Here is a 922,746-nt window from a genome sequence, read left to right on the forward strand (position 1 = left end):
TATAACGATGCGTTTGGCGCTACGCCCAAAACACCGATTGAGTTATTAAGTGCGGCAACCGTACCGGCTACATGTGTGCCGTGAGAACTGCCATCTTGGTATGGGTTTGTTTCAGAAGGTACGAAGCTTGCTCCGCCTCTGACGTTTAAGTCAGGATGAGAAGAGTCAATTCCGCTGTCAATTACGGCTACTTTTACGTTAGAACCTGTGTAGCCTTGAGAGTGAAGAGCCGGCGCTTTAATTTGAGAAATGCCGTAAGGGACAGATTGCGCATATTGATGTGCAATATGGTCTTCTTCCACATATGCAACGCTCGGATCTTGTTTCAATTCTTTTACTGCTTTTGCATCCAATGTTGCTGCTGCTGCGTTAACATACTTAAACTGCTTTTGGACTTTTCCGCCTTTCTCAGAAATAACATCCTTTTTCTTGGCGGAACTCATGACACTCATTGTCTGTTTAAATCCGACAATATACTTCTTTTCTGTACTGCTTTTTCCGGCAGCCTGCGCAGACATGTTGCTGAATGCCATCGTGAAGATTAACGTGAACGCAAACAACAAGCTGATCCACAATTTTTTGTTTCTCACTCTTTACCCTCTCCTTTTGTAAAATTCAGACTAGACTTATTTAAAAGACTATTCTGTAAATTTATTGTAATAGATGCAATCATATTTTAGTAGACCTATTTTTTTGCGATGATTTTATCTCTATTTAGGTATATCATCTCTCTCCATTTCTATAGAGTCTCGAAATAACTAATTTCTTACAGAAAAGAACGAAAATAGACATGAGTAAATGTTCATTATGCTGAAATGCTATGCTTTTTCAGTTAAATGCTCCTGAGTCTTTGCAAATTCCTGTCGGAAAAATTCGTTCGTATGACCTGCATATGTTTTTGGAAGATCAATGGATATTATTGTGATATTTTTTCTGGGTATGCTGATAAAAGTATTCTGAAAAATGAACTTTGAATAACATTCTACTAAAGATAGAATGAAACGATTATAGAGAGGAAGAAAGAAATGAGTTGAACATTCGCCAAGCAAAGACATCAGATGCAGCAGCCATTTCGCCGCTGTTTAACAAGTACCGGGAATTTTATAAACAGGCGTCCGATCTGAAAGGGGCAGAGGCTTTTTTGAAAGCGTGTCTGGAAAATGATGAGCCTATTATTTTGATAGCGGAAGAAAATGGAGAATTCAATTCATAGGATTTACCCAGCTCTAGCCAACGTTTTCTTCTGTGGCTATGAAAAGCATGTACATAGTAAATGACTTATTTGTCGCTCTCCATGCGCGGACAAAGGGAGCCGGCGGGCAGCTGCTGTCTTCCGCAAAGGATTTTGCTGCGGAAAACGGGGCAAACCGTTTATCGCTTCAGACGGAACACCACAACCGGACGGCAAGGAGCTTATATGAGCAAAACGGCTATGAAGAGGAAATGGCATTTGCCCATTATCGCCTCAATGTGCCGGCGAAATGAAAATGGAAGCCTGATGATTTGGTTTTTTGAATGTTCTTCGGTTACCATATAAACGAAAAGGAGTGTGCCGAATGTCAACGTTATTTCAAGCATTGATGGCAGAGAAACATGACAATGATGTTTCAGTCCATGTGAAAACCATGTCAACAGAGGATTTGCCGAAAGACGGTGTCCTGATTAAAATTGCTTATTCCGGCATCAATTATAAAGATGGCCTGGCCGGAAAAGCAGGCGGCAATATCGTCAGAGAGTATCCGCTTATCTTGGGCATTGACGCAGCGGGTACAGTTGTCTCTTCCAATGATCCGCGTTTTGCCGAGGGGGATGAGGTAATTGCGACAAGCTATGAGCTCGGTGTCTCCCGCGATGGCGGGTTAAGTGAATATGCTTCAGTTCCTGGTGACTGGCTTGTGCCTTTACCCCGGAATCTGTCATTGAAAGAAGCGATGGTGTACGGAACGGCGGGATTTACTGCGGCATTATCGGTGCATCGGCTTGAACAGAACGGCCTGTCTCCGGAAAAAGGGAGTGTGCTAGTCACAGGGGCAACCGGCGGTGTCGGCGGAATTGCCATATCGATGCTGAACAAGCGGGGCTATGATGTGGCGGCAAGCACCGGAAACCGGGAGGCGGCTGATTATTTGAAGAAGCTCGGGGCAAGCGAAGTGATCAGCAGGGAAGATGTCTATGACGGAACGCTTAAGGCTCTGTCCAAGCAGCAATGGCAGGGAGCGGTTGATCCTGTCGGCGGGAAACAGCTTGCCTCGCTTTTAAGCAAAATCCAATATGGCGGATCTGTTGCAGTCAGCGGCTTAACGGGCGGGGGAGAAGTTCCTGCAACGGTGTATCCATTTATTCTTCGCGGGGTCAGCCTGCTCGGAATCGATTCAGTGTACTGCCCGATGGATGTCAGAGCCGCTGTGTGGGAGCGTATGTCTTCTGATCTAAAACCTGATCAGCTGCTGACCATTGTGGATAGGGAAGTATCGTTGGAAGAAGCGCCGGCTGCGCTGCATGATATTTTGCAAAACCGCATTCAAGGAAGAATCATTGTGAAGCTTTAACTGAATCAGCTTGCAGAGAAAGCTAGACTATTCTGCAAGCTTTTTTGTGTACATGATGTTCATCTGGTGTACTGCAGTTGATTTTCATCCATACCTTTTTCTCCTCTTTCAATTATTGTACTGCTACATGACAGTGAACATGGAAGCTGAACGTTCTCTCCTCAATGTAAAAAAGTTAGTGATAATGATTCTCATTGCGTGCTATACTATTACTTGGATATCTTATTCTTAGAAACTACATACAGGAGAGACTTGACTATATGAAAAGAGCACTGATTATGCTTACAGTTTTGCTTCTATTTGTTTTAACGGCGGCCTGCTCGTCAAGCGGCAATCAATACAGCAAAGGACATAACGTGGCGGTAACACACGATTTAGGAAAGACAAATGTGCCAGAGCATCCGAAGCGGGTTGTTGTTCTTGAGCTTGGTTTTATCGACACGCTTCTTGATCTTGGCATAACACCTGTCGGGGTGGCGGATGACAATAAAGCGAAGCAGTTGATTAACGAGGAAGTCCTGAAGAATATAGAAGGCTACACATCTGTCGGCACTCGCTCACAGCCAAGTATGGAAAAAATCGCTTCATTAAAACCCGATCTCATTATTGCCGACACGACCCGTCATAAGAAGATATACGACCAGCTGAAAAAAATAGCGCCGACGATCGCGCTTGACAATTTAAACGCTGATTACCAAGATACCATTGACGTTTCACTTACGATTGCAAAAGCGGTCGGCAAGGAAAAGGAAATGGAGAAAAAGCTGACGGTGCATGAGGAGAAACTGAATGAGACAAAACGGGAAATCAGTGCTAAAGGCGAGACCGTGCTTTTAATTGGAAATACGAACGATACGATAATGGCCAGAGATGAAAATTTCTTTACATCCAGACTTTTAACACAGGTCGGCTATCAATATGCGATCAGCACGTCAGATAACAATGAATCTAGCAATGGCGGCGATTCAGTGAATATGAAAATGACACTTGAGCAGCTGCTGAAGACAGATCCGGATGTCATCATTTTGATGACAGGAAAAACAGATGACATTGACGCAGACGGCAAACGCCCGATCGAAAAGAATGTGCTTTGGAAGAAGCTGAAGGCAGTGAAAAACGGCCATGTGTACCACGTGGACCGCGCCGTGTGGTCTTTGCGCCGCAGTGTGGACGGAGCGGATGCCATTTTGGATGAGCTTCAGCATGAGATGCGATAAAAGGAAAAGACAGGCGCCGGCCTGTCTTTTTCTTATTTGATAAAGCCGGATAAGTGGCTGTTGATGTTATAGTCTTTAATCCGCCATTTCTCTTCTGCAAATTCAATGTTGCTGAGGCAGGCGTTGACGAGGCGCGTGCTCCGCAGCTCGGGATCACCGCCGGATATTTCCGTCAGAAGTGCGTGAATCGCTGCGCCGTGCGCGACGATTAACACCTTTTGGTTTGGATACGCGTGATTTACTTTGACCAAACCGCCCATCAGCCTGTCAGTGAGTTCTTCTAATGTTTCCATATTCGGATAGATGTTGTCCGGATAGCGCCTTTTCCGTTCTTCCAGCAGCATGCCCTCCGCGTCGCCGTAATCGCGCTCTTTAAAATCATCCATTTCGACAATCGGAAGATGCAGATATTCATTAATGATTTCCGCAGTTCTTTTCGCTCTTTTCAGTGGGCTCGTCACGATGACATCCCACGAAAAATTTTTGACATATTCTCCGGTTTCTTTTGCTTGGCGTTCACCTGTCGCATTCAACGGGATATCGGTTTTGCCTTGGCATTTTTGCTGCAGGTTCCAATCGGTTTCTCCATGTCTTACTAAGCAAACGGCTGTCATAAAATCCCCTTCCTGACTTTGGTCATATCGCTATTATACTAAATCAAAAGCGCTCATCCTAGAAAAAGCCTATGCCATCATGATACACCATAAAGCAAGACCGATTCCGTCGCGGTGGCCGCAACAGCAGACAAAGATGTGGTTTATAGAAAAAAACCGGCTGCGCGGCAGACCGGTTTTGATGTTTATTCTTCTGTCAGGATAACAAGAGAATCAACAGAGGCGGCCACGTGAGAAACGGCGCGGCTGACTTCCTGAAGCCCTCCGAGAAAGGCCTGCAAATCGACGTCGATTTTGCCTGATTGCTCTTTGCTGACTTTCATGCTGTGGACGATTTCATCGAATAAGCGGTTAATTTGCGTCATTTTTTCTTTGCTCTCGCTGACCAGCCCATTCACGTCTTTGATATGTTTTGAGACGATGTTGATCTGTGTATTCGTATTGTTCACGAGCTCAGACACGGTCGAGACGGTTTTTTTCGTGTCCTCAGAAAGTTTCCGCACTTCATTAGCCACTACGGCGAAGCCTTTGCCGTGTTCACCGGCGCGGGCGGATTCAATCGAAGCATTGAGCGAGAGAAGGTTTGTTTGTTCAGCAATGCCTGTGACGATGCCGAAGATTTTTTCAATTTGCTGTGCGATTTCATCGAGCTTCACCATTTCTTTTTCGATTTGGACAAGGCTCGTGTCAATTTTGTTCATCTGTTTTTGCTGGGTTTCAAGCTCTTTTTTTCCGCCGATCGACTTTTCTTCAACGGTGCTGGATGTCACTGTACCTGCTTTGGATGCTTCAGAAATGCCTTCAGATTTATCCACAAGCTCTTGAACAGATCTGCTCGTTTCTGAAAACAGATTTGCAATCGATCCAGAGGTTTCTTGAATTTTTTGATGCAGAAGGTTTGTCTTTTCTTCTTGTTCATCTCGGGTTTGGTTATACTCGCTTTGAAACGCTTCAAGAACAAGCTGCTGTTCCAAGTTCAAGATTTTGGTTGTCGCTTTAATCGCTTTCAGCAGTTCTTGGTGGTTTGTAATAGACGCTTCATAAATGTTAATCATTGACAGAAGTAGTTCTTGAAAGGCACCCATATACCATTTCGGCTGAAGGCCGATTCTTAAATGAATGGAGGCGATTCGGTTTCGCTTTTCAATGAATTCATCATCGATTACGCCTGCAAACATTTCCTGAATATGCCGTTTTAGCGTTTGTTTTAAGCGGTCAACTGAGCTGTGGTCTTGAATGATGTCCATTAAAGAGCTTTCGTGGTCAAGGTTTTTATAAAACGCATCGACGATGTATGCGATGTTTTCTTGGATTAATGGCTGAAGCTGCTCTAAAACATGAAGCTCGGCATCTCCTAATCTGACCATGTTGAGCTGTTTTTTGACATCCGCATGTTTGTTTGTGAGCTGAACGCGGTTTTTTTGCTGTCCGTTTGACTCAGAAAAATAAGCTGTTTCTTGTTTTCTCTCTTTTTTAAATAACAATACAATGATCCCCCTTGGGAAAATATAATTTTCATTTTTTGGCTTTTTAAGCCTTTTTCTTTTTTATCGGCCAAGAGAAACATGAATGAAGATGCAAATGAAAAATATTTAAAAAACCGTTCACTAAAATGAACGGTTTAATCAAGGTCTATTTGTTTTAATGGTTTGATGGCTGGACCTTCAACAATTTCTCCTGTTGGCTTAAAGCGCGATCCATGGCACGGACAATCCCATGTATGCTCGCCGTCGTTCCACTCGACCTCACAGCCTAAATGGGTGCACGTCGTATCGACGAGATGGAGGCAGCCTGTTTCATCTCTGAATGCCCCTGCGCGTCTGCCGTTGATGGTGACGGCTTTTCCTTCACCCGGCGCGATCTCTTCAAACTGGACGTCAGGCTTTTCGAGCTTTCCTTTAATAAAATGCTTGGCGACATCGGCATTATAAGAGATCACTTTCTGCAGTCCGGGGTTTAGGTGGAAACGGGACGGCGTGAAAATGCTTTCGTATGGATTGTCTTTTTTCTCCACAAGGTCTGACAATAGAGTGGCCGCAACACCTGATGACGTCATGCCCCATTTTTTGAACCCGGTCGCTACAAGAATATTGTCCTCATGTTCCGACATCGGCCCGATAAACGGTATTTTGTCGATTGTCACAAGATCCTGGGTGGACCAATAATAAGGGATGCTTTCGATGCCGATCGTGCTTTCTGCCGCTTTTCTCAGTGATTCGTAATGTGCCGACATGTCTTTTCCCTGGCCGGTTTTATGGCCTTCTCCGCTGAAGAGAATCAGTTTTTCTCCGTTTACAAGGGTATAGCGGAGCGCCACTGACGGCTGATCGATACTCAAATACATGCCCTCGGGATAGTCGATCTTCGGCTTGATGGCGAGGACATAGGATCTGTCAGCGTACATTCTCGCAGAATATAATCCGCCTCCGTCATAAAATGGGAAGTGGGAACAGCATATGACAAAGCGGCTCTTAATGGCGTGCCTGCTTTTGGTTACCACTTCAGGCCTTTCGCCTTTTTTGACATCAAGCGCAACGGTTTCTTCATAAATCCGTCCGCCTTTTTGAACGATCTGCTCCAGAAGCGCTTTTAAGTATTGCAGCGGATGAAATTGGGCTTGATTCTTCATGACAAGCGCCAGCTTAGAACCTAAAGGAATCGGAAGGTCCTTGATAAGGTCTCTTTCAATGCCAAGCTTTGTGTACGCCTCATGTTCAGTGCGGATTTTTTTCACAGCGTTTTCTTTTGCTGTGTAAAGGTATGCATCTTGTTCAGTCCATTCGCAATCAATTTGATGTTCATCCACAATGCCTTTTATGTAATCTATTGCGTTTTGATTGGCTTCATAATAAAGCCTTGCATGATTCAATCCGAAATTGCGGATAAACTCATCATATATCATGTCATGCTGGGCGGTAATTTTAGCGGTTGTATGGGCAGTGGTGCCGTTGAGAACCTGATTGGCTTCAATCAATACGACACGGAAGCCTCTCTTCGTGAGTTCATACGCCGTTGTGATTCCCGTAATCCCGCCTCCGATAATAGTGACGTCACATTCCGTATCCTCTTGAAGCGCCGGAAAAGAAGGCAGGTCAGTTGATGTTTTCCAGTATGTTTCAGGTGCTTCTTTTGCAAAATATGGATTAGACAAGCCATGATACCTCCAATCTGATTTATTCTTAATTTTTCCATATTCTATCTTTTCATACATAGGAAGCAGGCATTGTTCATAACATAATAGGGTTGAAAAGGAGTGATTTCATTGGCGAATCAAAAAAAGAAAACATTGCCGCCTCAGCACCAGAACCAGCAGCCGGGCTTAGAATATCTTATGGATCCGCGTCCGGTTTTTGATAAGCCGAAGAAAGCGAGAAAATTAGAGGGCAAAACCGCTATCATAACCGGAGGAGACAGCGGAATCGGACGCGCTGTATCGGTGCTATTCGCAAAAGAAGGGGCTAATGTGGTCATTGTATATTTGAATGAGCACCAGGACGCCGAGGAAACAAAGCAGTATGTTGAAAAGGAAGGGGTAAAATGCCTGCTGATTGCGGGAGATATCGGGGATGAAGCGTTTTGCAATGATGTGGTCATGCAGGCAAGCCAAGCGTTTCCATCGATTGATATATTGGTCAACAATGCAGCTGAGCAGCATGTCCAGCCCGGCATTGAAAAAATCACTAGCCACCAGCTGGTCAGAACCTTCCAAACGAACATTTTCTCTATGTTTTACTTAACAAAGGCGGTGCTGCCTCATTTGAAAAAGGGAAGTTCTATCATTAATACCGCTTCAATTACCGCTTATAAAGGCAATAAAAAGCTGATCGATTATTCAGCGACTAAAGGCGCGATCGTTACCTTTACAAGGTCCCTTTCCCAGTCGCTTGTTCAGCAGGGCATACGAGTCAATGCAGTAGCGCCGGGCCCTATTTGGACACCGCTTATCCCCGCCAGCTTTTCCGCAAAGGAAGTGGAAGTGTTTGGTTCAGACGTGCCGATGGAACGCCCGGGACAGCCGGTGGAAGTGGCGCCAAGCTATTTATACCTTGCCAGTGACGATTCCACCTATGTGACGGGACAGACGATTCACGTCAATGGCGGAACAATTGTGAATGGGTAATAAAAAGCCAATCCCGTGAGGATTGGCTTATTCGCTCTGCTTGAGCGCTGCATATTCTTTAGAGAGCGTAAGGAACGCATCTTTATCTTTTTCGTCCAAGGCTTTGTTGATTTGGTCCGTCAGCATAGCCAGCCGACGCTTATATAAGGATTCATCAAGCACCATTTGAATATAGACATCCGCCATTGTGACATCAAATTCTTTTGTTTTTTGCGTGTTGCGGGACTTCATGAGCTCAGTGTACGATTTTTTCTCTTTCATAAAGAATCCCCCCAATGCCTTTTTTATAGTATATGGATAACGGTCGAAAAAATCAATAAATTTTTATAATTTTTAGACAACTAATGCTTGGCAATCTATCGACATATCCTGCAAAATGCCGTCAATCGGTAGATCTTACACATGTAAAATCGGTTTATTACTAGTCGTTTAGTACTAATAAATATCATTAAAAGATGATTTTAGCTTATTTGGTAAAAAAAACTGTCGTTTTATAAAAACAGATGATAGATTATTAGTATAAATTTTGCAGAAAAAGGATGGAGGCCATAATATGAGTCAGAAAACAGACGCACCTTTAGAATCGTATGAAGTGAACGGCGCAACAATTGCTGTGCTGCCAGAAGAAGTCGACGGCAAAATCTGTTCCAAAATTATTGAAAAAGACTGCGTGTTTTACGTCAGCATGAAACCGCTGCAAATTGTCGACAGAAGCTGCCGGTTTTTTGGATCAAGCTATGCGGGAAGAAAAGCTGGAACTTATGAAGTAACAAAAATTTCACACAAACCGCCGATCATGGTCGACCCTTCGAACCAAATCTTTTTATTCCCTACACTTTCTTCGACAAGACCCCAATGCGGCTGGATTTCCCATGTGCATGTGAAAGAATTCAAACCGACTGAATTCGACGATACGGAAGTGACGTTTTCGAACGGGAAAACGATGGAGCTGCCGATCTCCTGTAATTCGTTCGAGAACCAGGTGTACCGGACAGCATGGCTCAGAACCAAATTCCAAGACAGAGTCGAACACCGCGTGCCGAAACGGCAGGAATTTATGCTGTACCCGAAGGAAGAGCGGACGAAGATGATTTATGATTTTATTTTGCGGGAGTTGGGGGAGCGGTATTAGAAAATAGAAAGGAGCTGGCCGATAAGGGCAGCTCCTTCTCTACCTGCTTTAGGCTGTCGGAATTCCTCCGGTGATGCCATATACCTGAGATGTCACATAACTTGCATTCTCTGAAGCTAAGAATACATAAACATTGGCCAATTCCACTGGCTGCCCAGCGCGATTTAATGGGGTTGGGGGCGTCCCTTGGCCAAATTTCGGAATGTTTTCCGTCGGCTGTCCGCCGGAAATTTGCAGCGGCGTCCAAATTGGGCCAGGCGCTACTGAATTCACTCTGATGCCCCTTGAAGCCAGCTGTTTTCCCAGGCCGACTGTAAAGCCGATAATGGCGTTTTTCGTTGCAGCGTAATCCAACAGCATCGGGCTCGGGTTGTAGCCCTCAACTGAGGTGGTCGTAATAATGGATGCGCCCTCCGGCAACAACGGAAGCGCCGCTTTTACAACCCAGTAAAGGGAAAAGACGTTCACTTCAAATGTTTTATACATTTGTTCAGTAGGCAGATCTTCGATGTTTTCGACGGCTTGCTGTTTGCCGGCAACCAGCGCTAACACATCCAGACCGCCGAGTTCCTGATGCGCCTGTTTGACTAAATCCTGGCAGAAGGATTCGTCGCTCAAGTCTCCGGGAATCAGCACTGCTTTTCGGCCTTCTGCTTCTATTAGTTCTTTCACTTCTTCAGCATCAGGCTGTTCCACGGGTAAATAGTTAATGGCCACATCGGCGCCTTCCCGGGCATATGCAATCGCGGCAGCCCGGCCGATACCGGAATCGCCTCCGGTGACAAGCGCTTTTCGTCCGGTTAGTTTACCCGATCCTTTGTAGCTTTTTTCTCCGCAATCAGGCACGGGCTTCATGTTCTGCTGCAGGCCGGGCGGCTCTTGATATTGTTCAGGGAATTCATCATGAAAAAATGCTGTTGAAGGATTGCTAAGATTTGAATCAGACATCATCAACACTCCTTTTTTTGTTTGGTGTACATTCGTATGTGTACCCCTGAGCATTTTCAGAAAAACATGTTTTGGCAGTTTGACGTGAAAGGCTTGAAAAAACAAGCCCTTCTTCCATATTGATCTTGTCAAATAAAACCGTATGAATTATGATGAAATCCAGCTATAAAAAACTAAATATTGGATATAAGGGGAGTGTATCGTCATGAAAAAAATGGCGGCGGTTATGCTGTCACTCGGTCTCGTTTTCGGTTTTTCATGCGGAGCCGGCCATGTGGCGGAAGCCAAAACAAAGGTGAAGGTCTATAAGAATTGCAAGGAGTTAAACAAAGTATACAAAGGCGGGGTGGCCCGCTCGTCGAAGGTGAAAAATAAAGGCGGAAAAACGAAGTACAAGCCTTACGTCTCTAAGGCGCTTTATGATGCCAATAAAACGAAAGACCGCGACAAAGATTATATCGCCTGCGAACGTTAAACAAGCAAAAGCAATCTGACAGCCAGATTGCTTTTGCTTTTATTGATTATGCCGCCTGATCAGCCGCGGTGCTTTTCTCTTTTCTTGTCACAAAGCTTACTCCTGCCATGACCGCAATGTTCAGCAACAAGGCGATTATGCCGACATTTACATCTTTTGCGGCCTGCGGCAGCGCCGGAAATAAAGTGCCGATCGTCGTTTCTGTCAATGTAATATAAGAAACCGCTCCGACACCTGCAATGATGCCGGCGAAGGCTCCTTGCTTCGTCACCATATGATGCTTGAACAGGCTGAACAGCAGTGCGGGAAACAGTTGTGTGACAAGGCTGTAGCCCATCAATAGCAGTGTAACGATGGTATTTCCGCCTTTGAACGTAAAATAAACTGAAATCAGCGCGATTACCGGCACTAAAAACTTAGCAAGCGCTGATATTTGCTGTTCTGTTGTGCGGGGCGCGAACACTTTGTACACATTTTTTGCAAACAGCGTGGAGGCGGACATTAAGATCATAGACCCTGGGACAAGCGCGGTCAGCAGTCCGGCAGCGCCGATGATCCCGACAAACCAAGGGTCAAAGGTTTGCAAAGACAGTCTCAAGAGCGATAGATCTCCGTCTGCGCCTTTCAGATCAGGAACTTGCAGGATAGCCGCAAAGCCGACGAAAAGGACGAAGAGCAAGATCAGCTGGTATAGAGGCATGATGATGGCATTTTTGCGAAAGACTTTCGGGTTTTCGGCTGAATACGAAGCGGAAAACGTATGAGGCCACATATAAAACCCGAGTGCTGTCAAGAGTACGGTTGAACTGAACCACGCCGTGCTTTGCCCTGTTTCGGGAAGCGTAAGAAAGCCCGGCTTCGCTGTTTCAATCTGCTGAAACATGTCTTGAAAACCGCCGTAGTAATGAATTGGCAGATAGACACCTAAAAACAAAACGACAACCAAAATCATGATGTCTTTGACAACCGATATCCAAGCAGACCCGTGAATGCCGGATACCATAACATAAACCGTGATCGAAATGGCGCCAATCCAAATGGCGGCGGCCGGAGAGATTTTGCCGTACGATGTTTCCGATACAATCAGCCCGAGGCCTTTCAGCTGCAGCACAAGATACGGAATGAGGGCGGCGATGCCAACCAATGAAACGAGCACGCCAAGCAGCGGACTATTATATTTTTTGGTGAAAAAATCAGACTGTGACATCAGCTTATGTTGTTTCGCGTACGTCCAAACCGCCGGCAGGAGCCAATAAGAAAGGATGTAAGCCAGACAGCCGTAGGCGATGATGTAAAAGGCCGGTCCGCCTTTCCCGTAGGCCCAGCCGCTTCCGCCGAGAAATGTAAATGTGGTATAAATTTCTCCTGCCATCAATAAAAAGACGAACACGGTTCCGAAGCCGCGGCCCCCTACCGTCCACTGCTCAAGGTTCATGTCTTTCCCTTTTTGGGCGCGTATGCCGAGAAAAATGCTCAAGAGCAGGACGCCGAAAATGATGATGAGAGCTGGATTCATTCCGCTTCCCCCTTTTTATTTTCGTTGTCGAGGACATATACAAGCGCCATCAACGCAGAGGTTAAAAGAGCCCACATCACGATATAGGCAAGAATAAACGGCATGCCGAACACATAGGGAGTCACTTTATTAACAAAAGGGATGCCGAGCAAAATTCCGATAAAGGGCAAAGCGGCGAGAACGTGAATCAGTTTCATAGAATCCTCCTTCTGTTTTAGGGTGGGGTGTGCAAGCCCGAGCGTACTGAAAATGATGTCGCAAATATGGGGCGCATGTCATTTTTTGGGGTGAAAGGCTGTGGTTCGAATTATAAATAAAATCATTTTGTTTGTATAGTGTGAATTGTCTGAATTTTATTGTTGGAATTGCCCGAAAAGGGAAGGGACAGACTCGGAGGAGTGCAGAATGATTCAAAAGACTCATGGCCTGTCCGGCGCAAATAGATAAAACGTTAATAATTCGCTAACCTGTTCACGGATTCTAGGATTAAAATAACGGTGCTTTTCTTCATAACCATCAATCACAAATACATAAAGCGTAAAGGCCTCATCACGTTCCGCCTCGTGGATTGTAATGTTTCTTTTCCTCAGTTCTTTTCTAACCTCAATCAAATCCTTTTGTGCTATTTTTAATGATTCGCTGATAAGCTGTTTATAAGGAAGCTTCAATTTTAACGTGCTTTGCTCAATTCCGGCGAGATCACGATTTAAGATCGTTATAGCCATGGGCAAAAAGAGAGCCCGTTCAATGAAATCGTATATTTCCTCTTGCAGATTCGGCATGCTGACTCCTTCTTTCTGACGGGAACGTTCGTTCTTGTTTTATTCTATATCGGCTGATGAAATGTTTCAATACAGAAAAATCGCCAAAACTTTTTAGTTTTTTGCTGATAATGTGTAGAATAAGGATAGACAAACCCGGTAAGGAGTATAAATGTTGGATCATTTTTTATCCTATTTTACACAAGAAAACCTAACTGAATTATTTCAAAGCTATAGGGCTTTCGGTCCGCTCATTGCTGTGCTGCTTCCTTTAGTTGAAGCATTTCTCCCGTTTTTGCCGCTGATCGTGTTTGTGGTGGCGAATACGAACTCGTTTGGCCTATGGGAAGGATTTATCTTGTCCTGGGCCGGATCAACGGCTGGATCTATACTTGTATTTTTGATTGTCCGTCAATACGGGCAAAGAAGGTTGCTTGGATTTATCCGCAGCCATCCGTCGGTTAGAAAGCTAATGTTATGGGTGGAGAGGCACGGATTCGGCCCTATGTTTCTTCTGCTTTGTTTTCCATTTACACCGTCAGCCGCGGTGAATGTTGTTGCCGGTTTGTCAAGGATCGGAACGTGGCCGTTTATTTTAGCGGCAGCCTCGGGGAAGCTTGTCATGATTTTTATGATCAGCTTTATCGGATATGATCTGCACGCGCTGATCACACAGCCGATTCGAACGGTCATTGCCGTATTGGTGATCGCTGTTTTATGGTATGTCGGCAAAAAGGTAGAGCGGTATCTGCATGTGAGAGCCAGTCAGCGTGAGCATGATGGAGGGAGACAGTAACGTGAAAAAACGGTTTTGGTTTCTTGCCGGTGTAGTGTCCGTCGTTCTCGCGATTCAGGTGAAAAATGCAGTCTTTATTGATTACAAGGTGGAAGGCGTCAGTATGAACCCGACCTTTCAGGAAGGGAACGAGCTGTTGGTCAATAAATTCTCGCACCGATTTAAAACCATCCATCGTTTTGATATCGTCCTTTTTAAAGGCCCTGATCAAAAAGTGCTGATTAAACGGGTGATCGGCCTGCCCGGTGAATCGATTAAATATAAAGATGATCAGCTGTATGTGGACGGAAAACAGGTTGCTGAGCCATTTTTGAAGCATTTGAAATCTGTTTCTGCCGGAAGCCATGTAACGGGTGATTTTACGTTGAAAGATGTGACAGGAACAAGCAAGGTGCCGAAAGGACAATATTTTGTCGTTGGAGATAATCGCATATACAGCTTCGACAGCCGGCACTTTGGGCCGATTAGAGAAAAAAAGATTGTCGGTGTGATTTCCGATGATGAATAACGAAGACGCCAATTGAAGAGGCGTCTTTTTTTGTTTCTGGTTTGGATAAAAGTGTTGAGAAAAAATCTAGAATGAACAACAAAAGCAACAGTATCGCGCATCAGCACAAAATTACTCGGCGCAGGCTTCCTTCACAGGACACAGCTCAGCGATAATAAAAAGGAGGTCTACTTCCGTTTGACGCCGGCCGGGAAAAAACTGCATGGGCTGCACAAATATTATCATCAGAAGGTCGAACAGCGTTTTCTGTCATTTTTTGAGCGGTACACAGAGGAGGAAATTTTGTTTGCGGAACGGCTGTTGAGGGATTTGGTGACAAAGTGGTATCCGTCTTCGGAAGAAATAGAGGGGGGTATACACGGCGTTTTTGAATAAAAAAACACGCACAGGGCGCGTGTTTTTTTCACGTTTCTTCTTTCTTTTTCAAGATTGTCAGGTAAATCAAATTTCCTCCGGCTAAAATGATAAGCGGCAGTCCAGGGGAGCCGGATGTCACCACATTATAAATCAGCCAGATTGCTAAACATATTCCATAATATAAGTGCATTGCCTTCTCGGGATTGTTGCGCAGCAAAAAAGTCACTCCTTCCCCATTAAAGTGTAGCATGGGAGGATAGTTTTTCCAATTAGGCATTACTGCCGCTGATCGAGCCTTCTTTGCCTTTTTTTTCACCATGGAGATGGTGAAGCAGACGATAAAACGGCGGCAAGAGGGCAATGACAAGGATGACGCGTATGACCTGAACCGCAACGACAAAGGTGGAATCGGCATGCAAGGTAACAGATGTCGTCGCCATTTCTGCAATGCCGCCGGGGGCAAATGCCAGAACAGAAGTGATGAGCGAGATGCCTGTCAGCTTGGAAACGATCACGGCGCTCAAAAACATAGCTGCAATTAAACCGACGGACGAGACAAACCCAACGATAATGATGCGGGTGACGCCGGCAAACATGCTTTTATACATCTTAGAGCCAATCGTTGCCCCGAGAAATACTTGCGACACATGATTGGCTTGTGACGGCCACCACGCCGTCAAATCGTGCCCTGTCACCGCAGCGCCGCCAACATGTACAAGTGCCACACCGAGCATGCTGCCGAGCAGCCATGGCGCCGGAAATTTTAAATATTTCGCAGCTTTGCAGGCGCCCCAGGCAGCGAGAATCAGAACGGCGGTCCACAAAACGGGAGCTAGCCTAAAATCCGTCGTTGCCGAGGAAAGCGTTTCTGCTGCGGCACTTGCGGAATGATCTTGTTTTGTATAGATGAGGATGACCAAAAACGGGATGGATAGCACAACGAGCAGCACACGCATCATTTGAACGAGGCTGACAATGGCGGTATTGGCGCCGACCTCCTGTGCGATGCTGGGCATGGCGGACAGCCCGCCGGGAGCCGTGCCGACAAAGCTTGTCATCATATCCGTTTTGCTGAAACGCCAAAGCACATATCCCGACAGCATGGCCATAAGGATAGACAATATCAGCATAACGCCGACTGAAAACCAGTGGTCTTTGAGGACAGAGAGAACGGATACATTCAGCTTTTGGCCCAATTCGATGCCGAGAATCACCTGTCCGAGGGCGAGCCAGCGGCGGTTAATACCTTTTTGGTCCGGAGCCATCATCAGCCATGCCGGCCGTATCATGGCAAGGCAGCAGGCGACAATTAGCGTTCCGATCATCCATCCGATCGATATTCCGGTTAATGAAAGCATAAACCCCCCGGCTGCACTGATTGCGATAAACCATAGATCTTTGAGGAGATTTTCGTCTTTCTTCAATGTAAAACCCTTCTTCCTTTTCGCGTAACACTCCGATTGTTCATGTAGTGAATGTATGATTACTATAGTATATTTTTGTTGATAAAGAAATGATGAATTATTTTCTATTATCCATTCGCTTTTCTTATGGCCTTCTGCTCGAGCCTCTCTATTGTGTAAGTCAGGCATAAACCTGTTGCCAGCAAACACACGGCCAGAGTGTAAAAAATCACTTCTCCGCCAAACGAAGTCAGGATCAGCCCTCCTGCCAGGGGGCCGATTGAGCGGGAGATATCCCAATGCAGGCCGTATACCGCATAAAATCGGCCGAGCAGATGAGGCGGTGCCAATTTCGAAATAAACGTCTGGATGTGGGTTAATCCGATGCTTTCGCCAACCGTCATCACAGCTGCCGTCACCAAAAGCATTGTCACGGAGGTTGAGCTTGCGAAGCCGGCGGCTGCAAGGGAATAACAAATATAAGTAATCAAAAGGATCGTTTTCATTGAAAGCTTTTCGGTTCCTTTGACAAGGGGAACTTGGAGAACAAAGCTGAATAGAGCTTTGGCTGCCGAATAAATGGTCAGCATGGATAGATAGTCGGAAAACATGTTTTTGCTGAACAGCCTGTAAGTTGTTTCTGTTTGCGCATATAACATGCTGATGGGGAGAGAAAGCAGCAAAAGAAGCAGTACAGGCCTGTATATCGTAAAGCTCGCGGAAAACGCCGATGCACCAGCTGTTATGGTCGGCTTTGTTTCCGGCAGTTTCAATGCGGCGATCAGAAAATAGATGAACAATGCCGCGGCATCTAAAGCGAATATCCACACGGGGTTATGATTGTACAGCAGCACTCCCAGCACAGGCCCTGCCGTCAGGCCGGCTGAATAGATCACATTGATGACCGCAAACACTTCTGAACGTCTGCTTTCCGGCGTGCTTTCGGCAATTTGGGCGCGGGAGGCGGGAATGTACAATGATCTCCCGATACCATTCATGACATAGAGGATGGCGAAAACATACGCATGCTCAGCAAACACAAACCCCGTCATGGCGGCTGATTGCAGAAGCAATGCGATCAGGATCGCGGTGCGCCGCCCAAGCCGGTCCGTCACCCGTCCTGCAACGAGCGTCAGGCAAATATCGGCAAATGGCTGAAGGCTGATGATCAACATGGGAATCATGACACTCCCGTTTAATTGTTCATGCAAATACAGCACCATAAAAGGGCCCATCATTGCACCTGTCAGGCTTGTCAGCATCTCACCGAAAAAGCGGAGCCAAACGGGAGCGGTGTATCTCGATTTAATAGATTGAAAGCTGGATAACATGTGTTCGCCGCCTTTCGCGTTTTGATATAGTAGTAGTGTATAGAAGGGAAGGCGCCCCAAAAAGTGAAGAAAAGAAGAGAAAAAGTTTCCCCTTTTGTCGGGAGGTGTGCGGGGAGTGAAGCTGATCGACCACTACGTGGCACTTGTAAAAACTGGACACGCTGCATATGGGCAAATGAATGAAATGACGCTCACTGAGATGGCTGACAGTCTATGCTGTACAGAAAGAAATGCAAAGCTTATATTACACAAGCTGGAGAAGAAGAATTGGATTGAACGAGAAAGCGGAGCGGGACGCGGCCGCAAATCCCAAATCGCGTTTCTGCGACGGCCTGAGGAACTGCTTTTTCAAACCGCAAAGGAATATACAATGGCTGGCAAGCTAAAAAAGGCGAAGGAACTGATTCAGCAGTATCAGTCCTCCTTTCCCGGGCTTCAAAACGAATATGACAGGTGGTTTTCCGAGGTGTTCGGCTTTGTGACAGAGACCGGCGGGGATGGAGAAAAAGATGTGCTCCGGCTGTTCATCGCTCCTGAAGCTGTCAGCAGCCTGGACCCGTGCCGCATCTTTTTGCGGTCAGAGGGGCATTTTGTCAAACAAATATTTGATACACTGCTCACTTTTGATCCGGCTGTACAGGAGCCAAAGCCCCATTTGGTTCATGGATGGGAAAAGGCAGGGGAAAAACGGTGGAGATTATTTCTTCGAAAGGGCGTGTTTTTTCATAACGGACAGCCGTTGACAGCGCGGGATGTTGCGTTTACATTTCAGCGCTTTTTGACACAGGCTGACAACCCGTATAAGTGGCTGTTACACGGCGTGAAACAAGTCTCAGAAAAAGGCCCTTATTGTGTGGAGCTCATGCTTGATAAGCCGAACGCGCTTTTGCCGTATGTTCTTTGTGATGAACGGCTGTCCATTCTGCCGGCGGAACAGGGCGGCGGGATCAATGGAACAGGGCCTTTTCGGGTGATGCAGCATCAAGACAGGATGCTGGTGCTTGAAGCCAATGAGCGCTACTTCAAGGGACGGCCCTTTTTGGATCGAGTGGAGTTTGTGTTTTCTGAACAAGCCGGAGAGATGAACGGTTTTACCATTCAAGAAACACAAGCTTGGCCTGAGAAGCAAACTGTTTTTGACGAGAGGCATGTCCAATACTTGTCGCTCAATCTGAAAAAGAAGGGGCCTCTTTCGCATCATAGTTTTAGAAAAGCGCTCCGCCTGCTGATTTCCTCTGAGCGGCTCGTCTGTGAAGCGGGAGGTCACCGCAAGATTCCGGTTTCGTCTTTTTTGCATTCGAGTCCCTTTGACTGGGAAGGCCTCTCACCTTCTGAATTGCTGAAGCAGAGCGGATACGAGGGGGAACCGCTTGTGCTGTATACCTTTTCGGAAGCGGATCATCGTGAGGACGCCGAATGGATTCAAAATATTTGCGCCCTACACGGCATCAGGCTTACACTTCAATTCTGTGATTCTGCTGATCTGCGCCGGCCCGACATCGTGCAGCAGGCGGATATCATCCATGACAGCGCGACGTTTTATCAAGACAGTGAATTTGGTTTTCTGCATTTGCTGCTGTCTGAGAACAGTTTTTTGTGCCAGCATCTCTCTGAAAAAATGAAACAGATATGCAAAGAAATGATAGAACGCTTTTTTTCGGTGCCTGACCGTTGTTCGAGAATCCATATGCTGCAGGACATTGACCGCCAGCTTATACAGGAATTTCATGCGATTCCGCTGTATCAAAATGTGCTGCGGGTGACATCAAGCGAGAATGTGAAAGGCCTGATGCTTGATGAAGAGGGATGGATTGATTTGTACGCCGTGTGGCTGTCTAAGTGAAAAGAGGGCTCTTTGTTGAACCCTCTTTGTCTTTTAGGACGCCTTGCATGCTGCGGCCTTGACGACGCCTGGTATCTTCAATCTGTTTTCTGATTGCGCCGCGGCGGGTAAGTTTGACCGGGGAAACAATCAGCTTTTTCTATGCGAAAAGGCCGTTTTTACCAATAAATCAGATTGGTCATTTTCGTCAACATTCGATAAAATATAGAGAGATAAAAAGAGAGGGGTCTTCTAATTTGGGAGCAGAGTTTTTAGTAGGCAGGTCCGGGAGTGGAAAAACGAAGCTGATCATCGACAGCATACAGGATGAACTGCGCCGGGCTCCATTCGGGAAACCGATCATTTTTCTAGTCCCGGATCAAATGACGTTTTTAATGGAATACGAGCTTGCTAAAACGCCTGATATGGGCGGAATGATACGTGCTCAAGTATTCAGCTTTTCACGTTTGGCCTGGCGCGTCCTCCAGCATACAGGGGGAATGAGCAGGCCGTTTCTTACGAGCACAGGCGTACAGATGCTCCTGCGGAAGCTCATTGAGGAGCATAAACAGGAGTTCAAAGTCTATCAAAAAGCGAGTGACAAAAGCGGATTTACCGCACAGGTTGAACGGATGTTGACCGAGTTTAAGCGTTACTGTCTGGAGCCGGAGGATATCCGCCGGATGGCGGAAAGCGGAACGGTTTCCGAGTATCGCGGAGAACGTGTTTTATCTGAAAAGCTTCATGACCTATCAATTTTGTACCAGCAGATGGAAAAAAGCCTTTCAGAGCAATATCTTCACTCCGAGGATTATTTGACATTGCTGGCAGAGCATATCCCACTGTCTGAAGATGTAAAAGGCGCGCATATCTACGTGGACGGCTTTTATCAGTTTACACCGCAGGAATTCAGGGTGTTGGAGCAGCTGATGGTTCATGCAGAGCACATCACGTTTTCGCTCACAGCGGACAAGCCGTCATACGAGCGGGAGCCGCATGAACTGGAATTGTTCAGAATGACGGGAAAAACCTATTACCGCCTGCATCAGAAGGCGAAGGAACTGAATCTGGACATTGCGTATAAAGAGCTAAGCGGGACTCAGCGGCATGAGCGCACACCGGAACTGGCGCATCTGGAGGCGCAGTATGAAGCGCGCCCGGCCATTCCGTACGCCGAAAAACAAGAGGCTTTTACGGTCATGCAGGCCGCAAACAGACGAGCTGAGCTGGAAGGCATTGCCCGGGAAATTCACGCGCTTATCAGAGAGAAGGGGTATCGCTATAAGGATATAGCAATTCTTGCGCGCCAGCCGGAAGACTACAAGGATATGGTAAAGGAAGTTTTCGCGGATTACGAGATTCCTTATTTCATTGACGGAAAAGCATCCATGCTGAACCATCCGTTAATCGAATTTATCCGGTCGAGCATTGATGTTCTGAAAGGGAATTGGCGGTATGAAGCGGTGTTTCGCTGCGTGAAAACCGAACTGCTATTCCCGCTTAACGAGCCGAAAACGAAGGTGAGGGAACAGGTTGATCAGCTTGAAAATTACTGTATCGCCTACGGGATTAAAGGCGATCGCTGGACAAAGGGCGACCGTTTCCATTACAGACGTTTTGTGTCATTGGATGATGATTTTGCGCAAACCGATCAGGAAATCGAAATGGAAAACATGCTGAATGACACACGCGACTGGATTGTTCCGCCGCTTTTTCAGCTTCAAAAACGAATGAAAAAAGCAAAGACGGTTCGGGAGAAGGCGGAGGCACTCTACCGCTATTTAGAAGAGACGGATGTGCCGCTGAAGCTGGATCAGGAAAGACAGCGTGCTGAAGAAGACGGCAGAATCATTGAAGCGCAGCAGCATCAGCAGGCGTGGGATGCCGTCATTCAGCTGCTTGAAGAGTTTGTTGAAATGATGGGGGATGATGAGATTTCCCTTGATTTGTTTCAGCAAATGATGGAAGCAGGCGCAGAGTCGCTTACATTTTCTCTTATTCCGCCTGCGCTTGACCAGGTGTTTGTCGGCAATATGGATTTGTCCAGAATGTACGGCACCTCCTGCACCTTTGTGCTGGGGGCAAACGATGGCGTTCTGCCGGCACGCCCTGATGAAAACGGGGTGCTGTCGGATGATGACCGGGAATGGCTGAAAAACATAGGGATTGAGCTTTCCTCGGGTGGCCGGGAACGTCTCCTTGATGAGCATTTCCTCATTTATATGGCGTTTTCCAGTCCGTCTGACCGGCTTTACGTATCGTATCCGATTGCCGATGCGGAAGGAAAAACGCTTTTGCCGTCGATTGTCATTAAGCGGCTGGAAGAACTGTTTCCTCAGCACATGGAGCGCCTGTTGACAAATGAACCTGAACAGGTTAGCGATGAGGAACAGCTTAAGTACGTCGTCAATAAAAGTGTGGCACAGTCTTTTACCGCGAGCCAGCTCAGATTATGGACGCGGGAATACGACATCAGCGACGTCTGGTGGAGCACGTATAATGTGCTGATGAGTCAGCCGGACAGGCTGCAATCGAAAAAGCTGTTCTCAAGCCTGTTTTTCCGAAATGAAGTAAAGCAGCTTGAACGCAGCGTGTCGAGACAGCTCTATGGCGAACGCATTCAGGGCAGTGTGTCGAGAATGGAAACCTTTAACGCGTGCCCATTCTCCCATTTTGCTTCACACGGGCTGCATCTCAAGGAACGGCAATTTTTCAAGCTCGAAGCACCGGATATCGGCCAGCTGTTTCATTCCAGCTTAAAGCTGATTTCAGACAGGCTGCGCGAGCAAAAAATGGATTGGCGCGATTTAACAAAAGAGCAATGCGAGCTGTTTTCCTATGATGCGGTAGAGCGGCTGGCCCCAAAACTGCAAAAGGAAATTCTGCTCAGCTCAAACCGGCATTATTATGTGAAGGAAAAACTGCAAAAAATTGTGACACGCGTGTCCGGCATTTTAAGCGAGCATGCGAAAGCGAGCGGATTTGTGCCGATCGGGCTAGAACTGGGCTTTGGAGGAAAAGGGCCACTTCCGCCGCTGACCTTTACACTGAAAAACGGCTGCACGATGGAACTCGTCGGGCGAATTGACCGTGTTGATAAAGCAGAAAGCTCAAAAGGTTTGCTTCTAAGGATTGTCGATTATAAATCTAGCGACAAAGGCCTTGACTTAGCGGAAGTATATTACGGACTGGCGCTGCAAATGCTGACGTATCTTGATTTATCAATTACACATTCAGCCGACTGGCTCGGCATGAGAGCGACGCCGGCCGGAGTGCTGTATTTTCATATCCATGACCCGATGATACAATCTAATCTCCCGCTCGGGCTTGACGAGATTGAACAGGAGATTTTTAAGAAATTTAAGATGAAGGGCCTGCTCCTCGGCGATCAGGAAGCGGTTCGCCTCATGGATACAACCCTTCAAGAGGGACGGTCAAATATCATCAACGCCGGCTTGAAGAAAGACGGCTCTCTCAGATCGGATTCAGCGGCAGTCGGCGAAAAGGAGTTTGACCTGTTGACGAAGCATGTGCGCCGCACCTTCCAAGAGGCAGGCGAACAAATCACCGACGGGCGCGTATCCATTGAGCCGTATAAAATGAAGAACAAGACGCCGTGCACATACTGTTCGTTCAAATCAGTATGCCAATTCGATGAATCATTAGAAGAAAACGAGTATCGCCCGTTAAAGGCTGAAAAGGACAAGACGATACTTGAGTGGATAAAAAAGGAGGCGGATGGCAATGAACATTCCTAAACCGGCAGACAGCACTTGGACAGATGACCAATGGAATGCCATTGTTTCAACCGGCCAGGATATTCTCGTGGCAGCGGCGGCGGGCTCCGGAAAAACCGCTGTGCTCGTCGAACGAATGATCCGGAAGATCACCGCGGAGGAAAACCCGATTGATGTGGACCGGCTTCTCGTTGTGACGTTTACAAATGCCTCAGCGGCAGAGATGAAACACCGGATTGCGGATGCCTTGGAAAAAGAGCTTGTCAACCGGCCAGGCTCGCTGCATATCAGACGCCAGCTGTCTCTTTTAAACAGGGCCAGCATTTCGACACTGCATTCCTTTTGCCTGCAAGTGCTGAAGAAATATTACTACTTGATCGATCTTGATCCGGGCTTTCGGATTGCTGATCAAACAGAAGGCGAACTTTTGGGGGATGAAGTGCTGGACGAGCTGTTTGAAGACGAATACGCAAAGGGCGAAAAAGCGTTTTTTGAGCTTGTTGACCGCTACACGACAGACCGGCATGATCTGGACCTGCAATTTCTCGTCAAACAGGTGTACGAGTATTCCCGTTCCCACCCAAATCCGGAGGCATGGCTGGAAAGCTTTGTTCATTTGTATGATGTATCGGAAAAGAGCGCCATCGAGGAGCTTCCGTTTTATCAATATATCAAAGAGGATATTGCGATGGTGCTTAACGGAGCGAAGGAGAAGCTCCAGCGCGCGCTTGAGCTGACGAAAGCGCCGGGCGGTCCCGCGCCGCGCGCTGACAATTTTCTTGATGATCTCGCGCAGATTGATGAATTGATTCAGCACCAGGATGATTTCAATGAGCTTTATAAGCGGGTGCCGGCAGTCTCCTTTAAGCGCGCGAAAGCGGTAAAAGGGGACGAGTTTGATCCTGCGCTCCTTGAAGAAGCGACAGATTTGAGAAACGGTGCAAAAAAACTGCTTGAAAAGCTTAAAACCGACTACTTCACGAGAAGTCCTGAACAGCATTTGAAAAGCTTAGCCGAGATGAAGCCTGTCATTGAAACGCTCATACGGCTTGTCACCGACTTTGGAAAACGGTTCGAAGCCGCGAAACAGGAAAAATCAATCATTGATTTTTCTGATTTAGAGCATTACTGTTTATCCATTTTGACAGCTGAGGATGATAAAGGTGAACAGAAGCCGAGCGAGGCAGCAAGATTTTATCAGGAGCAGTTTCATGAGGTGCTCGTTGACGAATATCAAGATACCAACTTAGTGCAGGAATCGATCCTGCAGCTCGTCACAAGCGGACCCGAGGAAACAGGCAACCTATTTATGGTAGGAGATGTCAAACAGTCGATTTATCGATTCAGGTTGGCGGAGCCGCTTCTTTTCCTCTCCAAATACAAACGGTTTACAGAAAGCGGAGAAGGCACGGGCCGGAAAATCGACTTGAATAAAAATTTCCGAAGCCGGACTGATATTTTAGACAGCACAAACTTTTTATTTAAACAGCTGATGGGCGGCAAAATCGGTGAGGTTGATTATGATGAGCAGGCTGAGCTGAAGCTTGGCGCGGCGTATCCGGACAATGATGAGACGGAAACGGAGCTGCTGCTGATCGACAACGCCGAAGAGACGGATGCAAACGAGGAAGCGGAAGAGCTGGAAACGGTACAGTTTGAAGCGAAAGCGATCGCCAAGGAAATTCGCAAGCTGATTTCATCGCCATTTAAGGTGTATGACGGAAAAACGAAAACACACCGCAATATTCAGTACCGCGATATCGTGATTTTGCTTCGTTCCATGCCGTGGGCGCCGCAAATCATGGACGAGCTGAGGGCGCAGGGCATACCGGTTTACGCCAATTTAACGTCAGGTTATTTTGATGCGGTCGAAGTCGCCGTCGCGCTTTCTGTGCTGAAGGTGATCGATAATCCGTATCAGGATATACCGCTGGCCTCTGTGTTGCGCTCACCTATTGTCGGGGCGGATGAAAACGAGCTGTCTTTGATCAGGCTTGAAAATAAAAAAGCGCCGTACTATGAAGCGATGAAAGATTACTTGGCGGCCGGCGACCGGAACGACGAGCTTTATCAAAAGCTGCAAACATTCTACACTCACCTGCAAAAATGGCGCGCCTTTTCAAAAAACCACTCCGTATCCGAACTGATTTGGGAAGTGTACCGCGACACGAAATACATGGATTATGTCGGCGGGATGCCGGGCGGAAAACAGCGCCAGGCCAATTTGCGCGTTCTCTATGACCGGGCGCGCCAATATGAATCGACGGCATTTCGCGGCCTGTTTCGTTTCCTGCGGTTTATCGAACGCATGCAGGAGCGGGGCGATGATCTTGGTACGGCCCGCGCGCTCAGCGAGCAGGAGGATGTTGTCCGCTTAATGACGATTCACAGCAGCAAAGGGCTCGAATTTCCCGTCGTGTTTGCAGCAGGTCTCGGCCGGAATTTCAACATGATGGACTTGAACAAATCGTACCTGCTGGACAAGGAGCTCGGGTTTGGCACGAAGTATATTCATCCGCAATTGCGCATTAGCTATCCGACGCTGCCACTCATTGCGATGAAGAAAAAAATGCGCAGGGAGCTATTGTCAGAGGAATTGCGTGTTCTCTATGTTGCCTTAACGAGAGCGAAAGAAAAACTGTTTCTGATTGGCTCATGCAAGGATCATCAGAAACAGGTCGCAAAATGGCAGGCATCTGCCTCCCAAACGGACTGGCTTCTTCCGGAATTTGACCGTTATCAGGCAAAAACGTATTTAGATTTCATCGGTCCGGCTCTTGCCAGACACAAAGATGTAGAGGATTTGGCTGAAAACGTTATGGCAGCGCCTGCCGACATATCAAGCCACCCGGCTCGTTTTGCCGTTCGTATGATCCATTCCTATGATTTGCTGGATGATGATCTGGAAGAAAGAATGGAAGAAAAAAGCGAGCGTTTAGAAGCGATACGCCGTGGTGAACCAGTTCCTGGCTCGTTTACGTTTGATGAAAAAGCCCGTGAGCAGCTGAGCTGGACATATCCTCATCACGAGGTGACGCACATTCGGACAAAGCAGTCAGTTTCTGAGATCAAGAGAAAAAGAGAGTACGAGGATGAATACAGCGGCAGGGCCCCCGTTAAACCGGCTGACGGAAGCATGCTGTACAGGCGGCCCGCTTTCATGATGAAAAAAGGCCTGACAGCAGCCGAAAAAGGGACGGCCATGCATACAGTGATGCAGCATATCCCGCTGACACATGTGCCGACAGTAGAGGAAGCGGAGCAAACGGTTCATAAGCTCTTTGAAAAGGAGCTGCTCACTGAAGAACAAAAAGCCGCTATTGATATAGAAGAAATCGTGCAATTTTTCCATACAGAAATCGGCGGACAGCTGATCGGCGCTAAATGGAAGGACCGGGAAGTGCCGTTTAGTTTGGCGCTTCCGGCCAAGGAAATCTACCCTGATGCACAGGAGGCGGATGAGCCGCTTTTGGTGCAGGGAATTATCGACTGTCTCTATGAAACTGAAAACGGCTTATATCTCTTGGACTATAAATCAGACCGGATTGAGGGCAAATTCCAGCACGGCTTTGAAGGGGCGGCCCCGATCTTGAAGAAACGATATGAAACGCAAATTCAGCTGTACACGAAGGCAGTTGAGCAAATTGCAAACACAAACGTAAAGGGATGTGCGCTTTATTTCTTTGACGGAGGTCACATTCTGACATTATAACGAGATCCGTAAGCTCCGGGAATTCAGGCGGAGCGGGTCTCGTTTTCTATACAAAAAAGAGAGGTGAAAGCATTTGCGGATTTTACATACGGCGGACTGGCATCTTGGAAAAACGCTAGAGGGAAGAAGCAGGCTGAGTGAACAGGCCGATGTGCTTGATGAATTGAATACGATTGTAAAGGAAGAGCAGGTTGATGCCATTGTCATGGCGGGGGACGCGTTCGATACCGTCAACCCGCCTGCTTTAGCCGAGCAGCTGTTTTATGAAAGCCTGTCCGCGCTCAGCGACAGGGGAAAGCGCCCGATCGTTGTCATTGCCGGAAACCACGATAATCCCGACCGTTTGTCCGCCGCTTCACCGCTGACACATGAAAACGGCATTTATTTAATCGGCTATCCGACGACAGAACCGCTTCATATTGAAGTTCCTTCAGCAGGGGAGCTTTTGGCGGTCGGAGCGCTGGCGTACCCATCTGAAGCGCGGTTAAATGAAGTGCTTTCCGATACATTTGATGAAAAGCTGCTCCGTGATCATTATGACGTGAAAATTAGGCAGGCGTTTGAGCATATGACAAGCCGGTTCCGCAACGACGCAGTGAAGGTTGCCGCCAGCCATATTTATGTCGCAGGCGGAAACCAAACGGATTCAGAGCGGCCGATTGAAGTCGGCGGCGCTTATACGGTGGCTGCTGAAAGCCTGCCGGCGGATGCCGCTTATGTGGCGCTCGGCCATTTGCATCGGCCGCAAACGATCAAGCGGGCGCGGACGCTTGCGCGTTATTCAGGCTCTCCGCTCGCTTACAGCTTTTCAGAAGCGGGCTACGCCAAATCAGTGACGATCGTGGACGCGAAGCCGGGGGAAGAGGCCTCTTGGCACGAGGTGTTATTATCGAGCGGCAAGCCGCTTGTGAAGTGGAAAGCGGCAAATGGCTTAAGCGAGGTGTACAGCTGGCTGGATGAAGGCAGGGACCAGAATGCCTGGATTGACCTTGAAATCCGTGTGGCGGACCAGCTGTCACTTGAAGAAATCCATAGGCTGAGGAAGGCGCACCCGGGTTTTATCCATATCAGGCCGGTTTTTGAAGAACAGAACAAAGACCGGGAGCGGGTCGAGGTCAAGCATGTATCAATCGAAGACCGCTTTAAGACATTTTATGAAAAACAAACTGGCGGCGCGGTGCCGGATGAAGAAATGGTGAAGCTGTTTTTAGAGCTGGCATCAGGTGTTGAAGAGGAGGATGCGACATGAAGCCGATCGCCTTAAGCATTAAAGGGCTCCACAGCTTTAGAGAGGAGCAGACGATAGATTTTGAAGGTCTTTCCGGTGCCGGGGTTTTCGGCATTTTCGGCCCGACGGGAAGCGGCAAATCCTCTATCCTCGACGCAATGACGCTTGCTTTATACGGAAAGGTGGAGCGGGCGGCAAATAATACACACGGCATCTTAAACCATGCGGAAGATACGCTTTCTGTTTCCTTTACCTTTGCGCTTCAAACGAACCATCAAATCTCTTACAAAGTCGAGCGTGTGTTTAAGAGAACCGATGAGATGAAGGTGAAAACAGCACTTTGCCGCTTCATTGAAATCAAAGACGAGCATACGGTGCTGGCTGATAAGGCCGGCGAAGTGAATAAAAGAGTGGAGGAGCTTTTGGGGCTGACGATCGACGACTTTACAAGAGCGGTGGTGCTGCCTCAAGGGAAATTTGCCGAATTTCTGTCTTTAAAGGGAGCGGAGCGCAGGCATATGCTTCAGCGTTTATTTCATTTGGAGCAGTATGGAGACCGGCTGGTGAAAAAGCTGAGACGGCAGGCACAGGAAGCCAACGCGAGAAAAAATGAAATGCTTGCTGAACAGTCCGGTCTCGGCGAGGCGAGTTCAGAAGCGGTTGAGCAGGCGGAAAAGGCTCTCGAACAAGCCGAAGCCCAGCTGGAAACGATGAAGAAAAATCGTGATCAGGCAAAAGAGCGGTTTACAGAACATCAGGAAATTTGGAATGTCCAAAAGGAACAATCAGCTTATGAAGAAGAGAAAAGACGTCTCGAAGAAGAACAGCCGCACGTAGACAGCATGCAAAAACGCCTGCTGAAAGCAGAAACAGCCGCAGCACTGAAGCCCTATGCGGACCGGTACGCAGAAGCGATCCAGCAAGAGGAGAAGGCTGCAAAGGAACAAACGCTTGCCGAAAAGGATTTAGCAGACCGGACAGTGTTCTGTCATCAAAAACATGAAGAGTATGAAGCGTGGCGCAGGCATAAAAGCGAGAAAGAGCCTGAGCTTTTAACCGAGCAGGAGCAGCTTTCCCGTTTGCAGGAGATCGAAATCAAACTGAGTGAGGCCAAGCAAGAGGAAGAACGCAAAAAGGCTGAACTCCAGCAGAAAGAAGAGTCCCTTCAATCTGTCGTGAATGAATTGGAGACTGTAACAGACCGTCTGTCACGAGGGCAAAACAGACAGACGGAATTGAAGCAGCAGCTCAAATCCCTGCAGGTGACTTCCGATGAGCGAAAAAGCTGCCAGCAGGCCGCAGAAATGGCATTGCGCATCAGGCAGACTGAAGAGCAAATCAGAAAAGAGAAAAAACGAAGTGACGCATTAAACCTCGTGCTGCAGAAGATGAATGAGGAGAAGAGTACACTCGTTCATAAGACGGAAGCGGAAAAAAACAACATCATTCAGGCATATGAGGCTGTACAAACTGTGTACCATATGGTGTGCGAGGCGGAACGTTCGTTAACGCGTATGACAGAGCAGGGGAAAAAGAGACAGCAAACGCTTCACGCGCAGCGTGAAAAAGCGAGAATGGCGCTGCTTACAAAAGAATTGTCTGAAAAACTGACCGCTGGAAAGCCCTGTCCAGTCTGCGGTTCAACCTATCATGATCCATCTGCCTCAGCGCATGAAACATATGAGCTTGACGGCAATCTTGAAGAGGACATCAAACAGACGGATGTGATTTTGACGGAAGCTGCATCTCTAAGCCAGGAGATTCTTTCAGCCAAAATCACGCTTGAAGAACAATCCGCGCGGTTTATTGAACAGTGTCCGTTTTTGCAAACGATTCAAGCACCGAACCTTGAAGCGGCAGCTTCTTACGAGAATCAGCCGGTGTATGAAGCTTTTGAAACTGCCCAATTAGAATGGAAGCGAGTCAAGCAGGATATTCTATCTGTTAAAACACGAATGGCTCAAATGATCAGCGCCTATCAGGAGTCTTTAAAAAAGGCCGAGCAGCTTAATGAAAAAATCGGTTTTGAAAAAAGAGAGGCTGACCGCATTGAAAGCATCATCGCCGAACTTCGGTCCTCAATGGACAGCCGTATGAAACAATTTAACGAAGCGTTTGGGGATCAATCGGTGGATGAAGCGGAAAAATGGCAGCAAGCCATCGAAGAAAAAGACCGGGCTGCAGAAGAATGCGAGAAGCGAATTGAGAAGAGCATTGCGTTTCTTTCTGAGCATGAAGCACAAAAGGAAAAGCTGCGGGAGTCGGGACACCAGCTTGAACGGGAAAAGCTGGAGCTTCATTATGCGGCTGAACGCATCAAAAGTGTGATCGCGGATTATGAGCACGAACTCGGAGATTACGCAAAAGGAGACTCAATCGAGATCAAACTTCGCTCTGTCCAGCAGGATCTAAAGCTGTTAAAGGAGAAAGAGCAATCTCTATATGAAGAACTCCAAAGCGCCCAAACGATGCTGAATCAGGCGAACAGCCGCGCTTCAGCAAGCGCGCTCACCTTGAAAGAGGCGAAGGACAGCTTGGAAAAAGCGGAAGCCGCTTGGCTTGAGCATGCGAAAAGCACCTGCTTTACCCGGACTGAAGAGGTGGAGCGAAGCCTTATCCCAGCCGATGAGCTTGACAAGATAAAAACCAGAATCGACCAGTTTATGGATAAAAGGAAGCAGAATGCCGCAAACTTAAAACGTGTAGCAGAGATACTTGCCGACCGTGCCTTGTCAGAGGGCGAATGGAGCGAAACCGTTACAGCATTACAAGAAGCCGAGGACGCATTTGGCGCTGCGATAGAAGAAAAAGGCGCGGCTGCGAAAGCGCTGGCCGTCATTCGCGACCATCATAAACGGTTTAACGAAATTGAAGCTGAATTGAAGAAATGGCAGACGCATATCGACAGGCTGGACAAGCTGCAAGCAGTGTTTAAAGGCAATACCTTTGTCGAATTTTTAGCTGAAGAGCAGCTTGAAAGCGTTGCGAGGGACGCATCAGCAAGACTTGGCATGCTGACGAGACAGCGCTATGCCATCGAAGTGGATTCAGAAGGCGGATTTGTGATGCGAGATGACGCGAATGGAGGCGTCAAACGACCAGTATCCAGCTTGTCTGGAGGAGAGACGTTCCTCACCTCGCTTTCTCTCGCTCTTGCGCTGTCTGCGCAGATCCAGCTTCGCGGGGAATACCCGCTGCAGTTCTTTTTCTTAGATGAAGGGTTCGGCACTCTGGATCAAGATCTGCTGGATACGGTTGTGACAGCCTTGGAAAAACTGCAGTCAGACAATCTGTCTGTCGGTGTGATCAGCCATGTGCAGGAACTGCGGGCACGGCTTCCGAAAAAGCTGATCGTTCATCCGGCTGAACCGACCGGCCGCGGTACACGGGTATCACTTGAGTTGATGTAAGGGGGAAGCGGATATGGCAAAGCAGACTGTCGGGATATGTGAGCTGTGCGGCCGGAGTGATGTCCAGCTGACAGAGCACCACCTCACACCGAAAGAGGAAGGTGGAACGTTCCTGCCGACAGCGATGCTCTGTATTCCTTGCCATAAGCAAATTCATGCTTTATATAGCAATCAAGAGCTTGCCGTTCGCTTAAACGGAATAGATGAACTGAGAAACGATACGCAGCTTGCCCGATTTGTCAAATGGATCAGAAAACAGCCGCCTGAGAAGCTGATCAAAACAAAGAAATCGAATGAACGAAAAAAGAAAAAATGACGAAAAAGCAGCCCTCTGTTTGCAGAGCGGCTGCTTTTATCCATTTCCAACCATATCTTGATCGCTGACATCGGGGTCTATATAATTTGTCGCATTGACGGCATTATTTAATAGAAGGAAGTCTCCCGTGTTCCCTGCTCCTGAACCGAGCGCAGATTTTGAAGAGCTTTTCGGAGAAAGGTAAAAGGAATCACCAAAGTTAACGACTCCGCCCGATATGGAATTGATAGCTATAGGCCCGACAATTGCTGGCATAAACGACACCCTTTATCGAAGTCTCTGTTTATTATATGCTCTTGTCTGGCGATTGTGAGCGAGGTGACTGAATCTGCCTGATATGTTTGATTCTCGCATCGCCGCGGACAAGGGAAACGGCCCCCGCATGAAAGACTGAGGAAGATGAGACCCCTTGAATTTTGATGTTGCGGACCTGAATGATCGGCACCTCGTGGCAAAATGCGCTTTGCACCCTTGTTTCCGGAATCGGCAACACGGCCTGCTGCTGAAAGAGCGGATAATCCTTTCTGCTGAATGAGCCTTCATTATTGTAAAACATAGGCAGTGAGCGTTGTACAGCGAATACTTTTATACTCATATCGATTTCGTTTGTGTCGCCAACTTGAAACACACTTGCGATCCCAAGAGAGTTAAATTTAATCGTTCTGATGCGGGATATGCGCTTAAGCATTATGCCGGCGACAGCGGGGCAAGCGGCCCGATAATAAGAGATTCAGGCGGAGTGTCGAAAATAGAAGAAAGATAGATCGCTTCAGTGTCTCCGATGTGAAATATAGAGGAGCTGGACACACCGTTCATTCGGATATCCCCGACCTCCAGATTACGGTTGACGACTGTGAAAATCATGCTTGCTCATCTCCTTTTATTTCGGATGGGATATGCTCCAGAAAATGTTCTACAGCACGGATGACATCCCGCTTCACATGTTCAGCGATATGTTCCGCATATTGTTTAGGCGGCGTGTGTTCTTCTTTTTTGATATGGGACATATAATACTGAATTCGGCTGTCCATTTGTTTTCTGATGTCTTCAATGACATGATGCCTGTTGGTATCGTCAAGCCTGCTGTCATATTGGTTTTCAAGCTGTTCCAGAACATCTGGGATTTCTTCAGTTAAAAACATATCGACATTTTGTCGGATCTGCTGCATGAGCTGGGCGCTCTCTTCCTGCTGCATCATCCCGATTTCAGGTGTGGTTTGGCTGACTTCAAAATTTTGGACGCTGTTCGGGTCGGCCGGATTTAAGCCGATATTTAGGGTGCCGTCGAGGCGCTCAATTTTCAGCTGGTCAAATTTATACTCCACACGCTCAATGGTTGTAGCCGGCCGTTGTTTCATCGTATCCATTTCAGTTTGAAACTCTTTCAGCTGGCGTTCGAGCTGCTGAATATGAAGTGCCTGCTGCTGAACGAAGGAGTTCAAGTTTTGCAAGTAAGAGGAAACAGATTGATCATACATGGTCTTTCACCTCTTTCACATGATTAACGGCCAGGAGGCTGGAGCGGAACCAAGGCACCTGTATCAGGCTCCTGCAATTCGACTGGCTGCCCCAAGGCGGTTACCTCTGGAGCAGGTTCTACATAACTGCCCGTATTATACAAGTTTGACAAAGATTTGATTGATCCGGCGCTTCCGATTTGCAGAATAGAGGAGTTGCTGATTGATTCGAGCCGAAGATAGTTAATTTGAATCGTTTGATTCACATAGAAATTCATGGGCCACACTCCTTTATGCATTCCCTGCGATCGGCTGATCAACTGCATCGCTGTCATACACGTTCGTCGCGTTTTTATAATTTGTCACCTTGAGGCTGTCACCGGTATTAAAACTGCCCGCACCGGCAAACGTTCTGACCTGTGCCTGCGGAGAAATCGTAATGCAGTCCCCGATGTGAACGACTCCGCTCGTACCAATCGCATTAATTTTAAACGCTCCGACAATGGCCGGCATACGAGCACATCCTTTGTTGTAAAATTGAAAAAATGAAGGTAGAGTTAAAATAAAAATTGATTTTCATTGGGCGATTCACGATAGTTTATGACAGACACATATTTGTGTGAGGAAAATGTAAAGGGGACATATCAGCTTTTTACATTTTTTCAGCCGTTATGTTTCATTTTTAAAAAAAGCGGGTAATGGACAAACTGAGCGGAAATGCGGCGATGGGTGCCGCGATCCGCCTGCGTGTATTTGTTTTAGTTTCTTTGGTGTTTTGCTTGTAGAAAAGCTTTTTTTGGAGTATGTCGTGCTGCGGTAATTCATTTTTGGGCGGACTATTCTCGCCCTGAGGTATGATCCCAGAAGTGCTGAGCAAAAAGCGGAATGGCATGCGGCGAATTCAAGCGTTATAGAAAATGATTCACATACGGGGATTGTCAGGATATCCCCCAAAAATCATTTCTTCTTTAATTCGGGTATTCAGAAGACTGTCCAGCTCTTGGCTGCATTGAATCGTTTCCTTTGAATTCATGCCGTATTTTTGTGCTGTTTCAATTAGTGTGATTCTCATTTCTTCAATTTTACTATTCATTGCCCTATCTCCAATTCTAGAATTTATTTTCATAAACAGAGGATATCGTTAGTATAACCTATTTTTGCTGAAAAGGTTGCCTTTCGTCAATTTGACTAAAAAAGCGACAATTTTTGCTGCGGCCTTTTTTCATATAAGGAAGGACTATAGTCTGGCTAAGTGTGCTTGCAAAAAGTCCTGCCGCTCCTCAATTTCTCTAAGGATATTTGCCTGCTCCTTTTCGAAGTGAAAGGGGCTTTTTTTTATAAAAGGATCCTCAACAGACCTTTGACAAATGTCAAGGTGCCATTTGCTGATGATAGGAGACAGCCGTTCAATGGTAAACGACCGGTTCAGCACATTTTTCATTAATGTGTGATATTGCGACCGGAAGGCGGGGATGGAAAGCAGCTTTGACGCAAGCGACCGTCCTTTCGTCAGCAGAGGATCTTCGTCAAATGTGACGGGTATCGCCAGTGCTCTTGTCTCCAGCGGGGTAACATAGAGCCGGCCGGAGTCGTTTACACAAAATGTGTAATAAAAGCCTTGATTGGTGCAAGCGTTGCCGATCAGCCACAAAAAAAACGATTTGACATCGAGATACATTTTAATGCGTTCAGCTATTTCGGCATCTTCAGCTGTGTGAATCAGCGTAAAAAAATCATGTGAAAAGGGGGAAGATTCATGTTTAAAAACGGACAGCGGAACCCTTGGATCGGCTGCCTTTACTCGGTAACCTGTCTTGCCGGCTAGCTGACGGTTCTTGATGTTCAAATAAATGCCTTCTGGCTCGCCATTGATGGTCAGGAAGATGTACGAGACGGCGGGAGCGGGAATGCCGATCTCGTCAAAAAAACAATAAGCGAGCCTGCGCCGCATCAGGGACGGATCATCTGGTTCCGCATTCAAAAAAAGTGTGCTTTCACCTAGCAGAGCCTTTTCCCAGCTGATTTCATAGGATGTCTTTTCCGCTTTGTCACGCTGTGTGAGAAGAATGGGAGAAACTGATCGGTCTGTCACCAGAAGCCCCTTGGCAGTACCTTTACCCTTAAGCTGTTGCCGATGAAAAAATAAATGGACGCTCTCCATACCTTTTTCCTCCTCCTCAAAACGACATTCCCATGATATGTACTGAAAGCCCGTCCTGAAACGAAATGAAACGGTCGTGAGAAAAAGGGATTTCAGCATTCGACAGAGAATACATGAAGGAGCATTCTGATTTAAAAGACGATGGAGGAATAACATGAAATTTGCGACAGGGGAACTTTACAACCGAATGTTTGTCGGCCTGATCATTGATGATGAGAAAATCATGGATTTGCAAAAGGCTGAAAAAAAACTGTTTGAATTAGAGACGATTCCGGGCTCGCTGATTGAATGTATCGCAGAAGGGGATAAATTCGTTTCACATGCAAGGCAGCTGGCCGAGTGGGCAAAAAAACCGAATGATGAGCTGGGATCATTTATCTATTCTTTATCTGAGGTGAAGCTCCATGCACCAATTCCTAAGCCATCAAAAAATATCATCTGCATCGGCAAAAACTACAGGGATCACGCGATTGAAATGGGAAGCGAGGCTGACATTCCGGAACATCCGATGGTGTTTACAAAATCGCCGGTAACGGTTACAGGGCATGGTGATACCGTAAACAGCCATGAAGAGGTCACCTCTCAGCTCGATTATGAAGGAGAACTTGCTGTTGTCATCGGAAAAAGCGGCACCCGCATTTCAAAAGAAAATGCCTATGACCATATTTTCGGATATACGATTGTGAATGATATCACGGCGCGTGATCTGCAAAAAAGGCATAAGCAGTTTTTTATCGGCAAAAGCCTGGATACCACATGTCCGATGGGACCTGTCCTTGTCCATCAATCATCGATTCAGGAGCCTGAGCGTCTCAAGGTTGAAACAAGAGTCAACGGCGAGCTGCGCCAATCCGGTTCTACGAGCGATATGATCTTTTCCATTCCGGAATTAATTGAAACCCTCTCCAAGGGGATGACGCTTGAAGCGGGAGATATCATTGCCACTGGTACGCCGTCTGGCGTCGGAAAGGGATTTACGCCGCCAAAATTCTTGCGGCCAGGTGACAAAATCGACATTACGATTGATCCGATCGGAACGCTGTCAAATCATATCGGCTGAATCAACAGAAGGGCGGACGCGGACCCGCCCGTTTTTTCTGAGATTCATCTTTGTGGCAGAGGATAAGTTCATGGTACGATAGGTGGGGTAAATTATCTGATAGGGGGAACCTGTATGACACACTTACATATTACAACATGGGTGGTAGCGCTGATTCTGCTTTTCGTCAGCTACTCACTGTATTCGTCAAGAAGTGCGAAGGGCGCCAAAATCACCCATATGATTCTGCGGCTATTCTATATCCTAATTATTTGGACAGGAGCTTGGCTGTTTATACAATTCGCCAACTGGAACGGAGAATACGCTGGGAAAATGATTCTTGGCATTATTACCATCGGCCTGATGGAAATGCTCCTCATCCGCAAGAAAAAAGGCAAATCAACCGGAGGCCTCTGGATCGGTTTCGTCATTGTCCTTGTGCTGACAGTGCTGCTCGGCCTGCATTTGCCAATCGGCTTTCACTTATTTTAATAGAAACAGTGCGAACGTGAACCCGGCTCTATGAATGGAGCTGGGTTTTTGTTACTATTTTCCTAATATCCCAAAAACATTTAAAATAACCTTAAAATTACCTGTGGGCGGTATCTCGTTCTATGAAATTGTGATACCTTCAAGAAGATTCATCATTTTACAGGAGGGATATCATGAAACGCAGAAAATGGAGCTCGTTTGTAGCCGCAGTGCTCATTTTTGCACTGATCTTCAGTCTTTTTTCTCCGGGAACCAAAGCGGCAGCCGGTGCGATCGATCAGGCGGCTGCTCTGGAAAACGGCAAAGAACAAACAGGCACTATGAAGGAACCGGAACAGGTGAAATGGTACAAAGTGACCCCGGGAAAAACGGATATTCAGAAAAACTCACATATGGCACTGTCCGTAAAGAGTGATTCAGTATTGAATGTATCTGTATATCCTAGCAAGGAGAAAGCGCTTAAAGATGAAACGTTTGAGATGTACCGTTCTTACTCGGAAGATGATGGAAAAAACGACATTGTTTTTCCATACGCGTGGAGCGGCCCTTACTATGTAAAAGTTGAATACCTTGGAGAAGAAGAGCCAGAGGACGGCGGGACGGTAGAAGCCCCTGCGGAAGCCAAGTATACGATTGGGTATAAAGGCACCAATAAGCAGCCGTCAGATGTAGAACAGGAAGAAGCATGTCCGGTGGAAATGAGTGTCGATCAGAAAAAATCGGGCAAAAGCATCTTGGACAAGCTGAGAGCGATTCGTGATGAGCAGCTGAGCCAAACAGCAGAAGGCAAAGAGCTGACTAGCCTTTACTACAAAGCGGCGCCGTTTATCGTGGCGAAGCTCGCACTCAATAAAACAGCGAGAAATGAAATCTATCAGGATCTTATGACATTAAAGCCATTGTTTGATGATGTGTCTGAAAACGGAGCGTCTTCTTCATATCAGATAACTGAAAAGGATCAAAAAGCGATCAATCGGCTATACGAGAAAGCTTTACAATCAGTCCCGTCTTTTCTTAAAGAAAAGATGAAGAAGCAGGCGGAACGATTCAATATGAAGCAGCTGCAAGGCAAAACAGCTGGAAACATTCTAATAGAAAACAAAATGGCGGCAAAAAGTGAAGTTGAAACAACAAAGGTCATTTTCAAGGTGAAGAACAATAAAAGCCTCTCATCCGTACATAATGAAATGAAGGGGTTTTCTGCGAGCGCGCAATCGAAAAAAGACATTTCCAATGTGAAAAAGGCGAAGAAACTGTTTGACAATCTGTATTCATTTGAGCTTCCGAAAGACGAGAAACGATACGGCACATATACGGCAAGCGCAAAACGGGTCAAAAGCGCTGCTGCGACATTATCCAAAATGTCTAACGTAGAGTTTGCGGAGCCTGTGCAGGAATACAAAAGCCTGGCAAATGATATTCAATATCCTTATCAATGGCCGCTCAAAAACAATGGTGAAAACGGCGGTGTCAAAAACGCGGATGTGAAATACGAGCCTGCCAGCACCCTGCTGTCCAAACGCAAGCTGAACGATACCTTGATTGCGGTGGTAGACACAGGTGTGGACAGCTCGCTTGCCGATTTAAAAGGAAAAGTAAGAACCGATCTGGGACGCAATTTTGTCGGACGGAATAACGACGCAATGGATGATCAAGGGCATGGGACACACGTCGCAGGAATTATCGCCGCCCAAAGCGATAATGGCTTTTCGATGACTGGATTGAACGCCAAAGCGAAAATCATCCCCGTAAAAGTGCTTGATTCCACAGGTTACGGAGATACTGAACAAATTGCCCTCGGCATCAAATATGCTGCTGACAAAGGAGCCAAGGTGATTAATTTAAGTTTAGGCGGAGGCTATAGCCGTGTGCTTGAATTTGCTTTGAAATACGCGGCTGACAAAAATGTCTTGATTGCCGCAGCCAGCGGGAATGACGGAGCCAATTCCTTATCTTATCCCGCTTCTTCTAAATATGTGATGTCAGTCGGAGCGACGAACCGCATGGATATGACCGCGGATTTTTCTAACTATGGAAAGGGTCTTGATATCTCCGCACCAGGGTCTGATATCCCGAGCTTAGTGCCGAACGGAAATGTCACGTACATGAGCGGGACATCCATGGCGACGCCATATGCTGCTGCAGCTGCGGGCTTGTTGTTTGCTCAAAATCCAAAGCTGAAAAGAACAGAAGCAGAGGATATTTTGAAAAAGACGGCGGACGATATTTCCTTTGAAAGCGTTGATGGCGAGGAAGAAGAAATGTATGACGATAATGGCGATCCGATTGACATTCCGAAGACGCCTGGAGTAGACTGGCACTCAGGTTACGGGCGGCTGAATGTCATGAAGGCTGTCAGCGCGGTTGATATACAGCTCAAGGTCAACAAGCTTGAAAACACACAAACAGCTGTCAGAGGAAGCGCGAAGGAAGGCACGCTTATCGAGGTTATGAACGGCAAGAAAAAACTCGGCAGCGCCAAAGCCGGAAAAGACGGTGCGTTCAAGGTCAATATTCCGACTCAAAAACAAGATCAAGTGCTGTATGTGAAAGCGGCAAAAGGCGATGCAAAAACCTCGTATAAAGTTGTCGTTGTCAAAGGGAAACCTTCCGGCACACCGAAAGTAAACGCGATGAAAGCGAAGGATACGGCTGTGAAAGGAAAGGCGAACAGCAAAGCGATGATCAGAGTGAAAAACAAATCAAAGAAAGTCATTGCTTCTGCCACAGCTGACGCGAAAGGAATATTTTCAGTGAAAATCAAAAAACAAAAAGCCGGAACGGTGCTGTACGTCACGGCTGCTGACCCAGACAAAAAAGAAAGCAAGGATGTAAAAGTTGTTGTTGAAAAGTAATCTAAAAGCGGTGCTCTCTGCACCGCTTTTTTATTTGCGCCCCCGCTGGACGGCAGAATACATAATGGAACGCTTTCCATTTGAAGCCGTCCATTCGAACCGGTCCCCTGTCCCGTCATGGCTGTAGTGATGCTGCATCGCGCATTGGGCGGTGTCGTTTGAAAAATGATAAAAAGAAACACCCTGCTCCTCCGAAGTATTCGAAAAGACGCCTTTATTATAAGAGAACACACAATCGAATACCGATAAGCCAAAACTGTGCAAGTGCTGTAAAAATGCGAGAAAGGTTTCGTCATCAAGCGAATCCAAAAGCGCGATGAGCGGCCGCTTGACTGATTTTTCATAACGAATGCGCTCTCCGCCAGAAAGGGAGATGTTTTCTTCACCGCATGCCAGAACCAATTGATTCTGAAAGCTGGCCTGCTCCCACTTTCCTTTATGATGAATCCAGATGGGGCTGTGATGGAGACTGTCCGCGAGAAGGATCTCGCCTTCTCCGTTTTCGATTAAACAGATGCCGTCTTCAATAAAAATGGTGCCGTATTCCCATTTTCGTTCTTCTTTATATAATAATTGTTTCCGTTTCATCAATGTTGTCTCCTTTTTCTTCTTTCCTCTCTTTTCTTTCCAATTCAAGTCTGTCCCATACAACTCTTTTATGGACAAATCAACTATCTGCCTATAGATGCATAAACTTACTAAGGTGCTGAAAGAAACGAATTTGTTATGAAAGAAACGGGATTGGAGCTGATATCACATGTGTGGAATTACGGGTTGGGTCGATTTTAAAAAGCAGCTCGTCCAGGAAAAACAAACGATGAATAGAATGACAGACACTCTTTCCAAACGGGGGCCTGATGATTCTAACGTTTGGGGAGAGCACCATGTTTTATTCGGACATAAAAGGCTGGCGGTCGTGGATATTGAAGGCGGGCGCCAGCCGATGGCATGCGCCTTTCAAGGGAATACGTACACCATTATTTACAATGGCGAGCTGTATAACACGGAGGATCTGCGCAAAGAATTGCGGGCGCGGGGCCATCAGTTCGAGCGGACATCAGATACCGAGGTGCTGTTGCACAGCTACATTGAATGGCAGGAAGACTGTGTAGACCATCTCAATGGCATATTCGCTTTTGCTGTGTGGGATGAAAAGCGCGATCAAATGTTTGCCGCGAGAGACCGTCTCGGCGTGAAGCCGTTTTTTTATACGGAGCAAGGATCTTCTTTTCTCTTTGGGTCAGAGATCAAAGCGATCCTCGCGCACCCTGAGATCAAAGCGCGAGTGGACAGAACAGGGCTTTCTGAAATTTTCGGGCTCGGACCGTCCAGAACACCGGGCACTGGTGTATTTAAAGGCATAAAAGAAGTCCGTCCGGCTCACGCGCTGACGTTTTCCAAAGACGGACTGAATATTTGGCGTTATTGGAATGTTGAAAGCCAACACCATACGGATCGTTTTGATGACACGGTTGCCAATGTCAGATCGTTGTTTCAGGACGCGGTGACGCGGCAGCTTGTATCGGATGTGCCGGTTTGTACGTTCCTATCAGGCGGACTGGACTCAAGCGCCATTACGGCGGTTGCGGCAGGCCATTTTGAAAAGGAAGGAAATGCGCCGCTTCATACTTATTCGATTGATTACGAAGAGAACGATAAATTTTTTCAAGCAAGCGCTTTTCAGCCGAATGATGATGGGCCTTGGATCGAAAAAATGACAGAGGCCTTTGGCACAACGCACCACAAATGCGTTATCAGCCAAAAGAATCTCGTCGATCATTTGGAGGAAGCCGTGCTGGTCAAAGACTTGCCGGGAATGGCTGATGTCGACTCATCCCTATTGTGGTTTTGCCGGGAAATCAAAAAGGACTTTGTCGTCAGCCTGTCGGGAGAGTGCGCGGATGAGATTTTCGGAGGTTATCCGTGGTTCCATACGGCAGACGTGGAGTCGGGCTTTCCATGGATGAGATCGACAGAGGAACGGAATAAGCTGCTTTCTGAATCATGGCAGAAAAAATTGAATCTCAAAGAATACGTAAATGCCAAATACGAAGAAACCTTGGCGGAAACACCACTATTAGACGGAGAAACGGGTGTGGACAAAGCAAGAAGACAGCTTTTCTATTTAAATATGCTTTGGTTTATGACGAACCTTTTGGATCGGAAGGACCGAATGAGCATGGGAGCGAGCCTTGAAGTGCGGGTGCCGTTCGCTGATCACCGGCTCGTAGAATATGTGTGGAATATCCCATGGGAAATGAAAATGCATGACAACCGGGAAAAAGGCATTTTGCGCAAAGCGCTCGAGGGCATTTTGCCAGATGACATTCTGTATCGCAAAAAAAGCCCGTATCCGAAAACACACCACCCGGAATATACAAAAGGCGTCAGTGAATGGCTGAAAACGATCAGAAACCAAAAAGACTCCGTGCTCCATACGCTGCTGAACAGAAAACAATTGGATCAGCTTTTAGAAACGGAAGGCTCCTCTTTCAAGGTTCCGTGGTTCGGGCAGCTTATGAAGGGGCCTCAGCTGATCGCCCATCTAGCTCAAATCCATACATGGTTTGAAGCGTATCGCATTGATATTGATGAGGGATAAAGATATTTAACAAGGTTCCCAATGGAATGTCAGACTTATAAACTAAAAAAAGGATAGGTGGGCAGAAAATAGGCTCTACTTATCCTTTTTTATATTGAAGCATGGCTTGTTGCACGAAAGCCCTCCGTTACTTCAATAGTTCAATTTTCTCCCGATGAAATGAGCTGATATGGGGCTTAATTTTAATTCCCGGGCCCATACAGAAAGTTGGCCGATATGGTGAATTTCGTGAGCTATGATATGGTGCAATATATCATCTCTCGTATATAATTCCTCTTTATCCCAAGGAACGCTTACAAGTTCATGTTTTATTTCATCTGCTTTTGTATCTAAAAAGTCAATAATGTCAGTCCGGAAACGATTTGAAAGGGATTTAACCTGATCTAGTGTATGATAATCAGCGAACTGAACAACGATATCTTCTTTCCCTTGGATAGCACGAATCCAACTATATTCCACGTCAATAATATGAAAAAGGGTATATAAAATACTTCCTACTCCACCAAGACGATTTTTCAGCAACTCTTCAGTGGTTAGTTGATGACACCAAGTAAACCATTGATCCCTTACCTGCCAGTTATACTCAAAAAATTTTATCATTCACATCACTCCACTAATAGAATACATCAAATAACAATTATCCTTTTCCCCTTACATTCCTCTTTTTATTGAAGTAACCTGCCTGTGACATGAAAGACAAGTGTAGCTGTCATCATAAAAACATACTCACTTACCTTTTACAAAGAGTTTGAATCGGCTTTTTCTTCATATACAATTGGGAAAAAACATAATAGACTGGAAGAAGCAGTGATACATAGGAGTGAAAAGAAATGAAAGAGATAAAAGAAGCCTATCAGCAGTGCGGGCAGATCGTCAGCGATTGCGCGCCAGCCTGTTTCAAAGCATTCTCATTTCTCCCGCTGAAGCAAAGACAAGCTGCTTGGGCGGTACTGTCGTTTTGCCATACGGCGGCCAATGCGGATGAGAACGCGTTATCTGCCATTGAAGCTGAGGCGGAACAGGTTTTTTCCGGGACATATAACGGGAAACATTTTTTGTGGAAGGCTTTTAGCCATGCGTACCAGACCTTTACATTGGACAGCGAGCCATTTCGTGAGTTCTTTGCCGCACAGAAAGCGGAAGATAAACCGTTCGAAAGCCTTGATGAACTGCTCATGCACGCATATCAGACGGGCGGTGCGGCTGGATTGATGCTGCTGCCGATACTGACACGCCGAAACCAAGATCAGCTCAAACAAGCAGCCGTCTCTCTCGGCTTGGCTATACAGCTGATTCGAACCTTACGTGATCTCGGCACGAGCCAACAGCAAAAAAACCGCATCCCCCGGCAGGTGATGCAGCAATTCGGCTATACAGAGGATGATCTACAGAAGGGAACCGTCAATAAGCCGTTCACAATGACATGGGAGTATATCGCTTTTGAAGCGGAAGCCTACCTTGAGGAGTGTCAGGATGCCTTGCCGCTATGTCCGCAGTATTCTCAAAAAACGGTGAAAGCCGCTCTTCATTTGCACCGTGTTGTTTTAGAAAAAATCCGGTCGGCGCAGCACGATGTCTTTCGCCAGCAATACGAGGTCACGGAGAACGAAGCGAAGGGGATTCTGTCTGACATATAAAAAAACACCCGGCCTTGTTTGTGCCGGGTGTTATGCCATACCTTTTTGAATCCAGATGCGTGAGCGCCATCTTCTATACATTAAGATTCCCCGGACCCATTCGTCCGCGATAAAGGAAATCCAAATGCCGGCAAGACCGAAACCGAGGTGGATGCCGAATAGATAAGCAAGAGGGAGCCCGATGCCCCACATCGAAATCATTGCCATGTAGACAGGGAATTTCGCATCGCCAGCCGCCCGCAAGGAGTTGATTATGACGACGTTAAATGAACGGCCCGGTTCAAGAATAATCGTCATCGCAATCAAAAGGCTCGCAGTCGCGATAATATCAGGGCTTTGTGTAAAGATGCCGATCAGGTTTTTTGAAAAGATCGTCATTAAAACTGATGTTGCCGCGGCAATTCCGAGCGCCCAATATAAGCTCTTCATGCAGCGCTCATAAGCGGCGTCAAACTGTTTGCCGCCGATATAGCGGCCGATTAAAATTTGCGTGCCCTGGCTGATTGCGGTGCCGAACAGCAAAATAAACATCGTAATATTTTGCGTGTACACTTTTGTTGTTAAAGCCTGCGCGCCCATGATGGCGATAAAATAAGTGACAATCATTTGCGACAGGTTGTATGAAAGCTGTTCTCCCGCAGAAGGGATGCCGATTTTCAGCAGCTTGCGCAAATGCTCTTTATGCATATGAAAGACTTTTTTCAATGACATCTTAAGCTGAATGCGTTTGTTGACAATGACAATCATCGCGATTAATCCGATGACGCGGGCGATAGATGTGGATATGGCCACACCGGTAACGCCGAGAACAGGAAAGCCAAACAGGCCGAAAATCACAATAAAGTTTCCGGCAATATTGAAAAGGTTCATGCCGATTGTGACAAACATCGTATCTTTTGTATAACCATAGCTTTTTAAGATCGCGCTGAATGTCATGATTAAAGCTTGAATAAAGGACAGACCTCCGACAACTTGCAAGAAGACTTTCGCATCAGGCATCAGTTCGTTTGATAATCCCATCATATGAAGGAGAGGGACCGCCGCGAAAAAGACGAGGGCGCTGATGGCAAGGCTGATGAAGAAGTTGGCGCCGATTGACACATAAGCGACTTCCATGGCTTCTTTCTTTTGCCGTGACCCTAAAAATTGTGAAATGATCACAGTCGTTCCTGTTGCGATAAAGCTGAACATCACGATAATTAAATTCAAAATCTGGTTGCTGACGCCGACTGCTGCTACGCTGTTGTCTGAGTATTGGCTGAGCATCAGTGTATCGGCATTACCCATAAACATATATAATGAGACCTCAATAAAGATCGGCCAAGTAAGCGTAAATAAGGAAAACGATTTGTCAGCGGGTTTTTTCAAAGCAGTTGATTTGAAGACAGCTTGTTTCATTGTGTCTAACCCCTTTCGTAAATAAAATCAACGTTTTAAAGTGTACCTCCATTTCCTTATAATAAAAAGGGAGAGAAACGATACTTCTTGCAAAAATCCGACTTAAAAAGGAGGATGATCAAAATGCCCCGCATCCAGTTTACAGTTCCCCCATTCCCGGTATTTATCGCAGCCGGAGAAGGGGTTTTTAAAAGGGGAGAAACCCATGTAAAACGCGTATTCTCTGTGTTTGACCTGATATACGTCAAGCAGGGAACGTTATATATAACGGAAAATGAACAATCGTTCTCTGTAGAGGGAGGCGAGTACATCTTGCTTTCTCCCGGTCTTGAACACTATGGAACGAAGGGCAGTGATGAAGCGACCTCCTATTATTGGCTTCACTTTGATGAAAACCGATATGAATTGACGGCAAAGGGAGGCAGCAATTGGTCTGAGCTGCAACAGGAGAAAGGGAGCTTCGTGGAGCCGGCCCGCTACGGACTGGCTTTGCCGAGAAAAGGCAAGGTGCAGCGCCCGCAGTTTATGGCGCAGCAGTTTGAAAGGCTGATCGATTACTCCGCGGAAAACTCCGATTTGCCGCTTAGAAAACAAATCTTATTTGAGGAGCTGATGCTGCATCTTCAAAAAGAGGCGTTTCAAATTCCGTCTGCGAAAGAGCGGGTTGCCTGGGAGGCGGCCCGGTACTTACAGGAGCATTATAAGGAAAAAACGACAATCAAAGATCTATCACTCGCCCTTCACTATCATCAGGATTATGTGAGCCGCTGCATGCAACAGGTGCTCGGCGTTACCCCGGCACAATACACGAACCGGGTGAGAATGACGGAAGCGAAGCGTCTTCTATCCTCTACAAACGATAAAATGGGCGTCATTGCGGAAACGGTCGGAATGGAAGACCCGACATACTTTTCCAAACTCTTTAAGCAGATAGAAGGCATTTCACCAATTGAATACCGGAAAATTGTCAGCCGGAAAGTTCAATAAACAGACGAGGGATGAATATGAAAACGACCATTTACGATGTGGCAAGGGCGGCGGGGGTCTCGATTACGACGGTGTCGCGTGTCATTAACAATACCGGCAGAATCAGCGGCAAAACGCGGCAGAAGGTGATGAATGTCATGAAGGAAATGGCGTATACGCCCAATGTCCATGCCGCGGCGTTGACGGGAAAACGAACGAATATGATTGCGCTTGTGACGCCAGATATTTCAAATCCGTTTTACGGCGAACTGGCCAAAAGCATTGAGGAAAAGGTGGATGAGCTCGGTTTTCAAATGATGATTTGCAGCACTGATTACGATCCGAAAAAAGAAACAAAGTATTTTTCAGTGCTGAAGCAAAAAAAAGTGGACGGCATTATTTTTGCGACTGGGATTGAGAATCATGACAGCATGTCTGCTTTGGAGGAAATCGCCAGCGAACAAATTCCGCTTGCGATGATTTCGCAGGATAAGCCGCTGCTTCCGATGGATATCGTTGTCATGGATGACGTTCGCGGCGGTTATGAGGCAGCCAAGCACCTGCTGTCACTCGGGCATACGAACATCGCCTGCATTGTTGGGGACGGATCAACAACGGGAGAAAAAAACAGGATCAAAGGCTTCCGCCAGGCGATGGAGGAGGCGAACGTGCCTGTCGATGAATCGCTTATCGTTCCGACGCGGTTTTCTTTGGAAAGCGGCAAAGAAGAAGCGGGAAAATTGCTGGACAGGAACGCCCCGACGGCTATTTTTGCCTTCAACGACGTACTGGCCTGCGCCGCCATACAAGCTGCGAGGATAAGAGGCATAAAAGTGCCGGATGACCTTTCCATCATCGGTTTTGATAACACAATACTTGCAGAAATGGCGGCCCCGCCCCTGACGACCGTGGCCCAGCCGATTAAAGATATGGGGCAGTGCGTCATCGAGCTGCTGGCCGAAGCCATCGAAGGAAAACGAAAGATGAAACAAAAAATCGTGCTGCCGCCTGAGCTTGTGGTCAGGCATTCCACATCAACGCTCAAAACACGAGCCCGCTAATGAGCGGGTTTTTTCATGTTGACAGTTGAAGCCAAAAAACATATTGCGTGCAGGCATAAGACATTGTAAAATGAAACCACCTTTTGAGAAAGCGCTTGCGCAAGGTGTGAAAGCGGTTTGGAGCGCTGTTTTTTTAGCTATTGGAAGAAAGCGCTTTCCTAAAGCGGTTCAAAAATGCGGTAAAGGAGAGGATGGGACGTGGAACATCAAGTAAGATGCGCGGTATTAGGATTAGGACGGCTCGGCTATGATCATGCGAAAAATCTCGTCACCCGTGTTTCGGGAGCAAAGCTGGTCAGTGTCGCTGATCCGATGAAAGGGAGAGCGGAGCAGGTTGCCAAAGAATTCGGTATCGATAAATGGTCTGAAGACCCGAATGAGCTGTTAGAAGATCCCGGCATTGACGCTGTCATTATCGTAACGCCGACAAGCACACATGGCGATATGATCATCAAAGCAGCGGAGAACGGAAAGCACATCTTCGTTGAAAAACCGTTAACATTAAGCCTTGAGGAATCAAAAGCGGTTTCTGAAAAAGTGAAAGAGACCGGCGTCATTTGCCAAGTCGGCTTTATGAGGCGATTCGATCCCGCGTACGCAGATGCCAAACGGCGGATCGACGCTGGAGAAATCGGCAAACCCATCTATTATAAAGGCTTTACGCGTGACCAGGGAGCGCCTCCGGCAGCGTTTATCAAACACAGCGGCGGGATCTTTATAGACTGCTCCATCCATGACTATGATATCGCCCGTTATTTGTTGAAAGCGGAAATCACTTCTGTTTCCGGACACGGCAGGATCCTGAACAACCCGTTTATGGAGCAGTATGGTGATGTCGATCAGGCGCTGACGTATATCGAATTTGACTCCGGCGCAGCGGGGGACGTCGAGGCAAGCAGAACCTCTCCATACGGACATGACATCCGGGCGGAAGTTATCGGGACAGAGGGCAGTATTTTCATAGGAACATTGAGAAATCAACATGTGACCATCCTGACGTCTAAAGGGAGCAGCTATGATATTATCCCAGACTTTCAAACTCGTTTTCATGAAGCCTACTGCTTAGAACTGCAGCATTTTGCTGAGTGTGTGCGGGATGGAAAAACACCGATTGTGACAGATGTCGATGCAACGATCAATTTAGAAGTCGGCATTGCCGCGACCCATTCGTATCGATCCGGCAGGCCTGTACAGCTGGATGTGAATCGTGCTCATATTCGTTTATAGGCGTCAGCACTCCCGCACGTACCTCTTTGCGATCAAAAAAGCAAGGACAGTTTAGCCCTTGCTTTCTTTCTTTTCATATAAATAGTACACATAATCAGTAGGTACGCCTGAATGGCCAAGCTGTCTCAGCATAGCGGTCACGTTCCCTCTATGATACGTGCCGTGATTGACGACATGCAGGATGACCCCTGTATAAGTTGTTGCCAGTGTCCCGTGTGTCGGATGCTGAAATAAGACCTGCTGTTCAAAGTCCGTCTGGCGGCTGAAGAAATTGTGATACTGTGCCTCCAGTTCAGAAACATGCTCTTTTATCACTGCCAAATTACGATGCGCGGCCTCGAATTTTCCGACGCTGTCTAAGACCTCTTGGTAGGTTGCTCCTGAAAGAGTCTTCAGCCAAATGTAGTCAGCCCTGCACATATGAAGCAGCACATCGCTGATAGAAGGGAATACGCTTTGTACTTCTTGATAAGCTGTTTCCTCTGGCAGGTTTTCGATATGATTGAATATTCGCTTGTTTGCCCACGCGTGGTAGTCATAAAACTGTTTAGCATCAGTCATCAGCATTGCCTCCTTTTCTATGACATTCGCTGTCTCTTTTGTTTTCCCTTTAATTTCTGAATAATGATACCCCGAAATATCCTGCTGCTATCCACATTACAACTGCCGAGCATTTGTTTACGATCAGCATAAGCCTGCCGCTTGTATCCATTGTCTGAAACAGCCGTCCCGCTATCGCAAGACTGATAAACCAAATCCAAGACACAGCGATGCATGCGGTCATAAAGAGCCATTTCTCATTCCCAGAGTATTGGAGCGAGCTCGTGCCAATGACGCCGATCGTGTCCAGAATAGCGTGCGGATTTAAAAGAGAAACGGCGGCCGCAAACGCAGCTTGTTTTTTAGCTGTGAACGTATTTTCCTCATTTTGGTTTGCTTCCGGACGGCTGTTCCAAGTCACCCAGCCCATATAGAGGAGAAACAAAAATCCGCCGGCCATCATCACTGTTTCAAACACAGGCAGCTGCTGGACGATGACAGATACGCCAGCAACAGCTAAAACAATTAACAGAGTATCGCAGACAGAAGCGCTGATGATGGCAGGAAGTGCCCGCCAAATATGCCTTTGCCACGCCCCTTGCTGAAAAATAAATACATTCTGCGCTCCCAGCGGCAAAATGAGGCCAAAGGCAAGCACAACTCCGTGAATGATTGCATTCATGCGGAAAAAACTCCTTTCACATCTGTTTTTTCAATCATAAGGGAGATTTTTTCCCGAGTCACCGGCCATTTGGTTGGGATGAGAACCAGCCAAATGTATAATGTGAAGAAAAGAGGGGGGATGACCTTGACGCAATGGCAGCCAAGCCGATATTCGGATGTTCCGCTGCATCGGCAGATCGAACAATACATGAAAGATAAAATTCTTCACGGAGAGTGGGCTGTGGGGACGAAAATTCCTTCGCAGAGAACGCTGGCCGATATGTTTCAAGTGAACCGCAGCACAGTGACAGCAGCCATTGATGAACTCACTTCTCAAGGCCTGTTAGAGGGGAGAAGGGGCGGGGGCACGAAGGTTGTAAACAGTACGTGGAGCGTGCTGGCGGCTGAGCCTCCGCTCGATTGGAACGATTACGTCCGTTCGGGCATTCATCACCCAAATTCTTCTATCATTCAGGGGATTCATCAAAACGAACCAAGAGCGGATATCATCAGATTAGGCACAGGGGAGCTTTCACCGGATCTGCTGCCTGTTGACACAATGCGCCGGATGTTTCAGCAGATCAATCCGCACGCCCTGTCTTTAGGATACGAGCAGCCGAAAGGAAATCCTAAGTTGAGGGAGGCAGTGGCGGATCATTTGAAAAGCAAGCAGATCCATGTATCACCGTCAGCGATTTTCATTGTGTCCGGCGCACTTCAGGCGCTTCAGCTCATCTCGATCGGGCTTTTAAAACGAGGTTCTGTCATTTTGACCGAAAAGCCGTCCTACCTTCAATCATTGCATGTGTTTCAATCAGCGGGGATGCGGCTTCGCGGCTTGCCGATGGATGAATCGGGAATCAAAACGGGGCTGGTTTCTTCTTATCGAAAACAATACGGGGGACAGCTGCTTTACACCATACCGTCGTTTCATAATCCGACGGGCACTGTCATGTCAGAGCAGCGAAGGAAAGAGATCATCGGCCTGTCAAAAAAAGAGCAGCTACCGATTATTGAGGATGATGCGTACGGTGATTTATGGTTTGAAGAAAAACCGGCACAGCCGTTAAAAGCAATGGATCATGAAGGCAATGTTTTATATGTGGGCACGTTTTCAAAAACAGTGAGCCCTGGCCTTCGAATCGGTTGGCTGGCCGGATCGGAGCCGGTCATTGAACGGCTGGCCGACATTAAAATGCAGACAGACTACGGCTCGAGCGGATTGTCCCAGTGGGCGGCCGCCGAATGGCTGTCGCAGGGGCATTATGAAAAGCATCTGACTTGGATACGCGGGGTCTTAAAACAAAAGAGAGACGCGGCAGTTCAGTTTCTCAAGCGGTATGCCGGAGACATCGCCACGTGGCGGATTCCCGCCGGCGGCTTTTATATATGGGTGACATTTCACAAACCCTTGCCTGTCAGCCATTTCTTTCATGAACTGCTGAAACAGCAGGTGCTGGTGAATCCCGGTTCTATTTATAACGGCGAAGAGCGAAGCAGCATCAGGCTGTCATATTCCTATGCATCTCTTGCGGATTTGGAAACGGGCATTCAAGCGGCAGCTGATACAGCCCGCCGCCTGATGATGTCTTAAGCATTTGTTATACTACGACAGCTCCAAGCGCCCTGGCGAAAGCCATCGCGTGCTCCGGCGCGATTTTACAGCCTTTCAATTTGTCGAGGGAGACGTGAAGCTGGTCAAAACGGCACGTGCTGATGTCCATGTTCTGAAGGGATGTGCCGGTAAAGTTGGCGCTTTCCAGTTCGCATCCGTCAAAGTGTGTCTGCTGGAGCGTCAAATTGCTGCACTCGCTTTGCATAAGGGTACAGTGCGCAAAACGAACCTGTTTCATATTTGAGTACGAAAAAGAACTGAAATGTCCGTGGCACTCCTCGAACGAAACATTCCGCAGCGTTGAGTCCGCTGCATTCATTCCAACCATTTTGGATTGCTTAATGGAAGTTCTGTGAATGACAGCCCCGCTGAAATCGGCGTTTGACAGATCACATTTTTCAAAGACCACATCGGTCAGTTCAATATGCCGGAAAGACACATCAATAAATACGACATTTCTAAATATCGATTTTTCGATACAAAGTCTTTCAATATCTGCACCGCAGATTGTACAATTTTCAAACAAATGCATGCTGACCACATCATCCTGTGTCACGGTTTCATGAAAATCTGCGGTTTGCAGGCTTTCCGGTATGTGCGGTTTTTGAATCACTATTTTATTCATGCGATGACATCCTTTGCTGCCCGAAAACCAGAAGTCTCCGGGATCAATTTAATAGATCGTTACGGGGATTGCTACATATAGTGAATCGTGAAGAGCCTTTTCTTGGTACAGCAGCCCGCTTGTTTTGTAAGCATAAATGGAAAGCTTCCTGTGCGTCAAGGCGTTTACAGGCCGGGAAAGAAAAGGGAACAGGAGGAATGCGGAATGGGGCATTACGTCAAAACCGAGGAGCATGTCACATTGTTTGTAGAGGATATCGGGCATGGAAGGCCGATCATCTTTTTGCACGGGTGGCCGTTGAATCATAAGATGTTTGAATATCAAATGAATGAGCTTCCGAAAAGAGGATTTCGTTTTATTGGCATTGATTTCCGGGGATATGGGCAATCTGACCGCCCTTGGGAAGGCTACGATTATGATACGATGGCCGACGATGTGAAGGCAGTCATTTATACGCTGCAGCTTGAGGACGCGGTGCTTGCCGGTTTTTCGATGGGCGGCGCCATTGCCATCCGTTATATGGCAAGGCATGATGGAGCGGATATTGATAAGCTGATTTTATTGTCAGCAGCGGCGCCCGCATTTACAAAACGCCCGGGTTATCCGTACGGGATGAGGAAGCAGGATATTGACGATATGATTGAACAATTCAAAATGGATCGGCCAAAAACGCTGGATGATTTAGGGAAACGATTTTTTGAGAAAGAGGTATCACCAGAGCTCAGGGGGTGGTTTCTCAATTTGATGCTGGAGGCTTCCTCCTACGGGACGATCCGCTCAGGCCATGCATTAAGAGACGAGGATCTCAGAAAGGATCTTGTGTCAATCAAAGTTCCAGCACTGATCCTGCACGGGAGCAAGGATCAAATTGCGCCGTTTGATTTCGCGAAAGAATTGAAGCGTGGCATCAAGCAGTCGGAATTGGTTCCGTTTGCAAACAGCGGGCACGGCGCTTTTTATGAGGAAAAAGAGAAGATGAACCGTTTGATTGCGCAATTCGCCAAATCATAAGAAAAAACCCGATATCATTCGGGTTTTTTTATGATGCCTTTGGTTTGCAGTTCCGTAATGATGATGTCAGCTCCATCGGAAATAGAGATCTGGTCTGATTCAATGATGAAGTCCGGTGAAAGCGGCGCTTCATACGGAGAATCGATCCCGGTAAAATGTTTGATCTCTCCGTTTCGCGCTTTTTGATAAAGCCCCTTCGGATCGCGCTGTTCACAGACATGCAGCGGGCATTTTACGTAAATTTCAAAGAATTCTCCTTGAGGAAAGAGCGCTCTGACCATGTCACGGTCTTCTCTGAATGGAGAAATAAAAGCCGTTAAAATCATTTGCCCGCTATCGACAAACAGCTTCGACACTTCTCCGATCCGGCGGATGTTTTCAATTCTGTCTTCAGTCTGAAAACCAAGGTCTTTGTTTAAGCCGTGGCGGATATTATCGCCGTCAAGCACATAGCTCTGAATGCCCATCCGGTACAGCTTTTCATCAACGGCATTGGCCAGCACCGATTTTCCTGAGCCTGACAGCCCGGTAAACCAGAGGACGCAGCTTTTGTGTCCGTTTAAGGATTGTCTGTCAGACTTTGAAATGGCAGCGGGGTGCCAAATGATGTTCGGTTTGTGAGTCATTGCAATCCCCCGTTGTTTTGCTGGATCGCAACAGGCTGTTGATGAAGTCCCTTGATCAGCACGTTGGCGACCTCAGGCCGGCTGAATTCTTTAGGCGGCTTTTTGCCTTGGCGAAGAAGCTCTCTCACTTTTGTGCCCGATAAGTGGATGTGGTCTCTTGGGCTGTGCGGACACGTTTTTGAGGTGCCCATGTTTCCACATTTCCGGCAGTAAAAGCTGTGTTCAAAAAACAGCGGCTTGATGCCCAGCTCCTCTTCTGTGAATGATTGAAAAATATGTTGCGCGTCGTACGTTCCGTAATAGCTGCCGACACCCGCATGATCTCGGCCTACAATAAAATGGGTGCAGCCGTAATTTTTGCGGACGAGCGCATGGAAAATCGCTTCACGCGGACCTGCATACCGCATGGCGGCAGGGAAAACCGATAACATGACACGATCCTTTGGATAATAGTGATCAAGCAAAACCTGGTAGCTCTCCATTCTGATATCACTCGGGATATCGTCTGACTTCGTTTCTCCGACAAGCGGGTGAAGCAGCAGACCGTCGACCGTTTCCAACGCTGTTTTTTGAATATATTCATGCGCTCTGTGAACAGGGTTTCTGGTTTGAAAACCAACAATCGTTTTCCAGCCGAGTTTTGTAAAGGCCGCTCTTGTTTCGGCAGGCGCCGCATAGAACTGTTCGAAGGATTTGTCGGGAAGGCGGCTGACCGTGACAGGCCCTCCGATATAGTAATCCTGACGCTCCAGCAATTTTTTTACGCCTGGGTGGGCAGGATCGGTTGTTTTATAAACAGACAGCGCTTCTTGTGTTTTATCAGGCCGGTAAATATCAGTGACTGTGATCATGCCGTAGGCAACGCCGTCTCTCACAAGCTTGACACGATCTCCGGCAGACAGCTTGTTTGCTGTTTCTTCCTTGACCGTTAGCGTAATCGGCAGGCTCCACGGCAATCCGTTTGCCAGCCTCATTTCTTTCACAACAGAATGATAATCTTTTTCTCCCAAAAAACCAGTTAACGGGCTGTAGCCGCCGATCGCGATAAGCTCCAGGTCGCTCAGTGCAAGTTGGTCCAGCTCCGCTTCGCACGTGCACCCTTCAAAATGGCATGCGGGATCGCAGCGGTTGATTAACACCCCTCCATGGGGTTCGTTTTCATTCAACGTGTTCAACCTCCATTTTTACGTTTGCTTTGTTTTCTTATCTGCGCTTGCTGAAAGCTTTAGCAGCGCTCAACATGTTTTCAATCCCTTAACAAAGACATGCCGGCCATTAATCTTGATGCAGGCCGCATTCTGTTTTCTCCCGTCCGGCCCATCTTCCGGCCCTCTCATCGTCCGGGTCCGAGGAAGGCAACGTACACATTTCACAGCCTATGCTCGGGTAATGTTGATCGTGCAGTTTGTTATAAGGCAAATGGTGCAGGCGGATGTACGTCCAAACGTCATCCCATGTCCAGTGGATGAGCGGGCAAATTTTGATCAGTTTGAACTTCAGGTCAAGATTCACGTATTGAATATGCTTTCTCGTGGGTGATTGCTCACGGCGCAGTCCCGAAATCCAAGCTGTCATGCCGGACAGGTGCTTTTGCAGCGGTTCAATTTTTCTTAATTGGCAGCAGAAATTCGGGTTATGCTTCCACAGTTCTCCACCGTATTTTGTTTCCTGCTCTTTTAAGCTGAGCTCGGGTTTGAGCAGCTGGATTGTAAATGCCGGATATCGCTCTTTGACGGTCTCGATCAGCTCATACGTTTCGTGAAAATGCAGCCCTGTATCCAAAAAGATGATGTGCGCGTTTTTGTTGATTTTTGATATGAGATCGAGTAGCACCATTCCTTCTGCGCCAAAGCTGCACGCGTACACAATCTTATCCCCGTATGTTCGGAAAGCCCATTTCAACACATCGAGCTCATCGATCAATTGATCTGTTATCTGTTTGGACAGCGTGTCGTTCCACGTGTCATAAGTGATGATTTGCTCCCTCAACGTTTTCCCCCCGTTTGCATCTCTGTTTTTTTATCTATTGATCGAGTTATAGGCAGACTATTCATGTTTTGCATAAAGGTTCAGGTTTTTCAGGTGCGGCCCGCGCCTAAAATGAGGAGCGGAACCATTAAGAGACCGCCTGAATATGCTTTTAAGCAAAATGGTTTTATGCCCAAGGAGAGGTATTATGCCGATTACCATTTATCAGGGGCATCATCATACGCTTGCCCCGGGGGATATTCATATCGTCATTGATGTCATCAGAGCCTTTACGGTCGCCCATTATGCGTTTATCGGCGGGGCGAAAGAGATTTACTTGGTCCGGACAGCTGACGAAGCCTTTGCACTGAAAAACACCTATCCGGATTACGTATTGACGGGAGAAGAAAAGGGGGTCGGTATCAGCGGATTTGATTTGGATAATTCGCCAAAACGCATGGCGGAGCAGGACATGGCGGATAAGCGCCTGATCCAGAAAACAACAAACGGCGTCACAGCGGCGTTAGGGGCGCTGAACGCCAAGCACCTGTTCGTGACTGGATTTTCCAACGCCAGAACAACGGCAGAGCACGTGAAAACGCTTGGCGAAAAGAATTGCGTGATCAACATTGTCGCTTCCCATCCGTCAGGTGATGACGACATGGCGTGTGCGCAGTATATAAAGGGCATCATTGAAGGGACAAATGAGGTAACGGCTGCGGAGGCGATTGAAAGAATCAATCGCTCTACTGTTGCGGAGAAATTTTTTGACCGCCGCCAGCCATTGTTTGATCCAGAAGACATCGCCTATTGCACAAAAGAATTGGCAGGCGAGTTTGTCATGAAAGTGAGACAAGAAAGAGAAGTTCCTACGATAGAGAGGGTCATAATATGAATGATTTTTCACTAGAATTGCCAGTGAGAACAAGCAAGCCGAGAGAAACCGGGCAGACCATTTTAATTGATAACGGCTATCCTTTGCAATATTTCAAAGATGTCATCACCGCGGCGTCTGACTATATTGATTTTGTGAAATTCGGTTGGGGCACATCATTACTTACGAAAGACCTTGAAGAAAAAATCAGCACGCTGAAAGAGCACGACATTCAATTTTTCTTTGGCGGCACACTGTTTGAGAAGTATGTAAGCCAGAAAAAAGTGAATGAATTTCATCGGTACTGCACCTATTTCGGCTGTGAATATATCGAAATTTCAAATGGCACGCTTCCAATGACAAATAAAGAGAAAGCGGCTTATATTGCAGATTTTTCTGATGAATTTCTTGTGCTGAGCGAGGTGGGCAGCAAGGACGCGGAATTATCAAGCCGGCAAAGCTCCGAGGAATGGCTTGAGTATATCGTTGAGGATATGGAAGCGGGTGCGGAAAAAGTGATGACGGAGGCAAGGGAAAGCGGGACAGGCGGAATCTGTTCCAGCAGCGGGGATGTCCGGTTTCAAATTGTTGATGACATCATTTCCTCGGATATTGATATCACAAGGCTGATTTTTGAAGCGCCGAACAAAACGCTCCAGCAGGGGTTTATCCAAAGGGTCGGGTCGAATGTGAATCTGGCCAACATCCCGTTTCAAGATGCGATCGCGTTGGAGACGCTGCGTTTAGGGTTAAGATCCGATACCTTTTATTTGTAAAACGGTGGCTGCGGGGCTCTCGCCTACTGAGAGCCTCTGCCTATTATTTTTTATGGCGGTACATAGGCGTGAGATAGGGAAGGGAAGTCAGGCGGATGTTATAGATAAAATCAATGACTCTTGTTGATATCACTTGGCATATCAGGGCTTGAAACACGATGCCCCAGTCAATAATTGAAGCGGTCACCATAAAAATGATGCAATTCATGATGAGCAGGATCGTTCCGGGATTGCCTCCCCGATAAATGGAAATCATCAGAGCAAGGGCTCCGAATCCTCCGTTTGAAATTTTATATTTGTATAAAAGTCCGATACCGAGTCCCAATAACACAGCGCCGCTTGCCAGATCAATCCATAAGTTTGATGTGATATCCGGAACAATCGCATCAAAGATCAATACCGAGACAGAGGTGACGGTAATCGAGGCGAGGGTGCCGGTGAATGTTCTCATCTCCAGCCATTTTAAAGCGGTAAAAAGCATCGACACATTCACGGCCCATACTGAAAAGCCATGGGGAATCTGAAACAGATAATGCAATAGCACCGCAATACCTGCTGCCCCGCCTGTCGGAATATCATGCGGAAATAAAAACAAGGACATGCCGAGTCCCTGTAGTACGCCGCCTACGACAATCATAAACGTGAGTTTTGCTTTCATCAGCAGTTCAGCCATTACGTCAATTGCTCCTTTATGAAAAGACTTGTCCGCTGTTTCCATTTTATGAGGCTGTCCAAGATTTATGTCTGCAAAAAAGGAAATGGCCCAGCTTAATAGGCTGAGCCATCCCACTTATAGCGGCTGATGATGTCCATATTGATGTCTAAGCCAATGCCTTTGCCTTTCGGAATGTGGACCATTCCTTTTGAAGGCTGAAGGCTGATGAGATCTGTAAAAGGATTCTCCATGACGTCCCACTCAATCGGTTCAATTTGGTCACTTTTCATTTTAGACCATGGGGTCAGGCAGGCCTGCGCAAATAAAGCATATAGGCGTGAAAGCGATCCATCATAGGCATGTGCAGATGCTCTGACGCCGAAATAACGCGCGAGCTGGAGGCAGTCCCGGAACTCATCGATCCCATTGACATGCATGACATCAGGCTGAATCATATCCAAGCACCGCTGTGAAAGAAGGGAGGCAAATTGAGCCGCTCCTTTCATGTTTTCTCCCCCGGCAACTGGAACAGATAAACGGCTGCGGAGCAGCGCGTAATCCTGCGGCTGATCAAAGGGCAAAGGCTCCTCAAACCAGCCAATGTTCATCCACTCTGAAATATAAGGTTCCCATTTGAAAGCGGCCGCGGCGTCGTAGCTTTGGTTTGCGTCCAGAATCATCGTCATGGAGCTGCTGGCCGTATGCTGCAGGGCGTTAATGTGCCGAAGATCTTCCTCAAATGCAGTCCCGCCAATTTTGACTTTGATTTGCTTAAAGCCTTTTTTTAACTGCTGCTCTACATGGGAAACAGAACGGCTGATCCATTGCGGGTGATCTGAATACGATTGAAAAGAGGCGTACACAGGGATCTCTTCTCTGTACCGCCCGCCCCATAGTTCGCAAACCGAACAATCCGCAGCTTTGGCCGCAATCTCTGTCAGCGCCATGCTCACGGCGGAGGCCGCGCGCTGATGCCATTTCTGAATCGTGCGCACTAATGGCAGGCGGCTGCCGGCCTGTTTTCCTAAAAGATAAGGAATGATCCGTTTGGTAAAACCGACATGGAGAGTCGGGAGCCAATCAACGCACTCTCCCCAGCCGTCAATCCCGCTTTCTGTGACAATTCTGATGAGATAGCAAGTTCGATACTGTTTGAATCCGTTTGCGTCTCCGTACGGCTCTTTCAATCGATGCAAAAGCGGAAAGGTCTCAACCCGTTCGATTTTCAAACTGATACTACCTTTCCTCAGCAGGCTGAAGTCGATTGCCAGCCTTTTTAGAATCTTCTTTTTCCTTTGTGTCTTCTTTGTTTTGATTCACATGGATGAGCAACATCACGAGAATGCCGACAACAAGCGTCAATCCCGCAATGCTTAAAAACATGCCGGGTCTGGACCATTGCATGAGGCGGCCGAAAATGGGAGGCCCGATGGCAACCCCCAAGAAGCGAACCGATCCGTACAGCGAGGTCACAAATCCCCGTCTTTCTTTACCGACAGCCCCGGTAATAAAGCTGTTCACACAAGGAAGGACAAGGCCGGACCCTATACTGCTTAACACGAGAACGCTGATAAAGAACACAAGATTTTCAATGAAAGACAATGACGCGTAAGAAACCGTCATAAAAGCCAATCCAAGGACGATCAGCTTTTTCATCAGCGATTGCTTTTTCCCGATTTTGCTTCCGGTTATATAGGACGTCACACACATGACCAAAAGCGGAATCGCCAAAATCAAGCCTTTTTTGACGCCGTCGGTATCGTACGTTTTTTCAAGGACATCAGATAGGTAAAAAAGGATCCCGAACAAGGTAAACAAACAAGTCGCACCGGCTAAATAAGCGGTAAATAGCCATCTGCCTTCATGTTTAAAAACACTTAACAGGCCTTTCGCGTATTTTCCGATCGGGGGCGGTTCTTTTTCCTTTTTCTTTTCTTTAATAAAAACCCAAGTCAGCACGATCGAAATGATGCAAAACACAGGGAAGGCAAAAAACGCGCCATACCAGACAAGCAGGGCGATAAGGGAGCCGATGATTGGCGAAAGCACTTTCCCCATGCCGTTTGAAGCTTCAACGAGGCCGAGCACCTTGCTTTCCTGGGCGCCTTTAAACAGATCCCCCGTCAGCGCCATGGCAATCGGGCCGGTTCCGGCTGCCCCGATTCCTTGAAGCGCCCGTCCTGCCATGACCCAAGGGTAGGCATTGTCAAAAAAACCTGCGGCAAATCCGGCTAACAAGCCGCCGGCACCATACAGAAATAAGCAGGGAATAATGATGATTTTCCTTGAGAACCGGTCTGCGAGATAACCGACAATCGGAATGGCGAACGCCGCAATCAAGGAAAATACTGTGATCACGAGACTGACTTGAAATTGTGATAAATGAAGTTCAGATTTCATTTTTGGCAAAATCGGAATTAGCATTGAGTTTCCAAGTGTTAATATTAAAGGAATTGAACCAATTGCAACAATCGTCATTCCGTTATTTTGTTTTGATGATTCCATCTCAGAGCACACTCCTTTTCTTCTGCTTAGAATGTCCCTGATAGCTTCGTTTATTCAACGTTTAGACAGCAAAAAACCGAACAGAAACTGCCTGTTCGGGAAAAAAGAGGGTTAACCGAGCGCCTGTGAAATCAACGCATATAAATGTCCATTCTGGTCAGGTAGCATCTTTTCCTGGTAAAGCATAAGCGGTGCCTCTGCGTCTCCTTGAAATCCCATTTTTATCAGCCTGTCATGAAACGATGTGTGTTCTGCTGGTATATCGATGCGCATCGGACCTTGTTTGCCGGCGGCCAGCCTGTTGAGTAGTCGTTCAGCAATGTCCGATGATGGCGCAATGACGGGTCCGAATTTCAAGTTGGCAGGTGTCTGTACAGATAGGCCGTAGCCAATCAGATGCCCCTCGTTGTTTCTGGCGATGATACATTCCTCTGAAGCGGAAATAAGCTGTTGCAGAAGGTTTGACCGATCTCCCCCAAAAGCCGCCAGGTCGGCAGCGGCTAATGCTTGAAAGTCTTGTTCTCGAAAGGAGGTCAGTTCAGCTTCAAGGAAATCTCGCTTTTCAATCGGTTGAAACCTGTGACAGCTGTACTTTCGGACTGACCCCGCCGTATGAAAACCTGCTTTTTCATAAAGAGGCAAACCTTCTGTTGTGGCGCAAAGCCTGATGGATGTGCTTTCATCCGTTTGGCTGATGCACGCGTTTACCATCCGCCGCCCGAGACCGAGCCGTTTGTATTCCTTATCCACGATGACGAGTCCGATTGAAGCAAGACGGCCAAACAAAAACAAGCCGATGCAGGAAATGAGGTCTCCGCGGTCATTTTGATAACCGAAAAAGCGTCCTTGTTGGACAAGCATTTTCAGTTCTTGTTCGCCATAATCCGGCCACCCGGCTTGCCTGCAAAGCCGCAATAGACCGGGGGTATGTTTTTCGTGAAGCTCAATCAGCTCATCTGCTATCTTCATACAGGTCACCTGCTTCTTCCGAGTGTTTTGTACATCACAACATGTGTGCCAATGCCGGGAAGGAAGCTCAAACGGTTCCCAGCCAAGCTTTGCGTAGCAGCCTTAGACAAGTTGTCTTGCATTGTGCCATACTGCCTGCACGCCTTTGTCTACCGGTTTTTGCAGGGTGTCGTATGTATCTTCCGCGAAAATGGTTTTGACTACGAGCATGATGTTTCTCCTCAAAAATGGCTTTTTTATATCGTAACACGAATGCGGTAAAAATAGACCGCCTGATTGGTTCAGGCGGTCTCTAGTATTAATGCAAATAGATATTTTGGCGCTGCTCATCCTTTTGCTGGATATACGATGTGAGCTCAGCGGTCAAGTCAGATCTGAGAAAAGGCGTGATCAAATAGATGCCGTTAAACAGCTCGCATGCCGTATCCAACAGGGAGCGTGCAATCGCAAGGCCTTCCGCTTTTTGTTTCTCTTTATCCTCGCCGGCGAGAGCCATTTTTTCGCGAATAGAGTCAGACAGCTTAATGCCTGGGATTTCATTGTGGATGAATTCAGCGTTCCGGCTGCTTGTGAGCGGCATAATGCCGATATAGATCGGCGTCTTCAGATGCTTTGTTTCGTTATGGATGTCGACGAGCTGCTGCTCGGAATAGACAGGCTGTGAAACAAAATAATCGGCGCCGCAATCTATTTTTTTCTCAAGCCGTTTTACCGCTTTATCCAGATGGCGCACGTTAGGATTAAATGCGGCGGCGACTGAGAAATTCGTTTTCTTGCCAAGCGGTTTTCCAGACAGGGACAGCCCTTCGTTGAATTGTTTGATCAGCCTGATTAAATCAAAGGATGTTAAATCATACACAGACGTCGCTCCCGGAAAATCCCCGATTTTAGAAGGGTCGCCTGTAATGGCCAGCACGTCATTCAGCCCTAACGTATCAAGGCCCATTAAATGTGACTGCAAGCCGATAATGTTTCGGTCACGGCATGTAATATGGACAAGGGAGCGCATATCGAGCTGCTGCTTCACAAGAGCGCCGCAGGCAACATTGCTGATTCGCGGAGTAGCCAGAGAATTGTCGGCGAGCGTCAGGGCGTTGATTCCTGCTTCTTTCAATTCGGCAGCGGCGGACAAAAACGTATCAAAGCTCAATTTTTTCGGCGGGTCCAGCTCTACGATGATGGAGCGTTTTTCAACTGCGATCTCATTTAAACCGGGCTCTGTCCGCTCATGCTGAACAGAAATACATTCTTTAGCAGGGACTTTGACTTCTTTTTCAGTAATGGGGGCAAGCCCGCCAACCGCTTCCGCCATTGCCTGAATGTGATTTGGCGTGGTGCCGCAGCAACCGCCGATAATCCGCGCGCCTTGCTTGCGGAATTCTAAGGCGCTGTTTTGAAAATATGTGTCGTCTGTTTCATAGACGAGCCGTCCCTCTTCCAGCGAAGGAAGACTGCTGTTCGGATAAACGGATAAAAACACATCATCAAAAATCGGCACTTCGCTTAGCGCTTCAATCATGTGATAAGGGCCGAGCCGGCAGTTAATGCCGACGATATCAGCCCCGAGATCCGCGATTGACCGCAATGCTTCAGAAAGCGGTGTCCCGTCCTGCAGTACACCTTGCTCGTGCATGGAGACGTTAAGCATAATCGGAAGGGCGGTCTCTTTGCGCGCAATTTTCAGCACTTCACGGGCTTCTTCTAAATCATAATACGTCTCCAACAGCAAGCCGTCCGGTTGTTCATGCAGGAGCAGGTACAGCTGCTCGCGAAAGCTGCGTTTGATTTCGTCAAGGCTGTACGCGTTTTTATTAAATGTGCGGATGCCGCCCATTGTCCCCAAAATGTACGCATCGCCTGCTGAAGCCCGCGCAATCTTCACTGCCTCCTGATTCATTTTTTTAATGTCACCCTCAAGCCCGTGCCTGGATAATTTAATATAATTGGCTCCGTACGTATTTGTTTGAATGATATTGGCTCCAGCCTCAACGTACGCTTTATGTATGCGCTGAATTTCCTCCGGCTTTGAAATGTTGAGTTCCTCAAAGCACCTGTCAATGCCGTAGGAGTAGAGGAGCGTCCCCATGGCGCCGTCACCGATTAACACCTGTTTTTGCAAATCTTCTAAAAGTCCCATTGTCTGCCTCCTTTATTCACATTCAGCAAGGAAAAAAGAGAAATAAAAAAAGTCCTCTTAAGAAGAAGACTTTGTCAGTGATTTTGTCTCTTCTTATCTTCCAAGCTGTTCGAGCTTGCTGGATTTAGCACCTTGGTCATGGCTGAACGCCATTACACCGGTTGCTGAAGCTTCGTCGGGCCAGTCCCTCTGCTTCTCTTGATAAGAACGGATATGAAGTTTTCGTATAAGGAAATGCCAAAAGCTGCGGGGCTTTTTCCCTTTCTCCAAATTTACCGAAAATAAAGACAATAATCAATAGGATTCAGAAAATTTATCTGAAATTTATAAATTGAACGTCAATTGGCAAATCTGCGCCTCTCACTGCTGTGATAATCTGCTGCAGATCATCCTTGTTTTTACCGGTTACACGAACTTGATCATCCTGCACTTGTGACTTTACTTTCAATCCGGAGTTTTTGATGATCGCATTAACTTTTTTGGCATTATCCTTGTCAATGCCTTGAACAAGTTTGGCGCGCTGGCGCACCGTTCCGCCTGACGCGCTTTCAATCTTGCCGTAATCAATGTTTTTTGTCGGCACGTTTCGCTTAATCAATTTACTGACCAGCACGTCTTTCAGCTGGCTTAATTTAAATTCGTCATCAGAAACGAGGACAAGCTCCTCTTTATCTAAAGTAATATCGCTTTTGCTGCCTTTAAAGTCATAGCGTGTGCTGATTTCCTTGAGTGCGATTTGGATCGCGTTTTGCACTTCAGGCAACTCGACCTTGGATACAATATCAAATGAACTTTCTTTTGCCATATGAAAACCTCCATAACATTTAACTTATGAGTTGATTATAGTAGAATAAAGAGAAACTTCCAACAGAACAAAGAATCAATTTGTGATGATTGGAAAAAATGTTAACAGAATCCGCGGAAAACAAGCGGAACAGGAAGGACGATAGCATGAGACCAGGGCAGCAACTAACCTTGAGTATAGATCACCAAACCGACTTCGGTTACTTTTTGACCGATGGAGAAGACACGATTCTCTTACATAACAGTGAAATAACTGAGGATATCGAGGACAGAGACGAAGTAGAGGTCTTTATATACGTCGACCAGCAGGAAAGACTTGCGGCCACGATGAAAATTCCGTCCATCAGCGCGGACGAGTACGGCTGGGTCGAAGTGGTGGATAAAGTGGAAGATATGGGCGTTTTCGTTGATGTCGGCTTATCCAAGGATGCGCTTGTCGCAACTGAGCATTTGCCGCCATACGAGGATGTCTGGCCGCAAAAAGGCGACAAGCTCTACTGTATGCTGAAGGTGACGAACCGGGGGCGCATGTTTGCGAAACCAGCGCCGGAAGATATCATCAGCGAACTCTTTACTGACGCCTCAGAAGACCTGATGAATAAAGAGCTGACAGGTACGGTGTACAGATTGATCGCAACGGGTTCATTCATCATTACGGACGACGGCATCCGCGGTTTTATCCATCCGTCAGAAAGAAAAGAGGAGCCAAGACTCGGCTCAAGAATCACGGGACGGGTGATTCAAGTAAAAGAAGACGGTTCAGTCAACATGTCGCTGCTTCCGAGAAAACAGGATGCGTTGTCTATAGATGCCGAGTACATTCTGACGTATATGAGAACAAGAAACGGCGCTATGCCGTATAGCGACAAAAGCGAGCCTGACGATATCAGAGAACGTTTTAACATGAGCAAAGCCGCTTTTAAACGCGCGCTCGGCCATTTAATGAAAAACGGAAAAGTGTATCAGGAAAATGGATGGACATACGAGAAAAAATAGAAGGCCTCGCGCCTTCTATTTTTTATATAAGGACTTCACAAATAAAATGTTGTTACGTATCATTACGGGAGACAGAGTGTTTTGTCAGTGAAAAGACAGGGGGGAGAGTTCATGGAAGTTCGGATCGATTTTTTATTGATCTTGATTGCGGGGCTTTTCTTTTGGATTGCTTATATGGCAGGAATAAAAAAGCAAACATGGATACTGTCCGGTTTCGGCGAGTCCCGGATACGTGACAAAGACCGTCTGGCTAGAATTGCGGGATACTTTTTTCTGAATTCAGGGATATTTATTCTGTTAAACGGGTTTATTTCGTTTCAAGGACAAGACCAGCTGATTCCGCCTATGATTTTGGCATATGGAGCGGGAGTCATCATGTATGTAAAGAAAACATTGATATAAAACCTCCAGACTGCACCAAATACTGGAGGTTTTTGTTTGTTCATTTTCTTGAAAAGAATATCGCCAATGTGCCGGGGCCGGCGTGTGACCCGATCGCAGAGCCGATTGAATGGATGATGATCTCTTTCGGCTTGAACTCATCCTCAATTAAGTGTTTCATGCTAATGGCTTTATCTTCATCCGCGGCGTAGCTGATTCCGACGGTTTGATTGCCCCAATCATCACCGCGCTCTTTCATTATTTCGATGATCCGTTTGAAAAGTTTTTTCTGTCCGCGGATTTTTTCCAGAGGCACAAGCTTGCTGTCCTCCATCTGAAGCAGCGGTTTAATATTGAGCAGGCCGCCGACAAAAGCAGATGTTTTGGAGATGCGGCCTCCTCGTGCAAGATAGGTCAGATCATCAACGGTAAATATGTGCTCAATCTGTTCACAAAAGTTCTTTACAGACGTTTCGATTTCTTGTATTGTATTCCCGTTGATACAGAGATCGGCGGCATGCCGGACGGCCAGACCGTATCCTAATGAAGCGCATTTGGAATCGATGACCCGCAAATCGAAATCGGGGAATTCCTCCTTCACTTCATTGGCCATCATCACAGCTGTCTGATACGTGCCGGAAAGGCCTGAGGAAAAGGCAATGTAAAGAGCGGGCTCACCTGTTTTGGCATATTGCAAAAATACATTTTTAATCGTTTGCGGTGAAGCTTGGGACGTCTTAGGCGTTTCTCCATTTTGCATCGCTTCAAATATTTGATCCGCATCAATCGTGACTGCATCCTCGAATTCTTTATCGCCGAGAGAAACCCTGAGCGGAATAAAGCCAATGCCGTTTTCTTCAAAGTAAGAACGGGGCAGATCGGCGGCGCTGTCAGCGATGAGATGAACTGTCATATTGCTTCCCTTCTTTCTGTTATCGCTCGTTATCATAAGAGTTAAGCCAACTATATCATATTAATTTGCCAAAATCGTGTTCAAATATTTGTTTTAAGGGAAAACATATTAAAGAAGATAGAGCGGAGGAACATGCCATGGTACTAGATCAAACAAAAAAATTACTCGTCGTCATCATCGGCGCTTTACTTAATGCGGCCGGGCTGAACTTATTTTTAATTCCCGCAGATGTATATGCCAGCGGATTTACGGGAGTCGCCCAGCTTTTATCAAGCGTCATTGTTCAATACGCCCCCTTTTACATATCGACGGGAACGCTCTTGTTCCTCTTAAACATTCCGGTCGGTATTCTAGGATGGATGAAGGTCGGCAAATCGTTTACGGTGTACAGTATTTTAAGTGTCGGGCTGACTACATTGTTTATGGGAATCCTGCCCGAAACAAGCCTGTCACATGACATTTTGCTGAACGCGGTGTTTGGCGGTGTCATTTCTGCGGTCGGTATCGGCTTAACATTAAAATACGGCGCTTCGACAGGCGGGCTCGATATCGTCGCCATGGTGCTTGCAAAGTGGAAGGATAAACCCATCGGCACGTATTTCTTCATTCTAAACGGGATTATCATCTTGACGGCAGGATTATTGCAAGGTTGGGAGAAAGCATTATATACCCTGGTTACGCTGTATGTGACAACAAGGGTGATCGATGCCATTCACACGCGCCACATGAAGCTCACGGCGATGATCGTGACGAAAAAAGCGGACGAAATCAAGGAAGCCATTTACGGAAAAATGGTGCGCGGCATTACCACTGTTCCGGCCAAAGGAGCCTTTACGAATGAACAGAAAGAGATGATGATTATCGTCATCACAAGGTATGAACTGTACGATTTAGAGAAGATCGTCAAAGAAGTCGATCCGAAAGCATTTACAAACATTGTGCAAACAACTGGGATTTTTGGCTTCTTTAGAAAAGACTGACGAAAGCAGGTGGAAGTCGTGAAACGGCTGCTTGTGATGCTCCTGCCCGTGCTGCTTTTGATAGGCTGCGGGAAGGATGAGCAGACAGAACCCGATAAGGAGGTATCAGGCGGAATGGAGAATCAAGAGGTTGTTTTATCTGTTGACGTAATTCAGGAGCCTGAACAAATCAAGTTTAACATGTCGCTGAAGAACCAAAGTGAACGTGCGATCGAGTTTCAATTTAGCACAGGGCAAAAATTTGAACTTGTCGTGTATAATTCTGAGCGCAAAGAAAGATACCGTTATTCGAAAGACAAAATGTTTACGCAGGCTTTTCAAAACTTGACACTTGAACCTGGAGAAACGTACGATTTCTCTGATGTATGGAAGGAAGTCCCTGAGCCTGGAACCTATGAGGTGAAGGTGACATTTAAGGGCAGAGCGGAAAATCTCAAGCAGATTCAGGCTGTTCAGCAGTTTGAAGTGAAATAAAAGGGCTATGGCGAATCAATCGCCATAGCCTTTTTTTATTGGAGTTTGTCCAGCTGATCCTGAAACTGATGGAGCTGGCGACGTTCTGCATCTGTCGAGTTGGCGTACGCAGAAGACACAGCATTTTTGGCTCTCAGAATCGCTTGATCCTGATCGCCTTCCTCAAAGCCGTTTGTCACCATGACAGCCTGTTGAACAAATGATTTTGCCTGCTGAAACAGTTCATTTCTCATTAATATTCATACTGCCTTTCAGCCGAGTCTCGTGCCGCGGCATGCTGGTGAGCTTCTTCTAAAGTAGACCGATATGGAAATCTTGCGGCGTGTTGCCCGATGGAGTCTTTACCCTGGTGAATAAACCTTCTGGATTTGCTTCGTTTACCCATTTTGAGACTGCCCCCTTCCATACTTTGACGAGATGAGTCGTCTTCAATAGTATGGTGGGGCAAAGTCAGGTTTATAAGTGGCAAAAATTAATACGGGCATGCCTTTACAGTGAGAAATATTCTTTCAAGAATTTTGCCACGCCGTCCTCTTCATTTGCAGCCGTAGTTCGGTTGGCCACCTGCTTGACAGCGTCAATTCCATTTCCCATCGCAACGCCGCAGCCGGCGAATTCAAGCATTTCCAAATCGTTATCCTCATCCCCGAAAGCAATGATCCGCTCCCTTGGCACGTTGTAATAATCGCTTATTTTCTGAAGGCCGACCGCTTTATTCATTCCGCTTTTAATAATTTCTATCACATGCCACGGCGCGGCCCATCTTCTGTGATCGATCACCTCGGCGTGTACATCCGATAAATAGGAGCGTATGGCCGGCACATCTTCTTCTTTTGCATGAATGAGCACAGATGTAACATCCTCACCGAGATTTTCCCGCAAGTCTCCGACTGTCACATTTGTTGTATTCATGTTAAAAGCATCAATCAAGTGCTCGTCATGGTAATGAAAATACACGTCGTCAATGACTTCAGCAAGCACATTATGTACGTTGTATCTCTCGCTGATATCCACCAGCTGCATGACAACATCAAGCGGCAGCGAGGTATGGTACCGTCCCCAGCTGTCGTCCTGCGGATGGTGGACAAATGCTCCGTTAAAATTGACAATCGGCGTTGTCAGCTCCATCTGCTGGTAGTACATGGAACTTGAACGGTATGGCCGGCCTGTCGAGATGCAGACATGATGCCCGTCATCTTTTAGGCGCTGTATCGTCCGAAGGGTGTTTTCGGATATGGTTTTATCATCCTTTAATAACGTTCCATCTAAGTCTAATGCGATTAAATAGGGTTTTGTCTCCATGAAAAGCTCCTTTAATCTTAGAATTTGCTTGTTTTGCCTTACTTACAGTGTAGCTTTTTACCATCTTTATTGTCTACATGTTACACTTATGATTATGGTTATCCTAAGGAGGGACACATTTTGATCCAAATTGAAAATCAAACCGTTTCCGGTATTCCGTTTTTACATATTGTAAAGGAAGAGAACAGGCACCGCGCTGTTCCTCTCGTGATCTTTATCCACGGTTTTACGAGCGCGAAAGAACACAATCTTCATATTGCTTATCTGCTGGCGGAGAAGGGCTTCAGAGCCATTCTGCCAGAGGCTCTGCACCATGGCGAACGAGGTGGGCAAATGGCTGTTGAAGAGCTGGCCGGCCATTTTTGGGACATCGTCCTCAACGAGATTGAAGAGATCGGCGCACTCAAAACCCACTTTGAAAGTGAGGGCCTGATAGACAGCGGCCGCATTGGGCTAGCCGGCACGTCAATGGGCGGCATCACAACGCTTGGCGCACTGACTGCTTACGATTGGATAAAAGCCGGCGTCAGCCTGATGGGGAGCCCGAATTACGTGGAACTGTTTCAGCAGCAGATTGACCATATTCAAACTCAGAGCATTGATATCGAGGTGCCGGAAGAAAAGGTAGAAGAGCTGACGAAGCGTCTCGAAATGCGGGATCTCAGCCTTCAGCCGGAGAAATTGCGCCAGCGCCCGCTACTATTTTGGCACGGCGCAAAAGATAAAGTCGTGCCTTACGCGCCGACCCGAAAATTTTATGAGACGATTAAATCGCATTACAGCGAACAGCCGGAACGCCTCCAATTTATCGGAGATGAACACGCCGACCATAAAGTCCCGCGAACAGCTGTGTTACAAACGATTGAATGGTTTGATACGCACTTATAAAGCACAATGGTGTGAAGAAGGGCTGGATTTACGTTATACTGTAGAAAAAGGAGTGAGGAACGTGGAAGAAGCATTAAAAGAAAACATCATGGGCGCCCTGGAACAGGTTGTTGATCCTGAACTTGGCGTTGATATCGTGAACCTTGGTTTGGTATATGATGTTGATATGGATGACGACGGATTAACGCACGTGACGATGACACTGACATCAATGGGGTGCCCTTTAGCGCCGATTATCGTGGATGAAGTGAAAAAAGCGTTAGCGGACATTCCAGAAGTAAAAGAGACGGAGGTTCACATTGTGTGGAATCCGCCTTGGACAAGAGATAAAATGTCCAGATACGCGAAAATCGCGCTTGGCATTCAATAAAACAAACAAAAAAGGACAGCCTTACTGTGAGGCTGTCCTTTTTTACAGCTGAAAGGAGTGAAAGAAAATGATGTATCTGCTGGCTGTCCTGTGCCCGCCGCTCGCCGTTTTGTTTACGGGAAAACCGTTTCAGGCATTGCTGAACCTCATATTGACCTGTATCTTTTGGCTGCCGGGCGCGATTCACGCCTGCTTTGTCGTGGCTGACCGCCGCGCTGAAAAACGGGCAAGGAGATAATATGGAAAAATGAGGGCGTGAGATATGGTATAATGGCCATAAAAACAGCAGGGAGAGCGCTATGAAAAAGAAATTGCTTGCATTCGCGCTTTGTACAGGCGCGTATGCGGCCCTGTTTGCCTACTCTGTGCACTCAGAGCAAAAAACAGACACAAGCGAGATGACGGATGTCAGCCGGCTGATGCCTGTGAAAATTAAACAGACAGTGAAAGGGCAGGAAGAGGAAACGCTCATTGACACGATCAAAGAGGCCAATCGAAAAAACATAAAGATTTCAATCGCCGGGACCCAGCACTCCATGGGGGGCCATACATATTATGAGGACGGCATCGTTCTCGACATGACAGGCTACAACAAAATCCTATCACTTGATCAAGAGAAAAAAACCATCAGAGTTCAAAGCGGCGCGACGTGGAATGACATCCAGAAATATGTGAATCCATACGGACTTGCGGTAAAGGTCATGCAGTCACAAAATATTTTCACCATTGGAGGATCTCTCAGCGCCAATGCCCACGGACGTGATATCCGCTACGGCTCGCTGATTGATACTGTCAAATCATTTCGGCTTTTAAAAGCGGACGGAACGATCGTCACCGTCACCCCAAAAGATGATTTGTTTACAGCAGTCATCGGAGGGTACGGTCTTTTTGGCGTGATTCTTGATGTAACGCTTGAGCTGACGGATGATGAGCTGTATGTCATGAAGACGGAAAAAATGAATGACAGCGAATACGCAGACTATTTTACAAAGCACGTAAAAGGAAATCCGGATGTCCGAATGCATCTGGCGCGAATTTCAACAGCGAAAAAAGGTTTTCTGGAAGACATGTATGTTACGAATTATGAAGTGGCAGATGATCAGGATCAGCTGTCATCATACAGCGATCTTAAAGAAGACGAGTATACCGGGGTCACAAAGTTTGCACTCGGCTTGTCAAGACGGTATGAATGGGGCAGAAATTGGCTGTGGAACACGCAGAAATCCTATTTTCTGAGCCAAAATGGCACAAAGATCACACGCAATAACGTCATGCGGTCCGAATCAACCTTTCTCGAATATGAAAACAATGACAACACAGATGTTTTGCAGGAATACTTTGTGCCGGTGAAGGAGTATGCGTCCTATATTGACGACCTGAGACAAACGCTGTGTGACGAGGATTTAAACCTTGTGAACATTACGATCCGCTACGTGCAGAAAAATGAAAAAGCCGACCTTTCCTATGGAAAGGATGATATGTTTTCGCTCGTGCTTTTAATCAACGAGGGGTTTTCAAAAGAAGCCCAGGCAGACACCGCCCGGATCATCAGACGCATGACAGACGTTGCCATCATGCACGGCGGCAGCTATTATTTGCCGTATATGACCTACCAGACAAAAGCGCAAATGAGGCAGGCATATCCGAAAAGCGAAGCGTTTTTTCAGAAAAAACGAACGTATGACCCGGATGAACGCTTTATGAATTATTTTTATCAGAGGTATAAATAATGGGGAAAAACAAATTAAAATGGCTCACATTATCACAGAGCAGCGTCTTTTTCGCGAGCAGCTTGATCTTTCCGTTTTATATTCTGTTTGTGAAAAACATCGGCTCAAGCTACACGCAGTTCGGTTTTTCCTACGGATTGTTCGGGCTAAGCGGGGCGCTCATTTATCCGCTCCTCGGACGGCTGTCTGGAAGGCTCGACAGCCGTTATTTTTTGCTGGCGAACTCTTGGGGCATGGCCGTCCTGCTTTTGTATGTCCCGCATATTGGGAGCGTTGTTCAAGTGTACATCGTCCAAGTGCTGTTAGGGGTCTTTGGAGCGATGCAAAAGCACGGAGAAAAAGTGCTGATCGCCGATTTTACAGACAGCGGAGAGCGGGGAAGAAAGATTGGGAATTACCACTTTTGGACGGCGATCTTTTCAGCGGCGGCCATTATGCTCGGCGGATTTCTCGCCGACTTTTTTACGGTGCAAATGATTTTTTATGCAAGCTCTATTGTCTATTTTTTGAGCGGATTGATGATGATGAAAACAGGCTGACGCGGTCAGCCTGTTTTTTATGCGCTTGAAAAAAGCGGCAGGTCAGTGTTTTTTGATGCAACAACGTTATTTGCTTTGAGCGGATTTTTCAGTGAACAGAAAATGTATAAGTGAATAAAAATATTAAATATACGATTGAATTAATTTTTATTCATGCTATAATGTTAAATAATTTCACAAAGACCAAGAAGGTGAACTTGTTTTGAAAATAGGAATTGTAGGCGCTACAGGTTATGGAGGCACTGAACTTGTCAGGATCCTTTCACATCACCCTCATGCAGAGGAATGTATACTTTATTCATCCAGCGGTGAAGGAAATGTCTATAGCGAGGTGTATCCTCATCTTGCCGGCTTAGCCGATCAGAAGCTGAATCCAATTGATATGAAGACGATCAAAGACGAAATAGATCTCATGTTTCTTGCTGCGCCGCCCGGGGTATCAAGTGAATTGACTCCGCAGCTGGCAGACGCGGGAATTCCGGTGATTGATCTGTCAGGTGATCTGAGGATACAAGAGCCCGCTGAATATGAAAAGTGGTATAAACGGAATTCAGCACCAAAGGAAGTGATTCATGAGTCCGTATACGGTCTTGCAGAACTGAATCAAAAGCAAATTCAACAGGCGAAACTCATTGCCAATCCGGGTTGTTTTCCAACTGCGGTGTTGCTTGGCCTCGCGCCATTGGCCCAACAGAAACTGCTTCATGAATCGTTCGTTATCATTGACGCGAAGACCGGTGTTTCCGGAGCGGGACGAAAAGCATCCATGGGAACTCATTTTTCTGAGCTGAACGACAATTTTAAAATTTATAAAGTCAATGAACATCAGCACACGCCGGAAATTGAACAGGCGCTGCAAGAATGGCAGCCGGGGCTCGGACCTATTACTTTTTCGGCTCACTTGGTGCCGATGACAAGGGGCATCATGGCGACGATGTACACACAATTAACCTCTGATCGATCAGCAGATGACTTACATCAATTATATTCGGAATTTTACCAAGATTCGTATTTTGTGAGAGTAAGGCCAAAAGGGCATTATCCGCAAACGAAGGAAGTGTACGGCAGCAATTTCTGTGATATCGCCGTTGCGCTTGACGAGAGAACGAACAGAGTCACGATCGTCTCAGTAATCGATAATTTAATGAAAGGTGCCGCCGGTCAGGCTGTGCAAAACTTTAATGTGATGAATGGCTGGAATGAAGAGACTGGGCTCACCATGACGCCAATTTATCCATAGAACGGGAGAGAGTCGAACCATGATTCAGTTAAGTGAAAATCAAATTATAAAAGTAACAGGTGATGTATCCTCGCCAAAAGGTTTTCAGGCAAAGGGCGTGCATTGCGGGCTGCGCTACTCAAAAAAAGACCTCGGCGTCATTGTCAGCGAGACACCGGCCGTAAGTGCGGCGGTTTATACCCAAAGCCACTTTCAGGCCGCTCCGATCAAAGTCACACAAGACAGCTTAAAGCATGGATCAGCATTGAAAGCTGTCATCGTCAACAGCGCCATTGCCAATGCCTGCACGGGAGAACAGGGCATAAAGGACGCATACACAATGCGGGAGAGCCTTGCTGCACAGCTTGATATTGAGCCGGAACTTGTCGCCGTTTCATCAACAGGCGTCATCGGCGAGTATTTAGACATGGAAAAAATTCAGGCAGGCATCAAACGGCTGACACAAACACCTGCGGGATCGGGAGATTTTGAAGAAGCGATCTTAACAACCGATACGGTGATTAAGCAGACGTGCTATGAGCTGACAATCGGCGGTCAAACAGTCACGATCGGCGGAGCGGCGAAAGGCTCGGGAATGATTCACCCGAACATGGCCACGATGCTGGGGTTTGTCACAACAGATGCAGCCATCGAAGAAAAAGCGCTGCAAAAAGCGCTTCGCGATATCACTGATGTTTCATTTAACCAAATCACAGTTGATGGTGAAACATCCACGAACGACATGGTATTGGTCATGGCAAACGGCTGCGCGAAAAATAAATGCCTGACAGAAGATCATCCAGATTGGCCGGTCTTTAAAAAAGCGCTCTTGCTCACTTGCGAGGATTTGGCGAAAGAGATTGCCAGAGACGGAGAAGGCGCGACAAAGCTAATCGAAGCCCAAGTGCAGGGAGCGAAAAATAATCTTGACGCAAACGTGATTGCCAAAAAAATTGTCGGCTCAAGTCTCGTGAAAACTGCGGTCTATGGAACAGATGCCAACTGGGGGCGCATCATCGGAGCCATCGGGCACAGCGCAGCTCAGGTAACGGCAGAAGAAGTAGAAGTTTATCTCGGAGGCCAATGCCTGTTTAAGCACAATAAACCTCAGCCATTCTCTGAATCTCTCGCTAAGGAGTACCTTGAAGGAGATGAAATTGCCATTATCATCAAGATGCATGAAGGTGACGGGAAAGGAAGAGCGTGGGGCTGTGACCTAACCTATGACTATATCAAAATTAACGCGAGTTATCGCACGTAATAAAGGGGAGCATGATGAACAAAACAATCGTTTTTAAATGTGGGGGAAGTGTCATCCGAGAGCTGTCGGAGGAATTTTTTCATAACCTGAAAGAACTGATGGCGTCAGGATGGAAATTAGCGATCGTTCACGGCGGCGGCCCGGAAATCACAAATATGCTGAAACGCTTAAACATCAAAACAGAGTTTTCCGGAGGACAGCGGAAAACGACGAAGCCGGTGCTCGAAGTGGCGGAAATGGTTTTATCCGGCTCGGTGAATAAATTTTTTGTTGCGGAGCTTGCCAAACACGGACTGCGTGCAGCGGGCATCTCTGGTAAGGACGGCGGCCTTTTGGAGGCGGATTATCTCGATCCGGAAGCATATGGGGAAGTCGGAGAAATCAAAAAGGTCGATGCATCCATGGTGACCGCGCTGATGGAAAAGAGCATTATTCCTGTTATCGCGCCGTTGTCTATGACGAGTGACTGCAAGACGCTGAATGTGAATGCCGATCTGGCTGCTTCAGCAGTCGCCGGAGCGCTCGAAGCTGATAAGCTGATGTTCGTCACAGATGTCGATGGGATCATGAAAGAAAAACAGCGTCTCGACGTTCTGACCCCTGAAGAAGTTCATACGCTGATCAAACAGGAAGTGATCACTGGGGGGATGATTCCGAAGGTCAATTCAGCTTTGTCGGCTTTGTCAGATCAGGTTTCTGAAGTCATGATCGTAAACGGAAAAGGATCATTTTTCACAGAACAAACCTTTCAAGGAACAAAAATCGTTAAAGCAAAGGAGGCTGTTTCATGAGCAGCTTGTTTCAAACCTACGGCCGCTGGGATATTGACATAAAAAAAGCAAAGGGAACGTACGTTGAGGATCAAAACGGCAAAACCTACCTCGATTTCATTCAGGGAATTGCGGTATCTAATCTAGGCCACTGCCATGAAACGGTTACAGAAGCAGTTAAAAAACAGCTTGACAGCGTATGGCACGTATCTAACCTGTTTCAAAACAGTCTCCAAGAGCAAGCGGCCCAAAAGCTGGCGGCGCACAGTGCGGGAGATCTCGTCTTTTTCTGCAATAGCGGCGCGGAAGCCAATGAAGGCGCGATCAAGCTCGCCCGAAAAGCAACTGGAAAAACGAAAATCATCACGTTCCTTCAGTCGTTCCACGGCCGCACGTATGCGGGGATGGCCGCGACCGGACAGGATAAAATCAAAACAGGCTTCGGCCCGATGCTGGAAGGTTTTCATTATCTGCCATACAACGATCCTTCCGCGTTTGAAGCTCTTAGGGAAGAAGACGGCATTGCCGCGGTGATGCTTGAGACAGTGCAGGGAGAAGGCGGAGTCAATCCGGCAAGCGCTGAATTTTTAACAGCCGTTCAATCGTTTTGCAAAGAAAAGCAAGCTCTTCTGATCGTTGATGAAATCCAGACCGGGATCGGACGGACGGGAAAGGGCTTCGCATACGAGCACTTCGGACTCTCACCGGATATCATCACAGTCGCAAAAGGATTGGGAAACGGCTTTCCGGTTGGCGCTGTCATCGGCAAGAAACAACTGGGAGAAGCATTTACCCCTGGTTCTCACGGAACAACTTTCGGAGGAAATATGCTGGCGATGGCTGCTGTGAATGCCACATTGCAAATTGTATTCCATCCTGACTTTCTGCAAGAGGCTGCTGACAAAGGGACGTTTTTAAAAGAACAGCTCGAGGCTGGGCTAAAGAGCCCGTTTGTCAAACAAATTCGCGGTAAAGGGTTAATGCTTGGAATTGAGTATGATGGGCCGGTTGCCGACATCATTACTGAATTGCAGACATTAGGTTTGCTTGTATTGCCGGCCGGACCGAACGTCATTCGGCTGCTGCCGCCGCTGACCGTGACAAAGGATGAAATGACAGAAGCCGTCAGTAAGCTGAAACAGGCGATCGCTCATTATTCCGCTGTAAACCAGTGATTTTTTTTCGGTAAAATAGCATAAAAATTCATTTTTATAATTAATTATTCATCAAGAGGTGGGCTGTGAGATGGAAGGTTATTTAGTGTTAGAAGATGGAACAGCGTTCAGCGGCGAGCTGGACAGTCATGAAAGCTGCACGGGAGAAGCGGTCTTTTTTACAGGGATGACGGGCTACCAAGAAGTGTTGACAGATCCATCGTACAAAGGGCAGATTATCGTATTTACCTACCCGCTGATTGGCAACTACGGCATTAATGAAAAGGACTTTGAAAGCAAAAAACCGCAAGTGAAAGCCGCGGTGGTCTACGAGGCGTGCAATCACTTTTCTCATCATGAAGCCGTATACAGCCTCAAGGAGTATTTGCAAAAATGGAACATTCCGCTGTTGACCCATGTTGACACGAGGGCTGTCGTGAAAAAAATCCGGACAAACGGAACAATGGGGGCAACTGTCACAGCCTCTAAAGAAGCAGCTGAGATTGCCCTTCAGCCTGAAAACGTGGCGGAACAGGCATCCGCACAGGAAATCAGCACACTTGGCGACGGACATAAACATATCGCCCTCATTGATTTCGGCTATAAAAAGTCCATCGCGTCATCACTCGTCAAACGAGGCTGCAAGGTCACCGTGGTGCCGTATCAGCAAATGGAAGCTGTACACGACATCAAGCCGGACGGCATTGTGTTATCGAACGGACCTGGAGACCCGAAAGCCATTCAGCCGTATTTAGGAAAGATCAAAAGCATCGTTTGCCATTATCCGACTCTCGGCATTTGTCTCGGCCATCAGCTGATCGCGCTCGCGTTCGGAGGGAATACATTCAAGCTGCCGTTCGGACACAGGGGGGCGAATCATCCGGTCATCGACCGTGAAACGAAGCGCGTCTTCATGACAAGCCAAAATCACAGCTATGTGGTTGATGAACAGTCCATTAATCAAGAAGAGCTCACGATCAGGTTTCATCATGTCAATGATACGTCAGTTGAAGGGCTTGTCCACAAAAAACTGCCTGTCATGAGTGTTCAATTCCATCCGGAAGCCCATCCTGGACCGGCGGAAAGCGAATGGATTTTTGATGATTATGTAAAGAATGTGATACCAGCAAGGAGAGAAATCGCCCATGCCTAAAGACACCAGTATTTCAAGCATATTAGTAATCGGCTCAGGCCCGATCATCATCGGCCAGGCGGCAGAATTTGATTATTCAGGCACTCAAGGATGCATCGCGCTGAAGGAGGAAGGCTATCGGGTAATCCTTGTCAACAACAATCCGGCGACCATTATGACCGATGAAGCCTTCGCTGATGATATTTATTTTGAGCCGCTGACAGCAGAAAGCCTGACTGCCATCATTCAGAAAGAACAGCCTGATGGGCTTCTAGCTAATTTAGGCGGGCAGACCGCTTTGAATTTAGCGGTGGAGCTTGAAGAAACGGGTGTTTTAAAAGAGCACGGCGTCAAGCTTCTAGGCACATCTGTTGAGACGATACAAAAAGGAGAGGATCGGGAAAAATTCCGATCGTTAATGAACGAATTGAACCAGCCTGTGCCGGAGAGTGAAATTGTCGATAACGAGGCCGACGCCCTCCGTTTTGCGGAATCGATCGGGTTTCCCGTCATTATCCGACCTGCTTACACATTAGGCGGCAAGGGCGGAGGCATCGCTCCTGATAAAGAAGCTTTTACTGGCATGATTAAGCAGGCGCTATTAGCTAGCCCGATCAACCAATGCCTTGTGGAAAAAAGCATTGCCGGCTTTAAAGAAATCGAATATGAAGTGATGCGTGACAGCCATAACACATGCATCACCGTCTGCAATATGGAGAACATCGATCCGGTCGGTGTGCATACAGGTGACTCTATCGTTGTGGCGCCGTCACAAACATTGACGGATGAAGACTATCAAATGCTGCGGACGGCAAGTCTGACGATCATTTCAGCACTTGATGTCGTAGGCGGATGCAACATTCAATTCGCGCTTGATCCATTCAGCAAGCAATATTACGTCATTGAAGTCAATCCGCGGGTAAGCCGGTCATCGGCTCTCGCCTCTAAAGCAACCGGTTATCCAATTGCGAAGATGGCTGCGAAACTGGCCGTAGGATACACCCTTGATGAGCTGAAAAATCCGCTCACAGGCTCGACTTATGCTAGCTTTGAACCGGCGCTGGACTATGTGATCGTCAAATTTCCGCGCTGGCCGTTTGATAAATTCAAAAACGCAGACCGCAAGCTTGGCACAAAAATGAAAGCCACCGGTGAAGTGATGGCGATTGAACGGAATTTAGAAGCGGCGATACAAAAGGCAGCCGCGTCCCTTGAACTGAAAAATGCCGGCACACACCTTCCAGAGCTCAGCGGCTTATCGATTGAAGCGCTATGGGAGTTGGCAGTCACTCCGGACGACCGCAGATTTTTCGTTGTCATGGAGCTATTGAGCCGCAGGGTGCCGATGGATGACATTCATGCGAAAACAAAAATTGATCCGTTTTTCCTTCATACTTTTGACAATATCATCAAACTGGAAAACCGCATGACGGAAGCGGGCAGCGATCTTTCTTTTGAATTATTGAAAAAAGCAAAGGAAAAGGGATTTTCAGACGAAACGATTGCCTCTCTAATTGGCCAAACAGAAGAAGAAGTGCGCGCGCTTCGCAAGGATATGGGCATTACACCGTCCTTCAAAATCGTCGATACATGCGCGGCAGAGTTTGATGCGAAAACAAACTACTTTTACTCCACATATTTCGGAGAGACCGATGGGGACATCAGCCGCAAAGAGAAAAAACGCGCGCTGATTATTGGCTCAGGCCCAATTCGGATCGGCCAAGGCGTTGAATTTGATTACAGTGCCGTCCATGGCGTGCTGACACTGCAAGAGCTTGGGTTTGAAACAATCATGATGAACAATAACCCGGAAACGGTCAGCACCGATTATGAAATTGCGGACCGCCTGTATTTTGAACCAATGACAACGGAGCATATCTTAAACGTGGCAGAGCGGGAAAACATTGATTTTGCAATCGTGCAATTTGGCGGCCAAACCGCGATCAATGCTGCTGAAGCGCTCGAAAAAGCAGGCATTACCCTTCTCGGCACCTCATTTAAAACGCTTGACGTGTTAGAGGATCGGGATCAATTCTATCAGCTTCTAGATGAGCTTGGCTTGAACCACGCGAAGGGAGAAATCGCTTATACAAAAGAAGAAGCCGTTGAAAAGGCAAATGAAATCGGCTATCCGGTGCTGATCCGCCCATCTTACGTCATCGGCGGAATGGGCATGATTATTGTTCACTCGCAAGCTCAGCTTTCTCAGCTGCTGAACGGTGAGGATAGCATGCCGTACCCGATTTTAATTGATCAGTATGTGTCAGGAAAAGAAGTCGAAATTGATTTGATTTCCGACGGTGAAGATGTCTTTATCCCGACATATACCGAGCATATTGAACGGGCAGGTGTCCATTCGGGAGACAGCTTTGCCATCCTTCCCGGACCGTCCATCACAAGCGGGCTAAAGCAGGGCATAAAAGATGCCGCGCAAAAAATTGTCCGTAAGCTTTCTTTTAAAGGCATCATGAACATTCAATTTGTGATCGACAATGGAAACATTCTCGTTCTTGAAGTGAACCCGAGAGCGAGCCGCACGGTTCCCGTTGTCAGCAAAGTAATTGGCGTTCCGATGATCCCGCTTGCCACACGCCTGCTGGCGGGAGCGTCTTTAAAAGATGTAAACCCGGCAGTTCAGAATCATCATGGGGTTGCCGTGAAGTTCCCGGTCTTTTCATCCCATGCGATTCAGGATGTGGATGTCAAGCTTGGGCCGGAAATGAAATCAACAGGAGAAGGCATGTGTGTTGCATACAATGCCGACAGCGCCTTGAAAAAAATCTATACACATGTATGGAAGCAAAAAGGAAGCATTTATTTGCAAAACGGGCCGGAAGATATCAAAAAGTTAGCTGAAAAAGCCGGATTTACGGTTCATGAAGGGACATTTGCCTCATGGATGGAGCAGGAAAGAAAAGCGCTCCACATTAATCTGAGCGGCTCTGAAGAAGCGCGTAAAGAACGTTTAGAAGCCATGACGCATGGCATTACGATCTTTACAGAAGAAGAAACTGTGCGGGCGTTTTTACAAAGCGGTTCAGGCCATGCGCAGCCTGTATCTCTCAAAGATCTCTATAAAAAGGAAGTGGCATCATGCACACAGTGACGGAAACCAGTTTATACGGAAAAGATTTATTAACGTTACAGGATCTTAGTGAACAGGGTATAAACGCCCTGCTCACAGAAGCCGGTGAACTGAAGCAAAACAAAATCCAGCCTATTTTCCAAGGCAAAACCTTGGCGATGATTTTTGAAAAATCATCAACACGGACTCGCGTTTCATTCGAAGCCGGCATGGCGCAGCTGGGCGGGAGCGCTCTTTTCTTAAGCCAGAAAGATCTGCAGCTGGGGCGCGGTGAAACTGTCGCTGATACGGCAAAAGTGCTGTCAGGCTATGTGGATGCCATCATGATCCGGACTTTTGAGCATGAAAAGGTGGAGGAGCTTGCCAAAGAAGCCGACATTCCGGTCATCAACGGACTTACGGATAAATACCATCCATGCCAAGCGCTGGCGGATCTGTTGACGATAAAGGAAATAAAAGGGGAGCTTAAAGGCGTGAAAGTCGCGTACATCGGGGACGGAAATAACGTGGCGCATTCATTAATGATCGGCTGCGCGAAAATGGGCTGTGATATCTCGATCGCTTCGCCAAAAGGATACGAAGTGTTAGATGAAGCGGTGGAAGCGGCGAAAGCATCTGCGCGTCAGTCGGGCGCTTCTATCACGCTTACGGCGGACCCGGTTGAAGCTGTAAAAGGCGCGGACGTGATTTATTCTGATGTGTTTACAAGCATGGGGCAGGAAGCGGAAGAACAAGAGCGTCTCACTGTATTTGCCCCTTATCAGGTGAATGCGGCGCTTGTCAGCCATGCCAAGCCTGATTATACATTTTTACACTGCCTCCCTGCGCACCGTGAAGAGGAAGTGACAGCGGAGATTATTGACGGGCCGAATTCGGCGGTATTCCAACAGGCGGAAAACCGTCTCCATGTGCAAAAAGCATTGCTGAAGGCCGTTTTATACAAAGAGGAATCATCAAAAAACTGCTGAGCCAGACTCAGCAGTTTTTTGATGGCAACATATTCACAGCCGCTTAGGCGCATACTACAGCAAAAAGGAAAAGGAGGAAAAATAGTGGGACAGCAGCATCAATTCCGGCCGGGACAGAAAGCGCCCAACAATGGCATCTACGTTGAAATCGGCGAGACAGGAAGTATGGTAAAAAACCCGCAAAAAATCCATCTGTCAGCAGGGGAAATGTTCCCCGAAACATCAAATCACAACCGGCTGTGGACATACAAAAGAAAGCCGTGATCAAGAAAAAAACCCAAAACAATGACATGTTTTGGGTTTTTCGCATTTTTAATGCTGGTCGGCATTTTTGTTCATAGGCATGATTTCCGCTAAAACCATGATCAAGACATACAGGATAACAGCAATGACAGATGATGTTTTGAATTCATTGAATTGATATGCAACACTGTTCATGCTGGCAATCAAGTAGCATGCCATATGTGATAAAAGGAACGTCCAAATAAAGGCAATAATATATCGCACGTTTCCACCTCGTCCTTCTCAGTCTATTCTAAAAGCTATCATACCATACAAAAAGCGAAGGGGGAATCCAATTTTAAAAGAAAATGAGAAGACAAAATACCTGATTCGATACGGTTTAAATCCAATAAAAAGATCATCAAATGGTATAATAGCCAAAACTGATAAAGGCTAGGACTTTACCTTATTCGTTTCGTTTCTTTTTACATAAGATAGCGTGAGATGAAGTGTGAAAGGAGGCGGGCAAGCGATGGGAATAACGGAAAGATACTTTCAATTGGGAACGGAGCAGAATGTGATTCATTTGCCCTATCGCCCAAACGGCTTCGGCATTTTTATCTTGGGGGACAGAACCCACTTTGTCGGGAATGATTCTAGCTTTTGGCTGCAGCATTACGGCAGAAACCAGCTTCTGAACATGCTGAGGGATGAAGGATATACTCTTTTTAACAGCAATCTGTACGGAAGGCATTGGGGCGCGGAAAAAGCGGTCGCCTATGCCAAACAGCTGATACATTCCGTTCTGAAGCAGGAAATCCTCAATCCGAAGATTCATATTTTAGCAGAGGGCATGGGTGCTCTCACGGCCAATGAATTGCTTCGTTTTTCCCCGGATCATATCCGCTCAGCCGCAATGTTGAATCCTTGTCTCGATCTTCAGGCACATTATGAATCAGAAAAAGAAAATAAATTTTTCTATAAGCAATTTTTGAAAGAGGTATCGGAAAGCTACGGAATTTCTGAAAAAGAAGCGGAAGCGTTCCGTTACAAAACAATTGAAAGCTATTCGAGCGTCGTGCCGGTTCATATATGGCAGCGGATGACCGGAGCTCCCTATCCGTACAGTGTACATGCGGAGGCATTCAAGGAAAAACAGCAGAAGCAAGGCGCGCCGGTCGACATGACATTTCATTTGTTTGAGCATCCAAGCAGACTGTATGCATCAATCTGCAAATTCTTTCACAGGCATGAAAAAGAGTTATAGAGAATACAATAACAACAGCCTTCACTTTTGCGGAGGCTGTTTTGCTTTGGAAATGAAAAACCGGAAGGGCGGCAGATGCAATGGAATCAACACTGATTGTAGGTGCGGACGAATTTTTCGGCCTTTCATTATGCGAGCGAATGATGGATGAAGGCATACATGTTGACGTTATACTGGCGGAAACAGAAGATGAAATGAGACAAATGTACTTAGAAGAAAGACTCATGTGGCTTGGGAGAAATGAACTCTTTTGCCGGCTTGAACGTATTGGTAAGCGAAAATATGATACAATTTGTATCCAATACGGCAGTTTTTTACCTTTAGACCAATTTGATTCTCCTTATCTATTAATCTATGAACAAGATCGAAAAGAATGGGAAAAACGTGAAAAGACAGGTTCAGAAAAAGCGGTGATCCTGCCGAAAATGTATGGGCCATGGAAAGAAGAAACCGAGGAAGACGGCTGCTACACAGACGATGTCGCTGAGGAGCTGCTGAGGTTCCTGCTTGAACCAAGCCGCGATCATCAGATTTTCGATCTGCAAGTCACAGAAAAAACCTCAAAAGAAGAAGCAAAAGCAAAAATTGTCGAGTGGAAAAGACAATATTCATCAATTTTCGACAAATATTAAGAAACACCTTCCATGTTTCACGTTTTCTAGATACAATAAACGTATAAAAATAATACATGTTATAGCTTGTCAAAAGGAGTTGAACATGACTTGATCACAAGGCTTGTCATGATCTTTTCTGTCCTCCTTTTATTAAGCGGATGTGGACAAACTCCGTTTAAAGGAAAAATTGAGAAGGTCGGCATGCTCTTTCCTGATACGATTAACGACCTCGTATGGGGCACAAAAGGGTATAAAGGATTACTGAATATACAATCAAAATACAATGTGGACGTCTACTATAAAGAAGGCGTTAAAACAGATGAAGATATCATAAATGCGATTGAGGATTTTCATAAGCGGGGCGTCAATCTTCTCTATGGCCACGGGAGTGAATACGCAGAGGTGTTTAACTTGGTCAGCGAAGATTATCCGGATATGGAATTTGTCATTTCTAATGCGAAAGCGAAAGGGGATAATGTGACAAGTGTCCATTTCAGCGGCGAGGCAATGGGCTTTTTTGGAGGAATGACGGCTGCCCATTTGTCGAAAACAAATCAGGTCGGCGTGATCGCTTCCTTTACATGGCAGCCAGAGGTTGACGGTTTTATCAAAGGGGCCAAATATGAAAATCCGAATATAGAAGTAAACACGAAATATACGGCTCATTGGGATGATGATACGACGGCAGTAAAGCTTTATCAGAAAATGAAGAACGAAGGCGCGGATGTTGTGTATCCCGCCGGAGACGGGTATAATGTTCCTGTCATTCAGCAGATTAAAAAAGACGGCCTTTATGCCATCGGCTACGTCACAGATCAATCAGAACTGGGCGAAAATACCGTGTTAACCAGCACGGTGCAAAATGTGGACAAGGCCTATGAAATCATCGCTGAGCAATTCGACAAAGGCTCCCTTGAAGGCGGCGACCATTACTACGACCTGAAAACCGGCGTTGTTGAAATGGGAACATTCAGCCCGCTTGTCGATAAAGACTTTCAGCAAAGAATCGACAAGCTGATCAAAACGTACAACAAAACAGGCGAACTGCCAAAAAACGAATAATGGAGTGACGTCATATGCAACATGAAAAATCCATGGAGTTCTTGCAAATTGCCATGAAATACTTGCCTGAAGCGAAAGAACAGCTTGAAAAATCAGGCATTGAGCTGTCAATGGAGGCCATACAGCCATTTATGAATCTATTTACCACGGTAATGGCTGAAGCTTATGAGCTTGGCAAGTCTGACGCGAAATCTGAAACCGAATAAGAAGGAGCCACTTTTTCGAAAGTGGCTTTTCACATGATTTTCTTTTTAATAGCGGAAATCATAGGCGCAAGCTCCTTTAAAGCGGGCTTGATTTGATCAATAGAGTTCATAATTGAACCGATTTGGTCCATAATATGCATGTAATGAAACGTCTCTTCTTCGTTCGTCTGGGATACCTCCTCTTGCTGCTCTTCCTTCTCTTCTGTTTGTTTTGCGGAATCGCCGAACATCATCTTTGAAAACACATCCAACTGCGTACGCCTCCTTTCTATATACAATACTCTATGAATAAGATGAACTGATAGTTTAGACGAATATATTGCCATGTGAAAAAAAATAGGATAGAATTAGTACCTGATACTAATAATTGATCATAACCTGATTGATCTTCTAAATTTACAATATAAAGGAGTCTTCCCTTATGAAAGCTGGAATACTTGGTGTTGGACGTTATATTCCCGAGAAAGTTTTAACAAATCATGACCTTGAAAAAATGGTTGAAACTTCTGACGAGTGGATTCGTACCAGAACAGGAATAGAAGAAAGAAGAATTGCCGCAGATGATGTGTATTCATCACATATGGCTGTTGCAGCGGCGAAAAAAGCGCTGGAACAAGCCGAAGTGGCAGCAGAGGATCTGGATATGATTCTGGTTGCGACTGTTACACCTGATCAGTCATTCCCTACGGTTTCTTGTATGATTCAAGAAGAGCTCGGCGCGAAAAAAGCGTGTGCTATGGATATCAGCGCTGCTTGTGCGGGCTTCATGTACGGGGTTGTAACCGGTAAACAATTTATTGAATCCGGAACCTACAAGCATGTTCTTGTTGTTGGTGTAGAAAAGCTCTCAAGCATTACAGACTGGGAAGACCGCAATACAGCCGTTCTGTTTGGAGATGGAGCAGGCGCTGCGGTAGTCGGCCCGGTCAGCGATGACAGAGGGATCCTTTCATTTGAGCTAGGAGCAGACGGCACAGGCGGTCAGCACTTGTATCTTAATGAAAAAGGACATACAATCATGAATGGACGAGAAGTTTTCAAATTTGCAGTCCGCCAAATGGGAGAATCATGTGTAAATGTGATTGAAAAAGCCGGACTCTCAAAAGAGGATGTCGACTTTTTGATTCCGCATCAGGCGAATATCCGCATCATGGAAGCCGCTCGCGAGCGTTTAGAGCTTCCTGTCGAAAAGATGTCCAAAACAGTTCATAAATATGGAAATACTTCTGCCGCATCCATTCCGATCTCTCTTGTAGAGGAATTGGAAGCCGGTAAAATCAAAGACGGCGATGTGGTCGTCATGGTAGGGTTCGGCGGAGGATTAACATGGGGCGCCATTGCAATCCGCTGGGGCCGCTAAAAAAAGGTGAGGTGCACACAAGATGAGTAAAAAAAGAGTAGTTGTTACAGGACTTGGAGCATTATCTCCGCTTGGCAACGACGTTGATACAAGTTGGAATAACGCAATCAACGGTGTGTCCGGAATCGGTCCGATCACTCGTGTTGATGCTGAAGAATATCCGGCGAAAGTAGCCGCAGAATTAAAAGACTTCAATGTTGAAGATTATATGGATAAAAAAGAAGCCAGAAAAATGGACCGCTTCACACAATATGCGGTCGTAGCTGCGAAAATGGCGGTTGAAGACGCGGATCTTAACATTACCGATGAGATCGCGCCGAGAGTCGGTGTTTGGGTAGGTTCCGGTATCGGAGGGCTTGAAACACTAGAGTCACAATTTGAAATCTTCTTAACGAAAGGCCCAAGACGGGTCAGCCCGTTTTTTGTGCCAATGATGATTCCTGATATGGCGACAGGCCAGATTTCTATTGCATTAGGAGCAAAAGGGGTCAACTCTTGTACGGTTACAGCATGCGCTACAGGAACAAACTCTATCGGTGACGCGTTTAAAGTCATTCAGCGCGGCGATGCTGACGTAATGGTCACAGGCGGAACAGAAGCGCCGCTGACAAGAATGTCATTCGCGGGATTCAGCGCAAACAAAGCGCTGTCTACTAATCCAGATCCGAAAACAGCAAGCCGTCCGTTTGACAAAAACCGTGATGGCTTTGTCATGGGTGAAGGCGCAGGGATTGTTGTTCTTGAAGAGCTTGAGCACGCTCTGGCCCGCGGCGCTAAGATTTACGGAGAAATTGTAGGCTATGGCTCAACGGGAGACGCTTATCATATCACAGCTCCGGCCCAAGACGGTGAAGGCGGAGCGAGAGCGATGCAAGAAGCCATTAAAGATGCGGACATTTCTCCTGAAGACATTGATTATATCAATGCTCACGGAACAAGCACGTATTACAATGACAAATACGAAACAATGGCAATCAAAACCGTTTTCGGCGAGCATGCGCATAAACTTGCGGTAAGCTCTACAAAATCGATGACAGGCCACCTCTTAGGAGCAGCTGGCGGTATTGAAGCGATTTTCTCTGTGCTTGCCATTAAAGAAGGTACGATCCCGCCGACAATCAATATTGAAACACCTGACGAAGAATGCGATTTAGATTATGTGCCTGATGAAGCCCGCAGACAGGATCTCAATTATGTTCTCAGCAACTCATTGGGATTCGGCGGACATAATGCCACATTGATCTTTAAGAAATACCAATCATAACTACGCCAAACCGGCTGCCCTTAAAGGGTAGCCGGTTTTTTTTGCGCGCATAGGATAAAAAGAGGAGGCGATCACATGAGTGTGGAACAAACATATAGCTGGCTTAGCCAGGCTGCTTCAATAAATGATTTGGCGCATTACATTGTCCCGCTTTTTTCAGGGATTGAAAAAAAGGACTGGAAAGGCATTTTGGGGCACCTTCAGCATCATGGAATGTTTAAAAACATAAAAGAAGGCAGCGATACAGCTTCCAAGCTGAAAGAAAAAGGGTTTTACGAGCATATTCAAAAGGAAGAACAGTATCTGAAAAACAAATGGAAAGGTCCTGATGTACCAATTGTCCCGCTTCCGGTTGACGTGCGAAACAGAACAATCCGTTTAGAATTCGGCTCAAAATCAGGACTCGCCTTTCAAGATAAGATGTTCCTCTTTCTCTCGTCAGAGTTGGATTTTGCGTCAGTCTCTGCCCTAATGACACATGAATATCATCACGTTTGCCGGTTAGATCATCTGACAAAAGAGGAAAAGGATGTCACATTGCTTGATACAATCATCATGGAGGGGCTGGCAGAATATGCTGTTTATGAGAGGTTCGGCCGAAGTCAAACGGCTGAATGGACATCTTGGTATACCGAAAAGCAGCTGCAGGCTTTATACGAGAAAAAAATCGCACCCAACTTGGATATCAAACGGGAAAACCGTTTATTTTCACAGCTGTTATTCGGAAAAGGATATCATCCTAAAATGCTTGGATACGCAGTCGGATTCAATATTGTAAAAAAATATTTAACCGCAAACAAAGCAAACACGGCAGACGGGCTGTCCATTCCCGCCGAAACCTTTTTGAATGCAACGCTTTAAAAGAATAAAATAATGGAATTTCGTTAATAATATTACATTTATCCTAAAAAATTCTTGATTTTGCAAAATGATTGTAATAATATACAACTATAAAATTTTTCGATAATTCAATATTATTTATTATTTCTGAATAAAGGGATTGCTTTCTCTTGAAAATGTTTGACAACAAGAGGGGGAAAGGGGAGCTAGCATGAGCACACTTTTAGAAGTGAATAATTTAAAGACTTATTTTTTTAGGAAAAAGGAGCCGATCCCTGCGGTTGACGGAGTCGATTTTCACATCAACAAAGGCGAAACCGTCGCGCTTGTAGGTGAATCGGGCTCCGGAAAAAGCATTACTTCTTTATCCATTATGGGCCTCGTCCAAAGCGCCGGCGGAAAAATCATGGACGGCTCTATTAAACTCGAAGACAAAGACCTCACCTCATTCACTGAAAATGACTTTTGCAAAATCCGCGGAAACGAAGTATCCATGATTTTTCAGGAGCCAATGACCTCCCTTAATCCGGTGTTAACAATCGGAGAACAAATTACCGAAGTGCTGGTTTACCATAAAAACATGAAGAAAAAAGAAGCGCGCCAAAAAGCTGTTGAGCTCTTGCAGATGGTCGGTTTCTCCCGGGCCGAGCAAATGATGAAGGAGTATCCGCATCGGCTGTCCGGCGGAATGAGGCAGAGGGTGATGATTGCCATCGCACTCAGCTGCAATCCTAAACTGCTCATTGCCGATGAGCCGACAACAGCGCTGGATGTGACAATACAAGCCCAAGTTCTCGAGCTCATGAAAGATCTCTGTCAGAAGTTCAACACGTCGATCCTTCTCATCACACACGACTTAGGTGTCGTGTCGGAAGCAGCCGACAGAGTCATTGTCATGTACTGCGGACAAGTCGTAGAAAATGCCGCTGTCGACGACTTATTTTTAGAACCGCTTCATCCTTACACAGAAGGCCTGCTTACGTCGATTCCCGTCATAGATGGAGAGATTGATAAATTAAACGCGATTAAAGGCAGCGTGCCGACACCAGATAACCTTCCGCCGGGGTGCCGATTTGCCCCAAGGTGTCCGAAAGCCATGGATAAATGCTGGTCAAATCAGCCTTCGCTTTTGACGCACAAAAGCGGAAGAACGGTGAGATGTTTTTTATATGAGGAAGAGGGTGCCGAACAATCATGACAGCAGCTAATCAAGAAACAATCTTAGAACTTCGTGACGTGAAAAAATACTTCCCGATCCGCTCAGGCTTTTTTCAAAGAAAAGTCGGCGATGTAAAAGCGGTGGACGGTGTTTCCTTTTCGCTGAAAAAAGGAGAAACCCTCGGAATCGTTGGAGAATCAGGCTGCGGGAAATCGACTGCCGGCAGGACGATGATCAGGCTGTACAAACCGACAGAAGGCCAAATTCTTTTTAAGGGGCAGGATATTTCCAACCTGTCAGAAGAAAAGCTGCGAAAAAGTGTCCGCAAAAATATTCAAATGGTTTTCCAAGATCCGTTTGCTTCTTTGAATCCAAGAAAAACGCTGCGTTCTATCATTAAGGAGCCGTTACATACGCACCACATGTATACGATGCGGGAACGAAACGAGAAAGTCGAAGAACTGCTTGCGAGAGTAGGCCTTCACCCGTCGTTTGCCAACCGTTACCCCCATGAATTTTCCGGCGGCCAGCGTCAGCGGATCGGGATCGCCAGAGCGCTTACATTGAATCCGGAGCTGATCATCGCAGATGAGCCGGTTTCCGCACTTGATGTATCCATTCAGGCCCAAGTGATTAACTTAATGGAGGAATTACAGGAAGAATTTAATCTAACGTATCTATTTATCTCTCATGACCTAAGTGTTGTCCGCCATATCAGCGACAGAGTCGGAGTCATGTATCTCGGCAAAATGATGGAACTGACCGGAAAGCACGAGTTATATGACAATCCGCTTCATCCTTACACGCAAGCTCTTCTATCGTCCGTTCCGGTTACAAGAAGAATAGGATCTGTCAAACGCGAACGCATCGTCCTGAAGGGAGAACTGCCGAGTCCGGCCAATCCGCCAAAAGGCTGCGTTTTCCATACGAGATGCCCTGTTGCAAAGCCAATATGCAAGGAACAAATACCAGAATTCAAAGAAGCTGCTCCCAGCCACTTTGTGGCTTGTCACCTTTATAGCTAATGTTGCCCGCACAGCTTTGAGAGGGGGTATGCACACTACATAAACAACAGCTTAGAAGAACGAACATTTCAAGAGGGGGAATATTGAATGAAAAGACGGAAAACCGCACTGATGATGCTAAGTGTATTGATGGTTCTGGCCATCTTTTTATCAGCCTGCTCCGGATCAAAATCGAGCAGCAGCAGCGAGAAAAAATCAAACGGAAAACCGCAGCAAGGCGGGGATTTGGTTGTGGGTTCAATCGGGGCGCCAACCCTTTTCAACTCATTATATTCAACTGATGAATCGAGTACAGATATTGAACAAATGATTTACAGCTTTTTAACAAAGACAGATGAAAAATTAAATGTCAAAATGTCACTAGCCGAAAGTGTAAAAGAGCTGGATGGCGGTCTAAAATATGACGTGAAAATAAAAAAAGGCGTTAAGTTCCACGACGGAGAAGAGCTTACTGCCGATGATGTTGTCTTTACGTACAACATTCCATTGAACAAGGATTACAAAGGAGAGCGCGGCTCGAACTTTGAAATGTTGAAATCGGTAGAGAAAAAGGGAGATTATGAGGTTTTATTTACGCTGAAATACAAAGATCCTAACTTCTATAACAATACGTTAGATAGCTACGGGATTCTGCCGGAGCACATTTTAAAAGATGTCCCGGTTGCTGAGCTTGAGGATAATAGCTTTAATAGAAAAAATCCAATTGGCTCGGGTCCTTTCAAATTTAAAGAATGGAAAGACGGGCAATACGTCAAACTCGTTGCCAATGATGACTACTATGACGGGCGCCCGTATTTAGACAGTGTGACGTATAAAATCATACCTGACGCTAATGCAGCGGTTGCTCAGCTTCAAGCGGGAGATATTGATTTCTTTAACGTGCCGTCAACTGACTACAAGACCGCGGAATCGTTTAATAATGTCAAGGTTGTAACAGACTTGGCGCTAAGTTACTCATATATCGGCTGGAATGAGAAAAATGAGCTCTTCAAAGACAAAAAAGTGCGCCAGGCGCTCACCACCGCTTTAGATCGTGAAACAATGGTGCAAACTGTATTGGATGGGGACGCGGAAGTCGCGTATATTCCGGAAAGTCCTGCTTCATGGAATTACCCGAAAGATGTAGAGGTTCCTAAATTCAAGTATAACGTCAAAAAAGCGAAGAAGATGCTGAAAGAAGCAGGCTGGGAAGATACTGACGGTGACGGGATTCTTGATAAGGACGGCAAAAAATTCGAGTTTACATTGAAAACGAACCAAGGAAACAAAGTTCGTGAAGATATTGCAGTTGTTGTCCAAGAACAGCTGAAGAAAGTCGGTATTAAAGTAACGCCGCAAATTGTTGAATGGAGCGCGTTAGTTGAGCAGACAAGTGCCCCTAACTGGGATTATGACGCAATGGTTTTAGGATGGAGTCTATCCACGTTCCCGGATCATTACGATATCTTCCATTCAAGCCAGTCTGAAAACGGTTTAAATAATATGTGGTACAAAAACCCTGAAGTTGATAAGCTTCTCAAAGATGCAAAATCAATCAGCGATCGTGATGAGTACTCAAAAGCTTACGAAAAGATTTACCAGAAGCTTGCTGAAGATCAGCCATATACCTTCCTTTATTATCCGAACAACCATATGGCGATGCCGACTAACTTAGAGGGTTATGTATATCATCCGAAACGTACACTATATCAGATTGAAAAATGGTGGCTTGCCCAATAATTTTCCCTTGCAGGGGAGGGAGCGTGTTTCCTTCCCCTGCTATATTGAAAAAGAACCACAAAGGGGACAAGAATATGGTTACATATATCATTCGAAGAACGCTATCTTCGATTCCTATTCTTTTGGGAATTACAATTTTGTCTTTCGTTATTATGAAAGCCGCGCCGGGAGATCCGATGACGCTTATGATGGACCCCACGATCAGTCAGGCAGACAGGGCGCAGTTTATTGAAAAATACGGCCTCAACGACCCTGAGTATGTTCAATATTTAAAATGGCTCGGCAATATGGTTCAAGGTGATTTCGGTACGTCCATCATCAGAAAAGGAACGCCTGTTTCAGAGCTGATTTTAGCACGGCTGCCCAACACTCTCCTCTTGATGCTGGTGTCGACGATATTGGCGCTGATCATTTCCATCCCATTCGGGGTGATTTCTGCAAAAAAACCTTATTCCAAGCTGGACTATGGCATTACATTTACTTCATTTATCGGTTTGGCGATCCCGAATTTTTGGTTCGGACTGATTTTAATCATGGTGTTTGCTGTGAATCTCGGCTGGTTTCCGACCGGGGGAGTGGCAACGCTTAACGCAGATTTTAGTTATATCGACCGGATTCATCATTTGCTATTACCCGCTTTTGTGCTGGCGACAGCTGATATGGCAGGCTTAACGAGGTATACAAGATCCAATATGCTCGATGTGTTAAACCAAGATTATATTCGGACTGCCAGATCTAAAGGCTTCAAAGAGAATAGGGTATTGTTTAAGCACGGATTGCGGAATGCATTATTGCCTGTTATTACGATCTTTGGTTTAATGATTCCCTCCTTTATCGGCGGAGCGGTTGTCGTAGAGCAGATTTTCACTTGGCCGGGATTAGGAAAGCTGTTTGTCGATTCAGCATTCCAGCGCGATTATCCGGTTATTATGGCAATGACTGTAATCTCGGCAGTTCTTGTTGTTGTCGGAAACCTCATTGCAGACATCCTTTACGCGATTGTTGATCCGCGGATCGAATATTAAAAGGGGGGAAACAGAGATGTCAGAGCTGCAACCAACTCCCTCGCCGGAGATCAGGCTGAAAGAAAATATTTCGAAAAAACCAGAGACGATGACCAAGATTTTCTGGGAGAAATTCTCGAAAAACAAACTGGCCATTCTAGGTGCCGTCATTCTGTTTATCATTATTATGTCGGCTGTTTTCGCTCCTTTCATTGCGCCTTATCCCCAAGAGCAGCAGAGCCTGCTTGATAAATATAAGGCGCCGGGCCTTGAACACTTGATGGGAACAGATAAATTCGGCCGGGATATTTTCAGCCGGATCTTATATGGGGCGCGTGTTTCTTTATTGGTCGGTTTTGCGTCAGTAGTCGGTTCGATATTAATCGGAACGGTTTTAGGGGCGTTAGCGGGATATTTCAGAGGAATAGTCGATGCTGTCATTATGCGTCTGGTCGATATTGTATTATCTATTCCTGATATCTTCTTGCTGATCACACTGGTTACCATCTTCAAGCCCGGTGTGGACAAACTGATTTTAATTTTCTGTCTCACAGGCTGGACCACGACAGCACGGTTAGTAAGGGGAGAATTTTTGTCGCTTCGTTCAAGAGAATATGTTCTCGCTGCCAAAACAATTGGAACAAAGACGCACAAAATTATCTTTTCTCATATCCTGCCAAATGCGTTAGGGCCGATTATTGTCTCGGCAACACTCAAAGTAGGATCTGTCATTCTCGCTGAATCAGCGTTAAGTTACTTAGGCTTCGGAATCCAGCCTCCGATTGCTAGCTGGGGAAACATGCTTCAAGACGCACAGAATTTCACAGTAATGATTCAAGCATGGTGGTACCCATTATTTCCCGGGCTATTAATTTTATTGACTGTTTTATGCTTCAACTTTGTCGGTGATGGCCTGCGGGATGCATTGGACCCAAAAAATATGAAATAAAAATGAAAACAATATTTGTTATGAAATATAACGAAATCAGAAGAAAAGCAGATCTCTTTTTGTTAGAAAATCTACAAAGAGATCTGCTTTTTGTGATTCTGATATAAACCCAGCGATTCCAGATTTCCTCAATCTCTTTGGAATAATTTCTCTGTGCCTTGCCTATACTGTGGACAACAGTTTTTATAAAAGTGAGGGGTTAGAGATGTTATTTCTTCATGATGTGTGGGTCAATTGGTTTGAAGGGGAAGAAAATGGCTACAATGTATGCCACTTTCATGAATGGCGCAAAGAAGATACGGTTGAGCTTTTGGATCAGGTGCCGCTGTTAAGGGTGCCGTCAGTTCTGTTTCATTACATAGAGAACGATTTGTCTGAGCTTCCGAAAGGGTTGCTTGACGACGTACATCAAAAATCGTACATTCGGAAAAATCATGAGCGGACAAAGCTTGAGTATTGTTTTGTCGTAACAGACGGAATTGGCATTTTGGCTGTCGACACAATCGGCTACACAATCCCTGTCAGAAAAAGCCGCCTGATCCCAAGACAGGAGCAGCTCGTTTATGAAATGGTAAAAGATGTAGAGCCTGAAACATATGAATTTGAAGTAAAGAAGCTCGAATCCTCCAAAGAATATCACATTTTATCATTAGCACCAGAGCACGTCAGAGGGCTGACAAGAAAAGAACGGCAAATCAAGCAGCTGATGTTTATGGCGCTGGATCAATTAAAAGGGCTGAATAACCGCGCTGAAATCGGCTACTGGTATACAGAATGGAACCCGCATATGTATGAACAAATCAAACGGATGAGCTTTGAAGAGATTTGGGACATGCTGTATAACGAAACAATTGAAGGCTGGTCGGACAAGCATTTGGCTTTTTGCGAAAACCTGATAAAAGGACAGCCTTTTTTCGAAAAGCTATGGGAAATGGAAAACGAATCAAAGGTAAACTGAAAAAAACCGCTCTTTGCCAAGAGCGGTTTTTTGATCAGCGTCTTTTTCGGCCAAGACCCATGGCGTTCTCCATTTTTTTCAGCATTTTGTTTGCTGTCCGGTTCGCACGTTCCGCGCCTTCATCAAGAATCCGGTCTAATTCATCAGATTCAATGAGTTCATGATAGCGGTCCTGAATCGGTTTTAATGCGTTAACCACGACTTCTGCCAAATCACCTTTAAACTCGCCGTAGCCTTTCCCTTCGTACTTTGCTTCAAGCTCTTCAATGGTCGTATTGCCGAGGATTGAATAAATCGTAAGAAGGTTGGAAACGCCTGGTTTGTTTTCCTTATCAAATGTCACGATCCCCTCAGAATCTGTCACAGCGCTTTTGATTTTCTTTTCAAGAAGCTTTGGCTCATCCAGCAAGGTAATATAAGATTTCTGGTTCGGATCAGATTTGCTCATTTTCTTTAGCGGATCATTAAGAGACATAATGCGTGCGCCGACTTTTGGAATTTTCACTTCCGGGACCGTAAAGATGTCGTTATATTTTTTGTTGAAGCGTTCTGCGAGATTTCGTGTCAGCTCGAGATGCTGCTTTTGATCCTCACCGACAGGCACAAGATCCGTTCCATACAGCAAAATATCAGCGGCCATCAGCGGCGGGTACGTTAACAAGCCGGAGACAACAGCTTCATTGCCTTTGGACTTGTCTTTAAATTGAGTCATCCGTTCAAGCTCGCCGATATATGCAACACACTGCATCATCCATCCGGCCTGCGCATGCGCGGGAACCTCTGATTGAATAAACAATGTGGCTTTTTCTGGATCAAGTCCGACAGCTAAGTAAAGCGCAGCCAGACTGCGGATATTCTTTCTGAGCTCAAGCCGGTCTTGAGGCACGGTGATCGCATGCTGATCCACGATGCAAAAATAGCTGTTATAATCATTTTGCAGTTCGACAAATTGCTTCATTGCACCGATATAGTTGCCAAGCGTAACGGAGCCGCTTGGCTGAATGCCTGAAAAAATCGTTTGTTTCATGAAAATCAACCTCATTTCTTAAAACATAATAAAAAAGGCTCACTCTTCCCCTGTGAAAAAGGGACGAATGAACCGTGGTACCACCCTGATTATTCCATTAAAATGGAATCACTCTGACGTTTTTAACGGAGACTGCTCCGGCTGAGCCTACTTTTCGGATTCGGTCAGCTGCTCCAAAGTCCATTCCACATTGCCCGTTATCTGCTCCCAGCACCGCAGACTCTCTTCAAACAGGTGAAATGTGTACTACTCTTTTTCATAGCACGCTTTTCTTTTGATTGCTTCATTATAAATCAATTATAACCAATTGTCATCATGAAAAAACATTCTTTTTCCGAGTAACATTGTAATGATATCAATACCCACGGGTACTGTAAAACCGCCTAAATGATAACTTCTATCAGCATGAAAATAGCTAGATATTATATGTAAAAAGCAATATGGGAAGAAAACTGGCAAAATAGATTTTAATCAATTTATGCTTTAATCGGTAGAAGGATATTATGTTCGTGGAAGAAAAACTAACGAAGTTCTAATATTTTAAATTGATAAAATAATATTGCAATAAATTATTTGTTTCATTATAATGAACTTGTTCACTCTATTGTTACAGCTTTTTTACAAAAATAATCAGAAAAGACGGAACAGAATAAAAGTTATGGAAACACAGGTTCATTTGTCTGATATTTCTGAGGATTTAGCCGTAAGGAGCTGAAAAATTATTATTTAGGGGGTTTGCGAATATGAAAAAACGTTGGTCGATTGTCACGTTGATGCTTATTTTCACTCTCGTATTGAGCGCGTGCGGCTTTGGCGGCGGCGGATCAAACGGTGAGGGGAAAAAGGACAGCAAAGGAAAGACGACGCTTAACATTAATATTAAAACTGAGCCGTTCTCCTTACATCCGGGATTGGCAAATGATTCAGTATCAGGCGGGGTCATCCGTCAGACTTTTGAAGGATTGACACGCATGAACGCTGATGGTGAGCCAGAAGAAGGCATGGCATCTAAAATTGAAACAAGCAAGGACGGCAAAACTTATACATTCACTATTCGAGATGGTGTGAAATGGTCTAATGGAGACCCGGTAACAGCGGAAGACTTTGAATATGCCTGGAAATGGGCGCTTGACCCTAATAATGAATCGCAATACGCTTATCAGCTTTATTACATAAAAGGTGCTGAAGCGGCGAACAAAGGAAAAGGCAGCCTTGATGATGTGGCTGTAAAAGCTGTAAATGACAAAACGCTAAAGGTTGAGTTAAATAACCCGACTCCATATTTTACAGAATTAACTGCATTCTATACGTATATGCCAATTAACAAGAAAATAGCTGAGAAAAATAAAAAATGGAACACAAATGCCGGAGACGATTATGTTTCAAACGGCCCGTTCAAAATGACGGCATGGAAACACAGTGGATCTATTACTCTTGAGAAAAATGACCAGTATTGGGAAGAAGACAAAGTCAAACTGAAGAAAATTAAAATGGTGATGATCAACAATAACAATACAGAACTGAAAAAATACCAAGCTGGTGAACTTGATTGGGCCGGTTTGCCGCTCGGACAGCTTCCGACTGAATCGCTCCCTACCCTGAAAAAAGACGGTTCTTTACATGTTGAGCCGATGGCAGGTGTGTATTGGTACAAATTCAATACTGAAGCGAAGCCGTTAGACAACGTCAATATCCGTAAAGCATTATCCTATGCGATTAACCGCCAATCGATTGTTAAAAATATTACACAAGGAGAACAAATCCCGGCAATGGCTGCGGTGCCGCCGACAATGAAGGGATTTGAAGATAACAAAGAAGGCTATTTCAAAGACAATGATATCAAAACGGCAAAAGAATACCTTGAAAAAGGCCTGAAAGAAATGGGCTTAAGCAAGGCGTCTGACCTGCCGAAAATCAAATTGTCTTATAACACTGATGACGCACATGCCAAAATCGCTCAAGCTGTCCAAGAAATGTGGAAGAAAGATTTAGGCGTGAATGTTGAACTTGATAACTCAGAATGGAATGTTTATATTGATAAGCTTCACAGCCAAGATTATCAAATCGGCCGTATGGGCTGGCTTGGCGACTTCAACGACCCTATTAACTTCCTTGAATTGTTCCGTGACAAAGACGGAGGTAATAACGATACTGGCTGGGAAAATCCAGAATTCAAAAAGCTTCTGAATCAGTCGCAAACTGAAACAGATCCAACAAAACGTGCGGAGCTGCTGAAAAAAGCAGAAGGTATTTTCATTGATGAAATGCCGGTAGCGCCAATTTATTTTTATACGATTCCTTGGGTGCAGGACGAAAATCTGAAAGGAACCATCCTTACTGGGACCGGAGAAATTTATTTCAGAAACGCGTACTTTCAATAAGTCAGATTTGTGAAAACAAAAACCTCAAGGTATATGGGGACTTATTTCCCATATACCTTTCTTGCTGAAAAGTACAAAAATGTAAAAATCATGGAGGTGTTCCCCCTTGCTAAAATATATCGGAAGACGCTTAGTCTATATGATTATCACATTATTTGTGATTGTAACCGTGACATTCTTCTTAATGCAGGCAGCACCGGGCGGGCCATTTTCAGGTGAGAAAAAGCTTCCGCCTGAAATTGAAGCAAACTTAAATACGCATTATGGCTTGGACAAGCCGCTGTTTGTACAATACGCCAGTTATTTAAAATCAGTTGCAATGTGGGATTTCGGACCGTCATTTAAATATAAAGGTCAGAGTGTTAACGACCTGATCAGTTCAGGTTTCCCCGTTTCATTCACTCTTGGAGCAGAAGCTATTCTCCTCGCTTTAGCGTTTGGTGTATTGTTTGGGGTTATAGCAGCCCTTTACCATAACAAGTGGCAGGATTATACCGTCGCGATTTTAACGATATTTGGTATTTCAGTTCCGAGCTTTATCATGGCGGCTGTTTTGCAATATGTGTTCTCCATGAAGCTTGATCTGTTTCCCGTCGCGGGTTGGGAGTCCTGGGCATACACCTTTTTGCCTTCAATCGCACTTGCTTCCATGCCGATGGCGTTTATTGCCAGACTTTCCCGTTCAAGCATGATCGAAGTGTTAAACAGTGATTATATTCGCACAGCGAAAGCAAAAGGGCTGTCCCGTCCAGCAGTTACAGTGCGGCACGCCATCCGAAACGCATTATTGCCAGTCGTTACATATATGGGGCCAATGGCCGCGCAGGTTTTAACGGGAAGCTTCATTATTGAAACGATTTTTGGGATCCCGGGGCTTGGTTCGCACTTCGTAAACAGTATTACAAACCGTGATTATACAGTCATTATGGGTGTAACAGTGTTCTTCAGTGTCATCCTGCTATTGTGTGTATTAATCGTAGACGTGCTATACGGCATTATTGATCCAAGAATCAAGCTTTCCAAAGCAAAGAAAGGAGCCTAGGCCATGCAAAACATTCCAAAAAACCTGTTTGAACCAGCCGCAGCGAATGCCGGCGATGCCGAAAAAATCAGTAAAAAGAGCCTTTCCCTCTGGAAAGATGCGATGCTTCGTTTCCGCAGCAATAAGCTTGCGATGGTCGGGCTTGTCATCATTGTGCTTATTATCCTTATGGCGATCTTTGCGCCGCTGTTCTCAAAGTATGATTATTCGACTACTAATCTTTTAAATGCGGATAAGCCGCCTTCAAAAGATCATTGGTTCGGAACAGATGACCTTGGAAGGGACATTTTCGTCCGCACATGGGTAGGTGCGCGAATCTCAATCTTTATCGGTGTAGCGGCCGCGGTTCTTGATTTGCTGATCGGCGTGATTTGGGGAAGCATTTCAGGCTTCCGCGGAGGCAGAACGGATGAAGTTATGATGCGTATCGCCGATATCCTTTGGGCTGTTCCTTCATTATTAATGGTCATCCTATTGATGGTTGTGCTGCCGAAAGGACTGTTAACGATCATTATCGCCATGACCATTACAGGCTGGATTAATATGGCCAGAATCGTCCGCGGGCAAGTGCTGCAGCTGAAAAATCAGGAGTATGTGCTTGCTTCACAGACACTTGGTGCAAAAACATCCCGTCTGCTGTTTAAACATATCGTGCCAAACGCAATGGGTTCCATCTTGGTTACGATGACATTGACAGTTCCGACTGCGATTTTTACAGAAGCCTTTTTAAGCTATTTGGGACTTGGTGTTCCGGCTCCGCTGGCAAGCTGGGGAACGATGGCTTCTGACGGATTGCCTGCTTTGACCTATTATCCGTGGCGTTTATTCTTCCCTGCCGGTTTCATCTGCATTACGATGTTTGGCTTTAACGTGATCGGCGACGGATTAAGAGACGCATTGGATCCTAAGTTACGTAAATAAGGGAGTGATACGGGTGACACGCCTATTAGAAGTAAAAGATTTAGCGATTTCATTTAAAACATATGGCGGAGAGGTTCAGGCGATCCGCGGGGTGAATTTCCATCTGGATAAGGGGGAGACACTGGCTATCGTCGGAGAATCAGGTTCCGGAAAAAGTGTGACCTCTCAAGCGATCATGAAGCTGATTCCAATGCCTCCGGGTTATTTTAAGCGCGGTGAGATCTTGTTTGACGGCAAGGATCTGGTGCCGCTTTCCGAAAAAGAGATGCAAAATGTCCGTGGAAAAGATATCGGGATGATATTCCAGGATCCGATGACCTCTTTAAATCCGACGATGAAAGTTGGCAAACAAATTACCGAAGTGCTGTTTAAACACGATAAAATTTCCAAGGAAGCGGCGAAAAAACGCGCAATCGAACTGCTGGAGTTAGTCGGTATCCCGATGCCGGAAAAACGGGTCAATCAATTTCCGCACGAATTTTCAGGCGGAATGAGACAGCGGGTTGTCATTGCCATGGCCCTTGCGGCGAATCCGAAGCTTTTGATCGCCGATGAGCCGACAACTGCTCTTGATGTAACGATACAAGCGCAAATTCTTGAATTGATGAAGGACTTGCAAAAGAAAATTGACACATCCATCATCTTTATCACACACGATCTTGGTGTTGTGGCCAACGTTGCTGACCGGGTCGCTGTCATGTACGCGGGACAGATTGTAGAAACCGGTACGGTCGACGAGATTTTCTACGATCCGAGACATCCGTATACGTGGGGGCTTCTTGCATCTATGCCGACACTGGATAGTTCAGGAGAAGAACAGCTGACTGCAATCCCGGGCACGCCGCCTGATTTGACAAACCCGCCAAAAGGAGATGCTTTTGCGCTGCGGAGCTCTTACGCGATGAAAATCGATTTTGAACAGGAGCCGCCAATGTTTAAGGTGTCCGATACTCATTATGTCAAATCGTGGCTGCTTCATCCCGACGCGCCAAAGGTAGAGCCGCCTGAAGCGGTAAAAGCGAAAATGCGTAAGCTGGCAAATACGTATGAAAAACCTGTCTTAGTGAGAGAAGGTGAATAAATTGACTGAGAAACTATTAGAAATCAAACATTTAAAACAGCACTTTGTCACGCCAAAAGGAACGGTTAAGGCTGTAGACGATTTGTCATTTGATATCTATAAAGGTGAAACGTTAGGGCTGGTTGGTGAATCTGGCTGTGGTAAATCGACAACAGGCCGAAGCATCATTCGATTGTATGAAGCAACCGATGGTGAGGTGCTCTTCAACGGCGAAAATGTGCACGGGAAAAAATCACGGAAAAAGCTGCTGGAATTCAACCGCAAAATGCAGATGATTTTCCAAGACCCATATGCATCCCTGAATCCGAGAATGACAGTTGCTGATATTATTGCTGAAGGCCTCGATATTCATAAGCTGGCGAAAACGAAAAAAGAGCGAATGGCGCGGGTTCACGAGCTCTTGGAAACAGTCGGTTTAAACAAGGAGCACGCGAATCGCTACCCGCATGAATTTTCCGGCGGCCAGCGCCAAAGAATCGGGATTGCCAGAGCTCTTGCTGTTGATCCGGAGTTCATTATCGCGGATGAGCCGATTTCTGCTTTGGATGTATCTATTCAAGCGCAGGTCGTGAATTTAATGAAAGACCTGCAAAAAGAAAAAGGGCTCACATATCTGTTTATCGCCCATGATTTATCGATGGTCAAATACATCAGCGACCGCATCGGAGTGATGTATTTCGGTAAACTTGTTGAGCTTGCGCCAGCAGATGAGCTTTATGAAAATCCGCTTCACCCATATACAAAGTCATTGCTTTCGGCGATTCCGCTTCCTGATCCGGATTACGAGAGAAATCGCGTCCGCCAGAAATACGATCCATCTGTCCATCAATTAAAAGATGGGGAAACGATGGAATTCCGTGAAGTTACACCGGGACATTTTGTGATGTGCACGGAAGCGGAATTTAAAGCTTACTCATGATTCTTCAATCCTTCAAGAGAAACGTCTTGAAGGATTTTTTTGCGCAATCATAGAAAGTGAGAATGATAATATTTGCAATTAGAGGAAAAAACGGAGGCGAAATACGATACAATTTCTGCATAACAAACATGTTTTTGCACTGCTGCTGTCTCAATCCCTTCAATCTTTAGCAGGAGTCCTTGTCACAATCGTTTTAATGGTCCGGGTCTATCAAATGACCGATTCTGTCTTTTTGGCGGGTCTTGTTTTATCGTTCATGTCGTTTGCGAGTATAGCGGCGAGCTTTTGCATTTCTGCTGTGCTTCGCAATTTCGGTTTTAAAAAGGTGCTTGCGGGCGCAAATCTGCTGAGAGCGGTCTTTACAATCCTGATGGCTTTTAGCGTCAGTCATAACGCACAGGTTTTCTTTTGGATAACGCTGCTGTTTGTGTTCTGTTTTTCTTTCACAGGCGCCTATTTTCAGCCGGCAAGATTCGCGCTTCTGCCGATGATCGTTTCAAAAGAACAATATGTGAAAGCGAATGGCGTCATCTCCCTCTCGAATCAATTGTTTCTGACTGCAGGCTGGGGACTAGGAGGCCTTTTGACGTATGCCGTACCTTTTGAGATCGTTGTCGGTGCAGCCTTTCTGCTGTTTGTCCTTTCTGGGGCTTCGATTTGTTTGCTTCAGGTAAATGAAGAAGTGGCTGATGGCACAGCTGAATCAGCATCTGCTGGGAGTATATGGAAGGATGTCGTGATCATCCCTATTGTAAGAGACATTACGCTAATGGACATGATAGAAGCTTTGGCAGGTTCTGTTTGGTCGTCTGCGATTCTTCTCGCATTTACGGTGGCTGTTTTGCATGAAACAGAGGTGTGGTGGGGGATGTTTAACGCTTCTTATTTTGTAGGTGCCATTGTCGGCAGTGTGATTGCCATTCGTTTTTCTGCTTTTTTTGAGCGGAAAATGGGATTTGCCATTATGTTTAGCTCGCTAGTCATGTCGATGCTGACTCTTTTGTTCTCATTTTCTCCAATTCCGTTTTTATGTGCTCTTGCTTGTGCTGCAATGGGGCCTTTTTATCAGGTGCGTGATATTTGCCAGGAAACCGTGCTTCAGGAGGTTATTCCGAAACAGAAGCGTATCGGGATCATGGCTGCCAAAAATGCAATTTTGACTCCTTGGTCCGGCGTCACCTACTCCATCATGGGGCTCGTAGCTGATACGGCTGGTGCGAAAACGGTTTTTGTCGCGGCTGCCGCATTATATGGCATAACCTTTTTTATCGCACTGGCACAGCCGCGGCTGCTTCATTATAGAAGAGAAAGCAGCACTTAATGAGGCCTTTTTGCATACCCTTCACAATGAACCGAGCGCCTGGCTGAAAAAAAATGAAACCATGGTGGAAGTTCGTACGTCTTTATAGATGTAAAGCTGTTTAAACAAGAAGAAATGGGGTATATCTAAAAGTATGAAGACAATGAACTCATAAGGAGCAAATCAATGAACTGGTATGAAAAGCTTAGCGAGTACTTTCCAATTGAAGAAATGAAATCAAAAGCGCATATGGAAGCTCTATTAAAAGAGCGGAGCGATATTTATCATAAAGATGAAGGCGAACATCATATTTTAATGTTTGCGGAATTTGAGTCTTTTATCTTCGTGGATTATCTGTATGTGTCTAAGGATGCAAGAGGGCAGGGGCTTGGCGGCAAATTGATCGCGAAGCTGAAAAAGAAAAATAAGCCGATATTGCTCGAGGTGGAGCCTGTGGATGAAGATGATGCTGATACAGAAAAGCGCCTGAGATTTTATCAAAGAGAGCATTTCAAGCATGCTCAGTCAATTGGGTACCGGCGCCGGTCATTGGCTACGAATGAAGTAAACAAGATGGAGATTCTGTACTGGTCACCGAAAACAGAATCAGAAGAAGAAATTCTTGAAGCCATGAAACAGACATATGAAAACATTCATACTTATAAAGATGAGAAATGGTATGGGGAATCATACGAAAAGACGGATGAGGTCCTGAAATTCATTGATGATGAAAAACAAAAAAATATTTTCGATCAGTTAGACTAATTGAGAATCAGAACATATCATTAAAATTAAAAATTTGCTGGATTGACACATTTTTTTCTTAGGATACTGTTCACACTTACTTTTTTATAGTATAATACCTATAAAGATTCCTTTTTTAGAGTAATTTCAATTTAAGAATAAAATAGATGTTCATCCTACTAATTAGAGGAGTGAAGATGAATGGTTACACTATACACATCACCAAGCTGTACTTCATGCAGAAAAGCGAGAGCGTGGCTGGAGGAGCACGAGATTCCATTTGAAGAAAGAAATATCTTCTCTGAACCTTTATCAATTGATGAAATCAAACAAATTCTTCGAATGACTGAGGACGGAACAGATGAGATCATCTCAACCCGTTCAAAAGTATTCCAAAAACTGAACGTGAACGTTGAATCTATGCCGCTGCAAGATTTATACAGCTTGATCAACGAGCACCCAGGCTTGCTTCGCCGTCCGATCATTATCGACGAAAAACGTTTGCAAGTTGGATATAACGAAGACGAAATCAGACGTTTCCTGCCAAGAAAAGTCCGCTCTTTCCAATTAAGAGAAGCACAGCGTTTGGCAAACTAATAGATCGTATCATCAAAAGAAGGCTGAGTCATCAGCCTTCTTTTATTTTTCTACCTGCTGATAATAAATACTCGCCAGGATAACAAACGCGACCGTTAAAATGGGGAGGAGCGTTTCAATTGCGCCGTGCTGCGCCATAAAAAAAGACAGCTTTTTGTCCCTGACAATCATTTCCCCGCCAGTATAAGCAAGCAGCCCGCTTCCCGCGTAAATCAGGAGCGGGATTTTCTCAAGTGCAATGTGGATGAGTTTGCTGCCCCAAATAATAACTGGCACCGATACACACAAACCGATGATAACGAGAGAAAATTCACCGTGTGACGCTCCGGCGACTGCTATGACGTTGTCCAGCGACATAAAGAGATCTGCAAGCACAATCGTTCGTATCGCTCTCCACAGAGAGGTGCTGCTTTTGATGTGCTGGGTGTCTTTTTTTTCAATCAGCAGCTGATATCCTAAATACAGCAGGAAAATGCCGCCGGCGCACTGCAAGAAAGGAATGTTCAAAAGATATACCGCTGCGCTTGTTAACCCGATTCTCATGGCAACGGCGATAAATGTTCCGAGAAGAATGGCTTGCTGTCTTTGCTTGTCCGGCAAATTTCTGCTGGCCATGGCAATGACGACCGCATTATCTCCGCCGAGGATCAGGTCGATCCCCACAATCATAAGCAGAGAAATTAGATAGTCATGCTCCATGAATCGGCACCTCGCTTTCGTTCCATCGCTTGTACTACTACTATATGAGACGGGTCGTATTTTATGATATCAGCCGCACAACTGCCGTTTTTTGGGCAAAGGTGCATTTTTATTTCTTTTGTGACTGTTTTATCATAAAATAGAAATACAAAGGAATTCACACTGGCCGTTCTTCAAGGTTAAGATGTGGACGGAATGGGTAAAGTGTAGTAAAGTACTATTAATCGGGAGCTTAGATGTCCCTTCAACATCTTATATAGAAGGGAAGGTTGGCAAATGGAAATTGAAAGAATTAACGAGCATACAGTAAAATTTTATATGTCTTACGGAGATATTGAAGATCGCGGTTTTGACAGAGAAGAAATCTGGTATAACCGTGAGCGCAGTGAAGAACTTTTCTGGGAAGTCATGGATGAAGTTCATGAGGAAGAGGAATTCGCTGTGGAAGGCCCTCTTTGGATTCAAGTTCAGGCACTGGACAAAGGTTTGGAAATTATCGTCACAAAAGCCCAGCTTTCCAAAGACGGACAAAAGCTCGAACTGCCGATTCCTGAGGATAAAAAGCAAGAACCAGCATCTGAAGATCTTGACGCCTTGCTGGATGACTTCCAAAAAGAAGAGCAAGACGTCAATCAGGAAGAGAAGGAGCAAAAGCTTCAATTTGTCTTGCGGTTTGACGATTTTGAGGATGTTATTTCTCTATCTAAATTAAACGTTAACGGAAGCAAAACGACTTTATATTCGTTTGAGAACCGATATTATTTATATGTGGATTTTGGCAATATGACTGATGAAGAGGTTGAAAATCAGCTAAGCATCCTGTTGGAGTATGCAAATGAATCCTCAATCAGCATACACCGTCTCGAAGAATACGGCAAGCTGATTATTTCTGAGCAAGCTCTGGAAACGATAAAAAAACACTTTGCGTCATAACAAACCGATTTCTTTCCGGAAATCGGTTTTTTTTATGCAATGAAATGCCACTTTTGAGAACTAAAATCAAAAATATACATATACACCGAACATACAGCGAACAGGAGTTCATCCATTTTTCCAGAAAGTATACCTCATCTGGAAAGGAGAGATGACAATGTTTAGTGCTGTGACTGAAGACGGCCAAATGTTTCACCTTCTAGGCGCTCAGCAAAGCCGAAAATTAAAGCGGGGAAGATTCTTCTGCCCTGTGTGCGGGGGAGAGCTTGATGTGAAGCTCGGACTTCAAAAAGCGCCTCATTTCGCCCATAAACAGAACAAGTCCTGTTCGATAGAAGTAGAACCGGAAAGCGCCTACCACTTAGAAGGAAAAAGACAGCTGTATGTATGGCTGAAAACGCAACATGCCTCTCCTGTATTAGAACCATATATCAAGAAAATCAAACAAAGACCTGACATCATGGCAAAGATTAAGGGGCGCATGCTTGCGGTTGAATATCAATGTGCCACTCTCGCTCCAGATGTCTTTCAAAAGCGGACAGAGGGCTTCACACGAGAAGAAATCTTCGTGCAATGGATTATGGGACAAAGCCGCTTAAAACGAACTGCTCCATCCTTTTATCAGTTTTCAGCTTTTCATTGGCAATTTATCAATGCCAGTCCTTATAAATCCCTGATATGTTATTGCCCGGAAACGCGTTCGTTTAGCCGGCTCAGCTGCATCATTCCGTTTTACGCGAACCATTCTTATTCCTCTGTTCAAACCATCCCTATCCATCGTGCAACTGCAAACGATCTTTTTTTCAGTGAACTGATGCCCCCATTTCAATATTCCGCCTGGATAAAAGCCATTCACCGTTTTCGCCATAAACCCCATCGCTTCATCTCCAAGGAGACCAATCGCCTCAGGCAGCTGTTTTATGAGAAGCGGCAGACGCCCCTTTCTTTTCTCCCGACTGAAGTGTTTGTCCCTGTGAAAAAAGGGGCTGTTTTTAAGAGCCCTGTTTTTGTGTGGCAGGGGTTTCTTTATCTGTTTATAACACGTCTTGGGCGTAAACGCGCGCCAATTCGCTTTTCAGCCGTTTTACAGCAGGTCAAACTGCACATTCATGAAAAGAACATTTCACTCAGATACGAATGCAGCGAAGACTGTCTATCTGAAGTTGTTAAACAGTACATTGATTTCTTGTGCAAGAAGGGATTTTTAAGGGAGACTCAGAAAGAAGTATATGTGCTGAACCAGCCTGCAGAGGGTGTACGCTCATTACAGGAACTCATAGAAAGTGACCGCAGCTGTTTTATAGAATGAGTTTGTCCTATTTGGCTCACCCTAAGACAAAAGGTGGTGGGCTGGCTTTGAGAGGCACAAAAGGAAAGGTTTTTCGAGTTTTTACTGCTTTTTTGGCATTCGTTCTCTTCATTACTGCATATGATTTGACAAAAGGCAGTGAAAAACCGGAAGATATTCACAACACAAGTTTATTGGGAAACAGCGGTTTTTTCAATTGGCTTGAATCAAAGAAAACGAGGGGGATCACCATGGCTGAGGAAAAAAAAGCAAACCAACTGCCTGACAGAAGTGAGGTAAAGGCAGAAGACACATGGAGACTAGAGGATATTTTTCCTAATGATGAGGCCTGGAATAAAGAATTTCAAGCTGTAAAAGAATTAATTCCGGATTTATCTAAGTATAAAGGAAAGCTGGCAGATTCAGCCGATCATTTATACGAAGCTCTTACGTTTCAAGATAAAGTGATGGAGCGGCTGGGCAGGCTGTACACATATGCGCATATGCGTTCTGACCAAGATACTGGGAATTCCTTTTACCAGGGGCTGAACGACAAGGCCGGAAACTTGTATACACAGGCCGCAAGCGCAACCGCTTATTTGGTTCCGGAAATTTTATCCATAGAAGAAGACAAACTGCAGCAGTTTATTCTTGAAAAAGAAGAACTGAAATTGTACTCCCATGCGATTGAGGAGATTACAAAGGAACGCCCGCACGTGCTGAGCGAGAAGGAAGAAGCGCTGCTTGCTGAAGCCTCCGATGTGCTGGGGTCATCTTCCAACACGTTCAGCGTGTTAAATAATGCCGAGATTACATTCCCGTCGATTAAAGATGAAGAGGGAAATGAAAAACAGATTACTCACGGCAATTTTATTAATTTCTTAGAAAGTGAAAACCGTGAAGTCCGCAAAAATGCATTTGACGCAGTATATCAAACATATGGACAATATAAAAACACAATGGCCACGACTCTAAGCGGCACTGTGAAAAAGGACAACTTCTACGCGAGAGTGAAAAAGTACAAGTCAGCGCGTGAAGCCGCGCTTTCTAACAACAGTATTCCTGAGGAAGTATACGACAACCTCGTCAAAACGATAAATAAGCATTTGCCGCTCCTGCACCGCTATATCGCCCTGAGAAAAAAAGTGCTTGAGCTTGATGAAGTGCATATCTATGATCTGTATACACCGCTTGTGAAGGATGCGGGGATGAAGGTCACGTATGAGGAAGCCAAAGATTACATGCTGAAAGGCCTGGCGCCTTTAGGAGAAGAATACGCCTCTATTTTAAAAGAAGGGCTGGAAAACCGCTGGGTCGATGTGTATGAAAATAAAGGCAAACGCAATGGCGCTTATTCATCAGGATCTTACGGCACGAATCCGTATATTTTGATGAACTGGCATGATAACGTCAATAATCTCTTTACGCTCGTGCACGAGTTTGGCCATTCCGTACACAGCTACTATACGAGAAAGCATCAGCCATATCCATACGGCAATTACAGCATCTTTGTCGCGGAAGTTGCATCTACGACAAACGAAGCGCTACTTGGCGAATACCTGCTGAACAATTTAGATGATGAAAAACAGCGCTTATATATTCTCAACCATATGCTTGAAGGCTTTAGAGGAACGGTCTTCAGACAAACGATGTTTGCTGAATTTGAACATCTGATCCATACAAAGGCGCAAGAAGGGGAGCCGCTCACACCTGAGCTTCTGACGAATGTCTATTACGACCTGAATAAAAAGTATTTCGGAGACGGCATGGTGATTGATAAGGAAATCGGCCTTGAATGGTCGCGGATTCCTCACTTCTATTACAATTACTATGTGTATCAGTATGCGACAGGGTACAGCGCTGCCCAAGCGTTAAGCAGCCAGATACTGAAGGAAGGAAAGCCGGCGGTTGACCGTTATATTAACTTCCTGAAAGCGGGAAGCTCACAATACCCGATTGATGTCCTGAAAAAAGCGGGCGTTGATATGACGTCTCCAGAGCCGATCGAAGCTGCGTGCAAAATGTTTGAAGAAAAACTTGATGAAATGGAAGAGCTGCTGATGAAAGTCAAGCAGTCTTAAAAAAAGAAAGCCTGTGCAGAAATCTGCACAGGCTTTTTAAAACCCCTTGAAGGTTTTGCGGTGGTTCAGGCGGTAGAGGGTAAACAAAATAGACAGAAACAGCAGAGGAGAGGTAATATAAAGCGGCAGCATCTGCATCATGCCAAGTATATTCAAACAGAAAAAAACGGCAATGCATACAATTGAGATGACAATACGCACCATAGCGTTCCTCCTCGTCCTTTTTCCATATAGGATATGAGTGAATAGGCTCCGTTATGTTTTGTGACAAAAATATGAACATTAAGCATAGAGGTTGTCAAAAGTCGACATCTTTTGTTATCATAAGGATGTGAAATTGATCACAAACAAACATTACCCCTTTGTTTGACCGTGAAAAATTTCTCCCATCCCCTTTGTTGTCGTTAAGACATATGAAACCGCGCTTATCCCGGCGCGGTTTCTTTAGTGTTTTGAACAGAACGTAAGTTTGGTAAAGGGCGCAAAAAAAACAGCCTCAAGCATATATACGCCTGCGGCTATTTTTCACATGATTGATATTCATCTGAATAAGTGCTGAGAGACTTCCAAAACATGCCGTGTTTGGCTTCCACTTTGGCAACCTTTTTAGCGAATGCCAATTTTTTCATTTCCTTTTCTACCTCTTCAAGGCTCAGGTCATATACGAGAGCGATTTCCTTCGAGGCAACGAAGCGGAAATATTCAATAAAACATTCCAGAGGCGGTGTTTCCGATGGCTTCGGCTCGTCGCCAAGCATCTCAAATAGGATTTCTTCATATACATCATATGAATAGCTGCCGGGTACTTTAAGTCCTTCGTCCTCATGCTGTGTATTGAAAAATGTCAGCGTCGGATTCGCGGACACATCCATCTCAGCGGCAATTTTCATGTCACATTGAAGCGCCTTGACCGCGCTTTGAGAATGCAAATCTTTTTTGAATTCTTCAAGATCGAGACTCGTTTTTTCCGCAATTTCCAAAAGCACATTTTCGTCCGTAATATTTTTCTTTGAAACAAACAGGCTTTCTTGCATATTTCTGAGAAATTGCATGCCGGCTTTTCTTCCTTGCAGTTCGGCTGCTTTAAAAGCGAGAGCAGCCATATAAGGCGATGAAAGCGGGGGATCTTGCTCAAGCCAGACATTGCCGTCACACGACATGCCGGAGCGGCTTGCGATCTTTTCCCATGCCTCTGCAAGAAGATGCTTTTTTCGTTTTTTATTTAACGCGGTAAGGCTCGCTGAAGCGATAATGCGCAAAGTGAAAAAGCGTCCGTATCTGATTTTCAGTTTTTTCATGACGGGCTCTAAGGACCAGCATTCAGGACATAAAGGGTCTACAAACATATAAATTTCAAGCGGTTTTTTTGGATGGCCGTGACAATGGGCGAAGTATTGCTCATGCTGATAGTTTGTCAAGATGATCGATCCCCCGCTTCCGTTTGATTCACCATATGTCTTGCTGTCAATTCCAGCCGGCCAAACAAAAACTCACGAATATCGCCCTCAAGCCCTACATGGTCCATTGCGTCGTTCATACAGCTGAGCCACGCATCAGCTCTCTCGTTTGTAATTGGAAAGGGAAGATGTCTTGCTCTGAGCATAGGATGGCCGTGTTCCTCAGTATAAAGCGGAGGCCCGCCTAAATACTGAGTCAAAAATTGCTTCTGTTTCCTGGCGGTTTCTGTTAAATCGCTTGGAAAAATCGGCTTCAGCAAAGGATGACACGCGACACGCTCATAAAAAGTATCAACAAGTTGCGATAGAAGTTCCTCTCCAATCGCTTCATAAGGTGCGTTAAACGATTGTCCCATGTTGACTACTCCTTTAAATATGGCTAATAGGAATCATAAATCCTATTGCAAAAAGTAATTTTATATAGTACTGCATTTCATCTATGATTTATTTTAGCAACAAGGCATCATTTCTACAAACAAACTGCCTTTTATGCGTTTGATGGCTAGTTTCGGCTGAGAGCCGAGGTTTGTATTTCATATCATATCACATAAAAATCAGGAATGCGTAGGATTTCACTTCGCAAAAAAACCAGAGGGCAAAAGCCGCTCTGGTTACGCGTAATAGGCTGAAGTTATTTTTTTTACATAGTTTTGCGTTTCTTTGAAAGGAGGAATGCCGCCGTATCTGTCAACATTTCCCGGTCCGGCGTTGTAAGCCGCTAATGCCATAGACACATTGCCGCCATATTTATTCAGCATTTGTTTTAAATATTTCGTTCCGCCTTCCACATTTTGCCGCGGGTCCAGTGGATTGGAAACGCCAAGTGAGCGTGCTGTTGACGGCATCAGCTGCATTAAGCCAAGCGCGCCTGCTCCGCTGACAGCTTTTGCATTAAAGCCTGATTCCTGCTTAATGACGGCGCGGATTAGTTTTTCATCGACGCCATATTTATCAGCGGCTTTTTTAATCGCGCTGTCTATGGAGAAGTCTCCCGAACTGATCCGTTTTGTTTCTTGTTTGTTTGTAGATACATCATCAGCAGCTGTTTTGGTGCTTTCTGCCGCTTTTGTGATATAGCCTGAATGGCTGCTTGTATATGATTGAAGCCCGTATGCTGAAAGCAGTGACGGCGCTGTTGAACTAGCGTTGTTCTGCAGGTTGAGCGGGATTGACTGTGCAGAAGGTGCTGTTGCTTGCTGCTGTATCGTCAAGCCGTTTGTGTATTGGCTGAGTAAAGAGCTGAAGCTTGAGAGCGGGCTTTCCGCATCATTTTGAGTGCCTGTGCTGCGTGCATTAGATATGGACTGTAATGCCTGAAGCTGAAGTAAAGATGCCCAATTCGTTACGTTCACGATGTCATTCCACCTTATATAGACTTTCGTTTTTCTTCATAAAAACGCAAAATTTTATTTTTGGTTTCTCGCTGAGGAATGCTGTATTGCTGAAGCAGCTTCTCAAAGGCTTGTTGGCCTTCATGCCAGTCTGCCGCCTCAAATTCGATTTCAAAGTCCTCTTTATTTAAATATCGGCTGTGGTCTAAAACTATTAAGCCTTTTTCTGTTTCTTTTTCAGCACGGTTTGTTGTTAAAGATCCAAAGTATTGAATGGTATCTGTATCAATCTCAAGCTGATGCAGCTGGTCTTTCACAGGGCCTTCGGGAATTGAAAAACCAGCAAGATCTGATACCCCTGATAGCCGCTGGTGCGTTTCCAGAAGCCCCACGTCTGCAGGTTCTTTTAATGTCAGGACATACTCGCCGTTTTTCCTGCGGATCCGAAGCGCAGCGTGTTTTTGTTTCAGTGAAAAGCTGTCTGTGTCAAAATAGTGATTGTTTTGGTCTGTAAAATCTTTTTCTGTCAGCTGGAGTGCCGCTGTTATGTTGTCAAATTCCTGTTTGGTTAGCATGTTTTTGAATTCTATCTCAATTTCTTGGCTCATGTTTTTCTTCCTTTCCGCCCCGTAAATCTTATTTTTACTATTATCTCTTTAGATGTTACGTTTATCAATATCAAGCTTGATATGATAAAATGAAACTGTACTTTTGTTGGAAAAGGAGAGCATTATGCAAAACAGAATCGAAATCTTGAACGCAACATTATCGGATGATCAGCTTCGCCTTGTCTGTGAGACAGAAGGCAATGAAGCGGAACGCAAGCCGTCAGGTCAAATGCTTGTTGATTCTGACAACTTTGCTTTTGTATACATACTTGAATTAGCTGATTCTTTTGAATATGCCATTATAAAGGAACATATGTGGCCGGAACTCAAGCAGGCGCATGCACAAAGAATTCCGGTTGTTTTAGAGGCGGGAGACAAATCAATAGAACTGGCCGGCCTGCATGAGGAATTAGAGTATCTTTTAGAAAATATTAAAGATAATGTAAACTATGGAGAAGAAATGGAAGACAAAGTGAAGAGCGTATTTTTATAGAAACCGGTTCGGAATTGGGGGATGTATGATGGATGACAAACAATGGGAGCGTTTTTTAGTGCCGTACCGCCAGGCTGTCGAAGAGTTGAAAGTGAAGCTCAAGGGGATTCGCACACTATATGAATACGAGGACGAACATTCGCCGATCGAATTTGTGACCGGACGCGTCAAGCCTGTGGCGAGCATACTTGAAAAAGCGAGAAAGAAAAGCATACCGCTGCATGAAATTGAAACTATGCAGGATATCGCGGGCCTTAGAATCATGTGCCAATTTGTCGATGACATCCAAATCGTAAAAGAGATGCTTTTCGCCAGAAAAGATTTCACCGTTGTGGATCAGAGGGATTATATTGCGGAACATAAAGAGAGCGGATACCGGTCATATCATCTTGTCGTGCTTTATCCTTTACAGACGGTGTCCGGAGAAAAGCATGTTCTCGTGGAAATACAGATCCGTACGCTGGCGATGAATTTTTGGGCGACCATTGAGCATTCATTGAATTATAAATACAGCGGAAACATTCCTGAAAAAGTGAAACTAAGGCTTCAGCGCGCATCTGAAGCTGCTTCCCGGCTAGATGAAGAGATGTCGGAGATCAGGGGTGAAATACAGGAGGCTCAAGCTGCCTTTTCAAGAAAGAAAAAAGGAAGCGAGCAACAATAGTAAAGGGGAAGAAAAGCATGAAATTTGCCGTATCATCAAAAGGAGATCAAGTTTCTGATACGCTGAAGAGCAAAATACAGGCGTATTTATTGGATTTTGATATGGAACTGGATGAAAATGAACCGGAAATCGTCATTTCAGTCGGAGGCGACGGAACGCTTTTGTATGCTTTTCACAGATACAGCGACCGCTTGGACAAAACGGCATTTGTCGGCGTTCACACGGGTCATCTGGGGTTTTATGCCGACTGGGTTCCTCATGAAATTGAAAAGCTTGTTCTCGCGATTGCGAAAACGCCTTATCATACAGTCGAATATCCGCTTCTCGAAGTGATTGTGACCTATCACGAAAACGATCGGGAAGAGAGATATTTAGCATTGAATGAATGTACGATTAAAAGCATAGAAGGAAGCCTTGTGGCTGATGTGGAAATCAAGGGACAGCTCTTTGAAACCTTCCGGGGCGACGGCCTTTGCTTGTCAACGCCATCCGGCAGCACAGCCTACAATAAGGCGCTGGGCGGAGCAATTATCCATCCGTCTATTAGAGCGATCCAACTCGCGGAAATGGCTTCTATTAATAACCGTGTATTCCGGACGGTCGGATCGCCGCTGCTTCTGCCTTCCCATCATGATTGCATGATTAAACCGAGAAACGAAGTCGACTTTCAAGTGACGATTGACCATTTAACCCTTCTTCATAAGGACGTGAAGTCGATCCGCTGCCAGGTTGCATCCGAAAATGTGAGGTTTGCGAGATTTCGTCCGTTTCCATTTTGGAAAAGAGTCCAGGATTCGTTTATCGGAAAAGGTGAATAGAGAGGACGTATCGTGGAACCATTTATTATCAAAAAGAACATTACTTCTGTTGAAGACGGAATGACTGTAAAAGAATACGCCGGCAAACTGGGAATTTCGAAACGTCTGTTAACCGATATCAAGTTTGCCGGGGGTGACCTGCTGATCAATGGTGAACATGTAACGGTCAAATACGTTTTGCGAAAGGGAGATTTTCTTGTCGTGAAGTTTCCCGAGGAACAGGTGAGCGACACGTTATTGGCAGAACCTGTTCCGCTCGATATCCTGTATGAGGATGAGCACGTGCTTGTGATGAACAAGCAGCCGTATGTATCATCAATTCCCTCGAGAGAGCACCCATCCGGCAGCATTGCAAATGGAATCATCCATCATTATCAAATAAACGGAGTGCGGGCGACAGTTCATCTTGTCACCCGGCTAGACCGGGATACATCAGGTCTCATGCTTGTTGCCAAGCATCGCTTTGCCCACTCGATTTTATCGTCAGCGCAAAAAAGCGGGCTTGTGAAACGCCGGTACATGGCAGTGGTTCACGGGCGGATGACACAGGTGGAAGGAACTGTCGATGCTCCGATTGGCAGACATCCTGACAGTATTATTGAACGGGTGGTGACACCGGCAGGCCAGAAGGCTGTTACCCATTTTCATGTCACACATGCCACTGATGAGATCACAATGGTGACATTGCAGCTTGAGACAGGCCGAACCCATCAAATTCGTGTACATATGAACTACCTCGGGCATCCGCTGTGCGGCGATACACTGTACGGCGGAACGAGACGGGAAATTGGCCGGCAGGCCCTTCACAGCGAGCGGCTTTCATTTATCCATCCGCTGACGCAGGAGAGCATGACGTTTCATGCTACATTGCCTCAAGATATGAAAGACCTGATAAAAGGAGAGAATCATTGATTCTCTCCTTTTTTATATGGGACGAAATCTCGATTCGTCATAAGGCAGGGAGCTTGGAACAGAGATGGTTTCTATTTCTGGGAATCGAAAGCCTGTCAATTTATTTCCGAACACGCAGCCTGTATCAATGTTGATGGTGCGATTGACTATTCGAGGCTCTTTAACAGGTGTATGTCCGTATACCACCCAAGCGCTTCCGCTATAGGATGCAGCCCAATCACGTCTGACAGGTCTGCCGTCCGGGTACGTTTCACCCGTTACATCGCCGTAAAGCACAAAGTCCTTCACTCTGCGGGTATATTTGCCGATATCGTCAGCCTTTATGCCAGCATGGGCGACAACTAATTCTCCGTTATGTAAGATGTCGTAAAGCGGCGCCTTTTCATACAGCTTCATAAACTGATCGCTGATTGTTTTTCTTTCTTCTTTAGATCGTTCCTCAAGCTCTGCGGCTGTAGTTTCTAGGCCATGCATGACTTTCACGGGATTTCCTTTTAAGTAGCGGTACAGCTTATTGCAATGATTTCCAGGAACATAACGCACAGCGCCTTTTTCGTAAGCGCCGGCTACAAAGCGGATGACCTCTATCGATTTCGGTCCTCTGTCAGTTAAATCTCCGGCAAAAATGAGCATCCTTCCTTCTTCGTGGACAGGTACTCCATTTTTTATTGAATAGCCAAGCTCTTGGATTAATGCCATCATTTCATCATAGCAGCCATGAATATCGCTGATGATATCGTAAGCCATGCGTGATCCTCCTTGCCGATTGTTTTATTTATTATGGAGCAAAGTGCTGTGAGTCATCACAGGCTTTTATGTGCAAAATATAGAAGAATTATTTTCTAAACAAGAAATAAGACCTTTTTACTTTATTTTTTATCACCATCCTTGTTAAAATCGCGTTATGTTTTTTTAAAATGAGGTTTTGTTCTTTGATTGAGAACTGAAATAACCCTGACTTAAAAAGGAGGTTCTGATTATGGCGCATTCATCTGTCGCATCTTTAGTTGTTGTACTTATCGTTGCATTTTTGACACCCATCCTTTTGCATCGCTTTAAACTGACCATCCCGGTTGTTGTTGCAGAAATCATTATGGGGCTGATTATCGGAAAAAGCGGTCTTAATTTAGTTGTCGAGGGCGATACATGGCTTGAGACGCTTTCTCTGCTCGGGTTTATCTTTTTAATGTTTTTAAGCGGGCTTGAAATTGATTTTTCATCGTTTGAGAAAGGAAAGAAAAAGCAGCTCCTGCCGAACGGCAAAGCGGTGCCCAATACGTTTGCTGCGGCGTCCGTTATTTTTGCCGGTATATTTATTTTATCATTGCTGCTGTCCTATGGGTTCGTCTTGGCAGGATTTATCGAAAATGCGTTTTTAATGACGCTCATTATCTCAACGATTTCGTTAGGCGTTGTCGTTCCAACGTTAAAAGAAGAACGGATCATGAATTCAAATATCGGGCAGATTATTTTGCTTGTTGCCGTTATTGCTGATTTGGTCACGATGATTCTTCTTGCTGTGTTTTCTTCTCTATACGGAGAAGACAGCGGAAACATGTGGCTCTTGATGATCCTGTTTGCAGCCGGAGTGGTGCTTTACTTTTTCGGCCGGATCTTTAAACATCGTTCATTTGTTGAGTCTATGTCAAAAGGGACGATTCAGATTGGGACGCGTGCCATTTTTACGTTAATTATCGTACTCGTTGCCCTGTCTGAATCACTTGGGGCGGAAAATATTCTCGGCGCTTTCTTAGCGGGGGTTCTCGTTTCCCTTCTTTCGCCAAATAAAGAACTTGTTCAGCAGCTGGATTCATTCGGCTATGGGTTCTTGATTCCGATTTTCTTTGTGATGGTCGGAGTGAAGCTGGATATTTGGACCCTTTTCCAAGATCCGAAAATTTTGATCATGATTCCGCTTCTGCTTTTGGCGCTGTTAGTCAGCAAAATTATTCCCGTCCTGTACTTGAAGAAGTGGTATGATAACCGCACCATTTTGGCGTCTGGTTTTCTGCTGACGTCAACGCTTTCTCTCGTGATTGCCGCTGCGACAATCGGCCAGCAGCTTCACGTGATCAGCGCAAATATGTCAGGAGCGCTGACGTTAGTAGCCGTCATTGCCAGTATTTTTTCACCGGTCTTCTTTAAAAAATTATACAAACGGGAGGAGCAGCCGGAGGAGAAAAAGACCATTACGTTTATCGGCGCAAACCAAATGACATTGCCTGTTACTCTTGAACTGCCGGAAGAGGAGTATGACGTGCGTGTTGTGCATGTCTATCAAGAGAACGCGGAGGAAAAGCTGTCGGAATCAGTTTTTTCTGTTGAAGCGATTTCTGATTATGAACACGGGACGCTTGAATCACTCGGCATTTTTGATACGGATATCCTGGTTGTTGCGACCGGGAATGAAGACATGAATGCGGAGATTGCACTACTTGCAAAAGAAAAAGGAACAGAAAGAGTGATTGCCAGCGTCGGATCACCCGAAAATGAAGCAACTTTGAAGGAGCAGGGAATCAACATCTTTTCTATGCTGCTGTCGACAAAAACATTGCTTCGCGCGCTAATAGAAGCGCCTGGTGTTATGAAGCTGCTCACGAACGAAGAGTCTTCGCTGTATCAAATTAATATGGAAAACAGCACATACGACGGTGTGATTCTGCGGGAATTCCCTTTTACAGGCGATGTCATCTTTGTCAGGATTTTCAGAGGTGTGGACAGCATCGTTCCTCATGGGGATACAAGGCTGAAATTGGGTGACCGCTTAATTGTCACCGGATCTCGGGGGTATGTAACGGAACTTAAGAAATCGTTGGAAGGATAAACCTTGACCAAATAGGGATTCGTGTTAATATAGAGATGCAGAACAATTCAATATGTATTTGTATAACCACTAGGGGTGTCCTTCATAAGGGCTGAGATAAAAGTGTGACTTTTAGACCCTCATAACTTGAACAGGTTCAGACCTGCGTAGGGAAGTGGAGCGGTATTTGTGTTCGTTTACTATGCCAATTCCAAACCACTTTTCCTTGCGGGAAAGTGGTTTTTTTATTTATCAGACAGGGGGAATGACGTGTGAAATTTTCAGAAGAATGCCGCAGTGCAGCCGCAGAATGGTGGGAAGGGAGCTTTGTCCATCCGTTCGTTAAGGGAATCGGTGATGGAACGCTTCCGATTGACCGTTTTAAATACTACGTGCTCCAGGATTCTTATTATTTAACGCATTTTGCGAAGGTGCAATCGTTTGGCGCGGCTTATGCGAAGGACCTTTATACAACGGGACGGATGGCAAGCCACGCCCAAGGTACATATGAAGCGGAAATGGCGCTTCACCGCGAGTTTGCGGAGCTGTTGGACATCAGTGAGGAAGAGCGTAAGGCCTTTAAGCCATCTCCAACGGCGTACTCCTATACATCCCATATGTACCGTTCGGTTTTGAGCGGGAATTTTGCTGAGATCTTAGCAGCCCTATTGCCATGCTACTGGCTGTATTACGAGGTTGGCGAGAAATTGCTGACATGTGATCCGGGGCATCCGATTTATCAGAAGTGGATCAACACATACGGCGGTGACTGGTTCAGACAGCAGGTCGAAGAACAAATCAACCGCTTTGATGAGCTGGCGGAAAACAGCACGGAGGAAGTGCGTGCCAAGATGAAAGAGAATTTTGTTATTTCAAGCTTTTATGAGTATCAATTTTGGGGGATGGCCAATCGAAAAGAAGGCTGGTCCGACCGCGGCGTAAAAGAGGTGGAGGAACTTGGAGCTTCACGCCATAACTGATGACTGCAAGCCGGTTGAAGCGTTAGCGGAAGTCATCATAGCCATTCAGAATGAAGTGGATTGCATCCACATTCGGGAGCGGTCTAAATCTGCGGCTGACATTTTGAAATTGATTGAGCTTTTATCTGAAGGCGGTGTTGATAAGCGGAAATTGGTCATGAACGGACGAGTGGATATTGCGCTTTTTTCAACGATTCATCGTGTGCAGCTGCCGAGCAGCAGCTTTTCACCGAAGCAGGTCAGAGCCAGATTTCCGCACCTTCATATCGGGCGGTCGGTGCATTCACTGGAGGAAGCGATTCAAGCAGAAAAAGAAGATGCGGACTGTGTGTTGTTCGGCCATGTGTTTGAAACGGATTGTAAAAAGGGCCTTAAAGGCAGAGGCTTGTCTTTGCTGTCAACTATCAAGCAGCGGGTGTCCATCCCGGTTATTGCGATTGGCGGGATGGCACCGGGCAGATTAAGAGGCGTAAAACAAGCGGGGGCAGACGGGATTGCTGTCATGTCGGGAATTTTTTCTACCGCTGATCCTTTGGAAGCTGCCAGACAATATTCCCGTACGCTAAAGGAGATGCGCTATGAAAAGGCATTATGATGCAATTGTCATTGGAGGCGGGATTATCGGTTCCGCGATTGCTTATCATTTAGCAAAGGAAAACAAAACAATCGCCTTGTTTGAAAGCGGGACAATGGGCGGCAGAACAACAAGCGCTGCTGCCGGAATGCTGGGCGCCCATGCCGAGTGCGAGGAACGTGACGCGTTTTTTGATTTCGCCATGCACAGCCAGCGTCTGTACAAAGGTCTTGGGGAAGAGCTTTACACCATATCGGGTATTGATATCATGCAGCATAACGGCGGGATGTTTAAGCTTGCGTTTTCTGAAGAAGACGTGCTGCGGCTGAGGAAGATGGATGGCTTGGATTCTGTCAGCTGGCATACAAAAGAAGAAGTTTTAGAAAAAGAGCCTTATACGTCTGGTGACATTTTCGGGGCAGCCTTTATTCAAGATGATGTGCATGTTGAGCCTTATTTTGTTTGCAAGGCATATGCGAAAGCGGCAAAAGCGCTTGGGGCTGAGATTTTTGAGCATACGCCCGTCCTCAATGTGGAACGTGGCGGTGAAGCGCTGTCCATCGAAACGCCGAATGGCTATGTATGGGCGGATCATGTCGCGGTTGCCAGCGGGGTGTGGAGCGGAATGTTTTTTAAACAGCTTGGGCTGAATCACTCATTTTTCCCTGTAAAAGGGGAGTGCCTGTCTGTTTGGAATGATGAGATACCGCTGACAAAAACACTTTACCATGACCATTGCTATATCGTACCGAGAAAAAGCGGCAGACTGGTTGTCGGCGCAACGATGAAGCCGGGTGATTGGAGTGAAACACCGGATCTTGGCGGGCTGGAATCGGTTATGAAAAAAGCAAAAACGATGCTGCCGGCCATTCAGAATATGAAGGTGGACCGTTTTTGGGCTGGATTGCGTCCGGGAACAAAGGACGGAAAACCGTACATCGGCAGACACCCTGAGGACAGCCGTATTGTATTTGCGGCGGGCCATTTCAGAAATGGGATTCTGCTTGCTCCGGCAACCGGCGCTTTGGTCAGTGATCTCATCATGAATAAAGAGGTCAATCCAGACTGGCTGCACGCATTCCGAATTGATCGCAAGGAGGCGGTTCAGATATGATGCTACAGCTGAACGGTAAAGACGTGAAGTGGGAAAAAGACAAAGGTACAATTCAAGACCTGCTGGCGTTCTATCAGCTTGAAAATAAAATCGTTATCGTTGAAAGAAATAAAGAAATTATCGGCAAAGAACATTATCACGAAGTTGAGCTTTGTGATCGCGATGTCATTGAAATTGTCCATTTTGTAGGAGGCGGATGAGCATGTTAACCATTGGCGGGAAATCATTTCAATCAAGATTGTTGCTGGGGACGGGGAAATACCCATCGTTTGACATCCAAAAGGAAGCGGTGGCCGTTTCCGAGTCTGATATTTTAACATTTGCTGTGCGGAGAATGAACATTTTTGAAGCGTCCCAGCCTAATTTTCTTGAACAGCTTGATTTATCCAAATATACGCTTCTGCCGAATACAGCGGGCGCCAGCACCGCTGAAGAAGCGGTACGGATCGCGAGGCTGGCGAAAGCGTCAGGACTTTGTGACATGATTAAAGTGGAAGTCATCGGGTGCGGACGTTCCTTGCTTCCTGATCCTGTTGAGACATTAAAAGCGTCCGAACAGCTTCTTGAAGAAGGGTTTATCGTGCTCCCGTACACATCAGATGATGTTGTGCTCGCAAGAAAGCTGGAAGAGCTTGGCGTTCATGCCATCATGCCTGGTGCATCTCCGATTGGCTCTGGACAAGGAATCTTAAATCCTTTGAATCTGTCATTTATTATTGAACAGGCGAAAGTCCCGGTCATTGTGGACGCCGGCATCGGATCGCCTAAAGACGCGGCATACGCAATGGAGCTTGGAGCGGACGGCGTACTCCTCAATACGGCTGTATCTGGCGCGAATGATCCTGTTAAAATGGCGCGTGCGATGAAGCTCGCGGTGGAAGCGGGACGCCTTTCTTATGAGGCGGGACGCATTCCGCTTAAGCAATACGGAACGGCAAGCAGTCCGGGAGAAGGTCTTCCTGTATGACGGACAGGTACTCCAGACAGGAGCTGTTTGCTCCGATCGGCCCAGCCGGCCAGAAGAAATTGAAAGAATCGCGCGCCGTGATTATCGGCGCCGGCGCGCTTGGAACAGCGAGTGCTGAAATGCTGGTCAGAGCGGGTGTCGGCTCTGTGAAGATTGTCGACAGAGATTATGTGGAATGGAGCAACCTGCAGCGCCAGCAGCTGTATACAGAAGATGATGTCAAAAAAGAAATGCCGAAAGCGGCCGCTGCTGAGCACCGCCTCCGTTCGATTAACAGCGATGTCGATGTGACGGGCTTTGTCATGGATGTGACAGCTGAAAATATCTTCGAGCTGATTAAGGATGCTTCCATCATAGTGGATGCGGCCGATAATTTTGAAACCCGCCTGATCGTAAATGACGCTGCGGTAAAAGAAGGCATTCCTTTTCTTTACGGTGCCTGTGTAGGGAGCTACGGTCTTACCTTTACCGTAGTGCCGGGATCGACCCCCTGCCTGCATTGCTTGCTTGATACACTTCCGATTGGCGGAGCGACATGTGACACAGCCGGCATCATCAGCCCGGCTGTTATGCAGGTAGCGGTCTTTCAGGTGACAGACGCCCTGAAGCTGCTGACAGGAGAGGAGTTCGAGCCACTGCTGCGCTCTTTTGACTTGTGGAAAAACGAACGGTCAGAGGTGAGAGTGGCAGGCCTCAAACATGACGCATGCCCAAGCTGTTGCACAAAGGAATTTCCGTTTTTGTCATATGAGAACCAAACAAAAGCGGCTGTATTGTGCGGCAGGAACACGGTGCAAATCAGATCATCCTTCACAAAAGAAGCGGATCTTGAAGTGCTGGCCGGCCAGCTGAAGCAAGCCGGGCTTCATGTAGCCGCGAACCCGTATTTAATTTCCTGCCGCTCGGATGATATGAAAATGGTGCTGTTTCGGGACGGCAGAGCATTGATCCATGGAACGAATGATATTGCCCGGGCAAAATCCATTTATCATAAATGGATCGGGTAAGTAAGGAGTGTAGTGTAATGACGATTTATAAAGCAATGACAATCGCCGGCTCTGATTCAGGCGGCGGCGCAGGGATACAGGCCGATATTAAAACCTTTCAGGAACTTGATGTTTTCGGCATGTCTGCCATTACGGCGGTAACCGCTCAAAATACGCTTGGCGTGCATGGAGTGTATCCGCTGACTGTGGAGGCGCTGAGCCAGCAAATTGACGCTGTTGCCGAAGATTTGAGACCAGACGCCGTAAAAACGGGAATGCTCTGGAATGCGGAAATGATTGAAGAAGTGGCGAGAAAAATTGACGAGTACGGGTTTAACCGTGTGATTGTTGATCCAGTTATGATTGCAAAGGGCGGGGCATCCTTGCTGCATGATGAATCAGTTGCCACCTTAAAAGAGCTGCTCATTCCGAGAAGCTACACGATTACGCCGAATGTGCCGGAAGCAGAAACGCTGACTGGAATGACAATCCGCTCACTGGATGACCGGAAAAAAGCAGCGGAGCAGCTCGTCGAGATGGGGGCGCAGAACGTGATTATCAAAGGCGGGCACCAGCCTGAGGACAATCACATTACTGACCTTCTTTTCGATGGGAGCATGTTTATGCAAATCAGCCATCCTTATATCGATACGAAACATACACATGGCACAGGCTGCACCTTTGCTGCGGCATTAACAGCTCAAACCGCTAAAGGAGACAGCATCCATCAGGCTTTCGAGGTTGCGGCCAACTTTGTCCGCGAAGCGGTGGAACATACGCTTGGCATCGGATCGGGCCACGGACCAACAAACCATTTCGCCTTTAAACGAAACAGCTTAAAACAAGCCAATGAGATCACCAGCTGATGGTGGTCTCTTTCATGTTTGTCGTTGTATGCGCTTTTCATCTGGACAAGGTTATGATATGATAAGAATTAAGATCAGGTACTAATACTATGTCTTTATAAAATATAGGAGGCTTTATACATATGAATGTTTCACTTGAAGGCCGCAACATTGTCGTGATGGGAGTTGCCAACAAACGCAGTATCGCATGGGGAATTGCGCGCTCTCTGCATGAAGCGGGAGCACGCTTGATTTTCACATACGCAGGAGAACGCCTGGAGAAATCAGTTCAAGAGCTTGCCGGAACATTAGAACGCAATGACTCCATTATTCTTCCTTGCGACGTCACAAACGACGCGGAAATCGAAACTTGCTTCGCAAGCATTAAAGAGCAGGTCGGTGTGGTCCACGGTATCGCGCATTGTATCGCGTTTGCCAACAAAGAAGAACTTGTCGGCGAATACTTAAACACAAATCGTGACGGTTTCCTTTTGGCTCATAACATCAGCTCATACTCTCTGACAGCTGTTGTCAAAGCGGCTCGTCCGATGATGACTGAAGGCGGAAGCATTGTCACTTTGACTTACCTTGGCGGAGAGCTTGTGATGCCAAACTACAACGTCATGGGTGTAGCGAAAGCTTCTCTTGATGCAAGTGTGAAATATTTAGCTGCCGACTTAGGAAAAGAAAATATCCGCGTCAACAGCATTTCCGCAGGCCCGATCAGAACATTGTCTGCTAAAGGCATCAGCGATTTCAACTCGATCTTAAAAGACATCGAAGAGCGTGCGCCGCTTCGCCGCACGACAACACCTGAAGAAGTAGGCGATACAGCTGCGTTCTTATTCAGCGATATGTCCCGAGGCATTACAGGTGAAAATCTTCACGTTGATTCAGGTTTCCATATCACTGCCCGCTAAGGCAGGATCATGGCAAGCAATCCCAAACAGGGATTGCTTTTTTATTTCTTCTGATTTTCAGCTTTCTGTCATATAGATAGAATATGACACAATCGGAGGGATGAAGATGTCTAATAAGAAACGAAACGCGGATAAAAAACCGCTCATGTATATTGTTCAGCCGGATTACGCAGAAACAACAAGGTCATCCATGCAGGAGATCGTCATTAAAAAAAAGACCGACAAACCCGCTCCGCCAAAAGCAGAGGAAAAGCCTGCCTACCATGAGAAACAGCAGGAGGAAGCCGTGCCAACGGACATCAAACAAGCAGAGGAAAAGCCTGCTGCTGAGCCAGTGAGCCAGCAAATACAAGAGATGAGAGCGACAGAGAATAAAAAGAACCAGCAGGAACAGAAAGCAGAGCCGCAAGCCGTTGAAAAAACCGTTGAACACGAGCCTCCTAAAGCTGAAAAAAAGGAAGAGCCTGCACTTGAACTTGAGGACCGGAAGCCTGAAAAAGAACCGGAGGCTGTCCATAATGCTGCCAAAGCGGAGGAAAAAGCACCGCCGGCAAGAAAAGTGAAAAAACCGATGAGCAAGATGACGATCCACGAAAAAATTGATTTTTTAACAAAGCTGCCCCATAACATGCCGAGAGCGCTTTGTTTGATTGAAGCCAACGGAAGAACGTACAGAGGCGTGATTGTCGGTAGAAGAAATGATTCCGTCCTGCTCCGCACGACTGGAAACGGCGCGCCGACTGAACTGGCGATTGATGAAATCACCTCCTTGCACCCGCTCGGTTTTTAATGGAAACGAAAAAAGCTGCCCGGCAGATGTTCCCGGCAGCTTATTTTCATAGAGAAAAGCCTGCAGAGCTGCAAGCTTTTCAGTCTTTTATTAATGGTGCGTGCGATTAATTAGTCGAGGATTTAAGCAATTGATTGCGCAGAAGCAGTCTAAGTCCACCTCAATGCAGTAGTTCGTTTTTTCAAGTCGGAACACTTCACAAACCGTATCTTTATCGGTGAAGTCCAAAATGTGTTTGTGTTCGTCAAATGCGATTAATAATGACAGTGTCGCACAGCTGCCATGAACTTTTTCCACTCTGAAAAATACAGTATTAAAGCAAGGTCCGTTTTCCAGTTCGCCAACATTTCCGAAAGCGACCAGAGGATTTGATTTTGATGTAAACAGCACGAAAGGCACTGTATCGCCCAGCGAATGGGTTGGTGATAAAAGCTTTGAATGGCAGCTTGTCGGGCAGTCCTCTTCAACAGCGTTTTGCAGATCTTCAATATTTTCTACAGCTTCACGCACGCAGCTTGATGTTTTCTGGCTCATATTATCCCTCCTGCCTTATAAATTTCTTGAGACTGGCGAAATGATGGAGAGTCAGCTGCCTCACGCCGGAAGCAGCTGAATGATTTGCACCTGTAATAGAGTTTGGAAGGGGATTCCTCTTTACAAGTGTTTATCCATTGTGATGATGCTTTTTGTCTCTGTTAGGGGATGTTCTGTCAACTAGCTCCGGTGACAGGCACTGAATGGCACAGAAGCATCCGAGATCCACTTCGATGCAAAAATCTGTTTTTTCAAGCCCAAAGAAATCCGGGTCGCAAGGATGGCAAACACTTAAGGTATCGCCTTTGACATCGACCGGGCGTAAAATAGACAGTGTTGCACAGCAATCGCATAATTTTTCAACGCGGAAGAAAATGGACTCAAAGCATTGCATATCATCCACAAATCCCCCCACGTTTCCGAAAGTGGAGAACAATCCGCCTTTTTTATCAAACAAGAGAAACGGAATTGTGTCTTTACCTGCAATTGTCGGATTCAAAAGGTTTGTATAGCAGCCAGTAGGACACTGTTCCTCAACTGCCTCCTGCTCTGCTAAAATCTTTTCCACTGCATCGCATACACAGTTCTCATGCCGGCCATGGGTTTTTCCGCAGCTCATTGATTTCAGCTCCTTCTTTATAGGGTATTTGACTTTAGTCCTTAACAACATATGTACCCGTGCCCCACTTGGTGTGGGTGAACGTCTATATATTCATCATATGCTTGGAAAATAAGAAAAAGCAGAGCGTTTTTAGCTCTGCTTTTAGGTTCTAGAGAACAAGAGTAATAACTAGGATCGCTACAAGGGTGTTTGTTGCTGTAGAGATAAGAGTTGCGATATCGGCATCTACTGTTGAGACATTTACGCCGCGGGAGCATTCGATGAGAAGTTTTTGGCGGTTAACTTGTTTGTTAGCTGTAAGTTGCAATAAATCTTGTGCGACTAATTCGGCAATTACTCCATCTGCAATGGATGTCAGAGTAGCTGTTACGACAGCTGCATTAAGTGCTGTTACGACTGAAGTTACGGCTTGAACGTCTGTAGATGTAACATTGATGTCACAAGAATCTCTGATGATAATCGTTTCATCGGAGACTTGTTTGTTGAGATTTGCCTGAGCTAGATCTTGGTCGATAAAGGCGTTGTCGTTGCCAAACCCATTGCCATTACAGCAAACATCGCAATTGCATTTTCTGTCTTCTTTTTTTTCTTTTTCGTCTAACGGGTGGTCACAGTCAGGATCAAGTGCAACCCAAGAATATGGTCTGCTTTCCATATCTATTCCTCCTTTTCTTTTACTGTTATTAAATGAGCGAGCCTCTTACTTTGACTGAGGCATATATCATGATGAAGTGCCCTATTTTTTATGATTAATTTGAATTGTTATTGTTTTGCCGTCTTTGTCTGAGCTGTTCGATGAGTTGCTCTCGGCGGCTTAGCGGTTTTTCGTTCTTTTGCTCATGTGCGGCTGTTTCTTCTTTTTTCTTCTTTTGGTTTTCTATTAACGCTTCGGATTTAGCCTGCAAGTCTTTTACTAGATTTAAGAGCATTTCTTTTTCTTCGTCTGATACTTTTTTCATTTTGTCTTTTGTGACACCATGTTTAAGAAAAATATTGTGGACCAGCATTTTCGTCATCGGATCAACTTCCGGAAGCTTTGCAAGCTCTTCTTTGATTTTATCGTTATCTGACATTTGTTCTCACCTCGGCTTTTAAGTTTGTGAAAAGAAAGGGTTAAAGGACGTCAAGTTCATTGAGAATGCTGTTTAACACCTGAAGCAAGATTTGTACAAAGGTTATTATTTCGTCGGCAGACAAAGTGATTTTGATGTTTCGGCTGTTGATAATTTTAATGATGGTTCTTTTTTTGATTTGGGAGCTATCGAGAATAAGAATTTCGCTTGCCACTGCGTCAGCCAAATCCTCATCGGCGATGACGAGCTGGGTCGCCAGGATAATCATGGTTGTCACAAAGGCTTGTATAGAAAGGGCAGATGTTATATGTGATGTATCTATTGTGATATTTTCGCAATCAATCACTTCGATCTGCTGCTCGAATTCGCTTGATAATTGCTCAAATATTGCAGGATGCAGGGATTCAACTTTTTCTTCAATCGACATAACCTTCACTCCTTTCTTATCCATACTCTATATAATGCAAATGGGGTGCAGAGCGGAATAAGAAAAACAACCAATTTTGCGCCGGACAAGATACAATTCATGAAGAATAGGGTTTTTGCATATATGTGAAGGGATCATGATTGGCAAAGGAGTGAACAAGTGGTTATCAATGGGCTGACAATTGCTCTTCTTTCGCTTGCGGTCTTCCGGCTCGCACGCTTGCTGGTGTTTGACACGATTATGGCGCCGCTTCGCAGCCTGTTTCAAGAAGAGAAGGAAGAAAAGGATGCGGACGGGAACGTGGAAACGTATATTGTCATCAAGGGGACTGGCATCAGGGCCTTTGTTGGTGAATTGCTGAGCTGCTATTGGTGTACAGGCGTGTGGTGCGCCGGATTTTTGATTTTGTGCCAGGCTTTGATTCCGCAAATGGCGCAGTGGCTGATTTTACTGCTGGCGATCGCCGGTCTTGCCGGCATTATAGAAACACTCGTATCAAAATGGCTACAAGAATGAGGCATTGCCACCAGCAACTTTCTTCAAGAATACGCATAAAGTAGCATATATGACATAAGGAAAGGAAGGGAACGACATGAATCAATTCAATAAACCTTCCCAAAAAACTCCATATACAGATTCATCATATCAATCAAAAAAGATCAAAAAGAAAGGCTGCGGGTGCGGAAAGAAAAAGAAAAAGCCTCAATAGCCTGACAACGAAAACCGGGGGGGCTCCGGTTTTTTGTTTTTTAACGGAGTGGTCTCGTCCAGCATATATCATAAGTGGGGGGATATTAGTGAATGAGTTCGAAAAATGGATTGAAGGCAAATATGAACCTCACGAACAAAAGCAAAAAGAGCATGAAGACATCATGAGCCGCATCAGAAAAGACTTGGATGCATTTGACGAAGCTGGTCTGGCGTTTGAAGAGGAAATTGAAGAGCTGGCAGAAAAAACCGAAGCCTTCCTTAAAAAACGCCAGGACCAGTACGGACAATTATAAATCCGCAATCGCCCTATGCGTATATCCAAACCGATTGAAGCGGCTCACATAGTGTATAGAGAGTAAAGGAGGTGCTTAACTATGGGCTTTGGATACGGATTTGGCGGCGGCTACGGCGGCAGCTGCGGTGGCGGCTGTTATGGCGGTTATGCTGGCGGTTACGGCGGCGGCTATGGTTCAACATTTGTTCTTCTAGTCGTATTGTTCATTCTCCTTATCATCGTAGGTGCATCTTATTTCTGCTAAAACGTTAGAGGAAGTGCGGAAAATCCGCGCTTCCTTGAGTCTGTAAACTGATTCGAGGAAAAAATGGAATGAGAAAGGCACATCACTTATTGGTGTTCATATAATATCGTATTACTCCGCCTAAAGGAGGCGCATTATGGATAATCAATTTTTTAAGAACATTGAAAAGAAAACAGGCGTCAATATGAAGGATGTCATGAATCTTGCCGGCTCTCTTCAAAACGCCAATTTTAAAGATGAAAACACAGTGCGCAGCGTAATTAGCCGTGTCGCACAGCTGGCAAACAGACGCGTGCCAAAGGAATTAGAAGATAAAATTGTTCAATCGATTACAAGCGGTAAAGAAAAGCTTGATTTTGGCACAATTTCTAAAATGCTGGATAACAAATAAGCGGATGGCCTGGCTGACTTTTTCAGCGGGCTTTTTTTACAGAAAAGACCCGGCAGATCACTGCCGGGCTGTTAGTTATGCAAGGGCTGTCTTACTTGCTGTAAAAGGGGATACAAAAATCTTGAGCGGTGGGCCGTTTTGCCGCGTCTGTTGGCGGGACAAGACAAATATAAATGCTGTTCGGCCCGGGTCATGGCTACATATAATAGTCGTCTTTCTTCCTCAAGAGCCGCTTCATCGCCTTTTCTCGCTGTTTCTAATGAGAAATCGTGCGGTATCGAGCCGTCAACCGCGCCTAACACATAAACCGTTTTGAATTCAAGGCCTTTTGAGCGATGAATGGTCATCAGCTGAACGCCGTTATCATCCGTTTTGTTTTTCTCGGCGGCCCTCATATGGTCTACGTGGGCGAGAAAGTCAGGAATGGTTTTGAATTTTTTGGCGACGACTTTAATGTCACGCAGGTCATCGGAGCCTTTTTCTAGCTTGTTGCCTTCGTTCCCCCGTTTTTTTAAATACTCGGAGAAGCCCATTTTTCCTTCGGCGAAGGTGATTGCCTCAACCGGCTTCATCGTGCGGAGGCTTGCAAAAAATGGCACGATTTTCTTGATTTTATTGAGCTGGAACGGCTTCAGATCAGGGAGCTTGGCCAGCGCTTTAATCATCGAGCAGTCCTCGGTAATCGAGAGCGCCTTCAGTGTGTTCAAAGCGGATTGCTTTAAGAACAAGGCAGGCAGCAAGTGCTTAACCGCCTCAGTGTCATCCTCATTTTGGCTGGCGTACAAGTATGCGAGAATCTGGCGGACAATGCGTCTGCTGTAAAACGATTGGACACCGCGGTCAGCTGTATAAGGAATTGACGAATGATGAAGCCTTTCATATATGGCGCGGCCTCCGCTGTTTGTGCGGTAGAGAACCGCAAAGTCTTCAGGGGTTGCCCCGTTTTGAATTTTTTCTTTGATATCGGATACGACCATTGTGGCCTCTTCTTCTTCGTCATAAGGATAAAACAGCATAGGGACCTGGACGTCATCGCGTGCGGCTTCAAGCATTTTGGCATATCTGTTTTTGTTCTTTTTCACAACGATATCAGCACTGGAAACGATTGGGTGTGTTGACCGGTAGTTTGCGGTTAAATAAATCGTTTTCGCTCCGGGATAATCCTTCTGAAAATCAAGAATAAAAGATGGATTGCTTCCGCGAAACGCGTAGATAGACTGATCGTCGTCCCCGACGCAGCACAGGTTTTGCTCAGGGCTGGCGAGCATCTGCATGATTTTATATTGAACCGGGTTAATGTCCTGAAACTCATCAATCAATATATAAGTAAACCGAGATTGATATTGTTCCAGAAGATCCGGCTGATTGATAAACAATTCGTAGCAGGCAGAAGCCATGTCATCAAAGTCAAATTGGTTGTTTTCTTTTTTCTGGCGTTCATAATGTTCATATAATCGATAGACTTGTTTTTCCCACTCATCTTGTAAAGGGATGCGTTCATTCGGCACATAAGTGTTTTTCCAAAAGCCGATCTGCTGCAGCGCCTGATCAACGGGGAACTCTTTTTCATCTATGCCTTCTTCATAGAGTGCTTTTTTGATATATTGTTCCCGCTGCCACTCCATTTTCAGCAAATGCTCGCCGTTCCATTTGGCAGAATCATAGTGATACAAGATTTTATAAAAGAAGCTGTGGAATGTTCCGGTGACAAGTCTTCTGACTTTTGCCGGCTGTAATCCATACTGCTTCGCCATGCGCTCTTTCATTTCGGCGACGGCTTTTGTCGTAAAGGTGACAAGCAGCATATTTTCCGGCGCTATGCCTAAATGTTCAATCATGTGGGCGGCACGAGCCGTCAGCACGCGTGTTTTTCCGCTTCCCGCACCTGCAAGCACAAGCAGAGGGCCTTCTGTTTCCGTGACAGCTTTCAGCTGATCCGTGTTCAAGCCGACAGACGGAAAAAGGCTTGTATCAGGTTCTATTGTTTTTTGGACGAATGGTGTTCCGGGTTTAATGCTTCTCGGCCGCTGCCATTCCGCGACAGCTGGAGACGAGTCAGCCGCAATCGCTTTTCCTTTGGGCAAACGAAAGACACCGGATTCCTGATACTCTTCTTTCTTCTCCTCTTGAGCGGGTTTCGTTCCGCAGGCCTCTTCACATGCCGGAAAGTGGCCTGGCTGGCGGTGGATAAACTCCGGAGGATCAGCGATGTTTAGCCTTAACAAAACGGGTTTTCCGCAATGAGAACAAACTAAATGTCCTTTTATTCCTTCTTCAAAGAGGAATTGATAGTGTTCTCTCGAATATGTATGTAAATGTATCGTTCGATCATTCAGTCGGGCGCATTTCAAAAAGGGGTCCTCCCAATCAAAAAAAGGTGTTCAATACAGACAAAGACTATCATAACAAAAGAAACGTGTTTCAAAAAGTATGTTTAAGGGAAAAGAGATAGCAGAAGGGTGGGTATCGTATGATATATGCAGGTCACATTCAAAACCAGCAATACGCTCAATATGCAAATCGAACGATCGGTCATAAGCAGGATTACGCCGGAACCGAAAAAATCAACTATGTTCCATTTCAGCGGGTATACAAGGAACTGGAGAAACAGCAGGAGAATCAAACGGCCGCTGAAAGAAAAGTGAACGAGATGAAACGTAAGCGCTCTCTTTATAAGATGTTGCGAGAAAAAGGGATAGGCACATATATTAATCGATATGTATAAAAAACCGTTCGCATCCAGAGAACGGTTTTTTATGTGCTTGAAAAAATCCGGATCTCAATAGACCCGGATGCTGTTTAGTCTTTCATCATTTGTACGTGGGGAATGCCGGCATCGAGGAATTCTTTTTCAGAAATCACACGATACCCGTGTTTTTTGTAAAACGGAACAGCATGCGTTTGCGCGTTTAACATGAAGCCCGAAGCACCGCCGTCCGCGGCCGCTTTTTCGAGCGCTTTCATAATGATGCCGCCGACACCGGAGGAGCGGTGGCTTTTCAATACGCAAATCCGCTCTAACTTGCCGCAGCCGTCCTTCATACGCCATCTTCCGGCACCGACAGGCTTTTCGCCGTCATATACGACGATATGCTCCGACTCATTTTCAAGTTCGTCAATTTCTTCTTCAGCAGGCACGTTTTGTTCTTTGACAAAGACTTCTTCTCTTACATAAAATGCGTCTTTCATTTGTTGTTCATTTTTTGCGATAACTGCTTCCAAATATTATTCTCCTTTGCCTAGCAAAAAGGTTTCATATACGGTCCATGATCCGTTTTCAAGCTGATATAGTAAGTGAAAACGATCAATGATTTCTTCATGCGACACTTCCTGCATTTTTAATTGTCCCAGAACATCCGAATGCTCATCGTCGGAAAGATTTTGGCCGACCGTCACATGCGGGACAAAAGCGTATTCCTGTTCACCAGCCAGCACACCGGTGTATAGTTTTTCATTGAGTGTTTTTAATTCTTCCGTCGGTTCTGCTTTGATGTAAATGACATTATTGACAGGCGCAAATGAGCTGTATTTTGTCAATTTCAGAACGACCGGATGGGACTCCCTTGCGATGGCTCTCAGATGTGATACTAGCTGATCGGCTTTCTCCTCCGCTAATTCAAACGATGATCTCAGCGTCATATGAGGCGGGATCAAGGAATAGCTCGGATCATAGCGCTTTCTGTATGAGTTCGCAAGGTCTTGGAGTTTTTTTGATGGAAATAAAACGATTCCGTATTTCATATTATGTCCCTCCTGGAAATAAAGTATGATTGAGTATTAAAGCATTTTTTTCAGAGCCGGCGTGATAAGCGGCTGCCAGTATGTCCATTTGTGGTCTCCTTCAAATGGCTCATACTCATAATCTGAAAGCTTCTTCTCCAGCAGCTGTTTCAGCTCACGGTTCGGTTCTGTAAAGTCCAGAATGTTCCCGTCAGTCGTGTGGACGTCAGTTTCTTTCGTGCCGATTTGGTGATAAATAGTGAGGTGTTCGATATTGTCCGACTGCTTCACGGCCTCCAATACATGCTTGTCAACATAGGGAGACTGCATAATGATGTTTCCGAACATATTCGGATAATCGAGTGCTGTCATGAGCGATATGGTCGCTCCGAGCGAATCGCCGATCAGCGTGCGTCCGTAGCCGACATGATAAGTAGGATACTCATCATCCGCAAACGGTACGAGCTCATGGGCGATGAACCGTTTATACGCTGAAAACTTGGAGCCCTCCGGATGATAGGTTTTTCTGCGTTTATCAACATCCTTATAAGGAACACCGATAATAATACTCCGGTCAATTTCACGTTTGGACAGCAATTCCTCGACCTGTCTGCCAATTCTCCCCAGCCTGAAATAATCGTGGCCGTCCTGCGCGATAATAACATGGTATTTATAAAGAGGGGAGTAGTTGGACGGCAGATAAACGAGCAATGTCATTTCCTCGTTAAGCTCTTTCGAAAAGAATTTCTTTTCTTGCACTGTGCCGTTTTTCGGTGCCATAATACATTCCTCCAGGACAACTAGACTTTCTTGCGTTTTCCATTATTGTACCATGAATTATTAGAAATTTCTCTCTTTAAACCGTTCGGAACTCGAAGAAAAAAGTATTGAAATAAACTGCGAATTAAGTTAATATAAAACAATCAGAAAATTGAAATCGATATTTCTTATCGTGAGAGGTGGAGGGACTGGCCCTTAGAAACCTCAGCAACCGGCCTGTTTTGCATATGTGCAAAGCGCCAAGGTGCTAAATCCAGCAAGCGTTTTATGCTTGGAAGATAAGAGGAAGCGTTTAAACCCCTTCTTCTTATGAAGAAGGGGTTTTTTATTTTGAAAAGGGAAGGTGTCAGCTATATGTCACAGCATGTTGAAACGAAATTAGCCCAAATCGGGAACCGAAGCGACGAAGTAACGGGGACAGTGAGTCCTCCTATTTATTTATCAACAGCATACCGCCACAGAGGGATCGGTGAATCAACCGGATTTGATTATGTCCGCACAAAAAATCCGACACGCCAGCTTGTGGAGGACGCGATCGCCAGCTTAGAGAACGGAGCGAGAGGGCTTGCCTTCAGTTCGGGAATGGCGGCCATCCAAACAATTATGGCGCTATTTAAAAGCGGAGACGAACTGATCGTTTCATCCGACCTATATGGCGGCACGTACCGCTTGTTTGAAAATGAATGGAAAAAATATGGCTTGACCTTTCATTATGATGATTTCAGCGACGAAGACTGTTTACGCTCCAAGATAACGCCGAATACAAAAGCGGTATTTGTGGAAACACCGACAAATCCGCTCATGCAGGAGGCGGACATTGAAAAGATCGCCCAGATCACAAAAGAGCACGGTCTTCTGCTGATCGTTGATAATACATTTTACACACCGGTCTTGCAGCAGCCGCTTGAGCTGGGAGCCGACATTGTGATACACAGTGCAACCAAGTATTTAGGCGGGCATAACGACCTGCTTGCGGGGCTTGTCGTTGTGAAAGATGAACAGCTTGGAGAAGAAATGTTTCAACACCAAAATGCCATCGGCGCTGTCCTGCCTCCATTTGATTCATGGCTTCTCATGAGAGGAATGAAGACGCTGAGCCTCAGAATGCGCCAGCATCAGGCAAACGCGCAGGAGCTTGCGGCGTTTTTAGAAGAGCAGGAAGAAATTGCGGATGTGCTGTATCCCGGAAAAGGCGGCATGCTGTCCTTCCGTCTGCAAAAAGAAGAGTGGGTGAACCCGTTTTTAAAAGCGCTGAAGACCATTTGTTTTGCGGAAAGCCTCGGCGGGGTGGAGAGCTTTATTACATATCCAGCCACACAGACGCACATGGATATTCCTGAAGACATCCGCATCGCAAACGGGGTCTGCAATCGTCTGCTGCGCTTTTCGGTCGGAATTGAACATGCGGAAGATTTAAAAGAAGACCTAAAACAGGCGTTATGTCAGGTCAAAGAGGGAGCTGTTTCATTTGAGTAATCACAATTGGACGCTGGAAACCCAGCTCGTGCACAATCCATTTAAAACAGACGGTTCAACAGGGGCCGTCAGTGTGCCGATCCAGCATGCATCAACATTTCATCAATCTTCATTTGAAGAGTTTGGCGCATATGACTACAGCCGCTCAGGCACGCCGACAAGAACAGCTCTCGAAGAAACCATTGCCGCACTGGAAGGCGGAACGAGAGGATTGGCTTTTAGCTCAGGCATGGCTGCGATCTCGACAGCATTTTTACTTCTGTCACAGGGCGATCACGTTCTTGTGACAGAAGATGTATACGGCGGAACCTTCCGCATGGTGACAGAGGTGCTGACCCGGTTTGGCATTGAGCATACGTTTGTCGACATGACGGACATTAATGAAGTGGCGCGGAATATCAAACCAAACACGAAGGTCATTTATATGGAAACACCGTCAAATCCGACACTTGGGATTACTGATATAAAAGCGGTGGTTCAGCTCGCAAAAGAAAACGGCTGTTTGACCTTTCTGGACAATACCTTCATGACACCGGCACTGCAGCGGCCGCTTGATCTCGGCGTGGATATTGTGCTTCACAGCGCAACAAAGTTCTTGAGCGGACACAGCGATGTGCTCTCAGGCCTGGCTGCTGTCAAGGATGAAGAGCTTGGAAAGCAGCTGTATAAGCTGCAAAACGCATTCGGCGCCGTCCTTGGCGTGCAAGATTGCTGGCTTGTGCTGCGCGGATTAAAAACATTGCAGGTCCGCTTAGAAAAAGCAAGCCAAACAGCGCAGCGGCTTGCGGAATTTTTCCAGGAGCATCCGGCGGTGAAACGCGTGTATTATCCGGGTCTGGCTGATCATCCGGGCGCTGACATTCATCAAGGCCAGTCGGCGGGAGCGGGCGCCGTGCTATCATTTGAGCTTGAAAGCAAAGATGCCGTTAAGAAATTAGTAGAGAATGTATCACTTCCGGTCTTTGCTGTAAGCCTCGGCGCCGTGGAATCGATTTTGTCTTATCCGGCAACGATGTCTCACGCGGCAATGCCTAAGGAAGAGCGTGAAAAACGCGGCATCACAGACGGCCTGCTCCGTCTTAGCGTGGGAGTCGAACATGCAGACGATTTAGAACGTGATTTCGCACAAGCGCTGAAAGAAATTGCGCCAGTGGCGGTTCGATAAAAAGAAGCCGGGGATGGCCCCGGCTTCTTTTGTTATTCATCATCAGGATTAAGAATCGCGAGGACTTGATGATCCTCCCAAACGCCGTTGATTTTCACATTTTTTCGGGCGATGCCCTCTTTATGAAATCCTGCTTTTTCCAATACACGCATGGACCCGAGGTTGCGGGGCATCACACCGGCTTCAATACGGTGCAGTTTCAATTCGTGAAACGCAAAATCAACAATCAATTTGACGGCCTCTGTCATCAGGCCCTTTCCATTATGGGCTTTGTCTAAAAAATACCCGATGAACGCCGTTTGCAGCGCCCCGCGGATGATTTGAAAGAGCGAAACCGTGCCGATTAATGTATTGTCTGACGCAGTGAAAATGCCAAAATGATACTCTTCATCTTTCTCCAGTCTTTGCTGATACTCAGTTATTCGTTTTCTTTGCCCCTCAACCGTATAGTAATCGTCTGCGCGTATCATGGAGAACTGTTCAAAGAAATCCTGATTTTCGCTTTGCAGCCGCAGATTTTCTTCCGCATCCTTTACTTCTAAAGGTCTTACATAGATGTTTTTTCCTTTTAGCATACAGTAATCTCCCCAATCTTCTTACATTATTCTAAGGAAACTGCAATTATCCTTTTTATAAAAAAGAAGAAAACCAATTTCCCAAAAAGGTGCCGACATAGTTCCCGATTAAGTAACCGAGCGTACCGACAAGCATGATCGGGGCGACAAGCTCCCGCCATCCCTTGGCAATTGCCATCGCAGCAGCGGTCGTTGGCCCCCCGACAGCAGCATTGACAGCGAGCAGAATTTCCTCAAGCCGCACGCGGAATAATTTTCCGACGGCTAAGGAAACAGTTAAATTGCTGATCGCAACAACTAAGACAAATAATAGAATAAGAGGCGCATTGGTGACGATTAAGCGCAAATCTGCAGGAATGCCAATCACCACAAAAAACAAATAAATCAAAAAGGTTCCAAGCTCCTGAGATCCATTCAGCCTTTCAAAAAAACGCGGGAAAAGAAAAATGATAAGAACCGTTAAAGACGTAAGCATTAGATATTGATCGCCAAGCGTTCCGGTTAACAGGGGATGAGAAAAAAGGCTTTTAAAATAGCCGGAAATTTTCACACTAGCCGCAACAAGCGCAAAAGCAGCACCGGTATTAAAAGCGATATCCTTTAAAGAAATGTCCTTCCGTTTCCAATAGCTTTCTGCACTGTTTCCGCTCTTTCCATCGGCTTTCACTTTTTCTTCAAACGGCATAGCATAATGCCGCTGAAACCATTTCACTGCAGGAATGCTGATTAAGATCAAAAACAAAAGCGCCATCATAATATTATCAGCCACAACGGCAGCCGACACATATTCCCCCGGCGTCTCAAATTTCGCCGCCATCGCCGCAAAATTGATCCCGCCGCCGATATAAGAAGCACTGATCATTCCGCCGATTTTATCGAGGTAAGGAATATGCTGATTGAACAGAAAAAAAGCAAGGACGCTCCCAAGCACAGTTCCGACGGAGCTAATCAGAAAAATAAACAGCAAACGCCTGCTTTCCTTAAAAATCTGCCGCACATTGATCTGAAACAGCAAAAGGGGAATCGCCAGCGGTACCACATAAGACCAAACAGTATCATACACAGGCGATTCAACAGGAAGAACTCCTATATTTGTAAACACCATAGCACCTAAAAGCGCAATGATAGCGCCAGACACAGCGGACGCCCACTTAAAGCGCTGCTCCAGCCCGATACTCACTGCTGCCCACACCGCAATAAATCCCCACAAAACCCAAACATCATCAGAAGAAATCAAAGAATGCAATCCTCTATCACCTCTATTATTAGAAAATTAAGACATATTATAATAGCCGATGAACAGAACAGCAAGTCCGAAAAAAAGTTTTTCTAAAAAAGCTGTTGACGAATAGGGGAGGAGGTTATATAATAGAACTTGTCAGAAAGACAACAACATACCCAGCAACACATACATATCATGATTCCGTAGCTCAGCTGGGAGAGCGCTACCTTGACAGGGTAGAGGTCGCTGGTTCGAGCCCAGTCGGAATCATAGCTTAAACCCTTGCGCAGCAAGGGTTTTTTACTTTGCTTATTTATTGATTTTGTCATCATTCATCGAGTAGGGGACGAAATTATTTTTTAGCTGATTTTGAAGGGAGATTCAAAATCAGCTATGTTTTTGTTTAGGTTTAATGGATTGAAAAGTTTCAATATTTTTTTCGATTTTTTGAATAACTTGTTCGAGCCATATTAATGGAGATACGCCGTAACTATGAATGTCCACTCCGTCAGCAGCTTCATCGATAAAATCATTCTTTTCTTCATCCGAATAATTGCTGTTAATAAATGCTCTTAATGCGACTATATCCGTTTCTTGCTCTCTTAGAGGTATCTCATTTAAGTATTCATCAAGTGCTGATTCTGGAGAATCAATATCCTGATGAAAATAACCGCCAAGGAATCCAAATACAGAATCAGAAACTTCGATTTCAATCATTACTTATCACCACCAAGAAATGTTAACTTCAAATCTGAGAAATGGTGCGTATCTTATTCTATATAACTCGTTGCCATATCAATATCGTTTGTCATTTCTAAGTCAGGGTACTTTTCATCTAATTTTCTTAAGCAATTAATAAGTTCTTTACTTTGCAAATTTTCAGCTAAATCTTCAAATACCTCACTGATCCAATATAAATCTTCTTTATTACAATTTTCTAGATAGTTAATTGTATTTTCTTCATTTTCTGAGAGCACTTCAATTATTTCATCCCAACTTTTTTGAATTCCATAGTCATCATTAAGATTAAGTTTTTTTCTTTTAATTAATATAGCTTCCATTTTTTTCTCTAAATTCATATTGATCCTCTTGACTAACAATGGATATTATTTTTCAGCTTGCCTTTCCTATTGTTACATCTCCATCATGGAAAAATTCAATAACATAACCAGATTCGCTGAACATGAAAGTATCTGAACCTACAGCAGTTACATCATCAATTACGTTTAAAGCGTTGTCTAAGCTGGTTTTTACAGCTGGATAATCACCGTAAGCCCAGAGGAGAATAACATTTTTATCATCTATTTTATTCTCAATGAACCATTCGTCGATATCTTCAGCATAATCAATAGATCTGTGAGTAGTTACTTCATCCCATTTAATTCTTCCCCATGATGTAAAGGGAAAACTTTCGCCAAGTTGTTCATGATATTTGCGTGTCTCAGAAATAGTGAGGACTTCTTTGTTATTTCCAAGAGCCTCTAGACATTCTTCGTATAAAGTCATATTAACACTCCTATTTATTTAAATGTTTTAAAAGGGATTTATAAGTATCTTCGTTTCCGTTAAAAGGTATATATCTCCTTTTTCATCGCCGACACCAGCAGACGGTTCAAGTTGATGAATGGACTAAATCCTGACGGCATTTGGACCGAAAACGAAAGCGAAACTTGAATCTCTTCTAAAATAAGAGAATCCCTTCTCGTTATGAGAAGGGATTTATCCGTTTATTCCTCGTATAGTTTATTAATCAACTCGGTAAATGAATCACATATATGACTCAAAGCTCGATCAGGATTTTCATATGCAATTTCATGATCCCAAAAAACAATAGAAGGACTACTGATTCCTTTTCGAAAATCGTAGCAGATTTCATTGCCAAACACATCATCCGCAATCGGTATTACTTTGGCGGGCATTCTACCATCTCGATAACGATTAGAAACGTTAACTATGTATGACTCGCTTTCTTTATGGAAGCTATGTAAGTATCCGAATGCAATTCCTTCCCTATCTTCAAGATCAAAAGTTTCGGGAGAGGGGGTAGCACCGGAATAGATTTTGACAAATTCTAAATAATCTTTTGGAAACTTGACTTGTAACATGTTTTCTACTTCAGTAATTTCCTCGTTACTAACAGGATGCTCTCCGAAATCCCATTCAACCATTTTAATAAACTCCTTTTATCTGTATTTGGAACCTCCGCCCCATATGTTTCTTCCTCCAGTATGTCCTGTCTTGCCATGAATATCTGCATCTACTAGCTGCATTATACCTTCATTTTGATGGTGGTGCCATGTAAAACCTTTTGGTTTTTTGCCTTTTGAAATCTGCTTTAACTGCATTTCTGTAAAATGTTTTTTTAACTCTGGATTTTTATTAATTTCTTGCTGTAATAGTTCAGTGGCTTTTTTAAATTGTGCAGTATCATTCTGTAGATATAATGATCTATCAATCTTTACTTCGGTAACTGGTTCGAAAATCGGGAAGCCATCTTTATCAAAAGGTACTCCCGTTACAGGATGAACATCATTTTTTAAATGTCCATTTTTTAAGTTGGTTGTGACGGTGTTACCGAATGCGTCTTTATGTGTATATGGTGCAGCTTGGACGAATTGATCTTGTTTTGATTGAATCTCTTTTTTTAATATAGATGTATTTTTCACATTGTAGGTATTCTCTATATCTTGAGCTATCCCTACAAGTGCAGGTTCATATTTATTTTTTAATAAGGGATTTAAAAATTTGTTTCCTTTTACAAGCCCTTTATTCACATGAGCAGAGGCTGTTCCGCCTTCAACCACTTTACCTACTTTAGAAAGTTTGGTCGTGGTTTGCACTGCGGAACCCGCACCTTTTGTACCAACGATATTTCCTGCCACATAACTGATATAATGCCCTTTTTCGTATGCATTACCATTTATCATTTTATCATTCCATGAGTCGGCAAGGTTTGTCCAGATGATTTTTGAATAAGAAGGTACGCTTAAAACTGTTGTAATTGTTTGTGTGAGTTTTAGTTCGATAGGGAGCTGCGAATAGTCCCATGCGCCCACAACCAAGTCTTTGACGCCATATATCGTATCGTCAATCGCATCGTTAATTCCATCATTAACCCCATCGACGAAATCAATTACTGCTTTACCGGCATTGATTACATTTTCACCGACAGCCTTCAGCTGTTTTGCTTGTTCCAGCTGCACTGCGTACTGGAGCTGTTCTGGTGTCAGGTTTTCATAGCCGACCTTCTTCGCAATGTCTAAGTATTCATCCGGATCTATCACTCCGTCAGCTAGCTTCTTTTTCAGCTCTTTGATTTCTCGTTCTTTCGCTTCATCTTTCTTGATCTTCAAATAGGCTTCAGCCTGTTTCGAGATATCGCCTTTTTTCTTATGTATGTCACTTTCTCGATAGGCTTTGGCATTGTAGTGGATAGGGGAAGCATTCTTGCCTTTGCCTGTGGTTTCCTCAAGCTTTTGGAAGTCCTTCTTGATGAATTGCTCGTTAAGCTCTGATTGGGCATATTCAGAAACAAGCGCTTCGTCCACGCTGCCTAATTTATCGACGATTTTTTTGCGTTTATTCTCAGCATCGGCGAGTTCGTCTTTGAAGGTTTCTGTTGAGAACAAATCAAGCGGAAGAATATCATCGATATCATGTAAGATATCTTTCATGGCTTTCTTTTGTTCAGACATAATGGATTTTGATTTTGTGTAGGCGTTAGCCAGCTCGTGTTCTAAGAAGGATTCTTCTATATATGCATCAGATAAGCTTGCGTCTTCTAAAGTGCCTGAAATGCTTGTCAAGAAAGCAATTTTCATATCAAGTAAGTCAATCCAATTGTCAGCTACCCCTGCGTGGTCTTGATAAAATGCTTTAATGTTGTAGGCGCCTTTGCCGGAAAACTCGCCGTCATCTAAATTAGCTACAGCTTTAAATGCCTTCTTAAGATTGACCATCTGATTTCTTAATTCCTTGTATTCTTTTGTACGTTTATCCGCCTCGGAAAGCAGTGATTTGGCTTCAAATACTTTCATGTTCATATCCTTTCACTTAAAAGTTCCAACTAGATTTTACCATGGATAAATGAGAGAAAGATTGTGATGTGATTCAAAAGTGCGAAATAATTAATTTGGAGTGAGTTATTTTTCCTGTTTTTAAACTCTTACTTGGGGAAGCATCGATCGTCAGCTTGTTCCATCTGATAAATGGACTGAATCTTGACAATATTTGCGAAACAAAATAAAAAACTTAGTGAAATGAGCTTAGATCCTTTCTAACCACATGGGAAAATCTTTTTATATTATTTGAAAGATATGAGAATTAACATGTAAATATTTGAAATGTTTGGTATTATATAAAAATAAAAAAGTGGTTTCTTCCATTAAAGAAACCACTTAAAAATAGAGTCAATCCGCCTATTAGAATTCTTATTCATATTATCAAATTTTTTTGAATATATCTAGTGTGGATCTGCTCTTTAACTTAAAGAGAGGTCGGTGTTTAAATGAAATATGGAAGTGTTCCAGTAACATCAATAAGAAAATTGGCAATGAAAAATAATATTAAACACAGAGGAAGAGATATTAAAGATGTAATTAATGAACTAATTGAAAATGGGCATGAAAAAAAATTAGATTACTTACAGGAGCAATACACCTTTGCTGGCACTAATCTAACTCTTATTAAGACAGAGGATGATTTCCCGGTTTCTTGTAGAACATCAGATGATTTCTTGAATAAACTTATAAAAGAAGGACATATAAGAAAAGAACAGATAGATCATCAGTGGGAACCAAGACTTAGTCCTGAAATACAGATTTGTGCAATCAAAAAAAGAGATAACGATGTTTATTTGAAACTGGTCATTGAGAAAACAACGACGAGAAAAAAAGGGTATACATCTATTGAGGAAGGTTACGCTTCATACACTACAGTTGTCATACATTTTAATGATCAAGTTATTGAGTTAAGATGTGCTTTTACGGATCGAAATAAGTTTGCTGAACACCTTATAAAATTAATGGGATTTGGTGAACCTTATGATAAATGGTTCTCACTTACAAAGACTACGAAAGTTGAAGCTGTGAAAATTTCTAATATGCTTTCAGCAGGCCTAGTGTCGACGCAGATTAACATCCCTTCTTCTGTTGGTGCTTTACGCATAATAGGAAAAAAACAGATTGATTTACGTGTTGATAAGACTTATAGTAAATTAAAGGAAGTAATCGCAGAGCATGCAAATTTGCCAGTTGATGATATCTTCGATGAAGTCTGCGAGTTCACCATTACAGATCCAGTAGCTGAAATAGAAATTCCAGCTTCTTTTGAAATTAAATTAAAAAAAGAAGGGTTTAAGTTTAAAAATACTGTACCTGATATAGTTTATGAACAAGTGATTGAAGCTTTTATTCGGGTCAATTATCTCGATAAAGAAAAAACTTTAGAGAATAAAAAAGCAAGAGTCTAAAAAATAAAGGAGGTTTATTATGCCAATTTTTTACAATGAAATTAACGATCTCCTGACTCAATGGGCAGCAAATGAACCTCCTATAGAAGACTTTACTGTCGAAAACGTATTATGCAAAATTGGATTAACAGAGGAAAGTTATGAAAATGTTTTAAGGTATCTTATGAGTAAATCCGGTTTTGAATTAATTCCTCTACAAATGTTGATTTGCCCTAACGGAGATAAAGGACAAACTTTTCCACTTGATGAACCAATAGATGAAGAGGAAGTATATAATTGTTGGTGTGGAGAGGAGGATATTTACGATCCTGAGAATTTAATCCTCGTTTTTCAATTTACAGACGATTTTAAGCAAAATGCGCTACAATCTATAAAAAAAAAGAAGACTGTAACGAAGAGAAGAGACCTAGTACTGGTATAGATCTATCTTGGAAAGTTAATATTCCTGATCTTATAGAAAACGGAATACTAGGTATTTCAGACGATGGGAGGGTGTTTTACGTGGATAATAGGAGTATTAATATTAGCAATAGCTCGATTACAAACTCTCCTTTTAATACTGGGGATAACGCGTCACAAACTGTTAATGTCGAAGGGGACGATCAAAATCAATTGTTGTTTAAACAGTTAGTTGATTCTCTCAATGCTATAGCAGATGAAGACGAAAGAAAAGATGCAGAAGATAATATAATGAAATTACAAAGTGCTGTAAATAAAGGCGATAGAACAAGGGCTAAAAAAATATTTGGTTGGTTACCTACTGCTGTTACAGGCACAAGTGTGGCTTTGCAAATTTATAAAATAATTGAAAGTCTATCATAATTACGAAAATCTTTGTACTAATTTAAACATTATTAATAACAAGATTAGTTAACAAATAATTGAAAGTCTATTTAATATTTTCTTTTGGAGAATTGTATAACAATAGTAATTAAGGGGCCTGAGTATAAGGCTCTTTTTAATTTGACTTTATAAAATTATTTATTATGTTCATCTCCAAACTTCATATGTCCTAACGGATAGAAGAGCATCAAATGCAATAAACCTTGTATCTCCTTTTAAATCCTTCACATGTAGCTTCTGTTTGACTTCGTTTATGTAATGCACATGCCCTGTTACATCTTCAATAAAGCCGTCTCTGTATATACTGATGACCAGAGCGGAATTAAACTCCATGGCTTCGCAAATAGTGCGTGCCATTTCCTCCAGCTGGTATTGATCAAGAATGGGTTTTTCGATCTTCTGAACTTCTCTCTTCCTGTTTAAAAGGGCAGCCCTTTGCTCGGGAAAAATGAATTTTTGTTCCCATCTCTTGTCGTTAATTCCTTGACTCATTCCGATCATCTCCTTGAATAAATATATACGAACTAATGTTCACTTATCAACGGAGAAAATACTGGTAAGCCTGTGAATTTGCTCATTGGTTTTTAATGGGAAATTGTTGGCGAGTTGTTGCCCAAACCTGCCAACAATTAATATTTTTATTCAGAAGGGATCAGACATCTATTTCGAAATCCCTTGATGGATAAGTATTTGTCAGAAATAAAAATAACAGTTCAGAAGGTAATCACTACCTTGACAGGGTAGAGGTCGCTGGTTCGAGCCCAGTCGGAATCATCAAGGGTTTCAGCGAGTAGAACGGAATTTTCCGTTTTCTGAACCTGTTAGGGACACTTGACACAGTAGGCTTGTTTGGGGAATAACCAACGGCAAATAGGGTGAACACACGGATACCACAAGTGGATATACAATCAAGTTTCAGTCGCCTGCCTGAGTTTGTTTATTTTTTTACAAGCAAATTCAGGCAGACAACTTGTCCAGCCGTTGTCCACAGTCTCAACCAATCAAGCAAAAGATCAAAAGAAAAGTCAAGACAAATAACAAAGAAATTTGTGAGGTTCGTTGTGAACCTGGAAAGGTATAACATACTACTGTAAACATGTCAAACAGTACTCAAAGATAAAACATTACTTAGGCTATTATCAATTGTGAGAGTGGCGCAGAAGTAAGACCTATTAATATGTAGAATGTCTCAATCTTAAAATAGAAAATAAGTAACGAAGTTGTATAGAATTTGATTCGTAATATTCATTTTTTTGGAAAAAGAGTTTGTGTTAACCTAATTATTAAAGAGGTGATGAAAATGGCAAAAAGAAAATTAACTATCGAACAAATGAAAAAGAATTTTACAACATGGGTTAGAAGTTTACCTCTAATTACGACAGGAATGTCAGTGGTGTTTGTTCTTGGACAACTGTTAATAGGTTATTTAAAAGGCAAGCCTGTATTTACCGTTGAATTTCTTATTTTCTCAATTGGATTTGTGATCTTTGGAATTGCTTTAGGTTTTACTTTAAAATATTTCTATTCAAAGATTGGAGATGTTTGGATAGATGATAGTAAGGATTAAAATACGTTTTTGCGTATTTTAAATATATTTTGGAAAGGAAGGAAAGTGTATGAAAAGGTTTGTGCTGATGTTTTTAATTGCTATAGTATCTATCATGCCAATAAATGCTTTAGCGATTGGAAATGGAAGTAATGCCAAAACAGAATGTACAACTTGTTCGAAAGAGAGAGACAGAGAACAAATCATCGAGGAAATTAAAAATGTTTACAATGTCGAAACTGAAGTACTTAGTGAGCAAGAGGTAAAAAATGTAGAGCAAATAGCTCTAGATAAGAAAGAAACGTTTAAAAAGTACATTGAAGAATACAAAAATGCCGGATACAAAAAGGTAGATTTAAAGGATAAGAGTCTTTTATTCAAAGGCGCTCAAGTTGATAAAGAAGGTGCAAAATCTGATTTAGAATTTGTTTATGGGGCTTATAAAAATGAAGAAGGCGATTCCATAATTTATACTTTGGGTTATAGCAAAGATACTAAAGAATTTTTTAATTTTAGCTTATTAGGAATGCCAAAAGATTTTAATGGCGATTCTGATGAACTCGATGTATTGATCCAAGATAATGATAACTCTTTTAAAATTTATGGGAAAAATTCAGATGGTCTTCAGGAGGGGGACTTCCACACAAATGGTTTTAGTGTTTGGGGAAAGAATTTTGCCTGTGGAGCGCTAGGTTTATTGGCTTGCGTCAACTATTGTGGGGTTGTCGGTTTGATTAATGCTCCAGCTGGTTTCACTTGTGGAGTTGTTTGTGATGTAGCAATGATTGCTGCATGTGCATAGGTTATAAGCTTTGAGGGATGGACAAATTGTCTATCCTTTTTTTAGTTTAGTTTGCAACAGGCGTATTTACATAGTGTATACACCCTTAACTAAATACGATTCTTAGGCACTCTATATATTGTATATAAAGGGAGTAAGTAACGTTTACACCCTAAGAGTAAATCCTCAATTTGAGGATTAACCTAACATATTGACATGTTACAGTATGTTAAAATATGGATTGGTATTCTTGTTATCGCAAGGGGGAGAGAAGGAGGGCACCAATGGATTCGAAAGATTACTTCAAAGCAGCTATTAAGTCATACTGTAAGCGACATAATATGTCACCGCAAAAAGCAAGATTTACAATAAGCGATGGTTTTATAACTGTAAGTGTCAAAAACCATAGGGAAAATGGGATAGATATAGACTGTTTTAAAGTCCTGGACTGTATATTTAACATAATTGGGCCTAGAGAAGTTAAATTTCGCCAAACAACCTTTATGTTCGCAGACTCTGAAAAAGTAGATAGTGTAACTGTTTCTTTTGAAGAAAAAGATTATAAAGCCTTAAACTCATTATTTTCATTAAGATGTAGGCAGTCTATATGTTTTGGTGTCACCATCGAGTCACAAAAACTTTAAAAACCACAACAAATATCAGTCAGGAAACTAAATCTCATGAACCCTTATATGGCAAGGGTTTAGGCAATTATTTAGGATTGTTAATGATTAATCAGAATACGTGTCTCGTCCTTGACAGGGTAGAGGTCGCTGGTTCGAGCCCAGTCGGAATCATACACGGCGGTTAGAAGCGTTGTTATAACGTTTCTAGCCGTTTTTTATTGTGTTGACTTAGTCGATGATTTAGGCGTATTAAGACGAAGGATAGCACCATGTCTGAGCGTTTCTTATTCTATTAAATTGAAATGGGAAGCGGGTTACGAACTGGATCATAGAACACTCCAAAACATAAAAATCGCTTTTTCCGGAACCTTCGGTAAAAAACAAAACTTTTGACTCTATGATGTTACGTTATAATGTAAACGGTTACATTTATAGTATACTTTTACTATCATTTGTTCAAGCGGATACTGACAGGAAGGATAGAAAACAGATGAAATACATGAATACAAGACAAAAAGAGATTTTGTATCTGTTGTTATCTGAACCTGATGACTATTTAGTTGTGCAAGATTTCGCAGACAGGGTACAGTGTTCTGAGAAAACGATCAGGAATGACTTGAAAGCGATCGAGGATTATCTCAATGAACATTCTCATGCCCAGCTCATTCGGAAACCAGGGTTAGGCGTCTTTTTACATATAGAGGAACAGGAAAGGGCTTGGTTAAGCCAACAATTACATACAGTACATGTCCATTCTAGGCGGCGGACAGATGAAGAAAGAATGCTGCAAATGGCTTATGACTTATTAATGAATGTAAAGCCTGTTTCCGCAAAAGAAATGGCCGCTCAGCATTTTGTCAATCGATCTTCTATTAAAAAGGATCTATGTGCGATAGAGGAGTGGCTGAAGCGATTTGATCTCACACTGGTTTCGAGGCAGCGGCTTGGATTAAAAGTTGAAGGGAACGAAAAAAATAAAAGAAAAGCACTGGCAAGAATATCTGATTTGATTGAAAGCACCGAGTTTGCAAGCCGATTTATGAAAAGCCAGTTTTTAAGTTATGAAGTCGACTTTGTGACGAAAGAAATCAAAGCATTACAAAAAAAGCATTCTCTCTATTTTGCAGATGAAACATTTGAGAATTTGCTGCTGCATACTTTGTTCATGGTTCGCCGGATCAAAATGAAACAGCCGATCTCGTTGTCCCCAAAAGAAATGGCGGCCGTAAAAAGGAAGAAAGAATATCAATGGACTCTTGCTTGTTTACAACGGCTTGAGCCGGTTTTTGCCATCCGTTTTCCTGAAGAAGAAGCCGTGTATTTAACATTACATATATTGGGCGGGAAAGTTCGTTATCACTTACAGCAGCAAGAAGAGACCCTTGAAAACGCTGTGCTTCCTAAGGTGGTAAGGCATTTAATCCATCGTGTTTCAGAGCTGAAAATGCTGGATTTTCACAAAGACCAGGATTTGATTAACGGATTGAGCATTCATTTGAATACTGTGTTACAACGGCTGAGCTACGATCTTTCTGTATCAAATCCTATGCTTTATGACATCAAAAAGATGTATCCTTATTTGTTTCACCTGATCATTGACGTTTTGGAAGACATCAATCAAACGTTTGATCTTCCTATTCCCGAGGAAGAGGCGGCATATTTGACACTGCATTTTCAGGCGGCGATCGAACGAATGCATCACAGCAGCGAGACGCGTAAAAAGGCGATCATCGTCTGCCACATGGGCATTGGGATGTCACAATTGCTGCGGACGAAAATTGAACGGAAATGTCATCAAATCGCTGTCATGGCTTGTATCGCAAAATCGGATTTAGCGGACTTTATAAAAAAACATGAGGATATTGATCTTGTCATCTCCACCGTTGCTTTGGAATATATAACGATTCCTCACATTGTTGTATCACCGCTTTTAGAGCCTGGCGATGAGAAAGAATTGAACGTATTTGTCGATCAGCTTGAAAAATCGCAACGCGAAAACAAAACATTTCAAATGCTGAACAATACGACGCCTTTTTTGGTATTTTTGCAGCAAGAAGCAGAGCACCGCTACAAGTTAATTGAACAGCTGTCGATTGCTTTGTTTGAGAAAGGCTATGTTGAAAAAGAGTATGCGGTTCATGCGGTAATGAGGGAGAAAATGGCGGCGACAAATATCGGGGCAGGCATAGCCATTCCTCATGCAAACGTTAAATATATCAAACAATCAGCCATCGCGATTGCCACATTAAAAGAACCGCTTGATTGGGGAAATGAGAAAGTATCGCTTGTTTTTATGCTCGCTGTCAAACACGAGGATCAAAATATGACAAAGCAGCTGTTTCGTGAGCTTTCATATCTCAGTGAGCAGCCGGCTTTCGTCCAGAAGCTGACGAAAGAAACAGACATCATGACATTTTTATCTTATTTGGATTATTAAAGCAGGGATTGATTCCTTGCTTTTTTTGTTTATAAGGAAAAATGCCTTTATTTCCGAAATTAACGGTAAAATAAAGCCATTTTTACAGCCTGATTTCAGTATACAGTTGAGACAAGATCTTATGATTCATAGTGTAAAGGAGGATGTATATGAAACTGTTGGCGATAACCTCTTGTCCGAACGGAATTGCCCATACGTATATGGCAGCGGAAAATCTGCAAAAAGCTGCCGACAGATTAGGCGTTTCCATCAAAGTCGAGACCCAGGGCGGAATCGGAGTGGAAAATGAGCTAACCGCGGAGGACATTCGGGAAGCGGACGCGATCATTATTGCGGCAGACCGCTCGGTAAACAAAGACCGGTTTATAGGCAAAAAATTGCTGTCTGTCGGGGTTCAGGACGGCATTCGCAAACCGGAAGAATTGATTCAAAAAGCACTTAGCGGGAATATCTCGGTCTACCATCCCGCTTCAAACCCGGTATCAACCAATCAACAGGAGAAGAAACAAAATCCGATTTACCGACATTTGATGAACGGTGTTTCGTTTATGGTTCCTTTCATTGTAGTCGGCGGTTTATTGATAGCGGTTGCATTAACGCTTGGGGGTGAAAAAACGCCAAAAGGCTTAGTCGTTCCGGATGATTCTTTCTGGAAAACGATTGAACAGATCGGCAGTGCTTCATTTTTGTTCATGATTCCGATATTAGCCGGGTATATCGCCTATAGTATCGCTGATAAACCGGGGCTTGTGCCTGGGATGATCGGCGGATATATTGCAGCGACTGGAAGTTTTTATGACAGCGCAAGCGGCGCCGGTTTCCTCGGCGGTATCATTGCCGGATTTTTGGCCGGGTATGCTGCCCTCAGGATCAAAAAATTAAAAGTTCCAAAAGCAATCCAGCCGATTATGCCGATTATTATTATCCCGGTGTTTGCATCACTGATTGTAGGTTTGGCGTTTGTGTGTTTGATCGGCGCACCTGTAGCCCAAATTTTCGAATCTTTAACGGTATGGCTGGCAGGTATGAAAGGGTCGAGCTCCATCCTGCTGGCATTGATTTTAGGTGCGATGATCTCATTTGATATGGGCGGTCCCGTAAACAAAGTGGCATTTCTGTTTGGATCGGCCATGATCGGAGAAGGAAACTATGAAATTATGGGACCGATTGCCGTCGCCATTTGTATACCGCCGATCGGCCTCGGCATTGCAACGTTCTTAGGAAAAAGAAAGTTCGAGGCATCTCAAAGAGAAATGGGGAAAGCGGCATTTACGATGGGACTCTTCGGTATCACTGAGGGAGCCATTCCATTTGCGGCGCAGGATCCTCTTCGGGTCATTCCCAGTATTATGGCGGGTTCTATGACGGGTTCTGTGATTGCGATGATTGGAAATGTCGGAGACAGAGTGGCGCATGGCGGACCTATCGTCGCAGTGCTTGGCGCAGTTGATCATGTTTTGATGTTTTTTATTGCTGTGATTGCGGGATCTCTTGTCACTGCTCTGTTCATCAATGTATTAAAAAAGGATATTACGGTGGCGCCCCCTGTGCTCAGCGAAACTACACCGCCAAGTGAAGCTGCTGCGGCGAAAGAAATACCGCAGCCGACTCAAGCCGAAAGCCAAAAAGCCGGGATGACGGAAATCAAAAAACTGACAGACATCATCAGCCCAGAGCTGATTGACCCACATTTATCCGGGGAGACCAGGGACGACATTATTGATGAAATGATTCAACAGCTGTCACAGAGAGGTATGCTGCTGTCCGAGAGCGGGTTTAAACAAGCCATTTTGAAGCGTGAACAACAAGGGACAACGGCGATTGGCATGAATATCGCAATTCCGCACGGAAAATCTGAGTCGGTCAGGGAGCCGAGTGTTGCCTTTGGGATCAAACGATCAGGCGTTGGCTGGAACAGCCTCGATGGATCAGATGCGAAATTAATCTTTATGATAGCTGTCCCGGAAGATAGCAGAGGGAACCAGCATTTGAAAATATTGCAGATGTTATCCCGGAAACTAATGGATGACAGTTATAGGAAGCGGCTGCTCTCCGTGCAAACAAAAGAAGAGGCATACAAGCTGCTCGATGAAATCGTGTAATGCGGGGGGATTTTCATGACGACTGAACCGTTATTTTTCAAGCCTGTTTTCAAAGAGAGGATTTGGGGCGGCGCCGCTTTAGCTGATTTCGGTTATCACATTCCGTCAGAACGAACAGGGGAATGCTGGGCTTTTGCTGCTCATAAAAATGGGCAAAGTGTTGTTCAAAACGGGATGTATAAAGGGTTCACACTCTGCGAATTATGGGAGCACCACAGATATTTATTCGGACAGCTTGAAGGGGACTGTTTCCCTCTGCTTACAAAAATATTAGATGCGGACCAAGATTTATCCGTTCAGGTGCATCCGAACGATGAGTTCGCCAAAATACATGAAAACGGAGAGCTCGGAAAAACCGAATGCTGGTACATCATTGATTGCGAAAAAGACGCAGAGATCATTTACGGCCACAATGCAAAAACAAAGGAAGAACTGATCTCGATGATTGAACTTGGAGAATGGGACGAGCTTTTGCGCCGCGTAAAGGTAAAGCCGGGGGATTTCTTCTATGTGCCAAGCGGTACCGTTCATGCGATTGGAAAAGGCATTCTCGTTTTAGAAACACAGCAGAATTCTGATACAACCTACAGATTATATGATTACGAGCGGAAAAATGCAGAAGGCAATATGCGCGAGCTTCATCTGGAGAAGAGCTTAGAAGTGATAGAGGTTCCATCCATTCCAGATCGTCACACTATTCAATATGAACAAACAGATGATTTGCTTACAACCACGTTTGTTGAATGTGCTTACTTTACAGTGGAAAAATGGCGTTTAACAGGAGCTGCGACATTAAAACAGCAAAAACCGTTCCTTCTGGTCAGTGTGATTGAAGGAGAAGGCCGTATGATCTCCGGTGTGAATATCAATACCTTCAAAAAAGGAGATCATATGCTGCTGCCGTACGGTTTTGGAGTATTTAAACTGGAGGGGCGGGCAGAGTGTATCGTCTCTCATCTATGAAACGATCTAGATAACAAGTGCATCAATTCACGCTTGGCTTGACGGTCGCAGAATGGAAAACCCTTCTTAAATGGAAGGGTTTTTTTGATGGTATGAAAGGATGTGATCAGCTTCCTTCATTTAAACCACACTCAAGCAATGCAAAATCACCAAATAAAAGAGCTGTTATTTATCGTATTGCTTCATCTTCGAGCCATTTCTTTTCAGTTATCAAGTTAGAACAGATAAGAATGCAACGAATGAAAGAAAGCATGCTGGACAAACTGATAGGGATGAAAATGAAGAAAGGAGGATGAAAATGAAAAAATGGCTGCAAATGATAGGAGCGTTGTTCCTATCCAGTTTTGTATTAATGGGCTGTAATAATAATCAAGATGAAAATAATGACAACAATGCCCCAGATGTTGAAGAGAACGATCAAGATCATAACGGAAACAACCAAGATACGGACAATAACAACGTGCCAGGTGTCGATGAGGATGATACCATCAATCAAGATGATGAAAACGATAATGAAGCTGATCCAGAAGATCCAGTTGAGGATGCTGAAGATACCGATAAAGATAAGAAAGATGAATAAGGAAACGGAATTAATCATTGTTGAACCCGCTCTCAGTATAGAGGGAGGGTTTTCCCTCTATTTATGGGAGCCTGCTTTTGTTTTAATTGCTCACCAATTGGCATGCAAAGGTTCCCAGCCTATATTGATGCAGCGCTTGATTTTATCATTGGTCAGTGCAGGGAAAATCGGTATGGACCTAAAAATAGTGCAGCAAGAATAAGCCAAAGCATGTGAGCAATCATTTGCTGAACTTGTATACATGGTACGCAACGAGATTGGGATATAAAGGGCAAATGAAAAAGCTTAGACCCATAGACTAAGCTTTTTACGCATCTCTTTCAAATATCATTTCAAAATAAGCAGCCGCTCCATACCCGTTGATACTGGGCGCAAAAATCTGAATGAATTTCCAGCCTTCTTTGGCATAGTCATGGATGATTTGCTGGTAGTCTTCTTTAGGCCTTCTTCTCATGGTACTCAATTCAACTCTTACGAATTCATACTCCTTCATCGTTTGAAACCTCCTTGTGAAGATATACGTTAGATTGGCAAAGAAGTTTCGAAGTCTTTAAGAAAGTGTTTATTCAAATGGAAATATAAATCCATTCAAGAGGGAGAAGCCTCACAAGTTTTTCATCTAGATAGGTTTCCTTTTTACTTCTCTTTATGTTCATGTACTAAATATAGCAACATGTCTATTCTTTTGTTTGTTTTTGGCTTATAATACCTGATGATGGAAAAAAGAGTTCGAGTTTATGAGTGGAGAGTGATATGTATTTGTTAGCAATTTTATTTTTGTGGTTTAGCGCACACCCGATACTAGGCTGGGGGACGTACTGTCTTTTCGTTTATGGATTTATTTTTTCTTGTATTGGTTTTAAGAAAAAGGTACACGTCCCGATCCACGTATTAAGGATGCTATATATTTTTTTCATGCCGTTACTACATTTTCTAATGTTCTTATTTTCATTAGGAGAGAGTACAGCATCAGCCGGTTCGAGCTTTCCGCCGCTTAGTTTATCGCAAAAGATTTATTTTTTTTCAGAAGCGTTTTTCATTTGTTTGCCTGAACTTAGCAAATGGCTGGCTGAAAAAACAAGGACTTCATACAATCAAAACATGCAGTGATGCAGGCATGTTTTTTCTCCGAATGGAGTTTGCATGATCAATGTAAGAAAGCGATGGTATTTCATGAACAAAGAAACCTTAAAATATATACTCATGATTTTTTCAATATGTGCAACTCTTCATGAAACCGATGGTATGCGTATTGCTGATAGCTGGATTTTGAGTGAGATCGTCCGGTTCTTGATTTGCATGGCTGTGTTTTTTTGCGTGGCATTTCTATTAGAGGCTGTGTTTCCAAACAAAAAAGAGTCACATTAACGTGTGGCTCTTTTGCATGATGATCACCTAATCAATAACATGACTAATGAATCTGCCATCATGATGAAAAACAGCAAGCAAAAATAAACGAGCGAGTAGACAAACATATCCTTTGCCCACTTCACGTCATCGTCCGTTTTGAATCCCTGGATGCTTTTTTTGATCCATATGCATCCGAGAATCAGGGCTGCTAAGAAATAAAATGAGCTGATATGGCCGGCGGGAAGAGAGAAAGGAAATAATAGTGTGACCGGCACCAAAACTGCAATATATTGAAGCATTTTTATTTTTGTTACATGATTTCCTTTTACAACAGGCAAGAGCGGAACGCCCGCTGCCCGATATTCTTCTTTGCGTCTGATTCCAATCGCCCAAAAATGCGGCGGCTGCCACAGAAACATGATTGCGTACAACAGCACTGCAGTCATACTGATGTCACCGGTTACCGCACAATACCCCATCAATGGCGGCGCAGCTCCGGGAAAGCTCCCGACAAATGTACTCCACACAGAAGTTCGTTTCACCCATACGGTATAGATAATTGCATAAAAAATAAAAGCGGCCAGTCCGAGAAGGGCGGTTAATGGATTGAGGGAGTAGAGCATCGCAAGACCGGTGATTCCTAAAACAGAACCATACGTGACGATCATGGCTGGCGGCATTTTCCCTGTGACCGACGCTCTGCTGCGGGTGCGCGCCATTTTTGCGTCCATATGCCGGTCAAAATAATTGTTATAGACAGTGCCGGAAGCCATAACAAATGCAGTTCCGAGCATTGCTGTCACCATTGTCATCAAAAAAGCCATTCCTGTAAATGGTTTTTCTGCGCTTGCAAACGCGATCCAGAATCCGCCGAAGGCAGCGATCGAGTTTGATATGATAATCCCGGGTTTTGCAAGTTTGATAAAATCGTAAACTGTTACCCGATTTGAAGGTTTTATGTATTTGGCTTCAGAAATGGCTGCAGAATCACTTGTATTCTCCAAAAAGACACCTCCCCAAAACTGCATGCTTTTGTAATCGTAACAAGACGGCTATAGAATCACAATTATTTCCTAGATTTGTCATAATATTGTCGTTTTTAAAACAAAAAAATGGGGAGCTGGACTGCCCCCATTTTGATTAATGGCGCTTAGTATCCGTATCCTCCGCCATATCCTCCGCCATATCCGCCGCCGAAGCCGCCTCCGAAGCCGCCGCCGAAACCGCCGCCATAACCGGACCATGGATAGTAAGGCGGTCGTGGGCGCGGGTAATAGTAAGGCGGCCGCGGATAGAACGGTCTTGGGTAATAATAAGGCGGATAAAAAGGCGGTCGTGGGCGCGGATAATAATAAGGCTGTCTTTCATCATAAGGTGTCATTTGTTCAAATGGCTGTTCATTCAAAGGGTATTCCAAGAGGAAAACCTCCCTAGCTTTTTTTATTCCTTTTACCATATTCTCGATGTTTGAGTTGGGTGTATGTACATTCTTAAAATCGTTTTTTTTATGATGAATTCTCTGAAGAAAAGGATTGACAAGAACTTCTAAATCTCATAACATTACAAATATGAAATAAATATTACTTTAATGTTACAAAAATATTTCTAAATAGATACAGTTTTAACTAATGAAACATAAATCGAAATGGTCATGAAGGAAGGAATTTGGGGTGTTGGCAAAAAGAATCAAATGGTTTCATATCTTATTAACAGTTGTATGTGTGGCAGGCCTCATTGGCTTTTTCCATAATTCACTGAAAAAAGAAACAGTCATGACGAAAGTAAAGGCTGATTCTCAATATGGGAATGTGGAGATCGCTACGCTTGTGAATGACGGTAAAACGTTCAATTACGCGGTCAATTATCCTGTTTTTAAAAATGCAAAAATAGATGGGGTATTAAAGAGTTTCGCAGAGAAAGAGGTTCGCCAATTTCAAAAGGAAACGAAAGACGTCGATCAGGAACATACAAAAAAACGCAACGAATTAAACGTTGATTATAAAATTGCCCATTATGCCAAGCAGACAGTAGCGATTGTATTTCATGAATATCAATATATCGCCGGTGCACATGGACAAACCATTACAAAAACGTTTAACTATGATTTTAGTAAGCAAGCTTTTCTTTCAATTGATGATATTTTCAAAGAGGACGCCGACTATTTACATGAGCTTTCGTTCATTGCGTATCATGAGTTGAAAAAAGATAAGGACATTCGTGCGGATGATGCCCTATTAAAGGAAGGAACGGCACCGAAAAAAGAAAATTTCAGCCGCTTTGCCATCAAGCAAGATTATATCGAATTTTATTTCGATACGTATCAGGTCGCGGCAGGCTATCTTGGAGAGCGATCGATTGCGATTAAGAAAAGCCTTTTAAAAGACATTGTGAAAGAGCAATATATTGATAAAGAAAAAAACAAAAATAAAATAAAAGAGCAAAAGCCGAAGCATGAAGTGATTTCATTGCCAAAAGAGGAAGCGATTGATCCCCATCAAAAAGTCATCGCTCTTACTTTCGATGACGGCCCGAATCCTGCGACAACAAATCAGATTTTGGACTCCTTGAAGAAACATAAGGGGCATGCCACGTTTTTTGTTCTTGGGAGCAGGGTGCAATATTATCCGGAAACACTGAAAAGGATGCTGAAAGAAGGGAATGAGGTGGGGAACCATTCATGGAGCCATCCGCTTCTCACAAGGCTTTCAGTGAAAGAAGCGTTAAAGCAGATTAACGACACGCAGGATGTGATTGAAAAAGTAAGCGGATACCGCCCAACGCTTGTAAGGCCTCCATACGGCGGCATTAATGATGAGCTGCGGAGCCAATTGAAAATGGATGTCGCATTATGGGATGTTGATCCGGAAGACTGGAAAGAACGCAATAAAAAAACGATCGTTGACCGGGTCATGAGTCAGGCGGGAGATGGAAGAACCATCTTGATTCACGACATTTACCGCACCTCTGCTGATGCGGCCGATGAAATCATCAAAAAACTCACCGATCAAGGCTATCAATTGGTGACAGTCTCCCAGCTTGAAGAAGTTAAAAAACAAAGAGAAGCGAATTAATACGAAAAGGCTGCGCGGATGTTTTCCGTTTGGGCAGCCTTTTTTCTTTTTAGTAAGAGCCTGTGGTGGCCCAAACATTCAGATTCGGCCCTGAATACTTGCCGAAAGCGTAAGAAGTCCTTGGGTCTAAATCATAAACCATCGGTGTATAACAAGATTTTTGGCCGGCCACCGCTTTTCCGTTGCCGCCTGCAGAATCACAGTTGTATCTCTTTTTGTCCGTGTTCCGTGTAATCTCAGCATTTGCTTCAAAGCCTGTTGCCAATGTGTTGTTCATCGTGATTTTTGCCCAAGCCGTTTTACATGTACTGCTGAATTTAAGCTCGACCACTCCGATGACTTGATTGTTGGCATTCACTAAGTTTGAAGATTTTTTTGTAGTGCCGCTGGACGCGCAATCATTGTAATAAGGGCTTTTTCCATCGTAGGCATGGGTTTCCGCATTGGCGGGCGTTTCTTTAAAGGCAAACATAAATACAACTGCGAATAACACCAATGAAGCCTTTGTAAACCGTTTTTTCATGTCCTTTATGACCTCCCTATATGGCAAACAATACATCATACGGGGGAAAAGTCAAAATATGCATGCTTTTTTGTGAACAATAAAGGCGGCCGGGAGGATGGAGCTCCCGGCCGCCTTTGGTATGAGGTTAAGCTTTTACATCAATGGTTTGTCCGAGCGTCGGATGCTGAATCATCTTTAAGGTTTGATCGGCATTTTGCTGGGCGGTATCCAGCATTTTTTTCGTTAAGGCAACCTCAACATTTTGGGCAAGTGATGCTTGATGCATCGCAACTGATAAAGCGGGAATATCCATCGTTCCACCTCCTATGCCTTACCTATCGGCGGCTTTGGATGATTTTACAGTGCAAAAGGGCTTAATTTTGCATGTTGACCCTTACGCTGCGGCATACCGTATGTTTTTAACAAGGGGGAAATCCGGATGAAATTTGTAATGGAAAAAACCTTTGAGCAATATGAAAAGTTGTTTTCAATGGAAGAACAGAAAAGAGTTGATGAGTTTCGGTATACGATGATGAAGCCATTTGAAAAGATGTGGAGCGCCATCCATGTTCCGCTAAGAGCGAAGGAGCAGAACGGCTATGATGTCCTCATGGCTGTGAAAATGCTTGGTTATTTGGATGTCCGTGATGCTGAAGCCAGGCAGAAAGCACTGCAAATACTGAAAGAATCATGTGCTGAAGAGACAGCTGAATCTGCGCTGCGGCAATGTATCCATTTTGCTGAGCGTGAACAGCTGCGGGTGAATGCAGACAAGATCAAATTCGGCCTTTATATCGCTGATCCCACTAAACTTCAGCTGCAAAAAGGCTATTGCGGATTTGGCGGGATACCGGGCTTTATTCATGTATGGCTGAATCCGGACAGCTATAACCTGCCGAGGATTCCTTCCATTATTGCTCATGAGTTTCATCATAATCTGCGGTTTTCGTATGTTGATTTTCATCATGGCTCTGTGAGTGTCGGGGATTATCTTGTGATTGAGGGGTTGGCTGAGTCATTTGCCAGAGAACTGTTTGGCGATGAGCAGTTGGGTCCTTGGGTAACACGTTTTGATCAAGAAGATCTGCGGCATTCCATTGATGTCATCAATGAGGTGCTAGATGTGAAAGGCTTTTCGGAGGTGAGCCGTTATATGTTTGGTGATCCAATCGCGAAAGTCCAAGGCTATGAGCCCGCGGGATTATCAGCCTTTGCCGGTTATGCGGTTGGGTATCATGCCGTTCAGTCATTTATGGCTCAACATCAAGTTACGATAAGCGAGGCAACGCTCTTGGATGCGGAGACCATTCTTTCCCATTGCGGCCTGTTTGGCAACTGAAAAAGCGTCACATGTTGCGGCGCTTTTTGAGTCCCAAAACGATCAATTCTATGGCGGTACAGAGTGCAATTCCGATCGTATACGCCTCGATATCGCTCCATAAAAAACCGTATCCCAGTACAAGGCCGCCAAGAGAAGTGTCTCTGATCTGGTCGATCCAATCTGCGTGATACAGCTGGCTGATTTCAATGAAAAAACAGAAAGAAAGGCTGATAATGCCCGTCATTATTGTATTCATTTTCTGAAATAAAAACCCGCATCCCGTAAAGATCATGGCGGCCCACAGCGAGTCCCCCAGATAAGGATTGACAGCATCCGGCAGAACACTGGAGAATGTTCTGGATCCCAGCCCTATCGTCATGATGATGATGGTAAGAGCTGCATATACCCATCGTTTTCGCTTCATTGAAAATTGATACCCCGTCTCTGCTCAACTCCCATGATTGTAAGGAATATTCCTCTGCTTGTCCAATCAAAAAGCGGCTGACGAGCCGCATCAAGTATTTATTTTGCTTTAAGGTTTACATGGTCAGCGGCCTGGTCCGTGCCCATTACAAAATGGAGTTCATATTGGCCTGTATCATATACATAATCGATCTCGTCGGTGAATGGGACGGTTAATACTCGATTTGCGCGGCCTAATTCATTTCGCAGCACTTCCGGGGTAACCCCGCCTACATTCTGCTGCCGCTCCACGCCGGTTCCAAAGTAGCGGATTTCTGAAATGGTCATGTCTTGATGGTAGGAAAACCCGTAGCCCGGCTGCCCCATATTCCAGCGATATAATTCAAATCGATTGTCTCCGGCAATCGGCCTTTCCGGTTCCCCTAATGCGGCATGGACGTCGCCTTTCGTGCTTTTGTTAATGACAAGGCCTTGCGCCTGCTTAGGCATTTCCCCTTTATAGGCGGTGTTATAGAGATCTTTGACAAGCTCGTCGGCAGATTGATTCGTGTCTTCGGAGAGCGTGGCTGCTTGAGTTTGATTTGGAAAGGGTGCTGCGCCAAGGCCGGATAGAGTGCCTGACAGTGCGGCTGCCGCTGTTAGAACAGACATTGTTTTTTTCATGTGATCCCTCCTTTTTTATCTATCATCCCGTTTCCCGGTGTGATTGGGATAAAACCTTTTAGTGCGCTTTGGATGTTTTATTGATCACTTGTAAGGGAACAGAAATGGGTAATTCGGTATATACACAAGCAAGAAAGGGGAATGGAGATGGCTGAACAGAAAAAAATCACAATAAACGGCGTTGAAATGGAAGCGTCCGAAGGCCAGACAGTGCTTCAGCTTTTGAACAACAGTTCAATTGAAGTGCCGCAAGTTTGCTATCATCCCAGCTTAGGGCCGATTGAAACATGTGATACGTGCATCGTCAGCATCAATGGTGAGCTAAAGAGGTCGTGCTCCGCTGAAGTAAAGGATGGAGACGTCATTGATACGCTTTCGCCTGATGTGAAAAAAGCGCAGGTCATTGGGATGGACAAGATTTTATATAATCATGAGCTTTATTGTACAGTTTGCGATTACAACAACGGGGGATGTGAAATACATAATACGGTGAAAGAAATGAAAGTCAATCACCAAAGCATCCCGTTCGATCAGAAGCCTTACCCTAAGGATGAATCAAATCCGTTTTACCGGTACGATCCGGATCAGTGTATTTTGTGCGGCCGCTGTGTTGAAGCGTGCCAGGACGTTCAGGTGACTGAAACACTGACCATTGACTGGGAGCGGAAACGCCCGCGCGTCATTTGGGATAATGATGTGCCGATCAATGAGTCGTCGTGCGTGTCATGCGGCCACTGTTCAACGGTTTGTCCATGTAATGCGATGATGGAAAAAGGAATGGAAGGGGAAGCTGGATATTTAACAGGAATCAATGACGAAACACTGCGTCCGATGATCGAGATCACAAAAGGCGTAGAAACAGGTTACGGCTCGATTCTTGCCATTTCTGATATGGAATCCGCCATGCGTGATGAACGAATCAAGAAAACGAAAACCGTCTGCACATACTGCGGGGTCGGCTGCAGCTTTGATGTTTGGACAAAGGGCAGAGACATTCTAAAAGTCGAGCCGCAGGAGGAAGCGCCGGCGAACGGCATTTCTACCTGTGTGAAAGGAAAGTTTGGCTGGGATTTCGTAAACAGCGAGGAGCGCCTGACAAAGCCGCTGATCCGCGAAGGCGACCATTTCCGTGAAGCGGAATGGGAGGAAGCGTTAACCCTGATCGCCAGCAAGTTCTCCGATTTGAAAGACTCGTTTGGCCCTGATTCACTGGCCTTTATTACATCCTCTAAATGCACAAACGAGGAATCCTACCTTATGCAAAAGCTGGCCAGAGGAATCATCGGCACAAATAATGTGGACAACTGCTCGCGCTATTGCCAATCTCCCGCAACGGCCGGTCTGTTCCGGACAGTTGGCTATGGCGGTGACTCAGGGTCGATTACAGATATCGAGCAAGCGGATCTTGTATTGATTATCGGCTCAAACACGTCAGAGTCCCATCCGGTCTTGTCCACGCGCATTAAACGGGCTCATAAGCTGAAAGGGCAAAAAGTGATCGTAGCGGATATCAGAAAGCACGAAATGGCAGAGCGCTCTGATTTATTTGTTCAGCCGCGTGCAGGTTCAGATATCGTCTGGCTGAATGCCATTGCCAAATATTTAATTGAAAACGGCAAGGCTGATGAACGATTTTTAAGAGAAAAAGTGAACGGACGGGATGAATATGTGAAAAGCCTCACGCCGTACACACTTGAATATGCCGAGGAGAAAACCGGAATAGATCGAGAAACGCTCATCCAAATGGCCGAGATGATTGGCCAAGCAGATAGTGTATGCGCATTGTGGGCAATGGGCGTGACACAGCATATTGGCGGAAGCGACACGAGCACGGCGATCTCAAATCTGCTGCTTGTGACAGGAAACTACGGAAAACCGGGCACAGGCTCTTATCCGTTGCGCGGCCATAACAACGTGCAGGGGGCGAGTGACTTCGGAAGTATGCCTAACAAACTGCCTGGCTATGAAAATGTAACGGATGAACAAGTCCGCCAAAAATACGAGCGGGCATGGGGTGTGCCGATGCCGAAGGAGCCGGGCATGACCAATCACGAAATGATTGAAAAAATCCATTCAGGCCAGCTGAAAGCGATGTATGTAAAAGGGGAAGAAATGGGTCTTGTCGATTCCAACATCAATCATGTGCACGCCGCATATGAAAAGCTTGATTTTTTTGTGGTGCAGGACATTTTCCTATCACGAACAGCCGAGTTTGCCGATGTTGTTCTTCCTGCGAGCCCAAGCCTCGAAAAAGAGGGAACCTTTACCAATACAGAACGCCGTATTCAGCGGCTGTATCAGGTGTTTGAACCGTTGGGCGAATCAAAGCCTGATTGGCAAATTATTATGGAAGTAGCCAATAAGCTTGGAGCTGGCTGGCGCTATGAACACCCTAGTGACATTATGGAGGAAGCAGCGATGCTGTCGCCGATTTATGCCGGCGTTACCTATGAACGTCTTGAAGGCTACAATTCTCTGCAATGGCCTGTAAGCGCTGATGGAAAGGATTCGCCTTTACTCTTTACAGAGCGGTTTCCTTTTCCGGACGGCAAAGCCATTCTTTATCCTGTTCAGTGGACGGAGCCTGATGAATTCGGTGAGGAATATGATATCCACGTCAACAATGGGCGGCTCTTAGAACATTTCCACGAAGGAAACTTAACCTACAAATCAAAAGGGATTTCGGAGAAAACACCGGAAGTATTCTTAGAAATTTCTCCTGAGCTAGCGGCAGAACGGGGAATTGAGGACGGAACACTCGTCAGACTCACATCGCCTTTCGGAAATGTCAAAGTGAAATGTCTGATCACTGATCGTGTCAAAGGGAAGGAAGTATATCTGCCAATGAACGATTCAGGGGAAGCAGCGATCAACCTGTTAACTAGCAGCCATGCAGATAAGGATACCGATACGCCGGCATACAAAGAAACATCAGCCAAAATGGAAATTTTGAAGCGCGACGGAACCAACCCGCTCCCTAAAATCAATCACCGCAATGGCAACCCGCAGCCGCAAATCGGTGTGCAAGTGCAAAAGAAATGGGCGCGGAAGGATTATATTTTCCCTGGCGACGCAGTGAAAAGGGGGATTGGGCGTAATGGCTAAAGCAATTAAACAAATCCAGAAAATCCAAGTAACCGAAGAGGATCAGCGTAAGCATGATATGAAAGAAATTGAAGATGCATTAGTTGAAAATAAGGAAGCCATTCTAGAAACGCTGCAAATGCTCGGCCACATGAACGAGCGCGGCGCCCTGCCATTGCTCCGCGGCCTTTTTGGCCAAGGGGATAAAGTCCTCGATATTCTAGTGAAAAAGGCAGATACAGAGGAAACGGCCAATACGCTGAAAAATCTGCTTCTTCTGTTTGGAACGCTCGGCATGCTGGATGTGAAACAGCTGGAGCCCCTCATTTTGAAAGTGAATGCGGGTGTGGCAAACGCGGTGGAACAGAAGGACAGCGAAGAGAAAACAGGTTATTTCGATATCATCCGTTCGCTCAAAGACCCGGAAATCAACAAATCCATTACACTGCTTTTCTCGTTTTTAAAAGGAATGGGACAGGATACAAAGGAGATGGAACGCACGACTCAGCCTCCGGAGCATCAAAAACAACAACAGGAACCTCGAGAGAAAAGGGACATGAATAAGCGAGATTGACCACCTGCCCGAGCCGGCTGCTGCCAGCTCGGGTTTTTTGATAAAAAGGACTAATGAACTAGTGAAAAATGTTCAAACACCAGAAAAGAGTCAGTTGGTAATGGATAAAATAGATAAAATCATTACTTTCTTACCTGTCAGGAAAAGGTAAAATCTGATTATAATAGAAATCGATTACTTTAGATGGGGGAACAGTCGTGAAAAAAGTCTTACTACTATTATTTGCCCTGACGATCGGGCTTGCGCTTTCCGCGTGCAGCCAATCGAGCGACGCGTCAGAAAAAGAAAAACCGAAAGAGAAAAAATCGGAAGAAGAGCTTGAAAAAGAAATTGATAAGGAATTGAAAAAACAAGGTGAGCCGAAGATTAAACAAGATGATCAAATACATAAAATAGGAGAAACATTTAAAGCAGGACATACGAATTTTACAGTGAATAAAGTTGATAGCGTGCAAAAAGGTGAATATACGGAAATTGGAGGAGCTGTAGACTCTAAGTCAAAAACATTAAAAGAAGATGAGGAACGGCTCATTATAGAAGTTACGATAGAAAACATAGGGAAAGACTCGATAAGCTACAATTTCATGGGGTTAGACTTAAAAGATAAGAATGATCAATCAGTCCGGCCAGTTTATTCTATTGAAGAGCAGGGCAGAATACTTTTGGAAGGAACACTAATATCAGGGAAAAAGGTTACAGGTGTACTCAGTTATGTCATCCCTAAAGGAGAACAAAAACATTGCACACTGGTATATAATCCGTTTTTAGCTGATATCACAAGCAGTAATTTTGAAGAGAGAGTGAAGGACAATATGGATTATTTGGTGAAGTTAGATTAGAAATAGATTGACAGTTGCACGTTTTCATCAGTGGGAAACGTGCTTTTTTTTATAGTGGCAAATCATGTGAAAGGATGAGTGATAAAAGTGCAAACCAAATGGCTGGATCGGGCGATGCGGATTCGGGCGATCGCACAGGCGGGACTCGCTTTTTCCAAGGATGTGTATGACAGGGAAAGGTACGAAGAGCTGATGAAGCTCAGCGCAGAGATGATGGCGGATTACTCACAAACGGAAATTGAGGTGATCACTGATTTATGGAAGGGTGAGAAAGGCTATCCGACTCCGAAAGCGGATGTTCGCGGCGCAGTATTCCGAGACAATCAGATTTTGCTTGTCCGGGAGAAGCATGATGAGCTGTGGTCACTGCCGGGTGGGTTTTGTGAGATTGGGTTATCGCCGGTTGAAAACGTGATCAAGGAAATCAAAGAAGAGTCGGGGTATGACACAGAACCGTCTCGATTGCTGGCCGTGCTAGACAGCCATAAGCACACTCATCCGCCTCAGCCGTATCACTATTATAAGATATTCATTGAATGCAGCATAACAGGGGGACATGGTGAAACAGGAATTGAGACGAACCATGCCGCTTTTTTTCCGGAAGACAGGCTCCCGCCGCTTTCTCCAAAACGAAACACAGCCTCGCAGCTCAGCATGCTGTTTGATTTTTTGCGCCATCCGGACAAGAGAACGATATGTGACTAAGCAAAGAAAGAGCCTTCCGGGTTCTTTCTTTTTTTATAGCGTAATATGTTTTTCGATGCGAGTTTTACGGCTGGTTTTTTGTTTTCACTTTTCCTTCTAATCAGCTGCCGACATCTTGTTTTTTAAAAAGGGTCTAGAGTTGCCACATTGTCCTCTCTTCACCTTTTTAGTTCATCATAGATTCAGCTAGTTCGCGTAATGGAAAAGTCATTTTTGAGAGTTAGTGCTATTGTCTGAAAATAGGGGGATTTTCTTATTGGAACGTGTGCAATTGAATGCATATTGAATTTGCATGCTTATGTCTAAGGTCACGTTGTGAGCCAAAGGAGGGGTGCAGAATAGAAAAAAATTGAGAGATTATGGTAAGATGAACGAAATTCGAGAGGGAATATATGATGCCTGCATTGGACATCGTGATCGCCTGCCTGCTGTTATCAATCTGTCTATACTTGATTGTCCCTCTCTTTCTCGAAAGCGGGAGGTGAAGACGAACGTTATTTGCTGAATTCTTTCAAGGGGAGTGACAATACATGAATGTGCTGAACCAGCGGCAAGCCTTGCAGCGAGCACTGCTCAATGGAAAAAACAAACAGGATGCTTATCATCCGTTTCCATGGTACGAATCGATGAGAAAGGATGCGCCTGTTTCCTATGATGAAGAAAACCAAGTGTGGAGCGTTTTTCTATATGATGATGTCAAAAAAGTCATTGGCGATAAAGAGCTGTTTTCCAGTTATATGCCGCAGCAGTCAAGCGCTATTGGAAATTCCATCATTAACATGGACCCGCCAAGGCATACGCAAATCCGTTCTGTAGTGAATAAAGCCTTCACGCCGCGTGTGATGAAGCAATGGGAACCGAGAATTCAGGAGATCACAGATGAACTGATTGAAACGTTTCAGGGGCGAAGCGAGTTTGATCTTGTGCGCGATTTTTCATATCCGCTTCCGGTCATCGTGATATCTGAGCTGCTCGGGGTGTCTTCTGAGCATATGGATCGGTTTAAAACATGGTCTGATCTTCTGGTCAGCACGCCGAAGGATAAAAGTGAAGAAGCTGAAAAAGCCTTTATGGAAGAACGAAACAAGTGCGAGGAAGAACTGGCCGCGTTCTTTGCCGACATCATAGAAGAAAAGCGAAACAAACCGGCACAGGATATCATTTCAATTTTAGTGAAAGCGGAAGAAACAGGCGAGAAGCTGTCAGGAGAAGAGTTGATTCCGTTTTGCACGCTGCTATTGGTGGCCGGGAATGAAACCACAACAAACCTGATTTCAAATGCAATGTACAGCATATTGGAAACGCCGGATGTTTATGAGGAACTGCGGAGCCATCCTGAACTCATGCCTCAGGCAGTGGAGGAAGCCCTGCGTTTCAGGGCGCCAGCACCGGTTTTGAGGCGCATTGCCAAGCGAGATACAGAGATCGGGGGACACCACATGAAAGAAGGTGATATGGTTCTGGCTTTTGTGGCGTCAGCAAATCGTGATGAAGCGAAGTTTGACAGGCCACACCTGTTTGATATTCACCGCCATCCCAATCCGCATATCGCGTTTGGGCACGGCATCCATTTTTGTCTTGGGGCGCCCCTTGCCCGTCTTGAAGCGAATATCGCGTTAACGTCTTTGATTTCTGCTTTTCCTCATATGGAATGCGTCAGTATCACACCGATTGAAAACAGCGTGATATACGGATTAAAGAGCTTCCGTGTGAAAATTTAATAGAGAAGGAGAATGGAGATTCATGAAAAAGCACCATATTTCGATGATCAATATCCCGGCGTACGGGCATGTCAATCCTACGCTTGCATTAGTAGAGAAGCTTTGTGAGAGAGGGCATCGTGTCACCTATGCCACGACGGAGGAGTTCGCGCCTGCTGTACAGCAAGCCGGCGGAGAAGCATTGATCTATCGTACATCCTTGAATATTGACCCTAAACAAATCAGGGAGATGATGGAAAAGAATGACGCGCCGCTCATTCTCTTAAAAGAATCACTGAGCATCCTGCCGCAGCTTGAGGAGTTATATCAAGATGATCAGCCTGATCTGATCATCTATGATTTTGTCGCGCTGGCTGGAAAATTGTTTGCTGACAAGCTTCATGTGCCCGCCGTCAAGCTTTGTTCATCCTATGCCCAAAATGAATCCTTTCAGCTCGGAAGCGAAGACATGCTGAAAATGATAAAAGAGGCCGAGGCTGAATTTAAAGCCTACTTGGAGCAAGAGCAATTGCCGGTTGTTTCATTTGAACAATTAGCTGTGCCGGAACCATTAAATATTGTGTTTATGCCGAAGTCTTTTCAAATCCAGCATGAGACGTTCGATGACCGTTTCTGTTTTGTCGGCCCTTCCCTTGGAAAACGGACGGAACAAGAAAGCCTGTTGATTGAAAAGGGTGATCGCCCGCTTATGCTGATTTCATTGGGAACGGCGTTTAACGCATGGCCGGAATTTTACAAGATGTGCATCGAGGCATTTCGGGATTCTTCGTGGCAAGTGATCATGTCGGTCGGGAAAACGATTGATCCTGAAAGCTTGGATGATATCCCTGCTCACTTTACCATTCGCCAAAGCGTGCCGCAGCTTGAGGTGTTGGCGAAAGCCGATTTGTTTATTTCTCATGGCGGGATGAACAGTACGATGGAAGCGATGAATGCCGGTGTGCCGCTTGTTGTTATTCCGCAAATGTATGAGCAGGAGCTCACCGCAAAGCGTGTCGATGATTTAGGCCTCGGCGTTTATTTGCCGAAAGAGGAAGTAACGGTTTCTAAGCTTCAGGAAGCGGTTCAGGCTGTATCCGGTGATCCAGGGGTGTTAAACCGCGTCAAGAACATGCAAAAGGATGTAAAAGAGGCGGGCGGAGCGGAGCGTGCGGCAGCTGAGATTGAAGCGTTTATGAAAAAATCCGCGGTTACACAATAAATCACAAAAACCGAAATCAAACATTCGATTTCGGTTTTTTTGTTTAAATGTTCTTTTTCATTCCGCATCTCCGGCATTCTCTTAGAAATTTTCCGCCTTTAACAGAGCTTTTGAACAGTGTGTAATCACAGTTATCGCAGCGCCCGCTGCGGACGTCCGGGTATTCATTGAATTCGTAAACGATCGTTGTATCGAAGCCTTTAGTTTCATATTCTTCTTTTGTGTCCATGGCGAACCTCCGTTAGAAAACATGTCTGCTGTTTATATTACAGCAAGCTGCCGGCGTATTCAATGGATTTTAGGGGCTTAGGTTGATCTTGATTTCTCCCTTGGTTTGCGCCACAATAGCTTTATTAAGCTCGTGTACATAAAAACATATGCATAGAGGAGAGGAAGCGGGTATGGGAAAAGGATTACATGGAAAACGCGTGGCGATCGGGGGCTCCCGAAAAACGGAAGAGATCAGCACAATCATTGAAAAACAGGGCGGAACACCTGTCATCCGTCCTCTCCAAGGAACGGTTTACTTAGCAGAGAAGCAGGTGGAGCCGGATTTGCGGACGTTTGTGGAGGAGAAAGCTGACTGGGTCATTTTCACGACAGGCATCGGCACGGAGACGCTTGTCGATATGGCAGAGAAAATCGGTCTGAAAGATGAGTTTCTGCAGGCCATTCGCCAAGCGAAAGCGGCATGCCGGGGATACAAAACGCTGTCTGTGCTGAAAAAGCTTGGGATCACACCCCAAGCTTCTGATGAAGACGGGACAACAAGAGGCTTAATCCGTTCTCTGGAGCCCCACGATTTTTCTGGAAAAACAGTCATGGTGCAGCTTCATGGAGAAAATGCGCCGGCCCTCATGGCATTTCTTGAAGAAAAGGGCGCGTCTGTCCTGCCGATTCTGCCTTATCAGCATATCCCGCCTGAGAAGGAAACAGTGGATAAGTTATGCCGGGAGCTGATGAATGGTGAGATCGACGCCGTTTGTTTTACAACGGCCATTCAGGTTCGTTCCCTGTTTGACTTTGCCAGGGAGCGCGGCTATATCAATGAAGTGAAGGCTGTATTCGAAGAGCGCGCTATCGCTGCGGCTGTCGGCAAAGTGACCGCGGAAGCGCTGAGGGAAGAAGGCATGACAAGATTGCTCGCTCCGGAGATTGAACGGATGGGCGCGATGATTATTGAGCTGTCTAAGTATTATGAAGAAAAAGAATAACCAGTACAAAAGCCGCTTTTCCGAAAGGAAGCGGCTTTTTGTATGCCGGCAAAAGACTGAAGCTTGCATCTGAAAGTGAAAACGGCTCCTGAAGCCTCCCCGCATTTATACCCATCAGCTGTTTTTATACTGTCAAACTTCGAAGCATTATGTTTTCATAGCACATTGTTTTCTTTTCGTGAGGCATTCAATTTTGTCTGCAATTCTTCTTTTATTTCATGCAAACGCTGATCTACCGAGACCTGCGGGATTTTATAGCCAACGAAGAAAGGGGAAACAACGAATCGCGGCACGATTTTGCAGATGATCTTTTGATTTGTATGATAGAAAAATAAATTATAGCTTGTGCATTTATAGCTGAAATCTTGGGTCAAATAGGTAACAGCTGTTTGAATATAATCAGCCATCAGGTCAGTATTCTCCAGCGAGTCACTAATGATCACATTCATTTCCGTAAAACCCATAATCGGATCGCTCGACAGATTGAATTCAGCTTTATTAGGATGTTCTGCAACCTTGATCCCCAGAAAATTCTCATATGAAAGTGATTCCATATAATCCGCATGTTTCAATCCGACAATCTGCATATGGGCGTGTTTTATACTGCCGCCAGAAAGCGGGCCGTGGTTTTTATACAATATGACGCTTTTGTATTGAGGATCTTTCTCCATATGTATTAATTTCTCTAAACCAAACTGTATCAGTTTTCTCATTTTTTGAATGCTGTAAGTCGTTATATCTTCGTCACACTGGCCTGTCTCAACAATCAGCGTCTGGTACGTATCCTGGATGGTAGGGTATTTATTTTCGAGCCAAATCATATCCCCTTCTGTTTCTAAAATGCCGGTGAGGTTATCTCGGTCACAAAAAGGACAGGCGTTTTGTTTATTGACAATGGTTTCAGGTTTTTGGGCACCGATATAGCTGGAAAAATATAATTTTTGCATTTGATAAAACGACCTTTCAAAATTTTCTAAATTCCTTATGTCACTTTTACATTCTATATGGGTTACATTCTGCTTTCAATATTTTCTTTATTTTTGTTTACATTCACCAAAAAAATAAAAGAATTTATTTTTTGTGAAAAATAATAATGCGGAATGTTCACGTTTCCAAAAAGCGTAAAATCCCGACATGACGCAGGTTTAATACTGTTTATTCGTGAGCCGAAACTTATAAATTCAAAATTTATAAAAATAAAAATGTTTTGAAAATAATAGTTTACAAATATTACCCATCTGTGTATATTAGGAAATATCTTACGGAAAGGAGAAAATTGGGAGTATTTCACCACAAAAGGAGCGAGTGAGAACATGACAACATCGCATTTTAAAAAAGGCGTGCTTTTTTGCCTGATTGCAGGTATTTGTTTTGGAGCGCAGTGGCCTGTCGCCGGAAGAGCTCTGAAACATATTGATCCATTCTTTTTTACATTGATACGTTATTTGATTGTGGCAGTGGTGCTATCTGTCATTCTGTTTTTTACAGAGGGGGCCAAAAGTTTTAAAACAGAAGGGAAACTGGTTCCAATCTGGTTTTATGGGAGTATGGCATTCTGCGCTTATAATTTTCTTGTATTTTTAGGGCAAAAGATGGCGGGCGATAACGGGGCTATTTTAGGCTCTATTTTAATGGCGCTGATCCCAATGGTGTCATTGCTTGTTTTATGGGTGTACAAAAAGAACAGGCCGGCGAATGTTACATTGCTTTTGGTTGCGGTGTCCTTCATCGGTGTGCTGCTGGTCGTGACAAAGGGAGATATTGCTTTCTTCGCAGACAGTAATAAGCAGGCAGTTCCTATTATTCTCATGTCAATCAGCGTGTTAGCCTGGGTTCTTTATACGATTGGAGGCAGCAGCTTTCCGGAATGGTCATCCTTGCGTTACACGGCTTTGAGCTGTATTTTCGGAAATATTACGTCTATTGTTGTTATTTTAATATTCGTACTATTAGGAAAAGTGGAAGTGCCTTCTGTCGATCAAGTCATGGACATCAAGTGGGAAATGATTTACATGAGTATTTTTGCAGGTGTAATCGGCGTATTTGCATGGAATATCGGCAATAAGATATTGACACCAATCAATGGTTCTTTGTTTATGAACTTGGTTCCGATTGTCTCGTTTATCATTTCCATCATCGCAGGGTATAGAATGTCGCCTGTTGAAGCGGGCGGGGCTTTCTTAACGATCGGTGCGATTGTATTAAATAATATTTTTCAAAGACGTCAGTCTGTCATGCCTGCGGTAAAGACAAGCAAAAAAGAAGCGGTATAGCATCAAATCCAATCAAAAAGGGGTTTTAAGATGAGTATAAAATTAATGGATGTCACGTTAAGAGAATCAGTTCATGTTGAAGGGGCGAAGATCAATTTAGATGCCGCCCGCCAAGTCGTCAGCGGACTTTCAAAAGCGAATGTTGATTTTATCGAAATTGGTTATGTGTCTTCACACGAAGGAATGAATCTTCAAAGCTGCTGTCCGATTGAATACATAGAAGAAATGGCTTCCGCGATAGGGTCGGGGTCAAGCTCACAATTGGTGCTCATGCTGCACCCGGCACAATATCAAGAAGAATTCCTTGAACGGATGAAGCACCCATCTGTCGGTATGGTTCGTTTATGCATTCCTCTTGCGAAAACGAATGCCAGTCTTCCGGTCATCAAAGAATTGAAAGCACACGGCATTCATGTCAGCGCAAACTTAATTAGAGCAAGTCACGCCAATATCCAAGACATCATTGTATTTACAGAAAAAGTAATAGAGGCGGGAGCCGATTACATTTACTTGGCTGATTCCAACGGAGCCATGATGCCGCCTGCTGTTTCATCGTTATTTACCAAGCTGAAAGAACATTCATCTGTAGAACTCGGTTTTCATCCTCATGACAATTTAGGCCTTGCATCGGCAAATGCAATTGATGCGATCCAATGCGGTGTCCAGTTCATTGACGGAAGTTTATACGGTTTTGGAAAAGGGCCTGGTAACCTGTGCATCGAGACATTTGCAGCGATACTCAACCGCTTAGACCTCAGCAAAAAATATGACATTTGTGAATTAATCCAGCTATCAAGACAAGCCTACACCCTATTCATTAACGATACGTCAGAGAATTCCTTCTATGACAAAGAAGAAGGGATTTTGTCGGGACTGCATAATTTGAATTTAGATGTATTAGACAAGCTCGATAGAATGGCGCAATCAAGCGGCCTTAAATTATTGGATTTACTCGTTATTTTAGAAAAACAGACGTTGGTTCATCGTGCGGAGTTTGCGCTGCGAAGCACCGAGCTGAGTCAAGTAGGATGAGTATGATGATGAACAAAGAAAACGCAAAACGCAGCTGGAAGCTGGAGTTAGGAACCGGAGACAGAGTGATTTTGGTTTTGCCGAGAATGGACGCAGACGCATTAAGCCGGGAAGAATGGCTGGTATCACTTGCACCGTACCTGAACGACTATACATTTCTGATTTTAGATGTCCCGGAAAAACTGATACAGGAACATAAGGGACAAGATACATTTACCGTTCCTGAATTGGCTCAGTGGGCACATGATTATGTCGAAAAGAACAACATTACCCCTTATATGATTTGGGGCTTTTCTCTTGGCGGGATGATGGCTCAGTATTTAAGCACGTTCAATGAATACGCAGACACTCCTGTTTTGTTGGTATCCACCATGCTTTGCCCAAATAAAAAATTAAAGGCCGTCTTTTCCACATGGTATATGCTTTGCGACAAATTTGGCATCAAAGGGCTTCAAGCGGGTCTAGTGCCGTGGGTCGTCAAAGAAAGCGAGCTGCCGTTATTCCAGTTGGAGACGACAGACCGAGAAGATGAGGCGATCGCCGTTGCCAAAATGAAAGCCGGTGTCCAAGCCATTATCAACCATAACGGAAAAGCATATCATGAACAGATGAAGTCGCCGATTCAAATCATTTTCGGAGAAGAATCAATATTATTAGGACAAGAGGAATCTGAATATTTTGAAATATACCTGCCGCAGGCGAACATCGATTTTATCCAAAACAGCGGTATGCGCATGTTTGGTGAAAAACCAGAAGAAGTCAAACAAGTAATTGAAAAATTTATTGATTCACATTTTGGAGCAGAGGTGTAAAAACATATGGCAAAATTAACAGCAGCAGTTTTACCAGGTGACGGAATTGGTCCTGAAGTGATCGAATGCAGTTTGCCGGTATTTGATCGATTAGGTGTCGATATTGATCTGAAGTTTGGTGATATCGGATGGGAGTTTTGGAAAAAAGAAGGGGATCCGGTTCCGCAAAGAACGTGGGATTTAATTGATAAATGTGATGTGACATTATTAGGCGCGATTACCAGCAAACCTCATGCTCAGGGCCTAAAAGAATTAGATCCGTCATTGCAAGGTCAAGACCTGAAGTATGTTTCACCTGTCATTCAGCTGAGACAAAAATTACAATTGTTCGCCAATGTGCGTCCGGCTTACAGCTTAGACCATCAGCATTCAAAAAAGTTTAGAATGACCGTCATTCGCGAAAACACAGAGGGACTTTATGCGGGACTCGACTTTTCACCGATTCCCAAAGATTTGTATGATTTTATTCAGGCAAACAAGAACGGACTAAATAATTGGCAGCTTGACGGAGAAGAGGATGGCGGCGCCGCGATTCGCCTGATTACGAAAAATGGTGTAAGGCGATTGTTGAAGTTTGCCTTTGAATGGGCGAAAAAATACAACTACCAACGAGTGACGTGGTCAGATAAGCCAAATGTGATGAGGCAGTCCGGTCAGTTTGCATTAACCATTTTAGAAGAAGTGGCGAAGGATTATCCAGAAGTGGATTGGGAGGTCCAAAACGTTGATGCGACAGCGATGTGGATGGTAAAAGATCCGGGACATTTCGGCGTCATTGTCAGTGAAAATCAATTCGGTGACATCCTCTCTGATCTCGGGGCGGGCATTATGGGCGGATTAGGCCTTGCGCCGAGTTCTAACTTCGGCTACGAGAATGCATATTTTGAACCGGTACACGGCTCAGCGCCAAAACATGCCGGAAAAATGAAAGTGAATCCGATGGCGCAATTTTTGACCATTTCCCTTTTGCTTGAGCATTGCGGTTTTATGGAAGAAAGCATGCGGATCAAAAACGCTGTCAACAAAGTATTAAAAGAAGGAAAAACGCTTACGTACGATTTAGGCGGGATCGCAAGCACAAAAGAAACGGCAAATGCCATCATTGAAAATTGCTAGGGAGGCCAAATAAGTGGATCATCAACAAATCATAAAAGAATTGAAATCGTTTGATACGCCGACGATTTCCGACGCATTGGACAGTTTAAACATAGATGGCGGATTAAGCGGTATCGTACCGAGAAACACGTCTGCTGATATTTGCGGAACAGCGTTTACAGTGGAATACAGAGATCCGAGCGAAGAGGAACAGCAAGTTGCCAAGGCAGCCGATTTTATTGATGAGGCCGAAGAGGGTTCAGTTGTTATTCTTGCTAATAACGGCCGTACGGACTGTACCGTATGGGGCAATATTTTAACCCAATTGGCGATTCAAAAGAAAATCGCGGGCACTGTAATAGATGGTGCTTGCCGTGATATTGATTATATTCGGGAAACGGAGTACGCCATGTTCAGTACTGCTGTCTATATGAAAACGGGAAAAGGCCGGACGAAAAAGACAGCCCATCAGGTCCCTGTCACGATTAGCGGCACGGTTATTCAGCCGAACGATTTTGTCCGCGCGGACCAAAATGGCGTGATCGTCATTCCTCAAGACGTTGCCGAAGAAGTCATCAAGCGTTCTAGAGCCATTGAAGAAACAGAAGAGAAAATCAAAGAAGCCGTTTCGCGGGGCGTACATTTAAAAGAAGCGCGTGACATGTATAAGTATCACCGACCTTGGGAGAATGAAGTGACAGCCAAATGAAACTTGAGCGATTTTTAGATCTTCATGTCCACGCATGGCCTGATACGTACAATAGAAGATATACGATTTTTAATCTGGGTGAAGAACTAAAAGCGAACAATGGAGCCGCCGTTATGAAAAGCCACTTGATGGCCACAACGCCGCTTGCGCGCACGGCCCGGGAGATGGGGCTGCCGCTCTTTGGATCTATTACATTAAACCAGTACAACGGCGGCATTAACCGGTCGGTGGTGGAAGCAGCGATTGCTGCGAACGGTCCGGATCATTCTTCAATGATGATTTGGTTTCCCACTTTGACCTTGCCGTCAAACAAACCAAAAACAAAACAAACCACATCTCATCCTGTTTTAGCTGAACATACAGTGAAATATGAAAGGGTCAGCGAAAACGGAAAACTGCGTCAAGAAACAAAGGAAGTCATTCAAGTAGCATCGGCGTTTAACATTCCATTAGCGACAGGCCATTCCTCAAAAGAAGAAGTGTATATGCTGATTGAAGAAACAGAAAAGCAAAAATGTAAGCTGATGATTACGCACCCGTTTTACCAGTGTACAAATTTTACAATCGCTGAGGTCATTGATATGCTGTCTTCTTCCAAAAACGTCTATGTTGAATTTGCTGTTTTAATGAGCAAAATTGGTTATGACCGGCACGAGGATTTAGTTGAAGTGCTGAAAACATGGGGAACAGATCGCATATGCGTCTCGACGGATTTCGGCCAGTTAAAGAATGGGACAGTAACTGAGGGATATACGGAATATGTGACAGAGGTAAAAAAAGCTGCTGAAGCAAATGGATTTGATTTTAATCAAAAAATCGCTGATGAGATTTGTTATTTGAATCCAACCGCTTTTTTAGGCGTGAAATAAAGGTGAGCCCTTCCGTTTCGGGAAGGGCTCATCTTTTTCGGTTATCCATTTTCCTTCAGCTGCTGATGCGCTGTAAATAATGAAGGGTATGTCAGAACGCTTAAGATCACACATGTCAGCGCGGCTGACGCCATCGTTGTAAATACGATTAAGAGCTGAAAGCGTACCGCCTGAATCGGGTCCGCGCCCGCTAAAATCTGGCCGGTCATCATGCCTGGAAGCTGAACAAGCCCCAGCGTTTTTTGGCTTTCCAGCGTCGGGATCATACTCATTTTCATCGCTGAAGTAAGAATACGCTGTATGGATTGCTTCGGTGTGCCTCCAAGAGACAATATCAATTGTATCTCTTCTTTGCGAACACCGATTTCTGAGCTAAGCCGGTTTAAAAACAGACTTGCGAGCACCATCGAATTTCCAATGACCATTCCGCTGATCGGAATGACATATCGGGCCGTAAACGGGATGATATGAAGAGACAGCAAAATGCCTTGCGTTACCATTTCTACAATCGCTAACGCTGCGAATACTTTCCAAAACGAACCGATCGTATTTTTCTTTCGTTTGACGACATTTTGTGCCGCCACTGCCAGCATTAGCAGCACCATGAACAAGATAAAAACAGGGTGGTCTCCGCGGAAAATCAGCGACAGGACATAACCGATGACAAGCAGCTGTACCGCGGCCCGGATCGTGGCGATGACCATGTCTTTTTCAACGCCGGCTTTAAAGGATTTGGATAAAAACAAGGCGATCAAAACAAAGATCATCGTTAAAGAGAGAGAAAGGTAATCCATTATCGGGTCCCTCCCTTCAAAAACTCTTTCGCTGCTTCATGCTGCGGATTGGAGAAAAACGCTTCGGTTTCAGCAATTTCCAGCAGCCGTCCGTCCGCCATAAACCAAATGGTGTCGGCAACTCGCTTCGCCTGCTCCATATTATGAGTCACCCACATGACCGTCCATTTTTTCTCTTGATGCTGGCGTTTGATCAGTTCCTCAATCTCAAGAGCGGAAACCGGGTCCAAGGCGGATGTGATTTCGTCCAATAAAAGAATAGAGGAAGGGTTTGCGAGCGTTCTGGCTAGTGACAGCCGTTGCCGCTGTCCGCCTGATAAATCCTTGGCGCTTCTGTCTAAAAGCTCTGGCGGTAGCCCTGTAAGAGATGCAAGCTCCTCAGGAGAGTGCTGCTGGGATTGATGCAGCCTTTGGACCAGACTAAGATTGTCACGGACTGTCTCGTCAAGAACGGGAGCCGATTGAAACGCGAGGGCCGCCGTTCGCCTCAGCTCATTGACATTCCATTCTCGGACTTCTTTTCCGTATATGTATATGTCGCCGCTATCAGGCGTTCTCATTACATTGCACATCGACAGGAGGGTGCTTTTGCCTGAACCAGAAGGGCCTAAAACGGCGACGATTGCGCCCTGTTGAATGTCTCCGGTGACATCTTGCAATACATCATAAGTTTGTCTATCTTGTTCATAGCTTTTTCTGACTGATCTGAAGGAGATGGCTGGTCTGTTTTGTGTTTGATCGTTTGCTTCCATTATATTATTCACCTTTCAGTATATAAGTAGGATGATCCTTTATGTAAATATAACGTGAAATAGATGCTTTTTGGTAGCGAAAATAAAAGAGAACAGGCTTTCACCCATTCTCCTGCAGATGCTATGCGGTCAGGTTTGACTGTGTGTTCTTTTTCGGTTTTCCCAGTTGTGAAGCAAAGGTGTGCAACACCATCCCTGCAATAATAATGAATAAACCGGCAAATGATAAAAAGGATGGAAAAACACCTGACAGCAGAACGATTTCACCAAGCAGCGCAAATATCACTTCACCGGATTGGGTTGCTTCAACGGCCGCGAGCTTTCGCGGATTGTCTCTTACCATATCAGTTGCCCAGAAAAATAAAACGGTGGCAATGACGCCTGAGCTGACGGCAACGATGAAGGATTGAACGGTTTGCCCCGCTGTTGGAAGGCCGTCTGACCACCACCCGTAAGCTGCTATAACCAGCCAGAACGGAAGGCTCGCCAAGGTCATTCCCAGCACGCGCTGAAATGTATCAAGCCGGCCTCCGTATTCTTCGAGCATTCTCCGGTTTCCTAACGGATAGGCAAAAGCCGCAATGACAACCGGCAGCACACTGAAAAGCAACATCTTTCCGGAAAGCGATTCTGCATGCTGAAGCTGGATGAGCGCCGCTCCGATCAGAATGATCACGGACGTGCCAAGTGAAACAAGGGGAATCTTTTGCCGAACGAGCTGCGGGCCGCCCGGCATCTCTTTTTTGACATAAAAAAGAGGAGATAGGAGCACGCCGGCTACAATGGTGATTTGCCAAGTTCCGGCTACGAGCCAACCTGGACCGTATGCAGCCGCAAATGTGATCGGCGCGTAAAAAAGCACGAAGCCGGCAAAGCTCCATTTGATCCAAAAAAACGGTTTTTTCCGCATCTCTAGTAAGAGTGGGGCGAATGTCCCTCTCATGATGACAATCACACATAAAAACGGCATCATAAAAATAAATCGCAGCGAAGAGCTCCAAAGCCAGCTGCCTCCGGATAATTCCATCGCTCTGTTTAAAATAAAGGTAACGGCGAAAAAGAGTGAAGCCAATACTCCGATAATGATTGCTTTCATGATATCCCTCATTCTGGCATTATTTTTTATACTATACTACTCGATATCGCACAGATCAATGAAGTCGTGAGAAAATAAGCATGTTTTACAAACCGCAATGTGTGGAAGACAAAAAATGGAGGTGACATTGATGGAACCAGAGACACAGACCTACTTTTTTCAGGATGACGGCAGGATTCCGAACCACCCTGATTTTCCGCTCGTTGTGTATCAAAACGCACTCAAGGACACCGGTTCGGCAGAGCGGATCGTCAATCGGCATGGCTGGTCAAACAGCTGGTCGGGAAGTGTTTTTCCATACCATCATTATCACAGCAATGCGCATGAAGTCCTGGTTGCTGTCCGGGGAGAGGCTGTGATTCAGTTTGGGGGAGAAAAAGGAGTTGCCATTCCCTTCAAATCGGGCGACGCAGTCGTGATTCCAGCTGGAGTTGGCCATAAAAAGCAAAGCGCGAGCGGCGATTTTACCGTTATTGGCGCTTATCCGGGAGGCGTTCAGTACGATATGAAGACGGGAGAGCCAAATGAACGGGACGAAGCGGTGAAACAGATCAAGCAGGTCTCATTGCCGTCGAATGACCCGATCACAGGAAAAAGAGCTCCTCTTTTGGAAATATGGGTCAAGTGAAGGGGAGAAAATTGCCGGAGTGTCAATAACTAGTGCCGCAGAAACGTTATGATACGGGCTTTATTTAAATTAATTTCATAATCGAAGCAATTCACGTTCAAATTTTGTTCAAAAAGTGTTATCATATAGAAGGTAATTGAATTGGAGTTTTTTGTGTTTGCTATTTTCAGAGAGAGTAAAGGATTTTTGACTTATTCAATTGTTTATTTTTGAGATAAAAATAATACTGAATATGGCAAGATGAAAAACTGGGTAGTAAACATTTATTTTTGTAAATGATTGTGCATGAATTCACAATCCTTATTCTTATGCTTTCAAGCATGAGACCAGGGAGAGGCACTACCCTTTCCACAAAAAATCTGCAAACTGCTTATAGTAAAGGAGAATTGGATATGCCAGAAACAATCGATCAAACAAATGCGTCTGTCAGCCAAAGCCAGCAAGATCTTATTGATCAGCTGTTAAAGCCGGAAGTTCAAGAATCACTGACTGTTCTAGTTGACCAGCTTCCAAAGCTGACTGAGTTAGTGAATATTTTAACGAAGTCTTATGATTTCGCTCAGTCTGTAGCAACTGACGAAGTGTTAAAAAGCGATACTGTCGGTGCGATCACTGAAATGCTTGAGCCTGTAAAAGAAACAGCGAAAGAAGTGGCTGCGACTGCAATCGAAGCGAAAGACCGCGCTGATGCAAGCAACGAAACGATTGGTCTATTCGGCCTGTTGCGCATGCTGAAAGACCCTCAAGCGCAAAAGCTGTTCCGTTTTGCTAACAGCTACCTTGAAGTCATGAACGAACGCGAAAACCAAAAATAATCTCAGACTCAAATTGATATAAAGGACGGAGGATATACGATGTCAAAACATATTGTCATTCTAGGCGCTGGTTATGGCGGAGTTCTTTCTGCTTTAACAGTTCGCAAACATTACACAAAAGAACAAGCAAAAGTGACAGTGGTAAACAAATACCCAACTCACCAAATCATTACGGAATTACACCGTCTTGCAGCAGGCAACGTGTCTGAAAAAGCGGTTGCAATGCCATTAGAAAAACTTTTCAAAGGCAAAGACATTGATCTTAAAATCGCGGAAGTAAGCTCTTTCTCTGTTGATAAAAAAGAAGTTGCGCTTGCTGACGGTTCTACATTATCTTACGATGCGCTTGTTGTAGGCCTTGGTTCTGTAACAGCTTACTTCGGCATCCCGGGCCTTGAAGAAAACAGCATGGTATTGAAATCCGCTGCTGATGCGAACAAAGTCTTCCAGCATGTTGAAGATCGTGTGCGCGAGTATTCTAAAACGAAAAACGAAGCTGATGCAACAATCCTTATCGGCGGAGGCGGCTTAACAGGTGTTGAGCTTGTCGGTGAGCTTGCTGACATCATGCCGAACCTTGCAAAAAAATATGGCGTAGACCATAAAGAAATTAAATTGAAGCTCGTTGAAGCAGGTCCGAAAATCCTTCCTGTTCTTCCGGATGATCTGATCGAACGTGCGACTGTAAGCCTTGAAAAACGCGGCGTAGAGTTCTTAACAGGCCTGCCTGTTACAAATGTAGAAGGAAACGTGATTGATCTGAAAGACGGATCAAAAGTTGTTGCCAACACATTTGTTTGGACTGGCGGCGTACAAGGCAACCCATTAGTCGGTGAATCAGGTCTTGAAGTGAACCGCGGACGTGCAACAGTAAACGACTTCCTGCAATCTACATCTCATGAGGATGTATTCGTTGCCGGTGACAGCGCAGTTTACTTCGCTCCAGACGGCCGTCCATACCCGCCGACTGCACAAATCGCATGGCAAATGGGTGAGCTGATCGGCTACAACCTATTCGCTTACTTAGAAGGCAAAACGCTTGAAACATTCAATCCAGTAAACTCTGGTACACTTGCAAGCCTTGGACGCAAAGATGCGGTTGCCATCATTGGTGCTAATTCTACACCGCTTAAAGGCCTTCCTGCTTCCTTGATGAAAGAAGCAAGTAACGTACGCTACTTAACACACATTAAAGGACTTTTCAGCCTGGCTTACTAAGCCTTTCTTGTGGGATCGACATTGCCAAAAGCCATCCTTTCGGGATGCTTTCCGGCAATGTCTTTTTTTATGTGTTTGCTAACGTTAACAATTCATTTTCAAAAAAGAGATTGATTGCAGAGGAATATAAAGGTAAAATAAAGCTAAATCAAAATGTTAACGTTAACATTTTGAAATCGAATGAAAGACGGTGAGGACATGGAACCCTTCATGGGCGAACATTTTTTGCTGAAAAATGAAACCGCTGTCAGCCTCTATCACAATCATGCGAAAGACATGCCGATTATTGATTATCACTGCCACTTAAGCCCGAAAGAAATCTATGAAAATAAGAAATTTCAAAACATCACGGAAGCCTGGCTGTATGGAGACCATTACAAATGGCGCCTCATGAGAGCCAATGGAATTGAAGAAACATACATTACCGGTGATGCGCCTGATGAGGAGAAGTTTATGGCCTGGGCGAAAACCGTGCCGATGGCGATCGGCAATCCGCTCTACAATTGGACTCACTTAGAACTGCAGCGTTATTTTGGCATTTATGAGATTTTAAATGAGCAATCCGCGCCGGGTATATGGAAACGGACGAATGAACTGCTTCAAGGAGAAGGCTTCGGGGCAAGGGATTTCATCGTGAAATCAAATGTAAAGGTCGTTTGCACGACTGATGACCCCGTCGATTCTCTTGAATACCATCTATTATTAAAAGAAGACAAAGATTTTCCTGTCAGCGTGCTGCCCGGGTTTCGGCCGGATAAGGGACTTGAGATCAATCGTGAAGGCTTTCCTGATTGGGTGCAGGCACTTGAAGATGCGGCAGCCATACCGATTACAACCTATAATGAGTTTCTAGAGGCGCTGGAAAAACGGGTGCGATTCTTCCATTCAGCCGGCGGCAGAGTGTCTGATCACGCGATAGATTCGATGGTATTTGCTGAAACGACAAAAGAGGAAGCGGGACGGATTTTTTCTGACAGATTACAAGGAACAGAGATTTCTTATGAGGATGAGAAGAAATTTAAGACGTATACCCTTCAGTTTTTATGCGGTTTGTATGCGGAGCTCGATTGGGCGATGCAGTTTCATATCAATGCCTTAAGAAACACGAATACAAAAATGATGAAGAGGCTTGGACCTGACACAGGCTATGATTCTATGAATGATGAAGACATTGCTAAGCCTTTATACAAGCTGCTGAACTCAGTTGAGATGAAGAAGAAGCTGCCGAAAACGATTTTATATTCATTGAATCCAAACGATAACTATGTCATCGCCAGCATGATCAACAGTTTTCAGGATGGTGTTACCCCGGGGAAAATCCAATTTGGCACAGCCTGGTGGTTTAACGATACAAAAGACGGGATGCTCGAGCAAATGAAAGCGTTATCAAACGTCGGGCTTTTCAGTCGCTTTATCGGCATGCTCACCGATTCCAGAAGCTTTCTTTCCTATACGCGCCATGAATATTTCAGGCGGATCGTTTGCAATTTGATTGGGGAATGGGTGGAAAACGGTGAAGTGCCGCGTGACATGGGGCTTTTGGGAAGCATTGTTCGGGGAATTTGCTATGACAATGCGAAACGCTACTTTCAATTTCAAGAAGAGAAAGCAAACGTGTAACCACATGTCCGCTCAGGCGTGATCATGCGTCATCCTGAGCGGGCCACTACCCGAAAATTTTTAAACACAGAGGTGGAAGATGCGAACTGAACTGGCAAATAAGGTTGTGTCACTCGAAACGGAGAAAAGGCTTTCATTGAAAGAGAAAATATCCTATGGTTTTGGTGATTTTGGCAACGGCTTTATGTTTGATCTCGGCCAAATTTATTTATTAAAGTATTTTACTGATGTAGCGGGAATCCCGGCTGCGATGGCCGGCGGCATTTTTTTAGTCAGCAAGCTGTTTGCGGCGATAACAGATCCGATTGTCGGATCATCTATTGATTATCGCAAACATATCGGCAAACGGGGGAAATTCAGGCCTTATCTATTAATCGGAAGCATCGTGCTCGCGGTGCTTACTGTTCTTATCTTTCTGTCTCCCAATGTATCAACGACCGGAAAACTCATTTATGCATATGCATCCTATATGATCTGGGGAATCGGCTATTCATTTGTGAATATTCCGTACGGCTCATTAGGAGCAGCGATGACTCAAAACTCTGAGGACCGAACCTCCATTTCGACTTTCCGCCAAATTGGATCACTTGGGGCTTTGTTTATCACAAGTGTGGCCGTGATGCCGCTGCTCGTCAAGTTTGATAATCCAAAGGTCGGTTACCCGGTGGTCATGGGCTTGTTCGCCGCACTCGGCGTGATTTGGTTTTATATTTGTTACCGCAACTGCAAAGAGCGCATTGTCATATCGGAAGCGCCAAAAGAAAAATTAACACTCTCATCTGTCGTCAAAACATTTATCACAAACAAACCGCTGTTAACCCTTGTCCTCATGACGATTTTTTCAATTTCCGCATACAACATTAAATCCGCCATGCTCGTCTATTTCGCACAATATAATCTAGGCAATGTTGAACTGATGGCGTATATGAACTTTATTATTATCGGTTCTTCCTTTTTGGGCGTCATATTTCTGCCAAAGCTCGTCAAAATATTTGGAAAAAAAAGAACGGCAATGATCGGCTTCGGCATCAGTGTGGCCGCGGATCTGGTCAACTTTATGCTTCCATCAAACGTTTATGTGTTTACGATTCTTGCCAGCATCGCCTTTATCGGAATCAGTATCCCAAATGGCATCACGTGGGCGCTTGTCTCCGATATTATTGACTATGGCGAATGGAAATCCGGTGAACGGAAAGAAGCAACGACATATTCACTTTTTAACTTCTCCAGAAAGCTTGCCCAGTCATTGTCGGGTTTTCTCTCGGGTATTGGTTTAGGGATTATCGGCTATGTGCCGAATGCTGTCCAGACAGCACAGGCGCTGATCGGAATCAAAGCGCTACTGCTTCTGTATCCGGCTATAGCTTTGGCATTAGCGATGATCATTATCGGCTTTCTCTATAAACTCACAGACCAGCAGCATGCACAGATTGTTCAGGATCTTCATCAAAAGAGCTGACAAAATAAAGTAGAGAATATTTGAAATAATCCGTAAATAAATATATTTGTAAGTGTTTTCTATTGAGAGTGCCCAAAGAATGAAAGAGGAAGGAGGCATGTGATTGAACACGGTAATGATATCAGCTGAAGAAGCAAAGAAACTTGTTCGGCAAAAGCTGGCCTGTGCCCATTTGAATGAACGAGACGCAGAAAAAGTGGCAGATGTCCTCGTACACGCCGATTTACGCAATGTGCACTCACATGGTGTGCTGCGAACAGAACACTATGTAAACAGGCTAAGGGCAGGGGGGATCAACCCCGAAGCACATCCTGTTTTTAAAGAAACCGGGCCTGTGACCGGGATACTGGATGGTGATGACGGATTCGGCCATGTGATTTGTGATATGGCGATGGACCGCGCAATGGACATGGCAAAGAAAAACGGAGTCGGCATGGTGACGGCTGTAAACAGCAGCCATTGCGGAGCGCTAAGCTATTTTGTGCAAAAAGCGGCTGACGAAAAGCTGATCGGTATGGCAATGACGCATACGGACAGTATCGTTGTCCCTTTTGGAGGGAGGGCTCCATTTTTAGGGACAAATCCGATTGCTTACGGTGTCCCTGCTAAGCATAAAAAACCGTTTATCCTTGATATGGCGACCTCCAAAGTGGCTTTTGGGAAGATTTTGCAGGCCCGTGAAGAGGGCGAAGCCATTCCCGTGGGATGGGGAGTCGATGAAAACGGAGAAGCAGCAACTGATCCATACAAGGTCGCCTCTCTTTCAACATTCGGCGGCCCGAAAGGCTATGGGCTATCTATAATAGTAGATGTGTTTTCTGGATTGCTGGCGGGCGCGGCTTTTGGCCCTCATATCGCCAAAATGTACAGCGGGCTTGAGCAAAAAAGAAAGCTGGGGCATTACGTTTGCGCGATCAATCCGTCCTTTTTTACAGACCATGATACGTTTTTAGAGCAGATGGATGCCATGCTCAATGAATTGCAGCAGTCACCGCCGGCTGCTGGAGTCGAGAGAGTGTATGTACCCGGCGAGATCGAACAGCTGCATGAAGAAAGAAATAAGGTGCACGGAATATCAATCGCTCGGAGCGTGTATCAATTCTTAAAAAGCAGGTGAGAAAAATGAAAGCGGTTCAAGTGCGAAAGGCGTATGATCTGGTGACAGCGGAGATGAAGAAGCCGGTTCTTTCAAAGGATGATGAAGTGCTCGTGAAAGTCAAGCGAGTCGGGATTTGCGGTTCAGACATGCACATTTATCATGGCACGAATCCGCTCGCCACCCTCCCGAGAGTCATCGGACACGAGGTAACGGGGCAAGTGGAGGAAGTTGGCGCGAATGTGCAGAGCCTAAAAACCGGTGACCACGTTGTGATTGAGCCGATTTCTTATTGCGGGACGTGTTATGCCTGCCGCAAAGGGCGCCCGAATGTCTGCGCAAAGCTTTCTGTGTTCGGCGTACATGTGGACGGCGGCATGCGGGAATATGTTGTGCTTCCGGAAAGACAGCTTCACGCAGTCTCAAAGGACTTGCCTTGGGAGGAAGCGGTCATGGCCGAGCCTTATACGATAGGCGCCCAGGCAGTGTGGAGAGGCCAGGTGGAAAAAGGAGACACCGTTCTGATCCAGGGAGCGGGGCCCATCGGGATCTGTGTGTTAAAAATGGCAAAGCTGGCGGGCGCTGCCGTCATGATGACTGACTTGAACAGCGAACGGCTGGCATTTGCGAAAGAAAACGGTGCCGATGCTGTCGTAAATGCACAAACAGAACATGTTGCTGAGCGGGTCCGGGAATGGACTGGGAATGAAGGCGCCAATGTGGTCATTGATGCGGTTTGTCTGCCGGCGACTTTTGAGCTTTCAGTTGAGGCCGTTTCTCCGGCGGGGCATGTGGTTGTCCTTGGATTTGATGAAAGAGCGGCACAAATTTCTCAGCTCCCGATAACCAAAAAAGAAGTCACGATAACCGGATCGAGATTGCAGACCAATCAGTTTCCGAAAGTGGTAGAGCTTTTGAATAAAGGACAGTTAACGCATAATGGGCTGATAACGCATACATTTTCAGTAGATGACGTCCATCACGCATTTCAGCTTATCAAGGAGCAACCAGATCAAGTGCGGAAAGCCGTCATCACGTTTGATTAATCGACTGAATCCGGAGGTGTGTACATGAATATGACATTTCGATGGTATGGCCGAGGCAACGATACAGTCACACTTGAACACGTGAAGCAAATTCCCGGAGTCAAAGGCATCGTCTGGGCTCTCCACCAAAAACCTGTCGGCGATGTGTGGGAAAAAGATGAAATTAGAGCCGAGACCGAATATATTCAATCCTATGGATTTCATGCTGAAGTTGTAGAAAGCGTGAATGTTCATGAAGCGATTAAACTCGGTAATGAAGAACGCGGCCGGTATATTGAAAACTACAAACAAACCATCCGCAATCTTGCCGAATTTGGCGTGAAAGTGATTTGCTATAATTTTATGCCGGTGTTTGACTGGACACGCACGGACATGTTCCGCCCGCTGGAGGATGGATCAACCGCTTTGTTTTTTGAAAAGGCCAAGGTGGAGAGCCTTGAGCCCCAAGAGCTGATTCGGACGGTGGAGCAAGCATCTGACATGACACTGCCGGGGTGGGAGCCGGAAAAATTAGCCCGGATCAAAGAGCTGTTTGCAGCATACAGAACGGTCGATGAAGAACAGCTATGGGACAATTTATCATTCTTTTTGGAAGAAATTCTTCCGGTTGCAGAAAGTCACGGTGTTCAAATGGCTATTCATCCGGATGACCCGCCATGGCCGATTTTCGGACTGCCGCGCATAATCACAGGGGAGGCAAGCTATAAGAGACTAAGAGCGATATCAGATTCACCGTCTAATGGCATCACCCTTTGTACAGGTTCAATGGGAGCCAATCCCGCTAATGACATGATGGAAATCGCTAAAACGTATGGCGGCATCGCCCCCTTTTCACATATTCGCAATGTGAAAATTTACGAGAATGGCGATTTTATTGAAACATCTCATCTGACAAATGATGGTTCGATCAACATTCAAGGCGTGATGGAAGAACTGCATAAGCAGGATTACGAAGGATATGTGAGACCAGATCATGGGCGCCATCTTTGGGGTGAGCAATGCCGCCCGGGTTATGGCTTGTACGATCGCGCCCTTGGCATTATGTATTTGAACGGGCTGTGGGACGCATACGAAGCAATGGCGAAAAAAGAGGTGAAAGCATGATTCCGCGGCATGAGAACCTGGCTGGTAAAACGGCTGTCATCACTGGCGGGAGCGGCGTGCTTTGCTCAGCGATGGCCCGGGAGCTTGCCAGACAAGGCATGAAGGTAGCGATATTGAACCGGACAGCTGAAAAAGGCCAAGCGGTCGTGGATAAGATTGCGGCTGCTGGCGGAACAGCATGCTCTGTTTCTGCGGATGTGCTGGACAGGGGGTCACTGGTGCAAGCAAAGGAGGATATCCTCGGCCGGTTTGGCTCTGTCGATCTGCTAATAAATGGGGCTGGCGGCAATCATCCTGATGCGATAACCGATGTGGAGACGTATGAAGAAGCGGGAGAAGGCCAATCCTTTTTTGATCTGGATGAGGGGGGCTTTTTAACTGTATTCTCCACCAACTTCACCGGTGCGTTTCTGGCCTCTCAAGTGTTTGGAAAAGAGCTGCTGAAGGCTGATTCGCCTGCGATTATCAACCTTTCTTCCATGAGTGCTTATTCACCGATGACGAAGGTTCCGGCATACAGTGCCGCCAAAGCATCGATCAATAATTTTACGATGTGGATGGCCGTTCATTTTGCCGAGACCGGGCTGCGGGTTAATGCGATAGCCCCAGGATTCTTTCTGACGAAACAAAATCATGATCTGCTGATCAAGCAAGATGGAACATTCACCAGCCGATCTAACAACATTATTGCGGGAACACCGATGAAGCGCTTTGGAAAACCGGAAGACCTGCTCGGCACGCTTCTTTGGCTGGCGGATGAATCCTATTCCGGTTTTGTCACTGGAATTACCGTCCCTGTCGATGGAGGATTTATGGCTTATTCAGGCGTGTAGTGAATCAGCGCAACAGAAACTGAACCAACATAGGGGTGAGGTTGAGATGTTCTCAAAAGATAAGCTTCCCATTATCCTTTTTTTGTTCCTGGCAGGAGTGATTAATTATCTGGATCGCTCGGCGCTTTCTATTGCCGCACCTTTTATTCAGGATGATCTCACATTGTCTGCCACGCAAATGGGCTTGATTTTCAGCAGTTTTTCGGTTGGTTACGCCATTTTCAACTTTCTTGGGGGAGTGGCGTCTGACCGCTATGGGGCGAAGCTGACCTTGTTTGTCGCCATGGTCGTTTGGTCGCTGTTCAGCGGCGCAGTCGCCCTCGCCGTTGGTTTTGTCAGCCTGCTGATGATACGCATCCTCTTTGGAATGGGAGAAGGTCCGCTGTCTGCGACCATCAACAAGATGGTGAATAACTGGTTCCCGCCGACACAACGGGCGTCCGTTATCGGGGTGACCAATAGCGGAACGCCGCTCGGGGGAGCCATTTCCGGACCGATCGTCGGCATGATCGCAATCGCGTTCAGCTGGAAGGTATCCTTCGTTCTCATTATGATCATTGGATTATTATGGGCAGTGCTTTGGCTCAAGTTCGTCAAAGAAAAGCCGCCAGCGGCGAGGGGAGATGCCCCCGCGATCAAAATAGAAACGTCTCCCCGTGAAAACATTCCGCTTATTTTTTACCTGAAGCAAAAAACAGTCCTGTTCACAGCATTTGCTTTTTTCGCTTACAACTACATCCTCTTCTTCTTTTTGACGTGGTTTCCGAGCTACCTTGTTGAAGAGCGGGGGTTAAGTGTTGAATCGATGAGTGTGATTACGGTCATTCCGTGGATTTTAGGCTTCATCGGCCTTGCAGCGGGGGGATTTGTTTCTGACTATGTGTATAAAAAAACAGCCCGAAAAGGTGTGCTGTTCTCGCGCAAGGTTGTGCTTGTCTCATGTTTGTTTTCATCAGCGATCCTGATTGGTTTGGCAGGGATTGTGACAACTACTGCGGGCGCTGTAACACTTGTCGCTTTATCAGTGTTCTTTCTCTATTTGACCGGCGCGATCTATTGGGCTGTCATTCAAGATGTGGTCGATCAAAACAATGTCGGTTCTGTAGGCGGCTTCATGCATTTCCTCGCCAACACGGCAGGAATTATCGGCCCGGCTTTCACCGGTTTTATCGTTGACCAAACGGGCACGTTTTCTGGAGCATTTTTGCTTGCCGGAGGGCTGGCGGTCTTCGCTTCACTTGCTGTTATTCGTTTTGTCTGTCCGATCATCGGCAAACCGGCAGGAACAGGAACGAAGGATTCGGTGACTTATTAATCTGGAAATATAGTGGGAGAGGCGGTATGTTTGATGATACAATATACAGTAAATCGCAGCCGGTATGGTAAGGAAGGGAATTAGATGGTAACCATAAAAGATATCGCAAAACTCGCAAATGTATCCCACACAACCGTTTCCAGAGCACTCAACAACAGCCCTTACATCAAAGAACATACGAAGAAAAAAATACTGGAGCTCGCAGCACAGCTCAACTATACGCCAAATGTAAACGCGAAAAGCCTGGCGATGCAAAAGTCTCATACGATCGGGCTTTTCTTTACAAGCATTACAAACGGAACCTCACACAGCTTCTTTGCTCATACAATCAAAGGCGTAAACCAAGCCATAAGTGAGAATTACAATCTTTATGTGCGCGGCATTGATGATCTGAAAACCTATGACTCTGTTACGCCGATGAGATATGACGGCATCATTTTAATGAGCCAAAGTGACATTGATAATTCTTTTATTTATCATATTCGGGAAAAAAACATCCCGCTCGTCGTACTGAACCGCGATATTGATGACCGCAGCATCACGAATATCTTGTCCAATGACAAGGAAGGCTCTCAGGAAGCTGTAGAATACTTCATTACAAACGGACATCAAGATATCGCCATCATCGAAGGAATAGAAGGCTTTAAATCCTCCCAGCAGCGAAAGGAGGGCTACTTAGCCGCATTGATTCATCATCATATACCGATCAAACATGAATACAGTGTCAAAGGGCAATACGATATGGAAAGCGGCTTTCAAGCGATGGAACGGCTGCTGGCACTGCCGAATCCTCCAACCGCTGTCTTTTGTTCGAATGATGATATGGCAATCGGAGCGATGAATGCGATATTCGCCAAGGGCCTGAGGGTTCCTGATGACATTTCCGTAATCGGATTTGATGATATTGGGTTTTCGCAATACATCACACCAAGGCTTTCAACAGTAAAGCGCCCAGTGGAGAAAATCAGCGTGCTCGGCGCGCAAAAACTGTTGTCGCTGATCAGCGAACCGGAAACAAAAGCAGAAAAAATCTTCGAAAATACAGAATTTATGGTCCGTGATTCAGTTAGACAATTGACGATATGATGCCCCGTGTTCAGCGGGCATTCTTTATACAGAAAAATGTTAACGTGTGCATAAATAAGAGAGGGAGGCAATGAAAGTGCAGAAGCTCAATAAAAACGTGTACGATCACTATACTCAGTACCGGGAAAAAATCCTTCAATTTGGAGAAGGAAACTTTCTGCGAGGGTTTGTCGATTGGCAGATTGATCAATTGAATCAACATACTGATTTTCATGGGAGCATCGCAGTTGTGCAGCCGAGAGGGTCAGAAAAAATCAAAAGGTTAAATCAGCAAGATGGTTTATACACGCTTTTTTTACAGGGAATGAAAGACGGAGAAGCGGTAAAAGAGCATATGATTATCAACTCAATCAGCCGCGGCATTGATCTGTTTTCTGATTATGAAGCGTACAAAGAACTGGCTTCAAGCGAAGACCTGAGATTTATCATTTCCAATACCACTGAGGCTGGTATTGTATGTGATGAAAAGGATCGTTTAGAGGATAGGCCGCAAAAAACATTCCCTGGGAAATTAACTGCATTTCTCTACTTTCGCTATCAGGCTTTTAGAGGAGATCAGACAAAAGGGTGTGTCTTAATCCCATGTGAGCTGATCGAGAATAATGGCGAAAAGCTGAAGGAAACGGTTCTTCATTATGCGGATCTATGGAAGCTGGAAGAAGGGTTTACACAGTGGCTTCATGAGGCCAACACGTTTTGCAATAGTTTAGTAGATCGCATTGTCCCGGGTTTTCCTGTGGATCGCATTGATGAGATCACGGCAGATCTGGGCTATCAAGATGATTTGATTGTTGTGGGAGAACAGTATTATTTATGGGTGATCGAGGGGCCGAAGTGGATTGGAGAGGAACTGCCCTTTGCGGCTGCCGGGCTCCATACAAAGATCGTCAGCGACCTGACCCCTTACAGGGTTAAAAAAGTGAGAATTTTAAATGGTGCTCATACGGCCATGACGCCAGTGGCTTTATTATACGGCTTGCAAACGGTGCGGGATGCTGTCGAGCATCCGGAAGTAGGGCAGTTTATTAGAGAGATGATCAGTGACGACATTCTTCCTGTTTTAAAAATGGAAGGGCTTTCTCAATATATTAATGATGTGCTGAACCGTTTCAAAAACCCGTATATGAAGCATTATCTAGAAAGCATCGCATTGAATTCCGTTTCCAAATTCAAAACGAGAAACCTGCCGACCATTCAGGAATATGTTGAACAGAAAGGACAGCTTCCTGAACGCATGGTGTTTTCTTTCAGCGCTCTTCTGTATTTTTATCAGGGAAACGAGTATTTGCAGGATGATCCGGCTGTTCTTCAATTTTTCACAGAGGTGTGGCATCAGGAGAATGGAGACATGCTCCGTATTGCCTCAAGGGTGTTAGGCGAAGAGCGGCTGTGGGGGGCAGATCTGAACGAGATACCGAGGCTGACTGAAAGAGTCGCTGATCACTTGAATCATATTCATAAGCTGGGCATGCAGCGGGCTCTTAAACAATGCTGCACACAAAGGGGAGAAGTGCGATGAAGTCATTTATCAAGATTCATAAACAAGATAATGTCCTTCTTGCTCTGCGGGATATCGGGAAGGGAGAGCGGCTGAATGCGGACGGCGTGTCGATTGAAGTGAAGGATGATATTAAAAGAGGCCACAAGATTGCGCTGCAGCCTATCAAAGAAAACGACAGCATCATCAAATACGGATTTCCAATCGGGCATGCATCACAAGATATATCGATCGGAGAGCATATTCATGTCCATAATACGAAAACAAACCTGTCTGATATCCAAACATACAGCTATACACCGAGATTTGATGAAAATCCGTATTCAAATGAAAACCGGACGTTTAAGGGATTTAGAAGAGAAAACGGAGATGCCGGTGTACGGAATGAATTGTGGATTGTGCCGACTGTCGGCTGCGTCAACGGGATCGCTGAAAAAATGCTCCAGCGTTTTGTCAGAGAAACGGGGGATATCGCTCCATTCGATAACGTGCTCGTGTTAAAACACCAATACGGCTGCTCGCAGCTTGGCGACGACCACGAAAATACGAAGCAAATCCTTCTAAATGCCATTCGCCACCCAAATGCCGGCGGCGTCTTGGTGTTAGGGCTTGGCTGTGAAAACAACGAGCTGGCAGGAATGAAGGAAGCGCTGCAAGATGTGAATCTGAATCGGGTGAAGTTTCTTGAATCGCAGTCGGTGACGAATGAAATGGAGGCAGGCGTTGCGTTGCTGAAGGAAATTCATGAAGCCGCTAAAGGGGATAGGAGAGAAGACATTTCGCTGTCTGTACTGAAAATCGGGCTGAAATGCGGAGGGTCGGACGGTTTTTCCGGCGTAACGGCAAATCCGCTGCTTGGCCGTTTTTCAGACTATATCATCGCACAGGGAGGAAGCACGGTGCTGACGGAAGTCCCGGAGATGTTCGGTGCGGAAACCATCCTGATGCAGCGGGCTGCCAATGAGGAAGTGTTTCATAAAATTGTCCATTTAATCAATGATTTCAAACAATATTTTATCAAACACGAACAGCCGGTGTACGAAAACCCTTCACCGGGCAACAAAGCGGGCGGCATCTCTACGCTTGAGGATAAATCGCTGGGCTGCACGCAAAAAGCGGGGATTTCCCCTGTCACGGATGTCTTGAAATACGGCGAAGTGCTCAAGACAAACGGGCTGACGCTTTTGAGCGCGCCAGGCAATGACTTAATCGCGTCCTCCGCATTGGCGGCGGCCGGCTGCCAAATTGTCTTGTTTACAACGGGAAGAGGCACGCCGTTTGGCACCTTTGTCCCGACGGTGAAGGTCGCGACAAACACCCAGCTGTACGAGACGAAACCGCATTGGATTGATTTCAACGCGGGTCTTTTAGCGGAGGATGATGTGCATGAGGAATATGTACTGCGGGAGTTTATCCACTATATGATTGAAGTGGCCAGCGGTCAGCTTGTGAACCATGAAAAAAATGATTTCAGAGAACTTGCCATTTTTAAATCAGGTGTGACGTTATAATGAAGAAGAGCTATCCTGCGAGGGGATAGCCTTTTTCATTAAATCAGTTTTAAGCCGCTGATCAGAATGATGGACGCCATAATAAATTGCAGCGGACGCGGGGAGAAGCGAGGCGAGAGATGGCTTCCGATCAGCACGCCGGGAATTGAACCGAGCAGCAGGTTAGCTGCCAGCATATAGTCGACGCTTCCGAAGCTTGCGTTCAAGATGCCTGCTGCTGTCACGAGAAGAAAAGCATGCGCGATATCGGTTCCGACAATCTGTGACGCTTTCATGTTAAATAAGTAAATCATGGCAATGGCAAATAATGATCCGGAACCGATTGATGTTAATCCGACGATAAATCCAAACACGACACCAATGAGAATCGTGAGCGTCCGCTTATTTTCAAGCGGCATCAGCTGCCAGCGGTTGGGGCGAAGTTTTCTATCCAAAAACAAACGAACGATAATGGAAATGGCAACTAGCGTTAACACATAGCCAAGAGCGTGCTTTATAATGTCTTCCTGATGCTGATGAAAGGCGGGGAACAAATGCAATATGCCAATGGCTAAAGAAGCACTAGGAATACTGCCGATGGCTAAGTATTTGACTAATGTAAAGTTAATCGTTTTCTGCCGCCAATGGGAGGCAACGCCAAACAGCTTTGTGATCGAGTTATATACAAGATCCGTACCGACAGCGATTGAAGGATTAATGCCAAGCACAATTAAAAGAGGAGTTAATAAGGCCGCTCCGCCCACTCCTGTCAATCCCACTAAGGCTCCGACAAACAAACCCATCAATATGATTGTTACACTCATGATAAAGGCCTCCTGAAAACCCGACTATTTTTATCAGATTATATATAATTAGGTCAAGTTAATCAATTGAATGTTTAGAATGTTTGTGCGTTTGCTGCTTGAAAATTTGGTTTGCTCAATATCTTTATTCATTTGCCCTAGAATGAGTGTCTGGACAGGATTCAGCAGGAAGCCAGAGGCACAAAAAAAGATACCCTGGACAGGTATCTTTTTGTCTTATGTATTTACATGCGCTGCTGATAGAAAGGAAGTTCTGTGTGCCCCATTTCCCGCACATAAACGAACAGGTTGCCTTTATGGTGAATTTCATGCTCCATCGCAAGCTGAAGCAGTGTGCGGCCTGTGATTTTTCTGCCAAAAGTAGCTGTCAGATCAATTTCTCTGTCCAGTTGCTCTTCTGTCAGCTGTTCAAGGATAGCGGCCGTTTTTTCTGTATATGTTTTTGCCAAAACATTGAGATCTGTTTCCATTTCTTCCTGTTTGTTTTGGAATGGTGAGGCGTTGCCTTCTTTAATGACATTTGCAAACAAGTGGAAAGACGTAAGAATGTGTTTGACCAGTTCCTCCGCTGACATTGATGTTTCAGCCGGTTTGTAGCTGTAATGGTCTTTGCTGATTTTTTCAGCCAGCTCATTTGTCACGTTTCGATGGGATAAAAAATGGCTCACAATTTGATTGGATTGACTCAATATGATCTCCTCCATATGAAAAATAAATGGTGCAATGAAATCCTATATCAACGGTTATCATTTCACAAGCAATATGCTGTGGGATGAAACAAAAAGCTAAGTCAATCGTCTATATAACGTTCACAAAAGATCAAGAAATGGAGATTAACATGACAAATATACCTTTCATTTATCAGTACGAAGAAAAAGAGAATGAAAGAGCTGCGGTGGGCTACGGCACTTTCGGTTATCTTATAACACGAATTGAAGAGGCGCTTTATGATCAATATGGCGTTTTCTATGAGCTTTATGCAAGTGATGACCCGAACACTGAGTACTGGGAGCTTCTTGAAGAAGATGTCCGCAGCGGTTCATTGGAGCCTAAGCATGTGGCTTATATATTTGAAAAGCTTGAAAAGAAAACCTTTGCTTACGATGAAGATGAAAAAGAACCGGATTATACCGTTCATCAATCTATACGAAACAGCGTATATGCATATCCTGAAAAGGGTGTTGCTTTTGCCAGAATTCCATATTTCCAAGATGGGAGCATGATGAGTTTCGATTGCCTGTTTGCGGTTAACGATGAAAAAATGCGTGCATTCTTAGAGGGCGTCAGACCACGCCTTTGGGAAAAAAGCAAGCGGAAAGTGACCGTTTTTACGGATGGGGATGGCGGGACTTCAAAAGAACAGGAAGCGATCGTCAGAGAGGTTCAACGAAATCAGGTGATGATGAGCCCAGTGTTGAAAAAAGAGATATACCGGTCAATTGATCAATTTTTTCATAGTGATAAAACGTTTTATCAAACGTATAACATCCCTTACAAGCGCGGCATCCTGTTATATGGACCTCCCGGAAATGGAAAGACAACATTAGTAAAGTCGATTGCAGGCAGTATCGATGCACCTGTTGCCTATTGGCAAATTACAGAATTTACGTCGAGCGAGACAATAGAAGAAGTCTTTCAGTCAGCGAGACGACTCGCTCCTGCAGTTTTGGTCATCGAGGATATAGATTCGATGCCGGAAGATGTGCGATCCTTTTTTCTCAATACGCTGGACGGCGCGACATCAAAAGAGGGGATTTTTCTCATCGGCACGACAAATTATCCCGAAAAGATCGATCCGGGCTTGATGAATCGTGCAGGACGGTTTGACCGTGCCTACGAAATCGGGCTTCCGGATGAAGAGCTGCGGCGGGAATATATGAAAATGAGAGGCTTTGGCATCTTCCTGAATGAAGAAGAAATCAAAAGTGCCGCGAAGCTTACAGAAGGCTTTTCCTTTGCCCAGCTGGGAGAATTATATGTATCTTCCGCCCTTCAATGGCACCAAGAAGGGGAGCATCATATTGAAGCCATGGTAAAAGACATGACAGGAGAACAAAGAAAAAGCCGGCACGGAAGCTGGATGGAAAGAAACAAGGTCGGTTTTCACTAAATGAAAGCACGGGTTTTGAAAACCCGCGCTTTTTTGTTGCGGTTAGCCGAAATTCGACAATTGCGGTCTTTTTGCGTTCTTCTTTTTCTAGTAAATATGATAAAATATGACATATCTCGGGTAACTCAAAAGGGGGGATTAATTGAGGATGAAGCAGACGATTCCGTCCTCTTATGTCGGGCTTAAAATTAATGAATGGTATACCCATATCCGGCAGTTCCACGTGGCTGAAGCCGAACGGGTCAAGCTCGAAGTAGAAAGAGAAATCGAGGATATGGAAGAAGACCAAGATTTGCTGCTGTATTATTCTTTAATGGATTTCAGGCATCGAGTCATGCTGGATTACATTAAGCCTTTAGGAGAGGACACGTCGCAGCTAGAATTTTCAGAATTATTAGAAGACATTGAAGGGAATCAGTACAAGCTGACCGGGCTTCTCGATTATTACTTTAACTTTTTTCGCGGAATGTTTGAATTTAAGCAGAAAATGTTTGTCAGTGCCATGATGTATTATAAACGGGCGGAAAAGAATCTTGCCCTCGTCTCGGATGATATTGAAAAAGCCGAGTTTGCTTTTAAAATGGCCGAGATCTTTTACAATTTAAAACAAACCTATGTTTCAATGAGCTACGCCGTTCAGGCATTAGAAACGTACCAAATGTATGAAACGTACACCGTCCGCAGAATCCAATGTGAATTCGTTATTGCAGGAAATTATGATGATATGCAGTATCCAGAAAGAGCATTGCCCCACTTAGAACTGGCTTTAGATCTTGCAAAGAAAGAAGGCAATCCCCGCTTGATCAGTTCGGCCCTGTATAATCTCGGAAACTGTTTTGAGAAAATGGGTGAACTGCAAAAGGCAGCCGAATACTTTGAGAAATCCGTTTCTATTTGCAAGTCGGAAAAGTTCGATAATCTTCCGCATTCTATCTACTCTTTAACACAGGTTCTGTATAAACAAAAAAATGATGCCGAAGCGCAAAAAAAGTATCGTGAAGGATTGGAAATCGCCCGTCAATACAGTGATGATTTGTTTGTGGAGCTTTTTCAATTTTTACATGCGTTATACGGAAAAAACATGAACACAGAATCAGTCTCACACACCTTTCAATTTCTTGAAGAACATATGCTGTATCCTTATATTGAAGAGCTGGCGCATGATGCTGCCCAATTCTATATAGAAAACGGACAGCCTGAAAAAGCACTTTCATTTTATGAGAAAATGGTGCACGCACAAAAACAAATCCAGAGAGGAGATTGTTTATATGAAATCTAAATGGATGTCAGGTTTGTTGCTCGTTGCGGTCGGGTTCAGCTTTACTCAGGTGATGGTCCATCCAGGAGAAACAGCAGACAAAGAAGATAAAACATTTCATATTGCGGCACGAAATCAAACATGATGTTGACGAAAAAAGACCCCCAGGGGTCTTTTTTATTTCAGCTTCCATTCCCTTATCGTCAGCTCGGAAGATCCGCTTGCCACCAGCGGATCTTGATGGCCGATTTCCTTCGCTTCTTCTGGCGAACCTGCTTCAATGACGTAGGCTCCGCCTGTGGCGTCGCTGAATGGCCCGAACATTTTTAAACGTTTTTCTGCCTGTAAGCGGTCCAAAAATTCATAGTGTCCGGCTACATGCTCCTGATTGAATTGATCTGTTCTTGTTGTCAGCATTAAATACGTGTGCATGATCATTTCCCTCCTATTGAATTTCAGTCTAACACAATTATCCATATTACGGTGACGGATGAAATGAGCTTTTCGTCCTACGAATGCCATCTATTGGTGAAAAAGTAAAAGGAGAGATGATAGGTGAGCATTCAAGTAAAGCAAAATTTGGTTTCTGGGGCGAAATACGCGCTGAAGTGCCCCAATGCGATGTCCGCTGAATACATTACCATCCACAACACGGCAAACGACGCCTCAGCGGCTAATGAAATCAGCTATATGATTGGAAATACCAGCTCGACAAGCTTCCATTTTGCAGTCGATGATAAAGAGGTGATTCAAGGTCTGCCGCTTAACCGAAACGCATGGCATACGGGTGATGGCACAAATGGTACAGGAAACCGCAAATCAATCGGTGTTGAGATTTGCTACAGCAAATCGGGAGGTCCAAAGTATGAAGCGGCCGAAGCCTTGGCGATTTCTTTCGTGGCTCAGCTTTTGAAAGAGCGGGGCTGGGGAATAGACCGGGTGAGAAAGCATCAGGACTGGAGCGGCAAGTACTGCCCGCACCGCATTTTATCAGAGGGGCGCTGGGATCAAGTGAAGGCGGCAATTGAAAAGGAATTGAACGGAAGCGTGTCAGTAAAAAAGGCTTCAGTCTCTTCTTCGGCGTCTGAATACCATGTGAAAAAAGGCGACACACTGTCCGGTATTGCTGCATCGCATGGTGTCAGTGTGAAAACACTGCAAAACATAAATCATATTACTGACCCGGATCACATCAAAGTCGGACAGGTGATTAAGCTGTCTCAAGCGGCATCTTCTTGTAAAAGCCATGCCACATCTTCCTATCCGCTCCCATCAGGAGTGATCAAAGTGACAAGCCCGCTGACTAAAGGGACAAACGTAAAACAGGTGCAGACCGCTTTAGCTGCTCTTTATTTTTATCCTGATAAAGGGGCGAAAAACCATGGCGTTGACGGTGTTTATGGCCCGAAAACAGCAAATGCCGTGAAACGTTTTCAGTCTGTCAGCGGATTAACGGCAGATGGGATTTACGGTCCGAAAACAAAAGCAAAAATAATGGAAAAGCTGTAATCAATAAACGGAAGCTGCTGAGCTTCCGTTTCACCTTACATACAAACTGCTGCAAGAACCTTTTGAATATCATAAATGCTTTCATCTTTTTTAAACTGTTTTGAAACAGCGGGAAGTTCCGCGCCGGAAATCCAAATGTTTAGCTCTGAATCTAGGTCAAAGCGGCCGGCGGTCTCTACGCTGAATCTAGAAATGCTTTTGTACGGAATTGATTGAAATTCCGTTTTCTTGCCTGTGATTCCCTGCTTATCTACAAGAATAAGCCGCTTATCAGTAAAGACAAGTAGGTCGCGAACCAATTTAAACGCGGCATTGACATTCTCATCCTCCAGCAAAATATGAGCCAGTTCTTCCTTCGCCGCAGCCTTTGACAGTGTCGACGCATTTCCAAGTAATCCATCAATGAATCCCATGATATCCCTCCTGAAATGTGCTTGATCAAATCATACAATAAAAAGGTTTTCATTCATAGGTGAGTAGAGTAAACTGGTGCTGACTGGTAAAGGAGAGCGTTCAAAATGAAAGATAAGTATGAAAGTTTTGTAGCCCTTTCTGCTTCTGAATCGGAGTACCGGATTATATATGACGAGAAAAACGGAAGTGAGCTTATTGTTCTCGGTCCCCACGGCGGCAAAATTGAGCCCGGTGTCAGTGAATTGGTGCGGGCTTTTTCCGATCAATGTTCCATTTATTTATTTGAAGGTGTGAAGCAGCGAAACAACCGTTCTTTACACCTGACAAGCACTCGGTTTGACGAGCCGCTGGCTTTAGAAAAAGTCAATGCCCACCATTACGCATTGGCATTTCATGGGTACCATGATCCGAAAACTCCGCATACACTGGTCGGAGGCGCGGATCGTAAAAAAGCCAAGCTCATTTGTGAGCGGCTGAATGAAGCGGGCTTCAGCGCCGAGCTCACGAGTGAGAAAGGCCGGCTGGCAGGTGTCCATCCCGAAAATATTGTCAATCGGACGAAAAGGGAAATGGGGCTGCAATTGGAAGTAAGCACGGCACAGCGAAAGGCGTTGTTTCGCCATTTTGGCTGCCATGATAAAAGCTACACACAAAACGATCTATTTTATCGATATGTGGAAGCTGTTAAGCTCGGCTTTTATGAATAAATGAAACGGGACCTGCACGATCGGCCCATTCCTTCATACGCTGAGGTTGTGTGAAAGTGTAGGGAGGAATGCATGTGTTTTATCATATTAAAGAGCTTCAATATCAAGCAAAGCCAGCTCATCCCGATCCGGTGTATGCGAAAAAGCTTCAAGAAATACTGGGCGGCCAATTCGGTGAGATCAGTGTGATGATGCAATATTTGTTCCAAGGCTTTAACTGCAGGGCGGATGCCAAATATAAAGATTTGTTATGTGACATAGGCACTGAAGAGATTGCACACGTCGAAATGCTGGCGACAATGATTTCCAGACTTCTGGATCATGCGCCAGCTGATGTACAGGAGGATGCTTATAAAAGCAATCCCGCTATTGCAGCAGTAATGTCGGGAATGAATCCTCAGCATGCGATTGTGTCCGGTTTGGGTGCAATGCCATCAGATAGTGAGGGCTATCCGTGGAATGCCAAATACATTATTGCAAGCGGGAATTTGCTGGCGGATTTTCGCGCAAACTTAAATGCGGAATCTCAAGGGCGCCTTCAGGTGACCCGGCTGTATGCAATGACTGATGATCCTGGTGTAAGGGATATGCTCTCGTTTTTAATTGCAAGGGATACTTATCATCAAAATATGTGGTATGCGGCCATTAGAGAGTTGGAAGAAAGAGAACGGGATATTGTGGTGCCAACGACGTTCCCGCGTGAACTCGAAAAGCGTGAAGTGGCTTATGACCTGTTTAACTTTTCCAGAGGGGATGAAAGCTCACAAGGAAGATGGGCTCATGGCGAAGCCTTTGACGGACGGGGAGAATTCAGGTATATTCCGGCCCCGATTGCATTCGGGCCTGCGCCTCATCTTAAACCGGCGCCAATGTGGGTGCATGATACGATGCCTCCAATGTCAAAATGCTAGTTTTTCTGCCGGGCTGAGGATAGATGATATCTGTTCCCAGCCCGTTTTTGGTTACCTGTTTTTGCCGATATGATATAACGCTTTTTCTTCAGCGACCTGCAAGTGCTGCTGATCGCCTTCCTCGTACGCATTTGGCCGCTTGTGTGATAATAAATAAGCGAGCCGCTTCTGAAATTGAATACCTGCTTTACGCCGTTCAAACATTTCAAGCCTTTTATCCGCAAATTCTTTTGTCACCCGGAATACAGACGCGATTGTGGCAAGCGCCTGGCTTCTCCATTGCGGCAGCTCCATCTGCAACAGCATAAAGGTTGGCACACAGAAGTGGTACATAAATTGATTTGCCTGGAATTCCTGCAATTCCCTGAAGAGCTTGTTCATCTGAAAATGATTGCCTGCATGCTTTAACACATGGCACAGCTCATGGCCAAAATCCTCCCATTGCTCTTCACGTGATTTTCTCTGGTTCAATACGATGCTGTACATCCCGTCGTACTTGACCATCATGCTCCCCATATCCTCAAAATGAACCCAAATATCAAGGTCCTTTGCGATTTTCAGCATGTCAATGTGATGCGGGGAGGTGATGCCCAGCCGACTGTATACATTTTTTACGTATTCCTCCAGATGTGATAAGTAATCGCCCAATTGAATACTCCCTTTCGAACGTTTGTTCTGTTTTTAGCGAGAAAGAAAAGCCCCGTATAGGACTGGAAAGTGTGTAGAAATCTTTCCCTTTTCTAAAAAAAATAAACAATTTTTTCTTTATATCGGTCTATTTTTCATATGTTTTAGAGAACGGAGAAAGATTTATTTATTTTTTGGGTTTTCGGTTTTTCTCTTTTTCTTTTAAATAGTTGATAAACTCGATGGCCTGCTGTTTGCTTTCGGGGGAAAAATCCTGCATATCACGGTATGCGAGCTGCAGGTCCGGATCTGAAAACATATCGTCGTCGTCTTTTTTGTCTTTCCCTGTTAATAAGTAATCAGCCGTTACTTGAAAGTAATCAGCCAGCTTTTGCAGTGTATCGTAATCAGGCTCGCTCCGCCCGTTTTCATAGTGGGAATATCGAGCCCGTGACACACCGATGTGTGATGCGATTTCTTCCTGCGTCCTTTTCCCTCTGAGACTCTTCAATCTGCCGCCTATCATGCTATGACCTCTCTTTTTTAAACTCTCTAAGTTACTATTGATTATAGATACAAAATGTATCAAAATAAAGGGATGATAAAAAAAGTATCAAAAATAACTTGATGATACAGAATGTATCGTTTATACTTGGATACAGCTGATACGAAATGTATCAAAAACAGATCAGGAGAGTGATCACATGTATCCCATCCAAATTGTTTTTAGTGAAAATCCCATAGATCAGCGCCATCTCGGACAATCCGGCGGCACCATTTCGTTTACGCCATGCGGCCTTCCGGTATTCCACTTTGAAACGCAAGCACAGTTTCAAACATATATGCTGTTAAAAGGAGAAGCTGCGTACAATGAAAACCGATAAAAGCTATCCTTTTCCAACGTATTCAGGGTTATTGAATTCAGAACATTATGACAAAATCGGTCCGGCTCTATGGCTGTTTCTCTGGTTCATTAGCTCAACAACAAAAGAAATTGAAAAAGACGGGGTATGCTGGGGAATCGTGCTCGGACATAAGCCGTTAAAAGCAAGAGAAATGGCGGCTGTATTCGGCGTCAGTGAAAAAACCGTCAGAAGATGGCTGGAGCTCCTTGAAGCCCATGAGTACATAAAGGCTGTCCGCGCGCCATATGGACTGGTGATTTCGGTAAAGCATTCCAAAAAATACAGCTTCAGATCGGACAAAATGGCACACCTGAGCATAACGGAACGGCCATTTTCGCCGCAGGCACCGGACACAGACGTCCGCTCAAATAAAGATAAAACAAATAACAATACTGCTGCTATTGATGCAGTGGATCACATTGCGAAGCGCTTTACACAATTACGGTCGGCTCAAGAAGGACGCACCGTGTATCCTTCCTCCAGAGATTATCAAGCCATCGCCCGTATTGTCGCCATCGGCGTTCCAGTAACGCAAACAATCAAATGGCTTGAGGAATGCTTTCAAGCCTTTGAAAACCGGCGGACCGCCACTTCAGAAACAATCAAGGCCTTTCGCTATTGCTCGAAATTTATTGAAGACCGATTTTTCGCGCAGCAGGCCAAAAAAAACACCGCGATTCAACATGAGAGGATGGAAAGACATGACAAAACGAACAATCGAGCAGATTTTAGACGAGCTGAGAAGAGGGAGACGTCCATTACTGGCGGACAAACCGGCCGAATCAGACGCAAGCCGGTATGATTGCCCGCGATGCAAGGATCAGGGAGGCTATCTCATCCAGCAGAACGGCCTGGAGGTATGGACGAGGTGCAGCTGTATAGCAGAACGGAAAGTGAAGCGGCTCCTCGGTACCAGTGAGATTACCCCTGCCTTCAGACAGCTGGGCTTCGAAGAGTTCAGCATTGAGGGGAAGCCGCAGGCTATAGAAGACGCGTTTGAATGCACAAAAGAGTATGTGGCGGATTATGAACAAATCAAGGATAGCCGGAAAAATAGCATCGCCCTTTTAGGACAGCCCGGCTCAGGGAAAACGCATCTTTTGACCGCTGCCGCCAACGATTTGATGAAAACACGCCATGTGCCGGTCATTTATTTTCCGTTTGTGGAGGGCTTTACCGATTTGAAAAATGATTTTGATCTTTTGGAAGCGAAGCTGAACCGGATGAAGCAGGCAGATGTGCTGTTCATCGATGACCTGTTTAAACCGGTTAATGGCAAACCCCGCGCCACCGATTGGCAATTAGAGCAAATGTATTCGGTACTCAACTATCGCTACTTAAATCACAGACCGATTTTGCTTTCGAGCGAGCTGACGATCGAAACACTTGTCCGGGTTGATGAAGCGCTCGGGACGAGAATCTACGAAATGTGCAGTGACTATTTAGTGATTATCAAAGGAACAGCCCGCGAGCTGAATCATAGATTGGAGGGGGCCAGATAATGTGCGAGCTTTGTCTGACAAAGAAAGTCATCGTGGAGCATACAGACATTGGCGCCGTTTTTCATCCATGTCCGAACTGCCGCTCCGGCACTGATTTAACGCCGGTCATTCAAAAACTGGAGGAAATGATGACAGAGGGAAAAGCGAGGCTGAATATCCATGATTAAAAAGCTGACTGCTTTCATAGCTTTGCTGTTTCGGGCGAAGCAAACGGAAAAAAACATTGAACAATGGTATAAGGATGACGGGAAGTGAAGGTATTGGAAAAAATAAAACAGGCAGAGAAAAGCCCCGCACCGTGGCGTGCCGTCCCGTGCGGGGATACAAAACCGATCTATATTTATTCAGCTTACAGTGAAGAAGAAAAAGAAAGATTCCCCTATTCAAACGGGAGGCTGATTGCTGCTGTATTTGACCTCAGCTCATATTCGCAAAAAATGAATGCGGCTTTGATGGCGGCTGCGCCAGAACTGTTGGAAGCGTCTCAAGCAGCTCTTGATTTTCTGAAAGGGAATTCTATTCATTCAAAAGAGCGCATCATTCAGCTATTAGAAAAAGCCAACACAAGCGCGGAACCGCCAAAAGGAGGAAAAGAAACATGATCGATCCTAAAAAACTAGTCAATATCAATTCCATCACGCTGGAGAGCCAGCTGGAGGAGGGAAAAATCCATGTGATTATTGTGGACGGCGTCAAACGGGAAGCATGGATTGCGGAAGCGCCGGAGCATGGAAAAACGCTCGTTGAAACGAGAAAGGGAGACCTTGCCCGCGTTGAATTTGAAATCGGCTATAAATTAAATTAAAGCGAAAAAAGAATACGTCCAAGACGGAAAGCCTGCGGACACTGATCAACTTGCACAGCATTTGTGCGTTGATTGGTGTCCGTTTTTTTTGTCCAAAATAAGGAGGATCATAGAATGCAAGATTTACTATTTGAATATAAACGCACGCTAAAACAGACGAGAACTCAATATAAACCGCTCGCGGAAGCAGATGAATCCATGCTCTCAGCTGAAGAGCTGAGGGATAAAAAAATCATCCGAAACATGATTACTGATCTGGAATATGTAACAGAATGGCTTGAAAAAGGAAGACAGCCCGGCATCAGACGGGCGATTGACCGGCGTGATGCGTACCAGCGGCTGATGATCAAGGATCCGAGAATCATCGAATCATTTTCCAGCGCTATGATGGTTGAGCCGGACGGACAGGTATCAGAAGAAGACAGAGAGAGAATCCGAGAAGCGTTATCCCTGTTAACGGACAGGGAAAAAGAAATATTTTTGCTGCATAAGGTAGAATGCTTTTCTTATGAACGGATTGCTGATCTTCTCGGCGTGAAAAAATCGACTGTGCAAACGACCATTAAACGAGCGATCGTCAAGATGCAAAGACAGCAGAAAGAAATGAAACAATCGCTTGCCTGAACGCTTGTCATACGTTTGCCACCTATAAGTGAATAGAGCATGACACATAAGCGGCTGGCAGGATCAGCCGCTTTTATGAATAGACATCCATGCCGGAGGTGGCGGTGATGCCGTAGCATGAAAACACAACAGCGCGAACAAGCATTAGCAATCTATCAACAACATCAAGGAAAGATCACAAATCAAGCGATCGCGGAGACAATCGGCGTTTCCGCGAAAACAATCGGCATCTGGAAAAAACAAGACAAATGGAAAGAGGCCTTGTTTTCTGAAGCCAGAAACGAACAAAAACAGCGCCGGATAGATAGTGATGAATTAAATGAACGGCAGCGGCTGTTTTGCCTGTATTACGTCAAAAGCTTCAATGCCACACAGTCGGCAATCAAAGCGGGCTATTCTCCGGACAGCGCCCATGTGACGGGCAGCCGGCTGTTAAAGAATGAAAAGGTCGCTGCTGAAATCAGGCGCATTAAAAAAGAAATGGTCAATGAAATGTTTATTGAAGCGATGGACGTGCTGCAGGTTTACATCAAAATCGCGTTTGCGGATATAACGGACTATGTGACTTTCGGAAAAAAAGAGGTCCAGGCAATCGGGAAATCGGGGCCGCTGTTTGATGAAGATGATAATCCGATTATGAAGGAAATCAGCTATGTCGATGTCAAAGATTCCGGGCTTGTGGACGGCACCATTGTAACGGAAGCGAAGCTCGGCAAAGAAGGCATCGCCATCAAGCTCGCCGATAAAATGAAGGCGCTCGAGAAGCTGTCCTTATATTTCGATTTGTTTCCGGATCAATTGAAACAAAAAATTGAAAACGAGAAATTAAAGCTTGCCAAACAAAAAGCGGAGAGAACAGATGACAGCCAAGCGCCGATTGAAATCATGATCAAACGAAAAGAGGGCAACCCATGATTGTAAAAGAAATCAACCCTCATTTCGAAGATTACGTGTTCAATTGGGAGCAGACGTACCAGTTTCTCGTCGGCGGCTACGGCTCATCCAAAAGCTATCATACCGCATTGAAAATCGTATTAAAGCTGCTGAAGGAAAAACGGACGGCTCTTGTCATCCGTGAAGTGTTCGATACCCATCGGGATTCAACCTACTCCTTGTTTCAAGAGGTGGTCGAAGAGCTCGGCCTCACAAAGGCTGTGGCACCTCTTTCTTCCCCGCTGCAGCTTCGTTTTCAAAACGGCAGCCGGATCATGTTCAAAGGAATGGACAATCCGGCGAAATTAAAATCAGTTCATAACATTTCTTTAATATGGATTGAAGAATGCTCAGAGGTGAAGTACGAAGGCTTTAAGGAATTAATCGGCCGTCTGCGCCACCCTGAGCTGAAGCTACACATGATCTGCACCACCAATCCCGTCGGCACCTCCAATTGGACGTACCGGCATTTTTTTCGGGATGAGCGCAATAAACGGTTTGTGCTGGATGACAGCGAGCTTTACGAAAAGCGGACGATTGTGAAGGGAGATACGTATTATCATCATTCCACGGCAAACGACAATCTCTTTCTTCCGAAAAGCTATGTGAAACAGCTTGACGGACTCAAGGCGTATGATCCTGACTTATACCGGATTGCCCGTAAAGGACGATTCGGCGTCAATGGGATCAGGGTGCTGCCGCAGTTCGAGGTGCTTCCGCATGATCAAGTAAAAGAACGCATCGAAGCCATCGGCCAGCCGATTTTTCGGACAGGCATGGATTTTGGGTTTGAGGAATCCTACAATGCCGTCATCCGGCTCGCTGTCGATCCTGAGAAAAAACACCTCTACATTTATTGGGAGTATTATCGAAACAAAATGACAGATGACAGGACGGCTGAGGAGCTGCGTGAGTTTATTGATACACAGGAATTGATTAAAGCCGACGCTGCTGAACCGAAAAGCATCCAATATTTCCGTCAGCAGGGCTTTCGAATGGTCGGAGCCAGAAAGTTTCCCGGCTCAAGGCTTCAATACACAAAAAAAGTGAAACGATTCAAAAAGATCTTCTGTTCGGACCGCTGTGAAAATGTCATCTATGAGCTCAAGACGCTGACGTATGCCAAAGACAAAAACGGCGTGCTGATAGAGGATGAATTCACGATTGACCCGCATACGCTGTCTGCCATTTGGTATGCGCTTGATGACTATGAGGTGGCTGATATGAAAGAGACAGCACACAAACGGATCCGGCCGAACCGTGAAAGGAGGAGGTCATAAATGATGCACAATCAAACAGTCAGAGCGACTGTGTTCAAATCCAATTCCGCCGCTCCTCAGACAAAGCAAATCTATGAAGATGACTTTTCTGAGCTGTACGGAGACGATATTATCGCACCGCCTTACAATATGATCGAGCTCAAAAGCATTGCTGAGTACTCGACGATTCTCCAGCAATGCATTGATGCGTACAAAGTCAATATTACAGGTTTTGGATTCGATGTTGAGTACACATTTGATGTCAACGCGAGTGATGTCGATCAAACGAAAAAGAAAAAAGCGGAACAAGAATGGGCCAGACTCGAAGCCTTTTATAAATGCCTTCACTTTGACGAATCAGCTGAAATGATTTTGGGCTATGCCATCGAAGACAGAGAAAAAACAGGCAACGGGTTTATGGAAGTGCTGCGTGACGGGATGGGAAAACCGGCCGGCATTGAATATTTAGATGTGAAGCATATGCGAGTATGCGGAGCCGGTGAGCCAGTCGAGGTTTCATTTGTATACGAAGAAAACGGGAAAGTGAAGAGGATCAAAAGGCAAAAACGCTTCCGAAAATATGTGCAGATGATCAATGGAGAGAAAGTGTTTTTCAAGGAATACGGCGATCCGCGAAAAATGGACATGCGAACGGGTGAATATGTAAACACATTGGCAGAGAAGCATCAAGCGAATGAAGCGATTCACCTCAAAATCGGAAGCGGTGTATACGGGGTGCCCCGCTGGGTCGGCAATATCGTCAATTTATACGGGGCGCGAAAAGCGGAAGAGCTCAATTTTATGTATTTTAAACAGGGCCGTCACGTACCCGCCGCCATCACAGTGGAAAACGGGATGCTGTCGGAAGCTTCTTATCGGGAGCTGCAAGAGTACATGAATGATCTTGAAGGCGTGGAAAATGCCCATAAATTCCTCCTTATTGAAGCGGAGGGAATCGCGAAAGAGAAGGACCTGCACGGGGGAGAGGATATTACGCCGGTTTCTGTTGAAATCAAATCACTCGCGGAAATTCTCCAAAACGACGCCTTGTTTCTTGAATACGATGAAAAAAGCAGAAATAAGCTGCGCTCGGCGTTCCGCCTCCCGCCGTTGTATACAGGCGAGGCCCAGGAATACAACCGGGCGACAGCCGATACCGCCAGAAAAATTACGGAGGAGCAGGTCTTTCAGCCGGAGCGAAAAACGCTCGTGAATAAACTGAACACACTGCTTTTGCCGGAGCTGAATATTCATGACGTCAGGCTGACATTAAAAGGACCGGACTTTCGTGATCCGCTTGAGATTGCGAAAGTGCTCGGTCCTTTTATTACAGCCGGAGCGGTCTCGCCGAATGATTTACGCGACCTTGCCGGACGGGTGCTTGGCAAAACGCTGGAGGAGTGGCCCGAAGAAATGTATAAACGGCCTGCAGGACAGGATGCGGAAAAAACAAACCTGGCTGCGCTCATGCAGGAGCTGAAAGAAAGCATCGATGAGATCAAAACGTCCTGAAGGGAGGTGAATCAAGCAGGTGGCGCGGGAATTAAAAAATGCCAAAATCAGCTTTGTCAGCTATGTGGACAAGGCGGCTAACCAAACAGAATTTTTCTTTACGAAGTCAGCGGGACCTCCGTCATTTGAAAAAAAGGTTCGGCTGTTTACAAAAAGTGAGCGGGACGAACAAAAGCTCGTGTACGGAATCGTGTATGAGCCAGATGTTCCTGACGCCCACGGTGATTTTATGACCGCCGAGGAAATTGAAAAAGCAGCGCACGGATTTCTCGCGGAGGCACGGGAGATTGACATCAATCACAGCTTTGAGGGCGGAACTGGCGTCGTGGTCGAGTCATATGTGGCGCCCGATGATTTTATGATCGGGTCAAAGCAGATTGCAAAAGGCTCGTGGGTGCTCGTAACAAGAGCGTCTGACGAGGTGTGGGAACAGATCAAGGCTGGAATCATTACCGGCTATAGCATGGCGGGCACTGCTGATGTGTATGAGGAAGAACCGGTTGAAAAAGCGGGATTCTTCAGTGTATTCAAGCAGATGCTGACTGACAAAACAGGGAAGGAGACTGAAGAAATGAGAAAAGAAGACATGAAAGAATCATTCGAGCATGCGCTGTACCCTCTGCTCAAACGGCTTGAACGAATTGAAAAAAACACAAATATGGAGGAAAAGCCGGAGCAGACGGGTGATGACGAGCGCCTGAAAAAAGTCGTTGAAGAGATGCTCGCCCCGCTGATCGAACGCATCGAGGCGTTGGAAAAAGCGCGAGGCGCGTCTAAACAGACAGCGGACGATGCGGGCGGCAATACAGAGCAAGTCAAAAAATCAATCTGGAGCGGACTGCTGTAAAACCAGTCAAAGAGGAGGAAATCAATTGAGAAATCAAGAGATCATTCGGAAAGCGGAAATGTCGCTTTCTGCTTTAAAAAGCGGCGGGCTTATGAATCCTGCGCAAGCATCGGCTTTCATCCGCATGGTGCAAAACACGCCGACCATTTTCAGTGAATCCCGCGTGATTCAAATGGAAAATGACTCGCAAAAATTTGAAAAAATCGGCTTTGGCCAGCGTATTCTGCGGGCGGCTCAAGAAGGAAAAGCATTGTCAAACGACGAGCTGACTGTTCCAACGACCAGCACTGTCCAGCTGAACGCGAAGGAAGTCATTGCGGAAATCAACATTACGTATGACACACTCGAAAACAACATTGAAAAAGACGGCCTGCAGCAAACCATCATGCAAATTTTAGCAGAGCGCGCAGCAGTTGATATTGAAGAGCTGATTGTAAACGGGGATACAGCATCAGCTGATCCGTATTTGGCACAGCTGGACGGCATCCGTAAACAAGCGGTGTCCCATATCGTGGACATGAACGGTGAGGAACTGTCCAGAGCGACATTCAAGAAAGGCTTAAAGGCTGTTCCGCCGAAATATTTGCGCATTCCTCAGGAATTCAGGTTCTATACGTCTCACGGCTTAGAAGTTGAATGGAAGGACCGTGTGGCAGACCGCCAGACAAACCTTGGGGACCAGGCTGTTCAGGGCGGCTTGTCAACAGCATTCGGCGTACCGGTTAAAGGGGTATCCAATATGCAGCCGTACACAGTCGGTGAGGGAGACGCGCAATATGACGCTTCCGATATCATTCTCACACATCCGAAAAATATCATTCTCGGCTTCTCCCGCAATATCCGTATTGAAGTCGACAAAGACATCCGCGCCCGTAAATTCGTTATCGTCTTAACAGCCAAGCTGGACAGCAAGTTCGAGGAAGAGGATGCCTGCGCGAAATTAATTAACGTAAAAGAATAATAGAAACGGGGTGGTCAGCTCATGCTCATTGAACCGACTGACGTAGCCTCCTATTCGGTCTTTGATCGAGTGAAAAACAGGCCGGAAGAACTGCTGGCACAGGATATCATCGAGGCGGAAGCGGAAGCGGCCCTCATCACGGGCCACCGCTTTGAAGACAGCGTTTATGACCCGCTGCCCGACAAGGCGAAATTGGCTTTGCTGAAACTAGCCCAGTATTTTGCGCTTGTAAACAGCGATGAATCAGCCTCATCAAGCTATCAGTCTGAAAAAATGGGGGATTATTCTTACACGATGTCCGGAGACGGAGGCATTCAGCGGCCAGAGGTGTATCATTTGCTCGAAGCGTTTATCACGCCTGGCTACTTTCCCGAGTCCTCCAGACTGAAGGTGAGATCTTTATGAGCTATCAGCACATGCTCATTCACCGCTGCGACATTTATCATGAAGCAACAAAAGCGCCGTCTGCAGGCCGATTCGGAATTCCGGCCGACAAGCTGCAGCCGGTGATTTCCTATCCGGACACACCCGATGAACAAGGTGTTCCTTGCTATTTTACCGAAAAAACGCAGCAGCTGATCCAGGAAGAACCGGATCAAACTGTATATCATAGCTTTCTCGTCCATTTTCCGTTGTCAGCGGACATCCGCGTGAACGATAAAATCATTTGGGAGAATCATCAATATATACTAAAGCTGCCGAAAAGGATCAGACATCATCATTGGGAAGTCATCGCGGTTAGGGATGAAAGCCTATGAAAATAGCGGGGCTGAAACAGCTAAATACATCATTAAAAAAAGCGGCATCAGGCGGCTTTTCACATCAGGCGTCCCGCTGGCTTGAGGAGTGCGGGCAAGATTTTCTAGAGATCGTTCAATCTGAACTGATCAGCACACAAACGATTGATACAGAAAAACTGCTCAGCTCCTTTCAAAAAGGCGCGGAGGACAATCGCTGGATTGCGCAAAGCGGAGGGCTTTCGCTTGAGGTGGGGACACAGCTTGATTACGCTTCATTTCTGAATGACGGCCATTGGACGTCACAAGAAAATGTCAGATGGGTGCCGGGGCATTTTCAAGGTGCGCGGTTTATTTATGATCCCGCCGCTTCCACGGGAATGGCACTCAAGAGAAAATGGATTCCGGGCACAAGCTACTGGGACCATGCGCTGCTTTTATATGAACAGCTGTTTGAAACATCGCTGGAAAGCAAATGGCGCCAGTGGCTGAAGAAGCTGTAAAGGAGGAGCAGGATGAACAGCGAAACAGGATCGATCATGGCGTTTTTATACAGCCAGTGGTCTGTTCCCATATATGAACGAGAGCTGCCTGATCAGTTTCAGGTGCCGTCGTTATACGTCCCATCGCCATCTGTTTTCGAGGAAACAGATACGGTCTCCACATTTAAAAAAACCTACAGTCTCAATGTGAAGCTGTTTCATCATGACTCCGTTCAGGCGCTGGATGAAGCGGACAGGCTCGCGGATGCCATCCGAGAGGCGAGAAACATGGTTCCGCTGCTCAGTGAATCCGGTGAGAAGACGCGGGATATGGTTCGCATTACCCGAATCGAGACAAGGGTAGGAGACAGGGGCGAGGCGGTCATGGTGATCAGGTGGAGCAGCCGATATTATTATCACAAAACAGAACAGCCTGTCTTACAGGATATCGACATGAACAGCGGGGTGAAATAAGCGGTGGCAAAGAACAAACAACAGAAGAAGGCTGTACATACAGAGAGCCGGGAAGCTCTTTTTGATACAGCGGATTTGATTAAGCACGCGAAGGAGCTGTTCGGCGTTAAGCCGGATATCCTTCAGGGGGCTTTATTTGGCGTGGATCAAACACGTATGACGAAATCAGAAGCCAATCGATTGATTCAAACATTTCTAACCAAGGAGGTCATGTCATCATGAATGGCGGAACATTTACAACAGGCAAAGAAAAAGAACGTGCAGGCATTTATTTTAACTTTAAAACGACAGCACAGGAGCGGGTGTCACTCGGTGAGCGGGGAACTGTCGCGCTTCCAGTCGCATCAAGCTGGGGCGAAGCGAAAACGTTCGTTTCCATTTCCAGTGTTGAGGACCTAAACAAAAAAGTGGGCCTCAGCATTGATGATCCGTCCTTATTGCTTTTGCGTGAAGCGAAGAAAAATGCGCAAACGGTATTGATGTACCGTTTAACCGAAGGTGTCCGAGCGTCTGCTGATATTGCTGAAGGCGTCAAAGCGACAGCTGTATATGGCGGTTCAAAAGGCAATGACATTATCATCCGCATCAACCCAAATGTGCTGGATGCTGCTTCTTTTGATGTGACAACGTATATGGATGAATCAGAGGTTGATAAGCAGACGGTCAAAAAGGCTGAAGAATTAACAGCTAACGGCTATGTCACCTTTACTGGAACAGGCGATCTTTCTTCGACCATTCCGCTCACTGGTTCAGAAGGAGATACTTCAGCTGAGACACTGAATGCATCTGCGGGAATCCGTTTATCCGGCGGTACGGATAAGGCCCCTGTCAACTCCGACTATACAGATTTCTTAGCCGCGGCTGAAACGGAGAGCTTTGATGTGATTGTGCTGCCTGTTGCGGAAGGTGATCAGCTGAAGGCGACGTTTGCCGCTTTCATTAAGCGCCTGCGCGACGGACAAGGACAAAAAGTGCAAGGGGTCACAGCCAATTATGCCGGTGACTATGAAGGCATCATCAACGTAACAGAAGGTGTGCTGCTGGAAGATGGCACGGAAGTTCCGCCGGACAAAGCAACGGCTTGGGTAGCTGGAGCGAGCGCAGGAGCTACCTTTAACCAATCACTGACATTTGTAGAGTACGAAGGCGCCGTTGATGTGTTACACCGCCTTGACCACGATGCGATTGTTGAACGTCTGGGCAAAGGCGAATTTTTATTCACATTCGATGCCCGCGATAAATGCGTGAGCGTAGAAAAAGACATTAACTCACTCGTCACATTTACAGCCGAGAAAAACAAAAAGTTTGCGAAAAATAAAATTGTTCGAGTTCTGGACGCTGTAAATAATGATTTGACTCGCGAGCTGAAAACCTTAATCAAATCACGAAAAGGCAGCGGAAGCGATATTCCGGCGTCTGAAGACGGGCTTCAGTATGTGAAAACGATGATCACGCAATACATGACAACTCTTCAGGATGCGGGCGGCATCACCGGCTTTGATTCTGATGAAGATATCACCATTTCCATGAATGAAGACCGTGACGGCTTCTTGATCGACCTGGCTGTACAGCCTGTCGACGCGGCAGAAAAATTCTACTTTAATGTGGAGGTAAACTAATATGGCATTAAAAGCGCAAAACACTATTTCAGGAAAAGAAGGCCGCTTATTTCTCGATGGCGAAGAAATGGCGCACATCAAAACATTTGAAGCCAATGTCGAGAAAAACAAGTCTGAAGTAAACATTATGGGCCGCCGCATGACCGGCCATAAAACAACAGGGGCAAACGGAACAGGAACAGCGACGTTCTATAAAGTCACATCAAAATTCGTGATCCTGATGATGGACTACGTCAAAAAAGGCAGCGATCCTTACTTTACGCTGCAAGCTGTGCTGGATGATAAGTCCTCCGGAAGAGGCACGGAAAGAGTCACGCTTTACGACGTCAACTTTGACTCAGCGAAAATCGCAAGCCTTGATGTCGATTCAGAAGCATTAGAGGAAGAAGTTCCATTTACATTCGAGGACTTCGACGTGCCTGAAAAGCTTTCTGACACGTTTTAATCAGAGCTGAACAAGCCGTACAGGCCTTTCTCAGAAAGGCCTGTTTTTACATGATGAAATCAATTAAAAGATAAGGGAGTTTTTTACATGAGCGAGAAGAACGAAAACGTATATGATCTTTCCTTTTTTATGCCGGGGAAAACAATTGAAGCTGAGGAAATCAAAGTGCCGATCTCAAAGCGTTTTGTTGATAAAAAAGGGAACATCGTGCCATTTGTTTTTAAAGCGATCACGACAGAACGCATTGATGAATTGGAGAAAGAAACAACAACGTATAAAAATGTCAAAGGCAGAGGCCGTGTAAAAGACTTAGACAGCCAGCGCTTTTATGCCCGAATCGCAGTGGAATCAACCGTTTATCCTGACTTCCGCTCAAAAGATCTTCGAGAAGCATACAAAACGGCCGACCCGGTAGAAGTTGCGAAACGCGTCCTGTCCGTCGGGGGCGAGTACGCAAACTGGTTAAACAAAGCGATTGAGATTAATGGCTTCGAAGATGAATTAGAAGACCTGGAAGAAGAAGCAAAAAACTAATCAAAGATGGACATAAAGAAGCCGTGTATCTCTACTATGCGATGCACGAGCTTCATTATTCTCCATCTGATTTATTAGAACTCCATGAAGCGCCGCGTAATTTTAAGGCGCTGTTGTATGGGCTGATCGGCTATAAGCTGGATCTTCTTGAAAAACAAGCAAAGAAAGGAGGGGCATCGTAATTGGCAAAGCTGACAGCAAGATTTGAAATGGAAGACCGTGTAAGCAAAAAGTTAAGAAAGATACAAAATGGATTTAGAGCGCTTGAAAAGTATAGAAAAGTAACGCAGCGAAATAGGGCTATCGATATACGAAAAGAGAGCAAAAGTGTGTTGAGGACAATTGACCGCATACAAAAATCATTAAAGAAAAAGCTTGGCGCCCAACTGATTTCCATTTCGGCTGAGGATAATGCCAGCACTGTCATTCAGAAGGTTCAAACTCAATTGCAGGGATTGCCGGCATCGGTATCTATTAAAATTGGCGCCACTGACCGAGCAACAGCAAAGTTTGAACGATTAAGAGAGCTCGTTGCGGGATTTAAAGGATTTACGATCATGCTGAGTGCAGAAGACCAAATTTCGCCGGCTGTTCAAAAAATACAGCGTTATATGCAAAACGCACTTCAAAGTGGCTACTCTGTTACGATACGCGTGATTGATCACGTCATGAAAACAGTCGGTCGCATTTCAGCAGGTATTGATGCCTTAACAGGAAAAGACAACAAATTGGAGCTGGCTATTAATGACAAGGTATCAGGTAAGCTGGATTCCTTGCAGAAAAGAATTGACAGCATGGGAAGCTCAGATTCACCCGACAAAGCAGCTCCTACAACCGGAGGAAATGCCGGTGGTATTGCAAGCATGTTTGATCCAGAACCGATTTTGACAGCACTGGACAAATTTGCTGCATCATTCATGGAAAAAGTGGATGACATCGCCACAAAATTCAGCCCGGAAACAACCTTAACAGAGCTGGATAAATTTACAACATCGTTCATGAATAAGGTGGATGCGATTGCGACAAAATTCAGCCCGGAAACAATGTTAACTCAGCTGGACAAGTTCACAACATCATTCATGAGTAAAGTGGATGCAATTGCAACAAAGTTCAGTCCGGAGACAATTGTGGCACAACTGGATAAGTTCACAACATCATTTATGGGAAAAGTGGATGCAATTGCGACAAAGTTCAGCCCAGAAACGATTCTGTCCCAGCTGGATAAGTTTACAACATCGTTCATGAGTAAGGTTGATGCAATCGCTACAAAGTTCAGTCCAGAGACAATTGTGACACAACTGGATAAGTTCACAACATCATTTATGGGAAAAGTGGATGCAATCGCAACGAAGTTCAGTCCGGAGACAATTCTAGCACAACTGGATAAGTTCACAACATCGTTCATGAGTAAGGTTGATGCGATTGCGACAAAGTTCAGTCCGGAAACGATTCTAAAACAGCTGGATAAGTTTACAGGCTCTTTTATGAAGAAAGTAGATGCAATCGCAAGTAAATTCAGTCCTGAAGCCATTTTTAAACAGCTAGATAAGTTTACAGGCTCATTTATGAAAAAAGTAGACGAAATCGCAAGTAAATTCAGCCCTGAAGCCATTTTTAAGCAGCTGGATAAGTTTACAGGCTCATTTATGAAAAAAGTAGACGAAATCGCAAGTAAATTCAGTCCTGAAGCTATTTTTAAGCAGCTGGACAAATTTACAGAGTCCTTTATGAAAAAGGTGGACGATGTCGTAAGTAAATTCAGCCCGGAAACGATTTTTAATGAATTGGACAAATTTACAGAGTCATTTATGAAAAAAGTGGATGATATCGTGAGCAAATTTAGTCCCGATGCCATTATCACGAAAGCAGAAGACTTTGTAACAAATATCATTGACAAAATCTCGGATAAATTTAATTTTCTGAACCCGGATAAAATCGCCAATAAAGCGGAAAAGTTTGTTGATAACATTGTCTCCAAAATCGCGAAAAAATTTGAGAAATTCAGCCCTGATAAAATTATTGAAAAAGCGGGAGAGTTTTTTGAAAAGATTATAAAAGGCATTGCTGAAAAACTGGGGAATTTGGATTTTGGTGGTCTGCTTGGGGGCAAATCCAACGGAAGCAAAGGGAAACAAAAAGCACCAAAAGCCAATACAAAGAACGCAACTTCTAACAACTCAAACCGCACGAAAAAACCTTCTATGAACAAAAAAGCGTCGGGCTCTAAATCGAAGAAGTCAGGCGGAAAATGGGGCGGGGCTTGCGGATGCTGCTGTGCTGGAATCAGTACAGGCAAAAGCAAAAAAGTCAAAAACAGAAACGGTTCATCAACGAAAGGCAATAAAACAAATTCTGTGAATACACCGAAATCCGCAAAAGCAGCTAAAGGCGCGTCCGGTAAAGGTTTTTCAGGTCTTCTGAAATCATTGGGAGGTTCAAAAGGTTTGAAGGGGGGACTGAAGGGCTTAAAAGGAGCCGCGAAAGGAATCCCAGGATTAGGCGAAATCTTGTCTCTTACTGACTTAGCCGGAATCAATAAGGATAATGCCGGTGAAAAAGTAGGTTCAGCCGGCGGAGGTCTAGCAGGAGCAGCAGCCGGAGCGGCAATTGGAAGTGTTGTTCCGGGAGTCGGGACAGTGATTGGCGGTGCAATAGGAGGAATTGCAGGATCTTTCGGCGGAGAAAGTTTAGGTAAGGCAATTGATGCTGGCGCTCTAAATGATACATGGAACAGCATTACAGAGGGGGCACAAAGTGCATGGTCAGCCATTCAGGATACTTGGGGAACTGTATCAACATGGTTTATGGATAATGTCTGGACGCCAGTATCATCAGCAGTTGTAGGCGTAGCTACAAGCATATGGTCAAACATTGTAAACGCATGGACAACGATACAAACCATTTTCAGTACCGTATCCACATGGTTTATGGACAATGTCTGGACACCTGTGTCATCGGCGGTTGTCGGTGTGGCTACAGCCATTTGGTCTAAAATTATAGGTGCATGGACGACGATTAAAAATGTGTTCAGTGCAGTTGCATCCTGGTTTATGAGCAATGTGTGGGGGCCAGTAAAATCCGCTGTTATCGGAGCGGCAACCACAATCTGGGATAAAATGACTGGTGCATGGAATAAGATTAAGAGTGTTTTCAGTACAGTATCGGGATGGTTCATGAATACAGTTTGGAACCCGGTCAAAAATACAGTCTCAGATGTAGGCAAGGGAATTTCTGACGCTTTCCAAAAAGCAATAGATACCGTCAAGAAGATATGGAAGGGTCTGAGCGGCTGGTTTAAAAAGAATATCCAAGAACCTCTTGCAAAGGTTGGAGAAGCCATCTCAGATGCTTTTTCTAAAGCGTTCGGCTGGGTGAAGAAAATTTGGGATAAAGCTGGCGGCGTAGCTAGTAAAGTGATCAATTTTGTAACCGGCGGCGGAGATCCGGATAAAGGTAAGGATCTGGATAAAAATGCCACAGGCGGTTACATCACCAAACCAACCATCTCTTGGATCGGTGAAGCCGGCAAGGAATTCGTTATCCCTGTCGATAACAACCGAGGACGTGGCAAAATGCTTCTTTCACAAGCGGCGTCTAAACTCGGTATGCAAGTCGTAGACGACATGGGAGCCGCTTCGTCTTCCGGTGGAAGTTCGGTATCTGTCTCAGGAGGTGCAGTCAGCCCATTATCAGGATCACCTTCTCCATCAATGGACACTGCAAATCTTACAGGCCAAGCATCCGCACTCGGACAGCAATTTTCAGAAGGCATTGGCAAAGGCATAAGCAAAGAGCCGGTCAATATGGAAGACTGGAAAAAGAAAAACATCAATACGCCATTTACACAAATGATTTCTGCTTCACCCAATTACGGTAAACAAATGGTAAGCGGGTATGCCAAGGGTCAAAACGGCACTGCAACCGGTACAGACGGCTATTTGCAGACGAAAGTCAAAACACCATTCCAGAACACTGTGAATAAATCCTCTTCATGGGGAACTGGTACGATCAAAGGGTTTGCTTCAGGTCAAAATAGTTCACAAACTGGCACTGATCAGTACGTGAATACTCACGTGAATAAACCGTTTGTCCGTTCTAAGGAATCCTCAAATGGCTGGGGCAGCGGCATGATCGGGAATTTTGTTTCAGGTATGACTTCTAAGGCAAGTGACGTTCATGAAGCTGCCAAGGAACTCGCGAAAAAAGTTGAAAAGGCATTCCGTGAAGAGCTAGATATTCATTCGCCTTCTCGAGTTATGATGAGTCTCGGTCGCTTTGCCTCTGTAGGTGTTGTAAAAGGTCTGGATTCTGTCGATGTGAAAAAATATGCTGAAAAGCAAGCTGGATCACTGGCGGCTGCTTATTCCGGAATGGGTGCAGCAGGAGGGAATGTGAAGCAGTGGCTTATGGCTGCAATGATGGCCACAAAAACACCATTAAGCTGGCTTTCAGGATTAATGACGATTGCACAGTATGAATCAGGGGGCAATCCTAACTCTATTAACCTTTGGGATAGTAACGCGAAGGCAGGGAATCCATCGCAAGGTCTGATGCAGACAGTTCCGACCACATTCAATGCTCATAAAGCACCGGGTATGGGTAACATTAAAAATCCGATTCACAACGCTGCTGCCGCTATAGGATATATCAAAAGCAGATACGGTTCAATTGACAATGTACCTGGTATTAAAAGCTTGAAACGTGGCGGTCCGTATGTCGGTTATGCCAACGGCGGACTGATTACAAAAGAGCAAATCGCCCGTGTCGGTGAAGGAAACAAGCGGGAATGGATCATTCCTGAGGAGCGGGGCATCCGCGGCCGCTACCTCCTTCAGAAAGCGGCGCAAGCACTGGGAATGGAAGTGACAGATCCATCTCAATCCCAGCAGCCTGAGCTTTCTTCAGGCCAAGTTTCAGCCGTTACCTCTGGAACCCGGCAAACGATCCAAACGGCCGGAACGAAAGAAATTAAGATTGAGTTTAACGGCGATCAGCATTTCCATAATGGACAGGACGCTGACAGCCTAGTAGCGAAAATTAAGCAGGCATTGCTTGATGAGTTACAAAAAGACATAAACACCGGAACAAAGGGGGTCGTAGCTTTTGACTAAGTCTGTTTATGAATTTTGGATATCACAGGGGAAGGAAAAGCTGCGGTTTCCTGTTCTTCCCGAAGCAATTGATATAGCAAATAGTGTACAGAATGACTCAGTAAAGATTACAGGTCTGGGAGAACTAACGTTTATTGAAGAACCTGGAGCGAAAGAAATTTCATTTTCTTCTTTTTTTCCAAAAAAGTATACACCGATAGCTGAATATCAAAATTTACCGTCTCCTGAGAATGCCATTGCGAAAATTGAAAAATGGATGAAGGCTAAAAAGCCTGTCCAATTTTTAATTACGGGAACAAAAATCAATATGACATGCAGCATTGAAAGCCTTAAATACAGTGAAGGGGACAAAGAGATAGGAGATAGGGATTTTGATATCGTCCTGAAAGAATACAAAACCGCTTCCCCCCGAAAAATCAAGCAGAAGAAAAAAACTAAGGCAAAACGCCCGTCGAAGGCGTCTCCCAAAACCTACACCGTAAAAAAGGGAGATACGCTGTGGGACATTGCCGGCAGGTTTTATGGGAACAGCACGCAATGGCGCAAAATTTGGAACGCCAATAAAACCGCAATGATCAAACGGAGCAAACGGAACATCAGGCAGCCGGGGCACTGGATTTTTCCCGGCCAAAAATTAAAGATACCGCAATGAAACAGGTGATGTGTGATGATAGAACTGTTTGTCATTAAAGACACAGAGTGGCTCGAGCTAGTGGCAGAAAGCGTATCGCTGGAAGGCCACCGTTATCAGGCGCCTCGCTCTATAGAAGCGACCATCGTCATCAAACAGGGCGACCAGACGTATTACAGCGTTACTGAGGGTGATACGGTCTTGTTTAAGTGGAAGGGAAAAGAGCTTTTTCGCGGCATTGTTTTTGCAAGAACACCGGACGAGCATACGCTTGCTTTTAGCGCGTATGATATGCTTCAATACTTGGTCAAAAATAAGGACGTGTACGTGTTTTCCAATCAGCGAGCCGACCAGATGATCAGGAGGATCGCCAATGATTTTCAAATACCGACAACCTCGATTGCGAACACAGGCCATACGATCAAAAGTCTCGTCATAAAAAATGATACGACCTTATATGACATCATATTGAAAGCGTTGAAACAGACGAAAAGCCAGACAGGACGACATTATCAGCTGTATTCGGAAAAAGGAAAGCTCGGCTTGCGCGCTTGGCCAGATCCGTCGGAGGTATGGGTGCTGGAAACGGGTGTCAATATCACGGGCTACCAATACAGCACTTCCATAAACGACACTGCTACACGGGTGGTGCTCCGTAGGCAGAAGGACAATAAGACGTATAAAGCGTCTGCCAAGGACAGTTCAGGCGTAAACAAATACGGTGTGCTTCAATATACAGAAACGGTCACAGATGATATCAACCAAGCTCAGCTTCAGCAGCGGGCAGATGTGCGCCTTGCTGAAAAAAAGGGCGTCAAAAAAGAGCTAAAAAATATTCAGGCGGTCGGCATTCCGGAAGTAAGGAGTGGTTTGCCTGTCTATATATCCATTCCGGAGGCCGGGATCAAGAAAACCTACTGGGTAGATACGGACCGGCACGAGTTTAAAGGAACGAAACATACGATGACCATTGATGTTGTCGAAAAGAATACGATGCCGGAAGGAGTGTCCTGATGAGATTAAGTGAGGCGATTAAACATTTGGCCGTCGGCGCAGTTGACGCTGAGTCTCCGGTGGAGCTGCTCCCGGCTGAGGTGGTTTCGGTTTCTCCTGTTGAAATCAAATTAAAAGAAAACAGCAAACTGATCATACCGGCTGACGCCCTCATCATCCCAAAACGGATGAAGTTCGGAGAAGATGATGCACTCGAGCCGGGGGATCGCGTCATGACCGCGGCTCTGACTGGCGGTCAATCGTTTTTTATTTTAGATAAAGTATAGACAAACCGCTTCCATACGAAGGGGTTTTTATTTAGCTTGTCATAAAGGAGTGGGCGGCATGGCCCTGACACCAGAAATGGAGTTTGAAGATTTTGAGGATGAAAGTGACGTCATTGAAACCTCGCAAACATACAAAATAGATTTTGTAAACGGAAGAATTACAAATGAACTGATTACCGGGCTTGAAGCGATCAGACAATTCGTGTATATCGCCTTACAAACAGAACGCTATGCGTATTCGGTGTACAGCCATAATGTCGGAAATGAGCTTCAGGACGTGCTGACAGACCAAGAAACGACAGATGCATATAAAAAAATGGAGATTCCGAGGCTAATTGAAGAGGCACTGGTTTATGACGACCGGATATCTGCTGTAACAAATTTTGAGATAGAAAAACAAGGTGATGCGTTTCATGTTTCCTTTGTGGTGGAGACAGATGAAGGAGCGCTTGAGATTGAGGAGGTGATTGGAGCAGATGTTTGAGGAGCAGACTTTTGAAAATATTATGGAACGCATGCTGAACAGCATTTCCGCAGATATTGACACAAGAGAAGGCAGCGTTATTTATAATGCGTTAGCTCCGGCGGCAGCCGAGCTTGCGAAGTCGTATATATGGCTGGACACCGTGCTCGAGCTGGTCTTTTCTGATACCGCCCAAGGCGAATTTTTAGACCGGCGCGCAGCGGAAGCGGGGATTGAACGGACAGCCGCGACAAAGGCGGTCAGAGCGGGAGAGTTTACATCTGGCGTTACCATTCCTGCGGGCTCCCGCTTTTATGTGGATCATCTTTATTTTCAATATACGGCAGATGGAACGCTCATCTGCGAAACACCTGGTGAAGCGGGAAACGCCAATCTGACTGGACGCAATTTATTGTCGCTGGATACCATTCCCGGATTAGAGACAGCCATTGTTAAAGAAATCCTAATCCCGGGGCGAGAGGAAGAAGGAGACGACAGCCTAAGAGAACGGTATTTTACAAGAGTTCGGCGCGAGGCTGTCAGCGCTAACAAAATGCACTATAAAGAGTGGGCTGAAGAGGTGGACGGTATTGGGAAAGCAAAGATCTTTCCGCTTTGGAAGGGAGAGGGCACGGTCAAAATCGTCGTCACGAATGTGAATCTTGAGCCCGCTTCCGATATCTTGATACAAAAAGTGAAAGATTATATTGATCCTAAACCGGGACAGGGTGAGGGACAGGCGCCAATTGGAGCCTATGTCACAGTCGAAAGCGCGGTCTGGAAGGAAGTTGAGATTTCTGCCGAAGTGCTGCCTGAGATCAATCACTCAATTGAAGAAGTAAAGTCGGAAATCAAAGAGGGGGTTTTAAACCTCTTTAAGAAAATGGCGTTTGAAGAGAACGTCATCCGCCTTTCTCAAATTAACAATATCGTCTATAATTCACCGTCAGTCAGTGATTATTCCAATATTAAAATCAATGGAACTTCGGAAAATCTCGTGCTGAGCGACGTGGAAATTCCGAAGCTTGGGCAGGTGAACATCATTGAGCAAACAAGATGACATGACAGCGTATCTGCCGCCGTTTCTCACCAGCCTAAAAGAAATGGCTGAGCTGCTGAAAGCGGAAGCGCCTGAGTTTGATCAACAGAATCACAGCATCTTTGATCTGACTGATCAGCTATTTGTGCCGACAGCGACATGGGGGCTCAGCCGCTGGGAAAAGATTTTAAACGTCCCGCGGGAATCAGGCGATACGGATGAGATCAGGCGACTGCGTCTCATTTCAAAAATGTCGAACATTCCGCCAATCACCTACAAGGCCATTGAGCAGGCGGTGAATCGTTTCTTGAAGAACCCCTCTGCACAGGTCCGCCTGCTGCCCGGCGAATACAGATTTAACGTGGATATCAATGTTGATGACCTTCAGCACATGAATGAGCTGATTGAAGCGATAGAAAACATGAAGCCCGCTCATTTGGCGTATACGCTCAGAGGCGGATTGAACGAGACGCTACAAATCAAAGACACAGTCATCCTGAATCACCGCAGATACCGAACAGCCAGTGAGCTGAAGGTCGGTTATTCGGTCACCCTTAACAACAATGAGGTGGTTTTAACTTGATTTCAACCATATACAGAGAACGTACAGCGGCAGATTTAAAAAGCAGAATTGATCACGTGCTGCTGAACGGACAAAAAACAGAAATAGTAGAACTCACCATTGACGGAGCGACAGTCACCGTTCTGACAAAACGTGAGGAAGACATCAAACATATCGAAACGGTGCAAATTTTTGACGAACTGGGCAACGTGATCACAGAAAGAAAAACAGACCTGGACGTCAGCGAAAACAGAACACTCGATTTCAGATTTACTTTTGAGGTGGTGTAACCATGGCATACGAAGAAAAAACAGACTGGCTCCCGGATGATCCAATCAACGAAGATGACGTCAACCGCTGGGAAAAAGGCATAAAAGATGCCCACACAGACCTGGCCGCCCACAAAAACGACATGAACAACCCCCACAACACAACAAAGGCGCAAGTCGGGCTGGGGAATGTGGAAAACGTGCAGCAGGCGGCGAAGAAGGATTTTGACAAGCATGAGCAAGATCAGGTGCGCCATATTACAGAGGAAGAGCGGGAGAAATGGAATGGTGCGCAGTTATCTAAGATTACGAAAGATGATGGTTCAGTCTTTATCACTATTGACAATGGACAAGACTTTAACGAGATAGCTGCTCAACAAAAGCGATCCTTTACTTTTTACACGGCAAAAACAGGCCTGAATACCCCCCCGCAACCCACTAAAGGCATTTATCTGTACTCTTCAGAAATAGAAGGGGAAGCGGTTGCTATGACAAACGATGGGGGCATCTGGAGAAAAACTCTAACCGGGGGTATATGGTCTGAGTGGATCAGTTTCGAGACAGAAAGTGGATCAACACGGAAGGCTGATGAAGCTGAAAAAAATGCTAAATCTCATATGGACAATCATACTGCTAATAGCAATATTCATATCACAAATGCTGAACGTACAAAATGGAACGGGGCTCAACTGACAAAGTTAACGAAAGATAATGGCAGAAGAACTTGGATTCCTGATGGGACTGATATTCTATCATTATCAACGGGTTTTTATTATGGAGTAGGAAAGAATGTAGTAAACAATCCGGTTGATGGTGATAATGCTTGGTATAACTACGATGTGATAGAGGGTGAGAGCGGCAGAAAAACCATCGTTGCTTACCAAAGCTTTGAAGTCACCATGTGGATCGGAATGGTTCATACTAACGGCGAATTCAAAGGATGGAAACGTTTGGTTACATCAGATGAGTTGAAAAGTGATAATATCAATAAAATTGCTGATGAGTCACTTTATCAAGACGCAGCGTACTCTGGGAACAACTATCCAATTGGCATTACTACTGTCTCAATTCTTCAGGGATCTACAGGATATCCCTATCAATACGGTGAATTGCTGAATATAAAATCGAGTAAATACCGTTTTGCTCAATTTTTCTTTTATGCCGGAAACACGGACCAAAAGAAAATATTTATTCGCCATTGGTACGATACTGTAGGCTGGACTGAGTTTATTACCATTCCTTCGTCAGATGAACTAGAATCTGTTTTAAATACAGCAAAGCTTTATACGGACAGTCATGCAAATAACATGGAAATTCATGTTACGCAGAATGATAAAACTAAGTGGAATAACAGCCAGGTTTTTAAATTGACTCAAGATGATGGGACGTTGGGGAAATACTATACTGAAGATTTGAATAATATAACAAAAACGGGGTTTTATTATATTTACTCAACGACCACGGAATTAAATGCCCCAATTAATAGAAATGGGTATTTGCTTGTCTATAATGTTGAAACTTATCCTTATCAAGAGTTTACTTCTTATTCGGGATACACAGATTCAATTCCAGACAATAGAAGAAAATTTATCCGAAATAAAAAGCAAGATTCAGAAGAGTGGACTCCATGGATGGAGATCGAATATTCACAAGGAGCACAAGCAAAAGCAGATAAAGCCTTAGCTGATGCAAAAAACTATGTTGATACAAATTATACAAATCAAAATTTAACGATACTTACAGGTTCTAATGCAATACAAGATGCAAGAACTGGAGGAAATGAATATCCCCGGGGGCTAACACTAATGGATGTTGGTCAAGGAAATACTACGGGTTATCCACTTGGTTACGGAATCGTGAAAAATGAGAAATATCATGATTATAGATTTACTCAATATTTTTATGGGACTGGAAATGAATCTGACAGTTACATTCATAGTACTGGAACATGGATACGGCACTGGTGGACTGGTTCCGGCTGGACAGCTTGGCATAAAATATCTGGGTTTGCACATGCGAATATAGGAACTACGGGTATTCAGTATTTGGATAAAGCAGCTCATACAAAAATTCAGTTTAATCGTAAAATAAAAGACAGTCACAATGCTTTTGATACAAAAAATAATAGGTTCATTGCTCCTAATGATGGAATGTTTTTAGTAGGAGTTGGACTGTATATGTTGAATACACCGGCATACATCAATTTTCATCTAAAACTCTATCTAAATGGATCAGTATATAAAGCGGTTGACCATAAGAGAGGGTACTTTGATGATAAGGACAATGAAATGAACCTTAACTTAAATGGTAATGTAACCGTTCCTATGAACAAAGGTGACTATATAGAGATCTATTGCTATTGCAACTATGGTGGTAGTGATAGAAGAGGTGTTTCCGGTTATAATGGAGTATACAATTATATAGACATTCAAGAACTTGGAGGACTTAACTATCCTACAGTATAAGTATAGGAGGCAAAATGATGATCGCAGAAGCAATCATGTATAAATACCCCAATACAGATCCAACGAAAGATTTTATCGTTCAAAATGACGGGGAAGGATCTTATATAGCTGAGTGGAACCTGCGCGCCCCCATCCCAACCCAAAAAGATCTCGAATCTTGGTGGGAGGAGTCACAAAAAAACCCGCCGTTCGAGCCGCCTAATCAGGTGGAGCTTCTCGCTCAGGAATTGTCGCAGGAAAAGCTGGCTCGCAAGCAGCTTGAAGAGTTGAACAAAACATTGGGGAGCGAGCTGTCAGATATCAAGCTTTCATTACTTTCCTTGAAAGGAGATCATGCCGAATGAATTATTGGGTGCTTGCCTTGCATTTTGAGTGGGCGACAGCGGAGATGGTGAGACAGGCAATCGCATATCAAGACTGTTCAATTGAGGATCTGGCAGAGGGTGTGAACAAAAAGCTAATTACTTCTGACCAGTATAAAGAAATTACCGGCAAAGCCATGTAGGCTTTTTTATTTTGCCTGTTTTTAGAACAAAAGGAGGATGAAGATGGTGAAGTATCAATACGAATTTCCTCTCGATAAGACTGGAAAAGCCGGAGCTGTAAGGCCCTACAGAGGAGAGAAAAATGATTTTGTGACACCTGTTTCGAATTTGTCAGGTGTCGCGGAGATTTTAACGAACGCTGCCTTAAAGGCAACTGAGGCATATAGTCAGCTCGGACAAGACAGACTGGGCACCGTTCTGATTTCGAAAGTAAAGGGCTGGGCGTATGCTGATCGCGAAGGCACGCTCTTTGTGGAAGAAAGCGAGAATAACAATGTTTGGACAACGACAGCAGCAGTTAATGTCTCAGCTGGTGTCCTGACGGAGACGGACTGGATATATCTATCTAAACGCTATTACCGCTTCCGTTATGTGAACGGGAACCTTCAGCAATCGGAATTTGCAGTCTACCAATCAGTAGGCGCGGGAGAAATGGATGTGCGCGTAAGTGAAAAAGCCCCTTTGCAGATTGACTTTTCGACGATTCAGACAGACGATGGCTTGCTGAAAGTAACAGCCGGCAACACGTTTGACTTTGTCTTTCATGAAAATGCCGATTCTGCCGGCGAAGGTGCTGCTTTACTTGTGAACGGTGCCGAGCATTTACTCGTTGAAGTATACGGCACAGCGGAAACGAGTGAGGTGAAGTTTTGGGGTAAATCGCTGTCGGGGCAGAAACTTCCAATCAGAGGCGTGAAATCTGATGATGCGTCCTCTGCCTCGGGTACGTTAGGGAAAGCTGAGGCGTGGGCTTTTGATATTAAAGGGTTTAAGGAGATCATCATGGAGATCGCCAGTATCACCGGCGGATCTCTTTCGGTAAAAGGAACCGCGATTTCATAACCATTTCGGCCCTCGGAAGGGAGGTGATCCGCATGTAAAGGAGGAGTGAGTGATGCAGCAAGAGATAGATGTGAATATGTATCAGCAAGATTTAACAGACATAAAGGGTGAACACAAAGCGCTTGAGCAGCGGGTTTCCGTATTAGAACGCGTGTCTGACCGGCAAGATCAGCAGATCATGACGCTGAACGAGAAATTAAATAAAATTGATGAAAATACAACGTGGATTAAACGCACCATCACAGGTGCCATGATTACAGCGGTATGCACAGGGATCATTGGCGGAGCCATCGCGATTATGTACAACCTGCTGCAGCAGTAAAGGAGGATTATGAATATGAAAACGTATGACAAAGGCACGGTCATCAGGACGGTGCTTCTTTTGGTTGCATCCATTAACCAAACCATGCTGATGTTTGGCAAATCACCATTGGACATTCAGGAGGAGCAGGTCAATCAGCTTGCGGACGCTCTCTATACTGCAGTCTCTCTCATTTTTACAATTGGAACGGCACTTGCCGCTTGGTTTAAAAACAACTATGTAACAGAAAAAGGGAAAAAACAGCGTGACTTGTTAAAGGAACATAATTTGACGAAATAAGGAGAGTTGAACATGCTGAACGTGATTCAAGACTTTATTCCAGTCGGGGCAATTAACCGTCCTGGCTACCTGATGACACCGCTTTATATTACAGTGCATAATACAGCGAACACTGCACCCGGAGCGGATGCTGAGGCGCATGCCCGCTATTTGAAAAATCCTGATACGGCGACAAGCTGGCATTTTACTGTTGATGATACAGACATTTATCAGCATTTGCCATTAAATGAAAACGGCTGGCATGCGGGAGACGGAAACGGCAGCGGCAACCGGGCTTCTATCGGGATTGAAATTTGTGAAAATGCGGATGGAGATTTCGCACAAGCAACAGCAAATGCCCAGTGGCTTATCAAAACATTAATGGCTGAGCACAAGATCAGTCTTGCCAATGTCGTCCCTCATAAATACTGGTCTGGGAAGGAATGTCCGCGCCGGCTGTTGGATACGTGGGATACATTTAAAGCAGGGATTGGGGGAGGCGGCAGCCAAACCTATGTCGTGAAACAGGGTGACACGCTTACCTCCATAGCGAGAGCATTCGGTGTGACTGTTGCTCAGCTGCAAGAGTGGAATCATATTGAAGACCCGAATCTCATTCAGGTCGGTCAAGTGTTACTTGTAAGTGCGCCATCGAACGCTGAAGAACCAGAGCTTTATCCGCTCCCGGACGGTATCATCAAACTGACAACGCCTTACACCTCAGGGGAACACGTCTTTCAGGTGCAGCGAGCACTGGCCGCTCTTCATTTTTACCCTGATAAAGAAGCTGCCGACAACGGAATTGATGGCATTTACGGACCGAAAACGGCTGATGCGGTTGCGCGTTTCCAGTCTGTTAACGGATTAGCGGCCGATGGTATTTACGGACCGGCGACTAAAGCGAAGATCAGTGCTCTATTAGTTTTGTAGAAAAGAAAACATTGACAACGCCTGCTAGTAAAACCATACTGAATATGATGAATTTGTATTTTGGGTGGTTATACTGTGCAAAAAGATATTAAATTAAATAATGTCAAAGGCGTATTGATATTTTTGGTTGTATTTGCCCATCTGCTGGGGGTTAGTAAAAGCGGGCTGGAAAATATGATTGAAATCATTTATTCATTCCACATGCCTGCTTTTATTTTTCTTAATGGTTATTTTTCAAAAAGGCCATCAATGAAAAAAGTCATCAATCTTATCCTCTTATATGTTATTTTTCAAACCTTTTACTGTGTGTACCGTTACTACGCAGGTAATTTTTCTGTCATGCAATTGACTTACGGTAGACCGCATACTCATTTATGGTATATTGTAAGTCTCGGTAGCTGGTATGCATTGGCTATTGTTTTAAAGAAAATAAACGGAAGAAACGTTTTAAAAGCGGTGTTGCTGATTTTGTTGCTGGTGCTGAGCTTTTATTCCAGATTTTATGCAGATCAAATTGTGGAATTTATCAGAGTATACTACAGCAACATGCATACGCAAACAATGTCTATTTTAAGAACCTTTGTTTTCCTTCCATTTTTCTTGGCTGGTTTTTATTGTTCAAGAGACCTCATGAATAAAATATACTCTTCTTTAGACAAATTGAAGTTTAAATTATTTTTCACTTTAGCTGTCTCTGTAGTGGTATTTATTATTCTAGGTAAGCATCATGATAAATTTGATCAGCTGTTTTTCGGTTTTCTTGGCTACCAAAAGTTCCAAATAGAGAATCATAGTTATACTGGGATTGTATTCTTTCATTATTCATTAGCTGTGTTAGGCATTTTCTTATTATTAAATTTAGTTGGGGCAGGCAAAAACAAATTGACTCAATGGGGAGAAAACTCACTTGCGATCTTTTTATTTCATATGATCTTTGTCTTCCCGCTATTTACTTATAATAGCTGGTTAAACGAGCAAAACCCTGACACGCGATTAATGTTATGTTTTACAATGGCATTAGGAATAACCTCTCTTTTCGGATCGCGCGCATTTAACCGCATAGTGAAATATATCATTTATCCAATGAAGTATTTAGAATTCTTTTATGCACGGCTCATTAATCAAAAAGATAAAAATGATGACTATAAAAAGCGACATGTTGTTTAAATGTCGCTTTTTTTTGTTCGTTTTTTTAGATGCTTCAATACCATGGCACTGCGCTCCCTCACCCGAAGCGAATACCCGGAAAGGCCAAACTTTCCGTAATCAACTAACTTCACACGCCTCACCAATTTTTTCACTATATCACCTGACAATATCCTCTGTTTGTTTTATTATATGTAGCCCTTTAAGAAAAGGAATAAGGACAAGAGCTGTTTTCCCTTGTCCTTTTAGTGTGATCATGCTTTTTTTCGTTTATACTCGTCAATCAGCCGTTCGTTTTCTTTGAAGATTCTTGCTGTATGCGGACTGACTTGATAGCTTGCGACACTGGTGGTTGAACGTTTTTTCAGGATCTTTGACGGTTTTGCCGCTCTGGGCTCGCACCCGTTTTGAAACGCGCGTTCCATTATCCTTCACCTTCCTCCTCAATTGGCAGCACCAAATCATATATGCTCGTTAATGATGTGAAAAGCAAATAATCAAATTCAGTGACAATGCTGTCAGACGTCAGCTTGATGACGTAGCTTTGTGTCTCGATGGTAAACGGGATGAGAACCACTTTTCCGTATTGGTCGTAATACACATCTTTTCGATCGAGCCGTGTTTGCACGTCCGCGGGATTGTCCATATGCTCAGTTAATCGGTCCTTGTCGGTCTGTGTTGAATAGTGACAGAGGGAGGCCGTTACATTCATTTTATCTGCATAGGTTTTCAGCAGCTTATCAATACCTTCAGCATATGCATCTATACTTCCATAATAAACGTGGATCGGTTCGTTTTTCAATAGGTATTGGTATGTTTTCAGCCGATCGAGATACATGTGGAGCATTTCGTTGTTTTCTTCGAGGATTTCTCTTGTGTCTGTTTCCAGTTCGCTGCCGGCCAGTTTTTTGACGTACGCACTTAAGAAGATGAAAGCGTCAATTAAAGCGAAACTGACGGCGACAATGAGATACCGTTCCCAGTCGTCAAACAGGGAAGAGGGCTTATATGTCCAGTATATCATAGCGCCCAAAACAAACACCAAGTACCATGTTTTCCGGATGGCGGGCATTTTTTCTTTGACTTTCGCTTCGAAACGCCACGTGGCGTACACGTACAAGCCTAATCCGGCCATGATGCACCAGACCATGATCTGAAAGAATAAAAGCATACATGAATCCCTCACATCTGAAATAGGTTCTGCTTATAGTATTCGAGAGATCCGGCTGGTTTTCCTGTTTCATCAAAAAAACCGCTCCTTTGACAGAAGCGGTGTACCATTAAAAAATCATATTTAAAATAAAGTAGGCGATGGCACCGAGTGTCGCTGAAATCGGAAGCGTAATGACCCATGTAACGAGCATGCGTTTAGCTGTGCCCCAGTTTACGCCTTTTACGCGGTGTGACGCACCGACGCCAAGGATTGATGAAGAAATGACGTGGGTTGTGCTGACCGGCAAATGAATAAATGTGGCGCCGAATATGATGGCTGCTCCTGTTAAGTCAGCGGAAACACCGTTTACCGGACGGATTTTCATGATCTTTCCGCCTACCGTTTTGATGATTTTCCAGCCGCCGATTGAAGTGCCGAGACCCATGGCTGTCGCACAGGCGAATTGCACCCATGTTGGAATGACATTAGCAGAAGTATGTAAATTCGCTGTGATGAGAGCCATTGTGATAATCCCCATGGCTTTTTGCGCATCGTTTGTTCCGTGCGTATATGATTGCAGGGCAGCTGTTACAATTTGCACTCTGCGGAATTGCTTGTTCGTTTTCGACAAATTGCTGTCTTTAAAAATCACCTTAACGATGCTGTAAAGAATAAAACCAAGAACAAAGGCAATAATGGGTGATAGAATGAGTGCTTCAATGATTTTGATGAAGCCCTTATAATTTAACGCAGCAAAACCCGCTGCCGCAATAGCTGCACCGGCAATAGCTCCGATGATGGCATGAGATGAACTGCTTGGAATGCCGTAGTACCATGTGATCAGGTTCCAGGCAATCGCGGCAAGTAGCGCAGCCAAAATGACAACTGAGCCGTTTTCCAGTGTATAAGGGTCCACGATGTCTTTCGTAATGGTTTTGGCAACACCTGTAAATGTCATGGCCCCGATGAAGTTCATCACAGCCGCCATAATAATGGCATGACGCGGTTTCAGCGCTTTTGTCGATACAGACGTTGCAATGGCGTTCGCGGTATCGTGAAACCCGTTGATGAAATCAAACGCCAGAGCACAAATGACTATTAGTATCGTTAATATGAATAGAATATCCATTTTTATCCCTCGTTACGCGTTTTTCATAATGATGGTTTCAAGATTATTGGCAACACTTTGGCATGAGTCAGCAATCTCCTCAAGTGTTTCGTAAATTTCACGATATTGAATCACTTTGATCGGATCTGTTTCATTTCCGAAAAGATTCTTTAATGATTTTCTGTGCAGGTTGTCACAGCTATGCTCGTACTCTTTAATTTTGATTGCGTGTGGCTGAATATCCTTTAAGCGGTTTTCTGCCAGCAGCTCAATTGTAATCAAAATTTCTTTCGCGCATTCTCTGATGTATCCGCTGAATTTATCGATATGCTCGTCTGATGAAGTGATTGAGAAAATCTCCATCATGGCAGAAAAATGCTCAATACCGTCAAGCACATCATCCAGGCTGTTTGTCAGCTGAAGGATATCTTCGCGTTCAATAGGAGTGATGAACGCTTTGTTAAGCTCTTTAATCATGACATGAACATGATTGTCACCTTTTGTTTCATATTCTTTTAACGTATCTGCGAATTCTTTAAGCGTCGTTTGGTTTGTGACCTTAAAGTTCACAAAATATTCGGCAGTTTCGTCTATATTTTTTGCGATTTCTGTTAAAAGGAGTGAGAACTTATCTTTTTTTCTTCTTATCATTAAAAACCCTCCATAGTTTGAATGAGACAATGCACACATCAAATTATTATATAGCCTTTTGTCGAAAAAAAACAGGTAAAGTCGAAAAAAACGTGCCTTGACTTTTTCGGTAAATCATGTCTCCTTATATTGGCCTACTTCGGCACAAAAAACGAACCAAATGTGCAAAATCCCTCTGCTTAACGTAAAAAGTATATCAAAAGTTGTGTTTTTCCTGTCAACATTTCTCTTCTGTTACACCAAAAAACGGCTCCCTAAATGAGGGAACCGTTTTATCAGCTTGCTTTTCGTTTTTTCATCCAGTAATAAACAGGCAGTCCGGCAAGGCCGATCAGAATGGATAATCCGCAGCTCAGTGTATCTGTAATCAGAGTGCTTCCTAATACAAAGAATGAGCCCGCGATTGCCAAAATCGGCATGAATGGGTAAAGCGGGACACTGTAGGCGCGCTTTTCTCCCTTTGTTCGCTTGCGGAGGATAAATACTGCAAAAAAGGCCATGACATAAAAAATGTAGATCATGAAAATAGAGATCTCCGAAAGCTTATCAGGGTTGCTGATCAGCATCATGATCAAAGACACAGCAATCTGGAAGGAAATCGCAATCCATGGCGTGCGGAACGTCGGATGCACATGTGACAGTTTATCGGCAAATGGAAGCTGTTTGCGCTCGGCCATCGCGTAGGACACACGCGGGAAGGAAAGAACCTTTCCGTTTAAGCAGCCGAAGATGCTGACAATAATACCGATACTGATCAGTTTTCCGCCGATGGAACCGAAGAGCATGGTGGCAGCAGTGCTTGTCGCATTTTCGCCTAGTGTGACAATTTCATTCGCTGACAGGATGTGAAGCAATGCGAAATTAATAAAAATATAGATGGCTGTTACGATTAATAATCCGCCTGTCATTGCGCGTGGCAGCAGTTTTTCAGGATTTTTCATTTCTCCGCCGAGAGCGGCCAAAAGAATCCATCCGTCGTAAGCAAACAGTGTAGCCAAAATGGCTGCTCCGAAGTTCATATCAGAAATGCTTTCGTTTACTGCTGTAAAGATGTGCTGATCGCCTTTCCAAAGGCCAAAAATGATGATGCATGCAATCGGGATCAGCTTTCCAATTGTTGTAAGCGTTTGGACGAAGCCGCCGTATTTTGTACCAATAATATTAATGACACATAAAAAGAGAACGGCTAAGATTCCGATTCCTTTAGATAGGCCAGATCCCCAGCCGAAAAGATTCGCCATTAAAGATCCAAAATATAAACCCAGCGCGCCGATAATCGCCGGACCGTAAATGATAATCTGTACCCAGCCGCACAAAAATCCCCAAAACTCTCCGTACACTTCTTCTAGGTACGTATAGAGCCCGCCGGTTTTCGGAATCTGCGTTCCAATTTCCGCGATTGTCAAACCGCCCGCCAGTGTTAAAATTCCGCCTAACAGCCAAGCGAAAAGCGCTGTTTTTGAATCTCCGGAATAAGCGAGAACGGCGCCAGGTTTCATAAACACACCTGAACCGATAATGGTTCCGATAACAAGAGTAAGGGCAAACAAGAGACCTATCTCTTTTTTTAACCCGTTGTCTTCAGTATGCATGTCCTTAACCTCCTATGATGTTGAAGCTTCATGATGAAGAATCTATTTTTCATATTGTAAACCCTATTTTAGAAAAGTGAAATAAAATAAATTTTCTGATTTTCGATATTTGCATTATTACAGCTGATAAAATGAAAGATATCCCTGATTTGAAATGTTATAAACGAATAAAATGCTGTTAATAAGGATATAAAGTTCGTGTTTTTGTAAGGAGTTTTCCCCGCATCGAGCGAGGTATGGATTTTTGTGAAAATAACGAATCTTCGTTGAAGCTGATATGTTGACTTTCCAAAGGGAATAAAATACCTTGTTATTAGAACACTAACTATACAACTATGATATAATATCTCGAAATCGAGATAAAATAACCTGGAGGGATAGCATATGAAAGTCAACGGTATTCACCACGTGTCTGCATTAACGGCCGACGCACAAAAAAACTTGGATTTCTATAAAAAAGTATTAGGATTAAAACTCGTCAAAAAATCCGTCAACCAGGATGAACCGACAATGTATCATCTGTTCTACGGAGATGAAGTGGCAAATCCGGGCACTGAGCTGACGTTTTTCGAGATTCCCCGCATTGCGCCGTTTCATGCGGGTACAAACAGTATTTCTTCTATTGGTTTGCGCGTTCCAAGCACGGGAGCCCTGCATTATTGGAAAGAACGTTTTGAAGAGCATCAGGTGGCGCATAGCGGCATCGCGAAAAGAGCGGGACGCGACATATTGGCATTCCAAGATCATGAAGGACAGCGCTTGGTGCTGACTGCTGATGAGAAAGGCAAAGGATATGGGCTGCCTGTTCAACAGAGCGGCATTCCGGAAGAGTTTTCATTTCGCGGGTTAGGGCCGGTTGAATTGACTGTGCCATACGCTGATCCAACCTTACACGTATTGACAAATATTCTCGGCTTTACAGAAATCAGCCGTGAATCAGTCGAAGGACAAGGAACCGCCGTTATTTTGGAATCTGGAGAAGGCGGTGCTGCAACAGAAATCCATTTAATAGAAAGAAACGATCTTCCACGCGAGCGCCAAGGAAAAGGGAGTGTCCACCATGTTGCGTTCCGGGTAAGAGATGAAGAAGAACTTGCCGGCTGGCACCGGATCATCAGCCGGGAAGGCTACAGCAACTCAGGCATCGTTGAACGCTACTATTTCAAGGCGCTTTATTTTAGAGAACCGAACGGCATTTTGTTCGAGTTATCAACCGACGGACCGGGCTTTATGGTAGATGAAAACCTTGATGAGCTTGGCCAAACGATTGCTCTTCCGCCATACCTTGAGCATCGAAGAGCTGAAATTGAAGCAAAACTAAAACCGATTCAATAATTTGTGATTCATTTGCCTTCCGGCGTACCGGAAGGCTCTTTTTATCGCATAAATGGGGCGGGGAATATGAGATGCCGATTGGGAGAAATGGCTCGAAACACGTTATATATATGGACGATTGGCAAGAAATGGCCTCGGCAAAAATATTGCCTTTGTTTATTAACAGTTTATTCATATTTGCTTGTTACACTATTTCAAAGTGATACAAAAAGGAGTGAAAAACAAGTGGAAAAGAAAAAACGCGAGCTGGATATCATCCTCATCCTCATTTTGCTCGCATCAGCATTCTTAAATATCTATAACATTTGGAAAGATGACACGGTGAATCCTTATTACACCGCGGCAGTTACAAGTATGATGCAAAGCTTTCATCATTTCTTTTATGCTTCGTTCGATGCTGCCGGCTTTATAACAGTTGATAAACCGCCCGTTACATACCAAATCCAAACGATCAGCGCACTGATCTTCGGTATGCACGGGTGGAGCGTCATTCTTCCTCAAGCATTGGCGGGTATAGGTTCAGTCTTTCTGATGTATTTGCTGATAAAGCCGACATTCGGCAAGACGGCGGCGCGCATTGCCTCATTTGTGATGGCATGTACGCCGATTGCAGTAGCTGTGGCACGTACAAATAATGTTGATGCATTACTGGTATTTTTCTTATTGCTGGCCACATGGCTTCTCTTTAAAGCGATCAGAAAAGGAAAGCTAATCTGGCTGTTAGCAGCATTTTTCGTCGTCGGAGTAGGTTTTAATACAAAAATGCTTCAAGCTTATATGATTTTACCGGCCTTCTTACTGTTCTATCTGATTGCGGCAAACGCCACAATCAAGAAAAAAATCATTTCCTTGGTAAGTGCGTTAGCCGTATTAGCCGCCGTTTCGTTATCATGGCCGCTCATTGTTGACAATATCCCTGCGGATAAACGGCCTTATATCGGAAGCAGCCAGACCAACTCTGTTTTAGAATTGGCTTTCGGATATAACGGGATTCAGCGGCTGACTGGCCAAAACTCCGGCGGCCAGGGCGGGCCAGATGGAGATGCTTCAAAAGAAATGCCGTCTTTTGTTAACCATTCATCACAAACTGACCAGTCATCAAGCAGCAGTTCATCAAGTGATGGCCAAAATGACAGTATGCCGGCGCCTCCATCCAATGGCCAAATGCCAAGCGGCGGCCAAGGCGGACCTGGCGGAGACGGAGGGGAAGGCAGTACAGGCACCGGCTCGAAAATGCAATCAGGCTCAGGAATGTTCGGAACGGGAACACCGGGTCCACTGCGGCTTTTCCAACAGGAATTATCTGATCAAATCAGCTGGCTAATACCATTTGCGCTTTTTGGAATTGCAGGCTTACTGATCGCAGGTGCAAGAGAAAAAAGAAGATTATCTGCAACGCAGAAAGAAACGGTATTCTGGGTCGCGTGGCTTGTGCCGATTGCCGGATTCTTTAGTGTCGCGGAATTTTTCCACCATTATTATCTCATTATGCTGGCACCGCCGATTGCGGCGCTTGTCGGTGCGGGATGGGTTGCCCTTGTTCACCTGTACCGCAATCAGACAGGCTGGACATCATGGCTTCTGCCGGCAGCGATCATCGCCACAACTGGATTTGAATTGTTTATTCTCAGAAACTATACCGGTCAAATCGGATCAGGCTGGAGCATTGGGCTAGGTGTGATTGGCGCGTTGTCAGCGATGGCGCTGCTGATGTTCAAACAGCGCCAAAAATCGATCAGTTATTATGTGTCACTTGCAGCTCTTCTCACATTGCTGGTGATGCCGATTTATTGGGCAAGCACACCGCTTCTTTACGGAGGCAACAGCTCACAGCCTGAAACAGGACCTCAACTCGCTTCAGCCAGCGGAAAAGGCATGGGGATGTCCGAGGCGACTGTAAATGAAAAACTGATCACATATTTGGAGAAACATAACGCCGGAGCCGAATATCTATTTGCCACAACCGACTCGAACACAGCGGCGCCATATATTATTGAAACAAAAAAAGCGGTCATGACAATCGGCGGATTCAGCGGTTCTGACCCGGCTATTACGCTGACTCAATTTAAAAAGCTCGTAAAAGAAGGAAAAGTGAAATACTTCTTAGCGTCTGGAATGGGAAGAGGCGGAAACAACGATATTGTTGAATGGGTTCAGAAAAACGGGAAGAAAGTGTCCTCAGATCAATGGCAATCAAGCTCAGATCAACAAGCATCATCTGATCAGAAAACAGAAAATAATGATTCAGCTGATACATCAAGCAACAGCAAGACTTCAGGCGGAAACAGCCAAATGGGCGGCGGGCCTCGCGGAATGAATCAGTCAGCTGCATTATACGAACTGAATGCTGATGAATAGGAGGGATAAACATGAGCAAACATATTCAATATTCGGTTGTTGTACCTGTGTATAACGAGGAGCTTGTCATTCATGAAACCTATCAGCGCTTAAAAGAGGTCATGGATCAAACGAAGGAAAACTACGAGCTGATTTTTGTCAACGATGGAAGCAAAGATCGCAGTATTGAGATTTTAAGGGAATGCAGCCTGATCGACCCAAGAGTGAAAATTATTGATTTTTCAAGGAACTTTGGGCACCAGATCGCCATTACAGCGGGTATGGATTATGCACAGGGAAATGCAATCGCCGTCATTGACGCCGATTTGCAGGACCCTCCTGAACTGATTTTAGATATGATTGAAAAGTGGAAGGAAGGCTATGAGGTCGTGTACGCCGTGCGGACAAAACGAAAAGGGGAAACCTTTTTCAAAAAACAAACCGCGGTTATGTTTTACCGGCTTCTCAGCAGCATGACGGATATTGAAATCCCGATTGATACAGGGGATTTCCGCCTCATGGACAGAAAAGTCTGTGATGAAATGAAGAGATTAAAAGAAAAAAATCCTTTTGTCAGAGGGCTCGTCAGCTGGGTGGGCTTCAAACAGACAGCGGTCGAGTACATACGTGATGAAAGGCTCGCTGGAGAAACAAAGTACCCGCTGAAGAAAATGCTGAAGCTTTCAATGGACGGCATCACGACGTTTTCGCACAAGCCGCTGAAGCTGGCAAGCTATGCGGGGATGTTCATGTCAGGTGCGGGATTTTTGTATATGTTTATCGTGCTGTATCTGAAGCTATTTACAGACAGCACAATTACAGGCTGGTCATCACTTATTGTGATCCAGCTCCTGTTCAGCGGCATCGTCCTTCTGATTCTGGGCATGATTGGCGAATATATCGGCAGGATTTATGATGAAGCTAAAGACAGGCCGCTTTACATCGTTCAGAAATCGTATGGAATTGAAAGCAAAAGACTCTATAGAGACCAGCATATGTCATAATATGAACCCCCTGTCCGCGGCGGACAGGGGGTTTTATGTTCATGTTCTGCGAAACGATTAAAGCAACAGACGTAGATCGTTTATGGGACTGATGGATTGTAAACTTGGATTGCGGTTCAGTCATGCTGAAATAAAATAGTGTCGACTTCGGTTTGTCTGAATGTCAGCTGAATATCTTGAGGGCGTTGCAGAAACGCACGTTGAGAGACGTATCGATTATTAATAGAATACTGGCACCCAGTGCAACTCCCCAGCCGTCGATTCAGAAAGGAGAAAGCTTAGCGCAGAAAAATTAAGCTTGCTGATATCATGCTCGATCCCACGTATCTCAGATGTTGAGGTAGATTGTTTCGCAGAGCTGACAGGCCTTTTGTCCAATAAAAAACCTCAGGCCGCTTTGCGGCCTGAGGCGTTATGTCTTACGAAGTTGTTTCTTCCTTTTGATCGAGTTTGATTTTTTTCGTCATTTCTTTGCCGTTTCTGAGAATTTTCACTTCCACGGTATCACCGATGTTTGCGTCCTTATATAAGATATTGCGCAGTTCACTGCCTGTAGTGATTTCTTTGCCCTTCAGGCTGATGATAATATCCTCCGCTTTCAATCCAGCCTTTTCAGCAGGAGAGCCTGAGGCGACCTCACGGATGTATACGCCCTTATTCAGCTGGCTGCCGAACAGGCCGAGTGTGCCTTCTTGGTAGTTTTGCGGCACTTGTTCTAAATCAAGCATGCTGACACCGATATAAGGGCGTTCAATTTGCCCCTTAGACAGCAATTCTTCTGCAATCGGTTTTACATCGTTGCTGGGGATCGCAAATCCAATGCCCTCAACATCATCTTCGCTGATTTTCATACTGTTAATGCCGACGATTTTGCCGTCTGTATTTAACAATGGACCACCGCTGTTACCCGGGTTAATCGCTGCGTCGGTTTGAATCACGTTAATGCTGGTTTGACCGGCTGATGTGGACATTGAAACCGTTCTGTCCACACCGCTTACAATTCCTTGCGTTACTGTGCGGGACAGGTCTTTTCCGAGCGGATCTCCTATCGCAATGACGGTCTCGCCTGTTCTGAGATTGGATGAATCGCCAAAGCTTGCCACTTTTGTTACGTGGTCATCACTGATTTGAAGGACTGCTAAGTCTGTTAACGAGTCACTGCCTACCAGCTTTGCTGTCGCTTCCGTGCCGTCATATAAAGATACCTTCAGTGAAGATGCCCCTTCTACGACGTGGTTATTCGTAATGATATAAGCCTTGCCGTTCTCTTTTTTAAACATGACACCAGATCCTGAACCGCTTTCCGTACCTTCGCTGGAACCGGATGAGCCAGAGCCGAACAAAGAGCTGTTTGACTGGGCCTGAAGATTAGTGATACCGACAATGGCCGGTGAAATCTCTTCCACCATATTTGAGATTTTAGAAGAATCCTCGCTCTTGAATGCAGATGAGCTGCTTGAGTCTGACGAGCTTTTGCCAGATTCAGAGGATGTGCTTTTCGCAGTAACAGATTGCGTTTGCTGCTGGCCTGATGATTGTTTTGCTGTATCCTGAGCATTATGGTCGCCAAGCGGTGTAAACGTGTAAATGCCAAGGGCGAGACTGCCGCCGATCACACCGCCAAGCAACGGTCTGAACCATCCAAAGCCTCGTTTTTTCTTCTCCTGATCATGAATGACGTTACGGGCTGAGTGGGAGGTGCCCTGATCGTTCTCTTTCGCTAGAAAGACCTCATTCTCATTTCCTTCCGTCTTGTTTTCGTCACGATAGTTATCCATCATGTTCACTCCATTTCTCTATTTTCATACATTTTTTCAATTTGATTATGATAGGTTTATGACTTGAGTTTATCATAAACAAAAACTGTGGGATAAAAATGAAAAGATTATGGGAAATTGTGAAAAAGGGCGGAAAACGGTACACTTCTTATTGTATATGAAAGGACTGAGTCGATGGAACAGATTGGATTGATTGGATATGGCAGCATGGCCGATATGATCGCCAGGCAGCTGTTGAAGCATGGACAAATTAAGGAGAATGAACTCTTTATTGAAACAAGAACGAAAGGGGAGCGGCTGAAGGCGCTGATATCAGATTATCCACATGTATCGGTTGATTCGCTTGAGAACTGGGCGGATGCATGCCGTTTGATATTGATATGTGTCCCGCCGCTAAATATTATTGAAACAATGCGCCGTCTGCACCCGTATGTGAACAGGAGCACGCATATCGTATCCATTGCCGCCGGTGTGCCGCTGCGTCTTTTGGAGGCTGAAACGGAAGCCGGTATATCACGTGTCATCCCTGCCATTACGTCCGAAGCAGAAGCGGGCATCTCGCTTGTCGTTCACAGTGAAACACTGACAGCTGATCAAAAAGAACGCCTGAATGAACGGTTATCGGTTTTCAGCCGTGTACGAGAAATCAATGAATCGAATATAGACGCCGCCAGCAATTTGACGAGCTCGGCACCAGGGTTCATAGCTGCTATCTTCGAAGAACTGGCGCTGTCTGCAGTCAGAAACAGCACCCTGTCCAAGGAAGAAGCCTTTGATTTTCTGATTCACTCGCTGTATGGAACTGGCAAGCTGTTGATCGAAAAGAAGGTATCTTTCGAGGAAACGCTGGAACGTGTCGCAACGAAAGGCGGAATCACAGGAGAGGGAGCTGAGGTGATCCGGGCCTCGGTGCCGGACGTTTTTGATGAGATGTTTGAAAGAACCTTGAAAAAATATGAGCTGCTAACAGAACAGGCGGAGAAACAGACGTGAATCCTTGAAAGAGGATTCATTTTTTTATCACTGAAAAGTTGTGATTTGCCCCGGCTATATTGCATTTTTCCTCTTTTTTTAATATAATTTGTTAGAATATTCATAATTTAGTAAAAAGGAGGAGTGTTATGAAGCTGTACATGTCAGTAGATATGGAAGGGATTTCGGGTCTTCCGGATGATACCTTTGTAGATTCCGGCAAGCGAAATTACGAACGCGGGCGGCTTATCATGACTGAAGAAGCAAACTACTGTATTGCCGAAGCGTTTAATAGCGGGTGTACCGAGGTGCTGGTCAATGACAGCCATTCGAAGATGAATAATCTGTTGGTCGAAAAGCTTCATCCTGAAGCAGACTTGATTTCCGGTGACGTCAAACCGTTTTCAATGGTAGAAGGGTTGGATGATACGTTCACAGGCGCTTTGTTTCTCGGTTATCATGCGAGAGCTTCGACTCCGGGTGTGATGTCACACAGCATGATTTTCGGCGTCAGGCATTTTTACATAAACGATCGGCCTGTCGGTGAGCTTGGGTTAAATGCGTATGTTGCCGGTTATTATGATGTCCCGGTGTTAATGGTAGCCGGAGATGACCGGGCGGCCAAGGAAGCGGAAGAGCTCATACCGAATGTCACGACAGCCGTTGTCAAACAAACCATTTCAAGATCCGCAGTGAAGTGCATGTCCCCCGCGAAAGCCGGCCGGCTTTTGACAGAAAAAACCGCATTTGCCTTGCAAAACAAAGACAAAGTCAAACCGCTCACACCGCCTGACAGACCGATCTTAGGCATTGAATTCGCCAATTACGGCCAGGCAGAATGGGCCAATCTGATGCCGGGAACTGAAATCAACCCGGGTACCACAACCGTTCAATTTCAGGCGAAGGACATGCTTGAAGCCTATCAGGCGATGCTTGTCATGACTGAGCTTGCGATGCGGACATCATTCTGCTGAAGGGGGGTGTTTTAGGCATTGGCTCGATACATGATGAAGCGTTTTGGGGCAATGGCAGCTACGATTTTGGTGATTACCACCCTGACTTTTGTTCTTATGAAGGTCATTCCCGGATCTCCTTTTAACGAGGAGAGAGGCACAAATGAAGCCGTTCAAAAAAATCTCGAAGCCTACTATCACTTAGACGATCCTCTCATTTTCCAATACATCATCTACCTAAAATCCATCATTACATTCGATTTCGGACCTTCCATTAAAAAACCGTCAGACAGCGTAAATGACATGCTGGAACGCGGATTTCCCGTTTCCTTTGAGCTTGGAATGACAGCGATTGTCATTGCTGTGATTTCAGGGCTCGTGCTGGGCGTAATCGCTGCGCTCCGCCGTAATGGCTTTTTGGACTACGCTGCGATGAGTTTGGCTGTACTTGGCATCTCCATCCCGAATTTTATTCTGGCAACATTGCTCATTCAGCAATTTGCTGTCAATCTTAAACTATTTCCCGCTGCCACATGGACGAGCCCGATTCATATGGTGCTTCCGACCGCAGCGCTTGCTGTTGGGCCAATGGCGATCATTGCCAGGCTGACACGGTCAAGCATGGTCGAAGTCCTGACACAGGATTATATCCGCACAGCAAAGGCAAAAGGGCTTTCTCCGTTCAAAATTATCGTAAAACACGCACTCAGAAATGCACTCATGCCCGTCATTACCGTCTTGGGCACACTAGTCGCCAGCATTTTAACAGGAAGCTTTGTTATTGAAAAAATCTTTGCCATTCCGGGAATGGGAAAATATTTTGTTGAAAGCATTAATCAGCGGGACTATCCCGTGATTATGGGAACGACCGTTTTTTACAGCGTCATTCTGATCATCATGCTGTTTTTGGTCGACTTGGCTTACGGTCTCTTAGACCCGCGCATTAAACTGCATAAGAAAGGGTGAGGCGTGTGAATCTCCCTGTACAAACAGATGAACGCCAGTCAGAGCAAGATTTTCAGGTGCCGGATGAGTGGTTTGTCTCGAATCAGGAAAAAAATCGAGAAGCCGATTCGGTTAAGCGGCCGAGTTTGTCATACACGCAGGATGCCTGGAGGAGGCTGAAGAAAAATAAATTAGCGATGGCGGGGCTCTTGATTCTTTTATTTCTTTTTGTCATGGCAGTAATCGGGCCTTTTTTATCGCCCCATAGTGTCGCGCGCCAATCACTGACCGAGCAAAATCTTCCGCCTTCAGCCGAGCATTGGTTCGGCACCGATGAGCTCGGCCGGGATGTGTTTACCCGCACATGGTACGGAGCGAGGATTTCGTTATTTGTCGGCGTGATGGCAGCGCTGATTGATTTTGTGATCGGAGTTATCTACGGAGGTGTTGCCGGCTATAAAGGCGGCAGGACTGACAGCGTCATGATGCGGATTATCGAAGTGCTGTATGGCTTGCCGTATTTGCTTGTTGTCATTTTGCTGATGGTGCTGATGGGGCCGGGACTCGGCACTATCATTGTGGCGCTGACTGTGACCGGATGGGTTGGCATGGCGAGAATTGTAAGAGGGCAGGTGCTTCAGATGAAACATTATGAATATGTACTCGCCTCGAAAACCTTTGGTGCGAAAACCTTTCGCATCATCCGGAAGAATCTGCTTCCGAATACAATGGGAGCGATTATCGTACAAATGACATTAACCGTACCTGCCGCTATATTCGCAGAATCCTTTTTAAGCTTTCTCGGCCTCGGCATACAGGCTCCGTTTGCCAGCTGGGGTGTGATGGCGAATGACGGCCTGCCTACAATTTTATCCGGGCATTGGTGGCGCCTGTTTTTTCCGGCCTTTTTCATTTCCTTAACAATGTATGCGTTTAATGTGCTCGGGGACGGATTGCAGGATGCGCTCGACCCTAAGCTGAGGAGGTAGCTGTATGGAAAAAGTTCTGTCAGTCAAACATCTGCACGTTTCTTTTACGACTTACGGCGGGACGGTTGAGGCGGTCAGAGGGGTCAGCTTTGATTTGTATCAAGGTGAAACCTTTGCAATCGTCGGCGAATCCGGCTGCGGCAAAAGCGTTACCTCCCAAAGCATCATGGGCCTGCTTCCGTCCTACTCAGCGAAGGTGACGGACGGCAGCATTTTATTTAAGGGGAAAGACCTTTGCCGTCTCTCTGACAAAGATATGAGAAGCATAAGGGGAGCCGACATTTCTATGATTTTTCAAGACCCGATGACGGCGTTAAACCCGACGCTGACGATCGGAGACCAGCTGGGGGAAGCACTTCTGCGCCATAAAAACATGAGCAAAAAAGCGGCGAGGGAAGATGTGCTTTCCATGCTGTCAATGGTCGGCATTCCCGATCCCGAAGAGCGTCTCAAACAGTATCCGCACCAATTCAGCGGCGGCATGAGACAGCGGATCGTCATTGCGATGGCGCTCATTTGCGAGCCTGATATTTTAATCGCAGATGAACCGACCACCGCTCTTGACGTGACCATTCAGGCACAGATTTTGGAGCTGTTTAAAGAGATTCAGAGAAAAACGAATGTGTCTGTCATTCTGATTACACACGATTTAGGGGTCGTTGCCCAAGTTGCCGACAGAGTCGCAGTGATGTATGCCGGCAAAATAGCGGAAATCGGCACGAGAAAAGATATTTTTTATCAGCCTCAGCATCCTTATACGAAAGGGCTGCTGAACTCTGTCCCGCGGTTGGATACGGAGGGCGCGGAGCTGATTCCAATTGACGGGACGCCGCCGGATTTATTTTCACCTCCGCCAGGCTGCCCGTTTGCCGCCCGCTGTCCGAACAGGATGATCGTGTGTGACAGGGTATACCCGGGCCAGACGATCAGGTCTGACACGCACACCGTCAACTGCTGGCTGCAGGATCAACGGGCTGAGCATGCGGTGCTGTACGGCGACGCGAAGGATTGATCATGAAAAGGGGGAAGAGAATGAAACGAGTGAAAAAGCTTTGGGGAATGAGTCTTGCATTAGGGCTTTCATTTGCGTTGTTGGGATGTACAGCAAACGAACAGGCCGGAAAAGAAAGCGGTCATGACAAAGCAAAAACAAGCGGAGAAAAAGTGCTGTATGTAAATAACGAGAATGAACCGACTTCATTCGATCCGCCGATCGGTTTTAATAATGTATCGTGGCAGCCGTTGAATAACATCATGGAGGGGCTGACGCGCCTCGGGAAAGATCATGAGCCTGAACCGGCAATGGCGGAAAAGTGGTCTGTGTCAAAAGATAAAAAAACCTACACATTTACGATACGGGACAATGCGAAATGGACAAACGGAGATCCGGTAACGGCTGGAGACTTTGAATACGCGTGGAAACGGATGCTTGATCCGAAAAAAGGGGCTTCCTCCGCGTTTCTAGGCTATTTTATTGAAGGCGGTGAAGCGTATAACAGCGGGAAAGGGAAAAAAGAGGATGTGAAGGTGACGGCAAAGGATGATCGAACCCTTGAAGTAACGCTTGAAGCACCGCAAAAATATTTTCTCAGCGTCGTGTCCAATCCGGCGTATTTTCCAGTAAACGAAAAGGTCGATAAAAAACATCCAAAGTGGTTTGCTGAGGCGGATACATTTGTCGGGAACGGTCCGTTTAAGCTGACGGAATGGAAGCATGATAACAGCATCACAATGGAGAAAAGCGACACGTATTGGGATCAAGATACCGTGAAGCTTGATAAGGTGAAATGGGCGATGGTCAGTGACAGAAATACAGATTACCAGATGTTTCAGTCTGGGGAACTGGATACCGCTTATGTCCCTGCTGAGCTGAGCGGCCAGCTGATGGATCAGGAAAACGTGAGCATTGCCAGCCAGGCGGGCCTTTATTTTTACCGATTTAATGTGAACATGGAGCCCTTCCAAAATGAAAACATCAGAAAAGCCTTTGCGCTGGCTGTCGATCAGGAGGAAATTGTAAAGTACGTCACGAAAAACAATGAAAAGCCGGCGCATGCTTTTGTATCGCCCGGGTTTACGCAGCCTGACGGCAAGGATTTCCGTGAAGCGGGAGGAGACCTGCTCACACCAAACGAAAACAAAGCGAAGCAGCTGCTGGAAAAGGGCATGAAGGAAGAAAACTATGATAAGCTTCCTGCGATCACTCTCACTTACAGCACAAAGCCCGAGCATAAAAAGATTGCCGAGGCGATCCAGCAAAAATTGAAACATACCCTTGGAGTCGATGTGAAGCTGGCCAATATGGAATGGAACGTATTTTTAGAAGACCAAAAAGCGCTAAAATTCCAATTCTCTCAAAGCTCATTTTTGCCTGATTACGCCGACCCTATTAGTTTTCTGGAAGCCTTCCAAACAGGAAATTCGATGAACCGCACAGGCTGGGCCAATAAAGAATATGATCAGCTGATCAAGCAAGCGAAACATGAAGCCGATGAAAAAACGCGTTTTTCCCTCATGCATCAAGCGGAAAAGCTGTTGGTCAATGAAGCGCCGATCATACCGGTTTATTTCTATAACCAGGTCAATCTTCAAAACGAACATGTGAAGGGAATCGTCCGGCATCCTGTCGGCTATATCGATTTAAAATGGGCCGATAAAAACTGACGCCGGCAATTGAGAAATACTGCTTCTTTATGGCGAAGAAGCGGTATTTTTTCTCATTCTTGCACGTATACGTAGGGTGCAGAGCAAATGAAAGGAGCGATTCAGTTGAATCACAAGCCGAAAGCGCTGAAAAAGGGTGATGCAGTCGGAGTAATCGCGCCCGCAAGCCCCCCGGATCCAAAAAAGCTTGACACCGCGCTTTTATTTTTAAAAGAGCTAGGTATAAAGGTGAAATTGGGCAAGGCGCTAAAAAACCAGCACGGTTATCTAGCGGGACAGGATGATGAGCGGCTGGCTGATCTCCATGAGATGTTCAGAGACGAGGAGGTAAAAGCCGTGCTGTGCGCATGCGGGGGGTTTGGGACAGGACGTATCGCCGCCGGCATTGATTTCAGCTTAATCCGCAAACATCCTAAAATCTTTTGGGGGTACAGCGATATTACGTTTTTACATACTGCCATCCATCAAAACACAGGCCTTGTCACCTTCCATGGCCCGATGCTCAGCTCAGATATTGGCCTCGACGACGTTCACCCGCTGACAAAAGCGTCGTATGAGCAGCTATTCCAAGAGACGGAATTCACCTATACTGAAGAGCTTTCTCCGCTAACCGTGCTTGTTCCGGGGAAAGCGGAAGGCGAGCTTGTCGGAGGAAACCTCTCTTTGCTGACGTCTACGCTGGGTACGCCGTTTGAAATTGATACGAGAGGCAAACTTCTGTTTATTGAAGATATAGACGAGGAGCCGTATCAAATCGACCGGATGCTGAATCAGCTGAAAATGGCAGGAAAGCTGACCGATGCAGCCGGAATTCTTGTTTGTGATTTTCATAACTGTGTCCCGGTGAAGAGGGAGAAGTCCCTCTCGCTTGAGCAGGTGCTTGAAGACTATATTGTTTCGGCAGGCAAGCCTGCTCTGAGAGGATGTAAAATCGGCCACTGCTCACCGAGTTTCGCCGTACCGATCGGTGCGCAAGCTGCTATGAATACAGAACAAAAAACAGTCGTGATCGAGGCGGGCGTTTCAGAAGGGGCGCTGAAGACATGAAAATCACGCGAATCGAAACAACCCGAATCGCCGTACCGCTGACAAAGCCGTTTAAAACCGCGCTTCGCACTGTGCATACAGCTGAATCGGTCATTGTAAGGATCACTTATGACAACGGCGCTATCGGATGGGGGGAGGCGCCTCCGACGATGGTGATTACAGGAGACAGCATGGAAGGCATTGAAAGTGCGATTCACAATGTCTTGAAGCCGGCACTAGTTGGAAAAAGCCTGTCCGGCTGTGAGGCCATTTTTCACGACATTCAGCATCTCCTCACAGGAAACCAGAGCGCGAAGGCGGCTGTGGAGATGGCGGTATACGACGGCTGGGCGCAAATGTGCGGACTGCCGCTTTACCAATTGCTCGGCGGATACCGAGATACGCTGGAAACGGACTATACCGTCAGTGTCAACCCGCCTGAAGAGATGGCAGCTGATGCTGAGCAATATCTCAAACAAGGCTTTCAAACGCTGAAAATAAAAGTCGGCAAAGATGATATTGCAACAGATATCACCCGAATCCAGGAAATCAGAAAACGTGTCGGCCCAGCCGTGAAACTTCGATTAGACGCCAACCAGGGGTGGACGCCGAAGGAAGCGATAACAGCCATTCGGAAAATGGAGGATGCAGGTCTTGGCATTGAGCTTGTCGAGCAACCTGTCCATAAAGACGATCTCGCTGGGCTTAAAAAGGTGACAGATGCGACAGATACACTGATTATGGCTGATGAAAGTGTGTTTACGCCGCGGCAGGCGTTCGACATTCTTCAAACCCGGAGCGCTGACTTACTTAATATTAAATTGATGAAAGCGGGCGGCATCAGCGGAGCAGAGAGAATCAATGCCATGGCCGAGGTGTGCGGAGTGGAGTGCATGGTCGGCAGCATGATCGAAACGAAGCTGGGCATTACGGCCGCGGCGCATTTCGCCGCAAGCAAAAGAAATATCACACGCTTTGATTTTGACGCGCCGCTGATGCTGAAAACAGATGTCATCAAAGGCGGCATCACATACAGCAACAGCAAAATTACGATGCCTGACAGACCGGGTCTCGGTATCACCGGAGCTGCGCTATAGAAAGGGGAAATAAAACCATGATGCATACTGTCATATCAGCAGTGGCCAACATTTGGACCTCGCCTGATTCGCCGCGTCCTGCTGACCAAGTGATGCTTCGTCCGACTGTAATGATCAGAGACTGGCTGGAGCGCATGACGTATGATGACAGGCTTGGATTATGTACAGACAATGTGATCCAGACCCAGGTTCTCTTTGGCGAAAAGGTATTGGTGACAGGAGAACAGGGCGAATGGGTTTCTGTGATCGTGCCGAGCCAGCCATCCCGAAAGGATCCGCGCGGATATCCGGGCTGGATGAGAAAGAACCAGCTGAAAAAAATAAGCCTCATTCAGACGCAAAGCGATGTGATGATCAGCAAACCTGCTGCCTTTTTATATAAAAGTAATGGCGAAAAGGAAATTGAATTAAGCTTTTTAACGCTCCTGCCCTTTATTGCAGAAGAAAACGGATATCTTAAGGTTTCAACACCTTTGGGGGAAAGATTTGTGAAGCAAACGGACGCAGCGCATGTTCGCGAACAGAAAGGGACTGTTGAAGACATCATTCAAACGGGGATGTTTTTTCTCGGACTGCCCTACCTGTGGGGAGGGATCAGCGGATTTGGATTTGATTGCTCAGGGTTTATGTACAGTATATGTAAAGCCAATGGATACAGCATCCCTCGTGATGCGGGAGATCAGGCAAAGGCGGGGAAGGACATCCCGCTTGATGCTATGAAAGCCGGTGATCTGCTGTTTTTTGCTGATGGGGAAGGAAAAGGAGCGATTCATCATGTCGGTCTGTCCGTCGGCGGCGGGAAAATGCTTCATTCTCCAAAGACAGGGAAATCAATCGAAATCCTCACGTTGAAAGAGACCATCTATGAAAAAGAACTTGGTGCGGTCCGCCGCTGTTTTTCAGAGAAGGAGGGAGACAAATGACGCCACTGCCTTTGTTAGAGGTCAGCCAGCTGAAAATGCACTTTGACGCAGGGAAAAAACGGACGGTCAAAGCCGTCGACGGGGTTACCTTTCAGATTCTTGAGGGAGAAACATTCGGGCTAGTCGGTGAATCAGGGTGCGGAAAATCAACCTTGGGGAGAGTGCTGATGCGCCTGTATCAGCCAACGGAAGGAAGTGTGAAATACCGCGCCACAAACCTCCACTCACTGAGTGAGAAAGAGCAGTTTGCTTTCAACCGCAAGCTGCAGATGATTTTCCAGGATCCTTATGCTTCATTAAACCCGCGCATGACCGTCAGAGAAATCATTTTGGAGCCGATGGAGATTCACAATCTATACAATACCCATAAAGCGCGGCTTCTCATTGTGGACGAGCTGCTTGAGGCAGTGGGGCTTCACCCGGACTTTGGCAGCCGCTATCCTCATGAATTCAGCGGCGGGCAGAGACAAAGAATCGGGATTGCCAGAGCACTGTCGCTGAACCCTGAATGTATTGTGGCGGACGAACCGATTTCTGCACTTGATGTCTCGGTTCAGGCGCAGGTGGTCAACCTGCTGAAGCAACTTCAGAAAGAGAAAGGGATTACGTTTTTATTTATTGCCCATGATCTTTCGATGGTGAAGCATATCAGCGACAGGATCGGTGTGATGTACTTAGGGCACATGATGGAAATTACAGAGAGCGGCACCTTGTATCGCGAACCGCTGCATCCTTATACAAAGGCGCTTTTGTCCTCGATTCCGATTCCGGACCCTGAATTGGAGGATAAGCGCGAGCGCATCCTCTTAAAAGGGGAGCTGCCGAGCCCGGTCAATCCGCCGAGCGGCTGCGTGTTTCGGACACGCTGTCCGGAGGCGATGCCTGAATGCGGGGAATCCCGTCCCCAGCTTCAGGAAATTGAAGCAGGCCGATTTGTCGCTTGCCATTTGTATCGAAATGCTGAAACGAAGGAAAAAGTGAGATAAATAAAAAGAGTGGCTCCTTTTTACTAGAGCCACTCCATTTGTTTATACTTGATGTAAAAACTTTACACAAACCGGGTAAGGGACGGAAACAGTTGAAGAAAGCACTGTCAATCGGCCGGTTTCTTTGTCTCTTTCAAATAGGACAAGGTTGCCTGTTTCTTCATTTGAAGCAACAAGGAACGCTTCTGTTGGATCAAGGACGAAATCACGAGGCCAGTTTCCTTCTGTCGAAACTCTTTCCACAAAAGCCAGCTCGCCTGAATATTGATTCACTTCAAAGACAGCGATACTGTCATGGCCTCTGTTTGCGACATAAACAAAACGTCCGTCCTGTGTGACATGAATGGCGCTTCCCTGGCTGTTATCCGTAAAATCATCAGGAATGGCAGAGACAACCTGGATTTCTCTAAATTCTCCGGCTGTCGGATTGTATTCAAGCGCAATCACTTCATTGCTTAATTCTGTCATCACATAAGCGTATTTTTCTTTCGGATGAAAAGCGATATGGCGAGGTCCTGCGCCGGGAGCGAAGGCATGGCTTCCGGATTCAGTGAATCCGCCGTCCTTCAGCTTATAGGTGTACAGTTTATCAGTTCCTAAGTCAACCGCTACAACATAGTTGTGTTCAGGTGTGAATCCAGCGTAGTGTGTATGCGGTTTTTCCTGTCTTTCGTGCGGCCCTTTTCCTGTGTGGGCGGCTTCTGAAGCAGGTGATTGCAAGCTTCCGTCTTCCTGAACCGGAAAAGCGTGGACCTTCCCGCTGTGATAATTGGCAGTCAGTACGAACTGATTTTGATCATCAACGCTTACGTGGCATGGCGATGGGCCATCGATTAACTGATGATTCAGAAATGTTAATTCACCGCTGTTTTGATCGATTTGATAGGCAGCAACTCCGCCTTGGCCGTCTGCTTTTTCAATTGAATATAGAATGGTGTTGTTTTTATTCGGTGTTACATACGTCGGATTGCCCAGTTTAGCGGCAAGCTTTGGCTCACTGAGTGATTTTTTCTCAGTATCAAGCTCAAAAGAATAAATTCCTTCACTTCCGCCTTTTGTATACGTTCCGACATACCCTATGTACTTTGTCATGCGAATGCCCCCTTAAAAATGATGTCACCTCTATATTAACGTATCTTGATAAAATAAGCTGTTCAAAACGTAGAAAAGGGGAGGATTCTTCATTCACCGCGAATCAGCGGCATCGTACAGCACCTGAAGGAGCCGCCTGATTTGATAATTTCTGTCAGGTCAATTTCGATGATATGGTAGCCTCTATTTAATAACTGCTGATTGACATGGCGGTTGCAAGGGAGGCTGATAATCGTTTTTCTTCCAATGGAAAGGACGTTGGTTCCGAGCGTAAATTGTTCATCCTCGGGCACTTCAATGAGATCATAACGTTTTGCCAGCATATCAACTTCCTCTGGCTCAAGGGCTTGAGGATAAATTAACGCTTCGTTTTCAGATATGATGTTAAATACGCAGTCCAAATGCAAATATTTTTCATGCAGGTGAACGGGGACGACTGTATAGCCAGGAAGTGCCTTTTTTAGCTGGCCGATGGCTGACATATTCGTGCGCTGGCTGATTCCGACGTAGACAATTTCGCCATCAATTATGACGTCACCGCCTTCAATGCTTGTATGAAGCATGTGGGTGTAAGGAATGCCTTGAGTGTGGAAAAACTCTTTTATTATAGCTTCTTCCCCTTGGCGAATCGGTTCCGCCATGCTCGAGAGGAAGGCTTTTTCTCCGATGACAAATCCTATGTCCCGGGTAAAGACCTGCTCGGGGAGTCCTTCGCGGACAGGCAAAAGGATGACATCGATGTTGTGAGACCTGAGTGCTTCAATAAAGCGGCTGTGCTGATCTGTAGCGGTTTTTACATGGATATTGTCCTCTTCAAAATGTTTTTGTGTTTCGTTTATGACATCTTTTATCGTCATATGCTCCGGCCTGCATAAAATGACTTTCTCAAGTGCGCCGTATTCCGTTCGGCATACCGTTTTTTGCTGTTGTTTCGGGATGGATGCTTCCATAGGTTCTCCTCCTGACCGTTTGAAGAATACAGGTATTATTTCCCCATCACCAAAATCCTTAAACGTATTGGAAAGAAGACAGGCAAACCATTTTAAATTTTAGACAAATGGCAGAGAATATTGTTTAATAGGAGAATATGAGTGTATGTTGCTAAACGATCAGACATCAAAGGGGAGAAAGATATGGAAACACCAGAAACAAGATTTTGTAAAGAGTCAAAGGTTGTAAAAACCAGCAGGGTGTTCCCGCTTGATACGAACAACCATAACACGCTGTTTGGCGGAAAATTAATGAGTTATATCGATGACATTGCCTCTATTTCCGCGGCGCGCCATTGCAGACGTGAAACAGTAACCGCTTCGATGGACTCAGTCGATTTTTTGAAGCCGATCGGCCAAAAGGAGTCTGTCTGCTTGGAGTCATATGTGACATGGGTCGGCACTTCCTCGATGGAGGTGTTTGTGAAAGTCATTAAGGAGCATCTGATGACTGGCGAACGGGAACTTGCCGCGACATCCTTTTTGACATTTGTCGCATTGGATTCAAATGGAAAACCGATGCCTGTTCCGAGAGTTGTGCCGGAAACGGAAGAAGAGGTGATGCTTCATAATACAGCTGTTCAGCGCGCCAATGAACGGAAGAACCGCAAGAAACACAGCCAGGCGCTAGCAAATGCGCTTGGAACTGAAAAACCTTGGTAATCGTTACACCCAAAACACAAGTTGTTTTGGGTTTTTTTGTGCTTGCGTCTTTCCGCTAGTGATCATGACAGGGGGTAGTCCGTATTTGCTAGGGGATGCTATAAAAAAGCAACAATTATCACATTAAATGGATAATTTTGTGACAAATTTATTAAAGATTCATTTGAAATATATCTTTTATTCGCGGGATCGTGTATCTTAAAGATATATTTTAAATACATCTTTTGAAAGGATTGTTTATGCGATGTTAGATAATCAAACAATCGAAATCATTAAAAGCACTGTACCCGTATTAGAACAGCATGGAGAAGCAATCACTGGCCGTTTTTACGATCTGATGTTCCACGATCATCCAGAGCTTCTGAACATGTTTAATCAAACCAATCAAAAGAAAAAAACGCAACGAACTGCCCTTGCAAATGCCGTTATTGCAGCTGCGGCAAATATTGACCAGCTCGGAAATATTATTCCTGTCGTCAAACAAATCGGCCATAAACACCGCAGTATCGGAATCAAGGCTGAACATTATCCAATCGTCGGCAAATATTTGCTGATTGGGATCAAAGATGTTCTGGGAGACGCCGCGACACCTGATATTATCCAGGCATGGGAGAAAGCGTACGGCGTAATCGCTGACGCGTTCATCGGAATTGAAAAAGAAATGTATGAGCAGGCGGAAGAGCAAGCCGGCGGCTGGAAGGAGTATAAGCCATTCGTCATTGCGAAAAAAGAGCGGGAAAGCAAAGAAATTATATCCTTCTATTTGAAGCCGGAAGACGGCAAGCCGTTACCTGAATTTCAAGCAGGACAGTATATCAGCATCAAAGTGCGGATTCCTGGTTCTGAATATACGCATATTCGTCAATACAGCCTGTCTGATATGCCGGGAAAAGACCATTACCGAATCTCAGTGAAAAAAGACGGGACCGTATCTTCGTATTTACACGATGGGCTGCATGAGGGAGATTCAATAGAGGTCAGCGCACCGGCAGGGGACTTTGTTTTGAATCCTTCATCACAAAAAGATCTCGTTCTGCTCAGTGCCGGAGTTGGTATTACACCAATGATCAGCATGCTGAAAACATCTGTTTCTAAGCAGCCTGAACGGCAGATTCTGTTCATTCATGCCGCGAAAAACAGTGAATACCACGCTTTGCGCCATGAGGTGGAAGAAGCTGCAACCCATTCTTCTGTGAAAACCGCATTTGTGTATCGTGAGCCGACTGAGGAAGACCGAGCAGGTGATCTTCAATTTCATGAAGGACAGATTGATCAGCAGTTCCTCAAAGAACTGATTGCCAATACAGACGCGGATTATTATATTTGCGGTTCCCCCTCATTTATTACGGCAATGCATAAGCTTGTGTCAGAACTCGGATCAGCGCCGGAGTCAATCCATTACGAGCTGTTCGGCCCGCAATTAAGTTTGGCGCAATCCGTTTGAGCACATACATGAAACTCTTCTCCTTTCTGAGAAGAGTTTTTTGTGATAGAAGAGCAGACAAGCGCCCGTTTCTACAGGATTTTGTTGTTCTTGCATCGTTCTCAGCAATTCATTGTTTCTCCATTTTCGCTCTAAACCGGCTAGCCTGTCGAATGTCTGCTGCTGTTCACGTTGTCTATTTAGGCACCGGATAAAAGGGGTGATGCATAGAGGATATGCCTCGGGGCACAATAGGCTCAATATGACTAGCAGATGGAGGTAAGGATCAGTGTTATGGATGGTATGGGCATTTTTGCTGAAGCCAGTTATCGTATTTTCAATTGCGTATATTTTGTTTCGGCTTGCCGGTAAAAAAGCCGTGTCACAAATGAACAATTTTGATCTGCTTTTGACCTTCGCGATTGGTACGATTATCAGTGAACCGATTCTTACATCCAGGCTGCCGATGTCCATTTATTACGCAGGCGCTTTTTTGGTGCTTTATCTCCTGATGACCAAGCTCTCCCTTTCTAATAAATGGAGATGGTTGCTTGTCGTAAGCCCGACAGTCTTAATCCGAAACGGAGATATTGATGAACAGGGACTGCGTAAAGAAAGGCTGACTGTTAATGAACTGCTCGGAAAGCTGAGGGAAAAGGGCTATGCCGATCCGGCTGACATTGATCTTGCCATCATTGAGGAAACGGGAGAAGTAAGCGTCATTCCAAAAGAGGAAGCGAGAGCGGTGCAGGTGCGGGATTTGAATATGGAAGCTGAACGGAGTTTTATCCCGATCCCACTCATATTGGATGGCGAAATCCTTGACCATAATTTGAAATACCTTCAAAAAAACCGATCCTGGCTGTTTGAGCAGCTTGAGGAAAAAGGGTACAGCCCTAAACTGCTGTCCTCGGTCACACTAGGCACGATGAATGCCCATGGCGATATCTCGCTTGATGTGAATTCCTCCAACGGCCCGCAGCATGATCCCTACTTATATAAACCGGGAAATAACAATTGATCCTGCTCTCTATTTAAGGGAGCTTTTTTCTTTTTTAAAGGGAATTTTTTCTTGGTGTCAAATGTACCTAGTAAGGGGGGAGCTGAACATGAAGGACTTATGTATTAGAAACGACATGGCGCCGACGGTCAGTCTGCTGTATTCCGCAGTGGAAGAAAACAGTCTCCGTCTGGCTTCTATTGTAAGTCACATGACACAGGGTGAACTATATTATAAGGGCAGCTGCCAAACAAAAAACAGCACGGCTCAGCTGTTGCGCCATATCGCAAATGTTGATATCAGGTGGATATGGTGTGTCAAGGAAAATCGGATACCAGATCATATTGAGCGGACATACGGCCCGATGACAGATGAAAACGGACAGCTGCCTGAACCGAAAAACCAACCCGGTTTAGATGAACTCCTAAGAGGACATCAGCATGTGGTAAACGAGCTGAAATCGGTATGTTTCACCTTAACCGATAATGATTTGCATCGGCCGCTTACTTACGCTGATGACACTGCGACGGTAAGGTGGGGCATTTGGCTATGGCGGATCATAACCGCTATCACCAAGCCCATATTGAAGTCCTCAAAAAAGAATGGAAGCAGGAGAGGATGATATGGGCGTTAAAACGAAGCTTGTGACCGACCGAATTCGTTTGCGCTGTATGGAAGATCGGGATTATGTCTCTTTGCTTAAGCTTTTTAACGACCATGATGTGATGAAATATTACTCCGGCTTAAAAGATAAAAGGCAAACCCGCGAGTGGATCAATTGGAACAAAAGAAATGAAAAAGGGTACGGCGTCAGTCTGTGGATTGCTGAAGATAGACAGACGGGAGACTTTTTGGGGCAATGCGGCATCGTTCCCCAACAGATTGAAAATCAAACAGTCATGGAAATCGGCTATATGTTGGCCCGCCGCCACTGGGGGAACGGCTATGCGAAAGAAGCGGTTCAAGCCTGCCTGGACTACGGCTTCAACGAGCGGCAGTTCGGCAAGATGGCGGCTTTGATTGACCCGGATAATAAAGCGTCTATACGGGTGGCGGAGCACATCGGCATGCTTTACAGCAGAACGATCAGAAAATGGAATAAACCGATCGCGGTATATGAAAGAAAATCTTACAATTGAAAGAAAGAGGCGGGTTATAGTATCATGATGTCAGGTAAAGTTTTCTAGGGTTCCGCATGTCAATGGACATGGACTGGTCCGAGAGAAAACACATACGCGTAAATAGAGGCGTGTATGCACACGGAGGGAAAAAAGCCCGGGAGAGTCAATCTCATGTGAGACGACTGTCCGGGGTTTTTTTGTTTTCGGAGATTCTTACCAGAAAGAAAGGAATGACTTGAAATGAAATGGGGATTAGTCGTGTTTGCCGCCGTTTTCGAGGTTGTTTGGGTGGTAGGCTTAAAGCATGCTGACTCAGCATTAACATGGAGCGGCACTGCCGTTGGCATCATAGTCAGTTTTTATCTTTTAATAAAGGCGACAAACAGTCTGCCTGTCGGAACCGTGTATGCCGTTTTTACCGGACTTGGGACGGCAGGAACAGTGCTGAGTGAAATCATTCTGTTTCATGAGCCGGTTGGATGGCCGAAGCTTTTGTTAATCGGTGTGCTCCTAATTGGTGTAATCGGATTGAAGCTTGTGACACAGGATGAGACAGAAGAAAAAGGAGGCGAGGCATAATGCTGCACTGGATCAGTTTATTGTGCGCGGGCTGTTTGGAGATGGCCGGCGTGGCCCTTATGAATCAATATGCGAAAGAAAAAAGCATGAAATGGGTGCTGTTGATCATTGTTGGTTTTGCCGCTTCATTTTCCTTGCTGTCTTATGCAATGGAAACCATTCCGATGGGCACGGCTTACGCTGTCTGGACAGGCATTGGCACCGCAGGCGGGGCGCTTGTCGGCATCCTCTTTTACAAGGAGCCGAAAGACGCCAAACGGATCTTCTTTATCGCTTTGATTTTGTGCTCAGCGGTTGGTTTAAAAATTCTGTCATAAATTGATTTTTATCAAATCTTCAGTATAATGGATAAATAGTTTAGACTTACAAAGATAAGAGGGATTATTCATGAAATCATATATGACTCAGCGTTTAAACGAATTCCGCGACGGAAATGAGGACAAAGGCCGTCTTTTGGTCAGCTGTCCTGATCAGCCGGGTATCGTTTCTGCGGTTTCCGCGTTTTTATTTGAACACGGCGCCAATATTATAGAATCCAACCAATATACGACAGACCCTGAAGGCGGCCGATTTTTCCTGAGAATCGAATTCAACTGCGAGGGCATTCGTGAGAAAAAAGAAACACTGCAGGAGGCGTTTGCGTCTGTTGCAGAAACATTTGACATGACATGGAGCTTAACATTGGCAAGCGAACTGAAACGTGTCGCCATTTTTGTATCAAAGGAGCTTCACTGCCTGCATGAGCTGATTTGGGAATGGCAAACCGGCAACCTTATGGCGGAAATCGCTGTTGTCATCAGCAACCATGAGGAAGCGAGGGAACTGGTTGAGCGGCTGAATATCCCATTCCATTATATGAAAGCGAACAAAGACATCAGAGCGGAAGTCGAAAAAAAGCAGCTTGAACTGCTTGAGCAATATGAGATTGATACGATCGTTCTTGCGCGCTATATGCAAATCTTAACCCCTGACTTTGTTTCAGCCCATCCGAATCGCATCATTAATATTCACCATTCATTCCTGCCTGCTTTTATCGGTGCGAATCCGTACAAACGGGCTTACGAACGCGGCGTGAAATTGATCGGAGCGACATCCCACTATGTCACAAACGATCTTGACGAAGGGCCGATCATTGAACAGGATATTGAGCGCGTAGACCACCGTGACAATACGGAAGCGCTGAAAAACATCGGCAGAACAATTGAACGCAGCGTGCTTGCCCGTGCTGTGAAATGGCATTTGGAAGACCGCGTCATCGTTCACGAAAATAAAACAATCGTCTTTAACTAGACTGCAAAAGGCCCGCGCCAAGCGGGCTCTTTTTGATGATAAAAAACTTGACAAGAGACTTTTTTCTTTGCATAATATAAAAAAATCATTGAGCGTTGAAGAGGATTAGTAAGCAGACCTTTCTGTGACAGAGAGCAAAATGAACCGCTGAAACATTTTGCCGCATGAAACCTGCCGAACCTGCCTTGGAGTCTTAGGGGGAAAACCTAGGCGCATAACCTGGCGTTACAGGAAAGCGGAGCGCGCATAAGTGCGTTCAATCAAGGTGGTACCACGGAAACCCATTTCGTCCTTATGAATCAGGATGAAATGGGTTTTTTTATTGTAAGTTGGCTGGCGAAGAGCCGCGGAGGAGAATAAATGAAAAAACAAAGAATAGTAGTGAAAATAGGAAGCAGTTCGCTCACGAATAGCAACGGAAGCATTGATGAGGCGAAAATCAAAGAGCATGTTCAAGCCATTTCACTGTTGAAGAAAGCGGGACATGAAATGATTCTGATTACCTCGGGAGCCGTAGCGGCGGGGTTTTCCAGCCTCGGTTATCCGTCCCGCCCCGTTACCATTAAAGGAAAACAGGCGGCGGCCGCGGTCGGACAAACACTGTTAATGCAGCAATATATGAATCAATTCAAACAATACGCACTGACTCCGGGGCAGATCCTTTTAACGAGAAATGATTTTTCGAAAAGAGAACGGTATCGAAACGCGTACGCAACGATTATGGAATTACTGGAGCGCGGTGTCATTCCGATTATCAATGAAAACGACTCTACATCTGTTGAAGAATTGACATTCGGTGATAATGACATGCTTTCTGCGTTAGTGAGCGGATTGATTCATGCGGACCAGCTTATGATTCTCACTGACATCAACGGGCTGTATGATGCCAATCCGAATGAACATCCTGAGGCGAAACGATTTGATGATTTGCCAGAGATCACGCCTGAATTGCTGGGGTATGCGGGTTCAGCCGGATCAAAGGTCGGCACCGGCGGTATGAAATCAAAGCTGTTAGCCGCACAAACCGCTCTGTCTCTTGGCGTGAAAGTGTTCATTGGAACAGGAAGCGGAGAGCAAAAGCTTGCGGATATTTTGGACGGCAAGGGAGACGGCACTTACATCGGTGACAAAGAACGATCCTCGGTTAACAACACGAGACAGTGGATTCAGTTCCACTCACCGATCGCAGGAGAAATTGTGATTGATGCGGGTGCCGAGGAGGCGATGATCCATCACGGAAGCAGCCTGCTGCCTGCTGGCGTAGTTGGCGTAAATGGAAGCTTTCCAAAAGGGGCGGTCGTAGAAGTTCGGGGGCCGGGCGGCGTGATCGGAAAAGGCCAAACACATTACTCCTCCGAGGAGATAATGGCGGCCAAAGGCAAACGCAGTGATGAACTCGATTTTGAGAAAACGTTTGAGGTGATCCACAGGAATGACTGGGTCAATGTAAAAGACTAGGAGGCGGAAAAATGAGTGAAGTTTCTGTAAAAGCGAGACTGGCAAATGAAGCAGCAGCGGAACTGATCATGAAAACAACGTCTGAAAAAAATGAGGCGCTCAGTCTTATCGCAAACGGGCTCCGGCAAGAAAAGGATTTTCTCTTAGCCGAAAATGCGAAAGATATTGAGAATGGAAAGAACAATGGCTTAACATCAGATATCATTGATCGCCTGACATTGGATGAGAAACGCATTCTTGATATAGCGGACGCGGTAGAGCTTTTAATTGATTTGGCAGATCCAGTCGGTGAATCTCTTGAAACGATTGAAAAGGAGAACGGCCTGCTGATTGAAAAAATCCGTGTTCCGCTTGGTGTGGTCGGAATGATCTATGAAGCGAGACCAAACGTAACAGTCGACGCGGCCACCCTCTGCTTAAAAACGGGAAACGCGGTTGTCCTGCGGGGGAGCTCCTCAGCCATTCACAGCAACAAAGCCCTCGTCAATGTCATTCACAGAGCGCTTGAGCAGTCTCCGCTTCCAATTGACGCCGTCCAGCTGATTGAGGATACGAGCAGAGAAACGGCAAAAGAACTCTTTACACTGAACGATGGCCTAGACGTATTAATTCCGCGCGGAGGCAAAAAGCTGATCGATCTCGTTGTGAGAGAATCAACGGTGCCCGTGTTAGAAACCGGAGCAGGAAACTGCCATATTTTCATTGACGAGACTGCCAAACCGCAAATGGCGGAAAAGGTTGTCGTAAACGCCAAAACACAGCGCCCTTCTGTCTGTAATGCAATTGAATCATTGCTGATTCACAAGGCGTGGGCGGAAAAACACGGGAAAGAATTGCTGACTCAGCTGGAAAACGCGGGAGTTGACATTCGCGGAGATGAATGTGTATGTGACCTTCATCCTTCAAGCAAAAAAGCGTCCGAAGAAGATTGGGAAACGGAATTTTTAGCGCCTGTCCTCAGCGTAAAGACGGTTGCGAACGTCGAAGAAGCTGTGAAGCATATCCAACAATACGGCACCAATCATTCAGAAGCGATTTTAACTGAAGATGACAAGAACGCAGTTTATTTCCAAACGGCTGTCGATGCTGCCGCTGTCTACCATAATGCGTCAACCCGTTTTACCGACGGCTTTGAATTTGGATACGGAGCCGAAATCGGCATCAGCACGCAGAAGCTACATGCAAGAGGGCCGATGGGGCTTCCTGCACTGACTTCTACTAAATATATCATTAAAGGAACAGGGCAAATCCGCGAATAGCGGGGGGGAATTCGGTGAAAAAGCTTATCTCTTAACGGGATAAGCTCAGGCTGTCGAGAAAATCTCGACAGCCTTTATTTTTCCTTAAAATATCCATTCACGTGTAATAAAATAAAAGAAAGACTAAAAAGGATGGTGTCTTTCTTATGTTCCACACAAGAAATTCTTCTCAAAACGCAGCCGAATTTGTTCTGCTTGACCAACTCGTCGAAGAGGATCATTTGCTTCGAAAAATTGATAAACACATAGACTTCTCTTTTATCATTGAAAAGGTTAAGCCTTACTATAGCGAAAACAAAGGCCGCCCCTCACTCGACCCGCTGATTTTATTCAAAATGATGTTTATCGGCTACCTCTACGGTATCCGTTCAGAAAGACAGCTTGAAAAAGAAATTTATTACAATATGGCGTACAGATGGTTTTTGGGCCTGAATATCAATGACCCAGTTCCGCACCACTCCACCATCAGCTGGAACAGACGTACACGCTTTAAAGATACAACGATTTTCCAAGACATTTTTGATGAGATCGTTCTTCAGGCCATCAATCATGATATGGTGGGCGGACGTGTCCTTTTCACTGATTCAACTCATCTGAAAGCCAATGCCAACAAGCACAAATACACAAGAAAAACGATTGAACAGGATACACAAAACTATATCAAAGATTTAAATGAAGCCATTCAAGAAGATCGGGAGGAGCACGGAAAAAAGCCATTACCAGCCAAAGAGGAGGTGAAAGCTGAAAAAGAGATCCGCCACAGTACAACTGATCCTGAAAGTGGATATATGTATCGTGAAAACAAACCGGAGGGTTTCTTTTACTTAGATCACCGAACAACGGATATGAAACATAACATTATCACCGACGCCTATGTTACGCCTGGAAATGTCCATGATTCTGTGCCTTATCTTGGCCGATTAGATCACCAAATTGCACGATTTCATTTTGAAGTAGAAGCCGTCGCTCTTGATTCTGGTTATTTAACGACTCCGATCTGTAAAGGGTTAGCCGACCGCCATATTTTTGGCGTTATTGCGCATAGACGATATCACCCTACTAGAGGTTTGTTTCCAAAATGGAAGTTTCATTATGACAGTGAAAAAGACAGATACATTTGCCCGAACCAGCAAACACTTACATACTCAACAACTGACCGAAAAGGCTACCGGTCATATAAATCAAATCCTGAAACCTGTTCCGCGTGCCCATTGCTTGAACAATGCACAAGATCAAAGAACCGCCAAAAGGTCATCACCCGGCATGTATGGGAGGACCACAAAGAAAAGATCAGACAAAATCGCTTATCTGTTTCAGGAAAAAACCTCTATAAAAAAAGAAAAGAAAAAATAGAGCGAAGCTTTGCAGATTCAAAACAGCTGCATGGGCTTCGCTATTGCAGGTTGAGGGGAAAACGGAATGTGAGTGAACAAGTTCTCCTCACAGCCGCATGCCAGAACATGAAGAAGATTGCCACATACCTAGCCAAGCAGGGCTAGGTATGTGGGAGCTCTTTTTCAGTTTTTGAAATCCGCTGAACAACTAAAGAAACAGTAGAAAACAAAAAAGCTTGTAGAAAAAACGTCGTTTTCTCTACAAGCTGAGCTTATCTCTTAACGGGATAAGCTTTTTTTGTGCACCGAAAATTGACACTGTAAATTAAGTTGTGTACAATTTAATTGTATAAAATTAATTGGGGGAATGAAAAATGAGTCAAGCATTATTTACTGCAACTGTTTCAGCGGTAGGAGGCAGAGAAGGAAAGGTGATATCATCAGATCGCGTTCTTGAGCTTGATGTCGCAATGCCGGGGACACCGAGAGCAAATCAATTAGAAAAAGCGACAAATCCGGAGCAGCTATTTGCCGCAGGTTACGCAGCTTGCTTTGACAGCGCATTGCAGCTGGTAGCAAGAACAGAACGAGTGAAAGTGGAGACAGAGGTGACAGCGCATGTCAGCCTGTTAAAGGATGAAGCGGATCAAGGCTACAAGCTGGGTGTGAAGCTGCAGGTGAAAGGAAAAGGAGTCGGTGCAGCAGAATTACAGGCACTTGTGCAAAAAGCGCACGGCGTCTGCCCGTATTCAAAAGCAACCTCCGGAAATATCGATGTTACGCTGGAAGTAGCTGAATAAACGAAAGAGAGGATGCCTCCATATCAGGCATCCTCATTTTTTTGATGAAGTATTTCCAGCAATGTATATAGAACGGATTTTAACTGTTTCAGGTCCTCTCCGGACTGATGTGAGAGTCCCAGAATCTTCCCAGGAATGTCAGCCGCTTTTTCTTTTAGTAATTCTCCGTCCTCTGTCAGGCTGATCAACACGGACCGCTCATCCTCTTCAGATCGTTTTCTCGTAATTAAGCCCTGCTGTTCCATTCGTTTTAGCATCGGAGTGAGCGTTCCCGAATCTAAATACAGCAGCTCGCCCATCTTTTTGACAGTAAGTGTTTCATGTTCCCATAACAATAGCAAAGCCAAATATTGAGGGTACGTCACATTCAGCTGATCTAGCAGCGGCTTGTATTGCTTTGTCATTTCACGCGAACTCGCATATAGCAAAAAACATAGCTGATTCTCCAATTTCATATGGTCAAATTCATTTTTCATTTTGTTCACCAACTCTTTCTGACATTCCATTCTATTGTATCTGAAAAACATCACTTTTCCTATTCTCGGCAACATAGCATGTTTAAAAAGATCAGAAAGGGAAATATAACTATTAGATACAAATAAGGAGGTTGAGACATATGGCACTATTTACAGCAAAAGCAACCGCGCGAGGCGGACGGGCAGGACATATTACATCAGATGACGGCGTACTTGATTATGACATTGTCATGCCCAATGCAAAAAAAGAAGGACAAACCGGCACAAACCCGGAACAGCTCTTTGCGGCAGGATACGCTGCATGCTTCGGCGGCGCGCTCGAACACGTGGCCAAAGAACAAAATATCGAGATTGATTCCGAAATTGAAGGACAAGTCAGCCTCATGAAGGATGAGAGCGACGACGGGTTTAAAATCGGCGTCACACTTGTTGTGAATACGAAAGATTTGGATCGCGACAAGGCGCAAGAGCTTGTCAATGCTGCTCATGATTTCTGTCCTTATTCAAAGGCAACCAGAGGAAATATTGATGTCAAATTAGAATTAAAATAATGACCGGCATCCTGAGGGTTCTCAGGATGTTTTTTTGTGCAGAAGCATGCGGGGCGGGCATGATCTATTCAAAGTGTGAATACATGTAGTATAGGTAAATTCAGACGAGAGAAAAGGTGAGCACATGAAAAGGCCAAAGCTGTCAGTATGTATGATTGTGAAAAATGAAGAACGCCATATCGCCCGCTGTTTAGAGAGTGTGGAGCATATTGCTGATGAAATCATTGTGGTTGATACTGGATCAAACGATCGTACGGAAGACATTTGCACAAGCTTTCATGCCCGAGTGTATCATCATAGATGGGAACAGGACTTTTCGCAGGCGAGAAATGCAAGCTTGCAGTATGCCGAAGGAGAGTGGATATTAATCTTGGATGCTGATGAAGAACTAGACCCGGATACGGGCGCCCTATTGCTTTCGCTGCTGACTGACAGCTTGCCGCCTCTTGGTTGCGTGAAGGTTGTAAGCTATACAGGGAAGCAATGGAATGAAAATGAAGCGTTTGAACAAAGTCAGATCAGGCTGATCCGGAATCAGCGACACATCACGTTTACAGGAAGTATTGGCGAAAGGCCTGAGGGAGAAGACGCAAGCAGCACTTTCTCGCTTCCATGTACCATTCACCATTACGGCTATTTAGAGCAGGAGGCAAAGCAAAAGCATCAACGCAACATCAGTTTATTGAATGCAAAATCGCATAAACCCTTCACTGACCCGTTTCTCATTTGTCAGAAAGCAGTTGAGTATGAGAGAGGATACGAAGTTGATAAAGCGATCCGGCTGGCAATGGACTGTATCAACGAATGTAAAAGAAAAAAGCAAATCCCGCCGCCTGCTAGCTATTATGTAAAGGTTAAATTATTCATTGACGCAGAACGGTACGAAGAAGCGGAACGCGATATCAATGAAGCGCTGAGGCATTATCCCGACTACTGTACGCTTCACTATTACAAAGGAATAATCTTGTATCAGCTTAAAAAAGTCAGAGATGCGATCACGTCATTTGAAGCTTGCCTGCAAACCAATCATGAAAATCATCAGTACATACAGGTAAAGGGTGCAGCCGATTTTAGATCAAGCTGCTGGCTCGGTGTCTGCCATGCTGAATTGCGTCAGCATATGACTGCTGTTTTGTATTTGCAAAAGGCGCTGAAAGCCAACCCGAAGTGCATACGGGCACAGCGGCTTCTCAGCGAACTAACAAAGGATCAGGCCGCACATGCCTGATCCTTTTAATATTCTTTCTTATTGGCAAAATCCCGCCATGCCTGAAACGGGGATAAATGCTCCGTCAGCGTCACTTGATAAAAGGGAATCGTTCTTTCTTCAGCAGGCTTATCAATTTCTTGATAAATGAATGAATCATCAAATCCGGCTTCAGCAGCGTCTGTATGTTTCGCTGCAAAGTAAACGGCTTTCGGCCGCGCCCAGTAGATGGCACCCAAGCACATGGGGCATGGCTCGCAGCTCGTATACAAAATGCAGTCATCGAGCTGGTATGTTTCAAGCGCCTCGCAGGCGTATCGAATAGCTGTCACTTCCGCGTGGGCAGTCGGGTCATTGCTTGTTGTGACATTGTTCCGCCCCTCGGCAATAATGGCACCGTCTTTTACAATAACAGCACCGAAAGGCCCGCCAACTCCTGCGTTCACTCCATCTAGTGCAAGGTCGACAGCCCGTTTTAAGAACATTTCATGACTCATTTCAAACCCTCCTGTCAATTGAGTGTTATCAGTATAGCCGAAAAAAGGGCAAAATTCATTCTCGAAAAAGTGCAAAATTAACAAAATATTTGGGGGATTTTCTAAGATCAGAGGAGGGGAATCATGCTGCATTTATATATTGCCAGGCACGGACAGGCTCAATGGAACTGAAAAACGGATGCAGGGCTGGCAGGATTCTGATTTAACAGAACTTAGACAATACAACGCCCGCGCTCTTGGGGAGCGTTTGCGGGATATTGAATTCAATCAGGTTTACATCAGCCCGAGCAAGCGAACAGAAGAGACTGCAAAACCGTACTGGGACCGCGCAGGCTCCAGCTGGTAATAGATCATATATTCAGAGAAACGTCACTGGGCTCATGGAAAGGGAAAAAACAAAAGGAGATTGAAAAGGACGAACCAGAGCTTTATCATGCTTATTTTCATTATCCCAAAGCTTATCGCCATCTAATCCTGTTAGCGGATCTCAGAAAGTGTCAACACCAAAATTCAGCAGTAGCAAAAAAGACATACCAGTGAGGTATGCCTTTTGCCTGTTCATTTAGGTTTTCTTCATCAAGAGTGTTCTGCTTAACGGAGAAAGCACCAACCTTTTTGAATTATTTTACTGTAACTATGCCTGTTGCTCTAAATTTTTGCCCTGTTGTTAATGTTCCGGTAACTGTCACCCTCTGCTCTCCTTTTTCCAGAGTGCTTAACAGCTGCTGTCGTGGAAATACGATTTTGTATGCAGCTATACCATCATTGTTAAAGTCAACGACAGGATCTTTCTTTTGATGTTCAGCTGGAACGACTTTTCCATTTAAAAGAAGGCTGGCAAAGTCGATATTCTCTAAAACAGTTTCGTCAGCAAATACCAGATAAGATGTTAAAACTGCCTTGCTGTTTTTATTTTCGTTGAGTTTTAATGTAGCCGGGCGCACCGCCAGCTCAGCTGTTATAGTTGGGAGATATTGCAGGAAATCCCCCCAGATTATATTTGATTCTAAGCCTTCTACATCTTCATCACGTTCATACGGAAGTTCTGGATCTAAACTTACAAAGTTCTCATCTGTAATGACATCTGAAGATGCGTTCACAGATTCCTTGCCATTAAAGAAGTAGTTATCGTCTGATAGAGCGTCCTTAGGATAGGTATCAGTAGCATTAACTCCACTGTGGTAGGAAACAACGCCACTTAACTTAAAGTCTTCTTCAATTCCAGAGTACGTAGAAAAGTCAATGTTTTTTCCATTGTTGTATGAGATGATGCCCTCTGTGATTATTCCTGGATTACTATTGCCGGTGAAACCAGTTGCCCCGTTATTAAATGCTATACTGTTTCGAATAATATGTGGGACATGGACACCTTCGCCACCTAGCTTAAATCCATTCTTATCGCCATCACCAACCGTACCATCTGTTAATGTGCCGTTATCATAAGCAATACTATCCTCAATGGTAACGGCCCCGATCGCTCCGCTTCCAACTTTAGTGTAAAGATCCCAGCCATCATCTATGTTATGGTGCGAGATGCAGCCACGGAAAATGTTTCCTTCTCCAGATGTCAGCTTAGCTGCAAATCCATCTGCGTTATTGTGGGCAGGGTCTGCATTATCAAAGGATTCACTGTTTAAAATAAGGTTGTTAGACGGCCATTCTTCACGGGGAGCATCACCGTCTGTTCTACTAATTTGCAAACCAGTGTCACCATTTTCATAGAATCTGCTGTTTTCTACAATATTGTGGTGTCCGCCAACCACAAAACCTTTTGTGTTAGCTGCAGATCGTGCAACATCAATTCCTTTTACATGCCAGTAGTTACCACTTAATATGACACCTTCTGAGCGTTTATCAAAGTCGATAACAGGACGTGCGCCGTTAGCAGCGACAAGATACTTTCTCGAGTTCTCTGTACCATCGTTATATTTAGAAATTTCCAGTTTAGAATCTCTTACATAATTACCGTCAGCAACGATAATTCGTTGTCCAGGTTGCACGTATTCAATGGCAGTATCTAGGTCAAGTGGATTTGCTAATGCGCCATCTCCAGTCCTTGTGCCATCAGGAGAGACATGGATATCTTCATCATCTCTAAAAGTTTTCATCGATACGGTAAAGTTCTTCACTATCTTATCGTAAGAAGTTAAATATTGGGTGTCGCCTGGCAAGAATGTCACACGAAAGTTTGTGTCAGCATTTTCTTTAAGTGTAGCAGGCACCTTGACAATTTCCCCTTCGGTTATATTTAAATAGCCAGCAATTACTTCCTGGCCAGCTTTAACTGTTAGGACTCCGTCAACATTTGATTTCAATAGTAAATCATATTTCGCTTCAGAAGTTTTGTCGCGGGATACAATGCTGAAGTTTGGCTCAACAGGTTCAGCAGGTTCAGCAGGAGGATATACCCTTGGTGCATCAGTAGCAGATGCTGTTATATCCAAGTCGATATGATGAACTTCAATATCTGCTAACCTTGCAGTATAGAAACCTACGTAAATCTTGTCATCCTGGACATCTAAAATCTCTGGTTCAAAGAAAACCGCCTCATCCCCATTATTTAATTGTCCAGTATAACCACTGTTTGTTTTCGAGAGCGTTAAACGATAGTCTTCAGCAGGATGAGTGTTATCAATTGATGGTCGCTCAGCTTTAAGCATCGTTTTTTGAATCCCTTGACTCCCAGTTCCATCTGAAGATTCTACCCCGGTTCGGATAAACAGTTGTGTACCATTCATTTCTTTTGTGCCGCCGCTAAATCCTCCGATAGCAGCAATATTGGAAGCAAATACACCACTGTTTCCATTTTCACCAATCGCATCACGGGCCATAATACCAAAAGATTCTTGACCATCATGGGAAACTTTTGCATATTCGTTCACTTTGATATCAGCAGAAAGTGTAAAGTTATCTTTCTTAGCATCAATTTCGGTGTAATAGAAGGTAATCCCATCATGATCACCAGTAATTTTGCCGGCACTTGTCCCCTCTGCAACGACTCGAGTGCCTCCGTTATCAAGATATTCAATATAGTTTGTATCATCACCCGTAGAATGGCCGAATCGGATTTCGTTCCAAACTATTTCTGCTTCTTCCCGTACAGTTACATCAAACGAAGTGCCGTCGATTGAGCTGTCAGTTGGGTTTACACCAATTGTATAGACACCTGCGATTGAATGATTGAAATTACTTGTATCAAGTTCATAAGCATCTGAGTTTAGGACTTCCTGGTCTCCGTTGTCATATATTTTAGATACTTCCAGACCATCTGCATTAAACGCATCCCCAACGGTATATGTTGTTCGAGGATATCCAGTAACACGTGTCTTGGCAACGGGAGGCTCTGAATGGTCTCCATTAACAGCAGTAGCTTCTAATCCTTCCAGCCTAAGCTCTTTGTCCCCCAGATACTCAGTTTTTATATCATCCTTGTTTGCTTGAAGTTCATCAGTAACTACATCAGAGACATCAATTGTGGTGTTTGAAAATGTAATTTGACCATTACGAGCTACAAACAATCCCACTGAGATATCCCCCGAAAAGGCATCCTCAAGTTTGAATGTCTCACGTTCCCCATTGGAGGTAACAACGAATGTATCTCCTGATTTTCTGATAGATAAGTTATAAGATTCTCCAGTCGCGGGACTTACGCTATTTGGAAAAACGTCTAACTTGGTAAGCCCGCCTTTACTGTAATACCCTCGAAGATCCCCATCAAGGGCCCCCACAGCAATGTAATTGTGACGGTTTTTCCCATCTTTATCTTCACCTGTTTGATCAAGTATCATCAGACCGAAACCATGCTGTTTGTCAGGACTATAGGAGTCGGCTGACACTGTTGTTGTGATTTCAAAGTTATCTGAGGCATTAAGTTCTAAAGACTGAAAGGATATACCAATTTCATTGCTTGCAATTTTTCCGCCCTCAGCAAGGATTGTAAGGGATCCGTCCCCATTATCAGTAGGTGCCGTGTTTTTGCCGTCACTTGTGTTAGAGCCAAAAGCTTCAAAGCTCCATCCATCTCCAAGTGGATTGTTGAAAGTTTGTGCGAACACTGTCAGATTCATATTAGAAAACAACATTAAAAAGATAGCAATCATTGCTATGTTTTTGACAAAGCGCGGTTGTTTCATTTAGTAACGCCTCCTTATATAATTTTAGATAAGTTTTAGACAAAGTAAGTTCGGTCAAACACCTCCAGATAAATTAAATTGCCAGGCATGTTTTTTGGATAAGTTTGCTGCGATTGAAGTAGAATGGAGTTAAATAGTGGATATAAAAAGTGGTTTGTGTTAACAACGTTGTAATTTTAAAATACCCACGTTTGAAAGCGCTGTCAATAATGAACTGAATATTAGGTGTAATCAACTTACTTTGAAACCTTTATAGTAAGGGAGTTGCAAAAGAAAATTCCCGAAATCCGCTGTCAGGCACCGACAGAGATGGTAGGATCGTCCTGGCCATTAAAAGTCATGAGAAGAGGAAGCGCTCTTCAGTCCACGTTGAGAGCTGTCTCTCTTTAGAAACATGTGACTTACATATGCTTAAATATCGCTCCGTTTTCACAGATAAAGTTCTACTCCCGGGTAAATGGAGACTCGACCTCAAAAGACTTTGACCACCTCCCGAGAGTTCAAACATAATCTAAATCCGAGAAAGATCAAGTTGAACCTGAAGGAGAAGGTCAAGATTCAAGAGTACGCAGAAAAACTAAGAAACTATCCAAAGAGCACGAAGCAAGCAATTTGTTTGAAGACGAGAACATCAAGTAATCAAGAAAATACTTGCTAGCAGGTTTACTAAAGATTCCTTAGTGTGGAGCAACAGTGGTATCGAATCGTACAGAAAATACACTAAAAGATGGAAATAGATGTGAAGAAGTATACACTAAACTTTGAGGAGAGGTTGTTATGAAATACAAGATTAGTGAGGTAGCGGCTTTACTTAACTTTTCCACTAACACAATCCGAAGATACGAAAAAATGGGCTATATTACTTCGAAACGATCTGAAACTAGTAACTACCGATATTATCATGAAGAAGATATTATCATGTTAATGAACCTAAAGTTATTGCGGAAGTATGATTTTACACTTCCTGAAATAGACGAGATGAAGAGCAGTGAATTGCCAGGGTTAATAACTGCATTTGAGAGGAAAATAGAGGATTTTGACAATAAGATTAGCTATTTAAAAAATTTAAGACATAGATTAAAAGATGATTTGGTTCTAATGAAAAAGGCGAATGGCTTAAACCATTGCTATATCAGAGATTGCGTTGATTTGTCATATGTACTTTATCAAAGTGGGGATAAGATTTTAAAAGAACCTAATAGACTAGTAACTGTACAAAAATTTTTGAATGTATCACCTGAGGTACAAAGGATTTACTTAATACGAAAGGAAGACGTTGAAAGAGACCATATCATTTTAAATGCAGGTTGGGCCATAAAGAGCGTCCATTTAGAAAAATATCAGATAGCACATAATGAATATACGGAAAAATATGATAAACGCAAATCTCTGCTCACTATGGCCAAGCTACCGTTAACTATTGACGAGGCCAGTAAGTCTAATAGTTTAAAGAAATTTTTACTTAATGAACCTTTTCAATATATGGAGGATCACAATTTACAGGTGACTGGTGATATTATTGGGATTGTAGTTGCCAATGTGTTGGAAGAGAATCAAGAGATACAGTATATTTTACTAGGTATTCCTATAACAAAAATGTAAGCGCTTTATTGACTTTGACATTGTGTCAACCTTCATAATACTTATGCAGACCTAGGAAAAGATGAAAGAGGAGGTGACACACTATTCGATTATTAAGGGATGTCCGATCTAGTTGAATAATGGCTGTTAGATAAAAATGCGAAAGCGGACGAATCCATTTAATCTCCTAATATGTCTTTGATGCGAGTATAAGAAACAAAGTTTAGGGATCATGAACTTAAAGAACTATCACCAATTATTGAGAGGGGTGTAATAATGCAAAGTAAGTCTAGAAAAGCTTTTAGGAAAGCCCTTATATTTACAACGCTTTTCACCTTAGCCTTAAACAGTATTGGTGGTTTAGCATTAGCCAGTGACACATCTAACAGCAGAAAAATTGATGTATGGGATTTTGGGGGAATTCAAACGCCGGGGGAATTATACAACAACAATATCACACCCGATATTCTTGACAAGAAAACCACCATTAAATCTGGTACATTTGAAACTACTTCTTATGGTGATTTAACCGTAGCTAATCCAGTTACAAGTGACAGGTCTTATTATGATAAAGCTGATGGCACGACTGTCGGTGATAACTCCTCTGGTAGCTGGGAAAATCAAGAGCACAGTTATGAGGATGGATATCAATCAAACGGCGTTTATTACGCAAATGGTACGGGAGGTACAGAGAGAAGGTTTTTGACTCTGGAGCATGTTGTTGCAGGAGATAAAATTACGGTATATGGTGGCACAAGCAATGGAGATGAAACCATCCACTTCGTTCACGCAGCGGTAAGTATAGACGGTTCAAAAGTAACCGTAACACCGGATACTTCGGAAGTTCAGGATAGTGCTGCTGATTTTACTAGAACAGCACAAAAAGTTGAGTTTATAGCACAGTATTCAGGCTCCTATCAAATTTATGTTTCTGCGACTTCAGGAGGAAAGCCTTGGTTCCATCGAGTAGTTAGAACTCCTGGAGTTAAGGTAAGTGGCGCTGTGAATGTAAATGGCAGTGATATTTCTACAGATTATGCACTTACGTTTACGAATCAGGCAACAGGTGATACAACTACAGTGAATATGAATGCAGACAATACCTTTGATGCAGTTTTAGCAACTGGTTATGAGTATATTGCCACTTTAAAGGATGTTCCGGAATACAGATTTACTGATGAAACCAAGGTAGTTAGCACGTCAACGTCTGATATTGCAATGGGGAAAACGATTAGCTTAGATGTTGTGGCTAACCAGCTTGTCACAGTAAGAGGGGATATTATGGGCTTTGACAGCAGTTATGATGTAAGTAAATTACAAATTAAGTTTCATCCTGAAGAGGGTAGCCTTGCTTCACCAGTTACAGCCACAGTTAATACACAGGACATGACATTTACAGCTGATGTTCAGGATGGACTGCTGTATACAGCCGTTATTTCTGGTGTCAATGATTATGAAGTTGTTGATGGTGGTCGAATAAATGTAAGCGCTGACACTATTCAGGATATTACAGTTGATAAAAAACCAGTATATACGGCAACAGGTACATTCCAGGGATTATCATCAACAGCTCAAATTTCAAGTATGACATTTACTAATGTTAATGATGGATACGTGTATTCCGGGACCGTTTCGAACGGAGGATATACGGTTAGTCTCAGAGAAGGAGTGTACAGCGTTACAGCGACTAGTTCTGAGAATGATAGCACAAGCACTCACGTCGTTATTAGTGGACAGGATACGACAAAGGATATTCTGTTTGTTAACCATTCGGAGCCAGAGCCCCTTTCATGGGTTGCTGACTTATATGTTGGTGATAGCTCAAAGGAACATAACTATCATACAGTGAAGGAAGCTCTTGCTGTAGCGGCCAGAATGAACCCGAGCAATGAAGAGCAGCGAATCACCATTCATATTGCGCCGGGGGTATACAGGGAGCAGCTTGTAATACAAACTCCATACATTTCCCTTGTGAATTCCAATCCAAACCCAACCAGTGATCCAAATACGCAAGTGAAAATTACGTGGTATTACGGTATTGGATATAAATATTACAGCATCGGGGATGACGGCTTCTATGATGAAGAGAGGGCATTTGATCAGTATTCCAAAAATACCGCCAGTAAATGGGGAGGTACTGTGTATGTCACCAGTGCTGCAGAAAACTTCAAAGCTCAAAACATCATATTTGAAAATTCCTTTAACAAATATGTGACAGATGAGGAATTAGCAGATGGTGTGGAGTTGGCCAATGTAGCTGGAAGCTCTATAAATGTAGAAAGAAATTCTTTTACTGATGTTACGTCAAAAGCAGCTACAGAAAGAGCGGCAGCAATGATCATGGAGGGAGACCGTGCAGAATTTTTGAACTGTCGTTTTCTTGGAAGTCAGGATACCCTTTATACAGGTACGAATCGCAGTTATTTTAAGAACTCTTTTATAGAAGGCAACACAGATTATATATTTGGTGATGGGAACGTAGTATTTGATAATGTTACATTGAATTTTGCTGGTTACAGTGAGCAGGCTGTTGGCGGTTATATAACAGCAGCGAAAGATACAGCTTCCTATGGGTACCTGTTTAGGAACAGTACAATTACGGCAGACAGTGAAAAGCTGTTTTCACCTGGTTATTTTGGAAGACCATGGGGAGCAGGGGCAAAAGTAACCTTCCTAAATACTAAGCTTCAGACAAGCGATATCATGAATCCAAGCGGTTGGCATGAGATGTCTGGCAATCAACCTGAAAATGCAAATTATGCAGAATACAACACAACTTATAATGGTAAAGCTGTCGATACATCGCAAAGAAGAGTACCCGTTTTGACAAAAAAACAAGCAGACGCTATAAATGTTGAGAATTACCTCGGAGGGTGGAAACCATCTTACTATTCAGCTGACAGTGATGCTGCTCCGACATTTAAGATTAATCCTTTCTTTACAACAGACGATGATATTAATATGCCTTACACCGGAAACACGATTAGCTTAGGTTATGAGTTTAAGGATCCAAATGATAATCAAAACGACAGTTCGTTAATCCAGTGGTATAAGGTAAGTCCTGATGGAACGGAAACGTTAATCCATGCAACAACAGCGTATATCTCAAAAAATTATAAGATAACTAGTGCCGATGAAGGTTATTATATTAAGGCTGTTGTTACACCGGAAACCGTTAATGGTTTAAAGAGCACTCCGATGTCTGTTCAGCTTGACAATTTGGTTAAGGCTGGCTCATCCGGTGGCGGAGATAATGAAATTCCGGATGGAGAGCGTGTAAATATTTATATAGCAGGTGATTCAACGGTTAAGACTTATGGCTCATCATCAGGCTCAGGTGGCTGGGGAGAATATTTACAGAGCTTTTTTAATGACGATAAAGTGAATATTGTGAACTATGCGAACGGAGGTAGAAGCTCGAGAAGCTTTATCAATGAGGGAAGTCTTGATAAAATTGCTTCGACTATTGCAGCTGGTGACTACTTGCTGATTCAGTTTGGACATAATGATTCATCAAATCAAACTGGATATCTTTTAGATAGATTTGTCTCTATGGGAGAATCGGATGAACATGGTATTTACCCTTCTGTTCCGGGTATGAAGGAAGCAACGCCGGAGAGCCTTTCAAAATATGGGCCAGAGTATTTTCCATATACAAGCGGTACCTTCAAGTGGTATTTGCAGCAATATATTGATGTAGCAAGAAATTCAGGTGCCACACCTATTTTAGTAACTCCGGTTTCAAGACAATATTTTAACTCCGATGGAACGATTAGGCCTCATCATGATGCAACGGATACTACAACAGGAACAATAACAACGTCCAATAATGCTTATGTAAAAGCCGTTGAGCAGTTGGGTGAAGAGCAGGGTGTTGAAGTCATTAATATGTTTGATTTGACAAAGGAATCCTTTGAAAAGGCATATAAAAATGATCCTGCAGCCAATAATAGAGTCTCTCCTGTAGCTAGGGCTATCATGAATCCTGCCGATTCAACTCACAATAATAAAATTGGAGGATTTTATAACAGTGGTTTACTAACCAAGGGAATACAGGACCTTGGATATAACATCTCCAGCTACGTGATTCCACCTGTAAGAGTAGGCGCTGTAGACGGTAAGGGGGGTGTACTATTTGAAGTTAATTCACGCAGCGAAGTAAGTGTTTTTACTCGTGATGAAAACGGCGTTTATACAAAAGAGTTAGATAACTATTGGACGAATGAAACACAAGCTTTAATTAACAGTCTATCTGCTGTACCGGAGCAACCTATCATAACTTCAATCGTACAACCAGAAGATATAGCTGTAACTCAAGGAAATGCAGCTGAACTTCCACAAACTGTAAAAGTGGTATACAGTGATGGAACTCAAAAGGATGTGGATGTGACCTGGGATACGGTTGACACTACAAAGGTTGGAACAGTGAAAGTTCACGGAACCGTAGACGGTTTTGCTCCGGGAGTTATCATAAAGGTGACAATAACAGCAAAAACGACTGATCCTACTTCAACCATTTGGATTGTTGGCGATTCAACCGTAAGTGCCTTCTCAGACAACTACTATTATCCAAGATATGGTTGGGGGACTCATATCGAAAACTATTTGGGTGGCTCATTCACTATACAAAATCTTGCATTGTCAGGAAGAAGTTCAAAAAGCTATATCGCTGATCCTGAGTATCAAACGTTACTAAACGGTATGAAGAGCGGAGATTACTTATTAATAGGTTTTGGGCATAACGATGAGAAGCATGAAGTTGACAGATATACAAATCCCAATGGAACCTATTCGGATCAGGGATCCTTTGCGAACTCTTTGTATGAGAATTATATTAAGCAGGCTCAAGCGGCAGGAACTCAAGTCATCTTGACTACCCCAATTGTAAGAAGAACATCAACTGGTGAGTGGAGTAATTCGAATCTTCATATTACAGCCAGTTCTGGAGAATTTGAAGGTGGAGATTATGCACAAGCCATCCGAAATTTAGGCGGTGATTTAGAAATTCCAGTAGTAGATATGACAACATTAACGAAAAATGTATATGATCAATTAGGTCCGGATGAAACGTTGTATCTACATTCATGGACATCGTCGAAATCGGAAAGTGTAGATAATACCCACACTAATATATGGGGTGCAGCCTATCATGCACACCTTATCACCAAGACGATTAAGGCATTAGGCATTAGTGGGCTAGCTGAGCATGTAATTGATACACAAGCACCAACGAAAGCAGATATACTCGTTTCTAATCCAAATTACGAGGAACCATCTTATACAGGTGAATTGCCGCAAAGTGAGTTATGGGCTGACTATGGAATTTGGAAAGGTACGGTTTTTGGTAATGTTGGTGGTAGTCCAAATACGGAAAATCAAACCTTAGAAACCGATGATGGTGGAAATATGCACATCGCTGTTAGGAATAATAAGGGGAAAATTGCTAGTAACGTGGATGGGCTTGCGATGTATTACTATAAGGTTCCTGCAAACAGTACATTTAAGCTGACTGCAAAAGCTAAGATTAATCGTTTTGAATACAACGATCAAGTATCCTTTGGTTTGATGGCCAGAGACGAAATGTACATTGATTCGAATATGACGACAGCTCTGGGTGATTATGTTGCAGCAGCACCTTTGAAACTGACAAAAGCAGCAGACGGAAGGTATTGGAATTCCTTTGCAAGGAAGAGTGGAGTGCTTACTCAAGGTGGAACGGCTGAGAGCCCAATATCCCCAGGAGATACGGTTAACCTTCGGATTGAGAGCAATTCAGATGGCTATGCTGCTATGTTTGGGACTGAAGCTACGATTACAGGAGGTTTTGATTTTAAATTAACAAGTATTGATTCCGATTACGTTTATGTAGGATTGTTTGTAGCGAGAAATGCTGACATTACCTTCAGTGACATCAAACTAATCGTTGATGGTGTTGAGGTGATTAAAGAAGATACAACAACTCTATGGAACAAAGGAAAGTTAAAAACCTCAAATGTAACAGATACAGGCCTCACTTTGACCTGGAGTGGGGCTAGTGACAAGGTTAGCGGTTATAAAGTATATCAAGATGAAACTGAACTTGCTACCGTTACAGAAAGCAGTTATAAAGTATCGGGGCTGGCAGCAGGAACAAAGTATACCTTTAAAATAGAAGCAATTGACGCAGTAGGCAATGAATCTACAACAGGGCCATCAAAGTCTGTCAAAACAAAAAAGAAGGAAAAGCGGTAATAGTGAGGGGAGTGGGACTTCAGGTACAACCAGACCTTGTGCAGCCAGTCCAGATACTGACACAACTACAAACAAAAAAGGCGCAAGGGTCTAGCTAACCGATATCAGAACATGCGTTGGACTTAGATGAAACGACGGTGCAACGGCGGTATGAGAGGTTGGGGGTTAGTCACCCCCACCTACTCGGGTGTCAATCTTAATCATCTGAATTGAGTGAATAAATATGGTAAGGGTTTGCCTATAACCTGTTACGGTGAAAACGCCTTAATGACATATGGAATTCTGCTTACATACATGATACATCATTGAGCCTTGTGGAATTTGATGAAAACGGAACAGCCAAAATATTAATAGAAGGGGACGGGAAGCATCGGAAACCGATTTCCGCTTTCTAATAGAAAAAACCATCTGCCAAAGACAGATGGTTTCTCTATTTTATACAAGCTGTGTCTGCTGAGCTCTTGCCTGTTTTGCGGCTTCAACCATGTTTTTCAATGCGGCAACCGTTTCTTCCTGCTGTCTTGTTTTCAATCCGCAGTCTGGATTGACCCAGAAGCGGTCAGTCGGGCAGACGGCAAGCGCATCAACGATGATGTTGTACATTTCTTCAGTTGACGGCACACGGGGGCTGTGAATGTCATAAACACCCAGGCCTAAGCCCTTCAGATACGGATGCTCTCTTAAGTAATCTAAAAATCCTCCGTGGCTTCTGCTGTGTTCGATTGTAATCACATCAGCATCAAGATCATTGATCGTATCGACGATGTCTTCGAAGTTGCTGTAGCACATATGCGTATGGATTTGCGTCTCGTTTTTGACGGATGAAGTGGTTAATCTGAATGCTTCCGCCGCCCAAGTCAAATACTCATCCCAATCTTGGGTTTTTAATGGCAGGCCTTCGCGCAACGCCGGTTCATCCACTTGAATAATTTGAATGCCTACGTCTTCAAGCGCTTTTACTTCTTTGCGAAGGGCGAGCCCGATTTGGAAGGCGATTTCTTTTCTCGAAATATCGTTTCGAGGGAAAGACCAGTTTAAGATTGTAACAGGACCGGTCAGCATTCCTTTCACATGCTTGGATGTCAGGGACTGTGCATATACTGTGTCTTTCACTGTCATCGGTTCAATAAATTCAACATCTCCGTAAATGACTGGCGGACGGACACAGCGTGAGCCGTATGATTGAACCCAAGCGTATTTTGTGAAGGCAAAGCCGGCCAGCTTTTCACCAAAGTATTCGACCATATCTGTCCGTTCAAATTCACCGTGCACTAGCACATCAAGATCCAATTCTTCCTGAATATCAATCCATCGTTTTGTTTCCGCATTGATAAAGTCTTGGTACTGTTCATCAGACCACTCATTTTTCCGCCACTTTTGGCGTGCGCTCCGCACTTCAGCGGACTGTGGGAAGCTTCCGATCGTAGTCGTCGGCAAAAGCGGAAGGCCAAGAGATTCATTTTGCACGGCTAAACGTTCTTCAAACGGAATTGGGCGCTTAAAGTCTTTATCGGTTAGTTGCTCAAGCTCTTTCTTTTGTTCAGAATGTGCGCCTGTTGCAAACTGTTTGAGCGCCTGGATATCAGTTTTCGCCTGCTGAATCTGTTCGCTGATCGCCGCTTTTCCTGATACCAAGCCTTCTTTCAAAGCTGTCAGCTCGGCTAGTTTTTCTTTTGCATAGGATAAGCCGTTCAGCAGATCCTTCTCCAGATGCTCATCAGGGTGCTTCGCTACCGGAACGTGCAGCAGGCTGCTGGAAGGCTGAATCCACAGTTCATCAACCTTTGCAGTGCTCAGAATATCAAGAACGGCATCAAGGCGTTCCTCGAGATCCGCTTTCCAAATGTTGCGTCCGTCGATAACGCCGGCTGCCAGCACTTTGTCTGCTGGAAACCCGTGTGTTTTCAGCTGTTCCAGGTTTCTGCCTTTATCGTGAACGAAATCAAGGCCGATTCCTTGTACCGGGTAAGAGATCAGCTCTTCATAGGCATCAACAGAATCAAAATACGTCTGCAAAAGCACATTCAAGGAGGAAAGCTCACCTGTGATGCTTTCAAATAATTCTTTTGCGCCGCTGACATCCTCGCTAGAGGCGGTGACGAGCGCCGGCTCATCGATTTGAACCCATTTTACGCCTTCTTCTTCAAGCTCTTTCAGAAGCTGTACATATAACGGCACAAGGCGTTTTTGGATCGCTTTTGCTTCAGAGGGTTCATATCCCTTAGCAAGCGTGACGAACGTATAAGGGCCAACAATCACAGGTTTTGTTTCCACGCCGTATTCCTGTTTGATCCGGCGGTAATCTGTGAGCTGTTTGTTTCTTGTCAGGCGGAATTCAATGCTCTCGTCATATTCCGGAACGATGTAATGGTAATTTGTATTAAACCATTTTGTCATTTCACTGGATACGGCGTCTTTTATTCCGCGGGCGATCGCAAAGTATGTATCGGCAGCGTCAGTCAAATGTCTGAACCGTTTCGGAATCCAGTTGAAGCTGACTGCTGTATCGAGTACATGGTCATACTGTGTGAAATCAGAAACAGGCACAACATCAATCTGCTGGTCAATTTGTGTTTTTGCTGCGGATAAAAATAGGTCGTCGATTTGCTTTAAAAACGTATCTTTATCAGTGCTGCCTTTCCAATACGCTTCAAGTGCTTTTTTCCATTCTCTGTTCAGTCCAATTCTCGGGAATCCTACATTCGATGTTTTGATGGTTGTCATTGTTTCTCCTCCTTTATATGTAAAACACTCTCGTTAACCCGCGGATGCAGGCCGCTAAGAGGTTTTCTCACAATAAAAAGCCTCTTTCCCATGAGAGAAAGAGGCTTTTCTGCGTAAAACACTGCCTCTCTCATCTCTCAGAACAATCTGATGGAATTAGCACCGTGCCTTATGAGACATCAGTCTCGGCGCGAAAAGCAGTGCGCCCCATTTCACAATGGAATTACGGTCGGTTGCTGTTGGGGTCAAAAGGCCAATCCCTCGCCCAACTCTCGATAAGAGAAAATGTTATTAATTTTTTGAAAAGTTAAATCATTTGTTGGTAATCTTAACAGTAATCCAAATTTGTTGTCAACATAGAATTTGAAATTATATTTACTATATTTGGATTATGTTATATAAGAAAAATAATTTTATAGGGTCATTAAATGTGATTGCTCTGCTTTTTCTGCCAGCTCATCAGGAGCGGTTAAATATAGGAAGCCATTACCTGCCAGCGTTTTTGCAATATCAAGAGGGAGTGTTCTGCGGATCAGCTGTGCATAAACCTCAGTTTCAGAAAGTTTTCTTTGAAAAGATTCTTCTTCATAGCTTTTGATTAAAGCAAGCGCTCCGCTGACATGAGGGGCAGCCATTGAAGTGCCGGTGAGTTTTCCGTACTTCTTGTTAGGAAGGGTCGATAAGATCTGTTCTCCCGGAGCCACAAGATCGATCTCTTTATTTGCGTTAGAAAATTCTGATAATTCACGCGCTATGGAAACAGATCCAACCGCGATGACTTCATTATAAGCCGCAGGGTAGGAAAGCTCTTCTGTTCGTTCATTTCCGTCACCTTCATTACCCGCTGCGCAAACGACAAGCACTCCGTTTTTGACGGCGTTTTTCACCGCTTCTTTTAATTCTGGCACATCGCTCGGTCCGCCAAGGGACATCGAGATGATATCAACTTTCTGTTCCACCGCGTAGTTAATGCCGTTAATAATCCATTCGTATTGGCCGCTTCCGTTTGCGCCGCCCAGAACCTTTACAATCAATAGGCTTGCCTCAGGCGCGACTCCGGCAATGCCGCCGTTTGAATCGTTAGCTGCAATCGTTCCGGCGACGTGTGTGCCGTGTCCGTTGTAGTCGGAAATCACATCTTCCTTGCCGCCGTCATCATCCGTGAAGTTTTTTCCGCCGATGATTTGGCTCTTTAAATCTGGATGGCTTGTGTCGCATCCCGTGTCCAATACTGCAATTTTTACATCTTTGCCTTTTACCCCTTTTGCCCACATTTCTGGCGCCTTAATCACTTTAATGCCCTCAGGAAGCTCGTTTACATCCATGATCTGCTCATTCGTCACATACGGGATCAAGCGGATTTCACCATTCATAAAAAAGCCCTCCTTTTTTATGCTTGCAAGTGGATTCAAGGGTGTTGCCTCATATTATATGAAAAAAGCAACCGCTCGGACAGAGCCATTTGAAGCATTTTGAAAAAATAGGATACACCCCAAAGAATGATTAAATTTCAAAATATTGGATGTCTCAGCATGTATGACTGGGATTCAGCTGTCAGTCAAGTTATAATAGTGTTGGGGAAAGGAGCGGTGTGATGAAACTGAATGAAAAATTATATGCATTTTTTTCAGAGCATGTGGAACAAATGGCAGAGGAATGGATTGAAACAATGGAGGAAAGTGATCCGAATTCGCTTTACGCCTTACATAATGCATCTGTAACGGAAGAATTGAAAGAGCAGGACAGAGAGTTTTACAGGCATCTGAATAACATGTATGTTTTACCGGAAAAACAATTTCTCGAAGAATTTCAAGAGTGGGTCATTGAACTGACGAACGATCAAAAGCATCTCGACACTCCGGTTCAGTATGTGATTCGGGAGTTTATGAGAAACCGGAGATTATATACGAAGTATCTTGAGAAGTTCGCAAAAGAAAATGAGTTGGCGCTTGAACCGGAGGAGAAACAAAAATGGGCCGATTTGATTGTAAGAGTTTTTGATTTTACCATTTATACATTCGTTGATCACGCTGAAGCGAATGCCAAACAGCAGTTAAACGCCCAGAGAGAGATGATTTTGGAATTAAGCTCGCCTGTCATTACCCTGAGCAAATCAACAGCTCTGCTGCCGCTTGTCGGAGACATTGATACTGAGCGGGCAAAGTTCATTCTGGAAAACACGCTTCATGCTTGTGCAAAAAGGCGCGTGGAGCATCTATTAATTGATCTATCAGGTGTGGTTGTGGTTGATACGATGGTGGCGCACCAAATCTTTAAATTGATCGAGGCGCTCACTTTAATCGGTGTCAGGTCAACCCTGTCAGGAATCAGGCCGGAAATCGCGCAAACCGCTGTACAGCTGGGGATTGATTTTTCGAATATTACAATTAAAACCAATCTTGCCCAGGCTTTAAACTATCATCAATAAGAAAAAATCCGCTATCATCGCCGATAGCGGATTTTTTATGAGGCAAAACATAAGGATACGAGAAAAGATCCTGCGAATAGCAAGAGAATGAGGCACAAGAACAGCCAGTCGAGGCGGTTAACGGTAAGGGTCCTGTAATATGTCCGGTTTCTGCTTCCTGTAAACCCTTTCGATTCCATTGCGAGCGCTGTCCGCTCCGCTTTTCTGATGGCGCTTGCCAAAAGCGGGATGGTATACCGCTTTAAGGCGCTGATTTTCTCAATAAACCCGCTCTCTGCCGCTCCTCCTCTGATTTTATGGGCCTGCTGGATCAGCTGGATTTCATCCTTTAACAGAGGAAGAAAACGAAAGCCTGCAATAACGCCATATGCGAGCTTTGGTGAGAGCTTGCACTGCTGGACAAGGCTCAGCATAAATAAAATCGGATCGGTCGTAAAAACAAACATCATTGATAAGGCGGAAAAGCACAAAACCCGAAAACCGAGAGAGATGCCGACAGAGACATTATCACTGTTGATCGAGATAGGGCCGGCCTGAAACCAGAAATTATCCGGAGTTGTCGGAACCTTTCCGAAAACAGCAGCTGTCCATACGCACCCGAATGCCAAAATCAAAAACGGAATCGTAAACAAAAACCATTTTTTCAATGGGATGTTGGCCGCCACAAGGACACCCGCTACGATGATGACATAAAAACAAGCAGGGGTGTAAGGGTTGTAAATGAACGACAGCATGACGACACAGCAAAAAACCGCCGCCGCTTTTACTGCCGGATTAATATGATGTAACGGCTGCTTCATCACGCACCTCCTTCTGGCAGGCCATCCATTCATATAAAAGGGGAAGGGTAAGCTTTGCTTTTTGGACAAGCCCCTTTTCCTGAGAAAATAGCTGCGCTGGAGATCCGTCAAAAGCCAGGTTCGTATCGTGCAGGACAAGGACGCTGTCGGCATACGAAGAGACAAGCTCCATATCATGTGTAATCATAAGAACAGCGGTTCCTTCTTCCTTAATATGCTGAATCATGTCCATACATTCAGCCGCCGTGCGGGCGTCCTGGCCAAAGGTTGGTTCGTCTAATAATAAAACCTTTACGTTATGCATGAGCATGGTGGCGACGCTCAGGCGCCGTTTTTGTCCTTGGCTGATGGCAAACGGATGATGATCAGCCAAATGCGCAAGATTAAAACGATGCAGCAGATGCTGCGCTTTTTTCTCAGTTTCAGCATTTACTTTCCGGCCGAACAGCAGCTCGTCATATACTGTGCCTGTGACGAACTGATGCTCCGGGTTTTGAAAAACAAATCCCATTCGTTTTCGCAGTTCAGTTTCTTTATACGATTGCAGCGGCTTTCCATATAGAAGAATCTTTCCGCTTTTCGGCTTCATCAGACGGGCGAGGACGGATAAGAGCGTTGATTTCCCGGTGCCGTTCGGGCCGACAAGCGCCGTCAAAGTGCCTTCGCGCAATGAAAAACCGATGTCTTCGAAAATCGTCTGCTGCCCTCGTGCGAACGAAAGGCTGCTGACTTCCAGCACACTCTCCCCGAAATGAACTTTTTTCTTTTCGGCATGGCAGGGAGGAAAGGGCTCTTTGAACAGTCGCTCTTTTGATAAAGTAAAAGGGATGCTGCGCTTTTTCAGCAGGTCACACACTTTTGGAATTGCGATGCCTAGTTTCTTTAAGGTTTCCGCTTCGTGCTGAAATACATCTGCCGTTCGGCCATCCAGCGCTTTTTTGCCTTCTTTGTCCAGTACAATCGTTCTCTCAATCCAAGGTATCCATTCATCAAGCTGGTGCTCAATGATAAGGAGGCTGAACCCTTTTTCCTGCTGAAGATCTTTCATCATATGAACGAACTCCCGCGCTGAATAAGGGTCTAAAAGAGAAGTCGGCTCATCTAATATAATCAGCTCAGGCTCTATGGCCAGTATACAGGCAAGAGCAACTTTCTGTTTTTGTCCTCCTGACAAAGTGGATATCGTTTTTTCTTTTAAATGTAGAATGCGTAATGTGTTTAAAACGGCATCGATCTTCTCTGTCATCTCTTCTTTTGGAATCTGCAGATTCTCCAGCCCGAAAGCGATTTCGTCCTCTACCGTCAGCATGCAAAACTGCTGATCCGGGTCCTGAAAGACGACGCCGGCATGCTGAGCAACAGATTCGGTATCTGTGACCGGTTTTTGAAATAAAAACACATGTCCGGACTGTATGCCGTCGCAAGCCTCCGGATAAAGACCGTTTAAACAAAGGGCGAGCGAGCTTTTTCCACACCCGCTCGGTCCTAACAATAAAGCGCATTCTCCTTTTTGAAGCGCAAACGAGATGTTTTGAAATACCGGTTTCTCGTCTTCTTCATAAGAGAAGCTGAGCTGGTCAACCGTCAGAAGCTTATCAAAGGCTTGCATGTTCTGATACCCGTTTCCGTTTCTTTTTCAGTTCCTTTCCGAGCGCTACTCCGTTTAACACACCCGTATAAGCGAGAGAATCGCTGACAGCTTTCCCGAGAAGTCCCGCGAGAAGCGCGCCGGAAGCAAGACGGATTATGAGCAAAATGAAAAGATAGCCTGGTGAATAGGCGATATAGCCAGAAACAAAAAGATTATAGATAAAGCTGGCTACTGAAGATCCCATTCCCGCCAGCATAAGGACTGGAAGAGAGTATGCTTTCCAGCGTGTCGCGAAAAATACAGCTTCAGCCCCGAGACCTTGAACGATGCCGATGACGATGACCATCGGGCCGGACGGATTTCCCAGCAGGCATTCAACGAGAGCGGCGATAACTTCAGAAATAAGCGCCGCACCCGGTTTTCGAATCATGTACGCGGCGATGATAGAAACGATAAACCAAATGCCATAAATCGGTTCATAGGCGATTGGCCCGAACATACCTGCAAGTACGTTTCCAAAATGCGTAAATAATAAATAAACAATGGCAAAAACGATACTGATAACGGACATGATGACAATTTCTTTTACTTTCCAGCTTTTCATTTTATCCCTGCTTTCGGTTTTTTCTTGATGGACTGTTAGCTGAGAGATTCACAGTCATGGTGACATGGTTTGTTTGTTGCTCAGCCATGCGGAAAACGGCTTCCAATGTCCTGAATACGTCATGCGCATCCCCGTCAAGCTCACTCGCGTAATGGACACCCTGTACGAAGGTGCCTTCTGCTTCCGCAATGTCGACAGCTTCCATGATTAAGCCCATGTAATCCGGCTCATTCATCGGATAAAGGGCAAATTGGCATGGCGCTTCCGCTTTCAGGCTCCGGATAGCCTCTTCATTGACACGCTTCTCGTCTGCGGAAAGATATGTATCTCCTTTGGTATCGCCCGGGCATCCGATGGAAAACGTCCCGTTCATGACGATGTGTTTTTCGCTATTTGCCGTATAAAGGTAAATGGCTTTGGCAACGTCGAATACATGATCAATTGAACCGCGCAGAACTGTGCTGATATGATCGGTTTTCGCCCAAACCTTAGATGTGTCGGTTTTATTCAGCGCAGACTTGATCACACTGATAAAATCATCCGACATCGGATATAAAGAGAACCGAAAACCGGCGATTCTGCTTGTGCCGCATATGTGTTCCATTTCTTTAACCCCCTGTTTTTTGGTAAAATAAAAAACTGCATATCCTAAGGGAATATGCAGTCATAGACCGATTAAGCGCACAAAAAAATACACCATTCGGTCAACCTGCACTTCCCCACGCTGGTATTATCCAGATCGGGTCATAAGGGATCAAAGCGCGTACTCTCGCGCTTTATCTCAGCCAAAAACAGCACCCCTAGTGCTTTCCGTATACAATTTTTTATGTTGACATCATAATAGATGATAAGAATCATTTTGTAAACAAAGAAATCATTTTTTTCATATTGGGACAGGAGAGGATGGTCGGATTTGGAAAAAGGGAACCTATTAATTGTGGAAGATGAGGAAAAAATCGCCAGAGTGCTTCAGCTGGAATTGGAATATGAAGGATATGGCGTCACCGTTAAACACAATGGCACAGAAGGACTGAACGCGGCCATAGAAGGAGGGTACTCCTTGGTGCTTCTTGATGTCATGCTTCCGGGGCTTAGCGGCCTGGAAGTGCTGCGCCGCTTAAGAAAAACAGATTCGCACACACCAGTTATTTTATTAACGGCGCGCGACAGTATACCTGATAAGGTAACAGGATTGGACATCGGAGCGAACGATTATGTCACCAAGCCATTTGAAATTGAGGAATTGCTTGCGAGAATCAGGGCGGCGCTGCGCCAAAATGAAACAAAAACAGAAGGTATCAGCACCTTTCTTACATATGACGACTTGCGGGTGAACGAAAAAACCCGTGAAGTGAGACGCGGAGACAAAGAGGTAGAATTAACGCCGCGTGAATTTGATTTGCTCGTCTATATGCTGAAACATCCGCAGCAAGTGCTGACACGGGAGCAGATTTTAAACACAGTATGGGGATTTGATTATATCGGTGATACAAATGTGGTCGATGTCTACATCAGATACATCAGAAAAAAACTGGACTATCCTTACGAAAAACAGCTGATCCATACTGTTCGCGGGGTCGGCTATGCCATTAAGGGGTAAACGATGAAGCTAAAGACCAAAATTCATCTGTATACATCCATATCGCTGTTGATTTTATTGATTTTGGTCCACACGGCAGTCTATCTCATTTTTTCGTCCGGGCTGACATCAAAGGATGCGGCTCGGCTTGCTGATGAGGCGGATACCATTGCCGAAGCGCTGCATGCTGCTGAAACAGAGGGAGTGGCTTTGCAGGACATGCTGCAGGCCTACCTTCCAGCAAACGGCATGGTCCGTGTAGTGAATGGTGATCAAAAAGCTGTCATGACCATAACAAAAGAAAAAGGGTATAAAGATTTTCCACTCTCTTTTCACAGCGGGGAAACGGCAGATGTAAGGAAACATGACGGCAAACTGTTTGCTGAAGCTGCTGTTCCGGTGATTTGGGCTGATGGGCAAGTGGTATCTCTTCAGCTGGTTGAAAGGCTGGAGAACACGGAAGAGAGTCTGTTTCTACTGAAAATCATCTTAATCGCTGCAAGTGCCGCTGTTTGTATCGCTTCTTCTTTTGCCGGCAGCTTGCTCGCTCGCCGTATCATCAATCCGATCAGACGATTAATGATGACGATGAAAGATATACAGCGGGAGAAAGCATTCAAAACGATTTCCTTGGAAGGACAGTCTCACGACGAGCTATATCAGATGGGGCTGACATTTAATGAGATGGCGATGATGCTGAAAGAGCACTACGATAAACAGCAGCAGTTCGTTCAAGATGCTTCACACGAACTGAAAACTCCGCTCACGATTATAGAAAGCTACAGCAGTCTGATGAAGCGTTGGGGAGCAAAAAAGCCGGAAGTGCTTGAAGAATCGATAGAAGCAATTTATTCAGAAGCGCTGCATATGAAAAAACTGACCAATCAGCTTCTGGCGCTGGCAAAAAGCCATGAAGGACTTGATCTTGATTTGAAAACAATCGACCTGGTTGAAGTGTCGCGCACCGTCATTCAAACGCTCCAGCCTGTCTATCAGCGGGATATTTTGCTTGAAACAGATAAAAAAAGCCTGTTTGTAAAAGCTGATGAAGAACGCATCAAGCAGCTGCTGACCATTTTGCTCGATAATGCAATAAAGTATAGTGAAAAACCTATTGTGATGTCAGCTGGAACGAGGAATGGACTTCCGTTTCTGTCAGTAAGGGATGAAGGCATCGGAATAGCTGAGGAGCATATCCCGCATCTGTTCGAACGGTTCTATCGGGCGGATGAGGCGCGGAACAGAAAAACAGGGGGAACAGGTTTAGGCCTTTCCATTGCCAAACAAATCGCCGATGAACACGGCATTGGGCTGTCTGTCAAAAGCAATCCGGATGAAGGGACAACCGTCACTATGCAATTCAAAGAACAGAACGGGGGAGGCAGATGAACAAAACAATCAAAGCAGCAGCTGTTGCGGCAGCAGCGGTTTTAGCCGTCATCATCTGTACGTTTCTCATCATTCGGCAAATCCATGATGATGTACTGTCAAAGGAGGATGTCGTAAAAAAAATCGAAGCCTCTTATGAAGGCGAGGTTACGAAAGTAACACAATCAAAGGATAAAAAAACATATGACATGACCCTTAAAAATCCAAAGGGCACTTATTTTATAAAAGCTGACGCAACATCTGCTGACGTTCTTTCGATGAACAGAGTAAAAGCGATGAATCCAACTGTCTTGACAGAAAAAGAAGCCGAGCATCTCGCGCTTGGGCGGGTCCCGGGAATCGTCAAAAAACAAACACAACAGAATCGTGTTGCCACCTATACCATTCAAAAAGAAAATGGAGAAACATACGAAGTAAAGGTAGACATGCAGGCAAAGGCGGTCGTATCTGCTGATCGAATCAGCGGTGAAGATCAGCAAAAAACACCGATAACGAAACAAGAAGCCAAAACAATTGCAGAGCGGGAAACGGGCGGGACGGCAGATGACGCAGATCTCGAAAAAAGTGAGGGGACTCTCATCTTTGAAGTGGATGTTGATCTTCCGGATCATAAAGAAGCGACAGTGAAAATTAATGCCTACACCGGAAAGGTTGCGAACATTGTGTATGAAGACTGACGGTTTCTCATCAAATTCTCATCTTTCTCTCGTTTTCCTTTCATGTTGAGGATGTAAACTGTACTCATCTAAACAAAGGAGGAATCATTATGCTTAAGAAAAGATGGATGGTTGGTCTTTTAGCAGGGTGTTTAGCGGCTGGCGGATTCAGCTACAACGCGTTTGCGAAAGAAAACAATGAAAATACACGGACTGCCGCTGCAAATCTTGGAGCACTTACTGAACAGGAAGCAGAATCAATTGCCCACACGGTTGTTGACGGAACAGTGGACGACATTGACAGAGACATTTACAACGGCAGAGAAGTCTATGAAGTGGAGATTGAAAAAGACGGTGAAGACTACGACGTTTATGTGGACATCAATTCAAAACAAGCGCTCAATGACCCGTTAAAGGAGAAAGCAGAACAAGTTTCCATCACAAAAGAAGAAGCTGAAGAAATAGCCTTAAAGCAAACAAATGGAACCGTAACAGAAAGCAAGCTTGACGAAGACGACGGCGCTTACATCTACGAAATTGAGATCCAAACGAAACAAGGCATTGAGACGGAATTTGACATTTCCGCAAAGGATGGACGGATCGTTAAGCAGGATATAGACGACTAATCATTCAGCGTGTCTGCAAACCCTCGCATTCGTTGTCAGGACTGGCTTCGGTGCCCATGTGGTATGAAAGGAGCGGCGGCTAAATGCTTAAGCGTCATGCCTAAACACCGCCGTCATCACATCCTGTGAAGTCCGCTTTCATACTCGTCCTTCCTTCCTAGACATCAAGGGTTCTCAGCGGAAACATTTTTAGATTTTGTCAACAGTTTGAACCCCCGTTAGCAGCGGGGGTTTCAGCGTGTCGACAAACCCTCGCATTCGTTGTCAGTCCTGCGCGTTGGTGCTCACGAATCATAACATTCACTCCGCTCCAATGCTCGTCCTTCCTAGACTTCAAGGGTTTTCAATCACGCTGAAAAGATGACAAAGTCCTAAAACAAAAACCGTTTTAGGACTTTGTCTACAATCTGGAACCCCCGTTAGCAGCGGGGGTTTTTCATGATAAGAAAACCTTCGTTTGGACAATCTAAGCAGAAAAGGAGGCGAAACAAATGGAAAAGAAAGAGGAGCAATACATCAATCAGGCTGAATATGTCCCTCATCCGACAAAAGAAGGAGAATATGCTTTATTTCTTCATGAAACATATCATTTGCTCTCAGAAGACGATGAGACGCAAACAACAGAATAAGGGCTTAGGCCCTTGTTTTGTTCCATTATTATGATGAAAGCGCATTAATTACTTTTTTGAGTTGACATAGCTTGTTTTTTTCTGTAATCTCAGTGTGTCAATTCAATTAAGAACTTCGTTAGGTGAGGCTCCTGTATGGAGATACGCTGCTGCCCAAAAATGTCCAAAGACGCCAATGGGTCAACAGAAATCATCGACATAAGGTGATTTTTAACGCAGCTGGATGATTAAATCCTATGCCATACAGTGCTAAAGCTCTACGATTGAAGGCGCCCGCACGCTTTTTTGCCGTGCTTCTTTCTCCTTCAATCCCGAAGGCTTTTTTTATGCCTTGAAAACGAATTTTATCAAAAGGAGGTGCGGAGTATGGATTCTCCCCATTCGAGTCAATCTGAAGAAGTACCCATATACTATGACAGCAAGACAATTGATCACACGGTGAGGAGACGATCTGCCGCACCTTCAGGCGAGGCCGGCACGTCTCCGTAGAGGAGGTACGAGTCCCGATGGTTCAAAACATGACCTATGACGAACTCATTTTACGCATCATAATTTTATTGCGAGACGGGAAGATTAGGGATTTCAGAAGCGTTATTGATGAGCTTCAGCCCTATGATATGGCGTTTATTTTCAAAGAAATGCCGGAAAAACACCGCGCCCGCTATTTATCTTATTTAACTGTAGATGATATCACTGATATGATCGGGGAGCTGGAACGCGAGTATCAGCTTGCCGTCTTAAATAAAGTCGGAAAAACAAAAGCAACACTTGCGATGAACAAAATGGACAACGATGACCTCGCGCAATTGCTTGAAGAAATGAACGAAGAACTAAAGGAACAGCTTTTGTCCAGCATGGAAGCGTCAGAGTCCAAAGCTGTTCAGCTTTTGATGAATTATCCAGCCGAGTCAGCGGGACGCATGATGACAAACCGGTTTGTGTGGATTCCTCAGCATTACACGGTGAAAGACGCGGTCGTCAAATTGAAAAGCTTTGCCGAAATCGCTGAATCGATCAACTACCTATATGTCATCAATGAAAGCAAACAGCTGGTGGGCGTGCTATCCTACCGCGATTTGATTCTGGGCGAACCTGAAGAAAAGGTGCAGGATTTAATGTTTACCCGTGTCATATCTGCAGACGCTCTTCAGGATCAGGAAGAGGTTGCCCGCCTGATTGAACGGTACGATTTCTTGGCGATTCCGGTTGTGGAAGAAAACAACGTGCTTGTCGGCATTGTAACAGTAGATGATATTATCGATGTTGTCATACGGGAAGCTGATGAAGATTACGAAAAGTTTGCCGCTTCCGGTAAAGACATCACCTTTGACACAAAGGCGTATGTGGCGGCATACCGGCGCTTGCCATGGCTGATTTTGCTCTTGTTTATCGGGCTGATTTCCGGAAGCATTATTAGTTATTTTGAAGATGCGCTGCAGCAGGTTGTCGCGCTGGCGTTTTTCATGCCGATGGTGTCAGGGATGACAGGAAATACGGGGACACAATCTCTCGCGGTTGTCATCCGAGGGTTGTCTAAAGAAGAATTGAACAAAAAAACGATTGTGCGCCTGATCTTCCGTGAATTCAGAACCAGTATTTATATCGGAGCGGTTTGTTCAGTGCTGATTGCAATAGTTTCCGTCTTATGGCAGGGGAACGCGCTGCTGGGATTTGTTGTCGCTTCTTCACTGTTCTTCACTTTAATTATCGGCACAATGTCAGGAACCATTATCCCAATTATTTTGCACAAGCTGAAGGTAGACCCGGCTATCGCTTCAGGACCGCTGATTACAACGTTAAACGATATTTTGTCTTTATTAATTTATTTTGGCATTGCCACTGCATTTATACACTCATTATAAATGACAAAAGTCCGTCTCAATTGTGAGTCGGACTTTTGTCATTTAACGGTTTTTGTACCGAAAGTGCGCATTAAGCTGCCCCTCCAGCATTTTTTTCCGCACTTGCGGATCGTTTTTTACCATTTGCTCTTTTTTCCGCATATCCTTTAAAATCTCAGCCGTCTGAACGCCGTCTTCACGTTTATTGGCAATATCCATCAGCCGCTCCACATCGGCAAAAGAATATTTTCTCGTTCCCCTTGAAGAACGCTGAGGATAAATGAGCTTTCGTTCCTCATAATACCTGATCTGTCTTACGGACAATCCTGTCAATTCACTCACAATCCCGATTGAAATCACTTTTTTGTCTTTATAAGAATGATCTTCTGTGGTCATTTTTCCACCCCTGGCTGTCTTTTGATAATAGTATATAAAAAACAATGAGAAAAAACCTGACGCTTGTCATATTTTCTAACATCAAATAGAAGATTTTTGAAAAAATACGGAAGAAAAATTAACAAGAATAATGCGTCACACCCAAGCGCGTTTTATCCTTTATGTAATGAATGACTGAGGAGGAAGGATAATCATGGAGGAAGAAAAAGCGGTCTCACTGGCAAGAGAAATTATAGAGTTGGATATCAAGCGTGATCAAATGCTGGAGACGTTTATGCAGCTTGCCGGAGAGCATGCTCTACAATTATTAAGATCAGTTCAAAACGGACATTACCGACAATCTTCGTCATCATAAATTCTTTACATTAGATTCATACCACGTTCATGTAAAAAGAGTATCTTGTGTATAGGATACCTCATAATGAAGGAGGACGCTATGAGCAATTTATTAAAATCCGCTTTAGAAAAAGAAAGAAGCCACTATTCTGAAAAACTCTTTCAAATTGGAGTTTATAATAAAGAAGTCATGAACAAAATGACGATTTCCGAACTGCGGAAGGAATATGCGTATTTTTTTCGCAGCATTCCAAATCACAAAAAATATCCTTATACAAGATAATGTATAAGGATTTTTTGCTTTTAGAAGGAATTTCTCGAATGATAGCGAATACATATAGTAAGGGACTGAACTCTTATTATATGTAAGGGTTTTCATTATTTTTTTATAAAAATCCTATATACGAGGTAGATATGATGAGATTATCGTTTAACGAAGAAGAAGTTGAGCGTGCGATGAATTTGTACAGAGTTTTTGCAAGGGCTTTCAAAAGTGTGTCTGAACATAGTATCCGTGACAGCAAAGAGCATGGCTTTAATCCGACTGAATTTGCTGTATTGGAGCTTCTCTACACAAGAGGCCCGCAAAAATTACAGCAAATTGGGTCGAGACTTCTGCTAGTGAGCGGAAACGTCACATATGTCATTGACAAATTAGAAAGAAACGGGTTTTTAGTCAGGGAGCAGGACCCGAAAGATAAACGCTCTGTTTACGCGCATTTAACTGACAAGGGAAATGAGTATTTGGATAAAATTTATCCGATTCATGCACTGCGTATTGCGAGAGCGTTTTCAGGCCTATCGCCTGATGAACAGGACCAGCTGATCGACCTGCTGAAGAAAGCAGGCATTCACAGCCAGCATTTGCTATTTCGTTAACTAGTTACACTCTCTGTGTCAGGGAGTGTTTTTTGTTTCTTATAAGCCTTTTTAACACATCTTCTATCTTCCGATCAGAGATTTCGCCGAGATATTCATTGACATGTTTTTCATATTCTTTCACCTGTTCATTCGATTGAAAAAATGCCTCAATACGTTCTTCCGCTTGCTGCATGTTCCAATTCCTCATATCTGTGACAAGCTTCCGTTTTTTTAGAAGGTTCACATTCATTTCCTCCTGGCCTGGCAGCGCATGATAAATAAAGACAGGAAGCCGTTTCTGTAAGCATTCGCTGATGGTCACGCCCCCAGGTTTTGTCATAATGCCTGAAGCCTGTTCGTATAAACGGTTCATCTCTGCTTTGCTGTGAAGGTAGGGAATGGCCTCAATCAAAGGGTGGCGTAAACTTTTGACATAGCTGTAGAGCTTTTCGTTCCGGCCGCATAATATTTTGTATAAGATATTTCCGCCTGGCGACAGATCCTGAACCCATTTCAAAATACCCCCGACTCCCATACTGCCGCCTGTGATGATGATGGTATATGGAGGATGATGCTGACAGGTGTCATCTGATCCTCTTTCAAACATCCGGTGAACGGGAATGCCAGTCATGAATATGTTTTTTTGATCGATTCCTTCAGACATGAGCTGCATCTTGATATCAATACTCGGAGCAAAATGGTAATCAATGTTCTCTCGTCCCCATAATTGATTCACAAAAAAATCGGTATATACATTCACAACCGTCATATCCGGATATTCAGGCTTTAGCCGATTCAGCAGATAGGAAGGCAGCGCATGTGTGCAAAAGGCGATATCAGGCTGCTTTTCATTAAGGATGTGTCTCATTTGTTGTGTGAACAGCCATTCGTACATGGTATAGCGTTTGTCAATCTGATATTGGCCGCAGGCGAGGAGCCTGTAAATGCCGCTGTACGTTTTCGGGAAGTGCTGAATCCATTTTAAATACGCCCCAGAGGTCAATTTTTCTAATCGTCTATATGTGTGTGAAAAGATATCCATTTTCTCAGATGCGAATCCTTGAGAATCCAGTTCAGCCTGAAGGGCATCTGCAACATGGTGGTGCCCGGTGGAAATGCTTAAAAAAGGAAAAATGAGAATGTTTTTCATGATGGTCCTCCTAAAAAATATGGCAACTATATTTTGGGGAGAATGGTCACAAAATATAAGGGTGTATTTGATCATAAGGAAGTGAAGAGATGAAAACCTGTCTCCTTTCCATTTGGAGAGTGATTGATCCGATTTATTTCTTTTTTTCAAGATTAACCTTGATTGACAAAGATCGAAAAAGCGTCTTTCGGGTCAGGTTGACGAAGTACAAAGGGCATCATGTCGTGCTGAGCGACGGAACGCATATCAGAAAAATGATGTGCTCGTAAAAATCCACCTGCACAACATTAAGCTGGCCAGAGAGCTGCAAAGCATTGAGAGCGCCGTCAGAAAGGGAATCATTATCTATCAAAAAGTATATCAATCGATGCCGATTCTTTTGGATTACATCAACAATCATAAAAAAAGAGAGAAAATCAAAGGAATCATTGGGATTACGATGCTTGACAAAGGCGTGGAAAGACTCGGCTTTGACGTGGTTCCTCCGGTCAACCCCTTTTACAGATGCTTTAAAAAGATGACCCATCTGCCAATTTTATATTTAACGTCAAGGCCAGCAAGCTTGCGGCAAATACCGAATTCATCCTATTTGTTTATCTCAAAAGAAAAGCTTGAGAACACTTACCAAAAAAAAGACTGATGCTTTGGTCAGCACAGTCTTTTCTGATTAAATCTGATGAAATGTCACTTCGGGGCGGCTTCCGACACGGATATTCACACCGGTTTGTCCCAAGCCTTCGCTGATATAAAACGGTCTATCATTGTGATAATGAAGGCCTTTAATCATGTTCATGCGCACGAGCTTGCCCATTTTCACCAAATGATACGGTTTTGGCCAATGAATTTGCCCGCCGTGGAAATGGCCTGATAGCAGGTAATCAAAATGAACATCTTTCATATCCAGAATAATGTTTGGGTCATGTGTTAATACGAGCTGATAGCCATTTTCTAGATTTTGATAAGAGCCGGTAATATTACTGCGTTTCGTGCTGTAATCATCAATGCCGATAATATTGACAGGCCCTGCAGCCGTCTCGATTTGAACATGTTCATTTTGAAGCGTGATACAGCCGTTTTCCTCTAAAACACGCTTCAATCTCTGAAAGTCCTTATCTTTCAATACATAATCATGGTTGCCGAACACCGCGTACATTCCATATGCAGGCTTCAGCTTTTGCAATGCATGTAAATAACCCGCCAGCTTCGGAATATTGCGTTTCCGATCTAGAAAATCTCCGGTAAGCGCAATGATATCCACAGGCTGATTCTTTGTTAAGCGATATAGCTCTTCAGGTGAAACAGAAATGTTTTCTAAGTGAAAATCTGATAAATGAAGGATATTCAATTTTTTTCTGGCTGGAAGGCCGTCTTTTTGATCAATTGAAATGGTGTTGACCTTCACATCTTTTGTATTGCGGTTCGCTCTATATATAAATGGCACAGATACGAGTATTATGGCCAATGAAAGTAAGATTGTAAACAACGTATATCCCCTCCCTTCTATCAGTATAGTAAGTGGTCGTACCTTAAAGATAGCGGGAATTAATGGGTAACAGACGGGGTGAAAACGGATTGTCTTCTGATGAATGTTTTGGAAGGGAAAAGGGATAATAAATTTTGACACATGAGGCAGAACATGCCGGATATGGAGTCAGAATAACAAATGGATGTGTAAGCGATGTTACGATTGATGAGACAACACAAAAAAGAAACATATTATCTCTGGATCGCATTATTTCTCCTTTTGCTGTATGTATCACCGCTTTTTATTTTAAAGGAAGATGCCCATATTCGCGTCCACGATAATTTAGATTCCAATATCGCTTGGTACAAGGTTTTGGCAGACAGCGGAGAAATCGTCGGCAAGATTGACGCTGCCATTCCGCAAATTATTAACGGGCTGCCGAGAGATGCTTTTGGCACTGAGTGGAGCGGAATTGTTTGGCTGCACGCTTTCTTTTCTTCCATGACCGCCTATGCGATAAGCCAGACGATTACGAGGGTCGTCGCTTTTTTTGGAATGTATGTATTGCTGAAGAAACATGTGATTCCGGAGCCAAAAGCGGCTTTTATCCGAATAGGCGTATCGCTGGCATTTGCCTTAACACCTTTTTGGCCTTCTGGAATGCTGAGTACGCTTGGATATCCTTTGGCACTGTGGGCTTTTTTGAATATCCGAAAAGGTGATATCTCGTGGAGAGAGTGGCTGACGCTCGGTTTGCTTCCTTTATACTCAAGCTTTGTTTTAGGTTTCTTCTTTTTCTTGGCAGGAATGGCGTGCTTTTGGCTATATGATGCCATCACAAAAAGAAGATGGAATTTGATGTTTTTAGGCAGTATTGCATTTATGACGAGTATTTATCTTTTCGTTGAATATCGGCTCGTGTACTCGATGCTGTTCTCCCACGCGCCGATGCATCGGCTTGAATTTATCTCATCCCGGCATGATGTATGGCATTCACTTCGTCTATCCGTGAAAAACTTTGTCTACGGCCATAATCATGTGATGACCGTTCATACCGTTGTCATCCTCCCGATTCTGCTGATTGTTTTCGCAGCTATACTGTTCAAGCGAAATCGGACAAAGCTGGAAAATGTTTATCTGTTTTTATGTGGGCTAAATTACGGCCTGTCTTTATGGTATGCGTTTTGGTTCAACAAAATATGGGCGGTGCCAAAGCAGAAATTTGCCTTTTTAGCTGAATTTAATTTTGCCCGTTTTCATTTTCTGCGGCCGCTTGTCATATACGTGAGCTTTGCGCTTGCTTTATACCTTATTTGGCGGATGGGGAGAGGGTGGAAATGGCTTGTGCACGGTGCAGTCGCTGCACAGCTGATGGTGTTGGCGCCTTTTAATGAAGAATATACGTATGGCGTCCACTACAACGCGCCGACATTCCGGGAGTTTTATGCATCTGAGCAATTCAAGGAGATTAAGGAGTATATCGGGCGTCCGCAAGATTCATACAGGGTGGCGAGCATTGGATTGCATCCGTCTATCGCCCAATATAACGGGTTTTACACATTAGATACGTATAACAACCTGTATCCGCTTTCATATAAATATCAATTTAGGCAAATCATTGAAAAAGAGCTTGAAAAAAACGCTCGGCTGAAACAATATTTTGATGAATGGGGAAGCCGTTGCTACCTTTTTGTCGATGAGCTCGGGAAACGATACGATTTTAAAAAGAACTCGAACAAAACGATCAATCATCTTCAATTAAATACAGCTGTATTTAAAAAAATGGGCGGGCGTTACATTTTTTCTGCCGTTCCGATCATGAATGCTGATCAAAACCATCTCGCGCTGGTAAAGACGTTTGACCATAAAGATTCGGCCTGGCGCATTTATTTATATGAAACAAAATAAGGAGGATATCGATTGAAACAGCCACAGCCACAGCCAGTGTTAACCATCGTCGTTCCGTGTTTCAATGAAGAGGAAGTGTTTCAAGAGACCTGCCGTCAGCTGACAGGGGTTATAGACGGATTAATTGAAGAAACATTAATCGCTGAAGACAGTAAAATCCTGTTTGTCGATGATGGCAGCAAAGACCGCACTTGGGCTTTGATTGCCATGGAGAGCATAAAAAACAAGAAGATTACGGGCTTAAAATTAGCCTGCAATGTCGGGCACCAAAGAGCGCTTTTAGCCGGACTGCATAAAGCGAAGAACAAATCTGACTGCGTGATTTCGATTGATGCTGATCTGCAGGACGACATTTCTGTTATCCGGGATTTTATATTAAAGTTTCATGAGGGGTGCGAGATCGTTTACGGTGTCCGCCGCAGCAGAAAAACCGATACCTTTTTCAAGCGGACGACCGCTTTAGGATTTTATCGCCTCATGAATAAGCTTGGAATTAAATTAATTTATAATCATGCTGATTTTCGTTTAATGAATAAAAGATCGCTTGAAGAGCTTGCACGCTATCCGGAAGCGAATCTGTTTTTAAGAGGCATTGTTCCCATGATCGGCTTTAGATCAGCCGAAGTCTTGTATGACCGGAAGGAGCGCTTTGCCGGAAAAACGAAGTATCCGCTGAAAAAAATGCTCTCATTCGCTTTTAACGGGATTACATCATTCAGTGTCGCGCCGATACGCTTTTTTACGCTTTTAGGTTTTGTTTTATTTCTCCTCAGCGCTGTGGCGGGAGTCGGTGCCTTTATACAAAAGCTGCTCGGCCATACAAACGCAGGCTGGGCGTCGCTCATTATTTCCATTTGGTTTTTGGGCGGACTGCAATTAATGGGAATCGGGATCATCGGAGAGTATATCGGAACCATTTTTTCCGAAGTGAAAAGGCGGCCGAAATATGCGATTGATATCGATTTGTATAATGAGCCGCTGAGCCCGCTTCAGCGTCAAGAAAAAGAGAGGCTAGAAAAAAAGTACAGTTGAACGAAAAAGAGCTGACTTATATCGTCAGCTCTTTCGCATGTTGACAAACCTCATGATACTGGCTGGCGTCCCTGCTCGAACGTGAGTCAGCTTTGTTTTTTCAACTGATGTAAAATCGCGCTAAGAGGTTCGTCTTGCGGATTGCGGTAAAAATCAAAAAAAGGGCAGCCCTGCTTTCTAATCCGTTCGACGACGGTATCAATTGTAAACATAGAAGGTATTAAGGAGGTTTGGACCTCGTGCCAATAGAGCGGGGCTGCGACAGTGCCAAGCTCGTTTCCTCTTGTCGAATAAGGACAAATAATCGTTTTTCCTTCAGCGTGCTGCAAGTAATCAAGGTACAATTTGCCGTGCCTGTTTTTGATCAGGCGTTCGGTGGTAAATAGCTCGGGAAATGCATTTGTGCAGTACGCTGCCACCAGCTGTGTGAATTGGCGTGTTTCTTTATACGTAAATGTCTCAGGGGACAAGGGAATATAAAGCTGGATGCCCTTGTTGCCGGACAGCTTCGGGTATGATGTGATACCGAAGGAGTCAAACAGCCGCTTCAGTTCATTCGCAGCCTGCACGGCCATAAGAAAGTCCTCTCGTGAGGGCGGGTCCAAATCAATGACAATTTCAGCCGGACGCCTGCTTTTAATGGTTTGAAAGGGAACATGAAACTCCAAAGCAAGCTGGTTGGCAAGCCATAATAAAGTGGACATATCCTCGCAGACGATATGTTCATGGCTTCCGTCATAGAAAGATTGAACAAAATCCGGCGCATAGTCCGGTTTGTTTTTTTGAAAAAACGATTCGCTCCCAGATCCATGCGGATAGCGGATGACGGTGACGGCACGGTCTTTCAGAAATGGGAACAGGTAGTCACTGACTTCAATCATGTACTGAATAAAATCTTCCTTTGTTTTTTTATTCTTTTCAAATATGATTTTATCCAGGCTTGTGAACTGAAGCTTCGGATGGACGGTTTTGGAATGGCGTATGACTTGGGCATACGTGCATTCGCTCCAATCCATTTGAAATTCAAAACCGACAAACGATACCTCCCTTAATGTGCCCTGGAGAATCGTTAAGTATTGAACGGTTGCGCAAATCGATGGTTCAAGCGTAAATTCGCCTGTTGATGATCGATGTCCATGCTGTTCCATAATCTCGCGTATGGCGTTTTTTTCCTCATCACGCATTCCGTGCGAGACAGAGGCAATCGGTGTCATTACGCCGTGTTTTAGCACTGACACCGTCAAAAATCCATTATTGGGGTTAAACCCTGTTATGCAAACGTAAGCTTGTTTAAAGTTTTTATATTTAAGCCAATCGGATGACCGCTTCTTTTCAAGCCATTTGCTGTTTGTTTTCTTCGCTACAATTCCTTCTCCGTCATATTTCACAACCTTCTCCCAGGTCGATTCAAAATGGTCGCAGGAGGGGATGTACTGAATAGCTTCCTTTGCATAAGGGTCTGGAGATGCAGGAAGCTTTGCGGCGGCCATCAGGCTATACAGCGATTTTTTTCGATCCAGATACGAAAGAGACGATATATCCTCTCCGCGGCGCTCTATCAAATCAAAGGCGAGAAAGCAGCACGGCCGCGCATTGGCCGCTTCTTGGATCTTATCCGGTCTTTTCAAACGCCCCCGTACTTGAATGTGCTCAAAATCTGAACGGCAAGGGTTCACCAAACATACGATTTCGCCATCTAGTGTCAGCGGAAGGTCTTTTTCCATATGCTGAAAGGCGGTTTTGGCGAATTGCGTGATTTCAGGGAAGGTACTGGTAAGCGCCAAGCCATTTCTGCTGGTTAAGGTCACACCTGCTGAATGGATGCTGAGAATACAGCGGTACCCGTCATATTTTATTTCGTAGTGCCATTCTGCTCCGATTGGCGGTGACGAAGTAAGGACGGGCTGCATGGTGAACGCCATGGGCTATGACGTGCCGGAGGCTTTTTTTCTAGTCGTTTTTTGTTTTTTATCTCCGGCTCCTTTCGGTTCAGCAGATTGTGCGGGTTCTGCTGCCGGTTTTTCCCGGTTCGGCTTTCTTGTTCTGTCGATGCTTGCTTGCAGGGCGCTGACCAGATCAATGACATCTTCACGAGGAGGCGCTTTGTCAGGTGTGACGGCTGTTTCCTTATTTTCGAGCTTGTCGTTGACTCTTTGCAGCAGCGCTTGCCTGTACGTATCCTCGTATTTCTCCGGCTCAAACTCAGCTGTCAGTTCATCTATTAATGTGATCGCGGTTTGCAGCTCCTTATCATTTACATTCGATTGATCCGGTACACCCGGGACATGGACCGCGCTTCTGACCTCATCAGGATAATGGATAGACTCCATTACGATACAATTTTCATAAACGCGGAGAATGGCTAGCTGCTGCTTCGATCTGATTGTCATATTGGCGATGCCGATCTTTCCGGTTGAACGCAGCGCTTCACGGAGAAGGGTATAGGCTTTCGTGCCGTTATCTCCGGGTCCGACAAAGTAGGAGCGGTTAAAATAAATCGGATCAATGTCCTGAAGCTGAACAAAGTCAACAATTTCAACCGCTTTTTCCTCATGCTCCTGCTTTAAGCTTTTTAGATCTTCGTCCGTCAGCACAACATATTTTCCTTTTACATATTCATATCCTTTCACAATTTCATCAGGATCGAGTGTTTTGTCGCAATTCGTGCAAATTTTTTCGTATTTGATGGGTGCGTGATCCTCCTTATGGAGGCTGCGCAGCTTGATGTCTTTATCTTCTGTGGCCGCATAAAGCTTGATTGGGATGTTTACTAATCCGAAACTGATCGATCCCTTCCACATTGTATGCATATCGATAAACCCCTTTTTTTCTTTAGTGTGAAGAGGTGGAGAACGATTCATGTGTAGTAACTTATGGGTAAAAAAACAGCCGTCGCTATGAAAGCGGCGGCTGTTCGAGAATTAATTGTTCGAGTTGTTCCGGCGGTATCGGCCTGCTGAAAAAGAAGCCCTGTAAATGGTCACAGCCTTTTTCGTAAAGAAGCTGTTTTTGGGCTGAGTTTTCCACGCCTTCAGCAATCACCTGCAAAGACAGCTGATGTCCCATGGCAATAATCGCCCCGGTAATTTGCTCTGATTTCGGATGGGTCTGAATATCGTCGATAAACGATTTGTCAATTTTAAGCCTGTGTATCGGAAAGTCCTTTAAATAGCTAAGGGAGCTGTGCCCTGTTCCGAAATCGTCAATGCTGATCCTGATGCCTAATTCCGTTAAAGACGACAACACCTTCTTGGAGTGATCGAGATTGTCCATTGTCATGCTTTCTGTCACTTCCACTTCCAGAAGCTGCGGCGGGAGCTGGTATTTATCAAGCGTATCCTTGATCAGAGGAATCAGTTCTTCGGATTGAAACTGTCTGGCGGAAATATTAATGGCGACAGAAAGATCAAAGCCTTTCTCATACCAGGCTCTTGCCTGCTTGCATGCTTCATCTATAATCCACTTTCCGATATCAATAATGAGACCCGTTTCTTCAGCAACGCCGATGAATTCTCCGGGAGGACGCAGCTGTCCGTCAGGTGTGACAAGGCGTATCAGCGCCTCAGCACCCGTCATTTTTTGGTTTTTTGCACTGAATTGCGGCTGATAATGCAAGATAAATCGATCGTTTTCTATTGCCTCTCTGAGCTCCATCTCTTGGTTAAGCTTGCCCGTTTCTTTGTTGCCGATTGAAAAAGAATAGAATCTGTATTTGCTTTTGTTTCGCTCTTTGGCGGCATACATCGCCATATCGGCTTTTTTCATCAATTCAAGACCGTTCGTCCCATCTTTCGGTGATATCGCAATTCCGATACTGACAGATGTAATAAGTGTATGCTCCTGAATCTTAAAAGGTTTTTTGAATTTTTGGATTATTTTTCTTGCTACACTATCCGCTTCGCCTGTTCCGGTATTGGCGTCAGTCAATATAATAATAAATTCATCACCGCCGAGACGGGCGATAAACCCATTATCAGGTACAACAGATGACAGGCGTTTAGCTGTCATCTGAAGCAGCTGATCACCGACATTATGTCCTAACGCATCGTTTATCACTTTAAATCGATTTAAGTCTAGAAAGAAGACAACGGTGTTATAATCCAAGGTATGCTCGCGATTCAGCACCTCTGTTAAGTGAGAGATGGCATGCCGTCTGTTTGGTAAATCTGTAAGTGAATCGTAATGAGCCATTCTATGGATTTCTTTTTCTGCCCTATACTGCTTTGTCATATCTTTGCAAATGACATAAATGCTGTCCAGCTCTTGATGAACTTCAACGGGTATGAGCGTAATATTTAAGTGAAACTGGCCTTTTTCAGTGATTAGTTCGCTGTCACTGTTGATGGCTTGTTTATCTAGTTTGACCTGCTCAAAAAGTTGTTTGAATTTCTCTGAAGTATAATCTTTCCAATTTTTCATGTTGAATCCAAATTTTCTGATCATGTCCTCGCCAGCGTGATTAGAGGATATAATCTCACCTTCTAATGATAAAATAAAGATGGCGTCAATATTATGGACGATCAAAGACTCAAATCTCTGTTCATTATCCTTTATGCGTTCGCTTTGTTTAATAAACTTTCGATCGGCATGGGAACTGAATAACAATAGCGTTTGAATACAGAAAATAATTAACGCAACAAAAATCGACCAATGAAACGTATGGATTTCCATATGGCTTCCGGGCGGTGCCATATCCAAACGGAAAGTTGCCGCAAGCATCCCTGTATATTGCATGCCTGAAATGCCTATCCCCATTACAATCGAACTGATGACTTTATAGATCATAAGGTGATCAGAATGTTTTTTCATGGCCAAGTCAAAGAATATTTTTAACGAGACGAAAGAGGCCGCAATCGCAATCAGAATGGATGCTGTAAAAAGAAGCGGTTCGTACGTAATCATTACCCGGGAAATGGCAGACATTCCGATATAATGCATAGATGCAATAGACGCGCCAAGCACAACTGACCCGGTAAGCAGTCTATAATATGTAAGAATGTGCCGGCTGACAAAATAGAGGGACACAAATGATCCGGAAACAGCTGCGCCAATGGACGCAATTAAAGGCATGAATTCATATTGGATCGGCATGTCGATATCGACGGCCATCATCCCGACAAAATGCATTGACCAAATACCGAATCCCATAATAAGTGAGCCGCCAATCAGCCAGATCTTACTTTTTAAACCTGTATGAATGGTGACTTTCCTTGACAGTTCAAGGGAAATATACGCTGCGGCACAGGCAATTAGAATTGATAAACATATGAGTGTTATATTATACGATACGTGTATTTCCAAATGGAGATTCCCCCCGTTGTTCCAGTCTTGTTGACTCTCATTATTATCGGCTGTTTAACGGCAGAGTTACAGCCTTTGAGATCATAGAAATTGAAAGAGATCTTTTTTTAGTTCAGCTGACCGTGAAATATGTGTTAAAATCATGTTGACGTTTTCCGAAAAAACAAAATGTATGATACATAAAGATGAAAAAAGGGAAGTGATGGATATCGAAGAACTGGTTATGTCTTGGATAGAAGCATTTAAAAGCTTATCTTATTTTGGAATATTTCTGGCGCTCTGTATTGAGTTTATCCCTGCTGAAATCGTCCTGCCGCTTGCGGGTTATTGGGTGTCTAAAGGGGATATGACGCTTGCCGGCGCTGTTTTGGCAGGATCTCTCGGAGGAGTGGCCGGCCCGCTCACGCTATATTGGATAGGCCGATACGGCGGGAGGCCGTTTCTTGAGCGTTTCGGGAAGTACCTCTTCATTAAGCCTGAAGCCCTCGATAAGTCGGATGAATTTTTTAAAAAACACGGGGGCTTTGTGGCCTTTAGCGGCCGTTTCTTGCCAGGCATCCGCACATTGATCTCCATACCGTGCGGCATTGCAAAAATGAACGTTTGGGTGTTTTCGATTTACACTTTCATCGCCATGCTGCCCATTACATTTGTATATGTGTACCTCGGTGTGAAGCTCGGTGAAAATTGGAAGGAAGTCGGCTCTATTCTCGATCAATACATGCTTCCGATCGGGATCGCCATTTTGGCTTTGTTCGTGGCCTACTTGCTGATCAAAAAGAGGAAAAAACGCGTGCACGCCGAAGACTTATCTGTATTTTTAAAAAATAAGCGTTGACAAATCATCGCGCTGCGCATATCATTGACGTATAAAATCATATTTCTTGAAATCCCAAAGGGGAGTAGCGTCCGGATTGTGTTCCGGAAACAAAGTCGTCATTTCATGGATTGTGAGATCCATCGGCTTTGTTGGCATGCCTTCATTCATGTCTAGCAAGACCTTTGCCTTATGTCGGCAAAGGTCTTTTTTGCATGGACCGGCCGTCATAAGATCGGATGAAGAGAAAGAAAACAACTTTTTGGGGAGGGTATCACTTATGGATGCAGCATTATTATTGGAGTATGGTTGGGTTCTTCTCGTCTTGATCGGGCTGGAAGGTATTTTGGCCGCTGATAACGCGTTAGTGATGGCGGTAATGGTAAAACATTTGCCGGAGGAAAAAAGAAAAAAGGCTTTATTTTATGGATTGGCAGGAGCTTTTGTTCTGCGGTTTGGCTCTTTATTCGCCATTTCTTTTTTGGTCAACGTATGGCAGGTTCAAGCGATTGGCGCGATCTACTTGTTGTATATCTCAATCAGCCACTTATTGAAAAGATACGTATTTAAAAAAGAAGACACACATAAAGAGGCGAAGCAAAGCGGTTTTTGGCCGACTGTTTTAAAAGTTGAATTGGCAGATATCGCGTTTGCGGTTGATTCTATCTTAGCGGCGGTAGCGCTGGCGGTTACGCTTCCTGCAACTTCACTTCCGAAGATCGGCGGACTTGACGGGGGACAATTTCTCGTCATATTGGCCGGTGGAATCATTGGCCTGGTGATCATGCGGTTTGCGGCTTCAATGTTTGTTAAGTTATTAAAGGAACGTCCAAGCCTAGAAACGGCAGCCTTTGTCATTGTCGGCTGGGTCGGAGTGAAACTCGCTTTATACACACTTGCCCATCACGACATCGCAATTGTTTCCGAGCACTTTATCCATTCTGGAACATGGAAGCTGATATTCTGGGTTGTCTTAGCGGCAATTGCGGTTTGCGGCTGGTTCATGTCAGGCAAAAAACAGCCGGAGGGCACACAAAACGAACAAAGTAACAGCCGGGAAAGGGCATAATCTGAAAGACTCCGCTTGAAGAAAGCGGCGTTTCAGATGTCGACAAACCCTCGCATCGTTCTGAGACTCTGCTAAAAAGCGGAGTCTTTTCATGTTTGGAACGCTTTCATAGCCGAAATAAAATAACATTTTTATAACAGCTTTGTTACAAAAAACACTGATAAAACCCCCTTAATTCTCTAGAAAGGCACGAAATCATGTATAGTACGTCAGAATGGTTTGTCATAATTGAGACATTGGAAATCAATATTTCTTTTTCTCCTTTGCGAATCCCTATCAAATTAGCTATCATTAATGAGTAGTTATAGGGAGGAACTGAGGTGAAACCAGTGCTTAGCCTTTTGTTTAAATTAGGAAAAAAGAAGCAAACGCTTGAAAAAACGGTTGAAAGTATACAAAAAGGCAATAAAGATCTGCAGAATCAATTAATACAGCAATATAAGCCATTTATCGCAAAGACGGTTTCATCCGTTTGTAAACGATATATAGATGAAAAAGACGATGAGTTCAGCATCGGGCTCATCGCATTTAATGAAGCTATTGAAAAATATTCACCTGAAAAAGGGAATTCTCTGCTCGCCTTTGCTGAGCTTATTATAAAAAGAAAAGTCATTGATTACATTAGAAAAGAAGCGAGAAGCGCACAAAATATCAATATCGATTTACAGGAAGGGGACGATCAGGAGTCATCGCAAAGCCTGATTGAAGCTGAGCTTTCCATTGATGAATACCGCCGTCAGATTGAACAGGAGCAGAGGCGGGAGGAAATCATCTATTTTCAAAAGCAGCTCAAAGATTATGGTTTATCGTTTCAAGAGCTGCTTGAAAACTCTCCAAAGCACGCGGACGCAAGGCAAAACGCCATAAAGGTGGCAATGACCCTTGTTGAACATGAAGAATTGGCCGCTATCCTGTATACAAAGAAACAGCTTCCGGTGAAACAGCTCGAACAGCTAGTCTCTGTAAGCCGAAAAACGATTGAGAGAAACCGAAAATATATTATTGCGATGTGTATTATCATTACGGGTGATTATATTTATTTGAAAGATTATCTTAAAGGGGTGCTGCACTCATGAGAAGAGGGATTATAGTAGAGAAAAATAGAAAATTCGTCACGTTGCTGACCCCTGACGGACAATTTTTAAAAGCAAAAAATGATCGCCGCAGCTATGAAATCGGAGAAGAAATCATGCTTCCGAGTGAATCACGCATGGGCAGAAGGGCCAGCTTTTTTGATTTTTTCAAACTGCGCCCTTTCCAAATGGGGATCGTTACGATGACCGCTATTATGCTTTTTATTTTTATTATTCTCCCCGTTTTTTCTAATAATAAGGCCTATGCGTATATGACAATTGATATTAATCCAAGCGTTGAAATGGCGTTAAACAGCGATTACGAAGTGATTGAACTGACGCCTCTAAATGATGAGGGAAAGAAGGTCGTTAATGATATAGATGATTGGGAGAAGACAGATTTTAAAAAGGTGATAGATGATATTATTACCGACTGCAGTGAACATGGATATGTAAAGGAATCGAAAGAAATATTGATTTCCACTGTTTATGAAAATACGGAAGACAATACATATAAAAAAGCTGTGAAAAAACAGCTCAATGATGTGACCGAAAAATATAAAACAACATACCGCATGGAATCTCTTGAGTCAGATATGCAAACAAGGGAAAAAGCAAGAAAAAAAGGCGTTTCAACAGGCAGCTACATCAAATCAACTGAAATGAATGACAATAAAGATTCAAAAGAGGACCCGAGCAAACCATCCGATACAGAGGACCAGAAGAATGCCGGAAATGAGGATGAAACCATCGATCAACCTGACGGACAGGACAGCAAGCAAGGAGATCATGAACAGCTGGATGATACGGATTCCAAAGATCAGAAAAAAGATACAACAGATGATAAGACTAACGATGGTGACAAAGATAAGAAGGTAAAGGAATCAGATGAAAACATAAACCCTGAAAAAGATGGGGATCAAAAAACCCCAATACAAGATCCTCAAGATAAAGGAAATGAAGGAAACAGCACTGGGAAGGATCAAAGCCAATATCACCGGGATTGGAATAACGGCGAGCAAGGAAAGAATCGTTCTTCGTCAAATGGAGATAACGCTTCTGACCGCCGTAATCCAAACGGCTACAACAGTGAAAATCATTCAGCCCAAACTGAAGATTCGCCGAGTGACCCCGGCGAATAAAGGCCTGGATTTATTTAGTTGTGCCATTTATTTGTGACTGTGCTTGCTGTACCAGCCGCTTTGTCATTTCTCCGCCTACAGAGCCGTTAGCGCGTGCGACTGTATCAGAACCAAGGTTCACACCGAATTCTTGAGCCACTTCGAGTTTAAATTGGTCTAGTGCCTGCTCCACCCCTGGAACAACGAGTTTATTTCTGCTCGCCATCTTTTTCATCTCCTTTTTCTATAAAGAATTCTTAACGCGTATTTAGTTTGAAATGTACGGGGGTTATTTATGCTGGCAATTGTTGTGGAGAATAGGAAAACCCCCGGATTTGAGCCGGGGGTGCCGCAGCTTATAAGATGTCAGCTGTCATTTTATGTGCGGTTGCCTGAATATGGAACGTTAAAATGGAGAGAACTGTAATGGCTATAATCTGTCTGATTTTAAGCCATTGGCTGTCATTCAGTTCTTCAAAACGGTTGCGGAGGCGATCAGTTTCTTGTTCGACGATCTCCTGCAGATTCGATTCCTTCATAGAAGGCTTGTCCTGGTGATGAACGGCATCAAGCACGTATGCGCAGCTTTCATAATAAGAAATCGGGCTGATGACATCATCGGTTCTGTCTGAGATGGTGTTAAACGCTACTGTTAAAATACCCCGTATATGTTCAAAGTCATAAATGGATTTTAAATCACGTACAATTAAAAGTATGACAGCCTGTTCAACCGAATATTTTTTGCCCAGCTCAGGATGTCCGATCAAATCTTTGAAATCACGCTTTACCCAATTTTGGATTGCGGTTGACTTTAATGAAGTCAGCTCGCATAAGTTGCCAAGTTCTACAATTTCGTTTGTAGAGAGCCCGTATTCTTTCTTTTGTTTTTTTCGTTCATATCTTGAAAGAAATTCAGGAATTTCAAGATGATTGGCAGCTTTATTTGCTGACATGTTCGCTGATTGGACGACAATGTCAAGCGGGCTTATTTCTCCCTGTCCTTTTAGGGAATACAGCAGCCGCACCATATCGGTTCGAGTGAGTTTGAAAATGTTCATTGTTCACCTCTTCAAAACAATTTGACGCGAAGATAAAGTCTATGTATGAATTCAAATGGAAGCGTCAGCAATACATTAACATCATACGTCTAATTCCTTGCATTTTCAAACAGATGTTTTATAATTTAAATATACAGGTTCTTTTGAACTTAAAATAACGGAGGTTATTATGGCGAAACGAATTTTTCTGTTTATTTTAACAAATATTTTGGTGCTTACCACAATCGGGATCGTTTTATCTGTTTTAAGCTCGGTTACCGGAGTCGGGACGTACTTTACCGCTGATGGCGGTATCAATCCTATTGCGCTCCTTGTGTTCAGTTTAGTCGTTGGTTTTGTCGGCTCCTTTACGTCTCTTGCGATGTCCAGATGGATGGCAAAGACGATGATGGGCGTCAAAGTGCTGAATCCGGAAAAACACACGCTCAGTTACGAAGAACAGCAATTGGTTGATCGTGTTCATCGATTAAGCCGTTCTGCCGGTTTAACGAAAATGCCGGAGGTCGGCATTTACCGGTCGCCTGAAGTGAACGCATTTGCGACTGGACCGTCAAAACGCCGTTCTCTTGTGGCAGTGTCGTCAGGGCTGCTGGAGCAAATGGATGATGCCGCGGTTGAAGGTGTGCTTGCCCACGAGGTCGCGCATATCGCTAACGGTGATATGGTAACGATGACGCTTTTACAAGGTATCGTCAATACCTTTGTCGTCTTTTTATCCCGTATCGCAGCATGGATTGCAAGCCGTTTTGTCAAGGAAGACCTTGCGCCGATCGTTCATTTTATTGCAGTGATTGTCTTTCAGATTGTCTTTTCCATTCTCGGCAGCCTTGTTGTGTTTGCGTACTCACGCCATCGTGAATTCCACGCTGACAGAGGAGGAGCCGATCTGGCGGGCAAGGATAAAATGATTCACGCGCTGCGTACGCTTCAGAGCTATTCTTCCCGCATTAAGGAAGACGATCAGGCAGCTGTCCAAACATTAAAAATTAATGGCAAGAAGCACTCTTCGCTTTTCTCTACTCACCCTGATTTGGATGAGCGAATCAGACGGTTAGAATCTAAATAAAACAAACATCTTGTTCCTCTGAGAGAACCTCTCAGAGGTTTTTTATTTTATCCTTTGACTAAAATGATAAAAAAATAAGCAAGTTAAGAAAATGTTGCGTAAAAGCCTTTAAAAATGTGTCCAATATCTTTAGAATAATTACCGTACTTAAAAAGAGAGGCAGAAGGATTTTACATGAAATTAAAGTTTGGAAAATTGATACAGGCATTGTCGCCGGCCCAGCTGATCGCTGTTTATTACTTTCTAGCGGTGACGGTTGCAGTTATTTTATTGAGCCTTCCTGTAGCCCATAAACAAGGGGCAGAGTGGTCTTTTATCGACGCTCTGTTTACAGCAGTGAGCGCCGTAAGTGTCACCGGGCTTTCTGTTGTGAATACCGCTGATACATTTAGCTCAACAGGAATTGTTATTCTTGCGTTTGTTCTGCAGTTTGGCGGAATTGGCATTATGACATTAGGCACTTCTGTTTGGCTGTTAATGGGCAAAAGAATAGGATTAAAAGAACGGAAATTAATGATGATCGATCAAAATCAATCACAATTTTCTGGGATCGTGAATCTCATGAAACAGATTCTCTTTCTCATATTATGGATTGAGTTCTTTGGCGCGATCATTCTTGGGACATATTTTTTAACATACTACGATTCCATTCAAGATGCTTACTTGCATGGTTTTTTTGCCAGTGTCAGTGCAACCACAAATGCTGGTTTCGATATAACAGGCAGCTCTCTGATTCCATATCGGCATGATTATTTTGTGCAATTTATTACACTGTTATTGATTGTTTTCGGAGCCATCGGTTTCCCTGTTTTAGTGGAAGTGAAAGACTTTTTGTTTTCAAAAAACCGAAGATATCCGTTTAGTTTATTCACAAAAATTACAACTAGTATGTTTGGCGCGCTTGTTTTGTTTGGTTCTATAGGGATCTATGTGCTTGAAGCAAATCATTTGTTTGCCGGTAAATCGTGGCATGATATTTTATTCCTTTCTCTATTTCAATCAACGACAACAAGGAGCGGAGGGCTGGCCACGATTGATATCAGCCAGCTGTCTGACCCCACTCTGCTGTTTATGAGTGCGCTGATGTTTATCGGAGCGTCGCCAAGTTCAGTAGGGGGAGGCATACGGACAACGACTTTTGCCCTGACCCTTCTGGCGCTGTTTCATTTTGCCCGCGGCAATAAGTCAGTAAAGGTATTCAAACGGGAACTGCATCCTGCTGATCTCATGAAGTCGCTTGTTGTCGCCATGATGGCGATCCTCCTCGTTTTTGGCGCGACACTCATACTTACGATTACAGAAGAGCATTCATTGCTGGAGATTCTGTTTGAAGTGTGCTCAGCGTTCGGTACAACCGGACTGTCACTTGGAATTACTGCTGATTTGAGCAGCGTTGGAAAATGTGTCATTATGATTTGCATGTTTATCGGGCGAATCGGTATTCTGACCTTCCTGTATTTGATCGGAAGAAAAGAAATTGAAGCGAATTATCATTATCCGAAGGAAAGAGTGATTATCGGATAGAAAAACACCGCATGTTGTGCGGTGTTTTTTGATTGCCAAAAAAAAGATGTGTGCCTCTGTTTCAGTTGGAGAACCTAACATCTACAGGTGGCGGTTTAGCGCTCCTGCATCATTTAACGAAAAAATCTCTAAAAACAGGCAAGGAGGATTCGTATGAAGCGCAAAGCCGAAGTCGATGAAGCCATTAAAAATAACAATACACCTACCGAGAGCATGGACCCGAATTCATTTAAGACCCAGTATCATGACAACCCGAATTTTAGAGGTGCAAACCGCAATTCCAAACAGGGCCGGCAAGGAGGCATGTGATTTTGAAGAAAAACCGCCATAGCAGAGATATGCAAAATCATAAAAAGCCTATGAATAAGCAGGTGCTGGAGGAAGAATTCTCAAGTGAATTAGGGGATTACAATGCCGGGAAAATCATCGAGACACTAGAAATCACAAAGCCTGAAAAGAAAAAAGAGAACAAACAAAAATAAAAAAAGACCTCTTAGGCGGAGGCCCGCTTAAGAGGTGCTTTCCTATTTTTAATAAGCATTTTTGCCCGTGCCTCTGACAAATTGCAATAAGTTGGTCATTCTCAGCTCAATGAATGGCTGAGCCACTGTCTTAACAAAATTGCTGGAGAGGATTGATGTCAAGGCTGCCGTTAAAAGCAAGAGAATCACTAAGCTTTGATAGTCAGTAAGCGAATCCTCAAGCCCGACCTGTCTCAGAGTTTTAATAATGAACCCATGAAGCAAATACACGTAAAAAGTCCGGGTTCCCCATTTCGTGAAGAAAAACCTCTTTTGCGGAACGAGCGCTAAAAAACTGAAGGTTGCCGCAAAGGCGAGTACATACCAGCCGATTCGGGAAAGCCCGCTTGCCAAGGTAACGTTTCCAAACGAAGAATACGGTTTAGAGCCGAACAGAAAAGAATAGTCAAAGTCAATGCCCCAGCAGATGACGAATACGGCGGCAAGCACCCCAAGCGCGATTTGTTTGCCTCGCTTGGACTTCAATAAATCAAAATGATGTTTATTCAAATAAAACCCGACAAGGAACATCGGCAAGAATACAAATGTCCGCGACAGGCTCAGCGTGCTGCTGACAAAGTCTAGATAACCGATCAGCACGGCAATGCCGCAGCTGACAAACAGCGCCCACAGCTTTGAAAGCTTTGAAAAAGGATAAAGCAGCAGGTTCCAAAAAAATAAGCTTACGAGAAACCATAACGACCATTGCGGATCAATCGGATTCACATTTGCCATGCTTTCGTCTTGCATCATGTAATAAAAGACGGAATAGATGATTTGGAAAATCAAATACGGAATAATCAGCTTGACCGCCAGCTTTTTCACATAACCGGCGCGTTTGAAGCCTTTCGCGAAATAACCGGAGACAAGGATAAAAGCAGGCATGTGGAATGTGTAAATGAACTTGTAAAGGTAGAGCATAAAGTTGTTATCATGAATAAAAGAACGAAGAATATGACCGAATACAACAAGGAATATCAATAAGAATTTGGCATTATCAAAATAACTGTCACGCGATTTACTCATAGCATCACCTTCTCTTTCATCAGTCACTAAGAGATTATTCCCTGCTGGTATCTATTTTAAAATAAAAGAGGAAAAACGAATGAAAAAAACAGCTGATTGTTAGGACGATGTAAAGTGGTGGTAAGGAACGTAGAAAATGTCTTCGTTATGTCATCACACTGAAATTTTCTGAAACTTATAGGGCAAATGAAGGAAGTTTCCGCATTTTGTAGAAATATTGAGGGATAGGTTTTGAAGAAGGAGTGTACGCGCATGGAAACTCTTGATGCCCAGACAAATTCAGAGCTGCGGGAAGAACTGAAGCGCCTCAAAGAAGAAAATGCACGGCTGAAAAAGGAATTGAATCAGCATCAAGTGATTGTCAACAATACGCTCGATGCTATTTTTATATGTGATAATGAATTGCGAATCGTTCAGGCCAATGAAGCCACGGAGAGGATGCTACAAGTTGATTCGGAAGACTTGAAGAATCGCTCCGTTTTGGATTTTTTGTTTTCTATTCCAAAGGATGAGCTGAACCTTGCTGTAAAGAAGTTTTTTAAGAAAGGTTTCCTATGGAAGGAGGTGCCGGTCAGGCTTGATGGCGGAGCGATAAAATACATAGAGTTTCTGGCCAAAAGAGGAATTGGCGAGGATTTCTTTTTTGTTGTCATGAGAGATATATCTTCCAAGAAGATTCTGGAGCGGGAATTCTCTATGAATGAACAGCTGTTTAAGGACTTGTTTGACAGAGCTGTTGACGGAATCGTCCTGTTTGATAAAGATGGCGGTTTTATTGACGCCAATTTGTCCTTCTGTAAAAGTTTTGAAATCAATCAAAATGAGCTGTCTCATTTATCATTATATGAATTCATAGACAGCGGCTCACATAAAGATTTCGATAATACCTGGAAGACGCTCAACCGCAAGGGAAAAGCGAAGGGGGAGCTGCCCGTCAAGCTTCGTTCAGGAGTCCATAAGCTATTTGAATTCACGATTACATCTAACATCATCAGCGGTTTTTATATGTCCATTATGAGGGATATCACAGAGAAGCGGTCTATGGAGCTTCAGCTATTTAAAAGTGAGGAGCGTTTCAGAGAAATATTTGAAAATGCGATGGACGCCATTATCATCTGGTCAAATGACGGAAGAATCGTGAAGGCGAATCAATCCGCCTGTAAAATCTTCGAGCTGCCGATGAATTTGCTGTTGAAACGAAAGCTTTGTGATTTTCTCGTTCATTCGCAGCGCAAATACAGCATAACGAAAAAGAAATACGCAAAATACGGAGAAATTAGAGAAGAGATGCTGTTTCAAATGGGGAACGGCCAGTTTAAAGAACTCGAATTTACGTCAAAGCGAACCATACTCGAAAACCAGCATCTGACGATATTAAGAAATGTCAGCGACAGAAAGCGGATGGAAAAAGAGCTTCGGGAAAGCGAGCTGAAATTCAGAAAAGTGTTCAACGGCTCAATGGATGGCAATGTATTGTTCGACAATCAATACAGGATCATTGACGCCAACCCGTTAGCAAGCAAAATTCTAGGCCTGTCACATGAAGAGATAAAAAAGCACAGCCTGTTAGATATTATCTCTTCGTACGATATAGAAAACCTTGCATCACCGGCAAGACAGATTAATTTTGATGAAATGGACAACGAAATTCCGTTCTTGCTGAGCAGCAGCGATAATAGAAAACTTGAATTCTCATTTAAACGAAATATTATTCAAAACATGAACCTGGCTATCTTTAAAGACGTAACGGAGCGAAAAGAACTGGAGGAACGCCTGCGCAAGTCGGATACCCTTCATGTTGTCGGCGAACTCGCTGCCGGCATCGCTCATGAGATCAGAAATCCGATGACAGCACTTAAAGGCTTTATACAGCTCCTGAAAGGAAGTGTGGCGGGAGACTACGCCCTTTACTTCAACGTGATCACCTCAGAGCTAAAGCGCATCGAATCCATCATCACCGAATTCTTGATTTTAGCCAAGCCCCAGGCCATCATGTATGAAGAAAAACATGTCACCCAAATTATGAGAGACACCATAGACCTCCTGAACGCGCAAGCCAATCTCAGCAACGTGCAAATGCATCTTGATTTAATGGACGACATTCCTCCCATCTACTGTGAACCGAATCAGCTAAAACAAGTATTTATCAATATATTAAAAAATGCCATCGAAGTGATGCCTGACGGCGGAAACATTTCAGTTACGATAAGGACTTTGGATCAAGATCATGTTCTCATTTCCTTAAAAGACGAGGGGGTCGGAATGTCAGAAGATAAAGTAAGGCGCCTAGGTGAACCGTTTTATACGACAAAGGAACGGGGAACTGGACTTGGACTAATGGTAAGCTATAAAATTATTGAAGAACATCAAGGCGAGATCATGGTAGAAAGCGAAGAAGGCAAGGGCACCGTTTTCCACCTTACACTTCCCGTCAGACAGAATGCTGAAGAAAGAAGGACTGATGAATGAACTACTATACGACAGCGGAAACGCCTCTCGGGGAACTTATCATTGCCGAGGAGGATGGCCAGATTACCCGACTATTTCTCAGTCAGGAAGATTGGATGGATTGGAAAGAAACCGTTCAGCACACAGAACACAAGGAAACGCCATGTTTAGCGGAAGCGAAAGCCCAGCTTCATGACTATTTCGCCGGTGAAAGAAAGACATTCTCTTTGCCGCTCAGCCAAAAGGGCACCCTTTTTCAGCAAAAAGTGTGGAAGGCGCTGACGATGATACCATACGGAGAATCGAGAAGCTATGCTGACATTGCCGCTGCGGTTGGCAGTCCGAAAGCGGTGCGCGCCGTCGGACAGGCGAATAAGCGAAATGACCTGCCAATTTTCGTCCCATGCCATAGAGTGATCGGCAAAAACAGCGCGTTAACAGGATACGCCGGGAGCAAAACCGACCTTAAAGCATTTTTGCTGAACATCGAGCAAATCTCCTACAACGAAAAATAAAACATATGGCACGTTCCCTTTTTTTACTGCCCGACATATCATTTTATTAAGTTAAAAAAGTTGGTCTGATGAAAAAGGAGGACAAAGCCATTGAAGCCGAGCCGCTCTGAAAAAATTGCCGGTTTTGCCAAACTGTTTGTGAAACTGCATATCTTATCAAGCGCTCAAAAAGATGAAATCATTCATATCAATAAAAATAAACAAAAAAACCGCTGACTCGGCCCATAATGAGCAAAGTCCAGCGGTTTTTTAGTGAACCTTTTCGCCTTGGAACAGCTGTTCAATTTCTTCTTCATAGTTACCGGTCATAATCCCTTTTTCTGTGATGATTCCTGAAATGAGATGATGCGGTGTAATGTCAAAAGCGGGGTTAAAGACAGGCACATCGGATGGTGCGGTCCGGACTCCGGAAATCTGCCTTACTTCCTCTGGATCCCGTTCCTCTATCGGAATATCAGCGCCGCTTTTCACTTTTGTATCAAATGTAGATAATGGTGCGGCGACAAAAAACGGAATATCAAAGGCATTTGCTAAAATCGCGAGACCGTATGTTCCAATTTTATTTGCCGTATCACCGTTCCCAGCAATTCGATCGGCTCCGACGATGACGGCGGAAATTTGTTTTTCCTTCATCGTATGAGCAGCCATGCTGTCTGTAATCAGAGTGACATCAATGCCCCCTTGCATCAGCTCCCACGCAGTAAGTCGTGAACCTTGAAGGACAGGCCTTGTTTCACAGGCGAAAATATGCAGTCCCAAATCCTTTTGTTTGGCCAAGTAAAATGGAGCGAGCGCCGTTCCGTAGCGGCTTGTCGCTATAGAGCCTGCATTGCAGATCGTCATAATCCGGTCGCCTTTTTTGAAAAGCTGCAGGGCGTTTTGGCCGATCATCCGGCACGTTTCCTCATCCTCGACCTGAATCTGAATCGCTTCATGGACAAGGTTCGTTTTTGCTTCATTTACGGAAATGGCATTTTCGATCGAGTGGCTCAGTCTCTCAAGGGCCCAAGATAAATTAATGGCTGTAGGCCGTGAACTGTTTAAATACTGTTTGATGCCATCAAGTTTATGGCGGAATTCCGTGACATCATCTGTTTCAATGTCTTTGGCGGCAAGCGCAAGTCCAAAGGCAGCCGTAATGCCGATGGCGGGAGCGCCTCTTACTTTGAGTGTGACAATGGCGTCAAATACAGCCTCTTTGGTCGTCAGTTCCAAATATTCCGTCACTTCCGGAAGTTTTTGCTGATTTAAAATGAGTATAGCTGTTTCCTTCCATTCAACAGAACGAGGAACAGCAAATGAATGGGTCATAAATGGATCATTCCTTTACAAGTAGCTTGAATAATTCAATAACATCCGTGATCGTTGTGAATTCCGAACGTTTTTCGATAAAGGCTGTGCCGGTTTCAAGCGCCAGCCGTTTTCTGTCGATTCGTTTATCAAACGGCGCGATTGTATCCAGATCAGCCACATGGGAAAGGCCGATCGTCCGGCGTATCAGCTCGCAGCCCGCAAAACCGATCGCCTCTTCAAAAATATGGCTGAACGTATCAGTAAGGTAACTGTCGATTTTGGCGTAAACATCGAGACTGTCCTTCTCCCAAGCTTTAGTGAATGTTTCTTGAAACGTTTCCCAGACCTGCTTGGCATGGTGATATAACGGCTCTCTGTCAGCTCCGTCACGGCTGAGTGCATTCAACAATAAGTTGGCGATAAATTGGCCAATATCAAAGCCGATCGGTCCGTAAAAAGCAAATTCAGGATCAATCACCTTTGTGTCATGTTCGCTGGCGAAAATGCTCCCTGTGTGCAAATCACCATGAATCAGCGTTTCTGCAGATGTTAAAAAAGACTTTTTCAGCTTAGCCGCTTCGATTTTGACGCTGTCATTTCTCCAGAGCTTTTCGACAAAAGGACGAAGCTCTTCTTCAAAATCATTTGTGTCATGGTCAAAGAAAGGGTCTGTAAAAACAAGCCTTTCCGTAATGTCGCACAGCTCCGGATTTGTAAACTGTTTAACAAGCTGTTTTTTTACCTTAGGTTCAAGCGCGTAATCTGAAGAATAGAAAAGGGTCTTGCCTAAAAATTCACCGATGTGCTGTGACAGGTGCGGATAGGTTTCACCTTCAATGAGCCCTTTTCTTGCGATCTTCAAATGAGAAAGATCCTCCATGACGGTAACCGCCATTTCTGTGTCAGAATAAAACACTTTTGGTACGAGATGAGGGACATGCTCGCCTTGGCGGATGAGAGCGCTGCTTTCGATTCTGGCGCGATCGATTGTCAGCGGCCAGCTTTCTCCGACGACTTTTGCATAAGGAACCGCCTGCTTAATAATCAATGCTCTGTCATGTTCTTGATCATAAATATGAAAAACGTAATTTAAGTTGCCGTCGCCGATCTCCTGGCATGTCAGCGTGCTTTTGCTTGGAAATAAGCCAAGCTTCACCGCCAACGCCACAGCGGAGCTTTCATTTAACGTTTCGTATAAAGGTGTTTTTGTGACTGCCATTGTCATAACCTCCAATTATGTAATCTCTTTGATATGTTTGCAGCTGAATGGCCGTAAAAAAGCCTCCTTCTCAGAGAGAAGGAGGCTTAACATTTATGTCCGCCTCTCTTATCTCTCAGATCAGATCTGAAGGAATTAGCACCGTGCCTTAGAGACGAGCGTCTCGGCGCGAACAAGATGCGCCCCATTTCACAATGGAATTACGGTCGGTTGCTGTTGGGGTCAAAAGGCCAAATCCCTCGCCCAACTCTCGATAAGAGAATATATTCATTTGTTAAACAATTCTAATTTATCAGTTGATGAACATAGTAACAGGTGTTTTAGTGAGTTGTCAATCTATTTTTTAATATAAATCTTTTCTGATATCATCGAAAACAGGGATGCTTTCCCGAACTTCAACGCTTTCCTGAAGGTTAATTTCCGCACGCACAACGCCTTCTTCCCGGCCGCCTTCAGCAAGTACACGTCCCCATGGATCAATAATCAGGCTATGCCCGGCAAATTCATGATCTGGATTTGACCCAGTGCAATTGCAGGCAGCGACAAAGCATTGATTTTCGATGGCCCGCGCAATAAGCAGGCTTTTCCAATGATCAAGGCGGGGAAGAGGCCATTCCGCAGAAATAAACAGCACGTTGGCGCCTTTTGTCGTATGTTTTCTGATCCACTCCGGAAAACGGATATCATAACAGATCAATCCTGAGCTTTTGACGCCATCAAGTTCAAAATATCCATCTTCGGAACCGGCTGATAAATACACATGCTCATCCATCAGCTGAAAAAGATGGGCCTTCCTGTACTCTTTAATGATTTGTCCTTCCTTATCCGCGATGTACATTGTATTATAAACATCGGAATCCTTTCTGACAGCAACCGATCCGGCGACAATATGGACGCCATGTTTTTTTGCTGTTTTCTTCAGCCAGCTCTGAGCAGAACGCCCGTCTTTATCGGCGAGCTCATCAAGGTTGGCCAGATCATAGCCGGTCGTCCATAGTTCAGGAAGAACAAGAACATCCGCGTGTTTGCTTTCTTTTTCGATAAAGAATTCAGCCTTTTTGATATTTTCTGAAGGCTTTCCGTATGAAATATCAAATTGCAGGCAAGATATGGTCCATTTCATCTTTTGATCACTCCACATTTTTCTTTACTTTTTTCATTTAACCATATATGATGATGGACTATCATTTCAAGATTTTTTTAGAAGGTGAGAATAGATGAAATTTGAACAATCTCATGTATTAAAGGAGCTGCCTAAGCAATTCTTCGCTTCTTTGGTGCAAAAAGTGAACCGAAAGCTTGCAGAAGGACATGACGTCATCAATCTCGGACAGGGAAATCCGGATCAGCCGACTCCGGAACATATCGTCGAGGAAATGAAACTAGCCGTTGCTGATCCTGACAATCATAAATACTCGTCTTTTCGCGGCTCATACAGCCTGAAATCAGCAGCGGCGGCATTTTATAAAAGAGAATACGGCATTGACCTTGACCCGGAGACGGAAGTCGCTGTATTATTCGGCGGAAAAGCCGGTCTGGTCGAGCTCCCGCAATGTTTGCTGAATCCCGGAGATACGATTTTAGTTCCGGATCCGGGCTATCCTGATTACTGGTCAGGTGTGGCACTCGCGAAAGCGAAGATGGAAATGATGCCGCTCGTAAAGGACAGGGCGTTTCTGCCTGATTACAGCAACATCCCCGCTGAAGTGAGAGAACAGGCGAAATTGATGTACTTGAATTATCCGAATAATCCGACTGGAGCTGTTGCTACCTCCGGTTTTTTTGAAGAAACCGTGAGTTTTGCAAAAGAAAACGGGATTTGTGTTGTTCATGATTTTGCTTACGGCGCTGTAGGATTTGACGGCTGTAAGCCGTTAAGCTTCTTGCAGACTGAAGGTGCGAAGGATATCGGCATTGAAATTTATACGCTGTCAAAAACGTATAATATGGCGGGGTGGCGGATCGGCTTTGCCGTCGGAAACGCTTCGGTCATTGAAGCGATCAATCTTTATCAAGACCATATGTTTGTCAGTCTTTTCAGAGCGACTCAGGAGGCTGCAGCGGCGGCACTGCTAGGTGATCAAACGTGCGTGGCGGAGCAAAATGCCCGATATGAAAGCAGGCGAAACGCTTGGATTGCGTCATGCCGGGAGATCGGCTGGGATGTGGCTGCTCCGGCAGGTTCTTTTTTTGCATGGCTGCCCGTGCCTGAAGGCTATACTTCCGAGCAGTTCTCAGACCTTTTGCTGGAAAAAGCGAATGTGGCCGTTGCGGCTGGAAATGGTTTCGGTGAATATGGCGAGGGCTATGTCAGAGTCGGGCTGCTGACAAGTGAAGAAAGACTCAAAGAGGCCGCTTATCGAATTGGGAAGCTGAACCTGTTTACCCAAAAAAGCATTGACAAGACTTGATAACGATGGGATAATTCAAAATAATTTATAAAATCTATATTTTCTTATCAAGAGCAGGCAGAGGGACGAGCCCGATGAAGCCCGGCAACCGACTTATAAAGCACGGTGCTAATTCTTGCAGCTGGCGGCTGAGAGATAAGATTCGGACGAGAAACGAAACCTCTTTAGACGCGATTGCTGTTTGAAGAGGTTTTTTTATATGGATGAAATGAAAGGAGCTCTGGCATGGGTGAGTTATTAGCAACATATCTCCTGACCGAACCGGGAGCCGATACAGAGAAAAAAGCGGAACAAATCGCAACAGGATTGACAGTAGGCTCCTGGACTGATCTGCCCCTTGTAAAACAGGAACAAATGCAAAAGCACAAGGGACGGGTGATAAAGGTCGAGGAAAGAGAAGGGACTCCTGCGTCAGGAAAACAAGCGGTGATCACAATTGCCTATCCTGACATCAATTTCTCTCAGGATATCCCGGCTTTGCTGACAACAGTATTTGGGAAGCTGTCGCTGGACGGAAAAATCAAATTACTCGATCTTCACTTCTCTGACGCGTTTAAGCGCACGCTGCCGGGACCGAAGTTTGGTGTATACGGCATTCGAAAGCTGCTGGGAGAGTTTGAGAGACCGCTGTTAATGAGCATTTTCAAAGGGGTTATCGGAAGAGACCTGAGTGATATTAAAGAACAGCTCAGACAGCAGGCGCTTGGCGGAGTTGACCTGATTAAGGACGATGAAATTTTCTTTGAGACAGGCCTGGCGCCTTTTGAAACAAGAATTACAGAAGGAAAGCAAGTATTGAAAGAAACGTATGAGCAAACCGGGCATAAAACGCTGTATGCGGTCAATTTGACCGGGCGTACGGCTGATCTGAACGACAAAGCGAGACGCGCTGCTGAATTGGGAGCGGATGCGTTATTGTTTAATGTCTTCGCTTACGGCTTGGACGTCATGCAAAGCTTGGCGGAAGATCCCGAAATCGCAATCCCGATTATGGCTCATCCAGCTGTCAGTGGGGCGTTTACGTCTTCTCCGTTCTACGGATTTTCTCACGCTCTTTTGCTCGGAAAATTGAACCGGTATTGCGGAGCCGACTTCAGTCTCTTCCCATCTCCGTACGGTTCGGTTGCGCTTCCAAAAGAAGATGCGCTGGCGATTCACGAAGAATGTGTGAGAGAGGATGCCTTTAACCAAACATTTGCCGTTCCGTCAGCAGGCATTCATCCCGGTATGGTTCCGCTTTTAATGCGGAATTTCGGCATAGATCATATTATAAACGCCGGGGGAGGCGTACACGGACATCCGAACGGCGCCCAGGGCGGTGGCAAAGCGTTCAGAGCCATAATTGATGCTGTTTTAGAAGCTCAGCCGATTGATGAAAAAGCCGAACAATGCAAAGATCTGAAGCTGGCGCTTGATAAATGGGGAAAGGTTGAAGCCTTATGACGACTCGAAAGCCATTCATTATTTGTGATTTTGACGGCACCATCACGATGAATGACAACATTATAAACATCATGAAAACATTCGCTCCGCCGGAGTGGAACGCATTAAAAGACGGCGTCCTTTCCAAAACGCTGTCGATCAAGGAAGGTGTCGGGCGGATGTTCGGCCTTCTGCCAAGCCGTTTAAAAGAAGAGATTACGAGATTTGTATTGGAAGATGCAAAAATCAGGGAAGGCTTTCGCGAATTTGTAGCGTTTGTCAAGGAGCATGAGATTCCGTTTTATGTCGTAAGCGGAGGAATGGACTTTTTTGTGTATCCTTTGCTTGAAGGCATTGTGGAGAAAGAGCGTATTTATTGCAACCATGCGTCATTTGACAATGACTATATTCATATTGACTGGCCTCATTCTTGCAAAGGAACTTGCAGCAATCAATGCGGGTGCTGCAAGCCGTCGGTGATACATGAACTCGCTGAACCGAACCAATATATCATCATGATCGGCGATTCGGTTACAGATGTGGAGGCTGCAAAGCTGTCCGACCTTTGCTTTGCAAGGGATTATTTATTAAACGAATGCAGGGAGCGGAACCTAAACCATCTCCCGTATCAAGATTTTTATGAAATTAGAAAAGAAATCGAGAATGTAACGGAGGTACAGGAATGGCTGCAAAACAAGAACGTTGGCGAGAGCTCGCTGAAGTAAAACGGGAATTGGCCGAAAGAGACTGGTTTCCGGCGACTAGCGGCAACCTGTCTATTAAAGTTTCTGATGAGCCTTTAACCTTTCTCGTAACCGCAAGCGGTAAAGATAAACGCAAAGAGACGGATGAAGATTTTCTGCTGGTGGATCAAAACGGAGAGCCTGCCGAAAGCGGGCATTCTCTAAAACCGTCAGCGGAAACGCTGTTGCACACACATTTGTACAATAAAACCAATGCCGGATGCTGCCTGCATGTCCATACAGTAAACAATAATGTGATCTCAGAGCTATACCGAGACCAAAAGAAAATCACATTCAGAGGCCAGGAAATCATAAAAGCGCTCGGCCTGTGGGAAGAGAATGCAGAAGTGGCTATCCCGATCATTGAAAATCCAGCCCATATTCCGACACTTGCGGCACTGTTTGCGGAAGAGATTTCAGAAGATTCGGGAGCCGTTCTGATCCGAAATCACGGTATTACCGCTTGGGGAAAAACAGCATTTGAAGCAAAAAGAGTGCTTGAAGCGTATGAATTTTTGTTCAGCTACCATTTGAAATTGAAAACACTCCAGCACCAGCTGGTTAACTAAAAGGAGGAACTGAAATGGCAACAATTCGTATTCATGATAAGACAAATACAACGATTGAAAATCAAGAGGAAGTAGCAAGCTTTTTGGATAGTCAAGAGGTGATTTATGAGCAATGGGATATCGCGAAGCTTCCGGAACATCTCTCAGAGAAATACGATCTGACAGAAGAAGAAAAGCAGCAAATCCTCAATACATTCGAAACGGAAATTAAAGATATTTCTAACCGCCGCGGTTACAAAGCACAGGATGTTATTTCATTGTCAGATGCCAATCCGAAACTTGATGAACTGCTTGAGAACTTTAAAAGAGAGCATCATCACACAGACGATGAGGTTCGTTTTATTGTAAGCGGACACGGCATTTTTGTCATTCAAGGCAAAGATGGCACGTTTTTTGATGTCCGTTTAAACCCTGGAGATTTAATCTCCGTGCCTGAAAATATCCGCCATTATTTCACACTTCAGGAGGATCGGAAAGTTGTCGCGGTGAGAATCTTTGTCACAACTGAAGGTTGGGTTCCGATTTATGAAAAAGACAGCGTGAATCAATAAGCAGCAAAAGCCCCGTTCATTGAACGGGGCTTCTTATATCTATTGCAAACGCCATTTTTCATATTGAGACATTTCTTTTTTAATCAGCGTCCAAAGCAAACCTAATACAGCTGCATCGTCTATGATTCCAAGACCAAGGATAACGTCTGGCATGATATCGAGCGGCATGGCGATATACAAGATGGCGGCAGTGAGAAGCAAAAGCGTTCTAACCTGTGAACGGGGGTAGTCGCCTTTTCTCCAATCACGAAGCATTTGGAAAAAAACAGTGATGTGCTCGATACATTTTTTCCGGTTTTTTCTTTTTAATATCGCTTTTCCGCCTGCCGCTCCGAGCATCAATGCTTTCTTTTTCTTCATGTGGCATACCTCCTGCCTAGCGGCGTGTTTAAGATATTCTTCATCTGGGTATTGTTCTTCTAATCCTATCAATAAATCTATTATACCTGAAAAAATAACTTATTTAATGAAAATATGTTTACAAATAAAGTATAATCTGTAATAATGCACAATAACCCAATCAAACTTGTTTCCTATTTCTTAGCGGCGAGGGGTGAAGTGAATGGGCGGTTCTTCAGAACATGAAAAATTGTTGGTGTCTATTGATGAAAAAAGAAAGTTAATGATAGATGCCGCTAGAAAACAGGGATTTACAGGCCATGACACGATCAAACACAGTCAGGAGCTGGATTGTTTAATGAATGAATATCACCAGCTAATGCAAGAAAGCGAACATTCTCAAGGCATTCAAGGCCTTGTAAAGAAATTAGGCTTGTGGCCTCGCAGGGATGTCATGCCTGCTTATGATGCAAATAAATAGCGGCGCTATCAGATGCATATATAAAGAGAGAGCTTTCCAGAAGCGCTCTTTTTTTCTGGGGAAATTCATATGAAAGAGGGAACTGATGAAAGAACTGGCGGTTATCATTACTGAAATGGTCAATCAATTTCATGATGCTTTTATTTCATTATGCGAAATGTTTGGGATTCATTTAACCGACAAAGAAATGCATTTCTGGGTGATTGGCATTTTTGGTATTATCTTTTTCGGTGTCACTCACGCTGTATTTATATGGCTTTCAAAATGGAGCATGACAGCCCTGTCCTTTATCTATACCGTTACAGTCATCATTGTTGTCGTATTTGCGATAGAAATTCAGCAGAAAGTGACGGGGAGAGGGAATATGGAGTTTTTAGATGCTACTGAGGGCCTAAAGGGATTTTTGGTGTTTTTTATGTTTTTTTTGCTTCTCAAAATGCTGTTGCGCGTCATTACAATACTCTTCTCAGGCAGAACAGCGAGCAAGTCAAATGGCAATGCCCGGTCACGAAGATAAAAAGCCCTCCTGACATCGTCAGGGGGGCTATGAAGCGGATACGGGGAGATTGATCGTTACCTCTGTACCTCTTCGCACTTCGCTTTCGATATGAATGGTTCCTCCGTACATCAGCACGATCCGTTTACATACGACAAGGCCGAGGCCGGTTCCTTTTTCTTTAGAAGTAACAAAGGGAAGGAAGATGTGATCCAGCATTTCCTGAGAAATCCCTTCACCGTTATCCACAACTTTGATAATGGCTTTTTGATCCGAAGCTTCCAAGGAGATCGTCAGTTTTCCTCCTTCAGGCATGGATTCGAGGCCATTTTTTGCTACATTTAAAATCACTTGTTTAATATGATCTTTTGTACATTTTACGAGTAAAGGCTTTTCGGTTAAATACTGTAATTCGACTTCAACATTGTATAGATTGCCCTCAGAATAAATAATCGGCATAATTTCTCCGATAATATCCTGAAGTGAGTTCAGCTCCCATTTTTCTGCTGTCGGTTTTCCGAGAACGAGAAACTCGCTCACAATTTGATTAATCCGTTTTATCTCCTGTTCAATAATGGAGAAGTACAGCTGATCTTCTTCACCTTTATATTTCTTTTGCAGCAGCTGAATAAAGCCGCTTATGCCAGTGAGCGGATTGCGGATTTCATGAGCCGTGCTGGCAGCAAGCGTCCCGATCAGCTCTAATTTTTGCGCCTCATTTTCGGAGCGCTCCAGCTGGGTCTTGCGTTTCAGCAAGTAATACAGCACTAGAATAAAAAGGATATTCAGCAGAACAATAATACATGAAAGCGGAAGCAAAAGGCTTTTCGTCAGTTCTTCTATTGTGACAGGGTTCGGATAGACTTTCATATTCCAGCTGATTTCATCCAGGTATCCGCTGACTGGTTTCTGATCTTTGGCATGAGAGGCTTGTCCGCTCGTGAAAATCATTTTCTCGTCTTGGTTCACCACTTCAATATAAACATCAGGGCTCAGCAAGTTAATGAGGTTTTTTAAATAATCAATTTGAATCGCTGCGACAAGATAATCTGTCACATTTTTTTTTGAGTCCAGAACAGGGACACAAATGGTAAAAATCGGCTGGCCAGTAATTCTGCTTGAATAACTATCTGAAATGACTGTCTTTTTTGTTTCCTTTGCTTTTGCAAAAAAAGATCTGTCGGCCAGGTTTACTTTCGTTTTTAATTCTGATGTGCTTGCAGTGACGTCTCCTTTAGTGTTCAGAAGATAGAGGCCGGAAAATCTCGGCTCTGAATCAAAGGTTTCTTCCAAAATCGACTGCATTTTGTTTATATCAACCGGTCTGTCAATGGCGATGGACAAAGAGGTCATTCTCGCCATTGTTTCACCGATTAAATAATTGATTTTGTTGCGGTGAAGGTTCAGCATCACACTTGCTTCCTGCTTATGTTCTATAGCTATTGTATCTTTTTCTTTTTCATATACAAAAAAGCTGATGACGAGTGCCGGAATCACGACCAGTATGATATAAAGTTTGACTCTCCCGCAGGCGCCTTTTAGTATTTTCAATTTGCATCGCTCCAACTTACACCTGATTAGAGGTATTATATCATTGTTTCTTCATCTTTAATAAGAAAAAATAACCAAAAAAATAAGAAAAAGATGTTGAACCGCTTATATGATAAAAAAGAAGAGAAATATTGGAAAGATTTTTATTGACATTTTCGTCTTTGTTTATTAATGTTTCTCTGTAACGGTTTCTAAAAGGATGATTGAGACATGACAGAAAAATCACTGAAGTTATTTATCGTGCTGTCGCGCGCGTATCGGTCTATTAACGATCATATGAATAAGCATATTCATAAGCATGGACTGAATCCGACTGAATTTGCTGTGCTTGAGCTGTTGTACCATAAAGGCGATCAGCCGCTGCAGCAGATAGGGGATAAAATTCTCTTGGCTAGCGGAAGCATCACATACGTTGTAGATAAGCTGGAGCAAAAAGATCTCCTCATTCGGAAAGCGTCTCCTACAGACAGGCGAGTGACATTTGCACAAATCACTGATAAAGGTATCAGTCTTTTGAATGATATTTTTCCTAATCACGCTGCTGAAATTGCTGAAATGATAAGCGTATTAAGCGAAGAAGAGGTAGAGATGTGTACAGAAATGTTAAAAAGAGTAGGGTTAAACGCAAAACAGTTTCATCATAAGTAAAAAAAGGAAGCCTGATATGTCACAGGGCTTCCTTTTTTTATTGTTCATTTGTTTCTGCCGCGCCTCTCGGCAAGATGAGAACTTCAACTCGCCGGTTTTTGCTTCGACCTTCCGCTGTTTTGTTGGAAGCCACCGGCTTATACTCACCATAGCCCTTGGCACTGAACACTTTTGCGTCGAGCTTAGGATTTTCTATCAGGAGTCCCATAAAGTTTACAGCTCTCATGACGCTTAAATGCCAGTTTGATTGGAATTCTGAATTTTTTATTGGCATATTATCAGTATGGCCGCTGATGATGATGTTTCTCGGCGGGTTAATCACAAGAAGATTGGAAATCTCTTGTGCAAGCCGAACATCTTCCTTACGTATGGTCGCTTTCCCAGAGTCAAAGAATATACTGTCTTTAATCGTAATCAGAAGACCTTCACTAGTCAATTTTGTTTCCAGCTGATGTTCGAGCTTTTTATCTTTGATGAACTTTTCTACCTGGCTCTTCACACTTTTAAGTTCTTCTTGATCAGCCGCTTTTTCTCGCTCTTTCTTGTTTTTCTCTTTCTCTTCTTTTTCCTTTTTCACGTCATCTATTCCGTCTGACTCGTTTTCAGGGGGGGTGACACTGGAATAATCCATGACTCCCGTGCCGCCTGTAAAGACTTCATTAAATGATTTTGAAAGCATCTTAAACTTGCCTGCGTCAATCGAACTGCTCGCGTACAGCACAATAAATAATGCCAGGAGAAGAGTTAGGATATCGGCGTAAGGAACCAGCCATGATTCATCAACGTGCTCGTCCTCATGCTTCTTCTTCTTTTTTCTCGCCATTTTGCGCCTCTCCTTGTTCTGCAAATTTCAAGCGGTCCTTCGCAGGAAGGTACATTAAAAGCTTTTGTTCGATGACTTTCGGTGCTTGTCCTTCTAATACGGATAAGACACCTTCGATCATGACTTCACGCAGTTTTACTTCTTGTTTTGATTTTCGTTTTAATTTATTTGCGAAAGGATGCCATAATACATATCCCGTGAAGATACCGAGAAGGGTTGCAACGAAAGCCGCACTGATGGCGTGTCCAAGCTCATCTGTATTATCCATATGAGAAAGGGCGGCAATCAGGCCGATTACAGCGCCGAGTACACCAAGTGTCGGTGCGTACGTTCCCGCCTGTGTAAAAATAGCGGCTCCAGCCTGGTGCCTGTCCTCCATCGCTTCAACTTCCTCTGTCATAATATCTCTGATAAATTCCGCGCTTTGTCCGTCAACAGCCATGCTGAGTCCGTTTTTCAGGAAAGCGTCGTCTACATCTTCAATACTTGCTTCTAAAGCAAGTAGGCCTTCGCGGCGCGCAAGCTGGGCCCAATCTGAGAACATAGGAATGAGCTCCTCAATTGTCAGCTGTTTGTTTTCCTTAAATAACACTCGGAACAGAGCGGGCACTTTTTTAATTTCTTTTGTAGGGAACGCAATAACGACTGCCGAGATGGTCCCGGCGATAATAATTAAAATGGCAGCGGGGTTTGCAAGCGCGCTGAAACTGACGCCCTTCAGAACCATCCCCACGCTCAATGCCACAAAAGCAAGAATAACACCAATTAACGAAGTTTTATCCATAGTTTTCACCAAATCCTTTTTTACTAGCTTGTCTATGGTTAATATCGGTTTCGGTACCCGGAACTTTAGGGACTTTGTGAATTTGTTCATGAAATATTCAAGGAAGAGGAATAGAAGGGAGAAATAAACAAATACGGGCCTTTCAAAATTGAAAAGCCCTCGTGTTTAGCGGTATTGAGATTGGCAGCTTTCTCGCAAGCTGTCCTACAGACGGTTTTCATAGGATAATAGAAATAAATATTCACTGTATATAAACATGTATCATCCCTCCTTAAGTAAAAGTGTATAGGATGAAGGGGAGTAACACTTCAGGGGAAGGGACGGTATTTTATCAGTCAAGAGTATGAATCCGCAAAAAAGCGGCTTCCTAGACAGGAAACCGCTTTTTGTTATTTCGCTTGCACTTTGATTGTATGATCTTCTGCAGCCACGTGAAAACTTGTGATCTCGCTATTGTCAATCAGCAGATCGGTCATTTCATCTTCAATCCATTCTTGGATGGTTCTTCTGAGCGGACGTGCGCCGAATGAAGGGTGGTAGCCCAACTCTGCGATTTTTTCTTTCGCTTCGTCTGTCACACTCAAGGTGATGCCGCGTTCTGCCAATGTTTCTTTAAGTTCTCCAAGCAGCAGGCTGACGATTTTGACCAAATGCTCTTTTTCCAGTGAGCGGAACTCAATAATGCTGTCAAAGCGGTTGAGGAACTCAGGTTTAAAGAACATGCTGAGTGAATCAATCAATGTTTGTTCTTCGAATACACTGTCATCTGATTGGAAACCGACTTTCGTTTGTTTCTCACCAGCACCCGCGTTGCTTGTCATAATAATGACAGTATCTTTAAAGCTTACGGTTCTGCCTTGGCTGTCTGTCAGACGGCCGTCCTCCATAATTTGCAGGAACATATGCTGAACGTCAGGGTGTGCTTTTTCAATCTCATCCAGCAACACGATGCTGTAAGGATTGCGGCGCACTTTTTCTGTTAGTTGTCCAGCTTCCTCATGGCCGACATATCCAGGCGGTGAACCAATGATTTTGGATACGGCGTGTTTTTCCATGTACTCGCTCATATCAAGGCGGATCATAGCGTCTTTTGTGCCGAAAAGTTCATCCGCCAGCGTTTTAGAAAGCTCTGTTTTCCCTACGCCGGTAGGGCCGACAAATAGGAAGGAGCCGACTGGTCTGTTTTTGGACTTTAATCCGGCGCGGCTTCGTCTTACCGCTTTTGCCACTTTTCGAACAGCGGCTTCTTGTCCGATTACACGTTCATGAAGTTTTGCTTCAAGCTCTTTCATTTTTGTTTGTTCATCCGCCTGCAGCTTGCCGACAGGGATGCCTGTTTTTTGTTCAATGATATCCTGAATATGGTCAGCTTCCACAGTGACAGCGGAATGGGCGGAAGAGCTGTTCAGTTTTTTCTCTAATGCGATCTCCTCATCACGGAGCTTTGCTGCCAGTTCGTAATTTTCCTCTTCCAGCGCTTTTGTTTTTTCAGCTTCAATCGCGGTTAAGCGTTCGGCCGCATCCTCATCATTCAGCTCATCAATTAACAGGTTGGCTTTTGAACCTGCTTCATCTAATAAGTCAATTGCTTTATCAGGCAGATGTCTGTCCTGAATGTAGCGGGATGATAAAGTCACACATGCTTTGATTGCTTCATCACTGAATGTCACGCCATGGTATGCTTCGTATTTGTCTTTAATTCCTTCTAGAATGAGAATGGCCTGTTCAATGGAAGGCTCCTGTACCATGACAGGCTGAAAACGTCTTTCCAGCGCGGCATCTTTTTCGATTTGACGGTATTCTTTCAGTGTTGTCGCACCGATGACTTGCAGTTCGCCTCTGGCCAGGGCTGGTTTGAGAATGTTGCCTGCGTCCATTGATCCTTCTGCAGAGCCTGCACCAACGAGAAGATGAATTTCATCAATGAACAGAATGACATTTTTTCGTTCTTTCAGCTCAGTGATCAGCTGTTTCATTCTCTCTTCAAATTGGCCTCTGATCCCTGTGTTTGCAACAAGGGATGCAACATCAAGCAAGTAGAGTTCTTTGTTTTTCAGTTTGTTTGGAACATCACCAGCAGCAATTTTTAAAGCGAGCCCTTCGGCGATGGCGGTTTTCCCTACACCCGGCTCACCAATGAGAACAGGATTGTTTTTGTTGCGGCGGTTCAAAATTTCGCTCACGCGCGCCACTTCTTCATCACGCCCGATGACGGGATCGATGAGACCGGCTTTTGCACCGTTTGTAATATTTTGGGCAAGCTCATCAAGCAACCCTTTTTTCTCACTTTGTTTTGCTGCGTTTTGTTCTTTCGGCTGGGATGCATGTTCAAACGGGAAACCGAATGAGTGAGGCCCCATGCTCATTGAAGGTTGACGAGTCAGTTTGTTATAGCAAGTTTCACATAGAACCATTTGTTTATGAACGGAATTTATTTGCATGTTAAGGCGAATCGTCGCCTCGTTTTGATGACAATGTTGACAACGCATTTGCCAAAACCTCCTTAAAAATTTGATCTTCTTTGACCAATGAATGTGAATAAAAAGGCCGCTTGTATTTGACCTTCTTTGACTATTAGTATACGGGAAACTTATCGGATTTCAAAACGATATGCTCAGAGCAGTCTGATTATTTGACTATCTTTGACCAATTGGTTTTTAAAAACGCCGGTTCATTTGACCAGCTTTGATTCATAGTATACTCTGACCTTCTTTGACTTTCAAGTCATTTGCGCAAAATCTTTTTGGATCGTTTACAAAGTAAAACATGTTTTCTCCTTCTTTTCAAGGAACTTGTCTCATAGGTTATAAAAAGGCGCATGTGGACAAAACGGCGGTTCGCTCGGAGGGGAGAAATGGAACAATCAAAAGGGTCGGCAAGTCAGCTTGCCTTTGTGTATGTGGGTACAGTAGTCGGAGCTGGGTTTGCGACTGGCAGGGAAATTGTTGAGTTTTTTTTGAAGTTTGGCTGGTTCGGTTTATTCGGGATTATCGTCAGCGGCGGGATGTTTACATTTCTGGGGGCCAAGCTGATGATCATTTCAAAGCGAATCAATGCCAATTCTTATCAAGAAATGAATATATTCTTGTTCGGGGCGACGGCTGGGCGGTTTATTAATGTGTTTATGCTGTTTGTTCTCCTCGGCGTGACCTCTGTTATGCTTTCCGGAGCAGGGGCGCTTTTTGAGGAACAGCTGGGGATGTCTCCACAGATAGGGATGCTGATTACAATTGGTTTGAGCTTAATTGTGATGACTAGAGGGGTGAAAGGCATTTTTGGTGTCAATGTGTTTGTTGTTCCTCTTTTAATCATCTTTTCTATGATCGTGGTGGCCGACTCTTTTATTTTCACCGAGTCTCGTAACGCAGATCAGTGGGTATGGCCGCACCGCTGGAATTGGCTGTTATCAGCGTTTTCTTACGGCGCTTTAAATTTATCGCTTGCTCAAGCGGTTTTGGTTCCGCTGGCGAATGAAATGTCATCGGAAAAAGTGATAAAAAAAGGCGCTTTAATCGGAGGCACGATGCTGACGATTGTGCTGTCCGCGAGTTTTCTGTCTTTATCGATGCTGCCGGATGTTTTTTTGTATGATATACCGATGGCTCAAGTGGTTTATCTCTTTGCAAGATCTGTCCATTTGATTTATTTGCTCATTATTTTCGGTGAAGTGTTTACATCGGTTATCGGCAATCTATACGGATTGGAAAAACAAGTGCAAAGCTTTCTTCCGATAAAAAGCAAATATATCTTTGCAGCCATTATGACCACGGCTTACATTACGAGCCAAATAGGATACGGAAAGCTCATTTCAACGATTTATCCTTTGTTTGGTTATGTGAGTCTGGCGTTCATAGGCGCCCTGATTTGCAAAAAGGTCCCCCGGAAGCCCGGCTTGTAAATACATCTAATGAAGCGGGCCGTCATTGCAGAGCAATGTTTGCTCGGGAAGTCAGGGCTGACTTTTTTATTGTCAGGAAAAACAGTATTATGGTAAGATAGCAGAAGTGAAAAATTGAAGAAAATCCGTGCGATATGCGGGAGAGGTTCTAGCTACACCCTCTATAAAAAACTAAGGACGAGCTGTATCCTTGGATACGGCCTTTTTTACGTTTTTCTAGAGCACCTTCCGACAAGGTGTTTTTTTGTGTGAATTAGCTGTAGCGATGTCTCTCGCCGATGGTTTTATTGCGGAGAAGGAGAGGAATCATGAAAAAAGAAAAAGCAATTGTCGTATTCAGCGGCGGTCAAGACAGTACCACTTGCTTACTATGGGCTTTACAGGAATTCAAAGAAGTCGAAACGGTGACTTTTCATTATAATCAGCGTCATTCACAAGAAGTTGAAGTCGCAAAATCGATTGCGGAAAAGCTGGGTGTGAAAAACCATTTGCTCGATATGTCCCTTTTAAATCAGCTTGCACCGAATGCTTTGACAAGAAATGATATTGATATAGAAGCAAAAGACGGCGAATTGCCATCCACATTCGTTCCGGGCCGCAATTTGGTATTCTTATCCTTTGCGTCTATTCTGGCATATCAAATTGGCGCGCGCCACATTATTACAGGAGTTTGCGAGACAGACTTCAGCGGTTATCCTGACTGCCGTGACGAATTCGTGAAATCTTGCAATGTAACGGTAAACCTGGCAATGGAGAAGCCGTTTGTCATTCATACGCCTCTCATGTGGCTTAATAAGGCGGAAACATGGAAACTTGCAGATGAGCTTGGCGCGCTTGATTTTGTGAAAAACAACACGCTGACATGCTATAACGGCATTATCGCAGACGGCTGCGGTGAATGTCCGGCATGCCACCTACGTTCAAGAGGTTATGAAGAATATATGGCGATGAAAGGGGAGCGTGCATAAATTGTTATCTCAAATTTACCCGCAGGCCCAGCATCCTTATTCATTTGAATTGAATAAGGATATGCACATTTCAGCTGCCCACTTTATCCCCCGGGAAAGTGCGGGAGCGTGCAGCAGGGTTCACGGGCATACGTATACCGTAAATATAACTGTTGCCGGCGACGAACTTGACGACTCCGGCTTCCTTGTCAATTTCAGCGTGCTCAAAAAACTGGTGCACGGAAACTATGATCATACGCTTTTAAATGATCATGATGATTTTTCTCAAGACGATCGATATTCCCTGCCGACAACTGAAGTCGTGGCGAAAACGATTTATGACAACGTACAGGCTTATTTAGACACATTGGAGAATAAGCCAAGCTGTGTACAGGTGTTTGTTCGTGAAACACCAACCAGTTACTGTGTCTACCGTCCGAAAAAGGGTGGTTTGAATGGCTAAAGGAATTCCTGTATTAGAAATTTTCGGCCCGACGATTCAAGGAGAAGGCATGGTGATCGGACAGAAAACAATGTTCGTTCGCACAGCCGGCTGTGATTATTCCTGCAGCTGGTGTGACTCCGCCTTCACTTGGGACGGGTCTGCTAAAAAAGATATTCGCTGGATGACGGCTGAGGAGATTTTTGCAGAGCTTAAAGACATTGGGGGAGACGCGTTTTCCCACGTGACGATCTCGGGCGGCAACCCGGCCCTGTTAAAGCAGCTGGATGCTTTTATCGAACTGCTGAAGGAAAACAACATTCGTGCAGCGCTGGAAACCCAAGGGACCGTTTATCAAGATTGGTTTACGCTGATCGATGATCTGACAATTTCTCCAAAACCGCCAAGCTCAAAAATGGTGACGAACTTTCAAAAGCTCGATCACATTTTGACTTCACTTAAAGAGAATAACAGGCAGCACGCAGTCAGCTTGAAGGTAGTCATTTTTAATGATGAAGATTTGGCGTTTGCCAAAACAGTGCACAAGCGTTACCCGGGAATCCCGTTTTATTTACAAGTCGGTAATGATGACGTGCATACGACAGATGATCAGTCACTGATCGCACATTTGTTAGGAAAATATGAAGCGCTTGTTGATAAGGTAGCTGCTGACGCGGAGCTGAATCTGGTCAGGGTGCTTCCGCAGCTGCACACCCTGTTATGGGGCAACAAACGCGGCGTATAATAGAAAGGAAGATAAATATGACGACAAGAAAAGACTCAGAATTAGAAGGTGTCACACTGCTTGGCAACCAAGGAACAAATTATTTGTTTGAATATGCGCCGGACGTGCTGGAATCATTTCCGAATAAACATGTAAACCGTGATTACTTTGTAAAATTCAATTGCCCAGAGTTCACATCTTTATGCCCTAAAACAGGGCAGCCTGACTTTGCAACAATCTACATCAGCTACATTCCTGATGAAAAAATGGTTGAAAGCAAATCATTAAAGCTGTATTTGTTCAGCTTCAGAAACCATGGTGACTTCCACGAAGACTGCATGAACATCATCATGAACGACTTGATCGAATTAATGGACCCCCGCTACATTGAAGTATGGGGCAAATTCACGCCAAGAGGCGGAATTTCAATTGACCCGTACACAAACTACGGAAAACCGGGCACGAAGTATGAAAAGATGGCCGAGTACCGTATGATGAATCATGATTTGTATCCGGAGACGATTGATAATCGTTAAAGAATCCGTTGTGTGATATGGAGTGAAGTCACAGTAAAATCCGAACATTTAGCGTTATTTGTAAGCGGAAATGTGACCCCGTCACAATTTGGCGGCCCTCCTGTGACCACGCCGTGACTCAAAATAGATAAACGTATGACCATGATCCCTGTCTTTTTGACGGGGATTTTTATTTGATAAAATTATTTAAAAGACGCCGATTTACTCAGCGTCATCTTCCGTAGTTTCCTCTATTTTTTTATAGCTCCTTGACTTCCACGCCGAGCGCCTCCGCAATAGGGGAAATATGCCAACCTTCGTGGCGACTCTTCTTATTGAATCTTGCGGGACTTATGCGAGTCTTGCCTGCGTCCATCCTTTTGCCTTCATAACAACGTGTAGGCGTGGTTAGCGTTTAGTTTCATTTCGATCACCTTTGTGACTGAACTTGTCTATAGTAAACTGCTGGTTATCATCGATAATTAAGGTAGCTTTTTATCTCGTTTTAAAGCTAGTAACAAAAGTTTCTCCGTCGTTTTCCGCGTTAACGATCAGCAAGGCACTTTCGCTAATCCGCTGAGCGAGTGCTTTTTGTGCTTTTCCCTCAAAGCTGTATAAAAGGGCTGAATAAACATCGTTTAATTCTTCCTGCAGCGAATTCATTTCGAACTTTGGTTTAAGATTTTTTTGAACGGTAGCCAGCTTAGTATTTGCCACTTGCGTCATCCCCGATTTCAGCATTTGGCGCTGCAGCTGTTTTCGCATCGGGTCATCTTTATGTTCTAAAAGGTTATCTAACGTTGGCATTGCCTTGTCACTCCTATAATCTAAGCCAATTGGCAAGCATTTGATCTTTTTCCTCAAAGTCGTCGGCGATTTTATTCAAGAAGCCGCCTATCTCCTCAAGGTCTGTAATCGCTGCCTGCAATGAGTCTATGTATGATTGTTCTGCCTGTGTGTCGTAAAATATTGGTCCTTTATCGTAAGATTGAGCTATATCCTCTAACGTATTTGTTACATCCTGCGCATTAAGCTGGTCATAAAAGCCATGCCCAACTTGACCGTAAAATTCCGTTTTTAGTTCGGCAACTTTCTCATCGTGCTCTTGATAAGCATTTTGCGCTTCTTTTATCATCGTTCTCAGATCCTCGACCATTGCGTCAACTTTTTCGGCGAGTTTTTTCGCACTTTTTGGAGTGACTTTAATGGCATCCCCGCCGTTGATCGTGCCAGTCGGCAGCAATACGTTTAAGTTTTTTTCGTACACAAGCCCATCGCCGTTTACGTTTGTGATATTTCCGTTTTCATCAAAGATAAAATTAGCCTCATTTAAACCGTGTGTATCTGGATTGCGAACAATAACTGTGCCTATAAAGTAGGCGAGGTTCTTAGCGATTTGGTCACTCCATCTCCCGCTAAGTCTCTGTTCGCGACTGAATTGCGATAGAGCTGGATTTTTTGTGTAAATTGTGGTCCCGTTGTGGCGATCATATTCGTTCCAGTAACCGGCTCCGACCATATCATCCGGGTTGATGATAGACCTCACGTAAGGGTCGTACAAGCCATCGTTTATTTCTTTTTGCTTGTTATCAGTATGCAGTTTGACGACAGAAGGGCTGTTAAACGCGACCGCATAAATATCATTATTTACCGCACTGTATTCAGCTTCTGCGCCTCCAAGCGAATGGCCGGTTGTTGAAACAATCGTCGATGTTCCGTTATACTTTCTTTTAACTTCCTTAACGAGCTGATCTGCTTGGTCGATTTGCGATGTTTTCATAATGAGTTTATAGTCTCCGGTTGTAAGCATCGCGTCTTGAGAAGGTGTTCCGTTATATTTTCCGAGTGTTTTAGACGTGTCTTTTGCGTCCTTTTTAACGATATAATGAGCTCCATTTTTGGGGTCGCTTCCAAAAACAATGTTGCCGCCGTCGGCTTTTACACCGTCATTAATAGGATCTTTTGTGAGATCCGTTCCTGCAAAGGATACGACAACATTTTCTGGGTTTTTGGATTTCACCCATTTGCCGTTTTTCTGTTCCGCTTGCACTAATACAACCGCGTCAAGCCCTGTGTCATCGTCTGATTTTATTTGGTCAACGTACCACCTAGTAGGAGATTTTATTTTTAAGGGTTTTTGGGTTTTCAAATGATTTTTAAGGGTTTCATAATCATAAGATATTTGGCTTATATAATAGTATTCTCGATCACTGATTTTCGGCACAACGACGTTTTTAGACATGTACAACACCTCAAAGTTGATGTAAAATTAATATAAGAAAGGATGAGTTTGTGAAAAAAAACATAATTATCCTAATCTTTGTTGTAATTATAGCATTAGGAGGTATTTACATGAAGTACCAACATGATAAAGATGAAACAGAACAAGAACTCTTTAACCAAGCGAAAGAAAAAATGGATAGTTACATAAAAGCTAATTACAGCGATATAAATCAAATTACATACTATAAAGAGTACAAAATAAATCCTATGGGCGGTATTTCTGTAAAAGGGTATTTGAATGGTAATAAGGAAAAAGAATTCTTTGGACTTTATGATGAAACTAATGACGAAATAGGGGTTTCATCAGTCGATGCAGAAGAGAAGCCGGAGTGTCAGGAGAAAGAGTGTGATTATTAATAAAGACGCCAGTCGTGGCGTTTTTATTTTTGAATTATACCTTCAATTGCCTCGGATATCGTGGACCATTTTTCTAAACCGCGAGCTGCATGCGTACCTTTGCCTGCTATTGTCGCGTATGCTTCGTATGTACTATTGGTTTCGAAAACTCTCATCGATAGATCCCTCTCCTTAAAGAGTAGCCATTCTTGTTTTTCTCCTTCAAATATCAAGATTATCTCCTTCTACTTCGATTAAACTTATAATCTCGTTTATATCTTCAATATCTAAGGCATTTGCTATACGTTCAATATGACCGAAATTAATATTCTGCCTCTTACCATTTATTAGCTCGCTTAATGCTGCATGTTTTATTCCGCATTTATCAGCAAGAGCTCTGAGCGAAAGATCCTGCTTTTCCAAAAGATCTCCTAATTATATATTAACTTTTTCATTATTTAACTAAACCAACCATCCCCTAAAATCATATTCATCGCTGGACTTATGTAAAAAAAGACGAGTGAATCCGGGGGAATGTCACTCGCCGCTTTCCCATGAAAAGACGGGATGCTGGATGGCAGCTCGTCTGTTTTATTATAATTTATCGAACGTATGTTTGTAAAGGTGTCTTTTTTTAAGAAATGGTTAATATAACGGTTGGAGAACAGATTCGTTGTAAACGTTTGTTAAGGTATGCTAAGATGCATGGACTTATAAAGGAGTGATACGAAGTGAAGACATTGCGTTTAAATGATGTAACGCTAGAAATGGATGCATTTAAAGTGGAAAGCGAGCCGAAGCGCAAAATCGCTTTCACCCTGAATGTGACAAGTGAGACTTATCATGATATCGCTGTCCTGTTGTATGAAAAAACGTTCAACGTCGAGATTCCTGACGAGAGTCTTGCCTTCCGGGGTGATATCACCAATTACTCAACGTCATTGACCAACCTGTACGAAGCAGGGTCCGTCAGCGAGTTCTATATAGAAATAACGGAAACAGACCAAAACGCCGATTCATAATCGGTGTTTTTTGTTGTAAAAAAGCTGCCGGCCGGCAGCTTTTGAGAAAGCGAATTTCATATGTAAGGTGTTTAATTGACCGTCTTGCAGTTTTTGCGAATGAATGTGGGAAATTAGGAGGTTTTATAGGAGTCTCTGATGATCTTATAATTTTTATGATTAACAACTGTCAATGAATCTAACTCAAGATCCCGATAGTTATCCATGATCGTCACATCAACGATAACAGAATTCTCATTTACTTTTTCAACAACACCGGTTAATCCATTTTTAAATTCAATGACGTTTCCAACCTTAGCGATTTTCACAAGCTTCCTCTCCTTTTAACATAATAATGCCTTTTGAAAGTATTTTGCAGTATTTTCATTAAGAAGTAAAGTGATAAGGAGTGTTATCTCCCTCATGAATTGTCCAGATGCGATAAAGATGATATATTGATTTTCGTCAATAAAAAGAAAAAAGGGGGGATTTCATTGCGTCCAGAAGAGATAATAGAAATGATTGACCAGCTGCGCACCGGCACAATTAACGAACTGAGAGTCCAGAAAGAGCATTTCTTGGAGTTCAGGGCTGTATTATCTAAACAAGATGATTTTAAATATTTCCGAGGTATTGCCCAACAAGGCGGAGATGTGATCTTTCAATATTTAGAACAGCCAAGAAGCTAAAGGTTTCTCATTTGTGAGGAGCCTTTTTATCATATGTGACAGAATGCAGGCCTTTTATGACAAGCAACTGTAACAGGTGTAAACAAAATGTAAATCGCCAAAAATGGATAAATGTGTTTCGCATTGACAAGATTTATAGAATTTCGGGCTGTTTTTCTTCCATTAATCAGTCTGTCATCCGGTATATTCCATCCTGATGCCTCCTTGGGAGAGTTGGAAAATCTTTTTCCGTGAAAATGAATGGATCTCTTGTTAAGGTGGTGAAGTGTTTTTTGAGCACTTTAAGGAGGAAACTGTATGACGACAAAATTCACTGCTCTGGCTGTTTTTCTTCTTTGTTTCATGCCTGCGGCAAAAATTGAACATACACATGCTTCACTCATGAGCACAAAGAAGACAAAACATGAAGAAGCGAAATGGCTTTCACATATAGAACGAGGTACAGACGGATCTTTCCCTTCACTGTCTGCTGATAAGGAGAAGAAAAAAATAAAGCCGATCAAGCTATCAGCACACACTGAAAAGAAAGAAAAAGACAAGCCAGCCAAAACAACTGAAAAGAAAGAAACATATACACAGTCTGAAAAAGATCTGCTGTCTCGTCTCATTCACGCAGAAGCTAAGGGAGAATCCTATAAAGGCAAGGTCGCTGTAGCAAGCGTTGTGCTGAACAGAACGGAACAAAAAGGGTTTCCTGATACCATTAGAGGGGTTATTTATCAGAAAAACGCCTTTGAACCAGTCGCAAACGGAAGCATTAAGCAAAAACCTGATAAAGAATCGATTGCTGCTGCTGAAGAAGCGCTGTCCTCACAAAATAGAGAAACAGATGCCATATTCTTTTATAATCCAAAAACAGCGTCGGATGATTGGATTCGTTCAAGAAAAATCATAGAAAAAATCGGCGGGCACGTTTTTGCCATCTAAGCATAGAAGAGACAATTTGTCTCAGCTGTGCTTTTTTTTATATAAAGAGTAAAAATAAAATAATTTTTGAACTTGTCTCATATGATGTTGATAGTACAAGAGACAAGGAGAGACATCATGAATCGATTTGTGAAAGGGATCATTCTTTTATCCATTGCCGCCTTTTTCGCCGAATGCCTTGAATTTGTCGTGAATATGATTTTGGCGCGGGAGCTTGGCGAGCACGGGATGGGGCTTTACATGAGTATTTTGCCCACGATCTTTTTAATTATCGTTATCGCAAGCCTGGAATTGCCGATCTCGATTTCTAAATTTATTGCCGAGTCAAACCCTAAGCTTCATGAAAGCATGCTGAGGCACGCTTTCAAAATGACAGCCGTTTTTACAGCGTTTTCTACTGCCGCCGCCAGTATTGCGCTTCCGTTTATTCCGGTATTTGATACATACCACCCGTTTATTAAAGGGATTGTGATCGGCTTAATTCCTATTGTCGCCTTTACTTCAATTGCCAGGGGCTACTTTATGGGTGTTCAAAAAATGGGGAAAATCGCAATCGCCAATGTGCTGAAAAAAATCATCCAGCTCTTGTGCCTATTCCTCTTTTTTCAATGGTACTCATTTGAATTGGATATGGCTGTGCTGATTTCCTTGTTTGTCCTCGTCGTGAGTGATGTGGTCGTGCTTGTTTATTTATATTCACAATTTATCATCGCGAGGCGGGCGGTATCCGGCCAGCAGCACATTCATTTGCGCGGAAAGGATGTAAGAAAACGACTGCTTGCTGTATCCATTCCTACAACAGGGCTGCGTATTTTTCATGCCATTGTCAACGCAATTGAACCCTTTTTAGTAAAAGGAGCGCTTTTGGCAGCTGGCGTTGCCGGGACAGCTGCAATTGATCAATACGGAATGCTTGCCGGGGTGGCTGTAACAATAGGCTCGTTCCCTGCTTTCATTGCCCATTCGTTAATGGTTGTCATGATACCTAGTATTTCGGAAGCTTATGCGCTTTCGCAATATGACATCGTATTAAAAAGGCTGAAGCAGTCGATTTTCATTACATTTGGCTACGGTATACCGGCTGTCTGGATCATGTTCCAGTTTGCAGGCCCTCTGACACATCTGTTTTTTCACTCACCTGAGGCGCAGTATTACTTGCAGCTGTTGTGGCCATATTTTCTCTTTCATCTGTTTGTCATGCCGCTGCAGGCGTGCTTAATCGGGATGGGATTTGTGAAAGAAGCTTTTTATCACAATGTGTGGAGTCATATCGTTGCGCTAAGTATGATGTATGTGCTGGGGTCAATGGAGAATTTGCAAATGCTCGGGATTATTTTGGGAATGAACACCGGCATGATTTTGCTGACGAGCCTGCACTATGCCACGATCTGCAAAGCGCTGCGTGTATCTGTTTTTCTTACGGGAGGAAACAGAACGCCGCGTATTGAAGGATGATAAAGAAAAGCAGGGGCAAGCTAATTAAAAAGCATGAAAGGAAGATTCCATGTTGACGAAGCGCTTGCTTGCTGTATGCCTTATGTTATTGGGGATGATTGCGTGCCTTCCCGATGTAGCAGCCGCTGAGGATAAAAAGCCTGCAGTTCCCGCTGTTTTTCTTATGAAAACGATAGAAGGGGAGGATATCTCGATCCCGCATAAAGGGCAAAAAACGATCCTGCATTTTTGGACCTCATGGTGTCCGCCCTGCAAAAAGGAGCTTCCACAGTTTCAATCGTTTTATGATGCACATCAATCTGGGAACGTGAAGCTGGTAACAGTGAATTTAGTGAACGCGGAGCAAAATCAGCAAACTGTCGAAAACTTTATTGAAGCAAACAAGCTGACCTTTCCGATTGTTCTTGATTCAAAAGGAGAATTAATGAAGGAGTACCATATCATCACGATCCCAACTTCGTTTTTGCTAAATGAAAAGGGCGAAATTGAAAAAACAAAAGTAGGCCCAATGACGGCAGAACAACTGAAAGAATGGATGAAAGAATAAGCTGAGCGTGTAGTCTTTAAGCTTTAGCGTGTCGACAAACCCTCGCATTCGGTGTCAGTCCTGCACGTTGGTGCTCACTTGTTATGAAAGGGAACGGCGGCTAAATGCTTAGGCGTCCTGCCTGAACTTCATCACATCCTGTGGAAGTCTGCTCCAATACTCCGAAAACGAAAACCATTTTTCTGTAGCTGAGGGCATAAACTCTCAGCTTTTTGTGTTTCAAGAAGAATTGGATAAATGTTAATGATAATTATTATCAAGAAGAAATTAAAATAATTATAATTGTAATTTTCTTCGGGCGTGCTATAATAAAGGAAGACATCAAGGAATATCAGACAATAAAGCTGCCTTTTGGGCAGCAATTTTGTTTTTATAAGGGAAATGAAGATGATTTGCGTTCTCAATTAGAGAGGAGAAGTTGATATGAATGAACAAGTTATCGCTCCACACGATCCGCACGAGCCATTAAAAACAGAACAGAGAGAAAAAAACTGGACACAGCATGCTGAGCTTATTGCAGCACTCGTATCAGGCGCTCTTATTTTGGCCGGCTGGCTCTTATCCGGACATCAAGTATTGTCAGTATCGCTTTACCTGCTGGCTTTTGTGATCGGCGGGTTTGCTAAAGCAAAGGAAGGAATCGAAGAAACGTTCGAATCCAAAACCCTGAATGTAGAACTTTTAATGATTTTCGCTGCCATTGGTTCGGCATTAATCGGATACTGGGCAGAGGGTGCTATTTTAATATTTATTTTTTCTTTAAGCGGCGCTTTAGAAACATACACGATGAATAAAAGCAGCAGAGATTTAACTTCTTTGATGCAACTTGAGCCAGAAGAGGCGACACTGATGGTCAATGGCGAAACGAAAAGAGTTGCGGTTTCCGACTTGAAGGCCGGTGATATGATTGTGATCAAGCCCGGAGAACGAGTAGCGGCAGACGGTGTCATTGAATCAGGCTCAACAAATCTAGACGAGTCAGCATTAACAGGTGAGTCAATGCCTGTAGAAAAACACATCGGTGACGCTGTATTTACGGGGACTGTGAATCGCAACGGCTCCTTAACCGTCCGTGTCACAAAAGCAAATGAAGATTCGTTGTTCAGAAAAATCATCAAACTGGTTGAATCAGCCCAAAACAGTGTTTCACCCGCACAGGCTTTCATCGAACGATTTGAAAATGCTTATGTAAAAGGTGTGCTGATTGTAGTGGGGCTCCTGTTATTCGTGCCGCACTTTGCGCTTGGATGGAGCTGGAGTGAAACCTTCTACCGCGCAATGGTGTTTATGGTTGTCGCGTCACCTTGCGCGCTTGTCGCCTCTATTATGCCGGCGGCGCTTTCCTTGATTTCTAATGGCGCCCGTAACGGCATGCTTGTAAAAGGAAGTGTCTATCTTGAGCAGCTGGGCTCTGTGCAAATGATCGCCTTTGATAAAACAGGCACTGTAACAAAAGGGCAGCCTGCTGTCGAAACTGTCAGGATCGCAGACGGATTCAGTGAAACGGAGGTTATGGAGGCCGTCTATGCCATCGAAACGCAATCAAGCCATCCGCTCGCTCAAGCTATAACAGCATATGCTGATAGCCGCGGCGTGAATCAGTCCGGATACATATCTATAGAAGAAACATCAGGGTTTGGTGTTATGGCAGAAGTGTCGGGCGCGAAATGGAAGATCGGTAAAGCGGGTTTTATCGGCGAGGAAAAGGCAGCACAATTTATCAAACAAACAGCACCTGATATTATTCAAAGCGGCTATACGATTGTATTTGTGAAAAAGGATGACCAAATAGCAGGCTGTATCGCACTGAAAGATCAAATCAGGCCAGAAGCAAAAGAGGTCATGGAAGAATTGAACCGACTGGGGATTAAAACGGCCATGCTGACAGGGGATCATGAGGACACGGCTCAAGCGATAGCGAAGGAAGCCGGAATGACAACTGTTGCAGCAGAATGCCTGCCTGACCAAAAAGTGAATGAAATCAAACGGTTAAAAGAAGAATTCGGAACGATTGCAATGGTCGGTGACGGAATCAATGATGCGCCGGCACTCAAAGCTGCGGATGTCGGCATTGCAATGGGCGGCGGAACAGATGTCGCTCTTGAGACCGCCGATATGGTCCTCATGCAAAACGATTTGAAAAAGCTCGTAAACATGTGCCGCTTGTCACGGAAAATGAACAGGATTGTCAAACAAAATATCGTATTTTCTCTAGCTGTCATCTGCTTGCTGATTTGTGCAAACTTTTTACAGGTGATGGAATTGCCTTTTGGCGTGATTGGTCATGAGGGAAGTACGATCTTGGTTATATTGAATGGATTAAGACTTTTAAAATAAAATCAGCAGTCCAATTGGGCTGCTGGTTTTTTATGTATCAAGCTTTTCCTTTGTGTTTGTCTTTTTCAGGTCTTTTCGTAACGAGGATGAGTGCAAGGATGCAGCATAGGCAGCCCGCTGCACAGCCTATGATCGAGCTGTAATAATAAAAACCAACCATCTTCATGCCAATAAAAGGAGCGGAAATTCCCAAAACCGTTAAGAGCATAACTGCTTTTCGCCTAAAAAAATTCATCAGCAAAACGGAACAACTCCCTGCGTTTGAACTCTACTGCCAGTATACAGGATGGGAGAGAGGAAATAAAATGGATCTGAAAATGAAGCGCCGCAAAAGGCAAACACCTGTAAAACCTGTTACAATGAAAAGATAGAATGATGTATTGAAATGGCAGGGAGGAACAAAAAGTGAATAGAATACAACGCGTCTCTTCATGGCTGAAGGAAGCAGGGCATACTGCCGCATTTATTCATACGAAAGAAAATGTTTTTTACTTAACCGGCTTTTACACAGAGCCGCATGAAAGATTAATGGGCTTATTTATTTTTCAAGAAGAAGAGCCTTTCTTTGTTTGTCCCGGAATGGAAGCAGACCAGGCCCGCAACGCAGGATGGAATCATGAAATCATTGGCTATGCGGATCACGAAAATCCGTGGGAGCTGATAGAGAAAGCCTTGAAAAAGCGACATATCGGCATACATACACTTGCGGTAGAAAAGGACTCGATCTCACTGTCACGAGGAGAACAGCTGAAGCACTCTGTCGGCGGGGCTCAGTTTGTTTCAGTCGAAGAAACACTCAATCAATTTCGGCTCATTAAAGACGACAAGGAAATTCGTTTGCTGCAAGAGGCGGCAAAGCTTGCTGATTTCGGTGTTGAAGTCGGCACAGCCGCTTTACGTGAAGGCATTAGTGAAGTGGAAGTGCTCGCTCAAATCGAGTATGAGTTGAAGAAAAAAGGGATTCAGGGCATGTCTTTCTCCACAATGGTTTTATTCGGGGAAAAATCAGGCCAGCCCCACGGAAATCCGGGCACAGCCACATTGAAGAAAGGTGATTTTGTTTTATTTGATCTCGGGGTTATTCTTGACGGGTACTGCTCTGATATTACAAGAACATTTGCATACAAGAGCATCAATTCGAAGCAAGAAGAGATTTATGAGACGGTGCTTCAAGCGGAAAAAGCCGCGATTGAGGCAAGCAAACCCGGAGTCAGAATCGGAGATCTGGATTTAACTGCCCGCGGTATCATTGAAAAGGCGGGATACGGTGATTATTTTCCTCACCGGCTGGGACACGGACTCGGGATTTCTGTCCATGAGTACCCATCAATGAGCCAAGCCAACGATACACTGCTGCAGGAAGGCATGGTCTACACGATCGAACCAGGGATTTATGTGCCTGAGATCGGCGGCGTGCGCATAGAGGATGACGTTCATGTGACAAAAAACGGAGCGGTTGCTCTGACCCAATTTCCGAAGGAATTGATCATACTGCCATAACAGGAATAAAAAAGGACTTTGTTCTCGACATCGTCCTTTTTTATCTGCATTAAATAAAAAAATCATCAAATGTTCGAAATGGTTCGATTTCATGTTTTTGGTTGAGCGGTTTTACAGCAAGATAGCTGCCGCCGAGAACAGTTAAACATAATCCAATTAAAATGAAGAAACCCATGTAATCCTTCTCCTTTCAGCTAAAAACATAAAATATGTCTGGTATGTTCATATCATATTGTATGAAACGCATTCCAGATCAAGGGGTTTTAGAAAGAAGGGAATCTATGGCCAATATTAAAGACATTGCAGAAAAAGCCGGTGTCTCCATTACAACGGTTTCCCGAGTCATCAACAACCATCCTTACGTCAGCGAAGATAAAAGAAATAGGGTGTTTGAGGCAATGGAAGCGTTGGCGTACACGAGAAATATCCATGCCGTACATTTATCGAAAGGATATTCAAACATGATTGGCGTTGTCTTGCCGACGATTAATTTGCCTTATTTTGCAGAGCTGATTGCAGGCATAGCTGATGCAGCCGAGGGATCCGGGATTCACCTCTCCTTATTCCAAACCAACTACGATGTTCAGAAAGAAATTTTTGCGCTGACCCAGTTAAAAGAGCGCCAAGTTGACGGCTTGATTTTTTGTTCGAAAGCGCTTGCTGATGAGAGGCTCATGGATTGGAAGGGCCCGATATTGCTTTGCCAGAATTCAGATATCGGCCGTTTTTCAACCATCAGCATCCCTCACGAACAAGCATTCAGGTACGGCTTGGACTATTTAATGGCCAAAGGCCATAAAAAAATAGCCATCTGTTTGGCAAGAAAGAAGGGCATGAACAGCCATTTTCGAATCAAAGCCTATAGAGAAGCATTGGAAGAGATCGGAGAGGCATTTCATGAAGATTGGGTGATCGAGAAAGCGATTTCAATCAATGATGGGAAGGCGCTCTTTCATAAGTGGAAAAATTGGAAGGAGAAGCCGACGGCTATTTTTGTCGCCAATGATCAAGTTTCAGCAGGGCTTTTACTTGAAGCAAAGGCGCGGCGGGTATTGGTGCCAGATGAGCTTGCCATTTTAAGCGTTGATAACCATGAAATCAGCCAATCGCTTGGTATCACAACGATCGACATTCAAACAAAGGAAATGGGAAAGCAGGCGTTTGCGATGCTGGAAAAAAGAATTCAGGGACAGCCGATTGAAAAGAAAGTTCTCGATTACCGCCTCATCGAAAGATCGACTGTTTAGTGAAAGCGCTGAAAAAATGTTTGACGTGCATTCCGTTCGTTATGTACGATATGAGGTATTGAATGACAAAGGAGCTGAGGATCGTGAATGGGTCCTTTACAGTGAAAAAGGTACTGAATAATAACGTATTAATTGCTTCTCATCATAAATACAGTGAAGTCGTTTTAATCGGAAAAGGGATTGGTTTCGGAAAAAAACAAGATGACGTCATTGAAGATAAAGGCTACGAGAAAATGTTCATTTTAAAAGACGAAAAGGAACAAAAACAGTTTAAAAAGCTCCTTGACTATGTTGATGAAAAGCTTGTTGATATTTCAAACGATGTCATTTATCACATCAGCAATAGGACGAACCACTCATTAAATGAACATATTCACATTGCGCTGACTGACCATATCGCATTTGCGATCAAAAGACAGCAGCAGGGCTTTGATATGAAAAATCCATTTTTAATGGAGACTCAATCACTATACCCTGAAGAATACCAAATAGCCAAAGAAGTCATAGATATGATCAATGAAAAAGCGGGAATCTTCCTTCCAGAAGGAGAGATCGGTTTTATCGCCCTTCATATTCATTCGGCCCTGACCAACCGTCCGTTGTCCGAAGTCAATCAGCACTCGCAGCTGATGACGCAGCTGGTCGAGGTGATTGAAGACTCATTTCAAATGAAAGTGAACAAAGAAAGTGTCAACTATTTGCGGCTGATCCGCCATATCAGATTTACAATAGAAAGAATTAAAAAAGAAGAACCGACTAAAGAACCAGAAAAATTAATGTTGTTATTGAAAAATGAATATCCGCTATGCTACAATACAGCTTGGAAATTGATTAAAATCTTGCAGCAAACATTAAAGAAACCAGTTCATGAGGCGGAAGCGGTTTATCTGACGCTTCATCTGTACCGATTAACCAATAAAATTTCATAAAATCAGTTTATCCTTATAACGTGTTACTGATCCGATCAGGCATGAGTGATTGAGGGGAAAAAACGGGAAATCAATTCTCGTTCTTTTGTGCACCCAATTTTGCTCATGCCCTTTTTGTTGTGTAAAAGGGCAAATGTAAACGGTTAAACTGGGAGATTTACGCCTGTGAATTCGTTGTCATGATTTTTAGCTGTAAGGTCAGACTAGTAAAAAGAGGAGGTCAATTCTTATGTTTAAAGCATTATTCGGCGTTCTTCAAAAAATCGGGCGCGCGCTTATGCTTCCAGTTGCGATCCTTCCGGCTGCGGGTATCCTGCTTGCGATCGGAAATGCCATGCAAAATAAGGACATGATTGAAGTCCTGCATTTCTTGAGCAATGACAATGTCCAGCTCGTAGCAGGTGTTATGGAAAGCGCTGGACAGATTGTTTTTGATAATCTTCCGCTCCTATTCGCAGTAGGTGTAGCCATCGGGCTTGCCAACGGTGATGGAGTTGCAGGGATTGCAGCAATTATCGGTTATTTGGTGATGAACGTATCCATGAGTGCGGTTCTTCTTGCAAACGGAACCATTCCTTCCGATTCAATCGAAAGAGCCAAGTTTTTCACGGAGAACCATCCAGCATATGTAAATATGCTTGGTATACCTACCTTGGCGACAGGCGTGTTCGGCGGTATTATCGTCGGTGTGTTAGCTGCCTTATTGTTCAACAGATTTTATACAATTGAACTGCCGCAATATCTTGGTTTCTTTGCGGGTAAACGCTTCGTTCCAATTGTTACGTCAATTTCTGCACTGATTCTGGGTCTTATTATGTTAGTGATCTGGCCTCCTATCCAAAATGGATTGAATGCCTTTTCAACAGGATTAGTGGAAGCGAATCCAACCCTTGCGGCATTTATCTTCGGGGTAATTGAACGTTCGCTCATTCCATTCGGTTTGCACCACATTTTCTATTCGCCGTTCTGGTATGAATTCTTCAGCTATAAGAGTGCAGCAGGGGAAATCATCCGCGGGGATCAGCGTATCTTTATGGCGCAGATTAAAGACGGCGTACAGTTAACAGCAGGTACGTTCATGACAGGTAAATATCCATTTATGATGTTCGGTCTGCCTGCCGCGGCGCTTGCGATTTATCATGAAGCAAAACCGAAAAACAAAAAACTCGTTGCGGGTATTATGGGTTCTGCGGCCTTAACCTCTTTCTTAACAGGGATCACAGAGCCATTGGAATTCTCATTCCTATTCGTTGCCCCTGTATTGTTTGCGATCCACTGTGTGTTCGCAGGGCTTTCATTTATGGTCATGCAGCTGTTGAATGTTAAAATTGGGATGACATTCTCCGGCGGTCTTATTGACTACTTCCTATTCGGTATCTTGCCGAACCGGACGGCATGGTGGCTTGTCATCCCTGTCGGCTTAGCGATTGCGGTCGTTTACTACTTCGGATTCCGATTTGCCATCCGCAAATTTAATCTGAAAACACCGGGACGCGAAGATGCTGCTGCTGAAACTGCAGCAACTGGGAAAACAGGTGAAGCTGGAGATCTTCCTTATGAGATCCTGCAGGCAATGGGTGACCAGGAAAATATCAAACACCTTGATGCTTGTATCACTCGTCTGCGTGTGACTGTAAACGATCAGAAAAAGGTTGATAAAGACCGTCTGAAACAGCTTGGCGCTTCCGGCGTGCTGGAAGTCGGCAACAACATTCAGGCTATTTTCGGACCTCGCTCTGACGGTTTAAAAACACAAATGCAAGATATCATTGCGGGACGCAAGCCAAGACCTGAACCGACAACATCTGCCCAAGAAGAAGTAGGTCAGCAGGTTGAGGAAGTCATTGCAGAACCACTGCAAAATGAAATCGGCGAGGAAGTTTTCGTTTCTCCGATTACCGGGGAAATCCACCCGATTACCGATGTTCCTGATCAAGTCTTCTCAGGAAAAATGATGGGCGACGGTTTTGCGGTTCTCCCTTCAGAAGGTGTTGTTGTATCGCCGGTTCGAGGAAAAATTCTAAATGTGTTCCCGACAAAACACGCGATTGGCCTGCAATCCGACGGCGGAAGAGAAATTTTGATCCACTTTGGCATTGATACGGTCAGCCTGAAGGGTGAAGGATTTACGTCTTTCGTATCAGAAGGAGACCGCGTTGAGCCCGGACAAAAACTTCTTGAAGTTGATCTTGACGCAGTCAAACCGAATGTACCATCTCTCATGACACCGATTGTGTTTACGAATCTTGCTGAAGGAGAATCAGTCAGCATTAAGGCAAGCGGTTCGGTCAAAAGAGAACAAGAAGAAATTGTGAAGATTGAAAAATAAGGTGTTAGTACGCTGTGCTTGTCAGATGACAAGTACAGCTGTATGATATAATATTGTGAAGTAATATAGCTTTAAGTTAAAAGGAGAATGATAAAAATGGCACAAAAAACATTTAAAGTAACTGCAGATTCTGGAATCCACGCTCGTCCTGCGACAGTTCTAGTACAAACTGCAAGCAAATACGACGCTGACGTTAATTTAGAATATAACGGCAAAACAGTAAACCTTAAATCTATCATGGGTGTTATGTCTCTTGGAATCGCTAAAGGCGCTGAGATCACAATCTCTGCTACTGGTGCTGACGAAAACGATGCTCTTAACGCTTTAGAAGAAACAATGAAAAGCGAAGGACTTGGCGAGTAATGCTAGAATTAAAAGGGATTGGCGCTTCAGCCGGCATCGCGATTGCAAAAGCGTACCGGCTTGAAGAGCCAGATTTAACGGTTGAAAAGAAAAACATCTCTGATTCTGAAGCGGAAGTAAGCCGTTTTGATGAAGCGATTGCACGTTCAAAAGAAGAGCTCGAAAAAATTAAAGAGCACGCTTTGAAAGAACTTGGTCAGGATAAAGCTGACATTTTTTCTGCTCACCTTTTAGTTCTCAGTGACCCTGAGCTGCTAAACCCTGTGAAAGAAAAAATCAGCACTGATTCAGTGAACGCTGAATTCGCTTTAAAAGAAACGTCTTCTATGTTCGTTACTATGTTTGAATCAATGGACAACGAATATATGAAAGAGCGTGCGGCTGATATTCGCGACGTAACAAAACGCGTAACCGGCCACCTGCTTGGCGTCGAAATTCCAAACCCGAGCATGATCTCAGAAGAGGTTATTATTGTAGCTGAAGACTTAACACCGTCTGACACAGCTCAATTAAACCGCGAGTTCGTAAAAGGATTCACGACTGATATCGGCGGACGTACATCTCACTCTGCCATCATGGCTCGTTCTCTTGAGATTCCAGCAGTTGTCGGTACGAAAACGGCTACAGGCACGATCCAAAACGGCGTGACTGTTATCGTTGACGGTATCAATGGTGATGTCATTATCGATCCATCTGCGGAAACTGTAAAAGAGTATGAAGAAAAACATAATGCTTATTTGGCTCAAAAAGCTGAGTGGGCGAAGCTTGTCAATGAACCGACTATCTCAAAAGACGGCCATCATGTAGAACTTGCAGCAAACATCGGTACGCCTGATGATGTAAAAGGCGTTCTTGAAAACGGCGGAGAAGCAGTTGGCCTTTACCGTACAGAATTCCTTTACATGGGAAGAGATCAGCTGCCTACAGAAGATGAGCAATTTGATGCTTACAAAACGGTTCTTGAGCGTATGGAAGGAAAATCAGTTGTCGTGCGGACACTTGATATCGGCGGAGACAAAGAGCTTCCTTACCTGCAGCTTCCTAAAGAAATGAACCCGTTCTTGGGTTACAGAGCGATTCGTCTTTGCCTTGAAGAGCAAGAAATCTTCAGAACACAGCTTCGCGCGCTGCTTCGTGCAAGTACATACGGAAACTTGAAAATCATGTTCCCTATGATTGCGACAGTTAATGAATTCAAAGAAGCAAAAGCGATCCTGCTTGAAGAGAAAGAAAAGCTTGTCAAAGCGGGACAGGCTGTATCTGATGATATTGAAGTCGGTATGATGGTTGAAATTCCGTCAACTGCAGTCATCGCTGATCAGTTTGCTAAAGAAGTTGATTTCTTCAGTATTGGAACAAATGATTTGATCCAGTACACTATGGCTGCTGACCGTATGAATGAACGTGTATCTTACCTGTATCAGCCATACAACCCGGCAATCCTGCGCTTAATTACACTCGTCATTGAAGCGGCGCACAAAGAAGGAAAATGGGTTGGCATGTGCGGAGAAATGGCAGGAGACGAGATTGCGATTCCAATCCTTCTCGGCTTAGGCTTAGATGAGTTCTCAATGAGCGCAACTTCTATCCTTCCGGCTAGAACGCAAATCAGCAAATTGTCTAAACAAGAAGCTGAATCATTCAAAGAGAAAATCTTATCCATGAGCACGACAGAAGAAGTTGTCGCGTTCGTAAAAGAAACATTCAAGTAATATACAAAAACCAGACGGCCTCCGGCCTGTCTGGTTTTTTTCATAAGCAAGGGTATAAAAGGGCACAATAACATGGCTAGGAGGGATAGTATGTCAAACCAATTTAACGCAGGAGATCAGGTGTATGTGATCTACAGAAATCCGCACGCCGCCAATGTTGCCCACATAAAGGAAGCAGAAATTGTGCATCACCCATACCATGAAGGTGAGCTTTCTCTGTTTATTTTTGAGACCTATCATCCGTTTGCAGAGGATGATGCTGTGTTTGCAAGCTATGAAGAAGCGAAATCACTTTACAAAGAACTATTTGATATCGATCCTTATGAGTAACAAGGAAATCATTACAACTCATATCCTTTCCGTCTTATGAGAAAAGTAACGTTAGTAAAGGAAAAGGATGTGGCATTATGCAGAACCCATTTGTTCCGCAGCTTGTGTATATTGAACCGAGAGCGCTGGAATACCCGTTGGCCCAAGAACTGCAGGATAAATTTGAGAACATGGGCATTGAAATCAGAGAAACGACATCCCACAATCAGGTGCGTAATATTCCTGGGAAAAACCACCTTCAACAATATCGCAATGCGAAATCAACTTTAGTCATCGGTGTCAGAAAAACATTAAAGTTTGACTCTTCCAAACCCTCGGCTGAATATGCCATTCCGTTTGCAACAGGCTGCATGGGGCATTGCCATTACTGCTACCTGCAAACAACCATGGGATCAAAGCCGTATATCAGAACTTATGTCAATGTCGAAGAGATTTTAGATCAGGCAGATAAGTATATGAAGGAGCGAGCACCGGAGTTCACAAGGTTTGAAGCTTCATGTACATCAGATATTGTCGGAATTGATCACCTGACTCACACGTTGAAGCGCGCCATTGAACATTTTGGACAAAGTGATCTCGGAAAGCTTAGATTTGTAACGAAATTCCATCATGTCGATCACCTTTTAGACGCAAAGCATAACGGGAAAACAAGATTTAGATTCAGTATTAATGCCGACTATGTAATTAAAAACTTTGAGCCGGGAACCTCACCTCTTGATAAACGGATAGAGGCCGCTGTAAAAGTTGCAAAAGCAGGGTATCCGCTAGGCTTTATAGTAGCGCCAATTTATATTCATGAAGGCTGGGAAGAAGGATACAGACATTTGTTTGAAAAGCTTGACGCTGCTTTGCCGCAGGACGTTAGACATGATATTACGTTTGAATTAATACAGCACCGTTTTACCAAACCAGCCAAACGGGTGATTGAGAAGAATTATCCAAAGACAAAACTCGAATTAGATGAAGAAAAGCGGCGTTATAAATGGGGCCGTTACGGGATCGGAAAATATATTTATCAGAAAGATGAAGAACATGATCTTCGGGAAACGCTTGAATCCTATATTGATGCTTATTTCCCTAATGCGAAACTCGAATATTTCACTTAATCGGGCTGTTGTGATGAACAGCTCGCTTTTTTATATTAAAAGAATTTTTCCATTCCATTAAGACACCGACATTCAATCATTCTTTATCCTCGAAATCATTGCCGATTACATGAATCAGTGAACGGCCGCACTGGAGGTGAAAGAGGGCACATGGGCTTTTTTCTTGCCCTTTATCACATCTTCATGTATTGTACAGCACTGATCTGGTGTGCGAATCTATGATAGAAGGAATACGCCCGCCGCCGAGAAGCGCACAAGCCGTTTCTCAACAGTCAGCTCATACATAGTGTTCATGAGCCATTTTCCAATTCGAAGCAATCAAAACTGAAGTATTCACTACAATGAAAGTATTTCCATCTCTTTGATTATTAGAAATCAGCTCCATTTTGTCGGCCTCTGAATCATCGCCCCAACTTACGGCCGTTATGCACATACATTTTTTTATATGGCCATTCCTCTCCTTATGATGTTTCAACCAAAAATGAGATTGAATTTTCAGTAAATATATTCCGTTTTTCATATAATTTATTTTTTGATTATTCATTTTTTAAACGAAAGGACCGATATAGAAAGTAGGAGGGGATTGGTTTGTTTAAAAAACTTCACATGAAGATTGCTGTTTTTGTTTCGATCATGTTAATCGTCACAGTTGGTCTTTTAATGCTGTCTTCGTATCTGACACTAAAACCGATGATTACAGAGGATGGGAAAAATACTACTCAAAACGTGACGCAGTCACTTGAACAAAATATTGAATTGCAATTAAAAAATTATGCCACATCGTTATCAAGATTGGCTAACGGGGAATTAACTTATACGTTTGTAACGAAACCAAGCAAAGAAGCTTCTCGGCTGTTTAACGATGATATTAAACAAATCAAAGATCATGATGATTATGTTGCGATGGCTTACATAGGCACCGCCAAAAAAGAAATGTTTACATATCCGAAAGCCGATTTTGCTGATGATTATGATCCAACCTCGAGACCATGGTATAAGCTTGCAGCTGAAACCCCTGATCAAGTCGTTTGGACGGAGCCTTATCAAGATGTCGTGACGGGAGATATGATTGTCACCGCTTCGAAAGCGGTTCTTGACGGGCAAAAAGTGATGGGGGTTGCCAGCTACGATTTGAAGCTCTCCGCCATCCAGAGCATGGTCAATAAGCAAAAGGTGCCCTACAATGGATTTGCCTTTTTAGCTGATGCGGGCGGCAATCTTTTAGCCCATCCGTCAAATCAAGGGAAAAATATATCAAAGGATCAAACACTGAACACCATTGCATCTGACAAAAAAGGGATACAGGATGACAATGGGAAAATGGTTGTGTACCAAACGATTGCAGAAACGGGCTGGAAAGTCGGAACGCAATTTGATACTGACAAATTAATGTGGATTTCCGATAAAATGAATCGGGCGAATCTTTTGATATCATTGATTGCGCTTGTCACTACAATCATTCTCAGCTACTTTCTGGCCAAAACGATAACCGGTCCAATACAGCAGCTGATTGCAAAAACAAAGGCAGTTTCCGCAGGCGATTTAACCGTTCATGCTGAATCTAAATCCAAGGATGAAGTCGGGATTCTCACTAGAGACTTTAACCAGATGGTAGAAAATATGAAGGAAATGGTAGAACAAGTGAGACTGTCTTCAGGGAAAGTATCTGATACCTCTGAGCAGTTAACAGCTGTCTCCGCCGAAACAAATGAAACAAGCGGACAGATTGCAAAAGCGATTGAAGAAGTGGCAGCAGGGGCATCGGAACAAGCTTCAGAAGTAGAGACCATTAACGAAAAATCAGAAAGTCTGTCAACAAAAATCAGACAAATTGCTGCGGAGGCAGGCGGAATGAAAGAACGCTCAAAATCGTCTGAGGATGCAAGCTATAAAGGGCTTGATGCGCTTGGCCAGCTGCTGATGAAGTCAAACGAAGCCAACACGGAAACGAAAAAAGTTGAAACAATGCTGCTTGATTTAGAAAATCAAACAAAGAATATTGAAGAAGTGGTTACAGCGATCTCGAATATTTCTGACCAAACGAACTTGCTTGCCTTAAATGCCAGCATTGAGGCTGCCAGAGCCGGAGAAAGCGGACGAGGATTTGCTGTCGTAGCCGAAGAAGTACGGAAGCTTGCTGAGCAATCTGCGCTTTCGACAAAGCATATCAGCGAGACTGTGAAGCTTATCCAGGTTGAGACGAAAGAAGCTTCTCACGCAATGGTTGAGGCAAGCAGAATGAATGATGAACAAAACAGTGCCATTCATGAGACTGGAGAAGTATTAAACACGATTACCGTGGAAATGCAGTCACTTGTTCAAGGCATTGACCACATTTACGAAGAAATTCAAAGAATGAGTAACGAACAGCTCGCGATTTCTGAAGCCATTCAAAGCATTTCAGCCATATCACAGGAATCAGCCGCTGCAGCAGAAGAAGTGAATGCATCAACTGATGAGCAGCTGATCACCCTTGATAAAGTCAAACACTCAACGGAAACATTAAAGCATGCAAGCCAAGAGCTGATGAACACAATTGCGAAATTCACATTGTAACCCTTACATCCCCAAAAACTTGGGGATTTTTTTATGTGAAGAGTCTACTATACGAAGAATAGATATGGTAGTCTAGAAAATGAAGGAAATATGATAAATTTTAACTAAAATCCAAATAAAGCCTCTGGGAGGAATGACTTTGAAAAAAACAATTGGTTTTATCGGTCTTGGCGTGATGGGAAAGAGCATGGCATCACATATTCTGAATGACGGGCATCCTGTATTGGTGTACACCCGGACAAAAGAAAAAGCAGATACCATCCTGGAAAAAGGCGCGGTATGGAAAGAAACCGTCAAAGATCTTTCAAAAGAAGCGGACGTTATCATTACAATGGTCGGCTATCCCAGTGACGTTGAAGAAGTGTATTTCGGAAACAGCGGAATCATTGAAAACGCAAAAAAAGGCGCATATCTGGTTGATATGACGACATCTAAGCCTTCGCTTGCGAAGAAGATTGCTGAAGCGGCTAAAGAAAAAGCATTATTCGCTTTAGATGCCCCTGTTTCCGGCGGAGATATCGGTGCACAATACGGAACACTCGCAATTATGGTTGGTGGAGAAAAAGAAGCCTTTGAGGCCTGCATGCCGATTTTTTCTTTAATGGGAGAAAATATTCAATACCAAGGACCGGCTGGAAGCGGCCAGCATACCAAGATGTGTAATCAGATTGCAATTGCAGCTGGAATGATCGGTGTGGCTGAAGCGATGGCATATGCACAAAAATCTGGCTTGCAGCCGGAAAATGTCCTGAAAAGCATCACAACGGGCGCAGCGGGAAGCTGGTCATTGTCAAATCTTGCTCCCCGTATGCTGCAAGGCAATTTTGAACCGGGCTTTTATGTGAAGCATTTTATTAAAGATATGGGAATTGCGTTGGAGGAAGCGGAATTAATGGGAGAAGAAATGCCAGGCTTATCGCTCGCGAAATCCTTATATGACAAGCTCGCTGCACAAGGTGAAGAAAACAGCGGAACTCAGAGTATATACAAGCTTTGGGTAAAATAAAAAAGATTGCCTGGTACGATACAGGCAATCTTTTTTGTATTATTTTCCGATGAATTGCTGTGTCCAGTAACTTCCGGACTCAACGTAGCCGACACCGATATGAGTAAAGTTAGCGTTTAGGATGTTTTTTCTGTGTCCTTCACTGTTCATCCAGGCTTTCACTACTTCTTCTGGTGTTTTCTGGCCCTTGGCAATGTTTTCACCTGCTGTTTTGTAGCTGATACCGAAAGATTTCATCATATCAAACGGTGAACCGTAAGTTGGGCTTTGATGATCAAAGTAGTTCTTGTCTTTCATATCTTGAGATTTTGCGCGTGCAGATTTGCTTAATGTTTCATCAATTTGAAGCGGCTTTAAGCCTTGTTTTTGTCTTTCTGCATTTGTAAGCTCAACAACTTTTTTCTCATATGCGCTTACAGATGAAGGCGCAGATGTTGTTTTATTTGTTTTTTCAGCAGCTGCAGGTGCTTTAGAAGCAGTATTTTGTTCAGGAGCTGCTTTTTCAGCTGTCTTTTTCGCAGGTTTTGCCGTTTCTGTCTTTTGAACATCCTGAATATTCATGTTAGATTGCTTCGCATGTTTTTGAAGAAGCTTCTTAAGCTCTTTTTCATTTGCAGCGTTTAACGTTTTGATATTTGTTTTAATATGCAATTTTTTGACGATATCGTTAAGGGACATGTTTTGCACTGTGTTCCCCATTTTTACCTTTACCACATGCTGGCAGGAGAGTTCTTTCGCTGATGCTTGCTGTACGCCTCCGAATGTGAATAATCCAACCGCAGCGGCAGCAGATAAAATAAATGCTTTCTTCATTAGTTCATAACCTCCTAGAGTTGTTTGTTTCTACAAAAAAATCATAACATAGCTTTTTTGTCATAAAGCAACCATCACTTTCCTTTGACAAAGAGAGATTGTCATTTTTGTAACTAGTGTGTGCTGAATCCTTGAAAAGCAGGGAATCAGCTGCAAATCATGTTTTATCACACTGTTACATGTCTTCCTTTTTTTTGAATCGTTAGTTAAATTTAAATATGTTTTTATATTGACAGTTTTTTTTATCCCTTTTTGCTGTAACAACTATTACAAAGGTGTTACAATTAATCTCAGTATATGTAAATATATTGAATGATCTGAGAGGGGTAACCAGAAGTGACTGAAATAGGACGTGAACCAAAGAAAAAGAGCAAAGGAAACAGAGCGATCAGAATGAACCTTTTTTTCCTTGCTGTCTTTGTTCTATTCACTGCATTAATTTTCAAGCTTGGTGTTGTTCAAATTGTTGAAGGTGAACAGCATGAAGAAGACGCTGAGGTAGCAAATGCAAAAACAGCGTATTATCCCGCACCTCGAGGGAAGATGTATGACAGAAATCAGAAAGTTGCTGTCGATAACCAGAGCGTGCCTGAAATTGTCTATGTTTCAACATCAAGCACAAAAACAGAGGATAAAATCAAAACAGCGAAGAAGCTTGCTGCTTTCATTCATATTGATACAGAATTTTTGAAGGATAGGGATTTGCGTGATTACTGGATCGCATCCCATCCGAAAAAAGCTGCTGCTCTGCTCAAGGAATCTGAAAGCAATCTGAAAGGGGCGGAGGCTTACAAACTCCAAATCGAGCGTGTTCCGGATGAAGAATTGAAGGCTATTCAGCGAAATGATGAAGAAATGGAAACTGTTGCGATATATACAAGGTTTTCAAGCGGCAATGCTTACGAACCTCAAATTGTAAAGGCGATGAATCCAAATGAAAGCAACAGCACTGGAAAAAATGGCACGCTGCTCGATGAGAAGAAAAGCTCCGCGCAAAGACCAAAAAATGACTTAACATATGATGAAATTTCAATTGTTTCTGAGCATTTAGAAGAGCTTCCGGGAATCGACATCGTAAATGATTGGACACGAAAATACCCTTATGATAAAACCCTCTATTCCGTTTTCGGGGGCGTCACAACACCTGAACAAGGCCTGCTCAGCGACCGGAAAGATTTCTACTTAACAAGAGGTTATGCCAATAATGACAGGGTGGGGAAAAGTTATTTAGAATATCAATATGAAGACTACTTAAATTCCCATAAAGAAAAAGTGCAATACGTAGAAGACAATAAAGGAAATGTCGTCAGCCAAAAAACCATTGATAAGGGCAGCAGGGGATACGATCTACGGCTTTCTTTCGATATGGAGCTCCAGGCAAAAGTAGAAAAGATCATTGAAGAAGAAGTGAGAAACAGCCGTGCACGTGGGAACTATATGCTTGACAGAGCCTTTGTCGTGATGATGGACCCGAATAACGGCGATATTTTATCGATGGCGGGAAAAAAGATAGATTTAGAAACAAACAAAATTCAAGATTATGCGATAGGCGCATTTACGACCCAATATGAAATGGGTTCGGCAGTGAAGGGTGCCACCGTACTTGCCGGCTATCAGGACGGGATTCCGCATTATAAATATTTTGTGGATACACCTCTTTATTTTGCAGGAAACGGTAACAAGCCTAAGAAGTCCTATATGAATATGGGAACTATTAACGAATTAACCGCACTGCAAAAAAGCTCAAACGTATACATGTTTAATGTCGCCATGCATATTGCCGGTGTTACATACAAGCCGCATGGACCTCTTCCCGCTGACCAGAAGGATTTGAACAAAATGAGAAATTACTACAGCCAATTTGGCCTGGGTGTAAAGACAGGTATTGATCTGCCGCAGGAATCAGCCGGTATGCAAACCACGCCTGATGCTGTAGGGGGATTAATATTAGACTTGGCAATCGGTCAATACGATACATACACACCGCTTCAAATGGCGCAGTACATTTCATCCATAGCCAACGGAGGCTATCGTATTCAGCCAAGAATTGTTACAAGTATTCATGAGCCCAGCAATAAAGACGGTCTCGGAAAAACAATTGAACAACGAAAGCCAAACATTCTCAATAAAATTAACAATACAGAAAGTGATATACAGCAGGTAAAGACAGGAATGAAATTAGTTACCGCTTCAGGGACTGCTAAAAATACGTTTACAGAAGATGTTTCCGGAAAAACAGGAACAGCGGAAACATTTTACTATGGCACGAACCGTAATTGGTGGGGGAAAAAAACATATAACCTAACTTTTGTAGGCTATTACCCGTCGAAAAATCCAAAAGTGGCTTTCAGTGTCGTTGTACCTTCTGTAAAGGATGATGATAAGATCAATAAAATTATTGCGAAAAGAGCTATCCACGCTTACGCAGAGCTCGAAAAAAAACACAGCAAAAAATAAAAAAGAGGGTGCACATCTGAATGATTGTGCGCCCTTTCATTTATTCAAAAAATGACGTTCACCATAAGAATAGAAGGAGAATCCTGATTTTCTAGCGAATCATACTAGGTAAAAGTCAATCTGTATATGTCGAAACAAGATGATCATGCAAAGGAGGGATTCTGTGGAACAGGATACGCAGCATGTTAAACCATTTCAAACAAAAACCGATATTCATGCAGTCTTGGCCTCTAATGGACGCATCATTTATATATCTGCCAACTCCAAACTGCATTTGGGCTATCTCCAAGGAGAGATGATCGGATCATTCCTCAAAACGTTCCTGCATGAGGAAGACCAATTTTTAGTTGAAAGCTACTTTTATAATGAACATCATCTGATGCCGTGTACCTTTCGTTTTATAAAAAAAGATCATACGATTGTGTGGGTGGAGGCTGCAGTAGAAATTGTGACGACAAGAGCTGAGCGGACAGAACGGGAAATCATTTTGAAAATGAAAGTTCTTGAAGAAGAAACAGGCCATCAACCCCTAAGCTTCGAAAAACATGAAATCGAGCCTGCAAGCCCGGAATCGACTACATATATAACAGATGATTATGAACGGTTAGTTGAAAATCTCCCGAGTCCGCTATGCATCAGTGTCAAAGGAAAGATCGTCTATGCAAACAGCGCGATGCTTTCAATGCTGGGAGCGAAAAGCAAGGATACTATTATTGGCAAATGGTCCTATGAATTTATTGAAGAAGAATATCACGATATCGTGAAAAACAGGATTATACGAATGCAAAAAGGAATGGAAGTCGGAATGATTGAACAGACGTGGAAAAGGCTTGATGGCACACCTGTTCATTTAGAAGTGAAAGCGTCCCCGACCGTCTACAAAAACCAGCAGGCTGAACTGCTGCTGCTGATCGATATCTCTTCAAGGAAAAAATTCCAAACCATCCTGCAAAAAAGCCGTGAACGATATCAGCTGCTCATTCAAAATTCAATCGATACCATTGCGGTGATTCACAATGGGAAATGGGTGTTTATGAATGAGTCGGGAATCTCACTGTTCGAAGCAGCTACCTATGAGGATTTAATTGGCAAAAACATATATGATCAGCTGCACCCTTGCGATCATGAGGATGTAAAAGAGAGAATTCAAAACATCGCCGAGAAAAAAACAGAATCAGAAATTGTCAAGCAATCCTGGTTTACCTTCCAAAATAGGGTCATCTATACCGAGATGGTCTGCATTCCGACGACCTTTTTTGGTGAAGCGGCAGTCCAAGTCATTCTTCGAGACATTTCTGAGAGAAAACAAACAGAAGAGTTGATGCTGCAATCGGAAAAATTATCAATCGCAGGGCAGCTCGCGGCGGGAATCGCCCATGAGATCCGCAACCCGCTGACAGCGATTAAAGGGTTTTTACAGCTGATGAAACCGACGATGGAAGAAAATGAACACTACTTTGATATTGTGTTTTCTGAACTCAGCCGCATCGAATTAATACTCAGTGAGCTTCTCATGCTGGCGAAACCCCAGCAAAATGCCGTTAAAGAATATTTGAACCTAAAAAAATTAATTGGTGAGGTCTCGGCCCTGTTGGAAACGCAGGCGAATTTGAATGGCATTTTTATCAGAACAAGCTATCAAAAAGACAGCATTTATATAAACGGTGATCAGAATCAATTGAAGCAGGTATTCATTAATTTAATTAAAAATGCGGTTGAATCAATGCCTGACGGAGGAACAGTAGACATTATCATAACTGAGGATGAGCATTCTGTTCATGTCACGATCAAAGATGAAGGAGAAGGCATACCTGAAAAGGTGCTGAACCGAATTGGTGAACCATTTTTAACGACAAAAGAAAAAGGCACGGGGCTTGGGCTGATGGTTACATTTAATATCATTGAAAATCATCAGGGAGCCATCCATGTAGACAGCCAGCCGGAAAAAGGCACAGCGTTTAAAATTTCATTTCCAAAAAAATAAAACAACGGCTTAGACGCCGTTGTTTATTGTCTGCATGGATTCCCGTTTCTTTAATATAAATATTTCCAAGCGGTCCAGCCCTTCTCTTAGCGTATCCAGCGAGTATGCGAAAGACAATCTCACATATCCTTCACCATACTTTGAGAATGAACTGCCCGGCACGAGTGCGACACCAGCATCCTCCAAAAGAGCCATACTAAAATCAAATGAAGACATTCCAAATGATTTAATAGAAGGGAAGATATAAAACGCGCCCGACGGTTTGACAACGTCAAGTCCCATGGAGACAAGGCGGTCATATACATAGTCCAGTCGTTTTTTGTATTGTTCCCTCATAATCAGGGCATCGTCAAAGCCGTTTGTCACAGCTTCAAGCGCGGCTTTTTGAGAAATTGATGACGCACACGACACATTGTATTGATGAACCTTTAAAATGTGCTTAGCAATGTCTTTCGGCGCGAATAAAAATCCAATTCTCCAGCCAGTCATGCTGTGTGATTTTGATAAGCCATTAATGACAATCGTTTGATCCCGCAAATGCGTAGCGATGGAGTAATGCGGCCTGTCATATGTTAATTCACTGTATATTTCATCAGATAATACGAAGACATTTCTGCCTTTTAAAAGGGCAGCGATGCTTTTCAGCTCTTCATCAGATAAAGTCACACCGGTAGGGTTCGACGGATAAGGAAGCACGACACACTTGGTGTTAGGAGTCAGAGCCTCTTCAATCAGGCGGGCAGTAAGCTTAAAGCCGTGAGACCTAGTATCAACAATCACAGGCTTAGCGCCGCACAAATTGATAATCGGTTCATAGCCTGGATAAATCGGGCCCGGCATAATGACTTCATCACCAGGAGATAAAATCGTCCGAAATGCGGCATCAATGGCTTGGCTTGCGCCTGTTGTGATGATGATTTCAGATTCAGCATCATAGTTGAAATCCGCTTTTTTCTTCATATAAATTTGTACAGCTTGTCTCAGCTCCAGGTAGCCGGCGTTCGGAGTATATGACGTCACGTTTTCATCAATGGCTTTTTTTGCGGAAGCTTTCACATGATGCGGCGTAAAAAAGTCTGGCTGGCCGATTGTTAGTGAAATGACATCTTCGTGTTGGGCTACAAGATTTGAGAATTTGCGTATTCCTGAAATTTCAATTTCTCTTGCTTTCGGATTCAGCAAATGTTCCATAATTCATCACCTTAACAAATATAATGAGTTTATCCTATTTTACCACTAGCTGGCTATTTGTCACCTTTTTAGCCGATATATTTCGATTGTATGCGCCTTTTTTCTAAACATACCTTTCTTTACAGAAAAAAAGAAGACAACCAGCGTTTTGATTGTCTTTATTGTATCATGTTCTATTATTGTTTATATGTGCTGCTTTCATTAATAACCATAATCAAAGTGAAGGTCTTCGTGCCAAGTCATATACGGGGGATGCTCTTCTTGAAGGTCAGCTGATTCTTTCTTCATATGCAGGTAAGTCTCTTCACTGATATCTTCTAAAACAGTCATTTCATTTTCTTTGAATATTACTAAGGTACCCATTATTTACACCCTTCTTTGGAAAAATCCTTGACTATTTTATCACTGCTAGTTGGAAAGTCAATGGTTAGTAGGAAAAAAGTTTCTTTTTTAGAGAAACGCGTCTTAACGCTCTCCGAATCCGATTTTGAAGAGCCATACCATTCACTTTTTACAATTTACGCCGATATATACAGTACAATACTGAATGCGAATAGCGAGGGATTGAAGTGTCGTTACAACAATACGAAATTTTATTGGATTCTGGAACAAATGAATTGGAAATTGTGAAGTTTGGCGTGGGCGATAATGCTTTCGGAATTAACGTCATGAAAGTAAGGGAAATTATTCAGCCGGTTGAGGTAACATCTGTGCCTCACTCTCATCAGCATGTAGAAGGAATGATCAAGCTCAGAGGAGAAATTCTCCCTGTGATCAGCCTCTTCTCATTTTTTGGAGTGGAGCCTGACGGATCAAAAGATGAGAAATATATCGTAACTGAATTTAATAAACGGAAAATTGTTTTCCATGTCGGCTCTGTGTCTCAAATTCACAGAGTATCCTGGGAAGCAATTGAAAAGCCGACATCGTTAAACCAAGGAATGGAGCGGCATCTTACCGGGATTATTAAGCTCGAAAACCTGATGATCTTTTTGCCTGATTATGAAAAAATTATTTATGATATTGAATCAGACTCAGGTGTGGATACGTACAATATGCATACCGAGGGCTTCGATCAAAGAAGAGCTGATAAAAAGCTTATTATTGTAGAGGATTCACCGCTCTTAATGCGCCTCTTGCAGGATGAATTAAAAGAGGCTGGGTACAATAATATTTCTTCGTTTGAAAACGGAAAAGAGGCCTATGAGTATATCATGGACCTTGCTGAAAACGAAACGGATTTATCTGAACAGATTGATATGATTATCACTGATATTGAAATGCCAAAAATGGATGGACACAGGCTCACAAAGCTGCTGAAGGAAAATCCGAAAAGTTCAGACGTGCCGGTTATGATTTTCTCATCGCTAATTACCGATGATTTGCGTCACCGCGGGGAAGTCGTTGGCGCAGATGAACAGATCAGCAAGCCTGAGATCAGTGATTTGATTAAAAAAGTGGATACGTATGTTATCGAATAAATAAAAACAGCCGATGCCCGAGGGGGCACGGCTGTTTTTATGTTAAAAGTAACTCTCGCCGAGTTTTTTAAAGACGGGTTTATGATAAGTTGGCTGCTGGCGATTTGCCACAAGCGGCTTTTCTTTCATGCCGACATATTCTTGCAATAGGTGTTTCGCCTTTGTTAAAGACATTTGAGCTTTAGGATTTCGGTACGATTGATTAAGTGTACCTAAATGCGGAAGATGTTCGAAGTCTTCTTTCGTTGGAGGCATGTGAAAATAGTAGTCTCCGATTGAGATAAGCACGTCCGATTGCTGTTGGCTGAACCTTGGATTTTTTGAAAAATGAAGCCCTATTTTCTTTCCTTTACCTTCTTTGACAAGCTTTTGCAAAGCCCGTTTTTTCAGCAGATATAGGTATTTAGGGTTAGGGGCGGTTTTTGCATGGCGGTTCACAGTGTAAACTGCTTTTGAAAGATTTTCTACGGTTGGCTGCAGATCTTTCGTATATGCATGGTCGTCCATTATTTCTCTCCTTTGCTCTTATCAAATTCTATATGATTAGATTATACTTTTTTAAAGTTGAAATGCAAATATTGAATGTGAAAATGCGCTTTTTTCTGAGAAAAAAAGCGCATTAACAACTTAAATTATACAGATTTTACTTTCTTATTGGGCTGCTCTTGAAAGACTTCCTGAACATTGACTTCCACAGCCTGTGCACTGTATTTTGGCAGTGCAACAAAATAAAAAATAAAAACAAGCAGGGTGATAACGCCCATGCCGTAATAAAGATAATCAATGTTTGAAACGAATTTAGGGAATAACAGCGCAACTAAGCCGAGTGTCAGTGACTGTGCAAACATCATAAAAGGGTCCTGCAACCCGCTTACACGTCCCATCAGCTTAGGGTGAACAATCTTTGGCATCCAGCCTCCGATCGCAATGTTGACCGGTCCGATGCACATTCCGAGGACAAATGCTGCCGCGTAATATACCCATAACACATTTGTGTAGCCGAGGACAAAAATCAGCAAACCTGCGATAAAAATCGGTATCGACATTAAAAAATGGGGTTTCACTTTTTTTGAGATGATCGTGCCGAGAACACTTCCCGCCAGCAGCCCAAAACCGAGTGCGATCGTAAATACAGACGTATGCCATTCATAACGGTCGGGCGCCAATCCATATTTCATTGTAAACATCGGCAATACGGCGAATCCCCCGTTGACAAATCCAAAAATGAAGAAGCCGAAAATCAGGGATGCCAGCAGTTTGTTTTTTGATATATAGAGAATGCCTTCTCTAAAATCATTTATTGAATCTTTAACAGAGGCTTTTCTCCAGCTGAATGCGCCATTTGGCTGTCGGGCTTCCTTTGGAATTCGGCAACTGCGGATCAGCAGCCCGGAAATGATAAAGCTGACAAAATCGAGAATAATGGCGCCTTCAATTCCGATTGTGTTGTACATAAAAGCACCTATTCCGACTCCGAACACCATAAAAATACTAAAGAGCATCTGATTAAGCCCAGCTGCTTTGGCATAATGCTCCTTTGGCAGGATGGCTTGTACCAAACTGTTTTCTGCCGGAAAGAAAAACTTCGTGACAGCGCTTCTGACAAATAAAATACAGAAAACAAGAGGAATATTGCCGGTAAATAAAGTGAAAAAAAGGACGACAGTCAGACCTGCTCTAATCCAATCGCAGTTTTCCGCCACCTTTTTTCTGTCAAACCGGTCCGCGACGACTCCCACGATCAGAAATACAAATACGGTCGGAAGAGAATACATCAGCTCCGCCAAGGTCGTATATGAAGGCTGGCTGCTGAAGCGGTCCAGCAAGAAAAAAGCAAATGCCATGTTGCCTACTGTCGTCCCCATTTGAGAAGCGAGTGCTGCGAAAAATAGACGAACAAAATTACGATTTTTAAATATATCCATAAAAACGCTCCTTACCCTAAAGGTCCCACTTTATCATATTATAAACCGCCTGTTTTTGAAACAAATAAGAAAACATTACCGGTTAATCATGACTCTTGTTCCGTTTGGCACAATTGAAGCGAGTTCGATCACATCTTTGTTATGCATACGAATGCAGCCTTTAGAGACAGCCTTGCCAATCGAAGAAGGATTATTCGTCCCGTGTATTCCGTAGTGTTGCTTAGAAAGGCTTAGCCAATAAGCGCCGAATGGGCCGCCGGGATTGCGCTGGCGGTTAATAATATAAAATTCTCCAGTCGGCGTTTGGGTCAATATTTTGCCGACCGCAATCGGATAGGTCTTCATTATTCGATTATTCTGGAACAGCGTAAGGGTCTTCGCGCCGATTGAGACTGAGATATGATACGGAATCGTATTAGGGTCCGGGAGGCCGGGGATGACAATGGACTGTCCCGCAGTGAGCCCTGCCTGCAGTGACGGATTAGCATTGAGTAATGAAGCGGTGCTGATTCTGAAATCAGCCGCGATGCTGCTTAGTGTTTCACCTTGCTTTACCTGGTACGTAAGCAGTTTCCTCATCCTCTCTTTTTTACTTATAAGTATTGATGAGGAGCCCATCCTGCTACATTAATTTGTGCTTTTTAAGGTAAAGACTGAGATTTCAGGCTTGGCCAGAAACCGCAACGGCAATCTGGTCATCCCGAGGCCGCGGTTCACGTAAATATGGGTGCTGCCTGTCTGATACATTCCCTCTGTGTAGACCTTTCCATAAGGAGGTGTAATAATCGGGCCGTAAAAAGGCAGCTGAATCTGGCCGCCGTGTGTATGGCCGGAAAGCTGAAGGTTCACCGGATAGCCTGTTGTTTTTAACGCTGCATCAGGCTCATGGACGAGCAGAATAGAAAAAAGTCTGTCGCTTAGCCTTGAAAGGATGCCTTCATAGTCCGGGCTTCCTAGCATTAAGTCATCAAGTGATGCAATCTCGATTTTGCTGCCATCTGCAAGCGACAATGTTTGATAGCCATTGCGGTATACCGTAAAACCGCCGGCCGTCATCAGGCTTTTGTAAACGGCAGTTCCATAGCCTCCGTGATCATGATTGCCGTAAACACAAAACTTGCCAAAGGGCGCGTATAGTTTTCTCAATAATGGAATGACTGCCTGATGTTGCTGGTACGTATCAGGATTATCTATAATATCACCTGTAAACACAATGAGATCAGGTTTAGATTCATGAATTGACTGGATAACAGTCTTTAAATCTTCAAGAGTAAAAGAATCACTCAAGTGTGTATCACTAAACTGCACGATTTTGAAACCGTCAAATCCGTGCGGGATGAGAGAGCTTTTGATTGTGTGTTCGGTTGTCTCGATCATATGCGGCTCCAGATATCTGGCATAGCCGTATCCGCCGCCGGCCGCTAAAGCTCCTGCAGCAAGAGCCCCGAACGTTCCTTTTAGAAATTGCCTTCTGGACATCTTTTTCATTTCAAACCAACCTTTAATAGAGTTTTTCTATTATATCATCTGTATCTTGAAAAAATCTCATATCAGCATGTACTGACAAAAGCCGGCATATCATGATAGAATAAAATTGAATGAATACTCATTCATAACAAGGGGGAGAAATCATGGAAAAAAAGGCGGTTGTTATTACCGGCGGGTCAAGCGGCATGGGAAAAGCAATGGCAAAAAGACAGGCTGAATTAGGCTGGTACGTTATGGTGACAGGGAGGAACGAGGAAGCACTCGCAGAAACGAAACGAGACATTGAAACCTTTGAGGGACAGGTCGCCTGTTTTCAAATGGATGTCCGTTCTGATTCCGCCGCTTCTGACATGATGACAGAAGCGATAAAAGCATTTGGGCGGCTTGATGCGCTGATCAACAATGCGGCCGGAAACTTTATTTGCCCGGCAGAAAAGCTGACGCCCAATGGATGGAAAGCCGTAATTGAGATTGTCTTAAACGGCACATTTTTTTGCAGCCAAGCTGCAGCCAGACATTGGATCGAGAAGCAGAAGCAGGGCGTCATTTTAAATATGGCCGCCACATACGCTTGGGGAGCGGGAGCGGGGGTCGTCCATTCCGCTGCAGCGAAAGCAGGGGTATTGTCATTGACAAGAACGCTGGCCGTGGAGTGGGGGAGCCAATACGGCATTCGCACAAACGCGATTGCACCCGGCCCAATTGAACGAACAGGCGGTGCGGAGAAACTATTTGAATCAGAAAAAGCGAGAGCCCGAACGCTGAACAGTGTGCCGCTCGGCCGGCTCGGCACACCGGAGGAAATCGCATCTTTAGCCGCATTTATGCTTTCTGATGAAGCTTCCTATATGAATGGGGAATGTGTCACTCTAGATGGGGGGCAATGGCTCAATCCTTATCCATTTTAAAGCATATTAAACTTTGGATTCAATGTGGTATAATCAGACAAAGATAGAGAAGCAGGTGATAACATGTTGGATCCACTTGATATTTTAACGAACATTGATGATGTCCTTCCATATTACCAAGCGATTTTCAGTGCTGAGGAGCAGAAAATCGTTGGGTATGAGGTGCTTGGGCGTATAATGGCAGATTCAGAAATCCAAAGTCTCGGGCCCTTTTTTTTAGACGCGGGGATACCCGAAGAATATAAATTAGAGGTGGATAACAGAATTATCCGCCAAGCTCTTGACCGCTTTTTAGAGGCTGATTCTGATCTGCTGATTTTTATGAATCAGGACGCCAATCTGCTGATGCTTGATCATGGTGAAAGCTTTCTGGAGCTTCTGAAAGAGTATGAAGCAAAGGGAATCGAACTTCATCGTTTTGTGCTTGAAATTACGGAGCACAATTTTGAAGGGGATATTGAGCAGCTCTACCATATGCTTGCCTACTATCGTACATACGGAATTAAAATCGCAGTTGATAACATCGGGAAAGAAAGCAGCAACCTGGACAGAATCGCACTGCTTTCACCAGATCTGTTAAAAATCGATTTGCAGGCGCTGAAAATATCACAGCCGTCACCATCATATGAGCATGTGCTGTACAGCATATCTTTATTAGCGAGAAAAATCGGTGCAGCACTGCTGTATGAAGATATTGAGGCGAACTTCCAGCTTCAATACGCTTGGAGAAACGGCGGCCGCTATTTTCAGGGGTATTACTTGTTGTCTCCTTCTGAAACGTTTCCACAGAGAGATGTATTGAAGCAAAGACTTAAAGCTGAGTTTCACCAATTTATCACACATGAGAAAAAGAAGCTTGAAACCGTCTATGAGCACTCCGAACAGTTTTACAAACGAGTCCATCAAGCTGTGACATCTTTAAGAAAAATTAACTTGTCTTCTGATGATGACTTTATAAAAAAACTCGCAAAAGAGCTGACAGATTGCAGCTTTAGAATTTACATGTGTGATGAAGAAGGCGACCAGCTGACGGGAAATGTGTTTAAACAGGATGGAGAGTGGATTTACCAGCCGGAATACGCGGAAAAGAATTGGAGTTGGCGTCCTTATTTTTTGGAGAATATCATGAGAATGAGAAACCTCAGAAAAGGGTTTTTCAGTGATTTGTACAGCGATTTGGAAACTGGTGAAATGATCAGAACGTTTTCGTATCCGATGGATGATCAGATGTATTTATTTATAGACTTGCCTTACTCTTATTTATATGAGCAGGATGGATTGATTTAAGCGGCTGAAAGGCCGTTTTTTTTAATAATTGAAAAAATGTTAAAAAACGATTGACATTGATACTGATAATCATTATCATTTAATTATAGAGAGATACCTACTCTCTGTTCCCCAACCCCTCTATCAGATCAAGATCCGAAAAAACTTGGCGCTACCCCCGCCAAGTTTTTTATTTTGCCAAAGCATAAGACAATCAATAAAACAATAAACCTAACTAGGGGAAAACATTGAACACTGGGAGGAACAAAAATAGACATTCAGCGCCTGAACCCCGTACCAATGCTGCATGGCGGTGTAAGAGATATTAGTCGGCAAATGCGGCGAGATGTTCACTCCTGAATCATTACATATTGCAAAATTTCAAAAGAAAATTTTGATGAATTAGTAAAAAAGCCTTCTTGACGCTGCGGGCATATTAAAAAAATCATTAATGTGTGCATGACATTCAAAAAAAAGCCTCAAACTAATAAAAAATCATTTTTTCACTTTTTTTCTTTTCTTAAATTCAGCAGGGAAAATGCCATCCTGTCCGACTTTATGGTATGATGCTCAATAGAACTTGTATTATAATAAATACTTGTTGATTTGAAGTTGCTTTTTGAAAGGAGTCTTTTTTTAGAATGTCACAATTAATGGGTATCATCACACGGCTGCAAAGTCTGCAAGAAACAGCGGAAGCGGCTAACGAGCCAATGCAGCGTTATTTCGAAGTAAATGGTGAGAAAATATGCAGTGTAAAATATTTCGAAAAAAATCAAACGTTTGAGCTGACAGTTTTCCAAAAAGGTGAAAAACCTAACACATATCCGTTTGATAATATCGACATGGTTTCCATCGAAATCTTTGAACTTCTTCAGTAAGGTTCCTGAAATAAGGGGAACAAGCTCCCGCTTCTGTAAAAAGTAATCGTAATAAACGATAAGGAACATACTTGTTTCATGGTTGTAAATCCTTGAAAAGGAGTGTCGGCATGGCTGATTCTTTTCTGTTTTATAATCTCTCAGAAGCACAGATGACCTTTCAAGATGTGATGGAACGGCTTAAAGCCTTTGTTCGAAAGGACCCCCGTTCCTCCTATGTGTTATCTATCGGAACCGATTCACAGGTCCACCGCGATTACACCAAGTTTATTACCGCATTGCATTTGCATCGTACAGGCAAGGGAGCTTGGGGCTGTTTGAAAAATCATACAGTCGACAGACCCATACATAGCCTTCGGGAGAAGATTTCGTTAGAAACGGCGTACAGCCAGGAAACAGCCGCTTATATTCTGGATGGACACTTAATGGATATCACAGATCTGCTCCTGCCCTTTACCGGTGAGGGAGCGGATCTGACCTTTGAGGTTCACTTGGATATTGGAAAAAAAGGGCTTACAAAAGAACTGATTCAAGAAATGACAGGCCGTATTACTTCCATGGGGATAGAGGCGAAAATAAAACCGGATTCATACACTGCCTTCAGCTATGCAAATCGTTTCACAAAATAATTCCGGCTGAAAAGCCAAGGGAAATGTCGAATTATGCGGTTGACGTTTGTTTTCTGATTACTTATTCTAGCGGTAGAGCTGAAAGTAAGTTGACTTGCTTTCAGAGGTATTCAGTATAAAACAGGGGGCCTGATTGCGAATGAGTCTTATCGGTGAACGATTTACAGAAGAAGAACAAAAACTTCTGCTGAATATCCTGATCAACCATGAGTATGCTATCGAGCTTTTGAGCAGTGAAATCAACGATATAGAGACAGGAACCAAAAACGTTGATGGAACCACCTACAAAAAACTTGTAACACTATACGACCGATTTCGATTTGAAAATTAATGTAATGCCCTATAATTGATACTCGTAAAAAGAGTATCTTTTTTATTGGAGGAAACTTTTCGACAAATACTGATAAAGTTTATATTATTGTAATATAGGGAATGTATGGTTGATGAAAATGAAAAGGGGTCGAAAACATGATAAGCTTACAATCAGACCAGCTTCTTGAGGCAACAGTCGGACAATTCATGATTGAGGCGGACAAAGTAGCGCACGTTCAAGTCGGCAATAACCTTGAGCACGCATTATTAGTGCTGACAAAAACCGGATACACAGCTATCCCGGTTCTTGATGCTTCCTATCGTTTACATGGTTTAATCGGCACAAATATGATTATGAACAGCATTTTTGGGCTTGAGCGAATTGAGTTTGAAAAGCTTGACCAAATTACAGTTGAGGAAGTCATGCTGACAGATATTCCGCGTCTCCATATAAATGATCCAATTATGAAGGGATTTAGCATGGTCATTAATAACGGATTTGTCTGTGTGGAAAACGATGAACAGGTGTTTGAAGGGATTTTTACGAGAAGAGTGGTATTAAAGGAGTTAAACAAGCACATACGCTCATTGAATAAGTAGGCTTCACGGCCTATTTACGTTATATTGGCAGAGCAACAAAGAAAGCGCATACATAATTTAAACCAGAAAAGGACTTGAATCAGAAACGAAGAGTTTATTAGAATGGGAGATAAGAAAAACTTATTGATTATAAAAAAGGAGGACGACATGCAGCTTCAAGAGCTTCATATGCTCGTAGTTTTAGCTGAGGAGTTAAATATGAGAAAGGCGGCGGAGCGGCTTTTTGTATCTCAGCCGGCTTTATCTCAGCGCTTACAAACGATTGAAAAGGCGTGGGGCACTAAAATCTTTTTGCGATCTCAAAAAGGGTTAACGGTAACCCCCGCCGGTGAAAAAATCATTCAGTTTGCGAATGATGCAACGTTAGAGCAGGAAAGGATTAGAGAAAATATTGATGAGCTTGAAGGTGAAATTCACGGCACATTGAAGCTTGCTGTCGCCTCAATAATCGGCCAGCATTGGCTCCCTAAAGTCCTGAAGACGTATGTGGAAAAGTACCCGAATGCAAAGGTTTCGCTCATTACCGGCTGGAGCAGCGAAATGCTGAAAAGCTTATATGAGGATCAGGTTCATATCGGTATTATAAGAGGGAACCCTGAGTGGAAGGGCCGTAAAGATTACTTGATGACAGATCACCTGTATTTAGTCGATACTGAAATTTCCTGCATCGAAGATATTGCCCATACCGAACGGCCGTTTATCCAGTTTAAAAGCGACAGTACTTATTTTCAGGAAATTCAGCATTGGTGGCATCAAAAATTTAAAACGTCGCCAAAACAGACGATATTGGTTGATCAGATTGAAACGTGTAAACAGATGGCGCTGCACGGAATCGGTTATGCCATATTGCCGTCAGTTACTCTTCAAAATGAAGATAAAGTCAATAAAATGCCACTGTTAGACACAAAAGAGCATCCAATTGGACGGGACACATGGCTATTAGGCTATGAACCTGCCTTTGAGCTGAAGCAAGTTCAAGCTTTTGTTCAAGTCATAAAGGATATGCTGGATCAGGAAAATCCATTTTAAAAGACAGCGATGTGCTGTCTTTTTTTATTTGCATATTGACAATGAAAATCATTATCATTTAAAGTGTTACATATGATACTGAAAATCATTATCAATTGATGAGGTGATAACATGGCTAAAGCCTTGATTACATATGCCAGCATGTCAGGAAATACGGAAGACATTGCCGTCATTATAAAAGAAACGCTTCAGGATTATGAGTTGGATATCGACTGCATTGAGATAGATGATGCGGATGTTTCTGCCTTAACATCCTATGATTATGTGCTGATTGGCACGTATACATGGGGCGACGGCGATTTGCCTTACGAAGCGGAAGATTTTTTTGAAGAGGTCAAACAGCTCCAGCTAAATGGCTTGAAAACAGCTTGCTTTGGGTCTGGCGACTATTCTTATCCGAAGTTTTGTGAAGCGGTCAATTTGTTCAGCGTCATGCTGCAAGAGGCGGGAGCTGCTGTTTACCAGGAAACATTGAAAATCGAACTGGCGCCTGAAACAGATGATGATGTGGAAAGCTGCCGAGCGTTTGCGAGAGATTTTCTTGCATGGGCGGATTATATCAGCAAGGAAAAGACCCATGTTTCATAAAGGAGCGACTGCTGTCACGGCATCGGCATCTTCAGGTTATTTTGTGGCGGTACAAAGAGAAGGCATTTTTCATTATTCTTTGGAGCAGGGCTGGAGAAAGCTTTTCCGTTTGAAAAGCAAAATTCATGGCATCAGTTACATAGGGCCTTACTTGTTTGGCGTCGGTGAAAAGGGAACGGTCATTCGTTCGTCTGACGAAGGGAAAACCTGGACGATGTCGAGCTTTCCGACAAACGCAACAGTGTGGGCGATTACAGGCCGTAACGACGGGTTTGCCTGCGCCCATGGCAAGCATTGCATTTATGTATCGGATGATTTTGGGGTTTCTTGGCGCGTAGCCAAACCTTTTGCGGGATTTGATAACCCTCCTGTAATCCGTTCGTTGTGCCTGCAGGGCAGCAGCCTTTTCATCGGCACGCAAATACACGAATATTATGGAGGCATTTGGGCTTATGACTTTAACCATGACACAGTCCAAATCGTTAAAAAAGAAGAAACACGCATGACAGCATCCATGCTCGTGTTCAATGAAAATTGGCTAGTGGCTGCGATGGGTTCTGTGAAAGGAAAGCGCGGTGCTGTGACTATACGGAATATTTTGACTGATGAAGAGTTCACTATACAATCCAGCATGATGAAAAAAGAAGAATCATTTCTTGATATTTCAGAGGATGATGGAATTATATATGTCACAACAACGCAAGATGAAAATGGCTATTCGAGAATTTACCAGGCCGACCTCGAAGCCAGGTCGTTAAAATGGTTCGATACCATTAAAGGGCATGGATGGAGAGTGGCCAATCAGAAAGAGAATTTCTTTTGTGCAGGCTTGTATGAATGTAAATTTGTTCAGCCGTACGATGTGTCAGCAATGATTCATTAGAGGAGGAAAAAAGAATTGGGGAAGATTTTACTCGTTTATGCAACAATGTCTGGCAACACTGAAGCAATGGCAGATTTGATTGAAAAGGGCCTTCAAGAGGCGGAAGCGGAGGCAGACCGTTACGAAGTGATGGATATAGATGATGCAGAGCTGTTTAACGATTATGATCATATTATGATGGGAACCTACACGTGGGGTGACGGCGATTTGCCTGATGAATTTTTAGATCTTGCTGAAGATATGGATGAGATTGATTTTTCCGGCAAAACTTGCGCTGTATTCGGTTCCGGTGATACAGCATATGAATTTTTCTGTGGAGCAGTTGATACGCTTGAAGCAAAAATAAAAGAACGCGGAGGCGAAATTGTACTGCCTTCAGTAAAAATCGAAAATAATCCAGAAGGTGAAGAAGAGGAAGAATTGATGGAGTTCGGGAGACAATTCGCAAAGAAAAGCGGAATCGCTGTCTGACTTACCCACTGGGAACTGCTCAAGCGGCTGTTCCTTTTTTTCTTGTCTTTGTATCTTTCCTTTGATACAGTAATGAGGTAGAAAATCAGGAGGAGGACTATACATATGAAAATGATGGACGCAAATGAAATTATTTCATTTATTCAAAATAGCACGAAATCTACACCGGTAAAGGTTTACGTAAAAGGTGAGCTGGAAGGAATCAATTTTGGCGAATCTGCGAAAGCTTTTATCAACGGAAACACAGGTGTCATTTTCGGTGAATGGAGCGAAATCCAAACAGCCATTGAAGAAAATCAAAGCAAAATCGAAGACTATGTGGTTGAAAATGACCGCCGCAATTCTGCGATTCCAATGCTTGACCTTAAAAATATCAAAGCGCGTATCGAGCCTGGCGCGATCATCCGCGACCAAGTTGAAATCGGTGATAATGCAGTCATCATGATGGGGGCTTCTATCAATATCGGTTCAGTTATCGGCGAAGGCACAATGATCGATATGAACGTTGTCTTGGGCGGACGAGCTACTGTCGGCAAAAACTGCCATATCGGAGCGGGTTCTGTGCTTGCGGGCGTTATTGAGCCGCCATCCGCTCAACCGGTTGTTATTGAGGACGACGTTGTGATCGGGGCAAATGCTGTTGTGCTTGAAGGCGTAACAGTAGGTAAAGGAGCCGTTGTTGCTGCAGGCGCGATCGTGGTAAACGATGTTGAGCCATACACTGTCGTTGCAGGAACACCTGCTAAAAAAATCAAAGACATTGATGAGAAAACAAAAGGCAAAACTGAAATCAAGCAGGAATTACGCCAGCTGTAAGGAATGGTTTGATAAAAAAGGGCGTGGATATATTATCCACGCCTTATTCGTATAGGCAGGAGGAATAAGGAATGAAGAAAGAGGAGCTCATCGCAATCCGCAGAGATCTGCACCGTATACCGGAGCTTGGATTTCAGGAGTACAAAACCCAGCAATATTTATTAAATGTTTTGGAACAATATCCGCAAGACAGAATTGAAATTGAGAAATGGCGAACAGGGCTTTTTGTTAAGATCAACGGGACGGAGCCGGAGAAAATGCTGGCGTACAGAGCGGATATCGATGCGCTTTCCATTGAAGAGCAGACCGGTCTTCCATTCGCATCAGAGCATCACGGCAACATGCACGCCTGCGGACACGATTTGCATATGACGATTGCACTTGGCATTATTGACCATTTTATTTACCACCCGGTCAAACATGATTTGCTCTTCCTGTTTCAGCCGGCAGAGGAAGGGCCTGGCGGTGCGGAACCAATGCTTGAGAGTGATGTATTAAAAAAGTGGCAGCCTGATGTCATCACCGCATTGCATATTGCTCCAGAGCTGCCCGTAGGCACGATCGCGACAAAAAGCGGCCTCCTTTTTGCGAATACATCAGAGCTTGTCATCGATTTGGAAGGAAAAGGGGGACATGCGGCCTATCCGCACCTTGCCGAAGATATGGTTGTAGCGGCAAGCACACTTGTCACCCAGCTGCAAACGATCATATCTAGAAACACAGATCCGCTGGACAGCGCGGTTATTACAGTCGGTACCATTACAGGAGGCTCAGCACAAAATATCATTGCGGAAACAGCCCACTTGGAAGGCACCATTCGCACCCTTTCTGAAGAATCGATGAAACGGGTAAAGGAACGGATTGAAGATGTAGTGAAAGGAATAGAAATCGGATTCCGTTGTACAGGAAAAGTAACGTATCCGTCTGTATATCATCAAGTTTACAATACGAGCGGGCTGACAGAAGAATTTATGTCTTTTGTTGCTGAACATGAACTAGCAACAGTAATCGAAGCAAAAGAAGCAATGACTGGAGAGGATTTCGGCTACATGCTGAAGAAATATCCAGGCTTCATGTTCTGGCTCGGTGCTGATTCTGAACATGGGCTTCATCACGCAAAGCTGAATCCTGATGAAAATGCGATAGAAACAGCGGTTAACGTCATGACAGGTTATTTTTCTGTTTATGCCAATTAAGTACAAATGAAAGAATAAAATTCCAAGAAATGAGCACTCTAGTAAACGGAGGTGTTCAATAATGGCAAAAAAAATTGGAATTGAACAATCGTTATCAGATGTTGAATCCGCATTAAAAGAAAAAGGATATGACGTTGTCATGATGAAAAGCCCTTCCGATGCAAAAGGCTGTGACTGCTGTGTCGTAACAGGCCTTGACAATAATGTGCAAGGAATAGCTGATACGGCAACACAAGCAACCGTCATTACAGCTTCCGGGATGACTGCTGAAGAAATTTGCAGCGAAGTGGAAAGCAGAATTCAGTGAATGAAAAACCGAAGCAAAAAAGCTTCGGTTCTTTTATTTACTCAGTTTCTCTAGGAAAAGCGCGGTCAAGGGCGGTTTTTATTTCCTTTCGAAGCACTCGCTCGACGCGCCACTGTTCCATATTTTCTGTTTTGGCAATGACTCTGATCACGATTTCGGAAGTGCCAAGTTCTTGAATCCCAATGACATTTGGGCCCTCTATTATTTGCGGAAGAGCGGCTGCCGTTTCATTGCATACTTGCTGTAAAATGTGAATCGTTTCATCAATGTTTCTTTCAGCCGGCACTTTTATGTCAACCAGAGCCTGCATTGTTCCCCGGGAATGATTGCTCACGTTTGTAATGTTTCTATTAGGGATATAATGCAGTGTCCCATCAAAACTGCGGATTTGAGTTGTTCTTAAGCCAACCTGTTCGACAATCCCGTCAAAGGTGGAAACCGTAATATAATCTCCAACATCCAATTGTTTTTCAAGCAGAATAAAAAAACCTGTCACGATGTCGCTGACAAGCCCTTGGGCACCAAATCCGACAGCCAGTCCGACAATTCCTGCTCCCGCTAAAAGAGCGCTAGGGTCGTAATGAAACAAATCCAGAACCATGACGAAGAATATAAAAATCAATATGTAAGAAAATATGTTGAGAGTCAGGCTTTGGAGCGTATATGCGCGTCCTTTGGACAAACTGTTCTGCTCCTCGAATTTTGCAAAAAGATGCTTAATGATTTTCATGCCTAATGATCGAACGATAAAGTAGATGAAAATCATAATGACGAGTTTAACGAGCAGGACACTGGCATGTGTAATAAGTCCCGGCCAATCATATTGTTTAATAAAATCCATATTGGGGCTCCTTTTCTGAAGTGATTGCAGCATATTGAGGTTTGTTACCCTTTACTTGAACATGTTAAACTTTTTCTTCAAAAATGTTTCAGCCGAAGACGAACATGAATTGTTAAAAATTGACTCGAAAAATGAGCTCCTATATAATGGGCATTGTGATGTTATTAACGAAATATAGATGATGATCCTTTATTTTCATGGGAATCCGGCTTTTAAGCCAAACGATAATTGGAGGGATACATATGGCAGAACGTATGGTAGGTAAACAGGCTCCTCGTTTTGAAATGGAAGCAGTCCTTGCAAGTAAAGAATTTGGCAAAGTTAGTCTTGAGGAAAACATGAAAAACGACAAATGGACAGTGCTGTTCTTCTATCCAATGGACTTCACTTTTGTTTGCCCAACGGAAATTACGGCAATGTCTGACCGATACGACGAATTTGAAGATCTTGATGCAGAAGTCATCGGAGTGTCAACTGACACAATCCATACTCATTTGGCGTGGATAAATACTGATCGTAAAGAAAACGGCCTTGGCCAGCTGAAATATCCGCTTGCAGCTGATACAAACCACGAGGTATCCCGTGAATATGGCGTTTTAATCGAAGAAGAAGGTGTGGCCCTGCGCGGATTATATATTATCAATCCAGAAGGCGAGCTCCAATATCAAACTGTTTTCCATAACAATATTGGCCGAGACGTTGATGAAACGCTTCGTGTTCTTCAAGCGCTGCAAACCGGCGGACTCTGCCCGGCCAACTGGAAACCAGGCCAAAAAACACTTTAATTCTTTCTAAGAACGAAAAAGGGTCTGACATATTTGTTAGGCCTTTTGTGTAATAGGAGGGAAAGCAATGAAATTACGTCAGCCAATGCCTGAATTGACTGGGGAAAAAGCCTGGTTCAATGGTGAAGTAACGAGAGAGCAATTGATCGGGGAAAAGCCGACGCTTATTCATTTCTGGTCCATCAGCTGCCATCTGTGCAAAGAAGCGATGCCGCAAGTGAATCAATTTCGTGATCAATATCAAGATAAACTGAACGTTATAGCTGTGCATATGCCTCGTTCCGAGGATGATCTTGACCTCGGCAAAATAAAAGAAGTAGCTGATGAACATGATATCACTCAGCCAATTTTTGTTGATAGTGATCATGCTTTAACCGATGCATTTGAAAATGATTATGTGCCTGCATACTATGTGTTTGATAAAACAGGCCAGCTTCGTCACTTTCAAGCCGGCGGCAGCGGGATGAAAATGCTTGAAAAACGTGTGAACCGTGTTCTGTCTGAAACAGAACAGGCTTGAAGGTTCTTCATAAAAACCTGATCTCATCAGGTTTTTTTATTTGTATAAGAAAGGAATCGAAAATGAGTAAGAAGATTATTTTTCCAAATCTGGGCAAGGTGAAAGTTGATATATGGATTGATACGATGAAAAAACAGCAAATTTTTTATGTTTTTCCTCAATTTTAGATAAATTTCATCGCCCATAACTCGAAAATTGTAGATATTACACTACATTTTTTTAAAGAAGTAAGTAAAATATATATTTTCAACATAATACCAAATGAACTCGAAAGTCCCTTGAACCCTTGAGAATAAAGAACTCTTCTGGAAAATAAATATTTTTCAGAAAATAAGGAATTTTTCATAGAGTAAATATAATAGTAAAATGCTAAAATAATAGTTGATAAAATTACTTTTGTAATCTAATATCTTATTTAAAGATGTTAATTTCGATAGGGGGTACATTGAGGAATGTTTAATGAAAGAGAAGCTTTGCGCTTGCGGTTAGAACAATTAAATGAAGCTGAAGTGAAAGTCATTCGTGAATATCAAATCGAACGTGATAAAATATACGCAAAATTAAGAGAGTTGGACAGAAATGGAAGCCCTTCTGAAATCAAAAAGGATTTACGTTCTGAAAAAAAACCAGACTCTCTGCCGGTTCTCGCTGAGCTTGCGGCTCAGGAGATCAGAAGCTATCAGCCGCCGTCACAGCAGCAGTCTGTTCAGCCTCAGCTTCAATCTATTTCCTCTCTTCCTGCCGGTATACCAGACGGAACAACACGAAGAAGAAGAGGTACGGCAAGACCGGGATCAAAAGCAGCTAAGCTGAGAGAAGCTGCCATTAAAACTTTAAAGCGCCACAACGCGGCGATTAAGAGCTCCGAGCTTCAAAAAGAGATTGAAAAAGAAAGCGGTCTTGAAATCCCTAATATGACAACATTCATGCAAAGCCTAATTAAAATGTATCCGGAAGTGAAAAAGCCGTATCGCGGCCAGTATATTTTAGAAGGCGAAATCGAATCTGCAGAATCAGTTGAACCTGCGGAATCAACAAATGAATAAATAGACAGAAAAACTGCTTGCGTAGTGCGCAAGCAGTTTTTTATTGATTTTTTTTCTGTGAAGGTTTGTTTTCCCTTTCAAGATTAAGCTTATAGACCCATTTTTGATAAGGTTTTTCTTCAGCGGCTCTGCCTTTCAGTTCTTCGATCGTATGGCTCATAGCCTGGTCTGTTGATTGGGCGCGGGTGAGCTGTTTTTGAAGCGCGTGTACCTGTTTGGTGACATCTTCAAGTATGGTCTCTACATGATGTGGCTGCGCATAGGCCGCTGGGGCTTTTTCTTCTGTTTTTTCTTTTTGTTTCGGGCCGCCATCAATATCGGCAAAATGAGAAGCAATCCAGGCATCACTTTCATCAAGCTGCCGTTTATACGATACAATAGTTTCGTGAAATAGTTTTTCTTTCGTTTTTTCTATTTCGAGCAGCCTTTCTTTCGTTTCTATGATTCGATCTTTCATATGATCAACTTCTATTTTAATATGTTTTAGCTGATATTCTTTTTCTATCATTTGCTCTTTTAGACGGCTGTTTTCAGCTTTCACCTTTTCGGTTTGGTGTTTTGCCTGAAGCAATGCGTTCTGTTCCCGCTGGATAGAGGATTGAAGAAGGCTGACTCGTTTATGCAGATTTTTATTTTCTTCTTCAATTTTAATTTTAGCAATATGAAGTTTATGTTTTTCTTCGGTATCGGCTTTGCGTTTGAAGGTTTCAGCAGATAGGAGCTCCTGCAGCGCAACGATTTTATCTAGGAGCTCAGCTCTTATTTGATGCAGCGTTTGGCTGGTGTGGGAGGCGTGTTTTTCTTTCGTTGACATTTGCGTTAATTCGGCGGACAGCTGCTGAAGTTTTTCTTTCATATCGTTATTTTCTTTGAGCAGTTTGTTATTTTTCTGATGGAAGTAGGTTGCTTCAAGTTCGGAAATCAGCTTATGGCACCTTGAAAGCTCTGATTTTAAATAAAGGTTCTCCTGAGACACATCGTGGAAAAAAGGACCTGATCTTTTCATTCGAACCATCTCCCTCATGATGTTAACACTACAATATGCAAATAATGAACAGCTATTCCTCTTTAATAAACAGACAAGCAGTGGCGTTAGGGCCTTGCTTTTGCTATGATTTTAACGAACTAGAGGTGAGAGGACATGAAGCATATAAACGTACTGCTGGCAGGAGGAGCCTCACGGCGCTTTGGGGAACCGAAGGCGTTTGTGAAATGGAAGGGCAGGATGTTTTACGAATGGACCAAAGAGGCGCTTGGAGAACATGCGGTTATCATCACCCGTCCTGAGTTGATTGGTAGATTCCAAGAAAACGGTGAAAATGAAGTATATCAAGATACTGAGCCGTTTCGAGGAATGGGTCCATTGGCGGGTATATATACCGCTTTTAAAAAGACAGACGGCGAGCTTTATACTGTGTTGTCCTGTGACACGCCGCTGATCCAAAGAAGGACGATGCTGGAGCTCAAGCGTCTGATGATTCCCGGTATAGATGCGGTCGTCCCGATTTCAAGGGGACGGGAGCAGCCATTGATTGCAATGTACCATAAACGAATCATGCCCATTTTATATGATCAGCTTTGTGAGAAGAGATTAAGAATATCAGATTTGTTAAGCCGTATATCGGTTTGTTACGTACAAGATGAAGAAATTGGGGCAAATCCGGCTGAGTTTATTAACGTGAACACACGTGATGATTTTAGCTGTTTGGAAGAAAAAACGGATTCCTTCAGGCGGGACTGATGGGGCAAAAACATGTTAAGATGACATAAAAGATAAGGAGAACAGGTTTGATGGAGGAGCGTTATTCGCGGCAAATCAGATTTAAGCAAATAGGGGAAGAGGGCCAGAAAAGACTGGCAGACAGCCATGTGCTGGTTGTCGGTGCAGGAGCGCTCGGGACGGCAGGAGCAGAAGGGCTTTCGAGAGCGGGGGTCGGTACCATTACCATTATTGACCGTGATTATGTTGAGTGGAGCAACCTGCAAAGGCAGCAGCTTTATACAGAAAGCGACGCCAAGCTCCACATGCCGAAAGCCATGGCTGCCAAAGAGCATCTATCAGCGATTAACAGCGAAATACATATTGAGGCGTACGTTACCGAAGGAACAGCCGAAACGCTTGAGCCGCTGATTGAAAAAGCGGATGTCGTCATCGACGCGACAGATAACTTTGAAACCCGCATGCTGATAAACGATCTTGCCCAGAAAACAAAGACACCGTGGGTCTATGGTGCTTGTGTCAGCAGCCAAGGGATGTTCATGACGATCATTCCAGAAGAAACGCCTTGTCTGTCTTGTTTGTTTGAGCAAATTCCTGTCGGCGGGGCGACGTGTGATACTGCCGGCATTATTCCGCCAGCTGTGCATATTGTTTCGGCCTATCAGCAGGCAGAGGCATTAAAGCTGTTAACCGGAAAAAAAGAAGCGATACAGCGAGGGTTTGTGACATTCGATGTTTGGAATAACTCGCATATGAAGATTAACGTTAATCATGTACGCCGTGAGAATTGCCCATCTTGCGGAGCACACGCGGTTTATCCTTATCTCCAAGACTGGAACACACCAAAAGCCGCTGTACTATGCGGCCGTGATACAGTACAGGTAAGGTCGGAGTCGTTAAAAAGAATTCCGAAACAAGAGCTTATCAATCGGCTGAAAACAATCGGCAAGGTCGAGGCCAATGCGTTTTTGCTGCATATTTTTTACGAGGATTTCAGAATCGTCATTTTCAATGATGGACGGGCACTGGTGCATGGAACAAATGATGTGAAAGAAGCCAATTCCGTGCTGGCAAGAGTAATTGGATTGTAACAACAGGAGGGGTCAGAATGCTGGAGAAAAGAACACCGATACCGGTAGACGAGGCAATTCGGCGTGTCAGCCATTTTCAAAAACAAGGGGAAACAGAATGGGTGGCGCTTGAAGACAGCCTGCATCGCTTTTTATCCGAAGATGTAACAGCGGATCACCACGTACCTGCCTTTGACCGTTCGCCATACGATGGTTTTGCTGTCCGAGCGTGCGATACGGCTGAAGCTTCACGTGAAAACCCGGTTCGATTTGAGGTCATTGACCATATTGGAGCGGGGGCTGTATCTGAAAAAGAACTTGGCCCGTTTCAGGCCGTGCGGATTATGACAGGCGCGCAAATCCCTGTAGGGGCAGATGCTGTCGTCATGATAGAGCTGACTCAAACCTTTGAGGAGGATGGGAAAGCGTTTATGTCTTTAAAACGCCGCTTTCAGCCGGGGGATAATATTTCAAAAACAGGTGAAGACGCTCAAAAAGGGAGTGTTTTATTGAAAAAGGGCACCCGGGTGACACCAGGAGTGACCGCTCTTTTGGCAACCTTCGGATACGCATCTGTGCCTGTCGTAAGAAAGCCGGTTGTCGGAATTATTGCAACCGGTACTGAATTGCTGAATGTCAGTGATCCGCTGGAACCGGGGAAAATCCGCAACAGCAATGCCAGCATGGTGTATGCGCAAGTGGTTGAAGCAGGCGCATCTCCGCTTTATTTAGGGAAAATCTCTGATGACCTGGATCAAAGCTTTGCCGCGGTCAAAGAAGCGATGAAAAAGGTTGATTTTCTGATCACAACTGGCGGTGTATCAGTGGGTGACTTTGACTTTTTGCCTGCGATCTATGAAAAACTCGGAGCGGACGTGCTCTTTAATAAGGTTGCCATGCGCCCGGGTAGCGTGACAACGGTGGCGCATGCAAATGATACGCTCCTGTTTGGTCTGTCAGGTAATCCGTCAGCTTGCTATGTCGGTTTTGAATTGTTTGTCAAACCAATGATCCAGATATGGCTGCTCAATGAAAAACCGCATTCGATTTGTGCGGAAGCTGTTTTGACGAAGGATTTTCCGAAACCGAACCCATTTACCCGTTTTGTACGTGCGTTCGTATACCACCAGGAAGGGCAGCTGCTGGCGGAACCCGTTGGATTGGATAAGTCGAGCTCTGTTACGTCACTTGCAGAAGCGAATGCGTTTATTATCCTGCCGGGCGGCACGAGAGGATACGAATCAGGCAGAACGGTTCAAGTGCTGCTTATCAGAGAAGAGAATGGAAGTGAATGGCCTTGGTCCGTCCTTTCCCAATCGTCCAAGTTGTAGGATTTCAAAACAGCGGGAAAACAACGTTTATCGAACGTATTCTTGAAAAATCCTCTGAACAGGGGCTCAATTTAGGCTGCCTAAAGCATCATGGTCACGGTGGTGAACCGCAAACGTTCACTAATGGGAAAGACACTGACCGTTATCAAGCGGCAGGTGCTGATGTGACAGCGGTAGAAGGTGCGGGTGTGTTACAGCTGACAGCCCGCCGCCATTGGGATTTGCCGCGGCTGATTGGGTTATACCAGTTTCTCGAAACAGACTGTCTTCTGATAGAAGGCTTTAAAAAAGCTCCTTATCCTAAAGTGGTTATACTAAGCGAAAAGGAAGATCTAGAAGCACTGCAGGCAGACAATACAATCGCCATCATCTATAGGAAAAAAGAGCATATAACAGAGCATAAGGGATTGTCCGTTTTTCATGCGGATGATCCGGCTGCCGTGGATTTTGTGCTTTCACAGCTGAAGGGGGAATCTGCATAATGGAACGGTTTGAGATCACGAAAACACCCATTATTACCGAAGACATCATCAAAAAAGTGGAGAAACGGGAAGCCGGGGCAATTACCACATTTATTGGCACGGTTCGGGAATGGACAAACGGAAAAAGAACGGTTCGGCTTGAATATGAGGCATATGAACCGATGGCCGTGCAAATGCTGGCTCAAATCGGGACTGAAATTGAAGAAAAATGGGAGGGGGCTTCAGCCGCAATCACCCATCGTATAGGTGTGCTGGATATCGGTGAAGCAGCGGTTGTGATCGCTGTATCCTCTCCCCATCGAAAAGCTGCTTATGAAGCCAATGAGTATGCGATCGAACGGATTAAACAGATTGTCCCGATTTGGAAAAAAGAAATTTGGGAGGACGGAGAGCAGTGGATCGGCGACCAGCTTGAAAACACAGCTTATCCGAACGGAAAACCAGATGTAAGCGAGGGAGAGCAGCATGATTAAAATCCTTTTATTTGCAGGGCTTGCAGAACAGGCCGGAACACAAGCATTGGAAATGGATATGGAACAAGCAACGACAGACGAAATAAAAGCAAGTTTAAAAGAACAATACGGACTCGAATCCATTGATACAGCTATGATTGCTGTAAACGAAAGCTATGTAAAAGAAAATACTACCGTATCTTCAGGCGACACGGTAGCCATCATTCCGCCTGTCAGCGGGGGATGAACCGGACGGCATGCAGCCGTCCGGTTTTTCTGTATTTCATTTGCATATCCCCAAACATCCCCAGCATACAATGATTTTCTGTAAGCATTATTTTACATAAGAGACTTCCTATAAAGTAAGAGACTCACTCCATCATTAGACTGAATTTTCGAAAAAACAATAGAAATTTATTTCGGGTACCGATATAGTAAAGATGATAAAAATTGGAAAGGTGCTGGATATGGAGACATTTAAAAGGTTAAAAATGTTTTATTGGCCGTACAGAAAGGTGTTTATGTGGTCGCTTCTGGCCATGCTTTTGATGACTGCGATTACTGTCGTTTACCCGATTATCCTGCAAATCACGATTGATGAAATTGTCCTGGGAAAGCAGTATCGGCTTGCGGCATGGGTTAGCTTAGGATTTATTGCGGTAATGGCCTTGAAAGGAACCGCCACTTTTTTTCATCAATATTTAGGTGATATGTTCGGCATCAAATCCGTTTATCGGCTGAGAAATGGCCTGTATGAAAAACTGCAGCGGCTTTCTTTTTCTTATTATGATAACGCGAAAACAGGGGATTTAATGTCCAGACTGACAGCTGACGTTGAAGGGCTTCGTTTTTTCTTATCTTACGGTCTCGCTGAGCTCATTCGATTCGGTCTGCTGGTCGCCATCAGCCTATCTGTCATGTTTTACTATTCTGTTCCTCTTACGCTTGTGACAATCGCTGTTTTGCCATTTCTCGCTGTTGCGGTATATCAGTTTGACAAAAGAGTCCATCCCGCTTTCAGAGGGATTCGCAAATCGTTTGCGAAACTCAACACAAAAGTCCAGGAAAATATCAGCGGCATCAATACGGTTAAATCTCTATCCAGAGAAGATTTTCAGATCAGCCATTTCAATAAGGCCAATGCGGAGTACAGGACACAGTATTTACAAACATCATCCATTTGGTCTGCGTATTTCCCTTTAATGGAGTTCATCGGCAATATTTGTATTGTGGCTCTCCTTTCATACGGCGGCTACCTGGTCATGCACAACGAGCTCAACCCCGGCGAGCTTGTCGCTTTTTTCAGCCTCGTCAATTATATGATGTGGCCGATTATGAACTTAGGCTTTGTCATCAATATGTTCTCTCAAGCAAAAGCGTCAGGTGAACGCCTGCTGGAGATTCTTGAAAAAGAAGAAGAGATCACAGATCATGCTCATGATATGCAAAAACAAAGATTAACAGGAGATGTCATGTTCAAGAACGTTTCTCTTGCATACGGTAAAGAACAAACAAACGCGCTAAGCAATGTCAGCTTTGATGCAAACAGCGGGAAGGTCATCGGACTATTGGGCCCGACAGGTTCAGGCAAGAGCTCAGTTACACAGCTCCTCACCAGATTTTACAGTCCTGTTGGCGGAATGATTACCATTGACCATAAGCCTATCACCGATTATTCGTTAAAAACCCTTCGCTCCAATATCGGGGTCGTTCTGCAAGAATCTTTTCTGTTTTCATCTACGATTCGATCAAACATTTCGTACGGGAGGCCGGATGCCTCAATGGAAGACATCATCGAAGCGGCAAAAAGGGCGCAGGCTCATGCCTTTATCACGGAGCTTCCTGATGGATATGACACCATGCTTGGAGAGAGGGGAATGGGGCTTTCCGGCGGTCAAAAACAGCGTATCGCCATTGCGAGAGCCATTTGTTTGAACCCGAGCATTTTAATATTGGATGACGCCACGAGCGCAGTAGATATGCAAACAGAGCACAGCATACAGCTGGCTTTAAAAGAAGTCATGAAAAACCGCACAACCTTTATCATCGCTCACCGCATTTCTTCTCTGAAACACGCCGATGAAATTCTCGTTTTTGATAAAGGGCGGATTTGTGAAAGGGGAACACATCAAGAGCTTCTCGAAAAAGGCGGCTACTATCAAAAGATTTACGATTTACAATACCGTGATGTCAAAATGATCAATGAGCCGCATCAGGTCGGATAGGGAGGGCTATATGAAACAAGCAGAAAAACGAGGGATTTTGGAGCGTTTCTATTATTCTTCAGATGAAATCATTGAAAAGCCGTTTAACTGGACTCAAATGTGGCGGCTGCTGGGCTATGTTAAACCATATCGAAAAACGATTTTGCCGCTTTCTTTTCTTACCGTATTGATTGGGACTGTTGTGAAGCTTGTGATTCCCATTTTGATCGGCGTTTATGTTCTCGATCAAGCCATTGCGGAGAGAAACTCAGAGCTGCTGGTCCAGCTCATTTTTATCATTAGCGGTTTATATGTGCTCAATTATGCCGCCAATGTATTCAGAATTAAATGGATGAACCAGCTTGGCCAGCATGTGATATACGATTTGCGCCAGCATTTATTTACCCATGTGCAGCGCTTATCCCATCGTTTTTTTGATCAGCGCTCGGCCGGATCGATCTTGGTCAGGATTATGAATGATATTAACTCTCTTCAGGAGCTTTTTACAAGCGGAGTCATCAACTTATTGACCGACTTGCTGCTTTTGGCCGGCGTTATGATTATTTTGTTTACGCTGAGTCCTGAGCTGACTATAGCCATTATGGTGACACTGCCGATTATGTTTTTTATTTCAACAAGTCTTAGAAAAAAAATACGCCGCTCCTGGCAAAAGGTGCGCCTCAAACAATCGAAGCTGAACTCTCATTTGAACGAAAGCATTCAGGGCATACGTGTCACACAGGCATTTACGCAGGAAGAAGAAAACACGGCGTATTTTGATGGCGTCAATCAGGAGAACTATCAATCATGGCAAGAAGCCACAAGAAAAAATGCCATGTTCCGTCCGCTGGTAGAAATGACAAACGCGATTGGCACGGGTGTCTTGATTTGGTATGGCGCCACACTCATCATGAATGAAACCATCACGATTGGCGTCTTCGTTTCTTTTGCATTCTATCTGGGCATGTTTTGGGAACCTATTTCAAGACTGGGGCAAGTCTATAACCAGCTGTTAATGGGAATGGCGTCATCAGAACGGATTTTTGAGTTTCTGGACGAACAGCCAAATGTTAAAGAGAAGCGGGGCGCGATTCATAAGCAAAAAATAAATGGGGAGATCAGTTTTGAAGAGGTTGAATTTTCGTATGATGAAAAACGAAAAGCCCTTCACGCTGTTTCCTTCACTATTCCGGCGGGCTCGACGCTTGCGCTTGTCGGGCATACGGGGAGCGGAAAAACAACGATCGCGAATTTAATCAGCCGTTTTTATGATGCCACGGGAGGCACCATAAAAATAGACGGTATACCAATTCGGGATCTTTCCCTTGCCAGTTTGCGCTCCCAAATCAGCATCGTGCTGCAAGATACATTCATTTTCTCCGGAACCATCATGGAAAATATTCGTTTTGGCCGGCCGGGTGCTTCAGACGAAGAAGTGATAAAAGCAGCCCAAGCGGTCGGAGCGGATGAATTTATTTCTGGTTTAGCAGAAGGGTACGAAACAGAGGTGGAGGAGAGGGGCAGCGTACTTTCTGCCGGTCAGCGCCAGCTCATTTCATTTGCAAGAGCATTGCTTGCCGATCCAGCTATTATTATCCTTGACGAAGCAACCGCAAGTATTGATACAGAAACGGAAGTGAAAATTCAGCAGGCGTTAAAAACGCTATTGAAAGGGCGTACAGCAGTGATGATCGCCCACAGATTGTCCACGATCCGCGACGCCGACCGCATCATTGTTCTTGATCACGGCAAGAAAATGGAAGAAGGAAACCATGGGCAGCTGCTTGCTATAGGAGGCATCTATGCCGGGCTTGTGAAAACGCAATACAGCGAAGCTATACAATAAGAGCGAAAGCCTTCAGTTATATATTGAAGGCTTTTGGAAATTTATTTGAAAAAACATGAAACTTTTTGAACCCCATCTCGTATTATCTGTTAGATATTCTCAAGGAGGTTTTGAAATGGAAACAAATGTAGAAAAAAACAGCGCAACGGCGACTGAAAAGCCGTCACTTTTCGGAGTGATCACTAATCCGTCCATTCAATTTGAAAGAATAAGAGAAAGACCGGCTGTATGGGGACCGCTATTTATTGTTGCAGCGATTATCATCGTCGGCGCGGTACTGCAATCACTCGGTACGGACTATAGTGAGCTTATGAAAAACACGGGCCCTCAAGGGTTATCAGCTGAAGAAATTGAAACAGTCGCAACAATCACCAAATTTGGAGGAATGGCAGCCGCGATTTTCGGCGGTATCGCAGCGTTATTTATTGCCCCTCTTATTTATTGGCTTTGTGTAAAAATCTCAGGCGGAGTTACGACATACAAAAAAATGCTTTCTCTCGGTCTGTTTGTCTCTTTGATTAGCAGTCTTGGATTATTGGTTAACGGAATCGTTATTTTCACGACTGACGCGAATTCTCTTTACAGCGTGACATCATTGGCGGGGATTATTCCGTCTGACGGAGCTCTTGCCAGCGTGTTAAATACTTTTGAGATATTTAGCATATGGAGCTATGTATTATTAGCAATCGGCCTTCACAAAACAGGCGGCATCTCAAAAAAAGCAGGATGGATTTCAGTGATTGTTCTTTTCGGGATTTTAGTCGCATTTTCATTCTTTTCAGGTTTAATCAATTCAGTGGCGGGTGCATAACATCATGAAAAAAGTCTGGATCGGAATTGGAATCGCAGTTTTAGTTGCACTTTTCATTGGAATCAATATATACCGGTCTGCTGCCCCGGCAAGCGGCAGCGCCGGACAGAAGATAGAGGCGGGAGGTCTTGAAGAAAAAGAAATCTCGTCAACGGTTATGGTTCCCGGGACCCTGCAATTTTCAAATGAACAGTATGTCTTTTATGAAGCCGATAAAGGGACATTAGAAGACATTAAAGTGAAAGAAGGCGACAAAGTGAAAAAGGGAACGCCTTTAGTCACCTATACAAATGAGCAGCTGAGCCTCGAAAAAGAACAGAACCGGTTAACGGCTGAATCCAACCAGCTTCAAATTGACCAAATTGAAGAAAAATTAAAAGCATTAAATCATAAAGAAAAAGAACTGGCAAAACAGGTTGGAAAGAAAGAAGCAGAAAAACAAATTGAATCTGAGCGGACGGAGCTTCAAATGCAGAAAAAAACAACTGAGATCGATTTAAAACAAACCGAGCTCCAGCGGCAGTCACTTGCCAATCGGGTGTCAGATCTTGAAGTCAAAAGCGAAATCGAAGGTACCGTTATTAGTGTCAACCAAGAAGCGGCATCCAAAAAATCAGATATTCAAGAGCCTGTCATACATATCGGCAATCCAAAAGACCTTGTCGTCTCAGGGAAATTGTCTGAATACGATACACTGAAAGTCAAGAAAGGCCAGAAGGTCACACTCACTTCAGATGTTATTCAGGATAAAACATGGAAAGGCACAGTGTCCGCAGTCGGACTTGTTCCGGATCAGCAGGACAGCACTGCGGTACAAGGAACAGAACAAGCGGTCCAATATCCGCTTCAAGTGAAAATAAAAGGGGATCTTCCAGAAGGAAAGCCTGGCTTTAAATTCATCATGAATATTGAAACAGATAAGCGGAAAGCAAATACGCTTCCTTCAAAGGCAGTCAAAAAAGAAGATGATCAATATTATGTATATATAGTAAAAGACGGAAAAGCAAAACGAGTTGATGTCAAAATCGGTGAAGTTACAGATGATCTGACAGAGATTAAAGAAGGGGTTTCTCAAGAGGATCAAGTCATTTTGAATCCCTCTGATCAGTTGACCGATGGAACGGAAGTGAAAGCATAAATGATTCAGCTTTCTAATGTGAGAAAAAGCTATCAGATCGGCAGGGAAACGTTTGATGTTCTCCATTCTATTGATTTGGACATTCATCAGGGGGAATATGTCTCGATTATGGGGCCGTCAGGATCAGGGAAATCGACGATCATGAATATTATCGGCTGTCTTGACCGGCCGACTTCCGGTACGTATAAATTGGACGGCGAAGACATTTCTTCATATAAAGATAAAGAGCTGGCGGCAGTCCGTAACCGGTCCATCGGTTTTGTATTTCAGCAATTTCAGCTTCTTCCGCGGCTGAACGCAAAAAAAAATGTCGAGCTGCCGATGATTTATTCCGGTATAGGCAAAAAAGAACGACAAGAGCGGGCTGAGAGAGCGTTGGAGAAGGTCGGGTTAGCCAATCGAATGCTCCACATGCCTAACGAGCTGTCGGGCGGGCAGAAGCAGCGGGTAGCCATTGCGAGGGCAATCGTGAATGAGCCAAAATTGATTTTAGCAGATGAACCGACCGGCGCGCTGGACACGAAAACAAGCGTGGCGATTATGGAACAATTTACAGAATTAAATGCCGAGGGAACGACAATCGTTCTTGTTACGCACGAACCGGAAGTCGCAGATTGCACGAATCGAATCGTCATGGTGCGTGACGGACACATTGTTCCTGCCAGCTCCGGACAAAGGAGCGTGGGAGAATGAGCCTGTTAGAGAACATTAGAATGGCTTTAAGCTCCGTCCTTGCCCATAAAATGCGTTCGATTCTAACGATGCTCGGCATTATCATTGGTGTAGGCTCTGTCATCGTCGTGGTTGCGGTAGGACAGGGCGGCGAGCAAATGTTGAAGCAGTCGATCAGCGGCCCGGGCAATACCGTGGAGCTGTACTATATGCCAAGCGATGAGGAGCTTGCAAGCAATCCGAACGCCTTAGCAGAATCTACTTTTACAGAAAATGATATCAAAGGTTTAAAAGAGATAGAGGGCATCAAACAAGTTGTTGCCTCGACTTCTGAAAGTATGAAAGCACGTTATCATGAGGAAGAAACGGATGTTACCGTTAACGGGATAAACGATGGATACATGAACGTCAATTCTTTAAAAATCGAAAGCGGCAGAACCTTTACCGATCATGATTTTTTTGCGGGGAAAAGAGCCGGAGTAATCTCTGAAAAGATGGCTGAAGAGCTGTTTGATAAAGCATCCCCTCTTGGAGAAGTGGTCTGGATCAACGGACAGCCTGTTGAAATCATCGGCGTGCTGAAAAAAGAAACAGGCTTGCTTTCTTTCGGTTTGAGTGAAATGTATGTGCCATTTAATATGATGAAATCCTCTTTTGGCACAAATGATTTCAGTAACGTATCCTTGCAAGTCGAATCAGCAGACGACATAAAAACAGCTGGAAAAGAAGCAGCGCAGCTGGTAAATGACAATCATGGCACAGAGGATTCATATCAAGTGATGAACATGGAAGAGATTGCGGCCGGAATCGGCAAAGTAACAGCGATTATGACGACGATTATCGGCTCAATTGCAGGCATCTCTCTTTTGGTCGGCGGGATCGGTGTCATGAATATTATGCTCGTATCAGTCACAGAACGGACGCGAGAAATCGGAATCAGAAAATCACTCGGTGCGACGAGAGGACAGATTTTGACTCAGTTTTTAATTGAATCAGTCGTACTGACACTGATCGGAGGACTGATTGGGATTGGAATCGGATATGGAGGGGCCTCGCTTGTTTCCGCCATTGCGGGCTGGCCGTCACTCATATCCTGGCAGGTTGTAGGCGGGGGCGTGCTGTTCAGTATGCTCATTGGCGTGATTTTCGGCATGCTTCCCGCAAATAAAGCCGCAAAGCTTGATCCGATTGAAGCACTGCGTTACGAGTAGCCTCATGCAATATGCATGAGGTTTTTTTATGTTCCGTTTTTCTACTATGAATATAAAAGACTTTTTTCATTAAAATAAGAAGAAAATGTCGTACAATTGTCCTTATTTTTGTCGAATTTACAGTTTACAAACCCTATAGACATACGTTAATATGGAGAAACGTGAAAGATTTTGATAGTTATTGAATGAATTTGAATGATTTTAGTTGCCTAAATTGAAAAAAGCGTTTACAATGAAATTGTATTCAAAATGAATACGTTTTCATTAGGAGGTGAAGCATGCTAACTCCTGAACGGCATCAATTGATTATTGATCAAATAGAAAAGCATGATGTGGTCAAAATTCAAGAGCTCATAAATCTTACAAACGCTTCTGAATCAACAATCAGAAGAGATTTATCAACACTTGAAGAACGCGGTTTTTTAAAGCGTGTTCATGGGGGAGCAGCCAAGCTTTCCGATATCAGACTTGAACCCGATATGCTTGAAAAATCATCCAAAAACCTTCACGATAAATTGAAAATTGCTGAAAAAGCAGTTTCCCTTTTAGAAGAAGGAGATTGCATTTACCTTGATGCAGGCACGACGACTTTGCACATGATTGATTTTATGGATAAAAGCAAAGATATTGTTGTAGTCACAAACGGGGCGATGCATATCGAAGCACTAATAAGGAAAGAAATTTCTTTTTACTTGCTTGGAGGATACGTAAAGCACAGAACGGGCGCGGTTATTGGAGGCGCTTCACTGGTTGCCATGGATCAATACAGATTCGACAAGAGTTTTCTGGGGACAAACGGTGTCCATACAGAGGCTGGATTCACAACGCCGGACCCTGATGAGGCCCTTTTAAAACAGAAAGCTGTCAAACAGGCAAAACACGCTTACGTCTTAGCAGATCCTTCGAAATTCGGAGAAATTTCATTTTCGGCATTCGCTGGAATAGGCGACGCAACAATCATTACGACTGACGCTGAAGAGCTTACATTCGATAATTACCAAGAAAAAACTGTCGTAAAGGTAGTGAAACCATGATTTACACTGTAACACTTAATCCATCTGTCGATTATATTGTTCACGTTGAAGATTTTACTGTAGGAGGCCTGAACCGTTCCGCATACGATACAAAGTATCCAGGGGGCAAAGGCATCAACGTATCGAGACTGCTCAAAAGACACCATGTACCGTCTAAAGCGCTCGGATTCGTCGGCGGGTTTACCGGAGAATATATCAAAACATTTTTGCAGAAAGAAAACCTGGAAACAGCTTTTTCTGAAGTGAAAGAAGATACCCGTATCAACGTTAAGCTAAAAACGGGTGATGAAACTGAAATTAACGGTCAGGGACCAACAATTTCGAATGAAGATTTCAAAGCCTTTTTAGAACAGTTCCAGTCTTTGCAAGAGGGAGATATTGTCGTCCTAGCAGGAAGCATTCCATCTTCATTGCCTCACGATACTTACGAAAAAATCGCGGAGGCCTGCACAAATCAGAACGCGCGTGTTGTTCTGGATATCTCAGGTGAGGCGCTTATGAAAGCGACAGAAATGAAACCGTTTTTGATGAAGCCAAACCATCATGAGCTTGGAGAAATGTTCGGCACGACCATTACATCTGTTGAAGAAGCTGTCCCATATGGGAAAAAACTTGTAGAACAAGGGGCTGAACATGTAATCGTATCCATGGCAGGAGACGGAGCGCTTCTATTTACGAAAGAAGCTGTTTATTTTGCTAACGTGCCGAAGGGGAAATTGGTCAACTCAGTCGGAGCGGGAGATTCCGTCGTTGCAGGCTTTTTGGCCGGTATTTCCAAACAGCTGCCGCTTGAAGAAGCATTCCGTTTAGGTGTTACATCAGGCAGCGCTACCGCGTTCTCTGAAGAACTCGGAACAGAAGAATTTGTCCAGCAGCTTCTTCCTGAAGTTAAGGTCACACGTCTATAGAGGAGGAAACAAAAGTGAAAATAACTGAGCTTTTAACGAAGCATACAATAAAGCTTAATATTGAGAGCAAAGAAAAAGAAAATGTGATTGACGAACTGGTCACTGTTCTTGATAAGGCCGGAAAATTAAATGACCGCCAAGCCTACAAGGAAGCCATTTTAAATCGCGAGAGCCAAAGCTCAACGGGGATCGGTGAAGGAATCGCTATCCCGCATGCGAAAACAGCAAGCGTTATCAACCCGGCGATCGCGTTCGGACGTTCAAAAGACGGTGTCGATTATGAATCATTAGACGGCCAGCCGGCTCACTTGGTGTTCATGATCGCGGCGACTGAAGGCGCAAACAACACTCACCTTGAAGCCTTGTCAAGACTTTCTACGCTGTTAATGCGTGAAGAAATTCGCAAGCAGCTCCTTGAAGCTGAGTCAGAAGATGCTATTATCGACATTATTAATCAGCACGATAAAGATGATGACGAAGAGGAAGAAGAAGAAGCGGCACCAGCACCTGCCGGAAAAGGGAAAATCCTAGCGGTGACTGCATGCCCGACAGGCATTGCACACACATTTATGGCTGCGGACGCCCTGAAAGAAAAAGCGAAAGAGCTTGGCGTGGACATTAAGGTCGAAACAAATGGTTCAAGCGGTATCAAGCACAAGCTGACTGCCCAAGAAATTGAAGATGCGCCTGCTATCATTGTCGCAGCGGACAAGCAGGTTGAAATGGAACGCTTTAAAGGCAAGCGCGTGCTTCAAGTACCTGTTACAGCAGGTATCAGACGCCCGCAAGAGCTTATCGAAAAAGCGATGAATCAAGACGCGCCGGTTTACCAAGGCAGCGGCGGCGGTTCTTCAGCTTCAAACGATGATGATGAAGCGAGAGGCAAGTCTGGCGGCAGCATCGGAAGCACGTTTTATAAGCATCTGATGAGCGGTGTCAGCAACATGCTTCCGTTCGTAGTCGGCGGCGGTATTCTCGTTGCGATTTCATTCTTCTGGGGAATTAATTCTTCCAATCCGGACGATCCTACTTACAACACGTTTGCTGCTGCTCTTAAGTTTATCGGCGGTGACAATGCACTAGGATTAATCGTTGCTGTTCTTGCCGGTTTCATTGCAATGAGTATAGCAGACCGTCCTGGTTTTGCGCCTGGTATGGTCGGCGGATTTATGGCAACTCAAGCAAATGCTGGATTCTTAGGCGGTTTAATTGCCGGATTCTTGGCTGGTTATATCGTTGTTCTATTGAAAAAAGCATTTGTCTTTATTCCGCAATCACTTGATGGACTGAAACCTGTATTAATCTATCCGCTGTTTGGTATTTTCTTAACTGGTATTATCATGCGTTTCGTTGTGAATACACCGGTAGCGGCATTTATGAACTTCTTAACCAATTGGCTTGAAAGCCTGGGAACTGGTAACCTTGTATTAATGGGTATTATTTTGGGCGGTATGATGGCGATCGATATGGGCGGCCCGCTTAATAAAGCAGCCTTTACGTTCGGTATCGCGATGATCGATGCAGGCAACTACGCGCCTCACGCAGCGATCATGGCCGGGGGTATGGTTCCTCCGCTTGGTATCGCACTTGCAACAACAATTTTCCGAAACAAATTCACTCAGCGTGACCGTGAAGCTGGTATTACATGCTACTTCATGGGTGCTGCTTTCGTAACAGAGGGAGCGATCCCGTTTGCTGCGGCTGACCCGCTTCGCGTGATTCCAGCTGCTGTCGTTGGTGCAGCTGTTGCTGGCGGATTAACTGAATTCTTCCGTGTAACGCTTCCGGCACCTCACGGAGGAGTATTCGTAGCCTTCATTACAAACCATCCGCTGCTTTACCTATTAAGTATCGTGATCGGTGCTGTCGTGATGGCAATTATCCTCGGCATTCTTAAAAAACCTGTTACAGAGAAATAAGAGAAAAGCGTCCCTCATTTGAAGGGGCGCTTTTTCTTTATCCTGCTGGCGGGAGCGCGGTTAAGTTATGTATTTTATAATCATTTATGATAAAGTAAAAGAAGAGAAACAACTGACATAGCAACCGTCTAGGAGGAAACACTTTGACCGAGGAAAAAAACACGAAAACTGAAGAAGCGGCAAAGAAAAAAACCAATACGTACTTGGAATGGGGAAAAGCAATTGTCATCGCTGTCCTGCTGGCTCTCTTGATCCGTCACTTTTTGTTTGAACCTTATTTAGTCGAAGGTTCATCTATGTATCCCACATTACACGACGGCGAAAGGCTGTTTGTGAATAAAACAGTCAATTATATCGGCGAACTGGAACGCGGAGATATCGTCATTATCGATGGTGAGACGTCTAAAATCCATTACGTCAAAAGATTGATCGGAAAGCCTGGGGAATCCGTTCAAATGAAGGATGATACGCTTTATATAAACGGAAAAAAAGTAGCCGAGCCTTACTTGTCTCAAAATAAAAAGGAAGCAGAAAAACTTGGTGTGAGTCTGACTGGCGACTTTGGGCCGGTTAAGGTTCCCGAAGGCAAATATTTTGTTATGGGAGATAACCGGCTGAATTCAATGGACAGCCGAAATGGGCTGGGGCTGATTGCGGAAAAACGGATTGTCGGCACATCGAAGTTTGTCTTTTTCCCGTTTAATGAAATGCGCCAAACAAAATAAAAACGCCTTGCTGGCCTTTGGACAGCAGGCGTTTTTTAATTTGAAAAAGAAGCGACTAATGCAATGCATAATACCGTAATAAACACTGAACCGATAATGGCCAGCACACTGAAGAAAAGGTGAACCTGTTTGTTTTCTTTTCCGCGTTTTTCTAAAAGCCGTTTAGAAAAAATATGCGAAAATATGTAAATAAGGGCTATGCCAATATATAAGCCGACATCTTTAGCGGTAAAGCCTGTTACAGCGAGGTAAAAACCCGTGAAAAAGATCAATAAGCAATATTCAGTAAGTGTTAAAAGCCTCAATGTGTTCCTCCATAAGAGTGTGTAATTTCCAGCTGGATGCATCCTCTTCTGTTTTATTGTAACATATGCTTGCAACGTTGAGTGTATAAGTGTTTTCTCTCCGATTTATCAGGGAATCATTTCTCTTGCCCTGCATTCATGGTATACTTTTATTGATGATAGACATGATGGAGGATAATAAATGATTGCTGTAAATAATGTAAGCTTGCGGTTTGCGGATCGCAAGTTATTTGAAGATGTCAATATTAAATTCACCCCAGGCAATTGCTATGGGTTAATTGGTGCAAATGGTGCCGGGAAATCAACGTTTCTGAAAGTGCTATCTGGCGAAATCGAGCCTCAGACAGGGGACGTTCATATGAGTCCTGGCGAGCGTCTTGCTGTTTTGAAGCAGAACCATTTTGAGTACGAAGAGTATGAAGTGCTGAAAGTGGTCATTATGGGCCACAAACGCCTGTATGAAGTCATGCAGGAGAAAGATGCCATTTACATGAAGCCTGATTTCTCAGATGAGGATGGAATTCGGGCTGCTGAGTTAGAAGGCGAATTTGCTGAGCTGAACGGATGGGAAGCAGAAAGTGAAGCTGCGATCCTTTTAAAAGGCCTTGGTATCTCAGAAGACCTTCATGCGAAGAAAATGGAAGACCTTGGCGGTTCAGAGAAAGTAAAAGTGCTCTTGGCACAGGCGTTATTCGGCAAGCCGGATGTACTGCTGCTCGATGAGCCGACGAACCACTTGGACCTTCAGGCCATTCAGTGGCTGGAAGAGTTTCTGATTAACTTTGAAAACACAGTTATTGTCGTATCCCATGACCGCCACTTTTTAAATAAAGTGTGTACGCACATTGCTGACCTTGACTTTAACAAAATCCAAATCTATGTCGGAAACTATGATTTCTGGTACGAATCAAGCCAGCTGGCATTAAAGCTTTCTCAAGAAGCGAATAAGAAAAAAGAAGAGCAAATCAAACAGCTTCAAGAGTTTGTCGCTAGATTCAGCGCCAATGCGTCTAAATCTAAGCAGGCTACATCAAGAAAGAAACTTCTCGATAAAATTACGCTGGATGATATTAAACCATCTTCCCGCCGCTATCCTTATGTTAACTTTACACCGGAACGGGAAATCGGAAATGATGTTCTTCAGGTGGAAGGCTTAACGAAAACGATCGATGGCGTAAAGGTGCTCGATAATGTCAGCTTTATCATGAATAGAGAAGATAAAATTGCTTTCACTGGCCGTAACGAACAGGCTGTTACCACGCTGTTTAAAATCATTTCTGGGGAAATGGAAGCAGACAGCGGAACGTTTAAATGGGGTGTAACGACATCTCAAGCATATTTTCCAAAAGACAACAGTGAATATTTTGAAGGCAGTGATCTGAATCTTGTAGACTGGCTTCGCCAATATTCTCCTCATGACCAAAGTGAGAGCTTTTTACGCGGTTTCTTAGGACGGATGCTGTTCTCCGGAGAAGAAGTCCACAAAAAATCAAATGTATTATCTGGGGGAGAAAAGGTTCGCTGTATGCTGTCGAAAGCAATGCTTTCCGGCGCCAATATTTTAATTTTGGATGAGCCGACCAACCATTTAGACTTGGAATCCATTACAGCGCTCAATAACGGCTTAATCAGCTTTAAAGGCGCTATGCTGTTTACATCCCATGACCATCAGTTTGTACAGACCATTGCCAACAGAATTATCGAAATTACACCTAACGGCATTGTTGATAAGCAAATGAGCTATGATGAGTTCCTTGAAAATGCTGATGTGCAGAAAAAACTGGCTGAATTATACGCGTAATAAAAAAAGCAGAGATGTTCCTCTGCTTTTTTTGATACATAGATATGAAAGGGGCTACAACAATGAAGTTTTTAGTTGTCGGAGCAGGAGGAGTAGGCGGGTATATTGGCGGGCGCCTTGCAGAGAAAGGCAATGATGTGACATTTCTCGTACGCCAAAAAAGAGCTGAGCAGCTAAAAGAAACCGGGCTTGTCATCCACAGTGAAAAGGGGGATGTATCATTCCAGCCCGCATTAATCACTGCCGGAGAAATAGGGCAGTTTGACGTCGTGATCATTGCTTCTAAAGCGTATTCACTTGAGCAAGTGATCGATGATGTCAAACCGTTTATCAATTGCGAATCTGTCATTATCCCTTTTTTAAACGGGTACCGTCACTACGAGCAGCTGTTTACGGCATTTTCAAAAGAACAGGTGCTGGGCGGTTTGTGTTTTATAGAAAGTGCCTTAGATCACAAGGGAGAAATTCATCATACGAGTGCATCTCATCGTTTTGTATTCGGAGAGTGGAACGGTGAGCGTACGGAACGAATAACAGCGCTTAAAGAGGCATTTTCAGACGTCAAGGCAGAAGTCATCATCAGCGGGCATATTGAGAAGGACATTTGGAAAAAGTATCTGTTTATTGCGGCGCAAGCGGGGATTACAACATTATTTCAAAGGCCGCTTGGCCCGATACTTGCATCAGAAGGCGGACGTCAGACGGCGCAAACTCTTATTGGGGAAATTGGCGCTATTCTGCGAAAAGAAGGCGTTCCGGCTGATCCGGATCTTGAGGAAGAGAGCTTCCGTACGATGACAAACATGTCTTATCATATGAAGTCCTCCATGCTTCGGGATATGGAAAACGGTCAAACGACTGAAGGCGACCACCTGCACGGCTTTTTACTTGGAAAAGCAAAACGTTTATCTCTAGCAGCACCTATATTAGAAACGGTTTATGCCAATCTGCAAATGTATGAAGCAGAAAAATAAAGGCTGTCGAGAAAATCTCGACAGCCTTTATTTTTCCTTAAAATATCCATTCTCGTGTAATAAAATAAAAGAAAGACTAAAAAGGACGGTGTCTTTCTCATGTTCCACACAAGAAAGTCTTCTCAAAACGCAGCCGAATTTGTTCTGCTTGACCAACTCGTCGAAGAGGATCATTTGCTTCGAAAAATCGATAAACACATAGACTTCTCTTTTATCATTGAAAAGGTTAAGCCTTACTACAGCGAAAACAAAGGCCGCCCCTCACTCGACCCGCTGATTTTATTCAAAATGATGTTTATCGGCTACCTCTACGGTATCCGTTCAGAAAGACAGCTTGAAAAAGAAATTTATTACAATATGGCGTACAGATGGTTTTTGGGCCTGAATATCAATGACCCAGTTCCGCACCACTCCACCATCAGCTGGAACAGACGTACACGCTTTAAAGATACAACGATTTTCCAAGACATTTTTGATGAGATCGTTCTTCAGGCCATCAATCATGATATGGTGGGCGGACGTGTCCTTTTCACTGATTCAACTCATCTGAAAGCCAATGCCAACAAGCACAAATACACAAGAAAAACGATTGAACAGGATACACAAAACTATATCAAAGATTTAAATGAAGCCATTCAAGAAGATCGAGAGGAGCACGGAAAAAAGCCATTACCGGCCAAAGAGGAGGTGAAAGCTGAAAAAGAGATCCGCCACAGTACCACTGATCCGGAAAGTGGTTATATGTATCGCGAAAACAAACCGGAGGGTTTCTTTTACTTAGATCACCGAACAACGGATATGAAACATAACATTATCACCGACGCCTATGTTACGCCTGGAAATGTCCATGATTCTGTGCCTTATCTTGACCGATTAGATCACCAAATTGCACGATTTCGTTTTGAAGTAGAAGCCGTCGCTCTTGATTCTGGTTATTTAACGACTCCGATCTGTAAAGGGTTAGCCGACCGCCATATTTTTGGCGTTATTGCGCATAGACGATATCACCCTACTAGAGGTTTGTTTCCAAAATGGAAGTTTCATTATGACAGTGAACAAGACAGTTACATTTGCCTGAACCAGCAGGTACTTACATACTCAACAACTGACCGAAAAGGCTACCGGTCATATAAATCAAATCCTGAAACCTGTTCCGCATGCCCATTGCTTGCGCAATGCACAAGATCAAAGAACCGCCAGAAGGTCATCACCCGTCATGTATGGGAGGACCATAAAGAAAAGATCAGACAAAATCGCTTATCTGTTTCAGGAAAAAACCTCTATAAAAAAAGAAAAGAAAAAATAGAGCGAAGCTTTGCAGATTCAAAACAGCTGCATGGGCTTCGCTATTGCAGGTTGAGGGGAAAACGGAATGTGAGTGAACAAGTTCTCCTCACAGCCGCATGCCAGAACATGAAGAAGATTGCCACATACCTAGCCAAGCAGGGCTAGGTATGTGGGAGCTCTTTTTCAGTTTTTGAAATCCGCTGAACAACTAAAGAAACAGCAGAAAACAAAAAAGGCTTGTAGAAAAAACGTCGTTTTCTCTACAAGCTGAGGAGGCGAAAGCCTCCTTTTGTTTATTTAAAAAGCCCAATTTCCCTTTCTGAAGATAGGCTCTCTTTTTCCGTCATTCGTAATTCCATCAATATTCATATCTTTAGAACCAATCATAAAGTCTACGTGTGCAATGCTTTCATTTAGGCCCTCTTTGACAAGCTCCTCACGTGACATCTGCTTTCCGCCTTCAATGTTAAAGGCATAGGCACTCCCGATCGCCAAATGATTTGACGCATTCTCATCAAACAATGTGTTATAGAAAAGAATATTTGATTGTGATATAGGCGAATCGTAAGGTACAAGTGCCACTTCACCTAAATAGTGAGAACCTTCATCTGTTTCCACCAGTTCTTTTAAAATGTCTTCACCTTTTTCGGCTTTTATGTCGATTATACGGCCATTTTCAAACGTGAGGGTGAAGTTTTCAATAATATTTCCGCCATAGCTTAACGGTTTTGTGCTCGATACGACTCCATCGACCCCGTTTTTTTGCGGCAGCGTGAATACTTCTTCTGTCGGCATATTGGCCATAAACTCATGGCCGCTTTCATTTACACTGCCCGCACCAGCCCAAACATGCTTTTTCGGCAGCTTAATGGTTAAATCAGTTCCTTCTGCTTGATAGTGTAAAGCGGCGTAATGTCTCTTGTTTAAATGGTCAACTTTTTCATGAAGATTTTGATCATGCTTGATCCAAGCTTGAACCGGGTTGTCTTCGTTTACGCGCGTTGCTTTGAAAATTTCTTCCCACAGAAGCTGAATCGCTTCCTCTTCTGATTTGCCGGGAAAAACTTTTTGGGCCCAGCCCGCTGATGCCGCACCAACGACAGTCCAGCTGACTTTGTCCGATTGAATATATTGTCTGTATGTATGTAGTGCCTTGCCTGCAGCTTTTTGGAATGCAGCGATCCGTTTGGAATCTGCTCCTTTTAATAAGTCTGGGTTTGATGACACAACAGAGATGAAAGCAGCTCCTTTTTGAGCAAGCTCTTCTTTGCCTTTTGCTTCCCATTCAGGGTATTCTTCGAATGCTTCAAACGGCGCGAGTTCATATTTTAATTTGGTGACTTCGTCATCCTGCCAATTCACCGTGACATTTTTTGCGCCTTTTTCATATGCGTGTTTCACAATGAGACGGACAAAATCCCGTACGTCTGTTGAAGCGTTTACCACTACATATTGGCCTTTTTGCACGTTTACGCCGACCTCTACCGCCAGCTGCGCATATGTATTTAATTTCTGGGAAAATGAATCCATAAATTATTCCTCCTCAAGCTTTTTCCTCATCATATCAAATATGATCCCATAAAGGAAAGAAAGGAGGCAAAAGTGAAAAACCCAAAACAACATGTCTTGGGTTTTTCGAAATTACGGATGATTCAGTTTTACAGTGCCGCCTGCAGGCGAATGGGGCATATTGGCTAAAGAAATGCTCATGCCACCAAGAATAATTCCGCTTAAAATGGCTGCGATGGCTACTCTTCTTCCTAAATCTCTTAGCATCTGTTTCCTCCTTAACGTTTCTCCATTTCCCACAATATGAAGGGAGTGAGGAAAAAAGAAGCAAGAAATTTGCTGCATGTGATATTTTTTCAGGAAAAGACTATTTAATCGCCTTTTGAAGCTTATCAATCACTTCTAAAGAACGGCCGGTTCCAATTGCCACAGATTCAAGCGGGTTTTGCGCCACGTGTACAGGCACGACAATCTCTTCTGTGAGCCATTCTTTAATCCCGTTAAGGAGCGCGCCGCCGCCTGTTAAAATGACGCCGCGGTCAACAATATCTCCGCTCAATTCAGGCGGGCAGTCCTCAAGTGTAGCTCTGATGGCTTCAAGAATATGCAGGAGAGATTCACGCATTGCATCTTGAATTTCGTTAGATTGAAGCATAATGGTTTTGGGAAGGCCTGTCACGAGATCGCGTCCCCGGATTTCCATTGCATCAGGAACATGCTCAATTAAAGCATGGCCAATCTCCATTTTGATCTGCTCAGCTGTCCGTTCACCAATCAGCAAATTGTATTTTTTCCGGACGAAGGAAACGATATCCTCATCAAGCTGGTCTCCACCGATTCTAATAGAGTGGCAGGAAACAACGCCGCCGAAGGAAATGATGGCGACCTCTGTCGTCCCTCCGCCGATATCTACTACCACATTGGCAACCGGCTCATCGACCGGCAAATCCGCTCCGATGGCGGCTGCTACCGGCTCTTCAATTAAATGGACGTTTTTCGCGCCGCAATTTTTCACCGCGTCACTGATGGCACGGCGTTCTACGGCTGTCGAGCCTGACGGTGTGCAAACGACTACATTCGGTTTTCTGAACGACATGCCGATGCTTTTTGCGGCTTTTTTCATAATGTGCTTTAGCAAATCGGTTGTCATATCATAGTCTGCGATCACGCCATCTTTCATTGGTCTGACAGCGACAATTTTTCCCGGTGTTTTCCCGATCATGTTTTTCGCGTCAGTCCCGATCGCAAGGACTGCTTTTGTCGTAGTATCCACTGCCACTACAGATGGTTCATTTAAGATAATCCCTTTATTTTTGCTGTACACAAGTATATTAGCTGTTCCTAAGTCAATCCCGATTTCAGTTGATTGAAACATGTTTTCACCCAATCTCTATCCTGATTTTATATCATTCTACATTTAAAGTTTCTGAGAAATGAAGCGATTTTTGGGGGTGTGTGTCGGGAAAGAAATGTTTTTGTAAAAAATCATGGAACAGTGTAACAGAAGTAATACATTTTTCGGTTTTATGGTAAAAATATCTTGTGATTCTTATAGAAAGCGGGAAACTTTTTCTGAGTTTCATACGTCTACGATATATTGAGGTTCATCCTTAAACATTACATGAGAAAAGAAACATTTAAAGGAAGAAGGGTTTTTTATGAAATCAATAGGTGTTGTGAGAAAAGTAGATGAGTTAGGGCGTATTGTCATGCCGATCGAATTAAGACGGGCATTGGATATTGCGATAAAAGACAGCATTGAGTTTTTTGTTGACGGGGATAAAATTATCTTGAAAAAGTATAAACCTCATGGGGTTTGTTTAATGACCGGAGAAATCACTTCAGATAATAAAGAATACGGCAATGGTAAGATTACGTTAAGCCCTGAGGGGGCACAGCTGCTTCTCGAAGAAATCCAAGCCGCTTTAAAAGAATAATATCATGTTGAAAAAGGCGGAAAGAAACAATCTCCGCCTTTCTTTCTGCCGATTTCTGAATCCGCCGCCTAAGATATGGCATCATATACATCAGGTGATGAATGATTTGGGATACTTTACATATTTTACTCAATTATTTGTCGAAGAATGGTACAATAAATAGAGAAACACAAGCGGCAGGTGGTCATATGAGAAAATATCAAGCACGTATCATTTCCATCATCTTGGCAATGATTTTTATTATGTTTTGGGATTATTTATTTTATTTTATAGGCAAAAACCCGATTAATTGGCCTGTTGATATTGTGTATACTGCAGTCACGTTAGCAAGTGTCTGGATGCTGGCTTATTATATTGATGAAAAACAGCAGCTGGTTCAAAAAATGAAGGATAATGAATGGAAGTATAAACAGCTTTCTGAAGAAAAAAACCGCATCATGGATAATTTGCAGGAAATCGTATTTCAAACGAATGCCAAAGGTGAAATTACATATTTAAACCAAGCGTGGGCCTCCATAACCGGCTTTTCCATCAGTGAATGTATGGGCACAATGTATAATGATTACTTCATAAAAGAAAAGCACGTAGCCGACCACATCAACACCCAAATTCAAAACAAAGCCTCTTCTGGCATGTTTACGGCAAAATACGTGACAAAGAATGGCACGATTTTTTGGGGAGAAGTTCATTATAAACTTTACTACGATCGAGATGACCAATTTACAGGCAGCCTGGGCACAATGTCAGATATCACTGAGCGGAAAGAAGCCGAAGATGAGCTTATTGAGATTAATGAACGGCTGGCGAGAGAATCACAGAAACTGTCAATCACAAGTGAACTTGCCGCCGGGATTGCACATGAGGTCAGAAACCCTTTAACCTCTGTCAGCGGTTTCCTTCAGATTATGAAAACACAATATCCAGACAGAAAAGGTTATTTTGACATCATTTTTTCAGAGATTAAAAGAATTGATTTGGTGCTCAGCGAGCTGTTGCTGCTTGCAAAACCGCAGGCGGTCGCATTTAAGGCGCATCACCTCAACGAGATCCTGAAACAAGTTACGACATTGCTTGATACCAATGCAATTCTGTCCAATATCGTCATAGAAAAAAATTTCAAAGAGACAGAGAGCTGTATCATTAACGGAGACGAAAATCAGCTGAAGCAGGTCTTTATCAATATCATTAAAAATGGAATTGAGGCAATGCCACAAGGCGGTGTCGTTACCATTTCAACCGCAAAGACAACCTCTCACGCCGTGATAAGCGTGAAAGATGAAGGAAACGGCATGCCCCAGGAAAAGCTTAAGCAGATTGGCAAACCTTTTTATTCAACCAAAGAAAAGGGCACGGGACTCGGACTTGCCATTTGTTTAAGAATCTTGAAGGAGCATGACGGAGAATTGAAAATCGAAAGTGAAGCTGGAAAAGGCAGTGTCTTTCAAGTTGTTTTGCCTTTTAAACCAAACGGCTGAGAGGGGGGAGACGATACACATGCTGCTGTTTGTATATGGGACATTAAGAAAACATGAAAAAAATCATCATCTGCTTGCGCAGTCGGTATGTATCAATGAGCAGGCAAGAACGAAGGGATGTCTGTTTGATTCAAATGAGGGGCCTGCAGCCGCTTTTGATGATGAAGGCTATATATGCGGCGAGTTATATGAAGCAGATGAATGGTGTATACATAAGCTCGATCAATTTTATCAAGGTAGTGAAAAACATACGGTCCTTGTAGAAACGGATGACGGAATCAAAAAAGCGCTTGTTTATGATATGGACAAAACCAAATATGCCGGCTTTTCAAAAATTAGCAGCGGTGACTGGAAAGAACATCAAATGATCAGCAAATCGCAAAATCCTGTTTATTATTTTGCTTATGGGTCCTGCATGGACAATGCCCGCTTTCAAAAGGCGGGAGTCGAACACTATTTTCAAGATCCAGTAGGGAGAGCGGTTTTAAAAGGATATACAACCCGCTTCACCCTAAAAAGGGAAGACGGCTCAAGAGCGGATATGATGGAAGACGGAGGAACAACAGAAGGCGTTTTATATCGTATTCCTTTCTCTGCTCTCACTTATTTATATAAAAGGGAGGGCGTAGCATCTCTTGCGTATCGGCCGGCCTTTGTAGACGTTGAAGCAGGTGGGGAGCGCTATACAGATTGCTTAACCTTTCTCGTTCTCCAAAAAGAACCGGAAACTGCCCCGCCTCAGCACTATCAGGTTGAAATTGAACGCGGAGCGGAGATGTATTTGTCATCGGAGTTTGCTGAAAAGCTCAAGCGGCATATGAATTCCCTGCCAAAAGGGTAACGATATTAACACTGTTACAAAAGAATATGATAAAATTTGATCAATATGAAGTCAGGTAAAGGAGCACCATTATGAAAAAAGAATTTGCGGTAATTGGACTGGGCCGTTTTGGTGGCAGTATTTGCAAAGCATTAAGCGAAGAAGGCGTCGAGGTTATGGCGATGGATATTGACGAAGATAAAGTCAACGAGTATGCCAAGATCGCATCCCACGCCGTTATCGGTGATTCAACAGACGAATCTGTCCTGAAAAATTTAGGTCTGCGTAATTTTGACCACGTCATTGTAGCAATCGGCGAAAACATTCAAGCGAGTATTTTAACAACTCTTATTCTGAAAGAACTTGGCGTTCATACCATTACAGTGAAGGCGCAGAACGATTATCACGAAAAAGTGCTTTCTAAAATCGGGGCCGATCACATCGTCCACCCGGAACGCGATATGGCAAAACGAATTGCGCATAACATCGTGTCCAATAACGTACTTGATTATTTGGAGCTGTCTGAAGAGCATAGTCTTGTTGAAATCGTAGCTAACAGCCGCCTGGCTGGAAATACGCTTCTCGATTTAGATATTCGTGCGAAATACGGTATTAACATCGTAGCTATCAAAAGGGGCAAGGAAGTCATCGTATCACCTCTTGCAACGGAAGTGATACATCAAGAAGATATTCTCATCGTCATTGGATCAGTGACAGACATTTCCCGTTTTGAAAAAAGAGTTCTCTATACAAAATAGCAGTAAAACAAGCCGTCCCCAAAGGGCGGTGTTTTTAATATTATCAGAATATAACGACTTTAATGAAATGAGCGTTAATTTCCTAATATTTTATTGACTAAGCATGGTCGTTCCGATAGCATATTGTACCATATAATAAAAAAGAGGAGGGGCCTATTTGAATAAAGGAGAGCTGGTCAATAGGCTGAATGCTTCAGCCCGAAGACAAAAAGCTGATATCGTCATTCAGAACGGAAAAATCATGGACGTATATAATCAAGAGTGGATATATGAAGATATTGCGATTACAGATGGAGTCATTGTAGGCCTCGGCGAGTATGAAGGCGAAAATGTTATTGATGCAGAGGGACAAATGATTGTTCCGGGTTTTATAGATGGACATGTACATATTGAGTCATCAATGGTAACACCGATTGAGTTCGCTAAAGCGGTATTGCCGCACGGTGTAACGACAGTTGTTACCGATCCGCATGAGATTGCGAATGTATCTGGTGAAAAAGGGATAGCATTTATGATTGAACAGGCTCGGCAAACGCCGCTGAATATTCATTTTATGCTTCCCTCCAGTGTGCCTGCCGCAAGCTTTGAGCGATCAGGCGCAGTTCTTAAAGCTGCCGATTTAAAGCCTTTTTACGAAGAGAAAGAAGTCTTAGGGCTAGCTGAAGTCATGGACTATGTGTCAGTTCAGCAGGCTGAAGAAGATATGGTTCAGAAACTGCTCGATGCCCGTATTGCAGGAAAGCGGGTTGACGGTCATTTAGCGGGTTTATCGGCAGACCTCATTAATATTTATAGAACTGCATATGTCTTAAATGACCATGAAGTAACAACGAAGGAGGAAGCGCTTGATCGCATTAGAAGAGGGATGTATGTCATGATGCGTGAAGGATCAGTCGCAAAAAACACTCTCAGTGTGCTGCCGGCAGTGAATGAAAAGAACGCACGCCGTTTCTTCTTTTGTACAGATGATAAGCATGTGGATGATTTATTGTCAGAGGGAAGTGTGAATCATCAGGTGAAAATGGCGATTGAAGCCGGACTCGACCCTTTTTTAGCCTATCAATTAGGAAGCCTTAACGCAGCTGAATGCTACGGATTAGATACAAAGGGAGCGGTTGCCCCGGGTTTTGACGCCGATTTGCTCTTTGTTTCTGATCTGGAAAACGTCACTGTCACAAAGACAATGGTAAAAGGACAGACTGTTACTGAAGGTGGTGAAGCAGTCTATCAAGATAGTGCTTCAGCTCCCTCACCAGAACCGGCTCTGCTTCATTCTGTTAAACTCGCTGTGCCTCTTAATAAACAGAATTTTCATATGCCAATCGATCCAAATCAGCCAATCAATGTGATTCAAATCATTCCAAATCAGCTTGAAACACGGCTGGTACGTGTTCCTGCTCCTGAAGGGCATGTTTTTGAGTCTGACACTGAGCTCGATTTGTTAAAGATTGCTGTTGTTGAGCGGCATAAAGGGTTAAAAGAAATCGGACTTGGTGTTGTGAATGGATTTAGATTGAAGAGTGGAGCGATTGCCACAACCATTTCGCACGATTCCCATAATATTATTGCCGTCGGGACAAACGATGCTGATATCGCGGCTGCAGTTAATAAGCTCCAGGAAATTGGCGGAGGATTAACCATTGTAAATAATGGAGACGAGCTTCATTCAGTACCGCTGCCGATTGCGGGTTTACTATCAGACCAATCAGCGGAGCAGGTGAATCAAAGCTTGCTGTCGCTGCATGATCAATTGTCGAAAGTAGGTTTCACAGGCGGATTTAATCCATTTTTGACGCTGTCGTTTTTGGCTTTGCCTGTCATCCCTGATATCAAAATGACGACAACGGGATTATTTGATGTTAAGTCATTCCAGCACATAACATTGCAATAAAAAAAGATGCACTCCAAAGCGAGTGCATCTTTTTTTAAACCTCCATAATGATCGGAAGGATCATCGGGCGGCGTTTCGTTTTTTCATATAAGAACGGTGCAAGTGTATCCGTAATCTCATTTTTGATTTCAGACCATTGAGTCGTTTTTCGTTCCATCACTTTTTGTAAGTGGTTTGAGATAAGCTCTTGAGCGTCATTAATCAAGTCGCCAGATTCTCTCATGTACACAAATCCTCTGGAAATTAAATCAGGTCCCGCTGAAACCTTAAAGCCATCCATGTCAATGCTGACAACCACGATGACCAGACCTTCTTCAGAAAGAATTCTACGGTCACGAAGTACGATATTGCCAATATCCCCGATGCCGCTTCCGTCAATATATACTGAACCGGAAGGGATCTTGCCGGCAACTGAAGCTTCATCTCCTTTAAGCGCTAATACTTCACCATTATCCATGATAAAGCAGTTTTCTTCAGGGATGCCGCAATCTGTTGCAAGCTTGACATGCATCTTTTGCATTCTGTACTCTCCGTGAATCGGCATGAAGAATTTAGGCTTGATTAAACGAAGCATCAGCTTCTGTTCTTCCTGTCCGCCGTGACCGGATGTATGAATATCATTTAGAGGTCCGTGAATAACCTCGGCCCCCGCGCGATACAGCTGGTTGATTGTCCGGCTCACGCTGATTGTGTTGCCTGGGATAGGGGATGAAGAAAATACGACTGTGTCCCCAGGATTGATTGAAATCTGGCGGTGTGTGCCGTTTGCAATTCTTGATAATGCTGCCATCGGTTCCCCTTGGCTTCCCGTACATAATATTGTTACTTTATTGGCAGGCAAACGATTGATTTCGTTATGCTCAATAAATGTATTTTTAGGACAGCTAATATAACCGAGAGTTTGTCCGATTTCGATAGCGGATTCCATACTGCGTCCAAATACGGCAACTTTTCTTCCATTTAATACAGCTGCCTCAATCACCTGCTGCAGGCGGTGAATATTCGACGCAAATGTAGCGAAGATGATTCGGCCGTCCACCTTGCGGAAAATGTCATGAATGCTTTCGCCGACACGGCGCTCAGACATGGTAAACTCCGGGTTTTCGCTGTTTGTGCTGTCTGATAGGAGGCATAGAACGCCTTCTTTGCCGATTTCGGCCATTTTCGTTAAGTTTGCCGGCTCGCCGACTGGAGTAAAGTCGAATTTGAAATCTCCAGTATGTACAATGTTTCCGGGCGGCGTTTTTACAACAATACCGTAGGAATCCGGAATACTATGTGTAGTTCTAAAGAATGACACTGCCGTTTTACGGAATTTTACGATATCATCCTCACCGATAATATTCAGTTTCGTCTGTCGTAATAATCCATGCTCTTCAAGTTTATTCCGAAGTAAGCCGATCGCGAGTTTACCGCCGTAAACAGGAATATTCACTTGTCTGAGCAGGTACGGAATACCGCCGATGTGGTCTTCATGACCGTGGGTGATAAAAAGCCCTTTAATTTTATCTTCGTTTTTGACTAAATACGTGTAATCTGGGATAACGTAGTCAATCCCGAGCAGTTCGTCCTCGGGAAACTTGATCCCCGCATCAATCAGCACAATTTCATCCTGAAATTGCACCGCGTACGTATTTTTACCGATTTCGCCCAGTCCTCCGAGGGCGAAAACGGCAGTCTGATCATTTTTTACAAATTTCATACCGCTCATAACTCCAATACTTTAAAATTTTCGCTCTGTTGTTCGTATTCTAGAAATGCACCATTAACAGGTGTAATAAACTCAATGTTTAATTTTTTCTCTTTTAACTTAGTTCTGACGTCACGCTCAGATACGCCTTCAATATAAAGTGAATCTGTCTTTTCCCGAACAGGTACTTCGTCAGCCTTTTCTTGATAAAATACCTTATAAATCATCCAAATCTCTCCTTAAATGCCGTATGTTAGACTCGCTACTTCTATTATATTCGAAAACGGAATATAAGGAAAGCCTTGAGCAAAATAAGGATCCCTTGAAAAACGGAAGATCCCTTGTCAGGCAATGGCTTTCTTGCGGAGCATTCCGTTCCATTGTCTTCTGAGTTTCTTTCTTAATTTGCGCAGCATTTGTTCCTTCCTCCTTTCATCATAACTTGTCCATAGTTCTTTTATACAAATAGTATACGGAGATTGGGGAAGACTTTTCGTGGTTATTAATGGAATTGAATGTGTTTTTTGAACCAAATAGTTTGCTGAATGGCAATCTTTTTGTATGATGAAGGTGGGATTTGCAGATCAAGACGATAAAGGGGAAGTTATAATGGATTCAAAATTAATCTTTTTTGATATTGACGGTACGATATATGATCATGATAAGAATATACCGGAAAGCACGAGAAAAACGGTGGCCGAGCTGCAGCGCCAAGGGCACCATGTGTTTATTGCCAGCGGGCGGTCTCCGTTTTTAGTTAAGCCTATTATAGAAGAGCTGGGCATACACTCGTTTATTTCTTACAATGGGCAGTATGTTGTCTTTGAAAATCAAGTGATTTATAAAAATCCTCTGCCTGAAGAGGCAATCAAACGATTATTAAAGCAGGCGGGAGAGGGCAAACATCCTGTCGTGTTTATGGCTGAGGACACGATGAAAGCGACTGTTGCGGATCATCCTCATGTCATGGAGGGAATCGGAAGCCTTAAAACCGATTATCCAGAAACCGATGACCTTTTCTATGAAGGAAAAGACATTTTTCAGCTTCTGTTATTTTGCCGGGATGAAGAAGAAAAAGCTTACGCGGCTTTTCCTGAATTTGATCTAGTGCGCTGGCATGATCTCTCGACTGATGTTCTGCCGCATGGAGGTTCGAAGGCTGAAGGAATCAAAAAAGTGATCGAGCGCCTTCCGTTTGATATTAGCGATACATATGCTTTTGGGGACGGATTAAACGATCTGCAAATGATTGAGTATGTTGGAACAGGCGTGGCTATGGGCAATGCTGTTCCAGAATTGAAAGAAATCGCGGATTTTGTAACAAAGCCGGTAGACGAGGATGGAATCGCTTACGCTGTCAAAGAATTGGGTCTTTTAACATAAAAAAATTGGCTGGCACTGAATTGTGCCAGCCAATTTTTTTTAGCGCTCAATTGCAATTGCATTTTCAGGTTCTTTGAAAGGGTTCTCTTTATCAATATGGTCATAGAACATCACGCCGTTCAAATGATCGATCTCGTGCTGAAACACAATTGCCGGAAAACCTTTTAAACGAATATCAATGTTTTCTCCTTCAAGGGTTGTTCCTTTTACTCTGATGCGAGCATAGCGGGGAACATAGCCTGGAATCGCTTCATCAACAGAAAGGCAGCCCTCGCCGCTTGTTAAGTAGCTTTTTTCAACAGAATGGCTGACGATCCTTGGGTTAAATAAAGCATAGCTGTATAACTTGCCGGAAGAATCTTCCGCATGAATGGCGATCATTCGTTTTTTTATATTCATTTGAGGAGCTGCGAGTCCTACGCCGGGACGCAGTTTGTATTTTTCGGCCAATTCAGGATTTTGGCTGTTCTTAACGAACTCGATCATGTCGGCCAGCTGCTGTTTTTCTGCGTCAGATGCAGGCAGCTCAACAGGTTCAGCTGTCTCTCTAAGGGCTGGATGTCCGTCACGTACGATGTTTTCCATAGTAATCAAGAAACTTCACTCCTAAAGCTTAATATGTAAATTATATCGGATTTCTTCACAAAGGTGCAACGAAACGAATGACCAGCCGTTGATGGCTGGTCAAATTCTTGCTGTGTGATTAGCAGCAGCCTCCGCCTAAATAAGCAGCTCCGACAATGATTAACAGAATGAATAAAACAACGATTAGCGCAAATGTGCGGCCATATCCGTATCCGCCATATCCGTAACCACCATAACCGCAGCAGCCTCCGCCGTATCCATATCCATACATACTACAAAACCTCCTCTTTGAATTACGCCAGAGCCTTTATGAGTAGGCATAGCGTCTACTATAACCTATGTAAAAACGAAAAAGTTGTATGGTCATCTGTCCTGATTTTTCACTTTTTTGGTTTGATTTCTGTATTCCTCATCCAGGAAAGCTATTGCCAAATCACCCGGTGAATTCTATAGTAGAAATGATCAAGATTGGGGGATTTAACGTGAAAGACGAATTAAAACGGCGGCCCGGGATGAAAATCGGTGTTTTTTTTGCTGTGACTCTGATGTTATCAGGATGCATGGGGCAGGACCCGGTTGATTCACTGCATCAGTCATTAGAAAAAGCCGCAGAATCGGAGAAGCCGTTTTTAGAAGAGCAGAAAACGCTAAAAGAATTGGAAGCGAAAGAAAATCAGCTTTATGATGATGTAATGACACTTAATATGGATGACTATAAAAAAATTGCAGCTTTATCTAACGAAGCGCTTGAAAATATCAGCAAGCGTGAAGAACATGTAAAGATTGAAAATGACAGCATCAAAAAATCGGAATCGGCATTTGAAGAAGCGAAAACGTCTGCTCAACATATTAAGGATAAGCACATAAAAGAAAAGGCTGACGCCGCAGCAAGCCTGATGGAGAAAAGATATTCATCTTATGACTCCCTGTATGAAGAATATAATAAAGCGCTTCAGCTTGATAAAAAGCTGTATATGCAGTTGAAAGACAAAAGCTTGACACGGGATGCTCTGGACCAGCAGATCGATAAAGTGAATGCTTCTTATAAAAAGGTCCTGAAATATAGCGGAGAATTTAATGAACAAACAGAAAAATATAATGAAGCCCGAGAAGATCTATACGATGCCGCAGGCTATCAAGTGAAAAAGAGCTGACTTTGAGAACAGCTCTTTTTTAAATGCAGAAGACATTGATATTGTTCAAAATTTTCATTTCTATTGTAGTACAGTGTATAGATGTATACTAGTACAGTTTTGGGCGCAGTCGGCTTCTGTTTTTTTATTGAAAATGTAAAGCGAATACAATTATTGAAAATCAGCGATGAAAACGATTGACGGTTCTTCTTTATTTGGTGTAAACTAATCCATGTTAAGCGGTGTTGTATTAGTTTTTTACAACTTCGAAATAATACAGTTCAAAGCAGAGTGTAACTATCCTACATAAAAGGTTTTGGCAAACTGGGGATCGGCTAAAATATATACGACTTACTGATAATACTTTAGGGTACCCTAAGTTTGTATGTATAAAAGGAATGCACGTCTAATGACTGTTTAAAAGAAAGGAAGAGGTGACTTAGTATGGCTGCAAAAACGAAAAAAGCTATCGTTGATAGCAAAAAGCAATTTGATGCCATTAAAAAGCAGTTCGAAACGTTCCAAATTTTAAATGAAAAGGGAGAAGTCGTGAATGAAGCGGCGATGCCTGATTTAACAGATGATCAATTAAAAGAGCTCATGCGCCGCATGGTATTTACGCGTGTGCTTGATCAACGCTCTATCTCATTAAACCGTCAAGGGCGTCTCGGATTTTACGCTCCTACTGCGGGTCAAGAAGCTTCTCAGATTGCAACGCATTTCGCCCTTGAAAAAGAAGACTTTGTTCTTCCTGGATACCGTGATGTGCCTCAGTTAATTTGGCACGGCCTTCCATTATATCAAGCGTTCCTTTTCTCTCGCGGACATTTCAGAGGAAACCAAATGCCTGATGATGTGAATGCTCTTTCTCCACAAATCATTATCGGTGCTCAATACATTCAAACAGCCGGTGTTGCGTTAGGTCTTAAAAAACGCGGCAAGAAAGCTGTCGCAATCACTTACACTGGTGACGGCGGAGCTTCCCAAGGGGACTTCTACGAAGGAATTAACTTTGCCGGCGCGTATAAAGCACCTGCAATCTTCGTTGTGCAAAACAACCGTTACGCGATTTCAACTCCGGTTGAAAAGCAATCTGCGGCTGAAACAATCGCGCAAAAAGCTGTATCTGCCGGTATTGTCGGCGTGCAAGTAGACGGAATGGATCCGCTTGCTGTATACGCTGCAACTGCTGAAGCACGCGAGCGCGCAATCAACGGCGAAGGCCCGACACTGATTGAAACACTTACATTCCGTTACGGCCCGCACACAATGGCTGGTGACGATCCGACTAAATACCGCACAAAAGAAATCGAAAATGAGTGGGAACAAAAAGATCCGCTAGTACGTTTCCGTGCGTTCCTTGAAAACAAAGGCTTATGGTCTGAAGAAGAAGAAGCTAAAGTAATCGAGGATACGAAAGAAGAAATTAAGCAAGCGATCAAAAAAGCTGATGCTGAGCCTAAGCAAAAAGTAACGGATTTAATGAAAATCATGTACGAAAAAATGCCTCACAATCTTGAGGAGCAATTTGAAATTTATACACAGAAGGAGTCGAAGTAAGCCATGGCGCAAATGACAATGATTCAAGCAATCACGGATGCGTTACGCGCAGAACTGAAAAATGACGAAAATGTCTTAGTTTTCGGAGAAGACGTTGGTGTAAACGGCGGCGTATTCCGTGCGACAGAAGGATTGCAAAAAGAATTCGGTGAAGACCGTGTGTTTGACACGCCGCTTGCTGAATCTGGTATCGGCGGTCTTGCCCTTGGTTTAGGCTTAAACGGCTTCCGTCCTGTAATGGAAATCCAATTCTTCGGATTTGTTTACGAAGTAATGGATTCGGTTTCTGGCCAAATGGCTCGTATGCGCTACCGTTCTGGCGGCCGCTGGACGTCACCAGTAACAATTCGTTCTCCATTCGGCGGCGGTGTTCATACTCCTGAACTTCACGCTGACAGCTTAGAAGGTCTTGTTGCCCAACAGCCTGGTATCAAAGTTGTGATTCCATCAACTCCTTACGATGCTAAAGGACTTTTAATTTCTGCGATCAGAGACAATGATCCTGTTGTTTTCTTAGAGCATATGAAACTTTATCGTTCTTTCCGTCAGGAAGTTCCTGAAGAAGAATACACAATTGAGCTTGGCAAAGCTGACGTGAAACGTGAAGGTACTGACCTTTCAATCATCACTTACGGCGCAATGGTTCACGAATCATTAAAAGCTGCCGAGGAGCTTGAAAAAGACGGCATTTCTGCTGAGGTTGTCGACCTTCGCACTGTAAGCCCGCTTGATATCGATACAATCATCGCATCTGTCGAGAAAACAGGGCGCGCGATTGTTGTTCAAGAGGCACAAAAACAAGCCGGTGTTGGTGCAAACGTAGTAGCTGAAATTAACGACCGTGCGATCTTAAGCTTGGAAGCGCCTGTACTTCGTGTGGCTGCGCCTGATACAGTATTTCCTTTCTCTCAAGCAGAAAGCGTATGGCTTCCAAACCATAAAGACGTTCTTGAAACAGCAAGAAAAGTACTTGAATTTTAATCAAACTGCATAATCGAGAGGGAAGATGAATGTTTTCCCTCTATTATATATCTGTTTTCAATGCTTACGATGTAAACTTTAAAATTGCTTAATCAAACTAGGAGGTCGAAAACTGTGGCATTTGAATTTAAACTTCCAGATATCGGGGAAGGTATCCACGAAGGCGAAATCGTAAAATGGTTTGTCAAGCCTAACGATGAGGTAGACGAAGATGATGTACTGGCTGAAGTCCAAAATGATAAAGCAGTAGTAGAAATTCCTTCACCTGTTAAAGGAAAAGTATTAGAATTAAAAGTTGAAGAGGGAACGGTTGCAACTGTTGGACAAACGATCATTACGTTTGATGCACCTGGTTACGAAGACCTTCAATTTAAAGGCAGCGAAGAGTCAGATGATGCGAAAACTGAAGCACAAGTTCAGTCAACTGCAGAAGCTGGACAAGACGTTGCGAAAGAAGAGCAAGCTCAAGAGCCTGCAAAAGCAACTGGCGCAGGTCAGCAGGATCAAGCAGAAGTTGACCCTAACAAACGCGTCATCGCTATGCCTTCTGTACGTAAATATGCTCGTGAAAAAGGCGTTGACATCCGTAAAGTAACTGGTTCAGGCAACAACGGACGTGTTGTGAAAGAAGATATCGACAGCTTTGTAAACGGAGGAGCGCAAGAAGCTGCTGCACCTCAAGAAACGGCTGCGCCTCAAGAAACAGCTGCTAAACCGGCTGCTGTACCAGCTCCTGAGGGCGAATTCCCAGAAACACGTGAAAAAATGAGCGGTATCCGTAAAGCAATTGCAAAAGCCATGGTTAACTCTAAACACACTGCTCCTCACGTAACGTTAATGGATGAAGTGGACGTAACAAACCTTGTTGCACATCGTAAACAGTTCAAACAGGTTGCTGCTGACCAAGGAATCAAGCTGACTTTCTTGCCTTACGTTGTAAAAGCACTTACATCTGCACTGAAAAAATTCCCTGTTTTAAACACGTCAATTGACGATAAAACAGAAGAAGTAGTCCAAAAACATTACTTCAACATCGGTATCGCTGCTGACACTGAAAAAGGCTTGCTTGTACCGGTTGTGAAAAATGCAGATCGTAAATCTGTCTTTGAAATTTCTGATGAAATCAATGGACTTGCAACAAAAGCTCGTGAAGGCAAGCTTGCTCCAGCTGAAATGAAAGGCGCATCTTGCACAATTACAAACATCGGTTCTGCCGGCGGACAATGGTTCACTCCGGTTATCAACCATCCGGAAGTTGCGATTCTGGGTATCGGACGCATTGCAGAAAAAGCGATTGTTCGTGATGGCGAAATCGTAGCAGCTCCAGTCTTAGCTCTTTCTCTCAGCTTCGACCACCGTATGATCGACGGAGCAACTGCGCAAAATGCATTAAATCACATCAAGCGTTTACTGAACGATCCACAATTAATTTTAATGGAGGCGTAATGTTATGGTAGTAGGAGATTTCCCTATTGAAACAGATACTCTTGTAATCGGTGCGGGACCTGGCGGCTATGTAGCTGCCATCCGCGCTGCGCAGCTTGGACAAAAAGTAACAGTCGTTGAAAAAGCAACTCTTGGAGGCGTTTGTCTGAACGTTGGATGTATCCCTTCAAAAGCGCTGATCAATGCTGGCCACCGTTATGAGAATGCAAAGCATTCTGACGACATGGGAATCACAGCTGAGAACGTATCAGTTGATTTCACAAAAGTCCAAGAATGGAAAGCTTCTGTCGTAAACAAGCTTACTGGCGGTGTTGGAGGTCTTCTTAAAGGCAACAAAGTAGATGTTGTAAAAGGTGAAGCTTATTTTGTAGACAGCAATTCGGTTCGTGTTATGGATGAAAACTCTGCTCAAACATACACGTTCAAAAACGCAATCATTGCAACTGGTTCTCGTCCTATCGAATTGCCAAACTTCAAATATACTGAGCGTGTCCTAAATTCAACAGGCGCTTTGGCTCTTAAAGAAATTCCTAAAAAGCTCGTTGTGATCGGCGGCGGGTATATCGGAACTGAGCTTGGAACTGCGTATGCTAACTTTGGCACTGAGCTTGTTATTCTCGAAGGCGGAGAAGAAATTCTTCCTGGCTTTGAAAAACAAATGAGTTCTCTTGTTACACGCAGACTGAAGAAAAAAGGAAACGTTGAAATCCATACAAATGCGATGGCTAAAGGCGTTGAAGAAAGACCAGACGGCGTAACAGTTACGTTTGAAGTAAAAGGCGAAGAAAAAACGGTTGATGCTGATTATGTTCTGATCACAGTAGGACGCCGTCCAAACACTGATGAGCTTGGACTTGAGCAAGTCGGCATTGAAATGACGGACCGCGGTGTCGTGAAAACTGACAAACAGTGCCGCACTAACGTACCTAACATTTATGCAATCGGTGACATCATCGAAGGACCACCGCTTGCTCACAAAGCATCTTACGAAGGTAAAATCGCAGCAGAAGCTATCGCTGGAGAGCCTGCAGAAATCGATTACCTTGGTATTCCTGCGGTTGTCTTCTCAGAGCCTGAACTTGCATCAGTTGGTTACACTGAAGCGCAGGCAAAAGAAGAAGGTCTTGACATTGTTGCTGCTAAATTCCCGTTTGCAGCAAACGGACGTGCGCTTTCTCTTAACGAAACAGACGGCTTCATGAAGCTGATCACTCGTAAAGAGGACGGCCTTGTAATCGGTGCGCAAATCGCCGGTGCAAGTGCTTCAGATATGATTTCTGAATTAAGTTTAGCGATCGAAAGCGGCATGACTGCTGAAGATATCGCGATGACTATTCACGCTCACCCAACATTGGGCGAAATCACAATGGAAGCAGCTGAAGTGGCAATCGGAAGTCCGATTCACATCGTAAAATAATGCTCATATCAAAAACAGCCCTCGCTTAAAGCGGGGGCTGTTTTATTTATTTTGACAGCACATGCTGCAATGGTTTAATGATATCTTCTTTCTTTTTCACACATCCCTCGATTTTCACGACGACATGGCGTTGGTCAACAACCATAAGGGTAGGAACGGTTTCAATTTCATCTTCCCAGCCTTTTTTGTTATCATAAACCTTCATTTTATCTAATTGCTCAGGATAATCTTTTTCTAAATCAAGCAGTGCATCATAATATGGCGCTTCCTGATCAATTTGGTTTTCATCAGAAAAAAACAAAATTTGTGTATGATGAATATTGTCAATCCGGCTTTTTTTCATCGGATTGATGGTGGAAAGCGTACAGCCCGATACAGCAAATACTATTATCAGTATGGGGAATACCGCGCGATATCGCATCTATCTTCTCCTCTGTATAAACAATAGTAAACTAGTTTTAGTTTATCATGAGTGGCGGCTTAATCTGCTCCTTGTTACCTAATTGTTATATAATTGAAACTGTTTTTAACGTGAGATTACATATCGTATCATTCGTTTAACATAGCGGTCTGGGGGTATAAGGAATGTGTGGCTGTGTTCTTTCATGAAAGTTTAAGAAAACACGAAATCACCTGATGTATTTTGCATATGTATCGATTAAAGCTGTTTTTTGGAGGATGAGATTGTATAGTGAAAAATAAAAAAGACACTATATATCATCATATATAAATTAAATGTGTTATACAATTGATGTTGACATTTTAAATGTGACATATTAATATAATAGCAACAAAAGAAATTAAGCGTTTTCAAAATTCAAAGAAATGGGGAATGAGAGATGGGAACGATTGTTTGCCAAGATTGCAACGAAGCCATTCATTACTTTGAAGATGAGAAAGTGACAACATTATACGGATCATGCTGCGGACAATGTCAATGTCCTGTTGATGAAGAGTAATAAAAAGCATGCGGCTTTGGCCGCATGCTTTTTATTTATTGTATCGCTTTTTGTTCTTTAATGACCCGAATCATGTTTAGAGTTGAGTCTTCAGGTCCTTGAACCGGCAGGCCTGCGTCAAGATTCTTAAAAATGTAGCTGATGTTGTCTTCTGTAATAATTTCACCTGGAATGAAGATCGGAATACCAGGAGGATATACCATGACAAATTCAGCGATAATCCGTCCAGATGCTTCTTTTAATGGAATGACCTCCGTATTGGCATAGAAAGCATCACGCGGAGTCATTGCCAATAAAGGGATTTCCGGAAGCAGTACCTCGGTTTGCTGGTGTGTTATATCTTTTTCTGACATATGATGTGCAATCTCTGTTAATGCCTCTACAAGCCGATCTGCGTCATTTTGGCTGTCACCAGGGGTGAAAATACATAAAATATTGTACAGATCAGATAGTTCCACTTCAATATTAAAGGATTCTCGAAGCCATTTTTCAACATCATGCCCTGTAAGTCCAAGATTTTTAACAGAGATAATCAATTTTGTCGGGTCATAGCTGTAAGCTGCTTTTGAACCGAGAATCTCCGAACCGACACAATACATGCCTTCAATCTGATTGAGGCGGTCTCTCGTTTGGTTGGCAAGCTTCAGTGTCTCTTCGGCAAGCTGATGGCCTTCTGTCGCCAGACGTTTTCTGGCAACATCCAGAGAGGCAAGAAGTAAGTAAGATGTAGACGTTGTTGTCAGCATACTCAGGATGGACTGCACTCTGTCTTTAGAAACGAGGCCCTCTCTCATGTTTAAAATAGAGCTTTGCGTCAGTGATCCTCCCAGCTTGTGTACACTTGTAGCTGCTATATCCGCCCCTGCCTGCATGGCTGAAAGCGGCAATTCGTCGTGAAAGTGAATGTGAACGCCGTGTGCTTCATCAACTAGTACGGGCACATCAAACGAATGAGCGAGTTCAACAATGCTTTTTAAGTCGGCTGCAACACCGAAATAAGTCGGATTGATAACAAGAAGCCCTTTTGCGTCTGGATGCTCGGTTAGCGCCCGTTTAGCAGACTCAAGTGTAATGCCGTGAGAGATGCCCAATTCATTGTCAATTTCAGGATGAATAAAGATTGGAATTGCTCCGGAAAATACAATAGCTGTCATGATTGATTTGTGCACATTTCTTGGAATAATAATTTTATCTCCAGGTCCGCAAACAGCCATCACCATTGTCATAATGGCGCCGCTTGTTCCTTGAACAGAAAAAAATGTGTGATCCGCGCCAAATGCTTCAGCCGCCAGATCCTGTGCCTGCTTGATGATGCCTTTAGGCGCGTGCAGGTCATCTAATGGTTCAATATTGATTAAATCTATGCTTAACGCGTTTTCACCGATAAATTGTCTGAATTCTGGGTCCATTCCTGCCCCTTTTTTATGGCCGGGAATGTGGAATTGAACAGGCTGTCTGCTTGCGTGCTTTTTCAGTCCTGTATATAAGGGTGTTTCATGTTGCGACAATTGTTTTCCCACCTTTGTAATCATACCTATGCATAATAGTGTGTATTAAAATCAGTTTCTCAACCGTTTTTTAGACGTAAAACAAATGAATTATATTATGAACTTGAAAGAATGTAAAGAACAATTTATGATCTAATGAAGATGCTTTCTCTTGAAGGAAGCAAATCTATAAGGAGTGAAGAAAATGGAGTACCAATATCCGATGAATGAAGATTGGACAACCGAAGAAGCAGTGGATGTGATTGCGTTTTTCCAGCAGGTTGAGCTTGCATATGAAAAAGGCGCAGATCGTGAAGAGCTTCTTAAAGCTTACCGCCGTTTCAAGGAAATTGTACCTGGAAAGGCTGAGGAAAAAAAGCTATGCGGTGAGTTTGAGGAACAAAGTACATACTCTCCTTATCGCACGGTGAAACAGGCGAGAGAATCTGAGCATGCGAAGATTAAGATGTAAGAAAGAGCCGGAGGCATTTCATGCCCCGGCTCTTGTTTATGCTTGTGATACCTTTTGGGTGAATCGGTACAAGAAAGCAAGTTGCTGAAAGGCATCGTCGATGCGCTGAAGGAATTCCTGGTTATTCATATTCAGCACTTCTTCTTTTTGAAGCTGAATGCCGCATAACAGCTCGGCTTTCTTTACAGTCTGCAAACGCTCAAACAACGTCTTCAGCTGTTCCTGGTCCATTTCAGACTGCTTATGTACTCCCGGTTTTGTGTGGTCTGCGGACCAAACGAAGCTGTCTGGAATATTCTTTGTTATGGTTTCCTGATTCGCTTCAAGCAATTTGCCGTACTCTTCTTTGATAGGGGATTCATAAATAATCGCGAACCACACAAATACGTGGCTTTCCCATAAACCAATTTGAAAATGCGGCAGTTTTTTATAGCCTCTTTTGCTGTTTGCAAACGCCACCCAGCTGTCGGCAGGGGGATTGACGGATCTTCTTGCGTGCTTTGCCACATGCGGAAACATTTCATCTCCGGTTAAAGCAGATAAAGTCGGGGCGAAATGTTCGCCTAGAGCTGTAAGCTTCGGACGGACCGTCTCTTTTAGTACCTCCATGCGCGCGTCTAAGCCTTCTATTGTAAATGTGTTAAAGTCTTCTTCTGTAAAACGCATTTGAGTCATCGTTTTCCTCCTTCATGCAAGTAAACATATTTTATCACAGTTCATACGAGCGTCAAAAGATTGAGCACGTTTGAAGAAAGGGGAAATGTGGTAATAAACGAATAGGTAAACACACAATTTTTAGAATCATGTTACACGTAAATAGAAGGATCATACGATATAAGAAGTAATCATTGTTGAATGGCGAAATGGGATGCTTTTTTACAAACAAATGATCTCTGGAAGGGGCGAAAGACAATGAGGCAAGTTGTGAAAGAGGGATTTAAGGAAGAGAAAGACAATCGTGTAGCTGTCTGGAGACTAGAGGTTGATTATGAATTGGCAACCCTGTATGAAGCAATGCAAAAAGAAAATGAAGAACAGGTTGAACAAAGCAAAAACAAACTTGAGCGACTCAGAAAAGAATGGATTCGTCTTAACGGGTAAAAGCGATAGTGAAAACGAACCGCGTGAATGGTTCGTTTTTACATGAGAAGGGATATTTTTCATTTTCCTTGCTTTTTCACCGCCGTTATCAGTATCCTATAAAATAAAAGGTCTACATAGAAGAGAGGGCACATACGAATGGCAAATTGGACGGAAATTGATGAAATTGCAAAAAAATGGGTAAGAGAAGCAGGCGCGAGAATAAAACAATCTATGCATAAAAATCTGACGATTGAAACGAAATCAAATCCGAATGATTTAGTCACCAATATTGACAAAGAAACGGAAAAATTTTTCATTGATCGCATTCAAGAAACGTTCCCGGGGCACCGCATACTCGGCGAAGAAGGGCAAGGAGACAAACTCCACTCACTGGAAGGAGTTGTCTGGATAATCGATCCGATTGATGGGACGATGAATTTTGTTCACCAGCAAAGAAATTTTGCGATTTCAATCGGGATATTTGAAAATGGAGAAGGGAAAATCGGATTAATTTATGATGTGGTGCATGATGAGCTTTATCACGCATTTAGCGGCAGAGGAGCTTATATGAATGAAACGAAGCTGGCGCCTTTAAAAGAAACTGTCATTGAAGAAGCCATTCTTGGCATTAACGCGACATGGATAACAGAAAACAGAAGAATTGATCCGAGTGTGTTAGCGCCCCTTGTAAAAAGAGTCAGAGGCACACGCTCCTACGGCTCTGCTGCTTTAGAGCTGGCGAATGTCGCGGCCGGCAGAATAGATGCTTACATCACAATGCGGCTTGCGCCATGGGATTATGCGGCCGGCTGTGTACTGTTAAATGAAGTAGGAGGCATTTATTCGACCATTGAGGGTGAGCCGTTTACCTTTTTAGAAAATCACGGTGTTCTGGCCGGAAATCCTGCTATACATAAAACAATATTTGAGGAGTACCTTCGTGCTGGAAAGTAGGTTATTTGAACAGGACGACCTCAGCTTGTTAGAGGCGCTCGCAGAGGCTCATCCTGTCTGGAGAGATGAGGAGTTTGGGGAGAAAGATGCTGAAAGCTATATGATCTCCTACTCCATGTACAACGGCTCCTGGCTTGTATGGGAAAAAGACGGCCAGCCTGTTGCCCTCAGCTATCATCTCGAGTGGGCACCTTCTAACGGAAAACCGTGGCTGGGAACGGTGCTGGTAGACCCGGCTGAAGAAAAAAAGGGGCATGCGGGCATGATCGTTGAACGGATCGGCACATCGCTCAAGGCCCGACACAAAGCGATGTTTGCGGCAGTTCCCATTGACCGCAGTGAATGGATTTTGTTTTTGAGCCAATGCGGGTTTGAACAGCTGAAAACGGAAAAAGATGAGAAAGGCAAATCATTTATGATCTTGGTGAAGCCTTTAGCGAAAGCTGCCGTATGATAACGGCAGCTTATTTTTGTAAGCTGTTAACCATAAAAAGCCTCCCGAAAATGAGAGGCGAATCTATGATAAAAGAAACATTATTTTTTCACCGCATGAATATAATGAATCGTTTCAAACGCCGATAAATCGTCTGTTCGATTGCCAAAGAAAAGGTCATGAATGTCGTCGGGTGTTAGATGTTCATAGATCAGTAAACCTGCTGACTCTAACATTTGTTCCATTTCTTGATAAGTAAAACATGATGTCATTGGTTCTCCGCTTGCAGCAGCCATCTTCACCATATGTTCAACTCGATTTGACTTCCCTTTTGCAGTAAAGAGTGTTTCATCGGCATAATCAAAAACGATAGAACTCCCTGAGGGGACATGAGAAAATAATTGTGTAATCAGGCTTGCATTTTCTTCTTTTGTTATATAATAAGAGACTCCCAGAAGGCTAAAGAATGTTTTTATGTTTTCAAATCCTTCATTTATAAGAGGCTGATAGGAAAACGTTTTGGTAAAATCCATAGGAACATAGTGAAGAAAATCAGGGATGGTCAGCTTAGCCTCCTTCAGCTTACTCTTTTTGAATTGCTGTGTGGCCGGATGATCAACTTCGAAAACTTGTAACGTGTTTTCTAATTCAGGATGCCGAAAACAGAAAGTATCCAATCCGGCGCCAAGAATGACATATTGCTTTGCTCCCAGCATTAATTCGTTGTGCAAGACTTTTTCGCAATACGAAGCACGTGCTAAGGGCGTCGGGGAAAGCTGTACTTGTGTAACCCACTTTAATATCTCTTCTGGATCATGTTGCAGACGATCGGTGATCTCTTTGTTGAAAAACGATATTCCTTGAATCATATTCTTGCTAATGTTGGTAAACTCTTCTTCGTTAATGAGATCTTTTGCGATAAAATCGTCAAAAATGAGAGATGTGTCATATTGGCTGTGATACGCACGGGCATAAGCTGAAATCAAAGACGTTAAGCTGGACTCATTTTTCTTCATGAAATGATCCTCCCATAAAAAAATAAGATTCCCCTGGCCAGGAGAATCTTATTATACAAACAAATATATTAATAGTAAATTATAGCATAAATAAATTTTTTTGTCAATATATATTACTCTTTTTTGCATAGGGATGGAAGATAATTGGAAGTCCTCCTCAACCCTGATGTTTGGTTGATTCATATTGTTACATATAACGAAACAAGCCTGAGTGATCTCAGGCTTGTCCCACATTACAATCCAACAGCATTCCAGGCCGCTTCAACTTTTGCGGCATCAGTTGAGCCGTACAAGTCGCGGGCAGACTGAATAAGAGCTGCCTTGGCATCTTTGAACGTGGAAGAAGGCGTGAGGTACGTTGTTAACGCACGGTAATAGATTTGCTGTGATTTAGAGACACCAAGCTTTGTAATGGTATTGTAAGCGGCTTTATTTGGAATTCCGCTGTTTGTGTGTACGCCGCCATAATCGCCTTCATCTGTGTTTGGAAGATTTCTGTAATCGGCGTAATGGTCAGGCTGACCGTATTTTGTTGGATTGGACAGGCTGCGGAGAGCCGGCTGGCTAACCGTAATGTCTTCACCGATATCCCAGTCTTCTGTATCGTTAAAGTAACCGAATACGTCAGAGAAAGATTCGTTCAATGCCCCTGGCTGATTTTCATAGATCAGGTTGGCAGTTTCTTGAGTAACACCATGTGTCATTTCATGCGCAGTCACATCTAAAGAGCCGGAAAGCGGAGAGAAGAATGAACCGTCGCCGTCACCGTAAATCATTTGGTCCCCTGTCCATGCAGCATTGTTGTATTTAGTGCCGTAGTGAACGGAAGAAACGATCTTGCTGCCTTTATTATCATAGCTGTTTCGTTTAAATGTCGAATAAAAATAATCATATACTTTACCAAGGTTATAGTGGGCGTCAACTGCTGCCCGTTGGGATGAAGATGTGAATGCTTTCGTTGTGTTTGAGACAAGCGTTCCCGGAAGGCGGCTTTGTCTGTTTTGCAAGTCATATGTGATGATTTGCGTGCCTGTTGGTTTTGAAAGATCTCTTAGAACGTATTTTCCGCTTTCATAAGAGATATTTAAAGGAACAGTTGCGCCCTTTAAAGTTGTTCCGGTTCCAGTGGTGGCAACATGCTCTACTTTATTTTGCTGTTTTAAAATGTCGCCTGTTTCGGCATCAACTAAGACTTCCCAATTTGCGGGTTCAGGCTCGATGTAGCGAATCGTCACGTCATAAGCAAGACGATAGCTGCCGTCCTTTGTTTCTACGGCTTTTAACTCGGCTTTATCGCTGTTTTTGGCCATTCCGTTAGAAACAGCGTCTGGTGATTTACCAATGGCTTTGAAAGCGAGTGCCAGCGCTTTGTCAGAAGAGACTTTTTGTCTGTTTTCTGTTTTAGCAGCTGATTGATTGTGTAATTCACCATTGACCGCATAGACATTATCGGACTTATCGACGTGAATGATTACTTGTGAATCTTTAATAGGCACCCCATTAACCACAGGGGCATAACGAAAGTGCTTGTATCCAAGGGCGTCGGTCGTGCTTTCAACAAGCTTCAGCCTTTTGGCAGGGTCACCTTTAAAAATGTTGTTGTTCTTTTTCAAAAACTGTTTGACAGCCTTGTCATTTGGTGCAGATAGCCCTGATTGTGCAATTGCATTTTTGGAGAGGAAATGTGTTTGATTCTCTTTTAGCTGAGGATTTTCAGCAGCCTGAACACCTGGAAGGCTGATTGACAAACTCATAAACGATGCAGCGACAACAATAGACAATTTCTTACCTAAACCCACAATAAATCCCCCTTTTAGAAAATACAGAATAATCTTTATATTGTTATATTAAACTGGCATTCTGGAATACTCAACAAAAACTAACATAACTAGACAAAATTGATAGAATTGTCCTGTGTTTATTTTTGTTGAATAATATCAAGATGAGTCGAGTGTCATGTGATGGCTCATTGCTAGAGTTATGTTTTTACATATCAAGAGGAAGATGAGATATTTTTGTTTCTTCTTGAAACTTTTTGATAAGCCGGCTGTCTAACCGAGTGAGGCCTTAATAAGAAGTAAAGGATTGTTGTTCGTGTTGGATGTATTCAGTCATTATGTATTGCATTTTGAACGTTATTTTATATTAAGCAGACAAAGCACCTTGCTGATCCAATGGTCAATTGTTGTTCTGGCGTGCATATATCTAGTGGTGCATCACCCCAAAATAAACCGGTACAGCACGATGTTTTTGGCAGGTGTCTTATTACGGATTGTGTTGCTGGCCGGGGTGTCTGTTGAACTCATTCATCAGGTACAGGCTACAAACTTTACCAGCGCTTACTTAAGAGAGGACGGCAATGAACTGCTGCCGCTGGTGCATTTTTTGTTATACGGGTATGTGCTGCTGACGGCTTTTCACTATATGCTGATGCCTTGTAATCATGGTGGAAAAGGCATGTTTTATACGTTCGATCTTGCCGTTGTCAGTTTGCCGATCGTACAAATGATATTCAGTTTCTTTTCGTATTGGAAGGAATACCCGGATGGGGTCGAGCTGATTGTATTCGGGTTTCTGTTTTTCATCATTATTCTTCCTATTGTATTGAATCTATTGTTTTTCAAGCTGTATTGGAGAACAAATAAGTTTTTACTAGGTTTATTTTATACGCTGATTATCGGATTGCTCGTCTTGCTGCTTGTCCCATTTTCTGGGCATACCTTCATTGATTATGCTGCAGTGATGCCATACTCGATTTATTTGACAATGGCGGGATTTTTGATGAGCTATCATCTGTTTCAAAAGTCAGGCAAAGTTTATGTGCGTGTGAATAAGTGGCTGACGATGGCTGTCATTGTGTTTTTTATCTTGCTCTTAAATCCGATCTATAACGTAGGAACGGCTGCTTTCGCGGTATCAAAGCCAGCAAATGTTCATGACTCATTCAATTTTGTAGGAGAGCACATTTCATCTGAAAAAGCGGAACAGATTCTAAAGTCGTTTTTTCCTGCGGATGAGATATTGTATTTGCGCGGTACAAACATGGATGTGCATTATTTCTACTCATTTAAAAGCATGAATTATGAGGCAGATGTCGATGAAGTATCCCAGCTGATACGTAATTATCAGTATTTGAAAAAACCGCATGGGAAAACGCTGATTGATCAGGAGTACGTACGGAAGTCCATTGCTTTCCTTGAGCAGCACGGACGTGTGTTAAATAAGGATCATATCGAAACAACGGTATCTAAGGAAGACGGCCAGACAGCCGTTCGTATATTCCTGAAAAATCAATTTCATAAAAAAGATCATGATGATGGAGCTGTATTTTATTGGGAAAAGGAAACCTTAATGGGCTTTAGCGAAGACCCTTCGATTTATCAGCTTGATTCTCTTCAGCATGTTCATATCACAGAACAGGACATACATAATAAAGTGAATGAAATGTTTACAGATTTAAAAATACCGAAAGAGACTTATCAAATCGCAGATATTGAAATCGACAGCATGCTTGGTAACTTGGTGCGCGTTGAAACTAGGGATGGAATTGTTTTGGAATTCGAGAGTGAATCCGGTTGCTTACATAGTCTTTCGCTTCCAATGAAAAAGAATATTTCACTGAAAAACAACCAGCTGCAGCGGCAGATATTATCGGTCTTCGATGCTGATGTATCAGAAATGAAAAAAAGCAGGCAGAGTGATGGGGTAGTGTATCATGATTCATCTAACATGTACGAGTTTTTTGAAGATCAGGGACTGTTACACGTTTATGCTTACAGTGATACATCAGATAAGACATTTCCGTATACGTATCGTAATGGCAAATTGGCTTATGAAAAAGTAGCTTCGGAATATCCGGATGTCATTTACAAAAAACGCATGCGTCCGATCATCGTTCGAAGTGGAAATGAACGCCATTATGCATGGCTGATCATTATTCAGCCGTTTGGCTCAAACCGCCATGATGCTTATGTGGTGGATGGAGACACACAAGAGGTGAAAAGTCTTTATGAATCATAAAGAAAAAGCGTCTGTATTTTTAGATTTATATGATCTATATAAAGAAGGAGAGCTAGAGGATGAATCAATGAAATGGATGAAACAGTAAGAGCCGTTATTTCAAAAGAATGTAGAGGGCTTAAAGAGTGAATCTTGTTCAGAGAGAAGCCCGGATGCTGAAGAAGAGAGCCAAATCAGACATATGAAAGTATACTTGACTGCCATGTATGCCTGTTTCATTTTAATGGCCATTTGGATGACGGTGTGGTTTTACTTTTAATGAAGCACAGGGATTCTATTGAGGACTTGTATCGACAGTATTACCAAGAAATTTTAAATTACTTATTCAGAAGAACTCATCATCTCGAAACAGCCAAGGACTTAGCGCAGGACACGTTTGTGAAGGCTCTTAACGGCCTGACTTCGTTCAGGGGACATTCTTCCATTAGAACGTGGCTTTACACCATTGCCCATCACACTTTTGTCAATTGGTACCGCAGGGATGTCAAATACCAATTTACTGATATCAGCAAGAATGAAGGATTAACGCAAGCCACTTATGAGCAGCCTGAACAGTATCTGTCACGGACTGTAGAAAGTGAGACCCTAAGGCAGGAGCTTCTGCAGTTAAAAGATCAGTATCAATCCGTTCTGATTTTAAGAGAATTTCAAGAGCTTTCTTATGAAGAAATCGCTGAGATATTGGGATGGAGCCTTTCAAAGGTGAAAACCACACTGCACCGGGCGAGATTAGAGCTAAAGAAAAACATAACGAAAAGAAGAGAGGAGGAGCGGATATGACCTGCTTTCTAGTAAGAGACCTGCTCCCTCTGTATCTTGAAGGTGATTGTAAATGTGAAACGGAACACGTCATTGAAGAGCATTTAAAGACATGCAGCAAATGCAGAGAAATGTATGAGATGATGGCTGAGCCTTTTGAATGGGAAGGTGGACAAGCCGTTGAGGAGGCTTTTCTGCCGGAAGAAGAATTGCGGTTTAAACAGAGGTACTACGGTTTGCTGATCGTTAAAGCTGCTTGCTGGTTTGGAGCGGCGGTTGCCGTGATGCTGATCATCAAACTGCTGATATAAAGAAAAGCGCTTGTCCGATACCGGCAAGCGCTTTTTTAGATTAAGCTTGAGGATGAATCATGTCGTAGATTGCAGCAAGCTGTTCTTGTGACAGAGCACTGAAGAATTTTTCATACACGTCAGCTTGCGAAGGTGACGCCCCTGCTTGTACCGCTGCCTCTTTATCATAGCTGTATACACCGTCTTGTAATACAATGGCTGCTTGAAGAATGTGAATCTTTAGGGAAGCAGCGGAGAACAATTGTTCAAGAGCGAGTGCTTCGTTTTCTGTGAAGCCAAGTTCAACTGCTTTTTCTGTATCAAATTTGTAATTTCCGTCCTCGACATACAGACATTTTGCAACGACGCTGAAAAATTCTGATGTCGACTCCCATAATGTTGCGATTATTTGAGCCTCTTCATTTGTCATTCCTAACTCAACAGCTTTTTCGCTGTCAAAATAATACACACCGTCTTGTTCGTATATACTTTGATTTAATATATCGATGAATGCATTGAGATCTTCGTTTGTGATTGTCTCATGCTGAACATGGACAGTCGTGTTATCAGCCAGAGTTTTTGCGCTGGCTGCATCAGGGCCGAACGTGAATAGAGCAGCTGAGGTTAGTGCGGCAGTCGTTAGCATCGCTTTTTTTACAAATATTTTCTTCATGTTTTTTTCTCTCCCTTTTATGAATTGTGATACAAATTCCATTATAGGGATATACTGGTGTATTAAAAATAGGCTCTAAGATATGTTATGTATATCATTGCCGAACTACTTTTTGCTGGTGACATGTGTCATTTTAAGACGATTGGCGATGTATGAAATGCCGTTTTGCATCTTCCCGACTAAGAAACAGGGGAGATAAGTCTTGGTGAAATGAAAAACACCGCTATCTTTGCGGTGTTTTTTGATTATAATGTTTCCGGCCGGGCAAAGCTTTTAATCAAGCAAGCCCTGCTCGCGCATTTTCTTTTTTAATGTAAATCCGCCGCCCATAACGGCGCAAACGAGTACAATGCTCCCTGCAATGCCTATGGCGCTTTTTTCAGCGATAAAGACGCCGATCAGCATTATGCTGAAAACCGCTGCAAATGCAAATAATAGGAAAAGCCAATTCGTTTTTTTCATATTTTCCATCCCCTTTTACGTCTTATAGTAAGTTTACTGAAAAACGTGACGCTTTTAAAGAGGAAGTGTGGTATAATATGAAAGTTATCTAATTTTTTTAGGAGATGAAAAAGTGAAACTTCGAAACGATCTTCGCAACATCGCGATTATTGCCCACGTTGACCATGGAAAAACGACTCTAGTCGATCAGCTTTTACATCAAGCTGGTACGTTCCGTGCCAACGAACAGGTTGCTGAACGCGCAATGGACTCTAATGATCTTGAACGCGAACGCGGCATTACAATTTTGGCGAAAAATACGGCGATTAACTATAAAGATACACGCATCAATATTTTGGATACCCCTGGACACGCAGACTTTGGGGGAGAGGTAGAACGGATTATGAAAATGGTTGACGGCGTACTTCTTGTCGTTGACGCATATGAAGGCTGTATGCCTCAAACTCGTTTTGTTCTGAAAAAAGCCCTTGAGCAAAACCTGAACCCGGTTGTTGTTGTCAACAAAATTGACCGTGACTTTGCTCGTCCTGAGGAAGTGATCGATGAGGTTCTTGATTTGTTCATTGAGCTTGATGCCAATGAAGAGCAGCTTGAATTCCCAGTGGTATATGCTTCAGCAATTAATGGTACAGCGAGTCTTGATCCGAAACAGCAGGATGAAAACATGGAATCTTTATATGAAACCATTATTAAGCATGTTCCGGCACCTGTTGAAAATGCAGAGGAGCCGCTTCAATTCCAAGTTGCCCTTCTTGACTACAACGACTATGTAGGCCGTATCGGAATCGGACGCGTATTCCGCGGTACGATGAAAGTCGGTCAGCAGGTTTCTCTTATGAAGCTTGACGGAACGGCTAAATCATTCCGTGTAACAAAGATTTTCGGTTTTCAAGGCTTAAAGCGGGTGGAAATTGAAGAAGCAAAAGCGGGAGACCTCGTTGCGGTTTCCGGTATGGAAGATATTAACGTAGGTGAAACGGTCTGCCCTGTAGACCATCAAGATCCGCTTCCAGTGCTTCGCATTGATGAACCGACACTTCAAATGACATTTGTCGTGAATAACAGCCCGTTCGCAGGCCGTGAAGGTAAATATGTAACAGCCCGCAAAATTGAAGAACGTCTTCATTCACAGCTTCAGACGGATGTGAGTTTGCGTGTTGAGCCGACAGCTTCTCCAGATGCTTGGGTTGTTTCCGGGCGCGGTGAGCTTCACTTGTCAATTTTAATTGAAAATATGCGCCGTGAAGGTTATGAGCTTCAAGTTTCAAAACCTGAAGTTATCATCAAAGAAATCGACGGCGTACGCTGTGAGCCTGTTGAGCGTGTGCAAATTGATGTTCCTGAAGAGCATACAGGCTCTGTCATGGAGTCAATGGGTGCCCGCAAAGGCGAAATGATTGACATGATCAACAATGGTAACGGCCAAGTCCGTCTTATCTTTACAGTTCCTTCCCGCGGACTGATCGGATACTCCACAGAGTTCTTATCATTAACACGCGGCTTTGGTATTCTCAACCATACGTTTGACAGCTACCAGCCGATGCAGGCGGGCCAAGTCGGCGGCCGCCGTCAAGGTGTGCTTGTATCAATGGAAAACGGAAAAGCGACATCTTATGGTATTCAAGGGATTGAAGACCGCGGTGTCATCTTCGTTGAACCGGGTACTGAAGTATACGAAGGAATGATTGTTGGAGAGCATAACCGTGACAACGATCTTGTTGTTAACGTCAGCAAAATGAAACAGCAGACGAACGTCCGCTCCGCGACAAAGGATCAGACAACAACAATTAAAAAAGCGCGCATCATGTCTCTTGAGGAATCTCTAGAGTACTTAAACGAAGATGAATACTGTGAAGTAACGCCTGAATCCATCCGTTTAAGAAAGAAAATCCTCAATAAAAACGAACGTGAAAAAGCGGCTAAAAAGAAAAAAACAGCAGGATTGTCTTAATCTCTTGCAGAATTTGAAAAGATAGAACCCGTACGTTTACAGGGGAGGGAATCTTTTTGAATGACGTAAGTGAACGCCTGTCGTTCTTTGCTGCTCTATATCAAGTAGACCGGCAGCCTGCGGCAGGCATGTGGCTTTTATACGGGACGATTTTTGTGTTGGCTGTTATTGTATTTAAGCTTGGATTTGCTAAACGGCTTCCGGTATTAAAATCAGCAGTGGTGTATGTCTTTCTGGCTTTAGGCTGCACAGTTTTGACCTTTTTAGGTGTGTTTTTACCCGTGGCAGAGGGATTGGTCGTCGCTGCGCTGATTTTAATCATTTACAAAATTCGGCTATATCAGTCGAAAAAGGGACAGTCTGCAAAATCATAAAAAGACTCAGCTGAGAAGCTGAGTCTTTTTTGTTCTGTATGGTAAAGCTGCCGCTTTATTTTTTGATTTTTTCTTTCTTCTGCTGTCCTGGATGAAAAGTGAATTTTCCCGTTTTCAGCCGTTCTTCTGTTTTTTGGGTAATCCGATCGTGGCATTCCTGGCACATATATGTATGGATTGGGCGGTTTCGAAGCCGTTTCGCGATCAGGGTATCATCATCAATTGTTTCAATTTTATCGCAAATAGAACATTTGACCCTCATCATATCACCTCTTTCACTAACATGTATTATAGCATGGATCAGAAGCTGTCCAAAATAAGAAAAAGCTAAAGCACAAGGCTATAGCTTAATCATCATCATTATTTTTTCATATGGTGATCAGATTGATCATTTTGCTCCTGTTCCAATTCCTGCTGCTGCTTTCTGTTTAATTGGTCATTTTGCTGCTTTGTTTGCGGCTCATCTTCATCGTCAATCACATCGTTTGGCACTTCCGGAAGCACTCGGCCGACTATTGCAGCCAATTCATCTAATATGCCTGTCACCGGCCGGCCTTCACTGATTTCTCTGCTCATTTCATTTAGGCGGCTGACCGTATCCGGGTCAGCAATAACCACTGCGTTGGCACCATGTCGATCATTTTTTAGAGCTTGTGCCACAGAGTATTTAATGGTTTCCACTTTGCTTCTGTCCAAATTATCATCGACATCAATGCCTACAACGGCATAGCCCCCCAGCACAACGGCTGTTGCATCCTTAACATCGGGGATTTTTTCAGCAACGCTGACAAGATGCTTGGCAATGTCCGTTCTTGTCCCATTGTCTTTTGTCTCCTGAGTTGTGTCCTTTACGTGAATCGGTTTGGTTTCCTGCTGCCTTGTTGATTCTTTTTCAACATTTTGATCCTGGTTTCCTTGTTGATAGGCACATGCGGACAGGATAAGCGTCAGCTGTATCATAATGAAAAGAATTCGCACTTGCGGGTTCCCTCCTTGAAATGCATTCATTAATTTTATTGTTGAATTAACCTTCTATCTTTATTCACAAAAACATATATTTTAGCAGGCAATCACCTTTTTCATCGTAAGAGAAGCAGGAAGAACTTTGACCCTTATATCAGGAGGCTGAGACTTGAGTAAAATTTATGTGTTAGATACGAATGTGTTATTACAGGATCCTAACGCGATATTTTCTTTTGAAGAAAATGAGGTTGTCATCCCTGCTGTTGTGTTAGAAGAGGTTGATTCAAAAAAACGGTATATGGACGAAGTTGGGAGGAATGCAAGGCACGTATCTAAGCTGATCGATGCTTTAAGGCAAAAGGGAAGGCTGCATGAGCACGTTCCGCTCGACACCGGCGGCACACTGAGAATTGAACTGAATCATCGTTCGTTTCACCAGCTGCAAGAAATCTTTATTGAAAAAACGAATGATAATCGTATATTGGCTGTAGCGAAAAACTTAAGCCTCGAGGAAGAGACGAAAGAAGCTGGAAGGCCGGTTATCCTCGTCAGCAAGGATGTATTGGTCAGAGTGAAAGCGGACGCAATCGGGCTGCATGCTGAAGATTTCTTAAATGACAGGGTTGTGGACAATGACGAAATGTACAGTGGCTACAAGGATTTATATATTAGCCAGCAGCTGTTCAGCTCTTTTTATGGGAAAAATCAAATTTCAGTAAACGAAATGAAACAGCACACATTTTACCCGAATCAATTCGCATTAATGAAAGATGAGCTGGGAGGATCTTCTTCAGCTGTAGGGATGGCGGATAAAACAGGGACGGTCTTAAAAAGGCTTGTTTTTGATGATGAACATGTATGGGGAATCAGGCCGAAAAATGTACAGCAGACAATGGCACTAGAGCTTTTGCTGCGTGAAGATATTCCGCTTGTCACCTTAATCGGAAAAGCAGGCACCGGCAAAACACTTTTAGCATTGGCTGCGGGACTGTTACAGACAGAAGACTTGGGAATATATAAAAAGCTGGTCGTCGCGAGGCCGATTGTTCCTGTTGGCAAGGATATTGGCTACTTGCCCGGCGAAAAAGAGGAAAAGCTAAAGCCTTGGATGCAGCCGATTTTTGACAACTTGGAGTTTCTGTTTAATGCGAAAAAACCGGGGGAGCTCGAGGCTATTTTGGCGGGTATTGGCTCAATACAGGTGGAGGCGCTGACTTATATTAGAGGGAGAAGCATTCCGGACCAATTTATTATTATTGATGAGGCGCAAAATTTGACCAGGCATGAGGTAAAAACGCTGCTGACGAGAGTCGGTGAGGGGAGCAAAATTGTCTTAATGGGCGATCCAGAACAAATTGATCACCCATATTTAGACAGTCTGAACAATGGTTTAGCCTACGTAGTTGAACGATTTAAAGGACAACCCATCTCAGGCAGCGTGAAGCTGTTGAAAGGCGAGAGATCAGGTCTCGCCCAGCTTGCCGCTGACTTGCTGTAAGCTTACATGATTTCAATTTCTTTTATATCGGTAATCGGCTGATCGTGATCAACTGGATCTTCAAAATAAATATGAACTGGGCCGCCTTCTTGAATCGGCTTGCCTGCCTCACTGAAATGGACAATGCTGTTCAGTGCGGTTTCCAGAGGGACGGCGGTCTTTCCAGAACTTGTGACAAATACGCATTCTGTCGCGGAGCTGAGAGGCTCAGCATTTTTCAGCACAGTCCCAAGTTTCATGGCAAAACTGCCGTTCATTAGTTTTTGCTTCTCGTATTGTTTTTCCGTCTGCAATGTAGGCGGCGTAATCCGGCCCTCTCTGATGACGCGTTCAGGATCAAGGTCTGATTCATCCCCGGCTGATTGTAAATGTATGTCTTGGCTGTCCCCTTTGCTGTCAAACAAAAATTTGCGATCATCAAAAATCCACACGCTCGGATCAATGGTGATCGGATATGTAACATTGCCTTTTACTTGTATAACACTCATGATATAACCCCCTTCTCCCAAAATTATAAAAGTTTTCGCATGAATTGTCACTTTGTGTACAAATTATGTGTATTGACATGCTCAGGGAGCGAGGGTGATTGCATGGTATGCCGGCATAATGATGAGCTTGAAACCTTAGTGAAAGAGGCAAAAAAAGTGACGGACAAGGGAGAGGTGGCAAGTTATATTCCCGCCTTGGCAAAAGCTAATCAACACGATCTGTCAGTGGCGATTTATTATTCCAATCATACTTGTCTGTCAGCGGGTGACGTGGAAAAAACATTTACGCTTCAAAGTATATCGAAGGTGCTCTCACTTGCTTTGGTGTTAATGGAATACGGCAAGGATAAGGTTTTCAGTTATGTCGGACAGGAGCCGACCGGCGATCCGTTTAATTCAATTATCAAGCTGGAAACAGTGAATCCGAGCAAGCCGTTAAACCCTATGATCAATGCCGGGGCATTGGTAGTGACCAGCTTGATAAAAGGGAAAACCGTAAAAGAGAGACTTGATTATTTACTTACGTTTATCAGAAGGCTGACAAACAACCAACAGATTACATACTGCCGGGAAGTGGCTGAATCCGAATACAGCACGTCGATGATTAATCGGGCAATGTGTTATTATATGAAACAGTACGGTATTTTTGAAGATGATGTAGAAGCGGTAATGGATTTATATACGAAGCAATGTGCGATTGAAATGAACAGTTTGGACTTGGCGAAAATCGGATCTGTATTTGCGCTGAACGGCAGACATCCTGAGACTGGAGAGCAGGTTATCTCAAAAGATGTTGCGAGAATTTGCAAAACGTTTATGGTCACGTGCGGAATGTATAATGCTAGCGGGGAATTTGCAATTAAGGTCGGAATTCCTGCAAAAAGCGGCGTATCCGGCGGGATTATGGGTATTTCACCTTACGATTTCGGGATTGGTATTTTCGGCCCGGCGTTGGACGAAAAAGGGAACAGCATTGCGGGTGTGAAGCTTTTGGAAATCATGTCTGAAATGTACAGACTGAGTATTTTTTAATTTATGTCATCTGCTTAAATCCTCTTGCATTTTCTGCTGATACCCTTTATGATAAATAGAAGAATTAGGTACTCGCCTGGGGAACGGAGGGATACTTTTGGCTTCAGAGATGATAGTTGACCATCGGCAAAAAGCTTTTGAACTCTTAAAAGTTGACGCTGAGAAGATTTTGAAGCTGATCCGAGTACAAATGGATAACTTAACGATGCCTCAATGTCCTTTATATGAAGAGGTATTAGATACTCAAATGTTCGGGCTTTCGAGGGAAATCGATTTTGCTGTCCGCCTGGGATTGGTTGATGAAAAAGACGGTAAAGACCTTTTATACACATTGGAGCGCGAATTGTCTGCATTGCATGACGCGTTTACAGGTAAATAAATGATAAAACTCAAACTTATTAACGGTTTGGGTTTTTTTATAACCGCTTATTATCACTCATTTTCTTGGAGAAGGCCTTTTTACACATTTCTTCCGAATCGTATAGAGATTCTTCATCTCGTTTGATAAATTGTAGTAAAATAAAAAAGATAAATACATAAAAACCATAGATAATGGAAGTTGGAAGCAGGGAAGAGGATGTTATGTTAAAAAAAATGCTCAAATCTTATGATTACTCACTGATATTCGCGATTGTTTTACTATGCGGATTCGGTTTAGTGATGGTATACAGTTCTAGCATGATTACGGCTGTTTCTCGGTATGGAGTAAGCAGTAATTTTTTCTTCATGCGGCAGCTGTTTGCTTTAATTGCGGGTGGCGCACTTTTTATATTCATGGCTTTGTTTCCTTACAAGGCATTGGCTCACCAAAAGTTTCAGAAAGGAATGCTGCTTGTTTCTGTTTTTGCGCTCATCTCGCTGTTCGTATTCGGGCATGTTGCAGGAAACGCGCAAAGCTGGTTTAAAATTGGCGGGTTGAGTTTGCAGCCGGGCGAATTTGTCAAGCTAGTGGTCATACTATACCTTGCGGCTGTTTACGCCAAAAAACAAAGCTATATTGATCATTTGTTAACTGGGGTTGCGCCTCCGGTCGTGATGACAATCATTCTATGCGGATTGATCGCGATGCAGCCTGACTTAGGTACAGCGGCGATTATCGGATTAATTGCGGCATGCATGATTTTGTGTTCCGGTTTCAGCGGAAAGACTCTGGCAAGGCTTGTTTTGCTGGGTGGGATTGTTTTGCTCCTGGTCAGCCCGATTATTTATCTAAATAAGGACAAGATCCTGACAGAAAAGCGTTTAGATCGTTTTGAGAGCCTGGAAGATCCGTTTAAATATGCGGACTCATCAGGTCTGCAAGTGATTAATTCTTATTATGCAATCGGATCAGGTGGTATTTTCGGTATGGGACTTGGTGAAAGCATTCAAAAATACGGGTATCTTCCTGAGTCGCATACTGACTTTATCATGGCTGTCATTGCCGAAGAACTTGGTATTTTTGGGGTATTGTTTGTGATTATTCTGTTGGGGTTTATCGTCATAAAAGGTTTTTATATAGCCAGAAAATGCGAGGACCCGTTTGGAAGTCTTCTAGCAATCGGTATTTCAAGCATGATCGCCATCCAATCGTTTATTAACCTTGGCGGTGTCAGCGGATTAATTCCCATTACAGGAGTTACGCTGCCGTTTATCAGCTACGGAGGGTCTTCTTTAGTGCTGCTGCTGGCAAGTATGGGGATATTAGCCAACATCAGCATGTATATCAAATATTCAGAGAATAAGAGAAAGAAAGAGCCTGTGGCATCAAAGGGAAAGAAGAAAAAGCAGCTCAAAAAAACTGTTTATCTGTAAAAAACAACTGTGTACATGGGAAGGATATTCCTTTATGATAGATTATATTCCATTCGGGTAAGGGGGAAAAAAGTTTGTCACAGCAATCTATACAAAAAGTGTTAGTAGCAAACAGGGGAGAAATTGCAATCCGTATATTCCGGGCTTGTACAGAATTAAATATTCGTACAGTTGCGGTCTATTCAAAAGAAGATTCCGGTTCCTATCATCGTTATAAAGCAGATGAAGCGTACCTGGTTGGCGAAGGGAAAAAACCGATTGATGCTTACCTGGATATTGAGGGTATCATCGATATTGCGAAAAGAAACAAAGTGGATGCAATCCATCCGGGATACGGTTTCTTATCTGAGAATATACAATTCGCCAAACGCTGTGAAGAAGAAGGCATCGTGTTCATCGGCCCTACTTCTGAACATTTAAATATGTTTGGTGACAAGGTGAAGGCGCGTGAACAGGCAGAAAAAGCCGGAATTCCTGTAATCCCGGGAAGCGATGGTCCTGCAGAAACGCTTGAAGCCGTCGAACAATTCGGACAAACTCACGGTTATCCGATGATTATTAAAGCTTCTCTTGGCGGCGGCGGGCGCGGCATGAGAATTGTCAGAAATGAAAGTGAAGTAAAAGAAGCATATAATCGTGCAAAATCAGAGGCAAAAGCAGCCTTTGGCAATGACGAAGTATATGTGGAGAAACTAATTGAAAACCCTAAACATATTGAAGTTCAAGTCATTGGAGACAAGCAGGGCAACGTGGTTCATCTTTTTGAAAGGGATTGTTCCGTTCAAAGGCGCCATCAAAAAGTAATCGAAGTAGCGCCGAGTGTCTCGCTGTCATCTGAATTGAGAGATCAAATTTGTGAAGCGGCAGTTGCGCTTGCTAAAAATGTGAATTACATAAACGCAGGTACGGTTGAGTTCCTTGTCGCGAACAACGAGTTCTATTTTATTGAAGTAAATCCGCGCGTACAAGTTGAACATACAATTACGGAAATGATTACCGGTGTCGATATTGTACAATCACAGATTCTTGTTGCCCAAGGGCACAGTCTTCACAGCAAAAAAGTAAATATCCCGCAGCAAAAGGACATTTCTACAATCGGTTATGCAATTCAGTCGCGGGTAACGACTGAAGATCCGCAGAATGATTTCATGCCTGATACAGGAAAAATTATGGCTTACCGCTCTGGCGGCGGCTTTGGTGTCCGGCTTGACACCGGAAACAGCTTCCAAGGCGCCGTGATTACGCCGTATTACGATTCACTTCTCGTTAAGCTTTCAACTTGGGCTTTAACATTTGAACAGGCGGCGGCCAAAATGGTCCGAAACCTTCAGGAGTTTAGAATCAGGGGCATTAAAACAAACATTCCGTTCCTTGAGAACGTTGCAAAGCATGATAAATTCCTGACAGGGCAATATGATACGTCCTTCATTGATACAACACCTGAATTATTTAATTTCCCTAAACAGAAAGACCGCGGCACGAAAATGCTCACGTATATCGGCAATGTGACAGTGAACGGGTTCCCCGGAATCGGTAAAAAAGAAAAACCGGCGTTTGACAAGCCAATACACGTAAAAGCGGACGCTGATCTGGAGCATGCAAGAGGAACAAAGCAAATCCTTGATGAAAAAGGTGCAGAAGGTCTTGCAAAATGGGTGAAGGAACAGAAATCTGTCCTTTTAACTGATACAACATTCAGGGATGCACACCAATCTTTATTGGCGACGAGATTCCGATCACATGATTTGAAAAAAATCGCAAATCCGACGGCTGCTTTATGGCCTGAGCTATTCAGCATGGAAATGTGGGGAGGCGCGACCTTCGATGTAGCCTACCGATTCCTGAAAGAAGATCCGTGGAAGCGTCTGGAGGACCTTCGAAAGGAAGTGCCGAATACCTTATTCCAGATGCTGCTTCGTTCATCAAACGCAGTCGGCTATACGAATTATCCGGACAATGTGATTAAAGAATTTGTGAAGCAATCCGCTCAATCCGGTATTGATGTGTTCCGTATATTCGATAGCTTAAATTGGGTAAAAGGGATGACTTTAGCCATTGATGCGGTTCGTGATACGGGTAAAGTGGCAGAAGCCGCGATTTGTTACACGGGAGATATCCTTGATAAGAACCGTACGAAATATGATCTTGCTTATTATACGTCGATGGCGAAGGAGCTTGAAACTGCCGGAGCTCATATTCTCGGAATTAAAGATATGGCGGGGCTGTTAAAACCGCAGGCTGCATATGAACTCGTTTCTGCATTGAAAGAGACGATCGACATTCCGGTTCACCTGCATACGCATGATACGAGCGGAAACGGTATTTATATGTATGCGAAAGCCGTTGAAGCAGGCGTTGACATCATAGACGTGGCGGTCAGCTCAATGGCGGGTTTAACGTCGCAGCCTAGCGCGAGCGGGTTTTATCATGCGATGGAAGGCAACGCCTGCCGTCCGGAAATGGATGTCCAAAACGTTGAAACGCTATCCCAATATTGGGAATCAGTACGTAAATACTATAGCGAATTTGAAAGCGGAATGAAGTCGCCGCATACTGAAATTTATGAGCACGAAATGCCTGGAGGCCAATACAGCAACCTGCAGCAGCAAGCGAAGGGAGTAGGCCTAGGCGACCGATGGAATGAAGTCAAAGCAATGTACAGACGCGTCAACGATATGTTCGGCGATATCGTGAAGGTCACGCCTTCCTCAAAAGTAGTCGGAGATATGGCGCTATACATGGTACAAAACAACTTGACTGAAAAGGACGTCTACGAAAAAGGCGAATCATTGGATTTCCCTGATTCAGTTGTTGAGTTATTCAAAGGTAATATCGGCCAGCCTCATGGCGGATTCCCTGAAAAACTCCAAAAGATGATCTTAAAGGGACAGGAGCCGATTACGGTCAGACCAGGAGAATTGCTTGAGCCGGTATCTTTTGAAGCAATCAAACAAGAATTTAAAGAGCAGCATAACTTGGAGATTTCAGATCAAGATGCTGTTGCGTATGCCCTTTATCCTAAAGTCTTCTCTGATTATGTGAAAACAGCAGAAAACTATGGAGACATTTCGGTATTAGATACCCCGACATTTTTCTATGGCATGACATTGGGTGAAGAAATAGAAGTGGAAATTGAGCGCGGGAAAACATTGATTGTTAAGCTGATTTCAATCGGCGAGCCCCAGCCTGATGCCACTCGTGTCGTTTATTTTGAACTGAACGGGCAGCCGCGTGAAGTTGTGATTAAAGATGAAAGCATTAAGTCTTCCGTTCAGGAAAAGCTGAAAGCGGACCGGACAAATCCAAGCCACATCGCAGCCTCCATGCCTGGAACGGTTATTAAGGTGTTGACTGAGGCAGGTACAAAAGTCAATAAAGGTGATCATTTGATGATCAATGAAGCGATGAAAATGGAAACAACGGTTCAGGCGCCTTTCTCAGGAACAATCAAGCAGGTTCATGTGAAAAATGGCGAGCCGATCCAAACGGGAGATCTTCTTCTCGAAATTGAAAAAGCATAAAAAACAAGAGTGTATATCATTTGATATACACTCTTGTTTTTTAGATGAAAAGCGGAGTGAAACAAATCTGCATCTAACATTGGCCGATGGCAGCCGCCAGCTTCTGTCGGGACTGATGCTGTTCCGTACTTCAGGATATTTAATCCTGTCACCCAATCGAAGAGGTTTGATCCGGATGGGCTGTTTATTAGAAGGTACATTCCTGAATTGAAACATATTCCGGATGAATTTCTTCACGAGCCATGGGAAATGGCGCCTCTAATTCAAGCGAGTTCATCCTGCATCATCGGCGAGGATTACCCCAAGCCGCTCATTGATCATCAAGTTCAGCGGAGGCTTGCCATTGAGCCATATGAAACGGCAAAAAACATGGCATAAAAAAGACCAAAGCATTGGGAGCTTTGGCCTGAAATCTTTATCATTGTTTAGATTCGTAACGGAACCGTGCAATCAATAATATGAAGTAACATAGAACTCCAAACAGGCAGGCAATAAAGAATGAGTGGGCAAGTGCAAAGCCCAGAGCCATTTCAGAGTATACGATCATAATGCCGGACAGCGCCTGTAATGTAATAAAAATAAGACATGAGATCCAGCCCCAAAAGATCTGTTTTTGATCTTTATAGGAAGTAATGGCATGAACAGCGGCCACAATAATCCATACAACCAACAGCAAAGCTGCTGCTCTGTGGCCCATTTGCACCCATTCATGAAATTGAGTCGGGAGCCCATTGTTTAGCGGGCTGCATAACGGCACATCCGGGCATGCCAAACTTGATTCTGTATGTCTTACATATGCGCCTGTATACACAACGATATAGGAATATACTAATATTCCTATCATGTGAAATTGCATTCTTTTGCCGATTTTAAGCGGTTTGACCAGTTTTCTGACCGATTTGTCAGCTTCAAATATGAGCAACGTCAAAATGAGCACTGAAGCGAAAGATATTAATGAGATGCCAAAGTGAAGCGCCATAATCAGCGCGTTTGAACCGAATACGACAGCCAATGCGCCAAGCAGTGCCTGGAGAAATAAAAAGATAATAGACATGATCGCGAGAAACGTTGTTTCACGGAAAATCGGCGTGATTTTTCTCCATGACCAAAACGCAAGGCTTAACACAAGGATAATAGAGATCCCGCTTGCGAATCTGTGGCTCCATTCAATAATTGAAGCAGGATTCATTTCAGGGAAAAAACGGCCGTGACACAGCGGCCACTGTCTGCCGCATCCTTGGCCGGAACCTGTTTTTGTAACGAGAGCTCCTCCGATTAAAACAATGAGCATGACAAAAGTTGTCAGAACACCGAGCCCTTTTAATGCTTTATTCATACAATTCACCTTCTTAACATGCTGCAATTTTATATACGTTCCAAGTGTAAGCGAATATGTGTTTCGAGGCAATTCTTAGAGCCTTTTGTTCACAAAAATATAATAGAATGGCGGCTTCCGGAAAATGTACCCTTGATTATTCATGCCGGGTCTGATAGAAATAAGGTAAACGGACTGGGGATTTGGCGATTGCCTTTATCTTCGGTAAAATTCATAAAAAGTTCACAAATAAATTCCTGTTTGTCGTTTAATATTTAATAGGATGTTTTTTTACAAGAGGTTATCTTGTATGATAGAGTTGCAGGCTTTTTATTGTCCTGCGTTAGGTTTGTAAGGGAGGTTTACGTTATGGCTAACTCCAGAATCATAAATGATACAGCTATAGACGGACAAATTGAAGAAACAACGGCATGGAAAGATTTTCTGTCCCTTATTAAAATAGGGATCGTCAATTCCAATCTCATCACGACTTTTACTGGAATGTGGCTTGCGCTGCATATCTCCGGTTTGAGTTTTTTAGGCAATATAAACACCGTTCTTCTTACATTAATCGGGTCATCTTTGATTATTGCGGGCTCCTGCGCGATCAATAACTGGTATGACCGGGATATTGATCATCTTATGGAGCGCACGAAAGTAAGACCGACGGTTACGGGTAAAATTCAGCCGATTCAAGCGTTATGGTCTGGAATTTTGCTGGTTGCTTTAGGATTGATCATGCTGCTGATGACAACTGTCATGGCTGCTGTTATCGGTTTTATCGGAGTCTTTACGTATGTTGTATTATATACAATGTGGACGAAACGCCGCTATACCATTAACACAGTAGTAGGAAGTGTTTCCGGTGCAGTCCCGCCGCTTATTGGATGGACGGCAGTGGAAGGGCATATCGGTGTCGTCGCATGGGTATTATTCATGATTTTATTTATTTGGCAGATTCCTCATTTCTTAGCATTGGCTATTAAGAAAACTGAGGATTACAGAGCTGCAAATATTCCGATGCTTCCTGTCGTATACGGATTTGAAGTGACAAAAAGACAAATAATTGTGTGGGTTGCGTGCCTGATGCCGCTTCCGTTTTTCCTTGGAAGTCTGGGCCTTCCGATTGTCATCCTCGGCTTGCTGTTAAATATCGGCTGGCTGATTCTAGGCTTGATGGGCCTCCGCACCAAAAATATCATGAAGTGGGCAACGCAGATGTTCATTTACTCGCTTAATTACATGACAATCTATTTCGTTGCCATGGTTGTCTTGACTCTTTTCTAAAAAAATAGATACATTGTTTGTTTTATCGCTTCAAAATAATCGATGACAACTAGTAAATGCCGCCTTGACCTTTTCCTTCATCAGGCGGCTTTACTTTTATACATAGATGGCATTTTGAGTAAAAAAACTCATAATTTAAGAGAAGAGGAAATGTAAGTGCTTTATTGGTGATAGGCTGGATTGCGAGTCTGCTCTCCGCCTTTGTATTGACCAGAAAAGGGGTTGGGTGAAATGGTAAAGCATTGGCGTCTTATTTCATTATTAGCCTTAGTGCCGCTTCTATTAAGCGGATGTGGAAAACCTTTTTTATCCACGCTCAAGCCTGCTGGCGAGGTGGCTGATAAACAGTATGACCTGACGGTGCTCAGTACATTGATTATGGTGGTTGTTGTTGCAGTAGTATCTGTTATCTTCTTTTATGTGATTGTGAGATTCAGAAGATCACGGGTCGGTGAGAACACGATACCGAAACAGGTAGAGGGGAACAAATTTTTAGAAATCACATGGACTGTGATCCCGATTTTGCTGCTCATTATTCTTGTGATCCCTGTCGTACTATATACGCTAGAGCTTGCGGATACATCACCAATGGATAAGAAAAGCCGCAAAGCTGAGGATGCGCTTGTAGTCAATGTCCGGGCAAATTTATACTGGTGGGAGTTTGAATACCCTGATTACGGCATTATCACAAGCCAGGAGCTGATTGTGCCGACAGACCAGCGTGTATATTTTAATTTAAAAGCCTCAGATGTCAAACATTCCTTCTGGATTCCTTCAGTTGGAGGAAAACTTGATACGAATACGGAAAACGAAAATAAGTTTTTCCTGACATTTGATTCAAAAAGAAGCAAAGAGGCAGGAGATATGTTTTTTGGGAAGTGTGCAGAGCTTTGCGGCCCTTCACACGCGCTGATGGATTTTAAGGTGAAAACGATGTCTGCAAAAGAATTTCAGGGCTGGACAAAAGAAATGAAAAACTATAAGTCTACAGCAGAGAGTGATTTGGCTAAGCAGGGCGAAGAACTGTTTAAAGAGAAGAACTGCCTGAGCTGCCATGCCGTTGAGCCGAATGATAAGCGGGCAGAAGCAGCAAGAACGGCTCCCAACTTAGCGACCTTCGGTGAAAGGGCAAAAGTGGCAGGGGTGAAAGACGCCAACGAAGAAAATGTGAAAGCTTGGCTCAAGGATCCTGAGAGCATAAAACCGGGGAACAAAATGACAGGAACTTATCCGAAGCTCTCAGACAGTGAAACAGATGCGCTTTATGAATACTTAAAAGGCTTAAAAACGGAAAGCAAGTAGGGAAGAAAGGGAGATATTGGGGGAGGTCACATATGTTGAATGCGCTTACAGAAAAGCGGACGCGCGGATCTATACTTTGGGATTATTTGACGACGGTGGACCATAAAAAAATCGCGATTCTTTACTTAATCGCCGGGGGATTCTTCTTTCTTGTCGGGGGAATAGAAGCGATGTTTATCAGAATCCAGCTTGCAAAGCCGGAAAATGCTTTTCTCAGTGCTCAAGCGTACAATGAAGTCATGACAATGCACGGGACAACGATGATCTTTCTGGCTGCGATGCCGCTTTTATTTGCCTTGATGAATGCGGTCGTGCCTTTGCAGATTGGGGCTCGGGACGTTTCGTTTCCATTTTTAAACTCGCTTGGTTTTTGGCTCTTCTTTTTCGGAGGCATTTTCTTAAATCTAAGCTGGTTTTTGGGCGGAGCGCCAGACGCGGGCTGGACATCATACGCTTCACTTTCGCTTCATTCGGAAGGGCACGGCATAGACTTTTTCGTCCTCGGACTGCAAATATCGGGGCTCGGGACGCTGATAGCAGGGATTAACTTTTTGGCTACGATTATTAACATGAGGGCTCCTGGCATGACGTACATGAGGCTGCCTTTGTTTACTTGGACGACATTTGTGGCTTCGGCATTGATTTTGTTTGCCTTTCCGCCGCTGACGGCCGGATTGGCTCTGATGATGCTGGATCGGCTGTTCGGCACCAACTTCTTTAATCCGGAGCTTGGCGGGAATACGGTCATTTGGGAGCATTTATTTTGGATTTTTGGCCATCCCGAGGTTTATATCTTAATTTTGCCTGCATTCGGTATTTTTTCAGAGGTCATCCCTGTGTTTGCCAGAAAGCGTTTGTTTGGGTATTCATCAATGGTTTTTGCCATCGTGCTCATTGGCTTTCTGGGCTTTATGGTTTGGGTGCACCACATGTTTACGACAGGTCTCGGACCGATTGCAAATGCGATTTTTGCAGTTGCCACAATGGCTATCGCGATTCCGACCGGGATTAAAATTTTCAACTGGCTATTGACGATTTGGGGAGGAAATGTAAAGTATACGACCGCGATGCTGTATGCCGTCTCATTTATACCGTCCTTCGTGCTCGGCGGTGTGACGGGAGTCATGCTGGCAGCCGCTGCTGCTGACTATCAGTTCCATGATACGTATTTTGTGGTGGCGCATTTCCACTATGTCATTATTGGCGGAGTGGTATTCGGCCTTTTAGCCGGTGTTCATTTTTGGTGGCCGAAAATGTTCGGTAAAATTCTGCATGAGACGATGGGGAAAATTTCATTTGTATTGTTTTTTATCGGCTTTCACCTCACGTTTTTCATTCAGCATTTTGTCGGATTAATGGGGATGCCGCGCCGGGTTTATACATTTTTGCCGGACCAGGGTCTTGAAACAGGCAACTTGATCAGTACAATCGGGGCGTTTTTTATGGCGGCAGCAGTTATTCTTCTGCTGGTCAATGTCATTTGGACATCGGTAAAAGGAGAATATGTCGGAGCTGATCCATGGCAGGACGGACGTACGCTTGAATGGACCGTTTCTTCACCGCCGCCTGAGTATAATTTTAAACAGCTTCCTTTTGTCAGAGGGCTTGATCCGTTTTGGATCGAGAAGCAGGCAGGACACAAATCAATGACGCCGGCTGAACCGGTTGATGATATTCATATGCCAAACGGCTCAATCCTGCCGTTCATCATTTCCTTTGGCCTCTTTGTCGCAGCGTTCGGGCTGCTGTACAGAACCGATTACGCTTGGGGGCTGCCGGTGATCTTTATCGGGCTCGGCATCACATTTATCACGATGCTGCTTCGCTCAGTCATTGATGATCACGGCTATCATATTCATAAAGAGGAACTTCCGAACGATGATAAAGGGGTGAAGGCATAATGCAAATTGAAGAAAAATTCACCGCGGAAACCTTTCCAGCTTCTCCCGAAAAAGTAACACTGGAAGGGAAAAATAAATTTTTAGGCTTTTGGCTTTTTCTTGGGGGAGAGACAGTTTTGTTCGCGTCTCTCTTCGCCACGTTTCTCGCACTCCGGAATTCAAACGCCGGTGACCCGCCTACGACGGAAATGTTTGATGTGACGCTTGTGTTTATCGCCACAATGCTCTTATTAACGAGCAGTTTAACGAGTGTGTACGCGATGTACCACATGAAGAACTTTTCATTCGGAAAAATGCAGCTTTGGCTGGGAATTACGCTCTTATTGGGGGCGGGATTTTTAGGACTTGAAATCTATGAATTTAAGCATTACACCCATGAGTTTGGCTTTACGATCACAAGCTCTGCGCTCGGTTCCGCGTTTTACACGCTTGTCGGCACACACGGCGCCCACGTGGCATTTGGGCTTATGTGGATCAGCACCCTGATGATCCGCAATGCCAAAAGGGGACTAAACCTGTATACGGCGCCTAAGTTTTATGTTGCAAGTCTTTATTGGCACTTTATTGATGTCGTGTGGGTCTTCATCTTTACCGTTGTATATTTAATGGGGATGGTGGGATAAACATGGTCGGTAAAAAAAGCAGAAGGCATATCAACAGCGGCCTTGAATTTAAGAAAAAGAAGCACGCTCAGGAGATGAAATATCAGGTTCTGTCTTTTGGCTTAATGATCGGCCTTACGATTGTGGCCTTTCTGACTGTGGCAACGGATGGCATCGGCAGCTGGTTTACAATTCCTTTCATTATTCTGCTAGCTGCGATTCAAGTCATCTTCCAGCTTTATTATTTCATGCATATGAATCAAAAAGGGCATGAAGCGCCGGCACTGTTTTTGTATTCAGGCATGTTTGTCGCGTTCATCACTGTGCTTGCGTTTGTCACAATTATATGGTGGTAATGTGAACAGCCGCCGGAGGTGAAATAATGGATCAGTTAGACGTGTTTGGGTTTCGCGCGATGTGGAGCCCTTATCTTTTTTGTATCCTGTTGGGCATTACGGTGCTTTATCTCTATTTTTACTGGCGAATGTTTTCAAAGCCAGAACGGATAACAGGTAAAGAGATGGTGTGCTTTCTATCGGCGATGCTGTTTTTATATGCAGCGGAGGGGAGTCCGGTAGATCTGCTCGGACACATTATGTTCAGCGCTCATATGGTGCAAATGGCTGTCCTGTATTTGGTCGTCCCGCCATTATTGATTGCGGGAATTCCCGCATGGCTCTGGGAAAAAATCATTTTCAGGCCTGCCATTAAACCGGTTTTTTCATTTTTTACGACGCCTTTAATTGCTTTGCTTTTGTTTAACGGCATTTTTTCTTTATATCATGTTCCGCTTATTTTTGATACTGTCAAAACGGACCCGTTTTATCATACGGTAATGACTTGGCTTATCTTTGTGCTGGCGTTTTTCATGTGGTGGCCGCTTGTTCATAAGGTAGAGCGCCTTCGGCAGCTCAGCGGCTTGATGAAACTGGGATATATTATGGCGGACGGTATGCTGCTTACGCCAGCTTGCGCGCTGATCATGTTCAGCGGTGCGCCGTTATATGCCACCTATACAGATCCATCTGCGTGGGCTGAAGCAATGAAGCTTTGTGTGCCTGCGGATATGATGGGGCAGATCCCATTAACAGGACCAGAGATGTTCAATACACTCCCTTTGTTGGAGGATCAGCAGCTCGGAGCAGTCATGATGAAAATCATTCAGGAAATTGTATACGGCACTTTTTTGGCGATTGTTTTTTTCCAATGGGTGAAGAAAGAAAGAGAAAAGGACGGGCAGGAAGAACCGCCGTATATTCAGCAGACCATATCATAAAAGGTACAGCAGAAGATGCTGTACCTTTTCATTACATTTGAACTGTTTTTAGCGTGTCGGTTATGTCCTGAATCAGTGCCTTGCTTTTTGTTACAACCTGTACAGGGAACAATTCCGTTTCTCCATATTCTACGCCGTGCGGGTAGTAATGCTTGCCTAAGAGAGGGGACATTAATTGAATCACGGCGCGGCCGCTTCCTACATCGCCCTCAGCCGCAATGCCCGGTATCCGCAGGTAAAACGTACCCTCAATCGTCGAAAACTTTCTGTCATAGGTGACTCTTTCATAATCCCATTGACCCGCTCTGATGAGACCTTTGCTTTCCATCAAGTCGTCTAGCCAGCTGAGCTCAGCCTTTACCCCTTCAAGCCCGCTTTCAGTAAACTTCAACACTGACCCCTCCTTATAAAATTTACCTTTCCTGACAATCATAGTATGAAAGCGTTAAACTTTCAATGGATCTTCTTCCTTTGAAAGTATGCAAAAAATAAATTTTGACGACAATAGCACTAGACTAAAGGAGGTTATACGGATGACAAAAATAAAAGATCTGATGACAGCCGACTTGCAATATTGCACGGTATTAGATAATGTATATGAAGCTGCAGTGAAGATGAAGGACGCGAATATAGGTGCGGTTCCGGTAGTTGATAAGGATGGAGAAACACTTGTTGGCATCGTGACCGACCGTGATCTCGTGTTAAGAGGGATCGCGATAAAAAAACCGAACTCGCAAAAAATCACTGACGCGATGACCGAAAAACCTGTCAGTGTGGAGGAAGATGCTTCAGTTGATGAGGTTCTTCATTTGATGGCATCACATCAGCTCAGAAGGATACCTGTTACAAAAAACAAAAAGCTGACTGGAATCGTCACGCTTGGTGATCTATCTTTATCTGAGCAAACGAATGAACGTGCAGGCACCGCCCTATCGGATATATCCGAGGGTGATGACAGAAGAGAAGGCTTTTTTCATTAACACATAAATCTTTGACATGTTAAATAGGCTGTATTGTAATGAGATGTAAGGCAAGACACGTGATGGCACGGGGGTGATAGATTGAAAAATATATTGAGAGCAATGGTTGTCCTCTTGATTATCTGCGGAACTTATGTTCTGTTTATTCAATATGGAGCTTCTCCTGAAAAAAAATCAAATGACAGTGAACCTCAGGTGTCTAATGAGGAAGCGCAAAGCGGCAAACGAATACATATGCCGACATCAGGGTTATTGTCCTTTATGGGCAAGTCCGCCGAAGAAGTAACGAAAAAGCTTGGGGAACCTGAACGCATTGACCCTTCCGCTTATGACTACAATTGGTGGATTTACAGTCAAGGAAAGGACCAGTATGTCCAAATCGGAGTATTAAATCATAAAGTAGTCACATTATTTGCAGCTGGGAATGATATTAACGCAAAGCCATTCAAAATTGGCGAATCAACCGGAGAAGTATTCAAGACGACTCAGGTTGCACCGTTTGTGAATGTAGAGTATAAAGGAAATTCCTATCGTTTTGAGTTTTCTGAAGAGGATATCAATACAAGGCCGACTGTAAAGATAGGAAAAATGTATGTCCAGCTGTATATGGACAAATTTGAGGGGAAGCTATCCAGCATCAGGGCATTTGATGCGCAAACCTTTGTCAAGCAAAGGCCTTATGAGGTTGTATACCGCGGTGAATTAATGAAACCAGAAGCTGTTTCAGATGATAAGTGGAAAAAGATCCAAACGACGAGTGAAAAGCAAATATTTGATCTGACGAATGTGATACGTGTCAAGCATGGGCTTGCGAAGCTTGAGTGGGACCAGCCGACGGCAGAAGTGGCTTTTGGGCATAGCGAGGATATGAAGGACAATAACTATTTCTCCCATGTTTCTAAAAAACACGGGACATTGAAAGACCGATTAGAAAAAGGGAATGTTGACTTTCAGCAAGCGGGGGAAAATATCGCATACAATTATGTGGACGGTCCGGCCGCTGTAGAAGGCTGGCTCAATAGTGAAGGCCATCGAAAAGCGCTTCTAAATGCAGATTATACGCATCTAGGTGTCGGAGTAGACCGGAAATATTACACTCAAAATTTTATTAAGCGATGGTAATGAAAAGCCGCGGCCAAATGGTTCCGCGGCTTTTCTAATTTCAAAGGCTTGTTGATCTGAATGCATCCTTCAATAAGGCTTTTTCATGAGTGTATCGAGAAAAGCTAAAAATTCATTCTGTGAATGAATATAGGCGAACACAATGCCTCGCAAAACGATACATTGTAGTAGGTATCGATTTTCTGAGGGGGTGAGGATTGTGGCGAATCAACATGCCAATCATTCAATCAACGACTTTAAACAATTCGTCAAAAAGCATCCCAAGCTGATAAAAGAAGTGCGTAAAGAACAAAGAAGCTGGCAGGACGTCTATGAAAATTGGGTCCTTTTCGGGGAGGGCGACCCGATCTGGGATCCATATCGGGAACCGGAAGAATCTGCCAAATCTGTGCCGGAAACATCGGAAAAAAATGATTTTGTCTCTAAAATGGTGACAGCGGTGAAAAAAATGGATGTCAATCAAATGAACGAACAAATCAATAAAATGAGCCAGTCAATTTCATCACTGCAAAGTCTTCTTCATACATTTTCCGGGAGCGGCCAGAACCAATCTCAGCCAGGATCAGGACAGCATCCTTTTTCATTTCGAAAGGATTAAAAAAGGGGAACTCGTATGCGCAAAGAGGTTCAGGAATTTATTCTAGCCAACGAACAACGGAAACGATTCATCAGAGAACAGCCGATATGGTACCGCAGGCTTTCGAGGAAACCGGATGATCTGTCCTCCTTTCAGCTTGAGATGATGAACTTTTATGAAAAAACCATACCGCACAGGGTGAATCAATTTACAAACGGGATTCAAATGGCGCAAATGATGATGCAAATGTTTCAAGCGATGCGGACAAAAGATTAAAAGGCCTGAAATAGGGTCTTTTTTCATGATGTAAATGCAGAGAGACAGATTGTTTTCGGGCTGCGGATTAAGCATTTTCCAATTGGCTGGTTTCGTGGTAAACTAACAACTGGAGGTGCGTGCTATGTATGCGACGATGGAATCCGTGCGGCTTCAAAGTGAAGCTCAGCAGCTTGCCGAGATGATTCTGCAGTCGGAGACGGCTGAGAACTACCGCAATTGTTACAAGCGTCTCCAAGAAGATGAAGAGGCAGGGCGGATTATTCGTTCTTTTATCAAAATAAAAGAGCAGTATGAGGATGTACAGCGTTTTGGCAAATATCATCCTGACTATAGAGAAATATCCCGGAAAATGAGGGAGATCAAGCGGGAGCTGGACCTGAACAATAAGGTGGCTGACTTTAAGAGAGCTGAAAATGAACTCCAGTCTATTCTTGATGAGGTCAGCGTCGAGATTGGAACAGCTGTTTCAGAGCATGTGAAAGTGCCGACTGGGAACCCTTATTTTGACGGTTTGTCTTCATGCGGAGGCGGCTGCGGTTCAGGCGGAAGCTGCGGATGTAAAGTGTCCTGACGAGACTGGCCGTCTCGTCTTTACATATAAGAGAAATCAGGCAGGTGATTGTATTGGAGAATAGGCGCCAGGGCATGATTGTGTATCTGCATTCCCTAAAACAAAGCAAAATGCTGAGGAAGTTCGGAAATGTGCACTATGTATCAAAACGCTTAAAATATGTCGTCCTATATTGCGATATGAACCAAATTGAAAAAACAATGGAAAAGATCGCATCTTACTCATTTGTAAAGAAAGTGGAGCCTTCTTATAAACCGTTTTTAAAATTGGAATTTGAGTCAAAGCTTGATAAAGCGAAGGAATACGATTATAAAATCGGCATATAGCAGTATAAAAAAAATCCCCGCAGACTTCTGCGGGGTCCTTCTATTCCTTAACAAGTTAAGGAGAAGGCAAAGGGAGAGGAGAAACCGGAGGAAGAACTTATGGGGAAACGTAAGTCTTCTCCGCGGTTGGCAACAACATCCTCTAGATGCTGTTGCTTATAGTATGGACAAGGATCAACCTGCCTATACACATGTTTGATCAAGATTAGCGTTCATTGTTTGAAAGAATGCTTTATGTTAAGATAGGGTTGATTTTTTTCTATGTACATAGCGGCGTCCGGCCGGATAAGAAAACAAAATAGCTTTTAGAAAAAGTGGTGTGGAACATGAGAGTAATTTCTGGATCAAAAAAAGGCCGTTCACTAAAGGCTGTCCCGGGAACGTCAACAAGACCGACAACCGATAAAGTGAAGGAATCCATTTTCAATATGATCGGCCCTTATTTTGACGGGGGCAGGGGACTGGACTTATTCGCGGGAAGTGGAGGTCTTGGAATCGAAGCGCTTTCACGAGGGTTTGAGCATTGCATATTCGTTGACCGTGATTTTAAAGCAATTCAAACGGTCAAATCAAACTTAAAATCGCTGGAGCTTACAAAACACGCACAGGTATACCGCAATGATGCGGAACGGGCTTTGCAAGCTGCTGCAAAAAGAGAAACCGGCTTTCGGGGAATTTTTCTTGATCCGCCATATAAGGAACAAAGACTGAAAGCGCTTTTAACGTTGATTGATGAATATCATATGCTGGAAGACGGCGGCTTTATCGTTGCTGAACATGACAGAGAGGTCGAGCTTCCCGAAACCGTAGGAAATCTTGTCATGACAAGAAAAGAAATCTATGGGCTAACAGGTGTAGCGATTTATAAAAAGAGGGGGTAGTGATGTGGCGAGTATAGCTGTCTGTCCCGGCAGTTTTGATCCGGTGACCTACGGGCATCTGGACATTATCAGACGCGGGGCGCATATTTTTGAACAAGTGTATGTGTGTGTATTGAATAACTCTTCAAAAAAACCTTTGTTTAGTGTTGAAGAGCGGTGTGAGCTTCTGAGAGAAGTGACAAAGGACATTCCGAATATAACAGTTGAAACGTCGCAAGGACTGTTAATTGATTATGCCAAACGAAAAAATGCGAAAGCGATTTTAAGAGGTTTGAGAGCAGTGTCTGATTTTGAATATGAGATGCAGGGGACATCTGTTAACCGTGTGCTTGATGAATCCATTGAGACGTTTTTTATGATGACAAACAATCAATATTCGTTTTTAAGTTCAAGCATCGTCAAAGAAGTGGCAAAATACAATGGCTCTGTATCAGAATTTGTGCCGCCGGAAGTAGAGCTGGCGCTTCAGCAAAAATTCAGACAAGGATGAGGGGGGTTGGACTCATCCTTTTTTTGTGCCGTTTGTCAGTCTGTAAGTAAAAATGATAATGTACGTAAACAGCGCGCATAATGTGACAGCAGGTCCAATTTGTACAAGCAGATTCCAGCCGTTTATCAGTGCTGTTGGCATTTCGCCGCTATGAAGGGATTTGAACACATTCTGATACGGGTCATTCCATGCCATGTATAGAGGCTTCCATAAAAGCATGACGAAGACAGCGGCATACACGCCCTGCAGCAAACGCGCGATAAAAAATGGTTTAAATCTGATATCGGTTTCCGATAAAATACCTGCCACCTGAGCTTGAACGGAAAAGCCGCTAAACCCGAGAATAAAGCTGACGATAATGGCTTTTTGCAGAAGAGTAACGTCTGTCTCGCTGACAAGTTTGCTTCCTAATGTGATTTCAAACATTCCTGATAATAGAGGGATGTCCAGTTGAGCCGGAAGCTGAAACAAGGTCAGCGCGCCTTTTGTGAATACAGACAGAATATCAGTCAGCTGCACCACGGATAACAGCCTGTTAAAGACAGAAAACAAAATAATAAACCCGCCCACCATAAGAAGGGTTTGAACAGAAGAGGTTACGGCATCGCCTAAAATTTTGCCCAAAGGCCGTTTTTCCGCAAGTCTGGCGGTATGCAGAGCGTGCAAGGCATCTTTGATCGAAGGAAAAGGTATTGTATTTTTTCCTCTGAGGTGCTGCTCTTCCTTGCGTCCATATGAACGCATCGTTAAACCGACAGCCAGATTCCCCAAATAGTGTGCAGCGGCTAATAAAATGCCCAATGACGCGTTTTGAAAGAAACCGACGGCAACAGCGCCAAAAATAAAGAGCGGATTTGAAGAGTTGGTAAACGACGCAAGCCGTTCTGCTTCTACTCTTGAAATCTGTTTTTCCTGCCGAAGACGGGCAGTGAGTTTAGCTCCCGCCGGATTTCCTGATGCCATCCCCATTGCAAGAACGAAGCCGCCGACACCCGGCACCCGGAAGATCGGCCGCATAAAAGGTTCAAGCAATACACCGACAAACCGCACAATGCCAAAACCGATTAAGAGTTCAGACAGAATAAAAAATGGCAGCAATGACGGAAACACAACCTCCCACCACATAGAAAGCCCGGTTTTAGAGGCTTCGAATGAAGCCTGTGGATGTGAGATGACAGTCGCTGTTAAAAAAAGAAAAAACGAAGCAATTAAAAGTGTATGAATCTTCGACAAGTTCATTCTTACCTCCCCGATGCTAAAAATACCCAATAACATGAATATCATGATAAAATATGTATGACACGAAACGGCCAAGCAGTACCTGTCCTCTTGAATCTTTGTACTAATATACGAGCATAGGGGTTCAGTTTAGACCATAGAATTCGGTATACAGGGAATTCAGGCAGGAGGTTAACGCGTTGGCTAAACCTAAAATCGGCTTGGCGTTAGGATCGGGAGGGGCCAGAGGGCTCGCTCATCTCGGTGTGCTCTCCAGTTTACATAAGCATCACATTAAAGTGGATATGATTGCCGGGAGCAGCATGGGCGCTTTGGTAGGCAGTTTCTATGCAGCCGGCCATGACGTAGCCACGATGAAAAAAGTCGCTAAAGCCTTTAAACGTCGGCTTTATGCTGATTATACAGTTCCAAGACTCGGTTTTTTAAAAGGCGATCGCGTCAGGCAGCTTGTGCATGCTTATACATTCGGAAAACCGATCGAAGAGCTTCAAATCCCGCTGGGCATTGTTGCGTGTGATTTACAGACAGGAGAAAAGATTGTGTTCCGAAAGGGTTCGGTGTCAGATGCGGTGCGGGCCAGCATCAGCATACCGGGTATCTTTATTCCGCAGAAGCTGGACGGGCGGCTGCTTGTGGACGGCGCGGTCGTCGACCGAATTCCGGTTTCGGTTGTCAAAGACATGGGGGCTGATGTTATCATCGCTTCAGATGTCTCCAGAGTTCGAAAAACCGAAACGGCGGGGCATATTTTTGATGTGATTATGCAAAGTATGGATATACTGCAAAATGAATTGGTGCGGCATCAGACGATCGCCGCGGATATCATGATTCGCCCTTCTCTTGAAACATACAGCTCAAGCTCGTTTGCCAATATTGAAGCAATGATAGCGGCAGGCGAGGAGGCGACAAATCAAATGATCAGCAATATAAGAAAAGAAATAGAGAATTGGGAGGGCTCATAATTTGCTTCGTAAAAAACATTTTAGCTGGATGCTTGTCATCCTCATTCTGATTGCCGTTTTATCATTTATAAAACTTCCATACTATATTACAAAACCGGGAGAAGCGACAGAGCTTGCTTCACTGATAAAAGTGGAGGGAGGCTATCCGGAAACGGGGAGTCTGTCGTTAATGACTGTCAAAGTGGGGCCGGCTAATCCGTTTACATATGTGTGGGCAAAGATGCACCCTTATTATGAAATTGTTCCTGATGAAAGCATCAAGGAAGAAGGGGAATCAGATAAGGAGTATATGAAAAGGCAGCTCCAAATGATGCAGAGCTCGCAAGAAAACGCGGTTATAGCCGCCTATCAAAAGGCAGGAAAAAAAGTCAGCTATTCGTTTAACGGCATATACGCCAGCTCAGTTGTAGAAAACATGCCTGCAAAAGGGAAAATAGAAGTCGGTGATAAAATCATCGGTGCAGACGGCAAAAACTATCAGTCTGCTGAAAAGCTGATTGATTATACCAGCAGCAAAAACGCGGGAGATAAAGTACGGTTGAAAATCGAAAGAGAAGAAAAAGAAAAGCGTGTCACCCTTACATTAAAACAATTTCCTGATGAGCCGGATCGTGCAGGAATCGGCGTTTCGCTCTATACGGACAGAAACGTCAAAGTGGAGCCTGATATTGATTTTGAAATCGAAAATATCGGCGGCCCGTCAGCAGGGTTAATGATGTCTCTTGAAATCTATAATCAGCTGACAAAACCAGACGAGACAAAAGGCTACGATATTGCGGGAACCGGTACGATTGATGTTGACGGAACAGTAGGCCCGATCGGCGGCATTGATCAAAAAGTCGTCGCCGCAGACAAAGCCGGAAAAGACATTTTCTTCGCGCCAAATCAAAACGGCGCCAGCAATTCCGATTATAAAAACGCAGTAAAAACAGCAAAAGATATTGATTCAGATATGAAGATTGTGCCTGTTGATAAGATTCAGGACGCGATTGATTATTTGAATAAGCTGAAAGCGAAAAGCACCTGATATTCTCAGGTGCTCAGGCTGTCGAGAAAATCTCGACAGCCTTTATTTTTCCTTAAAATAACCATTCTCGTGTAATAAAATAAAAGAAAGACTAAAAAGGATGGTGTCTTTCTTATGTTCCACACAAGAAATTCTTCTCAAAACGCAGCCGAATTTGTTCTGCTTGACCAACTCGTCGAAGAGGATCATTTGCTTCGAAAAATTGATAAACACATAGACTTCTCTTTTATCATTGAAAAGGTTAAGCCTTACTATAGCGAAAACAAAGGCCGCCCCTCACTCGACCCGCTGATTTTATTCAAAATGATGTTTATCGGCTACCTCTACGGTATCCGTTCAGAGAGACAGCTTGAAAAAGAAATTTATTACAATATGGCGTACAGATGGTTTTTGGGCCTGAATATCAATGACCCAGTTCCGCACCACTCCACCATCAGCTGGAACAGACGTACACGCTTTAAAGATACAACGATTTTCCAAGACATTTTTGATGAGATCGTTCTTCAGGCCATCAATCATGATATGGTGGGCGGACGTGTCCTTTTCACTGATTCAACTCATCTGAAAGCCAATGCCAACAAGCACAAATACACAAGAAAAACGATTGAACAGGATACACAAAACTATATCAAAGATTTAAATGAAGCCATTCAAGAAGATCGAGAGGAGCACGGAAAAAAGCCATTACCGGCCAAAGAGGAGGTGAAAGCTGAAAAAGAGATCCGCCACAGTACCACTGATCCGGAAAGTGGTTATATGTATCGCGAAAAAACCGGAGGGTTTCTTTTACTTAGATCACCGAACAACGGATATGAAACATAACATTATCACCGACGCCTATGTTACGCCTGGAAATGTCCATGATTCTGTGCCTTATCTTGACCGATTAGATCACCAAATTGCACGATTTCATTTTGAAGTAGAAGCCGTCGCTCTTGATTCTGGTTATTTAACGACTCCGATCTGTAAAGGGTTAGCCGACCGCCATATTTTTGGCGTTATTGCGCATAGACGATATCACCCTACTAGAGGTTTGTTTCCAAAATGGAAGTTTCATTATGACAGTGAACAAGACAGTTACATTTGCCCGAACCAGCAGGTACTTACATACTCAACAACTGACCGAAAAGGCTACCGGTCATATAAATCAAATCCTGAAACCTGTTCCGCGTGCCCATTGCTTGCGCAATGCACAAGATCAAAGAACCGCCAGAAGGTCATCACCCGTCATGTATGGGAGGACCATAAAGAAAAGATCAGACAAAATCGTTTGTCTGTTTCAGGGAAAACCCTCTATAAAAAAAGAAAAGAAAAAATAGAGCGAAGCTTTGCAGATTCAAAACAGCTGCATGGGCTTCGCTATTGCAGGTTGAGGGGAAAACGGAATGTGAGTGAACAAGTTCTCCTCACAGCCGCATGCCAGAACATGAAGAAGATTGCCACATACCTAGCCAAGCAGGGCTAGGTATGTGGGAGCTCTTTTTCAGTTTTTGAAATCCGCTGAACAACTAAAGAAACAGCAGAAAACAAAAAAGGCTTGTAGAAAAAACGTCGTTTTCTCTACAAGCTGAGCACCTGATATTCTCAGGTGCTTTTCTATATATTAAAAAAACGTTGTTCATCCTCGTCATATCGAATCGGTGCATGCCCGTATTCCTGCAGGTCAAATTCAGTTCTCAGCGGTTCTTCTATCGCCAGGCTGTAGATTTTGCTTGCTTTTATATCCAGATCGAGTACAGGATGGGAGAATGAGGACAGTTTGCTGACAAGCGGAACAGACAGCGCTTTTTTCTTTTCCGCTAAATAAGCCTGTCCTTTTTTCGTCATGCCAAGAAGCCTAATATACGGCACCTCTTTATCGGCAAGCAGATTATGCATCTCCTGTTTGTTTGCCCTGTTTAAAATGTGCGTGTTCATCCGCTGGAGCCTTGTCCACGTATAACGTTTCGTTTTCAGCAGCTGCATAAATTCCTGGTAGGAGCTGGCTTTTCTGATCGAACGAAGAATTCTGTGCTCTAAGCCTTCCTCCACCTCGTATACTTGCTGTAATTCCTGTGCTGTTACGATCGACAGGCTGTATTTTAAGTAAGAAAAATAGCTTTCAGGTGTATGCCACAGCCCGAAAGATTTTCGGTAATGTGCTAATTCACTTACAGATGTATCAGGAAGAAAACGAAGGCAGGCTTCAAGACTCTGTTCAAACATGGCTTTTCTGATGCTTGTGGCGCTTGCGATATGGTTTTCGCCTTCAGGAAGGTCAGCATCATGATAGTCCGAGGAAATGCGCGCTGTGGTAGAAGGTTTCATTGAGTATCCCCCGGAAAGAATGGACGTGACATAATGATATCCCAGAATGTTGTTTGGTTTTGACAAATCAAGTGCGTTTTCAGTATGTAAAATGGATCTGAAGGCGATAGCTGCTGCGGCTGGGTAACTGGCCCCCTTTTTAAGTTCTTCCTTGACACATTGATCAAACGTATCCTTATGCTCATCAATAAGCTTTGCTGTTTCTAAAAACGGCGCAATATCACCATTTTCGCTTCCGAAAAAAAGCGCCTCGCACCCAAGTTTATTCAGGGTGGAAACACTGCCGCGCGCAAAAATCTCCGCTTTTTGCACCGCATAAAGATAGGGCAGCTCAATGACCAGGTCGATTCCGCTTTGCAGAGCCATTTTTGTACGGGCCCACTTTGACACAACCGCCGGCTCGCCGCGCTGTAAAAAATGTCCGCTCATGACAGCAACAGCCGTGTCACATCCGGTTTGCCGCTTTGCTGTTTGGGCATGATAAAGGTGACCGTTATGGAAGGGATTATATTCAACCACCAATCCGACAGCTTTCATATTTTTTCCGCCTTTCTTGCTATGTTTCAAAACGTATGGTACATTTGCTGATGAAAACTCTTACGCCTTATATTTATTTTAAGTGTATGCATCGCATATGCCGCTGTCAACGATACGTCAATGGCAGCATTATGCTGTAAAGAAAAAATATTGACAAAAACAATCTTAAAAGCTATAATCATGTTTGTTGCTTTCATGAGGTGATACAAATGAAATGGACGATTTATCAGCTGCATCAAATGCCGAACCAAAGTTTTGAGTTTGATGAAACAGTTGAGTTACATGAGCTGACAAAGGTGAATTCTGACATTCGCCGCATTTCTCCCGTTCGGGTGAAGGGCAGAGCGGATATCAAGTCCAAACAGGTTTCGTTTGATTTTACAATTTCAGGCGAAATGATTTTGCCATGCTCAAGAACACTCGTTGATGTTCCGTATCCATTTGAAATTTCAACAAAAGAACTGTTTATATTTCATCAGACGGATGATATAGAAGATGATGACGTTCACATTGTTGAGGACGATGCTATCGACTTAACTCCGATCGTGAAAGAAGAAATTCTTTTAGAAATCCCTATGCAAATCTTTTGTGAATCTGAACAAGAAAAAGGAGCTGCTCCTCAAGAAGGAAAGGACTGGCAAGTCATTTCGGAGGAAGACAAGAAGAATCAAGTTGATCCAAGACTTGCAGCCCTAGAAAAGCTCTTAAAACAAGATGATGAATCTTAACTCTTTAAGGAGGTGGGAATAATGGCTGTACCTTTTAGAAGAACTTCTAAAATGAAGAAAAGATTGCGCCGTACACATTTCAAACTTAATGTACCTGGTATGACAGAATGTCCGTCATGCGGAGAGATGAAATTGTCTCACCGTGTATGCAAAGCATGCGGATCATACAACGGCAAAGACATAAATGTAAAAAGTAACTAATAAGAAAAGCGCAGGGTGAAAGCCCTGCGCTTTTTCTTTTTCTCTCCTTGTCAGCTTGCGGAAAATTTGTGAGTGCAAATAGTCTATCTAATCTATTACCGGCATATGTATGAGATAAATAAGCTGACATGGAGGGAGATTGAATTTGACCATTACAAGACAAGATGCTTGGACTCAGGATGAGGATTTGCTGCTGGCAGAAGTAGTGCTTCGTCATATTCGAGAGGGAGGAACACAGCTATCCGCCTTTGAGGAGGTTGGAAGGGCGCTGACCAGAACCGCGGCAGCATGCGGGTTCAGATGGAACTCATATGTGAGAAAACAATACCAATCAGGCATAGAGCTTGCGAAAAAGCAGAGGAAAGAACTGAGAAAACAAATCGGCGTTCATTCGGTCAATATGCCGAATTCCGTCAAGCAGACTGCCGCGGCACCGTCAGCAGAAGGAAAACGAGATTTGTCCATTCAGGATGTCATTCAATTTCTTGAACAATTCAAAGAAACGCCGTCTGTGCATGAATTTCAGCTTGAAAGGGAAAAACTGCAGGAGGAAATCAAATCGCTGCAAAAAGAGCTTGAGGATGTACGGAGTGAAAACCAAACATTGAGGAACCAGCTAGAGATGACAGAAGAGGATTACAAGGCACTGATCGATATTATGGATCGGGCCAGAAAAATGGTTGTTTCAAAAGAAGACGGAAGAATGAAAAAAGCGGCTCAAGAAACGTAAGGAGCCTGAAATGAACCGGCCATAGAGTGTGTATAGGCCGGTTGTTTTTATTTCTATGCAGACTCTCCCGGTGTCATTTCTTGGTCCATATCAGGATGCCAGATGAGCGGGTTTTCCCCTTTATCCCGCGCCATATCATATTTAACAGCTTCAAAATTCATTTTATTCCAAAATTCCGCTGATTTCATTCGCGGATTTGTCCGTATCGGCATGTTGAATGATTTTGCGAATTCAACCAGCGCTTTCCCATATCCCCTCTTTTGGTAGCCCGGAAGAACCTCAAGCTTCCACAGCTCTAAATAATCCTGACGGTTGTCGAAATAAGGATTCGATTTGCCGTTAACTTGATATAGGCTCATTCGCGCTACAAGTTTATCCCCAAAATAAATCCCGTAAAAAGGCGAGGTGCTGTCATTTTCAATAATATTATCCTGAAGATCTTCAAGCATGGACAGCTCCTGAATGCCGTATTCTTTGAACCTTTTGAATTCTTCAAGCGTTTTATAGTTGACGAGCAGACGTTCTACCTTTACCATTCCAATCTCCCCCTTTGTTGTTTCTACATATATTGTAAACGCTTTATTTAAAAAAACCAAATATTTAAATTTTGATTTTAAGCACACGGAATCTTTGAGAAGTAATTTTTTCGTACTTCTGCTATGATAATACGTAAATGTTAAATTGGGTGTGACAACATGAAAATTGGGATTATTGGCGGAGGCTCCGTCGGTCTTTTATGCGCCTATTATTTTTCACTTCATCACGAGGTGACTGTTGTGACGAGGCGGGAAGAGCAGGCTGCGGCTATTCAGTCGGAAGGGGTCCGGCTTGATAAAGGCGGAGAAGAATTCAGCACTGATTGCAATGCGGACACGAGTCTGAATTCGGATTTCGATCTTCTTGTCGTGACAGTGAAGCAGCATCAGCTTCAGTCTGTTTTTTCGTTGCTTGAACGGGTCGGGAAAACGAATATATTGTTTTTGCAAAATGGCATGGGGCATATCCACGATTTGAAAGACTGGCGCGTCGGACATTCCATTTATGTTGGAATCGTTGAGCACGGAGCTGTAAGAAAATCAGATACAGTTGTTGAACATACCGGCTTGGGTGCGATAAAATGGAGCACGTTCGACGACGCTGAACCAGATCGACTCAACACTTTGTTTCAGCATAATCATTCGGATTTTCCAATTCGTTATGAGGCGGATTGGTACCGCTTGCTGACGGGCAAGCTGATTGTAAATGTTTGTATCAATCCATTAACCGCGTTACTGCAGGTGAAAAATGGAGAGCTGCTGACAACGCCCGCTTATCTGGCTTTTATGAAGCTGGTTTTTCAGGATGCATCCCGCATTTTAAGGCTTGAAAACGAAGAAGAGGCTTGGGAGCGGGTTCTGGCCGTTTGCGGGCAAACAAAAGAAAACCGCTCTTCTATGCTGGTTGATATTATCGAAGGCCGGCAGACGGAAGCTGACGCCATTATCGGATATTTATTGAAGGAAGCAAGCCTTCAAGGCCTTGATGCTGTTCACCTTGAGTTTTTATATGGGAGCATTAAAGCTTTGGAGCGAAATACAAACAAAGTCTTTTGAGCTTTTTCGGTAACATGCTATACTCATTTCGGATAACTAACTATTTATTGGAGAAAGGAAGTTCTAGAAGATGCAGCTAACTGAACTTTCCATCAAAAATCAGAACGTGTTTGTACAGCACTATATAGATGGCAAAGAAGAAATGTCTTCTTTTTTTGATTACAGCATTCATCATAAGGACATATGGCGCGACAGACTGAAAGACTTATCCTCCCGGTTTTTCGCGAGAGAGGAATTGGCAGCGTACTTATCCTCCTACCATCATAAATTCGGTTCGAGTGCCATGCAGTCTGCTATTGAGAAGCTGAAGGATCCGTCAAGTGCCGCTGTTGTCGGCGGGCAGCAGGCCGGACTTTTAACAGGGCCGCTTTATACTATACATAAAATCATTTCAATCATTGTGTTAGCAAATGAACAAGAAAAGCAGCTGCAAGTGCCTGTCATACCGATTTTTTGGGTGGCCGGAGAAGACCACGATTTGGATGAGATTAATTTTGTCCATACATCTGGAGAGAATGGTCCTGCGAAGACAAAGCTGGCCCAGTCTTATTGGAAGAAATCTTCGGCAGCGAGCACATCGCTTGATCAGGAAAAATGCGCCGCATGGGTCGATGATGTATTTGCCGCTTTTGAAGAAACAGATCATACGAATGCACTTCTCGACAACGTGAAACGATGTTTAAGGGAATCTGTTACATTCACTGATTTCTTTGAACTGCTGATCGCGGATCTGTTCCAAGAGGAGGGATTGGTGTTATTAAATTCTGGAGATCCGGGGATTAAAAAGCTGGAAACGGCCATGTTCCAAAAAATTCTTCAGGAAAATGATAAACTCGCCCTTGCTGTTTCAGATCAGCAGGCCTTCATGCGTGAAGCTGGCTACAAACCCATTATTGAGTCCGGAAAAGAGCAGGCGAATCTGTTTTATGAATATGAAGAAGAGCGTTTTTTAATTGAAAAAGACAACGGCCGTTTTGTCATAAATGAGCTTGATCTCGCATGGACGATGGATGAACTTTATACACATATAGAAAAACATCCTGAGCGCTTCAGCAATAATGTTGTAACGAGACCGTTAATGCAGGAATATCTCATTCCGACTTTAGCCTTTATTGCAGGACCCGGAGAAATCAACTATTGGGGCGAGCTCAAACAGGCCTTTCGGGTGATGGGCTTCAACATGCCTCCTGTTATGCCAAGGCTGAACATCACGATACTTGAACGGCATATTGAGAAAAAGTTGCTTGAACGGAATATCTCATTACAAGACGTGATTGAACGCGGAACGGAGAATCAAAGAGAGACATACTTTGAGCGCCAGATTCCAGAAGAGTTTACCGCGGTCATAGATCAGGCAAAAAACCAAATTGAAGCGATTCACAAAACAGTCCGCCAGGAGGCGTTAAAGGTTGACCAAAGCATGGAGCCTTTACTCCTGAAGAATGCGGCTTTTATTCAGGATCAGCTACAGTTCTTAGAGCGGACAGTGACAAAGCGAATTGAAGAAAAAGAAGGCTGCGTCCTAAAGGATTATGAGAGAATCCAAAATAGCATTAAGCCGATGCTTGCGCCGCAAGAGCGAATTTGGAATATCATGTATTATTTAAACAGGTACGGCCCAAAATTCTTCATTTCATTCAAGAATCTGCCATTTTCTTTTCAAAATCAACATCAAGTTGTCAAACTTTGAAATAAAGTTTTAAAGAACCCTGACTAGTTCAGGGTTTTTTTTTATGGGTAAACAGTGTAAAATGAAGTTGTGGAGAGAAGTGGTGGATAGTGGTGAGTTAAGGAGAGAAAGTGGGGCAAGAGATCATGTTTATGGGTGAATATCAGCATACCATCGATGCGAAGGGCCGCATGATCGTACCCGCTAAATTCAGAGATGGCCTTGGGGAGCAGTTTGTGCTGACCAGAGGGCTTGACCAATGTCTCTTCGGCTACCCTATGCACGAATGGAAACAAATTGAAGAAAAACTAAAAGCTCTTCCTCTCACTAAGAAAGATGCCCGCGCGTTTACCCGTTTCTTCTTTTCAGGGGCGACCGAATGCGAACTGGACAAGCAAGGCAGGGTAAATATTGCATCATCTCTATTGAATTACGCCAAACTGGAAAAAGAATGTGTTGTTATCGGGGTTTCTAATCGAATTGAATTGTGGAGTAAAGTAATTTGGGAACAATACACAGAAGAGCAAGAAGATTCATTTGCTGAAATTGCTGAAAACATGATTGGGTTTGATATATAATGATTCTTCGTGTATAACACTCTACAAATAATTTCAATTCATCCTGATAAAAGGTGGGACCAACACAATATGTTTCAACACAAGACAGTACTTCTTCGTGAAACCGTAGACGGGCTCAATATTAAACCGGACGGTACATATGTAGACTGCACACTCGGCGGAGCTGGGCACAGTACATACTTATTGCAACAGTTATCCGAGAAGGGGCGTTTAATCGCTTTTGACCAAGACGATACGGCGTTACAGCATGCGAAAGAAACGTTGTCCAATTATAAAGGGCAGCTCATTCTGATCAAAAGCAATTTCAGGTATTTAAAAGAATGTTTGAATGAACAAGGCATTACAGAAGTAGACGGTATTTTATTTGATTTAGGGGTGTCCTCGCCGCAGCTGGATACACCGGAACGCGGATTCAGTTACCATCATGACGCACCGTTGGACATGAGGATGGACCAGTCGGCCACGCTTACGGCGAAAGAAGTCGTTAATGAGTGGCGCTATGAGGATCTCGTCCGTATTTTCTTTAAATACGGCGAAGAGAAGTTCAGCAAACAGATCGCCAGAAAAATTGAGGAGGCAAGAATCAAATCTCCTATTCAAACTACGGGCCAACTGGTCGATCTAATAAAAGACGCGATTCCCGCTCCAGCGAGAAGGAGCGGAGGACATCCCGCAAAACGCGTGTTTCAGGCAATCAGAATTGCCGTGAACGATGAACTGAAAGTGTTTGAAGAGGCATTGGAGCAGGCGATTGAGGTTCTGAAACCAGAAGGAAGGGTATCAGTCATTACCTTCCACTCGCTTGAAGATAGAATCTGCAAAACCACTTTTAAAGAAAAGTCGTCGCTTCCAGAACTTCCTCCGGGTCTTCCTGTCATACCGGCAGAGTTTGAACCAGAGCTGAAGCTCATCACACGTAAACCGATTACGGCATCCCAAGAAGAGCTTGAAGAAAACAATCGGGCCCGTTCTGCGAAGCTCCGGATTGCCGAAAAAAGAAAATAACGAAACGCGAAGGCAAAATGAAAAGGAGGTCATCAGCCTATGAGCAATTTAGCTTACCAACAAGAGAAACAGCAGCGGCATGCGATCAGACCTGAGAAAAAAGTGATTGTCAAGAAAAGGGCTTCCATTACTCTCGGAGAAAAAGTGCTTCTTGTCCTCTTTGCTTCGGTGGTGCTCTGCGTATCGCTTTTGATCGTATCGAAGGCGTATGCAGCATATCAAACCAATATTGAGGTACAAAAACTTGAGGAGCAAATTTCGTCCGAAAACAAGCAAATTGGTGACCTCGAAAAAACCGTTGCTGATTTAAGCAAACCGCAGCGCATCATGGACATTGCGGAAAAAAACGGCTTGAATTTAAAAGATAAAAAAGTGAAAAACATACAGGAATGATCCAAATGCCAAAAAAGAATAAATTTATGAATAGAGGAGCGGCGATTCTAAGTATTTGTTTCGCTCTCTTTTTCTTTGTCATCCTGGGGAGAATGGCATACATTCAAATAACCGGAAAAGCAAATGGTGAAGTGCTTGCGACAAAAGCGACAGAACAGCATGAAAAGAAACGGACCATCGAAGCAAGCCGCGGCTCGATTTTAGACCGAACCGGAAAAGTGATTGCAGAGGACACAGCGACGTATAAGCTGATCGCTATTCTCGATGAAAAAATGACCACTGATAAAAAGCACCCTCAGCATGTTCAAAACAAAGAAAAAACGGCGGAAGCGCTGTCTAAAGAGATAAAGATGGACAAAGCTGACCTCCTTGATATCTTAAACAAGGATGCAAAACAAGTGGAGTTCGGTTCAGCGGGGCGGGATATTACGTATTCTCAAAAGAAAAAAATTGAAAAGCTAAAACTTCCCGGCATTTCATTTTTACGAGATACAAAACGTTTCTATCCAAACGGTGTTTTTGCATCTAATTTAATCGGCTATGCCGAGGTTGATCGAGATACAAATGAAATTTCCGGCGCGATGGGACTAGAAAAGGTACTGGATAAGTATTTGAAAGAGCAGGACGGATATGTGACTTATGAAAGCGACAAATCCGGCTGGGAGCTCCCGAACAGCAAAAATAAAATTTCAGCGCCAAAAAATGGAGACAATGTTTATTTAACCATTGACCAGAAAATTCAAACCTTTCTGGAAGACAGCATGACAAAAGTGGCGAAAAAATATAACCCGAAAAAAATCATGGCCGCAGTCGTCGATCCGAAAACGGGCAAAGTGCTTGCCATGGGACAGCGCCCAAGCTTTGATCCGAACAAACGCGATGTGACAAACTACTATAATGATTTGATTTCATATGCGTATGAACCTGGTTCAACGATGAAGATTTTTACACTTGCTGCTGCGATGCAGGAAAACGTGTTTAATCCGAATGAAAAATACAAATCCGGTACGTTTGAAGTTGGCGGGGAACCTGTGAGGGATCATAATCAGGGTGTAGGCTGGGGGCCGACAACGTATCATGACGGCGTCCTAAGATCGTCTAATGTTGCATTTGCGAAACTGGCGAAAGAAAAGCTGGGGTACGATCGCCTCAATCAGTATTTACACAAATTCAATTTGGATCAAAAAACAGGTATTGATTTGCCTGGAGAAGTCTCAAGTAAAATCAACTTTAAGTATGAATTCGATAAAGCATCAACCGCATATGGCCAAGCGTCTGCTGTTACACCAATTCAGCAGCTTCAGGCCGCAACAGCAATAGCAAATGACGGCAAAATGATGAAACCTTATGTCATTGACCATATTATTGATCCGGACTCAGATAAAACCGTCTATCAAAATAAGCCGGAATCAGCCGGAACTCCAATTTCTGCAAGCACTGCGAAAAAAGTGCGAGATATTTTGGGAGAAGTCGTTACATCGAAAATCGGAACAGGGAAGCCCTATAAAATTGAAGGGTTTGATGTTGCCGGAAAAACAGGTACTGCACAAATAGCAGGTAAAGGCGGATATTTGGACGGAACAGATAACTATATCTTTTCGTTTATGGGTATGGCTCCGAAAGATGATCCTGAGCTTTTGATTTATGTTGCTGTACAGCAGCCGCAGTTAAAAGCGGGACAAAGCAGTTCAGACCCAGTTTCTGAAATCTTCAACCCAACAATGAAAAACAGCCTGCACTACCTGAACATCGAACCGACTGAAAAATCTGACTCGGATAAAGAAGAAACAAAAGCGCAGACGATGCCTGATTTGACAGATCAAACGGTAGCTGGTGCTCAAAAGAAAGCAAAGGAAGAGAATCTCACACCGGTTGTCATCGGCAGTGATGTCGCTGTAAAAGAACAGTATCCGAAAGCGGATGAGGAGGTTCTAACCAATCAGAAGGTCTTCCTGAAAACGGGCGGAAAAATCAAAATGCCTGATATGACTGGCTGGTCGAGAAGAGAGGTTCTTCAGTACGGCGAACTGGCGGGGATTCATATGGAAGTAAGCGGACAAGGCTACGCTGTCAGCCAAAGCGTTAAAAAGGACAAAGAAATAAAAGACAAAACCGTCATCAAGGTGACGTTTAAAAACCCTGATTAAATAGAAAGAAAAGCTTGCTGGGATTTCCCTATTATGCAGGCTTTCTTTTTTTATACCTTCAGAGGAGCATCGTTCTACCTGTCCAAGTTCAGGCATAAAATGAAACAAGCTTAAATAAGGAGTGAACGGTCTCTTGCGCGTCTCGAATGTAACGGTTAGAAAACGTTTATTATTTGTTTTGCTTTTTGGCGTGATCGTGTTTCTGATCATTGATACAAGGCTGGGGTATGTTCAGTTTGTGATGGGGGAGAAACTGACTTCGCTAGCAAAAGATTCCTGGAGCAGGAACTTGCCGTTTGAGCCGGAGAGAGGCGAAATCCTGGATCGGAACGGTGTGAAGCTCGCAACAAACAAAAGTGCGCCGACCGTATTCGTCGTGCCGCGCCAAGTCCAAAACCCGATGAAAACGAGCAAGCAGCTTGCTGCAGTTTTAAACATGTCAGAAGAAAAAGTATATAAGCATGTGACAAAAAAAGCGTCAATCGAAAAGATAACTCCTGAAGGGAGAAAGATTTCAAATGAAAAGGCGAAAGAAATCAAAGCGCTCGATTTAAAAGGAGTGTATGTTGCGGAGGACAGTATCCGCCATTACCCGTTCGGCAGCTTTTTATCTCATGTGCTCGGATTTGCTGGAATTGACAATCAAGGTCTCCTAGGTCTGGAAGCTTATTACGATGATGATTTAAAAGGGGAAAAGGGCTCTGTTAAGTTTTATACAGACGCCAAGGGGAAGAAAATGCCTGATGAAGCGGACGATTATACACCGCCTAAGGACGGGCTTGACCTGAAGCTGACGGTTGATTCAAAGGTTCAGACGATACTGGAAAGAGAGCTTGATAACGCTGAAGCTAAATATCATCCAGACGGTATGATTGCAGTGGCCATGAATCCGAAAAACGGAGAAATATTGGGAATGTCCAGCAGGCCTGACTTTGACCCGGCCGCTTATCAATCAGTCGATCCGTCCGTCTACAATCGGAATCTGCCGGTATGGAGCACGTATGAACCGGGATCTACCTTTAAAATTATTACACTTGCAGCAGCTCTTGAAGAGCAAAAGGTAAATTTGAAACGTGATCAATTTTTTGATAAAGGTCATGTGGAAGTGGACGGAGCGAGACTGCGGTGCTGGAAAAAAGGCGGGCACGGACTGCAAACGTTTCTAGAAGTTGTACAGAATTCCTGTAACCCGGGGTTTGTTGAATTGGGCGAGCGCCTAGGCAAGGATAAGCTTTTTAAATATATTAAAGACTTTGGTTTCGGCCAAAAAACAGGAATTGACCTGCAAGGTGAAGGAACAGGAATCTTATTCCCGCTTGACAGAGTAGGCCCGGTCGAGCAAGCGACTACAGCTTTCGGACAGGGGGTATCCGTCACGCCGATTCAACAGGTTGCAGCCGTATCCGCCGCTGTAAACGGAGGAACGCTTTATACACCTTATATCGCAAAGGAATGGATTGACCCTGTAACGAAAAAAACGGTCAAAAAACAATCGCCAATCGCAAAGAAACAAGTCATTTCTGAGGGAACGTCCAAACAAATCCGCTATGCTTTAGAAAGTGTTGTCGCAGAAGGCACCGGCCGCAACGCATTTGTAGAAGGATATCGTGTCGGCGGTAAAACGGGAACGGCACAAAAGGTTAAAGATGGAAAATACCTTGAAAACAACCACATTGTATCATTTATCGGTTTCGCTCCGGCTGATGATCCGAGTCTTGTCGTCTATGTCGCAGTGGATAACCCGAAAGGCACGATTCAATTTGGCGGAACGGTTGCAGCGCCTATTGTCGGGAATATGATGAGAGACAGCCTGCCGGAGCTTGGTGTGAAACCTCGTAAAAATCAAATCGAGAAAAAGTACCAATGGAACGACACAAAAACAGTAGAAGTTCCGAATGTTGTAGGGATGTCTGTCTCAGATCTTGAGTCGATTTTGGTGAATCTCAATGTGGATGCTTCCGGGAAAGGAAGCAAAATTGTGAAACAATCGCCGGCTGCCGGAACGAAAGTAAAAGAGGGCTCAAAGATACGCGTTTATTTGACTGAAGAGGATGAAAAGGAGGCAGCCGATTGATTCGGGCTGCCTATTATTTTATTGCAGAAAAATGCTGATATCTTTCAAGATTAGCTGGATGTATCCTTTTATTTACGCTAAAATATGAACTGTATGCTTAAAATCATTATCACATCATTTGACGTGACTTCAATGATAAAAAGAACGAATTAGAATGTTGAGAGGTTTGATACGATGAAACTAACAAAGCTGCTACGATACTTAACAACCGAACCTTCTGTAAACGACTCACAAGACCCTGAAATAACTTCAATTGAGATGGACTCCAGGGAAGTAAAGAAAGGGAGTCTTTTTGTATGTGTAAAAGGGTATACGGTGGATGGACATGATTTTGCCCAAAAAGCAGTAGAAAGCGGCGCAGCGGCTATTGTGGCAGAAAGAGAGCTTGATGTGGATGTGCCTGTCATTATTGTCCGGCAGTCACTGCGGGCGCTCAGCGTTCTGTCTGATGCGTTTTACGGACAGCCGACTAAGAAGCTTCAGCTGATCGGGATAACTGGCACAAACGGAAAAACATCAACGACCCACATGGTTGATGAGATTCTGAAAAAAGCGGGAAAACGCACAGGCTTGATCGGCACCATGTACATGAAAATCGGCGATGAAACACTTCCCGTTAAAAACACGACACCTGAAAGCGTCACGCTGCAGAAAACGTTTAAGAAAATGAATGACAAGCAAGTTGACACTGCCATCATGGAAGTTTCTTCTCACGCATTGTCTTTAGGACGTGTTCATGGCTGTGATTATGACATTGCCGTGTTTACGAATTTAACGCAGGACCATCTGGACTATCATAAAACGATGGATGAGTACCGACAGGCAAAAAGCCTGCTCTTTTCTCAGCTGGGCGGGGCTTTCAACCATGAACGTCCAAAGTGTGCCGTACTGAACGCTGACGATGAGGCGAGCGCTTATTTTGAAAAGGTGACTGCAGCGCATATTTCTACATACGGAATAAAAAACAACGCTGATGTAATGGCGAAAAACATCACGATCACGGCACAGGGCACAAGCTTTGATCTTGTGACCAACAAAGGCACTAAACATATCACCATGTCGCTCGTTGGACAGTTTAACGTGTATAACGTGCTGGCAGCTGTTACAACATGTATTGCAGCAGGCATACCGTTTGAAACGATCACTGAAGCGGTTCAAGAATTGCATGGTGTAAGAGGCCGATTTGAATTGGTGAATCAGCAGCAGGAGTTTCCGGTTATTGTTGATTACGCGCACACACCGGACAGCCTTGAAAATGTCCTGAAAACATGCAAAGACATGACAGAAGGAAAGCTCTTTGTCGTTGTCGGCTGCGGGGGAGACAGAGATAAGTCGAAACGCCCGAAAATGGCTAAAATCGCTGTGGAGCTGTCTGACGAGCCGATTTTTACTTCAGATAACCCGAGAAGTGAAGATCCTCGCGCGATTTTAAGAGATATGGAAGCCGGAGTAGAGAACGCATACTACCATAGCATTGCAAACCGCGAACAGGCGATCTTTTTCGCGATTGCCAATGCCAAAAAAGGCGACGTAGTCCTCATTGCAGGAAAAGGACATGAAACCTATCAGCAGATCGGAAACAAAACTTTCGATTTTGACGATGCTGAAGTGGCGGCGAGAGCGATTGTCGAACTCAATAAGAATAAGACAAATTCATAGGAAAGAGATGTTATTGAATAATGGAGCTTGAAAAGATTTCTCATATGGAAAAAAATCATGAATATGATAACTACGTATGTCGTTTGAAAGAAACAGGAGGAGAAAAGGACAATGCTTGAGCAAGTCATTCTGTTTACAATTTTAATGGGGTTTTTAATTAGTGTTCTGCTCTCTCCGATTCTTATTCCGTTTTTAAGAAGATTAAAATTCGGCCAGAGTATTAGAGAAGAAGGACCGAAATCACATCAAAAAAAATCAGGGACGCCGACAATGGGCGGGGTCATGATCATACTTTCTATTATTGTGACAACAATTGTGATGACACAGAAGTTTTCAGAAATAAGCCCGGAAATGGTGCTGCTTCTATTTGTAACACTCGGCTACGGTTTGCTCGGCTTTTTAGATGATTACATCAAGGTCGTCATGAAGCGCAACCTTGGATTGACGTCAAAGCAAAAACTGATCGGACAAATTATCATAGCGATTGTATTTTATGCCGTGTACCATTACTACAATTTTGCGACGGACATTCGCGTGCCTGGAACTGACTTATCATTTGATCTTGGGTGGGCTTACTTTATCCTGGTGCTATTTATGCTTGTCGGCGGATCAAATGCAGTTAACCTGACTGACGGTCTTGACGGTTTATTATCCGGCACAGCTGCGATTGCTTTTGGCGCCTTTGCCATCCTGGCATGGAATCAGTCTCAATATGACGTAGCGATTTTCTCAGTTGCCGTCGTCGGAGCGGTGCTGGGCTTCCTCGTATTTAATGCTCATCCGGCCAAAGTTTTTATGGGAGATACGGGATCGCTGGCATTGGGAGGAGCCATTGTTACCATTGCTATTTTAACGAAATTAGAGATCCTGCTGGTTATCATCGGCGGTGTATTCGTTATCGAGACATTATCGGTTATTCTGCAGGTCATCAGCTTTAAAACGACAGGTAAACGAATCTTTAAAATGAGTCCATTACATCACCATTATGAGCTTGTCGGCTGGTCTGAATGGAGAGTGGTCGTAACGTTTTGGGCTGCGGGACTTTTGCTTGCCGTTTTAGGAATTTACATCGAGGTGTGGTTATAAGTGGAAAACGATCAATTTTTACAGAATCAGCATTTTTTAATCCTGGGACTTGCGAAAAGCGGGTATGCGGCGGCATCTATTCTTCATGACAAGGGCATTTATGTTGCAGTCAATGACCAAAAGCCTTTTGAAGAAAACGAACCAGCGCAAAAGCTTTCTGAAAAAGGAATTGAGGTTGTTTGCGGAGAGCATCCTGTTTCTCTGTTCGATCAGCATCAAATCACGGTTCTGATCAAAAATCCTGGCATTCCTTATGAAAATATTATGGTACAGGAAGCGGAAAAAAGAGGCATTCCGGTTTGGACGGAAATAGAGCTCGCTTACTACCTGACAAACGCCAAGTTTATCGGGATTACCGGATCAAACGGAAAAACGACCACGACAACGCTGATTTATGAAATGCTCAAAGCTGACTCGCAAAAAGCACTGATTGCCGGAAACATCGGCACAGTCGCAAGTGAGGTTGCCTATCATGCTGATGGGGATGAATGGATCGTTACTGAACTGTCATCGTTTCAGCTGATGGGAACACACGCTTTCAGACCGGAAATCAGCTTGATTTTAAACATATTTGACGCTCATTTGGATTATCACCATACGCGAAAAAACTATGAAAAAGCGAAACAGAAAGTGTACCTTCATCAGACTGCTTCAGATAAAGCCGTTGTCAACCAGGATGATGAAACCGTCGTGCGGCTGGCTGAGGCCGGAAAAGCCGCTATCATTCCTTTTTCAGTCAGCAAAAGGCTTGAAAAGGGCGCTTACGCAAAAGACGGTATGTTGATGTTCAACGGAGAAGCTATTCATCCTCTTGAAGAGGTTGTGCTGCCCGGGGCTCATAACATGGAGAACATTCTAGCTGCCATCGCAGTTGTGAAAACGGCAGGAGTGTCAAACGAAGCTGTCAAAAAGGTGCTGACAAGCTTTACTGGCGTGAAGCACCGTCTCCAATATGTCACAACAGTGAAAGACCGCAAGTTTTATAATGACAGTAAAGCAACAAACATTTTGGCGACAACCAAGGCGCTTTCAGCATTTGACAAACCGGTCATTCTGCTTGCGGGCGGACTGGATCGCGGAAATGGTTTTGATGATTTAAAACCGTATATGAAGCATGTCAAAGCGGTGCTTACATTTGGCCAGACAGCACCGAAACTCGAGGAGCTCGGCAATGAGATGGGAATACAACATGTCAAACGTGTCGATAATGTTGAACAAGCAGTATCTGCGGCGTTTGCGCTCTCAAATGAAGGCGATGTCATCCTGCTGTCACCTGCGTGTGCGAGCTGGGATCAATTCAAAACATTTGAAGAACGCGGTGACATGTTTATAGATGCCGTGCATATGCTTAAGTAAGGGCTTGTCTTGAAGTAAATCGGCAGCCCTAATGACTTTAAGCTTGGGGTGTCGGTTGCTTTGACTACTAAAAAAACATCGCCTGATTTGTTATTGGTCATCATTACGTTATTATTATTAACAATCGGATTAATTATGGTGTACAGTGCGAGTGCTGTATGGGCGGATTATAAATTTGACGACTCTTTCTTTTTCGCGAAACGGCAGCTTCTGTTTGCGGGGATCGGCGTCATTGCCATGTTTTTTATCATGAATGTTGATTATTGGACTTGGAGGACATGGTCCAAATTACTGATGGTTATCTGCTTTTTCCTCCTGGTGCTTGTTTTGATACCAGGCGTCGGCATGGTGCGGAATGGCTCCAGAAGCTGGATCGGAGTCGGAGCATTCAGCATACAGCCTTCAGAGTTTATGAAGCTTGCGATGATTGCATTCCTTGCTAAATTTCTCTCTGAAAAGCAAAAAAACATAACATCATTCAAACGGGGGTTTGTCCCGGCACTTGGCATTGTGTTTTCAGCTTTTTTGATTATCATGTGCCAGCCTGACCTTGGAACGGGGACAGTAATGGTCGGAACTTGTATTGTCATGATTTTTGTGGCCGGCGCGCGCATCGCCCATTTCGTCTTTCTCGGGCTCATCGGACTCAGCGGATTTGTTGGGCTCGTCCTATCGGCTCCATATCGGATAAAGCGGATTACCTCCTACTTAAATCCATGGGAAGATCCGCTCGGCAGCGGTTTCCAAATCATTCAGTCGCTTTATGCAGTGGGGCCCGGCGGATTGTTCGGAATGGGGCTTGGGCAAAGCCGACAGAAGTTCTTTTATTTGCCTGAGCCGCAAACAGACTTTATTTTCGCCATACTGTCAGAGGAACTTGGCTTTATCGGGGGAACCCTTATTTTGCTCCTCTTCAGCGTTCTGCTGTGGAGAGGGATCAGAATTGCGCTCGGTGCGCCTGATCTGTACGGAAGCTTTGTCGCAGTCGGCATTATTTCAATGATTGCCATTCAAGTCATGATTAATATAGGTGTAGTAACAGGCCTTATTCCGGTAACAGGCATCACGCTGCCGTTTTTGAGCTATGGAGGTTCTTCATTGACCTTGATGCTGATGGCAGTCGGCGTTCTGCTGAACGTGAGCCGATACTCGAGGTATTAGTGGAATGTATTGCTAAGCGTCCTATGAAACAGAGGAAGCCGGGAAACAATTGATGCGATAACCCTGTCCAACAAAACAGGGTTATCGCTATGTTATAGAGAACGTAGACTGGGGGAAGAGATATGCGAATAGCAATAAGCGGAGGCGGTACTGGAGGACACATTTATCCTGCACTTGCTTTTATTAAAGAAGTGCAACGCCGCCATCCTGAAGTGGAATTTTTATATATCGGAACAGAAAACGGGCTGGAGAAAAAAATAGTTGAGCGGGAGAATATACCGTTCCGTTCAATTGAAATTACAGGCTTTAAAAGAAAGCTGTCATTTGAAAACGTCAAAACTGTGATGCGTTTTCTGAAGGGTGTAAAAAAGAGCAAATCGTATTTAAAAGAATTTAAGCCCGATGCCGTCATTGGAACGGGCGGTTATGTATGCGGGCCGGTTGTCTACGCTGCAGCGAAAATGGGAATTCCGACTATTGTCCATGAACAAAATAGCCTGCCAGGGATCACGAATAAGTTTCTTGCAAAATATGTTAATAAAGTAGCGATCTGTTTTGAAGAAGCAAAATCACATTTTCCTAACGAGAAAGTTGTATTTACGGGAAACCCGAGAGCCTCTGAAGTCGTCTCAATAAAGACGGGCCGTTCAATGGCTGAATTTGGGCTTTCTGAAGAGAAAAAAACGGTCTTAATTTTCGGCGGAAGCCGAGGCGCCGCACCGATTAACCGTGCTGTCATTGATATGCAGGACGCGCTGAAAACAAGAAACTATCAAGTGCTGTATATTACCGGTGAAGTTCACTATGAAAAAGTAATGAGTGAGCTGAAAACCAAAGGTGCCGCTGATCATATGGTCACAAAGCCGTTTCTTCATCAAATGCCGGAGTATTTAAAGGCCATTGATGTCATTGTGGCCAGAGCCGGTGCGACGACGATTGCTGAAATTACTGCTCTTGGAATCCCGAGTGTGCTGATTCCAAGCCCATACGTAACAGCGAATCACCAGGAGGTCAATGCGAGATCTCTCGGCCAGCAAGATGCGGCGATTGTTCTGAAAGAAACAGAGCTTACCGGAGAAAAGCTGATTGCTGCGCTTGACCGGATTGTGCTAAATGAGCAAACGTTAAAGGAAATGAGCGAACGGACAAAGTCACTCGGCGTTCCTGACGCGGCTGCCCGTTTATACAACGTACTCGAAGAATTGAAAAAATAATAGAAAAGCAATGGAATGCGGAGGTTTACGATGGAGAAAGTGATACAGGAATTAAAAGAACGCGAAGTCGGCAAGGTCCTTGCAAATGAACCGCTCGCGAATCATACAACGATGAAAATCGGCGGCCCTGCGGATGTATTGGTGATTCCAAGCAGTGTAGATGCTGTCAAAGATATCATGGACGTTATTAAAAAATATGATGTGAAGTGGACAGTCATCGGCCGCGGATCGAATCTTCTTGTTTTAGATGAGGGAATCAGAGGCGTAGTGATTAAGCTGGGTGCCGGTCTTGACCATCTGGAGCTTGAAGGGGAACGAGTGACGGTCGGAGGCGGTTATTCCGTGGTCCGTCTTGCCACATCATTGAGCAAAAAAGGCCTGTCTGGTTTGGAATTTGCTGCGGGTATTCCAGGATCAGTCGGCGGAGCGGTTTATATGAATGCCGGCGCTCACGGTTCTGATATGAGCGAAATCCTCGTTAAAGCACATATTTTATTTGAAGACGGTACGATTGAGTGGCTGACCAATGAGCAGATGGATTTCAGCTACAGAACTTCTGTATTGCAAAAGAAACGCCCGGGCGTTTGCCTAGAAGCTGTTCTGCAACTGGAGCAGAAGGATAAGGAATCAATCGTTCAGCAAATGCAAAGCAATAAAGACTACAGAAAAAATACACAGCCGTATTCAAGCCCTTGTGCGGGAAGCATATTCAGAAACCCGCTTCCAAATCATGCCGGAAACCTTGTAGAAAAAGCAGGCTTAAAAGGATATCAAATCGGCGGTGCAAAGATATCGGAGATGCACGGAAACTTCATCGTCAATGCGGGCGGCGCATCAGCAAAAGATGTGCTTGATCTCATTGACCATGTAAAAAAGACAATCCGTGAAAAATACGAGATTGATATGCACACAGAGGTTGAAATCATCGGCGAAAATCGCTGATTCAAGTTCTGACTGAAGCTGTTCATATGATATACTGTAAGCAAACGACAAACGGCATCATAGTATGCCGTTTGTTTTGGAATAGACAGACTTTTAACAGCTGTTTCATTTGAATGAGGTGAACAGGCAATGAACCCGGGGCATGACCGAGAAAAAATTGTAAACATTGAAGAACGGATTCCCAAAATTAAAGAGCAGCGGAAACAGAAGGCAAACCGCCGTCTCATTTCTTTTATTATGCTCTTTTTTATGATGGTGTTGATCATCGTGTACCTGCAGACGCCAATCAGTAAAGTATCAACAATCTCTGTTACAGGGAATGAGAATGTATCCAAAAAGGAAATTATCGACCTTTCCGATATTAACAGCGGAGATACTGAGTTTTGGAGTTTGGACAAGAAAAAAACAGAAGAGAAGATTCAGCAAAATAAATTAGTGAAAAAAGCGGTGATCAGCAAATCGCTTCCTAATAAAATTAACATTGAAATCAAAGAATATAAGGCGATTGCTTATTTACAAAAAAACAATGTGTACTATGAAGTGCTTGAAAATGGTTCTGTTCTGCCAACCGAAGTAACGCCGGATGATGCCGGGCCGATTTTGGTGAATTGGACTAACGCGAAAAAACGGTCTCAAATGGCCAAACAGCTTAATTCCTTGTCAGATTCTTTAAGTCAGTCAATTTCAGAAATTTACTATACACCTGTAAAAATGGATGAAAACCGTATTAAATTGTACATGAACGACGGTTATGTTGTCACTGCGTCTATAAAAACCTTCGCAGACCGAATGAAAACGTACCCTTCTATCATTTCACAGCTTAGCAGCAGTAAAAAGGGAATTATTCATCTAGAAGTTGCCACCTATTTTGAAGAGTTTGGAAAAAATGATAAAGCTGCTAAAAAGGAAGATGAAAATTGAGGGGCAAATCAGCAGTCCTTCTTTCATTAATCATGCTGATCGCAGGCTTTTTGATTTCGTTTTCTTTTCAAACGACCAAAGAAAACGAGACAGGCACGGCTAGGCCGGAAGAGTGGAAAAAAGAATATGCGCTGAGAGATGAACTGTTGAAACAGGAGAAAGAAAATAAAAATCTTGAAAAAGAATTGTATCAAAAGCAAAACAAAGTCCGTGAGGAAGAGAAAAAGCTGAAGAAAGAAAAGACGGAATACTATAACGTCCTGGAAGATACAGAAAAATACAGAATGTATATTGGGGAAGTCGGTGTGCAGGGAGAGGGTGTTCAGGTGACCTTGGAAGATGCGTCCTACATACCGGAAGGGGAGAATGTGAACAGTTACATCGTTCACGAAAGCCATATCTTTCAAGTGGTAAACGAACTCTATATTTCGGGTGCGGCGGCCGTTGCTGTTAATGGCCAGCGTTTGACACATGATTCCTATATCAAGTGCAACGGTCCTGTTGTAACGGTAGACGGAGTGCAGCATCCCGCTCCCTTTACGATATCCGCTATTGGAGATCCTGATGTCCTGTTGCCTTCATTAAATATAGCAGGCGGTTTGATCAATCAGCTGTCAATGGATCATATTTCTGTTTCTGCAGAAAAAAAGAAAAACGTACAAATGAAACCGATTCTGAAAACGAAGGAATGACTGTAAAAAGCGGGTGAAACAGATTGAAAATAAAGCGTTCCTTCATGAGCATCAGTGTGCTTATGGTCATCTTCGGGCTCATGATATCTGTTCAGTTTAACTCGTTAAAACGCCCTCAAGTCCGTGATACGAGAGATATGTGGGATATAAGGGAAGAACTGACATCAGAGCAGAAGAAGCAGGAAAAGCTGCTGGATGAAATAAACAAATATGATAAATTACTGAATAGCTATTCGCAAACGAAAGAAATGGCAAAAGAAACCGCGCTTAATAATACACTGCAAACCTTAAAAAAAACAGCCGGCATGACCGATATAACAGGTAGCGGAATTGTCATCACCATATCCCCGCTTTTTTCTGAAAGCTTAACAGGAGAGCCGATTGAAAATCCGCCTCCGGATTTGCTGAAAAAGCTGATCAATGAACTTAACTCCTTTGGTGCAGAGCATATCTCGATTAATGAGCGAAGAGTTGTGAATCATACGGTCATTAGGGATATAAATGGCACAACGAAAATAGACGGATACGGCCTTGACGATTATCCTTTAACAGTAAATGTGCTTGCCGAAGATCCAGACATGCTGTACAGCAGAGTGAAGGGATCAGGTCTTGAGGATCTCTTTGCATCTGAAAATTTAGCATTAAAAGCCGGCAAATCTGAAAGCGAATTGACATTAAAAGCATATGACAGACCACTGGATGTACAACAGCTAACACCGCTTAAAGACTGAAAAGGAGGAGAACCGTCATGTGGCTGCCCGTGCTGGGGCTGGTGCTCGGAATTGCGATTGGACTGATGACAAACTTAACGATCCCGAGTGAATACTCGAACTATTTATCGCTTGCGGTGCTTGCCGCACTTGATACATTAATCGGCGGAATCAGGGCGCATTTACAAGGTACATATAATGAAATGGTATTTGTTTCCGGTTTCTTTTTTAATATTATATTGGCAATAAGTTTAGCTTTTCTGGGAGTCCATCTTGGTGTAGACTTGTATTTAGCAGGTATATTCGCATTTGGTGTCAGATTATTTCAGAATATTGCCGTGATCAGAAGAAATCTACTAACAAAGTGGACTCTTTCTAAAAAAAATAAAAAAAATGTGATATAAAAGAGGATATACATAGGATATAACGAATATTTTCAATAAACATAAAATGTGAAAAGCACATAAGGAATATTCCGTTGTTATTTTTTGTTACACACTTGTAAAGCCACATTCATTGTATTGTTGTTCCGCAAATAATAGAATAGAAATGATCGAAATGTGAGGAGGTGCCATAGAATGAACAACAATGAACTTTACGTCAGTCTTGACATCGGTACGTCCAATACAAAAGTGATCGTCGGAGAAATGACAGATGATTCCCTAAATATTATCGGTGTGGGAAATGTGCCGTCTGAAGGGTTGAAAAAAGGCTCAATCGTTGATATAGATGAAACCGTTCATTCTATTAGAAAAGCGTTTGACCAAGCTGAAAGAATGGTAGGTTTTCCGCTTAGAAAAGCTATTGTCGGCGTTAATGGAAATTATATCAATATTCAAGATACAAACGGTGTTGTAGCAGTTTCCAGTGAAAATAAAGAAATTCAGGTTGAAGATGTGCGCCGAGTGATGGAGGCGGCACAGGTTGTTTCAGTACCGCACGAACAGCTGATTGTGGACGTCATTCCTAAGCAGTTTATCGTAGATGGAAGAGATGAAATCACCGACCCGAAAAAAATGCTGGGTGTGCGTTTAGAAGTAGAGGGCACCTTGATCACCGGTTCAAAAACAATTTTACATAACTTGCTACGCTGCGTTGAAAGAGCCGGTGTTGAAATCACTGATATTTGCCTTCAGCCGCTGGCAGCCGGTTCTGCTGCATTGTCAAAGGACGAGAAAAATCTTGGTGTGGCTCTCATTGATTTAGGGGGAGGGTCAACAACCATTGCCGTATTCGAGAATGGACATCTCACTTCTACCCGTGTCATTCCACTCGGAGGCGAAAATATCACCAAAGATATCTCCATCGGACTGAGGACGTCAACAGAAGAAGCAGAACGCGTGAAAAAGCAATTTGGACATGCCTACTATGACGAAGCTTCGGAAGATGAAGTATTTGAGGTAACCGTTATCGGCACCAATCAAAAACAAACATTTACACAGCAGGAAGCAGCGAATATCATTGAAGCAAGAGTTGAAGAAATTCTTGAAATTGTTTCAGAAGAGCTTCGCAGTATGGGAATTACCGATCTGCCGGGAGGCTTCGTGCTGACAGGGGGACAAGCAGCAATGCCGGGTGTCATGTCATTGGCACAGGATGTTTTGCAAAACAATGTCAGGGTGGCAAGCCCGAATTATATCGGTGTAAGAGACCCTCAATACATGACGGGAGTGGGCCTGATTCAATTCGCCTGCCGAAATGCAAGAATCCAAGGCAGAAAAATAGGCTTCAAGATGCCTGAAGAAGCGATACAGGAAATCGCAGTCTCTTCAATTGAGGAACAAGAGCAGCATCATCACCAGAGTGAGATGCAGCAGCGGCCAAAAGGAAAACAAAAAACACAAGCCGAACATAATAAACAGAGCAAAATGAAAAAACTATTAAGCATGTTTTGGGAATAGATAGATAGTCATTCGGCAGATTAGGAGGATTTAGCATGTTGGAGTTCGAAACAAACATAGACGGCTTAGCATCAATTAAAGTAATCGGAGTAGGAGGCGGCGGTAACAACGCCGTTAACCGAATGATTGAAAATGAAGTGCAAGGAGTAGAGTATATCGCGGTGAATACCGATGCTCAAGCTCTTAACCTGTCAAAAGCAGAAGTGAAAATGCAAATCGGCGCAAAGCTGACTAGAGGATTAGGAGCAGGTGCGAATCCGGAAGTCGGAAAAAAAGCTGCTGAAGAAAGCAAAGAGCAGATTGAAGAAGCGTTAAAAGGCGCTGACATGGTATTCGTGACAGCTGGTATGGGGGGCGGAACAGGAACAGGTGCCGCACCGGTAATCGCACAAATCGCGAAAGATTTAGGCGCTTTAACAGTCGGAGTCGTCACAAGACCGTTCACATTTGAAGGACGCAAAAGACAGCTTCAAGCTGCAGGCGGAATTACAGCAATGAAAGAAGCGGTGGATACACTGATCGTGATCCCGAACGACCGAATCCTTGAAATTGTTGATAAAAACACGCCGATGCTTGAAGCATTCCGTGAAGCGGATAACGTCCTCCGTCAAGGGGTTCAAGGTATTTCAGACTTGATTGCTACACCTGGTCTCATCAACCTTGACTTTGCTGACGTGAAAACAATCATGTCAAACAAAGGATCTGCTTTGATGGGTATCGGGATTGCGACTGGAGAAAACCGCGCGGCAGAGGCAGCGAAGAAAGCAATCTCCAGCCCGCTGCTTGAAGCGGCTATTGACGGCGCGCAAGGCGTCCTTATGAACATCACTGGGGGAACAAATCTCAGTTTGTATGAAGTTCAGGAAGCTGCAGACATTGTCGCTTCGGCGTCTGATCAAGACGTAAATATGATTTTCGGTTCTGTTATTAACGAAAATCTAAAAGACGAGATTGTGGTGACAGTGATTGCGACTGGTTTCATTGAACAAGAGAAGGACGTGACAAAACCTCAGCGTCCAAGTTTAAACCAAAGCATTAAAACACATAATCAAAGTGCTCCAAAGCGTGAGCAGAAACGTGAGGAACCTCAGCAACAAAACACAGTAAGCCGTCAGACCTCACAGCCGGCTGATGATACTCTTGATATCCCGACATTCTTAAGAAACCGCAATAAACGCGGCTAATAGAAAGGGCAAAATCGTTTTCGATTTTGTCCTTTTTGTTTTTCAACCTTTTCTCCTTATTAAAGACCTTTCTCCTATATATTCCTTCATATCGCCGCTAAGCAGACTATAAGACTCATTCGAATATCATGACAATTTTATCATTTTCATATATATGGAAATAAAGTGACATAAAACGACAATATCTGTAATGTGAATTGTCTACAGTTAACGTACAGCGATGTTCTGACAAACCATTCATTTGGAAAAGGAGGGACGACATTTTTTTTGGCAAAGCATGTTGAAAAAGGGGGATAAAAATGAGGAAACAAACGAAAAACAGACTCATTAGCTCTGTTTTAAGTACGGTTGTCATTGGTTCACTGCTGTTTCCGGGTGCAGCCGGGGCAAGCAGCAAAGGTGCCTCAACTTCTGTTAAACAGGAGCTTCAATCTGCTGAATCCATTCAAAACAAGATCTCGAGTTCATTAAAGAAAAGCTTTAAAAAGAAAGAAAAAACAACCTTTTTGATTAAATTTAAAGACAAAGCTAACACAGAAAAAGCGGCAAAAGCGGCTGTTAAAAAAGCGAAATCGAAGAAGCTGACTGCCGCTAAGACGGAATATCAAAAGCGTTCTGCCGTTGTGTCATCTTTAAAAGTCACAGCCGATGAATCCCAGAGAGATGTCTTAACATACTTGAACAGCCAGAAAAATAAGGGAAATGCAGACCAAATTCACTCTTATTATGTAGTGAATGGGATCGCTGTTCATGCCTCAAAAGAAGTGATGGAAAAAGTAGCGCAGTTCCCTGAAGTGGAAAAGGTGCTTCCAAATGAGAAACGGCAGCTGTTTAGGTCATCTTCTCCATTTAATATGAAAAAAGCGCAAAAAGCTGTCAAAGCAACTGACGGTGTGGAATGGAATATAGACCAAATCGACGCCCCGAAAGCTTGGGCGCTTGGATACGATGGAACTGGTACGGTTGTCGCGTCCATTGATACAGGCGTGGAATGGAACCATCCGGCATTAAAAGAGAAATATCGCGGATATCATCCAGAAAATCCTGATGAGCCTGATCATGAAATGAACTGGTATGATGCCGTAACGGGCGAAGCAAGCCCTTACGATGATTTGGCTCATGGAACTCACGTGACAGGAACGATGGTGGGATCTGAACCCGATGGTACAAATCAAATCGGTGTAGCCCCAGGCGCAAAATGGATTGCTGTTAAAGCGTTCTCCGAAGATGGCGGCACTGATGCTGACATTTTGGATGCAGGTGAATGGGTTTTAGCTCCAAAGGACGCAGAGGGCAATCCTCATCCGGAAATGGCTCCTGATGTTGTCAATAATTCATGGGGTGGAGGCTCAGGACTTGACGAATGGTACAGAGACATGGTCAATGCTTGGCGTGCGGCCGATATTTTCCCTGAGTTTTCAGCAGGAAATACTGATATCTTTATTCCGGGCGGTCCCGGTTCTATTGCAAATCCGGCAAACTATCCGGAATCGTTTGCAACGGGAGCGACTGATATTAACAAAAAGCTTGCTGACTTTTCTCTTCAAGGACCATCTCCATATGACGAAATAAAACCAGAAATTTCTGCCCCGGGTGTAAATATCCGGTCTTCCGTTCCTGGCCAGACATATGAGGACGGATGGGACGGCACATCAATGGCAGGACCGCATGTGTCCGCTGTTGCTGCATTGCTGAAACAGGCGGATGCCTCACTTTCTGTTGATCAGATGGAGGATATATTAACGAGCACGGCTGAACCGTTGACGGATTCAACATTTCCCGATTCTCCGAATAACGGATACGGCCATGGTTTGGTGAACGCTTTTGATGCTGTGTCAGCTGTTACAGATGGTTTAGGAAAAGCAGAGGGACAGGTTTCTGTAGAGGGAGACGATCAAGAGCCCCCTGTCTATCAGCATGAGAAAGCAACAGAAGCCTATGAAGGCGCGAACCTGCCGCTGACTTTGGTAGCTGAAGACAATGTAAGTGTGACATCTGTCAAACTGTCCTATAAGCTTGATCAAGGGGAGTGGACAGAAGTAACGGCTAAACGAATCAGCGGAGATCACCTGAAAGGAACGTATCAGGCGGTGATCCCGAACGTAAAAGGAACTGCCCTAAGCTATAAGTGGATGATTCAGGATTTTGGCGGCCATAGCGTTGAATCTGATATATACGATGTTATAGTGAAACCAAGCATCACAACGGGCTATAAGCAAGACTTTGAAACTGAACCCGGAGGCTGGATGTCAAGCGGAACAAATAACAGCTGGGAATGGGGAGTTCCGTCAGTAGGCCCAGCTACAGCAGCTTCGGGAGAAAAAGTATATGGAACAAATCTGGCAGGAAACTACGCCAACTCAGCAAATATGAATCTCATGATGCCTCCTATTAAAGTGCCGGATGACGGAAACCTGTATCTCCAATTTAAAAGCTGGCACAATGTAGAGGATGATTTTGATTATGGCTACGTTTTTGTTTTGCCTGAAGGTGAAAAGAATTGGGAGCAGGCTCGTGTTTATAATGGAAAAACATCAAGCTGGATGGATGAAGAAATTGATTTATCCGCTTATAAAGGTCAAAATATTCAAGTCATGTTTAACCTTCAATCCGATGATAGCATTGCAAAAGAGGGCTGGTATATTGATGATGTAGTGCTTTCTGACAAATCAGCCGGAAAAACAGTCAAAAAGAATAAACTGGGTGTTGAAAAAAAATCGCCTGGAAAGCAAAAGAAAAAGACGGTGAATCCGAAAAAAGCTAAGCCATCTGCTAACCAAGCGGTAAAGGCTCAGAGCAAAGCGATACAGCCTCAAGTTTTGCCGCTCAGGGCGCAAGTCAGTGTTGCAGAAACGGGAAAATCAACATATTCTGATCAATCCACAGGGCAGTTTACGCTGACGCACAAAGCGGGAGACTATACGCTTATGGCAGAAGCATACGGCTATCAATCGAAATCGCAAAAGGTTTCTCTGCAGGCAGATCAGACGACACAGGCTAACTTTACGTTAGAAGAATTGAAGAAAGGCACCTTAAAAGGCACAGTCATTAATAAAACGACAGGAGAGCCGGTAAAAGGAGCCTCCGTTTATGTTGTGGAGGATGCTGCGGTAGAACCTGCTACGACAAACGACAAAGGTGAATATGCGCTTGAGGCCTATGAAGGCTCCTATACGATTAGAATCGCTGCAGCGGGTTACTATAGCGATGAATTTACCGTTGATTTAAAAGGCGATGTTACGAAAGAAACTGTACTAAAGCCTTTCGTCGGTTATCCGGGTGAGATTGCATATGATGACGGGACGGCGGAGAATGCCAATTCCTATTTTGCAGCCGGTAACGGATGGGCGGTCAAAATGACGCTGGCTGACGGCAAGGACAAAGGCATGCTTACAGGAGGGCTGTTCAGATTCTGGGATACAGAGTTCCCTGATCCTGGAGGGACAGAGTTTAAGGTTGAGGTTTACGATGCTACAGGAGAAGACGGAGCACCGGGCAAGAAAATTGCCGGGCCATTTAATGCTGAAGCCCTTCGCAATGGCGAATGGACTAAGGTTGATCTCAGTTCAAAAGGGATTATGGTCGATAAAGATTTTTATCTCGTATACATCCAATCGAAACCAGATCCATATTCACCAGGACTGGCAATGGATGAAACCGGTCAGAATTCGGGCCGCAACTGGCAATATATAGACGGGGAATGGCTGCCGGGTGATGAAGCCGACGGCAACTATATGATCCGCGCATTGGTTGATTATGAAGCGGCTGTACCTGAGATCACTTCACCGGCAGACAAATCATACACAAATAAGGAGAGCGTCACCGTAAAAGGAAAAGCCTCTCCGGGAACAACGGTACACCTTTATAATGGAGAGCAAGAAGCAGGAGAAACAAAAGCTTCTGCTGATGGCACGTTCCAGGCAAGCGTCTCACTCAGCGAGGGTGAAAATGAGCTGACGGCCACTGCATCAACAGACAAAGGGACTACGGATGCTTCCAGCCCTGTGACAATTACCCTTGACCAAAACAAGCCTGAATTAACGCTGGACAATCCAAAGAATGGCGAGAAAACAAACAACGAAGCGCTGACTGTCAAAGGGTCTGTATCCGATGACAATCTGAAAGATGTCAAGGTGAATGGCAAAAAAGCAACAGTAACTGATGGTTCATACTCAGCCCGTATTCTTTTAGAGAATGGAAGCAATGAAATCAAGGTGATTGCTACAGACTTAGCAGGCAACAAAACAACGAAAAAGGCTGTCATCGATGTCAACTTTGACAAGCTTGTCATCTCCGGTTTGATTCCGGGAGAGGACAAAATCCTAAAAGCCGGTGAATCTGTAAAAATCGCATTCTCAAGCGCTGAAGATTTGGATGCAACGTTTGTCATTCGTATGCCGCTGACAAATGCAAGAGCGAGTGTGCAAAACGCCACAGAGCTCCCGTTAAGAGAAATTTCTCCGGGGAGATATGAAGGCTATTGGACAGCTACTTCTTCTATTAAAGCTAACGGAGCAAAAGTAGAAGTGATTGTACGTGATGATTATGGAAATGAAGCAAGAAAAACAGCGAATGGAAAACTCTATATCAATACTGAAAATTAAGAGTAAAAAGCTGCCGGTCAACGGCAGCTTTTTTATCTATACTCTCATTTATTCCCTCGACAAATTAAGCAGATATCTCTGAAAAATTGTATTTTCCTCTCAACATTAACTGACAGACTTTCCCACAGAGCTTGATTTATACTATGAAACAAGAAGGGGAGCAGCGTGATGCAAGAAAGGAGTCAGATGTGAAAATCTATTTAGATGTCATTTGGCTGTTAAACTTTTGTTTTGATGCGCTTTTGCTTTTGCTAACGGCATTTATTTTAAAACGGCATGTGAAAAAAAGAAGAGTGATAGGCGGAGCGTTCATCGGTTCAAGTATTGTCGTGTTGGTGTTTACTCCTTTTTCGCCAATTGTTGAACACCCGGCCGGTAAGCTGGCTTTTTCAGTTGTTATTGTGATGGTGACATTTGGCTTTAAAAGATTTCGTTATTTCTTTCAAAATTTGTTTTCCTTTTATTTTGCCACTTTTTTAATGGGGGGAGGAATTATCGGTGCCCATTCTTTGCTGCAGACCAATTCCGTTGTTCGAAACGGTGTCATGATCACCAATCAAACTGGGTTTGGAGACCCGATCAGCTGGTTGTTTATTGTTGCTGGCTTTCCAGCATTGTGGTTTTTTTCTAAGAGAAGAATTGAAGATATTGATACAAAAAACATTCAGTATGAGGAACGAGTCAGCATTCAGGCGGATTTAGGCGGCCAAACGCTTCATGCCAGAGGACTGGTTGATTCTGGTAATCAGTTGTACGATCCGCTTACTAAAACGCCGGTCATGATTATTCACATTGATAAACTGGAATCGATTTTCGGAGCAGCCGAAACAATGATCATTCGCAACACAGATCCATTGGAAGCCACCCAACAGCTCGATGATTCGTTTCGCTTTTTAGATAAACTGAGGCTGATTCCATATAGGGGAGTAGGTCAGCAAAATCAATTTTTATTATGCGTTAAACCGGATCACGTAACAATTATGACAAAAGAAGAAATGATTTCTGCGGATAAATGCTTAATCGGAATCAGCACAACAAAGCTATCAGCAGATGGAGAGTTTGACGCCATTATTCATCCGAAAATGCTTTCGGGCAAGGCCATCAAACACGTTTCATAATGTTCGCAAATGTCCGTTACTTATCATACTCAAATGACGTGACATTTAGAAGGGAGAGGAAGATGAAAAAACTGAAATTGCGATTGACGCACCTCTGGTATAAGCTGCTGATGAAACTTGGGCTGAAAAGTGATGAAGTCTATTACATAGGCGGGAGTGAAGCCCTGCCGCCTCCATTATCTAAAGATGAGGAACAGGTTCTGTTAATGAAGCTCCCAAACGGCGATCAGGCGGCTCGCGCCATTTTGATTGAACGCAATTTGCGCCTCGTCGTCTATATCGCCCGTAAATTCGAAAATACGGGAATTAATATAGAGGATTTAATCAGCATCGGCACCATCGGATTAATCAAAGCTGTGAATACATTCAATCCAGAAAAGAAAATCAAGCTGGCGACCTATGCCTCACGCTGTATAGAAAATGAAATCCTCATGTATTTAAGAAGAAACAACAAAATCCGGTCAGAGGTTTCCTTTGATGAGCCGCTAAATATTGATTGGGACGGCAATGAGCTTTTGCTTTCTGATGTGCTCGGCACTGACGATGACATTATCACAAAAGACATAGAAGCAAATGTAGATAAAAAGCTTTTGAAAAAAGCGCTTGAACAGCTTAATGAGAGGGAAAAGCAAATCATGGAGCTGCGGTTTGGGCTTGTCGGTGAAGAAGAAAAGACCCAAAAGGATGTAGCGGATATGATGGGAATTTCTCAGTCCTATATTTCGCGTCTGGAGAAAAGAATTATAAAAAGGCTGAGAAAAGAGTTCAACAAAATGGTGTAAAAATTTTTGTGGTTTGGAACCCCTTGATTTGACAGGGATTTCCTGGATTCGACTGTTTTTCGGTCTCCGTGCAGTGCATATTTTTCCCACCCAAGGAGATACTTAACGTTGTACAGCAGCTCCTGTAGGGAGGGAAAAAAGTGTCGAGAAATAAAGTCGAAATCTGCGGGGTGGATACCTCCAAATTACCAGTACTCAAGAATGAAGAGATGAGAAAGCTGTTTAGGCAGCTGCAGGATGAAGGCGATGATTCAGCGAGAGAAAAACTTGTAAACGGGAACTTGCGTCTTGTCTTAAGTGTCATTCAAAGATTTAATAACAGAGGAGAGTATGTTGATGACTTATTTCAGGTCGGCTGCATCGGACTAATGAAATCCATTGATAATTTTGACCTAAGCCACAATGTTAAGTTTTCAACATACGCTGTACCTATGATCATCGGAGAAATCCGCAGGTATTTACGCGATAATAACCCGATTCGTGTTTCAAGATCACTCCGGGATATCGCTTACAAGGCACTTCAGGTAAGAGAGCGGTTAATCAGTGAGACAAGCAAGGAGCCGACTGCAGAAGACATCGCAAAAGTTCTTGAAGTACCGCATGAGGAAATCGTATTTGCGCTCGATGCTATCCAGGACCCGGTTTCTCTATTTGAGCCGATCTATAACGATGGCGGAGATCCGATCTATGTAATGGACCAAATTAGTGATGAGCGCAATAAAGATTCACAATGGATTGAAGAGCTAGCTTTAAAAGAGGGCATGAGAAGGCTGAATGATAGGGAAAAAATGATTTTGAGAAAGCGGTTCTTCCAAGGGAAAACACAAATGGAAGTAGCCGAGGAAATCGGGATTTCCCAAGCTCAGGTGTCCAGGCTTGAAAAAGCGGCTATCAAACAAATGAATAAGAATATTCACCAATAATGAAAAGCCTTTAAAACAGTTTTTGTTTTAAAGGCTTTTCTATTGATTGCACGTGGTTTACGTCTTGGAAAAAATAAGATATCCTAGTTTGTGCAAAGTTTTATGAAAATTTAAATAATTATCAAAGGCAGTAAAGAGGGGGACCACGATGATTTTGCAGCTTGACAATGTCTCACTAAAACGAAATGGAAAATGGATACTGAAAGATATTCATTGGAAGGTGGAAGAAAAGGAAAATTGGGTGCTTTACGGGCTGAATGGAGCCGGCAAGACCGCGCTGTTAAATATGCTTTGCTCTTATTATTTTCCAACATCAGGCGAGATGCAGGTGCTTGGCCATGAATTTGGCAAAACGGAGCTTGGGGAGAAGCTTAGACGGAAAATCGGCCTTGTCTCAGCGGCACTTCAGCAAAAATTTTATCCGGCAGATTCAGCATTTGAAATTGCTTTGAGCGGAGCTTACGCTTCAATTGGATTATATGAAACGCCAAGTGCGCAAATCAGGGAAAAAGCGATCGGTTTGTTAGAGGACTTGGGGGCAATTGAATATGCGGACCGCCGTTATGAGACGCTTTCTCAAGGAGAAAAACAAAGAGCTTTGATTGCAAGAGCGCTAATGGCCGATCCTGAGCTGTTGATATTGGACGAACCAGTGACAGGGCTGGATTTTATTGCCCGGGAAAAGCTGTTAGATACGATTACATACATTGCAAGTAAAGAAAATGCGCCATCGATCCTTTACGTGACTCATCATGCGGAAGAAATTTTGCCGGTCTTTGACAAAGCCCTTTTATTAAAACAGGGAGAGGTCTTTCGATCGGGAGAAATGAAGGAAATGCTTACTGATCATATACTTTCCGCTTTTTTTGATACACCAATCCATGTATTATGGAATCAGGGCCGGCCGTATTTAACAAGAGCCGAGCCGATCACGAATGCCTGACAAACTCATATTGATTCATCCTAGGGGTGCTTTTCGAAGCTGAGAGAGACATAGGTCTCAACCCTTTTGACCTGATCTGGATCATGCCAGCGGAGGGAAGCGGTGAAAAATTCGGAGTACATAGGACTCTGTTTATTTTGATGAAGCCGTTTCATACATGTGAAACGGCTTTTTGATTTTTAAAAAAGGAGCGGATGACATGAAGCCACAAATAGACTCTCTGATAAAAAGAGCGGAAGATCAAAAGGAGGAGCTTATTCAGCTAGCAAAAACGCTGATTTCCTATAAAACACCTGCTCCGCCTGCAAGAAATACAGCCGGCATTCAGTCATGGGTTGCAGAATTTTTAAAGAAAAATGGATTCTTGATTGACAAATGGGACGTGTACCCGGGAGACCCCAATGTTGTAGGTCTACTAAAGGGAACAGATTCAGCAGATTATCATAGCTTGATCATCAATGGCCATGTAGATGTGGCAGAGGTAAAAGAGGATGAGGAGTGGGAGCATGATCCATTTCACCCAATTGAAAAAAACGGTCTCTTAATCGGGCGGGGCGCTTCTGATATGAAAGGCGGAATGGCGTGTGTGCTGTTTGCGGTGAAATTGATTCGTGAAGCCGGTATTGAACTTCCCGGTGACTTGATTCTGCAATCGGTGATCGGGGAGGAAGTTGGAGAAGCCGGCACGCTTGAATGCTGCAAAAGGGGCTATCATGCTGATTTTGCAGTTGTGGCGGATACGAGTGATATGCATATACAAGGCCAAGGCGGAGTCATTACAGGCTGGATTGAAATCAAAAGCAGTCAAACGTTTCATGATGCGACGAGGCGGAATATGATTCACGCAGGCGGGGGAACATTCGGAGCAAGCGCAATTGAAAAAATGGCAAAAATCATTGCGGGGCTCGGTGAACTAGAACGCCACTGGTCCATTATGAAAAGTTATCCCGGTTTTACACCAGGTACAAATACGATTAACCCGGCTGTCATAGAAGGCGGCAGACATGCGGCTTTTATAGCGGACGAGTGCCGGCTATGGATCACAGTCCATTTTTACCCAAACGAAACCCATGAACAAGTGGCAGCGGAAATAGAAGATTACATCAACCGCCTGAGTGACAGTGATATTTGGCTGAGGGAAAACCGCCCTGTTTTTAAGTGGGGAGGCTCTTCTATGATTGAAGACAGAGGAGAAATTTTCCCGGCACTGGAAGTTGACCCATACCACCCAGGCGTCTTAGCGCTTACGGCGTCTCATGAGGAGGTGAAACGGGAGCGTCCGGTTATGGACGTTTCTCAATCCGTTACAGACGGGGGGTGGCTGTATAATGCCGGCATACCAAGCGTAATCTACGGTCCTGGTGATCTGCACAATGCACACTCTGTGAACGAGGAGGTATCGATTGAGCAGCTGATAGATTACACAAAAATCATGCTTGATTTTATCATCAGGTGGTGCAGCGGTAAAAAAGAACAGTAACTACGAAAATTTCTTCTTGCTGACAAGGTTCAGCCCGCCCGTTCATATACTTGAAAAAAGGACGGAAAAAGGACGTGATGGAATGATCAGCATTTCTGAATTTCAGGTGAAGGATGTCGTTAATGTCTCAAACGGAAAAAAGCTGGGGAGCATTGGCGATATCGATATCAATGTGACCACAGGCAAAATTCAGGCAATCATACTGGGGGGAAATGGGAAAGTTCTCGGATTTTTTGGAAAAGAAGAGGAATTGGTCATTCCATGGCGAAATATAGTAAAAATCGGGGAAGATGTGATCTTGGTCCGATTAAGTGAGCCGCATGCATAACCTGTTTTGTATGCCGTTGATTGGTAAATGCCGGAAGCCTAGATTCTTTCGGCACATTTCATTTAGAAATATGCAAATCGGCGCTCAACGAATGCAGAAAGATGTGGTAAAATAAGTGGGAAATTCCGCTTTTTTTAATGTTTGTCGAAAGGTTGGATCACCATGAATACATATCACCCATTCAGTCTTACCACACCCTCGACACTCATGATACAAGACTGGACACAAGCGATTCAAAACGACAGAGAAGTCATCGCCGGGTTTACAACGAAAAACGGCGGTGTCAGCCAGAAGCCTTTTGAATCGTTAAATACAGGATTGCACGTTCATGACAAAGATGCAGATGTAGTTAAAAATCGTGAATATATTGCCGATATGTTTAATATTGATTTGCAGTCTTGGGTATTTGCTGATCAGACACACGATAATCGCGTCCAAAAAGTGACGCACAGTGATAGGGGAAAAGGCGCCCGTGAGTATCAGACAGCTTTAAAAGCAACAGACGGGCTCTATACAAATGAAAAGAATGTATTTTTGGCATTATGCTTTGCTGATTGTGTGCCTCTTTTCTTTTATGATCCGGTTACATCGCTTGTCGGGGTTGCCCATGCCGGGTGGAAAGGCACTGTCAAACAGATTGGCAGAGAAATGGTGAAGCAATGGGCCGAACAGGAAGGTTCAAATCCCTCAGATATTTATGCTGTGATTGGACCGTCTATCAGCGGAGCATGCTATACGGTAGACGATCGAGTCATGAATGCTGTCCGCGCATTGCCGGTTTCGGCAGAACGTGCCGTAAATCAGACGGGACAGGGACAATATCAGCTTGACTTGAAAGAACTGAACCGCCTCATACTGATCGACAGCGGTTTGGCAAATGAACAGATCTCTGTCAGCGGTTTATGCACGGAAAGTGAGCCGTCTCTTTTCTATTCACACCGCCGCGATCAGGGGAAAACTGGACGGATGATGTCCTTTATCGGAATGAAGGAGGCATAAAAGATCTTGCGTGTTGTTGATCATTTACGACATATAAACGAACGAATAAACGAAGCATGTAACAGATCGGGCCGCAGCTCCGATGAAGTTACGGTTATTGCAGTCACGAAATATGTATCGCCTGAAAGAGCACAGGAGGCAGTGGATGCGGGCATCACCTGCCTCGGAGAGAACCGGGACGCGGAACTGCTCCGCAAACAGGAAATCATAAAAGGGAATCCGGAATGGCATTTTATCGGCAGTCTGCAATCAAGAAAAGCAAAAGCCGTTGTCAATGCGGTTTCTTATATCCATTCCTTAGACCGGCTCTCATTAGCGAAAAAAATTGAAAAACGGGCTGAAGGTACTGTCAAGTGCTTTGTGCAGGTCAATACCTCTCTTGAGCCTTCTAAACACGGCATAAAAAAAGAGGAAGTCATTCCATTCATACAGGAGCTTTCCGGTTTTGGCCATATCGTTGTGGCCGGACTGATGACAATGGCTCCGCTGACTGATGATCAAGATCAGATCAGAAGCTGTTTCAAAGCGCTGAGAGAACTCCGTGACCAGGTTCAGGAGCTAAAACAGCCGAACGCTCCGTGTACAGAACTGTCGATGGGCATGTCAAATGATTTTGAAATTGCAATTGAAGAAGGGGCTACTTATATTAGAATCGGCTCATCGTTAGTCGGAAATGAAACAGGGGGTGTACAGCAATGAGTATGAAAAATAAACTGAAAAACTTTTTCTCAATGGAAGATGAAGAATACGAATATGAATATATTGAGACAGAGCGGGAATCTGACGGGGAGCAGGAGCAAAAAGAAAAGCCGGCTTACGCTGCCCAAAAACCTGCGGGCAAACAGAATGTAGTGAGCTTGCAAAGTGTTCAGAAATCCTCTAAAGTGGTGTTGAGTGAGCCGCGCGTTTATGCGGAGGCGCAGGAAATAGCAGACCATTTGAAAAACCGGCGGGCAGTTGTCGTCAATCTTCAGCGGATCCAGCATGACCAGGCTAAGCGAATTGTTGACTTTCTAAGCGGAACCGTTTATGCCATCGGCGGCGATATTCAAAGGATCGGCTCTGATATTTTTCTCTGCACGCCTGACAACGTAGACGTATCAGGCACAATTTCTGAGCTCATATCTGAAGACGAACATCAGAGGTGGTAAAGCGAGATGATCCTTTATCAAGTTTTTTCGGTTTTAAGCTTATTAATTACAATATACTCATTTGCCCTGATCATATATATTTTTATGTCATGGGTGCCGAGTACAAGAGAAACAGCGGTCGGGCGGTTTTTAGCCCAGATTTGTGAACCGTATCTCGAACCATTCAGAAAAATCATCCCGCCAATCGGAATGCTCGATATTTCACCGATTGTGGCTATTCTTGTGCTTCGGTTTGCGACAACCGGCTTGTGGGGGCTTTATCGCATGATTGCGTTTTAAAGTGACAGTTTGATAGGGGCTTGGCAGCAGCCAAGCCTCTTTACATAGAAGGGAAAGACGATGAGCGATATCTATCAGCACTTCAGAAAAGACGAGCGGGCCTTTATAGACCAGGCGCTCGAATGGAAAAGAATTGTCCAGGAACAGTACAGAATGAAGCTGACCGACTTTTTAGACCCTCGAGAGCAGGTCATCCTCTCTGCTGTTACGGGACAGGCCGATGTTGGACTTGCTTTTTCCGGAGGCTATGACAGAGCGGAGCGGAAACGGGCGATCCTGTATCCAGAGTACATCACTCCGGAAGAGTCGGATTTTGAATTGCAGGCATTTCACGTCCGGTACGCTGAAAAATTTGTCTCAGTAGATCACCGTGCTCTGCTTGGTGCATTGATGGGCATAGGCTTAAAGCGGCAAAAATTTGGTGATATCGTGTTTTCTGAGACGGCAGTGCAATTGATTGTCTCAGCCGATACCGCTGATTTTGTGGCGGCACAGCTGACCCAAGCAGGGAAAGCGGCGGTCAGCCTTGAGAAAATTGACTTGTCAGACCTTAACATTCCAGCAGTTGATGTCGAAATAAGAGATGACACGGTTTCTTCTTTAAGGCTTGACGCCGTCTGCGCCTCTATGAGCAGACAATCCCGCCAGAAATCACAGACGCTTGTAAAAAACGGCCTCGTGAAAGTGAACTGGAAGGTAGTTGAAGATCCTTCATACATAGTGGCAGAAGGGGACATGCTGTCTATCAGAAGCTTTGGCCGTTGCAGCTTAACAAAAATCGAAGGAAAAACCAAAAAAGACAAATGGAGAGTAACGTTTGAGCGACAAAAATAGTCGGTTTTTCAGTTTTTTTCTCCATCTGTGCAAAATTTGTTTTATAATGTGAACTAGATAACCGTACTGAAATGTAAAAATGGAGGTGGCATCATGCCATTAACGCCAAATGATATTCACAACAAGACGTTTACAAAAAGCTTTCGCGGATATGATGAAGATGAAGTAAATGAATTCCTAGCGCAAGTCAGAAAAGATTACGAAATTGTTCTCCGTAAGAAAACGGAGCTGGAAGCGAAAGTCAATGAACTTGATGAAAGAATCGGACACTTTGCCAATATTGAAGAAACGCTGAATAAATCGATTTTAGTTGCTCAAGAGGCGGCTGAAGACGTAAAACGCAATTCTCAAAAAGAAGCAAAGCTGATCGTTCGGGAAGCGGAGAAAAACGCTGATCGCATTATTAACGAATCTTTATCAAAATCAAGAAAAATCGCCATGGAAATTGAAGAGCTGAAAAAACAGTCTAAAGTATTCAGAACACGTTTCCAAATGCTGATTGAAGCTCAGCTCGATCTTCTGAAAAATGACGATTGGGATCATCTGCTTGAGTATGAAGTCGACGCAGTATTTGAGGAAAAGGAATAAATTCTCTGATTGCCTTGACATGTTCTTAGCTTGTCGAATATAATACGTTCATAAATTCAGATGAAAAGACGGTTGAAAGGGACAGTCATGTTTCCTTCAGGCTTTCATAGCGACCCGGAGATGGTGAGAGTCCGGGATGGCCGGAATCATGTAGATCAGCCCTTAAGTTTCCTTTCTGAACTATCAGTAGGTTAGGACGCTCATCACGTTACGATGCTCGAGAGGAAAAAGCGCCTGTTTGCTTTTTCTAAAAGGGTGGTACCGCGAGATAAGCTTTCTCGTCCCTTATGGGATGAGAGGGCTTTTTTTATTTTCTGAAAAAATGCAGTGGAGGAATGAAAATGGATTTTAAAGACACGCTCTTAATGCCGAAAACAGATTTCCCGATGCGAGGAAATTTGCCAAATCGTGAGCCTGATATGCAAAAGAAATGGGAAGAAGAGGATATCTACCGTCTTGTGCAAGAACGGACGAAAGACCGCCCGAAATTTGTTTTACATGACGGACCTCCGTATGCAAACGGCGATATCCATATGGGCCACGCGCTTAACAAGATTTTAAAGGACTTTATTGTCCGCTACAAATCAATGAGCGGCTACAACGCGCCGTATGTACCGGGCTGGGATACACACGGGTTGCCGATTGAAACAGCCCTTACAAAAAACAAAAAAGTCAACCGCAAAGAAATGTCTGTAGCGGAATTCCGCAAACTGTGCGAAGAGTACGCTTGGAAGCAAATCGAGGGCCAGCGTGAGCAGTTCAAGCGCCTTGGTGTCCGCGGTGATTGGGAAAACCCATATGTGACATTAAAACCGGAATACGAAGCGCAGCAAATCCGCGTTTTTGGTGAGATGGCAAAACGAGGCTACATTTATAAAGGTCTTAAACCGGTTAACTGGTCACCTTCAAGTGAGTCTGCGTTGGCTGAAGCCGAGATCGAATATCAAGACAAACGCTCTGCATCTATTTACGTTGCTTTCGGTGTGAAAGACGGAAAAGGCGTTCTGGACAGCGGCGAGCGCATCATCATTTGGACAACAACGCCTTGGACAATTCCGGCGAACCTCGGAATTTCGGTGCATCCTGACCTTGAGTACAGCGTGATTGCAGTAGGAGAAGACCGTTTTGTTGTAGCAAGTGCTTTAGTGGAAAATGTGGCGTCTGCATGTGGGTTTGATCAGTATGAAGTGACAAGAACGATCAAAGGGAAAGACCTTGAGAACATTGTCGCCGAACACCCGCTATATGGCAGAGACTCTCTTGTAATGCTTGGCGAACACGTAACAACTGATGCCGGAACAGGCTGTGTTCATACTGCGCCGGGACACGGGGAAGATGACTTTATCATCGGCCAAAAATACGGTCTGGATGTACTATGTCCGGTTGATGCAAAAGGTGTCATGACAAGCGAAGCGCCAGGCTTTGAAGGCATGTTCTATGATGATGCGAACAAAGCGATCACACAGCAGCTTGATGAAAAAGGCGCGCTTGTGAAGCTTGAATTCATTACCCACTCTTATCCGCACGATTGGAGAACAAAAAAACCAACCATTTTCAGAGCGACAGCGCAATGGTTTGCTTCAATTAAAGATTTCAGATCAGACCTGCTGGATGCCATTAAAGAAACCAAATGGGTCCCTGAATGGGGCGAGCAGCGTTTGCACAACATGGTTCGTGACCGCGGAGACTGGTGTATTTCCAGACAGCGTGCGTGGGGTGTGCCGATCCCGGTTTTCTATGCTGAAAACGGAGAACCGATTATTACAGATGAAACCATTGAACATGTTTCTGAATTGTTCAGACAGCACGGATCAAACATCTGGTTTGAAAAAGAAGCGAAGGATCTTCTTCCGGAAGGCTTTACGCATCCTGGCAGCCCGAACGGCACGTTCACAAAAGAACAGGACATCATGGATGTTTGGTTTGATTCAGGCTCTTCCCATCAAGCGGTGCTTGAAGAGCGTGAAGACCTCGTTCGACCGGCTGATTTATACCTTGAAGGATCTGACCAATATCGCGGCTGGTTTAACTCATCTCTTTCTACAGCGGTAGCCGTAACAGGAAAGGCGCCATATAAAGGTGTGCTCAGCCATGGTTTCGCACTGGATGGAGAAGGGCGCAAGATGAGTAAATCAATCGGTAACGTCGTTGTTCCAGCTAAAGTTATGAAACAGCTTGGTGCCGATATCTTGAGATTATGGGTGTCTTCAGTTGATTATCAGGCGGATGTTCGCGTGTCAGACGCAATCCTAAAGCAGGTTGCTGAAGTATACCGTAAAATCCGCAATACGTTCCGTTTCCTTCACGGCAACCTATTCGACTTTGATCCAAAAACGAATGCGGTGGCTGTCGAAGATCTTCGCGAAGTGGATCAGTATATGCTGATTAAGCTGAACAAATTGATTGACAAAGTGAAAAAAGCGTATGATGAGTATGAATTTGCAGTTGTGTACCACAGCATCCATAATTTCTGCACAATCGAATTGAGCTCATTCTATCTTGATTTCGCAAAAGATATTGTCTACATCGAGCATGCGGATCATCCGGACAGACGCAGCATGCAGACGGTATTCTATGAAACGCTTCTAGCATTAGTGAAGCTTTCAGCGCCTATCCTTCCTCATACCGCTGACGAATTATGGGCTCATTTAGCATTTGTTGAAGAGCAGAGCGTTCAGCTGACAGATATGCCGGAAACAATCGCGGTTCCAAACAGTGAAATGACAGAAGATAAATTTGACCGCTTTTTGACTTTCCGTGACGATGTGCTAAAAGCATTAGAAACTGCCCGGAATGAAAAAATTATCGGTAAATCATTGGAAGCGAACTTGAAACTGTATCCAAACAAAGAAAACCAAGAGCTCTTGGCTTCGATTAAAGAAAATCTTTCTCAGCTGTTTATTGTTTCTGAACTGACAATCAGCGAAGAAAATGAAGCGCCGAACGATGCGCAAAGCTTCGCGACAGGTAAAATCGCTGTCGAGAAAGCCGAAGGCGAAATGTGTGAAAGATCCCGAGTGATTTCAAAAGACGTGGGGGCAAATCCGAAATATCCTACACTTTCATTGCGAAACGCTGAAATCGTTGAAAAATACTATCAAAATTAATGAAAAATAGCCTGGCGTAAAAGCCGGGCTTTTTTTGTGCCAAGAGTGACATCGTTTAGAACGGCAGGAAAAATCTTATGGGCTTTAGATCATCATTCACAGGCAACAATATAGGTATTACGTTAAGAGCAGGAGTTGTGATGAATGAATGATCAACTGACCGCAATTTATACGGAACTTCTTCTAATGAAAGAAGAATTACAGTCGAGATTATTTGAGTATTCTTGCTTTCAGGCTTCAACAAGCCCGCAAGCAGCAATCAATCATAAACAAAAAGCAACTCTGGTCTATCACATTAAAGAAGAGCTTCAAGACGTTCTTCTCGCTTTGTCCAAAATCGAAAACGGCACATTCGGATATTGTGAAGAATCTGGGGCTCCCATTCCTCTTTCAAAGCTTGCTGTACTGCCGACAGCCCGTACAGCAAACGATTTTATTTATTCTGTCCAATTTGAAAAAAAAACGCTTCCGCTGTGGAAATCAACGGATATCGAATATGGACAGGCACTGTATGAATAACAGTGCCTGTCTGGTTTATATGCCTGATATATCTTTACTCCGGTGCTTTTTATTGATAAAATGCATAATGGATTAAAGTAACCGTAAACTGGAGGAACGTTTGTGCTGTATTATATCATTGCACTTCTTATTATTGCAGCCGATCAATTGACAAAATGGCTAGTCGTCAAGAACATGGAGCTTGGACAAAGCATTCCGATCATTGATCAGGTATTCTATATCACCTCCCATCGCAATACGGGTGCTGCATGGGGGATATTGGCCGGTCAGATGTGGTTTTTCTACCTCATTACAACCGCGGTTATTATTGGCATTGTTTATTACATACAGCGTTATACTAAAGGACAAAGGCTTCTTGGCGTAGCTCTCGGACTTATGCTTGGCGGTGCCATCGGCAACTTCATCGACAGGGTCTTCAGACAGGAAGTTGTGGATTTTATCCATGTCATCATTGTGGATTACAATTACCCGATTTTTAATATCGCGGACTCTTCACTATGTGTCGGCGTCATGCTTTTATTTATACAAATGCTGTTGGACAGCGGGAAAAAGAAAAAGGAGCAATAGCATGAATCAAATTGATATAACCGCCTCAGAAGAACAAAAAAGTGAGCGGATTGATAAATTTCTGGCATCGACTGAGAATGATTGGTCGAGAACCCAGGTGCAGCAATGGGTGAAAGACGGACAAATTGTCGTAAACGGAAGCCCCGTAAAATCCAATTATAAAATTCAGCCGGGTGATCAGGTGACTGTCACTGTACCTGAGCCAGAAGCGCTCGACGTGCTGGCAGAACCTATGGATCTTGATATTTATTATGAAGACCAGGATGTGCTGGTCGTCAATAAACCTCGCGGAATGGTTGTTCACCCAGCCCCCGGGCATCTTACGGGGACACTTGTAAACGGCCTTATGGCTCATTGCACGGATCTTTCCGGCATTAATGGCGTGATGCGTCCGGGGATTGTTCACAGAATCGATAAGGACACGTCCGGCTTATTGATGGTGGCGAAAAATGATATGGCGCATGAGTCACTCGTGAACCAATTGGTCAACAAAACGGTTACGCGTAAATATACGGCGGTTGTCCACGGGCTTATTTCTCACGATGACGGCACTATTGACGCGCCGATCGGCCGGGACAAGAAAGACCGTCAAAGCATGACTGTAGCGCGTGATGGCAAAAACGCCGTCACTCATTTTCATGTACTTGAGCGTTTTCAAGATTTTACGCTGGTGGAATGCCAGCTTGAAACAGGAAGAACGCACCAAATTCGTGTGCATATGAAATATATCGGATTTCCATTAGCGGGCGATCCAAAATACGGGCCCAGAAAAACGATTGATTTTAACGGCCAGGCCCTCCACGCCGGCATTTTAGGTTTTGATCATCCTCGCACCGGTGAATATGTCGAATTTGAAGCGCCGCTTCCGGACGATATGGCACAATTAATCGAAAGCCTCAGAAAAAACGATTGACAGGCTGTTTCTTTTCTGAAATAATAAACGAAGCTGAATAGATTCTTTAAAACAGTCCAGAGAGGCTGAGAAGGATAACGGATAGACGGGATGCGTGTGTTGGCGCGTACCTTGTCCTAAAACCCCTCTATGCTCTGGCAAGAGGGGTTTTTTCTTCTATATGAACTGTGAGGTGTCACACATTGAATCAAAAAGCTGTCATTCTCGACGAACAAGCAATCAGACGGGCGCTGACCAGAATTGCTCACGAAATGATCGAACGCAATAAAGGAATGAATAACTGCATCCTTGTTGGGATCAAGACAAGAGGAATTTACTTGGCGAAACGCCTTGCGGAACGAATCGAGCAGATTGAAGGAAGTCCTGTAACAGTCGGTGAAATTGATATTACTCTTTACAGAGACGATCTTTCCAAAAAAACGAGCAACGAGGAGCCGCTTGTGAAAGGTGCAGATATTCCGGTAGACATCAACGATCAAAAAGTTATTCTTGTTGATGATGTCCTATATACCGGAAGAACGGTCAGAGCAGGCATGGATGCACTCGTTGATGTAGGCAGACCTTCCTCCATTCAGCTGGCTGTGCTTGTTGACAGAGGGCACCGGGAGCTGCCGATCCGAGCGGATTATATCGGGAAAAACATCCCGACATCAAAGGCTGAAAAGGTAATGGTTCAGCTTCATGAGGTAGATCAAAACGATCTCGTGGCCATTTATGAAAATGAATAATAGATCACCTTTTTAAAGGCAATCCAGAGAGGTTGCAAAGAGGTACAAAAACAAAGTCCCGAGCGTATTCGGCAGGACTTTGTATGCCTCTTTGCGTAAAAATAGCAAAGAGGTTTTTTTATACAGTCATTGAGTCATCCTAATATAAAGTTAACAATCAGGGGGAAAATCATCATGAGTAAGAAAAAAGTAAATTTAGGAGTCAGGGATGTCCCGACACCTTTCTCGTGGGTTTCATTCAGCCTGCAGCATTTGTTTGCCATGTTTGGTTCAACGATTTTGGTTCCGAAGCTGGTCGGAATGAGTCCTGCAGTGGCATTGGTGACAAGCGGCATCGGGACACTGGCTTACCTTCTCATTACGAAAGGGCAAATTCCTGCGTATCTCGGTTCATCCTTCGCTTTTATTTCTCCGATCATACTGGTCAAAGCGACCGGCGGGCCGGGAGCGGCCATGGTCGGAGCGTTTCTTGCGGGGTTAGTGTATGGGCTGATTGCCTTATTGATCAGGCAGCTAGGAACAGGCTGGCTGATGAAGGTTCTCCCTCCTGTAGTCGTAGGCCCTGTTATTATCGTCATCGGGCTGGGGCTGGCAAGCACTGCGGTAAACATGGCGATGTACGCTGATCCGAACGCGAGTGAATTGGTCTACAGCTTAAAGCATTTTAGTGTCGCAGGGGTTACGCTGGCCATCACGATTATATGCGCAATTTACTTGCGAGGATTTTTAAGCCTGATACCGGTTCTGATTGGCATTATCGGCGGATACCTATTTGCCCTTACACAAGGGATTGTCAACTTCCAGCCGGTGCTTGACGCGAAATGGTTTGCAGTGCCTGAATTTATCATCCCGTTCAAAGACTATTCACCGTCAATAACACTCGGCATCGCAGCGGCCATGGTTCCTGTCGCGTTTGTGACAATGTCTGAGCATATCGGCCATCAAATGGTGCTAAGCAAAGTTGTCGGACAAGATTTCATTAAAAAGCCGGGGCTTCATCGCTCCATCATGGGTGACAGCGTGGCGACAATTCTGGCTTCCCTGATCGGCGGTCCGCCGACAACGACTTACGGAGAAAACATTGGCGTGCTGGCCATTACAAGAGTATTCAGCGTCTTTGTCATCGGCGGCGCTGCAGTGATTGCATTATGCTTCGGCTTTATCGGCAAAATCTCAGCGCTGATCAGTTCAGTGCCGTCAGCGGTCATGGGAGGCGTCTCCTTCCTGCTGTTCGGAATCATCGCTTCGAGCGGCCTGAGAATGCTGATTGACAACAGAATTGATTATGAAAACAACAGAAACCTCATTATCACATCGGTTATCCTTGTGATCGGTGTAGGAGGCGCGTTTATCCAAGTGTCTCAAGGAGGATTCCAAGTATCAGGAATGGCGCTTGCTGCGATTGTCGGTGTCATTTTAAACCTGATTCTTCCGCAGGCGAAAGAAGAGCAGGTGGATACATCTGAACAACATCATATTTAAAACCTTTTAATGAAAGTCCAGAGAGGCTTGGAAGGGTTATGAAGAGAAGGAAGCTTCAATGCTGCCCTCTATTTAACCATACCCCGAGTCTATCTTAGACCGGGGTTTTTTTCAGCCTTAAAGTTGAAATGAGAGGGGAAAGAACATGAAGCATTTAACGACGATGAGTGAACTCAGCACTGAGGAAATCAAAGATTTGCTTCAAACAGCACACGATCTCAAAAGCGGAAAAACAGACAATTGGCTTGCGGGGAAATTTGCAGCGAACCTGTTTTTTGAACCGAGCACAAGAACACGGTTTAGCTTCGAAGTCGCGGAAAAAAAGCTGGGCATGAATGTCCTGAACCTTGATGGAACAAGCACAAGCGTGCAAAAAGGCGAAACCCTATATGACACCATCCGGACGCTTGAATCAATCGGTGTGGACGTATGCGTCATCAGGCACAGTGAAGATGAGTACTATAAAGAGCTTGCCAGCCAGGTGAATATTCCGATTCTGAATGCCGGGGACGGATGCGGCCAGCATCCGACACAATCACTGCTTGATGTCATGACGATTTATGAAGAGTTCAATACATTCAAAGGTCTTACCGTCTCCATTCACGGCGATATCAAGCACAGCAGAGTGGCAAGGTCGAATGCGGAGGTTTTGGCAAGACTGGGTGCCCGCGTACTGTTTTCCGGTCCTTCGGAATGGCAAGATGAAGAAAACACATTCGGCACATATGTCTCAATGGATGAAGCAGTTGAGTCTTCCGATGTCGTGATGCTGCTGCGCATTCAAAATGAAAGACATCAGTCCGCTCGTAGCCAAGACGGTTATTTAAACAAATACGGCTTGACCGTAGAACGGGCTGAGCGTATGAAGCAGCATGCGATCATTATGCATCCTGCTCCGGTAAACAGAGGAGTGGAGATTGATGACAGCTTAGTAGAAAGCGAAAAATCAAGAATCTTCAAGCAAATGCAAAACGGCGTATTTATCAGAATGGCAGTGATACAGCGTGCCTTACAAACCAAAGTGAAAAGAGGAGAAGCAGCGTATGTCATATCTCATTAAAAACGGCTGGATACTTAACGAAAATGGTGAAAAAACAGAAGCGGATATTCGAGTGACAGGAGAAATCATCTCCGAAGTCGGCAAGCTTGATGCAGCGGAGGGAGAAACGGTCATTGATGCAAACGGATTGCTCGTTTCACCTGGGTTTGTCGATCTCCACGTCCACTTCAGAGAGCCGGGCGGTGAGAAGAAAGAAACCATTGAAACCGGAGCAAAAGCAGCGGCGCGCGGCGGATATACAACTGTGGCGGCAATGCCGAATACGCGGCCGGTTCCTGATACGAAAGAGCAAATGGAATGGGTGCAAAACAGAATTAAAGAAACCTCATGTGTCAGAGTTCTTCCATATGCGTCCATTACGATCAGACAAATCGGTGATGAGATGACAAACTTTGAAGCTTTAACAGAAGCCGGAGCATTTGCTTTTACAGATGACGGCGTCGGTATACAGACAGCAGGAATGATGTATGAAGCGATGAAACGGGCAGCTGCGATCGACAAAGCGATTGTTGCACATTGCGAAGACAACTCCTTAATTTACGGAGGAAGTGTGCATGAGGGAACATTCTCAAAAGCAAACGGGCTCAACGGCATTCCTTCTGTGTGTGAATCGGTTCATATTGCCCGCGATGTGTTGCTGGCTGAGGCGGCAGGCTGCCATTACCATGTATGCCATATCAGCACAAAAGAGTCTGTCAGGGTCGTGCGTGATGCGAAAAAAGCGGGAATCAAAGTGACAGCAGAAGTGTCACCGCATCATTTGCTCCTTTGTGATGAGGACATTCCAGGACTTGACACAAATTATAAAATGAATCCTCCGCTTCGCAGCGCAGAAGACAGAGCTGCTTTAATCGAGGGTCTTTTAGATGGAACAATTGATTTTATCGCAACAGATCATGCGCCGCATACAGAAGAAGAGAAAAACACAGAAATGAAGCTGGCGCCATTCGGAATTGTCGGTTTAGAAACAGCATTCCCGCTTCTTTACACACACTTTGTCAAAAATGGCAGCTGGTCGCTGAAACAGCTGATTGACTACATGACAATCAAACCATGCGAAGCGTTCGGTCTCCCATACGGAACATTACAAACGGGGCAAGTTGCCGATATGACGTTAATTGATTTGGAAAAAGAAGCGGCGATCGACAAAGAGACATTTTTATCAAAAGGAAAAAACACACCATTCAACGGCATCAGCTGCACCGGCTGGCCGGTCGCCACAATTGCGGCAGGGAAGCTTGCTTATGAAGAGGGGAGACTTGTCAAATGAAGAGACGATTAGTACTGGAAAACGGAGCGGTATTCGAGGGAAAAGCCTTCGGAAGCTTAGAACACAGCATGGGAGAAGTCGTTTTTAACACGGGGATGACAGGTTATCAGGAAATTTTATCTGATCCTTCTTACTGCGGGCAGATCGTAACATTAACGTATCCGCTTATTGGGAATTACGGCATTAACCGTGATGATTTTGAATCCATTACCCCTTTTGTAAAAGGGCTGGTCGTCAAAGAATTGTGTGAACTGCCTTCAAACTGGCGTTCCGCATACACTTTAGACGAATATTTAAAAATGAAAAACATTCCAGGACTGCAGGGGATTGATACAAGAAAACTGACAAGAATGATCCGCACATCAGGCGCGCTGAAAGGAACATTCGCTGCACCAGATGAAGATATCGAAGCAGTGCTGAAAAGGCTCACTGAAACTGAACTCCCGAGACATCAAGTATCCCAAGTATCAGCCAAAACAGCATATCCGAGCCCGGGAAGAGGCAAGCGTATCGTCTTGGTTGACTTCGGCATGAAGCACGGCATTCTTAGAGAGCTGAACAAACGGAAATGCGACGTTATTGTTGTGCCTTACAACATTACAGCGGAAGAAGTGCTTCAGCTGAAACCGGACGGCATCATGCTTTCTAATGGACCTGGAGATCCGAAAGATGTGCCTGAAGCGATTGAAATGATCAAAGGTATTCTCGGAAAAGTGCCATTATTCGGAATATGCCTCGGCCACCAGTTATTTGCGCTGGCGTGCGGAGCGAATACTGAAAAAATGAAATTCGGTCACAGGGGCTCAAACCATCCGGTAAAAGAGCTGGCCACCGGAAAAGTAGCTTTAACATCCCAAAACCATGGCTATACAGTGTCATCCATCAGCGAAACAGAGCTGGAAGTGACACATATCGCAATTAACGACGATACGATTGAGGGGCTCAAGCATAAAACATTGCCGGCATTTACGGTTCAATATCATCCCGAAGCTTCGCCAGGCCCTGAGGATGCCAACCATCTATTTGACAGATTCATCGAAATGATCGAAACAACAGAGAAAGAAGGGGAAGCGGTATGCCAAAACGCGTAGACATTAACAAAATTTTAGTAATCGGGTCTGGACCGATCATCATCGGCCAAGCAGCAGAATTTGACTATGCGGGAACGCAAGCCTGCCTTGCGTTGAAAGAAGAAGGCTATGAAGTCATCCTTGTCAACTCAAACCCTGCCACGATCATGACAGATACAGAAATGGCTGACAAGGTTTACATCGAACCGCTCACTCCTGAATTCCTGACGCGAATCATCAGAAAAGAGCGACCGGATGCGATTCTTCCTACTCTTGGAGGCCAAACCGGCTTGAATCTTGCGGTTGAGCTTTCTGAAAGAGGCGTGCTGGAAGAGTGCGGCATCGAAGTGCTTGGAACGAAGCTGTCTGCGATTCAGCAGGCTGAAGACCGTGACTTGTTTAGAACACTGATGAATGAGCTGAATGAACCGGTGCCTGAAAGTGAGATCATCCACTCCCTGGAAGAAGCAGAAGCCTTCGTCAGCAAAATTGGATTCCCTGTCATTGTCCGCCCGGCATATACATTAGGCGGAACAGGCGGCGGCATCTGCTCGAATGAAACTGAGCTGAAAGAAATTGTGGAGAACGGCTTAAAATTAAGCCCGGTTCACCAATGTCTGCTTGAAAAAAGCATCGCCGGCTATAAAGAAATCGAATATGAAGTCATGAGAGACAGCCAAGACCACGCCATTGTCGTTTGTAATATGGAAAATATTGATCCGGTCGGAATCCATACTGGCGACAGCATTGTTGTCGCGCCGAGCCAAACGCTCAGCGATCGCGAATATCAGCTCTTGCGGAATGTATCATTAAAACTCATTCGCGCGCTTGGAATTGAAGGCGGGTGTAACGTACAGCTCGCTTTAGATCCAGACAGCTTCCAATACTATATTATTGAGGTAAACCCGCGTGTCAGCCGTTCATCCGCTCTTGCGTCAAAAGCGACGGGATATCCGATTGCGAAGCTTGCTGCTAAAATTGCCGTCGGCCTTTCGTTAGATGAAATGATGAATCCGGTAACAGGAAAAACATATGCAGCATTTGAACCGGCTCTTGACTATGTCGTCTCCAAAATTCCGCGCTGGCCGTTTGATAAGTTTGAATCAGCAAACAGAAAGCTCGGCACGCAAATGAAAGCGACAGGAGAGGTCATGGCGATCGGCCGCACGCTCGAAGAGTCACTGCTGAAGGCTGTGCGTTCACTGGAAGCGGATGTGTATCATCTTGAATTGAAAGACGCTGCTGACATTTCAGATGAGCTTCTTGAAAAACGAATTAAAAAGGCCGGTGATGAACGCTTATTCTACTTAGCTGAAGCGTACAGAAGAGGCTACACGGTAGAAGATCTCCATGAATTTTCCGCAATCGATGTTTTCTTCCTGCATAAGCTGTTCGGAATCGTACAGTTTGAAAAAGAACTGAAGGCAAAAGCGGGCGATACGGATGTGTTGAGACAGGCAAAAGAACTCGGATTCTCTGATCAGTACATCAGCCGTGAGTGGAAAATGAAAGAATCGGAGCTTTATAGCTTAAGAAAGCAAGCGGAAATTGCGCCGGTATTCAAAATGGTAGATACGTGTGCTGCGGAATTTGAATCAGAAACGCCATACTTTTACAGCACATACGAAGAGGAAAATGAATCTGTCGTTACAGAAAAGAAAAGTGTGATCGTGCTTGGTTCCGGTCCGATTCGAATCGGTCAGGGTGTTGAGTTTGACTATGCAACTGTTCACTCTGTGTGGGCGATTAAACAGGCAGGCTATGAAGCCATTATTGTCAATAACAACCCGGAAACCGTTTCAACAGACTTCAGCATCTCAGACAAGCTGTATTTTGAACCGCTTACGATTGAAGATGTCATGCACATCATTGATCTCGAACAGCCAATGGGGGTTGTCGTACAGTTTGGCGGACAAACTGCCATTAACCTGGCAGACGAGCTTTCTGCACGCGGAGTCAACATCCTTGGGACTTCATTAGAAGATTTAGACCGTGCGGAAGACCGGGATAAATTTGAACAAGCGCTTGGAGCTCTTGGTGTTCCGCAGCCGCTTGGCAAAACAGCGACATCAGTTGAGCAGGCGGTCAGCATCGCGAGTAACATCGGCTATCCGGTATTGGTGCGCCCTTCCTATGTACTTGGCGGCCGGGCGATGGAGATTGTGTATCATGAGGAAGAGCTGCTTCATTACATGAAAAACGCAGTCAAAATCAATCCGCAGCACCCTGTATTAATTGACAGATATTTAACCGGGAAAGAAATTGAAGTGGATGCAGTATCTGACGGTGAAACAGTTGTCATTCCGGGAATTATGGAGCACATTGAACGGGCGGGCGTTCACTCCGGAGACTCAATCGCGGTTTATCCGCCTCAGTCTCTCACAGAAGACATTCAGAAAAAAATTGAACAATACACGATCGCATTAGCCAAAGGGCTGAACATTGTCGGGTTGCTCAATATCCAATTCGTGTTATCACAAGGCGAAGTGTACGTGCTTGAAGTCAATCCAAGATCAAGCAGAACCGTACCGTTCTTAAGTAAAATTACGGGTATCCCAATGGCGAACCTCGCCACAAAAGTCATTCTCGGCCAAAAACTGGCTGCGTTCGGCTACGCCGAGGGCCTTCAGCCTGAACAGCAAGGGGTGTTTGTAAAAGCACCGGTCTTCTCCTTCGCTAAGCTGAGAAGAGTGGACATTACGCTAGGCCCTGAAATGAAATCAACTGGTGAGGTCATGGGGAAAGATTCCACCCTTGAAAAAGCGCTCTATAAAGCGTTGATTGCTTCAGGCATTCAAATCCCTAACTACGGTTCCGTGCTTTTAACAGTGGCTGATAAGGACAAAGAAGAAGGGCTTGCTGTCGCTAAGAGGTTTCATGCGATCGGCTACAACATTTTAGCGACGGAAGGAACGGCAGGTTATCTGAAAGAAGCCTCCATTCCAGCGAAGGTCGTCGGAAAAATCGGCCAGGACGGCCCGAACTTGCTTGATGTGATCAGAAACGGAGAAGCGCAGTTTGTCATCAATACGCTGACAAAAGGAAAGCAGCCGGCAAGAGACGGATTTAGAATCAGACGTGAATCAGTAGAAAACGGTGTTGCCTGCTTGACGTCATTAGATACGGCAGAAGCGATATTGCGAGTGCTTGAAAGCATGACATTCCGTGCTGATCAAATGCCGGCAGTCAACACAAATCAGGAGGCGGCAGTCACAATATGAAAAAAGCGTATTTGACAGTATGTTCTAACCAGCAAATTGCAGACCGGGTGTATCAAATGGTTCTGAAAGGGGAACTTGTCCAAGGGTTTACAACCCCGGGGCAGTTCCTCCATCTTAAAGTGAGCGAAGCGGTTACGCCTCTTTTGCGAAGGCCAATCAGCATCGCCGACGTCAACTTTGAAAAAAATGAAGTCACCATCATTTATCGAGTAGATGGGGAAGGGACAAGACTCTTATCTCTGAAGCAACGAGGGGAACTTGTGGATGTCCTCGGGCCATTGGGAAATGGCTTTCCTGTCAATGAAGTCCAACCCGGAAAGACGGCTTTGCTGGTGGGAGGCGGTGTAGGTGTGCCGCCTCTCCAAGAGCTGTCGAAACGCTTGCACGAAAAAGGGATAAAGGTCATACACGTGTTAGGATTCCAATCGGCAAAGGATATTTTTTACGAAGAAGAGTGCCGGCAATACGGGGACACATATGTCGCAACAGCTGACGGAAGCTATGGGGAGACCGGATTTGTCACAGATGTGATAAAACAGAAAAACTTAGAGTTTGATATTCTTCTTAGTTGCGGGCCGACACCGATGCTGAAGGCGTTAAAGCAGGATTATGCCCATAAAGAAGTTTACCTGTCCATGGAGGAACGAATGGGTTGCGGTATTGGGGCATGCTTTGCGTGTGTGTGCCACACAAACGAAAGTGAGACATCCTACGTAAAAGTATGTCTCGACGGACCTGTATTTAAAGCTCAGGAGGTGGCGCTGTAATGCTAGAGGTGAAATTGCCGGGACTTGATTTGAAAAATCCGATCATTCCTGCATCAGGCTGCTTCGGTTTTGGAAAAGAGTTTGCGCGTTTTTATGATTTATCTTGTCTCGGAGCCATTATGATCAAAGCGACGACAAAGGAGCCTCGCTTCGGGAATCCGACCCCAAGGGTAGCCGAGACTGGCGCTGGAATGCTCAATGCGATCGGTCTGCAAAACCCGGGGCTGGAAAGCGTTTTGCAAAATGAGCTGCCATGGCTTGAGCAGTTTGATACGCCGATCATCGCCAATGTCGCAGGTTCCAAAGTCGAGGATTATGTACAGGTCGCGGCGAATATCGGTAAAGCGCCCAACGTTCATGCACTTGAGTTGAACATTTCCTGCCCGAATGTGAAAACAGGCGGAATCGCTTTTGGCACGAACCCGGAAATGGCTGCCGATTTGACAAAAGCGGTTAAAGAGGTTTCAGATGTGCCCGTTTATGTGAAGCTTTCTCCGAATGTGGCAAATATCACAGAAATTGCATCAGCGATCGAAGAGGCGGGAGCAGACGGTCTTACGATGATTAACACACTAATCGGCATGAGGCTTGATTTAACATCAGGCAAGCCGATATTAGCGAATCAAACAGGCGGGCTCTCCGGACCTGCTGTGAAGCCGGTTGCCATTCGCATGGTGTATGAAGTCAGCCAGGCTGTCAACATCCCGATTATCGGAATGGGAGGCGTGCAGACGGCAGAAGATGCACTGGAGTTTCTTCTCGCAGGAGCAAGCGCGGTCGCTGTCGGAACGGCAAACTTTGTGAATCCTTTTGCATGCCCGGACATGATTGAACAGCTGCCATCTGTATTGCGCCAATACGGCTATGAATCAATTGAAGAATGTATCGGAAGGAGCTGGAACCATGAAAAACGACCTGCCCATCATCGCGCTTGATTTTGCATCAGCTGAAGAAACACTTGCGTTCTTAGCGCCTTTTCAGCAAAAACCGTTATTTGTAAAGGTTGGAATGGAGCTTTTTTATCAAGAAGGGCCGTCGATTGTTAAACAACTAAAAGAAAGAGAGTGCGAGCTGTTTTTAGATTTAAAGCTTCATGACATCCCGACCACTGTGCACAAAGCGATGAAGCGCTTAGCCGCTCTTGGGGTAGACCTCGTCAATGTTCATGCGGCCGGAGGCAAAAAAATGATGCAAGCAGCTCTGGAAGGCTTAGAAGAAGGGACGCCATCCGGGAAAAAACGCCCGTCCCTTATCGCGGTAACCCAGCTGACAAGCACATCTGAACAAATCATGAAAGATGAACTGCTGATCGAAAAGCCTTTGATTGACACGGTCGTCCACTACAGCAAACTAACAGAAGAAAGCGGATTGGATGGAGTGGTCTGCTCTGTTCATGAAGCAAAAGCCATTTACCAAGCGGTGCCGTCTTCATTTCTGACTGTCACTCCAGGGATCAGGCTGTCAGAAGACGCTGCGAATGACCAAATCCGCGTAGCGACACCTGCAATTGCAAGAGAGAAAGGGTCATCCGCAATTGTAGTAGGACGCTCGATTACAAAAGCGAAAAACCCAGTAAAAGCCTATGAAGCTGTCAAACTCGAATGGGAGGGAATCAAATCATGAAGCAAATCATCGCAAAACATTTATTAGACATCCAAGCTGTATTTTTACGCCCGAACGAGCCATTTACATGGGCAAGCGGCATTTTATCGCCAATCTACTGTGACAACCGCCTTACGCTATCTTTCCCGGAAGTCAGAAATGATGTGGCCTCAGGCATCCGCAAGCTTGTCGAAGAGCATTTTCCTGAAGCTGAAATGATTGCGGGTACAGCGACAGCCGGTATTCCTCATGCTGCTCTGGCGGCTGACCGTTTGAACCTTCCGATGTGTTATGTGAGAAGCAAGCCGAAAGCGCACGGAAAAGGCAATCAGATTGAGGGAGCCGTGCAAAAGGGGCAAAAAACGGTCGTCATTGAAGACTTAATCTCTACAGGAGGCAGCGTGCTTGAAGCTGCGGCAGCTTTACAAGCGGCTGGCTGTGAAGTGCTTGGTGTCGTCTCAATCTTTACGTACGGGCTTTCTCAAGCGCAGGAAGCGTTTGAGAAGGCAGAACTGCCATACTACTCTTTAACTGATTATGATGCGCTCACACAGGTCGCGCTTGAAAACGGAAATATTCATTCAGGGGATTTAGAAAAGCTGAAAACGTGGAAACGAAATCCCGAGTCAAAAGATTGGTTTAAAAAATAATAAATAAATTTCGCTGATGCACAGAGGCCTCAAAGCCTTGATGCAGTTGAAAACAGGCCCCGAGGTCTGTTTTTTTATTAATCCTATAAAAAAAGTCGGGTTGACTTATGTTAGAATTGTGCTAAAATTTACTACAAATCTAAAAACTTATCAAGAGCGGCTGAGGGACTGGACCTATGAAGCCCGGCAACCTGCACAGTTTGTAAGGTGCTACTTCCAGCAAAATGAAATCCATTTTGAAAGATAAGGGCTGCATGCTGTTCTTGTCTTTCTTTCCGCCGGATCGAAAGTTTTTTATTTTAAGAGGAAGAAGGGATGGCGGCAATCACCGCAGCCGCGCATGACATTACAATTGGAAAAAGGCAATCAGCAGAAAGCGACTGTTTGTCTCCGAAAGGAGGAAAGAAGAAATGTTAACGTACGATAATTGGGAAGAGCCAACGATTACATTTCCGGAAGACGATCCTTATAAAGGAGCGCTGTCAGTTTTAAAGTGGGCATACGGCCATTACGGCAATCAGCTTGTTTATGCCTGCAGTTTCGGAATTGAGGGAATCGTTCTGATTGACTTAATTTATAAAGTGAAAAAAGACGCAGAGATTGTGTTTCTTGATACAGGACTTCATTTTAAAGAAACCTATGAAACGATTGAACGAGTGAAAGAGCGTTATCCGGGTCTTCATATCATCCTGAAAAAACCAGATCTCACGCTTGAGGAGCAAGCTGGTGAATATGGCGATAAACTGTGGGAGAGAGAACCGAATCAATGCTGCTATCTCAGAAAGATCGTTCCTTTAAGAGAGGCGCTTTCGGGACATCCGGCCTGGCTTTCCGGCCTGCGCCGTGATCAAGGGCCGAGTCGTGCCAATACGAATTTCTTAAATAAAGATGAAAAATTCAAATCAGTAAAAGTATGTCCGCTTATCCACTGGACTTGGAAAGACATTTGGAGATACACATCCCGGAATGAGCTGGACTACAATCCGCTTCATGACCAAGGATATCCAAGTATTGGCTGCGCGCCTTGTACCGCTCCAGCTTTTACTGCAGAGGATTTACGCTCAGGAAGATGGAATGGTATGGCGAAAACAGAATGCGGACTGCATGAATAAGGAGCTGTAAAATGGAATTAGCCGCTATTTTATTTAGCTTGTTTTTCGCGATGAATATTGGTGCAAGCGGCGCTGCAGCTTCGATGGGAGTTGCTTACGGCTCTGGAGCCATCAAAAAGAAAACATACGCTTTGATCCTGTGCGCAGTCGGTGTGCTCGCTGGAGCGGTCATTGGCGGGGGCGAGGTTGTAAAAACCATCAGCTCTGGGATTATCCCTGAGCAGACCATTACACTGACGGTTGTTTGCATTATTATTGGAGCCGCTGCGCTGTCACTCTTTACAGCTAACCTGCTCGGCATTCCTTTGTCGACAAGTGAAGTAACGGTCGGCGCTGTTGTCGGCGTGGGAGTGGCTTACAAGGTATTGTTTGTGAACAGCCTTCTGGTCATTGTGTCGTTTTGGATTTTTGTCCCGCTGTTCGCTTTCGGTTTCACATATTTCGTGTATAAGCTGTTTCGTTATTTTAAGATTGAATTGAAATCGTCTAAAAAGCAAAAAATCCTTGGCATTGCGTTGTTAGGTGCCGGATTTTTCGAAGCGTTCTCTGCTGGCATGAACAACGTGGCGAATGCCGTTGGCCCGTTAGTTGCGGCCGGTGTGCTGGATGTCGCGAAAGGAACCTGGTACGGAGGGATTTTTGTTGCACTTGGCGCGCTGTTATTAGGCCGGCGGGTATTAGAAACAAACGGGAAGAAAATTACGAGATTTTCAAAAGGAGAGGGCATTCTCTTATCCAGTACAGGAGCGGGACTGGTGATCATCAGTTCTGTATTTGGGATGCCGGTGCCTTTGGCTCAAGTCACGTCATCGTCTATTATCGGAATAGGCATGGCAAAAAACGGTCCGAATGTGTTCCATAAACAAGTTGTTCAAACGATGCTGAAGGTATGGATTGTATCGCCGTTTTTATCTTTATCGATTTCTTATATGCTCGTATCCTTGTTTTTAAAAGCGGATTATTATGCAATCTTTATCATGGTAAGCGTGCTCTTAGCGACGGTGGGTGCCGTCAGCCTGACGAAGGCCATACGTAAAGAGAGGCGATCTGTCCATGAACAAGGCGGGGGAATCTGAGTATTAATCTGAGTTTTTTTATATGTTAACTAGGAGGAAGTGGATATTATGAGCTTAGCACCTCACGGAGGAACATTAGTAAACAGAGTAGATGAATCATATGATATAAGCAGCATTCAAAAAGAAATTGAACTTGATTTGATATCTTTTGCAGATTTAGAGTTAATTGGAATCGGTGGGTACAGCCCGATCGAAGGCTTCTTTAATGAAGAAGATTACGTATCTGTTGTTGAAAACATGCGACTTTCTTCCGGTGTTGTCTGGTCTCTCCCGATCACGCTCCCGGTCAGCGCTCAAAAAGCAGCTGATCTGTCAGTTGGTGAAACGGTAAAGTTAACGTATGAAGGAGAAACATACGGCGTGGTACAAATTGAAGACCTGTACGTGCCTGACAAACAAAAAGAAGCAGTCAATGTGTACAAAACAGACGATCAGGAACACCCGGGTGTTAAAAAGCTGTTCAGCCGCGGCGATACATATGTGGGCGGACCGATCACATTGATTAAAAAAGCTTCAAAACAGTTCCCTGAATTTACGTTCGAACCGGCAGAAACTAGACGCCAGTTTGCAGAAAATGGCTGGAATACAATTGTCGGTTTCCAAACAAGAAATCCTGTTCACAGAGCACATGAATACATTCAAAAAACCGCTCTTGAAACAGTAGACGGTTTGTTTTTAAACCCGCTGGTAGGTGAAACGAAATCTGATGACATCCCAGCTGACGTGCGGATGGAAAGCTACCAAGTGCTTCTTGACAATTATTATCCGAAAGATCGCGTGTTCCTTGGTGTCTTCTTAGCGGCGATGCGTTATGCAGGGCCGAGAGAAGCGATTTTCCACGCGCTTGTCAGAAAGAACTACGGCTGCACGCATTTCATCGTCGGGCGCGACCACGCTGGTGTAGGCGATTATTACGGAACATATGAGGCGCAGGAGCTGTTTGACACATTTAAACCTGAAGAACTCGGGATTACACCGCTAAAATTCGAGCACAGCTTCTTCTGCAAAAAATGCGGAAATATGGGAACAGCGAAAACTTGCCCTCACGGCAGAGAGCATCACGTCATTTTATCAGGCACTAAGGTGAGAGGCATGTTGAGAGACGGTGTGCTGCCGCCTGCTGAATTCAGCCGCGCAGAAGTCGTAGAAGTATTGATCAGAGGAATGAAGAAAAAAGAAGAAGCAGGCGTATTTTAAGGGGGACTGGCAGTGACAAATCGCGATATCGTATGGCATGAAGCCTCTATTACAAAAGAAGAGTACCAGCAAAAAAACAAGCACAAAAGCTCCATTCTCTGGCTGACAGGATTAAGCGGTTCAGGTAAATCAACGATTGCCAATGCCGCTGCAAGAGAACTGTTTGAGCAGGGCTATCAAGTCATTGTTCTGGACGGAGATAATATTCGGCACGGCTTAAATAAGGATCTTGGTTTTTCTGACGAAGACCGAAAAGAAAACATCCGCCGAATCGGAGAGGTGGCGAAGTTGTTTGTCCAGCAGGGCACCATTGTGATTACTGCTTTTATCTCTCCTTTCCGTGAGGACAGGGAACAGGTTCGCCAGCTTGTAGGAGCAGGCGAATTCAATGAGGTATACATTAAATGCGATCTCGATATTTGTGAACAAAGAGATCCGAAAGGGCTCTACAAAAAAGCAAGAAACGGGGAAATTCCTTTCTTCACAGGAATTGATTCTCCTTATGAAGAGCCGGAAGCACCGGAACTCATTCTTGATTCAGGACAGCATGACCGTGAAGCTTGTAAAAACCAGCTGATTGAGTTTGTTGAACGAAAATTGAGCTAATATGATCTGCTGTGTTCTTCACAGATGCCGGAATGCAAGCGAGAACAACATGACAATAAATGTTTCTGGAAGAACTCGAATAGATCGGGGGAAATACGATGGGGAAAGTATATATTGTAGGAGCGGGTCCCGGTGACCCTGATCTGCTGACAATTAAAGCGCTGAAAGCCATTGAAAAAGCTGATGTCATCTTATATGACAGATTAGTAAATAAAGAAATTTTACAATATGCCAAAGAGCAAGCAGACCTGATCTACTGCGGGAAGCTTCCAGATTTTCATACGATGAAGCAGGAAACCATTAATCGATTTCTTGTGAAGTATGCGCAAAAAGGGAAAATCGTTGTCAGATTGAAAGGCGGAGACCCTTTTGTGTTCGGCAGAGGGGGAGAAGAAGCGGAATGCCTCTCTGACAACGGAATTCCGTTTGAAATCATCCCTGGCATTACATCAGGAATTGCGGCTGCGGCTTATGCGGGGATTCCTGTTACTCATCGAGATGCGGGCTCTAACGTCGCTTTTGTAACGGGTCATTATAAAAAAGAAGAAGATTTTGATGAAAAGTGGAAAGCGCTGGCCACAGGAATTGATACACTTGTTATCTATATGGGTATCAAAAACGTGCAGCAGATTGAAAGAAAACTCCTTGAAAACGGCAGGTGCGGATCTACGCCGGCAGCCTTTATTCACTGGGGAACAACGGACAAGCAAAAATCTGTTTTTTGTACAGTTGATACCCTTTCAGAAACGGTGATAAAAGAAGATATTAATAATCCGAGTTTAATTGTCATTGGAAATGTTGTAAATTATCACTATAAGCTGGAATGGTTTGAATCTGAACTAAAAAAACAAGATTTAAGCGAGGCGTTGTAAAAATGAAACAAGCCATTTTATATGTCGGCCATGGCAGCCGGGTAAAAAAGGCGCAGCAAGAAGCCGCGGCCTTTTTGGAAGGATGCAAGGCGCACGTCCCTGCACCTGTACAGGAAATCAGTTTTTTAGAGCTTCAGGAGCCGACAATTGAGACTGGGTTTGAAGCATGTGTGAAACAAGGCGCCACTCATATCGCAGTGGTGCCTCTGCTTCTTTTAACAGCTGCACATGCAAAACAGGATATTCCGGAAGAAATTGCGCGTGTTTCATCCCGATATCCTTCGATCCGTGTTTCATACGGGAAGCCGATCGGGATTGATGAAGAAGTGGTCAAGGCCGTATATCACCGAATGAAGGACATAGGTGTTCCGTATGAAAATGCCAGAGTCGTGCTCATTGGGAGGGGAAGTTCAGATCCCGCTGTAAAAAGAGACGTAACCGGTATTGCCAATCTTCTTCAAAAGATGATTCCTGTCAAGGAAGTCATCCCGTGCTTTTTGACAGCATGCGGCCCGAATTACAAAGAGGTTTTTTCAGAACTTAAAAAAGCTGACGGCGTGACAACCTTTATCGTACCTTATTTGCTCTTTACAGGTATGCTGATGAATGAAATCGAACGAGAGGTTCAGGAATTAAAGTCTCATAATCCGAATGTCCACCTTTCTTCATATATCGGTTTCCACCCTCATGTGAAAAACGCATTTTTAAATCGTGTGAAAGAGACTTCCGAAAATCCAGAGGGGAAATTTGATTTTGCCGGAGGTTCATATGCTCCCGCTTCACATTAGCCTGGAGAAGAAAAAGGTTGTCATTGCGGGTGGCGGCAGTATCGCGCTCAGAAGGCTGAAAACAGTGCTTTCTGAGGGAGCTGATATTACGCTTGTCAGTCCGGATGTTGAGCCTGAAATCAAGCAGATGGCCGCCAATCACCTCATCAGATGGATCGGCCGTACGATTAAAAAAGAAGATTATCTCGATGCTTTTTTGATCATTGCTGCCACGGATAATGCGGCAGTAAACAAAGAAATTGCTAAAACCGCTTCACCTCTTCAGCTTGTCAATTGTGTCAGTGATGCTGAGCTTGGCAATGTATACATGCCAAAAATCGTAAAAAGAGGGCATGTCACGGTATCTGTTTCTACAAACGGAGCCAGTCCAAAGCATACAAAGGAGCTGGCTGAACAGGTGAATAAGCTGATTGACGGCGATTTTGTCGCTGAAGTTGACAGACTCTATCAGCTGAGAAGAAAGAAATAAGCCAGAGCAAACAATGCTCTGGCTTTTCTTTATGCGTCTCAGCTTTTTTTCAGCTTAATGACAGTATCAGCATCAGGTGTGACAAAGACGGTATGCTGGCTGTCATAGGTGACGAAGCCGGGCTTCGCGCCGCTCGGTTTTTTGACATGCCTGATTTTTGTATAATCTACAGGCACTGAACTCGAATCTTTAGCTTTTGAAAAATAAGCAGCAATTGTCGCAGCTTCAATGATTGTTTGCTCATCCGGTTCGCTGCTTCTGATCACAACGTGAGAGCCTGGAATATCTTTCGTGTGAAGCCAAATATCCTCTCTGGCTGCCGCTCTGGTCGTTACATACTCATTTTGGCGGTTGTTTTTCCCTACTAATATCGTCAAGCCTGATGAGGATTCATAGGTCTCTATAACCGGGTTGTGAGGTTTTTGTTTTTTCTGCCCTTTTTGCTGCTTAGGGCGCAAATATTTGCCCTCCACAAGCTCCTCTCTGATTTCGCTAATATCTCGAGGAGAAGCGGACGAAAGCTGCTGAATCAGCTGATCAAAGTATTCGATCTCTTCCTGTGCAAGCCTGATTTGTTCTTCGACAACCGCGACCGAATTTTTCGCTTTCTGATACTTCGTGAAGTAGGCTTGTGCATTTTCAGAAGGTGTTTTATTCGGGTTTAAAGGAATTGTAATTGTCGGACTTTCTTCATCGTAATAGTTCATGACCTCAGCCTGTTTATCACCTTTTTTCAGCATATAGAGATTAGCGGTTAAAAGCTCGCCATATAGCTGAAATTCTTTCGCGTTTTCCGAATACTCCAGCGTTTTTTCCAACTTTTTGATTTTGTTGGCATTCTTCTTCCTTTCATTGACAACAAATCGCTCAAGATCTTGTGCCTGCTGTTTGACGCGGTCTCGTTCAGCTTTGCCGAAATAAAAACGGTCGAGCAGCTCGCTTAATGAATCAAAACGGCGCGCTTCACCTTTTAGATGAGTCAACTCCAGCAGATAAAAATATTCCTTACCGTTTACAGTTGTAATGTTGGGAATGAAGCGGTGCTCTTTTACTTCGGCAAAAAGCTCCAGCAATGCTTTTGGCAATGTGACTTTGTTGGCAAGGCCCGCCCTGTGAACCGCTTCTTTGGCAAAGAGCGGTGATACACCTGAAAAGTGCTCGACAATTTGTTTATCAAGCCGTCCTTCTTGAAAATTGAGATGACGTAACATATCGTCTTCTGACGCCTCTAGCGGCGAGATTTTGTTCTGGGCCGGCGGAAGTTTATAATCTTGGCCGGGCAGTACTGTACGGTAGCTGTTCATTGAAGGCGATAAATGCTTAAGCCCGTCGATGATCATATTTTCCGCTCCGTCTGTCAAAATGATATTGCTGTGGCGTCCCATAATTTCTACATAAAGCTTTCGGACGGTTTCGTCGCCAATTTCGTTCCGGCTTTTGATATGAAAAATCATAATGCGGTCTAGGCCCGCCTGTTCAATTTTTTCAATAAACCCGCCTTCGATATGCTTTCTCAGCAGCATGCAAAACATTGGCGGTTCACTTGGGTTTTCATAGGCTTGCGTCGTGATGTGCACCCGTGAATAGCTCGGGTGTGCCGATAATAATAGTTTTTGGTTTTTTCCATTCGCGCGAATGTGGAGGACCACTTCGTGCTTATATGGCTGATGGACTTTCGTAATTCGTCCGCCAAACATTTTCTCGTTAAGTTCGTGTGTCATTCCGTATGTAAACATGCCATCAAACGACATATGCAATACACCCTCTCATTCTTCCTGCATTCGATAATTATAGCATGAAATGGGACGAGTCAGAATAAGCATGCTTATAGAGTGATATCTCTATAAGAGAGCAGGGGAGTGGACGAGGCGAATGAAGTTTCATGAAATGGAACAAACAGATTTACTAGAGGCAACCAATACGTCCATGAAACAAGGATTAACAGAAAAAGAGGTGAAAAAACGCCTCGATAAGCATGGGCCAAACGAGCTGCAAGAAGGGAAAAAAACATCAGCGCTTCTCTTGTTTTTCGCGCAGTTCAAAGATTTTATGGTGCTTGTGCTTTTGGCTGCCACGTTAATCTCAGGATTTCTTGGTGAATATGTAGACGCGGTTGCGATTATTGCGATTGTGCTTGTGAATGGCATACTCGGTTTCTTTCAAGAAAGGCGTGCTGAGCAATCTCTTCAGGCTCTAAAAGAGCTTTCGACACCGCATGTCATGGCGCTTAGGGAGGGGAGCTGGATAAAGATCCCTTCTAAAGACCTTGTGCCTGGTGATATTGTGAAATTTACGAGCGGTGACAGGATTGGCGCGGACGTTCGAATTGTCGAAGCGAAAAGCCTTGAAATAGAAGAATCAGCCCTGACCGGGGAATCAATCCCGGTTGTAAAGCATGCCGATAAATTAAAAAAACCGGATGTTTCGCTCGGCGATATTACGAATATGGCTTTTATGGGAACGATTGTGACACGCGGCAGCGGTGTGGGGGTCGTTGTAGGCACAGGAATGAATACGGCAATGGGGAAAATTGCCGACATGCTTGAATCGGCAGGGACACTGTCAACACCGCTGCAAAGAAGGCTGGAGCAACTCGGGAAGATTTTAATTGTTGTTGCGTTGCTGCTGACGGTGCTTGTCGTTGCTGTCGGTGTTCTTCAGGGGCATGACTTGTACACTATGTTTTTAGCGGGTGTATCGTTAGCGGTAGCTGCTATTCCGGAGGGGCTCCCGGCAATTGTGACAGCGGCGTTATCACTTGGCGTGCAGCGGATGATTAAGCAAAAATCAATCGTAAGAAAGCTTCCTGCTGTTGAAACACTTGGATGTGCGTCTATTATTTGTTCAGACAAAACAGGGACATTGACGCAAAACAAAATGACAGTAACACATGTCTGGTCCGGAGGGAAAACATGGAGAGTGACAGGGGCCGGCTATGAACCGCAAGGAAGCTTTACACTGAACGAAAAAGAGGTCAGTGTCAATGAGCATATGCCGCTTCAGCAGATGTTGCTGTTCGGAGCGTTGTGTAACAACTCCAGTATTGAGAAAAGAGACGGTGAATATGTGCTTGATGGAGATCCGACGGAGGGGGCGCTGCTCACCGCGGCAAGAAAAGGCGGTTTTTCTAAGGAGTTTGTTGAATCTCATTATCGGGTGATTGAAGAGTTTCCGTTTGACTCTGCACGAAAAATGATGACTGTCATTGTAGAGGATCAGGACAGAAAGCGGTATATCGTCACAAAAGGTGCACCGGATGTGCTGATGCAGCGCTCTTCCCGTATTTATTATGACGGCTCAGCGGCGCTTTTAACTAATGAGAGAAAAGCGGAAACAGAGTCGGTGTTAAGACATTTGGCATCCCAGGCGCTCAGAACGATAGCGGTTGCTTACAGGCCGATAAAAACAGGTGAAACACCGTCTATGGAGCAGGCGGAAAAAGATTTGACGTTGCTCGGTCTTTCGGGCATCATTGATCCGCCGCGGCCGGAAGTCAGACAGGCAATTAAAGAATGCCGTGAAGCGGGTATCAAGACCGTCATGATTACAGGCGATCATGTTGAGACTGCTAAAGCGATAGCCAAAGACTTGCGCCTCCTTCCGAAAAGCGGCAAAATCATGGACGGTAACATGCTGAATGAACTTTCTCAAGAAGAGCTTTCAAATGTCGTGGAGGATGTTTATGTATTTGCCCGCGTTTCTCCTGAGCATAAATTGAAAATCGTGAAAGCTTTCCAGGAAAACGGGCATATTGTGGCGATGACCGGAGACGGCGTCAATGACGCCCCTGCCATTAAACAAGCTGACATCGGAGTGGCTATGGGCATTACCGGGACAGATGTGGCCAAGGAAGCGTCATCCCTTGTTCTCGTGGATGATAATTTTGCGACGATCAAATCTGCGATAAAAGAGGGCAGAAACATCTATGAAAATATCAGAAAGTTTATCAGGTACCTGTTGGCTTCTAATGTCGGAGAAATCCTTGTCATGCTGTTTGCGATGCTGCTTGCCCTCCCTTTGCCGCTCGTGCCGATTCAGATTTTATGGGTCAACTTGGTGACGGACGGATTGCCGGCAATGGCGCTTGGCATGGATCAGCCGGAAGGAGATGTGATGAAGCGGAAGCCGCGCCACCCGAAAGAAGGGGTGTTTGCCCGCAAGCTTGGATGGAAGGTCGTCTCCAGAGGATTTTTGATCGGAGCTGCCACCATTTTAGCGTTCGTCATTGTATATCACCGAAATCCGGAGAATTTGGCTTATGCCCAGACGATCGCGTTTGCCACTTTGGTACTGGCTCAGCTGATTCACGTTTTTGACTGTCGAAGCGAGACATCTGTTTTTTCCAGAAATCCGTTTCAAAATATGTACTTAATCGGTGCGGTATTATCATCCATTTTGCTGATGCTTGTTGTGATCTACTATGCGCCGCTTCAGCCGATTTTCCATACCGTTGCTATCACGCCGGGGGACTGGATGCTCGTCATCGGCATGTCCGCCATTCCTACTTTTTTGCTGGCTGGGTCACTTTTGACAAGAAAAAAATAAATTCATATGATATAATCTTAGGGGTAATAGCATGTCTATTGCCCTTTTATTATGAGAACCAGGGAAGAATTGGGTGTTTTAAAATGATACGAAGTATGACAGGCTTCGGCAGTGCAAGCAAAACACAAGATGATCTCTCTGTAAGCGTTGAACTTAAATCTGTGAACTACAGGTTTAAAGAAGTGAACGCTCGTTTGCCAAGGCCTTTGCTATACGTTGAAGATAAGCTGAAACAGACGATTCTGGAGCATATCCAGCGCGGACGAATTGAGCTTTTCGTAGCCGTTGACAGCGATATGCTTGTTGAGAAAAGGCTTGAAATTGATTGGGCGCTGCTCGATGAGTTCGTCGCAGCTGCGGGAGATATGAAGAAGCGGTATCAATTGGCTGCAGAGCCTGATGTAATGGATTTCTTCAAGCTTGATCATGTCGTTCAGATTCATGAAGAACAGACGCAAAACGACAGGCTGGAGGCATTAATCATCGCTGCTGCAGAGGAAGCGGTAAAAGAGCTCTGTGCAATGCGTGAAAAAGAGGGGCTGCTTTTAGCAAAAGACTGCCTGATGCATATTGACCAGCTTGAAGAGCTGGTGAATGAAACCGAATTGCTTGCAGCAGGCGTCGTATCCCGTTACCGGGAACGGCTGTACGCCAGAATAAAAGAATGGACTGAAGACGTGTTAGACGAGAGCCGGCTTGTAACAGAATGCGCTATTTTTGCAGACCGCTCGGATATCACTGAAGAGATTACCAGGCTGAAGAGCCACTTCGCCCAGTTTCGTGATATATTAGCTGAAGGCGGAGCTGTCGGGCGCAAACTCGACTTTCTCGTTCAGGAGCTGAATCGGGAAGCGAATACAATCGGCTCAAAAGCAAATGATCACCAGATCACAAAGCTTGTCGTCGAAATGAAAAGTTCTATTGAAAAAATAAAAGAACAAGTGCAAAATATAGAATAGTGACTGTGCGTATTGTTTACAGACGGTCTTACTAGGCTAAACTAGAGACGTCTATTTTACAGGGGGAACGTAGAAGATGACGATTAAACTGATTAATATCGGATTTGGCAATATTATCTCCGCCAATCGGATGATTTCGATTGTCAGCCCGGAGTCTGCGCCAATCAAACGGATGATCCAGGATGCAAGAGACCGCGGAATGCTTATAGACGCTACATACGGACGAAGAACCCGTGCAGTTGTCGTCATGGATAGTGACCACATTATCTTATCTGCCGTCCAGCCTGAGACAGTTGCACACAGACTTTCTGTTAAAGAAGAAATTATGGATGAAGGGCAGGGATAGTTGCCGCATGAAAGAAAGAGGGTTATTAATCGTTCTCTCAGGTCCCTCAGGAGTTGGTAAAGGAACGGTTCGGCAAGCGATCTTTTCGCAGGAAGATACAAAATTTGAATATTCGATCTCAGTAACAACAAGAAGTCCGCGAGAGGGCGAAGTGAACGGAGTCGATTATTTTTTCAAAACGAGAGAAGAATTCGAGCAAATGATTGCAGACAACAAGCTGCTTGAATGGGCAGAATATGTCGGCAATTATTACGGCACGCCTGTCGATTATGTTGAACAGACGCTTCAAGACGGAAAAGACGTCTTTTTAGAAATCGAAGTTCAGGGCGCTCTTCAAGTGAGAAATGCTTTCCCGGAAGGACTGTTTATTTTCCTTGCGCCTCCTAGCCTTTCTGAACTGAAGAACAGAATCGTGACACGGGGTACGGAAACAGACGCTCTGATTGAAAATCGAATGAAAGCCGCAAAAGCTGAGATCGAAATGATGGATGCTTATGATTATGTCGTTGAAAACGATAATGTTGAAAAGGCATGCGATAAGATCAAAGCAATCGTTCTCGCTGAACATTTGAAGCGTGAGCGCGTTGCACCTAGATATAAGAAAATGCTGGAGGTTGAATAACGATGTTAGATCCGTCAATTGACTCATTAATGAATAAATTAGATTCCAAATATACGCTCGTCACTGTTTCTGCGAGACGCGCGCGTGAAATGCAAATCAAAAAAGACCAAATGATTGAACATACGATTTCACACAAATATGTAGGCAAAGCTTTAGAAGAAATTGATGCAGGCCTGCTTTCGTTTGAAAAGGAAGACCGCGAATAGTAGCACAAGTAGCAACCTATATCATGTAGGTTGTTATTTTTTTCCGTGCGGTTTTTGTAAAGTGCAGAGGGGGAGAAGTCATTGCTTAACAATCGAAATGTGTTGCTTTGCGTGAGCGGGGGCATCGCTGTTTATAAAGCCTGTGCGTTAACGAGCAAGCTGGTACAGGCAGGAGCAAATGTCAAAGTGATTATGACTGAATCAGCATGCCAATTCGTCTCACCGCTGACATTTCAGGCATTGAGCCGCCACGAAGTATATACAGATACATTTAAAGAACAAAATCCAAGCGTCATTTCTCATATTGATGCCGCAGACTGGGCTGACTTGATTATCGTGGCGCCTGCTACGGCTAATGTAATTGGAAAACTGGCAAATGGCATCGCTGACGATATGCTGACGACTACGTTGTTAGCGGCAACGGTTCCCGTATGGATCGCGCCGGCCATGAACGTTCACATGTATGACAACCCGGCAGTTAAACGAAATATTTCTATTCTTTATCAGGATGGCTATCGTTTTATTGAGCCGAGCGAGGGCTATTTAGCATGCGGTTACGTAGGAAAAGGCAGATTAGAAGAGCCAGAACGTATCGTGTCGCTAGCTGAAAAGCACTTTGCTAAAGAAAAAATCGCTCCTTTAGAAGGCAAACATGTGGTCATTACAGCTGGACCGACCCGGGAAGCGATTGATCCTGTCCGATTTTTCACCAATAAATCAACGGGTAAAATGGGATACGCATTAGCGGAGGCTGCTGTTCAGCTCGGCGCACAGGTAACTTTAATTTCTGGCCCTGTTTTATTAGATCAGCCGAAAGGCCTTGCTCAGTTTATCCCTATTCAATCGGCTGCTGATATGCATGATGCGGTGCTCTCTGTATATGACTCGAGTGATATTGTCATCAAAACTGCTGCGGTAGCTGATTTTACGCCGAAAACCGTTTTTGACCATAAAATGAAAAAACAAGACGGCGGTATGACCCTTGAACTGATCAGAACGGTTGATATTTTAAAAGAATTGGGCGAGAAAAAGCAGGGGCAGCTATTGGTTGGCTTCGCCGCTGAAACACAAGACGTTGAACACTATGCCCGTCAAAAGCTCGCCGCCAAAAATCTTGATATGATCGTGGCGAATGATGTGAAAGCTAATGGGGCCGGTTTTGGTGCTGATACGAATATCGTGACAATCTTTTTGGAAGACGGGCGCAAACGCAAGCTTCCCATCATGTCTAAGCTCGATGTTTCTTTTGAAATACTTAAGGAAGTCGCAGCCCTATCAAAACAAACCGGAGAGCAATCATGAATGTTGCCGAGGTCATCGTTGATGTCAGCACCAAAAATATAGACAGGCCTTTTGATTATAAAATCCCAGACCATCTCAAAGGCATGATAAAAACGGGAATGCGGGTCATTGTTCCATTTGGCCCCCGTAAAATCCAAGGGTTTGTAACAGCTGTGAAGGACGCATCTGATCTCTCGGGGAAATCTGTCAAGGAAGTAGAGGATTTATTAGATCTTACACCCGTTTTGACAGAGGAGCTGATGAATCTGTCTTCATGGCTGTCCGACAAAACGCTGTCTTTTAAAATAACGGCGCTTCAAGCGATGCTGCCTGCCGCATTAAAGGCGAAATATGAAAAAGAACTAAAAATCGCACACGGTGCCGATCTGCCTCCGCAAGTGGAACGGCTGTTTTCTGAAACAAAGACTCTTCTGTATTCAGATATACCCGATCACGATATGCTGAAACTGATTCAAAAGCATGTTCAAAAAGGCAGCATTGATGTGACGTATAAAGTTGCGCAAAAAACCAATAAAAAAATGGTCAGGCATATTCAGGCAAATGCGAGTAAAGAAGAGCTTAGCAAACAGGCTGAGGGATTATCCCGCCAAGCGGCCAAGCAGCAGGCGATTCTTCACTTTTTCATCGCTGAGCCGGAAGGGGTAAAAATCGCTGCAACGGATTTGTGCAAAAAAACGGACGCTAGCTCTGCGACCATCAAAACCCTTATCCAAAAGGGGCTTTTGAAGGAAAGCTATGAAGAGGTTTACAGAGATCCCTATCAGGACAAGATGTTCAAAAAAACAGAGCCGCTCCCGCTGACAGACGAACAGAGCGCTGCCTTTCAGCCCATACGCCAGACGTTGGACAACGATGAGCATAAAGTGTTCCTTCTTCACGGTGTAACAGGAAGCGGAAAAACAGAAATTTATTTGCAATCAATTGAGAAAGTACTGGCGAAAGGAAAAGAAGCTATCGTTCTCGTACCGGAAATATCCCTGACGCCGCAGATGGTCAATCGCTTCAAGGGCCGTTTCGGCTCTCAGGTGGCAGTCATGCACAGCGGATTATCCACAGGGGAAAAATATGACGAGTGGCGTAAAATCCACCGGAAGGAAGTGCGGCTTGTCGTCGGCGCCAGATCGGCCATTTTTGCTCCGTTTGAAAATCTCGGAATGATTATTATTGATGAAGAGCATGAGTCTTCTTACAAACAAGAAGAAATGCCGCGCTATCATGCGAAAGAGGTGGCGATCAAGCGGGCTGAACACCACAGCTGCCCTGTTGTGCTGGGCAGTGCTACGCCGACATTAGAGTCCTATGCAAGGGCGCAAAAGGGTGTGTACGAGCTTCTTTCGCTGAAGCACCGCGTTAACCACCAGGTGATGCCTGAGGTTTCGCTTGTCGATATGAGAGAAGAGCTCAGAAACGGCAATCGTTCAATGTTTTCAGTTGAGTTGATGGAAAAGCTTGAAGAAACGATTGCCAAGGGTGAGCAGGCGGTGCTGTTCTTAAATAAAAGGGGCTATTCTTCCTTTGTGATGTGCAGGGATTGCGGATATGTCCCGCAATGCCCACACTGCGACATTTCCATGACATATCATCGTTACGGCCAAAGGCTGAAATGCCATTATTGCGGACATGAGGAGCCTGTTCCGCATACTTGTCCCGAATGTGCAAGCGAGCATATCCGCTTTTTCGGGACGGGCACACAGCGAGTGGAGGAAGAGCTGACAAAAGTTCTGCCGCATGCAAGAGTGATTCGGATGGATGTTGACACGACGTCAAGAAAGGGCGCGCATGAAAAATTATTGTCAGCTTTCGGAGAAGGAAAAGCGGATATTCTTCTCGGAACGCAAATGATTGCGAAAGGGCTTGATTTTCCGAATGTCACACTTGTCGGCGTATTAAGTGCTGATACAACACTCCATATTCCTGATTTCAGGTCGGCCGAAAAAACTTTTCAGCTGTTAACGCAAGTCAGCGGACGGGCAGGAAGGCACGAAAAACCCGGAAATGTCATCATTCAAACGTACACACCGTCCCATTACAGCATCCAGCTGACGAAGTCGCACGATTATGAAGCGTTCTATCAGCATGAGATGGCGCATAGAAGAGAGCAATCCTATCCGCCCTATTACTATTTGGCCCTTGTGACGGTTTCTCATGAGGAAGTGACGAAAGCAGCCGTTACGGCTGAAAAAATCGCTCGCTTTTTGAAATCAAACTGCGGAGCTGACACGAAAATTCTCGGGCCAAGTGCGTCCCCGATCGCCCGGATCAAAGATAGATATCGCTATCAATGCGTGATAAAATACAAACAGGAAACCCAGTTATCTGCTTTATTGAAGAGGATACTGGAACATTATAAACGCGAAATTGAACAAAAGCATGTAATGATTTCAATTGATATGAATCCTTATATGATGATGTAAGATCTCACGTCTTGGAGGGTAACAAATTGGCAGTAAAAAAGATCGTCACACATCCAGCGGAGGTTTTGGAAACACCGGCGGAAACCGTGACTGTTTTTGATAAAAAATTAAAAAAACTGCTTGATGATATGTACGACACCATGCTTGAAATGGATGGGGTCGGACTGGCAGCGCCGCAGATCGGCATTTTAAAAAGAGCAACTGTCGTAGACATCGGGGATGACAGCGGCAGGATTGACCTTGTTAATCCAGAGATTTTAGAAAAAAGCGGAGAGCAAACCGGTGTAGAAGGATGCCTGAGTTTTCCCGGCGTCTATGGTGATGTCACACGTTCCGATTACGTTAAAGTTCGTGCGTTTAACCGGCAGGGCAAACCGTTCATTCTGGAAGCGCGAGGCTTTTTAGCGAGAGCCGTGCAGCACGAAATGGACCATTTAGACGGGGTGCTGTTTACATCTAAAATAAGCACATACTATACAGAAGATGAACTAGCGGATATGGAAGGATGATTTGATGACAAGAATCGTATTTATGGGGACGCCGGATTTTTCAGTTCCTGTTTTAAGAACCTTGATAGAGGAAGCATATGAAGTGGTGGGAGTCGTCACACAGCCGGACCGTCCGAAGGGCAGAAAAAAAGTGCTGACACCTCCTCCGGTAAAGGAAGAGGCATTGCGTCACGGCATCCCGGTTCTTCAACCGGAAAAAGTCAGGTTGACAGAAGAAATCGAGAAAGTGCTGGCATTAAAGCCTGATCTTATCGTAACGGCAGCATTTGGCCAAATTTTGCCGAAGGAGCTTCTCGACAGCCCGAAATACGGCTGCATTAATGTTCACGCGTCTCTTTTGCCGGAATTGCGCGGCGGAGCCCCGATCCATTACTCCATTTTGCAGGGAAAGAAAAAAACCGGTGTAACCATTATGTATATGGTAGAAAAATTGGATGCCGGCGATATGATCTCAAAAGTGGAAGTGGACATTGAAGAAACCGACAATGTTGGAACGCTGCATGATAAATTAAGCGCGGCTGGGGCAAAGCTATTGTCTGAAACCGTTCCTAATGTCATTTCGGGCAGCATATCACCTGAAAAGCAGGATGAAGAGAAAGCGACATACGCGCCTAATATCAAAAGAGAGCAAGAGCTCCTCGACTGGTCTAGAACAGGAGAAGAGCTTTACAACCAAGTCCGCGGCTTAAATCCTTGGCCTGTTGCCTATACGACTCTGAATGGACAAAACTTGAAAGTATGGGCGTCGAAAAAAACTCCCGCACCTAAAAAAGCTGAGCCTGGCACAGTCGTGGCGATTGAAAAGCAAGGGATTATCGTGGCCACAGGCAACGAAACGGCCCTGTTATTAACCGAACTTCAGCCGGCTGGAAAAAAACGCATGAAGGGCGAGGATTTTGTGCGCGGCGCCCATGTTGAAGCTGGTGAAAAGTTAGGAGTAAACAATGAAAAATAATAGTGTTCGTGATATCGCCCTTGAGGCGCTGATCAAACTAGAACAAAACCAGGCATACAGCAACCTGCTCCTGAAATCGGTCATGAAATCAAATGAACTGAGTGATCAGGACAGAGGGCTTTTGACTGAACTTGTCTACGGGACATTGCAAAATAAGATCGCGATTGATTATATGCTTAAACCGTTTATTAATAAGCCCCAAAAAGTAAAGCCGTGGGTGATTCAGCTTCTTCGCCTATCCTTATACCAAATGGAGTATCTTGAGAAGATTCCAGATAGGGCTGCCATCCATGAAGCGGTTGAGATCGCTAAAATCCGCGGACACAAAGGCATTGCTTCATTTGTCAACGGTGTGCTTCGTTCCATACAGCGGGAAGGTGTTCCATCCTTTGACGCCATCGAAGACCCTGTCCGCCGGCTGGCGACAGAGACAAGCCATCCGGAATGGCTCGTAAAAGAGTGGGTGGATGCATATGGGTTTGATGCGGCTGAAAAGATTTGCCGCATCCATCTTATTCCGCCGAAGCAAACACTGCGTGTCAATCAAATGAAAGCAGACAGAGCGGATTTGCTTGATCAAATGGCAGCTGAAGGAATTGAAGTTGAAAAAGGCGACCTCGCTGAAGACGCTGTGAAGCTCCTAAAGGGCACAATCGCCGGAACTCATTTTTTCCAAAACGGTGAAGTGTCCATCCAGGATGAGAGTTCGATGCTTGTCGCCCGGGCCCTTGATCCTAAGCCCGGTGAAATGGTGCTTGACGCATGTGCGGCGCCTGGCGGAAAGTCGGCTCATATCGGCGAATTGATGGAGAACGAGGGAAGTATTTCGTCGCTTGATCTTCACAAACATAAAGTGAAGCTAATCAAAGAAGCGGCAGACCGGCTTGGACTTACAATCATTGATGCGAAAGAAATGGATGCGAGAAAAGCAGGAGAAACGTTTGAAAACGAACAATTTGACCGGGTTTTGGTAGATGCTCCGTGCTCAGGTTTTGGTGTCATCCGGAGAAAGCCGGATATGAAGTATACGAAAAAGCCAGATGACAGCGCGCGGCTTGCTGAGATCCAGCTGTCGATCTTGAGAGAAATTGCACCATTAGTAAAAAAAGGTGGCACTCTTGTCTACAGTACGTGTACAATGGACCGGACAGAAAATGAAGAAGTCATACATGCGTTTATACAAGAACATCCTGATTTTGAACCCGATTTGTCTCTTGAAAAGCGGCTGCCCGAAAAGGCGAGACCCTTTGTTCGGGATGGAAGGGTGCAAATCCTTCCTCATTATTTCGGAACAGATGGTTTCTTTATTTGCAGCATGAGAAAGAAGGGATAACAATGGCAGAAATGAAAAAAACAAAAGGAAGAAAAGAATTGCGGACAGAGCGTCCGTCTATTTATTCTTTTGAATTAGATGAAATCAAACAATGGCTGACAGACAACGGAGAAAAACCGTTCCGAGCGGCACAGATTTTTGAATGGCTATATGAAAAACGCGTATCTTCATTTGAAGAAATGACAAACCTGTCAAAGGATTTGCGTGAGAAATTAAGCGCTCATTTTGTGTTAACAACGTTGAAAACGGCCGTCAAACAAACCTCTTCAGACGGTACAATGAAGTTTTTATTCGAGCTTCATGACGGTTATACAATCGAAACCGTGTTAATGAGACACGAGTATGGTAATTCTGTATGTGTAACGACACAGGTCGGCTGCCGCATTGGCTGTACATTCTGTGCTTCGACGCTTGGAGGCTTGAAACGAAACCTTGAAGCGGGCGAAATTGTCGCTCAAGTTGTCAAAGTCCAACAAGCTCTTGATGAGACGGATGAACGAGTGAGCTCTGTCGTGATCATGGGAATTGGTGAACCTTTTGATAACTTTGAAGAAATGCTCGCTTTCTTGAAAATCATTAACCATGATAATGGCCTAAATATCGGCGCGCGCCACATTACAGTTTCTACAAGCGGGATCATCCCGAAAATTTACGAATTCGCTGATCAGAAAATGCAAATTAACTTTGCGATTTCTCTGCATGCGCCGAATACAGAAATCAGAAGCCGTTTGATGCCGATTAACAGAGCGTACAAGCTGCCTGAATTAATGGAAGCTGTTAAATATTATATTAACAAAACGGGACGTCGTATCAGCTTTGAATACGGGCTGTTCGGAGGCGTAAACGACCAGGTGGAACACGCTGAAGAGCTTGCTGACTTGCTGGAGGGAGTCAAATGCCACGTGAACTTGATTCCGGTAAACTACGTGCCTGAACGGGACTATGTGCGCACACCGCGTGACCAGATTTTCGCTTTTGAAAAAACGCTGAAATCCCGCGGAGTAAATGTCACAATCCGAAGAGAGCAAGGCCATGACATTGACGCAGCCTGCGGTCAGCTTCGCGCGAAGGAGCGTCAAGACGAGACGAGGTGATGAGGGTTGTTAACAGCCTTAAAAACAGATACAGGAAAAATCCGCCAGCATAACGAAGATGATGCGGGGATATTCAAAGGGAAAGACGATTTTGTATTAGCGGTTGTCGCTGATGGTATGGGCGGCCATCTTGCTGGAGATGTTGCGAGCAAGATGGCTGTGAAAGCCATGGGGGAGAAATGGAATGAGGCGGAGACGATTCCAATTGCGCCCGCAGCATGTGAAAATTGGCTAATTGAGCAGATTCTTGCGGTAAACAGTAAAATATACGAGCATGCCCAAGCCCACGAAGAATGCCAAGGCATGGGAACAACGATTGTATGTGCGCTTTTTACGGGGAAAACGGTTTCTGTTGCCCATATAGGTGACAGCAGATGCTATTTGCTTCAGGACAGTGATTTCATCCAGGTGACAGAAGATCATTCACTTGTAAATGAGCTGGTTCGCACTGGGGAGATTTCCAGAGAAGACGCTGAACATCATCCGCGGAAAAATGTGCTGACGAAGGCGCTTGGAACAGACCAGTCAGTTAGCATTGACACTCGTTCCTTTGATATCGAACCCGGGGACAAGCTGCTTCTATGTTCTGATGGACTGACGAATAAAGTGGAAGGCACTGAATTAAAAGACATCCTGCAAAGCGATCAAGCTCCTCAGGAAAAAGTAAACCTGCTAGTGGACAAAGCCAATCAGAATGGCGGGGAAGACAATATTACAGCAGTTTTGCTTGAGCTTGCTTTACATGTTGAAGAGGGTGAAGATCAGTGCTAATCGGCAAGCGGATCAGCGGGCGTTACCAAATTCTTCGCGTCATAGGCGGCGGAGGAATGGCCAACGTGTACTTAGCTGAGGATATGATTCTAGACCGTGAAGTCGCAATCAAAATCCTGCGGTTTGACTATGTGAATGACAATGAGTTTATCAGGCGTTTCCGAAGAGAAGCCCAATCCGCATCAAGCCTCGATCACCCGAATATCGTCAGTATTTACGATTTGGGTGAGGAAGATGATATTTATTATATTGTCATGGAATACGTTGAGGGCATGACGCTTAAAGAATACATAACAGCAAACGGGCCGCTTCACCCTAAAGAAGCGCTGAACATCATGGAGCAAATTGTCTCAGCCATAGCGCATGCCCATCAAAATCAGATCGTTCACAGAGACATTAAGCCGCACAACATTTTGATCGACCATATGGGAAATATCAAAGTGACGGATTTCGGAATTGCGACGGCATTAAGCTCGACCACAATCACCCATACCAATTCTGTGCTGGGCTCAGTCCATTACTTATCACCTGAACAGGCGCGGGGCGGTTTGGCGACAAAAAAATCTGATATTTATGCGCTTGGAATCGTTCTTTTCGAGCTTTTAACCGGCCGTATCCCGTTTGATGGAGAATCGGCAGTCAGCATCGCCTTAAAGCATCTACAGGCGGAAACTCCTTCGGCGAGAAGGTGGAACCCGTCATTGCCCCAAAGCGTTGAAAACATCATCCTAAAGGCAACTGCCAAAGACCCTTTTCATCGCTATGAGACAGCTGAAGATATGGAAGCAGATATAAAAACAGCTTTTGATGCCGACAGACTCAATGAGAAGAAATTTACGATTCAAGAAGATGAAGAGATGACAAAAGCGATTCCGATCATTAAAGATGAAGAGCTCGCGAAAGCTGCTGCCGAAAAAGAAGCTGAATTGACACCCATCAACGAAAATAAAACAAAGAAAAACGGCAAAAGAAAAAAGTGGCCGTGGGTTTTGCTAACGGTTTGCATCATTTTCATCACAGCTGGAATTCTCGCTGTCACCGTTTTCCCGTCGCTTTTTATGCCTAAAGATGTCAAAATACCTGATGTCTCCGGAATGGAATACGAAAAGGCGGCAGACCTTTTGGAAAAAGACGGCCTGCAGGTTGATTCCGAGGTTTTGGAAATCTCAGATGAGAAAATTGACGAAGGCCTGATTGTAAAAACGGATCCTAAAGCGGAATCCACAGTTAAAGAAGGCGCTACGGTCACGCTTTATAAAAGCGCAGGAAAAGCTAAAACGGAGATCGGCGATGTGACAGGCCAAACGGCCGATCAGGCAAAAAAAGCGTTAAAGGACCAAGGGTTTAAACATGTTACAGTGAATGAAGTGAACGACGAGAAAAGCGCTGGCACTGTCATCGAACAGAATCCGTCTGCAGGGACTGAGCTTGTGCCGAGTGAAGATCAAGTCAAGCTCACGGTCAGTATCGGGCCCGAAGACATTACGCTTAGAGACTTGAAAACGTACAGTAAAGAAGCGGCGTCTGGATATCTGGAAGACAACGGACTGAAGCTGATAGAAAAAGAAGCATACTCAGATGATGTTCCAGAAGGGCAGGTTGTCAAACAAAAGCCAGCGGCAGGAACGGCAGTAAAGCCGGGAAACGAAGTTGAGGTGACATTCTCTCTGGGACCTGAGAAAAAACCCGCGAAAACAGTAAAAGAAAAGGTCGAGATCCCCTACGAGCCAGAAAATGAGGGGGACGAGCTTGAGGTGCAAATCGCGATTGACGATGCGGATCACAGCATCTCTGACACTTACGAGGAATTTAAGATAAAAGAGCCGGCAGAACGAACGATCGAATTGAAGATTGAATCCGGCCAAAAAGGGTACTATCAAGTGATGGTAAACAATAAAGTCGTCAGCTACAAAACCATTGAGTATCCGAAAGGTGAATAACAAGGAGGGAAAATATGCCCGAGGGCAAAATTATTAAGGCGCTAAGCGGTTTTTACTATGTACTGGATGAATCAGGTGATTCAGATAAAGTGGTTCAATGCAGAGGAAGAGGCATTTTTAGAAAGAACAAAATTACCCCTCTTGTCGGTGATTACGTTGTGTATCAAGCTGAAAATGACAAAGAGGGATATCTGCTAGAAATTAAAGAAAGAACCAATGAGCTTATCAGGCCGCCAATTTGCAACGTGGATCAAGCGGTCCTTGTTTTCTCAGCGGTTCAGCCTTCTTTCAGCACGGCATTGCTCGACCGCTTCTTGGTTCTCGTTGAAGCCAATGATATTCAGCCGATTATATGCATTACAAAAATGGATCTGATTGAAGATCAGGATACACATGATGCGATTCAAACCTATGCACAAGACTACCGGAATATTGGGTATGACGTGTATCTCACCTCCTCTAAGGACCAAAACAGTTTAACGGATATCATCCCGCATTTTCAGGACAAAACAACGGTATTTGCCGGTCAGTCCGGTGTGGGAAAATCCTCGCTTCTCAACGCGATCAGTCCGGAGCTTGGTTTAAGAACTAACGAGATTTCCGAACATTTGGGCCGCGGGAAACACACTACCCGCCACGTAGAGCTGATTCACACGTCCGGAGGCTTGGTTGCAGATACTCCGGGATTCAGCTCGCTTGAATTTACAGACATTGAGGAAGAAGAGCTGGGTTATACCTTCCCTGATATCAGAGAAAAAAGCGCTTCGTGCAAATTCAGAGGCTGTTTGCATCTGAAAGAACCAAAATGTGCAGTCAAACAAGCTGTTGAAGACGGGGAATTAAAGCAGTACCGCTACGACCATTATGTTGAATTTATGACGGAGATTAAAGACAGAAAGCCGAGGTATTAGCATAATGATAAAGGTTGCACCATCTATTCTATCCGCTGATTTTGCCGCTCTAGGCAATGAGATTAAAGATGTAGAAAAGGGCGGAGCCGATTGTATTCATATTGATGTCATGGACGGCCACTTTGTCCCGAATATCACGATCGGTCCGCTGATTGTAGAGGCTGTCCGGCCGGTAACAGACCTGCCGCTGGATGTTCATTTAATGATAGAAGAGCCGGATCGTTACATCCCGGCTTTCGCTAAAGCCGGCGCAGATATCCTGTCGGTGCATGCTGAGGCATGTCCGCACCTGCACCGTACCATCCAGCTTATTCAAGAGCAAGGCGCGAAGGCCGGTGTTGTTCTAAACCCGCATACGCCTGTACAAGTCATCGAGCATGTTTTCGACGACCTTGATCTTGTTCTTTTAATGACGGTGAACCCGGGATTTGGCGGGCAGAAATTTATTCATTCCGTCCTTCCTAAAATCAAAGAGGTTAAGCGAATGGCGGATGAAAGAGGAAAAAAAGATCTGTTAATTGAAGTAGACGGCGGCGTCAATAAAGAAACCGCTCCGCTAGTGATTGAAGCGGGCGCAAATTTACTCGTAGCCGGTTCAGCTGTTTACGGCCAGCCTGACCGCCAAAAAGCAATTTCTGAAATCAGAGTAAGTAAATAAGCAGCAGGAAAAAGAGCTGGGCATGCAGAGCCTAAGCTCTTTTTCCTGTATGCTGAGAAAGGGATCAGAGATGAAAACAATCAATATCGTTGCGGGAGGCCCTAAAGATCTCATTCCTGATCTAACCGGCTATACAGCTGGGGACATCCTTTGGATCGGTGTTGATAAAGGCACCGTTACTCTTTTAGATGCCGGGCTCATTCCTGATGAAGCTTTTGGAGATTTTGACAGCATAACAGAGCAAGAACGCAGCCGAATTGAAAATGCCGCTCCCGCACTTCATGTGTATCAAGCAGAAAAAGATCAAACAGATTTAGATCTCGCCCTTGATTGGGCGCTGGAAAAACAGCCGGATATCATTCAGATTTTCGGCATTACAGGCGGCAGAGCTGATCATTTTTTAGGAAATATTCAGCTTCTGTATAGAGGTATAAAAACGAATATCAAAATTAGGCTGATAGACAAACAAAATCATATTCAAATGTTCCCTCCCGGTGAATATGATATGGAGAAGGATGAAAACAAGCGATATATCTCCTTCATACCGTTTTCCGAAGAAATACATGAGCTGACACTGGCCGGTTTTAAATATCCGCTGAATAATTGTCATATTACGCTCGGTTCAACACTATGTATTAGTAACGAACTCATTCATTCACGAGGTACTTTTTCGTTTGCAAAAGGCATATTAATAATGATAAGAAGCACGGATTAGCATGTGCTTTCATTCATTTGCTGACATCAGTGAACAGGCGGTTACGGGACGTTATAGGAGGGGACAAAAAATGAAATTTTACACCATTAAATTGCCGAAGTTTTTAGGAGGAATTGTCCGGGCGATGCTGGGTTCATTTAGAAAAGATTAAGGCCCAGGGGTTCATAGCCCTCTTTCACCACATAAAAACGCCTGCCACATATAGAGGCAGGCGTTCATTTTGTTATACACGCTCAACTTTACCGGATTTCAAAGCTCGAGCAGATACATATACTTTTTTAGGTTTTCCGTTCACAAGGATACGAACCTTTTGAAGATTCGCGCCCCAAGTGCGCTTAGAAGCGTTCATTGCGTGAGAACGGTTATTCCCAGCTGTTGTTTTTTTACCTGTGATAACGCATTTACGTGCCATTTGTTTCCCTCCTCACTTGCACAAAACATCTACTTTTTAACATTTCATATGATCTTAGATGCTTTCGATATGGATACTTTAAATAATTTACCACAGCTAAAAAACGTTTGCAACTATTGTTTCATCATCTTTCAAGAAAATTCACTTGACATCTTGCGCAAACAGCGGTGCTATAGTATATGTAGAGGGACGGCAGCAATAGCTGGGTCTTTTCTTTTCATAATGGAAACCATATAGTAGAATAGCTGTAACTCTATGCATTCGAAGGAGGAACTAGTGTGTCCATTGAATTAAGAACGAAGTACGGGCAGATTGATATATCTAATGAAGTCATTGCGATGGTGGCAGGAGGCGCGGCGATCGACTGTTACGGCATTGTCGGAATGGCCTCTAAAAACCAGATTAAAGACGGACTGACTGAAATCCTTCGGAAAGAGAATTTCAGCAGAGGCGTCCAAGTTCGCCAAGAAGGAGAACAGATACATATTGACATGTATATCATTGTCAGCTATGGAACGAAAATTTCTGAAGTGGCACATAATGTCCAAACAAAAGTAAAGTACACAGTAAATCAAACCATCGGATTGGCAGTGGACTCTGTTAATATTTATGTCCAAGGCGTCCGAGTGACGAACCCGTAGTTAGGAGGAGTAGGATTGTCTATTAGAACATTAGACGGCAGAACCTTTGCCGGGATGATTCTCGCGGGAGCGCAGAATCTGTCTCAAAATGCGAGTGTGGTTGATGCGCTCAACGTGTTTCCGGTGCCGGACGGCGATACGGGGACAAATATGAACCTGTCGATGACTTCCGGAGCAAGAGAAGTGGAGCAAATGGATACGGATGATATCGGTAAGGTGGGCTCCGCGTTATCGAAAGGGCTGCTCATGGGAGCGCGCGGAAATTCAGGAGTGATCCTGTCCCAATTGTTCCGCGGATTCAGTAAAAGCATTGAAACGAAAAAAGAAATGAATGCACAAGAGTTTGCCGCTGCGCTGCAAGCCGGTGTTGATATGGCGTATAAAGCTGTCATGAAGCCTGTAGAGGGCACCATTTTAACAGTTGCAAAAGACGCTGCGAGAAAAGCGGTGGCTCTGGCAGAAAAAGAAACCGATATCACAGCGCTGATGACTGCAGTGACAGAGGAAGCAGAGGCATCTTTAAACAGGACACCTGAATTGCTTCCAGTTCTAAAGGAAGTAGGAGTCGTCGACAGCGGGGGCAAAGGCCTGCTTTGTGTGTATGAAGGTTTCCTCGCTTCATTAAAAGGTGAAACTGTGCCTCAGAAAGCTGTTCTTCCGTCACTTGACGACATGGTCAGCGCAGAGCATCATAAGAGCGCGCAAAGCGCAATGAATACAGAAGATATCGAATTTGGTTTTTGTACTGAAGTGATGGTTAGACTCGATCAGGAAAAACGAGAATTCAATGAAGGTACGTTCAGACAAGATCTTAGCCAGTTCGGTGATTCTCTGTTAGTCATTGCGGATGAATCGCTGGCGAAGGTTCATATTCATGCGGAAGAACCGGGAAATGTATTAAACTATGCCCAGCATTATGGTGAATTGATCAAAATTAAAATAGAGAATATGAGAGAACAACATACTTCTCTTATCAGCCAGGAAAGCAAGCCTTCTGGCAACGAAAAACCGCCGGCAAAGCAGCCCTATGGCGTTGTGACTGTAGCAATGGGAGAAGGCATTTCTGACTTATTTAAAAGCATTGGCGCTTCTGTTGTGATTGAAGGCGGTCAGACAATGAACCCGAGCACTGAGGATATTGTCGATGCCGTGAAATCCGTAAATGCGGAAACAGTGTTTATCTTACCGAATAACTCCAACATCATCATGGCGGCTAATCAAGCGGCAAGTGTAATGGATGGACAGGTTTTCGTCATTCCTGCCAAAACGGTTCCCCAAGGGATGTCAGCCCTGCTGGCATTTCATCCGGATCAAGAAGCTGAAGCGAACGAGGCCAATATGCTTAGCGCCATTCAGCAGGTGAAAAGCGGGCAAGTGACGTACTCAGTCAGAGATACCCATATTGATGGCAAGGATATTAAAAAAGGCGACTTTATGGGAATTCTGAATGGAACGATTATCGGCACTGCTGAAGATCAGCTGTCAGCCGCGAAAACGCTGCTGTCAGAAATGATCGGAGAAGACGACGAAATTGTTACCATCCTATACGGTGAGGATGCGTCTCAGGAAGAAGCTGAGGAGCTTGAAGCGTTCCTTAGTGAAAAGTACGAGGAGATTGAGGTTGAGATCCATAACGGAAAACAGCCGCTGTATTCTTATATCGTTTCAGCAGAATAGAAGGGCGATTCGCCCTTCTATTCTTATGTCTGCTTTTAAGTGCGGCAGCGCTGTGACGCGCCCGCTTGCCATTTTATATATGATCAATTAGTCTAGAAGCAAAGCGCTTATAAACTCTGGTTCATAAGGAGGAATAGCATGAAATACAGAAGCGTTTTTGATATTATCGGCCCGGTTATGATCGGTCCGTCCAGCTCGCATACGGCGGGGGCGGCAAGAATCGGGAGAGTGGCCAGAAGTTTATTTGGCAGAGAGCCTGAGCGCATCATCGTATCCTTTTACGGCTCTTTTGCGGAAACGTATAAAGGCCACGGCACAGATGTCGCGATTATCGGCGGATTGCTTGATTTTGATACATTTGACGAACGGATTAAAACCGCTATACAAATTGCAGAAGATAAAGGAATTGAAATAGAGTTTCGCGTTGAAGACGCTGTGCCCGTCCACCCGAACACAGCCAAAATCACCATTTCTGATAAAAAGGGAGAGCTTGAGCTGACAGGTATTTCGATTGGCGGAGGAAAGATTGAAATCACAGAATTAAATGGTTTTGAACTCCGATTGTCAGGAAATCATCCTGCTATATTGGTTGTTCATAATGACAAGTTTGGCACGATTGCCGGTGTTGCCAATGTCCTGGCGAAATTTTCAATCAACGTTGGCCATATGGAAGTAGCCCGAAAGGATATCGGCCAGCTTGCTTTGATGACAATAGAAGTCGATCAAAATATTGACGAACAAATTCTCAACGAGCTGTCAAAGCTGCCGAATATTATTCAGGTAACAAAGATTGCTGACTAGCGAAAGGTCAGGAGGAGCCAGTTATGTTTCGTAATGTAAAGGAATTATTAGAGATAACAAAAGAAAAGCAACTATCCATCTCTGATGTGATGATCGCTCAAGAGATGGAAGTAACAGAAAAAACAAAAGAAGAGATTTTTCAGCAGATGGATCACAATTTGTCTGTTATGGAAGCGGCGGTTCAAAAAGGACTCGAGGGAGTTACGAGCCAAACGGGCTTAACTGGCGGTGACGCCGTGAAATTACAGGCTTACATTCGGTCAGGTAAAAGCCTGTCTGGCCAGCTGATTTTAGATGCGGTATCGAAAGCTGTTGCAACAAATGAAGTGAATGCAGCCATGGGAACCATTTGTGCGACACCGACTGCGGGTTCCGCTGGTGTCGTACCCGGCACGTTATTTGCTGTAAAAGAAAAACTGAACCCAACAAGAGAACAAATGATCCGCTTTTTGTTTACCTCCGGGGCTTTTGGATTTGTCGTGGCTAATAACGCGAGTATTTCCGGCGCCGCCGGGGGATGCCAGGCAGAGGTTGGATCAGCATCAGGCATGGCTGCTGCGGCGATTGTTGAGATGGCAGGAGGAACACCAGAACAGAGCGCGGAGGCCATGGCCATTACATTAAAAAATATGCTCGGACTCGTGTGCGATCCTGTTGCGGGGCTTGTTGAAGTGCCGTGCGTGAAACGAAATGCAATGGGAGCTTCAAATGCAATGATTGCTGCTGATATGGCATTGGCAGGCATTACAAGCCGCATTCCATGTGATGAGGTTATTGATGCCATGTATAAAATTGGCCAGACGATGCCCACAGCTCTTAGAGAAACAGGCCAGGGCGGTTTGGCGGCAACACCGACAGGAAGAGAATTAGAGAAAAAAATTTTTGGAGGAGCGCTAGGTTCACGTGAAACAACATCAGCAAACTAGTATAGCCAACATTAAGGGCATTGGGCCGGAAACAGAAAAAACATTGAAGGAACTCGGTATTTATGACATTTCTGATCTTCTGAATTATTTCCCTTATCGCTATGATGACTACGAGCTGAGGGATTTAGAAGAAGTCAAGCATGATGAAAGAGTTACAGTCGAAGGGAAGGTTCATTCGGAGCCTTCTCTTACCTATTACGGAAAAAAACGGAACAGACTGACATTTAGGGTTCTTGTCGGCCATTATTTGGTCACAGCCATATGCTTCAACCGGCCTTATTTGAAGAAAAAGCTTTCTCTGGGCTCTGTCGTGACAGTCTCAGGTAAATGGGACAAGCACCGCCAAACCATTTCTGTTCAGGAGTTGAAAAACGGTCCGCACCAAGAGGATAAGAGCATTGAACCAGTGTATTCTGTGAAAGAAAACGTTACCGTCAAAATGATGAGACGTTTTATTCAACAAGCGCTGACCCAGTATGCAGACTCGCTTTCCGATCCTCTTCCGGAAAAGCTACGAACACGTTATAAGCTGCCGGATTATCATCAGGCATTAAAAGCGATGCACCAGCCTGAAACAAGAGAAGCGTTAACGCTTGCAAGACGCCGGTTTGTTTATGAGGAGTTTTTGTTGTTTCAGTTGAAAATGCAGGCGTTTCGAAAGGCGGAAAGAGAGCAGACTCAAGGGATACGGCAGCGTTTTTCAAACGAAGAACTCATGAAATTTGTCAACAGCCTCCCGTTTCCTCTCACTAACGCCCAATCCCGCGTGCTTCGCGAAATAACGGCAGACATGTCTTCACCGTACAGAATGAACCGTCTTCTTCAAGGAGACGTCGGATCAGGAAAAACGGCAGTCGCCGCCATTGCGCTGTATGCCGCGATCTTATCCGGATACCAGGGCGCGCTTATGGTGCCGACAGAGATTCTGGCCGAACAGCATGCTGATTCGCTCGTTTCACTATTTGAAAAGTGGGATATCAGCGTTGCTCTTTTGACAAGCTCTGTCAAAGGAAAGCGGCGAAAAGAACTGCTTGAGCGTCTTGCAGCGGGAGAGATTGATATTCTTGTAGGAACCCACGCTTTAATACAGGATGAGGTGGAGTTTAAGGCGCTGAGTCTCGTCATTACAGATGAGCAGCATCGATTTGGAGTTGAGCAGCGTAAAAAACTTCGGAACAAAGGACAGGATCCCGATGTTCTCTTTATGACAGCCACTCCAATCCCAAGAACGTTAGCCATCACAGTGTTCGGCGAAATGGATGTATCTGTCATTGATGAGATGCCGGCGGGACGAAAACAGATCGAAACCTATTGGGTCAAGCATGACATGCTGGACCGTATTTTGTCATTCGTTGAAAAAGAATTAAAGCAGGGAAGACAGGCTTATATCATCTGCCCGCTGATTGAAGAATCAGACAAGCTTGATGTGCAAAACGCCATTGATGTGTACAATATGCTTTCTGATATTTTCCGGGAGAAATGGAATGTCGGCCTGATGCACGGAAAGCTCCATTCCGATGAAAAAGATCAGGTCATGCGGGAGTTCAGTGCGAACCACTGTCAAATTCTCGTATCAACGACAGTTGTTGAGGTTGGCGTGAATGTTCCGAATGCAACCATTATGGTGATTTATGACGCCGACCGTTTCGGATTATCTCAGCTTCACCAGCTGCGCGGTCGTGTTGGACGGGGCGAGCACCAATCGTTCTGCATTCTGATGGCCGATCCTAAATCAGAAACAGGGAAAGAACGGATGAGAATCATGTCCGAGACCAATGACGGTTTTGAGCTGTCTGAAAAGGATCTGGAACTGAGAGGACCGGGAGATTTCTTCGGAAAAAAACAAAGCGGTATGCCTGAATTCAAGGTGGCGGACATGGTTCATGATTACAGAGCGCTTGAAACGGCGAGGCAGGATGCCGCGAATCTTGTGGCTTCTGACGCGTTTTGGAAGGAGCCGGAATATAGGGCGCTGAGAGATCAATTGCTGAAGAGCGGAGTAATGGACGGGGAAAAATTAAGTTAGTCACCAGAAGTTTTTAGTGTCCAGCTAGAAACAATCGTTGCATTCCAATCTATGAAATTATATACTACTATTAGTACCTAGTCTTAATTGTCCGGATGGTGTTTAGATATGAGAAGAAATAAGAGAGAACGCCAGGAATTACTTCAGCAGACGATTCAAGCAACCCCTTTTATTACAGATGAAGAATTAGCGGGTAAATTTGGGGTGAGCATCCAGACAATTCGTTTGGACCGCTTAGAGCTTTCGATACCGGAGCTGAGAGAAAGAATTAAGAATGTTGCAGAGAAAACGCTTGAAGATGAAGTGAAATCCCTGTCACTGGACGAAGTGATCGGAGAAATTATTGACCTTGAGCTGGATGATCAAGCGATATCCATTTTAGAAATAAAACAGGAGCATGTGTTCAGCCGGAATCAAATTGCGAGAGGACACCATTTATTTGCACAGGCGAATTCTTTGGCTGTGGCAGTTATTGATGACGAGCTGGCACTGACCGCAAGCGCAGACATCCGCTTTACAAGACAGGTGAAGCAGGGGGAACGTGTTGTAGCGAAAGCGAAAGTGACGGCGGTCGAAAAAGAAAAAGGAAGAACAGTTGTCGAAGTGAACAGCTATGTTGGCGAAGAAATTGTTTTTTCTGGACATTTTGACATGTACCGTTCAAAACAATCATAAAGGTGGAGCATGCATGAGAATAGCTGTAGATGCAATGGGAGGAGACCACGCTCCCAAAGCTGTTATTGACGGAGTTTTAAAGGGTATAGAGGCATTTGATGATCTCCATATCACACTTGTCGGTGACAAAACAACGATAGAATCACATTTAACAACATCAGATCGCATCACGGTGCTGCACGCAGATGAAGTGATTGAGCCAACGGATGAACCGGTTCGCGCCGTGCGAAGAAAAAAGAACTCATCTATGGTCCTTATGGCGCAGGAAGTTGCGGAAAGCAGAGCTGACGCCTGCATTTCAGCAGGAAATACCGGCGCATTAATGACAGCCGGTCTGTTTATTGTCGGCCGAATTAAAGGGATTGACCGCCCGGCGCTTGCCCCGACGCTTCCCACCGTTTCAGGAGATGGATTTCTCCTCCTTGATGTCGGCGCCAATGTCGATGCCAAGCCGGAGCACCTCGTCCAATATGCCATCATGGGTTCTGTTTATTCTCAGCAAGTGCGCGGTGTCACTTCACCGAGAGTCGGGCTTTTAAATGTTGGAACAGAAGATAAAAAAGGAAACGAACTGACGAAGCAGACGTTTCAATTATTAAAAGAAACAGCTAATATTCATTTTATCGGAAACGTAGAAGCGCGAGACCTTTTAGATGATGTGGCGGATGTTGTAGTAACAGACGGCTTTACCGGGAATGTTACACTCAAAACGCTGGAAGGTTCTGCGTTGTCTATTTTTAAAATGATGAAAGAAGTCATGACGTCTAATTTCACATCAAAGCTTGCGGCAGCTGTGCTGAAGCCGAAGATGAAAGAAATGAAAATGAAAATGGAGTATTCGAATTATGGCGGAGCGAGTCTGTTCGGCTTAAAATCGCCTGTGATCAAGGCGCATGGCTCTTCAGATTCTAATGCTGTATTTCATGCGATTCGCCAAGCAAGAGAGATGGTCAGCCAAAATGTGGCTGCGCTCATTCAGGAAGAAGTAAAAGAAGAAAAAACAGATGAATAGTCTGGAGGTTTTGCATCATGAGTAAAATTGCATTTTTGTTCCCGGGACAGGGATCACAATTTATCGGCATGGGGAAAGAGCTTTATGAGCAGGTGCCTGCTGCAAAGCGTCTGTTTGATGAAGCGGATGAAACATTGGAAACAAAACTCAGCTCACTGATTTTTGAAGGTGATGCGAAAGAATTAACACTTACATACAATGCGCAGCCTGCTTTGCTGACGACAAGCATTGCTGTTCTTGAGAAATTTAAAGAATCTGGCATTACACCTGATTTCACAGCAGGACACAGCCTTGGTGAATATTCCGCGCTTGTTGCGTCTGGCGCGCTGTCTTTCAAAGATGCTGTTTATACCGTCAGAAAACGCGGAGAGTTTATGAATGAAGCAGTTCCTGCTGGCGAAGGAGCCATGGCCGCGATTCTTGGCATGGATGCCGAAGCATTAAAGCAAGTGACCGATAAAGTCACGGAGGAAGGCCATCTGGTTCAGCTTGCGAATCTCAACAGTCCTGGACAAATCGTTATTTCCGGTACAGCTAAAGGGGTAGAACTTGCAAGTGAACAGGCAAAAGAGAACGGTGCAAAACGCGCGATCCCGCTTGAAGTAAGCGGTCCATTCCATTCTGAACTGATGAAGCCAGCTGCGGAAAAGCTGAAAGAAGTATTGGATTCCTGTGACATACAAGACGCTGGCGTTCCGGTCGTTTCAAATGTTTCTGCTGATGTCATGACCGCTAAAGCAGAAATCAAAGAGAAGCTCATTGAACAGCTCTACTCTCCGGTTCGTTTTGAGGAAAGCATTAACAAGCTGATTGAAGAGGGTGTTACGACCTTTATTGAAATTGGCCCCGGAAAAGTGCTTTCAGGCCTTGTGAAAAAAGTAAACAGACGCTTGAAAACAATTGCTGTATCAGATCCGGAAACGATCGAGCTGGCAATTCAAACGCTTAAGGAGGAGAATGAAAATGCTTAATGACAAAACAGCTATTGTCACTGGCGCATCCCGCGGAATCGGCCGCGCAATTGCCCTTGACCTGGCAAAAAGCGGCGCGAACGTTGTCGTCAACTACTCCGGCAATGAAGCGAAAGCAAATGAAGTGGTGGATGAAATCAAATCAATGGGCAGAGAAGCAATTGCTGTCAAAGCGGATGTATCAAATCCTGAAGATGTACAAAACATGATAAAAGAAACGTTATCTGTTTTTTCTGCGATTGACATTCTTGTTAATAATGCGGGAATTACAAGAGACAATCTCATCATGAGAATGAAAGAAGATGAATGGGATGATGTCATTAACATTAACCTTAAAGGTGTTTTCAACTGCACGAAAGCTGTTACAAGACAAATGATGAAACAGCGTTCAGGCCGAATTATTAACGTATCGTCTATCGTCGGCGTCAGCGGAAATCCTGGACAAGCCAACTATGTGGCTGCAAAAGCTGGCGTAATCGGTTTAACAAAATCTTCTGCTAAGGAGCTTGCAAGCCGAAATATTACGGTAAATGCGATTGCGCCTGGATTTATCTCAACTGATATGACAGATAAGCTTGCAGAAGACGTTCAAGACGAAATGTTGAAACAAATTCCGCTCGCGCGCTTTGGTGAACCTGGCGATGTCAGCAGCGTTGTCACGTTCCTTGCTTCAGAGGGAGCACGTTACATGACAGGCCAGACGCTTCATATTGACGGCGGAATGGTGATGTAAGTTTTTTTCTCGAAAATTTCATCATAGTTTCTCTAGTTTTTTAAAAACGAATCCACTATAATACTTGAGGGGAGGTGAATTGCTATGGCAGATACATTAGAGCGTGTAACGAAAATCATCGTAGATCGCCTTGGCGTTGATGAAGCAGACGTCAAACTTGAAGCTTCTTTCAAGGAAGACTTAGGTGCTGATTCCCTAGATGTAGTTGAGCTTGTTATGGAACTTGAAGACGAGTTTGATATGGAGATTTCTGACGAAGATGCTGAAAAGATTGCAACAGTCGGCGACGCTGTGAACTACATACAAAACCAGCAATAAGCTAATGCTAAAAGTCCCGCCGAGATGCGGGGCTTTAGCCCTTTATTCGTGCAGTTATTACAGCATGCCGCTTTTACGCGCGCTGTATCCGGTTTAGTCAGAGAAGCGCGGTGAACCTGATGTGCCTATGGAGGTTACTATGTCAAAACACTCACATTATAAAGATAAAAAAAAGTTCTATAAAAAAGTAGAACAATTTAAAGAGTTTCAAGAACGGATTTCGGTTCACTTTCAAAATGAAAAGCTTTTGTATCAAGCATTTACACATTCATCTTATGTGAATGAGCATCGGAAAAAGCCGTATGAAGATAATGAAAGGCTTGAATTTTTAGGTGACGCTGTTTTGGAACTGACGATCTCCAGATTCTTATTTGCCAAGTATCCGGCTATGAGTGAAGGAGATTTGACGAAATTGAGAGCCGCGATTGTATGCGAACCATCTCTCGTTTCATTGGCTCACGAACTGTCATTCGGCGATCTTGTCCTGTTGGGCAAAGGTGAGGAAATGACAGGCGGAAGAAAGCGTCCTGCCCTATTGGCGGATGTATTTGAGGCATTTATCGGAGCCTTGTATCTTGACCAGGGATTAGAGCCGGTCGAAAGTTTCTTAAAAGTCTATGTGTTCCCTAAAATTAACGATGGTGCTTTTTCTCATGTGATGGATTTTAAAAGCCAGCTGCAGGAATACGTGCAGCGGGACGGCAAAGGCTCTCTGGAGTATAAAATCTCCAACGAAAAAGGGCCTGCGCACAACCGTGAATTTGAAGCCATCGTATCGCTAAAAGGTGAACCACTCGGAGTCGGAAACGGCCGATCAAAGAAAGAAGCCGAACAGCATGCAGCTCAAGAAGCTTTAGCTAAATTGCAAAAATATCATACGAAACAATAAAATCCCCCTGAATCATAAGGGGGATTTCAGTATGTATGCCGTCTTATTTTATCCATGTTTTATGATAGAATTGAAATACTTATTACATAAGGAGGATCGCTATGTTCCTCAAACGTTTAGACGTTATAGGATTTAAATCATTTGCAGAACGGATTTCCGTGGATTTTGTAAAAGGCGTTACAGCGGTTGTCGGTCCAAACGGGAGCGGAAAAAGCAACATCACTGATGCCATTCGCTGGGTTCTTGGAGAACAATCGGCACGGTCTCTTCGAGGCGGAAAAATGGAAGATATCATTTTTGCCGGCAGTGATTCGAGAAAGCGATTAAATTTGGCTGAAGTTACACTTACCCTTGATAATGATGATCATTTCTTGCCGATTGACTTCCATGAGGTCAGCGTGACACGACGTGTATACAGATCAGGCGAGAGTGAGTTTCTGATTAACAATCAGCCGTGCCGCTTAAAAGATATTATTGATTTATTTATGGACTCTGGCCTCGGTAAAGAAGCATTTTCTATTATTAGCCAAGGAAAAGTGGAAGAGATCCTGAGCAGTAAAGCGGAGGATCGCCGCAGTATCTTTGAAGAAGCGGCCGGGGTGCTTAAATATAAAACGAGAAAGAAAAAAGCAGAAAATAAACTGTTTGAGACACAGGACAATTTAAACCGGGTAGAAGACATATTACATGAGCTTGAAGGACAGGTTGAACCTCTTAAAATTCAAGCATCGATAGCGAAAGACTATCTGGAGAAAAAGAAAGAGCTGGAACATGTTGAAATAGCGCTGACTGCCTATGATATCGAAGAACTGCATGGTAAATGGTCAGCTCTAAAAGAGAAAGTGCAGCTCGCAAAGGAAGAAGAGCTCGCTGAATCGGCTGCGATGTCTGCGAAAGAAGCGAAAATTGAAGAGGCGCGAGACAAAATTCAAGCGCTGGATGAATCAGTAGATGAGCTCCAGCAGGTCTTATTGGTGACAAGTGAAGAGCTGGAAAAGCTTGAAGGCCGTAAAGAAGTCCTAAAAGAACGCAAGAAAAACGCTGTGCAAAACCGAGAACAGCTTGAAGAAGCCATTGTTCAGTACCAGCAAAAAGAAGCGGTCCTGAAAGAAGAGCTTGCGAAGCAGGAGGCTGTCTTTGAAACGCTTCAGGCAGAGGTGAAACAGTTAAGAGCTCAGGTAAAAGAAAAACAGCAGGCTCTCAGTCTTCACAATGAAAATGTCGAAGAAAAAATCGAGCAGCTGAAAAGCGATTACTTTGAGCTGTTAAACAGCCAGGCTTCGACCCGCAACGAGCTCCAGCTGCTTGATGACCAGATGTCCCAATCCGCTGTCACATTACAGAGGCTTGCGGACAACAATGAAAAGCATCTAGAGGAACGGCGCGATATTTCTGCGCGAAAAGCCGCATGTGAAACGGAGTTTGCCAAAATTGAGCAGGAGATTCACAGCCAAGTCGGCGCATATCGTGACATGCAGACAAAATATGAGCAGAAAAAGCGCCAATACGAAAAAAATGAATCCGCTCTGTATCAGGCATATCAATACGTTCAGCAAGCGAGATCGAAAAAGGACATGCTTGAGACGATGCAGGGTGATTTCTCCGGCTTTTATCAAGGTGTTAAAGAAGTCCTGAAAGCGAAAGAGCGGCTCGGCGGAATTCGCGGAGCGGTCCTAGAGCTGATCTCAACAGAACAGAAGTATGAAACGGCCATTGAAATTGCGCTCGGCGCTTCTGCCCAGCATGTCGTCACCGACGATGAACAGTCTGCCCGTAAAGCGATTCAATATTTAAAACAGAATTCCTTCGGCCGGGCGACGTTTCTGCCTCTTTCTGTCATCAGAGACCGGCAGCTTCAAAGCCGGGACGCGGAAACAGCTGCGCAGCACTCGTCGTTTCTCGGGGTCGCCAGTGAACTTGTCACATTTGATCCTGCGTATCGGCGCATCATCCAGAACCTTCTTGGAACTGTGCTGATCACAGAGGATTTAAAAGGAGCAAACGAGCTTGCGAAGCTTCTCGGGCACCGGTACCGCATCGTAACCCTTGAGGGAGATGTCGTGAATCCGGGTGGTTCAATGACGGGCGGAGCGGTTAAAAAGAAAAATAACTCGCTGCTCGGGAGAAGCCGTGAGCTTGAAGATGTGAGCAAACGGCTCACTGAAATGGAAGAGAAAACAGCGCTGCTTGAACAAGAAGTGAAAACACTTAAGCAATCTCTTCAGGATATGGAGAAAAAACTGGCTGACTTAAGAGAAGCCGGGGAAAGCTTGAGAGTAAAGCAGCAGGATGTAAAAGGCCAGCTGTACGAACTTCAAGTTGCCGAGAAAAATATCAACACTCATTTAGAGCTCTATGATCAAGAAAAATCCGCTCTGTCAGAAAGCGATGAAGAGAAGAGAACGCGTAAACGCAAGCTGGAAGAAGAGCTTTCTGCCGTATCGGAAAAGATGAAGCAGCTTGAAGAGGATATAGATAGGCTGACAAAACAAAAACAAACGCAATCCTCAACGAAAGAGTCTCTTTCCAATGAGCTGACTGAGCTGAAGGTCACAGCGGCCAAAAAAGAGCAGGCATGCCAGAGTGAAGAGGACAACCTTGCCAGACGTAAGAAAGAGCTCGCAGAAACAGAGTTTGCGTTAAAAGAAGCGAAAGAAGACTTAAGCTTCTTAACGTCAGAGATGTCATCAAGCACCAGCGGCGAAGAAAAGCTTGAAGAAGCTGCAAAACATAAATTGAATGACAAAACGAAAACGATTGAACTGATTGCGTTAAGGCGCGACCAGCGTATCAAGCTTCAGCATGGGCTTGATACGTATGAGCGTGAGCTGAAAGAAATGAAACGGCTGTATAAACAAAAAACAACCCTCTTAAAAGATGAAGAGGTCAAACTGGGCCGAATGGAAGTTGAGCTTGATAATTTGCTCCAGTACTTACGGGAGGAATACAGCTTGTCCTTCGAGGGGGCGAAAGAGTCCTATCAGCTTGAAACCGATCCAGAAGAAGCCAGAAAGCGCGTAAAGCTGATTAAGCTCGCAATTGAAGAACTTGGTACTGTAAACCTTGGAAGCATAGATGAGTTTGAGAGGGTCAACGAACGGTATAAGTTTCTGTCAGAACAAAAAGAAGATTTGACAGAAGCGAAAAATACCCTGTTCCAAGTGATTGAAGAAATGGATGAAGAAATGACAAAGCGCTTTAATGACACATTCGTCCAAATCCGATCACACTTTGATCAAGTCTTCCGCTCCTTATTCGGAGGAGGACGAGCTGAACTGAGGCTCACCGATCCGAACGATCTGCTTCACTCAGGAGTCGAGATTATCGCACAGCCGCCGGGGAAAAAACTGCAAAACTTAAATCTTTTGTCAGGCGGAGAACGTGCCCTTACTGCTATAGCGCTCTTATTCTCAATCTTAAAGGTTCGCCCTGTACCGTTTTGCGTCCTCGACGAAGTAGAGGCTGCGCTTGACGAAGCGAATGTGTTCCGATTTTCACAGTATTTAAAAAAATACAGCAGCGATACCCAGTTTATTGTGATTACCCACAGAAAAGGGACGATGGAGGAAGCGGATGTGCTATACGGCGTAACCATGCAGGAGTCTGGTGTTTCCAAGGTAATCTCAGTTAAGCTGGAAGAAACAAAAGAATTCGTTCAGTAACGAGGAAAGAGGGTAAAAGATGAGCTTTTTTAAAAAATTAAAAGAGAAAATCACAAAACAAACAGATTCCGTATCTGAAAAGTTTAAGGATGGCCTTGAAAAAACAAGAAACTCCTTTCAAAACAAAGTGAATGATCTTGTATCCCGTTACCGTAAAGTGGATGAGGATTTCTTTGAAGAGCTTGAAGAGGTTCTTATCGGCGCGGATGTCGGCTTTACAACCGTTATGGAATTAATAGATGAGCTGAAAAAAGAAGTGAAACGAAGAAATATTCAAGATCCGGCGGAAGTCCAGTCTGTGATTTCCGAGAAGCTGGTCGACATTTATAATAGCGGTGATGGGCAAATTTCTGAGTTGAATATTCAGGATGGGCGTTTAAATGTAATCCTCCTCGTAGGTGTAAACGGAGTCGGCAAAACGACAACAATCGGAAAGCTTGCCCATAAATTAAAGCAAGAAGGAAAGTCTGTCGTACTTGCTGCCGGAGACACATTTAGAGCGGGTGCTATTGAACAGCTGGAAGTATGGGGAGAGCGTACGGGAGTGCCTGTCATTAAGCAAACGGCCGGAAGCGATCCCGCGGCTGTTATCTACGATGCTGTCCATGCTGCCAAAGCAAGAAATGCTGATGTTTTAATCTGTGATACGGCAGGTCGTCTTCAAAACAAAGTGAATCTGATGAAAGAGCTTGAAAAAGTGAAGCGCGTCATTGAGAGAGAAGTGCCTGAAGCGCCGCATGAGGTGCTGCTTGCCCTAGATGCCACGACCGGCCAAAACGCGATGGCGCAGGCGAAAGAGTTCTCTAAAGCAACAAATGTTACGGGTATTGCTTTAACGAAGCTCGATGGTACGGCAAAAGGCGGGATCGTTCTCGCGATCCGCAACGAGCTCCATATTCCGGTTAAACTAGTCGGATTAGGTGAAAAAGTGGATGATCTTCAGGAATTCAACGCAGAATCGTATGTATACGGCCTGTTTTCAGATTTAGTGGAAAACGCCGATGAGTAAGAAAAAAAGGCCCCCGAAAAAGGGCCTTTTTCCTTTATTATCTTCTCACTTGATAGGCGAAATGATAAAGGCTGTTATCTGTGGATACCAGTCTCGCATCTTCTGAATAAACTCTGAATGGGATGATGTCGTAGTAATGAACGGAAACAGATGTGTAATACGTATAGTACCCAGCGGCTGGCCCCAAATACATTGGAACCTCAAATGTTCCGTTTTCATCGGTTGTTCCTGAAGCTGTTTTTGTTGTGTTTCCGACTTTCGTATCTGCCTCAAATCGTACTGGAGCGTTTGGCACTGGCTGTCCGTTTTGATCGAGTAATTTGCCGCTTACGGTGATATTGTACTTCACTCGCCAATATTGACCTTGGCCGTAATTGATTTTACCGTAAACTCCTCCATCTGTGCTGATATTTGTGATCGAAGCCTTATAAGGCGCCTCAGCAGCGTCTGCTTGCTGTGCCGGGACAATGAGTGTAAACACAGCTGCCAAGCATAGCGTAAACAATAAACCGATTTTTTTCATATAAACTCCTCCTTTAAAATAGGGTTCATATATAACATCGGAATAAAATGGATAATATTTAGTGTATTTTGGAAAAAAGGCAATCATTGCTTTGACAAGATAAAAACTTGACAGTCTTCATGAAACCGTGTAAACTAAGTTATCGTAAAGGGATTTGACTTAACAAAGGGGAGAGCTCAAATGTCGCTTGAAAAGACAACGAGAATGAATTATCTGTTTGATTTTTATCAGTCGTTGTTGACGTCAAAACAGAAGAGCTATATGTCGCTTTATTATTTGGACGATTTCTCCCTAGGCGAAATAGCCGAAGAATATGAGGTTTCAAGACAAGCTGTTTATGATAACATCAAACGAACAGAAGCGATGCTTGAACAATATGAAGAAAAGCTGCTCCTTTTGAAAAAGTTTCAGGAGCGTAAAGAGATGTTTAATAAGCTGAAGGAGCTTGCTTCCGGTTCAATAGAAGAGGAAGAAATTACAGCTCTGATTGAAGCGCTTGAGAAATTAGATTAGGAGGCGGCAAACTATGGCATTTGAAGGATTAGCCGACCGACTGCAGCAGACGATTTCCAAAATTCGCGGAAAAGGGAAAGTCAGCGAACAAGATGTCAAAGAGATGATGCGTGAGGTTCGTCTTGCGCTGCTTGAGGCTGACGTTAACTTTAAAGTAGTCAAGGATTTTGTCAAAAAAGTAAGTGAACGCGCTGTAGGCCAAGACGTCATGAAAAGTCTGACGCCCGGCCAGCAGGTCATTAAAGTTGTTCAAGAGGAACTGACTGAGCTGATGGGCGGCGAAGAGAGCAAAATCGCCGCCGCAAAAAAGCCGCCGACTGTTATTATGATGGTCGGTCTACAAGGTGCCGGTAAAACGACAACAAGCGGTAAGCTTGCGAACCTGCTGCGCAAAAAGCATAATCGCAAACCGATGCTGGTTGCTGCCGATATTTACCGTCCGGCCGCTATTAAACAGCTGGAAACGCTCGGCAAACAGCTTGACATGCCGGTTTTCTCACTTGGTGATCAGGTCAGTCCTGTAGAAATAGCGAAACAGGCTATTGAAAAAGCCAAGGAAGAACATTATGACTATGTCATTTTGGATACGGCAGGCCGCTTGCATATTGACCATGAATTGATGGATGAACTCACCAGCGTGAAGGAAATCGCGAATCCGGAAGAAATTTTCCTGGTTGTCGATTCAATGACCGGACAGGACGCTGTGAATGTCGCCCAAAGCTTTAATGAACAGCTCGGTTTAACCGGTGTTGTGCTGACTAAGCTTGATGGCGACACACGCGGCGGTGCTGCGCTTTCTATTCGCGCGGTCACAAACACGCCGATTAAGTTCGCTGGTCTAGGCGAAAAGCTTGATGCGTTAGAACCGTTCCATCCTGAACGCATGGCATCAAGGATTCTCGGTATGGGCGATGTGCTGACATTAATTGAAAAAGCACAAGCCAGCGTCGATGAAGATAAGGCCAAAGAGCTGGAACAAAAAATGAGAACCATGAGCTTCACATTGGACGATTTTTTGGAGCAGCTCGGGCAGGTCAGAAACATGGGGCCTCTTGATGAGCTTCTGCAAATGATGCCAGGTGCCGGCAAAATGAAAGGCCTGAAAAACATCCAAGTGGATGAAAAACAGCTGAATCATGTGGAAGCGATCATCAAATCGATGACTGTTCGTGAAAAAGAACAACCGGATATCATTAATGCCAGCCGGCGGAAGCGGATTGCGAAAGGGAGCGGGACATCCGTTCAGGAAGTCAACCGTCTGCTTAAGCAGTTTGACGAAATGAAAAAAATGATGAAGCAGATGACAAACATGTCAAAAGGCAAGAAAAAAGGGTTTAAGCTACCTTTTATGTAATCGGTTATACATGATAAAACCGTTGTTAAGAAAAAACACTTTACAAACACTTTTATCATTGTTAATATACTATCTTGTTGAAATATTTTCGGAGGTGCTAGTAAAATGGCAGTAAAAATTCGTTTAAAACGTATGGGAGCAAAAAAATCTCCTTTCTATCGTATTGTTGTAGCAGATTCTCGTTCACCGCGTGACGGCCGTTTCATCGAAACAGTCGGAACATACAACCCGGTTGCAAAACCAGCGGAAGTAAAAATCGACGAAGAGCTTGCTCTTAAATGGCTTCAAACTGGAGCGAAACCATCTGATACAGTTCGCAACTTGTTCTCTAGCCAAGGAATCATGGAAAAATTCCACAACGCTAAACAAGGCAAGTAATGACTGATCGACACTTGGAAGATTTGATTGTCCAAATTGTGACGCCGCTTGTTGATCATCCAGATGACATCCGCGTCATAAGAGAAGAAACCGATCAAAAGATTGCGCTGCGCTTATCTGTCCATAAGTCAGATACCGGTAAAGTTATCGGAAAGCAAGGCCGGACTGCAAAAGCGATTCGAACAGCTGTATTTGCAGCTGGCGCACAGTCTTCTAAGAAAGTTCAATTTGAGATATTTGACTAAAAGGGAGAGGGCCGGCACCTCCCCTTTTTTTACACGCAAAAAAAGGGTAAACTGATAGAAGCTTAGGAAAAATAGAGAGGCCTGAGCCAAAAAAGTTTTAAAAGCGGGGAGCTTGGTGCGATGCAAATTATTCACCGTGTAGCCGTTATGCAAGTCTTAACCGAGCACAGCAAGGAAAAGCTTTTAGCTTCTTTTGCCGAAAAGAAACAAATGCTTGAACGAGAATGCAGCCAACTCTATTTTCAGCTAAGAAAACATGAGAAAGAACAGCAAAACCCTGATATGATCGAACAATTTAAAAAGGCAATAGAAAAGCGGAAAGATAACATAAAAATAATCGATTTTCAAATTGCTCAAGTACATACATTGCCGCTTGGCAGTGAGATGAAAGAAAAGGAAGTCGATGCGCTGCTGACAATTGAAGCCGGAGATAACTGGCATGAGAAAACAGCAGCAAACACCATCGTCATAAAAGACGGACAAGTAATTGAAATTCGCCAGAGGTGATCATATGACAAAGCGATGGTTTCATGTAGGTAAAATCGTAAATACCCACGGAATTAAAGGCGAGGTACGGGTGATTTCGAAAACAGATTTTGCCGAGGAACGGTACAAGCCGGGCAACACGCTGTATTTGTTTAGGGACGGACATAACGAACCCGTTGAAGTAACGGTAAATACGCATAGACTGCATAAACAATTTCATCTGCTGCAGTTTAAAGAAAGACAAAGCCTGAATGAAGTGGAAGAGCTGAAAAACGCAATCATTAAAGTTCCAGAAGAAGATTTAGGAGAGCTGGATGAGGGAGAATTTTATTTCCACGAAATCATTGGGTGTGAAGTATTTACCGAGGACGGCCAACTAATCGGAAAGGTAAAAGAAATTTTGACGCCTGGAGCTAATGACGTGTGGGTCATCGGCCGAAAAGGAAAAAAAGACGCGCTGATTCCTTACATTGAATCAGTGGTCAAACATATCGATGTCAGCGAAAAGAAAATTGAGGTTGAACTCATGGAAGGATTAATAGACGAATGAAAATCGACTTTTTGACGCTGTTTCCCGACATGTTTGAAGGTGTGCTCGGTTCATCGATTCTTCAAAAAGCGCAGGATAAAGACGCGGTGCAGTTTCAGGTCGTAAATTTCCGAAAGTATTCTGATAACAAGCACAATACTGTCGATGATTATCCTTATGGCGGCGGCGCAGGCATGGTTCTCAAGCCTCAGCCTGTTTTTGACGCGGTCGAGGACCTGACATCAAAGGCGGCCGCTGCTCCGCGTATTATCCTCGTTTGCCCGCAAGGTGAGCGTTTCACCCAAAACAAAGCCGAACAATTAGCGAAGGAAGAGCATTTGCTGTTCATTTGCGGCCACTATGAAGGCTATGATGAACGCATTCGCGAGCATTTGGTAACGGATGAAATATCCATTGGCGATTTTGTCCTGACCGGCGGCGAGCTCCCTGCAATGATGATTGCAGACAGTGTGGTACGACTGCTTCCGGGTGTGCTGGGCAAAGAGGCTTCCCATATTGAGGATTCATTCAGCACCGGCCTCTTAGAGCACCCGCATTATACAAGACCGGCAGATTACAAAGGTTTAAAGGTGCCTGAAACACTTCTGTCAGGAAACCATGCAAAAATCAAAGAATGGCGGAATAAAGAATCAATCAGAAGAACCTATGTAAGACGCCCGGATCTTCTGAAAGACTATCCGCTTACAGACCAGCAAAGAAAATGGATTTCTGAATGGGAAAAAGAATAGATTTTATTGCACAGACTATGAAATTGTGATAAGATACTACTTGTGGCTTAAAGCGGGCTTATCCGCTGCAAGCTTGAAAACGATGTTCCGCTGTGCCGGGTTATGTGGCCAAGAGCATCTGTTGGAAGGAGTTGAAAACGATGCAAAAACTAATTGAAGATATCACAAAAGAACAGCTTCGCACTGATCTTCCTGCGTTCCGTCCTGGTGACACTTTACGTGTACACGTTAAAGTTGTTGAGGGTAACCGTGAGCGTATCCAGATCTTTGAAGGTGTTGTGATCAAGCGTCGTGGTGGTGGAATCAGCGAAACGTTCACAGTTCGTAAGATTTCTTACGGTGTTGGTGTTGAACGTACTTTCCCTGTACACACACCAAAAATCGCGAAAATCGAAGTTGTGCGTTACGGTAAAGTACGCCGTGCTAAGCTTTACTACCTGCGTGAACTTCGCGGAAAAGCGGCTCGTATTAAAGAGATCAGACGATAATGATAACGACGAAAAGAGCTTGTTACCTGTAACAAGCTCTTTTTTTATACACAATTTGAAAATGCCGGACAGGCATCGTAAAATACATAAAGGACAACAAAGAATCTTGCATATTGAAGAGATAAAGGCGGTGTTCGTGTCACATGACAATTCAATGGTTCCCGGGCCATATGGCCAAGGCAAGAAGGGAAGTAACCGAAAAATTAAAATTAATCGATATTGTATATGAATTGGTAGATGCCAGAATTCCGATGTCATCAAGAAACCCAATGATTGAAGACATTCTAAAAAATAAACCGAGAATTATGCTGTTAAACAAAGCTGACAAAGCAGATGCGGCAGTTACACAGCAATGGAAAGAGCACTTTGAAAAGGAAGGGATCCGCTCTTTATCCATAAATTCTGTAAACGGACAAGGCTTAAATCAAATTGTGCCTGTGTCAAAAGAGATCCTCCAACAAAAATTTGACCGGATGAGAGCCAAAGGTGTGAAGCCTAGAGCAATTCGCGCTTTGATTATCGGCATTCCAAACGTCGGGAAATCAACGCTTATCAACCGGCTGGCAAAGAAAAACATAGCAAAAACGGGAGACAGACCTGGCATTACGACATCTCAGCAGTGGGTTAAAGTCGGGAAGGAATTAGAGCTCTTAGATACACCGGGGATTTTATGGCCTAAATTTGAAGACGAGCTTGTCGGCTTGAGGCTGGCAGTCACCGGCGCTATTAAAGACACAATTATCAATCTGCAGGATGTGGCCGTGTTTGGTCTTCGTTTTCTCGAAGAACACTATCCTGAACGGCTTAAAGAGCGTTACGGCCTTGAGGAAATCCCAGAGGACATTGCGGAGCTGTTTGATGCAATAGGTGAAAAGCGCGGCTGTCTCATGAGCGGAGGGCTTATTAACTACGATAAGACGACTGAAGTCATCATTCGCGATATCCGCACTGAAAAGTTCGGCAGGCTGTCATTTGAACAGCCCGCTAAGTAAAGGCGCGCAGAAATGCGGGTCTTTATTTTTGCCTGACCGAACCGATACATACAGTAAGGGAGAAGAGAAAGTGAATACATTAACCGTAAAGGACATTAAAGACCGTTTGCAGGAAGTGAAGGATGAGCAGGACCCATTTCTCACCCTATGCGAAAACGACCCGAGAAAGAGCGTTCAAACGCTTGTAGAGCAATGGCTTAAAAAGCAGGCGAAAGAAAAAGCGTTGAAAGAACAATGGCTGAATATGACTTCCTTTGAAAGGCTGGCAAGAAACAAAGGATTTCGCTTGATCGCAGGTGTAGACGAGGTCGGCCGGGGTCCATTGGCGGGACCCGTTGTCGCCAGCGCAGTCATTCTTCCAGAGGAATGTGAAATACTTGGGCTGACAGACTCCAAAAAGCTTTCAGAAAAAAAGCGTGACGAATATTACGAGCTTATTATGAAAGAAGCACTGGCGGTCGGAATAGGAATTGTAGAAGCCTCTGTCATTGATGAAATCAATATATATGAAGCTTCAAAAGTAGCAATGGTGAAAGCGATACACGATTTGTCAGATACACCTGATTATTTGCTTGTTGACGCAATGACGCTACCGATCGGCATAGACCAGTCGTCAATTATAAAAGGCGATGCCAAAAGCGTGTCTATTGCGGCAGGTGCGTGCATCGCGAAAGTGACAAGAGACCGGATGATGAGCGCCTATGCCAAAACCTATCCTATGTACGGCTTTGAAAAAAATAAAGGCTATGGGACAAAAGAGCATCTCGAAGCTCTCGCCGCATACGGCCCGACTGAATTGCACCGCAAAACTTTCGCTCCTGTTCAATCTGCCAGATAAATCAATGGACAAGGAGGCACCTCTTGTAAATGAATATAAGAAATGATATGCAAAAGGCGCTGCAGCACCTTTTTAAACATACAGCAGTCCCGCAGGAATCATCAAATGTCAGCGAAGCGCAAAACGGGGAGAAGCGCCTTCTTTTAGGAAAAGTCCTTCGTTTATTAGGCGATCAGCATGCATTGATCCAAGTCGGCAATCAAACTGTCCAGGGAAAACTTGAAACTCAGCTTCGTCCTCAGGCGTACTATTGGTTTTCCTACGAAAAAAAAACGTCAGAACAAACAGGCCGTCTTCAGGTCGTTCAAAGCTTTGACCAACATCCCAAAACCATTCAGGAAGCCGCTGGAAAGCTTCTGAATGCCATATCGGTAAAGCAGACAAACGCTGCTCTAATGATGGCAGGAGCGATGCTGAAGAGCAAAACACCGGTAACAGAAAATGATATTAAAACAGCTGTTCGCTGGATGGATACACTGCCTGCGTCAGATACAAAAAAAGCGATTGAAACGGTCTTGTTCGCTTTAAAACGTGAATTACCCATTCACCCCGAGGTTTTGAGCGGCATACATGCTGTGAAATCGCCTGTTCCGCTCCATCAGCACGTATCCAAGCTGCTTCAGGCTATCAATCAAAATCCTCAGCAGAGCCAAATGATGACAAAGCTAAAAGAAGCTATTACAATGCTTTTTAATAGTGAAGTCGATGTCCATGCAGAACGTCTGATCGATAAGCTTGTCTCTATAACGGACAATACCAAAGCGCCTTCTTCAGGCACTACAGCCGGAAACAGGGAGCTTAGCGCACCATCCGGCTCTCTCGAAAAGGCCGGCTTGCCGCCTGTAAACCATCCAGCGGAACAGAGAAACATACAAGAAGCGCCCGCTAAAACCGTAGCGGACATTCCGATGAAAGAAGCCCGGCAGCTGCTGACAAAGCTGACGGAATCTGCAGAAAAAAACAATCTTCAACTTGTAAAAGAAGCAGCAAATTGGCTGAAGGCGGCTGCTTTATCGGGGGACAGTAAGTCACCGTCACCTGCCGCTTCAGCTGTTTTACAGGCTGCACAAGTCACAGATCAGGAAGCCGAAGTCTTTTTAAAGGCTGTTCAGCAAACTGCACCTAGTCTGGCCGATAAGGCAGATGTTCTTTCTTTCTTGGCCAAAGTGAAAATGGCAATCGGCGCAAGGGACGAGCTTGCATTCATTAAAGCGTTTGAACAAGGGAGCGCCGCGGCCCCTCCTGATGAAATACAATCCATCAAGCTGGCTCTTCAGGCCGCAAGAGGGTCGCATGAGGTAGCGGAACCTATCAAACAGGAAGCCGATCAGCTTTTTCACAAATTAAACGGCCAGCTTTTCATGCAGCAGCATCACCCGTCATACAGCCAAATTGTGCTGTCATTTCCGCTATTTTCGAAGTCAGGCGTTCAGGATATGACAGTTCTGTTCAAAGGCAAGAAAGAAGCCGATGGAAAGCTTGATCCTTCCCATTGCCGCCTTTTGTTTTTGCTGCAGCTGGATACGTTAAAAGAAACGGTTGTTGATTGCTTGATACAGCAAAAAGTCATGACTATTACAATTGAGACTGAATTTGACCTTCAGGCTGCGATCGATCCGATGGTGCCTGCACTTAAACAGGGTCTTATGGAAATGGGGTACAGCCTTTCAGGGGTGAACGCTAAAAAAAGAATTCACACCGAAGAGAAGGCTGCAATTGACCAATATGTAACAAGCATCAGTGACCGGGAAGTGGATGTGAAAATATGAAAGAGCAGATGCCAGCCAGAAAAGCTATGGCTCTCCATTATGACGAACAAAAAGACAAGGCGCCGAGAGTGGTTGCGACAGGGAAAGGCCATGTAGCCGACAACATTATCAAAGAAGCAAAAAAGGCAGGGGTTCCGATACAAGAAGATCGGACCCTTGTCGAATTAATGCGCCATTTGACTGTAGATGATCAAATCCCGGAAGCTCTTTACGAAACGGTAGCCGAGATTTTTTCATTCATTTACAGATTGGACGAAAGCGTAAAAAACAAAAAATAACAATAATATTCCCCATCCTCTGTTGAAATTTTATGTTTTTAATAAAATAAAAGTTTGAATGTTTAGAAGGATTTAAAGATTTTGCATCGAACTCTAGACAATTCTTCCAGTATTATTATAGAATGAAAGCGCAGTCTATTTTAGTTTTGTTACATAAGTTAGGAGGATGGGAAATGAATATCCATGAATACCAGGGAAAAGAAGTCCTCAGAAAATATGGGGTATCTGTTCCTGAAGGTAAAGTGGCTTTTACAGCAGAAGAAGCAGTTGAGAAAGCAAAGAACTTATCCAGCTCGGTTTATGTCGTAAAGGCTCAAATTCATGCTGGCGGTCGAGGCAAAGCTGGTGGGGTAAAAATAGCAAAATCATTAGACGATGTGAAAGCGTATGCCGAAGAACTCTTAGGGAAGACTCTAGTAACACATCAGACCGGTCCGGACGGCCAAGTAATAAAACGCTTACTTATTGAAGAAGGCTGCGATATTAAAAAAGAATACTACGTGGGTCTTGTGCTTGACCGCGCCACTTCCAGAATCGTTCTGATGGCTTCTGAAGAAGGCGGAACAGAAATCGAAGAAGTTGCGGAAAAAACACCGGAAAAAATCATAAAAGCTGTTATTGATCCGGCTGTCGGCCTCCAAGGCTATCAAGCCAGAGAAATCGCATTCGCTATTAATATTCCAAAAGAGCTCGTGGGAAAAGCTGCTAAATTTATGCTTGGACTATATAAAGCGTTTGTTGAAAAAGACTGCTCAATCGCTGAAATCAACCCGCTCGTTGTTACCGGCGACGGAAATGTGATGGCGCTTGATGCGAAATTGAATTTCGACAGCAATGCGTTGTATAGACAAAAGGACATTATGGAATACAGAGATTTGGATGAGGAAGATCCGAAAGAAATCGAAGCGTCCAAATATGATCTAAGCTACATTTCCCTTGATGGAAATATCGGCTGTATGGTTAACGGCGCGGGACTTGCGATGTCAACAATGGATATTATCAAGCATTACGGAGGAGAACCGGCCAACTTCCTTGATGTGGGGGGCGGTGCAACCGCGGAAAAAGTCACGGAAGCATTTAAAATCATTCTTTCAGATCAAAACGTTAAAGGGATTTTTGTCAACATTTTCGGCGGCATTATGAAATGTGATGTCATCGCAGAAGGGGTTGTTGAAGCGACAAGACAAGTCGGTTTAACATTGCCGCTTGTCGTCCGTCTAGAAGGCACAAACGTGGATCTAGGGAAGAAAATCCTTAGTGAATCAGGATTAAATATTACATCTGCGGAATCCATGGCTGACGGCGCGCAGAAAATCGTATCCTTAGTTTAGGAAAGAATGAAAGGCAGGGGACCAGATAATGAGTGTTTTTATTAATAAAGATACAAGAGTTATTGTGCAAGGAATTACAGGTTCTACCGCTTTATTTCATACGAAACAGATGCTCGAATACGGCACAAATATCGTAGGCGGTGTAACACCTGGAAAAGGCGGGACTGAAGCGGAAGGTGTTCCTGTATTTAATACGGTGGCTGACGCAGTTCAAACGACCGGTGCTAACGCGTCTGTTATTTATGTGCCGGCACCGTTTGCAGCTGATGCGATTATGGAAGCGGTAGATGCGGAGCTTGATCTTGTGATCTGCATCACTGAACATATCCCGGTTCTGGATATGGTAAAGGTCAAACGCTTTATGGAAGGCAAGAAAACGAGATTGATAGGGCCGAACTGCCCTGGTGTCATCACGCCTGAAGAATGTAAAATCGGCATTATGCCTGGATATATCCATAAAAAAGGCCATGTAGGCGTTGTATCGCGTTCAGGAACATTAACATACGAAGCGGTGCATCAGCTTTCAGAAGCAGGTGTAGGACAATCTACAGCTGTCGGAATCGGCGGCGACCCTGTAAATGGAACAAATTTTATCGATGTTTTAAAAGCGTTTAACGAAGATCCTGATACACATGCTGTCATTATGATCGGTGAAATCGGCGGTACTGCCGAAGAGGAAGCGGCAGAGTGGGTAAAAGCCAACATGACAAAACCGGTAGTCGGTTTTATCGGTGGTAAAACAGCACCGCCAGGGAAGCGCATGGGGCATGCCGGCGCCATTATTTCCGGCGGAAAAGGTACAGCTGATGAAAAAATCAAAACCCTTAATGCATGCGGTATCGAAGTTGCAGAGACACCTTCTGTAATGGGTGAAACCTTAATTAAGGTGCTGAAAGAGAAAAACTTGTTCGAGACTTGCAAAACGCATTAATAAAAAGGGACAGCCGCCAAGGCTGTTCCTGCTTTTTCTGTCAAAAAGGAGGTCAATATATTGGATCAGGCCGCTGCCTGTTTAATGATCTGCAGAATCAATCAACTATTATCCCCATCTCTTCTATTAAAATGGTGGAAAGCCGATGCATCTATGTCGCTGACATCACCTGTTTTAGAAACTGTTACTCGCGATAAAGAAAAGGCAACTGCATTAAAGAACAAAATTGAAGAACATTATCCAAAGCTTCAGCGTGTACTTGCTGCTTACCGTGGGCAAGGCATTATCCCCATCCCGATTTCTTCTAAACAATATCCTTTCTGGCTGAAAACGATTTATGATCCCCCCGCCGTCCTGTTTGCAAAGGGTGATATGGCCCTTCTTTCTCAAGGGAGGAAAATTGGAATTGTAGGGACAAGAAATCCAACAGCTTATGGGATACATGTTGTTAACCACCTTACAAAAGAGCTTTGCCGCAAAGAGTGGGTGATTGTCAGCGGGCTGGCGTCTGGGATAGACGGAATGTCCCATGCGGCAAGCATTAAGGCGAAGGGGCGGACAATCGGCGTTATTGCAGGGGGATTTCAACACATTTATCCCCGCGAAAACCTTCAGTTAGCAGATCACATGGCGAAACACCATATCCTTCTGTCAGAGCATCCACCTGAAACGAAACCCCAAAAATGGCATTTTCCTATGAGAAATCGTATCATCAGCGGATTAAGTGAAGGCGTTATTGTCGTGCAGGGCAAAGAAAAAAGCGGTTCTCTGATTACTGCATATCAAGCACTGGAACAAGGGAGAGAAGTTTTTGCCGTACCCGGTTCATTATTTGATCCTTACGCCGGAGGTCCTATAAAACTGATCCAGCAGGGGGCTAAAGCCATATGGTCAGCAGAGGATATTTTCGAGGAGCTTCCTGAGAGAAACGTTCAATATACGGAACCCTTTTGAATTATCGTTTGACAAATGGCGTTGTAATATTTAATAATAGTGAGGATTTGAAGTTGCATATTGTTTTCTATTTAAATAATAATGTTCATCATAAAGAATGAAATGTTGGAAGCCAAATAAAGACAGCAGTAAAAATAAGATTGAAATACTTGAAAAGAGAGAGAACACCTCTTGAGGGGGATGAAAATGTCTGATTATCTAGTCATCGTGGAATCGCCTGCTAAGGCGAAAACGATTGAACGTTACTTAGGTAAAAAATATAAAGTGAAAGCATCAATGGGACATGTCCGGGATCTCCCAAAAAGTCAAATGGGAGTTGACATAGAACAGAATTTCGAGCCGAAATATATTACCATTCGAGGCAAAGGCCCGGTATTAAAAGAGCTGAAAACGGCTGCGAAAAAAGCGAAAAAAGTCTATCTCGCGGCCGACCCCGACAGAGAAGGGGAAGCGATTGCATGGCACTTGGCGCACAGCCTTGATTTAGATCTCGATTCAGACTGCCGGGTGGTGTTTAACGAAATTACAAAAGACGCCATTAAGGAATCGTTTAAGCATCCCCGCATGATCAATATGGATTTAGTGGATGCACAGCAGGCGAGACGTGTTTTAGACAGGCTTGTAGGATATAAAATCAGTCCTATTCTATGGAAAAAAGTCAAGAAAGGACTTAGCGCAGGCCGCGTCCAATCCGTTGCCCTCCGTTTGATTATTGACCGTGAAAAGGAAATTAACGACTTTAAGCCGGAGGAATATTGGACAATAGGCGGTACGTTTTTAAAAGGAAAGGAATCGTTCGAGGCGGGCTTTTTCGGAAAAAACGGCAAAAAACTTCCATTAAATAGTGAAGCAGACGTAAAAGACATTCTTTCTCAGCTCAAAGGCAATAAATATACAGTTGAAAAAGTAACGAAAAAGGAACGGAAACGTAATCCGGCCTTGCCTTTTACCACTTCCACCCTGCAGCAGGAAGCGGCTCGCAAACTCAATTTCAGAGCGAAGAAAACGATGATGATTGCACAGCAATTATATGAAGGAATCGATCTTGGAAGAGAAGGAACAGTCGGTTTGATCACATATATGAGAACGGATTCAACCCGCATTTCAAATACGGCGGTTGATGAAGCTGCTGCATTTATTGATCAGGCATACGGCAAAGAGTTTTTAGGCGGCAAACGAAAACCTGCGAAAAAGAATGAAAATGCTCAGGATGCCCACGAAGCCATCCGTCCGACATCAGTTCTCAGAAAACCTAGTGAATTAAAAGCAGTACTCGGCAGAGATCAGATGAGATTGTATAAATTAATTTGGGAACGCTTTGTTGCCAGCCAAATGGCACCTGCAGTTCTCGACACAATGAGTGTCGACCTGGGGAACAATGGTTTGACATTTCGCGCAAATGGAAGTAAAGTCAAGTTTTCCGGGTTTATGAAGGTGTATGTTGAAGGAAAAGACGACCAAACGGAAGAAAAAAACCGGATGTTGCCTGACTTAAAAGAAGGCGACACAGTATTATCAAAAGATATAGAACCGGAGCAGCATTTTACCCAGCCTCCTCCGCGATATACAGAAGCAAGGCTCGTGAAAACCATGGAAGAACTCGGTATCGGCCGTCCTTCCACATATGCTCCGACGCTTGATACCATTCAGCGGCGCGGCTACGTGTCTTTGGATAATAAACGTTTTGTTCCAACAGAACTGGGGCAAATTGTATTAGACTCGATGATGGAATTTTTCCCTGAAATCATTAACGTTGAATTTACAGCGAAAATGGAAAAAGACCTTGATTATGTTGAAGAAGGCGATACCGAATGGGTTAAGATTATTGATAACTTCTACGCCGATTTTGAAAAACGCGTGAAAAAAGCTGAAGCGGAAATGAAAGAAGTTGAAATCGAGCCTGAATACGCAGGGGAAGATTGTGAACTGTGCAGTTCCCCAATGGTATATAAAATGGGCCGATACGGTAAATTCTTAGCTTGCTCCAATTTCCCGGACTGCCGGAATACAAAACCGATTGTGAAACAAATCGGCGTGAAGTGCCCGAGCTGCGGTGAAGGAAATATTGTTGAACGAAAATCGAAAAAGAAACGGATTTTTTACGGTTGTGACCGTTATCCGGAATGTGAATTCGTTTCCTGGGACAAACCAATTGAACGAAAATGCCCGAAATGCGGAAAAATGCTCGTCGAGAAAAAACTCAAAAAAGGCATACAAGTCCAATGCGTGGAATGCGATTATAAGGAAGAACCACAGAAGTAGCGGTGAGCAGGGTCTTGCTCACCTTCTTTGTGTGTTAAAAGAAGACCTTGAATAATAAACTAGGAGATGTGAAAGATGAACCAACAAACAGTGAATGTAATCGGAGCCGGACTCGCAGGAAGTGAAGCGGCTTGGCAGCTTGCTAAACGGGGAATTCAAGTCAAATTATATGAAATGCGTCCTGTTAAACAAACGCCTGCTCACCATACAGATAAATTTGCCGAACTGGTGTGCAGCAACTCTCTGCGCTCCAACACACTTGCTAATGCTGTCGGTGTATTAAAGGAAGAAATGCGGGTGCTAGACTCAGCAATCATCGCGGCTGCTGACGAATGTTCGGTGCCTGCCGGCGGTGCTCTCGCGGTAGACCGACATGAATTTGCCGCAAGCGTGACAAATCGGGTAAAAAACCATCCGAACGTAACCGTTATGAATGAAGAAGTGACAGAAATTCCAGAAGGTCCAACAATTATCGCGACAGGACCGTTAACGTCTGAATCGCTGTCTGCCCAGCTGAAAGAGCTGACAGGAGAAGACTATTTATATTTTTATGACGCAGCGGCGCCAATTGTAGAAAAAGACAGCCTTGATATGGATAAAGTATACTTGAAATCCCGTTATGATAAAGGTGAAGCGGCGTACTTAAACTGCCCGATGACAGAAGAAGAGTTTGACCGTTTTCATGAAGCATTAACATCAGCAGAAACAGTTCCTTTAAAAGAATTTGAAAAAGAAATTTTCTTTGAAGGATGCATGCCGATTGAAGTAATGGCAAAACGCGGAAAGAAAACAATGCTTTTCGGACCGATGAAGCCGGTTGGATTAGAGCATCCTGTTACAGGAAAACGTCCTTATGCTGTTGTTCAGCTCAGACAGGATGATGCTGCAGGGACACTCTATAATATTGTAGGGTTCCAGACTCATTTAAAATGGGGAGACCAAAAGGAAGTTCTCAAATTGATTCCGGGGCTGGAAAATGTAGAAATCGTCAGATATGGCGTAATGCACAGAAATACATTTATTAACTCTCCAAGCCTGTTAAAGCCGACTTATCAATTTAAAAACCGCACTGATTTGTTCTTTGCAGGCCAAATGACGGGTGTAGAAGGGTACGTGGAATCAGCTGCATCAGGACTCATTGCAGGCATTAATGCGGCTAAACTTGTACTAGGAGAAGAGCTGGTCACTTTCCCTCAGGAAACAGCAATAGGCAGTATGGCTCACTATATTACAACAACAAACCAGAAGAACTTTCAGCCGATGAATGCGAACTTTGGGCTTTTGAAAGAATTGCCTGTTAAAATTAAAAATAAAAAAGAGCGGAATGAACAATACGCGAACCGTGCAATTGAGACAATTCAAACAATTTCGAAAACAATATAGGTATTGATTGCAACCTGAACGCGATTTGTGATACCATTTAAAAGCCCTTTCTGGGGAGGTTTAGGCATGGAGAATGTTAAGAATTTCGTAAAGTTATTCGTTGAATATTTACAAATTGAAAAAAATTATTCACAATATACTATTGTGAATTATGTGGATTCAATTGAAGAATTCGAGACTTTTCTGCGCGTTCAAGGTATAAATGGATTTGAAGAAGCTGCATATCAGGATACTAGGATTTTTTTGACTGAAGCCTATGAAAAAGGTTTATCGAGAAGAACGATAAGCAAAAAGATATCTGCATTAAGAAGCTTTTATAAGTTTCTGATGCGGGAAAAGCTTGTTGAAGAAAATCCGTTTCAGCTTGTTCATCTGCCGAAACAAGAAAAACGGATACCGAAGTTTCTATATCAAAAAGAGCTTGAGGAGCTGTTTGAAGTTTCAGATATAAGCCAGCCGGCCGGAATGAGGGATCAAGCGTTGTTGGAGCTTCTCTATGCCACCGGAATGAGGGTCAGTGAATGCTGTTCGATAACTGTTAACAATGTTGATTTATTTATGGACACTGTGCTTGTTCACGGTAAGGGCAAGAAGCAACGCTATATCCCCTTTGGGTCTTACGCCCGCGAAGCGTTGAAGTTATATATGAATAGCGGAAGACAGTGCTTGCTGATGAAAGCAAAAGAACCTCATGATCTATTATTCGTGAATCAAAGAGGCGGACCGCTTACAGCCCGAGGCATCAGGCATATTTTAAGCGGGCTGGTTCAAAAAGCGTCCGGTACTTTACATATCCATCCGCATATGCTTCGACATACGTTCGCCACTCATCTGTTAAACGAAGGAGCAGATTTGAGAAGCGTTCAAGAGCTGCTCGGGCATTCCAATCTGTCTTCGACACAGATATACACGCACGTTTCGAAGGAAATGTTGAGAAACACATATATGTCTCACCATCCAAGAGCTTTTAAGAAAAATTAAAGGAGGCCTCTTATGTCATCTTTTCATGCGACCACAATATTTGCCGTGCAGCATAAGGGACGAAGTGCTATGTCCGGAGACGGCCAAGTAACATTCGGTCAGGCTGTTGTCATGAAACACACTGCAAGAAAAGTGAGAAAACTGTTTAACGGCAAGGTTCTTGCTGGGTTTGCGGGATCTGTTGCAGACGCTTTCACTTTATTTGAAAAGTTTGAAGCTAAACTTGAAGAGTATAATGGCAACTTAAAACGAGCCGCTGTTGAGCTTGCAAAGGAATGGCGCAGCGATAAAGTGCTTAGAAAGCTTGAAGCCATGCTAATCGTTATGAACCAGGATACTTTGCTGCTTGTATCGGGAACAGGCGAGGTAATCGAACCAGATGACGGCATTCTCGCGATTGGATCAGGAGGCAATTACGCTTTAGCGGCCGGGAGAGCTTTGAAAAAACATGCCGGTGAAAATATGTCTGCAAGTGAAATTGCCAGAGCCGCGTTAGAAACAGCGGGCGAAATTTGTGTTTACACGAACGATCAAATCATACTGGAAGAACTTGAATAGAAAGGACTTGAGGCGCATGGAAAATAAACCGTTAACACCAAGGCAGATTGTAGATCGGTTAGACCAATATATTGTCGGTCAGCAAAACGCGAAAAAAGCTGTCGCCGTGGCATTAAGAAACCGCTATAGAAGAAGTCTTCTAGATGAAAAATTGAAGGATGAAGTCGTTCCGAAAAACATTTTAATGATGGGGCCTACCGGCGTTGGAAAAACTGAAATTGCCAGACGAATCGCCAAGCTCTCAGGTGCGCCATTTATCAAAATTGAAGCAACAAAATTTACCGAAGTCGGCTATGTAGGCAGAGATGTTGAATCAATGGTCAGAGACCTTGTGGAGACTTCTGTTCGGCTTATAAAAGAAGAAAAAATCAATGAAGTAAAGGATCAGGCTGAAGAGAATGCAAATAAGCGCATTGTACGCCTGCTAGTTCCTGGAAAGAAAAAACAATCTGGCGTTAAAAATCCGTTTGAAATGTTTTTTGGCGGCAACCAGCCAAGTGGCGAAGATGAAGCGGAGAGCCAGGAAGAAGCAAACATTGAAGAAAAAAGAAAGCGCATGGCGCATCAGCTGGCTTTAGGAGAGCTAGAAGACCACTATGTAACAGTAGAAGTCGAAGAACAGCAGCCTTCTATGTTTGACATGCTGCAGGGCTCGGGTATGGAGCAGATGGGCATGAATATGCAGGACGCGCTAAGCGGATTAATGCCAAAGAAGAAGAAACGGCGTAAAATGACAGTCAGAGAAGCGAGAAAAGTCCTGACGAATGAAGAAGCAAGTAAGCTTATCGATATGGATGAAGTCGGCCAGGAAGCTGTTCAGAGAGCAGAAGAGAGCGGAATTATCTTTATCGACGAGATTGATAAAATTGCAAAAAACGGCGGCGCGTCATCCTCTGCCGATGTATCAAGAGAAGGTGTTCAGCGGGATATCCTCCCAATCGTAGAGGGTTCTACCGTTGTCACTAAATACGGTTCGGTGAAAACAGACCATGTGTTATTTATTGCAGCAGGAGCGTTTCATATGGCCAAACCATCTGATTTGATTCCTGAGCTGCAGGGGCGTTTCCCGATTCGTGTAGAACTGAGCAAACTCACGGTTCACGATTTTGTGAGAATTTTAGTGGAGCCGGATAATGCGCTGCTGAAACAATATCAGGCATTATTGCAGACAGAAGGTATATCTCTTGAATTTTCTGACGAAGCTATTCATAAGATTGCTGAAGTAGCGTATCATGTGAACCAGGACACAGACAATATCGGTGCGAGACGCCTTCATACAATACTTGAACGCCTATTAGAAGACCTGTCGTTTGAAGCTCCTGATGTAACAATGGAGAAAATAACAATTACACCGCAGTATGTCGAAGATAAGCTCGGAACGATAGCCAAAAACAAAGATTTAAGTCAATTTATATTGTGAAAAATTTAATATGAGGAATATTTAGGAGGATTATTTATCATGGCTTTATTACAAAAAACAAGAATTATTAACTCCATGCTGCAAGCTGCGGCAGGGAAACCGGTGAACTTCAAGGAAATGGCGGAGACGCTGCGGGACGTAATCGATTCCAATATTTTCGTTGTAAGCCGCAGAGGCAAACTCCTTGGATATTCTATTAACCAGCAAATCGAAAATGATCGTATGAAAAAAATGCTTGAGGATCGTCAATTCCCTGAAGAGTATACAAAAAATCTGTTTAATGTGCCTGAAACATCTTCTAACTTGGATATTAATAGTGAATATACCGCTTTCCCTGTTGAGAACAGAGACCTGTTCCAGGCTGGCTTAACAACAATCGTACCGATCATCGGAGGCGGAGAAAGATTAGGAACGCTCATTCTTTCACGTTTACAGGATCAATTTCATGACGATGATTTAATTCTCGCAGAATACGGTGCAACTGTTGTCGGAATGGAAATCTTGCGAGAAAAAGCAGAAGAAATCGAAGAGGAAGCAAGAAGCAAAGCTGTCGTACAAATGGCCATCAGCTCTCTTTCTTATAGTGAGCTTGAAGCGATTGAGCACATTTTTGAAGAGCTTGACGGAAACGAAGGCCTGCTCGTTGCAAGTAAAATCGCAGACCGCGTCGGCATTACCCGTTCTGTTATTGTTAACGCACTGAGAAAGCTGGAAAGCGCCGGTGTCATCGAGTCAAGATCATTAGGAATGAAAGGGACTTATATTAAAGTCCTTAACAACAAATTCCTAATTGAATTAGAAAATTTAAAATCTCATTAATCATCGAAAAAGAACTCCTTTAAAGGGGTTCTTTTTTTATACTCAAATAAAGGAAATTGATAAGCTTTATTTCCTGGGTTGAAAGTCTTTCTTTGTCATATTTTTAATAAATCTAACAATTCCCATAAAAATGGCTTAAAAAAGTTGAGAAAAATGTCGAAAAAACAGAAATTCTGCTATTTTCAGGCTTATATCAAGGTGAAAAACATAGTTCTAATAATCTAGGACTATATACCTAGTTGCAAAATAGATAATTGTGAGGACATTTTTTTACACGAACTTCATAGACTTTATGCCTGTTATTTCTTACAATAAGCATATAGTTTTACAATTCTCGACAAGGATATTGAGGTTGAAAAAAACTGAAATGGAGGTAAGTGGATTTGAGCTTATTTTCTGGAACGATACAAAATCTTGAAAATGCCTTGAGCAGAGCGAATATTAAGCAAAAAGTCATAACTAATAATATCGCCAATATAGATACACCGAACTATAAGGCAAAAAAAGTCTCTTTCCAAAATTTATTGAATCAAGAATCCTCGCGTCTTGAAGCGACAAAAACAGACTATCGTCATGTTGATTTTTCTGATACTGATTCGAATTATTCAATTGTAACGAGCGCGGATACATCGTACCAGCAAAACGGAAACAATGTTGATGTCGACAAAGAAATGACAGAATTGGCGCAAAACCAAATCAACTATCAAGCTTTAGTTCAAAGAATGAACGGTAAATTTAATTCGCTGAAGACCGTATTAACAGGAGGGAAATAATGACAGCTTTTCACAGCTTAAATGTTTCAGCATCAGCTTTAACAGCTCAGCGTGTCAGGATGGACGTTGTATCATCTAACTTGGCTAATATAGATACGACAAGAGCTAAGCAGGTAAATGGAGAGTGGGTGCCTTACAGAAGAAAGATGGTTTCTCTTCAGTCAAAAGGTGAATCGTTCTCTTCCATTCTCAATTCTCAAATGAGCGGAAGCGGTAATGCTGGAAACGGTGTAAAGGTTTCTAAAATCACAGAAGATGGTTCGGATTTTAATCTTGTCTACGATCCGACAAACCCTGATGCCAACGCTGAAGGATATGTACAAAAGCCTAATGTTGACCCATTGAAAGAAATGGTTGACCTTGTCAGCAGCACAAGATCATATGAGGCGAATGTCACAGCAATGAATGCCACAAAAGGAATGCTGATGAAGGCGTTAGAAATCGGAAGGTAAGGTGAACGAACGTGATTAATGCAATTTCTCCTTTTCAGGTTCAAAATACTCAAAACACTCAAAATGCAACAAATCAAATAAACAATAGCCAAAAAACAGATTCTTCAAATCAAACAAGCTTTTCGGAGCTTTTAAAAAACTCTATTAGTTCGTTAAATGATTCCCAAGTAGCTTCTGACAACATGACTAATGCCTTGGCTGCAGGAAAAGATGTGAATTTAGATGAGGTCATGATCGCCGCTCAAAAAGCAAGCGTCTCACTAACTGCTGCAACAGAGTTCCGCAATAAAGCTGTGGAAGCCTATCAGGAGATTATGAGAATGCAAATGTAGGGGGTCTGACGATTAAGAGAAAGAGTGGAATGACCGGGGGTTAACATGAATCGTACTCTAATGCAAATGAAAAACAAAACGAGTGAGTTTTGGAAAAATAGATCTAAATTACAAAAGATATTCATGATTAGTGCTTTAGCGGCAATTATTATTATTGGTATTATTATCAGTGTTTTTGCTTCTAGTTCAAAAATGGCGCCGCTGTACAAAGATTTGTCTGCCGAAGAAGCGGGGCACATCAAAGAAGAGCTTGACGCGAAAAAAGTGCCAAACGAACTTTCAAACGGCGGAACAGTGATAAGCGTTCCGGAGGATCAGGTTGATTCATTGAAAGTGCAGCTGGCTGCAGAAGGACTTCCCAAAACCGGATCAATTGATTATTCATTTTTTGGACAGAATGCCGGCTTTGGTTTGACAGACAATGAGTTTGATATGGTCAAAGTGAAAGCGACACAGACAGAACTGTCGAATTTGATCAATGAAATGGACGGTATTAAAAATTCAAAAGTAATGATTAACCTTCCGAAAGACGCTGTGTTTGTCGGTGAGGAGCAATCTGCGGCATCCGCATCAATCGTGCTGCAGGTACAACCGGGCTATACGCTTAATCAAAGCCAGGTCAACGGACTGTATCATCTGGTGTCGAAAAGTGTGCCGAACCTAAAAGAAGATAACATCGTCATCATGGACCAGAATTCTACATACTACGACAAATCAGACAGCGATGCAGGGTCCTACGCGGATAGTTATTCTTCACAGCAGGGAATTAAATCTCAAGTCGAAAAAGACATTCAAAAGCATGTTCAGACATTGCTCGGTACGATGATGGGACAAGATAAAGTCGTTGTTTCCGTTACAGCAGACATTGATTTCACAAAAGAAAATCGCACAGAAGACATTGTCGAACCTGTTGATAAAGAAAACATGGCAGGCATTGCGGTCAGCGCGGAAAAGGTATCTGAAACATACCAGGGTAACGGTGCCGCCAATGGCGGAGTCGCCGGAACCGGTGAAGATGATGTGACAAATTATGAAGCTGACGGGGAAAACACCGAAGGCGGAGGTTATGAAAAAAGCAGCGAAAAAATCAACTATGAGGTTAACCGGATCCATAAAGAAATCGCAGAAAGCCCTTATAAAGTCAGAGATTTAGGAATCCAGGTCATGGTTGAGCCGCCGGACGCTAAAGATGTCGCGTCGCTTTCAGCTGAAAGGCAAGAAGATATTCAAAAAATACTTTCAACTGTAGTCAGAACTTCTATTGATAAGGATGCACAAGAACAAGAGCTTACTGACGAGGACATCAATAATAAAATTGTCTTATCCGTTCAGCCTTTTGACGGCAAAGTAAATATGGATGCTGGTACAGAAGAAGCCTCAGGTATACCGATTTGGGTTTATATTGCAGGAGGTATTTTGATTGCTGCTATCATCGTCCTCATTATAATGCTGGTTAGAAAGAAACGGGCGCAAGAGGATGAATTTGAGGAATATGAGTATGAGGTTCCTCAAGAACCGATCAACCTGCCTGATATCAACGAAGAGGAAAATGAAACAGAGGAAACAGTCAGACGAAAACAGCTTGAAAAGATGGCGAAAGACAAGCCCGAAGATTTTGCTAAACTGCTGAGAAGCTGGCTGGCCGAGGATTAGGAGGAATTAGAAATGGCGAGACGTGATCAAGATAAGCTTACAGGAAAACAAAAAGCAGCCATTCTCATGATTTCCTTGGGGTTAGATGTGTCAGCTTCTGTATATAAGCACTTAACCGATGAAGAAATTGAAAGGCTTACCCTGGAGATATCAGGGGTTCGAAGTGTCGATCATCAAAAAAAGGATGAAATTATAGAAGAATTTCATAGTATAGCCATTGCGCAAGATTATATTTCTCAAGGAGGCCTAAGCTATGCGAGACAAGTTCTTGAGAAGGCGCTTGGAGAGAATAAGGCGGAAAACATTTTAAACAGGCTGACTTCTTCTTTACAGGTGAAACCATTTGATTTTGCCAGAAAAGCAGGGCCTGAACAAATTTTGAATTTTATCCAGCATGAGCACCCTCAGACGATGGCTTTAATTTTGTCTTATTTAGATCCTGTGCAAGCCGGACAAATTTTATCCGAGCTGAATCCTGAAGTGCAGGCTGAGGTCGCGAGAAGAATTGCTGTTATGGATAGAACGTCACCGGAGATTATCAATGAGGTAGAACAGATTCTAGAACAAAAATTATCCTCTGCATTTACTCAGGATTATACACAAACAGGCGGAGTTGAAGCTGTTGTGGAAGTCTTAAACGGGGTAGATAGAGGAACAGAGAAGACCATCTTGGATTCATTGGAAATTCAGGATCCTGATCTTGCTGAAGAAATTAAAAAGCGGATGTTTGTCTTCGAAGACATTGTTACACTTGATAACCGCGCGATTCAGAGAGTCATTCGTGACGTTGAAAATGACGATTTGCTCCTTTCACTAAAAGTTGCAAGCGAAGAAGTCAAAGAAATTGTATTCAACAATATGTCACAGCGTATGGTTGAAACCTTCAAAGAAGAAATGGAATTTATGGGCCCTGTACGCTTGAAAGATGTGGAAGAAGCTCAGTCTAGAATTGTAAGCATCGTCAGAAAGCTTGAAGAGGCCGGTGAAATTGTAATAGCAAGAGGCGGAGGGGACGATATTATTGTCTAATATCATTAAACAAGAATCATCTTTTTCTCCACAAAAGGAAAGAAGAAAACTCTCTATACAAGAGGTGCATATCGATCATTCTCACCTTTTGCAGGCTGAAGAGGACCCAGAAGCGCTTATAGCACGGGTGAAAGAGGAAGCTGATCGGATTTCTGAGCAGGCCAACAGCCATATAGAAAATATTCGACGTCAAATTGAACAGGAAAAAAATAATTGGGCGGATGAAAAACAGAAGCTGATTGAGGAAGCAAAAGCTGAGGGCTTTGAACAAGGCATGGCATTAGGTAGAGCTGAAGCAATTGAACAGTATACCGAACTGCTTGGCCAAGCGAACAGCATAACTGAAATGTCCAGAAAAGCCGTAGAGGATAAGCTTGAAGACGCTTCTGAAGAAATCGTTGAGCTTGCCGTTGCACTAGCTAAAAAAGTGTGGCAGCAAAAATCTGATGATAAAGAAGCCTTTCTCTTGCTTGTGAAACAGGTCGTAAACGAAGTAAAGGAATATGACGATATATCAATATATGTGGATCCGCATTACTATGAGACAGTTTTTCAGCAAAAAGATGAAATCATGCAGCTTCTTTATAAAGAATGCCGGCTTGGCATATATGCTGATGAAAAAGCTCAAAAAGGATCATGTTATATAGAAACTCCTTTTGGCAGAGTAGATGCGAGTGTTGACACTCAATTAATGCAATTGAAAGAAAAACTTCTGACAGCGCTGGAAGCGGGTGCAGCTGAATGAAGACACAGAGTCTGATAGATTGTATAGAAATGACGGACTCGTATAAACGGTATGGCAAAGTCAAACGGGTAATCGGCCTGATGATTGAATCAAAAGGGCCTGCAAGCTCAATTGGAGACGTGTGCCTGATTTATGCAAAAGGGCAATCGGGTAAAGTCATTAAAGCTGAAGTAGTCGGCTTTCAGGAAGAAAATATTTTGCTTATGCCTTATTTAGAGGCAGCAAGCATTGCGCCTGGCAGTATTGTAGAAGCCACTGGTGAATCTCTTCGGGTTAAAGTCGGAGCCGGACTGATCGGACAAGTCATCGATGCATTTGGTGAGCCGCTTGATGGAAAACTCCTGCCGAAAGGGCTTTCGCCTGTATCGACTGAGCAATCACCGCCCAATCCGATGAAGCGGCCGCCTATTCGAGAAAAGATGGGCGTCGGTGTCAGGTCAATTGACAGCTTGCTGACAGTCGGTAAAGGACAGAGGATTGGTATTTTTGCAGGAAGCGGTGTCGGAAAAAGCACATTAATGGGGATGATCGCCAAGCAGACAGAGGCTGACTTAAATGTCATTGCACTTGTCGGAGAACGCGGGCGAGAGGTTCGTGAATTTATTGAAAAAGATCTTGGGGAAGAGGGGCTGAAACGATCGATTGTAGTTGTTGCCACCTCAGATCAGCCGGCATTAATGAGATTAAAAGCGGCATATACAGCAACTGCAATTGCTGAGTATTTCCGTGATAAAGGCCAAAATGTCATGTTTATGATGGATTCAGTCACTAGGGTGGCAATGGCGCAGCGTGAGATTGGACTGGCTGCCGGCGAGCCACCGACGACAAAGGGTTATACACCTTCTGTGTTCGCTATTTTACCTCGTTTATTAGAACGGACCGGTGCAAACGAGCACGGAACCATTACGGCGTTTTATACAGTATTGGTAGATGGCGATGATATGAATGAGCCGATTGCTGATACCGTTCGCGGGATTTTAGACGGGCATATTGTGTTGGACAGGGCGCTTGCGAATAAAGGTCAGTTTCCAGCAGTTAATGTACTAAAGAGCATTAGCAGGGTGATGTCTAACATATCGACAAGGCAACACTTGAATGCAGCAAACAAATTTCGTGAGCTTTTATCGACTTATCAAAATTCGGAAGATCTTATTAATATCGGAGCTTATAAACGAGGATCCTCAAGAGAAATCGATGAAGCAATACAATTTTATCCGCAGCTTATTCAATTTTTAAAGCAGGGAACAGACGAAGCGGCATTATTGGAAGAAAGCATTGCTGCATTAACTAGTTTGACAGGAAATGAGGAATAAACGTGGCCTATCAATTTAGATTCCAAAAGCTGCTGGAACTAAAAGAAAATGAGAAAGATCAATCCTTATCTGAGTATCAGCAATCCGTTTCTGAATTTGAAAATGTTGCTGAGAAATTATATGAGAATATGAACAAAAAGGAACTGCTCGAACAAAATAAGGAAGAGAAATTGAAAAGCGGCATGAGTGTACAAGAAATGAGACATTACCAGCAATTTGTGTCAAATCTTGATAACACGATTTATCATTATCAAAAGCTTGTCATTATGAAACGAAATCAAATGAATCAAAAACAAGAAATTTTGACAGAGAAAAATATTGAAGTAAAAAAGTTTGAAAAAATGCGTGAAAAACAATTTAAAATGTTTGCACTTGAAGACAAAGCTGCAGAGATGAAAGAAATGGATGACATTTCGATCAAGCAGTTTATGATTCAAGGCCATTAGGAGCGAATGTAATGTCAGGCAAAAAGAAAGAATCAGGTAAGTCCCGTTCGGTTTTGCTTATCATTATCCTTCCGCTGATGTTTCTTCTCATCGCAGCGGGAATTGTTCTTTGGGCTGCTGGTGTGAATGTTTTAAAGCCGGTACAGGAAGCAGCGGCAAAAACGCCGGTTCTTAAAGAATTGGTTCCTGAAACCGAAAATAAAAAAGACACAGCGTCAAGCAAGGATAGCAGTAATACGGCAGCTCTGGAAAAGACCATTAAGGACCAAAAAAGTGAAATCAGCATATTGAATAAAGATTTAGAAACGAGTAAATCTGAAATCGACAGGCTCAACCAAAAGATACGTTCTCTTGAAAAGACGGCGGAGGATCAAAAAAAATCATCAGATGATACTGAAGAAACTACGAGTTCGAATTCTTCTAAGGATGACAAAGTCATCAGTGTATATAAGAGCATGGATAGCGGAAAGGCTGCTAAAATTATTGCCCAATTAAATGAGCAGGAAGCGCTAAAAATATTGAATGGCCTAAGCAAAAAGCAGCTTGCCGACATATTGGCGAAAATGACTCCTGAGCAAGCGGCAACCTATACGGAAAAAATTGCTGCCAGCCAAGAATAGGGGGAATTAAAGGTGAAGCTGCTTGAATTGGCGGGACCTTTGCTGCAAACTACAGCAGGTACTGCGGCTAAAACCATGAATAGTAGCCAGGGAGTTTTTCAAAACTGGCTTATGTCTGAGGCGGGTTTGAAGGAGATCTCAGAACAAGGGAAGGGAACCCCTTATTCCGGAGATCAGCTTTTAGCAGATGCACTTCATAAGATCAGTGATTGGCTGAAAGCAAGCCCTGAAGATCAAGACAAACATAAAGCGGAACTTCTGCAAACCTTAAGTAAACTAACAGGGAAGCAGTTGGATGGAACTGCTCAGCAAATGCTGCAGAATCTTCTGCAAGCGGTTGAATCAAAAATGTCCGGCGAGACAGAAGGCAACATTCTTTCGGAAGGTAAAACGGCTCTGATTGAAAATGATTCTTTTGCTGACAGTAATGAAAATCTGAAAGTTGATACAGAACAATCAACTTTGGAAAATGAAGTCCCTGAGAATGAGAAAGAACTTGCCCTTATTCAGATGTTCATTAGCCAGCTGCTAGAAGAGAATAAGCTGATTGACAGCGGGAATGCCGATGAAGCCCATCGCATTTACAAGAATGGAGAACAATTTCTTGTTGCATTAGAAAAAAAGGGTGTATCCCAACAGCTCATTCAGGATCTTAAACAGCAAATGTTCACGAAAGACGAGTCGAGTTCAAAACTTTACTCGATGACAGCGTCAGAGCTGAAAAGCTTTCAAAGTTTAATGGAGCAAATGTCTATGCTTCCCCAAAAAGGGACTAAAGAATGGAATTTAGCTGAAAGCCAGCTGAAAGCTTTCTTGTTATCGAAATCATCCGAATCATCGCAAGACTTTGGAAAGCGTGTCCTCACACCGCTTTCGCAGAATTCAAGCAGCAAAAGCGGATCTGATGCTTCTGGGAGTATTCAACCCGTAGATAGTAAATCAGGACTCCAAATGCTGTTTTCAGGGTACAGGGGTACGGGAGCAGTTCAAACATTCGATTTGCAGCAGCTCTCATCTGATTTACCGGCTGCCGAGACAAAAACGGTGGCTGATCAAGTGGTCAATGCGTGGAAGCAGATGAAATATACGCCATTCGGCAGATCAACGGGAAGCTTCACCATCCGACTGAATCCTGAACATTTAGGATTTGTCACAATCAAACTGACAAATGAAAATGGGATGTTTCAGAGTAAAATTATTGCATCGAGCCAATCAGCAAAAGAACTGCTAGAACAGCATCTTCCTCAGCTGAAGCAATCACTGCCGAATATGGCTGTTCAAATTGACCGTTTTACGCTCCCGGTTCAAAGCGGGGATCAGCCGTTATATGGCCAGCTTGCTGATGAACAGAGACAGCAGCAAGAGGAACAAAAACAGCAAAAACAGAAAAAGCAATCAAATGATTTTGGCGAACTGCTCGATGAAGTGTCGAAAATGGAGGAAGAAGAATGACTTCTATCAGTTCAGAATATAAACTGCCTGAAAAAACAAGCACCGTGTCAACTAACAATAGCAGCTTAGGGAAAGATGAGTTCTTGAAAATATTAATGACCCAAGTCCAAAACCAAGATCCGCTTAACCCGGTTGATGACAAAGAATTTATCAGCCAGATGGCGACTTTTTCAAGCTTGGAGCAAATGGTGAATCTAAATACTACAATGACTCAATTCGTCGAAAACCAAGATCCGTTCACCGCGTATCTTGATTGGATGGGGAAAGAAGTTTCTTGGACTGCTGACGGAAGTGCAACAGATAAAACAGGCACAGTAAGCTCAGTAAAACAGTCAAAAGGAAAATATTATCTCGTTCTTAATGATGGTACTGAAATCAGCCCGTCTCATGTGTTGGCTGTAGCACAGTCTTCTAAATAAAATTAATCTGGGGGAATACATTATGTTACGTTCACTTTATTCTGGAATCAGCGGTATGAAAAACTTTCAAACAAAGCTTGATGTTATCGGCAACAACATCGCCAACGTGAATACAGTAGGATTCAAAAAGAGCCGCGTTACCTTTAAAGATATGGTAAGCCAAACGATTGCCGGCGGTTCTGCGGCTGGCGGGGCAATTGGAGGTACGAACTCTAAGCAGATCGGTTTAGGTTCATCATCCGGCACAATTGATACCATTCATTCAACAAGTGCAACACAAAGCACAGGAAGAACCCTTGATTTAGCGATTGACGGCGACGGTTACTTTCAAATTGATACAGGCGACGGAACAGTTTATACACGAGCAGGAAACTTTTATTTAGATAATACAGGAACACTTGTTACTGGTGATGGCTACCATGTGTTAAATATGACTGGGGGAACGATTCAAATCCCTCTTGATGCACAAAGCTTCAGCATCGGTTCTGATGGAAACGTATCAATCGTTGATGCAGGCGGCCAAACACAAGATGGCGGACAAATCGGGGTTGTTACTTTTGCAAACAGCGATGGTTTAGATAAAATCGGAAACAATTTATACCGTGAATCTCTAAACTCTGGAGCGGCCAGTGCAGCCAACCAGCCTGGCGATGGCGGAACAGGTTCTCTTAAGTCAGGATTTCTCGAAATGTCTAACGTTGATTTAACTGACGAATTTACTGAAATGATTGTTGCCCAGCGCGGATTCCAATCAAACTCAAAAATTATTACAACATCAGATGAAATCCTTCAGGAACTGGTTAACCTTAAACGTTAAGGAGGGAGGGGAGGCGATAATCGCTTCTCCGCTGTTTTATGATTAAAGTAACCCGTTTAAATGGGCAGCCCTTTACACTGAATGCGCTGTTTATAGAACAGATTGAATGTTTTCCGGATACGACTATCACTCTTTCAAATGGGAAGAAGTTTGTCGTAAAAGAAGATGAAGAAGCTGTTATGGAAAAGATCGCATCTTTCTACCGAAAAATACAAATATTTTCAATGGATCAAGGAATAGAGGAACCAGAATGAAGAATAAATTAATGATCATTTTACTAATTATGCTTATCGTAATTGGTGCTCTTGGGGCGGCAGCTTATTTTGTCCTAGGCGGTGAGTCCGAAAATAGTAAAGCGGAAAAAAGTATTGACGAAATCGTTGCATCTTCTGTCGATGTAGAAGAGATTACAACCAATTTAAAGTCCGATAACATTATCCGGCTTGCTATTAAGCTTGAAACAGATTCTGATAAATCAAAAGAAGAACTTGAGAAACGTGATTTTCAAGTGAAGGACGCTGTAATATCATTGCTGGCTGATACGAATGCTAATGCGATTGAGGGAGACAAGGGAAAAGAAGCCTTTAAGAAGGAACTAAAAGATAAAATCAATAGCTACCTCCAAGAAGGAAAAGTAGAAAAAGTGTATATTACCTCCTTTAATCTGCAATAAACCATCATTTGACAGAATACGGAGGTGAGGAAGATGTCAGGAGAAGTTCTCTCCCAAAATGAAATAGATGCACTGCTTTCCGCAATATCAACTGGTGAAATGGACGCTGAAGAGCTGAAAAAAGAAGAAAAAGAGAAGAAAGTGAAGGTCTATGATTTCAAACGTGCGCTGCGGTTTTCTAAGGATCAGATCCGCAGTTTAACGAGAATACATGACAATTTTGCAAGACTTTTAACGACTCACTTTTCTGCTCAGCTCAGAACCTATATTCATATATCTGTCAGTTCAGTTGACCAGGTCCCGTATGAGGAATTCATCAGGTCAATACCGAATATGACGATTCTGAATCTGTTTGACGTCCATCCAATGGAAGGCAGAATTATGATGGAGGTTAATCCGACAATCGCTTATACGATGATGGATCGGGTAATGGGCGGTATTGGACTCAGTCATAATAAGGTAGACAGCTTGACAGAAATTGAAACAAAAATCATTTCTAATTTATTTGAAAATGCACTGGGAAATTATAAAGAAGCTTGGCAGTCAATTGCTGATATTGAACCGGAAATGACTGAGTTTGAGGTGAATCCGCAATTCGTTCAGATGGTGTCTCCTAATGAAACGGTCGTGGTGATCTCACTCAATACCCAAATCGGTGAAATCAGTGGTGTCATTAATCTTTGTATCCCGCACATTGTCCTCGAGCCGCTCATACCGAAGCTTTCGGTCCACTATTGGATGCAATCAGATAGAAACGAGCCGAAGCCTGAGGAAACAAAGTCGCTTGAAAAACGTATCATGACAGCACAAATACCTGTCGTGGCCGAGCTCGGCACATCTGAACTGACAATAGAAGAGTTTTTAAGTTTAGAAGTCGGAGACTGCATAACTTTGGACAATTCAGTCACGGATCCTCTTACTGTATTGGTCGGAGATAAGCCGAAATTTTTAGGACAAGCCGGCCGAGTGAATCGAAAGCAGGCAGTGCAAATTTTAGATCACGACCTAAGAGGTGAACAAGATGGAGAATAATAGATTATCTCAAGATGAGATTGACGCGCTTCTTAACGGTACTGGCAGTACGCCGGATGAGCCAGAGGCTCCGGAAGTACATGACTTATCGGAAATGGAGCGTGATGCGATCGGTGAAATCGGGAATATTTCATTCGGCAGTTCTGCGACAGCCTTGTCAACGCTTTTAAATCAAAAAGTCGATATTACGACTCCGAGTGTAGCTGTCATTCCTAAAAGTAAAATCAGCGATGCGTTTCCTGAACCGTACGTAGCGATTGAAGTGAATTATACGGAGGGCTTCAGCGGCAGCAACCTGCTGGTCGTGGAACAAAATGACGCGGCAATTATCGCTGACTTAATGATGGGAGGAGATGGAAAAGGCGCGGACCCTTCACTGGGTGAAATCCATTTAAGCGCGGTTCAAGAAGCAATGAACCAAATGATGGGATCAGCCGCCACATCAATGTCTACTGTATTCAGTAAAAAAATTGATATTTCACCGCCTCGGGTTGAATTGCTCGATGTTACTGAAGAAAAGGGAACAGACCGCATACCTGATGATGAAATGCTGGTGAAAGTGTCTTTCAACTTAAAGGTGGGAGATTTAATAGATTCCAGTATTATGCAGCTTTACCCGCTGTCATTTGCAAAAGATTTAATTGCAAATCTGATGAACACAGAAAGTGCAGAGGAAGAAACAGCGCCGCAGCCTGATGTTACATATGAGCAGCCGAAAGCGCCTGTGACGCCAGAGCCGCGTATGGAACCGCAGCAGCAACAGCAGCAACAGCCTAAAAGGCAGGGAACACCAAAAAAAGCAGCACCAGTTCAGGTTTCGCCAGTGGAATTTTCCGCGTTTGATCCCAATGAGGCTTCTCAGGCCCCTGTAAACAACCTAGATATGCTTTTGGACATTCCGCTTTCAATCACTGTTGAGCTTGGCAGAACGAAGAGAAGTGTAAAAGAGATTTTGGAGCTTTCTGCCGGAAGTATTATTGAGCTTGATAAATTAGCCGGTGAGCCGGTAGATATTTTAGTGAATCGGCGTATTGTTGCCAAAGGCGAAGTCGTTGTCATTGAAGAAAACTTCGGTGTAAGAGTCACTGACATTTTAAGCCAGGCAGAGCGCATTAATAATTTAAAATAACGAAACACAAGGAGAGAGATAGATTATGGCACACAGAATTTTAATTGTAGATGACGCAGCATTTATGCGAATGATGATTAAAGACATTTTGGTAAAAAACGGTTTTGAAGTAGTAGCGGAAGCTGAAAATGGAGCGCAAGCAGTAGAAAAATATAAAGAGCTTACTCCTGATCTTGTTACTATGGATATCACGATGCCGGAAATGGACGGCATAACAGCATTAAAAGAAATTAAAGAAATTGATGCACAGGCTAGAATCATCATGTGTTCAGCTATGGGACAACAATCAATGGTTATCGATGCCATCCAGGCCGGTGCCAAGGATTTTATCGTAAAACCTTTCCAGGCAGACCGTGTGCTTGAAGCAATCAACAAAACATTAAGTTAAAGGGTGTACGACTGTTGAAAAAGAGTCTATATTTCATCGTTTTTACTTGTTTTTTCGTTTTATTCAGTGTACATCCGATTGCGGCTGCCGCGGCAGACTCTGACAATTCAACTGTAAACGAATGGTTTCAAAAGAAAGATGAAAAAACTGCAGATAAGCCAGAGCAAAAGGAAGAAAAAACAACACAAACTGCTGATGAGACGGAGGGGGCGGCTGCTCCTTCTGTCTCAGCTTTTGATTTCGTGAAGATGATTTTCGCTTTACTGTTTGTTGTCGTACTGATTTACGGGCTGGTTAAGCTTATGAACAAAAGAAATCGGCTCCTCAAGCCTTTTCAATATGTTGAAAATATTGGTGGCACATCGGTCGGGCAAAATAGATCCATCCAATTGATCAAAGTCGGAAACAATGTGCTCGTCGTTGGTGTAGGAGAGACGATCCAGCTGCTGAAAGAAATTGAAGATGAAAAAGAGATTGAGGTTATTCTCAGCCAGCATGAAGAGGCAATGTCAAGCAAAATAGAGTGGACAAAGTTAGTGAAGCCGCTGAAGGGTGCTGAACATCAGCCGCAGCAAAAACTGCCTTCATTTTCAAAAGCGTTAAAAGAGCAGCTTGAAGAGTTAAAACAAAATCGTTCTGAAGGAAAGAAGAAAGGCCCACGTCATCATGAATGAGTTTATAAATATTTTCAGTTCAAGCGATCCGGAAAACGTAAGTTCATCTGTTAAATTACTATTATTGTTAACTGTATTTTCAGTGGCGCCTGGAATATTGATTCTTATGACTTGTTTTACTCGCATCGTCATTGTTCTATCATTTGTCAGGACTTCACTGGCGACACAATCTATGCCGCCAAACCAGGTTCTGATCGGGCTGGCGCTGTTTTTAACGTTTTTTATTATGGCTCCTACTTTTTCAGAGATTAATAAAGAGGCGCTGACGCCATTGATGGACAACAAAATCAGTTTGGACGAAGCGTATACGAAAGCTGAGGAACCGATTAAAGAATTTATGAGTAAACACACAAGGCAGAAGGATCTGGCATTGTTTATGAATTACGCGAATATGGATAAACCTGAATCATTAAAGGATATCCCGCTAACAACAATGGTTCCCGCTTTTGCCATATCGGAGCTCAAAACAGCGTTTCAAATAGGTTTTATGATTTTTATTCCATTTTTAATTATAGATATGGTCGTAGCGAGCGTCTTAATGTCAATGGGAATGATGATGCTCCCTCCAGTTATGATTTCTCTGCCCTTTAAAATATTACTTTTTGTTTTAGTAGACGGCTGGTATTTAATTGTGAAATCTTTGCTTCAGAGCTTTTAGGGTAGGTGCTAAACGTGAGTTCAGAATTTGTAATTTCTATGGCGGAAAAAGCCGTATACGTAACGCTGATGATCAGTGGGCCATTATTGGCTATTGCTTTACTGGTCGGTTTAATCGTCAGCATATTTCAGGCGACAACTCAAATCCAGGAACAGACTTTGGCGTTTATTCCGAAAATCGTGGCAGTTCTCCTGGCCCTGATTTTTTTTGGCCCATGGATGCTGTCTATCATTCTTTCATTTACAACAGAGTTGTTTTCTAATTTAAATCGTTTTGCAGGGTAGTGTAGAGATGAATTCGATTATTGATTTATTTCCTGCTTTTTTATTGGTTTTTATTAGAATTTCTGCTTTTTTTGTAACGATTCCGCTATTCGGACACCGAAATGTACCAGCTGTTCATCGAATTGGATTTGCTTTTTTTCTCGCAGTCATTTGTTTCAGCACCATTGATAAGCCTCCCTCTTTAGAGATAGATGGGCAATATATGCTCCTGGCGTTTAAAGAAGCTTTGGTTGGTCTTTGTCTGGGATTAATTGCTTATATGATGATTGCCGCAGTTCAAATTGCCGGCTCGTTTATTGATTTTCAAATGGGTTTTTCAATTGCGAACGTTATTGATCCGCAAACCGGGGCACAAAGTCCGCTAATTGGCCAGTTTATTTATACAATGGCACTTTTGTTTATGCTCAGTGTCAATGCCCATCATTTGCTGCTCGACGGTATTTACTACAGCTTTCAGTATATTTCAATTGATCAGGCATTTCCGAATTTCGGCGATGAGAAGTTTGCTTATTTTATCGCCAAAAGCTTTAATGCGATGTTTATTATCGCTTTTCAAATGTCAGCGCCTGTTGTGGCCAGTTTGTTTCTGGTTGACTTAGCATTAGGCATTGTGGCTCGAACTGTTCCGCAATTAAATGTATTTGTGGTCGGCCTGCCTTTAAAGATCGCTGTCAGTTTTATCATGCTTATTGTGTGTATGTCTGTTATCTTCGTCGTTGTGCGAAATGTCTTCAGTTTAACGATTGAAACGATGCGGAATCTTTTAGCATTGGTCGGTGTTTCTTAATGAAGCTTAGAGTTGACCTGCAGTTTTTTGCGGGAGAGAAAACAGAAAAAGCCACTCCAAAAAAACGGCAGGATACGCGAAAAAAAGGACAGGTTGCCAAAAGTGCTGATGTTAATACTGCCGTTTCTTTATTAGTGATATTCCTTTCACTCATTGCGATTGGGCCTTTTATGAGGGACAGGCTACTGTCATTTATAGAAACATTTTATACCAAGTCGCTCTTAATGAAGCTCTCAGAATCAAATGTTCATATGCTGTTTATCAGCTTATTAAAAGATACGGCCTTTGTGCTTGCGCCGATTATGCTTGTCGCTCTTGTCGCAGGGGTCGCCAGCAACTATATGCAAGTGGGCTTCTTATTTTCTACAGAGGTCATAAAGCCTAAGCTTGAAAAACTGGACCCGATTAAAGGCTTTAAACGAATTTACAGCATGCGGGCCATAGTAGAACTGCTTAAATCCATTTTGAAAATCACTGTAGTCGGTTTTGCTGCTTTTGCTGTACTTTGGCTGCATTATGGAGAAATTCTCCGGCTCCCGCTTCTGACACCCGAAGAAGCACTTTCTTTTGTTTCAAAACTCACCCTGTGGATGGGGCTGAGCGGTGCAGGGGCTTTGTTGATTCTTGCTGGTCTCGATTATTTATATCAAAAGTTTGACCATGAGAAAAACATCAAAATGTCAAAGCAGGATATAAAAGATGAATACAAAAAGTCTGAAGGAGACCCGATTATCAAGTCTAAAATTAAACAAAGGCAGCGGGAAATGGCAATGAGGCGGATGATGCAGGAAGTTCCAAAAGCAGATGTCATTATCACAAACCCGACTCACTATGCGATTGCCCTGAAGTATGACGAAGAAAAAATGGACGCGCCTTATATTGTTGCAAAAGGTGTTGACCACCTCGCGTTAAAAATCAGGAAAATTGCGAAAGAGCATGATGTCACGATGGTCGAAAACAGACCGCTTGCCCGTGCGTTATATGATCAGGTAGAAATTGATCAGGCTGTGCCGGAAGAATTTTTTAAAGTGCTGGCTGAAATTCTGGCTTACGTATATAAAACAAAACAAAAAGTATATTGAATTTTTCGATTTAAAAGGAGAGAAAAAACAGCATGTCAACAAGAGATTTATCCGTTTTAATAAGTGTTGTCCTCATTGTGGCGATGCTGGTGATTCCATTTCCTCCATGGCTGTTAAGTATTTTGATCATTATTAATATTTCTCTTGCGTTGATCGTGCTTCTCACCACAATGAATATGCAGGAAGCGCTGCAGTTTTCGATTTTCCCGTCACTGTTGCTGCTTTTAACCCTATTTCGTTTGGGCTTGAACGTCTCAACGACCCGTTCAATTCTTTCACATGGTGAAGGCGGAAAAGTCGTCGAGACGTTCGGAAATTTCGTTGTCGGCGGAAATGTATTAGTTGGACTTGTTGTATTTATCATCCTGATTATTATTCAGTTTATCGTCATTACGAAAGGTTCTGAACGTGTTTCCGAGGTTGCAGCAAGATTTACGCTGGACGCAATGCCGGGGAAGCAAATGAGTATTGATGCTGATTTAAACGCAGGGATGATTACCGAACAGGATGCGAAGCATCGCCGCGAAAAAGTGGCAAGAGAGGCTGACTTTTATGGAGCGATGGACGGTGCAAGTAAATTTGTAAAAGGTGACGCGATTGCCGGAATCATCATTGTCATGATCAATATTATCTTCGGTATCGTAATCGGAATGCTTCAGCAGGACATGTCCATTCAAGAGGCAGCTTCAAAATTTACGATGCTGACCGTAGGAGATGGAATTGTTTCGCAAATTCCAGCCCTGTTAATTTCTACAGCTACGGGTATTGTCGTGACAAGAGCTGCCTCTGAAGGAAACTTAGGGCATGACATTACAGGTCAGCTTTTTGCTTATCCAAAGCTTTTATACGTCGCAGCATCTACGATTTTGCTTCTTGGTATTTTCACTCCGATTGGCATTTTTCTGACGGGCCCGCTTGCAGGGCTGCTTGCTTTCGGCGCATATATGCTATCTAAATCAGGTAAGGAAAAAGAAGAAGTGGATGAGATTCTCGAGGAAGAGGCTGAGGTCGACGACCTTAAAAGTCCTGAAAGCGTTGTGCAGCTTCTGCACATCGATCCGATAGAATTTGAGTTTGGATATGGTTTGATTCCGCTTGCTGATGCCAATCAAGGCGGTGATTTATTAGACAGAATTGTGATGATTCGCCGTCAATTGGCCCTGGAACTCGGCCTTGTCATTCCTGTTGTGCGTATCAGAGACAATATAGCATTGCAGCCTAATGAATACCGATTAAAAATTAAAGGGAACGAAGTAGCAAAAGGCGAGCTGTTGCTTGATCATTATTTAGCGATGTCGCCTACGCCTGAAGATGATCTCATTGAAGGGATTGAAACAGTTGAACCGTCATTCGGACTTCCGGCCAAATGGATTGCTGAATCGGTAAAAGATGAAGCTGACATGCTTGGTTATACAGTTGTTGATCCTGCTTCAGTCGTTTCCACCCATATTACGGAGAAGATTAAGCAGTATGCCCACGAACTGATCGGGAGACAGGAGACGAAACAGCTGATCGATCACTTGAAAGAAACGTATCCTGTTCTTGTCGAAGAGGTTACGCCTAATCCGTTGTCTGTCGGTGATATTCAGAAGGTGCTGGCTAAGCTTTTAAAAGAAAAAGTTTCAATCCGAAACTTAGTAACGATTTTTGAAACGCTTGCTGATTATGGAAAGTTAACAACAGATTCTGATCTTTTGACAGAGTATACACGACAGGCGCTGGCCAAACAAATTACAGCCCAGTTTGCAAAAGAAAATGAAGTGTTAAAGGTTGTTACTTGTTCGGGTCGTGTAGAAAAGGCGATAGCTGACGGTGTACAGCAAACGGAACACGGAAATTATTTGTCGCTTGAACCAGATATTTCAGAAAGTATTGTGCGCTCTGTCGCTAAAGAAGCCGAACAGCTCTCATTACGTCAGGAAACAGCGATTCTTCTTTGCTCGCCCCCTGTCAGAATGTATGTAAAACAGCTTCTGGAACGATACTTCCCTGACCTTCCGGTCCTCTCATATAACGAACTTGAGGCGAATGTTGAGGTACAAAGCATTGGAGTGGTGGATATTTAATGAAAATAAAAAAATTTACTGCTGCTTCAATGCAAGAAGCGGCACTTCTTATCAGAAAAGAGTTAGGTAATGATGCCGTCATCTTAAATTCAAAAAAGATTAAAAAGCGAAAGTGGTTTGGACTCATCAACAAGCCTGCTGTTGAAGTCATTGCTGTATTGGATCAGGACTTTCCTAATAAAAAAACGCCTCAGAAGGAAGTTGAGCCGCAACAAACATTAAAAACTCCGGTAAGCAGTCCGAAAATAGAGGAGAGGACATATCTCCCTCAATTTCCGTCGCCGCATGAGCCTGGTGATTTTTCAGCGTATCAATCTGTACTTCCTGAGCCGCTGCGAAAAGCGGAAAAGCTTTTGCAAGAAAGCGGGATTAAAGAGTCAATGAAGACGAGCGCGCTGAAAAAATTGCTTCGCTGCTCTGTGGAAGCTGGCGGTCTGACGGAAGATAACGTGATCGGTAAACTCGAGGATATACTATGCAATGCATTGCCTGCATCAGACAAGTGGCAGGAGCCTATTCATTCAAAGTATATCGTGCTGTTTGGTTCAACGGGCGCAGGTAAAACGACAACACTGGCAAAGCTCGCTGCTATATCTATGCTTGAAAAACAGAAAAAAATCGCTTTTATTACAACAGATACGTATCGGATTGCAGCTGTTGAACAGTTGAAAACATATGCCGAACTGCTGCAGGCTCCTCTGGAAGTTTGTTATACAAAAGAAGAATTCCAGAAGGCGAAAGAGTTATTCACTGAGTATGATCATGTGTTTATTGATACAGCCGGAAGAAACTTCAAGGAGCAGCAGTACATTGATGAATTGAAAGAGACAATCCCTTTTGAAAGCAGTATTCAGTCATTTCTCGTTTTATCCGCGACTGCAAAATATGAGGATATGAAGCATATTGTCAAACGGTTTTCATCTGTCCCTGTCAATCAGTTTATTTTTACGAAAATTGATGAAACTGCTTCCTTAGGTTCTGTATTTAATATACTTTCAGAAACCAAGATAGGTGTCGGATTTATGACAAACGGCCAGAATGTGCCAGAGGATATACAGACTGTATCACCTCTTGATTTTGTAAGGATGCTGTGCAGATGAACAGATTTGACCAAGCAGCAACTTTACGGGCGAAAATGGAAAAGCGTCAGCGTGTTCTGCCAATGGTTTATTCGCAAAAAGCGAAAACACTTGCTGTCATCAGCGGCAAGGGCGGTGTCGGAAAATCCAATATTACCTTAAACATGGCTCTTGCGCTGCAGGATAAAGGTAAGAAGGTATTGCTCATCGATCTTGATATCGGCATGGGGAACATTGATATATTAATGGGAAACTCATCATCCGCCACAATTATCGATATATTAACCGATCGCAAGCCTTTGCTGCAGTCATTATCCACTGGCCCAAAGGGTTTGCGGTATATATCTGGGGGAACCGGTCTGGATGTGATTTTCCAGCTGGATCAGAGAAAATGGGCGTTTTTTGCCAATGAGCTTTCTCACGCGTTAAGCCAGTTCGATTATGTCCTGTTTGACATGGGAGCGGGCTTATCAAAAGATCAGCTGCCCTTTATTTTATCAGCGGAAGATATTTTGATCATAACAACACCCGAACCGACGGCCATCATGGATGCGTACAGCGCTGTCAAGCACTTAGTTTTGACAGAAAATAAGCTTTCAATGAAGGTGGCTGTCAATCGATGCCGAGATCAAAAGGAAGGGCTGGACGCTTTTACCCGCCTTTCCCGCACGATTCATATGTTTTTAGATGTTCAGGTTCAGTTTGCGGGTTCCATTTCTGATGATGCGATCGTAAGCAAAGCGGTTGTCGAACAGGTTCCTTTTTTTATAAAAAGTCCTCAGGCGAAAGCCAGCCGGTCAGTCCGTCTATTAGCGGACGCCTTGTTTGAAAGAGAAGAAACCAGACACAAAGAAGGCAAACAGACATTTATGGAGAAATTATCTTCTTTTTTAATGAGGAGGGCTTAATTTGATTCGTGTGCTTGTAGTTGATGATTCAGCTTTCATGAGAAAAATGATAAGTGATTTTCTAACCGAGGAAAAGCAGATTGAAGTAATCGGAACTGCGAGAAACGGAGAAGAAGCGCTTAAGAAGATCGAGTTACTAAAACCGGATGTTATTACGCTTGATGTGGAAATGCCGGTCATGAATGGGACAGACACACTGCGCAAAATTATTGAAATTTATAACTTGCCGGTCATCATGGTGTCAAGCCAGACTGAGAAAGGAAAAGCGTGCACAATTAATTGTTTGGAGATCGGTGCCTTTGACTTTATCACAAAGCCATCAGGTTCTATCTCTCTGGATCTGTATAAAATTAAAGAACAATTAGTTGAGCGTGTCCTCGCGGCTGGACTTTCCGGTCAGGGAAAACACCCAGTTTCGCAGGCAGCGAGTCCTGAGCCTATCGTACGTCCTGTAAAGCCTGATGTAAGCAAGCCGAGGACAAGCACAGGCAGACAAATTGTATGTATCGGTACATCAACAGGCGGTCCGAGAGCGTTACAAAAGGTGATACCGAAGCTCCCGAAGGGGTTGAATGCACCGGTGGTTGTTGTGCAGCACATGCCTGAAGGTTTTACTGCTTCTTTGGCTGAGCGTCTGAATCATTTATCTGACATTCAAGTAAAAGAAGCAAAAGATGGTGAAGCGGCTCTCAACGGCTGTGTGTACATAGCGCCGGGCGGAAAAAACATATCCGTTATCAAAAATAGCGGAGGGCTCCAGATCGTTCTTGATAATCTCGACACGCCAAGCCGGCATAAACCATCAGCCGATTATTTATTCCGTTCTGTCGGTAAGCTTGCAGACTATGAAAAAATAGCGGTTATCATGACCGGGATGGGCAGTGACGGCACTGCCGGCCTTAAAGACATGCTTACAGCCGGCAATGTGAAAACCATTGCGGAGTCTGAGGAATCTTGTGTCGTATATGGAATGCCAAAAGCTGCTGTTAAAGCGGGTCTCATTCATGAGATTAAACATGTGGAAGATATCGCAGCATCCATCACAAGCTGTGTGAAAAAAGAGAGGGTGTGATTCAAATGGATATGAATCAGTATTTAGATGTCTTTATTGATGAGAGTAAAGAACATTTACAAACATGTAATGAAAAGCTTCTCCTTTTAGAGAAAGACCCGACTGACCTTCAGCTCGTTCATGATATATTCAGGGCTGCCCATACATTAAAAGGAATGAGCGCAACGATGGGCTATACAGATTTAGCACATCTAACCCACCTGCTTGAAAACGTGCTGGATGCATTCCGAAACGGAGACATGGCAGTTACCGCAGATTGGCTTGACATTTTGTTTGAAGCTCTGGACCACCTGGAAGCTATGGTCCAATCTATTATTGACGGCGGAGACGGTAAAAGGGATATTTCAGAAGTGAGCGCCAAGCTTGATGTGAATAATACGCATGCTGAAACGGCTGCCTCTGCGGAGCCTGCAGAAGAACAGAGTTCAGCACCTGATTGGGAATATGACGAATTTGAACGGACTGTCATACAAGAAGCGGAGGAGCAAGGTTTCAAACGATATGAAATCAAGATTTCTCTGAACGAAAACTGTATGTTAAAAGCAGTTCGGGTATATATGGTGTTTGAAAAGCTTAATGAAGTCGGAGAAGTGGCTAAAACAATCCCAAGTGCGGAAGTGCTTGAAACAGAAGATTTCGGCACTGACTTTCAAGTTTGCTTCTTAACACATCAATCATCTGAAGAGATTGAACAATTAATCAATGGAGTTTCAGAAATTGAGCAAGTCGAAGTCATTCAAGGGGCTCCTTTAACATCAGCTGAAAAGCCGGGAGAATCTAAGTCGGCGGAATCACAAGCGCCTGTACCGGTAAAGCAGGAAAAACAAAAACAGCCTGCCAAAAATGACGACCAGGCGAAGCATACCGCCGGGGGATCTAAAACAATTCGCGTCAACATTGACAGACTGGATTCTTTAATGAACTTATTTGAAGAGCTTGTCATTGACCGCGGGCGTCTAGAACAGATTGCAAAAGAGCTTGAGCACAATGAACTGACTGAAACAGTTGAACGAATGACCAGAATTTCCGGAGATTTGCAGTCGATTATTCTCAATATGAGAATGGTTCCGGTTGAAACTGTTTTTAACCGGTTCCCGAGAATGATTCGCCAGCTTCAAAAAGAGCTGAATAAAAAAATAGAACTCTCGATCATCGGTGCAGAAACTGAACTTGATCGAACAGTAATTGATGAAATCGGAGATCCTCTCGTTCACTTGATCAGAAACAGTATTGATCACGGGATCGAGTCTCCGGAAACGCGTTTGCAAAAGGGAAAACCGGAATCAGGAAAAGTTGTGCTAAAAGCCTATCACAGCGGCAACCATGTCTTTATCGAAGTAGAGGACGACGGCGCAGGCCTTAATCGCAAAAAAATTCTTGAAAAAGCGCTTGAGCGCGGCGTTGTTACGGAAAAAGAAGCTGAAACCTTAGAAGATAACCAAATTTACGAATTGATCTTCGCTCCAGGGTTCTCAACTGCTGATCAAATTTCTGACATTTCCGGCCGCGGCGTCGGACTTGACGTTGTGAAAAATAAACTGGAGTCTCTTGGCGGTTCAGTGAGTGTGAAATCTGCAGAAGGCCAAGGCTCTCTATTCAGCATTCAGCTTCCGCTTACATTGTCCATTATTTCAGTTCTGCTGGTCAAATTGGAAGAAGAGACATTTGCCATTCCGATTTCTTCAATCATTGAAACAGCAGTTATTAACAGAAAAGACATTTTACAAACACATGACCGTGAAGTGATTGACTTTAGAGGGCACATTGTCCCTGTCGTTTATTTAAAAGAAGAGTTTAAAATAAATGATACAAGACAAGATGCGGAACAGCTCCATATCATTGTCGTGAAAAAAGGCGATAAACCTACTGCATTTGTAGTGGACTCCTTTATTGGCCAGCAGGAAGTTGTGCTGAAATCACTCGGAGATTATTTAACAAACGTCTTTGCAATTTCCGGAGCTACTATTTTAGGAGACGGAGAAGTAGCGCTCATTATTGATTGTAATGCACTGATTATTTAACCATTCGAGGAGGTGTCTCACATGACTGCAGAAATTAAAACAGGGGAAAAAATGATTGTTTTTGTGGTAAATGGCAAAGAATATGCCATTTCCGTCACTCAGGTGAAATCAATTGAAAAATGGCAAAAGCCGACGAGAGTGCCTGGCGTCGAACCATATATTTGCGGGGTAATCAATTTGCGCGGGGTGGTGACTCCGGTTATTGATTTAAGAAAGCGCCTGAATTTGCCAGAGTATCAAATTACAGATGAAACACGAATTATCATTATTGCTTATCGTGATATTGAAGTTGGCTGGATTGTAGATGAAGCTAATGATGTGATTACCGTACACGAAAATGAAATAGAATCTGCTCCAGAAAGCGTCCAGAAAGATATGGATGTGGCAATCGAACAGATTGTGAAACAAGAGAACAGGCTCTTAAATATTATTGATGCGAACGCGGTTTTGGATAAAGAATCATCTCAGTCCGCTGTGCCCGATCAAGCTTAATCTTAAAGGGGTTATGACATGAGTATTTTTAATGGAATCAAAGAAGAGCAGATGGACATTTTGCGGGAAGTCGGCAATATTGGCGCCGGCCACTCCGCCTCTGCAATGGCCCAGCTGTTAAATAGAAAGATAGATATGGAAGTCCCGTTTGCAAAGCTGCTGTCTTTCGATGAACTTGTCGATTTTTTCGGCGGCGCCGATACCCCGGTTGCCAGCATCTTCTTAAGGATGGAAGGCGATTTAACGGGTTCAATGTTCTTTATAATGCCTTTTTATCAGGCGGAGCAGTTTATCAGAGAGCTGATTGGAAACCCCGAATTTGATATAGAGGATTTAGGTGAAGATCAAATGAGCTCATCCGCTTTGCATGAACTGGGCAATATTTTAGCAGGGTCATATTTAACAGCCTTGGCGGATTTGACGAAACTCCAGCTTTACCCAAGCGTACCTGAAGTTTCATTGGACATGTTCGGCGCTGTGATCAGCGAAGGGCTGATGGAGCTCAGTCAGGTTGGAGAACACGCTATTGTTGTCGACACGTCAATTTTTGACCAAAGCCATCAGCAGGAGCTGAAAGCGCATATGTTTATGCTGCCGGACTATGATTCATTTGAAAAGCTCTTTGTCGCCTTGGGTGCATCATTATGAGTACAACCGAGGCTGTTGTTGTAAAGGTTGGAATTGCTGATGTGAAGATCGCCCGCTTCCCGGAGACCATCCGGACCTCTGGCTTGGGATCATGTGTGGGGCTGGTGCTTTATGATAAAGAAAAGCAAACAGCAGGGCTTGTTCACGTCATGCTGCCGGATTCAACATTATCGAAAACTGCCGAACTCAACCGGGCCAAGTACGCTGATACTGCCGTGAAGACCACAATTGATATGCTGGTAGAAGCGGGGTGCAGGAAATCTGCATTAAAAGCAAAGTTAGCCGGCGGATCGGAAATGTTTAAATTTAAATCAACAAATGATTTGATGAAGATCGGACCGAGAAATGTATTAGCGATAAAGGAACAGCTGTCTTTATATAAAATTCCTATCATTAGTGAAGATACGGGCGGCTCAAGCGGCCGGACGATAGAATTTGAACCGAAGTCCTGCATGCTGCATATTCGAACTGTTAAACAAGGTGAAAAAACGATTTAATAAAGGTATTAGGGGGATAACGATGCAATCCTTGAATTATGAAGATCAGGTGCTTTGGACGCGCTGGAAAGAGTGGAAAGATCCTAAAGCCGGTGACGATTTAATGCGCCGTTACATGCCGCTTGTCACATATCATGTAGGCAGAATTTCTGTCGGACTGCCGAAATCAGTGCATAAAGACGATCTAATGAGCCTTGGTATGCTTGGTTTATATGATGCCCTTGAAAAATTTGACCCCAGCCGGGACTTAAAATTTGATACCTACGCCTCGTTTAGAATTCGCGGTGCAATCATAGACGGGCTTCGCAAAGAAGATTGGCTGCCCAGAACCTCACGTGAAAAAACAAAGAAGGTTGAAGCGACAATTGAAAAGCTTGAACAGCGCTATCTTCGGAACGTAACGCCCGCAGAAATTGCAGAGGAACTCGGAATGACGGTACAGGATGTAGTGTCAACAATGAATGAAGGCTTTTTTGCCAATCTGCTGTCAATTGATGAAAAGCTCCATGATCAAGATGATGGTGAAAACATTCAGGTCATGATCAGAGATGACAAAAATGTTCCGCCTGAGGAAAAGATTATGAAGGATGAACTGATTGCGCAGCTTGCAGAAAAAATTCACGAACTCTCTGAAAAAGAACAGCTGGTAGTCAGTTTGTTCTACAAAGAGGAGTTGACATTGACAGAAATCGGACAAGTATTAAATCTTTCTACGTCCCGCATATCACAAATCCATTCAAAGGCACTATTTAAATTAAAGAATTTGCTTGAAAAAGTGATTCAATAAAGAATTTCATGGTTAGCGAGTGAAAAACATGTCAACACTATTATGGCTTTTAAGCTTTGCGCTCCACGGCGTTCTTCTGTACGCTGTCATGATCCTATATACAAGGCTCGCGGCTGTGAAAGAAACAGAAAAACAGCAAAAGAAGATACTTGAAGAGACAGAAAACACCTTGGCAGCATTTCTTCTTGAATTAAAAGAAGAAAATGAGAAACTGATAGAAAATACCGATTCACTTCCAAGCCAAGCCGATGAAGAAGCCCAAACGCCACACCTTCAGAACGCTAAAACATATTCAGAGCGGAGTACAGTTCAAGAAGAAGAGAATCTTCCTGAACATATTGAAGGTCTGATTACTGAAGTTGAGCGTCAGGAAGAGAGCGTAAACAGCGATGTCCAAACTTTTGAAGACCAGGTCATAGATTTATATGAGCAGGGGTATTCAGCCAGTCAAATCGCTCAGAAACTGAAGAGCGGAAAGACAGAAATTGAGCTATTTTTAAAATTTCGCTCCAAAGGTGTAAAGGATTCTTGATTGTCGGATAAAGCTGTGTTATATTATGTCTTGGTGTTAAATACACACGCTTAACGATTTATGCAGAGGGTGCTGCAGGCGGCAGTTCTGCACAAAAATGACCTAAGCGGAGGAAAAAAACCATTATATTAGGAGGAAATAACATGTCAGTCATTTCTATGAAGCAATTGCTTGAAGCTGGTGTTCACTTCGGTCACCAAACACGCCGTTGGAACCCAAAAATGAAGCGTTACATTTTCACGGAGCGTAACGGAATCTATATCATTGACCTTCAAAAAACAGTCAAAAAAGTAGAGGAAGCTTACAACTTCACTAAAAATCTTGCTGCTGAAGGCGGAAAAATCCTTTTCGTCGGAACAAAAAAACAAGCTCAAGATTCTGTTAAAGAAGAAGCTCAGCGCTCTGGCATGTACTATGTCAACCAACGCTGGTTGGGCGGTACATTAACAAACTTTGAAACAATCCAAAAACGTATTAAACGTCTTAAAGACATTGAAAAAATGCAAGAAAACGGTACGTTTGAAGTGCTTCCTAAAAAAGAAGTCGTTCAATTGAAAAAAGAATTAGAGCGTCTTGAAAAATTCCTAGGCGGAATTAAAGATATGAAGGATCTTCCTGATGCATTATTCATCATCGATCCTCGCAAAGAGCGCATCGCTGTTGCGGAAGCTCGCAAATTAAACATCCCTATCATTGGTATCGTTGATACTAACTGTGATCCTGATGAGATTGATGTTGTAATCCCAGCGAACGATGACGCTATCCGCGCTGTTAAACTTCTAACTTCTAAAATGGCAGATGCAATCTTAGAAGCGAAGCAAGGCGAAGAAGAAGCGGAAGTTGCTGAAGAAACTGCACCAGAAACAGAAACAACAACTGCGTAACCTATTTAAAAGGTGATAAGAGGGACTGCCTTTTATCACCTTTTTTCAAGAAAAATGTGTAATATACATACTCTTGTTTAAACATATAAGGAGGAATACAAATGGCAATTACTGCACAGCAAGTAAAAGAACTGCGCGAAAAAACTGGCGCGGGCATGATGGATTGTAAAAAAGCGTTAACTGAAACTGACGGAAATATGGACAAAGCAATTGACCTTTTAAGAGAAAAAGGAATTGCGAAAGCGGCGAAAAAAGCTGACCGTATCGCAGCGGAAGGTTCTACTATTATTAAAACTGACGGCAACAAAGGTGTTATCCTAGAAGTAAACTCTGAAACTGACTTCGTTGCGAAAAACGAAGGCTTCAAAGAGCTTCTTAACACGTTAGCTGACCACCTTCTTACAAATGCTCCAGCAGATGTTGAAGAAGCAATGGGCCAAAAAATGGAAAATGGTGCTACTGTTGAAGAGTACATCACAAGCGCAGTTGCTAAAATCGGTGAGAAAATCACTCTTCGCCGCTTTACAGTTCTTACAAAAGACGACAGCTCTGCATTCGGTGCTTACCTTCACATGGGCGGCCGCATCGGTGTATTAACTGTTCTGAACGGTACAACTGACGAAGAAATTGCGAAAGATATCGCTATGCACGTTGCTGCGGTTAACCCTCGTTACATTTCTCGTGATCAAGTATCTGAAGAAGAAAGAAATCATGAGCGCCAAATCTTAACTCAGCAAGCCCTTCAAGAAGGCAAACCTGAAAACATCGTAGCGAAAATGGTTGAAGGCCGTCTGAACAAATTCTTCGAAGAAATTTGTCTTTTAGATCAAGCATTCGTTAAAAACCCAGATGAAAAAGTGAAACAAGTTGTCGCAGCGAAAAATGCAACTGTTCAAACTTATGTCCGCTATGAAGTTGGAGAAGGCATCGAAAAACGTCAAGAAAACTTTGCTGAAGAAGTAATGAACCAAGTGAAAAAATAATGGCGAAAAGATTTCGCGGCCAAGTCGCGTCTTTTCAGGCAGTATAGGGGACACAATTGTGTTCCCTATTTTTAAAACTATATTTACAAACCTTTTTTTCTCTTGCATAATAGAAAACGGCAATGTTTACACTTGGAGGTTATCATGGAAAAACCAAAATACAAACGTATCGTATTAAAGCTTAGCGGAGAAGCATTGGCAGGAGAACAGGGTAACGGAATTAACCCAACTGTCATTCAATCCATTGCAAAGCAAGTGAAAGAAATCGCTGAGCTTGAAGTCGAAGTGGCTGTTGTAGTAGGCGGCGGCAACTTATGGCGCGGAAAAACAGGAAGTGACCTGGGTATGGACCGTGCAACTGCTGATTATATGGGAATGCTGGCGACAGTTATGAACTCGCTTGCTCTTCAAGACAGCTTGGAAACACTCGGAATCCAGTCCAGAGTGCAAACATCCATTGAAATGAGACAAGTTGCTGAACCGTACATAAGAAGAAAAGCAATACGCCACTTAGAGAAAAAACGTGTCGTTATTTTCGCTGCGGGCACAGGAAACCCATATTTCTCAACTGATACGACAGCTGCACTGCGGGCTGCTGAAATTGAAGCAGACGTTATTTTAATGGCAAAAAATAATGTTGACGGTGTGTATAATGCGGATCCTAGAAAAGATGAAACAGCTGTTAAATATGAATCACTTTCTTATCTTGACGTTCTAAAAGACGGCCTGGAAGTCATGGATTCTACAGCATCATCTTTATGCATGGATAATGACATTCCGCTTATCGTCTTTTCTATTATGGAAGAAGGAAATATCAAACGTGCCGTTATCGGTGAATCAATCGGAACGATCGTGAGGGGGAAATAACGTGTCAAAAGAAGTCTTAACTCAAACAAAAGAAAAAATGGAAAAAGCAATTGCTGCTTATCAGCGCGAATTGGCTACTGTACGTGCAGGCCGTGCCAATCCATCTTTGCTAGATAAAGTAACGGTAGAATATTACGGAGCACAGACACCTTTAAATCAGCTGTCTTCTATTAACGTGCCTGAAGCTCGTATGCTTGTGGTAACGCCTTATGACAAAACAGCTATCGGTGATATTGAAAAAGCGATTTTAAAAGCTGACTTAGGCGTAACGCCGACAAGTGACGGAAATATGATTCGAATTGCGATTCCTGCATTAACAGAAGAAAGACGTAAGGATTTAGTGAAAGTTGTAAAAAAATATGCTGAAGAGGCGAAAGTAGCTGTCCGTAACGTTCGCCGTGATGCTAACGATGATCTCAAAAAACTTGAGAAAAACGGAGACATTACTGAGGATGAACTGCGTGCTTCCACTGAAGACGTTCAAAAACTGACAGATGAATATGTGTCAAAAATTGACAGTGTCACAAAAGACAAAGAAAAAGAAATCATGGAAGTTTAATGAAAAACTATGTACAATAGATAATAGTGAAAAGACCCTCTCATGTTTACAGGGGGTTTTTTTGTTAATACTGTTGATTACATCGGTTATCAGCAGGGAATGCAACCTTTTTGGGTGACGGAGGAATCTCATGCTCAACATACTCAAAAATTGGAAGAATCAGCAAACTGCGGCTTCCAACTTAGAACGTTATACAAAAGAAGACATACTTAAGGGAGAAATTCCCGAACACATTGCCATTATCATGGATGGAAATGGCCGTTGGGCTAAAAAACGCTCTCTTCCCCGAATTGCAGGTCACCATGAAGGGATGAAGGTGGTAAAAAGGACAACGAAGCTTGCGAACGAACTGGGTGTCAAAGTACTGACTTTGTATGCATTTTCAACGGAAAACTGGAAGAGGCCGAAAATGGAAGTCGATTTTTTAATGAAGCTTCCTGAAGAATTTTTAAATACGTATCTCCCAGAGCTAGTTGAGGAAAATGTACAGGTCCGGATTATAGGGGATGAAACGGCTTTGCCGGCGCACACATTACGTGCGATTGAAAAGGCTGTACAGGATACGGCGCAAAATGATGGGATGATCCTTAATTTTGCTCTCAATTATGGTGGTCGTACCGAAATTGTCACTGCTGCAAAATCGCTTGCGGAAAAAGTGAAGGACGGGTCTTTGCACATTGAAGATATTGATGAATCACTTTTTGCTAATTACTTAATGACTGAATCTTTGCAGGATCCTGAACTTTTAATTCGGACGAGCGGCGAGATTAGACTGAGCAATTTTATGCTATGGCAGGTTGCCTACAGCGAATTTGTGTTTACTGACGTCCTGTGGCCTGACTTTAAGGAAGATCACTTCTTAAAGGCGTTAGGAGAGTATCAGCAGAGGGGCCGGAGGTTTGGCGGAATTTAGAGGATGGTGGACATGAAACAAAGAATTTTGACAGGTGTTCTGGCAGCAATTGTATTTTTATTTTTGGTTATTGTCGGGAAATTGCCGTTCACCATATTAGTTTATGTAATGGGCAGTGTAGCGCTTTTTGAACTTTTACGGATGAAAAAGCTGAGGATGGTTTCACTGCCGGGTTTGATCGGTCTTTTCTTATTATGGATGTTCTTATTGCCAAGCCAGTACTCGTTTTTAGAGGCGCACGGTATTTCAAAAATGGAAATCGCTTTGTTCGCGGTACTGCTTTTGCTGACTTACACAGTGTTGGTGAAAAACACCTTTACGTTTGATGAAGTCGGGTTTATTACGCTTGCAGCAATTTATATCGGAATGTGTTTTCATTATTTTATAGAAATCAGAAATCTTGACCAATATGGGTTAATATACATTTTCTACGCTTGTATTGTGATTTGGTCTACTGATTCCGGTGCATATTTTGTCGGAAAAGCGCTTGGTAAGCGAAAACTGTGGCCTGAAATCAGTCCGAATAAAACAGTGGAAGGATTCGCAGGCGGAATTGTCATCTCGCTTGTACTTGCGACGATTTTTCAACTTGTTGTACACCTTCCGATCCCGTATATCTATCTGTTGTTGATTACGCTGTTTTTATCTATTTTCGGACAGCTTGGAGATTTAGTGGAATCCGCCTTGAAAAGACATTACGATGTTAAGGATTCCGGGAGTATTCTTCCAGGGCATGGCGGTATCTTGGACCGTTTTGACAGTTTCTTGTTTGTCATGCCTTTCTTGTACTTTCTGCTTGCCCTTTTTTCATAAAAAAGTCTAATATGAATATAAGAATGATCATGCAGCAAAAAGAATAGGAGTAGTGGCACTTTGAAAAATATTTGTCTTTTAGGAGCAACAGGGTCAATCGGCGAACAGACGCTCGATGTATTGCGTACGCATCAAGATCAATTTCAGCTGGTATCTATGTCGTTTGGCAAAAATATTGAGAAGGCTGTTCCGATGATAGAGACCTTTCAGCCGAAATTTGTCTCTGTCGGTGATCTGGATACATATCATCAATTAAAACAAGTATCTTTTTCTTTTGAATGCCAAATTGGGCTGGGAGAAGAAGGACTGATAGAAGCAGCGGTGTTCGAAGAGGTTGACATTGTTGTCAACGCTTTGCTCGGAAGCGTCGGCCTTGTCCCGACGTTAAAGGCAATTGAACAGAAAAAAACAATTGCGCTTGCAAATAAGGAAACTCTCGTCACTGCAGGGCATATAGTTAAAGAACATGCGAAGAAATATGATGTTCCGCTGCTGCCTGTCGACAGTGAGCACTCGGCGATTTTTCAAGCACTCCAAGGCGAACAGGCAAAAAATATTGAACGCCTCATCATTACGGCCTCCGGCGGAAGCTTTCGGGACAAGACGCGGGAGGAGCTCGAATCAGTAACAGTTGAGGACGCATTAAAACACCCGAATTGGTCAATGGGTGCAAAAATTACGATCGATTCGGCTACAATGATGAATAAGGGATTAGAGGTGATCGAGGCACATTGGCTTTTCGATATACCATATGAACAAATTGATGTCATTTTACATAAGGAGAGCATCATCCATTCAATGGTTGAGTTTCATGACAAAAGTGTGATCGCACAGCTTGGAACTCCCGATATGAGGGTTCCAATTCAATATGCCCTCACCTATCCGGATCGGTCGCCATTACCGAATGCGAAAAGTCTTGAATTATGGGAAATCGGCAGCCTTCATTTTGAGAAAGCTGATTTTGACAGGTTCCGCTGCTTACAATTTGCTTTTGAATCAGGTAAAATAGGAGGAACAATGCCGACAGTGCTAAATGCGGCGAATGAAGTAGCTGTCGCTGCCTTTTTAGCAGGCAAGATACCGTTTTTGGCTATTGAAGACTGTATCGAAAAGGCACTATCCCGCCATCAGGTAATGAATAAACCGAGCCTGGCGGACATTCAAGAAGTGGACAAAGATACCCGGGGATACGTCAACTCAATACTCACATAAGGTGGTATGTTCGTGAATACAGTTATAGCGTTTATCATTATTTTCGGAGCGCTCGTTTTCTTCCATGAACTGGGCCATTTATTGCTAGCCCAAAGAGCGGGAATTCTCTGCCGTGAATTTGCGATCGGATTCGGTCCAAAGATTTTTTCTTTCAAAAAAAATGAAACAGTTTATACGATTAGGCTGCTACCGGTCGGCGGATTTGTCCGTATGGCCGGAGAAGATCCGGAAATGATTGAGGTAAAACCCGGTTACACGGTAGGGCTTTTGTTTAATAAAGACGATCAAGTTGAGAAAGTCATTATCAATCAAAAGGAAAAGTACCCGGATGCTCTAGTCATTGAAGTAGAAACTGCTGATTTAGAGCATGACATGAAGATTACTGGCTATGAACAGGGGAAAGAGGATGAACTTTCCAGCTTCACTGTCAGCGAAACATCCTTCTTCATTGTAGACGGAGAAGAAGTGCAAATTGCGCCGTATAATCGCCAATTTGGTTCCAAACCTGTGTGGCAGCGAATCAAAGCAATTGCTGCAGGGCCGATTATGAACTTTATTTTAGCTTACGTCATATTAGTGATGCTTGGGCTCATTCAAGGCGTACCTTCAAATGATCCTATGCTGGGACAGCTGACTGACAATGGACGGGCAGCCGAGGCAGGGCTAAAAGAAGGAGATTATATTCAAAGCATTAACGGTGAGAAAATGAGGTCTTGGACGGACATTGTATCCGCTGTAAAGGAAAATCCGGAAAAAGAAATGGATGTTGCCGTAAAAAGAGATAACAAAACGCTTCATATTTCAGTGACTCCGGAAGCAGTGAAAGATGAGAACAAAAAAACTATCGGACGTTTCGGCTCCTATGCGCCGACTGAAAAAGGCGTTCTCTCAGCGGTTGCTTACGGCGCGACATCAACAGTTGATGTCACTAAAGCCATTTTAACCAACTTAAGCAAATTAGTAACTGGCCAATTCAAACTTGACATGCTGTCAGGTCCTGTCGGCATATATGACATGACAGACCAGGTGGCGAAAACAGGGTTAGTGAACTTATTCCAGTTTGCTGCGTTTTTAAGCATTAACCTTGGGATTGTCAACCTGCTTCCGATTCCGGCACTTGACGGTGGAAGACTGTTATTTCTCTTTATTGAAGCGATTCGGGGCAAACCGATTAACAGGGAAAAAGAAGCTTTTGTTGTGTTTATCGGGGTGGCTTTCCTAATGCTTCTTATGCTGGTTGTCACATGGAATGATATCCAGCGGCTGTTCTTGTAAACGAAAAGTAAATCAATCAGAGGTGCGAAGAAATGAGACAAAGTTTGACGCTTATTCCTACGCTCCGTGAAGTTCCAGCTGATGCCGAAGCAAAAAGTCATCAGCTTCTTCTGAGAGCAGGATTTATCAGACAGAATACGAGCGGGGTATACAGCTATATGCCTCTGGCATATAAAGTGATTCAAAACATTCAGCAGATTGTTCGTGAAGAAATGGAGAAAATTGATGCCGTGGAAATGCTTATGCCCGCATTGCAGCAGGCTGAAACATGGCAGGAATCAGGCAGATGGTATACGTATGGTCCTGAGCTGATGAGGCTACAAGACCGTCATGGCCGTGAATTTGCTTTAGGGGCAACGCATGAAGAAGTTATCACTTCACTTGTACGCGATGAGGTTAAATCTTATAAGCGTCTCCCTCTGACTCTTTATCAAATTCAATCTAAGTTCAGAGATGAAAAACGTCCTCGCTTCGGCCTGTTAAGAGGCCGCGAATTTATTATGAAGGATGCGTATTCTTTCCATGCATCTGAAGATAGCCTGGATGAAACGTATCAAAAAATGTACGAGGCCTATTCTAATATTTTCGCCCGCTGCGGGATTAATGTTAGGCCTGTTATCGCAGATTCAGGCGCAATGGGAGGAAAGGATACGCACGAGTTTATGGCGCTTTCTGCCATCGGAGAGGATACAATTGCGTATTCCGATGAATCACAGTATGCGGCTAATATCGAAATGGCTGAAGTTCTTTATCAAGAAGTCCCTTCTGAGGAAGAGCCTAAAGCTTTAGAGAAAGTCCACACGCCTAACGTGAAAACAATTGAAGAACTGACTGCGTTTTTACAGGTTTCCGCTGAAGCCTGCATGAAGTCAGTCCTATTTAAAGCAGACGATCATTTCATCATAGTGCTTGTACGGGGCGACCATGAAGTTAACGATATTAAAGTGAAAAACTTGCTTCAAGCGGAAGTTGTGGAGCTTGCCTCACATGAAGAGGTTATTCAGCAGCTTGGAACAGAACCGGGCTTTGTCGGCCCTGTAGGTGTCAAACAAGATATTGAAGTATATGCTGATCTTGCGGTCAAATCTATGGTCAATGCTGTTGCCGGTGCAAATGAAGGAGATCATCATTATAAAAATGTCAATGTAAACCGTGACGCGAACATTAAAGAGTTTGCTGATCTTCGTTTTATTCAAGAGGGAGACCCTTCACCAGATGGTAAAGGCACAATCCGTTTTGCAGAAGGAATTGAAGTCGGACAAGTCTTTAAGCTTGGAACACGCTATTCAGAAGCGATGAATGCGACATACCTAGATGAAAACGGCCGCGCGCAGCCAATGTTGATGGGCTGTTACGGTATCGGTGTGTCAAGAACGCTTTCTGCTATAGCTGAACAGCATCACGATGAAAAAGGATTAATATGGCCAAAAAGCGTTGCGCCGTATGATCTTCATATTCTTGCATTGAACATGAAAAACGATGGGCAAAGAGAGCTTTCTGAAAAGCTGTATGCCGATTTAAAAGCGGAAGGCTATGGAGTGCTCTTTGACGATCGTGCTGAGCGCGCCGGTGTAAAATTCGCTGATTCAGATCTTATCGGCCTTCCAATCCGCATCACAGTCGGAAAACGTGCGGACGAAGGAATTGTCGAAGTGAAAATCCGCAAAACAGGTGAGTCAACTGAGATTTCAGTAGACGAATTATCTGCATTTATCAGCAAGCAGTAATCACCATAACGATTTATCAAAAAACATGTTAAAATAGAAATAATAGAAGGTACCTCATTGCCTGAGGTACCTTCACTTATGATGTTTTTAGGGAGGGATACTGTCTGAATGGAACAGTTATCAGTCAACAGAAGGCAGTTTCAAATTCTTCTGCAGCAGATTAATATGACAGATGATACCTTCATGACATATTTTGAAGATGGCGAGATTAAAAAGCTGGCGATACACAAAGCTTCAAAGTCTTGGCATTTTCATTTTCAATTTAAATCTTTGCTGCCTTTTCAAATATATGACACATTAACAACGAGGCTGACGCAATCGTTTGCCCACATAGCAAAAGTGACATCTTCAATCGAAGTGCAAGATGCCGAGATCAGTGAAAGTATTGTACAAGACTACTGGTCACGCTGCATTGAAGAACTGCAAGGCATTTCACCGCCGATTATCAGCCTATTAAACCAGCAAAAACCGAAACTGAAGGGCAATAAGCTGATTGTCAAAACAAAAACGGACACGGAAGCAGCAGCTCTTAAGAGCAAATATAGTTCCATGATTCAAGACGGCTACCGCCAATTTGGTTTCCCGGACCTTCAGCTTGATGCCGAAATCTTTGTATCCGAACAAGAAGTTCAAAAGTTTCGGGAGCAAAAGCTTGCGGAAGACCAAGAGCGAGCCATGCAGGCGCTGATTGAAATGGAGAAGAAAGATAAAGAAAGTGATGAAGACCAAATGCCATCCGGGCCTCTTGTTATCGGTTATCAAATTAAAGATAACGAAGAAATCCGGACACTTGACAGCATTATGGACGAAGAACGGAGAATTACGATCCAAGGTTACGTGTTTGATGTGGAGACCCGAGAGCTGAAAAGCGGGCGCACGTTGTGTATCTTCAAAATTACAGACTACACAAATAGTATTTTAATCAAAATGTTTGCACGTGAAAAAGAAGATGCGGCACTGATGAAGTCTCTGAAAAAAGGAATGTGGGTAAAAGCACGCGGCAGCATTCAAAATGACACTTTTGTCAGAGATCTCGTTATGATCGCAAATGACGTGAACGAAATGAAAGCGAAAACCCGTGAAGATTCGGCTCCTGAAGGAGAAAAAAGAGTGGAATTGCACTTGCATTCCCCAATGAGCCAAATGGATGCTGTCACGGGTATCGGAAAACTCGTCGAACAGGCGAAAAAATGGGGTCATGAGGCCATCGCTTTGACGGACCATGCTGTCGTTCAATCCTTCCCTGATGCGTATTCCGCCGCTAAAAAGCATGGAATTAAAATGATTTACGGGATGGAAGCGAACCTCGTTGATGATGGCGTGCCAATCGCTTATAATGCTGCACATCGTTTGCTTGAGGAAGAAACATATGTTGTGTTTGACGTCGAGACGACTGGCCTATCTGCTGTATACGATACGATCATTGAGCTGGCTGCAGTAAAAGTAAAAGACGGAGAAATTATTGACAAATTTGAGGCGTTTGCGAACCCGCATCGTCCGCTTTCAGCCACAATCATAGAGCTGACCGGCATCACCGATGATATGCTTCGCGACGCTCCAGACGTCGTAGATGTCATAAGAGATTTCAGAGAATGGATCGGCGATGATATCCTTGTCGCCCATAATGCGAGTTTTGATATGGGATTCTTAAACGTAGCTTATAAAAGGCTTCTTGAAGTCGAAAAAGCTAAAAACCCAGTCATTGATACGCTTGAGCTTGGCCGTTTTCTCTATCCTGAATTTAAGAACCACCGTTTGAACACACTTTGTAAAAAGTTTGATATCGAACTCACACAGCATCACCGTGCGATCTACGATACTGAAGCCACTGCTTATTTGCTCCTGAAAATGCTGAAGGACGCAGCTGAAAAAGGCATTCAGTACCATGATGAGCTGAATGAAAATATGGGGCAGTCCAACGCTTATCAAAGATCGAGGCCTTATCACGCAACATTACTTGCTGTGAATAGCACGGGGCTTAAAAATTTATTTAAGCTTGTGTCACTTTCACATATTCATTATTTTTACAGAGTGCCTCGTATCCCAAGATCTCAGCTTGAGAAATACAGGGAAGGGCTTCTCATCGGTTCAGCCTGTGACAGGGGAGAGGTTTTTGAAGGCATGATGCAAAAATCGCCTGAAGAGGTGGAAGATATCGCGTCATTCTACGATTATCTTGAGGTCCAGCCGCCGGAAGTATACCGTCACTTGCTGGAGCTTGAACTGGTGCGCGATGAAAAAGCGCTGAAAGAAATTATTGCCAATATCACGAAACTGGGTGAAAAGCTTAATAAACCGGTTGTGGCTACGGGGAATGTTCATTACTTGAATGATGAGGATAAAATCTACAGGAAGATCTTAATTTCCTCTCAAGGCGGGGCTAATCCGCTGAACAGGCATGAACTGCCGAAAGTGCATTTCAGAACGACAGACGAAATGCTTGAAGCATTTTCATTCTTAGGTGACGAAAAAGCGAAGGAAATCGTTGTCGCCAATACCCAAAAGGTTGCTTCTATGATCGATGACATCAAGCCGATTAAAGACGATTTGTACACACCGAAAATCGAAGGCGCTGATGAAGAGATCAGAGAAATGAGCTATCAGCGTGCTAAAAGCATTTACGGAGAAGAGCTGCCTGACATTGTGGAAGCGCGGATTGAAAAAGAATTAAAGAGTATCATTGGCCACGGCTTCGCTGTTATTTATTTGATCTCTCACAAACTTGTAAAGCGTTCATTGGATGACGGATATCTCGTAGGTTCCCGTGGTTCCGTAGGCTCCTCATTGGTTGCGACGCTTACTGAGATCACTGAGGTCAACCCGCTGCCGCCGCATTATGTATGCTCTGAGTGCCAGCATTCTGAGTTCTTTAATGACGGGTCTGTCGGTTCGGGTTTTGACCTGCCTGATAAGCTCTGTCCTCATTGCGGAACGCCTCTGAAAAAAGACGGCCATGATATTCCGTTTGAAACGTTCTTAGGATTTAAAGGGGACAAAGTACCCGATATCGATTTGAACTTCTCAGGGGAATATCAGCCGCAAGCACACAATTACACAAAAGTATTGTTCGGAGAGGACAACGTATATCGAGCGGGAACGATAGGAACCGTTGCAGAAAAAACAGCCTACGGATATGTAAAAGGCTACGCCGGAGACCATAATCTTCATATGCGCGGGGCCGAAGTAGATCGGCTCGTACAGGGATGTACAGGTGTCAAACGGACGACTGGACAGCACCCTGGGGGTATTATCGTAGTTCCGGATTATATGGATATTTATGATTTTTCACCAATTCAGTTCCCGGCAGATGCCACAGGTTCAGAGTGGAAAACGACGCACTTTGATTTCCATTCCATCCATGACAACCTGTTAAAGCTGGATATTCTCGGACACGATGACCCGACCGTCATTCGGATGCTACAAGACTTAAGCGGAATCGATCCGAAAACCATTCCAACTGATGATCCTGAAGTAATGAAGATCTTCCAGGGAACCGAATCACTCGGTGTTACAGAAGAACAGATTGGCTGTAAAACAGGTACTCTTGGAATCCCTGAATTCGGAACCCGATTTGTGCGGCAGATGCTTGAAGATACAAAGCCGACAACTTTTTCCGAGCTCGTTCAGATTTCAGGCTTGTCTCACGGAACTGATGTATGGCTCGGCAATGCGCAGGAACTCATCCACAATAATATCTGCGAGCTGAGTGAAGTGATCGGCTGCCGTGATGACATTATGGTTTATTTAATCTATCAAGGCCTTGAGCCGTCCCTTGCTTTTAAAATCATGGAATTTGTGCGTAAAGGAAAAGGATTAACGCCTGAATGGGAAGAAGAAATGAAAAATAACAATGTCCCGGACTGGTATATTGATTCTTGTAAAAAGATTAAATACATGTTCCCGAAAGCCCATGCCGCGGCTTATGTATTAATGGCGGTCCGTATCGCTTACTTTAAAGTGCATCACGCACTATTGTATTATGCGGCTTATTTTACTGTTCGTGCAGACGACTTTGATATCGATACGATGATTAAAGGCTCTACAGCAATCAAAGCCGTAATGGAGGACATTAACGGTAAAGGACTTGATGCTTCACCGAAGGAAAAAAACCTTCTCACTGTGTTAGAACTAGCGCTTGAAATGTGTGAGAGGGGCTATTCATTCCAAAAAGTCGACTTATATCGCTCCAGCGCTGCTGAGTTTATCATAGACGGCAATAGCCTGATCCCGCCGTTTAACTCCATTCCAGGACTAGGGACGAACGCAGCTCTGAATATTGTAAAGGCTCGAGAAGAAGGCGAATTCCTCTCTAAAGAAGATTTGCAAAAAAGAGGGAAAGTGTCCAAAACGATTTTAGAGTATTTAGATCGCCATGGCTGTCTGGAATCACTGCCTGATCAAAACCAATTGTCACTGTTTTAACATGGAAGCGGAGTTTCTTTGGAAATTCTGCTTCTATGTATACATAAGCGCAAAAAGTGACATTGTAACATCAGAGTCTCTTTCATTTGCTTAGGTGAAAGTAAGCGTATATCCATTTGCAATAAAAATATGGTTATGGTATAGTTTTATTGGAAATGCTAACGATTACCGAGGCAAAGAGTGGGGAAACCCGCTCTTTTGTATTGAACAGGAGAATTTTGTCTCGACATGTTCATCGTTTACTTTTAGCCCCCTGCTCTTTTGAAGCAGGGTTTTTATGCAGAGTGACGAGACGAATATGAGATCGACAGCACAAGGAGGAAGAACATTGAGCAAAAAAGTGACTGACACCGTTCAAGAGATGGCTCAGCCAATCGTAGACAGCCTTCAGCTGGAACTCGTCGACATTGAATTTGTCAAAGAGGGTCAAAGCTGGTTCCTTCGCGTGTTTATTGATTCCGATGACGGTGTGGATATTGAGGAATGTGCCAAAGTAAGCGAAGCTTTAAGCGAAAAGCTTGATGAGGCAGACCCAATCAGCCAAAATTACTTTCTTGAAGTCTCATCTCCAGGAGCTGAGCGTCCGCTAAAGAAAAAAGCCGATTTTGAAAAATCACTTGGAAAAAATGTGTACATTAAGACGTATGAGCCTATTGAGGGCGCAAAAGTGTTTGAAGGTGAACTGGCTGAATTTGATGGACAAACAGTGACAGTTGAGATCACGATCAAAACAAGAAAGAAACGGATCAATATTCCGTATGACAAAATAGCTAATGCAAGACTAGCTGTTACATTCTAATGAATACAAATGCTTTAAGGGGGGAGACCGTTAAATGAGCAGTGAATTATTAGATGCTCTCACGATTCTTGAAAAAGAAAAAGGCATCAGTAAAGAAATTATCATTGAAGCAATCGAAGCTGCGTTAATTTCTGCTTATAAGCGGAATTTTAATCAAGCGCAAAATGTACGGGTGGATTTAAACCGTGAAACAGGCTCCATCCGTGTTTTTGCTAGAAAAGATGTCGTTGATGAAGTATACGACCAAAGACTGGAGATCTCTATTGAAGAGGCGCAGGGCATCCATCCGGAATATATGGTCGGCGATGTCGTTGAAATCGAAGTAACACCTAAAGATTTCGGGCGCATAGCTGCTCAAACAGCGAAGCAGGTCGTCACACAGCGTGTGCGGGAAGCTGAGCGCGGCGTGATTTATTCTGAATTTATCGACCGTGAAGAAGATATTATGACAGGTATCGTCCAGCGGCTGGACAATAAGTTTATCTACGTGTCCTTGGGCAAAATAGAAGCTTTGCTGCCGGTTAATGAGCAAATGCCAAATGAAAGCTATAAGCCTCATGACCGCATTAAAGTATTTATCACAAAAGTAGAAAAAACGACGAAGGGCCCGCAGATTTACGTATCTAGAACACATCCAGGCCTGTTAAAGCGTTTGTTTGAAATCGAAGTGCCTGAAATTTATGATGGAACTGTGGAGCTGAAATCTGTTGCCAGAGAAGCCGGCGACCGTTCAAAAATTTCGGTCCGCACAGACGACCCTGACGTGGATCCTGTCGGCTCATGCGTAGGCCCTAAAGGTCAGCGTGTTCAGGCGATCGTCAATGAATTAAAAGGTGAAAAAATTGACATTGTCAACTGGTCTAGTGATCCTGTAGAATTTGTCGCGAATGCACTCAGTCCTTCGAAAGTGCTGGATGTCATCGTTAATGAGGAAGAAAAAGCGACAACTGTTGTTGTTCCTGATTACCAGCTGTCTCTAGCGATTGGCAAAAGAGGACAAAACGCACGCTTAGCTGCTAAACTGACAGGCTGGAAGATTGATATTAAGAGCGAAACGGACGCAAGAGAACTTGAAATCTATCCGAGAGAACTTGAAGATGAAGACGATGAGCCGCTCTTTACGGAGCCTGAAACTGTTGAATCGGATGAATAAGAGGTGACCTTAGGTGAATAAACACAAGAAGATCCCGTTACGCAAATGTGTAGTGACTGGTGAAATGAAGCCTAAAAAGGAACTGATCCGAGTTGTACGTTCGAAAGAAGGCGAAATCTCCGTAGACCCGACCGGAAAGAAGAACGGGCGGGGTGCGTATGTAACGCTGGATAAAGAGTCTATCTTAGCAGCAAAAAAGAGAAACACTTTGCAAAATCAATTTCAATCACAAATCGATGACCAGATTTTCGAAGAATTGCTGGAGCTGGCGGAAAAGGTGAAAAAATAAAATGTCTGGAATGGAATGGTTTCCCTTGCTGGGTCTGGCCAATCGAGCTCGTAAGGTCGTGTCAGGCGAGGACTTGGTAATCAAAGAAATCAGGAATGCGCGTGCAAAGCTTGTCCTGCTTACAGAGGATGCATCTTCTAACACAGCGAAAAAAGTAACCGACAAGTGCAATTATTATAAAGTCCCTTATAAAAAAGTCGAGAGTCGCGCGGTTCTTGGACGCTCTATCGGTAAAGAAGCCCGTGTCGTTGTCGCCGTCACTGACCAAGGTTTTGCGAATAAGCTGATCAGCTTGCTCGATTAATATTTTTGGGGGTGAACGAATGGCTAAAATGAGAGTATACGAATATGCAAAAGCGTTAAATGTTTCAAGTAAGGAAATTTTGACCGCACTGAAAAACATGAATTTAGAAGTGAATAATCATATGGCCATGCTTGAAGAAAAGGCCATTAAACAGCTTGATGCCAAATTTAAAAAAGGCGGCGCAGCCGCTACATCTCAAAAGCCAGCACAAACGAACAAAAACAAACAGCCGCAAGGGATCGATCAGCAATCAGCTGGAAATCAACCAAACAAAATTCGAGACGGAAAGAAGAATGACGTGCAGAATAATCAATTTAACAAAAACAAGAAAAATAACAACAACAAAAAAAATAAACGCAACCACAATAACAATAAAAACCAATATCAGCAAAAGCCTGTAAAGCCGAAAAAAGAGCTTCCTGAGAAAATTACATTCTCTGGAACATTAACAGTCGGCGCACTGGCTGAAGAGCTTGGCAAAGAGCCATCAGAACTCATTAAAAAGCTGATGCTTCTCGGTGTAATGGCAACCATTAACCAAGAGCTTGATAAAGATACAATTGAACTCATTGCATCAGAATATGGCGTTGAAACAGAAGAAGTTATTGTACTCGAAGAAACAGAGCTGGAAAAATACGAAGAGCCTGATAAGGAAGCGGATCTTGAAATTCGTCCTCCTGTCGTGACGATCATGGGTCACGTTGACCACGGGAAAACGACGCTTCTTGACAGCATCCGTAAAACGAAGGTTGTTGAAGGAGAAGCAGGCGGAATCACCCAGCATATCGGTGCTTACCAAATTGAAGAGAACGGCAAGAAAATTACGTTCTTGGATACTCCGGGCCACGCCGCATTTACGACAATGCGTGCGCGTGGTGCAGAAGTAACTGATATTACGATTCTCGTTGTGGCTGCAGATGACGGTGTAATGCCGCAAACTGTAGAAGCGATTAACCATGCAAAAGCAGCTGAGGTTCCAATTATCGTTGCTGTGAATAAAGTTGATAAAGAAGCCGCAAATCCTGACCGTGTGATGCAAGAACTGACGGAATACGGACTTGTCCCTGAAGCTTGGGGCGGAGAAACCATTTTTGTTCCGCTTTCCGCTTTAACCGGAAAAGGCATTGATGAACTCGTTGAAATGATTTTGCTTGTCAGTGAAGTAGAGGAACTGAAAGCGAATCCGAAACGCCAGGCAAAAGGAACGGTTATTGAAGCGGAACTTGATAAAGGCAGAGGGTCAGTTGCGACATTGCTCGTACAGACTGGAACACTGCATGTCGGTGATCCGATCGTAGTCGGCAACACATTTGGCCGTGTCCGTGCAATGGTAAACGATATTGGACGCCGTGTGAAAACGGCCGGCCCGTCAACTCCGGTTGAAATTACCGGCTTGAATGATGTCCCTCAAGCGGGAGACCAATTCCTTGTCTTTAAGGATGAAAAAACAGCACGTTCTGTCGGGGAAGCCCGTGCTTCGAAACAGCTTGAAGAGCAGCGCAGCGATAAAGCGAAGCTCAGTCTTGATGACTTATTCGAGCAAATTAAACAAGGTGATGTAAAAGACATCAACCTCATCGTAAAAGCTGACGTTCAAGGATCGGCAGAAGCCTTAACCGCTGCACTTCAAAAAATTGAAGTGGAAGGCGTTAAAGTGAAAATCATCCATACAGGCGTTGGTGCGATTACTGAATCTGACATTATCTTGGCATCTGCTTCCAATGCAATTGTTATCGGGTTTAATGTGAGACCGGACGGAAATGCTAAGAGTACGGCTGAAGCTGAAAATGTAGATATTCGACTTCACCGTATCATTTACAAAGTCATCGACGAGATTGAAGCTGCTATGAAAGGTATGCTTGATCCTGAATATGAAGAAAAAGTAATTGGTCAAGTAGAAGTACGCCAAACATTCAAAGTATCTAAGATCGGTACAATTGCCGGCGGATATGTTACTGAAGGAAACATTACGCGTGACAGCGGCCTCCGTTTAATTCGTGATGGTGTTGTCATCTTCGAAGGCGAAGTAGATGTTCTGAAACGCTTTAAAGACGATGTGAAAGAAGTTTCACAAGGCTATGAATGTGGTATTACAATTAAGAAATACAATGACATTCGCGAAGGTGACATCCTTGAAGCGTTTGTCATGCAAGAAATTGAAAGAAAGTGATCGGATTTGCGGAATGTGAATGCATCATTTATGATGCAGGATCGTTAAAAGAAAAGCGTGCCGTTCTGAAGCGTGTTTTAACCAGGGTTCAAAACAAGTTCAATGTCTCGATTTCGGAGATTGACTATCAGGACACATGGCAAAGGACCAGCTTCGGAATCGCCGCTGTTTCTTCCTCTCGCGTTCAAACAGAAAAAGAGCTGCAGCGCGTCCTAGCGTTTATCGATTCTTTTCCTGAAATTGAACGGACGATCACTAGGACAGAGTGGTTTTAACTTAGAGGTGATTGAATTGAGTATGAGAGCAAACCGTGTCGGCGAGCAAATGAAAAAAGAACTCGGTGACATTATCAGCCGCAAGCTGAAAGATCCGAGAATTGGTTTTCTGACAGTAACCGATGTACGTGTATCAGGTGATTTGCAAATTGCAAAGGTGTATATCTCGGTTCTCGGTGACGAGAAAAAACGGGAGGAAGCGCTGAAAGGGCTGGCAAAGGCGAAAGGGTTTATCCGATCCGAAATCGGCAGCCGCATCAGACTTCGAAAAACGCCTGAAATTGAATTTGAGTTCGATGAATCAATCGATTACGGAAATCGAATCGAAACGCTGATTCACGAATTGCATTCAGAGAAACCATCTGAATAAAAAAGGAGAGGATAGGCGTATATCGTCTGTCCTCTTTCTTCGTTTAAAGAAAAAACTCAAAAGAAGGAGTGAAAGACAAATGGTTAATGGAGTTCTCCTTTTACATAAACCGGTTGGCATGACATCGCACGACTGTGTCATGAAAATCCGAAAACTGTTAAAAACAAAAAAAGTAGGTCATACGGGAACGCTCGATCCAGAAGTCTCAGGCGTACTTCCGATTTGTGTGGGAAGGGCGACTAAAATCGTCGAATACTTAACTGAAAAATCTAAAACATATGACGCGGAAATCACACTTGGCTTTTCTACGACAACAGAGGACCAAACAGGAGAAACGGTTGAAACAAAGCCTGTGAATCAAGACATTGATAAAGCAGATGTTGAAAAAGTTCTAAACAGCTTAAAGGGTAAACAAGAACAAATTCCTCCCATGTATTCGGCTGTCAAAGTAAACGGCAAAAAGCTATACGAATATGCTAGGGCAGGAATTGAAGTAGAACGTCCGAAACGTATGATTACCATTGAAGACATTGCTTTGACGACAGAGATTAAACATAATGGAGAAACCGCAAGCTTCCGTTTTACAGTGACATGCTCCAAAGGAACCTATGTAAGAACGCTGGCGGTCATGATTGGGGAAAAGCTCGGATATCCGGCTCACATGTCTCATTTAATCCGTAAAGCATCCGGAGATTTTTCTCTCGACGAATGCTTTACCTTTGATGAACTGGAAGCACAGGCTCAGTCCGGAAACGTGGAAGAGCATGCAGTTCCTATTGAACGCGCGCTCAATCATTTGCCGAAATGGATCATAAGTGATACATTAGCTAAGAAAGTAGAAAATGGGGCTTTGCTTGAGACGCCCGAGCAGTTTTCTGAAATGACCAGTGAAGACCGCATTGCCGTCTTTACTGAATCCGGAAGCTGTTTGGCGATCTATTTCCCCCATCCTGCTAAAATAGGGCTGTTAAAGCCGGCAAAAGTATTGATGCAAAAAAGCGAACAATAGAAAAAAGGTGACCGTTCTGTGAAGACGATACATATTACACATCCTCATCATTTAATCAAAGAGGAGCAGGCAAAGTCTGTGATGGCGTTAGGGTATTTTGACGGCGTTCATCTGGGACATCAAAAGGTAATCGGCACAGCGAAGCAGATAGCTGAAGAAAAGGGCCTGACATTAGCTGTAATGACCTTTCATCCTCATCCTTCTCATGTATTGGGCAGGAATCGGGAGCCAAAGGATCTGATTACGCCTCTTGAAGATAAAATTAATCAAATTGGACAATTAGGCACAGATATTCTGTATATTGTTACATTTAATGAAGCATTTGCTGCCCTTTCTCCTAAGCAGTTTGCAGACCAGTATATTATCGGCCTTAATGTGCAGCACGCAGTGGCGGGCTTTGACTTTACGTACGGCAAATACGGCAAGGGAACGATGGAGACCATGCCGCTTGATTTAGACGGAAAAGCTGAGTGCACAATGGTTGAAAAATTAACGGAACAGGACAAAAAAATCAGTTCTACATATATCCGCACTGCGCTTCAAAACGGAGATGTTGAATTGGCAAAAGTCTTGCTTGGACAGCCTTATTATATCAAAGGAATTGTCATTCACGGTGATAAGAGAGGGCGGACCATCGGGTTTCCGACAGCAAATGTCGGTTTAAATAATAGCTATATCGTTCCGCCGACAGGTGTATATGCCGTAAAAGCGGAAGTGAACGGCGAAGTCTACAATGGCGTTTGCAATATCGGTTATAAGCCGACGTTTTATGAAAAACGTCCGGAGCAGCCTTCAATAGAGGTCAATTTGTTTGATTTCGATCAGGAGGTATACGGAGCCGCTATAAAAATCGAATGGTATAAACGGATTCGGAGCGAGCGGAAATTCAATGGCATCAAAGAATTAACAGAGCAAATTGAGAAGGATAAGCAGGAAGCCATCCGTTATTTCAGCAATCTGCGGAAATAACATGCAATGGACACAAATTTTATTCTAAAATATTTGCATATAGGCCTGATTTTTAGTATGATAGTTCTCGTAGTCTTAAAACCATTGCTTGGCAATCCGAAGTCACCGACGGTTGCTAGGTAACTGGGGCTAAATATGATTTGGAGGTGAAACAGGATGGCAATTACTCAAGAGCGTAAAAACCAACTCATCAGTGAGTTCAAAACACACGAATCTGATACTGGATCTCCAGAAGTTCAGATCGCTATCCTAACTGACTCAATTAACAACTTGAACGAGCATTTACGTACTCACAAGAAAGACCACCATTCACGTCGCGGTCTTCTTAAAATGGTAGGTAAGCGTCGTAATCTTCTTACGTATCTGCGTAATAAAGACGTAACTCGTTACCGTGAGTTAATTAACAAACTAGGCTTACGTCGATAATCGTAAAAAGCGGGAGGATTCCCGCTTTTTTATCGTATTAAAGCGAAAATACTTATAACAAATCATTGAAATCCTTTTACATACTACTTTGACATTGATATGTTCAATTCATTTCGTTCATAATAGGAGTAATTGATTATTTCACACAACGAAGAGAGGAGTTCGTAATTGTATGGGACAAGAAAAACATGTCTTTACCGTAGATTGGGCCGGCAGAACACTTACCGTTGAAACCGGCCAGCTTGCCAAACAGGCAAACGGTGCTGTGATGATCCGTTACGGTGATACAGCAGTGCTTAGTACAGCAACTGCTTCAAAAGAGCCAAAACCGCTTGATTTCTTCCCGCTTACTGTAAACTATGAGGAAAGATTATATGCGGTAGGGAAAATTCCGGGCGGATTTATTAAAAGAGAAGGACGCCCGAGCGAAAAGGCAATTCTTGCCAGTCGTTTAATCGACCGTCCGATCCGTCCTTTGTTTGCTGATGGATTCCGTAATGAGGTTCAAGTTATCAGCATTGTCATGAGTGTTGACCAAGACTGCTCTTCTGAAATGGCTGCCATGTTCGGTTCATCTCTTGCTCTTTCTGTATCGGATATTCCGTTTGAAGGGCCGATTGCAGGGGTTACTGTCGGGCGCATTGATGACAAATTTATCATTAACCCGACAGTCGATCAGCTTGAAAAAAGCGATATCAATCTTGTGGTGGCCGGTACGAAAGATGCCATTAACATGGTAGAAGCAGGCGCGGACGAGGTTCCTGAGGAAACGATGCTTGAAGCCATTATGTTCGGCCATGATGAGATTAAACGCCTGATTGCATTCCAAGAAGAAATTGTAGCCGCAGTCGGCAAAGAAAAATCAGAAATTGCTCTATATGAAATTGATGAAGAGCTTAGTGAAAAAGTAAAAGCTTTAGCAGAAGAGGATCTGCTGAAAGCTATCCAGGTTCATGAAAAGCATGCCCGCGAAGATGCCATTAATGAAGTGAAAAATACCGTTGTGGCAAAATTCGAGGATGAAGAGCATGATGAAGACACAATCAAACAAGTGAAGCAGATTTTATCCAAGATGGTGAAAAATGAAGTTCGCCGCTTGATTACTGAAGAGAAAGTAAGACCGGACGGCCGCGGTGTCGATCAAATCCGCCCGCTTTCTTCTGAGGTCGGCCTCTTGCCAAGAACGCACGGATCAGGGCTGTTTACAAGGGGACAAACACAGGCCCTCAGCGTATGTACGTTAGGCGCTCTAGGTGATGTGCAAATCCTTGACGGCTTAGGTGTGGAAGAGTCGAAACGGTTTATGCATCATTACAATTTCCCTCAATTCAGCGTTGGGGAAACAGGGCCAATGCGCGGACCGGGACGCCGTGAAATCGGACACGGAGCACTGGGTGAGCGAGCGCTTGAGCCAGTTATTCCGTCTGAAAAAGACTTCCCTTACACTGTCCGTCTTGTGTCAGAAGTGCTGGAATCAAACGGTTCTACGTCTCAAGCAAGTATTTGCGCAAGCACACTTGCAATGATGGATGCCGGTGTACCGATCAAAGCCCCGGTTGCAGGTATTGCGATGGGTCTTGTTAAATCAGGCGAACATTACACTGTTCTGACTGATATTCAAGGCATGGAAGACGCGCTTGGAGATATGGACTTTAAAGTAGCCGGGACTGATAAAGGCGTAACGGCGCTGCAAATGGATATTAAAATCGAAGGCCTTTCCAGAGAGATTCTTGAAGAAGCGCTGCAGCAGGCGAAAAAAGGAAGAATGGAAATCCTTGATAGTATGCTTGCGACATTAAGCGAATCACGAAAAGAGCTTTCTCAATATGCGCCTAAGATTTTAACAATGGCCATTAATCCTGATAAGATCCGCGATGTCATCGGGCCAAGCGGAAAACAAATCAATAAAATCATCGAAGAAACCGGTGTTAAAATTGATATTGAACAGGACGGCACCATCTTTATTTCTTCAACAGATGAAAGCAGCAACCATAAAGCGAAAAAAATCATCGAAGACCTTGTCAGAGAGGTTGAAGTCGGCCAGCTTTACCTAGGTAAAGTGAAACGAATCGAAAAATTCGGGGCTTTCGTTGAAATTTTCAGCGGAAAAGACGGTTTGGTGCACATCTCAGAGCTTGCGCTTGAACGCGTAGGGAAAGTTGAAGATGTTGTGAAAATCGGGGACGAGATCCTTGTCAAGGTCACTGAAATTGATAAACAAGGACGAGTCAATTTGTCCCGTAAAGCGGTGCTCCGTGAAGAGAAAGAAAAAGAAGAACAACAACAATCTTAAATGAAAACATAAAAGGAGCCTGGGAGACCCGGCTTCTTTATTTTGAAGCTTTTAAAAAAGCAGGCGGGTTCTACCTTGTCCTTCTCCTTCATAATGTGAGGTGAGGGGGGACAGAACATGTACAAAAAATTTGTGCCGTTTGCCGTGTTTCTATTTCTGTTTTTTGTTTCATTTGAGATGATGAAAAATCCGTATACACTTGATTATATAGGGGCAATGAAAAAAGATACGGTGACTGTCACGGCATCCAAAGACCCGTTATATGAAGAATTGCTTCAAAAAGCGCCTGAGTACGAAGTGAAGCCCCAGGATGCCAGAATCGATAAGGTTTGGAAAAGTATACCCGGTTACAATGGGTTAAAGGTCAATATTGAAAAATCATATAAAAAAATGAAAAAGCAAGGCGAGTTTCGGGAAAGCGATCTAGTGTACAGCCAAGTAAAACCAACTGTTCATCTTGAGTCTCTTCAGCCTGAGCCTATTTATAAAGGAAATCCAGACAAACCGATGGTGTCTTTTTTAATCAATGTGGCATGGGGAAATGAGTGTTTAGAAAAAATGCTCCCTATTTTGCAAAAGCATCAGGTCAAGGCTACGTTCTTTTTAGAAGGCAATTGGGTGAGGAAAAATGAACAGCTCGCTAAGAAGATTGCGGAAGATGGACATGAGATAGGAAATCATTCATACAATCATCCGGATATGAGCAAACTGACTACAGAAAGAATTTCCGAACAGCTCGACAAGACAAATAAGCAAATAGATAAAACGATCGGTGTTAAGCCGAAGTGGTTTGCTCCGCCGAGCGGAAGTTTTCGAAAAGCGGTCGTCGACATTGCAGCTGAGAAACAGATGGGAACAGTCATGTGGACAGTTGATACGATCGATTGGCAAAAACCGGCTCCGTCTGTACTTCAAACGAGAGTGTTAAGCAAGATACATAATGGTGCCATGATTTTAATGCATCCGACTGACCCTACGGCGGAAAGTCTTGAAGCGCTGATTACAAAGATAAAAGATAAAGGATACGCGCTTGGAACAGTCACCGAACTAATGGATGAAACAAGACTGTTGAAGTAACAGTTGCAGGCAGCTTGTCTTTGAATAGGAGGAACAAATTTGATTAAACGATATACGTGTCAAAATGGTGTAAGAGTTGTGCTGGAAAATAACCCGACAGTCCGTTCTGTTGCGATTGGCGTGTGGATCGGCACAGGTTCGCGGCATGAAACACCGGAGATAAACGGGATTTCTCACTTTTTAGAGCATATGTTCTTTAAAGGGACGAGCACAAGATCTGCACGTGAGATAGCAGAATCTTTTGATCGTATTGGCGGTCAGGTCAATGCGTTTACCTCAAAGGAATATACATGCTACTATGCAAAAGTGCTTGACGAGCATGCGAATTACGCGCTGGACGTATTAGCAGATATGTTCTTTCATTCAACGTTTGATGAAAACGAGCTGAAAAAAGAAAAAAATGTAGTATATGAAGAGATTAAAATGTACGAAGATGCGCCGGACGATATTGTGCATGATTTACTGAGCAAAGCCACTTACGGCAATCATTCTTTAGGCTATCCGATTCTAGGCACAGAAGAAACGCTTGATTCCTTCAACGGTGATTCTCTCAGACAATACATGCATGATTATTATACACCGGACCGAGTGGTGATTTCGGTAGCGGGCAATATATCTGAAAGCTTTATCAAAGATGTAGAAAAATGGTTCGGATCATACGAAGCGAAAGGCAAAGCGACAGGCCTTGCGATGCCTGAGTTCTACACGGAAAAACTGACGAGAAAAAAAGAAACAGAGCAGGCTCATTTATGCCTTGGTTTTAAAGGCCTAGAGGTTGGCCATGAGAGCATTTATGATTTAATCGTCCTGAATAATGTGCTCGGAGGCAGCATGAGCAGCCGGCTGTTTCAAGATGTCCGCGAAGATAAAGGGCTCGCTTATTCTGTTTACAGCTATCACAGCTCTTATGAGGACAGCGGAATGCTTACCATTTACGGCGGGACCGGTGCAAATCAGCTTCATCAGCTGTCAGAAACCATTCAAGAAACCCTTGCCACATTAAAACGCGAGGGGATTACCTCGAAAGAGCTGGAAAACAGCAAAGAGCAAATGAAAGGAAGCTTGATGTTGAGCTTAGAAAGCACAAACAGCAAAATGAGCCGAAATGGGAAAAATGAACTGCTGCTTGGCAAACATAAAACATTAGATGAAATCATCAAGGAATTAAACGCCGTGAACTTAGAGCGGGTCAACGGCCTTGCCAGACAGTTATTTACTGAAGACTATGCATTGGCGCTCATCAGCCCTTCCGGCAATATACCGTCTTAACAAGGAAAAGCCTGCACCATAACGGAGCAGGCTTTTCAGCAAATGGATAAATCCTCGCATTCGTTGTCTGCGCGCGGCGCTCACGAATGAGAACATTTGCTCCGCTCCAATGCGCCTTTCCTAGTTCTCCATTTTCAATCACGCTGAAAAAATGCAACCCTAAAACTAAAAGGGTTTGAGGATCTTGTCAACAACTGAAATGCCTGCCGTTTAACGGAGCGGGCATTTTTTCCCCCTTTTAATCATACATAGTACAAGGGGGTGACAGACATGAGGCTCAGTGAATTATCAGGGAAGGAAATTGTAGACATCAAGAGAGCTGAACGGCTGGGAGTGCTAGGCCAGACAGATTTAGAAATTAATGAACAGGATGGACAGATTACGGCACTTCTCATTCCGACAGTTAAGTGGTTTGGTTTGAGAAAACAAGGCCATGGCATTCGTGTCCCCTGGCATCATATTCAAAAAATCGGCTCCGATATGATTATATTAGACGTACCTGAGGAAATATCTCCTCGGCAAGAGTGAATGAAAAAGCCCAAAAGAATGTAGAGCGCGCCCTAAAGTAAACTGATGAAACACCGGCTTCGGCAGCCGGTGTTTTTTTGTGTGAAAAAAGCGCGTTTTAATTCACCGGTCCTTCCTTTCCATCATAAGATGAAGGGGAGCTTAACAACTAGAGATCCAGTATATACAAAGAAGGTGAACGTTTAACATGTTAACCGGATTGAAAATTGCAGTTATCGGCGGTGACGCAAGACAGCTCGAAATTATAAGAAAGCTCACTGAACAGCAGGCTGATATTTATCTTGTTGGTTTTGACCAATTGGATCACGGTTTTACTGGAGCAGTAAAATGCTATATTGATGAAATTCCTTTTCAGCAAATTGACAGTGTTATTCTCCCAGTATCAGCAACAACAGGAGAAGGTGTCGTATCGACTGTATTTTCGAATGAAGAGGTTGTGTTAAAACAGGAGCATCTCGACAAAACGCCTGCACACTGCATCATTTTTTCAGGAATTTCTAACGCCTATTTAGAAAGCATTGCAGCTCAAGCAAACAGAAAACTTGTTAAGCTGTTTGAGCGGGATGACATTGCGATATACAATTCTATTCCGACAGTAGAAGGAACGATTATGCTGGCTATTCAGCACACGGATTATACGATACACGGATCTCAGGTGGCCGTTCTCGGCCTGGGGCGCACCGGGATGACGATTGCCCGTACATTTGCCGCGCTCGGAGCGAACGTAAAAGTGGGGGCAAGAAGTTCAGCGCATCTGGCGCGTATTACTGAAATGGGACTCGTTCCTTTTCATACCGATGAGCTGAAAGAACATGTGAAAGATATAGATATTTGTATTAATACAATACCGAGTATGATTTTAAATCAAAAGGTGCTTTCTAGCATGACACCAAAAACCTTAATATTGGATCTGGCCTCACGTCCCGGAGGCACGGATTTCAAATATGCCGAAAAACAGGGAATTAAAGCACTTCTTGCCCCTGGTCTTCCAGGAATTGTCGCTCCTAAAACAGCTGGGCAAATCCTCGCGAACGTCTTGAGCAAGCTATTGGCTGACATACAAGCTGAGGAGGGGAAATAAGCATGTCGTCATTAAAAGGAAAAAGAATCGGGTTTGGACTCACGGGATCACACTGCACATATGAAGCGGTTTTTCCGCAAATCGAGGCGCTGGTCAACGAAGGGGCGGAAGTCCGGCCGGTTGTCACGTTTAATGTAAAATCCACAAATACCCGATTTGGCGAAGGAGCGGAATGGGTTCGTAAAATAGAAGACCTGACCGGATATGAGGCCATCGATTCGATTGTAAAGGCTGAGCCCCTTGGACCGAAGCTGCCCCTTGACTGCATGGTCATTGCTCCCTTAACCGGAAACTCAATGAGCAAGTTTGCAAATGCCATGACAGACAGTCCGGTGCTGATGGCGGCAAAAGCGACAATCCGGAACAATCGGCCGGTCGTTCTTGGCATCTCGACAAATGATGCTCTCGGTTTAAACGGAACAAACTTAATGAGGCTCATGTCAACAAAAAACATCTTTTTTATTCCATTTGGGCAAGATGATCCATTTCAAAAACCGAATTCAATGGTAGCCAAAATGGACCTGCTTCCGCAAACCATTGAAAAGGCGCTTATGCATCAACAGCTTCAGCCGGTCCTGGTTGAGAATTATCAGGGAAATGACTAAATTTACAGAAAATCTTACCCAAACTAAAAAATTCGGTCATCACCCGCATATTCTATGGTAAAATAAAACGTAAAATCATAGTCAAATCAATTCAATGAGGCTGATTGGCGGAAGGAGTTTTACAGATGGGAAGAGGTTTACACGTAGCTGTTGTCGGAGCGACAGGGGCTGTAGGACAACAAATGCTGAAAACACTTGAAGACAGAAACTTTGAAATGGACACACTTACATTGCTATCTTCAAAACGCTCTGCGGGGACAAAAGTCACGTTTAAAGGCGAAGAGCTGACTGTTCAGGAAGCTACTCCTGAGAGCTTTGAAGGGATAAATATTGCTTTGTTCAGCGCCGGTGGAAGCGTATCACAGGCATTGGCACCAGAAGCTGTAAAACGCGGCGCTATCTGTATCGATAATACGAGTGCGTTCCGTATGGACGAAAATACACCGCTTGTTGTGCCTGAAGTGAACGAGGCAGACTTGCGTGAACACAACGGCATCATTGCCAATCCGAACTGCTCTACAATCCAAATGGTTGCGGCCCTTGAACCAATCCGCAAAGCATACGGTTTAAACAAAGTCATCGTATCAACGTACCAGGCGGTATCAGGAGCAGGAAATGAAGCTGTAAAAGAGCTTTACAGCCAAACACAGGCGATTTTAGACCAAGAAGAAATTGAGCCTGCGATCATGCCTGTAAAAGGTGACAAAAAGCACTATCAAATCGCCTTCAACGCGATTCCGCAAATTGATAAATTCCAAGATAACGGCTATACGTTTGAGGAAATGAAAATGATAAATGAAACGAAAAAAATCATGCACATGCCTGACCTTCAAGTAGCGGCTACATGTGTGAGACTGCCAATTCAAACTGGGCACTCAGAGTCCGTCTACATCGAGGTAGACCGTGATGACGCTACGGTTGAAGATATTAAAAATCTTTTAAAAGACGCTCCGGGCGTGACGCTTCAGGACGACCCAAGCCAACAGCTTTATCCGATGCCTGCTGATGCCGTCGGCAAAAATGATGTGTTTGTTGGCCGCGTTCGCAAAGACTTGGACAGAGCAAACGGTTTTCATTTATGGGTTGTTTCTGATAACCTGTTAAAAGGCGCGGCATGGAACTCTGTTCAGATTGCAGAAAGCCTGAAAAAACTAAACCTCGTATAAAAGATTGAATTTCCCAAAGACGAATAGAAGAGAGTAAGGCGTATCAGCCTGCTCTCTTCTGTTACGTCCGAATAATTTGGAGTGAAAACAGTGAAGATAATTGTTCAAAAGTTCGGCGGAACATCTGTAAAAGATGATAAAGGCCGGAAACTGGCTTTAGAGCATATTAAAGAAGCAATCAGTGAAGGATATAAGGTTGTCGTTGTCGTTTCAGCGATGGGCCGGAAAGGAGACCCATACGCAACGGATTCTTTGCTTGGGCTGCTTTACGGCGATCAGTCAGCGATTTCTCCGAGAGAGCAGGATTTGCTTTTATCATGCGGAGAAACCATCTCCTCTGTCGTCTTTACAAGCATGCTGCTTGATAGCGGTGTGAATGCAGCTGCGCTGACAGGGGCTCAGGCTGGCTTTTTAACGAATGATCAGCATACCAATGCAAAAATCCTTGAAATGAGACCGGAGCGTTTATTCAGTGTGCTCGCGAATCATGACGCTGTAGTCGTCGCAGGGTTCCAGGGCGCAACTGAAAAGGGTGATACAACTACGATCGGCAGAGGGGGCAGCGATACGTCCGCAGCCGCACTCGGCGCAGCGGTTGACGCGGAATACATCGATATTTTCACCGATGTAGAAGGTGTGATGACTGCTGACCCAAGAGTAGTAGAAAATGCGAAACCGCTTCCTGTCGTGACGTATACGGAAATTTGCAACCTGGCGTATCAAGGGGCAAAGGTCATTCATCCGCGGGCCGTGGAGATTGCGATGCAGGCCAAGGTTCCGATCCGCGTCCGTTCGACTTATTCAAAAGATAAAGGCACACTGGTGACATCACATCACTCTTCCAAAGTCGGAAGCGATGTTTTTGAAAGGCTGATTACGGGAATTGCCCATGTCAAAGATGTCACGCAGTTCAAAGTGCCAGCGAAAATCGGCCAGTATAACGTTCAGACTGAAGTGTTCAAGGCGATGGCGAATGCGGGAATCAGTGTCGATTTCTTCAACATTACACCTAGTGAAATCGTATATACGGTGGCCGGGAATAAAACAGAAACAGCTCAGCGCATTTTAATGGATATGGGCTATGATCCGATGGTTACGAGAAATTGCGCGAAGGTATCGGCAGTCGGAGCTGGCATTATGGGTGTTCCTGGTGTCACGTCAAAAATTGTTTCGGCTCTTTCAGATAAAGAAATTCCGATTCTTCAATCGGCTGACAGCCATACGACGATATGGGTGCTTGTCCATGAAGCCGATTTAGTTCCTGCTGTAAACGCTTTGCATGAAGTGTTTGAACTTTCCAAGTAAATGTGATTGAATCATGATGAGGTGAATAAAATGAATTTCGGAAATGTGTCTACAGCGATGATTACACCCTTTGACAATAAAGGGAACGTAGACTTTCAAAAACTGTCTACACTGATTGATTACTTGTTAAAAAACGGAACGGATTCTTTAGTAGTGGCGGGAACAACTGGGGAGTCGCCAACCCTTTCCACTGAAGAAAAAATTGCGCTTTTTGAATATACGGTAAAAGAAGTAAACGGACGGGTGCCGGTTATCGCGGGTACTGGAAGCAACAACACGAAAGATTCCATTAAGCTGACAAAAAAAGCTGAAGAAGCTGGCGTTGACGCGGTCATGCTCGTTACGCCGTATTACAATAAACCTTCTCAAGAAGGGATGTACCAGCATTTTAAAGCAATTGCGGCAGAAACGTCTCTTCCTGTCATGCTGTATAATGTGCCGGGCCGCACAGTCGCTTCCCTCGCTCCGGAAACGACGATTCGTTTGGCGTCAGACATTCCGAATGTTGTTGCGATTAAAGAAGCGAGCGGAGACCTCGAAGCGATTACGAAGATTGTTGCGGAAACGCCGGAAGACTTTTCTGTCTATTCAGGGGATGACGCCTTGACGCTTCCTATTCTCTCAGTCGGAGGAAGAGGAGTGGTGTCAGTCGCGAGCCATATTGCAGGCTCTGATATGCAGCAAATGATCAAAAATTATACGAATGGGCAAACAGCTAATGCGGCACTGATCCATCAGAAACTGCTGCCGATTATGAAGGAACTGTTTAAAGCGCCTAACCCGGCTCCTGTCAAAACAGCGCTTCAGCTGAGAGGCCTTGATGTCGGATCAGTGCGGCTTCCTCTTATTCCGCTAAGCGAAGATGAACGGCTGAGCTTAAGCAGCACGATCAGCGAACTGTAAGAAAAATTCATACAGTGGAACAAACGCGGTCATTCTCACATTTAGCTGAGTTTGACCGTTTCTTATACATATTGGTTTTCCCTAAACCTTCTGCTTTATCTTGTTTTCTAAATTTACTTTCAGTTATAATAGGAACAAGTGATGATGGACGGGTATGAGACTAGGAGGATATAGATTTTGAAAAAGAAAAATACAGAAAACGTTAGAATTATCGCCCTTGGCGGTGTCGGAGAAATTGGGAAGAACCTTTATGTCATCGAAATTGACTCAGACATATTTGTCGTTGATGCCGGCCTTATGCATCCAGAAAACGAAATGCTCGGTATTGATGTAGTGATTCCTGACATATCATATTTGATTGAACGGGCTGACCGCGTCAAGGCCATCTTTTTAACACATGGGCATGATGAAAATATCGGCGGCGTTTTTTACTTATTAAACAAGCTGTCCGTTCCAGTGTATGGAACAAAACTGACGCTTGCGCTATTAAGAGAAAAGTTAAAACAATACGGACATAACCGAAAATCTGATTTAAGAGAAATTCACTCCAAATCTGTCATTACATTTGAATCGACTAAAGTATCGTTCTTTAGAACAATTCACAGCATCCCTGATTCAGTAGGTGTGAGTTTTAAAACATCACTTGGATCTATTGTATGCACGGGCGACTTCAAATTTGACCAAACACCTGCACTTAATCAAATCTGCGACATTGGCGAAATCGCCAAGATCGGAAATAGCGGCGTGCTCGCCCTGCTATCTGACAGTGCAAATGCGGAACGTCCGGGACATACACCTTCGGAAGCAGCTGTCAGCGGAGAAATTTCGGACGCGCTGTATAATTCAGAGAACCGGGTCATTGTTGCTGTTTTCGCATCTAATATTAACCGGATCCAGCAAGTCATTCATGCAGCGTCTCAAAATGGAAGAAAGATTGCCATCGCCGGAAAAAATCTTCAATCTATCTTGCAGCTGGCAAGAAAGCTCGGCTATATTGAAGCGGATGATGAATTGTTTATTTCTGTGCAGGATGTTAAAAAATATCCGAAGCGTGAAGTGGCCATTATTACTGCCGGCAGCCAAGGTGAACCGTTAGCTGCCCTGACAAGAATGGCAAACAAGGCTCACAAACAGCTGAATATTGAAGAAGGGGATACCGTTGTCATTGCGTCCACACCAATCCCTGGACAGGAACTCATTTATTCGAAAACAGTAGATCTTCTTGCGAGAGCCGGAGCGCAAGTCATCTTTGCCCAAAAGCGTGTCCATGTTTCTGGCCACGGCTCACAAGAAGAGTTAAAGCTGATGATCAATCTGCTTAAACCAACCTATTTAATTCCTGTAAACGGTGAATACAGAATGCAAAAAGCTCATTCGAAAATCGCTGAAGAAACCGGCATGAAGCGCAGTGACATCTTCTTAATTGAAAAAGGAGACGTCGTTGAATTTCGCGGCCAGAACGTAAAAATTGGGGATAAAGTTCCGTATGGCAATGTTTTAATTGATGGTTTAGGTGTCGGCGATATCGGAAACATCGTACTGAGAGACCGCCGCTTGCTTTCACAGGACGGAATCTTAATCGTTGTCATTACACTTGATAAACAAAAGAAACATCTTGTATCAGGACCAGAAATTATCACACGCGGTTTTGTTTATGTAAGAGAGTCTGAAGGCCTTATCGTACAGGCTACTGAACTTGTCCGTTCCATCGTGACAGAAGCGACTGAAACATCAAATGTTGAATGGTCAACGCTGAAGCAAGCGATGCGGGATGCTTTGAACCAATTCCTATATGAAAAAACGAAACGTAAACCGATGATCATCCCAATTATTATGGAAGTATAATGTCAGACGAAAGACCGGAGCTGCTCCGGTCTTTATTTTTTGCCTTGTAAACCGGGGATTGAATGTAGTGACTTTGTTCATAATACAAAGAGAAACTCGGAAAGGGTGAAAAGCGAATGGATCATCGTATGGAAAACACAGAAGAAGAGCGTCCTGAAAAAAATGATGCGAAGGACAGTATTATGAATAAAATACAGCAGCTTGGTGAAACGGCGCTCCCCCAGCTGCCTCAAGATACAAATATTCATTGTCTGACCATTATCGGACAAATAGAAGGCCATGTTCAGCTTCCTCCGCAAAACAAAACAACCAAATATGAGCATGTGATCCCGCAGATTGTCGCAATTGAACAGAATCCAAAAATTGAAGGCCTGCTGATTATATTAAATACTGTCGGAGGAGATGTTGAAGCGGGTCTTGCTATAGCAGAAATGCTCGCATCTTTATCAAAACCGACCGTTTCCATTGTGCTTGGCGGAGGACATTCCATCGGCGTTCCGATTGCCGTATCCTGTGATTACAGCTATATCGCTGAAACAGCAACAATGACCATTCATCCGGTTCGGCTGACCGGATTGGTAATCGGCGTGCCGCAAACGTTTGAATACCTGGACAAAATGCAAGAAAGAGTTGTTAATTTTGTGACTAGCCATTCCAATATAACCGAAGAGAAGTTTAAAGAGCTGATGTTTTCAAAAGGAAATTTAACACGCGACATCGGAACAAATGTTGTGGGAAAGGATGCAGTTGAATACGGATTAATCGATCACGCAGGCGGTGTCGGGCAGGCGATCAATAAACTGAATGAGCTCATTGAGGAAGCAAGAGAAGAAGAAGGACGGATGATTCAATGATACTGTATACCGTGATGCCGCAGGAAATTGTGTTTGCAGAACAGAACCAAGAGACAAACATACACGAGCAGATTGAGTATAAAGGTGTGCCGCTTCTTGTCGAGATGAAAGGCAATGAAGCGGAAGTCATTCAAATCATGAGCACAAATCCAATGCATTTTCTGCACCCAGACATTTCTCCGGGACAAAAGCTGAAATTAAACGTATAAGATTCCAACCCTTTTTCAAGGGCAAAATATGCTATAATAGGGGAATCCTACAGAAAAAACGCAGCCTGTAAACGGCTGCTTTCTTCATTATGTATGAACTTACATTTTTTAACGCAGTAAGGTGATGAGTGTGGCAAAGAAAAAACGAAAATCAAGAAAAAAACAGGCGAAACAGCTCAATATAAAATACGAACTAAACGGATTGCTGTGTATCGCCATTTCCATTATCGCGATTCTGCAGTTGGGGGTAGTCGGGCAAACCTTTATCTATTTGTTCCGCTTTTTTGCTGGAGAATGGTTTATTTTATGCTTGTTAGGCTTATTGGTCTTAGGAGTCTCGCTGTTTTGGAAGAAGAAAACGCCAAGCCTATTAACGAGACGAAAGGCCGGATTGTATTGTATTATCGCAAGCATATTGCTGCTTTCTCACGTGCAGCTGTTTAAAAACTTGACGCACAAGGGGTCGATAGAGTCCGCAAGCGTGGTGCGCAACACGTGGGAATTGTTTTTGATGGATATGAATGGCAGCTCCGCTTCACCTGATTTAGGCGGAGGGATGATCGGAGCGTTGCTGTTTGCGGCTTCACACTTTTTATTTGCGTCAACCGGTTCTCAGATTATGGCGATTGTCATGATTTTAATCGGAATGATTTTAGTCACGGGACGATCTCTTCAAGAAACGCTGAAAAAGTGGATGAGCCCGATTGGCCGCTTTATAAAAGAGCAATGGTTTGCATTTATTGATGATATGAAATCCGTCAAAACAAATATGAAGTCATCGAAAAAAACAAAAGCTCCTAGCAAAAAGCAAAAGCGGGTCCGCAATAAACAGCAAATGGAACAAGAGCCTTCTGATGATGAGGAGGACCCGGAAACGGAAACGGTATCGCCTCTCATTCATTCAGAGCCGATTATCTCAAGCTTTTCAGATCGTAACGAAGATGAAGATTCTTCAGTCGTAGAACAACGCGCTGAACCTGTATCAGAGCCGCTTCGGGACATCCAAACGGAGACAGGTGACCAAGAGGCTGTTTCCGCTCCCGCAATGACCTTTACGGAGCTTGAAAATAAAGATTACGAAATGCCGTCACTGGATTTACTGGCCGATCCAAAGCATACCGGCCAGCAGGCTGACAAAAAGAATATTTATGAAAATGCAAGAAAGCTCGAACGCACCTTCCAAAGCTTTGGGGTAAAGGCGAAAGTCACGCAGGTTCATCTCGGTCCGGCGGTAACAAAATATGAGGTATATCCTGATGTCGGAGTGAAGGTTAGCAAAATTGTTAATTTAAGTGATGATTTAGCGCTTGCACTTGCTGCGAAGGATATCAGGATAGAGGCGCCTATACCAGGGAAATCAGCGATTGGAATTGAGGTTCCGAACGCAGAAGTGGCGATGGTATCGCTGAAGGAAGTGCTGGAGTCTAAATTGAATGACAGGCCTGATGCAAAGCTGCTAATCGGACTCGGCCGCAATATTTCAGGTGAAGCTGTACTGGCGGAGTTAAACAAGATGCCTCACCTTTTAGTCGCAGGCGCAACCGGAAGCGGGAAGAGTGTTTGTGTCAATGGCATTATTACGAGTATTTTGATGCGCGCGAAACCGCATGAAGTGAAAATGATGATGATCGATCCTAAAATGGTAGAGCTGAATGTTTACAACGGGATTCCGCATCTGCTTGCACCAGTCGTAACCGATCCGAAAAAAGCGTCACAGGCATTGAAAAAGGTTGTCAATGAAATGGAGCGGCGTTACGAATTATTTTCTCATACAGGTACAAGAAATATTGAAGGATACAATGATTATATAAAACGCTTTAACAATGAAGAAGAAGCGAAGCAGCCGGAGCTGCCCTATATCGTAGTCATTGTGGACGAGCTTGCCGACCTCATGATGGTCGCTTCATCTGATGTGGAAGATTCAATTACAAGGTTGTCTCAAATGGCGCGTGCTGCCGGCATCCACCTCATTATTGCAACACAGCGGCCGTCGGTTGACGTTATCACTGGGGTTATTAAAGCGAATATTCCGTCACGAATCGCGTTTAGCGTATCTTCACAGACGGATTCAAGGACGATTCTTGACATGGGTGGTGCTGAGAAGCTGCTAGGCCGCGGCGATATGCTGTTTTTGCCTGTCGGGGCTAATAAACCTGTTCGTGTACAGGGAGCATTTTTGTCGGATGACGAAGTGGAGAAGATCGTCGACCATGTGATTACGCAGCAGAAAGCGCAATATCAGGAGGAAATGATTCCTGAGGAGACAACGGAAACCCATTCCGAGGTGACCGATGAACTTTATGATGAAGCTGTTGAATTAATCGTCGGCATGCAGACGGCATCTGTTTCAATGCTGCAAAGAAGATTTAGAATCGGTTATACGAGAGCGGCCCGCCTCATTGACGCAATGGAGGAACGAGGCGTTGTCGGGCCATATGAAGGCAGCAAACCGAGGGAAGTTCTATTATCCAAAGAGAAATATGATGAACTCTCTTCTTAATGAAGGGAGTTCCGTTTTCTTTGGTCACCGATAATAACATTATGTAAACTAAAACCTTTCTATTTATTTTTTCGACAAAACATGATATAGTTGTCCCAATTGTTCAATAATTTTTATCGAAAGTGGTTTACGGAGGGAAAACATGTCTACAAAAGCTGATAATCGGCACTTGTATTTAAAAGTAATTGAACGAATCAAAGAGGATATTAAAAATGGAATCTACACTGAGAAGGAAAAGCTGCCTTCCGAATTTGAGCTTTCCAAAAAGCTTGGTGTCAGCAGAGCGACGCTAAGAGAAGCCTTGCGGATCCTTGAAGAAGAGCATGTGATTATCAGAAGGCATGGTGTAGGCACTTTTGTCCATTCTAAGCCGTTATTTCTTTCGGGCATTGAACAGCTGAACAGTGTAACCAAGATGATAGAACAGGCGAATATGACGCCTGGCACGATTTTTTTATCATCGCAAGTGCTTATGCCGTCTGAGGATGATATCAAGAGATTTCACTTGGAAGAGGGACAAGAACTTTTTTACCTCGAACGAGTCAGGACAGCTAACGGACAGCCGATTGTGTATTGTATAGACAAAATTCCGATGAATATTCTGCCGAATTCTTTTTCTCATCAGCAAGAATCTATGTTTGATTTGCTTGAGAAAAATTCAGGCTCCGTGATCAGCTATGCTGTGACTGATATTGAGCCAATCGGCTATCATGATACCATTTCTCCAGTGCTTGAATGCGATCCGGAAACAGCTCTTTTGCAGTTAAAACAAACCCATTACGATCAGCACGATAAACCAGTGCTTTACTCCTTAAATTATTTTAGAGCGGATAAATTCAGATTTCATGTTTTACGTAAACGATTCTAAAACGGACGCCTGTGATGGGTCTGTTTTTTTATTTGCGCTGATTCATGTTTCTTTGTACATACTTTCACTCCGGTTAACGCAACATATAAGGGATGACAAGAAAGTGAATGGGTGAAAACGTTGAGAAAGAAAAATGGAATGAAACATATTATTGCATTGTCTTCCGTACCGCTTGTGATGACACTTGGGAATTCCATGCTGATTCCCGTTCTGCCTATGATGGAGAAAAAACTCTCGGTGACTTCATTTCAAGTATCTTTAATCATTACTGTATATTCGGTGGTGGCAATTATTTGCATTCCGATTGCGGGGTATCTGTCAGATCGATTCGGGAGAAAAAAAATATTGCTTCCGTGTCTCCTCATTGCAGGATTGGGAGGGGCGGTGGCTGCTTTTGCCTCAACCTATATGAAAAACCCGTACGCTATGATTTTGGCGGGACGGGTACTTCAAGGCGTCGGTTCTGCAGGGGCAGCTCCTATCGTCATGCCGTTTATCGGCGATTTGTTTGAAGGAGACGATGAAAAGGTCAGTGCCGGTCTTGGCGATATTGAAACCGCCAACACGTCAGGGAAGGTACTGAGTCCCATACTCGGGGCCCTATTGGCTACCTGGTACTGGTTTGTACCGTTTTGGTTTATTCCGTTTTTCTGTTTGATCAGCTTTTTGCTCGTGTTGTTTCTGGTGGCCAAACCTGAAAAAGATGAAGATGCGCCCGCGGTGTCTGAGTTTATTAAGAATGTGCGAAAAATCTTTAAGCAAGACGGACGCTGGCTTTATACGGTCTTTATTATCGGGTGTGTCATTATGTTTTTGCTATTCGGCGTCTTATTTTATTTATCAGATACGCTGGAGAAGAAGTATGCCATTGACGGAGTGGCTAAAGGCGGTTTACTGGCAATCCCGCTTTTATTTTTATCAACCAGTTCCTATATAGCTGGAAAAAAGATTGGCAAAGATAAAGGCCGAATGAAGTTTTGTGTGGTTACAGGAATGATTATGTTAACCCTTTCGTTTATAGCTTTGTGGTGGAACCACAGTTTTTATTTTTTATTTGTCTTTTTAAGTTTTGGCGGAATTGGAATCGGGATGGCGCTTCCTGCTTTAGATGCACTGATAACCGAAGGGATTGAAAGTGAGGAATGCGGAACCATTTCCTCCTTTTACAATAGCATGCGCTTTATAGGAGTAGCTCTCGGCCCCCCTGTTTTTGCTGCATTAATGTCTAAAGCAAACTGGCTTATTTTCATTCTATCGGCGTTTTGCAGCATCGTTGCTTTATTCTTAGTCATCTTCACTGTGGATACGAAAAAAAGTGAAGAGGAAGAAAAAAACTTAGGGACGGTCTAGCCAACCGTCTCAGCGTGTCGACAAACCCTCGCATTCGTTGTCAGGCCTGCGCGTCGGTGCTCACGAATTACGAAAGGAACGGCGGCTAAATGCTTAGGCGTCCTGCCTAAACACCGCCGTCATCACATCCTGTGAAAGTCTGCTCCGATGCTCGCCCTTCCTAGACTTCAAGGGTTTTCAATCACGCTGAAAAGATGACAAAGTCATAAAATAAAAACCGTTTTATGACTTTGTCAACAATCTGGGACGGTCTAGCCAACCGTCTTTTTTGCTATTAGCGAAAATCTTCTCTCTCCTGCAATGTCCAACTGTGGTTCTGCAGGCACAAACAGCTGTCTTTGAGTTGAAAATGGATTAATCTAACTGCATCCGTTCGTTCAGACGGAGGTTATTGTTTCCTTATAAATCCTACAGTTGCTATAATTACATGAAAGAGTGATTCTGCGTATGCTGAAAATGGGTCATAATACATACTAATAAGAAATGAACGAAGGAGGTTCCATATGTCATATGTAAATGAAATCAAAACAAAGCACGGCGGTTTAACCGCGCACATTGTAAAAACAGAAAAATTCAAAACCGTCTCGCTTATTTTTAAAATGCTTGCGCCGCTGACAAAGGAGCAAGTCACCAAAAGGGCGCTGCTTCCGCATGTGCTCCTTCGCGGCACAAAAAACCATCCGAAAACCGCAGAATTACGTTCTTATTTAGATGAACTGTACGGCACGTCCGTTTCGGCCGATCTTTCAAAAAAAGGAGAGCGGCACGTTATTACGTTCAGGCTTGAAATCCCGAATGAAAAGTATTTAAAAGACCAAACGCCGCTTCTTGAAAAGGGACTGAAGCTTCTTGCAGAAATCGTCTTTTCGCCTGCTCTAGAGGGAGGCACATTTCAATCGCAATATGTGACTCAGGAAAAACGGACACTCAAACAAAGAATCCAAGCGGTTTATGATGATAAAATGCGCTACTCAAATTTAAGGCTGATACAGGAAATGTGCAAAAACGAGCCTTACGCGCTCCATGTCAACGGGGAAATTGAAGATGTCGAAGCCATTACGGCTGATCAATTATATGAAACATACAAAAGCGCTATCCAACAAGACCAGCTTGATCTTTATGTCGTTGGCGATGTGGACAGCAACCAAGTGCAAGCGTCAATCGACAAGTATTTTCAAACAGAAGAACGCAGCCTTGGGGCGATGGAAAACAATTACGCCGAGCAAAACGCACAGCCTAAAGAAGTGATTGATGAAGAAGATGTCAAACAAGGAAAGCTGAATATTGGCTACCGTACCAATATCACTTATACGGATCGGGATTATCCTGCCTTACAAGTGTTTAACGGGCTGTTTGGCGGATTCTCTCACTCCAAGCTTTTCATCAATGTTCGGGAAAAAGCCAGTCTTGCTTACTACGCCGCTTCGCGTATAGAAAGCTTTAAAGGCTTGTTGATGGTGATGTCGGGCATTGAAGTGGAAAATTATGAACAGGCTGTTTCTATTATCGCTGAGCAATTTCAAGCAATGAAAAACGGCGACTTTAGTGAGCAGGATATCGCTCAGACAAAGGCTGTCATTCGAAATCAAGTGCTGGAAACCATTGATACTGCGTACGGTTTATCGGAATTTTTATATCAGCAGGCCGCTGCCCAAGTCGACGTTCCAATTGAAGATTTTCTCGCCAATATTGATCAGGTCACAAAAGAGGATATCATGAAAGCCGGCGAAAAGATTCAGCTTGATACGACTTATTTCTTAAAAGGGACGGAGGGTGCATCTTGATCAAACCAATCAAATATGAACAGCTTCAGGAGACACTGTACCATGAAAAAATGCCAAACGGCCTTGATGTTTACGTTTTGCCGAAAAAAGGCTTCAACAAGACGTATGCGGTCTTTACTACAAAGTATGGCTCTATAGATAACCGATTTGTCCCTTTAGGCAAAAATGAGATGGTTCATGTGCCGGACGGCATCGCCCATTTTCTTGAGCATAAGCTGTTTGAAAAAGAGGACGGAGACGTTTTTCAAGATTTCAGCAAACAGGGCGCTTCTGCCAATGCGTTTACGTCATTTACAAGAACGGCTTATCTTTTCTCAAGCACGTCGAATGTTGAACGCAATTTAGAGACGCTGATTGATTTTGTGCAGGATCCGTATTTTACTGAAAAAACGGTTGAGAAGGAAAAAGGGATTATCGGGCAGGAGATTAACATGTATGACGACAATCCTGATTGGAGGCTTTACTTCGGGGTCATTGAAAACATGTACAAAGAACATCCTGTCAAAATTGACATAGCCGGAACGGTGGAAAGCATTTCGCCTATCACGAAAGACCTTCTGTATGAATGCTATGAAACGTTTTATCACCCGAGTAACATGCTCCTCTTCATTGTAGGGCCTGTAGATCCTGAAGCGATCATTTCTCAGGTAAGAGAAAATCAGGAGAGAAAGCCATATACTGACCAGCCGGAGATCCAACGAGAGGAAGTACAGGAACAAGAAGCGGTGTTCCGCAAAGAAAAAGAGATCAAAATGAACGTGCAGGGACCAAAATGCCTTGTCGGGCTAAAATCAAAGAACCCGTATAGATTAGGCAAAGAGCTGTTAAAGCATGAACTTTCTATGAACTTATTGCTTGAATCTCTTTTCGGCAAAAGCTCTGCCCAGTACGAATCACTTTATGAAAAAGGGTATATTGACGAAACGTTCAGCTTTGACTTTACTGCTGAATATGGGTTTGGTTTTGCGGCGATCGGCGGCGATACGCCGGAACCTGATCGATTGGCTGAAGACATTTCAAGCATGCTTCTGCGCGCCGGTGAATTGATTACTGCTGAAAAGGTTGAACTTGCCAGAAAGAAAAAGATTGGTACATTTTTAAAAGCGCTGAATTCACCTGAGTACATTGCAAATCAATTTACCCGTTATGCTTTCTTGGATATGAGCCTGTTTGATGTCGTATCGGTTCTCGAACAAATTACCCTTGAAGATGTCCAGCAAGTCATACAAGAGGAAATGGCTGCGGATAGACTGACTGTCTGCAAGGTTGTTCCTAAATCATAAACAAAACATCCCTCCAGTGTGAGGGGTGTTTTTCTGCGGAAAGAGGAAAGAGGATGAACAAAACAGCACTCATTACCGGAGCAAGTGGCGGCATCGGCAAAAGCATAAGCGAAACGCTTGCGGCAGATGGATACAATCTGCTGCTGCATTACCATACAAATCAAAACGCGGCAGCGGAGCTTGCTGAAAAACTTAATGAGGCGTATGGGGTGCATGCTGAGATCTTGCAAGCCGATCTCTCCGCACCGGAAGGAGCAGATAAGCTGACAAATTTAATTGTTCAGCCAATTGATGCCATTATTTTAAATAGCGGAAGAAGCCATTTTGGGCTAATTACGGATGTAGATAATGCAACGGTTCAGGAAATGGTTCAACTCCATGTGGCGAGTCCGTATATGCTGACGAGAAACCTTCTTCCAGGCATGATCCGGAATAGATCTGGGGCAATCGTTGCTGTCAGCTCTATTTGGGGAGAAACTGGAGCATCTTGTGAAGTGCTGTACAGTATGGCAAAGGGAGCCCAACACTCGTTTGTGAAAGGACTGGCTAAGGAGCTGGCGCCAAGCGGAATCAGAGTAAACGCCGTAGCGCCGGGCGCGGTTGATACAAATATGATGAATCAATTTTCTCCGCCTGAAAAAGAAGAGATTGCTGATGATATCCCGATCGGCCGGCTGGCCCGACCGCAAGAAATTGCGGATGCAACAGCTTTTCTCCTGTCTGAAAAAGCGTCATATATCACCGGACACATTCTGTCGGTGAATGGCGGCTGGCATTGCTGATCCGAAAATATTCGGTGTATAGTATCTTTTCTGAAGGACACAATAAGCTTGTAACTTCACATGAAATGGAGGAAAAGAGCATGTCAGTATTAGAAAACTGGGATAGCTGGAAAAACTTCCTTGGCGACCGTTTGAACTATGCGCAAGATAAAGGCATGAGCCAGGATACCATTACAGAACTTGCGACAGAAATCGGCGGTTACTTGGCAAATGAAGTGGAATCTAAGAACGAGCAGGAAAAAGTGCTGGCAGATCTTTGGAGCGTAGCATCAGAAGATGAACAGCGTGCCATTGCCAATATGATGGTTAAGCTTGTTGAAAATAACAGCACGCACTAGCAAGAGAGGAGATTTTTCCTCTCTTTTTTATGTTTTCCTCGTCACAGCAACATTCTTCTTTCTAATTAGAGAAAAATGCTTTATGATAAAGGAAGGTAAAATTTTGCCACAATGAAGGGGGTATATCATTTGGCAAAGCTCGAATGGTATTTTGAATATGAAATTCAGGTCAACCGCCCCGGACTGCTCGGGGATATTTCATCTCTTCTTGGGATGCTATCTATTAACATTGTAACGATTAACGGCGTCGACCTTTCCAGAAGGGGAATGCTCCTCAGGTGCCGCCATATAGATCAAATCAAGCGATTAGAATCAATCTTAAAAACGATGGAAACAATTAAAGTAACGAAGCTGCGAGAACCGAGGCTTCGCGACCGTCTTGCGGTACGCCACGGCCGCTACATACAAAGGGATGCCGATGACAAGAAAACGTTCCGCTTTGAACGGGACGAGCTAGGCTTATTAGTCGATTTCATGGCGGAATTGTTCAAAAAAGAAGGCCATAAATTAATCGGGATCCGGGGGATGCCGCGTGTCGGAAAAACGGAATCGATTGTGGCCTCCAGTGTATGTGCAAGCAAAAGGTGGCTGTTTGTGTCATCAACTTTGCTGAAGCAGACGATAAGAAGCCAGCTGATCGCCGATGAATACAGCACTGAAAATGTCTTTATCGTTGACGGAATTGTGTCAACAAGAAGAGGATCAGAACGCCATCTCCAGCTGGTCAGAGAAATCATGAGGCTGCCTGCAACAAAAGTGGTGGAGCATCCGGACATATTCGTTCAAAACACAGAGTATACACTAGATGACTTTGATTATATTATTGAACTGAGAAATGGCCCCGATGAGGTTATTACATATGAACATGCTGAAGAACCCCAAATGTTTGATCAATCCGGGTTTTCAAGCTTTGATTTTTAAAATTGGAAGGTGTTTGTTGTGACTGAACTAGGAATCCGGCTGAAAGAGGCCAGAGAGGAAAAAGCAATGTCATTGGATGATCTCCAAGCGGCAACAAAGATTCAAAAAAGGTATTTAACCGCCTTGGAGGAAGGAAACTATGACATTATTCCGGGGAAGTTTTATGTTCGGGCATTCATTAAGCAATATGCTGAAGCCGTCGGGCTTGATGCCGATCAGCTGTTTGAGGAGCATAAAAAAGATATCCCGAATACGTATCATGATGATGTATCTGAAAAAATCTCCGGCATGAAGCTTCAAAAGGAAATGCCAAAGCCAGCATCTAGAGCGCTGGAATTGCTGCCAACGATACTTGTGATTCTCGGCGTGATTGTCGTGATTGCGATTGTGTACGCGATCATACAATTTGCGAATCATAAAAGCAGTGAGGATAACAATGCAGCTTCAGAAAAATCAATTACGCAAAGTGAAAGCAAGTATGAAATCCCTAAAGATTCCGCGCTAAAAGAGAATCAAAATAATAGCTCTGAAAAAGAGGAAGACACTAAAAAAGAAACAAAAGAAAATGAAGATCAAAAAGAAGAAAATGACAGTGAAAAACTGGAGATGAAAGCAACTGGCACTGAAGGATCGTTAACGACTTATGAAGTGTCCGGCGCTGATAAAATCGAGCTTGAACTAAAGGCATCAGACAGCTCTTGGATTCGGGTGCGTGATGAAAACAGCAGCTCTTTAAAAGAGGGAACGCTGAAAAAAGACGAAACCTATAAAAAAGATATAACTGATCAGAAACAAGTTGAGATCCGCACCGGATATGCACCTAATCTGAAAATAAAAATCAACGGCAAGGTTCTTTCCTATGAACTTGATCCGAAAAAAGTGATGGCACAAACCATTAAGATTGTAAATAAAAAGGAAGAAAAGTCATCTTAATTACCAGATGACTTTTCTTCACGTCCGAGTATGAAATTGGAGGGGCTTTATGTTTAACTTACCAAATAAAATCACACTAGCTAGAATCGCATTAATCCCAATCTTCATGATTATCATGCTGGCGCCGTTTGACTGGGGCAGGCTAGAAGTTGGAGACGAATCGATCCCGGTCGCACATTTGGCCGGTGCCATTCTATTTATTGTTGCATCCACAACAGACTGGGTGGACGGGTACTATGCCCGAAAGCTGAATCTTGTGACTAACTTCGGGAAATTTCTTGATCCGCTTGCGGACAAACTGCTTGTATCCGCAGCATTAATTATCCTTGTTCAATTTGACCTTGCTCCAGCTTGGATGGTCATTGTGATTATCAGCAGGGAGTTTGCCGTGACAGGTTTGAGGCTTGTCTTAGCCGGAACAGGAGAAGTGGTGGCTGCTAATATGCTTGGTAAAATTAAAACCTGGGCACAAATCATTGCGGTTTCAGCATTGCTTCTTCATAATCTTCCGTTTGAACTTGTGTCATTCCCGTTTGCTGACTTGGCGCTATGGGTAGCTGTCTTCTTTACTGTCGTCTCAGGCTGGGAATATTTCTCCAAAAACTGGGAAGCGTTAAAAACAACTAATTAAGAAAGAAGGACTTACGTCATGGAATTTCCAAAGAAAGCAGAAATTATTGCGGTCGGTTCTGAGCTGTTGCTTGGCCAAATCGCCAATACAAATGCTCAATTTATCAGCAAACAGCTTGCTGACATCGGAGTGAACGTATTTTATCATACAGCAGTTGGAGATAATCCGGAGCGGCTGAAGCAGGTCATTCGCATTGCTGAAGAACGCTCTGATTTCATTATTTTTTCAGGAGGTCTCGGGCCGACAAAAGATGATCTGACGAAAGAAACGATTGCAAATGCGCTGGGGCATCCGCTTGTGTTAGATGATGAGGCGTTCCAATCCATTGAGGACTATTTCAAACGGACCAAACGCACGATGTCACCTAATAACCGAAAACAGGCGCTTGTGATCGAAGGATCTGACGTGCTGGCAAATCACTTCGGAATGGCGCCGGGAATGCTCCTAGAGCACGATTCGCGCTTTTATATGCTTCTTCCTGGGCCGCCAAGCGAATTGCGTCCCATGTTTGAAAACGAGGCAAAGCCTCTTCTGCTGAAAAAGATGGGCTCAAATGAAAAAATTGTATCAACCGTTCTTCGTTTTTTTGGTATCGGCGAATCTCAGCTTGAAGCTGATTTGGAAGATATTATTGATGCACAAACCAATCCGACAATCGCTCCTTTGGCAGCCGACGGAGAGGTGACGCTGCGTCTGACAGCCAAACATGCTGACGAAAAGGAAACGGAGCGTCTGCTAAAAGAAACAGAGGCTGTTATCTTAGAACGTGTAGGGGAATTTTTCTATGGCTATGATGATACTTCCCTAGTAAAAGAGCTTTCTAAAGCATGTAAGGAAAAAGGCATTACAATTGCCGCGGCTGAAAGTTTTACCGGCGGGCTGTTTTCTGAATGGCTGACGGATCTCAGCGGTGCTTCAACATTGTTTGCCGGCGGCGTCGTTTGTTATACAAGCGACGTGAAGGAGCATGTGCTTAGCGTCAAGAAGGAAACATTAGACCGTTTTGGAGCGGTCAGCAAGGAGTGCGCATTAGAGCTGGCAAAGGGTGTTCAACAGCTCACTGGCAGCGATATCGGCATCAGTTTTACCGGTGTAGCAGGTCCTGATACTCAAGAGGGGCATGAGCCTGGACATGTGTTTATCGGCATTTCAGCAAATGGAAAAGAAGAGGTTCACGAGTTTCACTTTGCGGGGTCCAGAACGGGAATCAGAAAACGTGGCGCCAAATACGGCTGCCATTTAATCTTGAAGCTTTTAGAGCAAAAATAATATTTTCAGCACATTATCCTCCTAAAAAACATGATTTCTCTGATACATGATAGTATTTTGATAGAAATCCGCCACGAAAAAATCCGAATATGCGTTCGCTTTTTTCTTGGCAAATCCCTTCAAACAGGGTATAGTATATGTAGTGGTAACATAAAGGAGGAAAAAATAGAATGAGTGATCGTCAGGCAGCCTTAGATATGGCTCTTAAACAAATAGAAAAACAGTTCGGCAAAGGTTCCATTATGAAACTGGGAGAAAAGACAGATACAAGAATTTCCACTGTCCCAAGCGGCTCCCTCGCTCTTGATACGGCATTAGGAATTGGCGGATATCCGCGCGGACGGATTATTGAAGTATACGGTCCTGAAAGCTCAGGTAAAACAACTGTGGCACTTCATGCGATTGCTGAGGTTCAGCAGCAGGGCGGACAAGCCGCATTTATCGATGCAGAGCATGCATTAGATCCGGTATACGCACAAAAGCTCGGTGTCAACATCGAAGAGCTTTTACTGTCTCAGCCTGACACGGGCGAGCAGGCGCTTGAAATTGCGGAGGCATTGGTTCGAAGCGGTGCAGTTGACATTGTTGTTGTTGACTCTGTGGCAGCTCTCGTTCCGAAAGCGGAAATTGAAGGCGACATGGGAGATTCGCATGTTGGTTTACAGGCACGCTTAATGTCCCAAGCGCTTCGTAAGCTTTCAGGCGCCATTAACAAATCGAAGACAATCGCGATTTTCATTAACCAAATTCGTGAAAAAGTCGGCGTTATGTTCGGGAATCCGGAAACAACTCCTGGCGGCCGCGCGCTGAAATTCTACTCTTCCGTACGTCTAGAAGTGCGCCGTGCTGAACAGCTGAAACAAGGAAACGACGTAATGGGGAATAAAACGAAAATCAAAGTCGTCAAAAACAAGGTGGCACCGCCGTTCCGTACAGCCGAGGTTGATATTATGTATGGAGAAGGCATTTCAAAAGAAGGCGAAATCATTGATCTTGGAACTGAACTTGATATCGTGCAAAAAAGCGGTTCATGGTACTCTTATGAAGAAGAGCGCCTCGGACAAGGCCGTGAAAATGCAAAACAATTCTTGAAAGAAAATAAAGATATCATGCTAATGATCCAGGAACAAATTCGCGAACATTACGGCTTGGATAATCACGGAGCAGCGCAGCAGCAAGCTGAAGGTGCACAAGAAGAACTTGAATTTGAAGAATAAAAATAAAATCAGTTTGAAATGATACAAAAGGCTGGGTGAAAAACTCAGTCTTTTTATTTTTGCAAAAAATGATAAAAAATATTGCTTTTTTTGACAACTTTTTCGGTGCTTCATTCGTCTAACAAAACGTGTGCAAAATGGAATTTATTTTGGGAGGAAAAACTGAATGACAAGCCCAGCCAGCAGAAGAACTGCGAAACGCAGACGGAGAAAACTAAATAAAAGAGGCAAACTTTTGCTTGGTTTTTTAGCAGCGATGATTTGCTTTACGATTTGGAATGCGCTTCACCGAGATAGTGAAGGGAACGAGCCATCTCAAGAAACTGCAGCAGCTTCAGATAGCGGTCAGAAAAAAGAGGTTAAAAAGAAAACCGCCAAAAAAACAGAGGAACAAATCAAAACAGTGGACCGTAATCAAAAAATCAGCCATTATTTAAATGAGATTGGCTTCAGCGGAACAGCCATGATTGTCAGAAATGGAGAAATCGTAACACATAAAGGTTTTGGTTATGCCGATCGTAAACATCACATCCCTAATAATCCATTGACCTCTTTTTATGTCGGTTCGTCACAAAAAGCGCTGATTGCAACCGCTATTTTGCAGCTAGAGGAAAAGGGAAAACTTCAGACAAGTGATCCGGTAAGCGCGTATTTACCTCAATTCCCTAACGGGCAAACGATTACTTTGAAAAACCTGCTCACACATACATCGGGAATACACGGGCATGTTGAAGGAAACGGTGCAATCACTCCGGACGATTTAATAAAAGACATAGAACGTCAGGGAATCAAACGTCAGCCAGGCGTATGGGACTATCAGGATTCCAATTATTCCGTTCTCGCTTATATTGTTGCTGAAGTAAGCGGTGAGTCATATGAACAATACATAACGAATCATATTTTTAAACCAGCGAAAATGACGCATGCAGGCTTTTACAAAACATATCATAAAGAACCTTATCCGGCTGTCGGTTATAAGCTGAAGGGCGGCAAGCCGATTACACCGTATATGCCCGATTTATCCCAGCTGTATGGGGCCGGTGATATTTATATGAGCGCTTCAGATATGTACAAATTTGACCAAGCGCTGATAGACGGCAAACTGTATTCGCAAAAAAGCTATAAAAAGATGTTTACGCCGGGAAGCAGCTCCACATACGGTATGGGATTTTATATTGCTTCCGGAAGCTACTCAAACCATGGTGTCATGCCGGGCTTCAACATCTTAAACAGCTTTAGTAAATCTGGGCAAACCATTGTAATTTTGTTGTCAAACATTCAAAATAACGCTAAACTGGGCCAAGTGAACAATAAAATATACCAGCTTCTGAATCAAGAATGATTCATGATCTTCTTTTGGATGAATTGCATTCGGCACGGGATAAGACGTCGGCTCTGCAAACGTTAAGATGGCAAGCTTGACAAGTATTTCCGACACATTTACAATGAAGTTGTAACATTGTTTTTTTAACATGATTGTTAAACCATTTAAACTTGACAAGGGCGATGAAAATACTCATTCCCTGTGAAGGTTCTGTATGTTGAGAAAACTAGACAATGTACATGCCGACACTTAATGAAGCAACAACCAAGTTCATAGCAAGAGGAGGTGAAAGTATGACCCCAATTATGATGGTTCTCATCTCCATTTTGCTGATTCTACTCGGTTTAGTTGTTGGCTACTTTGTTCGTAAAACCATTGCCGAAGCGAAAATTGCGGGCGCACGCGGTGCAGCCGAGCAAATTCTTGAAGATGCAAAGCGTGATGCTGAAGCACTGAAAAAAGAAGCTCTGCTTGAAGCAAAGGATGAAATCCACACACTTCGAATAGATGCTGAACAGGAAGTTCGTGAAAGACGAAATGAGCTTCAAAAACAAGAAAACCGTTTACTCCAAAAGGAGGAAAACCTTGATCGCAAACATGAGGGAATTGATAAACGGGAAGCGATGTTGGAGAAGAAAGATCATTCTCTGAATGAACGACAACAACATATTGAAGAGATGGAAAGCAAAGTGGATGAGATGATTCGTATGCAGCAGTCAGAGTTGGAACGAATTTCGAGCCTGACTCGCGATGAAGCAAAACAAATCATTCTTGAACGGGTTGAAAACGAGCTTTCACATGACATCGCCATCATGACAAAAGAAACTGAAAACCGCGCGAAAGAAGAGGCGGATAAGAAAGCGAAAAACATTCTTTCACTCGCCTTACAGCGTTGCGCAGCGGACCACGTTGCTGAAACAACGGTATCAGTTGTTAATCTTCCAAATGATGAGATGAAAGGACGTATCATTGGGCGGGAAGGGCGTAATATTCGTACGCTTGAAACGCTGACAGGAATTGACCTGATTATTGATGATACCCCTGAAGCTGTCATTCTTTCCGGATTTGATCCGATCAGACGTGAGACAGCAAGGATCGCTCTAGACAAACTCGTTCAGGATGGCCGTATTCATCCGGCACGGATTGAAGAAATGGTTGAAAAATCTCGCCGCGAGGTCGATGACTATATTCGTGAGATGGGTGAGCAAACGACATTTGAGGTTGGCGTTCACGGTCTCCACCCAGATCTCATCAAGATCCTCGGCCGCTTAAAGTTCCGTACAAGCTATGGTCAAAATGTGCTTAAGCATTCCATGGAAGTCGCATTCTTGGCCGGTCTAATGGCATCGGAGCTTGGAGAAGACGCAAAGCTTGCTAAACGTGCGGGCCTTCTTCACGACATCGGAAAAGCAATTGACCATGAAGTAGAAGGTAGCCACGTTGAAATCGGGGTAGAGCTTGCGACTAAATATAAAGAGCACCCAGTCGTGATTAACAGTATTGCATCACACCATGGGGACGAGGAGCCTACTTCCATTATCGCTGTGCTGGTAGCGGCAGCTGATGCGCTTTCCGCTGCTAGACCTGGCGCGAGAAGTGAGACGCTCGAGAATTATATTCGAAGACTTGAAAAGCTCGAAGAAATTTCTGAGTCCTATGAAGGTGTTGAAAAATCATTTGCCATTCAGGCTGGACGCGAAGTGCGTATTATGGTGAAGCCGGATTCAATTAATGATCTTGAAGCTCATCGACTGGCGCGAGATATCCGTAAGCGAATTGAGGACGAGCTCGATTATCCAGGTCATATTAAAGTGACAGTAATCAGAGAAACTCGAGCCGTTGAGTATGCAAAATAAAGTGATGCGCTAAGCATCACTTTATTTTTTTGACGGCGAAAGAATTTTAAGAATAGAAGGGATTTACAAAATGAGAATGTTATTTATTGGAGATGTTGTCGGTTCACCAGGCCGTGACATGGTAAAAGAATATGTGCCAAAGCTAAAAACAAAATATAAGCCGCACTTTACCATTATTAATGGTGAAAACGCCGCACATGGGAAAGGGCTCACGGAAAAAATTTATCACAGTTTAATCCAGGCTGGCGCCGATGCAATCACGATGGGAAACCACACATGGGACAAAAAAGAAATTTTTGATTTTATAGATGACGTTCCGAACTTGGTTCGTCCTGCAAACTTTCCTGAAGGAACACCGGGAAAAGGGATCACATATGTGAAAGCAAACGGCAAAGAGCTTGCTGTTATTAATTTACAAGGACGCACGTTTTTACCGCCGCTTGATGATCCGTTTTTAAAAGCGGATGAGTTAATTGCCGAAGCTGCAAAAAGAACACCGTACATTTTTATCGACTTCCATGCCGAGGCGACAAGTGAAAAGCTTGCACTCGGCTGGTACACGGATGGACGGGCGTCCGCAGTCGTCGGAACTCATACACACGTGCAAACAGCGGATAACCGCATTTTGCCGAAGGGGACGGCATATATTACTGATGTAGGAATGACTGGCCCATATGATGGTATACTGGGGATGGACAGAGAAACGATTATTAAGCGATTCAAAACAAACCTTCCAGTACGATTTACTGTCGCTGAAGGAAAAACAACATTAAGCGGAGTAGTGATTGACATCGACGACCAAACGAAAAAGGCTGTCAAAATTGAGCGGATTTTGATCAATGATGATCACATGTTCTTTGAATAATTGAGCATGTGGTTATTTTATAAAAATATTAAACAGAAAAGCAGGAATATAGCGACTCCTTAGTGAATATAGTAAAAATGGAAGGTAGCCCGCTATTTTTGAAAAGCATTGTGGGGATGGCTTTTTGGATAGCAACATCTAATAATGATTGTTCTAATGAACACTCACTTATCCATTGTAAAACTAAGGGGGAGCAGAAATGGAAATCTTAAAAGTTTCAGCAAAATCGAGTCCAAATTCAGTGGCAGGTGCGCTTGCAGGCGTGTTAAGAGAACGAGGAGCCGCCGAGATTCAAGCGATTGGAGCGGGTGCATTAAACCAGGCTGTAAAAGCTGTGGCGATTGCCAGGGGATTTGTGGCGCCAAGCGGCGTTGATTTGATTTGTATTCCGGCTTTTACAGATATTCAGATCGATGGGGAAGAAAGAACGGCGATTAAATTAATCGTGGAGCCTCGCTAAAAACAAATAAAGCATTCTCAACCTGTTTGCGTCATGCAGACAGGTTGTTTTTCATTTGTTGTGATATTTTCTTCCAATAATATTTTCGACATATAAATGATGAATATACAAAAGTAAGGAATAACGTAGAACGATTCAGAAAAAAATTACGCCCATTTTTCAAGACGAACACTTTTGTCTTTGTCAGAAAGACAATGCTGTTTACGCTTATTCCATATCATGGTACAATCCGAATGTAACAAGAATTTGTTAAGGAGGATTGTACATGCAGGATGGAAAGATGAAAGCTCTAATGAAAAAGGACGGGACGTTCGGTGCTGTGCTGACTGAAGTTCCCATTCCTGAGATCGATAAACATGAAGTCCTCATAAAAGTGAAAGCTGCTTCCATATGCGGCACGGATGTGCACATTTATAATTGGGATCAATGGGCACGCCAGAGAATCAAAACTCCCTATGTTTTCGGCCACGAGTTCAGCGGCATTGTTGAAGTTGTAGGAGAGAATGCCGGGAATATAAAAGTGGGAGAATATGTGTCTGCGGAAACGCATATCGTCTGCGGTAAATGTGTGCCTTGCGTAACCGGAAAAGCTCATGTTTGCACCAATACAGCTATTATCGGGGTAGACACGGCAGGCTGTTTTGCGGAGTATGTGAAAGTTCCGGCTGATAACGTTTGGAAGAATCCCGCTGATATGAACCCGGCGGTTGCATCCATTCAAGAGCCTTTAGGAAATGCGGTTCATACAGTGCTCGAGAGCCAGCCCGCAGGAGGAACAACTGCAGTCATCGGGTGCGGACCGATTGGTCTTATGGCTGTTGCAGTTGCAAAAGCAGCAGGTGCTTCCCAAGTAATAGCGGTTGATAAAAATGAATACCGATTGGCGCTTGCCAAACAAATGGGTGCCACACGTACTGTTTCTATTGAAAAAGAAGATCCGCTCAAAATTGTAAGCGCTTTAACCGATGGAGAAGGAGCGGATCTCGTTTGCGAGATGTCGGGCCACCCCTCTGCTATCGCGCAAGGTTTGGCGATGGCTGCGAATGGCGGAAAATTTCATATTCTCAGCTTGCCGGAACATCCGGTGACAATTGATTTGACGAATAAAGTGGTATTTAAAGGACTAACGATCAAAGGAATCACAGGAAGAAAAATGTTTTCGACATGGCGGCAGGTGTCTCAATTGCTCACATCCCATGTGCTTGATCTTTCACCTGTTATTACCCATCAGTTTCCGTTAGAGGAGTTCGAGAAAGGGTTCGAGCTGATGAGAAGCGGCCAGTGCGGAAAAGTGATTTTAATTCCATAATAGGGGGGATAAACATGACGAAGGAATTTGAGTTTTTAAAAACAGAGCTTGATAGAATGAGAGAAAACCATACATGGCAAGACATAAAACAGCTTGAATCAATGCAGGGGCCCTCTGTCACAGTCAATCATAAAAACGTCATTCAGCTTTCTTCTAATAATTACCTCGGTTTTACTTCACATCCAAGACTCATCAAAGCTGCGCAGGAGGCCGTTCAGCAATTTGGAGCCGGCACCGGATCAGTGAGAACAATTGCAGGCACATTTACCATGCACCAAGAGCTTGAGAGAAAGCTCGCAGCCTTTAAAAAAACGGAGGCGGCGCTTGTATTTCAATCAGGATTCACAACAAACCAAGGCGTACTTTCAAGTATTCTTTCAAAAGATGATATTGTCATCTCGGATGAATTAAACCATGCCTCTATTATTGACGGAATCAGACTTACAAAGGCGGATAAAAAGGTGTATCAGCATGTCGATATGAGTGACTTAGAGAGAGTGTTGAGAAAGTCAATGAACTATCGGATGCGCCTGATTGTGACAGACGGCGTATTTTCCATGGACGGCAATATAGCCCCTTTGCCTGATATTGTAGAGCTCGCTGAGAAATATGACGCTTTTGTAATGGTGGATGACGCTCATGCATCCGGAGTACTTGGCGAAAACGGCAGGGGAACGGTGAATCACTTCGGTTTGGACGGCAGAGTCCATATTCAGGTCGGAACGCTAAGCAAGGCAATCGGAGTGCTCGGCGGCTATGCTGCCGGTTCAAAGGTACTGATCGATTATCTGCGCCATAAAGGCCGCCCGTTTTTATTCAGCACGTCCCATCCGCCAGCTGTGACCGCAGCTTGTATGGAAGCGATTGATGTCTTGCTGGAAGAGCCCGAGCATATGGAGCGCTTGTGGGAGAATACGGCCTATTTTAAATCTATGCTTGTGAAAATGGGTCTGACTCTCACGCAGAGTGAAACGCCAATTCTTCCTATTTTAATAGGTGATGAAGCTGTGGCGAAGCAATTTTCTGATCAGCTCCTTTCACGCGGCATATTTGCCCAAAGCATCGTTTTTCCAACTGTAGCAAAGGGAAAAGCCAGGATTCGGACAATCATTACCGCTGAACACACAAAAAAAGAACTGGATCAGGCGCTTAGTGTCATCGAAAAGACAGCTAAGGAGCTCCAGCTATTGTAAGAGGAAGAGAAAGCTCTTCCTCTTTTGAATCCTTATTGATTATTATTCTCAACGAGTGTACAATAATAGGTTGCCAGTTGTGCAGAGCTTCAATAACCTTTATACTGAAGGGTGGAAGTTTGGTTTGAAAGGAGAAATAATCACATGAATGAAAAACAAAAATTAGAGAGCGGACAAGTTCATCCATCGGACAAAAAATCCGAGAAGGATTACAGCAAGTACTTTGAAGCTGTTTATATTCCGCCTTCTTTAAAAGATGCGAAAAAACGGGGCAAGGAAGCCGTTACTTATCATAATGACTTTACAATTTCTGAACAATTTAAAGGATTGGGAGACGGGCGAAAGTTCTATATCCGTACGTACGGCTGCCAAATGAATGAACATGATACAGAGGTTATGGCAGGGATTTTTATGGCGCTCGGTTATGAAGCGACAAACTCCGTTGACGATGCCAATGTCATTTTGTTAAACACATGTGCGATCCGTGAAAATGCCGAGAACAAGGTGTTTGGTGAACTGGGACACTTAAAAGCGCTGAAAAAAAACAATCCTGATCTGATTTTAGGCGTGTGCGGCTGTATGTCCCAAGAGGAATCAGTCGTGAACCGGATTTTGAAAAAACATCCGTTTGTCGATATGATTTTCGGAACGCATAACATCCACCGCCTGCCGGAGCTTTTGTCAGAAGCATACCTTTCAAAAGAAATGGTCGTAGAAGTTTGGTCTAAGGAAGGGGACGTGATTGAAAACCTTCCGAAAGTCCGGAACGGGAAAATTAAGGGCTGGGTCAATATCATGTACGGCTGTGACAAATTCTGTACGTATTGCATCGTGCCTTACACACGCGGAAAAGAAAGAAGCCGCCGCCCTGAAGAAATTATTCAGGAAGTGAGAAGGCTCGCAAGTGAAGGCTATAAGGAAATTACACTATTAGGCCAAAACGTAAACGCGTACGGAAAAGACTTTGAAGATATCACGTACGGCCTCGGTGATTTGATGGATGAACTGAGAAAAATCGATATCCCGAGAATCCGTTTTACAACGAGTCATCCGCGTGACTTTGACGACCATCTCATTGACGTGTTGGCAAAAGGCGGCAACCTGCTTGATCACATTCATCTGCCGGTTCAATCAGGAAGCTCAGAGGTTCTGAAGCTGATGGCCCGCAAATATGACAGAGAGCGATACATGGAGCTCGTTAGAAAAATCAAAGAGGCAATGCCAAACGCTTCTTTAACAACAGACATTATCGTCGGATTCCCGAACGAAACGGACGAACAGTTTGAAGAAACGCTATCTCTTTACCGTGAAGTGGAATTTGACAGCGCCTATACGTTCATTTACTCTCCGCGCGAGGGCACTCCGGCTGCCAAAATGAAAGATAATGTACCGATGCGTGTGAAAAAAGAACGCCTGCAGCGTCTGAACGCACTGGTGAAAGAAATTTCTGCTAAAAAAATGAAGGAATACGAAGGCAAGGTTGTCGAAGTATTAGTTGAGGGTGAAAGCAAAAATAACCCTGATATTCTTGCCGGCTACACTGAAAAAAGCAAGCTTGTCAATTTCAAAGGGACGAAGGAAGCCGTCGGCAAAATCGTCCGTGTGAAAATCCAGCAAGCGAAAACATGGTCGCTTGACGGAGAGATGGTAGGAGAAGCAATCGAGGTGAAATAAGATGACGGTCTACTCAAAAAAAGACATTGTACAGCAAGCGCGAAACCTTGCAAAAATGATCTCTGAAACAGAAGAGGTTGATTTTTTCAAACGGGCTGAAGCGCAAATCAATGAGAATGACAAAGTGTCTGCAATCGTTAATCAGATTAAAGCCCTGCAAAAGCAAGCTGTCAATCTGAAGCATTATGAAAAGCATGAAGCGCTCAAACAAGTAGAAGCAAAAATTGACGCGCTGCAAGAAGAGCTTGAAGAGATCCCTGTCATTCAGGAATTCAGAGACTCGCAGATGGAGGTAAATGACCTTCTCCAGCTCGTTGCACACACCATTTCCAACCAAGTCACAAATGAAATCATTACATCAACCGGAGGCAACCTGCTGAAAGGGGAAACCGGTTCGAAGGTGAAACATTCTAATAACAGCTGTTCTTTCTAAACACGGTGCCTTTACAGGCCCGTGTTTTTTATTTTGAAGCGGCTCGAAATGAACTAAATAATCTGTGTACCAAATGTTCAATTCGTTTTTCTGTGCTCAGCCGCGAGTAAACTTTATCACATCTAAAAGTAAAGTTTCTAGGCACGCCTGCATACAATGGAACAGAAACTTTGTATTTTTATATTTTAATTATAAAAATGCACACTAGACAAATGCCCAGCATAAGATAACACGAAGAAGAACAAGGAGGCATGCCGGAATGTCTGAATACAGGGAAATTATTACGAAGGCGGTAGTAGCGAAAGGCAGAAAATTCACCCAATGCACCAATACCATCTCCCCTGAGAAAAAACCGAGCAGCATTTTGGGCGGTTGGATTATTAACCACAAGTATGATGCAGAAAAAATCGGGAAAACAGTAGAAATTGAAGGGTATTATGATATAAATGTATGGTACTCTTACGCGGACAACACCAAAACAGAGGTTGTCACAGAACGGGTAAAATACGTTGATGTCATTAAACTCAGATACAGAGACAACAATTACTTAGATGATGAGCATGAAGTGATTGCCAAAGTCCTTCAGCAGCCTAACTGTCTTGAAGTGACCATTTCACCGAACGGAAATAAAATCGTTGTGCAGGCAGAGAGGGAGTTTTTGGCGGAAGTGGTAGGAGAAACAAAGGTAGTGGTTGAGGTCAATCCTGATTGGGAAGAGGATGACGAAGAAGATTGGGAAGATGAGCTTGATGAAGAGCTGGAAGACATCAACCCGGAATTTTTAGTGGGAGATCCTGAAGAATAAAAAAGGGACTAGGGGAGGCAGTACCCCCAAGTCTCTTTTTTATATTGATATATCATTCTTTTATCACTTTTTGTTTATGTTATAATGAAGGATAGGAAATAGAAACGTTGATACATAGTGAGGGATTAAACAATGGCAGGTTATACGCCTATGATACAGCAATATTTAAAAATAAAGGCAGAGCACCAGGATGCCTTTTTATTTTTTCGCCTGGGTGATTTTTACGAAATGTTTTTTGAGGACGCCAAAAAGGCGTCACAAGAGCTGGAAATTACGTTAACGAGCAGAGACGGCGGTGCGGCCGAAAAAATACCGATGTGCGGGGTGCCGTATCATTCTGCTTCCGCGTATATCGAGCAGCTGATTAAAAAAGGGTACAAAGTGGCGATCTGCGAACAGACAGAAGATCCAAAAGCCGCAAAAGGCGTCGTGAAACGAGAAGTGGTTCAGCTTATTACGCCTGGAACCGTAATGGACGGCAAAGGCATCCATGAATCAGAAAATAACTTTATCGCATCTGTTTCCGCCTGCTCGAACGGATACGGGCTGGCGCTGTCTGATTTAACAACGGGGGAAAATTTGGCTGTCTTGATTGAACGGCTCGAAGATGTCATATCAGAGATTTATTCAGTCGGCGCACGTGAAATTGTCGTTTCAGGAAGCATGGATGCCAAAACGGTCGCACAGCTGAAAGAGCGATGCGGTGCAACGATCTCAATTGAAGATGGAGAAACAGACGAGCATGTAACGATCGTTGAACACTTAAATAATGAAGATATAACAAAAACATTTATGCGTTTATATACGTATCTGAAAAGAACCCAAAAACGCAGCCTCGATCATCTTCAGCCCGTCCAGGTGTATGAGCTTGAGGAAGCGATGAAAATTGATTTGTACTCAAAGCGAAATCTGGAACTGACTGAAACGATCCGTTCGAAAAATAAAAAAGGATCTCTTTTGTGGCTGCTGGATGAAACAAAAACGGCAATGGGGGGCCGGCTGCTGAAACAGTGGATTGACCGGCCGCTCATCAGAGTCAATCAAATTGAAGAGCGCCAAGAAATGGTGGAAACCTTGATGTCCCATTTCTTCGAGCGGGAAGATCTTCGTGAACGGTTAAAAGAAGTATATGACTTAGAACGGCTTGCAGGCCGCGTCGCATTTGGAAATGTTAATGCACGGGATCTCATTCAGCTGAAGGAATCGTTGAAGCAAGTGCCTGGCATCAAACAGCTTGTTGCTTCACTGGCTCATGACAAGGCCAAGGAACGCGCAGAGCGGATTGACCCGTGCGGAGATGTCCTTGAATTGCTGGAAGAAGCGCTGTACGCAAACCCTCCTTTATCGTTAAAAGAAGGGAACCTGATTAAAGACGGATACAATCAAAAGCTTGATGAATATCGTGATGCAAGCAGAAACGGAAAAGACTGGATTGCCCGCCTGGAACAGCAGGAACGGGAATACACGGGCATTCGCTCTTTAAAGGTCGGCTTCAATAAAGTCTTTGGTTATTACATTGAAGTGACAAGAGCAAATTTGCATTTGCTTGAGGAAGGGCGCTATGAGCGGAAGCAAACGTTAACGAATGCAGAGCGCTACATTACACCTGAATTAAAAGAAAAAGAAGCGCTCATTTTAGAAGCGGAAAATAACATCTGCGAGCTGGAGTACGAGCTGTTCACCGAGCTGCGCGAGAAAGTGAAATTGTATATTCCGCGGCTGCAGCAGCTTGCCAAACAGATGAGCGAGCTTGACGCACTGCAATGCTTTGCGACAATCAGTGAAAATCGCCATTATACGAAACCGGAGTTCTCAAAAGATGAAGTCGAATTGATTGACGGCAGACACCCGGTCGTTGAAAAAGTCATGGACAGCCAGGAATACGTTCCGAACAGTTGTATGATGGGCGATAACAGACAAATGCTTCTCATTACCGGTCCAAACATGTCAGGGAAAAGCACGTATATGAGACAAATCGCACTCATATCCATCATGGCTCAAATCGGCTGCTTTGTACCCGCGAAGAAAGCGGTGCTTCCGATTTTTGATCAAATTTTCACGAGAATCGGCGCTGCGGATGATTTGATTTCCGGACAAAGTACATTTATGGTGGAAATGCTTGAAGCGAAAAATGCGATTGTGAATGCGACGGAAAACAGCCTCATACTGTTTGATGAAATTGGGCGGGGAACGTCCACTTATGACGGCATGGCGCTGGCTCAAGCGATTATCGAATATGTTCACGACCACATCGGCGCCAAGACGCTATTCAGTACGCACTATCACGAGCTGACGGTTCTAGAGGACAAGCTGCCGCAGCTGAAAAATGTTCATGTGCGCGCTGAAGAATATAACGGTACGGTTGTCTTTCTTCATCAAATGAAAGAAGGGGCGGCTGACAAAAGCTATGGGATCCATGTAGCCCAGCTTGCCGAGCTGCCGAAAGACCTTATTTCGCGCGCTCAAGATATTTTAATAGAACTTGAGCATTCAGGGAACAAACCGGAAGTGCCGGTGCAACAACCCCAGGTGAAAGAAGAGCCGGCACAGCTGTCCTTTTTTGAAGAAGCGGAAAAGCCGGCTGAAGCGCCGAAGCTTTCTAAAAAAGAAAAGCAAGTGCTCGATGCCTTCAAATCACTTAATATACTGGATATGACGCCGCTTGAAGCGATGAATGAAATGTACAAGCTGCAAAAGAAATTACATTAAAACGGGGTGATGAATGTGGCAAAAGTCATCCAGCTGTCAGATGAGCTTTCAAATAAAATAGCAGCGGGCGAGGTTGTGGAACGGCCCGCCTCAGTCGTCAAGGAATTGGTGGAAAATGCGATCGACGCTGACAGCACAGTCATTGAAATCGATATTGAGGAAGCAGGTCTTGCATCCATTCGAGTGTTGGATAACGGCGAAGGAATGGAAACGGAAGATTGCAAGCGTGCTTTTCGCCGCCACGCAACGAGTAAAATAAAAGATGAAAATGATTTATTCAGGGTGAGAACGCTTGGTTTTAGGGGAGAGGCACTGCCGAGTATCGCGTCAGTCTCACATCTGGAGATGACGACAAGCACCGGTGAAGGAGCAGGTACGAAACTCGTGCTCCAAGGAGGAAACGTCATTTCCGAATCGCGTTCCTCAAGCAGAAAGGGAACTGAAATTGTCGTTTCCAACCTTTTTTTTAACACACCGGCCCGCTTGAAATATATGAAAACCGTTCATACAGAGCTTGGGAACATTACAGATGTGGTCAACCGCATTGCGCTGGCCCATCCGGAGGTATCGATCCGCCTGCGCCATCATGGGAAAAACCTGCTTCAAACGAATGGAAACGGAGATGTGCGCCAAGTCTTGGCAGCGATTTACGGCACGGCTGTCGCAAAAAAAATGCTTCCGTTGCATGTAAGTTCTTTGGATTTTGAAGTGAAGGGATATATCGCCCTCCCAGAGATTACACGGGCGTCGAGAAACTATATGTCGTCTGTAATCAACGGCCGTTACATTAAAAATTTCCCGCTCGTCAAAGCGGTGCATGAAGGATATCATACGCTTCTGCCAATCGGACGCCATCCAATTACCTTTATAGAAATTACGATGGACCCAATTTTAGTCGATGTCAATGTGCATCCATCGAAGCTTGAGGTCCGCCTCAGCAAGGAAACAGAGCTTCATGATTTAATTCGTGACGGAATTAAAGATGTGTTTAAACAGCAGCAGCTGATTCCGAGTGCCCAGCTCCCGAAAAAATCGGCATCTGTTATCAAAAATGAGCAGCAGTTCATCACCTTTGATGAAAAGCCTGCGGAAAGAAAAGTTCCGGAAAAATCAGCAACGCCATCTTATTCACCAATGAAGCTAAGCTCAGTCGTGAAAGACCCGGTTGACACGGAGGAAGAACTGCCGCCTCTTCAACTTAATGCTCCTCCTATCGTTGAGCAGGAACAAAGCATTGAGGCACCTGATGTTTCAGAAGAAAAGCCTGAAGCATTTGAGCAGGAACACCATCAAGAAGAACAGCCTGAGCCAACGTCTGAGCGAGTTCCGATTATGTATCCGATCGGCCAGATGCATGGGACATATATTTTGGCACAAAACGAAAACGGCTTGTATATTATTGACCAGCACGCCGCACAAGAGCGTATTAAATACGAATACTTCCGGGAAAAAGTAGGAGAGGTTGAGCCTGAGGTGCAGGATATGATCGTGCCGCTGACGTTCCACTACTCCACGAACGAGGCGCTGATTATTGAACAGCACAAACAAGAGCTCGAAAGCGTCGGTGTCTTTTTAGAATCATTCGGATCGAACAGCTACATCGTCCGCTGTCACCCAGCCTGGTTTCCAAAGGGAGAAGAAGCCGAGCTGATTGAAGAAGTCATTCAGCAGGTGCTCGATTCCAAACAGATTGATATTAAAAAACTGCGAGAGGAAGCGGCGATTATGATGAGCTGCAAGGGCTCCATCAAAGCAAACCGCCACCTCAGAAACGACGAAATCAAAGCGCTTCTGGACGACCTCCGAAGCACATCAGACCCGTTTACGTGCCCGCACGGCCGTCCGATCATCATTCACCATTCGACATATGAGATGGAAAAGATGTTCAAACGCGTGATGTAGTGGGGTGTGGTGAAGGGGAATATACCCTTTGCCTATATATTTTTCCAGCATTGAAACATTCTTTGAATGGATCAATGCTTTTTTTGTACACATTTGGAATAACAGATAACAAGCTACCATTTACAAGTAATTTAAATAAATGTATATTTTGGATATAAGGAGGTGAGAACATGACATTAAGCCCAAAGATAGTTATCATTTTGGATGAACTGACTATTGAGAATGAAGGAATCCTTGTTTTTGAATGCAGAATCTAAATTCAATCATCATTGTTTTGCTTCCTGTTTCTTATGAGCAGGGAGTTTTGTTTTGCGTTGAAGAGAATTTGAGGCTGTCGCCCGATTTTATAAATGAGTAATTTAAAAATGAAAAGAGGGTGTTTCGTGATGGAAATGTGTTTCTGGCGTACATTCTATTTTTAATGATTTATGAACCGATATTTGAATACTTTGATTTCCAAAGGTTTAAAAGAAATATCAAGACTGGTGAAAATGGAAATGAAAGAGTGAAGTGTTATGTTCGTACGATGATTGGATTATGGATTCCCGCTTTGTTTATTGTAGCTTTAGTCGCTTTTACTGATCTTTCATTCATCCAAGTCAGATTCACTATGCCGGCAATACAAATAGATCCTCACGGTCCTTGCATCCTATCTTTTCCAACGATTAAGTCTTTCATATGTAATCCCTGTGATGTATTGTATCATCGGTTTTAGACTTAGCCCAAAGATAAGGCGAGATATAGCAAAGAAAGAGCGGAAGAGTTAAAGGCTTCGGCCGCAGCCCATCCTGCCTGTTTCATTGAATGAGAATGTTGTATCCTTAACAGCCGGTGTAACGGAGGAAATCATTTATAGAGGGTCTTTAATGTTTGTTCTCGTGTTTTTGTTCCATTTCAAACTGGGTCATCATCCTGGTTTGATCACTCCTTTTGGATGAGCTCATACATATCAGGGGCTGTAGCAGGGAGTGATCAGAACTTCACTGGCTAGGCTTTGTTTTCCGCTTATATATCATCATTGATTCTATTATTCCGCTAATCATTTTACATTTTGTTGTCGATTATCTCGCAAAATTAGACAATGGGAATGATGTAAAGACAAAAAACGCTTGAATCATCCCAGACGATTTTAAGTCGCTTCCGGCTGGTTACCAAAGGCAAGTTCAATGAAAGCCATCAATGCTGATATTACAAAAAGAAAGACATCTGGAATATATATAGACTGCATAAAGTAATCTGCGAAACAGATTGTGATGAAGTTGCTCACAAAGTAAAGTGTAAAAGTAAAGAGAGCAGTCTTTCTCAATGAAAATGATTTTGCCAGAATCATAGAGACAATCTTTGTGAGTGGATCTATGATCAAGCCGACAGCAAAACAGACCAAAATAAATAAAACCAATGTTTGATTGGAATCGTAAGTAATGCCCAGAATGGAGAATAATCCTTTCATCCCGAAGAAAAAGCCGCCGAAGATCACTGCGAGTGCAATGGCAACGATAAGAATGATAGATACAATTGCGATTAATGTTGAGCTCAGGTTTAGCTTTTTACACTGCTCGTTCTGTTCTTTTTGGCTCAAGCATGCCACTCCTTTCACCTGCTTACTCATACAACGGTTACTCGACTAGAATCTGAAGCTCTTAAGCTAATTTCTATAAAAATAGCAAGAGTTTAGGGGCTCTAGTATTTCGAAAAACAGTATAACATATATTGACAACAACCAAAAAGCCCTTTACTAGCGGAAAGGACCTTCTTTTTCATCAAATTAACTTCTGAAATTCTTTGAAGCTTTTTCTTTTTTTGGCCAAATAAAATAGCTGGCTGTAATGAGAAAGTCAATGCCTATGATGACAGTCCACAGTTTAAGAATGCCGCTCAATGCCCCGGTTCTGGCAGAATCATTGATAAAATAGATCATTCCTGCTAATAATCCCGCACCAATAAGGTAAGCCAGCACATGTCTGACCCAGCCTTTCGCATAATGCTTGGCGTGATTCATTCCATAGCGTTTCAGCGGTTTAGACCCTTGTTTTGCCACATAATATTGAAATGTTTCATCAGCCCATTGAATCATTTGTTTTCCAAAAGCAATCGATACACCGATATAAACAGCCGCAATCCCGTGGGCTGCAGTTGCTGAAGCCCCTCGGTAAAGGTCCGCAGCAGTTGCCGCTAGTAAAATCAAATCGATCACTGGGGTTAAGGCAAGGAATAGCAGCCCTAATGTATGTTGTTTGAATAGGTAGCGTACAGCAAGCCCTAAAGCAATCACAATCCAAAACGCAATTTCGCAAAAGACAATCATCCATGCGATACCGTTCAATCCATTCCCCTCTTTTCAATACAGTTGTGTTATTTAGATAATATGTTATCACCTTTGTTTTTGCAATACAACTGTATTATAAAAATTGCTCTCTTATTTTTTTCTTGCTACAATAAAGCCATGCCAAAACAAGTTGACCATAAGAAAAGAAGAAAACAAATTGCAGAAGCGACGTGGCGGGTGATTTTAAAGCGGGGGATGGAGGGAGCCTCAGCCAGAAACATTGCAAAGGAAGCAGGGCTTTCATTAGGTGCACTGCGCCATTATTTCCCTACTCAGGATGACCTGCTTGATTTTGCAATGAAACTCGTTCAAGAAAAAGCGTTGGCCCGAATTCAGGACATTGCAATGAAGGATTTGCCTCCAAAGGAAAAAGTGTTGCATATTTTGCTTGAAATTGTCCCGACAAATGAAGAAACAATTAGAGAGATGGAGGTGTGGTTTGCTTTTACGGTCTACGCCAGACATAAAAAGGATATGTATGATGCGAATCATGACGGGATTTACAGCGGCATGCGGAAACTGATTGCCTATTTAGATGAATTCGATTTACTGAAGCAGGGTGCTGATAAAGACATTGAAGCCGAGAGACTTTACGCGTTGATTGACGGCTTGGCTTTACATGCGATGCTTGACCCTGTGCGAGTGAATAAAGAACGGATCAATCGTGTCATTATGCAGCATGTAGAATCAATTTGCGTGGAAGAAATATATGAGACGGAAGGGAAGAAATTTAATAAAGCTGTAAAAGGAAACGGTTCAAATCACTAAGTATAGCATGCACAAACATATATTGTATGTAAAGCAGCGCCTTTGAATGAAAAATCAAAGGCGCTAAGCTGTATTTAATTGACTGTCAGCTGTGCTGGACATCAATTGTATAGACTGCACGATCTGTTACAACCTTCAATCCTTCGTTTTCTTGGTGAATATGAATCTCACCTAATAAAGGAATCTCATAGGCATTTTGCGGAAGCGGTATGTTGCCTTCTTCTGTGAATGTTGTTCCTTCTCCTTCTAAAACGAGTTCTTCGTTTGCAACATAGTCATCAGGATGATTGGTGCTGCGCATCCCCACTTTTTCAAGGTGGAGAACAATTTGATCCAAGTCTGAAATCTCTTCATCATGGGTCAATTCACCTTTTCTAATATCAAGTGTTTGGCCGACTTTTGATTCCAGCCATTGAGAAAGCTGTGTATTCGAGTGTGCCATCAATATTCCTCCTTTTAATCTACACGATACTATTCCCAATTGCTGCATCTTTTACACGGAAAAGAGCCGCCTCACCCTTTATGTATGAAATAACTTGTTGTTCAGTGCCTTGATATAACGTACAGCAGAACGCTGGACCGCTTCGTCGGCATTTTCTTTGATAACTTTTGAAAAAGCATTATAAATCCGGTTAAATTGCAGCGGTTTTACTTTGGCTGCTATTTCTTCAACTTTGGAGGCGGGGAGGGGGATGAGATTTGGATAGCTGTACATAAAGCTGACCCAGTTCCGATCGGCCGCAACCGCAATGATATCCCCGGTCAATAGACAGCCTTTCCCTTCATTGCCGTTGCGCCAATGGAGAACAGCACCGCCTTTAAAGTGTCCGCCCAAGCGGTGAAGAGCCAGTCCCGGCTTCAAGTTTAACGTTTCACCTGACCAGAACTGAATGTGATTGCTTGGCCTTGTCACCCATTCTTTGTCATCTTCATGAATATAGATCGGGGCCTGAAACGCTTCAGCCCACTCCACCTGAGCAGAGTAATAATGCGGATGAGACAAAGCGATGGCTTGAATTCCGCCTAATTCATTGATTTGGTCAATTGTCTTTTGATCAAGATATGAAATACAATCCCATAGCGCGTTGAAGCCCTCATGTTGGATCAAATGTGCTGTTTGTCCGATTGCAAACTCTGGTTCGGTTTTGATGCTGTAAAGATGCTCTTCTTCCTTTTTAAGGATGTTTTGAAGGTTACCATTTTCACGCATGTTTTCAAGAGTTGTCCAAGCTTGTCCATCCGGATGAATATACTGTCTTTCGTCATCGCAAATCAGACAAGAGGTCGGCGGATTTACAGTCTGCGCATGTTGTGCGCCGCATGTTTTGCATAAAAAATATGGCATTTTTTCCACTTCCTTCTTCCGTTTTCTTATTATTTTATCTCATTATTGGAAAGATCCAAAACATAAAGCCGGCAGTTCCGCAGAGGGATTTGCCGGCTTTATGAAGCTGTCTATTGGCTGGGAATGGAATGTTCTGCGTTAATAGCGCCCGCTCCGTAAACGTTCGGGTCTTCATCTTTCCATTTGTCCGTGCCGTTTTTCAAAAGCTCTTTCACTTCATCAGGTGAAAGGTCCGGGTTTTGCTGAAGAATTAAAGCTGCGATACCTGCGCAGATTGGGGTTGCCATCGATGTTCCTGACATTGTAAAGTACTGAGATCCTACACGGCTTGACTTTTGAAGCTTATCTATATAGGAATTCGGAGAGCGAAGGGAAATGATATCAACACCCGGCGCTAAAATATCGGGCTTTACTTTCCCATATACTGTCGGCCCGCGGCTTGAGAAGGATGCGACCGTATCATCATCGCTGGTTGCGGTATTGTTATCGTCAAGGGCACCTACAGTAATCACCTTTTCGCTCACACCTGGGCTTGCGATCGTTTGTGGATCAGGCCCGGAGTTTCCGGCAGCGACACAGACGACAATCCCTGCGTTCCACGCTTCGTCAACCGCTCTGACTAACGGGTCTTCCTGTTCATTATCATATCTAAGCGCATCGCCACCAAGCGACATACTGATAATATCGATCGCTTCATTCGGGTTGTCCTCATTGTAATGAATACACCACTCCACACCTTCGATAATATCTGCTAACGTTCCAGATCCTGTCTTGTTCAATACCTTCACGCCGATTAGATTGGCTTTGGGCGCAGGTCCGCGGTATTGGCCGGAAGAAGATGCTCCGCTGCTGGCGACATCACCTGCACAGTGTGTGCCATGGCCATTATCATCATACGGCTCTGTTTTTTGATTGACCATGTCCGCAAATCCGATAATCCTGCCTTCTAAATCAGGATGCGGGTAGATTCCTGTGTCGACAACAGCGACAGTAACACCTTTTCCTGTCAGGGTCTGCCCGTTTCTGACGACTTCCTTCGCGTGACCTGCTTCGGTTGCCGTGTCTAGAAGCGCTTTGACTTCGCGGTTTAAATACACTTTGCGGATATCGCTGCATTCAGAAAGAAGTGAATCTAACGCTTGTGGGGTCACCTCCGCGCTGCAGCAATTGATTTTGTTGAAACGTTTTTTTAGCTTGCTGCGTTTTTCTTTTTGCAGCACCTCTCCAGCCATTTGAAAGCCTGTCTCGTGACAGCCTTCCTCAAATTCAATAATAACTGACAATTTTTTTCGGTTTTTCAATTTGGTTTCAAAAAATGGATGCAAGAAGCAAGGAGTCCATTTGAAGGGCTTGTAAAGCTGCAAGACGCTTTCCCGTAACGGCCAATCTAGCTTATGAGCATTTGCTCTCACCATTTGTACCATAGAGTACCCAAACATGTATTTTCCTCCTATTTTAAGGTTTTCTGTATACTCTATGAGCAGAGGAAAGGTTTGGTAAGTTTGTTTGTCCTTTATAATAGATGGACAAGAGTTGGTTTTTATGAATCTGTCGAATCAGATTCGGAGTCATGGCATTTATTGAGGTATTGAAACGGAACGTGTGTTCGTATTATAATGTTGTTATATCAAACTGGCAAGGGGAGAGCAGCTGTATGAATTTCTTCTTACATCGGTCTTTGGAAAGCCAAATACCAATCAGCATTATATATATGAAGAAAGACGGAACGATCAGTAAGAGAACAATTATTGTAAGACAGAAAAGCAAAACGCAAATTAAAGCTTTTTGTTTTTCGAAACAACAGATCAGAACGTTTTTGTTAGATTCGATTCTCTCCTGTGACTTTGTAAGAACAAATAAACAAGACCTTTATTTGGCAGGCCGATAAGGCTGTCCGTCTCAGCAATCGGACAGCCGCTAATAAAACCCTCCTTACACCTCTATACATGTAATTGCCAAGTGAGGTTATTCCTACCTTTTTTGTCTTTTCTCTCAATCTTTTTTCACTCATATTTGAAATGAACCGCTATGAACTGTGACAATCAATTGATTTTTTGAAACCGGGAACTTTTTCACTGATGATATAGCGTATACAATGGTAAGATAAAACCTATTGGCTAAACCTCATATAATGAACCGTGCCATTCTTATGAAAGGAGTTAAACATGAGAAGATTTCTATTAAATGTCATATTAGTCTTAGCCATTGTCTTATTTCTGAAATACGTTCATTACTCATTAGAACCTGAACCATCTGATCAGCCAGATACATATTCAAATTTCAGCAGCTTGGCAGAGAAAGAGAGCCCGGCTGATTATGATATTTCCTATAATGAGAAAAAAGGAAGCAAAGTGTTAATTATGTCTCCGCACGGCGGCAGAATTGAAGGCGGAGTAAGCGAGCTTGTGCGGTATTTCAATAATGAATACTCTACATACCTGTTTGAAGGGCTGAAGTCACAGGATAACCAAACGCTGCACATTACAAGCACCAACTTTGACGAGCCATTGGCTGAAAAGAAAATCAAGGAGCATCAATATGTTGTGGCTTTTCACGGATATAAAGGGGAGAACAAGCATACACTTGTTGGAGGCACAGATCGAAAGCGAGCGAAAATGATGGTAAGGGCCCTTGAGAGAAGAGGGTTTTCCGCTGAGTTAGCGTCATCTAAAAGCGGCCTTGCCGGATTAAGTGCAGATAACATTAACAACAAAGGGGAAACGGGGCTTAGTATCCAGCTGGAAATTAGCCGCGAGCAGAGAGAGGCTTTTTTCGATGATTTTTATTATAAAAATAGGAAATACACAAAGAACAATGAATTTTATGATTATGTCCGTGCGATCAACAGTGTCCTTGAAAAAGAGTATTCGTAACAAGCAGATCAGGAGACAAAAGAAGAGAAGACCAGTAGACTGAAATAGGATGATAAAAGGAGGCGAAATAGACGATGGCAGACCATCATTTTTATTTAAAGGCAAACTGGCCGGGTAAACGCAACGACGTTGGTACGATCGAAAGCGGGAACCTGGTTACATCTATTTCCATTCCTAAAGAAATGGATGGACCGGGAGAGGGGACCAACCCGGATGAAATGCTTCTCGGGGCGGCTGCGACCTGTTACATTATTACACTCGCTGCGATGATGGAAAGAAGCGGGCTGGAAAAAGAAGACCTGCAGATGGAGTCAGAAGGCGTTGTCGACGTCACCAAAGGAGTCTTTACATACAAAAAAATTATTCACCGTCCCTCCGTTGTCCTCAAACAGGATGCTTCACAAGAGGATGTCGCCTTGGCGCACAAGCTTTGTGAAAAGGCGGAGTCGTCTTGCATGATTTCACGCGCCATTCAAGGAAATGTCGAGCTGAAGCTGGAAGCCTCTGTAAAACCGGCTGGTGAATAAGAATCAGACGGTCACTCACAGACCGTCTGTTTTTTTTCTTTAGCAGGGGCTTTCGACTGATTTAACACGACAACGCCAGCAATGACAAGCATGAGTCCGAACACTCCCTTTAAACTGATGGTTTCGCCAAAAAGCAAAAATCCGACAATGGCTGTAAGCGCCGTTCCAACACCCGACCATGTCGCATACGCGCTAGATAAGTCAACGGTTTTTAAAGAAAAGCTTAGAAAGGTAAAAGCAGAAAGAAATCCAGCAACGACTCCGGCAATGGGCAAGGCTTGTGTAAATCCTTCTGAAAGCTTCAGCATGGTACTCCCGAAAACCTCAAATACAATGGCAAGAGCCAAGTAAATCAATCCTTTCATCATGATCACTCCTTTACTGCCAATTAAGTAGCACGACTCCCGATAGTAATAAAAGAATGCCGATAAGCCCTTTGACATTCAGTTCTTCCTTAAACCATTTCACTCCGATCACAGCTGTCAGCACCGTGCCCACACCGCTCCAAGTCGCGTATGAGAGGCTCAGGGGGATGTGATTTAAGGTGAGTGACAGCATGTAAAAGGCGATGAAGTAGCCAATTATGACCATGACGCTGGGTTTCCACTTTTTAAAGCCGTCAGACACCTTCAGCATAGCCGCACCAAGTGATTCTGAGCATATAGCAATCGTGAGGAATATGTATCCTAACAACATTGTGAATTCTCCTCACTTCAAATTTGTTTTGAGATTATAAAATCGTCAGCTAGAAAAATAGTAGTGCATGCCTAACGGCCAGTCAAGAGATTCATTTTACTCACAGACAAGAGACCTCTTTTTAAGAGGCCTCTTTTTTCATTAATAGTAATAAGGATATGGAGGATAATAGGGATAACCGCCATAAAAATAAGGATTAAATAAAGCGCTTCCTATAAGCCCGCCTGCAAGGCCACCGATAAACGGTCCCCCAAAAAAGCCGAATGGCCGGCCAAAACCAAATCCATAGCCAAATCCAGGTCTTCCAAACCCAAATGGTCTTCCGAATCCGAAAGGCCTTCCAATGATCCTTGTATCTGCAGCAGTAAAATAATGATCTACTTCATTCATGTTTTCTTTCCTCCTGTCATAAAGTGTAGATGATGCAGTGTATTCAGCCTATCGGGATTTGATTGGGCGAATTGAGGGAATGGAAGGGATGTGAACATATTGGGCCTGTATCCATCTGACTGGTCAAAAGCGCCGCCTCACGTACACACTTATCATGCCAAAACGACGAGGGAACAGGGGCATTATCATCTTATTGAAGGGTTTACACAGCCGGCAAACGGATCGAATACCGATCAGCATACACACTATTTTTCAGGGATTACATCTTTTGAAAACGGTCATTTTCACCGGTATTACGGAATCTCGGGTCCTGCGATTCCTCGTACTGACGGCACTCATTATCATAAAATCGAAGAAGCGACGTATCTGGCCTATAACGAACCGATTGAGATCCAGTACGGAGGCGTTGTATATGCTTCTGGTGATGACGAAAAGAAAACGCATCGGCATGTCCTGAAAGGAAAGACGAGAGAAATCGTCGGCAATGAGCCGCTCGGCTGGTAGAAGGATGTTTACCGATGCAAAAAAAGGGCAAAATGGATAGGTGGTTATACATGATGAATGCTATAATGGGGGGAGATTTATAAAAGAGAGTGATACATATTGAATAATACAAAGCAGCCCGTTGTCATTTTAGTCGGACCGACGGCAGTGGGGAAAACAAATTTAAGTATTCAGCTGGCTAAATCCTTGAACGCTGAAATTATCAGCGGAGATTCAATGCAGGTTTATAAAGGGATGGATATTGGAACAGCTAAAATCACCGAACAGGAAATGGAGGGAGTGCCCCATCATCTGATTGACATTTTAGATCCCCAAGATTCCTTCTCCACCGCAGATTATCAAAACGTAGTGAGAAACAAAATCACTGAGATTGCAAAAAGAGGAAAGCTTCCGATGATTGTCGGCGGTACAGGGCTTTACATACAATCTGTGCTTTACGATTATACATTTACGGAAGAGGCGAACGATCCTGAGTTTCGGCAGAGCCTGCAAATGGCTGCTGAGCGGGAAGGCGCTGATTTTCTTCACGCCAAACTTGCTGCGGCAGATCCAGAAGCAGCAGCTGCGATTCATCCCAATAATACAAGAAGGGTTATTCGCGCCCTGGAAATTTTACATACGTCTGGAAAAACGATGTCTCAGCATTTGAAGGGGCAAAAACGAGAACTCCTGTACAATGCAGTGTTAATCGGGCTGACGATGGATAGAGAGACGCTGTATGCAAGAATTAATCAGCGGGTCGACATGATGATGGAGGCAGGTCTTCTTCCGGAAGTAAAGCGCCTCTACGACAGGAATGTGAGAGACTGTCAATCGATTCAGGCGATAGGCTATAAGGAGCTATACGCCTATTTTGACGGTTTTGTGACACTTTCTGATGCCGTCGCTCAACTAAAGCAGAACTCAAGGCGGTATGCGAAACGCCAGCTGACATGGTTTCGCAACAAAATGCAGGTTACCTGGTTCGATATGACACCGCCCGTTGATATGGAGCTGAAAAAAAAGGAAATTTTCACACATATAGCAGGAAAACTCGAACTTTAATCGAAACTGTATGATATAGAGAATCAAGGAGGACGAAACATGAAACCGATTAATATTCAGGATCAGTTTTTGAATCAAATCCGGAAAGAAAATACGTATGTCACTGTTTTTTTGCTGAATGGCTTTCAGTTGCGGGGCCAGGTAAAAGGTTTTGATAACTTTACCGTATTGCTGGAATCAGAAGGGAAGCAGCAGCTTATATATAAACATGCGATCTCAACGTTTGCGCCGCAAAAAAACGTCCAGCTTGAACTCGAATAGATCAAAAATCAACATGTTAATGCATGCGAAGGCTGTCGGGAAATCCCGGCAGCCGTTTTTTAACATCATCCAATTTCGATTCGACAATTTGTAAGCAGACCATGCCAAGGCACGGTCTTTTTTTATGAGATCAACATATGTGAGTTGAAATGGTATATTATGTATTAAAAAAGAATCCGGGGGTGACGGCAACCTTGTTTGAAAGTGAGACAGAACTGAGACGAATCAGGATAGCGCTTGTGTGGATAGCTGTATTTTTGCTGTTCGGGGCGTGCGGGAATCAAGATACCATCATCGAAACAGACAGCGGCAATTCAGGTTATGAAACGCCTCAGCCGACCACGTTTCCTCTTGAGCATAATCATTTTGGTGTTATGGAGGACGGCTATATCAAAATTTATGAGTATGATGAGTCCCGCAATGAGGTAAAGCTGAAGAAAGAATACTCTGATTATGAGCTTGAATAAATTTCACAAGCATCCGAATTTACAAAGCGAATGCTTCCCGCTAAACTAAATACAGACAGATCAAACAGAGGGTGAAAAAATGAAGCATAAAGTGATCGTGAATCATTGGGAAGAAATCTGCGAAGATGATTCTTGCTATGAGTATGGAACAAGCATCATTGTGAACGGAAAAGAATTAATTAGAGAAGCGTCAATTATCAGCGCATTGAAGGCGGTATTAGAAGAAATCGGTGCGGATGTTGAAATAGAAGAAACAGTAGAGAGTGAAAAATGCTGTGATAGCTTAAGAAAAAAAAATCTAGACTACTAAGCAGTTTTTTTTCATGTTATGATATACATCGGCTTAAAAACGACACCCCGAGTAGGACGAGAGACCATTCTCGTTCTGCTCTCTTTTTTGGGCCCTAATGAGCCTGCCTATTTGCCTGATTTGATCAAAATATGAATTTTTCATAAAAACAAATCTATATGTTGTGTTTTTGTTAGAGGATAGTATACTATATATAGTGTTAGTGATGAGAGATTCATATTTTTTGATAGGTCGTGATAAAACGTGGTACAAATCATATTTGATTCGAAAACAGGGAATGTTCAGCGGTTTGTGAATAAAATAGGCTTTCAGCAGATACGCAAGGTGGACGAAATTGACCACTTGGACACTCCGTTTGTTTTGGTCACCTACACGACAAACTTCGGTCAGGTACCGGCATCAACACAATCATTTCTCGAAAAATACGCCCATCTTTTATTAGGAGTCGCTGCGAGCGGCAATAAAGTATGGGGCGATAACTTTGCAAAAAGCGCCGATACCATTTCAAGACAATATCAGGTGCCGATCTTGCACAAATTTGAACTCAGCGGCACATCTAAAGACGTTGAATTGTTTACTCAGGAGGTAGAAAGAGTTGTCACAAAATCAAGTGCCAAAATGGATCCAGTTAAATAACGAAATCATGATCCAAAAAGATGGAAAATTCCAGTTTGATAAGGATAAAGAGGCTGTACATAGCTATTTTGTAGATTATATCAATCAAAACACAGTGTTCTTTCACGATTTAAAAGAGAAGCTGGATTATTTGATTGAAAACCAATACTACGAAGAGGAATTCTTAAGCCTGTATTCTTTTGAAGACATTAAAGACGTGTTTAAGACAGCTTACGCTAAGAAGTTTCGTTTTCCTTCCTTCATGAGTGCGTTTAAATTCTATAATGACTATGCTTTGAAGACGAATGACAAGAAAAAAATCCTCGAGCGTTATGAGGACCGAATCTCAATTGTTGCGCTGTTCTTCGCAAACGGCGACACGGAGAAAGCAAAAGAATATGTGAATCTGATGATCAATCAGGAATATCAGCCGAGCACACCTACATTTTTGAACGCCGGCAGAAAACGCCGCGGTGAACTGGTGAGCTGCTTCTTGCTTGAAGTCAATGATTCTTTAAACGACATTTCACGAGCGATCGATATCTCCATGCAGCTTTCTAAGCTCGGCGGAGGGGTTTCTCTTAACTTGTCCAAGCTTCGCGCCAAAGGTGAAGCCATTAAAGATGTTGAAAATGCCACAAAAGGCGTTGTAGGCGTCATGAAGCTTCTTGATAACGCGTTCCGCTACGCTGACCAAATGGGACAAAGACAAGGATCAGGAGCGGCGTACTTGAACATTTTCCACCGCGATATCAATGATTTTCTTGATACGAAAAAGATTTCAGCGGATGAAGATGTGCGCGTCAAAACGCTCTCTATCGGTGTTGTCATTCCGGATAAGTTCGTCGAGCTTGCGCGCGAAGACAAAGCGGCTTACGTATTTTATCCGCACACGATTTATAAAGAGTACGGCCAGCACATGGATGAGCTGGACATGAACGAAATGTACGACCAATTTGTCGACAATCCTCGGGTGAAAAAGGAAAAAATCAACCCGCGGAAATTGCTTGAGAAACTGGCGATGCTTCGTTCGGAATCAGGCTATCCATACATCATGTTCCAAGACAACGTGAATAAAGTGCATGCGAATAACCATATCTCCAAGGTGAAATTCTCTAACCTTTGCTCTGAAGTGCTTCAGGCATCTCAGGTTTCTTCATATACAGACTATGACGAAGAAGATGAAATCGGTTTGGATATTTCCTGCAACCTTGGTTCGCTTAACATTCTCAATGTCATGGAGCACAAATCAATCGAGAAGACAGTTAAGCTTGCGACAGACTCTTTAACACACGTGTCTGAAACGACTGATATTCGCAATGCGCCTGCTGTAAGACGGGCGAACAAAGCGATGAAATCAATCGGTCTCGGCGCTATGAACCTTCACGGCTATCTTGCGCAAAACGGCATTGCGTATGAAAGCCAGGAAGCGCGCGACTTTGCAAACACGTTCTTTATGATGGTGAACTTTTACTCCATCCAGCGTTCTGCGGAAATCGCAAAAGAGAAGGGCGAAACGTTTGATCAATATGAAGGATCAACCTATGCGACAGGTGAATACTTCGACAAGTACGTTTCAACTGATTTCTCACCAAAATACGAAAAAATCGCTGCTCTGTTTGAAGGTATGCATATCCCGACGACAGAGGATTGGGAAAAGCTAAAAGCATTTGTGGCTGAACACGGCATGTATCACAGCTACAGATTATGCATTGCGCCGACAGGCTCTATCTCATATGTTCAATCAAGCACGGCGTCTGTCATGCCGATTATGGAACGGATTGAAGAAAGAACATACGGCAACTCAAAAACGTACTACCCAATGCCTGGGCTTGCATCTAATAACTGGTTCTTCTATAAAGAAGCCTACGATATGGATATGTTCAAGGTTGTAGATATGATCGGGACAATCCAGCAGCACATTGATCAAGGAATCAGCTTCACGTTGTTCTTAAAAGATACAATGACGACTCGTGATTTAAACCGAATCGATCTGTATGCACATCACAGAGGAATAAAAACCATTTACTATGCAAGAACAAAAGATACTGGGCAAGACAGCTGCCTTTCTTGTGTTGTTTGATTAAAGGAGAGTTTATAGTGACAAAAATTTATGACGCAGCAAACTGGTCAAAGCATGAAGATGATTTTACCCAAATGTTCTATAACCAAAATGTGAAACAGTTCTGGCTTCCGGAAGAGATTGCTTTAAACGGCGATCTCCTCACATGGAAGTACCTTGGAAAAAACGAGCAGGACACTTATATGAAGGTACTGGCCGGACTGACTCTTCTTGATACAGAGCAGGGGAATACGGGGATGCCGATCGTGGCTGAACACGTAGACGGCCACCAGCGGAAAGCGGTGCTGAACTTTATGGCGATGATGGAGAACGCTGTCCATGCGAAGTCGTACTCTAATATTTTCATGACCCTGGCACCGACTGAAACGATTAATGAAGTATTCGAATGGGTTAAGCAAAATAAATATTTGCAGAAAAAAGCGCAAGTCATCGTCGGCCTTTACAAAGCCATTCAAAAAGATGATGAAATCTCATTGTTCAAAGCGATGGTTGCTTCCGTCTATCTCGAAAGTTTCCTTTTCTACAGCGGTTTCTATTATCCGTTATATTTCTATGGGCAAGGGAAACTGATGCAAAGCGGTGAAATCATCAACCTGATTCTTCGTGATGAAGCGATCCACGGCGTTTATGTGGGTCTCCTTGCTCAGGAAATCTATCATAAGCAGACAGAAGAGAAAAAAGCAGAGCTACGCGAATTTTCGATCAACCTTCTGAATGAGTTATATGAAAATGAGCTTGAGTATACAGAGGACTTGTACGATCAAGTCGGACTTTCACACGATGTGAAGAAATTTATCCGCTATAATGCCAATAAAGCGCTCATGAACCTTGGATTTGAGCCATTCTTTGAAGAAGAAGATATTAATCCGATCGTTTTAAACGGATTAAATACAAAAACAAAATCGCATGACTTCTTCTCTATGAAGGGGAACGGCTATAAAAAAGCGACAGTTGAGCCGCTCAAAGACGATGACTTTTATTTTGGAGATGAAAAAGAGCAGATCTAATATCTACTCAGATTAAAGAGAAAGTGGGGGCTTAAAAGACATGGTGTCAAAGAAGCCCTCATTTTTTAATTTTTAATCTACCGATACACGATATTTAGTGTTCAATTCAGAATGAAACATCTATATTATTGCACAATTGATTTTTCGAAAAAGCTGTCGAAATTTTCTCGACAGCCTGAGCAGATCTAATATCTGCTCTTTTCGACTTGAATGAATGAGGAGGACGCAGCAATCATGGGAAAGATGGACGAAATCATTTTGGTCGCCCCGCGCGATGACGTGTTTAAGAAGGAACGCTTAACCTTTCAGGGTGTGAACAGTGAAGATAGCAGAGTAGCAGAAATCATGGCTCAGATCGAAACAGGCTATCGTGAAATGAGAAGGGGAGACGCAGAAGAAAATCCGGATTATAAGCAGCCAATTCCTTATGTCGTCATTACGCGAGAAGATGAAGTTTTCCTTTACGAGCGGCTGGCTGGCGGAGGGGAATCACGTCTGCACAATAAGCTTTCTCTCGGCTTTGGAGGGCATATGAACTCCATCGAAGGAGCAGCCTCATTTGCTGAAGTCTTAAAGCTGAACACAGATCGCGAGCTTGAGGAAGAACTGCAAATCAACGAAGAGGATAAACAGGCAATTGTCACACTGGGATTGATTAATGATGATGAAAACAGTGTCGGCAAAGTGCATATCGGTATTCTTTCTGCGCTTCAATTAAAGCCAGGCTCACAAGTGGAAGTGAAAGAAAAGGAGCAAATTGCAGGAAAATGGATGAAAGTCTCTGAATTAAAACAGGACGAGATCTATAACCGTCTGGAAACATGGTCCCAATTTGTTGTTGATATTCTAGTATAAAAAACCCCGGTTTCTCGTAATGAGGAGCCGGGGCTTTTTTGAGACGCTCGTCTGTGTCTTGATTATGATTCTAGAATGACAATCGCGTCGAAGCCGGCACTATTTGCTCTGGCAGCAAGGTCATCTGCATTGGCTTTGGATGAAAATGCGCCAATCTGTACTTTATAGAATCCGTCCTTTAAAAGGACAATCGTGTCAAAACCTTTAGCTTCGGCACGATTAGCGAGTGAGTCTGCATTCGCTTTTACTTTAAATGCGCCGATTTGAACCTTATATAATCCTGAGCCGGATGTCTTTTTAAGATGAAAGGCTTGCTCCAATCCGTTTGCATGGCCTCTCGCCAAGCTTTGAATAAAACTGCTCGTTTTCAGCTTATTTGCATCTGCAACGGTATCAATAAACCCATTCTCAGTTAATAGGGCAGGCATTGCAGACTCCCTTAGGACGTGGAAGTTCGCTGTTTTTTTGCCGCGGTCTGCAAAGTCGACAGCTTGTATCACTTCAGAGTGAACCGCCGATTGGTACGTCGTCGTCGGGGCTCCCACGCCCGGGTAAATATAGCTTTCAAAACCTGTGCCTCCCCCGGCATTAATGTGAATGGACAAAAAGAAATCTGCTCCCCAGTTATTTGCAGCGTTTGTCCGATCGCTTAAGCTGACATACTGGTCGCTTGTCCGGCTCAACAGCAAAGAAACGCCTTCATACTCATTAGTCAATATCGTACGCAAAGCAAAAGCGATTTGCAGGGTTAACGTTTTTTCTTGAAGGCCATTCCCTGTTGCGCCTGGATCAGAGCCGCCATGGCCAGGGTCAATAAAAATTTTAACCATTCTCTATCACCTCATTACAGGATATGAAAAAACACGGCAGATGCTTGTACGATTATCATTCGTATGTAAAATGAGGAAATAACCCTTTCGCATGCGGAAATTATTTCTCGGGAAAGCGCACAATTCCCCATGAAGCGACAGCAGATTCAATCTGAATGAAACCTGTGAACCTGTCGTGTGTTTGTAAGTAAAATGATCTCGCCTGATCTCCGGCGTTGCGTCAGGCATGTGAAACATAAACGAGGAAAAAAGGAAGGTGTGTCGCTGAAGACATCTCTCGGTATTTATAGGCCGAATGAGGAGGGAAATAAACCACAGTCCATAGATGGACAGGTGTTTTGGCTCGGTGCCTGTTCAAATGCGAAAGCGTTATGTTATGCAAAAGAAGTATACAAATGACACTGAACACCGCTTCAGGAGGGCTTCCGATGACAGATTCGTTTGAGCTGTTAAAAATGAGCGGTATAGGAAGTGTCTGTCAAGGAATTATAGAGGCGTGATAGTGATTATGAGGGTTATATTATATCTCCAGTGTTCCTTACAAAATTGTTAAAAATAAAATCTCTTGGTTTGTCCACCCCATGTCCGTGAATACAATAAGAAATAAAGTATTTCTCGGGAAAGCGCAAGATTCCTTAGCATTCAGCATTCCCTATAAAAGCAATTGTTTCGACACATGATAGGCGTTTGTCACAAAGGGCATCCGCTTGAATATCATATAGAGAGAATAGAGAGGTGAAAATGTTGGAGCGCGCTGTGACATATAAAAACAACGGACAGATCAACATTATTCTTAACGGACAAAAGCAGGTGCTGACGAATGCTGAGGCAGAGGCGGAATATCAAGCTGCATTGCAAAAAAACGAAGCGAAGCACGGCATTTTAAAGGAAATTGAAAAAGAGATGAGCGCACTAGTTGGGATGGAGGAAATGAAACGCAACATCAAGGAAATATACGCCTGGATTTTTGTGAACCAAAAACGCGCAGAGCAAGGCTTGAAGGTGGGGAAGCAAGCGCTGCACATGATGTTTAAAGGAAATCCGGGAACAGGAAAAACAACGGTTGCGCGGCTGATCGGCAGGCTGTTCTTTGAAATGAATGTCCTGTCAAAAGGCCATCTGATAGAAGCGGAGCGGGCTGATCTGGTAGGGGAATATATCGGGCACACCGCCCAAAAAACGAGAGATTTAATCAAAAAGTCATTAGGCGGCATTTTGTTTATAGACGAAGCCTACTCGCTGGCGAGAGGCGGAGAAAAGGACTTTGGGAAAGAAGCGATCGACACGCTCGTCAAGCATATGGAAGATAAACAGCATGAATTTATTTTGATCCTTGCCGGATATTCTCGGGAAATGGATCATTTTCTTTCATTAAATCCCGGTCTCCAATCAAGATTTCCCATCTCCATTGACTTTCCGGATTATTCTGTCACCCAGCTCATGGAGATTGCGAAACGAATGATCGCTGAAAGAGAATACCAGCTGAGTCAAGAAGCGGAATGGAAATTGAAAGATTACTTAATGACAGTCAAAAGCGCGACAAGTCCCATTAAATTCAGCAATGGCCGTTTTGTCAGAAATGTGATCGAAAAATCGATCAGAGCGCAAGCCATGAGGCTTTTAATGGGCGATCAATACTTAAAAAGCGACTTGATGACCATTAAAAGCCAAGATCTTTCCATTCAAGAAGAAGCATCTGGCTCTGTATAGGCCTCTCAGCTTTCGAGAGGTCTGTTTTTTGTTGTATTTCTAACTTTTCAAAGCAATCGATTTGTGGTATACACATGCAGGGTTTGGTATGATAATACTACTGCCCAATATGCAAAAGAAAGGAACATCCATTTGAACGAACAGGAAACAAGACAGGAAAAAGCCATTTTAGTCGGATGTCAGCTGCCGCATATCACGGATGAGCATTTTGAAAATTCTATGGAAGAGCTTGCATCTTTGACAAAAACAGCAGACGGAACCGTATTAACCAGCGTCACACAAAAACGGAACAGGGCTGACGCCGCTACATATATAGGAAAAGGGAAGGTAGAAGAGCTGAAGGCATTGGTGGAAGAGCTTGAAGCTGATCTCCTTATTTTTAATGATGAGCTGTCGCCAAGCCAATTAAAGTCATTGGCAACCGCGATTGAAGTGAAGATGATTGACCGCACGCAATTGATTTTAGATATTTTCGCAAAACGGGCGAGAACGAGAGAAGGCAAACTCCAGATTGAGCTGGCCCAGCTGCAATATGCACTGCCGCGTCTGACGGGGCAAGGGATCAATCTCTCCCGGCAAGGCGGTGGAATTGGGGCGAGAGGTCCCGGTGAAACAAAACTGGAAACCGACCGCCGCCATATCAGAAATCGCATTCATGAAATCAACACACAGCTCTCGACTGTCATTCGCCATAGAAGCCGGTACCGTGAGAGAAGAAAGAAAAATGGCGTGCTTCAAATCGCGCTTGTCGGTTATACAAACGCGGGGAAATCTACATGGTTCAACCGGCTGACAAGTGCGGACAGCTATGAAGAAGACCTCCTGTTTGCCACATTGGATCCGATGACCAGAAAAATGGTCCTGCCAAGCGGTTACAGCGTGCTTCTGTCAGATACAGTAGGGTTTATTCAGGATCTTCCGACGACACTGATTGCTGCATTTCGGTCAACGCTTGAGGAAGTCAAGGAAGCGGATTTGATCCTGCATTTAATTGATTCTTCAAATGAGGATTACACAGGACACGAAAAAACGGTGCTTCGGTTGCTTGAGGAGCTTGAAGCCGATGATATTCCGATGCTGACAGCCTACAATAAATGTGATCAAAAACTGCCTGATTTTATACCGTCCGCTGGAAGGGATCACATTATGGTCAGTGCGAAGCGTGGGGAAGACGCTGATACATTTAAAGAAGCGATTCAGCGCTATTTGCGCCAAGAGCTGTTAACGTCTTTTGAAGCGCATGTGCCGGCAAGTGAAGGTAAGCTTCTTTCTAGAATCAAATCGGAAACGATGGTTGATCGCTTCTACTTTGATGAAGAAAATGAACGATACGACATATCAGGCTATGTACAAGAGGAGCAAAGCATCATCGGTGAATTAAAGAAGTATATGTAGGAAGGACATACAAAACATGTTTGACACATTAACACACGGAGAATTATTGAAAAAAACGGCAATGGAAGTGGAAGCGGACATTTCCGGTGTTCATAAACAAATAGAAGAAATCAGTGAACGTAATGAGTGGAGAGTGCTTGAAAGCTATAGAAAACACAAAGTAAGCGACACTCATTTTACGCCGTCTACAGGATACGGCTATGATGATATCGGGAGGGACACGCTTGAAAGCATTTATGCGGATGTGTTTGGCGGAGAAGCGGGTCTTGTAAGGCCGCAAATTATCTCAGGCACACATGCCATCTCGATTGCTTTGTTCGGTGTTCTCAGACCGGGGGACGAGCTTCTTTATATCACAGGCAAGCCCTATGATACGCTAGAAGAAATTGTGGGCGTCAGAGGAGAAGAAAACGCTGGATCGTTAAAGGATTTTCACATCGGCTACAACGCGGTTAATCTGACGGAAGATGGAAAAATAGACTATGATGAGGTCGCCGCTGCGATCAATCCGAAGACAAAAGTAATTGGCATACAGCGCTCAAAAGGATATGCAAATCGCCCTTCTTTCTTAATCAGCGAAATAGAAGAAATGATCCGTTTTGTAAAAGAAATCAATGAAAACCTAATCGTATTTGTCGACAACTGTTACGGAGAATTTGTGGAGGAACTGGAACCTTGCCATGTAGGAGCCGATCTGATGGCGGGATCTCTCATTAAAAATCCCGGCGGCGGGCTTGCGAAAACAGGAGGCTATCTCGTCGGAAAAGCGAAATGGGTTGAAGCCTGCTCGTACCGTATGACATCACCGGGCATCGGCAGGGAAGCAGGGGCATCTCTTTATTCGCTCCAAGAAATGTATCAAGGCTTCTTTTTGGCCCCTCACGTTGTGTCGCAAAGCTTAAAGGGAGCTGTGTTTACAGCGAGATTCCTTGAAAAGCTGGGCTTTACTTCAAACCCGAAATGGGATGCGAAAAGAACGGATTTGATTCAATCAGTTGAGTTTTCTGATAGAGAAAAAATGATTGCCTTTTGCCAGGCGATTCAATATGCATCACCGATCAATGCACACGTGACACCTTATCCGGCCTACATGCCGGGATACGAAGATGATGTCATTATGGCAGCAGGCACATTTATTCAAGGAGCAAGCATCGAATTATCAGCAGATGGCCCTATCCGCCCGCCGTATGTAGCGTATGTTCAGGGAGGATTAACCTATTCGCATGTGAAAAATGCCATCTGCAGTGCAGTGGATTCACTCATGGAAAAGCAATTAATTTAAATTTTTTAAAAATTTCACTGAATTTGATGTTAAGATTTCTTACATCGTATTGACACAAAATATAACATCACCTATAATGAAACTAAGTTAAGAAAAGGAGGAAATTGAGATGAGTGATAATATTCGCCGCTCAATGCCTTTATTTCCAATAGGAATTGTCATGCAGTTAACGGAGTTATCAGCAAGACAAATTCGATATTATGAGGAAAATGGACTGATATTCCCAGCGAGAAGCGAAGGGAATAGACGATTATTTTCGTTCCATGATGTAGATAAACTGTTAGAAATCAAGCACCTGATAGAACAAGGTGTAAACATGGCAGGGATTAAACAAATTCTGGCAAAGGCAGAAGCCGAGCCGGAGCAAAAACAAAACGAAAAGACGAAAAAACCAATGAAACATGATCTGTCCGATGACGAACTAAGACAGCTCCTGAAAAACGAGCTCATGCAAGCCGGCCGTTTTCAAAGAGGGAACACATTCCGCCAAGGCGACATGTCCCGCTTCTTTCATTAATCCGTTAGCAACTGTTTTGCTATATACATTTACCTTTTAAGAGGAGGAGTTTTACGAAATGGCAAAGTACACTAGAGAAGATATCGTAAAATTAGTAAAAGATGAAAACGTGAAGTATATCCGTCTTCAGTTTACTGACATTCTTGGAACAATCAAGAACGTTGAGATTCCTGTAAGCCAGCTTGAAAAAGCGCTTGATAATAAAGTCATGTTTGACGGTTCTTCTATTGAAGGATTCGTTCGCATCGAAGAGTCAGACATGTACCTGTATCCAGATCTGAATACATTTGTTATCTTCCCATGGACGGCTGAAAAAGGTAAAGTAGCACGTTTCATCTGTGATATCTACAATCCAGATGGCACACCTTTCGAAGGTGACCCGCGAAACAACTTAAAACGGATTTTGAAAGAAATGGAAGACCTTGGCTTCAGTGATTTTAACCTCGGGCCTGAGCCAGAATTTTTCTTATTTAAATTAGATGAAAAAGGCGAACCGACGCTTGAATTAAACGACAAAGGCGGATATTTCGACTTGGCTCCAACAGACTTGGGAGAAAACTGCCGCCGCGATATCGTTCTTGAGCTTGAAGAGATGGGCTTTGAAATCGAAGCGTCTCACCACGAAGTAGCGCCTGGCCAGCACGAAATCGATTTTAAATATGCTGGTGCAGTCCGTTCATGTGATGATATCCAAACATTTAAGCTAGTTGTTAAAACAATTGCCCGCAAACACGGCCTGCATGCGACATTTATGCCAAAACCGTTGTTCGGTGTGAACGGTTCCGGTATGCACTGCAACCTATCACTCTTCAAAGATGGCGTTAACTCATTCTATGACGAAAACGCTGATCTTCAGTTAAGTGAAACAGCGAAACACTTCATTGCAGGTATCGTGAAGCACGCAACAAGCTTTACAGCAGTAACAAACCCGACAGTAAACTCTTACAAACGTCTTGTTCCTGGCTATGAAGCACCTTGCTACGTAGCATGGAGCGCGCAAAACAGAAGCCCGCTTATCCGTATCCCGGCTTCCCGCGGCATCAGCACACGTGTTGAAGTACGCAGCGTAGACCCAGCTGCTAACCCGTACCTTGCACTCAGCGTATTGCTTGCTGCAGGCTTAGACGGAATCAAAAACAAACTGGAAGCGCCAGCTCCAATCGACCGCAACATCTACGTGATGAACAAAGAAGAGCGCATGGAAAACGGAATCGTTGACCTTCCAGCAACACTTGCGGAAGCGCTAGAAGAATTCAAATCAAACGAAGTCATGGTCAAAGCGCTGGGCGAGCACCTATTCGAACACTTCATCGAATCAAAAGAAATCGAATGGGATATGTTCCGTACACAAGTTCACCCTTGGGAGCGCGAACAGTACATGTCTCAGTATTAATCTTTCAATCCCTTGGCACTATTGATGTCAGGGGATTTTTTTATTTGGTCAATAGAATGGGAGAAAATCATTTCTGGTCGTTGGCCAATAAATGACCAAAAATATTTGAAGTTATAAATTTACTCCATAAGTGACGAGACTAATTCTCGTAATCCTTCATTCGGTTTTGGGTTAGTTTTTACTTACACGGGAATTAACACATTGGCGGTTAATGACCTAGTCGCACTTGAATATATTTTTGCGCCTGAGTCTATAAATAATGCAGCAAGCGTACAGTGTAATGCATGGATTGGCATGATATTAATGTTTGATCGCTTTAAAATCCCGATTAAACGCATTGAACAAGATTTATGAAACATGACAGGTGTAGAAGCGTATTTATATGGGTGTAATTAGTAGATAACCCATAGGAGGTGAGAAAATGAGAGTCATTTGGCTGAACATTGAATATGATCCTTTCAGGTTAAAGGATATCAGTGAAGACGAAGTAAGGAAGATTGAAAAAGAGTTGAATGTAACTTTGCCCCATGAATATAAAAAATTGATCATTCAACAAAATGGTGGATTGATTACCTTTAATGCGTTCCCAACAAAGCATATAACGTCTTGGGCAGACGACCATATTCAAGTTGATCACATGAGAGGAATAGGAAAAGATTTGGGGATCTTAGAGAGTGATTATTTAATAAAAGAGTGGGGTCTACCACAAAAACTATTGTTCATACAGGGAGATGGACACAATGAGGTTGCATTAGATTATCGCCTAACTAATGAAAATCCACCTGTTCATTTCTTTGACCTAGAATTAAATAATGACTTTAAGATTGCAGGTTCATTTAATGAATTTTTATCAAAGCTATACACACATGAATATGAAAAAATTCAAGAAAACGAAAATTTAAATTTTGATGATATCCCTAGCATTGATCCAAATGATCCAGATGCTATTCAGAAGGAAGAAGTCGAAAAAATTCTTGCTAATAAGAATCCTATGGAGATGTATAGGATTTCTCTTTTTCCAATCCAAAGTTTTGAAGACCTGAAGTGGTTGCTGAATGTTATTTACCATAATTCCATAGAGGCACAAGGTGACATGGCTTTTGAATTGGCTGACGTGTTGATGTCAGTTGTTTCTTCATACTCACACCAAATAAAGTCGAATAATTTAAAAACTGTGGTTCAAGCAGCTGCTCAGAAGTTAGGGGTGTCCAAAAATGAAGATACTGAGATTATATTTGATCAACTTAAAGACTTCATGTAAATGAAGCACTATGCATTAAGGCAGTCAACGTTTGGATGGTTTTTCTGTTATGTGAATTAAATGGCTGTGGTAAAATTTTCATAGAATAATGAAGGTATTTTAGGCTGATTCATTACTCTCTGAAGCGGATAGAAGAACCAAAGAGTATAAGGAACTAAGGTCACAAATGGTGAAGCTCAGAAAAGCAATTAAAAATGTAGCTGATCTGGGCGACAGCGTATTTTTCAAGTAAAGGTGCTGACAATATTAAAGCATTATATCATGATCATGTCGGTGTTACCGGTCAATGGCTTGATTTAATTGATATGAAAATTGCTGTTTTAAGCCAGCATTTCTTCAAAACTTGAAGAAGCAAAGTTTTCAGATGCTTATATAGAAAAAACCTTCTTAGAACACGAGCTGGCAAACGCTTATAAAATATCAAAGTCCATTATGTCTGAACAAAAGAAAGCAAAGACATTCTAAACGACATCAATGATATTCTTCCCCTTGAAATATTCTCAACAGAAGACTTCAAAGACAAACTATCTTCCACAGACGACAAACGTCAAAAAACACTTGATAAGCTAAACAAACTTGATGAGGATTTAAAAACAGAGTATGCAGAGACTGAGCCTAACGAACAATTCATTCAACAAGATTTTAAAAAGCTGCAGGAATCAACAGGCAAAGGGAAGAACGCTACACCGATCACTATAACGCTAAATCGTATAGAGAAAGTGACAGATCAGTAAGATTTAAGAGACAAGGATCAATTTCACTTTCAATTGGCTTTTTCCCAATCTTTTAGACCAAACATAGTTGAAGAGATCTATAAATCTGCTAACCGTATTTTCTTATGATATACCTAGTATTTATGATGATATTCTTAATGAAGATGATTTTGGATTCGGGCATCCACCGAGTTTTCAAATTGCCCTATCTCCTTACAATAATTAGCCGTGTCGAGTGCTAATTCCTCTAAATCTGAATACATAACATGATCTTTAAGTACAGAAAAAGTTTGAAAAACTGTGCGTTTATCTATAGAGTCGATATATAAAGCCTTTAAGTAATTAAACTCAGCAACTAAGACAGCATCGTTAATGCTTTGTGCTCTCTCGATTCCTTTTTTATAAAGAATAAGGGCTTTTTCAATATCCTTCATTTTGAAGTAAATTTGCGTCAGTGTAAATAACGTATGAGGGTGAAGATCACTTTTATCGTTTTCGTACAATGAGACTGCTTGTTCAATATATTCAGAAGCTTTGTTATACTCTTTCATCTTATAATAACAGTTCCCCAAATTGTATAGTGATGCACCAATTAGTTTGGGCTTGTTTATGGCTTTAGAATCTTTTAGGGCTCTTTGAAGATGCGGAACTGCTTTTTCATGACTTTCCAAATTCAAAGTTACCTGCTATAACAAATGCACATTGTATTCGGCGAACAGTATAAGTTTTTTGGTCTTTATAAATATTAAGGGCTGCTTCAGCATAGTGCATTGATACATGGGTTTGTTTCATGTGATAGTACACTTCTGCCATTTTGAAATAGAATTCAGCTCGTTCAATTTCATCTGTTACTAAAGCGAGCTTTTTCTCAGTAATTTTATAAGACCTTATTGCTTTTATATATTCTTTCTTATCAAATTCATTCATCCCTCTAAAGAAATTCCCGTAGTATTCAAGAACACCTTTAAGTTTTGTTTGGGTGCTTTCAATCTTTTCTAATAAGTCTGAAATTTTAGGGCGTTCTTTATTCAAGGACTTAGGTTCAAGGTAATCGAGCATTAGCTGATGACGAAAACACATGAGAGAATAATACAGCAATAAGTCTTGGTCTTCCTTCATATGTTTTATTTCTTCTTCAACCTCTGCTTTTAATATCCAGCATCTGGAACGGCGAACATCCGAATGTATTTATACCACTCATTAATTTTAACTCCAACTGTGGATGACGGAATTAATTGCTCCAACCGATTCGCAATAAGTTTCATTAAAAACGCCCTTGATATTTGGTCAAGGACGCTCAAGCACAGTGGCTAGCATACGGTGGACGACTTCGTGATCAGACGGGTCATTTAAGCGGTAGTCTTCACCTGGAAGAGTATACAAATCCTTGGCTCCTACATATGTAATAGCCAGTGTGAGAACTCCTTTGTCATCACAGGTAGTGATCAGTTCGAGTTCTCCACTAATGACACCTGCCTCTTTGGTCATGACACCGTGGGTTGCAATAAAGACGGTTGACTTCTTATCCATCAGCTGACTCCTTTCTGCGTATGACTGTTAAACTTAGTATGAGCAAGTGTTGAGCATGGTTTGCAGTGAAGATTTCTCAGTAGACTGCAAGCTAAGGTCCCAGCGATACTTAGTGTTGATCCACCACTTAGCGTACCCACAACGTGCAGCAACACGAGGCGGTTGCCATGTTGAAGGGTCTTGGTCACCTTTAGAGCGGTTGATACTAGCAGTTACTGCAATTAGTTGAGGACCATCGAGGTCGTTAGCGAATTGCTTACGCTTTTCTGTCGTCCAACTTCTAGCTCCTGAACGCCATGCTTCTGCTAGAGGAACAATGTGATCAATATCAATTTCGGATGGAGAGTATACTGTAACACCGTCGAAGTAACTGTACCATTTACCGGATGTTACAGGGCAATTCCCGCTGTAGTATTCAGCGTCACGCTGTAGCACTAGCTGCCGGGTATTGCAACCATTACCTTGACTACTCCAGTGTGGGAACAAATCGCGAGAATAGCCAGTCATAGGATCTTCGGTCTTAACTGTTAAAGAGTTTAATTGTGATTGTGCTTCTAATTTTGAAGGCGTACCTGGTGGCAATGCAGATGCTGTTTGGAGGTCGAAAAGCAATGCAGTAAAAGATATTAACAATGCAAAAATAAAGAATAATGATTTTCTGAACATAGAAAGCCTCCTTATTCGTAATAGAAATGTTGATCAGTTCTACTTACAATGATATTGCAGTCATAGATTTTTTTGGGTTAATATTTTGTAAATAATTGGTAAACTTTATTGAGATATGTATTGAAGTGAGGGATATGGGGTTCAGAGATGAACAATCAGAAAATATTGAAATATAGTCTAACTTACTGCAATAGATACCAAAACAATGATTAAAGCGATCTCAAGTAAGATGATAAGTCCAAAATTCTCGAAACGTTTGATTGGGATTCAATTAAAGACACTCAATACACTCTATAAGGAGAAAGTAAAATGAACACTTATGTAGTCGATGACAGCAAGTATAAACGTATTTATGCGGGAACTGAGAAAGTAGCTGCTTTTAATAATGAATTTGGAAACGGAACAAGAGTATGGATTTGGTTTGAAGGCCATCACATAAAAACGTTTGAGATAGAACAAAGAGAAATCTGTGGAGTAGGAGAATGGATCCTTAAGTATGATGCTGCTACTGAATTGCAAAAGGAAGTAAATCGTTTGGAAAAGACATATTTCAAGAAGAAAGAATTGTTAGACACTATTAGACAACCTGATGAAGTCTAAATAAACGATAGTTTTTAATGAAAATAAATTAATGGAGGAATTTTATTGGAATATAACTTAACAGTAACAGACCAGGATGGACAATTTTTGGTGGATAGTCGTGAAGTGGCGGAGTTGATCGGTAAGCGTCATGATCATTTACTTCGTGACATTGAAGGATACGTTACGGTTTTGAGTCAAACCCTAACTTTGGGGGCTGACGAATATTTCGTTAAAGTACATATCAGTCAGGAACAGGAAAGAGTTATAAACATTATCTTCTTACAAAATGGGCTGTGAAATGGTTGCCAATAATATGATTGGTGAGAAAGGCATTATCTTTTCACCTCAATATGTAAAAGCGTTTAATCGAATGGAAAAAGAGTTAATGCAGCCAAAAACAGAGCTAGAGGTTTTAGCTGCAACAGTTAATAATATGGTACAACAAGAAAAACGAATAACTGTTATTGAAAATGAGCAAAAGAGGATCTTTGATTTGATTGGATTAAATCCGTCGAATTGGAGAAAAGAAATCAACAAAATTATTAGATTAATAGCAAAAGAAAGTGGGTTAAGTCACTCGGCAGTATGGTCTGAGAGTTACAAAACCTTAGAAACTCGAGGGAAATGTAATCTGCAAAGAAGACTTGATAATAAAAGAAATAACATGAAAAAAAGAGGGAGCGTCTAAAACAAAAGTAGAAGATCCAAAGCTTACAGAGATTTTCTTAGCGATTGTTAAAGATATGGCTGTGAAGTATAAGGTGACTCTCAAAAAAGAAACTGCATAAAATATTTATTTTATAGGATGTGGGTGATCTAGTTATGGTAAGAAAAAAGGATTGTTTTACTTGCAGAAGCTGTAATGAAGTGATTTTCTATCCACCTTCAATTGTAACAAGTGTTTCATGTCCAAGTTGCCATCAAAAACACCTAGTACAGAGAGAAGTGAATATAATTCCGTTAGAAAACACTAAATGACCAATGTACTAAATTTTCATTAGCTTTTTAATTACTTGGTGCTAAGGAGTTAATGTAACGGAGAAATTATACTCTCCAGGATTCGAAGGAAGGTATGCGAAGTTTGCCGTGCCTAGTCTTAAATCTGTGCTTAACCTTACATAAAATAGGCTCAATAAATACATATTCATCAGATTCAGACTTTACTTGTTTCATAGAATGAAACTTGCCACGTTCTGCATGTGGCATGAATTCCATAAATCCAGCTGCAGTTCCATCGGGATAGGATAGAAGGAATTTTATATCCTTTTTGGTGTAGCCGGTAATAAGAACTTCGGTGTAATCGTAATTGATCACTTTCAGCCAATTATGTGAACGTTTATGATCTCATAAGGGGAGTCAGCTTTTTTGAGTACGATTCCCTCTAAATTCTTTTCTTTGGCCAGATTGAAGTAAGCGAGGCTGTTACCTTGAATTCCTTCAATTACAAAGATATTAGGATGATTTAGCTCAAGTAAGTTCAGAACTGTTTTTCGTTCGATGAGCGGCTTAGCTGCAATTGACTGACCGTCTTTGTAGATAACATCAAAGACACAGTAAACGATGTTGTGGACTGATTTTTTGGACATAAAACGTTCCATTACAGCTTCAAAGTTAGGAGCACCATCTGGGGCAGCTACAATGACTTCACCATCGAGTACGGTTCCATCTGGAATATCTAAGTCCAAGAGTTCTGGAAACTTGCTTGTTACTTTGTTGTTGTGACGAGTATATAGCTTTATCTGATTATCAAATTTAGAAAGGATGAGTCTGATTCCATCAAATTTGAGCTCAGTGATATAGTTCTCGTCATCTAATGGTTCCTTTATCGATTGCAATAGCATTGGCGATACAAACAAAATATCACCTCCTACTTAGAACATATTAGCTAAGCGAAGGTGATATATAAAGCGATATGGCGGTGGTACTTAATGGGATTCGATTTTGCTACCATTCTAAAAAGTATAGTTATCTACAGTGTTGACACATGAAAATCAAAAAGGAGGAATGTGATGCAGCAAACAGTTGAGGTTAAAGAAGTTGAAATATTAATCAGAGGAATCTGGAGAAAAAAAAAGTTCACTGATATTCAAAAGGGACAAACCTTTAAGATTGAGGAGAACGGAAGAGTAAAGAAATACATAGCAAGAACAGACCCTTATTGGGATGACATGTACGAGACTTACATAATTGATTTGTTGGATAAAAATAAAATTAGAGGAGTGTAAAAGTGATCGGGTTAACACAAGAAGAGAAAGATAGAAGAGCAATTCAAAGGAAAAAGGACAAATACAATAAAACGCACAAAACAATCAATGAAGTTGAATACAAGCTTTGTTCAATATGCAATGATTGGCAGTTAACAGATATGTACTATAAAAATAAAAGTAATAACGTAGATGGATTATACCCATATTGCAAATCATGCGCTATCAATAAAGCCCATAAATGGGCTATTAATAATCGAGAATCTTCTAGAATCATGAAAGAAAAATATGCTAAGAGTGATAAAGGAAGAGAACGGAACAATATAGCTTGGAAGAAGAGAACTCAAAACGGTTCCATAAAAGAATACCAAAGGTTCAATAAAGAAAAAATAAAGTTTTACCAGTTAAAAAGGAAAAAGAAAAAACACAAAATTTCTGAGGTTGAGAGAGACAGGTGTAAATCATATTTTTACTACAGTTGTGCCTATTGTAGATTATCGGAGATAGATCATTTTAAAGTTAACAATCAAAAACTCCATCTAGACCATGTTGACCCTAGTAGTGCAAACGATTTAAGTAATAATGTTCCTGCTTGTAAATCATGCAATTCAAGCAAAGGAACTAATTCACTTTATAGCTGGTATTTAAACAAGTCATTTTATAGACTAGAAAGATATGATTACTACTCAAATGGCTTAATGAAGATTATAAAATAGCACTGGAGTAAAAATAAAATTAAACATTCAATAAAAACGATATTTTATCGAGACAGGGGAATGTTTGTTTTTTAGTTATGTTGCTGAATAAGCATGTTAATAGGCAGTTAAAGCACATACAATGTCTGTTGATACAATGAGAATGAGTCTGGAAATAAAAAGCAGATACAGCAATACACAACCTATAATTAATGCTTTTATTGAATGGGTTGATTATATGAGTGAACAATTATGACAGATTAGTTAAAAAATATTATTTTATAGTTTAAATGGATATATATGGGGTAATAGCCGAATGTACACAAAATTTTACATTTGGAGGAGGATTACCATGAACTCTACGATTTGTAAGGTTGGTATTGTTGGAATGTTGTCCATTGGCGGGTTGCTTTCTCCTTTTGCGACTGGGGCGGAAGCTAAAGAAGAATCCAGAAAAAACCAAACAACTACATTAAGTGTTAATCAACCAGTTAATGTACTTAAAACAGCCTCAGTGCTTAACAGTCAAAACAGTAAACCAACTGCTGATGACTGGGAATCAGCTGGAACCGAGTACGGAAGCACAAAATTCGAAAAATATTCTTTAGCTGCAGTTGTTCAGACACTAGGATTTGCATTAAATCTTCCTTCAGGGGGATGGTCATCTTACTTAGCGGGTTTAGCCAATATGGTTATTTTAGGTGAATATCCTGTTGTTTATTTTAAAGATCGTAAAGAGTTTAAAATGGCCGGGGCGACACTAATGACACGCCACAATGTTACAATTTATGAAGACAAAGATCGCAAGAAAAAAATTAGCTCAGATAGCTTTATCATTACAGATAGAGGTGGCCCAAAAGCTGCTGATAAGTTTAAACAAAAAAATCCTCCCAGAAAGGGAGGATTAATATTACATATTGACTAAAGTGTAAGTCAATGAAACGATGAATAAAAAATACGAAGTATAAGAAATTGTTTTTGAAGAGCTTGTTTTATGTTTTTGGAATGTATAGATAAGTGCAAAACCAAGGAAGAAAAGTGTTACAAACCAAGAAGTGTATTGTGGAAAGATAGCAACCAGCAAAACCATAATTGTTGAAAAAACAAATGAAGAGTAATGAGTAACTTTATGTTCATTATTCAAAGAAATCACCTCTACAGATTTTTACCCAATTCAGTGTGTATTAAAACATTATACAAAAAGGAGATTGAAAAAATGCCAAACATTATTTCTAAAGAACAGGATGAAGCGATTAAATACTTTAGAAACAAATTAAATTTATCAGACAAAGATTTATACATACCGTTCATTAATTTCGAACTACTTAGAGACAAGAACGAACAATATGCGAACGTCTTTTGGTAGCTTTATAACAATGGTGCTTATTTGTTTATTGTCCGTTCTTTAATAGAGAGGAACTGGCTATTCCAAGGTCAATATGAAAATGAAGAAGCTACCTGATTGATTTACTTTACAGACAATGGATATGTAGTGGTGGAGAGAAATTGTGAATGCACTCAACTCTTAGTTCTTAATCAGTTAGAAGCTTATTTTAAAAAAGAGTCAGCAGAAGATATAGTTTGTAAATCCAAATAACTCTGGAATATCGTTATATGTCCATATATTAAGAAAAAAAGCGTACCGGCAACAGAAGTTAGGACGCTTTTTTTGTTATGGCATCTGAATAAAACAACAATTTTAAAGAGAATAGAGGATATTAATTATTAGGATAGTCTTTAAATCTTAAATGAAAAATCGATTAATATCTGCTATTTACTTTTTGTTTAGTTCTAAAGAAATGATCATATTGTCATTTTTTATCCGTAAACAAAGTTAATTCACTATTTTAGAAGGATGCACATTCTTCCGGTCTTAAGTATTATATTCAAAGAAATGAAAAATGGTCCATAAGAAAACAGGAGGAATTACACAATGAAAAAGAAATTGGTTATGACATTAGCTACTTTTGTTATTGCATTGACTGGCTTTACAGCTGTTGATCTAGCGAGTAACAAGGCACAGGCTAAGGACTGGAAAAAAACGGGTGGTATGTTTGTTGAATACTATCACTCAGGTTCCTTTACGAATTACACTTATACTCCAACTATTCATCCTTATTATAAGGGGAAGGTATCTGGTTTTTTAACAGCAAACGGATCAGGTAGTGGAAAGATCAAAGCTGTTCTGCAACATAAGGCAAGCAAAGGTTGGAAAAATGTAAAAACATTTAATGCAAAGAAAAAAGGAAAAACAAGCATGTACTTTACCAAAGCGGCGAAAAGTTACTCAGCTAGTTACAGATTTAAACTTATTAATACAGGTTCTAAGAAAACTATCAAGTATACATTTATGTCTGCGTATTAAAAGAGGAAAAAGCGCCTGGCTTCTATGAAGTGCACCCCAAATTTTAGACACAGTCTAAAATTTGGGGTGCTTTTTCTTTTGGCTAAATTTAAAAACGAAGAAAAAATCAACGCGGTCTTACGCTATATAAACGGCAACGAGAGTTTGCTTGGGATCGCAAATCATATTGGAGTGCATAAAAGGGTACTCCAATATTGGGTGAGAAAATATCAATATCACGGTGAAAAAGCGTTCTTAAAGTCATATACAAATTATCCAGTCCAATATAAACTAGACGTACTTGACTATATGAATGAACATGGGACGTCTATCTTAGAAACAGCTGCGATATTTAATTTGCCTTCTGACTCAACGCTTTGGAACTGGCAGCACGTAGTACAAACACAAGGAGCAGACGCCCTCAAAACAAAGAAAAAGGGGCGTCCATCCATGAAAAAGAAAACAGGAAAGCAAGCACCAGCTATAGGCTCAATAGAAGCATTACAGGCGGAAAACGAACGGTTGCGTATGGAGAATGAGTATTTAAAAAAGTTGAATGCCTTAGTTCAAAACAAGGAACAATCACCAAACAAGACAAAGCGCAAGTAGTCTATGATTTAAGGCATAAGTATCCGGTGAAAGCACTTCTCAGGCTCGCAGGTATCCCACGCAGCACCTACTATTACTGCGTAAAGCATTTTGATCGCCCTGATCGAGATGCCGACATAAAAAAGATGGTTCAACTTATTTTTAAAGAACATCAAGGCCGGTATGGATACCGCCGTATTCGTGATGAACTAAAGAATCGGGGACGAAAGGTCAATCACAAGAAGGTGCAGCGCATCATGAAAGCCCTCGGACTAAAATGTATGATTCGAAAGAAGAAATATCGTTCATATAAAGGAACAATCGGCAAAGTGGCGCCTAACATTCAAAAGCCAAATGAAAAATGGGTCACGGACATGACGGAGTTCAAATTATTTGGGCAGAAGCTGTACGTATCGCCCGTATTAGATCTGTTTAATGGTGAGATCATTACCTATACGATTGGTTTAAGGCCTGTTTATTCTCTTGTTTCGGTGATGCTTGATCAGGCATTCAAGCATTTGAAAGATGGGGACAAGCCCATTATGCATTCCGACCAAGGCTGGCATTACCAAATGAAGCATTATAGGCAAGCCTTAAAAGAACGCGGGATTACACAAAGCATGTCCCGAAAAGGCAACTGTTACGATAACGCAGTGATCGAGAATTTCTTCGGCATCCTAAAGTCTGAATTTCTGTACCTAAAAGAATTTGAAAGTATCGAACACTTAAAGCAAGAACTTGAACGATATATTGACTACTACAATCAAAAACGAATAAAGGCAAAACTAAAAGGCATGAGTCCGGTACAATACCGAACTCATGCCTCAAAAACTGCCTAATGAAAACCCGTGTCTAACTTTAGGGGGTCACTTCACTAAGTCAGGGCGCTTTTTTTATGCTATAGATCTGCCGGTAGTTCAGAACTTGTATTCAACAGAAACATTCTTCATCCAGTGATTTTAAGCTATGTGGTGTTTGAATAAAACAGCAGTTTTATTTAAAGTTTTTTAGGTTTATAATTAAGAGTTAGAGTATGGGGCGAATTAGTATCAGTATAGTAATTTTAGCGTTTCTTTTAGGTGCGTGTTCTTCTCAACAACCGGACTTAGAGGCAATTAAGAAAGAAGGCGACAAAGTTCTTGATAATACCGATTTAAATACGTATATTACTAAAACTATCTATAAGTTAAGAAAGAATGAGTCAGAGAAAGACGCATACTATGTAGATCTTAATTTAAAATTAAATAGTGATTTTGCTGAACTTTCAAAGGTTCAGAGATATAAAGAAATCTCAGATGCAATGTTAAACATTTTAGAAATAAATACACTTCCTGAGTGCGGTTCAAATGACTATGAATATGGAGTAATTACTGGTTTAGATGAAAAACAAAATAAATATTCCATTGATTTTGCTTCATCTTATTTAGAAATTAGGACTCCTCCAATAAACATAAATGGAGAAATGCTTACAGATGATGTTTTACCAATAGATAGCCAATACTAAAAGTGATTTGCAAAAATGAGGTGAAAAGATGAGTAACTTATTTATATTAGGTAATGGATTTGACATTGCACATGGTTTACCTACAAAGTATTCGGACTTCCATAATTACTTACTTGAAAATTACACAGTTGGGGAAGCGACTTTTGATATCAATAGTTCAATACTCCCTGATGGTGAAGAAGTATTTAATAGCGATGAATTAGTATCCTTTCTTGTGCGGTTAATTTCTGAAACTGAAAAAGATGGAGAAAACTGGTGTGATATTGAAAGGAGTTTAGGAAGATTAAACTTCGATAATTATTTTGACGATATGTCTTATATATTTGATGAAGAAGCCTTTAAACAAGCCCAGATTTATGAAGATGTTTCTGCAAATTTTCGTAAAGCAATAAAAAAAATTAGAGAACTGTTTTTTGAATGGGTTAACACTATTGATATATCGGAAATTTCTTTTATTCCTTCATTTTATAACTTAATAAATTCAGAAAAAGATGTGTTTTTGACTTTTAATTATACATATGTGCTTGAAGAATATTATGATGCTGAAAACGTTGAACATATACATGGAACACAAGGTGATAAAACTATCGTTGGGCATGGAGAAAATGGCAGGGAATTTGATAGCTATCCAATTGGCACACAATTGGATCTGGCAGAGTTACATGATTTATTAAGAAAGAACACGGATGAAATAATAAATAATTCAAAACACTTTTTTGATAATTTACGTTCTATAAAGAATATTTATTCTTTTGGGTTTTCTTTTTCGGATGTAGACCTTCCTTACATTAGAGAGATTTGCAAAAGGTTGGATACTAGAAGTATTACATGGTTTTTAAATGATTTTAATTATGAAGAAACAGCGGAAGAATTTAAACGTAAAATTAAAGAGTGTGAATTCGAAGGTCAATTCAGTGTGTTTGGGTTAAAAGAAAAATCCCAAGTAGAGGCTGAGATTAAATAAAACATGGATATTAAAGTGATTTTAAGGAGGTGACTGAACAATGTTGAAGAAGATTTTATCATGAAAGGGGTTATTAAACATGCAAGTTTTAAGGATCATGTTTGTTCATGTCTTGTCTGCGTTATCTGCTGCTGCTGTTTATGTTTTTTGCATCGATTATAATGGTTACTATCCATACATTCTAATAAGTGCTATTCTCTATATCTTTTATTTAATCTTTGCAACACCTGTTCAATATTTTTTAAATCGTAAGCCAAAAAGGTTTAGCCTGAAATATTTATTCATATACTTATTCTTTTCCTTCTTAGTATGGTTATTCTTCGCTTTAATCACTGATCCAATGAACACCTTAGGGATTTTATTATCATACGAAATTTACTTGTTTAGCATTTCATTTGCTATTATCTTTTGGGTCTGGGACTCAGTTTTTCTGCAAAACAAGGCAAAGACAGCAATCTAAGTTATCACAATCCACAAACTCATGATACATTTAAGGAATAACGGTGCCATATAAAAAATTGGATTTGACCTCATGAAGAATAATTCAGAATGGCTTTACTTTATTTTGAAAGGGGTCGAGTAAGGTGAATAGAAAAAAGGATGAAATACAGAGAAAATATAGGAAACAAATGAGAGAGAAGACAGAACAAGAAAAAAAGATGGCAGTTCACATACTTTTGAGATTGTTGTTGTACTAGCCATCATTATATTGATGATATTCTTTAATTCAGTATTCAAAGCTTTTTAGATAAAAGAATCGTTAATTGTAAAAAAGAGCCCAGTGCAGCCAAACCAATTCTAAGTACTAATGCTTCCTTTCTGATTAGAAAAAAGGGGTTATAATGAGTTTGGGGATATTCACCATATGGAAGAATTTGAGGACTTGAAACTTCAAGGGGCAATTAATTCTTAAATAATGAATCACTACATATTGGGGATATAAAAAATGAAATTGTATAAAGAATTTATAAATATAGCTAAAACTCTTAATAAAGAGTTAGATATCATTCCATTATTATATGGCTCTTTAGGTCTTGAAAAGGTAACTGGGTTGGATTTTTCCCCAGAAGATATTGATACCCTTATTCCTTTAATTTTTTTAGAGGAAAAGTGGGAAAAACTAAAAAAAATTATGGAACTGCAAGGCTATAAAATGGTTGATTTACATGAGCATGAATTTAGGAAAACTAATACTAAAATAGGCATTGCGTACATAGAGGATTTAAAACCATTTGCAGATGTAGACTATAATAACCTAGAGATTTTTGAAGATTACGGAGCGAGATATCATTTGCTAACTATTGATGATTACCTCAAGATTTATAATAAGTCTTTGTTAGATGGCTATAGAAGAACAAAGAAGAATAATAAAGACCAAAGTAAAATTAACATATTGAATAAACTGATACAGAATTAATTTCTGTTTTTAATAACAAATTTATGTTTGCAGCAATGTCGCAAGGAAGAAGCATTTGATCAAAAGTACAATTTCTAGTACTTCCAGTACCAATAAAAGTTTAAAGTGGAATACCAATCTCTCAAATAAAATAAGAGTTTTAAAAAAACTTATTTGTAAAGTGAAATTATAGTACGGTTAAGCACTAACTATATCTATCTTAGTTGAGAATTATATTCATCATGCAAAAAATATAGGTGCGGGCTCTTTTGTCTTTTGCTCTTGCCTTCATGAGTGTTTGATAATCAGTCTAAATCATTTGTTCGTTTGCTAAATAATGACTTAGAAAAGGAAATTGAAGAGGTACTAATTTTTTTACTGACAAACAATCCGAGAAATAAGAAGAAAGCCACAAAGAGATTTCCATTAACTGGTTATGTTCTAGCGAATAGAAAAGCCCCCTAAGAGAGCTTTGAATTTATTGCATGTACCTTATTATGTCCATGAAGAGAAGGTGGAAGATCACTCTAAGTTTCAACCTTTGATGCGTATTCAGGAAATAAAGATTGAAACTTTGTTTTAAATTTTAATCGATATTGGATGAAGAATACATAATTAAATCCCTTTATGTTTTTTCGGTAACCGGATCCATCTATAGTGGTTGTCATGATGTAAACATTATTCGTGTTTTATTTGCCAAAAGTTTAAATTAAATTTTTGAATGGAAAAATTGTTAAGCTTTCAACCGCCTATACCCGAAAAACATAGAAGAGCAGTCCCTATAGCGGAAAACAAGCCTTTTTTATGAGGAACTTCTTTATAAGTGTTATTCTCTTTATCTGTTATTTAATCTTTGCTGCGCCTGAAAAGAAGGTGAAATCAATATTTTTCTCAAGCCAATTTAAATTTCATCTGAAAAAACGTTGAAAAAGCTGAAAGGATTTTATAATATTAAACCAAGTTAGTTTGTTTGATCAACAAACTAATGAAATGAACTTACAGTTGTCCATAAGATAAGTTCTTATTCAATACGGATTAAAAGGAGGAGAGGCTCAACGACCAACAGATGAATGTACTGCTTGCTGATCACGATTTAGAGGATGATAATGCTCAGTAAAGTAACCACTAAGATTTTCAACACCTTTTTGAAAGCGCTTTTATAAACACTGGGCATAAGTCTGAAGAGATTTTTCCATTTCTTACTGTTCCATATTAAAGGATCGAAAAGGGGAGTAATCATGCTCAGTGAAAATGTAAAGAAGATTAGGATGGTTGAAAAAGTTGGATATGCGTCCGGGGATTTCGCATGTAATTTAATTTATGCAACGGTGTCTACTTACCTTTTGTTCTTCTATACAGATGTATTTGGTTTATCGGCGGCAACAGCCGGCACGATGTTTTTAGTGGTTAGAATAATTGACGCTCTCGCTGATCCTTTTATTGGAACAATAGTAGACAGAACGAACAGCAGATTTGGACGCTTTAGACCGTATCTATTATTCGGAGCTTTCCCATTTGTCATACTGGCCATACTCTGTTTTACAACTCCAGATTTTTCGGATATGGGGAAATTAATATATGCCTATATCACCTATGTTGGCTTGTCGCTTACATATACAATGATAAACGTTCCATATGGCGCGTTAACTTCTGCAATGACTAGAAATAATCAAGAAGTTGTTAGCATAACATCCGTTCGCATGCTATTTGCAAATCTTGGAGGACTAGTCGTTGCTTTTTTTGTTCCCTTACTGGCTGCCTATTTAAGCGATATTTCCGGTAACGAATCTCTTGGCTGGCAACTAACCATGGGTATTTTGGGTATGATAGGCGCGTTCCTTTTAATCTTTTGTTTTAAAAGCACAAAAGAGCGTGTCACTCTTCAAAAATCTGACGAAAAAATTAAATTTTCTGATATATTTGAGCAATTTCATGTGAATCGTCCCCTTGTTGTATTAAGTATTTTCTTTATTATCATTTTCGGAGTGAATTCAATCAGTAATTCAGTAGGCATTTATTACGTGACGTATAACTTAGGAAGAGAGGATTTAGTGAAGTGGTACGGTTTGATAGGAAGCTTGCCTGCATTGGTTATTTTACCGTTTATTCCAAAGCTTCATCAGCGATTGGGGAAGAAGAAATTACTAAACTATGCATTATTACTGAATATAATCGGCCTCCTAGCTTTACTGTTTGTTCCGCCAAGTAATATATACCTCATACTCTTCTTTCGATTAATCGCTGCTGCTGGAAGCCTCACTGCCGGGGGATATATGTGGGCGCTCATTCCTGAAACAATAGAATATGGAGAGTATAGGACTGGGAAAAGAATGGGCGGGCTCATATACGCGATCATCGGATTTTTCTTTAAATTTGGCATGGCCTTGGGAGGGGTTGTACCGGGATTGGTTCTTGATAAGTTTGGATATGTGGCAAACCAGGCACAAACGCCCGAGGCATTAACTGGAATTTTAATTACAACAACCATTATTCCCGCGATTTTGCTTGTTTTAGCCATGATCGATATTCATTTCTATAACTTAGATGAGAAAAAATATAAAAATATGCTTCGAGAATTAGAGAATAGAGACAAAGTTTATTTGGATCATATTGATGATTTCAAAGCTTAAAAAAGGAAATAAACTGAGGAGGAGTCCCAAATGAAGATTATCAATCCAGTACTTAAAGGATTCAATCCCGATCCAAGTATTTGTAGGGTAGGAGAGGATTATTATATCGCTGTATCTACATTTGAGTGGTTTCCAGGAGTACAGATACATCACTCAAAAGATTTAGTGAATTGGCACTTAGTTGCACATCCATTACAGAGAGTTTCACAATTAGACATGAAAGGAAACCCTAACTCAGGTGGGGTTTGGGCGCCATGTTTAAGTTATAGCGACGGAAGGTTTTGGCTCGTCTATACGGATGTTAAGGTCGTAGATGGCGCTTGGAAAGATTGTCACAATTATTTGGTGACTTGTGAAACGGTTAATGGTGACTGGGGAGAACCGATTACATTAAATAGCTCGGGGTTTGATGCATCTTTATTTCATGATACAGATGGGAAAAAATATTTATTAAATATGTTATGGGATCAGCGTATTGATCGGCACTCATTCGGAGGAATAGTCATACAAGAGTATTCTGCTAAGGAGCAAAAATTAATTGGTAAACCGGAAGTTATATTTAAAGGAACGGATAGAAAACTGACAGAAGCTCCGCACCTTTATCGTATCGGGAACTATTATTATTTATTAACTGCAGAAGGAGGAACACGGTTCGAACACGCTGCTACAATTGCCCGTTCTGCAAATATTGAAGGGCCATATGAAGTTCATCCCGATAATCCACTCTTAACGTCGTGGCATGACCCAGAAAATCCGCTGCAAAAATGTGGACATGCCTCCATTGTTCAAACACATACAGGTGAGTGGTATTTAGCTCATTTAACAGGGCGTCCCATACATCCTGACGATGATTCCATTTTTCAGCAGAGAGGATATTGTCCTTTGGGCAGAGAAACAGCTATTCAAAAACTCTATTGGAAAGATGAATGGCCTTATGTAGCAGGTGGAAAAGAAGGAAGCTTGGAGGTAGAAGCCCCTGCTGTATCAGAAAAGACGTTTCCAGCAACCTGCCCGGAAGTTGATGAATTCGAAGAGCCAACATTAAATATTCATTTTCAAACGTTAAGGATCCCGTTTACAAATGAATTAGGCTCGTTGACTCAAGTGCCAAATCATTTGCGATTATACGGTCATGAATCATTAACCTCGACATTTACTCAGGCATTTGTCGCCAGACGCTGGCAAAGTCTCCATTTTGAAGCGGAAACTGCAGTTGAGTTTTACCCGGAGAATTTTCAACAAGCCGCCGGATTGGTGAACTACTACAATACCGAAAACTGGACGGCTCTTCAAGTCACGCATGATGAAGAACTTGGCCGTATTCTTGAATTAACAATATGTGATAACTTCTCTTTTTCACAGCCATTGAAAAATAAAATTGTGATTCCTCATGAGGTAAAGTATATCTATCTAAGAGTAAGCGTTGAAAAGGAAAACTATTATTATTTCTATTCGTTTAACAAAGAAGATTGGAGAAAAATTGACATTGCATTGGAATCGAAAAAATTATCAGATGATTACATCCGTGGAGGAGGCTTCTTCACAGGTGCTTTTGTAGGAATGCAATGTCAAGATACAAGTGGAAATCATATTCCGGCCGACTTTAGATATTTTCGTTATAAAGAAAAATAATATACACGTGAAAAAGGAGACTTCTAGTGAAGAACTCCTTTTTCATAGGAGAAGGTATCCTTAATAAAATGGTCTTATTCATGAAATCAACAAAACAAAAACTCATCTTCGAAGATGAGCATAGAACATAGCGTATTGTACAATTCATCATGTAACGATATCTAGAAAATGTTTAATCACAATAGAAGACATTCCTAATGCCGGTGCACTCTTTCCTAAGGAAGATGGCAATAACTCATAGCTATTGGCCAATTGGGAATAACCCCTGGATGACACTTCACTTCTAATTGATTGTAAAACCATTGGATGCGATTCGATGATGCTGTTTCTTAAAATGATGGCTTGTGGGTTGAATGTATTTAAAATATTGGTAAGGCCTATGCCTAAATAGAATCCAAAATTTTGTAGCGCGTTTAAAGTTCCAATATCATTCAGATGGGCGAGGTCTATGATATCTTGAGTGGACACTTTTTTCTCTTTCGTCTGAAGAGATGTTAATAAAGTCTTCTCGGAGGCATACAATTCCCAGCAGCCTCGGTTTCCGCAACTGCATTTAGGTCCATTAAAATCTATTGTCATATGTCCCATTTCTCCAGAAAATCCGCTTACCCCTCTATATAAATGATTGTTGATAATGACACCGATCCCTATTCCTGTACTGATACTTGCATAAATAATGTTTTCGTGATTTTTTGCAGCACCGAATACTTTTTCTCCATATGCACCGGCATTTGCCTCATTTTCAATAAAAACAGGAACATTGAACGTCTCTTGAATGAAAGGTTTTAAGTCAATATTTCTCCAGTTGGAGTTCGGAGTGAAAACAATTTTTTGATTTTCATCAATGAGCCCAGGAACGCATATGCCTATACCAATAAGCCCGTACGGAGATTGTGGCATATGTGTCATAAAGTGATGAATCATATTCACTAGAATGTCTTTCGTTATTTCTGGAGAATGACATTCCAAATGATGGTGTTGATCCAGGACGATCGTCCCTTCAAGGTCTGTTAAAATGCCATTAATATAATCCACACCAACGTCTATCCCTACGGAGTATCCCGCCTTTTGATTAAAAACAAGCATGACAGGTCTTCTGCCGCCGCTTGATTGGCCCTGGCCGATTTCAAATACAAGGTTTTCTTTCATTAATGTGTTTACCTGTGATGAAACAGTTGATTTATTTAATCCAGTCTTTTCAGATAATTTTGCTCTTGAAATAGGTGAGTTCCTAAGTATTTCTTTTAATAATAATTTTTGATTTACTTTTTTGACAAAGGTTTGATCTGCGATATCCACTTCATCCACTCCATTTGTATAACCTATAAATTAAGTTGACATTTTATGTGTTCAGTATGAAACATGGTACATATCGAATCTTACCCTTATTATATCTAATGTGTTCATAAAAAACGAAAAAAATATTGAAAATACGGATGAGGTTATATAAGATGAAAATAAGTTAGTTTGTTTAGTCAACAAACTAATAAATAACTTGCTTACCATATGACATAAAATGCGCCTGAATTTATTTTTAAGGGGGAAATCACATGGTTCACTCTCATTCTAGTTCAGTTAACTACTTTGAAAGCGTAAACAAAGTGGTTTACGAAGGGACAGACTCCACTAATCCTTTAGCATTTAAATATTATAATGCTAAAGAAGTAATCGGCGGAAAAACGATGAAAGAGCATTTGCGTTTTTCGATTGCTTATTGGCATACATTTACCGCTGATGGCACAGACGTTTTTGGAGCGGCTACGATGCAAAGACCGTGGGATCAGTATAAAGGAATGGATCTGGCCAAGGCGAGAGTAGATGCAGCATTTGAGCTGTTTGAAAAACTGGATGCACCATATTTTGCTTTTCATGACCGAGATATTGCACCGGAAGGAAGTACGTTAAAAGAGACGAATCAAAATGTAGACAGTATCGTGAGCATGTTGAAAGAATACATGAGAACCAGCAACGTTAAGCTATTATGGAATACTGCAAACATGTTCACGAATCCCCGTTTCGTCCATGGTGCCGCGACTTCCTGCAATGCAGATGTGTTTGCGTATGCTGCAGCACAAGTAAAAAAAGGGCTAGAAACAGCAAAAGAACTTGGCGCCGAGAATTATGTGTTTTGGGGCGGCCGTGAAGGATACGAAACACTGTTAAATACCGATTTGAAATTAGAGCTTGATAATTTGGCCAGATTTATGCATATGGCAGTGGATTATGCGAAGGAAATCGGGTATACAGGGCAGTTTTTGATTGAACCAAAACCAAAAGAGCCGACCACTCATCAATATGATACAGATGCAGCAACAACCATTGCCTTTTTAAAGCAATATGGCTTAGACAGTCATTTTAAATTAAATCTCGAAGCCAATCATGCCACATTAGCCGGACATACATTTGAACATGAATTACGCATAGCAAGAGTACATGGTCTGCTTGGCTCTGTTGACGCGAACCAAGGTCATCCTCTTTTAGGCTGGGACACGGATGAATTTCCGACAGATTTATATTCTACGACATTAGCAATGTACGAGATCCTGCAAAATGGCGGCCTTGGTAGCGGCGGATTAAACTTTGACGCGAAGGTCAGCAGATCTTCTTTTGAGCCTGATGATTTAGTGCATGCCCATATTGCGGGGATGGATGCATTTGCAAGAGGATTGAGAGTAGCCCATAAATTAATCGAAGATCGTGTGTTTGATGATGTGATTCAACATCGTTATCGCAGCTTTACTGAAGGAATTGGTCTTGAAATTATAGAAGGAAGAGCTAATTTCCATACGCTTGAGCAATATGCGCTAAATCATAAAGCGATTAAAAACGAATCAGGAAGACAGGAGCGATTAAAAGCGATATTGAACCAATACATTTTAGAAGTATAACAGATCAAGAGAACCGCTATAAAAAGGTATAGCATGATAGCCAATACTTGAGACTACCCGTCATGATTCCTTAACTATTGTTTATTGTTATGACGGGTCATTTCTATAACTGGGCATTTATCTAGAGTGAATGTTTTTTTTACAAGGGTAAGAGGTGAAAACATGAAGTATGTCATTGGAATAGATCTTGGAACGAGTGCTGTTAAAACGATTTTAGTCAATCAAAACGGCAAGGTTTGTGCAGAAACGTCCAAAAGTTATCCGCTCATTCAAGAGAAGGCGGGATATAGTGAGCAAAATCCTGAAGACTGGGTGCAGCAAACAATTGTTGCATTGGCTGAATTGGTTTCTATATCTAACGTTGAAGCCAAGGACATTGACGGCATAAGCTATTCAGGACAAATGCATGGGTTGGTCCTGCTTGACCAAGATAAACAGGTGTTACGTCATGCCATTCTTTGGAATGATACCAGAACGACACCTCAATGTAAGAGGATGACCGAGGAGTGCGGCGATCATCTGCTTGACATCACAAAAAACCGTGTTCTAGAAGGGTTTACATTACCAAAAATGTTATGGGTGAAGGAACATGAACCTGATCTTTTTAAAAAAACTGCTGTTTTTTTGCTTCCGAAGGACTATGTGAGATTCCGTATGACTGGTGCGATTCACACCGACTACTCCGATGCGGCAGGAACTTTACTTTTACATATGACTCGCAGGGAGTGGAGTGATGATATTTGCAACCAATTTGGTATTTCTGCAGCTATTTGTCCTCCGCTTGTTGAATCTCATGAATGTGTAGGGTCGCTGCTTCCCAACGTTGCGGCGGAGACGGGGCTATTGGAAAAAACAAAAGTGTACGCTGGGGGAGCAGATAACGCTTGCGGTGCTATCGGAGCCGGTATCCTCTCATCAGAAAAAACACTATGCAGTATTGGGACGTCAGGGGTCATACTTTCCTGCGAAGAAGGCAATGAAAGAGATTTTAAAGGGAAAGTGCATTTTTTTCATCATGGAAAAAAGGATTCTTTTTATACGATGGGAGTCACGCTTGCTGCAGGATACAGTTTGGATTGGTTTAAAAGAACGTTTGCACCAAACGAATCGTTTGAGCAATTACTGCAGGGGATGGAATCCATTCCGATAGGAGCAAATGGACTATTATACACTCCTTATTTGGTTGGTGAAAGAACGCCGCATGCGGATTCTTCTATTCGGGGAAGTTTTATCGGAATGGATGGAGCTCATAAAAGAGAGCATTTTGTGAGGGCAGTAATGGAAGGCATCACATTCTCTTTACATGAATCAATTGAGCTATTTCGCGAATCGGGAAAATCAATTCATACTGTTGTTTCTATCGGTGGGGGAGCTAAAAATGAAACGTGGCTTCAAATGCAGGCAGATATTTTCAATGCGAGGGTGATTCAGTTAGAAAATGAACAGGGCCCAGCCATGGGGGCCGCTATGTTAGCTGCTTTTGGAAGTAGGTGGTTTGAATCCCTTGAAGAATGTGCAGAGCAGTTCATTCGTGAGGCTGCTATATTTTACCCAAAGGAACAAAATGTTCAAAAATATAAAACACTATTTGATTTGTATAAGAAAATTTACAGCCAAACAAAGGATCTCAATTCGGCTTTGAAGAGCTTTCGAAAAGCCTAATTGAGAAGTGTGGGACGTAAAAAGTGTATTTTCTGTCAGGAGATTAACGAAAGAACAATATAATTTGTTTCCTTGTTTTGAAAGATGATGAGATAAACAAATCATCACGGTAAGTACCAAATGAAACAATTCGAATGAACCAACCTTCTATGTATAGGTTTCGCAATATTTAAACAGTATTGGAGTGTCCGGCAGACAAAACGAACGAGCGGAACTGTATCTGTCAGCGAACACTTCAAGAAGTGGGAAAGCTTAGGGAAGATGTATGAAACCGCGCTTACGGTAGAGGGATATCAAAGTAATGGCAGTGCTAACGTAACGACGAATGTACTGGCTATTGGAGGGAAAAGCAGATAATCATTTTGTTTTGTGATTCAAACCTGATTTGGTATCCGTCTAAATTTTTGGTTCACGAAGAAAACGGAAACAAATAAGCCCCTCACGTTACCGTAAGGGGTGTTTTTATGATGTTTCTATATCATTCAACAAGCTTAAAAAGCATGTTTGACTCTATATAAGGGGATTACTAAAACAGGTAAAAAATATAGAATATTATAAAACATCTACTAATCCCTTTTGATCAATGAGACGTTATATGTCTTAAACAAATTTTAAGAAGATAAGCGTGTAGAAGCAGAAAACACACAACTAGGCAAGGGATCAGACAAGGAGAGCGGTCTTACCTAGCGGAAACATTTCCTCGAAGATGAAGAGAACTTAGTTCTGGGATAAGTGTTTTTCCTTTGGATATCAAACTTTGTGATGGTTTTTGCAGAAATTCATGCCGGAAACGAAGGGGCGTACATGTAAAGAACGCAAAGAGCATTTTCGTTGTCGACACGATAAAAATACCATGAAAAATCAGTCCTTGAGGTATATCAAACATTAATTCGGCGCATTACATCTCTCTGTTTATAGGGGGGTGGTTTTGAAAAGTAAATTCCCCCGTTAGAGGAATCTTGGTCAGCATAACGTATTTGCAAAAAATGCAAGAAAACCCTACACGTACATTACTGGGGTTGATACCTTGAAAATCTCACCATCTCTTATATAAAAACGAGGGATGCGGCGGCTTAATGTTGACACCACTTCGTAGTTAATCGTATTAAGCATGTCAGCAACCTCATCAACGGTGATCTCAGCTCCCTTTTGCTGACCGTAAATTACGACTTCCTCACCTTGTTTGCCTTCACCATGCTCTCCTAAACTGACCATGATCATATCCATTGTTACTCTCCCCGCAACTGGCACTCGTCTTCCGCGATGAAGAACAAACCCGCGATTGGAAAGGGCGCGAGAATAACCGTCAGCATACCCGACCGGCAATGTGGCGATGACTTCGTCAGGTTCTGCTATATATGTAGCCCCATAGCTAACGGTTCGGGGTTCTGTCCGCATGGTTTTTACATAAGCGATTCGCGCTTTTAAACTTAATGCAGGTTCAAGCTTCACGAGGCCTAGTTGTTTAATATAGTCTGAAGGGTATAAGCCATACATGCCGATGCCTAAACGAATCATATCAGCGCTATATTCAGGAAAAGCGATCGCCGCAGCCGTATTGTTCATATGCACGGTGGGCAATTCAATTTCTTGATTTTTTAAGAAGCTGAGAAAACTGATAAAGGTATCGTGCTGCAGCTTGGTTAGTGTAGTGTCTGGTTCATCAGCTGTTGAAAAATGTGTATAGATACCTGCCCATCTTAGGAATTTACTTGCTGTTACTGCATTCACTACTGCTAAAAGTTTTTCTTTTGTGCGTACACCTAATCGTCCCATTCCGGTGTCTACATTAATATGAATACCCAATCGATTAGCACTATCTTCGTTTTCCAATATCTTGATCGCGTTTTGAATCCAATCAGCCTGGAATGCGGTTAACTCTATATTCCAATCCGCTGATTTTTTCACACAACTAAGGGATGTAAAACCAAGCACAAGGATAGGTGCTGTAATGCCCGCTTTTCGTAAAACGATTCCCTCCTCTACGCTGGCAACAGCGAGCTCACTCGCTCCGTGTTCCAGAGCATGGCGCGCCACTTCTACAGATCCATGGCCATAACCGTTTGCTTTTACGACAGCCATAATTTTGCTCTTATTAGGAATATGGCGGCGAATCGCTCGCAAGTTTTTTTTTATGGTATCAAGATTGACTTCGATCCAAACTTCTCGGCAAAGCTTTGTCATCAAGGTTTCCTTCTTTCTTATGGAATAATAAAAAACGCATATAGCGATAACATAAATTGTTAATTGTTGGATACGTTCAATTTTATTTTATTCAACTTCATTTGAAATCATTCAATAGTAAATCTATGATAGAGAAGAAGGTGCTTATCAATGCCGACGCTGGCTCCAGAAGGATTTCATTAATGGGAAATCCCCCCATAAAGAGTACGACTGGCTCTTATTGATAAAAACCAGGAGAATACGGGGCGCCCTTTTGTTACAGGCGCGAAAATTTATGAAATGAGTATTCAGAAGAAAGAAGATCGGGATCAAATGGCAGTCGATTTCGTGTAAAACGCCTAACAATGCAGTAATTGTAAGAGAGGAGTATATATGTTAAGGGGAGTTCACTTTCAAATACCGAATGAATACGGTGTTTAACTATGGAAGATGCTTCAGCCGTTAGACATATCTAATTATATGTGGCTTACGAGTGGAGAATCCTATTTTGTTATAGACGAAGAGCTAGATAATGAGGAGCTTTTTAATGATGTTGAAAGGACTGACTTTGCGAATCGGTTAGAAACAAATCTGCAAGCATTTCCATTTGGGAAAACAGTTGATCAAGTCGAGACATATGAGGAGTTTGTTGACAGTGATTGCGAACTTGTCCTATTGTTGGCAGATAGCAGCTATGTTGAAATATATTGCAAAGACAGAAATGCCATTGAAAAATTACCGTGTGGTAACTAAATAATCTTAAAGGAGTCATACAAATGACAATGCAAATAAAAATCAAATATCTAGATGAAACACAAACAAGAATCAGCAAAATTGAGCACGGAGATTGGATTGATCTTCGTGCAGCTGAAGATGTTGCAATGAAAAAAGGTGAATTTAAACTTGTCCCATTAGGTGTAGCTATGGAATTACCCGAAGGCTACGAAGCACATGTCGTTCCCCGTTCAAGTACATATAAAAACTTTGGCGTTATTCAAACAAACTCAATGGGTGTTATCGATGAGTCATACAAGGGTGACGGCGATTTCTGGTTTTTCCCCGCTTATGCGTTACGGGATACTGAAATGAAAAAAGGAGATCGGATCTGCCAGTTCAGAATCATGAAAAAGATGCCGGCAGTTGAATTGATTGAAGTAGAGCATTTAGGTAATGTAGATAGAGGCGGACACGGTTCTACGGGAACGAAGTAAAAGCAATAACCTTGGCTGATTTTCTGAAGGAGGATTCATGGAGGTTAGCCAAGGCACACCTTATCGTATTCAAAAATGAATAATGTATTATAATGTTAAAATGGGAAGTTTTGAAAAAGTGAAATCGTAATAACTATAGTTGATAAAGAACCTAAAGATGTCAAAGAAACAATTTTTCGGGTGCTTTGCGTTTTTGAAGGTTTATTTAGTTCATGGATCACTGCACCCCATAAAAGCATGGATGCTAATATGATAATACTCATATACATATCAACGCTTCCTTTCTTGAATATTCACATTTTTAATATTAATTTTACCATTTTGTGATAAAAATGTCGATGGATTAAGCATCTCTACAAAAAAATAGTTTTAAATAGTAGGTGTGGTTCACTAAATACTAGCAATAATACTAATTACAAGCCAAGTTGTTAAATGAGATGTATTCTTTAGTCATTGAACTCATTGAGCCAAGTTCAACATACTAGATGAAATAATGTAGACTGACCAATACATACTGATATCCTCGACAAATATCATAAAAAAAGCCCCGGTCTGTCACCGAGGAAAGAAATAGATGTGTAAGAGTTTTAGTGATATTTTTTATACGATTTGACATAATCATAATAATAATCATCGTCATCATAATATTTTTTGTCATAATGATAATCGTGTTCATCACAATACTTTTTGTCATGATCATAATCCTTTTTGTCGTGATCACAATACTTTTTGTCATGGTCATAATGCTTTTTGTCGTGATCACAATACTTTTTATCATGATCATAATGCTTTTTATCATGGTCGTAATACTTTTTGTAATACTTTTTCTTCCAGGTGTAGTACTCTTCTTTATATTTTTTATAATACCCCACTTAAATTCCTCCTTTTATTATATTCGAAATTAATATATGTGGTTTAAATCATTTGGTATGGTCAAATTTAATAATAGTTTACAAATAGGGCTGTTTCTGAAACATCTGTTACTAATTAGTTAGGAGAACGGATTCTATCACAGTGAATGGGAGTAATACTAGAAGAAGGGTTTTCTTTACTTCAAGAGATTGACGAATAATCCTTAGTGATTATGCTGTCATGCTAAGCAAGAAAACTAGCGAAAAAAATTGTAAGAGGTATTGGAACATTGGCGAACATAATTAAAGGTAGGTTTGTTGCTGATCATTGAATAAAAGGAGATGTGGTTTAAATTTGAGCTGCCATTACAGTATTGGCTTTGATGGAACAGCAGAGGAAGTGTAGAAGCTTTATACTTAATGCAAATAGAGTTGAGTCTGCCTTTAAGAAAAATGTAGAAGGGTGAATGTAACTGACATGCTTGCTGTAAACCTAATGTGTTACAATACAAAATTGGAGATAAAGGCAGCACAAACTTATGTTAAGATGATGGCATCACATGGCTGATAACGGTTAAAGGAAGGGTAAACATGACACAATTCGACAAACAATACAATTCAATTATAAAGGATATCATGAATGATGGAATCTCAGATGAAGAATGTAATGTAAGAACCAAGTGGGACTCTGATGGAACACCTGCTTACACACTAAGCATCATCAGCAAGCAAATGAGATTCGACAACTCAGAAGTTCCTATTTTAACAACAAAAAAAGTTGCCTGGAAAACAGCGATTAAAGAGCTGCTCTGGATTTGGCAGCTGAAATCGAACGATGTTACAGAATTAAACAAAATGGGCGTACATATCTGGGATCAATGGAAACAAGAAGACGGCACCATCGGACAAGCCTATGGTTTCCAGCTGGGCAAGAAAAACAGAAATCTAAATGGAGAAAAAGTAGATCAGGTTGACTATCTTCTACATCAATTGAAAAGCAATCCATCTTCACGCAGACATATTACAATGCTGTGGAATCCTGATGAATTAGATTCAATGGTTTTAACACCTTGTGTATACGAGACACAATGGTATGTGAAGCAAGGTAAACTCCACCTTGAGGTAAGAGCACGGAGCAATGATATGGCGTTGGGAAATCCATTCAATGTATTTCAGTATAATGTGTTGCAGCGCATGATTGCTCAGGTGACTGGTTATGAGCTTGGTGAATATATCTTTAACATTGGTGATTGCCATGTGTACACACGTCATATCGACAATTTGAAAGTTCAAATGGAAAGAGAGCAGTTTGAAGCCCCTGAATTATGGATCAATCCCGAAGTCAAAGATTTTTATGACTTTACCATTGATGATTTCAAGTTAATCAACTATAAGCATGGCGACAAGCTTTTATTTGAGGTAGCGGTTTAATGCTGCCTCTTTATTAATCGCTGATTGGTTTGGTGCCAACCTTCATTTTAGTAAGAAAAACATCATGAAGCTGTATAAAATTGAGCAAAAAGATAATACATATATTCTAAAAACTCATTATAAAAAAGATTAACGTTGCAAGCTAATCTTTTTTATTCAGAAGAAAGTATCCTAATTTTGTAACTAGATACAAGGTAAAAGCGATCATTAAAGTTCTTGATATCACAATTCCATGAATAGCCAGATCATACCCAGCAGGTATCAATGCTTTTGTGTTAAACATAAAATGTATTGAGATTAAAAGAGCTATAATAACCAAAATCATTCCAAAAGGACCTGTTTTTCCAGATTTCATACCAATTTCCACCCTATAATATAATAAGATAAGCAAACACAAGAGCTGTAAATTCTGATGATTATTACGGATATGCTGAGCAAAACCGCCTGGCAATGCCGGCGGTCTTTTGCTGCTTTGTTTATTTATTAAGAGAAATCGTCACATTATTTCCTGAAACGACAACCTTTGCGAAATCCTGTGTATCTACTACAGGGGTGACGGCTTTATTGTCGATTGTGATGTTATTGAAAGCTGTCGAAAAGGTTGCTTTGATGGCAGAACGCTGACTTTCATACGAAACAGCCGCGGTAGCAAGAGTTTTCCATTTTGAGATTGTGCCGATATTGGTTCCTTGGATTTCTGTGATAATCCGGCCCGTATACCCGTCATTGTTCGTTCCCCAAAGGGTCATGCGTGTATTTCCGTTCAAATTTTTATAGATTGTCATTTGGACTGTGCTACCAGGGCGGAAACCTTTGGTATATGTGAATTTATCTTTTCCTTCGATATACGTTTCATTATTTTTGGATCCGACCTTCATGAGAGGCTTCCAGACATTGTATTGTTTGCTGTACTGAAGCCCGAGATCTGCCTCAGTTCCGCTTTTTGCGCTAAATCCTGAATAAATATACGGAGTAGAGACTGAGTCATCACTTTTTACGGTGTCTGGAAGCTTGATTTTAGCTGTGAAAACAGCGCCTGTACTGTTCAGGTAGGCGCGGCCGCCGATTCCCTTAGGCAGCTGGGAGGCTGCTTTTGCGACCTGAGTGTCTGCCGCGGGCAAACCTGGAATACCCGATGATAGTGTTCCGAAAAGAACCGCTGTTCCTACTGCTCCTGCAATCAATACTTTTTTCAACACAATTCCCCCTTTTTTGCAATGGTTTCATCATTTATTATACCTTATTTTGGAACTCAATTTATGTATATAAATCGACAAATTTTTCATTTTATTACTATATTTTTCTATGTGGAAAAACTGTTCCTCTAAAAGGATTTGCTCACAGCTGTTTTAAATGAGTTGAAATCCTCCTCAACATAAATACACAAATGAGTAAAGAAACGATAATCAAAAGTGTGACAGCGATCTTTTCCCAGCCTGTAACGAAGAGGGGGCTATTCATATATGTTTTCCCCTGCAAAATAACAAAAGTACAGATACACCAAGCAAAGAAAACAAATGATGGGGAACGTCAGCGCTTTGTGTGTATATATTTTCAGTTCCTCTTTAACATAGAACAAAACAAAAAGTAAGCAGATCACATTGGCAATCGATCTTATGACCTCAAAGCTTTTCATGGCAATTGATACAAATAGACAGAGAAAAATGAGATAAAATACTATGTTTTTAGAACAAAAATTCACCTTTTATGGCTATAAAATTTTCTTTATAACTGCAAATACTTATAAACACTTTTTATAAACTAATAAAACTATGTACTAAATATTCAATATGATTTTAAATTCTGTCATTAAGGCTAATTAATAAGAAAGGAAACTTCAAATTATACCAACAATAGCAGATCAAAAAAACCCGGCATTCAGCCGGGGAACAAGTGGAAAATGAGGAGATGTTAATGGAGTTTAGTAATGTTTATGCTTTTTATACTCTACAACATAATCATAGTCTTTTTTGTCGTGGTCATCATGTTTTTTATGGCAGTCATCATATTTTTTGTCATAGTCTTTTTTATCATGGTGATCACAGTATTTTTTATCATATTCGTAATACTTTTTATAATACGTTTTTTTGACCGTATAATACTCTTCTTTATATTTTTTGTAATAACCCATATATACTCCTCCTTTATTGTTAATACGCTATATTATATGGCGTATTGGTCGTGCGGCTTGGACAGTTACAACCATAGAAGAAAAAAAGGGCTGTCCAAAATCTCTAAAAAAAGAGGGGATGGAAACAAGTCAAAAATATCCGGTTATTCATCGAGACATATCATTTTCTGATATTAGTGGTTTTCTATGTTTCTGAATCACTTTTTCTACACCGCAGGGTGAAATGAAATCGATGCCTTCTAAAGCGAAGGCTGTCTCCCAGACTTTCTGAAAAGGCGCTTTCAGAGTAATGTTTTTCGCGTTTTGCGATTAAGATCCATTCGTTTACCTCTTGACACATGATGTTTTATCAATTATGTCATATAATAATTAATAAGATCATACCCGCCGTTTACATGATTTATTGTGCATTCTGTCGATGAACATTTCTGTTAAAGGGGGGAGTACTCCATGTATGAGAAAGAAAATACAGTGAGAGAGTGGAAAGTGTATATTTTCGTCTTTTTATTTATGATTGTTTGTGCAGCTGCAATTGTTATTGTTGAAAAAGAAATCCAGTTCAGCCAACTTGTTCTGCGCGGATTTGATGGGTTTATCAGTTTTGTTTTATTAGCCAACGTACTGTTTTTCTGGAGGCGGAGCAAAGGGATCGCTTTTTTTTCAGGAGTTTTAGCTGTACTCAATTTCATGATGGTTCTATCTCTGAGTTAGAATCTAAAACAGGGGGGGTTTTATGCTAGGAAAAATCAAAGCAGCCATTGATAACAGCCCGGGAAAACCGGCCAGGATTGTAGTCAGCGAAAAAGCGTTTCAGCAACTAGAGAAAGAGATGCGCTTTGTTTACGTTTCTATACCGAAAACGATTATGGGAATACCTGTGGAAGTGTCAGATCAGGCAGAAAGCTTCAAGCTGGAATTTTAATTGATTCTGAATGGCGAAAAGGCTCATGCTGCGCTTTTTTTATTATATGAAAGTTAAGATTCGTTATCATTTTTAAACAAGCGCTTGCAAACATGGTTCAGTTTTTTATACTAAAGTGGAGTATTTCTGCTTTATTAAAATGCTGAGAACATGGGAGGAAGCAATGCACGAACATAAAAGCAACAGCTTTAAAACGCTGATAGAAATTTTCATTATTTCAACAAGACTTGGATTTACATCATTCGGAGGTCCCATTGCTCATCTGGGCTATTTCTATGAAGAATATATTCGCAAAAGAAAATGGCTAGATGAAAAAAGCTATGCCGATTTGGTTGCATTGTGCCAGTTCTTGCCTGGTCCAGCGAGCAGCCAAGTTGGGATAGGGATTGGTGTGATGCGTGGCGGGTTACTTGGCGGGATCGTTTCATTTCTCGGCTTTACGCTGCCCTCTGTTTTGGCATTGATTATATTTGCTCTTATGTTACAACATACCAATGTAGAGCAAGCCGGCTGGATTCATGGTTTAAAAATCGTAGCGGTCGCTGTTGTTGCCCACGCTATAGCGGGAATGGCTCAAAAACTGACGCCCGATGCCAAACGAAAAACGATTGCATTGTTTGCATTGATTGTCGCACTTTTATGGCAAACCGTGTATACGCAAGCTGGCATTATCATCCTTGCGGCGGCAATTGGTTTTCTAATGTTTAAAGAGTCTGCCGGCAAAAAAGAATCAGCTGTCCGTTTTCCAATTTCTAAGACATTCGGAACAGTGTGTCTTTCTGTATTTTTCGGGTTGCTTGTTCTTCTGCCCGTCCTTCGAGAAGCTGCGGACTTGCGGTGGCTTTCTATGTTTGACAGCTTTTACAGGGCTGGTTCCTTGGTTTTTGGCGGGGGACATGTTGTCTTGCCGTTATTGGAACAGGAATTTGTACCGGCCGGAATGGTCAGTAAAGAAGCATTTTTAGCAGGATATGGCGCAGCACAGGCTGTGCCGGGGCCATTATTTACATTCGCCGCCTATCTTGGTGCGGTCATGGGCGGCTGGCAGGGCGGCATGTTAGCTGCTATTGCCATCTTCCTGCCTGCTTTTTTGCTGATTTTAGGTGCGCTGCCCTATTGGGATGTTTTGCGGAGAAATCCTCATCTAAAAGGAGCTCTTGCAGGAGTGAATGCAGCGGTAGTCGGAATTTTGATTTCAGCTTTTTATTTTCCGATTTGGACAAGTGCGATTTTGAATCCGATTGATTTTGCGTTTGCGGCCGTATTGTTCAGTATGCTTGCTTATTGGAAACTGCCTCCGTGGGTTGTCGTAGTCACGGGTGTGATTGGCGGCTTTCTTTTGAGCCTTCTTTAACTTAGATATCTCTAAAGCGTGATGAAACATTCATCACGCTTTTTTTATTGTGAAAAAAGATGAACATAAAAAAGAGATGTACGGGAAAAATAATCCTATTAGAGTGAAGGGGATTGACAGATGGATAATATGATATCAACACTTACTGACTGGACAGTATGGCTTCAAGCGTTAGTTGTATTCCTCGTTCCATATGCAATCAATAAGGTATTTACTTGGATTGATATATAAGAAGGTGCAATTATGAGATGGCGGAACCATCAGTACAAAACAAAGAAGCAGCATCAAGGCTCAGATCAATCAAAAGCTGAAACGGACCAAGAAGTATTATCCGGTCATTTCGGGGACGACATTGAACTAGTGAAAAGAAAAATCGGGCATAACGGAGACGTTCATATCCGGGAATTTGAAATCAATCATTCACATGTGAAAGCGGCATTGATCTTTGTTGATGGACTGTCTGATCAGGATTTGATTAATAAAGGGATATCTGCTTTAGTCATGAATCAGCCTCATCAAGCAAGAGAGGACATTTCTCAACCCGGTAAAGGCAAATTCACTTCGCAGGATATCAAGAATCAAATCGGATCAATTTGTGATGTCGCAGAGTCGGAAAAAATCAGTGCTATCGTGTTGAATGTTTTCATGGGTTCCACAGCGCTTCTTATCGATGGAATGCCGCAGGCCTTTCTTCTGGGAACCGTAAAAAAACAAAATCGAAGCATTGAGGAGCCGCTTTCAGAAGCGCTTGTCAGAGGGCCGCGGACGGGCTTTACAGAAGAGTTGAGTACGAATACAGCTCTTTTAAGGCAGCAAGGGAAAAATGATCAATTGACATTTCAGAAATTTGAAGTAGGGACACGGCTAAAAAAGGATTTAATCATCGCTTACATGAATGACATAGCAGATCCAGAAGTGGTCGAGGAAGTAAAAAAAAGAGTGAAAGGAATCGAGATCGATCATCTGCCGGAATCTGGCTATGTTGAACAGCTAATCGAGGACAATTATCTCAGTCCCTTTCCGCAAGTACAAGGTACAGAACGGCCTGATCGCGTCATCAGCGGATTAATGGAAGGAAGAGTAGCCATTCTGCTTGACGGCACTCCGTTTGCTTTGCTTGTTCCGGTTACTTTCAGCATGGTGCTTCAATCGCCTGAAGATTATTATGAAAGGTGGTTCCCAAGCTCGTTCATCAGATTGTTGAGGTTCATTGCGGCAATCATAACCTTATTTGCACCGGCTTTATATATATCATTTATTTCTTTTCATCCGGGGTTAATTCCGACCAAACTGGCCATTTCAATTTCCGGGACGCGTCAGGGTGTTCCGTTTCCCTCACTCATTGAAGCTTTATTTATGGAAATTGCGATCGAAATTTTACGGGAAGCGGGGCTTCGTCTGCCAAAGCCCATCGGACCTGCAATAGGCATCGTTGGCGGGTTAATTATCGGGGAAGCAGCTGTGCAAGCGGGTATTGTCAGCCCAATCATGGTCATTGTCGTTGCGCTCACAGCCATTTCTTCATTTGCCATCCCGCATTACAGTACAGGCATTGCGCTTCGGGTGCTTCGGTTTGGCGCGATGTTTTGCGCGGCGGTGTTTGGGTTATTTGGTGTCATTATGTATTATCTGCTTTTAAGCAGCCATGTCGTAAAATTGAAAAGCTTTGGCCTTCCATACGCAAGCCCAGCGGTCCCTTATTATGTGAAAGATTGGAAGGATTTTATCATCAGAATGCCTCTCTTAGTCATGAAGCGCAGGCCGAAAATCATGAATACAGATAATGCAAAACGGGTGAAATGATGACCTCGACAGGATGGTGCTAAGCTTATGTCCAGCCCAAAGAGTAAAATTACTACCGCACAAGCAACGGTGATCATCATTAATTATATGCTCGCTGCAGGAGTTCTTACGCTCCCTCGGACAGTGACAGAACAAACAAAATCCCCTGATGGATGGATTTCCGTTTTATTAGGCGGGGGTATCGCGATCATTGCCGGAATAGTCATCGTCAAATTAAGCCAGCAGTATCCTAAGGAGACGTTTTATGAATATTCCGGCCATATTGTGGGCAAATGGCTCGGTGCTTTCATCAGTCTCATTTTCATTACTTATTTTTTAACTCTCAGTGCCTTTGAAGTGAGAGTGATGTCAGAAATTGTTGTGTTTTTTCTCCTTGAAGGGACTCCATCGTGGGCCATTGTCATGACGGTTCTTTGGATCGGGCTATATTCGATTACACAAGGTCTTGATCCTATTGCCCGGCTGTTTGAAATGATCTTTCCGGTTACGGTCATCATCTTTTTAACTGTAGCTCTTATGAGTATAGGCATATTTGAGGTTAACAATTTACGCCCTGTATTAGGAGATGGAATCATGCCGGTTCTCAAAGGAGTGAAAACAACGGCCCTTTCGTTTACATGTTCTGAAATTATGCTCATTTTAGTAGCGTTTATGAAGAAACCGAAAAAAGCAGTGAAAGCGGTTATAATCGGGACAGGCGTTGTGACATGTTTTTATATTATTACCGTGGTTATGGTGATCGGTGCCATATCTGTTGATGGTGTTGTAACGAGAACATGGCCGGCGCTTGACCTGATGAGAAGCTTTGAAATATCTGGTTTAATATTTGAGCGGTTCGAATCATTCCTTCTGGTCATTTGGATTATGCAGCTTTTCGCCACGTTCACTATCACTTTTTATGCAGCTTCCTTGGGTGTCTCGCAAGTTTTCAAAAAGAAACCGATTTCTTGCATGTTTGGGCTGCTTCCTGTTGTTTTTATTCTTTCTTGCATGCCCAAAAATGAAAATGATGTGTTTATTTTGGGCGATTTGGTCAGTCATCTAGCTTTGTATATATTTGGCGCTTTGCCGATTTTGCTTTTAGTCATATCGAAATGGAGGAAAAGAGGTGAAACGTAAACTCAAACACCCAGTAACCGCTATTGTCATAGTTTGTTCGCTAATGACTTTTGCAACAGGGTGCTGGAGCAGCCGGGAAATAGAAGAGCTAGGTCTCACATTCGCTATCGCAATCGATAAAGGAAAGGAAACAAATATTGAGAAAGAGCTAAAAGAAGAGGGGGGGAGCTACCCGAAAAAAGACAACATGACGCTGACTTATCAATTTGTTAATGAAAAAGTGGCCGGCGCGGGACAAAGCGGAGGAGGCGGTGGCGGACAAGGAACGCAAAAAGCGTATCAAAATATTAGTGAAACAGGGGATTCGTTACAGCAGATTGGGAGCGAGGTTGCGTTAAGAAGGGACCGTGAAGTGTTCAGCCCGCATTTAAAAGTGGTTGTGATGAGTGAAGATGTATTGCGTACATACCCGATGGACAAAATGCTGGATCAATTTGTTCGTGATAATGAAATTAGGCTGAGCTGTCTTGTTTTATCTGCAAAAGGGAAGGCGAGAGATGCCCTCCAGCTGAAAGAGAGTGGTGAGATTCCGGCATTTCGGCTGACTGGATTAGCTGAGAATGAACATAAAGTTTCCAGAATACTGCGCCCTGTAACACTTGCGAAGCTAATCGGCAAACTGCATTCTGGCAGCAGCTTTTTACTGCAAAATGTGGTCTCGGCAAATGGAGCGGTCAAGTATTCCGGAGCAACGGTCATTAATGGGAAATCAAAAAAAATGATCGGTTCTTTAGATGAGTATGAAACGGAGGGGATTACATGGATAGCCGGGGAAGGCAAAGGCGGAGTTGTCAAAGCCCATGATAAAAAGAGCGGGCAGATTATTGCGTACGATATCAATGATATAAAAAGCAAAATCAAGCCTATCGTAAAAGGAACGGATATCTCATTCCATATTGACATTGAATCAGAAGGGGACTTGGTTGAAAACTGGAAAACCAATGAAACGTTGGACACCCAGTTTATAGAACGCATTGAGACGAATATTGAAAACGAAGTGAAAAAAATAGTCGGCCATGTATTAAAAAAAATCCAGAAAGAGTATAAAGCTGATGTTGCGGGTTTTGACGAATCATTAAGACTGGAACATCCTGACTTATGGAAAAAGGTGAAAAAGAACTGGGAAGACACCTTCAGTAAGGCTGCGATCACGTACAGCGTCAACGTCACAATTACTCATTATGGAACGGTTAAAACTCAGTAAGGGATCACATAGCTCTTTAAAAAGAAGAGAAGAAAACATCTCTTCTTTTTATTATGCATTTTTCAGGATGAAAATACTTTTTTTGGGATATGCCCCTTTTTTAAAAGGATCAATATGCTAATATAGAATTGCTTGAAATAGAAGGGAGGAGGGGCTGTGAGACAGAGACAGAAACCGATTTATGTAGAAATCGAAATGAGATCTGATCTGGATAAGCTCTGGGAATATACGCAAACCCCAGCACTGCATAAAGAATGGGATCTCCGGTTTTCAAATATCACATATTTGCCTAAGCAGCCAGACGAAAAGCAGAAGTTTCTTTACGAAACAAGGGTAGGCTTTGGGTTAAAGGTATCGGGTACAGGAGAAACAGTCGGTGTTTTCGACAAATGTTCATCTGAAAGAGTGTCCTCACTGGCTTTTGGCTCTGATCATCCGTTATCCCTGATTCGGCGCGGGAATGGCTACTGGAAGTATATACAGAGAGACAACGGGAAAATGACATTTTTAACACAGTACCAGTACAAAACAGCCTACGGACTGCCTGGAAGATGGATTGATCGTTTGTTTTTTCGGCCGCTGCTTGGCTGGGCGACTGCATGGAGCTTTGACGCATTAAGGCTTTGGATTGAGCAAAATAAACATCCGAAACACTTCATCCGGTCTGCTATTGTCTATGTTTTGATATGTTTAATTTTTAGTCTGTTTTGGTTTTATCAGGGCTTTACGGGTTTTGAAACTAGTTTTTTTACAGGAACAGCGAAGATAGGATTGGGTATTTTGTGGCTTATTCCCTTAAAGAGAAAATGGGTCCTTCATGCTGTCCAGGCTGGTCTCTTTGCTGGATTCGCTATTTTACATTCCGAGGTATTATTATCAATCCTGTTGAGTGTGTGTTCTGCGGCAAGCGGCGTTCTTAGTGTTCAGCTTCCCAGTGCCCGTCACACAAAACGAAAAAGAAAGAAGTGACATTGTGAGCTCGATTTATGAAAAAACGATCAAGAACTATCATTTGCTGCATCCCAAATTGCAAAAACGATATCAATTAGACGAATCTCATACATTCAGCGGAACAGGAACGATGTCAGAAATAAGCGGAGGCTCTTTTCTGGTCAGAATGCTGTTAAAGCTGGGTGTTTTTTTCAGGTGCTTCTTTTCAGAAAGAGGCAAAGACATCCCTTTTACGATACAAAATAAAGCTAGTCTTCTGTATCGGGACACCATCGGAATAGAATGGAACCGTACATTTTTCTTTAAAGGCAAAAAACGTTTCTTTGACGCGATCATGGTATATGACGAAAAAGACGACAGAATACTCGATTTCTTCGGCAGTCCTCATCTTTTGCTCTCTGTTTTAGCGTTTGAGGCTGCTCTTGACGGCTCTCTGACAATTACATCGGGAAAGCAATGGCTGTTGTTATGCGGAAAACGAATACCGCTGCCAAAATGGCTGACGGGGACATCTGTTGTTTCCGAATCGTTTGATGAAAGCAAGAATTGCTTCACCATTCAAGTACATGTGCAAAATACAATTCTCGGCACTCTTTTCTTTTATAAAGGAACATTTCAGGAAGAAGCGAAGAAATCATGTTAAAACGAAATGGCATGATCAGTACGCTTTTATTTATAGGATTTCTTGCTGCGGAAGCACCCGATTTATCAGTGGCTGAGGCACTTGTATTGTTATCCATCCTATTTTTTGTGCCGGGGATTTTTCCTTTTGTGTTTCATCAATCGCCGCTTAAGGCTGTTCAATTTCTGGAATGTGGCTTCGTGCGATGCTATCCGGCAGCCGCTTTCTTTGCGGTGCTGGCTCTAGTGACAGACGTCGAGTGGTTCGCTCTGGTCTGGTGGATCTACACCGTTTTTTTGGCGTTGTACGCGCTCCTTCGGTTACGGGATACAAAGATACATAGAATCGAAGAGACATCAATTTTGTTCGGGCTTATCTATTTGGCGGGCGGAGGGTTTTGGTTTTTTGCTTATGCTGCACATTTGCAAATCATGCAATTTAGCCCTCTCATCATTTTGCTGACAGCTGTCCACTTCCACTATTCAGCCTTTCTGATCCCCATCTTTAACGGCTTGCTCGGGAGAATCACCAGAAAAAATCGGCTGTTGTACAGTTGGATGACATGGGTGATTTTGTTTTCGCCCATTCTTATCGCGCTTGGGATTTCATATTCCAAAATACTTGATGTCATTGCAGTTGGCCTCTATATGGCGGCGCTTTATCTTCAAGCATATTTGGTGCTCACCACAGCTTTTCGCAATAAGATTGGGAAAATCCTTATTCGGCTTTCTTCTGCCGTTTTAATGGTGACAATCACATTCTCGATGATTTATTCACTTGGTGTATTTCGGCAGGAAATGACACTGACCATCAATCAGATGATTTGGATTCACGGTTTTGTCAACGCATTTGCCGTGATATTGCCTGCACTAATCGGATGGAGAATAGAAGGCCCGAAGCCTTTTGATGCGGCCAGTGTAAAGACGTTCAGTCGTATCTACGGAAAAAGAAAGATTGGAAAAGACTTTTTAGCTCATATTCAAGCTGAAAATAACGTCCAATACAGAGGGCTTGTGGATGATATGAGAAGCCTTCGCTCAAAAGACTTTTCACCTGAAAAACTGGCGCCGTTCATTCTATCGTTTTATGAACAAACCGTTGAGTATGATGTGAAGGCAAAAGTGGCGTGGAGCACGTGGTTTCGGCCGCTTGCTGTTGTTTACGAGTGGTTTAGCAAAAGAACCGGACAAATTCATTTGTCGACGAACCCTGACTGGTATAAAATGTACAGCAAGATAAAGGGTGTTCATTCGAAAAAAGACGGCAGAAAAAGAGTGCGGGCCTGGATCAGAACAAACGAAAAAAACGAAACCATTTTTACCGCTCTGTATTCTGTGTATCGCTCAAATGAAGAGGGATATATGAACATCTCTCTCCCGCTCCCATTCAGCAGCATGACAGGCATTTTAAAGCCTTATCATCATCAGGAAAAACTGGTTTTGACAAGCAAGCGGAGAAAAAACAGAGCTGGGGATGAGGGGATTTATCTGCAAACAAGAGCGGGGACATTTCCGCTTCCATTATCTGAGACCTTTCTGATAGAAGCTGCACATGACAACAGATTAACCGCTGTTCATCACATGTGGCTGTTTGGATTAAAATTTTTAACTGTCCATTACCTCATTACATATATTCGCTCAAATGAAAGAACCTAACACCAGGAAGTGACTACGTCTGACAGCTGTTTAACGATTCCATCAGTTACATTCCAATTCTGCGCCGCATCTGGACGGGAAAGGAAGGGATTAATGATGTTTTATATCAGTTTATTTCTGGTTCTTTGGCTGGCTGTTGGATTTGCAGTGGGAATGAAACAAGTGTATGTCGATCAGCTGTTCGATCAAGATGTGATCGAAAGGCTGGAAAAAGAGAAGGGGAATCACAGGCGCGCTGGCCGATTTATCAAACGCCGTTTTCTTTACATCGCAGCAGTAACTTTAAGCGGATTTATCGCTGTTTATTATGAAGTGAAAACAATCCCGCAAAGGCGAAAAATAAGAAAAATTGAAAAAAACATTATGAAATTGAATAAAGCAAAGAAACGAAGAAGCGATAGAAAATAAAAAATGCACAAGCCAAGAGCAGGTGCGTTTTTTTTGTGTTAGATATGGGAATTGGGAAACAAGCGGGGCCAATTCCTTTTCATAAATTCAGAAATGGGAAGAACAGCGCCCGGGCTAATGGTATATAATATTGTGAATTTAACAAAAATTTAACAAGGAGGACGAGAGAATTCGTGCGAAAGCCTCAAAGAAACCGACATCCTGTTGATTTGGACTTAGAGGCGGAGTAGATGAAACCGGCCAAAGTATCCCTGCTCCGCCGTTTGCTCCATTCCCTGAAGCATGTTGATTGTAACATAGTCAAACGTTTCCCATCAACTTTTAAAATTGTTAAATTATTCATTGTTTTTGTGATGTTCATTCCCATTTCTTCAATTTACGCTGAAGATGTCTATCAGAATTTTGAGGAATTAAAAAACAATGAAGAGCCTTCAGATTACCGTATTGTAACGAAAGAAGCCGGACACCCTGTCCTTGTGTTAGCCATTCATGGAGGAGGGATTGAAGGCGGGACAAGTGAAGTAGCCAGAGAGCTGAGCAAAGAGTATTCGATATATGTATTTGAAGGCTTAAAATCGTCAGGAAATTTTGCACTGCATATTACGAGCACGCATTTTGATGAACCCAGAGCCTTGAGGATGACGAAAAACCACGAATATGTCATTTCATTGCACGGGTATGCAGAAGAAGATCAGCAGATTGAAGTTGGCGGTACAGATCGCGAAAGAGCTGCAGGTTTAGTTGAAGAACTGCAAAATGCAGGTTTTCCAGCTGTCTTGCTTAGTACGGACCACCCGCATGCAGGCGTTAGTCCGAATAACATTGCAAATAAATCAAAAACAGGGCTGAGTATCCAGATCGAAATGAGCACAGGTTTTAGAAGATCTTTGTTCGGCATTTTTTCTTTAAAAAGCAGATCTGTTACTCAAAATGAGAGATTTTATGATTTTACAGAAGTAATGTCCCGTTTTCTGAAAAGTAATTACTGAAAAATAGGAGGCGATAAGTCGGCCTCCTATTCCTCATGCTTCTCGTTTGTAACGTCAGGATACATCTCATCAGCGGCTTCTGTTTGATATTGTAGTGTGTTATCTCTGGCTGTCAGTTCATTTCGGAATGTTTCATCCAGCACATTCTTCAGTAAATACCGATGAAAAAAGTATTCAAAAACAGTCAGGCAGACAGCGGAAAGAAGAGCGGCTGCAAACGGTGAAAAATCATTTCTTGTTTGGGTTAAAGCAAAGACCCAAATCAAAACGAATGAAAGTCCAAAGTCAGCTAATGAAGCTGTAATATTGTTTGTTCTTGGAAGAACGAGCATGTCACCGGAAAGGTATGAGACAAAACCTAAGAAAATCGCAATCAACATCACACTTAAAAACGATGCGTAGTAGACCCTGTCTAATATCACATATAAAAGGGCGAGAGTGAAAGCAATCTTTGAGGCTAGTGCAATGAGATGTTTCATTTGATCACCTACATTGTTATTTTTATGAAAAAACCTTTGCAGTAATGAATGATAAACACATTAAGCAATTTAGTTGAACCCATTTAACAGTCATTATTTTAAACAATCCGATTTTGTTTACACTGGTATTTTTTTCTTATTGCATGAAACTTTCTTGGTGCAAAAACGTACATATGGTTGATCAGCCTTAGAGGGGGATTTTATTGTGGAGATACAAGGAATCAATCATTTGTTATTTTCTGTTTCTCATTTGGACAAATCGATCGATTTTTATTGCAAAGTGTTTGATGCCAAGCTGCTGGTCAAGGGAAGAACAACAGCATATTTTGATTTGAATGGCATCTGGCTTGCACTTAATGAAGAGCCTGACATTCCGAGAAATGACATCAAGGCATCTTATACACATATTGCTTTTACTATTCAAGATCGTGAATTTGAAGACATATTAGCAAAATTAAAAAGGCTTCATGTCAATATTCTCCCTGGCAGAGAACGAAATGAACGCGATCGAAAGTCTATTTATTTTACCGACCTTGACGGCCATAAATTTGAATTTCATACTGGAACCCTTCAAGACAGACTTCAGTTTTATAAACAGGAAAAAACACATATGAAATTTTATGATTGAAGCGTCCTCGAGATTTCCCAAAGAACATATACATAAACGTGAGGAAAGAGTAAAATATGGTAAGGGAGGGGTTTGATTGAAAATGAAAATAGTGGTTTTAACGGCAGTTTTGGCGTGTTTTTTAGGCATTTGTACACATGCGTCAGCATTAGAGTTTGATCACAAAACCGATTTTACTTTAAATGACAACACTAAGTCGTTTGTTTTGGAAAACATAAGTGATGTTCCGGCTATCGAGTATTTTTTAGGCTATCAGTTTACGATCTTGGGAGCTAAAAGTTGTTCGGTTGAGTTTAAACTTCAACGGATGGGACTTACCGGGCAATATACCACGCTGAGCACGAAACAATTCAGAGGCAACTGGTTTGATTTTAGTGCTCAAGATAAGATTTCAATTGATCCATTTCATCGATACCGTATCTTTGCAGAAGAACATTCGGAAAACTGTACAAACGTTCGGGTAAAAGGGAGTTATGGTATTCAATATTTTCATTTTGATTGAAGCTCATGATCATAAGGTGAGCTGTTTTTTTACATTAAAAAGAACTAACTAAACTATGTGCTAAATTTTCATATTAATTTAATCGCCGCGCTCACTCGATAATATCTGAGGCCATATCATTCCCCGACCTAAACATAAAACATTTTTAAGCAGATTACGTCTATATTTGATAGACAGCATTTTGATAAAAAGTTTCCTGAAGGAAAGAATATTTCTTGACTTCAACAATCAATTGATGGATAATTGTGGTGTAAACATGATGTTCTTTTTCCTCCTATTCAGGCTCGCACCTAAAATTCAGGGCGAGCCTGCTTTTTTTTATACAAGAAACCCCCTCTTCATCGAGGAAGAGAGGGTTATTTCATCATTTGATAGTTCAATAGATTAATGGACGGTTCTGAACACGCCAATCACTTTCCCTAGAATGCTGACATTCTGTAGGATGATCGGTGCCATCGTTGGGTTTTCAGGCTGTAAGCGAATGTGAGTATCCTCTTTATAGAAACGTTTTACCGTAGCCTCATCATCTTCTGTCATCGCAACGACAATTTCCCCGTTGTTCGCTGTGTTTTGCTGTTTAACGATGACATAATCCCTATCGAGAATACCTGCATCAATCATACTGTCTCCCATAATCTCAAGCATAAACACATGCTCGTCTGGGGGAACCATACGGTCGGGAAGCGGAAAATATTCTTCAATATTTTCTACTGCTGTAATAGGAGATCCCGCCGTGACTTTCCCGATGACCGGTACATTAACGACCTGGCTTTGCGGAATGTCTACTTCTTCATCAAGAATTTCTATTGCTCTTGGTTTTGTCGGATCTCGTCTGATCAGCCCTTTTGTTTCCAAACGGGCCAAGTGGCCGTGGACAGTTGAGCTGGACGCAAGCCCGACAGCCTCTCCGATCTCTCTTACGGAAGGCGGATATCCTTTTGATTTAACCTCTGCTTTAATGAAACTGAGGATATCAAGTTGCCTTTTTGATAGCTTCGTCATTTTTCGCACCTCAAAACGTCGATTTTAAGAAGATTATAGCATGATTTTCCTGACAGTACAAACATAGGTTCGAAAAAACAATTGACAGAAACATTTGTTCGTATATACTGAAATTATAAAAAGCGAACAAACATTCCTGTCGGAGGTTATGATCATGGGTAAAGAATCTATTATTTTTGTCGGTCTGTTCACAGTGATTTTGAGCGCGGTTATCCTTTTGCTGTCATATTCAAGCAGCGGCCAGGAGCTTAATCAGTATGTTAAAATAGAAGTCCAGCAAGGCGATACACTTTGGTCTATAGCTGACCAGGTAACAGATAAAAAGAAAATGAACAAACAAGATTTTATTGAATGGGTAGCTGATAAAAATTATCTTCAGACGACTGATATCCAGCCGGGAGATGAATTGGTGATTCCGTTGAAAAAAAAGCATCAGGATGCATATGAATTGGCAACTGTAAGATAGAGAGGAAAGATAGAAAAAATGAAAGCACTCATTTATGCCCGCGTAAGCACAAATAAAGAACAGCAGGAGACGTCATTAAAGCGGCAGGAGGAGGAGCTTACGGCCATTGCGGCCGAGAACGGCATGGAAGTCGTCAAAGTGATTTCCGAAAAAGCAAGCGGATATGAAATGGATCGGGATGGTGTATTTGGGCTGCTTGATGAGATCAAGAATTCTGAAATTGATGTCATTTTGGTTCAGGATGAGACTAGGCTCGGACGGGGAAATGCAAAAATCGCACTGCTTCATTGCATCTATAGAGAAGGTGTGAAAGTCTATACAACCGCTCATAAAGGCGAACTGGAGTTATCGGAGGCTGATTCGATGGTGCTGGAGATCGTCAGCATTGTGGAAGAGTACCAGCGGAAAATTCACAACATGAAAATCAAACGGGGCATGAAACGTGCAGTGAAAAACGGTTTTAAACCGCAAAAAAACCTGAAAAAACAACATGAAAACAGCGGAAAAGAAAGAATAGAGGTGCCCATCTCAGAGATTGTCCGCTTAAGGGCGAATAAACTGACGTTCGCAGAAATTGCGGCTACGCTCAGGGGGTTTGGCTATGATGTGTCTAAAGCGACAGTCCACCGGCGGTTTCAGGAATACATAGAGAATGACGATACAACCGATTGAATCAGTTGTAAAACTCTTTTTGATCTAGTAGTATATAGGCAAAATGCAATAAAGGAGTTTAACATGATTTCAAACGAAAAAATTGCCAGAATTAATGAACTTGCTGCCAAGGCCAAAGCTGGCGTTATAACAGAAGAAGAAAAAGCCGAACAGCAAAAGCTCCGTCAAGAGTACCTGAAAGGTTTTCGCTCTTCTATGAAAAACACATTAAAAAGTGTGAAAATCATTGACCCAGAAGGCAATGATGTTACACCAGAAAAACTTAAAAAAGAAAAAAGAAATAATAAACTTCACTAATAGAGGAGGAATACGGCAATAACGTATTCCTCTTTTGCATATACTATAAGCAAAACTTTTATGTTACAAATTTCAACAAGTTTCTCTCAATTTTAAGCTGAAACAGTTGAGAAAAAGTCGTCAGACATTTATGATGTAAGGGTACAACACATAAGGAAGGGGATTTTTATGGATACAATTGAAAAGAAATCGGTTGCTACCATTCGCACACTCTCAATAGACGCTATTGAAAAAGCAAATTCTGGTCACCCAGGAATGCCAATGGGGACAGCTCCAATGGCATACACACTATGGACAAAATTTTTGAACGTAAGTCCGTCAAACCCTGGCTGGTTTAACCGTGACCGTTTTGTTTTATCTGCCGGACATGGATCAGCACTTTTATACAGCATGCTTCATTTAAGCGGGTTTGATCTGAGCATCGAAGATCTTAAGGGATTCCGCCAGTGGGGCAGCAAAACACCTGGACATCCGGAATTCGGACATACTGCCGGTGTTGATGCGACAACAGGTCCGCTCGGCCAGGGAATTGCCATGGCTGTCGGAATGGCTATCGCTGAACGCCATTTAGCGGAAACTTACAACCGCGATTCATTTAACGTAGTCGATCATTATACATACAGTATCTGCGGTGATGGTGATTTAATGGAAGGTATTTCTTCTGAAGCAGCTTCACTTGCAGGCCACCTTCAGCTTGGCCGTCTGATTGTATTATACGATTCTAATGACATTTCTCTTGATGGAGATCTCGACCGTTCATTCTCTGAAAATGTGAAGCAGCGTTTTGAAGCAATGAATTGGGAAGTTCTTTATGTTGAGGATGGAAATAATATTGAAGAATTAACAGCGGCTATTGAAAAAGCACGCCAAAATGAAAAGAAACCTACATTAATCGAAGTGAAAACAACGATCGGATTTGGTTCACCTAACCGTGCCGGCACATCCGGTGTTCACGGTGCTCCGCTTGGTAAAGAGGAAAGCAAATTAACAAAAGAAGCATACGCGTGGACGTATGAAGAAGATTTTTACGTTCCTTCAGAAGTTTATGAGCATTTCGCTGAAGCGGTTAAAGAGTCAGGCGAGAAAAAGGAACAAGAATGGAATGCCCAATTCAATAAATATAAAGAAGTTTATCCTGAACTTGCTGAACAGCTTGAACTGGCAATTAAAGGAGAGCTTCCGAAGGATTGGGATCAAGAGGTTCCTGTTTATGAAAAAGGAAGCAGCTTGGCATCCCGTGCATCATCCGGTGAAGTTCTTAACGGACTTGCGAAAAAAATTCCTTTCTTTGTTGGAGGATCTGCTGACCTGGCGGGTTCAAACAAAACAACAATTAAAAATGAAGGTGATTTTACAGCGGTTGATTACTCAGGCAAAAACTTCTGGTTTGGTGTTCGTGAATTTGCGATGGGTGCAGCATTAAATGGCATGGCGCTCCATGGCGGACTTCGTGTATTCGGTGGAACTTTCTTCGTCTTCTCTGACTACCTGCGTCCGGCGATTCGCCTTGCAGCATTAATGGGTCTTCCTGTCACATATGTCTTCACACATGACAGTATTGCGGTTGGTGAAGACGGCCCGACACACGAGCCTGTTGAACAGCTTGCTTCACTCCGTGCGATGCCTAATCTTTCCTTGATCCGTCCTGCAGACGGCAATGAGACAGCGGCTGCATGGAAGCTCGCGGTGCAAAGCACTGAACAGCCAACAGCGCTTGTATTGACACGCCAAAACCTTCCGACAATTGACCAAACAGCTGAAGAAGCATTGGCAGGAGTAGAAAAAGGTGCGTATGTCGTTTCTAAACCTAAAAGCGAAACACCTGACGCTCTTCTCATCGCTTCAGGCTCTGAGGTAGGTCTTGCGATTGAAGCGCAGGCTGAATTGGCAAAAGAAAATATCGATGTTTCTGTTGTCAGCATGCCATCAATGGACCGTTTTGACAAACAATCAATCGAATACAAGAACGCCGTCCTTCCTGCAGATGTGAAAAAACGTCTTGCAATTGAAATGGGCGCATCATTCGGATGGGGCAAATACACAGGACTTGAGGGAGATGTGCTCGGCATAGACCGATTCGGTGCATCCGCTCCTGGTGAAACCATCATCAATGAATACGGCTTCTCAGTTCCAAACGTAGTGAACCGAGTCAAAGCACTACTCAATAAGTAAGTCTTTCAAAGAGGATGAGTCAAATCATCCTCTTTTTCTTGTATATCCGACAAAAATAGTATTGGCTGTTTAACAGTAATAGACAATTCTTTCTTTTCTTCTTTTGTATAATAGAGTGCAAATCACTTGCTGCTGGAAAAGGGGATGAAAAGATGGAACGTCACTACTATACGTACCTGATAAAAGAGGAATTTGCCAACCACTATTTCGGACGGGAATCGGTTATGTTTGAGCTGTTTCAAGACTATCATTGGACAAGCCTAACAAAGCAGCGATATGAAATGACAGAGAAACAGATTCAATATATTACACAGCCAATCCCGATTTTACATATGCATCAGCGGTTAAAAATGAATTTAAGCAATGTGGAGTACAGGCAGCTGGATTATATTTATAGATTAGCTTTGCCGAAAGCAAAAGGCCACGCGACGTTAATGATGAAAGAGAACATGATAGAGATTGTGGCTTCAGGACATTACGAGGCAGAAACGATTTTCTTTGAAGTGTTGAGGAAAGTAAGCCCGTGCTTTCTGGCAATGGATTTCAATTCGAAGCGTTATGGATGGCTAAATCCGGTGAAAGAAAGAAATTTTGTCTAAAACCGAAGAAAAAGAGATGTAAATGTTGTATAATAGCTTTTGGTTTAGTACACTTTAAACTAGACAACATGAAGGAGGAAATAAAATGACTTTATGGGTTGGCATCCTAGTGGGCGTTGTTGCATTGCTCATAGGTGTTGCACTCGGGTTTTTTATTGCTCGTAAATATATGATGAGCTATCTTAAAAAGAATCCGCCTATTAATGAACAAATGTTACGCATGATGATGATGCAAATGGGAATGAAACCTTCTCAAAAGAAAATTAATCAAATGATGAAAGCCATGAATAATCAAACGAAATAATACGTAAAGATTATGATATAGAGAAACATGGTTATAAAATAAAAAACCCTTAACGGGTTTTTTATTTTGCAATCATTCGTCACCCGCTACTGCTCGAAGGCGCTGCTTTTGATATTGTATGAGAAGATGGTCAAGCTCCTGACTGAGCTCTATCGTCATATGAGATGTCATTCCGTTCGCCATGACAATTTGCAGCAGCTCTGCTCTTTTTTTTTCGATTTCATTTAATAGATGCTCTTTAATCACAGGGATGTATCCTTTCATACATTAGATCTTCAAAGTGAATGTTTATATTATATCCATTTTTATACTAATTTTCAAATGAGAAGGAGTACAATATCTCAATGTCAAATTAAATTATATAAGTTTTTTCTAAAAATAGAAATCCTTCAAGTGAAAGTGTTAAAAAAATGAAATGATTTTGTCATTTGAAGGAGTGTCAAATCGTGAAGGGATGATGACATGGGAGACGTGAATTATTTTTTGACATTCGGAGCGGGATTTTTATCTTTTATTTCGCCTTGCTGCCTGCCGCTTTACCCGGCTTTCTTGTCATATATTACAGGGGTCAGCATGGATGATGTGAAAACAGAAAAGCTGCTGCTGCAGAGAAGAAGCTTGTTTCATACTTTGTGTTTTTTGCTTGGTTTTTCAGTCATTTTTATTGCTTTAGGCTATGGAACATCTTTTATTGGCAGCCTGTTTAGGGATTATCACGATGCGATTCGGCAAATTGGCGCATTGCTTATTATTTTGTTCGGTTTCATTACACTTGGCGTGTTCCGGCCTGAGGCGATGATGAAAGAGAGGCGAATCCATTTTAAGCATAAGCCAGGCGGCTTTTTAGGTTCCATCTTAATCGGAATGGCATTTGCGGCGGGATGGACGCCATGTACCGGTCCGATATTAGCGGCTGTTATCACGCTTGCAAACACAAATCCAGACTCAGCGGTGCCGTACATGATGTTATATGTTCTCGGTTTTGCTCTTCCGTTTCTTTTAATGTCTTTTTTTATCACAAAGCTGAAATGGATAAGAAAGAACCAGCTTTTGATCATGAAAGCAGGAGGCGTTTTGATGATTGTGATCGGGGTGCTATTATTCTTTAATTGGATGAGCCTGATCATTATTTTGCTGTCGGATCTATTTGGAGGATTTACTGGTTTTTGAGATAAATTACTTTCGCACTACTACTCATGCTGTTGTTTTTGGTACAATAAGACTATTATCTGTGGAAATCAAGTTTTGGAGGGGAATATGACAAGAGTTTTAGTTGTAGACGACGCCAAGTTCATGAGAGTGAAACTCAGAGAGATCTTGGAGGAGGCAAATTACATAATCGCAGGTGAAGCGGCGGACGGCGAGCAAGCAGCGAACCTGTATAAAACACTGCGGCCGGACATCGTGACAATGGATGTTACAATGCCAGTGAAAAATGGCATTAAGTCGCTTCGTGATATCTTAACCTTCGATCCTAAAGCGAAGGTTATCATGTGCACCGCTATGCGCCAACAAAGAATTGTAACGGAAGCGATTGAACTAGGGGCAAAAGATTTTATTGTCAAGCCGTTCGAGGAAACAAAAGTGCTAGAAGCTGTCAGCCGCGTTATGGGACATTAACGTCATTTCTTTTCAAATGGTTTTTTTTATTGTTTTGGAGTATAGTATATAGTATCAACACTCCTAGAAATAAAGGAATGATAAATATGATGATTATAGTTTCATCGATTCTTGCTGTGTTAATGGCTGTAGCTGTGATGGTGGTCAGAATAAAGTCTTCTGATAAGCCCGTATCACCGAAAAAGATCATTCTTCCGCCGATTTTTATGAGCACGGGGGCGTTAATGTTTTTATTTCCGGTATTTTGGGTAACTGGAGCAGAGTTTTTAGAATCAATCACTTTAGGCGTGATTTTCTCTATTTTTCTCATTAAAACGTCTAAATTTGAAATTAAAAATAATGAAATTTACATGAAACGCTCGAAAGCATTTGTATTTATATTGGTCGGCCTTTTGGTGATCAGAATCGTGATGAAATCGATCTTGAGCACATCAATTGATTACGGCGCCCTGAGCGGAATGTTCTGGATTCTGGCTTTCGGTATGATTGTGCCGTGGAGAATCGCCATGTACTTGTCATACCGAAAACTTCATAATGAGCTGCAGTCAGCTAATATTCAAATGAATTAAAAAACCTTTCCTCTTGTCAGGAAAGGTTTTTATTTAAGAAGAGCTTGATATGGTTCGAGATCGATTTTTTTGTCTCTCAGATGCCTTTTTAAGAAGGTATGGTCTCTTTTAGGAGTTGCGAGAATATAGCCTCTGATCATAAGCTGCTGATCAATCTTTGCTGCCTTTTCTTTTAATGCAAGCTCACCGATTTTACCCGCGATTTTGGCTTTTGCTGCATCTCTGAACAGCTCCGGAACCGGAGAAACCAATTCATTAAAAAATTGTTTGTTTTCATTGCTCCACAGGTGCCTGCTCTTTTCGATATAGTAATCCTGCCAATCGAGCTCTGACCTGCCGTCTTCTTTTGGCAAACGCTTTAAAAACTTTCGAAACATAAAAAAGCCGCCGATTGATAATAAGACAACCATCGCGATCACCCAAAACAGAATAAACCACAAAAACCAGCCTTCCAGCATCAATCATACCCCCTTATTCTAACCATATTGTATACGAAGAGAGATTAGAAGAACACAGGAAAAAAAGAATAGAAAAAAGTGATAGACGTCTAGTCAAAAGAGATAGTAGATCATACTCTATTGTATAGTGAATCTGCTATTTGGCCATGGGAGAGGCACTAGAGGGTATTTGACGATAAACGGACGGAAAAAAAGTCACTTTCATAATAGGGGATGAAAGTGACTTTTTATGTTAGCTAAGAGGAAATTGAAGAGAAAAAGAAGAATCCTTTTCTGTTTCTTTATTAACGGCAACTGTGAGTATTTGGTTTTCGCATTCAGTTTGAATGGTTTTGTCATTTAGATAAAAAGGAAGCATCATTTGTTTTTCAAAGGTCTGTCCTGACGATTTAACCTTTAAGATGAACTCGCATCCAGACAAGGTAATGGTTACTTGTGTTGGCTGCAAGAAAGTCAAATCCGCTTCAATAATATATTGCTGACTTGTTTCATATAAATCAATAGGCAATGTTTCGTCGTACCAGGCGAAGGGGTCTTCAAAGAATAGCCGAAGCCATTCATCCATACTATCGAAATCATTAGCGTCATTACGTTTCGAATGGGTCATGGAAGCATTCCTCCACATATCAACCTTGCTTTCCATCATATGCGGCGGATCAGAAATGGGTGAACACATAAAAAAACAGACACTGAGGTCTGCTTTTTTTACATATCGTGGCTTGAATTGTGCTTCTGTCTGGTATGGTTCCGGTTCTTCACTTTTTTGCTTCCGCTAAGAGGCTCCGGCTGGCCTGGATTGTGTCCTTTAGGGGCGTTCTTATGCATATCTTTACTAGTATTTTTATTGGTCATAAAATGAGAACCTCCTGAAAAGAGTTCGTTGTTATTGATTGGTTTTTCTTTTCTTATTATTTTGGCGTTCCGCTTCAGTCAGTACAAGCTGGTCGTTTTCGACGTAGCCGGCGCCTTTGCCTTGGCTTTTAGCGTCATTCATTCCGTTAATGACGTGATTCGCTTTTCTTTTGACCACCATTATCACCTCCGTCATAATATGGCTTCTTTTGTTGCGTTCTATGAGAGATCATAAACAGCAATAATTACCGGTACATTTGTCCGATAAGGCCAACTTATTGTATTTAATAAAAACATTGATATTTACTTATGTATGATTTTGTTTTAATATGAAATTGTGAGAAAATTGTGATGGAATTTACGTTCATCTGAGAATGATCTGATCTGAAGGGGGATTTTGGAGAATGGCAAACGAGCAAAAAACTGCGGCAAAAGACGTTTTCCAAGCGAGAAAAACGTTTACTACAAATGGGAAAACATATCATTATTACTCTTTAAAAGCATTGGAAGATGCAGGGGTCGGGAAGGTTTCGAAGCTTCCTTATTCCATCAAAGTTCTTTTAGAATCTGTTTTGCGTCAAGTTGACGGATTCGTGATCAAAAAAGAACATGTGGAAAATTTGGCAAAATGGGGAACTGCCGAATTAAAGGAAATCGACGTTCCGTTTAAACCATCTCGTGTTATTTTACAAGACTTTACAGGGGTTCCGGCAGTAGTAGACCTAGCTTCACTGCGTAAAGCGATGGCAGCCGTCGGGGGAGATCCTGATAAAATCAATCCTGAAATTCCTGTTGATCTTGTTATCGACCACTCTGTACAGGTTGATAAAGCCGGCACGGAAGATGCGTTAGCGATTAACATGGACTTGGAATTCGAAAGAAATGCAGAGCGCTATAAATTTTTGAGCTGGGCGAAGAAAGCGTTTAATAATTATCAGGCAGTGCCGCCTGCAACAGGTATCGTCCACCAGGTAAACCTTGAGTTCCTGGCAAGTGTCGTCCATGCCATTGAAGAAGACGGCGAGCTTGTCACGTATCCTGATACACTTGTCGGAACAGATTCACATACAACAATGATTAACGGTATCGGTGTTCTCGGATGGGGTGTCGGCGGAATTGAGGCTGAAGCGGGAATGCTTGGACAGCCTTCTTACTTCCCTGTTCCTGAGGTAATCGGCGCGAAACTTGTCGGAAAGCTTCCGAACGGAACAACAGCTACTGACTTGGCGTTAAAAGTGACACAGGTGCTACGTGAAAAAGGCGTTGTCGGCAAGTTTGTTGAATTCTTCGGACCGGGAGTTGCTGAATTGCCGCTGGCAGACCGTGCAACAATTGCGAACATGGCTCCGGAGTACGGGGCGACATGCGGATTCTTCCCAGTGGATGAAGAAGCGCTCAACTACATGCGCCTGACAGGCCGCGACCCTGAACATATTGATGTCGTCGAAGCATACTGCAGAAGCAATGGCTTGTTCTACACTCCAGATGCCGAAGAACCTCAATTTACTGATGTGGTTGAAATTGACCTGTCTCAAATTGAAGCAAACTTATCAGGTCCAAAGCGCCCTCAGGATTTAATCCCGCTTTCTGCTATGCAGGAAACGTTCAAAAAACATTTGGTCAGCCCTGCGGGTAACCAAGGATTCGGTTTACAAGCTGAAGAAGAAGACAAAGAAATTCAGTTTAAACTCCTTAACGGCGAAGAAACAGTGATGAAAACGGGTGCGATTGCCATTGCCGCAATTACAAGCTGTACGAATACATCAAACCCGTACGTTCTGATCGGAGCTGGACTTGTGGCGAAAAAAGCGGTTGAATTAGGGCTTAAGGTGCCTAATTACGTGAAAACGTCACTTGCACCGGGTTCTAAAGTCGTTACAGGATATCTTGTGAATTCAGGCCTTCTTCCATACATGAAAGAGCTTGGTTTTAATCTGGTTGGGTACGGATGTACAACATGTATCGGAAACTCAGGTCCGCTTTCACCAGAAATCGAAGAAGCGGTTGCGAAAAACGATCTTCTGATTACATCGGTCCTATCTGGAAACCGTAACTTTGAAGGACGTATTCACCCGCTTGTTAAAGGCAACTATCTTGCTTCTCCGCCGCTTGTTGTGGCATACGCGCTGGCTGGAACGGTGAATATTAACCTGAAAACCGATCCGATCGGTGTGGGCAAAGATGGTCAAAACGTATACTTTAACGATATTTGGCCGTCAATGGACGAAATCAATTCACTTGTTAAGCAAACTGTGACACCTGAGCTCTTCCGCAAAGAGTATGAAACGGTATTTGACGACAACAAGCGCTGGAATGAGATTGAAACGACAGATGAAGCGTTATATAAATGGGATAATGAGTCAACATACATTCAGAACCCGCCATTCTTCGAAGAAATGTCTGTTGAACCAGGCAAGGTTGAACCATTGAAAGGTATGCGTGTTGTCGGTAAATTTGGCGATTCCGTCACAACGGACCATATTTCTCCTGCGGGGGCAATCGGAAAAGACACGCCTGCCGGTAAGTACTTGCAAGAGAAAGGGGTTTCTCCTCGTGATTTTAACTCCTACGGCTCCCGCCGCGGAAACCATGAAGTCATGATGAGAGGAACATTTGCCAACATCCGCATCAAAAACCAAATCGCGCCGGGTACCGAAGGCGGATTTACAACGTACTGGCCGACTGGTGAAGTAACATCAATCTATGATGCGTGCATGAGATACAAAGAAGATAAAACCGGTCTTGTCGTATTAGCTGGAAAAGACTACGGTATGGGATCTTCGCGTGACTGGGCGGCAAAAGGAACAAATCTTCTCGGCATCAGAACGGTCATTGCTGAGAGCTTTGAAAGAATTCACAGAAGCAACCTCGTATTCATGGGTGTGCTGCCGCTTCAGTTTAAGCAAGGTGAAAATGCGGAAACTCTCGGCTTAACCGGTAAAGAAGTGATCGAGGTAGATGTTGATGAAAGCGTACGCCCTCGTGATATCGTTACGGTAAGAGCGATTGATGAAGCTGGAAATGTAAAAACATTTGAAGCGCTTGTCCGCTTTGATAGTGAAGTTGAAATTGATTACTATCGCCATGGCGGCATCCTGCAAATGGTGCTTCGTGAAAAAATGAAACAGTCCTGATGAATTGATAGGAGAGAAGGCATGTCGCTTTCTCTTCTTTTTATGACAAAATGTGCTGCGGAGGTGGCATATGATGAAAAAATGGCTCGCAGGGATCTTGCTCATTATGCTTGCCGGTTATACGGGATGGAATTTGTATCAAACATACAGCAAAAAAGAAGTCGGAATTGAAGAGGGACAGCAAGCACCCAATTTTTCTTTGAAAACGTTATCAGGAGAGAGAAGCTCTTTACAAGACACAAAAGGCAAAAAAGTCCTCCTTAATTTTTGGGCAACTTGGTGTAAACCTTGCCGTCAGGAAATGCCAGCGATGGAACAGCTGCAAAAAGAACACGCTGACGAACTATCAGTTGTTGCGGTTAATTTCACTTCAGCTGAGAAAAGCGAGAAACAGGTTCAGGCATTTGCTGATACGTATGAATTAACATTTCCTATTCTGATTGATAAAAAAGGGATCAATGCTGACTATAACGTGATGTCATACCCAACGACGTATATCTTAGATGAAAAAGGCATGATTCAAGACATCCATATCGGCACCATGACAAAAAAAGAAATGAAACAAAAACTGGATCTTGATTAGATTCAGTTTTTTTATGTTCAGGCATGCTTACAAGTTTTCAGAATTGGAAAAAATAAATGAGTATGCGGAGGTGAGAAGAGTGAAGAAGATGAGAAAGCGTTCGTTTCATGAGCTCGTCATGGAAAACAAAAAAGAGCTGATGACCAATACAGAGTATTTACATCAGCTTGAGGAAAAGCTTGAACAGCGATTTAAGCAAAAATAACCTTTAAATTGTATTCATGTTTACCCCTCCTTTTGAGAATCCTATCTATTGAGGAGGGATAAACATGGGAAACAACAAGAAAAACGGTCAGCCTCAATTTGCTCCAAGCCACTTGGGTACGAAGCCTGTAAAATATAGAGCCAATAAAGGGGAAAAAATGCAGGATAAGTCCGGACAGCAGCCGATCATCATGCAGACAAAAGGCGAGTAGCGCGAATCGAGTATATATTTAGGAGGTTCATCCACATGACAAAAAAACAAAATCAATATCAGCACCCTAATCCTGATGATCGTTCTGATAATGTAGAAAAACTGCAGGATATGGTTCAAAATACAATCGAAAACATGGAAGAAGCAGAAGCATCAATGGAATTTGCTTCAGGAGAAGACAAGCAGCACATCAAAGAAAAAAACGCTAGACGCGAACAGAGCATTGAAGCGTTTCGCAATGAAATTCAAGACGAATCCGCAGCGAGACAAAACGGATACCGTTCATAAAAACCAGGGAAACCTGGTTTTTTTCTTTCTGATTTGATTATGGTAAAATGGGGCTAAATTGACGTTAAGGGAGCAGAGTAATCTTGCAGGTATCAAAAAAAGAAATAGAAGTGCGTTATGCAGAAACAGATCAAATGGGGATTGTCTATCACGCAAATTATCTTGTGTGGATGGAGGTCGGCAGAACGGCTCTCATTAAAGATTTAGGCTTTTTGTACAGTGATATGGAAAAGAGAGGCGTCCTCTCACCAGTCGTTGATATCAATATTTCCTATAAAAAGCCGCTTCATTACGGAGAAACCGCGGTTGTGCATACATGGATAGAGGAATACAACGGGTTTAAAACCGTCTATGGTTATCATATTTATAATCCGGCCGGTGAGCTTTCTATAGAAGCCACCTCATCTCATATTTGTGTGGATAAAGAAAGCTTTAAGCCTATTCAGTTTCGTAAAGCTTTCCCTGATTGGCACGCAGCATATGAAAAGGCCAGAAAATAGGGAAGTGAACGAAAAATGGCGTTTGGTGTGAAGCGGGAGGAACTCAACCGGTGGAAACAAGCAGTGAAAAGAGGAGACATCGCATTTTTAACACATTACTGGCTGGATGACCGGTTTCCGGAAGCAAAGACTGTGACAAAAGCAGGCTGTGCAGATATTGATAAGCTGATTCAATGGGGAGCGGCGTACGGTTTAAAAAAAGAATGGATACATAAAAAAAGTGAATTTCCTCACTTTGATTTGCTGGGTGAAACACAGAAGTATATCTTGGAACAAGAGAACCTGACCGATCATCTTAAAAGATTTCATATATAAAAAAAGGAACGCACGTGTGCGTTCCTTTTTATTGGTATTCAAAAACCGGTTCGTCAGCGTCCTCTGAGTAGCTGACTAAAAGGTCGTGGTTATCGAAGTACCATAGATCACTCTCTTCAATAAAGAAGGTAATGCCGCCGGCTTCTGCAGTGGCTCCAGCCTCTTGTGGGGCATCTTTCGCCACACCGAGGGAAAATCCCTTTTGTACATTGCTGCAGCCGCCGTAGCGGACGAAAAAGCGAACCTGGTCTCCGCTTTCTAAATCAAGCTCTTCTTTATACCAGTTCAGTGCGTCTTCTTTAATTGTCATATTCATAACAGAACACCCCTTTGTTCTTCATTTGAATTTTCTCTATTATAAACGTATTAGGCTATTCTGTGTCAAAAGAGAAGGTTTTTACGTTTATAACCACTTTACTTTAGGTTCTGTTTTATTGATAATTCGTTTAATGTTCGCCCGGTGTCTGTATATCACAAAAATAGTGAGCAGGGTAACAACAATCAATAAATACTTGTCATGGACAAAGAGACTATATATCACAGTATAGATCCCTGTTAACATCGATGACAGGGAAACAAATTTAGTCAAGTATAAAAAGATGAAAAATACCGCGACCATCGTGATAAATAACAAAGGTGCGTAAAATAGCAAAACGCCTCCGGACGTTGCCACGGCTTTGCCGCCTTTAAATTTGGCGAAGATAGGAAACACATGGCCTAAAACTGCAAACACTCCTGCAAGAAGCGGATGAATATCAACATGCATGAGATGAGGCAATGCAGTTGCCAGCGTCCCTTTCAAAATATCTCCGGCGATGACGACGGAACCAGCTTTTACGCCCAGCGTACGGAATGCGTTGGTTGCGCCTAGGTTGCCGCTGCCGTGCTCCCGAATATCGATTCCCTTGGCAAGCTTGCCCACAATTAAGCCAGATGGAATGCTGCCTATCAGGTAGGCCAAAATAATCAATAAAGCAATTAACATCTACATTTCTCCTTTTTCAAAGTCCCTTCTTTTTATTTTAACACGAGATGTCATGATCTGATGACAAGTTTTTTGTAAAGTTTGCTTACAAATCCACACAAACATGCATCATCTTTTGATTTCTTTCATTTTGATCGTGTAAAATAGATAAAAAAGGAGTGGTACAGGATGCAAAACCCTACCAAAGCCGAAATAAAAGAGATTCTTGACAGAAGCAAGCGAATAGCGGTAGTCGGGCTTTCAGACCGGCCGGATAGAACGTCTCATATGGTTTCAAAAGCGATGCAGGATGCGGGTTATGACATCATTCCTGTCAACCCGACAATTGATGAGGCGCTCGGTGTCAAAGCCGTTTCTTCTTTAAAAGAGATTGACGGTCCCGTTGACATCGTCAATGTATTCCGGCGCTCAGAACAGCTGCCAGGCGTTGCGGAAGAGTTTTTGGAGACAGATGCTCCGGTATTTTGGGCACAGCAAGGGCTGGTCAACGATGAAGCTTACAAGATGCTAAAGGAAAAAGACAGAACCGTTATCATGGATCTGTGCATAAAAGTGGCGCACGCAGTAACAAAATAGGTGCAGAACTGCAAAAATCCTTGTGAATTCAAGGATTTTTGCTTTTTAATTTTAAGATATTGTTTGCGTATTGCGATGAAACAGATACAATAAAGCTTGAACAGCTTTTTTTGAATACCTTGTCTAACTGGGTTTCGGCCGTTCGATTTGCGAAGGTCTGCTGCTTTATATATAATAAACAAACATACGTTCTCGTGGTGTGAAAACAGCACTTACCGATGTTTTGCAAACTGATTCGTTGGCTTTATGTTGCGATCGCAAACATATTGGTTATAATGAGGAGTCCAAGCAGTACCGGCTTAAGGCGAGGTTTATAAAACTTATTTTATACAATTGATGCGCAACACTGAAAAAAGAGAAAGACAATGTAGTTTTTGAAAGGGGTTTGTACGTTTGGCTAGAAAACAGCAATTTGATTACAACGAAGATGCCATACAGGTGCTCGAAGGCCTTGAGGCCGTCAGGAAAAGGCCGGGTATGTATATTGGTTCTACTGACGCGCGGGGCTTGCACCACTTGGTTTATGAAATCGTAGATAACTCTGTCGACGAGGTGCTTGCGGGCCATGGAGATCACATCATCGTCAAAATACATAAAGACAACAGTATTTCTGTACAGGATAGAGGCCGCGGCATGCCAACTGGAATGCATAAGCTCGGCAAACCAACCCCTGAAGTGATTTTAACGGTGCTTCATGCCGGAGGAAAATTTGGCCAAGGCGGCTATAAGACGAGCGGAGGGCTGCACGGAGTTGGTGCATCAGTCGTAAACGCTTTATCTGAATGGCTGACGGTAACCATTGAGCGGGACGGTTTCATTTATCAGCAGCGGTTTGAAAATGGAGGAAAACCGGTTACATCTCTCGAAAAAATCGGCAAAACAAAAAAGACAGGAACGCTTACGCACTTTAAGCCAGATCCAACGATGTTCAGTGCAACAACTTATAATTTTGAAACGCTTTCTGAGCGCTTAAGAGAATCTGCGTTTTTGTTAAAAGGATTAAAGATTGAGCTGATTGACGAGCGCAATGACCAGCATGAGGTCTTTTATTACGAAAACGGCATAGAAGCGTTTGTCGCTTACTTAAATGAAGAAAAAGACGCCTTGTCTGAAGTGGTTTCTTTTGAGGGAGAACATCATTCAATAGAAGTCGACTTTGCGTTCCAGTTTAATGACGGTTATTCTGAAAACATCTTGTCATTTGTAAACAACGTGAGAACAAAAGACGGCGGTACTCATGAGTCTGGTGCAAAAACAGCGATGACACGTGCATTTAATGAATATGCGAGAAAAGTGGCTTTGCTGAAAGAAAAGGATAAGAATCTTGAAGGAACGGATATAAGGGAAGGGCTTTCAGCCATTATCTCTGTCCGCATTCCCGAAGAGCTTCTTCAATTTGAAGGACAAACAAAAGGAAAGCTAGGTACAAGTGAAGCGAGGTCAGCGGTTGATGCGATTGTTTCAGAGCAGCTTGCTTACTTTTTAGAGGAAAATCGGGATACCGCAACGCTCCTTGTTAAAAAAGCCATCAAAGCGAGCCAGGCACGCGAAGCGGCACGCAAAGCCCGTGAAGAAGCAAGAAGCGGCAAAAAGCGCAAAAAGTCCGAAGCGACCCTAAGCGGAAAGCTGACGCCTGCTGGTTCGAGAAACCCGGCAAAAAATGAATTGTATCTCGTTGAGGGAGATTCTGCAGGCGGATCAGCCAAACAGGGGAGAGACCGCAGATTTCAAGCGGTTCTGCCTTTACGCGGTAAAGTCATTAATACGGAAAAAGCAAAACTTGCTGATATATTTAAAAATGAAGAGATCAATACGATCATTCATGCGATCGGCGGCGGAGTCGGAGCGGATTTCTCAATCGATGACATCAACTACGACAAAATCATCATTATGACCGATGCTGATACGGATGGCGCTCATATCCAAGTGCTGCTTCTCACCTTTTTCTATCGCTATATGAAGCCGCTTATTGAGCATGGCAAGGTGTTCATTGCGCTGCCTCCTTTATATAAGGTCAGCAAAGGAAGCGGGAAAAAGGAAATCATTGAATACGCATGGTCTGATGAAGAGATGGATGATGTCCTGAAAAAAATCGGCAAAGGCTATACCATTCAGCGATACAAGGGTCTTGGAGAGATGAACGCAGACCAGCTGTGGGAGACGACGATGAATCCTGAGTCCCGCACGCTTGTGAGGGTTAAAATCGACGATGCGGCGCGCGTAGAGAGACGTGTGACGACGTTAATGGGAGACAAAGTGGAACCGCGCAGAAAGTGGATTGAGAAAAACGTCGCTTTCGGCTTAGATGAAGAAAGCAATATTTTAGAAAATGAAAATTTATCGGTCGCTGAGGAGGTTTAATGATTGTCACAGCCAGAATTATTTCATGATTTACCATTAGAAGAGGTGATCGGCGACCGTTTTGGGCGCTATAGTAAATATATTATTCAAGACAGGGCGCTTCCGGATGCGAGAGATGGCTTAAAGCCGGTACAGCGCAGAATTTTGTATGCGATGCATACGGATGGAAACACGTTTGATAAAAACTTCAGAAAAGCGGCCAAAACGGTCGGTAACGTCATCGGTAACTATCATCCGCACGGTGACAGTTCGGTTTATGAAGCAATGGTGCGGATGAGCCAGGATTGGAAAGTGCGAAATGTGTTAATCGAAATGCATGGAAACAACGGAAGCATCGATGGAGATCCTCCGGCAGCCATGCGTTATACAGAGGCGAGATTATCTCCGATTGCATCTGAGCTTCTTCGGGATATTGACAAAAATACGGTTGAGTTCGTCCCGAACTTCGATGATACAAGCAAGGAGCCTGTCGTACTTCCAGCGATGTTTCCTAACCTATTGGTCAACGGATCTACCGGGATTTCAGCGGGATATGCGACCGACATTCCTCCTCATCATCTCGGAGAAGTCATTGATGCTGTTATAAAACGCATCCAAATGCCATCTTGTTCTGTTGATGAACTCATGGAAGTCATAAAAGGGCCTGATTTTCCGACAGGCGGTATTATTCAAGGTGTTGACGGAATAAGAAAAGCTTACGAAACCGGAAAAGGAAAAATCATTATCCGTGGTAAAGCTGAAGTAGAAGGAATCAGAGGCGGACGTGAACAAATTGTCATTACCGAGATTCCATATGAAGTAAACAAAGCGAACCTTGTGAAAAAAATGGACGAGTTCCGCATTGATAAAAAGGTTGAGGGCATTTCAGAGGTTCGCGATGAAACAGACCGAACAGGGCTGAGAGTGGTTATTGAACTGAAAAAAGAAGCGGATGCTAAGGGCATTTTAAATTTCTTATATAAAAATACCGATTTACAGATCACTTATAACTTTAATATGGTGGCCATTCATAACCGCCGTCCCATGCTAATGACTCTGCCTGCTATTTTGGATGCATATATCGGCCACCAAAAGGAAGTTGTTACAAACCGGTCCGTTTATGAGCTTCAAAAAGCAAAAGACAGACATCACATTGTAGAAGGGCTTATGAAAGCTTTATCCATTTTGGATGAGGTCATTGCAACAATCCGCTCTTCAAGCGACAAACGTGATGCTAAAAACAATTTGATAGAGAAATATGAATTTACAGAGCCTCAGGCTGAAGCGATCGTGTCATTGCAGTTGTATCGTTTAACCAATACAGATATCACAGCGCTAAAGGAAGAGGCGGAAGAACTAGATAAAAAAATTGAAGAGCTCGAATCCATTCTGAGCAATGATAAAAAGCTCTTAAAAGTGATCACAAACAGCTTAAAAGCACTGAAAAAGAAATATGCAGACACACGGCGCTCTGTGATTGAAGAGAAAATTGAGGAAATTAAAATTAACCTTGAAGTCATGGTTGCGTCTGAAGATGTATATGTGACCGTTACGAAGGATGGGTACTTAAAACGGACGAGTCAGCGCTCATTTGCCGCTTCCAATGGCCAGGATTTTGGAATGAAGGATACGGATAGAATACTGCATCAGTTCGAAATGAATACGACGGATGTACTGCTGCTCTTTACGAACAAAGGCAGCTATATCTACTGTCCGGTTCACCAGCTGCCTGATATCAGATGGAAGGACATGGGCCAGCATTTTTCAAATGTGATTAGCATTGATGGTGATGAAACGATTGTAAAAGCAATACCGATAAAAGAATTTGATCCATCGGCGTATCTTTTGTTCTTTACGAAAAACGGCATGGTGAAGAAGACAGAACTCACCCATTATAAAGCACAGCGTTATTCTAAAGCGCTTGTGGCGTTAAATCTGAAGGGTGAAGATGAACTGATCAATGTACATGTGACAAATGGGGAAAGCCAGATCTTTATAGCCACTCAGCTTGGGTACGGCCTATGGTTTGGGGAAGATGAAGTAAATGTAGTTGGCGCGCGTGCGGCAGGAGTCAAAGGGATTAACTTAAAAGAAGATGACTTTGTGGTTTCCGGAGAGATCCTTCAGGAATCTGATTCCATCGTATTGTTCACACAACGGGGAGCGGTCAAACGCATGAGTCTTGCCGAGTTTGAAAAAACGTCCCGTGCAAAACGCGGTGTTGTGATGCTGAGGGAATTGAAGAAGAACCCTCACCGTGTCGTATCAGTATTCACTTGTGGTTTGAATCAGCGGCTGATGGCGGAAACTGAAAAAGGCGACAGAAAGGAACTTCAGGCAAAAGACTTGCGGACAAACGACAGATATAGCAATGGCTCTTTCTTTATTGATGAAGAGGAATCAGGCAGGGTCACAGCTGTTTGGCGCCTTCAAACAGAATAAATCATCAAAAAACCCGCTCACATGATGCGAGCGGGTTTCGTTTGTTTGCAATCAGCTTTCATGGCTTGTGAAAAGATCTGTAAAGGCATGAACAAATTCAATTCCTTGCCATACAAATAAATTCAGCGCTGTGAAAGAAAATAAGCCTAAAATCACCATTCTTAAGATAAACAACATGTTTAACAGCCTCCTCATATTTTCGTTATATAATCGGGTGATGTTGAACATGAAGTTTGCCGAAATAAGATGATTGATAAAATTTAGCCAGGATAAAGCTTTTTTTCCGCTGGCGCCTGCGGGAGTCACCCGTATCTTTGCTTTCAGCGGTCAGAAGCAGAACAGCCATTGCCCATAAAGCGATAAGCGCAATTGCTCCTGTGATGGATTTCTTCTCATCATCAGCATTTTGGCCGGTTTTCATCTCATGCATTTCCTGCTGGTCGGCTACGGCTTTATAATGATGGCCGATATCAAAGGCGTGGGGAATTGAGAACAAATGAAAACTGGCAATCGCCAAGAATAAGATGGACGCTTTCAGTATCGTTACTTTTTTCAAATGATCTCCCCCCTTTAATATTACTGAATATTCTTATAATAATACCCTAATCCAATCTGAAAGTAAACCTGATTTTTTAAATTTAAAAATAAATTTCACTTTGTTAAGTATATATCTTTTTGCTTACTTTTGAAAGAGAAATTGCTTTTATTAGTGTATGTATACCCGCTCTGAGATGTGAATAAAAACACATTTTAAATGATATGTTCGGTGTTTAGGATTTATCACTTTATTTATAAAAGTGTCAAGATAACATTCTTATTTTTTAATAGAGAACACTTTTTCTATGCGAGTTTATCATAAATTTTTTTATTCATAGGAAAATAATAGAAAGGCGGAACGAAGGAGTAAGTATCAATCTAGACAATAATCTTCGCGAAAAAACTTCCTAATTCGACATATTGTGATATAATAAGACTCAGCATGTTAAAAAATCTAACATCAAAATTGAATTTACTAAGAATTGATGAAACGGGAGGGCAATATGGAGTCTTTATTCAATAGCTTAATCAATATTCCAAGTGCTTTTATTTGGAAATATTTGTTTTATATTTTAGTAGGGCTTGGGTTATTTTTCACACTTCGTTTTGGTTTTATCCAATTCCGTTACTTTATTGAAATGTTCAGAATAGTAGGAGAGAAGCCTGATGGAAATAAAGGCGTCTCATCTATGCAGGCGTTTTTTATCTCGGCGGCATCCCGAGTCGGTACAGGGAATTTGACAGGTGTAGCCTTAGCCATTGCGACGGGCGGCCCAGGGGCTGTCTTTTGGATGTGGGTTGTAGCTGCTGTAGGCATGGCTTCAAGCTTCGTTGAGAGTACGTTGGCACAGCTTTATAAAGTGAAGGACGGAGACGATTTCCGCGGCGGTCCGGCCTACTATATTCAAAAAGGCCTTGGAGTCAGATGGCTTGGGATCGTATTCGCTGTCTTAATTACCGTATCATTCGGATTAATTTTTAACGCTGTTCAATCCAATACAATTGCAGGAGCGTTAGAAGGCGCTTTTCATGTGAATAAAACTGTTGTCGCCATTGTTCTTGCTGTTTTAACAGCCTTTATTATTTTTGGCGGTTTAAAACGTGTTGTCGCTGTGACACAATTGATTGTTCCGGTCATGGCTGGACTTTATATTTTAATTGCGCTATATGTTGTATTTGCAAATATTTCTGCATTCCCAAGTGTTATTGCGATTATTGTTAAAAACGCTTTAGGAATTGATCAAGTTGTCGGCGGAGGACTGGGAGCTATCATCGTCATTGGTGCACAGCGCGGACTTTTCTCTAACGAAGCGGGAATGGGTAGCGCGCCAAACGCTGCTGCGACAGCTCATGTTTCGCATCCGGCAAAACAAGGCTTTATTCAGACATTAGGCGTGTTTTTCGATACATTTATCGTATGTACGTCTACTGCGTTTATCATTTTACTGTACAGTGTAACACCAAAGGGTGACGGCATCCAGGTTACACAGGCTGCTCTGAGCCACCATATTGGAGGCTGGGCTCCTAGTTTCATAGCCATCGCAATGTTCTTGTTCGCCTTTAGTTCAGTTGTCGGAAACTACTATTATGGTGAGACAAATATTGAATTTATTAAAACAAGCAAAACATGGCTGAACATTTACCGTATCGCGGTTGTTGCTATGGTTGTCTTTGGGTGTGTAGCAGGGTTCCAGATTGTGTGGGACATGGCGGATCTCTTTATGGGAATTATGGCGCTGATTAACTTAGTTGTGATTACGCTCTTGTCCAACGTAGCTTATAAAGTGTATAAAGATTATGCGAGTCAGCGTAAACAAGGACTTGATCCTGTATTCAAATCGAAGAACATCCCAGGTCTGAAAAACGCTGAAACATGGGAAGATGAGAGACAAGAAGCATAAAAACACAGCTGCATTCACTTCAATGAATGCAGCTTTTTATTTGCCTGAAAGAAGCGGAATATTTTGATTTGATAAAATAATCATGTGTAAAGTCCTGATTATATGCTTTTATCTTTGTTCCCCATGTGTCAGCAGTATCTGACATAACTCGAAAAGAGCAAATAGACAGGCTTTTAAGCTGGCTAAAAACAAGAAATTAGGTTGATAGACAAACATGAGAAAGCTTTTTACAATGAGTCCGTGGTACAAAAGCGAAGGGAGGAGAGCGGTAAGATACTAGGCATCGTTTTTACATAACGATTGAAGGAGGAAAAAATGTCAGATATGAAACGTTCAGTCTCTATCTTCATTGTATGTTTATTTATTACATTACTAGCAACAGGCGGCTTAACGACTCCAAAAGCATCTGCAGCAGGGGCAAAAACGCCAGTATCAATCAATGGCCAGCTAAACATAAAAGGCACGCAGCTAGTCAATCAAGACGGCAAAACGGTGCAGCTGAAGGGGATCAGTTCACACGGATTGCAATGGTTTGGCGATTTTGTCAATAAAGACAGCTTAAAATGGCTGAGGGACGATTGGGGCATTACGGTTTTCCGAGCGGCGATGTATACGGCAGACGGCGGCTATATCGATAATCCGTCTGTGAAAAACAAAGTGAAAGAAGCGGTTGAAGCGGCAAAAGAGCTTGGGATATATGTCATCATTGACTGGCATATCTTAAATGACGGCAACCCAAATCAAAATAAAGAGAAAGCAAAAGAATTCTTTAATGAAATGTCAAGCCTTTATGGAAACACGCCAAACGTCATTTATGAAATTGCGAACGAACCAAACGGCGATGTGAACTGGAAGCGTGATATTAAACCGTATGCGGAAGAAGTCATCTCCGTTATCCGTAAAAACGATCCCGATAACATCATCATAGTCGGAACAGGTACATGGAGCCAGGATGTGAATGATGCTGCCGATGATCAGCTTGCGGATCAGAATACCATGTACGCACTTCATTTTTATGCCGGCACACACGGCCAGTTTTTACGTGATAAAGCAAACTATGCCCTCAGCAAAGGAGCGCCTATTTTTGTAACGGAATGGGGGACAAGCGATGCTTCGGGAAATGGCGGAGTATTTCTAGATCAGTCCCGGGAATGGCTGAATTATCTCGACAGCAAGCACATCAGCTGGGTCAACTGGAATCTTTCTGATAAGCAGGAATCATCTTCAGCATTAAAGCCGGGAGCATCTAAAACAGGCGGCTGGCCGTTGTCAGATTTATCCGCTTCAGGAACATTTGTAAGAGAAAATATTCTCGGCAGCAAAGATTCGGTGAAGGACAGACCTGAAACGCCGATTCAAGATCAACTGTTACAGGAAAAGAGCCTCTCTGTGCAATACAGAGCAGGGGATGGAAGTGTGAATGGCAACCAAATCCGCCCGCAGCTTCACATCAAAAATAATGGCAACACTGCGGTTGATTTACAAGATGTCACTGTGCGTTACTGGTATAACGCGAAAAACAAAGGCCAAAACTTTGACTGTGACTACGCGCAGATCGGATGCGAAAATGTGACCCATAAGTTTACGGCGCTACATAACCCTAAGAAAGGCGCAGATACCTATCTGCAAGTAGGGTTTAAAAACGGAACGCTGTCACCGGGAGCAAGCACAGGGGAGATTCAGATTCGTCTTCACAATGATGACTGGAGCAATTATGTGCAAGGCGGGGATTATTCCTTTTTCCAAACAAATACGTTTAAACCAACGAAAAAAATCACATTATATAATCACGGAAAACTGATTTGGGGAACAGAACCCAAATAGTTTAGCTTTTGGCGGGCATCAGCAATGATGTCCGTTTTCATCATCTCAAAAGGAAAACAAGGAGGTTTAGGTTGTGGATGAAACACTGAAGCAATATATGATGCTATTCAAAAAAATAAATAATGCGATAAATGGTCCGGACTATCCAGAGAAGGAAACAGATATTCAACATCAAAAAGAACAGCTCGAATCTTACGAAACAAAGCTGCAGCAACGTTTTTCTACGGATTATGACTACGATGTATTTGCTGACTCAGTTATCAAATGTGCATATGGCGATTTGACGCTCGAAGATTTAGAAGCAGTTTATGATGAATTGACTACGCCATTTTTTTGATTAAACCTCCAGCAGTAAAATTTTCATTTCTGTCTCACTAACTTAAGTATACTTTGATATTGAGACAGGAATTTATTAATTTCATTTACTTCCTAGAATATATATTATGTAAACTAAGAAATCGAACGACATCATTCAGTACATATCATTTGTCATCTTCCCTTTTGACCATTCAGCCTTTATGCGGCGTGCTTCAGACAAAAAAGCGATTTTTCCGATCGGAAAAATCGCTCAATTTCAACGCGGTACGCTTGCCTTAGGTGCCTTTAACGATTTACGACAAATGTTGTCACACTTTGAGCTGGAAGATGCGCCCAAAAATGATTGCCCGTTACATTAAGATTCGTTCCAGGTTGAAGATTGCTGTTGCTGCTCGTGATCCATCTAGATACGCGGGAAGCAGATCCATTATGCAAAACAAAGTTTTGGTTGACCCCTGTGTTGCTTTTGTTAATGGCAACAATCACAACCTTGTTGTCACCTTTATAAGCTGATACGTAAACGTTCGGATTAGGATTTTTCGTTGCATCAACCCTTACATAGCCGGGACGCACAAACTTCGAGAAATGAGCCATGTTGTAACCGCGTTTGCTGATTGTACCGTCTTCTTTCATAGGACCGTATGATCTGCGGATGTACCACCAAACATAAGCTTGAAAATCTCCCTCTACCATTGAATGGTGAATATGCTCTGAAACGCCTAATGCCTCGGGCCAGCGATCCGCAGAGTTATTGTCACTGTTCGGGTAGTATACTTCTGTCATCCATAGCTCTTTCCCTGCTCCTTTTTGTTTGAAAAGAGGATAAGGAAACTGACTGACCTGAGTACCGTACAGGTGAGTGCCGAGAATATCCATGTTCCTAAGCGCCTGCGGATCGTTCAAAATCGGGTCCGATATATTTTTAAAGTATTGAAATGATTCTGGTGCAATGACACGTGCGTTAATAGAACCGGCATTTTCTCTCATGAAACGAAGTATTTCTTGCGGCGTCCACCATGTCCATTCGTGTGCATAATCAGGCTCGTTTTGAACAGAAATCGCATAAAGATTCACGCCATGATTCTTCATGTAGGTAACAAAATCGTTAAGATGCTGCGCGTATGCGGCGTATTTATCGTATCTCAGCCGTTTAGCGGATGTGTCACCATTACGATTGAAGGTTTCAACCATATCGCTTGGCGGATTCCAGGGGGAAGCAAAAACGATCGCCCCATGTTTGATCGCACTTTTTGCCGTCTCTACTTCTTTGTACCAATTATTTCTATTTTCGTCCACATGAATTCTTAACATTGAAAAACCTAACTGATTTTGCCCATTTCCAAAAGCGGTTTCTCTTTGAGCTGCTGTCAAATCTCCAATCCAAGCTGGGTAGTTCATTCCTCCAAAACCGCGAATCACTTGTTTTTCAGCAGATACATTAACTGTTATATCACTTGCTGCCAAAACTTCAGTAGCGCCTGGCCCGGTAAACATGACTGACAGCGCAGTGAAACATACCATTAATACACAAATTGTTTTTTTTACGCATGAAACCATTTTTCCCCTCTCCCTTATATGGTTTTTACGGTACTGTCTCTTTTTATATTGCAAATGAAAGGTTTTCTCCTACCTTTGCGTAAACTGCCAGTAATCAAAATTAAACAAATTTCCTGTACCAGTTCCGGTAAATACAAAGAAAACGTTGTGCACACCGGTTGCGCCGCTTACCGCAGTTTCTATTTCTCTCCAGGTTTGTGCTCCACCTGTTGAAGGTACATTCAGGGTTCCTGCAAGCTTACCGTTTGGACTATCGAGACGCACTTCTATTTTCCCGCTTATAGCCGATGCTACATGTGCTTTAAACGTCTTGGCACCGCCTGACCCGAAGTCTGCATTTCCTACAGCAATCCAGTCTCCGTTATGAATGTTTGTGACATGTTGATTATTGACCGGCCCGCCGGGTGCAGAGGATACCTCGGTCAAAATGCGTCCATTCCAGGCAAACGTTTCAGCTTCTACCCTGTTATATGGATTGAAATTGGAAAGCTGTGTTACACCTGCATAATTTGCCGCAACCTCTCGAATGGAGCCATCTGCATGATGCACCAGCTTATTAATATGGGGAGAACGGTATCCTTTGCCAGCCCCGAACAAAGCGGAACTGACAGTTTGAGTATGGTACACTACATACCACTCATTTTTAAAATTGAAAACAGCATGATGGTTGTTTCCGCCACCTCCGAAAAATGCACCCGGATTTTTCAGGAAGTGCCCTCTATATGTAAAGGGACCCATGGGATTTGAACTGGTCATGTAGCCGATTTCACCTGGGGGTTTATCGGCCGGGTGTGTGCCGCCGAAATTGATGCAATAGGAATAGTAATATGTTCCGTTATACTTGTGCAATCCCGAATCTTCAAACATGAAAGGCGCATCAATTGTAGATGCACTTCCCTCAACACTCGTCATATCAGGCCCCAATTTTATGACTCTTGCCGTTTTAGGATTGGCCCATTGTCCCTGTGTTGGATTTGAACCGCCAGGAACGCCTCCTCCGGCATACAGGTAACCTGTGCCATCATCATCTACAAATGCTGCCGGATCAAAAAGCCATACAACACCAGCCATTCCTGGTGTACTTGGCGTGACGAGCGCTTTTCCGATTGGGTCGGTCCATGGACCAATCGGGCTGTCTGCGGTGAGAACGCCGATACCTCCGCCGCTGTTTGCGAAATAGAGAAAGAATTTATCCTTGCCATTGATTTTTTTAACTGCGATTGACGGGGCCCAGGACGCACCTGCCCATTTTGCAATTCCACGGCCTCCATTAGCTCCATTGGCACCTGCTACCGGAATAGCTCCGTGGTCTGTCCAGTTCACCATATCCGCTGAAGATATGACGAATACTTTATTCAAGTTGGCAAATGAATTATCTTTAATTGTTCCGTTGCTATTATATTCATAGTCATCACTTGACATATAAATGTAGACTCTTCCGTTATAGGTCAGCGCAACCGGATCTGCTCCCAAATGATGATCGATAAGCGGGTTTGAATTCCCTATATGTTTTGCAATTGTAGTACTGGTGGCAGCATACGCAGACTTCACAGATAAGCAGCACAATAGTAAAGCAAGAACCCATAAGCATACGCTACACTTTTTAAACATCACTTCACATCCTCCTTTTTCCTTAAAATGGGGAGTTCTTTTGGAATTTGCTAACAACAGGTCATGAAGATCGCTCCGCTTATTTCTACATGATCAATCTAGAAAATTTCCCCCATGCCTAGCGACCATTGTCCAGAAAATAAAATGGCAGGATTGTTCATGAGCCCCCTCTACTTCCGTTGAACAGAGATGTATATTTATCCAAAATATCCCTTTATCTAACATCCTACATCATGAAAAAAATTGTGTATAGGATACTTTTGGAGGAATTCGTGTTCGATTCTACAAAGGAACTGGATACATTTATTCATTGATAAGATGGGGCTGACATAGACGGCTGTTACCGACTCCGTTCCCTTGATTTTCGTTGTTTTAGAGCTATTGACGTAATAGACATCTCTGCTGATAGGGAATCAAGGCTTGAAACGAATTCCGGCTGCTTTTTCTCCTGATGTTGTTAACATTGTTCTCTTCTTTGTCAGACACTTCTTATCATTCCGCCCTCCCCCCTTCGGAACTCTTCTATTTTCTCCCCCTTATATAACAGGCAGGCACCAAAAAAACAGCCGTTCAATGCATCTGTTTTTTAAAAGAGTATAAGAACTATTGAGCAGTATGCCTGCTTTTTCATGTTTTGTTCATATTTTAGTAATTGTTTATTCAACACTGTCCGGTAGAGTAATCCATATCAACAAATATGACAGCCATCCGCATCTTTTGTGAAGGGAGGTAAAGCCGGGTGCCGTTATGCTGAAAGAAAAAATAAAGACATTAGGCCGTTTTTGCACCGTGGGCGTCGGCAATACGCTGATAGATTTTGGTGTCTTCTTTCTTCTCACCGCTTGTCATGTCCCTTATCTGCCGGCGCAGATCTGCTCCTATTCTGCAGGTATCAGCAACAGCTATGTGTGGAACCGGAGTTGGACGTTTCGTGTAAAACGTAAGGCCGGCGGGAAAGAGATCGTGCGCTTTCTCATGATGAATATCGCCGCGTCGGGAAGCACCTTTTTGCTGCTTTATTTGTTTCAAAAAGACGATTGTACGCTTTTGGTGAGTAAGCTCGCCGCCACTATCGGCGGAATGATGGTGAATTTTATCGGAAACCGAATCTGGGTATTTGGAGATTCGCTGAAAAACATACAGGATCAGGAGTGAAGATGAATGAGAAAAAAAGTGAGAAAAGCGGTCATTCCCGCAGCGGGTTTAGGAACAAGATTTCTGCCGGCGACAAAGGCGCAGCCGAAAGAAATGCTCCCGATCGTCGATAAACCAGCAATCCAATACATTGTTGAAGAGGCCGTAGAATCAGGAATTGAAGACATACTGATTATTACAGGGAGAAACAAACGCTCGATTGAAGATCATTTTGACCGGTCGGCGGATTTGGAATTCAATCTGCGGGAAAAAGGCAAGACGGAGACGCTTAAAGAAATGCAGCAGATTGCCGATTTGGCCAACATTCATTACATCCGCCAGAAAGAACAGCTCGGATTAGGCCATGCGGTGCTGTGTGCGGAGCGTTTTATCGGCGATGAGCCTTTTGCCGTTCTCTTAGGCGATGATATTATGGTGTCTGAAAAACCAGCTCTTCGGCAACTAATGGATGTATACAATGCTTACGGCACAGAAGTTATCGGTGTCCAGTCGGTTCTCCCTGAGGATGTCAGCAAATATGGTATTATAAATACATCTGGAACTCATGGGCATGTGTATGAGGTCAAGGATGTAGTAGAAAAGCCTTCACTTGATGAAGCGCCTTCCGAAATCGCCTTAATGGGACGTTATGTGCTGAATTCATCAATCTTCCCCGTTTTGAAGTCAATTGGCAGAGGCGCGGGAAACGAAATTCAGCTTACAGATGCGCTTCGTGAGGTTTGCTGTAAGCAGCCGATCCATGCCCGGCTGCTGGAAGGAAATCGATATGACATTGGCGATAAGCTGGGCTGTTTTAAAGCGAGCACTGAAATCGGTTTAATGCGCCCCGATATGCGGTCTCAACTTTTGGCTTATTTAGAAGATGTGATCAAACGGGAAACGAAAGACATGCTGCGTTAAAAAAATTGTAACCATCTTATTCGTTCATCAGTCATATAATAGTGAAAAAGATTAGGACAGGTTGTGAAGAATGTGGGCAGTTTGATAAGCGAAATGTTAGCATGGCTGACGAATATGGGATATGCGGGCATTGCGATTGGCTTAATGATTGAAATCATTCCGAGTGAAATTGTATTGGCCTATGGCGGCTACATGGTATCGGAGGGCACGATTGGATTTATTGGCGCCATTATTGCGGGCGTTATCGGCGGCACCATTGCCCAAATCTTTATTTATTGGATCGGGCGCTATGGCGGCAGACCGTTTTTGGACAAATACGGGAAGTACCTATTGATTAAAAAGCATCATATTGACATGTCAGAAAACTGGTTTCAAAAATACGGCACGGGGGTTGTCTTCTCGGCACGTTTTATCCCAGTTGTCAGACATGCGATATCCATTCCCGCAGGCATTGCGAAAATGCCGTTTCTCAAATTTGTCGTATTGACTGTACTTGCGATCATTCCGTGGTCTATTCTGTTTGTTTATTTAGGCATTCAGCTCGGAAGCCAGTGGGATGACGTTGAGAACATTGCGGGCACTTATACAACGCCGATTATGATACTGGCTATTGTCGTGATTGCCCTTTACTTTGTGATTAAAAAACGTGCAGTTATCTTTAAACGATAGCTAGCTGATATGCATAGGGATGGTTGATTCCCTATGCATATTTTTTTATCGGCGATGCTGATTTGCCAGCTTCAAATGCTCCGCTAAAAATACGACAAATCCTTCATCACGCACGAGTGATGCCGCATAATTTCTTTTGATAAACCATTCTGCTTCTTCAAAAGATGCGAATGTTTCTTCCTGTGCTTCCCCGTTAATCTGGATATTCCACTCGTTGTCTAAAGGAAACAGAAAAAATCTCATTTGTGCGCGATTTTCATACAGTGATCCGTTCGCCGATCCCTTTAGATTATAGATATTACGGAAAGCATCTGGTCGGACAGGATCGATTCGGAATGCTTCAGCAACGAACAATTCGTATACTTCATCGGTGATGGAACAGCCGGACGCCTTAGCATGCCCGCCGCCTCCGTATCGGCCGGCGATTTCTGACACATCGATGTCCTCATGGATGGTGCGCAGGCTGACCCGCTTTGACCCCATGCTTAAAATCGCAATGTAATCAAGATGCGGATTTTCTTTTCCAAGCCTGTTACCAAGCTCAGAATGATAAGATTCTGCGTGAACGATGCCCACACAGTGTTCGTGAACAAACGTTTGCACCATTTCCCTTTTCTTCCTGCGTAGGTAGCGCTCGATTTTTGCATCTTCTAAATCAAGCAGTTTCTCTTCGAAATCATCAAAGAAAAATTCATCATGCGCAGAAAGACGCTCAATCATTTTTTGTTCAAATTCATCAATTGACAGCAGGAAGAAAAGATCATTAAGCCGCTTCGCTTGTTTTTGATCATACCGCTCCCACTCCCATGTATCATATTGGCGGACGAGTTCTGTAAATTGATCTAAGGCATTTGTCGGTTTCATGAAACCATTCTCAACGAGATAGCCATATAAAAGCGATGTGGCCGATGAGAGCCTTCCATCATCGTATTCCACTTGGACAAATCCCCATTCATGCTCATTCAAATGAAGCGCTGTTTTATGATGGTCAATCAGCTTTACTTTTCCGCCCGCATGAACATACTCATTTAATCTCTCTTCGTTTTCTTCGTTGACAGAAAGATCAGTGATGAATAATGCGTCTTGTCTTTTGTTCTCTTTCGCTTTTTCTAAAAAGTACTGCACTTGAGCGTTTAAGCCGTTGATAGAGTTATACCGGACCTCAACATCTTTTGCGAATGCCAATTTTGCTACGATTCCGCACCCTACTCCGTCTAAGTCGTTATGTGAATATAAATGATACATCATGTAGGCCCCTTTTTATGATGAACTGACAATTGCCGCTAGAGAAGCGGCAGCCTTTATTTACTATTCTAAAAAACATCGCGTTTTATGCAAAGTTAGTTAGTTAACATAATGTTATTATTGTTAATATATAAAAGGAACGCTTTTTTGCGCTCCCTAAAGCCCTTGCTTTTTTATACCGGATAAACCGGATGCTTTCGATTCGTAAATGTCATTTCCTTTGTCATGTATGCTTTGAGCCGTTTGGCCAGTTCATCGCGCAGCGAATTGGCCGGGATCACGGCATCGATGATCATTTCTGAAGCCAGGCGGTATATATTGATGTCCTCTTTGTATTCCTCCCGTTTGCTGCTGATAAACGGCGCCCTCTCTTCTTTCGGCAGCTCGGAAATTTTTTTTGCATAGACGGCGTTTACAGCTGCTTCTGGGCCCATGACGGCGATTTGGGCGGTTGGGAGCGCCAGGCAGCAATCCGGTTCAAATGCCGGCCCTGCCATTGCATACAACCCCGCTCCGTACGCTTTTCGGACGATGACAGAGAGCTTAGGAACAGTTGCCTCTGACATCGCTGAAATCATTTTTGCGCCGTGCCTGATAATGCCCGCTTGCTCTACCTTTGTGCCGATCATAAAGCCGGGTATATCCGCTAGGAACAGCAATGGGATATGAAACGCGTCACATAAGGTAATAAACTTAGCCGCTTTGTCTGCCGAATCGTGGAATAAGACACCGCCTTTTATGTTCGGCTGATTGGCAACAATGCCGACAGGCTGCCCGTGAATTCGTGCGAGGCCCGTTATTAATTCAGGTGCGAATAAAGCTTTGATTTCAAAAAAAGACCCTTCATCAATGACCCGCTCTATGAGCTCATACATATCAAAAGGCGCATTTTGGTTTTGCGGAATGATGTCGGCAAGCTGGGAGTCGAAGTGTTTTGGCGGGCGTTTCTCTTGCATAGGTGCTTTTTCTTGATAATTTGCCGGGAAGTAAGACAAATAAGTCCGTGCCAGACGTATGGCTTCTTTCTCTGTTTCTGCTAGAATATCTCCGCAGCCGGAAATTGAGCAATGCATACGGGCGCCGCCCATTTCTTCGAGAGTCACTTTTTCGCCGATAACCATTTCCGCCATCCGCGGTGAGCCTAAATACATGGAGGCGTTACCGTCTACCATGACGACAATGTCACAGAAGGCCGGGATATAAGCGCCCCCTGCCGCAGATGGCCCGAAAAGCAGGCAGATTTGCGGAATGCATCCTGATAATTTGACTTGATTGTAAAAAATCCTTCCCGCACCTCTCCGCCCTGGAAATACATTGATTTGGTCGGTGATTCTGGCGCCTGCTGAATCGACTAAATAAAGGAGCGGACAGTTTAATTTTTCCGCTGTTTCTTGAATTCTGATGATTTTTTCAACGGTTTTTGCTCCCCATGATCCTGCTTTTACCGTTGAGTCATTGGCCATGGCGCAAACGGTTTGGCCGCCGATTTTTCCGATGGCTGTAATGACTCCGTCAGCGGGAAGCCCGTCTGACATGCATTCCGCAAAAAAAGCGTCTTCAAGCTCGATGTCATCGTCAAACAAAAGAGCAAGCCGCTCTCTGACAAAGAGCTTGCCTTTTTCTTGGTTGCTGTGATGATACTTTTCCGCCCCGCCTTTTCGAATCCGTTCGGCCCGTTCTGTTCGTTCCTTTTCATAATCCATGAACATTGCCTCCTTTATATGCCCTTATATACGGCCCGTCTTTTTTCTTGAAACGCTTCAAGCCCTTCTCTTCTGTCTTTTGTCGGAATGGTATGTTCATATGCTTTTTGTTCAATCGCGAGACCTGTAGCAAGCTCTGTCTCCATCCCTTTATTGATCGCGAATTTAGCTTGGCGGACGGCGATCGGCCCGTTGGCAGAAATGGCTGCGGCCAGTTCCTCTGCTTTTGGCATGAGGTCACAGGGAGTCGTGACATGCTCTACAAGGCCAATTTCTTTTGCTTCGTGTGCGGTGACGCGGCAGCCTGTATATATTAATTCTTTTGCTTTTCCTCTACCGATCAGCCGGGGCAGCCTTTGGGTCCCTCCAGCGCCCGGGATAATGGCTAAACCTGTTTCTGGAAGCCCCAGCACAGTTGATTCAGCTGCGATTCGAAGGTCGCATGCCAATGCCAATTCAAGCCCGCCGCCTAATGCGATTCCGTTTATCGCAGCTATGATTGGCTGCGGCAGGGCTTCAAGTAAAGACGCCGTTCTTTGAATGAGAGATACATGTTCCAGAACCTGATCTTCTTTCAGTTTTATCCGTTCTTTCAGGTCTGCCCCCGCGCAAAACGCTTTTTCACCGGTGCCTGTGAGGATGACGCAGCGGATGTTTGCATTGAATTCAATTTCCTGAAGAATCACATGCAGGTTTCTGAGCATTTCCGCTGAAAGAGCATTTGCCGCCTGAGGCCTATTTAAAGTGATCACGGCAATGTGGTCGTTTTGAACGGTAAAAAGAATAGATTCTTCCATTGTATTTGTCCTCTCTTTTATGAAGATGATTTAAACACCTGTAAATTTCGGCTCGGCAGTTGTTTGCCCATTTTCTCTTCTATCCATTTGGCCGCAGAAAGCAGTTTATCGAGCTTTACATTTGTTTTGATGCCCATGTGTTCAAGCATATACACGATGTCCTCAGTTGCGGCGTTTCCTGACGAACCTGGAGCATATGGGCAGCCTCCAAGCCCGCCTGCCGAGCCGTCGAACACAGTGATGCCCATTTGGAGCGCTGTGACCATGTTGGCCAGCGCCGTTCCTCTCGTATCATGAAAATGCAAGGCCAATTGATTGGCGGGGAATCGTGGCAAAAGAGCTTCAAGCACGGTTTCAACTTGGGCGGGATTTGCCGCTCCGATTGTATCTCCAAGCGACAGTTCAGAAATTCCAAATTCAAATAGGGCTTCAGAAAGGCGAATCACTTGTTCAATGGGGACATCTTTTTCGTATGGACAGCCGAAAACGGTTGAGAGGTAGGCTCTTGTTGTGAGGTTTGCTTTTATTGCGTCATCGTTTACTTGTTTGAGAATGTGAAGAGTTTCAGAAGTCGATTTGTTGATGTTTTTTCTATTGTGCGTCTCGCTGGCGGACATAAAGACGCAAGCTTCGTCAATGCCTCCTTCAAGCGCGTTCTCCAGTCCCTTTTGATTCGGAACAAGTGCCGCGTACGTTACCTCCTTTACACGGTCGATGCCTTTTGCGACGTCTATCGCATCTCGAAGCGCCGGAATCCATTTCGGGTGCACGAAGGATGTGATTTCGATGTAGGAAAGCCCTGTCCGGGAAAGCTGGTTGACCCAAGTGATTTTATCTTCTGTTGCGATCCATACGGGCTCGTTTTGTAAGCCGTCACGCGGGCCGACTTCTTTGATGGTCACTTTTTTAGGATATGACATGGTCTGCCTCCCCAACATTAAATGGAATCACTTAGTTCGAGCAGCACATCTCCTTCATTTACAAAATCCCCCTCTTGTTTTTTGACCTCTTTTACGGTTCCGCTTCTGTCTGCAACGATCGGGATTTCCATTTTCATTGATTCCAAAATGGCAACTTCCTGGCCTTTTTCAATTTGATCGCCGGCTTTAACGTGGACTTTCCACAGGTTTCCCGCCATTTGTATCATAACCGTCATAGCAACTGCCTCCTTTATAGGTGCTGTTTCAAAAAGTCAGTCGTGATATCCCCTTCCTTAAATGCTTTTGATCCTGCAGCCTGTATGAGAAGAGGTAGATTTGTTTTGATTCCTTCTATCCGATAGTCGCGGAGCGCTGACTCCAGCTTTGCAATGGCTTCCGCTCTGGTTTGGCCTTTGACAATCATTTTGGCGATCATCGGGTCATAAAAAGGGGTAACGGTGCTGTCTTTTGCTACCGCGCATTCGTGTCTCACCCCTTTTTGGTCAGGGAGTGAAAACGCAGTGATCGTACCTGGTGACGGATAGAAGGTCTTCGGATCTTCCGCGTATATTCTGACCTCTATCGCATGCCCGTTTCGTTCGATCTCTTTTTGGGAGAGTGTAAGAGTATGGCCTGCGGCAATCCGTAACTGCTGCTCCACTAAGTCCAGGCCTGTTATTTCTTCAGTCACGGGGTGTTCAACTTGCAATCTCGTATTCATTTCGAGAAAATAAAAGTTTTGATTCTGGTCAACTAAAAATTCGATGGTGCCTGCGTTCGTATAACCGATCGCTTTTGCTGCCTTTACGGCTGTTTGCCCAATCTTCATTCTCAGTTCATCGTCTACAAAAGGAGACGGCGCTTCTTCAATGACCTTTTGATGCCGTCTTTGAACTGAGCAATCGCGTTCAAACAGGTGTACTGTATGGCCATGCTGATCGGCCAAAAGCTGAACTTCGATGTGGCGGGCATGCTCAATGACTTTCTCCATATACATTGACCCATCGCCGAAAAAAGTTGCAGCGCGCTTTTTGTTTCCCTCGTACGCCTTTACTAATCCTTCCTCGTTTTGAACAAGCTGCATTCCGATGCCTCCCCCGCCCGCTGAAGCTTTCAGCATGACAGGATAGCCGAGTCGGCTTGCAGTGCGGCAGGCTGCCTGAATGTCTCCGAGGGATTCGGAAACACCGGGAACGACAGGGACACCTGCCGCTTCCATTGCTTTACGGGCTTCAATTTTGCTGCCCATCTTTGCGATGATATCGGGCGCAGGGCCGATAAACACGATGTTTTCTTGTTTGCAGCGTTCAGCAAATCGGCTGTTTTCTGATAATAACCCGTATCCCGGGTGGATGGCATCGGCGTTTGCTTTTTTCGCTGTTTCTATGATTCTCTCTCTATTTAAATAACTTTCACTGACTCTTGATTCCCCGATGAAATAAGCCTCTGTGGCCGCCTTTGTATGGGGCGCGTCTTTATCTGCTTCTGAATAAACCGCGACCGTTTTGATGCCGAGACGGCTGCACGTTCGGATAATTCTCATTGCGATTTCTCCGCGATTGGCGATCAGTACTTTTGTAAACATGACTTCACCTCATTGACATGATAAGTTGAACATTTCAATCGTTTTTTCACGCAGTTTATATTTTTGAATCTTGCCTGAAGCCGTCATCGGGTACTCGTCTGTAAAAATCACATAACGCGGAATTTTGTGGCGGGCGATTTTCCCTTTGCAGTAAGATGTAAGCTCTTCAGATGAAACGCTTTTTTCGGCCTTCAGCTTAATCCAGGCTGCGGCCTCCTCTCCGAATTTAGTATCAGGCACACCAACGACCTGTACATCTAAAATAGCGGGATGCCGGTATAAAAATTCTTCGATCTCCCTCGGATAAATGTTTTCACCGCCTCTGATGAGCATGTCTTTTAATCTTCCGGTGATGCGGCAGTACCCGTCTTCATCCATGACAGCAAGATCTCCGGTAAACAGCCATCCGTCGGCATTGATTGCTTTTTTGGTTGCTTCTTCATTTTTATAATACCCTTTCATCACATGATAGCCGCGGGTGCAAAGCTCTCCCTGCACGCCTCTTTGAACTTCTTGACATGTCCCGGGTTCTACAATTTTCACTTCTGCATGCGGCAGGGCGCGGCCGGTTGTTTCGACTCTCCTTAAGAAGGAATCATTTGCCCTCGTTTGCGTAATGACTGGTGAAGCTTCGGTTTGTCCATAGGCGATCGTAATGTCTTTCATGCCCATTTTTTCAATAACAGCTTTCATCACTTCGCTTGGGCAGGGAGAGCCTGCCATGATGCCTGTTCGAAGCATCGATAAATCATATGCATGAAAATCCGGATGATGCAGCTCGGCGATAAACATGGTCGGCACGCCGTGAAGCGCTGTGCATTTCTCTTTTTCGACTGTCTTAAGGACGGTAACGGGATCAAATTCTTGTACAGGTATCATGGCTGCCCCAACGGACACACACGCCAAAACCCCAAGCACGCATCCGAAGCAGTGAAAAAACGGGACCGGAATGCACAGGCGGTCTTGAGAGGTTAATGCCATACATTCAGCGATATTAGAAGCGTTATTGATGACATTAAAATGGGTCAGCATCACTCCTTTAGGAAAGCCTGTCGTTCCTGAAGTGTATTGCATGTTAATCACATCATCTTTTTCAAGGCTGTTCATTCTAGATTCCAGCTCAGCATCCGTCACTGTTTTCGCCAGTATCTCTGTATCGTCCCAATGATACATGCCCGGCAAACGTTTTTCGCCAATATAGATCAGCGTTTTTAAAAAGGGATAGCGGTCTGATGTCAGCTTGCCGGGCTCAGCGGTTTGCAGCTCTGGAATAAGGCTGTTTAAGATGTCTGTGTAAGAAGTGCCCCGGTAGGAATCCATGACAATAAGCGCAGCGGCATCCGATTGTTTTAACAAGTAATCGAGCTCGTGTGCTTGGTAATTGGTATTGACAGTCACGAGCACGGCCCCGATTTTTGCGGTGGCGAACTGAACGGCAAGCCATTCGGGAATATTCGAAGCCCATATGGCTACGTGGTCTCCTTTTTCGATCCCCATCCGCATGAGTCCTTTAGCAGTTTGACGGCACAGACAGTCAAATTGGGCGTACGTATAGCGGATATGTCTGTCTGGATAAACAACCGCTTCGTGGTCGGGATAGGTTGCAGCGGTTTGTTCAAGCAGTCTGCCGATTGTGGAATGGATGAGTTCTGCCATGCACTTTTCCACCTTTCTACGCAATGAGAAAGCGTTTACATTTTTATGTTAAAAGCTGTCTGGCGATCACGATACGCTGAATTTCAGATGTGCCTTCACCGATTTCCATTAATTTTGCGTCCCGCAGCATCCGTTCCACCCCATATTCCTTCATGTAGCCTGAACCTCCGTGGATTTGAATGGCTTGATTGCATGCTCTTGTCGCCATTTCAGATGCAAACAGCTTGGCGTACGCCGCTTCTTTTGTGAACGGGCGGTGATGGTCTTTCAGCCAAGCGGCTTTTAACACCATTTGTCTGGCAAGGTCAATTTCCATCGCCATGTCAGCAAGCTTAAATTGAATCGCCTGAAAGGAAGAAATCGGCTGTCCGAACTGCTTCCGTTCTTTCGCATATGCCAATGAGGCTTCAAGTGCCGCTTGAGCGATGCCGACTGCAAGAGCAGCAATGGAGATCCGCCCGCCGTCCAGCGTGTATAGAAACTGTTTAAACCCTTTTGTTGGGTCGCCGAGTAAGTTGCCCGCAGGCACTCTGACATCCTCAAGCAAAATTTCCGCTGTGTTTGAACCGCGGACGCCCATTTTATCGTACGGGCTCGTAATCGTAAGTCCGGGTGTGTCAGTGGGCACGATCAAAGCGGAAATGATGTTTTTTCCGTCTTTGTTTTTGCCTGTTACTGCGGTTACAATCACCGTGCGTGCGTAGCTTGCATTCGTGATCCAGCATTTTTCGCCGTTGATGACATAATCGTCTCCTTTTGTCATGGCTTTCGTTTGAGTGCCTCCTGCATCTGATCCTGCATTTGGTTCCGTTAAGCCAAATGACCCGAGTGCTTTACCCGAAGCCAGTGGAGTCAAATGCGCCTGTTTTTGTTCTTCTGTTCCGAAGTAATAAAGCGGGCTTGCGCCGAGCGAGACCGCCGCTGCATAGCTCAATCCAGTACTGCCGCAGGCTTTTCCGATCTCTTCAACAGCTACGGCATATGAAATCGTGTCGCCCCCTGATCCGCCGTATTCTTCCGGAAATGGAATGCCCATCAGTCCGATGTCACCCATTTTTTTGAATGTTTGGATCGGGAACTCGCCTGTTTGATCTACATGTTCAGCGTGAGGAGCGATTTCTTTTTTCGCAAAATCCTTTACCATTTCACGTACCATTTGCTGTTCTTTTGTCAGCTCAAAATTCACATGGTTTCCTCCTTCACATCTTTGTAACATCCTATTAGGCGAGTTCTGTAATCATTCCCTGAGAGAAGAAGTCTGAAAATTAAAAACCAAATCATTTTTATGTGAAAATATCAACGGGTTGATCAAATTTAGGCGGACATCATCATATCGCAAACGCATTGATTTGCCTGTTCAGCAGTGTCCGGAAAGAGATGATAGGGTGATTCCAAGTGGGAACGTGTCAATCAATCAACCGACGGCTGTTCTCATAAACCGAGCTATATCACAGCGTACTGTAACCGATTAATATTTTGAGACTGGACAAAAAATAGTGCAGCGCCTAAACCAGAATTCACCCCGCAATTGAGTGAGCTCCTCTGTCAGACATTGATATTCGAATCGTATTTGAAAAAGAAAGACTTATATGTAGTCATTCTTAAGAAGGCCGTATATCTCTACATCAACAACTCCTTTCCCGGACCAATAGGTAGCCTGTCTGAGCAATCCTTCTTTTGTAAAATTGTTTTTTAAGAGGACGTTTTTTGAAGCTTCATTTTCAGGCATGACTTCAGCTTGAATTCTGTTTACATTGACGTTTTTAAATAAAAAAGCTGCAAGCATGCGGACGGACTCTGTAGCAAAGCCCTTCCCCCAGTATGCTTCAGCTAAGTAGTATCCAATTGTTACCATGTTTGCTTTCTGGTTAAAATCCATCGCTTCTATAATCCCAACCAGTGCATTCTCTTGGCTCTTCGGAAACATTCCCCACTTGATCCTGCTTTTTTTTCTTGTAATCCCGATCAAAATGGCCAATCATTTTATGTACTGTTTTTAAGTTATGTTTTGGGATGATCCCACAGTATTCAAATACTTTGACATTATCATAGATCGAAAATACATCCTGTACGTGTATCTCTTCAATTTTACTTAAAACTAGATCCTTAGATTCCAATACTGGGAAATGTCCGAAAACCGCTTCCATATTCATGTGAGTCTCTCCCTTGCTTTTTCTTTTCTTTAACCAATTCAGCGGCTTATGATAATGATCCTGTTTCAACATCGCTTTTTTAAAAAAAGGACGACTTTGAGAGCCGTCCTTCTCACTCCTTATTTTGTCTTTTGTTTGGAAGCCTTGCTTTCATTATGGAGCCGGTCTGCTGCAGTGACATAATACGTATACCTCTTGTTTGGGTCTGCCGTTTTATCTAAGAAGGTTTGCTGCTCATTTGTTTTTCGTGTGGTTGCCAGCAATGTTTTGTTCTTTTTCCCCTCAGCTCTGTATATCGCATAATAGGCTGTTTCTTTCGATTTTTGATTTGATGGGTGGTCTTGAATGTGCAAAAGATTGCCGTGATTGTCTCCGGTCACTTTCGTAAGCTTCGGTTTTTTTGGTGCGGTACTGTCAAGCCAAGGCGTTTGCGGAATGAGTGCCGGTTTGCTGTAAAGCTCGTTGATGAGTCTGTCTTTGATGCCAAGCGGATTTTTGTTGAGGTCTTTGAGGCTGAAGTGCATGCTTCCTTTTACAAGCTCAAGCTGCCGGTTTAAGGTGATTTGTCTTCCATACTCCTCGGGGTCGGACCATGGCGGGTCAAAGTTGTTATTGATTTTATAGGCTGCTTGCCCAATGTATAAATGAACAGGCCTGTTTTTGACTTCATTGCTCCACCAATCAGCCAGCACATCGTAAGCGGCTGCGTGAAAGCCGATGCTCCAATAGATTTGCGGGGCAATATAATCAATATCTCCTTCTTGTATCCAATGTCTTGTGTCGGCGTATAGATCGTCATAGTTCCTGACGCCAGCTTTGGTATTTGATCCGGTCGGGTCATCTGCCGCGTTTCTCCATACACCAAAGGGACTGATGCCGAATTTGACGTAGGGCTTTTCGGCCTTAATCGTTTGGTTGATTTGTTTGACTAGCTGGTTCACATTATCACGCCGCCAGTCATCAATATTGGAAAATACGTTTTTTCCGTATTGTTCATATTGAACTTGGTCAGGAAACTCCTGCCCCGCTATTTTATAAGGATAAAAATAATCATCCATATGAACGGCATCGATATCATAATGCTTTACGACTTCCTCAATGCCTTTGACGATAAAATCTCTCGCTTCAGGAATGCCCGGATGGTAATAAAGCTGGTTTCCGTAAGCGGCAACCCATTCTGGATGCTTTCGTGCCGGATGATCCGCAGATAATTGATTGAGGTCTGTATGATTCATCGTAATACGGTAAGGATTAAACCATGCGTGAAATTCCAAATTTCGTTTATGGGTTTCTTCAATTAAAAACGCAAGCGGATCATAGCCCGGGTCTTTTCCTTGGACACCGGTTAAGTACTCAGACCACGGTCCGTAAGCGGATGGATAAAAGGCATCTGCCGCCGGTTTAATTTGAACAATAACGGCATTCATTCCCATTGTCTGTACATCGTCAAGCAGTTTCATATACTCTTGTTTTTGCTCTTCCGCTGATAATCCTTTTTTTGATGGCCAATCAAGGTTTAAGACGGAAGCGATCCATACGGCTCTCAGTTCCCTGTCATGCTGTGCGTTGGCCATAAACGGAACGGAGATGACAAACGTTCCGATGATTAAACTGACAAGGAAGCGGACAATCGGCTTTTGGCGAACCTTCATTCTGTTTCTTCTCCCCCATTACATCACTTTCACTTTTCGCTATTACGGTATTCCCGGGCTGTAAAAGGGTGCTTGTTCGGTTAGAAGAAATCAGGATTTATGTCTATATCACCAAAATAAACGAAAAAAGCCCAAAGCATATTTGCGTTGCTTAGGACTTTTTATCATTTAACATCGTTTGCAGGCTCTTTAACACATCAATGAGTTTTACGCCGACACCGACAGCTGTTTCAAGAATCGCTTGTGCTCCTGCGATGGCTAAAATAAAGATGACTGGGATCGCAATACGAGGGAAAAAGAGATAGCCCAGTCCAATCAAGATCGCACACCAAACGCCGGCACACCAGTAGCAATTGAGCATGTATCCAAAATTAGAAGCCGGCACGCTTTTTTCATCTATATGACCATTTTGATCAACGATCCTTTTCTTTTTCATAAAAGGTTTTCGGATAAATTCCGTGATTTTATCGAATACAATTAAATGTGTCAGCCTGTAACTGGCTAGTATCAGTATGATAAAAGTAAGCAAAGAAAGACGATCCATGACAAGCCTCCAAGAAAAAGGATGATGTTATCATTCCCTAGTGTTCTTTATCCATTCTTGATGTAAAAAGAAAGACGGACAGAGAATGCCTCTGTCCGCTAAATCGCTTTATCGTTTGTGCAGCAGTGCTTTATTTGAAGTGATCTTGTCTAAAATATCGAGGATAATGTCAGCGTTCTTTTCAGCATATGTGCCTTCCAGCATGTCTTTGTGAGCGCCAAAACCAGTGTATTCGCTGTAGTTTCCGCAGGCGGCGCGTTTCCATTTCGTTAAGCCTGTATGCCCGGTTTCGGTTTGAATTCCAGCTTCAATGAAATGAATGTTTGCTTTGATGTGCCCTTCATTCAGCAACTGCGCCCAATATTCCTGATAGTTTCTTTTTTTCTTCATCACCTTTTCTCTGACCGCTTCAGACAAGTATGATGCAGATTCGTCATTTCCAGCATCGACAGGGATAGGCTGTTCTTTTAGATAAGCGTCCACGATCATGAAGTCACTGACTTCCAATCCTCTGCGCTCCATAGCCTGTACCACTTCAAAAGCCAGATTTCCGCCCGCGGAGTAGCCTAATAAAACGTAAGGGCCTTCAGGCTGTATGTCTGTGATGCTATTGACATATTGTTCAATGCGGATGTCATGTTCAATAAAGTGAAATCCGTAGACAGATGCCTTGTTATTCAGCAATAAAGCAATATCTTTGAAATAAATGCCAAATCCTGATATCGGCGGAAAGCAGAAAAGGTTTTGCGCGCCTTGCTGATTTAATTTGATCACATGTTGTTCATCTGCCGCTGTCAGCTGTTTGGAATAAAGTTTTTCGGCAAGCTGAGCGATGGTCGGATATTCGAACAAGAGATCAATCGGTATGTCTATTTGCTGCTGATGCTTTAATGTGTGTATGACTTGCAGTGCTTTTAGCGAATGTCCGCCAATAGCAAAGAAGTCATCATCAATACTGATGGTCTGGACACCAAGAACATGTTTCCAGATGTTCGCCAACTCTTCCTCAACCAAGTTTCTGGGCAGTGTGATGTTCTGGCGTTTGTCAGGTTTATTTTCTGGTATAGGAAGAGCGCTGCGGTCTATTTTTCCGTTTCCGGTAAGCGGCATCCGGTCTACACGCACCCAGTGCTGCGGGATCATATAGTCCGGGAGCACACGCGCCAAATCTGCGCGGATCTCCTTTTCTGTTCGTTTGCCATCGCTGACGTAATGAGTGTGCAGCTGCGCCTCTCCGTCTTTTTCTTTCATTGTCACTGCCGCTTCCTGCACACCTTCCATTTCTAACAGGCGCGCTTCAATTTCAGCGGGCTCAATTCTTTTTCCCCTGATTTTCATCTGCCTGTCAATCCTGCTGATGTATTCTACATTTCCATCGGGCAGCCAGCGAGCTAAATCACCGGTACGATATATTCTTTCTCCAGACAAGAAAGGATGAGGAGAAAAAACATCATTTGTCAGGTCTTCTCTGTTCAAATAGCCTTTTGCAACCCCATCACCTCCGAGACAAAGCTCGCCGGGAACACCTATTGGCATAAGGCGTCCTTGTGTATCTAAGATGAATGCGGTGCTATTGCTGATTGGTTTTCCGATCGGAATCGGCCCTGCGTAGTCTCTTTTTATCTTAAAAAATGTTGAAAATGTCGTGTTTTCCGTAGGCCCGTAAATATTATGAAGTGCCAGATCTGGACAGGCCTGTCTCACAGCATTGATAAGGGCCGGCGAGAGTGCTTCTCCGCCGACATATAACGTATGGAGCCCGCGAAACATATCTGCTTGAGCTTGAGCCAGTTGATTAAAAAGAGCCGTTGTTAAAAAGAGCACTGTGGTGCCATTTTCAAGCAAATACGCCCCAAACCGATCAGGTGACAGCATTGTTGATTTATCAATGATATGAAGGCTTGCGCCATTTAAAAGCGCCCCAAACATTTCAAAGGTGACGGCGTCAAAGCTGATAGATCCAGTCAGAATAAACCGGTCATCAACGGACGCAGACGTGTAATTGCTGTTTTTGACAAGGGACACGACATTGCGATTGGTGATCATGACGCCTTTTGGCCGGCCTGTGGAGCCTGAGGTGTACATGATGTATGCAAGATCCTCCGGGCTTGAGGTGATATTGATTGGGATATCATTCTCTTCCGTCAATGCCTGGGCATCTGAAATGATACATGTCCCTGAGAACGCAGCGTTTTGCTCCAGCCCCTTTTGAATAATCAGCATTTTTGCCTGCGTTTCCTCAAGCATAAAGCTGACACGTTCAGGCGGAAGCTCGGCATCAAGCGGGAGGTATGCTCCCCCTGCTTTTAAAACGGCAAGCACACTAATGATGAATTCAGGAGAATGAGCAGCCAATATGCCGGCTGTCTCGTTCTTTCGAAACCCTTTTTGATCTAACGCTCTGGCGAGTGAATTAGAGCGTTGATCAAGTTCTTTATACGAAAAAGTCAAATTCCCACACACAAGTGCGATATGATCTGGCGTCTTTTCTGCTTGTTCACGAAATAAATCTATAATTGTATGATTCTTTGGATATTCTGTTTTTGTATTGTTGAACTGTGTGACAATCCGCTCTTTTTCTGTAGCATCAAGAAAAGAAAAATCAGCAATGGGAATGTCAGGGTGATGCGCCGCTGTGTCTAGCGCTTGTGTAAATTGTCTTTTGATACAGCTGATCCAGGCAGCATCGTAAATGAACGCATTATAGCTGAATTTGATGATCAGTTCTTCGCCGGGAGCAACGACAAGATTAAAGTGATATCCTGATTGCTCGGATACCTTCACTTGATCGATTTGCAGCGGTGAATCGGTTTGATCGGCTGAATCGGCGATTTTCTGCTGTATCGGATAGTTTTCAAAAACGATGATGTGGTCAATCAGTTCCTGTTTTAATGCGGTGTTTGCCTGAATATCAAATAAAGGCTGGCAGGTAAACGGCTCAGCTTCCAGCATTTCTTTCTGGCATCGTCTGACCAGCTCCTGAAACGTTTCGCCTTGAAATGTTTTAATGCGAACCGGAATGGTATTGATAAACAATCCTATCATTTGTTCCACACCCGGAATTTCTGACGGTCTGCCTGAGACAACCGCGCCAAATACAACGTCGTCAGTTCGGTTATATTGCTGCAGCATCAAACCCCAAACTGCCTGAATAAAGGTGGCAAGCGTGACGCCATGTTGTTTGGCAGTCTCTTTGAGCTTGTCTGTCAGTGGTTTCTTTAATGAAAATATCAAATCTTCACGTTGATAACCCTCTTTTGTTTCTTCATCAGACACACGAGGCAGCGGTGATGGGGTGCTGTAGTTTTTTAAATAGGAATCCCAGTACTTCGCCGCTGTTTCTTTGTCACGGTTCGTCAGCCAGGAAATATAGGTGCTGTACGGACGGACAGGGTCTAAAGAAAGCGGTTTTCCTGCATAGATCGATTGATAAATCCGCATAAATTCCTGAAGAACGATGCCGAGGCACCAGCCATCCATTAAAATGTGATGGTGGCTCCAGATGCAAACATGCTCCTCTTCAGCTGTTTTGAATAGATAAATTCGCATCAGCATGTCTTTTTGCAAATCAAAGCCTTTTTGCTTGTCCTTCTCCTTAAAGCATTCAATATACTCATTCTGGCCGTTTATTGGCAGGTGGGAAATGTCTTCGCTGTACAAATGGAATTCGCGTTCTGTCATCACGACTTGCCGAGGTCCCGACAAATGCGGGACGTGCGGCAAAAACACGGTTCTGAAAATGTCATGGCGGTCGATGATGGTTTGAATGCTGCGCTGAAACCATTCATAACTGAGGCTCCCTTTAATGGTGAAGAGCGACTGCTCAACGTATGCCCCCTCCTCTTTACGGAGGAAGGAATGAAACAGCATTCCTTCCTGCATATGACTCAGAGGATAAATGTTCTTGATTTTTTTGATGTTATCCATGGTATCTGCACCTTTCTTCACGGATTCATTAGTGAAAACTGAGCATATCAGCAATCTCTTGCAGCGCGTCCTCGGTCAGTTCTTGATCATCAAAATCACTGATGGTCTTTTCTGTTTCGCTTTTGTTCTGGCAGTGTTCGATCAGCTGTAATAAAAATTGATGGCAATTCTCGTTAAGCTGTTCCATCGTTTTGCGCTGAAAGCGGGTATTGTCATAAGTTATGTTGACAGTCATTTTTCCTTCAGCGGCGATTGCACTGATATCCAGCGACTGTTCACGATTCCAAGTTGTGCTGATATCATCCCCGGCACCAAACGGAGAGAATGAGAAGGCGTCCTCCTCAGGTGCTTCACCTGGGCTGCCGCTTTCAAATTGCCCCAAATAATTGAAGCTGATTTCTGGCGCGCCTGTGAAATTGATGTCTTTTTTGTCAGGCGGCGTCAAATATTTGATGACACCGTAGCCGAATCCTTTGTCCGGTACACGTCTCAGTGTATCTTTTGTTGTTTTTAACACATGAACCATGCCTTCTCCCGAATCTGGCAAGTCTGCGTTCAGTTTAATCAATAACGGATAAATGGCGGTAAACCATCCAACCGTACGGCTCACATCAACCCCGTCTAATACATCCTCTCGCCCGTGGCTTTCTAATGATAGTTTGAAGGCGGATTGATTGGTCCAATGGCGCAGCGCGAGAATGACAGAAGCGAGAAGCAAATCCTGAGTATCTGTGTTGTATGCGCTGTTGGCATCTTTTAAAAGCGCAGCTGTCTCTTTATCATTTAATGTAAACGAAATGGTGGATCGTTTTCTCTCGTTTGCTATGGGTCCGTCGATTTGATCAAAAGGCAGTGCTTCTGTTTGATATTCTTCGGTTTCGCGCCAATACTTGAGCTGTTTTATAAGCTGCTGGCTTTCTGCATAGCCAGAAAGCTTTTTCGCGTACGCTTTAAACGAGCTTGTTTTAGGCGGCAGTTTGATATCCTCCCCGCCAGCAGCTTGGCGATACCCTAAAGACAAATCTTCAAGCAGAACCCGCCATGAAATGCCGTCAACGACGAAGTGATGAGCCGATAAAAATAAGAAATCCCCGTCAGTTGTGCGGAAAAGACCGGCTTGCAGCAGCGGACCATTCTTCAGATCCATTTTCCGCTGAATATCACGTACATGGTGTTTGATAATAGGCTCATACGCTCTATTTCCGTTCGTGTCTTCTGGAACTGATAAATCAATCATCTGAAGGCCATACAGTGCATCGTCCGAATGACTGATCGGCCGATTATATTGATTCCAATATCCTTGTTCATTCTGTGAAAATACCATCCGCAGCGCATCATGATGACACGTTATTGCTTTTAAGGTTTTACGCAGTGCGTCCTCTTGTATAGGGGTTCCTCGATGTAGCATAATGGACTGATTAAAATGGTGTTTTTCTTTTATATCTTGAGAAAGAAACCATTTCTGAACAGGCGACCATTGTACGTCTCCGTCAACCGGGGCTTGGCTGGAACTTGTATTTGAATCCCGGATATAAGCTGCGAATTCTTGAATGGTAGGATGGTTAAACAAATCTTTTACTGCCATTTGCTTGCCTATCCGATGAAGCCGTGCTGATACCTGTAAGGCTTTGATCGAATCTCCTCCAAGCTCAAAGAATGAATCAGCTGTTCCGATTTTTTCTGTCCCTAGTACTTCTTTCCATATACCAGCCAGTATTTGTTCCATCTTACTGGCTGGTGATCGGAATGAATGTACAGCTTCGCCCTTGGATTCAGGTTTTGGAAGTGCTTTACGATCCAACTTGCCGTTTGGTGACAATGGAAGTGAACCCAGTTTTTCAATAAACGCAGGGATCATAAACACCGGCAGCTTGTTTTGTAATTCTAAGCGTATCGTAGTTGTGCTCAACGCTGATTCTGTCACAACATAAGCCCTTAACTCGGTTTGTCCCGATGCTGCTACATGAGCGAGTACTGCGGTATCTTTTACACCATTTATACAACGAATGACCGATTCAATTTCTTTCGTTTCTACACGATAGCCTCTTATTTTGACTTGTTCATCAATTCTTCCCAGATATTGAAGTGTTCCGTCGGCCATCCATCTGGCGGCGTCTCCTGTTCGATACATTCGCGTTTCGGGTTGGTATGGGTTCTGGACGAATGACCTCTCTGTCAGTTCCGGAAGGTTGACATACCCTCTTGCAAGACCTGTTCCCGCAATACAAAGCTCACCGGTAACACCGATTGGCTGAAGCTGTTGATTGCCATTTAAAATCAGCACTTGGGTCCCGTCAATCGGCTGGCCGATGCTTATGTGTTTCTGCTTTTCCATATGTCTCATGACGGTGGTAGCCACACTGTTTTCTGTCGGCCCATATTCGTTTGCGAGTTCGGTATGCGGGCATATTGCCATGCTGCGGTCGATCAATTCGCGGTCAGCTGCTTCTCCCGCCAGTGTGACGACTCTCAGCGTCTTTACATCTTCCGGCTGCACTACGTCCAAAAGCGCTCGATATAAAACAGGCACAATAATCATATGTGTTATCCGGTGACGAGACAGCTGATGCTTAATGGTCAGAATGTCTTTCGCTTCCTCTTCATGAAGCAGAACTGCTTTTGCACCTGACAAAAGCGGTGTGAACATACTAGTTAAAAAGCCGTCAAATGAGAAAGAAAAGAGCTGCAGGATGGTATCTTTCTCGGTGAAAACATAAGCATTTCGCCGCCATTGAAGAGTGTTGACAATGCCTTTATGCTCGACCATCACCCCTTTTGGTCGGCCCGTCGTTCCTGATGTATAAATGATATAGGCCAAATGATGAGCAGACGATACTTGCGGCAGCGGTGATTTGTCGTATGCCTCTGCGTCTTCGACGGTCAAGATCTCTCCTTCAAAATCATCAGCAGCTCTCCAATCCGCTGTCATCAGTAGTTTCGTTCCGCTGTCGCTGAGAATATAGCGTTTCCGTTCAGTTGGGTATTCCGGATCTATAGGAACATAGCAGCCGCCTGCTTTCCACACACCAAGTATGGCTGCTACCATGCTGAACGAACGAGGCATCATGATGCCTACTGGTGTGTCCGGTTTAACACCTCGGCTGCGCAATGTGTGTGCGATTCCATTGGACCACTCGTCAAGCTCCTGATATGTGAGTGTTTTGTCTCCGATGACAAGTGCAGAGGCTTTTGGTGTTCGTGCAGCTTGCTGCTCAAACAATTGACTAATTGTTTGTTCTTCGTATTGATTTGCTTTCCTGATGTTAAACTCATTGAGCAGCTGGTTCCGCTCTTCTTGGGTCAGGATGTCGATACGGTTGAGTGTCACCTCTGGTTTTTTTCCGATGATGCGAAGTACATTTGTCAAATGAGATGCCCAGCGTTCCATGGTGGTTTTCTCAAACAGTGCGGTTGAATATTCAAAAAGAAAATGAATGTTCCCGTCACCCTCAGATGCTTGTAGTGTCAAATCGAATTTGGAAACGAGATGAGAAACTTCTGCCGGCTTCATTTGCAAATCATGCAGGTGCAAGGGCTCGTAATCATTATTTTGGACAATTAACATGGTATCAAATAGCGGGTTTCTGCTCATATCCCGCGTCACTCCAAGCTTATCGACAAGCTCTTCGAACGGATAATCCTGATGCTCATAGGCTTCCAATGCAGTGGCGCGCACTTCCTGCAAATACTGTACAAACGACTTCCCGCCCTCCGGGCGTGCCCGAAGTGCCAGCGTGTTCACAAACATGCCGAGTATCGGCTCAAGATCCTTGTGCGGACGGCCGGCAATTGGCGAGCCGACGATGATTTCTTCCTGTCCGCTCAAGCGTGACAATAACGCTGTGTAGGCCGCAAGGAGCACCATGTACAGTGTGCTTCCGTTCTCCCGTGCCAGCTTGTGAAGCCTTGATGCGGCCTCTTGATCAAGCGTAAATGAGACCTTGTCACCCGCGAAGCTTCGCACCGGCGGGCGGGTATGATCAGCCGGGAGATCCAGCACCGGCAGCTCGCCCTCGAGCTGCTTCAGCCAGTACGCCTCCTGCGTATGGTATGCGTCCCCTTTTTTAAACCCTTCTTGCCATACGGCGTAGTCTTTGTATTGAATGGGAAGCGCTGGAAGGGTCCGGTTGTTGTACAGCTCCCCGAATTCCTGAATCAAAATGTTGACGGAAACACCGTCTGATATGATGTGGTGCATATCAACCAGCAACAGGTGCCGTTCATCTGATGCCTTTACGATTTGGGCGCGGAACAGCGGCGCTCGGCTGAGATCAAACGGTTTGATAAACGCGGCTGCGGCTTCCTGTTCGGTTTGTTCGCCGAGGGCGGCTGTCTGTAATGTAAACGGCACTTCGTCATGGATGCGCTGCACCGGCTCGCCTCCTTCGTCCAGTTCGAAGGATGTCCGAAGCGATTCGTGGCGCTTGATCAGCTCTTTGAAAGCCTTGTTCAGCCTTTCAGGGGCGAGCTTTCCTTCCAGTTCTAACACAGCCGGCATATTATAGCCTGTCCCTCCGTCCTCCAGCTGTTGAAGGACATAAATCCGTTTTTGGGCGGATGAAACCGGATAGGTCTCCCGCTGTTCCGCCGGTTTCATCGCTTCATATGGACTGTCCGTTCCTTGACGGATGACGGAAGCCAGCCCTTCTACCGTCGGATGGGCAAACACATCTTTCAGCGGCACCTGTACATCGAATGCTTTGGCGATTCGGGATACAAGCGCCGTTGCTTTTAGAGAATGTCCTCCGCGGTCAAAAAAGTTGTCGTGAATCCCGACCGGGCCGTTTTTCAGCACGTCCTCCCACAGCTGGGCGAGCTTCATCTCGGTCACATTTCTCGGCGCCGAGTAGGCCTTTTCATCTGCAGCTCCGCCAGGAGCTGGCAGGGCGTTTCGGTCCAGCTTTCCGCTCGGCGTAATCGGCCACTCTTCCATCTCTATCATATGGGCTGGGATCATGTAGCTCGGCAGCAGTCTTTCAAGCTGCGCCCTCACTTCGTTTCTCCGAAGCCCTTCTATATACGCGCATAATTCCGGCTCGCCGCTGTCTGTCCGTACGGTCACTGCTGCCTCCCTTATGCCTTCTATGCTTCTAAGCGCCGCTTCAATTTCTCCGGGCTCAATCCGGTAGCCGCGGATTTTCACTTGATCATCCAACCGGCCGAGGAATTCAACATTCCCGTCAGGGAGCCAGCGTGCCATATCCCCTGTTTTATACATGCGTTCGCCCGGGTAAAACGGGTCTTCAAGAAAGCGCTCCTCCGTTAAGGCCGGCCGATTCAAATAGCCCCTGGCAACACCCGCGCCGGCGATGTACAATTCGCCGATACATCCGGCTGGCAGCATCCGCTGCTTCTGATTAAGAACATATAATCTGACATGATGAACAGGTTTTCCTATTGGAACCCGCTCAAGCTTTTCATGCTGCGGACAATTAAAGAACGCAGCTTCTACGGTTGCCTCCGTTGGTCCGTAAGAATTGGTTAATGTAACATTTGGAAGCAACTCGCGAAATCGGGAGACGAGATGGGTCCCCAGCTGTTCTCCCCCGGAAAACACCCGCTTGAGTCCGTTTGTCTTCATCGGTACAGCACGATGTTTTGTATGTTCTAAAAAAGCATGGAGCATCGAAGGCACAAAATGCATAGCTGTGATCTTTTGTTCTTCTATGGCCTTTGCGATCATTTCGGGTTCTTTTTCGCCTCCCTGAGGAAGCAAATAAACAGAGGCACCGGCATAAGGCCACCAAAACAGTTCCCATATTGAAGCATCAAATGAATAAGATGTTTTATGCATAATCACATCTGATTGGTTCAGTTGATAACGGAACTGAAGGGAATTCAAAAAATTCACCGCTGATCGATGTTCAACTTCAACACCCTTTGGTTTACCGGTAGAACCGGATGTATAGATGACGTAGGCTAAAGATTGCGGATGAACGTCCGCATTCGGATTGGCCAAATGATGTTCCAGCCTGTTATTTGTCTGATTGAGATAAACAATCTCTCCTGCAAATGCCGGAACAGGCAGGTCGGCAGGCTGAAGCAGGAGAATGTTTGTACCGCTGTCCTCCAACAGAAAGCTGATTCGTTCTTCCGGATAATCCGGGTCAATGGGCAGATAAGCACAGCCGGCTTTAAGAATGCCATAAATGCCAATCACCATTTCAGGCGAACGCCGTCCTATAATGGCAACGATTGTTTCCGATTTCACGCCTCGTCCGATGAGCTCCCAGGCGATACGGTTAGCCTGTTCGTTCAATTCTTTATAGGTCATTCCTCCATCTTCAAAGATAATGGCTGGTTGATCAGGCGTTTTTGCAGCTTGCTTTTCGAGTGCATAATGGAGAGTTCGATTCACCGAATAGCCTGTATCCTGAAACGGATGGCATGATTCAATGAAGGCTTTCTCTTCTTCTTTTGTTAGGATCGCTATATCGTCCAATTCTGTTTTAGGACTGACAGTTATATGTTCCACAAGCGTGGTGAAAAGATTGGCCCACCTTTGGATCGTTTCTTTCTCAAACAAAGCTGTGCTGTATTCAAACTGACAGAAAAGCACGGAATCGTGTTCTGTCACATACAGGGAAATATCAAACTTTGATATTGGATGCTGCATATCGTTCCAATGAAGCTTTACCTCTTTCATTTTCAACTTTTGCTGTTCCATATTCTGAAGGACAAGCGTTGTGTCAAACAATGGATTCCGGCTCATTTCCCGCTGTACGCCGATTTTATCCACGAGCTCTTCAAACGGATAATCCTGATGCTCATATGCTTCCAGTGCCGTCTGCCTGACTTCTTTCAGACATTCTTCAAATGTCTTATTGCCGGCCGGGCGTGTCCGGAGAGCCAATGTATTGACGAACATTCCGAGAACTGCTTCAAGATCGGCATGGGGCCGGCCGGCGATAGGCGAACCGATCACGATATCATCTTGACCGCTTACCCGAGACAAAAAGGCTGAATATAAAGCGACTAGCGTCATATAAAGCGTGCTTTTGTTTTGACGGGCGATCTGCTTTATCCTGGCTGTAATCTTTTTATCCATCTGAAAAGTTACTTTTCCGCCTGTGAATTGCTGTTCTGCCGGGCGGCGTTTATCGGTCGGAAGCTCTAGGACAGGAAGGTTCCCGCTGAGCTGCTGCTGCCAGTAAGTTTCCTGCTTTTGGTACGAGTCACCTTGTTTAAATTGCTGTTGCCAAACGGCATAATCTTTATACTGGATTCGCAAAGGCTTAAGTTGCCGATTTGCATAAAGATCGGTGAATTCTCGGATTAAGAGCTGGACGGATACGCCATCTGAAATGATATGATGCATGTCCACCAGCAATACATGCTTCTCGTTTGCCACTTTTACAAGGCCCGCTCTAAATAACGGCGCCTGACTGAGATCAAAAGGACGGACAAAACCCTCGATAGCGGCCTCTTGGCTTAATGTAAACGGCACTTCGTCATGGATCCGCTGAACCGGCTCGCCATCGGCGCCAGATACAAAGGAAGTTCGAAGCGGCTCATGCCGACGGATCAGCTGTTTACATACAGCAGATAATTTAGCGACATCCAGTGCCCCTTCCAGATCTAAGACCGCAGGCATGTTGTAGGCGACACCCTCATCAAGCTGCTGAAGCACATAGATCCTTTTTTGAGCCGAAGATACAGGATATGTCTCCCTTGCTTCCGCTGGTTCAATTGCTGCATACGGATTTTCCTCTGCATCTCGAATGATTGAAGCCAATCCTTCTACTGTCGGATGGGCAAAGATGTCCTTGAGCGGAACTTGTACATGAAATTCCTTTGTGATCCGTGACATAAGCACCGTTGCTTTTAATGAGTGGCCGCCAAGGTCAAAAAAGTTGTCAAAGATGCCTATATGACTGTTATTCAGCACATCTGCAAACAGCTGCGAAAGCTTTGCCTCTACCAGATTACGAGGGGCAGTATACGGTGTCCCGATGATTGAAGCATCTGGCTCTGGAAGTGCTGATTGATCTACTTTTCCGTTTGGGGTAAGAGGTATGCTGTCAACCCAAACCCATTTCGCCGGAATCATGTATGCTGGAAGCTCACTTGCCATATAGCGGCGTAGATCTGCTGCATTCACCCCTTGTACACTGCAATAGTAAGCGCACAATTCATGATCACCGTTTGATTCTTGCCTGACGAGAATGGCAGCTTCTTTAATGTCTGGATGATTCATTAATGTGACTTCGATTTCTTGGGGCTCAATTCGATACCCTCTGATTTTCACTTGATTGTCTGCCCGCCCGATATATTCGATGTTGCCGTCTTCAAGCCGTCTGGCCAAATCACCAGTACGGTACATGACCGCACCGGCCCTGAATGGGTCGGGTGAAAATTTGTCGCGTGTCAGTTTATCGTGATTAACATACCCTCTGGAAACACTCGCGCTGGAAATATAGAGTTCACCTGGTACGCCGCAGGGCTGAAGCTGTTTTTGACGATTCAAAATATATAGATTAGTATAGCCTATCGGTTTACCGATAGGAGGAAACTCAGGAATAGGGTCTCCCGGATGAATGGTATACGTAGATACCACATGAGTTTCTGCAGGTCCGTAATGATTGTGCAGGTGAATGCTGCGTTTACGTAATACTTCTTGGAAAAGGCTTGAAATGATTAATTGTTCTCCAGCAGCAATCAGGTGTGTGACGCCATCAGGAAACATGTCCGCAAATTGCCGCTCGCTGAAAATCATTTTGATAAAAGCCGTTGGGAGAAACACAATATTCGTCTGATGCTCGTTTATAAATGCAAACAGCTGAGGCACATCTCTTTTTAGGGCTTCTGGCACGATGTGCAGCGTGCCGCCTTTCAAAAGCGCAGAAAAAATTTCTTGATAACAGACGTCAAAGGCAGAAGTCGCAAATTGCAGAACATCTGCTTCAAAGTCAATGCCAGAGCGAGTATATTCGGACTTCAGCAAGTTCGCCATGTTTCGATGTTCAAATTGAACGCCCTTTGGTTTACCTGTTGTACCTGATGTATAAACGATATACAGCAGATCATCCGCATTGTTGACTGACTTCATGTTACTGCCGTCTTCCTTGCTTTCAATCTCTTCTACAAGAGTGATAAGGTAATTGCTTTCTAGCGATGCGGAAAGATGGGCTTGTGAAACAACATGTGAACAGCCGCAGTCGTTTAGAATATAATGGATTCTGTCAGCTGGATAATGCGGGTCAATCGGAACAATGGCGCCGCCTGCCTTCAAGATGCCAAGAACACCGGTGATAAACGCCGCAGATCGCTCCATCATGATCGCGACAGGCTCCTGTCTCGCAACACCCTTCATTCTCAATTGCCGCGCCAATCTGTTTGCCGAGTTGTTCAATTCTTGGTACGTTAACGAGCAGACTTGATCTATTACTGCCTGAGTATCCGGTGTCTTTTCCGCTTGTTTTTCAAACATAGCATGGATGGTTTCGTAAATTGGGGGTTCATCTGTGTTCTTTCCAATCAATTGCTGCTTTTCAATATCGGTCGTGATGTCGATTTCTTCAGGCGGAAGATTGGGATTAGTTACAATTTGCGATACAACATTCAGAAGATGCTCCTTGACAGAAAACACAAAAGACCGATCATGCTGCTCCGCATCATAGCTCATTTTGATATGGATTTCTTCCCCTGGCGCCACCATAAGGTAAAAGCTGTAGTTGGTTTCATCTGCCACAGTGAAGTTATGAATTTGAAAAAGATCAGAAGCATGCTCCTCTTGGTTCAGCATATGAATCTCTTGCTGTACCGGATAATTTTCAAATACGAGAATATGATCGATTAATCCTTGCTTAATCGCCGAACGGGCTTGAATTTCATATAAAGGGTGATAGCTGTATGTTTCAGCGGCAAGACGGTCTTTTTGCATGTCTTTTATGAGCTTAAGAAATGGCGTTTTTGTTCCCTGCACCCGAACTGGAATCGTGTTAATGAAAAGACCGACCATATGTTCAATGCCTTCGATTTCTGCAGGCCTTCCTGACATGACAGAACCAAATACGGCATCATCATTATGATTGTATTTTTGAAGCAGAATGCCCCAAATGGTATGAAAAATCGTACTGAGTGTTACTTCTTCTCTTGCCGCAAGCTCTGAAAGCCTGCTGCTTTCTTGCTTAGAGAATGAAAACGTAACGTGCTCCTGCCTGCTTCTCGCCTTTGTTTTTTTCTGCTTCGGGAGTATCGTTTGCTGTTCATGGCCAGATAGGTAATGTTCCCAATAAGAAACTGCCTGCTCTTTGTCTTGTTCCATCAGCCATTTGATATACGTTCCGTATGGCTGGACCGGCTCCAATGCTATTGGAGATCCATATATATAAGATGCGTAAATATGGAGAAACTCCTTTAACACAATGCTGAGGCACCAGCCGTCCATCATGATGTGGTGAAAGGTCCAAATACAAGTGTACTGGCCCTCTCCTGTTTGAATCAGAGTGATACGCATGAGCATATCTTTTTGCAAGTGAAACCCTTGAGCACGGTCCTCTTCTTTCCATTGCTCAATAAATTGTGATTGCCTCGCATCGTTTAAATGTGTAATGTCTTTTTCCTGTACGATGACATTCCGTTCTCTCAGGACAACCTGTTGGGGAGAGGAAACATTTTGGCTGATAAAAATCGTTCTGAAAATATCGTGTCTTGCTACAAGGGCGTTAATGCTGTTTTGAAAAAACTTCGGGTTGACTTTCCCTTCTATTATAAAAGAAGCTTGCTCGACATATGCTTGTGAATCCTTTTGCAAGAGGGAATGGAAAAGCATCCCTTCCTGCATGTAAGACAGCGGATAAATATCCTGAATTGAATTCGCTTTTGTCATGTTCATGTCTCCCTGTCACGATTTTCTACAATTCTTCCACCAAGCTGGATATACTGTCCAAATCCTCTGCCGTTAATGATTCGCTGCTGAAATCGCTCAGTGTTTTTTCTGTATTTTGTTTACCGGCGCAGTGTGTCATGATGTCCAGCAAAAAGTGTTCGATCCTGTTGATGAGCTGCTTCATCGTGTTCCTATGAAAGCGTGTTGGCGGATAACTGAGATTGAAATGAAGCTTGTTCCCTGCTGCCATTGCACTCATCTCGATGATTTGTTCACGTTTCCATGTGTGAGTGATGTCCTTTCCGCTTCCAAGGCTTGATGGACGGAAGTTACCTTGTCTTTCTATGTCGTTAAACTGGCCTAAATAGTTGAAACTGATTTCGGATATTTTTGAAAACGCAATGCTTATGTTTTCAGGGTGTGTGATGTATTTCAGCATACCGTAACCCACCCCTTTGTTTGGTATCCGGCCCAGTGTATCTTTAACGGTTTTTACTGCGGTTCCAAGCTCATTCCCATGATGTTCAAAGCTTATGAGAGCTGGGTATATAGATGTAAACCAGCCAACCGTCCTGTTGATATCGAACTCCGGCAACACGTGTTCTCTCCCGTGTCCTTCCAGTGCAATGCGGATTTTGTTTCTGCCTGTCCACTCACGAATCGCCAAAGATGCAGCGGTTAACAGAATATCTTGTGTATCTGTACCATAGGCATGGTTGACGTTTTGCAGCAAGGTGGCGGTATTTGCTTCAGTGAGTGAAAAACTTACCGTGTCCCTCCTGCTGAAGTCGTTGTTCTCATGATGCGGCAGTTCATATGGCAGTTCCGCAGCTTGCTGTTCCTCTACACTCCGCCAATACGCCTCCTCGCGAATCAGCTTGCTGCTTTGGGCATAGTCCTGTAGCCGTCTTGCGTATTCCAGAAAGGAATCAGTTTTAGGAGGAAGCTGGATCGCCTGGCCTGAAGACGCTTGTTGGTATCCGGCTGACAAATCCTCCAGCAAAATCCGCCATGAGACACCGTCAACGACAAGATGATGGATCGCAAGGAACAAGTAATCTCCGGTCACTGTTTGAAACCAAGCGGCATGTAGCAACGGTCCTTCCTGCAAATTGATGCTTTGCTGAAGATCTTCAATTTCTCGTTTGATTTGGGTTTCCCAACCGCTTTCTGACTGTGAAAAATCAGTTATTCTTAAACTGTATAGTTGTGATTCATGAATGCCTTGATTGATTTGTATCCATTGCCCGTCATCGTTACAATAAACCATCCGAAGCGCATCATGATGTTCCGCAAGTTTCTTTAAGGATGCTCTAAGAGCGTCTTCAGACAAACGACCAGAGTGGAAAAGCATGACAGACTGATTGAAATGATGTCGTTCTTCAATCTCTTGTGAAAGAAACCATCGCTGAACAGGTGTCCATGGAACATTTCCCTGAATGGGTCCTTGTTCGATGATTCTTTCTGTCTTACGAATACATCGTGATAGGTCCTTTATCTTTGGATGACGGAATAAATCACTTACCTGCAGGCTTAGCCCATGGCGTCCAAGGCGTGCGGAAACTTGAAGCGCTTTGATTGAATCTCCGCCCAATTCAAAAAATGAATCCTCTATTCCGATCCTCTGGATGCCGAGAACCTCCTGCCAGATCAACGCCAGCTGCTCTTCAAGGTCATTGCGAGGCGGGATGTACGTTTGTTTAGATGCAAAATCTGGTTCAGGCAGTGCTTTCCGGTTCAATTTGCCGTTTGATGTGAGCGGAAGAGTCTCCATTTCAATGATGTACGCCGGAATCATATAATTTGGCAGTGAACGCGCGAGAAGAGAACGCACTTGTTCAGCATTCGTGCCTGCTTTCACACTGATGTAGCCAAACAGCTCTTTGCTTCCTGTCTGGCCTGTACGTGCCAACACAGCGGCTTCTTTGACCCCGTCTATTTGGCGAAGCGCTGATTCGATCTCACCAAGCTCCACCCGGTAGCCTCTGACTTTTACTTGATCATCAATACGGCCAACGTACTCAATTGTGCCATCGGGAAGCCAGCGCGCCAGATCACCTGTGCGGTACAGTCGATCGCCAGACGCAAATGGATTTGGGATAAATTTCTCTCTCGTTAAATCAGGACGGCCCAAATATCCTCTGGCGACGCCATCTCCGCCGACACAAAGTTCGCCAACAGTTCCGATCGGCTGCAGCATTCCCCATTTATTTAAGATATAAGCGGTGGAATGACCAATCGGCCGCCCGATCGGAATGGAAAGTTCATATGTTTTTTGAATGGGAAAGCACGTCGAAAAAGTCGTATTTTCGGTTGGCCCATATCCGTTCCATATTGATACTTCCGGGCACACATTTTTAATTCGATTGATGTGGCTCACCGACAAAGCTTCTCCGCCTATAATCAGATGGTTCAGCTGTGAAAATGTTGTCTCATTTTGCTCTGTCAAATGATTGAATAGAGAAGATGTCAGCCACATCGTTGTGATCCCGTGATGTTCTATGTATCTCTTAAGCTGATGGGGATCGAGAAATGCCTGTTTCTCGGACAGATGCAAAGCTGCCCCATTTAGCAGCGGTCCAAATATTTCAAATGTCGTACCATCAAAACCGATAGATGATGTCATGAGAAGACGGTCTGCAGGTGTAAATGCAATATAATTGCTGTTTTTAACAAGGCGAATGACACTTCGCTGCTCAATCATGACACCCTTTGGTTTACCGGTTGATCCAGAGGTATAAATGGTATAAGCGAGCGAATGCGGCCCTGCTGAAGATTCAATGTTCGTTGTTTCTCCTTGCTTTTGAATGTCTTCGATTATGATTTGTTCACATTCAATGTCTAATAGCCGTTTGTCGACTTTTTCAGATTGAAGAAGGAATGTCGCTCCGCTGTCTGACAGGATGTAAGCTATTCGCTCAACAGGCAGATCAGAAGCGATAGGCAAATAGGCTCCCCCGGCTTTCAGAATACCCAGCATTCCGGCTATGAGTTCTGGCGTTCGTCCTGTCAGCAAGGCTACGACTCGATCAGGACCGACTCCCTTTCTCTGTAGAAGTAAAGCAATTTGATTTGCCCAGCTGTTCAGATCCGCGTAAGTTAACTCTAGTGTATCGCTGACAATTGCTATGGCATTAGGCGTTTGTTCCGCCTGCATTTCAAAGAGTCTGCTGATGGTTTCATTTCTTGGATATTCTATTTTTGTACGATTCAGCTCATAGATAAGGTAATGGGTCTCATCCTCATTCAGTATATTTATTGATCCGAGAGCGGCTTTGTTGTCTTGGATGATGGAGAGTAACATATTGATGAAATAGTGAAGCCACTTTTCTATCGTTTTTTTCTTATATAAGTCCGTACTAAATTCCATTTGGAACGTCAGCAAACCCCGGGGCTGTTCGTGAGCATACAGGGTTAAATCAAATTTTGACGTTTGATGTCCATTGTTTGCTGCAGGTTTGAGACGAAGTTCATCTAGCCGTATCGATTCCTGGTCCATATTTTGAAGAACAAACATCACGTCAAACAGCGGATTCCGGCTCATATCTCGCGTTAATTGCAGCTTGTCGACAAGCTCTTCGAACGGATAATCCTGATGCTCATAGGCTTCCAATGCAGTGGCGCGCACTTCCTGCAAATACTGTACAAACGGCTTCCCGCCCTCCGGGCGTGCCCGAAGCGCCAGCGTGTTCACAAACATGCCGAGTATCGGCTCAAGATCCTTGTGCGGCCGGCCGGCAATTGGCGAGCCGACGATGATTTCTTCCTGTCCGCTTAAGCGTGACAATAACGCTGTGTAAGCTGCCATAAGCACCATGTACAATGTGCTTCCGTTCTCCCGTGCCAGCTTGTGAAGCTCTGATGCCGCCTCTTGATCAAGCGTAAACGAGACCTTGTCCCCCGCGAAGCTCCGCACCGGCGGACGGGTATGATCAGCCGGGAGATCCAGCACCGGCAGCTCGCCCTCGAGCTGCTTCAGCCAGTACGTCTCCTGCTTCTGGTACGTGTCTCCTTTTTTAAAACCTTCTTGCCATACGGCGTAGTCTTTGTATTGAATGTGAAGCGCCGGGAGATTCCGTTTGTTGTAAAGTGCCCCGAATTCCCGAATCAAAATGTTGACGGAAACACCGTCTGATATGATGTGGTGCATATCAACCAGCAACAGGTGCCGTTCCACTGATGCCTTTACGATTTGTGCGCGGAACAGCGGCGCTTGGCTGAGATCAAACGGATTGATAAACGCGGCTGCGGCTTCCTGTTCGGTTTGCTCGCCGAGGGCGGCTGTCTGTAATGTAAACGGCACTTCGTCATGGATGCGCTGCACCGGCTCGCCGCCTTCATCCTGTTCAAAGGATGTCCGAAGCGACTCGTGGCGCTTGATCAGCTCTTTGAAAGCCCTGTCCAGCCTTTCTGGGTCAAGCTTCCCTTCCAGTTCTAATACAGCCGGCATATTGTAGCCGGTCCCTCCGTCTTCCAGCTGCTGAAGGACATAAATCCGCTTTTGGGCGGAGGAAACCGGATAGGTCTCCCGCTGTTCCGCTGGTTTCATCGCTTCATATGGACTGTCCGTTCCTTCACGGATGACGGAAGCCAGCCCTTCTACCGTGGGATGGGCAAACACCTCTTTCAGCGGCACCTGTACATCGAATGCTTTGGTGATTCGGGATACAAGCGCCGTTGCTTTTAAAGAATGTCCTCCGCGGTCAAAAAAGTTGTCGTGAATCCCGACCGGGCCGTTTTTCAGCACGTCCTCCCACAGCTGGGCAAGCTTCATCTCGGTCACATTTCTCGGCGCCGAGTAGGCCTTTTCATCTGCCGCTCCGCCAGGAGCTGGCAGGGCGTTTCGGTCCAGCTTTCCGCTCGGCGTAATCGGCCACTCTTCCATCTCTATCATATGGGCTGGGATCATGTAGCTCGGCAACAGTCTCTCAAGCTGCGCCCGCACTTCGTTTCTTCGGAGCCCTTCTATATACGCGCATAGCTCCGGCTCCCCGCTGTCTGTCCGTACGGTCACGGCTGCCTCCCTTATGCCTTCTATGCTTCTAAGCGCCGCTTCAATTTCTCCGGGCTCAATCCGGTAGCCGCGGATTTTCACTTGATCATCCAACCGGCCGAGGAATTCAACATTCCCGTCAGGGAGCCAGCGTGCCATATCCCCTGTTTTATACATGCGTTCACCCGGGTAAAACGGGTCTTCAAGAAAGCGCTCCTCCGTTAAGGCCGGCCGATTCAAATAGCCTCTGGCAACACCCGCGCCGGCGATGTGCAGTTCGCCGGCGACACCGCAAGGCTGTACGGCTAAATGCGGATCTAACACATACAAACGCGCACCGGGTACGGGCTTCCCGATCGGAATCCGCAAGCGATCCCTGTCCCGCTCTGGGTCCAACACATAAAATGCCGCGTCTACCGTTGCTTCTGTCGGCCCGTATCCATGGATCAGCGAGACTTGCGGCAATAAAGAAGCAAAACGGGCTGCCGTGCCCGGCGCAAGCGGTTCACCTCCGGCGAATACACGCTTCAGGCTTGTCCCGTCACTCAGCCTTTCGATCTCCGCTTGATCGAGAAAACTGTTCAGCATAGCCGGAATAAAATGAACCGTTGTCACTTTTTCCTGATGAATGGCTTTTACAATCAATGCGGGGTCTTTTTCCCAGCCGGGTGGGAGCAGATAAGCCGAAGAGCCGGAAAGCGACCACCAAAACAGCTGCCAGACAGATGCATCAAAGGAGAAAGAGGTTTTCACCATGACAATGTCATCTTCCTGAAGCGGAAACTGGCGCTGCATGCCGGTCAGAAATGAAACAGCTTGGCGGTGCTCAACGGCCACTCCTTTTGGCTGCCCGGTGGAGCCCGACGTATAGATGACGTAGGCGAGAGAATCGCTGTCAGCAGGAGCAAACACAAGATTTTCTGCTTTTTCGCCCGCAAGAGATGTCATATCAACTTCAAGCGTTTCGCCAGAAAAGTTCGGCGCGGAGCATCCCGGCTGTGTCAGCAAGAGCGCTGCCCCGCTGTCTTTCAGCATGTAGCTCAGCCGTTCCTCTGGATACGCAGGGTCAAGCGGCAAATACGCCCCACCTGCCTTCAAGACAGCAAGGACAGCGATCAGCATGTCAGGTGACCGCTCAGACAGGACACCGACGATGCTTTCCTTCGTGACGCCGCGTGCCGCGAGGCGGGCAGCCAGACGGCTGGCATACATGTCAAGCTCAGCGTACGTCAGTGAACCGCCGGAAAAGCGTATGGCTGGCCGTTCCGGTGTGAAAGCCGCCTGTCGTTCAAACAGCCCGTGCAGGGTTAGGGATTCAGGCGAAATAGATACTGTCCTGTTGTTTTGAGAAACCATTTCCCGTGCTTTGTTTTCATCTAGCAATGTCATCTTTGACACAGGCAGAGATGGATCAGATATGACGTCAGAGATCATGTGCTGTACATAATCTTTTATCTCGGACATCATGTTTGGCTGATAAGCGCCAGTATGAAAATGAATCCGAACGTACATGGTCCGGCCTGGGATCACTTTGACACTGCATCTATAGTTGGTCAGTTCTTCCATCTCGAAATCTTCCACGGAGAAATCAAATGATCCAGCCTGATTCAGCCCTTCAATCTCTTGTTGAGCAGGTGTATTTTCAAAGACGATAATATGATCGATCAGTTCTTGTTTAAGAGCGCTCTGTGCCTGAATGTCATATAAAGGGAAGTAACTATATGCTTCTGCTTCCGTCATGTCTCTTTGCATCCTGCTGACTAAGTCAGAAAAAGAAAGAGAATCACTTTGGACTCGGATAGGAATGGTATTGATAAACAGTCCGACAATGTTTTCCACATCGTTTAGCTCAGAAGGTCTGCCTGATATAACTGATCCGAACACAACATCGCCACAGCAATTGAACTTTTGGAGCATGATTCCCCATAGAGCTTGGAAAACAGTGGGGAGTGTCGCACCAAAAGCTGCTGCGATTTTCTGTAATTCGGAGGTTTCTTTTTCAGGAATGGTGAATGTGATCTGTTGTAATGTCCCATCTGGCATTTGATCTGTTCTTTTTGGCAGAGGCGAAGCTTTTTCGAAATGCTGAAGCCTTTTTTTCCAATACACAGCCGCTTCTTCCCGATCTTGCTGCATCAGCCATTTAATATACGTCCCGTACGGCTGTACGGGAGGCATATCAGGAAGCCTGCCTTTATCCAGTGCTTGATAAATGTGAAGAAAATCCTTAATGACGATGCCTAAACACCAGCCATCCATTAAAATATGATGATGGCTCCAGATGCAGACATACCGGTCAGGCGCCCATTTTAAAATAGATATTCTCATCAGTACATCCGTTTGGAGATCGAAGCCTTTTGATTTATCCTGCTCTTTGAATGCCTCGGTACAATGTTCTTTATCTCTCTCATTGAGATGAGAAATATCTTCAAAATGAATATGGCAATGACGATGCTTGAGTACGACTTGACGAGGTTTGGCTACATTTTTATAGATGAACGCCGTTCGGAAGATTTCATATCTGTCAAAAACAGCATCCATACTTTTCTGGAAACGCTCCAAATCAAGCTGTCCATGGATCGTAAAAGAAGCCTGTTCAAAATATGCTCTTGACTGTTCATCATACAGCGAGTGAAAGAGCATCCCTTCCTGCATAAATGACAAAGGATATATATCCTGTATTTCGGGTTGCTGCGGCATCAGTGTGAATCTCCTCTCCCTATAGTTTGTTGACGGCTCCCATAATTTCACTCAATTCATCAAGCGTTAAATCTTCATCAGTGAAATCAGAAGCGCTCCATTCTCGGTTTTCTTTGTCCGTACAATGCTCAATGATGTTTTCCAGAGCCTGTTTAAAATACCCGCCAAATGTTTGGATTGTTTTCTCCTCGAATTGAAGGCTGCTATAGATGATGTGCATGCTTAGAATCCCCGAAGAAACGGCGCCGCTGATATCCAGTGTATAAGGCCGCTCCCAGTTCGGGCTGATCTCATTTTCTGGCTTGATGTCAGAAACCTCAAAGGCTTTTGATTGAATATCCTGATCAAACTGGCCTAAATAATTAAAGCTGATTTCCGGGCTGTTTGTCTCAGAGCCCCATCTTTTGCTAATATATTTCAGCACACCGTAGCCGGCGCCTTTATGTGGTATACGGTGCAGCATATCTTTTGTCTGTTTAATGAGGTGGCCCAGCCGTTCATCTTTGTTCTGATGTTCAGAATCGTTCATATCAAGCCATATCGGATAAATCGAGGTGAACCAGCCGACAGTTCTGCTAATATCAATGTCCTCAAGATATGCTTCTCTTCCATGGCCCTCCATGCTGATTTTAAACCGGTCAGAGCCCGTCCATTGCTGTAAAGCAAGGCCTAAAGCTGTCAGAAGGATATCATTCATCTCCGTGCTGTACGCTTTATGTACAGCCGTTAACAAGCGTTCAGTGTGATAGCGAGATAGCTCAAAATCAATCACTTCTGTGTCTTTGAATGTGTTAGGCGCTGTTTCATTGTCTTTAGGAATCACTTCAATGTGACGGTTCTCACGCTCATCCCAATACGCTGCTTCACGCTGCATCTGGCGGCTTTTAGAATAGTCAGCTATTCTTTGTGAATACGTTAAATATGAATCTGTTTTGTGCGGCAGTTGAATAGATTCTCCTGTGACTGCCTGTTTGTAAGCTGTTGAAAAATCCTCGAACAAGATGCGCCATGAAACTGCATCAATAACCAAGTGATGAATCGTCAGAAACAAATGGTCACTATTCTCGGTTCTAAACAATGCAGCGCGAAGCAAGGGCCCGGTTTCTAAACGAAAGTGCTCCTGCATCTGGCTGGCTGCTTCCTCAATCGTGTTACGTGTTTCTGTTAAGTTACTCTTTACATCAAACAGTTCAAGAGCATATAACTCTTCATCTTGCAGATCTATCCCTCTGTTCATCTGTATGAACCTGCCATCTTCATACCGGCAGACGATTCTCAGTGCGTCATGATGAATCACCAGGCTTTTTAGCACCTTTCTCAGTGCAATCTCATCAAATCGTTCATTCCGGTAAAGCATAACGGACTGGTTAAAATGATGGATTTCCAGAGATTGAGAGAAAAACCATTCCTGGACAGGCGTCCAAGTGATCTCGCCTTCGACCGGGCCTTGGTCAATGACGTGCACGGCTGTTCGAACCCGAGCGGACAGTTCACCAAGAGTCTGATGTTCAAACATCTCACGTACTGTCGTTTCAAATCCACGCTGCTTCAGCCTGGCACAAACTTGCAGCGCTTTAATAGAATCTCCGCCAAGTTCAAAGAAATTGGCGCTTACGCCCAGCTCATCCACATCAAGAAGTTCTTCCCAAATGTCAGCCATCACCTTTTCAATCTCATTTCTTGGGCTGATATCATCAGCAGGGTAAGCGTTTTTTTCAGGTTCCGGCAGGGCTTTCTGATCGAGTTTTCCGTTAACAGTCAGCGGGATGCGATCAATCTGTATGAAACGGGCGGGAAGCATAAAGTCAGGCAGCTTGGTTTTTAGAAAAGCCCGGACGTCTGATTCGTTTGCGGCCTGTTGATCTTTTGTTACCATGTAAGCATATATAGCTGCTTGCCCTTGCTCATCTGTTCTTGTGATGATAGCCGCCTCTTTAACAATTGGAAGCTGAAGAAGCGCCGCTTGGATTTCGCCGAACTCAATACGGTGCCCTCTGACTTTAACCTGAGCATCAATGCGGCCTACATATTCCAACTCGCCATTTGACAGGCGCTTAGCTAGATCTCCAGTCCGGTATAATCTATCTCCCGGAAGATAAGGATTGGGCATAAAACGGTCAGCGGTCAGGTCATCTCTGTTGAGATATCCCTGTGCCACACCTTCACCGCCTATATAAAGCTCCCCTGGAACACCGATTGGCTGCAGATTCATATAAGCATCCATTACATAAGCCTGCAGAGTTGTAAGTGGCCGCCCGATATTTCTTCTATTATTTGCAATGTCAGCTGCGGACAATTTTTTGAATGTCACATGCACCGTCGTTTCTGTAATACCGTACATATTGATCAGATCAGTATGTGGATATTGATCATTCCAGCTTTGAAGCATGCCGGGCTGTAAAGCTTCGCCGCCAAAAATGACGTATCGGATGTTTAAACGATCCGAATGGTTTTGCTCTTCATACATCAGGCCGTAAAAAGCTGTCGGGGTCTGATTGAGTACAGTGACGCGTTCTTTTTTTAACAATAATCGGAATGCCTTGGGATCACGGGCTGTTTCCTTAGAAACCACGACTAGTGTACTTCCGTTCAATAACGCACCGAACACTTCCCATACAGAGAAATCAAAACAGTATGAATGAAAGAACGACCAGACGTCTTCGTGGCCAAATTCAAAAGGCAGGTTTTGATGCTTTAAGAGACTGATTACATTGCGGTGCTCGACAACGACACCTTTTGGCTGGCCTGTCGTTCCGGATGTGTATATCACGTATGCCGGCTGATCCGCTAGGGTTTCTTGAATGTTTAAATCAGCTAGAATTGAGTCGTTTTCGCCTTCATCGATATACAACATATGACCGTTGTAGTCTGCAGGTTTGATTTGATCGCGCTCTGTCAGCAATAGGTCTGCTCCGCTGTCATTAAGCATAAAGCTGATACGTTCCTGTGGATATTCAGGATCAATCGGCAAGTAGGCCCCTCCAGCTTTTAGAATCGATAAAACGGCAATGATCATATCTGGTGACCGATCGAGCAGCAAACCGACGATATCTCCAGTGCCGACTCCTTGTTTGATGAGCATAGCAGCTGTCCGCTCCGCTTTTTCATTCAGCTCTCGATAGGTAAGCTGAGAGTCGCCGCACACCACTGCGAGATGCTCTGGATGCTCAGCGGCTTTTTTTTCAAATAAGCTTACAATGGTTTCGTTTCTCGGAAACGCCGCATACTGTCCCATTTCTTCAAGGAGCACATTCCGCTCTGCAGCAGGAAGCAATTGCATATCCGAAATTCTCATCTCGTTATCCGCCAGTACCCTTTTTAACAGCTCAATGAAATAGGATGCCCAACGCGCAATGGTCTCTTCTTCAAATAGAGCAGTGCTGTACTCAAAACGGCAGCGAATTCCGCCCGAATGCTCCTCAGCGTGTAATGTCAAATCGAATTTAGATATATTATGTTTTGGAGTGACAGACGAAATCGATAAACCTGGCACTTCGAACTGAAAATCTTCACTGCTTTGAAGCACGAGCATCGCATCGAACAGCGGATTGCGGTTTACCTCTCGATGTGTATCGAGCTTATCTGCCAGCTCCTCAAAAGGATAATCCTGATGCTCATAAGCCGTCAGAGCCAGGTGGCGAATGTCCTGCAAATACGAGCTGAACGTTTTGTTGCCCTCAGGCTGGCTGCGCATTGCTAATGTATTGACGAACATCCCGATGACGCCCTCCAAATCGGTGTGCGGTCTTCCGGCAGCAGGCGAGCCGACAACAATATCCTCTTGCCCGCTTAGCTTGGAAAGCAAAATAGAATACACTGCCAGAAGGATCATGTACAACGTTGTTCCCGTTTCAGCCATTAAATGGTGCAGCTCGTCCGCCGTGTCTTTATCAATAGTTACTTCGATTGTTCCGCCGCTGAAATCAGGGAGTTGCGGCCTTGTTTTATCAAGCGGTAAATCTAATACAGGAAGACTCCCGCCTAGCTGATTGAGCCAGTAGGCCTCCTGTTTTTTGTATAGCTCTCTCGGAAACTTCTCTTGCTGCCAAACAGCAAAATCCTTATAATGCAGGTTTAAAACTGGCAGCTTCTTTCCACAATATAAGTCAGTAAACTCTTGGACTAGCGTGCTCATCGAGACACCGTCGGCAATGATATGGTGCATATCGAGGAGGAAAAAACCGCGTTTATTGCCCATTGTAATCACACATGCTCTAAATAGAGGGCCGGACGAAAGATCAAACGGTTTGATAAAGGATTCGATTGCAGACTCAAGCATTTGTTCTGATTCCATTTCAAGCTCTCTCAAATCAAAAGCTATCTCTGGATAAATGATCTGCACGGGCTCTCCACTGTCAAGCAAAAAAACAGTCCGCAATGCTTCATGCCGATTCACAAGTTCTGCGAGAACGCTTCTTAAACGCTGGCGATCCAGATTTCCGCGTAATTCAAGTACAGCGGGCATGTTATAGCCTGTGCTGTCATCTGCCAGCTGATGAAGAGCATATATACGTTTTTGCGAGTAAGACAGTGGATAGACATCTCTTTGATCCGCAGGCTCAATCTGATTAAAAGCATGTTCTTTTAAGCTCATCAATTTGACTGCCATGCTTTCAATTGTCGGGTGAGAGAAAACCTCACTGAGCGGAAGCTCGACATGAAACTTTTTATGTATCCTTGATACGAGTACGGCCGCTTTTAAAGAATGTCCGCCTAGCTGAAAGAAATCATCACGAATACCGATTCGCTGTTTATTCAGCACATTTTCCCAAATGTGTGCGAGGTCAGCTTCCATTAAAGTTCGGGGCGGCATAAAGGTGAGGCTCGCATTGCTTTCTGGTTCAGGAAATGCTGCCCGATCAAGCTTTCCGCTGGATGTTAATGGCATCCGGCTGATGGTCATGATAGTTGCTGGAATCATATAGGGCGGCAATGCCCCGGCAAGATGCCGATGCAAATCAGTGAAACTGTTACCCTTTTCCGGAACGATATAAGCAATCAGCTCCTTGTCCTCAGCAGAAGCATTACGAGTCAATACCGCCGCTTCCTTTACCCCCGGTGCCTGCCGAAGAACTGTTTCTATCTCTCTCAGTTCAATGCGGTAACCCCTCATTTTCACTTGATCATCAAAACGTCCAATATATTCAATCGTTCCATCCGGCAAAAAGCGGCCTGCGTCACCTGTTCGGTATATCCGCTCCCCTTCAAGGAATGGGTGATCAGAAAATGCTTTCTCTGTCAGCTCTGGCTGTTTGTAGTATCCTCTGGCAAGACCCGTGCCGGAAATGCACAATTCACCCGCCGCGCCAATCGGCTGCAGTTGATTTCCGTGTAAAACAACTACTTTCGTGTTTGCAATCGGGTGTCCGATCGTGATCCGGCCTTTTTCATTCAGATGACGCAATATGGTTGTTGCCACACTGTTTTCTGTGGGCCCGTATTCATTTGCCAGTTCTGCAGAAGGACAAATTCTTTTACTCATCTCAAACAGGTCATGCGTAACCGCTTCACCCGCAAATGTCACAATCCGAAGACTTTCTGCATCGTCAGCAGTCATCACTTCCAATAAAACCCGGTACAGGGAAGGAACAATGATCATATGACTGACCTTATAACCGGCTATTTTCTGCTTAAGGGCTAGAGCATCCTTCGCTTCGTCATCCGTTGTCAGCAGTACGCACGCACCGGATAACAGCGGGGTAAACAGGCTCGTCACACAACCGTCAAACACGTATGAAAATAAATGGAGGGAAAGATCCTGTTCAGTCATTCCATACTCTTCCCGTCTCCATTGCAATGTATTAGCAACGCCTTGATGATCAACCAGAACACCTTTAGGACGCCCTGTCGTTCCCGATGTATAGATCAAATAGGCGAGATCGCCAAGCGGAACATCTGGAGTTTCTGTTTGCTGATTTTCTGTATGTTCTATCGTTATCATATTTCCTTCATAGTGCGGCGGGATGAATGGCATAAGGTCTTCTTCTATCAGCAATTGAGCCGCTTGACTGTCCTTCAGCAGGAAAGAAAGACGTTCTGTTGGAAAATGTGGATCCAGCGGCATATAAGCGGCGCCCGCTTTCCAAATTCCAAGCAGAGCTGCAGGCAATTCCATTGATCGGCCCATCATCACAGCCACGATATCTCCGGCTCCAACTCCCTTTTCTACTAAGGCGTGCGCTATTTGATTGGCTCTTATGTTTAATTGGCGATAGCTCCAGCATTCATCCCCCATTTTCAATGCAGCAGCATCAGGTGTTTTGCGAGCTTGTTCCTCGAACAATCGACCTGTCGTTTTGTTCTCATAAAGACACTCTGTTTTGTTAAACAATCGGATAAGTTTTTGTTCCTCCGGCGGGACGATACCGATGTCACTGACGGCAATATCGGGATTCGCCAAAATGCAATCCAGCGCTTGTTTTAGATGCCCCTGAATCCTCAGCATCTCCTCTTGTTCGTAAACGGCTGCGTTGTAGCTGAATTTGATATAAAATGATTCTCCCGGAACGACAACGATATTAAAGTTGTAATTGGTTTGCTCCGACATTGAAATATCACCCAGCTTCAACGCATTTTCCTCATTTTCGCTCTCCATGCGTAATGCCTGATCAAGCTGTATAGGATAATTTTCAAAGACAAAAATATGATCGATCAAACCTTGCTTCAATGGGCTATGGTTTTGAATGTCATAAAGCGGGTAATACCCATGCTGTTCAGATGATAAAATATCCTCCTGCACGGCTTTGACCAGAGAAGAAAACATCATGCCCTCCGCAGATCGAATTCGAACTGGAACCGTATTAATAAACAAGCCGACCATTGATTCAATCCCGTCAATCGCTGACGGACGTCCTGAAATAACGGAACCAAAAACTGCATCATCAGCTGCATTATATCGGTGCAGAAGCACGCCCCATATGCTCATAAACAACGTATTTAATGTGACCCCCCATTTTTGGGCGGCCTCTGTCAGTTTCTCAACCATTTCCGGCGCTAAAGAAAAGCGGACCTGAGCGGCTATATAATCCGCGTCCGCTGAGCGGTTCTTTATCCGGGGAATAGAAGCGGTATTGCCGTATTCCTCCAAATATCCACTCCAGTAAGCGGCAGTCTCTTCTTGGTCTTGTTCTCCAAGCCATTCGATATAACGGCTGTACGGCACCGTGCTACCAAGCTGCACAGGCCTGTTATTGCTGAGTGAATCATATATGCTGAAAAACTCTTTAAGAATAATGCCGAGACACCAGCCATCCATGATGATATGGTGATGTGTCCAGACACATGTATATTGGCTGTTTCCTCTATCAAAAAGGGCAAGGCGCATTAATGAATCTTTTTGCAAATCAAATCCATTTTCCCGATCCTTGATCATAAAAGCATCGATCAGAGCCTGCTGTTCATGATCGGTCAGGTGAGAAAAGTCTTCTTTGTGCACTGTCAATTCGCGGTTTGATAAGACCACCTGCTGCGGTCCTGTAAGGTCTGGTACTTCTTTAATAAAAATCGTTCTGAAAATATCATAGCGGGAAACAAGCAGGTTTAAGCTCTTTTGAAACGAGTCGATACATAGATTTCCCGTAATGGTAAACGAGGTCTGTTCAACATAGGCTTTTGAGCTGAAATCCATGAGTGAATGAAACAGCATTCCTTCCTGCATGTGCGATAACGGATAAATATCTTGAATCTTTGCCGATTGTGCCATCAATTCCACACACCTTTTCAAAGTTAAAGATCTTTCACAAGATTTTCAATGCTAGATAATGCAGACAACGTTAATTCCTTATTGCTGAAATCGCTGAGCGTTTTTTCGCGTGTTTTTTTCTGCGAACAATGTTCAATGATCTCGATAAGATGCCTGTTAAAACGATCCATAAAACACTCAATTGCGTGTTTGCTGAACACTTGGGTGTATACCGCTTTTACTTGAAGCCGTCCGTCTGTAATGAGAGCATTGATGTCCAGCTCATATTCTCGATCTCTCTCACCCGCTATTTCGTAACGAGGCTGGTAGCATGATAATTGAAATGTTTCAGCTTCCTTCTCTTCGCTGAATTGGCCGAGATAATTAAAGCTGACCTCAGGATCTTTATGCCGCAGTTCTCCTATTTGTGTTAACAATCCGTAGCCGGTTCCTTTGTTCGGCACTCTTCTCAGCATATCTTTTGTCGTCTTAATTCGGTAAGCGAGCTGATCTTCGAAAAGCTCGGGAATACTCATGTCCAGCAGAATAGGATAAATGGAAGTAAACCATCCAACTGTACGTGAAATATCAATGTTTGGCACATGCCCTTCTCTACCGTGTCCTTCAGTGCTGATCACGATTTGATCATGCCCTGTCCATTCAGAAAGCGCCAATCCTAACGCCGTAAGCAAAAGCTCGTTGGCATCCGTGCCATAGGCTTTCTGAGTTTCAAACAGCAATTTTTCAGTCCAGTCTCCGGATAGTGCAAACATCGAGCTATCACTGTTCAATTGCAGTCTGTCCGGCATATTTTCCGTGTCCTTAGGTAAAAAAGCATTATGAGCGTCCAAAATCGTTTGCCAATACGGTTTTTCTGCAAGCAATTGTTTATTTTCAGCTATGTGTGCAAGACCATTGGCGTAGGACAAATAAGAATCCGTTTTTGGCGGCAATTGGATCTCTTGGTTTTCTAAAGCCTGCTGGTATGCTGCCGCTAAATCCTCAAGCAGAATTCTCCATGAAACGCCATCTATCACAAGGTGGTGAAGTGCAATCAGAAGATGATCCCCTTCTGCCGTTTGAAACAAACCCGCTTGTAGCAGAGGTCCTTTTTGTACATTCATTTTGCTTTGAATGACGGTCTCCTCAGCGGCTAGTTTTTCAGTAAGATGCGTACTTTCCAGTCCCTCTTTTGTCCAGTCTGCGAGGTGAAGGCTGAACAGTTCATGGTCCTCATGATTTGTTCCGCGATTATACTGAATGACATGGCCCCTCTGGTCTTGTTGAAAAACCATGCGAATGGCGTCATGATGCTCGATTATTTTACATAGTGCTAGACGAAGCGCGTTAGCATTAAATCCTTTTTTACTGAAAAGCATGACGGACTGGTTGTAGTGACATTGAAAAGAATGAGCCTGTCCGAAAAATCTTCGCTGAACCGGGGTGAGGTCAGCTTCACCTTCCACAGGCCCCTGATCCGCTTGAGATGCCAATGGTGTGATATGTCCGCTTAGTTCCTGAATTGTTGGATAACGGAATAAGTTGCGTATTGTCATGCTCCAGCCTTCAGCTGCCAGCCGCGCTGCCACTTGTAATGCTTTAATTGAGTCTCCGCCAAGCTCAAAAAAGGAATCGTGAATGCCGACTTGTGACATGCTCAGTACATCTTCCCATATAGACGCCATCGTTTTTTGTATGTCGTTAACTGGTGCGGTATATGGGCGCGACAACACATTACTTGGAGCCGGCAATGCATTTTTGTCCAGCTTTCCGTTTAAGGTCAGCGGCATGTTTTCTAAAGGAATCAGATGCGCAGGAACCATATACGCCGGCAGCTCCTTTGTTAAAGCAGCACGGAGAGCATTTGTATTGACATCTGTAGGCACAATATATGCTGCCAAACCAGCATGTCCATTCTTATCATGCTGAACGGTAACAGCAGCTTCTCTGACAAGCCCCGTTTGAAGAAGAACACTTTCAATTTCTTCTGTTTCAATTCTGTATCCATTTATCTTCACTTGATCATCCATTCGGCCAAGAAGCCGGATCGTTCCGTTTGGAAGCCAGCAGGCTCGATCACCGGTTCTGTACAGTCTTTCTCCTGAGACAAATGGATTTTCTGTAAATTTCATCTGTGTTAAGTCAGGTTTATGATGATAGCCTTTCGCAACACCTGCCCCGCCGATGCACAGTTCGCCGGCAACGCCAATCGGCTGAATTTGATCCGTCTGGCTGAGTACGTACATGCGTACATTTGGCAGCGGGCTGCCGATTGGTACGTTATCTCCCGTCCAGTCTTCTCCCGTACTTGTTTCATAAAAGCTCGAATCAATCGTTGCCTCTGTGACACCATAGCTATTGAAGATGCGCACGCTTTGGCCAAAGCGCTCTGTTAATGTTTTGAAATCTTGAGCTTTCACCATGTCAGAACCAAGAATCAGTATGTCTAGGTCAGGAAGCTTGAGCTGGTTACGGTATACATACTCCATCACTGGAATAATGAGAGCAGGTGTGGACTCCATCATCGTGATTCTTTTAGAGCTCATGATTTTATATATTTCAGCAGGTTCCAGCCGTTTTTCCTCTGGGCAAACGATGAGAGTCCCGCCGTTGGTCAATGTTCTTGCCAAATCTCCTGAGAAGACATCGAATGAAAAGCTTGCGATTTGAAGCAGTCTGACAGGCTTCTGATCCAGTTCATAAATTTGACGCCACGCAAGAGCAGCATGAGTAAAGTTACGATAGGTGACAATAACACCTTTAGGCGCACCTGTAGTTCCTGACGTATAAATGATATATACTGCGTCTTCAAGAGCAGGTGATAGGGTAAGGTTACTGCTATTTTCTTCATATGAGGCTTCCTCCTCAAGACAGATGTGAGACATCTCAGATTCAGGTGAGTTTGAAATCAAATGCTTCAATTCCTGTTGTAAAAGAAGAATATCTGCACCGCTATCACGAAGAATGTATTCAATGCGAGCTTTTGGATAGTGTGAATCGATTGGGATATACACTCCGCCGACTTTCATCACTGCCAGTACGCCAACAATTGCCTCAATGGAGCGCTTGGCTAAAACAGCCACTGTTGGCTTCGTCCCTGCTCTTTTTTGCAATGTCCGTGCCAGGCGATTGGCTCTTTCGTTTAGAAGCCGATAGCTAATTTGTGTTTTGTCATCAATAACAGCGATATGTTCAGGTGTTTCTTCAGCTCTTGCTTCAAATATGCGATGAAATGCAACATCTTTTTGAGAAAATTCAACTTGAGTTTTGTTGAATTCAGTGAGTATGTTTTGTTTTTCTTTTTCACTAAGTATGTTTATTTGTGAAAGTCTTGTTTCAGGATTAGAAATGGCTGCATGCAGAAATTCGATAAAATGAGATGCCCAGCGTTTAATCGTAGCTTTCAGAAATATTTCTGTACTGAATTCCAATTCGCAGCAAAGGGCACCATCTGTTTCCGTTGCTATTAACGTGATATCGAATAAAGAAATGTGTTGCGCGAAATGGGCATCCCGGACTTTTATCTCTTCCAGTTCTACGTCCTGCTTTTCCACATTTTGAAGGATAAACATCGAATCAAATACTGGATTCCGGCTCATATCTCGCGTTAATTGCAGCTTGTCGACAAGCTCTTCGAACGGATAATCCTGATGCTCATAGGCTTCTAATGCCATCTCGCGCACTTCCTGCAAATACTGCACAAACGGCTTCCCGCCCTCCGGGCGTGCCCGAAGCGCCAGCGTGTTCACAAACATGCCGAGTATCGGCTCAAGATCCTTGTGCGGCCGGCCGGCAATTGGCGAGCCGACAATGATTTCTTCCTGTCCGCTCAAGCGTGACAATAACGCTGTGTAAGCTGCCAGAAGCACCATGTACAGTGTGCTTCCATTCTCCCGTGCCAGCTTATGAAGGCCTGATGCGGCCTTTTGATCAAGCGTAAACGAGACCTTGTCCCCCGCGAAGCTCCGCACCGGCGGGCGGGTATGATCAGCCGGGAGATCCAGCACCGGCAGCTCGCCCTCGAGCTGCTTCAGCCAGTACGCCTCCTGCGTCTGGTACGTATCTCCTTTTTTAAAACCTTCTTGCCATACGGAGTAGTCTTTGTATTGAATGTGAAGCGCCGGGAGATTCCGTTTGTTGTACAGCTCCCCGAATTCCCGAATCAAAATGTTGACGGAAACACCGTCTGATATGATGTGGTGCATATCAACCAGCAACAGGTGCTGTTCATCTGATGCCTTTACGATTTGGGCGCGAAACAGCGGCGCTTGGCTGAGATCAAACGGTTTAATAAACACGGCTGCGGCTTCCTGTTCGGTTTGTTCGCCGAGGGCGGCTGTCTGCAATGTAAACGGCACTTCGTCATGGATGCGCTGCACCGGCTCGCCGCCTTCATCATGTTCAAAGGATGTCCGAAGCGATTCGTGACGCTTAATCAGCTCTTTGAAAGCTTTGTTCAGCCTTTCAGGGTCGAGCTTCCCGTCCAGTTCTAATACAGCCGGCATATTGTAGCCTGTCCCTCCGTCCTCCAGCTGCTGAAGGACATAAATCCGCTTTTGGGCGGAGGAAACCGGGTAGGTCTCCCGCTGTTCCGCTGGTTTCATCGCTTCATATGGACTGTCCGTTCCTTCACGGATGACGGAAGCCAGCCCTTCTACCGTCGGATGGGCAAACACCTCTTTCAGCGGCACCTGTACATCGAATGCTTTGGCGATTCGGGATACAAGCGCCGTTGCTTTTAAAGAATGTCCTCCGCGGTCAAAAAAGTTGTCGTGAATCCCGACCGGGCCGTTTTTCAGGACGTCCTCCCACAGCTGGGCAAGCTTCATCTCGGTCACATTTCTCGGCGCCGAGTAGGCCTTTTCATCTGCAGCTCCGCCAGGAGCTGGCAGGGCGTTTCGGTCCAGCTTTCCGCTCGGCGTAATCGGCCACTCTTCCATCTCTATCATATGGGCTGGGATCATGTAGCCGGGCAGAAGCGTTTCAAGCTGCGTCCTCACTTCGTTTCTCCGAAGCCCTTCTATATACGCGCATAATTCCGGCTCGCCGCTGTCTGTCCATACGGTCACGGCTGCCTCCCTTATGCCTTCTATGCTTCTAAGCGCCGCTTCGATTTCTCCCGGCTCAACCCGGTAGCCTCTGATTTTCACTTGATCATCCAACCGGCCGAGGAATTCCATATTTCCGTCAGGGAGCCAGCGTGCTATATCCCCTGTTTTATACATGCGTTCGTCCGGGTAAAACGGGTCTTCAAGAAAGCGCTCCTCCGTTAAGGCCGGCCGATTCAAATAGCCCCTGGCAACACCCGCGCCGGCGATGTGCAGTTCGCCGGCGACACCGCAAGGCTGTACGGCTAAATGCGGATCTAACACATACAAACGCGCACCGGGTACGGGCTTCCCGATCGGAATCCGCAAGTGGTCCCTGTCCTGCTCTAGGTCTAACTCGTAAAATGCCGCGTCTACCGTTGCTTCTGTCGGCCCGTAGCCATGGATCAGCGAGACTTGCGGCAATAAAGAAGCAAAACGGGCTGCCGTGCGCGGCGCAAGCGGTTCACCTCCGGCGAATACACGCTTCAGGCTTGTCCCGTCACTCAGCCTTTCGATCTCCGCTTGATCGAGAAAACTGTTCAGCATAGCCGGAATAAAATGAACCGTTGTAACACGCTCCTGATGTATGGCTTTGACGATCAATTCCGGATCTTTCTCCCAGCCGGGCGGAAGCAGATACGCCGAAGCGCCGGAAAGCGACCACCAAAACAGCTGCCAGACAGATGCATCAAAGGAAAAAGAGGTTTTCACCATGACAATGTCATCTTCCTGAAGAGGAAACTGGCGCTGCATGCCGGTCAGAAAGGAAACAGCTTGGCGGTGCTCAACGGCCACTCCTTTTGGCTGCCCGGTGGAGCCCGACGTATAGATGACGTAGGCGAGAGAATCGCTGTCAGCAGGAGCAAACACAAGGTTTTCTGCTTTTTCGCCTGCAAGAGATGTCATGTCAACTTCAAGCGTTTCGCCAGAAAAGTTCGGCGCGGAGCATCCCGGCTGTGTCAGTAAGAGAGCTGCGCCGCTGTCTTTCAGCATGTAGCTCAGCCGTTCCTCTGGATACGCAGGGTCAAGCGGCAAATACGCCCCGCCTGCCTTCAAGACAGCAAGGACAGCGATCAGCATGTCAGGTGACCGCTCAGACAGGACACCGACGACGCTTTCCTTCGTGACGCCGCGTGCCGCGAGGCGGGCAGCCAGACGGCTGGCATACATGTCAAGCTCAGCGTACGTCAGTGAACCGCCGGAAAAGCGTATGGCTGGCCGTTCCGGTGTGAAAGCCGCCTGTCGTTCAAACAGCCCGTGAAGGCTTGGCGCTATAGGCAAAACAGCTTCCGTCTTGTTAAACCCATACAACAATTTTTGTTTTTCTTTTACATTAGTCATATCTAATTCTTTTATAAATTTGTACGGATGTTGAACGGCGTTTTCCAGTAACGTAAGCAGATGGAGCTGTATTCGTTTAATATCCTCAGGAGAAAACAAGATATTTTGATAGTCGAAATTTAATTGAATGGTTCCAGTGTCTATACGCTCCTGTATTTGAACAGAAAGCTCGTTCGCGGTGTATCCGCTGAAATAAAGCGCCGTTTCATAGTCAAAACCGTCTGCATTATGCCATTGGAGCGGCTGATACTGCATAGAAATACCGATAAGGTTGTGTAATTTTTTCTGGTCTTTTCTTAATTCATTCACCAGTAAATTATAAGGAAACCGTTGGTGACGCATAACGGAAAGCTGTTCCCTGCCTACTCTGCGGACAAAGGAAAAGAAGTCCGCGTCAGGGTCAACTGTTATTCTGATGGGGAGAGAACTGACAAACATGCCGAGCATTTCTTTTTCAGCCTTTGACCCTCTATTGCCATAGTAGGTGCCAATGGCAAGATCTTTTTTAGATGTGAGCCGGCTGATGCATATGTAAAATGAAGCCATGAATAAGGAAATGATATTGATCTTTTGTTCTTCGCAAAAGATTCGAATCGTTTGCCCTAGATGAGGTGAAAGTGTGATGGTATCTCTGGATGCGGATGTGCTCTGTTTTTGGAAGGACGTCTGGCCGGCTAACGAGTGATAATCCGGCGGCTGCTGAAAGGTTTGAGTCCAAAATAAACGGTCCTTTGCAAAACGTGAAGATTGTAGATACTGACTTTCTTTTTCGATGTAGCTCAAGTAAGAAGGCTCAGGCTGATCGGGTAAAGGATCTTGCTTTTTTATTTTTTGATAAAGATCTATCAATTGATTTCCCATTACGTTTAAGGAGATGCCGTCCATAATGATATGATGGAATTTTGCAAACAGCCAAACCTCATGAGAGTGGATTCTTAGGAGAGAAAATTGGTAAAGGGGCGAGTTGAACAGTTGAAATGGAATTCTTGCTTGGTCTTGTATCCATTGCTCTATTTCTATCATTTCAACATTTGAAAAGTCTGTTGTTTCAAGTGAAGTATATTGATATTCGGCAAGGTAGAGTCGCGGTTCAAGCTCCTCTCCTTCTAGCAGCTGAAACCTGATGGCGTCATTGCGGGAGATGGAATGATTCAACGCTTCTTCTAAAGCATCATGATCAATATTGCCTCTGAATTTCACACAGGCCGTGAGATTGCAAATGCCGGTGCCTGGCTCCAGCAGTTCGGTAAACCACACTCTCTTTTGGGCATGGGTTAAAGAATAAGTATGTTCGCTCAACGGATTCCCTCCAGTTCTCATATTAAGAGGATAAGAAAAAAGCAGAAAAATGACGATAAAAGAAATTATATGACTATATAATCCATATATGCACTATATTAACGGATATTTTTTAAAGTACAATAAAAAATATTAAATTTTTATAACATTTTCTTGAATATAGTATTATTTCTTTAGTTTTCGTTTCTTTTTTTATCATTTTTTTGAACTGGAAGTGATAAAAGTATCGTTTTTTGTCAGGCCTTACACACTACTTTTTCGCTTGTGCAAATGTGCGGTTGCGCCAGGTCAAGATGGCAGACATAAAAAACCTGTTTTCGGCTTGGAAAACAGGTCTGCTGCGCTTATTGATTTGCCAAGATCACAGCGATTTGGTCCTCAATATCTTTTCCTTCCTCTTCATCAATCAATCCGTTTAGAAGAATAGAGAACACAAGGGTTTTTCCGCTCTTGGTTTCTGCGTACCCGGATAAAGAGCTGACTGTGCTTAGCGATCCGGTTTTTGCCCTTATTTTCCCTTGTGCAGGGGTGTCTTTCATACGGTTCCTCAGCGTTCCGCCTATCATTCGGTCACGATTGCCCGCAACAGGCAGAGAATGTAGATAAGCTGAGAACCACTTTTCATCTTGAATGTCATATAACAGCTTTGAGATTTGATCTGAGGTTACAGCATTAATATGAGAGACGCCTGAACCGTCCCTTAAGACAAGTGATTGGGGATCAACGCCGAATTCCGGAAGTGTATGGTTTAATACTTCCAGCCCCTTTTCCCAGCTCCCCTCTCCTTTTTTCACTTTCCCCATTTCCTTTATAAGCACTTCGGCATGTCCATTATTGCTTAATTTTATAAACGGAATAAATAGTTTTGACAAAGGCATTGAGTGATGGGAGATGAACACGTCTGAGGAGCTGGGTGCAGCGCCCCTCGTGACGTTGCCTTTTATAGTAATTCCTTGTTTTTGTAGTGCTTGCTTAAATAAATCTAAGGCATATCCAGACGGCTCCCAGACCGCTATCCACTCCTTTGTCTTGCTTGCATCAACCGGTACGCTTCCTTCAATTATGATCGTGTTTGTCCCATGCTCTCTTTCGATTGTGAGGTCTTTCTTTAAACCGGCCGCAGTCGTTTCAGCATTGTTCTTGACCGTTACATAATCCGTCCTTGGTGATACAGAAACGGAAGGCCGTTTCCCTTCTTTTTTCCCTGGGCTGACCTCTACAATCACAGTACCTGCATCATAGTCTTCATTTGGTGATACTGTTAAAGCGGATATTTGAGTGCCGTAATACGTATATTCATCACTCCATGGTAAATCAGGTGATAATCGGATGTCATCATACCACGTATCATCAGCGATCAGATTGCCTTTCACCATGTTCACGCCGGACTGTTTCAATTTCTCAGCCATTTCTTCAAAATCAGAGGGTAAAAGCGTCGGATCTCCTTTTCCTTTCAAATAAAGGTTTCCATTCAGCTTTTTCCCTTTGACGGTGCCGTCTGTCCGGATCTCGGTTGTAAAGGAATAATCCTCTCCAAGGACGGAAAGTGCCGAGGCCGCAGTCAATAGCTTCAAAGAAGAGGCGGGTCTCATTCGAACGTCTCCTGAATGCTCATATAAAACAGCGCCTGTATCCGCAGAGCGAACGGTGATGCCGGCCATTGCGCCTTCGAGTGCAGGATGCTCAGCTAATATCTTATCGATCTGCCCGGCAAATGCAGCTCGTTTGTCAGCCGCTTGTGCAGCTTGGTGCATATAAGGTACCGAAGCAACGACAAATAGCAGCAAAACAGCAATATAAAGCTTTATGCTTTTTTTCATTTATTTACCCGCCTCTCTGCGCCTCATCATTGGCTATTAATGATTCAGTTCAATGGTGATGCTGCTTTTGGCTGTCGTTTTTTCGCCCGGCTCCAGCACTTGTAAACCAGTGAGTGATGAAGGCAAATCAAGATTCACAGCGTTTGTCACCCACGTGTAAGGTTCAGGGCATAAATACCCCTGTTTTGCGTCCGCATTGTATACTACCCAATGTTTAAATTGTTCATCAGCCTGATAAATAATGCCTAGATTTGCATGCTGATAATAAATGATTGCCTGATTTTCTCCGCCTCTTTTCTGATAAGCAGATAAAAAGACATCATCCAGCTGCTTCTCGCGTAAATCCATCCCTTTATGCAGCGCTTCTTTATTCGGTACATCTATGAGTTTCCCGGTCGGCAGCAGGCGTTCATTCAATTCCCACTGCTGATCTGCTGTCAGGGAAAATAACGAGCTTTCTTCTGGAAACAAAAATGTAGTATGATAACCGATCCCCCATGGAAACGCTTCCTTTCCTTTGTTCATGACCGTTGCATGTTTAAATAAAGTATTCCCCTTTAGCTGATATGTCATCCGAACGACGGCATGATGAGGAAATTGTCTATATACATGAGGAAGTTCTGATAGATCAATTTCTGTTTCAACGAGCACTTCTTCGTCCGTTTGCTTCATGGTTACGACGTGCCACTTTTCTTGATAAAGAAACCCGTGAAGATGGTTGTGTTTATCCTTTTCATTGATATCAAAATGATATGTTCTGCCCCGGAAACTGAATGTTCCGTCACTTACCCGGTTAGGCGGAAACAGGATCGGGATCCCATATAATGTTGGTGTGTCATGAAAGCTTTCTGCTGTTTCGGGTTCACGCAAAAGCTGGATCTTTGTTGCTTTGTCCACAAGAGAAATGACGTTGCTCCCCCACTCTGGAACGACAATCATTTCTATATGCTCGTTGCCCGCTTTGATGGCAGGCGTTCCTAAATGCGTAATCTTCTCGACGTAGTTTGACATGTGTCCTCAACCTCTCCTTGATTCATTTCTTTATAAGAGTTCAATGTCATGTGCCATATTTCCTCCATTTTATGTTTTTCCTATCAAATAAAAACACACCGTTCACATGTTGAACGGCATGTTTAATGAGTCTATTGGATGAGACGTGTAATTTGTTTCTTTTTCCACACGAATTGATAATACCCATAAATCAACAGCAAGCTGGTGGCAAACGCAGCCGGATAGCCAACCCATACACCGAGTATTTCAAGCTTTGTGTAGTGGGAAAGTACGAACGCGACAGGCACCTCTACTCCCCAGATAGCGAAAATACTGATCACGGTCGGCCATAAAACCGTTCCGCTTGCGCGCATCGTCGCAGAAAAAATTTGGGCGTTTCCAAACAGCAAATAGCTCCACAATGTAATCATCAAGAGACGGTGCGCGATGTAAAGTGTGTCTTTCTCGGTTAAAAACAACGCCAAAATCTGATGTGAAAAAACATAGATCAAAGTGATCAGCACGCCGCCAATGATATAATTCAGCCAAATCCCGACACGAATCACTTGCTTTAAGCGGTCAACCTCGTTTGCTCCGATGGATTGCGCAGCGAAAATAGATACTGCAATGCCGAGACTGACAGCGGGCATCTGTACATAGCTGGCTACCTGGTTGACTACCCCGTAAGCAGCTGTCGCATTAGAACCGTAATGGTTGACGAATGAAATAACCGCTATCTCTGATAGTGAAACGAGAATCATATTAATGCTTGAGGGAATCCCGAGACGCAGCAGGAGGACCAGCAGTTCCTTATCCATTTTCAAATAACGCCGCACCGTTTTGTCGAATTGCAACGGATGGTTTCGTTTTCGCAAATACACCATTAACACGATAAATGTCACAATAGTAGAAACGACGGTGGCATATGCGGATCCATATATGCCTAGCTGCGGAAAACCGAACATGCCAAGGATTAAGAGGGGCAAAAGCGCTATGTTGATGACCGTGCTCACAATCAGCGTATAAAATGGTGTCTTAGAATCCCCTGTTCCGCGCAAAAATGTTGTATAAGCGAAATATAAAAACATAAACGGCATAGCGTAAAATAAAATACGTGCATAGCTGGCGCTGACATGAATAACATTTTCAGGCGTGCCCATTAAGCGAAGAATATCCATGGTAAAAATACTCCCGACGACGGCTAGCACAACCCCTAATAAAAACGTAAACGTAAGCGTTGTCCCGACAACAGCCTTTAACCGCTCCTCATTCTTCGCCCCATAGGCTTGTCCGATCAGGATCGAACTTCCTGAACCGATCCCAATTGTAAATGAGATTAAAAGAAAAAATAACGGGAAAAAGGATGATACAGCCGCAACCGCATCAACACCAAGCCATCGGCCTACAGCCATCATTCCGACAAGCTGGCCGACTGATTGCAACACATTGCTTAGCAAAAGCGGCACTAAAAAGAGTGACATTGACCGCCAGACAGTTGGGTTGCTTTTCTTTTCAGTTGCAAGTTGTTCTTGTGATGATTCCATATTGAAAGCTCCTTTATTTCATTTCGTTTGTAAACATGCCCCTATTCTTTTGACAAAAACAGGATATCTAACATGATATTATTCATCACCTTACACATGAAACCCTTCCCGATTCTTCTCATTTTACACATCTTTTTAGCTTATGAAGAATAAACTGCCAAGTAACAGCCTGCTTCTTTGTGAGAAAAAGAATAAAAAATAATTTATGCAAAAGTATTGTAATCTATCCGTAATTATTGTAACATTTGTAACATAAGAGAAAGAGATTTTGAAGGAGTGAACTACAATGAAAAAATGTCTTCTATTTCTAACAACGATTGCACTTATTCTGACTTTAAACACAAATGCATTTGCAAAAAACACTTCAGGCGATTTATCACAAAAACAAGCACTGCAGCTGGCATTATCAGCAAGAGAGCATTTTTGGAATACAATGAGCGGCCACAATCCAAAAGCGAAAAAGGCAGTTTGCCCATCAGGCACATTTGAGCATCAAAACCTTCAATATGTGTACATGTGCAGTGATCTAGGCACGAAAGCAAAAGCAGTGAATTACTTAACACCTATTTTCACAAAAACAGCAATCGAAAAAGGCTTTAAAGACTACCACTTCACTGTTTCAAAAGGAAAACTTGCAGTTCCGATCGGCGACGGAGATAACCTTTTAAATTGGAAAAAATCAACTGCTAAACGAATCTCTAAAAAAGGCGGCACAATCACTTACGAATTTACCGTTCCAACTTTAGACGGGTCACCTGCAGCGAAACGAAAAGTGACATATGTAAAAGAAAAAAATAAATGGAAGGTCAATCAATTTGACGCTGTTATATAATGAAAACGCCCGGCTAAGCGGGCGTTTTTTGGTCTAAAGAAAGATGATAGACGAAAAAGCTCGTTGTCTATTTCTCCTATTCATTATGCAATTTATATACCATTTCCTCCTCTAACCTTTTGGGAATAATAATATATCAGATAAACAATCAGAAAGACGAAAGCTGCGGCAACATAGTATAACCGCATCGCCAAGAAAGGAGCAAAATTCGCTATGACCACCAATATAATGATGCTTATTCCATACAAGCTTATAAAGCGTAGTAAACTAAATGACTCTCCACTTATCTCCTCAAAAAAGGGCGCTTAACGCACTCTAAGGCTGCCGAGAAAACCTCGACAGCCTTAAAGAATCCCCTTATTCTTTTGAGATCTCGGATAGTTTTTAAAAGTGATTTTGTCTACACAGTATATCAACCTTTACGTCGTCTCCTTCTTCGGCTTTCCAGCTGTCCATTTAGATCATACATTCACACACGCAAATAAGTCTGGATGCAATTGAATGACTATCATTACGTTTAACGAGTGCCCTCCCTTAAAATGTTTCTTTCTTCTAACGCTTGTGTGCACCTGAAAACTTTTGTGGTATACAATTGTTAAAATAAAAAGCACCCCGAAGGATGCTTTTTGATAGACTTTATTTCGCTCTTACATCAAATTGCGTTACAAGTCGCATATTAATATTTGCAATACGCTTACCATTCTCATACTCATACCAATGTTCACATTCTTGTAATTCTTTTATAAGTGCCTTCTCAGATTCTGCATTTACTTTAGCTGTTCTTACATTTCCATTGTCAAACCAAAAGTCAACTACAATGTTCATAAACTTTCACCTCTTCTTTTATTATCAAACAAGAGATCTAGAAATGTAACAGTTTGCAAAATTTGTCGAACGATTCTCTATTCCTCATTAGGTTTATTCTAGTGCAAATAATGTGTAATAAGAAATCAATTCACATCGTTTTCTACCGTATTCTTGTTCAACTGAAAAACTCCTATAAACACCAAAAAACCCTTGTTTTACAAGGGTTTTAAAGCTTTATGAATCTGAACCCATCTAATTTTAAAAACGCTCTAGGAGAGATTCGAACTCCCGACCTGCAGTTTAGGAAACTGCTGCACTATCCGCTGTGCTACTAGAGCTTTTGTATTTATATAGTAGCTCCGATAATGAATATTTTCAAGAGGTTTGTTTAAAGCCCTCCAAAAACCTTATACGCCGCCCTTGTTGTATCTTCATCAATACCGATATATCGCATTGTAATCGAGGGTGATGAATGATTCATGATTCTCTGCAGCTCGGCGATATCTTTTGTCCGCTGGTAAAAATGATAGCCAAACGTTTTCCGCAACGTATGCGTCCCTATCTCCTCAAGTCCGCACGCTGCGGCGGCTTCTCTTAAAATCCTGTAGGCCTGAATGCGGGAAATCGGCTTCCTGGTCCGAACAGATTTAAAAAGATATTCGTTTTCTTTCATATCTTTCGTATACTCGTATATTTCCTGTTTCAACGACTCTAAGATCAGAATCTTTCTTTTCTTTTTCGTTTTGCTTTCAGTTGCCCATAAATGGTCTTTGTTTTTAACATCCTTCACTTGCAGCGGCAAAATATCAGAAATGCGGAGCGCGCTGTTGATGCCGAAAATAAACAAAAAGTAATCCCGTTTGTTTTTGTTTAGCAAATACTGTTTTACATCTTGAATTTTCTCTAAACTGCGAATCGGCTGTACAATATGCATCGAAAAACTCCTTACAATCCATTATGTAACGTATTGAGGTCTATGTTACTATTATAGCTGAAAAACGTTGAATGTCAAAGTACGGCGGCTTTTATGTAACATAATATACATAGTGTTACATAAGCGGGTAAGAAACGTTCGAAACGCCCCTTCCGATAAAACGACATTTAAAACCTCATATAAAGCTTTTAACCTCTATGATACCTATTGCTCTAGGTATTATCTAAAAACCTCTTAAAACAAAATCTGAAGCTTCCATTTTTCTGGTGTATCTAAAAACATATACAAAAAAAGACACAATTTGAAATTGTGTCCTAATCTTCATCCTTTACATCAATATCTTCTGGGATCGGTTCATTTAATATTTCCTGGACGAGTGCTTTGTAATTCTCCAGCTGTTCGAGATGGGTTTTGAACTGCCCCTTATAAATCAAATATTGCTCACCATCATGAACGGCCCTGATTTTTCCTTCGAGCACCAAGCTTTTAATATAATCCTCTGAAAGATTTGCATAATCTGCTGTTTCTTTAATTGTTAAATACATATAGGTGTCCTTTCTAATTCGTAACTGCTTCTAATATAGCACATGGCCTATGCCGATATAATCAATTTTGCACAGAAAAACGGGTTCATGTTCTATATGATCTTATTTGTACCCACTGTTCCAAAACGTTAAAGTTTCATAGATGGTCTTGAGATACAAGGAATCGCCTTCAAGCCTTTGATGTAATTGATTTTGGCTAAAGATGCTAATGTTGATCAGACAAAATGTAACTCCTTCCCATTGTTTGTGAAGTCTCGTTCAAGTTCCAGCAGTCGCGTTTTCATTTCCATCCCGCCGCGATAGCCCGTCAGCGATCCATTTTTGCCGATAACACGATGGCACGGAACGGTAATGAGGGTCGGATTTGCTCCGATAGCCCTTCCAATGGCCCGAACCGCAGTCGGTTTTTGAATTTGTTGAGCAATTTCCGAGTAGGATCGAGTTTGACCGTACGGAATGTCACATAATGCCTTCCAAACGGCTTCTTGAAAAGGTGTGCCGTGATAAAAGATGGGAATGGTGAACCGATTGAGCTTGCCTTGAAAATAAAGAACAAGCTCATCTGCAAAGGGTTGCAATTTTTCGTCATCTCGAATGAGGTCGTTACCAGGCAAGTAATAATTTGCCCATTTCCCCAATTCTTCGAATGGCTGATTTTGCGATCCAACAAAACATATACCATTATGTGTTGCGGCAATGTACATCTTCCAGTTCTCATAAGAAAACAAGGACCAATAGAGAGAACTGCTTTTTTTAGGTACCATTTGAGTATGTCTCCTTTAGGTTTTGTTTTTGCTGTCTACGGTAAGCTTCCGGCGTTTCTCCGGTTTTCCTCTTAAACAGCGTGATAAAATATGGTGTATTGGAAAGCCCGACAGACTTACCAACTTCAGAAACCGGGTCATCAAAAGTGGCCAATAACGTTTTTGCTTTTTCTATACGAACATGCTGGATGTAGTCCACCGGGGTCATGCCTTTGATTTTTTTAAAGGTTCTATGCAAGTGATAAGGGGTTCCGTGACTCAGAAGCGCAAGGACGTCAAGCGTCAACTTTTCGTCGCAGTGGCGATCCACATATTCAGTTATGAAAGCAATCCACTCCTCATCAGGCGATCTTTGCCCCGTTGGCTTGCACCGTTTGCAAGGGCGAAAATGTGCAGCTTGTGCTTGATCAGTATATTCAAAATAGCCAATGTTTTCTCTTTTAGGTACTCTCGATTTGCAAGAAGGGCGACAAAAAATCCCTGTTGTTTTCACCGCATAAAAAAATTGGCCGTCATAAGAAGCATCATTATGGACAATAGCCTGCCATTGTTCATCAGAAACAGGAGAGGGCAAAAACAGCTTGTTAGAATCTGGTTGTTGATTAGTTCGGTTCGGATTCGCTTTCCAATTGTATGTCATTTTGAATCACCTCTAGCTTCAGTATAAACCCGGAAACCCTCAAAGCAACTTATTGAAAGTATTTTAGAATGTAACAGCAAGATAACGAAATGAAAATGAAGAGTTGTTATGTAATCATACATAGTCTGTTTCATATGATTGGAGAGGGTCAAAAATCTACAGCACGTATGACGTTTGAATTCAACTGGTCACCAGAGCCATTTGACAGTTTAGAGAGCGAGCCTTTTACAACCCTTACGTTCTTTTAGTAATAAAGAACCCAATTTGATTAGCGTAGGTTTTTTCTGAGGTGCTGGCGGGGACGGCTCATCTCCATATAATCAATTTTGCACAGAAAAACGGTGGAATGTTCTTTATAATATATCATTTGTCACTTGTGAAACCACTGTAAGTTTTTTACGCTAAGATTGTAACATAACAGCTTCATATAGGAGGGAGAACATGAAAAGAACGTGGAACATTTGTTTAACAGCGCTGCTTAGTGTTCTGTTAGTCGCTGGAAGTGTCCCTTTTCACGCGGAAGCTAAAAAGCCGCCCAAAAGCTACGATGAGTACAAACAAGTAGATGTAGGGAAAGACGGCATGGTTGCCACCGCCCATCCTCTCGCTTCGGAAATTGGTGCTGATGTACTGAAAAAAGGAGGAAATGCCATCGACGCGGCGGTTGCCATCCAATTTGCACTCAATGTAACAGAGCCGATGATGTCGGGCATTGGCGGCGGCGGTTTTATGATGGTGTATGATGGAAAAACTAAGGATACAACGATCATTGACAGCCGCGAACGCGCTCCGGCAGGCGCCACACCCGATATGTTTCTCGATGAAGACGGGAAAGCGATTCCTTTCTCTGAACGTGTGACAAAAGGTACTGCCGTTGGTGTTCCGGGTACGCTGAAAGGGCTGGAAGAAGCTCTGGATAAATGGGGAACCCGTTCAATGAAAAAATTAATTACCCCTTCTATTAAACTCGCTGAAAAAGGCTTTCCAATTGATTCTGTGTTAGCAGATGCCATTTCTGATTATCAGGAAAAGCTGTCGAGGACTGCCGCAAAAGATGTATTTTTGCCGAATGGAGAGCCGCTTAAAGAAGGCGATACCCTGATTCAAAAGGATTTGGCCAAGACATTTAAGCTGATTCGCTCCAAAGGCATTGACGCTTTTTATGAAGGAAAATTCGCCAAAGCGCTTTCTGGCACTGTGCAGGATTTCGGCGGATCAATGACGGAAAAAGATTTAGAAAATTACGACATTACAATCGATGAACCGATTTGGGGAGACTACCAAGGCTATCAAATTGCAACAACCCCTCCTCCAAGCTCTGGCGGCATTTTCTTATTGCAAATGCTGAAGATACTTGATGATTTCAACCTTTCACAATATGATGTCCGCTCATGGGAAAAATATCATCTGCTTGCTGAAACGATGCATTTGTCTTATGCCGACCGTGCGTCTTACGCAGGTGATCCTGAATTTGTAAATGTTCCTCTTAAAGGCTTACTTCACTCTGAATATATTAAAGAGCGCCAGCAATTAATCAATCTAGATCAGGTCAATAAAAAACCGAAAGCCGGTGATCCTTGGAAATACCAAGAAGGATCCGCAAACTATAAGCAAGTCGAACAGCCGGAAGACAAAGTAGACGGCCAAACAACCCATTTTTCAGTTGCCGACCGCTGGGGAAATGTTGTGTCCTATACGACGACAATTGAACAACTATTTGGCACGGGTATTATGGTCCCCGATTACGGCGTCATATTAAATAATGAACTAACGGATTTTGATGCGGTTCCAGGCGGTGCTAACGAAGTTCAGCCGAACAAACGGCCTTTAAGCAGCATGACCCCGACCATTTTATTTAAGGATGACAAACCTGTGCTTACCGTCGGATCTCCTGGCGGGGCCACCATTATTTCATCCGTATTGCAAACCATCCTCTATCACATCGAATACGGCATGGAATTAAAAGCAGCTGTTGAAGAGCCAAGAATTTACACAAACAAGATGAGTTCCTATCGTTACGAAGACGGGGTTCCTGCAGATGTTCTCAGCAAACTAAACGGCATGGGCCACAAGTTTGGCACAAGCCCAATAGATATCGGAAACGTACAAAGCATTTCCATCGACCATGAAAACGGCACCTTTAAAGGTGTAGCTGATTCAAGCAGAAACGGCGCAGCGATCGGCGTTAATTTAAAACGGAAATAAAAAGAATAAACTGTACTCGCTTTAATGAGTACAGTTTATTATCCGAGTGGGGAAAAGCGCAGCAACGAGGTGCTGTGAAGACCTCCCGCTGAGTTCACTTCATTGAAAAAATAAAGCTGCTTATCGAAATTATAATGAAAGAAAAAGAGAAACCGGCTGGCAAACAGACCGGTTTCTCTTATATAATATCCCCTTTATTTACGGAAGAACTGAACTCCCCATCAAATATCGATCCACTTCACGCGCCACTTCACGGCCTTCATTAATCGCCCATACGATTAAGCTTTGGCCTCTTCTTGCATCCCCTGCGGCAAATACGCCATCGATATTAGTTTGATAATCCCCATATGCTGCGCTGATTTTGTTATTTACAGAATCAACACCAAACTGTTTCAACAGCGGCTGTTCTGTGCCTTCAAAGCCGATAGCGATGAAGACAAGCTGAGCAGGCCATACTTTTTCCGTTCCAGGCAGCTCGCGGAACTCGTATTTTCCGTGCTCATTTTTCACTTTTTCCATTTGAATGGTATGCAGCTCTTTTAACTTGCCATTTTTATCTGCAACCAATTTTTTCGTTTGAATCGAGTATTCCCTCGGATCTCTTCCGAATTTTGCTTCCGCTTCTTCATACGCATATTCAAGCGTAAAGACGTGCGGCTGTTCAGGCCACATATTGTCATTTGTGCGGGCTGGCGGAAGTTTCGGGTGTTTTCCGAATTGGTGTACGCTTTTGGCTTTTTGCCGCAGAGCAGTAGCAACACAGTCAGCTCCTGTGTCTCCGCCTCCGATTACGATGACATCTTTCCCTTTGGCATCAATGAATTGCTTGTCTTTAAAGTTAGAATCTAGATAGCTTTTTGTTGCAAGTGTCAGGTAGTCCATCGCATAATGGACTCCTTTTGAGTCGCGACCTTCAATTAATAGGTCCCGCTGTTTTTGAGCGCCAGTGCACAGAATCACAGCGTCAAATTGCTCCTTCAGCTCATCAGCTGTAATGTCAACGCCGATTTCTGTGTTCGTGACAAAATCAATTCCTTCTTGCGTCAGCAATTTAACCCGGCGTTCTACAATCCCCTTCTCAAGCTTCATGTTCGGAATGCCGTATGTTAAAAGACCTCCCGCTCTGTCTGAGCGTTCAAAAACAGTGACGGAATGCCCCGCTTGATTCAGCTGGTCAGCACTCGCCAGTCCGGCTGGGCCTGAACCAACAATCGCCACTTTTTTGCCTGTTCGTTTTTTAGGAATTCGAGGCTGAATCCAGCCGTTCTCAAATCCTTTGTCGATAATGGTCCGCTCGATGTTTTTAATTGATACGGCCGGGTCTGAAATGGCTAATGTGCATGATCCTTCACAAGGAGCGGGACATACCCGCCCTGTGAATTCAGGAAAGTTGTTTGTTTTTAGAAGGCGTTCTAATGCTTCTTTCCATCTGCCCCGGTAGACAAGATCATTCCATTCAGGAATTAAGTTGTAAATCGGACAGCCGGATGTAAATCCGTTAATGTCCGCACCTATCTGGCAAAACGGTGTACCGCAATCCATACACCGCGCCCCCTGCCGTTTCGATGCTTCTTCTGAAAAAGGAGCAGAATATTCTTTCCAATCCTTTAAGCGAGTGAGAGGGTCCCGCTCAGCAGGTTTTTCTCGTTTGATCTCCATAAATCCAGTTGGTTTCCCCATTTTCCTCTCCCCTTCCTTACTGCACTACCGCTTGTTTTTGTCCCGATGTTGCTGTATTTTGCTTTGGTTTCGTGTTGGCTTCAAATGCGAACATTACGGCTTCTTCATCTGATAACCCTGCAGCTTTTTGCTCTTCGATACTTGCGAGCATTTGTTTGTAGTTTTTCGGAATGACTTTGACGAATTTTTTCACACTGTCTTCCCATTGATCAAGCAGGTCTGTTGCTTTTTGGCTGTTTGTATACCCAGCATGTTTTTCAAGCATGGCTTTGACATGCTGGATTTCTTTTTCATCCTCTAGTGATTCAAATAAAATCATTTCAAGGTTGCATTTGCGTTTAAACGCTTTTACATCTTCAGCGAGAACATAAGCGATTCCGCCGGACATACCTGCCGCGAAGTTTTTGCCTACATCACCGAGTACGACAACACTGCCGCCAGTCATGTATTCACAGCCGTGGTCGCCGATACCTTCTACCACCACATTCACACCGCTGTTGCGAACGGCAAAGCGTTCACCCGCACGTCCGTTAATATATGCTTCACCGCTTGTCGCACCGTAGAACGCCACGTTACCGATAATGACATTATCATCAGACGCGGAATGGAATCCTTCCGGTGACTTGACGATAATTTTTCCGCCAGAAAGCCCTTTTCCGACATAATCATTTGAGTCTCCGTCCAAATAAAGCGTCATGCCTTTAGGGACGAAAGCTCCAAAGCTTTGACCGGCTGATCCGGTAAACTGCAGCTTGATCGTATCCTCAGGAAGCCCTTCTTCTCCGTAGCGTTTTGAAATTTCACTGCCTGTTATCGTTCCGGCTACACGATTTGTATTGTTAATGTCGATAGAAACATCTGCATTTTTTCCAGTCTCGATGGCTTTTTGTACGGCCGGGAGAATCGTTGTAATATCGAGTGATTGATCAATTTTATGATTTTGCGGCGATTGGAATGTCCGTATGCCTTCAGGCTGATAAAGCAGGGTAGACAAATCAAGCTGGCTTGCCTTCCAGTGCCCCTTCGCCCGTTCACTCACATTGAGTACGTCAGTGCGGCCGATCATTTCATCAAATGTCTTGAAACCTAACGCAGCCATATACTCACGAACTTCTTCAGCAATGAACAACATATAGTTCACAATATGGTCGGGATCTCCCATGAACTTTTTGCGAAGCTCTGGATTTTGTGTCGCTACCCCGACAGGACATGTATCCAAATGGCAGGCACGCATCATGATACAACCGAGTACGACTAACGGAGCCGTTGCGAAACCGAATTCCTCAGCTCCTAGCAAGGCAGCCATCACAACGTCACGGCCCGTCATGAGCTTTCCGTCTGTTTCTAATACAACACGGTCGCGGAGTCCGTTCAACATTAATGTTTGATGTGCTTCCGCGAGACCAAGCTCCCACGGAAGCCCTGTATGTTTAATACTGGTTTTCGGAGAGGCACCTGTACCTCCGTCGTAACCGCTGATCACAATAACATCTGCAGTCGCTTTGGCAACACCAGCAGCAATTGTGCCTACGCCTGCTTTTGATACCAGCTTCACGCTGATTCTGGCGTCACGGTTGGCATTTTTCAAATCGTGGATCAGCTGGGCTAAATCCTCAATTGAATAAATGTCGTGATGCGGCGGCGGTGAGATTAATCCGACGCCAGGTGTTGATCCGCGAACATCAGCAACCCAAGGATATACCTTGTTGCCAGGAAGCTGCCCGCCTTCACCTGGCTTAGCGCCTTGCGCCATTTTAATTTGCAGCTCATCTGCATTGACCAGGTAATGGCTTTTGACACCGAAACGTCCGGATGCAATTTGTTTGATCGCGCTTCTTCTGTCATCGCCGTTTTCATCTGGAACAAAGCGTTTTGGATCTTCTCCGCCCTCACCGCTGTTGCTTTTTCCGCCAAGACGGTTCATTGCGATTGCTAAAGCTTCGTGTGCTTCCTTACTCAAGGATCCAAATGACATGGCACCCGTTTTAAAGCGTTTGACAATCGATTCAGCAGATTCAACTTCCTCCAATTTCAGGGGCTTGCGGGTTTCGTCAAATCCGAACAAATTCCGTAAAAATCCAATGCGTTCTTCATCAGCCGCTTTTGTATATTGTTTAAATAAATTGTAATCATTTTTGCGGCACGCCCATTGCAAGGTATGAATTGTTTTTGGGTTAAACGCGTGATGCTCACCGCCGTTTCTCCACTGGAAGTCACTACCGGGTTCAAGCGTTTTGCTGTAATCATCCTGATACGCTTCCCGGTGGCGGCGCTGTGCCTCTTCCGCAATTGTTTTCAAGTCGATGCCGCCGAGCTGTGATGCGGTTCCTGTGAAATAGCGGTCAATCACATCACGGCTAATGCCTACCGCCTCGAAGATTTGGGCGCCCCTGTAGCTTTGTACAGTTGAAATCCCCATCTTGGACATGACTTTGACGACACCTTCAGTAATGCTTTTCCCATATTTGCTGACCGCTTCTTCATAGCTAATATCCAAACGGCCTTCATCAATTTCCTGCTTGTAGGTTGCATATGCGAGATAAGGATTAATCGCATCCGCACCATATCCGATTAATGCTGCAAAGTGATGCACTTCTCGCGCTTCTCCCGATTCCACAATAATACTGGTTTTCGTACGCAGCCCTTTGCGGATCAAATGCTGATGCAGCGCGCTGACTGCCAGAAGCGGCGGAATGGGTGTTAGGCGTTCGTTCATTTTTTTGTCTGATAAAATTAACAGGCTAACACCTTGGCTGATGGCTTTCTCAGCCTGTGTGAACATCTCCTTCAATCCGCGTTCAAGGTCCTCAGAGAACAGCACATCGATTTTTTGGCTTTTTAAATCCGGATGAACAATCGTTTTTAATGCGTAAAATTGTTCGTTTGATAAAACAGGTGTATACAGTTTAATCCGGCGAACGTTTCGCTCACTCGGGTGAAGAAGGTCGCCTTCTGCGCCAAGCCAGGTCATTGTAGAAGTTACAAGCTGCTCACGAATCGCGTCGATCGGCGGGTTCGTTACTTGTGCAAACAGCTGCTTAAAGTAGTTAAACAGTGATTGCGCTCGGTCTGACAGGACGGCCAGCGGCGAGTCATTCCCCATTGAACCGAGAGGATCTTTGCCTTCTGTGATGACAGGAATTAAATATTTCTGGACATCTTCATATGTGTATCCGAATGCCTTCTGACGAGTCAGAAGGTCTGCAAACTGTTCTTCCTCTCTTGTTTCCGGGTCAGGATTCACTTGGACAAGCTCTTCTTCAAGCCACTTTTGGTACGGGTACTCAGTCGCAATTTCTGTTTTAACTTCTTCATCTGTGATAATACGGCCTTTTTCCAGATCAATTAAAAGCATTTTTCCGGGCTCAAGGCGGTTTTTATATAAAACGTTTTCCTGTTCAACTTCAATAACGCCTACTTCAGATGAGAAAATAATATAATCATCTTCGGTTACATAATAACGCGCCGGCCGGAGACCATTCCGGTCAAGGATTGCGCCGATTTGTTTACCGTCAGTAAATGAAATGGCTGTCGGTCCGTCCCAAGGCTCCATTAGAGAACTATGGTACTCATAAAACGCTCTTTTTTCCTTAGACATATGCGTATTTTCCGTCCACGGCTCAGGAATGAGCATCATTGCGGTATGCGCCGGTTTGCGGCCAGCCATCACAAAAAACTCAAATGCGTTATCCAAAATGGAAGAGTCACTGCCGTCAGCATTCAAAATCGGCAGAATCTTGTTTAAGTCCTCCCCGAAGCTTTCAGATACAAATTGCTGCTCACGCGCGCTCATCCAGTTGATGTTTCCCCGAAGGGTGTTGATTTCACCGTTGTGAACCAAATAGCGGTTTGGATGCGCTCTTTCCCATGTAGGGAATGTGTTTGTGCTAAAGCGTGAATGAACAAGCGAAAAAGCTGATACAAACGCTTCATCTTGCAGGTCAGAGTAAAACGCATCAACTTGTTCAGGTGTTAAAAGCCCTTTGTAAACAATCGTCTGGCTTGAAAGACTGGCAAAATAAAAATCAAGACCTTCCGTTACTCCCCAGTTTTCAGCCTGCTTACGAATGACATACAATTTTCGTTCAAAAGACAAGTCATCCTTCAGATCAGAACTTGCGCCAATAAATACCTGACGGACAAACGGACAACTTTTTTGCGCTACTGTTCCGATTTTTCCGACATTTACAGGTACAGTTCTCCATCCAAGAACGGCTTGGCCTTCTTGTTCAATCAGTGCATTGATTTGCTTTTCGATTTTTTTTCTTTCTTCTTCCTTCTGTGAGAAAAAGACCATTCCTACCCCGTAACGCCCTTTTTCCGGCAGATTGATGTCTTTGCACGCTTTTCTAAAGAAAGCATCAGGGATTTGAACCAGTAAGCCGGCTCCGTCTCCTGTATCCGGATCACTGCCTTGGCCCCCTCTGTGGTCTAGCTGGCAAAGCATCTTAAGCCCTTGTTTGACGATGTCATGAGTCTGCTTGCCCTTTAAGTGTGCATATAGGCCGATTCCGCATGCATCATGTTCAAATTCAGGACGGTAGAGACCTTGAGCTTTTGGCATTTGATTGTACGTCATAATTCCTCTCCCCCGATCAATTTCCGATAATACCGGTCATAAAATCTAACACTCTATAATCATTGTAGGTTTTCAAAACGATATAAACAATATATAATTTAGATCAAAAGAATCTCAAAATGAGATAGATGGATGTGAGACAAACATGGAGCTGCGCCAACTGCGTTATTTTATGGAGGTAGCTGAAAGAGAACACGTTTCAGAAGCCGCGGATTATTTGCATGTGGCCCAATCAGCAATCAGCAGACAAATTGCTAACCTAGAAGAAGAATTAAATGTGACTTTATTTGAGCGCGAAGGGAGAAATATCAAACTCACACCGATCGGAAAAGAATTTTTAATTCATGTGAAAACAGCGATGAAAGCCATTGATTACGCAAAAGAACAAATTGATGAGTATCTCGACCCGCATCGCGGAACGGTCAAGATCGGTTTTCCCACTAGCCTTGCGAGCCAGCTGTTGCCGACTGTCATTTCAGCATTTAAAGAAGAATATCCGCACGTCGAATTTTTGCTGCGCCAAGGCTCCTATAAGTTTCTGATTGAGGCTGTCAGAACCCGCGATATTGATCTGGCCTTATTAGGACCGGTGCCGACAAATTTTCCAGACATATCAGGCAACATTTTATTCACAGAAAAAATTTACGCGCTAGTTCCATTAAATCATCCGCTTGCCAAACAAAAAACGGTTCATTTAATCGATTTGCGCAACGACCAATTTGTATTGTTCCCGGAAGGATTTGTGCTTAGAAAAATGGCAATCGATGCTTGCCAACAAGCTGGATTTGCTCCTCTCGTTTCTACGGAGGGTGAGGATTTGGACGCCATCAAAGGATTGGTTTCCGCAGGAATGGGCGTTACTCTTCTGCCGGAAAGCACTTTCGCTGAAACGACACCTCGTTTTACTGTGAAAATCCCAATTGAGTTTCCTCAAGTAAAACGGACGGTCGGAATCATTAAACCAAAAAACAGAGAACTTGCTCCGTCTGCGAATGATTTTTATGAGTTTGTCATTCAATTCTTCTCTAAACTAGAGCAGTATCAATAAAAAAGCAACCCGAGCTTCAATAAAGAAGCTTCGGGTTTTTTGCTCTTGTATCTGATTTTCATTAATAGACAGGCAAAGATAAATCCACATGGCAAACAAATGCTTCCTGATCAATGACTGCTTTGTTCATCAGCTCTTTTTTCTTGTCGGGTTCTTGAAGCTGTACAGAAGAATAATTGACGATTCCGAGGCCGATTTCTGCCCCTTGAGAATCCATTAGCCTGACAACTGATCCGTTTTTGAATTTGCCTTTAATCTCCTGTACACCATCCAGATATAAACTCGATTGCCCGTTCGTTATTTTTCGTGAATAATCATCTGATAAAATCATTTCACCTTCAGGGCCGGAATTAAAAGCAATCCACTGTTCCTTACGATTCAACGGAAGCGTTCCCTCTGCTTCAAAATAGGTGCCTTCCGCTTCTTCATGAACGGCTTGATATAAAATATTATCGGCATCTGCCTGACCAAGAAACCCTTTAATGCCGGACGCCATTACGATTTTAAATGCATCAAGCTTAGATCGCATGCCCCCGGTACCGACGTCGCTGCCTGTGTCACCTGCGCATGCTTCGATGTCGGGCGTGATTTCACTCACCCGCTGTATCCTTTTTGCTTCTGGATTTGTGCGCGGATTGCCATTATATAATCCGTCAATGTCTGATAAAATCACAAGCATATCTGCATCGATTAAACCGGCTACTTTTGCTGCGAGCGTATCATTGTCACCAAATTTGAGCCGATTAACGGTAACTGTATCATTTTCATTTATAATCGGGATAATGCCGCGTTCAAGCAGTACATTCATTGTATTCCGGACATTGTTATATCGATATTCATCAGAAAAATCGCTTCTCGTAATTAAAATTTGGGATGCCACATAACCATGGGCCAAAAACAGCTTTGAATATGCTTCCATCAGCAAGCCCTGGCCGATTGAAGCCGATGCTTGTTTTTCGGGAAGTTTTTCGGGTCTTTGGATAAATCCGAGCTTTCGATATCCAGCTGCCACTGCCCCTGACGAAACCAAAATGACTTCGTAGCCGGCGTCTTTGAGTTTGACGACCTGATCGACCAATGCTTCTAATTTTCGAATGCTGATTTCTCCATGAAGACTTGTTAATGAGCTGCTCCCAATCTTCACAACGACTCTTTTCATGTTTGTATCAGGCGTCACTTTACCACTCCTGATAGCGGGGCCGCTGTTTTTTCGATATCGTCGCTGATTTCCTTAGAACGCTCAGCCGCATGCTTAATGGCTTGAGAAATCGCTTCTCCGCCGCCGCTCTTTTTTAAGGCTTGCAGCCCGGCAGCTGTTGTTCCGTTCGGTGAGGTGATATTGTCTCTTAATACCTCGGGCTGTTCTCCTGTTTCCATGAGCATTTTTGCGGCGCCCAAAAGCGTCTGTGCGCCAATTCTTCGTGATAACTGTTTGTCGAGGCCCGCTTCCTCGCCTGTCTTTTCAATGAATTCCATTAAATAATAAAAATACGCGGGGCCGCTGCCTGCAATTCCGGTGAATATGTCCATTTGATTTTCTTGTATTGTGTAGACTTCACCCATGCATCCGAGCAATACTTCAGCAAGCTTTTTCAGATCTTCTGAGACATGCTTGCCAAGCGCAACGGCCGTTGCAGAAGCGCCAATTGTACTGGATGTGTTGGGCATCACTCTGACAACCGGCTGTTGATTAAGCAATGATTGTTCAATAAATGAGGTAGTTATGCCGGCAAGGACCGACAGTATTAATTGATGGGGTTGAATACGTGATTTAAGTGATGACAGAGCGCTTTCGGCGTCTTTTGGCTTCATTGCCAAAATGAGCACATCCATGTCTTCAATACATATTTCATTCGGTGCAGCACCTTTGATACCATATTGAAGCTCAAGTTCAGCTAATCGCTCTGTATTGCTGCGGTTTGTAACGCAGATGTTCTGTTTCGGGATTTTGTTGGCACGAACGATACCTGATATCATTCCTTCCGCCATAGATCCTGCTCCTATAAAGGCTACTTTTTTTTGATCAAAGATCGGTAACATCTCCTTTGTTCGCTTTTTTGTTCGCATTTTCACACGTTTAAAATGTTACCACGTGAGGAAATGATGTCAAGTAAGAAGGTCATCATTGATTTGTATTGTTTCTTTTCGACAAATATGTATACTGTGAAGCAAAACACCCAATAGACACTGCCGCTCTGGGTGTTTGTTTGTATTAAAAATTATCTGACAGCGCTTTTTCAATCAATTTTTTACAGCGGTCAAGCTCAACCTTCAGCTGTTTTTTATATAATTTGGCAGCTTCGTAATCTTTAAATTGATAGAGGACAACTTCCTGAAGCTTAGCCCCTTCTTTTTTTACTTTGATTTGCTTTAATATCCCATCATCAAGAAGCTCATGCAAAGAACGGTATACTTCTGTATGATTTGGCTTAAAACCTATTTCTTTAAATTCAGATCGAAGCACCTCAAGCAGCTTCAAGCCGTATAGCCTTTCTTGCTCTGTCATAGTGATCATATAAAGTTTTAAAAACGCGCGTTGTTTTACTAAAAAGCCCGTTGAACTCCTTTTTTCCTCTTTCATCACTTGCACTCCCTTCTTCTGATACTAAAAATATGATGTACTAAATATTCAATTCCCTTCTTTTGTTTTCCTTCTTCTATAAAAGACTGATATTGCAGGATTCTTGTATTTACTGTTTATAAGTGGAGTGGACTAACTAAGAATACATACTGAATATTTAGTACATAGTTTGTTTAGTTCAATTATATTCAAATAAAAAAAGCCTGTCAAAAGACAAGCTTCTCGTTTTACGGATTAGTTGACCACAATCCCGCTGTTTTGATGAAGATTCGCGGATCTAATTTCAATTGTGCCACCATGTATTCAGCAAGATCCTCTGGCTGCATCACTTTTTCAGGATTACCGTCTGTTAAATTCAAATCAATTGACATATCACTAGCGACAGTGCTCGGTGTTAGCGCGCTGACTCTAATATTATGCTTTCTCACTTCTTGCATAAGAGACTCTGTTAATCCGAGAACCGCAAATTTAGAAGCGCTGTAAGCACTAGTCACAGCTGCTCCTCTTTGGCCAGCTGTAGACGAAATATTAATGATGTCTCCGGCTTTGCGTTCGATCATTTCCGGTAGCACCGCGCGAGTGACATGATACACACCCATTAGGTTAACTTGAATAATATCTTCCCACTCATCAGCTGACAGATCTAAGAAACCGCCAAATTTGCTGATTCCAGCGTTATTAATGAGGATATCAATATCGCCAAGCTGTTCCTTCACTTGAGCTACAGCTTGATTAACCTGACCGGCATCTTTTACATCTGCAGCGGCAAATGCAGCTTTTACGCCAAGCGCTTTGACTTCTTCAGCCACTTTTTCAACATTTGCGGCAGTCCGGCCGATTAACCCGATATTCACGCCTTCTTTCGCAAGCGCAAGAGCGGTAGCGCGGCCGATTCCTCTGCCTCCGCCTGTGATAAGAGCGGTTTTATTTTGTAAACTTTGCAATTGAAGCACCCTTTCTTTGTTTACATATGTACGATATCACATTATAAGTACAATAGATCCAATACGCAAATCAAACGAATTATGCAAATATCATTTCTTCTGATTAAAAATGAAGAAATAGGGTAATGACATAAGAAAAGGAGTGAACATATGGTTATTGTTTATATCAGCATCGCAGTATTGGCTCTCTCTATCATCTTTCTAGGAGTTAATGTGATTCAAAACAAGAAAAAAATAGATCCCGCTCTACAAGAGCTCACCTCTGTTACGCAGGCAATGCAAAAACAAGTCGAAGGATTAAAAAATGAGGCGCAGCTGCTGACACGAAAACAAAAGAACATTCAGCAGGATGTCCAAATGAAAAAAGCTGCCTTTCAGCAGACGGCTGCAGAAGTGAAAGAAGTTCCTCAAGCAGTTAAAAAGGTGTGGCAAGCAGGGCCTTTTAATAGCAGATAAAGATGAATGATATCCCTTTGTTATGATCAAAATGGACAATGGGATATCATTTTTTTAGGAGGCTTACGCATGATGTTAAACCGCAGGTGCTTAGAGGCGTTCACAGAGAAACTGCTTACTCTTCCCTCGTCACCTACAAAGTCAGAATTACTCGTTTCTCAATTTCGTCTTCATCAAGAAAACGGGCTTGGCATCTACTATTCACCTCATAATGAATATATCAATCGGTCTGCCACAATGATAATTGCGGGATTCTCGCCGGGTTTTTTCAGATGAAAACAGCGTACACAGCGCCGGCCCTTCTTATTCCGCTTGGAAAAGCCGCCGAAGCAGTCTGTGAAACATTGCTCAGCCAGCATAGTCTCCGGAATGTTCATTGCCTGTGCGGCTTTCCTCACCCATCAGGTGCGAACGGCCATCGTTTGAAACAATTCATCACAAACAAAGAGCTACTCAAAAGTCAAATTCGTTCCTTTGCTTCCTCGGGTTTGAATGTACTATAGAAAAGAGGAAATAAAAGGGATATGATAAACAAAAAATGAACTTGGGAGTGGTAGAATGTTTCCTGTATTAGAGACGGATCGGCTTACCCTTAGGAAAATCACAGATCAAGATGCGAAAACCATTTTTGCTTGTTTTTCAAACCATGAGGTGACACGCTATTACGGACTTGAAAACATGGAATCTATCGAACAGGCTATTTCAATGGTTCAAACGTTTTCCGGCCTTTATCAAGAAAATCGCGGTATACGGTGGGGAATTGAGAGAAAAGACACCAAAGAATTGATCGGAACAATCGGCTTTCACGCTTTGGCCCAAAAGCACAGGCGTGCAGAAATCGGTTATGAAATCATCCCGGCCCATTGGCGAAACGGATTCGCATCAGAAGCCATTTCAGCGGTTGTATCCTACGGCTATGCCACCCTTGGACTGACACGAATTGGCGCAGTTGTATTTACCGAAAATGAAGCCTCAAACCGCCTGCTTGTAAAAATGGGATTTCAAAAAGAAGGCGTCTTACGACAGTACATGTATCAAGATGGAATCCCTTATGATACAAATGTATATTCTATGGTAACATCAAGAGAATGAACGAACGGCATTTTCTCAATGTTAATGACCGATCCATGGCCCGCACCAATTATGACATCTTGATTCCAGATCACTTCCTTCATGATTTTCATCTCTTTCGCTCATATCACATATAAAAATAAACAACTATGAAACAAGTAAAATAGATGCACAGCTCACTATGCTCTCAGCGTGTCGGCAAATCCTCGCATTTGTTGCGGAGTGAAACGGCGGCCCATTCTTAGGCCGCCGCCGCCGTCATACTACATCCTCTGAAAGTGTGCTCCAATGCTCGCCTTTCCTAAAATTCGAGGGTTTTCAATCACGCTGGAAAGATGACAAAATAAGATGCATCATCACTAATCTTATATTTAATTTCTTTATTCATATATCCCTATATTAGTCCTCCTTCTAGTGATAAAACCACCAAGGAAACAAAACACAGCGGACCACATCAAAATATAGACAATCTGCGTCTTGTATTCCCACATTGAATCCCCCTTTTCTACCCCGTGAATGAAAGTCATATACGCTTTTTGCGGCAGTATCGAACAAAGGGTATTCAATAACGAATGATGTGGAGCAAAAGAAATAAAGCAGCCTGACAATACACACGTGACCACACTGATACCGCTAGACAGCAAACTGATATTTCGATCCATCACAGAAGCCATAAAGATAGCGAACCCTGTTGCAAGCACTGTAAGAACACACAGTAACCCAGCAAGAATATCCAAACGGAACCCAATGTCAGCATGAAAGAATACATTTGTAATCACGATGGCCAAGTATGTGGGTATGTATAGACATAAGCAAGTAAAGATAAACTGAACAAGCAAATATTTTCCCACATGTACGGGAGATACTAAAATCCTTCTGAAAGTTTTGAGCATCCGGTCTTCTGGAAATAACGAAGCTAATGCCACACCTTGCATCAATACAAGCATTACGATAAAGCCTAATATATTTGTTCCGGTTCCCCGTTCAGTCCTTACTTCATCCTCGCTCCGATAGCTGTCTGGCATTTTTCCAGTCTCAAAAAATTGCTGAATCATTTTTTGATCGGCTTTACTTTTCAACGTGGTTACTTTGTATTCACGTTGATTTTTTTCTACGATGGCCGCATATTTCCCTAACACCAGATCAGAAAACTCCGGCTTTTGATGCACCGCCGCCACTCTAAATGCAGAATCACTCGGCATATGTTGCACGTCGTCCCGCTCTGTTACAAAAGCGATTGTTTCTTTGAAAACCGACTTACCGGAAAACATAATCGCAACGCCAATCATCAGAGGAATGATGATCACTGCAAGGATGATAATCGCTTTTTTGGTGAGGGTTCGATCCCACCTGTTTTGAAATAAACTCAGCATACATATCCCTCCGGCTTACAGACAACATGCGAAACGGCAATACAAATGATTGAAGCCAAAAATAGTCCTGTCATAACAGGCAGCAGCATACTGACATCTTGATCATAAATGAGGCGAAAGGAACATTCTGTTACCCATTTAACTGGAGAAAGAAGAGATATGTGATTGACGGTATCTCCAAATCTGTGAATCCCGAAAAATACACCGCCAAAGAAAACAAAAAAAGCTATCGGAATTTGCATGATCCCGTTCGCCTGTTCTTCATCTTTGAACAAACAGCAAAACATTGTGCCAAAACAGCAGCCAAAAAATAAAAATACATACAATAAGAGCATGACATACGGAAGATTCTGTCCTCCAACGTTTAAATGAAAAACCGTTTGAGCAAGCAACACATTCACGCTGTACATGATGATACTGAATGTCCAGGTTGATAGTATTTTAGAAAGATAAATACTGCTTGTCGAAACCGGCGCATACACAATGCGAATGTTTGCTTTCTTCACCTTTTCCTCCATAAACGTATTAGAGGCCGTCATGGCGATTAGGGCCGCAGCAAAAATCATCATATTCACTGTGTAATAATCGAACGAACTGACACCGCCCGCCCCAAAGCTGTTTTTCGTCACAAAACCCATGACCAGAATGAGAACGAAAGGAAAGGCCGAATTGGCGATTACAAGAACCGGATTCCTTACAATATTCATAAAATCAAACGTTATCAATTTTAACAAGCTCATTTTGCTCTCCTAATCTCTTAATTTTTTTCCCGTCAGCTCTAAAAATACTGTTTCTAACGACGCCTCTTGTTTGTTCATGCTTTGGATGCTGCAGCCTTGGGCACTCAATTCTGCTATGATGTCACTCAGATGATCATGATTTTGCTGAACGGTCACTTTTAGTTGATGGTCAGAGAAATTAACTTCTGTCACTCCTTTAATATCCCTAATTGAGTTTTTATTTAATGGCTGAACACGCGTCAGCTGAAAAGCATATGTCAATTCTTTATTCACTTTTCTGTATAGCTCCTCTATTGTTCCATCGGCAATGATTTTCCCTTCATTCATGATGATAATCCGATCTGAAATAGCCTCGATCTCTTCCATGTAATGTGTCGAGTAAATAATGCTCGCACCTCTTGTTTTCAGCTCTTTTATCGATTCTAAAATATGATGCCGAGATTGCGGATCAATTCCTACGGTAGGCTCATCCATGATAATCAGTTTCGGCTGGTGGGCAGTGGCGCATGCAATGTTTAATCTTCTTTTCATCCCGCCAGAAAACGTCTTAGGCTTGTCATCTTTCCTGTCATAAAGCTGTACGAGCTCCAAAGCCTCTTTTACCCGGGTTTTCAGTTCTTCTCCTTTAAGCGAATAAAGACTCGCAAAAAAACGAACATTTTTCTCAGCGGAAATTTCCTCATAAATCGCGATATCTTGAGGCACAATCCCGATGCCTTTCTTCATTTCCTTCGACCCTTTTTTCACATTATGGCCCAATATCGTAATGTTTCCGGAACTGGCCGACAACACCCCGGATAACATATGAATGGTAGTGCTTTTTCCTGCACCATTTGGACCTAGCAAGCCAAGAACTTCCCCTTCTCTCACTTCAAACGAAATGCCATCTACTGCCGTTTTGTTTCCGTACCGTTTGTTCAAATCTTGTACTGCCGCCACGTTGTTCATATGTGTCTCCTTTTTACATTCTCCGTTTTGCGAATTCCTGTAATAAATGTGTTTTCAAATGATCTTGATTTTGTTCAGCGTCAAAATCAGCAGCGTCTTCTTCAAAACCATCCTGTTCTACTCCATCAAAACTGTATAGCTTCTTCAATAAAACCCACAATGTTTCCAGCTCTTCCGTAGAAAATCCTTTAAATAGATCTGCCATAAAGTACACCGCTTTTTCACCGCATTCCTCCATGACACGTTTTCCTGAATCGGTAATCTTCACATTCAGCGCTCGCTTGTCGCGTTTACTAGGTACAGTGGTGACATAACCTCTTTTTTCAATGCCGCTGATAAGGCTGTTGATGTTTTGTTTGGAAGTGCCTAATTTTTTTGCAATGTTGTTGAATGTCGTTTCCTCTTCCGGTAAATGCATGATTGCAACCATCGTCATAAATTGTCTTGACGTTAAGCTCTCATAATAATCATCTCCGCGTGATTGGATTTTGTTTAAAACAGAAAAAAGTGTAGCGTAAGACTGCTGCATCAAAAATAAATCCTTCAGTTCTTTCTCGTAATCCATGATATCCCCTCCCAAATGACAACATATTGTCCTTTAATAGCATAACATCCACCAGTATATTGTCAATATATTGTCTAATATTTTAGTAAAGTTTTACATCTTTCGGCCATTCATACAATACGAATATATCCAGATCAGTTCACCATTTCGGCGAGCCTTACATCACTGAACAATGACGAAAAGCGCCCCTGTAACAGGACGCTTTCTGATTAAGATGCATATTGAGGAGAGGTTTCCTCCTGTACTGCTTTTTCCTCAGGTATATGAATGCATTTCGTCATGACCGCACTCGCTAGATATAGGACGGCAAAGATCCAGACAACGCCTTGCGCACCGACAAGACCGATAAACAGCCAAGCGAGTGCAGGACCGACAAATGCTGATAAACCTGCCGCCAAATTCAATACAGACATGGCTGCTCCTTTGTCTTTTCCAGCCGCCGTCGGCACAATGGCGCCGATTGGCACATAGCCTGCCAGCAAGCCTCCCCAAATAAAACCTATCACGCTGACAATCGCTACACTTCCGCCGGAGAAAACAGGTGCATAATATAAGAGGACGGTGAAAATGCCGCAGCCGACTCCGCCGAACCACATAACGGTATTTTTCCAGCCGAATTTATCACCGACAATCCCAAAGATGAGGTTAAACACAATGTTCCCCAGAAAAATCGTTCCCCAAATTTGCAGCCACACATTGGTTGAAATTCCGTGCTGCGCCATGTGCATCGGCAAAAAGACTGGGAATCCATATGTACCAATGCTGTTGATGATTCTGATGATTCCGCCTGTCAGCACCCGCGGGTTCGTAAAGAGAATGGTGACTCCTTTTAGAAGCTCCTCGGCTGTTTCTGATCTTTTTCTTTTCTTCTTTTCAAAACGGTCTTTATTGATGAATAGTGCGAAGAATGCACCTAGGCATACCCAGAAAATAGAGCTCCACAGCGTATTCAAATAACCGAACGCTTTGATCGCGTAGCTTGAGTACCAAGCGCCGAACACAAACATGCCCAGGCAGTATGCAATCCAAAACCAGCCGACAGCGGTGCTTAGTTTACGCTGCGGTGTTCTGTAAATGACCCATGTCAAGAAAGAATAAGCAAAAAGCGGGTAGCCTAACCCTTTTACGAAGTAAGTCGCATACATCACCGGAAGATTAAGCTGTTCAAACCCAAACACGATAAAGGCAGCTGTACCGATCACATAAAACAACAGCCCCATAAACATCGTCCGTTTTGCGCCAAATGCTTCGAGACATACACCCGAAAACCAGGATGCTATCGCCAGCGCAATCCCGTAAATGCTAAAAATTGAAGCGGATTGCTGAACCGTAAGCCCGTTTTCAATCAGAAAAGGACTGAGCCAGCCTTGTTCAAGCCCGTCTCCCATCATAAACAAAACAACCCCTAAAAACCCCCAGGCAAGCCGCTTCGGTATTCCAATTTTATCTAACATTTCTGTCTCCTCCTTAGATGCATATATCAATTACCGTATTACCTTGTTAAAGCCAATAATGAGAACATCCCTTAAAACAGCAGCTTATGCTGCCTTATATCAGCACTTCGCTTTCTGAACCTGAAAAAAAGCGCTGTGTTTGCTTCCATTCCTCATATAAAACAAGTTCAGTCTGACAGTCCTGCGGTTCGATCACCCGGATATTTGCTGTCATCTCTTCCGTCAACTGAAAGGCTTCATTGCAAATGACTGCGGCGCCAACGACAGATGCCTGATGATATCCCTCTTTAACATAGATTTTTTTCTGAAGAAGGTCCGCGATATATTGAGTGAGCGCCCTGCTTTGGAATCCTCCTCCGCACACCCACACATAGTCACGTTCAAACGGTGTATCCTCTGTTAACATGTCAAAGTTCCATTTGATTGAAAATGCAATCTCTTGCAGCGCCGCACGCACAAAATGCGCTCTTTCTAAATGTGCTGCAAGCGGGGCATCAAAAAGAAAACCGCCTTTCGTTAACACATTTTTTTCCGCCGATAAGTAAGAACCGAGAGCCGCCACGCATGCATTGTCTTCTTTAGCAAGTGCAGAAATCTCTTCCTCCATCACTTCGTACGATTCATTCGGATAAAAAATCTGTTTTAATTTTTGATAGTTCAGACCGGTAATGCCCGGGTTTGTTTCCACAAGCCAATGTCCTTGATCTGTATGGCAATTCAGCCAGGCTTTATGTTTTGTGTCGCCATGCTTAGCCGTAATTTTGGTTATTGGCGTTGTTGTCCCTGATACGATGACAATGTCCTCAAGCGCAGCGCCGGTGCTTTTCACAGCCAGCTGTGTATCCCCTCCTCCTGATATCACCTTTGCTTGTATGGAAAGGCCTAATTCGGACGCATACTCATGCGTTAGCGTTCCAATCACTGTTCCCGCTCTTACAAGTGGAGGAAGGACGGATGAAGAAAAGCCGAATATGCCGCACATTTCTTCTGACCAAGTATTCTGCTTCACGTCAAACAGCAAGGTTTCGGTTGCCTGTGATGGTTCATATGTCAATATTCCGCTCAGCTTGTACGTCACCCAATCACTGATGCTTGTAAAGCTCACGGTTTTTTCCCATAAAGAGGGCTGCCGCTGTTTTAAACCATACAGCTTGAGCGCAGAAAAAAGTGCAGTCGGCAAACGGCCCGTACGGCTGTATATCTCTTCCTGATTGGGTATACTCTCCTCCCACTCACGGCCGCGGTTATCAATGTTCGGCAGCCCGAGAAAAGAGTCGCCGTTTTGATCGATCAGCACAATCCCTTGTCTTTGACTCGTCGATGTCAAACCAATGATGTCAATATTACTTGAACGAGAGAGCGCACGTTTTGCCAGTTTTATTACTTGCTCCCACAGCACCTGAGGGGAAAAATAACGGCTGTCCGGGTAAAGCGTCTCAGTGGAATAGACAATGTCCTCCCGTTCAACTGTTTGGACTCGACCCGATACACTCACGACAGCTACTCTCGCATTGCCTGTGCCGATATCGAAAACGAGATAGCCTTTTTGTTTTGTCATTCCGTTAGCCTCCTTTCTTTTCCCTCTGTTTTTAGTACATCTTTGTTATATAGTGTTGGAAGATGAAGAGTTTTTTCAGCCTGCCACTTTTTGAGGGCATCATTCAGGATCGTCACATGATGATCCTCCACTTCAAAAGTTGCTCCAGCGAGATGCGGTGTTGCCAGAACATTAGGCAATGAAATGAATTCGTAATCTGATTCCTCTGGAGGTTCATGATAAAAAACGTCCAAAATCGCTCCTCTGATGTTATGTTCTTTTAATGCAGATAAAAGATCCTCACGGTTTACCACAACTGCTCTTGACGTATTGATGAAAATCGCACTCTCTTTCATCAGATCAAAATACGTCCGATCAATAAGTCCCACTGTTTCCTCGGTACGAGGCAGATGGACTGAAACGATATCACTGTCTGAAAACACCGTTTTAAGAGATACGTTTTCATAGTGAGGATGATCGTCTTGCACGTATGGATCGTAATACTTTATTTTACAGTCAAACGCGGTCAGCAGTTTTGCAATCCTTTGCCCAACCGCGCCGAACCCAACCATGCCGACCGTTTTCCCCGTTAATTCATTCCCTTTGAATTTGACATAGGCCTGCAAGTAATCGCTGTCCCATTTTCCATCCTTCAGCCATTGATTAGAGGCGCTGGTATGACGGAGAAAGGAAATCACATTGCCGATAAACATTTCAGCAACAGCTTGTGCATTCCGCCCGGGTGTATAGAAAACGGGTATGCCCTTTTTTGACGCTGCGGCCACGTCCACATTGGAGGGCATGCCTCTGCATACGCCCACAAATGAAAGTTCTGGAACAGATGCAAATACGCTTTCTGATACGTGGTCAAGCTCAGTAATCAATCCTATCGCATGTGTTTCTTTTAGTAGCTGAATGAGTTCATCTTCCCGGTATGCCTGGCCTTGTTCCTTCCAGGAGTGATAAGCAACCGAGCCGAACAAGTTTTCAAGCTCTTTTCGTCCTTCTTTGTTGTACGGTGCTGTAACCAAAACCGTCATGGTGCAAAACATCCTTTTCATCATATTTTTTCATAAAAAAAATCTCTTCCCGAAGATGGAAAGAGATTCATGTATAAGCGCATGCCCTGTTTAGAGACAGACGCCGGTATAAACCTTGCTTTCCTATCTTTCAAGCTGACGCTTGCTGGAATTGGCACAATAATGTTGCCGAGGTTTCATAGGGCCAGTCCCTCCACCTCTCTGGATAGAAAATGTTGAGTATGTAATTTTCAGAATAAAGAATACGTTTATCATAAAGAAGTCTCAGATTGTTGTCAATCTCTTTTTTCAGAATTGACGTTATCATCGGAAATGTTATAATTCTTACAAAATATTTAACTAGAGAGAGGTACTGGGCCATGAAATCATTTGCCACACAACAAAACGGCATTTTTAAATCGGTTTGCTCGCTGGACTGCCCGGATCAGTGCGGATTGCTAATACATAAAAAAGATGGAAAAATAGTGAAAGTGCAAGGTGATCCTGACCATCCTGTCACAGCCGGTAACATATGCAACAAAGTCCGAAACATGACGGAGCGCATCTATGATGAAAAGCGGCTGACGACACCGCTCAAAAGGACTGGCCCAAAAGGACAAGCGATATTTGAACCGATCTCTTGGGAAGAGGCGATCGATACCATCACCGCACGCTGGAAACAGCTGATTGATGAAGATGGCGCTGAAAGCATACTTCCATACAGTTTTTACGGAAATATGGGGAAATTAACAGCTGAAGGAATGGACCGCCGCTTCTTTTATCGTCTGGGCTCAAGCCAGCTTGAACGGACAATTTGCAGCAAAGCGGGATCTGAGGGCTACAAATATACAATGGGCATTAGCGCGGGAACTGATCCTGAGGAAACCATTCATACAAAACTATTTATATTTTGGGGAATTAATGCGGTCAGCACAAATATGCACCAAATTACAATCGCTCAAAAAGCGCGAAAACAAGGTGCCAAAATTGTCGTCATTGATGTGCATAAAAACCAGACAGGGCGTCTCGCAGATTGGTTTATTCCCATAAAACCCGGAACCGACAGCGCACTTGCCCTTGGCATCATGCACATTTTATTTAAAGAGAATCTTCATGATGAAGCCTTTCTGTCTGAATACACAGTCGGCTATGAAGAGCTCCGTGAACACGTGAAACAGTATGATCCGGAAAAGGTATCGCGGATCACCGGTGTCAGCACCGACGATATATACCAGCTGGCAAGAATGTACGGCGACACCTCCCCTTCTTTTATCAGAATCGGAAACGGGCTCCAGCACCATGATAACGGCGGGATGATCGTACGGACGATTGCCTGTCTTCCAGCCATCACCGGCCAATGGCTACGCAAAGGAGGCGGCGCAATTAAGCATAACAGCGGAATTTTAGCATATAACACGAATGCCTTGCAGCGGCCTGACTTACTAAAGGGGCGCACACCAAGATCATTTAATATGAATCAGCTTGGCAAAGTGCTTTTGGAAACAGATCCGCCGATCCGTTCCCTTTTTATTTACGGGACGAACCCGGCCGTTGTCGCGCCAGAAGCGACCAAAGTCAGAAAGGGCTTGCTGCGGGAAGACCTGTTTACTGTTGTTCATGATTTGTTTTTAACAGAAACGGCTGCATATGCGGACATCGTACTGCCTGCGACATCCGCTTTTGAAAATACTGATTTTTATACCTCCTACTGGCACCATTATATTCAGCTTCAACAACCGGTGATTGAGAGATATGGAGAAAGCAAGTCTAACACCGAGGTGTTCCGATTACTGGCTGAAGCAATGGGCTTCACAGACCAGGAGCTCAGAGATTCTGATGAAGAATTAATCCGCCAGGCGCTTGACCATCCAGATAACCCGTATTTGGCGGAGATTGATTATGACTCACTAAGTACGCATTCCTTTATGAAAGCGAAACGCGAAAAACCGCTGTTTCCGGGTAAACTCCCGACTCCAAGCGGAAAAATAGAATTGTATTCACAAAAAATGAAGCAAGACGGTTTCCCTGCTCTACCGGCACATACGCCTCTTGCAAACGATGACGACCTTCCGTTTATGTATGTTCCGGGGCCAAATCATAATTTCTTAAACTCAACATTTTCCAACAATCCGAAACACATCAAGCTTGAAAAAACGCCAAAACTCTTTATCAACACAATAGATGCTGAAGAATACGGAATCGGTGATGGAGACGCTGTACGAATTTGGAACAGACGAGGAGAATGCGAGCTGGCCGCTGCAGTCGGAGAACAAGTGCTGCCGGGTGTTGTAGTCAGTCAAGGATTATGGGCCGATGAACCAGAAAAAAAACAGCTTGTAAACGCGCTCACTCCAGACCGCTTATCCGATATGGGCGGCGGCGCTACCTTTTTTTCAGGCCGGGTGCAGATCGAAAAGGCGTAAAAAAGAAAACTGTCAGAGCACATTCTGGCAGTTTTTTGGTTAGAAAATGAAACTTGGAGAAGGCCAATCTCGTATAACCTAACATCGAAAAAATGGAGGCATGCACATGGACGTTTTTTTAGGAATCGGTATTGCTTTGGCTGGATATTTTATCGGTGAAGGCGTAAAGCAAATGAATCATCCAAAAGCATATGAAAAAAGTGATACCTTGTTAATAAAAGAACGAGATATTCACTATTACATCGGATATTTTTTAGGAATAACGACAGCAGAGGCAAAACAATTAGCCGGGGAGATGAAAGACCTGCCTTACATTGAAATAAACGGAAAAAGGTATGTGCAAAAACATCTGTTAAAAGAATGGACATTCACATTAGTTGAGAAACATCAGGGTGAATAAAGCAAACTCCGAGAAGAGCGTATTCATTAGTGACGCTCTTCTTAGTGACTTTTCATTTACGTAAATTTGTAAAAACACATGGTGTTGCCGCAACACAAACGTTGTATTCCATTTTGTTTTCTGTCAAAATGTCCCAACCGGTATCTGTTTTGAGTTCCATAAGGCAGACAAACCCTTCAATCTGTTTGCGTTTTGAAACATAAATTCATTTTTTGTGCACTTTCCTTATTAAAGCATATCCCCTCTTCAGTTCCCTCCCTTTATGATAAGATAAATCGCTCTCATCTATACATACAGACTTTTCAAAATCTCAGCTCTATATACAGCCTCTTCAAATCCGTAATGTACGAACGAAAGTTTCAAAAATGTCGGTTTTCCTTATCAATTAATACGATCGGATTGCACAATCAACAAAATAATGCGAATGAATCCCTGCCTAACAGACAGAATAAGAAGAGTTGATATTCAACACTTTTCGTAAAGGGGTGACACCAATTGAGTAAAAAAGGAATTCAAAATTCAAGTATTGAGCAAATAAGAAATGACCATGAGACTGAAACAGCTTTCAAAGCAGATAACCCTAAAAAACATGATTCTGATCCTAAAAGAACGAAATAAGTTTTGCCTTATTCCCATATCTGACACAGTAAATTTCAATAGTCTGGAGTGAGTAAAAATGACTCAAAAAAATGGAGCAGACAGACCGGATGACTACAAAAGATTTTCTTCAATTGACAAGGAATACGATTTTCAGCAGTCTTTAAATGAAAATGGTCAGGCGGAACATACAAAGGCTGAAAATCAAACTCATAAGAAAGAAAACATAACTGACAACACGGATGTCGCTGGCAGATATTTCGAACCTTCCGATTATAAAGGAACGACGCAATTGGAAAAAGGATTGGCTGAAACTCATGAACAAGTCAGCGATGACTATTTTGAAGGGACTATTGATCAAAATTTGGATTAGTCATTCAGACGGGGCTAACTTAAAAGAAGCAAGTTAGTTCCGTTTTTTTAGAAACAAACACTGCAAAGCAGGAAAAACCCCACCGGATTAGATGGGGGTAAAAATGCAGCCTTATTAATATTTAAAACGATTAATGACGGTTTGAAGTTCTTCCGCCAACTGGGATAGAGATTCTGCAGCATAGGAGATTTCCTCCATTGAATTGAGCTGTTCTTGTGATGATTTTGCCACAGCTTCTGTATGTGCTGACGTTTCCTTTGTGCCAGCTGCCAATGAATGAACTGTATGCTGAATCACTTCAACGCCGGATGTAAGCTGTTGAGTGGCCGCCGCCACTTCTTGTATTTGAGAAGTGACCTGTTCCACAAGGTTCAGTATTTCATTGAAATTCCCTGTTGTCTCTTGAGAAAGCATAATACCCGAGCTCACATTTTCTTGAACAACCTTAATGTTATTCACCGTCTCAACTGATTCATTTTGGATGGTTGTTACCACTGATTGAATGTGTTTTGCAGATTTATTTGTTTCATCGGCCAATTTCCGAACTTCTTCTGCCACTACAGCAAATCCTTTCCCTTGCTCTCCTGCTCTAGCCGCCTCGATCGCGGCATTCAGCGCTAACAGATTTGTCTGCTCGGAAATATTTGTGATCAATGAAGAAATATCACTGATTTCCGCTGAGCTCGAAACCAATGCCTGCAAACCATTTCCGGCTGAATCCACAGATATATCTATAAATTTCATCTGCTCTAACATTTTGTTGACGGATTTCGACCCTATTTCAGCTTTATCTCTCATTGAAGAAGAAAGATCCGCTATATTACCCGTATTTGAAGCAACGGATGAAATACTGTCTAATAATTCAGTAATGGATTCCGCACTTTTTTCTGTCATTGAGCTTTGTTTTGCATTACTGTCGGCAGCCATCTGCATGGCTCCGGAAATATGTTCAGAAGTTGATTTTGATTCTTCCGCGCTTGCCGATAATTCTTCAGAAGATGCGGCGACTTGCTCAGATGAACTGCTGATCTGCCTTACAATTTGAGTTAATGATTGGGTAAAAGAATTGAAAGATTGAGCAAGCTGTCCAAATTCGTCTTTATTTTTTACAATGACTTTTTTCGTTAAATCAGCGTCTCCGTGAGCAATTTCCTCAAGCTGCTTATTCAAGCTTCTCAATGGCACCATAATGGACTTTAACAGCAATAAACTTAAAACAATGCCTAATATGATTGATACCCCTGTAACAATGCTGATGAACCATTGACTCTTTTCCCCATTGTCTCGTATTTCTCCTTTTAGAGCCTCCACCTCTTGATCCAAGCGGTCAGACAGCTTATTGACAGCTGGATCTACAACTTCTTTTCTTAACGTTCTTTCTTCTCCAAAATGGATGGTTTCTGCTTTTTTAGGATCCGAAGAGTAGGCTTTTACTACTTGCTGATTTAAAGCTCTATATTGAGTGAAACTTGACTTAATGTCTTCGATATTTGATTGATCATTCTCTTTATCAATCAAGTCATTGATCCGATCAAGGCTCTTTAAGACATCGTCTGCTTTTTCCTGCATTCCCTCGTCATATTCTTTGTCTCCGTTAATCAGAAAGCCCCTTTCATCATTTGATAAACCGGCCAAACGATATTGGATGTGTTTCATTTCTTTTTGGAATTCCATTTTGTCTTTAAGTTCTTCATTTTTTTTCACAGTAGAAGAAATCATAAAAACGGAGGAGCCTCCAATTCCAAAGATTGAAATCACTAATATCGATATAATCCCCAGCAATTTTGTTTTCACATTCATATGTCGATTCCCTTTCTGCACGATGTAATAGTTGAAAAAATATGTTCAAACGTTTGAGTCATCATTCGCTTAAACCCCTGTCACTAATATCGACATGTTTGATGAAGTTTATAGTGCTATCATCTCAGTGAAAAATCCAATTTTTCACACCTGCGGGCATGGAAAAAAACGCGCAAGACACCTAGGTATTCAAATGGTTTCTTTTTCGCTGCTTCTATACTAAAAAAGGCTTTTCCTATCTGAAATTGGCTGAACAGGCTGTAATCTCAAAAATATAATGACAACACACAGCTATTTGAAGGAGCGAAACGTCAAATGGGGATCATCAATGGAAAAGAATTCATTGACCGATTGAATAAACTAGAAAACGAAATATGGTACGATCTTTCACGCCTTTACCTTTCACCAGGTCGCCATTAGGGAAATGATCAAAATAGAATTTCTATTAGGAGTCGCGCAGCTCTTGATCGACACGATTAATGTCTCTGAATATCAGCATATTCAAGAAAAACTCTCTGAAATCATTGTAGGATTGGAAAGCATGAAGGCACTCATTGACAAGTCAGAACATGATGCCCAGTTAGATGAATACGGTTATATGCGGCCCAGTTTGATTCCGCTGTAAGTCATCAGTACGATCATTCCTACTTTATATCCTAGGCTGACTGAAATCATTCAACGAATTGGCGCTAGCGGAATGGTGACGCTGCCGACAGAAAAAGGGTTTGATTCAGCGATCCGGGAAGATCTTGATCAATACCTCCAAGCAACCAATACAAATGCTGAGAACGGGTGAGAATTTTTCGTTTGGCATGGGATTTAACCATGAGTTCATTCGGAACAAGACAAACTCACTACGAAAGATACTTTTATGGAGATCCTATACGGATTTCAAGCAGACTGTATAGCACGTATCCGAAGCAGGAGCAAGTAAACATGATTAAAGAATTTTTATATCCACAATTTGATGATTCATACGATTCATAGGGAAAATAAAAAAACAGCGGGATAAGATCCGCTGTTTCGTGCTTTTTATTCAGGAAACTGTACATGGCCCGGCACTGTATATGCATTGGACGTTCCGCTTTCAGGCAGCTTCGGAATGGTGTCTTTCACGACTTTCCCGCGGATGTCAGTGATTCTGACTGTGAGAGAGCCTGTCCCTAGATTGGTGCTGACAAAATGGTTATAGTTCATTTTTTCCATGTTGATCCACTTTCCATCCTTAGCATATTCCATTTTCATAACCGGATACTTGTGATTTCTGACTTGGATTGCCGCCCACCACCTGCTGCTGCCTTCTTTAATCTTGTACGTGAAATGTCCTGTGATTGGAGCTTTGACAACACGCCATTTGATATTGATTTTTCCATCTTTCATATTGCCGATTTTACGGAAAGCATTAGGTGACAGGTCGAGAGCTCCCCGAGCGCCTTCAGGATACAGGTCGGTAACGTAGACAATGGTTTTTCCTTTTGGCCCTTCGACTTCCAAATACGAGCCTGCAAGTGCCGCTTTCACTCCCCCGTAGTTGAGATCTGCCGGATTGATTGCAGCAATCTCCATATCAGAAGGAATGGGATCCAGCAGGAAAGCCCCTCCTGAATAACCCGATCCTGTATACGTTGCATACCCCTCATGCAGATCGTCATATGCTGCCGAAGCTTGCGGGGAAAAACAAATGAGCATCAATAAAACCACACCGACAATAGCACTGATATTCTTTTTCATGCATGTCCTCCTCAATCCAGGCTTTAAATGAGAATCATTATCATTTTAAAGCTCAATCATCTGGTTTGAAAGAGGAAATAGATTCATAGATTGTTTTAAGACAGATTCACTATCATTCATATATCAAAGGTAGGATGTTCCTGAAAAAACCATACAAATGAATGAGTGTGCATGCCAGTCGAATTTCATATTTTTATTTACTGTGCCGCATTCCTATAGCCCTTTGCGACATGAAACAAGCTGCTCATCTGGTAACTGCTTTTATTTTTTCCCGCTCAGTTTCAACTTAGCTGTCAGCATGATGCCAAATATCATCACGATCGGAACCCAAATGATGATGTGATAAAAATCAGGCTCAGCTAAAGCTACAATAATAGCCCCCACACAATATAAGATAATAGCCAGCGCTCGCAACACAGCGTCTCTTACAAAAGCCTTCTTCTGCTTCTTAAAAAACAAACGGCCGGACAAATCCTCTAAAAGAGAAGCCAGTGTTCCAGTCAACACAGTTGAAGAAATACCGGCGATTCCCAGCTTTTTAGCTGCGATGGTTTGAATCCCCATGGATATGCTCATGAGAATAATAAGGATGTATACAGGAACAAAAGCCGAATAAAAAGAAAGACAAGCAAAGATAAACAAAATGAATGCTTCAAGTGCCAGCGCTTTTGTCACCGCAGTAGGCCACAGGGTATTTTCTGCCTTTCCGACAATCAGTGTTGATATAATGACGCCACATATAAATCCGATTAGCGCAGTCAAAGAATGAAAAACTGTGACCTCAAGGGATTTGCCGATCGCCAACCCCAACAATACAATATTCCCAGTCATATTCGCTGTAAATACATGTCCCAGGCTTAAATACCCGATTACATCCACGATTCCAGCTGTTAAACATAAAAGTGAAAGCAAGGTGTTTCGATAAGCTGCTGCAGTCAACGGTGCATCAATCCCTTCTTCTATTTCAATTGAGAGTATGTTTTTAACGAAATCTGTTTATTTTTTCATAACCCGGCTTTAATTAGGAAGATAGAACCTATTATTCCATTCCATTACCTGTAATAATAATCTCCGCAAGGAAATTTAATTGAAAGGGGCAGATTATGCTGAAACGATTTTGTTTATGGTTCGCCGTGTTTAGTTTGTTTTTGGTTCTCTTGCCTGGAAAAGCATTTGGAGCTGTTGATTTTCCAAATACCTCGACGAATGGCCTTTTAGGATTTGCCGGAAATGCTAAAAATGAAAAAGGCATTTCTAAAGCAAGCACAACGGGCGGAAAAAACGGCCAGATTGTTTACATTCAAAGCGTTAATGATTTAAAAACCCATATAGGAGGTTCCACTCCGAAAATTTTAGTGCTTCAAAATGATATTTCCGCATCTTCGAAGACAACAGTCACCATTGGCTCAAATAAAACACTCGTAGGCTCTTACGCGAAAAAAACGCTGAAGAACATTTATTTAACAACTTCATCTGCATCAGGAAACGTCATTTTTCAAAATCTGACATTTGAACACAGTCCGCAGATTAACGGAAATAACGATATCCAGCTTTATTTAGATTCTGGCATCAACTATTGGATTGACCACGTCACATTCTCAGGCCACAGTTACAGCCCAAGCGGAAGTGATTTGGACAAGCTCCTTTATATCGGAAAATCAGCGGATTATATCACGATCAGCAACTCAAAATTCGCGAATCATAAATATGGTTTGATTTTGGGATACCCAGATGATTCACAGCATCAATATGACGGCTACCCCCACATGACAATCGCCAACAATTATTTTGAGAACTTGTATGTAAGAGGCCCAGGTCTCATGAGATACGGATACTTTCATGTTAAAAACAACTACAGCAACAACTTTAACCAGGCGATTACTATTGCCACAAAAGCAAGAATATATTCCGAATATAATTACTTCGGGAAAGGCAGTGAAAAAGGCGGAATCCTCGATGACAAGGGCACTGGCTATTTCAAGGATATAGGCAGCTATCCGTCTCTAAACAAGCAAACCTCTCCGCTGACTTCATGGAATCCCGGCTCTAACTATAGCTACCGTGTCCAAACGCCGCAATATACAAAAGAATTTGTCACGAAATATGCCGGTTCACAAAGTACAACACTGGTATTTGGCTACTGACACAAAAGAGGCCTGCGTAAAAAACGCCGAGCCTCTTTTTTCGCTTATAGGGTATTTTCAAGCGGTTTTATTGCCTCCCTCAAGCTCAAGCCCAGGACCAGTCTAACCATTCTTGCCAAAAAGCTTATGTTCTTTTTCGCCACAACGTCCCAATCGATTTTTTATTATACCAGTTTATCGCAAGTAAATAGAATAAAAAGAATCGGCTAAACAATGTTTTACTATCAATTCTTCTATTCACATGTGAATTCGTTTTTATAAACTAGACCGCCATCACTTTAATATGGTTTGTCCGGTATTGTAATTTGAGGCAACCGGCGCTAACAATGATACTAGATCAATAACACACTCTGGAGGTTAATAAAGGGCTGATACAAAAAAGCCTGTTTCTATCTGTAAATATTGCTGTTAGCATTTTCAACTAACATTGCCTTCGGAACTGCTCCAATTGTTCATTCTCCAGACACCAATTCATTAAAAAAAGGCCCAAGTTTTTAAACCGGCCTTTACATTTAACCCTTTTTTCGTGTGCGTACAGCTCTTTACATTGATAACCGCACTACCTTTAACGTTTACATCCTTACAATCCTCTCTTGTAGCTCTACATCATCAGCGCAGCGCTTCTGCTAATCAATATAAACTTTATGCATCTTGTCATGAACATGCTCAAAAAAATCTAATGTCAAATCCAGCATGCTACATTATGCATTATCTAAACCAGGCCTTTTCTAAATGATTCGTGAAATTAGGGTCATTAAAAGGGACATTCGCTTTACCGAAATCCGTTGTATTCAGAGCATTCCTCGCTGCCGGTGTTAAGTCTTCCCACCCGATTAATGGCTGAGTGCCCCCTACTTGATCACTAATATGCAACTCATGGTTTATGGGCCATGTGCTGTTGTACGCAATTAATGGATGTGTATCCTTCATATTTCTTTCATTTGGCTGAACATTCGTGAATTTCCCATGTCCGGAGTATGCAATGGATAAAACGTTTGCATTTTGGTTAGACGGATTGTCGACCCACACTACAATTCCTTCCCAGTCATGTCTATGACCCAGACCTGGTGAAGGCTCATCCTTTGGAAAATACCAAGCATACATAATTGCCCACACGCCATTGTACCAAGTTGAACGTGAATAAACTTGTCCGGTATGTTTGCTGCAATCTCCTTTAGACGATCCAGATGGCTGTAACCCGCCACTTGTATTGCCTTGTGCATCTACCGCCGGAAAGGGCACACAGCCGCTATAAACCTTCAAATACGGCTGAAACTTTTTTTCTGCCTTTTGAGAAATAGTAGTTGGGACAACTTCATTGAAACCTACGACTTTGTCATGATCAATGACAGCAGCATCAACTGTTGGAACCAAGCTGATAAAACAGAGAAATGACATCAAAACAGCAAACGAAGTTTTTTTCATTTCACTTTCCCCCCTTATCGCATTCGTTATGTAAAATCCAAGCTGCAAAGTCATTATATAAATAGCGGAAACCCCATTCAATCAAATTTACAGAATCTTAAAAGCTATAAACAGAATCGATACAATGATCCATCAATCTTTACCTTCAAGTTAACCTGCAGAGCTCATTTCGTTTTTTGATTTTCATGGATCCAACCTGTACACTATTTAAAAATACAAAAAAGGATGATTGATATGTGCGGCCGGTTTACTTTGTTCTCTGCATTTGATGATATTATTGACCAGTTTGACAGCGATCAATTTTTCCGTAAAGCCGAATACCGTCTAAGCTATAATATTGCACCTTCACAAAACATCTTGGCAATGATCAATGATGGATCAAATCAGCGCTTAGGCAAGCTTAGATGGGGTCTTATCCCTCCGTGGGCAAAGGATGAAAAGGTCGGTTATAAAATGATCAATGCTCGGGCTGAAACATTAACTGAGAAGCCGGCGTTTCGAAAACCGCTTGTCAGCAAACGCTGTATGATTCCGGCGGACAGTTTTTATGAATGGAAACGGCTTGATCCCAAAACCAAAATTCCGATCCGGATCAAATTGAAATCATCCGCTCTTTTTGCGTTTGCCGGGTTATATGAAGTGTGGAAAACACCTCAAGGGACTCCTCTTGGCACCTGCACAATCATAACAACTACACCTAATGAGTTCATGAAAGATATACACGACCGAATGCCGGTTATACTGACACATGGGGATGAAAAAGAGTGGCTGAATCCTTCACATACAGAACCTGCTCATCTGCAACCTTACTGAAGCCCTACGATGCTGATGACATGGAAGCATACCAGGTTTCGTCATTAGTAAACTCACCTAAAAACAATTCACCTGAGCTTCTTGATGCACAGAATGGAGGGTAGTCGGCTTACATATTATGTGAACAAGCTTTATTTTCTTAGTGCCTACCCACTAATTCAGTGTGAAACTTTAGTACAAAGATCAATTAGTTAATTCAGATGAATTAACACAATAATATTATTATGTAAACTGTTAATAAGCAATGTAGATCCCTTTAGACAATAGGGTTTACATTGCTTATTAAAACTAAGTCCTTTGCAGAAAAGCAAAGTGTTTTGTAACAACTGGATTGAATTCAATCCTTAAACCATGAATGGGCTTTGAATCAGTCGCCTCCAGTGAAGACATTCAGTCAACTTTTGGCTCTCTTTTAATACATGTTTTCTTATATAATTTTATATCCTCTGTTTGTTTTTTGCCGCCTGTCTTCCACTCTACTTTAACTAATAGATCATGTCCTATTACTTCCTCTTCAGGCATAAAGTCAAAGATAGCGATGTGGTCTGGCATTTGACCTCCCTCTGGCATTTCTTCACCTGTATACTCTGATAAATCATAATCTTCCCTGTCATCATACTTTTTGCCATCTATGTACAAGGTGATTTTTGAAACAACAGTCCTTTTTTCATCCTTCTTACTCCCCTGCCAATACAAATTTAGAAAGTAATTTGGTCCAATTGAGTTTTTGTCTGATTTTTCAATGTTGGAAAACCATAATCCGCTTTTTCCGCTGCCCTCATATTTCACTTTGTTCCCTGACATTATGACAAAGATTGATACGGTGAAGATCACCACAAATACAGCAATTATCAATAGCCATTTTTTCATGTTGTTCTTTTTTCTCATGTTTTTCCTCACTTCCCTTATTCTTTTAGTAGAGAAATGAGATCAAAATGTTACTAAAATGGCAATTTTCCTCTTCGTATCTCTTAGGAAAGTTGAATTGCACTTTTCTTTGGATGATAAACAATTCGTAAGATGGAAAAATAAAACAATTATATTATTATGATTTAAATGCAGTACTCTACATTTCTTTGTTCGAAGCACCATTTGCTACGGCGCATAAAAATATATAACAAGTAAAAGGGGAATGAAAATTGGTGAAAAAGTTATATTTATGTTTAATTTGCGGATTTAAAGGATTAGTTCAAAATCCTCTGTATAAAGGCGAGTATCAAAAAACGTTTGACATTTGTCCATGTTGTGATTTTGAGTTTGGCTACAGTGAGGATCATGATGTGAGATTAGGCTATATTGTAACGCCAGATTATTTAATTGAGGCTGCATTTCAATTGTATCGCAAACAGTGGATTGAATCCGGGATGAAAATTTCTCACCCTGAAGTTATTCCAGATGAATTCAAAAATGGTGATTGCTTAAAATTTGACGTTTTGTGAAACAATTGAAAAGCCTAAATCTCGACATAGAAAATTTTGAAATCAATGGCTTTCATGATTAACTGGTGCTATTGAAGGCATGCCAGTCTGCTCTGTACAACTTCAAACCAAAACGCGCAGAAAGTGATTCAACTGCTGTTTATTTCTTACTTTCTCTATTGGTATTCAATAAAGACTTTGTGATTATCAACAAACATTTCACTTCCATCGGATAAATGTATCCAAAATGCTTCCTCTGGTTCTTCTCTGTAGTCAAAGATGGCAGTAACTTTGACGTTCGACTCTTCTTTGATTGGTTTTCCGACTGTGATTTTCGTTTTTTCCTCAGGCAAAGTAATGGATCTAATCATCAAATCATCCCATCTTTTTTTGTTACTCTCTCCTTTCTTCCTCAACAGAAGCTTCATCCTGATTAATATTCTCTCTATATAAAGTTGAAAACACTATTTCATTGGCTGGCAAATGTTAAAACAAGCTGCTTATACGCCTAATGTCCGCCGTCTTCAGTGAATGTAAAGCTCTGTTTTAAATGGCGCCCTTCCTGCCCTTTTTGCGTCCAAATAATCACCACTTCTAATTCAGAAGCCTTATTTGCCAGCATAAAATGATTAAACCTCAACGGCGAGCCGTCGTTTAAACTTTGAGCTAACGTTTTAGCCTCTTCTATTTGATTTATACCATTTTCATTAGGGCATCCAAAAAGCGAAAACCTTGTGATTGAGTCAGGATCATTTCGATACAATTGCACATCCACCGTAGCCGCTTCCTTCCCTATGTTTTTGACTTCCAAGGAATATACATGATATACCCCTTTCTTAGGACGCGCTAATCCCTTTACATTTTTTGCTTCTCTTACTTGTACTGACCACTGTTCTGTTTTTTGTGTAATGGGTAACACAGAAAAAGTCAGGGCGTATGTTTTTGGTTGAGCAAAATGAAATGAAAATAATAAAACACATAAGAAAAATAATACGTTCTTCACTTCATTTATCCCTTCTTTCTTTTTTAGTTGGTTCTCCAATAAAGGCATCCAATTGCCGCTCAACATTTATTTCTTTCGGTATTTGAGATGGTGCATTAGGAACGTTTCTCAGTTTGTTATTGATCATATCAGAAGAGTAAAGCGTAACAACCATACTTCCCCCACGCCGTTTGGCCCGAATGAGTATTGGCTGGTTATATTGGTTTTGAAAGAGAAAGTCAGGACCTCCCCAGCTTACTGTCGCATCGCGTCCAGGCGGAACATATGGCACGCTTCTTGTATGAGAATAACGCTGAACGATTCGCAGTCCCGCGCGATCGACTGCATTATATAGTGTTGATGATACCTGGCAAATCCCTCCGCCTACACCTTCAGACAACTCACCTTTAACAATAATGGGTGCACTTTTATATCCTTTATCTCTAGTCCTCATCCCAACAACTTGATTAAACGAAAACGTTTCATTAGGGAAGACAACATGATTGTCAATCGCTCTTGCAGAAAGGGAAATATTGTGTGAGCGGCTTTTATTATTCGCATTAAAATACGTTACGTAATGGCCAAGCTGATGTGTACTGATGTGAGCAAGTAGTTCACTGTCAACTTTTGGATAAATGTTTATTTCCGGCACTTCTACCTTGGAGGGGCCTTGGCCATAGAAAAACGCATAAAACGTTTCCCTAAACGCCTGTTGATAAAGTCTGTACCCAACCCTGCCCGGGACGATGCTTCCCTGATCGTTAAGCACAGCGTTTATCGGCTCACGATAAATGTGCTTATTGAGCTGTTTGATGAATTCACGGTACTTTTCATGGTCAATTATCGGGGTACCGGGAAGAGGCAATGTAAAGCTATCACGGGTAACAGTAGCTATCGTACGCCCTTGCTGTGTCACCGATAAGCTGTCAGTCGGCTCGCTTGGTTGAGCCAATAATAAAAGACCCGTGATCCACATTTGTTTCATAAGCCGGTTTACCTCCTGATCATTAGTATGAACACCAGCTTATCCTTTGATGTATTTCTTCCTATCGTTGTTACACTATTTTTCAGCCATAATAAATTCCTAAAAGGAAATCCATATCTTTTATTGTTCTCCGAGCTGCCTGAAGCACACAGTGTCATTCGTTGCTTATAATCGACTTTTGGCTTATCTTAAATGAAAAATCTCCATATAACGATAATTAGATAATCAATTTCAATACTTTTTTATTGTAAAACGATAAATATCGTGTTACATTCAGGATGACAACAAATCGGTGAGGTGCTTTTTATGAATCGAGTCTCAACACTTTTTTTAAAAATTGCTGTTATTCTTATTGGCATTCCAATTCTTGCTTTGTGCATGTTTGTGGTGCCTAAGATAGCCAATTATGCAGCAGAATTATTACCAAATATGGCTTATATAAAATATCTTGTTTTCGTCTTTTTGTATGTAGCGGCGATACCTTTTTACTTTGCTCTTTATCAAGCGTTCAAACTTTTAAGCAATATTGACCAGAACAAAGCTTTCTCTCACATTTCTGTAAGAGCTCTAAAAAATATTACATACTGTGCGGTCACTATCAGTCTCTTGTTTGCGGCAAGCATGCCATTTTTTTATCTGATCGCCGAGATAGACGATGCCCCGGGTATCATAGTCATCGGCTTGGTCATTATTTTTGCTTCAATGGTGATCGCGGTCTTTGCTGCTGTTCTTCAAAAACTGTTAAAAGAAGCGATTGATATAAAATCAGAAAATGATTTAACGGTCTGAGGTGATAAACATGGCGATTATTATCAATATTGATGTGATGCTTGCTAAAAGGAAAATGAGCGTAACAGAACTTTCGGAGAGAGTCGGCATCACGATGGCTAATCTCTCCATCTTGAAAAACGGTAAAGCGAAGGCCATTCGATTATCAACCTTAGAAGCAATTTGTAAGGCTTTAGAATGCCAGCCCGGAGATATTTTGGAATATCGAAGCGAGGAAGACACATAAAAAGAACGCTTTTTCATAAAAAAATAAAGTGATGTGGTGGTGATCCTATGGATGCAACCTTATGTCCATTTAGCGTCTATTTTAAGCGTGCCCTACAGATATCCAGAAAAAACCTTAGGGGGAATCACACATCATGAGAGCCTTCAAACAACTCGTTCGTTTTGGTTGGGAACAGGCTCTTTCATGTTTGTTTCCTGTCGTCATTTTTGCCTCTTTGGCTGTTACACAAATCATCCCGCTTCCCTTCTTGCCAAGGTATGACTGGCTGCTTATTATCTGTGTTCTCATGCAGGGGCTGATGGTGCGTTCCGGGCTTGAAACAAGAGATGAATTAAAAGTGATCACTTTGTTCCACCTTATTGGGCTTGCTCTTGAACTTTTCAAAGTCCATATGGGCTCATGGTCTTATCCAGAAGAAGGATATTCCAAAATATTCGGGGTGCCTTTATATAGCGGCTTCATGTACGCAAGTGTAGCCAGCTATCTCTGTCAGGCGTGGAGAAGGCTTAAGGTTGAATTGGTGAAGTGGCCGCCGTTTTTTGCAGTTGTCCCGCTTGCCGCTGCGATTTATTTGAATTTTTTTACCCATCATTATTCGATTGACATTCGCTGGTGGTTATCTGGACTTGTCATCATTGTCTTTTGGCAAACTTGGGTCAAATACGAGGTGAATGGAACTCATTACCGTATGCCGCTTGCACTCTCTTTTGTGCTTATCGGATTTTTTATATGGATAGCGGAAAATATCGCAACGTTTTTTGGGGCTTGGACATATCCAAACCAAAGCGAGGCATGGAGTCTTGTTCACTTAGGAAAGGTGAGTTCATGGCTTTTGTTAGTGATTGTTAGCTTTCTTATCGTAGCGACGCTAAAACAAGTTAAGGAACGGACTCCTCCAAAGGACGTCCTTTCTCCTAACATGCAAAGGACCCAATAAAAACAAAAAGCAACGTTCAAATCGTTGCTTTTTTCCAATGTACTCTTCTAGTATGATGTTAAAAATCCTTATAAACCGATTGAAAGAAAAATATTAAAATAATGATGGCAGATACAACAACAATCTTTCTTTTTCTCGTTCTGTCTTCTTCCTTATTTGATCCCTATATTTTCTTTGAATGTCATCTTTTTTATGATCCATGTTACTCGACCCCTTTCAAAGTAAAGTCAAGCAATACTGACTGATTCTCTCTTCATGCCTTTGTGTCGATTTAACCGCTTGCTCATCATGAACAAATGGCTTTTATAGCCTGTTTTCTTTTTCAGTCTTGTCAGTAAAATAAGAAAAGTACATGAAACTGACGAACCCAGCAACTCCTATGATTGTAAATATGATATAAGCCCAAGCAGGTAAATCCATACATTTCCCCTCCTCATTTTTCTTCATTTATTTTTAAGAAAGGTAATTCACATCACTGTTTTTCATGTTATGTAGTTTGATGTCTTTATTTACCCCTCGCGCATACGGGAGAATAAAATCCACAATAGGTGTCCATATCAAAAGGAAAATCAAAGTCCAACAGCACTCTTCATATGATGATGTCGCATGTATTCTCTATCCAAAAAACAGTTTATTCAGAGCTGCTCATTCGTGTTTTCTTCTTTTACATTCTCGTTTAACTTGAAGCCAATCAAGATATTGATAACCGCAGCTGGAATATATAAAATTCCTGCACCTATTATTCCTAACGAAGTACTTACATTAACGATAAATGACTGGACTTCTACATTTCTCGACTTTAGACTTAGTAACATAAGAATTCCTGCGACAATCCCAATGAACCGAGAAATACCCGAAAGGAAAAAATCGGTTAGTATTCCAAAAAATTGTCCTATGGCTGATAACAGGATTCCTTGAATGCTAGAAATCACGACTAGTTTTTTTATACCCTGTCCCCCCCTTTTCATTGCCACAATTGAATTTCCCTTACTTCAATGTCACTTGTTAAAATGCTCTGAAAGAAATGATGAACGCTTGCGTGTGAAAAACAGCATTTTTCATTACATTTGTTAACATGCTTCTTTTATCTTACTCCCTTAGTCTCTCCAAGGACAGCGCATAACGTGTTAAGCTTTTAAATAAAAAAACTTTTTCAAGGAGGGATTCTTTGCTTAAAGCTTCAAAGTTGTTCATTTCATGTGTAGCTTTAATACTGTGCGTGTATTCATTATATAACCAAAGTGATTTCCTTTTAACCTCTCTCCAAGTGCTAGTTGCACTTCTGTTTGTTTTAATGGGCGTGGAGGCCCTTTTAAAGAAACAAACGAGGTCCGCGTATATCATGTTCGGATCAGCGGCTTTTATACTTGTTGTAAACGCAGTTAAATACATGATCTAGCTTAATTGTTCTAATTCCACTAAAATCTCAATCACAAGTAAGTGGTGAAAGCGTAAAAACAATGATGTCAATAGTGTAACCTGATTGCCATAAAATCGGAATAAAACAAACATATACAGACCAAAGTTCAGACCGTATGAAATACTCGAAAATGCAAGAGAATGAACATAACTTTTCAACTTCTTTTGATAGAGGCTCAAGTGAGCAGCTCCGCATTTTCAAATCATGGGTTACGTTGTTATGTTCCGCTCAGGTAAACTCATCGTAATGCAAAATTATGCTGGTATTTATTTGTTTTTATCTTTCGGAAACGGTATTATCATAGGAATGAATAACGCCCATAACGGAAGTGCGCTCTTGGTAACGATAATACCTACTGAAGCAGCCAAAGCAGTCGATATCCATATGACTGCATAAGTCGTGGTTGGTTTCAATGTAATCCCCCTGATTTTATTTCTCGAAGCGTGCAAGAGACTTCCAATACTTGTCACATCAGTATACCATTTTCACTTTGAGTGATCGATAGATTATAACCTTTTTGAAAAACTAGCAATTTATGCAGTTCAATGTGCAGATATGATCCACCCATTTTAATCAAAATCATTTGAAGCTACATGATTGGTAAGTGATGCATGTATTTCATAGATAGAATGATGATTCCGACAATTATGACGAACCTCCTCTTTATTTTTTCATGATCGTTTTATACTTCATTAATATGAAATATGACATATCCGACAACTTCAGCTACAAGAAGATATATCATGTACCTCGCATAAATAAATACATCTTCATCCGCATTTTTTTGTTTTTTGAACACCCATGCGAATAAACCTAATATAGTTAACACTGAGAAGATTTCAACAATTATTAAAATAGACATCTTTGCTCCTTTCCATTTACCTCGACACTTTCCATTTGTGTATAAACCAGTCGTTAAACATCATGCCCGATTCTCTTCTTCTTACGTCTCCACCTTGCTATTACTGCTGGCATTAATAGTAGAGTACCAACAAAAAGCAACATAAAAAAGATCACAAACAGCGTTCCTGTACCCGGCACGATTTCTTCATAGGTAATAAAGCGTTTATCCCCCTGCACGACGAAAAAACGAGAATTTTCGAGAAAAGCCAGATGAAAGGCGATAGATGTCCATAAGCTTCCTGTTACAATACGCAGAAGTTGAAGAATGAAACCAAAAGATAACAATAAAACGATGTAACCTAATGTGATAGCTGGTGATTCGATTCCTGCTATATACTGCAAACCACATACAGCTATTGGTGCAAGCACAAATAGGATCGGCTGCAGAAGTAAGGCTATAAAACAGTTAAATCGCCCGTTTAGAGCATTGTACATCGTCCCGCGAAATGTTAATTCCTCTGGAAAAGCTTCATAAAAGAATGCGATGATCATATTTAAGAGCAATACTGTAACCAAATGTCCGGAGAAGTGAAATTGTGTAATGGTTATCAAGCCTAATAAATGGGCGATAGTAAACCCAGTTCCAGAAAGAAAAATCACATACAGTGCTCCCATAATGGCTTTCGGAATGGCTTGCCGCCAGCCAGACAATCCGATAGAGCAGAATGGTCTACTGGACGTCCGCTTAAGAAGAATATAAAGCAGCGGGACAGTAATGAACGTCACTAAGCCTGCCTGAATACCTTGCTGCAAGAGCTTGGAAGCTCCTGCTTGGCGTGCCATTGAACCGATAAAAGTAGCAAAAAACAACGCAAAAACGAACGTTCCCCAGCTGAAAAAAATAGCCCCCAGCCATTTAAGATGATTGGTTTGTTTTCCGTTTTGAATTTGATGAAATTGCATTTTCATCCCCCTTTCACAGCATGTACAGCGTCAAACAAGAAAGCTAAATAAGCGTCGATCATAGCTTTCTTATTACAATACGTTCCAAATGCTGTTATTGTTTCAAATTTTTGAATCACCCTGCTTGCATTGTATCGCTTTCTTTCATCATAAAAAAATGCCCCATCATTTCTGGGGCATGGCACTGATTCTATCAATTTATTGTATTCATTAGCTCGAAGAAGTATTCAGGTTTTTGGGTCTTGTTTAACTCATACCATGAATGCAATGTTTCTGGTGCACACACATCTAATGTTTTCAGTACTTCCATCGCAAATTCAAGGGGAGCAATTCCTGATGCGGTTACCAAATTCTCATCAGATACTGCAGGTCCCATCTCATAAAATGTTTCTCCTTTATAGTGAGGACAGACCATTTTCAAGTAGGCTAAGTCATTGCTTGTGTGCATTCTGGAATCTAAGTATCCATAATGCGCGAGGCCCTCGGTTGCACCACAAATCGCAGCAACAATCGTGCCAAGCTTTAAAGCTTCGCCAACTTTTTTCAAGATCGGTTGATGAATATTTTCTCCCCAAGTATTCCCTCCGGGTAAAATCAGAAGATCTTTACTCTCAAGCTTAACTCATTAAGGGTAATATCTGGTTTTATGCTTAGCCCTCCCATCGTCTTTATCATTTGTTTATAAGCTCCTACTGTAACTACTTTTATAGGTGCTACATCTTTTTTTAAATATCTCCCTGAGTTTAGTTCAGCAATTAAATAGCCATATTCCCAGTCTGACATGGTATGAAATACATAAAGATACACTTTTTTTGTTTGCATTGATTACGCTCCCATTAGGATGGCTTCACGCCATGCTTTTAATTAGGAACACTGATAAAATCTCATGCCAGCTGCACTATGATATTTACCATAATCACCTTTAAAATGGGTGTTTATCTATTTTTCTTCCCTTTCCCCTCATGGCCCTATTCACTTACTATATGAAAAATCAAAAAACGAGATGAATGAAAGGGTTTAGTTTAAACTTTCATTGGAAATATATCGATTTTGCTCCTATTTTTGTGTTATTAATAGAAGGTGAATACATCATTAATTGAATGAGGAGGTCGATTCATTTGAAAAATAAAGCGCCATTAAAACTTGGAATCTGTATTGGACTTTTATGTTTAAGCCTTACTGGTTTCAAACCCTTTGATGCATCAACGCATGCTGAAGCAACAGCCATAGGAGACACAAAAGTGACAAGCTGTATAACGGATGAAAAATTTGTTCAACTTGAGAAGAAATTTGATGCGAAACTGGGCGTTTATGCAATTGACACAGGTACAAACAAGACGATTTCCTATCGGCCCAATGAACGATTTGCATACGCATCAACCTATAAAGTTCTCGCCGCAGCTGCTGTCCTGAAGAAAAACGCAATTGAAAAACTTAATGAAGTCATTCACTACAGCAAAGACGATCTTGTTACGTATTCTCCAATCACAGAAAAACACGTGGATACAGGGATGAGCTTGAAGGAAATCGCTGAGGCTGCTATCCGTTACAGCGACAATACTGCTGGGAACATATTGCTGCAACAGCTTGGCGGCCCTAAAGGTTTCGAAAAATCACTGAAACAGATTGGGGATCATGTAACCAAGGCAAATCGTTTCGAGACGGATCTAAACTCTGCCATTCCTAGGGATATTCGGGACACAAGCACCGCCAAAGCACTAGCAACAGACCTTAAAGCTTTCACTGTTGACAACAACCTTACACCTGACAAGCGCACGATCTTAACTGACTGGATGCGGGGGAACGTTACTGGTGACGAACTGATTCGGGCGGGTGCTCCTATAGGATGGGAAGTCGGCGATAAGTCTGGAGCCGGAAGTTATGGAACACGAAATGACATTGCTATCGTTTGGCCGCCTCATAGAGCTCCTATTGTTGTGGCAATCTTATCAAACCGGTTTACGGAAGATGCTAATTATGATAATGCTCTTATCGCTGAGGCTGCAAAAGTCGTTCTTAACAATTTCAAATCATGATATAAATCAAGATTGTCAGTGAAACACATGATTGATCCACCTTATAGCTTTCTCATTTTTTTAATACCACACCGTTCTTCTTTTTCATGAACGGTGTATTTCATTTTTTTAGCGTTTATCCCTGATTTCAGTAAACATCGTCATTACTTAGTTTAGCTAAGCCAGCATCTGAAAAAAAGCAAATTGTTTAATTTCTAATGTGAAAGGCGGAGAGGAAAAATGAATCAAATTGATTTTTATGATAAGGTTGGAAAAGTAAACGGCTGGAATTTCAGTGAATTAAAGTGTGAATCTGAAGGGGTTAAGTGGAATTTTCACGAAGAAGTACAAGCAAGATGTAATCACTCAGATATACTTTTGGATATAGGTACTGGCGGAGGGGAAAACGCATTAAAAATTGCATCTTCATTATGTCTCTTAATTGGAATAGACCTTTCTCGCGGGATGGTGGAAACGGCAAAATCCAACCTTAACCATTCGGGTCTCTCAAACGTTCGATTTCTCCAAATGTCCTCTGAAAATTTACAATTCCCTGCTGAATTCTTTGATTTGGTGTCAAATCAACATGCCCCGTTCAACCCTAAAGAAGTTGCTAACGTATTGAAAAAGGGCGGGACGTTTTTAACACAACAAGTTAGTGAAGGTGACAAACTGAATGTAAAAAAAGCATTCGGTCGAGGGCAGTCATTTGCAGAAAAAGATGGGACATTAAAAGAGCGATATATCCAAGAACTAAAAGATGCTGGATTTTCAGATATCCAAGTACATGATTATGACGCTATTGAATATTATCAGAGACCCGAAGACCTAATTTTCCTGCTCCAACATACTCCTATCATCCCTAATTTTGGTCAGGAACGGAGTGACCTTCATATTTTGAACAACTTCATTGAAACCAATCAAACTGAAAAAGGAATTTGCACAAATGCTAAAAGATTCATGATTGCAGCCCATTTATAATTTCTTTTCATGTGCGTTTCTGTATAAACAGGGACGCTTTTTTATTATTCAAACGTAATGGATACTAGAATCATATAAGTCATCCAACCGGAAAGCGCTCAAATTGTTTGCTAGCGATTTAAGGACGTATTCCTCCCTTCTCCCCTAAAGGATTTAGCTTGGTCACAGATTAAATCAGAAGGCATTCAGTAATACCTAGTGGAAGCTTCTTGGTTAATACATAGATGTTCTCAGCGCAGCTCGTTGGATCTAATGAAAAACACGATTTTAAATACGTGCAGAAAGTTCGTTACCACAAATGCAAAGCAAGAAACGAAAGCGCCCATGCAAATATGCCGAACATGACAAAGAACCTAAGAAAAGTTTCATATTTTGTAAGCTTTCGTTCTCTTTTTGTTGTACCTAATCTCCAATAAAGGGCGTAGCCGGAGAATAATAAAATTAATTGTCCCAGTTGTGACACGGACTCAAAAAATTCTATCCCATTCATTGCTTTCACCTCTTACTTTATTATCGCAGACGGAAAAACCGTTTCCAACAGTTATGAAAATTAAGCAATTGGTCTACTCTAATGGTATAAAAAATGATGTTTCCTTTTTCCAGCAGAACGATAAGTGTAAGGCAGCAGTTTTGTTTCCCCATTAAGTCGTAAATGAACCTTCAAGATTTATCATCTTATGATTAGGGTCCTCTTGTCAGTTCTGCTCTATAAAATACAGTTCCTGCCGGTGTGTATAAAACTGCTTTAAGAATTGCTTTTGATCCGTATTTGCTTTCATCCATCACGATTCTTCTCTTTTCATTATCCACCTGAAATAATGCTGATTACCAATATTCTCAATCGTTGATAACGTGACTGAGTTACTTCGAACAGTCTTACCTAAAGAGAGCATGAAGCATCATCTCTAAGTAATGGAGATATTTGTGGAAAGACTAAGAGTCTTCGGTCGTAGAGCAAAATAATATATTATTTCCTCTTTCTAGTTTCTAAAAATAAAGGGACGATCTTAAAAAGTATCTCATCCCTTTATTTTTCATTAATCCAATAAGGCCTGTGCTGTCTGTTCGTCTGTCACCAATACATGGACTAACTTGCCTTCCAATGCTGCTTTTATTGCTTGCACTTTTTCTAATCCGCAAGCCACTCCAATAACAAGTGGAATCTCCCTTAATTGATCTAATTCCAACGCAATCACTCTTTCATTCCATGAACTAAGAGATGATCGGCCATTTTCATCGATGAAATTATAACAAATGTCTCCGACGACATCTGTATGATCAAAATACTCCTGATGTTCCTGACCTAGATAAGACTTCACCATAGTCGAATGTTCAGGAGTTCCCCCGATTCCTACAATCGCTATATGAGATTTGGCAGATTGATTAAAAATGTCTTGTATCGAAGTTTGTCTCATAAATATGTCTTTTGCTTCTTTAGAATCTACCATTACGGGTGCATGAAGAAGCTTATAGTGAGCTTGTAGACTTTCTGCGAGCTTAGCTACTATATGATTGGCATGTATATCTACTCGTTCGTTTCCCATTCCCCCAACTAAAGGAACAAATGTAACGGAAGGATAGGGCTGGCTAGAGGTCATCGCCTTTGCTACTTCATACAAAGTGGTTCCTGCGGAGACCCCTATCGTTTGCCCGTCTCTCATCACTCGCAACAAGTATTTACAAGCTGCAGATCCCAACCTGCTTTTCGAGGATTCGCCTCCCAGATTGGGAATGCATACGACTTCACGCAATCCATATAGACGTTCCACTTTTCCTTCGAGTTTTCTATAAGGATGAATCATGTCATCATGAATAATAATTTCAACAATTCCCAAATCTCTTGCTTTTGCAAGATATTTTGAAATTAGAGAACGACTTACACCTATTTCATCTGCAATCTGCGATTGATTACGTCCTTCCTCGTAGTACATATGAGCTATTTTAACAAACAATCTATTATCTTCAGGTAAGTTCACATTCGTAACTCCTTTTTCTTTATTATTTAAATTCAATGATACTGCCATTTTTAACTTTCGGAAGCACGTACGGGCTGACAAACACAGCACCAGGAAGAACGTCTCCGTTAGGCTCGTTGAAGTAGATAGAAATATGGCCAAGTTCCTTTAAATTGTTATTGGCTGCGGATCCTACAGCAGTAATACTGAATTCTTGATCATCTACTTTTAGAGTATGCCCTTCTTTAATTGGGTTTTCTGATTGATCTTCATCAACCTCATGAATGACAGCCACGTCTCTTAACCCCTCTGGTGTTTGAGGCCCAAATAAAATCATTATCTTTTCTTCCTCAAATGATAAAGCTAATTCCCCGATTTCTTTTACAATTGACTTATACATACCCATACCTCCATTTATCATCATTATACATTTATTAAAACATCCCAATACTTGCGACATATGCAATGATAACAGCAAGAACCCCAGTGATAAGACGACTATATAAAACTGCTGGTACACCATATTGTACCGTTTCTGCTTTCGCCTCGCCAAGTGACAAACCAACTGGTATAAAGTCCGCTCCCACTTGGGCATTAATTGCAAATAAAGCCGGCAAGGCAAATTGAGGCGGAATGTTTCCTTTAGCTATTTCAGTTCCAATTAAGACCCCTATAATTTGGGCTATAACGGAACCCGGTCCAAGCACTGGCGAAAGGAATGGTAAGGTGCAAACCAATGCCAAAATGATTAATCCCCACAAAGAACCAGCCAAAGGTGACAGGATGTGAGCCATTGCATCGCCAATACCTGTGTAGTTAATAATTCCAATGAGCATACTCACAAAAGCCATAAATGGAATGATATTTTTGATAAGCATGTCTATTGAATCTCGACCAGCTTGATAAAAGGTTCCTGTTACTTTTCCGATTCCTTTCGAAAATCTCATCAAGAAGTTATCTCTATCTTCTCGCTCTTCTTTTTTCATTTCTTCGTTCAAATTTTCCTTGTCATTTATATTAAGTTGGCTGGTTTCTGATGGATCTTCTGATTCTGATGGAATTTCTGCTTGCTCGTCAGCCAATCTGATTTCTTTCTCTGTCACACCAGAAACAAAGATATCTTCTTTAATATGTTTAGCCAGTGGGCCTGAAGGTGAAGAAGGAAGGACATCCACTGTGGGAATCCGTTTCATTGGATAAAGTCCAATTCTTGCTGTTCCCCCACAATCAATAACAACACACATCATTTCATCTTCAGAAACTGAATGTTTAAAGCCGTCTACAGCCTCTGTTCCCGATACCTGAGCGATTTTTCTTGCGACAGGGTGAATCCCTCCACCCGTAATAGAAACAACCTTCGTCTTTTTTCCTTTAGGTTCAATTCTTAGACCTGCTCCCCAGCCACCTGAGCCTTTATCCACAAAGATTGCACGTTCCTTATTCATCTTATTAGGATTTTCTTTATCACTTGTGTTGATTTGACTAGCTTCCGCTGTTTCTTCAGGTTCAGCTAACCTGATTTCTTTCTCTGTCACACCAGAAACAAAGATATCTTCTTTAATATGTTTAGCCAGTGGGCCTGAAGGTGAAGAAGGAAGGACATCCACTGTGGGAATCCGTTTCATCGGATAAAGTCCAATTCTTGCCGTACCTCCGCAATCAATAACAACACACAGCATTTCATCTTCAGGAACTGAATGTTTAAAGCCGTCTACAGCCTCTGTTCCCGATACTTGAGCGATCTTTCTTGCGACTGGGTGAATCCCTCCGCCTGTAATAGAAACAACCTTCGTCTTTTTTCCTTTAGGTTCAATTCTTAGACCTGTTCCCCAGCCACCTGAACCTTTATCCACAAAGATTGCACGCTGTTTATTCATGATCGTTCCTCCTCGAGTCATGGTGACTTCTGCTTCAATTAAGAATTCGCTTCCATTCTTTTAGATAGATATTTTGTGATAAGTTCAGTAATAACCCCGCGTAAAAGCATGATGACAATTCCTATTAGGAAATAGCGAACGGCGAGATCAGACATAGGGTAACCAGCCTCTTTTATACCATTCGCAATTCCTAAGTAGACGAAAAGCTCTCCTGCATTTGCGTAGGGGAATAAAGCTGTAACAGGATGAAAGAAAGTAACTAGTGAATCGAAAAACGCTGGTTTTTGTTTTTCTGGTAAAAACCTTCCAAAGGTATAAGCCATTGGGTTTGTTAATAATAAGATTGATAGGATAGGCATTAATGTATATCTTAATAACGTATACTTTGCTGCGAACTGAATGACCTTATTGACTCTTTCTTCTCCTATGAACTTAATCATTGCATAGGTAAATGTGAGCAGTACAACTAAAGTAGGAACGATTCCAGTCATTAAATCCATAAACTGTTTACCACCAGCATCAAACATTCCTATAAAGTGTTCGCCGAACCACTGAATCCATTCCATAGAAATCAACACTCCTTTCCATTAAAGCATAGAGATTTTTTTGCAGAGATTGATAATAAAGCATTTTCAGCAACCTTGGAAAGGGCTGTATGAAGAGCTGGTAATCGTCTATCATTTCCTTTTTGATTTGTTTTGTATTCTTGTAAAGCATCTAATACAGTTCCTATATGTTGGCCCTTATATTTACTGATTTCTTTAAACTTAGATAAGATTGAAAAACCATTGATTACATAACATTCCTGAATGATATAGTTACGATCAACGACAATCATAACAATAGCTCCAGGACGAAACTTTCTTCTTTCCGTACCAGAAAATAAATAGTATCCTTTTTTCTCTCTGTAAGCACTTACAAACGTACTCATACTCTTTCTATAATAACGAACTTGTATGAAGGTAAATACATATTGAACGACTAGCAAAAAGCAGAGAATGAAAACAAATTTCATAGGAAGTCACCCCCTTTTTAAGTCATATCTGATGAAGAAAAAGGGCGCGGACAAAACTCTTTTTTAGAAAGAGTTTTGTTGCACGCCTATGAACTTACAAAGTAGTTACAATTTTACTATCAGCCGTCACTGTCGGGAACAAACTATCTTGAAGCGATCTTAATTTCCAAACTGTTGTTGTAGGATCTAGTTCTACATCATCAGTTGTTAAGAATTGGCCTTGACGAATATCTTTTTTCGCCACAACATTTCCACTGATTAAACCAATTGGAATATGATTATTTCGCTTCAAATCTTGATGAGTTTCAAGAACCCCGCGTACAGAGTAACCTCCAATACCATCTAGTGCTTCTCCGGCTTTCATATCACGTTTTGCAACGGCAACCGTATCAGAAATTGGAGCGCCTAGTGGTTGAATAGATCCTTCATTTTGTAAAACAGCTTTGGCAATAGTAATAGGCGTTTCTAAACTAGCTAAATGATATGGCCGATATAAAATGTGATGGTCTCTTTCACCTTTTTTCAATAAGTAATCCAACTCATGCGCTACAGCATCATTTTGCCCTTTTACAATTACGAATACTCCAGGTGCAAGCCCGTCTACATAATCAACTACCCCAAAATGATTTAATACCCCGCCATTTTCTTTAAGGTCTAAATCTTTAATAACTGAATCTAGATCTCCAGTAATTCCATGCATCCCAACTACATCTGGTACAAATCCAATAGCATTAGACAATAAATTCATTTCAGCCATTGTCTTAGTACCATCCTGGAAAGCGGCAAGCATATGAGAAGCCATTTTCTTCTTATTTGCTTCTTCTTGTGCAGTGCCAGGGTTTGCTGTGACATTTAATTTATTATTTTTCCCTTTGCCAGCAACTAGAACTTCCATCCCCATCGTTTTGGCAAATTCAAATAATTCAAGTATTGCTGCCGGCTCATCCCCAGCAGAACCACTGTAAACTAGACCAGCATTACTAAACATTTGATGCATCACTGAGCCGATCGTAATATCCACTTCTACATTCAATAAGACAAGATGCTTTTTAGATCTTAAGGCTTCTAGTGAAATGTTGGCTCCTACTTCTGGGACTCCTGTTGCATCAACGATAACTTCTACATTGGCAGATTGAATCACTTCACGAAAATCATTAGTTACCATAATGGATTCTTTTCTGGATGCTTGTGAATTATAGTAATTTGCAGCTCTTTCTGCTGCCTCAATATTTATATCACTGATTCCAGTTACGCTCATACCAGGAATATGAGAGATTTGACCGATCATGCCAAATCCCATTTGTCCAGCACCGACGACTCCTACTTTAATCGGTTCGTTTGCACGTTCTCTTTCTAAAAGTTGTTGATAAATTGACATATAGCACATCCCCTTTGTGAAAATTCATAAAATTTAATTCATTAAACGCTTACATTCACATATAAAACAGCAGTATGCCTTATATGAACAATTAACATTGGTCACACACCATATCAAACAAATAATTTTTGTAACATTTGTTACGACATTTAACATTTGTTAATTGTTATGGGTTTATTGTAGAATGTTATGAAAAGGCTGTCAATAAAAAATGTTAAAAAATGAAGAGGATAAGAAAGGTCGTATGTAACAAAATGACTAGAACCGATTATTATTACAATGATGACGCACCAAAACCAATAAAGATTGTTCCTGCTGTCTCAGCTGTCGTTCTTCATAAGGAAAGAAACATTTTACTTCAAGAACGTGTTGATAACGGAAAATGGTTTTTACCCGGGGGCAATGTGGAACCGGGAGAAACAGTGGAAGATGCCATAAAAAGAGAGGTTAAGGAGGAAACTGGCTTAGATATAGCGGTAAAACATCTGGTTGGGGTATACAGTGATCCCAATCATGTTATCGCATATCAAGATGGAGAAGTTCGCCAACAGTTTTCCCTTTGCTTTTTATGTCAAAAGACAGGCGGGAAATTAGCAACCAGTAATGAATCTAAAAAAGTAGAATTTATTTCGATAAGCGAGCTAGGTAATTTGAATATTCATACTACCCAGAGTATAAGAATTCAGGATGCTCTCCGTGGATACAGTAAAGCCTTTATACGATAGCTCAAGCCAAAAAGGAGAAAATCTTGTTGATAGGTAAGAAGGACTTCGAAGTTTTACATTTCCTTAAGGGTTGCTTTGTTCACCTAAGATATTTTTCAATATATTCACAGCACAACATATTGTTTTTAAACGAGAATATATGTCCGTTTGGCATTCCTAACACAAAAGTTGTGAACAGAACGTGATAAACGCCCTTTTCACTGAATATAATGTCATATATTCATAAAAGAGGTGCTTCTAAAAAGTGACTTCTCTAACAAATGAAGACATGGTGAAGATCATTAGAAACGGACTTAACGCATCACATCATCCAAAGCATATTATTGTTGTGGGAGCTGGATTGGCCGGGCTGGTATCAGCATCTTTGCTGAAAAATGCCGGACACAGAGTAACGATTCTTGAAGCGAGCGGCAGAGCAGGCGGCCGTGTCCGCACGTTGAGATCTCCCTTTAGTGATGGTTTGTACTTTAATGTTGGCCCGATGCGCATTCCGAATATCCATATGTTAACCTTAGAATATATTAAAAAATTCAGGCTGCCGACAAATGTATTTATCAACAAAAGCCCAATGGACATCATTTATACAAATGGGATCAAAACACGTCTCCATCTTTTTGAACGACATCCTCAGATCTTAAGATACCCCGTTGCACGAAACGAACAAGGAAAAACCGCTGAAGAGCTGTTGCTTTCTGTATTACAGCCTATTCTGCATTTTATTTATCAAAATCCTGCGAGAAATTGGCTGATTGTTGAAAAACAATACAAAAATGACTCGTTAAGCTCGTTTTTAAGCACTTATTTTTCATATGGTGCGATCGATATGATTGGTGTCCTACTGGATATGGAAGCGTATATGGGGATGTCCCTTGTTGAGGTGTTACGGGAATCCATCCTTTTTACTTCGCCCACTCACTTCTATGAAATAACAGGCGGCATGGATCGGCTTCCTTACGCGTTTCTTCCTCAACTAAAAACAAATATTCTATACCATCAAAAAATGATGAAAGTGTCTCAAAATGCGACTAGTGTTACGATCCATTGTCGGCACCAACAAACAGCAGAACATGTAACGTTCACAGCTGATCTCGCTATTATCACCATTCCTTTTTCAACATTGCGATTTGTGAAAGTCGAACCATACCATTCATTTTCCTACTATAAACGAAGGGCTATTCGTGAACTGAACTATATGAGCGCAACAAAAATCGGCTTAGAGTTTAAAAGCCGATTTTGGGAAAAAGCCGGACAGCGCGGTGGCAAATCGATTACTGATCTTCCGATTCGTTTTTCGTATTATCCAAGCACTGGTATTGGAGAAAATGGACATGCTGTTGTTCTGGCGAGTTATACGTGGGCGGACGAGGCACTGATGTGGGACAGTCTTTCAGAAGGAGAGCGTATTCAGTATTCGTTACTGAATTTATCTGAAATATATGGCGATATTGTATGGGCTGAGTTTGTGTCGGGCGCCTCTTTTAGCTGGAGTCAAAATCCTTATTCTGCGGGAGCCTTTACAGCTATGGAACCAGGTCAAGAATTAGAACTGTATCCCTATATCCCTGTCCCTGAGGGAAGAGTTCATTTCGCTGGAGAACACGTCTCACTCACTCATGCATGGATGCAAGGTGCAATTGAATCCGGGATCCGTGCCGCTTATGAGGTCAATCGTTTATCTTAGATCTTGCTCTGTGCTAAATCTTGTTGTCTATAACAAAGAAATCCTTACATTCATTCACCCGCCATGCTATTTCATATAGCGATGAGCTGATTTGTGTAAGCCGATGTACATGCCCTTTGCGGCGCACACGAATGTGGCGTGTCAAAAGAGGTACTACAAAGCCATACACAGCGCAGTTCATCGCTTTTTTTATTTGGTCAGGTTACAAGTGAGGTCACACTTTTAAAATCCATCTTATCTGCTGCTTCTACTTGCATTGTTGGAAGTGCGTGACATATGTTCTTAATGTTTGTTTAATAATCATTTACCATTGAAGTCATATATTAGGATTCCAGCAAAAAGACCGTCGCTTCTTAGTAACTCACAATAACAAATGACAAAAACTCTTAAGGAACGATCAGCAGCCCGTTAGCTACCCGTGATGACCTGTTACCACACTGTTACGTTAGAACTTCCACTACTTTGATAGCCCTCTGTCGCTAAGACTTGGTAAGACCAATTACTACCCAGATTCATTCCGTGACTCTTCCATGCGTTAACATGATTGCTGAAAGTGATTGTAGCGTTGCTTCCAGTTGGTCTCTTCGACTGGCGAACACTCCAGTACTGGGTAAAAGTAGTGTTATCGCCATCAATGGATGGAGCATTATAACGTGTAGTTGTATATATGTCATATACACCCCCATCACTGTATACCGTACCTTTATACGTTCCAGTAGGTCTATAAGTACCCCATGAATCCACTACATAATATTCTATGAGAGGTGATCGCGTCCAACCATATAAAGTCAAATATCCATTGCCTTTCGGCGCCCAAACGCCAGCGTTATAGTTTATTGTCCTAAATGGAGAACCTGTAGTCCAACCTTTACCAACAACAAAATTTCCGGTATTAGACCAATTCACACTGTAATTTCCGCCAGACCCATTGACAGCGTTTACTATTCCGCCCCCATCCGTCCAATTTTGCCAGTAGTCTGTGCTAGCTGCAGAGGCGGTTGACGAAAACAAACTAATACTCATGAAAGCTGCCGTTAATCCAACTAAGAATTTCTTTTTAAGCTTAAACATATGTTACCTCCTTTATATTTTTTCTGATTTTGCATGAGGTGGCACTCGTACATGTTTAAACCATTCTTACTTACTAAGCCGAAAGCTTTTGATCGTTCCCTTCAATATAATACCATGAATTCACGAGTGAATATGATGAGTATTTGTAATTTAATTACAAAGGACTAAATTTGCATGATAGGTGGTCTTGTTTCACTTGCTTCAATCTGGCCAAAGAAAAGAACTTAGAAGGAATCGTACTCAAGAAAGTGACTCTCTTTATGAAATTAATAAACAGTACACAGTTGGCGATAAGTAATTAATGATGAATACACCGATGTTCTTCTTACTTCTGTCTTATTCTGAAGAGACTGCTAAAATTAGATCAAGTCAAAAGCACGATAACCTCATCGTATGTTGATGCTAAAGAAAAACCAGAGTTCAAAGATCAAGCATGTGAATAGTAAAGAAACATCCCCTTTATTTTGAGGGGATGGTTGCTTTCAAACAATTGTTTTATTGAATTGATACTCTCTATTAAGTTTCTTTAGTTGTCCAATACTAACTTCATATTTACCTCCGTAAACTTTACTGATTGTTTTCACTTCTTCCTTTGGCCCAAAATAAATAATGTTAAAATCATCAAAATCATTATTTGTATTTTGATTTATGGGAATAAAACCACTTAATTGAGCTGTTGTTTTTACACTAATCCGTCTGCTATTACTCACAACATCAAATCCGTCATGATTGGTTGACGTGCCAGAGTGCCATTGGTTTGAAGTGCACAAATGAATTCACCAATCCTGCCAATTAAATGCCTCAATTCTGTAGGATTACAGTTTAATATATTCATTTCATATCTCAGGTGGTCAGTAAGAAACAATTTTACTCATAATTGAAGCAGCATTAGTGGTGAACAAAATGTAAGTATTATTTGTTGTTTTAATTACTACCCTATCCGTTGAGCCGTAAGGAAACCCAATCCTGACTGCGCTTTTCTCCTCTCCCCCATAGTTTGGGTCAAGGAATACATCGTTAATTTCTTTGATTGGAATTTCAATTTTGGTTAGCTGCCAATTGATTATTAAGTTTTCATTTGATTTTTCAACGTTGATTCCCAGCATAAAACATTCCCCTTTTGACTTTGAGTTCAGTAAAATTTTAACATACGCCAGAAAGTCTTAAAGAGAAATGCAATGATATTAAAGAAAAATTAAATTTACAATAACCGCATTCACTTTGAGCCTATCGTTGGCAGCTTGTAGCTCAAATGATGCTGAAATAGTGCGCACAGCATAAAGAAATTCAATAAGTCTCAAAAGCTGCATTGATCATGACTGGGTTTGGAACATCCTATCACAAAAAACCAACTCGCTATTACTCAATACCCCAATCCTAAGATGTACATCTACATGACAGTAAATATAGCAACATAAGATACGGATTATAAAATGACAAAGTAATCCTTGCATTTCTGCACCCGCCATGCTATATTCATATAGCGATGAGCTGAATTGTGTAAGCCGATGCACATGCCCTTTGCGGCGCACACGAATGTGGCGTGTGGTGCATCGCCTCAATACGCAAAGACGTTTGCCTAAGGCAAACGTCTTTTTTGTGTTATCCGATTTTTGTGCCGTTTGGGATTGGCTGCCCCGGCTGCAGCAAGACAACGTCGCCCTGCCCGGGTATGCCGCCAAGAACCAGTACTTCCGATTTAAATCCGGCAATCCGGCGCGGCGGAAAGTTGACGACTGCTATGATTTGCTTGTTGATCAGGTCTTCTGGCTGGTAGCGCTTTGTGATTTGCGCACTGGACTGTTTCATGCCGATTTCTGCTCCAAAATCAATCACAAGCTTAATCGCCGGGACTCTTGCTTCAGGAAATTCCTCCGCTTTTACAATCGTGCCTGTTCTGATATCCAACTTCTCAAAATCTTCAATGACTGCCATATCGATAACCCCTTTTTCTCCCATTATAAAAGAGATCTCCAATGTTTGTTTAACCAAAAAACGATCATTTTTTATCCAAATATAAGGTGTTTTGATATAGACGGGGCGGCATGCCTGTCCTTTGTGTAAACCATCTTGTAAATGAAGAGAGATTTTGAAAGCCCAGCACCTCGCTGACGACAGTAAGGGTTTCCTTTTTCTCCATCAGCATTCGTTTCGCTTCCTCATGACGAAGATCAGCGATATAGTTCTGCGGCGACTTTCCCGTCTGCTTCTTGAACCAGCTTGAATAGTAGGCTGGGTGATAATGCTCGATGTCTGCCAGCTTTTTAATCGTCAGCCGCTCAAATAAATGGCTGTGAATGTAGGCAATTGAGGCGTAGGTGTGGGATTGCAGTTTTTCTTTTATGTATTGAACAAGCATATGCAGCGAGTTTGCAGTGCCCGCTTTTGCTTCCTCCGTCAGTAAATACCTGATGGAAGACCAGAAAGGATCAAGTGCAGCTTCAATTCCCGATCCCGCATGATACTCATCAATTTTCATCGCATAAAGCGGAACATCCAGTACAAGACACTCATTTCTGCCAATTGAACGGAAACGATGCTCGCACTCAGGCGGAATATACAAAAAATGATCCGGCTTTAATTTCACCTCGCGCCCCTCCGTCTCAAGATCAATACTCCCTTCAAGCGGAAAAAGAAATTGGCTGTACGCATGCCGATGTGAATGATAAAGACGTGTATATGTCCGTTTTTCGCAAATGATCTCTTGAAGCGAGTCCATCAGCAATCCCCTCCTCTCCTTTGGTCTTCTTTTCATTCGGGAACGGTATTCCGACATTTCATATAAAGACTGCCGCCCTTATAATACTTTGACATTATACAATATTCAGAAATATAAGACTATACATCATATTTTTATTGTCTATTAATAATCCTGACAAATACGTCCGAATTGAAAATGGCAGCTTTCTGAAATATCCTCTTACGTTCAAAAGCTTCTTTTGTGATGAAAACCGTAAAGCCTTGCACCAGGCTTCTTGTCGCGCGAATGGCAGCCTCTTCGTCTGTATAACTGTTTTCAACGAGCTTCAAAGACAAGCTAGACATTTTGGTCTGAGATTTGCTCTTTCGTTCTGAACCTTAAGGAAAACTGCTTCATAATATTCTTTATTTAAACTGCAAAATCAACAGATGCATGAGCTAAAGAAGGCGTAGCGGAATCACCCTATCTTTGCTTTTTGGATGGCCTGGCGCATCCGTTCTGCGGGTGATCTCAGGAAATTCCCATGTCCCACCGCGAGACACGAAGGCGCCTTGTCGGTGAGCAATTGTGCGCTTTTAATGGCTTCCTCCTTATTCCATGTGCCGAATGCGGGAAAAGGAAACGTCCATTTCACCTGTCCTGATACAGCAATTCCTCCGCGCAATTGAAACGCATCACCAGCTATGATCGTGCCGTTTCTTGTATCAATAAATGACATGCTGCCCGGTGTATGGCCCGGTGTGGGGATCGCAAGCAGAGAACCGATTGTTTCACCGCCTGTCAGCAGCTGGTGAGGCTTTGTTTGTATGGGTTTCGCCATAGCTCCTTTAATGGGTGTCTGTGCTTCATCTTGACGCAAGGATCTGTCACCTTGCAGCAGGAAAGAATCCCGTTCTGAGATCATCACCTTTGCATGGGGAAATGCTTCTGTCAATGCATCCAGTGAGCCGACATGATCCCCATGTGCATGGGTCAGTAAAATATGCTGAAGGGGCTTTCCCAGCTGATTTACAGCTTGAATGATTCCTTTATAGCTGCCCGGAAGTGCGGCATCAATAAGGGTGACTTCGTTTTCTTCCTCTACTAAATAGCAATTGACCGGAAATAATGCCGGCAAAAAAGTCAGCTGCCAAACCGTTTGGTACTGAGTCACTCTCATTTATTTAGTCCCCCTATTAAAAAACGAATGGTGTTAGTTTTATTATGAACTAACACCATTCGTTTTCTCAAGCATTCAGTTCATGAGTGTTTTATGGCGACATATATGCGAACTTGCGCCCGCTGAGGTACTGCTGCACTTTGATCGTACATTTCAAAGTCACCTGTAAATGTGCGGAGATGACGCTTATCCCAAGACCAAATTTCCTTCCACGTTTCAAGCACAACTTCTTCAATAGGACCGATTCTGGAAGTGAAAACGGCATAATCGGAAGCTGGCAAATCAATGGTTTCATAGGGTTCCGAAAGAGTGCTACTTTCCTTCTGAAACGTACCGACTGAAAATGTGTAGAGCCCATTCGTCTCCTGTTCGTAATTGGAATATAAGGCGATAATGTTTTGATCTTTCTCAGCCTGCGAGAATAGAGCGCTCATATCGAGCTGCCAGAATTGATCCCACAGTGCCGGAATCCGCCTTTGTTCCGTCATTTCCAAAGCATTGGTGGTCCGTTGTGAAAGCCCGGCAAACCGTTTCTGTTCTAAGTGTGTCATATGTGAAAAACTCATACGATCCCTCCTTTTTACCTAGATTATAAAAAAAGAAACCTGACAGCAGTGTGTCAGGTTTCATAAACTTTTTGCATTTGATGAATGGTATCTTTTACTTTATCCCGTATATGGAGAGGCTTCAGAATCTCAATATCCTTTCCGAACTGCAGCAAAAACCCGATCAGCCATTGATCGTCTGGAAGAGAAATGACTGCCCGGCAAATTTCATCTTTATCATAATGAAGAACTTCATTTCCGAACCATTCCCGTATGCGCTGGCGTGCTGCCGGCTGAACAAGAATGACCAGTTCAGTTAAGCGGTCCTTTTGGTACCAATTCTTATCCCATGGCAAGGTATCCAGCTGAATGTCTTTTCTGGTGAATGATTGATATAAAATGGTCAGATCATTCATCCGATTCAATTTAAAAAAGCGAAAATCGTTTCTAATCAGGCAATAGGCGTATAAATACCAGTGTCCCGCCTTGCAAACCAACGTGTAAGGTTCCGTTTGACGATGAAGTGTTTCCCCGCTTGCGTTTGTATATGTAAATGATATGGTTGACAATTGATCAATGGCGGCGCTGATATTCTCACGAAGCGCCTTTTGATCCTCAGTTTGGCCCCAAGCCGTCATGTCAATAAACCATTTTTCAGTTTGGTGCTGAAATGCTTCAGCAGACTTCTCCGGTATAAGATGCTTGATTTTTTGATAAGCTGTACTGTGAGAGGCGGGTTCATACATAGACGAGACACTCTGCAAAGCAGAAGCAATCGCAAATAACTCCTCCTCTTTCAGCCACTCTCTCTCAAGCCGATACGACTCCATAATGCCAATTCCGCCTCCGGAGCCCTGTGAGGTCACAATTGGAATACCAGCTCTATTGATCGTCTCAATATCACGGTAAATTGTTCTTACAGATACTTCAAACATCTCAGCAAGTTCAGCGGCCTGTACTTGTTTTTTACTGATTAATAACACAACCATTGCTAACAAACGTTCCAATTTCATTTTACGCACCTTTTCTTCCATTGTTTTACAAAAAAATCTATCTTAACATTTTCATAAAGCTTGGGCATATCTATTATGCGGCCCAACGAAATCCCGCATATGGTATGAATACAGGGGTCTCCCCTTCTTTTTTGTGTCAAGTATTACTATTTTGAACCGGATAAGCATACACTTCTCAACGGAGGGGATTTCACATCATGCATCTTACACTTCAAAGCATTTATCCTGCCATGATTATTATCTTTTTTCTGTATAAAAAAATTAAAAGGTCCATCGGATATCAGCCGCTGAGGCCTCGCTGGCTGTTCACCCGTATGATTCTTTTCTCACTGTTTGCTTTCGGTCTTTCAATCTTCAGCATCATTCATCCGTCTTTATATGGTTATCTCATTTTCGGCACTCTTGGCGGCTGGCTTCTTGTCTTTTTCGCCAAAAGAAACATCTCCTTTGAAAAACGCAGAGGAAAAATTTATTTTCGCACTCATATTTGGGTAGAAATGATTCTTTTAACCTTATTCCTTTCTAGATTTCTGTATCGAGTGACAGAGCTGTATCATACTTCACCTGATTTAAACAGCCTTGGATCGTACAGTCAGTCAATCGGAACGGATCCTCTGACAATTGGCGTCTTTTTTCTAATAGCTGTTTATTATATCGGTTTTTCTTCGTTCGTCATCAAGCTCAGCAGAAACGAACTCGATCAGAACGGACAGAATAAAGCAAAAGACATCCTTGCCCGCTAACAGCGATAAACGCAAGGATGTCTTTTTTAATCATGTTGGGTATGATGGATCATTTGCTGAAGAACATCTAAAACGTGTTCATCCTCCGGAGAGTAATAAATGGATGTTCCTTCTCTTCGCGATTTGACAAGCCGGAGATTTTTTAAGAATCTGAGCTGGTGGGAAACGGTGGATTGCAATAAATTCAGTTTTTCTGCAATTCCGTTTACAGCATGTTCACCTTGGGATAATAAATGGAGAATCCTGATTCTGGTCGGATCAGAAAGCGCTTTGAACGTTTGCGCGACAAGAAACAAGGTTTCCTCGTCCAGATCAGCAGCCGCCCGCTCCATTTCTCTAAATTCAGTCATCTGTATCACCTTTCTTTATTCATAGTTTTATTTTATAACAAATGTGCTTGGGTGCAAACCAGCCGCCTGTGTTCCAATTCAATCTCATAGGTTAAATTTATGTTTCAAATCAGGTTTTTACTTGGTCTGATATATCGTACTGTGTCATAATAAAGAGGTCATACTGCTCCAAACATTGAGGGTGAAACACAGTGAAGAAAAAGAGAAAAGGCTGTTTCGCTGCTGCGGGTTTTATGATGATTTTTGTCTTTGTCACCGCCTCTTTTTTATTCGTCTTGCTTTTTTTTAACCGGGATTTAATCAAGAAACTTCCGATTGACACGAAAATGATTGTTTTGGAACGTTTAACTGATTATAAACCGCTGGTGGAAGACGAGCTTGAAAATCAAGGACTCACCAATTATACATCACTCATACTTGGCATGATGTATCAGGAGTCAAAAGGAAAAGGCAATGATCCTATGCAGTCCTCTGAATCTCTGGGGTTAAAACGCAATGAGATCACAGACCCTCAACTCAGTGTTAAACAAGGCATCAAGCAATTTACCCTCATGTACAAGACCGGTAAGGAAAAAGGTGTGGATTTGGATACCATTATTCAAAGCTACAACATGGGGGCAGGTTACATTGATTTTGTAGCTGAACATGGAGGAACGCATACTGAGGAATTGGCAAAACAATACTCCGAGCAGCAAGTCAAAAGAAATCCCGATCTGTATACTTGCGGGGGAAATGTGAATAATTTCCGCTATCCGTATTGCTACGGTGATTATACGTATGCAGAAAAAGTAAAAGAAAAAACAAAAACTGTTGAAGAATCTTTACAGGTTGCAACACTTGAAACCATGGAATCAAAGGCCCATAAATAGGAGTCTATCCATTTGCACGCAAAAGCCCAACTATTTGGGCTTTTGGCATGTCTACAAGCACAAAAAAGCCATACTGAGTATGGCTTCAGCTTGTAGAGAAAACGACGTTTTTTCTACAAGCCTTTTTTGTTTTCTGCTGTTTCTTTAGTTGTTCAGCGGATTTCAAAAACTGAAAAAGAGCTCCCACATACCTAGCCCTGTTTGGCTAGGTATGTGGCAATCTTCTTCATGTTCTGGCATGCGGCTGTGAGGAGAACTTGTTCACTCACATTCCGTTTTCCCCTCAACCTGCAATAGCGAAGCCCATGCAGCTGTTTTGAATCTGCAAAGCTTCGCTCTATTTTTTCTTTTCTTTTTTTATAGAGGTTTTTTCCTGAAACAGATAAGCGATTTTGTCTGATCTTTTCTTTGTGGTCCTCCCATACATGCCGGGTGATGACCTTTTGGCGGTTCTTTGATCTTGTGCATTGTTCAAGCAATGGGCACGCGAAACAGGTTTCAGGATTTGATTTATATGACCGGTAGCCTTTTCGGTCAGTTGTTGAGTATGTAAGTGTTTGCTGGTTCGGGCAAATGTATCTGTCTTTTTCACTGTCATAATGAAACTTCCATTTTGGAAACAAACCTCTAGTAGGGTGATATCGTCTATGCGCAATAACGCCAAAAATATGGCGGTCGGCTAACCCTTTACAGATCGGAGTCGTTAAATAACCAGAATCAAGAGCGACGGCTTCTACTTCAAAATGAAATCGTGCAATTTGGTGATCTAATCGGCCAAGATAAGGCACAGAATCATGGACATTTCCAGGCGTAACATAGGCGTCGGTGATAATGTTATGTTTCATATCCGTTGTTCGGTGATCTAAGTAAAAGAAACCCTCCGGTTTGTTTTCACGATACATATATCCACTTTCAGGATCAGTTGTACTGTGGCGGATCTCTTTTTCAGCTTTCACCTCCTCTTTGGCTGGTAATGGCTTTTTTCCGTGCTCCTCCCGATCTTCTTGAATGGCTTCATTTAAATCTTTGATATAGTTTTGTGTATCCTGTTCAATCGTTTTTCTTGTGTATTTGTGCTTGTTGGCATTGGCTTTCAGATGAGTTGAATCAGTGAAAAGGACACGTCCGCCCACCATATCATGATTGATGGCCTGAAGAACGATCTCATCAAAAATGTCTTGGAAAATCGTTGTATCTTTAAAGCGTGTGCGTCTGTTCCAGCTGATGGTGGAGTGGTGCGGAACTGGGTCATTGATATTCAGGCCCAAAAACCATCTGTACGCCATATTGTAGTAAATTTCTTTTTCAAGCTGTCTTTCTGAACGGATACCGTAGAGGTAGCCGATAAACATCATTTTGAATAAAATCAGCGGATCGAGTGAGGGGCGGCCTTTGTTTTCGCTGTAGTAAGGCTTAACCTTTTCAATGATAAAAGAGAAGTCTATGTGTTTATCGATTTTTCGAAGCAAATGATCCTCTTCGACGAGTTGGTCAAGCAGAACAAATTCGGCTGCGTTTTGAGAAGAATTTCTTGTGTGGAACATAAGAAAGACACCATCCTTTTTAGTCTTTCTTTTATTTTATTACACGAGAATGGATATTTTAAGGAAAAATAAAGGCTGTCGAGATTTTCTCGACAGCCTGAAGCCATACTGAGTATGGCTTTTAATAATACGGTGATATCATCAGATATACAATAACGCCTGTAAGACTTACATACAGCCACAAAGGCATTGTCCATCTGGCTATTTTTTTATGGCGCTCGACCTGCATGCTGAAGCCTCTGATCAGTGTAAACAGCGCAAGCGGCACAATGACTGCAGAAAGGACGATATGCGAAATTAAGATAAAGAAGTAAATCGGACGCATGATACCTTCCCCGCCATACAGCGTATTCTCCGCGATCGAATGGTAAACAACATAACAAACCAAAAATAGTAATGTTGTTGTAAAAGCTGCTAGAATAAAGCGTTTATGAGCTTTAATATTTTTCTGTTTAATCATCATCAGCGCGGCCAATAAAAAGATAAATGTAAAGCTGTTGAATATCGCATTCAGCATTGGCAAAATGTGAATATTCGCATGGCTGAACTGGTCTAATTTAGGCATAAAAAACAGCACTGCGATTAAACCGTTAATCAGAACTGTCAGCGTAAGGACAATCCCCGTATAATTTTTCGGTTTATTTTCTGTTTGATTCATTTGATGATCTCTCCTATTTGTACTGACTATCCAAATCGTATGCAAATTCAAAGAGGTTGTCAACGTTTTGGAATGCTTCGTCAGAAATTAGACACACTTCAAAGGCCGGCAGCTTGCAGCCCCGGCCCTGTTCGATTTCACGCCTCTTTGATTAAATGCTCAACAGCTTTATGTTCATTTTCATTCAACAGGTTCTTTTGGATTTTCGAATGAATCGGTTTATTCATATGCTGATCCAAAATATCCGCTGTTTCTTTATCACCGGCGATAACCATTCGTTCCCATCTTTTCGCGGCTGCTTTTTGATCAAGGTTGGCAGCCAGCCGCTTATACAGTCTTGTTTGGTTTTCCGTTACATGTTCCCTCATTCGATCCTCTTCAAACGGCACCGCTTTTTCTGCAGAGGAATGGCGATTCTCCCAAGACTCATTGATGATATCATACTCATAATGCTCAACCGCCTCAATTTTACCTAAAACGGTTTCAATAATTTTCACTTCATGCTGCTGCGTTAAAATAAACGCCGTGCTTGGGTATGTTTGACGCAAATCCCTCAACTGATCCAGAACAGCTGTTTCTTCCCAGTAAAATCTTGTTTCTACAGGGATTTGTAGCTTTATTGGTTCCCATATACCGCTATCGGAAACAAAAAACACGAGACTTCGGGGCATATCCTTCCCCATTTTATTAAGGTATTGATTAATCTTCGTTCTGATCCCTTCCAGACACTTCTCTTCCTCTGGATCACTTGCTGCCAAATACTCTTTTAATCGGCCAAATCCTGACTTTAGGGCAATCTTCCATTCTCCCCCCTGCTGCTCGGGATCTCTCATGTCTGTATTGAGATATAGGGAGAGAATTTTATCGGGCGGTTCCAATTGGACATAGTGTAATTTCTTAATCAATGAATCAATCGCCATTCCAATTCCTCCTTTTTCAACAAGTTAGTTTTCTTTTTCCTCTCTTAGAAACAATCAAACCTTACTTTGCGCTAATTTCTACTAATAATGGATTTGTTATTTACAGATGCCCCTTTCATCTAATACAATTGATAACTGTGTTTCTGAAAACGGTTTGTTGAAAGGAGTTTGGTCTTGTTTACTGTTAAAGAAAAAAATCGCGAAGAACTAGAGGAAGAACTGCATGATTTAGAATTTCAAATTTACCGCATGCAGGAGAATATGAAGGATCTATCTAAAGATGCCAAAGTGCTTGGTATTGATCAATCGAAACATGAAGAATGGATGATTGTTTCCTCGATTGATGATGGCCAAACATGCAAAATTATGCTTACTGATTGTAAAACGGCTTATAGAGGAAAAGACTGTTTTTCACTTGTAGCGTCCTACAAGGAAGATGCCATTCATATCGGCGACATAAAAGGCCCCCCGAATCACGGGTTTGGTTCCATTTGTATGAAATATATAAAAGATATCGCCAGAGACCACAATATCCCAAAAGTCACAGGGGACATTGCCAAACGGGATTGGAATCATGTAGACCGGCTGATTCATTTTTATGAAAAACATGAATTTACAGTATGCATTGATCATGATACACAATCAGGCAGCATTAAGTGGGTTGATTTGTAAAAAGGTCTGGAAGAATGAACCAAGGTGTGCTCTAATGGTGTAAAACCATTGTTGGAGGAATCTATGTACGCCTCAAAACTGAAAAAGGGAGACGAAATCCGGATCGTGTCTCCCGCGACCAGCATGTCTCTATTATCAAATGAAACAAAAATTCAAGCAAAAACGGCGTTAGAACGATTAGGTTATCGGGTAACCATTGCTGAACATGCAAATGAATGTAACGAGTTTGATTCATCCTCTATTGAATCAAGAGTCCATGATCTGCACGCTGCCTTTTTCGATCCAGGTGTCAAAGCGATTTTAACGACACTCGGCGGTTTCAATTCAAATCAGCTGCTGCGTTATCTTGATTACGATAAAATCAAACAGCATCCAAAAATTCTGTGCGGGTATTCCGATATCACGGCTCTTTGCAACGCCATTTATCAAAAAACGGGCCTTGTTACGTATTCAGGCCCCCACTTCTCAACATTCGCAATGAAAAAAGGACTCGACTATACAAAAGAGTATTTTCTTTCTTGCTGCGCTTCGGACAGTCCGTTTGAGGTTCACCCTTCTGGCGAATGGAGCGATGATCGCTGGTATTTGGATCAAGAAAACAGGCGCTTTTTTCCTCATGAAGGCCCTGTTGTGATCCAAGAGGGTTTTGCGGAAGGCACCTTGATTGGCGGAAACCTATGCACACTTAATTTGCTGCAGGGAACGGAGTATTTTCCTGAAACAGAGAATTCCATCTTATTGATTGAAGATGATCATATGTCAGACATCCATATGTTTGACCGTGATCTGCAATCGCTCATCCACCTCCCCGCTTTTTATCATGTGAAGGCGATTTTGATCGGCCGATTTCAAAAAGCATCCAATGTATCAATAGAGCAGGTAAAAGCCATGATTGGAACAAAAAAAGAATTATCCGGCCTCCCAATCATCGCAAATATAAATGCCGGCCACACTTCACCAATTGCCACGTTTCCTATAGGGGGAACATGCAGGATAGAAGCTGTTTCAGGTGCATCACGAATATGGATCGATAAACATTAATCAGCTTGTAAATTATTTTACAAGCTTTTTTAGCGTAAACAGTGATGCAAGCGGCACGACATGACAAATGTCATATAGGGTGTATGATGGGTGCTACTACAAAGAACTCCTCTCATTCGCGTATACTTAACCGAGACACACAATGAGAGGATACTTACTATGACTGAACAAACCACTGCGCAAAAACAAAAACAGCTGACAAAGCAAGTCGCTGCTTTTGCTAAGCCCGAAACAAAAAACAGCCTGATTCAGCTTTCGAACACGTTTATTCCTTTCTTTGGACTATGGTTTCTTGCTTATCTGTGCCTCAATGTCTCCTATCTCCTTACGATAGCATTAACAGTGATTGCCGCAGGATTTTTGACAAGGATCTTTATCATCTTCCATGACTGCTGCCATCAATCATTTTTCAAACAAAAGCGGTATAACCACATACTCGGTTTTGTGACTGGTGTCCTGACTCTCTTCCCTTATCTTCAATGGCAGCACAGCCATTCGATTCATCATGCGACAAGCAGCAATCTGGATAAACGCGGAACAGGAGACATCTGGATGTTAACAGTAAACGAATATCAAGCTGCATCCAGACGAACAAAGCTTGCATACAGACTTTATAGAAATCCGTTTGTCATGTTTATTCTCGGACCGATTTATGTTTTTCTGATTACGAACCGTTTTAACAAAAAAGGGGCAAGACGTAAGGAGCGTGTTAACACTTACCTTACAAATCTGGCAATCGTGGCATTGGCTGCTGTTTGCTGCCTAATCTTTGGCTGGCAATCGTTTTTACTGGTGCAAGGCCCTATTTTTCTGATCTCAGGCTCAATCGGTGTATGGCTCTTTTATGTGCAGCATACCTTTGAAGATTCTTACTTTGAAGCGGATGAAAATTGGAGTTACGTGCAGGCAGCTGTGGAAGGCAGTTCATTTTACAAACTCCCGAAACTGCTTCAATGGCTCACAGGAAATATCGGGTACCACCACGTACACCATTTGAGCCCCAAGGTTCCTAACTATAAGCTTGAAGTTGCACATGAACATCACGAGCCATTAAAAAACGTACCGACAATCACCTTAAAAACGAGTTTGCAGTCACTTGGTTTCCGCCTTTGGGATGAAGATAAAAAACAATTTGTATCATTTCGGGATATCAAACATATCCCTTCCAGCCTTCCGCCTGATTCAACAGAAAAACAAAAGCTGCGGAACGCCTGATGATGAAGGAGGTCTTCTCTTATACACAAGAAGGCTTCCTTTTTATTATTCAAGGATGCATTCTGGCTTTCGCAATGATAAAGTTACATGTAAGATGAAAAGCTGAAAATGAGGGAATATCATGATTAAAAAGCATTTTACATTTCAAAAACTAAACGGGATTACGCCCTATATATGGACAATATTTTTCATCCTCCCCTTCTACTTTATATGGAAATCATCATCTACATTTGTTATCATCATCGGCATCATTTTGACGCTTTTGTTTTTTTCGGTATATCGATTTGCTTTTGTTTCAAAAGGCTGGTCCATTTATTTGTGGGCGTTTTTGTTAATCGGCATTTCAACCGCCTCGATTACGCTGTTCAGTTATATTTATTTTGCTTTTTTTATCGCGTATTTTATTGGAAACATAAAAGAACGTGTCCCTTTTCATATTTTATATTACGTCCATTTAATAAGCGCAGCCGTTGCAGCCAATTTCAGCCTCGTATTAAAAAAAGAATTCTTTCTGACTCAGATCCCTTTTGTCGTCATTACCCTCATTAGCGCGATTTTATTGCCCTTCAGTATCAGAAGCCGCAAGGAACGCGAACGACTGGAAGAAAAACTAGAGGATGCAAATGAACGGATTGCTGAGCTGGTGAAATTAGAAGAGCGGCAGCGAATTGCCCGTGACCTCCACGACACACTAGGGCAAAAGCTGTCTCTCATCGGTTTAAAAAGCGACTTGGCGAGAAAATTGATATACAAAGATCCTGAACAAGCAACACGTGAACTGAAAAGCGTTCAGCAAACAGCGAGAACGTCTTTAAATGAAGTCAGAAAAATCGTATCTTCCATGAAAGGCATCCGGCTCAAGGATGAAATCATAAACATTAAACAAATTCTTGAAGCAGCCGGCATTACGTTTATCTACGAGGAAGATCAATTGCCAAAAAATATCTCATTGCTTAATGAAAACATATTGAGCATGTGCTTAAAAGAAGCTGTCACTAATGTCGTCAAACACAGCCAAGCTAAGAACTGCCGAGTCGACATTCAGCAGCTCTGGAAGGAAGTTGTCATTACAGTGACTGATGATGGAACATTTCAAGGTGAAGAGAAGTACTTTTCAAAAGGACATGGCCTGCTTGGCATGAGAGAACGTCTTGAATTCGCAAACGGAAGCCTTCACATTGATACAAAAAACGGCACCACGCTTACCATGTCAATTCCTAATAACTCTAAATAAACAAAAAAGGGTGACTTACATGATTCGAATATTTATTGCGGAAGATCAGCAAATGCTCTTAGGCGCTTTAGGATCACTTCTGAATTTAGAAGATGATATGGAAGTCGTCGGCAAAGGGACAAACGGTCAAGACGCTGTTGATTTTGTCAAAACACATCAGCCTGATGTATGCATCATGGACATAGAAATGCCTGGAAAAACGGGGCTTGAAGCTGCTGAGGAGTTAAAAAATACCGGCTGCAACATTATAATCTTAACCACTTTTACCAGACCCGGCTACTTTCAGAGAGCCATTAAAGCTGGCGTTAAGGGCTATTTGTTGAAAGACAGCCCGAGCGAAGAGCTCGCGAGCGCCATCCGAAGCGTCATGAACGGAAAACGCATTTATGCACCTGAGTTGATGGAAGACATATACAGCGAAGCTAATCCTCTTACAGACAGAGAAAAAGAAGTGCTCGAACTTGTCGCTGACGGTAAAAACACAAAAGAAATCGCTCAGGAGCTCAGCATCAAAAGCGGGACAGTTCGAAATTATATCTCAATGATTCTAGACAAACTTGAAGTAAAAAACCGAATAGAAGCCATTACCCGCTCAAAGGAGAAAGGCTGGTTTAAATAAAAAGGATCTTGGCAAATGCCAAGATCCTTTTTGCTAACCCGCAATTCCCCATGGTGAAAACAAAAGATACGTCGCCGCAACCAGAATCAAAATGATGCCTGACGCCAGTTTTACGTGTTTCCAAGGTGTGACATCCACTTGCGGGTTGTGATCAAGCTTATAATCCGTTTCCCTCGGATACAGCTTTCCTGTCAGAAGCATCACAGCCACTGAAAATGGAAAGAGCACGGCAAGGATGTATAGAAAATGAATGTGCCCTAAATAGATTTTTGATAAGCCGTATAAAACAATATGGGCTGGTATTGCTATTTTCACAGCTAAAGCCGGCACTTTTTTTGTAAAGAATCCAATGACAATCGCCGCTAATATCGGAACATTAAAAAATCCGAACATCTCTTGAAGATAGTTGTACAGCCCTGATGGCGCATATAAAATAAAAGGCGCAATGACAATCGAAACGAGCCCGAGAACCGCGACAAAAATCCGTCCTGTTTTGACGAGATCAGCTTCATCTGCATGAGGCTTAAATACCGGTTTGTATATATCTAGAGTAAACAACGTAATGGTACTGTTCAGAGAGCCGTTGAACGAGCTTAAAATCGCTCCGAATAATATAGCGGCAAATACACCGGTAAGCGATGCAGGCAATAAATCGACGATCAGCCGAGGATATACACTGTCAGCATTTCCAATGCCGCCTCCATATAAATGAAAGGCAATCACTCCAGGCACGACTAAATAAAACACGCCAATCAGTTTAAAGAAACCTGCTAAAAGAGCGCCCTTTTGCCCTTCAGCTAGATTTTTCGCTCCTAATGTCCGCTGAACGATTGCTTGGTTAACAGCCCAGTAAAAGAGATTGTTCACTAAAAGCCCTGTTAAAATCGTTGGCCACGGCACATCTGCCGAATTGCTGATATCAATTGAATTGAGCTTTTCCGTATGTAAAGTGGTCAGTTGCGCAACTCCGCCCCCAAAGCTGCCCTGCCCGACTGCAAGAACACCTAATACCACAATAAAAAAACCGCCTAAAATTAATCCGATTCCGTATATGGCATCCGCTGATGCAGCGGCTTTCAATCCGCCGAAAAAGATATAACAGCAGCTCGTTACGCCAATGATTAAGGATATCAGCAAGACAGCCATAAATGTACTGATGCCAAATGTCTCTGTAATGCGGAATACTTGATTCAACACAAGAGCCCCTGAATACAGTACTGTCGGCAGGAATGAAACAGCGTATCCGATAATAAGCAGTACGGAAACGATCTGCCTTGTTCTTTGGTCAAACCGCTTCTCTAGAAAATCAGGTATGGTAGTAATTCCTGTTTTTAAATAACGGGGCAAAAAGACAAGTGCCAGAAAAATTAACGCAAGCGGCGCACTCGCTTCCCATGACATCGCTGTCATAGACCCTGCATAGCTTTGTCCGTTTAACCCAACCATCTGCTCGGTTGATAAATTGGTTAACAGCAGCGAACTTCCGATATATAACGCAGTAAGACTTCTTCCCCCGAGGAAATATCCATCGGACGATTGCAAGTTGACCTCCTTTGTTCTCCGCCATGAAAATAGAAATATCCCAATATTGATAATCAGAAAAGATACAATAATCCAAAGCAACAGTCAGCAACTCCTTCTGCACATAGTTAGATGATAGGGACATATACCATCTACCCATTTTTCACACGCGAAAAACATCAGGAGCGCTTTTCTTTTATCAGCATAAGATAGAAACATAGCTATACAAACGAAAAAGACACAAGCCAAGAGCTTGCGTCTTTTATCACAATCTATATGATTAGTTTAAGATTTTTACATTTACAGTTTTGACGCCCCAATTGGATGCATCACTTTTATTAGGTACAAATACGTCGATTTTATTTCCTTTAATAGCGCCGCCAGTATCTCCTGCTGTTGCTTCACCGTAGCCTTCAACATAGACTTTAGAACCTAAAGGAATCACATTAGGATCAACCGCGATGACTTTCGCGTTCGGGTTCTTGTTTAAGTCAATGCCTGTTGCTGTAACGCCGGAAATGCCGCCGTCGTTAGCAGTATAAGCAGTAGCCGTAACTGTTAGCTCTTTTGAAGCTTCTTGATGATTTGTATTTGATTGAACAGCCTTTTCTTCTGTAGGAACAGAAGTTTCTGCTGCAGCCTTTGTTTCTTGTTTTGGTTGTTGTTTAGGTTGCTCTTTTTGTACAGCTTCTTGTTTTGCTTCAGTTTGAGGTGCGCTTGTTTGCGTATTCTCAGTAACCGCAGTTGCTGCTGTCGCCTGACCTTTTACTGATAGTGTTGATCCAGCATAGATCATGTCAGAGCTTAAGTTATTCCAAACTTTCAGGTTGTTGACTGTCGTTCCGAATTGTTGAGCAATCTTTGTCAGCGTGTCTCCCGCTTTAATTGTATATTGCCCAGTAGTGGTTGTTTCTTCTGAAGAAATGGTCAGTTTTTCTCCTGCAATGATTTTATCAGAAGTTAACTTGTTCCATTCTTTTAAGTCCTTTAGGTTCACTCCGTTTTTCTGAGAGATTCCCCAGAGCGTATCACCCTTTTGCACCGTGATTTCTTTTGCAGAAGCGTGAGCTCCGAATGCAGTTGATGAAAGTGCAGCAACTGCTACAAAGGACATAATCGTCTTCTTCATAAGTAAATCCTCCCTTGTTAGCTTTTTATTGGCGGCTAACAGGTGCTATCGTAACACACGTAAATGTCAAATCAATAACAAAAAGATATGATTTAGATTACAGTTCCTTTACATGAAGGATTTCTCTCGGCTGGAAAGACTTGCTGAACCCTTGGTATCATAGGCTTCATAAGTCGTTTTCATTTGAGGCGAAAAAGAGAAAATAAAATGTGTTTTTTATAGAAAAAAAGGTTGATTTCCTATTTTTTTAGTCTGTCACTCTTGCATAAGCTTGTATTTCCTGTAAAAAAAGCCGGCCGTATTTTGCTCTTTTTTGTTCACCGACTCCTTTTATTGACAAAAGTTCCTCGTCATTTACAGGCTGTTTGCCTGACATTTCTTTTAATGTTTGGTCAGAGAAAACGACAAATGGCGGAACCCCCTGCTCTGCTGCAATTTCTTTGCGAACCACCCGCAGACGTTCAAACAGTTCATCATTTTCAGTAATCGCAGCCGCTTTTATTGCTTCTTTTCTTGTTACAGATAATTCCCCTCTCAGTACATTGCTTCCTTTACTGCTGACTATAAGAGTCGGAAATGTTCCATCTGACATCCTAATGAAATCGTCAGAAATCAGAAATTCGATAAAGTCACTGATTTCCCCTACTGATTGGTGTTTTAATATCCCGTATGTTGAGAGATCGGTAAAGCCGTTTTCAAGAACTTTTTTATTTTTAGACCCGGCCAGCACCTGGGCAACCATCATCTTGCCAAATCGTTCTTTCATGCGAATGATACACGATAAGACCATTTGCGCCTCTCGCGTCACGTCATGGGCCGTCCTTGTATCGGTGCAGTTCCCGCAGTGTCCGCACGCATCAGGCTCCTTTTCTCCGAAATACATAAGAATAAAACGCTGTAGACAATCTTCCGTGTGACAATAGTCGACCATTTGTCTCAGTTTTTTTAGATCCTGCTTTTGTTTCTCTTCATGTTCTGATTGTTCAATTAAAAAACGCTGCACCATAATATCTTGCGGCGAAAACAGGAGAACACATTCGCTTTCAAGACCGTCCCGCCCAGCTCGTCCAGCCTCTTGATAGTAGCTTTCCATATCTTTCGGAATTTGGGCATGCAAAACAAATCTTATATTTGATTTATCAATGCCCATTCCAAAAGCAGAGGTTGCCACCATAACCTGCAGCTCATCATTAAGAAACCTCTCCTGCTGCTCTTTTCTCACATCGTCAGCCAAGCCCCCGTGATACCGCCCTGCACGAATCTGGTTTCGTTTCAGTTTCTCATAAATCCGATCAGCTTCTTTTCGGGTCGCTGTATAAATAATGCCTGCTTCATGTTTGTTTTGCTGCACATATTCATCAATAAAACGGTCCTTATTTTCTCCTTTTGCTACTTTAAACGTTAGATTGTCACGGGAAAATCCGGTATAGACCGTATTTTCTTTATGAATATGAAGCTGTTTGCAGATATCCTCATGGACCTCGGGTGTTGCCGTTGCTGTTAATGCCATGATGACAGGTTTGTCATGTAATTCTCGGAACAATATTTCAATATTCCTGTAGCTTGGCCTGAAATCGTGTCCCCATTGAGAAATACAGTGTGCCTCGTCTATTGCGACTAAGGGCACATCAATCCCCTGTAAAATCCGAATAAACTCAGCGGATGTTAATCGCTCCGGTGTAATGTAAAAGAGTTTATAAGCCCCTTCTTTAAGCCTGTTCAACCTTCCATATATTTCCTGGTTGGATTGTGTGCTGTTGATATAGGCGGCGCTGATCCCCGCTTCTTCTAACGCATCGACTTGATCCTTCATCAAGGAAATCAACGGCGAAATGACAATCGTCGTTCCTTCAAACATCAGGGCGGGAATTTGATAGCAAATTGATTTCCCTCCTCCCGTCGGCATAATGCAGGCTGTGTTTTGCCTCACTTCCGTCACCGAGCGGATCGCTTCTTCTTGGCCGTTGCGAAGCTTTTCGTAGCCAAAATAATGAGCCAGAAGGGATTGGGCTCTATGTAACATAACGTGTAAACCTCGCTTTTTCTTGAATTTCTCCTATCATATCATAAAAAATCGCCCTTCATTTCTTTCACACTGAAATTGAATTTTCACGATATCAAACCTATTTAGATAAAATAAAAAGCCATTTCCAAAAAGGAAATGGCTTTCGCTACGTCTTGCCGTATGCAAGTAAGAAAGTTTTAAACCACCACTCCTCAAAGTGGGTGTTTGCAGAAGCGTTCCTGTCGTCCTCTACACTGGAGGCATGACATTCCGGCTTCGATATAAAACTCCCTATTACAGCTTAAAGGTTAAAACTTAATTAACAATACGCACAAAGTAGCTTCTTTTATATAGTACACCATCAGTCGATTTTTATCAAGAGCTCAGAACAATTGTTTAGAAAAACTTTTTCCAGCAATAAAAACTGATTTTTCGCTATTATATCTGACGATTCGACAAACACAAAATATATTACAATAAGAAAAACAACCTATTCCGCCACGAGGAATGATTACTTTCTTCTATATAATAGATGTGAACAAAAAACTCCTATCGCAACGATAGGAGTTTCTGCTTCATTAGAATTTTGCAGCAAGATCTTTTGCTTCTTGTAATCCTTTTTCAACAATTGCTTGCGCTTGATCAGGCGCTGCGTTATGTCCTTCGATGACAACTGTGTGCAAGTCTTGAACGCCCCAGAAACCAAGAACTGTTTTCATGAAGTTTAATGACATTTCAAGTGCAGCCATTGGTCCTTCAGAGTAAATGCCGCCGCGCGCGTTAAGAAGCGCAACTTTTTTGTCGCCCATTAAACCAACTGGCCCTTCTTGTGTGTATTTGAATGTAACGCCTGCACGAGACAGGTAATCAACATAAGTATGAAGCACTGCCGGCACTGTGAAGTTCCAAAGCGGGAATGCGAAAACAACTTTGTCAGCTTTTACAAACTGATTGAGATATTTGTCAGCGATTGCTGCTTGTTTTTTCTCTTCTTCTGTCATGTCCATTCCTTGACCTGCTTTAAACGTTCCGTTAATCATATCTCTTCCAAGGTAAGGAAGGTTTTCTTTATGAAGATCTAATTCAACCACTTCATCAGCAGGGTTGTTTTCTTTATAAGCAGCTAAGAAAGCTTCGTAAAGTTTAGTTGAAACGCCCTCTTCAGCTGTACGATCGCTTGATTTTACAAATAATACTGTAGACATTTGTATTCCTCCCGGTAAACTTTTTATATTTACTTACAAATAGTATGTTACTTTCTTTTCTACCCGAAGTCAATCACTTTATTTTGAATGTGAGATTTATTTCAAAAAAAAGCAAGTACATCTACTATAGGTGTACTTGCTAGCCATTTTCACTTCGAATCTTGTTCTCGATCCAAAATTTCATACGTTTGTGAGCTTTTTTGATCAACTGTTTCTTCATTGGATAAATCTTTTACCTGTTCGTGAAACTCTCTTTCAAATGACGGAGCATCTGTCTCCAAATCATCCTCCGTATTTGCTTGAGCTTCTACTGTCATTCTTGCATAGGGAACGGCTTCAAGCCTTTCATAAGGAATGTCTCGGCCCGTTTTTTCACACACACCATACGTTCCGTCTTTCATTTTTTGTAACGCATGATTGACCTCCTCTAAAAGCTCCCGGTCAATTTCTCTCACCGTTTGGTCTGTCATCCGGTCTGTGACAAGTGTGCCGTGATCCCCCATATGGTTGTCAACTCCGTTCGTTAGCTCCCCCACTTCTTCCGTCATTGATTCTGTTTCCTTTTTCCCGTCAGACAATTCCTTTTTCATATCGAGTAATTTATGGTAGAGATGCTGTTTTTGTTCTTTTGTCAGTGTCATATGTATCCTCTCCTTTCTATCCTGTTTCCCGTTTTGGCTCCTGTCAAACATTTGATGGAAAGGAGAGCTGCTGCTTTTTTACGGATTCTGACCATCGGCGATTATGAAATGTTTTGGTTTTCTTTATTTCCCTTCTCCTCTTGCCGTACACGGTATGTGCACTCTGCTCTGTTTTTACATAAAAAAAGCCTAACCATTTTTGAACGGCTGGCTCATCAAATATTCAGCTGCATAAGTGCTTTGTCAGCACAGCTTGAACTTCGCTTAAATCGGTGTCTTTCGCAAATTCTAACTCAAAGGTTTTGCTTCTTGTCATCAATAAAAGTCCAGTGTCTGGATCAAACATGCCCGCTTCTTGGATCGCAAAGCTTTCAATTGTTTTATATGGTAGAAATACACGAACTTTCTTTTTAGAAAACATCTTATTGTCAAAGAAAATAATCCGTTTATTTGTAAAGCAAATTTGGTCAACCCGGAGCTTATAAATCGATTCTATTCTTTCCCCTTCAACGAGCAAAGCTTCAAGCTTCTTTGCGTCCGTTGATCTGTTAACAGAAAAAATACCCAATGAAGAACCCCTCTTTCTGCATTTATCTATTTGTTTTATCATTCATTACATAAAAATAAGTCCTTTATCCCTATATAAGAATACGACATAGAACACATTTAAACCATTACGAACAGATTACATTTTTCAAATTTTTGATGTGTTTTTTCGCCTTTTGTGCTGTTGTTATCAAGTAATACGCACGTGTAAAGAAAAAAGTTTCAATATTCAGCAATATTTTTTTAAATCAAGTTATTGATTTTGTTTTATTTTTCCTGTTTTAGCCAGATCAAAAAACCGCAGCTGGGCTGCGGTTTTTGATTTCAATCTTTTTTCTGGCTAATCCTTTAAGATATCAGGCATTACATCTCCTCGAAGTATTCTTTATAATAGCCGCCGACCTTATTCGTATTGTCGATGACAAAGAGAAACTCCTCTGTTTCGTTTTTCACTTCATATTCTTTTCCCGGCGTTAACACGCGGTTTACGATATATTTTTTTGCGTTTGTCTGGACACATTTTACCTTTTTGATGGTTTCTTTTTCTAACCAATTGTTATGAATCATAAATGAAATCTCCTTTTCATATCTATAAGCTTATTGTAGCTTTTTTCTTTTGTAAATTGCAATATCGGTTATTCATTGATTTTGGCTTGTTTTCTATTATAAAATGTTTGTATACGCTTACTCTTACAGCAAATGTCATCGTTTCTTTCTGCTATTGAATCAGGGAATCAATGTACTATCACCAAGAATCTCAAAACAGACCATAAAAATGACTGGAGGTTTGTTACGGATGAGTTCTTTAACGATGCAAGTGACGAAAAGGCTGGAGACATTTTTACAGGGAACCAAGAAGCTGTACATTGATGGAAAGTTTGTTCCGAGTGACTCAGGGGCAACCTTTGACACTCCCAATCCGGCGACCGGCGAAACCTTGATAACGCTTTATGAAGCCCAGACTGCGGATGTCGACAAAGCGGTTAAAGCTGCCCGCAAAGCCTTTGACCAAGGTGAATGGAGAACCATGTCTTCAGCTTCGAGAAGCAGACTGATGTATAAGCTGGCAGACTTAATGGAAGAGCATAAAACAGAACTTGCTCAGCTTGAAACGCTTGATAACGGGAAACCGATAAATGAAACGACGAATGGAGATATTCCGCTCGCTATTGAACATATGCGCTATTACGCCGGCTGGTGTACAAAAATAACTGGACAGACGATTCCGGTTTCCGGCGCCTATTTTAATTATACGCGCCATGAGCCTGTCGGCGTCGTCGGCCAGATCATTCCATGGAATTTCCCGCTTCTGATGGCGATGTGGAAAATGGGTGCGGCTCTTGCAACAGGCTGTACAATCGTGCTCAAACCGGCTGAACAGACACCGCTTTCAGCTCTTTACTTGGCAGAGTTAATTGACGAAGCCGGCTTCCCTGACGGTGTCATCAATATTATTCCGGGATTCGGTGAGGATGCGGGAGAAGCGCTGACGAACCATGAAGCAGTTGATAAAATTGCCTTTACCGGTTCCACTGAAATCGGAAAGAAAATCATGTCGACCGCTGCGAAAAGCATTAAGCGGGTTACATTGGAGCTGGGCGGAAAATCACCTAATATTCTTTTGCCTGATGCGAATTTGAAAAAAGCAATCCCAGGCGCTTTAAACGGTGTGATGTTTAACCAGGGCCAAGTCTGCTGTGCGGGTTCGCGCGTTTTCATTCATAAAGACCAATATGATCAAGTTGTTGATGAGATGGCATCCTATGCTGAATCACTCCGCCAAGGAGCTGGACTTCATAAGGATACACAAATCGGGCCTCTCGTAAGCAAGGAACAGCACGAACGCGTTCTTTCCTACATTCAAAAAGGCAAAGACGAAGGGGCGAAAGCAGTGACTGGCGGAAGCTGCCCTTTTGAAGAAGGGTATTTTGTCGCACCGACAGTGTTTGCGAATGTTGAAGACGAGATGACCATCGCAAAAGAAGAGATTTTCGGGCCAGTGCTGACTGCGATTCCGTATGATACAGTCGATGAAGTCATTGAGCGAGCAAATCATTCAGAATATGGACTTGCGGCTGGATTGTGGACTGAGAACGTCAAGCATGCCCACTATATAGCGGACCGCCTTCAAGCGGGAACCGTCTGGGTGAACTGCTATAATGTGTTTGACGCGGCGTCTCCATTTGGCGGTTATAAACAGTCAGGGCTCGGACGTGAAATGGGTTCATATGCCTTGGATAACTACACAGAAGTCAAAAGTGTCTGGATTCATCTCGAAGACTAACATGCATGTCAAAAAAACTGCTGCCAGCCAGCAGTTTTTTTCTTTCTGTAATGACGGCTAGAAACGCTGAATATATATGCTTCTGAAGGAGTTGAGCGTGATGGGCACACTTCAGGAGAATGTCAGGCGTTTTCAAAAGAAAACCGTTTTAGAGTTAAAAGACCGGCAAAATGCTGACGGTTCGTGGACATTTTGTTTTGAAGGACCAATCATGACAAATTCATTTTTCATTTTGCTCCTCACCTCACTCGATGAAGGCGAGAATGAAAAAGAACTGATATCAGCGCTTGCAGCCGGCATTCGCCAAAAACAGCAGCCCGATGGCACATTCATCAATTATCCCGATGAATCGAGCGGACATATAACGGCTACCGTACAAGGATATGTCGGGATGCTGGCTTCAGGGTGTTTTCTTAGATCTGACCCGCTTATGAAGAAGGCAGAACAATTTATCATCTCACATGGCGGTTTGAGGCATGTTCATTTTATGACAAAATGGATGCTTGCCGCAAACGGACTCTACCCTTGGCCTGTATTGTATTTACCATTATCGCTCATGGCGCTTCCGCCAACATTACCGGTTCATTTTTATCAATTCAGCACCTATGCCCGCATTCATTTCGCTCCTATGGCTGTAACACTCAATCAGCGATTTGTCCTTAAAAACCGCAACATTCCATCCCTGCGCCATCTCGATCCGCACATGACAAAAAACCCTTTCACTTGGCTTCGATCTGATACTTCTGAAGAAAGAGATCTCACATCTATTTTGTCACATTGGAAACACATTTTTCATGCACCATTTGCTTTTCAGCAGTTGGGCTTACAGACAGCTAAAACATATATGCTGGACCGGATTGAAAAAGACGGAACATTATACAGCTACGCGAGCGCAACCATATTTATGGTTTACAGCCTTCTGTCACTTGGTGTGTCGCGGCACTCGCCTGCCATAAGAAAGGCATTGAAAGGCATCAAATCGTTAGTGACACAGTGCAGCGGGATTCCTTATCTGGAAAACTCCACTTCCACTGTTTGGGATACGGCTCTGATCAGCTATGCCCTTCAAAAAAACGGCGTGACTGAAACTGACGGCTCTATTGCAAAAGCAGCCGCCTTTTTGCTGAAACGCCAGCATACGAAAATAGCAGATTGGTCTGTTAAAAATCCAGGTTCAGCTCCTGGCGGGTGGGGATTTTCAAACATCAATACAAACAACCCTGACTGTGACGATACGGCTGCGGCATTAAAAGCGATTCCACGCAGTTATTCTCCTTCAGCTTGGGAGCGAGGAGTATCTTGGCTATTATCGATGCAAAACAATGACGGCGGATTTTCAGCTTTTGAGAAAAATGTGAACCATCCTCTGATACGCCTTCTCCCGCTTGAATCCGCCGAGGACGCGGCAGTTGACCCTTCAACCGCCGACCTTACCGGACGTGTGCTGCACTTTTTAGGCGAGAAAGCCGGATTCACAGAAAAACATCAACTTATTCAGCGCGCAGTGAACTGGCTTTTTGAACATCAAGAACAAAATGGGTCATGGTACGGGAGATGGGGGGTTTGCTATATTTACGGCACATGGGCTGCTCTTACGGGGCTGCATGCCTGCGGGGTTGACCGGAAGCACCCTGCAATACAAAAGAGCCTTCGCTGGCTCAAATCCATTCAGCTAGATGATGGCAGCTGGGGAGAATCATGCAAAAGCGCCGAAGTCAAAACGTACGTTCCGCTTAATAGAGGAACAATTGTACAGACGGCCTGGGCTTTAGACGCTTTGCTCACATACGAAAATCCCGAACACCCCTCTGTTGTGAAAGGTATGCATTACCTTACTGACAGCAGTTCTCATGGCGCCGATAGTCTGGCTTATCCAACAGGGATCGGATTGCCAAAGCAATTTTATATCCGCTATCACAGTTATCCATATGTATTCTCTTTGCAGGCTGTCGGAAGATATTTGAATTCTATTGAAAAGGAGACAGCAAATGAAACGTGAATCTTATCAAACAGAAATGTTCAATTGGTGTGAAGCCTTGAAGGACCAGATTCAAAAGCGAGGACAGCTTGATCAGTTTGAAGATCAAATTGACAAGATGATTGCAGCATTGGAAGATGACCAAACAACAGAAGATGATTGGTATAAGCAGGCCGCTGCCCTTTATCGGGATATTACAGAATCAGAGGATACAAGTGAAAGACGCGCGTACGTCCCTATAGGAAAACATGTGCTGCCGAAGCTTCCGTACAAATATTCCGCTTTAGAACCTTATATTTCACGCGACATTATGGTCCTTCACCATACGAAGCATCACCAAAGCTATGTTGACGGCCTGAATAAAGCAGAAACAGAGCTTAAAAAAGCAAGAGCATCAAAGAATTATGACTTGATCACTCATTGGGAAAGAGAGCTTGCATTCCATGGAGCAGGCCATTATTTGCACAGCATTTTCTGGTTTTCGATGCATCCAAACGGAAAACGGCGTCCTACCGGGGCATTGTTCCAAATGATTGATCTTTCATTTGGAAGCTATTCCGCTTTTAAAGAACATTTTACTCAGGCCGCTAAAAAAGTGGAGGGTGTCGGCTGGGCCATTCTGGTCTGGGCGCCTCGGTCGGGACGGCTGGAGATTTTAGCCGCAGAAAAGCACCAGCTCTTCAGCCAATGGGATGTGATCCCTCTTTTAGCGCTTGACGTATGGGAACACGCGTATTATTTGCAATATAAAAATGACCGGGCGAGCTATGTCGATCACTGGTGGAATGTCGTGGATTGGCGCGAGCCAGAAAAACGGTTCCAGCAGGCAAAAGAAGTCGTTTGGAAACTCTATTAAAAAAAGCCCCCCTTTTCCGGGGGCCTCATGTTTTAAAAAATGCCGATCACATGCAAAAACACGATGATGATGGCAACAGGAGATAGATAACGAATGAGCAGGAGCCAAACCGCAAACCACTTTCGTTTCAGGTTGGACCCGCTTTTTAGCTCGTCAAACAAATCCTGTTTCGGTATTTTTAAAGGAACAAATATAGAAATCAATAACGCGCCTAACGGCATTAAGATATTGCTGACAAGATAGTCGGCCGCATCAAAAATAGACAAGTGAAAAATAGTAACGTCACTTAGGACACCGTATGATAGTGCAGACGGCACACCGACAATAAAAATAGCAATTCCGCCTACCCAAGCGAATCGTTTTCTCTTATTGACATCGCCTTTAGAAAGCACTGCGACCAGAATTTCCAGCATTGAAAAAGCGGATGTGAGTGCCGCAAATAAAAATAAAATTAAAAATGCTAATAAAAAGATAATTCCAAACGGCATTTGATTAAACACAGTCGGCAGCACGTTAAATAACAGCACAGGCCCTTGGTCTGGTTTGAGGCCGAATGAAAATACAGCTGGAAAAATCGCAATTCCGGCCATGACAGCAACAAGCATGTTCAATACCGTTACGGATACAGCAGACTGCACAAGATTTTCCTGTTTTTCTAAATAAGAGCTATACGTTACCATGACAGATACGCCGACACTTAATAAGAAAAAGGATTGGCCCATCGCATATAAAATCGTATTGGCATCAATTGCTGTTATGTCGGGCATCAGGAAAAACTTGAGCCCTTCCATCGCGCCATCAAGTGTGACAGAACGCACCATTAATATGAGAAATAATATAAAAAGCGCCGGCATTAACACTTGGCTGGCTTTTTCAATTCCGCTGCTTACCCCTTTGGCAACTACTAAAATGGTCACCACCATAAAGAGCAGTTGGCCTCCTACAGCCAAATAAGGATTTGAAATTGTACTAGCAAATATTGTATCAAAACCAGATGTTTTCGTTAAACCGCCAGTAAAACCTTTTGTAATATAAATTAAAATCCACCCGCCGACGACGCTGTAGAAAGATAAAAGAATAAAGCACGTCGCCATGCCTAAATAACCGATCCAATGCCACTTCGTCCCCGGAGCGAGTGTTTTATAGGATTGAACGGCATCTTTCTGTGTTTTTCTGCCTATGATGAATTCACCAAACAATAAAGGCAGTCCGATTAAAACCGTAAATAAAATAAAAATAAGTAAAAATGCGCCTCCACCGCTGGTGCCCGCTACATATGGAAATTTCCATATCGCACCAAGCCCGATAGCTGATCCTGCCGCAGCCAAAATAAAGCCGAGCTTCGAAGACCATTGATTTGCTTCCTTCACCCTATCACTCCTAATTTATCAAACCATTATAAAGATTCATTGTAAGAATATCCTCCTATATAGTCAAGAACATTTTCTTTAGTTTACATAATATTTTTATCGTTATTCATATAAAGACAATTTAATTGCTGATATTGAATTATTCAGAAAATTAATTATAATAAGAGGATGCTTTAAAATCTGTGAGAATTTCTGCTGAAGTTCTTGATAAATGTGTAAGGAGTGTTATGATGGACATCATTAGAAAAATAAGTCATTTCGCGGGACAAACCTTCGGTATATGGGTCATTGTTTTTGCCGTGCTGGGGTTTTCTTTCCCGTCTTTTTTTACATGGATTAGTTCTTATATTACGATTCTTCTTGGCATTATCATGTTTGGAATGGGTCTTACACTGCAAGCCGGTGATTTCAAAGAGCTCCTCAGAAAACCTTGGCATGTCATGGTTGGGGTGATTTTACAGTATACCATCATGCCGCTTGTTGCTTTCGGCCTGGCATTTGGGCTGCACCTTCCAGCAGAAATCGCAGTGGGTGTTATTCTTGTCGGCTGCTGTCCTGGCGGCACAGCCTCGAATGTCATGACTTTCTTAGCAAAAGGAAATACGGCTCTTTCTGTTGCTGTCACAACAATTTCCACCTTATTGGCGCCCGTTTTAACACCGATTTTGATTATGGTGTTTGCCAAGGAATGGCTTCCTGTCTCGCCGGGGTCTTTATTTATTTCAATCTTGCAGGCTGTGTTATTTCCGATCATTGCAGGCGTGATCGTCAAAATGTTTTTCAGAAAACAAGTGGAAAAAGCCATACATGCCCTTCCGCTTGTTTCTGTCATTGGCATCGTTGCGATTGTCTCAGCTGTCGTCAGCGGCAACCGGGAACATCTGCTTCAATCTGGGCTGCTCATTTTTTCTGTTGTCATTCTGCATAACGGTATCGGTTATGTGCTTGGATTTCTTTGCGCAAAGCTTTTCAAATTGGATTATCCATCTCAAAAAGCGATTGCAATCGAAGTCGGCATGCAAAATTCAGGACTTGGGGCCGCACTTGCCACGGCTCATTTCGCACCGTTATTTGCCGTACCTAGCGCGATGTTCAGTGTGTGGCATAACCTTTCAGGCTCCATGCTTGCAACGTACTGGTCAAAGAAAGCGAAAAAGAAACAAACTGCACCTAACAGCAATCTGTCACTTTAAATTCCCATTAAAAAAGGTACATCACTTTTTTCGTGATGTACCCTTTGTTAATTATCCCTCTAATAAAAGCTGTTCAGGATCTTCCAGTAAATTTTTGATTGTCACTAAGAAACCAACCGCTTCTTTACCGTCA

The 922,746-nt window shown here is 43.5% G+C and carries 895 protein-coding genes, 2 tRNA genes, 1 other RNA gene, 33 pseudogenes, 13 riboswitches and 2 other annotated features (2 of these 946 cut by a window edge); of the genes and pseudogenes, 652 read left to right on the forward strand and 279 right to left on the reverse strand.

The genetic code is table 11. The annotated features are described in order from the left end of the window. Nucleotides 1-590, reverse strand: the 5' portion of a protein-coding gene (locus M1D98_RS05475; RefSeq protein ID WP_010329279.1) for a S8 family peptidase. Its footprint begins 556 nt before the window's first position; 590 of the gene's 1,146 nt are visible here — the first part of the coding sequence; it begins with the start codon at nt 588-590; the stop codon falls past the left edge of the window. A 440-nt stretch (nt 591-1,030) separates the two neighbouring features. On the opposite strand from M1D98_RS05475, the pseudogene M1D98_RS05480 reads away from it, so the two are divergent. The 3 genes and pseudogenes from M1D98_RS05480 (at nt 1,031) to M1D98_RS05490 (ending at nt 3,766) form a co-directional block, all read left to right on the forward strand. Next, a pseudogene (locus M1D98_RS05480) lies at nt 1,031-1,485 on the forward strand (N-acetyltransferase family protein). A 71-nt stretch (nt 1,486-1,556) separates the two neighbouring features. Beyond that, nucleotides 1,557-2,549 carry an NADPH:quinone oxidoreductase family protein gene (locus M1D98_RS05485; RefSeq protein ID WP_268524410.1) on the forward strand — a complete coding sequence of 331 codons (993 nt, stop codon included), beginning with the start codon at nt 1,557-1,559 and terminating at the stop codon, nt 2,547-2,549. 260 nt (nt 2,550-2,809) lie between these two features. Next, nucleotides 2,810-3,766, forward strand: coding sequence for an ABC transporter substrate-binding protein (locus M1D98_RS05490; protein WP_456280076.1), 957 nt, complete (start codon nt 2,810-2,812; stop codon nt 3,764-3,766). 32 nt (nt 3,767-3,798) lie between these two features. On the opposite strand, the gene phoE is transcribed toward M1D98_RS05490, so the two are convergent. The 4 genes and pseudogenes from phoE to M1D98_RS05510 form a co-directional block, all read right to left on the reverse strand. Next, the gene (gene phoE, locus M1D98_RS05495) at nt 3,799-4,380 is read right to left on the reverse strand and encodes a phosphatase PhoE (protein WP_121642264.1); all 582 of its coding nucleotides are present in this window, start codon (nt 4,378-4,380) and stop codon (nt 3,799-3,801) included. 185 nt (nt 4,381-4,565) lie between these two features. Continuing rightward, nucleotides 4,566-5,081 (reverse strand): methyl-accepting chemotaxis protein, encoded by a 516-nt coding sequence (locus M1D98_RS05500; RefSeq protein WP_371864110.1) that lies wholly within the window; start codon nt 5,079-5,081, stop codon nt 4,566-4,568. 288 nt (nt 5,082-5,369) lie between these two features. Next, nucleotides 5,370-5,747, reverse strand: a pseudogene (locus M1D98_RS05505) (protoglobin domain-containing protein); the annotation flags it as partial. A gap of 254 nt (nt 5,748-6,001) precedes the next feature. Continuing rightward, nucleotides 6,002-7,531: an FAD-dependent oxidoreductase gene (locus tag M1D98_RS05510; RefSeq protein WP_121642265.1), complete on the reverse strand. Its 1,530-nt coding sequence runs from the start codon at nt 7,529-7,531 to the stop codon at nt 6,002-6,004. A gap of 111 nt (nt 7,532-7,642) precedes the next feature. Here M1D98_RS05510 and M1D98_RS05515 point away from each other — a divergent pair, with 111 nt between their 5' ends. Further along, a complete protein-coding gene (locus M1D98_RS05515) occupies nt 7,643-8,500 on the forward strand; it encodes an SDR family oxidoreductase (RefSeq protein WP_010329285.1) in 858 nt (285 codons plus the stop codon). A gap of 27 nt (nt 8,501-8,527) precedes the next feature. Here M1D98_RS05515 and M1D98_RS05520 read toward each other — a convergent pair whose 3' ends face one another. Continuing rightward, entirely contained in the window at nt 8,528-8,761 is a 234-nt protein-coding gene (locus M1D98_RS05520) for an IDEAL domain-containing protein (protein ID WP_039073470.1), read from the reverse strand. A 292-nt stretch (nt 8,762-9,053) separates the two neighbouring features. On the opposite strand from M1D98_RS05520, the gene comK reads away from it, so the two are divergent. After that, nucleotides 9,054-9,632, forward strand: coding sequence for a competence transcription factor ComK (comK, locus tag M1D98_RS05525; RefSeq protein ID WP_010329287.1), 579 nt, complete (start codon nt 9,054-9,056; stop codon nt 9,630-9,632). Nucleotides 9,633-9,680: 48 nt separating this feature from the next. Here comK and M1D98_RS05530 read toward each other — a convergent pair whose 3' ends face one another. Continuing rightward, a complete protein-coding gene (locus M1D98_RS05530; RefSeq protein WP_456280077.1) occupies nt 9,681-10,580 on the reverse strand; it encodes an SDR family oxidoreductase in 900 nt (299 codons plus the stop codon). Between the two features lie 205 nt (nt 10,581-10,785). On the opposite strand from M1D98_RS05530, the gene M1D98_RS05535 reads away from it, so the two are divergent. Continuing rightward, nucleotides 10,786-11,055, forward strand: coding sequence for an excalibur calcium-binding domain-containing protein (locus M1D98_RS05535; RefSeq protein ID WP_268558761.1), 270 nt, complete (start codon nt 10,786-10,788; stop codon nt 11,053-11,055). 46 nt (nt 11,056-11,101) lie between these two features. Here M1D98_RS05535 and M1D98_RS05540 read toward each other — a convergent pair whose 3' ends face one another. The 3 genes from M1D98_RS05540 to M1D98_RS05550 form a co-directional block, all read right to left on the reverse strand. Then, the gene (locus M1D98_RS05540; RefSeq protein WP_435576786.1) at nt 11,102-12,571 is read right to left on the reverse strand and encodes a sodium:solute symporter family transporter; all 1,470 of its coding nucleotides are present in this window, start codon (nt 12,569-12,571) and stop codon (nt 11,102-11,104) included. Next, nucleotides 12,568-12,768, reverse strand: a complete 201-nt coding sequence (locus M1D98_RS05545; protein WP_121642268.1) for a DUF3311 domain-containing protein — start codon at nt 12,766-12,768, stop codon at nt 12,568-12,570. Before M1D98_RS05545 ends, M1D98_RS05540 begins: the two co-directional genes overlap by 4 nt. A 222-nt stretch (nt 12,769-12,990) precedes the next feature. Beyond that, entirely contained in the window at nt 12,991-13,353 is a 363-nt protein-coding gene (locus M1D98_RS05550; protein ID WP_010329292.1) for a hypothetical protein, read from the reverse strand. Between the two features lie 151 nt (nt 13,354-13,504). Here M1D98_RS05550 and M1D98_RS05555 point away from each other — a divergent pair, with 151 nt between their 5' ends. From M1D98_RS05555 to M1D98_RS05565, 3 genes and pseudogenes are all read left to right on the forward strand, one after another. Beyond that, on the forward strand, nt 13,505-14,128 hold the full coding sequence (locus tag M1D98_RS05555; protein ID WP_082022488.1) for a TVP38/TMEM64 family protein: 624 nt from the start codon (nt 13,505-13,507) through the stop codon (nt 14,126-14,128). A 1-nt stretch (nt 14,129) separates the two neighbouring features. Next, nucleotides 14,130-14,636 (forward strand): signal peptidase I, encoded by a 507-nt coding sequence (gene lepB / locus M1D98_RS05560; RefSeq protein ID WP_010329294.1) that lies wholly within the window; start codon nt 14,130-14,132, stop codon nt 14,634-14,636. Between the two features lie 75 nt (nt 14,637-14,711). Further along, nucleotides 14,712-15,011 (forward strand): annotated as a pseudogene (locus M1D98_RS05565) (MarR family transcriptional regulator); the annotation flags it as partial. 28 nt (nt 15,012-15,039) lie between these two features. On the opposite strand, the gene M1D98_RS05570 reads toward M1D98_RS05565, so the two are convergent. The 3 genes from M1D98_RS05570 to M1D98_RS05580 all read right to left on the reverse strand — a co-directional run bounded on the left by M1D98_RS05570 (nt 15,040) and on the right by M1D98_RS05580 (nt 17,727). Next, the gene (locus M1D98_RS05570) at nt 15,040-15,210 is read right to left on the reverse strand and encodes a hypothetical protein (protein WP_010329295.1); all 171 of its coding nucleotides are present in this window, start codon (nt 15,208-15,210) and stop codon (nt 15,040-15,042) included. 52 nt (nt 15,211-15,262) lie between these two features. Then, entirely contained in the window at nt 15,263-16,417 is a 1,155-nt protein-coding gene (locus tag M1D98_RS05575) for an AbrB family transcriptional regulator (RefSeq protein ID WP_121642269.1), read from the reverse strand. 107 nt (nt 16,418-16,524) lie between these two features. Next, on the reverse strand, nt 16,525-17,727 hold the full coding sequence (locus M1D98_RS05580) for an MDR family MFS transporter (protein WP_268551673.1): 1,203 nt from the start codon (nt 17,725-17,727) through the stop codon (nt 16,525-16,527). A 115-nt stretch (nt 17,728-17,842) separates the two neighbouring features. Here M1D98_RS05580 and M1D98_RS05585 point away from each other — a divergent pair, with 115 nt between their 5' ends. From M1D98_RS05585 to M1D98_RS05610, 6 genes are all read left to right on the forward strand, one after another. Then, nucleotides 17,843-19,570, forward strand: coding sequence for an ABC transporter substrate-binding protein (locus M1D98_RS05585; RefSeq protein ID WP_456280078.1), 1,728 nt, complete (start codon nt 17,843-17,845; stop codon nt 19,568-19,570). A gap of 236 nt (nt 19,571-19,806) precedes the next feature. Then, a complete protein-coding gene (addB, locus tag M1D98_RS05590; RefSeq protein ID WP_456280079.1) occupies nt 19,807-23,307 on the forward strand; it encodes a helicase-exonuclease AddAB subunit AddB in 3,501 nt (1,166 codons plus the stop codon). Beyond that, a complete protein-coding gene (gene addA / locus M1D98_RS05595; protein ID WP_435576790.1) occupies nt 23,294-26,998 on the forward strand; it encodes a helicase-exonuclease AddAB subunit AddA in 3,705 nt (1,234 codons plus the stop codon). The genes addB and addA overlap by 14 nt, the downstream gene beginning before the upstream one ends. 73 nt (nt 26,999-27,071) lie before the next feature. Continuing rightward, nucleotides 27,072-28,247, forward strand: coding sequence for an exonuclease subunit SbcD (sbcD, locus tag M1D98_RS05600; RefSeq protein WP_010329300.1), 1,176 nt, complete (start codon nt 27,072-27,074; stop codon nt 28,245-28,247). After that, nucleotides 28,244-31,636: an exonuclease subunit SbcC gene (sbcC, locus tag M1D98_RS05605; protein WP_456280080.1), complete on the forward strand. Its 3,393-nt coding sequence runs from the start codon at nt 28,244-28,246 to the stop codon at nt 31,634-31,636. Before sbcD ends, sbcC begins: the two co-directional genes overlap by 4 nt. Nucleotides 31,637-31,649: 13 nt before the next feature. Next, nucleotides 31,650-31,952 carry an HNH endonuclease gene (locus M1D98_RS05610; protein WP_129550771.1) on the forward strand — a complete coding sequence of 101 codons (303 nt, stop codon included), beginning with the start codon at nt 31,650-31,652 and terminating at the stop codon, nt 31,950-31,952. 36 nt (nt 31,953-31,988) lie between these two features. Here the strand turns inward: M1D98_RS05610 and M1D98_RS05615 are convergent, their stop codons facing one another. The 8 genes from M1D98_RS05615 to M1D98_RS05650 form a co-directional block, all read right to left on the reverse strand. After that, complete coding sequence (locus M1D98_RS05615) at nt 31,989-32,207, reverse strand: spore germination protein (protein ID WP_010333667.1); 219 nt, start codon at nt 32,205-32,207, stop codon at nt 31,989-31,991. A gap of 31 nt (nt 32,208-32,238) precedes the next feature. Further along, complete coding sequence (locus M1D98_RS05620) at nt 32,239-32,640, reverse strand: spore germination protein GerPE (protein WP_435576792.1); 402 nt, start codon at nt 32,638-32,640, stop codon at nt 32,239-32,241. Then, nucleotides 32,640-32,816 (reverse strand): germination protein GerPD, encoded by a 177-nt coding sequence (locus tag M1D98_RS05625; protein ID WP_010329306.1) that lies wholly within the window; start codon nt 32,814-32,816, stop codon nt 32,640-32,642. The genes M1D98_RS05620 and M1D98_RS05625 overlap by 1 nt, the downstream gene beginning before the upstream one ends. After that, nucleotides 32,813-33,430, reverse strand: a complete 618-nt coding sequence (gerPC, locus tag M1D98_RS05630; protein ID WP_010329307.1) for a spore germination protein GerPC — start codon at nt 33,428-33,430, stop codon at nt 32,813-32,815. The genes M1D98_RS05625 and gerPC overlap by 4 nt, the downstream gene beginning before the upstream one ends. A gap of 23 nt (nt 33,431-33,453) precedes the next feature. After that, entirely contained in the window at nt 33,454-33,687 is a 234-nt protein-coding gene (locus tag M1D98_RS05635; RefSeq protein WP_010329308.1) for a spore germination protein GerPB, read from the reverse strand. A 13-nt stretch (nt 33,688-33,700) separates the two neighbouring features. Then, nucleotides 33,701-33,922, reverse strand: a complete 222-nt coding sequence (locus tag M1D98_RS05640) for a spore germination protein (RefSeq protein ID WP_010329309.1) — start codon at nt 33,920-33,922, stop codon at nt 33,701-33,703. Between the two features lie 409 nt (nt 33,923-34,331). Then, nucleotides 34,332-34,502, reverse strand: coding sequence for an aspartyl-phosphate phosphatase Spo0E family protein (locus tag M1D98_RS05645; RefSeq protein ID WP_010329310.1), 171 nt, complete (start codon nt 34,500-34,502; stop codon nt 34,332-34,334). Between the two features lie 144 nt (nt 34,503-34,646). Then, nucleotides 34,647-35,570 (reverse strand): CotH kinase family protein, encoded by a 924-nt coding sequence (locus tag M1D98_RS05650; RefSeq protein ID WP_435576793.1) that lies wholly within the window; start codon nt 35,568-35,570, stop codon nt 34,647-34,649. A 154-nt stretch (nt 35,571-35,724) separates the two neighbouring features. Here M1D98_RS05650 and M1D98_RS05655 point away from each other — a divergent pair, with 154 nt between their 5' ends. The 3 genes from M1D98_RS05655 to M1D98_RS05665 all read left to right on the forward strand — a co-directional run bounded on the left by M1D98_RS05655 (nt 35,725) and on the right by M1D98_RS05665 (nt 39,956). Then, entirely contained in the window at nt 35,725-36,630 is a 906-nt protein-coding gene (locus tag M1D98_RS05655; protein ID WP_121642279.1) for a fumarylacetoacetate hydrolase family protein, read from the forward strand. Between the two features lie 114 nt (nt 36,631-36,744). Further along, complete coding sequence (locus M1D98_RS05660; RefSeq protein WP_010329313.1) at nt 36,745-37,101, forward strand: YisL family protein; 357 nt, start codon at nt 36,745-36,747, stop codon at nt 37,099-37,101. A 173-nt stretch (nt 37,102-37,274) separates the two neighbouring features. Beyond that, entirely contained in the window at nt 37,275-39,956 is a 2,682-nt protein-coding gene (locus M1D98_RS05665; protein WP_435576794.1) for a S8 family serine peptidase, read from the forward strand. A 30-nt stretch (nt 39,957-39,986) separates the two neighbouring features. Here M1D98_RS05665 and M1D98_RS05670 read toward each other — a convergent pair whose 3' ends face one another. Further along, nucleotides 39,987-40,544, reverse strand: a complete 558-nt coding sequence (locus tag M1D98_RS05670; RefSeq protein WP_121642282.1) for a DUF2777 domain-containing protein — start codon at nt 40,542-40,544, stop codon at nt 39,987-39,989. A 169-nt stretch (nt 40,545-40,713) separates the two neighbouring features. Between M1D98_RS05670 and asnB the strand changes: the two genes are divergently transcribed. Continuing rightward, the gene (gene asnB, locus M1D98_RS05675) at nt 40,714-42,558 is read left to right on the forward strand and encodes an asparagine synthase (glutamine-hydrolyzing) (RefSeq protein ID WP_456280081.1); all 1,845 of its coding nucleotides are present in this window, start codon (nt 40,714-40,716) and stop codon (nt 42,556-42,558) included. A 132-nt stretch (nt 42,559-42,690) separates the two neighbouring features. Here asnB and M1D98_RS05680 read toward each other — a convergent pair whose 3' ends face one another. After that, nucleotides 42,691-43,158 (reverse strand): DinB family protein, encoded by a 468-nt coding sequence (locus tag M1D98_RS05680; RefSeq protein WP_456280082.1) that lies wholly within the window; start codon nt 43,156-43,158, stop codon nt 42,691-42,693. 207 nt (nt 43,159-43,365) lie between these two features. Between M1D98_RS05680 and M1D98_RS05685 the strand changes: the two are divergent. Next, a pseudogene (locus tag M1D98_RS05685) lies at nt 43,366-44,195 on the forward strand (phytoene/squalene synthase family protein). Between the two features lie 30 nt (nt 44,196-44,225). Here M1D98_RS05685 and M1D98_RS05690 read toward each other — a convergent pair. Next, nucleotides 44,226-45,593 carry an MATE family efflux transporter gene (locus tag M1D98_RS05690; RefSeq protein WP_039073495.1) on the reverse strand — a complete coding sequence of 456 codons (1,368 nt, stop codon included), beginning with the start codon at nt 45,591-45,593 and terminating at the stop codon, nt 44,226-44,228. A gap of 123 nt (nt 45,594-45,716) precedes the next feature. On the opposite strand from M1D98_RS05690, the gene M1D98_RS05695 reads away from it, so the two are divergent. From M1D98_RS05695 to M1D98_RS05705, 3 genes are all read left to right on the forward strand, one after another. Next, complete coding sequence (locus M1D98_RS05695; protein ID WP_010329320.1) at nt 45,717-46,580, forward strand: AraC family transcriptional regulator; 864 nt, start codon at nt 45,717-45,719, stop codon at nt 46,578-46,580. Nucleotides 46,581-46,597: 17 nt separating this feature from the next. After that, nucleotides 46,598-47,620 carry a LacI family DNA-binding transcriptional regulator gene (locus M1D98_RS05700; protein WP_456280083.1) on the forward strand — a complete coding sequence of 341 codons (1,023 nt, stop codon included), beginning with the start codon at nt 46,598-46,600 and terminating at the stop codon, nt 47,618-47,620. Between the two features lie 198 nt (nt 47,621-47,818). Next, nucleotides 47,819-48,847: a Gfo/Idh/MocA family oxidoreductase gene (locus M1D98_RS05705; protein ID WP_121642287.1), complete on the forward strand. Its 1,029-nt coding sequence runs from the start codon at nt 47,819-47,821 to the stop codon at nt 48,845-48,847. A gap of 51 nt (nt 48,848-48,898) precedes the next feature. On the opposite strand, the gene M1D98_RS05710 is transcribed toward M1D98_RS05705, so the two are convergent. Both M1D98_RS05710 and M1D98_RS05715 read right to left on the reverse strand, forming a co-directional pair. Then, nucleotides 48,899-49,408 carry a DinB family protein gene (locus tag M1D98_RS05710; protein WP_456280084.1) on the reverse strand — a complete coding sequence of 170 codons (510 nt, stop codon included), beginning with the start codon at nt 49,406-49,408 and terminating at the stop codon, nt 48,899-48,901. A 49-nt stretch (nt 49,409-49,457) separates the two neighbouring features. Next, nucleotides 49,458-50,107 (reverse strand): annotated as a pseudogene (locus M1D98_RS05715) (LysE/ArgO family amino acid transporter). 82 nt (nt 50,108-50,189) lie between these two features. Here M1D98_RS05715 and pdxR point away from each other — a divergent pair. After that, entirely contained in the window at nt 50,190-51,644 is a 1,455-nt protein-coding gene (gene pdxR, locus M1D98_RS05720; protein ID WP_456280085.1) for a MocR-like pyridoxine biosynthesis transcription factor PdxR, read from the forward strand. 7 nt (nt 51,645-51,651) lie between these two features. On the opposite strand, the gene M1D98_RS05725 is transcribed toward pdxR, so the two are convergent. Next, a complete protein-coding gene (locus M1D98_RS05725) occupies nt 51,652-52,290 on the reverse strand; it encodes a pentapeptide repeat-containing protein (protein WP_456280086.1) in 639 nt (212 codons plus the stop codon). Between the two features lie 204 nt (nt 52,291-52,494). Between M1D98_RS05725 and M1D98_RS05730 the strand changes: the two genes are divergently transcribed. After that, nucleotides 52,495-53,301: an alpha/beta fold hydrolase gene (locus M1D98_RS05730; RefSeq protein ID WP_268551651.1), complete on the forward strand. Its 807-nt coding sequence runs from the start codon at nt 52,495-52,497 to the stop codon at nt 53,299-53,301. Nucleotides 53,302-53,315: 14 nt separating this feature from the next. On the opposite strand, the gene cysC (M1D98_RS05735) is transcribed toward M1D98_RS05730, so the two are convergent. From cysC (M1D98_RS05735) to M1D98_RS05745, 3 genes are all read right to left on the reverse strand, one after another. Continuing rightward, a complete protein-coding gene (gene cysC / locus M1D98_RS05735; RefSeq protein WP_121642293.1) occupies nt 53,316-53,927 on the reverse strand; it encodes an adenylyl-sulfate kinase in 612 nt (203 codons plus the stop codon). Further along, nucleotides 53,924-55,093: a sulfate adenylyltransferase gene (sat, locus tag M1D98_RS05740; RefSeq protein WP_268537731.1), complete on the reverse strand. Its 1,170-nt coding sequence runs from the start codon at nt 55,091-55,093 to the stop codon at nt 53,924-53,926. Before sat (M1D98_RS05740) ends, cysC (M1D98_RS05735) begins: the two co-directional genes overlap by 4 nt. 109 nt (nt 55,094-55,202) lie before the next feature. Further along, complete coding sequence (locus tag M1D98_RS05745; protein WP_121642295.1) at nt 55,203-55,916, reverse strand: phosphoadenylyl-sulfate reductase; 714 nt, start codon at nt 55,914-55,916, stop codon at nt 55,203-55,205. A gap of 187 nt (nt 55,917-56,103) precedes the next feature. Here M1D98_RS05745 and M1D98_RS05750 point away from each other — a divergent pair, with 187 nt between their 5' ends. Then, nucleotides 56,104-56,790 (forward strand): 2-phosphosulfolactate phosphatase, encoded by a 687-nt coding sequence (locus M1D98_RS05750; protein WP_456280087.1) that lies wholly within the window; start codon nt 56,104-56,106, stop codon nt 56,788-56,790. Next, nucleotides 56,787-57,545 (forward strand): phosphosulfolactate synthase, encoded by a 759-nt coding sequence (locus M1D98_RS05755; protein WP_010329332.1) that lies wholly within the window; start codon nt 56,787-56,789, stop codon nt 57,543-57,545. Before M1D98_RS05750 ends, M1D98_RS05755 begins: the two co-directional genes overlap by 4 nt. Nucleotides 57,546-57,588: 43 nt before the next feature. Here the strand turns inward: M1D98_RS05755 and M1D98_RS05760 are convergent, their stop codons facing one another. From M1D98_RS05760 to M1D98_RS05785, 6 genes are all read right to left on the reverse strand, one after another. Beyond that, nucleotides 57,589-58,218 (reverse strand): YitT family protein, encoded by a 630-nt coding sequence (locus M1D98_RS05760; protein WP_026014477.1) that lies wholly within the window; start codon nt 58,216-58,218, stop codon nt 57,589-57,591. Between the two features lie 95 nt (nt 58,219-58,313). Then, nucleotides 58,314-59,429 carry a mandelate racemase/muconate lactonizing enzyme family protein gene (locus M1D98_RS05765; protein ID WP_456280088.1) on the reverse strand — a complete coding sequence of 372 codons (1,116 nt, stop codon included), beginning with the start codon at nt 59,427-59,429 and terminating at the stop codon, nt 58,314-58,316. A gap of 7 nt (nt 59,430-59,436) precedes the next feature. Further along, a complete protein-coding gene (locus M1D98_RS05770) occupies nt 59,437-60,705 on the reverse strand; it encodes an MFS transporter (RefSeq protein ID WP_010329335.1) in 1,269 nt (422 codons plus the stop codon). Between the two features lie 111 nt (nt 60,706-60,816). Next, nucleotides 60,817-61,674, reverse strand: a complete 858-nt coding sequence (locus M1D98_RS05775) for a GNAT family N-acetyltransferase (RefSeq protein WP_456280089.1) — start codon at nt 61,672-61,674, stop codon at nt 60,817-60,819. Nucleotides 61,675-61,972: 298 nt separating this feature from the next. Then, nucleotides 61,973-63,811 (reverse strand): bifunctional homocysteine S-methyltransferase/methylenetetrahydrofolate reductase, encoded by a 1,839-nt coding sequence (locus tag M1D98_RS05780; protein ID WP_456280090.1) that lies wholly within the window; start codon nt 63,809-63,811, stop codon nt 61,973-61,975. Between the two features lie 90 nt (nt 63,812-63,901). Continuing rightward, a riboswitch (SAM riboswitch) is annotated at nt 63,902-64,019 on the reverse strand. Nucleotides 64,020-64,124: 105 nt separating this feature from the next. Continuing rightward, nucleotides 64,125-64,616 (reverse strand): YajQ family cyclic di-GMP-binding protein, encoded by a 492-nt coding sequence (locus M1D98_RS05785; RefSeq protein WP_010329338.1) that lies wholly within the window; start codon nt 64,614-64,616, stop codon nt 64,125-64,127. A gap of 98 nt (nt 64,617-64,714) precedes the next feature. On the opposite strand from M1D98_RS05785, the gene M1D98_RS05790 reads away from it, so the two are divergent. Both M1D98_RS05790 and M1D98_RS05795 read left to right on the forward strand, forming a co-directional pair. Further along, nucleotides 64,715-65,611: a CvfB family protein gene (locus M1D98_RS05790; RefSeq protein WP_082246333.1), complete on the forward strand. Its 897-nt coding sequence runs from the start codon at nt 64,715-64,717 to the stop codon at nt 65,609-65,611. 111 nt (nt 65,612-65,722) lie between these two features. Continuing rightward, on the forward strand, nt 65,723-66,013 hold the full coding sequence (locus tag M1D98_RS05795) for a DUF3784 domain-containing protein (protein ID WP_010329340.1): 291 nt from the start codon (nt 65,723-65,725) through the stop codon (nt 66,011-66,013). Between the two features lie 40 nt (nt 66,014-66,053). Here M1D98_RS05795 and M1D98_RS05800 read toward each other — a convergent pair whose 3' ends face one another. Then, complete coding sequence (locus M1D98_RS05800; RefSeq protein WP_010329343.1) at nt 66,054-66,905, reverse strand: DegV family protein; 852 nt, start codon at nt 66,903-66,905, stop codon at nt 66,054-66,056. A gap of 137 nt (nt 66,906-67,042) precedes the next feature. On the opposite strand from M1D98_RS05800, the gene M1D98_RS05805 reads away from it, so the two are divergent. After that, nucleotides 67,043-67,885 carry a YitT family protein gene (locus M1D98_RS05805; RefSeq protein ID WP_010329344.1) on the forward strand — a complete coding sequence of 281 codons (843 nt, stop codon included), beginning with the start codon at nt 67,043-67,045 and terminating at the stop codon, nt 67,883-67,885. Nucleotides 67,886-67,903: 18 nt separating this feature from the next. After that, nucleotides 67,904-68,359, forward strand: coding sequence for a BsuPI-related putative proteinase inhibitor (locus M1D98_RS05810; protein ID WP_456280091.1), 456 nt, complete (start codon nt 67,904-67,906; stop codon nt 68,357-68,359). A gap of 35 nt (nt 68,360-68,394) precedes the next feature. Here M1D98_RS05810 and M1D98_RS05815 read toward each other — a convergent pair whose 3' ends face one another. The 3 genes from M1D98_RS05815 to yitU all read right to left on the reverse strand — a co-directional run bounded on the left by M1D98_RS05815 (nt 68,395) and on the right by yitU (nt 69,661). Then, the gene (locus tag M1D98_RS05815) at nt 68,395-68,592 is read right to left on the reverse strand and encodes a DUF3813 domain-containing protein (protein WP_010329346.1); all 198 of its coding nucleotides are present in this window, start codon (nt 68,590-68,592) and stop codon (nt 68,395-68,397) included. Next, entirely contained in the window at nt 68,592-68,744 is a 153-nt protein-coding gene (locus M1D98_RS05820) for a hypothetical protein (protein ID WP_010329347.1), read from the reverse strand. Before M1D98_RS05820 ends, M1D98_RS05815 begins: the two co-directional genes overlap by 1 nt. 104 nt (nt 68,745-68,848) lie before the next feature. Further along, nucleotides 68,849-69,661 carry a 5-amino-6-(5-phospho-D-ribitylamino)uracil phosphatase YitU gene (yitU, locus tag M1D98_RS05825; protein WP_121642301.1) on the reverse strand — a complete coding sequence of 271 codons (813 nt, stop codon included), beginning with the start codon at nt 69,659-69,661 and terminating at the stop codon, nt 68,849-68,851. Between the two features lie 120 nt (nt 69,662-69,781). Between yitU and M1D98_RS05830 the strand changes: the two genes are divergently transcribed. The 13 genes from M1D98_RS05830 (at nt 69,782) to M1D98_RS05890 (ending at nt 83,041) form a co-directional block, all read left to right on the forward strand. Next, entirely contained in the window at nt 69,782-70,549 is a 768-nt protein-coding gene (locus M1D98_RS05830) for a prolyl oligopeptidase family serine peptidase (RefSeq protein WP_456280092.1), read from the forward strand. 61 nt (nt 70,550-70,610) lie between these two features. Continuing rightward, nucleotides 70,611-70,919, forward strand: coding sequence for a metal-sulfur cluster assembly factor (locus M1D98_RS05835; RefSeq protein WP_010329350.1), 309 nt, complete (start codon nt 70,611-70,613; stop codon nt 70,917-70,919). 67 nt (nt 70,920-70,986) lie between these two features. Continuing rightward, complete coding sequence (locus tag M1D98_RS05840) at nt 70,987-71,157, forward strand: YqaE/Pmp3 family membrane protein (protein ID WP_252686268.1); 171 nt, start codon at nt 70,987-70,989, stop codon at nt 71,155-71,157. A 61-nt stretch (nt 71,158-71,218) separates the two neighbouring features. After that, entirely contained in the window at nt 71,219-72,649 is a 1,431-nt protein-coding gene (locus M1D98_RS05845; protein WP_121642302.1) for an FAD-binding oxidoreductase, read from the forward strand. Beyond that, nucleotides 72,649-73,188: an MFS transporter gene (locus M1D98_RS05850; RefSeq protein WP_039073521.1), complete on the forward strand. Its 540-nt coding sequence runs from the start codon at nt 72,649-72,651 to the stop codon at nt 73,186-73,188. The genes M1D98_RS05845 and M1D98_RS05850 overlap by 1 nt, the downstream gene beginning before the upstream one ends. Nucleotides 73,189-73,390: 202 nt before the next feature. Continuing rightward, nucleotides 73,391-74,428 carry an N-acetyl-gamma-glutamyl-phosphate reductase gene (gene argC / locus M1D98_RS05855; protein ID WP_121642304.1) on the forward strand — a complete coding sequence of 346 codons (1,038 nt, stop codon included), beginning with the start codon at nt 73,391-73,393 and terminating at the stop codon, nt 74,426-74,428. Between the two features lie 19 nt (nt 74,429-74,447). Further along, a complete protein-coding gene (gene argJ / locus M1D98_RS05860; RefSeq protein WP_121642305.1) occupies nt 74,448-75,668 on the forward strand; it encodes a bifunctional ornithine acetyltransferase/N-acetylglutamate synthase in 1,221 nt (406 codons plus the stop codon). A 14-nt stretch (nt 75,669-75,682) separates the two neighbouring features. Further along, nucleotides 75,683-76,459 carry an acetylglutamate kinase gene (argB, locus tag M1D98_RS05865; protein ID WP_121642306.1) on the forward strand — a complete coding sequence of 259 codons (777 nt, stop codon included), beginning with the start codon at nt 75,683-75,685 and terminating at the stop codon, nt 76,457-76,459. Next, the gene (locus M1D98_RS05870) at nt 76,456-77,613 is read left to right on the forward strand and encodes an acetylornithine transaminase (protein ID WP_268559335.1); all 1,158 of its coding nucleotides are present in this window, start codon (nt 76,456-76,458) and stop codon (nt 77,611-77,613) included. The genes argB and M1D98_RS05870 overlap by 4 nt, the downstream gene beginning before the upstream one ends. Before the next feature lie 70 nt (nt 77,614-77,683). After that, entirely contained in the window at nt 77,684-78,745 is a 1,062-nt protein-coding gene (locus M1D98_RS05875; RefSeq protein ID WP_268559334.1) for a carbamoyl phosphate synthase small subunit, read from the forward strand. After that, complete coding sequence (locus tag M1D98_RS05880; protein ID WP_121642309.1) at nt 78,738-81,830, forward strand: carbamoyl phosphate synthase large subunit; 3,093 nt, start codon at nt 78,738-78,740, stop codon at nt 81,828-81,830. The genes M1D98_RS05875 and M1D98_RS05880 overlap by 8 nt, the downstream gene beginning before the upstream one ends. After that, on the forward strand, nt 81,818-82,777 hold the full coding sequence (gene argF, locus M1D98_RS05885; protein ID WP_121642310.1) for an ornithine carbamoyltransferase: 960 nt from the start codon (nt 81,818-81,820) through the stop codon (nt 82,775-82,777). Before M1D98_RS05880 ends, argF begins: the two co-directional genes overlap by 13 nt. Before the next feature lie 84 nt (nt 82,778-82,861). Next, on the forward strand, nt 82,862-83,041 hold the full coding sequence (locus tag M1D98_RS05890; protein WP_010329358.1) for a YjzC family protein: 180 nt from the start codon (nt 82,862-82,864) through the stop codon (nt 83,039-83,041). A 48-nt stretch (nt 83,042-83,089) separates the two neighbouring features. Here M1D98_RS05890 and M1D98_RS05895 read toward each other — a convergent pair whose 3' ends face one another. Further along, a complete protein-coding gene (locus tag M1D98_RS05895) occupies nt 83,090-83,284 on the reverse strand; it encodes a YjzD family protein (RefSeq protein WP_010329359.1) in 195 nt (64 codons plus the stop codon). A gap of 247 nt (nt 83,285-83,531) precedes the next feature. Here M1D98_RS05895 and M1D98_RS05900 point away from each other — a divergent pair, with 247 nt between their 5' ends. The 4 genes from M1D98_RS05900 (at nt 83,532) to comZ (ending at nt 86,148) form a co-directional block, all read left to right on the forward strand. Beyond that, nucleotides 83,532-84,266, forward strand: coding sequence for a lipase family protein (locus tag M1D98_RS05900; protein WP_010329360.1), 735 nt, complete (start codon nt 83,532-83,534; stop codon nt 84,264-84,266). Nucleotides 84,267-84,346: 80 nt separating this feature from the next. After that, a complete protein-coding gene (locus M1D98_RS05905; protein ID WP_010329361.1) occupies nt 84,347-84,898 on the forward strand; it encodes a hypothetical protein in 552 nt (183 codons plus the stop codon). 90 nt (nt 84,899-84,988) lie between these two features. After that, on the forward strand, nt 84,989-85,942 hold the full coding sequence (gene med, locus M1D98_RS05910) for a transcriptional regulator Med (protein ID WP_268523194.1): 954 nt from the start codon (nt 84,989-84,991) through the stop codon (nt 85,940-85,942). A 14-nt stretch (nt 85,943-85,956) separates the two neighbouring features. Next, nucleotides 85,957-86,148: a ComG operon transcriptional repressor ComZ gene (gene comZ, locus M1D98_RS05915; RefSeq protein WP_010329363.1), complete on the forward strand. Its 192-nt coding sequence runs from the start codon at nt 85,957-85,959 to the stop codon at nt 86,146-86,148. Between the two features lie 29 nt (nt 86,149-86,177). Here comZ and M1D98_RS05920 read toward each other — a convergent pair whose 3' ends face one another. After that, nucleotides 86,178-86,381 (reverse strand): hypothetical protein, encoded by a 204-nt coding sequence (locus tag M1D98_RS05920; protein WP_082246335.1) that lies wholly within the window; start codon nt 86,379-86,381, stop codon nt 86,178-86,180. Nucleotides 86,382-86,569: 188 nt separating this feature from the next. Here M1D98_RS05920 and fabH point away from each other — a divergent pair, with 188 nt between their 5' ends. From fabH to M1D98_RS05965, 9 genes are all read left to right on the forward strand, one after another. Then, nucleotides 86,570-87,508, forward strand: a complete 939-nt coding sequence (gene fabH / locus M1D98_RS05925) for a beta-ketoacyl-ACP synthase III (RefSeq protein ID WP_010329365.1) — start codon at nt 86,570-86,572, stop codon at nt 87,506-87,508. A 22-nt stretch (nt 87,509-87,530) separates the two neighbouring features. Further along, nucleotides 87,531-88,772, forward strand: coding sequence for a beta-ketoacyl-ACP synthase II (gene fabF, locus M1D98_RS05930; RefSeq protein WP_268523192.1), 1,242 nt, complete (start codon nt 87,531-87,533; stop codon nt 88,770-88,772). Between the two features lie 75 nt (nt 88,773-88,847). Continuing rightward, nucleotides 88,848-89,633, forward strand: coding sequence for a DUF2268 domain-containing protein (locus M1D98_RS05935; RefSeq protein WP_010329367.1), 786 nt, complete (start codon nt 88,848-88,850; stop codon nt 89,631-89,633). 190 nt (nt 89,634-89,823) lie between these two features. Continuing rightward, nucleotides 89,824-90,810, forward strand: a complete 987-nt coding sequence (gene appD / locus M1D98_RS05940) for an oligopeptide ABC transporter ATP-binding protein AppD (protein WP_121642314.1) — start codon at nt 89,824-89,826, stop codon at nt 90,808-90,810. Next, a complete protein-coding gene (appF, locus tag M1D98_RS05945; protein WP_268528974.1) occupies nt 90,807-91,796 on the forward strand; it encodes an oligopeptide ABC transporter ATP-binding protein AppF in 990 nt (329 codons plus the stop codon). Before appD ends, appF begins: the two co-directional genes overlap by 4 nt. Nucleotides 91,797-91,883: 87 nt before the next feature. Then, complete coding sequence (locus M1D98_RS05950; RefSeq protein WP_268523185.1) at nt 91,884-93,515, forward strand: peptide-binding protein; 1,632 nt, start codon at nt 91,884-91,886, stop codon at nt 93,513-93,515. Nucleotides 93,516-93,589: 74 nt separating this feature from the next. After that, the gene (locus M1D98_RS05955) at nt 93,590-94,540 is read left to right on the forward strand and encodes an ABC transporter permease (protein ID WP_268523183.1); all 951 of its coding nucleotides are present in this window, start codon (nt 93,590-93,592) and stop codon (nt 94,538-94,540) included. 16 nt (nt 94,541-94,556) lie between these two features. Beyond that, nucleotides 94,557-95,468 (forward strand): oligopeptide ABC transporter permease AppC, encoded by a 912-nt coding sequence (gene appC, locus M1D98_RS05960; RefSeq protein WP_268558929.1) that lies wholly within the window; start codon nt 94,557-94,559, stop codon nt 95,466-95,468. A 205-nt stretch (nt 95,469-95,673) separates the two neighbouring features. Next, complete coding sequence (locus M1D98_RS05965; RefSeq protein WP_268558928.1) at nt 95,674-96,426, forward strand: YjbA family protein; 753 nt, start codon at nt 95,674-95,676, stop codon at nt 96,424-96,426. Nucleotides 96,427-96,460: 34 nt separating this feature from the next. Here the strand turns inward: M1D98_RS05965 and trpS are convergent, their stop codons facing one another. Next, complete coding sequence (gene trpS, locus M1D98_RS05970) at nt 96,461-97,453, reverse strand: tryptophan--tRNA ligase (protein WP_268528963.1); 993 nt, start codon at nt 97,451-97,453, stop codon at nt 96,461-96,463. A 56-nt stretch (nt 97,454-97,509) separates the two neighbouring features. Then, nucleotides 97,510-97,722, reverse strand: a binding site (T-box leader). A gap of 474 nt (nt 97,723-98,196) precedes the next feature. On the opposite strand from trpS, the gene oppA reads away from it, so the two are divergent. From oppA to spx, 8 genes are all read left to right on the forward strand, one after another. After that, on the forward strand, nt 98,197-99,834 hold the full coding sequence (gene oppA / locus M1D98_RS05975; protein WP_010329375.1) for an oligopeptide ABC transporter substrate-binding protein OppA: 1,638 nt from the start codon (nt 98,197-98,199) through the stop codon (nt 99,832-99,834). 106 nt (nt 99,835-99,940) lie between these two features. After that, entirely contained in the window at nt 99,941-100,876 is a 936-nt protein-coding gene (oppB, locus tag M1D98_RS05980; protein WP_010329376.1) for an oligopeptide ABC transporter permease OppB, read from the forward strand. Nucleotides 100,877-100,879: 3 nt separating this feature from the next. Continuing rightward, entirely contained in the window at nt 100,880-101,797 is a 918-nt protein-coding gene (gene oppC, locus M1D98_RS05985; RefSeq protein WP_010329377.1) for an oligopeptide ABC transporter permease OppC, read from the forward strand. Between the two features lie 4 nt (nt 101,798-101,801). Continuing rightward, nucleotides 101,802-102,878 carry an oligopeptide ABC transporter ATP-binding protein OppD gene (gene oppD, locus M1D98_RS05990; protein WP_082246326.1) on the forward strand — a complete coding sequence of 359 codons (1,077 nt, stop codon included), beginning with the start codon at nt 101,802-101,804 and terminating at the stop codon, nt 102,876-102,878. Between the two features lies 1 nt (nt 102,879). Then, complete coding sequence (gene oppF, locus M1D98_RS05995; protein ID WP_039073556.1) at nt 102,880-103,797, forward strand: oligopeptide ABC transporter ATP-binding protein OppF; 918 nt, start codon at nt 102,880-102,882, stop codon at nt 103,795-103,797. Between the two features lie 106 nt (nt 103,798-103,903). Then, complete coding sequence (locus M1D98_RS06000; protein WP_456280221.1) at nt 103,904-105,118, forward strand: MFS transporter; 1,215 nt, start codon at nt 103,904-103,906, stop codon at nt 105,116-105,118. 165 nt (nt 105,119-105,283) lie between these two features. Continuing rightward, nucleotides 105,284-105,862, forward strand: coding sequence for a GNAT family N-acetyltransferase (locus M1D98_RS06005; RefSeq protein WP_121642320.1), 579 nt, complete (start codon nt 105,284-105,286; stop codon nt 105,860-105,862). A gap of 180 nt (nt 105,863-106,042) precedes the next feature. Then, nucleotides 106,043-106,438, forward strand: coding sequence for a transcriptional regulator Spx (gene spx / locus M1D98_RS06010; protein WP_039073559.1), 396 nt, complete (start codon nt 106,043-106,045; stop codon nt 106,436-106,438). Nucleotides 106,439-106,480: 42 nt separating this feature from the next. Here the strand turns inward: spx and M1D98_RS06015 are convergent, their stop codons facing one another. Beyond that, the gene (locus M1D98_RS06015; protein WP_121642321.1) at nt 106,481-107,137 is read right to left on the reverse strand and encodes a TerC family protein; all 657 of its coding nucleotides are present in this window, start codon (nt 107,135-107,137) and stop codon (nt 106,481-106,483) included. A 184-nt stretch (nt 107,138-107,321) separates the two neighbouring features. Here M1D98_RS06015 and M1D98_RS06020 point away from each other — a divergent pair, with 184 nt between their 5' ends. From M1D98_RS06020 to pepF, 4 genes are all read left to right on the forward strand, one after another. Further along, nucleotides 107,322-107,447 (forward strand): hypothetical protein, encoded by a 126-nt coding sequence (locus M1D98_RS06020; protein ID WP_120698858.1) that lies wholly within the window; start codon nt 107,322-107,324, stop codon nt 107,445-107,447. Further along, nucleotides 107,414-108,070, forward strand: a complete 657-nt coding sequence (gene mecA, locus M1D98_RS06025) for an adaptor protein MecA (protein ID WP_010329384.1) — start codon at nt 107,414-107,416, stop codon at nt 108,068-108,070. The genes M1D98_RS06020 and mecA overlap by 34 nt, the downstream gene beginning before the upstream one ends. 157 nt (nt 108,071-108,227) lie before the next feature. After that, the gene (locus tag M1D98_RS06030) at nt 108,228-109,379 is read left to right on the forward strand and encodes a competence protein CoiA family protein (protein WP_456280093.1); all 1,152 of its coding nucleotides are present in this window, start codon (nt 108,228-108,230) and stop codon (nt 109,377-109,379) included. 230 nt (nt 109,380-109,609) lie between these two features. After that, nucleotides 109,610-111,439, forward strand: coding sequence for an oligoendopeptidase F (gene pepF / locus M1D98_RS06035; protein WP_456280094.1), 1,830 nt, complete (start codon nt 109,610-109,612; stop codon nt 111,437-111,439). A gap of 36 nt (nt 111,440-111,475) precedes the next feature. On the opposite strand, the gene M1D98_RS06040 is transcribed toward pepF, so the two are convergent. From M1D98_RS06040 to M1D98_RS06060, 5 genes are all read right to left on the reverse strand, one after another. Then, nucleotides 111,476-111,643, reverse strand: a complete 168-nt coding sequence (locus M1D98_RS06040; protein WP_010329386.1) for a hypothetical protein — start codon at nt 111,641-111,643, stop codon at nt 111,476-111,478. A gap of 314 nt (nt 111,644-111,957) precedes the next feature. Next, nucleotides 111,958-112,857, reverse strand: a complete 900-nt coding sequence (gene spxH / locus M1D98_RS06045) for a protease adaptor protein SpxH (protein ID WP_010329387.1) — start codon at nt 112,855-112,857, stop codon at nt 111,958-111,960. Continuing rightward, entirely contained in the window at nt 112,854-113,252 is a 399-nt protein-coding gene (locus M1D98_RS06050; RefSeq protein WP_010329388.1) for a globin domain-containing protein, read from the reverse strand. The genes spxH and M1D98_RS06050 overlap by 4 nt, the downstream gene beginning before the upstream one ends. Before the next feature lie 255 nt (nt 113,253-113,507). Then, nucleotides 113,508-114,248, reverse strand: a complete 741-nt coding sequence (locus tag M1D98_RS06055) for a lytic transglycosylase domain-containing protein (protein ID WP_268551614.1) — start codon at nt 114,246-114,248, stop codon at nt 113,508-113,510. A 14-nt stretch (nt 114,249-114,262) separates the two neighbouring features. After that, nucleotides 114,263-114,835 (reverse strand): CYTH domain-containing protein, encoded by a 573-nt coding sequence (locus tag M1D98_RS06060; RefSeq protein ID WP_010329390.1) that lies wholly within the window; start codon nt 114,833-114,835, stop codon nt 114,263-114,265. A 124-nt stretch (nt 114,836-114,959) separates the two neighbouring features. Between M1D98_RS06060 and M1D98_RS06065 the strand changes: the two genes are divergently transcribed. The 4 genes from M1D98_RS06065 to M1D98_RS06080 are packed head-to-tail and all read left to right on the forward strand — an operon-like array spanning nt 114,960 to nt 117,722. Further along, a complete protein-coding gene (locus M1D98_RS06065; RefSeq protein WP_121642323.1) occupies nt 114,960-115,328 on the forward strand; it encodes a UPF0738 family protein in 369 nt (122 codons plus the stop codon). A 28-nt stretch (nt 115,329-115,356) separates the two neighbouring features. Then, nucleotides 115,357-115,992: a GTP diphosphokinase gene (yjbM, locus tag M1D98_RS06070; RefSeq protein WP_010329392.1), complete on the forward strand. Its 636-nt coding sequence runs from the start codon at nt 115,357-115,359 to the stop codon at nt 115,990-115,992. Nucleotides 115,993-116,009: 17 nt separating this feature from the next. Next, complete coding sequence (locus M1D98_RS06075) at nt 116,010-116,810, forward strand: NAD kinase (RefSeq protein WP_010329393.1); 801 nt, start codon at nt 116,010-116,012, stop codon at nt 116,808-116,810. 12 nt (nt 116,811-116,822) lie between these two features. Then, nucleotides 116,823-117,722, forward strand: coding sequence for an RluA family pseudouridine synthase (locus M1D98_RS06080; protein ID WP_205600467.1), 900 nt, complete (start codon nt 116,823-116,825; stop codon nt 117,720-117,722). Nucleotides 117,723-117,734: 12 nt separating this feature from the next. On the opposite strand, the gene prpE is transcribed toward M1D98_RS06080, so the two are convergent. Beyond that, nucleotides 117,735-118,469, reverse strand: coding sequence for a bis(5'-nucleosyl)-tetraphosphatase PrpE (gene prpE, locus M1D98_RS06085; RefSeq protein WP_010329395.1), 735 nt, complete (start codon nt 118,467-118,469; stop codon nt 117,735-117,737). 232 nt (nt 118,470-118,701) lie between these two features. On the opposite strand from prpE, the gene M1D98_RS06090 reads away from it, so the two are divergent. The 10 genes from M1D98_RS06090 to cotO all read left to right on the forward strand — a co-directional run bounded on the left by M1D98_RS06090 (nt 118,702) and on the right by cotO (nt 127,701). Then, complete coding sequence (locus tag M1D98_RS06090) at nt 118,702-120,546, forward strand: monovalent cation:proton antiporter family protein (RefSeq protein ID WP_456280095.1); 1,845 nt, start codon at nt 118,702-118,704, stop codon at nt 120,544-120,546. Nucleotides 120,547-120,607: 61 nt separating this feature from the next. Next, nucleotides 120,608-120,716: riboswitch (TPP riboswitch) on the forward strand. A gap of 81 nt (nt 120,717-120,797) precedes the next feature. After that, nucleotides 120,798-121,505: a thiaminase II gene (gene tenA, locus M1D98_RS06095; protein WP_268558921.1), complete on the forward strand. Its 708-nt coding sequence runs from the start codon at nt 120,798-120,800 to the stop codon at nt 121,503-121,505. After that, entirely contained in the window at nt 121,483-122,100 is a 618-nt protein-coding gene (gene tenI, locus M1D98_RS06100; RefSeq protein WP_268558920.1) for a thiazole tautomerase TenI, read from the forward strand. The genes tenA and tenI overlap by 23 nt, the downstream gene beginning before the upstream one ends. Continuing rightward, on the forward strand, nt 122,084-123,193 hold the full coding sequence (gene thiO / locus M1D98_RS06105; protein ID WP_268558919.1) for a glycine oxidase ThiO: 1,110 nt from the start codon (nt 122,084-122,086) through the stop codon (nt 123,191-123,193). Before tenI ends, thiO begins: the two co-directional genes overlap by 17 nt. Continuing rightward, nucleotides 123,193-123,393, forward strand: a complete 201-nt coding sequence (gene thiS, locus M1D98_RS06110; RefSeq protein WP_082246338.1) for a sulfur carrier protein ThiS — start codon at nt 123,193-123,195, stop codon at nt 123,391-123,393. Before thiO ends, thiS begins: the two co-directional genes overlap by 1 nt. Then, nucleotides 123,390-124,160: a thiazole synthase gene (thiG, locus tag M1D98_RS06115; RefSeq protein ID WP_082246328.1), complete on the forward strand. Its 771-nt coding sequence runs from the start codon at nt 123,390-123,392 to the stop codon at nt 124,158-124,160. The genes thiS and thiG overlap by 4 nt, the downstream gene beginning before the upstream one ends. Beyond that, the gene (thiF, locus tag M1D98_RS06120; protein ID WP_268558918.1) at nt 124,157-125,167 is read left to right on the forward strand and encodes a thiazole biosynthesis adenylyltransferase ThiF; all 1,011 of its coding nucleotides are present in this window, start codon (nt 124,157-124,159) and stop codon (nt 125,165-125,167) included. Before thiG ends, thiF begins: the two co-directional genes overlap by 4 nt. Before the next feature lie 17 nt (nt 125,168-125,184). Beyond that, on the forward strand, nt 125,185-126,012 hold the full coding sequence (gene thiD / locus M1D98_RS06125; RefSeq protein ID WP_121642329.1) for a bifunctional hydroxymethylpyrimidine kinase/phosphomethylpyrimidine kinase: 828 nt from the start codon (nt 125,185-125,187) through the stop codon (nt 126,010-126,012). 122 nt (nt 126,013-126,134) lie between these two features. Next, nucleotides 126,135-126,911, forward strand: coding sequence for an enoyl-ACP reductase FabI (gene fabI / locus M1D98_RS06130; RefSeq protein WP_010329404.1), 777 nt, complete (start codon nt 126,135-126,137; stop codon nt 126,909-126,911). 100 nt (nt 126,912-127,011) lie between these two features. Further along, on the forward strand, nt 127,012-127,701 hold the full coding sequence (cotO, locus tag M1D98_RS06135) for a spore coat protein CotO (RefSeq protein WP_268558917.1): 690 nt from the start codon (nt 127,012-127,014) through the stop codon (nt 127,699-127,701). Between the two features lie 90 nt (nt 127,702-127,791). Here the strand turns inward: cotO and cotZ are convergent, their stop codons facing one another. From cotZ to cotV, 5 genes are all read right to left on the reverse strand, one after another. Further along, complete coding sequence (gene cotZ, locus M1D98_RS06140; RefSeq protein ID WP_010329405.1) at nt 127,792-128,235, reverse strand: spore coat protein CotZ; 444 nt, start codon at nt 128,233-128,235, stop codon at nt 127,792-127,794. Nucleotides 128,236-128,365: 130 nt separating this feature from the next. Beyond that, the gene (gene cotY / locus M1D98_RS06145) at nt 128,366-128,854 is read right to left on the reverse strand and encodes a spore coat protein CotY (RefSeq protein ID WP_010329406.1); all 489 of its coding nucleotides are present in this window, start codon (nt 128,852-128,854) and stop codon (nt 128,366-128,368) included. Between the two features lie 151 nt (nt 128,855-129,005). After that, nucleotides 129,006-129,512 (reverse strand): spore coat protein CotX, encoded by a 507-nt coding sequence (cotX, locus tag M1D98_RS06150; protein WP_010329407.1) that lies wholly within the window; start codon nt 129,510-129,512, stop codon nt 129,006-129,008. A 94-nt stretch (nt 129,513-129,606) separates the two neighbouring features. After that, nucleotides 129,607-129,930 carry a spore coat protein CotW gene (cotW, locus tag M1D98_RS06155; RefSeq protein WP_010329408.1) on the reverse strand — a complete coding sequence of 108 codons (324 nt, stop codon included), beginning with the start codon at nt 129,928-129,930 and terminating at the stop codon, nt 129,607-129,609. Between the two features lie 40 nt (nt 129,931-129,970). Continuing rightward, complete coding sequence (gene cotV, locus M1D98_RS06160; RefSeq protein ID WP_010329409.1) at nt 129,971-130,357, reverse strand: spore coat protein CotV; 387 nt, start codon at nt 130,355-130,357, stop codon at nt 129,971-129,973. A gap of 159 nt (nt 130,358-130,516) precedes the next feature. Between cotV and yjcA the strand changes: the two genes are divergently transcribed. From yjcA to M1D98_RS06180, 4 genes are all read left to right on the forward strand, one after another. Beyond that, nucleotides 130,517-130,873, forward strand: a complete 357-nt coding sequence (yjcA, locus tag M1D98_RS06165; protein WP_268558916.1) for a sporulation protein YjcA — start codon at nt 130,517-130,519, stop codon at nt 130,871-130,873. A gap of 281 nt (nt 130,874-131,154) precedes the next feature. After that, entirely contained in the window at nt 131,155-131,361 is a 207-nt protein-coding gene (locus M1D98_RS06170; RefSeq protein ID WP_010329412.1) for a hypothetical protein, read from the forward strand. Between the two features lie 81 nt (nt 131,362-131,442). Continuing rightward, entirely contained in the window at nt 131,443-131,607 is a 165-nt protein-coding gene (locus M1D98_RS06175; RefSeq protein WP_010329413.1) for a YjcZ family sporulation protein, read from the forward strand. A gap of 136 nt (nt 131,608-131,743) precedes the next feature. After that, a complete protein-coding gene (locus M1D98_RS06180) occupies nt 131,744-131,998 on the forward strand; it encodes a stage VI sporulation protein F (RefSeq protein WP_010329414.1) in 255 nt (84 codons plus the stop codon). A 71-nt stretch (nt 131,999-132,069) separates the two neighbouring features. Here M1D98_RS06180 and M1D98_RS06185 read toward each other — a convergent pair whose 3' ends face one another. Beyond that, nucleotides 132,070-134,349, reverse strand: coding sequence for an ATP-dependent helicase (locus M1D98_RS06185; RefSeq protein ID WP_456280096.1), 2,280 nt, complete (start codon nt 134,347-134,349; stop codon nt 132,070-132,072). A 119-nt stretch (nt 134,350-134,468) separates the two neighbouring features. Here M1D98_RS06185 and M1D98_RS06190 point away from each other — a divergent pair, with 119 nt between their 5' ends. Continuing rightward, entirely contained in the window at nt 134,469-134,723 is a 255-nt protein-coding gene (locus tag M1D98_RS06190) for a hypothetical protein (protein WP_456280097.1), read from the forward strand. A gap of 74 nt (nt 134,724-134,797) precedes the next feature. Here M1D98_RS06190 and M1D98_RS06195 read toward each other — a convergent pair whose 3' ends face one another. From M1D98_RS06195 to M1D98_RS06205, 3 genes are read right to left on the reverse strand one after another with little or no spacing between them, the layout of a single operon-like run. After that, nucleotides 134,798-135,220, reverse strand: coding sequence for a GNAT family N-acetyltransferase (locus M1D98_RS06195; RefSeq protein WP_100741004.1), 423 nt, complete (start codon nt 135,218-135,220; stop codon nt 134,798-134,800). A 3-nt stretch (nt 135,221-135,223) separates the two neighbouring features. Then, nucleotides 135,224-135,739: a YjcG family protein gene (locus tag M1D98_RS06200; RefSeq protein WP_039073584.1), complete on the reverse strand. Its 516-nt coding sequence runs from the start codon at nt 135,737-135,739 to the stop codon at nt 135,224-135,226. Nucleotides 135,740-135,775: 36 nt separating this feature from the next. Then, nucleotides 135,776-136,498 (reverse strand): esterase family protein, encoded by a 723-nt coding sequence (locus M1D98_RS06205; RefSeq protein ID WP_456280098.1) that lies wholly within the window; start codon nt 136,496-136,498, stop codon nt 135,776-135,778. 164 nt (nt 136,499-136,662) lie between these two features. Then, nucleotides 136,663-136,783, forward strand: a riboswitch (SAM riboswitch). A 69-nt stretch (nt 136,784-136,852) separates the two neighbouring features. On the opposite strand from M1D98_RS06205, the gene metI reads away from it, so the two are divergent. Together metI and metC are read left to right on the forward strand one after the other, a co-directional pair. Beyond that, nucleotides 136,853-137,974, forward strand: coding sequence for a cystathionine gamma-synthase/O-acetylhomoserine thiolyase (gene metI, locus M1D98_RS06210; RefSeq protein ID WP_039073883.1), 1,122 nt, complete (start codon nt 136,853-136,855; stop codon nt 137,972-137,974). After that, complete coding sequence (gene metC / locus M1D98_RS06215; protein ID WP_039073586.1) at nt 137,967-139,139, forward strand: cystathionine beta-lyase; 1,173 nt, start codon at nt 137,967-137,969, stop codon at nt 139,137-139,139. Before metI ends, metC begins: the two co-directional genes overlap by 8 nt. 32 nt (nt 139,140-139,171) lie before the next feature. Here the strand turns inward: metC and M1D98_RS06220 are convergent, their stop codons facing one another. Both M1D98_RS06220 and M1D98_RS06225 read right to left on the reverse strand, forming a co-directional pair. After that, nucleotides 139,172-139,714, reverse strand: a complete 543-nt coding sequence (locus M1D98_RS06220) for a GNAT family N-acetyltransferase (protein WP_121642338.1) — start codon at nt 139,712-139,714, stop codon at nt 139,172-139,174. A gap of 55 nt (nt 139,715-139,769) precedes the next feature. Next, on the reverse strand, nt 139,770-140,960 hold the full coding sequence (locus M1D98_RS06225) for a DUF819 family protein (protein ID WP_121642339.1): 1,191 nt from the start codon (nt 140,958-140,960) through the stop codon (nt 139,770-139,772). Nucleotides 140,961-141,133: 173 nt separating this feature from the next. Between M1D98_RS06225 and M1D98_RS06230 the strand changes: the two genes are divergently transcribed. Then, nucleotides 141,134-141,206: transfer RNA gene (locus M1D98_RS06230), tRNA-Val, on the forward strand. A gap of 117 nt (nt 141,207-141,323) precedes the next feature. Here M1D98_RS06230 and M1D98_RS06235 read toward each other — a convergent pair. Genes M1D98_RS06235 through M1D98_RS06245 form a run of 3 tightly spaced genes read right to left on the reverse strand, consistent with a single transcriptional unit; the run spans nt 141,324 to nt 142,442 of the window. After that, a complete protein-coding gene (locus M1D98_RS06235) occupies nt 141,324-141,653 on the reverse strand; it encodes a contact-dependent growth inhibition system immunity protein (RefSeq protein WP_456280100.1) in 330 nt (109 codons plus the stop codon). 53 nt (nt 141,654-141,706) lie between these two features. After that, nucleotides 141,707-142,015 (reverse strand): hypothetical protein, encoded by a 309-nt coding sequence (locus M1D98_RS06240; protein ID WP_456280101.1) that lies wholly within the window; start codon nt 142,013-142,015, stop codon nt 141,707-141,709. A 34-nt stretch (nt 142,016-142,049) separates the two neighbouring features. Next, on the reverse strand, nt 142,050-142,442 hold the full coding sequence (locus tag M1D98_RS06245; RefSeq protein WP_456280102.1) for a CDI toxin immunity protein: 393 nt from the start codon (nt 142,440-142,442) through the stop codon (nt 142,050-142,052). Between the two features lie 102 nt (nt 142,443-142,544). Between M1D98_RS06245 and M1D98_RS06250 the strand changes: the two are divergent. Beyond that, a pseudogene (locus M1D98_RS06250) lies at nt 142,545-142,626 on the forward strand (peptidoglycan-binding domain-containing protein); the annotation flags it as partial. Between the two features lie 37 nt (nt 142,627-142,663). Here the strand turns inward: M1D98_RS06250 and M1D98_RS06255 are convergent. Both M1D98_RS06255 and M1D98_RS06260 read right to left on the reverse strand, forming a co-directional pair. Continuing rightward, entirely contained in the window at nt 142,664-143,104 is a 441-nt protein-coding gene (locus tag M1D98_RS06255; RefSeq protein WP_456280103.1) for an SMI1/KNR4 family protein, read from the reverse strand. Between the two features lie 15 nt (nt 143,105-143,119). Continuing rightward, complete coding sequence (locus M1D98_RS06260) at nt 143,120-144,973, reverse strand: T7SS effector LXG polymorphic toxin (protein WP_456280104.1); 1,854 nt, start codon at nt 144,971-144,973, stop codon at nt 143,120-143,122. Between the two features lie 470 nt (nt 144,974-145,443). Here M1D98_RS06260 and M1D98_RS06265 point away from each other — a divergent pair, with 470 nt between their 5' ends. The 3 genes from M1D98_RS06265 to M1D98_RS06275 all read left to right on the forward strand — a co-directional run bounded on the left by M1D98_RS06265 (nt 145,444) and on the right by M1D98_RS06275 (nt 147,228). Next, a complete protein-coding gene (locus M1D98_RS06265) occupies nt 145,444-146,406 on the forward strand; it encodes a hypothetical protein (RefSeq protein WP_456280105.1) in 963 nt (320 codons plus the stop codon). A 19-nt stretch (nt 146,407-146,425) separates the two neighbouring features. Beyond that, nucleotides 146,426-146,827 carry a hypothetical protein gene (locus M1D98_RS06270; protein WP_456280106.1) on the forward strand — a complete coding sequence of 134 codons (402 nt, stop codon included), beginning with the start codon at nt 146,426-146,428 and terminating at the stop codon, nt 146,825-146,827. Between the two features lie 80 nt (nt 146,828-146,907). Beyond that, nucleotides 146,908-147,228 carry a hypothetical protein gene (locus M1D98_RS06275; RefSeq protein ID WP_456280107.1) on the forward strand — a complete coding sequence of 107 codons (321 nt, stop codon included), beginning with the start codon at nt 146,908-146,910 and terminating at the stop codon, nt 147,226-147,228. Nucleotides 147,229-147,396: 168 nt separating this feature from the next. Here M1D98_RS06275 and M1D98_RS06280 read toward each other — a convergent pair whose 3' ends face one another. Further along, complete coding sequence (locus M1D98_RS06280; RefSeq protein ID WP_456280108.1) at nt 147,397-147,741, reverse strand: YolD-like family protein; 345 nt, start codon at nt 147,739-147,741, stop codon at nt 147,397-147,399. An 808-nt stretch (nt 147,742-148,549) separates the two neighbouring features. On the opposite strand from M1D98_RS06280, the gene M1D98_RS06285 reads away from it, so the two are divergent. The 8 genes from M1D98_RS06285 (at nt 148,550) to M1D98_RS06320 (ending at nt 156,486) form a co-directional block, all read left to right on the forward strand. Continuing rightward, complete coding sequence (locus M1D98_RS06285) at nt 148,550-148,816, forward strand: hypothetical protein (RefSeq protein WP_014114929.1); 267 nt, start codon at nt 148,550-148,552, stop codon at nt 148,814-148,816. A gap of 49 nt (nt 148,817-148,865) precedes the next feature. Then, nucleotides 148,866-149,597 (forward strand): putative immunity/bacteriocin fusion bifunctional protein, encoded by a 732-nt coding sequence (locus tag M1D98_RS06290; protein ID WP_456280109.1) that lies wholly within the window; start codon nt 148,866-148,868, stop codon nt 149,595-149,597. Nucleotides 149,598-149,860: 263 nt separating this feature from the next. Further along, on the forward strand, nt 149,861-150,220 hold the full coding sequence (locus M1D98_RS06295) for a hypothetical protein (RefSeq protein ID WP_456280110.1): 360 nt from the start codon (nt 149,861-149,863) through the stop codon (nt 150,218-150,220). Nucleotides 150,221-150,692: 472 nt separating this feature from the next. After that, entirely contained in the window at nt 150,693-152,639 is a 1,947-nt protein-coding gene (locus M1D98_RS06300) for a BglG family transcription antiterminator (RefSeq protein WP_456280111.1), read from the forward strand. A gap of 149 nt (nt 152,640-152,788) precedes the next feature. Then, nucleotides 152,789-154,741, forward strand: coding sequence for a fructose-specific PTS transporter subunit EIIC (locus M1D98_RS06305; RefSeq protein ID WP_121642345.1), 1,953 nt, complete (start codon nt 152,789-152,791; stop codon nt 154,739-154,741). Between the two features lie 15 nt (nt 154,742-154,756). Continuing rightward, entirely contained in the window at nt 154,757-155,704 is a 948-nt protein-coding gene (gene manA / locus M1D98_RS06310; protein WP_121642346.1) for a mannose-6-phosphate isomerase, class I, read from the forward strand. A gap of 298 nt (nt 155,705-156,002) precedes the next feature. Further along, on the forward strand, nt 156,003-156,284 hold the full coding sequence (locus M1D98_RS06315) for a hypothetical protein (protein WP_010329434.1): 282 nt from the start codon (nt 156,003-156,005) through the stop codon (nt 156,282-156,284). Next, nucleotides 156,277-156,486: a hypothetical protein gene (locus M1D98_RS06320; protein WP_456280112.1), complete on the forward strand. Its 210-nt coding sequence runs from the start codon at nt 156,277-156,279 to the stop codon at nt 156,484-156,486. Before M1D98_RS06315 ends, M1D98_RS06320 begins: the two co-directional genes overlap by 8 nt. A gap of 105 nt (nt 156,487-156,591) precedes the next feature. Here the strand turns inward: M1D98_RS06320 and M1D98_RS06325 are convergent, their stop codons facing one another. The 3 genes from M1D98_RS06325 to M1D98_RS06335 all read right to left on the reverse strand — a co-directional run bounded on the left by M1D98_RS06325 (nt 156,592) and on the right by M1D98_RS06335 (nt 159,051). Continuing rightward, nucleotides 156,592-156,777 carry a DUF4177 domain-containing protein gene (locus M1D98_RS06325; RefSeq protein ID WP_039073605.1) on the reverse strand — a complete coding sequence of 62 codons (186 nt, stop codon included), beginning with the start codon at nt 156,775-156,777 and terminating at the stop codon, nt 156,592-156,594. Between the two features lie 898 nt (nt 156,778-157,675). After that, complete coding sequence (cyoE, locus tag M1D98_RS06330; RefSeq protein WP_456280113.1) at nt 157,676-158,662, reverse strand: heme o synthase; 987 nt, start codon at nt 158,660-158,662, stop codon at nt 157,676-157,678. A gap of 122 nt (nt 158,663-158,784) precedes the next feature. Next, nucleotides 158,785-159,051 carry a hypothetical protein gene (locus M1D98_RS06335; protein WP_026014481.1) on the reverse strand — a complete coding sequence of 89 codons (267 nt, stop codon included), beginning with the start codon at nt 159,049-159,051 and terminating at the stop codon, nt 158,785-158,787. 253 nt (nt 159,052-159,304) lie between these two features. Between M1D98_RS06335 and M1D98_RS06340 the strand changes: the two genes are divergently transcribed. Next, nucleotides 159,305-160,705, forward strand: a complete 1,401-nt coding sequence (locus M1D98_RS06340) for a polysaccharide deacetylase family protein (RefSeq protein ID WP_435576859.1) — start codon at nt 159,305-159,307, stop codon at nt 160,703-160,705. A gap of 49 nt (nt 160,706-160,754) precedes the next feature. Here the strand turns inward: M1D98_RS06340 and M1D98_RS06345 are convergent, their stop codons facing one another. Then, entirely contained in the window at nt 160,755-161,228 is a 474-nt protein-coding gene (locus M1D98_RS06345) for a YjfA family protein (protein WP_435576860.1), read from the reverse strand. Nucleotides 161,229-161,355: 127 nt separating this feature from the next. Then, nucleotides 161,356-161,523: a YjfB family protein gene (locus tag M1D98_RS06350; protein ID WP_435576861.1), complete on the reverse strand. Its 168-nt coding sequence runs from the start codon at nt 161,521-161,523 to the stop codon at nt 161,356-161,358. A gap of 126 nt (nt 161,524-161,649) precedes the next feature. On the opposite strand from M1D98_RS06350, the gene M1D98_RS06355 reads away from it, so the two are divergent. Beyond that, complete coding sequence (locus tag M1D98_RS06355; protein ID WP_456280114.1) at nt 161,650-162,549, forward strand: DUF2268 domain-containing protein; 900 nt, start codon at nt 161,650-161,652, stop codon at nt 162,547-162,549. Nucleotides 162,550-162,556: 7 nt separating this feature from the next. Here the strand turns inward: M1D98_RS06355 and M1D98_RS06360 are convergent, their stop codons facing one another. Further along, nucleotides 162,557-162,955 (reverse strand): ribosomal maturation YjgA family protein, encoded by a 399-nt coding sequence (locus M1D98_RS06360; protein WP_121642352.1) that lies wholly within the window; start codon nt 162,953-162,955, stop codon nt 162,557-162,559. A gap of 98 nt (nt 162,956-163,053) precedes the next feature. After that, nucleotides 163,054-163,617 (reverse strand): YjgB family protein, encoded by a 564-nt coding sequence (locus M1D98_RS06365; protein ID WP_121642353.1) that lies wholly within the window; start codon nt 163,615-163,617, stop codon nt 163,054-163,056. Nucleotides 163,618-163,764: 147 nt separating this feature from the next. Here M1D98_RS06365 and fdhF point away from each other — a divergent pair, with 147 nt between their 5' ends. The 6 genes from fdhF (at nt 163,765) to M1D98_RS06395 (ending at nt 171,741) form a co-directional block, all read left to right on the forward strand. Next, nucleotides 163,765-166,722 carry a formate dehydrogenase subunit alpha gene (gene fdhF / locus M1D98_RS06370; protein WP_268544603.1) on the forward strand — a complete coding sequence of 986 codons (2,958 nt, stop codon included), beginning with the start codon at nt 163,765-163,767 and terminating at the stop codon, nt 166,720-166,722. After that, nucleotides 166,715-167,275, forward strand: a complete 561-nt coding sequence (locus M1D98_RS06375; protein WP_435576862.1) for a DUF1641 domain-containing protein — start codon at nt 166,715-166,717, stop codon at nt 167,273-167,275. The genes fdhF and M1D98_RS06375 overlap by 8 nt, the downstream gene beginning before the upstream one ends. A 197-nt stretch (nt 167,276-167,472) precedes the next feature. After that, nucleotides 167,473-168,114 carry a DUF4352 domain-containing protein gene (locus M1D98_RS06380; RefSeq protein WP_268552230.1) on the forward strand — a complete coding sequence of 214 codons (642 nt, stop codon included), beginning with the start codon at nt 167,473-167,475 and terminating at the stop codon, nt 168,112-168,114. Nucleotides 168,115-168,192: 78 nt separating this feature from the next. Beyond that, complete coding sequence (locus M1D98_RS06385; protein ID WP_121642356.1) at nt 168,193-168,819, forward strand: NUDIX hydrolase; 627 nt, start codon at nt 168,193-168,195, stop codon at nt 168,817-168,819. A gap of 530 nt (nt 168,820-169,349) precedes the next feature. After that, the gene (locus M1D98_RS06390) at nt 169,350-170,540 is read left to right on the forward strand and encodes a cytochrome P450 (protein ID WP_456280115.1); all 1,191 of its coding nucleotides are present in this window, start codon (nt 169,350-169,352) and stop codon (nt 170,538-170,540) included. Nucleotides 170,541-170,562: 22 nt separating this feature from the next. Continuing rightward, the gene (locus tag M1D98_RS06395; RefSeq protein WP_121642357.1) at nt 170,563-171,741 is read left to right on the forward strand and encodes a glycosyltransferase; all 1,179 of its coding nucleotides are present in this window, start codon (nt 170,563-170,565) and stop codon (nt 171,739-171,741) included. 43 nt (nt 171,742-171,784) lie between these two features. Here the strand turns inward: M1D98_RS06395 and M1D98_RS06400 are convergent, their stop codons facing one another. Continuing rightward, complete coding sequence (locus M1D98_RS06400; RefSeq protein WP_010329452.1) at nt 171,785-171,970, reverse strand: hypothetical protein; 186 nt, start codon at nt 171,968-171,970, stop codon at nt 171,785-171,787. Between the two features lie 172 nt (nt 171,971-172,142). Between M1D98_RS06400 and M1D98_RS06405 the strand changes: the two genes are divergently transcribed. Continuing rightward, nucleotides 172,143-172,955: a uroporphyrinogen-III synthase gene (locus M1D98_RS06405; RefSeq protein WP_010329453.1), complete on the forward strand. Its 813-nt coding sequence runs from the start codon at nt 172,143-172,145 to the stop codon at nt 172,953-172,955. Between the two features lie 155 nt (nt 172,956-173,110). On the opposite strand, the gene M1D98_RS06410 is transcribed toward M1D98_RS06405, so the two are convergent. Beyond that, complete coding sequence (locus M1D98_RS06410; protein ID WP_010329454.1) at nt 173,111-173,902, reverse strand: DUF4931 domain-containing protein; 792 nt, start codon at nt 173,900-173,902, stop codon at nt 173,111-173,113. Between the two features lie 366 nt (nt 173,903-174,268). Here M1D98_RS06410 and M1D98_RS06415 point away from each other — a divergent pair, with 366 nt between their 5' ends. Genes M1D98_RS06415 through M1D98_RS06440 form a run of 6 tightly spaced genes read left to right on the forward strand, consistent with a single transcriptional unit; the run spans nt 174,269 to nt 179,745 of the window. Continuing rightward, nucleotides 174,269-175,228: a DMT family transporter gene (locus tag M1D98_RS06415; protein ID WP_010329456.1), complete on the forward strand. Its 960-nt coding sequence runs from the start codon at nt 174,269-174,271 to the stop codon at nt 175,226-175,228. Nucleotides 175,229-175,258: 30 nt separating this feature from the next. Then, entirely contained in the window at nt 175,259-176,260 is a 1,002-nt protein-coding gene (locus M1D98_RS06420; protein WP_121642359.1) for a beta/alpha barrel domain-containing protein, read from the forward strand. Between the two features lie 8 nt (nt 176,261-176,268). Continuing rightward, a complete protein-coding gene (locus M1D98_RS06425) occupies nt 176,269-177,072 on the forward strand; it encodes an alpha/beta fold hydrolase (RefSeq protein WP_456280116.1) in 804 nt (267 codons plus the stop codon). Nucleotides 177,073-177,078: 6 nt separating this feature from the next. Beyond that, the gene (locus M1D98_RS06430; protein WP_268522848.1) at nt 177,079-178,188 is read left to right on the forward strand and encodes an isocitrate/isopropylmalate dehydrogenase family protein; all 1,110 of its coding nucleotides are present in this window, start codon (nt 177,079-177,081) and stop codon (nt 178,186-178,188) included. A 13-nt stretch (nt 178,189-178,201) separates the two neighbouring features. Further along, nucleotides 178,202-178,876, forward strand: coding sequence for an RraA family protein (locus M1D98_RS06435; RefSeq protein ID WP_121642362.1), 675 nt, complete (start codon nt 178,202-178,204; stop codon nt 178,874-178,876). Then, on the forward strand, nt 178,873-179,745 hold the full coding sequence (locus M1D98_RS06440) for a DUF6282 family protein (protein ID WP_268527557.1): 873 nt from the start codon (nt 178,873-178,875) through the stop codon (nt 179,743-179,745). The genes M1D98_RS06435 and M1D98_RS06440 overlap by 4 nt, the downstream gene beginning before the upstream one ends. A 41-nt stretch (nt 179,746-179,786) precedes the next feature. Here M1D98_RS06440 and M1D98_RS06445 read toward each other — a convergent pair whose 3' ends face one another. The 3 genes from M1D98_RS06445 to M1D98_RS06455 all read right to left on the reverse strand — a co-directional run bounded on the left by M1D98_RS06445 (nt 179,787) and on the right by M1D98_RS06455 (nt 182,387). Then, the gene (locus tag M1D98_RS06445) at nt 179,787-180,539 is read right to left on the reverse strand and encodes an ABC transporter permease (RefSeq protein ID WP_268538217.1); all 753 of its coding nucleotides are present in this window, start codon (nt 180,537-180,539) and stop codon (nt 179,787-179,789) included. Next, on the reverse strand, nt 180,539-181,291 hold the full coding sequence (locus M1D98_RS06450; protein ID WP_121642365.1) for an ABC transporter ATP-binding protein: 753 nt from the start codon (nt 181,289-181,291) through the stop codon (nt 180,539-180,541). The genes M1D98_RS06445 and M1D98_RS06450 overlap by 1 nt, the downstream gene beginning before the upstream one ends. Nucleotides 181,292-181,412: 121 nt before the next feature. Beyond that, nucleotides 181,413-182,387 carry a DMT family transporter gene (locus M1D98_RS06455; RefSeq protein ID WP_268558901.1) on the reverse strand — a complete coding sequence of 325 codons (975 nt, stop codon included), beginning with the start codon at nt 182,385-182,387 and terminating at the stop codon, nt 181,413-181,415. Nucleotides 182,388-182,517: 130 nt separating this feature from the next. On the opposite strand from M1D98_RS06455, the gene M1D98_RS06460 reads away from it, so the two are divergent. The 13 genes from M1D98_RS06460 to M1D98_RS06520 all read left to right on the forward strand — a co-directional run bounded on the left by M1D98_RS06460 (nt 182,518) and on the right by M1D98_RS06520 (nt 197,616). Beyond that, nucleotides 182,518-183,015 carry a cupin domain-containing protein gene (locus M1D98_RS06460; RefSeq protein ID WP_121642367.1) on the forward strand — a complete coding sequence of 166 codons (498 nt, stop codon included), beginning with the start codon at nt 182,518-182,520 and terminating at the stop codon, nt 183,013-183,015. Nucleotides 183,016-183,407: 392 nt separating this feature from the next. After that, nucleotides 183,408-183,830, forward strand: coding sequence for a DUF1641 domain-containing protein (locus M1D98_RS06465; RefSeq protein WP_010329466.1), 423 nt, complete (start codon nt 183,408-183,410; stop codon nt 183,828-183,830). 39 nt (nt 183,831-183,869) lie between these two features. After that, a complete protein-coding gene (locus M1D98_RS06470) occupies nt 183,870-185,048 on the forward strand; it encodes an NAD(P)/FAD-dependent oxidoreductase (RefSeq protein ID WP_456280118.1) in 1,179 nt (392 codons plus the stop codon). 198 nt (nt 185,049-185,246) lie between these two features. Beyond that, complete coding sequence (gene uxaC, locus M1D98_RS06475; protein ID WP_456280119.1) at nt 185,247-186,668, forward strand: glucuronate isomerase; 1,422 nt, start codon at nt 185,247-185,249, stop codon at nt 186,666-186,668. 79 nt (nt 186,669-186,747) lie between these two features. Continuing rightward, nucleotides 186,748-188,127, forward strand: coding sequence for an MFS transporter (locus M1D98_RS06480; RefSeq protein WP_010329470.1), 1,380 nt, complete (start codon nt 186,748-186,750; stop codon nt 188,125-188,127). 115 nt (nt 188,128-188,242) lie between these two features. Continuing rightward, nucleotides 188,243-189,244, forward strand: coding sequence for an ureidoglycolate dehydrogenase (gene allD, locus M1D98_RS06485; protein ID WP_435576897.1), 1,002 nt, complete (start codon nt 188,243-188,245; stop codon nt 189,242-189,244). Between the two features lie 5 nt (nt 189,245-189,249). Then, entirely contained in the window at nt 189,250-190,269 is a 1,020-nt protein-coding gene (locus M1D98_RS06490) for a zinc-binding alcohol dehydrogenase family protein (protein WP_435576869.1), read from the forward strand. A gap of 24 nt (nt 190,270-190,293) precedes the next feature. Next, nucleotides 190,294-191,373 (forward strand): mannonate dehydratase, encoded by a 1,080-nt coding sequence (gene uxuA, locus M1D98_RS06495; RefSeq protein ID WP_435576870.1) that lies wholly within the window; start codon nt 190,294-190,296, stop codon nt 191,371-191,373. After that, nucleotides 191,370-192,206, forward strand: a complete 837-nt coding sequence (locus M1D98_RS06500) for an SDR family oxidoreductase (RefSeq protein ID WP_435576871.1) — start codon at nt 191,370-191,372, stop codon at nt 192,204-192,206. The genes uxuA and M1D98_RS06500 overlap by 4 nt, the downstream gene beginning before the upstream one ends. Before the next feature lie 46 nt (nt 192,207-192,252). Beyond that, the gene (locus M1D98_RS06505) at nt 192,253-193,521 is read left to right on the forward strand and encodes an MFS transporter (protein WP_456280120.1); all 1,269 of its coding nucleotides are present in this window, start codon (nt 192,253-192,255) and stop codon (nt 193,519-193,521) included. Between the two features lie 84 nt (nt 193,522-193,605). Then, entirely contained in the window at nt 193,606-194,607 is a 1,002-nt protein-coding gene (locus M1D98_RS06510; protein ID WP_039073639.1) for a LacI family DNA-binding transcriptional regulator, read from the forward strand. A 76-nt stretch (nt 194,608-194,683) separates the two neighbouring features. Continuing rightward, nucleotides 194,684-196,126: a tagaturonate reductase gene (locus tag M1D98_RS06515; RefSeq protein WP_456280121.1), complete on the forward strand. Its 1,443-nt coding sequence runs from the start codon at nt 194,684-194,686 to the stop codon at nt 196,124-196,126. Next, nucleotides 196,123-197,616 carry a UxaA family hydrolase gene (locus M1D98_RS06520; RefSeq protein ID WP_456280122.1) on the forward strand — a complete coding sequence of 498 codons (1,494 nt, stop codon included), beginning with the start codon at nt 196,123-196,125 and terminating at the stop codon, nt 197,614-197,616. Before M1D98_RS06515 ends, M1D98_RS06520 begins: the two co-directional genes overlap by 4 nt. A 38-nt stretch (nt 197,617-197,654) precedes the next feature. Here the strand turns inward: M1D98_RS06520 and M1D98_RS06525 are convergent, their stop codons facing one another. Both M1D98_RS06525 and M1D98_RS06530 read right to left on the reverse strand, forming a co-directional pair. Then, nucleotides 197,655-198,419 carry a sulfite exporter TauE/SafE family protein gene (locus M1D98_RS06525; protein ID WP_010329479.1) on the reverse strand — a complete coding sequence of 255 codons (765 nt, stop codon included), beginning with the start codon at nt 198,417-198,419 and terminating at the stop codon, nt 197,655-197,657. A gap of 224 nt (nt 198,420-198,643) precedes the next feature. Beyond that, entirely contained in the window at nt 198,644-199,108 is a 465-nt protein-coding gene (locus M1D98_RS06530) for a DinB family protein (RefSeq protein WP_010330388.1), read from the reverse strand. Between the two features lie 149 nt (nt 199,109-199,257). Here M1D98_RS06530 and yjoB point away from each other — a divergent pair, with 149 nt between their 5' ends. The 3 genes from yjoB (at nt 199,258) to phrA (ending at nt 201,932) form a co-directional block, all read left to right on the forward strand. Further along, complete coding sequence (gene yjoB, locus M1D98_RS06535; RefSeq protein WP_121642376.1) at nt 199,258-200,529, forward strand: ATPase YjoB; 1,272 nt, start codon at nt 199,258-199,260, stop codon at nt 200,527-200,529. Between the two features lie 142 nt (nt 200,530-200,671). Beyond that, the gene (gene rapA / locus M1D98_RS06540; protein ID WP_082022502.1) at nt 200,672-201,808 is read left to right on the forward strand and encodes a response regulator aspartate phosphatase RapA; all 1,137 of its coding nucleotides are present in this window, start codon (nt 200,672-200,674) and stop codon (nt 201,806-201,808) included. Beyond that, nucleotides 201,798-201,932 carry a phosphatase RapA inhibitor PhrA gene (phrA, locus tag M1D98_RS06545; RefSeq protein ID WP_010330391.1) on the forward strand — a complete coding sequence of 45 codons (135 nt, stop codon included), beginning with the start codon at nt 201,798-201,800 and terminating at the stop codon, nt 201,930-201,932. The genes rapA and phrA overlap by 11 nt, the downstream gene beginning before the upstream one ends. Before the next feature lie 32 nt (nt 201,933-201,964). Here the strand turns inward: phrA and M1D98_RS06550 are convergent, their stop codons facing one another. Next, nucleotides 201,965-202,219 (reverse strand): YciI family protein, encoded by a 255-nt coding sequence (locus M1D98_RS06550; RefSeq protein ID WP_100741593.1) that lies wholly within the window; start codon nt 202,217-202,219, stop codon nt 201,965-201,967. 123 nt (nt 202,220-202,342) lie between these two features. On the opposite strand from M1D98_RS06550, the gene M1D98_RS06555 reads away from it, so the two are divergent. Then, nucleotides 202,343-203,296: an N-acetylmuramoyl-L-alanine amidase gene (locus M1D98_RS06555; protein ID WP_121642377.1), complete on the forward strand. Its 954-nt coding sequence runs from the start codon at nt 202,343-202,345 to the stop codon at nt 203,294-203,296. Nucleotides 203,297-203,331: 35 nt separating this feature from the next. On the opposite strand, the gene M1D98_RS06560 is transcribed toward M1D98_RS06555, so the two are convergent. Next, nucleotides 203,332-203,709, reverse strand: coding sequence for a PH domain-containing protein (locus M1D98_RS06560; RefSeq protein ID WP_121642378.1), 378 nt, complete (start codon nt 203,707-203,709; stop codon nt 203,332-203,334). Nucleotides 203,710-203,814: 105 nt separating this feature from the next. Between M1D98_RS06560 and M1D98_RS06565 the strand changes: the two genes are divergently transcribed. Together M1D98_RS06565 and M1D98_RS06570 are read left to right on the forward strand one after the other, a co-directional pair. Then, nucleotides 203,815-204,417: a poly-gamma-glutamate hydrolase family protein gene (locus M1D98_RS06565; RefSeq protein WP_121642379.1), complete on the forward strand. Its 603-nt coding sequence runs from the start codon at nt 203,815-203,817 to the stop codon at nt 204,415-204,417. A gap of 74 nt (nt 204,418-204,491) precedes the next feature. Then, complete coding sequence (locus M1D98_RS06570; protein WP_026014525.1) at nt 204,492-205,328, forward strand: manganese catalase family protein; 837 nt, start codon at nt 204,492-204,494, stop codon at nt 205,326-205,328. 51 nt (nt 205,329-205,379) lie between these two features. Here the strand turns inward: M1D98_RS06570 and M1D98_RS06575 are convergent, their stop codons facing one another. Continuing rightward, nucleotides 205,380-205,976 carry an ImmA/IrrE family metallo-endopeptidase gene (locus M1D98_RS06575; protein WP_121642380.1) on the reverse strand — a complete coding sequence of 199 codons (597 nt, stop codon included), beginning with the start codon at nt 205,974-205,976 and terminating at the stop codon, nt 205,380-205,382. A 166-nt stretch (nt 205,977-206,142) separates the two neighbouring features. Further along, nucleotides 206,143-206,481 carry an HTH-type transcriptional regulator Xre gene (xre, locus tag M1D98_RS06580; protein WP_435576873.1) on the reverse strand — a complete coding sequence of 113 codons (339 nt, stop codon included), beginning with the start codon at nt 206,479-206,481 and terminating at the stop codon, nt 206,143-206,145. Between the two features lie 178 nt (nt 206,482-206,659). Here xre and M1D98_RS06585 point away from each other — a divergent pair, with 178 nt between their 5' ends. The 37 genes from M1D98_RS06585 to M1D98_RS06765 all read left to right on the forward strand — a co-directional run bounded on the left by M1D98_RS06585 (nt 206,660) and on the right by M1D98_RS06765 (nt 235,479). Beyond that, the gene (locus tag M1D98_RS06585) at nt 206,660-206,839 is read left to right on the forward strand and encodes a hypothetical protein (protein WP_010330398.1); all 180 of its coding nucleotides are present in this window, start codon (nt 206,660-206,662) and stop codon (nt 206,837-206,839) included. After that, nucleotides 206,826-207,662, forward strand: coding sequence for a hypothetical protein (locus M1D98_RS06590; protein WP_010330399.1), 837 nt, complete (start codon nt 206,826-206,828; stop codon nt 207,660-207,662). The genes M1D98_RS06585 and M1D98_RS06590 overlap by 14 nt, the downstream gene beginning before the upstream one ends. After that, nucleotides 207,562-208,362, forward strand: a complete 801-nt coding sequence (locus tag M1D98_RS06595) for a DnaA ATPase domain-containing protein (RefSeq protein WP_456280123.1) — start codon at nt 207,562-207,564, stop codon at nt 208,360-208,362. Before M1D98_RS06590 ends, M1D98_RS06595 begins: the two co-directional genes overlap by 101 nt. Continuing rightward, nucleotides 208,362-208,529 carry a hypothetical protein gene (locus M1D98_RS06600; RefSeq protein ID WP_010330401.1) on the forward strand — a complete coding sequence of 56 codons (168 nt, stop codon included), beginning with the start codon at nt 208,362-208,364 and terminating at the stop codon, nt 208,527-208,529. Before M1D98_RS06595 ends, M1D98_RS06600 begins: the two co-directional genes overlap by 1 nt. Nucleotides 208,530-208,613: 84 nt before the next feature. Continuing rightward, nucleotides 208,614-208,964: a phage portal protein gene (locus M1D98_RS06605; RefSeq protein ID WP_456280124.1), complete on the forward strand. Its 351-nt coding sequence runs from the start codon at nt 208,614-208,616 to the stop codon at nt 208,962-208,964. Continuing rightward, on the forward strand, nt 208,961-209,167 hold the full coding sequence (locus M1D98_RS06610; protein WP_010330404.1) for an XtrA/YqaO family protein: 207 nt from the start codon (nt 208,961-208,963) through the stop codon (nt 209,165-209,167). Before M1D98_RS06605 ends, M1D98_RS06610 begins: the two co-directional genes overlap by 4 nt. A 114-nt stretch (nt 209,168-209,281) precedes the next feature. Continuing rightward, nucleotides 209,282-209,791 (forward strand): sigma-70 family RNA polymerase sigma factor, encoded by a 510-nt coding sequence (locus M1D98_RS06615; protein ID WP_121642383.1) that lies wholly within the window; start codon nt 209,282-209,284, stop codon nt 209,789-209,791. A 117-nt stretch (nt 209,792-209,908) separates the two neighbouring features. Continuing rightward, the gene (gene xtmA, locus M1D98_RS06620) at nt 209,909-210,706 is read left to right on the forward strand and encodes a phage terminase small subunit (protein WP_010330406.1); all 798 of its coding nucleotides are present in this window, start codon (nt 209,909-209,911) and stop codon (nt 210,704-210,706) included. Beyond that, entirely contained in the window at nt 210,703-212,004 is a 1,302-nt protein-coding gene (locus tag M1D98_RS06625; protein ID WP_456280125.1) for a PBSX family phage terminase large subunit, read from the forward strand. The genes xtmA and M1D98_RS06625 overlap by 4 nt, the downstream gene beginning before the upstream one ends. 3 nt (nt 212,005-212,007) lie before the next feature. Next, nucleotides 212,008-213,495, forward strand: a complete 1,488-nt coding sequence (locus tag M1D98_RS06630; protein ID WP_268552363.1) for a phage portal protein — start codon at nt 212,008-212,010, stop codon at nt 213,493-213,495. A 19-nt stretch (nt 213,496-213,514) separates the two neighbouring features. After that, the gene (locus M1D98_RS06635; RefSeq protein ID WP_456280126.1) at nt 213,515-214,342 is read left to right on the forward strand and encodes an XkdF-like putative serine protease domain-containing protein; all 828 of its coding nucleotides are present in this window, start codon (nt 213,515-213,517) and stop codon (nt 214,340-214,342) included. A 25-nt stretch (nt 214,343-214,367) separates the two neighbouring features. After that, nucleotides 214,368-215,303, forward strand: coding sequence for a phage major capsid protein (locus tag M1D98_RS06640; RefSeq protein ID WP_456280127.1), 936 nt, complete (start codon nt 214,368-214,370; stop codon nt 215,301-215,303). Between the two features lie 21 nt (nt 215,304-215,324). Beyond that, entirely contained in the window at nt 215,325-215,708 is a 384-nt protein-coding gene (yqbG, locus tag M1D98_RS06645; protein WP_010330411.1) for a protein YqbG, read from the forward strand. Further along, complete coding sequence (locus M1D98_RS06650) at nt 215,705-216,061, forward strand: YqbH/XkdH family protein (RefSeq protein WP_435576877.1); 357 nt, start codon at nt 215,705-215,707, stop codon at nt 216,059-216,061. Before yqbG ends, M1D98_RS06650 begins: the two co-directional genes overlap by 4 nt. Next, a complete protein-coding gene (locus M1D98_RS06655) occupies nt 216,058-216,543 on the forward strand; it encodes an HK97 gp10 family phage protein (protein WP_121642388.1) in 486 nt (161 codons plus the stop codon). The genes M1D98_RS06650 and M1D98_RS06655 overlap by 4 nt, the downstream gene beginning before the upstream one ends. Before the next feature lie 12 nt (nt 216,544-216,555). After that, a complete protein-coding gene (locus M1D98_RS06660) occupies nt 216,556-216,996 on the forward strand; it encodes a phage tail terminator family protein (protein WP_121642389.1) in 441 nt (146 codons plus the stop codon). Between the two features lie 3 nt (nt 216,997-216,999). Continuing rightward, nucleotides 217,000-217,218: a hypothetical protein gene (locus M1D98_RS06665; RefSeq protein WP_010330416.1), complete on the forward strand. Its 219-nt coding sequence runs from the start codon at nt 217,000-217,002 to the stop codon at nt 217,216-217,218. Beyond that, nucleotides 217,215-218,615, forward strand: coding sequence for a phage tail sheath family protein (locus M1D98_RS06670; RefSeq protein WP_456280128.1), 1,401 nt, complete (start codon nt 217,215-217,217; stop codon nt 218,613-218,615). The genes M1D98_RS06665 and M1D98_RS06670 overlap by 4 nt, the downstream gene beginning before the upstream one ends. Before the next feature lies 1 nt (nt 218,616). Further along, nucleotides 218,617-219,060: a phage tail tube protein gene (locus tag M1D98_RS06675; RefSeq protein WP_003220592.1), complete on the forward strand. Its 444-nt coding sequence runs from the start codon at nt 218,617-218,619 to the stop codon at nt 219,058-219,060. An 87-nt stretch (nt 219,061-219,147) separates the two neighbouring features. After that, nucleotides 219,148-219,594 (forward strand): phage tail assembly chaperone, encoded by a 447-nt coding sequence (locus M1D98_RS06680; protein ID WP_010330418.1) that lies wholly within the window; start codon nt 219,148-219,150, stop codon nt 219,592-219,594. 41 nt (nt 219,595-219,635) lie between these two features. Next, nucleotides 219,636-219,776, forward strand: coding sequence for a hypothetical protein (locus M1D98_RS06685; protein WP_082246371.1), 141 nt, complete (start codon nt 219,636-219,638; stop codon nt 219,774-219,776). After that, nucleotides 219,777-224,705, forward strand: coding sequence for a transglycosylase SLT domain-containing protein (locus M1D98_RS06690; protein ID WP_456280129.1), 4,929 nt, complete (start codon nt 219,777-219,779; stop codon nt 224,703-224,705). It begins immediately after the preceding gene. Beyond that, a complete protein-coding gene (locus tag M1D98_RS06695) occupies nt 224,698-225,357 on the forward strand; it encodes a LysM peptidoglycan-binding domain-containing protein (RefSeq protein WP_121642391.1) in 660 nt (219 codons plus the stop codon). The genes M1D98_RS06690 and M1D98_RS06695 overlap by 8 nt, the downstream gene beginning before the upstream one ends. A 15-nt stretch (nt 225,358-225,372) precedes the next feature. Next, nucleotides 225,373-226,350 (forward strand): XkdQ/YqbQ family protein, encoded by a 978-nt coding sequence (locus tag M1D98_RS06700; RefSeq protein WP_121642392.1) that lies wholly within the window; start codon nt 225,373-225,375, stop codon nt 226,348-226,350. Continuing rightward, nucleotides 226,350-226,616, forward strand: coding sequence for a DUF2577 family protein (locus tag M1D98_RS06705; RefSeq protein WP_121642393.1), 267 nt, complete (start codon nt 226,350-226,352; stop codon nt 226,614-226,616). Before M1D98_RS06700 ends, M1D98_RS06705 begins: the two co-directional genes overlap by 1 nt. A gap of 58 nt (nt 226,617-226,674) precedes the next feature. Next, the gene (locus M1D98_RS06710; RefSeq protein WP_121642394.1) at nt 226,675-227,100 is read left to right on the forward strand and encodes a DUF2634 domain-containing protein; all 426 of its coding nucleotides are present in this window, start codon (nt 226,675-226,677) and stop codon (nt 227,098-227,100) included. Continuing rightward, a complete protein-coding gene (locus M1D98_RS06715; RefSeq protein ID WP_435576880.1) occupies nt 227,093-228,139 on the forward strand; it encodes a baseplate J/gp47 family protein in 1,047 nt (348 codons plus the stop codon). The genes M1D98_RS06710 and M1D98_RS06715 overlap by 8 nt, the downstream gene beginning before the upstream one ends. Further along, a complete protein-coding gene (locus M1D98_RS06720) occupies nt 228,123-228,701 on the forward strand; it encodes a YmfQ family protein (protein WP_435576881.1) in 579 nt (192 codons plus the stop codon). The genes M1D98_RS06715 and M1D98_RS06720 overlap by 17 nt, the downstream gene beginning before the upstream one ends. After that, complete coding sequence (locus M1D98_RS06725) at nt 228,698-228,970, forward strand: hypothetical protein (protein WP_010330427.1); 273 nt, start codon at nt 228,698-228,700, stop codon at nt 228,968-228,970. The genes M1D98_RS06720 and M1D98_RS06725 overlap by 4 nt, the downstream gene beginning before the upstream one ends. 2 nt (nt 228,971-228,972) lie before the next feature. Beyond that, nucleotides 228,973-231,414, forward strand: coding sequence for a pyocin knob domain-containing protein (locus M1D98_RS06730; RefSeq protein ID WP_456280130.1), 2,442 nt, complete (start codon nt 228,973-228,975; stop codon nt 231,412-231,414). Between the two features lie 14 nt (nt 231,415-231,428). Beyond that, nucleotides 231,429-231,758, forward strand: coding sequence for an XkdW family protein (locus M1D98_RS06735; RefSeq protein ID WP_456280131.1), 330 nt, complete (start codon nt 231,429-231,431; stop codon nt 231,756-231,758). Continuing rightward, nucleotides 231,755-231,919 carry an XkdX family protein gene (locus tag M1D98_RS06740; protein ID WP_268558611.1) on the forward strand — a complete coding sequence of 55 codons (165 nt, stop codon included), beginning with the start codon at nt 231,755-231,757 and terminating at the stop codon, nt 231,917-231,919. The genes M1D98_RS06735 and M1D98_RS06740 overlap by 4 nt, the downstream gene beginning before the upstream one ends. A 43-nt stretch (nt 231,920-231,962) precedes the next feature. Next, nucleotides 231,963-232,802: a phage-like element PBSX protein XepA gene (gene xepA, locus M1D98_RS06745; RefSeq protein WP_456280132.1), complete on the forward strand. Its 840-nt coding sequence runs from the start codon at nt 231,963-231,965 to the stop codon at nt 232,800-232,802. 52 nt (nt 232,803-232,854) lie between these two features. Beyond that, nucleotides 232,855-233,124, forward strand: coding sequence for a hemolysin XhlA family protein (locus M1D98_RS06750; RefSeq protein WP_456280133.1), 270 nt, complete (start codon nt 232,855-232,857; stop codon nt 233,122-233,124). A gap of 15 nt (nt 233,125-233,139) precedes the next feature. After that, the gene (locus M1D98_RS06755; protein ID WP_456280134.1) at nt 233,140-233,403 is read left to right on the forward strand and encodes a phage holin; all 264 of its coding nucleotides are present in this window, start codon (nt 233,140-233,142) and stop codon (nt 233,401-233,403) included. Between the two features lie 12 nt (nt 233,404-233,415). Further along, nucleotides 233,416-234,312 carry an N-acetylmuramoyl-L-alanine amidase gene (locus M1D98_RS06760; protein ID WP_268558614.1) on the forward strand — a complete coding sequence of 299 codons (897 nt, stop codon included), beginning with the start codon at nt 233,416-233,418 and terminating at the stop codon, nt 234,310-234,312. A gap of 75 nt (nt 234,313-234,387) precedes the next feature. After that, nucleotides 234,388-235,479 carry an acyltransferase family protein gene (locus M1D98_RS06765; protein ID WP_268558615.1) on the forward strand — a complete coding sequence of 364 codons (1,092 nt, stop codon included), beginning with the start codon at nt 234,388-234,390 and terminating at the stop codon, nt 235,477-235,479. Here M1D98_RS06765 and spoIISC read toward each other — a convergent pair. The 6 genes from spoIISC to steT form a co-directional block, all read right to left on the reverse strand. Next, nucleotides 235,476-235,628 (reverse strand): three component toxin-antitoxin-antitoxin system antitoxin SpoIISC, encoded by a 153-nt coding sequence (gene spoIISC, locus M1D98_RS06770; protein WP_142354823.1) that lies wholly within the window; start codon nt 235,626-235,628, stop codon nt 235,476-235,478. The genes M1D98_RS06765 and spoIISC overlap by 4 nt on opposite strands. Nucleotides 235,629-235,712: 84 nt before the next feature. Beyond that, the gene (spoIISB, locus tag M1D98_RS06775) at nt 235,713-235,883 is read right to left on the reverse strand and encodes a three component toxin-antitoxin-antitoxin system antitoxin SpoIISB (RefSeq protein ID WP_010330434.1); all 171 of its coding nucleotides are present in this window, start codon (nt 235,881-235,883) and stop codon (nt 235,713-235,715) included. After that, the gene (gene spoIISA / locus M1D98_RS06780; protein WP_456280135.1) at nt 235,883-236,629 is read right to left on the reverse strand and encodes a toxin-antitoxin-antitoxin system toxin SpoIISA; all 747 of its coding nucleotides are present in this window, start codon (nt 236,627-236,629) and stop codon (nt 235,883-235,885) included. The genes spoIISB and spoIISA overlap by 1 nt, the downstream gene beginning before the upstream one ends. Nucleotides 236,630-236,738: 109 nt before the next feature. Further along, nucleotides 236,739-237,740 carry an inorganic phosphate transporter gene (locus tag M1D98_RS06785; protein WP_010330436.1) on the reverse strand — a complete coding sequence of 334 codons (1,002 nt, stop codon included), beginning with the start codon at nt 237,738-237,740 and terminating at the stop codon, nt 236,739-236,741. Between the two features lie 12 nt (nt 237,741-237,752). Next, nucleotides 237,753-238,370 carry a DUF47 domain-containing protein gene (locus M1D98_RS06790; RefSeq protein ID WP_003218470.1) on the reverse strand — a complete coding sequence of 206 codons (618 nt, stop codon included), beginning with the start codon at nt 238,368-238,370 and terminating at the stop codon, nt 237,753-237,755. 275 nt (nt 238,371-238,645) lie between these two features. Next, the gene (gene steT / locus M1D98_RS06795; protein ID WP_010330437.1) at nt 238,646-239,962 is read right to left on the reverse strand and encodes a serine/threonine exchanger; all 1,317 of its coding nucleotides are present in this window, start codon (nt 239,960-239,962) and stop codon (nt 238,646-238,648) included. A 384-nt stretch (nt 239,963-240,346) separates the two neighbouring features. Between steT and M1D98_RS06800 the strand changes: the two genes are divergently transcribed. The 4 genes from M1D98_RS06800 (at nt 240,347) to M1D98_RS06815 (ending at nt 244,638) form a co-directional block, all read left to right on the forward strand. Then, nucleotides 240,347-241,297: a ring-cleaving dioxygenase gene (locus tag M1D98_RS06800; protein WP_268538395.1), complete on the forward strand. Its 951-nt coding sequence runs from the start codon at nt 240,347-240,349 to the stop codon at nt 241,295-241,297. Nucleotides 241,298-241,368: 71 nt separating this feature from the next. After that, nucleotides 241,369-241,500, forward strand: coding sequence for a hypothetical protein (locus M1D98_RS06805; RefSeq protein ID WP_128568251.1), 132 nt, complete (start codon nt 241,369-241,371; stop codon nt 241,498-241,500). A gap of 22 nt (nt 241,501-241,522) precedes the next feature. Next, entirely contained in the window at nt 241,523-243,655 is a 2,133-nt protein-coding gene (locus M1D98_RS06810; RefSeq protein WP_456280136.1) for a glycosyltransferase family 39 protein, read from the forward strand. An 11-nt stretch (nt 243,656-243,666) separates the two neighbouring features. Next, the gene (locus M1D98_RS06815; RefSeq protein WP_456280137.1) at nt 243,667-244,638 is read left to right on the forward strand and encodes a glycosyltransferase family 2 protein; all 972 of its coding nucleotides are present in this window, start codon (nt 243,667-243,669) and stop codon (nt 244,636-244,638) included. A gap of 419 nt (nt 244,639-245,057) precedes the next feature. Here M1D98_RS06815 and htrA read toward each other — a convergent pair whose 3' ends face one another. Continuing rightward, nucleotides 245,058-246,416 carry a serine protease HtrA gene (gene htrA / locus M1D98_RS06820; RefSeq protein WP_121642405.1) on the reverse strand — a complete coding sequence of 453 codons (1,359 nt, stop codon included), beginning with the start codon at nt 246,414-246,416 and terminating at the stop codon, nt 245,058-245,060. Between the two features lie 174 nt (nt 246,417-246,590). Between htrA and proG the strand changes: the two genes are divergently transcribed. The 10 genes from proG (at nt 246,591) to M1D98_RS06870 (ending at nt 256,971) form a co-directional block, all read left to right on the forward strand. Beyond that, nucleotides 246,591-247,409, forward strand: a complete 819-nt coding sequence (gene proG, locus M1D98_RS06825; protein WP_010330442.1) for a pyrroline-5-carboxylate reductase ProG — start codon at nt 246,591-246,593, stop codon at nt 247,407-247,409. Between the two features lie 128 nt (nt 247,410-247,537). Then, nucleotides 247,538-248,362: a D-aminopeptidase DppA gene (dppA, locus tag M1D98_RS06830; RefSeq protein WP_010330443.1), complete on the forward strand. Its 825-nt coding sequence runs from the start codon at nt 247,538-247,540 to the stop codon at nt 248,360-248,362. Nucleotides 248,363-248,380: 18 nt separating this feature from the next. Further along, nucleotides 248,381-249,307, forward strand: coding sequence for a dipeptide ABC transporter permease DppB (dppB, locus tag M1D98_RS06835; RefSeq protein WP_010330444.1), 927 nt, complete (start codon nt 248,381-248,383; stop codon nt 249,305-249,307). Between the two features lie 5 nt (nt 249,308-249,312). Further along, nucleotides 249,313-250,275, forward strand: coding sequence for a dipeptide ABC transporter permease DppC (gene dppC / locus M1D98_RS06840; RefSeq protein WP_268527701.1), 963 nt, complete (start codon nt 249,313-249,315; stop codon nt 250,273-250,275). Nucleotides 250,276-250,279: 4 nt separating this feature from the next. Then, nucleotides 250,280-251,287, forward strand: a complete 1,008-nt coding sequence (locus tag M1D98_RS06845; RefSeq protein ID WP_456280138.1) for an ABC transporter ATP-binding protein — start codon at nt 250,280-250,282, stop codon at nt 251,285-251,287. Nucleotides 251,288-251,289: 2 nt separating this feature from the next. Further along, nucleotides 251,290-252,939: a dipeptide ABC transporter substrate-binding protein DppE gene (gene dppE, locus M1D98_RS06850; protein WP_456280139.1), complete on the forward strand. Its 1,650-nt coding sequence runs from the start codon at nt 251,290-251,292 to the stop codon at nt 252,937-252,939. A gap of 87 nt (nt 252,940-253,026) precedes the next feature. Beyond that, nucleotides 253,027-253,986, forward strand: a complete 960-nt coding sequence (locus M1D98_RS06855; protein WP_456280140.1) for a S66 peptidase family protein — start codon at nt 253,027-253,029, stop codon at nt 253,984-253,986. After that, complete coding sequence (ykfB, locus tag M1D98_RS06860) at nt 253,983-255,062, forward strand: L-Ala-D/L-Glu epimerase (protein WP_010330449.1); 1,080 nt, start codon at nt 253,983-253,985, stop codon at nt 255,060-255,062. The genes M1D98_RS06855 and ykfB overlap by 4 nt, the downstream gene beginning before the upstream one ends. Nucleotides 255,063-255,079: 17 nt before the next feature. Beyond that, on the forward strand, nt 255,080-255,985 hold the full coding sequence (locus tag M1D98_RS06865) for a C40 family peptidase (RefSeq protein ID WP_456280141.1): 906 nt from the start codon (nt 255,080-255,082) through the stop codon (nt 255,983-255,985). Beyond that, nucleotides 255,982-256,971: an ABC transporter ATP-binding protein gene (locus M1D98_RS06870; protein WP_456280142.1), complete on the forward strand. Its 990-nt coding sequence runs from the start codon at nt 255,982-255,984 to the stop codon at nt 256,969-256,971. The genes M1D98_RS06865 and M1D98_RS06870 overlap by 4 nt, the downstream gene beginning before the upstream one ends. Before the next feature lie 42 nt (nt 256,972-257,013). Here the strand turns inward: M1D98_RS06870 and pgl are convergent, their stop codons facing one another. Then, a complete protein-coding gene (gene pgl, locus M1D98_RS06875) occupies nt 257,014-258,063 on the reverse strand; it encodes a 6-phosphogluconolactonase (RefSeq protein WP_121642412.1) in 1,050 nt (349 codons plus the stop codon). Between the two features lie 89 nt (nt 258,064-258,152). Then, nucleotides 258,153-259,013, reverse strand: coding sequence for an arginine deiminase family protein (locus M1D98_RS06880; protein WP_435576889.1), 861 nt, complete (start codon nt 259,011-259,013; stop codon nt 258,153-258,155). A 183-nt stretch (nt 259,014-259,196) separates the two neighbouring features. Here M1D98_RS06880 and M1D98_RS06885 point away from each other — a divergent pair, with 183 nt between their 5' ends. Further along, nucleotides 259,197-259,715, forward strand: coding sequence for an acyl-CoA thioesterase (locus M1D98_RS06885; protein WP_010330454.1), 519 nt, complete (start codon nt 259,197-259,199; stop codon nt 259,713-259,715). 244 nt (nt 259,716-259,959) lie between these two features. Next, nucleotides 259,960-261,159, forward strand: coding sequence for an NO-inducible flavohemoprotein (hmpA, locus tag M1D98_RS06890; protein ID WP_456280143.1), 1,200 nt, complete (start codon nt 259,960-259,962; stop codon nt 261,157-261,159). A gap of 66 nt (nt 261,160-261,225) precedes the next feature. On the opposite strand, the pseudogene M1D98_RS06895 reads toward hmpA, so the two are convergent. Further along, nucleotides 261,226-261,324: pseudogene (locus M1D98_RS06895) on the reverse strand (hypothetical protein); the annotation flags it as partial. A 103-nt stretch (nt 261,325-261,427) separates the two neighbouring features. Between M1D98_RS06895 and M1D98_RS06900 the strand changes: the two are divergent. The 10 genes and pseudogenes from M1D98_RS06900 to M1D98_RS06945 all read left to right on the forward strand — a co-directional run bounded on the left by M1D98_RS06900 (nt 261,428) and on the right by M1D98_RS06945 (nt 269,979). Next, nucleotides 261,428-262,159: a DUF421 domain-containing protein gene (locus M1D98_RS06900; protein ID WP_456280144.1), complete on the forward strand. Its 732-nt coding sequence runs from the start codon at nt 261,428-261,430 to the stop codon at nt 262,157-262,159. Between the two features lie 88 nt (nt 262,160-262,247). After that, nucleotides 262,248-262,786 (forward strand): annotated as a pseudogene (locus tag M1D98_RS06905) (DinB family protein). Then, nucleotides 262,762-263,277, forward strand: a complete 516-nt coding sequence (locus M1D98_RS06910; protein WP_121642415.1) for a GNAT family N-acetyltransferase — start codon at nt 262,762-262,764, stop codon at nt 263,275-263,277. The pseudogene M1D98_RS06905 and the gene M1D98_RS06910 overlap by 25 nt, the downstream one beginning before the upstream one ends. A 33-nt stretch (nt 263,278-263,310) precedes the next feature. Beyond that, nucleotides 263,311-263,422: riboswitch (guanidine-I (ykkC/yxkD leader) on the forward strand. Between the two features lie 77 nt (nt 263,423-263,499). Further along, nucleotides 263,500-263,838 (forward strand): multidrug efflux SMR transporter subunit YkkC, encoded by a 339-nt coding sequence (gene ykkC / locus M1D98_RS06915; protein WP_121642416.1) that lies wholly within the window; start codon nt 263,500-263,502, stop codon nt 263,836-263,838. Next, nucleotides 263,838-264,155 (forward strand): multidrug efflux SMR transporter subunit YkkD, encoded by a 318-nt coding sequence (gene ykkD / locus M1D98_RS06920; RefSeq protein WP_010330460.1) that lies wholly within the window; start codon nt 263,838-263,840, stop codon nt 264,153-264,155. Before ykkC ends, ykkD begins: the two co-directional genes overlap by 1 nt. A gap of 70 nt (nt 264,156-264,225) precedes the next feature. Beyond that, nucleotides 264,226-265,128, forward strand: coding sequence for a formyltetrahydrofolate deformylase (purU, locus tag M1D98_RS06925; RefSeq protein ID WP_010330461.1), 903 nt, complete (start codon nt 264,226-264,228; stop codon nt 265,126-265,128). A 360-nt stretch (nt 265,129-265,488) separates the two neighbouring features. Further along, nucleotides 265,489-266,586: a glutamate 5-kinase gene (proB, locus tag M1D98_RS06930; protein WP_121642418.1), complete on the forward strand. Its 1,098-nt coding sequence runs from the start codon at nt 265,489-265,491 to the stop codon at nt 266,584-266,586. Between the two features lie 11 nt (nt 266,587-266,597). Then, nucleotides 266,598-267,845 carry a glutamate-5-semialdehyde dehydrogenase gene (proA, locus tag M1D98_RS06935; RefSeq protein WP_121642419.1) on the forward strand — a complete coding sequence of 416 codons (1,248 nt, stop codon included), beginning with the start codon at nt 266,598-266,600 and terminating at the stop codon, nt 267,843-267,845. A gap of 146 nt (nt 267,846-267,991) precedes the next feature. Continuing rightward, nucleotides 267,992-269,344 (forward strand): IS1182 family transposase, encoded by a 1,353-nt coding sequence (locus M1D98_RS06940; RefSeq protein ID WP_456280145.1) that lies wholly within the window; start codon nt 267,992-267,994, stop codon nt 269,342-269,344. A 209-nt stretch (nt 269,345-269,553) separates the two neighbouring features. Then, nucleotides 269,554-269,979 carry an organic hydroperoxide resistance protein gene (locus tag M1D98_RS06945; RefSeq protein WP_010330464.1) on the forward strand — a complete coding sequence of 142 codons (426 nt, stop codon included), beginning with the start codon at nt 269,554-269,556 and terminating at the stop codon, nt 269,977-269,979. Between the two features lie 23 nt (nt 269,980-270,002). Here the strand turns inward: M1D98_RS06945 and M1D98_RS06950 are convergent, their stop codons facing one another. Beyond that, nucleotides 270,003-270,455: a MarR family winged helix-turn-helix transcriptional regulator gene (locus M1D98_RS06950; protein ID WP_010330465.1), complete on the reverse strand. Its 453-nt coding sequence runs from the start codon at nt 270,453-270,455 to the stop codon at nt 270,003-270,005. A gap of 140 nt (nt 270,456-270,595) precedes the next feature. Between M1D98_RS06950 and M1D98_RS06955 the strand changes: the two genes are divergently transcribed. Continuing rightward, entirely contained in the window at nt 270,596-271,006 is a 411-nt protein-coding gene (locus M1D98_RS06955; RefSeq protein WP_010330466.1) for an organic hydroperoxide resistance protein, read from the forward strand. Nucleotides 271,007-271,130: 124 nt separating this feature from the next. Next, on the forward strand, nt 271,131-272,234 hold the full coding sequence (locus tag M1D98_RS06960) for a glycosyltransferase (RefSeq protein ID WP_435576743.1): 1,104 nt from the start codon (nt 271,131-271,133) through the stop codon (nt 272,232-272,234). Nucleotides 272,235-272,239: 5 nt separating this feature from the next. Here M1D98_RS06960 and M1D98_RS06965 read toward each other — a convergent pair whose 3' ends face one another. Then, nucleotides 272,240-272,710 (reverse strand): nucleoside deaminase, encoded by a 471-nt coding sequence (locus M1D98_RS06965; protein ID WP_121642422.1) that lies wholly within the window; start codon nt 272,708-272,710, stop codon nt 272,240-272,242. Nucleotides 272,711-272,833: 123 nt separating this feature from the next. Between M1D98_RS06965 and M1D98_RS06970 the strand changes: the two are divergent. Continuing rightward, nucleotides 272,834-273,175 (forward strand): annotated as a pseudogene (locus M1D98_RS06970) (histidine phosphatase family protein); the annotation flags it as partial. 155 nt (nt 273,176-273,330) lie between these two features. Here the strand turns inward: M1D98_RS06970 and M1D98_RS06975 are convergent. After that, nucleotides 273,331-276,843, reverse strand: a complete 3,513-nt coding sequence (locus M1D98_RS06975) for a bacterial Ig-like domain-containing protein (RefSeq protein WP_456280146.1) — start codon at nt 276,841-276,843, stop codon at nt 273,331-273,333. A gap of 777 nt (nt 276,844-277,620) precedes the next feature. On the opposite strand from M1D98_RS06975, the gene M1D98_RS06980 reads away from it, so the two are divergent. The 3 genes and pseudogenes from M1D98_RS06980 to M1D98_RS06990 form a co-directional block, all read left to right on the forward strand. Further along, on the forward strand, nt 277,621-278,445 hold the full coding sequence (locus M1D98_RS06980) for a MerR family transcriptional regulator (RefSeq protein WP_010330470.1): 825 nt from the start codon (nt 277,621-277,623) through the stop codon (nt 278,443-278,445). 255 nt (nt 278,446-278,700) lie between these two features. Continuing rightward, nucleotides 278,701-284,655, forward strand: a complete 5,955-nt coding sequence (locus M1D98_RS06985) for a pectinesterase family protein (protein WP_456280147.1) — start codon at nt 278,701-278,703, stop codon at nt 284,653-284,655. A 257-nt stretch (nt 284,656-284,912) separates the two neighbouring features. Further along, a pseudogene (locus tag M1D98_RS06990) lies at nt 284,913-285,050 on the forward strand (histidine phosphatase family protein); the annotation flags it as partial. A 40-nt stretch (nt 285,051-285,090) separates the two neighbouring features. On the opposite strand, the gene metE reads toward M1D98_RS06990, so the two are convergent. Continuing rightward, complete coding sequence (metE, locus tag M1D98_RS06995; RefSeq protein WP_456280148.1) at nt 285,091-287,379, reverse strand: 5-methyltetrahydropteroyltriglutamate--homocysteine S-methyltransferase; 2,289 nt, start codon at nt 287,377-287,379, stop codon at nt 285,091-285,093. 127 nt (nt 287,380-287,506) lie between these two features. Beyond that, nucleotides 287,507-287,661: riboswitch (SAM riboswitch) on the reverse strand. Nucleotides 287,662-287,792: 131 nt separating this feature from the next. Further along, the gene (isp, locus tag M1D98_RS07000; protein WP_121642426.1) at nt 287,793-288,752 is read right to left on the reverse strand and encodes a serine protease Isp; all 960 of its coding nucleotides are present in this window, start codon (nt 288,750-288,752) and stop codon (nt 287,793-287,795) included. A 221-nt stretch (nt 288,753-288,973) separates the two neighbouring features. On the opposite strand from isp, the gene rsbRB reads away from it, so the two are divergent. Next, a complete protein-coding gene (rsbRB, locus tag M1D98_RS07005) occupies nt 288,974-289,807 on the forward strand; it encodes an RsbT co-antagonist RsbRB (RefSeq protein ID WP_121642427.1) in 834 nt (277 codons plus the stop codon). 35 nt (nt 289,808-289,842) lie between these two features. Here the strand turns inward: rsbRB and M1D98_RS07010 are convergent, their stop codons facing one another. Genes M1D98_RS07010 through M1D98_RS07025 form a run of 4 tightly spaced genes read right to left on the reverse strand, consistent with a single transcriptional unit; the run spans nt 289,843 to nt 293,406 of the window. Beyond that, a complete protein-coding gene (locus M1D98_RS07010) occupies nt 289,843-290,607 on the reverse strand; it encodes a CbiQ family ECF transporter T component (protein ID WP_121642428.1) in 765 nt (254 codons plus the stop codon). Beyond that, nucleotides 290,582-292,216: an ABC transporter ATP-binding protein gene (locus M1D98_RS07015; RefSeq protein ID WP_121642429.1), complete on the reverse strand. Its 1,635-nt coding sequence runs from the start codon at nt 292,214-292,216 to the stop codon at nt 290,582-290,584. Before M1D98_RS07015 ends, M1D98_RS07010 begins: the two co-directional genes overlap by 26 nt. After that, complete coding sequence (locus tag M1D98_RS07020) at nt 292,203-292,802, reverse strand: ECF transporter S component (RefSeq protein WP_268552301.1); 600 nt, start codon at nt 292,800-292,802, stop codon at nt 292,203-292,205. The genes M1D98_RS07015 and M1D98_RS07020 overlap by 14 nt, the downstream gene beginning before the upstream one ends. Nucleotide 292,803: 1 nt before the next feature. Next, nucleotides 292,804-293,406 carry a Ykof family thiamine-binding protein gene (locus M1D98_RS07025; protein ID WP_456280149.1) on the reverse strand — a complete coding sequence of 201 codons (603 nt, stop codon included), beginning with the start codon at nt 293,404-293,406 and terminating at the stop codon, nt 292,804-292,806. Between the two features lie 95 nt (nt 293,407-293,501). Beyond that, nucleotides 293,502-293,614, reverse strand: a riboswitch (TPP riboswitch). Between the two features lie 101 nt (nt 293,615-293,715). Between M1D98_RS07025 and ykoG the strand changes: the two genes are divergently transcribed. The 7 genes from ykoG to mgtE all read left to right on the forward strand — a co-directional run bounded on the left by ykoG (nt 293,716) and on the right by mgtE (nt 299,543). Then, nucleotides 293,716-294,402, forward strand: coding sequence for a two-component system response regulator YkoG (ykoG, locus tag M1D98_RS07030; RefSeq protein ID WP_010330480.1), 687 nt, complete (start codon nt 293,716-293,718; stop codon nt 294,400-294,402). Between the two features lie 3 nt (nt 294,403-294,405). Further along, nucleotides 294,406-295,770, forward strand: a complete 1,365-nt coding sequence (locus M1D98_RS07035) for an ATP-binding protein (RefSeq protein WP_456280150.1) — start codon at nt 294,406-294,408, stop codon at nt 295,768-295,770. Continuing rightward, a complete protein-coding gene (locus tag M1D98_RS07040; protein WP_268536188.1) occupies nt 295,767-296,447 on the forward strand; it encodes a PepSY domain-containing protein in 681 nt (226 codons plus the stop codon). The genes M1D98_RS07035 and M1D98_RS07040 overlap by 4 nt, the downstream gene beginning before the upstream one ends. A gap of 89 nt (nt 296,448-296,536) precedes the next feature. Beyond that, the gene (locus tag M1D98_RS07045) at nt 296,537-297,052 is read left to right on the forward strand and encodes a PepSY domain-containing protein (protein ID WP_121642434.1); all 516 of its coding nucleotides are present in this window, start codon (nt 296,537-296,539) and stop codon (nt 297,050-297,052) included. Nucleotides 297,053-297,543: 491 nt separating this feature from the next. Then, nucleotides 297,544-297,681 (forward strand): transcriptional regulator SplA domain-containing protein, encoded by a 138-nt coding sequence (locus M1D98_RS07050; protein WP_003218541.1) that lies wholly within the window; start codon nt 297,544-297,546, stop codon nt 297,679-297,681. A gap of 107 nt (nt 297,682-297,788) precedes the next feature. Next, nucleotides 297,789-297,956, forward strand: a riboswitch (M-box (ykoK) riboswitch). A gap of 91 nt (nt 297,957-298,047) precedes the next feature. After that, complete coding sequence (locus tag M1D98_RS07055; protein WP_268522815.1) at nt 298,048-298,170, forward strand: hypothetical protein; 123 nt, start codon at nt 298,048-298,050, stop codon at nt 298,168-298,170. Between the two features lie 17 nt (nt 298,171-298,187). Continuing rightward, nucleotides 298,188-299,543 (forward strand): magnesium transporter, encoded by a 1,356-nt coding sequence (mgtE, locus tag M1D98_RS07060; RefSeq protein WP_456280151.1) that lies wholly within the window; start codon nt 298,188-298,190, stop codon nt 299,541-299,543. A 42-nt stretch (nt 299,544-299,585) separates the two neighbouring features. On the opposite strand, the gene tnrA is transcribed toward mgtE, so the two are convergent. Next, entirely contained in the window at nt 299,586-299,918 is a 333-nt protein-coding gene (tnrA, locus tag M1D98_RS07065) for a MerR family transcriptional regulator TnrA (protein ID WP_003239028.1), read from the reverse strand. 193 nt (nt 299,919-300,111) lie between these two features. On the opposite strand from tnrA, the gene M1D98_RS07070 reads away from it, so the two are divergent. The 3 genes from M1D98_RS07070 (at nt 300,112) to M1D98_RS07080 (ending at nt 301,133) form a co-directional block, all read left to right on the forward strand. Beyond that, nucleotides 300,112-300,273: a hypothetical protein gene (locus M1D98_RS07070; RefSeq protein WP_268559036.1), complete on the forward strand. Its 162-nt coding sequence runs from the start codon at nt 300,112-300,114 to the stop codon at nt 300,271-300,273. Nucleotides 300,274-300,354: 81 nt separating this feature from the next. Next, a complete protein-coding gene (locus M1D98_RS07075; protein ID WP_010330181.1) occupies nt 300,355-300,537 on the forward strand; it encodes a hypothetical protein in 183 nt (60 codons plus the stop codon). Nucleotides 300,538-300,668: 131 nt separating this feature from the next. Next, nucleotides 300,669-301,133: a MarR family winged helix-turn-helix transcriptional regulator gene (locus M1D98_RS07080; RefSeq protein ID WP_014113553.1), complete on the forward strand. Its 465-nt coding sequence runs from the start codon at nt 300,669-300,671 to the stop codon at nt 301,131-301,133. 4 nt (nt 301,134-301,137) lie between these two features. Here the strand turns inward: M1D98_RS07080 and M1D98_RS07085 are convergent, their stop codons facing one another. Then, nucleotides 301,138-302,265, reverse strand: coding sequence for an MGDG synthase family glycosyltransferase (locus M1D98_RS07085; protein ID WP_121642436.1), 1,128 nt, complete (start codon nt 302,263-302,265; stop codon nt 301,138-301,140). Between the two features lie 89 nt (nt 302,266-302,354). Here M1D98_RS07085 and M1D98_RS07090 point away from each other — a divergent pair. Next, nucleotides 302,355-302,905, forward strand: a pseudogene (locus tag M1D98_RS07090) (YkoP family protein). A gap of 27 nt (nt 302,906-302,932) precedes the next feature. On the opposite strand, the gene M1D98_RS07095 reads toward M1D98_RS07090, so the two are convergent. Continuing rightward, a complete protein-coding gene (locus tag M1D98_RS07095) occupies nt 302,933-303,748 on the reverse strand; it encodes a metallophosphoesterase (RefSeq protein WP_010330185.1) in 816 nt (271 codons plus the stop codon). Nucleotides 303,749-303,943: 195 nt separating this feature from the next. On the opposite strand from M1D98_RS07095, the gene M1D98_RS07100 reads away from it, so the two are divergent. Both M1D98_RS07100 and M1D98_RS07105 read left to right on the forward strand, forming a co-directional pair. Further along, on the forward strand, nt 303,944-305,638 hold the full coding sequence (locus M1D98_RS07100) for a DUF6044 family protein (RefSeq protein WP_121642437.1): 1,695 nt from the start codon (nt 303,944-303,946) through the stop codon (nt 305,636-305,638). A gap of 12 nt (nt 305,639-305,650) precedes the next feature. Then, nucleotides 305,651-306,670, forward strand: coding sequence for a glycosyltransferase family 2 protein (locus M1D98_RS07105; protein WP_121642438.1), 1,020 nt, complete (start codon nt 305,651-305,653; stop codon nt 306,668-306,670). An 86-nt stretch (nt 306,671-306,756) separates the two neighbouring features. Here M1D98_RS07105 and M1D98_RS07110 read toward each other — a convergent pair whose 3' ends face one another. The 3 genes from M1D98_RS07110 to M1D98_RS07120 form a co-directional block, all read right to left on the reverse strand. Beyond that, nucleotides 306,757-308,592, reverse strand: a complete 1,836-nt coding sequence (locus tag M1D98_RS07110) for a DNA ligase D (protein ID WP_435576738.1) — start codon at nt 308,590-308,592, stop codon at nt 306,757-306,759. 3 nt (nt 308,593-308,595) lie between these two features. Continuing rightward, nucleotides 308,596-309,480 (reverse strand): non-homologous end joining protein Ku, encoded by an 885-nt coding sequence (gene ku / locus M1D98_RS07115; protein WP_456280152.1) that lies wholly within the window; start codon nt 309,478-309,480, stop codon nt 308,596-308,598. Between the two features lie 85 nt (nt 309,481-309,565). Beyond that, nucleotides 309,566-311,971, reverse strand: coding sequence for an EAL domain-containing protein (locus M1D98_RS07120; RefSeq protein ID WP_435576737.1), 2,406 nt, complete (start codon nt 311,969-311,971; stop codon nt 309,566-309,568). A gap of 172 nt (nt 311,972-312,143) precedes the next feature. Here M1D98_RS07120 and M1D98_RS07125 point away from each other — a divergent pair, with 172 nt between their 5' ends. The 4 genes from M1D98_RS07125 (at nt 312,144) to M1D98_RS07140 (ending at nt 316,072) form a co-directional block, all read left to right on the forward strand. Then, nucleotides 312,144-312,809: a VTT domain-containing protein gene (locus tag M1D98_RS07125; RefSeq protein ID WP_435576747.1), complete on the forward strand. Its 666-nt coding sequence runs from the start codon at nt 312,144-312,146 to the stop codon at nt 312,807-312,809. 259 nt (nt 312,810-313,068) lie between these two features. After that, the gene (locus M1D98_RS07130) at nt 313,069-313,857 is read left to right on the forward strand and encodes a TerC family protein (protein WP_420807427.1); all 789 of its coding nucleotides are present in this window, start codon (nt 313,069-313,071) and stop codon (nt 313,855-313,857) included. Nucleotides 313,858-314,177: 320 nt separating this feature from the next. Continuing rightward, a complete protein-coding gene (gene sigI, locus M1D98_RS07135; protein WP_121642443.1) occupies nt 314,178-314,933 on the forward strand; it encodes an RNA polymerase sigma factor SigI in 756 nt (251 codons plus the stop codon). Beyond that, on the forward strand, nt 314,930-316,072 hold the full coding sequence (locus tag M1D98_RS07140) for an anti-sigma factor domain-containing protein (protein ID WP_121642444.1): 1,143 nt from the start codon (nt 314,930-314,932) through the stop codon (nt 316,070-316,072). The genes sigI and M1D98_RS07140 overlap by 4 nt, the downstream gene beginning before the upstream one ends. 10 nt (nt 316,073-316,082) lie before the next feature. Here the strand turns inward: M1D98_RS07140 and sspD are convergent, their stop codons facing one another. Together sspD and M1D98_RS07150 are read right to left on the reverse strand one after the other, a co-directional pair. Beyond that, on the reverse strand, nt 316,083-316,277 hold the full coding sequence (sspD, locus tag M1D98_RS07145) for an acid-soluble spore protein SspD (RefSeq protein ID WP_010330194.1): 195 nt from the start codon (nt 316,275-316,277) through the stop codon (nt 316,083-316,085). Between the two features lie 130 nt (nt 316,278-316,407). Next, nucleotides 316,408-317,109 carry a DUF1836 domain-containing protein gene (locus M1D98_RS07150; protein WP_039073733.1) on the reverse strand — a complete coding sequence of 234 codons (702 nt, stop codon included), beginning with the start codon at nt 317,107-317,109 and terminating at the stop codon, nt 316,408-316,410. 169 nt (nt 317,110-317,278) lie between these two features. Here M1D98_RS07150 and htpX point away from each other — a divergent pair, with 169 nt between their 5' ends. The 4 genes from htpX to M1D98_RS07170 all read left to right on the forward strand — a co-directional run bounded on the left by htpX (nt 317,279) and on the right by M1D98_RS07170 (nt 320,181). Next, nucleotides 317,279-318,175, forward strand: a complete 897-nt coding sequence (gene htpX / locus M1D98_RS07155; protein WP_456280153.1) for a protease HtpX — start codon at nt 317,279-317,281, stop codon at nt 318,173-318,175. 174 nt (nt 318,176-318,349) lie between these two features. Then, the gene (locus M1D98_RS07160; protein WP_010330196.1) at nt 318,350-319,699 is read left to right on the forward strand and encodes a TrkH family potassium uptake protein; all 1,350 of its coding nucleotides are present in this window, start codon (nt 318,350-318,352) and stop codon (nt 319,697-319,699) included. Nucleotides 319,700-319,852: 153 nt separating this feature from the next. Beyond that, entirely contained in the window at nt 319,853-320,008 is a 156-nt protein-coding gene (locus tag M1D98_RS07165; RefSeq protein WP_010330197.1) for a hypothetical protein, read from the forward strand. Nucleotides 320,009-320,010: 2 nt separating this feature from the next. Beyond that, nucleotides 320,011-320,181: a hypothetical protein gene (locus M1D98_RS07170; RefSeq protein ID WP_010330198.1), complete on the forward strand. Its 171-nt coding sequence runs from the start codon at nt 320,011-320,013 to the stop codon at nt 320,179-320,181. Nucleotides 320,182-320,229: 48 nt separating this feature from the next. Here M1D98_RS07170 and M1D98_RS07175 read toward each other — a convergent pair whose 3' ends face one another. Beyond that, entirely contained in the window at nt 320,230-321,246 is a 1,017-nt protein-coding gene (locus M1D98_RS07175; protein WP_456280154.1) for an acyltransferase family protein, read from the reverse strand. Between the two features lie 252 nt (nt 321,247-321,498). On the opposite strand from M1D98_RS07175, the gene kinE reads away from it, so the two are divergent. From kinE to M1D98_RS07190, 3 genes are all read left to right on the forward strand, one after another. Beyond that, a complete protein-coding gene (gene kinE, locus M1D98_RS07180; RefSeq protein WP_100741552.1) occupies nt 321,499-323,715 on the forward strand; it encodes a sporulation two-component system sensor histidine kinase KinE in 2,217 nt (738 codons plus the stop codon). After that, complete coding sequence (locus M1D98_RS07185) at nt 323,712-324,209, forward strand: methylated-DNA--[protein]-cysteine S-methyltransferase (protein ID WP_121642448.1); 498 nt, start codon at nt 323,712-323,714, stop codon at nt 324,207-324,209. Before kinE ends, M1D98_RS07185 begins: the two co-directional genes overlap by 4 nt. A gap of 90 nt (nt 324,210-324,299) precedes the next feature. Further along, nucleotides 324,300-324,425, forward strand: coding sequence for a hypothetical protein (locus tag M1D98_RS07190; RefSeq protein WP_010330202.1), 126 nt, complete (start codon nt 324,300-324,302; stop codon nt 324,423-324,425). Nucleotides 324,426-324,458: 33 nt separating this feature from the next. On the opposite strand, the gene mtnA is transcribed toward M1D98_RS07190, so the two are convergent. The 3 genes from mtnA to M1D98_RS07205 all read right to left on the reverse strand — a co-directional run bounded on the left by mtnA (nt 324,459) and on the right by M1D98_RS07205 (nt 327,844). Beyond that, nucleotides 324,459-325,520, reverse strand: a complete 1,062-nt coding sequence (gene mtnA / locus M1D98_RS07195) for an S-methyl-5-thioribose-1-phosphate isomerase (protein WP_456280155.1) — start codon at nt 325,518-325,520, stop codon at nt 324,459-324,461. 7 nt (nt 325,521-325,527) lie between these two features. Next, complete coding sequence (gene mtnK, locus M1D98_RS07200) at nt 325,528-326,721, reverse strand: S-methyl-5-thioribose kinase (RefSeq protein WP_456280156.1); 1,194 nt, start codon at nt 326,719-326,721, stop codon at nt 325,528-325,530. Nucleotides 326,722-326,826: 105 nt separating this feature from the next. Continuing rightward, nucleotides 326,827-326,981: riboswitch (SAM riboswitch) on the reverse strand. An 83-nt stretch (nt 326,982-327,064) separates the two neighbouring features. Beyond that, on the reverse strand, nt 327,065-327,844 hold the full coding sequence (locus tag M1D98_RS07205; protein ID WP_100741549.1) for a carbon-nitrogen family hydrolase: 780 nt from the start codon (nt 327,842-327,844) through the stop codon (nt 327,065-327,067). 94 nt (nt 327,845-327,938) lie between these two features. On the opposite strand from M1D98_RS07205, the gene mtnE reads away from it, so the two are divergent. The 5 genes from mtnE (at nt 327,939) to mtnD (ending at nt 332,417) form a co-directional block, all read left to right on the forward strand. Then, nucleotides 327,939-329,132: a methionine-glutamine aminotransferase gene (gene mtnE / locus M1D98_RS07210; RefSeq protein ID WP_456280157.1), complete on the forward strand. Its 1,194-nt coding sequence runs from the start codon at nt 327,939-327,941 to the stop codon at nt 329,130-329,132. Nucleotides 329,133-329,173: 41 nt separating this feature from the next. After that, a riboswitch (SAM riboswitch) is annotated at nt 329,174-329,274 on the forward strand. An 83-nt stretch (nt 329,275-329,357) separates the two neighbouring features. Further along, nucleotides 329,358-330,575 (forward strand): 2,3-diketo-5-methylthiopentyl-1-phosphate enolase, encoded by a 1,218-nt coding sequence (mtnW, locus tag M1D98_RS07215; RefSeq protein WP_456280158.1) that lies wholly within the window; start codon nt 329,358-329,360, stop codon nt 330,573-330,575. Then, the gene (gene mtnX, locus M1D98_RS07220) at nt 330,572-331,279 is read left to right on the forward strand and encodes a 2-hydroxy-3-keto-5-methylthiopentenyl-1-phosphate phosphatase (protein ID WP_456280159.1); all 708 of its coding nucleotides are present in this window, start codon (nt 330,572-330,574) and stop codon (nt 331,277-331,279) included. The genes mtnW and mtnX overlap by 4 nt, the downstream gene beginning before the upstream one ends. Then, nucleotides 331,237-331,866 (forward strand): methylthioribulose 1-phosphate dehydratase, encoded by a 630-nt coding sequence (locus M1D98_RS07225; protein WP_010328553.1) that lies wholly within the window; start codon nt 331,237-331,239, stop codon nt 331,864-331,866. Before mtnX ends, M1D98_RS07225 begins: the two co-directional genes overlap by 43 nt. A 14-nt stretch (nt 331,867-331,880) precedes the next feature. Beyond that, nucleotides 331,881-332,417, forward strand: coding sequence for an acireductone dioxygenase (gene mtnD, locus M1D98_RS07230; RefSeq protein WP_010328552.1), 537 nt, complete (start codon nt 331,881-331,883; stop codon nt 332,415-332,417). A gap of 39 nt (nt 332,418-332,456) precedes the next feature. On the opposite strand, the gene M1D98_RS07235 is transcribed toward mtnD, so the two are convergent. Then, nucleotides 332,457-332,777, reverse strand: coding sequence for a YkvA family protein (locus M1D98_RS07235; RefSeq protein WP_121642453.1), 321 nt, complete (start codon nt 332,775-332,777; stop codon nt 332,457-332,459). A 202-nt stretch (nt 332,778-332,979) separates the two neighbouring features. Here M1D98_RS07235 and spo0E point away from each other — a divergent pair, with 202 nt between their 5' ends. Together spo0E and M1D98_RS07245 are read left to right on the forward strand one after the other, a co-directional pair. Continuing rightward, nucleotides 332,980-333,237 (forward strand): aspartyl-phosphate phosphatase Spo0E, encoded by a 258-nt coding sequence (gene spo0E, locus M1D98_RS07240; RefSeq protein ID WP_010328550.1) that lies wholly within the window; start codon nt 332,980-332,982, stop codon nt 333,235-333,237. Between the two features lie 85 nt (nt 333,238-333,322). Beyond that, entirely contained in the window at nt 333,323-333,754 is a 432-nt protein-coding gene (locus M1D98_RS07245; protein WP_010328549.1) for a hypothetical protein, read from the forward strand. Between the two features lie 27 nt (nt 333,755-333,781). Here M1D98_RS07245 and kinD read toward each other — a convergent pair whose 3' ends face one another. After that, on the reverse strand, nt 333,782-335,299 hold the full coding sequence (gene kinD, locus M1D98_RS07250) for a sporulation kinase KinD (RefSeq protein WP_162985562.1): 1,518 nt from the start codon (nt 335,297-335,299) through the stop codon (nt 333,782-333,784). A gap of 195 nt (nt 335,300-335,494) precedes the next feature. Here kinD and mhqR point away from each other — a divergent pair, with 195 nt between their 5' ends. Further along, complete coding sequence (mhqR, locus tag M1D98_RS07255; RefSeq protein WP_121642457.1) at nt 335,495-335,932, forward strand: MarR family transcriptional regulator MhqR; 438 nt, start codon at nt 335,495-335,497, stop codon at nt 335,930-335,932. Between the two features lie 37 nt (nt 335,933-335,969). Here mhqR and motB read toward each other — a convergent pair whose 3' ends face one another. The 3 genes from motB to clpE form a co-directional block, all read right to left on the reverse strand. Beyond that, complete coding sequence (gene motB / locus M1D98_RS07260; RefSeq protein ID WP_041952540.1) at nt 335,970-336,755, reverse strand: flagellar motor protein MotB; 786 nt, start codon at nt 336,753-336,755, stop codon at nt 335,970-335,972. Further along, nucleotides 336,727-337,539: a flagellar motor stator protein MotA gene (gene motA / locus M1D98_RS07265; protein ID WP_010328545.1), complete on the reverse strand. Its 813-nt coding sequence runs from the start codon at nt 337,537-337,539 to the stop codon at nt 336,727-336,729. Before motA ends, motB begins: the two co-directional genes overlap by 29 nt. A gap of 389 nt (nt 337,540-337,928) precedes the next feature. After that, a complete protein-coding gene (gene clpE / locus M1D98_RS07270; RefSeq protein WP_121642458.1) occupies nt 337,929-340,028 on the reverse strand; it encodes an ATP-dependent protease ATP-binding subunit ClpE in 2,100 nt (699 codons plus the stop codon). A gap of 365 nt (nt 340,029-340,393) precedes the next feature. Between clpE and M1D98_RS07275 the strand changes: the two genes are divergently transcribed. The 5 genes from M1D98_RS07275 (at nt 340,394) to queF (ending at nt 344,086) form a co-directional block, all read left to right on the forward strand. Continuing rightward, nucleotides 340,394-341,437, forward strand: coding sequence for a YkvI family membrane protein (locus M1D98_RS07275; RefSeq protein WP_121642459.1), 1,044 nt, complete (start codon nt 340,394-340,396; stop codon nt 341,435-341,437). Between the two features lie 136 nt (nt 341,438-341,573). Then, a riboswitch (PreQ1 riboswitch) is annotated at nt 341,574-341,618 on the forward strand. A gap of 127 nt (nt 341,619-341,745) precedes the next feature. Next, entirely contained in the window at nt 341,746-342,405 is a 660-nt protein-coding gene (gene queC / locus M1D98_RS07280; protein ID WP_010328541.1) for a 7-cyano-7-deazaguanine synthase QueC, read from the forward strand. Continuing rightward, nucleotides 342,398-342,847, forward strand: a complete 450-nt coding sequence (gene queD / locus M1D98_RS07285) for a 6-carboxytetrahydropterin synthase QueD (RefSeq protein ID WP_082246295.1) — start codon at nt 342,398-342,400, stop codon at nt 342,845-342,847. Before queC ends, queD begins: the two co-directional genes overlap by 8 nt. Then, nucleotides 342,840-343,571 (forward strand): 7-carboxy-7-deazaguanine synthase QueE, encoded by a 732-nt coding sequence (queE, locus tag M1D98_RS07290; protein WP_010328539.1) that lies wholly within the window; start codon nt 342,840-342,842, stop codon nt 343,569-343,571. The genes queD and queE overlap by 8 nt, the downstream gene beginning before the upstream one ends. Nucleotides 343,572-343,588: 17 nt before the next feature. Further along, complete coding sequence (queF, locus tag M1D98_RS07295) at nt 343,589-344,086, forward strand: preQ(1) synthase (RefSeq protein ID WP_010328538.1); 498 nt, start codon at nt 343,589-343,591, stop codon at nt 344,084-344,086. A gap of 474 nt (nt 344,087-344,560) precedes the next feature. Here queF and M1D98_RS07300 read toward each other — a convergent pair whose 3' ends face one another. Both M1D98_RS07300 and M1D98_RS07305 read right to left on the reverse strand, forming a co-directional pair. Further along, nucleotides 344,561-344,872 (reverse strand): hypothetical protein, encoded by a 312-nt coding sequence (locus tag M1D98_RS07300; RefSeq protein WP_010328537.1) that lies wholly within the window; start codon nt 344,870-344,872, stop codon nt 344,561-344,563. 13 nt (nt 344,873-344,885) lie between these two features. Then, nucleotides 344,886-346,307: a lipase gene (locus M1D98_RS07305; protein ID WP_456280160.1), complete on the reverse strand. Its 1,422-nt coding sequence runs from the start codon at nt 346,305-346,307 to the stop codon at nt 344,886-344,888. Nucleotides 346,308-346,417: 110 nt separating this feature from the next. Between M1D98_RS07305 and M1D98_RS07310 the strand changes: the two genes are divergently transcribed. Continuing rightward, nucleotides 346,418-346,705 carry a DUF1433 domain-containing protein gene (locus tag M1D98_RS07310; RefSeq protein ID WP_010328535.1) on the forward strand — a complete coding sequence of 96 codons (288 nt, stop codon included), beginning with the start codon at nt 346,418-346,420 and terminating at the stop codon, nt 346,703-346,705. A 201-nt stretch (nt 346,706-346,906) separates the two neighbouring features. Here M1D98_RS07310 and M1D98_RS07315 read toward each other — a convergent pair whose 3' ends face one another. Further along, nucleotides 346,907-347,107, reverse strand: a complete 201-nt coding sequence (locus tag M1D98_RS07315; protein WP_268535456.1) for a helix-turn-helix domain-containing protein — start codon at nt 347,105-347,107, stop codon at nt 346,907-346,909. Nucleotides 347,108-347,415: 308 nt separating this feature from the next. Between M1D98_RS07315 and M1D98_RS07320 the strand changes: the two genes are divergently transcribed. Next, on the forward strand, nt 347,416-347,706 hold the full coding sequence (locus M1D98_RS07320) for a DUF3219 family protein (RefSeq protein WP_121642462.1): 291 nt from the start codon (nt 347,416-347,418) through the stop codon (nt 347,704-347,706). 113 nt (nt 347,707-347,819) lie between these two features. Here the strand turns inward: M1D98_RS07320 and M1D98_RS07325 are convergent, their stop codons facing one another. Then, the gene (locus M1D98_RS07325) at nt 347,820-348,014 is read right to left on the reverse strand and encodes a YkvS family protein (protein ID WP_010328531.1); all 195 of its coding nucleotides are present in this window, start codon (nt 348,012-348,014) and stop codon (nt 347,820-347,822) included. 165 nt (nt 348,015-348,179) lie between these two features. Here M1D98_RS07325 and M1D98_RS07330 point away from each other — a divergent pair, with 165 nt between their 5' ends. From M1D98_RS07330 to pfeT, 5 genes are all read left to right on the forward strand, one after another. Beyond that, entirely contained in the window at nt 348,180-348,374 is a 195-nt protein-coding gene (locus M1D98_RS07330; RefSeq protein ID WP_010328530.1) for a hypothetical protein, read from the forward strand. Between the two features lie 297 nt (nt 348,375-348,671). Then, nucleotides 348,672-349,301, forward strand: a complete 630-nt coding sequence (locus M1D98_RS07335) for a cell wall hydrolase (protein WP_121642463.1) — start codon at nt 348,672-348,674, stop codon at nt 349,299-349,301. A gap of 117 nt (nt 349,302-349,418) precedes the next feature. After that, nucleotides 349,419-350,756 (forward strand): sporulation protein YkvU, encoded by a 1,338-nt coding sequence (gene ykvU, locus M1D98_RS07340; RefSeq protein ID WP_010328528.1) that lies wholly within the window; start codon nt 349,419-349,421, stop codon nt 350,754-350,756. Nucleotides 350,757-350,805: 49 nt separating this feature from the next. Further along, on the forward strand, nt 350,806-351,303 hold the full coding sequence (gene stoA, locus M1D98_RS07345; protein WP_121642464.1) for an endospore biogenesis thiol-disulfide oxidoreductase StoA: 498 nt from the start codon (nt 350,806-350,808) through the stop codon (nt 351,301-351,303). A gap of 423 nt (nt 351,304-351,726) precedes the next feature. Further along, complete coding sequence (gene pfeT, locus M1D98_RS07350) at nt 351,727-353,640, forward strand: metal-transporting ATPase PfeT (RefSeq protein ID WP_121642465.1); 1,914 nt, start codon at nt 351,727-351,729, stop codon at nt 353,638-353,640. Between the two features lie 37 nt (nt 353,641-353,677). Here pfeT and M1D98_RS07355 read toward each other — a convergent pair whose 3' ends face one another. Next, entirely contained in the window at nt 353,678-353,881 is a 204-nt protein-coding gene (locus tag M1D98_RS07355) for a hypothetical protein (protein WP_121642466.1), read from the reverse strand. A 164-nt stretch (nt 353,882-354,045) separates the two neighbouring features. Between M1D98_RS07355 and papB the strand changes: the two genes are divergently transcribed. After that, nucleotides 354,046-355,140, forward strand: coding sequence for a di/tri-peptidase (papB, locus tag M1D98_RS07360; RefSeq protein ID WP_121642467.1), 1,095 nt, complete (start codon nt 354,046-354,048; stop codon nt 355,138-355,140). A 49-nt stretch (nt 355,141-355,189) separates the two neighbouring features. Here the strand turns inward: papB and M1D98_RS07365 are convergent, their stop codons facing one another. Continuing rightward, nucleotides 355,190-355,315 (reverse strand): hypothetical protein, encoded by a 126-nt coding sequence (locus M1D98_RS07365; protein WP_268522771.1) that lies wholly within the window; start codon nt 355,313-355,315, stop codon nt 355,190-355,192. Nucleotides 355,316-355,421: 106 nt separating this feature from the next. Here M1D98_RS07365 and M1D98_RS07370 point away from each other — a divergent pair, with 106 nt between their 5' ends. The 9 genes from M1D98_RS07370 to M1D98_RS07410 all read left to right on the forward strand — a co-directional run bounded on the left by M1D98_RS07370 (nt 355,422) and on the right by M1D98_RS07410 (nt 366,718). Then, complete coding sequence (locus M1D98_RS07370; protein ID WP_121642468.1) at nt 355,422-356,387, forward strand: LacI family DNA-binding transcriptional regulator; 966 nt, start codon at nt 355,422-355,424, stop codon at nt 356,385-356,387. A 62-nt stretch (nt 356,388-356,449) separates the two neighbouring features. Beyond that, nucleotides 356,450-357,316, forward strand: coding sequence for a glucose PTS transporter transcription antiterminator GlcT (gene glcT, locus M1D98_RS07375; protein ID WP_121642469.1), 867 nt, complete (start codon nt 356,450-356,452; stop codon nt 357,314-357,316). A 229-nt stretch (nt 357,317-357,545) separates the two neighbouring features. Beyond that, nucleotides 357,546-359,645 (forward strand): PTS glucose transporter subunit IIABC, encoded by a 2,100-nt coding sequence (gene ptsG / locus M1D98_RS07380; RefSeq protein ID WP_010328520.1) that lies wholly within the window; start codon nt 357,546-357,548, stop codon nt 359,643-359,645. 96 nt (nt 359,646-359,741) lie between these two features. Continuing rightward, a complete protein-coding gene (locus tag M1D98_RS07385) occupies nt 359,742-360,008 on the forward strand; it encodes a phosphocarrier protein HPr (protein ID WP_003218637.1) in 267 nt (88 codons plus the stop codon). After that, complete coding sequence (ptsP, locus tag M1D98_RS07390; protein WP_121642470.1) at nt 360,008-361,720, forward strand: phosphoenolpyruvate--protein phosphotransferase; 1,713 nt, start codon at nt 360,008-360,010, stop codon at nt 361,718-361,720. Before M1D98_RS07385 ends, ptsP begins: the two co-directional genes overlap by 1 nt. A gap of 90 nt (nt 361,721-361,810) precedes the next feature. After that, nucleotides 361,811-362,050 (forward strand): splAB operon transcriptional regulator SplA, encoded by a 240-nt coding sequence (gene splA, locus M1D98_RS07395; RefSeq protein ID WP_010328518.1) that lies wholly within the window; start codon nt 361,811-361,813, stop codon nt 362,048-362,050. Nucleotides 362,051-362,127: 77 nt separating this feature from the next. Continuing rightward, nucleotides 362,128-363,156 (forward strand): spore photoproduct lyase, encoded by a 1,029-nt coding sequence (gene splB / locus M1D98_RS07400; RefSeq protein WP_010328517.1) that lies wholly within the window; start codon nt 362,128-362,130, stop codon nt 363,154-363,156. 588 nt (nt 363,157-363,744) lie between these two features. Then, the gene (gene mcpC / locus M1D98_RS07405) at nt 363,745-365,712 is read left to right on the forward strand and encodes a methyl-accepting chemotaxis protein McpC (protein WP_121642471.1); all 1,968 of its coding nucleotides are present in this window, start codon (nt 363,745-363,747) and stop codon (nt 365,710-365,712) included. Between the two features lie 139 nt (nt 365,713-365,851). After that, on the forward strand, nt 365,852-366,718 hold the full coding sequence (locus M1D98_RS07410) for an NAD(P)-dependent oxidoreductase (RefSeq protein ID WP_121642472.1): 867 nt from the start codon (nt 365,852-365,854) through the stop codon (nt 366,716-366,718). A gap of 39 nt (nt 366,719-366,757) precedes the next feature. Here M1D98_RS07410 and M1D98_RS07415 read toward each other — a convergent pair whose 3' ends face one another. Next, nucleotides 366,758-367,531, reverse strand: coding sequence for a CAP domain-containing protein (locus M1D98_RS07415; protein WP_121642473.1), 774 nt, complete (start codon nt 367,529-367,531; stop codon nt 366,758-366,760). 336 nt (nt 367,532-367,867) lie between these two features. Between M1D98_RS07415 and M1D98_RS07420 the strand changes: the two genes are divergently transcribed. Then, nucleotides 367,868-369,988 carry a peptidoglycan D,D-transpeptidase FtsI family protein gene (locus M1D98_RS07420; RefSeq protein WP_121642474.1) on the forward strand — a complete coding sequence of 707 codons (2,121 nt, stop codon included), beginning with the start codon at nt 367,868-367,870 and terminating at the stop codon, nt 369,986-369,988. 163 nt (nt 369,989-370,151) lie between these two features. Continuing rightward, nucleotides 370,152-371,972, forward strand: coding sequence for a sporulation histidine kinase KinA (gene kinA / locus M1D98_RS07425; protein WP_121642475.1), 1,821 nt, complete (start codon nt 370,152-370,154; stop codon nt 371,970-371,972). 9 nt (nt 371,973-371,981) lie between these two features. Here the strand turns inward: kinA and M1D98_RS07430 are convergent, their stop codons facing one another. Together M1D98_RS07430 and M1D98_RS07435 are read right to left on the reverse strand one after the other, a co-directional pair. Further along, nucleotides 371,982-373,163, reverse strand: a complete 1,182-nt coding sequence (locus M1D98_RS07430) for an aminotransferase A (RefSeq protein ID WP_039073777.1) — start codon at nt 373,161-373,163, stop codon at nt 371,982-371,984. Between the two features lie 201 nt (nt 373,164-373,364). Further along, nucleotides 373,365-373,526, reverse strand: coding sequence for a hypothetical protein (locus M1D98_RS07435; RefSeq protein WP_010328510.1), 162 nt, complete (start codon nt 373,524-373,526; stop codon nt 373,365-373,367). Between the two features lie 206 nt (nt 373,527-373,732). On the opposite strand from M1D98_RS07435, the gene cheV reads away from it, so the two are divergent. Further along, complete coding sequence (gene cheV, locus M1D98_RS07440; protein WP_121642476.1) at nt 373,733-374,644, forward strand: chemotaxis protein CheV; 912 nt, start codon at nt 373,733-373,735, stop codon at nt 374,642-374,644. A gap of 42 nt (nt 374,645-374,686) precedes the next feature. Here cheV and M1D98_RS07445 read toward each other — a convergent pair whose 3' ends face one another. From M1D98_RS07445 to M1D98_RS07460, 4 genes are all read right to left on the reverse strand, one after another. Beyond that, nucleotides 374,687-375,151, reverse strand: coding sequence for a YkyB family protein (locus M1D98_RS07445; protein ID WP_010328508.1), 465 nt, complete (start codon nt 375,149-375,151; stop codon nt 374,687-374,689). Between the two features lie 125 nt (nt 375,152-375,276). Then, nucleotides 375,277-376,569 (reverse strand): MFS transporter, encoded by a 1,293-nt coding sequence (locus M1D98_RS07450; RefSeq protein ID WP_121642477.1) that lies wholly within the window; start codon nt 376,567-376,569, stop codon nt 375,277-375,279. A gap of 75 nt (nt 376,570-376,644) precedes the next feature. Then, complete coding sequence (locus M1D98_RS07455; RefSeq protein WP_082246298.1) at nt 376,645-377,139, reverse strand: L,D-transpeptidase family protein; 495 nt, start codon at nt 377,137-377,139, stop codon at nt 376,645-376,647. Between the two features lie 57 nt (nt 377,140-377,196). Further along, the gene (locus tag M1D98_RS07460) at nt 377,197-378,057 is read right to left on the reverse strand and encodes a metallophosphoesterase (protein WP_121642478.1); all 861 of its coding nucleotides are present in this window, start codon (nt 378,055-378,057) and stop codon (nt 377,197-377,199) included. A gap of 143 nt (nt 378,058-378,200) precedes the next feature. Between M1D98_RS07460 and fadH the strand changes: the two genes are divergently transcribed. The 13 genes from fadH to M1D98_RS07525 all read left to right on the forward strand — a co-directional run bounded on the left by fadH (nt 378,201) and on the right by M1D98_RS07525 (nt 387,943). Further along, nucleotides 378,201-378,965 carry a 2,4-dienoyl-CoA reductase gene (gene fadH / locus M1D98_RS07465; protein ID WP_010328505.1) on the forward strand — a complete coding sequence of 255 codons (765 nt, stop codon included), beginning with the start codon at nt 378,201-378,203 and terminating at the stop codon, nt 378,963-378,965. Nucleotides 378,966-379,028: 63 nt separating this feature from the next. Further along, on the forward strand, nt 379,029-380,252 hold the full coding sequence (locus tag M1D98_RS07470; protein WP_121642479.1) for an EAL domain-containing protein: 1,224 nt from the start codon (nt 379,029-379,031) through the stop codon (nt 380,250-380,252). Between the two features lie 620 nt (nt 380,253-380,872). Beyond that, nucleotides 380,873-381,112, forward strand: coding sequence for a YkuJ family protein (locus M1D98_RS07475; protein ID WP_003218671.1), 240 nt, complete (start codon nt 380,873-380,875; stop codon nt 381,110-381,112). A 110-nt stretch (nt 381,113-381,222) separates the two neighbouring features. After that, nucleotides 381,223-381,741: a ribonuclease H-like YkuK family protein gene (locus M1D98_RS07480; protein WP_039073785.1), complete on the forward strand. Its 519-nt coding sequence runs from the start codon at nt 381,223-381,225 to the stop codon at nt 381,739-381,741. A gap of 133 nt (nt 381,742-381,874) precedes the next feature. After that, nucleotides 381,875-382,072, forward strand: coding sequence for an AbrB antirepressor AbbA (abbA, locus tag M1D98_RS07485; RefSeq protein WP_010886502.1), 198 nt, complete (start codon nt 381,875-381,877; stop codon nt 382,070-382,072). Nucleotides 382,073-382,209: 137 nt separating this feature from the next. Beyond that, nucleotides 382,210-382,653 carry a cyclic-di-AMP-binding protein CbpB gene (gene cbpB / locus M1D98_RS07490; RefSeq protein WP_010328502.1) on the forward strand — a complete coding sequence of 148 codons (444 nt, stop codon included), beginning with the start codon at nt 382,210-382,212 and terminating at the stop codon, nt 382,651-382,653. Nucleotides 382,654-382,800: 147 nt separating this feature from the next. Then, nucleotides 382,801-383,682, forward strand: a complete 882-nt coding sequence (gene ccpC, locus M1D98_RS07495) for a transcriptional regulator CcpC (protein ID WP_010328501.1) — start codon at nt 382,801-382,803, stop codon at nt 383,680-383,682. Between the two features lie 111 nt (nt 383,683-383,793). Beyond that, nucleotides 383,794-384,270, forward strand: coding sequence for a flavodoxin (locus M1D98_RS07500; protein ID WP_121642481.1), 477 nt, complete (start codon nt 383,794-383,796; stop codon nt 384,268-384,270). After that, nucleotides 384,260-385,153: a WD40/YVTN/BNR-like repeat-containing protein gene (locus tag M1D98_RS07505; protein ID WP_121642482.1), complete on the forward strand. Its 894-nt coding sequence runs from the start codon at nt 384,260-384,262 to the stop codon at nt 385,151-385,153. The genes M1D98_RS07500 and M1D98_RS07505 overlap by 11 nt, the downstream gene beginning before the upstream one ends. A 15-nt stretch (nt 385,154-385,168) precedes the next feature. Continuing rightward, nucleotides 385,169-385,624 carry a flavodoxin gene (locus M1D98_RS07510; RefSeq protein ID WP_121642483.1) on the forward strand — a complete coding sequence of 152 codons (456 nt, stop codon included), beginning with the start codon at nt 385,169-385,171 and terminating at the stop codon, nt 385,622-385,624. A 105-nt stretch (nt 385,625-385,729) separates the two neighbouring features. Beyond that, complete coding sequence (dapD, locus tag M1D98_RS07515; protein WP_010328497.1) at nt 385,730-386,440, forward strand: 2,3,4,5-tetrahydropyridine-2,6-dicarboxylate N-acetyltransferase; 711 nt, start codon at nt 385,730-385,732, stop codon at nt 386,438-386,440. Nucleotides 386,441-386,511: 71 nt separating this feature from the next. Then, nucleotides 386,512-387,636: an N-acetyldiaminopimelate deacetylase gene (locus M1D98_RS07520; protein WP_268529075.1), complete on the forward strand. Its 1,125-nt coding sequence runs from the start codon at nt 386,512-386,514 to the stop codon at nt 387,634-387,636. Nucleotides 387,637-387,697: 61 nt separating this feature from the next. After that, on the forward strand, nt 387,698-387,943 hold the full coding sequence (locus M1D98_RS07525) for a YkuS family protein (RefSeq protein WP_456280161.1): 246 nt from the start codon (nt 387,698-387,700) through the stop codon (nt 387,941-387,943). Nucleotides 387,944-387,980: 37 nt separating this feature from the next. Here the strand turns inward: M1D98_RS07525 and M1D98_RS07530 are convergent, their stop codons facing one another. Beyond that, nucleotides 387,981-388,784, reverse strand: a complete 804-nt coding sequence (locus tag M1D98_RS07530; protein WP_268535429.1) for a mechanosensitive ion channel family protein — start codon at nt 388,782-388,784, stop codon at nt 387,981-387,983. Nucleotides 388,785-389,026: 242 nt separating this feature from the next. Here M1D98_RS07530 and ahpA point away from each other — a divergent pair, with 242 nt between their 5' ends. The 3 genes from ahpA (at nt 389,027) to rok (ending at nt 391,135) form a co-directional block, all read left to right on the forward strand. Then, nucleotides 389,027-389,569, forward strand: a complete 543-nt coding sequence (gene ahpA / locus M1D98_RS07535) for a biofilm-specific peroxidase AhpA (RefSeq protein ID WP_010328491.1) — start codon at nt 389,027-389,029, stop codon at nt 389,567-389,569. Between the two features lie 67 nt (nt 389,570-389,636). Further along, on the forward strand, nt 389,637-390,089 hold the full coding sequence (locus tag M1D98_RS07540; protein ID WP_010328490.1) for a TlpA disulfide reductase family protein: 453 nt from the start codon (nt 389,637-389,639) through the stop codon (nt 390,087-390,089). Between the two features lie 452 nt (nt 390,090-390,541). Next, on the forward strand, nt 390,542-391,135 hold the full coding sequence (gene rok, locus M1D98_RS07545; protein ID WP_010328488.1) for a transcriptional regulator Rok: 594 nt from the start codon (nt 390,542-390,544) through the stop codon (nt 391,133-391,135). A 40-nt stretch (nt 391,136-391,175) separates the two neighbouring features. On the opposite strand, the gene M1D98_RS07550 is transcribed toward rok, so the two are convergent. Further along, nucleotides 391,176-392,141, reverse strand: a complete 966-nt coding sequence (locus M1D98_RS07550) for a coiled-coil domain-containing protein (RefSeq protein ID WP_121642485.1) — start codon at nt 392,139-392,141, stop codon at nt 391,176-391,178. 135 nt (nt 392,142-392,276) lie between these two features. On the opposite strand from M1D98_RS07550, the gene M1D98_RS07555 reads away from it, so the two are divergent. The 16 genes from M1D98_RS07555 (at nt 392,277) to sipT (ending at nt 408,658) form a co-directional block, all read left to right on the forward strand. Beyond that, nucleotides 392,277-392,876: a molybdenum cofactor guanylyltransferase gene (locus tag M1D98_RS07555; RefSeq protein WP_456280162.1), complete on the forward strand. Its 600-nt coding sequence runs from the start codon at nt 392,277-392,279 to the stop codon at nt 392,874-392,876. A gap of 50 nt (nt 392,877-392,926) precedes the next feature. After that, a complete protein-coding gene (locus tag M1D98_RS07560; protein WP_121642487.1) occupies nt 392,927-393,946 on the forward strand; it encodes a molybdopterin-synthase adenylyltransferase MoeB in 1,020 nt (339 codons plus the stop codon). Between the two features lie 17 nt (nt 393,947-393,963). Beyond that, a complete protein-coding gene (locus M1D98_RS07565; RefSeq protein ID WP_456280163.1) occupies nt 393,964-395,256 on the forward strand; it encodes a molybdopterin molybdotransferase MoeA in 1,293 nt (430 codons plus the stop codon). Then, nucleotides 395,217-395,738 carry a molybdopterin-guanine dinucleotide biosynthesis protein B gene (gene mobB / locus M1D98_RS07570; protein ID WP_121642489.1) on the forward strand — a complete coding sequence of 174 codons (522 nt, stop codon included), beginning with the start codon at nt 395,217-395,219 and terminating at the stop codon, nt 395,736-395,738. Before M1D98_RS07565 ends, mobB begins: the two co-directional genes overlap by 40 nt. Further along, a complete protein-coding gene (locus M1D98_RS07575; protein WP_121642490.1) occupies nt 395,738-396,211 on the forward strand; it encodes a molybdenum cofactor biosynthesis protein MoaE in 474 nt (157 codons plus the stop codon). The genes mobB and M1D98_RS07575 overlap by 1 nt, the downstream gene beginning before the upstream one ends. Further along, on the forward strand, nt 396,204-396,437 hold the full coding sequence (moaD, locus tag M1D98_RS07580) for a molybdopterin converting factor subunit 1 (protein ID WP_121642491.1): 234 nt from the start codon (nt 396,204-396,206) through the stop codon (nt 396,435-396,437). The genes M1D98_RS07575 and moaD overlap by 8 nt, the downstream gene beginning before the upstream one ends. A gap of 220 nt (nt 396,438-396,657) precedes the next feature. Beyond that, nucleotides 396,658-398,415: an ABC transporter ATP-binding protein gene (locus M1D98_RS07585; protein ID WP_121642492.1), complete on the forward strand. Its 1,758-nt coding sequence runs from the start codon at nt 396,658-396,660 to the stop codon at nt 398,413-398,415. 10 nt (nt 398,416-398,425) lie between these two features. Then, entirely contained in the window at nt 398,426-400,240 is a 1,815-nt protein-coding gene (locus tag M1D98_RS07590; protein ID WP_121642493.1) for an ABC transporter ATP-binding protein, read from the forward strand. Nucleotides 400,241-400,355: 115 nt separating this feature from the next. After that, nucleotides 400,356-401,051 carry a toxin SDP protection protein YknW gene (gene yknW, locus M1D98_RS07595; protein WP_121642494.1) on the forward strand — a complete coding sequence of 232 codons (696 nt, stop codon included), beginning with the start codon at nt 400,356-400,358 and terminating at the stop codon, nt 401,049-401,051. A gap of 4 nt (nt 401,052-401,055) precedes the next feature. Next, nucleotides 401,056-402,189, forward strand: a complete 1,134-nt coding sequence (locus M1D98_RS07600; RefSeq protein ID WP_121642495.1) for an efflux RND transporter periplasmic adaptor subunit — start codon at nt 401,056-401,058, stop codon at nt 402,187-402,189. Then, nucleotides 402,190-402,882 carry an ABC transporter ATP-binding protein YknY gene (gene yknY / locus M1D98_RS07605; RefSeq protein ID WP_010328476.1) on the forward strand — a complete coding sequence of 231 codons (693 nt, stop codon included), beginning with the start codon at nt 402,190-402,192 and terminating at the stop codon, nt 402,880-402,882. It abuts the gene before it with no gap. Then, the gene (gene skiZ, locus M1D98_RS07610) at nt 402,879-404,072 is read left to right on the forward strand and encodes a sporulation-delaying-protein transporter subunit SkiZ (protein WP_121642496.1); all 1,194 of its coding nucleotides are present in this window, start codon (nt 402,879-402,881) and stop codon (nt 404,070-404,072) included. The genes yknY and skiZ overlap by 4 nt, the downstream gene beginning before the upstream one ends. Nucleotides 404,073-404,350: 278 nt before the next feature. Then, the gene (locus M1D98_RS07615) at nt 404,351-405,106 is read left to right on the forward strand and encodes a DeoR/GlpR family DNA-binding transcription regulator (RefSeq protein ID WP_121642497.1); all 756 of its coding nucleotides are present in this window, start codon (nt 404,351-404,353) and stop codon (nt 405,104-405,106) included. Continuing rightward, nucleotides 405,103-406,014 carry a 1-phosphofructokinase gene (gene pfkB, locus M1D98_RS07620; protein ID WP_456280164.1) on the forward strand — a complete coding sequence of 304 codons (912 nt, stop codon included), beginning with the start codon at nt 405,103-405,105 and terminating at the stop codon, nt 406,012-406,014. Before M1D98_RS07615 ends, pfkB begins: the two co-directional genes overlap by 4 nt. A 14-nt stretch (nt 406,015-406,028) precedes the next feature. Further along, nucleotides 406,029-407,933: a fructose-specific PTS transporter subunit EIIC gene (locus M1D98_RS07625; RefSeq protein ID WP_435576713.1), complete on the forward strand. Its 1,905-nt coding sequence runs from the start codon at nt 406,029-406,031 to the stop codon at nt 407,931-407,933. Between the two features lie 143 nt (nt 407,934-408,076). Beyond that, the gene (gene sipT / locus M1D98_RS07630; RefSeq protein WP_010328471.1) at nt 408,077-408,658 is read left to right on the forward strand and encodes a signal peptidase I sipT; all 582 of its coding nucleotides are present in this window, start codon (nt 408,077-408,079) and stop codon (nt 408,656-408,658) included. Nucleotides 408,659-408,693: 35 nt separating this feature from the next. Here the strand turns inward: sipT and M1D98_RS07635 are convergent, their stop codons facing one another. Continuing rightward, nucleotides 408,694-408,963 carry a hypothetical protein gene (locus M1D98_RS07635; protein WP_010328468.1) on the reverse strand — a complete coding sequence of 90 codons (270 nt, stop codon included), beginning with the start codon at nt 408,961-408,963 and terminating at the stop codon, nt 408,694-408,696. A 181-nt stretch (nt 408,964-409,144) separates the two neighbouring features. On the opposite strand from M1D98_RS07635, the gene M1D98_RS07640 reads away from it, so the two are divergent. The 3 genes from M1D98_RS07640 (at nt 409,145) to M1D98_RS07650 (ending at nt 413,190) form a co-directional block, all read left to right on the forward strand. Then, nucleotides 409,145-410,764 carry an ABC-F family ATP-binding cassette domain-containing protein gene (locus M1D98_RS07640; protein WP_010328467.1) on the forward strand — a complete coding sequence of 540 codons (1,620 nt, stop codon included), beginning with the start codon at nt 409,145-409,147 and terminating at the stop codon, nt 410,762-410,764. A gap of 62 nt (nt 410,765-410,826) precedes the next feature. Continuing rightward, nucleotides 410,827-411,738, forward strand: coding sequence for a ketopantoate reductase family protein (locus M1D98_RS07645; protein WP_121642499.1), 912 nt, complete (start codon nt 410,827-410,829; stop codon nt 411,736-411,738). A 99-nt stretch (nt 411,739-411,837) separates the two neighbouring features. Then, complete coding sequence (locus tag M1D98_RS07650; RefSeq protein WP_456280165.1) at nt 411,838-413,190, forward strand: IS1182 family transposase; 1,353 nt, start codon at nt 411,838-411,840, stop codon at nt 413,188-413,190. A gap of 132 nt (nt 413,191-413,322) precedes the next feature. Here M1D98_RS07650 and M1D98_RS07655 read toward each other — a convergent pair whose 3' ends face one another. The 3 genes from M1D98_RS07655 to mreBH all read right to left on the reverse strand — a co-directional run bounded on the left by M1D98_RS07655 (nt 413,323) and on the right by mreBH (nt 415,909). Continuing rightward, entirely contained in the window at nt 413,323-414,555 is a 1,233-nt protein-coding gene (locus M1D98_RS07655) for an aminopeptidase (protein WP_268559330.1), read from the reverse strand. 111 nt (nt 414,556-414,666) lie between these two features. After that, on the reverse strand, nt 414,667-414,801 hold the full coding sequence (locus M1D98_RS07660; protein WP_003238865.1) for a protein YkpC: 135 nt from the start codon (nt 414,799-414,801) through the stop codon (nt 414,667-414,669). A 100-nt stretch (nt 414,802-414,901) separates the two neighbouring features. After that, nucleotides 414,902-415,909, reverse strand: coding sequence for a cell shape-determining protein MreBH (gene mreBH, locus M1D98_RS07665; protein WP_010328464.1), 1,008 nt, complete (start codon nt 415,907-415,909; stop codon nt 414,902-414,904). 283 nt (nt 415,910-416,192) lie between these two features. On the opposite strand from mreBH, the gene abhA reads away from it, so the two are divergent. The 5 genes from abhA (at nt 416,193) to ade (ending at nt 421,415) form a co-directional block, all read left to right on the forward strand. After that, nucleotides 416,193-416,471, forward strand: a complete 279-nt coding sequence (abhA, locus tag M1D98_RS07670) for a transcriptional regulator AbhA (protein ID WP_003238863.1) — start codon at nt 416,193-416,195, stop codon at nt 416,469-416,471. Between the two features lie 188 nt (nt 416,472-416,659). After that, nucleotides 416,660-417,946 carry a two-component sensor histidine kinase KinC gene (kinC, locus tag M1D98_RS07675; protein WP_121642501.1) on the forward strand — a complete coding sequence of 429 codons (1,287 nt, stop codon included), beginning with the start codon at nt 416,660-416,662 and terminating at the stop codon, nt 417,944-417,946. 13 nt (nt 417,947-417,959) lie between these two features. Beyond that, entirely contained in the window at nt 417,960-418,787 is an 828-nt protein-coding gene (locus M1D98_RS07680) for a gamma-glutamylcyclotransferase (protein WP_268536345.1), read from the forward strand. A 71-nt stretch (nt 418,788-418,858) separates the two neighbouring features. Next, nucleotides 418,859-419,524 carry a Ktr system potassium transporter KtrC gene (gene ktrC, locus M1D98_RS07685; RefSeq protein ID WP_010328461.1) on the forward strand — a complete coding sequence of 222 codons (666 nt, stop codon included), beginning with the start codon at nt 418,859-418,861 and terminating at the stop codon, nt 419,522-419,524. A 157-nt stretch (nt 419,525-419,681) separates the two neighbouring features. Further along, nucleotides 419,682-421,415 (forward strand): adenine deaminase, encoded by a 1,734-nt coding sequence (gene ade, locus M1D98_RS07690; RefSeq protein ID WP_435576712.1) that lies wholly within the window; start codon nt 419,682-419,684, stop codon nt 421,413-421,415. Nucleotides 421,416-421,449: 34 nt separating this feature from the next. Here the strand turns inward: ade and rnjA are convergent, their stop codons facing one another. Further along, a complete protein-coding gene (gene rnjA / locus M1D98_RS07695; protein ID WP_010328459.1) occupies nt 421,450-423,117 on the reverse strand; it encodes a ribonuclease J1 in 1,668 nt (555 codons plus the stop codon). A gap of 5 nt (nt 423,118-423,122) precedes the next feature. Continuing rightward, the gene (gene rnpZA / locus M1D98_RS07700) at nt 423,123-423,332 is read right to left on the reverse strand and encodes an RNA polymerase subunit omega 1 (protein ID WP_010328458.1); all 210 of its coding nucleotides are present in this window, start codon (nt 423,330-423,332) and stop codon (nt 423,123-423,125) included. A gap of 382 nt (nt 423,333-423,714) precedes the next feature. Between rnpZA and M1D98_RS07705 the strand changes: the two genes are divergently transcribed. Continuing rightward, nucleotides 423,715-424,488, forward strand: coding sequence for a Cof-type HAD-IIB family hydrolase (locus M1D98_RS07705; RefSeq protein WP_010328456.1), 774 nt, complete (start codon nt 423,715-423,717; stop codon nt 424,486-424,488). Nucleotides 424,489-424,527: 39 nt separating this feature from the next. On the opposite strand, the gene def (M1D98_RS07710) is transcribed toward M1D98_RS07705, so the two are convergent. The 3 genes and pseudogenes from def (M1D98_RS07710) to M1D98_RS07720 all read right to left on the reverse strand — a co-directional run bounded on the left by def (M1D98_RS07710) (nt 424,528) and on the right by M1D98_RS07720 (nt 425,394). Continuing rightward, on the reverse strand, nt 424,528-425,082 hold the full coding sequence (def, locus tag M1D98_RS07710) for a peptide deformylase (protein WP_010328455.1): 555 nt from the start codon (nt 425,080-425,082) through the stop codon (nt 424,528-424,530). 109 nt (nt 425,083-425,191) lie between these two features. After that, nucleotides 425,192-425,290 (reverse strand): annotated as a pseudogene (locus tag M1D98_RS07715) (YjcZ family sporulation protein); the annotation flags it as partial. Then, nucleotides 425,257-425,394 (reverse strand): hypothetical protein, encoded by a 138-nt coding sequence (locus M1D98_RS07720; RefSeq protein ID WP_411813194.1) that lies wholly within the window; start codon nt 425,392-425,394, stop codon nt 425,257-425,259. The gene M1D98_RS07720 and the pseudogene M1D98_RS07715, both read right to left, overlap by 34 nt. A 161-nt stretch (nt 425,395-425,555) precedes the next feature. Here M1D98_RS07720 and M1D98_RS07725 point away from each other — a divergent pair, with 161 nt between their 5' ends. From M1D98_RS07725 to lpdA, 5 genes are all read left to right on the forward strand, one after another. Then, on the forward strand, nt 425,556-426,227 hold the full coding sequence (locus tag M1D98_RS07725) for a YkyA family protein (protein ID WP_456280166.1): 672 nt from the start codon (nt 425,556-425,558) through the stop codon (nt 426,225-426,227). 423 nt (nt 426,228-426,650) lie between these two features. Then, on the forward strand, nt 426,651-427,766 hold the full coding sequence (pdhA, locus tag M1D98_RS07730; RefSeq protein WP_010328452.1) for a pyruvate dehydrogenase (acetyl-transferring) E1 component subunit alpha: 1,116 nt from the start codon (nt 426,651-426,653) through the stop codon (nt 427,764-427,766). Between the two features lie 3 nt (nt 427,767-427,769). Further along, nucleotides 427,770-428,747, forward strand: coding sequence for a pyruvate dehydrogenase complex E1 component subunit beta (pdhB, locus tag M1D98_RS07735; RefSeq protein WP_039073823.1), 978 nt, complete (start codon nt 427,770-427,772; stop codon nt 428,745-428,747). Nucleotides 428,748-428,861: 114 nt separating this feature from the next. After that, complete coding sequence (pdhC, locus tag M1D98_RS07740; protein WP_039073824.1) at nt 428,862-430,193, forward strand: pyruvate dehydrogenase complex dihydrolipoyllysine-residue acetyltransferase; 1,332 nt, start codon at nt 428,862-428,864, stop codon at nt 430,191-430,193. Between the two features lie 4 nt (nt 430,194-430,197). Beyond that, a complete protein-coding gene (gene lpdA, locus M1D98_RS07745) occupies nt 430,198-431,610 on the forward strand; it encodes a dihydrolipoyl dehydrogenase (RefSeq protein ID WP_010328449.1) in 1,413 nt (470 codons plus the stop codon). 46 nt (nt 431,611-431,656) lie between these two features. Here the strand turns inward: lpdA and slp are convergent, their stop codons facing one another. Continuing rightward, nucleotides 431,657-432,031: a peptidoglycan-associated lipoprotein Slp gene (gene slp, locus M1D98_RS07750; protein WP_268559559.1), complete on the reverse strand. Its 375-nt coding sequence runs from the start codon at nt 432,029-432,031 to the stop codon at nt 431,657-431,659. A gap of 418 nt (nt 432,032-432,449) precedes the next feature. Here slp and M1D98_RS07755 point away from each other — a divergent pair, with 418 nt between their 5' ends. Beyond that, nucleotides 432,450-432,569 (forward strand): GapA-binding peptide SR1P, encoded by a 120-nt coding sequence (locus M1D98_RS07755; RefSeq protein ID WP_082022512.1) that lies wholly within the window; start codon nt 432,450-432,452, stop codon nt 432,567-432,569. A 35-nt stretch (nt 432,570-432,604) separates the two neighbouring features. Here the strand turns inward: M1D98_RS07755 and speA are convergent, their stop codons facing one another. Further along, the gene (speA, locus tag M1D98_RS07760; RefSeq protein WP_268536344.1) at nt 432,605-434,077 is read right to left on the reverse strand and encodes an arginine decarboxylase; all 1,473 of its coding nucleotides are present in this window, start codon (nt 434,075-434,077) and stop codon (nt 432,605-432,607) included. Between the two features lie 184 nt (nt 434,078-434,261). Between speA and M1D98_RS07765 the strand changes: the two genes are divergently transcribed. Then, nucleotides 434,262-434,528 carry a UPF0223 family protein gene (locus tag M1D98_RS07765; RefSeq protein WP_010328445.1) on the forward strand — a complete coding sequence of 89 codons (267 nt, stop codon included), beginning with the start codon at nt 434,262-434,264 and terminating at the stop codon, nt 434,526-434,528. Nucleotides 434,529-434,564: 36 nt separating this feature from the next. Here the strand turns inward: M1D98_RS07765 and M1D98_RS07770 are convergent, their stop codons facing one another. Next, nucleotides 434,565-435,203 carry a YktB family protein gene (locus M1D98_RS07770; RefSeq protein WP_435576710.1) on the reverse strand — a complete coding sequence of 213 codons (639 nt, stop codon included), beginning with the start codon at nt 435,201-435,203 and terminating at the stop codon, nt 434,565-434,567. Nucleotides 435,204-435,440: 237 nt separating this feature from the next. On the opposite strand from M1D98_RS07770, the gene M1D98_RS07775 reads away from it, so the two are divergent. The 3 genes from M1D98_RS07775 to M1D98_RS07785 all read left to right on the forward strand — a co-directional run bounded on the left by M1D98_RS07775 (nt 435,441) and on the right by M1D98_RS07785 (nt 437,019). Continuing rightward, on the forward strand, nt 435,441-435,629 hold the full coding sequence (locus M1D98_RS07775; protein ID WP_010328443.1) for a hypothetical protein: 189 nt from the start codon (nt 435,441-435,443) through the stop codon (nt 435,627-435,629). Between the two features lie 138 nt (nt 435,630-435,767). Next, nucleotides 435,768-436,565, forward strand: a complete 798-nt coding sequence (suhB, locus tag M1D98_RS07780) for an inositol-1-monophosphatase (protein ID WP_010328442.1) — start codon at nt 435,768-435,770, stop codon at nt 436,563-436,565. A gap of 25 nt (nt 436,566-436,590) precedes the next feature. Next, nucleotides 436,591-437,019 carry a GNAT family N-acetyltransferase gene (locus M1D98_RS07785; protein WP_435576746.1) on the forward strand — a complete coding sequence of 143 codons (429 nt, stop codon included), beginning with the start codon at nt 436,591-436,593 and terminating at the stop codon, nt 437,017-437,019. A gap of 80 nt (nt 437,020-437,099) precedes the next feature. Here the strand turns inward: M1D98_RS07785 and M1D98_RS07790 are convergent, their stop codons facing one another. Beyond that, complete coding sequence (locus tag M1D98_RS07790) at nt 437,100-438,014, reverse strand: SAM-dependent methyltransferase (RefSeq protein WP_435576709.1); 915 nt, start codon at nt 438,012-438,014, stop codon at nt 437,100-437,102. A 233-nt stretch (nt 438,015-438,247) separates the two neighbouring features. Next, complete coding sequence (nprE, locus tag M1D98_RS07795; RefSeq protein WP_456280167.1) at nt 438,248-439,813, reverse strand: neutral metalloprotease NprE; 1,566 nt, start codon at nt 439,811-439,813, stop codon at nt 438,248-438,250. Between the two features lie 286 nt (nt 439,814-440,099). Between nprE and M1D98_RS07800 the strand changes: the two genes are divergently transcribed. The 4 genes and pseudogenes from M1D98_RS07800 to M1D98_RS07815 all read left to right on the forward strand — a co-directional run bounded on the left by M1D98_RS07800 (nt 440,100) and on the right by M1D98_RS07815 (nt 443,104). Next, nucleotides 440,100-442,034: a hypothetical protein gene (locus tag M1D98_RS07800; protein WP_456280168.1), complete on the forward strand. Its 1,935-nt coding sequence runs from the start codon at nt 440,100-440,102 to the stop codon at nt 442,032-442,034. After that, nucleotides 442,024-442,293 (forward strand): annotated as a pseudogene (locus tag M1D98_RS07805) (hypothetical protein). The gene M1D98_RS07800 and the pseudogene M1D98_RS07805 overlap by 11 nt, the downstream one beginning before the upstream one ends. Further along, on the forward strand, nt 442,293-442,814 hold the full coding sequence (locus M1D98_RS07810) for a sigma-70 family RNA polymerase sigma factor (RefSeq protein ID WP_010328437.1): 522 nt from the start codon (nt 442,293-442,295) through the stop codon (nt 442,812-442,814). Before M1D98_RS07805 ends, M1D98_RS07810 begins: the two are co-directional and overlap by 1 nt. Beyond that, on the forward strand, nt 442,811-443,104 hold the full coding sequence (locus M1D98_RS07815; RefSeq protein WP_010328436.1) for an anti-sigma factor family protein: 294 nt from the start codon (nt 442,811-442,813) through the stop codon (nt 443,102-443,104). The genes M1D98_RS07810 and M1D98_RS07815 overlap by 4 nt, the downstream gene beginning before the upstream one ends. Nucleotides 443,105-443,144: 40 nt before the next feature. On the opposite strand, the gene M1D98_RS07820 is transcribed toward M1D98_RS07815, so the two are convergent. After that, on the reverse strand, nt 443,145-443,756 hold the full coding sequence (locus M1D98_RS07820) for a hypothetical protein (protein WP_010328434.1): 612 nt from the start codon (nt 443,754-443,756) through the stop codon (nt 443,145-443,147). 273 nt (nt 443,757-444,029) lie between these two features. Beyond that, complete coding sequence (locus tag M1D98_RS07825; RefSeq protein ID WP_010328433.1) at nt 444,030-444,218, reverse strand: YlaF family protein; 189 nt, start codon at nt 444,216-444,218, stop codon at nt 444,030-444,032. Nucleotides 444,219-444,330: 112 nt separating this feature from the next. On the opposite strand from M1D98_RS07825, the gene typA reads away from it, so the two are divergent. Then, the gene (gene typA / locus M1D98_RS07830; protein WP_010328432.1) at nt 444,331-446,169 is read left to right on the forward strand and encodes a translational GTPase TypA; all 1,839 of its coding nucleotides are present in this window, start codon (nt 444,331-444,333) and stop codon (nt 446,167-446,169) included. 56 nt (nt 446,170-446,225) lie between these two features. Continuing rightward, entirely contained in the window at nt 446,226-446,543 is a 318-nt protein-coding gene (locus M1D98_RS07835) for a YlaH-like family protein (protein ID WP_003232274.1), read from the forward strand. Nucleotides 446,544-446,598: 55 nt separating this feature from the next. Here the strand turns inward: M1D98_RS07835 and M1D98_RS07840 are convergent, their stop codons facing one another. Then, nucleotides 446,599-446,808, reverse strand: a complete 210-nt coding sequence (locus M1D98_RS07840) for a YlaI family protein (protein WP_082022514.1) — start codon at nt 446,806-446,808, stop codon at nt 446,599-446,601. A 95-nt stretch (nt 446,809-446,903) separates the two neighbouring features. Continuing rightward, a complete protein-coding gene (locus M1D98_RS07845) occupies nt 446,904-447,521 on the reverse strand; it encodes a YhcN/YlaJ family sporulation lipoprotein (RefSeq protein ID WP_010328428.1) in 618 nt (205 codons plus the stop codon). Nucleotides 447,522-447,675: 154 nt separating this feature from the next. Between M1D98_RS07845 and M1D98_RS07850 the strand changes: the two genes are divergently transcribed. Continuing rightward, on the forward strand, nt 447,676-449,004 hold the full coding sequence (locus M1D98_RS07850; protein WP_010328427.1) for a PhoH family protein: 1,329 nt from the start codon (nt 447,676-447,678) through the stop codon (nt 449,002-449,004). 2 nt (nt 449,005-449,006) lie between these two features. Here M1D98_RS07850 and M1D98_RS07855 read toward each other — a convergent pair whose 3' ends face one another. Continuing rightward, nucleotides 449,007-449,492, reverse strand: a complete 486-nt coding sequence (locus tag M1D98_RS07855; RefSeq protein WP_010328426.1) for a hypothetical protein — start codon at nt 449,490-449,492, stop codon at nt 449,007-449,009. Between the two features lie 102 nt (nt 449,493-449,594). On the opposite strand from M1D98_RS07855, the gene glsA reads away from it, so the two are divergent. The 5 genes from glsA to M1D98_RS07880 all read left to right on the forward strand — a co-directional run bounded on the left by glsA (nt 449,595) and on the right by M1D98_RS07880 (nt 456,217). Next, on the forward strand, nt 449,595-450,524 hold the full coding sequence (glsA, locus tag M1D98_RS07860; protein ID WP_010328425.1) for a glutaminase A: 930 nt from the start codon (nt 449,595-449,597) through the stop codon (nt 450,522-450,524). A gap of 97 nt (nt 450,525-450,621) precedes the next feature. Next, nucleotides 450,622-450,903: a YlaN family protein gene (locus M1D98_RS07865; protein ID WP_003221339.1), complete on the forward strand. Its 282-nt coding sequence runs from the start codon at nt 450,622-450,624 to the stop codon at nt 450,901-450,903. A 203-nt stretch (nt 450,904-451,106) separates the two neighbouring features. After that, nucleotides 451,107-452,318 (forward strand): FtsW/RodA/SpoVE family cell cycle protein, encoded by a 1,212-nt coding sequence (locus tag M1D98_RS07870; protein ID WP_121642510.1) that lies wholly within the window; start codon nt 451,107-451,109, stop codon nt 452,316-452,318. 74 nt (nt 452,319-452,392) lie between these two features. Then, a complete protein-coding gene (gene pyc, locus M1D98_RS07875; RefSeq protein WP_268559560.1) occupies nt 452,393-455,839 on the forward strand; it encodes a pyruvate carboxylase in 3,447 nt (1,148 codons plus the stop codon). A 78-nt stretch (nt 455,840-455,917) separates the two neighbouring features. Next, nucleotides 455,918-456,217 carry an FAD-binding domain-containing protein gene (locus M1D98_RS07880; protein WP_082246293.1) on the forward strand — a complete coding sequence of 100 codons (300 nt, stop codon included), beginning with the start codon at nt 455,918-455,920 and terminating at the stop codon, nt 456,215-456,217. Nucleotides 456,218-456,257: 40 nt separating this feature from the next. On the opposite strand, the gene ctaA is transcribed toward M1D98_RS07880, so the two are convergent. Beyond that, entirely contained in the window at nt 456,258-457,175 is a 918-nt protein-coding gene (gene ctaA, locus M1D98_RS07885) for a heme A synthase CtaA (RefSeq protein ID WP_010328420.1), read from the reverse strand. Nucleotides 457,176-457,523: 348 nt separating this feature from the next. Between ctaA and cyoE (M1D98_RS07890) the strand changes: the two genes are divergently transcribed. From cyoE (M1D98_RS07890) to ctaG, 6 genes are all read left to right on the forward strand, one after another. After that, nucleotides 457,524-458,441, forward strand: coding sequence for a heme o synthase (gene cyoE / locus M1D98_RS07890; protein ID WP_010328419.1), 918 nt, complete (start codon nt 457,524-457,526; stop codon nt 458,439-458,441). A 231-nt stretch (nt 458,442-458,672) separates the two neighbouring features. Next, the gene (gene coxB / locus M1D98_RS07895; protein ID WP_268538153.1) at nt 458,673-459,743 is read left to right on the forward strand and encodes a cytochrome c oxidase subunit II; all 1,071 of its coding nucleotides are present in this window, start codon (nt 458,673-458,675) and stop codon (nt 459,741-459,743) included. A gap of 32 nt (nt 459,744-459,775) precedes the next feature. Continuing rightward, nucleotides 459,776-461,644 (forward strand): cytochrome c oxidase subunit I, encoded by a 1,869-nt coding sequence (gene ctaD, locus M1D98_RS07900; protein WP_026014445.1) that lies wholly within the window; start codon nt 459,776-459,778, stop codon nt 461,642-461,644. After that, entirely contained in the window at nt 461,644-462,267 is a 624-nt protein-coding gene (ctaE, locus tag M1D98_RS07905; protein ID WP_010328416.1) for a cytochrome c oxidase subunit III, read from the forward strand. The genes ctaD and ctaE overlap by 1 nt, the downstream gene beginning before the upstream one ends. 2 nt (nt 462,268-462,269) lie before the next feature. Continuing rightward, nucleotides 462,270-462,602, forward strand: coding sequence for a cytochrome c oxidase subunit IVB (gene ctaF / locus M1D98_RS07910; protein ID WP_010328415.1), 333 nt, complete (start codon nt 462,270-462,272; stop codon nt 462,600-462,602). Nucleotides 462,603-462,628: 26 nt separating this feature from the next. Further along, nucleotides 462,629-463,522, forward strand: coding sequence for a cytochrome c oxidase assembly factor CtaG (gene ctaG, locus M1D98_RS07915; protein WP_268536286.1), 894 nt, complete (start codon nt 462,629-462,631; stop codon nt 463,520-463,522). A gap of 31 nt (nt 463,523-463,553) precedes the next feature. Here ctaG and M1D98_RS07920 read toward each other — a convergent pair whose 3' ends face one another. Further along, nucleotides 463,554-463,916, reverse strand: coding sequence for a YugN family protein (locus M1D98_RS07920; protein ID WP_082022516.1), 363 nt, complete (start codon nt 463,914-463,916; stop codon nt 463,554-463,556). 139 nt (nt 463,917-464,055) lie between these two features. Here M1D98_RS07920 and M1D98_RS07925 point away from each other — a divergent pair, with 139 nt between their 5' ends. The 8 genes from M1D98_RS07925 to coaD all read left to right on the forward strand — a co-directional run bounded on the left by M1D98_RS07925 (nt 464,056) and on the right by coaD (nt 468,748). Then, complete coding sequence (locus M1D98_RS07925) at nt 464,056-464,502, forward strand: CBS domain-containing protein (protein ID WP_010328412.1); 447 nt, start codon at nt 464,056-464,058, stop codon at nt 464,500-464,502. Nucleotides 464,503-464,583: 81 nt separating this feature from the next. Next, nucleotides 464,584-465,624 carry a CAP domain-containing protein gene (locus M1D98_RS07930; protein WP_121642513.1) on the forward strand — a complete coding sequence of 347 codons (1,041 nt, stop codon included), beginning with the start codon at nt 464,584-464,586 and terminating at the stop codon, nt 465,622-465,624. Between the two features lie 199 nt (nt 465,625-465,823). Then, nucleotides 465,824-466,222 carry a YlbD family protein gene (gene ylbD / locus M1D98_RS07935; RefSeq protein ID WP_121642514.1) on the forward strand — a complete coding sequence of 133 codons (399 nt, stop codon included), beginning with the start codon at nt 465,824-465,826 and terminating at the stop codon, nt 466,220-466,222. Between the two features lie 15 nt (nt 466,223-466,237). Continuing rightward, the gene (locus tag M1D98_RS07940) at nt 466,238-466,477 is read left to right on the forward strand and encodes a YlbE-like family protein (RefSeq protein WP_010328409.1); all 240 of its coding nucleotides are present in this window, start codon (nt 466,238-466,240) and stop codon (nt 466,475-466,477) included. A gap of 124 nt (nt 466,478-466,601) precedes the next feature. Next, the gene (gene ricF / locus M1D98_RS07945) at nt 466,602-467,051 is read left to right on the forward strand and encodes a regulatory iron-sulfur-containing complex subunit RicF (RefSeq protein WP_010328040.1); all 450 of its coding nucleotides are present in this window, start codon (nt 466,602-466,604) and stop codon (nt 467,049-467,051) included. 53 nt (nt 467,052-467,104) lie between these two features. Further along, nucleotides 467,105-467,377 carry a YlbG family protein gene (locus M1D98_RS07950; protein ID WP_010328041.1) on the forward strand — a complete coding sequence of 91 codons (273 nt, stop codon included), beginning with the start codon at nt 467,105-467,107 and terminating at the stop codon, nt 467,375-467,377. A 326-nt stretch (nt 467,378-467,703) separates the two neighbouring features. Further along, entirely contained in the window at nt 467,704-468,258 is a 555-nt protein-coding gene (gene rsmD / locus M1D98_RS07955; protein WP_435576705.1) for a 16S rRNA (guanine(966)-N(2))-methyltransferase RsmD, read from the forward strand. Between the two features lie 4 nt (nt 468,259-468,262). Next, nucleotides 468,263-468,748: a pantetheine-phosphate adenylyltransferase gene (gene coaD, locus M1D98_RS07960; protein ID WP_010328043.1), complete on the forward strand. Its 486-nt coding sequence runs from the start codon at nt 468,263-468,265 to the stop codon at nt 468,746-468,748. Between the two features lie 12 nt (nt 468,749-468,760). On the opposite strand, the gene spoVV is transcribed toward coaD, so the two are convergent. Further along, entirely contained in the window at nt 468,761-469,987 is a 1,227-nt protein-coding gene (spoVV, locus tag M1D98_RS07965; RefSeq protein WP_456280169.1) for a dipicolinic acid transporter SpoVV, read from the reverse strand. 179 nt (nt 469,988-470,166) lie between these two features. Here spoVV and M1D98_RS07970 point away from each other — a divergent pair, with 179 nt between their 5' ends. The 3 genes from M1D98_RS07970 to M1D98_RS07980 all read left to right on the forward strand — a co-directional run bounded on the left by M1D98_RS07970 (nt 470,167) and on the right by M1D98_RS07980 (nt 473,441). Beyond that, a complete protein-coding gene (locus M1D98_RS07970; RefSeq protein ID WP_010328045.1) occupies nt 470,167-470,949 on the forward strand; it encodes a patatin-like phospholipase family protein in 783 nt (260 codons plus the stop codon). 1 nt (nt 470,950) lies between these two features. Then, complete coding sequence (gene ddcP, locus M1D98_RS07975) at nt 470,951-471,976, forward strand: protease DdcP (RefSeq protein WP_456280170.1); 1,026 nt, start codon at nt 470,951-470,953, stop codon at nt 471,974-471,976. 114 nt (nt 471,977-472,090) lie between these two features. Continuing rightward, nucleotides 472,091-473,441, forward strand: a protein-coding gene (locus M1D98_RS07980; RefSeq protein WP_456280171.1) for an IS1182 family transposase whose coding sequence is annotated in 2 segments (ribosomal slippage) — nt 472,091-472,746 and nt 472,745-473,441 — 1,353 coding nt in all. Because the reading frame shifts where the segments join, the coding sequence is not laid out codon by codon here. Between the two features lie 131 nt (nt 473,442-473,572). On the opposite strand, the gene M1D98_RS07985 is transcribed toward M1D98_RS07980, so the two are convergent. Beyond that, the gene (locus M1D98_RS07985; protein WP_010328047.1) at nt 473,573-474,820 is read right to left on the reverse strand and encodes a nucleotidyltransferase; all 1,248 of its coding nucleotides are present in this window, start codon (nt 474,818-474,820) and stop codon (nt 473,573-473,575) included. Between the two features lie 26 nt (nt 474,821-474,846). Then, nucleotides 474,847-475,002 carry a hypothetical protein gene (locus M1D98_RS07990; RefSeq protein WP_052331635.1) on the reverse strand — a complete coding sequence of 52 codons (156 nt, stop codon included), beginning with the start codon at nt 475,000-475,002 and terminating at the stop codon, nt 474,847-474,849. Nucleotides 475,003-475,029: 27 nt separating this feature from the next. Here M1D98_RS07990 and M1D98_RS07995 point away from each other — a divergent pair, with 27 nt between their 5' ends. From M1D98_RS07995 to gerR, 3 genes are all read left to right on the forward strand, one after another. Next, nucleotides 475,030-475,548: a YceD family protein gene (locus M1D98_RS07995; protein ID WP_010328048.1), complete on the forward strand. Its 519-nt coding sequence runs from the start codon at nt 475,030-475,032 to the stop codon at nt 475,546-475,548. A 21-nt stretch (nt 475,549-475,569) separates the two neighbouring features. After that, nucleotides 475,570-475,749 (forward strand): 50S ribosomal protein L32, encoded by a 180-nt coding sequence (rpmF, locus tag M1D98_RS08000; protein WP_003154457.1) that lies wholly within the window; start codon nt 475,570-475,572, stop codon nt 475,747-475,749. Nucleotides 475,750-475,894: 145 nt separating this feature from the next. Next, nucleotides 475,895-476,479 (forward strand): sporulation specific transcriptional regulator GerR, encoded by a 585-nt coding sequence (gene gerR / locus M1D98_RS08005; protein ID WP_010328049.1) that lies wholly within the window; start codon nt 475,895-475,897, stop codon nt 476,477-476,479. Between the two features lie 53 nt (nt 476,480-476,532). Here the strand turns inward: gerR and M1D98_RS08010 are convergent, their stop codons facing one another. Next, nucleotides 476,533-477,015, reverse strand: a complete 483-nt coding sequence (locus M1D98_RS08010) for an N-acetyltransferase (protein ID WP_010328050.1) — start codon at nt 477,013-477,015, stop codon at nt 476,533-476,535. A gap of 159 nt (nt 477,016-477,174) precedes the next feature. Here M1D98_RS08010 and M1D98_RS08015 point away from each other — a divergent pair, with 159 nt between their 5' ends. From M1D98_RS08015 to sirC, 53 genes are all read left to right on the forward strand, one after another. Next, complete coding sequence (locus M1D98_RS08015) at nt 477,175-478,071, forward strand: 2-dehydropantoate 2-reductase (RefSeq protein WP_121642518.1); 897 nt, start codon at nt 477,175-477,177, stop codon at nt 478,069-478,071. Nucleotides 478,072-478,141: 70 nt separating this feature from the next. Continuing rightward, nucleotides 478,142-479,761: a bacillithiol biosynthesis cysteine-adding enzyme BshC gene (bshC, locus tag M1D98_RS08020; RefSeq protein ID WP_268542174.1), complete on the forward strand. Its 1,620-nt coding sequence runs from the start codon at nt 478,142-478,144 to the stop codon at nt 479,759-479,761. 125 nt (nt 479,762-479,886) lie between these two features. After that, on the forward strand, nt 479,887-480,318 hold the full coding sequence (gene mraZ, locus M1D98_RS08025) for a division/cell wall cluster transcriptional repressor MraZ (RefSeq protein WP_010328053.1): 432 nt from the start codon (nt 479,887-479,889) through the stop codon (nt 480,316-480,318). A 69-nt stretch (nt 480,319-480,387) separates the two neighbouring features. Then, the gene (gene rsmH / locus M1D98_RS08030) at nt 480,388-481,323 is read left to right on the forward strand and encodes a 16S rRNA (cytosine(1402)-N(4))-methyltransferase RsmH (protein WP_010328054.1); all 936 of its coding nucleotides are present in this window, start codon (nt 480,388-480,390) and stop codon (nt 481,321-481,323) included. Between the two features lie 39 nt (nt 481,324-481,362). Continuing rightward, complete coding sequence (gene ftsL, locus M1D98_RS08035) at nt 481,363-481,716, forward strand: cell division protein FtsL (protein ID WP_010328055.1); 354 nt, start codon at nt 481,363-481,365, stop codon at nt 481,714-481,716. A 5-nt stretch (nt 481,717-481,721) separates the two neighbouring features. Then, the gene (pbpB, locus tag M1D98_RS08040; protein WP_010328056.1) at nt 481,722-483,863 is read left to right on the forward strand and encodes a penicillin-binding protein 2B; all 2,142 of its coding nucleotides are present in this window, start codon (nt 481,722-481,724) and stop codon (nt 483,861-483,863) included. A 133-nt stretch (nt 483,864-483,996) separates the two neighbouring features. Next, entirely contained in the window at nt 483,997-485,937 is a 1,941-nt protein-coding gene (locus M1D98_RS08045; RefSeq protein ID WP_121642520.1) for a stage V sporulation protein D, read from the forward strand. Between the two features lie 174 nt (nt 485,938-486,111). Continuing rightward, nucleotides 486,112-487,596, forward strand: coding sequence for a UDP-N-acetylmuramoyl-L-alanyl-D-glutamate--2,6-diaminopimelate ligase (locus M1D98_RS08050; protein ID WP_010328058.1), 1,485 nt, complete (start codon nt 486,112-486,114; stop codon nt 487,594-487,596). Nucleotides 487,597-487,707: 111 nt separating this feature from the next. Beyond that, the gene (gene mraY, locus M1D98_RS08055; protein WP_010328060.1) at nt 487,708-488,682 is read left to right on the forward strand and encodes a phospho-N-acetylmuramoyl-pentapeptide-transferase; all 975 of its coding nucleotides are present in this window, start codon (nt 487,708-487,710) and stop codon (nt 488,680-488,682) included. Further along, a complete protein-coding gene (murD, locus tag M1D98_RS08060) occupies nt 488,683-490,038 on the forward strand; it encodes a UDP-N-acetylmuramoyl-L-alanine--D-glutamate ligase (protein WP_435576702.1) in 1,356 nt (451 codons plus the stop codon). It abuts the gene before it with no gap. A 60-nt stretch (nt 490,039-490,098) separates the two neighbouring features. Next, nucleotides 490,099-491,199: a stage V sporulation protein E gene (gene spoVE / locus M1D98_RS08065; protein WP_010328062.1), complete on the forward strand. Its 1,101-nt coding sequence runs from the start codon at nt 490,099-490,101 to the stop codon at nt 491,197-491,199. A gap of 122 nt (nt 491,200-491,321) precedes the next feature. Beyond that, entirely contained in the window at nt 491,322-492,413 is a 1,092-nt protein-coding gene (murG, locus tag M1D98_RS08070; RefSeq protein WP_268538159.1) for an undecaprenyldiphospho-muramoylpentapeptide beta-N-acetylglucosaminyltransferase, read from the forward strand. 30 nt (nt 492,414-492,443) lie between these two features. Beyond that, on the forward strand, nt 492,444-493,355 hold the full coding sequence (gene murB / locus M1D98_RS08075) for a UDP-N-acetylmuramate dehydrogenase (protein WP_039073874.1): 912 nt from the start codon (nt 492,444-492,446) through the stop codon (nt 493,353-493,355). Nucleotides 493,356-493,484: 129 nt separating this feature from the next. Then, nucleotides 493,485-494,276, forward strand: a complete 792-nt coding sequence (locus M1D98_RS08080; RefSeq protein WP_010328065.1) for a cell division protein FtsQ/DivIB — start codon at nt 493,485-493,487, stop codon at nt 494,274-494,276. After that, complete coding sequence (locus M1D98_RS08085; RefSeq protein ID WP_121642524.1) at nt 494,273-494,968, forward strand: DUF881 domain-containing protein; 696 nt, start codon at nt 494,273-494,275, stop codon at nt 494,966-494,968. Before M1D98_RS08080 ends, M1D98_RS08085 begins: the two co-directional genes overlap by 4 nt. 23 nt (nt 494,969-494,991) lie before the next feature. Then, nucleotides 494,992-495,699: a DUF881 domain-containing protein gene (locus M1D98_RS08090; RefSeq protein ID WP_039073877.1), complete on the forward strand. Its 708-nt coding sequence runs from the start codon at nt 494,992-494,994 to the stop codon at nt 495,697-495,699. A gap of 17 nt (nt 495,700-495,716) precedes the next feature. Further along, on the forward strand, nt 495,717-496,082 hold the full coding sequence (locus M1D98_RS08095; RefSeq protein WP_010328068.1) for a small basic family protein: 366 nt from the start codon (nt 495,717-495,719) through the stop codon (nt 496,080-496,082). 174 nt (nt 496,083-496,256) lie between these two features. After that, a complete protein-coding gene (gene ftsA, locus M1D98_RS08100; protein ID WP_456280172.1) occupies nt 496,257-497,579 on the forward strand; it encodes a cell division protein FtsA in 1,323 nt (440 codons plus the stop codon). 35 nt (nt 497,580-497,614) lie between these two features. Then, on the forward strand, nt 497,615-498,763 hold the full coding sequence (gene ftsZ, locus M1D98_RS08105; protein WP_010328070.1) for a cell division protein FtsZ: 1,149 nt from the start codon (nt 497,615-497,617) through the stop codon (nt 498,761-498,763). Between the two features lie 299 nt (nt 498,764-499,062). Then, nucleotides 499,063-503,367 carry a S8 family serine peptidase gene (locus M1D98_RS08110; RefSeq protein ID WP_456280173.1) on the forward strand — a complete coding sequence of 1,435 codons (4,305 nt, stop codon included), beginning with the start codon at nt 499,063-499,065 and terminating at the stop codon, nt 503,365-503,367. A gap of 188 nt (nt 503,368-503,555) precedes the next feature. Continuing rightward, nucleotides 503,556-504,485 (forward strand): sigma-E processing peptidase SpoIIGA, encoded by a 930-nt coding sequence (gene spoIIGA / locus M1D98_RS08115; protein ID WP_010328072.1) that lies wholly within the window; start codon nt 503,556-503,558, stop codon nt 504,483-504,485. Between the two features lie 62 nt (nt 504,486-504,547). Then, on the forward strand, nt 504,548-505,267 hold the full coding sequence (gene sigE / locus M1D98_RS08120) for an RNA polymerase sporulation sigma factor SigE (RefSeq protein WP_003221446.1): 720 nt from the start codon (nt 504,548-504,550) through the stop codon (nt 505,265-505,267). A gap of 140 nt (nt 505,268-505,407) precedes the next feature. After that, the gene (sigG, locus tag M1D98_RS08125) at nt 505,408-506,190 is read left to right on the forward strand and encodes an RNA polymerase sporulation sigma factor SigG (protein WP_003221449.1); all 783 of its coding nucleotides are present in this window, start codon (nt 505,408-505,410) and stop codon (nt 506,188-506,190) included. Between the two features lie 148 nt (nt 506,191-506,338). Next, on the forward strand, nt 506,339-507,133 hold the full coding sequence (locus M1D98_RS08130; protein ID WP_435576699.1) for an ATP-binding cassette domain-containing protein: 795 nt from the start codon (nt 506,339-506,341) through the stop codon (nt 507,131-507,133). A gap of 12 nt (nt 507,134-507,145) precedes the next feature. Further along, nucleotides 507,146-507,248, forward strand: a riboswitch (TPP riboswitch). An 84-nt stretch (nt 507,249-507,332) separates the two neighbouring features. Continuing rightward, on the forward strand, nt 507,333-508,613 hold the full coding sequence (locus M1D98_RS08135; protein WP_121642527.1) for an acetylornithine deacetylase: 1,281 nt from the start codon (nt 507,333-507,335) through the stop codon (nt 508,611-508,613). 82 nt (nt 508,614-508,695) lie between these two features. Further along, on the forward strand, nt 508,696-508,941 hold the full coding sequence (locus M1D98_RS08140) for a YlmC/YmxH family sporulation protein (protein ID WP_003232153.1): 246 nt from the start codon (nt 508,696-508,698) through the stop codon (nt 508,939-508,941). Between the two features lie 162 nt (nt 508,942-509,103). Next, nucleotides 509,104-509,940 (forward strand): peptidoglycan editing factor PgeF, encoded by an 837-nt coding sequence (pgeF, locus tag M1D98_RS08145; RefSeq protein ID WP_121642528.1) that lies wholly within the window; start codon nt 509,104-509,106, stop codon nt 509,938-509,940. Between the two features lie 6 nt (nt 509,941-509,946). Continuing rightward, the gene (locus tag M1D98_RS08150) at nt 509,947-510,639 is read left to right on the forward strand and encodes a YggS family pyridoxal phosphate-dependent enzyme (protein WP_435576698.1); all 693 of its coding nucleotides are present in this window, start codon (nt 509,947-509,949) and stop codon (nt 510,637-510,639) included. Beyond that, on the forward strand, nt 510,636-511,091 hold the full coding sequence (sepF, locus tag M1D98_RS08155; protein ID WP_010327926.1) for a cell division protein SepF: 456 nt from the start codon (nt 510,636-510,638) through the stop codon (nt 511,089-511,091). The genes M1D98_RS08150 and sepF overlap by 4 nt, the downstream gene beginning before the upstream one ends. 6 nt (nt 511,092-511,097) lie before the next feature. Then, nucleotides 511,098-511,370: a YggT family protein gene (locus M1D98_RS08160; RefSeq protein WP_010327925.1), complete on the forward strand. Its 273-nt coding sequence runs from the start codon at nt 511,098-511,100 to the stop codon at nt 511,368-511,370. Between the two features lie 60 nt (nt 511,371-511,430). Next, the gene (locus tag M1D98_RS08165; protein WP_435576697.1) at nt 511,431-512,204 is read left to right on the forward strand and encodes a YlmH/Sll1252 family protein; all 774 of its coding nucleotides are present in this window, start codon (nt 511,431-511,433) and stop codon (nt 512,202-512,204) included. 93 nt (nt 512,205-512,297) lie between these two features. Then, entirely contained in the window at nt 512,298-512,792 is a 495-nt protein-coding gene (gene divIVA / locus M1D98_RS08170) for a septum site-determining protein DivIVA (protein ID WP_003221468.1), read from the forward strand. Between the two features lie 62 nt (nt 512,793-512,854). Next, nucleotides 512,855-513,081, forward strand: a binding site (T-box leader). Nucleotides 513,082-513,133: 52 nt separating this feature from the next. Continuing rightward, complete coding sequence (gene ileS, locus M1D98_RS08175) at nt 513,134-515,899, forward strand: isoleucine--tRNA ligase (RefSeq protein WP_010327923.1); 2,766 nt, start codon at nt 513,134-513,136, stop codon at nt 515,897-515,899. A gap of 144 nt (nt 515,900-516,043) precedes the next feature. Then, nucleotides 516,044-516,418, forward strand: coding sequence for a sporulation-related RNA polymerase-binding protein YlyA (ylyA, locus tag M1D98_RS08180; RefSeq protein ID WP_121642531.1), 375 nt, complete (start codon nt 516,044-516,046; stop codon nt 516,416-516,418). Between the two features lie 102 nt (nt 516,419-516,520). Then, nucleotides 516,521-516,985, forward strand: a complete 465-nt coding sequence (gene lspA / locus M1D98_RS08185) for a signal peptidase II (protein ID WP_010327921.1) — start codon at nt 516,521-516,523, stop codon at nt 516,983-516,985. A 1-nt stretch (nt 516,986) separates the two neighbouring features. Then, entirely contained in the window at nt 516,987-517,898 is a 912-nt protein-coding gene (locus tag M1D98_RS08190; protein WP_121642532.1) for an RluA family pseudouridine synthase, read from the forward strand. Nucleotides 517,899-518,080: 182 nt separating this feature from the next. Then, a complete protein-coding gene (gene pyrR, locus M1D98_RS08195) occupies nt 518,081-518,626 on the forward strand; it encodes a bifunctional pyrimidine operon transcriptional regulator/uracil phosphoribosyltransferase (protein ID WP_010327919.1) in 546 nt (181 codons plus the stop codon). Between the two features lie 174 nt (nt 518,627-518,800). Further along, the gene (gene pyrP, locus M1D98_RS08200) at nt 518,801-520,108 is read left to right on the forward strand and encodes a uracil permease PyrP (RefSeq protein WP_456280174.1); all 1,308 of its coding nucleotides are present in this window, start codon (nt 518,801-518,803) and stop codon (nt 520,106-520,108) included. 145 nt (nt 520,109-520,253) lie between these two features. After that, nucleotides 520,254-521,168: an aspartate carbamoyltransferase catalytic subunit gene (locus M1D98_RS08205; RefSeq protein WP_010327917.1), complete on the forward strand. Its 915-nt coding sequence runs from the start codon at nt 520,254-520,256 to the stop codon at nt 521,166-521,168. Further along, nucleotides 521,152-522,438, forward strand: a complete 1,287-nt coding sequence (locus M1D98_RS08210) for a dihydroorotase (RefSeq protein ID WP_010327916.1) — start codon at nt 521,152-521,154, stop codon at nt 522,436-522,438. The genes M1D98_RS08205 and M1D98_RS08210 overlap by 17 nt, the downstream gene beginning before the upstream one ends. Next, nucleotides 522,435-523,529, forward strand: coding sequence for a carbamoyl phosphate synthase small subunit (locus M1D98_RS08215; protein WP_121642536.1), 1,095 nt, complete (start codon nt 522,435-522,437; stop codon nt 523,527-523,529). Before M1D98_RS08210 ends, M1D98_RS08215 begins: the two co-directional genes overlap by 4 nt. Beyond that, complete coding sequence (carB, locus tag M1D98_RS08220; RefSeq protein ID WP_456280175.1) at nt 523,514-526,729, forward strand: carbamoyl-phosphate synthase (glutamine-hydrolyzing) large subunit; 3,216 nt, start codon at nt 523,514-523,516, stop codon at nt 526,727-526,729. The genes M1D98_RS08215 and carB overlap by 16 nt, the downstream gene beginning before the upstream one ends. Further along, the gene (gene pyrK / locus M1D98_RS08225) at nt 526,726-527,496 is read left to right on the forward strand and encodes a dihydroorotate oxidase B electron transfer subunit (RefSeq protein WP_010327913.1); all 771 of its coding nucleotides are present in this window, start codon (nt 526,726-526,728) and stop codon (nt 527,494-527,496) included. The genes carB and pyrK overlap by 4 nt, the downstream gene beginning before the upstream one ends. Continuing rightward, nucleotides 527,496-528,431 carry a dihydroorotate dehydrogenase gene (locus M1D98_RS08230; protein ID WP_010327912.1) on the forward strand — a complete coding sequence of 312 codons (936 nt, stop codon included), beginning with the start codon at nt 527,496-527,498 and terminating at the stop codon, nt 528,429-528,431. The genes pyrK and M1D98_RS08230 overlap by 1 nt, the downstream gene beginning before the upstream one ends. After that, nucleotides 528,400-529,119, forward strand: coding sequence for an orotidine-5'-phosphate decarboxylase (pyrF, locus tag M1D98_RS08235; protein ID WP_268559286.1), 720 nt, complete (start codon nt 528,400-528,402; stop codon nt 529,117-529,119). The genes M1D98_RS08230 and pyrF overlap by 32 nt, the downstream gene beginning before the upstream one ends. Beyond that, nucleotides 529,116-529,748, forward strand: a complete 633-nt coding sequence (gene pyrE / locus M1D98_RS08240) for an orotate phosphoribosyltransferase (RefSeq protein WP_326980785.1) — start codon at nt 529,116-529,118, stop codon at nt 529,746-529,748. Before pyrF ends, pyrE begins: the two co-directional genes overlap by 4 nt. A 144-nt stretch (nt 529,749-529,892) precedes the next feature. Then, nucleotides 529,893-529,998, forward strand: a riboswitch (SAM riboswitch). Nucleotides 529,999-530,158: 160 nt separating this feature from the next. Further along, a complete protein-coding gene (locus M1D98_RS08245) occupies nt 530,159-530,860 on the forward strand; it encodes a phosphoadenylyl-sulfate reductase (protein WP_039073912.1) in 702 nt (233 codons plus the stop codon). 11 nt (nt 530,861-530,871) lie between these two features. Next, nucleotides 530,872-531,936, forward strand: coding sequence for a sulfate permease (gene cysP / locus M1D98_RS08250; RefSeq protein ID WP_435576693.1), 1,065 nt, complete (start codon nt 530,872-530,874; stop codon nt 531,934-531,936). A 48-nt stretch (nt 531,937-531,984) separates the two neighbouring features. Continuing rightward, nucleotides 531,985-533,133: a sulfate adenylyltransferase gene (sat, locus tag M1D98_RS08255; RefSeq protein WP_121642541.1), complete on the forward strand. Its 1,149-nt coding sequence runs from the start codon at nt 531,985-531,987 to the stop codon at nt 533,131-533,133. A gap of 12 nt (nt 533,134-533,145) precedes the next feature. Beyond that, nucleotides 533,146-533,739, forward strand: a complete 594-nt coding sequence (gene cysC, locus M1D98_RS08260; protein WP_010327905.1) for an adenylyl-sulfate kinase — start codon at nt 533,146-533,148, stop codon at nt 533,737-533,739. Between the two features lie 98 nt (nt 533,740-533,837). Then, nucleotides 533,838-534,611 (forward strand): uroporphyrinogen-III C-methyltransferase, encoded by a 774-nt coding sequence (gene cobA / locus M1D98_RS08265; RefSeq protein WP_268538171.1) that lies wholly within the window; start codon nt 533,838-533,840, stop codon nt 534,609-534,611. Nucleotides 534,612-534,613: 2 nt separating this feature from the next. Further along, nucleotides 534,614-535,399 (forward strand): sirohydrochlorin chelatase, encoded by a 786-nt coding sequence (gene sirB / locus M1D98_RS08270; RefSeq protein ID WP_435576692.1) that lies wholly within the window; start codon nt 534,614-534,616, stop codon nt 535,397-535,399. Then, nucleotides 535,380-535,868, forward strand: coding sequence for a precorrin-2 dehydrogenase (gene sirC / locus M1D98_RS08275; RefSeq protein ID WP_268538202.1), 489 nt, complete (start codon nt 535,380-535,382; stop codon nt 535,866-535,868). The genes sirB and sirC overlap by 20 nt, the downstream gene beginning before the upstream one ends. A gap of 38 nt (nt 535,869-535,906) precedes the next feature. Here the strand turns inward: sirC and rqcH are convergent, their stop codons facing one another. Then, nucleotides 535,907-537,619, reverse strand: a complete 1,713-nt coding sequence (gene rqcH / locus M1D98_RS08280) for a tRNA modification protein RqcH (RefSeq protein WP_205600468.1) — start codon at nt 537,617-537,619, stop codon at nt 535,907-535,909. Nucleotides 537,620-537,740: 121 nt separating this feature from the next. Between rqcH and M1D98_RS08285 the strand changes: the two genes are divergently transcribed. The 17 genes from M1D98_RS08285 to spoVM all read left to right on the forward strand — a co-directional run bounded on the left by M1D98_RS08285 (nt 537,741) and on the right by spoVM (nt 555,299). Continuing rightward, the gene (locus M1D98_RS08285; RefSeq protein ID WP_435576691.1) at nt 537,741-540,413 is read left to right on the forward strand and encodes a calcium-translocating P-type ATPase, SERCA-type; all 2,673 of its coding nucleotides are present in this window, start codon (nt 537,741-537,743) and stop codon (nt 540,411-540,413) included. Nucleotides 540,414-540,496: 83 nt separating this feature from the next. Then, the gene (locus tag M1D98_RS08290) at nt 540,497-541,372 is read left to right on the forward strand and encodes a YicC/YloC family endoribonuclease (protein WP_435576690.1); all 876 of its coding nucleotides are present in this window, start codon (nt 540,497-540,499) and stop codon (nt 541,370-541,372) included. Nucleotides 541,373-541,448: 76 nt separating this feature from the next. Then, nucleotides 541,449-541,718, forward strand: coding sequence for an extracellular matrix/biofilm regulator RemA (gene remA / locus M1D98_RS08295; protein WP_003154355.1), 270 nt, complete (start codon nt 541,449-541,451; stop codon nt 541,716-541,718). Between the two features lie 7 nt (nt 541,719-541,725). After that, nucleotides 541,726-542,340, forward strand: a complete 615-nt coding sequence (gmk, locus tag M1D98_RS08300) for a guanylate kinase (RefSeq protein ID WP_010327898.1) — start codon at nt 541,726-541,728, stop codon at nt 542,338-542,340. 2 nt (nt 542,341-542,342) lie between these two features. Continuing rightward, nucleotides 542,343-542,546, forward strand: coding sequence for a DNA-directed RNA polymerase subunit omega (gene rpoZ / locus M1D98_RS08305; protein ID WP_003221520.1), 204 nt, complete (start codon nt 542,343-542,345; stop codon nt 542,544-542,546). Between the two features lie 81 nt (nt 542,547-542,627). Next, nucleotides 542,628-543,848 carry a bifunctional phosphopantothenoylcysteine decarboxylase/phosphopantothenate--cysteine ligase CoaBC gene (gene coaBC, locus M1D98_RS08310; protein WP_456280176.1) on the forward strand — a complete coding sequence of 407 codons (1,221 nt, stop codon included), beginning with the start codon at nt 542,628-542,630 and terminating at the stop codon, nt 543,846-543,848. After that, entirely contained in the window at nt 543,845-546,262 is a 2,418-nt protein-coding gene (gene priA, locus M1D98_RS08315; RefSeq protein WP_435576688.1) for a primosomal protein N', read from the forward strand. Before coaBC ends, priA begins: the two co-directional genes overlap by 4 nt. A gap of 26 nt (nt 546,263-546,288) precedes the next feature. Continuing rightward, a complete protein-coding gene (gene def / locus M1D98_RS08320) occupies nt 546,289-546,771 on the forward strand; it encodes a peptide deformylase (RefSeq protein ID WP_010327895.1) in 483 nt (160 codons plus the stop codon). A 4-nt stretch (nt 546,772-546,775) separates the two neighbouring features. Next, on the forward strand, nt 546,776-547,726 hold the full coding sequence (gene fmt / locus M1D98_RS08325; protein WP_435576687.1) for a methionyl-tRNA formyltransferase: 951 nt from the start codon (nt 546,776-546,778) through the stop codon (nt 547,724-547,726). Beyond that, nucleotides 547,716-549,059, forward strand: a complete 1,344-nt coding sequence (gene rsmB, locus M1D98_RS08330) for a 16S rRNA (cytosine(967)-C(5))-methyltransferase RsmB (RefSeq protein ID WP_268538175.1) — start codon at nt 547,716-547,718, stop codon at nt 549,057-549,059. Before fmt ends, rsmB begins: the two co-directional genes overlap by 11 nt. 2 nt (nt 549,060-549,061) lie before the next feature. Further along, nucleotides 549,062-550,153, forward strand: a complete 1,092-nt coding sequence (gene rlmN / locus M1D98_RS08335; protein ID WP_121642552.1) for a 23S rRNA (adenine(2503)-C(2))-methyltransferase RlmN — start codon at nt 549,062-549,064, stop codon at nt 550,151-550,153. Between the two features lie 6 nt (nt 550,154-550,159). Beyond that, entirely contained in the window at nt 550,160-550,924 is a 765-nt protein-coding gene (gene prpC / locus M1D98_RS08340) for a protein-serine/threonine phosphatase PrpC (protein WP_435576686.1), read from the forward strand. Next, on the forward strand, nt 550,918-552,864 hold the full coding sequence (gene prkC, locus M1D98_RS08345) for a serine/threonine protein kinase PrkC (RefSeq protein ID WP_435576685.1): 1,947 nt from the start codon (nt 550,918-550,920) through the stop codon (nt 552,862-552,864). The genes prpC and prkC overlap by 7 nt, the downstream gene beginning before the upstream one ends. Before the next feature lie 14 nt (nt 552,865-552,878). Then, nucleotides 552,879-553,775: a ribosome small subunit-dependent GTPase A gene (gene rsgA / locus M1D98_RS08350; protein ID WP_010327890.1), complete on the forward strand. Its 897-nt coding sequence runs from the start codon at nt 552,879-552,881 to the stop codon at nt 553,773-553,775. A gap of 4 nt (nt 553,776-553,779) precedes the next feature. Beyond that, the gene (rpe, locus tag M1D98_RS08355; RefSeq protein WP_121642554.1) at nt 553,780-554,433 is read left to right on the forward strand and encodes a ribulose-phosphate 3-epimerase; all 654 of its coding nucleotides are present in this window, start codon (nt 553,780-553,782) and stop codon (nt 554,431-554,433) included. Between the two features lie 70 nt (nt 554,434-554,503). Beyond that, entirely contained in the window at nt 554,504-555,148 is a 645-nt protein-coding gene (locus tag M1D98_RS08360) for a thiamine diphosphokinase (RefSeq protein ID WP_010327888.1), read from the forward strand. 70 nt (nt 555,149-555,218) lie between these two features. Continuing rightward, on the forward strand, nt 555,219-555,299 hold the full coding sequence (gene spoVM / locus M1D98_RS08365; RefSeq protein ID WP_003221545.1) for a stage V sporulation protein SpoVM: 81 nt from the start codon (nt 555,219-555,221) through the stop codon (nt 555,297-555,299). A gap of 72 nt (nt 555,300-555,371) precedes the next feature. Here spoVM and rpmB read toward each other — a convergent pair whose 3' ends face one another. After that, nucleotides 555,372-555,560 (reverse strand): 50S ribosomal protein L28, encoded by a 189-nt coding sequence (gene rpmB, locus M1D98_RS08370; protein ID WP_003221548.1) that lies wholly within the window; start codon nt 555,558-555,560, stop codon nt 555,372-555,374. A 278-nt stretch (nt 555,561-555,838) separates the two neighbouring features. Between rpmB and M1D98_RS08375 the strand changes: the two genes are divergently transcribed. From M1D98_RS08375 to ftsY, 13 genes are all read left to right on the forward strand, one after another. Next, nucleotides 555,839-556,201 (forward strand): Asp23/Gls24 family envelope stress response protein, encoded by a 363-nt coding sequence (locus tag M1D98_RS08375; RefSeq protein WP_003238605.1) that lies wholly within the window; start codon nt 555,839-555,841, stop codon nt 556,199-556,201. A gap of 15 nt (nt 556,202-556,216) precedes the next feature. After that, nucleotides 556,217-557,878, forward strand: coding sequence for a DAK2 domain-containing protein (locus M1D98_RS08380; RefSeq protein ID WP_121642555.1), 1,662 nt, complete (start codon nt 556,217-556,219; stop codon nt 557,876-557,878). A 138-nt stretch (nt 557,879-558,016) separates the two neighbouring features. Beyond that, nucleotides 558,017-558,679: an L-serine ammonia-lyase, iron-sulfur-dependent subunit beta gene (sdaAB, locus tag M1D98_RS08385; RefSeq protein WP_010327886.1), complete on the forward strand. Its 663-nt coding sequence runs from the start codon at nt 558,017-558,019 to the stop codon at nt 558,677-558,679. A 23-nt stretch (nt 558,680-558,702) separates the two neighbouring features. Continuing rightward, nucleotides 558,703-559,605, forward strand: coding sequence for an L-serine ammonia-lyase, iron-sulfur-dependent, subunit alpha (gene sdaAA / locus M1D98_RS08390; protein ID WP_010327885.1), 903 nt, complete (start codon nt 558,703-558,705; stop codon nt 559,603-559,605). Then, nucleotides 559,583-561,631, forward strand: a complete 2,049-nt coding sequence (recG, locus tag M1D98_RS08395) for an ATP-dependent DNA helicase RecG (protein WP_456280177.1) — start codon at nt 559,583-559,585, stop codon at nt 561,629-561,631. The genes sdaAA and recG overlap by 23 nt, the downstream gene beginning before the upstream one ends. Nucleotides 561,632-561,739: 108 nt before the next feature. Next, nucleotides 561,740-562,306 carry a transcription factor FapR gene (gene fapR / locus M1D98_RS08400; RefSeq protein WP_010327883.1) on the forward strand — a complete coding sequence of 189 codons (567 nt, stop codon included), beginning with the start codon at nt 561,740-561,742 and terminating at the stop codon, nt 562,304-562,306. 13 nt (nt 562,307-562,319) lie between these two features. Next, nucleotides 562,320-563,318: a phosphate acyltransferase PlsX gene (gene plsX, locus M1D98_RS08405; RefSeq protein ID WP_456280178.1), complete on the forward strand. Its 999-nt coding sequence runs from the start codon at nt 562,320-562,322 to the stop codon at nt 563,316-563,318. Nucleotides 563,319-563,335: 17 nt separating this feature from the next. Then, the gene (fabD, locus tag M1D98_RS08410; protein ID WP_268523562.1) at nt 563,336-564,289 is read left to right on the forward strand and encodes an ACP S-malonyltransferase; all 954 of its coding nucleotides are present in this window, start codon (nt 563,336-563,338) and stop codon (nt 564,287-564,289) included. Next, nucleotides 564,282-565,022: a 3-oxoacyl-[acyl-carrier-protein] reductase gene (gene fabG, locus M1D98_RS08415; RefSeq protein ID WP_010327880.1), complete on the forward strand. Its 741-nt coding sequence runs from the start codon at nt 564,282-564,284 to the stop codon at nt 565,020-565,022. Before fabD ends, fabG begins: the two co-directional genes overlap by 8 nt. Nucleotides 565,023-565,106: 84 nt before the next feature. After that, nucleotides 565,107-565,340 carry an acyl carrier protein gene (acpP, locus tag M1D98_RS08420; protein ID WP_003154310.1) on the forward strand — a complete coding sequence of 78 codons (234 nt, stop codon included), beginning with the start codon at nt 565,107-565,109 and terminating at the stop codon, nt 565,338-565,340. Nucleotides 565,341-565,479: 139 nt separating this feature from the next. Beyond that, nucleotides 565,480-566,229: a ribonuclease III gene (rncS, locus tag M1D98_RS08425; protein WP_039073938.1), complete on the forward strand. Its 750-nt coding sequence runs from the start codon at nt 565,480-565,482 to the stop codon at nt 566,227-566,229. A 101-nt stretch (nt 566,230-566,330) separates the two neighbouring features. Beyond that, the gene (gene smc, locus M1D98_RS08430) at nt 566,331-569,891 is read left to right on the forward strand and encodes a chromosome segregation protein SMC (RefSeq protein ID WP_456280179.1); all 3,561 of its coding nucleotides are present in this window, start codon (nt 566,331-566,333) and stop codon (nt 569,889-569,891) included. 19 nt (nt 569,892-569,910) lie between these two features. Beyond that, the gene (gene ftsY / locus M1D98_RS08435) at nt 569,911-570,900 is read left to right on the forward strand and encodes a signal recognition particle-docking protein FtsY (RefSeq protein ID WP_268528439.1); all 990 of its coding nucleotides are present in this window, start codon (nt 569,911-569,913) and stop codon (nt 570,898-570,900) included. A gap of 37 nt (nt 570,901-570,937) precedes the next feature. On the opposite strand, the gene M1D98_RS08440 is transcribed toward ftsY, so the two are convergent. After that, nucleotides 570,938-571,423: an Ig-like domain-containing protein gene (locus M1D98_RS08440; RefSeq protein ID WP_435576682.1), complete on the reverse strand. Its 486-nt coding sequence runs from the start codon at nt 571,421-571,423 to the stop codon at nt 570,938-570,940. A 180-nt stretch (nt 571,424-571,603) separates the two neighbouring features. On the opposite strand from M1D98_RS08440, the gene M1D98_RS08445 reads away from it, so the two are divergent. From M1D98_RS08445 to mutL, 108 genes are all read left to right on the forward strand, one after another. Beyond that, the gene (locus M1D98_RS08445; RefSeq protein WP_010327873.1) at nt 571,604-571,936 is read left to right on the forward strand and encodes a putative DNA-binding protein; all 333 of its coding nucleotides are present in this window, start codon (nt 571,604-571,606) and stop codon (nt 571,934-571,936) included. Nucleotides 571,937-571,949: 13 nt separating this feature from the next. Further along, nucleotides 571,950-573,290 carry a signal recognition particle protein gene (gene ffh / locus M1D98_RS08450; RefSeq protein ID WP_010327872.1) on the forward strand — a complete coding sequence of 447 codons (1,341 nt, stop codon included), beginning with the start codon at nt 571,950-571,952 and terminating at the stop codon, nt 573,288-573,290. A 105-nt stretch (nt 573,291-573,395) separates the two neighbouring features. Continuing rightward, a complete protein-coding gene (gene rpsP, locus M1D98_RS08455; protein ID WP_003220815.1) occupies nt 573,396-573,668 on the forward strand; it encodes a 30S ribosomal protein S16 in 273 nt (90 codons plus the stop codon). Further along, the gene (locus tag M1D98_RS08460) at nt 573,668-573,913 is read left to right on the forward strand and encodes a KH domain-containing protein (RefSeq protein ID WP_039073942.1); all 246 of its coding nucleotides are present in this window, start codon (nt 573,668-573,670) and stop codon (nt 573,911-573,913) included. The genes rpsP and M1D98_RS08460 overlap by 1 nt, the downstream gene beginning before the upstream one ends. A gap of 120 nt (nt 573,914-574,033) precedes the next feature. Further along, nucleotides 574,034-574,420 (forward strand): YlqD family protein, encoded by a 387-nt coding sequence (locus tag M1D98_RS08465; protein WP_010331118.1) that lies wholly within the window; start codon nt 574,034-574,036, stop codon nt 574,418-574,420. A 4-nt stretch (nt 574,421-574,424) separates the two neighbouring features. After that, a complete protein-coding gene (gene rimM, locus M1D98_RS08470; RefSeq protein WP_121642561.1) occupies nt 574,425-574,949 on the forward strand; it encodes a ribosome maturation factor RimM in 525 nt (174 codons plus the stop codon). Beyond that, nucleotides 574,946-575,677 (forward strand): tRNA (guanosine(37)-N1)-methyltransferase TrmD, encoded by a 732-nt coding sequence (gene trmD / locus M1D98_RS08475; protein WP_010331116.1) that lies wholly within the window; start codon nt 574,946-574,948, stop codon nt 575,675-575,677. Before rimM ends, trmD begins: the two co-directional genes overlap by 4 nt. Nucleotides 575,678-575,817: 140 nt before the next feature. Next, nucleotides 575,818-576,165: a 50S ribosomal protein L19 gene (gene rplS, locus M1D98_RS08480; RefSeq protein ID WP_003220825.1), complete on the forward strand. Its 348-nt coding sequence runs from the start codon at nt 575,818-575,820 to the stop codon at nt 576,163-576,165. 143 nt (nt 576,166-576,308) lie between these two features. Continuing rightward, on the forward strand, nt 576,309-577,157 hold the full coding sequence (gene ylqF / locus M1D98_RS08485) for a ribosome biogenesis GTPase YlqF (protein WP_039073945.1): 849 nt from the start codon (nt 576,309-576,311) through the stop codon (nt 577,155-577,157). A 70-nt stretch (nt 577,158-577,227) separates the two neighbouring features. After that, nucleotides 577,228-577,995 carry a ribonuclease HII gene (locus tag M1D98_RS08490; protein ID WP_121642562.1) on the forward strand — a complete coding sequence of 256 codons (768 nt, stop codon included), beginning with the start codon at nt 577,228-577,230 and terminating at the stop codon, nt 577,993-577,995. A 29-nt stretch (nt 577,996-578,024) separates the two neighbouring features. Beyond that, a complete protein-coding gene (locus tag M1D98_RS08495; RefSeq protein ID WP_268559472.1) occupies nt 578,025-579,764 on the forward strand; it encodes a hypothetical protein in 1,740 nt (579 codons plus the stop codon). Continuing rightward, nucleotides 579,761-580,042 (forward strand): FlhB-like flagellar biosynthesis protein, encoded by a 282-nt coding sequence (locus M1D98_RS08500; RefSeq protein ID WP_010331114.1) that lies wholly within the window; start codon nt 579,761-579,763, stop codon nt 580,040-580,042. The genes M1D98_RS08495 and M1D98_RS08500 overlap by 4 nt, the downstream gene beginning before the upstream one ends. A gap of 173 nt (nt 580,043-580,215) precedes the next feature. Next, the gene (gene sucC / locus M1D98_RS08505) at nt 580,216-581,373 is read left to right on the forward strand and encodes an ADP-forming succinate--CoA ligase subunit beta (RefSeq protein WP_039073947.1); all 1,158 of its coding nucleotides are present in this window, start codon (nt 580,216-580,218) and stop codon (nt 581,371-581,373) included. A 28-nt stretch (nt 581,374-581,401) separates the two neighbouring features. Continuing rightward, a complete protein-coding gene (gene sucD, locus M1D98_RS08510) occupies nt 581,402-582,304 on the forward strand; it encodes a succinate--CoA ligase subunit alpha (RefSeq protein ID WP_121642564.1) in 903 nt (300 codons plus the stop codon). Between the two features lie 60 nt (nt 582,305-582,364). Beyond that, the gene (gene dprA, locus M1D98_RS08515; RefSeq protein ID WP_268528425.1) at nt 582,365-583,258 is read left to right on the forward strand and encodes a DNA-processing protein DprA; all 894 of its coding nucleotides are present in this window, start codon (nt 582,365-582,367) and stop codon (nt 583,256-583,258) included. A gap of 186 nt (nt 583,259-583,444) precedes the next feature. Next, complete coding sequence (gene topA, locus M1D98_RS08520) at nt 583,445-585,520, forward strand: type I DNA topoisomerase (protein ID WP_010331111.1); 2,076 nt, start codon at nt 583,445-583,447, stop codon at nt 585,518-585,520. A 75-nt stretch (nt 585,521-585,595) separates the two neighbouring features. Beyond that, nucleotides 585,596-586,903, forward strand: a complete 1,308-nt coding sequence (gene trmFO / locus M1D98_RS08525; RefSeq protein ID WP_010331110.1) for an FADH(2)-oxidizing methylenetetrahydrofolate--tRNA-(uracil(54)-C(5))-methyltransferase TrmFO — start codon at nt 585,596-585,598, stop codon at nt 586,901-586,903. A gap of 66 nt (nt 586,904-586,969) precedes the next feature. Continuing rightward, a complete protein-coding gene (xerC, locus tag M1D98_RS08530; protein ID WP_010331109.1) occupies nt 586,970-587,884 on the forward strand; it encodes a tyrosine recombinase XerC in 915 nt (304 codons plus the stop codon). 12 nt (nt 587,885-587,896) lie between these two features. Then, nucleotides 587,897-588,442: an ATP-dependent protease subunit ClpQ gene (gene clpQ / locus M1D98_RS08535; protein WP_010331108.1), complete on the forward strand. Its 546-nt coding sequence runs from the start codon at nt 587,897-587,899 to the stop codon at nt 588,440-588,442. Nucleotides 588,443-588,458: 16 nt separating this feature from the next. Further along, on the forward strand, nt 588,459-589,862 hold the full coding sequence (hslU, locus tag M1D98_RS08540) for an HslU--HslV peptidase ATPase subunit (protein WP_010331107.1): 1,404 nt from the start codon (nt 588,459-588,461) through the stop codon (nt 589,860-589,862). Between the two features lie 39 nt (nt 589,863-589,901). Next, nucleotides 589,902-590,681: a GTP-sensing pleiotropic transcriptional regulator CodY gene (codY, locus tag M1D98_RS08545; RefSeq protein WP_003238551.1), complete on the forward strand. Its 780-nt coding sequence runs from the start codon at nt 589,902-589,904 to the stop codon at nt 590,679-590,681. A 383-nt stretch (nt 590,682-591,064) separates the two neighbouring features. Then, the gene (gene flgB, locus M1D98_RS08550) at nt 591,065-591,454 is read left to right on the forward strand and encodes a flagellar basal body rod protein FlgB (protein WP_010331105.1); all 390 of its coding nucleotides are present in this window, start codon (nt 591,065-591,067) and stop codon (nt 591,452-591,454) included. Further along, a complete protein-coding gene (gene flgC, locus M1D98_RS08555; protein WP_010331104.1) occupies nt 591,454-591,906 on the forward strand; it encodes a flagellar basal body rod protein FlgC in 453 nt (150 codons plus the stop codon). Before flgB ends, flgC begins: the two co-directional genes overlap by 1 nt. A gap of 11 nt (nt 591,907-591,917) precedes the next feature. Continuing rightward, the gene (fliE, locus tag M1D98_RS08560; RefSeq protein WP_010331103.1) at nt 591,918-592,238 is read left to right on the forward strand and encodes a flagellar hook-basal body complex protein FliE; all 321 of its coding nucleotides are present in this window, start codon (nt 591,918-591,920) and stop codon (nt 592,236-592,238) included. Nucleotides 592,239-592,283: 45 nt separating this feature from the next. After that, a complete protein-coding gene (gene fliF / locus M1D98_RS08565) occupies nt 592,284-593,891 on the forward strand; it encodes a flagellar basal-body MS-ring/collar protein FliF (protein WP_121642566.1) in 1,608 nt (535 codons plus the stop codon). 12 nt (nt 593,892-593,903) lie between these two features. After that, nucleotides 593,904-594,920, forward strand: coding sequence for a flagellar motor switch protein FliG (gene fliG / locus M1D98_RS08570; RefSeq protein ID WP_010331101.1), 1,017 nt, complete (start codon nt 593,904-593,906; stop codon nt 594,918-594,920). After that, nucleotides 594,913-595,665: a flagellar assembly protein FliH gene (gene fliH, locus M1D98_RS08575; protein ID WP_121642567.1), complete on the forward strand. Its 753-nt coding sequence runs from the start codon at nt 594,913-594,915 to the stop codon at nt 595,663-595,665. The genes fliG and fliH overlap by 8 nt, the downstream gene beginning before the upstream one ends. After that, nucleotides 595,662-596,978: a flagellar protein export ATPase FliI gene (gene fliI / locus M1D98_RS08580; RefSeq protein ID WP_010331100.1), complete on the forward strand. Its 1,317-nt coding sequence runs from the start codon at nt 595,662-595,664 to the stop codon at nt 596,976-596,978. Before fliH ends, fliI begins: the two co-directional genes overlap by 4 nt. A gap of 2 nt (nt 596,979-596,980) precedes the next feature. Continuing rightward, nucleotides 596,981-597,424 carry a flagellar export protein FliJ gene (fliJ, locus tag M1D98_RS08585; protein WP_010331099.1) on the forward strand — a complete coding sequence of 148 codons (444 nt, stop codon included), beginning with the start codon at nt 596,981-596,983 and terminating at the stop codon, nt 597,422-597,424. 11 nt (nt 597,425-597,435) lie between these two features. Then, entirely contained in the window at nt 597,436-598,044 is a 609-nt protein-coding gene (locus tag M1D98_RS08590) for a MotE family protein (RefSeq protein ID WP_010331098.1), read from the forward strand. A gap of 12 nt (nt 598,045-598,056) precedes the next feature. Then, complete coding sequence (locus M1D98_RS08595) at nt 598,057-599,496, forward strand: flagellar hook-length control protein FliK (RefSeq protein ID WP_121642568.1); 1,440 nt, start codon at nt 598,057-598,059, stop codon at nt 599,494-599,496. Beyond that, entirely contained in the window at nt 599,493-599,915 is a 423-nt protein-coding gene (gene flgD / locus M1D98_RS08600) for a flagellar hook assembly protein FlgD (RefSeq protein ID WP_121642569.1), read from the forward strand. Before M1D98_RS08595 ends, flgD begins: the two co-directional genes overlap by 4 nt. 22 nt (nt 599,916-599,937) lie before the next feature. After that, nucleotides 599,938-600,732 (forward strand): flagellar basal body rod protein FlgG, encoded by a 795-nt coding sequence (gene flgG, locus M1D98_RS08605; RefSeq protein WP_010331096.1) that lies wholly within the window; start codon nt 599,938-599,940, stop codon nt 600,730-600,732. A gap of 38 nt (nt 600,733-600,770) precedes the next feature. Further along, on the forward strand, nt 600,771-600,986 hold the full coding sequence (gene swrD / locus M1D98_RS08610; RefSeq protein WP_010331095.1) for a swarming motility protein SwrD: 216 nt from the start codon (nt 600,771-600,773) through the stop codon (nt 600,984-600,986). Further along, the gene (gene fliL, locus M1D98_RS08615; RefSeq protein ID WP_121642570.1) at nt 600,983-601,405 is read left to right on the forward strand and encodes a flagellar basal body-associated protein FliL; all 423 of its coding nucleotides are present in this window, start codon (nt 600,983-600,985) and stop codon (nt 601,403-601,405) included. Before swrD ends, fliL begins: the two co-directional genes overlap by 4 nt. 33 nt (nt 601,406-601,438) lie before the next feature. After that, a complete protein-coding gene (gene fliM / locus M1D98_RS08620; protein ID WP_121642571.1) occupies nt 601,439-602,437 on the forward strand; it encodes a flagellar motor switch protein FliM in 999 nt (332 codons plus the stop codon). Then, nucleotides 602,427-603,566 carry a flagellar motor switch phosphatase FliY gene (gene fliY, locus M1D98_RS08625; protein WP_121642572.1) on the forward strand — a complete coding sequence of 380 codons (1,140 nt, stop codon included), beginning with the start codon at nt 602,427-602,429 and terminating at the stop codon, nt 603,564-603,566. The genes fliM and fliY overlap by 11 nt, the downstream gene beginning before the upstream one ends. Before the next feature lie 25 nt (nt 603,567-603,591). Further along, nucleotides 603,592-603,954 carry a chemotaxis protein CheY gene (cheY, locus tag M1D98_RS08630; RefSeq protein WP_010331092.1) on the forward strand — a complete coding sequence of 121 codons (363 nt, stop codon included), beginning with the start codon at nt 603,592-603,594 and terminating at the stop codon, nt 603,952-603,954. Between the two features lie 14 nt (nt 603,955-603,968). Then, nucleotides 603,969-604,628 carry a flagella biosynthesis regulatory protein FliZ gene (gene fliZ, locus M1D98_RS08635; RefSeq protein ID WP_010331091.1) on the forward strand — a complete coding sequence of 220 codons (660 nt, stop codon included), beginning with the start codon at nt 603,969-603,971 and terminating at the stop codon, nt 604,626-604,628. Then, nucleotides 604,621-605,286: a flagellar type III secretion system pore protein FliP gene (fliP, locus tag M1D98_RS08640; RefSeq protein WP_010331090.1), complete on the forward strand. Its 666-nt coding sequence runs from the start codon at nt 604,621-604,623 to the stop codon at nt 605,284-605,286. Before fliZ ends, fliP begins: the two co-directional genes overlap by 8 nt. Before the next feature lie 14 nt (nt 605,287-605,300). After that, nucleotides 605,301-605,570, forward strand: coding sequence for a flagellar biosynthesis protein FliQ (gene fliQ, locus M1D98_RS08645; protein WP_010331089.1), 270 nt, complete (start codon nt 605,301-605,303; stop codon nt 605,568-605,570). Between the two features lie 7 nt (nt 605,571-605,577). Then, complete coding sequence (gene fliR, locus M1D98_RS08650; protein ID WP_010331088.1) at nt 605,578-606,357, forward strand: flagellar biosynthetic protein FliR; 780 nt, start codon at nt 605,578-605,580, stop codon at nt 606,355-606,357. Then, on the forward strand, nt 606,357-607,439 hold the full coding sequence (flhB, locus tag M1D98_RS08655) for a flagellar biosynthesis protein FlhB (RefSeq protein WP_010331087.1): 1,083 nt from the start codon (nt 606,357-606,359) through the stop codon (nt 607,437-607,439). The genes fliR and flhB overlap by 1 nt, the downstream gene beginning before the upstream one ends. A gap of 32 nt (nt 607,440-607,471) precedes the next feature. Continuing rightward, nucleotides 607,472-609,505: a flagellar biosynthesis protein FlhA gene (gene flhA / locus M1D98_RS08660; protein WP_010331086.1), complete on the forward strand. Its 2,034-nt coding sequence runs from the start codon at nt 607,472-607,474 to the stop codon at nt 609,503-609,505. Then, a complete protein-coding gene (locus M1D98_RS08665; protein WP_268523534.1) occupies nt 609,505-610,605 on the forward strand; it encodes a flagellar biosynthesis protein FlhF in 1,101 nt (366 codons plus the stop codon). Before flhA ends, M1D98_RS08665 begins: the two co-directional genes overlap by 1 nt. Beyond that, nucleotides 610,596-611,492, forward strand: coding sequence for a flagellum location/number ATPase FlhG (gene flhG, locus M1D98_RS08670; RefSeq protein WP_082246411.1), 897 nt, complete (start codon nt 610,596-610,598; stop codon nt 611,490-611,492). The genes M1D98_RS08665 and flhG overlap by 10 nt, the downstream gene beginning before the upstream one ends. 1 nt (nt 611,493) lies before the next feature. After that, a complete protein-coding gene (gene cheB, locus M1D98_RS08675) occupies nt 611,494-612,564 on the forward strand; it encodes a protein-glutamate O-methylesterase CheB (protein WP_121642573.1) in 1,071 nt (356 codons plus the stop codon). A gap of 5 nt (nt 612,565-612,569) precedes the next feature. Continuing rightward, the gene (cheA, locus tag M1D98_RS08680; RefSeq protein ID WP_121642574.1) at nt 612,570-614,585 is read left to right on the forward strand and encodes a chemotaxis protein CheA; all 2,016 of its coding nucleotides are present in this window, start codon (nt 612,570-612,572) and stop codon (nt 614,583-614,585) included. Nucleotides 614,586-614,606: 21 nt separating this feature from the next. After that, on the forward strand, nt 614,607-615,077 hold the full coding sequence (gene cheW, locus M1D98_RS08685) for a chemotaxis protein CheW (protein WP_010331081.1): 471 nt from the start codon (nt 614,607-614,609) through the stop codon (nt 615,075-615,077). Nucleotides 615,078-615,095: 18 nt separating this feature from the next. Further along, nucleotides 615,096-615,725 carry a CheY-P phosphatase CheC gene (gene cheC / locus M1D98_RS08690; protein ID WP_010331080.1) on the forward strand — a complete coding sequence of 210 codons (630 nt, stop codon included), beginning with the start codon at nt 615,096-615,098 and terminating at the stop codon, nt 615,723-615,725. Continuing rightward, complete coding sequence (gene cheD, locus M1D98_RS08695; RefSeq protein ID WP_010331079.1) at nt 615,722-616,222, forward strand: chemoreceptor glutamine deamidase CheD; 501 nt, start codon at nt 615,722-615,724, stop codon at nt 616,220-616,222. Before cheC ends, cheD begins: the two co-directional genes overlap by 4 nt. Nucleotides 616,223-616,244: 22 nt before the next feature. After that, nucleotides 616,245-617,009 carry an RNA polymerase sigma-28 factor SigD gene (sigD, locus tag M1D98_RS08700; protein WP_010331078.1) on the forward strand — a complete coding sequence of 255 codons (765 nt, stop codon included), beginning with the start codon at nt 616,245-616,247 and terminating at the stop codon, nt 617,007-617,009. A gap of 28 nt (nt 617,010-617,037) precedes the next feature. Beyond that, complete coding sequence (locus M1D98_RS08705) at nt 617,038-617,541, forward strand: Swarming motility protein SwrB (protein WP_121642575.1); 504 nt, start codon at nt 617,038-617,040, stop codon at nt 617,539-617,541. Nucleotides 617,542-617,684: 143 nt separating this feature from the next. Then, nucleotides 617,685-618,425 (forward strand): 30S ribosomal protein S2, encoded by a 741-nt coding sequence (rpsB, locus tag M1D98_RS08710; protein WP_039073975.1) that lies wholly within the window; start codon nt 617,685-617,687, stop codon nt 618,423-618,425. 101 nt (nt 618,426-618,526) lie between these two features. Continuing rightward, nucleotides 618,527-619,408 carry a translation elongation factor Ts gene (gene tsf / locus M1D98_RS08715; protein WP_010331076.1) on the forward strand — a complete coding sequence of 294 codons (882 nt, stop codon included), beginning with the start codon at nt 618,527-618,529 and terminating at the stop codon, nt 619,406-619,408. Nucleotides 619,409-619,552: 144 nt separating this feature from the next. Then, a complete protein-coding gene (pyrH, locus tag M1D98_RS08720; RefSeq protein ID WP_039073977.1) occupies nt 619,553-620,275 on the forward strand; it encodes a UMP kinase in 723 nt (240 codons plus the stop codon). 1 nt (nt 620,276) lies between these two features. Then, on the forward strand, nt 620,277-620,834 hold the full coding sequence (frr, locus tag M1D98_RS08725; protein ID WP_435576677.1) for a ribosome recycling factor: 558 nt from the start codon (nt 620,277-620,279) through the stop codon (nt 620,832-620,834). Nucleotides 620,835-620,964: 130 nt separating this feature from the next. Next, on the forward strand, nt 620,965-621,747 hold the full coding sequence (locus M1D98_RS08730) for an isoprenyl transferase (protein WP_010328015.1): 783 nt from the start codon (nt 620,965-620,967) through the stop codon (nt 621,745-621,747). A gap of 3 nt (nt 621,748-621,750) precedes the next feature. Then, entirely contained in the window at nt 621,751-622,560 is an 810-nt protein-coding gene (cdsA, locus tag M1D98_RS08735; protein WP_082246278.1) for a phosphatidate cytidylyltransferase, read from the forward strand. Nucleotides 622,561-622,620: 60 nt separating this feature from the next. After that, nucleotides 622,621-623,772, forward strand: a complete 1,152-nt coding sequence (gene dxr / locus M1D98_RS08740) for a 1-deoxy-D-xylulose-5-phosphate reductoisomerase (protein ID WP_435576676.1) — start codon at nt 622,621-622,623, stop codon at nt 623,770-623,772. Between the two features lie 6 nt (nt 623,773-623,778). Then, nucleotides 623,779-625,047, forward strand: a complete 1,269-nt coding sequence (gene rseP, locus M1D98_RS08745; protein ID WP_082246277.1) for an RIP metalloprotease RseP — start codon at nt 623,779-623,781, stop codon at nt 625,045-625,047. A gap of 32 nt (nt 625,048-625,079) precedes the next feature. Next, nucleotides 625,080-626,774, forward strand: coding sequence for a proline--tRNA ligase (gene proS, locus M1D98_RS08750; protein WP_435576675.1), 1,695 nt, complete (start codon nt 625,080-625,082; stop codon nt 626,772-626,774). Nucleotides 626,775-626,882: 108 nt separating this feature from the next. Beyond that, the gene (locus M1D98_RS08755; protein WP_435576674.1) at nt 626,883-631,196 is read left to right on the forward strand and encodes a PolC-type DNA polymerase III; all 4,314 of its coding nucleotides are present in this window, start codon (nt 626,883-626,885) and stop codon (nt 631,194-631,196) included. A gap of 328 nt (nt 631,197-631,524) precedes the next feature. Then, nucleotides 631,525-631,995: a ribosome maturation factor RimP gene (rimP, locus tag M1D98_RS08760; protein WP_010328009.1), complete on the forward strand. Its 471-nt coding sequence runs from the start codon at nt 631,525-631,527 to the stop codon at nt 631,993-631,995. Nucleotides 631,996-632,029: 34 nt separating this feature from the next. Then, complete coding sequence (gene nusA / locus M1D98_RS08765) at nt 632,030-633,148, forward strand: transcription termination factor NusA (protein ID WP_010328008.1); 1,119 nt, start codon at nt 632,030-632,032, stop codon at nt 633,146-633,148. A gap of 13 nt (nt 633,149-633,161) precedes the next feature. Continuing rightward, nucleotides 633,162-633,437 (forward strand): glucose-induced regulator RulR, encoded by a 276-nt coding sequence (rulR, locus tag M1D98_RS08770; RefSeq protein ID WP_010328007.1) that lies wholly within the window; start codon nt 633,162-633,164, stop codon nt 633,435-633,437. A 1-nt stretch (nt 633,438) separates the two neighbouring features. Beyond that, entirely contained in the window at nt 633,439-633,741 is a 303-nt protein-coding gene (locus M1D98_RS08775) for a YlxQ family RNA-binding protein (RefSeq protein ID WP_003220946.1), read from the forward strand. Between the two features lie 19 nt (nt 633,742-633,760). Next, nucleotides 633,761-635,911: a translation initiation factor IF-2 gene (infB, locus tag M1D98_RS08780; RefSeq protein ID WP_456280180.1), complete on the forward strand. Its 2,151-nt coding sequence runs from the start codon at nt 633,761-633,763 to the stop codon at nt 635,909-635,911. Beyond that, nucleotides 635,908-636,186 carry a DUF503 domain-containing protein gene (locus tag M1D98_RS08785; RefSeq protein WP_010328005.1) on the forward strand — a complete coding sequence of 93 codons (279 nt, stop codon included), beginning with the start codon at nt 635,908-635,910 and terminating at the stop codon, nt 636,184-636,186. Before infB ends, M1D98_RS08785 begins: the two co-directional genes overlap by 4 nt. Before the next feature lie 16 nt (nt 636,187-636,202). Next, a complete protein-coding gene (gene rbfA / locus M1D98_RS08790; protein WP_009967251.1) occupies nt 636,203-636,556 on the forward strand; it encodes a 30S ribosome-binding factor RbfA in 354 nt (117 codons plus the stop codon). Between the two features lie 79 nt (nt 636,557-636,635). Beyond that, nucleotides 636,636-637,565 (forward strand): tRNA pseudouridine(55) synthase TruB, encoded by a 930-nt coding sequence (truB, locus tag M1D98_RS08795; protein WP_121642580.1) that lies wholly within the window; start codon nt 636,636-636,638, stop codon nt 637,563-637,565. Between the two features lie 18 nt (nt 637,566-637,583). Further along, the gene (gene ribF, locus M1D98_RS08800) at nt 637,584-638,534 is read left to right on the forward strand and encodes a bifunctional riboflavin kinase/FAD synthetase (RefSeq protein ID WP_326220607.1); all 951 of its coding nucleotides are present in this window, start codon (nt 637,584-637,586) and stop codon (nt 638,532-638,534) included. A 156-nt stretch (nt 638,535-638,690) separates the two neighbouring features. Then, nucleotides 638,691-638,960, forward strand: coding sequence for a 30S ribosomal protein S15 (gene rpsO, locus M1D98_RS08805; RefSeq protein ID WP_003154182.1), 270 nt, complete (start codon nt 638,691-638,693; stop codon nt 638,958-638,960). A gap of 172 nt (nt 638,961-639,132) precedes the next feature. Then, nucleotides 639,133-641,253: a polyribonucleotide nucleotidyltransferase gene (gene pnp / locus M1D98_RS08810; RefSeq protein WP_456280181.1), complete on the forward strand. Its 2,121-nt coding sequence runs from the start codon at nt 639,133-639,135 to the stop codon at nt 641,251-641,253. 117 nt (nt 641,254-641,370) lie between these two features. Next, nucleotides 641,371-642,330, forward strand: a complete 960-nt coding sequence (locus tag M1D98_RS08815; RefSeq protein WP_435576672.1) for a polysaccharide deacetylase family protein — start codon at nt 641,371-641,373, stop codon at nt 642,328-642,330. A gap of 39 nt (nt 642,331-642,369) precedes the next feature. Beyond that, nucleotides 642,370-643,599, forward strand: coding sequence for a M16 family metallopeptidase (locus tag M1D98_RS08820; RefSeq protein ID WP_010327999.1), 1,230 nt, complete (start codon nt 642,370-642,372; stop codon nt 643,597-643,599). A gap of 270 nt (nt 643,600-643,869) precedes the next feature. Then, a complete protein-coding gene (locus M1D98_RS08825; protein WP_010327998.1) occupies nt 643,870-644,127 on the forward strand; it encodes a YlmC/YmxH family sporulation protein in 258 nt (85 codons plus the stop codon). Nucleotides 644,128-644,314: 187 nt separating this feature from the next. Next, nucleotides 644,315-645,208: a dipicolinic acid synthetase subunit A gene (gene dpaA / locus M1D98_RS08830; protein ID WP_121642585.1), complete on the forward strand. Its 894-nt coding sequence runs from the start codon at nt 644,315-644,317 to the stop codon at nt 645,206-645,208. Between the two features lie 2 nt (nt 645,209-645,210). Next, nucleotides 645,211-645,813: a dipicolinate synthase subunit B gene (gene dpaB / locus M1D98_RS08835; RefSeq protein WP_121642586.1), complete on the forward strand. Its 603-nt coding sequence runs from the start codon at nt 645,211-645,213 to the stop codon at nt 645,811-645,813. Nucleotides 645,814-645,938: 125 nt separating this feature from the next. Then, the gene (gene asd, locus M1D98_RS08840) at nt 645,939-646,979 is read left to right on the forward strand and encodes an aspartate-semialdehyde dehydrogenase (protein WP_010327995.1); all 1,041 of its coding nucleotides are present in this window, start codon (nt 645,939-645,941) and stop codon (nt 646,977-646,979) included. A 90-nt stretch (nt 646,980-647,069) separates the two neighbouring features. Continuing rightward, nucleotides 647,070-648,284, forward strand: a complete 1,215-nt coding sequence (dapG, locus tag M1D98_RS08845) for an aspartate kinase (protein WP_121642587.1) — start codon at nt 647,070-647,072, stop codon at nt 648,282-648,284. A gap of 30 nt (nt 648,285-648,314) precedes the next feature. Next, nucleotides 648,315-649,187 (forward strand): 4-hydroxy-tetrahydrodipicolinate synthase, encoded by an 873-nt coding sequence (dapA, locus tag M1D98_RS08850; protein ID WP_010327993.1) that lies wholly within the window; start codon nt 648,315-648,317, stop codon nt 649,185-649,187. Nucleotides 649,188-649,364: 177 nt separating this feature from the next. Beyond that, entirely contained in the window at nt 649,365-651,032 is a 1,668-nt protein-coding gene (gene rnjB, locus M1D98_RS08855) for a ribonuclease J2 (RefSeq protein WP_010327992.1), read from the forward strand. Between the two features lie 116 nt (nt 651,033-651,148). After that, entirely contained in the window at nt 651,149-651,886 is a 738-nt protein-coding gene (tepA, locus tag M1D98_RS08860) for a translocation-enhancing protein TepA (protein WP_010327991.1), read from the forward strand. Beyond that, complete coding sequence (gene tepJ, locus M1D98_RS08865; protein WP_039073997.1) at nt 651,883-652,095, forward strand: TepA modulator TepJ; 213 nt, start codon at nt 651,883-651,885, stop codon at nt 652,093-652,095. Before tepA ends, tepJ begins: the two co-directional genes overlap by 4 nt. A 130-nt stretch (nt 652,096-652,225) precedes the next feature. Next, complete coding sequence (spoIIIE, locus tag M1D98_RS08870) at nt 652,226-654,595, forward strand: DNA translocase SpoIIIE (protein WP_435576671.1); 2,370 nt, start codon at nt 652,226-652,228, stop codon at nt 654,593-654,595. A gap of 142 nt (nt 654,596-654,737) precedes the next feature. After that, nucleotides 654,738-655,463, forward strand: coding sequence for a GntR family transcriptional regulator (locus M1D98_RS08875; protein WP_010327988.1), 726 nt, complete (start codon nt 654,738-654,740; stop codon nt 655,461-655,463). 138 nt (nt 655,464-655,601) lie between these two features. Further along, the gene (bcbE, locus tag M1D98_RS08880; protein WP_121643731.1) at nt 655,602-656,813 is read left to right on the forward strand and encodes a bacillibactin exporter BcbE; all 1,212 of its coding nucleotides are present in this window, start codon (nt 655,602-655,604) and stop codon (nt 656,811-656,813) included. A gap of 503 nt (nt 656,814-657,316) precedes the next feature. Next, entirely contained in the window at nt 657,317-658,597 is a 1,281-nt protein-coding gene (gene yfmF, locus M1D98_RS08885; RefSeq protein ID WP_435576670.1) for an EF-P 5-aminopentanol modification-associated protein YfmF, read from the forward strand. Continuing rightward, nucleotides 658,594-659,880, forward strand: a complete 1,287-nt coding sequence (gene yfmH, locus M1D98_RS08890; protein ID WP_010327985.1) for an EF-P 5-aminopentanol modification-associated protein YfmH — start codon at nt 658,594-658,596, stop codon at nt 659,878-659,880. The genes yfmF and yfmH overlap by 4 nt, the downstream gene beginning before the upstream one ends. A gap of 53 nt (nt 659,881-659,933) precedes the next feature. Beyond that, nucleotides 659,934-660,662, forward strand: a complete 729-nt coding sequence (ymfI, locus tag M1D98_RS08895) for an elongation factor P 5-aminopentanone reductase (RefSeq protein WP_010327984.1) — start codon at nt 659,934-659,936, stop codon at nt 660,660-660,662. Nucleotides 660,663-660,742: 80 nt separating this feature from the next. Further along, complete coding sequence (locus M1D98_RS08900) at nt 660,743-661,000, forward strand: DUF3243 family protein (protein ID WP_456280182.1); 258 nt, start codon at nt 660,743-660,745, stop codon at nt 660,998-661,000. A 129-nt stretch (nt 661,001-661,129) separates the two neighbouring features. Next, a complete protein-coding gene (locus tag M1D98_RS08905; protein WP_010327982.1) occupies nt 661,130-661,921 on the forward strand; it encodes a DUF3388 domain-containing protein in 792 nt (263 codons plus the stop codon). 18 nt (nt 661,922-661,939) lie between these two features. Further along, complete coding sequence (gene rodZ / locus M1D98_RS08910; protein WP_010327981.1) at nt 661,940-662,854, forward strand: cell shape determination protein RodZ; 915 nt, start codon at nt 661,940-661,942, stop codon at nt 662,852-662,854. Between the two features lie 49 nt (nt 662,855-662,903). After that, entirely contained in the window at nt 662,904-663,485 is a 582-nt protein-coding gene (gene pgsA, locus M1D98_RS08915) for a CDP-diacylglycerol--glycerol-3-phosphate 3-phosphatidyltransferase (RefSeq protein ID WP_121642594.1), read from the forward strand. A gap of 18 nt (nt 663,486-663,503) precedes the next feature. Further along, nucleotides 663,504-664,754, forward strand: a complete 1,251-nt coding sequence (locus M1D98_RS08920) for a competence/damage-inducible protein A (protein WP_121642595.1) — start codon at nt 663,504-663,506, stop codon at nt 664,752-664,754. Nucleotides 664,755-664,924: 170 nt separating this feature from the next. Beyond that, nucleotides 664,925-665,971, forward strand: coding sequence for a recombinase RecA (gene recA / locus M1D98_RS08925; protein WP_010328349.1), 1,047 nt, complete (start codon nt 664,925-664,927; stop codon nt 665,969-665,971). 166 nt (nt 665,972-666,137) lie between these two features. Then, entirely contained in the window at nt 666,138-667,313 is a 1,176-nt protein-coding gene (locus tag M1D98_RS08930) for a serine hydrolase domain-containing protein (protein ID WP_268544044.1), read from the forward strand. A 275-nt stretch (nt 667,314-667,588) separates the two neighbouring features. Continuing rightward, nucleotides 667,589-669,151, forward strand: a complete 1,563-nt coding sequence (rny, locus tag M1D98_RS08935; protein ID WP_010328352.1) for a ribonuclease Y — start codon at nt 667,589-667,591, stop codon at nt 669,149-669,151. A gap of 70 nt (nt 669,152-669,221) precedes the next feature. Next, nucleotides 669,222-670,016, forward strand: a complete 795-nt coding sequence (gene ymdB / locus M1D98_RS08940; RefSeq protein ID WP_010328353.1) for a 2',3'-cyclic-nucleotide 2'-phosphodiesterase — start codon at nt 669,222-669,224, stop codon at nt 670,014-670,016. A 199-nt stretch (nt 670,017-670,215) separates the two neighbouring features. Further along, the gene (gene spoVS / locus M1D98_RS08945; protein WP_003154135.1) at nt 670,216-670,476 is read left to right on the forward strand and encodes a stage V sporulation protein SpoVS; all 261 of its coding nucleotides are present in this window, start codon (nt 670,216-670,218) and stop codon (nt 670,474-670,476) included. A 265-nt stretch (nt 670,477-670,741) separates the two neighbouring features. Beyond that, the gene (tdh, locus tag M1D98_RS08950; RefSeq protein ID WP_435576668.1) at nt 670,742-671,785 is read left to right on the forward strand and encodes an L-threonine 3-dehydrogenase; all 1,044 of its coding nucleotides are present in this window, start codon (nt 670,742-670,744) and stop codon (nt 671,783-671,785) included. A 14-nt stretch (nt 671,786-671,799) separates the two neighbouring features. Then, nucleotides 671,800-672,978: a glycine C-acetyltransferase gene (locus tag M1D98_RS08955; RefSeq protein WP_268523399.1), complete on the forward strand. Its 1,179-nt coding sequence runs from the start codon at nt 671,800-671,802 to the stop codon at nt 672,976-672,978. 144 nt (nt 672,979-673,122) lie between these two features. Next, nucleotides 673,123-674,652 carry a tRNA (N6-isopentenyl adenosine(37)-C2)-methylthiotransferase MiaB gene (miaB, locus tag M1D98_RS08960; protein ID WP_039074009.1) on the forward strand — a complete coding sequence of 510 codons (1,530 nt, stop codon included), beginning with the start codon at nt 673,123-673,125 and terminating at the stop codon, nt 674,650-674,652. Nucleotide 674,653: 1 nt separating this feature from the next. Then, nucleotides 674,654-675,085, forward strand: a complete 432-nt coding sequence (gene ricA, locus M1D98_RS08965; RefSeq protein WP_121642601.1) for a regulatory iron-sulfur-containing complex subunit RicA — start codon at nt 674,654-674,656, stop codon at nt 675,083-675,085. Nucleotides 675,086-675,344: 259 nt separating this feature from the next. Beyond that, nucleotides 675,345-675,890, forward strand: a complete 546-nt coding sequence (cotE, locus tag M1D98_RS08970) for an outer spore coat protein CotE (RefSeq protein ID WP_003231833.1) — start codon at nt 675,345-675,347, stop codon at nt 675,888-675,890. A gap of 132 nt (nt 675,891-676,022) precedes the next feature. Beyond that, the gene (gene mutS / locus M1D98_RS08975; protein ID WP_121642602.1) at nt 676,023-678,599 is read left to right on the forward strand and encodes a DNA mismatch repair protein MutS; all 2,577 of its coding nucleotides are present in this window, start codon (nt 676,023-676,025) and stop codon (nt 678,597-678,599) included. Nucleotides 678,600-678,614: 15 nt separating this feature from the next. Next, a complete protein-coding gene (gene mutL / locus M1D98_RS08980) occupies nt 678,615-680,501 on the forward strand; it encodes a DNA mismatch repair endonuclease MutL (protein ID WP_435576667.1) in 1,887 nt (628 codons plus the stop codon). Between the two features lie 1,129 nt (nt 680,502-681,630). Here the strand turns inward: mutL and M1D98_RS08985 are convergent. Both M1D98_RS08985 and M1D98_RS08990 read right to left on the reverse strand, forming a co-directional pair. Continuing rightward, nucleotides 681,631-682,080: a YrvL family regulatory protein gene (locus M1D98_RS08985; protein WP_268559014.1), complete on the reverse strand. Its 450-nt coding sequence runs from the start codon at nt 682,078-682,080 to the stop codon at nt 681,631-681,633. A 186-nt stretch (nt 682,081-682,266) separates the two neighbouring features. Then, complete coding sequence (locus M1D98_RS08990) at nt 682,267-682,824, reverse strand: hypothetical protein (protein ID WP_010328362.1); 558 nt, start codon at nt 682,822-682,824, stop codon at nt 682,267-682,269. A gap of 120 nt (nt 682,825-682,944) precedes the next feature. Here M1D98_RS08990 and M1D98_RS08995 point away from each other — a divergent pair, with 120 nt between their 5' ends. Then, nucleotides 682,945-683,595: a TetR family transcriptional regulator C-terminal domain-containing protein gene (locus M1D98_RS08995; RefSeq protein ID WP_435576666.1), complete on the forward strand. Its 651-nt coding sequence runs from the start codon at nt 682,945-682,947 to the stop codon at nt 683,593-683,595. Nucleotides 683,596-683,680: 85 nt separating this feature from the next. Here the strand turns inward: M1D98_RS08995 and M1D98_RS09000 are convergent, their stop codons facing one another. The 3 genes from M1D98_RS09000 to M1D98_RS09010 all read right to left on the reverse strand — a co-directional run bounded on the left by M1D98_RS09000 (nt 683,681) and on the right by M1D98_RS09010 (nt 686,379). Further along, the gene (locus M1D98_RS09000; protein ID WP_435576665.1) at nt 683,681-684,037 is read right to left on the reverse strand and encodes a hypothetical protein; all 357 of its coding nucleotides are present in this window, start codon (nt 684,035-684,037) and stop codon (nt 683,681-683,683) included. Nucleotides 684,038-684,115: 78 nt separating this feature from the next. Next, entirely contained in the window at nt 684,116-684,940 is an 825-nt protein-coding gene (locus M1D98_RS09005) for an MBL fold metallo-hydrolase (protein WP_435576664.1), read from the reverse strand. Nucleotides 684,941-685,050: 110 nt separating this feature from the next. Beyond that, nucleotides 685,051-686,379 carry a S8 family peptidase gene (locus tag M1D98_RS09010; RefSeq protein ID WP_121642617.1) on the reverse strand — a complete coding sequence of 443 codons (1,329 nt, stop codon included), beginning with the start codon at nt 686,377-686,379 and terminating at the stop codon, nt 685,051-685,053. A gap of 215 nt (nt 686,380-686,594) precedes the next feature. Here M1D98_RS09010 and M1D98_RS09015 point away from each other — a divergent pair, with 215 nt between their 5' ends. The 3 genes from M1D98_RS09015 to M1D98_RS09025 all read left to right on the forward strand — a co-directional run bounded on the left by M1D98_RS09015 (nt 686,595) and on the right by M1D98_RS09025 (nt 688,340). Beyond that, nucleotides 686,595-686,828 carry a hypothetical protein gene (locus M1D98_RS09015; RefSeq protein WP_010328367.1) on the forward strand — a complete coding sequence of 78 codons (234 nt, stop codon included), beginning with the start codon at nt 686,595-686,597 and terminating at the stop codon, nt 686,826-686,828. 277 nt (nt 686,829-687,105) lie between these two features. After that, nucleotides 687,106-687,813, forward strand: a complete 708-nt coding sequence (locus M1D98_RS09020) for a poly-gamma-glutamate hydrolase family protein (protein ID WP_010328368.1) — start codon at nt 687,106-687,108, stop codon at nt 687,811-687,813. A 74-nt stretch (nt 687,814-687,887) separates the two neighbouring features. After that, the gene (locus tag M1D98_RS09025; protein ID WP_010328369.1) at nt 687,888-688,340 is read left to right on the forward strand and encodes an OsmC family protein; all 453 of its coding nucleotides are present in this window, start codon (nt 687,888-687,890) and stop codon (nt 688,338-688,340) included. Nucleotides 688,341-688,351: 11 nt separating this feature from the next. On the opposite strand, the gene ebrB is transcribed toward M1D98_RS09025, so the two are convergent. From ebrB to M1D98_RS09040, 3 genes are all read right to left on the reverse strand, one after another. Beyond that, nucleotides 688,352-688,705, reverse strand: a complete 354-nt coding sequence (ebrB, locus tag M1D98_RS09030) for a multidrug efflux SMR transporter subunit EbrB (RefSeq protein WP_121642618.1) — start codon at nt 688,703-688,705, stop codon at nt 688,352-688,354. Between the two features lie 13 nt (nt 688,706-688,718). Beyond that, a complete protein-coding gene (gene ebrA, locus M1D98_RS09035) occupies nt 688,719-689,036 on the reverse strand; it encodes a multidrug efflux SMR transporter subunit EbrA (RefSeq protein WP_010328371.1) in 318 nt (105 codons plus the stop codon). A 141-nt stretch (nt 689,037-689,177) separates the two neighbouring features. Next, nucleotides 689,178-689,426, reverse strand: a complete 249-nt coding sequence (locus M1D98_RS09040; protein ID WP_010328372.1) for a hypothetical protein — start codon at nt 689,424-689,426, stop codon at nt 689,178-689,180. 90 nt (nt 689,427-689,516) lie between these two features. Between M1D98_RS09040 and M1D98_RS09045 the strand changes: the two genes are divergently transcribed. The 9 genes from M1D98_RS09045 (at nt 689,517) to M1D98_RS09085 (ending at nt 696,572) form a co-directional block, all read left to right on the forward strand. Then, nucleotides 689,517-689,930, forward strand: a complete 414-nt coding sequence (locus M1D98_RS09045; protein ID WP_121642619.1) for a YmaF family protein — start codon at nt 689,517-689,519, stop codon at nt 689,928-689,930. Between the two features lie 99 nt (nt 689,931-690,029). Then, nucleotides 690,030-690,974 carry a tRNA (adenosine(37)-N6)-dimethylallyltransferase MiaA gene (gene miaA / locus M1D98_RS09050; RefSeq protein WP_010328374.1) on the forward strand — a complete coding sequence of 315 codons (945 nt, stop codon included), beginning with the start codon at nt 690,030-690,032 and terminating at the stop codon, nt 690,972-690,974. Nucleotides 690,975-691,013: 39 nt separating this feature from the next. Beyond that, nucleotides 691,014-691,235 (forward strand): RNA chaperone Hfq, encoded by a 222-nt coding sequence (hfq, locus tag M1D98_RS09055; RefSeq protein WP_003221097.1) that lies wholly within the window; start codon nt 691,014-691,016, stop codon nt 691,233-691,235. A 194-nt stretch (nt 691,236-691,429) separates the two neighbouring features. Further along, entirely contained in the window at nt 691,430-691,702 is a 273-nt protein-coding gene (locus M1D98_RS09060; protein WP_026014443.1) for a YmzC family protein, read from the forward strand. 79 nt (nt 691,703-691,781) lie between these two features. Beyond that, on the forward strand, nt 691,782-692,012 hold the full coding sequence (locus M1D98_RS09065; protein WP_003238362.1) for a hypothetical protein: 231 nt from the start codon (nt 691,782-691,784) through the stop codon (nt 692,010-692,012). A gap of 243 nt (nt 692,013-692,255) precedes the next feature. Next, the gene (gene nrdI, locus M1D98_RS09070) at nt 692,256-692,648 is read left to right on the forward strand and encodes a class Ib ribonucleoside-diphosphate reductase assembly flavoprotein NrdI (RefSeq protein ID WP_003221104.1); all 393 of its coding nucleotides are present in this window, start codon (nt 692,256-692,258) and stop codon (nt 692,646-692,648) included. Beyond that, on the forward strand, nt 692,608-694,710 hold the full coding sequence (gene nrdE, locus M1D98_RS09075; protein WP_121642621.1) for a class 1b ribonucleoside-diphosphate reductase subunit alpha: 2,103 nt from the start codon (nt 692,608-692,610) through the stop codon (nt 694,708-694,710). The genes nrdI and nrdE overlap by 41 nt, the downstream gene beginning before the upstream one ends. A 17-nt stretch (nt 694,711-694,727) precedes the next feature. Continuing rightward, a complete protein-coding gene (gene nrdF / locus M1D98_RS09080) occupies nt 694,728-695,717 on the forward strand; it encodes a class 1b ribonucleoside-diphosphate reductase subunit beta (protein WP_010328377.1) in 990 nt (329 codons plus the stop codon). A gap of 234 nt (nt 695,718-695,951) precedes the next feature. Continuing rightward, nucleotides 695,952-696,572 carry a hypothetical protein gene (locus M1D98_RS09085; RefSeq protein ID WP_121642622.1) on the forward strand — a complete coding sequence of 207 codons (621 nt, stop codon included), beginning with the start codon at nt 695,952-695,954 and terminating at the stop codon, nt 696,570-696,572. 62 nt (nt 696,573-696,634) lie between these two features. Here the strand turns inward: M1D98_RS09085 and M1D98_RS09090 are convergent, their stop codons facing one another. After that, entirely contained in the window at nt 696,635-697,402 is a 768-nt protein-coding gene (locus tag M1D98_RS09090) for an N-acetylmuramoyl-L-alanine amidase (protein WP_456280183.1), read from the reverse strand. A 741-nt stretch (nt 697,403-698,143) separates the two neighbouring features. On the opposite strand from M1D98_RS09090, the gene spoVK reads away from it, so the two are divergent. From spoVK to M1D98_RS09125, 7 genes and pseudogenes are all read left to right on the forward strand, one after another. After that, on the forward strand, nt 698,144-699,112 hold the full coding sequence (gene spoVK / locus M1D98_RS09095; RefSeq protein WP_435576661.1) for a stage V sporulation protein K: 969 nt from the start codon (nt 698,144-698,146) through the stop codon (nt 699,110-699,112). 132 nt (nt 699,113-699,244) lie between these two features. Next, the gene (gene hflX / locus M1D98_RS09100; protein ID WP_121642625.1) at nt 699,245-700,507 is read left to right on the forward strand and encodes a GTPase HflX; all 1,263 of its coding nucleotides are present in this window, start codon (nt 699,245-699,247) and stop codon (nt 700,505-700,507) included. A gap of 16 nt (nt 700,508-700,523) precedes the next feature. Then, nucleotides 700,524-701,789 carry a methionine gamma-lyase family protein gene (locus M1D98_RS09105; RefSeq protein ID WP_121642626.1) on the forward strand — a complete coding sequence of 422 codons (1,266 nt, stop codon included), beginning with the start codon at nt 700,524-700,526 and terminating at the stop codon, nt 701,787-701,789. Nucleotides 701,790-701,898: 109 nt separating this feature from the next. Continuing rightward, nucleotides 701,899-702,306, forward strand: a complete 408-nt coding sequence (glnR, locus tag M1D98_RS09110; protein WP_003238341.1) for a transcriptional repressor GlnR — start codon at nt 701,899-701,901, stop codon at nt 702,304-702,306. A gap of 58 nt (nt 702,307-702,364) precedes the next feature. Next, the gene (gene glnA / locus M1D98_RS09115; RefSeq protein ID WP_010328577.1) at nt 702,365-703,699 is read left to right on the forward strand and encodes a type I glutamate--ammonia ligase; all 1,335 of its coding nucleotides are present in this window, start codon (nt 702,365-702,367) and stop codon (nt 703,697-703,699) included. Nucleotides 703,700-704,120: 421 nt separating this feature from the next. Beyond that, nucleotides 704,121-704,960: an SMI1/KNR4 family protein gene (locus M1D98_RS09120; RefSeq protein WP_435576660.1), complete on the forward strand. Its 840-nt coding sequence runs from the start codon at nt 704,121-704,123 to the stop codon at nt 704,958-704,960. 88 nt (nt 704,961-705,048) lie between these two features. Beyond that, nucleotides 705,049-705,684: pseudogene (locus M1D98_RS09125) on the forward strand (T7SS effector LXG polymorphic toxin); the annotation flags it as partial. A 144-nt stretch (nt 705,685-705,828) separates the two neighbouring features. Here the strand turns inward: M1D98_RS09125 and M1D98_RS09130 are convergent. The 4 genes from M1D98_RS09130 to M1D98_RS09145 form a co-directional block, all read right to left on the reverse strand. Next, nucleotides 705,829-706,344: a tetratricopeptide repeat protein gene (locus tag M1D98_RS09130; protein ID WP_435576659.1), complete on the reverse strand. Its 516-nt coding sequence runs from the start codon at nt 706,342-706,344 to the stop codon at nt 705,829-705,831. Beyond that, entirely contained in the window at nt 706,331-706,792 is a 462-nt protein-coding gene (locus M1D98_RS09135; RefSeq protein WP_010328573.1) for a response regulator aspartate phosphatase, read from the reverse strand. The genes M1D98_RS09130 and M1D98_RS09135 overlap by 14 nt, the downstream gene beginning before the upstream one ends. Nucleotides 706,793-706,960: 168 nt before the next feature. After that, on the reverse strand, nt 706,961-707,203 hold the full coding sequence (locus M1D98_RS09140; protein WP_010328572.1) for a hypothetical protein: 243 nt from the start codon (nt 707,201-707,203) through the stop codon (nt 706,961-706,963). Between the two features lie 33 nt (nt 707,204-707,236). Next, nucleotides 707,237-707,869, reverse strand: coding sequence for an HNH endonuclease family protein (locus M1D98_RS09145; protein ID WP_010328571.1), 633 nt, complete (start codon nt 707,867-707,869; stop codon nt 707,237-707,239). A 309-nt stretch (nt 707,870-708,178) separates the two neighbouring features. Here M1D98_RS09145 and M1D98_RS09150 point away from each other — a divergent pair, with 309 nt between their 5' ends. The 3 genes from M1D98_RS09150 to M1D98_RS09160 are packed head-to-tail and all read left to right on the forward strand — an operon-like array spanning nt 708,179 to nt 709,139. After that, the gene (locus M1D98_RS09150) at nt 708,179-708,469 is read left to right on the forward strand and encodes a hypothetical protein (protein ID WP_456280184.1); all 291 of its coding nucleotides are present in this window, start codon (nt 708,179-708,181) and stop codon (nt 708,467-708,469) included. A gap of 45 nt (nt 708,470-708,514) precedes the next feature. Further along, a complete protein-coding gene (locus M1D98_RS09155) occupies nt 708,515-708,748 on the forward strand; it encodes a Rha family transcriptional regulator (protein WP_010328569.1) in 234 nt (77 codons plus the stop codon). Nucleotide 708,749: 1 nt separating this feature from the next. Continuing rightward, the gene (locus M1D98_RS09160) at nt 708,750-709,139 is read left to right on the forward strand and encodes a Rha family transcriptional regulator (protein ID WP_121642627.1); all 390 of its coding nucleotides are present in this window, start codon (nt 708,750-708,752) and stop codon (nt 709,137-709,139) included. 356 nt (nt 709,140-709,495) lie between these two features. Here the strand turns inward: M1D98_RS09160 and M1D98_RS09165 are convergent. Beyond that, nucleotides 709,496-710,307: pseudogene (locus tag M1D98_RS09165) on the reverse strand (ATP-dependent DNA ligase). Between the two features lie 150 nt (nt 710,308-710,457). Here M1D98_RS09165 and M1D98_RS09170 point away from each other — a divergent pair. The 3 genes from M1D98_RS09170 (at nt 710,458) to M1D98_RS09180 (ending at nt 712,275) form a co-directional block, all read left to right on the forward strand. Then, nucleotides 710,458-710,676, forward strand: a complete 219-nt coding sequence (locus M1D98_RS09170; protein WP_456280185.1) for a hypothetical protein — start codon at nt 710,458-710,460, stop codon at nt 710,674-710,676. Between the two features lie 2 nt (nt 710,677-710,678). Further along, nucleotides 710,679-711,371, forward strand: coding sequence for an HNH endonuclease (locus M1D98_RS09175; RefSeq protein ID WP_205600451.1), 693 nt, complete (start codon nt 710,679-710,681; stop codon nt 711,369-711,371). Nucleotides 711,372-711,702: 331 nt separating this feature from the next. Continuing rightward, complete coding sequence (locus M1D98_RS09180; protein ID WP_456280186.1) at nt 711,703-712,275, forward strand: hypothetical protein; 573 nt, start codon at nt 711,703-711,705, stop codon at nt 712,273-712,275. Here the strand turns inward: M1D98_RS09180 and M1D98_RS09185 are convergent. After that, nucleotides 712,261-712,494 carry a hypothetical protein gene (locus M1D98_RS09185; RefSeq protein ID WP_010328345.1) on the reverse strand — a complete coding sequence of 78 codons (234 nt, stop codon included), beginning with the start codon at nt 712,492-712,494 and terminating at the stop codon, nt 712,261-712,263. The genes M1D98_RS09180 and M1D98_RS09185 overlap by 15 nt on opposite strands. Nucleotides 712,495-712,566: 72 nt before the next feature. Here M1D98_RS09185 and M1D98_RS09190 point away from each other — a divergent pair. The 10 genes and pseudogenes from M1D98_RS09190 (at nt 712,567) to xynB (ending at nt 722,408) form a co-directional block, all read left to right on the forward strand. Further along, nucleotides 712,567-712,816 (forward strand): annotated as a pseudogene (locus M1D98_RS09190) (hypothetical protein). Nucleotides 712,817-713,283: 467 nt separating this feature from the next. Further along, nucleotides 713,284-713,715: a hypothetical protein gene (locus tag M1D98_RS09195; protein WP_456280187.1), complete on the forward strand. Its 432-nt coding sequence runs from the start codon at nt 713,284-713,286 to the stop codon at nt 713,713-713,715. A 78-nt stretch (nt 713,716-713,793) separates the two neighbouring features. Further along, nucleotides 713,794-715,121 (forward strand): IS3 family transposase gene (locus tag M1D98_RS09200; RefSeq protein ID WP_456280188.1). Its coding sequence is split into 2 segments (ribosomal slippage): nt 713,794-714,238 and nt 714,238-715,121, totalling 1,329 coding nucleotides; the frame shifts between segments, so codons are not numbered across the junction. Between the two features lie 194 nt (nt 715,122-715,315). Then, nucleotides 715,316-715,786, forward strand: a complete 471-nt coding sequence (locus tag M1D98_RS09205; protein WP_456280189.1) for a hypothetical protein — start codon at nt 715,316-715,318, stop codon at nt 715,784-715,786. 28 nt (nt 715,787-715,814) lie between these two features. Further along, the gene (locus tag M1D98_RS09210) at nt 715,815-716,750 is read left to right on the forward strand and encodes a bacteriophage abortive infection AbiH family protein (protein ID WP_456280190.1); all 936 of its coding nucleotides are present in this window, start codon (nt 715,815-715,817) and stop codon (nt 716,748-716,750) included. 97 nt (nt 716,751-716,847) lie between these two features. Beyond that, nucleotides 716,848-717,210, forward strand: coding sequence for a UPF0715 family protein (locus M1D98_RS09215; RefSeq protein WP_456280222.1), 363 nt, complete (start codon nt 716,848-716,850; stop codon nt 717,208-717,210). A gap of 124 nt (nt 717,211-717,334) precedes the next feature. Continuing rightward, nucleotides 717,335-717,498: pseudogene (locus M1D98_RS09220) on the forward strand (hypothetical protein). 198 nt (nt 717,499-717,696) lie between these two features. Further along, nucleotides 717,697-718,167: a hypothetical protein gene (locus tag M1D98_RS09225; protein ID WP_456280191.1), complete on the forward strand. Its 471-nt coding sequence runs from the start codon at nt 717,697-717,699 to the stop codon at nt 718,165-718,167. Between the two features lie 1,217 nt (nt 718,168-719,384). After that, nucleotides 719,385-720,776: an MFS transporter gene (locus M1D98_RS09230; RefSeq protein ID WP_121642632.1), complete on the forward strand. Its 1,392-nt coding sequence runs from the start codon at nt 719,385-719,387 to the stop codon at nt 720,774-720,776. 30 nt (nt 720,777-720,806) lie between these two features. Next, a complete protein-coding gene (gene xynB / locus M1D98_RS09235; RefSeq protein WP_456280192.1) occupies nt 720,807-722,408 on the forward strand; it encodes a xylan 1,4-beta-xylosidase in 1,602 nt (533 codons plus the stop codon). A gap of 147 nt (nt 722,409-722,555) precedes the next feature. Here the strand turns inward: xynB and xylR are convergent, their stop codons facing one another. After that, entirely contained in the window at nt 722,556-723,707 is a 1,152-nt protein-coding gene (gene xylR / locus M1D98_RS09240) for a transcriptional repressor XylR (RefSeq protein WP_121642634.1), read from the reverse strand. Between the two features lie 251 nt (nt 723,708-723,958). Here xylR and xylA point away from each other — a divergent pair, with 251 nt between their 5' ends. The 4 genes and pseudogenes from xylA to M1D98_RS09260 all read left to right on the forward strand — a co-directional run. Then, entirely contained in the window at nt 723,959-725,296 is a 1,338-nt protein-coding gene (xylA, locus tag M1D98_RS09245) for a xylose isomerase (RefSeq protein WP_268538672.1), read from the forward strand. A 162-nt stretch (nt 725,297-725,458) separates the two neighbouring features. Then, entirely contained in the window at nt 725,459-726,958 is a 1,500-nt protein-coding gene (gene xylB / locus M1D98_RS09250) for a xylulokinase (RefSeq protein ID WP_435576652.1), read from the forward strand. A gap of 122 nt (nt 726,959-727,080) precedes the next feature. After that, nucleotides 727,081-727,315, forward strand: a pseudogene (locus tag M1D98_RS09255) (glycoside hydrolase family 11 protein); the annotation flags it as partial. 409 nt (nt 727,316-727,724) lie between these two features. Then, nucleotides 727,725-727,876: pseudogene (locus M1D98_RS09260) on the forward strand (hypothetical protein); the annotation flags it as partial. 81 nt (nt 727,877-727,957) lie between these two features. On the opposite strand, the gene alr reads toward M1D98_RS09260, so the two are convergent. Beyond that, nucleotides 727,958-729,142, reverse strand: a complete 1,185-nt coding sequence (alr, locus tag M1D98_RS09265; protein WP_435576651.1) for an alanine racemase — start codon at nt 729,140-729,142, stop codon at nt 727,958-727,960. A 429-nt stretch (nt 729,143-729,571) separates the two neighbouring features. Here alr and M1D98_RS09270 point away from each other — a divergent pair. Further along, a pseudogene (locus M1D98_RS09270) lies at nt 729,572-729,859 on the forward strand (DUF2691 family protein); the annotation flags it as partial. A 38-nt stretch (nt 729,860-729,897) separates the two neighbouring features. Then, the gene (locus M1D98_RS09275) at nt 729,898-730,332 is read left to right on the forward strand and encodes a dUTP diphosphatase (protein ID WP_121642638.1); all 435 of its coding nucleotides are present in this window, start codon (nt 729,898-729,900) and stop codon (nt 730,330-730,332) included. A gap of 587 nt (nt 730,333-730,919) precedes the next feature. On the opposite strand, the gene M1D98_RS09280 is transcribed toward M1D98_RS09275, so the two are convergent. Then, entirely contained in the window at nt 730,920-731,204 is a 285-nt protein-coding gene (locus M1D98_RS09280) for a hypothetical protein (protein WP_456280193.1), read from the reverse strand. Between the two features lie 570 nt (nt 731,205-731,774). On the opposite strand from M1D98_RS09280, the gene M1D98_RS09285 reads away from it, so the two are divergent. Continuing rightward, the gene (locus M1D98_RS09285; RefSeq protein ID WP_010330751.1) at nt 731,775-732,614 is read left to right on the forward strand and encodes a thymidylate synthase; all 840 of its coding nucleotides are present in this window, start codon (nt 731,775-731,777) and stop codon (nt 732,612-732,614) included. Between the two features lie 142 nt (nt 732,615-732,756). Here the strand turns inward: M1D98_RS09285 and M1D98_RS09290 are convergent, their stop codons facing one another. The 4 genes and pseudogenes from M1D98_RS09290 to cotC form a co-directional block, all read right to left on the reverse strand. Then, complete coding sequence (locus tag M1D98_RS09290) at nt 732,757-733,041, reverse strand: hypothetical protein (RefSeq protein ID WP_121643734.1); 285 nt, start codon at nt 733,039-733,041, stop codon at nt 732,757-732,759. 49 nt (nt 733,042-733,090) lie between these two features. After that, entirely contained in the window at nt 733,091-733,813 is a 723-nt protein-coding gene (locus M1D98_RS09295) for a YrpD family protein (protein WP_121642641.1), read from the reverse strand. A gap of 139 nt (nt 733,814-733,952) precedes the next feature. Further along, a pseudogene (locus tag M1D98_RS09300) lies at nt 733,953-734,250 on the reverse strand (YoqO family protein). Between the two features lie 285 nt (nt 734,251-734,535). Next, nucleotides 734,536-734,745, reverse strand: a complete 210-nt coding sequence (gene cotC / locus M1D98_RS09305) for a spore coat protein CotC (RefSeq protein WP_121642642.1) — start codon at nt 734,743-734,745, stop codon at nt 734,536-734,538. Nucleotides 734,746-735,195: 450 nt separating this feature from the next. On the opposite strand from cotC, the gene M1D98_RS09310 reads away from it, so the two are divergent. The 11 genes from M1D98_RS09310 (at nt 735,196) to M1D98_RS09360 (ending at nt 745,772) form a co-directional block, all read left to right on the forward strand. Then, entirely contained in the window at nt 735,196-735,456 is a 261-nt protein-coding gene (locus tag M1D98_RS09310; protein WP_121642643.1) for a hypothetical protein, read from the forward strand. A 22-nt stretch (nt 735,457-735,478) separates the two neighbouring features. After that, nucleotides 735,479-735,667 carry a hypothetical protein gene (locus M1D98_RS09315; protein WP_010330674.1) on the forward strand — a complete coding sequence of 63 codons (189 nt, stop codon included), beginning with the start codon at nt 735,479-735,481 and terminating at the stop codon, nt 735,665-735,667. A 163-nt stretch (nt 735,668-735,830) separates the two neighbouring features. Continuing rightward, entirely contained in the window at nt 735,831-737,021 is a 1,191-nt protein-coding gene (gene chrA / locus M1D98_RS09320) for a chromate efflux transporter (protein WP_121642644.1), read from the forward strand. Nucleotides 737,022-737,261: 240 nt separating this feature from the next. Beyond that, nucleotides 737,262-738,824 (forward strand): spore germination protein, encoded by a 1,563-nt coding sequence (locus M1D98_RS09325; protein WP_121642645.1) that lies wholly within the window; start codon nt 737,262-737,264, stop codon nt 738,822-738,824. Between the two features lie 27 nt (nt 738,825-738,851). Then, a complete protein-coding gene (locus M1D98_RS09330) occupies nt 738,852-739,943 on the forward strand; it encodes a spore germination protein (protein ID WP_010330672.1) in 1,092 nt (363 codons plus the stop codon). After that, nucleotides 739,933-741,147, forward strand: coding sequence for a Ger(x)C family spore germination protein (locus tag M1D98_RS09335; protein WP_010330671.1), 1,215 nt, complete (start codon nt 739,933-739,935; stop codon nt 741,145-741,147). Before M1D98_RS09330 ends, M1D98_RS09335 begins: the two co-directional genes overlap by 11 nt. Nucleotides 741,148-741,342: 195 nt before the next feature. Next, the gene (locus M1D98_RS09340) at nt 741,343-742,116 is read left to right on the forward strand and encodes a hypothetical protein (RefSeq protein WP_268538693.1); all 774 of its coding nucleotides are present in this window, start codon (nt 741,343-741,345) and stop codon (nt 742,114-742,116) included. 4 nt (nt 742,117-742,120) lie between these two features. Further along, the gene (locus tag M1D98_RS09345) at nt 742,121-742,741 is read left to right on the forward strand and encodes a DUF4166 domain-containing protein (RefSeq protein ID WP_010330669.1); all 621 of its coding nucleotides are present in this window, start codon (nt 742,121-742,123) and stop codon (nt 742,739-742,741) included. Further along, the gene (locus M1D98_RS09350) at nt 742,735-744,375 is read left to right on the forward strand and encodes a YndJ family protein (protein WP_456280194.1); all 1,641 of its coding nucleotides are present in this window, start codon (nt 742,735-742,737) and stop codon (nt 744,373-744,375) included. The genes M1D98_RS09345 and M1D98_RS09350 overlap by 7 nt, the downstream gene beginning before the upstream one ends. A gap of 93 nt (nt 744,376-744,468) precedes the next feature. Then, on the forward strand, nt 744,469-744,783 hold the full coding sequence (locus M1D98_RS09355) for a hypothetical protein (protein WP_268529996.1): 315 nt from the start codon (nt 744,469-744,471) through the stop codon (nt 744,781-744,783). A gap of 230 nt (nt 744,784-745,013) precedes the next feature. Then, on the forward strand, nt 745,014-745,772 hold the full coding sequence (locus M1D98_RS09360; protein ID WP_456280195.1) for a poly-gamma-glutamate hydrolase family protein: 759 nt from the start codon (nt 745,014-745,016) through the stop codon (nt 745,770-745,772). Nucleotides 745,773-745,798: 26 nt separating this feature from the next. Here M1D98_RS09360 and M1D98_RS09365 read toward each other — a convergent pair whose 3' ends face one another. Continuing rightward, nucleotides 745,799-746,251, reverse strand: coding sequence for a YndM family protein (locus tag M1D98_RS09365; protein ID WP_026014541.1), 453 nt, complete (start codon nt 746,249-746,251; stop codon nt 745,799-745,801). A gap of 205 nt (nt 746,252-746,456) precedes the next feature. On the opposite strand from M1D98_RS09365, the gene fosB reads away from it, so the two are divergent. Both fosB and M1D98_RS09375 read left to right on the forward strand, forming a co-directional pair. Beyond that, on the forward strand, nt 746,457-746,879 hold the full coding sequence (gene fosB, locus M1D98_RS09370; RefSeq protein ID WP_121642649.1) for a metallothiol transferase FosB: 423 nt from the start codon (nt 746,457-746,459) through the stop codon (nt 746,877-746,879). 82 nt (nt 746,880-746,961) lie between these two features. After that, nucleotides 746,962-747,381: a hypothetical protein gene (locus M1D98_RS09375; protein ID WP_252685733.1), complete on the forward strand. Its 420-nt coding sequence runs from the start codon at nt 746,962-746,964 to the stop codon at nt 747,379-747,381. A 384-nt stretch (nt 747,382-747,765) separates the two neighbouring features. Here the strand turns inward: M1D98_RS09375 and lexA are convergent, their stop codons facing one another. Next, nucleotides 747,766-748,383 (reverse strand): transcriptional repressor LexA, encoded by a 618-nt coding sequence (lexA, locus tag M1D98_RS09380; RefSeq protein WP_010330663.1) that lies wholly within the window; start codon nt 748,381-748,383, stop codon nt 747,766-747,768. A gap of 148 nt (nt 748,384-748,531) precedes the next feature. Between lexA and yneA the strand changes: the two genes are divergently transcribed. The 6 genes from yneA to M1D98_RS09410 all read left to right on the forward strand — a co-directional run bounded on the left by yneA (nt 748,532) and on the right by M1D98_RS09410 (nt 752,893). Further along, nucleotides 748,532-748,849: a cell division suppressor protein YneA gene (yneA, locus tag M1D98_RS09385; RefSeq protein ID WP_121642651.1), complete on the forward strand. Its 318-nt coding sequence runs from the start codon at nt 748,532-748,534 to the stop codon at nt 748,847-748,849. A gap of 18 nt (nt 748,850-748,867) precedes the next feature. Beyond that, complete coding sequence (locus tag M1D98_RS09390; protein WP_268538682.1) at nt 748,868-749,521, forward strand: YneB family resolvase-like protein; 654 nt, start codon at nt 748,868-748,870, stop codon at nt 749,519-749,521. A gap of 63 nt (nt 749,522-749,584) precedes the next feature. Beyond that, entirely contained in the window at nt 749,585-749,818 is a 234-nt protein-coding gene (locus tag M1D98_RS09395; RefSeq protein ID WP_010330660.1) for a DUF896 domain-containing protein, read from the forward strand. Between the two features lie 168 nt (nt 749,819-749,986). Next, nucleotides 749,987-751,990, forward strand: coding sequence for a transketolase (gene tkt, locus M1D98_RS09400; RefSeq protein WP_456280196.1), 2,004 nt, complete (start codon nt 749,987-749,989; stop codon nt 751,988-751,990). 152 nt (nt 751,991-752,142) lie between these two features. Further along, complete coding sequence (sirA, locus tag M1D98_RS09405; RefSeq protein ID WP_010330657.1) at nt 752,143-752,589, forward strand: sporulation inhibitor of replication protein SirA; 447 nt, start codon at nt 752,143-752,145, stop codon at nt 752,587-752,589. Between the two features lie 85 nt (nt 752,590-752,674). After that, on the forward strand, nt 752,675-752,893 hold the full coding sequence (locus tag M1D98_RS09410; RefSeq protein WP_003221221.1) for a YneF family protein: 219 nt from the start codon (nt 752,675-752,677) through the stop codon (nt 752,891-752,893). A 72-nt stretch (nt 752,894-752,965) separates the two neighbouring features. Here M1D98_RS09410 and ynzD read toward each other — a convergent pair whose 3' ends face one another. Further along, nucleotides 752,966-753,139: an aspartyl-phosphate phosphatase YnzD gene (gene ynzD, locus M1D98_RS09415; protein ID WP_121643736.1), complete on the reverse strand. Its 174-nt coding sequence runs from the start codon at nt 753,137-753,139 to the stop codon at nt 752,966-752,968. A 216-nt stretch (nt 753,140-753,355) separates the two neighbouring features. Between ynzD and ccdA the strand changes: the two genes are divergently transcribed. The 3 genes from ccdA to M1D98_RS09430 all read left to right on the forward strand — a co-directional run bounded on the left by ccdA (nt 753,356) and on the right by M1D98_RS09430 (nt 755,082). Next, entirely contained in the window at nt 753,356-754,063 is a 708-nt protein-coding gene (gene ccdA / locus M1D98_RS09420) for a cytochrome c-type biogenesis protein CcdA (protein ID WP_010328596.1), read from the forward strand. Between the two features lie 87 nt (nt 754,064-754,150). Then, nucleotides 754,151-754,513 carry a response regulator gene (locus tag M1D98_RS09425; RefSeq protein ID WP_010328597.1) on the forward strand — a complete coding sequence of 121 codons (363 nt, stop codon included), beginning with the start codon at nt 754,151-754,153 and terminating at the stop codon, nt 754,511-754,513. A 77-nt stretch (nt 754,514-754,590) separates the two neighbouring features. Beyond that, nucleotides 754,591-755,082, forward strand: coding sequence for a CcdC family protein (locus M1D98_RS09430; protein WP_082246301.1), 492 nt, complete (start codon nt 754,591-754,593; stop codon nt 755,080-755,082). Nucleotides 755,083-755,111: 29 nt separating this feature from the next. Here M1D98_RS09430 and M1D98_RS09435 read toward each other — a convergent pair whose 3' ends face one another. The 4 genes from M1D98_RS09435 to sspO form a co-directional block, all read right to left on the reverse strand. Continuing rightward, nucleotides 755,112-755,540 (reverse strand): DUF2621 domain-containing protein, encoded by a 429-nt coding sequence (locus M1D98_RS09435; RefSeq protein ID WP_456280197.1) that lies wholly within the window; start codon nt 755,538-755,540, stop codon nt 755,112-755,114. A 232-nt stretch (nt 755,541-755,772) separates the two neighbouring features. Then, on the reverse strand, nt 755,773-756,165 hold the full coding sequence (gene cotM, locus M1D98_RS09440; RefSeq protein ID WP_121642655.1) for an outer spore coat protein CotM: 393 nt from the start codon (nt 756,163-756,165) through the stop codon (nt 755,773-755,775). Between the two features lie 80 nt (nt 756,166-756,245). Beyond that, nucleotides 756,246-756,392, reverse strand: coding sequence for a small acid-soluble spore protein P (locus M1D98_RS09445; RefSeq protein ID WP_003221237.1), 147 nt, complete (start codon nt 756,390-756,392; stop codon nt 756,246-756,248). 31 nt (nt 756,393-756,423) lie between these two features. After that, nucleotides 756,424-756,570 carry an acid-soluble spore protein SspO gene (gene sspO / locus M1D98_RS09450; RefSeq protein ID WP_003221239.1) on the reverse strand — a complete coding sequence of 49 codons (147 nt, stop codon included), beginning with the start codon at nt 756,568-756,570 and terminating at the stop codon, nt 756,424-756,426. A gap of 226 nt (nt 756,571-756,796) precedes the next feature. Here sspO and acnA point away from each other — a divergent pair, with 226 nt between their 5' ends. The 7 genes from acnA (at nt 756,797) to M1D98_RS09485 (ending at nt 761,627) form a co-directional block, all read left to right on the forward strand. After that, nucleotides 756,797-759,526: an aconitate hydratase AcnA gene (gene acnA, locus M1D98_RS09455; RefSeq protein ID WP_010328558.1), complete on the forward strand. Its 2,730-nt coding sequence runs from the start codon at nt 756,797-756,799 to the stop codon at nt 759,524-759,526. A 70-nt stretch (nt 759,527-759,596) separates the two neighbouring features. Further along, the gene (locus tag M1D98_RS09460) at nt 759,597-760,109 is read left to right on the forward strand and encodes a redoxin domain-containing protein (protein ID WP_268538684.1); all 513 of its coding nucleotides are present in this window, start codon (nt 759,597-759,599) and stop codon (nt 760,107-760,109) included. Nucleotides 760,110-760,188: 79 nt separating this feature from the next. Continuing rightward, entirely contained in the window at nt 760,189-760,314 is a 126-nt protein-coding gene (locus tag M1D98_RS09465; protein WP_003328742.1) for an FbpB family small basic protein, read from the forward strand. A 64-nt stretch (nt 760,315-760,378) separates the two neighbouring features. Further along, nucleotides 760,379-760,525, forward strand: coding sequence for an acid-soluble spore protein N (locus M1D98_RS09470; protein WP_010328560.1), 147 nt, complete (start codon nt 760,379-760,381; stop codon nt 760,523-760,525). A gap of 35 nt (nt 760,526-760,560) precedes the next feature. After that, nucleotides 760,561-760,812, forward strand: a complete 252-nt coding sequence (gene tlp, locus M1D98_RS09475; RefSeq protein ID WP_121642658.1) for a small acid-soluble spore protein Tlp — start codon at nt 760,561-760,563, stop codon at nt 760,810-760,812. An 83-nt stretch (nt 760,813-760,895) separates the two neighbouring features. Beyond that, nucleotides 760,896-761,312 (forward strand): YbgC/FadM family acyl-CoA thioesterase, encoded by a 417-nt coding sequence (locus M1D98_RS09480; RefSeq protein WP_010328562.1) that lies wholly within the window; start codon nt 760,896-760,898, stop codon nt 761,310-761,312. 15 nt (nt 761,313-761,327) lie between these two features. Beyond that, a complete protein-coding gene (locus M1D98_RS09485; RefSeq protein WP_121642659.1) occupies nt 761,328-761,627 on the forward strand; it encodes a hypothetical protein in 300 nt (99 codons plus the stop codon). A 28-nt stretch (nt 761,628-761,655) separates the two neighbouring features. Here M1D98_RS09485 and M1D98_RS09490 read toward each other — a convergent pair whose 3' ends face one another. Together M1D98_RS09490 and plsY are read right to left on the reverse strand one after the other, a co-directional pair. Then, on the reverse strand, nt 761,656-761,943 hold the full coding sequence (locus tag M1D98_RS09490; RefSeq protein WP_010328564.1) for a HesB/YadR/YfhF family protein: 288 nt from the start codon (nt 761,941-761,943) through the stop codon (nt 761,656-761,658). Between the two features lie 87 nt (nt 761,944-762,030). After that, entirely contained in the window at nt 762,031-762,612 is a 582-nt protein-coding gene (gene plsY, locus M1D98_RS09495; protein ID WP_010328565.1) for a glycerol-3-phosphate 1-O-acyltransferase PlsY, read from the reverse strand. 168 nt (nt 762,613-762,780) lie between these two features. Here plsY and M1D98_RS09500 point away from each other — a divergent pair, with 168 nt between their 5' ends. The 3 genes from M1D98_RS09500 to parC all read left to right on the forward strand — a co-directional run bounded on the left by M1D98_RS09500 (nt 762,781) and on the right by parC (nt 767,970). Further along, nucleotides 762,781-763,188 (forward strand): CoA-binding protein, encoded by a 408-nt coding sequence (locus M1D98_RS09500; protein ID WP_010328566.1) that lies wholly within the window; start codon nt 762,781-762,783, stop codon nt 763,186-763,188. 393 nt (nt 763,189-763,581) lie between these two features. Next, a complete protein-coding gene (gene parE, locus M1D98_RS09505) occupies nt 763,582-765,549 on the forward strand; it encodes a DNA topoisomerase IV subunit B (protein ID WP_456280198.1) in 1,968 nt (655 codons plus the stop codon). Nucleotides 765,550-765,552: 3 nt separating this feature from the next. Further along, on the forward strand, nt 765,553-767,970 hold the full coding sequence (gene parC, locus M1D98_RS09510; RefSeq protein WP_121642661.1) for a DNA topoisomerase IV subunit A: 2,418 nt from the start codon (nt 765,553-765,555) through the stop codon (nt 767,968-767,970). A 51-nt stretch (nt 767,971-768,021) separates the two neighbouring features. Here parC and M1D98_RS09515 read toward each other — a convergent pair whose 3' ends face one another. Both M1D98_RS09515 and M1D98_RS09520 read right to left on the reverse strand, forming a co-directional pair. After that, entirely contained in the window at nt 768,022-768,147 is a 126-nt protein-coding gene (locus M1D98_RS09515; RefSeq protein WP_014113948.1) for a hypothetical protein, read from the reverse strand. Nucleotides 768,148-768,172: 25 nt separating this feature from the next. After that, on the reverse strand, nt 768,173-768,526 hold the full coding sequence (locus M1D98_RS09520) for a hypothetical protein (RefSeq protein WP_010330652.1): 354 nt from the start codon (nt 768,524-768,526) through the stop codon (nt 768,173-768,175). 484 nt (nt 768,527-769,010) lie between these two features. Here M1D98_RS09520 and M1D98_RS09525 point away from each other — a divergent pair, with 484 nt between their 5' ends. From M1D98_RS09525 to M1D98_RS09535, 3 genes are all read left to right on the forward strand, one after another. Continuing rightward, complete coding sequence (locus M1D98_RS09525) at nt 769,011-770,408, forward strand: alanine/glycine:cation symporter family protein (protein WP_121642662.1); 1,398 nt, start codon at nt 769,011-769,013, stop codon at nt 770,406-770,408. A gap of 324 nt (nt 770,409-770,732) precedes the next feature. Continuing rightward, nucleotides 770,733-772,232, forward strand: a complete 1,500-nt coding sequence (locus tag M1D98_RS09530) for a cellulase family glycosylhydrolase (RefSeq protein ID WP_121643737.1) — start codon at nt 770,733-770,735, stop codon at nt 772,230-772,232. 73 nt (nt 772,233-772,305) lie between these two features. After that, nucleotides 772,306-772,569 carry a YnfE family protein gene (locus tag M1D98_RS09535; RefSeq protein WP_010330649.1) on the forward strand — a complete coding sequence of 88 codons (264 nt, stop codon included), beginning with the start codon at nt 772,306-772,308 and terminating at the stop codon, nt 772,567-772,569. 266 nt (nt 772,570-772,835) lie between these two features. Here M1D98_RS09535 and M1D98_RS09540 read toward each other — a convergent pair whose 3' ends face one another. Further along, nucleotides 772,836-774,107 carry a glucuronoxylanase gene (locus M1D98_RS09540; RefSeq protein WP_456280199.1) on the reverse strand — a complete coding sequence of 424 codons (1,272 nt, stop codon included), beginning with the start codon at nt 774,105-774,107 and terminating at the stop codon, nt 772,836-772,838. Between the two features lie 69 nt (nt 774,108-774,176). After that, nucleotides 774,177-775,718 (reverse strand): glycoside hydrolase family 43 protein, encoded by a 1,542-nt coding sequence (locus M1D98_RS09545; protein WP_121642664.1) that lies wholly within the window; start codon nt 775,716-775,718, stop codon nt 774,177-774,179. A gap of 697 nt (nt 775,719-776,415) precedes the next feature. On the opposite strand from M1D98_RS09545, the pseudogene M1D98_RS09550 reads away from it, so the two are divergent. The 3 genes and pseudogenes from M1D98_RS09550 to M1D98_RS09560 all read left to right on the forward strand — a co-directional run bounded on the left by M1D98_RS09550 (nt 776,416) and on the right by M1D98_RS09560 (nt 778,442). Further along, a pseudogene (locus M1D98_RS09550) lies at nt 776,416-776,873 on the forward strand (GtrA family protein). A gap of 6 nt (nt 776,874-776,879) precedes the next feature. After that, on the forward strand, nt 776,880-777,773 hold the full coding sequence (gene galU, locus M1D98_RS09555) for a UTP--glucose-1-phosphate uridylyltransferase GalU (protein ID WP_121642666.1): 894 nt from the start codon (nt 776,880-776,882) through the stop codon (nt 777,771-777,773). Nucleotides 777,774-777,845: 72 nt separating this feature from the next. Continuing rightward, on the forward strand, nt 777,846-778,442 hold the full coding sequence (locus M1D98_RS09560; RefSeq protein ID WP_010330644.1) for a DedA family protein: 597 nt from the start codon (nt 777,846-777,848) through the stop codon (nt 778,440-778,442). Nucleotides 778,443-778,487: 45 nt separating this feature from the next. Here M1D98_RS09560 and nrnB read toward each other — a convergent pair whose 3' ends face one another. The 19 genes and pseudogenes from nrnB to M1D98_RS09655 form a co-directional block, all read right to left on the reverse strand. After that, nucleotides 778,488-779,687 (reverse strand): oligoribonuclease NrnB, encoded by a 1,200-nt coding sequence (nrnB, locus tag M1D98_RS09565; protein WP_456280200.1) that lies wholly within the window; start codon nt 779,685-779,687, stop codon nt 778,488-778,490. A gap of 173 nt (nt 779,688-779,860) precedes the next feature. Further along, nucleotides 779,861-781,396: an acyl-CoA carboxylase subunit beta gene (locus M1D98_RS09570; protein WP_456280201.1), complete on the reverse strand. Its 1,536-nt coding sequence runs from the start codon at nt 781,394-781,396 to the stop codon at nt 779,861-779,863. Nucleotides 781,397-781,404: 8 nt separating this feature from the next. Continuing rightward, on the reverse strand, nt 781,405-782,187 hold the full coding sequence (locus M1D98_RS09575) for an enoyl-CoA hydratase (protein WP_456280202.1): 783 nt from the start codon (nt 782,185-782,187) through the stop codon (nt 781,405-781,407). Between the two features lie 17 nt (nt 782,188-782,204). Further along, entirely contained in the window at nt 782,205-783,107 is a 903-nt protein-coding gene (ldeG, locus tag M1D98_RS09580) for a hydroxymethylglutaryl-CoA lyase (RefSeq protein WP_456280203.1), read from the reverse strand. Nucleotides 783,108-783,124: 17 nt separating this feature from the next. Next, nucleotides 783,125-783,343, reverse strand: a complete 219-nt coding sequence (locus M1D98_RS09585; protein WP_010330638.1) for an acetyl-CoA carboxylase biotin carboxyl carrier protein subunit — start codon at nt 783,341-783,343, stop codon at nt 783,125-783,127. 14 nt (nt 783,344-783,357) lie between these two features. Further along, a complete protein-coding gene (locus M1D98_RS09590; RefSeq protein ID WP_121642671.1) occupies nt 783,358-784,692 on the reverse strand; it encodes an acetyl-CoA carboxylase biotin carboxylase subunit in 1,335 nt (444 codons plus the stop codon). 9 nt (nt 784,693-784,701) lie between these two features. Next, nucleotides 784,702-786,348 (reverse strand): AMP-binding protein, encoded by a 1,647-nt coding sequence (locus M1D98_RS09595; RefSeq protein ID WP_121642672.1) that lies wholly within the window; start codon nt 786,346-786,348, stop codon nt 784,702-784,704. A 43-nt stretch (nt 786,349-786,391) separates the two neighbouring features. Then, nucleotides 786,392-787,534, reverse strand: a complete 1,143-nt coding sequence (locus M1D98_RS09600) for an acyl-CoA dehydrogenase family protein (protein WP_121642673.1) — start codon at nt 787,532-787,534, stop codon at nt 786,392-786,394. Between the two features lie 399 nt (nt 787,535-787,933). Beyond that, nucleotides 787,934-788,501, reverse strand: a pseudogene (locus M1D98_RS09605) (GNAT family N-acetyltransferase). 119 nt (nt 788,502-788,620) lie between these two features. After that, nucleotides 788,621-790,153: a glycoside hydrolase family 10 protein gene (locus M1D98_RS09610; protein WP_456280204.1), complete on the reverse strand. Its 1,533-nt coding sequence runs from the start codon at nt 790,151-790,153 to the stop codon at nt 788,621-788,623. 151 nt (nt 790,154-790,304) lie between these two features. Then, nucleotides 790,305-790,697, reverse strand: coding sequence for a DUF1360 domain-containing protein (locus M1D98_RS09615; RefSeq protein WP_268529869.1), 393 nt, complete (start codon nt 790,695-790,697; stop codon nt 790,305-790,307). Nucleotides 790,698-790,805: 108 nt separating this feature from the next. After that, complete coding sequence (locus tag M1D98_RS09620) at nt 790,806-794,645, reverse strand: non-ribosomal peptide synthetase (RefSeq protein ID WP_456280223.1); 3,840 nt, start codon at nt 794,643-794,645, stop codon at nt 790,806-790,808. A gap of 7 nt (nt 794,646-794,652) precedes the next feature. After that, nucleotides 794,653-805,455: an amino acid adenylation domain-containing protein gene (locus M1D98_RS09625; protein ID WP_456280205.1), complete on the reverse strand. Its 10,803-nt coding sequence runs from the start codon at nt 805,453-805,455 to the stop codon at nt 794,653-794,655. A gap of 25 nt (nt 805,456-805,480) precedes the next feature. Beyond that, entirely contained in the window at nt 805,481-813,148 is a 7,668-nt protein-coding gene (locus M1D98_RS09630; protein ID WP_456280206.1) for an amino acid adenylation domain-containing protein, read from the reverse strand. A 19-nt stretch (nt 813,149-813,167) separates the two neighbouring features. Continuing rightward, nucleotides 813,168-820,850, reverse strand: coding sequence for an amino acid adenylation domain-containing protein (locus M1D98_RS09635; RefSeq protein WP_456280207.1), 7,683 nt, complete (start codon nt 820,848-820,850; stop codon nt 813,168-813,170). A 23-nt stretch (nt 820,851-820,873) separates the two neighbouring features. Further along, nucleotides 820,874-828,559 carry an amino acid adenylation domain-containing protein gene (locus tag M1D98_RS09640; protein ID WP_456280208.1) on the reverse strand — a complete coding sequence of 2,562 codons (7,686 nt, stop codon included), beginning with the start codon at nt 828,557-828,559 and terminating at the stop codon, nt 820,874-820,876. 344 nt (nt 828,560-828,903) lie between these two features. Next, entirely contained in the window at nt 828,904-830,379 is a 1,476-nt protein-coding gene (gene dacB / locus M1D98_RS09645; protein WP_010330626.1) for a D-alanyl-D-alanine carboxypeptidase/D-alanyl-D-alanine endopeptidase, read from the reverse strand. 36 nt (nt 830,380-830,415) lie between these two features. Then, nucleotides 830,416-831,390 carry an aldose 1-epimerase gene (galM, locus tag M1D98_RS09650; protein ID WP_456280209.1) on the reverse strand — a complete coding sequence of 325 codons (975 nt, stop codon included), beginning with the start codon at nt 831,388-831,390 and terminating at the stop codon, nt 830,416-830,418. A 131-nt stretch (nt 831,391-831,521) separates the two neighbouring features. Beyond that, on the reverse strand, nt 831,522-832,913 hold the full coding sequence (locus tag M1D98_RS09655) for an MATE family efflux transporter (protein WP_435576633.1): 1,392 nt from the start codon (nt 832,911-832,913) through the stop codon (nt 831,522-831,524). Between the two features lie 286 nt (nt 832,914-833,199). Between M1D98_RS09655 and iseA the strand changes: the two genes are divergently transcribed. Next, a complete protein-coding gene (iseA, locus tag M1D98_RS09660; RefSeq protein WP_039074107.1) occupies nt 833,200-833,745 on the forward strand; it encodes a DL-endopeptidase inhibitor IseA in 546 nt (181 codons plus the stop codon). A 636-nt stretch (nt 833,746-834,381) separates the two neighbouring features. On the opposite strand, the gene M1D98_RS09665 is transcribed toward iseA, so the two are convergent. The 6 genes from M1D98_RS09665 to M1D98_RS09690 form a co-directional block, all read right to left on the reverse strand. After that, entirely contained in the window at nt 834,382-834,570 is a 189-nt protein-coding gene (locus M1D98_RS09665) for a hypothetical protein (RefSeq protein WP_010330622.1), read from the reverse strand. Nucleotides 834,571-834,817: 247 nt separating this feature from the next. Beyond that, nucleotides 834,818-834,890, reverse strand: a tRNA-Arg gene (locus tag M1D98_RS09670). A 50-nt stretch (nt 834,891-834,940) separates the two neighbouring features. Next, nucleotides 834,941-835,486: a site-specific integrase gene (locus tag M1D98_RS09675; RefSeq protein WP_010330621.1), complete on the reverse strand. Its 546-nt coding sequence runs from the start codon at nt 835,484-835,486 to the stop codon at nt 834,941-834,943. Nucleotides 835,487-835,800: 314 nt separating this feature from the next. Then, nucleotides 835,801-836,031, reverse strand: a complete 231-nt coding sequence (locus tag M1D98_RS09680) for an excisionase family DNA-binding protein (RefSeq protein WP_010330620.1) — start codon at nt 836,029-836,031, stop codon at nt 835,801-835,803. 215 nt (nt 836,032-836,246) lie between these two features. Next, nucleotides 836,247-836,795, reverse strand: coding sequence for a methylated-DNA--[protein]-cysteine S-methyltransferase (locus M1D98_RS09685; protein ID WP_121642683.1), 549 nt, complete (start codon nt 836,793-836,795; stop codon nt 836,247-836,249). Further along, complete coding sequence (locus M1D98_RS09690) at nt 836,785-837,435, reverse strand: Ada metal-binding domain-containing protein (protein ID WP_435576632.1); 651 nt, start codon at nt 837,433-837,435, stop codon at nt 836,785-836,787. The genes M1D98_RS09685 and M1D98_RS09690 overlap by 11 nt, the downstream gene beginning before the upstream one ends. A 441-nt stretch (nt 837,436-837,876) precedes the next feature. On the opposite strand from M1D98_RS09690, the gene ggt reads away from it, so the two are divergent. Continuing rightward, complete coding sequence (gene ggt, locus M1D98_RS09695; RefSeq protein ID WP_435576631.1) at nt 837,877-839,640, forward strand: gamma-glutamyltransferase; 1,764 nt, start codon at nt 837,877-837,879, stop codon at nt 839,638-839,640. A gap of 198 nt (nt 839,641-839,838) precedes the next feature. Here ggt and gltD read toward each other — a convergent pair whose 3' ends face one another. Further along, nucleotides 839,839-841,320 carry a glutamate synthase small subunit gene (gene gltD / locus M1D98_RS09700; protein ID WP_010330616.1) on the reverse strand — a complete coding sequence of 494 codons (1,482 nt, stop codon included), beginning with the start codon at nt 841,318-841,320 and terminating at the stop codon, nt 839,839-839,841. 16 nt (nt 841,321-841,336) lie between these two features. Beyond that, nucleotides 841,337-845,899, reverse strand: coding sequence for a glutamate synthase large subunit (gene gltB / locus M1D98_RS09705; protein ID WP_121642686.1), 4,563 nt, complete (start codon nt 845,897-845,899; stop codon nt 841,337-841,339). Between the two features lie 145 nt (nt 845,900-846,044). Here gltB and gltC point away from each other — a divergent pair, with 145 nt between their 5' ends. Then, complete coding sequence (gene gltC / locus M1D98_RS09710) at nt 846,045-846,947, forward strand: glutamate biosynthesis transcriptional regulator GltC (protein WP_121642687.1); 903 nt, start codon at nt 846,045-846,047, stop codon at nt 846,945-846,947. Between the two features lie 61 nt (nt 846,948-847,008). On the opposite strand, the gene proB (M1D98_RS09715) is transcribed toward gltC, so the two are convergent. From proB (M1D98_RS09715) to M1D98_RS09730, 4 genes are all read right to left on the reverse strand, one after another. After that, nucleotides 847,009-848,124, reverse strand: coding sequence for a glutamate 5-kinase (gene proB / locus M1D98_RS09715; protein ID WP_121642688.1), 1,116 nt, complete (start codon nt 848,122-848,124; stop codon nt 847,009-847,011). Then, nucleotides 848,121-849,014, reverse strand: a complete 894-nt coding sequence (proC, locus tag M1D98_RS09720) for a pyrroline-5-carboxylate reductase (protein ID WP_082246380.1) — start codon at nt 849,012-849,014, stop codon at nt 848,121-848,123. Before proC ends, proB (M1D98_RS09715) begins: the two co-directional genes overlap by 4 nt. A 145-nt stretch (nt 849,015-849,159) precedes the next feature. Then, nucleotides 849,160-849,528 carry a replication termination protein gene (gene rtp / locus M1D98_RS09725; protein ID WP_003220337.1) on the reverse strand — a complete coding sequence of 123 codons (369 nt, stop codon included), beginning with the start codon at nt 849,526-849,528 and terminating at the stop codon, nt 849,160-849,162. 227 nt (nt 849,529-849,755) lie between these two features. Continuing rightward, a complete protein-coding gene (locus M1D98_RS09730; protein WP_268523844.1) occupies nt 849,756-850,472 on the reverse strand; it encodes a 3-ketoacyl-ACP reductase in 717 nt (238 codons plus the stop codon). 150 nt (nt 850,473-850,622) lie between these two features. On the opposite strand from M1D98_RS09730, the gene M1D98_RS09735 reads away from it, so the two are divergent. From M1D98_RS09735 to M1D98_RS09745, 3 genes and pseudogenes are all read left to right on the forward strand, one after another. Next, nucleotides 850,623-850,928, forward strand: a complete 306-nt coding sequence (locus M1D98_RS09735) for a DUF948 domain-containing protein (RefSeq protein WP_268523843.1) — start codon at nt 850,623-850,625, stop codon at nt 850,926-850,928. A 69-nt stretch (nt 850,929-850,997) separates the two neighbouring features. Further along, nucleotides 850,998-851,445: pseudogene (locus M1D98_RS09740) on the forward strand (hypothetical protein). 41 nt (nt 851,446-851,486) lie between these two features. After that, complete coding sequence (locus tag M1D98_RS09745) at nt 851,487-852,020, forward strand: GNAT family N-acetyltransferase (RefSeq protein ID WP_268523842.1); 534 nt, start codon at nt 851,487-851,489, stop codon at nt 852,018-852,020. A 359-nt stretch (nt 852,021-852,379) separates the two neighbouring features. On the opposite strand, the gene M1D98_RS09750 is transcribed toward M1D98_RS09745, so the two are convergent. The 7 genes from M1D98_RS09750 to M1D98_RS09780 form a co-directional block, all read right to left on the reverse strand. Next, nucleotides 852,380-853,372, reverse strand: a complete 993-nt coding sequence (locus tag M1D98_RS09750; protein ID WP_268538867.1) for an ABC transporter permease — start codon at nt 853,370-853,372, stop codon at nt 852,380-852,382. Further along, on the reverse strand, nt 853,366-854,112 hold the full coding sequence (locus tag M1D98_RS09755) for an ABC transporter permease (RefSeq protein ID WP_268552726.1): 747 nt from the start codon (nt 854,110-854,112) through the stop codon (nt 853,366-853,368). The genes M1D98_RS09750 and M1D98_RS09755 overlap by 7 nt, the downstream gene beginning before the upstream one ends. 9 nt (nt 854,113-854,121) lie before the next feature. Next, on the reverse strand, nt 854,122-855,060 hold the full coding sequence (locus M1D98_RS09760; protein WP_456279556.1) for an ATP-binding cassette domain-containing protein: 939 nt from the start codon (nt 855,058-855,060) through the stop codon (nt 854,122-854,124). A 13-nt stretch (nt 855,061-855,073) separates the two neighbouring features. Beyond that, on the reverse strand, nt 855,074-855,625 hold the full coding sequence (locus M1D98_RS09765; RefSeq protein WP_268538864.1) for a MarR family winged helix-turn-helix transcriptional regulator: 552 nt from the start codon (nt 855,623-855,625) through the stop codon (nt 855,074-855,076). A gap of 209 nt (nt 855,626-855,834) precedes the next feature. Then, nucleotides 855,835-857,079: an RbtT/DalT/CsbX family MFS transporter gene (locus M1D98_RS09770; protein WP_456279557.1), complete on the reverse strand. Its 1,245-nt coding sequence runs from the start codon at nt 857,077-857,079 to the stop codon at nt 855,835-855,837. 94 nt (nt 857,080-857,173) lie between these two features. Then, entirely contained in the window at nt 857,174-858,637 is a 1,464-nt protein-coding gene (locus M1D98_RS09775) for an FGGY-family carbohydrate kinase (RefSeq protein ID WP_456279558.1), read from the reverse strand. Then, nucleotides 858,634-859,680 carry a 2-hydroxyacid dehydrogenase gene (locus M1D98_RS09780; protein ID WP_268559572.1) on the reverse strand — a complete coding sequence of 349 codons (1,047 nt, stop codon included), beginning with the start codon at nt 859,678-859,680 and terminating at the stop codon, nt 858,634-858,636. The genes M1D98_RS09775 and M1D98_RS09780 overlap by 4 nt, the downstream gene beginning before the upstream one ends. A gap of 96 nt (nt 859,681-859,776) precedes the next feature. Beyond that, a riboswitch (SAM riboswitch) is annotated at nt 859,777-859,868 on the reverse strand. Between the two features lie 147 nt (nt 859,869-860,015). Here M1D98_RS09780 and M1D98_RS09785 point away from each other — a divergent pair. From M1D98_RS09785 to M1D98_RS09800, 4 genes are all read left to right on the forward strand, one after another. After that, on the forward strand, nt 860,016-862,058 hold the full coding sequence (locus tag M1D98_RS09785) for a molybdopterin oxidoreductase family protein (protein WP_456279559.1): 2,043 nt from the start codon (nt 860,016-860,018) through the stop codon (nt 862,056-862,058). A 106-nt stretch (nt 862,059-862,164) separates the two neighbouring features. Continuing rightward, on the forward strand, nt 862,165-862,458 hold the full coding sequence (locus M1D98_RS09790) for a hypothetical protein (protein ID WP_268524452.1): 294 nt from the start codon (nt 862,165-862,167) through the stop codon (nt 862,456-862,458). Nucleotides 862,459-862,953: 495 nt separating this feature from the next. Continuing rightward, nucleotides 862,954-863,076 (forward strand): hypothetical protein, encoded by a 123-nt coding sequence (locus M1D98_RS09795; protein ID WP_010330603.1) that lies wholly within the window; start codon nt 862,954-862,956, stop codon nt 863,074-863,076. A gap of 58 nt (nt 863,077-863,134) precedes the next feature. After that, on the forward strand, nt 863,135-863,428 hold the full coding sequence (locus M1D98_RS09800) for a YozQ family protein (RefSeq protein WP_039074131.1): 294 nt from the start codon (nt 863,135-863,137) through the stop codon (nt 863,426-863,428). A gap of 114 nt (nt 863,429-863,542) precedes the next feature. Here M1D98_RS09800 and M1D98_RS09805 read toward each other — a convergent pair whose 3' ends face one another. After that, nucleotides 863,543-865,228: a methyl-accepting chemotaxis protein gene (locus M1D98_RS09805; protein ID WP_121642699.1), complete on the reverse strand. Its 1,686-nt coding sequence runs from the start codon at nt 865,226-865,228 to the stop codon at nt 863,543-863,545. A 385-nt stretch (nt 865,229-865,613) separates the two neighbouring features. Between M1D98_RS09805 and M1D98_RS09810 the strand changes: the two are divergent. After that, nucleotides 865,614-866,215, forward strand: a pseudogene (locus tag M1D98_RS09810) (4-hydroxyphenylacetate 3-hydroxylase C-terminal domain-containing protein); the annotation flags it as partial. Between the two features lie 45 nt (nt 866,216-866,260). Here M1D98_RS09810 and M1D98_RS09815 read toward each other — a convergent pair. Further along, nucleotides 866,261-866,959: an expansin EXLX1 family cellulose-binding protein gene (locus M1D98_RS09815; protein ID WP_456279560.1), complete on the reverse strand. Its 699-nt coding sequence runs from the start codon at nt 866,957-866,959 to the stop codon at nt 866,261-866,263. Between the two features lie 261 nt (nt 866,960-867,220). Then, on the reverse strand, nt 867,221-867,898 hold the full coding sequence (locus M1D98_RS09820) for a YoaK family protein (RefSeq protein ID WP_010330598.1): 678 nt from the start codon (nt 867,896-867,898) through the stop codon (nt 867,221-867,223). A gap of 167 nt (nt 867,899-868,065) precedes the next feature. Between M1D98_RS09820 and M1D98_RS09825 the strand changes: the two genes are divergently transcribed. Next, nucleotides 868,066-869,103, forward strand: a complete 1,038-nt coding sequence (locus M1D98_RS09825) for a polysaccharide lyase family 1 protein (RefSeq protein ID WP_039074274.1) — start codon at nt 868,066-868,068, stop codon at nt 869,101-869,103. A 708-nt stretch (nt 869,104-869,811) separates the two neighbouring features. On the opposite strand, the gene M1D98_RS09830 is transcribed toward M1D98_RS09825, so the two are convergent. After that, complete coding sequence (locus tag M1D98_RS09830; protein WP_129550717.1) at nt 869,812-870,528, reverse strand: NPP1 family protein; 717 nt, start codon at nt 870,526-870,528, stop codon at nt 869,812-869,814. 234 nt (nt 870,529-870,762) lie between these two features. Between M1D98_RS09830 and M1D98_RS09835 the strand changes: the two are divergent. Beyond that, nucleotides 870,763-871,445 (forward strand): annotated as a pseudogene (locus tag M1D98_RS09835) (SOS response-associated peptidase). Nucleotides 871,446-871,731: 286 nt separating this feature from the next. Here the strand turns inward: M1D98_RS09835 and M1D98_RS09840 are convergent. After that, nucleotides 871,732-872,229 (reverse strand): DUF4944 domain-containing protein, encoded by a 498-nt coding sequence (locus tag M1D98_RS09840; protein WP_121642701.1) that lies wholly within the window; start codon nt 872,227-872,229, stop codon nt 871,732-871,734. Nucleotides 872,230-872,480: 251 nt separating this feature from the next. On the opposite strand from M1D98_RS09840, the pseudogene M1D98_RS09845 reads away from it, so the two are divergent. Then, nucleotides 872,481-872,842, forward strand: a pseudogene (locus M1D98_RS09845) (hypothetical protein). Nucleotides 872,843-872,931: 89 nt separating this feature from the next. On the opposite strand, the pseudogene M1D98_RS09850 reads toward M1D98_RS09845, so the two are convergent. The 3 genes and pseudogenes from M1D98_RS09850 to M1D98_RS09860 all read right to left on the reverse strand — a co-directional run. After that, a pseudogene (locus M1D98_RS09850) lies at nt 872,932-873,130 on the reverse strand (hypothetical protein); the annotation flags it as partial. A 137-nt stretch (nt 873,131-873,267) separates the two neighbouring features. After that, nucleotides 873,268-873,762 (reverse strand): hypothetical protein, encoded by a 495-nt coding sequence (locus M1D98_RS09855; RefSeq protein ID WP_456280224.1) that lies wholly within the window; start codon nt 873,760-873,762, stop codon nt 873,268-873,270. Nucleotide 873,763: 1 nt separating this feature from the next. After that, nucleotides 873,764-874,726 carry a VanW family protein gene (locus M1D98_RS09860; RefSeq protein WP_456279561.1) on the reverse strand — a complete coding sequence of 321 codons (963 nt, stop codon included), beginning with the start codon at nt 874,724-874,726 and terminating at the stop codon, nt 873,764-873,766. 306 nt (nt 874,727-875,032) lie between these two features. Here M1D98_RS09860 and M1D98_RS09865 point away from each other — a divergent pair, with 306 nt between their 5' ends. The 3 genes from M1D98_RS09865 to M1D98_RS09875 all read left to right on the forward strand — a co-directional run bounded on the left by M1D98_RS09865 (nt 875,033) and on the right by M1D98_RS09875 (nt 876,678). Next, nucleotides 875,033-875,515, forward strand: a complete 483-nt coding sequence (locus M1D98_RS09865) for a DUF2975 domain-containing protein (RefSeq protein WP_121642704.1) — start codon at nt 875,033-875,035, stop codon at nt 875,513-875,515. 10 nt (nt 875,516-875,525) lie between these two features. After that, the gene (locus M1D98_RS09870) at nt 875,526-875,741 is read left to right on the forward strand and encodes a helix-turn-helix domain-containing protein (protein ID WP_121642705.1); all 216 of its coding nucleotides are present in this window, start codon (nt 875,526-875,528) and stop codon (nt 875,739-875,741) included. Nucleotides 875,742-875,874: 133 nt separating this feature from the next. Further along, nucleotides 875,875-876,678 (forward strand): DUF817 domain-containing protein, encoded by an 804-nt coding sequence (locus M1D98_RS09875; RefSeq protein WP_268559579.1) that lies wholly within the window; start codon nt 875,875-875,877, stop codon nt 876,676-876,678. Nucleotides 876,679-876,736: 58 nt separating this feature from the next. Here M1D98_RS09875 and M1D98_RS09880 read toward each other — a convergent pair. Both M1D98_RS09880 and M1D98_RS09885 read right to left on the reverse strand, forming a co-directional pair. Further along, nucleotides 876,737-876,879 (reverse strand): annotated as a pseudogene (locus tag M1D98_RS09880) (hypothetical protein). Between the two features lie 434 nt (nt 876,880-877,313). Next, nucleotides 877,314-877,646 (reverse strand): hypothetical protein, encoded by a 333-nt coding sequence (locus M1D98_RS09885; protein WP_456280225.1) that lies wholly within the window; start codon nt 877,644-877,646, stop codon nt 877,314-877,316. Between the two features lie 200 nt (nt 877,647-877,846). Here M1D98_RS09885 and M1D98_RS09890 point away from each other — a divergent pair, with 200 nt between their 5' ends. Continuing rightward, a complete protein-coding gene (locus M1D98_RS09890; protein ID WP_121642708.1) occupies nt 877,847-878,077 on the forward strand; it encodes a hypothetical protein in 231 nt (76 codons plus the stop codon). Nucleotides 878,078-879,013: 936 nt separating this feature from the next. Here M1D98_RS09890 and M1D98_RS09895 read toward each other — a convergent pair. Both M1D98_RS09895 and M1D98_RS09900 read right to left on the reverse strand, forming a co-directional pair. Continuing rightward, entirely contained in the window at nt 879,014-879,904 is an 891-nt protein-coding gene (locus M1D98_RS09895) for a CPBP family glutamic-type intramembrane protease (RefSeq protein ID WP_435576621.1), read from the reverse strand. Nucleotides 879,905-880,097: 193 nt separating this feature from the next. Next, nucleotides 880,098-880,726, reverse strand: a pseudogene (locus tag M1D98_RS09900) (type 1 glutamine amidotransferase family protein). A 290-nt stretch (nt 880,727-881,016) separates the two neighbouring features. Between M1D98_RS09900 and bla the strand changes: the two are divergent. Further along, a complete protein-coding gene (gene bla, locus M1D98_RS09905; protein WP_268559593.1) occupies nt 881,017-881,940 on the forward strand; it encodes a class A beta-lactamase in 924 nt (307 codons plus the stop codon). Nucleotides 881,941-882,159: 219 nt separating this feature from the next. Further along, a complete protein-coding gene (locus M1D98_RS09910) occupies nt 882,160-882,900 on the forward strand; it encodes a class I SAM-dependent methyltransferase (RefSeq protein ID WP_268559582.1) in 741 nt (246 codons plus the stop codon). A gap of 681 nt (nt 882,901-883,581) precedes the next feature. Here M1D98_RS09910 and M1D98_RS09915 read toward each other — a convergent pair. From M1D98_RS09915 to M1D98_RS09950, 8 genes and pseudogenes are all read right to left on the reverse strand, one after another. Further along, nucleotides 883,582-883,781, reverse strand: a pseudogene (locus M1D98_RS09915) (UV damage repair protein UvrX); the annotation flags it as partial. Between the two features lie 156 nt (nt 883,782-883,937). Continuing rightward, nucleotides 883,938-884,876, reverse strand: coding sequence for a sugar-binding transcriptional regulator (locus M1D98_RS09920; protein WP_268559583.1), 939 nt, complete (start codon nt 884,874-884,876; stop codon nt 883,938-883,940). 22 nt (nt 884,877-884,898) lie between these two features. Then, nucleotides 884,899-885,255, reverse strand: coding sequence for a PTS glucitol/sorbitol transporter subunit IIA (locus M1D98_RS09925; protein ID WP_268559584.1), 357 nt, complete (start codon nt 885,253-885,255; stop codon nt 884,899-884,901). 34 nt (nt 885,256-885,289) lie between these two features. Beyond that, entirely contained in the window at nt 885,290-886,300 is a 1,011-nt protein-coding gene (gene srlE, locus M1D98_RS09930; RefSeq protein ID WP_268559594.1) for a PTS glucitol/sorbitol transporter subunit IIB, read from the reverse strand. A gap of 54 nt (nt 886,301-886,354) precedes the next feature. Continuing rightward, nucleotides 886,355-886,732 (reverse strand): annotated as a pseudogene (locus M1D98_RS09935) (PTS glucitol/sorbitol transporter subunit IIB); the annotation flags it as partial. A gap of 38 nt (nt 886,733-886,770) precedes the next feature. Beyond that, nucleotides 886,771-887,298, reverse strand: coding sequence for a PTS glucitol/sorbitol transporter subunit IIC (srlA, locus tag M1D98_RS09940; protein WP_039074152.1), 528 nt, complete (start codon nt 887,296-887,298; stop codon nt 886,771-886,773). A 5-nt stretch (nt 887,299-887,303) separates the two neighbouring features. Continuing rightward, nucleotides 887,304-887,747: a transcriptional regulator GutM gene (locus M1D98_RS09945; protein WP_456279562.1), complete on the reverse strand. Its 444-nt coding sequence runs from the start codon at nt 887,745-887,747 to the stop codon at nt 887,304-887,306. Nucleotides 887,748-887,841: 94 nt separating this feature from the next. Next, the gene (locus tag M1D98_RS09950; protein ID WP_039074154.1) at nt 887,842-889,125 is read right to left on the reverse strand and encodes an NAD(P)H-dependent oxidoreductase; all 1,284 of its coding nucleotides are present in this window, start codon (nt 889,123-889,125) and stop codon (nt 887,842-887,844) included. A gap of 254 nt (nt 889,126-889,379) precedes the next feature. Here M1D98_RS09950 and M1D98_RS09955 point away from each other — a divergent pair, with 254 nt between their 5' ends. After that, a complete protein-coding gene (locus tag M1D98_RS09955; protein WP_268559769.1) occupies nt 889,380-889,850 on the forward strand; it encodes an NUDIX domain-containing protein in 471 nt (156 codons plus the stop codon). A 244-nt stretch (nt 889,851-890,094) separates the two neighbouring features. After that, the gene (locus M1D98_RS09960) at nt 890,095-891,531 is read left to right on the forward strand and encodes a flavin monoamine oxidase family protein (RefSeq protein WP_456279563.1); all 1,437 of its coding nucleotides are present in this window, start codon (nt 890,095-890,097) and stop codon (nt 891,529-891,531) included. A 429-nt stretch (nt 891,532-891,960) separates the two neighbouring features. Here the strand turns inward: M1D98_RS09960 and xynA are convergent, their stop codons facing one another. From xynA to M1D98_RS10000, 8 genes and pseudogenes are all read right to left on the reverse strand, one after another. Beyond that, entirely contained in the window at nt 891,961-892,602 is a 642-nt protein-coding gene (xynA, locus tag M1D98_RS09965; protein WP_010330575.1) for an endo-1,4-beta-xylanase XynA, read from the reverse strand. A 482-nt stretch (nt 892,603-893,084) separates the two neighbouring features. Beyond that, nucleotides 893,085-893,449 (reverse strand): annotated as a pseudogene (locus tag M1D98_RS09970) (DUF6998 domain-containing protein); the annotation flags it as partial. A 4-nt stretch (nt 893,450-893,453) separates the two neighbouring features. Then, nucleotides 893,454-893,708, reverse strand: a complete 255-nt coding sequence (locus M1D98_RS09975) for a SunI/YnzG family protein (protein WP_010330573.1) — start codon at nt 893,706-893,708, stop codon at nt 893,454-893,456. Between the two features lie 496 nt (nt 893,709-894,204). Further along, nucleotides 894,205-894,537, reverse strand: coding sequence for a chaperone CsaA (gene csaA / locus M1D98_RS09980; protein WP_121643742.1), 333 nt, complete (start codon nt 894,535-894,537; stop codon nt 894,205-894,207). A gap of 64 nt (nt 894,538-894,601) precedes the next feature. Then, on the reverse strand, nt 894,602-895,327 hold the full coding sequence (locus M1D98_RS09985; RefSeq protein ID WP_268559771.1) for a helix-turn-helix domain-containing protein: 726 nt from the start codon (nt 895,325-895,327) through the stop codon (nt 894,602-894,604). Nucleotides 895,328-895,760: 433 nt separating this feature from the next. Then, nucleotides 895,761-896,462: an MBL fold metallo-hydrolase gene (locus tag M1D98_RS09990; RefSeq protein WP_456279564.1), complete on the reverse strand. Its 702-nt coding sequence runs from the start codon at nt 896,460-896,462 to the stop codon at nt 895,761-895,763. Between the two features lie 80 nt (nt 896,463-896,542). After that, complete coding sequence (locus tag M1D98_RS09995) at nt 896,543-897,028, reverse strand: GyrI-like domain-containing protein (protein ID WP_010330568.1); 486 nt, start codon at nt 897,026-897,028, stop codon at nt 896,543-896,545. Nucleotides 897,029-897,081: 53 nt separating this feature from the next. Beyond that, nucleotides 897,082-898,020 (reverse strand): helix-turn-helix transcriptional regulator, encoded by a 939-nt coding sequence (locus M1D98_RS10000; RefSeq protein ID WP_010330567.1) that lies wholly within the window; start codon nt 898,018-898,020, stop codon nt 897,082-897,084. A gap of 197 nt (nt 898,021-898,217) precedes the next feature. Here M1D98_RS10000 and csk22 point away from each other — a divergent pair, with 197 nt between their 5' ends. Further along, a complete protein-coding gene (gene csk22 / locus M1D98_RS10005; protein ID WP_010330566.1) occupies nt 898,218-898,763 on the forward strand; it encodes a mother cell-specific sporulation protein Csk22 in 546 nt (181 codons plus the stop codon). 26 nt (nt 898,764-898,789) lie between these two features. Here csk22 and czrA read toward each other — a convergent pair whose 3' ends face one another. Further along, nucleotides 898,790-899,113: a Zn(II)-responsive metalloregulatory transcriptional repressor CzrA gene (gene czrA / locus M1D98_RS10010; RefSeq protein ID WP_026014533.1), complete on the reverse strand. Its 324-nt coding sequence runs from the start codon at nt 899,111-899,113 to the stop codon at nt 898,790-898,792. Between the two features lie 191 nt (nt 899,114-899,304). Between czrA and M1D98_RS10015 the strand changes: the two genes are divergently transcribed. Beyond that, the gene (locus M1D98_RS10015) at nt 899,305-899,982 is read left to right on the forward strand and encodes a lysozyme family protein (protein WP_039074164.1); all 678 of its coding nucleotides are present in this window, start codon (nt 899,305-899,307) and stop codon (nt 899,980-899,982) included. Nucleotides 899,983-900,173: 191 nt separating this feature from the next. On the opposite strand, the gene M1D98_RS10020 is transcribed toward M1D98_RS10015, so the two are convergent. From M1D98_RS10020 to M1D98_RS10030, 3 genes are all read right to left on the reverse strand, one after another. After that, nucleotides 900,174-901,526, reverse strand: a complete 1,353-nt coding sequence (locus tag M1D98_RS10020; RefSeq protein ID WP_456279565.1) for an IS1182 family transposase — start codon at nt 901,524-901,526, stop codon at nt 900,174-900,176. Nucleotides 901,527-901,647: 121 nt separating this feature from the next. Beyond that, a complete protein-coding gene (locus M1D98_RS10025; protein WP_010330562.1) occupies nt 901,648-902,184 on the reverse strand; it encodes a DUF420 domain-containing protein in 537 nt (178 codons plus the stop codon). Nucleotides 902,185-902,321: 137 nt separating this feature from the next. After that, a complete protein-coding gene (locus M1D98_RS10030; protein ID WP_010330561.1) occupies nt 902,322-903,104 on the reverse strand; it encodes a VLRF1 family aeRF1-type release factor in 783 nt (260 codons plus the stop codon). A 174-nt stretch (nt 903,105-903,278) separates the two neighbouring features. On the opposite strand from M1D98_RS10030, the gene M1D98_RS10035 reads away from it, so the two are divergent. The 5 genes from M1D98_RS10035 to desR all read left to right on the forward strand — a co-directional run bounded on the left by M1D98_RS10035 (nt 903,279) and on the right by desR (nt 907,885). Further along, complete coding sequence (locus M1D98_RS10035; RefSeq protein ID WP_010330560.1) at nt 903,279-903,776, forward strand: GNAT family N-acetyltransferase; 498 nt, start codon at nt 903,279-903,281, stop codon at nt 903,774-903,776. Nucleotides 903,777-903,839: 63 nt separating this feature from the next. After that, nucleotides 903,840-904,817 carry a S66 family peptidase gene (locus M1D98_RS10040; protein WP_268524482.1) on the forward strand — a complete coding sequence of 326 codons (978 nt, stop codon included), beginning with the start codon at nt 903,840-903,842 and terminating at the stop codon, nt 904,815-904,817. Between the two features lie 159 nt (nt 904,818-904,976). Further along, nucleotides 904,977-906,032, forward strand: a complete 1,056-nt coding sequence (gene desE / locus M1D98_RS10045) for a fatty acid desaturase DesE (RefSeq protein ID WP_121642719.1) — start codon at nt 904,977-904,979, stop codon at nt 906,030-906,032. 121 nt (nt 906,033-906,153) lie between these two features. Continuing rightward, entirely contained in the window at nt 906,154-907,266 is a 1,113-nt protein-coding gene (gene desK / locus M1D98_RS10050) for a two-component sensor histidine kinase DesK (RefSeq protein ID WP_456279566.1), read from the forward strand. Nucleotides 907,267-907,285: 19 nt separating this feature from the next. Further along, on the forward strand, nt 907,286-907,885 hold the full coding sequence (desR, locus tag M1D98_RS10055) for a two-component system response regulator DesR (RefSeq protein ID WP_010331294.1): 600 nt from the start codon (nt 907,286-907,288) through the stop codon (nt 907,883-907,885). 33 nt (nt 907,886-907,918) lie between these two features. Here desR and M1D98_RS10060 read toward each other — a convergent pair whose 3' ends face one another. The 8 genes from M1D98_RS10060 to M1D98_RS10095 form a co-directional block, all read right to left on the reverse strand. After that, on the reverse strand, nt 907,919-909,508 hold the full coding sequence (locus M1D98_RS10060) for a solute:sodium symporter family transporter (protein WP_121642720.1): 1,590 nt from the start codon (nt 909,506-909,508) through the stop codon (nt 907,919-907,921). Nucleotides 909,509-909,686: 178 nt separating this feature from the next. Further along, the gene (locus M1D98_RS10065; RefSeq protein WP_010331296.1) at nt 909,687-910,535 is read right to left on the reverse strand and encodes a LysM peptidoglycan-binding and 3D domain-containing protein; all 849 of its coding nucleotides are present in this window, start codon (nt 910,533-910,535) and stop codon (nt 909,687-909,689) included. Between the two features lie 247 nt (nt 910,536-910,782). Continuing rightward, on the reverse strand, nt 910,783-912,558 hold the full coding sequence (gene recQ, locus M1D98_RS10070; RefSeq protein WP_268559533.1) for a DNA helicase RecQ: 1,776 nt from the start codon (nt 912,556-912,558) through the stop codon (nt 910,783-910,785). A 141-nt stretch (nt 912,559-912,699) separates the two neighbouring features. Next, nucleotides 912,700-912,886: non-coding RNA, 6S RNA (ssrS, locus tag M1D98_RS10075), on the reverse strand. 232 nt (nt 912,887-913,118) lie between these two features. Continuing rightward, on the reverse strand, nt 913,119-913,745 hold the full coding sequence (gene azoJ / locus M1D98_RS10080) for an FMN-dependent NADH-azoreductase AzoJ (protein ID WP_010331298.1): 627 nt from the start codon (nt 913,743-913,745) through the stop codon (nt 913,119-913,121). A 149-nt stretch (nt 913,746-913,894) separates the two neighbouring features. After that, nucleotides 913,895-914,386 (reverse strand): TraR/DksA family transcriptional regulator, encoded by a 492-nt coding sequence (locus M1D98_RS10085; protein ID WP_010331299.1) that lies wholly within the window; start codon nt 914,384-914,386, stop codon nt 913,895-913,897. Between the two features lie 223 nt (nt 914,387-914,609). Continuing rightward, entirely contained in the window at nt 914,610-914,954 is a 345-nt protein-coding gene (locus M1D98_RS10090) for a PH domain-containing protein (protein WP_010331300.1), read from the reverse strand. Nucleotides 914,955-915,295: 341 nt separating this feature from the next. Then, entirely contained in the window at nt 915,296-915,499 is a 204-nt protein-coding gene (locus M1D98_RS10095) for a DUF6501 family protein (RefSeq protein WP_010331301.1), read from the reverse strand. A 229-nt stretch (nt 915,500-915,728) separates the two neighbouring features. Between M1D98_RS10095 and dhaS the strand changes: the two genes are divergently transcribed. The 3 genes from dhaS (at nt 915,729) to M1D98_RS10110 (ending at nt 920,050) form a co-directional block, all read left to right on the forward strand. Then, nucleotides 915,729-917,216, forward strand: coding sequence for an aldehyde dehydrogenase DhaS (gene dhaS / locus M1D98_RS10100; RefSeq protein WP_121642722.1), 1,488 nt, complete (start codon nt 915,729-915,731; stop codon nt 917,214-917,216). 100 nt (nt 917,217-917,316) lie between these two features. Next, complete coding sequence (locus M1D98_RS10105) at nt 917,317-919,215, forward strand: terpene cyclase/mutase family protein (protein ID WP_456279567.1); 1,899 nt, start codon at nt 917,317-917,319, stop codon at nt 919,213-919,215. Next, nucleotides 919,205-920,050, forward strand: a complete 846-nt coding sequence (locus M1D98_RS10110) for a superoxide dismutase (RefSeq protein ID WP_010331304.1) — start codon at nt 919,205-919,207, stop codon at nt 920,048-920,050. The genes M1D98_RS10105 and M1D98_RS10110 overlap by 11 nt, the downstream gene beginning before the upstream one ends. Before the next feature lie 32 nt (nt 920,051-920,082). On the opposite strand, the gene M1D98_RS10115 is transcribed toward M1D98_RS10110, so the two are convergent. Further along, a complete protein-coding gene (locus M1D98_RS10115; protein WP_010331305.1) occupies nt 920,083-921,420 on the reverse strand; it encodes a sodium-dependent transporter in 1,338 nt (445 codons plus the stop codon). A gap of 230 nt (nt 921,421-921,650) precedes the next feature. Here M1D98_RS10115 and M1D98_RS10120 point away from each other — a divergent pair, with 230 nt between their 5' ends. Next, nucleotides 921,651-922,613 (forward strand): bile acid:sodium symporter family transporter, encoded by a 963-nt coding sequence (locus tag M1D98_RS10120; protein ID WP_435576605.1) that lies wholly within the window; start codon nt 921,651-921,653, stop codon nt 922,611-922,613. 51 nt (nt 922,614-922,664) lie between these two features. Here the strand turns inward: M1D98_RS10120 and odhB are convergent, their stop codons facing one another. After that, nucleotides 922,665-922,746, reverse strand: partial view of a 2-oxoglutarate dehydrogenase complex dihydrolipoyllysine-residue succinyltransferase gene (gene odhB / locus M1D98_RS10125; RefSeq protein ID WP_268535592.1) — the end only. Its footprint extends 1,172 nt past the window's final position; only the last 82 of its 1,254 coding nucleotides appear in the window; its start codon lies beyond the right edge, outside the window — the gene reads right to left on this strand; it ends in the stop codon at nt 922,665-922,667.

Source organism: Bacillus sp. K7 (assembly GCF_053903245.1).

What these genes read in the sequence shown, in the direction of transcription:
- M1D98_RS05485 (WP_268524410.1), top strand. Translation starts at nt 1,557, where the DNA reads ATGTCAACGTTATTTCAAGCATTGATGGCAGAGAAACATGACAATGAT.
- M1D98_RS05490 (WP_456280076.1), top strand. Translation starts at nt 2,810, where the DNA reads ATGAAAAGAGCACTGATTATGCTTACAGTTTTGCTTCTATTTGTTTTA.
- phoE (WP_121642264.1), bottom strand. Translation starts at nt 4,380, where the DNA reads ATGACAGCCGTTTGCTTAGTAAGACATGGAGAAACCGATTGGAACCTG.
- M1D98_RS05500 (WP_371864110.1), bottom strand. Translation starts at nt 5,081, where the DNA reads ATGAACAAAATTGACACGAGCCTTGTCCAAATCGAAAAAGAAATGGTG.
- M1D98_RS05520 (WP_039073470.1), bottom strand. Translation starts at nt 8,761, where the DNA reads ATGAAAGAGAAAAAATCGTACACTGAGCTCATGAAGTCCCGCAACACG.
- comK (WP_010329287.1), top strand. Translation starts at nt 9,054, where the DNA reads ATGAGTCAGAAAACAGACGCACCTTTAGAATCGTATGAAGTGAACGGC.
- M1D98_RS05530 (WP_456280077.1), bottom strand. Translation starts at nt 10,580, where the DNA reads ATGTCTGATTCAAATCTTAGCAATCCTTCAACAGCATTTTTTCATGAT.
- M1D98_RS05535 (WP_268558761.1), top strand. Translation starts at nt 10,786, where the DNA reads ATGAAAAAAATGGCGGCGGTTATGCTGTCACTCGGTCTCGTTTTCGGT.
- M1D98_RS05540 (WP_435576786.1), bottom strand. Translation starts at nt 12,571, where the DNA reads ATGAATCCAGCTCTCATCATCATTTTCGGCGTCCTGCTCTTGAGCATT.
- M1D98_RS05545 (WP_121642268.1), bottom strand. Translation starts at nt 12,768, where the DNA reads ATGAAACTGATTCACGTTCTCGCCGCTTTGCCCTTTATCGGAATTTTG.
- M1D98_RS05550 (WP_010329292.1), bottom strand. Translation starts at nt 13,353, where the DNA reads ATGCCGAATCTGCAAGAGGAAATATACGATTTCATTGAACGGGCTCTC.
- M1D98_RS05555 (WP_082022488.1), top strand. Translation starts at nt 13,505, where the DNA reads ATGTTGGATCATTTTTTATCCTATTTTACACAAGAAAACCTAACTGAA.
- M1D98_RS05580 (WP_268551673.1), bottom strand. Translation starts at nt 17,727, where the DNA reads ATGTTATCCAGCTTTCAATCTATTAAATCGAGATACACCGCTCCCGTT.
- addA (WP_435576790.1), top strand. Translation starts at nt 23,294, where the DNA reads ATGAACATTCCTAAACCGGCAGACAGCACTTGGACAGATGACCAATGG.
- sbcC (WP_456280080.1), top strand. Translation starts at nt 28,244, where the DNA reads ATGAAGCCGATCGCCTTAAGCATTAAAGGGCTCCACAGCTTTAGAGAG.
- M1D98_RS05610 (WP_129550771.1), top strand. Translation starts at nt 31,650, where the DNA reads ATGGCAAAGCAGACTGTCGGGATATGTGAGCTGTGCGGCCGGAGTGAT.
- M1D98_RS05615 (WP_010333667.1), bottom strand. Translation starts at nt 32,207, where the DNA reads ATGCCAGCAATTGTCGGGCCTATAGCTATCAATTCCATATCGGGCGGA.
- M1D98_RS05620 (WP_435576792.1), bottom strand. Translation starts at nt 32,640, where the DNA reads ATGCTTAAGCGCATATCCCGCATCAGAACGATTAAATTTAACTCTCTT.
- M1D98_RS05625 (WP_010329306.1), bottom strand. Translation starts at nt 32,816, where the DNA reads ATGATTTTCACAGTCGTCAACCGTAATCTGGAGGTCGGGGATATCCGA.
- gerPC (WP_010329307.1), bottom strand. Translation starts at nt 33,430, where the DNA reads ATGTATGATCAATCTGTTTCCTCTTACTTGCAAAACTTGAACTCCTTC.
- M1D98_RS05635 (WP_010329308.1), bottom strand. Translation starts at nt 33,687, where the DNA reads ATGAATTTCTATGTGAATCAAACGATTCAAATTAACTATCTTCGGCTC.
- M1D98_RS05640 (WP_010329309.1), bottom strand. Translation starts at nt 33,922, where the DNA reads ATGCCGGCCATTGTCGGAGCGTTTAAAATTAATGCGATTGGTACGAGC.
- M1D98_RS05645 (WP_010329310.1), bottom strand. Translation starts at nt 34,502, where the DNA reads ATGAATAGTAAAATTGAAGAAATGAGAATCACACTAATTGAAACAGCA.
- M1D98_RS05650 (WP_435576793.1), bottom strand. Translation starts at nt 35,570, where the DNA reads ATGGAGAGCGTCCATTTATTTTTTCATCGGCAACAGCTTAAGGGTAAA.
- M1D98_RS05655 (WP_121642279.1), top strand. Translation starts at nt 35,725, where the DNA reads ATGAAATTTGCGACAGGGGAACTTTACAACCGAATGTTTGTCGGCCTG.
- M1D98_RS05660 (WP_010329313.1), top strand. Translation starts at nt 36,745, where the DNA reads ATGACACACTTACATATTACAACATGGGTGGTAGCGCTGATTCTGCTT.
- M1D98_RS05665 (WP_435576794.1), top strand. Translation starts at nt 37,275, where the DNA reads ATGAAACGCAGAAAATGGAGCTCGTTTGTAGCCGCAGTGCTCATTTTT.
- M1D98_RS05670 (WP_121642282.1), bottom strand. Translation starts at nt 40,544, where the DNA reads ATGAAACGGAAACAATTATTATATAAAGAAGAACGAAAATGGGAATAC.
- asnB (WP_456280081.1), top strand. Translation starts at nt 40,714, where the DNA reads ATGTGTGGAATTACGGGTTGGGTCGATTTTAAAAAGCAGCTCGTCCAG.
- M1D98_RS05680 (WP_456280082.1), bottom strand. Translation starts at nt 43,158, where the DNA reads ATGATAAAATTTTTTGAGTATAACTGGCAGGTAAGGGATCAATGGTTT.
- M1D98_RS05690 (WP_039073495.1), bottom strand. Translation starts at nt 45,593, where the DNA reads ATGAAACAAGCTGTCTTCAAATCAACTGCTTTGAAAAAACCCGCTGAC.
- M1D98_RS05695 (WP_010329320.1), top strand. Translation starts at nt 45,717, where the DNA reads ATGCCCCGCATCCAGTTTACAGTTCCCCCATTCCCGGTATTTATCGCA.
- M1D98_RS05700 (WP_456280083.1), top strand. Translation starts at nt 46,598, where the DNA reads ATGAAAACGACCATTTACGATGTGGCAAGGGCGGCGGGGGTCTCGATT.
- M1D98_RS05710 (WP_456280084.1), bottom strand. Translation starts at nt 49,408, where the DNA reads ATGACTGATGCTAAACAGTTTTATGACTACCACGCGTGGGCAAACAAG.
- pdxR (WP_456280085.1), top strand. Translation starts at nt 50,190, where the DNA reads ATGACCTTGACGCAATGGCAGCCAAGCCGATATTCGGATGTTCCGCTG.
- M1D98_RS05725 (WP_456280086.1), bottom strand. Translation starts at nt 52,290, where the DNA reads ATGAATAAAATAGTGATTCAAAAACCGCACATACCGGAAAGCCTGCAA.
- M1D98_RS05730 (WP_268551651.1), top strand. Translation starts at nt 52,495, where the DNA reads ATGGGGCATTACGTCAAAACCGAGGAGCATGTCACATTGTTTGTAGAG.
- cysC (WP_121642293.1), bottom strand. Translation starts at nt 53,927, where the DNA reads ATGACTCACAAACCGAACATCATTTGGCACCCCGCTGCCATTTCAAAG.
- M1D98_RS05750 (WP_456280087.1), top strand. Translation starts at nt 56,104, where the DNA reads ATGCCGATTACCATTTATCAGGGGCATCATCATACGCTTGCCCCGGGG.
- M1D98_RS05755 (WP_010329332.1), top strand. Translation starts at nt 56,787, where the DNA reads ATGAATGATTTTTCACTAGAATTGCCAGTGAGAACAAGCAAGCCGAGA.
- M1D98_RS05760 (WP_026014477.1), bottom strand. Translation starts at nt 58,218, where the DNA reads ATGGCTGAACTGCTGATGAAAGCAAAACTCACGTTTATGATTGTCGTA.
- M1D98_RS05770 (WP_010329335.1), bottom strand. Translation starts at nt 60,705, where the DNA reads ATGGAATCATCAAAACAAAATAACGGAATGACGATTGTTGCAATTGGT.
- M1D98_RS05775 (WP_456280089.1), bottom strand. Translation starts at nt 61,674, where the DNA reads ATGAAGATAGCAGATGAGCTGATTGAGCTTCACGAAAAACATACCCCC.
- M1D98_RS05780 (WP_456280090.1), bottom strand. Translation starts at nt 63,811, where the DNA reads ATGGGACTTTTAGAAGATTTGCAAAAACAGGTGTTAATCGGTGACGGC.
- M1D98_RS05785 (WP_010329338.1), bottom strand. Translation starts at nt 64,616, where the DNA reads ATGGCAAAAGAAAGTTCATTTGATATTGTATCCAAGGTCGAGTTGCCT.
- M1D98_RS05790 (WP_082246333.1), top strand. Translation starts at nt 64,715, where the DNA reads ATGTTAACAGAATCCGCGGAAAACAAGCGGAACAGGAAGGACGATAGC.
- M1D98_RS05795 (WP_010329340.1), top strand. Translation starts at nt 65,723, where the DNA reads ATGGAAGTTCGGATCGATTTTTTATTGATCTTGATTGCGGGGCTTTTC.
- M1D98_RS05800 (WP_010329343.1), bottom strand. Translation starts at nt 66,905, where the DNA reads ATGACAGTTCATCTCATCGCTGACAGCGCCGCCGATCTGCCCCGTTCT.
- M1D98_RS05805 (WP_010329344.1), top strand. Translation starts at nt 67,043, where the DNA reads ATGGTACTAGATCAAACAAAAAAATTACTCGTCGTCATCATCGGCGCT.
- M1D98_RS05815 (WP_010329346.1), bottom strand. Translation starts at nt 68,592, where the DNA reads ATGAGAAATGAACTGTTTCAGCAGGCAAAATCATTTGTTCAACAGGCT.
- M1D98_RS05820 (WP_010329347.1), bottom strand. Translation starts at nt 68,744, where the DNA reads ATGGGTAAACGAAGCAAATCCAGAAGGTTTATTCACCAGGGTAAAGAC.
- yitU (WP_121642301.1), bottom strand. Translation starts at nt 69,661, where the DNA reads ATGGAGACAAAACCCTATTTAATCGCATTAGACTTAGATGGAACGTTA.
- M1D98_RS05840 (WP_252686268.1), top strand. Translation starts at nt 70,987, where the DNA reads ATGATGTATCTGCTGGCTGTCCTGTGCCCGCCGCTCGCCGTTTTGTTT.
- M1D98_RS05845 (WP_121642302.1), top strand. Translation starts at nt 71,219, where the DNA reads ATGAAAAAGAAATTGCTTGCATTCGCGCTTTGTACAGGCGCGTATGCG.
- M1D98_RS05850 (WP_039073521.1), top strand. Translation starts at nt 72,649, where the DNA reads ATGGGGAAAAACAAATTAAAATGGCTCACATTATCACAGAGCAGCGTC.
- argJ (WP_121642305.1), top strand. Translation starts at nt 74,448, where the DNA reads ATGATTCAGTTAAGTGAAAATCAAATTATAAAAGTAACAGGTGATGTA.
- argB (WP_121642306.1), top strand. Translation starts at nt 75,683, where the DNA reads ATGAACAAAACAATCGTTTTTAAATGTGGGGGAAGTGTCATCCGAGAG.
- M1D98_RS05870 (WP_268559335.1), top strand. Translation starts at nt 76,456, where the DNA reads ATGAGCAGCTTGTTTCAAACCTACGGCCGCTGGGATATTGACATAAAA.
- M1D98_RS05875 (WP_268559334.1), top strand. Translation starts at nt 77,684, where the DNA reads ATGGAAGGTTATTTAGTGTTAGAAGATGGAACAGCGTTCAGCGGCGAG.
- M1D98_RS05880 (WP_121642309.1), top strand. Translation starts at nt 78,738, where the DNA reads ATGCCTAAAGACACCAGTATTTCAAGCATATTAGTAATCGGCTCAGGC.
- argF (WP_121642310.1), top strand. Translation starts at nt 81,818, where the DNA reads ATGCACACAGTGACGGAAACCAGTTTATACGGAAAAGATTTATTAACG.
- M1D98_RS05900 (WP_010329360.1), top strand. Translation starts at nt 83,532, where the DNA reads ATGGGAATAACGGAAAGATACTTTCAATTGGGAACGGAGCAGAATGTG.
- M1D98_RS05905 (WP_010329361.1), top strand. Translation starts at nt 84,347, where the DNA reads ATGGAATCAACACTGATTGTAGGTGCGGACGAATTTTTCGGCCTTTCA.
- comZ (WP_010329363.1), top strand. Translation starts at nt 85,957, where the DNA reads ATGCAACATGAAAAATCCATGGAGTTCTTGCAAATTGCCATGAAATAC.
- M1D98_RS05920 (WP_082246335.1), bottom strand. Translation starts at nt 86,381, where the DNA reads ATGATGTTCGGCGATTCCGCAAAACAAACAGAAGAGAAGGAAGAGCAG.
- fabH (WP_010329365.1), top strand. Translation starts at nt 86,570, where the DNA reads ATGAAAGCTGGAATACTTGGTGTTGGACGTTATATTCCCGAGAAAGTT.
- fabF (WP_268523192.1), top strand. Translation starts at nt 87,531, where the DNA reads ATGAGTAAAAAAAGAGTAGTTGTTACAGGACTTGGAGCATTATCTCCG.
- M1D98_RS05935 (WP_010329367.1), top strand. Translation starts at nt 88,848, where the DNA reads ATGAGTGTGGAACAAACATATAGCTGGCTTAGCCAGGCTGCTTCAATA.
- appD (WP_121642314.1), top strand. Translation starts at nt 89,824, where the DNA reads ATGAGCACACTTTTAGAAGTGAATAATTTAAAGACTTATTTTTTTAGG.
- appF (WP_268528974.1), top strand. Translation starts at nt 90,807, where the DNA reads ATGACAGCAGCTAATCAAGAAACAATCTTAGAACTTCGTGACGTGAAA.
- M1D98_RS05950 (WP_268523185.1), top strand. Translation starts at nt 91,884, where the DNA reads ATGAAAAGACGGAAAACCGCACTGATGATGCTAAGTGTATTGATGGTT.
- M1D98_RS05955 (WP_268523183.1), top strand. Translation starts at nt 93,590, where the DNA reads ATGGTTACATATATCATTCGAAGAACGCTATCTTCGATTCCTATTCTT.
- appC (WP_268558929.1), top strand. Translation starts at nt 94,557, where the DNA reads ATGTCAGAGCTGCAACCAACTCCCTCGCCGGAGATCAGGCTGAAAGAA.
- M1D98_RS05965 (WP_268558928.1), top strand. Translation starts at nt 95,674, where the DNA reads ATGTTATTTCTTCATGATGTGTGGGTCAATTGGTTTGAAGGGGAAGAA.
- trpS (WP_268528963.1), bottom strand. Translation starts at nt 97,453, where the DNA reads ATGAAACAAACGATTTTTTCAGGCATTCAGCCAAGCGGCTCCGTTACG.
- oppA (WP_010329375.1), top strand. Translation starts at nt 98,197, where the DNA reads ATGAAAAAACGTTGGTCGATTGTCACGTTGATGCTTATTTTCACTCTC.
- oppC (WP_010329377.1), top strand. Translation starts at nt 100,880, where the DNA reads ATGCAAAACATTCCAAAAAACCTGTTTGAACCAGCCGCAGCGAATGCC.
- M1D98_RS06005 (WP_121642320.1), top strand. Translation starts at nt 105,284, where the DNA reads ATGAACTGGTATGAAAAGCTTAGCGAGTACTTTCCAATTGAAGAAATG.
- spx (WP_039073559.1), top strand. Translation starts at nt 106,043, where the DNA reads ATGGTTACACTATACACATCACCAAGCTGTACTTCATGCAGAAAAGCG.
- M1D98_RS06015 (WP_121642321.1), bottom strand. Translation starts at nt 107,137, where the DNA reads ATGGAGCATGACTATCTAATTTCTCTGCTTATGATTGTGGGGATCGAC.
- M1D98_RS06020 (WP_120698858.1), top strand. Translation starts at nt 107,322, where the DNA reads ATGTGGACGGAATGGGTAAAGTGTAGTAAAGTACTATTAATCGGGAGC.
- mecA (WP_010329384.1), top strand. Translation starts at nt 107,414, where the DNA reads ATGGAAATTGAAAGAATTAACGAGCATACAGTAAAATTTTATATGTCT.
- M1D98_RS06030 (WP_456280093.1), top strand. Translation starts at nt 108,228, where the DNA reads ATGTTTAGTGCTGTGACTGAAGACGGCCAAATGTTTCACCTTCTAGGC.
- pepF (WP_456280094.1), top strand. Translation starts at nt 109,610, where the DNA reads ATGGCTGAGGAAAAAAAAGCAAACCAACTGCCTGACAGAAGTGAGGTA.
- M1D98_RS06040 (WP_010329386.1), bottom strand. Translation starts at nt 111,643, where the DNA reads ATGGTGCGTATTGTCATCTCAATTGTATGCATTGCCGTTTTTTTCTGT.
- M1D98_RS06050 (WP_010329388.1), bottom strand. Translation starts at nt 113,252, where the DNA reads ATGGGACAATCGTTTAACGCACCTTATGAAGCGATTGGAGAGGAACTT.
- M1D98_RS06060 (WP_010329390.1), bottom strand. Translation starts at nt 114,835, where the DNA reads ATGAGCCAAGAAATTGAGATAGAATTCAAAAACATGCTAACCAAACAG.
- M1D98_RS06065 (WP_121642323.1), top strand. Translation starts at nt 114,960, where the DNA reads ATGCAAAACAGAATCGAAATCTTGAACGCAACATTATCGGATGATCAG.
- yjbM (WP_010329392.1), top strand. Translation starts at nt 115,357, where the DNA reads ATGGATGACAAACAATGGGAGCGTTTTTTAGTGCCGTACCGCCAGGCT.
- M1D98_RS06075 (WP_010329393.1), top strand. Translation starts at nt 116,010, where the DNA reads ATGAAATTTGCCGTATCATCAAAAGGAGATCAAGTTTCTGATACGCTG.
- prpE (WP_010329395.1), bottom strand. Translation starts at nt 118,469, where the DNA reads ATGGCTTACGATATCATCAGCGATATTCATGGCTGCTATGATGAAATG.
- M1D98_RS06090 (WP_456280095.1), top strand. Translation starts at nt 118,702, where the DNA reads ATGGCGCATTCATCTGTCGCATCTTTAGTTGTTGTACTTATCGTTGCA.
- thiO (WP_268558919.1), top strand. Translation starts at nt 122,084, where the DNA reads ATGAAAAGGCATTATGATGCAATTGTCATTGGAGGCGGGATTATCGGT.
- thiS (WP_082246338.1), top strand. Translation starts at nt 123,193, where the DNA reads ATGCTACAGCTGAACGGTAAAGACGTGAAGTGGGAAAAAGACAAAGGT.
- thiG (WP_082246328.1), top strand. Translation starts at nt 123,390, where the DNA reads ATGAGCATGTTAACCATTGGCGGGAAATCATTTCAATCAAGATTGTTG.
- thiF (WP_268558918.1), top strand. Translation starts at nt 124,157, where the DNA reads ATGACGGACAGGTACTCCAGACAGGAGCTGTTTGCTCCGATCGGCCCA.
- thiD (WP_121642329.1), top strand. Translation starts at nt 125,185, where the DNA reads ATGACGATTTATAAAGCAATGACAATCGCCGGCTCTGATTCAGGCGGC.
- fabI (WP_010329404.1), top strand. Translation starts at nt 126,135, where the DNA reads ATGAATGTTTCACTTGAAGGCCGCAACATTGTCGTGATGGGAGTTGCC.
- cotO (WP_268558917.1), top strand. Translation starts at nt 127,012, where the DNA reads ATGAAGATGTCTAATAAGAAACGAAACGCGGATAAAAAACCGCTCATG.
- cotZ (WP_010329405.1), bottom strand. Translation starts at nt 128,235, where the DNA reads ATGAGCCAGAAAACATCAAGCTGCGTGCGTGAAGCTGTAGAAAATATT.
- cotY (WP_010329406.1), bottom strand. Translation starts at nt 128,854, where the DNA reads ATGAGCTGCGGAAAAACCCATGGCCGGCATGAGAACTGTGTATGCGAT.
- cotX (WP_010329407.1), bottom strand. Translation starts at nt 129,512, where the DNA reads ATGGAAAGCAGACCATATTCTTGGGTTGCACTTGATCCTGACTGTGAC.
- cotW (WP_010329408.1), bottom strand. Translation starts at nt 129,930, where the DNA reads ATGTCAGATAACGATAAAATCAAAGAAGAGCTTGCAAAGCTTCCGGAA.
- cotV (WP_010329409.1), bottom strand. Translation starts at nt 130,357, where the DNA reads ATGTCGATTGAAGAAAAAGTTGAATCCCTGCATCCTGCAATATTTGAG.
- M1D98_RS06175 (WP_010329413.1), top strand. Translation starts at nt 131,443, where the DNA reads ATGGGCTTTGGATACGGATTTGGCGGCGGCTACGGCGGCAGCTGCGGT.
- M1D98_RS06180 (WP_010329414.1), top strand. Translation starts at nt 131,744, where the DNA reads ATGGATAATCAATTTTTTAAGAACATTGAAAAGAAAACAGGCGTCAAT.
- M1D98_RS06190 (WP_456280097.1), top strand. Translation starts at nt 134,469, where the DNA reads ATGATATATGCAGGTCACATTCAAAACCAGCAATACGCTCAATATGCA.
- M1D98_RS06200 (WP_039073584.1), bottom strand. Translation starts at nt 135,739, where the DNA reads ATGAAATACGGAATCGTTTTATTTCCATCAAAAAAACTCCAAGACCTT.
- M1D98_RS06205 (WP_456280098.1), bottom strand. Translation starts at nt 136,498, where the DNA reads ATGGCACCGAAAAACGGCACAGTGCAAGAAAAGAAATTCTTTTCGAAA.
- metI (WP_039073883.1), top strand. Translation starts at nt 136,853, where the DNA reads ATGTCACAGCATGTTGAAACGAAATTAGCCCAAATCGGGAACCGAAGC.
- M1D98_RS06220 (WP_121642338.1), bottom strand. Translation starts at nt 139,714, where the DNA reads ATGCTAAAAGGAAAAAACATCTATGTAAGACCTTTAGAAGTAAAGGAT.
- M1D98_RS06235 (WP_456280100.1), bottom strand. Translation starts at nt 141,653, where the DNA reads ATGATTGAAATCGAAGTTTCTGATTCTGTATTTGGATTCCTTGGCGGT.
- M1D98_RS06240 (WP_456280101.1), bottom strand. Translation starts at nt 142,015, where the DNA reads ATGAATTTAGAGAAAAAAATGGAAGCTATATTAATTAAAAGAAAAAAA.
- M1D98_RS06245 (WP_456280102.1), bottom strand. Translation starts at nt 142,442, where the DNA reads ATGACTTTATACGAAGAATGTCTAGAGGCTCTTGGAAATAACAAAGAA.
- M1D98_RS06255 (WP_456280103.1), bottom strand. Translation starts at nt 143,104, where the DNA reads ATGGTTGAATGGGATTTCGGAGAGCATCCTGTTAGTAACGAGGAAATT.
- M1D98_RS06260 (WP_456280104.1), bottom strand. Translation starts at nt 144,973, where the DNA reads ATGAAAGTATTTGAAGCCAAATCACTGCTTTCCGAGGCGGATAAACGT.
- M1D98_RS06265 (WP_456280105.1), top strand. Translation starts at nt 145,444, where the DNA reads ATGAAATATGGAAGTGTTCCAGTAACATCAATAAGAAAATTGGCAATG.
- M1D98_RS06270 (WP_456280106.1), top strand. Translation starts at nt 146,426, where the DNA reads ATGCCAATTTTTTACAATGAAATTAACGATCTCCTGACTCAATGGGCA.
- M1D98_RS06280 (WP_456280108.1), bottom strand. Translation starts at nt 147,741, where the DNA reads ATGAGTCAAGGAATTAACGACAAGAGATGGGAACAAAAATTCATTTTT.
- M1D98_RS06285 (WP_014114929.1), top strand. Translation starts at nt 148,550, where the DNA reads ATGGCAAAAAGAAAATTAACTATCGAACAAATGAAAAAGAATTTTACA.
- M1D98_RS06290 (WP_456280109.1), top strand. Translation starts at nt 148,866, where the DNA reads ATGAAAAGGTTTGTGCTGATGTTTTTAATTGCTATAGTATCTATCATG.
- M1D98_RS06295 (WP_456280110.1), top strand. Translation starts at nt 149,861, where the DNA reads ATGGATTCGAAAGATTACTTCAAAGCAGCTATTAAGTCATACTGTAAG.
- M1D98_RS06300 (WP_456280111.1), top strand. Translation starts at nt 150,693, where the DNA reads ATGAAATACATGAATACAAGACAAAAAGAGATTTTGTATCTGTTGTTA.
- M1D98_RS06305 (WP_121642345.1), top strand. Translation starts at nt 152,789, where the DNA reads ATGAAACTGTTGGCGATAACCTCTTGTCCGAACGGAATTGCCCATACG.
- manA (WP_121642346.1), top strand. Translation starts at nt 154,757, where the DNA reads ATGACGACTGAACCGTTATTTTTCAAGCCTGTTTTCAAAGAGAGGATT.
- M1D98_RS06315 (WP_010329434.1), top strand. Translation starts at nt 156,003, where the DNA reads ATGAAAAAATGGCTGCAAATGATAGGAGCGTTGTTCCTATCCAGTTTT.
- M1D98_RS06320 (WP_456280112.1), top strand. Translation starts at nt 156,277, where the DNA reads ATGAATAAGGAAACGGAATTAATCATTGTTGAACCCGCTCTCAGTATA.
- M1D98_RS06325 (WP_039073605.1), bottom strand. Translation starts at nt 156,777, where the DNA reads ATGAAGGAGTATGAATTCGTAAGAGTTGAATTGAGTACCATGAGAAGA.
- cyoE (WP_456280113.1), bottom strand. Translation starts at nt 158,662, where the DNA reads ATGCAGTTTTGGGGAGGTGTCTTTTTGGAGAATACAAGTGATTCTGCA.
- M1D98_RS06345 (WP_435576860.1), bottom strand. Translation starts at nt 161,228, where the DNA reads ATGAAAAAACGGTTTACAAAGGCTTCATTGGTGTTATTCGCAGTTGTA.
- M1D98_RS06350 (WP_435576861.1), bottom strand. Translation starts at nt 161,523, where the DNA reads ATGGATATTCCCGCTTTATCAGTTGCGATGCATCAAGCATCACTTGCC.
- M1D98_RS06355 (WP_456280114.1), top strand. Translation starts at nt 161,650, where the DNA reads ATGAAATTTGTAATGGAAAAAACCTTTGAGCAATATGAAAAGTTGTTT.
- M1D98_RS06360 (WP_121642352.1), bottom strand. Translation starts at nt 162,955, where the DNA reads ATGAAGCGAAAACGATGGGTATATGCAGCTCTTACCATCATCATCATG.
- M1D98_RS06365 (WP_121642353.1), bottom strand. Translation starts at nt 163,617, where the DNA reads ATGAAAAAAACAATGTCTGTTCTAACAGCGGCAGCCGCACTGTCAGGC.
- fdhF (WP_268544603.1), top strand. Translation starts at nt 163,765, where the DNA reads ATGGCTGAACAGAAAAAAATCACAATAAACGGCGTTGAAATGGAAGCG.
- M1D98_RS06375 (WP_435576862.1), top strand. Translation starts at nt 166,715, where the DNA reads ATGGCTAAAGCAATTAAACAAATCCAGAAAATCCAAGTAACCGAAGAG.
- M1D98_RS06390 (WP_456280115.1), top strand. Translation starts at nt 169,350, where the DNA reads ATGAATGTGCTGAACCAGCGGCAAGCCTTGCAGCGAGCACTGCTCAAT.
- M1D98_RS06395 (WP_121642357.1), top strand. Translation starts at nt 170,563, where the DNA reads ATGAAAAAGCACCATATTTCGATGATCAATATCCCGGCGTACGGGCAT.
- M1D98_RS06400 (WP_010329452.1), bottom strand. Translation starts at nt 171,970, where the DNA reads ATGGACACAAAAGAAGAATATGAAACTAAAGGCTTCGATACAACGATC.
- M1D98_RS06405 (WP_010329453.1), top strand. Translation starts at nt 172,143, where the DNA reads ATGGGAAAAGGATTACATGGAAAACGCGTGGCGATCGGGGGCTCCCGA.
- M1D98_RS06410 (WP_010329454.1), bottom strand. Translation starts at nt 173,902, where the DNA reads ATGCAAAAATTATATTTTTCCAGCTATATCGGTGCCCAAAAACCTGAA.
- M1D98_RS06415 (WP_010329456.1), top strand. Translation starts at nt 174,269, where the DNA reads ATGACAACATCGCATTTTAAAAAAGGCGTGCTTTTTTGCCTGATTGCA.
- M1D98_RS06420 (WP_121642359.1), top strand. Translation starts at nt 175,259, where the DNA reads ATGAGTATAAAATTAATGGATGTCACGTTAAGAGAATCAGTTCATGTT.
- M1D98_RS06425 (WP_456280116.1), top strand. Translation starts at nt 176,269, where the DNA reads ATGAACAAAGAAAACGCAAAACGCAGCTGGAAGCTGGAGTTAGGAACC.
- M1D98_RS06430 (WP_268522848.1), top strand. Translation starts at nt 177,079, where the DNA reads ATGGCAAAATTAACAGCAGCAGTTTTACCAGGTGACGGAATTGGTCCT.
- M1D98_RS06440 (WP_268527557.1), top strand. Translation starts at nt 178,873, where the DNA reads ATGAAACTTGAGCGATTTTTAGATCTTCATGTCCACGCATGGCCTGAT.
- M1D98_RS06445 (WP_268538217.1), bottom strand. Translation starts at nt 180,539, where the DNA reads ATGGATTACCTTTCTCTCTCTTTAACGATGATCTTTGTTTTGATCGCC.
- M1D98_RS06450 (WP_121642365.1), bottom strand. Translation starts at nt 181,291, where the DNA reads ATGGAAGCAAACGATCAAACACAAAACAGACCAGCCATCTCCTTCAGA.
- M1D98_RS06455 (WP_268558901.1), bottom strand. Translation starts at nt 182,387, where the DNA reads ATGAAAGCAATCATTATCGGAGTATTGGCTTCACTCTTTTTCGCCGTT.
- M1D98_RS06460 (WP_121642367.1), top strand. Translation starts at nt 182,518, where the DNA reads ATGGAACCAGAGACACAGACCTACTTTTTTCAGGATGACGGCAGGATT.
- M1D98_RS06465 (WP_010329466.1), top strand. Translation starts at nt 183,408, where the DNA reads ATGCCAGAAACAATCGATCAAACAAATGCGTCTGTCAGCCAAAGCCAG.
- M1D98_RS06470 (WP_456280118.1), top strand. Translation starts at nt 183,870, where the DNA reads ATGTCAAAACATATTGTCATTCTAGGCGCTGGTTATGGCGGAGTTCTT.
- uxaC (WP_456280119.1), top strand. Translation starts at nt 185,247, where the DNA reads ATGGAACCCTTCATGGGCGAACATTTTTTGCTGAAAAATGAAACCGCT.
- M1D98_RS06480 (WP_010329470.1), top strand. Translation starts at nt 186,748, where the DNA reads ATGCGAACTGAACTGGCAAATAAGGTTGTGTCACTCGAAACGGAGAAA.
- allD (WP_435576897.1), top strand. Translation starts at nt 188,243, where the DNA reads ATGATATCAGCTGAAGAAGCAAAGAAACTTGTTCGGCAAAAGCTGGCC.
- M1D98_RS06490 (WP_435576869.1), top strand. Translation starts at nt 189,250, where the DNA reads ATGAAAGCGGTTCAAGTGCGAAAGGCGTATGATCTGGTGACAGCGGAG.
- uxuA (WP_435576870.1), top strand. Translation starts at nt 190,294, where the DNA reads ATGAATATGACATTTCGATGGTATGGCCGAGGCAACGATACAGTCACA.
- M1D98_RS06500 (WP_435576871.1), top strand. Translation starts at nt 191,370, where the DNA reads ATGATTCCGCGGCATGAGAACCTGGCTGGTAAAACGGCTGTCATCACT.
- M1D98_RS06505 (WP_456280120.1), top strand. Translation starts at nt 192,253, where the DNA reads ATGTTCTCAAAAGATAAGCTTCCCATTATCCTTTTTTTGTTCCTGGCA.
- M1D98_RS06510 (WP_039073639.1), top strand. Translation starts at nt 193,606, where the DNA reads ATGGTAACCATAAAAGATATCGCAAAACTCGCAAATGTATCCCACACA.
- M1D98_RS06520 (WP_456280122.1), top strand. Translation starts at nt 196,123, where the DNA reads ATGAAGTCATTTATCAAGATTCATAAACAAGATAATGTCCTTCTTGCT.
- M1D98_RS06525 (WP_010329479.1), bottom strand. Translation starts at nt 198,419, where the DNA reads ATGAGTGTAACAATCATATTGATGGGTTTGTTTGTCGGAGCCTTAGTG.
- yjoB (WP_121642376.1), top strand. Translation starts at nt 199,258, where the DNA reads ATGACAAATATACCTTTCATTTATCAGTACGAAGAAAAAGAGAATGAA.
- phrA (WP_010330391.1), top strand. Translation starts at nt 201,798, where the DNA reads ATGAAATCTAAATGGATGTCAGGTTTGTTGCTCGTTGCGGTCGGGTTC.
- M1D98_RS06550 (WP_100741593.1), bottom strand. Translation starts at nt 202,219, where the DNA reads ATGCACACGTATTTAATGCTGACAACAAGAACAGATCAATTCAATCAG.
- M1D98_RS06560 (WP_121642378.1), bottom strand. Translation starts at nt 203,709, where the DNA reads ATGGGATTCATTGATGGATTACTTGGAAATGCGTCGACACTGTCAAAG.
- M1D98_RS06565 (WP_121642379.1), top strand. Translation starts at nt 203,815, where the DNA reads ATGAAAGATAAGTATGAAAGTTTTGTAGCCCTTTCTGCTTCTGAATCG.
- xre (WP_435576873.1), bottom strand. Translation starts at nt 206,481, where the DNA reads ATGATAGGCGGCAGATTGAAGAGTCTCAGAGGGAAAAGGACGCAGGAA.
- M1D98_RS06585 (WP_010330398.1), top strand. Translation starts at nt 206,660, where the DNA reads ATGTATCCCATCCAAATTGTTTTTAGTGAAAATCCCATAGATCAGCGC.
- M1D98_RS06590 (WP_010330399.1), top strand. Translation starts at nt 206,826, where the DNA reads ATGAAAACCGATAAAAGCTATCCTTTTCCAACGTATTCAGGGTTATTG.
- M1D98_RS06595 (WP_456280123.1), top strand. Translation starts at nt 207,562, where the DNA reads ATGACAAAACGAACAATCGAGCAGATTTTAGACGAGCTGAGAAGAGGG.
- M1D98_RS06600 (WP_010330401.1), top strand. Translation starts at nt 208,362, where the DNA reads ATGTGCGAGCTTTGTCTGACAAAGAAAGTCATCGTGGAGCATACAGAC.
- M1D98_RS06610 (WP_010330404.1), top strand. Translation starts at nt 208,961, where the DNA reads ATGATCGATCCTAAAAAACTAGTCAATATCAATTCCATCACGCTGGAG.
- M1D98_RS06615 (WP_121642383.1), top strand. Translation starts at nt 209,282, where the DNA reads ATGCAAGATTTACTATTTGAATATAAACGCACGCTAAAACAGACGAGA.
- xtmA (WP_010330406.1), top strand. Translation starts at nt 209,909, where the DNA reads ATGAAAACACAACAGCGCGAACAAGCATTAGCAATCTATCAACAACAT.
- M1D98_RS06625 (WP_456280125.1), top strand. Translation starts at nt 210,703, where the DNA reads ATGATTGTAAAAGAAATCAACCCTCATTTCGAAGATTACGTGTTCAAT.
- M1D98_RS06630 (WP_268552363.1), top strand. Translation starts at nt 212,008, where the DNA reads ATGCACAATCAAACAGTCAGAGCGACTGTGTTCAAATCCAATTCCGCC.
- yqbG (WP_010330411.1), top strand. Translation starts at nt 215,325, where the DNA reads ATGCTCATTGAACCGACTGACGTAGCCTCCTATTCGGTCTTTGATCGA.
- M1D98_RS06650 (WP_435576877.1), top strand. Translation starts at nt 215,705, where the DNA reads ATGAGCTATCAGCACATGCTCATTCACCGCTGCGACATTTATCATGAA.
- M1D98_RS06655 (WP_121642388.1), top strand. Translation starts at nt 216,058, where the DNA reads ATGAAAATAGCGGGGCTGAAACAGCTAAATACATCATTAAAAAAAGCG.
- M1D98_RS06660 (WP_121642389.1), top strand. Translation starts at nt 216,556, where the DNA reads ATGAACAGCGAAACAGGATCGATCATGGCGTTTTTATACAGCCAGTGG.
- M1D98_RS06670 (WP_456280128.1), top strand. Translation starts at nt 217,215, where the DNA reads ATGAATGGCGGAACATTTACAACAGGCAAAGAAAAAGAACGTGCAGGC.
- M1D98_RS06675 (WP_003220592.1), top strand. Translation starts at nt 218,617, where the DNA reads ATGGCATTAAAAGCGCAAAACACTATTTCAGGAAAAGAAGGCCGCTTA.
- M1D98_RS06680 (WP_010330418.1), top strand. Translation starts at nt 219,148, where the DNA reads ATGAGCGAGAAGAACGAAAACGTATATGATCTTTCCTTTTTTATGCCG.
- M1D98_RS06685 (WP_082246371.1), top strand. Translation starts at nt 219,636, where the DNA reads ATGCACGAGCTTCATTATTCTCCATCTGATTTATTAGAACTCCATGAA.
- M1D98_RS06700 (WP_121642392.1), top strand. Translation starts at nt 225,373, where the DNA reads ATGATAGAACTGTTTGTCATTAAAGACACAGAGTGGCTCGAGCTAGTG.
- M1D98_RS06705 (WP_121642393.1), top strand. Translation starts at nt 226,350, where the DNA reads ATGAGATTAAGTGAGGCGATTAAACATTTGGCCGTCGGCGCAGTTGAC.
- M1D98_RS06710 (WP_121642394.1), top strand. Translation starts at nt 226,675, where the DNA reads ATGGCCCTGACACCAGAAATGGAGTTTGAAGATTTTGAGGATGAAAGT.
- M1D98_RS06715 (WP_435576880.1), top strand. Translation starts at nt 227,093, where the DNA reads ATGTTTGAGGAGCAGACTTTTGAAAATATTATGGAACGCATGCTGAAC.
- M1D98_RS06730 (WP_456280130.1), top strand. Translation starts at nt 228,973, where the DNA reads ATGGCATACGAAGAAAAAACAGACTGGCTCCCGGATGATCCAATCAAC.
- M1D98_RS06735 (WP_456280131.1), top strand. Translation starts at nt 231,429, where the DNA reads ATGATGATCGCAGAAGCAATCATGTATAAATACCCCAATACAGATCCA.
- M1D98_RS06740 (WP_268558611.1), top strand. Translation starts at nt 231,755, where the DNA reads ATGAATTATTGGGTGCTTGCCTTGCATTTTGAGTGGGCGACAGCGGAG.
- xepA (WP_456280132.1), top strand. Translation starts at nt 231,963, where the DNA reads ATGGTGAAGTATCAATACGAATTTCCTCTCGATAAGACTGGAAAAGCC.
- M1D98_RS06750 (WP_456280133.1), top strand. Translation starts at nt 232,855, where the DNA reads ATGCAGCAAGAGATAGATGTGAATATGTATCAGCAAGATTTAACAGAC.
- M1D98_RS06755 (WP_456280134.1), top strand. Translation starts at nt 233,140, where the DNA reads ATGAAAACGTATGACAAAGGCACGGTCATCAGGACGGTGCTTCTTTTG.
- M1D98_RS06760 (WP_268558614.1), top strand. Translation starts at nt 233,416, where the DNA reads ATGCTGAACGTGATTCAAGACTTTATTCCAGTCGGGGCAATTAACCGT.
- spoIISB (WP_010330434.1), bottom strand. Translation starts at nt 235,883, where the DNA reads ATGGAACGCGCGTTTCAAAACGGGTGCGAGCCCAGAGCGGCAAAACCG.
- spoIISA (WP_456280135.1), bottom strand. Translation starts at nt 236,629, where the DNA reads ATGCTTTTATTCTTTCAGATCATGGTCTGGTGCATCATGGCCGGATTA.
- M1D98_RS06785 (WP_010330436.1), bottom strand. Translation starts at nt 237,740, where the DNA reads ATGGATATTCTATTCATATTAACGATACTAATAGTCATTTGTGCTCTG.
- M1D98_RS06790 (WP_003218470.1), bottom strand. Translation starts at nt 238,370, where the DNA reads ATGATAAGAAGAAAAAAAGATAAGTTCTCACTCCTTTTAACAGAAATC.
- steT (WP_010330437.1), bottom strand. Translation starts at nt 239,962, where the DNA reads ATGCATACTGAAGACAACGGGTTAAAAAAAGAGATAGGTCTCTTGTTT.
- M1D98_RS06800 (WP_268538395.1), top strand. Translation starts at nt 240,347, where the DNA reads ATGAAAGTCAACGGTATTCACCACGTGTCTGCATTAACGGCCGACGCA.
- M1D98_RS06805 (WP_128568251.1), top strand. Translation starts at nt 241,369, where the DNA reads ATGCCGATTGGGAGAAATGGCTCGAAACACGTTATATATATGGACGAT.
- M1D98_RS06815 (WP_456280137.1), top strand. Translation starts at nt 243,667, where the DNA reads ATGAGCAAACATATTCAATATTCGGTTGTTGTACCTGTGTATAACGAG.
- htrA (WP_121642405.1), bottom strand. Translation starts at nt 246,416, where the DNA reads ATGGATAACTATCGTGACGAAAACAAGACGGAAGGAAATGAGAATGAG.
- proG (WP_010330442.1), top strand. Translation starts at nt 246,591, where the DNA reads ATGGAACAGATTGGATTGATTGGATATGGCAGCATGGCCGATATGATC.
- dppA (WP_010330443.1), top strand. Translation starts at nt 247,538, where the DNA reads ATGAAGCTGTACATGTCAGTAGATATGGAAGGGATTTCGGGTCTTCCG.
- M1D98_RS06845 (WP_456280138.1), top strand. Translation starts at nt 250,280, where the DNA reads ATGGAAAAAGTTCTGTCAGTCAAACATCTGCACGTTTCTTTTACGACT.
- dppE (WP_456280139.1), top strand. Translation starts at nt 251,290, where the DNA reads ATGAAAAGGGGGAAGAGAATGAAACGAGTGAAAAAGCTTTGGGGAATG.
- M1D98_RS06855 (WP_456280140.1), top strand. Translation starts at nt 253,027, where the DNA reads ATGAAAGGAGCGATTCAGTTGAATCACAAGCCGAAAGCGCTGAAAAAG.
- ykfB (WP_010330449.1), top strand. Translation starts at nt 253,983, where the DNA reads ATGAAAATCACGCGAATCGAAACAACCCGAATCGCCGTACCGCTGACA.
- M1D98_RS06865 (WP_456280141.1), top strand. Translation starts at nt 255,080, where the DNA reads ATGATGCATACTGTCATATCAGCAGTGGCCAACATTTGGACCTCGCCT.
- M1D98_RS06870 (WP_456280142.1), top strand. Translation starts at nt 255,982, where the DNA reads ATGACGCCACTGCCTTTGTTAGAGGTCAGCCAGCTGAAAATGCACTTT.
- pgl (WP_121642412.1), bottom strand. Translation starts at nt 258,063, where the DNA reads ATGACAAAGTACATAGGGTATGTCGGAACGTATACAAAAGGCGGAAGT.
- M1D98_RS06880 (WP_435576889.1), bottom strand. Translation starts at nt 259,013, where the DNA reads ATGGAAGCATCCATCCCGAAACAACAGCAAAAAACGGTATGCCGAACG.
- M1D98_RS06885 (WP_010330454.1), top strand. Translation starts at nt 259,197, where the DNA reads ATGGAAACACCAGAAACAAGATTTTGTAAAGAGTCAAAGGTTGTAAAA.
- hmpA (WP_456280143.1), top strand. Translation starts at nt 259,960, where the DNA reads ATGTTAGATAATCAAACAATCGAAATCATTAAAAGCACTGTACCCGTA.
- M1D98_RS06910 (WP_121642415.1), top strand. Translation starts at nt 262,762, where the DNA reads ATGGGCGTTAAAACGAAGCTTGTGACCGACCGAATTCGTTTGCGCTGT.
- ykkC (WP_121642416.1), top strand. Translation starts at nt 263,500, where the DNA reads ATGAAATGGGGATTAGTCGTGTTTGCCGCCGTTTTCGAGGTTGTTTGG.
- ykkD (WP_010330460.1), top strand. Translation starts at nt 263,838, where the DNA reads ATGCTGCACTGGATCAGTTTATTGTGCGCGGGCTGTTTGGAGATGGCC.
- purU (WP_010330461.1), top strand. Translation starts at nt 264,226, where the DNA reads ATGAAATCATATATGACTCAGCGTTTAAACGAATTCCGCGACGGAAAT.
- proB (WP_121642418.1), top strand. Translation starts at nt 265,489, where the DNA reads ATGAAAAAACAAAGAATAGTAGTGAAAATAGGAAGCAGTTCGCTCACG.
- proA (WP_121642419.1), top strand. Translation starts at nt 266,598, where the DNA reads ATGAGTGAAGTTTCTGTAAAAGCGAGACTGGCAAATGAAGCAGCAGCG.
- M1D98_RS06940 (WP_456280145.1), top strand. Translation starts at nt 267,992, where the DNA reads ATGTTCCACACAAGAAATTCTTCTCAAAACGCAGCCGAATTTGTTCTG.
- M1D98_RS06945 (WP_010330464.1), top strand. Translation starts at nt 269,554, where the DNA reads ATGAGTCAAGCATTATTTACTGCAACTGTTTCAGCGGTAGGAGGCAGA.
- M1D98_RS06950 (WP_010330465.1), bottom strand. Translation starts at nt 270,455, where the DNA reads ATGAAAAATGAATTTGACCATATGAAATTGGAGAATCAGCTATGTTTT.
- M1D98_RS06955 (WP_010330466.1), top strand. Translation starts at nt 270,596, where the DNA reads ATGGCACTATTTACAGCAAAAGCAACCGCGCGAGGCGGACGGGCAGGA.
- M1D98_RS06960 (WP_435576743.1), top strand. Translation starts at nt 271,131, where the DNA reads ATGAAAAGGCCAAAGCTGTCAGTATGTATGATTGTGAAAAATGAAGAA.
- M1D98_RS06965 (WP_121642422.1), bottom strand. Translation starts at nt 272,710, where the DNA reads ATGAGTCATGAAATGTTCTTAAAACGGGCTGTCGACCTTGCACTAGAT.
- M1D98_RS06975 (WP_456280146.1), bottom strand. Translation starts at nt 276,843, where the DNA reads ATGAAACAACCGCGCTTTGTCAAAAACATAGCAATGATTGCTATCTTT.
- M1D98_RS06980 (WP_010330470.1), top strand. Translation starts at nt 277,621, where the DNA reads ATGAAATACAAGATTAGTGAGGTAGCGGCTTTACTTAACTTTTCCACT.
- M1D98_RS06985 (WP_456280147.1), top strand. Translation starts at nt 278,701, where the DNA reads ATGCAAAGTAAGTCTAGAAAAGCTTTTAGGAAAGCCCTTATATTTACA.
- metE (WP_456280148.1), bottom strand. Translation starts at nt 287,379, where the DNA reads ATGACAACCATCAAAACATCGAATGTAGGATTCCCGAGAATTGGACTG.
- isp (WP_121642426.1), bottom strand. Translation starts at nt 288,752, where the DNA reads ATGAATGGTGAAATCCGCTTGATCCCGTATGTGACGAATGAGCAGATC.
- rsbRB (WP_121642427.1), top strand. Translation starts at nt 288,974, where the DNA reads ATGAAACTGAATGAAAAATTATATGCATTTTTTTCAGAGCATGTGGAA.
- M1D98_RS07010 (WP_121642428.1), bottom strand. Translation starts at nt 290,607, where the DNA reads ATGAAGCAGCCGTTACATCATATTAATCCGGCAGTAAAAGCGGCGGCG.
- M1D98_RS07015 (WP_121642429.1), bottom strand. Translation starts at nt 292,216, where the DNA reads ATGCAAGCCTTTGATAAGCTTCTGACGGTTGACCAGCTCAGCTTCTCT.
- M1D98_RS07020 (WP_268552301.1), bottom strand. Translation starts at nt 292,802, where the DNA reads ATGAAAAGCTGGAAAGTAAAAGAAATTGTCATCATGTCCGTTATCAGT.
- M1D98_RS07025 (WP_456280149.1), bottom strand. Translation starts at nt 293,406, where the DNA reads ATGGAACACATATGCGGCACAAGCAGAATCGCCGGTTTTCGGTTCTCT.
- M1D98_RS07035 (WP_456280150.1), top strand. Translation starts at nt 294,406, where the DNA reads ATGAAGCTAAAGACCAAAATTCATCTGTATACATCCATATCGCTGTTG.
- M1D98_RS07040 (WP_268536188.1), top strand. Translation starts at nt 295,767, where the DNA reads ATGAACAAAACAATCAAAGCAGCAGCTGTTGCGGCAGCAGCGGTTTTA.
- M1D98_RS07045 (WP_121642434.1), top strand. Translation starts at nt 296,537, where the DNA reads ATGCTTAAGAAAAGATGGATGGTTGGTCTTTTAGCAGGGTGTTTAGCG.
- M1D98_RS07050 (WP_003218541.1), top strand. Translation starts at nt 297,544, where the DNA reads ATGGAAAAGAAAGAGGAGCAATACATCAATCAGGCTGAATATGTCCCT.
- M1D98_RS07055 (WP_268522815.1), top strand. Translation starts at nt 298,048, where the DNA reads ATGGATTCTCCCCATTCGAGTCAATCTGAAGAAGTACCCATATACTAT.
- mgtE (WP_456280151.1), top strand. Translation starts at nt 298,188, where the DNA reads ATGGTTCAAAACATGACCTATGACGAACTCATTTTACGCATCATAATT.
- tnrA (WP_003239028.1), bottom strand. Translation starts at nt 299,918, where the DNA reads ATGACCACAGAAGATCATTCTTATAAAGACAAAAAAGTGATTTCAATC.
- M1D98_RS07070 (WP_268559036.1), top strand. Translation starts at nt 300,112, where the DNA reads ATGGAGGAAGAAAAAGCGGTCTCACTGGCAAGAGAAATTATAGAGTTG.
- M1D98_RS07075 (WP_010330181.1), top strand. Translation starts at nt 300,355, where the DNA reads ATGAGCAATTTATTAAAATCCGCTTTAGAAAAAGAAAGAAGCCACTAT.
- M1D98_RS07080 (WP_014113553.1), top strand. Translation starts at nt 300,669, where the DNA reads ATGATGAGATTATCGTTTAACGAAGAAGAAGTTGAGCGTGCGATGAAT.
- M1D98_RS07085 (WP_121642436.1), bottom strand. Translation starts at nt 302,265, where the DNA reads ATGAAAAACATTCTCATTTTTCCTTTTTTAAGCATTTCCACCGGGCAC.
- M1D98_RS07100 (WP_121642437.1), top strand. Translation starts at nt 303,944, where the DNA reads ATGTTACGATTGATGAGACAACACAAAAAAGAAACATATTATCTCTGG.
- M1D98_RS07110 (WP_435576738.1), bottom strand. Translation starts at nt 308,592, where the DNA reads ATGGCGTTCACCATGCAGCCCGTCCTTACTTCGTCACCGCCAATCGGA.
- ku (WP_456280152.1), bottom strand. Translation starts at nt 309,480, where the DNA reads ATGCATACAATGTGGAAGGGATCGATCAGTTTCGGATTAGTAAACATC.
- M1D98_RS07125 (WP_435576747.1), top strand. Translation starts at nt 312,144, where the DNA reads ATGATACATAAAGATGAAAAAAGGGAAGTGATGGATATCGAAGAACTG.
- M1D98_RS07130 (WP_420807427.1), top strand. Translation starts at nt 313,069, where the DNA reads ATGGATGCAGCATTATTATTGGAGTATGGTTGGGTTCTTCTCGTCTTG.
- M1D98_RS07140 (WP_121642444.1), top strand. Translation starts at nt 314,930, where the DNA reads ATGAGAAGAGGGATTATAGTAGAGAAAAATAGAAAATTCGTCACGTTG.
- sspD (WP_010330194.1), bottom strand. Translation starts at nt 316,277, where the DNA reads ATGGCGAGCAGAAATAAACTCGTTGTTCCAGGGGTGGAGCAGGCACTA.
- M1D98_RS07150 (WP_039073733.1), bottom strand. Translation starts at nt 317,109, where the DNA reads ATGAACATTTTCAAACTCACTCGAACCGATATGGTGCGGCTGCTGTAT.
- htpX (WP_456280153.1), top strand. Translation starts at nt 317,279, where the DNA reads ATGGCGAAACGAATTTTTCTGTTTATTTTAACAAATATTTTGGTGCTT.
- M1D98_RS07160 (WP_010330196.1), top strand. Translation starts at nt 318,350, where the DNA reads ATGAAATTAAAGTTTGGAAAATTGATACAGGCATTGTCGCCGGCCCAG.
- M1D98_RS07165 (WP_010330197.1), top strand. Translation starts at nt 319,853, where the DNA reads ATGAAGCGCAAAGCCGAAGTCGATGAAGCCATTAAAAATAACAATACA.
- M1D98_RS07175 (WP_456280154.1), bottom strand. Translation starts at nt 321,246, where the DNA reads ATGAGTAAATCGCGTGACAGTTATTTTGATAATGCCAAATTCTTATTG.
- kinE (WP_100741552.1), top strand. Translation starts at nt 321,499, where the DNA reads ATGGAAACTCTTGATGCCCAGACAAATTCAGAGCTGCGGGAAGAACTG.
- M1D98_RS07185 (WP_121642448.1), top strand. Translation starts at nt 323,712, where the DNA reads ATGAACTACTATACGACAGCGGAAACGCCTCTCGGGGAACTTATCATT.
- mtnA (WP_456280155.1), bottom strand. Translation starts at nt 325,520, where the DNA reads ATGACCCATTCATTTGCTGTTCCTCGTTCTGTTGAATGGAAGGAAACA.
- mtnK (WP_456280156.1), bottom strand. Translation starts at nt 326,721, where the DNA reads ATGGCAGTCACAAAAACACCTTTATACGAAACGTTAAATGAAAGCTCC.
- M1D98_RS07205 (WP_100741549.1), bottom strand. Translation starts at nt 327,844, where the DNA reads ATGAAATGGACCATATCTTGCCTGCAATTTGATATTTCATACGGAAAG.
- mtnE (WP_456280157.1), top strand. Translation starts at nt 327,939, where the DNA reads ATGAAATTTGAACAATCTCATGTATTAAAGGAGCTGCCTAAGCAATTC.
- mtnW (WP_456280158.1), top strand. Translation starts at nt 329,358, where the DNA reads ATGGGTGAGTTATTAGCAACATATCTCCTGACCGAACCGGGAGCCGAT.
- mtnX (WP_456280159.1), top strand. Translation starts at nt 330,572, where the DNA reads ATGACGACTCGAAAGCCATTCATTATTTGTGATTTTGACGGCACCATC.
- M1D98_RS07225 (WP_010328553.1), top strand. Translation starts at nt 331,237, where the DNA reads ATGGCTGCAAAACAAGAACGTTGGCGAGAGCTCGCTGAAGTAAAACGG.
- mtnD (WP_010328552.1), top strand. Translation starts at nt 331,881, where the DNA reads ATGGCAACAATTCGTATTCATGATAAGACAAATACAACGATTGAAAAT.
- M1D98_RS07235 (WP_121642453.1), bottom strand. Translation starts at nt 332,777, where the DNA reads ATGAAGAAAAAGAAAGCATTGATGCTCGGAGCGGCAGGCGGAAAAGCG.
- spo0E (WP_010328550.1), top strand. Translation starts at nt 332,980, where the DNA reads ATGGGCGGTTCTTCAGAACATGAAAAATTGTTGGTGTCTATTGATGAA.
- M1D98_RS07245 (WP_010328549.1), top strand. Translation starts at nt 333,323, where the DNA reads ATGAAAGAACTGGCGGTTATCATTACTGAAATGGTCAATCAATTTCAT.
- mhqR (WP_121642457.1), top strand. Translation starts at nt 335,495, where the DNA reads ATGACAGAAAAATCACTGAAGTTATTTATCGTGCTGTCGCGCGCGTAT.
- motB (WP_041952540.1), bottom strand. Translation starts at nt 336,755, where the DNA reads ATGGCGAGAAAAAAGAAGAAGAAGCATGAGGACGAGCACGTTGATGAA.
- motA (WP_010328545.1), bottom strand. Translation starts at nt 337,539, where the DNA reads ATGGATAAAACTTCGTTAATTGGTGTTATTCTTGCTTTTGTGGCATTG.
- clpE (WP_121642458.1), bottom strand. Translation starts at nt 340,028, where the DNA reads ATGCGTTGTCAACATTGTCATCAAAACGAGGCGACGATTCGCCTTAAC.
- M1D98_RS07275 (WP_121642459.1), top strand. Translation starts at nt 340,394, where the DNA reads ATGGAACAATCAAAAGGGTCGGCAAGTCAGCTTGCCTTTGTGTATGTG.
- queC (WP_010328541.1), top strand. Translation starts at nt 341,746, where the DNA reads ATGAAAAAAGAAAAAGCAATTGTCGTATTCAGCGGCGGTCAAGACAGT.
- queE (WP_010328539.1), top strand. Translation starts at nt 342,840, where the DNA reads ATGGCTAAAGGAATTCCTGTATTAGAAATTTTCGGCCCGACGATTCAA.
- queF (WP_010328538.1), top strand. Translation starts at nt 343,589, where the DNA reads ATGACGACAAGAAAAGACTCAGAATTAGAAGGTGTCACACTGCTTGGC.
- M1D98_RS07300 (WP_010328537.1), bottom strand. Translation starts at nt 344,872, where the DNA reads ATGCCAACGTTAGATAACCTTTTAGAACATAAAGATGACCCGATGCGA.
- M1D98_RS07305 (WP_456280160.1), bottom strand. Translation starts at nt 346,307, where the DNA reads ATGTCTAAAAACGTCGTTGTGCCGAAAATCAGTGATCGAGAATACTAT.
- M1D98_RS07310 (WP_010328535.1), top strand. Translation starts at nt 346,418, where the DNA reads ATGAAGTACCAACATGATAAAGATGAAACAGAACAAGAACTCTTTAAC.
- M1D98_RS07335 (WP_121642463.1), top strand. Translation starts at nt 348,672, where the DNA reads ATGACGACAAAATTCACTGCTCTGGCTGTTTTTCTTCTTTGTTTCATG.
- ykvU (WP_010328528.1), top strand. Translation starts at nt 349,419, where the DNA reads ATGAATCGATTTGTGAAAGGGATCATTCTTTTATCCATTGCCGCCTTT.
- stoA (WP_121642464.1), top strand. Translation starts at nt 350,806, where the DNA reads ATGTTGACGAAGCGCTTGCTTGCTGTATGCCTTATGTTATTGGGGATG.
- pfeT (WP_121642465.1), top strand. Translation starts at nt 351,727, where the DNA reads ATGAATGAACAAGTTATCGCTCCACACGATCCGCACGAGCCATTAAAA.
- M1D98_RS07365 (WP_268522771.1), bottom strand. Translation starts at nt 355,315, where the DNA reads ATGGGTTTCTTCATTTTAATTGGATTATGTTTAACTGTTCTCGGCGGC.
- M1D98_RS07370 (WP_121642468.1), top strand. Translation starts at nt 355,422, where the DNA reads ATGGCCAATATTAAAGACATTGCAGAAAAAGCCGGTGTCTCCATTACA.
- glcT (WP_121642469.1), top strand. Translation starts at nt 356,450, where the DNA reads ATGACAAAGGAGCTGAGGATCGTGAATGGGTCCTTTACAGTGAAAAAG.
- ptsG (WP_010328520.1), top strand. Translation starts at nt 357,546, where the DNA reads ATGTTTAAAGCATTATTCGGCGTTCTTCAAAAAATCGGGCGCGCGCTT.
- M1D98_RS07385 (WP_003218637.1), top strand. Translation starts at nt 359,742, where the DNA reads ATGGCACAAAAAACATTTAAAGTAACTGCAGATTCTGGAATCCACGCT.
- ptsP (WP_121642470.1), top strand. Translation starts at nt 360,008, where the DNA reads ATGCTAGAATTAAAAGGGATTGGCGCTTCAGCCGGCATCGCGATTGCA.
- splA (WP_010328518.1), top strand. Translation starts at nt 361,811, where the DNA reads ATGTCAAACCAATTTAACGCAGGAGATCAGGTGTATGTGATCTACAGA.
- splB (WP_010328517.1), top strand. Translation starts at nt 362,128, where the DNA reads ATGCAGAACCCATTTGTTCCGCAGCTTGTGTATATTGAACCGAGAGCG.
- M1D98_RS07415 (WP_121642473.1), bottom strand. Translation starts at nt 367,531, where the DNA reads ATGAAGAAAGCATTTATTTTATCTGCTGCCGCTGCGGTTGGATTATTC.
- M1D98_RS07430 (WP_039073777.1), bottom strand. Translation starts at nt 373,163, where the DNA reads ATGGAACATTTGCTGAATCCGAAAGCAAGAGAAATTGAAATTTCAGGA.
- M1D98_RS07435 (WP_010328510.1), bottom strand. Translation starts at nt 373,526, where the DNA reads ATGGGTACCTTAGTAATATTCAAAGAAAATGAAATGACTGTTTTAGAA.
- M1D98_RS07445 (WP_010328508.1), bottom strand. Translation starts at nt 375,151, where the DNA reads ATGGACGACCATGCATATACGAAAGATCTGCAGCCAACCGTAGAAAAT.
- M1D98_RS07450 (WP_121642477.1), bottom strand. Translation starts at nt 376,569, where the DNA reads ATGGATATATTTAAAAATCGTAATTTTGTTCGTCTATTTTTCGCAGCA.
- M1D98_RS07460 (WP_121642478.1), bottom strand. Translation starts at nt 378,057, where the DNA reads ATGAAAAAGATGTCCAGAAGGCAATTTCTAAAAGGAACGTTCGGGGCT.
- fadH (WP_010328505.1), top strand. Translation starts at nt 378,201, where the DNA reads ATGGAAAAAAAGGCGGTTGTTATTACCGGCGGGTCAAGCGGCATGGGA.
- M1D98_RS07470 (WP_121642479.1), top strand. Translation starts at nt 379,029, where the DNA reads ATGTTGGATCCACTTGATATTTTAACGAACATTGATGATGTCCTTCCA.
- M1D98_RS07475 (WP_003218671.1), top strand. Translation starts at nt 380,873, where the DNA reads ATGTCACAATTAATGGGTATCATCACACGGCTGCAAAGTCTGCAAGAA.
- M1D98_RS07480 (WP_039073785.1), top strand. Translation starts at nt 381,223, where the DNA reads ATGGCTGATTCTTTTCTGTTTTATAATCTCTCAGAAGCACAGATGACC.
- cbpB (WP_010328502.1), top strand. Translation starts at nt 382,210, where the DNA reads ATGATAAGCTTACAATCAGACCAGCTTCTTGAGGCAACAGTCGGACAA.
- ccpC (WP_010328501.1), top strand. Translation starts at nt 382,801, where the DNA reads ATGCAGCTTCAAGAGCTTCATATGCTCGTAGTTTTAGCTGAGGAGTTA.
- M1D98_RS07500 (WP_121642481.1), top strand. Translation starts at nt 383,794, where the DNA reads ATGGCTAAAGCCTTGATTACATATGCCAGCATGTCAGGAAATACGGAA.
- M1D98_RS07505 (WP_121642482.1), top strand. Translation starts at nt 384,260, where the DNA reads ATGTTTCATAAAGGAGCGACTGCTGTCACGGCATCGGCATCTTCAGGT.
- dapD (WP_010328497.1), top strand. Translation starts at nt 385,730, where the DNA reads ATGAAAATGATGGACGCAAATGAAATTATTTCATTTATTCAAAATAGC.
- M1D98_RS07520 (WP_268529075.1), top strand. Translation starts at nt 386,512, where the DNA reads ATGAAGAAAGAGGAGCTCATCGCAATCCGCAGAGATCTGCACCGTATA.
- M1D98_RS07525 (WP_456280161.1), top strand. Translation starts at nt 387,698, where the DNA reads ATGGCAAAAAAAATTGGAATTGAACAATCGTTATCAGATGTTGAATCC.
- M1D98_RS07530 (WP_268535429.1), bottom strand. Translation starts at nt 388,784, where the DNA reads ATGGATTTTATTAAACAATATGATTGGCCGGGACTTATTACACATGCC.
- ahpA (WP_010328491.1), top strand. Translation starts at nt 389,027, where the DNA reads ATGGCAGAACGTATGGTAGGTAAACAGGCTCCTCGTTTTGAAATGGAA.
- M1D98_RS07540 (WP_010328490.1), top strand. Translation starts at nt 389,637, where the DNA reads ATGAAATTACGTCAGCCAATGCCTGAATTGACTGGGGAAAAAGCCTGG.
- rok (WP_010328488.1), top strand. Translation starts at nt 390,542, where the DNA reads ATGTTTAATGAAAGAGAAGCTTTGCGCTTGCGGTTAGAACAATTAAAT.
- M1D98_RS07550 (WP_121642485.1), bottom strand. Translation starts at nt 392,141, where the DNA reads ATGAAAAGATCAGGTCCTTTTTTCCACGATGTGTCTCAGGAGAACCTT.
- M1D98_RS07555 (WP_456280162.1), top strand. Translation starts at nt 392,277, where the DNA reads ATGAAGCATATAAACGTACTGCTGGCAGGAGGAGCCTCACGGCGCTTT.
- M1D98_RS07560 (WP_121642487.1), top strand. Translation starts at nt 392,927, where the DNA reads ATGGAGGAGCGTTATTCGCGGCAAATCAGATTTAAGCAAATAGGGGAA.
- M1D98_RS07565 (WP_456280163.1), top strand. Translation starts at nt 393,964, where the DNA reads ATGCTGGAGAAAAGAACACCGATACCGGTAGACGAGGCAATTCGGCGT.
- mobB (WP_121642489.1), top strand. Translation starts at nt 395,217, where the DNA reads ATGGCCTTGGTCCGTCCTTTCCCAATCGTCCAAGTTGTAGGATTTCAA.
- M1D98_RS07575 (WP_121642490.1), top strand. Translation starts at nt 395,738, where the DNA reads ATGGAACGGTTTGAGATCACGAAAACACCCATTATTACCGAAGACATC.
- moaD (WP_121642491.1), top strand. Translation starts at nt 396,204, where the DNA reads ATGATTAAAATCCTTTTATTTGCAGGGCTTGCAGAACAGGCCGGAACA.
- M1D98_RS07585 (WP_121642492.1), top strand. Translation starts at nt 396,658, where the DNA reads ATGGAGACATTTAAAAGGTTAAAAATGTTTTATTGGCCGTACAGAAAG.
- M1D98_RS07590 (WP_121642493.1), top strand. Translation starts at nt 398,426, where the DNA reads ATGAAACAAGCAGAAAAACGAGGGATTTTGGAGCGTTTCTATTATTCT.
- yknW (WP_121642494.1), top strand. Translation starts at nt 400,356, where the DNA reads ATGGAAACAAATGTAGAAAAAAACAGCGCAACGGCGACTGAAAAGCCG.
- M1D98_RS07600 (WP_121642495.1), top strand. Translation starts at nt 401,056, where the DNA reads ATGAAAAAAGTCTGGATCGGAATTGGAATCGCAGTTTTAGTTGCACTT.
- yknY (WP_010328476.1), top strand. Translation starts at nt 402,190, where the DNA reads ATGATTCAGCTTTCTAATGTGAGAAAAAGCTATCAGATCGGCAGGGAA.
- skiZ (WP_121642496.1), top strand. Translation starts at nt 402,879, where the DNA reads ATGAGCCTGTTAGAGAACATTAGAATGGCTTTAAGCTCCGTCCTTGCC.
- M1D98_RS07615 (WP_121642497.1), top strand. Translation starts at nt 404,351, where the DNA reads ATGCTAACTCCTGAACGGCATCAATTGATTATTGATCAAATAGAAAAG.
- pfkB (WP_456280164.1), top strand. Translation starts at nt 405,103, where the DNA reads ATGATTTACACTGTAACACTTAATCCATCTGTCGATTATATTGTTCAC.
- M1D98_RS07640 (WP_010328467.1), top strand. Translation starts at nt 409,145, where the DNA reads ATGATTGCTGTAAATAATGTAAGCTTGCGGTTTGCGGATCGCAAGTTA.
- M1D98_RS07645 (WP_121642499.1), top strand. Translation starts at nt 410,827, where the DNA reads ATGAAGTTTTTAGTTGTCGGAGCAGGAGGAGTAGGCGGGTATATTGGC.
- M1D98_RS07650 (WP_456280165.1), top strand. Translation starts at nt 411,838, where the DNA reads ATGTTCCACACAAGAAAGTCTTCTCAAAACGCAGCCGAATTTGTTCTG.
- M1D98_RS07655 (WP_268559330.1), bottom strand. Translation starts at nt 414,555, where the DNA reads ATGGATTCATTTTCCCAGAAATTAAATACATATGCGCAGCTGGCGGTA.
- M1D98_RS07660 (WP_003238865.1), bottom strand. Translation starts at nt 414,801, where the DNA reads ATGCTAAGAGATTTAGGAAGAAGAGTAGCCATCGCAGCCATTTTAAGC.
- mreBH (WP_010328464.1), bottom strand. Translation starts at nt 415,909, where the DNA reads ATGTTTCAATCAACTGAAATCGGGATTGACTTAGGAACAGCTAATATA.
- abhA (WP_003238863.1), top strand. Translation starts at nt 416,193, where the DNA reads ATGAAATCAATAGGTGTTGTGAGAAAAGTAGATGAGTTAGGGCGTATT.
- kinC (WP_121642501.1), top strand. Translation starts at nt 416,660, where the DNA reads ATGAGAAAATATCAAGCACGTATCATTTCCATCATCTTGGCAATGATT.
- ktrC (WP_010328461.1), top strand. Translation starts at nt 418,859, where the DNA reads ATGAAAAAAGAATTTGCGGTAATTGGACTGGGCCGTTTTGGTGGCAGT.
- rnjA (WP_010328459.1), bottom strand. Translation starts at nt 423,117, where the DNA reads ATGAAATTTGTAAAAAATGATCAGACTGCCGTTTTCGCCCTCGGAGGA.
- rnpZA (WP_010328458.1), bottom strand. Translation starts at nt 423,332, where the DNA reads ATGATTTATAAGGTATTTTATCAAGAAAAGGCTGACGAAGTACCTGTT.
- M1D98_RS07705 (WP_010328456.1), top strand. Translation starts at nt 423,715, where the DNA reads ATGGATTCAAAATTAATCTTTTTTGATATTGACGGTACGATATATGAT.
- M1D98_RS07720 (WP_411813194.1), bottom strand. Translation starts at nt 425,394, where the DNA reads ATGCCTACTCATAAAGGCTCTGGCGTAATTCAAAGAGGAGGTTTTGTA.
- pdhA (WP_010328452.1), top strand. Translation starts at nt 426,651, where the DNA reads ATGGCTGCAAAAACGAAAAAAGCTATCGTTGATAGCAAAAAGCAATTT.
- pdhB (WP_039073823.1), top strand. Translation starts at nt 427,770, where the DNA reads ATGGCGCAAATGACAATGATTCAAGCAATCACGGATGCGTTACGCGCA.
- lpdA (WP_010328449.1), top strand. Translation starts at nt 430,198, where the DNA reads ATGGTAGTAGGAGATTTCCCTATTGAAACAGATACTCTTGTAATCGGT.
- slp (WP_268559559.1), bottom strand. Translation starts at nt 432,031, where the DNA reads ATGCGATATCGCGCGGTATTCCCCATACTGATAATAGTATTTGCTGTA.
- M1D98_RS07755 (WP_082022512.1), top strand. Translation starts at nt 432,450, where the DNA reads ATGGGAACGATTGTTTGCCAAGATTGCAACGAAGCCATTCATTACTTT.
- M1D98_RS07765 (WP_010328445.1), top strand. Translation starts at nt 434,262, where the DNA reads ATGGAGTACCAATATCCGATGAATGAAGATTGGACAACCGAAGAAGCA.
- M1D98_RS07770 (WP_435576710.1), bottom strand. Translation starts at nt 435,203, where the DNA reads ATGACTCAAATGCGTTTTACAGAAGAAGACTTTAACACATTTACAATA.
- M1D98_RS07775 (WP_010328443.1), top strand. Translation starts at nt 435,441, where the DNA reads ATGAGGCAAGTTGTGAAAGAGGGATTTAAGGAAGAGAAAGACAATCGT.
- suhB (WP_010328442.1), top strand. Translation starts at nt 435,768, where the DNA reads ATGGCAAATTGGACGGAAATTGATGAAATTGCAAAAAAATGGGTAAGA.
- M1D98_RS07790 (WP_435576709.1), bottom strand. Translation starts at nt 438,014, where the DNA reads ATGAAGAAAAATGAGTCCAGCTTAACGTCTTTGATTTCAGCTTATGCC.
- M1D98_RS07810 (WP_010328437.1), top strand. Translation starts at nt 442,293, where the DNA reads ATGAAGCACAGGGATTCTATTGAGGACTTGTATCGACAGTATTACCAA.
- M1D98_RS07815 (WP_010328436.1), top strand. Translation starts at nt 442,811, where the DNA reads ATGACCTGCTTTCTAGTAAGAGACCTGCTCCCTCTGTATCTTGAAGGT.
- M1D98_RS07820 (WP_010328434.1), bottom strand. Translation starts at nt 443,756, where the DNA reads ATGAAGAAAATATTTGTAAAAAAAGCGATGCTAACGACTGCCGCACTA.
- M1D98_RS07825 (WP_010328433.1), bottom strand. Translation starts at nt 444,218, where the DNA reads ATGAAAAAAACGAATTGGCTTTTCCTATTATTTGCATTTGCAGCGGTT.
- M1D98_RS07840 (WP_082022514.1), bottom strand. Translation starts at nt 446,808, where the DNA reads ATGATGAGGGTCAAATGTTCTATTTGCGATAAAATTGAAACAATTGAT.
- M1D98_RS07855 (WP_010328426.1), bottom strand. Translation starts at nt 449,492, where the DNA reads ATGAGTGTTATACAAGTAAAAGGCAATGTTACATATCCGATCACCATT.
- glsA (WP_010328425.1), top strand. Translation starts at nt 449,595, where the DNA reads ATGGTATGCCGGCATAATGATGAGCTTGAAACCTTAGTGAAAGAGGCA.
- M1D98_RS07870 (WP_121642510.1), top strand. Translation starts at nt 451,107, where the DNA reads ATGTTAAAAAAAATGCTCAAATCTTATGATTACTCACTGATATTCGCG.
- ctaA (WP_010328420.1), bottom strand. Translation starts at nt 457,175, where the DNA reads ATGAATAAAGCATTAAAAGGGCTCGGTGTTCTGACAACTTTTGTCATG.
- cyoE (WP_010328419.1), top strand. Translation starts at nt 457,524, where the DNA reads ATGGCTAACTCCAGAATCATAAATGATACAGCTATAGACGGACAAATT.
- coxB (WP_268538153.1), top strand. Translation starts at nt 458,673, where the DNA reads ATGGTAAAGCATTGGCGTCTTATTTCATTATTAGCCTTAGTGCCGCTT.
- ctaD (WP_026014445.1), top strand. Translation starts at nt 459,776, where the DNA reads ATGTTGAATGCGCTTACAGAAAAGCGGACGCGCGGATCTATACTTTGG.
- ctaE (WP_010328416.1), top strand. Translation starts at nt 461,644, where the DNA reads ATGCAAATTGAAGAAAAATTCACCGCGGAAACCTTTCCAGCTTCTCCC.
- ctaF (WP_010328415.1), top strand. Translation starts at nt 462,270, where the DNA reads ATGGTCGGTAAAAAAAGCAGAAGGCATATCAACAGCGGCCTTGAATTT.
- ctaG (WP_268536286.1), top strand. Translation starts at nt 462,629, where the DNA reads ATGGATCAGTTAGACGTGTTTGGGTTTCGCGCGATGTGGAGCCCTTAT.
- M1D98_RS07925 (WP_010328412.1), top strand. Translation starts at nt 464,056, where the DNA reads ATGACAAAAATAAAAGATCTGATGACAGCCGACTTGCAATATTGCACG.
- M1D98_RS07940 (WP_010328409.1), top strand. Translation starts at nt 466,238, where the DNA reads ATGCGCAAAGAGGTTCAGGAATTTATTCTAGCCAACGAACAACGGAAA.
- ricF (WP_010328040.1), top strand. Translation starts at nt 466,602, where the DNA reads ATGTATGCGACGATGGAATCCGTGCGGCTTCAAAGTGAAGCTCAGCAG.
- rsmD (WP_435576705.1), top strand. Translation starts at nt 467,704, where the DNA reads ATGAGAGTAATTTCTGGATCAAAAAAAGGCCGTTCACTAAAGGCTGTC.
- spoVV (WP_456280169.1), bottom strand. Translation starts at nt 469,987, where the DNA reads ATGAACTTGTCGAAGATTCATACACTTTTAATTGCTTCGTTTTTTCTT.
- M1D98_RS07985 (WP_010328047.1), bottom strand. Translation starts at nt 474,820, where the DNA reads ATGAAAGCTGTCGGATTGGTGGTTGAATATAATCCCTTCCATAACGGT.
- M1D98_RS07990 (WP_052331635.1), bottom strand. Translation starts at nt 475,002, where the DNA reads ATGATTATAGCTTTTAAGATTGTTTTTGTCAATATTTTTTCTTTACAG.
- M1D98_RS07995 (WP_010328048.1), top strand. Translation starts at nt 475,030, where the DNA reads ATGAAATGGACGATTTATCAGCTGCATCAAATGCCGAACCAAAGTTTT.
- rpmF (WP_003154457.1), top strand. Translation starts at nt 475,570, where the DNA reads ATGGCTGTACCTTTTAGAAGAACTTCTAAAATGAAGAAAAGATTGCGC.
- M1D98_RS08010 (WP_010328050.1), bottom strand. Translation starts at nt 477,015, where the DNA reads ATGGTAAAGGTAGAACGTCTGCTCGTCAACTATAAAACGCTTGAAGAA.
- M1D98_RS08015 (WP_121642518.1), top strand. Translation starts at nt 477,175, where the DNA reads ATGAAAATTGGGATTATTGGCGGAGGCTCCGTCGGTCTTTTATGCGCC.
- bshC (WP_268542174.1), top strand. Translation starts at nt 478,142, where the DNA reads ATGCAGCTAACTGAACTTTCCATCAAAAATCAGAACGTGTTTGTACAG.
- mraZ (WP_010328053.1), top strand. Translation starts at nt 479,887, where the DNA reads ATGTTTATGGGTGAATATCAGCATACCATCGATGCGAAGGGCCGCATG.
- rsmH (WP_010328054.1), top strand. Translation starts at nt 480,388, where the DNA reads ATGTTTCAACACAAGACAGTACTTCTTCGTGAAACCGTAGACGGGCTC.
- ftsL (WP_010328055.1), top strand. Translation starts at nt 481,363, where the DNA reads ATGAGCAATTTAGCTTACCAACAAGAGAAACAGCAGCGGCATGCGATC.
- pbpB (WP_010328056.1), top strand. Translation starts at nt 481,722, where the DNA reads ATGCCAAAAAAGAATAAATTTATGAATAGAGGAGCGGCGATTCTAAGT.
- M1D98_RS08050 (WP_010328058.1), top strand. Translation starts at nt 486,112, where the DNA reads ATGAAACTAACAAAGCTGCTACGATACTTAACAACCGAACCTTCTGTA.
- mraY (WP_010328060.1), top strand. Translation starts at nt 487,708, where the DNA reads ATGCTTGAGCAAGTCATTCTGTTTACAATTTTAATGGGGTTTTTAATT.
- murG (WP_268538159.1), top strand. Translation starts at nt 491,322, where the DNA reads ATGCGAATAGCAATAAGCGGAGGCGGTACTGGAGGACACATTTATCCT.
- murB (WP_039073874.1), top strand. Translation starts at nt 492,444, where the DNA reads ATGGAGAAAGTGATACAGGAATTAAAAGAACGCGAAGTCGGCAAGGTC.
- M1D98_RS08080 (WP_010328065.1), top strand. Translation starts at nt 493,485, where the DNA reads ATGAACCCGGGGCATGACCGAGAAAAAATTGTAAACATTGAAGAACGG.
- M1D98_RS08095 (WP_010328068.1), top strand. Translation starts at nt 495,717, where the DNA reads ATGTGGCTGCCCGTGCTGGGGCTGGTGCTCGGAATTGCGATTGGACTG.
- ftsA (WP_456280172.1), top strand. Translation starts at nt 496,257, where the DNA reads ATGAACAACAATGAACTTTACGTCAGTCTTGACATCGGTACGTCCAAT.
- ftsZ (WP_010328070.1), top strand. Translation starts at nt 497,615, where the DNA reads ATGTTGGAGTTCGAAACAAACATAGACGGCTTAGCATCAATTAAAGTA.
- M1D98_RS08110 (WP_456280173.1), top strand. Translation starts at nt 499,063, where the DNA reads ATGAGGAAACAAACGAAAAACAGACTCATTAGCTCTGTTTTAAGTACG.
- sigE (WP_003221446.1), top strand. Translation starts at nt 504,548, where the DNA reads ATGAAAAAACTGAAATTGCGATTGACGCACCTCTGGTATAAGCTGCTG.
- M1D98_RS08130 (WP_435576699.1), top strand. Translation starts at nt 506,339, where the DNA reads ATGATTTTGCAGCTTGACAATGTCTCACTAAAACGAAATGGAAAATGG.
- M1D98_RS08135 (WP_121642527.1), top strand. Translation starts at nt 507,333, where the DNA reads ATGAAGCCACAAATAGACTCTCTGATAAAAAGAGCGGAAGATCAAAAG.
- M1D98_RS08140 (WP_003232153.1), top strand. Translation starts at nt 508,696, where the DNA reads ATGATCAGCATTTCTGAATTTCAGGTGAAGGATGTCGTTAATGTCTCA.
- pgeF (WP_121642528.1), top strand. Translation starts at nt 509,104, where the DNA reads ATGAATACATATCACCCATTCAGTCTTACCACACCCTCGACACTCATG.
- sepF (WP_010327926.1), top strand. Translation starts at nt 510,636, where the DNA reads ATGAGTATGAAAAATAAACTGAAAAACTTTTTCTCAATGGAAGATGAA.
- M1D98_RS08160 (WP_010327925.1), top strand. Translation starts at nt 511,098, where the DNA reads ATGATCCTTTATCAAGTTTTTTCGGTTTTAAGCTTATTAATTACAATA.
- M1D98_RS08165 (WP_435576697.1), top strand. Translation starts at nt 511,431, where the DNA reads ATGAGCGATATCTATCAGCACTTCAGAAAAGACGAGCGGGCCTTTATA.
- divIVA (WP_003221468.1), top strand. Translation starts at nt 512,298, where the DNA reads ATGCCATTAACGCCAAATGATATTCACAACAAGACGTTTACAAAAAGC.
- ileS (WP_010327923.1), top strand. Translation starts at nt 513,134, where the DNA reads ATGGATTTTAAAGACACGCTCTTAATGCCGAAAACAGATTTCCCGATG.
- ylyA (WP_121642531.1), top strand. Translation starts at nt 516,044, where the DNA reads ATGAATGATCAACTGACCGCAATTTATACGGAACTTCTTCTAATGAAA.
- M1D98_RS08190 (WP_121642532.1), top strand. Translation starts at nt 516,987, where the DNA reads ATGAATCAAATTGATATAACCGCCTCAGAAGAACAAAAAAGTGAGCGG.
- pyrP (WP_456280174.1), top strand. Translation starts at nt 518,801, where the DNA reads ATGAGTAAGAAAAAAGTAAATTTAGGAGTCAGGGATGTCCCGACACCT.
- M1D98_RS08205 (WP_010327917.1), top strand. Translation starts at nt 520,254, where the DNA reads ATGAAGCATTTAACGACGATGAGTGAACTCAGCACTGAGGAAATCAAA.
- M1D98_RS08210 (WP_010327916.1), top strand. Translation starts at nt 521,152, where the DNA reads ATGTCATATCTCATTAAAAACGGCTGGATACTTAACGAAAATGGTGAA.
- M1D98_RS08215 (WP_121642536.1), top strand. Translation starts at nt 522,435, where the DNA reads ATGAAGAGACGATTAGTACTGGAAAACGGAGCGGTATTCGAGGGAAAA.
- carB (WP_456280175.1), top strand. Translation starts at nt 523,514, where the DNA reads ATGCCAAAACGCGTAGACATTAACAAAATTTTAGTAATCGGGTCTGGA.
- pyrK (WP_010327913.1), top strand. Translation starts at nt 526,726, where the DNA reads ATGAAAAAAGCGTATTTGACAGTATGTTCTAACCAGCAAATTGCAGAC.
- M1D98_RS08230 (WP_010327912.1), top strand. Translation starts at nt 527,496, where the DNA reads ATGCTAGAGGTGAAATTGCCGGGACTTGATTTGAAAAATCCGATCATT.
- pyrF (WP_268559286.1), top strand. Translation starts at nt 528,400, where the DNA reads ATGAAAAACGACCTGCCCATCATCGCGCTTGATTTTGCATCAGCTGAA.
- pyrE (WP_326980785.1), top strand. Translation starts at nt 529,116, where the DNA reads ATGAAGCAAATCATCGCAAAACATTTATTAGACATCCAAGCTGTATTT.
- M1D98_RS08245 (WP_039073912.1), top strand. Translation starts at nt 530,159, where the DNA reads ATGTTAACGTACGATAATTGGGAAGAGCCAACGATTACATTTCCGGAA.
- cysP (WP_435576693.1), top strand. Translation starts at nt 530,872, where the DNA reads ATGGAATTAGCCGCTATTTTATTTAGCTTGTTTTTCGCGATGAATATT.
- sat (WP_121642541.1), top strand. Translation starts at nt 531,985, where the DNA reads ATGAGCTTAGCACCTCACGGAGGAACATTAGTAAACAGAGTAGATGAA.
- cobA (WP_268538171.1), top strand. Translation starts at nt 533,838, where the DNA reads ATGGGGAAAGTATATATTGTAGGAGCGGGTCCCGGTGACCCTGATCTG.
- sirB (WP_435576692.1), top strand. Translation starts at nt 534,614, where the DNA reads ATGAAACAAGCCATTTTATATGTCGGCCATGGCAGCCGGGTAAAAAAG.
- sirC (WP_268538202.1), top strand. Translation starts at nt 535,380, where the DNA reads ATGCTCCCGCTTCACATTAGCCTGGAGAAGAAAAAGGTTGTCATTGCG.
- rqcH (WP_205600468.1), bottom strand. Translation starts at nt 537,619, where the DNA reads ATGTCGTTTGATGGCATGTTTACATACGGAATGACACACGAACTTAAC.
- M1D98_RS08285 (WP_435576691.1), top strand. Translation starts at nt 537,741, where the DNA reads ATGAAGTTTCATGAAATGGAACAAACAGATTTACTAGAGGCAACCAAT.
- M1D98_RS08290 (WP_435576690.1), top strand. Translation starts at nt 540,497, where the DNA reads ATGATACGAAGTATGACAGGCTTCGGCAGTGCAAGCAAAACACAAGAT.
- remA (WP_003154355.1), top strand. Translation starts at nt 541,449, where the DNA reads ATGACGATTAAACTGATTAATATCGGATTTGGCAATATTATCTCCGCC.
- gmk (WP_010327898.1), top strand. Translation starts at nt 541,726, where the DNA reads ATGAAAGAAAGAGGGTTATTAATCGTTCTCTCAGGTCCCTCAGGAGTT.
- rpoZ (WP_003221520.1), top strand. Translation starts at nt 542,343, where the DNA reads ATGTTAGATCCGTCAATTGACTCATTAATGAATAAATTAGATTCCAAA.
- priA (WP_435576688.1), top strand. Translation starts at nt 543,845, where the DNA reads ATGAATGTTGCCGAGGTCATCGTTGATGTCAGCACCAAAAATATAGAC.
- fmt (WP_435576687.1), top strand. Translation starts at nt 546,776, where the DNA reads ATGACAAGAATCGTATTTATGGGGACGCCGGATTTTTCAGTTCCTGTT.
- rsmB (WP_268538175.1), top strand. Translation starts at nt 547,716, where the DNA reads ATGAAAAATAATAGTGTTCGTGATATCGCCCTTGAGGCGCTGATCAAA.
- rlmN (WP_121642552.1), top strand. Translation starts at nt 549,062, where the DNA reads ATGGCAGAAATGAAAAAAACAAAAGGAAGAAAAGAATTGCGGACAGAG.
- rsgA (WP_010327890.1), top strand. Translation starts at nt 552,879, where the DNA reads ATGCCCGAGGGCAAAATTATTAAGGCGCTAAGCGGTTTTTACTATGTA.
- rpe (WP_121642554.1), top strand. Translation starts at nt 553,780, where the DNA reads ATGATAAAGGTTGCACCATCTATTCTATCCGCTGATTTTGCCGCTCTA.
- M1D98_RS08360 (WP_010327888.1), top strand. Translation starts at nt 554,504, where the DNA reads ATGAAAACAATCAATATCGTTGCGGGAGGCCCTAAAGATCTCATTCCT.
- spoVM (WP_003221545.1), top strand. Translation starts at nt 555,219, where the DNA reads ATGAAATTTTACACCATTAAATTGCCGAAGTTTTTAGGAGGAATTGTC.
- rpmB (WP_003221548.1), bottom strand. Translation starts at nt 555,560, where the DNA reads ATGGCACGTAAATGCGTTATCACAGGTAAAAAAACAACAGCTGGGAAT.
- sdaAB (WP_010327886.1), top strand. Translation starts at nt 558,017, where the DNA reads ATGAAATACAGAAGCGTTTTTGATATTATCGGCCCGGTTATGATCGGT.
- sdaAA (WP_010327885.1), top strand. Translation starts at nt 558,703, where the DNA reads ATGTTTCGTAATGTAAAGGAATTATTAGAGATAACAAAAGAAAAGCAA.
- fapR (WP_010327883.1), top strand. Translation starts at nt 561,740, where the DNA reads ATGAGAAGAAATAAGAGAGAACGCCAGGAATTACTTCAGCAGACGATT.
- plsX (WP_456280178.1), top strand. Translation starts at nt 562,320, where the DNA reads ATGAGAATAGCTGTAGATGCAATGGGAGGAGACCACGCTCCCAAAGCT.
- fabD (WP_268523562.1), top strand. Translation starts at nt 563,336, where the DNA reads ATGAGTAAAATTGCATTTTTGTTCCCGGGACAGGGATCACAATTTATC.
- fabG (WP_010327880.1), top strand. Translation starts at nt 564,282, where the DNA reads ATGCTTAATGACAAAACAGCTATTGTCACTGGCGCATCCCGCGGAATC.
- acpP (WP_003154310.1), top strand. Translation starts at nt 565,107, where the DNA reads ATGGCAGATACATTAGAGCGTGTAACGAAAATCATCGTAGATCGCCTT.
- rncS (WP_039073938.1), top strand. Translation starts at nt 565,480, where the DNA reads ATGTCAAAACACTCACATTATAAAGATAAAAAAAAGTTCTATAAAAAA.
- smc (WP_456280179.1), top strand. Translation starts at nt 566,331, where the DNA reads ATGTTCCTCAAACGTTTAGACGTTATAGGATTTAAATCATTTGCAGAA.
- ftsY (WP_268528439.1), top strand. Translation starts at nt 569,911, where the DNA reads ATGAGCTTTTTTAAAAAATTAAAAGAGAAAATCACAAAACAAACAGAT.
- M1D98_RS08440 (WP_435576682.1), bottom strand. Translation starts at nt 571,423, where the DNA reads ATGAAAAAAATCGGTTTATTGTTTACGCTATGCTTGGCAGCTGTGTTT.
- M1D98_RS08445 (WP_010327873.1), top strand. Translation starts at nt 571,604, where the DNA reads ATGTCGCTTGAAAAGACAACGAGAATGAATTATCTGTTTGATTTTTAT.
- ffh (WP_010327872.1), top strand. Translation starts at nt 571,950, where the DNA reads ATGGCATTTGAAGGATTAGCCGACCGACTGCAGCAGACGATTTCCAAA.
- rpsP (WP_003220815.1), top strand. Translation starts at nt 573,396, where the DNA reads ATGGCAGTAAAAATTCGTTTAAAACGTATGGGAGCAAAAAAATCTCCT.
- M1D98_RS08460 (WP_039073942.1), top strand. Translation starts at nt 573,668, where the DNA reads ATGACTGATCGACACTTGGAAGATTTGATTGTCCAAATTGTGACGCCG.
- M1D98_RS08465 (WP_010331118.1), top strand. Translation starts at nt 574,034, where the DNA reads ATGCAAATTATTCACCGTGTAGCCGTTATGCAAGTCTTAACCGAGCAC.
- rimM (WP_121642561.1), top strand. Translation starts at nt 574,425, where the DNA reads ATGACAAAGCGATGGTTTCATGTAGGTAAAATCGTAAATACCCACGGA.
- trmD (WP_010331116.1), top strand. Translation starts at nt 574,946, where the DNA reads ATGAAAATCGACTTTTTGACGCTGTTTCCCGACATGTTTGAAGGTGTG.
- rplS (WP_003220825.1), top strand. Translation starts at nt 575,818, where the DNA reads ATGCAAAAACTAATTGAAGATATCACAAAAGAACAGCTTCGCACTGAT.
- ylqF (WP_039073945.1), top strand. Translation starts at nt 576,309, where the DNA reads ATGACAATTCAATGGTTCCCGGGCCATATGGCCAAGGCAAGAAGGGAA.
- M1D98_RS08495 (WP_268559472.1), top strand. Translation starts at nt 578,025, where the DNA reads ATGAATATAAGAAATGATATGCAAAAGGCGCTGCAGCACCTTTTTAAA.
- M1D98_RS08500 (WP_010331114.1), top strand. Translation starts at nt 579,761, where the DNA reads ATGAAAGAGCAGATGCCAGCCAGAAAAGCTATGGCTCTCCATTATGAC.
- sucC (WP_039073947.1), top strand. Translation starts at nt 580,216, where the DNA reads ATGAATATCCATGAATACCAGGGAAAAGAAGTCCTCAGAAAATATGGG.
- sucD (WP_121642564.1), top strand. Translation starts at nt 581,402, where the DNA reads ATGAGTGTTTTTATTAATAAAGATACAAGAGTTATTGTGCAAGGAATT.
- topA (WP_010331111.1), top strand. Translation starts at nt 583,445, where the DNA reads ATGTCTGATTATCTAGTCATCGTGGAATCGCCTGCTAAGGCGAAAACG.
- trmFO (WP_010331110.1), top strand. Translation starts at nt 585,596, where the DNA reads ATGAACCAACAAACAGTGAATGTAATCGGAGCCGGACTCGCAGGAAGT.
- xerC (WP_010331109.1), top strand. Translation starts at nt 586,970, where the DNA reads ATGGAGAATGTTAAGAATTTCGTAAAGTTATTCGTTGAATATTTACAA.
- clpQ (WP_010331108.1), top strand. Translation starts at nt 587,897, where the DNA reads ATGTCATCTTTTCATGCGACCACAATATTTGCCGTGCAGCATAAGGGA.
- hslU (WP_010331107.1), top strand. Translation starts at nt 588,459, where the DNA reads ATGGAAAATAAACCGTTAACACCAAGGCAGATTGTAGATCGGTTAGAC.
- codY (WP_003238551.1), top strand. Translation starts at nt 589,902, where the DNA reads ATGGCTTTATTACAAAAAACAAGAATTATTAACTCCATGCTGCAAGCT.
- flgC (WP_010331104.1), top strand. Translation starts at nt 591,454, where the DNA reads ATGACAGCTTTTCACAGCTTAAATGTTTCAGCATCAGCTTTAACAGCT.
- fliF (WP_121642566.1), top strand. Translation starts at nt 592,284, where the DNA reads ATGAATCGTACTCTAATGCAAATGAAAAACAAAACGAGTGAGTTTTGG.
- fliG (WP_010331101.1), top strand. Translation starts at nt 593,904, where the DNA reads ATGGCGAGACGTGATCAAGATAAGCTTACAGGAAAACAAAAAGCAGCC.
- fliI (WP_010331100.1), top strand. Translation starts at nt 595,662, where the DNA reads ATGAAGACACAGAGTCTGATAGATTGTATAGAAATGACGGACTCGTAT.
- M1D98_RS08590 (WP_010331098.1), top strand. Translation starts at nt 597,436, where the DNA reads ATGTCAGGCAAAAAGAAAGAATCAGGTAAGTCCCGTTCGGTTTTGCTT.
- flgD (WP_121642569.1), top strand. Translation starts at nt 599,493, where the DNA reads ATGACTTCTATCAGTTCAGAATATAAACTGCCTGAAAAAACAAGCACC.
- flgG (WP_010331096.1), top strand. Translation starts at nt 599,938, where the DNA reads ATGTTACGTTCACTTTATTCTGGAATCAGCGGTATGAAAAACTTTCAA.
- swrD (WP_010331095.1), top strand. Translation starts at nt 600,771, where the DNA reads ATGATTAAAGTAACCCGTTTAAATGGGCAGCCCTTTACACTGAATGCG.
- fliL (WP_121642570.1), top strand. Translation starts at nt 600,983, where the DNA reads ATGAAGAATAAATTAATGATCATTTTACTAATTATGCTTATCGTAATT.
- fliM (WP_121642571.1), top strand. Translation starts at nt 601,439, where the DNA reads ATGTCAGGAGAAGTTCTCTCCCAAAATGAAATAGATGCACTGCTTTCC.
- fliY (WP_121642572.1), top strand. Translation starts at nt 602,427, where the DNA reads ATGGAGAATAATAGATTATCTCAAGATGAGATTGACGCGCTTCTTAAC.
- cheY (WP_010331092.1), top strand. Translation starts at nt 603,592, where the DNA reads ATGGCACACAGAATTTTAATTGTAGATGACGCAGCATTTATGCGAATG.
- fliP (WP_010331090.1), top strand. Translation starts at nt 604,621, where the DNA reads ATGAATGAGTTTATAAATATTTTCAGTTCAAGCGATCCGGAAAACGTA.
- fliR (WP_010331088.1), top strand. Translation starts at nt 605,578, where the DNA reads ATGAATTCGATTATTGATTTATTTCCTGCTTTTTTATTGGTTTTTATT.
- flhB (WP_010331087.1), top strand. Translation starts at nt 606,357, where the DNA reads ATGAAGCTTAGAGTTGACCTGCAGTTTTTTGCGGGAGAGAAAACAGAA.
- flhA (WP_010331086.1), top strand. Translation starts at nt 607,472, where the DNA reads ATGTCAACAAGAGATTTATCCGTTTTAATAAGTGTTGTCCTCATTGTG.
- M1D98_RS08665 (WP_268523534.1), top strand. Translation starts at nt 609,505, where the DNA reads ATGAAAATAAAAAAATTTACTGCTGCTTCAATGCAAGAAGCGGCACTT.
- cheA (WP_121642574.1), top strand. Translation starts at nt 612,570, where the DNA reads ATGGATATGAATCAGTATTTAGATGTCTTTATTGATGAGAGTAAAGAA.
- cheW (WP_010331081.1), top strand. Translation starts at nt 614,607, where the DNA reads ATGACTGCAGAAATTAAAACAGGGGAAAAAATGATTGTTTTTGTGGTA.
- cheC (WP_010331080.1), top strand. Translation starts at nt 615,096, where the DNA reads ATGAGTATTTTTAATGGAATCAAAGAAGAGCAGATGGACATTTTGCGG.
- cheD (WP_010331079.1), top strand. Translation starts at nt 615,722, where the DNA reads ATGAGTACAACCGAGGCTGTTGTTGTAAAGGTTGGAATTGCTGATGTG.
- sigD (WP_010331078.1), top strand. Translation starts at nt 616,245, where the DNA reads ATGCAATCCTTGAATTATGAAGATCAGGTGCTTTGGACGCGCTGGAAA.
- M1D98_RS08705 (WP_121642575.1), top strand. Translation starts at nt 617,038, where the DNA reads ATGTCAACACTATTATGGCTTTTAAGCTTTGCGCTCCACGGCGTTCTT.
- rpsB (WP_039073975.1), top strand. Translation starts at nt 617,685, where the DNA reads ATGTCAGTCATTTCTATGAAGCAATTGCTTGAAGCTGGTGTTCACTTC.
- tsf (WP_010331076.1), top strand. Translation starts at nt 618,527, where the DNA reads ATGGCAATTACTGCACAGCAAGTAAAAGAACTGCGCGAAAAAACTGGC.
- pyrH (WP_039073977.1), top strand. Translation starts at nt 619,553, where the DNA reads ATGGAAAAACCAAAATACAAACGTATCGTATTAAAGCTTAGCGGAGAA.
- M1D98_RS08730 (WP_010328015.1), top strand. Translation starts at nt 620,965, where the DNA reads ATGCTCAACATACTCAAAAATTGGAAGAATCAGCAAACTGCGGCTTCC.
- cdsA (WP_082246278.1), top strand. Translation starts at nt 621,751, where the DNA reads ATGGTGGACATGAAACAAAGAATTTTGACAGGTGTTCTGGCAGCAATT.
- rseP (WP_082246277.1), top strand. Translation starts at nt 623,779, where the DNA reads ATGTTCGTGAATACAGTTATAGCGTTTATCATTATTTTCGGAGCGCTC.
- proS (WP_435576675.1), top strand. Translation starts at nt 625,080, where the DNA reads ATGAGACAAAGTTTGACGCTTATTCCTACGCTCCGTGAAGTTCCAGCT.
- M1D98_RS08755 (WP_435576674.1), top strand. Translation starts at nt 626,883, where the DNA reads ATGGAACAGTTATCAGTCAACAGAAGGCAGTTTCAAATTCTTCTGCAG.
- nusA (WP_010328008.1), top strand. Translation starts at nt 632,030, where the DNA reads ATGAGCAGTGAATTATTAGATGCTCTCACGATTCTTGAAAAAGAAAAA.
- M1D98_RS08775 (WP_003220946.1), top strand. Translation starts at nt 633,439, where the DNA reads ATGTCTGGAATGGAATGGTTTCCCTTGCTGGGTCTGGCCAATCGAGCT.
- infB (WP_456280180.1), top strand. Translation starts at nt 633,761, where the DNA reads ATGGCTAAAATGAGAGTATACGAATATGCAAAAGCGTTAAATGTTTCA.
- truB (WP_121642580.1), top strand. Translation starts at nt 636,636, where the DNA reads ATGGTTAATGGAGTTCTCCTTTTACATAAACCGGTTGGCATGACATCG.
- rpsO (WP_003154182.1), top strand. Translation starts at nt 638,691, where the DNA reads ATGGCAATTACTCAAGAGCGTAAAAACCAACTCATCAGTGAGTTCAAA.
- pnp (WP_456280181.1), top strand. Translation starts at nt 639,133, where the DNA reads ATGGGACAAGAAAAACATGTCTTTACCGTAGATTGGGCCGGCAGAACA.
- M1D98_RS08815 (WP_435576672.1), top strand. Translation starts at nt 641,371, where the DNA reads ATGTACAAAAAATTTGTGCCGTTTGCCGTGTTTCTATTTCTGTTTTTT.
- M1D98_RS08825 (WP_010327998.1), top strand. Translation starts at nt 643,870, where the DNA reads ATGAGGCTCAGTGAATTATCAGGGAAGGAAATTGTAGACATCAAGAGA.
- dpaA (WP_121642585.1), top strand. Translation starts at nt 644,315, where the DNA reads ATGTTAACCGGATTGAAAATTGCAGTTATCGGCGGTGACGCAAGACAG.
- dpaB (WP_121642586.1), top strand. Translation starts at nt 645,211, where the DNA reads ATGTCGTCATTAAAAGGAAAAAGAATCGGGTTTGGACTCACGGGATCA.
- asd (WP_010327995.1), top strand. Translation starts at nt 645,939, where the DNA reads ATGGGAAGAGGTTTACACGTAGCTGTTGTCGGAGCGACAGGGGCTGTA.
- dapA (WP_010327993.1), top strand. Translation starts at nt 648,315, where the DNA reads ATGAATTTCGGAAATGTGTCTACAGCGATGATTACACCCTTTGACAAT.
- tepA (WP_010327991.1), top strand. Translation starts at nt 651,149, where the DNA reads ATGGATCATCGTATGGAAAACACAGAAGAAGAGCGTCCTGAAAAAAAT.
- tepJ (WP_039073997.1), top strand. Translation starts at nt 651,883, where the DNA reads ATGATACTGTATACCGTGATGCCGCAGGAAATTGTGTTTGCAGAACAG.
- M1D98_RS08875 (WP_010327988.1), top strand. Translation starts at nt 654,738, where the DNA reads ATGTCTACAAAAGCTGATAATCGGCACTTGTATTTAAAAGTAATTGAA.
- bcbE (WP_121643731.1), top strand. Translation starts at nt 655,602, where the DNA reads ATGAAACATATTATTGCATTGTCTTCCGTACCGCTTGTGATGACACTT.
- yfmF (WP_435576670.1), top strand. Translation starts at nt 657,317, where the DNA reads ATGTCATATGTAAATGAAATCAAAACAAAGCACGGCGGTTTAACCGCG.
- ymfI (WP_010327984.1), top strand. Translation starts at nt 659,934, where the DNA reads ATGAACAAAACAGCACTCATTACCGGAGCAAGTGGCGGCATCGGCAAA.
- M1D98_RS08900 (WP_456280182.1), top strand. Translation starts at nt 660,743, where the DNA reads ATGTCAGTATTAGAAAACTGGGATAGCTGGAAAAACTTCCTTGGCGAC.
- pgsA (WP_121642594.1), top strand. Translation starts at nt 662,904, where the DNA reads ATGTTTAACTTACCAAATAAAATCACACTAGCTAGAATCGCATTAATC.
- M1D98_RS08920 (WP_121642595.1), top strand. Translation starts at nt 663,504, where the DNA reads ATGGAATTTCCAAAGAAAGCAGAAATTATTGCGGTCGGTTCTGAGCTG.
- recA (WP_010328349.1), top strand. Translation starts at nt 664,925, where the DNA reads ATGAGTGATCGTCAGGCAGCCTTAGATATGGCTCTTAAACAAATAGAA.
- M1D98_RS08930 (WP_268544044.1), top strand. Translation starts at nt 666,138, where the DNA reads ATGACAAGCCCAGCCAGCAGAAGAACTGCGAAACGCAGACGGAGAAAA.
- rny (WP_010328352.1), top strand. Translation starts at nt 667,589, where the DNA reads ATGACCCCAATTATGATGGTTCTCATCTCCATTTTGCTGATTCTACTC.
- ymdB (WP_010328353.1), top strand. Translation starts at nt 669,222, where the DNA reads ATGAGAATGTTATTTATTGGAGATGTTGTCGGTTCACCAGGCCGTGAC.
- spoVS (WP_003154135.1), top strand. Translation starts at nt 670,216, where the DNA reads ATGGAAATCTTAAAAGTTTCAGCAAAATCGAGTCCAAATTCAGTGGCA.
- tdh (WP_435576668.1), top strand. Translation starts at nt 670,742, where the DNA reads ATGCAGGATGGAAAGATGAAAGCTCTAATGAAAAAGGACGGGACGTTC.
- M1D98_RS08955 (WP_268523399.1), top strand. Translation starts at nt 671,800, where the DNA reads ATGACGAAGGAATTTGAGTTTTTAAAAACAGAGCTTGATAGAATGAGA.
- miaB (WP_039074009.1), top strand. Translation starts at nt 673,123, where the DNA reads ATGAATGAAAAACAAAAATTAGAGAGCGGACAAGTTCATCCATCGGAC.
- ricA (WP_121642601.1), top strand. Translation starts at nt 674,654, where the DNA reads ATGACGGTCTACTCAAAAAAAGACATTGTACAGCAAGCGCGAAACCTT.
- cotE (WP_003231833.1), top strand. Translation starts at nt 675,345, where the DNA reads ATGTCTGAATACAGGGAAATTATTACGAAGGCGGTAGTAGCGAAAGGC.
- mutS (WP_121642602.1), top strand. Translation starts at nt 676,023, where the DNA reads ATGGCAGGTTATACGCCTATGATACAGCAATATTTAAAAATAAAGGCA.
- M1D98_RS08995 (WP_435576666.1), top strand. Translation starts at nt 682,945, where the DNA reads ATGCCAAAACAAGTTGACCATAAGAAAAGAAGAAAACAAATTGCAGAA.
- M1D98_RS09000 (WP_435576665.1), bottom strand. Translation starts at nt 684,037, where the DNA reads ATGGCACACTCGAATACACAGCTTTCTCAATGGCTGGAATCAAAAGTC.
- M1D98_RS09005 (WP_435576664.1), bottom strand. Translation starts at nt 684,940, where the DNA reads ATGCCATATTTTTTATGCAAAACATGCGGCGCACAACATGCGCAGACT.
- M1D98_RS09010 (WP_121642617.1), bottom strand. Translation starts at nt 686,379, where the DNA reads ATGTTTGGGTACTCTATGGTACAAATGGTGAGAGCAAATGCTCATAAG.
- M1D98_RS09015 (WP_010328367.1), top strand. Translation starts at nt 686,595, where the DNA reads ATGAATTTCTTCTTACATCGGTCTTTGGAAAGCCAAATACCAATCAGC.
- M1D98_RS09020 (WP_010328368.1), top strand. Translation starts at nt 687,106, where the DNA reads ATGAGAAGATTTCTATTAAATGTCATATTAGTCTTAGCCATTGTCTTA.
- M1D98_RS09025 (WP_010328369.1), top strand. Translation starts at nt 687,888, where the DNA reads ATGGCAGACCATCATTTTTATTTAAAGGCAAACTGGCCGGGTAAACGC.
- ebrB (WP_121642618.1), bottom strand. Translation starts at nt 688,705, where the DNA reads ATGAAAGGATTGATTTACTTGGCTCTTGCCATTGTATTTGAGGTTTTC.
- ebrA (WP_010328371.1), bottom strand. Translation starts at nt 689,036, where the DNA reads ATGTTGTTAGGATACATATTCCTCACGATTGCTATATGCTCAGAATCA.
- M1D98_RS09040 (WP_010328372.1), bottom strand. Translation starts at nt 689,426, where the DNA reads ATGAATGAAGTAGATCATTATTTTACTGCTGCAGATACAAGGATCATT.
- hfq (WP_003221097.1), top strand. Translation starts at nt 691,014, where the DNA reads ATGAAACCGATTAATATTCAGGATCAGTTTTTGAATCAAATCCGGAAA.
- M1D98_RS09065 (WP_003238362.1), top strand. Translation starts at nt 691,782, where the DNA reads ATGAAGCATAAAGTGATCGTGAATCATTGGGAAGAAATCTGCGAAGAT.
- M1D98_RS09085 (WP_121642622.1), top strand. Translation starts at nt 695,952, where the DNA reads ATGGGAAAGATGGACGAAATCATTTTGGTCGCCCCGCGCGATGACGTG.
- M1D98_RS09090 (WP_456280183.1), bottom strand. Translation starts at nt 697,402, where the DNA reads ATGGTTAAAATTTTTATTGACCCTGGCCATGGCGGCTCTGATCCAGGC.
- spoVK (WP_435576661.1), top strand. Translation starts at nt 698,144, where the DNA reads ATGTTGGAGCGCGCTGTGACATATAAAAACAACGGACAGATCAACATT.
- M1D98_RS09105 (WP_121642626.1), top strand. Translation starts at nt 700,524, where the DNA reads ATGTTTGACACATTAACACACGGAGAATTATTGAAAAAAACGGCAATG.
- glnR (WP_003238341.1), top strand. Translation starts at nt 701,899, where the DNA reads ATGAGTGATAATATTCGCCGCTCAATGCCTTTATTTCCAATAGGAATT.
- glnA (WP_010328577.1), top strand. Translation starts at nt 702,365, where the DNA reads ATGGCAAAGTACACTAGAGAAGATATCGTAAAATTAGTAAAAGATGAA.
- M1D98_RS09120 (WP_435576660.1), top strand. Translation starts at nt 704,121, where the DNA reads ATGAGAGTCATTTGGCTGAACATTGAATATGATCCTTTCAGGTTAAAG.
- M1D98_RS09135 (WP_010328573.1), bottom strand. Translation starts at nt 706,792, where the DNA reads ATGAAGGAAGACCAAGACTTATTGCTGTATTATTCTCTCATGTGTTTT.
- M1D98_RS09140 (WP_010328572.1), bottom strand. Translation starts at nt 707,203, where the DNA reads ATGGATAAGAAGTCAACCGTCTTTATTGCAACCCACGGTGTCATGACC.
- M1D98_RS09145 (WP_010328571.1), bottom strand. Translation starts at nt 707,869, where the DNA reads ATGTTCAGAAAATCATTATTCTTTATTTTTGCATTGTTAATATCTTTT.
- M1D98_RS09150 (WP_456280184.1), top strand. Translation starts at nt 708,179, where the DNA reads ATGAACACTTATGTAGTCGATGACAGCAAGTATAAACGTATTTATGCG.
- M1D98_RS09160 (WP_121642627.1), top strand. Translation starts at nt 708,750, where the DNA reads ATGGTTGCCAATAATATGATTGGTGAGAAAGGCATTATCTTTTCACCT.
- M1D98_RS09180 (WP_456280186.1), top strand. Translation starts at nt 711,703, where the DNA reads ATGAACTCTACGATTTGTAAGGTTGGTATTGTTGGAATGTTGTCCATT.
- M1D98_RS09195 (WP_456280187.1), top strand. Translation starts at nt 713,284, where the DNA reads ATGAAAAAGAAATTGGTTATGACATTAGCTACTTTTGTTATTGCATTG.
- M1D98_RS09205 (WP_456280189.1), top strand. Translation starts at nt 715,316, where the DNA reads ATGGGGCGAATTAGTATCAGTATAGTAATTTTAGCGTTTCTTTTAGGT.
- M1D98_RS09210 (WP_456280190.1), top strand. Translation starts at nt 715,815, where the DNA reads ATGAGTAACTTATTTATATTAGGTAATGGATTTGACATTGCACATGGT.
- M1D98_RS09215 (WP_456280222.1), top strand. Translation starts at nt 716,848, where the DNA reads ATGTTTGTTCATGTCTTGTCTGCGTTATCTGCTGCTGCTGTTTATGTT.
- M1D98_RS09225 (WP_456280191.1), top strand. Translation starts at nt 717,697, where the DNA reads ATGAAATTGTATAAAGAATTTATAAATATAGCTAAAACTCTTAATAAA.
- M1D98_RS09230 (WP_121642632.1), top strand. Translation starts at nt 719,385, where the DNA reads ATGCTCAGTGAAAATGTAAAGAAGATTAGGATGGTTGAAAAAGTTGGA.
- xynB (WP_456280192.1), top strand. Translation starts at nt 720,807, where the DNA reads ATGAAGATTATCAATCCAGTACTTAAAGGATTCAATCCCGATCCAAGT.
- xylA (WP_268538672.1), top strand. Translation starts at nt 723,959, where the DNA reads ATGGTTCACTCTCATTCTAGTTCAGTTAACTACTTTGAAAGCGTAAAC.
- xylB (WP_435576652.1), top strand. Translation starts at nt 725,459, where the DNA reads ATGAAGTATGTCATTGGAATAGATCTTGGAACGAGTGCTGTTAAAACG.
- alr (WP_435576651.1), bottom strand. Translation starts at nt 729,142, where the DNA reads ATGACAAAGCTTTGCCGAGAAGTTTGGATCGAAGTCAATCTTGATACC.
- M1D98_RS09275 (WP_121642638.1), top strand. Translation starts at nt 729,898, where the DNA reads ATGACAATGCAAATAAAAATCAAATATCTAGATGAAACACAAACAAGA.
- M1D98_RS09285 (WP_010330751.1), top strand. Translation starts at nt 731,775, where the DNA reads ATGACACAATTCGACAAACAATACAATTCAATTATAAAGGATATCATG.
- cotC (WP_121642642.1), bottom strand. Translation starts at nt 734,745, where the DNA reads ATGGGTTATTACAAAAAATATAAAGAAGAGTATTATACGGTCAAAAAA.
- M1D98_RS09310 (WP_121642643.1), top strand. Translation starts at nt 735,196, where the DNA reads ATGTATGAGAAAGAAAATACAGTGAGAGAGTGGAAAGTGTATATTTTC.
- M1D98_RS09315 (WP_010330674.1), top strand. Translation starts at nt 735,479, where the DNA reads ATGCTAGGAAAAATCAAAGCAGCCATTGATAACAGCCCGGGAAAACCG.
- chrA (WP_121642644.1), top strand. Translation starts at nt 735,831, where the DNA reads ATGCACGAACATAAAAGCAACAGCTTTAAAACGCTGATAGAAATTTTC.
- M1D98_RS09330 (WP_010330672.1), top strand. Translation starts at nt 738,852, where the DNA reads ATGTCCAGCCCAAAGAGTAAAATTACTACCGCACAAGCAACGGTGATC.
- M1D98_RS09340 (WP_268538693.1), top strand. Translation starts at nt 741,343, where the DNA reads ATGAGATCTGATCTGGATAAGCTCTGGGAATATACGCAAACCCCAGCA.
- M1D98_RS09350 (WP_456280194.1), top strand. Translation starts at nt 742,735, where the DNA reads ATGTTAAAACGAAATGGCATGATCAGTACGCTTTTATTTATAGGATTT.
- M1D98_RS09355 (WP_268529996.1), top strand. Translation starts at nt 744,469, where the DNA reads ATGATGTTTTATATCAGTTTATTTCTGGTTCTTTGGCTGGCTGTTGGA.
- M1D98_RS09360 (WP_456280195.1), top strand. Translation starts at nt 745,014, where the DNA reads ATGAAACCGGCCAAAGTATCCCTGCTCCGCCGTTTGCTCCATTCCCTG.
- M1D98_RS09365 (WP_026014541.1), bottom strand. Translation starts at nt 746,251, where the DNA reads ATGAAACATCTCATTGCACTAGCCTCAAAGATTGCTTTCACTCTCGCC.
- M1D98_RS09375 (WP_252685733.1), top strand. Translation starts at nt 746,962, where the DNA reads ATGAAAATAGTGGTTTTAACGGCAGTTTTGGCGTGTTTTTTAGGCATT.
- lexA (WP_010330663.1), bottom strand. Translation starts at nt 748,383, where the DNA reads ATGACGAAGCTATCAAAAAGGCAACTTGATATCCTCAGTTTCATTAAA.
- yneA (WP_121642651.1), top strand. Translation starts at nt 748,532, where the DNA reads ATGATCATGGGTAAAGAATCTATTATTTTTGTCGGTCTGTTCACAGTG.
- M1D98_RS09390 (WP_268538682.1), top strand. Translation starts at nt 748,868, where the DNA reads ATGAAAGCACTCATTTATGCCCGCGTAAGCACAAATAAAGAACAGCAG.
- M1D98_RS09395 (WP_010330660.1), top strand. Translation starts at nt 749,585, where the DNA reads ATGATTTCAAACGAAAAAATTGCCAGAATTAATGAACTTGCTGCCAAG.
- tkt (WP_456280196.1), top strand. Translation starts at nt 749,987, where the DNA reads ATGGATACAATTGAAAAGAAATCGGTTGCTACCATTCGCACACTCTCA.
- sirA (WP_010330657.1), top strand. Translation starts at nt 752,143, where the DNA reads ATGGAACGTCACTACTATACGTACCTGATAAAAGAGGAATTTGCCAAC.
- M1D98_RS09410 (WP_003221221.1), top strand. Translation starts at nt 752,675, where the DNA reads ATGACTTTATGGGTTGGCATCCTAGTGGGCGTTGTTGCATTGCTCATA.
- ccdA (WP_010328596.1), top strand. Translation starts at nt 753,356, where the DNA reads ATGGGAGACGTGAATTATTTTTTGACATTCGGAGCGGGATTTTTATCT.
- M1D98_RS09425 (WP_010328597.1), top strand. Translation starts at nt 754,151, where the DNA reads ATGACAAGAGTTTTAGTTGTAGACGACGCCAAGTTCATGAGAGTGAAA.
- M1D98_RS09430 (WP_082246301.1), top strand. Translation starts at nt 754,591, where the DNA reads ATGATAAATATGATGATTATAGTTTCATCGATTCTTGCTGTGTTAATG.
- M1D98_RS09435 (WP_456280197.1), bottom strand. Translation starts at nt 755,540, where the DNA reads ATGCTGGAAGGCTGGTTTTTGTGGTTTATTCTGTTTTGGGTGATCGCG.
- cotM (WP_121642655.1), bottom strand. Translation starts at nt 756,165, where the DNA reads ATGTGGAGGAATGCTTCCATGACCCATTCGAAACGTAATGACGCTAAT.
- M1D98_RS09445 (WP_003221237.1), bottom strand. Translation starts at nt 756,392, where the DNA reads ATGACCAATAAAAATACTAGTAAAGATATGCATAAGAACGCCCCTAAA.
- acnA (WP_010328558.1), top strand. Translation starts at nt 756,797, where the DNA reads ATGGCAAACGAGCAAAAAACTGCGGCAAAAGACGTTTTCCAAGCGAGA.
- M1D98_RS09460 (WP_268538684.1), top strand. Translation starts at nt 759,597, where the DNA reads ATGATGAAAAAATGGCTCGCAGGGATCTTGCTCATTATGCTTGCCGGT.
- M1D98_RS09470 (WP_010328560.1), top strand. Translation starts at nt 760,379, where the DNA reads ATGGGAAACAACAAGAAAAACGGTCAGCCTCAATTTGCTCCAAGCCAC.
- tlp (WP_121642658.1), top strand. Translation starts at nt 760,561, where the DNA reads ATGACAAAAAAACAAAATCAATATCAGCACCCTAATCCTGATGATCGT.
- M1D98_RS09485 (WP_121642659.1), top strand. Translation starts at nt 761,328, where the DNA reads ATGGCGTTTGGTGTGAAGCGGGAGGAACTCAACCGGTGGAAACAAGCA.
- M1D98_RS09490 (WP_010328564.1), bottom strand. Translation starts at nt 761,943, where the DNA reads ATGAATATGACAATTAAAGAAGACGCACTGAACTGGTATAAAGAAGAG.
- plsY (WP_010328565.1), bottom strand. Translation starts at nt 762,612, where the DNA reads ATGTTAATTGCTTTATTGATTATTTTGGCCTACCTGATAGGCAGCATT.
- M1D98_RS09500 (WP_010328566.1), top strand. Translation starts at nt 762,781, where the DNA reads ATGCAAAACCCTACCAAAGCCGAAATAAAAGAGATTCTTGACAGAAGC.
- M1D98_RS09515 (WP_014113948.1), bottom strand. Translation starts at nt 768,147, where the DNA reads ATGTTGTTTATCTTAAGAATGGTGATTTTAGGCTTATTTTCTTTCACA.
- M1D98_RS09525 (WP_121642662.1), top strand. Translation starts at nt 769,011, where the DNA reads ATGGAGTCTTTATTCAATAGCTTAATCAATATTCCAAGTGCTTTTATT.
- M1D98_RS09530 (WP_121643737.1), top strand. Translation starts at nt 770,733, where the DNA reads ATGAAACGTTCAGTCTCTATCTTCATTGTATGTTTATTTATTACATTA.
- M1D98_RS09540 (WP_456280199.1), bottom strand. Translation starts at nt 774,107, where the DNA reads ATGGTTTCATGCGTAAAAAAAACAATTTGTGTATTAATGGTATGTTTC.
- M1D98_RS09545 (WP_121642664.1), bottom strand. Translation starts at nt 775,718, where the DNA reads ATGTTTAAAAAGTGTAGCGTATGCTTATGGGTTCTTGCTTTACTATTG.
- galU (WP_121642666.1), top strand. Translation starts at nt 776,880, where the DNA reads ATGAGAAAAAAAGTGAGAAAAGCGGTCATTCCCGCAGCGGGTTTAGGA.
- nrnB (WP_456280200.1), bottom strand. Translation starts at nt 779,687, where the DNA reads ATGTATCATTTATATTCACATAACGACTTAGACGGAGTAGGGTGCGGA.
- M1D98_RS09570 (WP_456280201.1), bottom strand. Translation starts at nt 781,396, where the DNA reads ATGTTCATGGATTATGAAAAGGAACGAACAGAACGGGCCGAACGGATT.
- M1D98_RS09575 (WP_456280202.1), bottom strand. Translation starts at nt 782,187, where the DNA reads ATGGAAGAATCTATTCTTTTTACCGTTCAAAACGACCACATTGCCGTG.
- ldeG (WP_456280203.1), bottom strand. Translation starts at nt 783,107, where the DNA reads ATGTCATATCCTAAAAAAGTGACCATCAAAGAAGTCGGCCCGCGTGAC.
- M1D98_RS09585 (WP_010330638.1), bottom strand. Translation starts at nt 783,343, where the DNA reads ATGACGGTTATGATACAAATGGCGGGAAACCTGTGGAAAGTCCACGTT.
- M1D98_RS09590 (WP_121642671.1), bottom strand. Translation starts at nt 784,692, where the DNA reads ATGTTTACAAAAGTACTGATCGCCAATCGCGGAGAAATCGCAATGAGA.
- M1D98_RS09595 (WP_121642672.1), bottom strand. Translation starts at nt 786,348, where the DNA reads ATGGCAGAACTCATCCATTCCACAATCGGCAGACTGCTTGAACAAACC.
- M1D98_RS09610 (WP_456280204.1), bottom strand. Translation starts at nt 790,153, where the DNA reads ATGAAGGTTCGCCAAAAGCCGATTGTCCGCTTCCTTGTCAGTTTAATC.
- M1D98_RS09615 (WP_268529869.1), bottom strand. Translation starts at nt 790,697, where the DNA reads ATGGATCGTCTTTCTTTGCTTACTTTTATCATACTGATACTAGCCAGT.
- M1D98_RS09625 (WP_456280205.1), bottom strand. Translation starts at nt 805,455, where the DNA reads ATGACAAAAGCGAATTCAATTCAGGATATTTATCCGCTGTCTTACATG.
- M1D98_RS09630 (WP_456280206.1), bottom strand. Translation starts at nt 813,148, where the DNA reads ATGCCGCAGCAACCCGAAATACAGGATATATATCCTTTGTCATTTATG.
- M1D98_RS09635 (WP_456280207.1), bottom strand. Translation starts at nt 820,850, where the DNA reads ATGGCACAATCGGCAAAGATTCAAGATATTTATCCGTTATCGCACATG.
- dacB (WP_010330626.1), bottom strand. Translation starts at nt 830,379, where the DNA reads ATGAAAAAAAGCATAAAGCTTTATATTGCTGTTTTGCTGCTATTTGTC.
- galM (WP_456280209.1), bottom strand. Translation starts at nt 831,390, where the DNA reads ATGTCAAACTACGTCGAGAAGATTACGCATTTAGGAACGCCTGCCATC.
- M1D98_RS09655 (WP_435576633.1), bottom strand. Translation starts at nt 832,913, where the DNA reads ATGGAATCATCACAAGAACAACTTGCAACTGAAAAGAAAAGCAACCCA.
- iseA (WP_039074107.1), top strand. Translation starts at nt 833,200, where the DNA reads ATGAAAAAATGTCTTCTATTTCTAACAACGATTGCACTTATTCTGACT.
- M1D98_RS09665 (WP_010330622.1), bottom strand. Translation starts at nt 834,570, where the DNA reads ATGAACATTGTAGTTGACTTTTGGTTTGACAATGGAAATGTAAGAACA.
- M1D98_RS09675 (WP_010330621.1), bottom strand. Translation starts at nt 835,486, where the DNA reads ATGCATATTGTACAGCCGATTCGCAGTTTAGAGAAAATTCAAGATGTA.
- M1D98_RS09680 (WP_010330620.1), bottom strand. Translation starts at nt 836,031, where the DNA reads ATGTATTTAACAATTAAAGAAACAGCAGATTATGCAAATCTTTCAGAG.
- M1D98_RS09685 (WP_121642683.1), bottom strand. Translation starts at nt 836,795, where the DNA reads ATGGTACCTAAAAAAAGCAGTTCTCTCTATTGGTCCTTGTTTTCTTAT.
- M1D98_RS09690 (WP_435576632.1), bottom strand. Translation starts at nt 837,435, where the DNA reads ATGACATACAATTGGAAAGCGAATCCGAACCGAACTAATCAACAACCA.
- ggt (WP_435576631.1), top strand. Translation starts at nt 837,877, where the DNA reads ATGAAAAGAACGTGGAACATTTGTTTAACAGCGCTGCTTAGTGTTCTG.
- gltD (WP_010330616.1), bottom strand. Translation starts at nt 841,320, where the DNA reads ATGGGGAAACCAACTGGATTTATGGAGATCAAACGAGAAAAACCTGCT.
- gltB (WP_121642686.1), bottom strand. Translation starts at nt 845,899, where the DNA reads ATGACGTACAATCAAATGCCAAAAGCTCAAGGTCTCTACCGTCCTGAA.
- gltC (WP_121642687.1), top strand. Translation starts at nt 846,045, where the DNA reads ATGGAGCTGCGCCAACTGCGTTATTTTATGGAGGTAGCTGAAAGAGAA.
- proC (WP_082246380.1), bottom strand. Translation starts at nt 849,014, where the DNA reads ATGCGAACAAAAAAGCGAACAAAGGAGATGTTACCGATCTTTGATCAA.
- rtp (WP_003220337.1), bottom strand. Translation starts at nt 849,528, where the DNA reads ATGAAAGAGGAAAAAAGGAGTTCAACGGGCTTTTTAGTAAAACAACGC.
- M1D98_RS09735 (WP_268523843.1), top strand. Translation starts at nt 850,623, where the DNA reads ATGGTTATTGTTTATATCAGCATCGCAGTATTGGCTCTCTCTATCATC.
- M1D98_RS09745 (WP_268523842.1), top strand. Translation starts at nt 851,487, where the DNA reads ATGTTTCCTGTATTAGAGACGGATCGGCTTACCCTTAGGAAAATCACA.
- M1D98_RS09750 (WP_268538867.1), bottom strand. Translation starts at nt 853,372, where the DNA reads ATGCTGAGTTTATTTCAAAACAGGTGGGATCGAACCCTCACCAAAAAA.
- M1D98_RS09755 (WP_268552726.1), bottom strand. Translation starts at nt 854,112, where the DNA reads ATGAGCTTGTTAAAATTGATAACGTTTGATTTTATGAATATTGTAAGG.
- M1D98_RS09760 (WP_456279556.1), bottom strand. Translation starts at nt 855,060, where the DNA reads ATGAACAACGTGGCGGCAGTACAAGATTTGAACAAACGGTACGGAAAC.
- M1D98_RS09765 (WP_268538864.1), bottom strand. Translation starts at nt 855,625, where the DNA reads ATGGATTACGAGAAAGAACTGAAGGATTTATTTTTGATGCAGCAGTCT.
- M1D98_RS09770 (WP_456279557.1), bottom strand. Translation starts at nt 857,079, where the DNA reads ATGTTAGATAAAATTGGAATACCGAAGCGGCTTGCCTGGGGGTTTTTA.
- M1D98_RS09775 (WP_456279558.1), bottom strand. Translation starts at nt 858,637, where the DNA reads ATGACAAAACAAAAAGGCTATCTCGTTTTCGATATCGGCACAGGCAAT.
- M1D98_RS09780 (WP_268559572.1), bottom strand. Translation starts at nt 859,680, where the DNA reads ATGATGAAAAGGATGTTTTGCACCATGACGGTTTTGGTTACAGCACCG.
- M1D98_RS09785 (WP_456279559.1), top strand. Translation starts at nt 860,016, where the DNA reads ATGAAATCATTTGCCACACAACAAAACGGCATTTTTAAATCGGTTTGC.
- M1D98_RS09790 (WP_268524452.1), top strand. Translation starts at nt 862,165, where the DNA reads ATGGACGTTTTTTTAGGAATCGGTATTGCTTTGGCTGGATATTTTATC.
- M1D98_RS09800 (WP_039074131.1), top strand. Translation starts at nt 863,135, where the DNA reads ATGACTCAAAAAAATGGAGCAGACAGACCGGATGACTACAAAAGATTT.
- M1D98_RS09805 (WP_121642699.1), bottom strand. Translation starts at nt 865,228, where the DNA reads ATGAATGTGAAAACAAAATTGCTGGGGATTATATCGATATTAGTGATT.
- M1D98_RS09815 (WP_456279560.1), bottom strand. Translation starts at nt 866,959, where the DNA reads ATGAAAAAGAATATCAGTGCTATTGTCGGTGTGGTTTTATTGATGCTC.
- M1D98_RS09830 (WP_129550717.1), bottom strand. Translation starts at nt 870,528, where the DNA reads ATGAAAAAAACTTCGTTTGCTGTTTTGATGTCATTTCTCTGTTTTATC.
- M1D98_RS09840 (WP_121642701.1), bottom strand. Translation starts at nt 872,229, where the DNA reads ATGAGAAAAAAGAACAACATGAAAAAATGGCTATTGATAATTGCTGTA.
- M1D98_RS09860 (WP_456279561.1), bottom strand. Translation starts at nt 874,726, where the DNA reads ATGAAACAAATGTGGATCACGGGTCTTTTATTATTGGCTCAACCAAGC.
- M1D98_RS09865 (WP_121642704.1), top strand. Translation starts at nt 875,033, where the DNA reads ATGAATCGAGTCTCAACACTTTTTTTAAAAATTGCTGTTATTCTTATT.
- M1D98_RS09870 (WP_121642705.1), top strand. Translation starts at nt 875,526, where the DNA reads ATGGCGATTATTATCAATATTGATGTGATGCTTGCTAAAAGGAAAATG.
- M1D98_RS09875 (WP_268559579.1), top strand. Translation starts at nt 875,875, where the DNA reads ATGAGAGCCTTCAAACAACTCGTTCGTTTTGGTTGGGAACAGGCTCTT.
- M1D98_RS09885 (WP_456280225.1), bottom strand. Translation starts at nt 877,646, where the DNA reads ATGAAAAGGGGGGGACAGGGTATAAAAAAACTAGTCGTGATTTCTAGC.
- M1D98_RS09895 (WP_435576621.1), bottom strand. Translation starts at nt 879,904, where the DNA reads ATGCAATTTCATCAAATTCAAAACGGAAAACAAACCAATCATCTTAAA.
- M1D98_RS09910 (WP_268559582.1), top strand. Translation starts at nt 882,160, where the DNA reads ATGAATCAAATTGATTTTTATGATAAGGTTGGAAAAGTAAACGGCTGG.
- M1D98_RS09925 (WP_268559584.1), bottom strand. Translation starts at nt 885,255, where the DNA reads ATGTATAAGTCAATTGTAAAAGAAATCGGGGAATTAGCTTTATCATTT.
- srlE (WP_268559594.1), bottom strand. Translation starts at nt 886,300, where the DNA reads ATGAATAAGGAACGTGCAATCTTTGTGGATAAAGGCTCAGGTGGCTGG.
- srlA (WP_039074152.1), bottom strand. Translation starts at nt 887,298, where the DNA reads ATGGAATGGATTCAGTGGTTCGGCGAACACTTTATAGGAATGTTTGAT.
- M1D98_RS09945 (WP_456279562.1), bottom strand. Translation starts at nt 887,747, where the DNA reads ATGAAATTTGTTTTCATTCTCTGCTTTTTGCTAGTCGTTCAATATGTA.
- M1D98_RS09950 (WP_039074154.1), bottom strand. Translation starts at nt 889,125, where the DNA reads ATGTCAATTTATCAACAACTTTTAGAAAGAGAACGTGCAAACGAACCG.
- M1D98_RS09955 (WP_268559769.1), top strand. Translation starts at nt 889,380, where the DNA reads ATGACTAGAACCGATTATTATTACAATGATGACGCACCAAAACCAATA.
- xynA (WP_010330575.1), bottom strand. Translation starts at nt 892,602, where the DNA reads ATGTTTAAGCTTAAAAAGAAATTCTTAGTTGGATTAACGGCAGCTTTC.
- M1D98_RS09975 (WP_010330573.1), bottom strand. Translation starts at nt 893,708, where the DNA reads ATGCTGGGAATCAACGTTGAAAAATCAAATGAAAACTTAATAATCAAT.
- csaA (WP_121643742.1), bottom strand. Translation starts at nt 894,537, where the DNA reads ATGGCAGTCATTGAAGATTTTGAGAAGTTGGATATCAGAACAGGCACG.
- M1D98_RS09990 (WP_456279564.1), bottom strand. Translation starts at nt 896,462, where the DNA reads ATGAGAGTGACTCAGTACCAAACGGTTTGGCAGCTGACTTTTTTGCCG.
- M1D98_RS09995 (WP_010330568.1), bottom strand. Translation starts at nt 897,028, where the DNA reads ATGAGTTTTTCACATATGACACACTTAGAACAGAAACGGTTTGCCGGG.
- M1D98_RS10000 (WP_010330567.1), bottom strand. Translation starts at nt 898,020, where the DNA reads ATGAAATTGGAACGTTTGTTAGCAATGGTTGTGTTATTAATCAGTAAA.
- csk22 (WP_010330566.1), top strand. Translation starts at nt 898,218, where the DNA reads ATGCATCTTACACTTCAAAGCATTTATCCTGCCATGATTATTATCTTT.
- czrA (WP_026014533.1), bottom strand. Translation starts at nt 899,113, where the DNA reads ATGACTGAATTTAGAGAAATGGAGCGGGCGGCTGCTGATCTGGACGAG.
- M1D98_RS10020 (WP_456279565.1), bottom strand. Translation starts at nt 901,526, where the DNA reads ATGTTCCACACAAGAAATTCTTCTCAAAACGCAGCCGAATTTGTTCTG.
- M1D98_RS10025 (WP_010330562.1), bottom strand. Translation starts at nt 902,184, where the DNA reads ATGAATCAAACAGAAAATAAACCGAAAAATTATACGGGGATTGTCCTT.
- M1D98_RS10030 (WP_010330561.1), bottom strand. Translation starts at nt 903,104, where the DNA reads ATGGCGATTGATTCATTGATTAAGAAATTACACTATGTCCAATTGGAA.
- M1D98_RS10040 (WP_268524482.1), top strand. Translation starts at nt 903,840, where the DNA reads ATGTACGCCTCAAAACTGAAAAAGGGAGACGAAATCCGGATCGTGTCT.
- desE (WP_121642719.1), top strand. Translation starts at nt 904,977, where the DNA reads ATGACTGAACAAACCACTGCGCAAAAACAAAAACAGCTGACAAAGCAA.
- desK (WP_456279566.1), top strand. Translation starts at nt 906,154, where the DNA reads ATGATTAAAAAGCATTTTACATTTCAAAAACTAAACGGGATTACGCCC.
- desR (WP_010331294.1), top strand. Translation starts at nt 907,286, where the DNA reads ATGATTCGAATATTTATTGCGGAAGATCAGCAAATGCTCTTAGGCGCT.
- M1D98_RS10065 (WP_010331296.1), bottom strand. Translation starts at nt 910,535, where the DNA reads ATGAAGAAGACGATTATGTCCTTTGTAGCAGTTGCTGCACTTTCATCA.
- recQ (WP_268559533.1), bottom strand. Translation starts at nt 912,558, where the DNA reads ATGTTACATAGAGCCCAATCCCTTCTGGCTCATTATTTTGGCTACGAA.
- azoJ (WP_010331298.1), bottom strand. Translation starts at nt 913,745, where the DNA reads ATGTCTACAGTATTATTTGTAAAATCAAGCGATCGTACAGCTGAAGAG.
- M1D98_RS10085 (WP_010331299.1), bottom strand. Translation starts at nt 914,386, where the DNA reads ATGACACTGACAAAAGAACAAAAACAGCATCTCTACCATAAATTACTC.
- M1D98_RS10095 (WP_010331301.1), bottom strand. Translation starts at nt 915,499, where the DNA reads ATGATTCATAACAATTGGTTAGAAAAAGAAACCATCAAAAAGGTAAAA.
- dhaS (WP_121642722.1), top strand. Translation starts at nt 915,729, where the DNA reads ATGAGTTCTTTAACGATGCAAGTGACGAAAAGGCTGGAGACATTTTTA.
- M1D98_RS10105 (WP_456279567.1), top strand. Translation starts at nt 917,317, where the DNA reads ATGGGCACACTTCAGGAGAATGTCAGGCGTTTTCAAAAGAAAACCGTT.
- M1D98_RS10110 (WP_010331304.1), top strand. Translation starts at nt 919,205, where the DNA reads ATGAAACGTGAATCTTATCAAACAGAAATGTTCAATTGGTGTGAAGCC.
- M1D98_RS10120 (WP_435576605.1), top strand. Translation starts at nt 921,651, where the DNA reads ATGGACATCATTAGAAAAATAAGTCATTTCGCGGGACAAACCTTCGGT.